Source organism: Dyadobacter bucti (assembly GCF_005869225.1).
Taxonomy (GTDB): Bacteria; Bacteroidota; Bacteroidia; order Cytophagales; family Spirosomataceae; genus Dyadobacter; species Dyadobacter bucti.
The window spans coordinates 1-700,680 of the sequence record NZ_SWFP01000005.1; the positions used below are offsets into that span (position 1 = coordinate 1).

General features: G+C 45.1%; 618 protein-coding genes, 6 tRNA genes, 2 rRNA genes, 4 pseudogenes and 2 riboswitches. Of the genes and pseudogenes, 280 read left to right on the forward strand and 350 right to left on the reverse strand.

Annotation, left to right across the window (positions count from 1 at the left end; translation table 11 throughout):
* Window positions 1-250 precede the first annotated feature (250 nt).
* Window positions 251-362 (forward strand): 5S ribosomal RNA (gene rrf / locus FBF61_RS16650).
* 134 nt (window positions 363-496) lie between these two features.
* The gene (locus FBF61_RS35760; RefSeq protein ID WP_445438734.1) at window positions 497-880 is read left to right on the forward strand and encodes an ISAon1 family transposase N-terminal region protein; all 384 of its coding nucleotides are present in this window, start codon (window positions 497-499) and stop codon (window positions 878-880) included.
* Between the two features lie 278 nt (window positions 881-1,158).
* Here the strand turns inward: FBF61_RS35760 and dxs are convergent, their stop codons facing one another.
* The 4 genes from dxs to mutL all read right to left on the reverse strand — a co-directional run bounded on the left by dxs (window position 1,159) and on the right by mutL (window position 6,846).
* Entirely contained in the window at window positions 1,159-3,102 is a 1,944-nt protein-coding gene (gene dxs / locus FBF61_RS16665; RefSeq protein WP_138479276.1) for a 1-deoxy-D-xylulose-5-phosphate synthase, read from the reverse strand.
* A gap of 90 nt (window positions 3,103-3,192) precedes the next feature.
* Window positions 3,193-4,110, reverse strand: coding sequence for a rhomboid family intramembrane serine protease (locus tag FBF61_RS16670; RefSeq protein ID WP_138479278.1), 918 nt, complete (start codon window positions 4,108-4,110; stop codon window positions 3,193-3,195).
* Between the two features lie 3 nt (window positions 4,111-4,113).
* Complete coding sequence (locus tag FBF61_RS16675; RefSeq protein WP_138479280.1) at window positions 4,114-4,899, reverse strand: rhomboid family intramembrane serine protease; 786 nt, start codon at window positions 4,897-4,899, stop codon at window positions 4,114-4,116.
* 60 nt (window positions 4,900-4,959) lie between these two features.
* Complete coding sequence (gene mutL, locus FBF61_RS16680) at window positions 4,960-6,846, reverse strand: DNA mismatch repair endonuclease MutL (protein WP_138479282.1); 1,887 nt, start codon at window positions 6,844-6,846, stop codon at window positions 4,960-4,962.
* 240 nt (window positions 6,847-7,086) lie between these two features.
* Between mutL and FBF61_RS34660 the strand changes: the two genes are divergently transcribed.
* Window positions 7,087-7,251 (forward strand): hypothetical protein, encoded by a 165-nt coding sequence (locus FBF61_RS34660; RefSeq protein ID WP_166444554.1) that lies wholly within the window; start codon window positions 7,087-7,089, stop codon window positions 7,249-7,251.
* A 67-nt stretch (window positions 7,252-7,318) separates the two neighbouring features.
* Here FBF61_RS34660 and nagB read toward each other — a convergent pair whose 3' ends face one another.
* Window positions 7,319-9,259 carry a glucosamine-6-phosphate deaminase gene (nagB, locus tag FBF61_RS16685; protein ID WP_138480445.1) on the reverse strand — a complete coding sequence of 647 codons (1,941 nt, stop codon included), beginning with the start codon at window positions 9,257-9,259 and terminating at the stop codon, window positions 7,319-7,321.
* A gap of 345 nt (window positions 9,260-9,604) precedes the next feature.
* On the opposite strand from nagB, the gene glyA reads away from it, so the two are divergent.
* The 5 genes from glyA to serS all read left to right on the forward strand — a co-directional run bounded on the left by glyA (window position 9,605) and on the right by serS (window position 15,260).
* Window positions 9,605-10,906: a serine hydroxymethyltransferase gene (glyA, locus tag FBF61_RS16690; protein WP_138479284.1), complete on the forward strand. Its 1,302-nt coding sequence runs from the start codon at window positions 9,605-9,607 to the stop codon at window positions 10,904-10,906.
* A 191-nt stretch (window positions 10,907-11,097) separates the two neighbouring features.
* Window positions 11,098-11,799, forward strand: a complete 702-nt coding sequence (locus FBF61_RS16695) for a tetratricopeptide repeat protein (protein WP_138479286.1) — start codon at window positions 11,098-11,100, stop codon at window positions 11,797-11,799.
* A gap of 122 nt (window positions 11,800-11,921) precedes the next feature.
* The gene (ribH, locus tag FBF61_RS16700; protein WP_138479288.1) at window positions 11,922-12,425 is read left to right on the forward strand and encodes a 6,7-dimethyl-8-ribityllumazine synthase; all 504 of its coding nucleotides are present in this window, start codon (window positions 11,922-11,924) and stop codon (window positions 12,423-12,425) included.
* 117 nt (window positions 12,426-12,542) lie between these two features.
* Window positions 12,543-13,901, forward strand: a complete 1,359-nt coding sequence (locus FBF61_RS16705) for an aspartate kinase (protein WP_138479290.1) — start codon at window positions 12,543-12,545, stop codon at window positions 13,899-13,901.
* A gap of 66 nt (window positions 13,902-13,967) precedes the next feature.
* Window positions 13,968-15,260, forward strand: a complete 1,293-nt coding sequence (gene serS, locus FBF61_RS16710; protein WP_138479292.1) for a serine--tRNA ligase — start codon at window positions 13,968-13,970, stop codon at window positions 15,258-15,260.
* A 36-nt stretch (window positions 15,261-15,296) separates the two neighbouring features.
* On the opposite strand, the gene FBF61_RS16715 is transcribed toward serS, so the two are convergent.
* From FBF61_RS16715 to FBF61_RS16725, 3 genes are all read right to left on the reverse strand, one after another.
* A complete protein-coding gene (locus tag FBF61_RS16715; protein ID WP_138479294.1) occupies window positions 15,297-16,640 on the reverse strand; it encodes a MutS-related protein in 1,344 nt (447 codons plus the stop codon).
* A gap of 68 nt (window positions 16,641-16,708) precedes the next feature.
* Window positions 16,709-17,953 (reverse strand): hypothetical protein, encoded by a 1,245-nt coding sequence (locus FBF61_RS16720; protein ID WP_138479296.1) that lies wholly within the window; start codon window positions 17,951-17,953, stop codon window positions 16,709-16,711.
* Window positions 17,950-19,221 (reverse strand): hypothetical protein, encoded by a 1,272-nt coding sequence (locus FBF61_RS16725; RefSeq protein WP_138479298.1) that lies wholly within the window; start codon window positions 19,219-19,221, stop codon window positions 17,950-17,952. Before FBF61_RS16725 ends, FBF61_RS16720 begins: the two co-directional genes overlap by 4 nt.
* Window positions 19,222-19,447: 226 nt before the next feature.
* Between FBF61_RS16725 and FBF61_RS16730 the strand changes: the two genes are divergently transcribed.
* Together FBF61_RS16730 and FBF61_RS16735 are read left to right on the forward strand one after the other, a co-directional pair.
* Complete coding sequence (locus FBF61_RS16730) at window positions 19,448-20,587, forward strand: acyl-CoA dehydrogenase (RefSeq protein ID WP_138480447.1); 1,140 nt, start codon at window positions 19,448-19,450, stop codon at window positions 20,585-20,587.
* A gap of 174 nt (window positions 20,588-20,761) precedes the next feature.
* The gene (locus FBF61_RS16735) at window positions 20,762-21,691 is read left to right on the forward strand and encodes a helix-turn-helix domain-containing protein (protein WP_138479300.1); all 930 of its coding nucleotides are present in this window, start codon (window positions 20,762-20,764) and stop codon (window positions 21,689-21,691) included.
* Window positions 21,692-21,762: 71 nt separating this feature from the next.
* Here the strand turns inward: FBF61_RS16735 and FBF61_RS16740 are convergent, their stop codons facing one another.
* Window positions 21,763-22,176, reverse strand: coding sequence for a nuclear transport factor 2 family protein (locus FBF61_RS16740; RefSeq protein ID WP_229215090.1), 414 nt, complete (start codon window positions 22,174-22,176; stop codon window positions 21,763-21,765).
* Between the two features lie 212 nt (window positions 22,177-22,388).
* On the opposite strand from FBF61_RS16740, the gene FBF61_RS16745 reads away from it, so the two are divergent.
* Window positions 22,389-22,781 (forward strand): hypothetical protein, encoded by a 393-nt coding sequence (locus tag FBF61_RS16745; RefSeq protein WP_229215091.1) that lies wholly within the window; start codon window positions 22,389-22,391, stop codon window positions 22,779-22,781.
* On the opposite strand, the gene nadD is transcribed toward FBF61_RS16745, so the two are convergent.
* The 7 genes from nadD to FBF61_RS16780 all read right to left on the reverse strand — a co-directional run bounded on the left by nadD (window position 22,782) and on the right by FBF61_RS16780 (window position 27,634).
* Window positions 22,782-23,354, reverse strand: coding sequence for a nicotinate (nicotinamide) nucleotide adenylyltransferase (gene nadD, locus FBF61_RS16750; RefSeq protein WP_138479304.1), 573 nt, complete (start codon window positions 23,352-23,354; stop codon window positions 22,782-22,784).
* Between the two features lie 27 nt (window positions 23,355-23,381).
* Window positions 23,382-23,951, reverse strand: a complete 570-nt coding sequence (gene gmk / locus FBF61_RS16755) for a guanylate kinase (RefSeq protein WP_138479306.1) — start codon at window positions 23,949-23,951, stop codon at window positions 23,382-23,384.
* 10 nt (window positions 23,952-23,961) lie between these two features.
* Complete coding sequence (locus tag FBF61_RS16760) at window positions 23,962-24,252, reverse strand: phosphohydrolase (RefSeq protein ID WP_166444555.1); 291 nt, start codon at window positions 24,250-24,252, stop codon at window positions 23,962-23,964.
* An 81-nt stretch (window positions 24,253-24,333) separates the two neighbouring features.
* Complete coding sequence (locus FBF61_RS16765) at window positions 24,334-24,933, reverse strand: sigma-70 family RNA polymerase sigma factor (protein WP_035360656.1); 600 nt, start codon at window positions 24,931-24,933, stop codon at window positions 24,334-24,336.
* Window positions 24,934-25,162: 229 nt separating this feature from the next.
* The gene (locus FBF61_RS16770; protein ID WP_229215092.1) at window positions 25,163-25,633 is read right to left on the reverse strand and encodes a hypothetical protein; all 471 of its coding nucleotides are present in this window, start codon (window positions 25,631-25,633) and stop codon (window positions 25,163-25,165) included.
* A gap of 32 nt (window positions 25,634-25,665) precedes the next feature.
* Complete coding sequence (gene mreC, locus FBF61_RS16775; protein WP_138479310.1) at window positions 25,666-26,502, reverse strand: rod shape-determining protein MreC; 837 nt, start codon at window positions 26,500-26,502, stop codon at window positions 25,666-25,668.
* A 106-nt stretch (window positions 26,503-26,608) separates the two neighbouring features.
* A complete protein-coding gene (locus FBF61_RS16780; protein WP_019946014.1) occupies window positions 26,609-27,634 on the reverse strand; it encodes a rod shape-determining protein in 1,026 nt (341 codons plus the stop codon).
* 175 nt (window positions 27,635-27,809) lie between these two features.
* Between FBF61_RS16780 and FBF61_RS16785 the strand changes: the two genes are divergently transcribed.
* The 3 genes from FBF61_RS16785 to FBF61_RS16795 are packed head-to-tail and all read left to right on the forward strand — an operon-like array spanning window position 27,810 to window position 30,943.
* Window positions 27,810-29,312, forward strand: a complete 1,503-nt coding sequence (locus FBF61_RS16785; protein ID WP_138479312.1) for a GH3 auxin-responsive promoter family protein — start codon at window positions 27,810-27,812, stop codon at window positions 29,310-29,312.
* Between the two features lie 20 nt (window positions 29,313-29,332).
* Window positions 29,333-30,493, forward strand: a complete 1,161-nt coding sequence (locus FBF61_RS16790; RefSeq protein WP_138479315.1) for a 1-deoxy-D-xylulose-5-phosphate reductoisomerase — start codon at window positions 29,333-29,335, stop codon at window positions 30,491-30,493.
* On the forward strand, window positions 30,494-30,943 hold the full coding sequence (locus FBF61_RS16795) for a hypothetical protein (RefSeq protein ID WP_138479317.1): 450 nt from the start codon (window positions 30,494-30,496) through the stop codon (window positions 30,941-30,943).
* A gap of 2 nt (window positions 30,944-30,945) precedes the next feature.
* Here FBF61_RS16795 and FBF61_RS16800 read toward each other — a convergent pair whose 3' ends face one another.
* From FBF61_RS16800 to FBF61_RS16820, 5 genes are all read right to left on the reverse strand, one after another.
* Window positions 30,946-31,710: a glycosyltransferase family 2 protein gene (locus tag FBF61_RS16800; protein WP_138479319.1), complete on the reverse strand. Its 765-nt coding sequence runs from the start codon at window positions 31,708-31,710 to the stop codon at window positions 30,946-30,948.
* Between the two features lie 37 nt (window positions 31,711-31,747).
* Window positions 31,748-32,578 (reverse strand): glycosyltransferase family 2 protein, encoded by an 831-nt coding sequence (locus FBF61_RS16805; RefSeq protein WP_138479321.1) that lies wholly within the window; start codon window positions 32,576-32,578, stop codon window positions 31,748-31,750.
* A gap of 63 nt (window positions 32,579-32,641) precedes the next feature.
* Window positions 32,642-33,460 (reverse strand): phytanoyl-CoA dioxygenase family protein, encoded by an 819-nt coding sequence (locus FBF61_RS16810; protein WP_138479323.1) that lies wholly within the window; start codon window positions 33,458-33,460, stop codon window positions 32,642-32,644.
* A 162-nt stretch (window positions 33,461-33,622) separates the two neighbouring features.
* Entirely contained in the window at window positions 33,623-34,558 is a 936-nt protein-coding gene (locus FBF61_RS16815; RefSeq protein ID WP_138479325.1) for a glycoside hydrolase family protein, read from the reverse strand.
* Between the two features lie 40 nt (window positions 34,559-34,598).
* The gene (locus tag FBF61_RS16820; RefSeq protein ID WP_138479328.1) at window positions 34,599-35,480 is read right to left on the reverse strand and encodes a class I SAM-dependent methyltransferase; all 882 of its coding nucleotides are present in this window, start codon (window positions 35,478-35,480) and stop codon (window positions 34,599-34,601) included.
* A 191-nt stretch (window positions 35,481-35,671) separates the two neighbouring features.
* Between FBF61_RS16820 and FBF61_RS16825 the strand changes: the two genes are divergently transcribed.
* Window positions 35,672-36,865, forward strand: coding sequence for a M20 metallopeptidase family protein (locus FBF61_RS16825; protein WP_138479331.1), 1,194 nt, complete (start codon window positions 35,672-35,674; stop codon window positions 36,863-36,865).
* Here FBF61_RS16825 and FBF61_RS16830 read toward each other — a convergent pair.
* Both FBF61_RS16830 and FBF61_RS16835 read right to left on the reverse strand, forming a co-directional pair.
* Window positions 36,855-37,592 carry a polyprenol monophosphomannose synthase gene (locus tag FBF61_RS16830; RefSeq protein ID WP_138479333.1) on the reverse strand — a complete coding sequence of 246 codons (738 nt, stop codon included), beginning with the start codon at window positions 37,590-37,592 and terminating at the stop codon, window positions 36,855-36,857. The two genes, FBF61_RS16825 and FBF61_RS16830, sit on opposite strands and share 11 nt — an antisense overlap.
* 50 nt (window positions 37,593-37,642) lie before the next feature.
* Entirely contained in the window at window positions 37,643-38,017 is a 375-nt protein-coding gene (locus FBF61_RS16835) for a DUF4296 domain-containing protein (RefSeq protein WP_229215138.1), read from the reverse strand.
* A 69-nt stretch (window positions 38,018-38,086) separates the two neighbouring features.
* Here FBF61_RS16835 and FBF61_RS16840 point away from each other — a divergent pair, with 69 nt between their 5' ends.
* The 4 genes from FBF61_RS16840 to rnhB are packed head-to-tail and all read left to right on the forward strand — an operon-like array spanning window position 38,087 to window position 41,607.
* Window positions 38,087-38,977 (forward strand): DUF58 domain-containing protein, encoded by an 891-nt coding sequence (locus FBF61_RS16840; protein ID WP_138479335.1) that lies wholly within the window; start codon window positions 38,087-38,089, stop codon window positions 38,975-38,977.
* A 1-nt stretch (window position 38,978) separates the two neighbouring features.
* Window positions 38,979-39,956 (forward strand): hypothetical protein, encoded by a 978-nt coding sequence (locus FBF61_RS16845; RefSeq protein ID WP_229215093.1) that lies wholly within the window; start codon window positions 38,979-38,981, stop codon window positions 39,954-39,956.
* 2 nt (window positions 39,957-39,958) lie between these two features.
* Entirely contained in the window at window positions 39,959-40,978 is a 1,020-nt protein-coding gene (locus tag FBF61_RS16850; protein WP_138479337.1) for a VWA domain-containing protein, read from the forward strand.
* On the forward strand, window positions 40,978-41,607 hold the full coding sequence (gene rnhB / locus FBF61_RS16855; protein ID WP_138479339.1) for a ribonuclease HII: 630 nt from the start codon (window positions 40,978-40,980) through the stop codon (window positions 41,605-41,607). The genes FBF61_RS16850 and rnhB overlap by 1 nt, the downstream gene beginning before the upstream one ends.
* Here the strand turns inward: rnhB and FBF61_RS16860 are convergent.
* The 7 genes from FBF61_RS16860 to FBF61_RS16890 form a co-directional block, all read right to left on the reverse strand.
* Window positions 41,586-42,104 (reverse strand): DUF2480 family protein, encoded by a 519-nt coding sequence (locus FBF61_RS16860; RefSeq protein WP_138479341.1) that lies wholly within the window; start codon window positions 42,102-42,104, stop codon window positions 41,586-41,588. The genes rnhB and FBF61_RS16860 overlap by 22 nt on opposite strands.
* Before the next feature lie 75 nt (window positions 42,105-42,179).
* Entirely contained in the window at window positions 42,180-42,872 is a 693-nt protein-coding gene (tsaB, locus tag FBF61_RS16865) for a tRNA (adenosine(37)-N6)-threonylcarbamoyltransferase complex dimerization subunit type 1 TsaB (protein ID WP_138479343.1), read from the reverse strand.
* A gap of 40 nt (window positions 42,873-42,912) precedes the next feature.
* Window positions 42,913-44,565 carry a S41 family peptidase gene (locus FBF61_RS16870; protein ID WP_138479345.1) on the reverse strand — a complete coding sequence of 551 codons (1,653 nt, stop codon included), beginning with the start codon at window positions 44,563-44,565 and terminating at the stop codon, window positions 42,913-42,915.
* Between the two features lie 6 nt (window positions 44,566-44,571).
* Window positions 44,572-44,988, reverse strand: coding sequence for a ribonuclease P protein component (locus FBF61_RS16875; protein ID WP_138479347.1), 417 nt, complete (start codon window positions 44,986-44,988; stop codon window positions 44,572-44,574).
* Window positions 44,989-45,112: 124 nt separating this feature from the next.
* Window positions 45,113-45,271: a 50S ribosomal protein L34 gene (gene rpmH, locus FBF61_RS16880; protein ID WP_015813300.1), complete on the reverse strand. Its 159-nt coding sequence runs from the start codon at window positions 45,269-45,271 to the stop codon at window positions 45,113-45,115.
* Between the two features lie 165 nt (window positions 45,272-45,436).
* On the reverse strand, window positions 45,437-46,861 hold the full coding sequence (locus FBF61_RS16885; protein ID WP_229215094.1) for a hypothetical protein: 1,425 nt from the start codon (window positions 46,859-46,861) through the stop codon (window positions 45,437-45,439).
* Between the two features lie 143 nt (window positions 46,862-47,004).
* A tRNA-Met gene (locus FBF61_RS16890) sits at window positions 47,005-47,077 on the reverse strand.
* 329 nt (window positions 47,078-47,406) lie between these two features.
* Here FBF61_RS16890 and era point away from each other — a divergent pair.
* The 3 genes from era (at window position 47,407) to FBF61_RS16905 (ending at window position 50,440) form a co-directional block, all read left to right on the forward strand.
* Window positions 47,407-48,330, forward strand: coding sequence for a GTPase Era (gene era, locus FBF61_RS16895; RefSeq protein ID WP_138479349.1), 924 nt, complete (start codon window positions 47,407-47,409; stop codon window positions 48,328-48,330).
* A gap of 77 nt (window positions 48,331-48,407) precedes the next feature.
* On the forward strand, window positions 48,408-49,718 hold the full coding sequence (gene der / locus FBF61_RS16900; RefSeq protein ID WP_138479351.1) for a ribosome biogenesis GTPase Der: 1,311 nt from the start codon (window positions 48,408-48,410) through the stop codon (window positions 49,716-49,718).
* Between the two features lie 326 nt (window positions 49,719-50,044).
* Entirely contained in the window at window positions 50,045-50,440 is a 396-nt protein-coding gene (locus FBF61_RS16905; RefSeq protein WP_138479353.1) for a hypothetical protein, read from the forward strand.
* A gap of 66 nt (window positions 50,441-50,506) precedes the next feature.
* Here FBF61_RS16905 and FBF61_RS16910 read toward each other — a convergent pair whose 3' ends face one another.
* The 6 genes from FBF61_RS16910 to FBF61_RS16935 all read right to left on the reverse strand — a co-directional run bounded on the left by FBF61_RS16910 (window position 50,507) and on the right by FBF61_RS16935 (window position 56,778).
* Window positions 50,507-51,343: a fumarylacetoacetate hydrolase family protein gene (locus FBF61_RS16910; RefSeq protein ID WP_138479356.1), complete on the reverse strand. Its 837-nt coding sequence runs from the start codon at window positions 51,341-51,343 to the stop codon at window positions 50,507-50,509.
* A gap of 102 nt (window positions 51,344-51,445) precedes the next feature.
* On the reverse strand, window positions 51,446-51,949 hold the full coding sequence (locus FBF61_RS16915) for an RES family NAD+ phosphorylase (RefSeq protein ID WP_229215095.1): 504 nt from the start codon (window positions 51,947-51,949) through the stop codon (window positions 51,446-51,448).
* Entirely contained in the window at window positions 51,933-52,358 is a 426-nt protein-coding gene (locus tag FBF61_RS16920) for an Xre family toxin-antitoxin system antitoxin (RefSeq protein WP_208352364.1), read from the reverse strand. Before FBF61_RS16920 ends, FBF61_RS16915 begins: the two co-directional genes overlap by 17 nt.
* A gap of 63 nt (window positions 52,359-52,421) precedes the next feature.
* A complete protein-coding gene (gene uvrA, locus FBF61_RS16925; protein ID WP_138479360.1) occupies window positions 52,422-55,286 on the reverse strand; it encodes an excinuclease ABC subunit UvrA in 2,865 nt (954 codons plus the stop codon).
* A 116-nt stretch (window positions 55,287-55,402) separates the two neighbouring features.
* Window positions 55,403-56,191: a cysteine hydrolase family protein gene (locus tag FBF61_RS16930; RefSeq protein ID WP_138479362.1), complete on the reverse strand. Its 789-nt coding sequence runs from the start codon at window positions 56,189-56,191 to the stop codon at window positions 55,403-55,405.
* Window positions 56,192-56,226: 35 nt separating this feature from the next.
* On the reverse strand, window positions 56,227-56,778 hold the full coding sequence (locus tag FBF61_RS16935; protein WP_138479364.1) for a hypothetical protein: 552 nt from the start codon (window positions 56,776-56,778) through the stop codon (window positions 56,227-56,229).
* 96 nt (window positions 56,779-56,874) lie between these two features.
* Here FBF61_RS16935 and FBF61_RS16940 point away from each other — a divergent pair, with 96 nt between their 5' ends.
* The 4 genes from FBF61_RS16940 to FBF61_RS16955 all read left to right on the forward strand — a co-directional run bounded on the left by FBF61_RS16940 (window position 56,875) and on the right by FBF61_RS16955 (window position 61,292).
* Window positions 56,875-58,173 (forward strand): hypothetical protein, encoded by a 1,299-nt coding sequence (locus tag FBF61_RS16940; protein ID WP_138479366.1) that lies wholly within the window; start codon window positions 56,875-56,877, stop codon window positions 58,171-58,173.
* Between the two features lie 75 nt (window positions 58,174-58,248).
* On the forward strand, window positions 58,249-59,226 hold the full coding sequence (locus FBF61_RS16945; protein ID WP_138479368.1) for a glycosyltransferase family 2 protein: 978 nt from the start codon (window positions 58,249-58,251) through the stop codon (window positions 59,224-59,226).
* Window positions 59,227-59,240: 14 nt separating this feature from the next.
* Window positions 59,241-59,993: a DUF5672 family protein gene (locus FBF61_RS16950; protein ID WP_138479370.1), complete on the forward strand. Its 753-nt coding sequence runs from the start codon at window positions 59,241-59,243 to the stop codon at window positions 59,991-59,993.
* Window positions 59,994-60,083: 90 nt separating this feature from the next.
* Window positions 60,084-61,292, forward strand: coding sequence for an OmpA family protein (locus FBF61_RS16955; protein WP_138479372.1), 1,209 nt, complete (start codon window positions 60,084-60,086; stop codon window positions 61,290-61,292).
* Window positions 61,293-61,492: 200 nt separating this feature from the next.
* Here the strand turns inward: FBF61_RS16955 and tpiA are convergent, their stop codons facing one another.
* The gene (gene tpiA / locus FBF61_RS16960; protein WP_138479374.1) at window positions 61,493-62,254 is read right to left on the reverse strand and encodes a triose-phosphate isomerase; all 762 of its coding nucleotides are present in this window, start codon (window positions 62,252-62,254) and stop codon (window positions 61,493-61,495) included.
* A gap of 294 nt (window positions 62,255-62,548) precedes the next feature.
* Between tpiA and FBF61_RS16965 the strand changes: the two genes are divergently transcribed.
* From FBF61_RS16965 to FBF61_RS16985, 5 genes are all read left to right on the forward strand, one after another.
* A complete protein-coding gene (locus FBF61_RS16965; protein WP_138479376.1) occupies window positions 62,549-63,817 on the forward strand; it encodes an aspartyl protease family protein in 1,269 nt (422 codons plus the stop codon).
* A gap of 32 nt (window positions 63,818-63,849) precedes the next feature.
* Window positions 63,850-64,506 carry a tRNA (5-methylaminomethyl-2-thiouridine)(34)-methyltransferase MnmC2 gene (gene mnmC2, locus FBF61_RS16970; RefSeq protein WP_138479378.1) on the forward strand — a complete coding sequence of 219 codons (657 nt, stop codon included), beginning with the start codon at window positions 63,850-63,852 and terminating at the stop codon, window positions 64,504-64,506.
* A 10-nt stretch (window positions 64,507-64,516) separates the two neighbouring features.
* Window positions 64,517-65,110, forward strand: a complete 594-nt coding sequence (gene lpcA, locus FBF61_RS16975) for a D-sedoheptulose 7-phosphate isomerase (RefSeq protein WP_138479380.1) — start codon at window positions 64,517-64,519, stop codon at window positions 65,108-65,110.
* A gap of 187 nt (window positions 65,111-65,297) precedes the next feature.
* Complete coding sequence (locus FBF61_RS16980) at window positions 65,298-65,738, forward strand: NUDIX domain-containing protein (RefSeq protein ID WP_138479383.1); 441 nt, start codon at window positions 65,298-65,300, stop codon at window positions 65,736-65,738.
* Window positions 65,739-65,828: 90 nt separating this feature from the next.
* Window positions 65,829-69,611, forward strand: a complete 3,783-nt coding sequence (locus FBF61_RS16985; RefSeq protein ID WP_138479385.1) for a DEAD/DEAH box helicase — start codon at window positions 65,829-65,831, stop codon at window positions 69,609-69,611.
* On the opposite strand, the gene FBF61_RS16990 is transcribed toward FBF61_RS16985, so the two are convergent.
* The 6 genes from FBF61_RS16990 to FBF61_RS17015 form a co-directional block, all read right to left on the reverse strand.
* On the reverse strand, window positions 69,608-69,940 hold the full coding sequence (locus tag FBF61_RS16990; RefSeq protein WP_138479398.1) for a hypothetical protein: 333 nt from the start codon (window positions 69,938-69,940) through the stop codon (window positions 69,608-69,610). The two genes, FBF61_RS16985 and FBF61_RS16990, sit on opposite strands and share 4 nt — an antisense overlap.
* Window positions 69,941-70,086: 146 nt before the next feature.
* Window positions 70,087-70,473 (reverse strand): RidA family protein, encoded by a 387-nt coding sequence (locus FBF61_RS16995; protein WP_138479400.1) that lies wholly within the window; start codon window positions 70,471-70,473, stop codon window positions 70,087-70,089.
* A 104-nt stretch (window positions 70,474-70,577) separates the two neighbouring features.
* Complete coding sequence (recQ, locus tag FBF61_RS17000; protein ID WP_138479403.1) at window positions 70,578-72,725, reverse strand: DNA helicase RecQ; 2,148 nt, start codon at window positions 72,723-72,725, stop codon at window positions 70,578-70,580.
* A 57-nt stretch (window positions 72,726-72,782) separates the two neighbouring features.
* Window positions 72,783-74,876 carry a ComEA family DNA-binding protein gene (locus FBF61_RS17005; RefSeq protein WP_138479405.1) on the reverse strand — a complete coding sequence of 698 codons (2,094 nt, stop codon included), beginning with the start codon at window positions 74,874-74,876 and terminating at the stop codon, window positions 72,783-72,785.
* Between the two features lie 22 nt (window positions 74,877-74,898).
* The gene (gene nadC, locus FBF61_RS17010) at window positions 74,899-75,762 is read right to left on the reverse strand and encodes a carboxylating nicotinate-nucleotide diphosphorylase (protein ID WP_138479407.1); all 864 of its coding nucleotides are present in this window, start codon (window positions 75,760-75,762) and stop codon (window positions 74,899-74,901) included.
* A 4-nt stretch (window positions 75,763-75,766) separates the two neighbouring features.
* Window positions 75,767-77,524 carry a capsule assembly Wzi family protein gene (locus tag FBF61_RS17015; RefSeq protein ID WP_138479409.1) on the reverse strand — a complete coding sequence of 586 codons (1,758 nt, stop codon included), beginning with the start codon at window positions 77,522-77,524 and terminating at the stop codon, window positions 75,767-75,769.
* Between the two features lie 126 nt (window positions 77,525-77,650).
* Here FBF61_RS17015 and upp point away from each other — a divergent pair, with 126 nt between their 5' ends.
* The gene (gene upp / locus FBF61_RS17020) at window positions 77,651-78,295 is read left to right on the forward strand and encodes a uracil phosphoribosyltransferase (RefSeq protein ID WP_138479411.1); all 645 of its coding nucleotides are present in this window, start codon (window positions 77,651-77,653) and stop codon (window positions 78,293-78,295) included.
* A 12-nt stretch (window positions 78,296-78,307) separates the two neighbouring features.
* On the opposite strand, the gene FBF61_RS17025 is transcribed toward upp, so the two are convergent.
* Window positions 78,308-81,388 carry a TonB-dependent receptor gene (locus FBF61_RS17025; RefSeq protein ID WP_229215096.1) on the reverse strand — a complete coding sequence of 1,027 codons (3,081 nt, stop codon included), beginning with the start codon at window positions 81,386-81,388 and terminating at the stop codon, window positions 78,308-78,310.
* 283 nt (window positions 81,389-81,671) lie between these two features.
* Between FBF61_RS17025 and FBF61_RS17030 the strand changes: the two genes are divergently transcribed.
* On the forward strand, window positions 81,672-82,739 hold the full coding sequence (locus tag FBF61_RS17030; RefSeq protein WP_138479414.1) for a mannose-1-phosphate guanylyltransferase: 1,068 nt from the start codon (window positions 81,672-81,674) through the stop codon (window positions 82,737-82,739).
* A 42-nt stretch (window positions 82,740-82,781) separates the two neighbouring features.
* On the forward strand, window positions 82,782-83,009 hold the full coding sequence (locus FBF61_RS17035; RefSeq protein ID WP_138479416.1) for a hypothetical protein: 228 nt from the start codon (window positions 82,782-82,784) through the stop codon (window positions 83,007-83,009).
* A gap of 10 nt (window positions 83,010-83,019) precedes the next feature.
* On the opposite strand, the gene recF is transcribed toward FBF61_RS17035, so the two are convergent.
* Complete coding sequence (gene recF, locus FBF61_RS17040) at window positions 83,020-84,126, reverse strand: DNA replication/repair protein RecF (RefSeq protein WP_138479418.1); 1,107 nt, start codon at window positions 84,124-84,126, stop codon at window positions 83,020-83,022.
* Window positions 84,127-84,255: 129 nt separating this feature from the next.
* On the opposite strand from recF, the gene pdhA reads away from it, so the two are divergent.
* The gene (gene pdhA, locus FBF61_RS17045; RefSeq protein ID WP_138479420.1) at window positions 84,256-85,287 is read left to right on the forward strand and encodes a pyruvate dehydrogenase (acetyl-transferring) E1 component subunit alpha; all 1,032 of its coding nucleotides are present in this window, start codon (window positions 84,256-84,258) and stop codon (window positions 85,285-85,287) included.
* Between the two features lie 132 nt (window positions 85,288-85,419).
* Complete coding sequence (gene tatC / locus FBF61_RS17050) at window positions 85,420-86,298, forward strand: twin-arginine translocase subunit TatC (RefSeq protein WP_138479422.1); 879 nt, start codon at window positions 85,420-85,422, stop codon at window positions 86,296-86,298.
* An 18-nt stretch (window positions 86,299-86,316) separates the two neighbouring features.
* Here tatC and FBF61_RS17055 read toward each other — a convergent pair whose 3' ends face one another.
* The 12 genes from FBF61_RS17055 to glpK all read right to left on the reverse strand — a co-directional run bounded on the left by FBF61_RS17055 (window position 86,317) and on the right by glpK (window position 100,643).
* A complete protein-coding gene (locus tag FBF61_RS17055) occupies window positions 86,317-87,411 on the reverse strand; it encodes a PLP-dependent aminotransferase family protein (RefSeq protein ID WP_138479424.1) in 1,095 nt (364 codons plus the stop codon).
* Window positions 87,412-87,419: 8 nt separating this feature from the next.
* The gene (locus FBF61_RS17060) at window positions 87,420-88,433 is read right to left on the reverse strand and encodes a dipeptide epimerase (RefSeq protein WP_138479426.1); all 1,014 of its coding nucleotides are present in this window, start codon (window positions 88,431-88,433) and stop codon (window positions 87,420-87,422) included.
* Between the two features lie 36 nt (window positions 88,434-88,469).
* Complete coding sequence (locus tag FBF61_RS17065; RefSeq protein ID WP_138479428.1) at window positions 88,470-89,345, reverse strand: NAD kinase; 876 nt, start codon at window positions 89,343-89,345, stop codon at window positions 88,470-88,472.
* Between the two features lie 90 nt (window positions 89,346-89,435).
* Window positions 89,436-90,107 carry a CBS domain-containing protein gene (locus tag FBF61_RS17070; protein WP_138479430.1) on the reverse strand — a complete coding sequence of 224 codons (672 nt, stop codon included), beginning with the start codon at window positions 90,105-90,107 and terminating at the stop codon, window positions 89,436-89,438.
* 90 nt (window positions 90,108-90,197) lie between these two features.
* Window positions 90,198-90,989 (reverse strand): alpha/beta fold hydrolase, encoded by a 792-nt coding sequence (locus tag FBF61_RS17075; RefSeq protein ID WP_138479432.1) that lies wholly within the window; start codon window positions 90,987-90,989, stop codon window positions 90,198-90,200.
* A gap of 442 nt (window positions 90,990-91,431) precedes the next feature.
* A complete protein-coding gene (locus FBF61_RS17080) occupies window positions 91,432-92,583 on the reverse strand; it encodes a polysaccharide biosynthesis protein (protein WP_138479434.1) in 1,152 nt (383 codons plus the stop codon).
* A gap of 121 nt (window positions 92,584-92,704) precedes the next feature.
* Complete coding sequence (locus FBF61_RS17085; protein ID WP_138479436.1) at window positions 92,705-94,102, reverse strand: NADH-quinone oxidoreductase subunit N; 1,398 nt, start codon at window positions 94,100-94,102, stop codon at window positions 92,705-92,707.
* Window positions 94,103-94,164: 62 nt separating this feature from the next.
* Window positions 94,165-95,613, reverse strand: a complete 1,449-nt coding sequence (locus FBF61_RS17090; RefSeq protein ID WP_138479438.1) for a complex I subunit 4 family protein — start codon at window positions 95,611-95,613, stop codon at window positions 94,165-94,167.
* Window positions 95,614-95,665: 52 nt separating this feature from the next.
* Complete coding sequence (gene nuoL, locus FBF61_RS17095) at window positions 95,666-97,582, reverse strand: NADH-quinone oxidoreductase subunit L (protein WP_138479440.1); 1,917 nt, start codon at window positions 97,580-97,582, stop codon at window positions 95,666-95,668.
* A 57-nt stretch (window positions 97,583-97,639) separates the two neighbouring features.
* A complete protein-coding gene (gene nuoK / locus FBF61_RS17100) occupies window positions 97,640-97,993 on the reverse strand; it encodes an NADH-quinone oxidoreductase subunit NuoK (protein ID WP_138479442.1) in 354 nt (117 codons plus the stop codon).
* 105 nt (window positions 97,994-98,098) lie between these two features.
* On the reverse strand, window positions 98,099-98,908 hold the full coding sequence (locus FBF61_RS17105; RefSeq protein ID WP_138479444.1) for a 3'-5' exonuclease: 810 nt from the start codon (window positions 98,906-98,908) through the stop codon (window positions 98,099-98,101).
* A 229-nt stretch (window positions 98,909-99,137) separates the two neighbouring features.
* A complete protein-coding gene (gene glpK, locus FBF61_RS17110; RefSeq protein ID WP_138479446.1) occupies window positions 99,138-100,643 on the reverse strand; it encodes a glycerol kinase GlpK in 1,506 nt (501 codons plus the stop codon).
* A 165-nt stretch (window positions 100,644-100,808) separates the two neighbouring features.
* Here glpK and pbpC point away from each other — a divergent pair, with 165 nt between their 5' ends.
* Complete coding sequence (gene pbpC, locus FBF61_RS17115) at window positions 100,809-103,109, forward strand: penicillin-binding protein 1C (protein ID WP_138479448.1); 2,301 nt, start codon at window positions 100,809-100,811, stop codon at window positions 103,107-103,109.
* Between the two features lie 259 nt (window positions 103,110-103,368).
* Here the strand turns inward: pbpC and FBF61_RS17120 are convergent, their stop codons facing one another.
* The 4 genes from FBF61_RS17120 to FBF61_RS17135 are packed head-to-tail and all read right to left on the reverse strand — an operon-like array spanning window position 103,369 to window position 106,821.
* Window positions 103,369-104,394 (reverse strand): M28 family peptidase, encoded by a 1,026-nt coding sequence (locus FBF61_RS17120; protein WP_138479450.1) that lies wholly within the window; start codon window positions 104,392-104,394, stop codon window positions 103,369-103,371.
* A complete protein-coding gene (locus FBF61_RS17125; protein ID WP_138479452.1) occupies window positions 104,378-104,893 on the reverse strand; it encodes a DUF192 domain-containing protein in 516 nt (171 codons plus the stop codon). The genes FBF61_RS17120 and FBF61_RS17125 overlap by 17 nt, the downstream gene beginning before the upstream one ends.
* A gap of 5 nt (window positions 104,894-104,898) precedes the next feature.
* Window positions 104,899-106,401 carry a cysteine--tRNA ligase gene (gene cysS, locus FBF61_RS17130; protein ID WP_138479454.1) on the reverse strand — a complete coding sequence of 501 codons (1,503 nt, stop codon included), beginning with the start codon at window positions 106,399-106,401 and terminating at the stop codon, window positions 104,899-104,901.
* A 33-nt stretch (window positions 106,402-106,434) separates the two neighbouring features.
* On the reverse strand, window positions 106,435-106,821 hold the full coding sequence (locus FBF61_RS17135; RefSeq protein ID WP_138479456.1) for a DUF5618 family protein: 387 nt from the start codon (window positions 106,819-106,821) through the stop codon (window positions 106,435-106,437).
* 185 nt (window positions 106,822-107,006) lie between these two features.
* Between FBF61_RS17135 and FBF61_RS17140 the strand changes: the two genes are divergently transcribed.
* Together FBF61_RS17140 and FBF61_RS17145 are read left to right on the forward strand one after the other, a co-directional pair.
* Entirely contained in the window at window positions 107,007-107,924 is a 918-nt protein-coding gene (locus FBF61_RS17140) for a PfkB family carbohydrate kinase (RefSeq protein WP_138479458.1), read from the forward strand.
* A 144-nt stretch (window positions 107,925-108,068) separates the two neighbouring features.
* Window positions 108,069-108,881 (forward strand): glycerophosphodiester phosphodiesterase family protein, encoded by an 813-nt coding sequence (locus tag FBF61_RS17145; RefSeq protein ID WP_138479460.1) that lies wholly within the window; start codon window positions 108,069-108,071, stop codon window positions 108,879-108,881.
* 38 nt (window positions 108,882-108,919) lie between these two features.
* Here the strand turns inward: FBF61_RS17145 and FBF61_RS17150 are convergent, their stop codons facing one another.
* From FBF61_RS17150 to kdsA, 4 genes are all read right to left on the reverse strand, one after another.
* The gene (locus FBF61_RS17150) at window positions 108,920-109,456 is read right to left on the reverse strand and encodes a DNA-3-methyladenine glycosylase I (RefSeq protein WP_138479462.1); all 537 of its coding nucleotides are present in this window, start codon (window positions 109,454-109,456) and stop codon (window positions 108,920-108,922) included.
* Window positions 109,457-109,500: 44 nt separating this feature from the next.
* On the reverse strand, window positions 109,501-109,962 hold the full coding sequence (locus FBF61_RS17155) for a GyrI-like domain-containing protein (RefSeq protein WP_138479464.1): 462 nt from the start codon (window positions 109,960-109,962) through the stop codon (window positions 109,501-109,503).
* Between the two features lie 81 nt (window positions 109,963-110,043).
* On the reverse strand, window positions 110,044-110,712 hold the full coding sequence (locus FBF61_RS17160; protein ID WP_138479466.1) for a phosphatase PAP2 family protein: 669 nt from the start codon (window positions 110,710-110,712) through the stop codon (window positions 110,044-110,046).
* Window positions 110,709-111,521, reverse strand: a complete 813-nt coding sequence (gene kdsA / locus FBF61_RS17165) for a 3-deoxy-8-phosphooctulonate synthase (protein WP_138479468.1) — start codon at window positions 111,519-111,521, stop codon at window positions 110,709-110,711. Before kdsA ends, FBF61_RS17160 begins: the two co-directional genes overlap by 4 nt.
* Before the next feature lie 231 nt (window positions 111,522-111,752).
* Here kdsA and FBF61_RS17170 point away from each other — a divergent pair, with 231 nt between their 5' ends.
* The 5 genes from FBF61_RS17170 (at window position 111,753) to FBF61_RS17190 (ending at window position 116,467) form a co-directional block, all read left to right on the forward strand.
* On the forward strand, window positions 111,753-111,989 hold the full coding sequence (locus FBF61_RS17170; protein ID WP_015813362.1) for an acyl carrier protein: 237 nt from the start codon (window positions 111,753-111,755) through the stop codon (window positions 111,987-111,989).
* Window positions 111,990-112,032: 43 nt separating this feature from the next.
* Window positions 112,033-113,286 (forward strand): beta-ketoacyl-ACP synthase II, encoded by a 1,254-nt coding sequence (fabF, locus tag FBF61_RS17175; RefSeq protein ID WP_138479470.1) that lies wholly within the window; start codon window positions 112,033-112,035, stop codon window positions 113,284-113,286.
* A 15-nt stretch (window positions 113,287-113,301) separates the two neighbouring features.
* The gene (gene rnc / locus FBF61_RS17180) at window positions 113,302-114,048 is read left to right on the forward strand and encodes a ribonuclease III (protein ID WP_138479472.1); all 747 of its coding nucleotides are present in this window, start codon (window positions 113,302-113,304) and stop codon (window positions 114,046-114,048) included.
* A gap of 241 nt (window positions 114,049-114,289) precedes the next feature.
* Window positions 114,290-114,721, forward strand: a complete 432-nt coding sequence (locus tag FBF61_RS17185; RefSeq protein ID WP_138479474.1) for an Hsp20/alpha crystallin family protein — start codon at window positions 114,290-114,292, stop codon at window positions 114,719-114,721.
* A gap of 216 nt (window positions 114,722-114,937) precedes the next feature.
* Entirely contained in the window at window positions 114,938-116,467 is a 1,530-nt protein-coding gene (locus FBF61_RS17190; protein ID WP_138479476.1) for a Do family serine endopeptidase, read from the forward strand.
* A gap of 94 nt (window positions 116,468-116,561) precedes the next feature.
* On the opposite strand, the gene FBF61_RS17195 is transcribed toward FBF61_RS17190, so the two are convergent.
* The gene (locus tag FBF61_RS17195; RefSeq protein ID WP_138479478.1) at window positions 116,562-118,139 is read right to left on the reverse strand and encodes a pseudouridine synthase; all 1,578 of its coding nucleotides are present in this window, start codon (window positions 118,137-118,139) and stop codon (window positions 116,562-116,564) included.
* 301 nt (window positions 118,140-118,440) lie between these two features.
* On the opposite strand from FBF61_RS17195, the gene FBF61_RS17200 reads away from it, so the two are divergent.
* From FBF61_RS17200 to FBF61_RS17215, 4 genes are all read left to right on the forward strand, one after another.
* Window positions 118,441-120,390: an acetoacetate--CoA ligase gene (locus FBF61_RS17200; protein WP_138479480.1), complete on the forward strand. Its 1,950-nt coding sequence runs from the start codon at window positions 118,441-118,443 to the stop codon at window positions 120,388-120,390.
* 171 nt (window positions 120,391-120,561) lie between these two features.
* Window positions 120,562-122,259 (forward strand): S41 family peptidase, encoded by a 1,698-nt coding sequence (locus FBF61_RS17205; RefSeq protein ID WP_138479482.1) that lies wholly within the window; start codon window positions 120,562-120,564, stop codon window positions 122,257-122,259.
* A 48-nt stretch (window positions 122,260-122,307) separates the two neighbouring features.
* Window positions 122,308-123,060, forward strand: coding sequence for an SDR family NAD(P)-dependent oxidoreductase (locus FBF61_RS17210; protein ID WP_138479484.1), 753 nt, complete (start codon window positions 122,308-122,310; stop codon window positions 123,058-123,060).
* 101 nt (window positions 123,061-123,161) lie between these two features.
* On the forward strand, window positions 123,162-124,391 hold the full coding sequence (locus FBF61_RS17215) for an MFS transporter (RefSeq protein WP_138479486.1): 1,230 nt from the start codon (window positions 123,162-123,164) through the stop codon (window positions 124,389-124,391).
* 41 nt (window positions 124,392-124,432) lie between these two features.
* Here FBF61_RS17215 and FBF61_RS35590 read toward each other — a convergent pair whose 3' ends face one another.
* From FBF61_RS35590 to FBF61_RS17230, 4 genes are read right to left on the reverse strand one after another with little or no spacing between them, the layout of a single operon-like run.
* Entirely contained in the window at window positions 124,433-124,654 is a 222-nt protein-coding gene (locus FBF61_RS35590; RefSeq protein ID WP_374756621.1) for a DUF6364 family protein, read from the reverse strand.
* A gap of 35 nt (window positions 124,655-124,689) precedes the next feature.
* Window positions 124,690-125,376 (reverse strand): peptidoglycan DD-metalloendopeptidase family protein, encoded by a 687-nt coding sequence (locus FBF61_RS17220; RefSeq protein WP_138479488.1) that lies wholly within the window; start codon window positions 125,374-125,376, stop codon window positions 124,690-124,692.
* Between the two features lie 3 nt (window positions 125,377-125,379).
* Window positions 125,380-127,974 carry a zinc-dependent metalloprotease gene (locus FBF61_RS17225; protein WP_138479490.1) on the reverse strand — a complete coding sequence of 865 codons (2,595 nt, stop codon included), beginning with the start codon at window positions 127,972-127,974 and terminating at the stop codon, window positions 125,380-125,382.
* A gap of 60 nt (window positions 127,975-128,034) precedes the next feature.
* On the reverse strand, window positions 128,035-128,970 hold the full coding sequence (locus FBF61_RS17230) for a Ppx/GppA phosphatase family protein (RefSeq protein WP_138479492.1): 936 nt from the start codon (window positions 128,968-128,970) through the stop codon (window positions 128,035-128,037).
* Window positions 128,971-129,124: 154 nt separating this feature from the next.
* Between FBF61_RS17230 and rpsU the strand changes: the two genes are divergently transcribed.
* The 6 genes from rpsU (at window position 129,125) to FBF61_RS17260 (ending at window position 135,043) form a co-directional block, all read left to right on the forward strand.
* The gene (rpsU, locus tag FBF61_RS17235; RefSeq protein WP_026629542.1) at window positions 129,125-129,319 is read left to right on the forward strand and encodes a 30S ribosomal protein S21; all 195 of its coding nucleotides are present in this window, start codon (window positions 129,125-129,127) and stop codon (window positions 129,317-129,319) included.
* A gap of 105 nt (window positions 129,320-129,424) precedes the next feature.
* Window positions 129,425-130,297, forward strand: coding sequence for a phage lytic cycle repressor MrpR family protein (locus FBF61_RS17240; protein ID WP_138479494.1), 873 nt, complete (start codon window positions 129,425-129,427; stop codon window positions 130,295-130,297).
* Between the two features lie 66 nt (window positions 130,298-130,363).
* Entirely contained in the window at window positions 130,364-132,949 is a 2,586-nt protein-coding gene (locus FBF61_RS17245) for a phosphoenolpyruvate carboxylase (protein ID WP_138479496.1), read from the forward strand.
* 211 nt (window positions 132,950-133,160) lie between these two features.
* The gene (locus FBF61_RS17250; protein ID WP_138479497.1) at window positions 133,161-133,595 is read left to right on the forward strand and encodes a MarR family winged helix-turn-helix transcriptional regulator; all 435 of its coding nucleotides are present in this window, start codon (window positions 133,161-133,163) and stop codon (window positions 133,593-133,595) included.
* Between the two features lie 250 nt (window positions 133,596-133,845).
* Complete coding sequence (locus FBF61_RS17255) at window positions 133,846-134,577, forward strand: SIMPL domain-containing protein (protein WP_138479499.1); 732 nt, start codon at window positions 133,846-133,848, stop codon at window positions 134,575-134,577.
* 139 nt (window positions 134,578-134,716) lie between these two features.
* Entirely contained in the window at window positions 134,717-135,043 is a 327-nt protein-coding gene (locus FBF61_RS17260) for a YtxH domain-containing protein (RefSeq protein WP_138479501.1), read from the forward strand.
* 56 nt (window positions 135,044-135,099) lie between these two features.
* On the opposite strand, the gene nudK is transcribed toward FBF61_RS17260, so the two are convergent.
* Window positions 135,100-135,687 carry a GDP-mannose pyrophosphatase NudK gene (gene nudK / locus FBF61_RS17265; protein ID WP_138479503.1) on the reverse strand — a complete coding sequence of 196 codons (588 nt, stop codon included), beginning with the start codon at window positions 135,685-135,687 and terminating at the stop codon, window positions 135,100-135,102.
* Between the two features lie 158 nt (window positions 135,688-135,845).
* Between nudK and FBF61_RS17270 the strand changes: the two genes are divergently transcribed.
* On the forward strand, window positions 135,846-136,349 hold the full coding sequence (locus FBF61_RS17270; protein WP_138479505.1) for a cupin domain-containing protein: 504 nt from the start codon (window positions 135,846-135,848) through the stop codon (window positions 136,347-136,349).
* Here FBF61_RS17270 and ggt read toward each other — a convergent pair.
* Window positions 136,346-138,112: a gamma-glutamyltransferase gene (ggt, locus tag FBF61_RS17275; protein WP_138479507.1), complete on the reverse strand. Its 1,767-nt coding sequence runs from the start codon at window positions 138,110-138,112 to the stop codon at window positions 136,346-136,348. The two genes, FBF61_RS17270 and ggt, sit on opposite strands and share 4 nt — an antisense overlap.
* Before the next feature lie 226 nt (window positions 138,113-138,338).
* Here ggt and FBF61_RS17280 point away from each other — a divergent pair, with 226 nt between their 5' ends.
* On the forward strand, window positions 138,339-139,580 hold the full coding sequence (locus FBF61_RS17280) for an ABC transporter permease (RefSeq protein WP_138479509.1): 1,242 nt from the start codon (window positions 138,339-138,341) through the stop codon (window positions 139,578-139,580).
* Between the two features lie 66 nt (window positions 139,581-139,646).
* Window positions 139,647-140,090 (forward strand): DUF8785 domain-containing protein, encoded by a 444-nt coding sequence (locus FBF61_RS17285; RefSeq protein WP_138479511.1) that lies wholly within the window; start codon window positions 139,647-139,649, stop codon window positions 140,088-140,090.
* 13 nt (window positions 140,091-140,103) lie between these two features.
* Here the strand turns inward: FBF61_RS17285 and FBF61_RS17290 are convergent, their stop codons facing one another.
* Together FBF61_RS17290 and FBF61_RS17295 are read right to left on the reverse strand one after the other, a co-directional pair.
* A complete protein-coding gene (locus FBF61_RS17290; RefSeq protein ID WP_138479513.1) occupies window positions 140,104-140,439 on the reverse strand; it encodes a translation initiation factor in 336 nt (111 codons plus the stop codon).
* Between the two features lie 45 nt (window positions 140,440-140,484).
* Window positions 140,485-141,363: a diacylglycerol/lipid kinase family protein gene (locus tag FBF61_RS17295; RefSeq protein ID WP_138479515.1), complete on the reverse strand. Its 879-nt coding sequence runs from the start codon at window positions 141,361-141,363 to the stop codon at window positions 140,485-140,487.
* A gap of 232 nt (window positions 141,364-141,595) precedes the next feature.
* Between FBF61_RS17295 and FBF61_RS17300 the strand changes: the two genes are divergently transcribed.
* Entirely contained in the window at window positions 141,596-142,030 is a 435-nt protein-coding gene (locus tag FBF61_RS17300; RefSeq protein WP_138479517.1) for a YybH family protein, read from the forward strand.
* Window positions 142,031-142,077: 47 nt separating this feature from the next.
* Here FBF61_RS17300 and FBF61_RS17305 read toward each other — a convergent pair whose 3' ends face one another.
* Together FBF61_RS17305 and meaB are read right to left on the reverse strand one after the other, a co-directional pair.
* Complete coding sequence (locus tag FBF61_RS17305) at window positions 142,078-142,560, reverse strand: lipocalin-like domain-containing protein (protein WP_138479519.1); 483 nt, start codon at window positions 142,558-142,560, stop codon at window positions 142,078-142,080.
* A gap of 137 nt (window positions 142,561-142,697) precedes the next feature.
* Window positions 142,698-143,687 (reverse strand): methylmalonyl Co-A mutase-associated GTPase MeaB, encoded by a 990-nt coding sequence (gene meaB, locus FBF61_RS17310; RefSeq protein ID WP_138479521.1) that lies wholly within the window; start codon window positions 143,685-143,687, stop codon window positions 142,698-142,700.
* A 136-nt stretch (window positions 143,688-143,823) separates the two neighbouring features.
* On the opposite strand from meaB, the gene FBF61_RS17315 reads away from it, so the two are divergent.
* Window positions 143,824-145,818: a M1 family metallopeptidase gene (locus FBF61_RS17315; protein WP_138479524.1), complete on the forward strand. Its 1,995-nt coding sequence runs from the start codon at window positions 143,824-143,826 to the stop codon at window positions 145,816-145,818.
* Window positions 145,819-145,899: 81 nt separating this feature from the next.
* Here the strand turns inward: FBF61_RS17315 and FBF61_RS17320 are convergent, their stop codons facing one another.
* From FBF61_RS17320 to yihA, 5 genes are all read right to left on the reverse strand, one after another.
* The gene (locus FBF61_RS17320; protein WP_138479526.1) at window positions 145,900-146,844 is read right to left on the reverse strand and encodes a 3-oxoacyl-ACP synthase III family protein; all 945 of its coding nucleotides are present in this window, start codon (window positions 146,842-146,844) and stop codon (window positions 145,900-145,902) included.
* A 127-nt stretch (window positions 146,845-146,971) separates the two neighbouring features.
* The gene (locus FBF61_RS17325) at window positions 146,972-148,108 is read right to left on the reverse strand and encodes a glycosyltransferase (protein ID WP_138479528.1); all 1,137 of its coding nucleotides are present in this window, start codon (window positions 148,106-148,108) and stop codon (window positions 146,972-146,974) included.
* Complete coding sequence (gene deoC / locus FBF61_RS17330; RefSeq protein WP_138479531.1) at window positions 148,105-148,764, reverse strand: deoxyribose-phosphate aldolase; 660 nt, start codon at window positions 148,762-148,764, stop codon at window positions 148,105-148,107. The genes FBF61_RS17325 and deoC overlap by 4 nt, the downstream gene beginning before the upstream one ends.
* Before the next feature lie 81 nt (window positions 148,765-148,845).
* The gene (locus FBF61_RS17335; protein WP_138479533.1) at window positions 148,846-149,358 is read right to left on the reverse strand and encodes a DUF5606 family protein; all 513 of its coding nucleotides are present in this window, start codon (window positions 149,356-149,358) and stop codon (window positions 148,846-148,848) included.
* Window positions 149,359-149,465: 107 nt separating this feature from the next.
* Window positions 149,466-150,074, reverse strand: a complete 609-nt coding sequence (yihA, locus tag FBF61_RS17340) for a ribosome biogenesis GTP-binding protein YihA/YsxC (RefSeq protein ID WP_138479535.1) — start codon at window positions 150,072-150,074, stop codon at window positions 149,466-149,468.
* Window positions 150,075-150,263: 189 nt separating this feature from the next.
* Here yihA and FBF61_RS17345 point away from each other — a divergent pair, with 189 nt between their 5' ends.
* Window positions 150,264-150,725, forward strand: coding sequence for a thioredoxin family protein (locus FBF61_RS17345; protein WP_138479537.1), 462 nt, complete (start codon window positions 150,264-150,266; stop codon window positions 150,723-150,725).
* Window positions 150,726-150,789: 64 nt separating this feature from the next.
* On the opposite strand, the gene gmd is transcribed toward FBF61_RS17345, so the two are convergent.
* Both gmd and FBF61_RS17355 read right to left on the reverse strand, forming a co-directional pair.
* Entirely contained in the window at window positions 150,790-151,902 is a 1,113-nt protein-coding gene (gene gmd, locus FBF61_RS17350; protein ID WP_138479539.1) for a GDP-mannose 4,6-dehydratase, read from the reverse strand.
* A gap of 19 nt (window positions 151,903-151,921) precedes the next feature.
* Window positions 151,922-152,545: an SPOR domain-containing protein gene (locus FBF61_RS17355; protein WP_138479541.1), complete on the reverse strand. Its 624-nt coding sequence runs from the start codon at window positions 152,543-152,545 to the stop codon at window positions 151,922-151,924.
* 55 nt (window positions 152,546-152,600) lie between these two features.
* On the opposite strand from FBF61_RS17355, the gene murB reads away from it, so the two are divergent.
* The 3 genes from murB to FBF61_RS17370 are packed head-to-tail and all read left to right on the forward strand — an operon-like array spanning window position 152,601 to window position 156,880.
* On the forward strand, window positions 152,601-153,617 hold the full coding sequence (gene murB, locus FBF61_RS17360) for a UDP-N-acetylmuramate dehydrogenase (protein WP_138479543.1): 1,017 nt from the start codon (window positions 152,601-152,603) through the stop codon (window positions 153,615-153,617).
* 15 nt (window positions 153,618-153,632) lie between these two features.
* Window positions 153,633-154,856, forward strand: a complete 1,224-nt coding sequence (locus tag FBF61_RS17365) for a hypothetical protein (RefSeq protein WP_138479545.1) — start codon at window positions 153,633-153,635, stop codon at window positions 154,854-154,856.
* Between the two features lie 41 nt (window positions 154,857-154,897).
* A complete protein-coding gene (locus tag FBF61_RS17370; RefSeq protein WP_166444556.1) occupies window positions 154,898-156,880 on the forward strand; it encodes a sialate O-acetylesterase in 1,983 nt (660 codons plus the stop codon).
* Window positions 156,881-156,928: 48 nt separating this feature from the next.
* Here the strand turns inward: FBF61_RS17370 and FBF61_RS17375 are convergent, their stop codons facing one another.
* The 3 genes from FBF61_RS17375 to FBF61_RS17385 form a co-directional block, all read right to left on the reverse strand.
* The gene (locus FBF61_RS17375) at window positions 156,929-157,639 is read right to left on the reverse strand and encodes a glycosyltransferase family 2 protein (RefSeq protein ID WP_138479549.1); all 711 of its coding nucleotides are present in this window, start codon (window positions 157,637-157,639) and stop codon (window positions 156,929-156,931) included.
* A gap of 60 nt (window positions 157,640-157,699) precedes the next feature.
* Window positions 157,700-158,608 carry an ROK family protein gene (locus tag FBF61_RS17380; protein WP_138479551.1) on the reverse strand — a complete coding sequence of 303 codons (909 nt, stop codon included), beginning with the start codon at window positions 158,606-158,608 and terminating at the stop codon, window positions 157,700-157,702.
* Window positions 158,609-158,681: 73 nt separating this feature from the next.
* Window positions 158,682-159,392 carry an SDR family oxidoreductase gene (locus tag FBF61_RS17385; RefSeq protein WP_138479554.1) on the reverse strand — a complete coding sequence of 237 codons (711 nt, stop codon included), beginning with the start codon at window positions 159,390-159,392 and terminating at the stop codon, window positions 158,682-158,684.
* A gap of 62 nt (window positions 159,393-159,454) precedes the next feature.
* Between FBF61_RS17385 and FBF61_RS17390 the strand changes: the two genes are divergently transcribed.
* Together FBF61_RS17390 and FBF61_RS17395 are read left to right on the forward strand one after the other, a co-directional pair.
* Window positions 159,455-160,183: an MlaE family ABC transporter permease gene (locus FBF61_RS17390; protein WP_138479556.1), complete on the forward strand. Its 729-nt coding sequence runs from the start codon at window positions 159,455-159,457 to the stop codon at window positions 160,181-160,183.
* A 50-nt stretch (window positions 160,184-160,233) separates the two neighbouring features.
* The gene (locus FBF61_RS17395; protein ID WP_138479558.1) at window positions 160,234-160,980 is read left to right on the forward strand and encodes an ABC transporter ATP-binding protein; all 747 of its coding nucleotides are present in this window, start codon (window positions 160,234-160,236) and stop codon (window positions 160,978-160,980) included.
* Between the two features lie 21 nt (window positions 160,981-161,001).
* Here FBF61_RS17395 and FBF61_RS17400 read toward each other — a convergent pair whose 3' ends face one another.
* The 6 genes from FBF61_RS17400 to FBF61_RS17425 form a co-directional block, all read right to left on the reverse strand.
* The gene (locus tag FBF61_RS17400; protein WP_138479560.1) at window positions 161,002-162,504 is read right to left on the reverse strand and encodes a lipopolysaccharide biosynthesis protein; all 1,503 of its coding nucleotides are present in this window, start codon (window positions 162,502-162,504) and stop codon (window positions 161,002-161,004) included.
* 173 nt (window positions 162,505-162,677) lie between these two features.
* On the reverse strand, window positions 162,678-163,283 hold the full coding sequence (locus tag FBF61_RS17405; RefSeq protein ID WP_138479562.1) for a TetR/AcrR family transcriptional regulator: 606 nt from the start codon (window positions 163,281-163,283) through the stop codon (window positions 162,678-162,680).
* 234 nt (window positions 163,284-163,517) lie between these two features.
* A tRNA-Gln gene (locus tag FBF61_RS17410) sits at window positions 163,518-163,588 on the reverse strand.
* 65 nt (window positions 163,589-163,653) lie between these two features.
* Window positions 163,654-164,532, reverse strand: a complete 879-nt coding sequence (gene fabD, locus FBF61_RS17415; protein WP_138479564.1) for an ACP S-malonyltransferase — start codon at window positions 164,530-164,532, stop codon at window positions 163,654-163,656.
* A 131-nt stretch (window positions 164,533-164,663) separates the two neighbouring features.
* On the reverse strand, window positions 164,664-167,495 hold the full coding sequence (locus FBF61_RS17420) for a T9SS type B sorting domain-containing protein (protein WP_138479566.1): 2,832 nt from the start codon (window positions 167,493-167,495) through the stop codon (window positions 164,664-164,666).
* A gap of 281 nt (window positions 167,496-167,776) precedes the next feature.
* Window positions 167,777-170,662 carry a T9SS type B sorting domain-containing protein gene (locus tag FBF61_RS17425; protein WP_138479568.1) on the reverse strand — a complete coding sequence of 962 codons (2,886 nt, stop codon included), beginning with the start codon at window positions 170,660-170,662 and terminating at the stop codon, window positions 167,777-167,779.
* A 286-nt stretch (window positions 170,663-170,948) separates the two neighbouring features.
* Between FBF61_RS17425 and FBF61_RS17430 the strand changes: the two genes are divergently transcribed.
* The 3 genes from FBF61_RS17430 (at window position 170,949) to FBF61_RS17440 (ending at window position 174,563) form a co-directional block, all read left to right on the forward strand.
* A complete protein-coding gene (locus FBF61_RS17430; protein ID WP_138479570.1) occupies window positions 170,949-171,620 on the forward strand; it encodes a succinate dehydrogenase cytochrome b subunit in 672 nt (223 codons plus the stop codon).
* Window positions 171,621-171,692: 72 nt separating this feature from the next.
* Window positions 171,693-173,681, forward strand: a complete 1,989-nt coding sequence (locus FBF61_RS17435; protein WP_138479572.1) for a fumarate reductase/succinate dehydrogenase flavoprotein subunit — start codon at window positions 171,693-171,695, stop codon at window positions 173,679-173,681.
* A gap of 129 nt (window positions 173,682-173,810) precedes the next feature.
* Window positions 173,811-174,563, forward strand: coding sequence for a succinate dehydrogenase/fumarate reductase iron-sulfur subunit (locus FBF61_RS17440; RefSeq protein ID WP_205748300.1), 753 nt, complete (start codon window positions 173,811-173,813; stop codon window positions 174,561-174,563).
* A gap of 113 nt (window positions 174,564-174,676) precedes the next feature.
* Here the strand turns inward: FBF61_RS17440 and FBF61_RS17445 are convergent, their stop codons facing one another.
* The 4 genes from FBF61_RS17445 to FBF61_RS17460 form a co-directional block, all read right to left on the reverse strand.
* Window positions 174,677-175,300 (reverse strand): OmpH/Skp family outer membrane protein, encoded by a 624-nt coding sequence (locus FBF61_RS17445; protein WP_138479576.1) that lies wholly within the window; start codon window positions 175,298-175,300, stop codon window positions 174,677-174,679.
* Between the two features lie 139 nt (window positions 175,301-175,439).
* A complete protein-coding gene (locus FBF61_RS17450; protein WP_138479578.1) occupies window positions 175,440-175,769 on the reverse strand; it encodes a hypothetical protein in 330 nt (109 codons plus the stop codon).
* Window positions 175,766-178,237, reverse strand: a complete 2,472-nt coding sequence (locus FBF61_RS17455) for a penicillin acylase family protein (RefSeq protein WP_138479580.1) — start codon at window positions 178,235-178,237, stop codon at window positions 175,766-175,768. Before FBF61_RS17455 ends, FBF61_RS17450 begins: the two co-directional genes overlap by 4 nt.
* A 39-nt stretch (window positions 178,238-178,276) precedes the next feature.
* Window positions 178,277-179,008, reverse strand: a complete 732-nt coding sequence (locus FBF61_RS17460; protein ID WP_138479583.1) for a copper homeostasis protein CutC — start codon at window positions 179,006-179,008, stop codon at window positions 178,277-178,279.
* A gap of 334 nt (window positions 179,009-179,342) precedes the next feature.
* On the opposite strand from FBF61_RS17460, the gene FBF61_RS17465 reads away from it, so the two are divergent.
* The gene (locus tag FBF61_RS17465; protein WP_013927448.1) at window positions 179,343-179,564 is read left to right on the forward strand and encodes a DUF2795 domain-containing protein; all 222 of its coding nucleotides are present in this window, start codon (window positions 179,343-179,345) and stop codon (window positions 179,562-179,564) included.
* A 186-nt stretch (window positions 179,565-179,750) separates the two neighbouring features.
* On the forward strand, window positions 179,751-180,404 hold the full coding sequence (locus tag FBF61_RS17470; protein ID WP_138479585.1) for an AlbA family DNA-binding domain-containing protein: 654 nt from the start codon (window positions 179,751-179,753) through the stop codon (window positions 180,402-180,404).
* Window positions 180,405-180,461: 57 nt separating this feature from the next.
* Here the strand turns inward: FBF61_RS17470 and FBF61_RS17475 are convergent, their stop codons facing one another.
* Window positions 180,462-180,812, reverse strand: a complete 351-nt coding sequence (locus FBF61_RS17475) for a DUF3127 domain-containing protein (RefSeq protein ID WP_138479587.1) — start codon at window positions 180,810-180,812, stop codon at window positions 180,462-180,464.
* A gap of 78 nt (window positions 180,813-180,890) precedes the next feature.
* Window positions 180,891-182,030, reverse strand: coding sequence for a cystathionine gamma-synthase (locus tag FBF61_RS17480; RefSeq protein WP_138479589.1), 1,140 nt, complete (start codon window positions 182,028-182,030; stop codon window positions 180,891-180,893).
* 190 nt (window positions 182,031-182,220) lie between these two features.
* Between FBF61_RS17480 and FBF61_RS17485 the strand changes: the two genes are divergently transcribed.
* The 5 genes from FBF61_RS17485 (at window position 182,221) to FBF61_RS17505 (ending at window position 186,980) form a co-directional block, all read left to right on the forward strand.
* Complete coding sequence (locus FBF61_RS17485; RefSeq protein WP_229215097.1) at window positions 182,221-182,904, forward strand: TVP38/TMEM64 family protein; 684 nt, start codon at window positions 182,221-182,223, stop codon at window positions 182,902-182,904.
* 126 nt (window positions 182,905-183,030) lie between these two features.
* Window positions 183,031-184,614 carry a sodium:solute symporter family protein gene (locus FBF61_RS17490; RefSeq protein ID WP_138479591.1) on the forward strand — a complete coding sequence of 528 codons (1,584 nt, stop codon included), beginning with the start codon at window positions 183,031-183,033 and terminating at the stop codon, window positions 184,612-184,614.
* A 45-nt stretch (window positions 184,615-184,659) separates the two neighbouring features.
* The gene (locus FBF61_RS17495) at window positions 184,660-185,631 is read left to right on the forward strand and encodes a dihydrodipicolinate synthase family protein (RefSeq protein WP_138479593.1); all 972 of its coding nucleotides are present in this window, start codon (window positions 184,660-184,662) and stop codon (window positions 185,629-185,631) included.
* Window positions 185,632-185,665: 34 nt separating this feature from the next.
* Window positions 185,666-186,001, forward strand: a complete 336-nt coding sequence (locus FBF61_RS17500) for an RNA polymerase sigma factor (protein ID WP_138479595.1) — start codon at window positions 185,666-185,668, stop codon at window positions 185,999-186,001.
* Window positions 186,002-186,104: 103 nt separating this feature from the next.
* The gene (locus tag FBF61_RS17505; protein ID WP_138479597.1) at window positions 186,105-186,980 is read left to right on the forward strand and encodes an AraC family transcriptional regulator; all 876 of its coding nucleotides are present in this window, start codon (window positions 186,105-186,107) and stop codon (window positions 186,978-186,980) included.
* A 3-nt stretch (window positions 186,981-186,983) separates the two neighbouring features.
* Here the strand turns inward: FBF61_RS17505 and FBF61_RS17510 are convergent, their stop codons facing one another.
* The 8 genes from FBF61_RS17510 to FBF61_RS17545 all read right to left on the reverse strand — a co-directional run bounded on the left by FBF61_RS17510 (window position 186,984) and on the right by FBF61_RS17545 (window position 191,921).
* The gene (locus tag FBF61_RS17510; RefSeq protein ID WP_138479599.1) at window positions 186,984-187,418 is read right to left on the reverse strand and encodes a DoxX family protein; all 435 of its coding nucleotides are present in this window, start codon (window positions 187,416-187,418) and stop codon (window positions 186,984-186,986) included.
* 103 nt (window positions 187,419-187,521) lie between these two features.
* Complete coding sequence (locus FBF61_RS17515) at window positions 187,522-188,814, reverse strand: MFS transporter (RefSeq protein ID WP_138479601.1); 1,293 nt, start codon at window positions 188,812-188,814, stop codon at window positions 187,522-187,524.
* Window positions 188,815-188,842: 28 nt separating this feature from the next.
* A complete protein-coding gene (locus FBF61_RS17520) occupies window positions 188,843-189,631 on the reverse strand; it encodes an alpha/beta fold hydrolase (RefSeq protein WP_138479603.1) in 789 nt (262 codons plus the stop codon).
* Window positions 189,624-189,863: a type II toxin-antitoxin system RelE family toxin gene (locus FBF61_RS17525; RefSeq protein ID WP_138479605.1), complete on the reverse strand. Its 240-nt coding sequence runs from the start codon at window positions 189,861-189,863 to the stop codon at window positions 189,624-189,626. The genes FBF61_RS17520 and FBF61_RS17525 overlap by 8 nt, the downstream gene beginning before the upstream one ends.
* Complete coding sequence (locus FBF61_RS17530; protein ID WP_205748296.1) at window positions 189,847-190,089, reverse strand: hypothetical protein; 243 nt, start codon at window positions 190,087-190,089, stop codon at window positions 189,847-189,849. Before FBF61_RS17530 ends, FBF61_RS17525 begins: the two co-directional genes overlap by 17 nt.
* Window positions 190,086-190,274 (reverse strand): type II toxin-antitoxin system VapB family antitoxin, encoded by a 189-nt coding sequence (gene vapB / locus FBF61_RS17535; RefSeq protein WP_229215098.1) that lies wholly within the window; start codon window positions 190,272-190,274, stop codon window positions 190,086-190,088. The genes FBF61_RS17530 and vapB overlap by 4 nt, the downstream gene beginning before the upstream one ends.
* Before the next feature lie 126 nt (window positions 190,275-190,400).
* A protein-coding gene (prfB, locus tag FBF61_RS17540; protein WP_138479609.1) for a peptide chain release factor 2 occupies window positions 190,401-191,475 on the reverse strand; the annotation gives its coding sequence in 2 pieces (ribosomal slippage) (window positions 190,401-191,414 and window positions 191,416-191,475; 1,074 coding nt in all).
* Between the two features lie 59 nt (window positions 191,476-191,534).
* Window positions 191,535-191,921, reverse strand: a complete 387-nt coding sequence (locus FBF61_RS17545) for a four helix bundle protein (protein ID WP_138479611.1) — start codon at window positions 191,919-191,921, stop codon at window positions 191,535-191,537.
* 210 nt (window positions 191,922-192,131) lie between these two features.
* Between FBF61_RS17545 and lpdA the strand changes: the two genes are divergently transcribed.
* Both lpdA and FBF61_RS35100 read left to right on the forward strand, forming a co-directional pair.
* Window positions 192,132-193,529: a dihydrolipoyl dehydrogenase gene (gene lpdA / locus FBF61_RS17550; RefSeq protein WP_138479613.1), complete on the forward strand. Its 1,398-nt coding sequence runs from the start codon at window positions 192,132-192,134 to the stop codon at window positions 193,527-193,529.
* A gap of 280 nt (window positions 193,530-193,809) precedes the next feature.
* Complete coding sequence (locus tag FBF61_RS35100) at window positions 193,810-194,037, forward strand: hypothetical protein (RefSeq protein WP_229215099.1); 228 nt, start codon at window positions 193,810-193,812, stop codon at window positions 194,035-194,037.
* Window positions 194,038-194,233: 196 nt separating this feature from the next.
* Here FBF61_RS35100 and FBF61_RS17560 read toward each other — a convergent pair whose 3' ends face one another.
* Window positions 194,234-195,232, reverse strand: coding sequence for a polysaccharide deacetylase family protein (locus FBF61_RS17560; RefSeq protein ID WP_138479615.1), 999 nt, complete (start codon window positions 195,230-195,232; stop codon window positions 194,234-194,236).
* 210 nt (window positions 195,233-195,442) lie between these two features.
* Between FBF61_RS17560 and FBF61_RS17565 the strand changes: the two genes are divergently transcribed.
* From FBF61_RS17565 to FBF61_RS17575, 3 genes are all read left to right on the forward strand, one after another.
* Window positions 195,443-196,423: a hypothetical protein gene (locus FBF61_RS17565; RefSeq protein ID WP_138479617.1), complete on the forward strand. Its 981-nt coding sequence runs from the start codon at window positions 195,443-195,445 to the stop codon at window positions 196,421-196,423.
* A gap of 11 nt (window positions 196,424-196,434) precedes the next feature.
* A complete protein-coding gene (locus FBF61_RS17570) occupies window positions 196,435-197,250 on the forward strand; it encodes a helix-turn-helix domain-containing protein (protein ID WP_138479620.1) in 816 nt (271 codons plus the stop codon).
* A gap of 75 nt (window positions 197,251-197,325) precedes the next feature.
* On the forward strand, window positions 197,326-197,706 hold the full coding sequence (locus FBF61_RS17575) for a VOC family protein (RefSeq protein WP_138479622.1): 381 nt from the start codon (window positions 197,326-197,328) through the stop codon (window positions 197,704-197,706).
* On the opposite strand, the gene FBF61_RS17580 is transcribed toward FBF61_RS17575, so the two are convergent.
* From FBF61_RS17580 to FBF61_RS17590, 3 genes are read right to left on the reverse strand one after another with little or no spacing between them, the layout of a single operon-like run.
* Window positions 197,703-198,680 (reverse strand): bifunctional heptose 7-phosphate kinase/heptose 1-phosphate adenyltransferase, encoded by a 978-nt coding sequence (locus FBF61_RS17580; RefSeq protein WP_138479624.1) that lies wholly within the window; start codon window positions 198,678-198,680, stop codon window positions 197,703-197,705. The two genes, FBF61_RS17575 and FBF61_RS17580, sit on opposite strands and share 4 nt — an antisense overlap.
* 49 nt (window positions 198,681-198,729) lie before the next feature.
* Window positions 198,730-199,158 (reverse strand): GNAT family N-acetyltransferase, encoded by a 429-nt coding sequence (locus tag FBF61_RS17585; RefSeq protein ID WP_138479626.1) that lies wholly within the window; start codon window positions 199,156-199,158, stop codon window positions 198,730-198,732.
* The gene (locus tag FBF61_RS17590; protein ID WP_138479628.1) at window positions 199,155-200,402 is read right to left on the reverse strand and encodes a bifunctional 3,4-dihydroxy-2-butanone-4-phosphate synthase/GTP cyclohydrolase II; all 1,248 of its coding nucleotides are present in this window, start codon (window positions 200,400-200,402) and stop codon (window positions 199,155-199,157) included. The genes FBF61_RS17585 and FBF61_RS17590 overlap by 4 nt, the downstream gene beginning before the upstream one ends.
* 187 nt (window positions 200,403-200,589) lie before the next feature.
* Between FBF61_RS17590 and FBF61_RS17595 the strand changes: the two genes are divergently transcribed.
* The 4 genes from FBF61_RS17595 to FBF61_RS17610 all read left to right on the forward strand — a co-directional run bounded on the left by FBF61_RS17595 (window position 200,590) and on the right by FBF61_RS17610 (window position 206,092).
* Entirely contained in the window at window positions 200,590-202,542 is a 1,953-nt protein-coding gene (locus tag FBF61_RS17595) for a T9SS type B sorting domain-containing protein (RefSeq protein ID WP_138479630.1), read from the forward strand.
* Between the two features lie 186 nt (window positions 202,543-202,728).
* Window positions 202,729-204,651, forward strand: coding sequence for a T9SS type B sorting domain-containing protein (locus tag FBF61_RS17600; protein ID WP_229215100.1), 1,923 nt, complete (start codon window positions 202,729-202,731; stop codon window positions 204,649-204,651).
* A 53-nt stretch (window positions 204,652-204,704) separates the two neighbouring features.
* The gene (locus FBF61_RS17605; RefSeq protein ID WP_138479632.1) at window positions 204,705-205,052 is read left to right on the forward strand and encodes a YbaB/EbfC family nucleoid-associated protein; all 348 of its coding nucleotides are present in this window, start codon (window positions 204,705-204,707) and stop codon (window positions 205,050-205,052) included.
* An 11-nt stretch (window positions 205,053-205,063) separates the two neighbouring features.
* Window positions 205,064-206,092: a glycosyltransferase family 2 protein gene (locus FBF61_RS17610; RefSeq protein WP_138479634.1), complete on the forward strand. Its 1,029-nt coding sequence runs from the start codon at window positions 205,064-205,066 to the stop codon at window positions 206,090-206,092.
* Here the strand turns inward: FBF61_RS17610 and FBF61_RS17615 are convergent.
* Window positions 206,073-206,294, reverse strand: a complete 222-nt coding sequence (locus FBF61_RS17615) for a PspC domain-containing protein (RefSeq protein WP_138479636.1) — start codon at window positions 206,292-206,294, stop codon at window positions 206,073-206,075. The genes FBF61_RS17610 and FBF61_RS17615 overlap by 20 nt on opposite strands.
* A 349-nt stretch (window positions 206,295-206,643) precedes the next feature.
* Between FBF61_RS17615 and FBF61_RS17620 the strand changes: the two genes are divergently transcribed.
* Window positions 206,644-206,838: a cold-shock protein gene (locus FBF61_RS17620; RefSeq protein ID WP_026629450.1), complete on the forward strand. Its 195-nt coding sequence runs from the start codon at window positions 206,644-206,646 to the stop codon at window positions 206,836-206,838.
* Between the two features lie 75 nt (window positions 206,839-206,913).
* On the opposite strand, the gene lysS is transcribed toward FBF61_RS17620, so the two are convergent.
* Complete coding sequence (gene lysS, locus FBF61_RS17625; protein WP_138479638.1) at window positions 206,914-208,629, reverse strand: lysine--tRNA ligase; 1,716 nt, start codon at window positions 208,627-208,629, stop codon at window positions 206,914-206,916.
* Window positions 208,630-208,852: 223 nt separating this feature from the next.
* On the opposite strand from lysS, the gene FBF61_RS17630 reads away from it, so the two are divergent.
* Window positions 208,853-211,318, forward strand: coding sequence for an AsmA family protein (locus FBF61_RS17630; protein WP_138479640.1), 2,466 nt, complete (start codon window positions 208,853-208,855; stop codon window positions 211,316-211,318).
* A gap of 3 nt (window positions 211,319-211,321) precedes the next feature.
* Here the strand turns inward: FBF61_RS17630 and FBF61_RS17635 are convergent, their stop codons facing one another.
* Both FBF61_RS17635 and FBF61_RS17640 read right to left on the reverse strand, forming a co-directional pair.
* Window positions 211,322-212,032, reverse strand: coding sequence for a response regulator transcription factor (locus FBF61_RS17635; protein ID WP_138479642.1), 711 nt, complete (start codon window positions 212,030-212,032; stop codon window positions 211,322-211,324).
* Window positions 212,033-212,119: 87 nt separating this feature from the next.
* Complete coding sequence (locus tag FBF61_RS17640; protein WP_138479644.1) at window positions 212,120-212,959, reverse strand: YjiK family protein; 840 nt, start codon at window positions 212,957-212,959, stop codon at window positions 212,120-212,122.
* Between FBF61_RS17640 and FBF61_RS17645 the strand changes: the two genes are divergently transcribed.
* A complete protein-coding gene (locus FBF61_RS17645; RefSeq protein ID WP_229215101.1) occupies window positions 212,958-214,184 on the forward strand; it encodes an AI-2E family transporter in 1,227 nt (408 codons plus the stop codon). The genes FBF61_RS17640 and FBF61_RS17645 overlap by 2 nt on opposite strands.
* On the opposite strand, the gene FBF61_RS17650 is transcribed toward FBF61_RS17645, so the two are convergent.
* From FBF61_RS17650 to FBF61_RS17665, 4 genes are read right to left on the reverse strand one after another with little or no spacing between them, the layout of a single operon-like run.
* Window positions 214,181-214,666 (reverse strand): gliding motility lipoprotein GldH, encoded by a 486-nt coding sequence (locus tag FBF61_RS17650; RefSeq protein ID WP_138479646.1) that lies wholly within the window; start codon window positions 214,664-214,666, stop codon window positions 214,181-214,183. The genes FBF61_RS17645 and FBF61_RS17650 overlap by 4 nt on opposite strands.
* A gap of 42 nt (window positions 214,667-214,708) precedes the next feature.
* On the reverse strand, window positions 214,709-215,209 hold the full coding sequence (locus tag FBF61_RS17655) for a hypothetical protein (RefSeq protein ID WP_138479648.1): 501 nt from the start codon (window positions 215,207-215,209) through the stop codon (window positions 214,709-214,711).
* Window positions 215,210-215,262: 53 nt separating this feature from the next.
* The gene (locus tag FBF61_RS17660) at window positions 215,263-216,060 is read right to left on the reverse strand and encodes a (Fe-S)-binding protein (protein ID WP_138479651.1); all 798 of its coding nucleotides are present in this window, start codon (window positions 216,058-216,060) and stop codon (window positions 215,263-215,265) included.
* A 5-nt stretch (window positions 216,061-216,065) separates the two neighbouring features.
* The gene (locus FBF61_RS17665; RefSeq protein WP_138479653.1) at window positions 216,066-217,409 is read right to left on the reverse strand and encodes a 4Fe-4S dicluster domain-containing protein; all 1,344 of its coding nucleotides are present in this window, start codon (window positions 217,407-217,409) and stop codon (window positions 216,066-216,068) included.
* Window positions 217,410-217,651: 242 nt separating this feature from the next.
* Here FBF61_RS17665 and FBF61_RS17670 point away from each other — a divergent pair.
* A tRNA-Phe gene (locus FBF61_RS17670) sits at window positions 217,652-217,724 on the forward strand.
* 231 nt (window positions 217,725-217,955) lie between these two features.
* Window positions 217,956-218,912 carry an AlbA family DNA-binding domain-containing protein gene (locus FBF61_RS17675; RefSeq protein ID WP_138479654.1) on the forward strand — a complete coding sequence of 319 codons (957 nt, stop codon included), beginning with the start codon at window positions 217,956-217,958 and terminating at the stop codon, window positions 218,910-218,912.
* A gap of 42 nt (window positions 218,913-218,954) precedes the next feature.
* Here the strand turns inward: FBF61_RS17675 and FBF61_RS35105 are convergent, their stop codons facing one another.
* The 26 genes from FBF61_RS35105 to FBF61_RS17800 all read right to left on the reverse strand — a co-directional run bounded on the left by FBF61_RS35105 (window position 218,955) and on the right by FBF61_RS17800 (window position 250,816).
* Entirely contained in the window at window positions 218,955-219,641 is a 687-nt protein-coding gene (locus tag FBF61_RS35105) for a Fic family protein (RefSeq protein WP_374756622.1), read from the reverse strand.
* A 29-nt stretch (window positions 219,642-219,670) separates the two neighbouring features.
* A complete protein-coding gene (locus FBF61_RS35110) occupies window positions 219,671-219,964 on the reverse strand; it encodes a Fic/DOC family N-terminal domain-containing protein (RefSeq protein ID WP_229215103.1) in 294 nt (97 codons plus the stop codon).
* A 243-nt stretch (window positions 219,965-220,207) separates the two neighbouring features.
* Window positions 220,208-220,774, reverse strand: coding sequence for a dihydrofolate reductase family protein (locus FBF61_RS17685; protein WP_229215104.1), 567 nt, complete (start codon window positions 220,772-220,774; stop codon window positions 220,208-220,210).
* Window positions 220,771-222,021, reverse strand: a complete 1,251-nt coding sequence (locus FBF61_RS17690) for a polysaccharide deacetylase family protein (RefSeq protein WP_138479655.1) — start codon at window positions 222,019-222,021, stop codon at window positions 220,771-220,773. The genes FBF61_RS17685 and FBF61_RS17690 overlap by 4 nt, the downstream gene beginning before the upstream one ends.
* 38 nt (window positions 222,022-222,059) lie before the next feature.
* On the reverse strand, window positions 222,060-223,391 hold the full coding sequence (locus tag FBF61_RS17695; RefSeq protein ID WP_229215105.1) for a neutral/alkaline non-lysosomal ceramidase N-terminal domain-containing protein: 1,332 nt from the start codon (window positions 223,389-223,391) through the stop codon (window positions 222,060-222,062).
* Window positions 223,392-223,439: 48 nt separating this feature from the next.
* A complete protein-coding gene (locus FBF61_RS17700) occupies window positions 223,440-226,469 on the reverse strand; it encodes a PVC-type heme-binding CxxCH protein (protein WP_229215106.1) in 3,030 nt (1,009 codons plus the stop codon).
* A gap of 28 nt (window positions 226,470-226,497) precedes the next feature.
* Window positions 226,498-227,424 carry an alpha/beta hydrolase family protein gene (locus FBF61_RS17705; RefSeq protein ID WP_138479657.1) on the reverse strand — a complete coding sequence of 309 codons (927 nt, stop codon included), beginning with the start codon at window positions 227,422-227,424 and terminating at the stop codon, window positions 226,498-226,500.
* 3 nt (window positions 227,425-227,427) lie between these two features.
* Window positions 227,428-227,970, reverse strand: coding sequence for a gluconate 2-dehydrogenase subunit 3 family protein (locus tag FBF61_RS17710; protein ID WP_138479659.1), 543 nt, complete (start codon window positions 227,968-227,970; stop codon window positions 227,428-227,430).
* Window positions 227,971-227,977: 7 nt separating this feature from the next.
* Entirely contained in the window at window positions 227,978-229,657 is a 1,680-nt protein-coding gene (locus FBF61_RS17715) for a GMC oxidoreductase (protein ID WP_138479661.1), read from the reverse strand.
* 43 nt (window positions 229,658-229,700) lie between these two features.
* The gene (locus tag FBF61_RS17720; RefSeq protein WP_138479663.1) at window positions 229,701-230,612 is read right to left on the reverse strand and encodes a polysaccharide deacetylase family protein; all 912 of its coding nucleotides are present in this window, start codon (window positions 230,610-230,612) and stop codon (window positions 229,701-229,703) included.
* A gap of 21 nt (window positions 230,613-230,633) precedes the next feature.
* Window positions 230,634-232,292 carry a RagB/SusD family nutrient uptake outer membrane protein gene (locus tag FBF61_RS17725; RefSeq protein WP_138479665.1) on the reverse strand — a complete coding sequence of 553 codons (1,659 nt, stop codon included), beginning with the start codon at window positions 232,290-232,292 and terminating at the stop codon, window positions 230,634-230,636.
* 12 nt (window positions 232,293-232,304) lie between these two features.
* Window positions 232,305-235,754: a SusC/RagA family TonB-linked outer membrane protein gene (locus FBF61_RS17730; protein ID WP_138479667.1), complete on the reverse strand. Its 3,450-nt coding sequence runs from the start codon at window positions 235,752-235,754 to the stop codon at window positions 232,305-232,307.
* A gap of 161 nt (window positions 235,755-235,915) precedes the next feature.
* On the reverse strand, window positions 235,916-236,920 hold the full coding sequence (locus FBF61_RS17735) for a FecR family protein (protein WP_138479669.1): 1,005 nt from the start codon (window positions 236,918-236,920) through the stop codon (window positions 235,916-235,918).
* Window positions 236,921-237,077: 157 nt separating this feature from the next.
* Window positions 237,078-238,892 (reverse strand): RagB/SusD family nutrient uptake outer membrane protein, encoded by a 1,815-nt coding sequence (locus FBF61_RS17740; protein WP_138479671.1) that lies wholly within the window; start codon window positions 238,890-238,892, stop codon window positions 237,078-237,080.
* Window positions 238,893-238,902: 10 nt separating this feature from the next.
* Window positions 238,903-242,469 carry a SusC/RagA family TonB-linked outer membrane protein gene (locus FBF61_RS17745; RefSeq protein WP_138479673.1) on the reverse strand — a complete coding sequence of 1,189 codons (3,567 nt, stop codon included), beginning with the start codon at window positions 242,467-242,469 and terminating at the stop codon, window positions 238,903-238,905.
* A 276-nt stretch (window positions 242,470-242,745) separates the two neighbouring features.
* On the reverse strand, window positions 242,746-243,342 hold the full coding sequence (locus tag FBF61_RS17750; RefSeq protein ID WP_138479675.1) for an RNA polymerase sigma factor: 597 nt from the start codon (window positions 243,340-243,342) through the stop codon (window positions 242,746-242,748).
* 257 nt (window positions 243,343-243,599) lie between these two features.
* Window positions 243,600-244,169 carry a hypothetical protein gene (locus FBF61_RS17755; RefSeq protein WP_138479677.1) on the reverse strand — a complete coding sequence of 190 codons (570 nt, stop codon included), beginning with the start codon at window positions 244,167-244,169 and terminating at the stop codon, window positions 243,600-243,602.
* 83 nt (window positions 244,170-244,252) lie between these two features.
* Window positions 244,253-244,771 carry a hypothetical protein gene (locus tag FBF61_RS17760; protein ID WP_138479679.1) on the reverse strand — a complete coding sequence of 173 codons (519 nt, stop codon included), beginning with the start codon at window positions 244,769-244,771 and terminating at the stop codon, window positions 244,253-244,255.
* Window positions 244,772-245,033: 262 nt separating this feature from the next.
* Window positions 245,034-245,609: a hypothetical protein gene (locus FBF61_RS17765; protein WP_138479681.1), complete on the reverse strand. Its 576-nt coding sequence runs from the start codon at window positions 245,607-245,609 to the stop codon at window positions 245,034-245,036.
* A 101-nt stretch (window positions 245,610-245,710) separates the two neighbouring features.
* A complete protein-coding gene (locus tag FBF61_RS17770; RefSeq protein ID WP_138479683.1) occupies window positions 245,711-246,274 on the reverse strand; it encodes a hypothetical protein in 564 nt (187 codons plus the stop codon).
* Window positions 246,275-246,419: 145 nt separating this feature from the next.
* On the reverse strand, window positions 246,420-246,995 hold the full coding sequence (locus tag FBF61_RS17775) for a hypothetical protein (RefSeq protein WP_138479685.1): 576 nt from the start codon (window positions 246,993-246,995) through the stop codon (window positions 246,420-246,422).
* Window positions 246,996-247,096: 101 nt separating this feature from the next.
* Window positions 247,097-247,666 carry a hypothetical protein gene (locus tag FBF61_RS17780; protein WP_138479688.1) on the reverse strand — a complete coding sequence of 190 codons (570 nt, stop codon included), beginning with the start codon at window positions 247,664-247,666 and terminating at the stop codon, window positions 247,097-247,099.
* Between the two features lie 34 nt (window positions 247,667-247,700).
* Window positions 247,701-248,228, reverse strand: a complete 528-nt coding sequence (locus FBF61_RS17785; RefSeq protein WP_138479690.1) for a DUF6973 domain-containing protein — start codon at window positions 248,226-248,228, stop codon at window positions 247,701-247,703.
* A 4-nt stretch (window positions 248,229-248,232) separates the two neighbouring features.
* A complete protein-coding gene (locus FBF61_RS17790) occupies window positions 248,233-249,294 on the reverse strand; it encodes a hypothetical protein (protein ID WP_138479692.1) in 1,062 nt (353 codons plus the stop codon).
* A gap of 136 nt (window positions 249,295-249,430) precedes the next feature.
* Window positions 249,431-250,009, reverse strand: coding sequence for a hypothetical protein (locus FBF61_RS17795; protein WP_138479694.1), 579 nt, complete (start codon window positions 250,007-250,009; stop codon window positions 249,431-249,433).
* 18 nt (window positions 250,010-250,027) lie between these two features.
* Window positions 250,028-250,816: an outer membrane beta-barrel protein gene (locus tag FBF61_RS17800; RefSeq protein ID WP_138479696.1), complete on the reverse strand. Its 789-nt coding sequence runs from the start codon at window positions 250,814-250,816 to the stop codon at window positions 250,028-250,030.
* A gap of 158 nt (window positions 250,817-250,974) precedes the next feature.
* Here FBF61_RS17800 and ubiE point away from each other — a divergent pair, with 158 nt between their 5' ends.
* The 11 genes from ubiE to nuoK (FBF61_RS17855) all read left to right on the forward strand — a co-directional run bounded on the left by ubiE (window position 250,975) and on the right by nuoK (FBF61_RS17855) (window position 261,538).
* Window positions 250,975-251,697, forward strand: coding sequence for a bifunctional demethylmenaquinone methyltransferase/2-methoxy-6-polyprenyl-1,4-benzoquinol methylase UbiE (ubiE, locus tag FBF61_RS17805; RefSeq protein ID WP_138479698.1), 723 nt, complete (start codon window positions 250,975-250,977; stop codon window positions 251,695-251,697).
* Window positions 251,646-252,380 (forward strand): type IX secretion/gliding motility protein PorT/SprT, encoded by a 735-nt coding sequence (gene porT, locus FBF61_RS17810; RefSeq protein ID WP_445438733.1) that lies wholly within the window; start codon window positions 251,646-251,648, stop codon window positions 252,378-252,380. The genes ubiE and porT overlap by 52 nt, the downstream gene beginning before the upstream one ends.
* Before the next feature lie 107 nt (window positions 252,381-252,487).
* Window positions 252,488-252,562 (forward strand) — tRNA-Val (locus FBF61_RS17815).
* A gap of 127 nt (window positions 252,563-252,689) precedes the next feature.
* Window positions 252,690-253,316, forward strand: coding sequence for a hypothetical protein (locus FBF61_RS17820; protein ID WP_138479700.1), 627 nt, complete (start codon window positions 252,690-252,692; stop codon window positions 253,314-253,316).
* Between the two features lie 40 nt (window positions 253,317-253,356).
* Entirely contained in the window at window positions 253,357-255,468 is a 2,112-nt protein-coding gene (locus FBF61_RS17825; RefSeq protein WP_138479702.1) for a bi-domain-containing oxidoreductase, read from the forward strand.
* A gap of 9 nt (window positions 255,469-255,477) precedes the next feature.
* The gene (locus tag FBF61_RS17830; RefSeq protein WP_138479704.1) at window positions 255,478-257,397 is read left to right on the forward strand and encodes a heparinase II/III family protein; all 1,920 of its coding nucleotides are present in this window, start codon (window positions 255,478-255,480) and stop codon (window positions 257,395-257,397) included.
* Complete coding sequence (locus FBF61_RS17835; RefSeq protein WP_138479706.1) at window positions 257,363-258,595, forward strand: glycosyltransferase family 4 protein; 1,233 nt, start codon at window positions 257,363-257,365, stop codon at window positions 258,593-258,595. The genes FBF61_RS17830 and FBF61_RS17835 overlap by 35 nt, the downstream gene beginning before the upstream one ends.
* Window positions 258,596-258,662: 67 nt before the next feature.
* Window positions 258,663-259,286: a thioredoxin family protein gene (locus FBF61_RS17840; protein WP_229215107.1), complete on the forward strand. Its 624-nt coding sequence runs from the start codon at window positions 258,663-258,665 to the stop codon at window positions 259,284-259,286.
* A 27-nt stretch (window positions 259,287-259,313) separates the two neighbouring features.
* Entirely contained in the window at window positions 259,314-260,657 is a 1,344-nt protein-coding gene (locus FBF61_RS17845) for a 4Fe-4S binding protein (RefSeq protein WP_229215108.1), read from the forward strand.
* 54 nt (window positions 260,658-260,711) lie between these two features.
* Complete coding sequence (locus tag FBF61_RS17850; RefSeq protein ID WP_229215109.1) at window positions 260,712-261,236, forward strand: NADH-quinone oxidoreductase subunit J family protein; 525 nt, start codon at window positions 260,712-260,714, stop codon at window positions 261,234-261,236.
* Window positions 261,233-261,538, forward strand: coding sequence for an NADH-quinone oxidoreductase subunit NuoK (gene nuoK / locus FBF61_RS17855; protein ID WP_138479708.1), 306 nt, complete (start codon window positions 261,233-261,235; stop codon window positions 261,536-261,538). Before FBF61_RS17850 ends, nuoK (FBF61_RS17855) begins: the two co-directional genes overlap by 4 nt.
* A gap of 64 nt (window positions 261,539-261,602) precedes the next feature.
* Here the strand turns inward: nuoK (FBF61_RS17855) and FBF61_RS17860 are convergent, their stop codons facing one another.
* Window positions 261,603-262,121 (reverse strand): DUF6265 family protein, encoded by a 519-nt coding sequence (locus FBF61_RS17860; protein WP_138479711.1) that lies wholly within the window; start codon window positions 262,119-262,121, stop codon window positions 261,603-261,605.
* Window positions 262,122-262,253: 132 nt separating this feature from the next.
* Entirely contained in the window at window positions 262,254-264,146 is a 1,893-nt protein-coding gene (locus FBF61_RS17865; protein ID WP_138479713.1) for an amidophosphoribosyltransferase, read from the reverse strand.
* A 315-nt stretch (window positions 264,147-264,461) separates the two neighbouring features.
* Here FBF61_RS17865 and recO point away from each other — a divergent pair, with 315 nt between their 5' ends.
* Together recO and FBF61_RS17875 are read left to right on the forward strand one after the other, a co-directional pair.
* Window positions 264,462-265,157: a DNA repair protein RecO gene (gene recO / locus FBF61_RS17870; RefSeq protein WP_138479715.1), complete on the forward strand. Its 696-nt coding sequence runs from the start codon at window positions 264,462-264,464 to the stop codon at window positions 265,155-265,157.
* 106 nt (window positions 265,158-265,263) lie between these two features.
* Window positions 265,264-265,965 (forward strand): hypothetical protein, encoded by a 702-nt coding sequence (locus FBF61_RS17875; RefSeq protein ID WP_138479717.1) that lies wholly within the window; start codon window positions 265,264-265,266, stop codon window positions 265,963-265,965.
* Between the two features lie 14 nt (window positions 265,966-265,979).
* Here FBF61_RS17875 and FBF61_RS17880 read toward each other — a convergent pair whose 3' ends face one another.
* The 3 genes from FBF61_RS17880 to recJ form a co-directional block, all read right to left on the reverse strand.
* On the reverse strand, window positions 265,980-266,417 hold the full coding sequence (locus FBF61_RS17880) for a DUF3299 domain-containing protein (protein ID WP_138479719.1): 438 nt from the start codon (window positions 266,415-266,417) through the stop codon (window positions 265,980-265,982).
* 443 nt (window positions 266,418-266,860) lie between these two features.
* On the reverse strand, window positions 266,861-267,592 hold the full coding sequence (lptB, locus tag FBF61_RS17885) for an LPS export ABC transporter ATP-binding protein (RefSeq protein WP_138479721.1): 732 nt from the start codon (window positions 267,590-267,592) through the stop codon (window positions 266,861-266,863).
* A gap of 32 nt (window positions 267,593-267,624) precedes the next feature.
* Entirely contained in the window at window positions 267,625-269,337 is a 1,713-nt protein-coding gene (recJ, locus tag FBF61_RS17890) for a single-stranded-DNA-specific exonuclease RecJ (protein WP_138479723.1), read from the reverse strand.
* A gap of 121 nt (window positions 269,338-269,458) precedes the next feature.
* Between recJ and ruvX the strand changes: the two genes are divergently transcribed.
* The 3 genes from ruvX (at window position 269,459) to FBF61_RS17905 (ending at window position 271,351) form a co-directional block, all read left to right on the forward strand.
* The gene (gene ruvX, locus FBF61_RS17895) at window positions 269,459-269,872 is read left to right on the forward strand and encodes a Holliday junction resolvase RuvX (RefSeq protein WP_138479725.1); all 414 of its coding nucleotides are present in this window, start codon (window positions 269,459-269,461) and stop codon (window positions 269,870-269,872) included.
* Window positions 269,873-269,938: 66 nt separating this feature from the next.
* The gene (gene def / locus FBF61_RS17900; RefSeq protein ID WP_138479727.1) at window positions 269,939-270,523 is read left to right on the forward strand and encodes a peptide deformylase; all 585 of its coding nucleotides are present in this window, start codon (window positions 269,939-269,941) and stop codon (window positions 270,521-270,523) included.
* A gap of 30 nt (window positions 270,524-270,553) precedes the next feature.
* A complete protein-coding gene (locus FBF61_RS17905; RefSeq protein WP_138479729.1) occupies window positions 270,554-271,351 on the forward strand; it encodes an amidohydrolase in 798 nt (265 codons plus the stop codon).
* A 24-nt stretch (window positions 271,352-271,375) separates the two neighbouring features.
* Here the strand turns inward: FBF61_RS17905 and gatC are convergent, their stop codons facing one another.
* Window positions 271,376-271,663 carry an Asp-tRNA(Asn)/Glu-tRNA(Gln) amidotransferase subunit GatC gene (gatC, locus tag FBF61_RS17910; RefSeq protein WP_138479731.1) on the reverse strand — a complete coding sequence of 96 codons (288 nt, stop codon included), beginning with the start codon at window positions 271,661-271,663 and terminating at the stop codon, window positions 271,376-271,378.
* Window positions 271,664-272,283: 620 nt separating this feature from the next.
* On the opposite strand from gatC, the gene FBF61_RS17915 reads away from it, so the two are divergent.
* The 6 genes from FBF61_RS17915 (at window position 272,284) to FBF61_RS17945 (ending at window position 278,287) form a co-directional block, all read left to right on the forward strand.
* Window positions 272,284-273,123 (forward strand): MotA/TolQ/ExbB proton channel family protein, encoded by an 840-nt coding sequence (locus FBF61_RS17915; protein ID WP_138479733.1) that lies wholly within the window; start codon window positions 272,284-272,286, stop codon window positions 273,121-273,123.
* Between the two features lie 69 nt (window positions 273,124-273,192).
* On the forward strand, window positions 273,193-273,807 hold the full coding sequence (locus FBF61_RS17920) for an ExbD/TolR family protein (protein WP_138479735.1): 615 nt from the start codon (window positions 273,193-273,195) through the stop codon (window positions 273,805-273,807).
* A gap of 39 nt (window positions 273,808-273,846) precedes the next feature.
* Entirely contained in the window at window positions 273,847-274,431 is a 585-nt protein-coding gene (locus tag FBF61_RS17925; protein WP_138479737.1) for an ExbD/TolR family protein, read from the forward strand.
* 27 nt (window positions 274,432-274,458) lie between these two features.
* Entirely contained in the window at window positions 274,459-275,283 is an 825-nt protein-coding gene (locus tag FBF61_RS17930) for an energy transducer TonB (RefSeq protein WP_138479740.1), read from the forward strand.
* A 222-nt stretch (window positions 275,284-275,505) separates the two neighbouring features.
* Window positions 275,506-276,456, forward strand: coding sequence for a substrate-binding domain-containing protein (locus FBF61_RS17940; RefSeq protein WP_138479744.1), 951 nt, complete (start codon window positions 275,506-275,508; stop codon window positions 276,454-276,456).
* 97 nt (window positions 276,457-276,553) lie between these two features.
* On the forward strand, window positions 276,554-278,287 hold the full coding sequence (locus tag FBF61_RS17945) for a tetratricopeptide repeat protein (protein ID WP_229215110.1): 1,734 nt from the start codon (window positions 276,554-276,556) through the stop codon (window positions 278,285-278,287).
* A gap of 79 nt (window positions 278,288-278,366) precedes the next feature.
* On the opposite strand, the gene FBF61_RS35115 is transcribed toward FBF61_RS17945, so the two are convergent.
* The gene (locus FBF61_RS35115; protein ID WP_138479748.1) at window positions 278,367-278,576 is read right to left on the reverse strand and encodes a hypothetical protein; all 210 of its coding nucleotides are present in this window, start codon (window positions 278,574-278,576) and stop codon (window positions 278,367-278,369) included.
* Between the two features lie 52 nt (window positions 278,577-278,628).
* Between FBF61_RS35115 and FBF61_RS17955 the strand changes: the two genes are divergently transcribed.
* Together FBF61_RS17955 and aroC are read left to right on the forward strand one after the other, a co-directional pair.
* Window positions 278,629-280,086: a BatD family protein gene (locus FBF61_RS17955; protein WP_138479750.1), complete on the forward strand. Its 1,458-nt coding sequence runs from the start codon at window positions 278,629-278,631 to the stop codon at window positions 280,084-280,086.
* Window positions 280,087-280,093: 7 nt separating this feature from the next.
* Window positions 280,094-281,173 (forward strand): chorismate synthase, encoded by a 1,080-nt coding sequence (aroC, locus tag FBF61_RS17960; RefSeq protein ID WP_138479752.1) that lies wholly within the window; start codon window positions 280,094-280,096, stop codon window positions 281,171-281,173.
* A gap of 278 nt (window positions 281,174-281,451) precedes the next feature.
* On the opposite strand, the gene FBF61_RS17970 is transcribed toward aroC, so the two are convergent.
* A complete protein-coding gene (locus FBF61_RS17970) occupies window positions 281,452-282,798 on the reverse strand; it encodes a Gfo/Idh/MocA family protein (RefSeq protein WP_138479756.1) in 1,347 nt (448 codons plus the stop codon).
* A 33-nt stretch (window positions 282,799-282,831) separates the two neighbouring features.
* A complete protein-coding gene (locus tag FBF61_RS17975; protein ID WP_138479758.1) occupies window positions 282,832-283,818 on the reverse strand; it encodes a formylglycine-generating enzyme family protein in 987 nt (328 codons plus the stop codon).
* A 139-nt stretch (window positions 283,819-283,957) separates the two neighbouring features.
* Here FBF61_RS17975 and FBF61_RS35765 point away from each other — a divergent pair.
* From FBF61_RS35765 to FBF61_RS17985, 4 genes and pseudogenes are all read left to right on the forward strand, one after another.
* Window positions 283,958-284,785 (forward strand): annotated as a pseudogene (locus tag FBF61_RS35765) (ABC-F family ATP-binding cassette domain-containing protein); the annotation flags it as partial.
* Between the two features lie 180 nt (window positions 284,786-284,965).
* Window positions 284,966-285,283, forward strand: a pseudogene (locus FBF61_RS35770) (ATP-binding cassette domain-containing protein); the annotation flags it as partial.
* A gap of 375 nt (window positions 285,284-285,658) precedes the next feature.
* Window positions 285,659-285,853 (forward strand): annotated as a pseudogene (locus FBF61_RS35775) (ABC transporter C-terminal domain-containing protein); the annotation flags it as partial.
* A 40-nt stretch (window positions 285,854-285,893) separates the two neighbouring features.
* Window positions 285,894-286,523, forward strand: coding sequence for a DedA family protein (locus FBF61_RS17985; protein WP_138479762.1), 630 nt, complete (start codon window positions 285,894-285,896; stop codon window positions 286,521-286,523).
* A gap of 2 nt (window positions 286,524-286,525) precedes the next feature.
* Here FBF61_RS17985 and FBF61_RS17990 read toward each other — a convergent pair whose 3' ends face one another.
* Window positions 286,526-286,855: a helix-turn-helix domain-containing protein gene (locus FBF61_RS17990; protein ID WP_138479764.1), complete on the reverse strand. Its 330-nt coding sequence runs from the start codon at window positions 286,853-286,855 to the stop codon at window positions 286,526-286,528.
* Between the two features lie 192 nt (window positions 286,856-287,047).
* Here FBF61_RS17990 and FBF61_RS17995 point away from each other — a divergent pair, with 192 nt between their 5' ends.
* Genes FBF61_RS17995 through FBF61_RS18005 form a run of 3 tightly spaced genes read left to right on the forward strand, consistent with a single transcriptional unit; the run spans window position 287,048 to window position 290,999 of the window.
* Window positions 287,048-288,298 (forward strand): SGNH/GDSL hydrolase family protein, encoded by a 1,251-nt coding sequence (locus tag FBF61_RS17995; RefSeq protein ID WP_138479766.1) that lies wholly within the window; start codon window positions 287,048-287,050, stop codon window positions 288,296-288,298.
* A gap of 3 nt (window positions 288,299-288,301) precedes the next feature.
* Entirely contained in the window at window positions 288,302-290,236 is a 1,935-nt protein-coding gene (locus tag FBF61_RS18000) for a sialate O-acetylesterase (RefSeq protein WP_138479768.1), read from the forward strand.
* A gap of 16 nt (window positions 290,237-290,252) precedes the next feature.
* Window positions 290,253-290,999: a hypothetical protein gene (locus FBF61_RS18005; protein WP_138479770.1), complete on the forward strand. Its 747-nt coding sequence runs from the start codon at window positions 290,253-290,255 to the stop codon at window positions 290,997-290,999.
* Window positions 291,000-291,527: 528 nt separating this feature from the next.
* Here the strand turns inward: FBF61_RS18005 and FBF61_RS18010 are convergent.
* Window positions 291,528-292,049 (reverse strand): gamma carbonic anhydrase family protein, encoded by a 522-nt coding sequence (locus FBF61_RS18010; protein ID WP_138479772.1) that lies wholly within the window; start codon window positions 292,047-292,049, stop codon window positions 291,528-291,530.
* Between the two features lie 125 nt (window positions 292,050-292,174).
* Here FBF61_RS18010 and FBF61_RS18015 point away from each other — a divergent pair, with 125 nt between their 5' ends.
* Entirely contained in the window at window positions 292,175-292,735 is a 561-nt protein-coding gene (locus FBF61_RS18015; RefSeq protein WP_138479774.1) for a YqgE/AlgH family protein, read from the forward strand.
* Window positions 292,736-292,751: 16 nt separating this feature from the next.
* Here FBF61_RS18015 and FBF61_RS18020 read toward each other — a convergent pair whose 3' ends face one another.
* On the reverse strand, window positions 292,752-292,973 hold the full coding sequence (locus tag FBF61_RS18020; protein ID WP_205748297.1) for a hypothetical protein: 222 nt from the start codon (window positions 292,971-292,973) through the stop codon (window positions 292,752-292,754).
* Window positions 292,974-293,131: 158 nt separating this feature from the next.
* On the opposite strand from FBF61_RS18020, the gene FBF61_RS18025 reads away from it, so the two are divergent.
* The 3 genes from FBF61_RS18025 (at window position 293,132) to gcvP (ending at window position 297,721) form a co-directional block, all read left to right on the forward strand.
* Window positions 293,132-294,388 (forward strand): metallophosphoesterase, encoded by a 1,257-nt coding sequence (locus tag FBF61_RS18025; RefSeq protein WP_138479776.1) that lies wholly within the window; start codon window positions 293,132-293,134, stop codon window positions 294,386-294,388.
* Between the two features lie 97 nt (window positions 294,389-294,485).
* A complete protein-coding gene (locus FBF61_RS18030) occupies window positions 294,486-294,692 on the forward strand; it encodes a hypothetical protein (protein ID WP_229215111.1) in 207 nt (68 codons plus the stop codon).
* A gap of 131 nt (window positions 294,693-294,823) precedes the next feature.
* Window positions 294,824-297,721, forward strand: a complete 2,898-nt coding sequence (gcvP, locus tag FBF61_RS18035; RefSeq protein WP_138479780.1) for an aminomethyl-transferring glycine dehydrogenase — start codon at window positions 294,824-294,826, stop codon at window positions 297,719-297,721.
* Window positions 297,722-297,798: 77 nt separating this feature from the next.
* Here the strand turns inward: gcvP and FBF61_RS18040 are convergent, their stop codons facing one another.
* The 15 genes from FBF61_RS18040 to FBF61_RS18110 form a co-directional block, all read right to left on the reverse strand.
* Complete coding sequence (locus FBF61_RS18040) at window positions 297,799-298,317, reverse strand: NADH-quinone oxidoreductase subunit J family protein (RefSeq protein WP_138479782.1); 519 nt, start codon at window positions 298,315-298,317, stop codon at window positions 297,799-297,801.
* 37 nt (window positions 298,318-298,354) lie between these two features.
* Window positions 298,355-298,948 (reverse strand): NuoI/complex I 23 kDa subunit family protein, encoded by a 594-nt coding sequence (locus tag FBF61_RS18045; RefSeq protein ID WP_138479784.1) that lies wholly within the window; start codon window positions 298,946-298,948, stop codon window positions 298,355-298,357.
* Between the two features lie 18 nt (window positions 298,949-298,966).
* Window positions 298,967-300,046, reverse strand: a complete 1,080-nt coding sequence (gene nuoH / locus FBF61_RS18050) for an NADH-quinone oxidoreductase subunit NuoH (RefSeq protein ID WP_138479786.1) — start codon at window positions 300,044-300,046, stop codon at window positions 298,967-298,969.
* 39 nt (window positions 300,047-300,085) lie between these two features.
* The gene (locus tag FBF61_RS18055; protein ID WP_138479788.1) at window positions 300,086-301,201 is read right to left on the reverse strand and encodes an NADH-quinone oxidoreductase subunit G; all 1,116 of its coding nucleotides are present in this window, start codon (window positions 301,199-301,201) and stop codon (window positions 300,086-300,088) included.
* Window positions 301,202-301,260: 59 nt separating this feature from the next.
* Window positions 301,261-302,601: an NADH-quinone oxidoreductase subunit NuoF gene (nuoF, locus tag FBF61_RS18060; protein WP_138479790.1), complete on the reverse strand. Its 1,341-nt coding sequence runs from the start codon at window positions 302,599-302,601 to the stop codon at window positions 301,261-301,263.
* 27 nt (window positions 302,602-302,628) lie between these two features.
* A complete protein-coding gene (locus FBF61_RS18065) occupies window positions 302,629-303,126 on the reverse strand; it encodes an NADH-quinone oxidoreductase subunit NuoE family protein (RefSeq protein ID WP_138479792.1) in 498 nt (165 codons plus the stop codon).
* A gap of 50 nt (window positions 303,127-303,176) precedes the next feature.
* Window positions 303,177-304,403 (reverse strand): NADH dehydrogenase (quinone) subunit D, encoded by a 1,227-nt coding sequence (nuoD, locus tag FBF61_RS18070; protein WP_138479794.1) that lies wholly within the window; start codon window positions 304,401-304,403, stop codon window positions 303,177-303,179.
* Between the two features lie 23 nt (window positions 304,404-304,426).
* Entirely contained in the window at window positions 304,427-304,927 is a 501-nt protein-coding gene (locus FBF61_RS18075; RefSeq protein ID WP_138479796.1) for an NADH-quinone oxidoreductase subunit C, read from the reverse strand.
* Window positions 304,928-304,933: 6 nt separating this feature from the next.
* Entirely contained in the window at window positions 304,934-305,476 is a 543-nt protein-coding gene (locus FBF61_RS18080) for an NADH-quinone oxidoreductase subunit B (protein ID WP_138479798.1), read from the reverse strand.
* Window positions 305,477-305,503: 27 nt separating this feature from the next.
* Window positions 305,504-305,878 (reverse strand): NADH-quinone oxidoreductase subunit A, encoded by a 375-nt coding sequence (locus FBF61_RS18085; protein WP_138479800.1) that lies wholly within the window; start codon window positions 305,876-305,878, stop codon window positions 305,504-305,506.
* Window positions 305,879-306,077: 199 nt separating this feature from the next.
* Window positions 306,078-308,228 carry a T9SS type A sorting domain-containing protein gene (locus tag FBF61_RS18090; protein WP_138479802.1) on the reverse strand — a complete coding sequence of 717 codons (2,151 nt, stop codon included), beginning with the start codon at window positions 308,226-308,228 and terminating at the stop codon, window positions 306,078-306,080.
* Window positions 308,229-308,391: 163 nt separating this feature from the next.
* On the reverse strand, window positions 308,392-311,559 hold the full coding sequence (locus tag FBF61_RS18095) for a sialate O-acetylesterase (RefSeq protein WP_138479804.1): 3,168 nt from the start codon (window positions 311,557-311,559) through the stop codon (window positions 308,392-308,394).
* A 74-nt stretch (window positions 311,560-311,633) separates the two neighbouring features.
* Complete coding sequence (gene obgE / locus FBF61_RS18100; RefSeq protein ID WP_138479806.1) at window positions 311,634-312,641, reverse strand: GTPase ObgE; 1,008 nt, start codon at window positions 312,639-312,641, stop codon at window positions 311,634-311,636.
* Window positions 312,642-312,668: 27 nt separating this feature from the next.
* Window positions 312,669-313,244, reverse strand: a complete 576-nt coding sequence (locus FBF61_RS18105) for an adenylate kinase (protein ID WP_138479808.1) — start codon at window positions 313,242-313,244, stop codon at window positions 312,669-312,671.
* Between the two features lie 155 nt (window positions 313,245-313,399).
* Window positions 313,400-314,206 (reverse strand): T9SS type A sorting domain-containing protein, encoded by an 807-nt coding sequence (locus FBF61_RS18110; RefSeq protein ID WP_138479810.1) that lies wholly within the window; start codon window positions 314,204-314,206, stop codon window positions 313,400-313,402.
* A 167-nt stretch (window positions 314,207-314,373) separates the two neighbouring features.
* On the opposite strand from FBF61_RS18110, the gene FBF61_RS18115 reads away from it, so the two are divergent.
* The 5 genes from FBF61_RS18115 to FBF61_RS18135 all read left to right on the forward strand — a co-directional run bounded on the left by FBF61_RS18115 (window position 314,374) and on the right by FBF61_RS18135 (window position 322,341).
* Window positions 314,374-316,185 (forward strand): sensor histidine kinase, encoded by a 1,812-nt coding sequence (locus FBF61_RS18115; RefSeq protein WP_138479812.1) that lies wholly within the window; start codon window positions 314,374-314,376, stop codon window positions 316,183-316,185.
* 84 nt (window positions 316,186-316,269) lie between these two features.
* Window positions 316,270-318,912, forward strand: a complete 2,643-nt coding sequence (locus tag FBF61_RS18120; RefSeq protein WP_138479814.1) for a valine--tRNA ligase — start codon at window positions 316,270-316,272, stop codon at window positions 318,910-318,912.
* 249 nt (window positions 318,913-319,161) lie between these two features.
* Window positions 319,162-320,157 (forward strand): class 1 fructose-bisphosphatase, encoded by a 996-nt coding sequence (gene fbp / locus FBF61_RS18125; RefSeq protein WP_138479816.1) that lies wholly within the window; start codon window positions 319,162-319,164, stop codon window positions 320,155-320,157.
* A gap of 37 nt (window positions 320,158-320,194) precedes the next feature.
* Complete coding sequence (locus FBF61_RS18130) at window positions 320,195-321,532, forward strand: DEAD/DEAH box helicase (RefSeq protein WP_138479818.1); 1,338 nt, start codon at window positions 320,195-320,197, stop codon at window positions 321,530-321,532.
* A 68-nt stretch (window positions 321,533-321,600) separates the two neighbouring features.
* Complete coding sequence (locus FBF61_RS18135) at window positions 321,601-322,341, forward strand: tetratricopeptide repeat protein (RefSeq protein WP_138479820.1); 741 nt, start codon at window positions 321,601-321,603, stop codon at window positions 322,339-322,341.
* A 260-nt stretch (window positions 322,342-322,601) separates the two neighbouring features.
* Here FBF61_RS18135 and FBF61_RS18140 read toward each other — a convergent pair whose 3' ends face one another.
* On the reverse strand, window positions 322,602-323,675 hold the full coding sequence (locus tag FBF61_RS18140) for a DUF5074 domain-containing protein (protein WP_229215112.1): 1,074 nt from the start codon (window positions 323,673-323,675) through the stop codon (window positions 322,602-322,604).
* Window positions 323,676-323,686: 11 nt separating this feature from the next.
* Window positions 323,687-325,564, reverse strand: a complete 1,878-nt coding sequence (locus FBF61_RS18145; protein WP_229215113.1) for a TonB-dependent receptor plug domain-containing protein — start codon at window positions 325,562-325,564, stop codon at window positions 323,687-323,689.
* A 119-nt stretch (window positions 325,565-325,683) separates the two neighbouring features.
* Window positions 325,684-325,883: riboswitch (cobalamin riboswitch) on the reverse strand.
* A 64-nt stretch (window positions 325,884-325,947) separates the two neighbouring features.
* On the opposite strand from FBF61_RS18145, the gene FBF61_RS18150 reads away from it, so the two are divergent.
* Window positions 325,948-326,877 (forward strand): DMT family transporter, encoded by a 930-nt coding sequence (locus FBF61_RS18150; protein ID WP_229215114.1) that lies wholly within the window; start codon window positions 325,948-325,950, stop codon window positions 326,875-326,877.
* 17 nt (window positions 326,878-326,894) lie between these two features.
* On the opposite strand, the gene FBF61_RS18155 is transcribed toward FBF61_RS18150, so the two are convergent.
* On the reverse strand, window positions 326,895-327,263 hold the full coding sequence (locus FBF61_RS18155) for a glyoxalase superfamily protein (RefSeq protein WP_138479824.1): 369 nt from the start codon (window positions 327,261-327,263) through the stop codon (window positions 326,895-326,897).
* Between the two features lie 75 nt (window positions 327,264-327,338).
* Here FBF61_RS18155 and FBF61_RS18160 point away from each other — a divergent pair, with 75 nt between their 5' ends.
* Complete coding sequence (locus tag FBF61_RS18160; RefSeq protein WP_138479826.1) at window positions 327,339-327,899, forward strand: thioredoxin family protein; 561 nt, start codon at window positions 327,339-327,341, stop codon at window positions 327,897-327,899.
* Window positions 327,900-327,901: 2 nt separating this feature from the next.
* Here the strand turns inward: FBF61_RS18160 and prfA are convergent, their stop codons facing one another.
* A complete protein-coding gene (gene prfA / locus FBF61_RS18165) occupies window positions 327,902-328,975 on the reverse strand; it encodes a peptide chain release factor 1 (protein ID WP_138479828.1) in 1,074 nt (357 codons plus the stop codon).
* A 139-nt stretch (window positions 328,976-329,114) separates the two neighbouring features.
* Here prfA and FBF61_RS18170 point away from each other — a divergent pair, with 139 nt between their 5' ends.
* Entirely contained in the window at window positions 329,115-329,696 is a 582-nt protein-coding gene (locus FBF61_RS18170) for a hypothetical protein (protein ID WP_166444557.1), read from the forward strand.
* A gap of 178 nt (window positions 329,697-329,874) precedes the next feature.
* Here the strand turns inward: FBF61_RS18170 and FBF61_RS18175 are convergent, their stop codons facing one another.
* The 5 genes from FBF61_RS18175 to FBF61_RS18195 form a co-directional block, all read right to left on the reverse strand.
* Entirely contained in the window at window positions 329,875-330,540 is a 666-nt protein-coding gene (locus tag FBF61_RS18175) for a bifunctional 4-hydroxy-2-oxoglutarate aldolase/2-dehydro-3-deoxy-phosphogluconate aldolase (protein ID WP_138479830.1), read from the reverse strand.
* Window positions 330,541-330,585: 45 nt separating this feature from the next.
* The gene (locus FBF61_RS18180; protein WP_138479833.1) at window positions 330,586-331,581 is read right to left on the reverse strand and encodes a sugar kinase; all 996 of its coding nucleotides are present in this window, start codon (window positions 331,579-331,581) and stop codon (window positions 330,586-330,588) included.
* A 153-nt stretch (window positions 331,582-331,734) separates the two neighbouring features.
* Window positions 331,735-333,162 carry a glucuronate isomerase gene (gene uxaC, locus FBF61_RS18185; RefSeq protein ID WP_138479835.1) on the reverse strand — a complete coding sequence of 476 codons (1,428 nt, stop codon included), beginning with the start codon at window positions 333,160-333,162 and terminating at the stop codon, window positions 331,735-331,737.
* 39 nt (window positions 333,163-333,201) lie between these two features.
* Window positions 333,202-334,392: a mannonate dehydratase gene (gene uxuA / locus FBF61_RS18190; protein ID WP_138479837.1), complete on the reverse strand. Its 1,191-nt coding sequence runs from the start codon at window positions 334,390-334,392 to the stop codon at window positions 333,202-333,204.
* 178 nt (window positions 334,393-334,570) lie between these two features.
* Window positions 334,571-335,182, reverse strand: a complete 612-nt coding sequence (locus tag FBF61_RS18195; protein WP_138479839.1) for an RNA polymerase sigma-70 factor — start codon at window positions 335,180-335,182, stop codon at window positions 334,571-334,573.
* Between the two features lie 280 nt (window positions 335,183-335,462).
* Here FBF61_RS18195 and FBF61_RS18200 point away from each other — a divergent pair, with 280 nt between their 5' ends.
* A complete protein-coding gene (locus tag FBF61_RS18200; protein WP_138479842.1) occupies window positions 335,463-336,494 on the forward strand; it encodes a LacI family DNA-binding transcriptional regulator in 1,032 nt (343 codons plus the stop codon).
* Here FBF61_RS18200 and FBF61_RS18205 read toward each other — a convergent pair.
* Complete coding sequence (locus tag FBF61_RS18205) at window positions 336,484-337,764, reverse strand: DUF349 domain-containing protein (protein ID WP_138479844.1); 1,281 nt, start codon at window positions 337,762-337,764, stop codon at window positions 336,484-336,486. The two genes, FBF61_RS18200 and FBF61_RS18205, sit on opposite strands and share 11 nt — an antisense overlap.
* Window positions 337,765-337,834: 70 nt before the next feature.
* On the opposite strand from FBF61_RS18205, the gene ettA reads away from it, so the two are divergent.
* The 6 genes from ettA (at window position 337,835) to FBF61_RS18235 (ending at window position 347,157) form a co-directional block, all read left to right on the forward strand.
* On the forward strand, window positions 337,835-339,502 hold the full coding sequence (ettA, locus tag FBF61_RS18210) for an energy-dependent translational throttle protein EttA (protein WP_138479846.1): 1,668 nt from the start codon (window positions 337,835-337,837) through the stop codon (window positions 339,500-339,502).
* Window positions 339,503-339,888: 386 nt separating this feature from the next.
* Complete coding sequence (locus FBF61_RS18215) at window positions 339,889-342,117, forward strand: T9SS type A sorting domain-containing protein (RefSeq protein ID WP_229215115.1); 2,229 nt, start codon at window positions 339,889-339,891, stop codon at window positions 342,115-342,117.
* A gap of 114 nt (window positions 342,118-342,231) precedes the next feature.
* The gene (locus FBF61_RS18220) at window positions 342,232-343,614 is read left to right on the forward strand and encodes a UDP-N-acetylmuramate--L-alanine ligase (RefSeq protein ID WP_138479850.1); all 1,383 of its coding nucleotides are present in this window, start codon (window positions 342,232-342,234) and stop codon (window positions 343,612-343,614) included.
* 42 nt (window positions 343,615-343,656) lie between these two features.
* A complete protein-coding gene (locus tag FBF61_RS18225; RefSeq protein WP_138479852.1) occupies window positions 343,657-344,268 on the forward strand; it encodes an LOG family protein in 612 nt (203 codons plus the stop codon).
* Window positions 344,269-344,314: 46 nt separating this feature from the next.
* A complete protein-coding gene (locus FBF61_RS18230; protein WP_138479855.1) occupies window positions 344,315-345,892 on the forward strand; it encodes an OmpA family protein in 1,578 nt (525 codons plus the stop codon).
* A gap of 41 nt (window positions 345,893-345,933) precedes the next feature.
* Window positions 345,934-347,157, forward strand: coding sequence for a TCR/Tet family MFS transporter (locus FBF61_RS18235; RefSeq protein WP_138479857.1), 1,224 nt, complete (start codon window positions 345,934-345,936; stop codon window positions 347,155-347,157).
* On the opposite strand, the gene FBF61_RS18240 is transcribed toward FBF61_RS18235, so the two are convergent.
* The 3 genes from FBF61_RS18240 to FBF61_RS18250 form a co-directional block, all read right to left on the reverse strand.
* Window positions 347,151-347,762, reverse strand: a complete 612-nt coding sequence (locus FBF61_RS18240) for a cytochrome c oxidase subunit 3 (RefSeq protein WP_138479859.1) — start codon at window positions 347,760-347,762, stop codon at window positions 347,151-347,153. The two genes, FBF61_RS18235 and FBF61_RS18240, sit on opposite strands and share 7 nt — an antisense overlap.
* A gap of 113 nt (window positions 347,763-347,875) precedes the next feature.
* Window positions 347,876-348,685, reverse strand: coding sequence for a 4-(cytidine 5'-diphospho)-2-C-methyl-D-erythritol kinase (gene ispE / locus FBF61_RS18245; RefSeq protein ID WP_138479861.1), 810 nt, complete (start codon window positions 348,683-348,685; stop codon window positions 347,876-347,878).
* Window positions 348,686-348,760: 75 nt separating this feature from the next.
* A complete protein-coding gene (locus tag FBF61_RS18250; protein ID WP_138479863.1) occupies window positions 348,761-350,221 on the reverse strand; it encodes a M28 family peptidase in 1,461 nt (486 codons plus the stop codon).
* Between the two features lie 318 nt (window positions 350,222-350,539).
* Here FBF61_RS18250 and FBF61_RS18255 point away from each other — a divergent pair, with 318 nt between their 5' ends.
* The gene (locus FBF61_RS18255; RefSeq protein ID WP_138479865.1) at window positions 350,540-352,024 is read left to right on the forward strand and encodes a xylulokinase; all 1,485 of its coding nucleotides are present in this window, start codon (window positions 350,540-350,542) and stop codon (window positions 352,022-352,024) included.
* Window positions 352,025-352,045: 21 nt separating this feature from the next.
* Here the strand turns inward: FBF61_RS18255 and FBF61_RS18260 are convergent, their stop codons facing one another.
* The gene (locus tag FBF61_RS18260) at window positions 352,046-352,303 is read right to left on the reverse strand and encodes a hypothetical protein (RefSeq protein WP_138479867.1); all 258 of its coding nucleotides are present in this window, start codon (window positions 352,301-352,303) and stop codon (window positions 352,046-352,048) included.
* A 488-nt stretch (window positions 352,304-352,791) separates the two neighbouring features.
* A complete protein-coding gene (locus FBF61_RS18265; RefSeq protein WP_138479869.1) occupies window positions 352,792-353,127 on the reverse strand; it encodes a single-stranded DNA-binding protein in 336 nt (111 codons plus the stop codon).
* A gap of 243 nt (window positions 353,128-353,370) precedes the next feature.
* Between FBF61_RS18265 and FBF61_RS18270 the strand changes: the two genes are divergently transcribed.
* Window positions 353,371-353,727 carry a DNA gyrase inhibitor YacG gene (locus FBF61_RS18270; protein ID WP_138479871.1) on the forward strand — a complete coding sequence of 119 codons (357 nt, stop codon included), beginning with the start codon at window positions 353,371-353,373 and terminating at the stop codon, window positions 353,725-353,727.
* Window positions 353,728-353,772: 45 nt separating this feature from the next.
* On the forward strand, window positions 353,773-354,648 hold the full coding sequence (locus tag FBF61_RS18275; protein ID WP_138479874.1) for an aldo/keto reductase: 876 nt from the start codon (window positions 353,773-353,775) through the stop codon (window positions 354,646-354,648).
* 22 nt (window positions 354,649-354,670) lie between these two features.
* Here FBF61_RS18275 and FBF61_RS18280 read toward each other — a convergent pair whose 3' ends face one another.
* Window positions 354,671-355,468, reverse strand: coding sequence for an SAM hydrolase/SAM-dependent halogenase family protein (locus FBF61_RS18280; RefSeq protein WP_229215116.1), 798 nt, complete (start codon window positions 355,466-355,468; stop codon window positions 354,671-354,673).
* 297 nt (window positions 355,469-355,765) lie between these two features.
* Between FBF61_RS18280 and FBF61_RS18285 the strand changes: the two genes are divergently transcribed.
* On the forward strand, window positions 355,766-356,485 hold the full coding sequence (locus FBF61_RS18285) for a DUF3784 domain-containing protein (protein WP_138479878.1): 720 nt from the start codon (window positions 355,766-355,768) through the stop codon (window positions 356,483-356,485).
* Window positions 356,486-356,508: 23 nt separating this feature from the next.
* Here FBF61_RS18285 and FBF61_RS18290 read toward each other — a convergent pair whose 3' ends face one another.
* From FBF61_RS18290 to FBF61_RS18315, 6 genes are all read right to left on the reverse strand, one after another.
* Entirely contained in the window at window positions 356,509-357,987 is a 1,479-nt protein-coding gene (locus tag FBF61_RS18290; RefSeq protein WP_138479880.1) for a tagaturonate reductase, read from the reverse strand.
* A 124-nt stretch (window positions 357,988-358,111) separates the two neighbouring features.
* A complete protein-coding gene (gene lon / locus FBF61_RS18295; protein WP_138479883.1) occupies window positions 358,112-360,628 on the reverse strand; it encodes an endopeptidase La in 2,517 nt (838 codons plus the stop codon).
* A gap of 134 nt (window positions 360,629-360,762) precedes the next feature.
* Window positions 360,763-361,311: a DUF6702 family protein gene (locus tag FBF61_RS18300; RefSeq protein WP_229215117.1), complete on the reverse strand. Its 549-nt coding sequence runs from the start codon at window positions 361,309-361,311 to the stop codon at window positions 360,763-360,765.
* Window position 361,312: 1 nt separating this feature from the next.
* The gene (gene rseP, locus FBF61_RS18305) at window positions 361,313-362,629 is read right to left on the reverse strand and encodes an RIP metalloprotease RseP (protein WP_138479885.1); all 1,317 of its coding nucleotides are present in this window, start codon (window positions 362,627-362,629) and stop codon (window positions 361,313-361,315) included.
* 77 nt (window positions 362,630-362,706) lie between these two features.
* Window positions 362,707-364,539 carry a MutS-related protein gene (locus tag FBF61_RS18310; RefSeq protein ID WP_138479886.1) on the reverse strand — a complete coding sequence of 611 codons (1,833 nt, stop codon included), beginning with the start codon at window positions 364,537-364,539 and terminating at the stop codon, window positions 362,707-362,709.
* The gene (locus FBF61_RS18315) at window positions 364,539-366,347 is read right to left on the reverse strand and encodes an ABC transporter ATP-binding protein (RefSeq protein WP_138479887.1); all 1,809 of its coding nucleotides are present in this window, start codon (window positions 366,345-366,347) and stop codon (window positions 364,539-364,541) included. The genes FBF61_RS18310 and FBF61_RS18315 overlap by 1 nt, the downstream gene beginning before the upstream one ends.
* A gap of 261 nt (window positions 366,348-366,608) precedes the next feature.
* Between FBF61_RS18315 and FBF61_RS18320 the strand changes: the two genes are divergently transcribed.
* Genes FBF61_RS18320 through FBF61_RS18340 form a run of 5 tightly spaced genes read left to right on the forward strand, consistent with a single transcriptional unit; the run spans window position 366,609 to window position 370,613 of the window.
* On the forward strand, window positions 366,609-367,178 hold the full coding sequence (locus FBF61_RS18320) for an RNA polymerase sigma factor (RefSeq protein WP_138479888.1): 570 nt from the start codon (window positions 366,609-366,611) through the stop codon (window positions 367,176-367,178).
* The gene (locus FBF61_RS18325; RefSeq protein WP_138479889.1) at window positions 367,159-368,583 is read left to right on the forward strand and encodes a putative outer membrane beta-barrel protein; all 1,425 of its coding nucleotides are present in this window, start codon (window positions 367,159-367,161) and stop codon (window positions 368,581-368,583) included. Before FBF61_RS18320 ends, FBF61_RS18325 begins: the two co-directional genes overlap by 20 nt.
* 56 nt (window positions 368,584-368,639) lie before the next feature.
* Window positions 368,640-369,131, forward strand: coding sequence for a QcrA and Rieske domain-containing protein (locus tag FBF61_RS18330; RefSeq protein WP_310590279.1), 492 nt, complete (start codon window positions 368,640-368,642; stop codon window positions 369,129-369,131).
* Between the two features lie 12 nt (window positions 369,132-369,143).
* Window positions 369,144-370,040, forward strand: coding sequence for a DUF5777 family beta-barrel protein (locus FBF61_RS18335; protein ID WP_138479891.1), 897 nt, complete (start codon window positions 369,144-369,146; stop codon window positions 370,038-370,040).
* Between the two features lie 12 nt (window positions 370,041-370,052).
* A complete protein-coding gene (locus FBF61_RS18340; RefSeq protein ID WP_229215118.1) occupies window positions 370,053-370,613 on the forward strand; it encodes a YceI family protein in 561 nt (186 codons plus the stop codon).
* A gap of 12 nt (window positions 370,614-370,625) precedes the next feature.
* On the opposite strand, the gene lacZ is transcribed toward FBF61_RS18340, so the two are convergent.
* A complete protein-coding gene (lacZ, locus tag FBF61_RS18345; RefSeq protein WP_138479892.1) occupies window positions 370,626-374,027 on the reverse strand; it encodes a beta-galactosidase, LacZ type in 3,402 nt (1,133 codons plus the stop codon).
* Window positions 374,028-374,173: 146 nt separating this feature from the next.
* Between lacZ and FBF61_RS18350 the strand changes: the two genes are divergently transcribed.
* Window positions 374,174-374,950 carry a type III pantothenate kinase gene (locus tag FBF61_RS18350; protein ID WP_138479895.1) on the forward strand — a complete coding sequence of 259 codons (777 nt, stop codon included), beginning with the start codon at window positions 374,174-374,176 and terminating at the stop codon, window positions 374,948-374,950.
* 5 nt (window positions 374,951-374,955) lie between these two features.
* On the opposite strand, the gene FBF61_RS18355 is transcribed toward FBF61_RS18350, so the two are convergent.
* A complete protein-coding gene (locus FBF61_RS18355; RefSeq protein WP_138479897.1) occupies window positions 374,956-375,363 on the reverse strand; it encodes a gamma-glutamylcyclotransferase family protein in 408 nt (135 codons plus the stop codon).
* Between the two features lie 151 nt (window positions 375,364-375,514).
* Here FBF61_RS18355 and FBF61_RS18360 point away from each other — a divergent pair, with 151 nt between their 5' ends.
* The 4 genes from FBF61_RS18360 to FBF61_RS18375 all read left to right on the forward strand — a co-directional run bounded on the left by FBF61_RS18360 (window position 375,515) and on the right by FBF61_RS18375 (window position 380,343).
* A complete protein-coding gene (locus FBF61_RS18360) occupies window positions 375,515-376,975 on the forward strand; it encodes a TonB-dependent receptor (RefSeq protein WP_138479899.1) in 1,461 nt (486 codons plus the stop codon).
* A 151-nt stretch (window positions 376,976-377,126) separates the two neighbouring features.
* A complete protein-coding gene (locus tag FBF61_RS18365; RefSeq protein WP_138479901.1) occupies window positions 377,127-378,449 on the forward strand; it encodes an Nramp family divalent metal transporter in 1,323 nt (440 codons plus the stop codon).
* A gap of 138 nt (window positions 378,450-378,587) precedes the next feature.
* Window positions 378,588-379,895 carry a Gfo/Idh/MocA family protein gene (locus FBF61_RS18370; RefSeq protein WP_138479903.1) on the forward strand — a complete coding sequence of 436 codons (1,308 nt, stop codon included), beginning with the start codon at window positions 378,588-378,590 and terminating at the stop codon, window positions 379,893-379,895.
* 76 nt (window positions 379,896-379,971) lie between these two features.
* Window positions 379,972-380,343, forward strand: coding sequence for a DUF5618 family protein (locus tag FBF61_RS18375; RefSeq protein ID WP_138479905.1), 372 nt, complete (start codon window positions 379,972-379,974; stop codon window positions 380,341-380,343).
* A gap of 88 nt (window positions 380,344-380,431) precedes the next feature.
* Here the strand turns inward: FBF61_RS18375 and accC are convergent, their stop codons facing one another.
* From accC to FBF61_RS18420, 9 genes are all read right to left on the reverse strand, one after another.
* The gene (accC, locus tag FBF61_RS18380) at window positions 380,432-381,775 is read right to left on the reverse strand and encodes an acetyl-CoA carboxylase biotin carboxylase subunit (RefSeq protein ID WP_138479907.1); all 1,344 of its coding nucleotides are present in this window, start codon (window positions 381,773-381,775) and stop codon (window positions 380,432-380,434) included.
* 36 nt (window positions 381,776-381,811) lie between these two features.
* Window positions 381,812-382,294: an acetyl-CoA carboxylase biotin carboxyl carrier protein gene (gene accB / locus FBF61_RS18385; protein ID WP_138479909.1), complete on the reverse strand. Its 483-nt coding sequence runs from the start codon at window positions 382,292-382,294 to the stop codon at window positions 381,812-381,814.
* An 88-nt stretch (window positions 382,295-382,382) separates the two neighbouring features.
* The gene (efp, locus tag FBF61_RS18390) at window positions 382,383-382,949 is read right to left on the reverse strand and encodes an elongation factor P (protein WP_138479911.1); all 567 of its coding nucleotides are present in this window, start codon (window positions 382,947-382,949) and stop codon (window positions 382,383-382,385) included.
* Between the two features lie 31 nt (window positions 382,950-382,980).
* Window positions 382,981-383,976: a beta-ketoacyl-ACP synthase III gene (locus tag FBF61_RS18395; RefSeq protein WP_138479914.1), complete on the reverse strand. Its 996-nt coding sequence runs from the start codon at window positions 383,974-383,976 to the stop codon at window positions 382,981-382,983.
* A gap of 92 nt (window positions 383,977-384,068) precedes the next feature.
* The gene (plsX, locus tag FBF61_RS18400; RefSeq protein WP_138479916.1) at window positions 384,069-385,007 is read right to left on the reverse strand and encodes a phosphate acyltransferase PlsX; all 939 of its coding nucleotides are present in this window, start codon (window positions 385,005-385,007) and stop codon (window positions 384,069-384,071) included.
* A gap of 132 nt (window positions 385,008-385,139) precedes the next feature.
* Complete coding sequence (rpmF, locus tag FBF61_RS18405; RefSeq protein ID WP_138479918.1) at window positions 385,140-385,334, reverse strand: 50S ribosomal protein L32; 195 nt, start codon at window positions 385,332-385,334, stop codon at window positions 385,140-385,142.
* Window positions 385,335-385,412: 78 nt separating this feature from the next.
* Window positions 385,413-385,964: a YceD family protein gene (locus FBF61_RS18410; RefSeq protein WP_229215119.1), complete on the reverse strand. Its 552-nt coding sequence runs from the start codon at window positions 385,962-385,964 to the stop codon at window positions 385,413-385,415.
* 74 nt (window positions 385,965-386,038) lie between these two features.
* Window positions 386,039-386,671, reverse strand: coding sequence for an acetyltransferase (locus FBF61_RS18415; RefSeq protein WP_138479922.1), 633 nt, complete (start codon window positions 386,669-386,671; stop codon window positions 386,039-386,041).
* Between the two features lie 129 nt (window positions 386,672-386,800).
* Window positions 386,801-387,460 (reverse strand): hypothetical protein, encoded by a 660-nt coding sequence (locus tag FBF61_RS18420; protein ID WP_138479924.1) that lies wholly within the window; start codon window positions 387,458-387,460, stop codon window positions 386,801-386,803.
* Between the two features lie 113 nt (window positions 387,461-387,573).
* On the opposite strand from FBF61_RS18420, the gene FBF61_RS18425 reads away from it, so the two are divergent.
* On the forward strand, window positions 387,574-389,058 hold the full coding sequence (locus FBF61_RS18425) for a M61 family metallopeptidase (RefSeq protein WP_138479926.1): 1,485 nt from the start codon (window positions 387,574-387,576) through the stop codon (window positions 389,056-389,058).
* A 69-nt stretch (window positions 389,059-389,127) separates the two neighbouring features.
* On the opposite strand, the gene FBF61_RS18430 is transcribed toward FBF61_RS18425, so the two are convergent.
* The gene (locus FBF61_RS18430) at window positions 389,128-390,039 is read right to left on the reverse strand and encodes a TIGR01777 family oxidoreductase (protein ID WP_138479928.1); all 912 of its coding nucleotides are present in this window, start codon (window positions 390,037-390,039) and stop codon (window positions 389,128-389,130) included.
* 94 nt (window positions 390,040-390,133) lie between these two features.
* The gene (locus FBF61_RS18435) at window positions 390,134-390,937 is read right to left on the reverse strand and encodes a lysophospholipid acyltransferase family protein (protein WP_138479930.1); all 804 of its coding nucleotides are present in this window, start codon (window positions 390,935-390,937) and stop codon (window positions 390,134-390,136) included.
* Between the two features lie 231 nt (window positions 390,938-391,168).
* On the opposite strand from FBF61_RS18435, the gene FBF61_RS18440 reads away from it, so the two are divergent.
* From FBF61_RS18440 to FBF61_RS18460, 6 genes are all read left to right on the forward strand, one after another.
* Window positions 391,169-392,638, forward strand: coding sequence for a M48 family metalloprotease (locus FBF61_RS18440; protein WP_138479932.1), 1,470 nt, complete (start codon window positions 391,169-391,171; stop codon window positions 392,636-392,638).
* A gap of 148 nt (window positions 392,639-392,786) precedes the next feature.
* Window positions 392,787-392,927: a hypothetical protein gene (locus tag FBF61_RS34665; RefSeq protein WP_166444558.1), complete on the forward strand. Its 141-nt coding sequence runs from the start codon at window positions 392,787-392,789 to the stop codon at window positions 392,925-392,927.
* A 46-nt stretch (window positions 392,928-392,973) separates the two neighbouring features.
* Entirely contained in the window at window positions 392,974-393,441 is a 468-nt protein-coding gene (locus FBF61_RS18445; protein ID WP_138479934.1) for a MarR family winged helix-turn-helix transcriptional regulator, read from the forward strand.
* A gap of 84 nt (window positions 393,442-393,525) precedes the next feature.
* On the forward strand, window positions 393,526-394,857 hold the full coding sequence (locus FBF61_RS18450; protein ID WP_138479937.1) for a TolC family protein: 1,332 nt from the start codon (window positions 393,526-393,528) through the stop codon (window positions 394,855-394,857).
* A 109-nt stretch (window positions 394,858-394,966) separates the two neighbouring features.
* Entirely contained in the window at window positions 394,967-396,019 is a 1,053-nt protein-coding gene (locus FBF61_RS18455; protein WP_138479939.1) for an efflux RND transporter periplasmic adaptor subunit, read from the forward strand.
* Between the two features lie 24 nt (window positions 396,020-396,043).
* On the forward strand, window positions 396,044-399,169 hold the full coding sequence (locus FBF61_RS18460; protein WP_138479941.1) for an efflux RND transporter permease subunit: 3,126 nt from the start codon (window positions 396,044-396,046) through the stop codon (window positions 399,167-399,169).
* Between the two features lie 163 nt (window positions 399,170-399,332).
* On the opposite strand, the gene FBF61_RS18465 is transcribed toward FBF61_RS18460, so the two are convergent.
* The gene (locus FBF61_RS18465; RefSeq protein WP_138479943.1) at window positions 399,333-399,575 is read right to left on the reverse strand and encodes a hypothetical protein; all 243 of its coding nucleotides are present in this window, start codon (window positions 399,573-399,575) and stop codon (window positions 399,333-399,335) included.
* A gap of 200 nt (window positions 399,576-399,775) precedes the next feature.
* Here FBF61_RS18465 and FBF61_RS18470 point away from each other — a divergent pair, with 200 nt between their 5' ends.
* The 3 genes from FBF61_RS18470 to FBF61_RS18480 all read left to right on the forward strand — a co-directional run bounded on the left by FBF61_RS18470 (window position 399,776) and on the right by FBF61_RS18480 (window position 402,761).
* On the forward strand, window positions 399,776-400,660 hold the full coding sequence (locus FBF61_RS18470) for a DUF488 domain-containing protein (protein WP_138479945.1): 885 nt from the start codon (window positions 399,776-399,778) through the stop codon (window positions 400,658-400,660).
* 1 nt (window position 400,661) lies between these two features.
* The gene (locus FBF61_RS18475; protein ID WP_138479947.1) at window positions 400,662-401,486 is read left to right on the forward strand and encodes a DUF8758 domain-containing protein; all 825 of its coding nucleotides are present in this window, start codon (window positions 400,662-400,664) and stop codon (window positions 401,484-401,486) included.
* 492 nt (window positions 401,487-401,978) lie between these two features.
* The gene (locus FBF61_RS18480; RefSeq protein WP_166444559.1) at window positions 401,979-402,761 is read left to right on the forward strand and encodes a hypothetical protein; all 783 of its coding nucleotides are present in this window, start codon (window positions 401,979-401,981) and stop codon (window positions 402,759-402,761) included.
* A gap of 128 nt (window positions 402,762-402,889) precedes the next feature.
* On the opposite strand, the gene FBF61_RS18485 is transcribed toward FBF61_RS18480, so the two are convergent.
* The gene (locus FBF61_RS18485) at window positions 402,890-404,164 is read right to left on the reverse strand and encodes a Glu/Leu/Phe/Val family dehydrogenase (protein WP_138479951.1); all 1,275 of its coding nucleotides are present in this window, start codon (window positions 404,162-404,164) and stop codon (window positions 402,890-402,892) included.
* A gap of 461 nt (window positions 404,165-404,625) precedes the next feature.
* On the opposite strand from FBF61_RS18485, the gene FBF61_RS18490 reads away from it, so the two are divergent.
* The 3 genes from FBF61_RS18490 (at window position 404,626) to FBF61_RS18500 (ending at window position 408,428) form a co-directional block, all read left to right on the forward strand.
* Entirely contained in the window at window positions 404,626-406,959 is a 2,334-nt protein-coding gene (locus FBF61_RS18490; protein ID WP_138479953.1) for a S8 family serine peptidase, read from the forward strand.
* A 12-nt stretch (window positions 406,960-406,971) separates the two neighbouring features.
* Window positions 406,972-407,691, forward strand: coding sequence for a hypothetical protein (locus FBF61_RS18495; RefSeq protein WP_138479955.1), 720 nt, complete (start codon window positions 406,972-406,974; stop codon window positions 407,689-407,691).
* Window positions 407,692-407,756: 65 nt separating this feature from the next.
* Window positions 407,757-408,428 carry a hypothetical protein gene (locus tag FBF61_RS18500; RefSeq protein ID WP_166444560.1) on the forward strand — a complete coding sequence of 224 codons (672 nt, stop codon included), beginning with the start codon at window positions 407,757-407,759 and terminating at the stop codon, window positions 408,426-408,428.
* An 83-nt stretch (window positions 408,429-408,511) separates the two neighbouring features.
* Here the strand turns inward: FBF61_RS18500 and typA are convergent, their stop codons facing one another.
* Entirely contained in the window at window positions 408,512-410,326 is a 1,815-nt protein-coding gene (typA, locus tag FBF61_RS18505) for a translational GTPase TypA (protein ID WP_138479959.1), read from the reverse strand.
* Window positions 410,327-410,737: 411 nt separating this feature from the next.
* Here typA and FBF61_RS18510 point away from each other — a divergent pair, with 411 nt between their 5' ends.
* Window positions 410,738-412,360, forward strand: a complete 1,623-nt coding sequence (locus FBF61_RS18510; RefSeq protein ID WP_138479961.1) for a M28 family peptidase — start codon at window positions 410,738-410,740, stop codon at window positions 412,358-412,360.
* A gap of 111 nt (window positions 412,361-412,471) precedes the next feature.
* Window positions 412,472-413,287 carry a TraB/GumN family protein gene (locus tag FBF61_RS18515; protein ID WP_138479963.1) on the forward strand — a complete coding sequence of 272 codons (816 nt, stop codon included), beginning with the start codon at window positions 412,472-412,474 and terminating at the stop codon, window positions 413,285-413,287.
* 2 nt (window positions 413,288-413,289) lie between these two features.
* Here the strand turns inward: FBF61_RS18515 and FBF61_RS18520 are convergent, their stop codons facing one another.
* Window positions 413,290-414,744 carry an NADH-quinone oxidoreductase subunit N gene (locus FBF61_RS18520; protein WP_138479965.1) on the reverse strand — a complete coding sequence of 485 codons (1,455 nt, stop codon included), beginning with the start codon at window positions 414,742-414,744 and terminating at the stop codon, window positions 413,290-413,292.
* A gap of 102 nt (window positions 414,745-414,846) precedes the next feature.
* Here FBF61_RS18520 and FBF61_RS18525 point away from each other — a divergent pair, with 102 nt between their 5' ends.
* Window positions 414,847-415,506: a hypothetical protein gene (locus FBF61_RS18525; RefSeq protein WP_138479967.1), complete on the forward strand. Its 660-nt coding sequence runs from the start codon at window positions 414,847-414,849 to the stop codon at window positions 415,504-415,506.
* A gap of 61 nt (window positions 415,507-415,567) precedes the next feature.
* Here the strand turns inward: FBF61_RS18525 and FBF61_RS18530 are convergent, their stop codons facing one another.
* From FBF61_RS18530 to FBF61_RS18570, 9 genes are all read right to left on the reverse strand, one after another.
* A complete protein-coding gene (locus tag FBF61_RS18530) occupies window positions 415,568-416,053 on the reverse strand; it encodes a hypothetical protein (RefSeq protein ID WP_138479969.1) in 486 nt (161 codons plus the stop codon).
* Window positions 416,054-416,106: 53 nt separating this feature from the next.
* Window positions 416,107-417,429, reverse strand: a complete 1,323-nt coding sequence (gene ffh / locus FBF61_RS18535; protein WP_138479971.1) for a signal recognition particle protein — start codon at window positions 417,427-417,429, stop codon at window positions 416,107-416,109.
* A 132-nt stretch (window positions 417,430-417,561) separates the two neighbouring features.
* The gene (locus tag FBF61_RS18540; protein WP_138479973.1) at window positions 417,562-417,882 is read right to left on the reverse strand and encodes a DUF6787 family protein; all 321 of its coding nucleotides are present in this window, start codon (window positions 417,880-417,882) and stop codon (window positions 417,562-417,564) included.
* 177 nt (window positions 417,883-418,059) lie between these two features.
* Complete coding sequence (locus tag FBF61_RS18545) at window positions 418,060-419,631, reverse strand: PepSY domain-containing protein (protein ID WP_138479975.1); 1,572 nt, start codon at window positions 419,629-419,631, stop codon at window positions 418,060-418,062.
* 2 nt (window positions 419,632-419,633) lie between these two features.
* Window positions 419,634-421,979, reverse strand: a complete 2,346-nt coding sequence (locus FBF61_RS18550) for a TonB-dependent receptor (protein WP_138479977.1) — start codon at window positions 421,977-421,979, stop codon at window positions 419,634-419,636.
* A 73-nt stretch (window positions 421,980-422,052) separates the two neighbouring features.
* On the reverse strand, window positions 422,053-422,391 hold the full coding sequence (locus FBF61_RS18555) for a hypothetical protein (protein ID WP_310590280.1): 339 nt from the start codon (window positions 422,389-422,391) through the stop codon (window positions 422,053-422,055).
* Between the two features lie 42 nt (window positions 422,392-422,433).
* Window positions 422,434-423,564 carry a cytochrome-c peroxidase gene (locus FBF61_RS18560; RefSeq protein WP_138479981.1) on the reverse strand — a complete coding sequence of 377 codons (1,131 nt, stop codon included), beginning with the start codon at window positions 423,562-423,564 and terminating at the stop codon, window positions 422,434-422,436.
* A gap of 16 nt (window positions 423,565-423,580) precedes the next feature.
* Window positions 423,581-424,408, reverse strand: a complete 828-nt coding sequence (locus tag FBF61_RS18565; RefSeq protein WP_166444561.1) for an MbnP family protein — start codon at window positions 424,406-424,408, stop codon at window positions 423,581-423,583.
* A 121-nt stretch (window positions 424,409-424,529) separates the two neighbouring features.
* Window positions 424,530-424,925, reverse strand: coding sequence for a hypothetical protein (locus FBF61_RS18570; protein ID WP_229215120.1), 396 nt, complete (start codon window positions 424,923-424,925; stop codon window positions 424,530-424,532).
* 144 nt (window positions 424,926-425,069) lie between these two features.
* Here FBF61_RS18570 and FBF61_RS18575 point away from each other — a divergent pair, with 144 nt between their 5' ends.
* The 3 genes from FBF61_RS18575 (at window position 425,070) to FBF61_RS18585 (ending at window position 426,894) form a co-directional block, all read left to right on the forward strand.
* Window positions 425,070-425,675: a Uma2 family endonuclease gene (locus FBF61_RS18575; RefSeq protein WP_229215121.1), complete on the forward strand. Its 606-nt coding sequence runs from the start codon at window positions 425,070-425,072 to the stop codon at window positions 425,673-425,675.
* A gap of 119 nt (window positions 425,676-425,794) precedes the next feature.
* Window positions 425,795-426,475 (forward strand): MotA/TolQ/ExbB proton channel family protein, encoded by a 681-nt coding sequence (locus tag FBF61_RS18580; RefSeq protein ID WP_138479985.1) that lies wholly within the window; start codon window positions 425,795-425,797, stop codon window positions 426,473-426,475.
* A 26-nt stretch (window positions 426,476-426,501) separates the two neighbouring features.
* Window positions 426,502-426,894 (forward strand): ExbD/TolR family protein, encoded by a 393-nt coding sequence (locus tag FBF61_RS18585; protein ID WP_138479987.1) that lies wholly within the window; start codon window positions 426,502-426,504, stop codon window positions 426,892-426,894.
* A gap of 82 nt (window positions 426,895-426,976) precedes the next feature.
* Here FBF61_RS18585 and FBF61_RS18590 read toward each other — a convergent pair whose 3' ends face one another.
* The 10 genes from FBF61_RS18590 to FBF61_RS18635 form a co-directional block, all read right to left on the reverse strand.
* Window positions 426,977-428,011 carry a Gfo/Idh/MocA family protein gene (locus FBF61_RS18590; protein ID WP_138479989.1) on the reverse strand — a complete coding sequence of 345 codons (1,035 nt, stop codon included), beginning with the start codon at window positions 428,009-428,011 and terminating at the stop codon, window positions 426,977-426,979.
* 141 nt (window positions 428,012-428,152) lie between these two features.
* On the reverse strand, window positions 428,153-429,448 hold the full coding sequence (locus tag FBF61_RS18595; RefSeq protein ID WP_166444562.1) for a M56 family metallopeptidase: 1,296 nt from the start codon (window positions 429,446-429,448) through the stop codon (window positions 428,153-428,155).
* 73 nt (window positions 429,449-429,521) lie between these two features.
* Complete coding sequence (locus tag FBF61_RS18600; protein ID WP_138479993.1) at window positions 429,522-431,000, reverse strand: M56 family metallopeptidase; 1,479 nt, start codon at window positions 430,998-431,000, stop codon at window positions 429,522-429,524.
* Between the two features lie 12 nt (window positions 431,001-431,012).
* A complete protein-coding gene (locus FBF61_RS18605) occupies window positions 431,013-431,387 on the reverse strand; it encodes a BlaI/MecI/CopY family transcriptional regulator (RefSeq protein ID WP_138479996.1) in 375 nt (124 codons plus the stop codon).
* A 160-nt stretch (window positions 431,388-431,547) separates the two neighbouring features.
* The gene (locus FBF61_RS18610; protein WP_138479998.1) at window positions 431,548-432,171 is read right to left on the reverse strand and encodes a Uma2 family endonuclease; all 624 of its coding nucleotides are present in this window, start codon (window positions 432,169-432,171) and stop codon (window positions 431,548-431,550) included.
* A gap of 165 nt (window positions 432,172-432,336) precedes the next feature.
* Window positions 432,337-433,776 carry a pyruvate kinase gene (gene pyk, locus FBF61_RS18615; protein WP_138480000.1) on the reverse strand — a complete coding sequence of 480 codons (1,440 nt, stop codon included), beginning with the start codon at window positions 433,774-433,776 and terminating at the stop codon, window positions 432,337-432,339.
* 27 nt (window positions 433,777-433,803) lie between these two features.
* Window positions 433,804-436,299 carry a replication restart helicase PriA gene (gene priA, locus FBF61_RS18620; protein ID WP_138480002.1) on the reverse strand — a complete coding sequence of 832 codons (2,496 nt, stop codon included), beginning with the start codon at window positions 436,297-436,299 and terminating at the stop codon, window positions 433,804-433,806.
* A 302-nt stretch (window positions 436,300-436,601) separates the two neighbouring features.
* On the reverse strand, window positions 436,602-436,832 hold the full coding sequence (locus FBF61_RS18625) for a hypothetical protein (RefSeq protein ID WP_138480004.1): 231 nt from the start codon (window positions 436,830-436,832) through the stop codon (window positions 436,602-436,604).
* Between the two features lie 42 nt (window positions 436,833-436,874).
* Window positions 436,875-437,477: an aminotransferase class IV family protein gene (locus FBF61_RS18630; RefSeq protein WP_138480006.1), complete on the reverse strand. Its 603-nt coding sequence runs from the start codon at window positions 437,475-437,477 to the stop codon at window positions 436,875-436,877.
* Window positions 437,455-438,459, reverse strand: a complete 1,005-nt coding sequence (locus FBF61_RS18635; protein WP_138480008.1) for an aminodeoxychorismate synthase component I — start codon at window positions 438,457-438,459, stop codon at window positions 437,455-437,457. Before FBF61_RS18635 ends, FBF61_RS18630 begins: the two co-directional genes overlap by 23 nt.
* A gap of 215 nt (window positions 438,460-438,674) precedes the next feature.
* On the opposite strand from FBF61_RS18635, the gene FBF61_RS18640 reads away from it, so the two are divergent.
* Window positions 438,675-439,682 (forward strand): YpdA family putative bacillithiol disulfide reductase, encoded by a 1,008-nt coding sequence (locus FBF61_RS18640; protein WP_138480010.1) that lies wholly within the window; start codon window positions 438,675-438,677, stop codon window positions 439,680-439,682.
* Window positions 439,683-439,687: 5 nt separating this feature from the next.
* Here FBF61_RS18640 and FBF61_RS18645 read toward each other — a convergent pair whose 3' ends face one another.
* Window positions 439,688-440,785 carry a WD40/YVTN/BNR-like repeat-containing protein gene (locus tag FBF61_RS18645; RefSeq protein ID WP_138480012.1) on the reverse strand — a complete coding sequence of 366 codons (1,098 nt, stop codon included), beginning with the start codon at window positions 440,783-440,785 and terminating at the stop codon, window positions 439,688-439,690.
* A gap of 111 nt (window positions 440,786-440,896) precedes the next feature.
* Here FBF61_RS18645 and FBF61_RS18650 point away from each other — a divergent pair, with 111 nt between their 5' ends.
* A complete protein-coding gene (locus tag FBF61_RS18650; RefSeq protein WP_138480014.1) occupies window positions 440,897-441,199 on the forward strand; it encodes a YtxH domain-containing protein in 303 nt (100 codons plus the stop codon).
* 71 nt (window positions 441,200-441,270) lie between these two features.
* Here the strand turns inward: FBF61_RS18650 and FBF61_RS18655 are convergent, their stop codons facing one another.
* From FBF61_RS18655 to tgt, 13 genes are all read right to left on the reverse strand, one after another.
* Entirely contained in the window at window positions 441,271-441,816 is a 546-nt protein-coding gene (locus tag FBF61_RS18655) for a DUF4136 domain-containing protein (RefSeq protein WP_138480016.1), read from the reverse strand.
* Window positions 441,817-441,878: 62 nt separating this feature from the next.
* Entirely contained in the window at window positions 441,879-443,900 is a 2,022-nt protein-coding gene (gene dnaG / locus FBF61_RS18660; protein ID WP_138480017.1) for a DNA primase, read from the reverse strand.
* Window positions 443,901-443,934: 34 nt separating this feature from the next.
* The gene (locus tag FBF61_RS18665) at window positions 443,935-444,669 is read right to left on the reverse strand and encodes a TerC family protein (RefSeq protein WP_138480020.1); all 735 of its coding nucleotides are present in this window, start codon (window positions 444,667-444,669) and stop codon (window positions 443,935-443,937) included.
* A gap of 304 nt (window positions 444,670-444,973) precedes the next feature.
* The gene (locus tag FBF61_RS18670; RefSeq protein WP_138480022.1) at window positions 444,974-445,939 is read right to left on the reverse strand and encodes a glycosyltransferase; all 966 of its coding nucleotides are present in this window, start codon (window positions 445,937-445,939) and stop codon (window positions 444,974-444,976) included.
* Window positions 445,936-447,330: an O-antigen ligase family protein gene (locus tag FBF61_RS18675; protein WP_138480024.1), complete on the reverse strand. Its 1,395-nt coding sequence runs from the start codon at window positions 447,328-447,330 to the stop codon at window positions 445,936-445,938. Before FBF61_RS18675 ends, FBF61_RS18670 begins: the two co-directional genes overlap by 4 nt.
* Window positions 447,318-448,607 (reverse strand): CDP-glycerol glycerophosphotransferase family protein, encoded by a 1,290-nt coding sequence (locus tag FBF61_RS18680; protein WP_166444563.1) that lies wholly within the window; start codon window positions 448,605-448,607, stop codon window positions 447,318-447,320. Before FBF61_RS18680 ends, FBF61_RS18675 begins: the two co-directional genes overlap by 13 nt.
* Before the next feature lie 73 nt (window positions 448,608-448,680).
* Window positions 448,681-449,394: an acylneuraminate cytidylyltransferase family protein gene (locus FBF61_RS18685; protein ID WP_138480028.1), complete on the reverse strand. Its 714-nt coding sequence runs from the start codon at window positions 449,392-449,394 to the stop codon at window positions 448,681-448,683.
* Window positions 449,387-450,541 carry a UDP-N-acetylglucosamine 2-epimerase gene (gene neuC / locus FBF61_RS18690; RefSeq protein WP_138480031.1) on the reverse strand — a complete coding sequence of 385 codons (1,155 nt, stop codon included), beginning with the start codon at window positions 450,539-450,541 and terminating at the stop codon, window positions 449,387-449,389. Before neuC ends, FBF61_RS18685 begins: the two co-directional genes overlap by 8 nt.
* Complete coding sequence (locus FBF61_RS18695) at window positions 450,541-451,560, reverse strand: N-acetylneuraminate synthase family protein (protein ID WP_138480501.1); 1,020 nt, start codon at window positions 451,558-451,560, stop codon at window positions 450,541-450,543. Before FBF61_RS18695 ends, neuC begins: the two co-directional genes overlap by 1 nt.
* Window positions 451,557-453,908: a GumC family protein gene (locus tag FBF61_RS18700; protein ID WP_138480033.1), complete on the reverse strand. Its 2,352-nt coding sequence runs from the start codon at window positions 453,906-453,908 to the stop codon at window positions 451,557-451,559. Before FBF61_RS18700 ends, FBF61_RS18695 begins: the two co-directional genes overlap by 4 nt.
* A 152-nt stretch (window positions 453,909-454,060) precedes the next feature.
* Window positions 454,061-455,164, reverse strand: coding sequence for a UDP-galactopyranose mutase (gene glf, locus FBF61_RS18705; protein ID WP_138480035.1), 1,104 nt, complete (start codon window positions 455,162-455,164; stop codon window positions 454,061-454,063).
* Window positions 455,165-455,289: 125 nt separating this feature from the next.
* A complete protein-coding gene (locus FBF61_RS18710) occupies window positions 455,290-456,744 on the reverse strand; it encodes an OmpA family protein (RefSeq protein ID WP_138480037.1) in 1,455 nt (484 codons plus the stop codon).
* 223 nt (window positions 456,745-456,967) lie between these two features.
* Window positions 456,968-458,101, reverse strand: a complete 1,134-nt coding sequence (gene tgt / locus FBF61_RS18715; protein ID WP_138480040.1) for a tRNA guanosine(34) transglycosylase Tgt — start codon at window positions 458,099-458,101, stop codon at window positions 456,968-456,970.
* 112 nt (window positions 458,102-458,213) lie between these two features.
* Between tgt and FBF61_RS18720 the strand changes: the two genes are divergently transcribed.
* The 11 genes and pseudogenes from FBF61_RS18720 to FBF61_RS35595 form a co-directional block, all read left to right on the forward strand.
* Entirely contained in the window at window positions 458,214-459,344 is a 1,131-nt protein-coding gene (locus FBF61_RS18720) for a glycosyltransferase (protein ID WP_138480042.1), read from the forward strand.
* A complete protein-coding gene (gene rsmG / locus FBF61_RS18725) occupies window positions 459,335-459,955 on the forward strand; it encodes a 16S rRNA (guanine(527)-N(7))-methyltransferase RsmG (RefSeq protein WP_229215122.1) in 621 nt (206 codons plus the stop codon). The genes FBF61_RS18720 and rsmG overlap by 10 nt, the downstream gene beginning before the upstream one ends.
* Window positions 459,956-459,984: 29 nt before the next feature.
* Complete coding sequence (locus FBF61_RS18730) at window positions 459,985-460,266, forward strand: hypothetical protein (RefSeq protein ID WP_138480046.1); 282 nt, start codon at window positions 459,985-459,987, stop codon at window positions 460,264-460,266.
* Window positions 460,267-460,352: 86 nt separating this feature from the next.
* Window positions 460,353-460,426, forward strand: a tRNA-Asn gene (locus FBF61_RS18735).
* 275 nt (window positions 460,427-460,701) lie between these two features.
* The gene (locus FBF61_RS18740; RefSeq protein ID WP_138480048.1) at window positions 460,702-461,427 is read left to right on the forward strand and encodes a hypothetical protein; all 726 of its coding nucleotides are present in this window, start codon (window positions 460,702-460,704) and stop codon (window positions 461,425-461,427) included.
* A gap of 57 nt (window positions 461,428-461,484) precedes the next feature.
* Window positions 461,485-464,733, forward strand: a complete 3,249-nt coding sequence (hsdR, locus tag FBF61_RS18745; protein WP_138480050.1) for a type I restriction-modification system endonuclease — start codon at window positions 461,485-461,487, stop codon at window positions 464,731-464,733.
* Window positions 464,734-464,771: 38 nt separating this feature from the next.
* Window positions 464,772-466,229, forward strand: a complete 1,458-nt coding sequence (locus FBF61_RS18750) for a class I SAM-dependent DNA methyltransferase (protein ID WP_138480052.1) — start codon at window positions 464,772-464,774, stop codon at window positions 466,227-466,229.
* On the forward strand, window positions 466,226-467,599 hold the full coding sequence (locus FBF61_RS18755; protein ID WP_138480054.1) for a restriction endonuclease subunit S: 1,374 nt from the start codon (window positions 466,226-466,228) through the stop codon (window positions 467,597-467,599). Before FBF61_RS18750 ends, FBF61_RS18755 begins: the two co-directional genes overlap by 4 nt.
* Window positions 467,571-469,133: an AAA family ATPase gene (locus FBF61_RS18760; RefSeq protein ID WP_166444564.1), complete on the forward strand. Its 1,563-nt coding sequence runs from the start codon at window positions 467,571-467,573 to the stop codon at window positions 469,131-469,133. Before FBF61_RS18755 ends, FBF61_RS18760 begins: the two co-directional genes overlap by 29 nt.
* The gene (locus tag FBF61_RS18765) at window positions 469,117-469,902 is read left to right on the forward strand and encodes an HNH endonuclease family protein (RefSeq protein ID WP_138480058.1); all 786 of its coding nucleotides are present in this window, start codon (window positions 469,117-469,119) and stop codon (window positions 469,900-469,902) included. Before FBF61_RS18760 ends, FBF61_RS18765 begins: the two co-directional genes overlap by 17 nt.
* 21 nt (window positions 469,903-469,923) lie before the next feature.
* Window positions 469,924-470,085, forward strand: a pseudogene (locus FBF61_RS35595) (WCX domain-containing protein); the annotation flags it as partial.
* 74 nt (window positions 470,086-470,159) lie between these two features.
* Here FBF61_RS35595 and FBF61_RS18775 read toward each other — a convergent pair.
* From FBF61_RS18775 to FBF61_RS18790, 4 genes are all read right to left on the reverse strand, one after another.
* Window positions 470,160-471,029, reverse strand: coding sequence for a HEPN domain-containing protein (locus FBF61_RS18775; RefSeq protein WP_138480060.1), 870 nt, complete (start codon window positions 471,027-471,029; stop codon window positions 470,160-470,162).
* A 64-nt stretch (window positions 471,030-471,093) separates the two neighbouring features.
* Complete coding sequence (locus FBF61_RS18780) at window positions 471,094-471,438, reverse strand: nuclear transport factor 2 family protein (RefSeq protein ID WP_138480063.1); 345 nt, start codon at window positions 471,436-471,438, stop codon at window positions 471,094-471,096.
* Between the two features lie 235 nt (window positions 471,439-471,673).
* On the reverse strand, window positions 471,674-472,621 hold the full coding sequence (cap12, locus tag FBF61_RS18785; RefSeq protein WP_138480065.1) for a CBASS system CD-NTase-associated NAD(+) hydrolase Cap12: 948 nt from the start codon (window positions 472,619-472,621) through the stop codon (window positions 471,674-471,676).
* A 2-nt stretch (window positions 472,622-472,623) separates the two neighbouring features.
* The gene (locus FBF61_RS18790) at window positions 472,624-473,649 is read right to left on the reverse strand and encodes a nucleotidyltransferase-like protein (RefSeq protein ID WP_138480067.1); all 1,026 of its coding nucleotides are present in this window, start codon (window positions 473,647-473,649) and stop codon (window positions 472,624-472,626) included.
* Window positions 473,650-473,752: 103 nt separating this feature from the next.
* Between FBF61_RS18790 and FBF61_RS18795 the strand changes: the two genes are divergently transcribed.
* The 3 genes from FBF61_RS18795 (at window position 473,753) to FBF61_RS18805 (ending at window position 477,055) form a co-directional block, all read left to right on the forward strand.
* Window positions 473,753-474,766 carry a helix-turn-helix transcriptional regulator gene (locus FBF61_RS18795; RefSeq protein ID WP_138480069.1) on the forward strand — a complete coding sequence of 338 codons (1,014 nt, stop codon included), beginning with the start codon at window positions 473,753-473,755 and terminating at the stop codon, window positions 474,764-474,766.
* 243 nt (window positions 474,767-475,009) lie between these two features.
* Entirely contained in the window at window positions 475,010-475,669 is a 660-nt protein-coding gene (locus FBF61_RS18800) for an 8-oxoguanine DNA glycosylase OGG fold protein (protein ID WP_138480071.1), read from the forward strand.
* A gap of 417 nt (window positions 475,670-476,086) precedes the next feature.
* On the forward strand, window positions 476,087-477,055 hold the full coding sequence (locus FBF61_RS18805) for an RES family NAD+ phosphorylase (RefSeq protein ID WP_138480073.1): 969 nt from the start codon (window positions 476,087-476,089) through the stop codon (window positions 477,053-477,055).
* Between the two features lie 235 nt (window positions 477,056-477,290).
* Here FBF61_RS18805 and FBF61_RS18810 read toward each other — a convergent pair whose 3' ends face one another.
* The 6 genes from FBF61_RS18810 to FBF61_RS18835 all read right to left on the reverse strand — a co-directional run bounded on the left by FBF61_RS18810 (window position 477,291) and on the right by FBF61_RS18835 (window position 482,067).
* Window positions 477,291-477,875, reverse strand: coding sequence for a hypothetical protein (locus tag FBF61_RS18810; protein ID WP_138480075.1), 585 nt, complete (start codon window positions 477,873-477,875; stop codon window positions 477,291-477,293).
* Entirely contained in the window at window positions 477,872-478,807 is a 936-nt protein-coding gene (locus tag FBF61_RS18815; RefSeq protein WP_138480077.1) for a relaxase/mobilization nuclease domain-containing protein, read from the reverse strand. The genes FBF61_RS18810 and FBF61_RS18815 overlap by 4 nt, the downstream gene beginning before the upstream one ends.
* Window positions 478,797-479,174 carry a MobC family plasmid mobilization relaxosome protein gene (locus tag FBF61_RS18820; RefSeq protein ID WP_166444566.1) on the reverse strand — a complete coding sequence of 126 codons (378 nt, stop codon included), beginning with the start codon at window positions 479,172-479,174 and terminating at the stop codon, window positions 478,797-478,799. The genes FBF61_RS18815 and FBF61_RS18820 overlap by 11 nt, the downstream gene beginning before the upstream one ends.
* A gap of 123 nt (window positions 479,175-479,297) precedes the next feature.
* Window positions 479,298-480,242, reverse strand: a complete 945-nt coding sequence (locus FBF61_RS18825; protein WP_138480082.1) for a toprim domain-containing protein — start codon at window positions 480,240-480,242, stop codon at window positions 479,298-479,300.
* A gap of 241 nt (window positions 480,243-480,483) precedes the next feature.
* On the reverse strand, window positions 480,484-481,713 hold the full coding sequence (locus FBF61_RS18830) for a primase-helicase family protein (protein ID WP_138480084.1): 1,230 nt from the start codon (window positions 481,711-481,713) through the stop codon (window positions 480,484-480,486).
* A 12-nt stretch (window positions 481,714-481,725) separates the two neighbouring features.
* On the reverse strand, window positions 481,726-482,067 hold the full coding sequence (locus FBF61_RS18835; protein WP_138480086.1) for a helix-turn-helix domain-containing protein: 342 nt from the start codon (window positions 482,065-482,067) through the stop codon (window positions 481,726-481,728).
* 245 nt (window positions 482,068-482,312) lie between these two features.
* Here FBF61_RS18835 and darT point away from each other — a divergent pair, with 245 nt between their 5' ends.
* Both darT and darG read left to right on the forward strand, forming a co-directional pair.
* Window positions 482,313-482,963 carry a type II toxin-antitoxin system toxin DNA ADP-ribosyl transferase DarT gene (gene darT / locus FBF61_RS18840; protein ID WP_205748298.1) on the forward strand — a complete coding sequence of 217 codons (651 nt, stop codon included), beginning with the start codon at window positions 482,313-482,315 and terminating at the stop codon, window positions 482,961-482,963.
* A gap of 8 nt (window positions 482,964-482,971) precedes the next feature.
* Window positions 482,972-484,000: a type II toxin-antitoxin system antitoxin DNA ADP-ribosyl glycohydrolase DarG gene (gene darG / locus FBF61_RS18845; protein WP_138480090.1), complete on the forward strand. Its 1,029-nt coding sequence runs from the start codon at window positions 482,972-482,974 to the stop codon at window positions 483,998-484,000.
* A gap of 144 nt (window positions 484,001-484,144) precedes the next feature.
* Here darG and FBF61_RS18850 read toward each other — a convergent pair whose 3' ends face one another.
* A complete protein-coding gene (locus tag FBF61_RS18850) occupies window positions 484,145-485,119 on the reverse strand; it encodes a hypothetical protein (RefSeq protein ID WP_138480092.1) in 975 nt (324 codons plus the stop codon).
* 49 nt (window positions 485,120-485,168) lie between these two features.
* A complete protein-coding gene (locus tag FBF61_RS18855) occupies window positions 485,169-486,581 on the reverse strand; it encodes a tyrosine-type recombinase/integrase (protein WP_138480094.1) in 1,413 nt (470 codons plus the stop codon).
* Between the two features lie 459 nt (window positions 486,582-487,040).
* Here FBF61_RS18855 and FBF61_RS35600 point away from each other — a divergent pair, with 459 nt between their 5' ends.
* From FBF61_RS35600 to FBF61_RS18880, 5 genes are all read left to right on the forward strand, one after another.
* A complete protein-coding gene (locus FBF61_RS35600) occupies window positions 487,041-487,220 on the forward strand; it encodes a twin-arginine translocation signal domain-containing protein (protein ID WP_138480096.1) in 180 nt (59 codons plus the stop codon).
* A gap of 91 nt (window positions 487,221-487,311) precedes the next feature.
* On the forward strand, window positions 487,312-487,473 hold the full coding sequence (locus tag FBF61_RS35605) for an FAD-dependent oxidoreductase (protein WP_138480099.1): 162 nt from the start codon (window positions 487,312-487,314) through the stop codon (window positions 487,471-487,473).
* Complete coding sequence (locus FBF61_RS18870) at window positions 487,440-487,727, forward strand: hypothetical protein (protein WP_166444553.1); 288 nt, start codon at window positions 487,440-487,442, stop codon at window positions 487,725-487,727. The genes FBF61_RS35605 and FBF61_RS18870 overlap by 34 nt, the downstream gene beginning before the upstream one ends.
* Window positions 487,728-487,825: 98 nt before the next feature.
* Window positions 487,826-488,455: a DUF885 family protein gene (locus FBF61_RS18875; protein WP_138480103.1), complete on the forward strand. Its 630-nt coding sequence runs from the start codon at window positions 487,826-487,828 to the stop codon at window positions 488,453-488,455.
* 13 nt (window positions 488,456-488,468) lie between these two features.
* Window positions 488,469-489,317: a DUF885 domain-containing protein gene (locus FBF61_RS18880; protein ID WP_374756626.1), complete on the forward strand. Its 849-nt coding sequence runs from the start codon at window positions 488,469-488,471 to the stop codon at window positions 489,315-489,317.
* A 131-nt stretch (window positions 489,318-489,448) separates the two neighbouring features.
* On the opposite strand, the gene FBF61_RS18890 is transcribed toward FBF61_RS18880, so the two are convergent.
* Entirely contained in the window at window positions 489,449-489,925 is a 477-nt protein-coding gene (locus FBF61_RS18890; protein WP_138480108.1) for a hypothetical protein, read from the reverse strand.
* A 328-nt stretch (window positions 489,926-490,253) separates the two neighbouring features.
* Between FBF61_RS18890 and FBF61_RS18895 the strand changes: the two genes are divergently transcribed.
* From FBF61_RS18895 to FBF61_RS18905, 3 genes are all read left to right on the forward strand, one after another.
* Window positions 490,254-491,216 carry a DUF4886 domain-containing protein gene (locus FBF61_RS18895; protein ID WP_138480110.1) on the forward strand — a complete coding sequence of 321 codons (963 nt, stop codon included), beginning with the start codon at window positions 490,254-490,256 and terminating at the stop codon, window positions 491,214-491,216.
* 159 nt (window positions 491,217-491,375) lie between these two features.
* Complete coding sequence (locus tag FBF61_RS18900; protein WP_138480112.1) at window positions 491,376-491,585, forward strand: amidohydrolase family protein; 210 nt, start codon at window positions 491,376-491,378, stop codon at window positions 491,583-491,585.
* A 63-nt stretch (window positions 491,586-491,648) separates the two neighbouring features.
* The gene (locus tag FBF61_RS18905) at window positions 491,649-492,068 is read left to right on the forward strand and encodes a DUF1801 domain-containing protein (RefSeq protein ID WP_138480125.1); all 420 of its coding nucleotides are present in this window, start codon (window positions 491,649-491,651) and stop codon (window positions 492,066-492,068) included.
* Between the two features lie 34 nt (window positions 492,069-492,102).
* On the opposite strand, the gene FBF61_RS18910 is transcribed toward FBF61_RS18905, so the two are convergent.
* From FBF61_RS18910 to FBF61_RS18925, 4 genes are all read right to left on the reverse strand, one after another.
* Window positions 492,103-492,516: a DUF6157 family protein gene (locus FBF61_RS18910; protein ID WP_138480127.1), complete on the reverse strand. Its 414-nt coding sequence runs from the start codon at window positions 492,514-492,516 to the stop codon at window positions 492,103-492,105.
* A gap of 32 nt (window positions 492,517-492,548) precedes the next feature.
* Window positions 492,549-492,971: an SRPBCC family protein gene (locus FBF61_RS18915; protein WP_138480129.1), complete on the reverse strand. Its 423-nt coding sequence runs from the start codon at window positions 492,969-492,971 to the stop codon at window positions 492,549-492,551.
* Window positions 492,972-492,994: 23 nt separating this feature from the next.
* Window positions 492,995-493,420 carry a VOC family protein gene (locus FBF61_RS18920; RefSeq protein WP_138480131.1) on the reverse strand — a complete coding sequence of 142 codons (426 nt, stop codon included), beginning with the start codon at window positions 493,418-493,420 and terminating at the stop codon, window positions 492,995-492,997.
* A gap of 112 nt (window positions 493,421-493,532) precedes the next feature.
* Window positions 493,533-495,644: a protein-disulfide reductase DsbD family protein gene (locus FBF61_RS18925; RefSeq protein ID WP_138480133.1), complete on the reverse strand. Its 2,112-nt coding sequence runs from the start codon at window positions 495,642-495,644 to the stop codon at window positions 493,533-493,535.
* Between the two features lie 150 nt (window positions 495,645-495,794).
* Here FBF61_RS18925 and argB point away from each other — a divergent pair, with 150 nt between their 5' ends.
* From argB to FBF61_RS18955, 6 genes are all read left to right on the forward strand, one after another.
* A complete protein-coding gene (gene argB, locus FBF61_RS18930; RefSeq protein ID WP_138480135.1) occupies window positions 495,795-496,583 on the forward strand; it encodes an acetylglutamate kinase in 789 nt (262 codons plus the stop codon).
* A 110-nt stretch (window positions 496,584-496,693) separates the two neighbouring features.
* Window positions 496,694-498,022, forward strand: a complete 1,329-nt coding sequence (locus FBF61_RS18935) for a c-type cytochrome (RefSeq protein WP_138480137.1) — start codon at window positions 496,694-496,696, stop codon at window positions 498,020-498,022.
* 29 nt (window positions 498,023-498,051) lie between these two features.
* Complete coding sequence (locus FBF61_RS18940) at window positions 498,052-501,390, forward strand: VCBS repeat-containing protein (RefSeq protein ID WP_138480139.1); 3,339 nt, start codon at window positions 498,052-498,054, stop codon at window positions 501,388-501,390.
* Between the two features lie 3 nt (window positions 501,391-501,393).
* Complete coding sequence (locus tag FBF61_RS18945; protein ID WP_229215123.1) at window positions 501,394-502,722, forward strand: vanadium-dependent haloperoxidase; 1,329 nt, start codon at window positions 501,394-501,396, stop codon at window positions 502,720-502,722.
* A 209-nt stretch (window positions 502,723-502,931) separates the two neighbouring features.
* Window positions 502,932-506,267: a SusC/RagA family TonB-linked outer membrane protein gene (locus FBF61_RS18950; protein ID WP_229215124.1), complete on the forward strand. Its 3,336-nt coding sequence runs from the start codon at window positions 502,932-502,934 to the stop codon at window positions 506,265-506,267.
* Between the two features lie 42 nt (window positions 506,268-506,309).
* The gene (locus FBF61_RS18955) at window positions 506,310-508,007 is read left to right on the forward strand and encodes a SusD/RagB family nutrient-binding outer membrane lipoprotein (RefSeq protein ID WP_138480141.1); all 1,698 of its coding nucleotides are present in this window, start codon (window positions 506,310-506,312) and stop codon (window positions 508,005-508,007) included.
* 136 nt (window positions 508,008-508,143) lie between these two features.
* Here the strand turns inward: FBF61_RS18955 and FBF61_RS18960 are convergent, their stop codons facing one another.
* From FBF61_RS18960 to FBF61_RS18970, 3 genes are all read right to left on the reverse strand, one after another.
* Window positions 508,144-508,656 carry a thioredoxin domain-containing protein gene (locus FBF61_RS18960; RefSeq protein ID WP_138480143.1) on the reverse strand — a complete coding sequence of 171 codons (513 nt, stop codon included), beginning with the start codon at window positions 508,654-508,656 and terminating at the stop codon, window positions 508,144-508,146.
* Between the two features lie 4 nt (window positions 508,657-508,660).
* A complete protein-coding gene (gene argH, locus FBF61_RS18965) occupies window positions 508,661-509,998 on the reverse strand; it encodes an argininosuccinate lyase (protein WP_138480145.1) in 1,338 nt (445 codons plus the stop codon).
* Between the two features lie 96 nt (window positions 509,999-510,094).
* Window positions 510,095-510,601, reverse strand: coding sequence for a C40 family peptidase (locus tag FBF61_RS18970; protein ID WP_138480147.1), 507 nt, complete (start codon window positions 510,599-510,601; stop codon window positions 510,095-510,097).
* A gap of 298 nt (window positions 510,602-510,899) precedes the next feature.
* Between FBF61_RS18970 and FBF61_RS18975 the strand changes: the two genes are divergently transcribed.
* On the forward strand, window positions 510,900-512,069 hold the full coding sequence (locus FBF61_RS18975) for an AIR synthase-related protein (protein WP_138480149.1): 1,170 nt from the start codon (window positions 510,900-510,902) through the stop codon (window positions 512,067-512,069).
* A 106-nt stretch (window positions 512,070-512,175) separates the two neighbouring features.
* On the opposite strand, the gene FBF61_RS18980 is transcribed toward FBF61_RS18975, so the two are convergent.
* The 8 genes from FBF61_RS18980 to FBF61_RS19015 all read right to left on the reverse strand — a co-directional run bounded on the left by FBF61_RS18980 (window position 512,176) and on the right by FBF61_RS19015 (window position 519,796).
* Complete coding sequence (locus tag FBF61_RS18980; RefSeq protein ID WP_138480152.1) at window positions 512,176-512,643, reverse strand: DUF1440 domain-containing protein; 468 nt, start codon at window positions 512,641-512,643, stop codon at window positions 512,176-512,178.
* 78 nt (window positions 512,644-512,721) lie between these two features.
* Window positions 512,722-513,783: an NAD(P)H-dependent flavin oxidoreductase gene (locus FBF61_RS18985; protein WP_138480154.1), complete on the reverse strand. Its 1,062-nt coding sequence runs from the start codon at window positions 513,781-513,783 to the stop codon at window positions 512,722-512,724.
* A gap of 46 nt (window positions 513,784-513,829) precedes the next feature.
* A complete protein-coding gene (locus FBF61_RS18990) occupies window positions 513,830-514,339 on the reverse strand; it encodes an SRPBCC family protein (RefSeq protein ID WP_138480156.1) in 510 nt (169 codons plus the stop codon).
* Window positions 514,326-514,667: an ArsR/SmtB family transcription factor gene (locus tag FBF61_RS18995; RefSeq protein ID WP_138480157.1), complete on the reverse strand. Its 342-nt coding sequence runs from the start codon at window positions 514,665-514,667 to the stop codon at window positions 514,326-514,328. Before FBF61_RS18995 ends, FBF61_RS18990 begins: the two co-directional genes overlap by 14 nt.
* 154 nt (window positions 514,668-514,821) lie before the next feature.
* Window positions 514,822-515,739: a bestrophin family protein gene (locus FBF61_RS19000; RefSeq protein WP_138480159.1), complete on the reverse strand. Its 918-nt coding sequence runs from the start codon at window positions 515,737-515,739 to the stop codon at window positions 514,822-514,824.
* 7 nt (window positions 515,740-515,746) lie between these two features.
* The gene (locus FBF61_RS19005) at window positions 515,747-516,316 is read right to left on the reverse strand and encodes a DUF1543 domain-containing protein (RefSeq protein WP_138480160.1); all 570 of its coding nucleotides are present in this window, start codon (window positions 516,314-516,316) and stop codon (window positions 515,747-515,749) included.
* Window positions 516,317-516,422: 106 nt separating this feature from the next.
* Window positions 516,423-518,882, reverse strand: coding sequence for a TonB-dependent receptor domain-containing protein (locus FBF61_RS19010; protein WP_138480162.1), 2,460 nt, complete (start codon window positions 518,880-518,882; stop codon window positions 516,423-516,425).
* 98 nt (window positions 518,883-518,980) lie between these two features.
* The gene (locus FBF61_RS19015) at window positions 518,981-519,796 is read right to left on the reverse strand and encodes an AraC family transcriptional regulator (RefSeq protein ID WP_138480164.1); all 816 of its coding nucleotides are present in this window, start codon (window positions 519,794-519,796) and stop codon (window positions 518,981-518,983) included.
* Window positions 519,797-519,877: 81 nt separating this feature from the next.
* On the opposite strand from FBF61_RS19015, the gene FBF61_RS19020 reads away from it, so the two are divergent.
* The 3 genes from FBF61_RS19020 to FBF61_RS19030 all read left to right on the forward strand — a co-directional run bounded on the left by FBF61_RS19020 (window position 519,878) and on the right by FBF61_RS19030 (window position 522,752).
* Entirely contained in the window at window positions 519,878-520,723 is an 846-nt protein-coding gene (locus FBF61_RS19020) for a chromate resistance protein ChrB domain-containing protein (RefSeq protein ID WP_138480166.1), read from the forward strand.
* 92 nt (window positions 520,724-520,815) lie between these two features.
* Window positions 520,816-522,003, forward strand: a complete 1,188-nt coding sequence (locus tag FBF61_RS19025; protein ID WP_138480168.1) for a chromate transporter — start codon at window positions 520,816-520,818, stop codon at window positions 522,001-522,003.
* A gap of 11 nt (window positions 522,004-522,014) precedes the next feature.
* Window positions 522,015-522,752 carry a DUF2490 domain-containing protein gene (locus tag FBF61_RS19030; protein WP_138480171.1) on the forward strand — a complete coding sequence of 246 codons (738 nt, stop codon included), beginning with the start codon at window positions 522,015-522,017 and terminating at the stop codon, window positions 522,750-522,752.
* A gap of 19 nt (window positions 522,753-522,771) precedes the next feature.
* Here FBF61_RS19030 and FBF61_RS19035 read toward each other — a convergent pair whose 3' ends face one another.
* The 11 genes from FBF61_RS19035 to FBF61_RS19085 form a co-directional block, all read right to left on the reverse strand.
* Window positions 522,772-524,412 carry an FAD-dependent oxidoreductase gene (locus tag FBF61_RS19035; RefSeq protein ID WP_138480173.1) on the reverse strand — a complete coding sequence of 547 codons (1,641 nt, stop codon included), beginning with the start codon at window positions 524,410-524,412 and terminating at the stop codon, window positions 522,772-522,774.
* A 3-nt stretch (window positions 524,413-524,415) separates the two neighbouring features.
* Window positions 524,416-525,993 carry an FAD-dependent oxidoreductase gene (locus tag FBF61_RS19040; protein ID WP_138480175.1) on the reverse strand — a complete coding sequence of 526 codons (1,578 nt, stop codon included), beginning with the start codon at window positions 525,991-525,993 and terminating at the stop codon, window positions 524,416-524,418.
* Window positions 525,994-526,045: 52 nt separating this feature from the next.
* Window positions 526,046-527,476 carry a RagB/SusD family nutrient uptake outer membrane protein gene (locus FBF61_RS19045; protein ID WP_138480177.1) on the reverse strand — a complete coding sequence of 477 codons (1,431 nt, stop codon included), beginning with the start codon at window positions 527,474-527,476 and terminating at the stop codon, window positions 526,046-526,048.
* An 18-nt stretch (window positions 527,477-527,494) separates the two neighbouring features.
* Window positions 527,495-530,893: a TonB-dependent receptor gene (locus FBF61_RS19050; protein ID WP_138480179.1), complete on the reverse strand. Its 3,399-nt coding sequence runs from the start codon at window positions 530,891-530,893 to the stop codon at window positions 527,495-527,497.
* Window positions 530,894-531,075: 182 nt separating this feature from the next.
* Entirely contained in the window at window positions 531,076-532,167 is a 1,092-nt protein-coding gene (locus FBF61_RS19055) for a FecR family protein (protein ID WP_138480181.1), read from the reverse strand.
* Between the two features lie 98 nt (window positions 532,168-532,265).
* Window positions 532,266-532,850, reverse strand: coding sequence for an RNA polymerase sigma factor (locus FBF61_RS19060; RefSeq protein ID WP_138480183.1), 585 nt, complete (start codon window positions 532,848-532,850; stop codon window positions 532,266-532,268).
* Between the two features lie 369 nt (window positions 532,851-533,219).
* Window positions 533,220-533,293, reverse strand: a tRNA-Pro gene (locus FBF61_RS19065).
* 96 nt (window positions 533,294-533,389) lie between these two features.
* Complete coding sequence (locus FBF61_RS19070; RefSeq protein ID WP_138480186.1) at window positions 533,390-536,821, reverse strand: efflux RND transporter permease subunit; 3,432 nt, start codon at window positions 536,819-536,821, stop codon at window positions 533,390-533,392.
* Window positions 536,822-536,975: 154 nt separating this feature from the next.
* Window positions 536,976-538,109, reverse strand: a complete 1,134-nt coding sequence (locus tag FBF61_RS19075) for an efflux RND transporter periplasmic adaptor subunit (protein ID WP_138480188.1) — start codon at window positions 538,107-538,109, stop codon at window positions 536,976-536,978.
* Between the two features lie 57 nt (window positions 538,110-538,166).
* A complete protein-coding gene (locus tag FBF61_RS19080; RefSeq protein WP_229215125.1) occupies window positions 538,167-539,534 on the reverse strand; it encodes a TolC family protein in 1,368 nt (455 codons plus the stop codon).
* On the reverse strand, window positions 539,524-540,084 hold the full coding sequence (locus FBF61_RS19085; protein WP_229215126.1) for a TetR/AcrR family transcriptional regulator: 561 nt from the start codon (window positions 540,082-540,084) through the stop codon (window positions 539,524-539,526). The genes FBF61_RS19080 and FBF61_RS19085 overlap by 11 nt, the downstream gene beginning before the upstream one ends.
* Window positions 540,085-540,715: 631 nt before the next feature.
* Between FBF61_RS19085 and FBF61_RS19090 the strand changes: the two genes are divergently transcribed.
* Entirely contained in the window at window positions 540,716-542,197 is a 1,482-nt protein-coding gene (locus FBF61_RS19090) for a type III PLP-dependent enzyme domain-containing protein (RefSeq protein ID WP_138480190.1), read from the forward strand.
* Between the two features lie 113 nt (window positions 542,198-542,310).
* Window positions 542,311-542,436, forward strand: coding sequence for a hypothetical protein (locus FBF61_RS35285; RefSeq protein WP_262712821.1), 126 nt, complete (start codon window positions 542,311-542,313; stop codon window positions 542,434-542,436).
* Here FBF61_RS35285 and FBF61_RS19095 read toward each other — a convergent pair.
* The 5 genes from FBF61_RS19095 to FBF61_RS19115 form a co-directional block, all read right to left on the reverse strand.
* On the reverse strand, window positions 542,433-542,957 hold the full coding sequence (locus FBF61_RS19095) for a D-glycero-alpha-D-manno-heptose-1,7-bisphosphate 7-phosphatase (protein ID WP_374756623.1): 525 nt from the start codon (window positions 542,955-542,957) through the stop codon (window positions 542,433-542,435). The genes FBF61_RS35285 and FBF61_RS19095 overlap by 4 nt on opposite strands.
* Window positions 542,958-543,001: 44 nt before the next feature.
* A complete protein-coding gene (hemE, locus tag FBF61_RS19100) occupies window positions 543,002-544,033 on the reverse strand; it encodes a uroporphyrinogen decarboxylase (RefSeq protein ID WP_138480194.1) in 1,032 nt (343 codons plus the stop codon).
* A 178-nt stretch (window positions 544,034-544,211) separates the two neighbouring features.
* Window positions 544,212-546,659, reverse strand: coding sequence for a TonB-dependent receptor (locus tag FBF61_RS19105; protein ID WP_138480196.1), 2,448 nt, complete (start codon window positions 546,657-546,659; stop codon window positions 544,212-544,214).
* A gap of 81 nt (window positions 546,660-546,740) precedes the next feature.
* Window positions 546,741-546,836: riboswitch (TPP riboswitch) on the reverse strand.
* A 47-nt stretch (window positions 546,837-546,883) separates the two neighbouring features.
* Window positions 546,884-547,186: a type II toxin-antitoxin system RelE/ParE family toxin gene (locus FBF61_RS35610; protein ID WP_138480198.1), complete on the reverse strand. Its 303-nt coding sequence runs from the start codon at window positions 547,184-547,186 to the stop codon at window positions 546,884-546,886.
* Window positions 547,186-547,419: an addiction module component CHP02574 family protein gene (locus FBF61_RS19115; RefSeq protein ID WP_138480200.1), complete on the reverse strand. Its 234-nt coding sequence runs from the start codon at window positions 547,417-547,419 to the stop codon at window positions 547,186-547,188. The genes FBF61_RS35610 and FBF61_RS19115 overlap by 1 nt, the downstream gene beginning before the upstream one ends.
* Before the next feature lie 148 nt (window positions 547,420-547,567).
* On the opposite strand from FBF61_RS19115, the gene rocD reads away from it, so the two are divergent.
* From rocD to FBF61_RS19190, 15 genes are all read left to right on the forward strand, one after another.
* Entirely contained in the window at window positions 547,568-548,830 is a 1,263-nt protein-coding gene (rocD, locus tag FBF61_RS19120) for an ornithine--oxo-acid transaminase (protein ID WP_138480202.1), read from the forward strand.
* Window positions 548,827-550,221: a S41 family peptidase gene (locus FBF61_RS19125; protein WP_138480204.1), complete on the forward strand. Its 1,395-nt coding sequence runs from the start codon at window positions 548,827-548,829 to the stop codon at window positions 550,219-550,221. The genes rocD and FBF61_RS19125 overlap by 4 nt, the downstream gene beginning before the upstream one ends.
* Before the next feature lie 79 nt (window positions 550,222-550,300).
* Window positions 550,301-550,555, forward strand: a complete 255-nt coding sequence (locus FBF61_RS19130; protein WP_138480206.1) for a GlsB/YeaQ/YmgE family stress response membrane protein — start codon at window positions 550,301-550,303, stop codon at window positions 550,553-550,555.
* Between the two features lie 113 nt (window positions 550,556-550,668).
* On the forward strand, window positions 550,669-552,183 hold the full coding sequence (locus FBF61_RS19135; RefSeq protein WP_138480208.1) for a GH3 auxin-responsive promoter family protein: 1,515 nt from the start codon (window positions 550,669-550,671) through the stop codon (window positions 552,181-552,183).
* A 244-nt stretch (window positions 552,184-552,427) separates the two neighbouring features.
* Window positions 552,428-555,526: an AAA family ATPase gene (locus tag FBF61_RS19140; RefSeq protein WP_138480210.1), complete on the forward strand. Its 3,099-nt coding sequence runs from the start codon at window positions 552,428-552,430 to the stop codon at window positions 555,524-555,526.
* A gap of 326 nt (window positions 555,527-555,852) precedes the next feature.
* The gene (locus FBF61_RS19145; protein WP_138480511.1) at window positions 555,853-557,052 is read left to right on the forward strand and encodes a hypothetical protein; all 1,200 of its coding nucleotides are present in this window, start codon (window positions 555,853-555,855) and stop codon (window positions 557,050-557,052) included.
* 152 nt (window positions 557,053-557,204) lie between these two features.
* Window positions 557,205-557,591 (forward strand): sugar 3,4-ketoisomerase, encoded by a 387-nt coding sequence (locus FBF61_RS19150; protein ID WP_138480212.1) that lies wholly within the window; start codon window positions 557,205-557,207, stop codon window positions 557,589-557,591.
* Complete coding sequence (locus tag FBF61_RS19155) at window positions 557,588-558,685, forward strand: DegT/DnrJ/EryC1/StrS family aminotransferase (protein ID WP_138480214.1); 1,098 nt, start codon at window positions 557,588-557,590, stop codon at window positions 558,683-558,685. Before FBF61_RS19150 ends, FBF61_RS19155 begins: the two co-directional genes overlap by 4 nt.
* Window positions 558,682-559,602, forward strand: coding sequence for a glycosyltransferase family 2 protein (locus FBF61_RS19160; protein WP_138480216.1), 921 nt, complete (start codon window positions 558,682-558,684; stop codon window positions 559,600-559,602). Before FBF61_RS19155 ends, FBF61_RS19160 begins: the two co-directional genes overlap by 4 nt.
* Window positions 559,599-560,366, forward strand: a complete 768-nt coding sequence (locus FBF61_RS19165; protein WP_138480218.1) for a class I SAM-dependent methyltransferase — start codon at window positions 559,599-559,601, stop codon at window positions 560,364-560,366. The genes FBF61_RS19160 and FBF61_RS19165 overlap by 4 nt, the downstream gene beginning before the upstream one ends.
* Window positions 560,367-560,465: 99 nt before the next feature.
* On the forward strand, window positions 560,466-561,260 hold the full coding sequence (locus tag FBF61_RS19170; RefSeq protein WP_138480221.1) for an SDR family NAD(P)-dependent oxidoreductase: 795 nt from the start codon (window positions 560,466-560,468) through the stop codon (window positions 561,258-561,260).
* A gap of 108 nt (window positions 561,261-561,368) precedes the next feature.
* Window positions 561,369-561,947 carry a TetR/AcrR family transcriptional regulator gene (locus FBF61_RS19175; protein ID WP_138480223.1) on the forward strand — a complete coding sequence of 193 codons (579 nt, stop codon included), beginning with the start codon at window positions 561,369-561,371 and terminating at the stop codon, window positions 561,945-561,947.
* Between the two features lie 51 nt (window positions 561,948-561,998).
* Complete coding sequence (locus FBF61_RS19180; protein ID WP_138480225.1) at window positions 561,999-563,000, forward strand: quinone oxidoreductase family protein; 1,002 nt, start codon at window positions 561,999-562,001, stop codon at window positions 562,998-563,000.
* Window positions 563,001-563,080: 80 nt separating this feature from the next.
* A complete protein-coding gene (locus FBF61_RS19185) occupies window positions 563,081-563,686 on the forward strand; it encodes an NAD(P)H-dependent oxidoreductase (protein WP_138480227.1) in 606 nt (201 codons plus the stop codon).
* A 51-nt stretch (window positions 563,687-563,737) separates the two neighbouring features.
* Window positions 563,738-565,609: a monovalent cation:proton antiporter-2 (CPA2) family protein gene (locus tag FBF61_RS19190; protein WP_138480229.1), complete on the forward strand. Its 1,872-nt coding sequence runs from the start codon at window positions 563,738-563,740 to the stop codon at window positions 565,607-565,609.
* A 5-nt stretch (window positions 565,610-565,614) separates the two neighbouring features.
* On the opposite strand, the gene FBF61_RS19195 is transcribed toward FBF61_RS19190, so the two are convergent.
* The 9 genes from FBF61_RS19195 to FBF61_RS19235 form a co-directional block, all read right to left on the reverse strand.
* The gene (locus FBF61_RS19195; protein WP_138480230.1) at window positions 565,615-566,997 is read right to left on the reverse strand and encodes a high affinity choline transporter 1; all 1,383 of its coding nucleotides are present in this window, start codon (window positions 566,995-566,997) and stop codon (window positions 565,615-565,617) included.
* 13 nt (window positions 566,998-567,010) lie between these two features.
* Window positions 567,011-567,982: a hypothetical protein gene (locus FBF61_RS19200; protein WP_138480232.1), complete on the reverse strand. Its 972-nt coding sequence runs from the start codon at window positions 567,980-567,982 to the stop codon at window positions 567,011-567,013.
* A gap of 36 nt (window positions 567,983-568,018) precedes the next feature.
* The gene (locus tag FBF61_RS19205) at window positions 568,019-569,428 is read right to left on the reverse strand and encodes an MBOAT family O-acyltransferase (RefSeq protein ID WP_138480234.1); all 1,410 of its coding nucleotides are present in this window, start codon (window positions 569,426-569,428) and stop codon (window positions 568,019-568,021) included.
* A 6-nt stretch (window positions 569,429-569,434) separates the two neighbouring features.
* Window positions 569,435-570,628, reverse strand: coding sequence for a cytochrome P450 (locus FBF61_RS19210; RefSeq protein WP_138480236.1), 1,194 nt, complete (start codon window positions 570,626-570,628; stop codon window positions 569,435-569,437).
* A gap of 50 nt (window positions 570,629-570,678) precedes the next feature.
* Complete coding sequence (locus FBF61_RS19215) at window positions 570,679-570,930, reverse strand: acyl carrier protein (protein ID WP_138480238.1); 252 nt, start codon at window positions 570,928-570,930, stop codon at window positions 570,679-570,681.
* Window positions 570,931-571,036: 106 nt separating this feature from the next.
* Window positions 571,037-572,680 (reverse strand): fatty acyl-AMP ligase, encoded by a 1,644-nt coding sequence (locus FBF61_RS19220; RefSeq protein WP_138480240.1) that lies wholly within the window; start codon window positions 572,678-572,680, stop codon window positions 571,037-571,039.
* A 340-nt stretch (window positions 572,681-573,020) separates the two neighbouring features.
* A complete protein-coding gene (locus FBF61_RS19225) occupies window positions 573,021-573,314 on the reverse strand; it encodes a hypothetical protein (RefSeq protein WP_138480242.1) in 294 nt (97 codons plus the stop codon).
* A 226-nt stretch (window positions 573,315-573,540) separates the two neighbouring features.
* Entirely contained in the window at window positions 573,541-573,840 is a 300-nt protein-coding gene (locus FBF61_RS19230) for a Dabb family protein (RefSeq protein ID WP_138480244.1), read from the reverse strand.
* A gap of 30 nt (window positions 573,841-573,870) precedes the next feature.
* Entirely contained in the window at window positions 573,871-574,956 is a 1,086-nt protein-coding gene (locus tag FBF61_RS19235) for a sensor histidine kinase (RefSeq protein WP_138480246.1), read from the reverse strand.
* Between the two features lie 620 nt (window positions 574,957-575,576).
* Here FBF61_RS19235 and FBF61_RS19240 point away from each other — a divergent pair.
* Entirely contained in the window at window positions 575,577-578,696 is a 3,120-nt protein-coding gene (locus FBF61_RS19240; protein WP_138480248.1) for a SusC/RagA family TonB-linked outer membrane protein, read from the forward strand.
* A gap of 20 nt (window positions 578,697-578,716) precedes the next feature.
* On the forward strand, window positions 578,717-580,294 hold the full coding sequence (locus tag FBF61_RS19245) for a SusD/RagB family nutrient-binding outer membrane lipoprotein (RefSeq protein WP_138480250.1): 1,578 nt from the start codon (window positions 578,717-578,719) through the stop codon (window positions 580,292-580,294).
* An 83-nt stretch (window positions 580,295-580,377) separates the two neighbouring features.
* Here the strand turns inward: FBF61_RS19245 and FBF61_RS19250 are convergent, their stop codons facing one another.
* The gene (locus tag FBF61_RS19250) at window positions 580,378-580,587 is read right to left on the reverse strand and encodes a biotin/lipoyl-containing protein (RefSeq protein WP_229215127.1); all 210 of its coding nucleotides are present in this window, start codon (window positions 580,585-580,587) and stop codon (window positions 580,378-580,380) included.
* A gap of 78 nt (window positions 580,588-580,665) precedes the next feature.
* Here FBF61_RS19250 and FBF61_RS19255 point away from each other — a divergent pair, with 78 nt between their 5' ends.
* The 18 genes from FBF61_RS19255 to FBF61_RS19340 all read left to right on the forward strand — a co-directional run bounded on the left by FBF61_RS19255 (window position 580,666) and on the right by FBF61_RS19340 (window position 603,823).
* Window positions 580,666-581,262 carry a hypothetical protein gene (locus tag FBF61_RS19255; RefSeq protein ID WP_138480253.1) on the forward strand — a complete coding sequence of 199 codons (597 nt, stop codon included), beginning with the start codon at window positions 580,666-580,668 and terminating at the stop codon, window positions 581,260-581,262.
* 56 nt (window positions 581,263-581,318) lie between these two features.
* Window positions 581,319-582,893, forward strand: coding sequence for an FG-GAP repeat domain-containing protein (locus FBF61_RS19260; protein WP_138480255.1), 1,575 nt, complete (start codon window positions 581,319-581,321; stop codon window positions 582,891-582,893).
* Window positions 582,894-583,090: 197 nt separating this feature from the next.
* The gene (locus tag FBF61_RS19265; protein ID WP_138480257.1) at window positions 583,091-583,417 is read left to right on the forward strand and encodes a hypothetical protein; all 327 of its coding nucleotides are present in this window, start codon (window positions 583,091-583,093) and stop codon (window positions 583,415-583,417) included.
* Between the two features lie 155 nt (window positions 583,418-583,572).
* Window positions 583,573-585,768 carry a phosphocholine-specific phospholipase C gene (locus FBF61_RS19270; protein WP_138480259.1) on the forward strand — a complete coding sequence of 732 codons (2,196 nt, stop codon included), beginning with the start codon at window positions 583,573-583,575 and terminating at the stop codon, window positions 585,766-585,768.
* Window positions 585,769-585,795: 27 nt separating this feature from the next.
* Entirely contained in the window at window positions 585,796-586,374 is a 579-nt protein-coding gene (locus FBF61_RS19275; RefSeq protein ID WP_138480261.1) for an O-methyltransferase, read from the forward strand.
* Window positions 586,375-586,436: 62 nt separating this feature from the next.
* Window positions 586,437-587,135, forward strand: a complete 699-nt coding sequence (locus FBF61_RS19280; protein ID WP_138480263.1) for a response regulator transcription factor — start codon at window positions 586,437-586,439, stop codon at window positions 587,133-587,135.
* Window positions 587,119-588,483, forward strand: a complete 1,365-nt coding sequence (locus FBF61_RS19285) for a sensor histidine kinase (RefSeq protein ID WP_138480265.1) — start codon at window positions 587,119-587,121, stop codon at window positions 588,481-588,483. The genes FBF61_RS19280 and FBF61_RS19285 overlap by 17 nt, the downstream gene beginning before the upstream one ends.
* Before the next feature lie 153 nt (window positions 588,484-588,636).
* Entirely contained in the window at window positions 588,637-589,098 is a 462-nt protein-coding gene (locus FBF61_RS19290; RefSeq protein ID WP_138480267.1) for a hypothetical protein, read from the forward strand.
* Between the two features lie 49 nt (window positions 589,099-589,147).
* Window positions 589,148-590,056, forward strand: coding sequence for a bestrophin family protein (locus tag FBF61_RS19295; protein WP_138480269.1), 909 nt, complete (start codon window positions 589,148-589,150; stop codon window positions 590,054-590,056).
* Between the two features lie 1,791 nt (window positions 590,057-591,847).
* Window positions 591,848-593,128 (forward strand): amidohydrolase/deacetylase family metallohydrolase, encoded by a 1,281-nt coding sequence (locus tag FBF61_RS19300; RefSeq protein ID WP_138480271.1) that lies wholly within the window; start codon window positions 591,848-591,850, stop codon window positions 593,126-593,128.
* Window positions 593,125-594,369: an amidohydrolase/deacetylase family metallohydrolase gene (locus FBF61_RS19305; RefSeq protein WP_138480273.1), complete on the forward strand. Its 1,245-nt coding sequence runs from the start codon at window positions 593,125-593,127 to the stop codon at window positions 594,367-594,369. The genes FBF61_RS19300 and FBF61_RS19305 overlap by 4 nt, the downstream gene beginning before the upstream one ends.
* A 14-nt stretch (window positions 594,370-594,383) precedes the next feature.
* Window positions 594,384-596,129, forward strand: a complete 1,746-nt coding sequence (locus FBF61_RS19310) for a PQQ-dependent sugar dehydrogenase (RefSeq protein WP_138480275.1) — start codon at window positions 594,384-594,386, stop codon at window positions 596,127-596,129.
* 109 nt (window positions 596,130-596,238) lie between these two features.
* On the forward strand, window positions 596,239-597,834 hold the full coding sequence (locus FBF61_RS19315; protein ID WP_166444567.1) for a tail fiber domain-containing protein: 1,596 nt from the start codon (window positions 596,239-596,241) through the stop codon (window positions 597,832-597,834).
* A gap of 149 nt (window positions 597,835-597,983) precedes the next feature.
* Entirely contained in the window at window positions 597,984-599,516 is a 1,533-nt protein-coding gene (locus FBF61_RS19320; protein WP_138480279.1) for a tail fiber domain-containing protein, read from the forward strand.
* 142 nt (window positions 599,517-599,658) lie between these two features.
* Window positions 599,659-601,335, forward strand: coding sequence for a tail fiber domain-containing protein (locus tag FBF61_RS19325; RefSeq protein ID WP_138480281.1), 1,677 nt, complete (start codon window positions 599,659-599,661; stop codon window positions 601,333-601,335).
* 36 nt (window positions 601,336-601,371) lie between these two features.
* A complete protein-coding gene (locus FBF61_RS19330) occupies window positions 601,372-602,883 on the forward strand; it encodes a DUF8740 domain-containing protein (protein WP_138480283.1) in 1,512 nt (503 codons plus the stop codon).
* Complete coding sequence (locus FBF61_RS19335; protein ID WP_374756624.1) at window positions 602,868-603,092, forward strand: tail fiber domain-containing protein; 225 nt, start codon at window positions 602,868-602,870, stop codon at window positions 603,090-603,092. Before FBF61_RS19330 ends, FBF61_RS19335 begins: the two co-directional genes overlap by 16 nt.
* Before the next feature lie 38 nt (window positions 603,093-603,130).
* The gene (locus tag FBF61_RS19340; protein WP_166444568.1) at window positions 603,131-603,823 is read left to right on the forward strand and encodes a T9SS type A sorting domain-containing protein; all 693 of its coding nucleotides are present in this window, start codon (window positions 603,131-603,133) and stop codon (window positions 603,821-603,823) included.
* A gap of 28 nt (window positions 603,824-603,851) precedes the next feature.
* Here FBF61_RS19340 and FBF61_RS19345 read toward each other — a convergent pair whose 3' ends face one another.
* From FBF61_RS19345 to FBF61_RS19385, 9 genes are all read right to left on the reverse strand, one after another.
* The gene (locus FBF61_RS19345) at window positions 603,852-604,757 is read right to left on the reverse strand and encodes a carbon-nitrogen hydrolase family protein (protein WP_138480289.1); all 906 of its coding nucleotides are present in this window, start codon (window positions 604,755-604,757) and stop codon (window positions 603,852-603,854) included.
* A 12-nt stretch (window positions 604,758-604,769) separates the two neighbouring features.
* Entirely contained in the window at window positions 604,770-605,369 is a 600-nt protein-coding gene (locus tag FBF61_RS19350) for a GNAT family N-acetyltransferase (RefSeq protein ID WP_138480291.1), read from the reverse strand.
* On the reverse strand, window positions 605,362-605,775 hold the full coding sequence (locus tag FBF61_RS19355) for a nuclear transport factor 2 family protein (RefSeq protein ID WP_138480293.1): 414 nt from the start codon (window positions 605,773-605,775) through the stop codon (window positions 605,362-605,364). Before FBF61_RS19355 ends, FBF61_RS19350 begins: the two co-directional genes overlap by 8 nt.
* A 43-nt stretch (window positions 605,776-605,818) precedes the next feature.
* A complete protein-coding gene (locus FBF61_RS19360) occupies window positions 605,819-606,226 on the reverse strand; it encodes a RagB/SusD family nutrient uptake outer membrane protein (protein ID WP_138480295.1) in 408 nt (135 codons plus the stop codon).
* An 86-nt stretch (window positions 606,227-606,312) separates the two neighbouring features.
* Complete coding sequence (locus FBF61_RS19365; RefSeq protein ID WP_138480297.1) at window positions 606,313-608,289, reverse strand: ArnT family glycosyltransferase; 1,977 nt, start codon at window positions 608,287-608,289, stop codon at window positions 606,313-606,315.
* 98 nt (window positions 608,290-608,387) lie between these two features.
* Entirely contained in the window at window positions 608,388-609,413 is a 1,026-nt protein-coding gene (locus FBF61_RS19370) for an ABC transporter ATP-binding protein (RefSeq protein ID WP_138480299.1), read from the reverse strand.
* On the reverse strand, window positions 609,410-610,495 hold the full coding sequence (locus FBF61_RS19375; protein ID WP_138480301.1) for a FecCD family ABC transporter permease: 1,086 nt from the start codon (window positions 610,493-610,495) through the stop codon (window positions 609,410-609,412). Before FBF61_RS19375 ends, FBF61_RS19370 begins: the two co-directional genes overlap by 4 nt.
* Window positions 610,496-610,500: 5 nt before the next feature.
* Window positions 610,501-611,703: an ABC transporter substrate-binding protein gene (locus tag FBF61_RS19380; protein WP_138480303.1), complete on the reverse strand. Its 1,203-nt coding sequence runs from the start codon at window positions 611,701-611,703 to the stop codon at window positions 610,501-610,503.
* Window positions 611,704-611,708: 5 nt separating this feature from the next.
* A complete protein-coding gene (locus tag FBF61_RS19385; RefSeq protein ID WP_138480305.1) occupies window positions 611,709-612,104 on the reverse strand; it encodes a DUF5618 family protein in 396 nt (131 codons plus the stop codon).
* A 119-nt stretch (window positions 612,105-612,223) separates the two neighbouring features.
* Here FBF61_RS19385 and FBF61_RS19390 point away from each other — a divergent pair, with 119 nt between their 5' ends.
* The 4 genes from FBF61_RS19390 to FBF61_RS19405 all read left to right on the forward strand — a co-directional run bounded on the left by FBF61_RS19390 (window position 612,224) and on the right by FBF61_RS19405 (window position 616,332).
* Window positions 612,224-613,279 (forward strand): ligase-associated DNA damage response exonuclease, encoded by a 1,056-nt coding sequence (locus FBF61_RS19390; protein WP_138480307.1) that lies wholly within the window; start codon window positions 612,224-612,226, stop codon window positions 613,277-613,279.
* A complete protein-coding gene (locus FBF61_RS19395; RefSeq protein ID WP_138480309.1) occupies window positions 613,276-614,874 on the forward strand; it encodes an ATP-dependent DNA ligase in 1,599 nt (532 codons plus the stop codon). Before FBF61_RS19390 ends, FBF61_RS19395 begins: the two co-directional genes overlap by 4 nt.
* A gap of 85 nt (window positions 614,875-614,959) precedes the next feature.
* A complete protein-coding gene (locus tag FBF61_RS19400; RefSeq protein ID WP_229215129.1) occupies window positions 614,960-616,102 on the forward strand; it encodes an ATP-binding protein in 1,143 nt (380 codons plus the stop codon).
* A 32-nt stretch (window positions 616,103-616,134) separates the two neighbouring features.
* Window positions 616,135-616,332: a DUF433 domain-containing protein gene (locus FBF61_RS19405; protein WP_138480313.1), complete on the forward strand. Its 198-nt coding sequence runs from the start codon at window positions 616,135-616,137 to the stop codon at window positions 616,330-616,332.
* 5 nt (window positions 616,333-616,337) lie between these two features.
* Here FBF61_RS19405 and FBF61_RS35615 read toward each other — a convergent pair whose 3' ends face one another.
* Both FBF61_RS35615 and FBF61_RS19415 read right to left on the reverse strand, forming a co-directional pair.
* On the reverse strand, window positions 616,338-616,673 hold the full coding sequence (locus FBF61_RS35615; RefSeq protein WP_138480513.1) for a type II toxin-antitoxin system VapC family toxin: 336 nt from the start codon (window positions 616,671-616,673) through the stop codon (window positions 616,338-616,340).
* A gap of 58 nt (window positions 616,674-616,731) precedes the next feature.
* Entirely contained in the window at window positions 616,732-616,947 is a 216-nt protein-coding gene (locus FBF61_RS19415) for a DUF2281 domain-containing protein (protein ID WP_138480315.1), read from the reverse strand.
* 159 nt (window positions 616,948-617,106) lie between these two features.
* On the opposite strand from FBF61_RS19415, the gene FBF61_RS19420 reads away from it, so the two are divergent.
* From FBF61_RS19420 to FBF61_RS19430, 3 genes are all read left to right on the forward strand, one after another.
* Window positions 617,107-619,569, forward strand: a complete 2,463-nt coding sequence (locus FBF61_RS19420) for a ligase-associated DNA damage response DEXH box helicase (RefSeq protein WP_138480317.1) — start codon at window positions 617,107-617,109, stop codon at window positions 619,567-619,569.
* On the forward strand, window positions 619,559-620,200 hold the full coding sequence (gene pdeM / locus FBF61_RS19425; protein ID WP_138480319.1) for a ligase-associated DNA damage response endonuclease PdeM: 642 nt from the start codon (window positions 619,559-619,561) through the stop codon (window positions 620,198-620,200). The genes FBF61_RS19420 and pdeM overlap by 11 nt, the downstream gene beginning before the upstream one ends.
* A 77-nt stretch (window positions 620,201-620,277) precedes the next feature.
* Window positions 620,278-621,438 carry an ATP-binding protein gene (locus FBF61_RS19430; RefSeq protein ID WP_138480321.1) on the forward strand — a complete coding sequence of 387 codons (1,161 nt, stop codon included), beginning with the start codon at window positions 620,278-620,280 and terminating at the stop codon, window positions 621,436-621,438.
* On the opposite strand, the gene FBF61_RS19435 is transcribed toward FBF61_RS19430, so the two are convergent.
* Window positions 621,422-622,291, reverse strand: coding sequence for an alpha/beta hydrolase (locus FBF61_RS19435; RefSeq protein WP_229215131.1), 870 nt, complete (start codon window positions 622,289-622,291; stop codon window positions 621,422-621,424). The two genes, FBF61_RS19430 and FBF61_RS19435, sit on opposite strands and share 17 nt — an antisense overlap.
* Before the next feature lie 134 nt (window positions 622,292-622,425).
* Here FBF61_RS19435 and FBF61_RS19440 point away from each other — a divergent pair, with 134 nt between their 5' ends.
* Together FBF61_RS19440 and FBF61_RS19445 are read left to right on the forward strand one after the other, a co-directional pair.
* Window positions 622,426-622,896 (forward strand): (2Fe-2S)-binding protein, encoded by a 471-nt coding sequence (locus FBF61_RS19440; RefSeq protein ID WP_138480323.1) that lies wholly within the window; start codon window positions 622,426-622,428, stop codon window positions 622,894-622,896.
* Window positions 622,893-625,124, forward strand: coding sequence for a xanthine dehydrogenase family protein molybdopterin-binding subunit (locus FBF61_RS19445; RefSeq protein ID WP_229215132.1), 2,232 nt, complete (start codon window positions 622,893-622,895; stop codon window positions 625,122-625,124). The genes FBF61_RS19440 and FBF61_RS19445 overlap by 4 nt, the downstream gene beginning before the upstream one ends.
* An 11-nt stretch (window positions 625,125-625,135) precedes the next feature.
* Here the strand turns inward: FBF61_RS19445 and FBF61_RS19450 are convergent, their stop codons facing one another.
* From FBF61_RS19450 to FBF61_RS19470, 5 genes are all read right to left on the reverse strand, one after another.
* The gene (locus tag FBF61_RS19450) at window positions 625,136-627,112 is read right to left on the reverse strand and encodes a response regulator (RefSeq protein WP_138480325.1); all 1,977 of its coding nucleotides are present in this window, start codon (window positions 627,110-627,112) and stop codon (window positions 625,136-625,138) included.
* 31 nt (window positions 627,113-627,143) lie between these two features.
* Complete coding sequence (locus tag FBF61_RS19455; protein WP_138480327.1) at window positions 627,144-627,575, reverse strand: response regulator; 432 nt, start codon at window positions 627,573-627,575, stop codon at window positions 627,144-627,146.
* Window positions 627,576-627,616: 41 nt separating this feature from the next.
* A complete protein-coding gene (locus tag FBF61_RS19460; RefSeq protein ID WP_138480329.1) occupies window positions 627,617-628,963 on the reverse strand; it encodes a sensor histidine kinase in 1,347 nt (448 codons plus the stop codon).
* A gap of 2 nt (window positions 628,964-628,965) precedes the next feature.
* A complete protein-coding gene (locus FBF61_RS19465; protein WP_138480331.1) occupies window positions 628,966-630,090 on the reverse strand; it encodes an FIST signal transduction protein in 1,125 nt (374 codons plus the stop codon).
* Between the two features lie 102 nt (window positions 630,091-630,192).
* The gene (locus tag FBF61_RS19470; protein ID WP_229215133.1) at window positions 630,193-631,560 is read right to left on the reverse strand and encodes a deoxyguanosinetriphosphate triphosphohydrolase; all 1,368 of its coding nucleotides are present in this window, start codon (window positions 631,558-631,560) and stop codon (window positions 630,193-630,195) included.
* 152 nt (window positions 631,561-631,712) lie between these two features.
* Here FBF61_RS19470 and FBF61_RS19475 point away from each other — a divergent pair, with 152 nt between their 5' ends.
* From FBF61_RS19475 to FBF61_RS19500, 6 genes are all read left to right on the forward strand, one after another.
* A complete protein-coding gene (locus FBF61_RS19475; RefSeq protein ID WP_229215134.1) occupies window positions 631,713-632,783 on the forward strand; it encodes a DUF3500 domain-containing protein in 1,071 nt (356 codons plus the stop codon).
* Between the two features lie 37 nt (window positions 632,784-632,820).
* Complete coding sequence (locus FBF61_RS19480) at window positions 632,821-633,057, forward strand: hypothetical protein (RefSeq protein WP_138480333.1); 237 nt, start codon at window positions 632,821-632,823, stop codon at window positions 633,055-633,057.
* A complete protein-coding gene (locus FBF61_RS19485; protein WP_138480335.1) occupies window positions 633,042-633,341 on the forward strand; it encodes a type II toxin-antitoxin system RelE/ParE family toxin in 300 nt (99 codons plus the stop codon). The genes FBF61_RS19480 and FBF61_RS19485 overlap by 16 nt, the downstream gene beginning before the upstream one ends.
* Window positions 633,342-633,358: 17 nt before the next feature.
* Window positions 633,359-633,961 carry a pseudouridine synthase gene (locus tag FBF61_RS19490; protein ID WP_138480337.1) on the forward strand — a complete coding sequence of 201 codons (603 nt, stop codon included), beginning with the start codon at window positions 633,359-633,361 and terminating at the stop codon, window positions 633,959-633,961.
* A gap of 138 nt (window positions 633,962-634,099) precedes the next feature.
* Window positions 634,100-634,468, forward strand: coding sequence for a YccF domain-containing protein (locus FBF61_RS19495; protein ID WP_138480339.1), 369 nt, complete (start codon window positions 634,100-634,102; stop codon window positions 634,466-634,468).
* 27 nt (window positions 634,469-634,495) lie between these two features.
* Window positions 634,496-635,485 (forward strand): NAD(P)H-quinone oxidoreductase, encoded by a 990-nt coding sequence (locus FBF61_RS19500; RefSeq protein ID WP_138480341.1) that lies wholly within the window; start codon window positions 634,496-634,498, stop codon window positions 635,483-635,485.
* An 18-nt stretch (window positions 635,486-635,503) separates the two neighbouring features.
* On the opposite strand, the gene FBF61_RS19505 is transcribed toward FBF61_RS19500, so the two are convergent.
* Both FBF61_RS19505 and FBF61_RS19510 read right to left on the reverse strand, forming a co-directional pair.
* Window positions 635,504-636,160: an alpha/beta fold hydrolase gene (locus FBF61_RS19505; protein ID WP_138480343.1), complete on the reverse strand. Its 657-nt coding sequence runs from the start codon at window positions 636,158-636,160 to the stop codon at window positions 635,504-635,506.
* 271 nt (window positions 636,161-636,431) lie between these two features.
* The gene (locus FBF61_RS19510; protein WP_138480345.1) at window positions 636,432-638,411 is read right to left on the reverse strand and encodes a TonB-dependent receptor plug domain-containing protein; all 1,980 of its coding nucleotides are present in this window, start codon (window positions 638,409-638,411) and stop codon (window positions 636,432-636,434) included.
* Between the two features lie 146 nt (window positions 638,412-638,557).
* On the opposite strand from FBF61_RS19510, the gene pdxR reads away from it, so the two are divergent.
* The 4 genes from pdxR to FBF61_RS19530 all read left to right on the forward strand — a co-directional run bounded on the left by pdxR (window position 638,558) and on the right by FBF61_RS19530 (window position 643,636).
* Entirely contained in the window at window positions 638,558-640,045 is a 1,488-nt protein-coding gene (gene pdxR / locus FBF61_RS19515) for a MocR-like pyridoxine biosynthesis transcription factor PdxR (protein ID WP_138480347.1), read from the forward strand.
* A gap of 90 nt (window positions 640,046-640,135) precedes the next feature.
* Window positions 640,136-641,482 (forward strand): D-arabinono-1,4-lactone oxidase, encoded by a 1,347-nt coding sequence (locus FBF61_RS19520; protein WP_138480349.1) that lies wholly within the window; start codon window positions 640,136-640,138, stop codon window positions 641,480-641,482.
* Window positions 641,483-641,656: 174 nt separating this feature from the next.
* Window positions 641,657-642,331, forward strand: a complete 675-nt coding sequence (locus FBF61_RS19525; protein WP_138480351.1) for a TetR family transcriptional regulator C-terminal domain-containing protein — start codon at window positions 641,657-641,659, stop codon at window positions 642,329-642,331.
* A gap of 3 nt (window positions 642,332-642,334) precedes the next feature.
* Complete coding sequence (locus tag FBF61_RS19530; protein WP_138480353.1) at window positions 642,335-643,636, forward strand: ABC1 kinase family protein; 1,302 nt, start codon at window positions 642,335-642,337, stop codon at window positions 643,634-643,636.
* Window positions 643,637-643,698: 62 nt separating this feature from the next.
* Here FBF61_RS19530 and FBF61_RS19535 read toward each other — a convergent pair whose 3' ends face one another.
* On the reverse strand, window positions 643,699-644,817 hold the full coding sequence (locus FBF61_RS19535; RefSeq protein ID WP_138480355.1) for an AI-2E family transporter: 1,119 nt from the start codon (window positions 644,815-644,817) through the stop codon (window positions 643,699-643,701).
* A 74-nt stretch (window positions 644,818-644,891) separates the two neighbouring features.
* Between FBF61_RS19535 and FBF61_RS19540 the strand changes: the two genes are divergently transcribed.
* Both FBF61_RS19540 and FBF61_RS19545 read left to right on the forward strand, forming a co-directional pair.
* Window positions 644,892-645,200 carry a type II toxin-antitoxin system HigB family toxin gene (locus tag FBF61_RS19540; RefSeq protein WP_138480357.1) on the forward strand — a complete coding sequence of 103 codons (309 nt, stop codon included), beginning with the start codon at window positions 644,892-644,894 and terminating at the stop codon, window positions 645,198-645,200.
* Window positions 645,197-645,394, forward strand: a complete 198-nt coding sequence (locus tag FBF61_RS19545; RefSeq protein WP_138480359.1) for a hypothetical protein — start codon at window positions 645,197-645,199, stop codon at window positions 645,392-645,394. The genes FBF61_RS19540 and FBF61_RS19545 overlap by 4 nt, the downstream gene beginning before the upstream one ends.
* A 62-nt stretch (window positions 645,395-645,456) precedes the next feature.
* Here the strand turns inward: FBF61_RS19545 and FBF61_RS19550 are convergent, their stop codons facing one another.
* From FBF61_RS19550 to FBF61_RS19600, 11 genes are all read right to left on the reverse strand, one after another.
* A complete protein-coding gene (locus FBF61_RS19550) occupies window positions 645,457-645,825 on the reverse strand; it encodes a VOC family protein (RefSeq protein WP_138480361.1) in 369 nt (122 codons plus the stop codon).
* 35 nt (window positions 645,826-645,860) lie between these two features.
* Window positions 645,861-646,310 carry a GNAT family N-acetyltransferase gene (locus tag FBF61_RS19555; RefSeq protein WP_138480363.1) on the reverse strand — a complete coding sequence of 150 codons (450 nt, stop codon included), beginning with the start codon at window positions 646,308-646,310 and terminating at the stop codon, window positions 645,861-645,863.
* A 16-nt stretch (window positions 646,311-646,326) separates the two neighbouring features.
* A complete protein-coding gene (locus FBF61_RS19560) occupies window positions 646,327-647,232 on the reverse strand; it encodes a DUF72 domain-containing protein (protein ID WP_138480365.1) in 906 nt (301 codons plus the stop codon).
* A gap of 29 nt (window positions 647,233-647,261) precedes the next feature.
* Window positions 647,262-647,669 (reverse strand): PIN domain-containing protein, encoded by a 408-nt coding sequence (locus FBF61_RS35620; protein WP_138480367.1) that lies wholly within the window; start codon window positions 647,667-647,669, stop codon window positions 647,262-647,264.
* Window positions 647,659-647,847, reverse strand: coding sequence for a hypothetical protein (locus FBF61_RS19570; RefSeq protein ID WP_138480369.1), 189 nt, complete (start codon window positions 647,845-647,847; stop codon window positions 647,659-647,661). Before FBF61_RS19570 ends, FBF61_RS35620 begins: the two co-directional genes overlap by 11 nt.
* A gap of 100 nt (window positions 647,848-647,947) precedes the next feature.
* Window positions 647,948-648,463, reverse strand: a complete 516-nt coding sequence (locus tag FBF61_RS19575; protein WP_138480371.1) for a cupin domain-containing protein — start codon at window positions 648,461-648,463, stop codon at window positions 647,948-647,950.
* A 105-nt stretch (window positions 648,464-648,568) separates the two neighbouring features.
* On the reverse strand, window positions 648,569-650,149 hold the full coding sequence (locus FBF61_RS19580) for a SusD/RagB family nutrient-binding outer membrane lipoprotein (RefSeq protein WP_138480373.1): 1,581 nt from the start codon (window positions 650,147-650,149) through the stop codon (window positions 648,569-648,571).
* Window positions 650,150-650,160: 11 nt separating this feature from the next.
* Window positions 650,161-653,361 carry a SusC/RagA family TonB-linked outer membrane protein gene (locus FBF61_RS19585; RefSeq protein ID WP_138480375.1) on the reverse strand — a complete coding sequence of 1,067 codons (3,201 nt, stop codon included), beginning with the start codon at window positions 653,359-653,361 and terminating at the stop codon, window positions 650,161-650,163.
* A gap of 320 nt (window positions 653,362-653,681) precedes the next feature.
* Window positions 653,682-654,866, reverse strand: coding sequence for an AGE family epimerase/isomerase (locus FBF61_RS19590; RefSeq protein WP_138480377.1), 1,185 nt, complete (start codon window positions 654,864-654,866; stop codon window positions 653,682-653,684).
* Window positions 654,866-656,062 carry a glycoside hydrolase family 130 protein gene (locus tag FBF61_RS19595; protein ID WP_138480379.1) on the reverse strand — a complete coding sequence of 399 codons (1,197 nt, stop codon included), beginning with the start codon at window positions 656,060-656,062 and terminating at the stop codon, window positions 654,866-654,868. Before FBF61_RS19595 ends, FBF61_RS19590 begins: the two co-directional genes overlap by 1 nt.
* A gap of 29 nt (window positions 656,063-656,091) precedes the next feature.
* The gene (locus tag FBF61_RS19600; RefSeq protein WP_138480381.1) at window positions 656,092-657,921 is read right to left on the reverse strand and encodes a sodium:solute symporter family protein; all 1,830 of its coding nucleotides are present in this window, start codon (window positions 657,919-657,921) and stop codon (window positions 656,092-656,094) included.
* A gap of 363 nt (window positions 657,922-658,284) precedes the next feature.
* Here FBF61_RS19600 and FBF61_RS19605 point away from each other — a divergent pair, with 363 nt between their 5' ends.
* Window positions 658,285-659,169: an AraC family transcriptional regulator gene (locus FBF61_RS19605; protein WP_138480383.1), complete on the forward strand. Its 885-nt coding sequence runs from the start codon at window positions 658,285-658,287 to the stop codon at window positions 659,167-659,169.
* Between the two features lie 86 nt (window positions 659,170-659,255).
* Here the strand turns inward: FBF61_RS19605 and FBF61_RS19610 are convergent, their stop codons facing one another.
* From FBF61_RS19610 to FBF61_RS19625, 5 genes are all read right to left on the reverse strand, one after another.
* On the reverse strand, window positions 659,256-660,323 hold the full coding sequence (locus FBF61_RS19610; protein ID WP_138480386.1) for a branched-chain amino acid aminotransferase: 1,068 nt from the start codon (window positions 660,321-660,323) through the stop codon (window positions 659,256-659,258).
* A 213-nt stretch (window positions 660,324-660,536) separates the two neighbouring features.
* On the reverse strand, window positions 660,537-661,097 hold the full coding sequence (locus FBF61_RS19615) for a cob(I)yrinic acid a,c-diamide adenosyltransferase (protein ID WP_138480388.1): 561 nt from the start codon (window positions 661,095-661,097) through the stop codon (window positions 660,537-660,539).
* A 29-nt stretch (window positions 661,098-661,126) separates the two neighbouring features.
* A complete protein-coding gene (locus FBF61_RS35625) occupies window positions 661,127-661,306 on the reverse strand; it encodes a PIN domain-containing protein (RefSeq protein WP_374756625.1) in 180 nt (59 codons plus the stop codon).
* 88 nt (window positions 661,307-661,394) lie between these two features.
* On the reverse strand, window positions 661,395-661,547 hold the full coding sequence (locus FBF61_RS19620; protein ID WP_138480390.1) for a PIN domain-containing protein: 153 nt from the start codon (window positions 661,545-661,547) through the stop codon (window positions 661,395-661,397).
* Entirely contained in the window at window positions 661,540-661,782 is a 243-nt protein-coding gene (locus FBF61_RS19625; RefSeq protein ID WP_138480392.1) for a DUF8507 family protein, read from the reverse strand. The genes FBF61_RS19620 and FBF61_RS19625 overlap by 8 nt, the downstream gene beginning before the upstream one ends.
* A 202-nt stretch (window positions 661,783-661,984) precedes the next feature.
* Here FBF61_RS19625 and FBF61_RS19630 point away from each other — a divergent pair, with 202 nt between their 5' ends.
* Genes FBF61_RS19630 through FBF61_RS19640 form a run of 3 tightly spaced genes read left to right on the forward strand, consistent with a single transcriptional unit; the run spans window position 661,985 to window position 664,417 of the window.
* Window positions 661,985-662,497 (forward strand): hypothetical protein, encoded by a 513-nt coding sequence (locus FBF61_RS19630; RefSeq protein ID WP_138480394.1) that lies wholly within the window; start codon window positions 661,985-661,987, stop codon window positions 662,495-662,497.
* An 18-nt stretch (window positions 662,498-662,515) separates the two neighbouring features.
* A complete protein-coding gene (locus FBF61_RS19635) occupies window positions 662,516-663,751 on the forward strand; it encodes an S-adenosylmethionine:tRNA ribosyltransferase-isomerase (RefSeq protein WP_138480396.1) in 1,236 nt (411 codons plus the stop codon).
* 48 nt (window positions 663,752-663,799) lie between these two features.
* Window positions 663,800-664,417, forward strand: coding sequence for a Uma2 family endonuclease (locus FBF61_RS19640; RefSeq protein WP_138480398.1), 618 nt, complete (start codon window positions 663,800-663,802; stop codon window positions 664,415-664,417).
* A gap of 4 nt (window positions 664,418-664,421) precedes the next feature.
* On the opposite strand, the gene FBF61_RS19645 is transcribed toward FBF61_RS19640, so the two are convergent.
* Window positions 664,422-666,197: a discoidin domain-containing protein gene (locus FBF61_RS19645; RefSeq protein WP_138480399.1), complete on the reverse strand. Its 1,776-nt coding sequence runs from the start codon at window positions 666,195-666,197 to the stop codon at window positions 664,422-664,424.
* Between the two features lie 149 nt (window positions 666,198-666,346).
* Between FBF61_RS19645 and tyrS the strand changes: the two genes are divergently transcribed.
* Window positions 666,347-667,642 carry a tyrosine--tRNA ligase gene (gene tyrS / locus FBF61_RS19650; RefSeq protein WP_138480523.1) on the forward strand — a complete coding sequence of 432 codons (1,296 nt, stop codon included), beginning with the start codon at window positions 666,347-666,349 and terminating at the stop codon, window positions 667,640-667,642.
* Window positions 667,643-667,844: 202 nt separating this feature from the next.
* Here tyrS and FBF61_RS19655 read toward each other — a convergent pair whose 3' ends face one another.
* On the reverse strand, window positions 667,845-668,657 hold the full coding sequence (locus FBF61_RS19655; protein WP_138480401.1) for a metallophosphoesterase family protein: 813 nt from the start codon (window positions 668,655-668,657) through the stop codon (window positions 667,845-667,847).
* Window positions 668,658-668,779: 122 nt separating this feature from the next.
* On the opposite strand from FBF61_RS19655, the gene FBF61_RS19660 reads away from it, so the two are divergent.
* On the forward strand, window positions 668,780-669,232 hold the full coding sequence (locus FBF61_RS19660; protein WP_138480403.1) for a regulatory protein RecX: 453 nt from the start codon (window positions 668,780-668,782) through the stop codon (window positions 669,230-669,232).
* Between the two features lie 77 nt (window positions 669,233-669,309).
* On the opposite strand, the gene FBF61_RS19665 is transcribed toward FBF61_RS19660, so the two are convergent.
* Window positions 669,310-670,305 carry a ribonucleoside-diphosphate reductase small subunit gene (locus FBF61_RS19665; RefSeq protein WP_138480405.1) on the reverse strand — a complete coding sequence of 332 codons (996 nt, stop codon included), beginning with the start codon at window positions 670,303-670,305 and terminating at the stop codon, window positions 669,310-669,312.
* A 241-nt stretch (window positions 670,306-670,546) separates the two neighbouring features.
* Between FBF61_RS19665 and FBF61_RS19670 the strand changes: the two genes are divergently transcribed.
* Window positions 670,547-671,431: a glycosyltransferase family protein gene (locus FBF61_RS19670; RefSeq protein ID WP_138480407.1), complete on the forward strand. Its 885-nt coding sequence runs from the start codon at window positions 670,547-670,549 to the stop codon at window positions 671,429-671,431.
* A 60-nt stretch (window positions 671,432-671,491) separates the two neighbouring features.
* The gene (locus FBF61_RS19675) at window positions 671,492-672,910 is read left to right on the forward strand and encodes a hypothetical protein (RefSeq protein WP_138480409.1); all 1,419 of its coding nucleotides are present in this window, start codon (window positions 671,492-671,494) and stop codon (window positions 672,908-672,910) included.
* Here FBF61_RS19675 and corA read toward each other — a convergent pair whose 3' ends face one another.
* A complete protein-coding gene (gene corA, locus FBF61_RS19680; RefSeq protein WP_138480411.1) occupies window positions 672,911-673,855 on the reverse strand; it encodes a magnesium/cobalt transporter CorA in 945 nt (314 codons plus the stop codon).
* 401 nt (window positions 673,856-674,256) lie between these two features.
* On the opposite strand from corA, the gene FBF61_RS19685 reads away from it, so the two are divergent.
* On the forward strand, window positions 674,257-675,444 hold the full coding sequence (locus FBF61_RS19685; RefSeq protein WP_138480413.1) for an MFS transporter: 1,188 nt from the start codon (window positions 674,257-674,259) through the stop codon (window positions 675,442-675,444).
* Complete coding sequence (locus FBF61_RS19690) at window positions 675,434-676,039, forward strand: IMPACT family protein (protein WP_138480415.1); 606 nt, start codon at window positions 675,434-675,436, stop codon at window positions 676,037-676,039. Before FBF61_RS19685 ends, FBF61_RS19690 begins: the two co-directional genes overlap by 11 nt.
* Before the next feature lie 12 nt (window positions 676,040-676,051).
* Here the strand turns inward: FBF61_RS19690 and FBF61_RS34670 are convergent, their stop codons facing one another.
* The 3 genes from FBF61_RS34670 to FBF61_RS19700 all read right to left on the reverse strand — a co-directional run bounded on the left by FBF61_RS34670 (window position 676,052) and on the right by FBF61_RS19700 (window position 681,379).
* Complete coding sequence (locus tag FBF61_RS34670) at window positions 676,052-676,219, reverse strand: hypothetical protein (RefSeq protein WP_166444569.1); 168 nt, start codon at window positions 676,217-676,219, stop codon at window positions 676,052-676,054.
* A 104-nt stretch (window positions 676,220-676,323) separates the two neighbouring features.
* A complete protein-coding gene (locus FBF61_RS19695) occupies window positions 676,324-678,087 on the reverse strand; it encodes a RagB/SusD family nutrient uptake outer membrane protein (RefSeq protein ID WP_138480417.1) in 1,764 nt (587 codons plus the stop codon).
* A gap of 34 nt (window positions 678,088-678,121) precedes the next feature.
* Complete coding sequence (locus FBF61_RS19700) at window positions 678,122-681,379, reverse strand: SusC/RagA family TonB-linked outer membrane protein (protein ID WP_138480419.1); 3,258 nt, start codon at window positions 681,377-681,379, stop codon at window positions 678,122-678,124.
* 329 nt (window positions 681,380-681,708) lie between these two features.
* On the opposite strand from FBF61_RS19700, the gene uvrA (FBF61_RS19705) reads away from it, so the two are divergent.
* Window positions 681,709-684,561, forward strand: coding sequence for an excinuclease ABC subunit UvrA (gene uvrA / locus FBF61_RS19705; RefSeq protein WP_138480421.1), 2,853 nt, complete (start codon window positions 681,709-681,711; stop codon window positions 684,559-684,561).
* 47 nt (window positions 684,562-684,608) lie between these two features.
* On the opposite strand, the gene FBF61_RS19710 is transcribed toward uvrA (FBF61_RS19705), so the two are convergent.
* From FBF61_RS19710 to FBF61_RS19720, 3 genes are all read right to left on the reverse strand, one after another.
* Window positions 684,609-685,982: a hypothetical protein gene (locus tag FBF61_RS19710; protein WP_138480423.1), complete on the reverse strand. Its 1,374-nt coding sequence runs from the start codon at window positions 685,980-685,982 to the stop codon at window positions 684,609-684,611.
* A gap of 69 nt (window positions 685,983-686,051) precedes the next feature.
* On the reverse strand, window positions 686,052-686,786 hold the full coding sequence (locus tag FBF61_RS19715; RefSeq protein WP_138480425.1) for a LytR/AlgR family response regulator transcription factor: 735 nt from the start codon (window positions 686,784-686,786) through the stop codon (window positions 686,052-686,054).
* Window positions 686,783-687,874, reverse strand: a complete 1,092-nt coding sequence (locus FBF61_RS19720; RefSeq protein WP_229215137.1) for a sensor histidine kinase — start codon at window positions 687,872-687,874, stop codon at window positions 686,783-686,785. The genes FBF61_RS19715 and FBF61_RS19720 overlap by 4 nt, the downstream gene beginning before the upstream one ends.
* 288 nt (window positions 687,875-688,162) lie before the next feature.
* On the opposite strand from FBF61_RS19720, the gene FBF61_RS19725 reads away from it, so the two are divergent.
* Window positions 688,163-691,027: a TonB-dependent receptor gene (locus tag FBF61_RS19725; protein WP_138480427.1), complete on the forward strand. Its 2,865-nt coding sequence runs from the start codon at window positions 688,163-688,165 to the stop codon at window positions 691,025-691,027.
* A gap of 76 nt (window positions 691,028-691,103) precedes the next feature.
* Here FBF61_RS19725 and hemC read toward each other — a convergent pair whose 3' ends face one another.
* The 7 genes from hemC to FBF61_RS19760 form a co-directional block, all read right to left on the reverse strand.
* On the reverse strand, window positions 691,104-692,036 hold the full coding sequence (hemC, locus tag FBF61_RS19730) for a hydroxymethylbilane synthase (RefSeq protein WP_138480429.1): 933 nt from the start codon (window positions 692,034-692,036) through the stop codon (window positions 691,104-691,106).
* Window positions 692,037-692,082: 46 nt separating this feature from the next.
* Window positions 692,083-692,985, reverse strand: coding sequence for a 30S ribosomal protein S6--L-glutamate ligase (gene rimK, locus FBF61_RS19735; protein ID WP_138480431.1), 903 nt, complete (start codon window positions 692,983-692,985; stop codon window positions 692,083-692,085).
* Window positions 692,986-693,028: 43 nt separating this feature from the next.
* A complete protein-coding gene (locus FBF61_RS19740) occupies window positions 693,029-693,493 on the reverse strand; it encodes an ATP-dependent zinc protease family protein (protein WP_138480433.1) in 465 nt (154 codons plus the stop codon).
* Window positions 693,490-694,608 carry a DNA polymerase III subunit gene (locus FBF61_RS19745; RefSeq protein ID WP_138480435.1) on the reverse strand — a complete coding sequence of 373 codons (1,119 nt, stop codon included), beginning with the start codon at window positions 694,606-694,608 and terminating at the stop codon, window positions 693,490-693,492. Before FBF61_RS19745 ends, FBF61_RS19740 begins: the two co-directional genes overlap by 4 nt.
* A gap of 43 nt (window positions 694,609-694,651) precedes the next feature.
* Window positions 694,652-695,845, reverse strand: coding sequence for a putative sugar nucleotidyl transferase (locus tag FBF61_RS19750; protein ID WP_138480437.1), 1,194 nt, complete (start codon window positions 695,843-695,845; stop codon window positions 694,652-694,654).
* Between the two features lie 121 nt (window positions 695,846-695,966).
* On the reverse strand, window positions 695,967-696,218 hold the full coding sequence (locus tag FBF61_RS19755; RefSeq protein ID WP_138480439.1) for a type B 50S ribosomal protein L31: 252 nt from the start codon (window positions 696,216-696,218) through the stop codon (window positions 695,967-695,969).
* Between the two features lie 134 nt (window positions 696,219-696,352).
* Window positions 696,353-697,261: a sugar phosphate isomerase/epimerase family protein gene (locus FBF61_RS19760; protein WP_138480441.1), complete on the reverse strand. Its 909-nt coding sequence runs from the start codon at window positions 697,259-697,261 to the stop codon at window positions 696,353-696,355.
* 449 nt (window positions 697,262-697,710) lie between these two features.
* On the opposite strand from FBF61_RS19760, the gene FBF61_RS19765 reads away from it, so the two are divergent.
* Both FBF61_RS19765 and FBF61_RS19770 read left to right on the forward strand, forming a co-directional pair.
* Window positions 697,711-700,155: a ribonucleoside-diphosphate reductase subunit alpha gene (locus tag FBF61_RS19765; RefSeq protein WP_138480443.1), complete on the forward strand. Its 2,445-nt coding sequence runs from the start codon at window positions 697,711-697,713 to the stop codon at window positions 700,153-700,155.
* A gap of 451 nt (window positions 700,156-700,606) precedes the next feature.
* A 16S ribosomal RNA gene (locus FBF61_RS19770) occupies window positions 700,607-700,680 on the forward strand; the annotation flags it as partial.

Genomic DNA, 700,680 nt, shown 5'->3' on the forward strand with positions numbered 1-700,680 from the left:
CATTCAGCCGAGCAGTACTAATTACCCAACAGCTTGCACATTAACATATCTTTATCTCTCTCTCTTTTACTTCCAATATGACATGAAAATCAATGCTGAATGTGCCAATGACCGAATGAAATATCCAGTCGTTCAATCATTCGGAATTCAAAATTGATAACTCAAAGAGCTTGTTGGTGGCTATTGGAACGGCCGGTGCGACGATTCGCTTCACCCCCTTCCCCATACCACACAAACCAACAAAGACCTTGTTGGTGGCTATTGGCCTGGTGTTCACCTCTTCCCATCCCGAACAGAGAAGTTAAGCCCGGGACCGCCGATGATACTTGGATCAAACCTGGTAAAGTAGGTAGCCGCCACAATACTAGTACAAAACCTAAACAGCATCCCCATAAAGGATGCTGTTTGCGTTTAAAGATGCTTTCATATCTCTGACCAGGCCCTAAGTAGGGATCAAACCAAAAACTTGTGGAGCGCATGGGATTTTTCTAGGTTTGTGTTCTTAATCAAACCTTTTGTATTAGAGAGTTTCTTGCCGCTTATCGAGTTAATCTTACCTGATTTTGTAATTGAGAATTACACGCTGACTCTCGTAGATAAGCCGGGAGATCGTTATCATGTTCATTTGGAAGAAAAGAATTATTCAGAAGATGATCCGAGAAAAGCCGACTTACTCTCCAAAGGCTATTTCCCACCATTACCCTGCAAGATTTCCCGATTCGAGCGCACAATGTTTTTCTTCATGTCAAACGTCGCAGATGGCTCGCTACTACGACGGGTAAGGTTGTTCCATAGAGACTGGAACGAGGTAGCTGAGGGGACGAGGATGACGAGTGAGTTTTCCGCTTTTTTTAAAGAAATTAGTGTATACGAGGGCTAATGATGTTTGGAGTATTGGCCGTTTTTATGGCGTCAATGGCAAGGATATGTTACGCCACTATCGTGATTTTCAGAGCGGATTCGAAAAGGTTATTGAAAGCTTCGACGTCCGAAAACTAGCTTTTGATTCAGTTCGAGAAATCAGGATACAACATCGGTGGCAAGCCATGAACCAAGAAAATCAGGCTATTGAAGTTTCCCGACAATCTAATTTGGTTTATTGATAGATCAGTGTAATCTCGCCTAATAACCTAATGCTAAGTAAAAGGCGACTGAGTATTAATGAGGAACTGAGTTAAAAGAATTCACGCTACTCATAAACTCGATAACGGCTGTCATGATCCCCTCTGTGTCTATTCCACACTCGTGGTATAATTCAAGGGGTTCTCCATGTTCGACTATAGTATCCGGAATACCAAGTCTCTTTATTCGGGAATTATAACCATTATCTATCATAAATTCAGCTATGGCGCTTCCAATACCTCCTTGCAGGCATCCGTCTTCAAGAGTGACAATACGTTCAAAATTCGCGAAAATTTTATGCAATAATGCTTTATCTAATGGCTTCGCGAAACGCATGTCATAAAGAGCGGCCGATATACCGTCGTTTTCAAGCTTTTCACAAGCAGCATTTGCATAGTTACCTAACGGGCCAAAGGATAAAATCGCCAAGTCTTTGCCATCACGAATTTTTTTACCTGTACCTATTTTTATTTCTTCAAATGGGGTTTCCCATTGTGACATTACACCGGCGCCTCTGGGGTAGCGAATTGTAAAAGCCTGTGTTCCCGACTGGAACGAATCCAATTGTGCACTATACATCATATTCCTCAATTCTTGCTCGTTCAAGGGAGAAGCTACGACCATATTAGGGATACAACGCATGTAAGCAATATCGTATACGCCATGATGCGTTGGTCCATCGGCACCTACGAGCCCTGCTCGATCCAGACAGAAAATAACAGGTAACTCCTGAATACATACATCGTGAATTACCTGATCATAGGCCCGCTGCATAAATGTTGAATATATATTACAGAAAACGACTTCGCCACGAGTAGCCATTCCAGCCGAGAAGGTGACAGCATGTTGCTCAGCAATACCAACATCAAAAGCTCTGTCAGGCATCGCGTCCATCATGATATTCAAAGAGGAGCCAGATGGCATTGCAGGGGTAACTCCCACAATTTTGGGATTTTGTTTGGCCAGTTCAACGATCGTGTGACCGAAAACATCCTGGAATTTTGGAGCTTGGGGAGTATCGTAAACTTTCTTTTTTATTTCACCTGTAATCTTATCAAAAACACCAGGAGCATGCCATTTGGTCTGATCCTTCTCCGCAGGACCATAACCTTTGCCCTTAAGGGTCAAACAATGAAGGAGCTTTGGTCCCGGGATACTTTTAAGATCTTTTAACACTTCTGTCAGATGACTGATATCATTTCCATCAATAGGCCCGAAATACCGGAGCCCCAATGATTCGAAAAGATTGCTTTGGCGAAGAATAGCGGTTTTCATGACAGCTTCTACTTTGGAAACAATCTCCTGAGCGCTCTTACCGAAATTGCTCATTTTTCCCAATAAATTCCAGACTTCGTCTCTGAATTTATTGTAGGTCTGAGAAGTCGTAATATCTGTAAGGTATTCTTTCAACGCTCCTACATTGGGGTCAATGGCCATGCAGTTATCGTTTAAAATGATAAGCAAGTTGGAATCCGTGGCCCCGGCATGGTTCATACCTTCAAAAGCCATTCCGGCCGTCATAGCACCATCACCAATGATAGCTATATGTTGTCGCTGATAATTTTGCTCCAGAGCTGATGCCACGGCCATTCCCAAAGCAGATGAAATGGATGTAGAAGAATGACCTACACCAAAGGCATCGTAAATACTCTCTTTACGTTTAGGAAAGCCAGAAAGTCCGCCGTAGGTCCTGTTTGAGTGGAAATTATCACGGCGGCCTGTAAGAATCTTGTGCCCATATGCCTGGTGTCCTACGTCCCAGACGAGCTGATCGTCCGGCGTATTAAAAACATAATGTAAAGCAACGCTCAACTCCACTACACCAAGACTAGCCCCAAAATGACCTCCGTATACCGAGACATTATCGATTATAAACTGACGTAATTCAGTGCAGACCTGGGTGAGTTGCGAACTGTCCAACTTACGTAAGTCCTCGGGCGAGTTTATTTTAGCGAGTAGTTTTCCTGGTGTTATAAGCATATTGGAGACTATTGAAAATCAGTTTTTTTAGCCGTAGCCAAGCACTCAAAAGATGAACAAAATTAAGCAAATAGGGCAATAAACTGACTTTTATTTTTGCTGGCTCGCCTTGAACAATTTTTGCTTTTCTTCCTTGGTAAGACTTTCATAGCCAGATTTGGATATTTTATCCAGAATGGTGTCAATCTCTATCTGGTCAGGCATTTCAACGGTTCCAGAAGGTGACGAAGAAGAATAGACACTTGTACTGCGATAGACCTGTTTTTCACGATAGGTAACTTGCATGGAAGGACGCTTCCGGAACATTCTTGACCAACCGTTCATTACGGCATAAATAGGCTTTCCCAAGTCCGTTCCGCTTTGCAACAACTTAATAAAAATATAGCCGATCAACGCACCAGCCAAATGTGCGAGATTTCCCCCTGCATTGGGTCCAACTGTTTGCGCGAGAGAAAGTATGATGTAGAATAAAGCGATGAATTTTATCCGTACAGGTCCCAGAAATATCAGATTGAAGGTGTAGTTCGGAAGTAAGGTGGAAGCACCCACAGCCACAGAAAATGCAGCCGCAGAAGCACCCAGCATTCTGGATCCTTCAATATGGGCCTGAAAATAGGGAAGGATATTATATAAAACGATATAGATCATTCCTCCGGCTATCCCTCCCAGAATGTACAGAGCTATTACACGTTTGGCTCCGAGGTATTCATCAACCAGCTTTCCGAACCAATAAAGGAAAAGCATGTTGAAAAGAATGTGAAATATGTCATCGTGTGTGAAAAAATAGGTGATCAGAGTCCATGGTTTGTAGATAAATTCACCGGTCGCGGCTGGGAGCTGCAAAGTATTGATTATAGCTGCATATACATTCGATGACTGAGAAAGCGTAAGAATGATCTTCATCAGCAGCAGAACGAGAAATACTGCTGTATTGATTAATATGATTTTTACCAGCGCATTCTCTGATTTGGCGAATTCCCGTTTTACGTCGTCAACAATATTGCTCATTTTTCAATAGAAATTTGTTTTTTGCGTATTCCAATAACGCAACAATATATATGCAAATAGCATTCCTCCTATGTGTGCAAAATGGGCAACATTATCGGACTGAGCATTTTGAATCCCAGAATACAACTCGTACAACCCATAAAACGTAACAAAATACTTAGCTTTTATGGGAAAGGGAACAAACAAAAGAAAGAGCTCTGTATTTGGAAACAGTAATCCAAACGCCATGAGTATCCCGAAAATTGCTCCGGAAGCTCCCACCATGGGCGTATTTATAAGGCTCTGATAATAACCATTTACAAAGTTAACACTATCTTGAATATAGCTGGAATTTGTCGGATTACCTTCAAATTTGTTCAGAAAATCAAGGCTGGATTCATAAATGCCTTTTGCATGCTGGCTCATGAATTCAGCGAGTCCGTCAGGCGTGGGAGATTGTGTAAATATCTCAACAGCTTCTCTTACACGCGTATTTTCAAAGTAGTCAATTCCGGAAAATAAAAGGCCGGCTCCTATTCCTGTAAAAAAGTAGAAAAATAGAAATCGTTTTGGTCCCCACATTCTTTCGAGTAAAGGTCCAAACATGAACAAACCAAACATATTGCTGAACAAATGTCCGAGACTCCCATGCAGAAACATATATGTCACAAATTGATACGGCATAAATGCCGGGGACAGGAATGACCTTAAAGCAAATCCGTTGGTTAGATTGACAAGGTAAGAGTCGGCAAAAAAGAAAAGTATGTTGAGTATTAGTAAATTTCTAACGGTGGGGGTTATGGCTAACATATTTTGTTTAAATCAAGGATTTGAGTTCAGTAATTGGTTGTAGTGTGTTTTTATGTTTGATTAAGCCTTAAATATACTGCTGAGTTTATCCATCGTCAGTAAAACAATGATCGCTTCTCCTCCCGGGGTTCTATTAGGGTCGGTCGACGCAAAAAGCTGATCTATGAGTGTATGGATTTCAACGAAAGAAAGTTTTACTGCATAACGCACCGAAAAACGACGGGCAAGCAATCTCGACAAGCTTTCCGGTTTGTTCAGCTTCAAGTCGGAATAACTCTGTTTCAGTTGTTCGATCAGCTCCTCAAAAAGATCTTGCTCACTTTCCTCAGGTAGATCAGCAGGTATGCCTCTGATAATTAACTCATTAGGTCCAAACTCTTCAAACTCAAAACCCAGGCTCCTGATCTCTTTTTTTGTTTCATGCACGAGCTGCATATCCGAATGGGTGAGCCGGATGGTTTTTGGGAATAAAAGCTGCTGGCAGGCCCCGTTCCGGTTGGTAAGCATTTTGCGGTATCGTTCGTACAGAATACGCTCATACGCTGCCTTTTGATCGATCAGCATAATACCATCTTTTACCTGCGACAAGATATACCTGTTGTGTAGCTGAAAAAGCACTGCATCACTCTCTGGCGCTGAGATAACCTCGGAAGCCATCCGGTTTACCTTGCTAGCCATTGTCAGAGCCTGTTCCTGGTAGGCAGGCCTGGAAACGGTAGTAGTGTTCATTTCAAAGGCTACCAGCTCCCTGCTCCGCTCATCGGAATTCTGTAAACCCTCAAACAGTTTGTTCCAATTGGTAAGATTGGAGCGCGACTGGGCATTATCGGTTTTCTTGGATTGTGCAGCCCAGTCCGGCATAACCGTACGTGGAATAAGATTATTATTTTGATCCGTCGGCGAAGGATTCAGAAAGTTGATGTTATCGTCAAAATCGATCGACTGCGACAGATTATAAACGCCGACAGCCTTTTTGACGGCAGCCATAATGATCGCGTATACAGATCTTTCATCATCAAACTTTATTTCCGTTTTCGTGGGATGAATATTGATATCTATATGTGACGGATCAATTTCAATAAACAGAACATAAAAAGGATGGCTTCCTTCCGGAATGGTGCCGTCAAAAGCACTGATCACCGCATGGTGCATGTAACTATGCTTAATGAATCGGTCGTTAACAAAAAAGAATTGTTCCCCTCTTGTTTTCCTGGCAAATTCAGGTTTTCCGATATATCCTTTCACACTGATGTAGGAAGTATCCTCCTGACAGAAAGCGAGCTGTTCGCGGTAACTTTTGCCGTAAATGTCTATGATCCTTCGTACCAGTTTCGCAGACTGAAGACTGAAGACTTCGGTGTCGTTGTGATGCAGTGAAAAAGCTACTTCTGGATGAGCAAGTGCTACTCTTTGAAATTCATCCAGTACATGCCGCATTTCCACCGAATTGGATTTAAGAAAATTTCGGCGCGCAGGAACGTTAAAGAAAAGGTTCTTTATTACAAAGCTTGTTCCTTTCAGACAGGCAACAGCCTCCTGTGTTTTGATCTCCGACCCGTCTATTCTGATCAACGTTCCCAGTTCATCGGTCTCCTGGCGAGTTCTCACTTCAACCTGGGCAACCGCTGCAATGGAGGCCAGAGCTTCCCCCCTGAACCCCATGGTACGTATCCGGAAAAGATCTTCCGACTGACGGATCTTTGAAGTGGCGTGCCTTTCAAAACTCATCCTGGCATCGGTTTCAGACATTCCTGACCCGTCATCTATTACTTGAATCAGTGTTCTTCCGGCTTCTTTCAGGATAACCTGAATGTTGGTTGCCTTGGCATCAATCGCATTTTCCAAAAGCTCCTTCACCACGGAAGCAGGGCGCTGGACTACTTCTCCTGCGGCAATCTGATTGGCTATGGAATCTGGTAAGAGGTGTATGATGTCGGAAGACGGCATGTCGGGAATTTAGATTTCTTTACTATAACAAATAAACAAAATTTTTTTAACAGCCAGGAGAATTTTGAACGGTAGTAAAGCCGGTTCGGATGCTTATCATTCATTTGAAGTAAGAATAATTACATAACTTATTGAAATTTTATTGATTGCGAGAAACGATTTCAGAATAATTCCTTGTTACCGATAAATAAATTTTATATCTTGGGATACTCAACTCTTTGGACTAAATCTCAACTTATCATGAAAGCTCCTACATTCAAAAGGTTTAATTTTACAATGGCGTTACAATGGCTGATCTTTTTACCTATGATTTTGCCTCTTTGTATTGTTTTTGGGGCTTTACAGGGTGTAGTAACAATGGTTGAAAAAATGGCGCAGCGAATGTGGATAGATATGGAATTGTAAATATTGAGTATAAAAATAAAGAGCCCGATGCAATTTGTATCGGGCTCTTTATTTTTATTGTTTTATCTTAAAACTTCCATCTCACAAAAGCCTCCATCGCCTCATATTCAGCCAATCCAAGCTGATCGTACAAGTGTGCAGTGGCACGGTTACGTTCTTCCGCGCGCTGCCAGAACTCTCTCGAATCCTCGCCCTGGAATACTACGCCATCTTTTTGAGACTGATGTTTGAAAATACCCTGACGTTTTTTCAAAACCTGATCAGGGCTCATCGGAACAGCCATTTCGATTTCATAGATATCCCATTCAGCCCAGGCGCCGCGGTATAGCCATACCCAGCAGTCCTTCATGAAATTCTTGTGCTTTGATCTCTCCAAAGCGGCTTCAATGGCATCCCAGCAAACCTTATGTGTTCCATGCGGATCCGCAAAGTCGCCGGCTGCGTATATCTGATGCGGTTTGATTTCCTCGATCAGATTCTCGATAATCCGGATATCCTCTTCTCCGATCGGCTTTTTCTGAACGGTTCCGGTTTCGTAAAATGGCATGTTTAGAAAGTGCGCCTGGCTGGTCGGAATACCCACAAAACGGCATGTTGCTTTCGCTTCACCCCTACGCAGCAGTCCTTTTACCTGCCGTATTTCCGGCGTATCTATCTCGCTGTCTTTGGTATGTTTCAGGAACTCTTTTGCATCGAGAAACAATTGGTTGGCAGCCGGGCTGTCAATTCCAAATCCTTTGTTGAAATCCACAACAAAGTCGATAAAGCGCAGAGCCTCGTCATCTGCTACCGCAATATTCCCGGAAGTCTGGTAAGCAACATGAACTTCATGTCCCTGATCCACCAGTCGCTGGAAGGTCCCGCCCATCGAAATGATATCGTCATCAGGATGTGGGCTGAAAATCAGCACACGCTTTTTAGCGGGCTGCGCTCTTTCAGGACGGTGCGTATCGTCTGCATTCGGCTTACCACCTGGCCAGCCGGTTATAGTATGTTGTAATTGATTAAATACATTGATATTGATCTCATAAGCCGCACCATATTGTGCCAGCAAGTCGCTCATACCATTGTCATTGTAATCCTTGTCTGTGAGTTTCAGAATGGGTTTTTGCAAAGTCTGAGACAAATAACTGATCGCCTTTTTGATCATTTTATTATCCCAAACCACAGAGTCAACCGCCCAGGGCGTTTTGGCGCGGGTAAGCTCCGATGCCGCACTTTCGTCTACAACAAAAGAAACATCCGGGTGAGCCTGCAGATACGATGCCGGGTTCCGCTCAGTAACGGGTCCCTCCACAGCTCCGCGTATTACAGCTGCTTTGCGCTCTCCCCAGGCCAGCAACACAATTCTTCTTGCATTGAGAATTGGCGCAACGCCAAGTGTTATCGCCTTGCGGGGTACGTTGTGAAGCCCGCCAAATTCGAGGGCTGCGGCTGCACGTGTCGAGTGATCGAGTGTGATGAGGCGCGTGCGGGAATTGATTAGTGAACCCGGTTCATTAAAACCGACGTGCCCGTTTCCTCCTATACCCAGCAACTGGAAATCCAGACCACCTACGGCGTTGATCTTGTTTTCGTAAGAAGTACAATAGTCACGGAGCAAAGCCGGAGGCACAGTGCCATCAGGTATATAATAATTCTCCTTTGGAATGTCGACGTGGTCAAACAGTTGTTCCTTCATAAAACGGTGATAGCTATGAATGGACTCGGGTTCCATCTGATAGTATTCATCCAGGTTAAATGAAATGACATTTTTAAAGCTGAGGCCTTCTTCTTTGTGCATACGAACAAGAATTGCATATACCGTTTTTGGCGAAGAACCTGTCGCTAGCCCTAAAACACATGACTTACCTTCTTTTTGTTTTTGCCGGATCAGATCAGCAATCTCTCTTGCTACGGCGTTGGATGCTTCTTTTGAATCGGCAAATATCTGTGTCGGGATTTTTTCATAGGTAATGGGTTGCCCGATTGTTCCGGCAGTGCTTTGTGCGTTGTCTGCGGCCTGCATTAAAATTGTTTGTGAATTCACCGTTGGTTGGCTCATGTTTTACTGGAAATTTGTTTTAAGAGTTTATAGAATAGAACATCGCAGATAAATGGACATCGTTTTATCTCGAAACTTAACGGAGCAGCAAAAATACAACTCAAGAACGAATATTATTAAAATAATTTAAAAATAACTGTTCTCTCAGTTAATACCAATATAGCCCAAATTAAGGCCATGAGAGGCTTAATTGCGACCACCTCCGCGCCATTATAGTATAAAGTAAGTGTAATTTTTTCATTCCAAAAGAATTGCTCGTATTTTTGCACCTTGATTTATAAACATCACATCATTTTCCCGATAAATCCCATGTCTACTCTCACAAGCGTTGAACGTGATACCACCATTTTTGATCTGATTAACAGAGAGAAATATCGCCAGGAGTCTGGTATTGAGCTGATCGCGTCTGAAAACTTCACATCCAGGCAGGTGATGGAAGCGTCAGGCAGTGTCTTGACCAACAAATATGCTGAGGGTTTACCAGGGAAGAGATACTACGGGGGGTGTGAAGTGGTGGATGAAATCGAACAGATCGCCATTGATCGTTTGAAAGAATTGTTTGGAGCGACTTGGGCTAATGTGCAGCCGCATTCAGGAGCACAGGCCAATACAGCTGTTTTCCTTGCCTGCCTTAATCCAGGCGATAAAATAATGGGTTTCAATCTGTCGCACGGAGGTCACCTTACGCATGGATCGCCTGTTAATATTTCAGGAAAGTACTTCCAGCCGGTATTTTACGGTGTCGAAGCGGAAACTGGCCTGATCGATTGGGATAAAGTGGAAGAAACGGCATTGAAAGAGCGTCCGAAACTTTTAATATGTGGGGCTTCCGCCTATAGCCGTGACTGGGATTACGAAAGATTAAGAGCAATCGCGGACCAGGTCGGTGCTTTGCTAATGGCTGATATTTCTCACCCGGCAGGTCTTATTGCAAAAGGGTTGTTGAAAGATCCTTTCGATCATTGCCATATTGTGACAACCACTACGCACAAAACATTACGCGGACCACGTGGCGGGGTTATCATGATGCGTAATGATTTTGAAAACCCATTTGGCATAAAAACACCCAAAGGCGCGCTTCGTACCATGTCGTCACTTCTTGACTCGGGGGTTTTTCCGGGAACACAGGGTGGGCCATTGGAGCATATCATCGCTGCAAAAGCCATTGCTTTTGGCGAAGCACTGGGAGAAGGCTATTACAATTACGCCACACAAGTCGCTAAAAATGCTCAGGCGATGGCGAAAGCATTTGTTGATAAAGGTTACAGGATCATTTCCGGAGGAACAGATAATCATTTGATGTTGATTGACTTACGTACAAAAAATGGTATCGATTCCGGTCTTACAGGTAAACTGGCTGAAAACACATTGATCAAGGCGGATATTACTATCAATAAGAACATGGTGCCTTTTGATGATAAATCACCGATGATCACTTCCGGAATGCGGGTAGGGACCGCGGCGATGACAACACGCGGAATGATAGAATCAGATATGGAACGTATTGTGGATTTGATCGATACCGTTCTTGTAAACCACGATCAAGAGGCTAAAATAGCGGCGATTAAAGGAGAAGTTAATAACTGGATGAAGCAATATCCATTGTATTAAATCAGTCCGGTTCAGTACGCATATAATTAATGGAAACAGGGTAATGGCAGACAATGTCATTACCCTGTTTTGTTTTTAAAATTCGTTCGGTTACTGCCACGGTTTCCCTGCCGCATAAAGAATTGTGCGCTAACTTGTTTTGACTTAATAAAGTTTTCATAACTTTGCACTCCAAAATCGAATTAATTGATATGAGTAAGAAAAACACGGGCGAATCGGGGCTTGAAATGATTGAAACTCCGGAAGCATTAGCGGGTCAAATCAGTAAAGCAGAGGTTTTTTTTATTAAAAATCGCAAAATAGTATTGGGTCTGGGTGGCGCTATCCTCGTTGCGATTGTTGCCTTTGGAGCATATCGTTTTTATATCGACGGTCAGGAAGGAACTGCCCAGAATGCACTTGCCAATGTCGTTTACGATTTTGAAGCGGATTCCCTGCAGAAAGCATTGAACGGTAGCGGAGGAAATGAAGGCCTATTGTCAATTGCCGATAGCTATAAAGGAACAGATGCAAGCAATCTTGCAAACTTTTATGCGGGTGTCGCTTTGCTGAAACAAGGCAAGTATGACGAAGCTATCAAACATCTTCAATCTTTCAGCTCATCCGATTTGTTGGTTCATGCACGTGCGCAATCTTTGATCGGTGATGCTTATCTGGAAAAAAATCAGGCTTCCGAAGCTATTTCTTACTATAAAAAGGCTTCAGACTACGAGAAAAACGAATATTTCACACCGGTTTATCTGATGAAGCTGGCTATCGCACAGGAAAAGGCAAACCAGTCTCCTGATGCAATTGCTACATATAAACGTGTTATTGACGAGTTTCCACTTTCCTCGGAAGTGGTAAACGCTAAGAAATATATGGGACTATTAGAGGGACAGGTCGGCAAATAATGGTTAACCATTTCTGTTTCTGAAAAAGGATAAAGCCGACAAAGGTTTTATCCTTTTTTTATTAGCCAATTCTTACAAGTTACCAGAATATAAGATCTTATATCCTTCAAAAAAGAAAACATATGTCCAGTGCAGATAAAAATTTAAGTGTATTTACAACCAACGGTTTGCCTGATATCAGTGCAAAAAAATTCGCGATAATTGTTGCTGAATGGAATAGTGAGGTTACGGAAAAGTTGTTTGAAGGGGCCTATCAGACTTTGACTCAGTACGGAGCTTCGTCGGAAAATATCGAAAGAGGAAATGTACCGGGTAGCTTCGAACTTACGCTGGGAGCCCAATGGTTCGCGGAACGTGCGGATATCGATGCAGTGATCGCATTGGGTGTGGTAATTCAGGGAGAAACCAAGCACAATGACTATATCAACCACGCTGTTGCACAAGGTATTACCAATGTGAGTTTGAAAACCGGCAAGCCTGTGATTTTTGGCGTCTTGACTCCCAATAATATGGAGCAGGCGCTGGACCGGGCGGGAGGCATTCACGGTAACAAAGGAGACGAAGCAGCCATGACAGCGATTAAGATGCTGGGTTTGCAGGAAATGGTGTTGAAGGGTCAGGTGTGATCAGGTCAGGAGTTGTCATGAAATTGTCATCTATGGTCGTTCGTAATTATGGAGGCTGAGAAAAATAGCGTTAGAAATCATTCACTCATTCAAAAATCATTCATTCAAAACTAATATATGCAAGTCTGGAAATTCGGGGGCACGTCGGTAGGAAAGCCTGAAAGGATGCATTCAATCCGGGATCTTCTCAATGGTGATCCTAGTCGTAAAATTGTTGTTTTATCTGCTTTGTCGGGTTCTACCAATGCGCTTATCGCTATTGGAGAAGCGGCGAAGTCATACAACGATACGCTGGCCAACACGCAAATTGAGGACCTTAAAACGCATTACGGGCTTTTTATTAAGGACCTTTATGCGACAGAGGAAGGTCTTGCAAAAGGGCAGGAAATCATTGATACGGAATTTGGTTTTATAAAATCATTGGTGGGTATAAAACCTTTTACCATCAAACAGGAAAAGGAACTCGTTGCGGAGGGAGAAATACTGAGTACCAAGATGTTTCAGGCATACCTGGAAGAAAAAGGCGAAAATTCTGTTTTATTGCCTGCATTGGATTTCATGCGGATCGATGCTGACGGTGAGCCGGAACTTGCAACGATCGAGGATAAGCTGGTAACTATTCTGAATCAATATACAGATAAACAAACCATTATTACACAAGGATTTATATGCAGAAATCCGCGTGAAGAAGTGGATAACCTCAAAAGAGGAGGCTCGGATTACACAGCCAGTTTGATAGGAGGTGCCATCAGAGCAGACGAAATTCAGATCTGGACGGATATCGACGGAATGCACAACAACGATCCGCGAATTGTGAAACGGACGTTTCCAATCAGGGAGCTTACTTTTGAAGAGGCTGCGGAACTTGCTTATTTCGGTGCGAAAATCCTTCACCCGAGCACTATCACCCCAGCCAAGTTACGGGGCGTACCTGTTCGCTTGAAAAACACCATGCAGCCAGAGGCGCCAGGGACATTGATCGCCAATCAGACTTCCGATCGGGACATTAAAGCGATCGCGGCGAAAGACAATATTACGGCGATTTATATCCATTCGACCCGTATGCTGAATGCCTACGGCTTCCTTCGTAGAGTATTTGAGATTTTCGAAAAATACAAAACTCCTGTCGATATGATCACCACTTCCGAAGTATCGGTGTCTGTGACAATCGATAACTCGGAGAACCTTGATAAAATCAGTGCTGAATTGCGTGAATTCGCTGATTTAGAAGAACATGACCGTGATCAGAACATCATATGTATTGTGGGAAATTTCAGTGCTGACAAGGAAGGAATAGCTTTAAAAGTACTGGATGCGCTGAAACACATCCCGATACGAATGATTTCGTATGGAGCGTCGGAGCATAACCTGTCACTGCTGATCCATTCAAAGTATAAAGCGGAAGCATTGAATGTGCTCAACGAGCGTCTTTTCTATTATGAAGATGCGATGAAGGACATTTTCACTGCCCCTTAATCAAAAAGTAATTATTCGCCCAAATATTAACCCGGCCAATAGCCAACGCTAAAAGCTTAAGCTACCATGTTACAGACCAATTTCATTCGCGACAACAGAGATCTCACTATTGCGGGATTAACAAAAAAGCATTTTAAAGATCCGGAAACGGCGGTAGACAAGATTACGGAACTAGATCGTAAACGCCGGGAAATTCAGCAGGAACTCGATGATGTTTTGTCGCAATCCAATGCTAAGGCTAAGGAAATTGGGGCTTTGATGAAAGCAGGGCAGAAATTGGAAGCCGAAGCTGCCAAGGCCGATACCGTTGTATTAAAGGAGCGGTCAAGGGCTTTGGACGAGCAGCATAAGGTTACAGAAGAAGCACTGCTGGAAGAGCTTGTCAAATTGCCTAATCTTCCGCACGCGAGCGTTCCCGAAGGCAGAACGGCGGAGGATAATGTTACTGTTCTGGATACCGGCGAAAAACCTGTTTTGCCGGAGGGTGCACTACCGCATTGGGAGCTGATCAGGAAACTGGGTAAAAATCAGGCACCTATTATCGATTTTGAACTTGGAAATAAAATATCCGGGGCCGGTTTTCCGGTATATAAAGGCAAAGCAGCGCGGCTTCAGCGGGCGATGATATCTTTCTTTCTTGATGAGGCTGGAAAGGCAGGCTACACCGAGGTTCAGCCACCGATCGTGGTGAATGCCGATTCGGGTTTTGCGACAGGCCAGTTGCCGGATAAAGAAGGACAGATGTACCACGATGCTGCGGATGATCTTTACCTGATCCCGACAGCAGAGGTACCTGTTACTAACCTCTATCGCGATGTAATCGTGCCGGAAACGGATCTGCCTGTAAAGAATGTGGCTTATACCCCTTGTTTTCGCAGAGAAGCTGGAAGCTGGGGTGCTCATGTCCGGGGATTAAATCGTTTGCACCAATTTGATAAAGTCGAAATTGTGCAGATCAACAAGCCCGAAGAATCTTACAATGCTTTGGACGAAATGGTCAATCACGTGAAAGGATTGCTCGAAAAGCTCGAATTGCCTTACCGTATTCTGCGCCTTTGCGGAGGCGATATGGGTTTTACATCCGCATTAACTTATGATTTTGAAGTGTGGTCTGCGGGACAGGAACGCTGGCTTGAATGCAGCTCTGTTTCTAATTTTGAGACTTATCAGGCCAACCGGCTTAAACTTCGGTATAAAACCGCAGATAAAAAGACACAGCTATTGCACACTTTGAACGGTTCGGCACTGGCTTTGCCGCGGATTGTTGCAGCGTTGCTGGAAAACAACCAGCAAGCAGATGGTACAGTGAAAATTCCTGCTGTTCTGGTTCCATACTGTGGTTTTGATACAATCGAGTAATGTTTTAAAATAGGCCTTCAAAGACTAACAGGTCCTTCATTCAGGTGAAGGACTTTTTTTGCATTTCAAAAGTTTTGCGACACCTGTTTTTTCCATAATCAAAGCCCCTACCTTTTCGATAGCTATTCCCGATTCAATTTGAAATGTATTTTCAAAATCATGTTCGAGAATTTTTGTTTTTAAACAACTGAACGTTACCCGGTCGGAATCCTTGTAAATATCTATGAGCTCATGAAGGTGAGTTGATACAAAAAAGAAAGAATCGGGATTACCTAAAAAGCCGGTCAGAACGGTTTCCGAACAATGCTTTGCATCTTCCTGATTTGTTCCCCGAAAAAGCTCATCGATGATTACGAAGCACTTCTCCCCATTAAACAGTGCTTCCGCGATTCCTTTTATCCGCATCATTTCGTTGTAAAAATGGCTGTAGCCGGCACTGAGATCGTCCGACAGGTGTATCGATGTGAAAATCCGGTCGTAAAAAGGAAGGCATAGCTTTGATGCGGGAACGGGCCATCCAAGATGTGCAAGATATACAGCAAGTCCGCTGGTTTTCAGAAAAGTTGTTTTGCCGCTTGTATTTGCACCCGTCAAAATACATACAGGCCTCTGATCACCTGACGAAAAGCTATTTGGAACTGCATTGGAAACAAGTGGATGCCAGAGGTTCCGTGTTTCAAAACCGTTCTTATGGCGATGGAATTCAGGAAAAGTCAGACAGCGAATTTTTGCGGTTGTTACAATTGATATGTAAGCGTCAAATTTGTGAAAAACATGTATGAGCCGTTCTAAATCATTCTTTCGTTTTACCCGGAAATAGTAATCCAGACGAAATACGGAGCGGATAGTGATGGAATTTTCTTTTGACTTCATAAAGGATTTTACTAATGAATCCGAAAGAAATTTTTTTACATAATCCACATCATTTGTTACTTCATCGGGTATTTTAATATTGTCCAGGTTTAGCATCATTTCCTCCATAGCTTTAAAAAATCGCAACGTTGCCATTAATCCGCTCTGAATTCGGTAAAATTCGGCCGGGTTTTTCCATGCATAGACCATAGTATCAAACCAATGCTGAAAAACATCTTGCGACATCGTAAGCGCAACATTCATGGATTGATAGTCCTCTGTCGCCGCTACATAGGATTTGTGGATTTTTGCTTCCCATAACCCGACATTCGAGTTGATGGTTTTCAGAAGATTCTGAAAAGAAAGAAGGTCCCGCAAATTTTCTTTTGGTTTGCTGATCAGCTGTTTCAGAAAATCTCTTCCGCCTGGTGTTTTAGTATGATCGAAGAAATTGAGAATACAAGGCATCCTGCTGCTGCCCGGAAGAATCTGCAGTTCATGAAGTGTATGATTGTCAATAGAATGCATAATGAAGATTTGACGATCTTCAAAAATAGACATCCACGGGAAAGCGAAGGCGTTAAATAAAGTTAAAACTAAGCGGCCTCCTTTTTCTTAGGATATGCAAGCCAGATAAAGTATCCCGTTAAGCCAACAATGCTGACTTGCATCACGTAATCGACCAGCAGTTGCGACGAAGCAGAGGCGTCGGAAGGTGTCATGTAGCAGGGCATTCCGAGCCGCCACCATAGGGACGGATGAACGACACAAAGCACATTGAAAATCAGAAGAAGAATAACTTGAGTGTAGCTTTTCCAATCAATGATATAAAAAACCAGCGGGATCAGGAAAAGGAAAATGTAATTGCTGTACGCACTTTGCTGCACGATCATCATGGTCGCATACAACACTACCCAAACCCTCGAGAGCATGATCCGGAAGTCGGAATTGCGGAGCCTTAATGCTGCCAGACAAGCCAGTCCTACGGAGGCGGCCAGGCCAATCCAGTTCCAGAATTTTTGCCCCACACCGATCTCATTATAAAACCAGGGGTTCAATATGGATGGGATGTTCGGTGCACGTAATGTTTGGGCTTCGTCGAGAGGCTGAGTGAACTCCCAGCCAACGAGTGGATATAATATCGCCAGCGACAGAATGCCAACGATTACCATCGGGATCAAAAACCGTATCTTTTGTTTTTCAAGGATAAAAAGCGGTACCAATATCAAAACAAAGATAGCTTTGGTCATTAACAGCCCGATCGCCAGGACTACTGCATACCATTCCACGCGTACTGTCCTCTCTCTTAACAAATAGGCTAATATGACAAACAGCCACATCCAGACATCTTCCTGGGCACCAATGATGCACAGTACAAGAGAGCCAGGTAATAAAAGGTATAGCAGCGATTTGAAAAGAAAGTCGCCTTTCGACTGAAAAGAACGGAAAAAATGCCAAGACGCCCACAATGCCACGCCGTCCATGGCCGCCATGGTGAGGACGATCATCTTGGGACTATACCAAAATTTCAGCCACAATCCGAGGAAATAGGCGTAGAGCGGTGAATATGGGGACCAAAAATCGCGGTACACGATCTGTCCCATCGATGCCTTGCTGCCTTCGTCCCAAAATCCGTTCACGTCGGAAGTCGGCTCGAAATCTGCAATGAGATAGATTATAATAAAAGGGATCAGTCTGAGCATAACCCAGCTTACGAGCAGAAAACCATTTGTGTCTTTTGTTTCCAGCCAGGGAGTGAGCCGTTTTTTACTGAAAAGCAGAACTCCTACCAAAACCAATGCAAAAAGGCTGATTCCTAACTTGGCGAAAACGATGCTCATGCCACTCCTATGTTTTCTGAAAACACAACCTTGCGGTATGTTTCACGTAAAACCCAGAAGAAACAAAGCACATTGAGTATCTGCAGGATATATTCAAAAAGATAAGCCGGATTGCCAAACATGCTCAAAGAAGTATAGGCAGGCTGTTTGATATAAACCCACACGAAAGGCTGAACAACTGTAAGCCAGTTTAAGGCCAGCAAAACCGCGACATGCAGGGTTTTTCGGATGTCAATTATTTCAAAGACCACAGCCATTAAATAAGCAATTACATAAGCCCCCATCGCACTCGCCTGGAATATCATCATGCAAACAAAACAGGCAATAAAAATGCCTGGAAGGATTTCGCTGATGTGCCGGTGACGCGCTTTAAAAGCCATGTATGCGGGAACAAATACGGTAAACAGCAATCCGAACCAATTGATCAGCGTAGATTTTTTCTCATTGATATGGATAATCATCTCCACAAATGGCCGCGATACAGAGAATAAGTTGGGCGTCATAAGCTGCTCAGTATGTCTGATCGGCATCAGGAACAAATCCCCGATCTGCCAGTATAGAAACCCAACCGCCGGAATACCAACGGCGGCCATCACCAGCAACATCTTCACCGGACGTTTCACCACTACCAGAAGTGCGGGCAGCAGAAAAATAAAAGTAACCTTTATGGTCAGTAAGGCCAATGCATACAAAAGGCCGATACCAATTTCGTAATTATCGGTTTTTCTGATCGTATAGCGCCAGATGAGCAAAGCTGCGCCCCAGAACCACACTTCCTCCTGGCCGTCTACCAGAATGTACATAAAACCGGCGGGAAGGAGATAATATATGATTGCCAGCTGCAGAGCCCTGCTGGTTTTTTGCTTGTACGTTTGATAGGTAAGCCATAAAATACCAGATTCCATCAGCACCATAAACAAAACGATTGCCCGCGCATTGTGCCATATCCAAACCGGCAGGCTTATAATGTATGCATAAATGGGGGCGTGGTACGACCAAAAATCACGGTATACGAAACCTCCGTTCTTGGCTGCTTCTGCTTTATAAAAAAAGAAAGGAATATCGCCTCTCGGCTCTTCGCTGACGATCAGGAAAATACCTGCCCAGGGAATGAGGCGCAGTATTAAGAAGCCCAGACCAAATATCAGTTTTTCGTTCTCTTTTTGCCATTTTGAGAAAAGGTCAGACCTGCTGATTACCCAAAAAATGCCGAACGTTAATCCAAGATTGATGATGAGCTTTATATAAAATACTGTAAGAATGGGCATGTGTAATCGATAGGTGAATGACGTTTATATACTGGGAAGGATAAACGAGCACTGGAATCAAGGCGCAAACTTAAGACAACTTTTCCTGAAAATGAGCAGCAAAACCCAAAGTTTTAATCTGTTAGGAATTAGTATGGTTGCATACAACTTACCGAACTTCTATTTTTGATAAACTTCATCTTTTAGATTAGTTAACAATATGCCTTACAATGCTGAACTCAACGGAATGGATTTTAATCTCAGTGAGGAACACCTTGCAGTGATGGCGGCCGCCAGAGATTTTGCTCAAAATGAACTTCTTCCAGGGGTAATAGAAAGGGATACCGCGCAGAGTTTTGATCCGGGGCTGATCCGTAAAATGGGAGATCTTGGTTTTCTGGGAATGATGATTGACCCCCAATATGGAGGCGGCGGAATGGACACACTTTCGTATGTGATAGCGATGGAAGAGATATCGAAAATAGATGCGTCTGCCGGCGTGTTGATGTCCGTCAATAATTCACTCGTATGCTGGGGGCTGCAGCACTATGGAAGTGATGCTCAGAAACAAAAATATCTGCCCAGCCTTGCGACCGGGCAAATGATCGGGGCATTTTGTTTGTCAGAACCGGAGGCAGGATCGGATGCTACTTCCCAGCATACTTTGGCGGAGGATAAAGGCGATCATTATTTGATCAACGGAACAAAAAACTGGATCACAAGCGGCAGTAGCTCTTCGGTATGCCTGGTGGTTGCGCAGACTTACCCGGACAAGAAGCATAAAGGCATTAATGTTTTTATCGTAGAAAAAGGCTGGGAAGGGTTCAGTGTAGGTAAAAAAGAAGACAAAATGGGCATAAGAGCCTCTGATACAAATACACTGATGTTCTCCGACGTGAAGGTTCCAAAGGAAAACAGGATCGGAGACGACGGTTCCGGGTTTAAATTTGCAATGACTACGCTGAACGGGGGCCGCATAGGAATCGCTGCACAGGCACTGGGTATTGCGACAGGCGCCTATGAGCTATCCTTGAAATATTCCAAGGAAAGAAAGACATTTGGCAAACCGATCAGCGAGCATCAGGCAATTCAGTTTAAGCTGGCAGAAATGGCTACTAAAATCGAAGCTGCCCGGCTTCTTGTCTACAAAGCGGCACGGTTAAAAGATGCCGGAAAAGATTATATACAGGCTGCCGCAATGGCAAAATTATATGCGTCCGATGTAGCTATGTGGGTTACAACAGAGGCCGTACAGATCCACGGGGGCTATGGTTATGTGAAAGAATATCATGTTGAACGCATGATGAGAGATGCTAAAATTACCCAGATTTACGAGGGTACCTCAGAAATACAAAAACTTGTTATTGCCCGGGAGCTCCTGAAATGATTCGTTTCAGGCTGTGAAGATGATTTTATTCCAAATGTTGGACTAAAATCATATTAAAATATCACTTTTTTTCATTTTTTTGTCAATCTATACTTGTATTAGTTTTGTACAATTTATTAGATTTGTACAAAAATTGAATAAACGGCAAAAAGAGCCCTTAAATATATATCAAGTATGGAAGACTATAATAAGATTATTGAGTCACTTGGGGTAAAATTCGTTAAGGCAAGGCATATCCGGATTTTACAACCGATTACAATCAAGAATTTCTATGACGTACAAAATTCACTGACCATTTTGTACGATGGAGAGGTTTCTTTCGGTTCGGAAGAATCGCAAAAGGTTGAGGAAGGCGATATGCTCTTTATCCCCGGTGGAAAACATGCGACAGTTACTTACGGAAATACGGTAACTGCCAAAACAGTATCCAACGAGGAGTTCATGACGAATCGCGATAACTACATTGAAGCTGGACATGATCCTGCCCTGATCGGGAAATTGCCTAATTCATTTGGTTTGATTTCTTTTGAAGCCAAAGTTTTTGATACGGTAAATTTCTTTACATCCCTGGATGTTCCGCCGTTCCTGATCAAGAGAGACGATCAGATTGCGATCACGATCAATCAGATCCTTACAGAGGATATGCTGGATACGCCTGGAAAAGGACGTATCATTAAAATAAAAACGGAAGAAGTCGTTATCGAAATCATCCGCTATATTCTTAAAAACAAATTGTTCGTTGAGCAGCTTGTTACCAACAGTACTTATTTCAAGGATCCCCGTCTGATCGATATTTTTGCTTATATCAAAGACAATCTGGGAGGAGATCTTTCCAACAAGGTTCTGGCAAACGTTGCGAATGTTTCAGAGGACTACGTCGGTCAGTATTTCAAAATGCTTACTGGAATCAATCCACAGGATTATATCGAATACCAAAGAATGGAAAAGGCAGTGGATCTGCTTCGTACTTCTAAAAAGAGCATCCGTGCCATCGGTTCTGATGTTGGCTACAAGGATACTGCCTACTTCTGCCGTCGTTTCAAAATGATGTTCGGGATCCCGGCCGGAAAAATGCGTCGCCGCGAGTCATTGATGAATGTATAGGATAATTAACCTGCTATAAAATGAAAAAGAGAAGCCGATAGCTTCTCTTTTTCATTTTATAGTTTTTCCGGCTACTGAATCGGTGTGAACTGAACGGCCGAAACCTTCCATCTTCCGCCGGATTTCACGCAGACTGTCATGTAGGACAACTCACCCTGAAAACCGTTATTTTCGATTCTGCCTTTTGCACTCCACTGACCGGTGACCACAGCCACGTCACCATATGTGCGTGTACGCGCCCCTGAAAGCATTCCGGACTCTATCACTATATGCCCTTCTGCCACCGCTTGATGTAACTGGCCTCCATCGACCGTCTGGCCCTGGAAGCTGACAACCGTAAAATCGTTAGCAAGTAAGTTGCTTAACACATTACTGTCTTCTTCCAGCAGGGCTTTAAAAAAAAGGTTGGAGCATTCGGTCCCGTCCATTGGCTGAACCGCATTGTCCTGGGCTTTCACTGCAAAGGCAGCGAAAAGTAAAATCATTGATAATAATGCAGATTTCATAAATTCTAGGCTATCAGATTTTTGAAGTATGAAAACGAAGGTATAATTATCAGCAATAACCGCAAAATTATTAAATCGTGACCTGTGAGACCTCATATTAAGATTTGACGAAGGCAAAAACATTTTTAACGCATACGATTATATGCTTAGATTCGTCTTTTCTTTTGACAGATATTACTACAAGTTTAATAATGAAAACTTCTTATTTCCGGATATGCCTTGCCGTGATGATTCTTGGCTTTGCTGCATGTTCCACTGCCCCTGATAAAATTGGAAACCTGGATCTGCAAAAATGGCGAGGCGACCGTGGAGGATGTAAAAATGAGCGTATGGGTATTCAAAATGAATTTAAAGCGGTAGAAGAACAGTTGAAGGGAAAGTTTATTGACGACATCGGCGAAATTTTGGGGCGACCTGACATACATCAACTCGGAGAGAGAAATCTTAAATATTATGTATATTTTTTTGAAAAAGGCCCGCAATGTGAGAATATCATGTCGAAGTCGGAAGCTGCGAAAGTAGTCCTGAAATTCAACGCGGTGGGGCTGTTATCGGAAATAACTTACCAGACGCGCCCGCTGTGATCAGATATAAAATTTTTTGATCCTGATCAGCTGCTCCACAGCTTCCGGTACCAGATAACGTATGGATCTTCCATCTTTTAAACAGCTTCTCAAAAAAGTGGCGGATATGTCGAGCAGCGGGGCATCGATAAACTTTACTGCCGGGTGATCTTTAAAAGAATGGTTTTTGGAATTCGGACGGGGATAAACATATAAGCCGGTATATTCCAGAATCTTGTCGTGGTTTTTCCAGTTGGTGAATTGCGACAGGTTGTCTTCACCCATGATCAGCTTAAATTCATGCTGTGGGAATTTCTCCTGAATCCGAACCAGTGTGTCAATGGTATAACTGGGCTTGGGCATGTGAAATTCCACGTCTGTGACCTTCAAAACAGAATTGTCGGCAATGGCCCGCTGAACCAGATCGTAACGGTCAAATTCGTGTAATAAGCTGCTGTTTTTTTTGAAAGGATTTTGTGGGCTGACAACAAACCAGACCTGTTCAAGATCGGTAGCTGTTGCCATGGTATTGGCGATAATCAGGTGGCCAATATGTATGGGATTAAAGGATCCGAAAAAGAGGCCGATTTTCATGGAGAGGCAATTGACGGCAGAGGATGGTCAGGACTCAATAAATTCCATTGCCAATTTCTCCGCTTTTTTTAATGTTTCTTCAAGGTTATCATTAACAAGAACGACATCAAATTTGTCCTCGAAACTAAGTTCATATCTCACTTTACCCAGACGTGTTTGCAGTGATTTTTCAGTTTCAGTGCCTCTTTCGCTCAGTCTTCTGATGATTTCAGCTTCTGATGAAACCTTGACGAAAACAGCCAGTGCATTCTCGCGGTAGATTTCTTTTAATTTTAAACCTCCTTTGACATCAACATCAAAGAGAACGGTTTTGCCTTCATTCCATAAACGTTCAATTTCGGTTTTGAAGGTACCGTAGTAGTTGCCGGCATAGACCTCCTCCCATTCTGCAAATTCATTATTTGCTATACGCTCCCTGAACTCCTTTTTCGGCAGGAAGTAATAGTCTTTTCCATCGATTTCATGTTCCCTCCGCTCCCGTGTGGACGCAGAAACCGAAAAGGCTAAAAGAGCCGGATATTTTTTTAAGAGATGCCTTACTATTGTTGTTTTTCCGGAACCGGAAGGGGCAGAAAATATTATAAGCTTACCTTTCACAAGAACAGAATTAACTGTTGATTTTTTTAATAATAGTATCTAAAATACTCTGCGGGCAGGGTTTCTTTTCAATTTTTAAAGTAAGGGAATCTTTGATGCATTTTTCAAGCCGGTACGATTCGATGCATGGAATACACTTATCCATGTTTTCACGGAAATGGTCTTTTTCAGCCTCTGTGGCTTCATCATCCAAAATAGCCTGGATGATTTTCATGCATTCAGCACGATGCTCGCAGTTGTGCTTCATAATTGGTTTTTGCGCTTCTTCTGGCATGGAAGGCGTCGTAAGAGATGCATTCATTATCAACAATGAAAAATAGAATATTGGAATATGTACAGTTGTATGCTATAACCACATAGGTTGCAAAAAAAGTTTCACAACCTATGAATCATATCCCATTGAACTTGCATAGCTCTTTAATTTTTCTTTCAATAAGTTACGTGCGCGGTGTAATCTGGACCGGACAGTACCGATAGGAATATCCAGAATTTTTGCCATTTCTTCGTAAGTGAACCCTTCAATATCACACAAAATAATGACCGTCCGGAAATCAACTGGCAAGGCATTTAATGCATTGGCTACCTCGTCACCGATCAGCTCTTGTACTGCGTCCGCCCTTAGATCAACTGTATACGTCGTATCGGAAGCCTCTTCGGAATTGTATGTTGTTTCAACTTCCTGATAATCTACCTTCGAAGGTTCTTTGCTTTTCTTGCGGTAGTCGTTGATGAAGCTGTTTTTAAGAATACGGAAAAGCCACGCTTTGGCATTCGTACCTTGCTCAAAAGAAGAAATAAAACGGAATGCCTTTAAATATGTATCCTGAACCAAGTCATTTGCATCGTCTTCATCCATTGTAAGACGAAAAGCGAAATTATACATGGAATCAATGTGTGGCATGAATTCACGGTTAAATACTTCATAACGAAGATCATCCGTGTATTCATTAGTCGTGAGCGTTTCTGACATGGCAACTAACATAGGAATGCTGAATTTACAAAGATTAACAACAGCTCCAAATCGTACAAATTAAAATTTGATGAATGGCCATTTGAAGCTACTTAACAGCCATTATTTCAAGATAAAGCTAAATAGTCGCGGAACCGGTAATTTTTTCCGGGCGATGCCCAAAATCGGAAGAGCTTTCTATTAATTTATATGTATCAACATCAAATTTCGAGCCACAAACTATTCGCGTCAAAATGTCATGTTAGCGCCTGGAAAAAAGTTCCAGCAGGATAATGAGAAGGGTAGTTAAAAGGGTACTTGCCCCGATCCGGATCAATGTGTAAAGAATCATCCCAAAATTATTCATTTCCATCAGGAACAACATGCTGTGGTGCAGTAGGATCAGCGGAACGATATAGGAGATAAATGCGCCGAGCCCCTGCGCGCGAATGCCAACCTCCGCCCGCTCTGCTCCGCGCGACTTCATCTGGTACTCGATTAAAAAGGGACGTAAATAGGCAATCAGCACGGTGGCAGAGGCATGCATTCCGAAAGTATTGGAAAAAACGTCTACCGTGAACCCAATTGCGAACCCGATTAGCAGCAGGTACATTCTGTCCATGTCCGCAGGTAGGAGAAGGATGGCAGCAATGTAAATGAAACAGAACGCATAGTTGAACAGCACCATGTTTCGCATGAAGAATATCTGCAGAAAAAGATACAGCAGAATCATTAAGAAGTATTGTATGGCTTCGCGTAAACTCATTAACGTTCTTCTACACGTGATTTAAGATTTTCCTGCTCCCCAAGTTGTTGATTTTGTACCACATAAACATATGACAGGTTTCTGAAATCAGTGGCGAGGCCCAGTACTATGTTGTAAAAAGTCTGATTTGGATGTACGGTCACACTTTCAACTTTTCCGACCATGATTCCCGGAGGGAACACAGAGTTCTGATCAGAAGTGACAGCGGAATCACCTTTGAAAACCTTTGTATACTTGGATACGTCTATCAGATCGATGAAATTGGGATCTTTGCCTGACCATTTGGCATACCCGATTTCCTTACTCCTGATCAATTTGGTAGATACCATAAACTGCGAATGCAGAATGGAGGTGATGACGGAATAATTTTCCGAGCAGAATCGGACTTTCCCCACGACACCTGTCGCCGAAATAACGCCCATGCCAGGTTTGACACCATCTGCCGTTCCCTTGTCGATGGTTAAAACGTTATTGGCTTTGTTGGTCTCGTTATCAACTACCTTGGCCACCTGGTAAGTAAAACGGGAAGCGAACAAGGAGTCGGGAACATAACCTGCGGGGGCATTTACTGGTTTGCTCTGGCTCAGAGACGTGACCAATGCGTGGAGCCTGGCATTTTCAGTCGCCAGATCAGCATTAATTTCGTCAAGCTTTGTGTAGGCCCTGGCAGAATTTGATAGTGACAGCGTTTTTGCAATATAATAGTTGGAGGTATTGAAATAGGTAGCTCCCCAATAAGAATTGCTACGCACGATCAGCCAGACACTGAGCACTTCCAGCAGGACAAATACCAAAAAGAAACGATTCCGGACAGCGAAATCAACGAGTTGGAGCATGGGCTTAAATGTTCACACGCAGTTCATCAACCGGCGCACGATGCGCAAAAATATAAAATTTTTTCGGGCGCCGCGCGCTAATTGATGAACTGTGAACGATCCAATACTACGAAATCAGTACGGGCTTGTATAATTCAAGATTTTTAAGGACTTCGCCGGTTCCTTTCACAACAGCCTTTAGAGGATCATCGGCGATGTGTACCGGCAATTTGGTTTTTTGAGCGATACGTCTGTCCAGACCATGGATCAGGGCCCCGCCGCCAGTAAGGTAAATACCGTTCTTAAAAATATCCGCCGAAAGTTCAGGAGGGGAGATTTCCAGTGCTTTCATGACGCCTTCTTCGATTTTTGAAATGGATTTATCCAGCGAATAGGCAATCTCACTGTATGTCACACGGATTTCTTTCGGGATACCTGTCATAAGATCCCGTCCGCGGATCTGGTAGTCGTCAAGGGGAATTTCCAGTTCAGGAGAAGCTGAGCCGATTGCCATTTTTATCAATTCGGCCGAACGCTCACCAATCAAAAGGTTATGTTCACGCCGCATATAGTCTACTATGTCTCTTGTAAAAACATCACCGGCAATACGGACAGATTGTTCGCAGACAATTCCGGATAGTGCAATGACAGCGATTTCAGTGGTACCCCCGCCAATATCGACGATCATGACACCATTTGGCTGGGTAATATCTATACCGATCCCAATTGCTGCGGCTATGGGTTCGTGTACCATATAAACCTCCTTTGCCCCGGCATGCTCACATGAATCTTTTACCGCACGCTTTTCAACCTCTGTAATACCCGACGGAATACAAACCACCATGCGGTGGGATGGTGTGAAAAAACGGCTTCCGGTATCGATCATTTTGATCATCCCGCGGATCATCATTTCCGCCGCTGTAAAGTCAGCAATTACACCATCTTTTAAAGGCCGGATTGTTTTGATATTTTCATTGGTTTTCTCGTGCATTTGCATAGCTGTGTGACCAATCGCAAGTACCTTACCAGTGGTTTTGTCCATGGCGATAATCGAAGGTTCATCAACAACTACTGTATCTTTATGGATGATGAGAGTATTGGCCGTGCCCAAATCTATCGCTATATCGCTAGTCAAAAAATCAAACAATCCCATATATTTTATTAAAATTTTCGCTCACTTTGATTTCAGGTTGGCAAAATTACAGATAATTACCCACAAACAAAGGCATTTAAAAAATTTAGCAAATGGGTTACATGAATGCCAAAAATAGCTCAGGAGGGTATGTTTGGAATGTAATTTATAAAACCTGTGTACATTTGTTTTTACTATGGGAATCAGATCACTTCTAAGTGAGCCGTTGGCTCTGTTCATTATAAAACAACAGCAGGATTGGATTGCGCGCAGCATTGAAGTGCAGCATAAATGGATGAAAAAGCTGGTGAAAAAAGCCGAAAACACCCAGTTCGGTAAAGACCACTTTTTCAGGGACATACATTCCTATGATGATTTTAAGGAGGCTGTTCCGGTCAGTGACTATGAAGACCTGAAAGAATATATTGCCCGGATAAAAACAGGGGAAAACGATATTCTCTGGCCTGGAAAACCGCTCTATTTTGCCAAAACGTCAGGTACGACATCCGGCACCAAATACATTCCTATTTCAACGGATTCTATTTCAAATCACATCGATTCGGCCCGGAACGCTATTCTCAGCTATGTTGCCGAGACTGGCAAGTCCGGATTTCTGGATAAAAAACTGATTTTTCTTTCCGGCAGCCCGGTACTGACAGAAACCGGCGGGGTACTGACAGGGCGGCTGTCAGGTATTTCCAATCATCATGTTCCTGCGTATCTGCGTGCGAACCAGATGCCGAGCTATGAGACCAATTGCATTGAAGACTGGGAAACAAAGCTGGATAAAATCATTGATGAGACGCTCGATCAGCCGATGTCCCTGATCTCGGGAATCCCTCCCTGGGTTCAGATGTATTTTGATAAAATCACGGAACGGACCGGGAAGAAGATCAAAGACGTTTTTCCTGATTTTTCTTTGTTTATATATGGCGGGGTAAACTTCGAACCTTACCGCGCCAAGCTTTTTGAATCTATCGGAAAGCGTATCGATTCCATTGAATTGTACCCTGCTTCCGAGGGCTTTTTTGCGTACCAGGATTCTCAGAAAGAAGAAGGGATGCTGCTGTTGCTGAATACCGGCATTTTTTATGAATTTATTCCAATAGAGCATTTTTTTGATGAAAATCCCAGGAGACTATCAATCGGAGAAGTAGAGGTTGGACGTAATTATGCTGTGATCGTTAACAACAACGCCGGATTGTGGGGTTACTCCCTCGGAGATACGATTAAGTTCGTTTCTACCAATCCATACAGAATCCTTGTAACGGGCAGGATCAAGCATTTTATTTCTGCTTTCGGAGAGCACGTAATCGGAGAGGAAATAGAAAATGCGCTGCGTTATGCTATGGAACGCCACCCGGAAGTAGAGGTGACGGAATTTACGGTTGCGCCAATGGTAAATTCGGATCAGGGCGGACTTCCTTATCATGAATGGCTGGTGGAATTTGGAAACCCACCCCGGGATAACGACCGGTTTATCCAGGATATCGACGACCGGCTCACAGAGCTCAATATCTATTATAAAGATTTGATCAAAGGAAACATCCTGCGTCGCCTGGAACTGGTTCCGTTAAGAAAAAATGCTTTTATCGACTACATGAGAGCCAATGGAAAACTGGGTGGCCAGAACAAAGTCCCCAGGCTGTCCAACGACCGCAAGATTGCCGATGAGCTAATCAAAATTAATAAGTCCTAGCTGGCTGATTTGAGAACAGTATGAAGAAAAGAATAGCAATTTTAGGATCAACAGGCTCCATCGGCACACAGGCGCTCGAAGTGATTGATGCGAATCCAGATATTTTTGGCGTGGCAGTGCTTACTGCCCGTGACAATGCGGATTTGTTAATTCAACAGGCTATTCAATTCCGACCGAAAGAAGTGGTTATCGGCAATGAAAAGCTTTTTGATAAAGTCGATGCTGCCCTGTCTTCCTATTCCATTCAAGTTTATTCAGGAGATTCAGCACTGGTTTCGGTTGTTGAAGCAGAGGACATTGACATGGTGCTTACTGCGATGGTAGGCTATGCGGGGCTACTGCCGACTATTCATGCAATTAAGGCGGGAAAGGACATTGCGCTGGCAAACAAGGAAACACTTGTTGTGGCAGGCGAATTGATCACCAGTCTTGCCAAACAACACGAGGTTAATATATATCCCGTTGATTCTGAGCACTCGGCGATCTTCCAGTGCCTGGCTGGTGAGGGGGATAACCCTATTGAAAAAATTATCCTTACCGCTTCCGGCGGGCCTTTCCGGGGAAAAGACAGGGCCTTTCTGGCGGACGTTACCAAGCAGCAGGCGCTGAAGCATCCCAACTGGAGCATGGGCGCTAAAATCACGATCGATTCCGCTACCTTGATGAATAAAGGTCTGGAGGTGATAGAGGCGAAATGGCTCTTTGATCTGCGGGCGGAGCAGATTGATGTGATCGTTCATCCCCAAAGTATCGTTCATTCGCTGGTACAGTTTGAGGACGGAAGCATTAAAGCACAAATGGGCCTGCCTGATATGAAGTTGCCGATCCAGTATGCCATGCATTATCCTTTCCGGCTTAAATCTTCTTTCCCAAGGTTTAATTTTATTGACTACCCTTCCCTTACTTTTGAGAAACCTGATCTGGATACATTTCAAAACCTTGCTATCGCCTACCAGGTTTTGGAAAAAGGCGGAAATGCCGCATGTATCGTGAATGCTGCCAATGAAATCGCCGTCGAAGCTTTTCTTCAGGATAAAATCGGCTTTCTTGGCATATCTGACGTCATTGTGGAAAGCCTTGCCAAAATCGAGTATATCGGAAACCCTACTTACTCCGACTATGTTCAAACAAATGAGGCGACAAGGCGTTTTGCTTCTGAAATGATCCAGGTAAAAGTTTAAATGAAAACCACTTTGCTAAAATACTTGTCCGTAGCGCTTGCCAGTACGCTTAAATTTTTCGGAGGACCGATAACCGGCGTGATCCTTAAACTTACCTGGCTTGAAACTGCTCTATGCTCGGCTGTGGGGATGATGTTCAGTGTGTTATTGCTTACTTATGTAGGAGGAGGGGTTCAGGCGCTGATTAAAAAATATCGAAAATCGCCGCCCAAAAAATTCAGTAAGACCAACCGGATCGCGGTTAACATCTGGAAGAAATTCGGGATCATAGGAATAGCTTTTCTCACACCACCTTTGTTTACCCCTCTGTTCGGACCTATTCTGGCGGTTGCATTTCGTGTTCCGCGGCCCTCGATTTTCTTATGGATGTCGGCGAGCGCGCTGATATGGGGGCTGGCGATTTCTTACATTGCCCACAAAATGACGTTTATCCAGGAATGGATCCGCTGATCTCACCGGCTGACTTCTTTCTTCGGGGCCAGGTCTTTTTTCATAAAATCACCTTGCGAGAAGTATTTTTCAATGAGGCAGTACATTAATATAAAAAAGTACCTGCTGCCCATCTCTTTGATTTTCAGCTTCGACTCCCCGTATTTGCGGTTGGTCCAGCTATTGGGAACGACCGCATAATTATAACCACGCACCATAGCTTTGAGAGGCAACTCAATAGTAAGATTGAAATGCGGGGCCAGAAACGGTTTGATGCCATCTATGGTTTCCCTTTTATACAGTTTGAAAGCATTCGTAGTATCATTGTATTTGATGCCCATCACAATACGTACTATGAAATTGGCAACTCTGTTGATGACTTTTTTCAAAGCAGGATAGTCGATTACCTTACCTCCTTTTTCCCACCGTGAGCCAAAAACGCAGTCATAGTCGCCATCCACCATTTTGAAATAATACTTCACCAGATCTTCCGGATCGTCGGACATATCGGCCATAAAAACGGCGACACAATCTCCTTTAAACCGCTCCAATCCGTATCTTACCGCGTAACCAAATCCATTTGGGCCGGGATTGGTATAATAAACCAATGTTGGAATTTGTAGCGAAAGTTCATCCAGTACCCTCAGTGTGCCGTCTTTTGAATTATCGTTTGTAACACAGATTTCGTGAGGGATATTGTATTTATTTAATGTAGCGTGTAGAGATGTGAGAGTATGGGTAATCGATTCCTCCTCGTTATAGGCTGGTATTACAACGCTTAGCTTCATATTATGAAAAATGTTAAACAGTACAAATTAAAGATTATTAATTCGATCTGCCAATTTTTTCCAATTGCGAGAGTTGATCATCGTATTTGGCCAATGTCTTTGAGATTGTCCCATGATATCTGTTTTCAAGCCATTTGTCCACGTTTTCAAACATCTGTTTTCTGTTCTCCAAAAACGATATATTAGTCACCGCGTGCACATTGCTCAATCCCGCGCTATGTTTTCTGTAAACGCCCATAGTTTCCGGCAGGTATCCGATTTTTCCGCGCGCAGCCAGCTGTATCATAATCGCCCAGTCGCCAGCGGCTGCATTTGCATGCCAGTCTGCGAAGTCATTTGTCAAAAAATAATTGCGGTAAAGCCAGCTCGCGGTTGCCATAAACCAGCTGTCTTCCAGCAGATCTTCAATGGTGGAAGTTAATTTTTGATCTGGGTTATTGAAAAAATGGCTGGCAGATCCATCCTCGTAAATAACCTCCATATTATGATGACAGATGGCAAAGTCAGGATTTGCGTCCAGAAAATCGACCTGTTTCTGAAGTTTGAAAGGATCCGTCCAATAGTCATCGCCCTCGCACATCGCAACGTATTCACCTTTGCAGGCTTTCAGAAGAGAAAGCACATTGTTGCGGCCCGCAAATTCCCTGGGTTCCTTTGGTCCGAGATTTTCTTCGTGCAGATATGCACGGATTCGTCCAGGGTTTGTTGCAACATATTCCCGGATAATCGCCTGCGTATTGTCAGTGGAAGCATCGTCGCCGATCACAATTTCGAATGGAAAATTGGTCTGCTGCATCAGTGCACCGTCGAGCATCTGAGCAATATATTTTTCATGATTATAAGCGGGTACACAGACGGATACTTTCATAATAAAAAATAACCTTGATCTCCTGTCAGAAACCAAGGTTGTTAAAAGGTCTATATCAAAAATTTAACTAAAAACTTCATTCAGCTGCGCAACCGTAGGGAAATCCGGCGTTACCAGTTCCGTTTCGGGTTTGTAAATATAGGCCATCGGGTAACCTCTTTCTATAAAGGTCGGTTCGTCCAGGTTGTTATACCTCAGCTGTACCGACCAGCGGATATTACGGGTAATGTTGTTGCCGGATTGGTGTATCAAAAAGGCAGAGAAAATAAGAATATCGCCCACCTGAAATTCTGTCTGGACAAAGTCCTCTTCCTTTAATGTAGTGGTAATTCCGCCCTGATAGCCCGACGTAGAAGACGCCTGCAATCCGGTTTTATGACTGCCCGGAATCACCTGCAAAGCACCTATGTCAGCTCCTGCATCGACCATCGGGAACCAGATCACCGCACTGTCCAGGGAGCCCTGACCTGTGCGCCAGTCCTGGTGCGCGTCCAGTTTCCAGTGCTTGCTGCCATCTTTGGATAAAAAGCGGCTGTTAAACTGCATAGCAGCACGAGCACCAATAATAGGATTCGATAAACCAACTTCTTTCAGCAGATTTTCGATTTTCGGATCAAGTCCCAGACGGTGCAATGAAAAAGCATGCTGCACGGTTTTTCCGGTATTGACAAAAGCATTAAAATCCTTCTCGAAAAATTCGAACATCGCGTTTTCAAATGCGTCGCGGTCATCGATATCGACAGATTTTCCCGTCACATGCCTGATTTGAACTGCGAAGATCTTCCGCGCTTCCGTATAAATATGATTGACTACTTCCTTATCGAGGAAATTTTTTAAAAGAATATAACCGTCCCTGTTAAATTGCTCTTGTAGCGTGCTCATTGTTGGATCACATTTGTGATGTTTAAATTAAAGAGGTTAAAATTTCAATTTCATGCCAGGTAATCGATAGTCTGCTGAGATTGAATTTGTAAACGATTGATTCTCAAATTTAAAGTTCTTTTGATATAAAAATAATGACTTTAAGCAGTCTGTATCGGAACATTAATCTTCCCAAACTGCATAGGCAAATCCGGCAGCACCGAACCCGTTACCGTTATAGAGCAAATATTTTTTCCCGTTGTGTTCGTAATAATTGGCATAATCGATCATCTCGTAGTCAAAATCTTCCGGATTTTCTGATTTTGCAATACCTACCAGATTATCTTTCCGCTCCCAGTTCGTACCGTCTACCGACTCTGCATAACCCAAACGGTAGCTTTGGTTGCGGTCGGTGCGGTAGTCTCTTGTATGACGGTAGGAATAATACATCTTGTAAATCCCATTTTCCTTGAAAACACTTGGCCGACCGACTGCATGTAAAAAATCGTCGAAATCGAGGGTAGGAATATCGCTGATCTCCCAATGAATTCCGTCTTTTGAAGTTGCCGATTGTCCGCGGTAATAAGGTTCGGGATAGTCGTGAATGTATTCGCATTTGTGGCCTGAAATGTACCACATGCGCCAGGTTCCGTCTTCCTCCCGGATAACCGAAGGCTGCGCAGCCCAGAGCGGGTTCTGGATGCTGCGGTCCATAATTGGGCCGACAAACATTTTTTTGAAGGACAATCCTCCATCGTGGCTAACCGCCAGTCCCATCGAAAGCCGGTAAGAATTCCAGGTACGGTTCCAGCCGGTGTAATAGAGCCAGATATCACCGTTGGGCATATCCACAAACCAGGAAGGCATAGCGCCCGTTTCGTCATATTCACCCGGCCCGCCGAGTTCCAGAACGGGCTTGTCGTGTATGTAAAGTATCTTTTTGGGATCGTCGTAATCCACGTCCAGAAACGTTGGCCTAGACTGGCCGCTGGCATCGCGTGAAGAAAAATAGATACGAAGAAAATCTTTATGCTTGTATGCAAACGGAACCTGCGCATGAGAAAGGCTGTGCGGCAAACTTCCGTCTGGCTTATATATAACTCCTTTTTTAACCCACATGGATCAACTGTTAAATCTTAAAAAACTGTGAAACAAATACCTAGTCTACTGCTTTTTCAGCCCGTAAACGCCAGGTATCCACGAAATCCTTGCCAGGTATCGGCAGGTCTATATCCACTTCGGGAGCTTTGGCAGTAACCCGGTATTCCATCACATAAAATGCATTGCCAAAAACATAATGCAGTTTGAAATTCTCGATATTGGCCGGCACGTCTTCGATAGGAACCTCCGCACGGAAAAGCGGGTTCGCCTTTAACAAAGTAGCATAAGTAGGTGTGTTCCGAAGCCATGGGGCCACACTTTCGTCCCCGACCACCACTTTTCCGCCCGGCTTAACAACCCGGGTCAGTTCATTAAAAGCCCTTTTGCGTTCGGAAAAGGTATTGATTCCGCCAAAATGGAAGACAGCATCAAAGGTATCATCAGGAAAAGGAAGGTAAGAGCCGTTTCCAAGGAAGTAATGAACATTCACATCTTCAATGGAAAGCTTTTCCTGCGCAAGCTTAAGCATATTGGGAGATAAATCAGAAAGAACTGCAGTTCCGCCGGGGCGCACTTTATCCAGAATCAAAGCAGAATCTTTGCCTGTGCCTGCCCCTACTTCAAGCGCCTTCATGCCAGCTTTCAACTCCATCAGGTCAATGAAAAAACGTCGGGTTGCAGCTTCATCAGAATGGTTCAGGGTTTCGAAGACCCAGGAAACACCTCTGTCGTAACGAAGGAATGCCTGGTCGTACAAATATTGTTCACGGGCATCTTCCGGAAGTAATTCTTTGGGATAAAGCATATTAACAATCCCGGTATCGCCGATGTTGTAAATAGTGCCGTCTTCGCTGACAAGTGACTTGCCATCTTCTGCTAATGTTAGTGCGGTTCCTGTAAGCGGGCAAACCAACGATTCTAAAAATTCCTTTTGATTCATTTGTGCTTTGCTGATTGATTTATCTGGTCAAAATTACCTTTTTTCCTGATAACAACATTCAATGCATAGTGCCTTCTTGGACGAAGCACGGGGATATTGTCTTTGTGATTTGGCTGTTTGGCGCCACTTATTTCTTTGTACCTTTGGAGAAATTGTATTCATTATCATCTGAAAAGAACGATTTCCACCACATGTCTCAGCTGCAAGAAAAGATAAAAGCACTCGCTAAGGATCAGTCGGAAGATATCATTGCTCACCGTCGTCATCTGCACATTAACCCTGAACTTTCATTTGAAGAGTTTAAAACCGCCAAATATGTAGCAGCTGAGCTTACGGCAATAGGGCTTCGGCCCGAAGAAGGCATTGCAGGAACAGGGGTAGTAGCATTGATAGAGGGAAAAAATCCGGGCAAAAGAGTGGTGGGATTGCGTGCTGATATGGATGCATTACCTATTTTTGAAGCCAACGAAGTTCCATATAAATCCAAATTCCCCGGTGTGATGCATGCCTGCGGACATGATGTGCATACCTCATCCCTATTGGGAACGGCACGTATCCTGCACCAGCTGAAAGACGAATTTGAGGGTACTGTGAAGTTGGTTTTTCAGCCTGCGGAGGAAAAGGCGCCCGGCGGAGCATCGTTAATGATCAAGGAAGGCGTACTGGAAAACCCAAGACCTGCGAGTATGGTTGGCCAGCACGTGGCACCTAATATTCCGGTCGGCAAAATCGGTTTCCGTGAAGGGATGTATATGGCCAGCACCGATGAACTTTATCTGACAGTGAAAGGAAGAGGCGGGCACGCTGCGGCTCCCCATCAATTGATAGACCCGGTACTGATCGCTTCGCATATCATTGTTTCTTTGCAGCAAATCATCAGCAGAAACCGCAATCCGGCCAATCCGGCGGTACTTTCTTTTGGCAGGTTTATCGCAGACGGCGTTACCAATGTAATTCCGAATGAAGTAACCATTCAGGGAACGTGGCGTTGTATGGATGAAGAATGGCGGGAAGATGGTTTAAAAAGAATGAAAAAAATGGCGGAAGGAATTGCAGAAGCAATGGGCGGAAGCTGTGTTTTTGAGATTGTTAAAGGTTATCCGTTCCTCAAAAATCACCCGGAACTCACCAGGCGGACAAGATCAGCCGCCACAGAATATATGGGGGCAGAAAATGTCATTGATCTCGACCTTTGGATGGCCGGGGAAGATTTTGCCTTTTACTCTCAGGTAGTAGATTCCTGTTTTTACAGACTGGGAACCCGGAACGAAGAAAGAGGGATTATCTCCGGTGTACATACCCCCACTTTCGACGTAGATGAGAGTTCACTGGAAATTTCCACCGGATTAATGAGCTGGCTCGCAATTGCCGAGCTCAATGCTTAGGGATATATCTCTTGAAAAAACTATTGACTTTCAGGCTGATCACACCAAAGATCGCTTCTTTGAAAATGCCACGTGACATTTTGGAAGCACCTTTTGTACGGTCGGTAAAGATGATCGGAACTTCAACAATATTAAAGCCGTATTTCCAGGAATCGAATTTCATTTCAATTTGAAAGGCATATCCGATAAAACGTACATTGTCCAGATTGATGGTCTTTAAAACTTTGCTGGTGTAGCAGATGAAACCTGCCGTCGGGTCCATGATTTTCATACCGGTGATCATCCGAACGTAGTAACCAGCGAAGTAGGACATCAATACCCTGTTAATGGGCCAGTTAACCACATTTACACCAGTAATGTACCGGGAGCCGATCGCCATATCATGGCCGCCTTCCGCACATGCGCTGCGCAGCCGGACGAGATCTTCCGGCGGGTGTGAAAAATCAGCGTCCATTTCAAAAATATATTCATAGCCCCGGCCAAGTGCCCACTTGAAACCATGGATATAGGCTGTACCAAGGCCAAGCTTGCCCTTTCTTTCGATAAGGTGCAGTGATCCTTCAAATTCAGGGAGTAATTTTTTTACCACTGCAGCGGTACCATCGGGAGATCCGTCATCAATGATCAATACGTCAAATGCGCTTTCCAGGCTAAATACTTTTCGTATTATGGCTTCAACATTTTCAATCTCGTTGTAGGTGGGGATGACTACAATACTGCTATTCACAATTAATAAAGGTTAAGGTTAAAAGTGTGATATAGAGTGGATTCAAAGGTTCAGAGCTTAATATTATTGCTTTTCTCTCTCAACTCAATTTTCTTGTTTACTTTTTCATAAATCTGGGTCATCTGCTGTGGATGAGTCATATAATAGGAATAACTCTCCCTGTAAGCGAGCGTGTCAACTTTATGCTTTTTCCAGATCTCGCTCTTGAGTTTGTTGAAAATCATGAGGGAAGAATCAAGTGATCTCAGCTGCAATTTGTTTACCCGTGCTTCTGCCAGATGAATGTCTGTCAGAATTGTAACCATCTGATCCTGTGAAAGCGTATTTTTCGGAGCTTTTTCCTCATTTGCACAGCCGGAAAACTGCACGGTAACAGTCAGAAAAAGGATTAATCCGCTTAGGAAATTCTTGGCCGGACGCATCATAACTCTCAAAATGCCTATCTTTGTTTAGATTCACTGCACAACAAAGGTGGTAATTTTTTCGCAAAACTTATGTTCGAACAATTTCTGGGAAAACTTAGAAAGTATGAAATCCGGATGCGAAAAGCGGTTACCAGTGAACGCCACGGAAACTTCCACTCTGTTTTCAAAGGATCAGGTCTTGAGTTTGATGATCTGCGGCTTTACCAGTACGGCGACGATGTGAGAGCTATCGACTGGAATACTTCCGCCAAGGGTCACGGGACTTTTATCAAGATTTTCAAAGAAGATAAAGAACAGACCGCTTTTTTCATGCTGGATGTGAGTGCATCCCAGCAGGTAGGAGAAGTGCAGCGGCTCAAAATCGATATTGCCAAGGAGATTTGCGGAGTGCTCACTCTATCTGCGATTCAGGAAGCTTCGCGGGTCGGGCTCCTTTGTTTTTCAGACCGCAACGAACGGTACATCCGGCCTTCTGATGGCATGAAACATGGATATAGCGTAATTTCCGAACTTTACAAACTGGTGCCGGAGTCTACTAAAACCAATATTGCGGATGCGATTTTAGTTACATTAAATGTCCTGAAACGGAGGAGCCTGATTTTTCTGATCTCTGATTTTATCGATAATAATTACCATCACAACCTCAAAGCGCTCGCAAGAAAGCACGATCTGATCGTAATACACCTGTACGATTCCAGGGAGGTAAATCTGCCCGGACTTGGCATTATCCCGCTTTTTGATGCGGAAAAGCAGACTACGGTTTGGGTTAACACTTCATCCCGGCGCTACAAAGAGGAAATGGCCAGCAGGTTCGGGAAAAGAAGTTCCGAACTGCAGAAACTCTGTCATCAAAATCGGGCGGACTATATTTCTATCAACACGCAGGAAGATTATGTACCTGCCCTCATCCATTTATTCAAAGTCAGGCGTTACACAAAAGGTGGGACACCGTCTTCATAAAATGGCAGCAATATCAGCATTTATACATGGTTTTTCCCGGTTAAGCCGGATTGCAAAATTTTGTTCGAATCTTCCGCGGCTTTTTGCTTTCGGAATGTTGGTCTTGGGTATTTGCATACCAGGTAAAGGGCTTGGCCAGGATATTAAACCAGTAGGGGTTTTCCTGACCGACAGCGTTGAGGTTGGGAAACCTCTTTACTTTTCATTGAGCTACCTGCATAAGCCCGGTAAAGAGATATTCTTCCCGGATTCATCCTTTGATTTTTCGCCCTTTGAGATAATTTCACAAAAAAACTTTGTTTCCCGTACTGACGAAAAAGGCAGTTTGGACAGCGCAGTTTATCATCTGGTATCCTTCGATGTATCTCCGGTCCAGTCGCTAAAAATGCCGGTTTATGTATTTGGGAAAAAGGATTGTACTGCGGTTTTTACAGCTCCGGATTCGGTTTTTTTGGTCAAAAGCAACATCCTGGGTGTTGGAAAGGAATCTATTTTACAGGCTGAAACCGGCTTGCTGCCACTTAGCACAGAATTCAATTTCTCTGTCATGATAGGGACCATCGCGCTGATCATTGGCGGCGTGGGAAGTATCTATTGGGTTTTTGGCCAGGATATATACAAGCAATGGCAGTTGATCAAATTGCAGCGCAGGCACCTCGAATATATCCGGTCATTCAATCGGCTCATGCGTAATGCCCGCGACCGGAATAATATCAAGGATGCGGAAAAAGCGATCATTGTCTGGAAAAATTACCTGGAAAGGCTGGAAAAGAAACCTTTTGCGACTTACACTACACGGGAAATCGTGGATAATATGCCGGACGAAGCGTTAGCCGAGGCATTGAAAAATATGGACGGGATCATTTATGGTCAGGTTAAATCGAATAAAATGGATGTTTCGCTGGAGGTGCTGAAAACCGGTGCTACCAAGATTTACAGAAGTAAAAGAAAGTATATTCTCGACAGCCCTATGAACTGAATATGGAAAAATGGTTTTCTTTAAAGTGGTTCGGATATGATGTGCTGAAGTCATATGAATGGGTGTATCCCTACTTTTTATATTTGTTGCCTTTTGTACCGTTGTTGTTTTGGATACGTAATGCACTGCACAGGAAGCACAAGCAAAGGCTGGTCATTACCTACAATCCGGTACGCGGTACTGCTGATTTACTCACATTGTTACGTTTCGTGCAGCCGATAGCTGTCGGCCTTGGTATTTGTCTGATTTTGGTTGCATTGGCCCGCCCTCAGATTATATCAGAACGCACAGATCGGTTTTCCGAAGGAATTGATATCATGCTGTTGCTCGATATTTCTGACTCGATGATGGAAAAAGATCTCAATCCAAACCGTCTTGAAGCGGCAAAAAAGGTGGCACGACAGTTTATCAAAGGCAGACTGCAGGATCGGATAGGCTTGATTATTTTTGCAGGAGAAGCAGTGTCTCTTTGCCCGCTTACTACGGATTATGAGCTTCTTTACGGCTTCCTAAATGAAATCAATCCAAGCATGATCCCGACGGCCGGCACCGCCATCGGCAGTGCGATCGCGGTAGCGGTAAACCGTATGCGGGAAACCGATGGCGAAAGCAAAGTAGCGATACTGATCAGTGACGGAGATAATACCTCTGGTAATTTAGGCCCTACAACATCTGCTCAGCTTGCCAATGCGTTTGGAGTTAAGGTTTATACGATTTCAGTCGGACGGCCCAAGGTCGTCTCAAAAACAGATACAATCAGTATTTCCAGTGCACTGGTGGACGAAGGTGAGCTTAAAAATATCGCCGGATTGGGGAATGGTAAGTATTTTCGTGCATCGGATAATAATGCACTTGAAAGTGTGTTCAAACAAATAGATCAACTTGAAAAGGTAAAATCCAGAGATGTATTGTCACGGGATGTGAGCGATTTTTACCGGATTTACCTTTATTGGGCGGTATTTTTCCTGCTTATTGCAATCGGAACGAAAAGTACATTTATGGCTAATATTTTAGAAGACTAATGCTTAAATCATATTATAACCTTAATGCTATTGAAGCCGGACTGGACGAAGTGGGAAGAGGATGTCTTGCGGGACCGGTTGTCGCAGCAGCGGTCATATTACCGCGGGACTACCGGCATTCGTTCCTGAATGATTCAAAACAGCTGAGCAAGCTGCAAAGGCAGGAGCTGGAGCGTGAAATCATCAGAGAATCCCTATCATGGGCGGTCGCCGAAGTAGATAATTCTGAAATTGATAAAATCAATATTCTCAAAGCCAGCTTTCTGGCCATGCACCGGGCTGTAGATAAGCTCAGGATGAAACCGGAGCATTTGTTAGTGGACGGAAACCGTTTCACACCTTATCCTATGATCCCGCATACCTGCATCATCAAGGGTGACGCGCACTATCTTTCCATTGCGGCGGCTTCTGTTCTCGCAAAAAATTACCGTGACGAGCTCATGAGCAGATTGTCAAGCCAGTTTCCTCACTATGGCTGGGAGCATAATGTCGGATATCCGACCATTCATCACCGCAAAGCAATTGGCCTGCACGGGCCATGCAGCTACCACCGGATGACTTTTAAGCTGTTAAAAGAAGATCTTCAGTCTGCGGAGGAGGCAGAAACTCAGGATTTGGGTTTCTTGTAAAGCGGCACGGTGCTGCACGGTTCTCCAAACATCAGACTCTGGACGATCGGTTTAAGCAGGCGGGTGATTTCAACGTAAGCTGAAACAGGTACCGGAACCTTGCTGCATCCTTTCACGACAACCCGCTTATCCCGAAATTCTTCCAGGTTAATTTTATGAATAGCGTCCGAAAACAGCTTGTCTTCCAGCATATTAAGTCCTCCGAAGACAATAGCATTAGCATAACGTTCCAGGTGAACGGCCAGCAGCATATAGGCCCATGTTGGTACAATGGCATCTTCTGAACAGATGATCGCCACATTCTTTCCTTGATACTGACTCCAGTCATGAGTTTTCAGAAACTCCCTAAAATCTTTTTCACGGAGGATCATGCCTTGCCATAAATTATCTTTTATATCGTAAATCAGCCGTTCTCCCGGGTGATAAAGCTCCTCAAGATCCAGGGAAACGATGCCGCTGGTTGCTACCCGATTTACGATTTCCTGTGTTGTTTCCATTAGTATGAAGTTATTTGCACCTGCATGACAACACTGAAAAAGGACAGTTTAGTTTTCGATCTGCATATAAAAACGTCAAGTGGTTAAATTTTGCTTGCGTGGAGGCGGTGACATAAAGTCTTTGAGATAGTAAGGCTCAAATGAAGATACGTTTTCAAATTGATTGTTCCTAAACGCATTGACAGCAAGTTCTCCCACGGTTTTGGCGCTCGGGCGAATTTCGGAATCGGGGAAAACTGCATTGGGGTGATCTGCCAGTAAAGGCTTGCATTTGGCTGCTCCGTCACCAAAAAATACGATTTTATTATCTTTTAGCAGATCTGTGAAAGAATCTTCTTTCATGATAATGGCCTGTGTAGGCCAGACAAATGCATTCCGATCATCAAAAACAGCAGCGTACACTTCCATTCTCCGGGCATCGATCATCGGACAAAGTAAATGTCCGTTGAAAAACGGATTGATTTGTAAGGACATTGCCTCAAGTGTATTAATGGCGATCAAAGGTTTGTCCAAGGCATAACAAAGCCCTTTCGCGGTAGAAACTCCAACACGTAAACCCGTATATGAACCCGGTCCTTTTGCAATGGCTATTGCGTCAATATCTGACAACGCATATCCTGCGTGTTCTATCGAGGTTTTGATAAGTGTAGTAAGCATGGCCGAGGACGATCGGTCCGTGTAGAGATCGTAGCCTGCAAGCATCCCGGAATCCGTGTGCACTGAAACTGAACAGCCCCGGGTTGAGGTATCAATACTTAAAATGAGCATAAATAAGAAAGTCCGTCGTTACTGTGACGGACTTGTAAATTTATTTCTTTTTTAAAATTTCGTTGTAGCGGGCGGGTTCTTTGAACAGGGCCAGTGCAGCCTTTACCTCAGGGTCCTCGTTAAATGAAGCTTCCCGCATCCCTTTTTCGAGGTAGTAATGCTTGATAATCTCTTCTTCCAGGATTTGCTTGATCTCCGGCTTGAAAATCTGAAGATCATTATCCTTGCTGTGCGTCAGTTTGGATTTTAGCGCTTTAATCTGATCCTCAATTACTTCCAGAGACTTTTCTTTCTTGGCAGATGCTTCAAGATTGTTTAAATCTCTTTCTACCTGTGTTGTATAATCGTATTCTTTGTCACCCAGCCATTTTACAAAAGCGGAATATTCCGAATCGCTTAAATGAAATTCTTTTGCGGGCTTTATCGTCGGATGTTCAAAATGATACTTTACGCTATAATCAAAAAATAACCTGTTTCGTCCCAGGGAAGTAGCCAGGGGTGAATAATTTTCCTTATCAGTCAGGATATCCGGAAGAATGCCGCCCCCATCAAAAACAGACCGGCCGTTATGTGTTTTGAATTCCGTCATCAATGAATCGGAAATTTTACCCACACTCCCGTCTTCATTGCGATGGCTGTAATCAATTGCCTGGATACATCTTCCGCTCGGAATGTAATATTTGGCAGTCGTGATCTTCATTTTTGTATTGAAAGAAAGGTCACGGGTTGTTTGTACAAGGCCTTTTCCATAAGTACGCTGCCCGATCAAAACTCCTCTGTCGTAGTCCTGGATAACACCTGAAACGATTTCTGCTGCCGATGCACTGCGGTTATTGGTCAAAACCACCACAGGTATTTCAGTGTCCATTGCAGGATTGTAAGCAGTGTAGGTTTTGTTCCACTCGCTTACTTTACCTTTCGTTGATACGATTTCTTCTCCTTTTGGAATAAAAATGTTAGAAATTTCAATAGCCATGTTCAACAAACCGCCAGGATTATCGCGCAGGTCAAGGATCACATATTTCATTCCTTTGCCTTTCAACTCCTGGAACGCATTTCGTACTTCCCGGGAAGCAGTTGCAGTAAAGTCTTTGAGGTCAATGTAACCCACATCCTCGCTGATCATACCATAATAAGGAACATTGGTAACCTTTACAATATCCCTGTTGAGGGTAATTTCCAGCGGCTTGGTAATGCCGTAACGCTTCACGGTCAGGGTAACACTGGTCTGAGTCTGGCCCTTAAGCAGTTTTCCGGTATCGAAATCTTCGCGTGTTGAAAGATCAATTCCGTTGATTTTTGTTATTTCATCTCCAAGCTGTAATCCTGCTTTTTGCGCCGGCGTATCCTCATAAACCATCATCACGGTATGCTTGCCTTCTGAGGAATTGATCATTGCGCCGATACCATTATACTTCCCGGTGGTCATGGTCATATAATCCTCAATGTCGTCCTCGGCATAGTACACGGTGTAAGGGTCCAGGGAACGGAGCATATTGTCAATGCTGGTCTTGATCAACTGGTTCGGATTGATCTCGTCTACATAATATGCATTTAATTCCTTAAACAGCGTGGCATAAATATCAAGGTTACGGGCTATTTCAAACAGGCGGTCGTCTTGTCGGAAAGAGACGAACAGCAGGCCGGCAATGACAGGGATGGACAGCCAGATGGAGCGAATATACTTTTTCATCAACGTTCAGGAATTGGATTGATTTTTCTGAATGGCAAGGGACAATTTTTCAAGTCTTTTGAGCGACTGGGCCATGGCCTTTTCAATAACGTCGTAAGTTGTTATTTCTTTCGCAAGATACAAAAAAGCAATGTAGGATGGTCTTGACTCCGGCGGAAGGGAAATCAGCGGTTCTTTGTTCAGCCTGTATGATTCCCGACAGCGGCGGCGGATCAGATTTCGATCGACTGCTTTTTTAAATTGCTTTTTGGAAACAGAAAAAAGGACCTGCGGAAGAGGCGGTGGGGACTGCATATCATGAATATACAGTATTCTAAAAGGAAAAAGGTAGAACGTCTGAACTTCCGCACTACCTCTCTGAAAAAGCCTTCCGATTAACCGGGGGCTGCACAAGCGCTCATTTTTGCCAAATGTTTGTTTCAAGTTCTTGTAGAAAAAAAAGTCTGATAAGTTTGAGAATATCGAACTTATCAGACTATGAAAGACTAGGCGTCCCCGACTAGGCGTCCCCGACTAGCGTCCTCTACTTCAAACTTTCGAACCCAGATTATTGCTTATGACGTTTTTCGTCAGAAACGGTTAATTTCCAACGACCTTTTTTACGGCGGCCGGCAACTACTTTGCGCCCGTTTGCCGTGGACATTCTTTCACGGAATCCGTGCTTATTTCTCCTCTTGCGATTCGATGGTTGAAAGGTACGTTTCATCTCAGTATCAAATTATTGCGCTAAAAAATCTCTTCTACCCTTAATTTTGGCTTGCAAAGGTAGACAAATTTTCAAATTAAGGCAAAGTTTCACGCATTTTTATTAAAACCTTAATTTCAAAACGGTTAGATGGCCGTTTGTGAGGCTTAATCGTTATTAAAAAGGCTATTTGTAAAAGAACTTTTTACCAAAATACCATTCAGCGCAACCATTATTTTTCTCCACAGATGCCCAGGCGGGATCCATATCCCCGGTTGGCATTAGTATGGTGTAAGGCAGGTTTTTTAGTTTTGGTACATAAATCTGATAATCCTTTGTATTCAGTACCATTTCAGTGCGACTGATCATTTCCTCGTGATAGCGTTTTGCGCGCCCTGTCAGAAGGTCGGACCATGCTGAACGATAATTAAAATTTCCGCTGTACAATAGCAGAAAATAGAGACCTACCACCCATTTATAAACTCCCACATGGGTTATGATTTTGATATCATGTTTTTCCATCGCCCAGAAAATCAGCACAAAGACATTAAATATCCAGCCAAGCAAGGTCCAGAAATTGATTATACACTGGCCGCGGAGATTGGGTGGTTCCGCAATAGACCAGTAGGAGGGAAAATAGCTCAGGTAAAGGCATCCCGCAAAAATCAAAATCGATATAGCCGGGTGAATAAACAAAAAACGGAATTCATTTTTTTGTCGTGAATGATACATCCTGGCCGCATACGGAATCAGGACCAGCGTCAGCAGGCATAGGGTCGGTGCCATTTTGGTAAAGTTATGGATCGACCATAAAAAGCTGTTTTTCAGGGAAAATAAAAGATCGTATTTCAAGGGAGTAGGATATAGACCGGATTCGGCCCGGGCGAAATTGCCGGGAGCAGTCACCGAAAGTATGCCGAATGTCAGGGCAACCAAGGCAAGTATCAGTTCTTTCCATTGAATTCTTTTGCGTGTGATGCTGCTGAAAAAGAAAAGCGAACCGGAAAGTATCACCAGCCAGACCAGCGTATACTCATTCATGCCGACGAGCAAAATCAGCGCGAAACACATTGCCGCAATATTGGTACGGGAAATTTTGGAATAGTTTCGGAACAAGTATCCGAAAAAATAGAGCGTCCCGATATCAGCAACAGTGTAGTAATAGCCTGTATACCAATAGAAGTAGCCGGAAATTACGGGCATTTCTGCGAGCATTGTAAAAAGGAGGAGAAATGCGAATAGGCCTGTCTGCCATCTGGTGAGTTTGTCCAGCGTAAACGCGCGAACAAAATAGATGAATGCATGTACGTATACAATAAGCAATACGATCGGGGCAATTTTGTAGCCTGTGTACGATTCGTAAATCAGCGGCTGGGTGGCTGATATGAGCGTTCCTGTGTAGCGGCCCGACCATGTTTTCCAATAGTGTTCCTGATAGCCCCAGTAACCTAGATCTTTAACGGCCAGCGTATGGCAATAATCATCAGTGGAAGGAAAGGTAAAAAAGGAGACGGCAATGAAAGGAAGAAGTAGCGTGGAGAAGGCTAATATCAGCAAAATCAGCCTGTTATCGGGATTTTTAAACCAGGTAGAGATCCGCATATTTTTCATTAATTAAAAGTGTGTGTTCAAAAGTAAAATAATAATTTGAACAACCTAGGGAATACGCGGGAGATGTATGTAAATGGTACCGCGGCGGATGCCTCTCAGAGGAGTAAAAAGAAAAAAGCCACTTAAAAAAGTGGCTTTCTGTGTAGCGGGAGCTGGACTCGAACCAGCGACCTTTGGGTTATGAGCCCAACGAGCTACCAACTGCTCCATCCCGCGGTGTTGGTGAATCGGAGTGCAAACATACGACTTTATGTTTAAAGAAAACAACTATTTTTGTTAAAAATTTCTTGAAAAGGAATCATTAAAATAGCTGCAACAACCATCGGATTGATAAAAAATCACTTATCTGATTTGATTATGAGCCGATTATATTGGGCGGAGCCGGACGTATTTCAATACGTCAATGAAATCTGTAATTGCAATTTGCTCCCCGGAAAACTGTAAGTTTGTATAATTTTAGAAGGACAGCTTCTGTGAAAGATATGGTGGGAGGCTAATATTTTGCCCGCCGTAAGAACAAATAATCTATTGTAGAAAATATCAGTATGAATGATAAACCAGAAACAAATAACCCGTTCCGGAGTTTCCGGGCAGGATTTGTTAGTATTATCGGCAGGCCCAATGTTGGCAAATCGACGCTGATGAATGTGCTCGTCGGCGAACGGATGTCCATCATTACTTCCAAAGCGCAAACCACCCGGCACAGGATTATGGGTATTTTGAATGGCAAGCACGAGGACATCCCTTTTCAGCTTGTTTATTCTGACACGCCCGGCGTAATCAAACCGTCTTATAAGCTGCACGACTCGATGATGACCTTTGTAAAAGGATCCCTGGAAGATGCAGATGTGGTTCTTTTTGTGGCAGAGGTGGGAGAGAAAGCTGCCGATCATGAGGTTTTGCCGTTACTCAAACGTGCTGACGCGCCTATTGTTCTGGTTTTAAATAAAATCGATTTATCCAATGACGATCAGGTAAAAAACAAAATAGAAGAATGGGAAAAGGAAATACAGCCTGCCGCTATTGTCCCGATTTCTGCCTTGCATAATGCGAACATTGCGACGCTGTTTGATGCCGTGATCACGCGTCTGCCTTTTCACCCGCCATATTTTGATGAAGATGAACTTACAGACAAGCCTGAACGTTTCTTTGCTTCGGAAATGATCCGCGAAAAAATCTTCCTCAATTACCGCCAGGAGATTCCATACAGCTCCGAGGTAGTCATCACAGAATTTAAGGAACGGGACGATATTATAGTAATCCGGGCGGAGATTTTGGTCGAACGTAAAAGCCAAAAAGGGATTATCATTGGGGAAAAAGGTGAAATGTTAAAGAAGATCGGCACCCAGGCCAGGATAGACCTTGAAGAATTTTTCGGCAAAAAAGTCTTTCTCGAACAACATGTAAAAGTAGAGCCCGACTGGAGAAGCAAAGAAAACAAGCTCCGCCAGTTCGGATATGAAGAGTAATGTTAAATTAAGTAAAACGAAGGGAAAACGGTAAATCAAATCAATCCGTTTGGATCACATTTAATAAGTAATAAAAAATGGCAAATATAATATCGATTGTTGGTCGTCCGAATGTGGGCAAATCCACATTATTCAACCGCCTTACGGAAAGCCGTAAAGCAATTATGGACAACCAGAGCGGTGTAACCCGCGACCGGCATTACGGTTATGGTGAGTGGACAGACCAGTATTTTACGGTAATTGATACAGGAGGATATGTGGTAGGCTCGGAAGATATTTTTGAAGGAGCTATCAGGGACCAGGTGGAGCTGGCGATTGAAGAATCGACGGTTGTTTTGTTTATGGTTGATACCATGACAGGCTTGACAGATCTTGATAAAGATTTTGCCAACGTGCTCAGGCGATTTAATAAGCCCGTTTACTTGGTTGCAAACAAGGCGGAAACGACAGAAAGATATCAGTCCGCAGCAGAGTTTTATGAACTGGGCCTTGGCGATGAGATTTTTGCAATATCTGCCCAAACCGGTTTTGGAACGGGAGAGTTGCTGGATAAGGTAATTACACATTTTGAAACTGCTGGAATAGAGGATCCCGAAGCAGGAATCCCGCGTATTGCAATTATGGGGCGGCCTAATGTTGGAAAATCATCTTTCCTGAATGTGTTAACCGGTACCGACAGAAGTATCGTTACGGACATAGCCGGCACTACCCGTGACGCCATTCATACGCATTACAATGCTTTTGGAATGGAGTTCATATTAACAGATACAGCCGGAATTCGCAGAAAATCAAGGGTTAAAGAAGATATAGAGTTTTATTCGACGCTTCGTTCGGTAAAAGCGATGGAAGAATCCGATGTCTGCATTATTCTTTTGGATGCCACATTGGGACTGGAAGGACAGGACCTTAACATTATCGGGCAGGCGGACAAAGCAAAAAAGGGTATTGTCATCATGGTCAACAAATGGGATTTGGTCGAAAAGGATTCCAAAACCGCTGATGCGTACAAAAAAGCACTGCTCGAAAGACTCGCGCCGATGAACTACATGCCCATCATTTTTGCTTCGGTTGTCGAAAAGCAAAGGATACATCAGGTGATGGAAAAAGCAATGGAGGTATATCAGAATAAAACCAAGAAGATTTCCACTTCCAAGCTGAACGATGTGATGCAGGCGGAAATAGAAAAGTACCCACCACCGGCTGACAGGGGTAAGTATATCAATATCAAGTATATGATACAACTTCCTACACCTTCACCAACTTTTGTGTTTTTCAGCAGCAACCCGAAACATGTGAAGGATCCCTATTTGCGCTACCTCGAAAACAGGATGCGGGAAAACTTTGATTTTTCCGGAGTACCGATCACAATTTTCTTTCGGGAGAAATAAACTATACAGATTTTCAGTACCAGAGCGCCGGGCAAGTTTTTGTCCCGGCCTTTTTTTGTTTTAACTTTAATTACCTACTGTTCAGCGGATAAAAAATGCAGTTCGTCTTTTTTATTCAAAATCCTGCAACCTTTTGATTTAACTTTACATCTGTTAGCCGGACACTATGGGTTCATCCACTAGTACCAAAAAAAATTTCATAAAAATTGTTAAAAACAAGGTACTATGTATTGCAAGATACCTAACAAAACATATATATTTGTAGCGTCAATTAGTTACAATGAATTCCAATAGGATTTTTTCTAAACGACTGAAAAACAAGAGCTATGAAAACCATAAAAATATTTACTCTTCTGGTACTTTTCAGCTTGCAAGCGGGCGCTACCGGGTACTCCCACAACATGTTCGTTGCGCACAAAAAGTTACAAGCGGGAAAAGAATGTGTTCGATCAAATGAAAAAATCGCAGCACAGAAGGCAAAGGCGTCCAGGAAACACGTCGTCAACGTGAAACAAGTCCCTGTGTCATTTACCAGCCAATTTACCAATAAAATGGCGGAGGAAATTACTTTGAATGAGCGGATATTGGAAGAAGGCCCCGGGGCATTTTTTCAGAGCGAAAAAGAAGACGATAAGCAGAGTGCGATTGTAACCAAACTGGTGAGCATGGTACGCTGCGTGATATATGCTTTTATCGGCTCACCCAAACTTGGCAATTCATAAGCAACGTATTATATGATGCTAAAAGCCGCAGCAATTCATTTTGCTGCGGCTTTTCTTTGTTAGCTATCAGCCTACAACATTGGTCAAAGTCCCGATTGGCTCGATGGTAATGTGTACGATGTCATCCTTTTGCAGCGTAAAGTCAGAAGGTGGGATGATTCCGGTTCCTGTCATGAGGTAGCAGCCATGAGGAAAGCTCATTTCACGAAATAGATAACGAAGCAGCTCGTCCGGTTTACGTTTCATTTGTGATAAGGTGATTTCTTCGTTAAAAACTTCTTCCCCCGCCCTGATTATTGATAAGTCGATGACGGTATCGTCTGGCAAAACCTCTGCCGGAACATACAAACAAGGTCCAAGTGCAGCGCTGCCGGTGTATGATTTAGCCTGTGGTAAATACAATGGATTTTCTCCCTCAATGCTTCGCGAGCTCATGTCGTTGCCAATGGTATACCCTACCAAAGTACCTGATTCTGTGGCAAAAAGTGTAAGTTCCGGCTCGGGAACATCCCAGGTGGAATCGCGGCGGATCCGCACTGTTCCATGGTTACCTACCACCCGCCAGGCGGTTGATTTGAAAAAAAGCTCAGGACGTTCTGCCTCATATACCCGATCATAAAAACTGCCGCCACCAGCCTTTTCCGACTCTTCCATCCGCGCAGTCCTGCTCCTGAAATAAGTAACTCCCGAAGCCCATACTTCCTGGGAACCAATCGGGGCAAGAATTTCCGGCATTGGTGTATCGTCTGTAAAAGTCAAAGGAATCAGATTCTCCATTTGAATTTCAAGCCACTCGTACAGATTATCCCTATTCACCACCAAATCCCAGTCGCCTTCATGCAAGCGATAGAAAAGGTCGTCGCTTTCAAGTAAAACGCTGTTTTCAGTTTTATATAATTTCATAATTGCGGAAGTTAGTTAAATTTTAATAAGGCTTTTCCCTATTTTCTTTACTCTAAAAACGGCTCTGATAAGTGGGGATTGAAAAGGAATTATAAGTTCTGATCATTTATTTTCCAAATGCCATAGCCGTCTGTCAACAGGGATTTTTTCCTGTGCCACCAATGCTATTTGTGAAAAAAGAGGATGTTCGGGATGAACGACGATGTTGTGGGAAAAAGGTACGATCACCGACGGAATGCCGACTGCCAGAACGTCGGGCTTTAAAAGCCAGTCTTTAAGCCAGTACTGCGTTCTTTCGTAATTTTTGTCCTGCCAATAACCGGGCAATTGTTCTCTGGAATAGTATCGGATATCGTCGGGGATGCTGATTGAGGAGAGCCAGTACACGGGCAAATCCTCATATCGGACTCCAGGTGCGTGCGCCAGTGTTTCAAGAAGTCCTAGCTCCGGTGTTGATGTTGTATAGAGGACGCCGATACCTTTCGGGTTCCAGCGCGCACCAAATAGTTTGCTTCCCTCGGAAGAAAGAGGTTGATGTAAAAATTTTTCTCTGATAATCCGGTAAACGAGTGGCATATGCTCGGAGCTGTCAGGCGGGAAGGCCATAATCCAGCCGGCCCAGGACATCTTCAACCAGCCCGAAGCCCGTGAGTGTGTCCATCAGCTGTAAAGGAGACTGATCATTTAGTTCGCTGACAGGCGTTCGGAGCCAGTTGCGAACAATAGCGTCTTTTCCTTCAAAGGTATCTAGTGCATGGATCAGTATATTTTTTAGTAGCAGCAGCCTTTCTGAAGCATCAGTTCCAAGCCGTTTTTCGGGTTGTATGCGATGAAGGTTTCGGGGTGTCATGCCCAGTACGTATGCAATTTCATTGTCGGTAAGGCCGACCAATTTTGCAACGTCATCTGCGGTTGAACGGAGTATGCCTTGCCTGGATGTTTGAATGAGGTTGAAGTCTGAGGCTGGTGTTGAGCCGTAAGGAACAAATTCATCTCTAAACATGAGCGGTTTCATTCTGGCTAACTTTAAGTGAAGTATGTCACAAAGGTATGTGACATACTTCGAATTTCCAATTTTTCAGATTTTTTCTTTCAAAAATGCGGCGGTGTAATTACCATTTATCTTGATCATTTCTTCCGGGGTTCCGGCGAATGTCAGATACCCGCCTCCTTCGCCTCCTTCGGGGCCCAGGTCAAGAATCCAGTCGGCGCTTTTGATGATTTCCATGTTATGCTCGATAATGATAACGGTATCGCCTTGTTCTACGAGCGCATTGATGGCTTTGAGCAGCTTCTTGATATCGTGAAAATGCAGTCCGGTGGTTGGTTCATCAAAAATGAAGAGTGTTTTTCCTTTGTTGGAAGAGCCTTTTCCCAGAAAAGAAGCCAATTTTACACGTTGCGCTTCTCCCCCCGATAAAGTATTTGACGACTGGCCTAATCCTACGTATCCCAATCCCACTTCCTGCAAGGGTATGAGTTTGTCGGCCAGTTTAGGTTCTGATGTTCTGAAAAATTCAATAGCCTCATCTACAGTCATATCAAGGATTTCGGCTATATCTTTTTCCTGATACCGTATTTCCTGGATCTCCTGTTTAAACCGCTTTCCGTTACATCCTTCGCAGGTCAGATATATATCGGCCATGAACTGCATTTCGATTTTCACCTGACCCTCACCCTGGCAAATTTCGCAACGCCCACCATCCACATTGAATGAAAAATGCGAAGGCTTGTATCCCCTGGCTTTGGAAAGCGGCAGGTCGGACATCATCTGGCGGATATAATCGTAGGCTTTGATATAGGTTACGGGATTGGAACGCGAAGACTTCCCGATAGGATTCTGATCAATCATTTCAACGGCTTCGATCCTGTCGAGGCTTCCTGATAGTTCATTCAGTTTGCCTACTTCCTCGCTGAATTCTCCTTTCTGGCGCATCAGGGCCGGATACAATATCTTGCGTATCAATGTGGACTTACCCGATCCGCTGACACCAGTCACGACGGTAAGCACATTTAATGGAATTTTTACATCGACATCTTTGAGGTTATTTTCCCGCGCTCCCTTGATTTCCAGAAAATGCAGGCTCTTTCTCCGGACAGCAGGCACCGGAATAGAATCATTCCCCAAAAGAAAATCAAGTGTATGAGATTTGACTTCATCCTCTTTGCCAGCGTGGTTTCCGGCGTTTTTAATATCAGAAATATCTTCCCAATTGCCCTGAAATACAACATGCCCGCCTCCCGTACCTGCTTCCGGTCCAATATCAATGATCTGGTCCGCAGCATGCATCACCTCTTCCTCATGTTCAACCACTATAACCGTATTGCCGAGATCGCGCAGCGATTCAAGGACACCTACCAATCTTTGCGTATCCCTGGGGTGAAGGCCGATACTTGGCTCGTCGAGGATGTACATGGAGCCGACCAAAGCACTTCCCAGCGAGGTAGCGAGTTTGATCCGTTGGAATTCCCCGCCGGAAAGAGTACTTGTAAGCCGGTTCAATGTCAGATATCCCAGGCCTACGCGGTTCATGTAATCCAGCCGGGTTTCGATTTCGGTGAGCACCCGCCGGGCTATTTGCCGGTCGTGTTCATTGATTTCAAGGTTTTTGAAAAATACGGATACATCCTGAATCGGCATCAGAACCAGATCTGTAATGGATACACCCCCTACTTTGACAAAAGAAGCATCTTTCCGTAAACGGGAACCGCGACAATCAGGGCAGGTGGTACGGCCCCGGAACCGCGACAGCATTACCCTATACTGAATTTTATGAGTCTGCGATTCAAGCTCAGCGACGAAATCGTTGATTCCCTGGAAATATTGGTTACCTGTCCAAAGTAATTCTTTCTGGGCTGGTGTAAGTTCTTTGTAAGGGCGGTGTATGGGAAAATCAAACTTGATCCCATTGCGGACAAGAGGCACAAGCCATTCGCTCATTTTTTCCGTACGCCATGGCGCGATCGCACCTTCGTACACGGATAGGTTTTTATCGGGAATCACCAGTTCCGGATCTATACCCAATATCTTACCGAAACCTTCACATCTTTTACACGCGCCAAAAGGATTATTAAAGCTGAAAAGGTTAACCGTAGGCTCTTCAAAAGTAATGCCGTCCAGCTCGAATTTATCGGAAAAAGACTTTTTTTCGCCGTTTAAAACACGGACAATGCAAAGGCCTTCTCCCTCGAAAAAAGCAGTTTGAACAGAATCGGAAAGACGGTATTGCGTGTCTTCGTCATCATGTTTCACGCCCGCCCGGTCAACTAATATATAAATCTGGTTGCCGGCTTGCGGGTAATTATCAGGATTCTCGAGAATATCCTCGATAGCTGTAACCTCTTCATTCAGGATAATGCGGTTATAACCTTTGGATAGGAGAATAGTCAGTTCCTCCGGTTGCGTCCTGCCTTCTCTGATCAATAGGGGAGCCAGGATCATTACTCTTGTGCCTTCTTCGTGGCTGAGGATATAATTGACAACATCCGTAACCGAATCCTTCCTGACAAGCTCACCCGAAACCGGCGAATAAGTGTGGCCGATACGTGCAAAAAGCAGTTTCAGGTAATCGTAAATCTCCGTTGAAGTCCCCACGGTCGATCGCGGGTTGCGGGTATTAACTTTTTGTTCAATGGCGATAGCAGGAGAAATACCTTTGATATATTCCACCTCCGGTTTTTCCATGCGGCCGAGAAATTGCCGGGCATAGCTGCTCAGACTTTCCACATACATGCGCTGCCCTTCCGCAAACAGCGTATCAAAAGCCAATGATGATTTTCCCGAACCCGAAAGCCCCGTAATCACAACCAGTTTGTTGCGTGGAATGGCAACATCAATATTTTTAAGATTATTAACACGGGCACCTTTGATCAGAATATATTTTCTTGGATCCAGATCATCGAATTGGGAAGCCTCAATCCGAGGTACAGGTAAATGCATCATAGGAGAAATCGAATAGATATTCGGGCAAATTTGTCAATGCACCGATCTTCATATTAACCAAAAGTCGGGCCATTTAGTTTAACCCCCTACAGAGGAATATAGTCTGGGCTATTCCGCTAAACGGACATCCCGGCTGCTTTTGAAAAAGTCATTCCCTGTGCTGCCGCGGCCTCAAAAATCGGATCGGCAAGGTGGCCCCAGTTCGTTACGTCCGACATACAGTCTGTAAGAACTGTTACCTTAGGGACCAGGGAAGGCGCATATTTCAGGATCTGGTTGATGCTTGTGGCCACACAGTGGGAACGCGCTTCACCAGCCATGAGTATTTTATCAAATTCTTCGAGCTCTTCCAGAAAAGCTTTGTTGAGTTCCGTAGCGGGATCTTCTGCAACCGGAATTTGCGCCCGAAACACCCCAAAATGTTCTGTTAAAGGATTGACACCTTTTGAAACCACCTTGTAATCCCGTCCTGTTTCGTGGGTCCAGGCCAGGAGCGCGTTCATAATTGTATCGTCCAGGGACGCGCCTTTTGACCCAATCAGACAATGTTCAGGCCATATAAAATGTTTGAATTCGCCCTCGGATTCCAACGTTTCCAAATATTTCAAAACATAGTCCTGCTGATAACGCGGAGTCCATTTCCCTGCTTTGACGGCAGCCGGGGTGATCAATGTGAAAGGGGCAACGGTATTGCCGTTGGCATCTTCCCAAAACAATGGGTGCGCAATATCGATAACCTTGTGCGTGTCAAGTGTAACAAAAATGCCGTCTATTTTTTTGCCTTCAAGAGCGATTAACCGGGCGATGCGTTCGACGTCTATTTCAGCGCCGGGAACAAACAATGCACCTTCCGGATTGCAAAAGTCAAACTGTGCATCAATGATCAGTAAGGCTGTTTTTCCCATTTTTATGGTTTCAAAATGAATCAAAATCCTGAATATTATTCTTCCAGTACCTGGGGCAATTCCATCTGTCGCGCGTACATTTTGGAACAAAGGCTGTACACCAGGGCCAACATGTTATTGGTGTCCTTGATATAATCCACCCGGTAATCCTCATCCAGTTTGTCGAGGCCGTTGAGGATAGTCTGTGCTTTTTTCGCAATGTATAATGCACAGGTATCCGCCCTGGAAGAATAGGTCTTAAGTATATCCCGGTAGCTTTCCAGAAAGGTATTGAGCAAAAACAGATTGAGTTCAAGCCCGCCGATTTTGTCTCTGGTCACCTTCACATGATAGGAAATGTCGCCGCTGAGGTTACGCATATCCATTAAGACCCAGCCCGGTGTATTCTGGTTAAATTTCGAAGTCCGTACGATCCGGCCCGAAATCTCGTCCCTTCGCTCGGGAATGGTTGCACTGTCTTCGATCAGCTCAAAATGCAGCTTGTCGGAAAGCGTTTTGTCCTTGGTAATTAGCCTAAGTAACAGTTTATCCTTTTCTTTGGAGGGCATTTGAACAATGGCTTTTTTCAGCTGGTCGGGTAATGCCATAGCAATGCAATAGTAATTTTATAGATAATCCGGTAATCGCCTTAACTTTATGTGCTTCGGAATACGCCATAAAGTTTTTTGACAAAAATATCAGATATGCGTAAATATCTCTCAACCAGTTTGAGTATTGCCCTTTTTTTAATTTTCTTATATACGCTTATTACAAATGTTCTCAATGTACCCTCATTTGATGATTACGACACTACACTAAACTTCATCAGACGCTTCTATTTCGACAATAGCCTGTTTTCAGAGAGATTGGAAACCCTTTTTGGCAGGCATAACGAACACCGGATATTTTTTTCAAAACTGACGGCGGCAACTTACTACGGGCTGTTCCACAAGATCAACTTCGCGCATCTGGTCCTTTTCCAGAACATTTTTCTGCTTGCTTTTTTTGGTTTGATGCTTGCTGTCATGAAAGGGCAAAAGCTCCTGTTTCCGGAAACCGTTCTAATTGCCTGTATTTTTCTGTTCAGTCTGTCCTTCTGGCAAGTGACGTATTATTTTTGGGGCGGTATTCAGCATTATGTGGTTTTCTTATTCTCGTTTTTAAGCCTGTATATGCTAAATAAGGCATTTCGGTCGACTGGAATACATTTTTGTCTTGCGGTACTGGCAGCGGCCGTTGCCGTTTTTTCATTTGGGAACGGTTTCATTACACTTTTATTGGGCGGGTTCTTGTTGGTTGTTCAAAAAAAATGGCCTTTATTGATGTTTTGGGCGGTTATTTCGGCTATGCTCCTTGGTGTGACATTCTTTGTAGAACCTTCGGTGGATGCTAGCGCCCACACAGCATTTAATCCCGAATGGATGGCCCGCCTGCTATTTACTTTTATGGGAAGCTTTCTGTTTGTGAATCCGCCGGAAGGTCAGTATATCAATATTATTTTTTGCATGGTGGTGGGTTTCGCGGTTTTGGGTATCTGGATCTGGCTGTTCTTCAAGGGATACGCCTTTCGCAATCCGCTTTTATACTGCCTGCTTTCCCTCCCGGTTTTGACGGGCATCATCATATCCATTTCCAGGTTTGAGACAAAAGCCGCTGGCGGGATAGCCCCGAGATATATGTTTTTCACGGCCACGATCCCAATTATTCTTGTATTGATTTTATTAGATTTAAACATTGTTAAAAAACACAACCTGAAATATGTGATCCCGGTTGGGCTGCTTGTTTGGGGGGCAGTTTTTTACAATAACAAAATCGCTTTACAACAAAACAATAATGAATTGATGACCACCATCAGGAGGTGGGAGAAAGACCGTAACACACCATTGATTTATTATAAAGACTCAGGTACTTACTCAGAAATACTTCAATGGGCAACCGACCATGAAGTTATAGACGTTCAATCCTCAGAAAAAAGTTATTTCAATGATACCAACCGAAAATAGTTGCCCGATTTGCGGAAAGAGGGATTTCCATGTTAATTTGTACCTTTTTAGAATGGAAAATTTCGCATACACATTATGATTTCAGTGGCGATGTGTACCTACAATGGGGAAGCTTATTTGTCTGAACAGCTGAGTAGTATCGCGGGTCAGACGGTTCCCATAGATGAGTTGGTTATATGCGATGACAGGTCCAAAGACAATACTGTAGAAATACTCAAGTCCTTTGCCGCAAACAGTAGTTTTCCGGTTTATATACATATAAATGAAGAGAATCTGGGTTCTACCAGAAACTTTGAAAAATGCTTGTCTTTGTGCAGTGGTGATATCATTTTCCTTTGTGATCAGGATGATAAATGGCGAGAGGACAAGGTAGAAAGGCAAGTGGCGTATTTGAATGCAAATCCGGACAAAGACGCTGTTTTCTCGGATGCATTGATGATCAACGATGACTCGGTTCCGACGGGGCAGACGATATGGGAGGAAATCGAATTTGACAGGACAGGCCAAAACAAGTGGAAAGAGGGGAAACCACATGAAATTCTTTTCAACGGGTTTGTAGTTACCGGAGCTACGCTTGCAATCCGTAAATCCTGTCTTGAGAGGCTGATGCCTTTTCCAACACACGTTCCCGACCTGATTCACGACGCCTGGATCGCTATGGTGCTGAGTCTCGAGAATAAGATCGATTTCATCGCCGATACCCTGATCTCGTACCGCATCCATTCCAGCCAGCAGGTCGGTTTCGGAAGCAAAGTCGAAAAAGTGCATCTGAAGGATCGTTTTTCACGGGATCGCAGCGAGAAGTTGGTGCCCCTGGAAGAAAAGGCAAACAAGCTGCATGAAATTTATTTATTACTGAGGGCAATCCCTTTTGTGCCACGCGAGAAATTGATAAAATTGTATTTATCGCAAAAACATTTTTACAGGCGCGCTTCCCTGCCCGAAAACCGGTACAAAAGGTTCACCCCGATCCTGAACCAGGTGATACGGGGATATTACAGGTTTAGCAGCAAAGATTGGTGGCTGCCGGCAATTGGGGATTTGTTAGAATAATTAAACCGTCAGGAGTGAAAGTTACAGATCCGTCCGTTGCGATTGTGATTCCCGTTTACAGGCCGGAGTTCACGGAAGCCGAAGAGGCTTCTCTGAAACAATGCATGAACGTGCTTTCTCGCTACCCTGTGAGGATAGTAAAACCGCGTAGCCTGGATTTGAAGTGGGTCGCAGCCGAATATCCGGCTATTGAATTTGTCTCTTTGGACGACGCGTGCTTTTCCGGAATAGAGGCCTACAACAGATTGCTGACATCTTCCGGTTTTTACAAAGTTTTTTCGGAATACGAATTTATCCTCATCTATCAGTTGGATGCTTTTGTTTTCCGGGATGAGCTTAGAGACTGGTGTAAAAAAGGATTCGATTACATCGGCTCACCATCTTTGCATCAGGAGGAATTTGATAGTCTGCCGGCAGGCTCGGGGCAAATTTTTGCGGATGCACTTTCCAGCCGGCGTTTTGTTTTAAACGGAGGCCTTTCGCTTCGCCGGGTTCCGGCTTTTGTACGGTATCTGAAAATTTACGATCTTTTTTATCCTGCCTGGAAAGGAAATGAAGATATGCTTTTTTCGCAGGAAGCCACCCGGCTGATTCCCATGAAACTGTTCATGAAATTACCTACCTGGCAGGAAGCACTGAGATTCTCATTTGAAAAAAGCCCTGCGGCGAGTTTTGCGCTCACAAATAGACAACTACCATTTGCCTGCCATGCCTGGGAACGTTACGATCCCGAATTTTGGTCTTCCTATATTGTTGTAAACCAATAGGTTTCAGAGTTTTAACAATTTTTAACAAACTATGCGGATCGTTTGGGCGTTCTTGCAATTATTTATTAAAAATTAAGATATCCCTTAGTCATGAATTTCAAGTTGCTTTTGGTATTCCTCTGTGTAATTGGATTTTCACTGAATACCAGTTTCGGACAAGTTACTGATAGCCCCAAAGTTGAAGAGCAATCTGCAAGCTATGTGAAGATCCAGCGAGTCGAACTTACGGATAAGTACACGGTTGTTTACCTGGAATTTACGGAAAGAAAAAGCCCTTCGCCCCAATTATACGGGTTTCCGCAAAAGCTTAATCCAGGGTCAAGCCAGATTTGGCTGGATCCTGAAACGAGATTGTATAAACCTGGCGAAACGGACAAAAAATTTAAATTTATAAGAGCAGAAAACATTCCTACCGACCCCACCCGCAAACGTGTCACGCCCGGCGAAACTGTGGAATTCGTAGCTTATTTCGAAAGATTAACGCCGGGAATCGAAGTTTTTGATTTTTATGAAGGCAGAAGTACACAGGGTCAGCAATCTTGGAACTTTTATGGTGTACATATCAAAAATCCTCCTAAAAATCAGCTCAACAAATCAGCCAAACTTGCCCCCAAAGCAGAGGAGCCGATTAAAAAGCCTCTTGAACCCGCTGTGGTTCCGGACACCAGAGAGCCGGAAAATACATCCCCGGAATTTGCAGTAATGAGAGGAACGGTTTATAATGCAAAAACAAAACAACCGATACCAGCCCAGATCGCCTATATAGAAAAAGGCGATTCACTTCAGATCAGATCGTCTTCCGGAAAATACCGTATCGGCCTCGACCCGAAGGAGACTTACGATTTTCGTATAGCCGCAAAAGGATACTACGGTTCGTCATTCAGTGTTTCACCTGCAGATTCGGCGAGCAGGTCGGGTTTCAATCATGACGTTTACCTGACGCCGCTGGCGATAGGCGAAACGATTACGATCCCTAACATTTATTTTGCTACCTCAGAATACACGCTTTTGGCCGAATCCTATCAGGAACTTAACAAGCTTGCCGACATGATGCGCGAAAATCGCGAAATGCAGATCAGAGTGGAGGGCCACACAGACAATGTCGGAGATTTTGATAAAAACCTTGAATTGTCACGGAAAAGGGCAGAAGCAGTTCAAAAATTCCTGATTGAAAAGGGAATTGATGCCGGCAGGATTGAAGCCAAAGGATATGGCGGAACGCGCCCAATCAACAAAGGGACGTCGGCCGAAGAAAAAAGTAAAAACAGAAGAGTGGAATTTGTGATTACGAAAATGTAGTCAGGTATTGTCATGAAAGGCATTTTTGGTCATGAAGTCATTTATAGTCATGAAAGTCATTTGTTGTCACTTTTGGTCAGAAAGTCATTTATTGTCAGGTATGGACTTACACCATTATAACAACAAATGACAATTCCTGACAACCCTTGACTATAAATGACAACCCATGACCATAAATGACCACTCCTGATCAAAAGTGCTTACCTAGCCTTGATGATATTAGTAAACTCCCTTGATTTCAGGGATGCTCCACCTACTAACCCGCCGTCGATATCCGGTGCGGAGAATAATTCAGCTGCGCTGGCAGCTGTTACACTTCCCCCGTAGAGGATGGAAATTTCGTCGGCAAGCTCTGCTCCGTATTTTGAGGCAATGTGCGCACGTAAAGCTGCATGCATTTCCTGAGCTTGTTCGGCGCTGGCGGTCAGACCGGTACCAATTGCCCAGATGGGCTCATAGGCAACAACCACGGAAAGTAATTGCTCCGGTGTAAGATGAAAAAGGCTTTCTGTGATCTGATTTTTCACAAAACCGATATAGTCTTCATTTTGTCTTTGCTGAAGCGATTCTCCGCAGCAAAAGATTGGAGAAACCCCATTTGCCAATGCAGTATTGACTTTTTCGGCCAGTAAAGAATTGGTTTCATTGAAATACTGTCGGCGCTCGCTATGTCCGATCAGCACATATTCCACACCGATAGATTGTAACATCTGGGCGGAAATTTCGCCTGTAAAAGCACCTGATACTTTATCCGAGCAGTTTTGAGCCGCCAGGGCGAAATTGGGGGAATTCTCAATATATTTTTTGATGGTAGTCAGGTAAATGGCTGGCGGGCAAAGGATGATCTTTACGTCGCTCTGTATCTCATCATTGGCCATATTTACAAGCTCCGACGTAAGCGCAACTGCTTCATCCAGAACCTTATTCATTTTCCAATTACCTGCAACTATTTTCTTGCGCATAAAAAATTTTTTATTGTGAAAAAAGGTCATTCTACGCAACAAAATTAGTATAATTTCATCATTTACATTGTTATCAATAAATGTTTGAAAAAATCACAGAAAGTTTGGACATATAAAGAATTTTTTGTGTTTAATCTAGACAAAAAAGAATTAATTTTACTGTAGTTACAGACGAAGCCGATTTGATACTTAGTTTACACAGAAGATAAAAATGGCAATCAAAACATTTATAATCAATGTGTTTGGAATGTTGACATAGTAGTTATCATCAGAATTTAAAGAAAGGAGGCCACGATGAAAACGTCTAAGTGGTTTATACTAGCGATCACACTTTTCACGAGTACCATATCGTCCGCCAAATCGGACGATGTTCCGCCGGTTTCAGAAGAAAAGTATGGTTATTTTCTGGATAAGAATTATAAATCCGCCCGGATACCCTTCGAGCTGCATTCAAACCTGATCCTTTTATATGCGAAAATCAATGACACGGATTCCCTTCGGTTTATCCTGGATACCGGTGTCAGCTCGATTATTATTACCGATCCCTACGTTTTAAAGCCGGACAGGCTGCAGCTGACCCGCAAAGTGAGCCTCACCGGTGCGGGCGAAGGGAAATCCATTTCTGCGCATGTGGCCATCGACAACCGGTTTTCAATGGGGCGCCTGAAAGCCAACCATCAGAATATTGTGGTTCTTGAAGAGGATTTTCTACGGCTGTCCGAGTATGTCGGGGTTCCGGTACATGGTATTTTCGGCTACGAAATATTCAATAATTTCGTTGTCACCATCGATTTTTCGAGAAAGGAACTGATATTGATGCGTCCTGACAAGTATACTTACAAAACCAAAAAAGGAGATAAGCATCCACTTATCATCGAAGATACTAAGCCTTTTACGGATGCGGTCACGCTCTATGCCGATGGCAGGGAACATCCGATCCGCGTACTGATCGACACGGGTGCAGGACATGCTTTACTTTTGAACAATACATCCAAAGAATCCTTCAGGCTTCCGGAAAAGGTGATCCGGGCGCAGTTGGGCCGTGGCTTGAATGGGGTAATCAATGGTAATCTGGGCCGTATAGACAGGCTTCGCCTGGGAAGGTTCGAAATGGACAACATAGTGGCCTCCTTTCCGGATAGCATTGCTTTTGGTTCGAAACTTCATCCGGGGTCGGACCGGCAGGGTAATATTGGCTGTGAGCTTTTGCGGAGGTTCAAAGTAACAATGAATTACCAGGAGCGCTACATGGTGCTTAAACCCATTAGGAGCCGCCTTCGCGAGAAATTTGAACATGATATGAGCGGTATGGAGATACGGGCGGAAGGCCGTGACCTGCATTCTTATTTTGTTAACCATATCCAGGAAGATTCGCCGGCTTCCAAGGCAGGTTTGGAGGAGGGAGATCAGCTCCTGTTTATAGACGATAATGCGGCATCGGACCTGAATGTCAGCGACATATACAAGCTCATGCAACGGGGCGACGGCAAAAATATAGACTTGCTGGTGAAACGTAAAGGGGAGATTTTCTTTACGCAGATTACACTCAAAAGAATGATTTAATTACTTTTAAGTCAAACTAAACTTTGGCTTAATTGGAACGCTTTATTTTAACAGAGGACGGTTCGCATTCTCTGTACAGCCCACAATATAACCAGCAATATCACTCCCTGCAAGGTGCTCTAACAGAATCGGAGCACATTTATATTCAACTGGGACTTTTCCCGATTTTGAGCCAGGCATCTTCTCCCGTTCATGTTTTTGAGATGGGTTTTGGTACCGGGCTCAATGCATTTTTAGCCTGGAAACTGGCGGATCGATTGCAAAAACCGGTCGATTACACCTCGGTTGAGGCCTTTCCCGTTCCCGTAGAAGAAGCGGTTTCACTGAATTATGAAACCCTGACCGGTCAAACTGGTTTTGCCCAACTGCATGAATGTGGTTGGTCCGCCGAGCATCAGCTTTCCGAAAATTTCACGTTTAGGAAAGAAAATGTATATCTTCAAAACTTCCGGTCTGACAAGTTATTTGACGTTGTTTTCTATGATGCTTTTGATCCAAGAGCCCAGCCGGAACTTTGGGTGGAAGAAATTTTCTCACAAATAGCGGCCCAAACCTGCACTGGCGGCGTATTAGTTACATATTCTTCAAAAGGAATTGTAAAGCGTGCACTAAGAGCGGCTGGTTTCAATGTGGAACGTCACAAAGGACCAGGCCGAAAAACGCATGTGCTCAAAGCCATTAAATATTAAACTTTTAAAAATGAGTTTTCAAAGTATTATCAGCCAGGAATTACAGGAAGCACAGCATGTTTTAGACGCTTTTTTGAATGATCCGGTTCAAACAGAAAAAATAGAAAAAGCAGCAACCCTGATGGCAGATGCTATCAAAGCCAACGGAAAGATTATTTCCTGCGGAAACGGGGGCTCTCATTGCGACGCTATGCATTTTGCGGAGGAGCTGACAGGGCGGTACAGAAACAACCGTCGCGCGTTACCCGCCATTGCGATTTCCGATGTCAGCCATTTGAGTTGCGTGGGCAATGATTATGGTTATGAATTTGTGTTCTCAAGATATATGGAGGCATTGGGCCAGCCCGGAGATGTGATGCTTGGGCTGAGTACCAGCGGAAATTCTGCCAATATCATCCGGGCTACCGAAGCTGCAAAGGCAAAAGGAATGAAAATTGTGATCCTTTCGGGCAAGGATGGAGGACAGCTGGCGGGTGTGGCGGATGTTGAAATCCGGGTGGCTCATTTTGGTTATGCCGACAGAATTCAGGAAATACATATCAAAGTGATCCATATTTTTATGTTATTGATAGAAAAAATGGTCATTGCTGAAGTAGAATCGTAGGCGGATGGAATCTTTAGTCATGTCATTTTTAGTCTTGCGTGGTCATGTATTGTTGTTTTAAAGTTTCAAATGCAGACCTGACACCAAGTGACTAAAAATGACCATAAGTGACAATACGTGACTTTTTGATTATCCAAGACTATTGTTATTCTTGCTTCGAAATAATTTCCCACTATAATTTTTTTTCATGAACGTACGTCCATCAGCTATTATTCGGAAAGGCAATTCTGTTTTGACCTTACGTTACAGATATGGGGACACGGATGTATATGCGCTGCCTGGTGGTAATCCGGATCCCGGTGAATGCCTGACTGATGCGCTTGTGCGGGAACTCATGGAAGAATTGGGAGTCCGTGCTCAATTGAAAGGAATGACATTCTGCGGGGAGGTAGTTTGGCAGGAAGTGCAGAAAGAGACTTTGCACATTGTTTTTGCGACTGACATATCGGACCAGATCCCGGATTTAAACCCAGAACAGACAACAGCCCTCGAAATCGTCTGGCTGCCCCTGGGCGAGATGGAATCAAAAATTATGTATCCCAATGTTGGCAAACAAATTGCCGCCTTCTGTTGTAACGAACTCATTCCGGGATACATTGGGGTGATAGACCAGCCCTATATCCGGTAATCCGGTTCCGATTTCTGTATATATACCGTCCTTGCTTCTATAAAACAGAAACAAACCGTATTTTTGCATTTTTAAAAGGCTGACGGGTAAATGGAAAACGAAAAGAAGGAGAAATTATCCAACTTCTTATTAAGACGGACGGAGAAGGAAGTATTGTCAAGAGGACGTTCTATTTACAGCAGTGGCGGTCTAAAGGTTTCGAAACTGGATTACCATGGTTCGGGTAATGCTGAATTTAAGGTCAAAAGTGACTATTCGATCCAGTATTATCAGATCTACATCCGTGATTTTCTTACGCCTCAAATAACAACGGAATGTTCATGTCCTGACAAAAACGGGCTTTGCAAACACCGCGTTGCAGCTATTTTGTATATTCTTGACAAAATGCCGACTATCAAGCAGGTGGTGCACGAAATGAGCAACACGGTGGTCGAGCTACCTGAGATCAAGGATTTCCAGTTGAGAAGCCTTGTGCTGGAAGATACCTGGAAAGCCAAGGATGAACCCCGCCAGGTTGATATAATCTCTGCCAAAGAAGGTGATGCAGAATGCGTAGTTCACGATGGCGGCCAGGATTTTACCGTCAAATTTAGCCGTGTAAAAGGTACCCGACAGATTCAGACTTCCTGTACTTGTGACAAAAAACTATGGGTTCCGCTGTGTGAGCACAAGCTTGCCGCATTGCTGAAACTCCGGGAAGAACTCGGCGAGAGAGCGTTCGAAGTGATGCGCGACCTTACGGTTGAAAAAAATAATTTACTGGCTGAGTACGGTTATACCCTCGACGACCAGATTAAGGACAAGTTTGATTTCAGGCTTGACGAGGACGGTGCCCTGCTGCTCATCAAGCTCGATCCTTCTCTTCAGAAAGTTGGCCCGTACCAGAACTGGGAAGCATTAAGGCAGAGAATTTTGCCGAATCAAAGTATACAGTTTGGCGTAGCAGATGCTGAAAATGCCCAGGACGAGGAGGACAGGATTTCCATATTTGTATTTTGGCCTAAAGGAAAAGACCATTTGCTGGATATGGGTTTCGGGGTGTTTTCGGTAAAATATAATTCGAAATCAGAAAAAATCACCAATATCCGGAACATAGCCGGAGGGTCGAGCCACTATTATTCGGCGGACGAAATTCCCGTTTTGACCGAAGCTGATGCCCGACTTGTAAGGCTGGCAAAACATTGGGAGGAAGGCCTTCAGAAATTTATCCGTAAACAGGGTTGGGCTTATAATGCATATTTACATTTTGATGATGTAAGCTCAGAGCAGCGTTATGAGGCAAGGAATTACGTTGGAAAGCAGCTTAACCGTGTTTTTAACGACCTTGATGGAGAGCGGTTGTACCTGGCCGACGGCGACTATGTAACAAGTCATAACCAGCTTACTCCCCTTGAACTTCATCGCGAACCTGTGAAGGTTTTCTTTGTTCTGACGGAGGATAAGGAATATGTTACACTCAATCCATATGTGGAGCTGATACCCGGAAGTCCGCTGGAATTGCAGAAAGTGGTATCACTGGATAGCTTCTGGCTGGGGCTTCATAATGAAAAAACACTTTTCCGCTGGGCTGGGATCAGTGAAGCCGAAATGGTCGCTTTTCTTGGTCAGACGGGTTATAAAATCAGGGTAAAAAGGGATTTTTCAGAGAGCTTTCTGACCGACTGGATCATGCCGGTTACCGAGCAGTTTGATGTAATTTTTCAAACCCGGCACGCTGTGGAATCCCGGAGCTTGTCTTATCTGAGGCCAAAGATTTATCTCAAAGAGGACGATGCCAATTTGCTTATTGTGCCTTCCTATGTGTATGGGGGCGAAAATGAGGAAAATGAGCTGGAATTTTTTCACGACCAGCGACGCACCAAAGCGGGTTTTGAGAACAATACGATCACAATGCTCGAACGTGATCAGGGAGCTGAGAATGCAGTATGGGAGTGGCTAAGGTCGCTTCGTCCGGAGTTCGCGCATCAATCCGGGCAGCCTTTCTTTTACATTCCTTTTGAGAGTGTCATGAACAGAGGCTGGTTCTTCAACTTTGTTGAGGCGGTTGAAAAAAATAATTACGAATTGCTGGGATTCCGCGACCTTAAAAAGATGCGGTTTAATCCGAATCGCGGAAAAGTTCAGGTTAAAACTTCCTCCGGTATCGACTGGTTTGATATGGAGGTCGAGATCAGTTTTGGAGACCAGCGTGTTTCTTTGGCAGAAGCCAAAAAGGCTTTGCTGAAAAAACAAAACTATGTAACGCTGAAAGACGGTTCGCTGGGGGTGCTTCCCGAGGAATGGATCCAAAAACTGGAACCACTGTTCAAGTTTGGAAGAGTTGACGGCGAGGGGATACATCTGTCTAAAATACATTTTTCCCTTATCGATGAGCTGGTTTCCGAAGTGGATAATGAAGCGGTTTTTCGTGAATTATGGGAGAAAAAGCAAAAGCTGCTGAACTTCAAAGAAATACCTAATGTGCCGCTTCCCCAAAATATCAACGGCACTTTGAGACAATATCAGGAAGAAGGCTATAAATGGATTCATTTTTTGGACGAATTCAGTTGGGGAGGATGCCTTGCGGACGATATGGGATTGGGAAAAACGCTGCAGATGCTGACCTTTATACAGCAACAAAAAAATCTGAATCCGCATTTTACAAATCTGGTCGTTGTTCCTACCACATTGATTTTCAACTGGCAGGCTGAGGCGGCAAAGTTTACGCCGGATCTGAATCTGTATGTGCACCGCGGAATGACCCGGAGGAAGGACATCGGATTTTTCAGGGAATATGATATTATCCTTACCACTTACGGGACTATGCGAAGCGATGTTGAGTTGCTGCGGCAGTTCGATTTTCATTATATTGTTCTGGACGAGGCTCAGGCAATTAAAAATCCAGACTCGCTGACTTCGAAGGCAACAAGGCTGCTACGCGCGGATAACCGCCTCACAATGACTGGTACACCTGTTGAAAACAATACTTTTGACCTGTATTCGCAATTTGAATTTTTGAATCCCGGCATGCTCGGAAACCCGGATTTTTTCCGTACCGAATATGCCACACCCATTGACAAATACCAGGACAAGGAAAAAGCGGAAGAATTGAGAAAACTCGTTTATCCCTTCATGCTGAAACGTACAAAGGAGGAAGTTGCGACGGATTTGCCCGACAAAACTGAAACCATCCTTTTCTGTGAAATGGGTACAAAGCAGCGTAAGGTTTACGATACTTTCCGGGAAAAATACCGCCTGGAAATTGCCGAAAAACTTGCTACCGAGGGTCTTAACAAAAGCAGCTTCCTGATCCTCGAAGCCTTGCTGAAACTTCGTCAGATATGTGATTCTCCATCTATATTGTCGGGCGATGAAGATTACGGAAACGAATCGGCTAAGCTTGAAGAGATTATACGTGAAATCGAAGAAAATGCTTCCAATCATAAAATACTGATTTTTAGCCAGTTCCTGGGAATGCTGGATCTTATCCGTCAGCATTTGGAGCGCGTCAAAATCCCCTATGAATACCTGGACGGCCAGACTGTCGACAGAGCTGGCCGCGTGAATCGCTTCCAGAGTGACCAGACATGCCGGGTATTTCTCATGAGCCTAAAAGCAGGAGGGGTAGGGCTTAACCTTACCGAAGCGGATTATGTATATCTGGTAGATCCCTGGTGGAACCCCGCAGTAGAGCGGCAAGCCATCGACAGGACGCACCGAATTGGTCAAACCCGGAAAGTATTCGCTTATAAAATGATTTGTAAAGATACGATCGAAGAAAAAATCGTATTGCTTCAGCAACGGAAGCAGGACTTAGTAGAAGATCTCGTGGGAGGGGAATCTGGCTTTATTAAAAAACTGAGTCAGGAAGATATAATGGGCCTTTTCAGTTAATTTTCGGTTCGCTCATTTGGTGCGTAATTTCCCAAATTTGTCCCTTTTGACGACACATTCGCCACATTTTCACTGGAGAGGGTAAAGGTATTGAATGTACTATCCAGAGAAGTGAGCTCAACCAGCCGTGCCTTGGTTCCGGTTGGAGCATTAGAATCTGTTCCCTGCAGCTTTTGGTTTGACAGACGGATCTCATTGATGTCTTCCAGCGGCATACTATATATCTTTTCTGCTTTTTCTACCCTTAATGCCTTGTAGCGTGCTTCTTTTTGTGCTATACAAAGCCCTAAAAAGACCGAGGCAATTAATAATGTTTGACGATTTTTCATAAAGAACATGTATAGTTTTTGGTATCCACGATCGGACAACTACACGACAAAGAACAATTTTCAGGCCAATTAGTTGGAACCTTCTAAAATTATTTACCGAAAATTGCCCGATAGTTACTAACGGGGTTGTTCTGGTAAATACTGCCCTACGGGTTAAGTATAGCAGTAAATTCAATTTCGACTAAATAATCAGGAGACACCAGCTTGCTGATCTCATAAATACCGGTCGTTGGCTTAATATCTTTGAAATAAGTCCCGTGGGCCCGGGCAATGTCATCAAAAAGCTGAATGTCGGTCGTGAATATCCGGGTACGGATCACGTCGTTCAGGCTGGCACCTGCTTCTTCCAGTACTTTTGCGATACGCTCGATGATGTTATTGGTTTGTGCAAATGCATCGTCGGCTTTCACTTTCTCGCCGTCAACTATGGCAACAGTACCGGCCACTTCAACGATATTTCCTATGCGTACCGCGCGGCAGTAGCCCATTTTGTCTTCCCAAGGAGAGCCGGAAAGTATATTTTGTCTTGACATAGCAATGATTACTTATTCTAAAAGTACAAATATAGGACTATGCGTACAATTCCAATCCAAGTACTTCATTAAATTAAAACTTAATGCTTCCATTCGGCGAATGGCTAGTTGTTTTCTTCCCAAAGTGCAAATGCAAGCCTGATTTGCCCATAGTCAAACTGTTCGTTGAGCAACTCAAATAAAGGCTTCAAAGGATCGTTTTTGCTAATCTGGATTTCCTGTGCGGCATTTATGATCGTCTTGTATGACTTGTCATCGATCAGTGATTTCAGATCGATTTCATGACCATCTTCCTTTAATTTTATCAAATGTGAAATGATGGTTACGGGGTTCAGATCTCTTTTTTCTGAAATAACTTTTACCGAGTAGCCATTCTTGTAAAGATCCAAAGTTTCAATATAAGTCAACCCTTTGACCACCCTGGTGCCGGGTTTCGTATTTTCTTTTGCAAAAGACAGGATCTCATTGATGAAGGCTTCGCCATATCTCCTGAATTTTTCAGCCCCTACTCCTGAAACGGCCTTCATTTGTGCTTCGGAAATTGGTTTTTTCTGAGCCATCTCGGAAAGGGTAGCATCACTGAAAACTACATATGGAGGAACTGCCAGCGCGTCGGCCATCTGTTTTCGCAACAGACGCAACTGCTCGAAAAGAGCATCCCGTATAATCTCCTGCTTTGGCTTTTCCTTGGGGATAAGTTCTTCTTCCTTGGCTTTGCGTTCGGCCAGGGGGATAAATTTGACAAGTTCTATTTTTCGCTCTCCTTTGAGCACCTGCCGGCTCACCGGATTCAATTTGAAAGCATGTGCCTCATCATAGGCAATATCCATCACACCGGAATTCAAAAGCTGGCTGATGTACTCTGCCCATTCCTCGCCACGGAGCTCGTTCCCTACGCCAAAAGTCGGCAGACGATCATACCCGTGCTGAAGGATATTCCGGTTCCGGCTGCCTCTCAGGATATCGATCAGCATACCCATCGCAACCTTTTGGTCTGTCCGGGCGATACCTGACAGTGCTTTCTGCGCAATGACCGTGGCGTCAAATCTTGTTCTCGGGTTCCTGCATACATCACAATTCCCGCAATCATGGTCAACAGCCTCATTGAAATAGCTAAGCAAAATGCGTCTGCGGCAAATATCTGCCTCGGCATATTGTTTCATGCGGTTCAGCTTGGCATGCAGCAACTCTTTTTGTTCTGCCGACTGGTCCGAATTGTTGATCATATCCTGACGGGTAATGATATCCATATAGCTGTAAAACAACGTTGTGTCTGCCGGTGAGCCGTCCCTTCCGGCGCGACCGATTTCCTGGTAAAAACTTTCCACATTGGAGGGCAGGTTATAATGGATTACCCAGCGCACATTCGATTTATCTATCCCCATACCAAATGCAATGGTAGCCACAATAACCTGAATGTCGTCCCTGAGAAAATGTTCCTGCACCTTTGAACGCTTTTCCGCCGGTAGTCCGGCATGGTAACACTCTGCCCGGAATCCGGCATTTTGCAGGCTTGCGGCGACGGTTTCCGTCCCTTTACGGCTCAGGCAGTAGATGATTCCGGCCTGACCCGTATGTTTGTTGAGAAAGCTTTTAATCTGTTCAATGCGTTTTCTTCCTGGAAGAACATTCAGGCTGAGATTCGGGCGGTCAAAGCTGGCAATGAATGTCTGGGCGTGTTCAATATTGAGTTGCTTCAGGATATCCCGGCGGGTTACCCGGTCGGCGGTAGCAGTGAGCGCGATCACAGGGACATCAGGAAAGCGTTGTTTCAGATTCGTGAGCTGGCGGTATTCAGGCCGGAAGTCGTGCCCCCAGGATGAAATACAATGTGACTCATCGATGGCAAAAAGCCGCACATTCCATTCTCGCAAAAATTCAAAAGTATTACCTGAAAAAAGCCGCTCGGGAGCGATGTAGAGCAATTTCAGTTCGCCGACTTTGGCCTGCCACATCACCCTGTCCTGTTCCGAAGAGGACAAAGTTGAATTGAGGTAAGCAGCGCTGACACCGTTGCCGCGCAGCGCCTCGACCTGATCTTTCATCAGGGCTATCAGAGGGGAAACCACTATTGTAAGGCCTTCGCGAATAATTGCCGGGATCTGGAAACAGACCGACTTTCCGCCTCCGGTGGGCATCAGAACGAGGCAGTCTTCGTTGGCAAGAACGGTATCAATGATCTCCGCCTGCTGCGGACGGAAAGAGTCGTATCCGAAATATTTCTTTAAAGCTTCTAGTTTGTTGTCTGACATTTCAGGTAAGGTATATTGTTCTTTTTTGAATCCGGATATTCATGCAAAAGTAAGTACTCAAAACTGATACATTACCTGCGCTTTTATTTCACTTCGTTTATTTCCCTGTATTTCATTTAACCCCGAGCTGATTTTTTCAAGATTTGAATACCGTGTCTGGGACCATCGCACCCATATTTTCATTTTTTTCGTGATTATATATCTACCCATCAGGTAATGTCTCGTTCCTGCATCATAATAGGCCGGAACTGAGAACGCATAGAGCATATCTTTTTCATAAACGTATTGTCGGCTGTCATAATCGTCAGTTTTAAAATACGCCACGCGAGCGCTCAGTTCTAATTTTTTTAGCTGCCAGGTAATATCCTGGGCAACTGTAAATCCTTTTGATTTAGAAATCTCCACATAAGCCAGATCTCCGTATTGAATTCTTGTGCGCGTTGAAATCTTTAACGGAACATCATATTCTGCGTTAATCGTAAAGGTTCTGCGAACAGATGTTACAAGTGGCAAAGGCGGGAGCTTACTGTCGGGATTGTTACGTTGCTTATGTTTTTCGTGAAACAAGGCATACATATTGAACCGTTTGTTGGGCTTCCATAATAAATGCACATAATAGTCACGTCCGCGGGACGGGGCATCTACCTGGTATTTCAGCCATGGGAATTTGAAACGGTCATAAAAAACGCTGAGTTGCCAGCGGCGGTTAGGAAAATACCTCAACCCAAAATAAGTACCGGACTCATTGATCGGCTTGGTAGCCTCTCCCAGAGAATTTCCATAAAAAGTGTGGAAGTGGCGGGCATAGCCCCTGGCCAGAAACGAGAAGTCGACCGACTTGCCCAGGCTGGCAATTGCGCCGCCAATTCCTCCCAAACCTCCACTCCGTGATCGTCCTCCTTCCCCGAAAAAATGCAGGTTTTGCCATCGGTAATCGCCGTGGATACCCGCAGTCAGATTCTGTTTTCCGGAAAATTCGTAGCGATTGTAAGGGACATCTTTTTTACGGATAGTAGCATTGTATTCGGTATACAAAATCGTAAAACCGATCTGGCCTTTTTGGGATGGCATTTTAAATAGGAGATGCAGACCCGCATTTTGCTCCAAAAGAATATTATGCTTTTCGCGCTCCGTAGGCGTGCGATGATAACCCGAAATCGGCAGGGAAGTGGTAAAAGTACCTTCCGGTGTATCCTCCTGAGTGGCATCTCTTTTAGTCCGGGAATAAAAGCCAGTGATATCAGTATTTTTATTCAGTACCAAAGTCGCAGCCGCACCGCGAAAGAAATTAGCTTCCAGTACAGATGTGTATGGTTTCAGTCCGAGTGTACTGCGGTAGGTTGTTTTGATTACTTCCGAACCTTTGCCCAATGAAAACCCGGCTGCCATGACCAAACCCTGACCAGCCTGCATCTGGTAATCTCCGATAATCAGATTTTTCAATCTGCCCCGGTTCATGATCTGGGCATGAAAAGAAGAAAAATCGGCGCCGTAAACCTGCTGTTTTCGTTTCCAGGTCCAAAGCGTTTCCCCCGCGTCTTTTTCCAGTGTAATCCCGAAACTGAACGACCCGGTACGTGCATTGCGGTATCTCAGGTAACCGTACCAGGGCGGACCTGCGTACCTCGTTCTGGACGTTGAGGTAGAATCAATTTCGGAAAAGCCTTTTTGTTTCTCAATTAATTTACCTGATCGTAACATCAGAAAATGCTGGGTTGGGTTCCGCAGGGATTCAGTAAATGAAAGCGGGCGCGGCTGCACTGTAACGAAGGGTAGCAGCCTGTAAATGGTGTTCAGATCGAAACCGGGGACGGCCTGTAATTCGTAAAGCGAAAGGAATGCACCAAGTTTTTGGCGGTATGCAAATAGTGATCTGAGCTGGGCGTCAGAAAGAATATAGGTAGCCGCCAGTTCATCCTGCGTGACCGTGTTCAGGTCGAGGGGATTGGCATAAAGTTGAAAAAGTGATTCGTATAAATCGGAATAATCGGAGTCTTCGGTCGGGACAGGAAACAAATTTTGGATAAATGCACTGATATCCATTTCCGGCCGGGGAGGCTCCTGACATTGCGCAAAACGCACAATTGAAAATGCCAGAATAAAGGCAGCAAGATTTTTGTGAGCGTATGTAATTTTTAAATGTTTAATCATACGCCCTATATTTTGATGAAGGTTAGAAGGCTTTTAAACTTAAATCCAGACTACGCGCCTGATGCGTCAGGGCACCGCTGGATATTCCGTCCACGCCGGTGAGCGCCACATCACGCAATGTTTTTTCAGTAATATTTCCCGAGGCTTCCGTTTCAAAACGCCCTGCAATCAGTTTTACCGCTTCACGCAGCTTATCCAGCGGGAAATTGTCCAGCATAATGATATCGACCTTTCCCACGCGCAATACCTCCTCCACTTCTTCCAGGTTCCGGGTTTCTATTTCTATTTTCAGGTCTTTTCCAGTGTCTTTCAGATACCTCCTTGCCCCGATAATTGCGGATTCAATGCCTCCTGCATAGTCCACATGATTGTCTTTGAGCATGATCATGTCGTACAGGCCCATCCTGTGATTGACAGCCCCGCCAATTGCCACCGCCATCTTTTCGAACAGGCGGAAATTCGGCGTTGTTTTGCGCGTATCCAGTAATTTAACCGGCAAGTCTTTGATCAGATCGGCCATCTGACGCGCGTAAGTGGCAATTCCACTCATACGTTGCATCGTATTGAGTACCAATCGTTCCGATTGCAGGATCAGCTGCGCATTTCCTTCTACCGTAAATACGATGTCTCCGCTTTTGACGTAGGTTCCGTCAAAAAGTAACACATTAATTTTTAAAGGGGGGTGATTACTGTATGCGGCGGCTTCTTCAAAAATGATTTTTGCCACTTCTACGCCAGCAAGAACGCCGTCCTGTTTCACGAGTAAGTGCGCACGGTTGGTTGCGCTTACGGGTACACTTGAGAGAGAAGACTGATCACCGTCGCCAATATCTTCCAATAATGCGAGACGGATCAGGTTACGCAATTCGTGAGGGTTAGTTTCCATAATATTAGAACGTTTGCTGACGGTACGCCATGTTATATCTGATGGCAATGGAAAAAACATTGGCATCGGCAGCGACCTTAGGATCAACGGAAGTAATTTTTCTGATTAAATAGCGACCATCCAGAAACAGATTGTGGGCCAGGGAATAACTAAGCCTCAGATCTGTAAAAAGCGTCGATGCTTTGATACCCTGCAGGGTTTTCTGGTTCAGGTCGCCTTCGCGGTTCAGGTTGCGTGCGTCGTAGTTTTCCGCAATATTTCCCCCGAAATTCATATAAGGTCCGGAAGTAGGATCTTTTCCCTGATGCGCCAGCATGACAGTGCCGTAAACCGACAGCCTGGGCGTGGCTTTGTAACGCAAAATTCCAATATACTCCCGAAAATTTGCGCCGAGCGGATGCGCAAGCGCTTGTCCGTAATGCATGTAGTTCCTGCCGCCGTCTTTGTGCGAATAGGTATACGGTCGTACCATATTGTATTCGGCCTGAAGATCAAGATTGGGAATCCCGAAAGCATCCACATATTTTCCGCCCAGCTGCAGACTGTACTTGTTCGTCCAGGATTTGCTTCCGTTGAACAGGTATTTGGTAAGGAATTCGTCCAGAACAAATTGACCGTAAACAGACGCCTTTTTACCGATCAGCCACCGGAAATCAAATCCCAGCAAAGCATTATCCTGGCTTCCGATATAGGATTCAACATAACGGTAAAAAATAATCGGGTTGAGATAATTAAGATCGTAGCCTCCGCCAACCGTGTCGCGGTTAAAAACCTCTGCCTCGAAAATACCGAAGTTGAACCTATCTGAAAGATTGATACTCAGATGGTGGATAGCTGCAAACTTTTTGCCCCTCAGATTTTCCCTCCATGCACTGCCCTCCGAATTGATCATGCTCGTCCAGAGATTGGTATAACGGAAACGCCCCAGCTGGGTGTCGAGTCTTAGAAAGAGATACGGACTGCTGTTGTCTGAGAGAATAAGAGACCGGTAGCCGCTTCCGAAAACATTGTAATCGTGACCAAACTTTACATTGATACTCTTAAGAGGCTTAAAAGTGATGTATCCCCGGGCAGATAAAAAATCGACTCCTGAGGTATCCTTACCGGTTAATTTTGCTAATCCTTCTCCCGGAAAGCTGTATTCCGGACTAAAATTTCTTACATATCTTGGAAAACGTCCCTGGTTGTCGGAAACGAATGTGTAAAATCCGAGCTTTTCGTTGATCATTCCCCTGATTTCGATCCCTCTTCCGGTAAGCCACAAGCGTGAATTGTAATTGTCATCCTTGCCAATAAAATTATTGGTAGTGAAATTAAAATGAAGGTCAAGGTCTTTATTATGAACGCTGTAAAGATCGGCGGGGTGGTCGAAGAATTTTCTTTTTTTGCCCGCGGGCGGCGATTTAAACCAGCCTAGCCTGGCCAGTTTATTATATTGAGCCGAGTCCGTCGACGTCATTCCTTGGGTCCATTCCCAGCTGTCCTCCCTCAGATAATCGATAATTTCCCAATCGCGGCGCGTAAGGTCTACTGTGCCTTCTTTTAATATGGAATCCGTAAGAGCTACAACTGCTTTTCTTTCGAACGGTTTTACATTTGAATGAAAACCGTCAGAAAACTTTCCTCTCTTGATTTCAAGCCTATCTATAAGGTGGTAATAATCGTCGTTAAATGGGATAAAAGAACTTTGAGCACAGGTATATGACAAGGATATGAGTACAATAAACGATATTCTCAAAAAATGGGTAAATCCTTGGTACATAGGCAAAAAAAATCTACTATTCACACAAGTTGAGCTTTTGCGGATAATTTTTCGAATAAGAGTTCCAAATTACGTCAATGAATTTGTATTATCTTGCATGGAGCAGTTTAAAATACTTTCAAACTTATGTTTTTACTTTCCCAAAAACCTTCTATTGCTGATCATTATCTGGCAGAATTGCGCGACGTAAATCAACAAGGCGACCGGATGAGGTTTCGCCGGAACATGGAGCGGATGGGAGAGTTGCTGGCTTACGAAATTTCCAAAAGCCTTACCTATAAGTCAGAAAAAGTAGAAACCCCGCTTGGGCAGGCTTCGTCCAGGTCAGTTCTTCAGCCTGTTGTCCTTGCTACCATTTTAAGGGCGGGATTACCTTTTCACCAGGGTTTTTTGAACATATTTGACAAAGCCGACAATGCTTTTGTCGGCGCCTACCGCGGGCATCATATCAATGCGGAAGAAGAATTCGAAGTAGAAATGGACTATATCACAAGTCCGGATCTTACGGGAAAAATACTTATCCTGGTTGATCCCATGCTGGCCACGGGCCGGTCTCTGGAAAAAGTTTACCATGCTTTGCTGCGTTTCGGGATTCCCTATCAAACCCACATTGCGTCGGTGATCGCAAGTCCGGAAGGCGTGGATTTTTTGCAGAAGAGAATGCCGCACTGCCGGCTGTGGCTGGGCGCGGTGGATCAGAAACTAAACGAGCAATATTACATTGTTCCAGGCCTGGGCGATGCCGGAGACCTGGCTTATGGAGAGAAATAACAATGTGGCTTCTCAGTTCAGCAGTTCGTCGAAGGTAATAGACACGTAATAGGTTGAACCGACATTAGGACTTCCAAAGGCCTGGAAATAGGATTTTCCCAGCAGGTTAGTCGCACCCAGCTTTACGATAGATTTGATCGCAGAAAATTTCATGCTGACCTGAGCATCCAGATTACTGATCGCGGGGACCTTAGTATTTGAAAAAATAGGCACGCCGGTAGATGTAGGAATGATGAAGCTTGATTCGGCCAGAAACCCTTGTTGGTAGCGGTATACCACATTGAAACCCAAAGAACTTGTACTACCGATTCGCCTGCCGAAGTTAAGATTGTAGCGGTATTTGGGTGTATTAAATTGCGAAAACTGCACCTCGGGGGAAGGTTTGAAATCACTCAATACATTGTTGGCCACATTCCCTCCGACATTGAAACCTTTTGGCAGGGCATAATTCAGACCAACCGCAAATCCCCTTGTGGTAATTACCTCCGACGTATTCACCGTTCTTGCATAACCATTGTAATTTCCAACACCAATACCTGATTCTATCGGAAGGCCTGGCGCTGCGGCAGCCGTAGGGACTACAATTACCGTTCCGCCCAGGAGATTGTGGTATTTGCTGACATAATAATACGCATCCACGAATAATCTTTTCGCTATAACTCCTTTGTAACCAATTTCATAAGAAGCAATTCTTTCCGGTTTCATTTTTGTGGCCTCATACTTCGGCAGTTTTCCCAACGCATAAGCCTGAGCAAGGTCGGGTACAAGGCCAGGGACCTGCGCTGCAAGAATCCCCGGCAGCTGTGCAGCGAGCACGCCCGGCAGATTTTGGTTTACGCCAGCAACGATAGCCGCCTGTATGGCCTCGGGTGTATTAGGGATCTGGCCGGCAGCTACTGCCTGGTTGACCCCTGCAGTAACTTGTTGTGTAACCACCTGTGTGATCTGAATCGTTGCCTGCTGTGTTACGGCGGCTTTTGCATAGTTGGTCGCGCTTTCAATGATAGACGGATCGCTCGCGATCACCTGCCCGATAGCGGCTTCGGATAAGTTTTGCCTTAATATGCCCCTCGACAAATTGTAACGAGCATCAAATTCCGGTAAACCGCCTACAAGCGTACCAGAAGGTGTGCTGAGGTCGATATACTGGTTTTGGGTAGTAGGAATGCGGAAACCGGTTTGATACGAGAGCCGGATATTTTGCTCTCCGAAGGATGTTACAGCAGAAACTCGTGGTGTAAACTGACCGTCAAAATTTTCATTCTTGTCGTATCGGATCGACCCTGTCAGTTTCAAATGGTTGGTAAAAAGGTTCTTCCCTGCCTGAACGAAAGCACCAAATTCATTGATCGGAATTTTCCCGTTTCTTCCTTCTTTGGTATCCGCAAATAATGTTCCGGCAGACCTTAGCTGATACTGGCGGAAATTGGCACCTGCCAGTAATTCCACAAACCGGATCTCATTTTTGAAGTTGTAAAAACCCTCAAAATGATAAAGCATGGTTTTATCATTAAAACCACTTCCTCCATCTACAATGGCCATATCCCGGTATTTATTGAGCAATTGGTTAAAGGCAGGTGAACCTGGGACAGGCATATCCTTGTCTGCTGTCTGGCGGGCGGCAAGGTGAGCCTGCGCTTCGGCGATCCCTGCACTTCGTGCGGCTGCAAATGCCCCTACATATTCCCCGAACCAGGTTGCGTTTGGTTTGGCCTCATTCAGCATGGACACAGCTGCCAGGCCCGCCAGATAAGTTTTGCCGGAACGTTCCTGCGTAGTGTAGGCCCGCAAAGTAAAATTGTCACCGCGCAGTTCAAGCTTGGCCTGGGTGAGGTTAAAATTACGAAGGGCGTACCGGCCAACGGCAGTGTAAACGGTTGTTCCGAAGCCATAATTGACCTGTGCGATCGCTTCTATTTTTTCATTGATACGATAATGCAGCGCTGCACTGGATTTAAATGATTTGGTATTATAGTCTACAAGATCTTTTTCGCGGTATCCCGTGCGGCTCACGAAAGTGTTTGGTACCAGCGAAACCGCATCGCCGGGAATGAGATTGTTTGCAGCTAGGCTTTTTGCGACGGCATTGATATTGGTCTGAATTTCATCTCCGTACACATTAGTGCCGTCGTAATCCAGGTTAGTCCCTATTCCGCGGTTAGGGTCCGGGCTGCCCCCCACGTTCAGGTTCGTATAGTTGGTAGCTTCCCAGTCTTTGGCTGTGATGTATGACAGGTTGGCTTTAAATGCAAATTTATTGTTAAAGGCTTTGGCATAGCGGACGAGGCCTTCTATAAACGGCGTGGTAGCTTTTGACCGGCCGGACTCGTGCATGATACCCGATTTTACACTTGCGCTAAGTCCCTGATATAAAAACGGGCTTTTGCTGTTCATCAGAATAAGCCCGTTTACAGCATTCGGGCCGTAAAGTGCCGATGCTGCTCCTGGCAGTATTTCAACACTTTCTACATCCAGCTCGGACATTCCGATAAGGTTGTCCAGCGGGAAATTCAGGCCCGGTGCCTGGTTGTCCATTCCGTCTATCAGCTGAACGGTACGCGGGTTACCGGTGGCACTGAAGCCGCGCATGTTGACGGATTTGAATAAAAAACCCTGAGTAGCCATGTCAATTCCTTTGAGATTGTACAGGGCATCATAGAAATTTGAAGCCGGCGAATCCCTGATTCCCCGGATATCCAGCTTCTCGATAGCTACGGGTGATTTAAGTACACTTTCTTCTACACGCGATGCAGATACAACCAGCTCTTTTCCCAAAACAGGCTGCTCGGCCAGCTCGACCTCCAACTGTGATAATCCCCCTGCTATCTCTTTTTCCTGTGTCTGAAAACCGACGGAAGAAACAATAATCGTGAACGGAGGGGTGGACATTGTGTTGAAGGCGAATTCGCCGTTTGAGCCCGTAATGGTACCGGTCACTTTTCCTTTAATCTGTATGCTGACACCGATCAAAGGTTCGCCTGAGGAAGCCTCCACAACTTTTCCGCGAATAGTAACCTGAGAAAAAGCCCAGGAGCTCATAAACATCAGAAATAAAGCAGAAAAGTATTTTTTTAAGGTAAAATTTTTAGTCATAGATCATGGCGGTTAGCTTATACAGCAAGTTAACTCAATAAATTTTTATGTTCTATTTTTTCTTCTAATCATTAAAAAATAATATCTGCATAACGGGTGTAAATTGGGTGTTTAGCAAGATTAAATCTTTCAGAGGCATATAGTGTGGCTTTTTAGGCGAATTCCGGCCAGCGTAAATCTTGATTTATTCGTAATTGGGAGAGGCCGAATTGACTATTACTGGTTCTTTATACTTAGCTTTGGGTAGATTTCAATGTTCAGGTATAAAAATTTACTTTTTACAATGCAGGATACATACATTATCATTATGGCTGGCGGAGTAGGTACTAGGTTCTGGCCTTTCAGCAGAACGGATTTCCCAAAGCAATTTCATGATGTGCTGGGCACCGGTAGGACCCTGTTGCAACAGACTGTAGACAGGTTTGAAGGTGTTTGTCCCATCGAAAACATATACATCGTTACGAGCCAGGAATACAAGGATCTTATCAAAGAGCAGATTCCTGAATTGACCGACGACCAGATTCTTCTGGAACCGAATCGTAGAAATACGGCCCCCTGCATTGCTTATGCGTGTTACAAGATTGCGTCACGAAATCCGGATGCCAATGTAGTAATAGCTCCTGCCGATCATATTATTTTGAAAGACGATGTTTTCCGGGATACGATCAAAGTAGCGCTAGGAGCTACCCGGAACGAAGATATTCTGGTGACTTTGGGTATCCAGCCTTCACGGCCTGATACAGGTTACGGATATATCCAGTACATCCCCGATAAGCTTACGGTAAAAAAGGTGAAATCATTCACCGAAAAACCGCACCTCGAACTCGCACTTCAGTTTCTGGATAGTGGTGATTTTGTCTGGAATGCGGGAATTTTTGTCTGGAATGTAAAGGCATTCAAAAAGGCCTTGAAAGATTTCCAACCGAATATTGCAGAGATTTTCGAAGGAGGAAATCCGCATTATTATCTGGAATCCGAAGACCCTTTTATACAAAAAGCTTATCAGCATTGCGGCAGCATTTCTATCGATAATGGTATTATGGAAAAGGCCGAAAACGTTCATGTCGTATTAAGTAATTTCGGCTGGTCAGATCTGGGAACCTGGAAATCGCTTTACGAGGTATCAGAAAAAGATGAAAATCAGAACGTTACGGACGGTAATCTGATCCTGCATAACACAACAAATTCAATCATTAAAACGCCAAGTGACAAGCTCGTCGTAATCAACGGCCTCGATGGCTTTATCGTTGCCGAATACGACGGTGTTTTGCTGATCTGCAAAAAAGAAGACGAACAGAAAGTAAAGGAATTTGTCGCCGAGGCAAAAGAGCTGAACGTGAAGTACGTTTAGTATAGGAAGGGTTTTCCATTAATATGATTTCAGATTGTCTGAATGGATTATTCTTTTGTTAAATTTGTTTGTAGAGATATTCAAAGTTTGCAAAAGAAAGAGCTGATTATGTCAACAATTGAGCTAAAATCAGAAGTAATCCGTCTGGTCAATGAAATGGATGAAGATTTAATGGAAGACCTTTTGTCCTTTCTTAAGACATTTATAGAACAGAATAGGCCGTCTACTTCATTAGAAAATACAGTAATTGACAATAATACCTTAAAGTAGAGTCAGCATTCTATTTTGAATCGGTGTCCCTGGATTTTTCAATTTCAATAAACCTGACATCAGCCTTCACATTTTCCAGGATTTTCTGCGAACGCTCCGGCCGCGCGTCGGTAATGAAAACCTGCCCAAGGAAACCTGTATCAACCAGTTCGATCAGCTTCTGGATCCTGCGATCGTCCAGTTTGTCGAAGATATCGTCGAGCAAAAGGATCGGGGTTTTCTCCTTTTCCTGTTTCAGTAACTCAAATTGTGCCAGTTTCAAGGCGATCAGGAAAGACTTTTGCTGCCCTTGTGACCCGAATTTTTTTAAAGTTACACCGTCAATTTCAAAAACATATTCATCCTTGTGTACACCCTTGCCGGTACGCTGCGCATGCAGATCGCGGCTGCGGTTTCGCCTGAACTCAGAAGGGAAATCGGGGCTGGCCACTTCACTTTCATAGATCACATCCACCTGCTCGTGGCCGCTGCTCAGAAAATCATAGTATTTGTTAAAAAGCGGGATAAACCGTTCCATAAAAGAACTCCTGTGTTCATATATTCTTTGGGAAAGAATAATCAGCGGTTCATTGTATGTCTCGAGGAGGTCTTCGTCCAGGTAATTCCTTTCGGCAAAAAGCTTGAGTAACCCGTTTCGCTGGGTAAGTATTTTGTTGTATTGTAAAAAATCATGAAGGTAATCCGGAGTAGCCTGCGCCAGTACTCCGTCGAAGAATCGTCGTCTTTCCTCACTTCCGTCCCGGATCAGGTCGGTATCATTGGGCGCAATCAGTACCAGCGGAAAAAGCCCGATGTGATCACTCAGGCGATCGTAATTTTTTTTATCGGACATGAAAACCTTCCTCTGGCCGCGCTGAAGGCTGCATGTAATCTGAATATTCCGGCCCGAATCCTTAAATATACCATCGAGCACAAAAAAATCATTAACGTGGCGGATCCCCAGGGCATCCTGGTTGTGAAAAGCGCTTTTGGTGAGAGTAAGGAAATAAATAGCGTCCAACAGGTTAGTTTTACCACTTCCGTTCTCCCCAACCAGACAATTTACATGTTCTCCAAAGGTGAAGGCTCTCTCTTCATAGCTTTTAAAGTATGTAACGTGGAGCTTTTCTAGCCACATGAACTTCTTTGTTATTTAGTTTATGCTTATTTTCGCAAATCAATTTGCGTGAGTACGGCAAAAAACAGACTCTGTTCAAACCACTAACTTTAAGACAAAGTTCTGTCTTTATAAACGAGAACCAAATACATGGCCACCGTTACTGAAAAAAAGAAAGCATCAGCCCCCAAAAAATTACAGCATCCGACAGACCGCTATATGTTCTGGTTCGAGAATATGCTTTTGCAACGACGTTTTGAAGAAAAGGCCGGCCAGCTCTATGGTCAGCAGAAAATCAGGGGTTTTTGCCACTTGTACATTGGCCAGGAAGCATGTTCGTCAGGAGCAGCTACTGCTTTGACGAAGGGGGACAAATACATTACCGCTTACCGTGACCATGGCATTCCATTGGCGCTTGGCACCAGTCCAAATGCGATTATGGCTGAGCTTTACGGCAAAAAAACGGGTACTACCAAGGGTAAAGGTGGTTCCATGCACATTTTCGATAAAGAGAATGGCTTTGTTGGAGGCCACGGTATCGTAGGTGCGCAAATCCCTCTTGGAGCAGGTATTGCCTTTGCCGAGAAATACAATAAAACAGGTAAAGTTTGTATCTGTTACTTCGGTGACGGCGCTATTCGTCAGGGAGCTTTTCATGAAGCCCTGAACATGGCTATGACCTGGAAGTTACCTGTGATTTTTGTTGTCGAAAATAACGGATATGCGATGGGAACGTCAGTAGCGCGCTCGTCCAACGTTACCGAGCTGTACACATTGGGTGAAGCCTATGATATTCCGTCCGAGCCTGTTGACGGAATGAGCGTGGAAGCGATTCATGAGTCGGTTTCCCGTGCAGCTGAGCGTGCCCGTAAAGGCGATGGTCCAACATTCCTGGAATTCCGGACTTACCGCTACCGTGGACACTCAATGTCCGATCCTCAGAAATACCGTTCGAAAGAAGAAGTTGAAGAGTACAAGCACAGAGATCCGATTGAGCAGATCCGTTCGGTGATCTTGTCACATAAGCTTGCAACCGAAGAACAACTGGAAGAGATTGATAAAAAAGTTAAAGAAATCGTAGCTGAATCAGTGCAGTTTGCCGAGGAATCGGAATTCCCTGATCCGAAAGAAGCATATACCGACGTGTATGTGGAAAACGATTATCCTTTTGTTATGGATTAATCTGATCAAAACCTTTTTAATGAAACCCGCCGGATTATTTCGACGGGTTTTTAAGTAAAATTCAGCTTTTCATTAATCAGTTTGATCCTGTTATTGATTTTTCACGTAGATAGAATTTTGTAATTTAATATTATGCCCTTAGACCAGGAATTTGAGAACGAAGAGGAAGAAGGAGAAGAAGGCAAAGAGATGTCGTTTATCGGGCATCTTGAAGAACTGAGATGGCACGTAATCCGTGCAGGAGGCTCTATTTTGGTATTTGCTATTCTTGCTTTTGTATATATCAAGGAGATTTATCAGTATGTCATTATTGCGCCCGCCAAGCCGACTTTCTGGACTTATAAAATGCTCTGTAAGCTGGCCGATGCAGTTGATTATGACGAATTGTGTATCAAAGCACTCAATTTCAAACTGCAGGCCATCGGAATGGGTGACCAGTTTACGATGAGCATGACGTCTTCGGTTATTGCCGGACTGGTTTTTGCTTTTCCTTACGCATTCTGGGAAATCTGGCGTTTCATCAGGCCCGGTTTAAAACCAGCTGAACGCAAGTCGGCAAGAGGAGCTGTTTTTTATGTGACGTTCCTGTTTTTCGCGGGTGTACTTTTTGGGTATTATGTTGTCACTCCCTTGGCTATCAACTTTTTAGCCAATTTTACGCTGGATCCTACAATCATCAATGAGTTTAGCATCGCTTCGTATATCTCGCTGGTGGCAACTCTTACGCTGGCCTGCGGAATTGCCTTTCAGCTTCCTATCGTCGTGTATGTACTTTCACGGGTAGGTGTCCTGACGCCGAGCTTTATGCGCGAGTACAGAAAGCATTCCATGATCGTGATTTTGATAGTCGCTGCCATTATCACACCGTCACCGGATATATACAGCCAGATTCTCGTTGCGATTCCGCTCTTCCTTCTTTTTGAGATCAGTATTCTGGTATCGGCAAAGGTTGAAAGAGAGAAATTGAGAGAAGAAGCAAGGCTTGCCAAAATGGGTGATACACCAGACTAATAAGAGTTTGGGTAAAAATCAGTTTTTAAAAAGCATCATGACCTCGGCCAACCGGTTGAGGTCATCTTTTTTATGTAAGCTACTGATCACCAAACGCGTTACCGGGGCATCGGTAGGTTTTGGATAGGAAAAGCAGGAGGCCATTATTCCGTTTTTCAGCAGGTGTTCAAACAATGCAGGCCCGGTATTGCAAAAAACTGGATAGTCAGGGAAGCTTATGAACAGATTGGCGCCTGTAATTTTCTCTGTAAAATGCCTGATGTTGTTTTGTAACGCCAGATGTGCTTTCGTGTAACGGTTGGTATCAAGGAGTTTTTTTAATGCATAAATATATGCTGGGGCCGGAGGGGATGCTCCCCCAAACCAGGGGGAGCTGCGCAAGGAGTCAATCCATTTAGCGTTCCCGTACACAGCACCCGCAGGGATTCCCAGGGCTTTGTTCAAGGACGAAACTACTATGATTTTTACCTGCAGAAGATCTTTCAGAGTTTCATGGATACCTTTCCCGCCTGGCCCTATGGCGCCCAGAGAATGAGATTCATCAATGACCAGATATACTTGTCCGGGATTATGGATTTCCTTCAACAATGAAAAATCAAACAGCTCAGGTACTGGCGAGCCGACAGCATCGGAGCAAATAATATGAGCGTTATTTTCGGGGCTCTGGTTAATTGCCCGGACAGTATCTGACGCCCAGTCTGCCCAACTTTTAGAGCTGGTTTTAAAATGATTTCCCCACAGCGCCGGGTGCACACGAGGGGCATAATGGTACTGGATAGGCGCATCACCGGCTGTGTTTAAAACCAGCTTCTCAATTTCTTTCATAACCAATTGGCCTGCCCACATGCCCGATGAAACAATCAAAGCGGATTCAGCACCTGTAAATTCCGAGAAACCGGCTTCTGTGTCTTCGTAAATGCTGAGACGCAGGCTGTTGTTTCTTGAACTTCCGAAGTGGGTTCCAAGCCGGTTCAAACCTTCATTGACATACGTGTGAAAATCCGGATCATGGCCCATTCCAAGGTAATCGGTACCGCTGAACCACAGATATTCTTTTCCATTCGTGGTCGCTACGTTTCTGCCCGGAAGACAGTGGGTATGAAATGTTTCCAATGATCTGGCTAGGAATGTAAAACGGCACCTGTTCCGTTTCTGTTAGCGTAAATAACTCCCCCGAAATCAAAAGTTACACCTGATGCCGGGTCATTGCTGATAAGCAGCGACCCGTCCATGTCAACATAGTCCAGCAACGGCAGAAGATGTGCGATAGCAGAGATACCCACGCTTGTTTCGGTCATGCAGCCAACCATCGTTTTCATACCCAGGTTTTTGGCCTCGGCGATCATTCTCTTCGCCGGAGTGAGACCGCCGCACTTTGTCAGTTTAATATTAACACCATGAAAAAGGCCGTGGCAATTTTTCACATCACTTTCTACGATACAACTTTCATCGGCGATCACAGGTAATTCGCTTTCAACAAATACTTTTTTCATGCCCTCGATATCGGAAGCCGCCAGCGGCTGTTCAATAAATTCAACACCTAGCTTTTTCAGTTCAGGGGCGAGTTGGATGGCTTGTTCGGCTGTCCAGGCGCAATTAGCATCCACACGGAATATGGCATCCGTTTCCTTGCGGAGCTCCTGCACGATCCTCAGATCTTTATTGGTGCCCAGTTTGATCTTGTAAATCGGCCAGGGTAGTTCTTTCATTTTGGATACCATTTTTTCAACAGTATCAATACCGATTGTGAAATTGGTCAGCGGATTGTTTTGAATTGACAATCCCCAGTTTTCATAAAGCCTTTCTCCTTTCTTCTTCGCGAAAAGATCGTGGGCTGCTTCATCCAATGCACATTGCGCAAATGAATTTGATGCCAGAAAAGGATGGGTTTTTTCCCATAAATCCTCGGCGGAGGTATAATTACCCTCTTCAACCAAAGTGCGGACGTTTTCCAGGGACACAATCATGTTTTCGATCGTGACGCCATAATAGGGATTGGAAGTAGCTTCGCCGAAGCCGCTGAATTCGTTGTCTTTTAATTCAACGATAAGCGTGGGCTGGATATCACGTGAATCGTGGGCAATGGTAAAAGTATGTCTGAGCTGAAGATCGAAAGTATGGAATATAAGTTGCATCACATGATTTTTAAATGAATCCAGGGAGCAGAGTTGTTAGTTTCTCATGTCAAGTCCCCAGGACAGTTTATTTCTAAGTGTATTTAAAAAACTGTCGTCAAGCATTTTAATGAGCCTTGCGGTGAAGTCTGCTTTTCGCACTGTCAATTGCGTATTTTCATCAACCACGCGTGAACGGGCGTCGAGCGAGATCAGGAAGTTGTTGCTCCTGCTTTTTACTTCGAGCTTAATGACCGCGGTATCCTCAACGACCAGAGGCCTTACATTGAGGTTATGCGGGCTGATGGGCGTGATGATAAAGTTCTGAGAGTGCGGCACCAGTACCGGCCCGCCACAGCTCAGAGAATAGCCTGTGGAACCCGTCGGAGTGGAGACGATCAGTCCGTCGGCCCAATAAGAGTTTAAAAACTCTTCGTTCAGATAGGTATGGACCGTGATCATCGAGGATGTATCGGTTTTGGTGATTGTGAAATCGTTCAAACCGAAGTTCAGCCCGTCGAACAGATCGATATTTGATTCAATTTCAACCAAAGTCCTTTCGTCGATCCGGAATTGATTGCTTTCCATGGCGCCAATCATATCGGAAATTCTCTCCGGCGGTACTGTGGCCAGGAAGCCAAGTCGCCCGACATTGATGCCGATGGCGGGTATCTGCCGCTTTCCTACATGTGAAATGGTTTCCAGCAATGTTCCGTCGCCACCCATGCTTACTATGAGGCGGGCATCAAAGAGTTCATCGGGTTTTTCGTAGGTCAGATAGGAGTGGTGTGTAATGCCATTTTGATCCAGAAAGGTCCGGAAAGGCTTCGAGAGCTGGATTTCAACTTTTCTGCGAAACAATTCATTGAACATGTTTTCAATAAATGGCCTGGCGGAGTCATTAAAGTTACGCCCGTGAATTGCTATTTTCATGGAAGAAAAAGTAAATCATCTTGTTTCTCCCGAAAGATACGCGACAAAAGCGCCGATTCAAAAGCCAATAGCGCTACTGAATAGAAGAAATCAGGTGGCCAGGTATCTCAAAAGCATGTCGAGCCGTTCCTGATCTACACTTTCGATCGGATCGTTGGCATGCGCCTCTATGATTTCATAACCAAAGCGTTCGAGGGTTGCAATAATGGGGGTGATATGTGTACGGTTCAGCTTTAATGTAAGCCGGGCTTCGTTGGTAGGATCGTAGGTTTCGCCAGATGAATAGTAGCTGCTCAGGATTTTTGTTCCGTTGGATTCGATCAACCGGCTGATTTCGGCAAGTGAATAGCTCCGTTCTGCAATTTTCAGAACAATCACAGCACCTTTTTCCTGCACGCCCAGTTCGTTTACAAAATTTTCAACAAGGTCGCTTACGAGAATACTTCCTGAGAAGCTTCCGTCGTCGCGCAGAACCGGGATGATTGTCAGACCAAATTGATTAACAAGCCGGAGCAACTCATAGGGATGCTGGTCTTCGGTTGCGAAGATGTCTTTATGCTGGATGATAATTTTGGCAATCGGATCAGAACTGTCCACGACATCATAGAGAATATCCTCCGAAACAATGCCCTGATACACGCCCGAATCTGCCACAACCAATTGCTTAGCCCCAAATTCATCCATCCAATCCAGTGCCGTACTTACCGAATCGGTAAGTTTAAGGACGGGGATCATCGGATTAATAAGGGTAGCGGCGAGCATAAATTAAACGTTGATTTTTTTCAATGTATAAAAAAACTGTATATCTGTCAACTTTTAAACCCTAAAGAAATTTTATCGTTCCACCGCGGATTAACTCCTGACGGTCGCCTCTGCCATCGGGACAGAACTGTATTTCTCTAAAAAGCTGTCCAGGATGGCATTGAATTCATCGGGACGTTCCATCATGGGTGCATGGCAGCATTTATCCACAAAATGTAATTCCGAGCCAGCGATCAGCCGGTTAAATTCGTAACCTACATGCGGAGGTGTAATCGTATCATTGAGCCCCCAAACCAGCAGTGTCGGAACGTTGATCTGGTGCAGGTCTTTGGCCAGGTTATGGCGCTGGGCCGATTTAGCAATACCTACGATGCTCATGCATTTCGGGATGCTCGACGTAGTTTCAAATACCTCATCGACCAGTTCTTTGGTTGCAACCGCGGGATCATAAAAAGTATAGGCAACACGCTCGCGGATATAATCATAACTTCCTCTTTTAGGGAAAGAACCGCCCATGGAATTTTCAAATAGTCCTGAACTACCCGTTAAAACGAGCCTGCAGACATTTTCCTGATTTTTCAATGTGTAAAGCAAACCAATGTGGCCGCCAAGGGAGTTACCTATAACGGTAACATTTGTAAGTTCTTTGAAGGCAACAAAGTCTTCCAGAAATGCAAGCAAAGCTTCAAGTCCGGCTTCGCGCGGAGGAAGTTCGTAGATAGGAAGCAGCGGAATGATTACCCGGTACCGATCGGAGAATTTATCGATAATGCCATCCCAGTTGCTTAACGCACCGAAAAGGCCATGCAAAAGCAGTAACGTTTCGCCTTTTCCTTCATCTATAAATTGAAACCGGCCTTCTGCATGTACTGGATATTTCATTCGGATTTTGTGGATTAGTATTGGTTATGAAGTTGAAAAACTGAAGAATAGTTTAAACAAATCATTTATGACATATTAGAGAAACTAGTGCATGATTTCTATACTCTACAAAACTAGTTATTTTTTTGATTGATTAAGGGGGTAAAATAACAAACTCAATTTTATTTTTCTTGATAATATTATATTATTATTATCAATATCACACTCATAACATAGAATCATGCAATTCGGTTTATTTATTGCCAATGAAGTGCATGTTGTATTGATCAAAATATCACTATAGAAACTTCAGGAGAATTACCTTCAAATTCATCATATGTTTCCGTTGCTGAAGAAATTCCCGAGCATGATAAATGTATCATAGCCCCCGATATAACTGTAATTTAACCAGAATTTGCGGTGAAACGGATTAGAAAAAAATTAAAAACAGCTATTGATACCGCTATTCCTTCAAGTGGTCGCTGTCCAGTTTAACAAACTGAGAGTTACGGCTAATGTATTCCGGGATTGCCAGTTTCAGAACCCCAACCATTTTCTCAGGCTCGCCCGACTCCATTGCTGCTGTTAATGATTTGATCATAAGCGGTATGTCCAATCCCGCAATAGGTCCCGGAGACATGCTGTGGATTTTGGGATGGCATCTAGTGACAGCATCCCGGCGTTCCGTAAACAATTCTTCGCAAATCTTTTCACCGGGGCGGAGACCAACGTATTCTATCATAACGTCCTTATACGGCCGGAGACCGGAAAGTATGATCATCTGTTTTGCGATATCCGCGATTCTGACAGGCTGGCCCATATCAAAAAAAAGTATTTCCATGTTTTTGCCCGTGGCACTTGCTTCGAGCACCAGCTGGCATGCCTCCCGGACGGTCATGATGTAACGTGTAACATTCGGGTGCGTAATCGTGATAGGCCCACCCTGACGGATCTGGTTTTCAAAAGTCCTGATGAACGAGCCATTGGAGCCCAGGACATTGCCAAATCGCGTAATGATAAACCGGGTTGATATTTGCTGATTTAGGTTTTGCAGATAAATCTCGGCCAGCCTTTTTGTAGCGCCCATTACACTGGAAGGGTTTACCGCTTTATCTGTGGAGATGAAAATAAATTTTTTTACATGAAAGGTTATGGCAAGATCTGCGAGTACCGTCGTTCCCAAAACGTTGGTTTTGATCGCTTCATAAGGATGTTTTTCCATGAAAGGCACATGCTTGTAGGCAGCGGCATGAAATAAGATCTGAACCTGGCTCCTGGAAAATATTTCGGTCATTCTCGAAATGTCATTGATACTGGCGACGTAGGAAAGGATTTCCAGCGTGTTGAATTTTCCGGTGAGTGTCAAATCCAGGTCGTTCAAAGCGGTTTCAGATTGATCGACGAGAATCAGCCTTTTGGGGGTGTATTCACAGATCTGTGTCGCGAGTTCGCTTCCGATGGAGCCTGCTGCTCCGGTGACGAGGACTATGCTATCCCGGATCTGACCGCTGATGTTGTGCTGATCAAGAACAATCGGTTCTCTTTCCAGTAATTCTTCAAGTTCGAAAGTCCTGATCGTCTTTTTGTGGAAGGGTTGTTTTCTTTTCGGCTCCATATTGAAAATGTAAACTCAGCAACGATGCTGTATTTACCTTATACGGAAACAGACATGAGAAGTCACAAAAAAAGAGCCGTAAATCGTACAGCTCTTTTTACAAATCAATACTAAACTCTTTTTATATCAACGCCTCAAAAATCCCAGGTGCCAGTCCAAAAAGGATGGTAAGAAAAGTCGCAAGCAATAATATGACCTGATAAAAAGGTGCTACGCGGATTTTGATCAGGTCTCCTTCTTTGAGATACGAGGAAATAATAACCCTGAAATAATAGTAAATGCCGACTGTTGACATCAAAACGGCTATCACGGTGAGCCAGATAATGCCTCTTTCCGCGGCGCTTGTAAAGACAAAAAACTTACCCCAGAAACCCGCTGTGAGCGGAATTCCCGCCAGAGATAACATAGATACTGTTAGAATGAAGGCCAGTAAAGGGTTGTTTTTTGCCAGACCGTTGAATGCTTCGTAGCGCTCGTTGGGCTGACCTTCCACGGTCTTTTCTTTTGAAACAAGCATCAACACACCGAACGCACAAATTGTGGACAGTGAGTAGGCAAGTGAATAAAATATAATAGCGTTGGCAGAAGGTTTCGAGAGCGAAGTAAGTGCGATGAGCAGATAACCGGCATGCGAGATCCCCGAATAAGCGAGCATCCTTTTGAAGCTGTTCTGGCTTGTGGCACCTATGTTTCCGACCAGCAGGGTTAGTACTGCAATGACAGCGATGACCAACCACCAGAAACTGTAAATTCCGGTAAATGAATGGCTCAACAAACGGAATAAAGCTGCGAAACCCGCGGTCTTTACAATTGTTGACATGAAGGTTGTAAATATGGTAGGTGCTCCTTCGTAGACATCCGGTGTCCAGAAATGGAAAGGCGCTGCGGACACTTTGAACAGCATACCTATCAGCAAAAGCAACAAACCTGCATAGAGCAGATAAGGCTGCGTACCGGCAGGAATATTTGATGCGTAGCCTTGAATCTGCGCCAGACCGAAAGATCCTGTTGCACCATAAAGCAAGGTAATTCCAAAGAGCATAAAACCGGTGGCAAATGCACCCATCAGAAAGTATTTTAATGCCGCCTCATTGGAACGGAGATTACGTTTGTTACTTCCGGTCAGGACGTACATGGCAACAGACAGGATTTCGACCCCGATGAAAAGCATAATAAGATGCTCAAACCCGATCATCATAATGGCACCTACCAGCGAAAACAACATTAATCCGTAATATTCGGCAGGCTCTGAGTCGGCGTTATCCTGAAAACCACCAGAAATAGCCACGATCATAAATGCAGACAAAAGCACGATCGCATTGAAAGACAATGTAAGGTTGTCAACCCTCAGCATATCATAAAAATACAGCAGCGGGCCCTGGTTCCAGTCAAGAAAGTTGCTGGCTAATGCAACGATCAGAAACAGCAGGGTAGAGGGTAAAAGGATATTCTTAGATTTTGAGAAACCCAGAAACAGGGTCACAACGCCAAGAACTGACAACAATATAATGGGATACATATTTATTGAGTATTATTTATCATTAAATATCCAGTGGCTTTTTATGGGCCAAAGTCATTTACTTAATTAGTTACCAGTTGCAAAAGTTGGTTAACGGCTGGTTCTGTTAACTTTAAAAAAGTATTCGGATAAATTCCTATCCAGAAAACCATGATCACCAGCGGCAGCAGTACAGCTCTTTCACTCGCTGTCAGATCCTGAAAACCTTCAACCCATTTGGACCTCGGCCCGAACATAGATTTTTGAAACAACCGGAGCATGTAAACAGAACCGAGAATGATGGTCAAACCGGCTATTGCACCAAGCCAGCCATCATATTGGAATACACTCGACAGCAACAAAAACTCCCCGACAAAACCATTGGTTAAGGGTAGTGCTACGCTTCCAAGCAGCAAAATCATGAAATATACGCTCAAATGCGGAGTAGTTTGTGTAATCCCGCCAAGCTGATCAAGGTACCTGGTCTTTGTTCTTGAGTAAATAATATCGACAATGAAAAACAAGCCAATCACATTAATTCCGTGGGCCAGCATCTGGATCAAAGCGCCCTGTAAGCCGTTTACCGACGTTGAGAAAACACCGGCGGCCATCAAACCTACGTGTGCAAAAGAAGAATACGCGATCAGGCGTTTCATATCACTTTGCTGGATCGCAATGATAGAACCGTAGATGATTCCGATCACCGAAAGGATCATAGCCATTAAACCCCAGGTTTCCATGCCCTGCGGAACTACCGGAAGTAAAAAGCGGATCAGACCGTATACCCCCATTTTCAACATAATACCGGACAATAACATCGTTGCCGGTGTCGGAGATTCGGTGTAGGTATCGGGTTGCCAGGTATGGAAAGGGAAAAGCGGCATTTTGATAGCAAAAGCAATAAAAAATGCCCAGAAAATAAATCCCTGCGCCTGCGCGCTCAGCTGTAAGTTGTATAACGCGGTGATTTCTGAAGTGTGCGTGCCGGGTGTCTGATAATAGAGATACACCAGTGCAACCATCATGAACAAGCTACCAAATATCGTGTAGATAAAGAATTTAAAGGTTACTTTCAAACGGTTTTCACCTCCCCAAACTGCTGCCAGGAAGTAAACCGGGATCAGGGCAGCTTCGAAGAAAAGGTAAAAAAGGAATGCGTCGGTTGCTGTAAAAACCCCGATCAGCGCCGCTTCCATAAAAAGGATAAGGGAATAGAAAGTCGGGCTGTTGTTGTAATCGTGCTTGAAAGCGGAAAGAATAATAAGCGGTGTCAGAAATGTCGTCAGTAAAACCAGTACCAGGCTAATGCCGTCAATGCCCCCAGCAAATGAAATCCCTCCGGACGCAAGCCAGGCGTATTTGAAGCCAAACTGGGTTCCGGCAGCGGGATCAAACTGAAGCCAGACTGTGACAGCCAAGCCGAGAGCGGCCAAACCGCCAATGAGAGCGACTTGTTTTGCGATGCCCGAACCCGATAGAAGGGTGATCACACCGGCAGCAATTGGTAATAGTATTAAAAGAAGAGTAAGCATATTTTCAAGTCAACGGTCAGCAATGAATGATGAACGGATTTATTGATAATGATCAAAGTAAAAGCTTCCAGAACAATATGACCACAATCCCCAGGACCATAGCGAAAACGTAGTCTCCTGTTGAGCCGGTTTGTGTTTTCCTGAGCAGCCCGGCCAGGAATGATATCACCCTGACAGTCGCATTCACAATCAGGTCAATGAAAAACTCTCCGAAGCTGTAAAGGATATTCGAAAGTGTCTTGATGGATTTTACAAAAACAGAATCATAGATTTCGTCTACAAAATATTTGTTGTAAACCAGTTTCTGCAATCCTGATTTTTCCTGAGAATCCGGAGCCGGAACCGCTGCTTTTTGCACATACATTACATAGGCAACAATCGCTGAAACCAGCGCAACAGCCACAGAAACACCCATTAAAAGATACTCTTCAGAATGCGAAAGCGCAGTTGGTTCAAATGCGGTAGGATTTACCTGACGAGCCGCATCATACAATGGGCTCATAAATTCGGCCAGATGGTGTGTACCATGCAATGCTTCGGGAACACCGATAAACCCGCCGAGCGCGGACAATACCGCAAGAATTATCAACGGAACCGTCATCGATGCAGGAGATTCATGCAAGTGATGCTCCTGCTCATGTGTGCCACGGAATGTTCCGAAGAAAGTAAGGAAGAGCAGCCGGAACATATAGAAAGAAGTCATCAACGAACCCAGCACACCAATTACCCAAAGCAGTTTATTACGCTCGAAAACATGCGCGAGGATTTCATCTTTTGAGAAAAATCCTGCGAAAGGAGGAATACCTGAGATCGCAATGGTAGCAATGAGGAATGTCAGGAAAGTGACCGGCAGTTTTTTCCTTAATCCACCCATCGAACGGATATCCTGCTCGTCGGACATGGCGTGGATAACGCTACCGGCGCCAAGGAATAATAACGCTTTAAAAAATGCGTGCGTGATTACGTGGAACATGGAAGCTGAGTAAGCCATCGCTCCAAGGCCCATAAACATATAACCCAGCTGGCTCACTGTGGAATAGGCGAGAACTTTTTTGATATCGTTTTGTAAAAGGCCGATAGACGCTGCAAAAAGAGCAGTAGCGGCTCCGATCACGCCGACAATCTCCAATGTAGAAGGTGCAAGTGAGTACAAGACATTGGATCTGATCACCATGTAAATGCCCGCAGTAACCATGGTGGCCGCGTGAATCAATGCCGAAACAGGGGTAGGGCCCGCCATCGCATCCGGTAGCCAGGTATACAATGGAATTTGTGCCGATTTTCCCATCGCTCCGATAAAAAGGAACAAAGTAATGGTTATTATGACAGGATCGCCTGTCTGAAAGCTGGTAGCCTGACTAAAAACTTCCGAATATTCAACAGAACCAAACGTGGCGATGATTGTAAAGATCCCTAATAAAAAGCCCAGGTCACCGACGCGGTTCATGATAAATGCTTTCCGGGCTGCATTGTTATAGTTAGTGTTTTTATTCCAGAAACCGATCAGCAGATATGAGCATAGTCCCACGCCTTCCCAGCCTATAAACATGATCACATAATTGGAACCTAGCACCAGGAGCAGCATGAAAAATAAAAACAGGTTCAGATAAGCAAAGAACTTTCCGAAACCTGAGTCATGGTGCATGTAGCCGATGGAATAAATGTGGATCAGCGAACCCACACCGGTAATGATCATCAGCATTAATAACGAAAGCTGGTCAACCTGGAAAGAAAAAGGAATATTCAGGTCACCGACGCTGATCCAGTCGAAAAGCGGGACGATAAATGGTTCGCTTCCGGAAGCCAGAAAAGCATTGAAAGTCATGACGGACAAGACGAAACTGGCTACAACAGCAAGTGTTCCGATAATGCCGACGGCTCCTTTGGGTATATTGGGAAATCCGATTCCGTTGATCAGAAAACCGAGCAGCGGTAAAAGAGGAATCAGGATGATTAATGATGCAGACATATTTAATATTTATTCTTAATCTCTAGTATACCTTCGATTGCAGGACTGGTTACGGGGTTACCATTTCAGTTTATTGAGGAAACCAACGTCCGTATTTCTTGTATTGCGATAAATCATAACGATAATAGCCAGTCCAACAGCTACTTCCGCAGCGGCCACAGCCATAATAAAAAATACAAAAACCTGCCCTGACGGATCTGACCTGTATGATGAAAATGCGATCAGCAGCAAGTTGGCAGCATTCAGCATCAATTCGACGGACATGAAAATGATGATCGCGTTGCGGCGGGTAAGTACGCCTATGATACCGATCACAAAAAGCAGAGTAGCAAGGATTAGATAACTTTGAAGGGGAATGTTCTGAATAACCGCTGGTATATTAACCTCTGGAACATTAGGGTTTGGAATCATAGCAGGTTTACCTTAATGGGATATTCTGTTAAACTAGTCAAAAATAGATTTCTGGCAAAAATAGACATTATTACTACTTACTCAAACCTGTTGAGAAGGATTATGTCAGCGTTGGGTCAAACCCCTTAATTTAATTTCCGTAAGCTTTCGTTTGGTATCCAACGGAAATTCTCCTTTCATCATCCAGTCAAAGAATGAAGGTTCATTTTTAAGAATGTCGGCGACCCTTTTGCCATTATGCTTGCCAAAGTTGAAAACCTCTTCTCCTTTGTCATTATATGCCATTCTGCCTGCAAAATCAATGATTTTCGAGGCCGTCAGTTCATGTAATGCCGCTACGTCGTTTTTAATAGGCTCTGTTTCGATTCCATGCGCATCCACTACCTTCATGCCCTCGTAACGGGCAATCTGACCCTGAAGAACTTCAAAAGTTGCAATGGTATCCGCTTCCGCACTATGGGCATTGGTAAGAGTTTTTCCACAATAGAACTTGTAGGCAGCAGAGAGGTTACGCGGTTCCATCATATGGTAAATGCGTTGCGTATCAACCATCCTGCGGTTCTTGATATCAAACTCTACACCAACACGAAGAAACTCTTCAACGAGCATGGGAATGTCAAAACGGTTGCTGTTAAAGCCGGCCAGGTCACAGCCTTCCAGAAAAGTAGCGAGGTTTCTTGCGATGCTTTTAAACGTAGGCGAGTCCTTCACATCGTCATCATAAATGCCATGTATCAGGCTGCTTTCCAGCGGAATAGGCATTTCCGGATTAATCCTTCGGGTACGTATTTCGGTCTCCCCATTAGGTAAAGCCTTTACGACAGAAATCTCAACAATACGGTCACGTACAATATTGACTCCGGTGGTTTCAAGATCAAAAAAAGCAAGAGGCTTTTTCAGACGGAGGGTATGCATAAGGCTACTCTAATTTGTTTTGCGCGCCGCGAAGTTAAGGCTAAACACATGATAGCGCAAGAATACGGGTAGTTTATACAGATTATAAAAAAGTTAAAATGGGTGAGGTGTGGTTGTGTGTTGTCAGGTTTATTGTCATGAGGTCAGGTGTTGTCAAGTATTGTTTGAATGGCTGATCATTTCTATCAATGACAACCTCATCACAATACCTGACTACTTCATGACCATATTACTCCTCCCCAAGCCACCCGTAAGACTTCGTAACCGCCTTTTGCCAGCCTTTGTACAGTTCGTTTCGTCTGCTTTCATCCATATCCGGATTCCAGGTATGGGCGATTGCCCAGTTTTTGCCGAGCTCTTCGGTATTTTGCCAATAGCCGACCGCAAGGCCCGCGGCGTAGGCTGCACCCAATGCGGTGGTTTCGGCTACTGCCGGCGATACCACCTGCGTATTCAGTATGTCTGACTGGAATTGCATCAGCAACTGATTGGAAACCATTCCTCCATCAACCCGGAGTGACGCGAGCTCAATGCCTGAGTCTTGCTCCATGGCGCGCACTACATCCAGGGTTTGGTAGGCAGTGGCTTCGAGTACAGCACGGGCAATATGACCTTTGTTCACATAACGGGTAAGTCCTGCGATGATACCCCTGGCATCGTTACGCCAGTAGGGGGCATATAACCCTGAAAACGCGGGTACAAAATAGGCTCCACCATTATCCTCCACCGTTTTGGCGAGTTCTTCAATATCACTGCTTTTCTGGATCAGGCCCAGGTTATCACGGACCCATTGCACCAGCGCACCGGTTACAGCGACGCTGCCTTCAAGCGCATATTGAACCGGCTGATTTCCAAATTGATATGCGATCGTTGTCAATAATCCGTTTTCCGAAGTTTTCAGTTCTGTCCCGGTATTCATGACTAAAAAGCAGCCGGTACCGTAGGTGTTTTTGGCCATTCCAGGTTCGAAGCAAGTCTGACCTACCAGGGCTGCATGCTGATCGCCAAGATCCCCCGCCACCGGAACACCCGGCAGAATTTCATTGGTCACACTTCCATACACCTCGCTGCTGCTTTTGATGGCGGGCAGCATATTTGCCGGAATATTATAAGCGGCGAGCATGTCATGATCCCACTGTAATGTATGCAGGTTCATAAGCTGCGTCCGGCTTGCATTGGTTACGTCCGTGACATGGATACCGCCGTGCACACCGCCGGTGAGATGCCAGATAAGGAACGTATCAATGTTGCCGAATATCGCTTCTCCCTTTTCAGCATCTTCGCGTATGCCGTCTACGTTATCCAGCAGCCATTTTAATTTTAGCCCGCTGAAATACGTTGAAACCGGCAAACCGGTTTTGTCCCTGAATTGATTAAGCCCACCTTCTTTTTCATATTTTGCTACCAGTTCCGTAGTTCTTGTGTCCTGCCAAACCAGCGCGTTATAGTAAGGTTTGCCGGTTCTTTTGTTCCAGACGACGGTAGTTTCCCGCTGATTTGTGATACCGATTGCAGCGATATCTGCCGCCGTAGCCGATACATTGATCCTGGCAATGGCGATCACTTCCAGTGTATTTTTCCATATCTCAACCGGATTATGCTCCACCCACCCAGGATGCGGATAAATCTGTTCATGCTCCTTTTGTCCTACCGAAACAATGTTTCCCTGATGATTGAAAAGTATACAACGGGTACTGGTTGTCCCCTGGTCAATGGCTGCGACGTATTTAGACATAATGGTATTTTGATTGGCTTTACTTGCAATAAAGTCAGTAATTAGGGAAAATTAACTGACCAGCACAAATGGGAAAGGAATTTTATTCTCCCGGGATTTAAGATTGGCAAATCTGCTTTCAATATATTTACGTTAGCTATATCAAGCCAGACACACAACCGGAAAATGAAGAAGGTTAAGATCAAAAGGACTATACTTTTTATTATATCGGCAATTCTGCTTTTCCTGATTTCTGACTTTATTTTTCCTTTTCAGCCGAATATCCGTTACGCTACGCAAATCACCGATTCCAAAGGGAATGTGATTCATGCATTTCTAAGCAGAGATGATAAATGGCGGCTCTATTCAGAAGTGTCCGAAATTACACCCTTACTTCGTAAAACGCTGATCTACAAAGAGGATCAGTATTTTTATTATCATCCCGGGGTGAACCCTCTTGCAATTATCCGCGCGGCGGGGTGGAACATATTTACAGGCAGAAGAACTTCCGGCGCTTCCACAATTACCATGCAGGTAGTCCGGCTGCTGGAACCCAGGCCAAGAACATATTTTAATAAATTGCTGGAAATGTACCGGGCATTGCAGCTGGAATTACATTATTCCAAAGGCGAAATACTGCAGATGTATCTTAACCTTGTTCCTTATGGGGGTAATATAGAAGGTATCAAGGCCGCATCGATTTTGTATTTTAATAAGCCTCCGCAGCTCCTTAGTCTTGCGGAGATCACTGCTTTGACTATCGTTCCCAATCGCCCGTCCAGCCTCCGGCCGGGGACAAGAAACGAAGCATTGATTACGGCCAGAAATGAGTGGTTGAAAAGATTTGAGGCTGAAAAATTGTTTTCAGCGAGTACGATCCGTGATGCTCTGGATGAACCGCTGCAAGTGAACAGACTGCAGGTTCCCAGGCAGGCGCCGCATCTGGCTTTGAGATTGAGCCAGGAGTTCAAAGATCAGCCCGTGATCCATACTTCATTGAAGATCCAGACTCAGATTCAGATCGAGGAGCAGGTCAAAAATTATGTGAACAGGCTGAAAAGTATGGACATTCACAATGCCGCGGTGCTGGTTGTGGACAATGAAACCATGCAAGTGGAAGCCTACATCGGATCGGCGGACTTTAATAATCCTTTCGACGGAGGACAAGTGGATGGTATCCGTGCAGTGCGCTCGCCGGGAAGCACATTGAAGCCGCTTTTATATGCCGCAGCATTTGATAAGGGTATCATTACGCCCAGGACGATTTTGAACGATGTCCCCTTTAATTTCGCAGGATACGAACCTGAGAATTTTGACCGGCATTTCAACGGGCCTGTCACTACCGAATTTGCGCTCGCCAACTCACTTAACATCCCGGCAGTAAAAATTCTGAAAGAAGTAGGTACATCAGCCCTCGTTGAAAAATTAAGAAAAGCGGGTTTCAAAACAATTGATAAACAGGCCAAAGATCTTGGTCTATCCATGATTCTCGGGGGTTGTGGGGTAACCCTCGAAGAAATGACCCGGTTGTTTGCCGCTTTTTCCGGTGAGGGAAAATTCAGGAATCTTCAGTTTTTGTCCGGAAATTCTGAAAGTGCAAAAGGAGAAGCAATTGTTTCGGGGGAATCCACATTTCTTGTAACCAATATTCTGACGCAGATCACGCGCCCGGACCTTCCCACGAATTTTGACAACACCTATCATTTACCCAAAATTGCCTGGAAAACGGGTACCTCCTATGGGAAACGCGACGCGTGGAGCATTGGGTATAACAGGAGATATACCATTGGTGTTTGGGTCGGGAATTTTTCCGGGACAGGTGTACCGGGCCTGAGTGGCGCAAATACTGCCACGCCCTTATTGTTTTCGATTTTCAATGCACTGGATTATAATTCTCCCAAAGGCTGGTTTAAAACGCCTGCAAATGTTTCTTTGAGAAAAGTCTGCGCTGCCAGCGGCGATATTCCTTCCGAATTCTGCGAACACCAGATTCTCGATCATTATATTGTCGGAGTATCCGCTTATAAAAAATGCCAGCATTTGCGTTGGGTTTTTACCGATCCTGCTGGCAAAATCTCCTATTGTACCTATTGTATACCCGAAAATGGTTTTGAGAAAAGAACGTACCCCAATATTGCTCCCGAACTGATTGCCTACAATGAGATCCAGAAGATCCCGTACCGAAAGATCCCGCCGCACAACCCGGCTTGCGAAAGGGTATTTCATGAAGGCGCGCCGTTGATTGTCAGCCCAAACGACGGAAGTGAATATTATATCCGCAAAGAAGAACCTCAGCAAATTCAGCTCGCCTGTCAGGCAGCCAATGACGTACAGGAAGTTTTTTGGTATGTCAATGATAAGCTGAGCAAAAGGTCAGCCCCTCATGAGGCAGTATTTGTAAGTCCCCCGCTGGGAAGAGTAAAAATTTCCTGCAGCGACGACAAAGGACGGAATTCCGATATCTGGATTACGGTCAAGAGGATGTAGGCCGTGTGGGCTGTAACTTTTAGATCAGAAGGGTCAGGTATTGTCATGGATGGTCAATTTTTAGTCATGTGCTGGTCAGGTGTTGTCATGAAGGTTATTTTTAGTCATGTGTGGTCATCTATTGTCACTTATTGTTTTTCAATTTCATGACTAAAATGACAAATCATACCACTCAACTACCTAATGACTATAAATGACCACAAATGACAACTTATGACTAACAACGTCATTATCAGCCCCTTGATGCTTCTGACTCCTTTCAAATCGCCTCCCCTTCCGCTTCCTGATAAAGCACCTGTATCAAAGTTTGACCGACTGCTTTCAGCGTTTTTGGATCAATGTTTTCTATGGTATCGTGGGTAGTATGCCACTGATCGAAGAATGTATGGGCAAGATTGTTCTGCTGGGTATGAATGATATCGATCATCGGAATGTGCGCCACTTTATTCACCGGAAGGTGATCATCCGTAATGGCCGAGCCTCTCTGATCGATAAAATAATTGCTGTAACCAAGCTGGCTTGCCGTGTTCCAAACCTGCCTCACCACTCCGTCAGCCAGCTGGACAGAATAACCTTCTTTCAGAAAAGTAGCGCCTTTGGCACCGACCATATCAAGTAAAACCCCGAAGTAAGCAGTATAGTCGGGAATGTGTTTGTTTTGGGCCCAATGCTGGGAGCCGAGGCAAAAACCGCTGTATTCGTCAGTAGCCTCTTCTGAATTGCCCCAGTCTTCGGCATCAAAAAAGATCACATCCACACCGATATCGGGCTTTGCAGACTGAAGTGAAAGCACACGCGCAATTTCCAGAATTACGCCTACGCCGCTCGCCCCGTCATTGGCGGCAGGAACCGGCTTTGTTTTTACGACTGAATCCGCATCTGAAACCGGGCGCGAATCCCAATGTGAAGTGAGAAGAATTCTTTTTGCCGCTTTCGGATTAAAACTGCCGATGATATTCCGGGCATTCAGTTTTTTTCCGTCATATGTAGTAGCAATAAATGATTGCTCTGTTACCTGCAAGCCGTATTTCTTCAATGTTGAAACAAGATAATCCCCACATATTTTATGGGGTACGGTATTAGGAACGCGAGGTCCGAAATCAACCTGTTTTTTGACAAAAAGATAAGCAGAATCAGCATTGAAATCCGGGCTTTTTACAAGCTTGGGCGCCTGCTCCGAAGATTGTTCCGAACTGTCATTGGTATTACATGCGCAGATTGAAAATATTATAAAAAGTATAATCGGTAATCTTCTCAAAAAAAGCTTTTTAGAAAGAAATAGCATCTCCAGTAATTATATTGTTGCGTTCACTAAACCCGGCATTCACCTCTACTACATACTGCGCATTTCCGAGCGAAGGAATACTTTCTTCGGAATAGGGCTTTGTATTTTTCGCGATGGAAACGATTTTTTTATTTTCATCCACGTAAATAATATCCAGCGGGATACTTGTGTTTTTCATCCAAAATCCTTGCGGGGCCGATTGTTCAAAGATAAAAAGCATGCCCACAGAGTCTGGGATATATGGCCGGTACATTAATCCCTTGCTTCTCTCAGCCTGGTTTTCGGCAATTTCGACGTCTATTTTCCGGAGTTTTTTCCCGTCCCGCCAAAAAGTCACCTCGCCTTCTTTTGTAAAATTAACCGATGCCGGAGCAGAATTGGAGGATTTGCTTTCAGATTTATTTCTCGTAGTCAGAAAGGGTACCAAAAAATAGGACAGACCGCCCAGCAGAAAAACGCCCAATAAAATATACGCCAGTACCGACTGCCTTTTTCTCATAAAATTTATTCTTCATAAGCCCAATCGATCCGCACTTTGGTATCCCGGATCACAAGCCCCTGATTTTTAAAATAAGAACGGATTTCGTCTACTTTTTCGTAGTTCTGGGATAGTTTAAATTCGCGGTAAAGTTTCAGCATTCCGTCGAGTACCGCGTGGCCTTCACTGAATTCTTCTTTAAGGCCCAAAACATCTTCAAAGAAAGAGACAAAGTTTTCTATCAATGATGTGTAAACCGCCTCACCCAGCGCAGCCGTTTTCAACTGCCCCATGTTGATCATATTGATGTATTTGAGTAAATTAAAAAGGTTTGCAAAGGCTACCGAAGTGTTGAGATCGTCGTTCATGGCGGCATAAAAACCGTCTATCGATTTTTCGATATCCGTTTTCTTAGCCTCGTCTGCGGCTATGCCTTCCTCGTGGACGTACGTAAGTAACTTTGCAATTCTCAATCCGTTCGCCAGTTTTTTATATCCCTTATGCGCGGCTTTTAATGCTTCATTGGAAAAATCGAGGGTGCTGCGGTACTGGCTTTGCAGCATAAAAAACCGGACTGTCATAGGGCTGTATGCCTGATCCAGTAATTCGTGGCTTCCCGAAAACAGCTCAGCAGGGAGGAATGAGTTGTTGAGCGATTTCGACATTTTTTGTCCGTTGACAGTCAGCATATTGGTATGCATCCAATATCTTACAGGCTCTTCGTCGGTCAGCGATTTTCCCTGTGCAATTTCGCATTCATGATGCGGGAATTTCAGGTCCATGCCACCGCCGTGGATGTCAAATTGTTTGCCAAGATATTTGGCGCTCATGCAGGTACATTCGAGATGCCAGCCGGGAAATCCCATGCTCCATGGCGAATCCCACTGCATGATATGCTCGGGGCTCGCTTTTTTCCAGAGCGCAAAGTCCAGCGGATTTCGTTTTTCTGCCTGCCCATCAAGCTCGCGGGTTTCGTTCAGAAGGTCTTCAATGATCCTGCCCGAAAGTTTTCCATATTCATTTCCGCCGGCCTGGTATTTATTGATATCAAAATATACTGAACCATTGGACTCGTAAGCTGCTCCTTTTTCGATCAATGTCTTTACAGCTTCGATTTGTTCGATCAAGTGGCCGGTTGCAGTAGGCTCAATGCTGGGTGTACGCAGGTTGAAAATTGCTGAAACATCATGGAAATCATTGGTATACCGCTGCACGATTTCCATAGGTTCAAGCTTTTGCAGCTTGGCCATTTTACCAATTTTGTCTTCGCCCTCCTCGCCATCGCCTACCAGGTGCCCAACATCGGTAATGTTGCGGACATACCGAACTTTATAACCGATATGAGTGAGATAGCGGTATAGGATATCAAAGGATAAAAAAGTCCGGATATTTCCTAGGTGGACATTATTATAAACCGTTGGCCCGCAAACATACATTCCGACATAAGGAGCAGCAATCGGTACAAAAAGATCCTTCTTACGGGTAAGCGTATTGAATATTTTAAGGGGCTGGTATGTCTGTTCGGTCATGTATGTTTGTACTTACTAAAAACTGATTCTGAATTAATGTTGCCTTTTTTCTAATCGGGTTTCAACCCAGCTAATGATTTTCTCTGCGTTTTGTAAACCAATTTTAGCTAATTCTGCACTTTTGCTTCCCTGGTAACCCATGTCAATGTGCAGGACTTGATAAGCCGTTGTAAAATTGGCCAGTAAACTTTTATCAACTCTGCTCAACTCAAGCTGATACCACTCTACACTTTTCGGGGTCTTTTTATTTTTTTCTCCCAATAGTTCATTCAGTGCAAGCAGGACGCCGGTATATGCAGTATGCCCCGCGATCTTGACGTATTTTTTGTCATGATAAATCCCATCCTGTTTTTTTGCATTGTTGCTCAAAAAATCCTTTGCATTGTCAATGTGCCTTCTTGCTTCGGTAATGGCTTCCATAAGTATGTGTAAATGTTTAGAGTGGTGATTTTACAAAAATAGCAAATAACCGATGATTTGATTTGTAACAGTTTGGCATAATGCCGTGCGGGCCTGATGCTATTCGACCGATTTGATTATCTTCGCTGCGTTTTTTTCATTAAGATCAAGACCAAACTAACTTAAAATCAATACAGTAATAATTTATGAGTTTACTAACCGTAGGATCTGTTGCATTTGATGCCCTCGAAACACCTTTTGGAAAAACAGATAAAATTATCGGCGGTGCTGCCACTTACATCACACTAGCTGCATCTTATTTTACCAAACAAAACAATCTCGTAGCCGTGGTAGGAGGTGACTTTCCACAAGAAATGATCTCTCTTCTGGAGGAACATGGCGTCAATACCGAAGGTCTTGAAATCGTAAAGGAGGGAAAAACTTTCTTTTGGTCTGGAAGGTACCATGAAGACATGAACACCCGGGATACGCTTGAAACTCAGCTGAATGTAATGGCTGATTTTAATCCTGTTATTCCTGTATCATATCAGGGAACGGAGTATCTGATGCTCGGTAATACGGTTCCTGCCACGCAAAAACTGGTCATCGAACGCATGGCGAAACGCCCCAAGCTGATCATGCTTGACACCATGAACCTGTGGATGAACATTGCGATGGATGATCTGAAAGAAGTACTGAAACTGGTGGATCTGCTGACGATCAACGACGAAGAAGCGCGCCAGCTCTCAGGCGAATATTCGTTGCGGAAAGCTGCGGCGAAAATTATGGAAATGGGACCAAAAACATTGATTATCAAAAAAGGCGAACACGGTGCGCTGCTGTTCCAGGGTGAACGCATATTTTTTGCTCCTGCATTGCCGCTTGAAGAAGTTTTTGATCCGACCGGCGCCGGTGATACTTTTGCAGGAGGATTGATAGGGTATCTCGCGAGCACCGACGATATTTCTTTTGACAATATGAAAAGGGCTATTATTTACGGATCTGCTATGGCTTCTTTTTGTGTTGAAAAATTCGGTACGGAACGTCTGGTGAATCTTTCTCAAGAGGAAATAAAAAGCCGGGTACAGGAATTTGTGAATTTGTCTAGTTTTGAGATACAATAACATTCGAATGGAATGATCACTGAAAAGTCTGTAAGAAAGGGAATTCACACACCCTGCTTGCAGGCTTTTTTGCGTTATTAACGGCGTTATAATTTGCCTGTTCAAGATTATTACATTGCTTTTACTCCTAATACAATAATTTATATGTTACTCAGGAATATCATAGGGTTGTTTTTATTGTCTGCAATATCTCTTCCAGGGCGCTCCCAACAGCATACAGGCGGTCTGCCGCAAAGCAAAAACAAGGTTATCGTGATCGCCCACAGGGGTAACCACGTAACTGCTCCGGAAAATACGCTTGCATCGTACAGAGAAGCCGCAGATTGCGGGGCCGATTATGTTGAAGTTGATTTAAGGACCACCAAGGATGGGCATCTGATCGTGTTGCACGATGCAACCGTAGACCGGACAACCAACGGAAAGGGAAGGGTAAATGAAATGACCTTAGCTGAAGTGAAAAAACTGCAGGTTTTTAACAGAAATAAAAAAACGCACCGTATTCCGGAATTCCGGGAAGTACTCGCGCTTTGCAAGGATAAGATCCATATTTACCTGGATTTTAAAGATGCCGATGTGGCGGAAACCTGGAAGCAGATCAAGGCTGCCGGAATGGAAAATCAGATCGTGGTTTATCTCAATAAGCCGACACAATACCACCACTGGAAAGATATTGCGCCCCAATTGCCCCTCATGACCAGCCTGGCCAAAGAAGTTGTCACGAAAGAGCAACTCGTTCAGTTTCTTGAGAAAACAAATGTAAAGGTTCTTGATAACGTGTCTGATCCTGAAATGGCGCGAGCTGCTCAAGCCCTCGGCGTATCGGTCTGGCTGGATGTACAAAGCCCGGAGGAGGGGCCTGTATCATGGAAAGATGCGTTAAATAACGAAGTACAGGGATTACAAACCGACAAGCCCCGGGAATTGATACAATATCTTCAGGCAAATAACTACAGGTAGGTTTATCCGTGAAAATCCGTGTATCCGTGGCAAAATAGTTATCTATTACTTGCCAACTTTAAAAACACCGGGCAATCATCATCGTGGGCGCCGGGCAGATAGCCAGTACTCATCAAAAATTCATTTACTATTTCGCCCCCGGTGAATTTAAAAGTTTTCTTGAAGAGCTTAACCCACTCCGCTTTGGTCAAAGGGTGATTTGCGTCAAGCCATTTTTTAAATGAACCAAATTCTTTTTTCAGTTCAAGGATTTTTTGGGCATTAATAATGGCCGCATTGATTTTCAGCCGGTTTCGGATAATCCCCGGATCCTGCAAAAGCCTTTCCCGGTCTCCGTCATCATATTGCGCTACTTTTTCAATTGAAAAATTGCTGTATGCTGCTCTGAAGCTTTCCTGTTTTCGGAGCATTAGCGTCCAGCTAAGTCCTGCCTGGTTAATCTCCAGAAGCAGCCTGCCAAAGAGCTCGTCATCATTGTCGATCGGGAAGCCGTATTGGTTATCGTGGTAATGTTTATGCAATAAATAATCAGAATTTTCCGACGGGTTATTGATAATGTAATTACAGTATGACATGATAAAAAGAGTACATATTAAAGACGTAGTTCGGTGAATCAGGATTACCTCCGGATACCGATCTGAACTTCGGTTATATTTCTTTCAGGATGCTGAAAATCCATATTCAAATAGATTTCCCTGTTTTGCCCGCTCATCATCAGGCTATCTGCACTCAATGCCAAGATCAGGTTTCCATACATATTACCAAGTTTATCCCAGCTATCATAGAGTTGTCCTGCAACACATTCGAAGGGTTCAAGATATTTGAACTGAAACGTAGATCCTGACAATTCGGTCTCATCCGGTGTGACCGGCAACGCGATAGTCAGTTTGAATTTTGTGTCCGGCTGACCGTCAGCTCCTTCGTAAATCCAGTAAACCGGTCCCGTAACCTCCAGTTCGTTTTTTACCGCATCCTGATATAAACCTCGCGCTACTATGCGAACATGTTCGGAAATTTCACGCAGAGATGTATGGGTTTCGAAGTACAAAACATGTATCGGCTGGATCCTCTTGACTTCCATAATTGCAATTTCTAAGTTGGTTTCAGGCAAATAAAAATATCCTGAATGACAACCCTATGTCAGCTGCGCGGATTTTATTTTCTAATGTTTCATTTTTCTGACAGTTTTCTGAAGCCAGGGGTAACTGATGTAAAGCACCTTGGTAGCGCCGATCCCCACGCCGGCACCCATCAAAACATCGGCCAGCCAATGTTTGTTATTAAATACTCTCAGTGTGCCTACTGCTGTAGCAGTTCCGTAACCGCCTATGCTGTACAAAACACTGCGCTGACCATATTCTTCGTGTAAAATGGTTGCATTTGTAAAAGCAGTGGTACTATGCCCGGAAGGGAAGGAATGGTAATCTTCGCCATTTGGACGGGGATACCGGATAACTCTTTTAAGGCTTTGCGTGACTCCCTGGGCTATTACATTGGACAGCAAGGCCAGAATAACCTGGTCACCAAGAGAATGTTTCCCCTTAACACCTGACGCGGCCAGTCCCAGGCTTATAACACCCGGGGCATAGGGTAAATAGTCGTCGATGTTCGAGTGAAAATGAGGGTATCTTGAAACGACATTTTCCTGCAGATGCCGGCTTATTTTTCCTTGTGTGAGTAATCCGGCAATTGCCAGTGAGGCAGGTGCTATCACATCAACTGGCCTAACTACCCACAGCGTCGTATCGGCCTGGGCAAAAGAGGATGAAGGTAGTAAACCGCTGAGAATAAGGAGGCAGAATAATTGCGTCCTGAGAAAATGCCGCGTCATAGAATTGCTTCACGTACACGCACCAGTCTTTCCAAAAGTCCTTCCAGCTGATCGAGCGGTAGCATATTGGCGCCATCTGATTTCGCCTCAGCGGGGTTAAAATGCGTTTCTATAAACAATCCGTCGGCCCCGACTGCAATCGCAGCCTTGGCAATTGTCTCAATTAGCTTGGGTTTACCGCCTGTTACTCCGGAGCTCTGGTTTGGCTGTTGCAGCGAATGTGTGCAATCCATCACAACAGGCACGCCGAAAGCGCTCATTTCCGGCAAGTTACGGTAATCCACAATTAAATCTCCGTAACCGAAGGTATTACCTCTGTCCGTCAGCAATACCTGGCATGCAGGATTTATTTCATTCACTTTTTCCACGGCAAACCGCATGGATGCACCGGACAGGAATTGCCCTTTTTTGACATTAACTGCCTTTCCTGTTTTTGCAGCTGCTGCCAGTAGCTCTGTTTGCCTGCATAGAAAAGCGGGTATCTGCAGGACATCCACATACTCCGCCGCGAAAGCTGCTTCATACGATTCGTGTATATCAGTCACGGTAGGTACGCCAAATGTGTCGCCGATTTCCTTCAGGATTTTCAGTGCTTTTTCATCCCCAATACCGGTGAATGAATCAATTTTAGTACGGTTGGCTTTCCGGTAAGAACCCTTGAAAATATATGGAATACGCAGACGATCAGTAATGTTCACGATATGGTCAGCAATCCGTAGCGCCATATCCCTTCCTTCAATCGCACAAGGCCCGGCCATCAGAAAGAACAATGGTGAATCTGTATTTTTTAAGTTCGGTATGGAAATCATTTTAATGCTATTCTTTATTTTCTGACAAAAGTTCTGCGAATGTACAGTTATCTCGAATGTTCTTTATACAATCAGGAGATTTCTTAAGGGGATGGCTTTAAGCATTTGATTTTCTGCTTTTTTTATTTTCTACCGGCCGGATATAATAAAAGATGCCGACTAAAAAAATTTTGAAAAAGTGAACTGAAATATCTTTCTTTGTTGCGATTTTAACCAAAAAGTGATTATAAAATGTCAGCAATTGCAGAAAGAGTTAAGCAAATTATCGTCGAAAAACTCGGCGTTGAAGAGTCGGAGGTAACGCCAGAAGCAAACTTCCAGAACGACTTGGGAGCGGACTCTCTAGATACCGTTGAATTGATTATGGAATTCGAAAAAGAATTCAATTTATCTATTCCTGATGACCAGGCAGAGAACATTGGTACTGTTGGCCAGGCCGTTGCATATCTGGAAGAAAACGTTAAATAATTCGTTTTAGTCCAGTATCATCTTCAATTTCTGTCTCTATTTTATGAGTTTTAAGAGAGTTGTAATTACAGGAATGGGTGCATTAACACCCATTGGAAATGATGTTTCTACCTTTTGGAAAAATTTGGTTGCAGGTGTGAGCGGAGCGGCACCTATCACGCATTTCGATGCTGAAAAGTTCCGTACACGTTTTGCCTGTGAAGTGAAGGGCCTGGATATCAATAATTACATTCCTCGTCAGGAAGCACGTAAAATGGATCCTTTTACCCAATACGCGGTCATTGCCTCTGATGAGGCAATGAAGGACGCCGGCTTTGACACAGATACGCTTGATCTTGACAAAGCCGGTGTGATTTGGGGTACCGGAATCGGGGGTTTAAAAACTTTTGAAGAAGAAGTGATGAACTTTTCCGAAAACGGCAAAACTCCGCGATTTAATCCTTTCTTTATTCCAAAAATGATTGTTGACAGTGCGTCGGGAGTGATTTCGATTCGCAATGGTTTCCGCGGGCCTAATTTTATTACGGTGTCTGCGTGTGCCTCTGCAACGAACGCTCTGATCGATGCATATAATTATATCCGACTGGGTATGATGAATGTATGTATTTCCGGAGGCTCGGAAGCAGCTGTCACCATTGCGGGAGTGGGAGGTTTTAATGCCCTCAAAGCGTTGTCGGAAAGGAATGATTCACCGGAAACTGCCTCCCGCCCCTATGATAAAGACCGTGATGGTTTTGTCCTTGGAGAAGGCGGAGCGGCCATTATCCTGGAAGAGCTTGACCATGCAAAGGCACGCGGTGCCAAAATTTATGCGGAAATGATCGGGGCCGGAATGTCTTCTGATGCCTATCATATCACCGCTCCTCATCCCGAGGGACTGGGTGCTTTCATGGTGATGAAAAATGCCGTGGAAAACGCAGGACTTCAGCGTGAAGACATTGACTACATCAACACCCACGGTACTTCTACCCCGATAGGTGACCCTCAGGAAATCAAGGCGATTGAAAAGTATTTTGGAGAGCATGCCTATAAAATGAGCATCAGCTCCACCAAGTCTATGACCGGCCATTTATTGGGTGGCGCGGGTGCAATAGAAGCAGCTGCCTGTATTTTGGCTATTAAAGATCAGGTGATCCCGCCTACGATCAATCATTTTACAGACGATCCGGAGATTAACCCCAGGTTGAACCTTACTTTCAATCAGGCTCAGAAACGCGAGGTCAATATTGCCCTAAGTAATACTTTCGGTTTTGGCGGTCACAATGCATCCGTCATTTTTAAAAAGTATGAAGGCTGATTAACTTATTACCTTTTGGCAAAGCGAATTCTTATACCGATACTCTCTCTTTTCAGAACCGGAAGCGCTGAGGATAAAAAATTTAAGGAATCGATTGCTCATGTAATTGGTGACCGGCCCTCCAATCTTGGCTTGTATCAACTTGCTTTTCGTCACACATCAGCCTCCCGTGAAACGGCTATTAAAGGCTTTCGTGAATCCAACGAACGCCTCGAATATCTCGGAGACGCCGTTCTGGGTATGGTTGTCGCTGAGTTTCTTTTTACAAAATACCCTTACAAAGATGAGGGCTTCCTTACCGAGATCCGTTCCAGGATCGTAAATCGCGAATCGCTCAACCAGATTTCCCGCAAATTGGGCCTCGACCATCTGATCGAATACGATGGGAACAGGCGCGGCATGTCGCCACGATCCTCTATGTACGGCGATGCCCTGGAAGCGTTTGTCGGCGCCATTTATCTTGATAAAGGTTTTCGCTTCACCCGCACTTTTATTATCAGCAAACTCATCACGCATTATGATCTGGATAGTATCATTCAGAACAATGCGAACTTCAAGAGCCTGATCATTGAATGGGCCCAGCGGGAAGGAAAGGAAATCCGCTTTGAAATCCTTGAAGAGCGTGGTACCCGCCACCACCGCGAATTCATCTCCCAGATTCTGGTAAATGACGAGCCTTTTGCTACAGGCAATGGATTTACCAAGAAAAAAGCTGAGCAGTCCGCTTCTGAACAGGCCTGTGCCTTGCTCGAACTTCGATAATATTTTCTCCCAATTTATATTCAGATAGTCTATCTTCTCTCGAAAACGGCAGATATGTATGTTTGGTCAGTCTGTGCGGCCAAGATCTGTCTTTTTGTCATTATTTTTGTGGGGGCGTTGGTGAATTCGGCCAATATGGCAGTTATTTTGCGTCTTTTGTTTCAAGGAATGGATGTTGTTATAAAGAGAGCATTACCGCAAGGGTAGGTCTAAAATCTAAAACAATAAAAACCTTATAACAATGAGCACTTTAGTAAAAACCCATTTCGCAAACCAATCTTATCTTAACGGCTTTTTCGGTAAAGACCTGTTCCACGAGTTCAATACACCTGCGTTTTCAGGAAGTGTTCCTGCTGTGAACGTCGTCGAAAGTACCGAGGGTTTCAGGATTGAACTGGCTGCACCTGGTTTGCAGAAATCTGATTTCAAATTAAACCTGGAAAAAAACCAGTTGACGATCTCCGCTCAGAAGGAGCAAAAGAATGAAGAAAACAACGAGAAATATACCCGCAAGGAATTCAAATATACTTCATTCCAACGCACCTTTACATTGCCGAACAGTGTTGACGGAGATAAAATAGAGGCAAATTATGCTGAGGGAATTTTGTACGTTGCTTTGCCTAAACGTGAAGAAGCAAAAGAAAAACCAGCCCGTGAAATTGAGATTGCGTAATAAAATTTCATAATTTTAAAAGGCGTTATTTTTTGAATAGCGCCTTTTTTGATGATTACACGAGGCAGCAAAAGTGTCGTTTGGCTGGCAGGGTATTTTAAGGACTTACCAAATAGAATATCTTTGTTAAAATATGTTAAATGAGCACGATGCTGGAATAGTTTGTTATTCACTTTGCGTTATTTAATTCAAAAATAAAAACCCCAACATATGTCTATGAAAACAAATTGGAAAGGTTTAGTGTTGGTTGGGTTGATTTCAAGCGCTTCAACTCTTGCCGGCTTTAAACTACTAGGTACTGATAGCGAGAAGGATGTAATTTTTAAAGAGGCTCCCACAGAATCCATTGCACGTTTTACTTCAACCGGTGCGCCGGTTGGTGCCCCAGGGGATTTTGTATACGCTGCTGAAGCTACAACACCTACCGTAGTCCATATCAAATCAACAATGACCCGTCGGGCTTCACGCGGACAACAAATCCCGGATATCTTTCGTGATTTTTTCGGCGACGAATTTGACGGGGGCTCACGTGGCCCTCAATCATCAGAGGCCTCTGGTTCAGGGGTAATTATTTCTTCTGACGGTTATATCGTAACTAACAACCACGTGGTCGAAGGTGCTCAGGAATTGGAAGTGACGCTGCATAACAAGGGTAAATACAGAGCTAAAGTAATCGGAACGGATCCTTCTACGGATATTGCGGTAATTAGGGTCGAGGCAAAAAACCTCCCAGCAGTTGTTTTGGGAAATTCCGATGCCGTAAAAGTTGGAGAATGGGTAGTAGCAGTAGGTAACCCTTTTAATCTTGAGTCGACCGTTACTGCGGGTATTGTGAGTGCAAAAGGCCGTGGATTGGGAATTATCGGACAATCCAGCCGTAGAAATGGGGTCACACCTACCTCGGCCGCTTCAGGGGATTCTCCTCTTGAGTCATTTATTCAGACTGATGCCGTAGTAAATCCTGGAAACAGTGGTGGTGCATTGGTCAACCTGAAGGGTGAGTTGATCGGTATTAATACAGCTATTGCAAGCCCGACGGGTAGTTTTGCCGGATACGCTTTTGCAGTTCCTGCGAGCATTGTTAAAAAAGTATCAAGCGATCTGATCAAATTCGGTAATGTGCAGCGTGGTTACCTAGGGATTTCCCTGGACAATCTTGATAGCAAAAAAGCGGAAGAATATGGCGTGAAAGTAAACGACGGAGTTTACGTTCGTGATTTTACCGAAAATAGTGCTGCACAGGCTGGTGGCGTGAATAAAGGGGATGTAATTGTAAAAGTGGATGGTATGGATATCCATTCAATTCCTGAATTGCAGCAGTCTATCGGTTTACACAAACCTGGCGATAAAGTTAATCTGACTGTAAACCGTGATGGTAAAGAGAAAGATCTGAACATTACGCTTCGCAACCGTACAGGAGGATCAGACATTATCAAACGTGACGAAAGTGCGGCGGTAATGTCGACATTAGGCGCCGAATTCGGAAACTTGAGTGATCAGGAAAAACAACGTCTGACCCGCTACAAAGTGGATGGTGGTGTAAAAGTTCTCTCTATTTCAGGAGGTAAACTTGCTCGCTCTGGTGTTGAAGAAGGTTTTATCATTACCAAGGTAAATGGAAAAGCCGTGAAGTCAGTAAAAGAATTCCAGAGTGCGATAGCTGGTAAGGAAGAGTCAATGGTGCAGTTTGAAGGCTTGTATCCTGATGCTCCATACGATGTTTACTCCTTTGGGTTCAGGTTGTAATAGGACCAGGATAATATGTAAAATGAAACGGGCCTGAATGTTTTGACATTCAGGCCCGTTTCATTTTACTCTATGTATACAGTTCTTCGCAGGCTTATAGCATATATTTCAGCTTTATAACCTCTTTTTCGCTTAGGAATCTCCATTTTCCGCGAGGAAGATCTTTTTTGTTTAACCCTGCAAATACAGTTCTGTCCAGTTTCTGAACCTCATAGCCAAGATGTTCAAACATCCGGCGAACGATCCGGTTTCTGCCACTGTGAATTTCCAGTCCTACAACCATCGCATCCGGAGTCACCAAACCAACTTCGTCAGGCCGGATAAAACCATCTTCTAATTCAAGGCCTGCCTGTAGCAATTCAAAATCTTCGTTGGTAATGGGCTTATCCAGTTCCGCCTGATAAATTTTCTTAATACCGCCGGAGGGGTGGGTCAGTTTTTCAGCGAGCTCTCCGTCATTGGTCATGAGCAGCAAGCCGGTGGTATTTCTGTCCAGACGTCCTACCGGATAAATTCGCTCCGAACAAGCACCCGTAATAAGATCCAGGACAGTCTTGCGTTCTTCCGGGTCGTCAGTAGTTGTAATGTAATCCTTTGGTTTATTGATCAGGATATACACCATTTTTTCAGGATTCAGCGCCTTCTTTCCGTATTTTACTACGTCAGTCGGTCTTACCTTATAACCCATTTCAGTAATCGTTTTTCCGTTCACAGAAATCTGGCCCGAAGAAATTAAATCGTCCGCCTCGCGCCGCGAGCAAATGCCCGCATTGGCTATGTAGCGGTTCAGACGGATTTCATTGCTTTCCTCCTTCGGCTTGGGAGCGGAACCTTTCTTTTCGTATCCAGCGAGATTATAACGTGGCGCACTTTCGAAACGCCCTACCCGGCGATCCACTCCACTACGATCTTCTGTACGGGCGGTATTTTCTTCTCCGGAAATACTATCCGGGTTCAGCTCATCTTTTTTTTTAAAGGCTGGTTTCCTGGTACGGTCGAAAGAACGTTCACCTGCAGGTTTGAAATCACGGGCCGGGCGTTCATAGCCGGAAGAACGTGGTCTTTCGTCAGCATCCGGTCTTGCAGGCCTGTCTTTCCGTTCGAACTCGCTTTTTGATACTGACGACCTTTCGTCTTTGCTCCGGCCTGTTTCGCCGTAACGTGGTCTTTCAGGTCTGTCGCCTGCAGATCTTTCCCGTGGATTGAAATTTTCCCGTGGCTTGAATGTCCGGGCTTCCTTGTTGAAAGGTCTATCGTCCCCACGCTTTTCGAAGCGGGGTCTTTCTGGATTATTTCTATTTGCAGGATTAAACTCACGAGGACTTCGTCCGTCTTTTGCTCCTTCTTCACGTTTGAAGGAACGTGGTCTTTCTGAACCGGATTTGTCGGCGCCTGGTCCTGAAAAGCGAGGTTTGTCGAAGCGAGGCCTTTCAGAAGGCGCTTTCTCATGATCATAATTCGGGCGGGCACTTTGTCCGGTATTTTCTGATCTGGAAGCTGGTCTCAGACTGGATTTTTTAATGCTGGGCTTACTAAAACGGCTCTCAACTTCCGGACGGGATTTTGTAAATGAGCGGCCTGCTCCATCGTTGCTTTTGCGGAAGGTTTTTTGCCCACCGGTCGAAGGGCGCGAAGCATCTGCTCCCTTCGGACTGTTTGTTCTTTTTCTCATTAGGAATGCAGTATCACTACTGGAATTTTTTCCTCTTAACAAATTTTGTGCGTAATTGGTTAGCGGTGATTGTGAGTGTTGCTCAACATCAAGTCGCTAAAACGCATTGACGAACGTATCTGATGATCAGAGTACTTAGGTGATTTTAATTTTCAGGGTACAAAGATACGCTATTTTTTCAGTAAATATTTTTGTTTGATTTTATGCCAAAATTCCTAAAAGAGCGTTTATTAGTACTATTTCGTTACTCCCGTTTTAGGGCCCTATTTCTCTGCTTCTTACCTTCAACATTGAATTGAATATGTCAACGGATGTACAGCCCCAGCCTCTTTGGAAGCCGGGAAAAAATTTAATGGAGCAATCCAATCTCAGGAAATTCATGAATTGGCTGTTCGTTAAAAAAGGACTTTATTTTCGTTCATATCATGACTTATGGGAATGGTCGGTGACGGATCTGGAGGATTTTTGGGAAAGTCTCTGGCATTATTTCAATATCAAGTCGCATGACCTGTACCTTCAGGTTTTGCAAAAACCGCAGCATGGAATGATCGGTACCAAGTGGTTTACACGTTCCAAGGTCAATTATGCCGAGCATATTTTAAGAAATAAAACGAAAGACCGTCCCGCAATAATTTTTCAATCCGAACAGACTGCTTTAACAGAAATATCCTGGGAAACACTGGAATCAGAAGTGGCCGCGGTGGTTGCCTGGCTCAGGCAGCGGGGGGTGAAACCGGGCGACAGGGTTGCGGCTATCATGCCTAATATTCCACAAACTATAGTTGCTTTTCTGGCGACGAACGCAGTTGGTGCGGTATGGTCGTCGTGCTCACCTGATTTTGGCAAGACAGCGATTATAGACCGTTTTTTACAAATCGAGCCCAAAGTGCTTTTTGTCGTAGACGGATATTCTTACAACGGCAAAACTTTTGACATTACATCCTTTGCGCATGATCTGTCTTATTCACTGCCCTCTGTAAAAGATGTTGTGATGATCAGCTATATCAATTCGCCGTCGCGACCGGAAAGGTTTACCTCTTGGGAAGATATTCTTCATCTGCTCAATTTCGGAATTGAATTTACGCCTGTTCCTTTTGATCATCCGATATGGGTGCTGTATTCTTCGGGCACCACTGCAAAACCGAAGGCAATTACGCATAGCGTAGGAGGCTGCCTGCTCGAACATTATAAGGCCTTGACTTTGCACCAGAACGTAAAGCCTGGTGACAGGTATTTTTGGTATTCAACAACCGGCTGGATGATGTGGAATTACGCGCTCGGCTCTATGCTTTGCGGCGCCACATTGGTAATCTACGACGGAGCCCCGGCTTATCCGTCTTCGCAGGTTCTTTGGTCATTGGCGGAAAATGCAAAAATTACCCATTTTGGAAGCGGAGCCGCCTATTTCATTTCTTCGATGAAATCTGGTGTAAGCATTACATCCGAACGCCTTAATAGCCTGGAAACCATTGGGTCAACCGGCTCGCCGCTAACACCGGAAGCTTATGAATGGATTTACAGGCATATCAAAAAAGATGTGTGGCTGATCTCGCTCAGCGGGGGAACCGACGTTTGTACAGCCTTTGTGGGAGGCTGTCCTATCTTGCCAGTGTATGCCGGGGAGATTCAGTGCAGGATGCTCGGATGTAAAGTGGAAGCATTTGACGAGGACGGCAGGCCCGTGGAAGATGAGTTGGGAGAAATGGTGATAACGCAGCCTATGCCCTCCATGCCCATTTATTTTTGGAATGATAAAGATGAGGTAAAATATGAGGAAAGTTATTTTAGCACATATCCAAACATCTGGCGCCATGGTGACTGGATTAAAACGACCTCCAGAAAATCGGTCGTCATATCCGGAAGATCGGATTCTACTCTGAACAGAGGTGGCGTCCGGATCGGGACCGCTGAAATTTACCGGGCTGTAGAAAGTATTCCTGACGTTAAAGACAGCCTGGCTGTTTATCTTGAGAAGGCGGACGGGGGCGGTACTATTTCGCTTTTTGTGGTGCTGGCAAAGGACAAAAAACTATCAGATGAGCTGAAAAATAACATCAAAGAAGTGCTCCGGTCGCAATATAGTCCGCGTCATGTACCCGATACGATTGAGCAGGTAAACGATATCCCTTACACGGTAAACGGCAAGAAAATGGAGACCCCAGTGAAAAGGATTTTGATGGGGCAGGATCCGGCCAAATACATCAATCTGGATACAATTCGTAACCCCGAGTCACTAAAAGCATTTATATAATGATCCAGCTAAAAAGTCCACTGGCATTTTGATGCACTGTTAATTCAGATTTTCACTAAAATCAACAGTCACAGGCATTTGCTTTAAGCAATCAAAATCGCTTATTTCACGTTAATAAATTATGTCTTCGATAAGCAGCAGCATTGTCACTCCTTTTTAAATCACAGCAGTATGCATCCAGAAAAACCCCAAACCCCGATTCAGAATTCACGTTCGGTAGTTCGTCTGCCGATCATTATCGGTATTACGCTGGCCGCCGGAGTGCTTTTAGGCAGCACGTTTTTCAGCGGTGGAAAAAAGCTTTCTGACGTGGCAAAAGGGTATGCAAAATACCGGGAAGTGCTGATGCTTGTCGATAATAACTATGTTGATTCTGTTAATACCGATGAGCTGGTGGATTATTCTATTTCCAAAATGCTTGAAAAACTGGATCCTCACACTGCCTATTTTAATTCCGAAGAAGCTACTGCGGCCCGTTCTCAGCTGGAATCCGGGTTCGATGGGATAGGGGTTGAATTTAATATTTATAACGATACTGTGTATGTGGTAACCCCGCTGAGCGGCGGGCCTTCCGAAACGGCCGGGATCCAGAGTGGTGACCGTATCATTTCGGTAAACAATGAAAATCTTTCCGGACCTGGCGTTACAAATGCCCAGGTTTATAAGCTGCTGAGAGGAAAAAGAGGGTCGAAAGTAGATCTTTCCATCGAAAGGACGGGGCTGAAAGATCCAATGAATTTTGCGATTGTCCGGGACAGAATTCCTACTTATTCTGTTGATGCAGCCTACATGGTTGATCACGAGATCGGATATATCAAAGTGAGCCGGTTTTCGGAAACCACTTTCGATGAGTTCAAATCTGCTTTGAAAACATTGAAAGCGGATGGTCTCAAAAACCTGATCCTCGATCTGCGTGGAAATCCGGGTGGGTATATGGAGCGTGCGACGAGCATGGCAGACGAGTTTATTTCAGGAGATAAATTGCTGGTTTATACCGAAGGGAAAGACAACAGATTTGACAGAAAAACCAGATCGCATGTTGAGGGGATGTTTGAGCAGGGGCCACTTATTGTGTTGGTGGATGAAGGCAGTGCATCGGCCTCTGAAATTTTGGCAGGGGCTTTGCAGGATCATGACCGCGCATTGGTCGTTGGAAGAAGATCTTATGGAAAGGGTCTTGTACAAATGCCGATCAAGCTCTCGGACGGTTCGGAACTCAGGCTGACTATTTCAAGATATTTTACGCCAAGCGGAAGAAGCATCCAGAAACCGTACGAACTGGGTAAAGGCGAGGATTACAGCCAGGATCTGTCTCACAGATATGAAAGCGGCGAATTGTTTAATGCCGATAGTATCAAATTTGATAAAAGCAAAGTCTACAAAACCGACGGAGGTCGCACGGTTTATGGTGGTGGGGGCATTACTCCTGATGTTTTTGTGCCGAAAGATACGCTCCTGAACAGCAAATATCTTTTCGAGCTTTATTCAAAAAATATAATCCGGGAATATGCGCTTAGGTTTGCCAACGAAAATCAGAAAAAACTGGAAAAACAGTCTTTTCAGGAATACTTGAAATCGTTTGAAGTTTCGGACGCAATGCTGGCTGAACTGGTTAAAGACGCTTCGAAAGCAGGGATCAAACCGAATGAAAAAGAACTTAATCTTTCAAGGCCTGTTATTATTGCCCAGACCAAGGCGATAGTCGGACGTTATGTTTGGGGCAGAAAACAGAAAAGCGGATTAAATAATGAAGTTTTTCAGGTCCTTAACCCGACAGACAATGTTTATCAGCAGGCGGTCCAGCTTTTCAGTCAGGCGGCACAGCTTGAAAAAGGAAAGTTCAGCAGCCTGAATCTACCCAAAAAATAAGTTGAACCACACTTGGCTCAATACTACCAGCGTAAAATAATCTCAGTAATGTCCCGAATTGCATTAATTACCGGAGCTACGTCCGGCATCGGAAAGGCCACGGCAGAAGTGTTCGCCGAAAACGGAATCGATCTTATCATCTGTGGCCGCCGTCAGGAACGACTAACCGAGATCGCAGATGCATTGTCTTCAAAAGTACGCGTCACTACCCTTGTCTTTGATGTTCGTGATAAAGGGGCCGTGCTGGCTATGATCGGATCGTTGCCCGACGACTGGAAAAATATTGATATACTGATCAATAATGCAGGAAACGCACACGGACTTGGCACTCTGGCTGAAAGCGATACCGATGACTGGGATTCGATGATCGATGGAAATGTGAAAGGGCTTCTTTATGTTTCAAAAGCCGTTATTCCCTTGTTATTGCAACGTGGTACCGGACATATCGTTAACATCAGCTCGATCGCCGGAAAGCAGACGTATGCGAATGGAGCCGTTTATTGCGCTTCTAAGGCTGCGGTGGAGGTTATCAGCGAAGGCATGAGACTCGAACTGACCCAGCATGGCATCAAAATTACCAACGTCGCGCCAGGTGCTGTAGAGACAGAATTTTCTCTGGTCAGATTTAAAGGAGATGAAAGTCGTGCCGAAAAAGTCTATCAGGGTTTTGATCCGTTACAGGCGTCGGATATCGCTGATGCTATTTTTTACGCAGTCAATGCACCGGCCCGTGTAACCATTGCCGACATTACGATTCTTGCCGGGGCGCAATCCGAAGCGACAGTTATTCACAGGAAGTAACCTTAAGATCCTCTATTTTTCTTTGACGGATTTAATAACTTTGTGCGTCTTGAAAAACCACGGCACCCTGCTGTGGGATTTCAGGACTATTGCGTACGTATATGAAAATAATCCAACAAAGAACTGCTGCGTCCGGAGTGGTTGCAGCTGAATCGGGGCAAACCGTTTTTCCAATATTGCTGGCATTGAGTTTTTCGCATCTGCTGAACGATACAATGCAATCGCTGATCCCTTCGATCTATCCCATGGTGAAGGATTCGTTTCAGCTTAGTTTTTCTCAGATAGGACTTATTACTTTCACGTTTCAGGTGAGCGCATCTATTTTGCAGCCACTGGTTGGACTGTACACCGATAAAAGGCCGCAACCCTATGCATTGGCAATAGGAATGTGCTTTACATTGTTGGGTCTGGTCTCGTTGTCCCTCGCCGACAGTTTTCACATCGTCTTACTTTCAGTAGGACTAATAGGTATTGGCTCGGCTGTTTTTCATCCGGAAGCATCGCGGGTGGCGCACATGGCTTCTGGCGGGCGGCATGGCATGGCTCAGTCGCTTTTTCAGGTGGGTGGTAATGCCGGAAGTTCATTGGGGCCGTTGCTCGCTGCGATGATCCTTCTTCCCTACGGACGTTTTCAGATCATCTGGTTTTCGCTCGTAGCATTGCTTGCCATATTTATTTTATCGGTGGTAGGTAATTGGTACAAAGCCAATATGGATCGCTCGACTAAGAAATCAGCCGATGTTACGCACCAGGCGGTCAAGCTTCCTACCCGGACGGTTGTTTTTTCAGTGGGAATTTTGTTGTTGCTGATTTTTTCCAAATACATTTATATGGCGAGCATTTCAAGCTACTTTACTTTTTATCTGATCCATAAATTCGGCGTTTCTATTCAGAATTCGCAGATATATCTTTTTGCGTTCCTTTTCTCGGTAGCAGCAGGAACGTTTATTGGCGGGCCTGTTGGTGACCGTATCGGACGGAAATATGTGATCTGGATTTCTATTTTGGGTGTGGCACCTTTCGCGCTCGCATTGCCTTATGTCAATCTTTTCTGGACGGGGGTGTTAAGCTGTGTGATCGGGTTGATTTTGTCCTCGGCCTTTTCTGCGATTCTGGTGTATGCACAAGAGCTGATTCCGGGCAAGGTCGGTATGATCGCCGGTTTGTTTTTTGGTTTTGCTTTTGGAATAGGAGGGATCGGTTCTGCTCTTCTTGGAAATCTGGCGGATAAAACCAGTATCGAGTATGTTTTCAATGTCTGTTCGTTCTTGCCTCTTATCGGGTTGATTACTGGTTTTTTGCCTAATCTTGAGAAGAAGAAAACCGCCTGATAGTAAGGAGGTTTATCCGACTGCTCTAGTAAAATGCTTTTTTAAATCTTGTTTGCCGTCGATATTGTGAGGCGCTTCCAACTGGTCAACGACTTCCAGGATATTTTTCTTTTTGAAGGCGATTTGACAATACTACGCATGTAGTCCTCAATTATTTGAGAGACAGTCGTTTGTTTTGATGCAGCATAGTCTTTCATTTGAGAAAGGACGCTGTTTTCAATAGTTATGTTTAGCCTCGTTTTCATAGAAATGAAGATGCGCATAAATTTAAAGAATGCGCATATTTGTTTTTTAATTATCAGAAGCGCTCATTTCCAGGAATTCTCAGAATCAGATTCGGATCAGGGCAAATCGAGAGGTAGTGGGCAGAATCTTGTATACTACTGACGCCTGGAAAATCTCCCGAGTAGTTCCCGATATCTTTGATAACCTGAAAATGTAGATGTGGCGGCCAGTCGCCATTTTCGGGATAAGAGCCGATGGACGCAAAGTTTTCCCCGCCTGCAATTATTTTTCCCGGATATAAATTATCGAGTGAGGCCAGGGAAAGATGGCCGTAGAGTGTGAAAAATTCTAATCCATGAAGGTTATGGCTCAGAATAATAGTCGGCCCGTAGTCTCCAAAATGATCGTTGAAAGCAAAACTGTGAATTTTCCCGGCCAATGGAGCATAAATGGGTTCCCCGGCGTCAGTCCAGATGTCAGTACCCAGATGAATACTTCTCGAATTTCCTTCACCACTCATAAAATGCCCGCGCTGCCGGTAAATGACCCTGTTCTCTGCATATCCTCCGATGCCAGTGTAAGTGTTTTCTAAGAGGAGTTCCTGAAAAACATAAGCTGAAAAAACAGAAGTGTCTGAGAGGTCAAGGCTCAGCAATGCTGGGGTTTTTTCTGAAAAATCCAGTCTTCTGTAAGGTCTGGAGCCCATGATAACCTTCTCAAATTTCGAATGCTCCTGTAAAATATGCGAAATAGATTGCATGTCTTATTTCGGGTCGAGTGCCTGCCTGATTCTGTGAAGTACGTCCTGCAAATGGTATTTGGTTATTTTGTCCCTCGTTTTCGGAAGAGCAGTCTGCAAGGTAGTTTTTAAGGATTCCAGATGAGCCCTGGCTACCGATGGCAAATCTGTTTTTGTAAGCTCTACAACGCGTGTCGAGTATCCGTAAGTGATCCCCACAGGCACCGAAAGTACGTTAGCCCTTCCTGGACGTAGCAGATCGATCTGCTTTTCGATGTAAACCTTTTGAAGGTTCCTGCGGTACAAATCGATGCTTTTGCCAGTTTTTGTTTCCGCCCAGATCCCGCTTTCCAGGTCTGTGAAAAGCTCATCAAGCGTATAATACTTGTTGGAAAGGCCAGTTTCCATCAGTCTCACCATTCTGTCGCCTGCGAAAAGGGTTGTCAGCGTATACTCCTGGAGTGCTTTCACAGCCTCAACGCCGGTTTCCGGTTTAATTTTATTCAGTATGGTCTGGTCGAGCAACCAGGAAGGTGTTTTGAACAATTGTGCATTCAAAAAATCAACCGCTTCTTTTTGGGTGGTTTTTGGCACCGTTGTAAAAGTAGGCCCCTCCATATCATAGGTAGTCGGTGTATCATAAATCCCGCCAATATTTTTGATCACGTGCCCCAGGTAACGTCGATACTGAGCCACGACATTGCTGTAAATTTCATCCAGTTCCTTATAGCTTTCGCCGTCCTCTTTACTCCATTCTATCAGATTGGGAAGAATCCTTTGCAGGTTTTTAATGCCATATTCAGAGGCTTTCATGGCATTATCACTCAGGTCTTCTGTTTGATACCTGGGGTCATACGGGCTGATTTCGGTTCCAAAATGCAAGCGCGGATTTTTATAGGATTCAACGGTCATGGTGTTCAGGAGGGCCTTTTCTGACGCGGTATCCTTTGCATCATCAAAATTGCTGTAACCCCACTGAATGGCCCATTTGTCATAATCTCCGATCCTCGGGAAAAGGTCCGTGATCCCATCTTCGGGCTGTGCCACATAATTGAACCGCGCATAATCCATTATTGAGGCCGTATGACCGTGTTCGCTGATCCAGTCTTTGTCGCGGAGTTTTTCGACAGGCGTCGCCGAGCTGGCGCCCATATTATGCCGAAGCCCCAGGGTATGGCCGATTTCATGAGAAGACACAAAACGGACCAGCTGGCCCATCAGTTCATCGTCGAATTTTTTCTTCCGGGCGTTGGGGTCCACGGCACCGGCCTGGATAATATACCAGTTCCGCAACAGCCGCATTACATTATGATACCAGCCAATGTGGCTTTCGAGAATTTCACCGCTCCGGGGATCATGTACGTTTGGCCCGTATGCATTTTGGATGTCAGCCGCGAAATAGCGGATTACCGAATAGCGGGCATCTTCCAGACTCATCGTTGTATCATTTTCCGGCCAGTACTCTCCGCGGATCGCATTTTTCCAGCCGGCTTTTTCAAAAGCAACCTGCCAGTCGTCTACACCGGCTTTCAGGTATTTCCGCCACTTTTCAGGCGTTGCGGGATCGATATAGTATACAATCGGTTTTTTGGGTTCGATCAGCTCGCCGTTCTTCTGGCGAACTACATCTTCTGCATTTTTGGGCTCGAGGCGCCAGCGAACGGCAAATACTTCATGGTCTGATCGGTGTGATTCTTCCCCGAAAATCGCATATTGGTTTGCGAAATAACCCACACGGCTGTCAAAAAACCTTTTGCGCATCGGGTGTTTCGGAAGCAGGATCAGTGAGGTATTCAGTTCCATGGTTACTACTCCGGCGTCCAGCCCGGAAGGTAAATATTGGCCTATGGATGGGATCGGCGAGGGTGTCAGCACTTGTGGGACAACCACAAAGGTTTTTACCGTGCGGATTTCAGTGTTGATAGGGTAGGTTCTGATTTTATCAATATAGGACGCCTCTTTTTTAAATGTCGAAAGCTTAAGTAGCTGCTTGCTGACCGAATTGAGCGAAAATACCTGATTATCAGCATTGAAAAAGTCCGTTACATCAATCAACGATGTATTTCCAGACGCCTCTTTCTTCTCAGCTTTTATGTCGAAAACGCCTATGATCGGATCAGAATTTGAGTTCTTTACGGCCTTAAAAATAGGCTTGGTACTGTCGGGACTGGCTACTACAATGGTCACCGATCGAAGCAGAATATTGTCATCATAGCCCTTTTCCCAGCGGATCATTTGTTTGTTAACTTCCTCGCCTCCGAAAATACCTCCCCCGGCTGCCGTTTTTGAATAGCGGGTCACAGCCATGATATCCTGATTGAGCAGCGAATCCGGTATTTCAAAATACCATTTGTTATCTACTTTGTGGACAGATATCATTCCCTTCTGGCTGATGGAAGTAGTGGTATCAATCAGGTCTTTGAAGGGTTTTGGAGCTTTCTTTTTCTCGTCTTTTAATTTTTCCTTAACGGCAGTAGCAACAGCATCGACCGCATTATTTATCTTGACATCTTCCTGTTTCTCTTTCTCCTTTTCCTTCCTTTTCTTTCTTTGAGCCTCAGCATTGCTAAAACAAAGGACCGCAAGCGCCGTCAGAAGAAGGTACCGTATAACTCTCATGGAATGTGAATAGAATAATTTAGACGATAAATAAGGCGGAATTTACTAAAACATGTAGTATTATTTTGTTAATAGTTCAGCTATTACACCTTCTTTCAGTGCATAGCTCGAAACCTGAATCTGCCTGATGCCATAGGTCTTAAGTACATAATCAACAAGGCAAACTGCCACTACGATCATATCGACTCTCAGTTCGATCATGCCGGGAATGTTCATTCGGGCTTCATGATTGCCGGAAAGGATCAGCTCATAAATTCGGTAGAATTCTTCAATGGAAAGCTGGAAATCGGTTTCCGTTTTTGGTGGCCAGGTGTTAGTTCGGTGATGATAATCTATGTCGATCAGGGTATCAAATGTGCCTGATGAGCCTACCAGTTTGTTTGGTGCGTATTGATGGACCGCATTGGCCAGCGGGATCAGGTTTTCTTCAAAATAATTATAAAGGCTTCTTCTGTCGCCCTGTGACAGTGGATCGTTTCGCATGAATTTTTCCATTAGCCTTTGCCCGCCCACTTCAAAGCTCTGTTTCCAGAAGATCTGTGACTGATTACCAATGATAAATTCAACGCTTCCCCCACCGATATCCATGATCAGCGAAGGATAATCACCGAGATCGGTACCATATCTGACGCCGTAATAGATGTATTCAGCCTCCTGATTGCCGTCAATAACGTTAATGGAAATACCTGTTTCCTGTTTAATTTGAGAACAGAAATCTTCTCTGTTAGAGGCATTCCGTACCGCACTGGTACCAAAAGCGTGCGTATGTGTTTCCTTCACGGCAAATTCGTCGAGCTTTTCGCGAAAATAATGAAGTATGGTCAGCGCTCTCTCGACTGCATCGGGGTGGATGATGCGCTGGTTTATGCCACCCAGACCTATTCTTGCGGGCCTGCTTTCGTGAAAAATTGTCTTAACAGCATCACCATTTTTTTCGACAATGAGAAGATGAAAAGTATTGGTCCCTAAATCAATAATACCCAGTCTGTCGCTCATATCGGGTCGCTAATCTGTTAAAGGCTATTTTTTCAATGCAATGATTGCAAAAATAACCTAATTTTAATGACTTATTTCTTGATTTTCTGACTACTATGTGTTTTCTTTGCAGTCCGATTTCAGAAACCAATTCAAAACATTATATTCTATAAGCATGCTTATTATAAACATCAAAGACAACGAATCGATTGACCGTGCTCTTAAGCGTTACAAGAAAAAATTCGAAAGAACAGGTACAATGCGTCAGCTTCGTGCGCGTACAGCTTTTGAAAAACCATCTGTAAGACGTCGTTTCGAAGTTTTGCGTGCAGTATACAAAGAGAAGACTTACGGTCATTTAGAAGACTAATATCCCCGGAGTTGTTTTCTGATGATTTGATAGGATAATTGTATCCAATTAAATACAAAAAAGAGCCGTCTTGCATGAGACGGCTCTTTTTTGTATGTTGGAGCTATGGTAGAGGTATTTCTGGAGTTTCTGAAGTTTGAAAAACGCTCGAGTGAGCACACGGTAAAGTCATACCAGACGGACCTTGATCAGTTTCAGAAATATTTACTCGCTCAATATGAATGTGGTGCCCCGGAAACCGCCAGTCCGTCAATGCTCCGGTCATGGGTAGTGAGTTTAATGGAAGAAGGCCTAAATCCTGTTTCAATAAACCGAAAAATTGCCTCTCTCCGCTCATATTATGGCTTTTTGAGGAGAAAAAAACTAATTGACAGCGACCCTTCAAAAATTCTCTCAGCATTAAAAACGCGTAAAAAACTTCCGGCATTCGTAGAAGAGAAATCAATGGAAATGCTCTTTGACACGGAACTGTTCAGTGATGATTTTGAGGGATGGAGAGACCGTGCTATTCTTGAGATCCTCTATGGAACGGGTATCCGTCTGACGGAACTTGTCAATCTTGAAATAAAGGATATTGACCTGTTTGGACGGACCATCAGGGTTTTTGGAAAAAGAGCTAAGGAGCGTATTGTTCCGGTTTCGCCAGGGCTTATAGAAATTGTAAAAAAATATCTTGAGGAGAGATCAGCTTCCGAAAACACACCCATTCTTCTCCTAACTGATTCTGGAAAGCCGGTTTATCCGGTTTTTGTGCAGCGAACTGTCAGAAGGTACTTGTCGGCAGTAACAACCCTTTCACAAAAGAGCCCGCACGTGCTCCGGCACACCTATGCCACACATTTGCTGAATCGCGGAGCGGATCTCAATGCGATTAAGGAGCTTCTCGGACATGCCAATCTCGCAGCTACTCAGATATATACACATAACTCAATCGAAAAGCTTAAAAAAACCCATCAACAAGCCCATCCAAAAGCCTGAAACCCATTTTTTCAGAGTATATTTGCTACTATTGCAAGTCCCAAAATATAATTTTGTCACTCCAGTATGAATAATAGTTTCCAGGACGCAGTTGTTACGAAGTACAATATTTTTAATAGCCTTTTCCTGAGTTTGCCCTACCGTGGCATTTTTCAGACAGGTTCGTTACTTCCGATACTTACCCAACAAAGTGAGACAGGGTTTCAGGAGGGAAAATCCCCGAAGGAAATCATCGAGCATTTTTTTTCAGAACTTCTGGAAACAGCCACACCGAAGGAAAGGGCCGATCTGCTTTTTGCTTTTATTCAATATATTGAGCGACAGGTTGTTCTTTTTGATTCCGTTGAAGATGCGGCATTTGACCAGACGCACGATCTTTCAGGGAAAGGTTCCGTGGCCTATCTTACAGACCGGCTGGACAAGGACGAACTTAAGAAAAAATTGTTGACCAAACTGGAAGATTTCAGTGTGCGGATTGTGCTAACGGCGCACCCCACACAGTTTTACTCCGGTAAGGTTCTTGGGATCATCAACGATCTTGAAGATGCTATCAAAGAAAATGATTTTACAGAAGTAAACCAGCTGCTTTTACAATTGGGTAAAACGGCATTTATCAACCATGAAAAGCCGACGCCGTTTGATGAAGCGGTAAGCCTTTGCTGGTTTCTGGAAAACGTATATTATGACGCGATTCCGTCCATTCTCGAAAAGCTGATCAATGGCCTGGGCATGAGTGTCCACGACTGGCCTTATCCGGATGTGTTTCGGCTTGGGTTCTGGCCGGGAGGTGACCGGGATGGAAATCCTTTCGTGAACCCGGATATTACCTTGCAGGTAGCAGCCAGGCTGCGGGAAACACTTTTGCGAGGATATTACAGAGACTTGCGGACACTGAAACGTCGGCTGACTTTTAAAGGTGTCGATGATGCGGTTTCCCTGGCTGAACGCAAGATGAACAGCACGATTTTCGGGCCGTTTGAAGACGGGTATGCCAATGCTCAGGAGCTGATCGACGAATTACTGAAAGCGCGCGAAGTTCTGGTGTCGAAACATCAGGGACTTTTCGTGGAACTGCTGGATAACTTTATCCTGAAACTGAATCTTTTCGGATTCTTTTTTGCCAGTCTGGATGTACGCCAGGACAGCCGCAAACATGCCAAGGCCTGGGAGGATATTCTAAAAAGACTCGAGAAGAAAATTCCTCTCCTGAAATACAGTGATTACGAAGGTTGGGAGGAAGCAAAAAAGATAGATCTCCTGCTCTCTTTGAATATTCCTCTTCGTGATGAGGATTATGAGGATGCACTCACAAAAGATATTCTTGGTTCGATCCGGGCCATCAAAACCATACAGGAAAAGAATGGTGAAAAGGGTGCGCACCGTTATGTGATCAGCAATAACACATCTGCACTGAATGTGATGCAGGTAGTGGCATTGGCGAAAAACCTGATTGCCGACGAAAATGGCAAGCTCGCATTGGATGTGGTGCCTCTTTTTGAAACTGTAGATGACCTTGCAAATGCGCCGGAAATCATGCGGTCATTGTACAATGATAATTATTACAGAAGTCATTTGGAAAACCGGCAAAACCATCAGACCATCATGGTTGGTTTTTCTGACGGTACCAAAGACGGAGGTTATCTACGTGCCAACTGGTCCATTTACCGTGCAAAGGAAGAGTTGACAAAAGTTTCCCGGGAGTTTGGGATCAAAGTCACTTTCTTCGACGGACGCGGTGGCCCGCCAGCACGTGGGGGAGGTAATAACCATAATTTCTACTCGTCTCTGGGTAAGGATATTGAGGATAAAGAAATCCAGCTGACGGTTCAAGGGCAAACGATCAGTTCCAACTATGGTACAGTAACCACTGCCATGTACAATCTGGAGCGCCTTTTCACTGCCGGGCTAGAAAACCATTTGTTCCGCGGTAATCGTGTGGAGGAGGAGTTGAGTGAAGAGGACAAGATTCTGATCGAGGAAATGGCGAAAGCTGCTTATCAATCCTACCTTGATCTTAAGAACCATCCGATGTTTGTAAAATATCTGGACAAGAAAACGCCGCTTCGATTTTATGGGCAGACAAACATCGGCAGCCGCCCTACCAAACGCGGGAATGATGATGAAGGCCTGAAATTTGAGGATCTCCGGGCAATTCCTTTTGTTGGATCCTGGGCACAGATGAAACAAAACGTTCCCGGTTTTTATGGGTTCGGTTCCGCGATAGAGCAACTTGTCAAGGATGGTAAAAAAGAGGATATCAAACAGTTATATAAAAAATCGCTTTTCTTCCGGACGCTGATCGAGAATTCCATGCAATCGCTGTCGAAAGCATTTTTCCCGGCTACAAAATATCTTCGAGACGAAGAGGGCTACACTGAGTTCTGGGATAAAATGTATAACGAATTTCTGCTGACGAGAGATTTGCTGCTTGAAGTTTCGGGCCAGAAAGAATTGCTGGACAGTAATAATGTAACGAAAGTATCTATCAAAACACGTGAAAGAATCGTGTTGCCGCTGATCACAATTCAGCAATATGCGTTGCAGATGCTGGCGCAGGATCCCAAAACTTTGCCCGTAGATGTTGAGATTTATAATCAACTCATTATGAGGGCGATGTTTGGAATTATTAATGCTGCAAGGAACTCGGCATAAGTTACTTAGGCATACATTGGACCGGCTGTTGAAATTTTTTCGACAGCCGTTTTTTATAAAAATGCCGCTGAAATAACCTATTTGCGCATCACTATATTTTTTGCAAAATAATTTGATTTTTTTTACCACAATTATTAGTAGACGAATAGTTGAGCAGGCTTATTATCGATGTTAAACTCTCAATATTCCTCAAACTTCAACTTTACTCCACATGACACATCATTCTGATCAGCGGGCCTATTTTTTTAAGATAGACACCACTATCAAAAAGATTCGCAATGCCTTACAAAAACAATTAACCGAAGCGGGCTTTGACCTGACAGTAGATCAATGGGTATTAATCGACCACATATTCCGCCGCCAGGGCATCAGCCAGAATGAACTTGCAGAACTGACTTTCAAAGATCCTCCGACCGTAACCCGCATTATTGATTTGCTGGAAAAAAAAGATCTGGTGGAAAGAGGCCCGGCTGCCGGGGACAGGAGAAAATTTAATCTTTTTCTCACAAAAAACGGAGAGAAAACATACAACCAGGCTTTCCCCATCGTAGCGGATATCCGCAGAAAAGGCTGGGGTAGTCTGAATGAATCGGACTATCAGCACTTTGTGAGGATTATGGATTCTATCTATCAGAATTTTACCTGAAAACGAGAGTTGTAAAGACTTTTTGAAAATACTTTTTTACTGAACGGGCCAGTCGCGGATGACGCTGATACTGGCCCGTTTTATATTAGCTGCCGCGAATTTGTGGGGGTTGTCAAAGGGATATTTTTCTTATTTACTTAAACCTTGGGCATATTTTTATATCTAATTTCTACGTTGGCAATAACGCTGACCGAAGTTTGGGAAGCAACAAAGCCAATTTTATTTATTACTTACTATCGTTCAATTAGCTATGAAAACCATTTTGTTGAGCGCGTTCCTTTGCAGCGCAGTTTTATTTCCTTCTTTTGCACAAACCACCTTATTGAAAGAAGCCTCTCCCAGAAAAATCGAAGTGGCTGGTTTTGCCGAAATGGAGGTAGTCCCCGACGAAATTTACTTCAGCATTTCGCTCAGGGAGTATTATGAGGATGAAAAAAATCAGAAAGGTAAAGTGATCATCAGTACGCTTGAAAAGCAGCTGATCAAGGCCGTGGCGGATGCAGGCTTATCCAAAGAAGCATTGTCGATTAGCGGCATGGGAGGTTATCAAAATTATGTGGATAAAAAGAAAAAGCCTGCTACATTTCTCGAAAGCAAACAGTACGAGCTTAAAATTGACCGTCCCGATAAGCTGGACGTGATTTTGTCAAAAATAGACAGCCGTGGTGTACAATATGCAAATGTTGCCCGGGTAGATCATTCCAAAAAAGAGGACTTTAAGAAACAGATCAAGATCGATGCGCTGACAGCTGCGAAAGACAAAGCGGAATATCTGCTGGCAGCGTTGGATCAGAAATTAGGCCAGGTACTGGAGATCCGTGAACTGGACGAAAATGTATTTTACCCACAGCCGATGTTGGCGAAAAGCAATATGAGAGCCTTCGCTCAGGCTGAATCGGCGGATATGGTGCAGGAAAGCGACGTACAGTACCAGAAGATCAAGATCAGTTACCGGATGCAGGCTGCATTCGAGATCAAATAGTACCTGCCAGAATTTATTTTGGTAAGTGTGACACGGCCGGGCACAATTTTTTGTAAACTGGCAGGGTGATTGTTAAGGCGTTTCTTTGTAACGATCCATAAGTTCTTTAAATTTAAAATAAACTAAGCAACTGGAAATCATGAGCATAAACGCAAAACACCTGGCCACATTTATCCTTGGAGCTGCCGCTGGGGTAGCGGCACACAAATATCTTCAGAGTGAGGAAGGAGAGAAGCTCCTGGAAGACCTTAAAACCAAGGCGAGCGACCTGAAAGCCGAGGCGGAAGGTGCCATTGATAAAGCACCGGAATATTTTGAAGAGCTGAAAACAAAAGGTTCCGAGGTGCTGAAAACCAATTTTCCTGATGCCGAAACATTCTTTAAGGATTTGTATGAAAAATTTGTAGGAAAAGGACCTTCGTCTGCTACTACGGAAACAACACCAGTTCCTGATCCGATATCCTGACCGGCGTAAATAATAAAGGTTGAAGATTAGGCGATGTGCGGAATCTTCAACCTTTATTATGCCTTAAATAGTCCATTGATCTGCGCATACTGGATCAGTAACATCGTTTTGGCGTCTTTTATCTCTCCCGTCCCAATCATTTCAACGGCTTTTGCAAAAGGAATTTCCAGCACTTCAATGTTTTCCTGCTCCGTTTCACAGCCGCCACCATCGTTAATCTTCATATCGGCGGAATATTCAGCAATAAAAAAATACAGGATTTCTGTGACGGATCCTGGGGACATATATGCCTCAAATATTTTTTTAACCGATCTGATTTTGAAGCCGGTTTCTTCTTCTGTCTCTCTTTTGATACAATCTTCGGCATTGTCTTTGTCCAGCAAACCCGCACAAGCCTCGATTAGCATACCCGTTTCATTTCCATTGGTGTAAGTCGGCAGCCGGAATTGCCTGGTGAGTATCGCGGTTTGCTGTTCGATGTTGTACAAAAGAATGGTTGCTCCATTTCCGCGGTCATACGCTTCCCTGCTTTGGCGTTCCCATTTACCGTCTGCGCGTTGGTAGTCAAAGGTATATTTCCTCAATGTATACCAGTTGTTTGAAAGGACTTCTTCAGAAACCACATTAACGTTTTCGTTCTTCATTTGATTGTTTATGATTGATTTTGATTAATAATGATCAAATATAGCGCCTAGTATGGGAAATTAAACTTTACTGCCTGAACATTGATTGAACGGACGAAATTTGATGACGAGCGAAGTCATATCAAATCGTATATTGTGCCAGTATCTTCAATCTGAATATGAAACCAGCGTCTTACTGGATCGAAAAATATAATCTTCAGCCGCATCCCGAAGGCGGCTACTACGCGGAAACTTACCGCTCCCGAGAAACGATTGCTGAACATGCCTTACCATCGAGATTTGCCGGTTCCAGGTCATACAGTACCGGGATCTATTTTCTTCTGGAGAAACATAATTTTTCCGCATTTCACAGGATTGCCTCTGACGAAATGTGGCATTTTTATGCCGGTGAGGCACTTGACATTTTTGTAATTGATCCGGAAACCGGAAAACTGGAGATCATCAGACTTGGGACGGATCCGGAAAAGGGAGAAGCATTTCAGGCTATTGTTCCGGCTGGAGCATGGTTTGCGTCCAGACCAGCCAACAACAGTTCCTATGCATTAGTTGGCTGCACGGTGGCTCCGGGTTTTGATTTTGAAGATTTTGAGATGGCTGACAGATTGGTATTGTCAGGCGATTTTCCTCAGCATCGTGATCTTATTGCGGCGCTAACCCACTAATATCCGATACTTGTGTCATCGCCACGGGGATCTGATCCGCCTTCCAACGATCCGTCGGGCAATACGAGGATACAATCCATGCGTCCGATCGTATTTCGCTGCTGTTCAAGAAAATAACCTTTGGACTGTAGTTTTTGGATAGCCCCCTCTGAGAAGGCATTGGCTTCAAAAGTAGTTTTGTCGGGTAACCATTGGTGATGAAATTTCAGTGCATTCACGGCCTGCTGCATGGTCATGCCATGTTCGAGCACATTTAAAATAGTCTGATAAACCGAGGTGATAATCGTTGAACCGCCTGGAGTACCCACAACCATCAGTAATTTGCCATCTTTTTCAATAATCGTCGGCGTCATTGAGGATAACATACGTTTTCCTGGTGCAATCGCATTGGCTTTGTTTCCTATGAGCCCGTACATATTGGGCGCACCTGCCTTTATGCTGAAATCATCCATTTCATTATTCATGAAAAAGCCACCTTTTTTGATCACAATCCTGCTCCCATAGCCGCCGTTCAACGTTGTGGTGACTGAAACTGCATTTCCATCCTTATCCACAACAGAAAAATGGGTTGTTTCAAGGCTTTCATAACCTGGGAAAATGCCTCCCGATATATCCTTACTGTCAGTTGCTTTGTCCCAGTTAAAGTCGCTCCAGCGCTTTTGCAAGTATTCCTTACTGACCAATGTTTCCGTAGGGATTTTTACAAAATCAGGGTCTCCCAAAAACTTTGCGCGGTCGGCATACACGCGGCGCTCCGCTTCGATCATTACTTGAATAGTGGAATCGCTGTGCCAGCCCCATTTTCGCAGCGGTTGCTGCTCGGTCAGGCGCATAAGCTGTACCAGCGCTATTCCGCCGCTGGAAGGAGGAGCCATTGTGATGAGTTTGTAATCCTTATAGTCCTGTACAACCGTTTCGCGCCACTGTGCCTGGTAGTCAGCTAAATCCTTTTTGCTGATAATACCTTCTTTATGACTGTTGATATCTTTCACCAGCCATTTTGCCACTTTTCCTCTGTAAAACCCATCGCGCCCTTTGTTCTGAATCCTGCGAAGCACTTTGCCCAGGTCTTTCTGTATCAGAGTGTCACCTGCCGCCCAATCTTTTCCGGAAGGATTCAAGAAATACTTCGTGCCCGGATTGAGCACGGTGAGGTCTTTTTTAACTGCATTCAATCCTCTGGCTTCGCGGTCGGTTTGTATGACGCCTTTTTCCGCCAGGTCAATCGCAGGCTGAAGAATTTTTTGCCATGATAATTTGCCATGTTTTGCATGGGCTTCCGCCATTCCTGCCACCGATCCTGGTACGCCCGAGGCCAGTCGGCCGAGTGTGCTTGCTCCCGGAATCACATTCCCGTTTTTGTCCAGGTACATATCTGCATGGCCTTTGGCCGGAGCTTTCTCACGAAAATCAATGCTGTAACTTTTGCCGGTATTGCTACGAAACACCAAAAATCCGCCGCCTCCAAGGTTTCCCGCCGACGGATGCACAACCGCGAGGGCAAACTGTACCGCCACCGCCGCGTCTATTGCATTTCCACCAGCTTTCAAAATTTCAACCCCTACTTTCGATGCCTCAGGATGTGCCGTGGCGACCATGCCATTTTTGGCAATAACACCCTTCCTATCATCATAAAATGGTTTTTGATTAGGGTCGTCGGAAAGGAACTGGTAAAATCCTGTCGACTCCTGTACAGGTTTTTGGGCCCGAACAGCGAGGGGTAATAAACTGATTATCAAAAACAGGGAGTAGCGTAAATTCATAATCCGGCACATTGGTGTTCATTGTAAGTTACAGAATGTCTTTTACAGGATGTATATCAAATCGTTTTTTTCAAACTTTTCCTGAAAATGTTTTTATAAATTGAAGATCAGAGACAATTTAAACTGTTTTTCTTGCCTTTTGTAACAAATAACTACCCTGCATCTGGCGTAACCGTTAACTTTTAAGTTCAATTGGTCAGGAAATAAAATTATCCGTCAAGCTGCTATGAAACTTTTACGGCAAATCTTCGAGAGCTTCCGCTTTGCCTGGCAAGCATTAAAATCCAACATAACACGCACTATTTTATCCTTGCTGGGTGTAACCGTGGGCATCTTTGCGATCGTTGCCGTTTTTACGATTGTGGACTCCCTGGAAAAAAGTATCAAGGAAAGTATGAGTTTTATTGGCGATAAGGTGATCTATGTTCAGAAGTGGCCATGGGGATTCGGCGGAGAATACCAATGGTGGAAATATTTTCAATGGCCTGAGCCCAATTATTCGGAATACAAATATCTGTATGATAATCTCGAAAGTGCCAGCGCGGTAGCTGTGATGGATTTTCGGGGTAGTACTACTTTAAAAAACGGTTCCAGCAGTATTGTGGCCCAGATCCAGGGCGTTTCCTATGAGTATAACAAGATATCCGATATTCCAATTGAAACGGGACGGTATTTCATCCCATTGGAAACCAATAATGCGCGCAATGTAGCCGTAATCGGGGCAGATATCGCCGAAGCCCTGTTCCCCGGGCAAGACCCGATCGGGAAGACATTTAAACTGGCCGGGAATAAATTTGCCGTAGTGGGTGTGCAGGTAAAAAAGGGGGAGAGCCTTATTGACTTCGGCGGCAGTCCTGATAAAAATTGCATCATACCTTTTGCGTCATTTTCAAAAATGTTTCAGTCCGGGCGAAGGAGTGCGGATATTGTCGTTAAAGGATTTCCGGAAGACGAAGGGATGAAGGAAGTAGAGGCAGAAATAACCGGATTGATGCGGACTAAACGCGGCATCAAACCCCGCGACGACAGTAATTTTTCTCTGAACCGGCCAGAGGCGGCGGCTGATGCTATTGCAGGTCTTTTTGCCGTGTTGACGCTGTCAGGATGGGTTATTGGCAGCTTTTCCATATTGGTGGGCGGTTTTGGTATTGCCAACATTATGTTCGTTTCGGTGAAAGAACGTACGAACCTGATCGGAATACAAAAGTCACTGGGCGCAAAAAATTATTCAATCCTGTTCCAGTTTCTTTTTGAGGCGGTTATGCTCAGCCTGGTGGGAGGCCTGGTCGGGATTTTCCTGGTTTATCTGCTGTCGTTTATGCAGCTGGGGTCACTGAAGATCATCCTCACACCTGGAAACATCATGCTTGGCCTGGGCGTTTCCAGTGTTATAGGTGTGTTATCGGGAATTATACCGGCTATGCTCGCCGCCCGGATGGATCCTGTGATTGCGATCCGCGCGAAATAATAACTAGGAAAAATCAATCTGTTTTCCGAAGTTAGCTTCATTCATAAACACTGAAAAAAAACTACTATGCGTAAATGGGTCATATTCGCAATATTTCTGGCCATTGTGTTCGGAATTTTATATTACCTCACCTTCGGATATTATAGTGAAGGAAAACGCGGAGGTTTTGTGACTAGGTTAAGCAACAAAGGATATTTGTTCAAAACATATGAAGGGGAGCTGAGAATGGGCGGCCTCTATGAAGGCGACGGTACCATGAATTCGTCGGAATGGGTTTTTTCGGTGAGCGGCAAAAATAAAGATGCCATCTCAAAACTGGAAGAGGCGATCAAAAGCGGTCACCGGGTTTCGCTTACTTACGAAGAAAAGTTCTTTACGCTGCCCTGGAATGGTGATACCAAATATTTTGTCACGGATGTGGAAGTCCTTGAAGGCGGACGGACCAATCTGCCGCCTCCAAAAACAGAGTTGCCTGCGCCAACGGAATTGGATACAAACAGCGTTCTTTAACGAAAGCGGGAGGTTAGCCTCCCGCTTTTTTTGCCTTATAGTTTTTACCGGTCAGCCAGTTGATTACCTTCTCACGATGATCTCCCTGGATCTGAACTTCGTGGTCTTTTACCGTTCCGCCAGTTCCGCAAAGCGCTTTCAGCTGTTTTCCCAGCGCTTCGAGATCGGTATTGGTACCTATAAAACCTTTCACCACCGTAATCACTTTCCCGCCACCTTTACGGTCCAGCCAGATCCTTAGGTCCTGCTGATTTGGAGATAACGTTTCAGGTTCGTCTTCGGAGGAATCGCTGTATTCAAAATCCGGATTGGTTGAGAAAACAACTCCTGTGCGGTTCTTTTTTGACATACGATTGATATTAAAATTTTTGACGGATATTAAAAATAATTATACCTACAAAATGATCTGCAGGCTTTGTGGTTTGATCTTGACCTCAATCCGGGTAGTATCCAGCTGAAAAGGCTCCCCGTCATAATGGATCATAGGAGGAGTATCCGTTTCCACCAGCGCTTCTTTCAAACTCTGGTAGGATATATACCGGGACGCTTTCAGCTGTTTAGTAAAAAGCTGATATCCCAGTGAAGTCCCATACCATTTCGGAAAAGGACGGATTGTGCAAATATCCAGCAAACCGTCCTGCAAGCTGGCCTGAGGCGCCACCCAGGCATTGTTGCCAAATTGTCCGGCATTGGCAAATGACAGCGAAAATGCCTGGGTTTCACTTCCATTGAGCCGGAAAGCCTGCGGCTTATAACTCCAGTATGCCTGAAATGACACATTGATATACGTAGCAAGTCCACGCTGGTTTTGCTGGCTGAACAAATGGCCCACATACGCGTCGAAGCCCATTCCTGCAGTACAGAAAAATGGGATGCCGTTTATTTCTGCACTGTCGATGGTTGTCACGGTGCCTGCAAAAAGCCTTTTTAAGGAAGCCTCCAAATTCAGGGGAATTCCAAGATGACGTGCCAGTCCGTTGCCTGAGCCAAGGGGCAGGATTCCCACGGGCGTCTCTGAATTTACGAGCGGGCGGGCTATTTCGTTGACTGTCCCATCGCCTCCGACCGCGACAATTGCTGTCCATTTTTCCCGGGAAAGGTTTTCTGTGACCAGCTCGGTAGCATGCGCTCTCTCCTGGGTGAAAAGGATAGTAGCCCGGCTCCCGTTTTGTTTGGCAAAGTAATCGATCCGCTGCTTAATGACTTCAGTCCTTTTTCCAATAGAAGTACCTGAATTAGGATTTAGAATAAACAGGTATGATGGCTGGCCCACGTCGATCAAGCGAAGAATAAAAACAGGATGAGAAGAAAAACAATGATAAAGAGATAGTATAGCCCATCTATGAACGGGTACTTCTGACGATCCAGTTTCTTGAAAAGATTATCGAACATGATTTATGCCGGTTTGCCTTTTGTTTATGACAACTTCGTTCTCAGACGCTTCTGAACGAATCTTTGCTGTATATTTAGTACAAAGATTCATTTTACAAAAATCCGCAAAAAATATGAGAAACTGGCTTTTGGCGCTGGTTCTATTGTCCGCAATGTCTGTAACGAATGCGCAGCAGGCGAAAGACCGGGATGCAATTTACGGTATCATGAACAGGCAGGCTTCGGACTGGAACAGGGGAGATATCGCCTCATTTATGAACGGTTACCTCGAATCGGACTCGCTGATGTTTGTGGGAAAAACCGGAGTGACTTACGGGTATAAGGCAACTTATGAAGGCTATCTGAAAAGATATCCTGATCGTGCGGCGATGGGGAAGCTTCAATTTACCTTTCTGAATCTCTCATTTCCTGAACCTGACGTGGCTTTCCTGGTTGGCAAGTTTCATTTGGAGAGGCCCGAAAAAGGGGATTTGGAAGGGTATTATACTTTGCTCTGGAGAAGGATCGGTGGCAAGTGGGTGATCGTTTGCGACCATACGAGCGGCTGATAAAAATCGGAACTGAGCAGGCAAACTGCTCAGTTCCGGGGTCATACTTATACTCTTTTGAAAACAAGCAGCGCATTCACCGCAGGTTTTGTAGCGTCTGTTTGGGTATTCACCACAACTACCAGATCATTGGTACTTTGAGTGATCTTGAATTCCTGGCTTGTGGTACCTTTCGATAACACCAGCTTGTCGCCATTTACTTTCCATTTGGCATCTGCTCCTACCGGAACAAAGGTGTCCATTGCCGATACGGCCGCGGGGCAGTCAGCAGTAGAAATAGAATTGTCGGAGTTGAAAGTAATTTTCAGGTCCAAGATGCAGGGAGCCACAGTGGTAACGAACTGTAAAGCTGGTATAGTGGTACCGGAAGCTTCAGGTGTAATGGCGGTCAGGTGCCATTTTCCAACAATAGGGTTGTTATCTACCGGCTCCGGATCCGGGTCTTTGTCATCTTTACATGCGACGAATGCAAGCGCAACAAGTATGAACGTCAGGAAGGTGATTTTGCTTAAAGAGTTAAAGATTTTCATACAGAATAGAGTAAGATAATGAACAGATCGGATACATGAATTTCAACGTTCAAACATACTTTAAAAATATTTTCCTCAGAAATATTTCGATCGGAACATAAGAATTTCAACACATTACAGCCTGGAAAATAAAGTCCCTATCCATTTTTCATAAAAATATCTATTAGCTGCCGGGCAGCCGAGAGGGGAGGTTCCAGATTATTGCCAACTGCTTCTTCAAGTGACGTCAATTTCCGCTTTACGACCGGACTATTGTAAAACTGTTCTTCCAGTGTCTGCCGGATATAATCATGCATCCAGTCAAGGTTCTGGAGCTGCCTGTTTTTTTCGAAAAATCCGTTTTTCCGGGTAATGTCGAAGAAGCGCATCATCTCATCCCATATCGCGGCGATTCCGGTGTTTTCCAAAGCTGAACATGGAACCGCTTTGCTGATAAACCCCGATTCTGTTTTGGGGAATAAATGCAATGCCTGCTGATACTCCGCCACGGCGCGCATGGCAGCATCTTTGTTGAGGCCGTCTGCCTTATTAATTGCGATCAGGTCAGCCATTTCCATAATTCCTTTTTTTATCCCTTGCAGTTCATCTCCGGCGCCGGCAAGCATCAGCAGCAGAAAGAAATCTGTCATGCCCTTCACCAGTGTTTCGGACTGGCCAACGCCCACCGTTTCAATCAAAATCACATCAAAACCACCTGCTTCACATAATAGCATTGTTTCGCGTGTACTTCTGGCCACCCCGCCAAGTGAAAGCCCGGTCGGAGAAGGACGGATAAAAGCCAGGGAGTTGCGGGACAGCTCTTCCATCCTTGTTTTATCGCCCAGGATGCTTCCTCCCGATTTTTTGCTTGAAGGATCAATCGCCAGTACCGCCACGCTTTTCCCCAGTGAGGTAACCTGTTTCCCGAAAGCTTCAATAAAAGTGCTCTTTCCCACGCCCGGTATTCCGGTAATGCCGATCCGCAAAGAATTACCAGTACGGGGAAGTATCTGACGAAGAATCTGAGCTGCAAGATCTTTATCTGCTGTTAACCGGCTTTCTATGATCGTGATCGCCCTGCTCAGGACGAGACGGTCACCAGCCAGAATGCCGCTGGTATATTCTTCAAGGGAAAGGCGATGGCGCATAAACTGTTTTCGGAATTATCCGGCCTGTAGCCCGCCGGATATTGGTTGGTAAAAATGAAACTTTTTCTCCTAAAAAAGGCGAAAAGATGTATATTGCTCGTTTACAGTATCATATTTTTAATATTTTATCATTCGAATGAAAATTTCAATAATTCGCCTCGGCATTTTAGCGATGGGTTGCCTGGGGGTGTTTGACGCTGTCGCGCAGGGATCCGACAAGGTGAAGTACGATTCTCATGTACTTTTTCATCCATTGTTTAATTTTCAGCCTGGCAATGAATACCGGTCGGGAAGTGGCGCCCCGGGGCCGAAATACTGGCAAAATCGTGCAGATTATAAGATCAACGTAGCCCTGGAGGAAGAGAAGGGAACTGTGAGCGGCGATGTAGAGATCATCTATAAAAACAACAGCCCGGAAAATCTGGAATTCATATGGTTACAGCTCGACCAGAATGCATTCAGTGACAGGTCGAGAGGTGGAAAAACAACCCCGGTTACAGGTGGACGTTTTGGGAATACCGGTTTTAACGGAGGTGACTCGATCAAAACGGTGACTGTTCAGCAAGGCAAGGACAAGTTTGTAGAGGCTAACTACAAAATTACAGACACACGCATGCAGATCCGCCTGACTACTCCTGTAAAAGGAAACGGGGATGTGATCAGGATCAAAATTGCTTACTCGTTCAAAATCCCTGAATATGGTTCCGACCGTATGGGAACGTTGGAAACCAAAAATGGTATTGTGTACGAAATGGCACAGTGGTATCCCCGCGTAGCTGTTTTTGATGATATAGAAGGATGGAATTTACTTCCTTATCTTGGAGCAGGTGAGTTTTACCTTGAATATGGTGACTTTGACTACAATGTTACCGTTCCCTGGGACCATATTGTTGTAGGTTCGGGAGAGCTGTTAAACCCTGCTGACGTACTTACCTCAGAACAAAGGAAAAGGCTTTCTGAGGCTGCCAAAAGTGACCAGACTGTAATGATCCGCAGTGCTGAGGAGGTTACTAACCCTTCAACCCGGCCGAAACAATCGGGAAATCTGACCTGGCGCTTCCGTTGCCTGCAAGCCAGGGACATAGCCTGGGCTACTTCCAAAGCTTTTGTCTGGGATGCCGCCCGCATGAATTTGCCTAATGGAAAGACAGCCCTGGCGCAGTCTGCTTATCCTGCGGAAGATGGTGGTCTGGACGGATGGGGACGTTCTACTGAATATGTGAAAGGTTGTATCGAATTTTATTCCGCTTATGTACATGAATATACTTACCCGGTGGCCACGAATGTAGGTGGAATAGTGGGTGGTATGGAGTATCCCGGCATCGTTTTTTGCAGCAGTAAAAGCCGCAAAGATGATCTTTGGGGAGTAACTGATCACGAGTTCGGCCATAACTGGTTCCCGATGATCGTGGGTAATAATGAAAGAAAATATGCGTGGATGGATGAAGGTTTCAACACTTTTATCAATTTCCTTTCTACGGATAATTTCAATAACGGTGAATACAAAACCACGCAAATGAATGATATGCACCGTCTGGCGCCGATTATTTTCCGTCCGAAAGCTGACCCGATTATGACCATTCCTGATGTTGTTCAGGCAGTGAACCTGGGCTGGGAGGCGTACTACAAACCTGCGCTTGGATTGAAAATGCTGCGTGAGCAAGTGCTTGGTAAAGAGCGTTTTGACTATGCATTTCATTTGTATGTACAGCGCTGGGCATTCAAACATCCTACTCCTTATGATTTTTTCCGTACCATGGAAGATGCGGCAGGAGAAGATCTTGGTTGGTTCTGGAAGGGCTGGTTCTTTGAAAACTACAAACTGGATCAGAGTGTGAAAGAAGTAAGTTATGTGGATCAGAATCCGCAAAAAGGATCTTTTATTACGATAGAAAACCTGGATCAGTGGGCAATGCCTGCCAAGATCGACATCGAAGAGGTGAGTGGCAAGAAAACACGTGTTGAGTTGCCGGTGGAAATCTGGCAGCGCGGTGGAAGCTGGACGTTCAAAGCAGCCACTCAGCAGGCTATCCGTTCGGTAACGATTGACCCGGAACGTGCGCTTCCGGATGTCAATCCTGAAAATAATGTCTGGAAACCAGCGATGTTTGCGGAACCAGAGGTAAATTAAGAAGTGTCTCTGATTAACGATAAAAAGCCTTCCAGCAACTTTTTTGCTGGAAGGCTTTTTATCTGGTAGGCCGCTTGTAAGCTAAACTGTAATAAGCATCGCTCCGTAAGAGTAACCTCCTCCAAAAACTGTAATGACCAGGTTTTCGCCTTTTTTAAATTTCTCTTTATTCTCGGATAGTGCAATCGCGCAGCCCGCACAGCCAGTATTTCCAAGATACTGGATGTTGGAAATCAGCTTTTCGGCAGGGATACCGAGGGTATTGATCACATTGAGGCTGATGCGGTGGTTGGCCTGGTGCGGTATCAGATAATCCAGATCGTTGATCGTAAGGCCGCATGCTTGCAACACCTGCTGGCTTACTTTGGGCATGTAAATACATGCATTCTGGAACACATCGCGGCCAAAAGGCATGATCACGCCCCGGTGATTGGGCCTTAACACAACAGCTTCGATAGCTTTTCCACTGGTTGCTGCGCCCCCCGTGATCAGTTTTTTGATCTGCATATCTGAATCGGTCTGCCTTTCCTTGGATATCAAAAGAGCAGATGCACCGTCGCCCCAAAGGTGGCCCGAAACCGTATCCATTTCATTGTAATATGCAGTGTTGTGATCAGAAACAACCACGAGTGCTTTGGAAGCTTTGCCCATTGCAAAGTATCCTTCTACTATCTCAATCGCATTTAAAAGCGACGAACAGGCGGAGGAAATGCTTACCACCGGAATGTCGGGAATCTGCAGTTGATGCTGTACCGCATGCGCAAGCGTGACAATGGTATCGTATGGGGTGTAAGTGGCCCCGACTATGAGATCTATTTCATTTTTGCTGTAAGGGATTGATTCAAGTAAGGACTCGACAGCACTGATTGCCATGGTAGATGTATTCTCATCTTGTGCAGCTTTACGTCTTTCCGAAATTCCTGTTCTTTCTACAATCCACTCGTTGGACAGATTGTTAATATTTGTAAAATATTCATTACCAATTACTTCGCTTGGTAAATAATGACTAATTGTATTAATATACATGGTTGAGAAGTTGACTCCGCAAGCTAGGATTCCATTTAATTCCGAAAGTTAAATATTTCATAGAAATCGTAGCATTTAATATTTGAACAATTCAACAATAAGTTTATAAAATTATACCACCAGCGCGTCAAAATTCCACTGGGGCTCTTGATTTCAGTATTTCTTTATAAAAGGATATCAGGCTTTTTTCCTCACTGATCCAATTATAGTTTATTTCCACGGATTTCCTCCCGTTATCTGCCATTTCAGAACGCAGACCGGGATTTTCGGTCAGTAAACGAAGGCTATGAAACAGCGCATCAGCATCATAAGGCGAAATGCAAAACCCGCATCCGGATTTGTCCACAATCTCTTTGTAAATCACGAAATCAGAAGTGATAACGGGCAATTTTAAGGCCATGTATTCAAAAAGTTTTGTCGTGTAGGAATCCGGGTAATCGGCGACAGGTTTTAGCAATGCAATCCCTGCAACACAGCCAGCGGCATAGGATAAAGCTTTTTTCTGATCAGTATAGCCGTAAAAAATCAAATTATTCTGTACATCATCAAATCCGGGCAGGCGGTGCAATTCTTTTTTCTCCACGCGAATTGGCCCGAATAAATGGACTCGAAAGTCAGGATATTGGGTTTTTAATTTTGCCAAAGCTGCAACCAGTACATCGAACGATCTTTCAATGGAAATAACCCCCGAATAGAAAAACCGTACCGAACCATTTTCATTGCAGTTGTTGCCGGCATGCGCATCGATGAACGGAATGGACGCGTAGTTACGGATGAGTGCAAAAGCGTGCTTTAGATTAATGTACTCTTGCAAATAGGCCTGTTCCGTGAAAATACAATAAAAACGCCTGCGGGCAGCATGGTCGAAAAAATGGAATAATTGCCTGTAAAGCGCGGCATTGTTATACCTCTTGATACTGAATTTTTTGTAAAGATTTTCCTGCACTTCATAAATTACCCTTGAACCAAGTAAACTGAATATGAATGCGAGAGGAAGCAGTTCAGGAACAAAAATATGGACAAGATCAGGCCGGACACGCAGAAATTTCCAGAATACCACAGGATGGCAAAACAATATCCTGAGCAACAAGGCCTGAAAATGAGGTAACCTGACCATGGTCACAGAATTCGCGGCCACATGCTTTTCTGCTTCGGGCAGCGCACAAAATACCTGGTAGTGCCTGGCCAGGGCCGGGGCAATTTTATAAACGATCCGCGGATCGGCAGAAGGATGTACCGTGCTCAAAAGTAACACACGTTTCATGCCCTGGTAACGATTGACACACCGGCGGAGGTACCAATGCGGTCTGCGCCGACTTCAGTAAATGCCAGTGCCTGCTCATAAGTACAGATGCCGCCGGAAGCTTTGATTTGCACATGTGCCGGGAGAATAGTCCTCATTTTTTTTACCGTTTCCAGCTCGGCACCACTAGGTCCGAAACCCGTTGAGGTTTTCACAAAGTCAGCATTTGACTCTGCACAGATCTCGCAGGCTGTGTAAAGCTCAAAACTATCCAGATACGCGGTTTCTATGATCACTTTGAGGATTGCATCTTCTGCATGGGCAAGGTCGGCGAGTTTTCGTAGTTCATCGCGCACACTCAGGTAAGCCATGGATTTGAACTGCGAGATGTTCATGACCACATCCAGCTCTGTTGCCCCGTCGCGCAGAGCACTTGCTGCCTCGAAAACTTTTGTTTCCGTAGTGCTATATCCCAGAGGAAAACCGATTACTGTTGCAATTTCAATGTTGACCGGGCAAAATTCCAGCATTTCTTTTGTGTAAGCCACATAGGTGGGTGCAATACAAACTGCTTTGAACTGATGGATCCAGGCCTCTTCGCAGACCTTGCGGATATCTGTTTCGCTGGCCGTGGGGCTCAGCAAAGTGTGGTCGATGCGGGAGGAAAGGTTGGTCATGAATGTTCCTGGTGTGATCCGTTAATATAAAAACCCCATCTGGGCGACGGGGCTTTTATGCAAACATTATATTTTTCTGATCTAGGCTTTGCTTTTGGGTTTTTTAACCGGCTCTTCCTGAACTGCCTCTGCGGATTCTTCTTCTGTACCTGCTTCTTCTGCCTGCGCAACGAAAAGCTCAGGGGTGTATTTGGACAGCAGATTATACCAGGTAATGATCTTTTTGATGTCAGATACATATACTTTAGACCTGTCAAATTCCGGAAGGATCTTGTTCAGGAACTCAATCAAATCCTTATCTGAGGAAGTTTTAACCTGCAATGCGACTTCTTCGCCGTGCGCTTCCCGGATTTTGAGAAAAACATCAGCCAAAGGAATAGACTCTTCTTCTCCTTCTGTAAAAATAGAAACGTCTTTCAGCACCGAAACCCGCGCTGTGGGCCCGATAAGTGTTTTTTCATGTTTTTCGTCAAGACTTTCAACGATCACACCTGCGCGGCTTGGCTTGAGAATACGGTACAAACCGCTTTTACCTGAAACATTTGCTATTTCTTTCAACAAATCCATTCCGGTTGACTCTACTTGTTCACTCATCCTTTCTGTACTATTAGTTATATCTTAATATTGATTGTGTTGAACGCGACTCCCAACTAAATTTTGCGCAAAATAACGGAAAGATTGACCGTTATACAACCCTGGGGCTACTTCGTTTTTTCAAACGACTGATTATAAGTTTCTATTGCTTGCAGAATGGGTTCGCGGCCTTCATTTTTTTCGGCCGAGGAAATGAACATCGGCGGGGTTTCGTCCCATATCAGATCCAGCTTCTTTTTGTAAGCGTCTACCTGAGCTGCCGCCTGGCTTGCTTTCAGTTTATCGGCTTTTGTAAAAATAATGTGAAAAGGAATCCCGGCTTCGCCCAGCCCTTCCATAAAATCCAGGTCCACATCCAGCGCGCTGTGCCGGATGTCGATCAGCACAAATGTACAGATCAGGTTTTCGCGGTTATGCAGGTAATCACCGATCATCTTTTCCCATTTTTCCCGCTCCACTTTACTCACTTTGGCATATCCGTATCCAGGTAAATCCACCAGATACCAAGAGTTATTGATCAGATAGTGATTAATAAGCTGCGTCTTGCCGGGCTGCTGTGACGTTTTGGCAAGCGATTTTTTTTCAGTGAGCATGTTGATAAGTGATGATTTACCCACATTCGACCGACCGATAAATGCATATTCCGGCAGATCAGGGGAAGGACATTTGAGATAGTCCGAATTACTCATGACATATTTTGCTTCCTGAACTTTCATAATTTTTGTATTAATGACGCTGCGAAGTTACTTTTTTCTTTGTTATCCTCTCAGTAACACCGTGTCGGAGAAACGGAAGTGAGACCGGGATTGTTAACAGATGTGTTAACACCGAATTGGATAAAATAAAAGAATGGGTTAGTTTCGTTAAGAATAACTCAAATCATAATCAAATCAGTACCAATGAAAATGTTAAAAAATATAGGTTTTGTTTTTGCTTTCCTCGCTTTGACATCATCGCTGACAAGTGCAAAGGATGGCAATAAAAATAACGGCAAATCGGCCGAACAAGGGATTCAGTTTACCGAGGCGCGCTGGGCGGCGATTTTGAAGAAAGCGAAGGAAGAAAAAAAGATTATCTTCTTTGATGCCTACACAACCTGGTGCGGTCCCTGCAAATTGTTGGAAAAAAATGTCTTCACCAGAGCGGATGTAGGCGAAGTTTTCAACAAGAACTTTATCAACGTGAGGTTCGATATGGAATCAGGAGAGGGACTTTCACTGGCCAAAAAATACCCGCTTGAGGGTTACCCAACTCTGCTTTTTATTGATTCGCGTGGCAAGATCGTCAAAAAGCTGGTAGGTTACCGGAATGCCGAAGATCTTATCGATATCGCAAAAAAGATCCCGAAAAGTGCTGTTCCGATGTAATTTTAGGATTTAATAAGAGAAAACCCCGAAGATCAATTCAACGGGGTTTTTCTTTGTAAGTCTTTTACTCAAAATAATTAGGGACCCGGTGACCGCTGTTTTCAAGCAGCCTGTCTTTTTTAAACAATTGTACATCGGAGGTAACCATATCCTGTACCAATGCTTTGAGGTCGTACTTAGGCTTCCATCCCAGTTTGGTCATGGATTTGGTTGGATCACCGATCAAGAGTTCCACTTCCGTTGGTCGGAAATACCTTGGATCGACTGCGACAACTTCTTTTCCGATCGCGATCTGAAAATCAGGGTTATTGCATTTTGATACTTTCGCGATCTCCGCGACGCCTTCACCGGAAAATTCAACCTCGATACCAACTTCGGCAAACGCCATTCTTACGAAATCACGGATGCGGGTTGTGATACCTGTTGCGATCACAAAATCTTCCGCTATTTCCTGTTGTAATATCAGCCACATTGCTTCCACAAAATCCTTGGCGTGGCCCCAGTCGCGTTGTGCATCCAGGTTTCCGAGATAGACTTTGTCCTGCAGTCCCAGTGCAATCCTGGCAACGGCACGGGTGATTTTGCGGGTTACGAACGTTTCACCTCTCAAAGGAGATTCATGGTTAAAAAGAATCCCGTTCACTGCGAACATATCATAAGCCTCGCGGTAGTTTACTGTAATCCAATATCCGTAAAGCTTGGCAACCGCATAAGGTGAGCGCGGATAAAAAGGCGTTTTTTCCGATTGAGGAACTTCCTGCACGAGTCCGTAGAGCTCGGACGTGGATGCCTGGTAAATCTTTGTTTTTTTGGTTAGTCCCAAAAGGCGAACGGCTTCCAGGATACGGAGCGTGCCTATGCCGTCTACATTGGCTGTATACTCAGGTTCTTCAAAACTTACCTGAACATGCGACATAGCACCCAGGTTATAGATTTCGTCCGGCTGAACTTCCTGGATGATCCTGATAATGTTGGTTGAATCGCTGAGGTCGCCATAATGCAGGTGAAACCGCACGTTTTTTTCGTGGGGATCTTCGTAGATATGATCAATCCGCTGTGTATTAAATAAAGAGCTCCGGCGCTTGATACCGTGAACTTCATATCCTTTGCTTAAAAGTAGTTCCGCCAAATAAGAACCATCCTGCCCGGTAATGCCGGTGATTAGGGCTATTTTCATTACGAATGCGTGTTATGGATTAATTATGTTCAGAAACCGGATTTACCATCAGGCTTCTTTTAATTTCTACTCTGTCGGGAAGTATCACAGCTGAGGAATATTGTTCGCGTATCATTTCGAGATATTGCTCGGCATCGCTCCGGTACATGAAATCTCCGATTTTAACCCGGTACGTAGGCTGTGAGTAGGAAACATAGGGGTTCAGATCAGGGAAAGCCTGGTAAATATAGGATTTAGCCGCATCGGCCTCCTGGCGGACATTTCCAACATAGATCTGGATACGGAAACCATTGATATAACGGATCGATTTATTCTGCCTAGCCATCGTATCCAAAACCGTTTCCAGCCTCTTGTTCACATACAAAGGTTTGTCGGGATCAGCTTTGGGAAGTGTTTTGGGACTGGTGGTGTTGGGATTAACGGGCTTTTTACCAACAGTCGGCTCAACATATTCGTAATGAGGACGTACCGAAGAAAGATCTTCGCGGTATTCAGAACCAGAGCTGACAACAGATTTTTTACTACATCCCGAAAGGTAAATGCTACCAAGAAGAAGAGCCCATAAAAATTTCTTTTTCAGCAACATATCCTTATTTGTTACATATGAGCCTACAAACTTAATCAAAAATGGATGAATCACCATACAAGGCTATTTTGAATGTAATACCTAACTTTGCCGGGGTTATCAAATATCTTCAATGCAGATCCGGCCGAATTTTTCACTGCGTCATTTCAATACTTTCGGGCTTGATTCCAGCGCCCGTTTTTTTGTGGAAGTGTCTTCCGCTACAGAATTAACCGAAATTCTGGCGGATCAGGTATGGAAACATACACCAAAATTTATTCTCGGTGGCGGAAGTAATGTTCTGTTTACCCGGGATATCGACGCCCTGGTGATCCATCCGGCTATCAAGGGAATTGAAAAAATAAAGGAAGATGATCTGCATGTATGGGTGAAAGCTGGCGCGGGCGAGATCTGGCATGACTTCGTCATGTATTGTGTAGATCGCAATTACGGAGGTGTCGAAAACCTTTCGCTGATTCCGGGAACGGTAGGGGCCGCACCCATGCAGAACATTGGTGCATACGGAGTTGAGATCAAGGATGTGATCCATAGTGTGGAGGCCGTTTCGATACAAACGGGCGATGTAACGATATTTTCAAAGGAAGAATGTCAGTTTGGCTACCGGGAAAGTGTTTTCAAGAGGGATTTGAAAGACCAATACATTATTACCGGCGCAACATTTGTCCTGAATAAAAAACCCGTTTTGAATGTAGGCTACGGGGATATTCAAAAGACTTTGCAGGAAATGAACGTCGGCGATGTTACCATTAAAACGGTTAGCGAAGCAGTAATGCATATCCGCCGCAGCAAACTTCCCGACCCGGCGGTAATCGGAAATGCAGGCAGTTTTTTCAAAAATCCGGAAATTGCACTTGACTTATATACTGACCTGCAAAGCAAATTTCCCGGAATCCCTGGTTACCCCGTCGGAAATGGAAAAATAAAGGTGCCTGCCGGCTGGCTGATTGAAAAAGCAGGCTGGAAGGGTTACCGCCAGGGGGCCATTGGCGTACATGAAAAACAGGCGTTGGTATTGGTTAATTATGGTGGGGGCAGCGGGAATGAGATCAAAACATTGTCAGAAACGATACAGGATTCTGTAGAGCAGAAATTCGGGATCCGCCTGAACGCAGAGGTAAATTTTTTATAAAATAGTATCGGATATATGTTTTCCAGGAAGTTATACACATCGCTGTTTCTGTTCGTACTGTATGTCATTGTCTTTTTCCTGAAAGAGAATTTTACCGTTGAACTCTACCAGGACGAATTCCATTATTTGCCCACAGCCGTGTTTTTCAGCCACGAGCCTATCCCTTCGATCGATTTATTAAAAAGTTACAATGAACTGAACACGCCAATTCCTTTCATACTAGGCGGTTGGGTAGTCAATATTTTTGGCGAAAATATCCAATATCTCAGGCTGCTGACCTTTGGCGTCAGTTTTTTACTGCTGATGCTTTTTGTATGGAACAGCCCCGACAGGTCCAAACGTTTCTGGCTCTGCCTGATTGGACTAATGGCTTTTCCAAACTATTATTTGTGCAGCGTTTATTACTATACCGATATTTTCGCCTGGGTATTTTTGCTCGGGGGCATCATTGCTTATATCAAAAGGATCCATTGGGCTGGGCTGCTGCTGTTTGTCGGGGCGATTAGTTGCAGGCAGTATATGCTCGCTTTTCCCGCGGCAATTGTGGGTCACGAGCTGTTAGGAATATTAAGAAATTCTTCCGGGATGAAGGATTTTGTGAGTAAGTTATTCTCGGATAAAACCTGGGTGTATTATGCAGTCGCTTTTCTGAGTATCGTTCCATGGTTTTTGCTCTGGAACGGCCCTGCACCGGCTGCCGTGATGGCGGAGCAGCATTATGATTCCGACAAGCTGATCCAGTATAATTTCGGGTATGTTATGTATGCCTCGGTTTGTCTGGCTGTTTATTACGTGATTCCCGAGGTGCTGATCACCCGAAAACTGGGTTATTTTATTGAATATCCCCGTAAATATCCTCGCCTTTTTGTTGTATTATTGCTACTAATAGCAACATTAATCATATTTTTTCCGGCCAAACAAGCTTATAACCCCTATTTTACCTGGCCCTACCTCGGATATGTCGATCAGCTCTTCATGACACTTCATATCACAGGTTTGGTGAAGCAGATTTGTTTCGGATTATTGATGCTGGTCACATTAATGCGGTTTATTTCCCCTCAGTTTAATCTGGGCAGCTGGATGTTCGTGTTCAACACTTTGTTGCTTGGGAAAGCCCAGCTGTCCTGGGACAAATATTCCCTGCCGGTCATTATGGCGCTATGGTTTCTGGCGATGTTTGATCAGTATTGGTCTTTGAATGAAAATGTGAAGAGCCTGGAAGGGGAGAAGGTTGTATAATAGATATCAGTTATTTATTGGATGAAATGAAATTTACCAAAATGAAGGTCATTACTCTGGCGCTTTCCATGCTCGTTTTTGTCGGAGAGGCTTATGCAGAACGTATTTATTCTGTTGTTTTCAGCCAGATTCCGAAAGATTTTCAGCTTTATGCAAGGGGTGACGATAACAAGGCTGAAGTGCCTGTCGAGGGGGTGATTGAAGTGACGGGCTGGAACCACATGTCGGTTGTTGTCTACCGCAATAAAGTGCGTGTCGGATATATCAAAGCGGTTCTGCAGTACACCGGAAATACGGCCAGCTTTTCGATGAAGCCTACAATCACGGCTGAAATGGCTGATTACGATTTTGAAATTTATGCCTGTAAAACCGATGATTCAACGCAGCTTGCCAAGCGAACAGAGATTGTTGCAGGCGACTTTTATGTGATCAGCGGGCAGTCTAATGCTGCGGCGGTGCACTTCGGGAGCTGGTCAAGCAAGTACGCACGTACGATCGCCAGAACGCCTGACAACGAACCCAATATTGGGGCTGGTGATACGCTCTGGATACAGTCGAGCTGGTCGTGGCCGTATGCCGGGGCGTGGGGCGTGGAGATGCAGCGGGACATACTTGAAAATCATGGGATACCTACCTGCGTAATAAACGGAGCCCTGCCGGGATCCTACATCAGCTACCACACCGAAAGAAATGCAGCCAATCCCGGCGCTCCTTCGTTGTACGGATATCTGTATTCAAGGATCAAAGTGTCAAAAGCGAGCAGGATAAGGGCATTTATATGGTACCAGGGTGAGCAGGAAGCTTTGGAGAACATCCGGACCTATCAGCAGGAATATGATAAGCTGTTCAATTACTGGCAGACGGATTATCCGATGGTCGACAAGTTCGTGGTAGTACAGATCCCGGTTCTTTTTAATCCCTTTTATTATGCCGGGACCTTACGGGAATTTCAGCGCAAAACGAAGTATACCTATCCCAAAACAGACCATTTTAATGTAATGGGGCTGCCGTATTTTGATGGTATACACTATGATATTAAAGGCTATCAACAGCTGGGCCACAGATTTTTCCGTTATTTCGAACCAGATATTTATGGTGCTGCGGACGATATCAATTTGCAATGTCCGGACATGAAAAAGGTATTTTATTCGTCGGATAAAAAAGATGAAATCACCATTCAATATGAGCAGGGACAGAATATGGTTTGGCCGGCCGATACGCTGATCGACGATGTGAACGGTAATAAATTTTTAAAAGGGCTGAAAGACGTTTATTTCTTCGATGGCGATGAAACAAAACCCGCCAATATTCAATCGGGGACTGCACAGGGTAACTTGGTTAAACTGAAACTGACAGCTGCGTCGACGGCCAAAAAACTGAATTATTTACCAGCTTACAAAGGTGAACAGATCCGGATATATTACGGACCTTTTCTTAAGAATACGAAAGGTTTGGGGGCGTTTTCATTTCAGGAAGCCGCGATCGCCGATCTGCTGGTTTTCTCTAAATTTGAAGCTACCGAATCACCTATGGCGACTGTGAATGTATCCTGGACTTCAACCGGTGCAGAGACTTTCATACTGCAAAGAAAAGTAGACGGAGCAGCTGATTTTGTCAATGTTGAAGGCTTCGACGGAAAAGCCTCCACTTTCGAAGACAAGAACGTTGTCCCCAATACAACTTATACCTATCGGATTCAGGCGTTCAGCGCGGCTTCGGAATCTGTTTTGATGACTACAGCCGTCAAAACATCACCGTTACTTGCTAATGAGCCTAATAACCAGGATATTTTGTGGAAAGTATATCCGAATCCTGTGACCGAGCAAATCCGGGTTGAATTCAAAAATGCCACTTCGGGTCAGTTGCAATTGCTTAGCCCGACCGGTCAAAGCCTGCAGTCGGCGCAATTGGTATCCAAAAAATATTACCAGATCAACGTCACGACTTTACCTTCCGGCATTTACATTTTGTCGCTGACGAAAAGTGACGGTGTTACCATTAGCAGAAAAGTCATTAAAAAGTAAAAGCCGGTTAACCGGCTTTTACTTTTTAATGACTCAGAACATCTGTATTCAACTTCCCAGTCCATATCTGACAATACAGTACAAAGCACGGAAGCCATCTTTCCAGTTTATTTTTTTACCCTCTTCGTAAGTCCTGCCGTAGTACGATACCCCTACTTCATAAATCCGGATCTTGGGGACTTTTGAAATTTTGGCCGTTACTTCCGGCTCAAACCCGAACCGTTTTTCAAGTAGGACGATATTTTTCAACAAATCAGCCCTGAATAGTTTGTAGCAGGTTTCCATATCCGTCAGATTGAGATTGGTAAACACGTTGCTCAAAGTTGTCAGGAATTTGTTACCGATCGTATGCCAGAAAAACAGTATTCTGTGAGGACGTCCACCCATAAACCGTGATCCGTATACTACATCAGCATATCCGTCGATCACGGGCTTCAGCAGGATATTGAATTCCTGAGGGTCGTATTCAAGGTCTGCATCCTGAACGATAATGTAATCTCCACTTGCTTTCCGGATTCCTGTATGCAAAGCTGCCCCTTTTCCCTGGTTGTATTCATGGCGAAAGTAGCTTACTTCCATGAGAGGATTTTCTTCGATAAACCGTTTTGCAACTCCTTCTGTATTATCTGCGGAACAGTCGTTAACAATGACTATTTCCTTTTGAAAGCCGCCAATTAGTTCAACGGATTTAAGCTTTTCCAGTACTTTCAAAATGGTTTTTTCTTCATTGTAAGCTGGAACGATAACAGATAATTTCATCAGGCTAATAATAGAGTACTACAATTTACAAAATAGCAAAAGGCATCAGGGGGCTGGATTTTAATCAAAACACAAAGAAGCCGCGCCCAGAAGACCTGCATCATTGGCTAGTGTGGCGCGTTTGATGCTGATTGTTTTAAGGTAATACGGTGTCAACCAATATTGAAAACGTTCATTGATGGCAGGCATGATAAATTCAAATGACGCAGAAATACCGCCGCCGATAAGAATTGTAGTGATATCCAGGATCCGGATCATAGAAACCAGGCCTTCGCCCAGCAGGTAACCCATTTCGTAAAATACCTGTTTTGCCAGCTCGTCACCGCCAGAAGCGGCCGCTACAAGTCCGGTGGTAGAGATGGTGCCGTCAGAAGGAAGCTGCGTTTGTCCGGTATAATTGGCACGCATGGCATTGGCAAGATCAAGAAGCTCTTTTTTGCCGATATTCCTTTCCAGCACTTTTCCGTTTTTGGAAGGAACGTGGCCGGGCTCCATGGCATTTCCGCCTCCACCTTTGAACACCTTCTTATCAATGATTGCCGCGCCGCCTATACCCGTACCGAGTGTTACAAAGATATAGTCTTCCGGAAGCTTGTCTTCGCCAAAATAGTACTCTCCCAGCGCCGCTGCGTTGGCGTCGTTTTCAAGATAAAAATCGTGGTTGGGAAATCTTTCTTTCAGATCAGGGACAATAGCAATACCATCAATTTCGGGGATCGCGGTAATTTCTATCAGGGTCGTCCTGTCGCGGGTAGTAAGTCCTGGAACTCCTATTCCGACCCTTTTAACCTCGGGATACTCAACAAGCTGTAACGCGATAGCATCACCCAGCCGGTCTATAAAATGCCCCGAACTACGCCAGCTGGCGGTATCGTGACTGTAAAAATTTGAAATTCTTCCATCCGTAGCGTCAACGATCCCCATTTTTACGTTAGTACCGCCCACGTCTATACCGAGGTATTGTTCCATGAAATGAAATATGGGTTTAATAAATAATTTTAAAAATGCGGCAATTTAGTAAAATTGCTCCATTGTTCACTAATCAATCCAAATCTCCCAGCTGCGGACGGATCAAAATTTCTTCCATGACCGCACGCGGTGAAAGTGAGTACGCGGCCCAGACCGACTCGGCTATGTCACTCACATCCATAAATCTCTCCTCCGGCAGATCACTTCCTTTCCAGCTGTCGGTATATGTCGCGCCGGGGAGCACGGCAGTTACTTTCACATTGTAAGGTTTCATCTCGGCCCTCAGGACTTTGGTCATACCATAAAGGGCAAATTTTGATATACAGTAAGATCCTCCATTGGGGTAAGCCATGATGCTGGCAGTGGAACACAGCGTAAAAATATGGCCTTTTTTCTGCTCCATCATCTCGTTGATAAAGCCGCGTGTGAGGTGGTAGGCGCTGTAAACATTGGTTTCCATGGTTTTTTCCAATGTTCCTTCGGTTTCATTGCTGATCTGTCCTGGAAAAAACACGCCGGTGTTGTTAATCAATACCTCTGTAAACCTGTTTTTGGATTTAACAAAATCGATAAAGCCATCCAGCTCTTTTCGTACCGACAGATCGGCTTGTAAATAATATAATTCGGAAGAAGGAAAGCTGCTCTTCATTTCTTCGTGCAAAGCATCCAGTTCACTACTATTTCTGGCACAGGTGATTATGTCAAAACCTCCGGCCAGAAACCGCTCAATCAGTGCTTTTCCGATACCTTTCGTCCCGCCGGTTACAACTGCTAATGGATTCATTTTTCTGATTACTTCTTTTTTTGCCTAATTTTCCCGAAAATATTGAATACAATCTAGATATCATGTCTGTAATCGGGAAATACTTTATTTTTTTAGGGACATTATTCGGGAAAGGTGAAAAGCTATCCGTTTACTGGAGGCGGTTGATGGAAGAGTGTGTGGGCATCGGGGTCAGCTCTATTTTTATCGTAGCCATTGTTTCGACTTTCATCGGTGCGGTATCCTGTATTCAGACGGCGTATAACCTTGTCAGCCCGATTATCCCGATCTCAACGGTCGCATTGATTGTCCGCGATATGGAAATCCTTGAACTTGCGCCAACAATAACCTGTATTGTATTGGCAGGAAAAGTGGGCTCCAATATCGCCAGTGAGCTGGGAACTATGCGCATTACGGAGCAAATCGACGCGCTGGAAGTGATGGGGATCAATTCATCGTCATATCTGGTATTGCCCAAGATCATTGCTGCGATGATCACGTTTCCGATGCTGGTCATTTTTTCGGCCTTTCTCGGTATTTTGGGAGGTTATCTGGCCGGGACACTTACAGGCGTAATTACGGAGCGGGATTTTCTTTACGGTATCAGAGACTCGTTTGTGCCGTACAATATATTCTTTATGTGTGTAAAGCCTTTTGTATTCGGTTTTCTGATTGCCTCAATATCTTCATTCAAGGGATTTTTTACTTCCGGCGGTGCGTTAGAAGTAGGTAAAGCAAGCACAGACGCCGTAACAAACAGCTGTATTTCGATACTCATTGCAGATTACCTGCTTGCTCAGCTGCTTCTGTAGTGTTTATAAATAGCAAAAGCCATCGGAATTAAAGTACAACCAGATTTAAAATGATTGAAGTAAATAACATCAGCAAAGCTTTTAATGGCAAAGAAGTTTTAAAAGGAATTACTTCATCATTCCAGAAAGGAGAAACCAATCTGATCATAGGCGGGAGCGGGACAGGTAAAAGTGTACTGCTTAAATGCATGATCGGGCTCGTCAAACCGGATCAGGGAAATGTATTGTACAACGGCAGGGATTTTTACAATTGTGATAAGGAAACCCAGCAGTCTATCCGCCGGGAAATGGGTGTGTTGTTCCAGGGAGGTGCTTTGTTTGATTCCAAAACGGTTGAGGAAAATGTCCGTTTTCCGCTGGATATGCTGACGGATCAGTCGATCCAGGAAAAACAGGAACGCGTAGCGTTTTGTCTGCAGCGTGTGGGCCTGGAAGCAGCGGCTAAAAGAATGCCCTCTGAAATAAGCGGGGGTATGAAAAAACGTGTCGGCATAGCCAGGGCCATTGTAATGAACCCCATGTATCTTTTTTGCGACGAGCCCAACTCCGGCCTCGATCCGCTCACCTCGGTCAAAATAGATGAGCTCATCAAGGAAATCACCGAGGAATATCAGATCACGACCATCATTATCACCCATGATATGAATTCTGTGATGGAGATCGGGCAGAATATTATGTTCCTGTATCAGGGCAGCAAGCTCTGGGAGGGAACGAATTCGAATATCATCAGCACAGATGTTCCCGAGTTAAAGGAATTCCTGTTCTCCAATAAGCTGCTCCGGGAAATGGAGCGCTAAGGTTTCCAAAGTTGATCGCTGTTATGTTCTTTTAAGAAACGGGATATTCTTTCGTTCAATTAAAAACGTACATCCGGCGAAAATGGCGAACATCAGCATGTGGACAGGTACGGCAACCCACAAATCCGGAATCTTCACCTGTGTGGAAACAAATATCAGCAACGAACCCGCGCCAACATATCCCAAAGCTGAAACCACATCATAAGGTACCGGATAATACTTTTGGCCAAAGTAATAGCAGGCCGCAACCATCACAAAACCCGACAGCGCAAAAGCAATCGCAAAACCCAGATATCCGATCAGGGGGACCAGAATAAAACTAGTCGCAATTGTGACAAAAGCTCCGGACAAAGTCAGCCAGGTACCAAATTCCGTTTTGTCTGTAAGCTTAAACCAGGTTGCCAGATTGTAATAAACCCCAAGAAAAAGATAGCCGGCGAGCAGCCAGGGAACAATCGGCAAGCCTTCATGATATATTTTTTGTTTCAGGAACAAAGCTGCGAGCAGGTCGAGGTTCAGGCAGATTCCTACCCACATCAGCACGCAGACGATGATAAACCATTTGGTGATTTTAGCAAATACCGGCGGCGCGTTCTTGTCTTCACCTTTTGAAAAAAAGAAAGGTTCTGCGGCATATTTAAAAGATTGAATCGCCAGGTTCATAAAAATGGACAGCTTGTAGCATTGTGTGTATATCCCAATTGCTGTCTTTTGCGTGCGGCCGGGATAGAAATTTTCAGGTAATAAAAACTGGATAAAGGCCCGGTCAAAAAGCATATTAAGGATACCTCCCATATTCATGACCATGATCGGGAAAGCATATACCCATACCGGTTTGAACAAATCCTTGCTGAAAACGAACCGGAAATCGGCGAATTCCTGGCGTAACATCCATAGGAAAGTCAGGTTGGCGATCAGGTTAGCAAGGATGATATAATCCGGCGCGCGGAACGGATCATAGATCACATCTACCAGGGGTTTAAGAAAAGACAGATATTTACCTGCATGAACATCCTTACAAACAACCAGGAAAAACAGGTTGAGAAATATCATGATCAGGATATTTGTTACCCTTACTATCACAAACTTTTTGCCTTTGCCTTCCAGCCGTAGCCGGGCGAAAGGAATAGAAACTATGCCGTCGATGGCCATGATCACCGCGAACATCCTTACGATGGAGGTACTTTCGGGATATTTGATAGCAGCAGCGGCACTGTCGGCAAAAATGAAAAGCAGCCCCGAAAAGAAGATACTTACGATAATCACCGCGCTCAGGATCAGATTATAGTATTGTTTGCGATCGGATTCCTGCCTTGCAAATCGGAAAAAGGCGGTTTCCATCCCGAATGTGTACAGCACGGTTGCAAGCCCGGCATAGGCGTACAGCTGGCCCTGCGCTGCGATTTGTTCAGGCTCGAAAAGTTTGGTGTGGAGCGCAACCAGCAGATAATTCAGAAAACGGCCCAACATGGTGCTGATCCCGTAGGTTGCCGTTTCGCTGGCCAGTTTTTTAAGTACACTCATAATGGATAGGGGCACTTTTCCGTAACCGGAGCCGTGACGACCGTAAAAGTCAAATTTGGGTAAAACATTTCATCGCTCAGGCAAATATAAGTCAACGGAAAGGTATCTACCCAATGAATAAAAAAGAGTCCTTCACGTAAACGGAAAGGACTCTTTTAAATGCTTTTCTGAATTTATCCCCGAACATCCGTGATAATCCTTTCAATCACATTTTCGATACGTTTCCAGCCCTCATCGGAATGGAGATCGACATCGATCATCTTTTCACGATAATCCGTTGAAATGGTCATGTAATAAATTCCTGCAGTAATAAAAGTGAGAAGTGCGCTTGTGTCACGATAATTTGGAAGGTCTCCTATTTTTTCAAGTATCCTTAGTGCTACCTGATTGCGGGCATCGGATAACATAGCTTTCCCGGTTCCGATTTCCCATCTGAGGAGGTCGCGTGTGGCTTTGCGTTCCCGCAAATCATTCAAAAAAGTGTGCATGAGAGAAGTGAGTGCCTTACTGCGTTCCTCCGGGGCCAGTTTAGGGATATTCTCAATGTAATCCGACCCTGTGGTGGACGTGTATTCACCTGACTTCACATACTGTTCCATCAGTCCGTCAACACTGTCAAAGTAACGGTAAATCAATACCTTGTTAACACCTGCAGTCCTTGCAATAAGATTCACACCAACCTTTTCAGTCCCGTACTGTTCGATAACTTCACCAACAGCTTTGAGGATTTTGGTTTTGGTGCGTTCGCGGTCGCGTTTTTTGATTTTGTCGATTTTCATATGGGTGCCATTTAGGTTAAAACATAGTAAATGTAATATTTCATCTGGAAATATTATACAGCGTATAGGCTATGATGTAACCATTTTTTTTATTTTCGGCACTTGGAAGATAAATAGATGTGTTTTCCCTCAATAATTGGTCGAAAAAGGGATATTCCGGCCAAAATTTGGATGAATCTCCTTGTAGATTGCACAAAAAAAGAGCTCACTTTCGATGAGCTCTTTAATTTACTGTTGGCCGACAAGGACTCGAACCCTGAATAAGACAACCAAAATGTCCTGTGTTACCATTACACCATCGGCCAAAACCGTAACAGTGGTGCAAAAGTAATGCGGTTAATTCAAGTTGTCAAGTTTTTATCGAAAAAAATTAAATGCTTTTTATCTCCACACCCGAAGAGATCTTTTTTACAAGCCCTTGGAGCACCTTGCCGGGGCCACACTCGATGAAGGTTTCGGCGCCGTCGGCTACCATTTGCTCTACCGACTGGGTCCATCTTACCGGAGCTGTAAGCTGAGAAATTAAATTCTCCTTAATAACCGAGACTTCGGTAGCGGGCCTGGCATTTACATTCTGATAAACCGCACAGATCGGTGCTTCAAACTGTGCTTCATAAATGGCAGTAGCCAACTCTTCCCGTGCCGGCTCCATTAGCGGGGAGTGGAATGCGCCACCCACCGGCAGGATCAGGGCCCTTTTTGCGCCAGCGGCTTTTAAGAGTTCACACGCCCTCTCAACACCTTCTATACTTCCGGAAATTACTACTTGTCCAGGGCAATTATAATTGGCAGGAACAACGATCTCATCGGTAATGCCGGCACATATTTCTTCTATGATATTGTCGGCAAGGCCAAGAATAGCGGCCATGGTCGACGGCCGGATCTCACACGCTTTTTGCATGGCATCTGCACGTTTGGCAACCAGACTGAGCCCGTCTTCAAAAGAAAGAGCACCAGCAGCTACCAGAGCGGAAAATTCACCCAAAGAATGACCCGCAACCATATTTGGATCGAAGTCAGAGGTGATCTTGGCTAAAATGACAGAATGCAGGAAAATAGCGGGCTGGGTAACATTGGTCTGCTTAAGCTCTTCGTCCGAGCCTTCGAACATGATTTTGGTGATTTCAAAACCCAGGATTTCGTTTGCTTTTTCAAACAGGGTTTTTGCTGAATCTGAAGACTGGTACAGGTCCAATCCCATTCCTTTGAACTGAGAGCCCTGACCAGGGAAAATGTATGCCTTTTTCATATTTTTCTTTTTTTAGATTATTCACAGTGAAAAAAAGCCCGGTCTTCAAAAACCGGGCTACAAAGGAAATACTTGATATCGAAAGAAAAAAGGTATTACAATCAGTCTATGTTTTTGAAAACGGCTGTTTTCTATCTAAGCAGCTGTACCCATCCTTTAATGATAGTCGGTTTAGGGTTTCTTTGAGAAGATTCGAAAACGACTTTGGCTTCATAGTAGTACTGTCCTGCCGATACGTCTTTGCCTGCATTTGTTTTCCCGTTCCAGTTGATGTTGACATCTTTTGTATCAAATACCTGTGCGCCCCACCTGTTGAAAACCCTGAACTCCATGGATACGACAAAGCTTGGGCATTCATACGGCTGGAATATATCGTTTTTGCTGTCGCCGTTCGGTGTAAAAACATTTGGCAAAACAAACATGGGGCAGTTTTCCTTGCATACGGTGTTGCTTGGTGCACTTTCTGCACCGAACCTGTTGACAGCCGTGACATAATAACAGCCAGCAAACGAAGTAAGCCCCTGGTGCGCGAAAGTGGTCGCCAGGGGTACGGGCGGGGTTGTGACGGTAGCGATCAATGCTGGCGTATCGCCTTCATAGCGTGCGAAGTACACTTTGTAAGCTGCCACATTAGGGTCGCAATCCTTTCCTTCGCTCTGCTGTGGGTATGTCCATGACAGGTTGTTGGTCAGGCCTAGCTGGTCACAGAACGCGTCAGGCTGCAATGTTGCACAATCGAGCAGGTCTATTTCGAGGACGGGCGGGCATGGTTTTGTGGTGTCCGAGGAGGAAACGCACAGTATTTGCGAGAAGTTGTAAAGTACCGATGGCCTGATCTGGCTGTTGTTGTAAGATCCTACGGTCTCTACTTTGTAACAATAGGTTGAATCGGGCTGTATAGTGATGTTCACCGTACCGTCGGCAGCATATTTGTCCGATCCGTCATCAGTAAAAGTAAATGTCTGTGTGCCCTGTACCGAAACATCGGCGATGCGGTTGAAAGTGCCGGGCCTTGTTTTGTCTTCCCTGTATACCCTGTGTATGCGGTTTGCATTGTCCCATGGTACAAGAGCTGACCAGCTGAGCCTGATGCTTGCAGGCTCCGCTGCCCCTTGTTCCAGGCGTACACTGCTTGCAGTTTCGGTTTCGTCCATTTTGACGAGCTGCCCTGCCTGTGTTACCCAGTATTCGAGCTTGTAATTGTATGCATTGACGAGTGTATTGAGCGCCCTGTCGACAAAGAAAGTATCCGGTGCGCCAGCTGTCAGGTTGGTATTGATGGTGGCGAGCTGAGTGAAACTGGTGCCGTTTTGTCCTACCGCCCTAAAAAGCCTGTACTGTGCAGGCAGTCCGGCTGCGGCTTCGGGCCTGATCCACCTGACGGAGATGACGCCGTTGGTCTCACTGGTAGAGTCGACAGTAACATTTGTAATGACGGGCATCATCAACGGCAGGTTGAGGCAGAACTCTTCCGATGCCAGGCTTTCCCCTCCTCCTATCAGGCTTCCGGGCTCATTGATGTTGGCGCCCGGCCTGGGGAACTCCACCACGATACGGTAACTGTAAGAGACTGCCGGTCGCAGCCCCTCTCCATTGTTATTGTCCAGGAAAGTGGTCTGGTTTGCATCGGTCCTTCCTATTTCCTGGTAGCCCGAACCTGCGGGTATGCCTGTAAGGCAAACATCTTCGGGGATATCAAAACACCCTTCCCTTCTGTAAATAACGATTTTCGCCCCGGCGACCTGGCATTTGTATGCATCCCAGGTGAGCCTGTAAGCAATGCCAGCGGGATCGGTTGCTGCTACCCCGCGCAGGTTTGTGGGTTTGGGCCCGTATACGCTGATGTTCAGTGTGGTCATGTCGACGAGTTTCCTGAACAGGGAGGGGTTGGGCACACCGCTTCCGGGAGAATCTTCGACCTTGAAGAGCACGTCATAGGGTTCCAGCCTGATGTGGTTACAGGATGTCTGCCAGACGAACTGGCCTGTGACGGCGGCTTGTGAGCCTTGCTGTGGCACGGTGAAGCTGGCAAGTGCCGGGGATATGAGGGTACTTTGGTATACCCCCCCTGTAGAGGTTAGTGTGAGCCTGTCCCCGTTTTTATCTGTCGCCCTGACCTGCTGGTTGATAAGTGTCCCTGCCTCCACGCAGATATCGGGCAGCGGGTCCATGAGCGGCCTGTCGTTCCGGGCATCCTCAACAATGATCTGCATGTCGCGGACGATCTGGCCTATTGGGATGCCGTCCCTCCATTCTTCGACGATGAAAGCGACGTTATAGAACCCCCTTGTGACAGGGGCGTCCCATATCAGGTCTCCCGTGATGTTGTCCATACTGAAAGTAGCAGGGGAGGCACCGGCCTCTGTTTGTCCTGGGGCACCGATCTGGTTGGGATGAACGTACTGAAGGTTGATCCCGGCACCGTTGACACCACTTCTTTGTGGTACAAACAGCCTGTAAGCGAGGCTGTCCCCGTCGGCATCGAAAGCACCGGGGTTATGGATATATCTTTGTCCGACGGCGGCCAGATCCACCGGGGCATTCAATAGCACGGGAGTCTGATTCAACCCGAGGCTGGCGTTGATTTCCAGTGTGGTACTTACATAAAAGTTAAGGTATTGCGTAGGCGGCGGGCCGATATTTAAAACATTGTTGTTCCGGTTATCCTCTTCAAACGATACACGGTACTCACCACCGGCGGGAAACGTGTACTCTATGATATATACATTTTGGGTGGTATTATTTCCGATATTCACGATCGGGAGGATCCTGGGAGCAATCAGTATCGTAGGATTGCCGGTGGACCTGGTATTCCCGATGGTAAACGTGGCGGTAGTTTGTTGTTCTGCCGCGCCCTGCCCGTTTACTATATCGAAGTAGGCGGTTAATTTTAGTTCAAACCGAAGTCCTGTTCCAGGCACCCTTTTGGCTGTAATTTCGCCTGCTCTGATGTGTGTGGCCATTACATCATAGCCTGTACAAAGCAAAGTCAGAAAAAAAGCAGATAGTAGAAATCGTGAAACCGAGCGCATATATTGATGAGTCGAACTAAATTAGATAGAGGAAAAACAGATTATTTATCTTCTGTCAGCTACTTTATCCAACGAAAATTTGAATAAAAATGTGTGCCTTACGAATGATTATAATATGTGATTTGTAAACTTACAAAACAACTTAATAAATCATATATGAAATGTCATAAAGTGATCTGACAACAAAATAGCAGCAGAAGGATGTCAATTTTCTATCTAAGCAGCTGTACCCATCCTTTAATGATAGTCGGTTTAGGGTTTCTTTGAGAAGATTCGAAAACGACTTTGGCTTCATAGTAGTACTGTCCTGCCGATACGTCTTTGCCTGCATTTGTTTTCCCGTTCCAGTTGATGTTGACATCTTTTGTATCAAATACCTGTGCGCCCCACCTGTTGAAAACCCTGAACTCCATGGATACGACAAAGCTTGGGCATTCATACGGCTGGAATATATCGTTTTTGCTGTCGCCGTTCGGTGTAAAAACATTTGGCAAAACAAACATGGGGCAGTTTTCCTTGCATACGGTGTTGCTTGGTGCACTTTCTGCACCGAACCTGTTGACAGCCGTGACATAATAACAGCCAGCAAACGAAGTAAGCCCCTGGTGCGCGAAAGTGGTCGCCAGGGGTACGGGCGGGGTTGTGACGGTAGCGATCAATGCTGGCGTATCGCCTTCATAGCGTGCGAAGTACACTTTGTAAGCTGCCACATTAGGGTCGCAATCCTTTCCTTCGCTCTGCTGTGGGTATGTCCATGACAGGTTGTTGGTCAGGCCTAGCTGGTCACAGAACGCGTCAGGCTGCAATGTTGCACAATCGAGCAGGTCTATTTCGAGGACGGGCGGGCATGGTTTTGTGGTGTCCGAGGAGGAAACGCACAGTATTTGCGAGAAGTTGTAAAGTACCGATGGCCTGATCTGGCTGTTGTTGTAAGATCCTACGGTCTCTACTTTGTAACAATAGGTTGAATCGGGCTGTATAGTGATGTTCACCGTACCGTCGGCAGCATATTTGTCCGATCCGTCATCAGTAAAAGTAAATGTCTGTGTGCCCTGTACCGAAACATCGGCGATGCGGTTGAAAGTGCCGGGCCTTGTTTTGTCTTCCCTGTATACCCTGTGTATGCGGTTTGCATTGTCCCATGGTACAAGAGCTGACCAGCTGAGCCTGATGCTTGCAGGCTCCGCTGCCCCTTGTTCCAGGCGTACACTGCTTGCAGTTTCGGTTTCGTCCATTTTGACGAGCTGCCCTGCCTGTGTTACCCAGTATTCGAGCTTGTAATTGTATGCATTGACGAGTGTATTGAGCGCCCTGTCGACAAAGAAAGTATCCGGTGCGCCAGCTGTCAGGTTGGTATTGATGGTGGCGAGCTGAGTGAAACTGGTGCCGTTTTGTCCTACCGCCCTAAAAAGCCTGTACTGTGCAGGCAGTCCGGCTGCGGCTTCGGGCCTGATCCACCTGACGGAGATGACGCCGTTGGTCTCACTGGTAGAGTCGACAGTAACATTTGTAATGACGGGCATCATCAACGGCAGGTTGAGGCAGAACTCTTCCGATGCCAGGCTTTCCCCTCCTCCTATCAGGCTTCCGGGCTCATTGATGTTGGCGCCCGGCCTGGGGAACTCCACCACGATACGGTAACTGTAAGAGACTGCCGGTCGCAGCCCCTCTCCATTGTTATTGTCCAGGAAAGTGGTCTGGTTTGCATCGGTCCTTCCTATTTCCTGGTAGCCCGAACCTGCGGGTATGCCTGTAAGGCAAACATCTTCGGGGATATCAAAACACCCTTCCCTTCTGTAAATAACGATTTTCGCCCCGGCGACCTGGCATTTGTATGCATCCCAGGTGAGCCTGTAAGCAATGCCAGCGGGATCGGTTGCTGCTACCCCGCGCAGGTTTGTGGGTTTGGGCCCGTATACGCTGATGTTCAGTGTGGTCATGTCGACGAGTTTCCTGAACAGGGAGGGGTTGGGCACACCGCTTCCGGGAGAATCTTCGACCTTGAAGAGCACGTCATAGGGTTCCAGCCTGATGTGGTTACAGGATGTCTGCCAGACGAACTGGCCTGTGACGGCGGCTTGTGAGCCTTGCTGTGGCACGGTGAAGCTGGCAAGTGCCGGGGATATGAGGGTACTTTGGTATACCCCCCCAGTAGAGGTTAGTGTGAGCCTGTCCCCGTTTTTATCTGTCGCCCTGACCTGCTGGTTGATAAGTGTCCCTGCCTCCACGCAGATATCGGGCAGCGGGTCCATGAGCGGCCTGTCGTTTCGGGCATCCTCAACAATGATCTGCATGTCGCGGACGATCTGGCCTATTGGGATGCCGTCCCTCCATTCTTCGACGATGAAGGCGACGTTATAGAACCCCCTTGTGACAGGGGCGTCCCATATCAGGTCTCCCGTGATGTTGTCCATACTGAAAGTAGCAGGGGAGGCACCGGCCTCTGTTTGTCCTGGGGCACCGATTTGGTTGGGATGAACGTACTCAAGGTTTCTTCCATCCCCGTTTGTTGTCGCTTCCTGTGGTATAAATAAACGATAAGCGAGGCTGTCCCCGTCGGCATCGAAAGCACCGGGGTTATGGATATATCTTTGCCCGACGGCGGCCAGATCAATAGGTGAATTTAATAGCACGGGAGTCTGATTTAACCCGAGGCTGGCGTTGATTTCCAGGGTGGTACTTACATAAAAGTTAAGATTATTGGTAGGCGGCGGGCCAATGTTCAATACATTGTTGTTGCGCTTGTCTTCTTCGAAGGATATTCTGAACAGACCGGCGGAGGGAAAAGTATGTCTTACTACATATTCGTTTTTGGTAGTACCATTGCCAACGTCAACCCTCGATACCCTGGGTACGCGAGAAAGCAAGTCGTTGCCGGCATAGATGTCCACAGTGTTCTGAGCGGCAGATGCCTGGCTTCCCGTGATCTCATCAAAATAGGCCGTTAATTTGATCTCAAAAAGCAGGCTGCCGTTGGAAGTGGCGATCCGTCTGGCGGTAATTTCTCCTGCCCTGATGTGGGTTGCTTCTGCCCGGTATACCGACATCAGAAGGGAAAAACAGGCTATAAGCAACAGAAATCGTAAAGAAGAACGCATATGATTAATTTCTGGGAATACCGGATGTAACTTTTGAACGAAATTCAACAGGAAAAATGTGTGTGGATTCCGATTTCACTATGAAAGTTTGGTCTTTTTTTACATTCATAAACAAGAGACTGAGTGGGATTGCCCTCTAAGATTGAGAATTCTTAATAATGATTATAAATAATCGGGCAGCATATAAAAATGAATGGCTTTTTTTGCCTCGCAGTGGTTTGTGATATACCTTTGAACGGTTCTAAATATACCTATTTTTTTTGCACTAAAACCATTCGTGTTTGCTATGTCGTGGTTTTCACAAACGTTAACGAGTTCCATTGGGAAAAAGCTTCTGATGGCTCTTACCGGACTTTTTTTGATAAGCTTTTTGGTCATTCATGCTACCATTAATGCTATGATTTTTTACAATGACGGAGGCGAAACTTTTAGTCACTGGGGGCATTTTATGGGTACGAACCCGATTATCCGTACCCTGGAAATCGGGCTGGTAGCCGGATTCTTAATTCACATTATCGATGGTCTCATCCTCTGGAAGACCAACCGTGATGCGAGGCCTATAAATTATGCAGTCAATAATCCCTCTGCCAACAGCACCTGGTATTCGAGGAGCATGGGTTTGCTGGGTACGCTATTACTTATATTTCTGGTGATCCATACTTCTCATTTCTGGATTCCAAACCGCTCCAACCAGTTCGCTACCGGTGAAGAACTGGATCTATACCAAATGATGCTTGATATTTTCCAGAACCCTGTCGTGGTTTTGATCTATGTCCTGGGTTGTATCTCTCTGTTCTGGCACTTGCTGCACGGTTTCAAAAGTGCGTTCCAGTCGCTTGGACTTAACCATGTGAAATACAATGGCCTCATTTCCGTTGTGGGTACGGCGTTTTCGATCGTGATCCCCATACTCTTCGCTTTGATGCCCATCTCTATCTATTTTGGCTGGGTCTACTAGTCCAAGGTAATATTGATTGCGAAAGCGCTGATTCGAATATTGTTTTCTGATTAAATTAACATTACAAAATATATGGCAACTTCATCTAATCTGGATGCCAAAATTCCACAAGGGCCGATTGAAACAAAATGGAGTAAATACAAGTCTTCGGTAGCTCTTGTAAACCCTGCCAATAAGCGTAATCTTGAAGTTATTGTTGTTGGAACAGGACTTGCAGGTGCGTCGGCTGCCGCTACACTTGCCGAAATGGGCTACAAGGTTAAAGCTTTCTGTTTCCAGGATTCCCCGCGTCGCGCGCACTCCATTGCCGCACAAGGTGGTATCAACGCTGCCAAGAATTACCAAAATGATGGTGACTCGGTTTACCGTCTTTTTTATGATACAATAAAAGGGGGCGACTATCGGGCGAGAGAAGGGAATGTACACCGTCTTGCCGAAGTTTCCGGAAATATTATAGATCAATGCGTTGCAGCGGGAGTTCCTTTTGCACGTGAATACGGTGGCCTGCTTTCCAACCGGTCTTTCGGGGGAACCCAAGTTCAGCGCACTTTCTACGCAGCGGGGCAAACCGGCCAGCAGTTGCTTCTGGGAGCATATTCCGGATTGCAACGTCAGGTGGGTATGGGTACCGTTAAAATGTACAACCGCCACGAAATGCTTGATGTGGTCAATATTGACGGCAAATGCCGCGGTATTATCGCAAGAAACCTCATAACCGGTGAAATAGAACGTCACGGAGCCCATGCTGTTTTGCTTTGTACGGGGGGATACGGAAACGTGTTTTATCTTTCTACCAACGCCATGGGCAGTAATGTGACCGCGGCGTGGAAAGCCCACAAACGTGGTGCTTATTTTGGAAACCCCTGCTTCACACAAATTCACCCGACCTGTATTCCAGTTTCGGGAGATCATCAGTCGAAGCTAACGTTGATGTCCGAATCGCTTCGTAATGACGGCCGGATCTGGGTGCCGAAGCAAAAGAATGATAACCGTCCGGGAAATGAAATTCCTGAGGAAGAAAGAGATTATTACCTGGAACGCCGTTACCCTGCATTTGGTAACCTTGTTCCACGTGATATCGCTTCGCGTGCCGCCAAGGAAAGATGCGATGCCGGTTATGGCGTTGGAGCATCCAAGCTGGCAGTTTTTCTTGATTTTGCCGCTGCGGTAGAACGTTATGGAAAAGGTGAAGCCAATAAAAATAACATCGAAAATCCTTCGAAAGAAGATATTACGGTTTGGGGTAAAGCGGTTGTGAAGGAAAAATATGGTAACCTTTTTGATATGTACAAGCAAATCACGGGAGAAGATCCTTACGAGGTGCCTATGCGTATTTATCCGGCGGTCCATTATACGATGGGCGGACTTTGGGTTGATTACAACTTGATGACAACGGTACCCGGCCTCTACGCTTTGGGAGAGGCAAACTTCTCTGACCACGGCGCAAACCGCCTTGGAGCATCAGCCCTGATGCAGGGACTGGCAGACGGATATTTTGTGATTCCTTACACAATTGGATCATACCTTGCCAAGGAAATCGGAACAGGTAAAATATCGACCGATCATCCGGAGTTTGTGAAGGTGGAAAAAGAAGTTACTGACCGTATCGAAACATTGATGTCTATTCAGGGAAAAACATCTCCTGAATTATTCCATCGCCGCCTGGGTCAGATCATGTGGGACAAATGCGGAATGGCGCGGAATGAGCAGGGCCTGAAAGAGGCAATCGTTGAGATACGTGCGCTTCGCAAAGAATTCTGGAAAGATGTGAAGGTGATGGGCGGGAAAAATGAATTTAACCCCGAACTGGACAAAGCGGGCCGCGTTGCTGACTTTATAGAGCTTGGAGAACTGATGTGTATTGACGCACTTACGCGTGAAGAGTCGTGCGGAGGCCATTTCCGTGAGGAGCACCAGACCGAAGAAGGAGAGGCACTACGTGATGATGAAAACTTTATGTTCGTATCTGCCTGGGAACACAAAGCCGAGGAAGAGTGGGAACTTCACAAAGAAGAACTGATTTACGAGAACATTAAGATTGCCCAAAGAAGTTATAAATAAAAGCCGACGGCTGTCGGCATTCGGCCATTGGCGGGGCCGCCCCGGCTGATTTGCAGCCGGCCATTCGCATAATTAATATTACTGGTTAATTGATAACCGTTAACTATTACAAAGATGAGTGCAGGTAACATGCATATTAAGCTTAAAGTCTGGAGACAAAGCAATACCAATACACAAGGCCGATTTGAAAATTATAGCCTGGACCATGTTTCTCCGGACATGTCTTTTCTAGAAATGTTCGACGTTCTGAACGAACAGCTTATCGAAACGGGAACAGAACCGGTTGCATTTGACCACGATTGCCGCGAAGGGATTTGCGGAATGTGTTCAATGTATATCAACGGCCAGCCGCATGGTCCTTTGAGAGGCGTTACAACCTGTCAGCTTCACATGCGTTCGTTTAAGGATGGTGATACCATTGTGGTTGAACCGTGGAGAGCCGAAGCCTTCCCGGTTATTAAGGACCTTGTGGTGGACCGCGACGCTTTTGACCGCGTCATTGCTGCCGGAGGGTTTGTTTCTGTTAATACCGGTAATGCCCAGGATGCAAACAGCCTTCCTATACCGAAGGTTGCCGCGGACGAAGCATTTGCTGCTGCTGCATGTATTGGCTGTGGCGCTTGTGTAGCTGCTTGCAAAAATGCTTCTGCTATGCTTTTCGTATCTGCAAAAATCTCCCAGCTGGCGTTGTTGCCGCAGGGGCAGGCGGAACGCAGCATACGCGCAGAGAAAATGGTAGCTCAAATGGACGCAGAGGGATTTGGCGCATGTACCAACACCGGGGCCTGCGCTGCAGAGTGTCCGAAGGAAATCAGTCTCGAAAATATTGCCCGCATGAACCGCGAATATATTGGTGCGAAGTTATCTTCGTCCGCGGTTTAACCTGTTTTCTTCAATAGAAGCAGAGTAATAAGCAGAGATCTTTTTAAACAGCTCATAACACAAAGAGGCGACCAATTTACTGGCCGCCTCTTTTGCGTATGTATTTCTAAAATCTATTTCTTTTTGGTGGAATCGGCAGCAGCTTCTTTATCTGAGCCTTTATACTCTTTGTTCAAACCATCTATAATCTTCTTTGTTACATCCAGGGAAGGATTGGCAAACAAAATACCACCACCCAACGAGTAGCCCAATACATATTCGTACCCATTTTCTTTGTTGTATTTATCAATATAGCTGCGGATGTTTTTGTACAGCTCTTCATTCTTTTTTGCTTCTTCCATACCCAGGGCCTGTGCCGACTGGTCTCTGTAAGCAACCAGGTCCTGCTGTTTTTTCATTAGCTGAGCCTCGGTAGACCTTGCCTGCTCGGGAGTCATGGTCTGTGCTTTTTGCTGGAAAAACGCAACTTCATTCTGCAATGAACGTCCTTTGGTATTAAGGTCATTTTCAAGCTGGAAGTTCTTGTTTTCAAGCTCTTTTTTGGTATCCTTAAAAAATTCGTAATTTTTCAACAGAGAATCTACCTGAACATAAACCGTGCGGCGGCCCGGTACCACACTACCGTCTGCTACTGTCTCGGAGCCGGTTGAAGGCTTCCCGGAAAAATGTAAAAAGAATAGCACCGCTACTGCGAGTGTAAGCACGACATTCCAAATAAGCGAAGTATTGTTGTTCACGTTTTTAAAGTTTTATTGTTTTTTGAACGAGCCGCAAAGATAATGATTTGTGTTTCAAGGCATGCAATTACCTTATTTTTTACTCCAGTTTAATAAAATCAGGCTATGAAAATTCTGTAAAGTGGTCATTCAATGTTTTTTAGGCCATTTTTCTCGCGAGATATCCCGATAAACCCGACATTCCGCCCACCAATCCTCCGACAATCGCAGTGACGATCAGCAGCAGGATACCTTTTTTCAATGAGAATATTTCAGCGATCCTGTCCGACATCGCGCCACCCGACACGAAGTGTAAATAGAAACCGTAAGCCAGCCAAAGTAATGCAATAGCGAGAAAGCCGATCCAGAAAGAATGCGGTGACGAGGTGGGGCGCCACAGGCTGATCACAAAAGGAACGATGGCAATTACCCACCAGGGAGCAAAAAATTGAAATAATGCCGAAACGAGAAGGATAAGCAGAAAATTCATTTTGTAAACATTTTCGGGTTTTGCAAAGTGATACGTGAAGTCAGGCGGGGATTCTCTTGATCGGGGGAAGAAAGGTAAAGCAGTTCATTCAATTCCCCGTTTTCCCATTTTTTTAGCAGATTAAGATAATACGGACTTCCGGGATTTCCCGATTGCCCGCCCGGATAAATGCCGTATGCTTTGGGGCTTGGCCCTAATTCCACCACCATGCGCCATGACGGCCCTTTTCTTTTCGAAATTGCATTGACGGCACTGCTTGCGCCGCCGGTTTTTATCGGAGGGGCATTAAACGGTTTCAGGCTTCTGCTCAGATGCCGGATCTCGGTTGCTTTTACTTTGTACCATTGCCACGAATCGCTCATAGGACCGTGATGCGCGGCAAGCGTATCCAGTGCCGCCTTGAAGCTGGCGGAAACAATATCGGGTAGTGTTTCTTTGGCTGGTGTATTTACGTTGTCAAACCATTTTTCATTCGGCTGTTTTAAAAGCAGGTACAAAGTCCGGTCACGCGAGGGATACTCCATGGCGACAGGTGTGGAATCAAACTCATCGTCCCAGATGGCCCGGCCTAGCATTGGGTACCATTCTTCAAAAATTGACGTCGCGACGGATTCCGGGGAATTTTGATAATTCCAGTTGGCCAATGTAATCTGAGCAGCTTTTTGGGTAGGCGTTAAGGCCGTTTTGTCAAGTATGGAAAGCAATTTTGGCAAAATTGTCTTTGCAAGCACACTGAAATTGTCATTCTGTAGTAATCTTAAACTGTCGGCATTTGCGCGTGACATTGCCGCCAGGCGTTCGTTGATCCGTAGAGCTCTTTCCGACGGAGAAAAGGACCAGTTGATATAATATGGGTAGGTTTGGTCGGTGGATGACTGGTTGGCGCTGCTCACAAAACCTCTGGGGGGATTTTTTACATATGGATTCTGATCGGCGGGGATCCAGCCTTGCCAGTCCTCAGCGGGATCAGTGCCGTCGAGAAGAAATTTTCCTTGCTCCCTGTATTTTAGAGGAAGCTTCCCGTTGACAGTGATTGCAATGTTCTTATTATTATCGGCGAACACGAAGTTCTGTGCAGGGCCTACGTAATGTGTCAGCGCTTTGCGGTAATCGTCGTAATTCCTGGATTTATTAAGTTCATAAAAGGTAAGAAAGCTGTTACCAGGTTCGTGGCCGATCCATTTAACAGCCAGCGTAGGATATTTTTCCGAGCTATAGTCCGTATCTGTGACCGGGCCGTGGTGCGTGTAAACTACTTCTTCCCGGATCGGTTCTTTTTCGCCTTTTACATAAATAACCTCCGTTCTTTTACGTGTCGGTTTCCATTGATTATCATGCCGGTAGAAATTACGGGTGTCATCTTTGAATTTTATTTTATACAAATCGAAAACATCGGCATCTACGTTGGTGACACCCCAGGCAACATTCTGGTTAAAACCAATAATGATCCCGGGTATACCCGGCAGCGAAACACCACAGACATTGACATCGGGTGCGTGCAGCTGGGCCTGGTACCAGATAGACGGAAGCGACAAGTCAAGATGCGGGTCGTTGGCAAGGATCGGGTATCCTGTAATGGACTTTTCGGAGCCGATCGCCCAGTTGTTACTGCCCAGTCCTTCAAATTTTGGTTCTCTTTCTCCAAGAGCGTTCTTCGGTTTTTTGAGGAAAGATAAGTGCTTGGCAGCTTGCATTTCCGGGATTTTAACCGGAACGGGCAGTTGTTTAAAATCCCATTTGGTCCCTTCCGGAATGATCGGGCTCTCCCGCAGCATGGGATAATCGGGAAAGAGCTGGTCTACAATTTCTTTACCGTATTTTTTCAGCACATTGGTCATATTCAGCTCATTGGACCGCCCGGCCAGGGTAAGCGTCATTTGTTCCAGCATGTACATGGTGTTGATAGGCTGCCATGCTTCGGGTTTATATCCCAGTAATTTGAATTCTACCGGATAATCTTTGACATCAAGCTGATTGATATATGCATTTACCCCGGCAGTATATCCCAGCAGAGCCTCCCGCGATCTGGGATCGCTCATTGCCATTTTAAGGTTTGCTTCTGCACCGTAACCCATTCCGAGGCGACGGCTTTGCTGGTCGAGTTCCAGGGTTGCGCGGCCCAGTATTTCAGAAAGTCGTCCCGCCGCCGCCCGGGTCTGCAGATCCATTTGCCACAAACGGTCTTTTGCCGTAATGTAACCCTGGGCATAAAAGAGGTCAAAATCGTTTTTAGCAAAAATGTGCGGTACGCCGGTATCGTCAAACCGGATCACGACTTCGTCTTTCAGGCTGTTTGCCTTCAAAACCTGGTTACCCATAGGATTCGAAGGGGCTTCTCCATTTTGCCAGAAGCCGGTGAAAGGGCTTAAAAAAGGCCCGAGTGCCGGAGCAGGCCCCAGCGGCCTGTTTAAGACATATACAAGTCCAATTGTTAGGGCAATTGAAAAAATAGCTCTGACGAATTTCATGAAGAAGGAGTTAGGATGCGCGCTGGTAAAAGAAGAATTTTAATCGGAAACTACTTGTACTATGGCTTCAATTAATCCAAGATCGCTGTAAAGAACCGAACGTTCATCGGGAATTCCGCCAGCCATGGAAATATCAGCAGGAAAGTATTTCTGGCGTGCAGGGCGAAAAGCTTTCGCAGTTAAATGAAGTGCGTGGACGCCGGCTTCTTTCAGTTGAGCGGCATTGTGATGGGATACGCCGCTACCCGCCATGATCTCTATGGATTTTCCGGCTTCCTTAGATAGTTTTTGCAGAAGATCGATACCTTCTAATGCCGAAGGCTTCAGGCCGGACGTGAGAATTCTCTCTGCCCCGGTTTCTATCACGGCCTTCAACGCTTTCATAGGATCAGGTGTGAGGTCAAAGGCCCTGTGAAAAGTAACTTTCATGGGATATGCGTAATCCACCAGCGCTTTTGTTCTGGCTACATCAACCTGGCCGTCGGGCAGGAGAATGCCGAGCACTACGCCGTTGGCGCCCAGTTTTTTCGCCAGATCGATGTCTTTTCTCATGATCTCCTCTTCGAAAACATCATATACGAAATCGCCGCCGCGGGGTCGGATCATCACAAACAACTGGATATCAATATGCTGCCTTACCACTTCGATCAATCCTGCACTGGGTGTGGTGCCTCCTTCGCCCAATCCGCCGCATAATTCAACTCTTCCGGCACCTCCCGCCTGTGCATTGATACAGGATTCCAGGGAATAGGCGCAAACTTCAATGGTCATATTGTAATTTTTATATTGATGGGGAAAATTACAAAAAGGTTTTAAGCGAAAGGCAGGAGGAGCGTATTATTCATTGGAAGAGTTTTGCTGTAGACACTCATTGTTCTATTTTCGCCATGTCTGGGAAAGGACTAAGAGCCGAAGTATTATGAGATAGAATTATTAACTGGAGAATGATATTAAATATCTCTTTTACAGAGGATTAAATAATGAAAAAAAATAAAATTTTCCAGCGAGCAATTATTTTTCTTTTTTTTCGCTTTAAGCTTTTAAAAGATGTCAAATTTTTTACTTTTGCAAAAAAAGTAAGTAACCATTAATAGGCGAAAATATTATGTACTGGACTCTCGAACTTGCATCATACCTTGAAGATGCTCCCTGGCCAGCTACCAAAGACGAGCTAATTGACTTTGCAATCAGAACAGGCGCTCCGTTAGAAGTAGTTGAAAACCTACAGGAGCTTGAAGATGATGGCCAGCCTTATGAAAGCATCGAAGAAATTTGGCCTGATTATCCAACCAAAGACGATTTCTTTTTTAATGAAGATGAATATTAGATGAAGAGACGGCGCTGAGAGGTGCCGTTTTTTTTATAATTATCTGCCAATTTTTGCAAAACTACTTCCTTAATATTTTTTTAATCCGGCAAAACCAATGTAAATTGATTTCGTTATCAATAAGAAAGACGGGGAAGTTACCTAAAGTGATTTTGTCATAATTCAGATATCTGTCCATTCCAACTAATGGAACTTCGATTATTGAGAGAGTTGGTGAAGAAAGGTGAGGGTGAACATTTGGAATTCAAACTGAAATCCAATCATCCTGAGAAAATTGTCCGTGAAGTTGTCGCTTTTGCCAACTCCGGTGGCGGGAAACTTTTCGTCGGAGTCGGGGACGATAAAACCATCAAGGGCCTCAAAGATGCAGAGGAAGATGAATATACTCTGACGAAGGCTATCGACAAATACATATTTCCGAAGATCAGTTTTAAAAAAGAAAGAATCCCCGTCAGCCCTGACCGGGATGTGCTCGTCCTGACCATTCCCAGAAGTATTGACAAGCCTCATTACGTAGTGGACGATACGGGCAACAGGCAGGCATATATACGGGTGCAGGACAAGTCGATTCAGGCGAGCCGCGAAATGAAGGAGATTATGCGTCGAGGCCGGGGAGAGCGGGACGTACGTTTTCAGTACGGAGACAAAGAGAAGAAATTGATGAAATTGCTGGATGAAAAGGAATCTGTTACCGTTGACCTTTTTGCAACCTTCGCCGGTATCCCCAGAAAAATAGCCTCAAATACGCTTGTGGTAATGGTGCTTGCCCGGATTTTGGAAGTACATCCACACGAAATGATCGACAAGTTTACGATGTCAATGGCATATCAGTCACATTGAAATTAATATCCTCATCCCGAGAATGTATTCAGGATGAGGCACGGTCGGTACAGCTTATTAAAATGGCAGATCGTCTGATTCGTCCTCGCTGAACGTAGTTACCGGAGGCAACGGGCTTCCTCCCTGGTTAGAAGCGCTTACGCCTCCTGCTTTATCCACTTTCCATGCTTTTACTTCGGTATACCAGCGCGAATTGTATTCACGGCTTTCCACGTCGATGGAAGCGGTTACGGAGTCGTTCACTTTAAGGTTAGCCTGGTCTATTTTGTCGCCCCACAGTGCAATACAAACCTTTTTAGGATATTGGGAAGGGATTTCAAGGATGAATTCCTGCTTACGCCACGATCCGTTCTTGCCTTGACCAGTTACCTCAGGAAGTAAAGCAATGACTGTTCCTGTTAATTCCATGTACAGTTAAAATTTAGTTTCTATAATGTGCTTTCAAAAGTAGGGCTTTTGAAATTTGATTGCAAAGAGCAACCAAAACTAACCAATTGCCTGTTCGAGATCGGCAATCAAATCTTCCGCGTCTTCAATGCCGACACTCAGCCGGATCAGGGTGTCTTTCAGCCCTACTTTGATTCTCTCTTCCTTAGGTATGCTCGCGTGCGTCATACTCGCCGGATGCGTGCAAAGTGATTCCACGCCACCCAGCGACTCACCGAGTGAAAAAACACGCAGACGTTCCATAGTTCTGACTGCTTCTTCATACACATCACCTTTTAGTTCGAATGACAGCATACCACCAAAACCACGCATTTGCCGGCGGGCAAGTGCGTGGCCCGGATTCGAGGGAAGTCCGGGGTAATAGACCTTGTTAACCTTCGGATGTTTTTCCAGCCAGCTTGCAACAATCATAGCATTTTCACAATGGCGCTGCATACGGATATGCAGCGTTTTTATTCCTCTTAATACCAGAAAACAGTCTTGCGGGCCAGGAACCGCCCCGCTTGCATTCTGAATAAAAGCCAGGTTAGCTGCCAGTGTATCATCATTGGTAATGAGCGCACCCATGACGGTATCCGAATGCCCACCCAAATATTTGGTGACGGAATGCATAACGATATCCGCACCCATGTCAAGAGGATTCTGCAGGTAGGGGGAGGCGAAAGTATTATCTACCACACTTGCGATTTTCTTTTCACGGCACAATGCGGTTATTTCTTCAATATCGATGATTTTCAACAGCGGGTTGGTAGGGGTTTCAATCCAAATCATTTTGGTCTTTTCGGAGATAACCTCTTTAATATGATTGATCTCGCTCATATCCACAAAGTGAAAAACCAGCCCCAACGGCTCGAAAATCCGTTTCATAATCCGGTAGGAGCCACCATATATGTCATTGGTAGCAATGATCTCGTCTCCGGGGCGGTAGAGTTTGAGTACTGCATCGGTTGCAGCCAGGCCTGATGCGTAACAAATCCCGTGCTTCCCGTTTTCCAGTGCAGCCAGTGCGTTTTGCAAAGCTGTCCGGGTAGGGTTATGGGTCCGCGAATATTCGTAGCCCTTGTGTTTGCCCGGACTTTCCTGCACGTAGGTGGAAGTCTGATAAATAGGCGTCATAATTGCGCCGGTAGTTGGGTCCGGCGATACGCCTGCATGTATGGCTTTGGTTCCGAATTTCATTTTTGAATGCGTTTTATGTGGCCACGGATGCACGGATTTTCACGAATACGATCTCCTTCGTGTCCATTCGTGCATCCGTGGCATCAATAATAAAAATGTACATCATAAAGGTGAGGCCGTAAAAACCTTTTGGCCAAACTAGTGGTTATTTTGATAGTTACTGCTGAATCATAAATTAAATATTTAACCTTTGGAAAATTCTGCACCAAAAAGGTTTTCGCTCCCCGTTATCGCCAGTGTTTTATTGACGGTCGTACCACTTGTTACCAGTTCCGTCTTAACTGCCTGGGCTGTTACCAACGAAAGCCTTTTTCGTAGCTGGTCCGTTGAAATATGGATTGTTGCCACTTTGATTTTAACACTGGCCGTATCACTGGCACTGACGCCTCCGACTTTTTTGGCCCTGGTTTACGGGTATTTTCTTGGATGGACAGCCTTACCGATGCTTTTCGCACTGAACCTCGGCGCGATCGCCATTATATATGGTCTCGCAAATTTTCTTCACGCATCCTCTGTACGGAGCTATCTTGTACAGGCCTATCCGCAAGTCGGTACACTACTCCGCCGGTTTCAGGAACATGAACTCAGGCTGATATTTTTTGCAAAACTTTCACCGGTTCTCCCGTTTGCTATTACCAATTTGTTTTTTGCTATGGCCGGTGCGAGGTTCAGGCAGGTGTTGGCTGGCGGCACGTTGGGCATGATCCCGCGTACCGTCCTCGCCGTGTGGGCCGGCAGAGAGGCGCAGGACATCCGGTATTTACTGGAACATCCTAATGAGGGTTTGGCAACCAAGATCATCCTGATCGTGCTGATTGTGGTCAGTACTATCGGAATCGGATATCTTTTTAAGGACAAGAAAGTAGCCGAATAATTATAGATTAAAGGATATAAAAAAGTGCTTTGATAATATCGTACAATAAAAGGGTATTAAACGATATAAAATCATACACTTTATCCAGTTTCTTTGTGGTAAAGTTATACTTATTAATAAAGTAAGATGAAATCTTTACCTTTTGTTGATCTGGCTATTGTAATTGCCTATCTGGTAGGGATGGTCGCGGTCGGGATTTATTTTTCACGCAAAAACACCACCGCAGATCAATTCACGAAAGCTTCCGGCAGCATACCCGGCTGGGCGATCGGAATTTCGATCTATGCAACTTTTCTCAGCAGCAATACTTTTCTCGGTGTGCCAGGCAAGGCTTATGGAAGCAACTGGAACTCTTTCGTTTTCAGTTTGTCGATGCCCCTGGCTGCTTGGGTCGCGACCCGTTTTTTTATACCGTTTTATCGTAATACCGGTGCGGTTTCAGCATATACGCATCTTGAGCATCGGTTTGGTCCCTGGGCGAGGACTTATGCGGTCGCTTGCTTCTTGCTTACGCAGCTGGCGCGGATGGGTTCCATTTTCTTTGGGATCGCACTGAGCCTTCAGGCTCTTACAGGTTACCCGATGTCCACAATTATGGTCGTAGTTGGGATATGTATCGTGTTGTATACTGTTATGGGCGGAATGGAGGCGGTGATTTGGACGGAGGTTGTGCAAGGGGTGATCAAAACAGTGGGCGCTTTGGCAATATTGTATCTGGTGGTATCAGGTATGGATGGCGGCGTTTCCCGAATCATTGAAATAGGGGAGGCAGACAATAAATTCAGTCTCGGAAGTTTTGCGCCTGACTTTACGACCGCATCATTTTGGGTAGTCCTGTTGTACGGATTCTTCATGAATCTCAACAATTTCGGAATGGACCAGAATTATGTGCAGCGCTATCATACCACCTCGTCCGTTAAGGAAGCTGCCAGCTCGGTTTGGCTTTGTGTATATTTGTATGTGCCGGTTTCACTGATATTTTTTATACTCGGTTCCTGCTTGTACGCCTATTACCAAAGTAATCCCGAATTGCTTAACATTATCCGGACGCAAGTTGCTGTGGAACGTTTGCCGGGCGGAACCCCGCAAGCTATTGCAGACCTTGCAGCCACACTTTCACCGGCCGATTACGGCGACAAGGTAATGCCGCATTTTATGGTGACCAAAGTGCCTGTCGGATTGCTGGGGCTGATTATTGCGGCGATTATGTCGGCAGCTATGAGCACGATCAGTTCAGGGATGAATGCTTCTGCGACCGTTTTTTCAGTAGATATTTATCAGAAATATGTTAAGCCGGACCTTTCGTCAAAAGAGTCACTGCGACTATTATATATTGCCACAACAGTCTTTGGGATTCTTGGAATGATCACCGGTATCGCGATGATAGGGGTTAAAAGTGTGCTGGATGTGTGGTGGATGCTGTCCGGTATTTTTGCCGGAGGTATGCTGGGACTATTTCTTCTGGGAATTATTTCAAAAAGCACAAAAAATGCCGAAGCACTTACCGCTACCTTAATTGGCATCGTAGTGATTATCTGGTTGACATTCTCAGTCCAGCTTACCGATGAATATGCTTATCTGAGAAACCCGCTGCATCAGAATATGACTATGGTAGTGGGGACACTGACGATCTTTCTTCTCGGTCTGCTCTTAACAAAGTTGAAAGGAAAAGAGAAAGTGAAGCGGGAGGTAGTGCTGGACAGCGAATAGCTAATAGATACACATAACAAAAACCTAAACTTAACTTCTATTGATATGACATCAGTTAAGCAATCCTCTATACTGTTGCCACAGGGATTTATTCCCGTAATGCTCACTCCTTTCCAGGATTCAGGTGAAATTGATTATGACGGATTAAAAGCGCTTACCGAATTATATCTGGAGGCAGGTTGTGCGGGTCTGTTTGCCAACTGTTTATCCAGTGAAATGTTTGAACTGACAGAAGATGAAAGGCTCAGCATCACAAAGACGGTAGTGGATCAGGTTGCTGGCAGGGTACCTGTGGTAGCAACGGGTACGTTCGGCGGACCTATTGCAGAACAGGCCGATTTTGTTAAACGTATATACGAAACCGGAGTCCAGGCTGTAATTGTCATTACGAGCCTTATCGCTGCGGAGGATGAATCTGACGAAGTTTTTTTAACACGTTCCAAAGAGCTTATCGCACTTACGGACGATATTCCCCTGGGATTCTACGAATGTCCGGTTCCGTACAAGAGGTTGATAATGAGTCCGGTTTTGGCTGAGCTGCTCGCCACAGGACGGGTTATTTATCATAAAGACACATCTCTGGACCTGGAAGAAGTTGTACGCAGAATAAAGGTAGGTGAAGGTTATAATTTCGGATTGTATGATGCCTATATGGTCAATGCAACAGCTTCTTTGCGCGCAGGTGCGGCAGGGTTGTCTTGCATACAGGGTAATATCTATCCTGAGCTAATTGTTTGGTTATGTAATCATTACAATGATTCCGAAAGGCGGGAAGATGTGGTGCGCCTGCAGAATTTCTTTGATGAATCCATGGAGCTGGTTCATACGGCTTATCCGATTATTGCAAAATACAGTCTGCAGAAAAGAGGGTTTCCGATATCGTTATTTACCAGAAGGGAAGTGGGCGTACTTACTACGGAATTACAGCAAAAGATGGATCAGCTACTGGAGGAAATAGACGATCTCCAGAATGATCTTGGTATCACAAGTATCTTTAAAAAAAGCCTGGCAAAATGAATCTCTGATCCATTTTGCCCCTAATTCAAAAGCTATGAATTTTCCAAATGAACACATTCTTGATCAGGTAACTCAAGGGGATGAAAGGGCTTTTACCGAACTCTGTTCTCATTTTCATTTTCCGGCATTCAAATTCTGTACAGTACTTCTGAAAGACGAAAAGGAAGCAGAAGGTATTATCAGAGATGTATTTGCCAAGATATGGGAGGAAAGGGTTCAGTTGAAAACAAAGGACAATTTTCAGTCCTATCTGTTTATGAACCTTCGAAATCAGATCTTTGGTCAAATGAAAAAATACACCGATCCGGCTTCAAGAAAACAATACCTGGATCGCATTCATTCCTTCAACGAAAAGCAGACGGAATACTAAGCTTTCAGAACTTTTTATGTTAAATCCGGATAGATATACGTTACTATTTCTTTTTAGGTAGAGCGTCGGCAGCAAACGGAAAACTGCCAGAATCCATTTAAAAATGAAACCGCATTTTCATAAAGTTCCTATACCGTCCCAGACGTCGTTCAGTATCCGGCACGATAAGGATTCGGGTTTTGGGACCGTTTGGCATTATCATCCTGAGCTTGAACTACATTATCTTATCAAAGGTAAGGGAGTCCGTTTCATAGGAGACAACATCAGTAACTTTTCCGACGGCGAACTGATCCTTCTGGGAGAAAACCTGCCGCATACCTGGCGGGTAGAAGCAGGGGCAAGCAATACTGCTGCCGAGGTGATCATTATCCATTTCTTGCCAAATTGCCTGGGTGGCGACCTGCTGCTGTTACCGGAAGCATATCAGATCCCTAAACTATACGACCGGGCAAAACGAGGGCTTTTGATCAGCGGCGAAGCGAAAGAGAAGATCATACCGTTAATGCACGCAGCCGTAAATGCGGAGAACCTGGAACGGTTAATCGCATTGTTATCGATTTTGAAAATACTTGCTGAAACTTCTGATATCGAAACGATCGCTTCGGCTTATGCTTTTTATAAATCCAATGATACTGAAACGTTGCGGTTGAACAAGGTATATTCCTATACTCTTGCCAATTACAGAAATGCGATAACACTGCAGGACGTCGCCTCCATCGCCCATCTGGGCATTACCTCATTTTGCAGGTATTTCAAATTAATGACAAAAAAAACTTACAACGATTTTCTGATCGAAATCCGCATTAGCCAGGCATGCCGCTTGCTGATCGAGGACAGAATTGCGACAGAAGTGATTTGTTTTGAGTGCGGTTTTAACAATGTATCTAACTTTTACCGTCATTTTAAAAAAGTGACTGGCATGACCCCTTTGGAGTACAAAAGAAAATACCTGTATAAAACCGCCCCAGAGTTGATTTAAGGCTTACTTGTCGTGGGTTCTCATCCACTCGTCCATCGAAAACCTGCCTGAGCCGATTATACTGAAAGTAACCACGAGGAAGAGAGTGATGACGGAAAGCCAGAGCTCCGAATTAAGATATGAGAATCCGAGACGGATATTGACAAAAAATACGGCAATCAGCAGGATTGGGATCTGAAGCACCGATGCTACCCTGGTAAGGCAACCCAGCGCGATCAGAAAGCCTCCGAATATATGCGCAAACGCCACATAATGTACTGCGGTTACCGTCCAGAGATGAATATCCAAACCCGTAATAAGATGTGACAACCGAGTCGTGTCACTGATGAAGCTGATACCTTTTATAAAAAGAAATACCCCTAATCCGATACGAACTGTGTCCATCCAGGCAGGATGATGTGTATCGCCCCAATGCTCTATTCGATCCATTATGTTCATAACTTCTGAATGTTTTGGTTTCCAGAAAGTTATCAATTTTACAGGATTATGTCAAGAGATAATTTATCTTTTCTAATATACAACTGATGTTATTTCAGGCGGGTTACTGGTCGATCAGAGATGTGTGTTTGGTATCCTTCATCCTGATGTAAATCACCAGAGATATAAAGATGCAGAACGTCACATACCAGTAATAATAGCTTTCATGACCAAGGTTTTTAGCCCATAAAGCAAAGTATTCGGCTGTGCCGCCAAAGATGGCAACAGTTAGGGAATACGGAAGACCAACCCCAAGCGCACGAACCTCCACGGGGAAAAGTTCTGCTTTTACCACTGCATTGATAGAAGTGTAGCCGCTCACGATGATCAGTGCTGCCATCAGCAAACCAAAGGCCTGCCACATGCCGGTAGTATGGCTGAGCGTGGTCAGCAAAGGGAATGTGAAGAGCGTTCCCAGCACACCGAAGCCGATCAGCAACGGCCTGCGGCCTACTTTGTCACTAATCGCGCCGAAGACGGGCTGTAGCAAAGCAAAAATAAGAAGAGAACAGAATGTCAGGATGGTCGATTGGTACTTGCTTAGCCCCACTGTGTTGACGAGGAATTTCTGCATGTAAGTGGTGTAGGTGTAAAAGGCCAACGTCCCGCCCAGCGTCAGGCCTACAACAGTCATGATGGCTTTGGGGTGCTTCATCAGCTCCTTTAACGAACCTTCTTTTTTTATTGCTTTATCCTTGCCCTTGAAAGCGTCCGTTTCGTTGAGGTGGGTCCGCAGATACAGGGCAACGAGCGATAAAATTGCACCCAAAACGAAAGGTATACGCCAGCCCCAGTCATGCATTTGCTGGTCGGTGAGAAATATATTCTGAAGGATCAGTTGCAATCCCAGCGCGATGAGCTGGCCGCCAATGAGTGTAACGTACTGAAAGCTCGAAAAAAAGCCACGTCTTTCCTTAATCGCGACTTCGCTCAGATAGGTTGCGGAGGTTCCGTATTCGCCTCCTACACTCAATCCCTGTAACAGCCGTGCAATCAAAAGTAAAATGGGAGCAGCAATTCCGATGCTCTTGTAGCCAGGCAGGCAAGCGATCAGCAATGATCCGAATGACATAAGCAGTACGGATAATGTCATAGCTTCTTTCCTGCCTTTTGTATCTGCCAGTTTTCCGAAAATATATCCGCCAATCGGCCGCATCAGAAATCCTACCGCAAATATCCCGGCCGTATTGATGAGCTGTACGGTAGGATTGGAGTCGGGGAAAAAGCTGTTGGCAAAATAGAGTGAAAATGCGGAATAGGCATACCAGTCATACCATTCGACCAAATTTCCGGCTGATCCGCCTATGATGGCTTTGAGTCGCCAGCTAATGTCATTTTCCGGTAAATTTTTTTGCATGGAGGATCGGGAGACTGGAGTAAATGAATTAAAAATGGTTGGCAATATATGCTCCGGTTTGTGCTACCAGTTTGGTATGACCACTTTTGAGTTCGTGGTATTGATGTTCAGGTAGTAACTGCGCCAATTTCCGGACATGTTTTGGTTTCAACAATTTATCAAATTTTCCGACAAACAGGTGTATCGTCACCTTATTTTGCTTAGTTAACCTGAAAATGCGGTGGATATCGAAACGTAATTTCCGGAATGAGACCCAGGAGTGGTACACCGAATGTCTTTTTTCAGGGGAATCAAGGACCTTTTGGGTGAAGATATTCAAGCTGCTGCTGATGAAACCCACTTTTTGAAGAAGGTTCGACGTTTTGAAAAGGACTTCCGGATATTGTAACAGCTTTTTGAAAATCATCCGCGTAGGCCAGAATCTCGAAGCCAGCGTATAAAGCGGATGCTCGGAAACACCATCAGGCGCGATCAGAAAAACTTGATCAACCTGTCCCGAAAACGCTTCCAGCGTCGCCAGCGCAAACCTGCCGCCTATGCTGAAACCAGCAATATCGAAACGGATAATTTGATGTCGATGGAGAAAATCGTGAATCGTTGCAGTCCAGAATTCTTTTGAAATTACATTTTCAGAAATAGCTCCCGACTGCCCGTGAAAGAAGAGATCAAATGCGTAAATCGTGTACTGCGCGCCAAGCAGCTCTTCGAAGCACTGAAAACAGCGAAGTCCATCCTGGCCTATGCCATGAAAAGCAAGGAGTGTTTTGGGGCCGTGGCCGAATTTAGAAAAATGAAGAAGATTATTAAGATTAGTCATAAGCCTCCCGACGATGCCGGACTCCCGAAACTTCCACGATTCTGACTACATCTTCAACAATATAAATAACACGGTAATTCTTTATTCCTACTAATTCCTTAAATCCGAGTGGCCTGGGGTTTTGAGCTAGTGACTTGATCGCAAGCAGTATTTTTCCGATTTCGTCCTTTTGAATTTTCTGAATTTCCCGTTGTGAAGATTTCAGAATGATCAAATCATAGAGTTCCTTCACCAATTATACCTTCTGCTTTTAATTGCTGGACAAATTCATCAAAAGGAATTGAGTCTTCTGTTCTTCGTTCTTCAATTAATAAAGCATCAAGCAAATCTTCCACAATTTGGCCATGTTCCTCCAAATTGATTATAAGATCTGTTTTTTTACCTTTATCGTCTGTAATGTATCTGATGCCGGTCATTGCTTTTTTTGTGAAATATAAAAAAACCTCACCGTTATTCAAAGTCTGAAGGAAGGCCCAGGAGTATCATCAAGGGGCGCATCAAAATCATCGGCCATAACGAAAGTACCCTTCATCATGCCAAATTTTAATGGTTTTTTAGGCGAATATTTTGCCAGATATTTGCCAGTCAAGAAATCAGCATAATCAGACACTTGTTCTTGAAGGTTTTCCGGAAGCGCTGACACCCTTCTAATAGTTCTATCTTACTCATAGTTGTGCTATTTAAAGTAAGTTAACAAGAAACAAAAAAACCTCCAAGTCGATTCAATAAATGTGAATGACTGGGAGGTCTTAATTTTAATCAGCTAACCTTACGATTCCATTAAATAAGCTTTGATAAAATCATTGATTTCGCCGTTCAGTACTGCATCAGTGTTTGATGTCTGGTGATCCGTGCGATGGTCTTTTACGCGGCGGTCGTCGAGCACGTAGCTGCGGATCTGAGAACCCCATTCGATCTTACGTTTAGATGCTTCCACTTCGGCGCGTGCGGAATTCCTTTTTTCCAGTTCTATCTGGTACAAGCGGGATTTCAGCAACCGGATGGCAACTTCTTTGTTCATCAGCTGGGAACGCTCTTGTTGACAAGCAATAATGATCCCCGAAGGTTTGTGGTGCAAACGAACTGCGGTTTCCACTTTGTTAACGTTCTGTCCACCGGCGCCGCCTGAACGGTACGTATCCCAGGTAATGTCAGCCAGGTTTACGTCGATCTCAATATTATCGTCGGCCAGTGGATACACGTATACCGAGGTAAAGGAAGTATGCCGACGGGCATTGGAATCAAAGGGCGAGATCCTGACGAGCCGGTGTACACCGTTTTCGGATTTGAGGTTACCGTAGGCATATTCGCCATCGATTTCGAGTGTAACGGATTTGACGCCCGCAACATCGCCGTCCTGCAAATCCACTTCACGTACTTTGTAACCGTTTTTCTCGGCCCACATGATATACATCCGCATGAGCATCGAAGCCCAGTCCTGGGATTCGGTCCCACCTGCACCGGCGTTGATCTCGATCACTGCCGGGAGTTCGTCCCCTTCTTCTCCCATCATTTTCCGGAACTCTACCTCATCCAGTTTATCGGAAAGCTTTTTGCCTTCTTCATCCACTTCTTCCTCGGTAGCTTCATCGGCATCGTAAAACTCCCAGATCGTGTCCAGGTCGTCGCGGAGCCTTGCGAGTTCTTCATATCCGTTGGTCCAGAATTTCAGGCCACGGATTTCTCGCATTGTTTTTTCTGCCCTTGCTGAGTCGCCCCAGAACTCGGGCTGAACAGTCTGCTGTTCAAGGTCTTCTAGCTGTTTTTTTCGGTTATCGTAGTCAAAGATACCTCCCCAAAGCCTCTACACGGGCTTTCAAGTCTTTCAATTGCTCTGCAGTCATAGCGATTTGAATGAAAAATTGTGAATAGTTGATTAATTGTCATTGATAGTCATTAATCGTCATTTGTTGATTTGTTGACTGCCCGATGACGTGTTTGTTTTGCCTATCGTTTTGATGTAATTGTTCAATTTTAAGGCTAGCGTGTCGCAAAGATTGATTAAATACTTGAATATTTCTGGATTTAAAAGGTTTCGGCTCTGCGCTTTTGTTAACCAGGTTTTGGTTTCATATAGCGAACCTCTCGAATAGAAACAAAAGTTCTGGTTTTCTTTAAAGTGATATCTGCCAAAACCTTCTGCGATGTTAGCGCCTATGGAATCCGCCGCACGGACTAGCTGTTTTCCGACAGTGTCCTTACTAAATACGCCCCATTTTTGCACGACATTCCAAATCCCGTCCGACAGCTCCATGCTTAGCTGATAAATTTGTAGGTCTTCCAATTTCATAGATTGTAGATTTTTCTATATTAGACGTCGAAACTTTCAGAAGTAACAGGCAGACATAAGGTCTTTTCAAGTATAAAAACGATAAATGACCACAAATGACAATGAATGACAACAAATGACTCACCCCCAAAATGCCCATTCACAATCATAATTTATTACCTTTGCAGGAAATTTTTGTCAACCCATTTCGTACAATAAAAATACCAGAAAATGGCTCAAACATATGATGTGATCGTAATTGGTAGCGGTCCCGGCGGTTATCCCGCAGCTATCCGTGCTTCCCAATTAGGACTTAAAGTAGCAATCGTTGAAAAAGAAAGTTTAGGTGGAATCTGTCTTAACTGGGGCTGTATTCCGACCAAAGCATTACTTAAAAGTGCCCAGGTTTTTGAATACATTAAACATGCAAAAGACTATGGTATCAATGTAGGAGAATCGTCTGCTGACTTTGGCGCTGTGATCAAACGCAGCCGCGGTGTAGCCGACACCATGAGCAAAGGGGTGTCTTTTCTGATGAAGAAAAACAAGATCGATGTGATCATGGGCACCGGTAAAGTGAAAGGACAAAAAACAGTTGAAGTCACTGACAACGACGGTAAAAAAGCAGATTATACAGCCAGTAAAGGTGTAATTATCGCTACCGGCGCACGTGCACGCGAGTTGCCGAACATCAAAATCGACGGTCAGAAAGTGATCGAATACCGTAAGGCCATGAGCCTTGAGACCCAGCCAAAAAGTTTATTGGTGATCGGTTCAGGTGCTATCGGGATGGAATTTGCCTACGTATATGCATCTATGGGTACCAAGGTAACCGTAGTGGAATTCCTTCCAAACCTGGTGCCAGTTGAAGATGAAGATATTTCCAAAGAAATAGCTAAACAATACAAGAAACTGGGTGTGGATACCTACGTTAATTCCACTGTTGAAAAAGTAGATACCAGCGGAAAAGGCTGCGTTGTTTCTGTAAAAACACCGGACGGACAAAAGTCATTTGAAGTGGATGTCGTTCTTTCAGCGGCAGGTATTATTTCCAACATCGAAAACATCGGTCTGGAAGAAACAGGTATCAAAACTGATAAAGGCAAAATCACTGTAAATGAGTGGTATGAAACCAGCGTACCAGGTTTCTACGCGATCGGCGACTGTACGCCTGGCCCTGCTTTGGCACACGTTGCGACTGCGGAGGCAATCATCTGCGTTGAGAAAATCGCAGGCCACAAAACTGAAGCTTTGGATTACAATAACATTCCCGGATGTACTTTCTGCCAGCCGGAAATCGCTTCGGTAGGATATACCGAGAAGAAAGCCAAAGAAGCCGGTTATGATATCAAAGTGGGCAAGTTCCCATTCAAGGCTTCCGGTAAAGCAGTGGGTGCCGGTGTTACCGACGGCTTTGTAAAAGTGATTTTCGACGCCAAATATGGCGAATTCCTGGGCGCGCACATGATCGGTGCCAACGTCACGGAAATGATCGCTGAGGTAGTTGTGGCGCGCAAACTGGAAACAACTTCTCACGAAATCCTACGTTCGATCCACCCTCACCCAACCATGTCGGAAGCATTGAAAGGTGCTACCGAGGCAGCTTACGGTGAAGCGATAGATTTGTAGTAATTTGCTGTCAGCCGTAAGCTGACAGCCTCGAAATAAAAACGCCCCAGGAACTTCGGTTTTCTGGGGCGTTGTGTTTTTGAGCCTTTTATGCGAATAACAAACGATGCTCTTTTGATTTAATCATTTAACTTTATGTATATAAATTTGAAGCAGCATGTCGGTTCCTGATTTACAGACAAAATCTCAACACTATAAAAATTTTGCGTCCCTTGGCCGGCTCAACCGGCTTGCGGGGAAATTGTATCGTTCAAATCCGGTTAACAAAAAGACTCTGGTTATGGATATTAGTAGCGATGATGTGCATCAGCTTTTGCGAAATCTGAACCGGTACAACGTCAAGTATCTTTTGGTGGGAGGTATGGCAGGTGTTGTTTATGGGCACATTCGTACTACACAGGATATGGATCTCTGGATTAAAAATGCACCGGACAACACCAAAGCACTTGTCGAGCAATATCGCAGAGTGAAGTTCCGGGCGCTGCCCTGCTCGAAGGAATGCCATTAATTTTCGGGTGGACTTCCGTTCGCTTTGGCTTATCCGGCTTCGAACTCGACTTAGGGCATTCGTTAAAACGCCCTTTCAGGTTATTAATCTTTCTGATTTGATTTTAGAAAAAAAGGCCACTGCCCGCATAAAAGATCTGGCTGACGTTGAGGAATTGCAGCGGATCTGGGAAAGTCAGTGACCTTTGATTCAATGTTCATTTTACCTCTTGCCGACGTTGCATTGCTTCCCGCCATGTAGTCAATATAATTCCTTCTTTTTCAATGTATTTGCGCAGTTCCGGGTCGATCATTGCCAGGAAATCCCCCTCGCGGGTGACCATGGAGTCTGAAATTTTCGGAAAAACCTCCGTATGAATTGTGCAGTGCATAATCACCATTGTCAGTCCCGGTTTCAGGCTTTTAATGGCATTGATATATTTTTCGGTTTTGTACTTCTGCAATGCTTTCTCTGAATTGTCGCCGTTTGCCGGGCCTTTCCAGCCATAACTGGTGTTTTCCAGATCATCCAGCACCGGGAGCCCGGCTGCCCAGAGTTGTTTCCCTACTTTTTGTGTCATTTCAAATCGCTCGGCAATCATTTTCTCTCCGGCCTGAATAGCTGTATTGTGCCCGCCGGGAAACATGACCGGAATTTTTTCTTCCATACCTACCTTTAAGTAACGTTCCAGAAATTCGGGCGTAGCAAAAAGGGTACCCATGTGTGAATCCAGGTGGGTCGGCTCGAAACCCATACTTCGGGCGCGTTCCAGCTGGGCACGGATTTCAGTTTCCACTTCGTCAGGGGAGGCGTTTTTGACAACATCCGCTACATTACTCCACATAGCACCTTCTGAATCAACCAACCCTTTTACTTTTGGTTTCCCGGCCAGTGGTCCCCAGCGATAATCTTTCCACTCCGACGTAAGCGTAAGGTGCAAGCCGGCATCGAGGTCTTTGTTTTCTTTCAGGTAATGAACAAAACCGGGCACCCATCCGCAGGGCATCATGACACTCAGCGAATTGGCAACACCTTCCTTGATGGCCCTGATCGCTCCCTGATTGGATTCGTATGACATGCCGACATCATCTACATGGATGATCAGGACTTTCTTGCCTTTGGGATAGCCCAGTTTTTCCGCATAGGTGGTTTCAGCATTTTGCGCAATGATAACATTAGGTAAAAGCATGATCAGAAAAATGAATAAGTGTTTCATAGTATGGTTCTTTCAAGTGAAAAGAAGAAGCTTTTGTTGTTACTATTAATAGGGTCGGGCCGGCGTTTCAGGCTATTGTAATAAAGATATCCTTTCACCAGAATATACTTGGTCGCTACGGAGAGGCTGAAGTCGCACGGTTTTGTCAAACACAATAGCAATATCCTTTTCACGTTATTTGCCAGAATACCCCACCCCTAAAATCCTGGCATGCGTAATTTACGGTACCCGACAATCTGCCTTTTTCTGTTATCAATTTCCGCTTCCCATGCGCAGCATTTTGCGCTGAGCAGGCTTTTTTATCCCAATGTAACGCTCAAAGCGGACTATACAGTCCCGTCCAGCCTTGATGGTACCCGGGATTTCGGATTGCGCAAAACCGGTTTTTTCGGCATTATTCCGGTGCAGAGCGAAGTACAGCTTGGATATAGCCTCCGCAAGAAATTTGACCTGCGGGCAGTGCACACGGTGATGCTCGCGCAATTCAATCAGGTTCAGCCCACCCTGGACGGAACCGATCTGCCAACCCATGGTTATAAAACATTGTCGCTCGGAGTTATACGTTTGCAGGCGAGTATAAAGGACCGGCTCTGGGTATATGGCGGGGGCTTGGGGATGACCGAAACCAACGAGACTTTTTTTAGCCCGCAGCCGTTTTTCTGGGGCGGGGCGGCTCGTATGCATATACTCGGGCTGCGGACGCAGATCATGTACGGATCGGTTCTCGCATACAATCAGAAACTTCGTTTTATCCCAGTATTCGGTATCAACAAAGGATTGGGCAGGCAGTGGCGCGCGTCGGCTATGTTGCCTTTTATGGCCAATGTAAATTATAAAGCGACCAAATGGTTTAATGTGGATATGCTTGCGGGGCTGAATGGTTACAGTGGCGGTTTCATGGTACAGACACCCGAGGAGAAAATGCTCAGACGTGAGAATTACCGCCAGATAAAAGTCGGTGTGGCGGCCAATGCACATCTTTTTACCGTGCTGAATGTTTCACTGGAAGCCGGAGTCACTACTTTTAGACAGCTCAGGACTTTCAACAGTGCCCGCGAAAACTTAACTTCGTATACACCGGCTACTACTCCCTATATCGGTGCGAGTGTCCGCTACATTACGAGCCGCTCCAAAATGTCATCCAGGTTTACAAGAAAAATGGGATTGGGAGAATCGGGGATCAACTGGTAAGAACCTTCAGTTTGAAAGATTTCAGCAACATAAGATCGCTTTACAATCCGGTTCAGCCACTGGTCAAGCGGCCCTGCGATGAAGTAGTGTACACTGAATTTCTTCCCGATCCAAAACTGACCAACCTCATCTTCTGCTACTGGCAGCTAAAAACAGATCAGCCTCTGACGGACACTTTTTATTATCGTGTGATTGCCGACGGCTGTATCGATATATTCTTTGAATTGCAGAATCCCGGGGAAAGTTTTGTGATGGGTTTTTCCAACGCATATACTGCGTTTCCGCTGGAGGAATCATTCAATTACGTGGGTATCCGGTTTTTGCCTTCCGCTTTCCCGCAAATATTCGGGATCAATGCTTCTGAGTTGACCAACCGGTTCGAAAGCCTGAAAACAGTTGTCACCCCGACTGCCGAATTTATCAGATTGAATTTTGATCCTGCCTTTTCCACCGATAAAATTGCCACTGTGCTCGACAAGCATTTTTTATCACTTATCACTGATTTGAAGATTGCGCCAGATGTGCGGCTTTATGGAGCGATGGAAATTATCCTGCAAAAACAAGGAATTCTGAGTTTGGAAAAAGACTTGGATGTGGGTATTAGCAGCAGACAGCTGAGGCGGCTATTTGAATTTTACATCGGGGACACAGCCAAGACTTTCAGTAAGGTAGTAAGATTTCAGAACTTGCTGCGGAATGAATCTCCAACCAGAGCACAGGGAGCAATCCAGCCTTTTTTTGATGCCGGATATTACGATCAGGCACATTTCATCAAGGAATTTAAAATAATGTTCGGTTCCACGCCGGGTCGTGCTTTTGACCTCTGAAAGTTGTCCGTTTTTTACAAGTTCGCTGATACCGGGCGCGGTAGTTTTGTAATATCAACTTTAAATAAGATCATTATGAAACTGAACGCAGGAATTATTACAAACAAACTGGCAGAAACCAAGGAGTTTTATACCAAATGGCTGGGTTTTGGAGTAAAATTTGAAAATGATTTTTATCTCCTGATGCATACGCCCGATGAACAGTCCGACATGGCTTTTTTACTGCCCGATCATCCATCCCAGCAGCCTTTGTTTCAAAAACCGTTTCAAGGCATCGGCGTGTTCTTTACTATTGAAACCGAGGATGTAGATAAAATTTATGACGATTTAAAAAAACGTGGCGTGAAAATCGTGATCGAGCTGAGAGATGAGCCCTGGGGCGACCGTCATTTTGCCATTCAGGATCCGAACGGCGTTGGAATTGATATCGTCCGCTACACCAGCCCGGAAGATTAAACCAGTTTTTGGGCCTCGGCTTTTAAAAGGTTTTTATCAATAGGTACCACGCCTACCATCTCACAAACCAGCCCGCCGCCCAGATTGGAAACGGCGGCGATGGTTCTGGGAGGAAGCCTCAATGCGACACAACAAGCCGCAATACTGATCACTGTATCGCCTGCGCCCGATACGTCAGCTATCTGGCGGATGTGCGCGGGCAACTGATGTATTTCGTTTTCAAAATCTATAAAAACACCTCTCTCGGAAAGTGTAATAAGTGCACCATGGATGTTGAGGGTTTCTTTCAATTGCTGAACCGTCGCCTGTAATTCCACAGGATTATCCACATTGAAATCCACTTTCAGCCCCTCCCTGAGCTCTTTCAGGTTTGGCTTGAACAATGTGGTGTTATGATATGCAAGAAAATTCCGCTTCTTGGGATCTACAACCGTAGGCACATCGTGAAGATTGGCAAATGCAGTTATTTCGGCTATGGACTCAGCGGTCAAAACGCCTTTGTCGTAATCTTCAAAAATAACTACGTTACAGGAAGGGATTAGTTCTTTGGCTTTGGCGACCAGTCTCTCAGTTTCGTGTCTGGAAATTGGCTTGTCAGTTTCGGTGTCGATCCTTACCACTTGCTGGGAACCCGCAATAATACGTTCCTTGATCGTTGTAACCCTGTTTTCGCTCCTGATCAATCCCTCGCAGTTCATGCCTTTTTCCTTGAGGCTGTTTTCGAGCAGGTCGCCCGGGTTGTCCGTACCGATCACGGAACAGATAATAGCTTCTGCGCCCAGCGACTGAACATTCAGCAATACATTACCTGCGCCGCCGAGGCGATATTCGCGGGTCTGAACCGTCACTACCGGAACAGGTGCTTCCGGCGAGATTCTCTCCACTTTCCCCCACACATAGGAATCAAGCATGACATCGCCTATGACCAATACACGCAGCGAGTTGAATGCTTCAAAAACCTGATCAATATTCATTTAGTGTTATGGTAAAAAAACTGACAATGAGACCTGAACGCCGGATGCGTCAGACTTTGGCAACAAAATGAAGGCTTGCTACCTGAAACCTTTTGTTGAGATACAGCCTGTGGGCATCTGTACGGGCTTCTGTCACACCCGAATCCAGATGCACCTGCGCGTAGTTTTCCTTTTTGGCATAATCCAGGATCCAGTCGACCAGTACTCCGGCATATCCTTTTCCCCGATGGCCGGGAACAGTGGAAAGGTCATCAATATAAATGTACCTGCCCCTGAAAAGATTGTATCCCGTTTCGAAAACGGCAACCGCCGCCGCTTCTCCCTGATCTTCTATAAAAATGATCTGACGGTTATCTTCCAGTGTTTTTTGAACTGCTTCAAAATAGAGATCGTCGGTCAGCGACGGCCTGAGTGCCTGGATAGCAGCACGGCATTTCAGAATATCATCCTCTGTTTCGACAATTTGAACAGCTGTCATCCTTTATTTACTGGAATGGTTAAGTTGCTCAGATTGTGACCCATTTTATCTCGTTTGGTCAAAAGGTATTTTTCATTGTATGGGTTGGACGGGATTTCAATATTCATCGAATCCACGATTTCCAATCCGTAACCGATCAATCCTGCACGTTTTTTTGGATTGTTGGTAATCAGGCGGAGTTTGGTAACATTCAGGTCGCGAAGGATCTGGGCGCCCACGCCATAATCACGGTCGTCCATAGGAAATCCCAGTTCCAGGTTGGCTTCAACAGTGTCCCTGCCCATTTCCTGTAGCTTGTAAGCCCGTAGCTTATTCAACAGCCCTATGCCCCGTCCTTCCTGGTTCATGTATACGATAACGCCTTTCCCAGCTTTGTCCACCATGTCCATGGCTGCATGCAGCTGAGGTCCGCAATCGCAGCGGCATGATCCGAAGATATCTCCTGTAACACAGGAGGAATGAACCCGGACAAGAACCGGTTCGTCTTTTTCCCAGGTACCTTTCACAAGTGCAAGGTGCAGGTCGCCGGTGTTGATCTGGCGATAAGCGATAAGATCGAAGTGACCCCATTTGGTTGGCATATCGACGCCGATTTCCCTTTTGATCAAAGATTCCTTGCGCAGCCTGTACTCGATAAGATCTTTAATGCTGACAAGTTTAAGGTTCAGGCGGTTGGCGATTTCCCGTAATTGCGGAAGGCGTGCCATGGAACCATCTTCATTTAAGATCTCTACCAATACCCCCGCAGAGGATAGTCCGGCGAGGCGCGGAAAGTCTATTGCAGCCTCCGTATGCCCGGTGCGGCGGAGTACGCCGCCTTTTTTTGCTTTCAGAGGAAAGATATGCCCTGGGCGGCCAAGATCTTCCGGCCGGGTTTCGGGATTTACCAGAGCTTGTATGGTTTTGGCGCGGTCACTGGCTGATATACCCGTAGTGCAGCCATTCCCCAGCAGGTCGACAGACACAGTAAAGGCGGTTTCATGCAAGGCTGTATTGTTGCCTACCATCATTTCCAGCTCCAGCTCCGCACAACGTTCTTCGGTGATTGGAACACATATCAAACCACGGCCTTCACGGGCCATAAAGTTCACTATTTCAGGCGTTACCAGCTCGGCAGCGCAAATAAAATCACCCTCATTTTCCCGGTCTTCATCATCGACCACGATGATCATCTGGCCTTTGCGAATGGCTTCTATGGCGTCTTCAATGGAGTCCAGCACGATTGGAATACTATTATTATTCATTAATCAGGTTGACGAAAAATAGTTTTGATTAAAAACTCGTTTTACTTAGCAAAGGTAAGGTGTTAATGTTGAAAAGTTCTATTTTTGAACCTCCATTGCATTTTAACAAAGGATTTTCCTTATACGTTTCAAATGGTTTGAGGTAATAAAAAGACGTATTATCAATGGAGAAAATTTTACTCAACTTATGAAGATCAGGTTACTGCTACTGTTTTTGTTAAGCGTCCTCCTGCCTTTTCAAAAAAAAGCTTTCGCCCAGTTTTGTGGTAATACGGGCGGGTTTACTGTCACACCTTCGGAGGGTTGTGCACCTTTAAGTGTCGAAATTAAGAATGAGGTGACAGGGGCTGAAAATATCAGCTATGTCTATGATTTTGACCGCAATCAGACTACTGCGCCATTGCCGGGTCAGGCCACACAGGATGTTACTTTTACATATAGCGATCCTGGTACATATACCATATTACAATTTGGCAGCGCCGGCGGGACAGGGTTCAGCCAGTGCAAGGATATTGTAGTAAATGAAACAAAAGCGCCCAAAGGTGAACTTGTAAACTGCGGCAACGGTCTTTCCAGGGTTACATTGATTGATGATAAAATTGCAGCCGGCTATGATTTTATAATAGTCGACTGGGGAGACGGCACATCGGCGAAGGTTTCTTTGAAAAATGGTGACCCGTTATCTGTGGAGCATCTTTATGCAAACGGCAATAACAACGGTAGAAATGTTACAATAAGCGGAGGATACACTGATGGCAGGTGCCAGACAAGTATAACGAAAACCCCGCTGACGCCGGTCAATGCGGCTCTGGCCCTGAAAGATATCAGGATCAGAAGCCTTGAAAACTTTCCTAATGGTGACATCAAAGTCATTTACGACGGAAAAGAAGGAACGCCCACCGAGATTTTGATAGACAAAGGCGATGGTCAGTTTGTACGTACTGGGAAGATAAGTCAGGTTGGTGGTGCCCAGTCGGCAACTTTCACTGATCTCACGCCCGGGCAGATTTACAGGGTGGCACTTTCCTCAAAAGATATTTGTGGAAATGCGATCACAAGTCCCGTAGTAAGTTCAATCACGATTAAGGAAGAACCCTCATCGCGGGATGAGATCATAGCTGTTTCCTGGGAAGACGGACAGAATTCAGATCTCGTATTACAGTATCAGCTTAAAAGAGACGGAGTGGTTATTTACAGTTCGGGATATGATCAGAAATCCTATCTGGATACCGATGTAAAATGTGGCAATACCTATAAATATGAGGTCGTTACGATCATTGCCAATGATGTCAGGTCTTATTCCGCCCCAGTGGAAATTAAGCCAAAGACCGCTTCGCCTGAAACGATCAGCCGTGCGAGCGTTACTGTAAAAGATGACAATACGATCGTTACGCAGGTCGAACTTGCTGGTGAAGGGCTGACCAGTTCCTATAATCTGATCGTGGAACGGGCGCCGCTGGGAAGTACCGATTTTCAACAAGTTTCTCCGGCAGGTAATCAGACGCTTGTGTTCGAGGATCCGGGTGTGAATACGGGTCAAAGTTCATATTGTTATCGGTTTCAGTATGAAAATGCCTGTAATCTGAAAGCGCCTGATTTCAGCCCGCCGGTCTGCTCCATATTGCTTGCCAGTAACACCCAGGATGTTTTTTGGAACGCGGACTCTCCCTTCACGACAGGAATAAGTTCGTACGATTTAATACAAATGGACGAAAACGGCAACCTGCAGGATGAGCTGCCCAAGCAACTCAACACCAGCCACAGACTGGATCTTGGAACACAAACAGCATTTTCTTTTCAGGTTAAGGCATTTTCTATGGATGGAAACCTGTCAAGCTTTTCCAATACAATTAATTTCAAACGCGATGCGATCATTTTGATCCCCGATGCTTTTACGCCAAATGGAGATGCTTTTAACGAAAGATTTGAAGTAAAAGCACATTTTGTATCGGACTTTCAAATGTCGGTTTACAATCGCTGGGGCGAGGTCGTGTTTCATTCGGAGGATATAAACAATGGGTGGGACGGAAACATCAACGACGGTAAAGCGCCCGGAGGCTATTATTTGTATAAAATTAAAATGAAGGATTCTTACGGGCAGACAGTGTCACGAAACGGGAGCTTTCTGCTTATCAGGTAACCGATCGATCGTTAGTTACTAAAATACTTTTATTACTATTCCGTTTTTAGTTAATATTGCCCCTGCCCCTGAAAATTATCATCAATTGGAATCGGTGTTACCCCGCTGATAATTTCCGTTATTCTTCTCTGCTCAACGTTATTTTAATCCTTCTGAAAAAGAGTTATTATTTAATGTTGCACACATATGAGATTACCATTATCACTATTTTTCTTAATGTCGGGTTTTTTTGTGGTTTTGAAGTCGTTCGGGCAAGGATTGTGTGACAGAGGAGGTGGAGGCTTTGAGCTTGACAAAACAGAAGGCTGCGCCCCACTCCTGGTCCGAATTACGAACACAATTCCGAATCCGATAGTAGTAGGTTATAATCAGGCCTACGACGGCAGATCAACTACCCCGCTGATCCAGGAAGTTAGCAGCTATAATTATGCCTTGCCTGGCACCTTCACCATATTACAGCAAGCGGCCATTTCAAGCGGCAGGGTTTATGCCTGCCAAAAAGTGACAGTGTATGAAAGCCGGGCGGTCATAGCCCAGTATTCATCTTGCGGGGGTGGAAAAGTTACGCTTACCCTTACAGAGGGAGCGGTTATCAGGGCTTATGATGAAGTAGATATCAATTGGGGCGATGGAAAAACAGAGAAGTGGAAAAGGGGCGATGCTTTGATCCTTGAACACAATTATGCCGACGCCACCAGCAGCCCGGTGGTGAGATTGACCGGAGGTTATACACAAGGGCAGGCCTGTGCCAGGGGAGCAACAGCTTCATTGCCAATTTCATTTCAGCAGGCACAGTTGAATAGCATTGAGATCAAATCGGTGGAAATGCGGGGGGATGGTTCCATCAGGCTGAATTATCAGGGACTTACAGCCGTGGCTACCGAAATAAAGTACAGCGCAAACGGAACAAACTATGTTACTGATGGTAAGAGATCTTCCGGTGGGTTACAGCCCTATGATATCAAAAACCTGAATAAGGATCAGGTTTATAAATTAAAATTGTCCTCTCAGGACCTATGTAACGGCCAGCGCGACAGCCGGGAATATAGTAGCATGACGCTCAGCGGAAAGTCGGAAGAAGGCAAGAATGTGCTGACCTGGAGCCAGTATAGTGATGCCGATGGCTTTACAGGGTACGATCTGCTGCGTGACGGTACAGTCATCAAAAGCTTCACGTCTATCAGCGATGTTACCTATACCGACGAGGACGTACAATGCGGAAGTTATTCGGAATATCAGGTTGTTGCGAAGATCAACGATGTAACTTCCACTTCGGCACCTGTCGGAGTTAAAACAGAAATTTCTAATGCAAGGCCCATTCAGGAAGCTGTGGTGGCGGTTGTAGACGACCATTCCGTGGTGATTCAGGCAAATGTGCCGGGTGCCGGTCCTAACAGTACTTACGATTTGTCCATAGAAAAGGCCGAAGCGGGAAGTGCGACTTTCAGAAAGATCATCACGCTCTACAATGAAAATGAGTATATGGATCCGGATGTAAAAACAAATGAGCTTTCCTATTGTTACCGGCTGAGTTATCAGAATTCGTGCGGGCAAAAGGCCCCGGCTTCGCAGCCTATCTGCACAATACTGTTGACAAAACTGCTGTCCACGCTCTCCTGGACGGCAGAATCGCCGCTTCTTAGTGGGGTTGCATCGTACGAGGTGAACCAGACAGGTTCGAGCGGCGGGCAGGAGCAGATTCCAGTCCAGATGAGCACCAGTTACACTGTAAAGTTGAATGCGCAGAGTGATCTTGAATATAGTTTTCAGATACGCGCCAATTCCGTAACCCCAGGTTTATGGAGTTTGTCCAATGTTATTAATTATAAAAGAAGCGCAGGAGTTTTTGTTCCCGATGCTTTTTCGCCCAATGGTGATGGGTATAATGATATCTTGGAAGCAAAATCGAACCAGCTTCAGTCCATTAATTTTTCAATTATGAACCGTTGGGGCGAGGTGGTATTTCATTCGGACGATATCTCTAATAGCTGGGACGGGACAATAAACGGAGAAAATGCGCCGGTCGGTTATTATATCTACAAGATGATTTTCGTAGATGATATCGATCAAACAGTTGAAAAAAATGGTACATTTATGCTTTTACGATAGGAACCATTTACAGCGTTTTGGTTTTATAAAGAGATAACTTAATTACTATACGTATGTTCGGAAATATGGCAGACATGATGGGGCTCATGGGTAAAATGAAAGACCTTCAGTCTCGCATGAAAGATGCCCAGGACCAGTTGGCTACCATTACATTAACTGCCGAATCCGGTGGTGGAATGGTAAAAGCGACCGTGAACGGACAAAAAGCGCTGATCGGTCTGGAAATTGACAAGGACCTTGTTAATCCTGATGATACCGAGATGCTTCAGGATCTTATAGTTGCGGCGGTCAACAAAGCTTTTGAAAATATTGAACCAAAAATTAAAGAACATTTACAAAAAGCAACCGACGGGGTACTGCCCAACATTCCAGGGCTGGATTTTGGGAGTCTGATGAAATAAATTGCAAATCAATGACTTCCACAGTTGCAATTGTAATCCTGAATTATAACGGTCGGCACTATCTAGAGAAATTTCTTCCCAATGTGATCCGGTATTCCGGAAATCATGAAATCTGGATTGCAGATAATGCTTCAACAGACCAGTCGGTTGAGTGGTTGCACAGCAATTATCCTTCAATAAAAATACTGAAGATTGCAGAAAATAAAGGGTATGCGGGAGGCTACAATGAAGCTCTGAGACAAGTATCTTCTGAGTATTATATTTTACTGAATTCCGACATAGAAGTTACTGAAAACTGGATCGAGCCGGTTATCAATTTTATGGCTTCGGATGTAAATATTGCGGCCTGCCAGCCCAAAATCCTCGCCTACGACCTCCCTACGCATTTTGAATATGCAGGTGCAGCTGGCGGATATATGGATTACCTCGGCTATCCGTTCTGTCGTGGCAGGATATTCGATACGCGGGAAGAAGACCTGGGGCAGTATGACGACGAAAAGGATGTTTTCTGGGCAACCGGCGCATGTTTATTTGTACGATCGGCTGCGTTTCATCAAGCATCAGGTTTCGACGAGTCGTTTTTTGCCCATATGGAGGAGATTGACTTATGCTGGCGGCTTTTGAATATGAAGTACCGGATCACTTATTGCGGTAAATCAGCAGTTTATCATGTAGGTGGAGGCACACTTCACAAATCGAATCCCCGCAAGACTTTCCTGAATTACAGGAACAATCTGGTCATGCTTTTCAAGAATTTGCCGAAAGGAAGAAGATGGAAAACAGTGTTTATCAGGCTGGTACTGGACGGGATTTCAAGTGTACGTTTCATGGCGACCGGCGCGTGGCCCGATGTGATTGCCATTTTGAGGGCCCATTTTGCATTTTATGGGCTCATACCCTCTCTGATCAAAAGTACGAAACGCACCAATTACAGGGCACCTTTGTATTACAGAAGTGTTGTATGGGAGTATTTCATACTGGGAAAACACCGTTTTCGTCAACTGACTGGTATCAACCCGCCTACAATTCCCAAATCGTAGGGCTGTTGTATCGTCTCCAGTGCTGCCTCAATTCCATCCAGAAAGCGAGAACAAGGTAAAGGATGATGGGCGACCCGAAGGTCATGAAAGTAGCATAGATAAAGTACAATCGGACGCTGCTGGCAGGGAAATTCAGCTTTTCGCCCAGTTTTGAACATACCCCAAAGATTTGGTCTTCAACGAAATACCGAAGTCTATTCATACCTTGATTTGCAATAATGGCCTCATAATTAGCGATTTTCGCCGGAATAAACAATCACACCAGTCAATTTTTATTCAAATCACGACTAAAGGGCAAAATACCGCTAACTCGTAAATTGTCAAATTCTTTAATCAAATAAATTGTTTTACAAACAATTTTTGTTTCTTTGTGATTAAAGATTTTGTAAGTTGTTCATTATAATCAGGATGTCTTGATCAAAATTACCAAAATTTCTTTTGCTAATATGTTGAGCCTCCCTCAATTATTTGGTAGAGCAATTTGACATAATTGAAACGGCTACAATTACTTTGTATTTTCACCTTATTTAAATTTTTTTATTTCAACCATTATGCCAACAGGTACTGTAAAATTTTTCAATGAAGCTAAGGGATACGGCTTCATCGTTGAAGACGACACAAACAGAGACATCTTTGTCCATGTGACAGGATTGGGAGGACTTACAATCCGAGAAAATGACCAAGTTGAATACGAAGTCGTTGAAGGAAAAAAAGGACTTAACGCTGTGCAGGTAAAAAAGATATAGCTATATTTTTTTTGCAAGAAATTGAAAAATGCCGCATGGAAATGCGGCATTTTTGGTGTCAGAAAGCCGGTAGAATTATCCAACCCAGGTTTTCACCTCGTCCAGAAGAGGCATTTTTTCTTCTATTTTAAGCTTTTTTCGCATCCCGCCAAGGTCATTGAATATTTTATTCGGATTAGCAGCTTTCAACTGCTCGATGGTAAGAATATTCATTTTTTGTAAAGCAGGAATCCAAACTGCCGGTACGCCAGCTTTCGTATAATCCGTTTCCTTTGCAATTTCAGCCTTTTTTTCCGGGCGCATCTGCGGGAAGAAAATTACTTCCTGAATACTTGTATTGTTGGTAAGCAGCATAGTAAGCCGGTCGATACCGATACCGATACCGGATGTAGGCGGCATCCCGTATTCAAGTGAGCGAAGAAAATCATCGTCCATTTCCATAGCCTCATCATCGCCGCGTTCCTTTAATTTTAGCTGATCCTCAAAACGTTCACGCTGCTCGATGGGATCATTTAATTCCGAATAGGCATTGGCAATTTCCTTCCCGTTCACAAAAAGCTCAAAACGCTCCACCATCCCTTTTTTGGTCCGGTGTTTTTTGGTGAGCGGTGACATTTCTACGGGATGATCTATAATGAAAGTGGGCTGAATAATATGCTCTTCCACTTTTTCGCCAAAAATCTCGTCGATCAGCTTTCCTTTGCCCATGCTTTCATTCACTTCCATTCCCCAGGCACGGCATTGCTCACGGATCGTGTTTTCATCCAATGCATCCACATTCAATCCGGTATATTGGTGAATCGCGTCGGTGATGCTCAGGCGCTGGTAAGGGCCGGCAAAGTTCAGCTCAACATCGCCCAGCCTGGCGGTAGTAGTTCCGTTGACGGCAAGCGCAACCTGTTCCAGCACCTGCTCAGTCATTTTCATCATCCACAAATAATCTTTGTAGGCAACGTAAAGTTCTACGGTAGTGAACTCGGGGTTGTGCGTACGGTCCATCCCTTCATTCCGGAACAGTTTCCCAAATTCGTAAACGCCTTCAAAACCACCTACAATCAGGCGTTTGAGGTGAAGTTCAGTAGCAATTCGCAGATACAATCCTAAGTCCAGCGCATTATGGTGGGTTTCAAAAGGTCTCGCCGCTGCACCGCCGTGAATAGACTGCAACACAGGCGTTTCCACTTCCAGCCAGCCCTTGGAGTCGAAGAACGAACGCATGGTAGTGATGATCCTGCCGCGTTTTATGAAGATATCCCGAACTTCCGGATTTACGATCAGATCCACATAACGCTGGCGATAACGTAGTTCAGGGTCCGTGAAACCATCATATATATTTCCTTCTTCATCCCTTTTTACAACAGGCAGCGGACGGAGCGATTTGTTAAGGATCTTGAATTCCTGAACATGAACGGATATTTCGCCCGTTTGCGTCGTAAACACGAAGCCCGAAACACCGATGATGTCACCGATATCCAGCAGCTTTTTGAATACGGTATTATAAAGTGTTTTATCTTCTCCGGGGCAAAGATCGTCGCGGCGAAAGTATAGCTGGATGCGGCCGGTGCTGTCCTGCAATTCTGCAAAAGCCGCGCTCCCCATAATACGGAAACCCATGAGCCTGCCGGCCATGGTAACCTGTTTATAATCTATTTTATTGTTTTCGTAGTTCTTGGTAATGTCTGCGGCGTAAGTATTTACCACAAATTCTTCGGCAGGATATGGTTCAATTCCCAACCGTACTAGCTCTTCACGCTTCTGACGGCGTAAAATTTCCTGTTCGCTAAGTAGCATTTTTTACAGTAATAATTTTTGAAAATAGGCAATTCTCTGTATCACAAAAGAGTGCGCAAAACTAGTATATTTTGCCGGGAATAGCCAAGGTGAAACCATTAAGATAAGTTCGTTGGTTCTTAGTGTGTATTTCTGGCACATTATTAATGTCTTCGTTATCTTGAGGCGGGAAATTATATTTTTCAAATTTTTCTCCTTCGGAAAGAGCTCAAAAACCTTCATCATGTTCGCAAAAATTTTAAAAATCTTCGGTGTACTGGCATTGTGCGCAATTTTTCTTTTTGGAGCAGTTGAGATATGGGTGTACCGGAATAAGGAAAAAATATTCCGCAGCGTACAGGAGGCTGTAAATGAAAACCTGAATGGGAACCTCGAAATCGGTGACTTCAAATTCCGGCCGTTTAACGGTGGATTCGGGCTTAATTTTACGCTATCGAACGTCAAACTAACGGATAGTCTCTACAACGTTCATCAGAAGCCTTTCCTGGAAGCCGGGCTGATTCACGTTGCGTTGGATCTGGAAGGGTTTTATAAAGGAAATTTCAGGATAAAAAATCTTGTACTGCAAAATGGAAACCTGACCCTGTTCGTCAATTGCGAGGGATATTCCAATCTTTCTATTTTCAAATCAGGTGAGAAAGATAAAAAGGATAAATCTTCTAAGACGGATGACAGTCTGATCGATAGACTGGGGAATATCAGGTTTGTTAATTTTGGCGTAAGCTATGCAGACTCGATTTCCGGAAAGTCGTACGGAGCACTTTTCCATGATGCGACGAATCTTGTCGTCCGGACCGATTCGGCAACGAATGCCAGTTTTACAGGCTCGGTGTTTTTTAACGGGTTGACTTTTAAGCCGGAAAAGGGCGGGTTTTTGATTAATCAGGAAACAGACCTGGCATTATCACTCTCCTATGACCCGGACAATAAAAAGCTGAAAATTTATCCTTCGGTTCTGGAAAGTGCAACACATGATAAAATTGGCATCGACGGGGAATTTGATTTTTCTGACACTGTCAAACTTTTCAAGCTGAATTTTCAGGCTAAAAAAATCGCTGTAAAAGATGCTTTGCCGCTCTTAAACGAAAAATTGCGGAGGAAGATAGATTCTATCGGAATTCAGACCCGTGTGGACACCGAAGTAAAGGTAGCAGGGCAACTATCCGGGCAGCAACCCAGAACGGACGTTCATTTCAAAACAGATACTTTTGAATATGCATTACCGGTAGGTGTATTGCGAAACATGTTGGCGGAAGGGACTTTTACGAACCAGGCCGACACCACTCAGATTCCCGGCATACGGAACTCGCGGTTTACGGCTCCTGACGTGAAAGGCGCTTTCGAATCGGTTCCTTTTAATCTGAAACTGACCGTCACTGATTTTTTTGATCCCAAAGCCAATATCACAGGCAAAGTCGTGGCAGACTCTACAAACCTTGCCCAGGCGCTCGACCCGACACGTTATAACTTCAAAACAGGAAAGGCGACCATCGATTTCGCCTTCAACGGCAGCCTTAAGAGATTTTATGACGCCAATAGAGATCGTTTTAACGGAAAGCTGTCGGGCAGGGTTTCGATTAAAAACATATCCATGGATTATTTGCCGCGGCAGGTACATTTGAAAAGGATTAACGGAGATTTTACCTTCAACGAGAAAGTGGTGGTATTCCCCAATCTCAAGTTCTTCGACGGGCAGAATGATCTGTATGTGAAGGGGACGATCCTGGATCTGATTCCTTACCTGTTCGGGTCGCCCAAGACCCTGCAGGCACATGTAGACATCCGTATCCCGTCCTGGCAGCTCAACTGGCTTGAAACTTTGCTGGCGGCTAGAACAAAGACGGTTTCCAACAAAAAGAAAAAAGTAAAGCTCTCGGAATTGTTGGACGATGCCATTGATAAAATGGAAATTGTTGCCAAACTGGATTCTAAAAAACTCCTGTACAGGCATTTTACGGCCAGAGATGTAAAAGGAGAATTTACGATCCGCAACAACGCGGTCAGCATTGAATACTTTACAATGAAAGCATTTGGGGGCGGAAATGTGAAAATAGCAGGTGAAATGGATAATTCCGAAAGCGGACGGCTTCCCCGGGTTTCCTTACGCGGAAAAATCTCTAATGCGGATGTACATTCTGTTTTCTATTCCTTCGACAATTTTAGCCAAAAAACACTTACGCATGAAAACCTGAAAGGTATTCTGAACACTGATTTCAACTTTGAATCGAGGTTGAATAACAATGTAAAACTGATCCCTGCTTCGATGAAAGGACTATTGAGCATAAATCTTACAAATGCGCAGATTATTAATTTTGAGCCTTTTATGAAGATGAAAAAGCTCATTTTTAAAAAGCGGAACTTCGAGCAAGTGCAGTTCGCCCCGATCAGAAACGATTTCAGGCTAAACGGACAGGAAATTGAAATTGCGCCTATGGAAATAGAATCCAATGTTGTGACGCTTTATATCGATGGTATTTACAGCTTCGGGACGAAAACAGATATCAATATCCAGATCCCGCTCAGTAACCTTAAGAAAAGAGATTCGACTTACGTCCTGGATCCAAATAATGCAGAAAAGAAAAATGGTTCCAATATTTTCCTTCGGGCTATTGACGAAAACGGCGAGGTGAATATAAAGCTGGCCTTCCGTAGAAAGAAAAAGGATAAGTCCCTGGACGTCGAAAAGTAACGGTTATTCTTTTTCGTTGCTGAACATGTAACCTACTCCTTTGAGTGTTTTAATGTAGCTGTCTCCCAGTTTTTCCCTCAGTTTGCGGATATGGACATCGACAGTTCTTTCAAGGACGTAAATGTCGGCGCCCCATATTTTTTGCAGCAATTCGTCCCGGTTAAAAACCTTGTTAGGTGTTTGTGCCAGAAAGAAAAGCAGTTCAAATTCTTTTTTAGGTAAAACAATTGCCTTTTCTCCGCCCTGTGTAACTGTGTAATTTTTGCGGTTGATAGAGAGATCAAGAATGTCGATCTGATCGCCGGAATCTGCTTTTTGCGCCTCTCTGCGAAAAAGTGCATTGATACGGCTCATCAAAGCACGTGGTTTGATAGGCTTGGTAATGTAATCGTCGGCACCCACATCAAAGGCAGCCACTTCGGAATATTCCTCCGAACGGGCCGTAAGAAAAAGAATGTATGTATTTCTGATATCCTGGTTCTGGCGCAGGATCCGGCCGGTTTCGATGCCGTCAAGCTGAGGCATCATGATATCAAGAAGGATCAGATCAGGGATAAAGCTTTTAGCGATTTCGATCGCCTTTCTGCCATTTGAGGCAGTGAGAACAGAATAACCTTCCTTGGTTAAATTATATTCGAGGAGTTCAACAATATCAGAATCATCATCAACTACTAATACCTTGGGGACTGACGATGCAGATTTAACGGTGCTCATTGTTTTTATAATTAAAACGCAGTTCGAAATTAGCAGATGTGTCGTTCAGATTACATGTTTAATGCTATTGTTAACATAAACATAATATCAGCGATAAGTAATCCGGTACATATCACCTTGTTCGTTGGTAACCAGCATATCAGTATTGTTCAAAAACAAAATCGCCTCGGCCTGCTTCTTCACAAACCGGAAACATCCTTTTGGTCTACTGAAATCAATCTTACCGGCGCTCACCTCAAATAGCAGGATCTTTCCGTAAGTCAGCAATACAAAAGTCTTTCCGTCGGGACTGATATCGGCAGCGGTTACCGGCGAACTGATGCGGATACTGTCCATGGGCGATAAGCTGTACTTTCCGGGCTGGACGGGAAGCGAGTATAATTTTACGGAACCGTTTTTGTCGTACTCTTTTGAAAAAAGATAAAGTTGATTTTTATGATAAAAAAAAGCTTCGCAATTGAATGCAGGGCTTTTGGAGGAAGAGGGGTTAATGCTTTGGTTTTGGTAAGAAAATGATATTTTTTCGGTTAGCGGGCTACCTGGCTTGTGTTTGTAAATTGCCAGGTCGTTTCTCTGGTTGCTGTTATTGCCGAAATCTCCGATGTAAATTGTGCCGTTTTCATCTTCCGCAAGGTCTTCCCAGTCCCTGTTTTTAGCATCCGGAATCCTTTCTGTCGACAGAAGCTTACCGTTGATATCAAATTCATATAATTCCGGTTTGCCCCCACTGTCGTTATGGGTCAGGAAAGAACCTGCCTTTTTACTTCTTGCCAGTCCCGAACTTTCGTTCACCACCGCGGGAAGCTTGCCTATTTTGCTAATTTTGTAGTGAGACCGTATTTTTTCAAAGTCATTGATCCTGTGATCAGGCTGACAGGTACAAAACGTGGTTTTGACGGCAAACCAAAGAAACATCAACTTATTCATGAACCCAACTTTACGTCCTCTTCCCAACAAAGATAGAGAAACGCCTATTTACCTGAAACTCGCCAGCATACTCGTAGCAGTTATCGCCACAGTTTACATACTTTTCGTTCTCAGGGAAACAATAATTCCGCTGGCATTCTCTGTTTTGCTGGCCATTCTTTTGCACCCTGTCTGTACCTGGCTCGAACGTCACCGGGTGCCGCGTATCGGGGCCATATTACTGAGCATACTTGCGTTGTTTGTGGTACTGGTCGTACTAATTTATGTTGTTTCAATACAGATAGGTTCGTTTGCAGAAGAGCTTCCCAGGATAACTGAAAAAGCGGAGACGATCCTTGACCAGACGCTTACCATGGGTGAGAGGTATCTCAACATCAGCCGCAGCCAGCAGGTCAGTGAGGCGAAAAAATATATGATTAACGCATTGAGCGAAGGAAGGGCGGTTTTATTGAACACACTTGTTACTACTACAGGCGCAATTTCGACCTTTATCCTGATCCCACTCTATATTTTCTTTCTCCTGCTATACCGTCATTTTTTCAGGAGATTTATTCACAAAGCATTCAAAAGCGTTCCGAATGATCAATTAAACCTTCTTTTAAAAAAGATATATGAGGTAATCAAAAGTTATCTTTCAGGCCTCTTTCTTGTGATACTGATCGTTGGCGTCCTGAATAGCATCGGATTATTGATTCTGGGTATACCGCATGCTATTTTCTTTGGATTTCTGGCTGGATTTCTGATCCTGATCCCCTATATCGGGATTCTGATCGGCTCGGTGCTCCCTGCATTGCTGAGCGTTGTGACCATGGATTCTCCCTGGTATGCGGTGGGCGTGATAGGGGTGATGAGTTTTGTGCAGTTTCTGGAAGGAAATTTTATTACCCCAAACATTGTAGGTTCAAAAGTGAGTGTAAACCCTTTGGCCGCGATTGTTGCCTTGTTTTTGGGAGGTCAGTTGTGGGGTTTGGCCGGCTTGATCCTCGCCTTGCCGGTTACTGCAATTCTGAAAGTCATTTTTGATGCCATACCGAGCCTTGAACCTTTTGGGTTTTTACTCGGAGAGCCTGTCCATGAAGTGGCAGAAGAGCAGGCAGAAATGCGGAAGGAGGAACAGGAAACCAGGGAATTTAAGAAAAAGCCCTACCGGAAATATCGTAACAAACCGCGTAAAAAGCCCGATGGGCCGGGAGGTCAGTTACCGGCGGTTAGTCCGGAGGGTTAATTGCCGGCGTTTTTTACTTTTTCCACACTGAGCCCCACACTGACCACAAACGGGAGCGGATTCTGGCGCATGGACTGAGAGATTGTAAAGGTATAAGTACCGGATTTTTCAAAACGGTAGTTCTTAAGGAATTGGATTTTATGATCAAAAAGGTCACCCAGGCCCTTACCATAGGGTTTCCCGGTCGTTTCGTCCGACAGGCGAAGCTCTTCCATTGCATTGGAAACCACGTTTTGATCGGGCCCGGTAAGGTTTCTTGAAAGATACAGGTTATAATAAGGGTACTGCAGCGTATTCCTCAGCAGATAATACACATTGTATAGCTGCACGGTATCCTTTATTTCGACCTTAAAAGCAGGTTTATCTTTTATATACCAAAGCCCGTCTTTGATGTCCTCGTGCGCTTTGTAAACCACATTGTCGTCACATGCTGATAATGTTATACAAAAGCAAAAAACAGCGACTGGCCAGAAGAACTTCATTATCTAAACGGATATTTGATTTACAAAACTAACTTTTAAAATCTATAAGCTGGTTTGCTGCGAGAAATATCGGTTCAGCCACGAATTTGAAGCCGGAATTTTCCACCTTGTCATCCACTGCGCCTTTGTAGTGACCTGGTGATCGAAAATGATCGTCGAAGGCTCAATAACTTCATCGGCAACAGCCTGCTTTATTTTAGGAACAGGAATCGTTTGTACTTCGTCGTTGGCATCCAGATAAGCCAGTGAGCGGTCAAAAAAATCGATGTTCATGCGTTGACCGATTTCCTGCAGCCAGTGGACAGACTTGTCGATGGAGCAGCCGCTTGGCAGCTCGTCACGCTCGTCAACAGCGATCACAACAAACCGGTGTTCAAAGATTTTCCCGGATGCTGTAAGCGGTTTTCCGTGCGCTTCCCAATGATCCAGGGAAGCCTTCAGGGTCTCTGTAATGATGCCCGCCTCTTCGTTCGTGAGTTTTCTGTTGGCCTGATATACCCAGACGCGGGACTCGAAATCGATATCACTAAATGGGATGTACATAGCTGAAAAGTGTAAATGCTTAAAGAAAAATATTAAAAAGCATAGCAATGAAATTATAACCCTTCGGCCCGGGCGATCAGTTCCGCCAGATCGTAAACTTTAACGGAATCCTCTTTTTCCTTGTTTTTAACGCCATCGGTCATCATTACCATACAGAACGGGCAAGCGACAGCAATCGTATCGGCACCTGTACCCAATGCTTCCTCGACCCTTTCGATGTTGACATCTTTCTTCCCCGCTTCCGGTTCCTTGAACATCTGCCCGCCTCCCGCTCCGCAACAAAGCCCTTTTGTCCGGCACCGTTTCATTTCGACCAGGTCTGCATCCAATGCTTCCAGAACCTTCCGCGGAGCTTCGTAAACATCATTGGCCCGGCCCAGATAACACGAATCATGAAATGTTATTCTCCTGCCTTTGAATGTCTCACCGCCTTCAACACGCACCCGGTCTTCATTGATAAGCCCCTGCAAAAATTCAGAATGGTGGACCACCTCATAATGTCCTCCCAGCTCAGGGTATTCATTTTTTAAAGTATTAAAACAATGCGGACAGGCCGTTACGATTTTCTTGACACCATACATATTCAGCACCTGTATATTGGACATGGCCAGCATCTGAAAAGTAAATTCGTTGCCCGCCCGCCGCGCCGGATCGCCGGTACAGCTTTCTTCTGTTCCTAAAACCGCAAATTTGATCCCAGCCTTGTTCAGTATTTTTACAAAAGCAACAGTTACCTTTTTATAGCGGTCGTCAAAAGAACCTGCACAGCCCACCCAGAACAACACCTCGGGAGATTCGTTTTTTGCAGCGAGTTCCGCCATTGTCGGCACCTTGTATATTTGATCGCTCATAGTTTTTATGGTTGTTCTTGTCTCAGCTCGTTAGCCCAATTAAACCTGTCGCCTGGCGAAAATTTCCAGGGCGCCTGGTTTGTATCCAGATTTTGAAACATCATATTCCATGATCCGGGTGCCTGCGCTTCGTCCATGATCTTGTACCGGCGAAGCTGAAGAATGATATCCAGTGGGTTGATGAGCACCGGGCATTCCTGCACACAGGCATTGCAAGAGGTGCACGCCAGAATTTCCTCGTTGAGGATATAATCACCCATCAGACTTTTTCCGTCATCGGCGAACTCACCACCATTGGCCAGCATATTTTTACCAACATCCTCAAGGCGGTCACGGGTATCCATCATTATTTTTCGCGGCGATAACTTTTTGCCCGTCATATTTGCAGGACAGGCTGCCGTGCACCGTCCACATTCCGTGCAGGAGTACGCATCCATGAGGTTTTTCCAGCTCAGGTCCTGCACATCTTTTGCCCCGAACCGTTCCGGAACAGCTGCTACCTCACCCGTTTGAGAAGTTTCCAGACCCAGCATCATTTTCACTTCATTGGTAATTTCGGGCATGTTGTGCATTTTGCCCTTCGGGATCAGCCTCGAAAAATAGGTATTGGGAAACGCCAGAACTATATGGAGATGTTTCGAATAAGTCAGATAAACGGCAAAAACGAAGATGCCCAGAATATGGAGCCACCAGGCAAACCGCTCGTATATAATCAGGGAGTTTTCATTCCACCCTTCAAACACGGGTTTTAGGAACTGACTGAAAAAAAAGTCCCCTGTTCTTGTATAGTGTTCACTTCCCAGATCCTGCAAAACACTGTCGGCAGCATTCATCGTCAGAATCGCAATCATCAGCACAATTTCAAAAACCAGGATCAGTTTACCGTCCAGTTGCGGCCAGCCACTCATTTCACGGTGGCGGGAAGGTTGCAGACGTTCCACTTTGAGTATGCTCCTCCGGATCAGAAATATCGTACATGCCAGCAACACACTGATAGCGAGAAATTCAAAAAAGCCGAGGAGGAATGGATAAAAAGAACCTAAAAATGGAGCAAACAACCGGTGCTTTCCCAGCAGACCATCCAGCGTGATTTCCAGTACTTCAATGTTGATCAGAATAAAACCAGCATAGACAGCAAAATGGAGAAAACCGATCAAAGGTCTGTCGAACATCTTTTTCTGGCCTAGCGCAACACGAAACATGACCGCCCATCTTTTCGCAGGCTGATCATTGCGATCCTCGGCACGTCCAAGTCTGATTATTGCGCTGATAATTCTAATCCTGCGTACAACGAGCCAGGCGACCGTACCCAGGGCGGCGATAAAAATAATTTGCTGGATCAATGCCATAGTAAGTACAAATTTGACCTTATTCACCCAAATGGTATGCTTGCATACTTAAACAAATATGAGAAAAACGTACCATGGAGCAATCGCTGGAAGAATAAAAAATATGTGGGTAAAAGATAATGTTAAGAAAATGAGGGGGATAACGATCTTCGGAGAATTAATTTAGAAATTTTTTACAGAATAATTTGTAAAGCAAAACCAGACTTCTATTTTTGCAGTCCCAAACGGGGCCAACTGAAAGCGGTGATGTAGCTCAGTCGGTAGAGCAAAGGACTGAAAATCCTTGTGTCGGCGGTTCGATTCCGTCCATCACCACAGAATATCAGGCAGTTATGACGAAAGTTGTAACTGCCTTTTTTATTACTACAATACTACTACAACATTATTGGTAACAAGCTGAATATCTGGTGAAAGTTATCCGTAATAAGGCAAGCGGATATGCGGTTTTGCTATAATGTGAAATCAATTTGTTGAAGGAAATGCGATATTGCTGTTCATTGCGTGTAAAAGTCACTTTGTCAATACCTTCTTTCATGCTAATTCCCAATGTCAGCAGAAAAAATTAAATATCTAATCGAACATGAGGCAGAAGGTTCTTTGCTCGATTTTAAGTTGGAGCCTTACTCCCTTGGGACGGAGAAAAAATCGGAATTTCTAAAAGACCTGTCGGCGATGGCGAATGTACTTTTAGACGAGGACAAATACATCATATTGGGGGTTGTAGAAAAGGACGGATTGGCTTGTGGCTTCCGATCAATTGGTAACCTGCCAGACGAGTCAAATTTTCAAAAGTATATCAATGATAATATCGAGCCAGACTTACAGTTTGAAATAAAGCGGGTGGAGTATTCGGGATATGATCTTGCCTTTATCAGAATTTTCGGGAACAAGGACAGACCTTATCTGTTCACAAAAGAGATTATTGACGGCCAAACGAGCAAAGTAAAGTTCAGGCCGGGAGACGGGTTTATTAGAAAAGGTTCGGCAACGACAAAAATTGTGAGGGCCCATCTAGACCGAATTTATGCGGCAAAATGGCAAAGAAAAGATCGGAAGGCAGACATCGAGGTTATTTGTAGCGTCAAACCAAGTAAAGAGCTTCCTCAGTTTGATCATATTGATGTAACGATAATCAACAAGTCAAATACTTCAATCAATTTTAGTGTTGATCTAAAGATCTTCAAGCAAGACGGTCTTTGGATTGCACCGAAATTTGAATTACAACGTGAACTTGCGAAAGATTTGAAGGAAGCAATGTACTACACTCCCGCTATTGCTATATCCAACCTACAAAGGGATAATCACTTTTTAGTGGCAACCGGGCTGAAAAATGGTATAACACTTCTTCAGAATGACTGTTTACAAGATGTGTTAGAAGAAAATGCTATGATTTTGATGACCAGCGAAAAGGTCGTTTTTAAATGTGAGCTTTTCGTTCGTAGTGACGATTTTACTCAGGGAATGTTAATCCAAAATATCGAGCTTTCGGCACAGAGACGATAATGACAGGCGAATCAATTGCAAATGTTGTGATTCATATCCTAATCAACTATGTGTTGTCCGAATGACTACTGCATCTTGCTCTTGCTTTTTAAGGCTTCCAACGTTTACCAGCAGAGAAATAAGGTCATCATTGAAATAGTAATTCTCTTTACCTAGTCTTTTCTTACGGAGAAGATTAATATCACAGAGTAAATCCAAATATCGGGCTGCCGTTTTGCGGGCAACGTTCAAATCAACCTTCACATATTCTATTTTGGTGTAGTGGTGTCGGAATAGGCTATTGATCAGATCTTGGCTGTAAACCTTGGGTAGCTCAGTTCTGATTTTTTGTTTGTGACTGGTCATCAATATCTTAATTCCTCTGATCATATCGGATGTTTGCAGAGCTGTTTGCTCGACAGCATGGAGAATGTACAGAATCCAAGACTCCCATTGCCCGGTCTGTCGCGTTTGCTGTAACAGATTATAATAAGCCGCTTTGTTTTGATTGATAAAACGACTTAGGTACAGGATTGGTAATTTGAGCAAGCCTTCTTTCACCAAGTATAGTATGTTTATAATCCTTCCCGTTCGACCGTTGCCATCGTAAAATGTGTGAATACTTTCAAATTGATGATGAATTATGGCCATCTTAATGACTGGGTCAATATCAGAAACGGAAGCATCATTTATAAAATGTTTTAAATTGCTCATTAGAGAAACGATGTTTGCATGGTCTCGGGGTGGCATGTATACAGTTTCACCTGTTTGCTCATTTTTCAGTACAGTCCCGGTACTTTTCTAAAACCGGCATCATTTTCTTCAAGTAGGGCTTGCAAAGCAATAATATTGTTGCTGGTCAGTAGACCGCTTTGCTTTACTTGGTAATATCCTTCCAGGAGTGCGTGAGAATAATTATATACTTCCTTGGCTGCAAGGCTGACAAATTGATGTGTTTGACTATCACTACTATATAGTTCATCGTGTGTAGTAACAATGTTTTCTATTGCCGAACTATCCTTGGCTTCTTGCAATGCAAGAGTGTTGATGATAATGCGTTCATTAGAATACATTCTGCAATACCATTTAATCCCGCCAAGGCGGCCCTGGCTGTGCTTAGTTTTTTAAGTAATGCCTTAGTTTCTATTTCTCCGGTTAGAGGTAGCGTTGGAAGGGTTAATCTGGAAGTACTCATACTTTCGTAGGTCATTTTTCCAAATTTAGGTCTATTTCCGAACTAACGTGAGTCATTTTTCCAATTTTTGACCCACGTTTATATCGACGTGGGTCAAAAATCTGACTTTCTACACACACTGCTAAAATTCCCCAACCCCATACCGCAACCCAACCATCCCATTCCTATAAGCAATCACATCCTTCAAATGCAGCCTCTGCTCCACCCCAACCTGGTCAAGGAATAAGGTTCCTTCGCCAAGAATAATGGGTAGGATCGATAGTCTTATTTCGTCGGCCAGTTGTAAGCGGAGGAATTCATTTGCCACCATAGCGCCGCCGGCGAGCCAGACGTGGTTGTAGTGTGGTTTTAGCCGCTCTTCGACCAGTTTGTTTAGATCTCCGGAATACAATTCAACGTTCGGTCTTTCGATGGGCAGGTTTCTGCTGGTTACCACGATGGTCGGCTTGTCGCCGTAGGCCCAGCCGTAAGACTTTGAAAGTTCCAGAGCATGTTCGTAAGTCCGGGAGCCCATGACGTAGCAGTCGATCGTTTTTAGAAATTCCTCCGGATTTTCTCCGTCGACACCCTTCGCATACGGGCTCGATGTCTCAAACCAGGAAACGCTGTTGTCCTTTTTGGCGATTATGCCGTCCAGACTGGCGACCATGTGGATGGTTGCGCGGAATGGGTCGTGTTTCCCGTTCATTTCTTTGCCACCAGCTTCACCTCCCTCAAATCCAGCAAAGCTCCGTTTTTAAACGGTGTTGCAGCCCGGAATACGATCTTATGTTTGCCGGGGGTGAGGTTTATTTCACCAATTTTCTTTTCCCTGAATGTTTCCCAGGAACCGCTTTTTCCGACATTGCCTGTGATTTTCTTGCTGCCGACCTCGAACAAGAATGGCTTTCCGGCTTCTTCATCGGAAACTGACCATTCGAGTAAGATTTCGTAGTTTCCTTTTTGCGGGACTTCCAGTTCCCAGGTCACTTTGTCTTCTCCGGTAAACCATCCGAAGGCTTTCCATTCGGGCATGTACTTGATCTTGGGGCCGGTTCCTACTCCGGCCTGGGCGTGGAGGGACACGTTTCCTTTATCATCCGGGCGGACGAGCGAACCATGTTCCGGGGCTGGTGTTTTGCCGCTTCTGGTGGTCAGAACGTACCTGGCGACAGTGCCTACCGGTTCGAGCCAGATTTCGTTTTTCGGGTCTTGTGCATATTGGATCAGCTTTCTGAGCATGGAGATGCGCGTGGTTTGTGGGCCATTTTCGCCCATTTCGTGGCCTGCCAGTATCAGCCACTGGCCGTTGGCTTTGGCCTGTTCGATCATCGGCAAAATCTCTTCAAAATCCCTTCCGTCCATTTCCATGCCTGTGAGCTGTGCCATATCACAGAATTCCGGGGAGTTGGGGCCTTCGTTGCGCCAGGTACGTCCTGTCGCGAAAATATCCGCCACCACGGGCACATAGCTTTTGGTATTAATTCCCCTGCCCACAAACGTATTTCCACAAGGGTAGGCAAAACCGTCGCATTTGACACCTAATAAATTGAAGATCTGTGTATTGGCTTCTGTCAGCTCTGCATGCATACTTTTCTGGGTATAATCTTCCAGCGCCTTGGCGCGCGACCAGGGGAAATTTCCGGTACAAGGATGATTTATCGAATGATTGGCAATTTCCTGGCCAGCCGCAACCGCCTTTTTCCAGTTTTCCAGCTGACCTTTTACTGCCGATGGCACCACATAAAACGTACCTTTTACATTGTATTCGTTCAGGGCGGGAATTCCGGTAGTGGCCTGGCTGGCTCTCGCATCATCGAATGAAAGACTGATAGCGATTTTCTTGCCTTCCGGCCAGGCAAACGTACTTTTTTGTGCCAGTCCGGTTTCAATGCGGATCAATAATATTCCTGTCAGAAGCAGGAAAACGAAGCTTTTGGAAAGTGTCGAGGTCATGTTGGAATGTGATTTAATACGGATTAATGCGTTTAATTTCAGTGTGGATTTTTCATTTGGCCCTGTAAATAATTGACCACGCTATCGGTAAGGTCCTTTGCTGCGGAAGGTGAGTAGGGGGAAACGCTCGGTTCGTATCCGCCGTATTTGAGCTCTTCTTCGGTGAGGAGGTAGCCGAGCCAGCCATTGGTATACCCAAAATAAAACGTATGCGGAAAAGGGGAACGGTCGCGGATTTCATTTGAAATTTCGCAGAACAATTCAAGCGGGGCGCCCCATATAGCCACTTCTTCATTGATCTTCAGAAAACGCACGGGGAGTTTGATGAAATTGACTCCGGCTTTGTTGGTGCGCGTAAAGGCGGCAAGTTCATCCGGCCAGCCAAGTCCGGCTTTTCTGGGCGTTTCTACGGTAATAGCGGAAGATTTTAGCTTTATGTCGGAAGTGGTAGCAGTAAGCGCTTTGTTTGCGTCGAGGATCTTATCGCCGAGGAGCACCTGAAACTGAGCAAGATGCCCGGCGCCGGGACTTGGATATACACTGTAAATCGGTGCGATATTCCCGGCTGCTCCATTGATATACAAAAGCGGCACACCCGTTTTTTTCTCCACATATTCCGAAACAATACCCGGCGCATCTCCGCTGATTTCCAGATTGGCGCCGCTCATGACGGTACCATGCATGGCGTAGTTGGCGATCAGTGCCATCGGGCTGCCGTCTGCTTTTTCGAGACGGAGCAAACCGATCCGCCGGTCGACAGGCCCATCGGGATTCATGCCCAGCGTGGTGTTCCCATCGGAAAAGCGCGCACGGCGATTGATATTCGCCTGGGCAAAACCCCAGCCAATTCCCAGTTTTGCGGGCGCAAGGTTTTTACGGGCTTCCGCAATGCCGTCGATCAGCTTTTGTTCTACCATAGCCGTATAGGTCTTGTCGTATTCATGTTTATATCTTTCACCGAGAAAAATAACGGGCAGTCCGGGAGGGCCAACTTCGGGCGCGGAATGTGTGTGGGTAAAAGTCCACCAAAGATTAATAGGGCTTACTTTCTGCTCTTTCAAAAGGCGGGCGGAAACTTTGTCGTATTCGGCAGGTGATACAAGACAGATATCGGAAGAAACGATAAAAAACTGCGTGGTACCGTCGTCCAGGGCAATGATACGGTGATAGATCTTATCATGCACACCGGTAGACTGCCTGGCCTGGTAACCCAGGAGCATCTGCGGATTATCGGGGGTGATGTCAACTTTCACGACTGCCGCCCGAAAAGCCCCGGCGTGGACATCCGCACCGAAGATCTGGCATAGCAGGAAAAGCGCCATCACGCTGTTTTGCATTGTTCCCGAAAAATATTTGCGTTTGTGATTCATTATGATTTTTGGATTTAGGAATATTCAGTTTTGTATAAAAAAGCCGCCTTACTTGCCTTGTTTCAGGAAAACCAGCAGATCGGCCATATCTTCGGGACTGATCTGATTTTCAAGCCCTGCCGGCATTACCGACATTCCGAGTGCTTTGAGCGACTTGATGTTCTGTCTGGCGATGACCGTTTCTTGTCCGCCATAATTCCGGATGGTCAATGCGGATGGTGTTTCTGTGGCGATCAGCCCCTGAATGGTTTCTCCCGATTTCATTTCCACCGACCAGATATCATAGCCGTCGGCGATAGATTGATTGGGATTGAGAATATCGCCCATAATAGACTCCGGACGCCGGTTCCGGATCGTGCCCAGGTCGGGGCCGTAAGGCGTGCCGGCTTTGCCGCCGATCTGGTGACAGGCCGAGCAATTGTTGGTAAATACCAGTTTTCCTTTGTCTGCGCTTCCTGCCATCGATAAGGCGGGGGCGTATTTTTTTATAATCTCTTGCCGGCCGTCGTCTTTTTTGGTGAGCAATGCGCGCGAACGGGCTTTCAGGTCTGCATTTCCCTGCGCCATTAGTCCTACGCTGCGTGGCCAGCCGATGCTGGAAGGGTCGATGATCTTTTTTTCAATCGCATCCAGCAGCAGTGTTACGCGTGCGTCGTTACCCATAAAAGTATTGATAGCAGCATTCCGGACGTCCGGGGTAAGGGACGGCCATTGTGCCACAGTAAACTCGCTGACCGTTATATCCGGAATGGAAGCCAATGTATTGAGCGCGGCAAGCTGCACTGCCGTGGGTTCTGTGGGGGAGATAAGTCGTTTCAGGAGGTCTGTATGTTTTTTCGGGTTATCCAATGCCAGGAAATTGATGGCGGCGATCCTGCTTTCCGGGGTGGATTTTTTATCCAATGCTGTCCGTGCCGACTTTTCTATGGCCGTATGACTGGAAGGTATCGCGGGCAGGCCGGTAATGCGCAACAATTGAATGCTGGCCTGGCGCACTGCCGTGGAACCATTGTTCAGCGCCGCACTTACCAAAAGGCTCTGGTCTGCTTTGAGCGCAGTCGCAGCTTCCTTGTTATTTTTTAATCCCTGAGAAAGCCCCCGCAATACGGCTGCCTGCCATCCGGAATGGTTGCCACTTTCAGGCTGCAAAGATTTTTTAACTGCCGATCTGATGTCTTCCGAAGTTCCTCCGGCGCCGGTCATATTGCTCAGCCGCTCCACCAATGAAGCGTAGGCAGGTTTGTTTTTTTCAAATCGGTCAAGAACAGCATTTAACAGATTGCTCTTGGCCGAAGGAGCAGCCGAAAGCGCTGCGATCTGCATCCACGGATCGTCCATATCCCGGAACAATAATTTCTCCCTGGCCTGGGCCGACTCCGGTGTGTCAATTGAACCCAGGGTACATAGCAACTGAAAACGGACTTTGGCATTCCCATCGTTCTGCAATGCATACAATGCGGTCCGTATTCCGGCGTCACCGGCAAAAGCTTCGGACAATTTTACAGCGTTTTCACGAACTCCGGCCGACTGGTCTTTTAATGCACTGATGATAACCGATGGCTTTAGCAGATCAAGTCCTTCCAATGTCCAGAGTGCGTGCAGCCTTCCGACAGGATTTTTTTCCGAAACGGCCATTTGCTCCAGTGCTGCGGCTTCACCGGAGGCACGGCGGTCGATCAGTAAACGCTGGGCGTTGCGGCGCCACCAGATGTTCGGATCAGAGAGTCTTTTCAGCAATTGTGCATTGCTTAGATCTGCCGATTTCAGTTCTTTTGAAAGCGAATAAGGTTTTGTCCCTTTCGGCGTGATCCGGTACAATCTGCCTTTGTCGATACCATTGTACAATGCGCCGGATTTCACAACATCCTCTGCCATCCATTCCGGGTGCTCGATGATCTGCCGGTAATAATCCACGACATACAGCGCACCGTCCGGACCAGTATACATATTGACCGGCCTGAACCAGGCATCCGTCGAGGCGAGAAATTCTTTGTTCTGATAAACACGGCTGCCGGTAAAAGTGGCGCCTTTATCGCGCAGCGCGTCAGCATGAACGATGTTACTGACCGGCTCGGCCACAAAGGCGATGCTATCGAATGCCGCCGGAAAAAGCCCTCCCTGGTACACGGTCGTCCCACAAGCAGAAGTAAATACGCCTACGTCGGTCAGCAATTGATTTTGAGGGTTTTGTGTGATCGGAAAAACTTCCGCGGCTGAGCCGTGATCTGAAATGGACTGGGTGGCGTTGGAAACCAGCAGGCTTGGGTTCCGGTTGAGATATGCGGCGGATATGACCTGATGGATCAGGTGATTAGCGTTGCTGACCAGCATATAGTGCCCCCAGGTATCAAAGGAATGGCCGAATTGTGTATTGGCCGAAAGTATTTCCAGGCCGGTTCTGTCCGGTCGCATCCTTACGCTGCGCCCGCGGGCATTGTCTGGCAGGCGCGGGCTGTCTTTTTTGCCCGGAAAATATACTTCGCCTCCTCTGTCGCCGAACTCGCTTTTGAAGGTCTGCGTAGACACAGCCGGTTCATGACCCAGATAGATCCAGTTGTCGAGCCCCAGGATCGGATTGTTGAGGTTATGCTGGGGGTTAGACAAAGCAAAACCGGTGATCAGCGTATCTTTTACATCCGCTTTGCCGTCTCCGTCGGTATCTTCCAAATACAATACATTTGGCGCGTCGGTCACGATAATGCCTTTTTTCCACCTCATCACACCTGTGGGAAGCATGAGCCCTTCGGCAAAAACCTTGCTGTCGTCCATTTTACCATCGCCGTCTGCGTCGCTGAGTAGCTTGATCTTCCCCGAGCCGCTTTTGTCGAGGGGATAGCCGTGCATTTCCACCACGTACATCCGGCCATACTCGTCAATTTCCATGGCAACAGGGTCGGCGATCAGCGGTTCGCTTGCAATCATTTCGATCTGGAAACCTTCGGCCAGCTGGAACGTAGCCAGTGCCTGGTCAGGCGGCACTTCACGGGAAGGATTGGTTTTCAGGTTACTGCTCATGGCTACCAGCAGGCAGCAGAGGAGTAATACGGTAAAAAGTTTAGGAGTAGTGAGGAAATTCATCAAGTATATCGGGACAAAAATGACTTCATTATTGATCAAATCTTTTGAAAAAAAGCAGCAGTTCCCGGTTCATCACAGGATTTCCGCAGCTTAATCCGTGGTCATCGCTATCGATTTCGCGCAGTTCACAATACCCGCCCGCGTTTTCAATATATTTTTGAAAACTGCGGGAAGCGTCGATTTTAACCACTTTATCTCTGTTTCCGTGCCAGATCTTGACCGGCACGGGGTATATTTTAACAGTATCCCGGCCATTGTAAAAAGTATTGATAAACAATGGATTCCAGCCGGTAACGCGCTTCGCGTCCCAGGTGTTTCCGGTCGGGTCGCTGAAATGGTGTGTTGCGGCAATAGCTTTTCGGGTCGTTTTCAGCCAGGGGTTTTGCCAGGCTTGTCCGTACAGATTCAATACGGGACTGTACATGGCATGGGCTATTACAATGTTGCTATGCCGGTAAACAAAATTGACAGAAGAGCATCCGCCCATGGAAAAACCGGATACAAATATTCCGGGATGCACATTGTAATTTTTCCGGATATGCTCGTAGGCTTTGTAAGCTGCCTGTACCGACCAGCTTCCGCCCATATTTTCAACCAAAGGCCCTCCGTTGACATCGAACACAGCATAACCATGAGCCAGCAAACTATCTTTCAGCGCATACCGGTTCAGAAACCAATCATTTTCCGAAACCCCGCCGCCAGCGCCGTGAGCCATGAATACCAGCCTGGTAGGCTCGCCGGTTTTACCATATTTCGGCGGCAATTTCAATACAGCCCAATCGTAGTAAATGCTATCGGAATCCTGCACGGTACCGGATGTTGAAATGTTGTCCGGAAACTTCAGATTGATCGGGACAGTAAAATAGATATCTCCCTGCTGGCAGTAACCTGCCGAAAACAGGGAAATGCCTATCAGTATAAAAAAACTGCGTAATGTATGTTTAACTAAATTCATTGATTACCAGGGACGTTCAGTAGTGCAACCATCGTATCGGCCCGGGGCAGGATTGTATTTCAAAAACTTGACGGCACCGACCTCCGAAGTATAAAAGCCCGCCAGCGTAAGTTCTTTCATCATCCGGAAATAATGAACAGGCTGGTCGCCCTTTCTTTTCGACATATAATCCTTTGCTTCCTGGTCCAGCTTTGTTAAAAAAGCGGTACGCTGGCCAGGTGTGGCCTGCATAAAACCTTTACCGGTTTCCTGCTTGCAGCGTTGTTCGAGCGTGACCATTCCGTCTGTAAAAACCTTACGGTCGGCGGGCGTGTAACAGTCTTTCACAATGACCGACATAAACGATCCGACATCTGCCTCCTTTGCGCCGGGACTGTCGGTTTTGGGCCAGATCGTCTCGCCGACTTCGTTCAGAAAAGCGATCTGATCTTTGTCAAACAAACCCTTATCCGCGAAAGTAAACCCGCTGCTCAGAAATGCGCTGGCCCCTACGAAAGTGCCGCCAAGCATATAGCTGACCTTTTCAAGTGCTTCTCTTCTGTTCATGGTATGGTTAGCGTAAATTTCCTTTTTTCATTTCTTTGGTTGCATAATCCACCGCACGGGCTGTTAAAGCCATATAAGTAACCGACGGGCCGGGCGTACATCCCGAAGAGCATACTGAAGAACCGTCGGTGATAAACAGGTTGTTGACTTCATGCATCTGGTTCCATTTATTGAGTACCGATGTTTTAGGATCTTTGCCCATTCTGGCCGTTCCTGTTTCATGGATGCAGGAGCCCGGAATTTTGCCACGGTCATACGTGGTAATGTTTTTGAGCCCGCCCATTTCCAGTATTTCCGCCGCACTGTTCATGGCGTCTTTGCCCAGGGCTTTTTCGTTTTCCTTGAACGCACAGTCTATCACCAGTACCGGCATACCGAATTTATCCTTTTTCTCCTTATGCAGCGTGACCTTATTGTCGTAGTAGGGCAGGTGCTCTCCCCAGGCCGTAATCGACATGCTCCAGTCGGTCGACTCCGTCAGGGCTTCCTTAAACTGGACGCCGACGCCATCCGCCCAGCCAACCCTGCCTTTGCCGGCCCCTCCCTGGTACGTAAAGCCTCTCACATAATCGGTCCGCTCGGTTTCTTTGCTGATGTTCCTGAAACGGGGGACAAATACACCGGTAGGCCGGTTGCCGAAAGTGTACCTGTCTTTAAACCCATCGTAAGTACCCGAGGCGCCCATTCCGTAAGGCATATCCATGAGGTTATGGCCCACCTGCCCGCTGCTGTTGCCCAGTCCGTTTGGAAAAGCATCCGAAACGGAATTCAGCAGAATGGCCGTGGTGTTCAGCGTAGAGGCATTCAGGAAGATGATTTTTGCGTAGTACTCATGTTCTTCCATGGTTTCTGAATCAATGATGCGCACCCCCTTTGCCCTCCGTTTTTCTTTATCATAAATGATTTCCCTGACCACTGAAAACGGCCGCAGCGTCATGTTACCGGTTTCTGCGGCTGCGGGGAGCGTTGCTGAATTGGTACTGAAATAACCGCCGTAGCTGCATCCGCTCTCGCATTTTGCACGAAACTGGCACGGCCCCCGCTTGCCGATCTGGCGCGTGTGATTGGCAGTACGTCCGTTGATGATCAGACGACTGCCGCCAAAGCCTTTTTTTACTCTTTCGGCCACCATTTTTTCGACACAGTTCATGTCCATCGGAGGCTGATAGATGCCGTCCGGCAAATGTGCAAGTCCTTCGCGCTGACCGCTGATACCTACAAAAGGTTCCACGTAGTCATACCAGGGGGCAATATCCTTGTAACGTATCGGCCAGTCTACCCCGTGACCGTCCTTTGCATTGGCTTCAAAGTCGATCTCGCTGCGGCGGTAACATTGCCGGCCCCACAAAAGGCTACGCCCGCCGACCTGGTACCCCCGCGCCCATTCAAATGGTTTCACCTGTTCGTAGGGCTGGTCCAGGTCATTGACAAAAAACTTCCTGGATACTTCATTGTAATTGTATACGCCACTTTGCACCGGACTGATCCGCCGGTCTTCCTGTGTTACGCGCCCCCGGTGTTCGAGTTCCCAGGGCGCTTTCATGTCTTCGTAATCAATAATGTGCTTCACATCCCTTCCTCTTTCCAGGACGAGCGTTTTTAATCCTTTTTCGCAAAGCTCCTTCGCTGCCCAGCCGCCGCTGATCCCGGTACCGACGACGATCGCGTCGTATGTGATGTCTTTCATGAATTGGCCATTTTTAAAGATTGAAAGAATTGGACGACGGCTTTTATGCCGGAAGGGTTTTGTAAAAATCCCGGAAAGTAGCCGTGTTGAAACCCTGCTTTTTGGCATAATCAAAAGTCAGGTCGAGGACTTTCATATCTTTATCCATTCTGCCGATCGACCAGGGATGCCATGCCAGCGTCAGGTGCTTTTTGTTTTGTTTTCTTGCCAGATCCAAAAAGCACTGATTGACCAGAAATTCCTCTTTGGGTGTTTTCACAAAGCCTTTTGGTATAGCAGCATCCGGCCAGATCGAGGGCCATTGCAGGACTTTGACCTTGCTCACGTCCGTATGTCCTTTCAAAATGTTTTCATGCCAGCCATGCTTGGGGATTTCCGTGATACCTGCGAAACCGTCTTTTGCATAAGTAAAAGATTCCAGAATGGGCGCCGGCAGTGAATAGTCGGGCCCCCAGCACATGCTGCTTGTGTATTTGTATCCTGCCTCCTGTACCAGTTCCAGGATGTTTTTCTGATTTTTAAAACCGTCGGTATAGGCATAGGGAGCAGCAAAACCGGTCAGTTCTTTGCCGAATATGTCTTCGAGCTTCTTTTTACTGTCGACAATTTCTATTCTCGGGTTGCCTACTTTATTAGCCAGCGGATGTGCCATTACAACCTGGTGATTGTAGGAATGGCTGCCCACTTCAAAGAGCGGATTATCCAGCAATTTGACCACCCGCTGCTTGTTGGTATCATTAATGATGCTGGCAACGACAAAGAATGTGGCCGGCATCTGATGCTTGATATGCACGTTAACGATCGTTTCCAGGTAGTCGAGGCAGTTTTTACTTTCTGTATCGTAGTTGGCTATAAAAGTCGTCCCTGGTTTGTTGTGTGCAAACGCGGATGACGGGAGCATGGAAATACCTGCCGCGCCAACAATTGAATTTTGGATAAAGGATCTTCTGTTCATGAGTATCTGATCTGATGTCTTTTAATTGTCTCCGTAACCCGGGTTGTTGACAAGTTTTTTATTGCGGTCCATTGCCGTTCTGGGGATTGGCAGGAGGTAATTTTTGGCGGGATCAAAACCTCGGTTCGTGCCTCCGGTTTCTACCACAGTATATTTTTTTACGCCGTTCACTTTCTCGATTTTCATGGTGTGAACGGTTTTAGGGATCAGTTTTTCGGCCAGTTTCAGGCGTATCAGGTCGGGCCAGCGTTTGTCTTCGAAGCAGAGTTCCACTCTTCTTTCTCTTTGGATTGCCACGCGCATTTGTTCCTGCGTCAGGCCGGCTTTCAGTGCAGGCAGTTCCACCCGCGCCCTTATGGCGTTGATAGCTTCATATACGGAAGCGTCCGGCCCTACGGCTTCATTCTGCGCCTCGGCATAGCTCAGCAGCACTTCTGCGTACCTGAAAATCACCCAGTTTGCGCTGCTCAGGTAGTTCCATCCATTGATATAATACTGATTTTCAATGGCTTTCCGGGGGTGATATACGGTAGCAGGGCGGTTGGTACTGCCGAAGTTCAGGTCGAGCTCGTTCAGGCTCCCTGAGCCTGTGTAGTATACCGCTTCTTGCCCCATAAAGAGGGACCCGTCATAAATGATATCCTGGTAAAAGCGCTTTTCCCGGTTTTCGTAAGGTTTTTGAGGGTTATATCCGGAGGCGGGGTCGGTGATGGGAAGACCGTTGGCCATGGTATATTCGTCCACCAGTTCCTGGGTTACATTTACACCCGACCATGAATTCTGTGTTCCTCCGACCACGCCTATGGGCTGCAGTCCGGAACGGCTGTTACCGATGGTGGTGCCGCCCAGGTAGCTTTTGTCAAATATGACTTCCGAATTTCTATTGTTACCTTCAAAAAACATGGTTTCACGGTCAGGGAAAAGCGTATAGGCTTTTAAATCCATAACCTGCTTATTGGTTGCTGCCGCCAAAGCCCACCTGGTTTTGTCATTGGCGGGATTTTTAAGCGGGCCGGCATTGAACAGTTCGCACCATGCCTTCAAGGTCAAAGCTGCACCTTTGCCAGCCCTGGATCCGCCTGGTTTAACGGGCAGGTCGTCGGCAATGGCTGCACATTCGTCCACGATAAATTTAAAAGTTTCCTCATCGGTATTCCGTGCCCTGAAAATCTCTTCGCCCTGGGTATTCCTGTCCAGTACGTCGGTAATGATCGGTACCCCGCCGTAGGTGGTCCAGAGCAGTGAATAGAAATAGGCCCGTAAGAACCTTGCTTCCGCGATCCTCAGCTTTTTCCAGGCAGGGTCCAGGCTTGAAGCTTCGGCTTTTGAAATAAAAACGTTGCATTTACGGACGTTGGTAAACTGCGCCCACTGCTGCAAATTGGAGGTCGTGCCCGGTGTTTCAATACCCAGTACGTACAAAGACCGGCTGCCCGCCCACAAATACTGGCTGATCGTGTTGTCGGTGTAGTTGTCTCCATGATCGAAAAAGTCGATAGGCCCTCGGATACTTCCGTAAATACCGTTCAGAAAAAGGTCTGCATTTCCCTTGTCCGACCAAAGTGTAGCATCTGCGACCCGGTCCTTTGGGATAACGTCCAGGTACTCCTGGCAGGAGAACAGGCCGGTCAACAACAGAAAACAGATGGATATATAGCTGAATTTTATATGAGTTCTCATGAGACGAAACGTTTAGAATGTCAGGTTAAAACCAAATGAAACCACTCTCTGCTGCGGGTAGTCCAGCGCCTGAGAATTGATAATTTCCGGATCGTAGTTGATGATCGGGGTAAATGTCAGAAGGTTCTGGCCCGACATGAATACCCTGGCGTTCTGCATCCCGATCTTCCTGCTTATTTTTTCAGGAATGGAATAAGAAAGGTTTACACTCTTAAGTCTCAGGTACCTTGAGTTAAACATGAGGTAAGAGGACAATTGATTGTTGTTGGACGTAGGCGACGGTGTGATCCTGGCATGGGAAGCATTCCGGTTTTCCGGGGTCCAGTAGTCCAGGTTGCTTGCATAAGCCCCGCGGCCGTTGTTAAACGGATGCCAGTAGCCGCTGGGTCCGTAGATATTGGATTTGGCAGCACCCTGGAAAAGCAGGTCCAGTGCGAAACGTTTGTAAGAAATATTTGAAAATACCCCGTAAATAATCTGGGGAATATCAGCTACGCCGATAGGCACGATATCGTTGTTATCGATCTTGCCGTCTCCGTTCACGTCCCTGTAGCGAACATCGCCCGGAAAAACTTTGCCCCAGGGCTGTACGGCAATGCCCGGCAGGAGCTCACCTTTGTCGTTGAAATCCTCCACCTGGAAATAACCGGTCGACTCATATCCGAACCTGGTGGCCAGCGGCCTGCCTGTCACCCTGCGGTTTGGATTATCGTAGGTCACGGATGATTCAAATACCTGCAGCAATTTGTTTTTGGCGAAGGTAAAATTCGTTCCCAGCGTGATGTTAAGGTCTTTGTTGACACTGTATGAAGAGCTGATATTAAAGTCGACACCTCTGTTCTCCATTTCCCCGGCATTCACCTGGCTTAGCCCCACACCATATTCTACAGGTACCACCACGGTCGGGCTGGTGAGCATGTTGCCGCGGCGTTCGTAAAAGTAATCAGCTTCCAGTTTCAGCAGGCCTTTCCACAGGATCGCTTCCAGGCCTATGTTCGTTTTTCGGGCTCTTTCCCAGGTAATATTTGGATTTGACTCGATTCCTTCCGCAGCGGCCTGAACAGCACCACCGTCGAGAACAGCCGCGGGGCCTGAAATATTATACAGGCTCAGGTATTGAAACGTCGAACCTGCCACAGCCCCTACTTCTCCGTAAGAAGCCCTGATCTTTAAATTGTCGATCCAGTTGATTTTCTTGAAAAACTCTTCTTCGGATAATCTCCAGCCCACTGAGAATGCCGGAAAAAAACCGAACCGCTGATCCGGCGCAAAGTAATAGCTGCCGTCGTACCTGCCGCTGGCTTCAAAAAGATATTTATTTGCATAATCGTAGGTGAGACGGTATACGATACCCATTTGCCTGGCCCTGTAGGAGAGCCCTGAGTTACTGATATCGGCAAGGGTAGAGCTGCCCATACTCAGCTCGTCCACAGAAAGGTTGTAGTTTCTTCTGGTAGCGCCGAAGTTCTGGGAATCGTTTGATTTTGCTTCAAAAACTGCCAGTGCACCAATGGTGTTTTTACCAAAAGACCCGACATAGTTCAGGCTGGCCTGATAGGTGAGCTGCCTGCCGTAAGTCATACTCTGGTTGAGCGATGGTTTGACCTGCTCGAAGATCCCGTCGATAAAAACGTAAGGTGTTTTGGTCGTGTCCACCGACCACAAGTGCGACGGTGTCCTGAATGCTTTGTTTCTTGTGAGGGTTGGGTCAAAAGCGACTGTTCCTTTGAACCTCAGCCCTTTGATAAAAGGAAGTTCCTGTTCCAGCGACAGCTGCGAATAGATCTGGGAGGTGTTGGTCCTGGAACTGCCGCTGCCGTGCACGTTATTCCATACATAAGTACCGCTTTCCCCGTTTGAAAAAAGGATCGGCGTAATGGGAGAAGCGTAATGTACCAGTTCGAAAAGCCTGTCTGTGCTGACCGTCGGGGCATTATTGACCTGCTCCCGGCCGTTGATATTAAAAGATACCTTCGTTGTTTTGGTGACGTCGGCATCGAGGTTCATAGAATAGTTAAACCTGTTCTGATAAGTAGGGGCCCAGATACCCGCCTGATGCTGATAACCCACGCTCGCATAGTACCGGATCCGTTCGGCACCTCCGCTCAACTCGATATTGTGACCGGTAAGCGGGGTGTTTTTATCAAAAAGCATGTCATAGATATTCTGGTTGGGATGCCCGTCGGGATCAGAGCCGTCCTGGAATTTCTGAAGATCGGCAGCGCTGTAAACAGGCCCGCCGCCCACACTCATACTCGCTTCGTTTTTGAGCCTGGCATATTCGAATGCATTAGGAAGTTTAGGCAGCACAGTGGGATTCTGAAATCCGATGTAGCCATTGTAGGATATGGTCGGCACGCCGGATTTTCCTCTCTTGGTGGTGACCAGGACGACGCCGTTAGCACCGGCCACTCCGTATGGGGCTACCGCCGCAGCGTCTTTCAGAATCGTAATGCTTTCAATGGTGTTGGGGTCCAGGTTTTGAAATTCACGGGGTATATTGTCGACCACAAGCAGCGGCTGCGTGTTGCCTGTTGTGGCCACGCCCCTGATAAATATATTGCTGGCGTCTCTGCCGGGCTCGCCGGTATTCTGCCTGACGATCAGCCCGGACATTCTGCCGCCGAGGCTGTTGCTCAGATTGGCAACGGGTACAGCGGCAATTTCTTCACCTTTCATGGTGGTCACTGCGGCTGTAACGGAGGTTTTCTTTTGGGTACCGTAACCTACCACTACGACCTCGCTCAATGCTTTTACATCCGCCTTCATTGTTATGGGGATGTCCGTTTGGTTTCCTACCGCTATTTCCTGGCTCTGATAACCCACAAAACTGAAGATCAGGACCGCCGATGCGTCGTCCACGGCGAGCTGGAATTTACCATCCGGGCCGGTGACACTGCCGCGTTGCGTTCCTTTTATCACTACACTCACGCCCGGAAGGGGTTCGTTGCTTTCGTCGGTTACCTTTCCGGTGACATTCAGCACAGCGGCTTCCTGTATTTCCGGAGTGAAACTGACTTTATCAAAATCCTCTCTGGCAATTTTTTTCTTCTTTTTATTCTTCACGTAGATGAGCACGGTCTTGTCATTTGTCTGGCGGTACGAAAGCTCCGTATCACTCAAGACAAGATCAAGTGTTTCTTTCACGCTCCGTGTCGCTTTGGGCAAACTGATACCGTTATACGTTTCCACTTCATCCAGCGGGATCACGAAGGAAATACCGACTTTTTTCTCAATTTTTTTCAGGACGTTTTTAAGACTTTCCTGCTGAACCTCCATGGTAATAGTTAGATCCGTAAGTCCCTGGCTGTTAACGGTATGAGCCATCAGCAGCTGCATGGTGCCGAACAGGAAAAGGACGTAAAAAAAACTTACCCGCATAGCGAATCGTAGTAATGAGCGCTTCCGGCCGGGACATGGCGTTCCGGCAGAACGTACTGGTTCCGTAAAAATTAAATTCATAACTTTGGTTGTTTTTTAATAGTTAGCTCAAACAGTTATTAAACACATCTGGCTATTCGGCTCCTACACCGGATAGCCTCTTTTTTTGGTAACTTCTATACTGCTGATCTTTCCCCATAGGCGTCTGTGGTTTAGTAATTTATAAAAAATTATAAGGTCTGTCATTCGCAACCGAAGCCTCCGATAATATTGACCTGATCGCCTTTGACGACATAGGAGGCCTGACGCGTGCCGCTGACCATTTCGAGCACGTGGTCGAGGTCTTCTCCGTTGAGGAACCATGCGCTGATGCGGCACTTTTTGATATCGTTATTTTCAAAATTAACTTTCACATTGTATCGCTCCTCAATCATTTTTGCCGATTCTTCCACAGTGATCTCATCGAATATCAGGCTCTCGTTCTTCCATTTCAGTTCCGAGAGTGCATTTACTTCTGCCAGTTTGAATTGGTTATTCGCCGTGTTGACCGTAATCTGCTCGTCCGGCTTGATCCTGCCATAGGTCTTATTTTTATCCCCGACTTCTACCAGGCCTCGCGTTACGGTTACTACAATTTTCTTTTGTCGCGCGTCAATGTTAAAGGCTGTCCCGAGAACCTTGGTGATGACGTTGCCGGTGTGGACGATAAAGGCATGCCCAGGGTCTTTTTTAATATCAAAAAATGCTTCGCCCGACAGACTTACCTCACGCAGACTGGTTCCATAACTTGCATGATAACTCAGAACACTTCCTTCATTCAAAAGGACTGTACTACCGTCGGGCAAATGGATAAAATCTTTATTTGAAAAAGTCAGGAGGCTGTCCGTGGCGGCGACTTGCACATTTTTGGCAATTTCTTTTTTCCATTTTCCGGAATTCCAGATCACAACACCTATACCTGTCAATACCGCTGCTGCGGCCCACATCCATCTTCTTTTCCAGCCTGTTTCGACCTTCACGAACGGCTCTCTGACCTCGTTCAGGATCCGGTCATAAAGTACATCTGCCTGATGCTCCCGGCCCGTTTCCGGGTCTTTAAAATCCGCCATCAGATAATCAGCAATATCGCTTTTGACAATATCCTCGAACTCATTGGTCCGGATCAGCGAACGGAGTTCTTCCAATTCTTCCCCGGTGGCCAGCTTGTCCAGGTAACGTTTCAAAAGATATGCAAAACGATCATTCATGGCTGTACACTTTTAGCGGTTTAATGGTTAAGATCAGAAATGGCATCATCATATTATCAAAAGACAACATTATCATCGCCACGTCCTATCTATACAGAGTCATTTTCTTGGTCTATAGGGACAGTCGCTTGTGAAATTTTTTTTATGACAACTATCATCAGTAGTTGGGATTCTGGACCAACACCGATGCCCCGTCGACTGTACTCAGGTCAATCTGCGTTTGAGGAATCGGAAATATTTCATTTTTCCCCTTCTTGAATGTGGCCCCTTTCATATACTGAAAATCATATCCGGGAATGGTCGTCTCGTGAATAATGTAAGCGTTGAGAACATCTGCCATGTACCCGGTTCCGTTGTCATATCTTTGGAGATCAAAGAAACGATGCCCTTCCATCGCCAGCTCGATCTTCCTTTCGAACCTGACTGCTTTTCTTGCGTAATCTTTCCCTCCGACGGCAAACTGGCCTTTATACAATCCGATTTTGTAGTTGGCGGCCGGGATATTGGTATAGCCTTTTGCCGGATCGTTATCGACATATTTTTTAACCCAGCCGTCCTTGTTGGCCGCCCGCGTCCTGATCATGTTGACCAATGTTTCGGCCTTTTCCAGGCTTCCGATTTCGACTTCCACTTCTGCCGCCCAAAGCAGCACGTCCGCAAAACGGATCATATTGTAATTGTTCGCGGTGGTCGTTGCCCAGCCGCCGTACGACTGGGAGGTTGTTGCCTTGTCGGCTTTGTAATAGCTGTTTTTAATGGAAATATAAGGTCCCGACGCCGACTGCATCTGTATCCAGATCGCTCCCGGCATATTTCCCCAGTCGAGGTACGGGATGCCGCGTCTGCCCACGGTATAGTCCAGGCGCGGGTCCAGGGAACCATCGTAAGGGGTAAACGGATCTGTGGAGGCAATCCCCTGATCATTTTTTATGTCCCCGTTGTTCCAGGTATCCAGCAGCGGAAGCCCGCTTTCGGGGTCGGTTTTATAAGAATTGACAAGGCTGAAAGACGGCTGGTAAAACACACAGCAGTTGGCAGGGCCGCCGTTGGGGAAATTCAACAAATCCCCCGCATTGCCGTTTAATCCGTTCGGCGCATTGTCGTTCACCGACATCTGTACTGCGAAAACAGATTCAGGGCCATTTTTTGTGGACGGATTGAAATTGTCGGAAAACCGCTGCATCAATGCATATTTCTGCCCGGCCGCAGTAGTACCGTTCGCTATAATATCAGTTAAAAGCTGCTGCGCGTCCTGATATTTATGCTGAAACATATACACTTTGGCAAGCATCGCTTTGGCAGCCCAGCTATTGGCCCGCCCCACTTCGGCTTTGGTAGGCGTGAGGGAAGCAATAGCCTGAAGGAGATCCTTCTCGATCATCGGCCAGATCGGGACGGTATTGGGGACGAGGTAATTGTTACTGGCAAAAGTGACATTTTCGTCGACGTAAGGTACATTTCTCCAAACTTTGGCCGCTTCAAAATGGTATACTGCGCGTAAAAAAACTGCTTCGGCTACGATCTGTTCCCGTTCTGCTTCCGATATATCCTCCGGTTTCACACGTTCCAGGATACGGAGCACGTCGTTCGCCCGCTGTACCCCCGCATACAATGCCCTCCATTTCGAATCAAATGAGCTGGTAATAGGCGTATGTGTATAGTTTTCAATCTGTTCCATATACGACTCGTCCCCGTATTCGGTGCCTTTGTGGGAATCATCGGAAGCGATACCGCCCAGCAAATAGTTGCTCACAGGGCTCTGCCAGGGGCTGCCCGTACCGCTGGCCCCCACGCCGTCGAGGAGGGAATAGGCGCCGATCAGCAGCCCATTCACACCGGCCCGGTTGGCCAGCACGCTTTCGTTAAGGCTTCCTACCGCATTTTTTTCGAGATGCGATTCATTGCAGGACATCAGGACTATCAGGAATGCCAGGGCGGATTTTCCGGTACAGTTTATAAATGAGTTTTTCATTGCCTTTTGTTTAAAATTTGATGTTTAAACCTGCGAGAAAATTTCTTTGATTATTAGGGTAATTCCCGTAATCAATCCCGAAGGAAGCGCTGGACTGACTGCCGCTAAGACTACCTCCAAGTTCCGGGTCGAGACCTGTGTATTTGGTAAGCGTCAGTAAATTGGCAGCCTGCAGGTACACGCGGACTTTTCCTATTCCATATTTCTGCAAAACATGGGCTTTCAATGTATAGCCGAGTACAATTGACTTCAGTTTAAAAAATGAGCCGTTCTCTTTGTAATAGGAATTAAATACGCCATTGGTACTGAACGAACTGGTAAATTCTGCAATCGGGACAGAGGTGTTCTTGTTTTCGGGCGTCCAGGCATCTTTCAATACATTGCTGCGTCCTTTGCCTTCCGAAGTCCCGAAAAACTCCGTGTAGTAGCGTACGAAATTGATCACATCGGCTCCCTGTGAGCCATAAAAAATGCTGGCGAAATCGAATTGTTTGTAGTTCAGAGTGAGGTTAATCCCGTATGTGAAGTCCGGGTTGGGGTTCCCGAAAAAAACACGGTCGTCCGGTGTGATGGCATTATCCCCGTTTACATCCTTGTACCTGAACCTGCCCGGGGCTGCGTCGGTCTGGGTAGGTGCGGCGGCCACTTCGTCCGTATCGCTGAAGAGTCCTTCCACCTGATAACCGAAAAAAGAGCCGACGGGGTGCCCCTCCTGGTTACGTACCATGTTCCCGATCCGGGACCCGGCCACGTCGAAATACCCGGGCTGGGGAATTTTAATGACCTCATTCCGATACGTCGTCATATTTAAGCCGATGCTGTAATTGAAATCGCTGTTCACCCGCGCCCGGTAAGTGGCTGCCAGGTCCCAGCCGCGGTTTTCAATGTTTCCAATGTTAACCGTGGGCGCTTGTGCGGCACCGGTAGTTGCAGGAAGCGGTAAAGGAAAAAGGAGACCGTTAATTGATTTCTTGTAACGTTCCAGGTTGAGGTACAGCTTGTTGTTAAACAATGTGGCATCCAATCCGAAGTTGGTAATAATGTCTTCCTCCCAGCCCGTGCCCGGGTTTCCGATGCTGTTTTGCATAAAACCCTGCCGGGTGGAATTCGATGACCCTGTGACATCATAGTATGAATTCCCGAAGTTGGAGCCGAAGAGGGTATATGCATTCGCCGCATTGATATTGGACTGAGAACCAAGTACGCCGTAGCTTCCTTTCAGTTTGAGATCGTTCAGGAACCGGATGTTTTTCATGAAATTTTCCTCTGATAATCTCCATCCGAGGGAAACAGAAGGGAAAATCCCGAAACGCTTGTCGGAGCCGAAAACCGAAGATCCGTCCCGGCGAATGGTTGCGCCCAATAAATATTTGTCTCTGAACGAAAACTCGGTATTAGCAAAAAGGGAGAATAAGGCATTGTTATAAGCCTTGCTGTAATTGGTAATGTTGGAAGTTCCGTTGTTAAGGATCAGGTAATCGAAATCAGTGGAAAAAAACTTCGTAGCCGCACCGCCCACGCCCCGGCCCGAGCCTTTGATGTATTCGGAGCCGAGTAGCACTTTCACGGTATGCCTGGCGAATGTTTTGCTGTAACTCAGGGTATTGGTCCAGGTCAGAAGCTGGTTGTACTCGGCATCTTCCCGCAGCGAATTGTCAACCATGTGTCCCTGCCTGTCATTGTAAGTATTGAAAACAAAATTGCTGGTATACCTGTTATCGATTGTCCCGCCGAGGCTCGTCCTGGCGGTGAGTCCGTTGATAATATCCAGCTCCGCGAACAGGTTACCGGTTAAATTCCAGGTATTGTCCCGATCATTAACCTTTCGCTTTTGAACTGCAACGGCATTCTCAACACTTCCCAGTTCCGTTCCCGTCCAGGTACCTCCGTAATTTCCCATGATGTCGTACACCGGAATAACCGGCATGGTCCTGTACGATAATGAGATAGGATTGCTTTCGGCCAGGTTGTTCGTTTTTGGGTTTTGTTTGTAATAGACATAAGCATTTTCACCGATCCTGAATTTTTTATTGATATCAAATTGGGTATTGACCCTGGCCGAATAACGTTTCAAATATGTTTCAATCAGCGTTCCCTGTTGGTTGATATACCCCAATGACAACAAATACTTAGCCTTGTCGGTCCCGCCGCTGGCCGTGAGGTTGTGGTTTTGCATGGGCGCATTCTTGAAGACTTCGTGAAACCAGTCCGTTCCCGTTTTATTGATCCGCTGAATCAGGTAATGGCTCTCGGGGCTGGCCGGGTCAAAACGGTACTTTGACGGATCTACCGCGGGATCGCCAGCCATGCCGACGCCTGCCAGACCGGGCCCAGCAAAAGTGAAATCGGGCAATCCGTTTGCAAATAATACAGTGCCGGGAACTACCTTTTTATATAAATCCGCATAGTCCGGGGAATTTAAAAGGTTGAAAACATTGCCTTTTGGAGGCTGCTGAATACCAAAATAAGTGTCATAAGTGAGTCTCGGCTGACCCGAAACGCCTTTTTTTGTTGTTACCACGACTACACCGTTTGATCCGCGAACCCCGTAAATAGAAGCCGCACCTGCATCTTTCAACACCTGCATGGATTCTATGTCATTCATATTGATATCGTCCAGGCTGCTTTGCACGCCATCGATGATAATCAGCGGCTGTGTATTGCCAAATGAACTGACACCGCGCACGAAGATATCGGTACGCCCGCCCGGCATCCCGGAGCTGACAACGTTCACACCCGCCGCCTGCGCCTGAAGAGCCTGGGCTGCCGATCCTGTGGGCACAGATTGCAATGCACGGGTATCGATAATCGCTACCGAGCCGGTGATGTCACCTTTTTTCTGGGACGAATAGCCGACCACGACTACTTCGTTCAGTGCTTTGATATCGGCTTTTAAAACGATGGGAAAATTGGTCTGGTTACCCACAATGACTTCCTGGCTCTGGTAGCCTACAAAGCTGAATATCAATATCGAAGACTCGTCATCGACCGGCAATTCGAATTTTCCTTCCAGCCCTGTGACGCTCCCTCTTTGTGTACCTTTCACCACCACGCTCACGCCGGGAAGCGGCTCGTTTTTTTCGTCCCTGACTGTCCCTGTTATGATTGACGCCACCGTTTCCTGATTTTCGTTCAAGACATTGGAGGGGATGTAAGAATTTTCAGAGACCTTTTTTTTCTTTTTACGGGTCACAAAGATCAATACGGTTTTGTCGTCGATCTGCCTGTATGAAAGTTCGGTATCGTGGAGTAAAAGATCCAGGACTTCTTTTACTGAACGGCTCGCTTTTGGTAAACTTATATCTCTATACGTTTCCACTTCGTCCAGCGGAATCACGAATAACAGCCCTGCTTTTTTCTCAATTTTCTTTAAAACATTTTTCAGGCTTTCTTGATGCGCCTCGATCGATATAGTCAGATCGCTTAGTTCCTGTTTGCTGACTGCGGCGGCAAACAGCGTCGAAGTTGAACCCAATAAAAAGATAAGCGAAATGAGCGTGAGCCGTAATGTGGGGTGATTTTTTGTGGTGCATGCCGGGGGGACAGGGCACAAATATCCTGTGAACTTGGGATTCATAAATGTTGCCGTTAAAATAGTTAGCTCTTTTTTTTGCAATGCTTCCTACCTGTCCGGCTCCTACACCGGAAAGATGGTTTTAGCGTATAAGTTTAGATTCCTTTCCCATAGGCACTGGTTTTGGTGAAACACCTCAGGATTGTCAATTACAGAATATTAGTTTGAACCGATATATATACAGAGTATTTTCAATTGGCTATAGGGACAGTTGGCAATGAAAATTTTTTCGAAAATTTTTATTTGTGTGAAAAAGACGGGTGGGTTACTGAGTCGCAATCAGCAACCGAGCGGGAACAATATGTAGAAGACCAGGTATGCGCTGACATGCGGGGCGAGATAATGCCGGATAAATCGCAGTGCGCGCACCATGTGATTTTTGACGGTACCCTGGGACAAATTCAGCTTGGCAGCGATAGCTTCGTGGCTCAGACCTTCTACCTTGGCCATCTGAAAAACCTGCTGTTGCTGCGGAGGCAGCAACCTGACGGCCTCGGCGAGCAGCTCTTCGTATTGTTTGGTCAATACTTTGTGATCGCTGTTATCAGTAACAATTTCCAGGTTTGAGACGTATTGCTGGTTGTTTTTCAGTTCGGCGGCCCATTTTCTGAGCTCTTTATAGGTGTGGTTCTGGGCCATTACCACCAGATAACTCTCAATGTTCCTGATTTGGGTAAACTCAGTCCTGCGGTACCAGAATGCAGAAAAAACTTCCTGAACGACATCCTGGGCAAGATCTTCGGACTGCAGATAACGGAGCGCAACTTTGTAAACGCTTTTCCAGTAACGGTTATATACCTTCCTGAAAGCAACTTCGTCTCCTTCTGAGAGCAGCCTGAGAACCTCTGTTTCATCGAAAGCATTACTATTTCCCATAAAAGGCAGCCAGATTATAGCCTACTTTAACTTGTTTACGTTGGTTTGTAATCAGTGTTAAATTTAGGAAGAAATAACATCTGGTTCATATTCCGGTAACTTCATTCCTGAATTTAACTCACAGATTTTAGGATTTATCCGGTTGCTAAGGGGAGGGAAAGAGGCTTTCGCCAGCGGGCTTATGTGCTGGCGAAAAGTGTTATATGACCGTGCTAGTCGAAATGTCAAATGTTACTTGTGAAATAGGCAAGGCATAATCAATCAAATTCGCCAATATATGTGGCTCCATTGTGAATAGCGTAAGCATGGTATTCTGAATCCTCCAGTCCATAACAAAAGGAAACGGCAGGAAGATATTTCGAATCCTTTGTGTAGGTTGACGCCCAATTATAGATGATTCTTAAGCACCCTTTGTCAAGAGTATAGTAGTGCATGCCATAATATTCTACGCATTCGTAATCCCCGGGATACCACTTTTGAAGTTCTTTCACAATTTCCTCGTCGCTTGCGAATTCCTTGTCATGCAGGAAAAAAGTGACGCCGTAAACGCGTGCCTCTTTGAGGTAATCCAGTTTGCCTCTTCGTTCGTGGTCTACGTCCGGCCAGTCAAAAAACCATAGCGCCGAAGTATTCTTAGTGATGAAATCCGTTTGAACCCACCTTGACTGACTGTAGATAGCCTTGGGAGGGCTTATAACGACATCGCTTGCACGAATGGGAAATCTAAATTTAACGCCTCTGAAAGAGACCTCTTCTTTCTGATCACACGTGCCAAGCTGGCGGCAAGACAAGAAGAGTAACAGTAATACAAATAAAAAGTATCGCATGGAATTTAAATAGTCAGATGAATAGAATTATTATCCCCCGTGGATTTACGGTGTGAAACCTCCAGGGGATGGATGAAAAAATGTTACAAGTCCGTACTAGTCGAAATTCCAAGTGTTGCCTGTGGAATGGCCGAAGTGGTATCAGTTAAATTCTCCCAAGGAAATACAGCTCCAATGTGCTGAGCGTAAGTTTTGTAATCTGAATCGCTTAGTCCGTAGCAGAAAGATATAGCCGGCCCCGGATTCGAATCCTTTGCGTAAGTTGATGCCCAATTGTAGATGATTTTTAAGCAGCCTTTATCAAGAATATAGTAGTGCCAATCATAGTATTCTACGCATTCGTAATTTCCCGGATACTCTTTTTTCAGTTCTTTCAAAACTTCCTCATCACTGGCAAATTCCTTGTCATGCAAGAAAAAAGTAACTCCGTAAACAGGTGCCCCCTTAAGGTAATAAAATGAGCCTCTTCGTTTGTAGTCTTTGTCTGGCCAGTCGAAAAACCATATTGCCGAAGTGTTTTTTGCAATAGAATCCGTGTGAATCCATCGCTTTTTACGATATATCGGGTTTTTAGAATTTATAGCCACATCGTAGGCCTTCATTGGGAATTGGAAATTGAATCCCCTAAAACTGACTTTTTCTACCTGTTCACAAGTGCTTTGTCTTTCGTAGGAGCACGAAAAAAGAGAAATTATTAATATGTAACACAGTGTTCGCATAGCATGTAATGATCAGATTATGGAATTGGCAAATCCCCTGGATTTGGTTGTGAAACCGTATCCAGGGGGATTTGAATCGAAAAAACGTTACAAAACTGTACTAATCGTAATACCAAATGTTGCCTGTGGAATGGCCGAAGTATAATCAATTAAATTCCCCAGGAAATGTATCTCCAATGTGATGAGCATAAGCACCGTATTCTGAATCGCTTAGCCCGTAACAGAAAGAGATGGCCGGGCTCCAATTCGAATACTTTGCGTAAGTTGATGCCCAGTTATAGATGATTTTTAGGCAACCTTTGTTAAGAATGTAGTAATGCATTCCATTCAATTCTACGCATTCGTAATTGCCAGGATACCACTTTTGAAGTTCTTTCACAATTTCCTCGTCGCTCGCCAATTCCTTGTCATGTAGAAAAAAGGTAACTCCGTAAACGGCTACCCCTTTTAGATAATCTAATGAGCCTCTTCGTTCGCGGTCGTTGTCTGGCCAGTCAAAAAACCATATCGCCGATGTGTTTGCTGCGATAGAGTCCGTGTGAATCCATCTGCTTTTGCGATATATCGGGTTTTTAGAATTTTTAATCACATCGTATGCGCGAATGGGGAATTCGAATTTAACGCCCCTGAAAGAGACCGCCTCTTTCTGATCACACGTGCCAAGCTGGCTGCAAGACGAGAATAGAAAAAACAATGATAATGCAATCAGTATGTGTCGCATAGGATTGAAATAAAAAAGGGAAGAGAATTGTCAAACGCCCCTGGATTTAGTTATGAAACCGCATCTAGGGGAAGTTTGAATTGAAAAATTACGGGACTGAGCTAGTCGTAAGTCCAAATGTTGCCTGTGGAATGGCCGAAGTAACGGGCTTCTTGCTCGCTAAGTCCATAGCAAAAGGAAATTACCGGTACAAACATTCTCTCATAAGGGAGATCCCGCCTGAAGATAATTGTCAGGCAATTACTGCGACAGATGTAATGCGAGCTTTCATATTCGAATACGTACTGATAATCGCCGGGAAATTCTCTTTTGAGCTCTTCGAGTATTTCTTTGTCGCTCCGATGCTGGTCACCAAACAGTGTAAAGGATACCGAATGTATTAATGCATCCTTCAGGTAATTTAGTGTATCGTTTGATTTGTAGGCATTTTCATGCCACACAGTGTACCATTTGGCGGAGGTGTTTTTCAATATCGAATCGGTTCGAACCCAGCCACTGTTGAAATCGGTTTTATCAGAAAATTTCAAAGCATCATCAGCTTGGATGGGAAACTGAAAATTCAATCCCCTGAAACTGACTTTTTCTACCTGTTCACAAGTGCCGTGTCTTTCGTCGGGTTCGCAGGATGTGAATAGTATAAATAATGCGTAAAATGATGTTCGCATAGCATGTAATGATCAGATAATGGAATTGGCAAATCCCCTGGATTTGGTTGTGAAACCGTATCCAGCGGGATTTGAATCGAAAAAATGTTAAAAGACTGCACTAATCGTAATACCAAATGTTGCCTGTGGAATGGCCGAAGTGTAATCAATTAAATTCCCCAGGAAATGTATCTCCAATGTGATGAGCATAAGCACTGTATTCTGAATCGCTTAGCCCGTAACAGAAAGAGATGGCCGGGCTCCAATTCGAATACTTTGCGTAAGTTGATGCCCAGTTATAGATGATTTTTAGGCAACCTTTGTTAAGAATGTAGTAATGCATTCCATTCAATTCTACGCATTCGTAATTGCCAGGATACCACTTTTGAAGTTCTTTCACAATTTCCTCGTCGCTCGCCAATTCCTTGTCATGTAGAAAAAAGGTAACTCCGTAAACGGCTACCCCTTTTAGATAATCTAATGAGCCTCTTCGTTCGCGGTCGTTGTCTGGCCAGTCAAAAAACCATATCGCCGATGTGTTTGCTGCGATAGAGTCCGTGTGAATCCATCTGCTTTTGCGATATATCGGGTTTTTAGAATTTTTAATCACATCGTATGCGCGAATGGGGAATTCGAATTTAACGCCCCTGAAAGAGACCGCCTCTTTCTGATCACACGTGCCAAGCTGGCTGCAAGACGAGAATAGAAAAAACAATGATAATGCAATCAGTATGTGTCGCATAGGATTGAAATAAAAAAGGGAAGAGAATTGTCAAACGCCCCTGGATTTAGTTATGAAACCGCATCCAGGGGAAGTTTGAATTGAAAAATTACGGGACTGAGCTAGTCGTAAGTCCAAATGTTGCCTGTGGAATGGCCGAAGTAACGGGCTTCTTGCTCGCTAAGTCCATAGCAAAAGGAAATTACAGGTACAAACATTCTCTCATAAGGGAGATCCCGCCTGAAGATAATTGTCAGGCAATTACTGCGACAGATGTAATGCGAGCTTTCATATTCGAATACGTATTGATAATCGCCGGGAAATTCTCTTTTGAGCTCTTCTAGTATTTCTTTGTCGCTCCGATGCTGGTCACCAAATAGTGTGAAGGATACTGAATGTATTAATGCATCCTTCAGGTAATTAAGTGTATCGTTTGATTTGTATGCATTTTCATGCCACACAGTGTACCATTTGGCGGAGGTGTTTTTCAATATCGAATCGGTTCGAACCCAGGCAAAACAAAAATCGGTTTTATCGGAGAATTTCAAAGCATCATCAGCTTTGATGGGGAATTGGAAGTTGAATCCCCTAAAACTGATTTTTTCAACCTGTTCACATGTGCCGTGTCTTTCGTAGGATTCGCAGGATGTGAATAGTAGTATAACTGCTAGTAAGATTATTAAACTTTTCATATTTGGCTGGATAAGTGCGCTGCAATGTGATATGTTAGGGACAAGTTGGATCTACAACGGTAGTGCTCACTTCATTGCCATCTTTGATAAACACCATACCATATTGTCCCTGGTTGGTAGCAGCTTTGACCCGGTCAATCCATTGAAACGGTGTTCCTATCCCTGAAAATTGCTCGTAAATTAGCTTTCCTGCCGCGTTATTTTTTTTATCCATTTCCGTATTCTTGCCTGAAGTGCCGACTTCATGAGCCGCGGCAAGCACTGATGCTATTTCCAACGTAAAAGGCTCTGCATTGAAAATGAGAAAAAGGGCATGTTTGAACGCGTTGGCTTTGCAATTTTCACAGGTGGAGCCGGATACATTAAACTTGGCCGCTGTGGAAAGTTGTGCAGCATAAGCATTTGCAGCATACACGAGACGTATAATAAATTTGTTGGCGTCTGTTCCGCCGGCAAGTGTATTTAGCTGCTCCTTTTCGGGTGGCGTTAAATTTTTCCCGCGTATCGTCTTTACCAAATTGTCCCAATCGACTTGAACAGCTGCACCGAATTTTGTGATCAAATTTTTAAATCCTCGTTATCATTTCCGGGCTTAGTGCGTTGAGAGCCGGAACCTGGGCAGCTGTAAAGCTTACGCCTTTTGTCGCAGCCAATGTGATTAGCGATGAAACATTGGAATTTGGGGTATAGTAAGGATCGTTTTCGTTTGGCACCGGGGGATCGTTGGTTTCACAGGGTGGGGCAACCATGGTACGGTCCTGGGGGCCGGTACAGGGCTCGTATCCGTTGCCGGGATTAGGTGCAGTTCCTCCGCCGCCACCTGTGCCTCCGCCAGTCCAACCGCCGCTAAATGTGGGGACCTCGATACTCGTGCAGGTTGTCACCTGATCATAGCTGTATTCCAGATAGTACCCCTGGCCAGGGGCACATCCGCATGCTCCGTGGCCCTGCTGATTATGACAGCAAAGATGTTCGATGATCTCTGTCAAGACCATTACCGATGCACATATCTGCTGGTTGACCCGGCCACCGCGCAGACTGTCTTTTCTAGGGTAGTGATCTGTCATAATCACCCGTCCCCGGAAACTGGTTTTCTTGTTTTTCCTGTAATCCTGAACCCAGCTTTTCGTAGGAAAGTAGGTGAGAATGTACGAATTGACGCCAGTCTCCGTAGAGTCGATTACCAGATTTTGGAACAAGGTAGTACTTCTTGAAAGAGGCTTGACCGCAAGTGTATAGGTCACATGCTTGTTCATCACAATCCGCCTGACACTGTCGCTGGTGCTCACTTTAAGCTCAAAGCGGGATTTGAAATCATCGCCACTGGTCCTTTGGCTGGTGCTGGCGGCCGCCCGGAGTGAAGTGAGTAATTCTTTATCATAACCCTTGATTTGCTTGAGAAACTGATCATAGGTGACCGCTTCCATCCTGGCACCTGTAGCCTTGCCCGATGAAGGTTTCCCGGGAGGATTGTCGTTGACAATGTCATCCCGGCAAGAATTGATTGAAAAGCTTAAGCAAAGAAAAAGGAGAAAGATGGAGATCGCCCCGGGGCGCCAGCGCTTTTTTGCAGCAGTGTTTTTGTTTTGGGAATTCGACTTCTGATTTGGCAGAATTTGCTTTTGCATGACCAGTTAGTTTTCAGATGAATATTGAACTCCTCCGTTAAGAGTTGTCATAAATATTCACGGCTTAAAACTATTTTGATCAGGCAATTAGCGCACGGCAGGCGCGCGTTACCAGACGGTCATTTGTACCGTATTTTTACCCGAAGATCCGGCGGTCTGTAATGGCAGTTCGATGTTCTTCGAGAAACTGGCAAAACGATCTGACCTGGGTTTCCTGAAATGAAAAATCTGTATTCTGGTCGTAGTCTTCACTGTACACTTCCTCGAAATCGGTAATGATGTACCGCAAAGTCCTGATTCCTTTCTGGCGGAGTGCGGGCAAATAGAAATTCTGGTGGCTGCTGGCGTAGCATCCCGGCTCGTATTTGCGCGTAGTTTTGATGTCCGCGGCCAGTATCTTGCCAATCACATCTACATATCCGTAAAGCAAAACATCGTTCAGCTGGTATTCGCAATATACCTGCGTTTTCATCATCGGCCTGGGCAGGAGCGAACGTACACGCGACAAAAGGGTTGGATCAAAAGCCTCTTCATTGACTCCCTTGATCACAGCTTCTTCAAAAGAACTTCCCCTGAGCTGGGCTTCTGTCTGGGGAACGGGAAGCCGGTTAACCCTGTCAATGAGCTCGGCTGCATTGATATAGCCTTTTTCATAGCGATCAAAGGCGTTGAGCAGGGTAGGATAAAGTTTATAATTTACTTTTTCAAAAAGCATTGTCGATCCTGTATGAGTTTATTTTTTTGCCCCGAAACGATACGTCAGCAAAATCGCCAGATAACTGAATTTGTCATTGGGCGTGTCACTGTATGAATCACTTTCTTCCGGGTTGATCAGCCGACGTCCCGACGTAGCGTCCATTTTATCCGTTCTCACAAAATAAAACCGGTATTCGATTCCCAGCTTCCAGTGTTCCAACAACCTGTAATCAAGAGAAGTGCCCACCGGAATCATTCCCTCCCGTGTTTTTTTAATGCCTGCCGGTCCTTTTGGCGGGCCCCATCTCAAAAAGAGCGGGTTACGTGCGCTTAATTTACTATTGGTAAACCTGAGCAACTCATTGCTGTCGATGTCAAAGGCATTTGCGCTGAAAAAAATAAGTCCCAGCCCGGCAAAGACATTGAGGTTGACATTACCAGGTTCGAGCCGGTTGAATTGTTCTGTTACATTCCATTTGGCGGTCAGTTCCAATGTATTGTATTCATTGATAAAATAGGAATTGAAAAAATCCGTCTTTTCACCGCCTGCCTTGCCAGACGAATATTCCAGATGCAGGGCCAGGTTTTTGTTAAAAGACCGCCCTACGCTCAGCCCGGCCATACTCCGCATATCCTGGTCGCCCAGCTCCCCGAAAAATTGCGTGAGCCCCGTGCGGAAACCAATGGAATAAGGCAGGTACTCTTTCCGGTTGTAATTTTTCTTCTGGCTGATGCCGTTGGGTGACGCGGGATTTCTGAAACGTGTTTGCGCTTTTGAAAAAACGGTATAAAGTAACATCACAATCAGCAGGCAATATTTTCGCATAATGAACCGTCGTTTGTTGAAGAATTTATTTGGATCAACCTTTAGACGTTCGTTTTGTGATTTGGTCAGCATAATCTGCCAATAACCTTTGCATGGCCGGCCAGATAACAATAAATATCTGTTAGTTTTGTTTATAGTTGTATTTACAAAAAGGAAAAATGAGCGTAGTACCCTACAAGGACAAGGAAGGCAGCAAGAAGGAGCAGGTGGCCGAAATGTTTGACAATATTTCTCCGAAGTATGATCTGCTGAATCATCTTCTGAGTGCGGGCATTGATATTTACTGGCGAAAAAGGGCCATTAAACTACTTAAAAAACAGCAGCCGAAAATTATTCTGGACATTGCCACCGGCACCGGGGATTTTGCGATCGAAGCGCTTTCGCTGAACCCTGAAAAGATCATCGGCGTGGATATTTCGGAAGGTATGCTGGCGATCGGCCGCGAGAAAATCGCGAAACTGAAAAAAGATCATATTATCAGTTTGCAAAGCGGGGACTCCGAAAGTTTGACTTTTACCAACAATTATTTTGATGCAATAATCGTTTCGTTTGGAGTACGTAATTTTCAGAATTTACTGGCTGGCCTGACTGAAATGAACCGCGTGTTGAAGCCGACCGGAACCTGTGTAGTTGTTGAATTTTCCAAGCCGCGCAGTTTTCCGTTTAAACAATTTTACAATTTTTATTTCAAGTATATATTGCCATTAATCGGAAAGACGGTTTCGAAGGACAGTTCCGCTTACACCTATCTTCCCGAGTCCGTCCAGGCTTTTCCGGACGGCGAAGCTTTTCTTGATATTTTTAAAAAAGCAGGTTTTATAAATACCAAATGCATACCACTTACCTTCGGTATTTGTTCAATTTACGTTGGGCAAAAGTAATTTCAGCCATTCTCGTACTGTCGATGACAGTTCAGGAAATCAAAGCGCAAGGCACGGGATACAGACGGCGCCATTTGGAATTTTACGACGATAAGCCCATTCATTATGGAATCTTGTTTGCCGTACCTTTCACCCGGTTCAATATCAAGCACAATACCAATTTCGTGACGCAAGATTCAGCCTATCTGGTGCAGTCGCCCACCAGGGCTGCCTTCCGGATGGGGTTCGTTGTGAACGCGTTCCTGAGCGAGCATTTTGATCTGCGTACAACGCCATCGGTTTCATTGTACGAACGTCAGGTGAAATTCAGTTATCCCAATAGTCCTGATAAAACCGAAAACCGCGAATCCACCTGGATAGAAATTCCTTTGTTGTTAAAATACAAGTCATTGAGGCGAGTTAATTCGCGAATGTACATGGTGGCCGGGATGACTTTCGGGATAGAAACCAATGTGAAAAGGAACAGAGGCGGCGGAGGCGGCAGGCTTGATACGAAGTCCAATGATTTTTCAATAGACTATGGAGTAGGGTATGAGCAGTTTTTCGAATTTTTCAAATTTGCACCTGAACTGCGGTTTTCGCACGGCTTGACAAATGTTTTTCAGCCCACTAAAAATTCATTGGGCGCTGGAATAGGCAGGCTTTCCACGCACACAGTGACGTTATATCTGAACTTTGAATGATGGCCGCTGATCTTCAATATGTTGTAAAATATTTTAAATTTTTTTTCAGAAATATTTGCAGAGATAAATTTAGTCCTACATATTTGCACTCCCAAACGACGGGAAAAGGGAGTTTAGCTCAGTTGGTTCAGAGCATCTGCCTTACAAGCAGAGGGTCGGGGGTTCGAATCCCTCAACTCCCACAGTACAAAAAGGCCTGTAAATCGATTGATTACAGGCCTTTTGCTTTGACTGAAAATGTCCAGATGCCAGTCTGGTCCTAGCTAAAAGCAACATGCCCTTCTTGAGAAGTTATATAACTCACAGATCATGAAAAAGAAGATTGCCATCACTGTATGGGAAAAAATTCAGCCGATTTTGTTTGAAAACCGCGACCTGTTCATTGTTGCCGAACCGCGTGACCAGGCTTTGCGGCTGGAAGATGTAGACAAGGGTTCTGATTTCTTTTTCGAGTTTGGCTTTCAGGACAACAACAATCATTTCGAGGTCAGACTTAAACCCGGGCATACAGACCATATCAGGATCGTTGAAGAAAAAATGGATCTTCAGGGTATTATATCCAGCCTGAACCTGTGGCTGGAGATTCTGAGAAAATATACCCGCACTGCCTCTCCTTATGACGATCTTTTCGAGCACAGGTTTCAGCAGGAATATTACGAGAAAATCAATTTGAATGAGCCTGACGCTGATTATGCGCCGTTTGATGACGAGATTCTTTTTAAACTTCTGGATTACCTGGATGCGGTACGGGGAAAATTGCAGACCTACAGAGAAATTGCCAGCGAAACCGACAAATACCAGATCCAGATCATTGAAAAAGACTGCGAGACTTTGCAAAAAAATATGCAGTTGCTGAGCAGGAGTGAAGTTTATGAAAAATTGTCGGCGATATGGTCGAAGAGTAAAAAAATAAGCCTGAAGCTTATTAAAGAATAAGACGGCCCCGGCCGAAAGTACATACACACTATAATTCTGAATGAAACAACTGATCCAAAACCTGCGGACAGGGGAAACTCTGTTGCGGGAAATTCCCTCTCCGAGTGCTCAAAAAGGCTGTGTGTTGATCAAAACACGTAAAAGCCTGGTCTCTATCGGCACCGAAAAAATGCTCGTCGGCTTCTCCAGAGCCGGGCTACTACAAAAAGCATTGCTGCATAGGAATAAAATAAAACCTGTTTTTGAAAAGATCAGAACAGACGGACTGACCTCTGTTATGGCCAGTATTTCCGCAAAACTAGATCAATGCATTCCGCTTGGCTATTGTAATGTTGGTGAAGTGTTGGAAGTGGGTGAAGGCGTGCATGATATCCGGGTGGGCGATCGCGTGGCGAGTAATGGATCTCACGCGGAAATCGTTTCTGTCCCGAGGAATCTTCTGGCGAAAATTCCGTCGACCGTCAGCGATGAGGAAGCCGTATTTACAGTAATCGGCGCGGTTGCTTTGCAGGGTATCCGGCTGCTTTCTCCTGTTTTGGGAGAAACGATAGTGGTGATCGGCTTGGGTTTGACAGGATTGCTTGCAGCGGAACTGTTGCGGCTCAATGGCTGCCGGGTTATCGGGCTGGAAACAGACGAAGACAAGCTCAGAATCGCAAGGGCTAGGGGTATGGTCACCGCTAATCCTGATCTGATGAATCCGGTCGATTTGGTTCTGGAACATACCGGGGGAATAGGTGCCGACGGTGTCATTATCACAGCCTCTTCCCGGTCTGACAAAGTCATTTCCCAAGCAGCCAGAATTTCACGAAAAAGGGGAAGAATCATTCTGACCGGCGTTGTGGGTATGGATCTGGACCGGGCAGATTTTTATGATAAAGAGCTGACTTTCCAGGTTTCATGTTCGTATGGGCCGGGGCGGTATGACGAAATTTACGAAGGTCAGGGACACGATTACCCGCTGCCTTTTGTCCGCTGGACTGAAAACAGGAATTTTCAGGCTATTCTGCAACTGCTGGAATCCGGGAAGCTGGATGTTAAGCCCCTGATCACGGACATTGTTCCGCTGGCAGATTTCGCGAGTATTTACCAAAATATTACTGGTTCAAAAGCAATCGGCATTGTTCTTGACTACCCCCATCAGACCGATATCACCACGACCGTACGTCTTACACAGCAGAATTTCAGCGCAAAAAAAGGAATTGCGGCCATTATTGGTGCTGGGAATTTTACAAAAACTACAATGCTGCCTTTGTTACCAAGAGCAAATGTGAAATACATAGCGAGTTCGGGCGGCATTTCAGCAGCGGAATTAGCCTCGAAATATAAAATTCCATATTGCACCACCGCCTATCACAAAATACTGGAAGATGAGACCGTCGACCTGGTGTTGATCACTACCCGGCACGACCAGCATGCAGCAATGGTCATTGATGCACTAAGGTCACGGAAACATGTTTTTGTCGAAAAACCACTCGCGATTTTTGAGGAGGAGCTGCATGCCATTATCGAAACATGGTATGAGTGTGAAAAAACCGGCATATCACTCACGGTTGGCTTCAACAGGCGTTTTGCGCCGCATGTCGTAAAAATGAGGGAATTGCTGGGGCAGACAGTCATGCATATTATGATCTCGGTAAATGCAGGCACTATTCCTGCCAATTCCTGGATCCATGACCGTGCGCTGGGTGGTGGGCGTATCATTGGCGAGGGCTGTCATTTTTTTGATCTGGTTGCTTATTTGGCAAACAGCCCGATTGCTGAAGTCTGTATGACCGCTACCGGAACCAATTGCTCCGAAACCACCGATAATGCCAGCGTCTTGCTTCGTTGTGAAAATGGGTCGACGGGCGTGGTTCATTACTTTTCTAATGGCAATAAAGGCTTTCCGAAAGAGCGTATCGAAGTTCATTCTCTGGGGCGGACGCTTGTTCTGGATAACTTCCGGATTTTGCGGGGTTATGGTTTTCGCAACTTTTCGGTCCGTCGGACATCCCAGGACAAAGGGCATAAGGAACTGTTGAGGTTATTGCTCGAAAGTGTCCGAAACGGAGGCCAGCCGCTGATTCCTTTCGAAGAAATTGTCAACGCTACGCGGGCGACTTTCGCGGCGCTGGAAAGCTTAAAGACGAATAGCTGGGTGAAAATTTAAACCGGAAGCATGGGTATTCGTTATTGGGCATTCAGGATCTGGTATGAATTTCAGCGAAAAACGGGGTTGTTGAGGCTTTGGTTTCCTACTAAAAGTCTATCGATGACTCATGTTACTTTGGAAATGTGGCGGGGGCAAAAGCGCAGTTTTCTTTTTGATTTTGACGGTTTGGAGGGGGCTAGAAATACTGATCTCATTGAATTGAAAAAACGTGCCGGCCGGATTCAAAATCATTATTTTCAGTATTTTCATCATCAGTGGTACCTCGTGACCGACTGGCATACCAATCCGCAAAACGGCTTTGTTTACAATCAGACTGAACATTGGTCGGCCATTCGGGATTTTTCGGAGGCTGCCGGCGACATTAAGTATGTCTGGGAAAAATCGAGGTTTACATTTCTGTACGACCTGATCAGATATGATTACCATTTTCGTGATGACCAATCGCAGGTTGTTTTTTCATTTATTCAGGACTGGATCTTAAAAAACCCGGTCAACCGCGGGCCGAACTGGAAATGCAGCCAGGAAATTACGTTGCGGGTGCTGAACTGGACTTTTGCATTACATTATTACAAAGTTTCCAGATCGCTCACGGAGGATATTTTTGACCAGATAATCCATAGCATACACGATCAGATGCGGCACGTGGCAGAAAATATCAGTTTCTCCCGGATTGCAGTCAGGAATAATCATGCTTTGACAGAGACATTGGGGCTCTATGTGATAGGTTTGCTGTACCCATTTTTACCGGGAAGTGAATGCTTAAAACGTAACGGTAAAAAATGGTTTGAGGAGGAAATTCAGTATCAGATTTACGAAGACGGGACTTTTTTGCAGTTCTCCATGAATTACCATCGCGTGGTCATGCAGCTTCTGACCTGGGCTATCAGGCTGGCGCGCGCGAATGGTGAAACCTGGAAGAATGTGGTTTACGAGAAAGCAAAAAAGTCATTGTACTTTCTGCGAACATGTCAGGACGATGTTACCGGTAGGTTGCCCAATTACGGAAATAATGACGGCGCATTATTTTTTCCCTTATCTGACAGCCATTTCCGTGATTTCCGGGCACAGCTCGCTGCTCTGGCAAAACTGCTGGATATTGATCTGGGCTATGGAAATGGAAAATGGGATGAGGAAACGGCTTGGATATCAGGTGATTTGAAGGTAAAAAGCGAGGAGCAAATTCAGCTCGCGAACGTTAACACATTTTCAGAAAGCGGCTATTATGTAGTGCGGGACCATGGTTCTGTCACTTTTCTCCGGTGTGGCGCGTACCGGCACAGGCCATTTCAGGCAGATAATTTGCATCTGGATATTTGGGCCAATGGAGAGAATCTGATGCGGGATGCCGGATCATTTCAATATAATACCCAGGAAAAATGGATCCGCTATTTCACCGGAACTGCTTCTCATAACACGGTCATGCTGAATGATTTTAGTCAAATGCAGAAAGGAAAACGCTTCATCTGGCATAACTGGATTCGGAAAGCCACGGGCAACGTCACCATGAGCGCAGCCGACTGGAATGAAGACGAATGTAGCGAAGATGAATGGTTTATTCTGGAAGGATCGTTCAAAGGTTTTTTAGCGGCCGGGAAAGACATTATACACAGGAGAAGAGTTTCCAAACGTGCCGGGCAGCTTCACTGGATCATTGAAGACTGGATAGAAAATGCTCCGCCGTTTTTAATGATGCACCAGAACTGGCATCCCTGTGAAAGGTTTTTCGACCAATATCAAATCCGGGCTGCGGATGAAAAAGGCAACATATTGGCCTTTTCAGTAAACGAAGGCTGGTATTCCGAAACCTACGGACATAAGATTACAGCCAAAAGACTTTCGTTTTCGACGTCCGGCAGATATATAGTAACCACCATTTCAATAAAACCACAAAATGCACATACTTCTGATACACCAGTTTTTTCTTGAAGACGGAGAAGGTGGGGGTTCAAGATGGAATGAAATGAGCAGGATATGGGTTCGGGAAGGCCATCAGGTGACTGTGCTGGCTGGCATGGGGCATTATATGGGATGCAAATCGGAGGAATACAAGGGGCAATATTTTTTCAGGAAAATCAACAGTGGACATGTAACTGTGATCCGCAGCTATGTCTCGTACGATTATAACAGAAGCATTTCAGGAAGATTGCGTGGTTATTTGTCTTTCACTTTTTCGAGTATCTGGGCGGGTATTTTTTATGCCAAAGACCGGTATGATGTAATTCTGGTTACTTCTCCGCCTTTATTCACAGCAATTTCGGCAATCGTACTTTCCTGGTTTAAACATCTGCCGATCGTGATGGAAATCAGGGATTTGTGGCCGGAGTCAGTCATTGATACCGGTATTTTGACCAATCGTTTTTTAATAAAATTTTCCTACCGGTTTGAAAAATACATATGCAAAAAAGCCAGGTTGATCAGTGTTCTGACGCCGGCATTCCGCGATGTGCTGATTAGGAAAGGTATAGCGGCGGAAAAAATAGCATTGATACCTAATGCAGCTGATTTTTATTTGTCTGAAAAAATCATGGCCGACTTTGATGTGAATGCTTTCCGATATGAACATAACTTGGCTGGAAAGTTTGTAATCCTATATGTTGGCGCGCATGGCGTGGCGAATCATCTGGTCCAGATGATTCAGGCTGCAGAGCTATTGAAGGACACAAATGCATTGTTTTTGCTGATCGGTGACGGCATGCAAAAGGAAATGCTTATACAGGAGGTAATGAAAAGAGATCTTGCAAACATTCGTTTTCTGGATACTGTGGATAAAAGTGAGGTATTCAAATACATACTGGCTTCCAATATGGGTGCTTCTGTATTGAAGAAAACAGAGACATTCAAAACTGTTTACAGCAATAAGACCTTTGATTATTTTTCCTGTAAAAAACCAATCTTGATGGCTATTGACGGAATTTCCAGAAAACTTGTCGAAGACGCTTGCGCGGGGATTTTTGTGGAACCTGAGAATCCGGAAGATTTTGCTGAAAAAATACGTTTTTACATGCAAAACCCTGACTTGCTGCCAATACAGGGAGAAAACGGATATCGCTATGCAAAAACGCATTTCGACAGGGAAGCTCTGTCAGAAAAATATATGGGATATCTGAAAAGTTACGCCAAGTAATTGTAAGTCAGTAACAGGAAACCAGGAACCGAAAAAGTGGGCTGACGGTTACTTTGTAAATGAATTTATGATGAAAAACGTAGCACATTTGTTTCCTTATTCAGTGACAGCTCAGGCATATTCTTATGCAGATTACATGCTTTTAATGGAAAAAGTGGTTTTGGAAAACAGAACCACCGGATTGAAGCAGTCCGATGAATTGAACTACTATACCAGGCTTAATTTGTCGAGAATGCAGCGTTTGAACAAAAAAATTACGATTGGCGAAGAGCTCAAACTTGCAATAGACGAATTTCAGACTCCTCAGACCTGGTACATCCTCACCGAAGCGTGGTGTGGAGATGCCGCTCAAAATATTCCAGTAATAGCTGCGCTGGCATTGTCGAACCCGATGATCACCGTGAAGCTTTTGCTACGCGACGAAAATCAGGAAATAATGGATGCTTATCTCACAAATGGAGGGCGGTCTATTCCTAAGCTGATAGCCGTCGATGAGGAATTTAATGAGCTCTTTACATGGGGGCCAAGGCCGGCACAGGCTCAGCAAATGCTGAAAGAATATAAGGCCAATCCTGTAAAATCTTACAAAGAATTCTCGGAAGATATCCAACGGTGGTATATTGCGGACAAAACGGCAAGCATTCAAAGGGAGTTGAAAGTGCTTCTGGATGCTGTCGCGATAGAAAAGTGAGTTTTAACGGGTTTACCAGCGTCAAAATTGTCGGTCTACTTTAAAAATATATCGGAAGGAATCAGTACTACCCTTACGGGTATGCGCCTGACGTTGCGCCATTTATTCAGCGCAAGAAGGCGTCGGACAAATAATGATATCCGGACGGGGAGTTTTTATGATCTGCAGGACGGCATGGTAACGGTTCAGTACCCGCTGGAAACTATCCCGATTCCCGATAACGGTCGATACAGGCTGCACAATGAGATGGACGATTGTATTGTCTGTGACAAATGTGTGAAGGTGTGCCCGGTCGATTGCATCGAAATAGAGCCGATCCGTGCGATTGAAGAGGTAGGTCGCGCATCCGACGGTTCGCCGATCAGGTTATATGCAGCCAAGTTTGATATTGACATGGCCAAATGCTGCTATTGCGGCTTGTGTACGACGGTCTGCCCGACGGAATGCCTCACAATGACCAAGACATTCGATTATAGTGAGCTGGATGTGAGGGATATGGTTTATAATTATGCGACGCTTTCTCCTGAAGAGGCGGATGAAAAGCGGAGGTTGCTGGACCAATTCCAAAAGGAAAAGGAAGCACTGAAACAAGCCAAAAAACCGGTTACTGCCTCCGAATCAACGGAAGTAGCACCCGTTGCCCGTCCAGCTTTCAAGCCTACTATTAAACCGAAGCCGCAGGAAACGGAACAGAAAGAAGATGTTTCCGCTGCTCCTGCCGCGCGGCCTGCTTTTCTGCCAAAGAAGCCTGCGCCAGTTGCCGCAAAAACGAATGATGATGAGGCTACTGCCAACGCAGAAGAAAAGCCGGCCACTCCGAAGCTGCCTTTCAAACCTTCAATGAAGCCGAAGGCCGATATTGCAGAAAATAAAATTGAAGCCCCGGGTCAGGAATCACCTGCTGCACCTGCACCTGCCAAACCGGCATTCCGCCCTTCGATGAAACCGAAGACGGAAGTTGTGGAAAATAAAGCTGAGACCCCCACTCCTGACACTCCGACCGAACCTGTTGCCGCGCCAAAACCGGCGTTCCGTCCGTCGATGAGACCGAAGACGGAAGTTGTGGAAAATAAAGTTGAGACCCCCACTCCTGACACTCCGACCGAACCCGTTGCTGCGGCTAAGCCAGCTTTTCGTCCTACGATGAAGCCTAAGGCAGAGGCTGCTGAGAATAAAATTGAAGCCCCTGCTTCTCAACCGCCAGTAAATCCAGTTGCCGCTCCGAAACCGGCTTTCCGTCCGCGGATGAAGCCCAAAACACAGGCTGCCACAGAAGAAGAGAAGCCAAGTCCGACGGCAGAGGAAACAGAAGAAGTAAAGCCAAAGCCAGCCTTTCGGCCGACAATGAAACCAAAACCGCCAAAAGAATAGCTAATAACCCATCATTCAGGGCTTGAAGGCATCACGGAGTATATCAATAAATCAATGATCGAAGCAACAGCATTTTACGGATTTTCCATACTGGCGATTGCCTCTGCACTTTTTATATTATTTTCTAAAAACCTGATTTACGCTGCTTTTGCATTGTTTTTTTCGTTTTTAGGCGTTGCGGCTTTATACGTTCTGGCAGGTGCCGATTTCCTTGCAGTAACCCAGATCATGGTCTATGTCGGTGGCGTGCTAGTGCTCTTGATCTTCGGGATTATGCTTACGCAGAAGGCCAACAGAAATGAAGACTCATCAGCACATAATCGTGTAGATGTACTTATTAAGCGTGGGGCGTGGGGGTTTGTCCTGGGAGGCGGACTTTTTGTTTTTCTCTTGAAGATTATTTTGTCGTCTGATTTTAAGATGGCGGGTGAAACAAATAATAGTAAGTCTACTATCAGGACAATCGGTGTTGAACTCATGACAAGTCATCTTTTGCCGTTTGAAATAGCGGCAGTATTACTCCTGGTAGCATTGATTGGGGCGGCATATCTCGCAATAAACCGAAATCCGGCACAATGATCCCACTACAACATTATCTTATCGTAGCAGCAGCTTTGTTCAGTATTGGCTTTGCAATTGCCGTTACGAAGCGCCATTTTATTGGTATGCTACTCGGCATCGAATTGATGCTGAATGCTGTTAATATTAATCTGATTGCATTTAGCCAGTACGATCCTGAAAAGTTAGGCGGACAGCTTTTTGCTCTTTTTGTGATCGTGGTAGCGGCTGCCGAAGTGACGGTTGCCCTGGCGATTATTTTGCGGGTTTACGGTCATTACAAAACGGTTGATCCGGATCAAGTGAGCGATCTTCAAAAGTAATATCAATAAAAAACCAGCTTCCCGATCCCGAAAAGCTGGTTTGCAGTTCTTGTATTGAATATAATCAGGGGATTTTGTTAAATACAAAAAGGTCAACAAAAACCCATTTGTTGTCTTCCATTTTTCCCCTCTGGATCACCAGCTGAGTAGGGCTGCGTCTTTCATAAATAATTCTTACGGAAACATCATCTTTTTCAAAAAGTGCCTGGTTCTTTTTTGCGTCGATAAAATTGTATGTATCCGATACTGCCTTTTCTTCCAAAGCAATAAGGCCGGGTTTGAAATGCTTCACACGGGCGACGGGGCCTTTTTCAGTTTGTTCAAATACAAATACTTCGTAAAGAGCGGGTTTATCGTCTTTGATCATTCGGAGGTAACCCATAATGTTATTTCCGGCAGGAGCACTCCAGGATCCTTCTATTGGCCCGCCATTGTAAGTCCCCAGCCAGTGCCCTTCAATGAAGCTTACGTCATTTAATGTTCCTATTTTCCCGGTTTGCGCCTGCAGGCAAGTTGCAACCAGGAAAAAAGCCAGTACTAGTGAAGAGGTCTTTGTCAATCGTATCTTGTTGATTTGAGCCATTTGAATTTAGGTTTATTTTGGCGGGCAAGATACGTGAAATGCAGGTTTTCAGGAAATGTTTAGGAATTTGTGATCAATAAAAAAGCAGCCGTCTGTTTAAGACGACTGCTCCGAAATGTTTTATAATCAGTGTCAGTATGCTCTTTCCAGCTTTCCTTCGTAAGAATTGGAGAAAGCTTTGTTCACTACTTTATTTCCGCCTTGTGTCGGATAATTTCCGGTAAAGTACCAGTCTCCGAGGTGCTGCGGGCAGGCCTTATGCAGGTTATCAACAGTCTGGAAAACGACAGAAAGCTCGGCATTCAAATCTTTCGGGCGAATGATCTCCGCAATTTTATCTGAGATTTCCTGATCTGTAAAAGGATCGTAAAGGGCCTTCACATAATTGGTATCATAAGGATTTTTTGTCGCGATAGAAGTCACACTTTTGGTATAAACATCTTCCAGCAGATATTCCAGATCCCGCTCTTCCAGCAATTTGAGTACGGCCCGGAAAGCAACAAAATCTTTCATTCTCGACATGTCGATTCCGTAACAGTCAGGGAAACGGATTTGCGGAGCGGAAGAAGCCACTACAATTTTCTTAGGGCTCAAACGGTCCAGCATTGTCAGAATGCTCTTTTCCAGCGTCGTTCCACGGACTATGGAATCATCTATGATTACAACCGTATCGACTTTTTTACGTACCACCTCGAAGGTAGTATCATATACACTGGACACCATATCATCGCGCAGCGCATCGGCGGTGATGAAAGTCCTGGATTTTACGTCTTTGGTAACCAATTTTTCAATCCTCGGGCGGAAAGAAAGTACCTTGTCGAGATCGGCCTCGAACAAAATTCCCTCCATGATAGCCTGTTTTCGCTTTTTTGCAAGGTGCTCTTCGAGACCCTCAATCATACCCAGAAATGCAGTTTCCGCTGTATTGGGGATGTAGGAGAAAATGGTGTTTTCAAGATCGTAATTGATCTCTTTTAGTATTTGCGGGATCAGCAATTTACCCAATTGCTTGCGTTCGTAGTAGATATCCGGATCGGTTCCTCTTGAGAAATAAATCCTTTCGAAGCTGCACGAACGTTTTTCCAGCCTTGGCAAAATCGGGAATTCATTGTATTCACCATTTTTGTCAATAATCAGTGCTGAACCTGGCGTTATTTCCTTGATCTGGCTATAGTCTACGTTGAACGCAGCCTTAATCGCCTGTTTTTCGGAAGCAACCACAACTACCTCATCGTCTGCATAATAAAAAGCAGGACGGATTCCGGCAGGGTCACGGATTACAAACGAAGCACCGTAACCTGTAAGTCCGCACATCGCATAACCTCCGTCAAAATCACGGCATGACCTGTATAAGAGGCGCTGCAAATCGATGTTCTCTTCAATAACATCCGAGAGTGTCGGATTTTCATAAATTCCTTTGAAGCGCTCAAACACTCTCTGGTTTTCTTCATCCAGGAAATGTCCAATTTTTTCCATTACCGTTACGGTATCGACCTTTTCTTTGGGATGCTGGCCTAATGAGACCAGTTTGCCGAAAAGTTCATCCACGTTGGTCATGTTGAAATTCCCCGCCATGACCAGATTCCGGCTTCTCCAGTTACTTTGGCGTAGCATCGGGTGGCAGTTCTCAACTTCGTTTGATCCATGCGTTCCATAGCGCAGGTGTCCCAGCCATACTTCTCCTGTAAATGCAAGGTTTTCCTGTAACCATTTGCCGTCGCTAACGCGGTCTTTATGGTTCTTTAAACCTTTTCTAAATTTCTTGTGAATTTTGGAGAAAATGTCCGTAAGTGGCTGAGGTTCTACGGATCTGTATCGGCTGATGTAACGTTTGCCGGGGGGAACTTCTATTTTAATGTTGGCTACTCCGGCTCCATCCTGGCCCCGGTTCACCTGTTTTTCCATCATTACCGAAAGCTTATGTACAGCGTAAAGTGGGGTCTCGTACTTGTCGATGTAGTGTTGATAAGGCTTTCTAAGACGGATAAGTGCTATGCCGCACTCATGCTTAATGGCGTCGCTCATATGAAGAGTTATGCGTTAGAAATATTTTTTTTTGCAGATGCAAATCGTATTCCCTGAATATAAGCCTAACGAATTTGTAATGATGTTTAGTTCGTTGAGGTAATACAAAGGTACAAATCCTTTGGCTTAAAAAACTTCTAATTTTGCTGATTTTTAAGGTTGGTAATTCACAGTTGCATAAGTAACCTGGGATATGTATCCGGACAGTTGTATGTGATTGACTTAATAAAATAAGCTCAGGATTTTTATAACTTCATATCATGGCAGATTGTAGCAGATGATGGTTATTTTTGACAATTAGCCAAAAAAACAAAAATGTTACATAAAACCCGTGGTGTCGCATTAAGTTACATTCGTTACCGCGAGTCTTCGATTATAGCGAAGATTTATACGGAAGTATTTGGCATACAAACATATATAGTCAACGGAGTAAGAAGCAGCAAATCGAAGACCAATAGAATAGCCCTTTTTCAGCCGCTGACTTTGCTTGATATGGTCGTGTACCATAAAAACAAGGATGACACGGTTCACCGGATCTCTGAAATCAAATGTTACGCGCCGTTTCAGACTTTGCCTTATGATGTGATGAAGTCGAGCCTGGCACTTTTTGTTACCGAGATCCTGGGTAAGACTTTACGTGAGGAAGAAAGTAATCAACCATTGTTTCAATTTATTGAGGATTCAGTGTTGTTTCTTGATGAGGCTGGCAAGTCGTTTGAAAATTTTCATATTCAGTTTCTGATGCAGCTTGCTGCCTATCTTGGATTTGGGATAGAAACCATTCAGGATCTGGAAAACGAATTGAAACAAAACCGCTATCCATTGGTCTCCGATCCCATTGAAATGAATGCTGCCGATCGCCTATTGATGTATGAGTATGGGGTTGAAGTTGCTCTGGACAGGAACCGCCGGATTCAGATCCTGGAAAAGTTACTCGTCTTTTACAAAATACACATAGATTCTCTTGGGGAAATCAAATCGCTGGAAGTACTTAGGGAAGTATTGAGATAGCAGTTTGAGAACTGGGGAATTATTCAAAAGGGCATAATTTATAAATGAATGAGTTTTTTATTTGGCATAATTTTGATGCCGCTAATTTTGACCAAACCAGAATGCTATGAAATATCTATCGGCTGTAATTTTTCTAATTGTACAGGCTACTGTTTTTGCACAAGTGCCCAAAGGTGCGTGGAAATCGCAGGAGCCAACGGGAAGCACCTCTACATTGATCGTTGCAGATAATTACCTTTCCATTGCGTCATATAGTGTTGGAAACAAATATTTCGAAAGGGCAGAAGGCGGGCCGTTCACGATGAGCGGGGATCAGATGACCTATACGCCGGAATTTAATTCTGCTGATACGGCCAAGATCGGGCTCCCGATTGTTTTCACAGTTACCGTTAAAGATGACATCCTGACGCTCAGATATGAAGAAGCAATGGTATGGATGCGGATTGATAAAGGGGATTCGCCAATGGCGGGAGCCTGGCATATAACAGAGCGCGCGTCCGGAGGGGAGGGCGATCTGGTCAAAATTCATCAGGAAGGGACAAGAAAAACACTTAAGCTCTTGTCCGGAACGAGGTTTCAATGGTTTGCGATAGATCCGGCGGTGAAAGGTTTTTATGCAACTGGCGGAGGCACTTATACAGCTCAGAACGGCAAATATTCTGAGAATATTCAGTTTTTTTCAAAAGATAACAACCGGGTGGGGTCGATATTGAAATTTGATCATAAACTGGAAAACGGCCGATGGGACCACAGTGGAAAAAGCAGCGATGGAAAGCCTATTCACGAAATCTGGGAGAAAATAAGATAAGCAGTATCACCGGATCATTCCACTACTTCGGCATTTTTCAGTATATAGTTGAGATGCTCGATATCGTTGTTGTTGAGCTGCAACATTCCGCGGACATTCTTTACCTCGTCCGTTTTGAATTTTCTTCTACGGTTTTTAAACTGCAATTCTATAATCGACTCGGGTCCGGCACCGCCGCAGAAGAAACATGCGGCCATCGGCTGGGAAGATAAGACATAGATATTTTCTGTTTCATCCACAGGTATCATATAGCCTTTGATCTGTACCTCTTTATTTTGAAGGTTCCTCACGGTTTGTCCAAATGTCGGGTACAGGAAATACATACTTACTTCCTTGTTTAATTTTTTGGTGAATCTTACGTCAGATAGTTTTTTCCAATCGATATGAGTAACTGCCGGACCAGCAGAGATGAACCCTGTCACCAGCAGGAAGAGGAGAACGGCTATTTTCATTCTGATTCAAGAACGATTTTATGCAACATCGTTGCAAATATGAGTCAAATTAGCAACTTATGCAATCAGCATACTACTTATTTTTTTGCTCTATTTAGATTTGTTCAAAATAATTGATAAAAAACTTTTGAATGATTCTAAATAGGTGCTACTTTTGCGGAGGCTATAAACAGAACGGATGAGTGCTTTTGGATTGAATGAACATGAAACAGTTTTGGACCAGAATGGTTTCTGGTTAAAATCGCTCAGTGATAACTCGGAGTGCATTTTTAAGAAATGCTGTGAAAAATATAAAAAGAAGGGTAAGCATTGTAAGAAATGCCCTAAAAAATAAAAGAGAGCAATTGCTGCTCTCTCAGGTCAATAATTACAGTTCATGGTGAATAATTGTAAGAGGGGGAGTGCCGCTGAGCGTTCCCTTTTCTATTCTGGAGCGCAAATATCTAAACTTTTCTTTTAAGCTCGAAATTCTGTCCGAGATAAACCCTTCTTACAACTTCGTCTTCTGCCAATTCTTCGGCGGTACCCTGTTTCAGAATTTTCCCTTCAAATAACAGATATGCCCTGTCGGTAATCGACAATGTTTCGTTTACATTATGGTCAGTGATCAGTATCCCGATATTTTTATGTTTTAGCTTGGCGACGATACTCTGGATATCCTCCACTGCAATCGGGTCTACGCCGGCGAAAGGCTCATCCAGTAGAATAAACTTAGGATCCACGGCCAGTGACCGCGCAATCTCGGTCCTGCGGCGCTCACCTCCCGACAAAACCATTCCTTTGCTTTTTCTGACGTGGGATAAGTGAAATTCTTCCAGCAGCTCTTCAACCTTTAGCTTTTGGTCGTACCTGGATAGGTCGGTCATTTCCAGTACCGCCAGTATGTTTTCTTCAACCGTTAAAGACCGGAAAACGGAGGCCTCCTGCGCAAGATAACCAAGTCCGAGCCTTGCACGCTTGTACATCGGAAGGCTGGTAATGTCCCGGTCGTCCAGATAAACTTTTCCGCTGTTGGGTTTTACCAAACCGACAGCCATATAAAAGGACGTGGTTTTTCCGGCTCCGTTCGGACCCAGCAAACCTACAATTTCGCCCTGCTCAACCTGATAGCTCACGTTGTTGTTGACAAGGCGGGCACCGTATTTTTTTACCAGGTTTTCTGTTCTAAGTATCATTTTTCAATTGAGTAATCAATCTCCGGATCAAATCAGTGAAGCTTTATATCCTTTAAAGAAAGCTGTAACGTTTTTTTGTCACGAAAGTTATTTTCTTCCAGTGTATAGCATATTGAAAACGGACGTCCGTTGACCAAATCCGGATAAAATTGCGCCATTCCGAAACCGACTGCCGTGTAAGTCGGCGATCCATTTTGCCTCACATCAAATTTGATATGCTTTTCCTTCATGATAACCGGCTTTCCTGCAATAGACAGGTTCCGGCTTTCAAATACAGGGGTCATGTTTCCCGGACCGAAAGGCCCCATCTGACGAAGTATATTGTAAAACTTCGGAGAAAGCGAGTCCAGGTCCAGCAACATGTCAATGTTGATCATCGGTATGAGCTGATCAGGCAATATCCTGCTGCTAACGATTTCGTTGAAGCGGATTTTAAATGCTTCGAGGTTGTCCAGGGGTAAAGTCAGTCCGGCTGCAAAAGTATGGCCTCCGTATTGCTCAAGAAGGTCTGCACATTCTTCAATAGCTTCATACACATCGAAGCCCGGCACAGACCGCGCAGAACCGGTGGCTTTGCCATGAGATAACGTCAGAATAATAGTCGGACGGTGGTATTTTTCGATGCAGCGGCTTGCCACAATCCCGATCACTCCTTTGTGCCAGTCTTCCTTATATAATAAGGTACTTTTTGCATTGGCAAACCAATCGTCGTTCTCGATCATGAAAAGAGCCTGCTCGGTAATGCTCGAATCGAAGTTCCTGCGCTCGCTGTTATGTTTGTTGATTTCCTGAGCAAATTCGGCAGCTTCTTCTTCTACCTCAGAAAGCAATAGTTTTACCGCCTCTTTTGCGTGTTTGATCCGGCCTGCTGCATTGATCCTTGGTCCCAGTCCAAAAACTACATTCGTAATATCCAGCGTGCCCGTGATTCCTGCGATTTCGATCAATGCCTTAATTCCCGATCTCGGGGAGGCATTTAATCTCTTCAAACCGTAGAAAGCCAGTATCCTGTTTTCACCGGTGATCGGAACGATATCCGAAGCTATGCTGACAACCAGTAAATCAAGGTAATCAAAGAGTGCTTCCTGGTCTATTTGCCGATCGATGCAAAACGCCTGCAATAGTTTGAACCCTACGCCACAGCCGGTAAGCTCCTTATAAGGATATTCACAATCGATGCGTTTCGGGTCAAGCACTGCTGCTGCCGGAGGAAGCTCGTCACCGGGCCGGTGGTGATCACATATTATAAAATCGATTCCCCTTTCAGCTGCGGCCATTACCTTGTCCACAGATTTGATGCCACAATCGAGTGTTACGATCAAGGTAAAACCGTTTTCCGCAGCCCAGTCAATACTTTGCCACGATACCCCGTACCCCTCGACATACCGGTCAGGTATATAGTAATCGAGCCGGTCATAGATTTTTCTTAAAAAACCATAGAACAACGTTACCGAAGTAGTTCCGTCGACATCATAATCACCGTAAATCAGAATTTTCTCGCCGTTAGCAATAGCCTTGTTGATTCTTTCGACAGCGGGCTTCATGTCCTTCATTAAAAAAGGATCATGCAATTGTGAGAATTCGGGACGGAAAAATTGGCGTGATTGTTCGAAATCGGAAATTCCACGCTGCACCAAAAGGGTTGCCAAGTATTCGGTAACTTTCAAACTTTCGGCAAGTTCCTGAGCAGCTTGTTGTTGATCGGAGGTAAATTCAGGGTGGTGTATCCAGCGCTTTTCAATCATGGGGCAAAGATAATCTTATATCTGTCATGCGTGTATCAAAATCTATTATCGCATTGTGCAATCGGGAAAAGCTACATGAAAGGTCTTATCTTTGCAAATTATTAACATAATTTATGAACAGATGTCACGTATTTTGGCTATCGACTATGGGGCAAAACGTTGCGGGATAGCTGTTACAGACCCATTGCAGATCATAGCCACTGCGTTGGAAACCGTCCGTACGCACGACTTGATGGAATTTTTAAAGAAATATTGCCTGAGTGAAGACGTACAGACCTTTGTAATAGGAATGCCAAAGCGGCTTGACAACACCGAAAGCGATAATGCCGCCCGTGTGGTATCATTTATTAAAACCCTGAAAAAAGGATTTCCGGGTATCCCTGTTCATGAGCACGATGAGCGTTTTACTTCTCAGATGGCATTGCAGTCGATGATCGCAGCAGGCTCCAAAAAAAGCGACAGAAGGGACAAAGGTAATATTGACAAAATAAGTGCTACGATTATCCTGCAATCATATATGGAGGGCATGCGATAACCTGGGGCGTAAGATGCAGAAACAAAATACTGTTTTAAAAACCAATTATAACAAGTTACAAGTAAAATGATTTATCCTATAGTAGCATACGGTGACCCCATACTCAGAAAGCCGACACGATTCATAGAAAAAGACGAGGTTGACCTTAAAAAGCTTTCGGAGGATATGTTCGCTACCATGCATTCTGCAAACGGGGTTGGACTGGCTGCTCCCCAAATTGGTCTGAATATTCGTGTTTTTGTGGTGGACGGAACACCTTTCAGCGAAAAAGACGATGATGAGGATGATGAGCCGGATTTGTCCCTGGTCGATTTTAAAAAGACATTTATTAATCCTGAGATACTTGAAGAAAATGGGGAGGAGTGGGCATTTGAAGAAGGGTGCCTGAGCATACCAGGAATTCGCGGCGATGTTTACAGGCCTGAAAGACTGAAGATCCGTTACCGCGATACCGACTGGAATGAATACGAAGAGGAATATTCGGGTATGGCTGCCAGAATTATTCAGCATGAGTATGATCATTTACTCGGGAAGCTGTTTGTAGATTATTTGCCGACCCTGAAAAAGCAGTTTATCAAAAAGAAACTGACCGATATTTCCAAAGGGAACGTCGATGCAGACTATAAAATGCGTTTCCCAGGCAGAAAGTAAGAAAAGCGCAGGTTAAAAATTTTGAATAGTATGTTTGAAGGACAATTTCACGAGGAGCTTTCTGTAGCTTTAATTCAAACAGACCTTTATTGGGAGGACGTAACTGCGAACCTGTCTGCACTGGAAGAAAAAATTGCCGCTCTTCCCGGGCCAGCCGATATCATTGTACTTCCTGAAATGTTTACATCAGGATTTACAATGAATACGCAGGTGGCTGAGCCGATGAATTTCACCACTACAAAATGGTTGAAGCAGATTGCAGCCAGTAGCAATGCTTTGATTGTTGGCAGCTTCGCCGTAAAAGAAAATGGGAAATTCTACAACAGGTTGCTCTGCGTAAAACCCGACGGTATTTATCAGCAAAATGACAAGCGCCACCTTTTCAGGATGGGGGAGGAGCATGCAACCTACACACCCGGGGAATCGAAGCTGATCATAGAATGGAAGGGATGGAAAATCTGTCCGCTGGTTTGCTATGATCTGCGATTTCCTGTGTGGAGCAGGAATTCGGCGTCTGAACCTTACGATATCCTTATATATGTAGCAAACTGGCCATCCCGCCGCGCACATGCCTGGAATACCCTTTTAAAAGCACGGGCTATTGAAAACCAAAGTTACGTGATAGGCGTAAACCGAATCGGTACGGACGGAAATGGAATCCGATACCAGGGAGATTCGGCTGCGGTTGATTATTTGGGGGAACCTATATGTATGCTGGCAGATCATGAGACTGAAAAGATCACTCACCTTTCCAAGCCGGACCTGGTATCCTACCGGCAATCCTTCCCAGCATTCCTCGACGCGGATGTATTTGAGATCAAATGTTGAGACATAGGGCAAAGTGTCCTATCCTTACTCAATGACCTTAGGTACCATTATATAGGTATCATTTTTCGCTGGCGCATTGGCAAGCGCTTCTTCGCGGGTCAGGCTGTTTACGCCCACATCTTCTCTCCAGTTATTCACTTCATCCATAATATGCGTCAGCGGCTCGACGCCTTCGGTGTTGATTTCATTCAATTGGTCCATCCATGTGAGTACAGAATCCATGCTCGCAAGCAATGCATCCTCTTCATCAGGTTTTATCTCCAGGCGGGCAAGGTTGGCAATTTTTTTAAGAGATTCCTGATCGATTTTCATGTGTTAAGAATTTATTAAGTTAATCTTCCTTACTAAATTGAAAACCAAAATTACCGGATTTTTGCAATTCTAATCCGGAATTTGGGCACAAAGTCAAATAAGTGCGATTGCGGGAGCGGTTTGTGGTGGTAAATTCTAGGCTGATGGAGACGGGATTCCGATGAAGTTGTTAGAAATCCTTATCTAAATCTTAAAATTCTTATCCGGCTTAATAGTAGGAGAAAAATAATATTTGCTTTTCTATGCTAAAATTGGAATATTTTGGAATACAATGCTGGGAATAAAAAACATGATGGTAGATTTTGTCAAAAAGAGTACAATTATGTATAAGTTCGCCACAGGCTGATATATGGCTAGTAATCAGTATTAAATTAAGAATTGTTTTTAAAATAGTAGGGAGTTGATTCTTAAAATTATGCAATTTGTATTTTTCTTTTAAAGAAATGGGACAAAAAAACTGCGGAAAAGCTTGCTTTTTTTTAAAAGGAAAACTCATACTTTTGTAGAAGTCGACAATCCAAGATTGCCACCAAAATTTTATTTTACCAAATCCAGTTTAAACCAAAAGTTTTATTTAATTCACAACCAAAATCTCAATTTAACCTTTAAAAGTAAGTCTGATGGAAAAGAAAGCTACAAGTCCGGCACCAGCTCCAAAGCCTGCTGCGGCAGCAACAAAAGGCAAAGGCGGTTTGAACCCGGCATTGGTAATCCCTCTACTATTTGCGATTGCATTAGCTGTTTACATTTTCGTTCTGGGAGCTCCGGAACACTTTAAAGACGGCGATCACGCAAAAGGCCCGATCGATGGTGATTACTACGGAATCGTTTACAAAGGAGGTCCTATCGTACCAATTTTGATGACTTGTTTCCTGATCGTGTTGACATTTACAATCGAGCGTCTGATCACTTTAAACAAAGCGTCAGGTTCAGGTAGCATCGATTCATTCGTTCGTAAGTTGAGAAATCTTCTCGACAAGAATCAAATCGAAGAAGCTATCAAAGAATGTGACAGACAAAAAGGATCTGTGGGAAATGTTGTGAAGGCAGGTCTTTTGAAATATAAGCAGTTAACAACTGAAACTGCACTTGACAAAGAGCAAAAATTGGCGGCTCTTCAGAAAGAAATCGAAGAAGCTACTACTTTGGAACTTCCAATGCTTCAGAAAAACCTTACAATTATCGCAACACTTGCGGGTGCATCTACACTTCTTGCACTTCTTGGAACGGTAATTGGTATGATCAAGGCGTTCGCGGCTTTGGGTACATCAGGTTCTCCTGACTCTGCTGCTCTTGCAACTGGTATCTCTGAGGCCCTTATCAATACGGCACTTGGTATCGGTACTTCTGCAATCGCAACAATTTCATACGCTTATCTTAACAGCCGTGTTGACGATCTTACTTACAGCATTGACGAAATTGGCATGAGCCTTCAGTCAAACTTTGCTGCACATTATTAATAGTTTCACGTTTCGTGAACTATTTAATATGCAAGTTTCGTTAATATACAAAAAACTTATATATTTGTTATGGGAAAGGTAAGACCTAAGAAGCACGCGCCGCATACGGATATGACAGCGATGACCGACGTAGCGTTCTTACTATTGACGTTCTTTATCATGACGGCTACTTTCAAGTCGAATGAAGCGGAGATTACAACTCCGTCTTCTATTTCGCAGATCAAAGTTCCGGATGATCACATTATGGTCATTAGTATTGACAAAGCGGGCAAGGTATTCTTTGGAGTGGATGCAAAACCTGTAAGGGCTGCCATGTTGGATAACATCGGACAAGCGAAAGGGATTACGTTCACTGACACCGAGAAGGCGAAATTTTCGTTGCAGACAAGCTTTGGATTCCCGTTGAACCAATTGAAACCTTGGTTGAACATGTCCAAAGAACAGATGCCGCAGGTTAAGCAGCCAGGTATTCCTGTTGATTCAACAGGTGCCAGTGAATTGGCTGACTGGGTTTATGCAGCACGTAAAGCTGATAACCAGTTGAGAATCGCTTTAAAGGGCGATAACCTTTCTAAGTTCCCGGTGTTCAAAGATGTTCTGGCTAATCTGCAGTCGCAAAACATTAACAAGTTCAACCTAATCACAGGTAGTGAACAAGCGCCTGCTGGCTACACAAACGAGTAGTTTTTTAACAAAAAGGATCATTTTTAATAAGAAGAAAAAATGGCAGCAATTGAAGAATCCGGTGGTGGTGGGCATGGCAAAGGCGACGGTAAGGTTCGGGCCAAGAAAATGTCCACCCGTGTGGACATGACTCCGATGGTGGACCTTGGATTTTTGCTCATTACTTTTTTCATGCTCGCGACTACTATGTCTAAGCCAACATCCATGACGTTGGCAGTGCCTGATAAAACGGATGACCAAGACCAGGAAAAAACCGAACCGTTGAAGGCATCGAAAGTGCTTACTCTGTTTATGGGAGCCAACGATGATGTGTATTATCTCGATGGAGTAGCTGCAGATGACGATAAGGCGGAGGCGTCTTTGAAAACAACACGTTACGGTTTCGATTTGAGAAGTGTAATTTTTGCTTCTGCGAAACGTATTAACGCAGCAAATCCAAAGGATGAAAAAGGTAATGACCCTTTTGTGGTGGTAATCAAGCCGACAGCAGTTTCTACATATAAAAATATGGTAGACGTACTGGATGAGATGGCTATTACAAAATCTAAAAGGTACGCGCTTGTGGAGACTCTGACTGATTCAGAAAAGAAGCTCCTTGGCGATAAAATAGTGCCTAAAAATTAATTTTAACAACAACTAATTCAAAGCGCCATGGCAGAAATAGGCCCGAATGCGACACTTGATGATATAGTGTTCGCTAATCGTAATAAGGCGTACGGAGCATTTTCACTTCGTCAGGGATATCGTGCTGATGTGACGAAGGCCACGTTGATCGGAGCTGCTCTTTTTGTTCTTGCAATGTTTACACCGTCAATTATTAATAAATTGACAGCTGGTCAGGAAGAAGAAGAAGTAATGGTCGAAGTGGATTTGATGAAAATACCACCGCCGCCAATTGACCCGGCAGAACCACCACCACCGCCACCACCACCAGTGGAACAACCAAAGGTGAATACAGTGAAGTTCTTGCCGCCTGAGGTTAAAAAGGATGAAGAGGTACCAGAAGAAGTACCACCTCCAACAGTGGAAGAAATCAAAGAAGCCGTTGTTGCTGATAAAACAGTAGAAGGAGATCCTAATGCAAATGAGATTATTGTCGCTCCTGAGGCAGTAGCCGCTCCAAGTAAAGGTACTGTTGTTGAAGCAGCTCCCGAGCCGGAGAAAGTCTTTACTGTTGTTGAGCAGCAACCTGAATTTCCAGGAGGAACGGCGGAAATGTATAAGTACCTGGGTAAGAATATCAAGTATCCGAGTGCAGCATCCCGTGCTAACGTTTCGGGAAGGGTTTTCATGTCCTTCGTTGTTAACACGGATGGAAGTATACAGGATGTGGCTGTTTTGAAAGGATTGGGTTTTGGTTGCGATGAAGAGGCCATCAGGGTTGTGAAAGCAATGCCAAAGTGGAAACCTGGAAAGCAGTCGGGACGTGCAGTTCGTGTAAAATACAACCTGCCCATTAATTTCCAATTGGAGTAAGCTCATGAGGGAAAAACCATTGCATGAGAAGATCGGTGATCTAACCTCTGTGTTAATGGCTCTGACATACATAGGAGGAGGGGTCTTTTTGATCCTCTCCTCCTTGTCTTTTAAATTATTCCCTGTTGGCAGTATGCCCAGGTACGCATTTGCTGGCACGCTTATTTTATACGGGGCCTATAGAGGTTACAGGGTTTGGAGAAGAAGAAATCAGGAGGAGTCATGAAATTTTCGTTGGTAAGCTTTTTGTTTTTTATATATTTATTGGGCTTTTTCGGCTGCACGAGCACTTCTGGTAATCTTGATAACCCGAGACAAGGCACTATTACTGTGGCTTCGGACGAATCTTTTAAACCGTTGGTAAATGCTTTGACCAATGCCTACGAGGGGATTTATCCTAATGCACATTTCAAGATAGACTATAAGCCGGAGCAAGAGGCTATCAGACAGTTGTTGCAGGACAGTGCCAGGATCATTTTTTCAACCCGGCAACTCAATGAAAAAGAACTTGAGATAATCAGGAAACAAAAAGGAACCCAGAAATTTCAACACATTGCTACCGACGGGCTGGCACTTGTGATAAGTAGAACCAATTCGGACAGTCTGATCACAATACCTGAGTTAAAGTTGATTCTTGAGGGAAAAGTTACAGATTGGTCACAGCTGACGGGAGGAAATCAAAAAGGTTTGATCACCCTCGTTTTTGATCAGGCCAATGCGAGCAACTTGAATTATGTTCTCAATAAGTTCCAGATCAAAGACATCCAGAAGTTACGTATTATCTCAGCCGGATCGAACGAAAATGTGATAAAGGACGTCAGAGATAACCCACTGCACCTGGGTTTTATAGGTGTTAGCTGGATTAGCGATGGGCATTCCCTGGCATCCGAAGAACTATCTAAGGGAATCCATGTACTGGGTGTTGCTCAAAAAGCAGATCCTGCTGCGTTGTCCGAGTATATTCAGCCCTTTCAAGGAGGGCTTGAATTTAAAAGATATCCTTTGTTTAGAGACTTATATATCATTAGTCGTGAAGGTTATTCCGGATTAGGCGGGGGATTAATGACCTACATCGCGCGGGATGTCGGTGGATTGATAATTCAAAAGATGGGATTGCTGCCAACGGTACCCTATCCCAGAGAATTGGAGATTACTACGGGGCAAAATTTTTAGTGGACTTAAACAATTTATTAGATTTGGAGCTTGTTATTGAAAAGCCAAATTTTTTATCATTACATTAACCGGGTAAAAAATGAACAGAAACATGAGAATGAAAGTAGTAGCACTTGTATTTGGTTTATTGGCGTTTGTAAACTTACACGCACAAACGACTCAGGATGGCTTAGCATTAATACACGGAGAGCGTTACACTGAGGCGGGGGATTTATTCAAAAAGCTCGCTGAAGGTAGTCCATCTGCTGACAACCAGTATTATCTTGGTTACTATTATATTAAGACTAACCAACTTGATGAAGCCCAGAAAGCATTCGAAAAAGGGTTGCAAATTGATGATAAATCATATTTGAATCAGGTCGGTGTAGGTACCGTTGCGTTGGCGAAGGGTGAGCGAGCTAAGGCTAAGGAGCTTTTTGACGAGGCCGAAAAGAAAAAGAAAAAGGATGCTGAGGTTTTGTTCAGAATCGGCGAAGCTTACACTTTGTTTGAAAAACAAAACGACCCTGCTGAGGCAATCAGGCTTTTGGACGAGGCGATTAAAAGAGACAAAAATCTTGCCGATGCTTATCTTGCAAAGGGAGATGCGCTCATGCTTCGTAACGAAGGTGGTGCAGCTGTAACTGCTTACGAATATGCATTAACTGCTAAACCAAACTATCCGGCAGCTCATAATGCAATAGGGCAAATTTACCTGAGGGGGAAAAATTATAATCTTGCGCTGGAAAACTATAAAAAAGCTATTGATGCTGACGCAAACTTCGCACCTGCGTACAAAGATTTGGCAGAGTTATATTTCTGGGCACAGAAATTCAAGCAGGCGGCGGAGAATTTTGACCTTTATATCCAAAAAAGCGGTACTACTGATCCAGAAATGAAGTTACGTGCGGCTCAGTTTGCTTTTACTGCAGACGACTATGCTAAATCTCTGCAACTACTTGAAGAGATCAAAGGCAAAATAAACAATCCCATTACGTTGCGTATGTACGGTTGGTCATATTTTAAAACCAATGAGGCAGACAAAGCGATCCAAAGCCTGACTGAGTTTATAAAAGTAGCTCCGGAGAAGATTATTGGTGATGACTACAAATATCTGGGACGTGCATATAATCAAAAAGTAACAGATGGAAAGGGCTATGATTCGACCGGTGTAAGCTACATTTTGAAGGGTGCTGATATGGATACCAGCAAAACAGAAGCTGCAGAAACCTACAAAGAAGTTGCAGCCCTGTATTACGCAGCGAAGGATTTTCCCAATGCTGCCAAAACTTATGAAAAAGGCATTCAATTGGATACTGCCAAGGCCAGCGCCAACGATTATTATTACACAGGTTTGGCTAATTTCCAATCGGCTCAAACTTATATAATTCCTACAGCTGCTGATTCCAATTTTGCTGACAGTGCTAAAATTGCGACTATAAAAAAGGGCTTGTATCTGAAAGCTGATTCTATTTTTGCAATTGTTACTCAAAAGCTTCCTGACTGGCCCTATGGATATTATTGGAGAGCGAGTACGCTGTACAATGCATACGACAGACAGGAAAATGTGGACAAAGGTATCTCAGCCCCGTATTATCTGAAATTGACAGAACTCGCGGAAAAAGATCCTGACCCGAGCAAATATAAATCCTATCTGAAATTGGCATATAGCTATTTGGCGTTCCATGCTCAGACAACTTTGAATGACCAGGCGAAGGCGAAAGAGTATTGGGAGAAGCTGTTAAAAGTTGATCCGGATAATGCATCTGCGAAAGAAGCATTGGGTCTAGCGGTAGCTCCTACTGAGCCCGCTGCCGGAAAAACAGCAACTACTGCCCCTAAGAAAAAATAGATTACACGCATAAGCTAAAATTAAAGCCGTCAGGGAATTTCCCGGACGGCTTTAATTTTATCACAATTATGAAACTTGATTATTGTTCTACGGAAGAAATACGTGCGAAACAGTTATTCAATACAGGAAGATGTACTGTGCTGTAATGATCATAACACCATTGCCTTAAACGTTTTACCTCGGCGGGCATCAACATACGAATTGCTTTTTTTAATTCCTTTTCAAATAATCTGCGGTCGAAGCTAACTTTTTGCAGAATAATTTTAATGTATTCAAGCATCGAGGCCATAGTATTATGTAGTTTTGTGGTTTAGGAACATGAATAAATGTATAGTGGGAATATGAGAAGAGCTCCTCGCTCAGGGCAATTCCAAATAAAGTTAACGAAATATTTGTTTAAAATATATGCGTTAACGAATATTATTTTGTGTTTTTTTGGTACGTGTCATGCTCAGGGAGTTGACGAAAACATTAGTATCGAATTCGGATCAAAAACACTTTCTCTGGACCAGCCTTTCGTTATATCTGTTGTTCTTAGTAACGCTGAATCCAGACCTTCCATTATCTTTCCCGAAATAAATGGACTAGAAAAGCGAAGTAAATCGGCTACAAGTACGATTAGCACTGTGGACGGTAAGAAAATTGTTCTCCAAACAATTAGCCAGGAGTATTTTGCTTCAAAGGCTGGCAACTATTTGATCCCGGAATTTGTGATCACTGTGTATGGTGTTCGTTTAAAATCAGAAGAAACCATGGTAGTCTTTTCACAAGGTAACCTAGACGGAGCTGATGCTGCTACCATTGAAAATGAAGGGCTGGAGGCGGATATAGAGGATATTAATGAAGGGATTTTTCTATCCGTTCAGACCGATAAAAAGAGTGTCTACATACGACAGGGGTTTGCATTAAGGATTTCTCTTTATATCTCAGAAGATGCGCCTGTAGAGATGGAATTCTACCAGTTCAACAGACAACTTCAATCAATCCTGAAAAAAGTCAGGCCGGTTAACTGCTGGGAAGAAAATGTCGGTTTGGAAGAAATCGTAAGGCGGAAAGTCAAAATCCGTGGTAACGCCTACACGGAATACAATATGTACCAGTCCAGATTGTTTCCTATCACTTCCGACAATATCGTTTTACCGTCCATATCTTTGGATATGTTGGTTGTGGATAACAGCAATGCAGTCAATGTTGAGAGGAAGGTTGTCAAGACTTTTAAGTCCAAAGCCTCGACGGTATTGGTCAAACAACTGCCGAACCATCCGCTTCGTGATCAGGTGGCCGTAGGTTTGTACAGTCTGAAAGAAAAGCTATCTAGCGAGCTGGTGTATCCCGGCGAAAGTGTACGCTATATGTTCAAGGTTGAGGGAACGGGAAACATCGCTGCTATTTCACCGCCAGTGATTCAAGCCAATTCGTCGTTCGATATCTATCCGCCAGAAGTGAGCCAGGTTATTAAAAGAAGTTATCAGAATGTGATCGGGGAGAAAACTTTTGATTACTTTGTTGTTCCAAGAAAGGATGGTGACTTTTCTCTTGCCAGGTATTTTCAGTGGATTTACTTCAACTCGGAGACTGAAAAATATGATACACTGAGATCATCCAGGAAACTGCAGGTGAAGGGAGAAGACTACAAACTGGCCAATTTTTCGCTCAGCGGATCATCAGGACTTTATGATAATCTGGAAAACCTGGACAGCAGCAAGGAGACTATTGATTTTAAACAAATTTTAAAAGACGCAACCAATGCAATAGTGATTGTATTGTTATTGGTGATGATCTGGGTATTCAGAAAGTAGGAATTTAATGGGAAGCACATTCGGAAAGATATTTAAAATCGCCACGTTCGGAGAGTCGCACGGCGTGGGTATAGGAGTGATCATAGAAGGCTGCCCGGGCGGCGTTGACTTTGATCCGAATTTCATACAGCATGAATTGACGAGAAGAAAACCCGGGCAGTCACGGATTACGACCCAAAGAAAAGAAGCAGACGAGTTCGAGGTCCTTTCTGGTGTATTTGAAGGCAAAACTACCGGGACGCCGATTGCTCTGATTATAAGAAATGAAGATCAGCGGAGCAAGGATTATTCCCACATAGCAGTTCAGTTCCGGCCTTCGCATGCTGATTATACCTATCAGGTGAAGTACGGTGTCCGTGATTACAGGGGAGGTGGAAGAAGCTCTGCCCGTGAAACTGCCGCCCGGGTTGCCGCTGGTGCGGTGGCCAAGCTTTTACTTGCTAAGCTTGGAGTAAATGTTCAGGCTTATGTTTCGCAGGTTGGCACTTTGAAAGTTGATAAACAATATACTGAGCTGGATTTGTCCATAACGGAGACTAACGCAGTACGCTGCCCGGATCCTGATATTGCTGAGCAGATGTTTGATTATATTGATGGCATCAGGAAACAAGGGGACTCTGTTGGCGGAGTTGTAAACTGCGTGATCACTGGTGCCCCTGCGGGATGGGGTGAGCCGGTTTTTGACAAGCTGCACGCGGATCTTGGAAAAGCGATGTTAAGTATAAATGCTGTGAAAGGATTCGAGTATGGAAGCGGCTTTGAAGGGGTTACGATGCTCGGTTCTCAACATAATGACGCTTTTTATATAGACGAAAAGGAAGAAGTGCATACAAGGACCAATCATTCAGGAGGTATACAAGGGGGCATTTCGAATGGTGAGGATATCTATTTTAAAGTGGCTTTTAAGCCTGTGGCAACGATCATGCAGGATCAGGAGAGTGTTGACCAGCATGGCGATGTTGCAATCGTTCAGGGGAAAGGAAGGCATGATCCGTGTGTAGTGCCGAGGGCGGTGCCCATAGTGGAAGCAATGGCTGCTCTCGTGCTTGCAGACTTTTACCTGCGTAATAAGTCGAGTAAGATTTAACTCAGAGCAAAATTTGGAACTATCGCTTTTTTCGTCGCTGGTTGAGGCAAAGCACAAGCCATATCGTTCCTAAAAACTCGATGGCAAGTCCAAATAAAATGACGGGGTGGCTCAACTGAACTTGTGAGGATTGTAAAAATGATCCTGCTGCCAGTACGATCATACCGGCCAGGAGGATTAATGCAGCGTTTGTAAAACTAAGTTTCACCTAAGTGTATCGTTCGTTAGCAAATCAAACAAAAAATGGCTCCCGAGAGCCATTTTTTGTTCTTATATACTTAAATAACCTGAGTTTTACCCGGAACTGCAACTGGATATAATCCGTCCGGACCTGGTAATATTTTCGGAGATGCGTCCCACGCAAGCTTGTCGGGGAAAAGATTAATGTCTGAATTGAATGCTTCGTCCCATTTGATCATCTTTCCGGAATATGTTGCCATGCGGCCCATAATCGCTGTCATAGTACTTTTTGCACCATTCTCAGCGTCGGCAAATTTATATTCCCCTTTTGCAACTGCCGCAAAAAGCTCATCATGCTCAACCTGATATGGGTTGCGATCCCCTTTGTCGTCGTGTTGGTAAATAACGCCGCCTTTATAATCTTTGAGAATTGTTTTCTTACCGTCAAAGCTGTCGATACGGCCTTTTGTTCCTACAAATGCCTCATCTACTTTATTCCAGGTACCTTCAAACTGGCGACACTGGCTGGAAATAACGGTTCCGTCAGCATATACCAGGTCAAGTGTGTGGTGGTCGAAGATCTCGCCGTATGCCTTTCCGGTGCGCACTTCGCGTCCGCCTGTACCCTGGATCTGAACGGGGTATCCTTTTTTTACCCAGTTTGCAACATCGATATTGTGTACGTGCTGTTCTGAGATATGATCACCGCAAAGCCAGTTGAAATAGTACCAGTTTCTCATTTGGTACTCCATTTCAGTTTGGTTCGGCTGGCGTTCTTTCATCCACGGGCTGCTTCCGACCCAATAAACCTGCCCGCCGACAATATCACCGATTGCACCATCGTGAATGCGTTTGATGGCAGCAAGATAATTTGCCTGATAGTGACGCTGAAGGCCAACTACAACATTCAGTTTCTTTTTCTTAGCCTCTTCTGCAATTTCGAGGACCTTACGGATACCAGGCGCATCGGTAGCAACCGGTTTTTCCATAAAAATATGCTTGTTGTTTTTCACAGCCTCCTCGAAGTGGGCTGGGCGGAAGCCAGGAGGTGTAGCAAGGATTACTACGTCTACATCCTTAAGTGCAATTGCTTTTTTGAAAGCATCAAAACCAACAAATTTCCGATCTTCAGGAACATCCACTTTGGTTTTTGTGTCGACATTTACCCCTGCGGCATTTTTATATTTCTTTGCGGTCAGGTTTTTGTATGATTCGTCCAGACGGTCCTTGAAGGCATCCGCCATTGCAACGATCTGAACATTCTGAGTCGTGCTCAAAGCCTGCGCTGCTGCTCCTGTTCCACGTCCTCCACATCCGATCAGAGCAACTTTGATCGTTTCACCTACAGCACTATTATAACCATATCCTGTAATCGGCTTCAGGATAGCACCGCCTGCCGCAAGCAGACCGGTTGCTTTCAAAAAGTTACGTCTGTTTTGTTCCATTATTTTAAAAAAATTAAGAGTTTGAATATGAGATCAATAATCTTCAATCAATTTAGGACTGTAATAGGCTTTGATTTCCTCAGCCGAAGGAGTTTTGAGAGGCCGCACCACACGAAAGCCCACAAAAGAGGCACTTGTCATCCACCATTCACTTTTAGGAAGCTGCGGATCCAGGATTTTCCACTCGGCTTTTGAAGCCACACGTGCTGCGCTACGCAAATCAGCAGGCTCATCATCCCACGATCCGCCACGAACCGAGGTTGGATAAAGTTCAGTTACAGGAGCATAAGCTTCACCGGCAGGTTGTTTGGCATAATAATCGGGGATATATTGGTCTAGTGTCCATTCCATCACATTACCGTGCATATCGTGCAATCCGAATGCATTTGGTTTTTTCAGACCTATTTTTTTGTAAGCGGCATCACTGTTTTTGCGGTACCATGCATACTCATCAATCTTCGCATCGTCATTTCCAAAGGAATAGGCAGTTTTTGATCCCGCACGGCATGCATATTCCCATTCAGCTTCTGTTGGCAACCGGTAAAAAATGCCTGTTTTTTCATAAAGCCATTTACAGAAATGAATCGCTGCATACTGGGTCATATTGATGGCTGGATATCCGGCCCGGCCCATACCGAAAGACATATCCACATATGGAGGACTTGGTCTTGTGCTGGCATCCGTTTTTTGAACACTTTTATCCGGGTCAGGGTAGCGGGCGGCCATTTCCTTCTCCATATTTTTGAAGGCATAAAGATCATAAATATCCCAGACCACTTCGTGTTTGCCCATCCAGAAAGGCTCGATTTTTACTTTATGCTGAGGGCCTTCGTCAGCTCTGCGTCCTTTTTCAGAGGCAGGGCTTCCCATCACAAATTCACCGCCAGGAACAGCCACCATATCATATACCTGTGTGCTGCCGCCTATCTTTTGCGTATAACTTTTAAAATTACTGTCCTGCGCAATAGCATTAAAACCAAAGAAAACTGTTGAGATTAGGTAAAGAAATTTTTTGGACATGATAAAATAACGTGTTCTATGAAAACATCTAACTAAATATAAAGAGCAATATTATGCTATTTACCTAACGAAAACGAATTTTTTCTTTCTTGTTTAATATCTCTCCTACCTTTGTAGCCAGTGAATTTCAAATTTTATTATGAATTACCTTTCAGCAGAAAATATAGCAAAGTCATTTGGCGATCAATGGCTTTTTAGAAGTATCAGTTTTGGAATTAGCAGGGGAGATAAAGTAGCCTTGATCGGGACGAACGGAACAGGGAAAACGACTTTTCTGAACATCTTGACCGGCAAACTTCCTGCGGACGAAGGAGAAGTTAGTATCAGAAAGGATATTCGTGTCGGATATCTGGACCAAAGTCCGGCGTTCGATGAAAATTTGCCGGTTATGGAAGTGATTTTTTCTTCCAATAATCCGATCGCCCAGGTTGTGAAAAGATATGAACATGCCATAGAAACCGATAACCACGATGAACTGTCGGCAGTTATGGAGGATATGGACAAATTCAATGCGTGGGATTTTGAATACAGGACGAAGGAAATCCTGGGCCGGCTTGGGATACATAATACGGAAAATAAATACGGTACGTTGTCGGGCGGGCAGCGCAAAAGGGTGGCCCTGGCAAAAGTGTTGCTGGAAGATCCTGACCTGCTCATTCTGGATGAGCCTACCAACCATCTTGACCTTGATACAGTTGAGTGGCTCGAAAACTATCTGAATACTTCCAATACGACAATCCTGGTGGTAACCCACGATCGTTACTTTCTGGATACCGTTTGTAACCAGGTACTCGAACTGGACCGGGGCTCGGCATATACTTATAAAGGTAATTACTCTTATTTTCTGGAGAAAAAAGCCGAACGCGAAGAGGTAGAGGCGGCCGGCATCGATAAGGCCAGAAATCTCATGCGTAAGGAGCTTGATTGGATCAGAAGGCAGCCTAAGGCAAGGGGAACAAAAGCCAAGTACCGGGTAGATGCCTTTGAAGAACTGAAAGAAAAAGCCAGCCAGAAGAAACCCGATATGCAGCTCGAACTGAATGTTCGTACGTCCAGGCTTGGCAGCAAGATTATTGAACTGGACAATGTAAGTAAGGGTTTTGATAACCGCGAATTGATCAAAAACTTTGAATATACCTTCCGTCGTGGCGACCGGATCGGGATTGTGGGGCAGAATGGTATGGGTAAGTCTACGCTGTTGAACATGATTACCGGCGAACTTCTTCCGGATAAGGGACAGATCGTAAAAGGCGAGACCGTACAATTTGGCTATTACAGACAATCTGATCTTGTATTCAATGAAAACCAGCGTGTAATCGACATTGTGAAGGATGTAGCGGAGGTGGTGCAGCTCGGTACCGGGGAAACTGTTACGGTGGGCCATTTGTTGCAGGCGTTTTTGTTTTCTCCTTCCAAGCAGTATGATTTTATTTCAAAACTCAGCGGAGGGGAAAAAAGAAGGTTACAGCTGCTTCTGATATTGATCAAACAGCCTAACTTCCTGATTCTCGATGAGCCAACCAACGATCTTGACATTGCCAGTTTGAATGTGCTGGAAGAGTTTCTGCTTAATTTTCCGGGCTGTCTGGTGATCGTATCCCATGACAGGTACTTCCTGGACAGACTGGTACAGCATATATTTGTTTTTGAAGGAGAAGGCCGGATTAGCGATTTTCCGGGTAATTACACCGAACTTCGCGACTATCAGGATGAGCAGGAAGCTGAAAAAAAGATTACCGGATCTACGGCCGGCAGTAAAATTCCCGTAGTGCAGGCCGCTGAGCCTGTCAAGGAAACCGTTGTTGCATCTCCGCTTGCTCCTAAAAGAAAGCTCAGTTACAAGGAACAAAAAGAAATGGAGCAGCTTGAATCGGAAATTGCTATGATGGAAAAACAAAAAACCGAGCTCGTGGAGAAACTTAATAACGGGGGCTCGCATAGCGACCTTTCGAAGTGGGCAAAGCAAATAGATGAGTTAACGGAGAGCCAGGCAGATAAAGAGATGCGGTGGCTCGAACTTTCGGAAAATGCTTAAATTGGGCAGAATACCTTTTTGTAAATGAGGAGTAAAATTCATGGATTCAATTGTCGATTTTTTTCAATATATTCTTAATTCGGAGGAGATAATCCGCACCGGTGGTTTATTGGTTATTACATTTATCGTCTTTGCGGAAAACGGACTCTTTTTTGCCTTTTTTTTGCCAGGCGACTACCTCGTTTTCTTAGCCGGGGTTTTCTGCGGAACGGGCATTTTAAAAGTTCCTATTATGGTTTTGCTGTTGTCTATGTTCGCTGCTGCTGTGCTCGGCTCTTTAGTAGGGTATATTTTCGGGAAATATTTCGGTGGTATTTTCGAAAACCGGCCGGATTCGTTTTTCTTCAAAAAGAAACATATCGAAACGACGCGGAAATATTTCGAGAAATATGGGAGCAGAACTCTGATTATCAGCAGGTTTTTGCCTGTGGTCCGGACTTTTGCACCTATTCTGGCAGGGTTGGTAAAAATGACACTGCCTGCTTTTCTTTTTAATAATATATTGGGCGGTGCAATTTGGATCGGAACTTTAACCGGCGGCGGCTACCTGTTTGGCGAACGCTTTCCGGGGATCGTCGATTACGTTCAATATATCATTTTATTCTTCCTGGCCATCACAACTTTTACGGTGATCAAAGGTTACATCAATGCCAGAAAAGAGATGGGCTGAGCCTATTTAATCTTTTTCTCCAACTGTTTGATAATCCGTTTTTTTCCGGGATTGATTTTCTGGAAACGGCTTTTGAGGTCGGGCGGAGTATTGATGAGATCAATCGCCTTACCATCAACCAGTGCTTTCATAACCTTGGTGATTTCCAGATTAAGCACCATCGACAGGCGATGTACGGTACCTACATCAAGCCTTCTTTTGTTGTTTTCAATCCTGTTAATAATGGATGTTGATAAACTCAGGCAGATTCCCAAAGCCTCCTGAGATAAGCCTGCTTTTTCCCGTATTTTCCTAAAATTACTCCCAAAGTCGATCATTGTGTGTTCGGGCAAAAGTGTGTGTATATCACGGACAAATTAAGATGGTTTTTAAAATTCCGTTGTAGAATAGTTTCAGCCCGCCAAAAGTTGTGCGGAAATCGCAAAGTCTTTTGCAGTTTCCGCAACAGGAAATTTTGTGGCGTGTATTTATTTTGACGGAGCCAAAATGGCACGGTTTTTCCCTCCATCAATAACTATTCGTCAATGAAACAAAGGACACATTATGCTCTCCTGCTGGCTTTTATAGCCATTATTTTAATTTCAAGTTCACTATATGCCCAACAAGTAGATTTGGGCTCGATTCAAAAACAACGGCCGATCAGATACGTTGCGATTGGCGGATCGCTTTCTGCGGGAGTAAGGGATGGAGGTTTGACAAGAGAGAGTCAAATATCCTCATTTCCCAATCTCTTAGCCAAGCAGATGGGCCTTTTAAATTTTAAGCAACCGCTTTTTGACTCTACTTTTAGAAATGGGATCGGATATCAAAAGGTCGAGAATCATAACGGGATTTTGAAATTTACCCATATTTCAGAAAATACCCTGTCGGAGAAAAACCTGTCAAGAATTGAAGGAGTTGTTGATAATCTGGCAATCCCGTTCCTGAAGATCTCCAATATCAGGGTTGACGAGAGTATGAGAGGTTCGTTCTTGCCAGCATTCGAACGCAATTCCTACGACCATATATATAGATACGTTGATCAGCAAAGAGAGGGAAAGGCCTCATATTATTGGCTCGTAAATAACAAAATAGATACAGCCGATTTTTTCACGCTTGAAATTGGGATGCATGATTTCGTTTCCTACTATAAGAACGGGGGATATGGTCAATCAATAAGCATGATGACCAATGATCGGGAAGGCTATTACCCAGAAGACGATCTCATTCAGCTTCTATTTTCAAAGGGCGCTAAGGGGGTTATTGCAAATGTGCCGGACGTACTCAGATTTCCATATTTTCAGCACTACAAACTTAGCGATATTAAGAAAATATCTGGCGATCAATTATTTGCCGAATTTAACGGGAAGTTGCAAGTGCGAAGATTAAATAAGAATGACCTTCTAATCCCTACCGAGAATACCAGCACTCTTTTTACAAATGTTAGTTCAATTGGTCGCTCTCCGGATGTGCCTCTTATGGATGAAGATGTGATCGGAGCTGAGGAAAAAGTTGATGTTGGCGTTTACAATTCGTGGATTACCACAATTGCAATTTTGAACAGAATGCCGGTTGTTGATTTGAATGGACTGTATTCAAAAATTCTAGATGAGGATTTTGTTACAGATGACGGCGTAAAAATTGATCCCAGTTATCCAAATGGCAATTTTTTCTCAGCAGATGGCATACATCCCACCAAGATTGGTCAGGCAGTCATTGCCAATGAGTTTATCAAGACAATCAATTCCTATTATGGCGTGCAAATTCCACTTATCAACATCAAAGAAATCAAATAATATATGAAACAGTTATTCTTGTTAACTCTGCTCGCTGCCACAACATTTCGTGCATTTGGACAGGCCGGCGGAATTTTTACTCCCCGGTCTAATGCTGTCTTTCAAAGAAACACAACTACCACAGGAGGTTCTACCATAGTGACGTTTTCAGGACAGATGTTTGTAAATAACAATTTGACTTATCAAATAGAGAAGTTAGACAAAAACGGCAATTTCACAGGATATTGGAAAACTGCACAAGCCTTCCCGGCTGGATCAATCTCGAACTTGGGGAACGGCGCAATATTTCATTTCACTTTGGATGTTCCCACAGGTTGGTATTTGTTTAGGGTAAATGCGCCGGAATCAGGAAATTGGGAGGCGAGATTTGGTGTTGGAGAGGTATTTATTATTGCGGGTCAGTCCAACGCTCAAGGAGCTGGGGATGTTCACTTAATTTCAACAACCGAAAACCTCGATTGCGTATCAGGTAACCGAAACGCACCGTTTGGGGATTTTGGAGATCTTTGGATACCAACATTTACGCGCATTGACCCGTGGAACCCTAAGATCGGTCCAAGGGGAGATAGGCCCTGGTTCTGGCAGGAATTGGGAAACAAAATCGCCGTCAGAGAGTTGCCTGCCCGAGTTGTCCCTGTTGCATTTTACAATATGGCTCATGGCGGAAGTAGCATTAATAATTGGTATGATTCAATGTTACGGGTTAAACAAATGTATAACAACAATTATGGAAACATAATGACCTATGGTGCAACTACTACGATTTTTAATCCGTGGGGATCTGTTTTCGATAGTCGGCTACCATACAGCGATTTACGAGATTTTCTCTCATACTACATAAACTATACTGGGGTACGTGCTGTACTTTGGCATCAAGGAGAAGCTGAAACCAAGACGTTGCTTAGCAAACATGGAAGCGCTAATTACACTTCTGGGCCCGTCCCAGGCCCTACAATGTCTCCGCCGAGCCCAGCTTACGCGATTGGTGATTACGAATCTAAATTAAAAGCTATAATTGCAGAATCCCGGGTGCTTCAACCAAACCTTGCGTGGGCAATTTCGAAAGTGTCTTTAATAGGTAATAACCGAGTAAACCCTAACCTAACGGTCGATCAAATTAGTAGTAATACAGCAAATGGTGGAACCCTAGTCACTCCTTTGGGAAATTATCAAAATGTTGGCAGCGTGGTACAAGAACAAATCGATGTTCAAGCTACAACATCAAATGTTGTATGGATGTCCCAAAATTCTGATACCTACACGAACCGCCAAACGGACAAGACGCATTTTAGTGAAGCGAATTTGGTAAACATGGCAGACGATGTTTATAACAATATGGGAACGATTATTTCGAAGACTCCAATCCTACCATCAGCACTTCCGAGGTTAAGTTTAGCTAAAAACGGCAGTTTTGACTATACAGCCAGCACAACGGGTATTTTCTCAATTTATCGTTGGAAAAATCAGTTTCCGCTATCGCCATTTGAGCAAGATGCACCGAACATGGGAAGCAGTTATAATCCCAGTCCTGTGGGGGGAGATCCTGGATTTTCAGGGTACGCGAAAACAGCAAGTGGCAGGATTGTACCAATTGTCCCCTGGGTTTATATTAATCTTGTACCTGGTGCGAGGATTGGGTCTGATAATACCGAAAATGAAGCTGTATTGGAAAATACAAGTTTATTTCCCAATCCCATTTCAAAGAAACAATACCTGAATGTCAGCTTTTCAACTACCGTTGAAAGTTTTATGAAAATCAGGCTTCTTGATCAGAATGGTTTTACTTTAAAGGAGATAAATAAAGATATTTCAAAAGGAAAACATAGCTATACATTTCCATTGGAAGACATCGAAATGGACGCTGGGGCGCAGATCATATACTATCATTTAGAGACGGTCCAGCACAACGAAGTTAAAAGGATATTATTAATGAAATAATTGAAATGCGATGTAATTGACAGCAGAAAAAGAGCTATTTATGAAAACAATTTTTTCCTTATTTGTCATCCCACTTGTGGTGGTATTCATAGGTTGTAAAGACTATGACAACAAAATACCTGCTGATGATAAATCGATTACGATATCTCCGGAATTTGAAAAATTTTTAATCAAGAGCAAGATTGATCCTGACACCAAACCGGATGGTCAAATTAGTTATCGCGACATTAAGGATGTGGATAGTCTAAATATTTTGTTAGAAGGTAATGGTAACAGTTTAGAAGGGCTGGAGCATTTTACTAATTTAAAGTATCTCAAATACACTGGCAACCAAATCCCAACTAATGATGCTAATCGGTATTACTATGCTTTCACCGCAGGTGTTATTAAAGACTTCGTGCCATCCCTCGACACACTGGATGTAAGCAAAAACATGAAACTGCAATTTGTTGAATGTTCAGGGCTCGGTGATGGGGGTGGATATTCTTCATCGATCGGCTACTTACGACTGGGAAAAAATGATCAATTAAAATCTATAATTGCAAGCAAATCCATGATGTCCTCAATTGACCTCTCCGGTGTGCCTAACCTGGAGAATCTGGACATTGTAGAATGTTACAACTTGTTAAAAGTAAATATTTGCAGCAATAACAGGTTGAAAACACTCAATTCCTGGCAGGTCAAAAAATTCTATATTTCATCCGTGTCTTCTAAGAAAGCAAATTGGAGTACCGGATCTGCAGCGTTTTCTGAATGTAAATGAATCATTGCTAATGGTAGTAAAGGTTTTCATAATAGTTAGGTCAAGATAGTTTTATCACCTTTCTCGTAATTTGTCATAAGAGATGTCTTAGGGAGGATTGGGGAATTGAAAGTAGCAATGAGAATGATTTAAAATCCGACTGTGTGGGTTTGTGTAGTCAGCAGGATTTTTTATCTACGGAGTTCATGTGATTTATCATTTCATCGGAAACAACTATGTTTTAAATCAGAATATCGAAATGTACTAATTTATATATCATTATTATTTATTTCAGCCGGTGTAATAATCAAATTTAAAGAATGTAGGTAATCACTGGATTTAATAATTTATATTAATATTTGTCGCATTGGTATTTAACATCTACAAACTATTTTGTTGAAATTTTCATTGCTTACATAGATTCTTTTTGCAAAAATTTTATCAGTCAATCAAGTGTGTAGAAAATGCCATAGAATTTTAAATCTATCAAATTGTGCTGTTTGAACAGAACCAAATGACTTTAATTGTTAAATGCCTTCCAAGCAGAAATTAATCCTCCGCTTCCTTAAACCAACCCGAATAAGTAACATAATTATTAGCTGTTCTGTCAATGGCGGCATTTAGTTCGGGAGAAACGTCTTTGAGATACTTTGCCGGATTGCCGGCATAAATGGTTCCGGGAGGGACTTTCGTTCCCTGGGTGACAATAGCGCCCGCAGCGACAATCGAACCTTCCCCGATCACCGCCCCATCCATCACAATGGACCCCATTCCAATCAGCACATGATTTTCGATGGTACAGCCATGTACAATAGCATTATGGGCAATTGATACATAATCCCCTATGGTGGTTGCAAAACGCTGGTAAGTACAATGAATGACGGCTCCATCCTGCACATTGGAATAATTCCCGATCCGGATGCTGTTCACATCACCCCTGACTACTGCATTAAACCAAACCGTACAGTTGCTTCCCATTACAACATCTCCAACAATGGTTGCATTTTCTGCAAACCAGCAATTTTCCCCGAAAACAGGAGTATATCCCCGAACAGATTTTATCAAAGCCATTTTTTTAATTCATTATAATTTAATCAGTTCGGATGAATATTTAAGACACGCTTTTATCCACCGCTGCAAATTTGTTGCGGAAAATTAAATATATTCGTTTTTGAATAAAATATATCTGCTAAATTATGCGGACAGCCGGTAATATTTCAAAAGGAAGTCTCTTAATAGCCAAGCCATTTCTTGGTGACCCCAATTTTGAAAGAGGGGTGATTCTTATGTGCGAACATAATGAACACGGGAGTTTTGGGTTTGTGCTGAACCAAACTACTGATTTGTTTTTGGGGGATGTTCTGGATGAAACTATTTATCAGGATGTGACCCTTCATTTGGGGGGGCCGGTCGAGAAAAATACATTACACTTCATTCATAGGCGACCGGATCTGGTTTCCGGCGGCTCGGAGATCATGGACAATGTATTTTGGGGCGGCGACTTTGCCAGCGTAAAAACGCTCCTCAATCTGAATACGTTGCAGCAGGAAGATGTACGGTTTTTTATTGGATATTCGGGATGGAGCGGTGGTCAGCTTGATGCCGAACTCAACCAGGATTCATGGATTATTACGAACACCACTTCCGATTTTCTTTTTAGTACTCCTCCAGGAAATTTCTGGCGGGAAATATTGCGCAACATGGGCGGCGAATATCGCTCCATCGCACATTACCCTATTGATCCGAGGCTAAACTGATCCGTTCACGCAGCATTTAATTAAGAGAATCAGAGCCTTTTATGGATTCATAATCTGATTTGATACGTCCCATTTCCTTTGCAAGAAATTGCTGAAGCTGCTCGTTAAAAGCTTTTTTCTCTTCTTCCGGCAAACTATTGTACAAATCCTTTAACTCCTGGTTGATTGCGGCTCTTTCCTCATCTGACGCCGCATTGATAGAGCGAATGTGAAATCTCTTAAAATCGTACTTTTCCATACAAGCTGGTAACTGGTCTGCAAAAGTACAAATTACCGCTCAGCTCCGGAAATCTGCCGTCGGCAGAAAGGAGTTCCCGTAGCAACATATTCTGTTTCGCAGACCGAACGAGAAAATCTTCGAAAATGTTGATCCGGATATGTTTAATTATCATTGAAATGAACCGTACTTTTTTCTTTATATTATTAACTTTTGTCCTCGTCGCTATAGACTGGTACGTTTGGCAGGGGCTTCGTTTGGCGATCCGAAATTTGTCGCCACTGACACAACGCTGGATCGGAGGTGCCTACTGGGGGTTTACCGCCATTACTTTGCTGGCTTATGTCGGTATGCAGTTTTTGCCACCTGATTATTTCAGCAGAAATACGCGGACATTCGTTATCGCGTTGATCGCAATTCCTTATTTATCCAAATTGCTGGCTGTCTTCGTCTTATTGATTGACGAAGTACGCAGGCTCTTGCAATGGATCACGAGTTTGTTTTTTCCTTCCGTCGCCCCGGTTTCTCCAGAGACGGGAGAACGGAGTATTCCCAGGTCGCAGTTTCTTGCCACCACGGCGGTAGTAGCCGGTGCCGGGTTGATGGGGACTTTTGCCTATGGCATCATTTCAGGTGCTCATGATTACCGTATCCGGCGTGTACGTGTGCCGTTAAAGAACTTGCCAAAAGCATTTGATGGTATCAAAATAGCGCAACTGTCGGACATACACTCCGGAAGCTTTTTTAATAAAACGGCTGTTAAGGGCGGCGTGGAGATGTTGATGAAGGAAAAACCGGATATTGCTTTTTTTACCGGTGATCTTGTGAATGACCGTGCTATGGAGGTGAAAGATTATATCAATATTTTTGACAAGGTCAAAGCTCCGCTGGGGGTACATTCGGTTTTGGGCAACCATGATTATGGGGATTATTTCAAATGGCAAAGCATTGAGGCAAAAAACAGCAACCTGGCCGATTTGAAGAGGGCGCACAAATTACTTGGCTGGAATCTCTTGCTTGATGAACACAGGGGAATTAAAGTGGATGGAGAAGAAATCGGGTTGATCGGGATCCAGAACTGGGGCGCAGGTAATTTTGCCAAGTATGGGAATCTGGAAAAGGCACATAAGGATACGGGAGACTACCCGGTAAAAATATTACTTTCTCATGATCCTAGCCACTGGGAGGCCCAGGTATTACCAAAATTCAAGGACATAGATCTGGCGCTTGCAGGCCATACTCACGGAATGCAGTTCGGGGTTGAGATCGGAAAGCTGAAATGGAGCCCTGTTCAATACAGATATAAGCAATGGGCCGGTTTGTATGAAGAAAACGATCAGTACCTTTATGTGAACAGGGGGTTTGGTTATCTGGGTTATCCCGGGAGGGTAGGAATTTTGCCGGAAATTACGATATTGGAACTGGTAAAGGCCTGATCCTGCTGTAATAGGGAAATCAAAATTGTTTTCTTATACTGGATCAGCCAATATTGCGTTGAATATTTAAGCGCATATATGATCGAAAATAATGATTATGAGAAAATTTGTTCCTCTGATTCTGGTGTTAACTCTGATGTTCAGTGTATCTGGTTTAGAAACTGCACAGGCAAGACCTGAGGCCGCTAAGGCTGAGCTTTTTGGTAAAAAGAAGAAGAAATATAAGGGTTACCAGAAACCGAAATCAAAAAAGATATTGGGAATATTCAAACGCAAAACAGACTGCGGGTGCCCAAATCATTAATAGGTACGCAGACTGCATTTTTGTACATATTCAAGAGTAAGCAATGCAATCAATCTCTAAAAGATCTGGTTGGATTTGCTTACTTTTGTATTTTAAAACCACTCATTAACGACTTTGTTAGTCCAATTTGAATGAAAATTAATCTTCGAAATCAGGATAAGTTCGAAAACCGTCACCACGGTAAAGATGCGCAGGAATTACGGGAAATGTTGGACACCATTGGAGCGGCTTCATTGGATGAGCTGATCGATGAGACGCTGCCTGCGGCGATACGTTTGGAAAAACCTCTGAACCTGCCGAGTCCAAAATCTGAGCAGGAGTTTTTACAGGGTATTAAAAAGATTGCTGGTAAGAATGCGATCCTTAAATCTTACATTGGCACCGGTTATTATGACACTGTTACACCCAATGTAATTCTCAGGAATATTCTCGAAAATCCGGCCTGGTATACCGCCTACACACCATATCAGGCAGAAATAGCACAGGGAAGGCTGGAAATGTTGCTTAATTTTCAGACTGTTGTAACGGACCTCACAGGCATGGAAATAGCAAACGCTTCTTTGCTTGACGAGGCGACCGCCGCAGCTGAGGCTATGACAATGCTGCACGGCTTGCGTCCGTCGTCGAAGAAAAAAGCAAATACTTTTTTTGTCTCAGAGCTTTGCCATCCCCAAACCATTGATCTGATTCTAACAAGGGCGAAGCCTATCGGTATTGACGTTGTGGTAGGCAACCATGCAGTTGTGGATTTGTCTGATGAGAATCTGTACGGGTTGTTTGTCCAATATCCAGCTACCAATGGCGAGGTGATCGACTACACCGATTTCATTGCCTCCGCTCACGAATTGAATCTTTTTGTTGCAGTGGCAGCTGATTTGCTGGCGTTGGCATTGTTGAAATCGCCGGGCGAAATGGGTGCGGATGTTGTTGTCGGATCTTCCCAGCGATTGGGCGTGCCGATGGGTTATGGGGGGCCTCACGCTGCGTATTTCGCTACCAAGGATGCTTTCAAACGCCATATTCCTGGTCGTATCATAGGAGTGTCTGTAGACGCGGAAGGTAACAGGGCTTTGAGAATGGCGTTGCAGACTCGTGAGCAACATATCCGCCGTGAAAAAGCGACTTCCAATATTTGTACCGCTCAGGTATTGCTCGCAGTTATCGCCGGAGCTTATTCGGTTTACCATGGGCCGGAAGGTTTGAAAAGCATCGCTTCCCGTATACACGGACTGACCCGCCTGTTTGTTGACACTGTCAGAAAGTTTAATTACGATGTATTGACAGACAATTATTTTGATACAGTTACAATCCAGACACCGTTAACAAGAAAGCTGAGAGAGACGGCTGTGAAATGGGGTATTAATTTGAGATATAATAAAGAAGAAGGTGTTACGGTATCATTTGACGAGGCGAAGACTTTTGATGACGTAATTGCACTGTTGAATGTATTTGCGGAGGTTTCAGGTTTCCAGGGAGAAATGGTTATCGAGGATGAACTTGAATTTACACTTCCAGAAAATCTTGCCAGAACAACTCCTTATCTGACGCATCCGGTATTCAATACGCATCATACTGAACATGAAATGCTTCGGTATCTTAAATCTTTGGAAAACAAGGATTTATCGCTGGTACATTCCATGATCTCACTGGGAAGCTGTACTATGAAGTTGAATGCCACAGCAGAAATGATCCCTTTAACCTGGCCGGAATTCGGATCGATACATCCTTTTGCACCAACCAATCAGGTGGGAGGGTACGCGCAGCTCGTTAGTGAACTGAATATTTGGTTGTGCGAAATTACTGGTTTTGCGGCCATGTCATTCCAACCAAACTCCGGCGCACAAGGTGAATATGCCGGTTTGATGGCTATCAGAGCTTATCATGAAAGCCGCGGGGAGCAACATAGAACCGTTGCTTTGATACCCTCGTCAGCGCACGGCACCAATCCTGCCTCCGCAGTGATGGCGGGAATGAAAGTGGTGGTTACAAAATGTGATGAGCGTGGAAATATAGACGTGGCAGATCTTAGGGCCAAAGCGGAGCAGTACAGCAACGAACTCGCCTGCTTGATGGTTACTTATCCGTCGACCCACGGGGTTTACGAGGAAAGTATCATTGAGATTTGTTCCATGATCCATTCGTTCGGCGGACAGGTTTATATGGATGGGGCTAATATGAACGCACAAGTGGGGTTGACAAGCCCGGCGTCGATCGGGGCGGATGTGTGCCATCTTAATTTACACAAAACCTTCTGTATACCCCACGGAGGCGGCGGTCCGGGCGTTGGGCCGATCGGCGTTGCGGAGCATTTGATGCCGTTTTTGCCTGGTCACGTTAATTTTAGTACGCAACCGGCACATTTGCCTGCTGGTGAAGCGGGCGCAGTTTCTGCGGCACCGTATGGAAGCGCCAGCATCCTTACGATCTCCTATGCATATATTGCAATGATGGGTGGTGAAGGGCTTACAAATGCTACGAAATTTGCGATACTGAATGCAAACTATGTTAAAGAACGTCTGAGTGGTCACTACGATGTACTTTATACGGGTGCTAACGGACGTTGCGCGCATGAAATGATTTTGGATTGTCGCTCCTTCAAAGCGGCTGGGGTGGAGGCAGAGGATTTGGCAAAACGTTTGATGGATTATGGTTTCCATGCACCGACCTTATCCTTCCCGGTTGCTGGTACGTTGATGATCGAACCTACGGAATCGGAATCGAAAGCAGAATTGGACAGGTTCTGTGATACGATGATCGCGATCAGAAATGAAATTCGGGAAGTGGAGGAAGGTACTGCCGATCGTGTAGATAATGTCTTGAAAAACGCGCCGCACACGTCGCGTATATTGCTTAGCGAAAACTGGAACCGTTCTTACAGCAGAGAGAAGGCTGCCTTCCCGCTGCCACATTTACGGTTCAACAAGTTCTGGCCAAGTGTAAGCCGCGTAGACAGTGCATACGGCGATAGAAATTTGATCTGTTCTTGTATACCCGTTGAGGCCTATACCGAAGTTGAGGTTAATCAATAGTAAAGTGTGAATCAAAAAGGGGGATTTTCTCAACCGAGAAAATCCCCCTTCTTACGGATATAATTCGGCGTTTAAGTCTAGAAATGTCTTTCTCCGATCTCCCGTTTTCCTAACATCACAGCGCCTACCATTGCTACGAGAAGCAAAATAGAAACAAGCTCGAATGGGAGCAGATAATCCCGGAAAAGCAAAGCCCCGAGGTTTTCAATCATTCCGATCTGAGAGTCAAACTGTTCGGGATTGTAAGTTGGGATAACGCTTTTGCGATAGGCCCCGAAAAGAATAACAAATACGGTGCCGCCCACTATCGTGGCCGCAATTTTCGTAAGGTTAGTTTTAGCTTCTTCATGATCCTGTTTCATGTTAAGGAACATGATCACGAACAAGAAGAGAACCATAATAGCGCCCGCATAAACGATAATATTCACTGCCGCCAGGAACTGCGCATTAAGCAGAATATAATGGCCGGATAATGTAAAAAACGTCAGGATCAGATAAAGAACGCTATGAATGGGGTTTCGTGAAAGTATCACCATCAACGCGCTCAGCACCGTCAGAAATGAAAGGAAATAAAAAAATGATATAGAAGAATTCATAGCAATATACAGCTGCTGATGGTTTAATTTAATCAGTTCAGGGAACTGGCCTCGGAACTACATTGGTAACTTCGCCATTGGCCCTTTTTGTGTCCAGTGCGCGGGCCTCTTCCTTTGTCCACGCTTCACGTGTGTAGCGGTCATTCATATCCTCTACCAAAAGATCTTTTCCCCAGATTACCTGGTCACGTTCTGAGAACACAGGAACAAACTCATCGTGGCGGAGGTAAACAGCCTGTTTAGGACAAGCTTCTTCGCACAGACCGCAGAAAATACATCTCAGCATATTCACTTCATATACCGCAGCATATTTCTCTTCACGGTACAAGGTTTCTTCACCTTTTTCGCGTTCTGCTGCAACCATGGAAATTGCTTCTGCCGGGCAGGCTACCGCACATAGTCCGCACGCAGTACATCTTTCGCGGCCTTGCTCATCTCTTTTTAAAATGTGCCGTCCCCTGAAAACAGGGCCTAGGTACCTTTTTACTTCGGGATATTCAATCGTAACTTTTTTGGCGAAAAAGTGCTTGATGGTGATCGCCAGACCTTGCGCAATAGCCGGCAGGTAGGCGCGCTCCATCAGCGTCATTTCTTTATTGCTTACTTGCTTAGAGCGATTTGTCAATTGCATGGCAATACGTATTTTAATTTAATTCAACCAGGCAGTAATAACCGGCTTTAAGAAAAGAACGGCCGCACCGGTAATGATAATATTAAAGATAGCCAGAGGGATCAGTTTTTTCCATCCCAGGTTCATCAGCTGATCGTAGCGGAAACGCGGGATAGTCCAGCGAACCCACATGTAGAAAAAGATAAAGAATAGGGCTTTTCCAAAAAATACTGCTGTTCCGATCAGCGTAGCAATGTTGTGTCCTAATTCGGGACCAAAAGAACCAGTGAGCTGCGTGTAAACCCAATCCATTCCGGGATAGTTATAGCCACCGAAGTAGAGCACTGAAATGATAGCCGAAGAAACGAACATATTGATATACTCGGCAAACAGATAAAAACCCAACTTCATGCTTCCATATTCGGTATGATAACCGCCTACAAGCTCGGTTTCGCACTCAGGAAGATCGAAAGGCACACGATTACATTCTGCGAAAGAACATGTAATGAAAATAATGAAGCCCAGCGGCTGATAAAAAATATTCCAGTTTCCGCCATGTTGCTGAGCCACGATCTCACCCAGTGAAAGTGAGCTGCTCATCATCAGGATGGCAATCAGCGACAAGCCCATTGCTACTTCGTAACTGATATTTTGCGAAGCTGCTCTGATAGCACCCAGCAATGAGAATTTGTTATTAGAGGCCCAGCCACCTACCATAATTCCGTACACGCCAAGGGCTACCACGCCAAAAACATACAGAATTCCAATATTGGACTCCACACCCTGAAGTACTACTTCGTGTCCGTCAAAACGGAATGTGCTTCCAAAAGGAATAACTGCGCTGGCCAGAAGAGCCGTAAGCATGGCCAAACTGGGACCCGCAATGAAAAGCCATTTATTGGCAAGAGCAGGGATAAAATCCTCTTTAAAAAACATTTTGCCCGCGTCAGCAAGCGGTTGAAGCAAGCCGCCCCATCCGGCCCGGTTTGGTCCCATCCGGTCCTGGATAAAACCAGCCACTTTACGCTCAGCCCACGTGGAATACATGGCTATGACGAGGGTGAGGACAAAAACAACGAATATTGTTGCAGTCTTAATTAGAAACTCGGTTAAATCCATTTTTCTTAATTCGCTTTAAAATAATTTGCAGACCAGATATCAGTTATTTTTACTCAACAAAGAACGATGATTTGCTTTATCGTTGTTTTCTATGCTCTGGTGCCGGATGGTATCTTCGTCAGTAACATACGGGCGGGAATCATCGATATTCTTGAACTGCGTTGCGGCCAGCTTCAATGCAAAATCAGGTTTTTTTACCAGATCAGCGCGATATTTATTGGCTGAAATAACAGAGCTTCTTTTGACTTTGGTAGGTCCTTCCAATGTCCAGTCGCTTGTTTTTTTCTTGTCGAAACGGCAGGTGTTGCAAATGAAATCGTTTACCTCACCCCATGTATTCTTGCGGGCTGTAACTCTGATTACCTCTTCTCCGCGATACCATAAAGTTACTTTTCCGCAGCATTTTTCGCAATCACGATGCGCGTCTTCAGGTTTTGTGAACCAGACCCTGTTTTTGAAACGATAGGTCTTGTCTGTAAGCGCACCTACCGGGCAAACGTCTATCACATTTCCCGAAAAATCATTGTCAATTGCTTTTTCAATGTAGGTACTGATTTCAGAAGCATCTCCGCGGTTCATTACACCGTGCACACGCTGGTCGGTAATCTGGTCGGCGGTGTAAACGCAACGATAACAAAGAATGCAGCGGGTCATGTGCAATTGCACGTGCGGGCCAATATCTATTTTGTCAAAAGTCCTTCTATCCTCCTCATACCTTGTTTTCACAGATCCGTGCTCAAAAGCAAAATCCTGCAGGTGGCATTCCCCAGCCTGATCGCAAATGGGGCAATCGAGGGGGTGGTTGATAAGCAGGAATTCCACAATACTTTTACGGGTATCCAATACTGCCTGGTTCGTGGTATTTTCCACAACCATTCCTTCCTGAACCTGTGTAATGCATGAAGGAACCAGCTTGGGCATCGGGCGCGGATCTTTTGCAGAACCTTGTGCTACCCGCACCAAACACGCGCGGCATTTACCTCCCGAAGTTGGAAGTGGTTTATAATAACACATTGCCGGCGGCACCAAGGCCGCCTGGCTTTCATCCGCTTCGGCAATCTTTCGTGCTGCCTGCATGATAGTTGTTCCCGGCTCTACCTCGACTTCTATACCGTCGAATGTAATTTTAACTAATTGAGATTTTATTTCTTCCATACCAAATAATATGCATTATTCTTCTGTAATCGTACTTTTAGGGACAGAGACAATCTCCGCTACACCAATTCCATCGCTCCCTGATATACTGCTCCCGGCAGAGACGCTTCTTTCGGATTGGTGATATGCCACACGAATTCCTCCCGGAAATGCCGTATTGCGCTGGCAACCGGCCAAGCGGCCGCATCGCCAAGAGGGCAAATTGTATTACCTTCGATTTTTTTGGAAATATCCACCAGCAGGTCAATATCATGCATGCTTCCATGACCGTGCTCAATGCGGTGCAGAACCTTTTCCATCCAGCCTGTTCCTTCACGGCAGGGGCTGCATTGGCCACAAGATTCATGATGATAAAAACGGGCAAAGTTCCAGGTATTTCTGACTATACAGGCTGTTTCATCAAACACGATAAATCCTCCTGATCCCAACATGGTACCCGTGGCAAATCCTCCGTCTGATAATGACTCGTACGACATCAGACGATCCTCGCCGTTTGCCGTTTTCATAATCAGATGTGCAGGAAGAATAGGGACGGAGGAACCGCCTGCTACCAAAGCTTTGAGGTGATGACCTTTTCTGACACCTCCGCAGTATTCGTCAGAATTAATGAATTCTTCAACACTTACGCCCAGTTCGATTTCATATACGCCCGGTTTTTCAATATGTCCTGATGCAGAAATCAATTTTGTTCCTGCGCTCCGGCCGATACCAATAGCAGCATAAGCTTCGCCTCCGTTGTTAATAACCCACGGCATATTTGCAATGGATTCCACGTTGTTTACAACAGTTGGACTTTGGTATAAACCTTTCACCGCAGGAAATGGCGGTTTATTTCTTGGGTTTCCTCTTTTTCCTTCCAGGGATTCGAGCAGGGCAGTTTCCTCGCCACATATATATGCGCCACCTCCCGACTGTACGATCAGTTCCAGGTCGTAGCCACTTCCCAATATATTTTTGCCGAGAAATCCTTTGGCTTTTGCTTCTTCAATTGCTTTTTCCAATATACGGATCACGTACATCAGTTCGCCGCGCACATATATAAAAGACTTGTTGGCACCGAGTGCAAAGCTTGAAATGATCATTCCCTCAATTAACAAGTGAGGAATTGATTTCATCAAATGATGGTCTTTGAAAGTCCCTGGTTCGGATTCATCAGCGTTGCATACCAGATAACGGGGTACGCCGTCGGGTTTTGCAAGAAATCCCCATTTCATCCCCATCGGAAATCCCGCGCCACCTCTTCCACGGATACCAGACTTTTTGGCTTCTTCCACAACCGCTTCCGGTGTCATGGTTTTGATCGCTTTTTCAACGGCGGTATATCCACCTTTCTGACGGTACACGTCGAAGGTTTCAATACCAGGAACGTTAATATGTTCCGTTAATATTTTTATAGCCATTTGAGGATAATATTTAGGCTTAAAAGCTTATTTGCTTAATTCATCAATAATTTCATCCACACGCTCACGGGTGAGGTTCATATAATATTTTTCACGGATCTGGAAAACCGGCCCCCAGCCACAGGCTGCCAGACATTCAACTTCTTTTACCGTAAAAAGGCCATCCTTCGTTGTCTCGCCCGGCTCAACACCCAGCTTTTGTTTCAGATAACCGTAAATGTCTTCCCCGCCCATCAGGCAGCAAGGTCCTGTGCGGCAATATTCGATTACATGTTTCCCGACCGGTTCAAGGTGGTACATGGTATAAAAAGTAGCAACTTCGTAAACCTCAACAGGTTCAAGACTCAATATGCTTGCTACATAATCCATCACCTCGCTGCTCAGCCAGCCCCATTGCTCTTGGGCAACGTGCAGAACCGGCAAAAGAGCCGATTTTTGACGGCCCTCGGGGTAGCGTGCTATGATTTCCTTTACTTTTTCCAGTCGTTCCGGTGTAAACGCAACGAGATTTGGCGTTTCAGTCATTTCGTAAATATGATCTTTAAAACAAATCTTCAAAAAGGATTCCGCGGCGACTAAGCATCCAGCTCTCCCGCAATGACATTGAGGCTACTCATTGTTAAAATAGCATCGGACAATGAACTGCCTTTGCACATTTCAGGATAAGCCTGGTAGTAAATAAAGCTTGGTCTTCTGAAATGGAGCCGGTAAGGTGTCCTTCCACCATCACTGATCATGTAGAAGCCCAATTCGCCATTCCCTCCTTCCACGGCATGGTATACTTCACCGGCAGGAGCATCTATTTCCCCCATTACAATTTTAAAATGGTAGATGAGAGCTTCCATACTTTTATAGACCTCATTTTTCGGAGGCAGATAATATTCGGGAGCATCAGCATAATAAGGGCCCTCCGGCAGATTGTTGATTGCTTGTTCAACAATTTTCAGACTCTGCCACATTTCCTCATTCCGAACCATGTAGCGGTCATAAGTATCACCGTTCTGCCCTACAGGTATATCAAATTCAAAATCCTGGTACGAAGAATATGGGTTCATGACACGAACGTCATAATCCAGACCAGCTGCTCGGAGATTAGGGCCTGTGAAACCGTATGAAAGTGCTCTTTCCAGTGAAATCGAGCCTACATTGATTGTCCGGTCCATGAAGATCCTGTTACGGTTCAGCAGCTTTTCAAGCTCACGTAAAACAGGAGGGAACGATTTGATAAACTCGTGTATCTTGCGGATCGCGGTACTGGAAAGATCCCTTTCCATTCCTCCCAACCGACCCATATTGGTAGTCAGACGGGCGCCGCAAACTTCTTCATAAATCTCATATACCTCCTCACGCTTCTGCATTACATACAAGAAACCCGTGAAAGCTCCTGTATCAACTCCAAGAATGCTATTGCAAATAATATGATCCGTGATCCTCGCCAGTTCCATCATAATCACGCGGATGTACTGCGCTCTTTTCGGAACCTCCACACCAAGGAATTTCTCCATGGTCATGTGCCATCCAAGATTGTTGATCGGAGACGAACAATAGTTCATCCGGTCAGTTAGCGTCGTAATCTGATAATAAGGCCTTCTTTCGGCTATTTTCTCAAATGCACGATGTATATATCCGATGGTCTGCTCTCCTGAAACGATCTTTTCACCATCCATTTTAAGGACGTTCTGAAAAATACCATGTGTTGCAGGGTGCGTAGGACCAAGATTGAGCGTGGTGAGTTCTTCAACCAGCTCAGGTAACTCGGAGTTGGCCGGGATGTTATGTGGTAATAATTCAATATCTGCCATGTCTTACTCAGTTCAATAGTGGGTCATCGGCCAAAGAGGGCATCAATTTTGTCTTCCCGGGTGGCATCCTCCATAGGATACTCCTTCCGCATCGGGAAGTAATCCATTTCCTCAATATTCAGGATGCGTTTCAGGTTGGGATGTCCGTCAAACAGGATTCCGAAAAAGTCATAAGTTTCACGTTCCATCCAGTTTGCACTTGCGAAAAGTCCGGTGGCTGTCGGAATGTGAATATCAGCTTCGGGAATGGATACTTTAATGCGGACACGAAAATTATGCACAAAACTATGCATGTGATAAACCACCATAAATTCCTGTCCTGTCTTGTCAGGATACTGGACTCCGGTTATATCAGTTAAAAAAATGATCTGGTAAGATTTGTGATCGCGCAAAAATTCCAGAACAGGGATGATTTCTTCACGGGTAGTGGAAAGCGTCAGCATTCCGTATGGTTCCTCAAAGTCAAATACCTGATCACCAAATTTTCCCAACAGCTCTTCGGCTACCTCCTGGTTACTTAGCATAGGGCCTTATTGAATATTATATGATGCTAAAAGATGCTGATATTCGTCAGTGTTCCTGCGGCGAAGTTTTTCGTTTTGTGCAAGATATTGGATATGCATCAAACCGTCGATGATCTGCTCTGGTCTTGGAGGGCATCCCGGAACATACACGTCAACAGGAATGATCCTGTCAATACCCTGGAGAACGCTGTAAGTGTCAAAAATACCGCCGCTTGAGGCGCAGGCACCTACTGCCATAACCCACCGCGGCTCGGCCATCTGAAGATAAACCTGCTTGACAACCGGAGCCATTTTTTTAGCTATTGTTCCCATTACCATCAGCAAGTCTGCCTGACGTGGAGAAAAGCTGGGCCTTTCAGAGCCGAAACGTGATATATCATAATGCGCGCCCATCGTTGCCATGAATTCGATCCCACAGCAGGAAGTGGCGAAAGGAAGTGGCCATAGTGAATAACTACGGGCCAGACCAATTGCTTCATCAAATGAAGTTGCAAAAAAACCAGAACCGCTATGTCCTTGCGGAGCATCTACAATTGTTACCTCTTTCATATTTGTCTGGATTACAATGTTTAAAGTCTATTCTTCCCAATTCAACACCCCTTTACGGATGACGTAATAAAATCCGGAAAGTAATAGTGCCATAAACAGTAACATCTCAATGAAGCCAAACATTCCTAAGCTTTTAAAATTAACCGCCCAGGGATACATAAATATAACCTCTACATCGAAGAGAACAAACAGGATTGCTACCAGAAAGTACTTCACAGAAATAGGTGTCCGGGCATCGCCCACCGACTCGATTCCGCATTCAAAAGGATCGTCCTTTAACTTGCTTTTGCGGCTCGGGCCAATCAGGTGCGTCACGATCATCGTTCCGCCAATGAACCCCGCAGCCAGTAAAAATTGAACTAAAATAGGCAGATAATCGGAAGGAAGATATGTGTTTTTCATTGAGATTTTTATTGGATTATTACCTTAACCGATAACGTAAAAATGTTGTTAACGGTGACTTTCTCACTAACTCTCAAAATTAGGCTTTGCAAATTTATCAATCAAATTCTTTACTTTTTCTTTTGGCTAATTAGTATCATACTAAATAAGCCCTGGCGAACCAGGGCTTATTTATGAGAATACAAAGAAATAATGGTTATTAGCGAACAACAACCTGCTTGGTCAGGCTCTGCCCCTCGCCGGTTACGCGCATGATGTATTTGCCGGTAGGTAGATTCGTAAGGTCTATTTCAACGCGACTGTCGAGCAGGTCAGATTTTGTCGTTTTTATTACCCGACCGAAAATGTCGTAAAGCGTTACCGTCGCGTTAATGATATTGTCTCTGGATTCAATATAAATGAAGTCGCCCTGGCTAGGGTTTGGATAGATCACTACCTCATTTTGTTCGTTGGTTTTGAATTCCCTTGAGGCAGTATCAGAATAACATGCCAGTTCCAGGTTAGGCTGACCGTCATTTTTCTGGATCGTATAAAGCACTTTTGCTTTCGTGGAATAGATTCCTGATTTCAGGATTTTCACGATTTCAGCAGTTGTGTCAGTTTCTGTTTCCGGGCGACGCCATATAAATTGCTCATTTAAGCCGGTCTCGGAGATGGTAGCAGTTGCACTGAACGGTCCTGACGACTCGATAACCGGCTTCGAGATTTTCGGCCTGATGATCAAAGTTGAAGCATTGGAATTGTCTGAAATGCAACCGAATATATTCTGGCTTTTCACAACGTAATTCCCGCTTTCCGATATTTTCGCTGTTGCTCCGGTTGCTATCACACTATTAGAACCCTGCTTGTACCAGCTATAAATATCATTTCCTTCCGCAACCGAAAATGCAAAGGAGGAGTCAGCACAGGCCTGCTGTTCACCTTGTTGTAAAATAGTTGGCTGTTTGGGTTTTGCACCATTATCGAGTACAACGACGGAGGTAAGAATCGAATTTCCTACCGCATCCTTCACAGTGGCCCGGTAAGTTCCCGCCGCGGATACCTTGATGGTATTACTCTTCTCACCGGTACTCCATAGATAAGAAGAAAATCCGGTGGGCAGAGAAATGGACACGGCATTGTTTTCGGTGACGCAGCTCGCTGTAATACTTGGAATAGGAGCCGGCGCAGCAGGTGGCACTTCGGAGAAGAACCGCGCGTCGAGGCTCTGCGCCCAGGCATTGGCCAGAATGGTCAGTGCTTCTGTTCCGATAAAATGAAGTCCGTCAGGTCGATTAGGCACCAATCCATCTGTTTCCGGTCCTGCATAAGTTGGGTTAAATGGAGTATCCAAAACTGCATTCTGACCAGCAATGACAGCCGGGTTGACCTTTGATGGGACGTCCTTACTGTTGGAAGCCCTGCTGGTTCTGGCTATTACCCAGTAGATCCTTTTGTTGGTGTCAGAACTAAGTTGATTGATGATTTGCTGAAGATTGCTTCTGTAGGCAGATGCCGATGTCCCAAAGAAACCGTCCGTTTCTCCCTGCATCCATAATACTGCCCGTACGCCGTACTGGTTCCCATAATTACGGGCTGCGATTCTCAAATTCGCGTAAGGCATTCCCGGGGCGTAGGGATATCCATAAAGGCTTGACGTGGGTTGCCCGATAGCACTTTTTGCCCAGTTTTCGATCGCAGTGCCTTCCCAGGCTGCATTGATGAATAAGATCGGTACGTTTAGTTTCGCCACCAAAAGATCGCCGAGAATTCCCCAGCACCAGGCTGTTTGTCCCCTGGGGGACATGGTTTTGAGATTGCCTGTGATTTTCGAGAAAGCAGGAGGAACAGGATCCGTAAGCAGGTCTTTGTATTCACCGAGCTCGTCGTTTTCATAATTCGAAACGTAGATGACGCGGTCATCAACAGCCGCGGGCCCGGGGTATTCTTTTAAACCTTGAGCATTGGACTGGCCTGCTATGATGAATACCTCTCCAACGCCCAATCTCGCCAGAATATCACGTCCAACTACTTTCCCATCTGCAACTGCACGTACTTCGAGGGTATACCAGCCACCGCTTAATGTGATGTTGCCGGCAAATACGCCGCCCTTCGGAGCGATCTGTAAGTCTTGCCAGGGCACTTCAACACCCTGACCTGTAACAGCGGGAACAGCTCTTACCTCAATTTTGTCCATCAAAACGGTAAATGTTCCTGTTACAGTAATTGTCCTTTGTCCAGTTATATCTTGCTGATAAACAGCCTGGAAGGTAGGAGAAGTGATTTTGATTTGAGAAAATACTGCTGATGTTGTGATCAATAACAACAGTAATGCCTTTGCCACTACCGGGAAAATAATTCTATTGTGCATTTGTGATTCTTAATACAAAGTAAAGTGTCTTATATTCTGGTTGGTTAAGATATTTTAATTTGTTAATGTATTATATTACAAAACGGTCACAAATGTAAATGATTATTTTTGCTAAAATATCACTATTCCGTCTTTTTGATCAGAAGCTTATTCTACACCGGCATTACCGTACTATAACCAGCTTTTGACTTGCATTGAGCGCTGATGAAACTATCCGTATCATGTATAGTCCGCCAGGAAGACTGCTCAGATCAAAGAACTGCTGGCTGTCAAATCTCTTAACCTTAAAGCTTTTGTGAACAACGCCCCGGCTGTCCACAACCTGGACTTCTGCATTCGAGATATCGTAGAGTGTTTCGACCGAGATCTTACCATTTACCAAAGGGTTCGGATAGGCGGTGAAGCCAGGATTCTCGGTGTCTCTGTAAAAAACAAAAGGAGCGGAATAACCCGAATAACAGGTAAGACTCGGACTATATACAATCGTATTGTTCACCGTGTAAGTGCCTGATTTTGTTGCTTTAAGTGTAGCGCTCTTTTCCGGCAACGCGGCATTGTTAAACTTCCACACATGATCGCCTGCATTAAGGTTATTTTCGGCCAGCAAGGTATACGTGCCTGTTTGCTTGATTACCGGAACGGTTGGCATTGGTTTGGCACTCACAGGAATTGCTTTCGAATAGGGGGAATAACAACCTTTTTCGTCTTTGATACGCGCTGAATAATTACCGGTAATTGTGGCATGTATCGTATCACCGAAACTGCCGTTATTCCAGTAAAAAGCGCCTCCTTCGTTAGCTTTCAGGATCACAAAATTTCCGTCACAAAAAGTCGTCACACCCAGTGCCTCAACTTTTGGAGAAGGAGGAAGAGAAAGTGTTTCTGTGGTGATCTCGTTACTCGGGTCAGAATAGCACTGAAATTGATTGATGGTCCGGACAAAATAGGTACCGGCTTTTGTGACGTTCAGTGTTTGCGTGGAAGCGCCATTGCTCCAGAGAAAGCCTGTCGCCGCGGTAGACTGCAGATTAACACTCAGGTCTGCGCAAAAAACAAGGGGGCCGTCTGCTGTGATGGTTGGTTGCTGGGGAAGCGGGTTGGCCACTACTTTCATGACCGCAGATGCAGGTGAAACACATCCATTTTGGTCCCGTGCCGAAATTGTAAAATCTCCTGACTTACGTATTTCAATTTCTTTATCCGTCGAACCGTTGCTCCATAGATAGGAAAAGGCATCGCTGCTCCTCAATCTTGTATAATCCCGATCGCAGAAGGTAACAGGCCTTAATGCAGTAATAGCTGGTGTTGCAGGTAGCGAATTTACTTTTACTGAAACCGGGTCCGACGACGATTCGCAACCGTTCGCATCGCGTTGTTTCAAAATATAGTTACCGCTGATTGTGGCAGAAATGGCTTTGGTAGTCGCAGCATTGCTCCAGATATTCCCGCTGTCGTAATTGGACGTTAATTTAACATTACCGCCGTCGCAAAAAGTAGTGGCGCCCCCGACATCGATCACCGGCTTTTGAGGCAGCGGATTTACTTTGACAGTGACAGGATCTGATTCAGGTGAAAAGCAGCCCACATTATCCAAAGCTCTGACGCGGTAGTCGCCAGAATTTTTTACTGCAATGCTTTGTGTATTTGCTCCGTTCGACCAGAGGTTGCTCAAATTTGAGTCCGACTTGAGATTTACCTCACCTCCATCGCAAAAAACAATTTCTCCGGTGACTGTAATTTTAGGTTTTGCCGGAAGCGGAGATGTAACTACACGCATCGCTACTTTGTCCGAAGTCGATTCGCAGCCATAAATATTTTTGGTTGTCACAAAGTACTCACCTGCCGCTGTGACCGGAATGCGATCACTTGTCGCCCCGTTGCTCCACCGGAGATTTTCAGAAGTGCTGGATACAAGTGTAGCCGTGTTGCCCAGGCAAACAGGGTTGCTTCCCTCTAACGATATGGTAGGTTGCGCAGGCAATATGGATTCATGTATCCTTATTTCAGGGGAATAAATGTAGTTACCCCGGTCGTCTCTTGCGGTTACTCTGTAAGTACCATTTCCGACCTGAATGTTGTTCGCAGACTGGCCGTTATTCCAGCTTACAGAAGTATATCCCGCATTATCCGCATTTAAGCTGACATTGCCGTTGCCAACACATACACTGGTGACTCTGACAGGCTTGACAGCTTTAAAGGGGTCGGAGTTTGCAAAAAAGGTATCATTCAGTGCATCGCTCCACGCATTTCCAAGATTCACCAGACCGTCGTTGATAAAGTGTACACCTTCGTCGTCCACCCTCGGTATCTGGATAAGGTCAGTATTAGGCCCCTTAAAAACATTAGGTACATTATCTATTGTCCTTTGCTGTCCGTCAAGAACCTGGCTGTCGCTTCCGTTGCGGTTATTGTATGAGGTGAGGGAAACAACCCAGGAAATGTTTTTGCCGGATTCGTTTCGGCTTGCTTCGATCACAGTTCGAAGGTCGTTCAGGTAACTGTCAGCGCTTGTATTGACATCATTATCCGCTTCACCCTGTATCCACAATATGCCGCGCATACCGGTTATGGGCGTATACTGCCTGATGACGGCGCGCAGATTTCCGTAGGGCATCCCATTCGGCTCGATAGGAACACCTGTATAAGCAGAATAGCCGGTCCCGTTAATACTTTCCCGCCATGCGCGCACTGATGTACCATACCAGGCCACGTTGTAAAATAGAACCGGGACCCTGAGCCGGTTGACAAGCAGGTCGCCAAGTCTCCCCCAGGACCAGGATGACTTTCCCCTTGGACCGATGTAAGAGTCGGCATTCACATGCGTAAACTGAGGATATGGGAGATCCATATTGACCGGCGGTGCGTCGGTACCATTATAAGTAGTGGAGTTAACACGGTCATCCTGTGCACCCTGTGCACCATCCCCGAAATAGCCCTGTCCGTTGGACTGTCCGGCAACCATAAAAACTTCTCCGATACCTACATGGCCAACCTGTTTGGTATCAATGATCTGATCACCCTTCCAGGCGCGTACTTCCAGGTTGTACCAACCTCCGACCGCGTCAATGCTGCCTGAAAAAAAGCCGCCTTGAGGATTGTCCTGTATTGTAATCCATGCCGTTGAATTTCCCTCATTCATGGCATTCAATTTGGCCTCGATACGATCCGCTACTTTGGTGTAGCTGCCGGCAATGTAAACGGTGGCAGAATTATTCTTATCCCGTTGAAATACAATTCTGTCGGAAGGATAATCAATGCTGATTTGTCCAAAAGATGCTAGTGTTATTAAGTTCAGCCCTACCCAGAAAAGATATGGTAGACGATTTTTCATGATGAAGGATGTTCATTAAGGTAACCCTTTGGACACACAAGATGCACCAAAAGGTTGCCCCTTTCAAGAAAAAATTATTTTACGGGAAACGTAGAATTAATGAGCAGCCATATCCTGTCTTTTAATTGTTCAATACCCTCTTGGGTTATTGCCGAAATAAAAACACTTGGAATATCTGAGGGAATTCTCTCTTTCAGTTCTTCACGTTCATCGTCGGTGAGAACATCCATTTTGGAAATAGCGAGTAGACGGTCTTTGTCTAAAAGGGTAGGATTGTAAACCCTGAGTTCTTGTAGAAGGGTTTGATATTCAGCATGAATGTCCTGGCTGTCTGCCGGGATCATAAAAAGTAAAATAGAATTCCGCTCTATATGTCGTAAAAAGCGCAGCCCAAGCCCTTTCCCTTGCGAGGCACCTTCGATGATACCGGGAATATCGGCCATTACAAAAGATTTGTAATCACGATAGGAAACGACACCAAGATTAGGAACCAGGGTTGTAAACGGGTAATCGGCGATTTCCGGTCGGGCAGCAGAAACGGCTGAGAGTAACGTAGATTTTCCGGCATTGGGGAAACCCACCAATCCCACATCGGCAAGTACTTTTAATTCAAGAATGACCCATTCTTCCAGGCCGGCTTCACCTGGCTGGGCATGTTGAGGAGTTTGATTGGTAGCGGATTTGAAATGGTCATTTCCCATTCCGCCACGGCCACCTTTTAAGAGGATAACTTCCTGGCCGTCTTCAGTAATTTCAAAAAGCTGCTCACCGGTTTCGGCGTTTTTTGCGATAGTGCCGAGCGGTACATCAAGAATAATATCTTTTCCTATCGCCCCGCTTCTTCTTCCTCCTTCGCCGCCCTTTCCGTCAAAGGCTTTGATGTGCTTGGTATATTTTAAGTGCAAAAGAGTCCAGAGCTGGGAATTGCCTTTGAGGATCACGTGTCCGCCCCGACCGCCATCTCCGCCGTCAGGTCCCCCTTTTTCAACATGCTTTTCACGCCTGAAATGCAATGCACCTGCGCCGCCGGAACCGGAGCGCACATTAATTTTAACGTAATCTATAAAGTTGGAAGAAGCCATGTGTATAGTGAAAATTGAAAAATTAGTCTAGCGGAACTTTGAGATAGCTTTGGTAATTTCTCCAAAGATAAAGTCTATTTCGCCAATACCGTCTATGGCAACAAATTTGTTCTGATTCTGGTAGTAATCTGCAACAGGTTTTGTCTTGTTATTATACTCCTGAATCCTTTTGCTGATCAGCTGTTCATTCTGGTCGTCCGGACGGCCGGAAGTTTTACCCCGGTTAAGCAGACGTGCCAGCAGCTCGTTATCGTCTACTACGAGTGCGATCATGACTGATATGCTTTCATTATAGGACGATAGCAGCTCATCCAGTGCCTCAGACTGCTTCACAGTTCTTGGGAACCCGTCAAAAATAAATCCGGCTGCATCCCTGTGTTCTTTCAATTTATTATCAATCATGCCAATCACCACTTCATCGGGAACAAGAATTCCCTGATCCATCAATGTCTTAGCTTTAAGGCCGAGCTCTGAACCAGCCTGGATTTCGGAACGCAGCAAATCACCGGTGGACAGGTGGATAAGTTTGTATTCGGAGATAATTTTTTCACTTTGAGTGCCTTTTCCGGCACCCGGAGGGCCAAACAGTATAAGATTCAGCATAGTTGCTATGAAAATTGATGTCGCAGTCGGATGGTGATTTTCGGCAAATTTACAATTCTTACTAAATGTCAGCCTAATAGTTTAGTTATTTTTTGTAGAAAAAATCCCCTTCATTGTTTCAATGAAGGGGATTTGCTTTAAGAACTTAGGCGATCTCAGGGAATCACAACTCTTTTTACGGTTCCGTCCTCATTTTGAACGACTGTCACAAAGACAGTTCCCCTGGTATTTTTTTTGAGGTCGATCTGGCCGACAAACTCGCCCTCAAAATCCTTGATTTCCCTTTTGCCTACTTCCTTTCCTTTTGTATCCGTAACAGTCACAGTCACATCGCCCTTTTCCGGAACGCTGAACCTCAGATTCAGTACACCGTTGTCGGGATTATTGGAATAAACATTCAGCGCACGGATACTGGCCGGTTTGGTAACTTCTTTTTCCCAAAAATCCCCCATCCGGTCTCCCCAGTTTTCCATGTCCTTCATGAAAACTTTGGCCCTGGGTTTTAGGTCTTTTTCCATGCTTTTCCATTGGGAACGGAATTTTTCAGAATTGAAATTAAAGTCATTGGATAAATCATCACTCCAGTGAAAAGCCAGAGGCTCGCGGTCATCACGGTGGTCGATAATCACTTTTTGGCGTTTTTTAGAAATAAGGATGTCTTCCTGCTTGTTGCCGTCCGCATCATCGATGGTCACCGACACCGACCGGTTTTTGGATTTTACGTCCAGAGAATCCAGCACTTTGTCCACAAACTTTCTTCTCTCCTCGTCGGACATTGCACCAACCTGGTAGTTTTTCTCGATATTCCGAACTTTACCATTATCATCTTCCCTCACCTTGATGCGCAGACTGGTCTTTTTGTCCTTTTGATCGGACTGGGCCTGAACTGTACACATTACTGCCGACGCGGTCAGCAATAAGAAAAACAATGTAATTTTTTGAAATGAAAAAGGTCTCATCATGTGCTTTGTTTTTGTGTATGAATGGTTTACAAACTTATTAACTGCTTATTTTAATGGCTGTTAAATAATGTTAAAAATATGATCGGAGGGAGTGGAACCACTAAATTTGTTGACGGTAAGAATGTCGGGGAAATGAAATGCGGCGTTGCATGGTGAATTGAAAATTTATGACGAAAAGGAAAATTCAAATCATAGTAGGCCTGATGTGCCTGGCACTGATCGGCCTGATCGGATTTCAATGGTACTGGATCAGAGAAGCGATCTCGATCAAAAATGATCAGTTTAATCAGAAAGTATCGGAATCTGTTCAGGAGGTAGTGCATAGGTTGGAAAAGCAGGAGATGATGTACCTGCTTCAGCGACGGATTGAAACGGAGCAGCAAAAAAGCAGGCTGGAACGGATCACTCAGCTCCGGAATATGCCCGTGAAAAGAACCGCCCAACATAAGCCCGAAAAAAAAGAAAACACTGTTGGAACGCAGCCGAAGGTGGAAATTGCGATTGGTCCCGACGGAGAAGAAATACACTACCGGATTATCACGGAAGCGGTTCCAACCGACGTCCTCAGCCCGAATTTCCGCGTGATGGTCGATCACCAGCAGCAGATCATGGAAGAATTTTTTCAGGCGCAGCAATTTGGTCTTGCGGGTATAGATGAATTCATGCGCAGAAGAATAGATGATGAAAAACGCCTTGGGCATGCTCTGCAGGAAATGGATGCAGCCGAGAGCAGGAGATCCTGGAAAACAAAAAATGGCCTGGATACATCGTCAAGGCAGCTTGCAGACCGGAAGGTAGTTGTTCCAAATGTTGGCAAAGGCACCCGCTCCAAATCCCAGGTTGTTATCAATTCGAAGGACACCGACCGGGCTGATCTGCTGAAAGAGGTCATGAAAGATTTCATTTATACTAAAAGACCCATACAGCAACGTGTGAACCGTTTTTTGCTGGATACTTTGCTAAAAAAGGAATTGGTTTCAAATGGTATTTCACTGGACTACGAGTTTGCGGTCGGTGGGCAGACAGATACCAACCTCATCTTCTCGACGGCCAGTCTCAAACGCAGGGAATGGGAAGAAAAGTCATATAAGGCGTCGCTTTTCCCGAATGAAACGCTTTCTGCTCAAAACGCGCTTTATGTGTATTTTCCTGATCAGCAAAAATATATCCTCAGTAATATGGGGGTTATGTTTGGAGGGTCGGGGATTCTTATCGTCGTGATTATGGCTTGTTTTTATATGGCCGTGACCACCATTGTCCGCCAGAAAAAATTGTCGGACATTAAGAACGATTTTATCAATAATATGACACATGAATTTAAAACGCCTATTTCGACGATCGCGCTTGCGGCTGAGATGGCGCAGGAAAATTCGGCAACAGTAACACAAAACGGCTCCCGCCTCGACCGTTATCTGGGCATTATCAGGGAAGAAAACCGGCGCCTTGGCACGCACGTTGAAAAAGTACTGCAAATGGCACTTCTGGACAAAGGCCATGTTAAGCTCAAAATAAGCGACGCGAATATCCATGATCTGATAGAAAAAGCCCTGAATGGGCAGAGTGTGCAGATCGAGCAAAAAGAGGGGGAGGTGGAACTGGAGTTTGATGCCAACAATGAAATAGTATCCGCAGACGAAGTCCATATTTCCAATATCCTGAATAACCTGATCGATAACGCCATCAAATATTCACCCGAAAAGCTCTATCTGGCCATCAGAACGAAAAATGAAAATGATGGTATATCAGTATCTATTTCGGATCATGGCATTGGCATGAATCGCGAGCAGCAGCAGCGGATCTTCGATACTTTTTACCGGGTACCGACCGGGAATGTGCATGATGTAAAAGGTTTTGGACTGGGACTGAGCTATGTGAAAAAGATGGTTGAAGCCCACGAAGGGACCGTTGAGGTAGAAAGCAAACCTGGGGAGGGAAGCACATTTACGGTTTGGCTGCCGACCCGCAAAGAGGAACAATAGTTTAGAAATTTCGTTGGCAACTCCTAACTTGCCATCTTTTTAAGATGGCATACTGCTGTTTACAGTAAATTTCTACCTACACGAATGATTTCCAAAACATACGCCCCCCAGGAGATAGAGGATAAATGGTATTCCTACTGGATCGAGAACAAGTATTTCCGTTCCACACCGAATCCCGACAAGGAACCTTACACGATTGTCATTCCTCCTCCAAATGTCACCGGAGTGTTGCACATGGGGCATATGCTCAATAATACCATACAGGACATCCTGATCCGGAAAGCACGTATGGAAGGCAAAGAAGCCTGCTGGGTGCCGGGAACAGACCATGCATCCATTGCTACCGAGGCAAAGGTGGTAGCAATGCTGAAAGAGCGTGGTATCAATAAACGTGATCTTACCCGAGACGAATTTCTGGAATATTGCTGGGAATGGACCCATAAATATGGTGGTATCATCCTGAAACAACTGCGTAAACTGGGCGCTTCCTGCGACTGGGACCGCACGCGTTTTACCATGGAGCCCGATCTGTACGATTCGGTTATCGATGTTTTTATTGACCTGTATCATAAAGGAGAGATATACCGTGGACACCGCATGGTGAACTGGGATCCGCAGGCGCTGACAACCGTTTCTGATGAGGAGGTGATTATGAAAGAGGTCAACCAGAAGCTGGTATATCTTCGGTATCCTCTTGCTGTGGAGAATGGAGGAGGGAGTATGGAGGAGGGGGTTGTGATTGCGACTACGCGCCCTGAGACGATCATGGCCGATGCAGCGATTTGTGTCAATCCGAACGATGAACGTTACCAGCACCTGATCGGCAAGCAGGTATTAATTCCCCTGATCAACCGTGCGATCCCGGTTATTGCGGATGATTATGTAGAAATGGAGTTCGGTACGGGCTGTCTGAAAGTAACGCCTGCGCATGATACCAATGATTATGAACTTGGAAAAAGACATAATCTGCCAATAATAGATTTGCTGAACGAAGATGGTACGCTCAATGAAAAAGCGCAGATACTGGTGGGTGAAGATCGTTTTATTGCAAGAAAAAAGATTGTCAAACTGCTGGAAGAATCGGGTAATCTGGTAAAAACAGAAGAATATAAATCCAACGTCGGACATTCCGAGCGGACGAATGTGGTGATCGAACCCAGGATTTCGGAGCAGTGGTTTTTAAAAATGGAAAAGATCAGCAAGCCGGCATTTGATAATGTCATGAACGATACCGTTCAGCTGATCCCGCCCAAGTTCAAAAATACATACCGTCACTGGATGGAAAATGTCCGTGACTGGAATATCAGCCGTCAGCTTTGGTGGGGACACCGGATTCCCGCTTATTACCTCAACGACGGGACGATCATTATTGCTAAGTCGAAGCGCGAAGCTTTGCGAAAAGCGCAACATGAGCACCAGCTTTTTGCTCTGACGGAAGAAGACCTTACACAGGACCCGGATGTACTGGACACCTGGTTTTCTTCCTGGCTCTGGCCGATATCTGTTTTTAACGGGATAAAGGAGCCTGACAATGAAGAAGTGAATTATTATTATCCTACAAATGACCTGGTTACGGCGCCAGAGATCCTGTTTTTCTGGGTAGCGAGGATGATTATTGCCGGCTACGAATATCGCGGCAATTACCCTTTTAAGAATGTATATCTGACAGGAATTGTGCGGGATAAGCTTGGACGGAAAATGTCCAAGTCGCTCGGTAATTCCCCTGACCCGATTGATCTCATCGACCAATATGGGGCGGATAGTATCAGAACGGGGATGCTTTTCAGTTCACAGGCAGGAAATGATCTGCCTTATGACGACAAACTGATTGAGCAGGGACGGAATTTCGGCAATAAGATATGGAATGCGTTCAGACTGGTAAAGGGCTGGAACGTAGATGGTTCAATCGGTTCGCCGGATGGATCCAAACTGGCGATCGACTGGTTTGAAAGCAAGCTGAACCAGACACTTTTAGAAGTTCAGGACCATTTTTCCAAATTCCGTATTTCGGATTCGCTGAATTCGGTTTACAAATTGATCTGGGATGATTTCTGTGCCCAGTATCTGGAAATGATCAAACCTAATTTTGAGCAGCCGATCGATCAGGCTACATATGATGCTACGCTCGATTTTTTCGATAGACTGATGCGCCTGCTGCATCCGTTCATGCCTTTTATCACAGAGGAAATCTGGCAGAATATCCTGGAACGGAAAGATAAGGAATCGATTTGCATCGCACCTTTTCCGCAGCCTGAAAGTGTTAATCAGGAAATACTCAGTGATTTCGATATTTTCTTCGAGCTGGTTTCTTCGATCAGAAATTTGCGCAATGCTAAAAATATCAGCCCGAAAACTGTATTGCCTCTGGCTATCAAAACCGATAACGCTGCGCGCTATCAGCAATTGGAGTCCTTAATACAGAAGCTGGCCAATGTAGAATCCGTTGCTTATGTTAATAAAGAAGGAGAGGGGACCTCGTTCCGCGTGAAGTCGGATGAATTTTTTATCAATCTGGCAGACGAGCTGGATGTGGAAGCCGAGCGTGAAAATCTTCAGAAGGAGTTGCAATACACCTTGGGATTTCTTGCATCCGTGAAGAGCAAACTTTCCAACGAGCGTTTTGTCCAGAATGCAAAAGGAGATGTAGTGGAAAAAGAGCGTCAGAAACAGGCTGATGCTGAGGCTAAAATCGAAACTTTGAAAGAAGCGCTCGTGAGGCTCGGATAGATTTTTGTTAATTGTAAAATTCAAAGCGCGGGCAGAGAAACCCGCGCTTTTTTATTTGTCCGATTTACAATTATTAAATCAGGAAAAGTACAACGCGACGATTTATTAACTACCTCAACCTTAGGATTAAATAATTATTTTATTGAGATATAATCATATTATTTATTAAAAAATTTTATTAGTTGAAACTGTTTGAATTATGAAAAATGAAGGTGTAAATTTCCTGTAAATATTCTTAACTCAGCGAATATGATTACAAAGACCGCACAAGAATTAGCTATCCCGGTAGGCGTCACACTCGACAGGTTTATCATGCACAGTCAAAGCGCGTTTCCTTACGCCACGGGAGAGTTGTCGCAGCTTTTGAGGGATATCGCCCTCGCCGGGAAAATTATCAACCGAGAGATAAACCGTGCCGGGCTGGTGGATATAGCCGGCGGCAACGGAACGGAAAACGTGCAGGGCGAAAATCAGCAGAAGCTCGACATTGTAGCGAACATCAGGTTTATCAGAGCGCTCAAAAACGGAGGGGAAGTTTGTGCGATACTTTCCGAAGAAGACGAAGACATTATACATACAGGTAACAACCATGGTAAATATGTGGTGGCGATGGATCCGCTCGACGGTTCTTCCAACATTGACGTTAATGTTTCGATTGGCACTGTTTTCTCAATTTACCGCAGGGTAAGCCCAATCAACGAACCTGCTACAAAGGAGGATTTTCTTCAGGGCGGGAGAAAGCAGATTGCGGCAGGTTATATCTTGTACGGTTCTTCAACGATGCTGGTGTATTCCACAGGTGACGGAGTGAATGGTTTTACCTATGATCATTCTCTCGGCGAGTTTATTTTATCCCATAAAAATATCTGTTGCCCTACTAACGGCAGTATTTACTCAATCAACGAAGGACATTACAACAGTTACCCCGAGTTTGTAAAGCACTACATCGGCACATGCAAAGAAAAAAGCCTCAGTGCAAGATATATCGGCTCCCTGGTCGGCGACTTTCACAGGAACCTTTTAAAAGGCGGCATATACTTATATCCGTCTACGAAAAAAGACCCGAAGGGCAAGCTTAGGCTACTCTATGAATGTTACCCTCTGGCATTTATAGCCGAAAAATCGGGCGGCAAGGCGTCAGATGGCTTCGGCCCAATCCTGGATATCGTTCCTTCCAGTTTTCACCAGCGTTCGCCTATCTACCTCGGTTCAGCGGCCATGGTAGAAAAGGCTATCGGCTCTTAATCTTCGCGACTGATTTTAGTTTTCGTACCTTTGCACGATGCAGACTACGCAAAACAAATTCGAGCAGTTCAAGCTTAACCGTCAATTACTCAATGCCGTTGAAGAAGCGGGATATACCGAACCTACCCCGATACAGGAGCAGGCAATTCCGCTTGCATTGGCAGGACAGGACATTTTAGGTATTGCCCAGACTGGCACAGGCAAAACTGCTGCCTATACATTACCGTTGCTCATGCGGATCAAATATGCGCAGGGGGAACATCCCCGGGCGCTGATCCTCGCTCCTACACGCGAGCTGGCCATGCAGATTTCAGAGGCGATCACTCAGTTGAGCAAATACACCGATATCCGGACAGTGGTGGTTTTTGGAGGAGTGGGGCCGAAAGCACAGACGGACGCGATCCGCAAGGGCGTGGATATTATCGTGGCTACGCCGGGGAGGTTTATGGATCTGTATTTCAAGGAGGAAATTGTTGTAAAGCACCTCAATGTAATGATCCTGGACGAGGCCGATAAAATGATGGATATGGGCTTTATGCCGCAAATCAGAAAGCTTCTCGAGATCATTCCCACTAAAAGACAGAACATGCTTTTTTCGGCGACATTCTCGGAGAAAGTTGAAAAGCTGTCTTATGAATTCCTGGAATTCCCGACGCGTATTGAAGTTACGCCGCAGGCGACTACGGCTGAGATGGTTTCCCAATCCATATATGAAGTCCCCAATTTCCGGACGAAAATCAACCTTTTGACACATCTTCTGCGTGACGAAGAAGCATTTAACCGTGTTCTTGTTTTTACGCGAAGCCGGGAAGTTGCCGGGCTTGTTCATCAGAATTTATTGGAAAGAGTTGTAAAAGAGCATGAGCTCAAAGTGATCCATGCCAATAAAGGACAGAATACCCGCACAAATTCCATGGAAGCATTTCGGGAAGGATCGGTGCGGGTGATGGTAGCGACGGATGTTGTTGCCAGGGGAATTGATATTACAGAAGTAAGCCACGTGATCAACTTTGATGTGCCTTTGATCTATGAAGATTACGTGCACAGGATCGGCCGGACAGGCCGTGCAAACCACGTGGGGGAGGCCATTACTTTTATGACTGTTGCAGACGAATACCACATCCGGAAAATAGAGAATATGATACGGATGGAGATTCCCCGCAGGGAGTTACCGGAGGAAGTGGAGGTTGTGGCAACCCCGCATAATGAGCGCCAGGACCTGTTAAGGGAAATAGATAACCAGAAAAGAAAAGAAGATCCTACGTTCCTCGGGGCGTTTCATGAGAAGAAAAAGGTGTTTCATAAGCCATCCCGCCCGGTTGGTAAGGGAGGCCAGAACAGACGTAATTCGTCGGGCAGAAGTAAAAGAAGATAATGCAATACATTTTGAAATATTCCGTTTAACTTGGACAATAGAAAACCTGTTTCTCTATTAAATATTTTATGAAAGAATCTGTTGTTATTTGGCTTGCAATCTTAATACCTGTATTTGGCTTGGCGCAAAACACGCATTTGGCGAGTGCCGGACCTAACACAGATACTAACGTTGCTCAGAAAAAGCCACTTGAACTAAAGGAAAGACGCATACTCCCGCTTTTCGGAGAAATCAGCAAGACCTCCGATCAGATCGATGAGGAAATCAAATTTCTGAGTGAGTGTGACAAGTCCTTTAGCAGCCGGACGGAAGCAAGCAGTTTTTTTGCAACCCGTGCCTGGGAATATCTTCAGGAAGGATCATTGGATACGGCCTGTTACCGTTTCAACCTGGCCCATTTATTAAACGACAAAAATGTAGAGGTTTACTGGGGATTGGGAGTGGTTTCCTATCAGAGAGAAAATTGGGTGGATGCCAAAAGAATGTTGAGCCGAGGCATCGGGATTCAGGGTAATAATGTCCCTTTGCTGGTCGATCTTTCTACGGTTGATCTGAAATTATATGCAATAACGAGCCGAAAGGAGGAGTTGGATGAGGCGGCGGAGCTTTTGAAACATGCAACTGCGCTGGATTCGACTTATGCGCTGGGGCAGTATAATCTGGCTTTGCTGCATTACAATCTTAATGAGCTTGACAAATCCTGGGAACATTTGCACAAAGGCAGGGTACTCGATTTTACGCAGATGAATCTCGATTTTGTCGAATTATTGAAAGCCAAGTTGCCCGATCCGCAAGGTTTTTTTAAATAATAGCATATCAGTTTTTTTGAAAAATTACATGGAGTCTCCCGGAAACGGGAGATTTTTTTGTTGCATATTTTTCTGGATTCGTACCGCACACCAATCCCGAAGGGATGTAATTATGATAGAAAAACCGGTCAAGAAAAAGAAGAAAACCCCAGCGGGTTGACATTATACAAGATGTCAACCCGCTGGGGTTTGGAATATCCAAATCCTTTCTAGCTAGAACAATTTCAGCCCTTTGGGCTTTTTCAGCTTTCCAAATCCATTTATTTAAAGAAGAAGCCGGTAGGGGCCACACCTACTTTGATTGAATCCACTACACTCCCATCTGTCCGGTACCGAACAGCGTAGCCCGCCTGGCCGTAGTTCGGCGTTACTCCCGCATAGATCAGGCTCTGCAACGGATCAACAGCCAATCCGGTGAAAGCCCGTTTGATAAGAGGCGTTGCCAAGTTGATCTGTGTAGCTCCGACATCGAATTTATAGGTTTCCCCAGCTTTCAAACCGGCACTATTATAATATGACAGCACAAAGAAAATATTCTTGCGATCGGAGCTGAAAACAAAATTTTCCGCCGATTTTGAACCATCAGATCCAATCGGAAGTACTGCCTCCACGGCATAAGTTTCAGCATTCATACGAACCGCCTGGTTACTCGCAGCTACCCACAATTTCCCGTTTGCATCCACCCCGATCGGTGAAGGTACACCATTTAAAGTGACAGTTTTTTCAATTTCGTCTGTTGCTGTGTTGATGATTGTGAGCGTATTTCCGCCACCGAAAGAATAGGTACCTACCAGCAATTTTCCATTGTGGTAGACCAGGTTTTCAGGTCCGGCGCCTATGTTTATTTTTTTGATCACTTTGTTTGTAGAAACATCGACGACCGCAATATAGCCTGTCTGGTAGCTGTAGTCAGCGTTGGTTCCCCAGCACGAAATGTATGCCTTGTTGCTCGAACCAACTATTTCACGCGGGTTTTCAATCTCCGGGGAAACAATGGTTGCTATTTTTTCAAATGTATTGCTGTTCACGATTTCCAGTCTGTCGGACCCCTTGTCATTGTCAACCAATATGAAACCTTCGTCTCCTATGACCGTGTAACCCTGTGCTCCCCCCTGGAAATCAGCGCCATTGACTGTCTTGAACAGATCATCGGCTGCGTTGGTCATTTCTCTTGAGAAGAAGGATATCGCACCGTTGTTCTGGCTGAAGTTTCCTTCATTGATCACAAACACACCCCGCACATAATCCCCTTTTGGAGCAGGATCGCTCTGGTTACACGCAAAGGCAAAAATGGACAAAGAAACGAGTACTAATCTGGTCAACTGTTTTTTCATTTTCATTTAATTTATAGTAAATACTTTGGGCCTTTTGAAGGGGCGTTGTAACTCACAATTACGTTCACCGCAAAGCTCCTTCCGGGCATGGCATAGTTTCTAACACTCAGATAAAAGGTATTTCCGATATTGTTTACCTGTCCCTGAATGCGCATTTTGGTTTTATCCCAGGTTACAGTGTTCTCGATCAATATGTTTGTCAATGTGTAACCGTTCAAGAACTGGGAGTTGTCAAAGGTACTGAACCGTTTGCTTCCCGATTGGACCTGGCTGCTCAGGCGTGTACTTTTATATTGGAGGAAAGCATTGAAATTCATGGTATGAATGGGTACAAAAACCAGTTGTTTCCCGATTACGTCCGCTGAATACGCATCATAAACCTTTTCCTGGCTGCTTCTATTGTATGCATAACCAAGATCTGCTCCCCAATTCCACAGTCCTTCATTTCCGTGCCAGCCAGCCTGAACTTCAATCCCTCTTGCCAATACTTCCTGCAGGTTTTCAACATGGTAATTCCTGGAAGGATTCCAGTAAGTCCAATCTTTAACACGGTTGTGATAGGCGGTGACGGAGGATGTGAAAACAGAAGTTGTACCGGAAGTATATCGTTGTTCAAATCCGATTTCTTTGTTCCATGCGCTTTCCGGCCTGATATCCGGGTTTCCGAGGTCTTTCCAGTAACGTTCGTTCAGGGTAGGTACACGATAACTTCTGGCATAAGATCCCCTGATTTTGAGCCGGTATCTCAAGTTTTGTATCAACTGATATTCAGTGCCCAGCGACGGTGTGAAAGGCGGATTATACTTGGTGATCAATGCCTGCCGGAGATTGGCCGAAACCAGCCAGCGCGCATTAGCCAGTAGTCGTGTCAGCATAAACAGATCGCCCCGGGTTTCGGTGATCAGTGATTTTTCGTACCCGCTTACATGCGTCCGGTAGTGGGTCATTTCGGCTCCTGCTTTGACCTGGACATTACCTTCAGAAAGTCCGAAATCAAAGGTAAAATCCTTTTCCGCCCGATTTGAGAATTTATCCGTAAAAGCGTGATCCAGATTGGCATAGTCGCCTTTTGCATAATCAATGACATCACGGACCCAGGATGTGCGGAACGCCAGGTTTTTTATCTGATAACGAACCATGCTCCGGTATGCCTCCGTGCGTGTGAGCTCCCTGTTTTGGCTATCATCAGGGACAACTGTCATTTTGTTTTTTGTCAGCCATATATGCGCCGAGATTTCCTGATTGTCCTTAGATGTAAAAAACAAATCCTGTACCAATCCCTGCTGAAATGTTTCGGATGGAAGAAAACTATAACCTTTTCTTGCCCGTCGCTGAAACTGATTGATCATCGATGAATAGTTTATCGTCGTTTTCCCTGAAAAGTCCCAGTTTTTGGTCAATCCGGTACCATATCTTGCGCCAGTCTGTCCGTAATTGTTCAGAAAACTATCCAGTTGCCCGGCTGCGAAAGCAAAAATTCCGTTAGGCTGTGAAACGCTGTTCAGCAAGATACTTCCCCCCACTGCGTCGGTACCCACAATGCTCGCTGCTGATCCATATTGTATCGAAAGCTGGTCAAATCCTGCGACAGGTATGGTTGAAAAATCGGTTTGCCCCAATGTCGGCGAATTGATATTCAATCCATTCCATAAAACCGCTGTATGGTTGGCGGAAGTACCCCGAAAGGAAGCAGTACTTAATTGTCCCGGGCCGTAGTTTTTAAATGCAATAGGCGTATGATAGGAGAGCAGCTCACCGATATTCTGGAAACGAAACTGGCTTAAAGTAGTGGAATCTATTTTTTGGATTTTGAGCCCGCTCATGAATTTTTCAGGAGCAAATCCTTTTACGATGACCGTTTCAAGCCGGACAGTATCATTTTGTGCCAATAGATTTTCCGATAGAAACAATCCGAGGGCAGCATAAAAAATGGCGAGATGTCTCCGGTCAATAACCACTCCGAGAGAATAAATGAACAGCCAGTACCCTGTTTTTCCTCCGAAAACAAAAGCAACAAAACATGTTGGCAGGTCTCCTGGCTCGTCCGATTGATCCGCGGCCTTCCCGCTCCGAGGAACAGTGGCAATGAGGATTGGATCAACTTTGACGGACTTACAGTTGCGGGGACAGCTTCCGGTTCGACGGAATTCCCTATTAAGCCTTGTCTGCTATAAAACAGCGTGCGGCGCCAGAACTTTTGCAAAGGTAGGAAATCGGATTGACTTTCGACTCTCTGGGATAAGGGTTATCTTTGGCTTTTAAATCTCGAAAGTTGGCGTCCTTATCTAACCGCATTTCTGCACAATCATCACAAAAGGGCATTTTACTGATGCTGGGTGCAGCCTTTTTTTTCTCACTTACTTCTGCAATCTCCAAGTGGCTGGGAAAGGATTTTCACATTGTACAGCTGGTATTTTTCAGGAATATTGTCGGGGTGGTTTTTATCATTTCCAGTATCTGGAGGCGGCCCTTGCGGCAGGATGGCGGCAAGCTTGGTTTGCTTATTTTTCGGGGGGTGGTGGGTACTTTATCCCTCTACCTGCTCTTTTATTCGATCCAGACGCTCGGCCTTGGGCGGGCATCTACCTATCAGTATACTTATCCCATTTTTCTGGCACTTTTTTCCTGGTTGTTGATTGGCGAAACATTGAATTCCAGTGAATGGACAGCCATTTTTGTTGGATTCACGGGCATTCTGTTTGTTTTTCGACCAGATCTTTCGCTCTCCTGGCGGGATAATTCACTGGGTTTGGGCAATGCCTTGCTGACTGCTGTTTCTTACCTGTCCATCCGGCAGTTGGGCGTGGTATACGATACCCGCGCGATCATTTTGTCGTTCATGCTGAGCGGGATTGTAATGCCGATCATATCAATGCTGGTAGGTACTTATCATCCTATGGAGGGCTTTGACTTCCTGATCGGGACTTTCAAGTGGCCGGAAAACATTTATCAGTGGGGCGCTTTTCTCGGGCTAGGGTTGACAGCGCTGGTGGGACAGCGAATGCTCACACAATCTTTTACTTACGATAAGGCAGGCCGCGTTGCGGCTGTGGGTTATTCCAACATCCTTTTTTCGGTGCTGATAGGATTTTTTATGGGTGAAGCCTTTCCGACCATTTCCATGTTTACCGGCATGTTGCTGATCGTCGCCGGGGGGATATTGATTTCTGCTTCAAAAAAGAAGCCTGTTGTAAATCCGTAGGCTGAGCAACCCACTGATCAGGATTCTATTCTCTCATTAAATGCAATCCGGTTCATAAACGGATCTACTACTGTCACTGAAATTGCATTCCAGGGCTCTTGAACCAGGCCGGGGCGGTGATACTTGTATTTCTTTTCATTCAGCTCTTTTTGTAGTTCACGTACTCCGGAACATTCAATGAAAATCTTGGCTCCGGGCGTAGCGTCGCCGTGATGTTCCGAAAGATGGAGAACTAATCCATCCTTTGATATCTGCATGTAAAGCGGCGCATTGTCTTCATACCGGTGTTGCCAGTCAATGGTGAAACCGAGCCAGCCGATGTAAAACTCCATTGTCTTGGCTTCGTCGAAAATGCGGAGGATAGGGATGACTTTTTCTATCTTCATAAAAAAGTATCATTTTGAAACGATGGACAATTATTTAGCAGGAATGTTTGTTTACCAAGAGAAATCAAAAATAGGATGAAAAAGCTTTTTATTAACTTCTTTCTCTCACTGGCAGTTTTGACGGTTCTGACAAGCTTTAATTCGGACACCGCGAGTAAGGCTGAGGAGGCGATTCAATGGCTGACAATTGAAGAAGCTTATGCTAAAATCCAGAAGGAGCCCAGGAAGGTTTTGATTGATGTTTACACCGACTGGTGCGGCTGGTGCAAGGTAATGGACCGGGAAACTTTCAGAAATAAGTCGGTGGCTACCTATGTCAACGAGAAGTTTTATGCTGTTAAACTGAATGCCGAACAAAAAGAAGCGATCAAACTCGGCGATCAGAAGTTTGAATTTTTGTCGGAGGGAGGCAGGGGCATTCACCAGTTAGCCCTGGCATTAACGAATAACCAGCCGAGTTTTCCCACAACGGTTTTTCTGGATGATAAATTTCAGATGATCCAGCCTTTGCCAGGTTATATGAAAGCAAAAGAATTTCACCAGGTGATCACGTTCTTTGGGGAAGACTATCACAAAAAAGAGGCCTTCGAAATTTACAAATCGAAGACCTATGATGCGCTTTATCCGAAAAAATAATATTAAACCGTCTCGCCTTCCTGCATTCTTTCAGCGTTTTCGGCAATCCTCAGTCTTTCAATAAATTCGGCAATATCTCCTTCCATTACAGCGGGAAGATTGTAAACCGTGTAACCGATACGGTGGTCGGTAATGCGGCTTTGCGGATAGTTGTATGTCCGGATTTTATCTGAACGATCACCACTTCCTACCATCGATTTACGTTGGGAGCTGATCGCGTCGTTATGTTCTTTCAGCTTGATTTCATATAACCTCGACCGCAAAACGCTCAATGCCCGGTCTTTGTTTTTCAATTGCGAACGTTCATCCTGACAGCTTACCACCAGTCCCGACGGAATATGCGTCAAACGAACAGCGGAGTAAGTAGTATTAACCGACTGCCCACCAGCACCTGAAGACTGGAAAGTATCAACACGGACATCATTCATATTGATCTGAACGTCAACCTCTTCCGCCTCGGGCAAGACCGCAACCGAAGCAGCAGAAGTATGGATGCGTCCCTGAGATTCGGTCTGGGGAACACGCTGCACGCGATGCACACCCGACTCAAACTTCATTTTTCCATATACATCTTCGCCTTCTACTTTACAGATAATCTCTTTATAGCCGCCATTGGTACCTTCCGTAAAATCCATAATGGAGGAGCGCCAGCCCATTTTTTCAAAAAAACGCTGGTACATTCTGAACAAATCGCCTGCAAAAATCGCAGCTTCATCTCCTCCCGTACCACCCCTTATTTCGAGGATGATGTTGCGGCTGTCGTTGGGATCTTTTGGTATCAGCAATTCCTTGATCGCCTGTTCCAGCTCTTCTAGTTTGGGAGTAAGTTCGTTAAGTTCTTCCTTCGCCATTTCCCTCAGTTCCTCATCTTTTTCGGTAGCGATGAGTTCTTTGGTCCCGGCAATATCTTTTTGCAGTTTCTGATAAATAGTATACTGGTCAACGATCTTGCCCAGGTCCTTATACTCTTTGCTAATTTTGGAGTAACGCGCCGAATCTGACACAATCTCGGGTTGTACGATTTGTTGCGAAACTTCTTCGAAACGTTCTTTTATGGCTTCTAATTTATCGATCATCTTATTGAATATCTTTGGCACTATTCATTCGGGGCACAAAGATACGCAATTTAGATAAATGAATGTTTTGACATGTTCGTCGTATCTTGTGAATTTCAACTCGTTGAATGGTGTTGAGAAGTTATAATATGTTTCAAAAATGAACAGAATCTTATTTTTTGTGATCATGCTTGCGAGTATCTGGAGTTGTGATCTGGGTAACAGGGTTGAAAATACGAAGGAGCTCGCCAAAGAAATGAAAGCGTCTCAGATCAAAAGAGTTACGAATACGCAGTTGATCTATTCAGCCGATGAATGGGGCAAGAAAATTACGCAAATCGCTGAAAAATCGCTGATCAAAGAACTCGAAAAGGATCCGGGAAAAGCAGCAGAGTTGTGCCGCAACATGGAAAGAATTCCTGTTGTGGCCGCATTGGAAAAGGAATATGGTGTGAAAGTCGAACTGCTGGGCGCGGCAGATATAAAAAATGATGACCTTGCCCCGAAAGAGAAGGAACTCCTGGAAGCGTATTTGTATAGCGCCAAAAGTAAAACTGTTGCCAGTGATAATTTACAGCAATTGAATGATACGCTTTTGGTGTACAATGCACCGGTACTTCTTGGCAGCACTATATGTACTGCCTGCATGTCGGGGCCGGATTCTACTTTTGCAGTGTGGAGGTTATTATTCAGCAAAAAAGAAATTATCAGAAAGCTTGATGCTAAACAGCTGAAAAATTGATTGCCCGCTACTGCCTTTGTCAGATATTGATGTTTTAATGCACTAATAGTCAAACATTTATTTGTGCTACCGAGGACAGTCGAAGTGCACGGGCTCAATCGCGAGCTGCTTCGACCGCCAAGCGGCCCCGTGCGCTCAGCAGGACAGTAACTTCAGCATTACACAATCGGAGCTTCCCTTACACTTTCTCCCGAAACTCCTTTACAAGCGCGATACTTTCAGCGACTTTTTGTTCGATCCAGGGATAGTTTGCTTCTGCTATTACATCCTTTGGAAACAGGTTGGACCCAAGGCCCACCGCGTACGCTCCGGCTCCAAACCATTCTCCGATACTTTCCTTGGTTGGCTGAACTCCTCCGGTAACCATGATTTTCACATCCGGCATAGGCCCGCGGATCGCTTTTATAAATGCAGATCCTACAACGTCGCCAGGGAATAATTTCACAACTTCAGCCCCTGCCTGCCGGGCATTGTAAATTTCTGTCAGGGTTGAAACACCCGGAATCCAGGGTATGTTGGCATTGATACATGCCTCGCCGACAGCCGGATTGAGGCAGGGTGTTACAACAAAATCAGCACCTGCATTAATAAACCTCTGAGCTGTTTCGTGATCATAAATTGTTCCGATCCCCATGGCCAGCCCAGGGAGACTTTCTTTGGTATAGGCAAGAAGCTCCGAGAAAACGTGAAATGCATTCTCGCCCCGGTTGGTGAATTCAAATGCACGTGCACCTCCACGGTAGCTCGCATTCACAATTTCCTTCGCGACTTCGATGTCGGCATGATAAAATAAGGGCAAAATACCCACCTCATTTAAAAGTACTAATATCGTATCCTTATCCATAGTTTTGGGCTGTTAGCTTTGAGCTGTCAGCATTTAGCTTTTTGATTATCTTTTGATTCTTCCTGATGTTTCACCTTGCCTGATTGCTTCCACTTCGGCGATGGTTGAGATCAGTGCGTCACCCTCGATAGTATGCTTTAAGGCCGAAGCCGCTACTCCGAATTCCAATGCTTTCTGCTGATCGTCGAAAGTAATCAGGCCATGAATTAATCCGGCGATAAAAGCATCACCGCCACCGACACGGTCAATGATCGGGTTAATTTCAATATCGTCTGTTTCCAGCAATTCCCGGCCGTTCCACAGATACGCCCTCAAAAGATTGTGAGACGCACTTAATGAAGTCCTTTTGGTATCAACAACCGTTTTTACCTGAGGGTAAGCCTTTTGTAAATTGACGCAGGATTCAACAAAATCGTTTCCTCCAATGCCAAATATCTCTTTTATATTTTCACTGTTTGCGATAACGACATCCGTTCCGGCCGTAAGCTCCGGCAGGATTTCGGAAGGCTTTTTACCGTATTTCCACAAATTGGCACGATAAAAAATATCGCCGGAAACGGTCAGGCCATATTTACGGGCGGTTTTGATCCCGTCAAGAAGTGCATCCGCTGCTCCCTGTGAAAGCGCAGGCGTAATACCCGCCCAATGAAACCATTTTGCATCTTTCAATATTGAGTCCCAGTCAATTTCTTTCGGGTTTATTTCGGCCAGAGAAGAATTGGCGCGATCATATACGATTTGGCTTCCTCTTAACGCTGCGCCGGTTTCCAGAAAATACACCGCCATGCGAGGCCCGCCATAAATAATATGCGAGACGTCAACTCCGTGGAAGTGAAGGTATTGTGCAGCAGCCCGTCCGATAGGGGAATCGGGAAAGCGGGTGACATGTGCCGTGTGGTGCCCCCAGTAAGCGAGAGCCGTGGAAACATTTGCTTCACCTCCCGCATAGGTAACATTCAACTGGCGGGCTTGTTCGAAACGTGAAAAACCAGGGGTGGAAAGCCGCATCAGGACTTCGCCGAAGGAAATAAATTGAGCCATATCTGAAGCAATCGGCCGAGTATTTACAAAAATCCTCTTGTAGGCCTTGAATTAAATTGAATAACTTTCAAAAGTAAGTATTAAACATTAAAATAGCCCTAAACATGAGTCCGGGCTATTTTTTTATTAAGGTTATCAAAGTCGGATCCTACCTTAGAACCCAAAATAATTTCTTGCATTGTTATAGGAAATATCCTCGACCAGTTTTCCCAGCCACGGAATATCATTTGGCAATTCTCCGTTCTCAACATCGTTTCCGATCAGGTTACATAGTATCCTGCGGAAATATTCATGTCTTGGGTAGGATAAAAAGCTCCGCGAATCGGTCAGCATGCCCACAAAACGGCTTAGAAGTCCCATGTTGGAAAGGGCGTTCATCTGGCGTTCCATACCGTCTTTCTGGTCCAGGAACCACCAGCCCGACCCGAATTGCATTTTGCCTGCAACTGTACCGTCATTGTAATTTCCCGTCATGGTTGCCAGCACCTCGTTGTCTGCGGGATTGAGGTTATACAGGATTGTTTTAGCCAGCTGGTTTGTCGAATCCAGTTTGTTGAAAAATGCAGATAATGCCTGCGCCTGACTGTAATCCCCGATAGAGTCCCAGCCCGTATCAGGCCCAAGTTCTCGTAACATTCTTTCATTGTTATTACGAAGTGCACCCAGGTGAAACTGCTGTGTCCATGATTTTTCATGATCCATTTTGGCAAGATCAAATAGTACCATGGATTTAAACGCGGTACGTTGTTCGAAGGAGGCAATTTCTCCTTTTAATGCTGCCGCGAAAGCTTGTTTTGCAGCCTCTTCATTAAAAGAAGCATAGATATGCTCGAGTCCGTGATCGGATAATTTGCCGCCCATTGCAGCAAAAAAATCATGGCGGTTTTTCAGTGCCGCTAGCAGACTTTCATAGGTGGTTATTTCTCCGGTACCAGCGGCTTCCGCCAGTTTGGCAAGATATTGATTGAATTCCGCTGGGGAATCGATCAGCAACATTGCTTTATCCGGCCGGAAAGTCGGTAATACTTTGATGTTAAAGCCACTTTCGCCGATCTCTTTATGGTATGAGAGCGTGTCTGTGGGGTCATCGGTTGTACAGATCACCTTCACGTTCATGCGGTTCAATAAGCTTTTTACGGAAAAATCCGGTTGCTTTAATTTCGCAGAACACTCATCATAAATTTCCCTGGCGGAATCTTTATTGAGCAGAATATCGATATCAAAATAACGCAGCAATTCCAGGTGCGTCCAGTGATAAAGCGGGTTCCGCATGGTATAGGGCACGGTTGCCGCCCATTGTTCAAACTTCTCCCAATCGCTGGCGTCGCCGGTACAAAACCTTTCATTGATGCCGTTCGCGCGCATCGCCCGCCATTTATAATGATCACCGTACAGCCATATTTGCGTAAGATTTTCAAACTGCTTGTCCCGTGCAATCTGATCCGGCGGCAAGTGGCAATGGTAATCGATGATCGGCATTTCCTTGGCGTAATCATGGTAAAGGATTCGCGCCGTTTCTGATCTCAGAAGGAAATCCTCAGAGATGAAGGTTTTTTGTACACTGGCTGCTATTGTTGTCATTGGATACGCTTTTCAGTTCTTCTTTTAGTGGGTCAGCCTTTATATCAGGGTTCTTTCGATACCATATTCCAGCCCGCGCAGTTCTGCAAGTCCGCGCAGACGGCCGATTGCAGTATAACCAGGATTTGTTCTTTTGGTAGCCGAAAGGTCGTCGAGCATACGATGCCCGTGATCGGGGCGGAACGGCATGCGTAGGTCTGTTCTTCCTTCTGTTTTACGTCTTTTTTGCTCATGCAGCAACGCTTTCATCACGTTGTACATGTCTACGTCTCCGTCGAGGTGGTCGGCCTCGTAAAAACTGCCGTCCGGCTCTCTTTTGGTAGCTCTTAAATGAATAAAATGGATCCTGTTACCAAGCCTGTTCACCATTCCGCTCAGGTCATTGTCCGGCCTTACGCCATATGATCCTGTACAAAAACAAATGCCATTTGCCTCGTTATCGTATGCTTCCAGCAGGAGTGTTGCATCGTTTTCAGTACTCACGACGCGTGGAAGGCCGAGAATAGGATATGGAGGATCGTCGGGATGAATGGCCAGCCGGACGCCCGCGCTTTCCGCTGCCGGGCCTATTGCCTGGATGAACTGGTACAAGTGTGTACGCAGTTCCAGGTCACCTATATGTTTGTAAGTATCCAGTACAGTTCTGAATTCTTCTATGGTAAAGCTTTCTTCGGAGCCAGGCAGCCCAGCGATAATGTTTCTAACCAGCCGGGTTGTTTCTTCCGGGGAAGCATTGTCAAGCCAGGATTTTGCTTTTTGTTTCTGCTCTTCTGTATAAATTTCACCTGCCTCAGGTCTTTGCAGAAGGTAAAGATCAAATGCGGCAAAATGAACAGCATCGAATCTCAGGCCGGTAGAGCCATCTTTCATCGGAGCGTCCAGGTCTGTTCTGGTCCAATCCAGAATGGGCATGAAATTGTAGCAGACGGTATCAATGCCGCATTTACCCAGGTTCGCAAGTGTCTGCTGATAATTAATGATATATTTTTCAAAATCACCGGTGCGCGTTTTGATTGCCTCATGCACCGGCACACTTTCTACAACCGACCACGTAAGTCCGGCTTTTTCAATCATTTCTTTGCGCGCCTGGATTTCTTCAACTTCCCAGACTTCACCATTTCTGATGTGGTGCAATGCTGTTACAATTCCGGTTGCTCCTGCCTGACTTATATCTTGTAAGGAAACGGGGTCATTGGGTCCGAACCAGCGCCATGTTTGTTCTAATGCCATATTGTTATTGGCCCTTGGCTTTCGGCTATCAGCTGTTGGCTTTGGGTGGATTTGGTTTGATACTGCTTTTTCTGGGTCTCGGCCCTCCTCTGGAGTCGCCTCCCGGGTGCCGTCTCCCCGGGGTGCCGTCTCCCTGGGTCGCCTCCCAGGGCTGAAGCCCTGGGTTGTGGCGGCGGCCTCAGGCTACGAGCCTGTGCTCGGGTACCCTTTCGCGGAGGACTTTGAGCGCGCGGCTCATCTGTGTTTCCACCGTTTTGACGGAGATCGCCAGACGTTCTGCAATGTCCCGGTAACGAAGCCCTTCCTCCCGGCTCAGGCGGAAGATCAGCTGACACTGGCGCGGCAGTGCCTGGATACATCCCTCTACATGCTCGTAAAATTCGTTGAACGATAACTCATCAGCTGGCGAAAAATGATCAGCATGCGTCATGTTCCATTGTACCGACTCGAGAGATTCTCGCTCATTTTGCCGGTGAATTCTTAGTTTCAGATAGTCCAGGGCCTGGTTGCGTACTGCTCGGTAAATGTAAGCCTGAAAAGAAGTATGTACCTCAATTTGTTCCCGGTTTTTCCAAAGTTTTACAAACACATCAGATACCACTTCCTCGGCAATCTCCCGGGTTACCACAACACGCATGGCATAATTACAAAGTGACCGGTAATGATGTGTAAATAACTCCCGGAAAGCATGGTAGTCACCGGTCGCCACAACTCTGCCAAACAAATTTTCCAATACATTTTTCTGTGTGTAAACAGACGTCAATGCATTGGTAAAAGATTTTGCTTCCATTACTTAATGGTTAGGTTAATTATAGAAAAATTCCTGGATATGTAGTGGTGTCAGGTACGGGCACTTCGTCATTGGTGAATGTAGTTTAACCATTGGCTCGTTGATATACAAAAAATAATCTTGAAAAAGATCAATAAATTTACGCAACCGTTCCCGGAACCGTTCCCGTTTTTTAGTATATTCCCGGAACTGTATCGCGTCCCGGGGAGCTGGCGCAACAAATTCCGTTTGACATATTTTCGGATAAATTGTTAACATTGTACTATTCTTATATACCCTCATGAAAAAAGTCTCGATCACAATTAAGGAAATCGCCAGACAGCTCAATATCTCCAAGTCGACGGTTTCCCGTGCGCTGAGGGACAGTTCCGAAATCAGTGAAGAGACCAAAAGAAAAGTGATGGAGCGGGCTGAACAGCTGAACTACGCGCCCAATCCGATTGCGATCAGTTTACTTAAAAACCGCACTCAAACCATCGGTGTTATCGTCCCGGATATTGCCAACCGGTTTTATTCATCTGCGATCGGTGGCGTGGAGGATATTGCGTACAGCCGTGGTTACCACACCATGATTTACCAAAGCCACGAGCTGCTGGAAAGGGAATTGTCGGCTTCCAGGCACATTGCCCTTCGTCGCGTCGATGGGTTGGTAGTTGCTATTTCAAGCCAATCGGAAAATATAGACCATTTCGTTTATCTGCAGGAACAGGGCATCCCGGTTGTGCTGTTCGACCGGGTGACAGATGCTTTGCGGACGCATAAAGTTCGTGTGGATGATTACAAAGGTGCTTTTGAAGCAACAGAGCACCTTATTAACAGAGGTTGTAAACGCATTGCGCATATTGCGGGTCCCGAGTCGGTTTCAATCACCAGATTCCGGCTGGAAGGTTACAAGGATGCGTTGAAAAAGCACAATATCATTTTTCAGGACGAGTGGGTTTTGCACACAGAGATCACCCAGCAGGGGGGGACGGAGCGTACATATCAGCTGATGGCCCTCCGCGAGAGGCCTGATGCTATTTTCGGGGCGAGCGACAGGATTACCATGGGTATCCACTGGGCTTTGCGGCAACTGGGATATACTATGCCGGATGATGTGGCGGTGATAGGATTTTGTGACCTGGCAATGTCGTCATTGCTGGACCCGCCGGTAAGTTCTGTAACGCAGCCATCTTTCGAGATGGGTCAGCAGGCCACTTCTCTGCTCCTGGACCTCATTGAAAGCAAAAATACCCCGGCCGAATATGAGACCAGGGTATTGCAATCGAATCTTGTGATTAATAAGTCTTCTCTCAAAACGGCTAACCCGTAATAGATTTTAATTTTCTCTCGAATTCCGACAATATACGTTCTTTCATCTGAACCTTCCGTTTCTGGATGTTGATGCGGCCTGCAGCCTGTTTGTCCAGCTCGGGGTCGCCGGTAGCTGTTCTGTCAAACTCGAGTATTGCAAACTCCAGGTCGCTTTTTTCGCGTTTTGCAAGCCATTCCAGTTCGCGGAATTTAGTCCGGAGCTGCTCTTCAGGGCTCTTAAGTTCAAATGCAGGATATTTCCGGCTGATGACGCGTGCAAGATAGCTGAGCTCAAAAATTTTGTCACAAACCATCCGGAAACGCTCAGCCAGCTCTTTATCCGCCATTTTGAAAGGTATCTTGATCTCTTTCCATTTGCTGAGTAGCACCTTAGCTTCCTGGGAAGCCTCCACAATATCGGGTCCGCGGAGCAGGGTTTCAGCCTGTTGCAATAGTTTTTGCTGTTCCAGGATACGCGGGTCTACACGTACTTTTGGCTCAATACCTTTTGCAAGGTTATATTTATCATAAAAAAGTTTAAGGAAATGTCTGTATGCCTTGTTGACCTTAAAAAATCTTTTCGGCGGTACTTCCCCGACAGCGTTCCAGGCATTACGAACTTCCTTGGCCTTTTGGTATGCCTCATCAAGGTCGCGGGCATAGCTTAGCGTTTTAGTGATCTTGATCAGGCGTTCATACTCCTCAATACGTGCCTGGTTAATTTTATTCTGTTCATCAAAATAATCGCGGCGGCGCTGAAAGAAATCATCCAGGATCTGCTGGAAAGTAATTTCCACTTCCTCCTGATATTCTTTTTCAACCGGCCCTGTCCTGATCCATTTTGCCTTTATTTCCTGTATCTGATCCGTTGCCGACGTATAGTCCTCAACCGCTGCTGCGGTCTTCACATCTTCTATCAGCGCACGCTTGATTTCAAGGTTCTTAAGTTGATTGACCTCGATCAGGCCTTTCAGGTATTCTTCTTTTTCTTCCAGTCTCTGTAGCAGAGGGACGAAGTCACCGAGTGCATCAAAACCTTTCAATTTACGTTGCAACTGAATAAGCTTGGTAAGATAGGAACCCTTATTAAGAGCTTCATCTATTTCCTGTTCCAGCTGTTCCACCTTGTTCAGGACAATGTTAAACCGATTTTTGAAGTAATCGATCGCTTCCTGTTCTGTTCTTTTAACTTCTCCAATTTGCCGGTCGGGGAATTCCAGATACCCCTTTAAAAATACTTTGCTGTCTTTAACATAGCCGTATTCATCATTCAATGTGGCATTTTCCATTCTTTCAATTTTTATCTGCTAAGTGTAGGGATAATATAACGATATTTGTTACGCACAAATTAACTAAAAAATGAGTAACGAAACCATTATTTTCTCAATGTCGGGGGTTAACAAAATCATTCCTCCAAACAGGCATATCATTAAAAACATCTATTTATCCTTTTTTTATGGTGCTAAAATCGGGGTTTTAGGTTTAAATGGATCTGGTAAATCCACTTTACTACGTGTAATTGCAGGCATTGACAAGGATATACAAGGTGATGTGGTATTTTCTCCCGGATATTCTGTGGGAATGCTCGAACAAGAGCCAAAACTTGACCCGAATAAAACGGTAAGAGAGGTTGTGGAGGAAGGCGTTCAGGAAATTGTGAACCTCCTCAAAGAATTCGATCAGATCAATGAGGCATTTGGGGAAGAGGATGCCGATTTTGATAAGTTGCTCGAACGTCAGGGAGAAGTGCAGGAAAGGCTGGATGCAACGGATGCGTGGAACCTGGATAACAAACTGGAGGTAGCTATGGATGCTTTGCGCTGCCCACCATCAGATGCATTGGTTTCTACACTTTCAGGTGGTGAAAAGCGTAGGGTAGCCTTGTGCCGGCTATTGCTCCGCCAACCCGATGTATTGCTATTGGATGAGCCTACCAACCACCTTGATGCTGAGTCTGTTCTTTGGCTGGAAGAGCATTTGAGACAATATAAAGGAACCGTTATAGCGGTTACCCACGATCGCTACTTCCTGGATAATGTCGCTGGCTGGATCCTTGAACTCGACCGTGGCGAAGGTATTCCATGGAAAGGAAATTATACTTCCTGGCTTGAACAAAAGCAGGAGCGTTTGAAAAAAGAAGAAAAAACAGAATCAAAACGTCAGAAAACGCTTCAGCGTGAATTGGAATGGGTGCGCATGGGTGCCAAGGGGCGCCAGGCTAAATCGAAGGCGAGACTTGGAGCCTATGAGCGGTTATTGGGTGAGGAAGGACGCGAGAAAGAGGAAAAACTGGAGATTTTTATCCCTGCCGGACCTCGCCTTGGTAACAAGGTGATTGAAGCACATAACGTCTCAATGGGTTTTGGGGACAGGCTTTTATATGAAAACCTCAACTTTGCTCTGCCGCCTAACGGGATTGTTGGTATCATCGGCCCGAACGGTGCGGGTAAAACGACGCTTTTCAAACTTATCACCGGACAATTAAAACCTCTCGAAGGGCATTTTGACGTAGGAGATACAGTTGAGCTGGCTTATGTAGACCAGGAGCATGATAACCTGGACCCTGCTAAAACAGTTTATCAAAGTATTGCGGATGGAAATGACTGGATCATGATTGCAGGCAAGCAATCCAATGCCCGGGCATACGTAAGCCGGTTCAATTTCGGTGGCGGAGACCAGGAAAAGAAAGTGGGAAACCTGTCGGGCGGGGAAAGGAACCGGGTGCACTTGGCGATGACTTTGAAGGAGGGCGGGAATTTGTTGCTGCTAGATGAACCTACCAATGACTTGGATATCAATACATTAAGAGCATTGGAGGAGGGCCTCGAAAACTTTGCGGGTTGTGCGGTAATCATTTCCCACGACCGGTGGTTCCTCGACCGTGTTGCTACGCATATTCTGGCATTTGAAGGTGATTCGCAGGTATATTGGTTTGAGGGTAATTTTTCGGAATACGAGGAAAACCGACGTAAAAGACTGGGTACAGATGTGACGCCGAAAAGGATCAAATACAAGAAACTGGCCTAACCGAAGTGTTTGATTTTTTGAAAAAGCGCCCGCAGGAAATGCGGGCGCTTTTCATTTGCAACGTCGAATTATTATTGGCTTAATTGCAATTTAATTTTATTCTTCTATCTTTCCGGCGAATTCCCTTCTGTTGAGCCCAACGTTCTATTGAATTTCATGGTCGATATACTATAAATGTCGGCGATCACCCTCTTTTACCAAATTTTTTTCCTGTCCGGGAATGCCTGGAAAATGCATCTCGGAGGAAAATTATGTTCAAATCGATATTATGCTACATATTAATAGGCATTTATTTCTATAATTTTGTAGTATGTTTATTAAAACATAGTTGCCCACTGAAAATTACTTTTATGTACTTCAAAAATTCTTTACACAACTATTGTCGTTTGATTGTAAATTTTAAGACTAGTTTATTATTTCTTTTAGCTCTTACATCCTCATTCCGACTCTTTGGGCAGAGAGAAATTATCCTCAATACCACTGGATACGGTTTTGATAAAAACGCAACCAACGGTATTAATCCCGATCAATGGACGTATATCCAGAAATTTGCTACGTTGAAATCCGACGGCAAGGATGCCAGCGTCACGGCTGTCCGTCTTCATATTCAGTGGGAGAACTATGAACCGACGCTGAACAATTATCAGGGATCGAAGATTGCCCTTGCCGTGAAGGCCATTCTGGACTTGAATCCAAATATGAAGGTGGCACTTCATTTTCCCTATATGAGGTCCGGCTATTGGAATGACAGTTATTTCGAAACAACTGATCTTTCACAGACTTCACAAGGAACTTTGATAAGAAATGCAGTTTCCCATGCATGCCCTTCCGTTTATTCAGATTATGCTGTCGGAAGGTTTCAGGCTTTTGTGGCGGATGTACTTTTGCATATCCAGCCTTATTATTCCAAAATCCTTTACGTTGCGATGGGTAATACACCTTCCGAAGAATTTTATGTTCCCGGACAGACAAGCAATGATATCTGGTATGCCGGTCTCTATGAAGCCAAGGCGGCAGCGTCCTGGCGCACTTCATTTCTGCCCCGGCGCTTCCCGAACCAATCCAATGTCACATGGGGGAGAAATACTTATACCATGAGCAGTGCGCCACAGCCTACCGATGGAAATTACAATTCCGAAATGGGGCGGGATTTACACCGTTTTGCTGGGTGGGGCTTATTGAACTTATATAAGGCCTTTTATGAAACTGTAAAAAGCAAAAGCCCTTCGATAAAGGTTTTACATTTTATATCGGATTTCGGCTCTGTCCAGGGTAACAACTGGCATTTGCACAATAGTACAATCCCGCTCGCACTCGAACTTTCCGATGGGATTTACAGCAGCGATGGCACTGATCAGTATGACCTTTGGAAAAAAATTATGGCGATCGATTGTATTAAAGGAACCAGTCCCGGTAAAATCGCAGCAGTTGAATTTGATCCTCAGGATCTTGGACAACCCAGAGGCCAGACAGGGGTAAACGGCAATACAGCAACAGAGTGGTTTCAGAGGGCTTTCAAGCACGGTGCTGATTATGTGCATATTGCGATGCACTTTTATGATAACGAAATGGCACAGATCGCAGGTGCAATCGCGTCTACAAAAGCGCAGTTCCTGAAACCGGATTATCAGCCTCCCGTCAGGTCTGAGCCGACGACCGTCAATATCTATCCTGCCGTATTTACCAGCTCGTTCCTGTTTCAGGAATGGCTCCAGAAAAGCGGGGCGAATTTTGCTGTTACAGATGCGAAGCCTGTTTCCATCAAAATGACAGATGCCGGTTACTGGAATAATATATGGGATACGGCCAATTATCTGCCATGTACTTTCTCGATAACAGCAAGTAATTCACAGCCCAAACCTGTTGTCGGTACACCGGTCACGCTGAGCATCAATTGTACCGGACCTGAATGCGACGGCGCAAGTTACCAATGGACTGGTATGGGTGTGACCAATGATCAGACGGGCAGCTCCATCACTATCAGTGCTCCCACAACGACGGGAGATTTTACTTATTCGGTTACTTCGTCGCGAAGCGGATGTTCTCCCAAAACAGCCTCGACGGCACTGTCTGTAACGCTCCCTTTGCCTGTAAAACTGATCGAATTTACTGCTGTGCGGGAAAATCAGACGACATTGTTAAGCTGGTCCACCTCGGAGGAGGTCAACAGCGAGCGCTTTGACATAGAGCACAGTACTACCGGTCGAAACTGGAGTAAAATCGGTACGGTGGCTGCCAATGGGGAAACTTCACAAATGATCAGATATTCGTTTACCGATATCAATCCTTCGCCGGGGCAGAATTTGTACCGGCTGAAAATGATCGATCTGGACCGAACTTTTGCATACAGCAAGATTGTAAACGTGAACTTTGATGACAAGCTGCGGTTAACAACGTATCCAAACCCGGTTACGCAGGTTATTAATATTTCTACTGATAACTGGGAACATGTGAAGGCAATACAAATCCTGAATAATTCGGGCAATGTAGTTTACAAATCGGATAATCCTGAACCTGAAATCAATGTCGGACATCTTTCTGCCGGCGCCTATATCATCGGGCTGACCCGCTCCAACGGTGATCAGGAAACTGCCAAATTCGTAAAGAAAGAATAATGATCCAGACAGCTGTTATCCAGTAATGCTGTTATTTGAAAAAGCCCGTCAGGTGCAATTTGCCCTAAGATCAATTCTTGCTAACTTTCGGCCGGAATCAGTTAAATAGTATCAATGAGTCAAATTTCATCTTTGCGCAAAATACATTTTATATCGATAGGCGGCAGTGTAATGCATAATCTGGCTATTGAGCTGCATCTGAAAGGCTTTGCAGTTACAGGGTCTGACGATGAAATTTATGAGCCGTCTGCAAGCCGCCTTGCAAAATATGACCTCCTTCCGGCCATTACCGGATGGTTTCCGGAAAAAATAACTTCCGACCTTGATGCAGTCATTCTTGGAATGCATGCAAGGCAGGACAACCCGGAACTTGCACGGGCGAGAGAGTTAGGGATTAAGGTTTATTCCTATCCGGAATATATTTTTGAACAGAGCGAAAATAAGCAGCGTGTCGTTATTGCCGGAAGTCATGGCAAAACGACCATTACCTCCATGATCCTGCACGTTTTGAAATATAACAAACGTGTCTTCAATTATCTGGTCGGTGCGCAGGTGGAGGGTTTCGATAATATGGTGAAACTTTCGGAAAGTGCCCCGTTGATCGTTATTGAAGGAGATGAATATTTCACATCCCCACTGGATCCTACACCGAAATTTATGCATTACCAGCCGCATATCGCATTGATTAGCGGTATCTCCTGGGATCATTTCAACGTTTTTCCGACCTGGGAATCTTATGTAAAGCAATTCGAACTGCTGGCCGATTCGCTGCCGAAAGCGGGTGCGATCATTTTTGACGAAACGGACGATATGCTCGATGTCATCGGACAGAAAGAGCGGGCCGATGTGGTGAACAAACCCTATAATGCGCATCCCAGTAAAATTATCCATGAGAAAACTGTCCTGATTACCGCAGAACATGGAGAGGTTCCGGTTCTTGTATTCGGTGCGCATAATATGAAGAACATCAGCGGCGCGTACGCGGTTTGTGAAAGGCTTGGGGTAACTGATGAGGAGTTTTATGCGGCTATCCAAACTTTTAAGGGAGCTTCGAAAAGGCTCGAATTACTCGGCAGTAACGCAACCGTGAATGTTTACCGCGATTTTGCACATGCTCCGTCAAAAGTAGAGGCCACAACGGCGGCATTGAAAGGCCAGTTTCCGGACCGTACACTGGTGGCTTGCGCGGAACTGCATACATTCAGCAGTCTTAACAAAGTCTTTTTGAAACAATACCGCAGAAAACTCAACGCGGCTGATGTTGCAGTGGTGTATTTTAACCCGCAAACTGTTGAACATAAGAGACTTGAACCCATTTCGGAACAGGATATACGTACAGCTTTCAAACGCGATGACTTAAAGGTTTTTACCGATTCAGCTGAATTGGTCACTTTTCTGAAAAGCCTGAAATGGCAGGAAGCTAATTTGCTGATGATGAGCTCAGGTACCTTCGGAAATATCGATCTGGGTGAATTGGTTGACGTGATTCTCGGTTAAAATTATTGTCAGCCGGAGACCAAATTTTAAATATTTTTCTCAATGCAATCAATCGTAGTTTATTGCGGCTCGAATTTCGGGAAAAACAAGATCTATGCTGAGGCAGCCTATGCGCTTGGTGCAGAGCTTGCACGCAGAGGTATAAGGCTCATTTACGGCGGAGGGAACATGGGGCTGATGGGCAGGGTTGCTGACGGCGCAATGGAGAATAATGGTTCGGCCACAGGGATTATTCCCAATTTCCTTGCCAAACTGGAAGTGGCGCACAAGACATTGACGGAGCTTCATTTTGTGGATACCATGCATGAGCGGAAGGCGAGAATGGTATCACTTTCGGACGGGGTTATTTCGCTTCCGGGCGGATACGGCACTATGGACGAGTTATTTGAAATTCTTACCTGGTCGCAGCTCCGGATTTTTGAAGGGCCGGTTGGTCTGCTTAATGTCAATGGATTTTATGATTTACTGCTGCTTCAACTGGATAAAATGGTTGAGGAGGGTTTTTTACATATCGATAAAAGGAAGCTTCTGGTCGTGAGCGACAACGTAGCGGAACTGCTGGATGAAATGGAAAAGTTCAGTCAAAAGGAAGGGGAAAATAAGCCGCTTGATAAGTCGTTATATGTGGATAACAGTAGCGAGGAAGCAATCTGAACTGTTTTTTAAACCTTCCAATTCAAACATACATTTCTGAAAAACGATGCGTCTTTCACTTATTTTATTGATCTGTTCCTTTGCTTTGCGAGCCAATGCCCAATTGGAAAATCTTGGAAAAACAATCAATACGGAGTACAACGAAATAAGCCCCATCATATCTCCCGACGGGAAAACCATCTATTTTTCCAGAGTAAGCCACCCGCAAAATACACATGGTGATAAAGGCAGTCAGGATATCTGGTTTTCAGAATTAAAAAATGAAAAATGGACGCAGGCGAGACGTATGCCACCGCCTATTAATAAGGAAGATTACAACAGTCTCTACAGTATCACGCCCGATGGTAACACCTTGCTGATCAAAGGAGCGTATAAAAACGGTGTTTACGAGACCCGGGGCTTTTCTACCAGTAAAAAAACCGCAAGAGGCTGGGGTGCTCCGAATAAAATTGATATACCGGGATACACGAAAATCAGTAAAGGCCAATTCGACTGCGGGTATCTTTCTACGGATGGGAAAGTACTTGTGATGTCTTTCAGTGAAAAAAAGAACAGTAAAGTCGATGATTTGTATGTCATTTTTAAACAAAAGAATGGCACGTGGTCAAAACCCCTGAACCTCGGGCCGGAAATCAATACACAGGAATTTACTGAAACCACACCATTTCTCGCCCCTGACGGCGTAACCCTTTACTTTTCAAGCGACCGTTCCGGCGGGCAGGGAAGCAATGATATCTATTACAGTAAACGGATTGATAAAACCTGGAAAAGATGGAGTAAGCCGGTTAATCTGGGTGCGGCGATCAATTCAGACGGTTATGATGCGTATTATACTATTTCTGCCCTGGGTGACTATGCGTACATGGTTTCATTTAAGGATACTGAGGGAAAGGGAGACATCGTTCGTTTTAATCTTCAGCCCAAACCGGTACCTGGAGACACTGCCGAGGCGCCCATTGCCAATATTCCCACCGCCGATCCTGTTGTGATGATCAGTGGAAAGGTAATTGATTCAAAAACGGGTAAGCCAGTAGAGGCAACAATTGTTTATGAAAATCTGGCAGACGGCGAAGAGGTAGGAACAGCCACCACCAATCCCGTTACAGGAGAGTATAAAATCGTTCTTCCCTACGGACATAAATATAGCTGGCGGGCCGTTGCGCCTGATTTTATAGCCGAAGGTGAAAATATAGACCTGACTGATTCTACCACTAACGGAACAGGTAAAGCATTCAAGGAGATTACCAATAAATCCCTGAAATTGATTCCCATCGAAGAAGGCCAGATTATACGTTTGAACAATATTTTCTTCGCGACGGGAAAATCTACGCTGAATAGCGAGTCGTTTCCGGAGTTGAACCGCATTGCTATTTCAATGACTGAGAACAAAACACTGGCTATCGAACTGGGCGGGCATACGGACAATACCGGTAGTGCGGAATTCAACGTAAAACTGTCTCAGGATCGCGCTGATTCCGTTCGTGAGTACCTGATCGGAAAAGGAATTGAGCCTGACCGTGTAGCGAGCAAAGGTTATGGAGAGACCAAGCCAGTTGCTAAAAATGATACACCGGAAGGCCAGCAGCAGAACCGCCGGGTAGAATTCAAGATTTTGAAGAAATAGCAAATTAGGCTTACCTTAGCTGCTCTCTCTTTCATTGCGCAATGACTGCAAAACGATCTCCTGCCCTTGGTTTTATCTTTGTCACTTTGTTAATTGATGTGATCGGACTTGGTATCATTATTCCGGTAATGCCAAAACTGATCAGTGAATTAACAGGTGACAGCATCAGTGCTGCTTCAAAAGACGGAGGCTGGCTGTTGTTTGCCTATGCTTCCATGCAATTTATTTGTGCCCCCGTCATCGGCGGACTGAGTGATCAGTTTGGCCGGCGTCCTGTTCTGCTGGCTTCTCTGTTCGGCTTTGGGATCGATTACATTTTTCTAGCGCTCGCTCCAACGTTGGGTTGGCTTTATGTCGGGCGGATTATCGCCGGTATCCTGGGCGCCAGTTTCACGACGGGCGCTGCTTACATTGCCGATATCAGTACACCGGAAAAACGGGCGCAAAATTTTGGACTACTGGGTGCTGCATTTGGCCTTGGCTTTATTATCGGGCCTGTGTTAGGAGGTTTATTGGGGCAATATGGCTCGAGAGTTCCCTTCATGGCAGCGGCGGCATTTTCCCTGTTGAATACATTGTATGGTTACTTTATTTTACCAGAATCTTTAAAGCCCGAAAACCGAAGAAAATTTGAGTGGTCGCGTGCTAACCCAATCGGCGCGCTTCAGAATGTGAAACGTTATCCGGTAATTTATGGGTTGATATTTTCCCTGGGCCTTATTTATATTGCGCTGCATGCAGTACAGAGCAACTGGTCATTTTATGTAATAGAAAAGTTTGGCTGGAATGAAGCGCAAATTGGCTATTCGCTGGGGGCGGTGGGAGTTTTGAGTGCTATTGTCCAGGGCTATCTGATCCGTCTGATCATTCCCAAATTGGGTCAGAAACGGGGAGTTTACATCGGGTTGCTTTTGTATGCGGTCGGGTTTGTACTTTATGCTTTCGCTACTGAAGGATGGATGATTTACGTGTTTATGATACCGTATATTTTGGGAAGTATCGCAGGCCCGTCGTTGCAAGGGATCATCTCAACCCAGGTTGCACCTAATGAGCAGGGGGAAATTCAGGGGGCACTTACCAGTCTTCAAAGCCTCACTTCAATTATTGGTCCGCCGCTGATGACCAATTTGTTCGCAGTATTTACCGAGCCATCGGCGAAGATCTATTTGCCTGGTGCGCCAATGTTAATGGCCGCTGTCTTGACATTAGTCAGTACCATTCTGGCAAGAAGGAGCCTGAAAAGAGATTTTTCGAAAGGTCAATAAAAAACAATAAGGAAGAGAAAGACGGCCAGCCACAGTACGCCGGTGAAGTGCCAGTATCTGGTGAAAAGTTTGATACGCAGCCGGTTCGGCGGGTTGACACTGTAAATAAATGAATCTATATAAGTTCTGTTTCTGACAGCTTTGCGGAAAAGATAAACCAAATAGACAACACCCGCAAAGATATGGACAAGATGAAGCCCTGTGAGGAGATATATAAATCCGGCAGAAGCACTGGAAGAATTAAAAATTCCACTATTGACCATTTCTATCCAACCGCTGGCCTGAAGTAAAATAAAAATTCCCCCTAAAACCAGTGTGGCACTTAAAAAAACACGATAGTGGAGAAAGCGCTCGTTGACGAACGCCAGATTAGCCTCGTGCAATGTGATGCTGCTGAACAGAATAACCAGTGTGCTTAGCCAAAACATGTCGGGAATAGCAACGAGATGACCTGTTTCCTTTTGCATCCGGACAAGAAATATAATGAAGATCGAAGCGAAAAGAAGGGAGCTTCCCGCAACACCAAGCCATAACATAAAACCCAGAGGTTCACGCCTTTTGGTAAACAGGTTTTCCTTTAATTTCGTTATGGGCTTCGCACTCATTTTCCTTTTTCCGTGTTCTGATTATCAGCTTATTAAAGCAATAAGCTTTTAAAGCAACAAGTGAATATAACGACAATTCTGCACCTTCTGACATTTGTTTAGGATAAATATATTTACCCTAACAACCCTTGCCACACTTTATAATTTTTAAAGTAAGTATTTAGATTTTTCTGCTTATCAAAGATGCCATAAACCGTCGATCCCGATCCACTCATTGACGCATATTCAGCTCCGTCAGCATATAATCGCTGCTTGATTTCCTTTAAAAGAGGATATTTCGGGAAGAGTGTTGCTTCAAAGTCATTTTTTATCCGCGTAGCCCAGTCAGCGACAGGTCCCTTTAAGTCGTCGCGTAAATTGGTCTTTGCAGCTGCCGGTTTAATGCCTGCATAGGCTTCGATGGTAGAAATATGTATTCCTGGATTTACCAGTACAATCCATTTCCCGGCGAGTTTTAAATCAATATCCTCAAAACGATCCCCTTTTTGAAAACAATACGCAGGTTTATTCAGGATGAAAAAAGCACAATCGCTACCCAATCTACGTGCGTAATCCAGTTGTTTTTCAAAAGAAATATTAAGTTTGAAAAAGTCATTCAAGGCTCTAATAGCAAATGCAGCATCGGAAGATCCGCCTCCAAGTCCAGCACCTATTGGAATTGCTTTTAATAAATGCATTTTTACGGGATGTAATTCATAGTCGCCAGCCAAGGTTTCGTATGCCTTTTTACAGAGATTGTCCGCATTATCACCCGGAATGGAAATTCCGTTGGTTTCAAACGAAAAAGCCTCTGATTTTGTAATTTCCAGTGCATCGGACCATCCTATGGGATAGAAGCAGGATTCTATATTATGAAAACCATCGGGGCGTTTTTCAACTATATTAAGGCCAATGTTGATCTTTGCGTTGGGAAATACAAGCATTTGCGAGCGAAATTTTGAGACAAATATCCGCAATAATTACCGAATGCATTCAGCTCAAATTTGAAATTCTGTCTTCTACTCCCAGCGCCACTCCTGACCGATGACTAACTCGTCTTTCAATCCCTGTGAAATCAAAAAATCCCTTGTTTTCGTATCCGAAAGCTTTTTCGCCGCTAGGTTTTCTGTATTAGCCAGTGCATATAAATACATGGCGGCAATTCGTACCGTATTTTCAAGTTGTTCTTTGTTTACAAGGCTAAAATCATCACAGTCGGCATGATAGCATTGTAATACTGCTGGATCAAGATGACCCGACAGACCTGCTATGGGGACACCTTCGAGCATAAATGGCTGGTGATCACTATGAAGACCAGCGCGGTTCGCCGCCTCGTTTTTATAGTTCTGATCCACATTATGAATCGCGCTTCCGACCGAACTGAAGAAATTATTCATCTCGTTCCATCCGAAAGCATTGATACCGGACGGATCATTGGTCATATCCAGATTCATCATGTAGCTGACCTTGTCAATGGCTCCGGTCCTTTTTAATTCGCTTACAAAAAATTTAGAGCCCAGCAATCCTTGTTCTTCGCCCATGAAGAGGACAAACTGGATGGTTCGCTCCGGTTTTACTTTCAATGCTTTGAAAGCACGCGCGATGTCCATTACCGCAAATGACCCGATACCGTTGTCAATAGCACCTGTAGACAGATCCCACGAATCAAGGTGACCACCGATGATTACTTTTTCATCAGATTTACCTTTTAAAGTGGCAACCACGTTTCTTGCTTTGATCGACTTTGATATGTTGTGCATCTCAATATGTGCCTCAAGTGGTCCTTCTTCGATCAGCCACTTCCGCAATTCGATCCCGCTATCATTAGATATGCATACCGCAGGTATAGAGATAATCGCTCCGGTAACTGACGCAGTTCCTGTAAGCAGTATTTTTCCGGGGGCACCGTTAACCATAATAATGCCACTGGCTCCATATTTGATGGCCAGGGCAGTTTTTTCAGACCGGTGCAGGTTTTTTTTACCCGTCACACCACTCAATCCGATATTGGCCAAAGCAATCTTGCCTTTAATCTTTTCTTTTACCGCTTCGAAATCTTCTTCCAATCCATTGCCTACGTCGACAATTTGTCCTTGAAGATTAGCATCTACGGGAGAATGTGCGAGAGAAACTACGGGTATATCGCGGAAATTATCGCTGCTACTCGGCGCTATGGCCAGCGTAACTGTGTCACGCATCCAGGCCTCTACCTCAAAAGGTTGGTAGGAAACATCAGAAAATCCATAACTTTTCAGGAGGTTAAAAGCATATTCTTCTGCTTTTTCTCCATTTGCGCTTCCTGTAAGACGATGTCCTATGGATTTCGTAGCGTCACCAAGTGTCTGGTAAACCTTACTATTTTTCCTCACTTCACTGTCTAAGCGGGAAAAAGACTTCTCCCATTTTTTGTCACTTGGACTGAACCCAGCGAATAACAAAACAAATCCACCGAACAAAATCACTTGTACATTTTTTTTCATAATAACCTGCAGAGGAAGCTCTTTTTCCTAGAATTGATGAACTGGATATTAACATCTAATATCCGGGGTTCTTTTATTGTAACAAATATTAGCGTACAAATAGATTCATATAACCCGAATATCTTTATCAAAATAGTGAATTTTTTTCTGCTTAACCCACGTTTTTTACTTTTTGGCCTAGCTTAGACTTTTCTTGGAGATTATAAGTGTAAATAATACACTTATAATTTATATTTTTAAAATTATTTGAACATTTTTGTATTTTCCGACGCTTATCTTTGACTAATTGCAGCTTTAAACAATAACAAATTTAACATTATGTATTTCCTCGGATTCGATTTGGGCAGTTCATCAGTCAAAGCCTGTTTAATTCATGCGGATACCGGCTCGGTTGCAGCCTCTGCATTTTACCCCGAACGGGAAATGACGATTGCTGCGCCAAAACCTGGGTTTGCAGAGCAACAGCCAGCTCTTTGGTGGGAAAATGCCTGTTTGGCGTCGAGAGCTGTAATGAGCAAAGCAGGTATATCTGCAGAAGATGTTGGCGCAATTGGAATTTCATATCAAATGCATGGCCTGGTTGTTGTTGATAAGGATTTGAATGTATTGCGACCATCCATCATCTGGTGCGATAGCCGGGCCGTCGAGGTTGGAAATAAGGCAATGGAGGCACTGGGCGAAGAATATGTTTTGCCGCATTTGCTGAATTCGCCTGGAAATTTTACTGCATCCAAATTAGGATGGGTAAAAGAGAATGAACCTGATGTTTACGCAAAAGTGGACAAATTTATGCTTCCGGGCGATTACCTGGCGGCGCGCATGACAGGGGAAGTTGTGACTACTCCTTCCGGTCTTTCCGAAGGCATTTTCTGGGATTTTGTCAATGAACGTCCGGCAGATTTTTTGTTCAGCCATTTTGGTTTTGACCCAGGCATAATGGCAACAGTGCTTCCGACATTTGCGGAACAGGGCAAAGTGTCTGCTTCTGCGGCCGTTGAGTTGGGTCTCCGGGCAGGGATACCGGTCACTTATCGAGCAGGTGATCAACCTAATAATGCTTTCTCATTGAATGTTCTGGAACCTGGCGAAGTTGCTGCAACTGCCGGTACTTCTGGTGTTGTATATGGTGTCAGTGACCAGATTAAATTTGATCCCAAGTCCCGGGTTAACACTTTTTTACATGTTAATCCTCTTTCTGCGGCTGCACGTTACGGTGTTTTGCTGTGTGTGAATGGTACGGGTAGTCTGAATGGTTGGTTACGAAATTCGTTGTTCCAGGGAAAAGTATCTTACCCGGAAATGAACGATTTTGCTGCGCAGGCCCCGGTAGGCTCCGACGGACTTATTTGTCTTCCTTTTGGCAACGGAGCTGAACGTATGTTGGAAAACCAGGATCCGGGAAACACTTTCAAGGGTCTTCAGTTCAGCAGGCATGGTTTAAGTCACTGGACAAGGGCCGCGCAGGAGGGGATCGTTTTTGCATTATACTACGGAATGGAAATCATGGAAACGGTTGGTGTTTCGTTAAAAAATATCCGGGCAGGCGAGGCAAATATGTTTCTGAGCCCTGTTTTTCGTGAAACATTTGCCAATGTGTCTGGTGCAACCGTTGAGCTTTACAATACAGATGGTGCGCAAGGTGCAGCACGCGCAGCAGGCTTTGGCTTAGGTTACTACAAAAACCGTGACGAGGCATTTGTAGGGCTTTCTGCATTAAGGACTGTTGAGCCGGATAATTCTCTCAAAGAAGCAACCAGGGAGGCTTACCAGAACTGGAAACAGGCCCTGGAAAAGACCTTATGATTTAAGTCTTTTGGTTTTCAGTTATTGATCCTGAAAAGTCTTCCTGGTCTGATAATGTTTGTCCTCAATCAATTTAAGATTGTTCAGACCAGGAACGACAATAACACAATCGAGGGGAATAACCTCCCGTCTAACCCAGTTCACTACCCGCGCTGCACTTTTGCTATATTTTTTTGAATAATCCGCAATTGTTATCCACTCAGAAAGCGGATATTCCTTCCCGACAATAATCAATTTGTTGTCTGAGAGCTCTTTTATCTTCTTCTGCAGACGGTCCATATCTGACGAAATTTCAGAGAACAGTTTTTGCCAAATTTCTTTCACTTCCTGCCTAGTATTGTCATCAAGGTTTCCAACCAAAAAGAGAAATCTGCCCGGATGATTTCCTTTTCTGGATCGGTAGCACCTGCCAGTTTATGGTAATAGTCTTTTGCAACTTCCAGATTTTCACTAATCACAGCGTTCGTATCGAATAATCTAGTTTTTCGAAAACCTATATCTTTTTAACGATGATTAGACTTTCTTTCAGCCCCTTAAGCTTTTCCAAAAGCTCTGTATACTGAGCAATTTTCATTTCTTTTGGTGTGTCAATTAAAATGTCTTCTGGCCGATGTATCTCCCGCTCGATTTCCTGAATCAGGATTCGCTTCCGATTTAATTTCATAAGCTGACCCTAGGATAATTCTAGCATTAGTTTTTGAATTAAACAAACATGTGTTTACTAACTAAACACATGTTTGTTTAAAAATAAATACCTGTTGAAAGCGCTACGCATGACTTCCATTCGTTCTGCTGACCTCCTCAATTTTGAATGCGACGATTTCTACGACCTTGACAGTCTGATCTTCTTTATTCTGGTATTGACGATAGTTGAGCTTGCCTTCGACAGAAACCATTTTCCCCTTTTCCAGCAACACTTCGCACCGTTGCGCCAGCTGTCCCCAGGCAACAATGGAGTGCCACGCGGTACTTTTTACTTCTTCATTTTTCTTGTTGGTGTAAGTTTCGTTTGTAGCCAGTGAAAAAGTGGCCATGATCCCTCCCTCAAATTCTTTCACGCTAATTTCTTTGCCTACGTTTCCAATCAATTTAACTGAGTTCATCTTTGTAACTGTTTAGTTGTGAATGAATATTTTTGTTTTGAATGGCGGCTGCTAACCGACATTGCAAAGGTGTACGAATCGAAAAGAATGACTCGGTTTTTAAATGATTATAGTCGGGTAGAAGCGTTTGCAAATGGATAAATGTTTTTTCGGGAGCTACTAATGAAATTTATTATATTGCGCCAGAAGTATATATACACACTGATTTGAGCCCGGAGACGGGTTCTGTAAACCAGCCTGAGAATGAAGGATTGCCTGGAATGCGGGAAACCACTGATGGGGCGAGTGGATAAAAAGTTCTGCTCGGATATGTGCCGGAACAGCTACAATAACCGGCTAAATTCAGATTCTTATAACGTTGTAAGAAACATGAATAATCAACTCCGGAAAAACCGGAGAATCCTGGAAGAATTATGTCCGGAAGACAAATCAAAAACCACGAAAAGTAATCTGATTTTAAAAGGATTTGACTTTAATCTGATCACCAGCATCCGGCCTACACTGAAAGGAAGCATTTATCATTTTGTATATGATTACGGTTACCTGCAGCTGGAAAACGATTTATACCTGATCGTGAAAGACAAGCGATTAGAAAAATAGACTAAAAATTAGGGTATTTTTGCCCCGAATTCAAACAACCACCTGATGAAAAAAGTAAGTCTTAGTGACTCTGGACCGAAAGTGTCGGAAGCTATTTATGGTTTCTGGAGATGGACAGATGAAGGCGCGCAAACAACCTCTCAAATTGAGAAAACAGTCAACCTATGTCTGGAGCTCGGCATAAATACGTTTGATCATGCCGACGTTTATGGTGATTTTAAGATTGAAGAGCATTTTGGCAAAATCATAAAAAATAAATCGTTTGAAAGGGAAGACATTGTATTGTTCAGTAAATGCGGCATCAGAAAGTCAGCGGATGGCTACCTTAAATACTTTGATACTTCAAGAGAACACATTATCAATAGTATTAATGGCTCGCTAAAAAGGTTGAGGACAGATTATCTGGATATTTTCCTGCTACATCAAAGTGACTTCCTCTCAGACCCCGAAGAAACGGCGGGCGCGCTCGCTGAAATTGTCACATCAGGGAAAGCAAAGCATATTGGTGTTGCCAATTTTACCGTTTTCCAGCATCAGCTGCTGGCCTCATATCTGCGTATCCCGATTGTGACTAACCACATTGAGCTTAACCTCATGAATACGAGCGCCATTGAGGATGGACGTATCGATTTTATCAAACAGAGTTTCAGCAAACCTCTTGCCTGGGCTCCGCTGGCCGGGGGGAAAATCCTGAATGGAACGGATGAAAAAATAGTAAGGCTGAGGGCAAAACTGGAAGAAGTCGGAAAGAAATATGACGCTAATATCGAGCAGACTGCCGTGGCGTGGTTGATGAAATTAGGTACGCTGCCCATTATCGGATCTCTTTCTGAGAGCAGGATCAGGAATGCTGCAAGTGCTTCAGATATTAAACTGAGTCGCGAGGACTGGTATGAGATTTATCAGGTAACCGGGAAATGAAAGTTTTTTGGCAGGAAATCAGTTATTTAGATAACACAATACTCCACTGATTGCCGCTGTAAACACTATATTTCTCCGAGAAATTGCCCATATTGATACCCAGGGAAAAGTGTAGGAGGCTGTTGAAATAACCCACGTTTTCACCCTCCTGCACTTCACCGAATGTGTTCACGTAGCGAACAGTTCCTTCATATATTTTTTCGTTGTTCCTGAGGATCCTGACTTTTAGATTGTCGCCAATATTGACATTCAATTGGTTGAAAATCTTTTTGTCAATATTAGTCCATACATTTCCATATTGGATATCCAGAATGGGGATAGCTCCTGTTACTTCATTTTTATCAAAAGATGCTTTCTGGTAAGGGATGGTTACCACCTGATTTGGCAATTTGGGGCCTACCTCCGCCAATGTTATTACTTTTGCTGCAAGGCGTGCGGCCGTAAACGCATATACATCGCGTCCGTGGAAGGTATACGATTCGCCAGAATTTTTACGACGGTTCTCAGCCTCATTAATTTCCCGTACTTCCTGAATACCCAATTGTTCCGCTATCAATGTAAGCGTTCCATTATCAGGTGTGACAAAATAATGCCCTGACTTGCTAAGCAAAACTACCGATTTGCGATCGGTTCCAACTCCCGGATCAACCACTGAAACAAAAACGGTACCAATCGGCCAGTATGGTGCAGTCTGAACCAAACGGTAAGATGCTTCCCAGATATCGTAAGCAGGAATTTCGTGGGTTACATCATATAGTTTTAATTGGGGCGAAACGCCCGAAGCCACACCTTTCATAGCTGATACCGCGCCATCCTTCAAACCGAAATCTGATTGAAATACAAGAATGTTATTTTGGCCTGAGCAATGGAATGAAACAAGAAGCAGAAGAGAAAATAATTGCCTTCTGAATAAAAGTGAGGCAATTAGATCAGTAGATAAATGAAGAAATATTCTCATAAAATTGACAGATTTTTGGCGACTGTTATTCCCAAAGTTAAAAAGGAGATGTTCCCGTTTGGTCATTGGCACCGAACTAATTTAATAGATTTATCCTTCGGTTGATTTTGTAAACTAATGGTCGCTTACTCTACTATATTCAATTTTTAAGCTAACCCTATGCTGATTGTTGCCATTATATTATCGCTGATTTTTGGATCGCTTGGCTTTGTTGTTACTATCAATAATGCGAAGTATCTGCTTTCGGGCTACAATACGATGTCAGAGGCGGACCGGGCAAAAATGGATATTGCCGGCTATCTGAGGTTTTTTAAGCGGTTTCATATTTTTCTCTCAGTCACGCTTTTAGCGGGCGTTTTGCTTCTTTACCTTTTTAACCACAACTGGGCCAGCAGCTACATGGTATTGTATCCTCTGCTCGCGTATGCTTATCTGCTTGCAAAAGGGAATACATTTTACAGGGGAACAAGTGGTCAGAAGTCGGGGACTTACATCGGTATCGCAATTTTGCTTGTTGTGATCATTGCAGTGGGTTCGGGTATGTTTACCAGCCTTAAGAACAGTGAAATTGTTGTCACGGAAAGCCAGCTTGAAATACGGGGCGCTTATGGTATCAAAATTCCGAAAGCTGATCTGACAAATGTGTCTGTTGTGAAACAATTGCCCGCTATCTCAATAAAAACCAACGGTTTCGCAGCGGGGGACTATGCTAAGGGAAGTTTCCGTACGACAGAGGGGAGAAAGGTGAAACTTTTTGTGAATAAAGAGGCGCCCCCGTTTTTATTACTGAATACCCGAGAAGATGAGATTTATTACAGCTCAGACGAGGTCTCTTCAAACGATCTTTATAAAAAAATAAAAAAATGGCAGAAAGAATAACCTTCCTGCCTTGACTTAATAGTTTATTTTACAATGAGTTGCTCGGTCATGTGCTCCTTTACGGTGTCTGCGAAGCCTGGTAACAAGGTCAGATCAGCATCCCAAAGCGAAACATCACTCAATACTTCCTGCGCCAGATCAAGAGGGGACGATGCATTCTTCCATTTTTCGTCAAAGTAGGCTGCCGAGTCGCAACGGATCGGATACATTTCTCCGTTCCGATCACCGAAAAAGCTGTTTTCCCGATGTAAAACCGGTTTCATAAATAACAGAAAGGCCGCAAAGCCTTTTGCAAAAAGCACCGGTACGGTATCTGAGTTTTTATAATGATTTAGCAAAGTTGGGATGTTGCGCATCTTCATCTTAGCGGTGTACTGAACTGTAATATCAATCAACTGGTGACGGATAAAAGGGTTTCGGAAGCGGTCCAGGACCTGGTTCCCAAATTCTTGTGCGCGTGATTCATCAACTGCATAGGGGATAGCATGAGCCAGTTCTTTCAACATGACATCTGCAATGAATGCCGCGGTCTCTGCATTTTCCATGCTTTCGCGGACAGTGTTAAGCCCTTGCAGAAAACACAGACCTGAGGCAAGCGTATGCGTACCGTTTAGCAAACGAAGCTTCAATTCACGGAAAAGATCTATGTTTGGCTCTATGATAACTCCGTTGTCGGCTTCTGCAAATGTTAAAACAGAACGTACATGCGAATCCCCTTCAATTGCCCATAGCCGGTACACCTCCGAAACGATCATCAGATCATCTTTGAAGCCCTGTCTTGCAGATATTTCAGCAATGGTGTCAGCGTCCGGTTTGCCCGGAACGATCCGGTCTACCAGCGAACTGCAGAAATGGTTATTTTCTTCAAGCCATTTTAGAAACGCATCTTCCGGAGCGTGACGACGGGCCTGTTCCAACACAATGGCGCGGAGTTTGGGGCCATTTCCAACAATAAGCTCGGTAGGTACGATAACCATTCCTGATTCCGGAGAACCACCGAATGTTTTGAAACGCTCGTATAAATAGGCGGTTAGCTTGCCTGGAAACGACGCAGGGGGAGATGCAAAGATATCGTCGTCTGTAAGCTGAATTCCCACCTCGGTTGTATTGGAAATAACAATTCTGATTTCAGGATCATGGGCGCATTTCAGGATTTCTGCCCAGTGTGTGTTTGCTGAAAGTGTGCGGCTGATGGCCGTGTTGATGACGGTCTCGTCGATTTGTCTGCCATTTTCAATACCTCGGATACTGTGAGAGAAGATATTTTTTTGTTCTGCAAAAGCGTCAGTTCCGCCGTTGCCGGTTGATTTCACTACAACAATCCTTCCATTGAACTGCCCTTGCTGGTTCGCTTTGTTCACAAAATAATCGGGTAGCCCGCGCAGCAGCACACCTGTCCCAAACTGAATGATTTTTTCCGGCAGGGCAAGAAGTGTGTTGTGATTTGGTAAAATTCCGGGTTGTTGGTCTAGTAGGTCGGGTGAAAGGCGCTGTGATGACATTTCGATAATAATTGTATGTTCAGGAATACTGACGGTATTTTAAAACAAAAACCCTTAACAAAAAAGACGCAATTAAGCGCCTCTGTTGTAAAGGGTTTTTAAAATGCCTTCTATATAAATTAAACTATGCGGTCAGTGTAGCATAGCCGCTCTCGGCTTTTTCTCTCTTTTCTTCCGGGAAAATAAATGTGGTGGCGTTCTTAACCTTTTCGGGAAGAAGGGCGATTTCCAACACTTCATCAATTTGATCTACATAATGGAAAGCAAGATCCTTGATGTAATTGGCCGGTACTTCCTCCACATCCTTACGGTTTTTGACACAAAGTATAATCTCTTTTACACCCGCGCGCCGCGCAGCAAGTATCTTTTCCTTTACACCGCCAACAGGCAATACTTTACCTCTTAAAGTGATTTCCCCGGTCATCGCGATAAACGGTTTCACACGTCTTTGGGTAAATATCGAAGCCATGGAAGTAACCATTGTGACACCGGCAGACGGGCCGTCTTTCGGAACAGCGCCGGCAGGAACATGGACATGCAGGTCATAATGATTGAATATCCTGTAATCAATTCCCATGCGGTCGGCGTTGGCTTTCAGATAAGACAATGCTGCCACCGCAGATTCTTTCATTACATCACCTAATTGGCCCGACAGGGTGAGGTTTCCTTTTCCCCGGCTGAGGCTGGTTTCAATAAAAAGAATTTCACCGCCCACCGAAGTCCATGCGAGTCCGGTAACCACGCCTGCAAAGTCATTGTCCTGATAAAGGTCCTTATCAAAAATCTCAGCACCCAGATATTTTTCAACCTGATCCGACTTGATGGTTTTCGGATAGTCAACCTCCATAGCCACAGACTTGGCTATTTTACGGATGACCGTGCCAATTTTTTGTTCAAGATTTCTCACACCCGACTCCCGAGTGTAACCTTCAATGATACGCACAAGTGCAGCATCATCAACTTTTATATCGGTTGATTTTAATCCGTGGTCTTTTCGCTGCTTGGGAACGAGGTAGCGTTTGGCAATCTGAAGTTTTTCTTCAATGGTATATCCCGTCATTTCGATGATCTCCATCCGGTCGCGCAATGCAGGGTGGATTGTGTCCAGTGCATTAGCTGTGGCTACAAACAAAACTTTGGAAAGATCATACTCTACTTCAAGGTAATTGTCTGTAAAAGAAGAGTTTTGTTCGGGGTCGAGCACTTCCAGAAGTGCCGAAGAAGGATCCCCGCGGTAGTCGGAGCTCACCTTATCAATTTCATCCAGAATAAAAACCGGATTTGCTGAACCGGCTTTTTTAATGTTCTGGATGATTTTTCCAGGCATTGCACCGATGTACGTTTTCCTGTGTCCACGGATTTCTGCTTCATCATGCACGCCACCCAGCGCCATTCTGATGTATTCCCGGTTTAAGGCCTTTGATATCGATTTTCCAAGAGATGTTTTACCAACTCCGGGAGGGCCGTACAGGCAAAGAATAGGTGCTTTGAGATTGCCTTTCAGTTTCAGAACTGCCAGATATTCAATAATCCTTTCCTTCACTTTTTCAAGGCCAAAGTGATCAGCATCAAGCACTTTCTGCGCTCTAACCAAATCAAAGTTGTCCTTGGTATACTGGCCCCAGGGCAGATCAACCAGCGTTTCCAGGTAATTCATGGTTACCGGATATTCCGGAGCCATAGGATTGATACGCTGCAGCTTGTTAATTTCCTTATCAAAATGATTGCGAACCGTATCAGACCATTTTTTCTGACTGGCTTTCAAACGGATATCGTCCAGGTCTCGTTCAGGGCTGTCCATTCCGAGCTCGTCATGTAAAACTTTGATCTGCTGACGAAGGAAATAATCGCGTTGCTGCTGGTCAATATCCGAGCTTGCCTTGGTCTGGATTTCCCGTTTCAGTTCAAGCATTTCAATTTCCCGCATCATGTACTGAAGCAAAAGCGTAGCCTGCTTATGGCCATTTCTTTCTTCCAGTAATTTTTGCTTGTCAGCCACTTCCACATTGATATTGGAAGACAGAAAATGGATCAGGAAAATCGGGCTTTCAATGTTGTCCAGCGCGATTCTTGCCTCCTGAGGAATCTCCGGATTCAGCCGCATGATCTTATGCGCGCCGTCCCGCAATGATTGCAGAAGGGCTTTTGATTCTTTTTTGTTCGGTCCCACAAATGAATCCTCAATAGCCCGCACTTCGGCAGTCAGATAAGGTTCTTCATTTACAATATTCTTAATTTCGAAACGCTGCCTTCCCTGAACGATAATAGTCACATTTCCATCAGGAAGCGTGATCATTTTCAGGATCTGTGCCACTGTTCCGATATTGTATAAATCCTCTGCGGTAGGATCTTCCTTATTAGGAATAGCCTGAGTGACCGCTCCCAGAATACGCTGATTAATGTCCGAATTACGATATATCTTCTTCACCAGCCTGATGGCCTTCTGTCTGACTACGGTTACGGGGATTACCATTCCTGGGAAAAGCACTGTTTGCCTGATCGGCAATATCGCAAGTTCATTAGGGAGTTCAAGAGGCTCATCGGAGCCGTCGGGGCCACCAAGAGGGACAATTTCAAGGCTATCCATATCCGAATCGGACATGAGAAGCCGACTATACAAGTCAGAAGGTTCGAATTTCATAGGCATTCTGTCAATATGACAGATAATCTTTTCCCAATATATAAATAATGACTCTCAAAAGAAAGGGAATATAATAACAAAATAGCCATGCCACAAGCGACCGTGTCAGGCATTTCACTTTAAAACATCATATTTTAGAGGAAATGTACAGCCTGGCCTTTTTTAAATAGGAAAGTCCGTTTTTCTGCTGCGTATTTGACGTTTGTCATATTGACCTGATCCTCAAAAACGTCCATCAGCGTGCTATTCTGTAATATACAACCACTCAAAGTACCTTGAAAAGGGATTTCAAGATAGACCCATGTAGCATCCTCTTCCTGTTCCTTACCGATGTATTTCCAGGCAACCGTTTTTTTCTGACTGTCTGTGAAGGCAAAGGATTTTTGGATGTATTGCTGCACAAACTTGTCGTTCTGATCGTCGTTTTTAATGGTAAACCGTTTGTTCCCATTGTTTTCGGACAATGCCCGTTCAAGGTCGTCAGTGAAAATTCGGAGACTTACTTCGAAGGATTTAAGTGCCGGATTGAATTGCATCTGCGTTACACTGACGTGGTATTCGTGCTTCGGTTTGAAGGAAAGGAAGGGCAGGGATAAAAGGAGGAAGGAGGAAAGGAGGATGGAAAAAGAATTTTTTCCCCCTCGTCCCTTTCCTCCTCTTCGTCCCTTTTCTCCCTTCCCCATTTTAAAAAACAGCCTTCCAGACATCATTGAAAATCGCAAAAGCCATCAATCCAAGTAAAAGGACCATTCCAACCTTCTGGGCATTTTCAAGAAATTTATCTGAAGGTTTACGCCCTGAAACGATTTCATAGGATAAAATCACCGCATGGCCGCCGTCCAGGGCAGGAATAGGCAATGCATTCATAAAAGCGAGCACCATGGAGAGCAGACCTGTCAATTGCCAGAATCGCGCCCAGTCCCAGATCCCGCCAAACATCCGGGCGATCCCGATCGGGCCGCTCAGTGCTTTGGAAGCAGAAACTTCGCCGCGGAAAATTTTACCAAAACCTTTGATATTGTTGTAAACTACGCCAAAAGCGTCCTGCGTACCGATAGCAATTGCCTGGCCCAAAGTGTAGTCGACGGTTGTGTAGTTCAAAAGGCTTTCAGACATGATACCGATGGTGCCTTCGTCGGTAATTGACATCGGAATTGTCTTTTGCTCATTGCCGCGCTGTACTACCAGTGTGGCACTTTTGCCTTTTAACTTTTGCAGTTCAGCTTGCATTTCATGGAAAAACCGGATCGGTGTACCGTTTATGGAAACGACTTTATCGCCCGTTTTCAAACCCGATTTCTCGGCCGGCAACCCCGGTACCAACTCCCCGATTCTGAATGGTTCAAGTGGCCGGATGAAGTTTCCCTTTTCTTCCGGATCGGAAAGTTTCTCTATGAAGTTATTCGGTATGTCAATCTCAATTTCCTTTCCGTCGCGGTTGACGGTATATGAGCTGTTACTGCCAAGAAAAACCTCCGAACTCACTACATCACTGAAATTGGCAAAAGGCTTTCCATTGACTTTTACAATTTTATCGCCCGTTTTAAGCCCAATCTCCTGGGCAAGTTCTCCTGCAACGATCCCGTATTTGTTCACTTCCGCGCTCGAAAGAAACCTGTCACCCTCATTATACGCGATCACTATGAATATAAAAATACCGACAACCACGTTGACAATAATCCCACCGAGCATTACTATCAGCCTCTGCCAGGCAGGTTTCGAACGGAATTCCCATGGCTGAGGTTCCTTGCTCATAGCATCCGTATCCATGGATTCATCAATCATTCCCGATATTTTGACGAATCCTCCCAAAGGAATCGCACCGATCCCGTATTCCGTCTCGCCTTTCTGAAAACTGAATATTTTTGGAGGGAAACCTATAAAGTACTTTTCCACCCGCATCCCAAACATTTTTGCGGCAGCCATATGCCCCCACTCATGCAATCCTACCAAAATTGACAAGCCCAGAATGAGCTGTCCTGCCATTATTAATACTTCCATTCAGGTTCCGGTAATCGTTACTTGTTATTATTAAAAATCAAAATTTATTATTAAAAACGTAAATCTAATCAGTAAAGTTACTCAAAACGTTTTATATCCTTAAAATCCACATGAATACCCATCATGCGCATGAGCTCGGATGCATTAAAGCTCCGGCATATCCCTTTGTGGAGCTGATAGTCGAAATGCAGTTTGCCCTCTTCCACATCCGAGCGGAAATGGTAATTGTGTACATAGTTTTCTGTAGCACCCCATTCGCCTAGTTCCAGATCGTGCGTGGATACAAGTCCGGAAGCATTTTTTTCGTGTAGTTGCCGGATCAATGCTTCGGCCCCGCGATGCCTGTCGGTTGAGTTGGTACCTTTCAGGATTTCGTCCAGCAGGTAAAAAACAGGGCTGTCGGTATTTTCATCGGCCAGTTCCAGCAGTTTTCTAAGTCTTTTCAGCTCTGCATAAAATGAAGAAGTACTTTCTTCCAGAGAGTCCTGTGTTCGCATGCTGCTGAAAACCCTGGCCGGGGAACAGGAAAAATCGACCGCGCTCACTACCGCGCCCATTTGAGCTAACACAATATTGAGCCCGAGCGTCCGCAGAAAAGTACTTTTCCCGGACATATTAGAGCCTGTAACCAGTACGGTATGGCCCGTTCCTTCCAGCACAAAACTATTGCTCACCCTTTTACTGCCGGGTATAAGCGGGTGGCCCAGAGAAACAGCTTCAATTAAAATCGGTTTTTGATCAACAACCTGAGGCATGATATAGTCCGGGTTTGCGAACGCGTGGCCTGCAATGCTGTTCATCGCTTCGGTATCAGCCAGCACGTCAAGCCAGTTCGATAGATTGGATTGATTCGTCTTTTTCCATCCTTCAAGCCCGGCAAGGCAATGGACGTCCCAAAGTGTCGGTATGCCTACAAAAAGAGAAAAGAAAGGATTATTTCGATAATCGAGGCGCTCAAAAAGGTTGCCCGCATGGTTCAATGCCTGGGAAGATCCCTTAATCAGCGCCTTTCTTTTGAGCCACCATTTAGACTGAAAGGGTGCAGTCTCGGCATTTTTTAACAAATCAGCATAGGCGACCAGCGTCTGCCCGAGCGAAGTAGTACGGTTGGTGATCGACTGTATCGTTGCGAAAAATTGTTTCAGGATAAAAAAATGAACTGCAAAACTAATTGCAATCACCCAGGGAGCGATCACTTTGGCCAAGGCAAGGCCAATAATGAGAATGGTCACCAGCGGCCACCAGCGCAAACGAAGCAGGGAGCTGAGCCGGTCGGGTAGGGTTTCGGACGACCAGGCACGGAATTCGCCTACTTGCTGTGCGGCATGTTTATGCAACATTGCCGTTGCCTCCCAGCTTTGGATCTGGTCCGGATTTTTACAAAATTCATATGAAGCTTCCTGACGCACAGTTATTTCCTGTATGGAAGCATGGTTTTTAAGCCAGTTTGCCAGCCTCCTGCTGCCTTCGGCGGTGCGGGTACGATTTAATAATTTGTAAAGAGAATATTCACCGAAAATGTCAAGATCGGTTGAGTAAGCATGGTCTTTTTCTTGGAACTGGATGCCTGTGTCGCTTCTTTTGAAACGAAAGAATAACCGCTCGATTTCATCTTCATTGACCAGCTGCAGGTTTTTTTGAAAATCCCTTTCCCGGCGGGCGGCTTGCTGGTAACGCATCAGAATAAGAAATGTTAAAAACACAGCTGCTGCTCCCAATGCCCAATAGAACGCATCGGTTTTGTGCCATGCCCAGCCCAGCGCCAGAACGCTTCCGAATGCAATCAGCCTGGCGATAGCCAGCAATTCAAATTTTTTCCTGGCCTTGATTTCTGCCTGCCGGGCTTTGTCCAGCTCGGCTTCAAAAAATATCTGAGAGGGTGTTTTGTTAAATTCCTTATCGTTTTCCATCAATTGCTTTCCACAGTTTCAAACTGCAACTTGATCAGATTTGCGTATAGACCATTATCCAATAATGTTAATTCCTGATGTGATCCCGACTCGGCGATCCGGCCTTCACGGATCACATAAATGGTATCTACTTTACGTATGGTGGCAAGCCTGTGTGCAATGACGATCGTGGTCCGGTTTTTCATCAGCTCATCCAATGCAATCTGGACTAACTTCTCAGACTCCGCGTCCAATGAACTGGTTGCTTCGTCAAGAATCAGAATTTTTGGGTTTTTCAAAATTGCCCTGGCAATCGCCACACGCTGACGTTGCCCGCCCGACAGCTTGATGCCCCGCTCGCCGACGACCGTCTCGAATTTTTCAGGAAAAGAGTCGATGAATTCCAGTGCATGGGCTCTTTGCGCAGCATCATATATTTCATCCCGGGAAGCAGACGGTTTTCCGTAAGCAATGTTCTCATAAATGGTGCCGCCAAAAAGCATGACTTCCTGGGGCACTATGGCAATATTTTTGCGCAGTTCAGTAATACCGTAATCAGAAAGCAGCTTTCCGTCAATTGTGACCTCCCCGGATTGATAATCGTAAAAACGCATCAGCAGCTGAATGATCGTCGATTTGCCCGCGCCGCTATATCCTACCAATGCTATTTTTTCTCCGGCATTGATGTCGAAAGAAATTCCTTTTAAAACCGGCAAATCTTTACGTGAAGGATAAGAAAAATGGACATCCTGATAAGAAATGTTTCCGTCGACAATTGCGGTAGGAGTAGTATCGGAATCCTTGATAATCACTTCCGAATCTTCCTGCAAAATTTCAAAAAGTCGCTCAGAAGCCCCGATTGTCTTATTAATCTGCGCATACAGATCACCCATTCCGCTGATCGAAGCGCCAATAAAAGTGGTGTAAAGGATAAAAGTAAAAAGGTCGGAAAGTCCGAATTCCCCGGCTTGTACCAGTCCGGCGCCGTACCATATCACACCTACAATTCCTCCGAATAATGCGAAAATGATAAAGGAAACAAATCCGCCCCGGAACGATGCTGCATAAAGAGAAAGGTCTACTACCCGGTCCAAAATGGTTTTATAGCGCTTCACTTCCAGATTTTCGTTCGTAAAAGCTTTGACGACATTCACAGACTGCAGGGTTTCTTCGGCAACCACATTGGCTGCTGCAAGTTCATCCTGCGCCTTTTTGGACAGCCTGCGCATGTGCCGTCCGAAAAACATGGAGGCTACTACGAGGATCGGAAATGTCGCGAGCATAAAGAGGGTTAGTTTCCAGGAAGTGTAAAAAAGTATTGAAACGCCGACGATCAGCGTTGCTACCTGCCTGAAAATCTCCGCAAGCGTAAATGATAACAATCCCTGAAGCTGGGAAACATCGGAAGTAATCCGGCTGGTCAATTCGCCCACGCGCCGCTGCTCCAGAAATGCGATGGGGAGCGTTATGATCTTGCTGAAAACATCGGTACGGATATTGTTCATTGCCAGTTCACTCACTTTCGTGAAAAGGTAGATCCGGTAATAGGAAAACAGCGCCTGGCAAATCAGGATAAAGAACAGGAAAACTGTGATCTGGTTAATGGTATATTCGGATTTCCCTTCGATCACCTCTATGATACTGCCCACAAGCTTGGGAAAGGCAAGCGACGTGCCTGTAGAAAGTGCGAGAAAAACAAGTCCCGCTATGAAGGTGCCTTTATAGGGCTTGAGGTAACTGAAAAGATCCAGTGTCGTTTTAAGTCCTCCCCAGTTTATTTTATTAACCGAAAAAGGAGAAGGTTGTTCATTTATATCATTCCTGGCCATTACAAATTCTTATACGAGCGGTTATTCCGAAGTGTGGTTTGATAATTATTGAGAATCAAAATGCTGATTTTCAATAATGTATATTTATAGTTGCAAAAATACATAATAATTGCCGAGACTCGTGATAAAAAGGATGTGTGGCAATTTTTGAGTGATATGCCTGTTGCGGAGACCGATTCACGTGCAGGATTTGAATATTATCAGACAAACACGCAACCATCAATTTGGTTTCGACGTATTTGTAAAAAAAAGCAAAATAGCATGCCCGAGTATACCTCCGCCGTTCTCCATGAACTACTCGACGGCTGTTTGAAGAGAAACCGCCGTAGTCAGGAGCTGCTGTACAAGCAGTTCTACGGATACGCTATGAGCATTTGTTTGCGCTATACACGCAGCAGGGAGGAGGCAAAAGAAATACTCAACGACGGATTTCTGAAGGTTTTTACGAAGCTCGAAAGTTTTGATTCAAGCCGTTCGTTTAAAACCTGGCTGAGCAGGATAATGATTAATACAGCCCTCGATCACTATAGACAGGAAGTTCGCAGGGATATTTTTGAGGATGTGGAAATGGCAGAGCAGGTATCGGTTGATGAAACAGTCATCAGTAAACTTTCGCATGAAGAGCTGGTGGGGCTTATACAGAAACTGACGCCTTCCTATCGCATCGTTTTTAGTCTTTCAGTCATTGACGGCTATACACACGAAGAAATTGCAGACCAGCTGAATATTTCGGTTGGAGCGTCGAAATCAAATTTGTCGCGTGCAAGAGAAAAGTTAAGAGACATGTTATCCAAAATAAACATTGACAATTATGATAGAGTTGCCAGATGACGAACTGGACAAGCTCTTCAGAAAGTCATCAGAAGAGCTTGATCCACAATTTGATCCGGAAGATTGGAATAAACTGAAAAAAAGGCTGGATAGCGAGGATGGAAGAATCCCGTTCGGATGGTTGCGCAAATGGTGGCCGATCGGGCTGCTGGCCTTGCTGGTACCGGTAGGAATATATTATGCCTGGAACAATCAGGAGAGCAGGAGTGAGAAGGTAGATCGGGTGGACGTTGTTGGTAGAAGTGGAGAAAGGGAGGAAGGAGGAGGAAAGGGGAGAACAATCGAAGAGGAGAAGGCAGTTGGAAAAGGTGATGAGAGCCTGGTTGACGGTGAAAAATCGGAAGGAAAATTGAAAGAGCAGGTAAATTCTTCTATTGAAAAGGATCAGGAGAAAAGAGAAAATATCATTACAAATGATTTGGCTTTGAATTCCTCCAGAGGGAAAAACTTAAGAAGAGCGGATAAAGAAAGCATTAAAATACTGCCCCGTGGCCGTTCTAATACAGGCGGAGTGTACTTAGAACCTAACCGTTCGAAGAGGGAAGGAGGCGACGGGGCTTTTTCTGAAAATCAACGTTTACCGGTGAATACTGAAAATCCCGGCTCAGATCATAAAAATGCGGACGAGGGACAATTTTTAAGCCCAAAATCATCTGCTGCAAGTAGTATCGATGAGCGGGAAAGGTTGTCAGTTTCTGCAAAACTACTTCAAAGAAAACCGGTGAGCTGGCATAATATAACTCCGCTGCCTGGTATTGTGGCGCAGGAGCCGGCACCAGTGCCGGTCGTCGAAAATGCCAGGCAAAAAATGCCAACTGCGAAATGGGCAGTCAGGTTTGGTTATTCGCCTGATCTGAGTTCGGTTGGATTAAAAAATTTCTCCAAGCCGGGATCGGCAATATCTTTTATGGCAGAGTACGCGGTCATCCCGAGACTTTTTGTGCAGTCGGGTATAGTGAGAAGTGTAAAGGATTACAACGCAAGGGCGGGGGAATATACCTGGCCATCGAAATGGCCTCAGACGGTTTTGCCTAGTAGTGTGGATGGTATTTGCAGGATTCTGGAAATACCATTGAATCTCCGTTATGACATTTCCCAGACCGACCGTTCGCGGTGGTTTGCGGGAGGAGGAATGTCGTCCTACTATATGCAAAATGAAAAATACAAATACAATTACGACAAATACGTACATGACCCCAAATACAAATGGGAAGGTAAAACAGGCTGGTACTGGTTGAGCCACATCAATGCATCCGCGGGTTATGAATACAGATTTTCGCAAAAACTCTCCCTTCTCGCCGAGCCCTATGTACGGGTACCTATCAAAAAGGTAGGATATGGCAAAGTGAATCTGTTTACCACAGGTGTTTGGATTTCAGTGCGTTATACGCCTGTGTTTAAATAAATCAATATCTGTTACCTATTAATTTTTACTGAACAATCAATTACTTCACCATGCAGATGAACAAGGAAGAATCAATGAAAAGGGGGGAATTTCTAAGAAGCCTGGGATTAAGTACCTCTACATTAATGGCATTTTATTGCCTGGGGACGACCATGACTTCATGTGGCTCAAAAGAAGATGATCCCGACCCGACACCTGGGGGAGGCTCCGGCGTGAGCGGAACTACAACCGGAGGCAATATCAACTTTACTGTTGATCTCACAAACGCTTCTTATTCCAGTTTGAAAACTGCCGGAGAATATAAGATCATCGGAGATGTACTGGTGGCTTTTACGACCGGAAGCGCTTATGTGGCGCTCACGAAAATTTGCACACATGAGGGAAATCCGGTGCAATACAGAAAAGACTTGAATGACGTATATTGCCCAAGTCATTTATCGGAATTTTCAATTGCCGGGGCCGTGAAGCAAGGTCCTGCCGCATTGCCCTTAACGGCCTACAAAACCTCTCTTTCCGCCGACGGAAATACATTAACCGTTACTGCTTAACCCGCTACTGCCATGCAATTACTCCGCCTAGTAATTATTTTGATGTGTTCAACAACTGTTCTCCATGCTCAGGATGATCTGCTCGGGGAATTATCGAAACAGGATAGCGCTACGACCGTTCCGGTTGCTGCCACTTTTAAGTCCACCCGTGTCGTCAACGGACATTCAGTGGAAACAATGAAAAAAAAGCATCTGGATTTCAGGATCTCTCACCGGTTTGGTACACTCAATTCAGGCGCATATCAATTTTTCGGACTGGACCAGGCCACGATGAGAATGGGGTTTGAATATGGACTGACAGACAAGTTCATGGTCGGGCTGGGACGCAGCACTTCCTACAAGGTTTATGACTTTTTCGGAAAATACAAGCTGATCCAGCAATCGTCGGGTGCCAGGAATATCCCTGTTTCGGTAACGCTGTTCGGGGGGACCGGCGTAGCAACAGTTAATAAGGAGCTCGAATTCCAGGATAAGCTGTATTATGTGGCGCAGGTGCTGGTGGCGCGGAAATTCGGGGAGCGACTATCGTTGCAGCTTTCCCCCACGTATTTGTACCGTAACCTTCCATTGGTTTCAGGTGACGAAAAACTCCTGCTGGCGGTCGGGATCGGAGGGCGATTCAAGCTGTCTAAACGCGTCTCGCTCAATGGAGAGTACTTTTATACAGCCCGTGAAAAAAATACGCTTAGTGCTCCATATCATGATTCTATGTCATTTGGCGTGGATATCGAGACTGGCGGGCACGTTTTCCAGCTTCATTTTACCAATTCCCTCGGCATGATCGAAAAGCAGTTTATAGGTGAAACCACGGGTACTTGGGGCGCGGGGGATATCCACTACGGGTTTAATATTTCCCGGACTTTCAGTTTTGACAAAAACAATAAAAGGAAGAAGTCAACTGACCAATAACATACTATGAAAATGTATTTTTTTCGCAGGGTTTTCGCGACTCTGCCAGTTATCGCCATGCTCTTCGGAAAAGTTTTAGCTCAGGGGGGGATGTACTCCACTGCCGCAGGCAACACCCGGTTTTCATCAGAAACTCCTCTCGAGAATATCAATGCCGAGAACAAAAAGTCACAGGCAATACTGAATACGGCGAATAACGAAATTGCGATCCGGATGAACATGCGGGATTTTGTATTTCCTAACAAGCTGATGCAGGAACATTTTAACGAAAATTATATTGAATCCGCCAAGTATCCGACCGCGACGTTTAGTGGTAGGGTTACCAATGCGCCGGACTATTCCAAGGATGGTCAGTATGATGTTTCGGCAGCAGGAAAGTTCACAGTGCACGGTGTTACCAAAGAGCGGACAATCGTCGGCAAGATGAAAATCGAAGGCGGAAAAATCACAATAAGTTCAGATTTCGAAGTTCCGCTGGCTGATCACAAAATAGAAGTTCCGCAGATTGTTTTTGTCAAAATAGCCCAGATAATCAGCGTTAAAACACAGTTTGTACTCATGCCTAAAAAGTAGGATTTGTGCAAACTATCGCCTGCGGCGTCTTGAATAGCTCCTTTTTCTATAATACTTTTTCCTGACTGGCGCTTTCTTCACGACTGGGGCTGGATCGGTTTCTCCTTCCTGCACTTCATCGTCTGCCGCCTCGGCTACCTCGCTGGAAACAGTACGGGGAGAGGCGGTTTTCTTATTGATAAACGGCAGCCCGGAGGACAGGATCTGATCAATATTGGAAGTATTATCAATCGCTTTCAGGCGGAACGAATACGAGTAGTTGCGTGCCGGAAGAAGATAGTTTTCATGCACCCGGGGCGACCAGCTATCGTCTCCCCCAAGGCCCATCTGAGCAAGGTCAATGTTAACTACCGTCGCCGAATTCCGGGTTAAAATGGATCCGCGCTGTTTTGCTGTAAGTAGTTCTTTATCAGTGTAATCTTGTACATTGAAATTAAAAACCGAGTCGCTGATAGCAAGAATACCAATGCCTTCCTGGTTCGTCACCGACGCCCATCTGACGTCGGTTTTATTGCCGTTTTCCTGGGGTGTGATATAAGGGAAATGCTGGTCAGCCACTGCTCCTGAATACCATCCGATTTTACCGCTTGATTGCCTGTCGGAGTAGGTTTCATGCGGGCCGTTCCCGTACCATTGGGTTTTATTAAAAGAAGCTGGCATTCGAAACTGATGTCCTATCTTGGCCAGCACAGGCCATTCGCGGAAAGGAATGCCGGTATGACGGACGTGAATATCGCCGGTTGAAAAAACTGTATAGACCGTCGTGGTTTTTACCTCCCCGGTGCTGCATTTCAGCAAATTGTTCATCGTAACCCGGTACCCGTGCGTGCTGATCCTGTGTGCCTGTATATCAGAAGAAACCAATTGAAGACTGTGCAGGCCAGCATTTCGCCAGCGGGAAGCGAAGCTTTTTTCTGCCCCGCCTTCATCATTGTCTGTCGGTACGCGCCAGAAATTGGTATGGGGGCCTTTTTCCAGCATTTCTTCCTTTTTTTTGATGAAGGAAACGATCCCACCATCTTTTTTATCAAAAGTTACTGAAAAGTCACTGCCGGTGAATAGAAAGCGCCCTGATGTCAGTTGTGTCATTCGCAGGGGTTTTTCTGTGTAAAGATTTAGGTTTGGAAGTTGCTGCTGCGGGCTTGCTACCGGAACCTGATGCCATGCAATTTCAAATCCTTTCGGCGCCCAGGAGGTGGCTTCTTTTAACCTTAGGCTTAGATATAAAAAATACTCCGAATTTGGTTTGCGGATGGAAGGCAGCTCGTAAGGGATTGTTACCTGCCCTTTCTGCCGCGGAAGGATATTCAAATTTCCGATCGTACCTCCCTTTCCTGTATTTTTTCCATTTTCCTGTAATGCCCAGACAAGGTCAAAACCTTTTAAAGAGAGGAAATCGTAACTGTTATAGATGGTAATGGATTTATTTACCGGCTTTAATGTGTCGGCCGTCTCGAATTTAACATACTGGTAAACCTTCTTTACCTCGCTCAACTCCGGCTGGGGAACACGGTCGGGATTAACCAGGCCGTCGCCAGCATTGCCGCCGTCAATCTTATTGAAATAATCCCAATAAGGCGTACCATCCGGGCGTTTGAGCCGTAATCCCTGGTCCACCCAATCCCAGATAAACCCGCCTTGCATCGTCGGATATTTTTCAATGACATCCCAGTATTCTTTCAGGTTACCCAGGCTGTTCCCCATTCCATGCGCATATTCGCATAGGATAAGTGGTCTTGTTTTGTCCTTTTTCACCAGCTCAATCATATCTTTTGTGGCTGGGTACATCACCGACATGATATCGAAACTGTTCAATGAAGAAGGCTGATAATCTTTTCTTCCCTCATAATGGATCGGTCGGGTAGGGTCGGCGAGGCGGATGAAATCAGCCATGGCTTTGAAATTTTCTCCCATACTCGATTCATTTCCCAATGACCATATAATCACCGACGGATGGTTTTTGTCTCTTTCAACCATCGCATTTCCTCTTGCCAGGAAGGCGGGTTTCCAAAGCGGATTGTCGGCCAGAATAATATTTCTGCTCCATAGTTCGTGGCTTTCAATATTAGCCTCGTCCATAACATAAAGACCATATTGATTGCATAAGTCATACCATTCAGGATCATTCGGGTAATGTGAAGTGCGGACGGCGTTGATGTTGTGCTGTTTCATCAATATGATATCCCTGACCATGGTTTCCCGGCTGATAACACGGCCGGTTTCGGGGTCGAATTCATGGCGGTTTACGCCTTTGATGGTGACCGCTTTTCCATTCACGAGCAACTGTCCACCTTTCACTTTTACATCGCGGAACCCGACTTTCTGGCTCACTGCTTCCAGGACTTTCCCGTCGGAATTCATAAGCTGAATCGTGAGCGTGTACAGATAGGGGCTCTCAGCGCTCCATTTGATGGGGTCTGTGACCGGCATATCCAGTCTTACTGCTGCTTCCTTACCGGGCGTAAGCGTACCGACCATCTGACTTGCCGGCGGCGCAGCCACAATTTTGTTCGCATCATAAAGTGTGAACAATACCTGATGCGCTTGGATGTTTTCCTGATTATAGTTTTTTACAAAAGCACTTAGTTTCAAAGTGGCGTTCTGGTAGCTGCCGTCAAGATTGGTACGCACTGAAAAATCAGTGAGCATTACTTTGGGCAAAATACGGAGGTTTACATTGCGGAAAATGCCGGATAGCCGCCAGAAATCCTGGTCTTCCAAATAGCTTCCGTCAGACCAGTTGATCACTTCCACAGCCAGATGGTTCACACCAGGTTTCACATCTTCGGTTATGTTAAATTCAAAAGGCGTCATACCATCTTCATGGTAACCAACGGCAACCCCGTTTACCCATACATAACAGGCTGATTGAACCCCTTCAAACCGAAGAAAAACGACTTTATCCTTTACATGATCTGAAACCGTGAAAGTAGTGCGGTACATACCGACCGCATTTGTATCTGCATCAATTCGGGGGGGATTGGCCTTAAAAGGATGTTTGATGTTGCTGAAAACCGGTTTATCGTATGATCGGCCTTCTTTTGCCGCCACAACCTGCCAGTTTGATGGAACCGGAATGTTATCCCAATTGGCATCAGAAAGTCCGGGATCAAAAAAATTAAGCTGGGCTTTGGAAGGATGCGACGCCCATTTGAATTTCCAGGTACCATTCAGCGAAGTGACCAATGCTTTTTCCTTGTCGGCAAGCAAAGCACTTTTTTCATCGGGATAGGGCGTGAATGTAGCGGAAGGTTTTTCGGTATTGATACTGATAACCTGCGGATCCTGCCATTCAGGCATATTCTGCGCGCGAAGAGCAACCTGATTTGAACCAAAAATGATACAAAAGGTCAGAGCCCGAAAAATAGCCAGTCGGCGTACATCATTAGTCAGGCGGTAAAAATCTTTGCTCATTTAAAGTTTCAGCAGGTTAGGGTAAGGCTATTCAATATTTTGTTAAAATTATATATTATCAAAAAGAAAAGGATGTGAAATGAATAAGCGGTAAACTTTTATTTGAATAATGTCTTAATTTGTCTTTGAATGTAAATACAGAATTTATGCTTTTAGCCGTCGATGTAGGCAATACGGATACTGTTTTTGGATTGTATGAATCAGGAGAATGGGAACATTTATGGCGGATGAGGTCTCTTCCGCAGGAAAGTGAAGCACATTATGAATCCCGGCTCAGGTTACATTTTCTGGAAGCAGGGCTTTGGTTCGGCGATGTGGAAACGGTTGTGATGAGCAGCGTGGTACCTGCTTTGTCGCCAATTATCCAACGGGTGCTCAGGTCACTCTTCGGAGAGGACATTGTTGTGGTAGGGCCTGATTCTTACCCGGAACTCGAAATAGCCATTGACCATCCGCATGAAATCGGCGCCGACCTGATCGCAAACGCTGCGGCGGTTATGAACCGTTACCATGAGAATTGCGTGATCGTCGATTTTGGTACTGCACTTACATTCACAACGGTTTCCCGCGAAGGCAAGATTCTCGGTGTCGCAATATTGCCGGGACTGCTCACTGCTGTGAAAGCACTTTTCGCCAATACCGCTCAACTTCCGGAAGTCCCGCTCGTGCTGCCTTCTACTGCGATCGGCCGGAATACTACCCAGTCTATCCAGGCAGGAATTCTTTTGGGATATGAAGGGTTGGCAAAATCGCTGCTGCAAAGGATCAGAACCGAGCTTGGCGGCGAATGTATAGCAGTAGCAACGGGGGGCTTAGCTTCTATTATTGAGACACTTCAGGATGAATTCGTAGAAATTGATATGCAGCTCACCCTCGACGGGCTGCGGATTATCGGAGAAAGTGTGAGGGCAAAAGAAGTTTGATAAGTTCATCCCGAATACTTTCTGAAATCTCCGTCTGGAATTAAATCCAAGCCTTCCAGCGACTGATTGTAGAGATATGCCCAGCAGGAAACGACCGACCCGTCCGTCAGCGTGACGGGCACGGTCCTGCGCAGGTAGAGACTGGCGTTTTCGTCTGCCAATACATCTTCATATTCGTCCAGTTCTTTCCATAAGTTGTTTTCCCCGAACAACTGATATACTTCTCCATACACCCTGGAAGCAGTTTTTTCATCATATACCGCTCCCGGATACCAGCTGATTTTATATAACCTCCCGTGGAAATATCCGTGACCTTTCAATTCAGAATGCGCACGTAAATGTTCCGCAAAGGGGTTGTCAAAGCTTTGCATCAGCGTACCATAAGTGAAGAGAAATTCCGACGTATTTTTCATAGAGCCCTATTGTACCGGCACCATTTTTCCTGGAATAGCATTTTAGAATTTTTCAATTGTAAAATATAATCGTACGGTTCTGGTTATATTTAAAAGTGGTATTTTTCTTATATTTACAAGTAAAGCTTTTCATTCCTACTAATATACAGTTATGTACGAAAAGAACCTTGGGACTAAACAAAAAGCGTTAAGGATCAATCTGGATCGCCGGATTTATGGCTCTTTTGCGGAAATAGGGGCGGGTCAGGAAACTGCGGCGTACTTTTTCAAGGCAGGCGGAGCGTCCGGAACCGTCGCCAAAACCATGTCAGCTTATGATATGACTTTCAGCGATGCGATATATGGAACGGAAGAGGGAGGACGGTATGTGGTGGAGTCCCGGCTGATGAAAATGCTGAACCGGGAATACAATCTGGTAGAAAAGCGGCTTTCGGAAAAGCGGGGAGATGACAGCCAGTTTTTTGCATTTGCCAATACAGTTGTTGCACTTAACTTTCAGAAAACCAATGAGTCGCATGGGTGGATCGGGTTGCAGTTTCAGCTAACCCCCATGGGGCCGACCAATTATGTCGTGATCCACGTACGTATGCGGGACGATGAAAATATCCTTCAGCAGCAGGCTTTGGGTATTATCGGGGTTAATCTCATGTACGGATGTTTTTTTTACTATAAATCGCCCGAAGTACTGCTTTTGTCGCTGATGGACGATCTGACATCCGACCGGATCGAGATCGACATGGTTCGTTTCAGCGGACCTGATTTTCATAAAGTGGACAACAGGCTCATGAGTCTCCGCCTTGTGAAAAACGGATTTACAGATGCGGCTTTGTTTGGGGCGGATGGAGGTGTTTTACAACCGTCGGAAGCCTTGTATAAAAAACACATTCTGATGATGCGTGGGCGGCTGCGCCCAATCACCAATGTCCATATCGACCTAATCAGCAATGGTCAGAAGCAATTCCTGGCCGAGCCGGACGTGGATGAATCGAAAGTAGTACTGATTTCTGAGCTGACACTTCACAACCTCAAAGGAGGCGACAGGGACATTGATGAAAAGGATTTCCTTGACCGTGTCGATATCCTTTGTTCACTCGGGCATATGGTGATGATATCCAATCACCATGAATATTATCGTCTGGTGGCGTATCTTTCCAGGCTTACCAAACTAAAAGCGGGACTGTTGCTGGGAAGCCCGAGCCTGCAGGATATTTTTGAGGAAAAACATTACGAGTTTCTTCAGGGAGGAATTCTGGAATCGTTTGCAACGCTGTTTAGCCGTAAGGTTAAATTGTACATTTATCCTACGTTACAGCCCGACGGGTCGGTGTATAGTTGTGAAAATTTTGTGGTTCCTGACCATTTGCGCCCATTGTTCCAGTATCTGATCATCAACGATAAAATCGAAGATATCCGGAATTACAATAAGGAACACATGCACATTACGACAGATAGCGTGCTGGAAAAAATAAAAAGGGGGGAACCCGGTTGGGAAACGCTTGTACCGGAAAACGTAGCAAAAATTATCAAAGAAAAATCGCTTTTTGGCCTTCCCAACGAGAAGAATTATGTAAATACGATCAAGCAGATCCACCAGGCGGTGGGCAATCTGTGATAGTTTTTTTGATGCCACGGATGCACGGATTTACACGAATTGGAGTTTGAACGCATTCGTGAAAATTGGTGCATCCGTGGCATTTTTGTGTACTAAAAGTGAATTTAATAGTAGTCCGGCCTGATTTCGAGCTTTTGTTCTATAAAAGTTCATGGCATCTGTTCTTTCCCCTCCCACCACATTTTTTGGACGACTCCGATATCTGGGCCCCGGATTTATTCTTTCGGCAGCGATTGTAGGCTCCGGTGAGCTCATAGCCACTACGGCTCTCGGTGCGACTGCCGGTTTTGTGATGTTCTGGATCATCTTGCTGAGTTGTCTGGTAAAAGTAGCATTACAGCTTGAATTTGGTAAAAATGCTATTTATACCGGCACCTTTATGATGCATAATTTCAATCGGCTGCCTGGGTTGCGTTTGGGAAAAACACACTGGAGCATCTGGTTGTGGTTATCGTTGCAAGGGCTGAAACTACTACAGGTAGGAGGGATCGTCGGCGGAGTGGCGATTGTGTTAAATATGGCCTGGCCGGGAATTTCTGTGAATGTCTGGGCCATAGCTTCCGTTATGATCACATCGTTTCTGGTGTATCGCGGACATTATGGGCCGGTTGAAAAAGGATCGCTGGTGATGATCATGCTTTTTACCGCAGTGATTTTGATTTCGCTGGCATTGCTTCAAGGCACTCAATATGCCATTCATTGGGAACAGGTAAAGTCCGGCCTTCAGTTTTCGCTTCCCGCCGGAATGGTCGCAATAGCTTTTGGGGCTTTCGGAATAACCGGCGTAGGCGGGGACGAGATCATGTATTACAATTATTGGTGCATTGAAAAAGGTTATGCTACCTATACAGGCCCCAATGACGGGACCGCGGAATGGGACGCACGGGCCAAGGGCTGGTTCAAAGTGATGTACCTGGATGCACTCCTTTCCATGGTGGTTTATACCATTGTTACAGCTGCATTTTATCTGCTGGGCGCAGCAGTTTTACATAGTTCGGGAAGTGTTCCTGAAGGTTATCAGATGATTGAGGTGCTTTCAAAAATATTCACCGAAACGCTCGGGCCCTGGGCTAAAAACCTGTTTCTCGTCGGTGCGTTTTTTGTTTTGTACTCCACTTTGTTTACAGCCACTGCAAGCTGGGCGAGGGTATGGGGAGACGCATTCGGAGAACTTGGCTGGATGGGATTTGATACAGCCGAACGTCAGCGTAAAACTATCGGCATACTTTCCTGGATATTGCCCGCAGTCTGGTGTATCCTGTTTTTGTTCTTGCAATCACCCGTGATGATGGTCATACTGGGCGGTATTGCCACTTCGGTATTGTTGCTGCTTGTCGTCTATGTTTCGCTGGTTTTCAGGTATCGTGAACTGCCCAAATCGCTTTCACCTTCGGTTGCTTATGATGTATTTTTCTGGATTAGCGTGATCTCGATCCTGATGGTGAGCGGCTATGGTGTCTGGCAGATTTTGTAACCTGTGTTACGATTTAATATTGAAGGGAGTAGTACTTTTTGGAAATAATGAGGTAAGGGAATATATAATTTACATTGTCTAACTGATTGCAAACCAAAGCAGTCGTTCACAAAGACCAATATCCTAAATCAATATTGTATGAAAAAAGAGAATGACGTTTCCAGGCGTGACTTTATCAAAAATTCCGCCGGCGCAGCTGTTGCCATTTCTATTCCTTCAATCATTACGGCATCTGCTTTTGGTGCAAACGACCGCGTGCGGGTAGCCGTTCTTGGTGTCAATGGCCGGGGAAAGGATCATATCAAAGGATTTTCTAATTTAAGCAATGTGGAGGTGGCCACTTTGTGCGATCCTGATAACAACATTGTGCAGCAAAGGGCAAAAGAATTTGAAGAGAAATACAGTAAGAAAGTAAAAACTGAAAATGACCTCCGGAAAGTTTTTGAGGATAAATCGATTGATGCGGTCAGCATTGCAACACCAAACCACTGGCATGCGCTGGCGGCAATCTGGGCCTGCCAGGCTGGTAAGGATGTATATGTAGAAAAACCGGGCTCACATAACCTGCATGAAGGCCGGAAATTGGTAGAGGCGGCTAATAAATATAAGCGGGTTGTTCAGCATGGTGTTCAGTTGCGGAGTTCCGAAGCGTTGAAAGAAGCGGTGAAACACCTGCGCGACGGACTGATCGGCAACGTATATATGGCGCGCGGGCTGGTGTATAAGTGGCGTCCGGATATTGGTGACAAAGGAACCGAAGCAATCCCGGAAGGATTGAATTACGATCTTTGGACAGGCCCTGCTGAAATGAAACGTTTTTCCAAAAACTATGTGCACTATGACTGGCACTGGCACTGGAATTACGGAAATGGTGATATTGGAAATCAGGGTATTCATGAAACCGACATGTGCATGTGGGGATTAGGGGTGGATACTTTCCCCGAGAAGATTACTTCATCTGGAGGCAAATTCCTTTGGAACGATGCAAAAGAAACCCCGGAAGTGTTGACTTCATCTTTTATCTATCCGAAAGAGAAAAAAATCATTGAGTTCGAAGTACGCCCGTGGATGACAAATGAAGAAGGCGGCGTAGGAATTGGTAATATATTTTACGGCTCGGAAGGGTACATGGTTGTAAAGGGCTACGACTACTATGAGACATTCCTCGGAAAGGAAAAGAAAGCTGGTCCAAGCCGGAAAGCCGGGGGAGACCATTATAAAAATTTCATTGATGCGGTCGTTGCAAAAGATCCGAAGCTGTTAAACGGTCCAGTTGAAACTGCACATTTGTCGTCAGGACTGGCGCATCTTGGAAATATCGCTTATCGTACCGGGAGAGCTTTAACATTTGATCCGGTCGCAGAGAAATTTGTTGGAGACGATGCAGCAAATGAATATTTGACAAGGAAGTACAGAGCGCCATATATGTTACCGGAAACTGTGTAGATTAGGATTGCCCGATTGAATAGCCCCAATGGTCCGGGGTTATTTTTTTAATTATATATTTGAGAAAAAAACACACATGGCATCATACCCTGAAATAGACCGGTATCTGGCCAACGCCAGAGAGATTTTAAGTACCAAGGCGGGTAAGGACGGAAACGAATATCTTGATATAAAATATGTACAGATGGCATCGGGAACGGCTTACAATGCTACTTTAATGATTGTAGATGAATATCTAAAAAAGAAAGAAGGGATTAAGTTTATCAAGCCAAAAAGTATCGACGATTATCGGATACGATTGCGAAAATATAATAAGACGCTTCTATCATACCTGAATGAAGCTTACGATACATTGCACTTGGCAGGGTATTATCATGGTACGCCCTCTGTGAGGACAATTAAGGGAGGACTTGGTGCAACTACGAAGATGCTGGCTATGATTGGATAAAAGTCACGGTATTTCTGCCGGATATTATATACAAAAACCTGCGAAAGCATAAGCTTCCGCAGGTTTTTTATTAAACAACAATATCAGATCAAAGCGTTGAAAAATCGAATGTTTCGAGGTATTTCGTTGTGAAATTACCTGATTTGAAACCGGGATCATCCATTAATTTGATGTGGAAAGGAATTGTGGTTTTGATACCTTCAATCACAAACTCCTGCAAAGCACGCTTCATTCTTGTAATCACTTCCTCCCGGGATTGTCCGCTGACGATCAGCTTCGCAATCATAGAGTCGTAATTTGGCGGGATCGAGTAGCCGCTGTAAACGTGGCTATCGATACGGATACCGTGTCCGCCCGGGAAATGCAGATTGGTGATTTTACCAGGAGCAGGTCTGAAACCGTTCGCTGGATCTTCAGCATTGATCCGGCATTCCATAGCAAAAAGCTTTGGCGTATAATTAATTCCGGAGATCGGCTCTCCTGCTGCTACTTTTATCTGTTCTTTGATCAGGTCAAAATCAGTAACTTCTTCTGTAATAGGATGTTCTACCTGGATACGGGTATTCATTTCCATAAAGAAGAATTCACCATGCTTGTCGACAAGAAACTCAATCGTTCCCGCTCCTTCATAACCTATCGCCTGCGCACCTTTGATAGCGGCTGCACCCATTCTTTCACGAAGTTCGGGTGTGATAATAGGAGAAGGAGTTTCCTCCACAAGTTTCTGGTGACGGCGCTGAATAGAACAATCACGTTCCGACAAATGGCAAACTTTTCCAAACTGATCTCCAATGATCTGGATTTCAATGTGACGTGGCTCTTCGACAAATTTTTCAAGGTACAAGCCGTCATTCCCAAAAGCTGCTGCTGATTCAGTACGGGCATCATTCCAGGCTTTTTCGAAATCGTCGGGTTTGTTGATAATCCGCATGCCTCGGCCTCCGCCGCCGGCTGTTGCTTTCACGATTACCGGATAACCGATATCTTCCGCCAGCTTTTTGCCGTGCTCAATGGAATCAAGCAGTCCTTCCGACCCTGGTACCACAGGTACTCCCGCCTTGATCATTGTGGCTTTGGCAGTCGCTTTGTCGCCCATACCGTTGATCTGAGCGGCGGTGGCGCCAATGAACTTGATACCGTAATCGGCACATATCTGAGAGAATTCCGCGTTTTCCGATAAGAAGCCATATCCCGGATGGATCGCATCTGCACCGGTAACTTCGGCTGCGGAAATAATATTCTGAATACTTAGGTATGACTGCCTGCTTGGGGGCGGGCCTATGCAAACTGCTTCGTCGGCAAAACGTACGTGAAGGCTGTCGCGGTCGGCAGTAGAGTAAACTGCGACCGTTTTGATGCCCATTTCACGGCAAGTTCTGATTACGCGTAAAGCAATTTCTCCTCTGTTGGCAATGAGTATCTTTTTAAACATGAAAATCAATTAAGTTTTACAGATCTTTCATCGCCCTTAAATGGGTTCAACCAGGAACAATGGTTGGTCAAATTCTACAGGAGTAGCATTTTCAACCAGGATTTTCACAATTTTCCCTGAAATCTCTGATTCGATTTCGTTGAAAAGTTTCATTGCCTCAATAACGCAAACTACTTTTCCTGGCTTGATTTCATCTCCGATGCTGGCAAAAGCCGGTGTTTCAGGGCTGGATGCACGGTAGAAAGTGCCGATCATTGGGGACTTGATGGTAACCAGATTTGAAGAAGCCGGTTCAGCGGAAGCTGGTTCAGCCGGTGCTGAATGTGTCACAGCTGTTGTAGGAACTGCTGGCGCAAAGGTTGGCGCAGGAACCGAAGTATGTGCCGAAGCGGAAGCCACTGCCGGAGCAGATCCGTAACGCTTCACCTTGATTTTCAAATCTGTTGTTTCAATGTTCACTTCATCAAGGCCGGACTGGGCGATGAAGTCAATCAATTTCTGAATTTCTTTGGTTTCCATTTAGTCAAATTTAAACTGTGAAGGTTGAAACCGTAAAGGCTTACTAATAAGCGGATTTAGCGGGGCATTTACCTTCCAGTAAATAAAATTATGATTTTACTCTTTCTACGTAATCGTATGTGCGGGTATCGACTTTGATTTTTTGTCCTTCTTCGATAAATAAAGGGACCATAATTCTTGCGCCTGTCTCTACTTCAATAGCTTTTTTGGGTGAGTTGGCCGTATCTCCTTTCAAGCCGGGCTCAGAATAAGTTACTACCAGTTCCACAAAAGGAGGCAATTCACACAAAAGAGCGGCGTCATTTTCAGTATTGATCAGGATTTCAACCTCCTGTCCTTCTTTCATCAGATCAGCATTGGTGACGAGTTTTTCGTCAATTAAAACCTGATCAAAAGTTTCCGAATTCATGAAGTTGTAACCAACGTCATCTTTGTACAGAAACTGGAATTTATGTCTTTCCACACGAACCGGCGTAATGCCGGCACCGGATGAAAACGTGTTGTCCAGAACTTTTCCGGATGTAAGGCTTTTCAGTTTCGTACGGACAAAAGCATTGCCTTTTCCTGGCTTAACATGCTGGAATTCAATCACCTGAAAAAGATCATGGTTGAAATTTATTACCAATCCGTTGCGCAAATCTGCAGTAGTTGCCATCTTGTTTCAATAAATTATTAGATACTAATTTTTATGCCCCGTAGGCCCATTTTAAATAAATGGCACCCCAGGTAAATCCTCCGCCAAAAGCAGCCAACACCAGATTATCCCCTTTTTTAAGTTGTGATTCGTAATCCCAAAGACAAAGCGGGATGGTAGCGGAAGTTGTATTGCCGTAGTTCTGAATGTTCATCATCACTTTGTCCATACCCACACCCATACGGTTCGCAGTGGCTTCTATGATTCTCCGGTTAGCCTGATGCGGCACGAGCCATGCAACATCATCACCTTTAAGCCCATTTTTTTCCATGATTTCCGCGGAAATATCAGCCATATTGGTGACAGCAAATTTGAATACCTGAGCACCATCCTGATACACATGATGCCAACCGTTGTCAACTGTTTCATGTGTGGGCGGATATCTGCTGCCTCCGCCTTTTTGGTTAAGATAAGGATAACCGGCGCCATCCGAGCGGATGATCGAATCTATAATTCCATTTCCTTCGGTATCCGGTTCCAGAAGCACAGCCCCGGCCCCGTCTCCGAAAAGAACACATGTTTTGCGGTCTGTGTAATCGACGATCGCGGACATTTTATCTGCGCCGACGATCACAATCTTTTTATATTTTCCGGTTTCAATAAACTGGGAACCCAGTGTGAGGGCATACACAAACCCGGAGCATGCGGCCTGGATATCAAAACTTCCAACGTTGCGAATGCCAACCATATCACAAATCAGGTTTGCAGTGCAAGGGAAAACAAAGTCAGGTGTGGTGGTAGCGCAAATCAGTAAATCAATCTCACCGGGAAGCGTATTGGTTTTAGCCAGTAAACCTTTTACAGCTTCGGCACCCATATGTGAACTTCCTAAACCTTCACCTTTGAGGATATGCCTTTCTTTGATACCTGTGCGACTGACGATCCATTCATCGTTTGTAGCAACCATCGTTTCCAGCTCGGCATTTGTCAAAATATAATCAGGCACATACCCTTGTATTCCTGTTATAGAGGCTTTTATATGGGTCATGGTTTAATTTAACTATTCAAAAAACCGAATAGATTTTGGTAAAATAGAAAGTATGAGTTTGTTCATAATGTGGTTGCCGGTATATTCCGTTACTAGCTCAAGGCTTGTGCGATATGTAAATATGCCTTAGACTTAACCTGCTTATAGGCCCAGCCAATCATATTTTGTATTGCTAGTGGTGAAGAAATACCATGTGCGATCATGACATTTCCGTTAACCCCGATTATGGGACTTCCTCCGATGGACTCGTAATTCGTCTGGTCAATAAAGTCGTCCTTGAATCCTCTTTTCTTAGAAATTTCGTAAAGCGATTCCCCTAATTTAAACATAATATTACCCGTAAAGCCGTCGGTTACAATAACGTCGGCCTTGTTGGTAAAGAGATCCTTCCCTTCGATATTCCCGATAAAATTGATTCGCTTGTTTTGTTTCAAAAGGGGATAGGTCGCCTGTGAAGTAAGTGATCCCTTTTGTTCTTCTTCTCCGATGTTCATCAGCGCAACCCTTGGGCGCTCGATCTGAAAAGTATATTGGGCAAAAATAGATCCGATTTCGCCGAACTGTGCGAGCACCTCCGGTTTACAATCTGCGTTGGCGCCTATATCCAGCATGACCGAATGGCCTCCGCCTACCTGCGGTACAAAACCGGCAATGGCAGGTCGCAAAATTCCTTCAATCGCTTTGATACTGAAAAGTGCCCCTACATGCATTGCACCAGTATTGCCCGCGCTGCAGAAAATATCGATCTCCTTTTCCTTAAGAAGTTTAAAACCGATTCCGATGCTGGAATTCGGCTTTTGAGAAAGTGCCTTTGTCGGATGTTCACCCATCTCAATAACATCTTCTGCGTGAACAACGTCAATATTAACGGGAGTGAAATTTTTCTGGTTGAATATGTCCCAAATCACACTTTCACGACCGATCAAAACGATTCTCGCCTCGGATGGTAGCTCAGAAGAGGCCTGAATAACCCCTTCGACAATTGCTTGCGGAGCTAAATCTCCTCCCATAGCATCTACCGCAATTTTCATTTACACGCTGTTATTTTAGACTAATAAGTTAGAAATCGAAGGTGTAAATTTAGTAGATGTGCCGTAGTAAAAAAGAATTTCGCAACAACTTTTATACGGCTGCTGCGAAATTGATATGCTCATCGACTGAAACTAAACCGTTTTAGAATAGTTTTCAACTACAACTTTACCTCTGTAAACCAGGTTGCCTTCGTGAACGTGCGCACGGTGGAACTGGTGAATTTCTCCTGTTGAAGAATCAGTAGCTAATTGCTTTCCGGTAAGGAAGTCATGCGCTCTGCGTGTATCGCGACGGGTAGTGGAATGTCTCCGCTTAGGATGTGCCATGATGCTTTATGTTCTGTATTGTTTATATTCTGATTGTAAAACTGTATATATGCCGGCTATTTTGCCGTGATTCAATGCTTAGTTATTTCCTTTTAACTTTTTGAGAGCTTCCCACCGTGGGTCAATCTTTTCTTCCCCTTCGCTTTCAGTTTCGGCGGTGTCTTCTGAAGAATAAACCAATATTCCTTCGGTTTCATCTTCATCATCCGTTTCCTCTTGCGTACGCAAATCGGGATGTATCTTTTTAAACGGCAGTGATAGTGCTATGAAATCAAAAAGGTAGCGCGCAACGTTGATCCTTGTCGTATTTCTGTTGATGATTTCAATCTCCTCAGTCAGCTCTTCATTATGGTCACCAAATTTCAGAATAATGCGCTCGTTAGAGTCGATTGGTTCTTCAAATGGTTCAAGGCTACGGTCACAAATCAATGTTACAATGCCCTGGGTGTGAAAATTGAGCTGGATCATGGTGGCCGATTTGTTCAATACAACGTGTGTTTTGAAGTGCCCGTGCTCGATCAAATCCTGGTCCAGTTCCTGAAAAAAAGCATCACCGGACTCCATGTCATAGTCATACTGCTTGTCTTCCAGACCGTAAATGTCTATGTTGTATTTACTTAGCTCTTTCACTTTTTCTGTCAAAAGGACTGCAAAGGTAATGTCTTACCATTAATAAAAAAAACTATAAAGGATTTTTATTGACATCAGACCTTCTTGGCCGGATTGCCAAAATACGTGGCTTTTGCGGCTACATTCTCCACGACTACCGAGCCCGCTCCGATTCGCGCATTTTTACCGATTTCAATGCCTGCTACAATGATAGCCCCGGAACCAATAAAAACGCCGTCACCGATTTTGACGCGGTCGTTGATAACAGCCCCTGCACCGATGGTAACATAGTCTCCGATTTGAGCTGAAGAATCGATCACGGATGCAGTTTGTATCAGGCAGTGATGCCCTATTTGGGATTTTGGGCCAATGGTGACCCTGGCGGCGACCAGGTTACCGTGACCTATGACTGCCATATCGGAGATCACAGCACTGTCGTGGATCGCGTTGACGGGCATGCTTTTGTAATCGTCTGTAAGTGTTTCCACCAATCTTTCGCGTACGGAGCGTTCTCCTATGGCAACAAACGCCTCACATTTCTCACCCAGAATATTAAGAAATGCGGTATCGTCAGTATCTCCGAGCACGCTTACTTCTCCGTACTGCTTGCCGTGAAGCTCTTTATGATCGTCAAGAAGACCATAGACCAGTACATTATTACGGCGAAAAATATCCAGTGCCTGAACACCCAGATCGCCTGCTCCAAAAATTAAAACGGGATTTTCCATACTCCAAAGTTATTGAATTGAGATGGTGATGAAACTTTAGTTTTTTACACCAATCATAATTATAAAAATCAAACCACCGGCGTCGAAAGAACCGATGGTTTGTTATATACAATTAATGGGATCTAAATGTTACAAGAAAGTAACCCTGAAAACAAACGGACTTCCATATGGTGATATGTTGTTTCCATAATCGTCCAGCTGGTTGTTGTAATTAAAATTAAACAAGGCTGTTAAATGAACCGCTTTTATAAAACGGCCTCCTATGGGCTGCGAATATGATGCTCCCAGCATGGGCGACGCGATCCATTTGCGCGCATCGTATTTTGTAAAAGTATCGACTTCCACATTCATCCCTTCCAGCTCGGCTATCGCATTGACCATCGGGAAAATCGAATACATCAGGAAAGCTCGTCCTCCGTAGTAAAATTCATTGAAACCGAAGTAGCGGGATTTATAATACATTCCCGTTACACCCACTCCACCGACCAGTTTCTCCGTCAGTTCGTAGCCGGCCATAGGTGATAAGTTGACATTCGTAACAGTTCCCAGGCTCAGCCCGAAACTGCCTCCCAGCCTTACCCGGTCAATAAATGGTCGCTGGCTAAACTCCACGTCCTGCTTTTTCTCAATGACCTGCTGCCGCTTTTCTACGGGCGGAATTTCCTTTTCTTCAGGTTGCTCCTTCCTCAGCGAATCCGGACGGTAATATTCGTCATTTTGCGCCATTACAGCCGGACGCGCAAAAAATGTGAGCGCTGCTATGCAAAAGAGGAGGATTTTACTTTTCATCTTAAAATCGTTTATTTTATAATATTGTAACTACTAACGCAGAAATCCGGGGTTTTGGTTTACCCCTGATTCGGTAGATCCGGGCTCCTCTAAACAAGTTTGAATATCTCATTATGCATTATAACATTTCCGTATCTGATCCGCAGGCCCGTTTGTTATTGCTCACTTATACAATTCCCGGTATTGACAGTGATTACATTGAAATACAGTTGCCTGCGTGGAGACCTGGTCGGTACGAAATTCAAAATTTTGCCAAAAATATTCAATTTATTGATGCATTATCATCTACCGGTGAGCATCTGCCACTGCATAAGGTAACAAAAGACAGGTGGCAGGTTGCAACAGCCGGGCAAAAAGAGGTGCAAATAAAGTATGCCTACTATGCTGCTATTCAGAATGCCGGCAGCAGCTATGTGGATGAAGAGCTGTGGTACCTGAATTTCATCAACTTCTGCATGTATACGGAAGGCCGTATTTCAGAACCTTATACGATTCATCTGGAACTGCCCGAGGGTTACAGGATTGCCTGCGGGCTTCCTGTTTTGGACAAAAATTTATTATCGGCCAGAGATTTTTACCAACTCGTTGACAGTCCGCTGCTTGCTTCCGCGAGTCTTCAGAAATGTGAATATTATGTAGCAAACGTTCAGTTTAATATCTGGATGCACGGTAATCTGCGACCCAACTGGAAACGCATCGAGCGGGATTTCAGAAAATTTTCTCGTGAGCAGATCGCAACGATGGGCGATTTCCCTGAAAGTGAATATCATTTTCTGAACCTCATTTTACCGACAGCATTTTATCACGGCGTGGAGCATCAGAATTCTACGATGATCGTACTCGGGCCGGACGATGAGGGGGAAGGTTTGTACAATGATCTGCTGGGTGTAAGTTCTCACGAGCTTTTCCATACCTGGAACGTCATAAAGATTCGTCCCAAGGAGCTTTTGCCTTATGATTTTACCAAAGAAAATTATTTCCAGACCTGCTTTGTGGCCGAAGGTTGCACGACTTACTATGGAGATCTTTTCTTGAAAAGAGCTGGCGTTTTTGCTGAGGCGGCCTATGTAAAGGAACTGCAGGTTTATATGAAAAGGCATTTCGAAGGCAGCGCCCATGCTACCCAGTCACTGACGGAGTCTTCATTCGACCTTTGGCTGGATGGTTATGAAAAAGGTATTCCGCACAGAAAAGTCTCGGTATATCACAAAGGGGCACTGGTGGCGATGATCCTGGATTTGTATCTCAGAAAAAAAACCGACCACGGAAAATCGCTCGACGATGTGATGCGGTTGCTTTGGGAGCGTTTCGGGAAACCTTTTATCGGATATACACTGCAGGATTATATCAATATAGTAGAAGAAGTAGCAGGTGAAAAACTCGAATGGTACTGGAAAGAATGCATCTATACCAGCGAGCCCCTCGAATTCAGGCTGAATGAAGCCCTTGCTTTTGTCGGCTTGCAAATGTCTGTTTTCAGTAATGGAAATATCCAGCTGAACGTGCTTGACGATTTGAAATCCAATACACAAAGGGATAAATGGCTGGCCCCAACGCATGTATTGTCTGAGGAGGAAAGGGAGGAAGAGGAAGAGTAGGGTGGCTTTCGGCTATCAGCTGTCGGCTTTTGTCATTTTCGACAGCCGACAGCTGATAGCCGAAGTCTATTAAGAAAGCACTTCCTGCAAAGCCGCCCCGATCTCCGGATACTCATATCTGAAACCCGTTTCAGTTGTGACCCGCTGATTGATCAGATAACTGCTTCCCAGCACCACACTCGACATTTCACCAAGCGCCAGCTTCAACGCAAATGCTGGCACATTGGGTAGCCACTGCGGCTTGCCCAGGACTTTACAGATCTTTTTTGTAAGCTCTTCATTGGTCACCGGTGATCCGGTAACAGCGTTATAGGCCCCTGTCCAGGCTTCATTTTCCATTGCTTCAATGTACATCCGGCAGATGTCATCGATATGTATCCAGGGCATCCATTGCTTACCCGAGCCAAGCGGTGCTCCGAATCCGAAGCGCGCCGGAAGCGCGATTTTAGGAATAGCGCCGCCCTGGTTGCTCAGTACTACACCAGTCCGGAGCTTCACAGTCCTTACACCAAGATCAGCAATAGAATCTGCGGCCTTTTCCCACTCCAAAGTAACTTTTGATAAAAAATCATTACCCGGTGGCGACGCTTCCGAATGGCGGATATCGCCGGTGTCTTCACCGTAATAGCTGCTTCCCGAGGCCGAAATCAATGCTTTCGGCCTGATATTGAGCTCCCGTAATTTTCTGGCTATTAAAATAATGCTGTCAGTACGACTCGAGATAATAGTTTTTTTGCGGTCCTCAGTCCAGCGTTTTTCGGCAACGCCCGCACCTGCGAGGTGGATCAGATAGCGGACATTTTCGAGGGATTTTTCATCCATATAGTGTTTGCTGATATCCCAATCAAACACTTGAACTGATTTGATATTTGTTTTTTTTCTGCTCAGATAAGCTACTTCATAACCTTTCTGTAACAACAATTCCGTAAGCCGCTTTCCTATTAAGCCGGTACCTCCGGTTATCAACACTTTTTGTCCCATAACTCAATAACGCCGCATGTTTATTTAAATTTTTCCAAATGGCCTTTCATCATATACGGTTAAAACAGGCCTTTGGTTGTCAGGCGGGCAGGTTTTAAACATTTGCGTCACCCGGATGATCCTGTTCAATGGCCTTTGTGACGCGTTCGACCATACTTTCAAGTGACTCATCCGGAAGAAAATGCATGGGCGGTTTGAAATGGACAGTGAGCTTTGTATTACGCTTTTTAAACCGCAGTCCTTTTTTGTCGAAAGCCCGGCGGAAACCATTGATGACCACTGGGATTACTATGGGTTTATGATCTTTGATCAGGTGTGCAGTTCCTTTTCTTACAGGCGCATAGGGCTTGGTAGTGCCTTGTGGAAAGCTTACCACCCAGCCATGACCCAATCCAAGTCCGATTTTATCCTGGGCCGAGTTATCAAGTTCACGTTTCACATTTTCTCCGTTGGCACGCCAGGATCTGTCAATAGTGATAGCGCCTCCGATGCTGAACAATTTTGGTAAAATGCCTTCTTTCATCGTTTCCGAAGCTGCCACATAATAGCACCTCGCGCGGGGCGAAAAAAGATAAAAGGGCGGAGAAATCGTATCCTTATAGCCCCATTTGGTCGCACAAAAAATATGATAAAATGCGATAACGTCGGCAAAGTAGGTCTGGTGATTGGATAGGAAGAGTACGCCATGGTCGGGGAGGTCCACGAGCTGTTCGCTGCCCATGATCTGGATTTTATTGACGGCGGTATAACGGTAATATGTAAACCAGCCGATAATGAAAATAAAAAAACGTTTAATTATCAGTAAGTTGCCAAAAGGGTCCTGTTCGAAAAGCCCCATGAAATCAAAGCGTACGAGCCAGGGTGGCAGCAGACTGTATATCGTTTTGTTAGAATTCATCGTGTAAATATGTGCACATAAGCCTGGCCTTGCCCGAGGTTATATTCCAATGGAAACATTTATACCAATTGACCGTAATTTATATAATATGCGGAGCTAAAAGTAAATATATTTGAAATTCCCATGATCGTCCTTCAACCGAAGAACACGAATTGGCATGATTCTTTCGTATTATACCCTACTTAATATAATTTTGACCAACTCCCTAATAATAGTCACAGTTTCAATTTTATGAAAATGAAAGTCCAGTTTCAAGTTCTGGTTGCCTTTTTCGCAGCAGGATTATTTACAGGTTGTTCCAAAAATCCGGTAACGGGCAAGAAGGAAATTATCTTCATGTCCCAGGAAAAGGAAATCGCACTGGGTGCCGAGTCACACCCTTCCATTGTTGCTACAATGGGGATTTATGATGATAAAAACATGCAATCTTTTATTACCGAAAAGGGAATGGCTATGGCCAAAATATCCCACAGGCCTGACCTCCCCTATAAATTTTTCATTGTAGACTCGCCTGTTGTCAATGCTTTTGCGGTGCCCGGCGGTTACGTATACTTTACCAGGGGTATCATGGCGCATTTCAATAATGAGGCTGAATTCGCAGGTGTTCTTGGGCATGAGATCGGGCATATAACAGCCAGGCATTCGGCCCGTCAGCAAACTTCCCAGATTTTCGGACAAGTAGGGCTTATGGCGGGTATGGTGCTTTCGGAAACCGTGCGTGGGTTGGCTGACCAGACTCAGCAGGCGCTAGGTCTTCTTCTGCTAAGCTATTCACGCGAGCATGAAACAGAATCGGATAAAATAGGCGTGGAATATTCCAGTAAAATTGGATATGACGCTCACCAGATGGCTGATTTCTTTGGTACTTTAAAAAAGATCAGTGAAAAAGGCGGCCAGAGCATTCCTACGTTCCAGTCAACGCACCCGGATCCAGGCGACAGGATGAATAAGGTAGAAAAACTTGCCACCCAATACCAGACCGAGCACCCTTCAAAATATAATGTGAACAGAGATTCGTACCTGCGCAAAATAGACGGGATTATTTACGGAGAAGATCCAAAGCAGGGTTTTGTGGAAAATGGTCAGTTTTATCATCCTACGCTGAAACTGCAATTTCCAGTACCCAGCGGCTGGCAATATGAGAATACACCGGCTCAGTTTCAAATGGCTGCCAAAGATGGAAAATCGATGGTTTTGTTCACGATGGCTGAAGGGAAATCTCTGGACGAAGCTGCTCAGGCTGTGATCAAAAATTACAGTCTGCAGGTTGCGGAAAACAATAAAACTACAATTAATGGAAACCCTGCTATTGTAATGGTTTCTACGCAAGTTGCACAAACGCAAAGTGGTCAGGCTGCCGCGGCGACAGCAAATTCAATACAGGTTGCAACCTGGCTGATCCAGTATGGAGGTAATATCTATGCAATTCATGGCGTAGCTACCGCTGCTAATTTTGCCGCAAATACCGGGCAGTTCAAATCCATTGCCCAGGGATTCAAGGCCGTAACAGATGGTTCCATATTAAACCGCCAGCCCGATAGGATCAGGATCAAATCAGTTCAGAAAGACGGGACGCTTAAAGATGCTTTAAAAGACAACGGACAAGCTGACGGCAAACTCGCCGACCTCGCTATCATCAACGGCATGGACCTTTCGGCTAAAGTCACCAAAGGCATGCTGATCAAGACGCTTGGGAAGTAACATATACGCTTCGATTCATACATCATCGCATTCACCCAACCCCTGGTTTCAACCCGGGGTTTTTTGCGTCCGCATCCCGGTGGTAGGAATCCCAGGATCGTGAATCTGTGCCGTGAATCCGGGTCATGAATCTGGATCGTGAATCCGAATGATGAATTCCGATCATGCACCTCGGATCGTGCGCGGCGTATCACCGATCCCCGGGTTGAAACCCGGGGCTGGCGGATCCATTCATCACGGAACTCCGGGTTTTAACCCGGAGCTGATGACCGTTCGCAAAACTTTTTAATGAAAAATTTGGTTGATATATCAACACAATTTACATTTGTACCATCATGAACGCAACACTAAATAGATTTATTAATCTCCGGGAAGATTTAAAGAACTCTCTCCAATTCAAACTGGGGATTGTGACAAAGCTGGTTTTTAAGAAAATGAATGCGCAATTGGTGCAGGAAGGTATTCCTGTGCTGGCCGAACAATTGCCTATACTAATGGTTGTATATTTCCAGGAACACGCTATGACCCAGCAGGAAATTGCAAACCTGCTGCAAAAGGACAAAGCAGGGATTCAACGTTCCGTGCAAACTTTATACAAAGATGGATTTCTGAAAATTGAAAGTGATGTTGTGGATAAAAGAAAGAACCTTGTAACACTTACCGCCAGCGGAAAATTCGTATGCGAAAGGATTCAGGCTTTGGTTATCGCCTTCGACAATCAGGTTATGGAACATTTTTCAGAAGAGGAGCGGAATACATTGAACGGTCTGCTGGACCGGGTAGCAGCAGTGATAGACAAATAAAAAAATTTATATAAATAGTTGATATGTCACCAGTAGAGGTGTCAACTAAATTGAGATTAGCCACAAAATTTTAAATCAGAACAAATGAAACGTAAATGGATTATCGCAATCCTTACAATAGCAGTAGCATCGGGAAGTTCCTGGGCGCAAACCCGCCTCACTTTGAAAGATTGCATTGCCTACGGGATTAAGAACAACGGGAACGTCAAGATTGCCCAGTATAAAGAGAGCATTGCCGAGCAGCAGGGCCGGGAAGCGTTATCGAGTTATCTGCCTCAGGTAGCAGGCAGCGGTGCACTCGATGATAACCTTAAACTGCAGTCGACCGTGTTGCCGGGGGCGCTTTTTGGTGGAGAAGACCGGAGGGTAGCGTTGGGTACCAAGTATTCGACCAACGTATCAGCCCAGGCTGATCAAGTGATTTTTGACCAGTCACTACTAGTAGGACTGAAAGCCAACAAGCCGAACATTGAAAATGCCGAGCTGAATTCCCGCAAAACCAAGGAGACGATCATTTATAATGTCGCCAATGCTTATTATCAGGTTTTTGTGACCTCTGCGCAAATCGATCTTTTGAAAGATAACCTCGATAAAACCCAGCAGATCCTAGGCACATTGCAGCTGCAACTCGACAACGGTGTGATCAAGAAAGTTGATTTCGACCGCACACAAGTAAGTTTGAACAATATTAAGTCACAATTGACATTAGCCGAAAGCAATCTCATTTTGTCGCAAAATCAATTGAAGTTTCAAATGGGCATGCCACTGGCAGAGCAGCTTGAACTGGCAGATAATCCGCTGGAGCAACCTTTCAAACTCGTTGAGCCAGACAAATTTGACGCTGCAAACCTGACCGATTTCAAAATCCAGAATATCAATATGCAGCTGCAGGGATTGGAAAAAGAGCGTATCAAGGCAGGTTACCTTCCCAAATTATCGGTTTACGGACGATATGGTCTGCAGTCGCTGGGACAGAACCTGGGTGATTCATGGGGTAACTGGTTCAGCTACGGTGCAATTGGCGTAAAACTGTCTATCCCCATTTTTGACAGCTTCAAAAGAGACGCTCAATACAAACAAGCTGATCTGAACCTCCTGACTCAAAATGAGCAATTGAAATTGAACGTCCAGAACTACGAATTGCAAAATCATAACGCAACTACGCAGCTTCAAAAAGCAAAATTGAACCTCGGCAACGATGAAAGCAACGTGACCCTTGCCAAAGAAGTTTATGACGTAACCACACTTCAATACAGAGAAGGCACAGTGCCACTTTCCGACCTGTTAAATGCAGAAACTTCATATAAAGAAGCCCAAAGCAATTACATCAATTCCATGCTAAGCTACTACCAGGCCAAACTAGGCATCGAACAGTCACAGGGAAGTCTGAACGACTTCTTCACAGCATTGCCGTAAAAGGTCATGAATTGTCATTAGGTCATTTATAGTCAGTTAGAAAATACATTCACTCCGGTTCCACCGCGGATTCAGTCATTCACTCATTCACTCATTCAAAATTAGTCTCATGAAAAGAAAAATCATTATAGCAAGCTCCATACTCGTCATCGGTCTCCTGATCGGGTTCAGGCTCGTAGCTAACAAGTCCAAAATGGACGCCAAGAAAGTAATGCCTGACAACAAGAATGTTACCATTCCTGTGACGGCGGTTGCGGTTAAGGAAGGCAGCACAGATCAGCAATTGATCCGTACAGGTAGTCTGATCCCTTTCAAACAAGCCGAAATTATGGCAACCTCTGCGGGTAAAGTAATGTCGGTTAAATATGAACTGGGTACATACGTTTCGCAAGGCACAACGCTTGTAAAAGTGGACAGCAAACTGAAAGAGCTTTCGCTGCAAGCAACTGAGTTGAATATCAATAAATTGAAAAAGGATACGGATCGTTACAACAAGCTTTTGGCCGGGAACGCTGCGACAGAAGTTCAGGTGAACGATACCAAATACAATTACGAAAATGCATTGAACCAGGCCGAGCAGATCAAACAACAGATCAGCGATGCATCCATTGCCGCACCGATCAGCGGCCGTGTGATCAAGAAAAACATTGAGCCGGGCGAGTTTGTCAACGTGGGTACTTCACTAGGTACTATTCTGGATGTGTCCCGTCTGAAAGTACAGGTGATGATCTCTGAAAATGATGTTTACAAATTGAAAGAAGGTCAGCACGTACAGGTCGGTTCCAGTATTTTCCCTGATAAAAAAATTGATGGAGTGATCTCCTACATTGCTCCTCAGGGCGACGAATCGCACAATTATCCGGTGGAGATTGTGATTAAAAACTCGGATCAATTGAGAGCCGGAACATTCGTTTCCGTAGAATTCAGCCAGAAAAGCAGCCAGCAGGCGTTGCTGATCCCGAGAAGTGCATTGGTGGAAAGTGTACGTAACCCTTATGTATATACAGTGGAAAATGGCGTGGCGAAACAGCGTAAGATTGAAGTTGGCCGCGAACTGGGCGACAATATTGAAGTTTTGGCAGGATTGAAATCGGGTGAAACTGTGATCACAACCGGTCAGATCAACCTCAGCGATGGCGCGGCAGTTAATGTTACAAAATAGTTTTCATCAGCAAATCAGAACGTTATGTCAATCACCGAAGTAGCAGTAAAAAGACCGCTCTTCATCATAGTAGTATTCACGGTGTTGATACTATTTGGTGTGATCAGCTATAAACAATTGTCTTATAACTTATTGCCAAAGTTTGAGGCCAATGTAGTGAGTGTAATGACGACTTACCGTGGCGCGGCCGCGGATGAAGTCGAAACCAATGTCACCAAACATATCGAAGATGCCGTTTCGGCTATCGAAGGTTTGGACCAGATCAATTCAACTTCGCAGGAAGGCGTTTCGTCTGTGATTATCCAGTTGAAACAAGGTATCAGCGTCGACCTGGCGCAACAGGAAGCGCAACGCAAAGTGGAGCAAGTGATTTCGTTATTGCCCGACGATGCCGACCGTCCTGTAATTAACAAGTTCTCAACTGACGAAATCCCGGTTTTGAGAATGGGCGTTACCGCCAATTTATCTCCATCGGCCTTGTACGATTTGATCGACGATAAACTGAAACCACAACTTTCCAACGTGACCGGTGTAGGCCAGGTGACGATTATCGGTGGTACTGAACGTCAGATCCAGGTGAATATCAGCCAGGATAAACTGAAAGCCTATCGCCTGTCGATCGCGCAGGTTTCTGCGGCGATCAACAATGCAAATACTTCATATCCGGCCGGTCAGGTGAAAACCCAGGAAGATCAGCTATCGATCCGTTTTGACGCGAAACTGACGACCGTTGAAAACCTGAGAAATGTGATCGTCGGCCGCAATAGTACTGGCGGACAGGTATTTCTGAAAGATATTGCCGAAGTATATGACGGCACTGCCGATGCTACTGCCGTGAACCATATCAATGGTCGCCCGTCTGTGGCTTTGCAGATACAGAAACAATCTGATGCCAATGCGGTGGATGTAAGTAAGTTAACGCGCGAACGTTTGACCACTCTGGAAAAACAATATGCCTCTGCCGGGCTGAAATTCAACATAGCATCCGACCAATCCATATATACATTAGCATCAGCCGACGCAGTGGTTTTTGACCTTGGTCTAGCCGTCTTGATCGTATCCATTGTGATGCTGATGTTCCTGCACAGTTTCCGCAGCTCCATGTTTATTCTCGTGGCACTGCCTTCATCCATGATCCCGACTTTCATTTTGATGAGCCTGTTAGGTTTTTCACTCAATTTGATGACACTGATGGCGCTGTCGCTGGTAGTGGGTATCCTGGTCGATGACTCCATCGTGGTGTTGGAAAACATCAACCGCCACATGGAAATGGGCAAAAGCAGATGGAAAGCTGCGCTCGACGGACGTGCGGAAATTGGATTTACTGCCCTCGCGATCACCTTGGTGGACGTCGTGGTATTCGTGCCGCTCGCAATGACTTCCGGTCTGATCGGTAACATTCTGAGAGAGTTCTCGCTGGTTGTGGTTTTCTCTACTTTAATGAGTTTGTTCGTATCATTTACCCTGACACCGCTTCTGGCTTCGCGTTTTGGTAAAATAGAAATATTGGATAAAAATACCCTTTGGGGCAAGCTGAACCTTGGTTTTGAAAGGTTTTTGGACCGGATCAAAGACGAATATGGCAGAATGTTAACCTGGGTACTGGGGCATAAAAGATATATTTTCATCCTTGCTTTCGCGTTGATCGTGGGCTCTATCGCACTCGTACCAGGAGGTTTTATCGGGGCCGCATTTATGCAGCAGAGTGACCGCGGCGAGCTGAATGTATCCATTGAGTTAGCTCCTACTGCTTCTATTTACCAGACCAACCAGATCGCGCAACGTGTTGAGAAACTATTGCTGACAAGAAAAGAAGTTACAAAAGTGTTCACCAATGTCGGTTACAGCAGCACTGGTTTGGGAACTACGTCCAATAGTAACATCGCCGATCTGACTGTTCAGCTGGTTGACAAAAAAGACCGTACGATGTCGTCGGAAGAATTTGGTACGCAAATTCAAAAAGAAATTCTCCGGATTCCTGGCGTGAAAGTGACCGTTGCCCCAACCTCAATTACCGGTAATGCCAACCAGGCGCCGATCCAGGTAGCTGTAAAGGGTACAGATATGGCTGTGATCCGTAAAACGGCGGCCCAGGTAAAAGATGTGGTAGCTTCGATTCCAGGTACAGCCAACGTAGATTACTCCGTCGATGATCCGAAACCGGAAGTAGGCGTGTCTCTGGACCGTGAGAAAATGTCGCAACTCGGCATCAACGCCGCCGAGGTTGGAGCTGCATTGCAAACGGCATTCCGCGGAGACGATCGTTCGAAATTCAAGGAAAATGGCAAGGAATACGATATTATGGTCACACTCGATCAGTTCAACCGTTCCAGTGCCGACGATATACGCCACCTGAGTTTTGTAAACAGCGCAGGCCAGGCATTTGAATTATCACAATTCGCGACGATCAAAGAAGGAATGGGAGAAAGCGTTTTGCAACGGATCGACCGTCTGTCTTCGATTACTATTAATTCACAGGTTGTAGGCCGCCCTTCCGGTTCTATTGGTGCTGACATTCAGGCGAAAATGGCAAGTGTGAAACTTCCCGAAGGTGTTTTTATAGAATACCGCGGTGACCTGAAGAACCAGGCCGACGCATTTGGAAGCCTTGGACTAGCGCTCGTACTCGGCATTGTGCTTATTTACCTGATCATGGTCGCGCTTTACGAAAGTACCATTTATCCGTTCGTCGTCTTGTTCTCGATCCCGGTTGCATTGGTCGGTGCATTGACCGCACTAGCATTAACAATGGAAAGCTTAACCATCTTTTCAATCGTTGGGATGATCATGCTCCTCGGTCTGGTGGCCAAAAACGCGATCCTGATCGTCGATTTTACAAACCAATTGAAAGAAGAAGGTCACGCATTGAAAGATGCATTGATCGAAGCCGGCAAAGAACGTCTCCGCCCGATCCTGATGACAACCATTGCTATGATCGCCGGTATGCTTCCCATAGCCCTCGCCTCAGGCGACGGAGCCGAAGTAAAAAACGGTATGGCTTGGGTAATCATCGGCGGTCTGACCAGCTCATTGCTCCTGACCATATTCCTGGTTCCGAGTGTTTATTACGTAGTAGATCGCATCAAAGAGCGATTTGCCAAACGTAAGAAGAGAAAAGAGCGTAAAGAAGAGTTGGTTTTGGAAGCATAGGCCTACAGTCCGCCTGAGCGCAGCCAAAGACGACAACCAATAAATATTTCGTCAATCTTCCTCATAAATGCCAAAATCCCCGAAAGGGGATTTTGTGTTTTTGGCTAATGGCCAGGTAATTGATTCCAATACCTGACCACCAATGACTATTCATGGCATTTCCCTAAGCCACCTTCATCGCCTCAATCCGCTGACAAAAACGCAGCAGATCCCGGAAAGTATAGAAGATATCGAGCTGGCGGGGATTGAAGCCTGTTTCCTGATCAAAACTTTGGAAACCGCTGTAAATCTCCCAGAGATGTTCGACCATCTCGGCGGGGGTGTTGAGTTCAAATAATTCTTGTACTTGCTGGCCATAGGCCACGCACATCGAATCCGGAGATTCGGTAGAGTGTGTTTTTTTCATTGTATGTTTTTTTGGGAAAAAAAGATTAAAAATGCCCTGTCTTAGGTGTCCCGCGCCCATACAAAGGCGCCCAGGAGCTTTCACTTGATCCACACCATAACAGGGCAATACTTGCTAGATTTTTCATTTTGTATACATTTAATTGGGAATGCGAATATTCGGAAAGTGGGGGAGAAAAGCAAATTCTCTAACTTTGCAGCATGTTCTACCGACGAAAAATCATACTAGCCTTATTACAGGCCTTTGACGGACATTTGCCCAAAATATCCCTTCAGAAGCTGCTCTTCCTTTTTACTGAAAGACAATCCAAGCGCGACTACGACTTTGTTCCTTACAAATACGGCTGCTTCTCCTTTTCGGCTAGTGCTGACTTGGTAGCAATGGTAGGGCACGACCAGTTATCGGAAGATTCAGTGAGCTACACCAAAATCGGTTCCGATAATTACATCAAACTGTTAAATGAAAAGGACAAGAAAATCCTGATTGATATTAAGAACTCATACGGTAATCTGACAGCAAATTCATTGATTAAACTGACGTATTTGAATTATCAATATTATTCAATCAATAGTATCAAGGCAAAGGAAATTTTAACGGAAGAGCAATACCAGAATGTTCTAAAAGCGAAGCCAGTTAATGATCGAACTATTTTATATACGATTGGATATGAGGGGATTTCTTTGGAAGAATATCTCAATCGATTGATTAAAAATGATGTAAAGGTTTTAGTCGATGTCCGGAGCAATCCACTAAGCATGAAATATGGATTTTCTAAAAAACAATTGAAAACATTTTGTGAAAACCTGGGTATCGATTATTTACATATTCCTGAAGTAGGGATTCAATCTGATCAGAGACAAGAACTTAAAACTCAAAAAGATTACGACAGTCTTTTTGAAATTTATAAAAAGGAAAATTTACGAAAAACGGTAAGTCAGCAGGAACAAATCCTTCGTTTATTGGCGGACAAAAAGAGAATTGCACTAACTTGTTTTGAATCAAACATTTGCCAGTGCCACAGAAAACATTTAGCAGAAGCAATCATAAAACTACCCGAATGGAAATTTGAACTAAAACATATATAGAATGGCACTAACAAAGGTTTTGATCGCGGTCAAAACTTATCCCACACTATCAAATAAATATGATGAACTGGTCTGCACAGCAGGCTTTCTTGAAGACGGGAGCTGGATAAGAATTTATCCGATACCATTTCGGAAGCTCGAATATGACAAGCAGTATAGCAAATACGACTGGATTGAAATAGATTTAGAAAGAAATACCTCAGATTTTCGCCTAGAAAGTTATAAACCAAAATCGATTGATTCACCTTTTAATATTGTAGGAAAAATAGATTCCGAGAAGGGTACCTGGCGACTTAGAAAAGAAGTTGTGCTCAGAAATGTTCATACTAACATGACGGAGCTGATTGCAGGAGCAAAGGATAATAAGCGATATACTTCACTAGCCGTATTCAAACCAAAAACAGTTTTGGATTTTAAGATCGAGAAAGTTGAAAGAGATTGGGATAAGAAGAAACTGGAAATTTTGAAAGCAAATGCGAGCCAATTAAACCTTTTCAAAAATTCGGATAATCCGTTCGAAGTCGTAAAGAAGCTACCATATAAGTTTTCTTATAAATTTACGAGTGACGATGATATTGAAAGAACAATGATGATCGAAGATTGGGAAATCGGGATGCTATATTGGAATTGTCTGCAACGTCACGAAGGAGATGAATTCAAAGCTTGTGAGGACGTTAAAAAGAAATATTTCGACGACTTTGCGAAAACAAAAGACCTTTATTTGTTTTTAGGTACGACAAGAGAGTTTCACATGGTCGCACCTAATCCTTTTGTTATTATAGGCACATTTCATCCTATGAAGACTGCTCAGTTGAGCTTATTTTAGTCCGAATCAGCCCCATCATTTCAATTAGCGGGATAACCTTTGCATCGATCTCAATCTGCATAGTCACCAGTCAGCATGTTGGGCTGCTCAGTAATTCTTCTCTGATTACCATAGAATCGAAAGTGTTATGATCAACACATATATCAAGAACGGATCACAACAAGATTACTAAGTTTCCGAGATCAAATTATCCATCGGTATATTTCCCAGTACGAACGCACTTTAACCCCAACTCATCCTCGCAATTTTAACATCCAGCGCTAATTTACAAGGATAAATACCGCCGCCCATCCACATCCTTCCCCCTCCCTCCCGAACTTCTTATATCTCCTGCCCAACAAAAACTACCGTTTCGAAATTTTCTTGTAGACCGGAAATGTACAACTTCGCCGAAAAATAAACCTGGCTCCCCACAGGCTCATTTAAGACGGTTTAATTCATTTGAACCACTTGTTTTGCTGCCAGTAACAGTAATAAATGTTCAACTAAAACATGAAAAAAATGAATTTAGTACAAAAACTACCTATTGGCCTGAGCCTAGCTTGTATGATGATGATGACCAGCTGCTCACAAGAAGACGTTCAGACTCCTGAGCCGGAGGCGGCTGCACCAAGAACAGAGGCATCGCTGAGAGGAATCGGAGGCGGAATATTGATCCTCCAGCCAGAGTTGGCAACCACCAATGCCGTGTGGGGAAATGATCGTTATGCTGACAAGTGGGAAAGGTATACGTATCCAGGATCCGGCAACCCTTTGATGTATCCGTCCGGAACCTCAAGTTTGAAATCGCTTTGGGGAGATGACTCCAAACCTTTCGTCAAGGCGCTGCCGGAAATTCCTGGTATTGCCGATATGCGCGGGATTCTTACTGTGACAACTAACTCAATTGTCGCCGACGTGATCCCCGGAGTATCGAATGCAACGTCGGTTGCTAAATCCACGATTAAGAATTTGAAGCCTGGACAAAAGTATCAGATCAAATATTATGTGGCTTGCGCCGTTCCTGCACAAAATGCACAAGGCAAGATCCCGGTTTTTGCTGAAAAGGCGAATGTAAGATTACAGTATAATGCTTCTGGAAAAACGCAGTTTAGTGGAAACTATGGTATCACTAGTCTGGCAGGTAAACATGCTGAGTGGGTCGCCCAGACAATTATTTTTACTGCAGAAGACACAGAAGTCGATTTTATATTTAGCTCGGCAGTGAAGAACCCAGGTAATTACTCTTACGTGCATATGTACGTTGATAAAAACTCTATGAAGAAAGTAAATTAGTCATAGTCCTAAGGCATATAAACGAGGCTGCCCCTGGTTTTGGAGCAGCCTCGTAAACGTTATCAATAAATGTGGGCTATTCAGTCACCATCTTTTAGAAACCAGCCTCTTGGCTTTCAGTTCTCATATTAAAACCCGCCCCTGTATTTGTATGTACTTGAAACCTTGTCAATTGCAACAATGTAAGCCGCAATTCTCAGGGAAACCTTGTATTTGAGTGATGTTTCGTATACGTGGTCGAACGAATCCTTCATAATCCGGTCGGTGCGACGGTTAATACGTTCCAGGGTCCATTTGTAGCCTATCCTGTTCTGTACCCATTCAAAATACGAAACCGTTACGCCCCCGGCATTGGCAAGAATGTCAGGTACCACCATAATCCCCTTTTCATTGATGATATCGTCTGCCTTGAAGGAAGTAGGTCCGTTTGCGCCTTCGACGATCATTTTGGCCTGGATACCAGCTACATTTTTACGGGTGATCACATCTTCTTTCGCAGCAGGTACAAGCACGTCAACGGGTAAAGTGAGGAGGTCGTCCCCCGGAATCTGTTCGGCTCCGGAAAATCCTTCGAGTGATCCTTTATTGGCATCGCGGTAAGCCACTGCCGCCGCGACATCAATCCCTTTATCATTATAATATGCACCCGAAATATCGCTGATCGCATGAATAGCAACACCCCTTTCGCGAAGCAGCAGGGCGGCATGGGAACCTACGTTTCCGAAGCCCTGTACAACCGCAGTTGCACGGTAAGGATTGATTCGTAGCTTTTCCATACCTGCAAGGGCCGACACCATTACGCCCCGGCCGGTGGCTTCCGTGCGGCCGAGTGAGCCTCCCAGTACCAGGGGCTTTCCGGTTACCACAGCAGGTATTGTCATTCCCTTTGATTTGGAATATTCATCCATCAGCCAGGCCATTTCTCTCGGGCCGGTTCCCATATCCGGTGCAGGAATATCCTGGTCGGGACCGAAAACATCCAGAAGTGCAGTGGTGTAGGCACGCATCAGACGCTCCATTTCTCCCGCCGACATTTCGCGGGGATTACAAGCTACGCCGCCTTTTGCGCCTCCGTAAGGTATGTCTACAACCGCGCATTTCCAGGTCATCCAGGCGGCCAGTGCCCGCACTTCGTCCAGGTTTACATCCGGGTCGAAACGGATACCGCCTTTGCTTGGGCCGAGGATTGTAGAGTGGATCACCCGGTAGCCTTCGAAGGTCCGGATTTCGCCCGAATCCATTGTCACTGGTAATCCCACAATGACTTGTTTGCGCGGTACTTTCAATATATGGTACATTTCTTCCGAGATTCCCAGCAGGTCTACGGCCTTGTCAAATCTTTGCATCATCGACTCCAGAGGATTCTCCTTATCCTTAATTGGAGCAGGTTCTATATAGGACATTATTGTTTTATTAAATTACTGATAATTAGTTTGTTAATTAAATTAATGTTTATTCTTACACAAACATACAGCATTTGTCCCGATAAAAATAAAAATCTAATTTATCTTGAAAAAGTATAAAAAAGGCGCGAAAGTAGATTGTTTCAAGCCTTTGTAAAAGTCTGAAATGAATACGAAGGATTACGCTTGAAATCCAAATTTATTGAAAGATTTCAGGGTAATTTTAGAATGAAAAAAGAGTGAGAAAAGGAGATTGTTTTTGGGGCTAGCATGACTCGAAACAGAAAAGATGCACAGCTGTGATGCTTCGCGCAGATCGCGACACCTTATTTACGTTTAATTCAATCCGGTATGCTGTATGATAATTCATACCTGCCGTTTAAAAAGTGGGTTGGCAATTCCTCTGATTTTTCGGCCTCTTTTGCTTCATGTCTAATTGTTGAACCTTAATCATCAGTAACATGAAGCAGCTTTTCATTTTGTGTTTTGTTTTCTTGCTGTCGGCTTGGTTGTGCCCTGAGGTCGCGCATGCGCAGGATATGTACCATCATGCCAAAAACGAGCGGTACCCCATTTGGTTTAGTAAAAATCGTGCTGTTTTACAATTTAAAGACAAGAAAGTAATTGAAAGTCAAGTGCTTTCAGGCTCGGTTCCCGTTGCCGACAAAGTTGATTTCATCAAAGGGATCGACGATGTTGCGATAATCACGTTTCCTGAGAGGATCTTAAAGGATGATATTGATGGTGCGTTTATAGAGCTACGTGCAGATCCAAATGTAAGTGCAGTTAACCGCATGATAGTAAATGAAGATGGCGAAGAGGTCGGCGGATTTTTGGATGATTTGATCGTTAAGATCGGAAGTGGCACGGAATTCAGCAGATTTCAGGCCGTTGTTTCGGAAATGGGGCTGAGGATAAGGGAAATTGATAAGTATGATCCCAAGGTCTATTTCCTTGAAGGCGAGCCGGTTGTTCTAAACCCAATTGCTGTTTGCAACGAATTGTATCTGAAAGGCCTGGTCGAATTTGCGCAACCCAATTGCCTGCGTTTTATCCAGCCGACAGGAAGTCCGTCTGATCCTCTATTCAACAGTCAATGGGGATTTCCTATCATGAAACTGCCAGAGGCTTGGGACATCACTGCGGGTTGTGCGAACATCAAAATCGCGATTATTGACAACGGTGTTCAACTGAACCATCCTGATCTGGTTAATAATTTGGTGCCGGGCTTTGATGCTACGGGCGGGGGCACAAGCGGCGGGGCAGTGGCGGGCGAAGAATCTCACGGGACTAATTGCGCTGGTATTGCGGCCGCTGTGGCTAATAATAACCTGGGAATTGCAGGAGTGGCGTATAAATGCAAAATTCTGCCGATTCGGGCTTATGCTACCTTGGGTTCCCAAATTGTAAAAATAGGGGCTGCCGCAAAAGATCAATTTATTGTAGCGGCGATTAACTATGCAGCTGCAAATGCAAATGTAATTAGCATGTCGTGGAAACTTGGTTTTGCATCTGATATTGGGATAGATCAGGCCATTGACAACGCACTAACCAATGCTGCAAACAATGGGCGTGTATTAATAGGAGCAGCTGGAAATGAAAATAGTACAAATACACTTTTTCTTCCTTGTCGGAATCTTAAAGTTTTGGCAGTTGGAGCCTCAGTGTATAACGATACCCGTTGGACTAATTCTAACAAGCCTACCAGTGGTAGTCGAATTGATGTGGTCGCTCCCGGGCCAAATGTAAGCACAATAATCGGTGGAGCATTTTCGGTCGACATGCTGGATAGTGGAGTCCGGACATCATGGTCAACGCCAGCGGTCGCTGGTATCGCCGCTTTGCTATTGTCCGTAAAACCTAATTTGACTCAACAGCAGGTAAGGCAATTGCTGGTCGAAACCTGTGATAAAGTAGGGGGATACAATTACGTGCTTGGCAACAATTCAAAATTCCCGAACCTGACCCATAATAATGAAATGGGGCATGGCAGGGTTAATGCGTTTAGCGCACTCACAAAAGCGATCGGAGGGCCGGTGAATGGCCCTGACAAGATTTGTACAACCGGCACTTTCTCGTTGGCAGGTGTACCGGCGGGTGCAGTGAGCTGGTCAAGCAGTAATGCTTCCATATTATCTGTGAATGCTGCGACGGGTGCTGCTACCAGGATTGGAAACGGTCTGGTAACCGTTAAAGCCACAATAAACTACGGATGTGGGTCAGGATTTATTACCAAAAAAGTCAATGTCGGAAGCCCGGCTGCTAATAGTCATACCTATGATCTGAGTAAAAATCCGGTGGGCAGTTTGAACATAGTATCTGCTTTTGACGATCATTACGTCGAATTGGGTTATGATGCTAACTCAGTTGCGTGGAATCCCGTATGGAGTAGCGGTATTCCGACAGGCACTGCGGGTTTATGGCGATTTGACTTCGCATTGCAGCCGGGGCAAAGTCTGACATTCAGCCCACTGGCTGCTACCAATAGCTGCGGCACCACTAGCCAGACTGTGGAGTTTTGGGCTCCGTGGCCTGTTATTGCCTATCCCAATCCTGCCGAAGATGAAATAAGTATGGAATTTTCGGGCAGCAAGTTGCCTGAACGGGTCGAACTTTTGAGCGAGAAGTCCAGTATACCGGTGCGTTCGATTTTAACAAAGAATGTCAAGTTGATGAAGAACAACATTCTTAAGATAAATGTGAAAGAGCTTCCGCGCGGAACGTATTATCTACATATTTTCGAGGATAGCGGACGAGGAGAAAAGGTGCAGAAAATTCGTATTCTATTAAAGTAACCAAGTCACACTATGAATAGCAAGATCATATTATTGACATTTAGTGCTTGCCTGGCGCTCGTCTCGCAAACTTTAACTTTTGCACAAAAACAAAAGAAATGGAATGTGGGCATTTCAGCGGGTTACGGTAGAGATTATTTCTTCAAAAAATTTCACGGGCCGAAAAATGAGATTCCACCAGGATCTATTACGCACTTTCATTCCGTTCATTCCTGGAAATCGGTTGTTTATGTGGAAAGATTTTTGCGGCCGAGATTGTCGATTAAAAGCCAGATGGATTGTGCCGTTTTAGAAATGCCCAATGATGTTATGTTTGATGATGCCTCAATGGCTTGGTATCAAAAAAATGAACGTAATTATTGGGGTTCTTTTTCATTTGGAGCGAGAAAATATTTCAAGTCAATCGCCCCATTCAAAGTTTTTGCTGATATGGGTATGCAAGGAGACTACTTCTTAGGCATTAGACAGTATCCCGATGGCAATGTTCAGAAATCTCATTGGGAGGCAGAATTGTACTACCATTTCGTTCCCAGTGCCTACGCCGACATGGGAGTCCGCTGGAAAAGGTTTACACTGACCGCCGACTATCAGACGAATGTAGCCCGAACATTTGCTATTGACAATCCAAAAATTTATAACAATCCAAAACATCTGAAACGAAGCATTACCAGACAAGGCATTTCCCTGAAAGCGACTTTTCTGCTTAGTAAGGCTGGTGAAAAATGGTACTGAACACAAAGGCAAAAACTATGAACACTAGACTTATACCATTTGTATTTTGGACTTTTCTGCTAGTCATGGAACCGATCTTAACTTTTGCCCAAAAACAAAAGAAGTGGAACGTTGGCATTTCGGCGGGTTATGGCAAGGACTTTTTCTATAAAAAGTATCATGTGCAAAAATCAATGATTCCGCCCGGTGCAATTACGCATTTTCATTCTTTTGGATCTCTAAAATCGGCAATTTCTGTTGAAAGATTTTTAAAACCACGATTATCGATCAGAGCACAGGCTGAATATTCTGTCGTGGAAATGCCTAATTATATCGTATTTGAAATATGGACATTGGATTATGACGAAAAAAATCAAAGAGATCACTGGAGTGCATTTTCAGTTGGGGTTAGGAAATATTTCAAATCGGAAAGCCCGTTTAAAATCTTTGCGGATCTGGGCGCACAGGGTGATTATTTTCTGGGTTACCGCAGATTCCCTGTGGGTCATGAACACAAATTTTATTGGGGAGCAGAGGATTACGCTCGCTTCGTACCAAGTGTGTACGCCGGATTAGGTGTTCGCTGGAAAAGGTTTACGCTTGCCGCCGATTATCAGGCCAATGTTGCCCGGACATTTTTAATGGATATGCCCAAGATTTACAACAATCCGGATTTTCCCAAGAGGAGCGTCACCAGACAAGGCATTTCCCTGAAAGCGACTTTTCTGCTTAGTAAGGCTGGTGAGAAATGGTATTAGGTTGAAATTCGGGCGGCCTACGAAAACAAAAAGAGGAAGCACCTTCGCGCTTCCTCTTTTTTAATATGCTGACTTTCGGATTATTATACCATTTCCATTTTGGCACCATATCTTTTGCGGTCATTTTCTTCCAGATAGATCTTCCGCATACGCATGCTTTGCGGAGTTACTTCCAGGTATTCATCCTTCTGGATGTATTCCATGGATTCTTCCAGAGAGAAATTAATTTTCGGGGCAATTCTCAAACCATCATCTGTACCGGAAGCACGCATGTTGGTTAGTTTCTTAGCTTCCTGCAAGTTTACGACGATATCATTAGGACGGTTGTGCTCGCCAATAACTTGTCCGCCGTAAATTTCATCACCTGGTTCCACGAAGAAACGGCCGCGATCCTGTAGTTTATCAATGGTATAACCTGTTGCAGGTCCCGTATTTTTCGAAATGATAGAACCGCTGATACGGCCAGGAATTGGTCCGCGGAATGTACCGAATTCTTTGAAACGGTGAGTCATTACTGCTTCTCCCTGAGTAGAAGTCAAAACATTTGAACGAAGTCCGATCAAACCTCTTGAAGGAATAAGGAATTCAAGGTGTTGCAGATCTCCTTTCGGTTCCATGATCAGCAATTCGCCCTTGCGCTGTGTAGCCAATTCAATCACTTTTCCGGCGGTCGATTCCGGTACATCCACAACCAGAGTTTCAATTGGTTCAAGGCGTTCTCCTTTTTCGTTTTCTTTAAACAAAACCTGAGGCTGGCCCAACTGCAATTCGTAACCTTCACGACGCATGGTTTCGATCAATACAGAAAGGTGAAGGATACCACGTCCGAACACAAGGAATTTATCTTCTGTGTCTGTTGCTTCGACGCGCAATGCAAGGTTCTTTTCAGTTTCCTTCATCAGACGGTCACGCAAGTGGCGCGACGTAACAAATTTGCCTTCTTTACCGAAGAATGGAGAGTTGTTGATGGTGAACAGCATGTTCATGGTTGGTTCATCAACAGCTATACGCGCAATTGGTTCAGGATTTTCAAGATCAGCAAGCGTATCACCGATTTCGAAATCTTCAATTCCGGTAACAGCACAAATATCTCCGGCAGTAACCTCAGATACTTTTACGCGTCCAAGACCTTCAAAAGTCTGAAGTTCTTTTACTTTCACCTTTTTGATCACACCATCAGCTTTGCAAAGTGACAATGTAGAACCTTCTTTGATAGTACCTCTTTTTACACGACCGATGGCGATACGGCCAACGAATGCATTGTAGTCAAGAGAAGTGATTTGCATCTGCAAGGTACCTTCGTCGATAACGGGCGCAGGGATCGATTCGATGATCGTATCCAGCAGGTAAGTAATATTATCAGTAGGGTGTTGCCAATCCGGGCCCATCCAGCCTTGTTTTGACGAACCGTAAACCGTAACGAAGTCAAGCTGATCTTCGGTAGCTCCGAGGTTAAACATCAAATCAAAAACGTTTTCCTGAACTTCTTCGGGACGGCAGTTTTCTTTATCTACTTTATTTACAACAACGATTGGTTTCAAACCCAGGTCAATGGCTTTGCCCAATACGAAACGCGTCTGAGGCATAGGGCCTTCAAATGCATCTACCAGCAATAAAACACCATCCGCCATTTTAAGTACGCGTTCCACTTCACCACCAAAGTCTGCGTGACCTGGTGTATCAATTACATTGATTTTGACATCTTTGTAACGCACCGATACGTTCTTAGAAACAATTGTGATTCCACGTTCGCGTTCAAGGTCGTTGTTGTCAAGAATCAGGTCGTCGAATTCCTGATTATCACGAAAAAGCTTCGAAGCGTGAATAATTTTGTCAACCAAAGTAGTTTTACCGTGGTCAACGTGTGCAATGATTGCGATGTTACGAATGGCTTGCATTGTTTTATAGATCAATTGTTTACCGCTAGCAGTCAGCAGATTTGTTTGTTGGCTGTTAACAGCTGTGCTTTTGTTTTGACTGAATTTTGGTCAAATAGGGTGCAAATGTACGGACTTTTTCGCTGAATAACAGTATTTTACAATTAATTTATTGTTAACAGTCGAAAAAAGCGGTTTGCGCTGAGAGAAGTGCAAAAAGTGATTTTAATTATTGGATGGTTACTATTTTATTTTACGTAAAAATTGCTGCCACGAATGCTCGAATTTTCACGAATCTTATTTAAAAAGTGTGTTTAAATGCTGTAAATCATTCGTGTGGATTAGTGAATCCGTGGCAAAATCCAACAACTTTAATATGTTAAAATCATTTCCTTTCTTTGTTTAAATTGTTATTCATATTTGATTTTCTACATGAACAAAAACATTCTGGCCGGAATACTCCTGTCAATCACAACATTAGCGTTCGCACAGGACCGCCTGCCGCAGGATCGCCTGCCTCAGGATGATGCAGCCAAATATGCCGAGAGTATTACGCCTGAGGACCTGAAAAAGCATTTGGTTATTATAGCTTCGGATAGTTTGGAGGGCCGTGATACCGGTTCGCCGGGGCAAAAAAAGGCGGCTGAATATGTTACAAAATTTTATAAAGAGTACGGTCTGACTCCGATTGCAGCTGCTGAGAATGGGACAAAGTCCTATCTCCAGAAGTATAGGCTGTACAAACGCAGCTGGGGTGACGTGTATCTCCGGGCGGGCAGCAGAAAGTACGAATTTAACAAAGATTTCTATCTCAACGGAATTCTCAGTGTAGAGTCTGAAGTGAGCACACCGCTGATCCTGGCCGGGTACGGGATCGAAGAGTCTGCATATAATGACTACGCAGGATTGGATGTAAAGGATAAGTCAGTCGTGATTTTTGATGGGGAGCCAAAATCTTCTTCGGGTAAGTACCTGGTGAATGGAGGCAACGAAAAAACGAAATGGAGCGGTTCTGTTTCCTGGCAGCCCAAAGTGAAACTGGCGCTCGAAAAAGGAGCCAGATATGTTTTTATAATTACAGAAAAAACGGGCGAGGATCTTGACAAAGAGATCCGTCAGCGTGCGGTTATGGCGAGGCGGTTTAGCTCTCCTACCTTAAAACCTGTACAGGAAAGCCCGAATAATGTTGCTGCTTTTGTAATATCCCCTGAAATGGCAGCCGAAATGCTGGGTACATCGGTGCAGAAGCTGTTAAAGGAAAAGGCTGCGATCGATAAATCAGGCAAATCTTTATCAAAAAATTTGACAGGGAGCGTTGCATTAAAAGTCGAGAGAGTCAATGAAACGATCGACACCGAAAATGTAGCGGCTTTTATGGAAGGAACTGACAAAAAGGACGAAGTTCTGGTTATCAGTGCGCATCTGGACCATATCGGGATCTCCCCGAATGGCGAGATCAATAACGGAGCCGATGACGACGGGTCGGGGACGGTATCGCTCCTGGAACTTGCCGAAGCTTTCAGTAAAGCTAAGGCTGATGGAAAAGGGCCGAGAAGAAGTATTTTGTTCCTGAATGTGACAGGTGAGGAAAAAGGATTATTCGGCTCCGAATATTATTCAGAAAATCCTTTGTTACCGTTGGAAAATACGATCGCTGACCTTAATATCGACATGATCGGCCGGGTAGACGAAGCCCATAAAGACGATCCGAAATATGTGTACCTGATCGGTGCCGACAAGTTATCTTCCAAGCTGCATGCGATCAGCGAGGATGCTAACAAAAAGTACATCAACTACAAGCTGGACTATACTTTTAATGACCCAAAAGATCCGAACAGATTTTACTATCGCTCTGATCATTACAATTTTGCAAAAATGGGTGTGCCGGTGATCTTCTATTTTACCGGCGTTCACGAGGATTATCACAAGCCGGGTGATGACGTAGAAAAGATTCTTTTTGATAAACAGTCTATGATTGTGAAGCTTGTTTTTCATACAGCCTGGGAGCTGGTGAACCAGGAAGAGCGGATTGTGGTGGATAGTAATAAGCAGTAGGGGAGAAAGGAAGAGGGAGGAAAGGGAAGATAGAATGAGGAATTGAGTTAGAAATCATTAATTGCCGTGAAAAAAATCTCTTTGATCTGTGTCTTTTGGATAACTGTGTTCATGTGTAAGGCACAGGCACCGGAAGAAAATTCTTTGTTATGGGAGATTACGGGGCCGGGACAATCCCGGCCTTCCTATTTGTTCGGGACAATCCATTTGATTTGTCCGGCCGATTTTTCTTTGAGTGATTCGTTGAAAGCGGTTGTAGCCCGGACGCAGCAAGTTGCCCTGGAAGTTGATATGGACGATCCGGCTATGATGGCTTCGATGATGAAAACCATGAATATGGCGGACGGAAACGGACTGAAAACACTGGCATCGGAAGGAGAATATGTAAAGCTAAACCGGTTTTTCAGGGATTCTGTTGGCGTTAGCCTGGCGATGTTCGAAAAAGTGAAGCCGTTTATTCTGATGGGGCCGTTATTTAATGCAGTACTTTCTTGTCAGCCCCAGTCCTATGAGATGGAACTCATAGGACTTGCCAACAAACAGAAAACGGAAGTGATAGGACTGGAAACCATGGACGAACAAATGGCACTTTTTGATTCGATTCCTTACAGAGATCAGATCAAAATGATCCTCACCATGATCGACAGTTTGCCGAAGGCGCGACAGGAATTCAGGGACCTTGTATCGATATATAAGTCTCAGAAAGTAAATGATTTATATCAGATGACAATGAAGAGTGACTATGGGATGGAGGGTAACGAGGAAATATTGTTATTTGACAGAAACAAAAAATGGATTCCGCGCATACAGAAGATCATGGCTGAAAAGCCAACCCTCTTCGCAGTAGGAGCCGCGCATCTTGGTGGTGAGCGAGGGGTTATTTCGTTATTGAGAAAGGACGGGTATCGGGTTAGGGCTGTAAAGTGAGATCAAAACGCCGAAATCCATTTCATCAGGGATTCGGGTTTGAAGAAGAGAAGCAATATGGCTGCGAGCAGAAATACACTTATTACTTTTCCGGAAACACTGTTGTCTGAAACATTGGCCTGATCCGAATTCTTAAAAAATAAGAGGTAGGGTATTCTCAGATAATACGCCAGAGATATCGCTGCATTTAAAATCCCGCCAATCAATAGCCACAACATCCAGGGGAATTCCTGTTGCCGGAAACTTTCCCACAAGGAAGAAAATATCAATAGTTTTGATGTAAAACCGACAGTAGGCGGTAACCCGGCCAAAGCGATCATCACGACCGTCAGTACCCCGGATACCAGAACCTGTTTTTTCCCCAATCCTTCATACCCTGACAGTTCCGAATTATCCCGCGGACGCAAAAGATCGATCATAAAAAAAGCAGCCAGATTAACGATCAGATAGGCCGCAGTATAAAATACAGCTGCTTCAAACCCAAAACGGCTGTAAGCAGCGACGCCAACAAGAAGATATCCCGCCTGGGCAATGGATGAATAGGCCAAAAGCCGCCTTGCATTGGTCTGCAATAATGCTGCCACGTTTCCAACCGTCATGCTGATCAGCGCCAAGCCACCGAGTACCGGAAAGTAGGGTGCCGGGAAAATTCCTGCAAGTCTCATTAAGACCAATATCACTGCCGCCTTGGGCGCTACGGAAAGAAATGAGACCAGAGGAGTGGGGGCAGCCTCATATATGTCCGGTGTCCAGACGTGAAAAGGGACAAGAGACAGTTTGAAAAGCAGGCCTCCGAGCGTAAGTACAATCGTTACCGTTACTACAAGTTCTGTGTTATTCAAAAGCCCGGCGGTCATGGCTTCGCTGGTGATGTCCATGGTGCCTGTGAGTCCGTAGATCAGGGAAATGCCGTATAGCATGACGGCTGAACTGGCAGTCCCGAAAAGCAAGTATTTAAGACCTCCTTCGGCTGCCTTTTTGTACGGTGACAACGCAACCAGCAGGTAGGAACTTATCGATATCAGCTCCAAAGAGAGATATATTGTCAGCAAATGGGTTGACATTGCGAGCAAGTTCAGTCCCAAAACCGCGGCGATCAGCAGGGCATTGAACTCGGGGGGGAAATCATATTTTAAGATCCTTAGATGGATAAGCGTGAAAATCCAGGAGAGTGTGATCAGGATTTTGAAAAAGACAGCCTGGCGATCAAGAAATAATAGTGGCTGAAAACGATATGAAGGTTCTGAGTTCCATTGGCCGACGATCAGCAAAAGGGTTATCAGGCCACCTGCAAGTGCAATGTTCTGAAGAAGTGAGGAGGTTTTATCTTTACTGATCCGTTTTAACAGGATCAATTCTGCGAAAAGGAAAAGACAGAAAAGGAAAGCGAGAAAAATTTCAGGAGTAATTCCTCCCAGGCTTTGCCGTATATGTATGAGTTGATCGTTAATATCCAATTGTGCGGGTACAATTTTTTTGGCAAAAGTACATAAAGATGATAGGGAATCTAAACAGTTTGGTTCCTGACTTCGAACTTATCAAATTAACTAAATTAAATCATGAAATATTTGCGGATAATTTTCGTCCTGCTGGGTTTTTGGTCCGCCGGAAATGCAATAGGGCAGGATTCGACAGGAATTGGCGGAACGCCTTATAAGGAAATGGCGGGCGGACAAAGCAATGCCTATCTCTTTCAAGAATGGTATTCAGGAACGGTCAGGACGAGCGACGATCAGGTGCATGACGGCGTGTACCTGCGATATGATTTTGCCAAAGACGAGGTAGAGTACAAAAGTGATACCAGCCTATACAGGGTTTCGTCAGGTGTTTCGGAATTTACAATTCCCACCGGTACCGATCTTTACATATTCAAAAGCGGCTATCCCGCTGTTTCCGGGCAAACTGAAAAGAGCTTTTACGGGGTTCTCTATGACGGGAATACAAAACTTTTGAAAAAATACACCAGCCCGATTCAGGTCGAAAAAGCAAGCGCTACGAGAGAGATCGACCAGGGAGCGAAACTTTATATACTGAAGAATGACAAACTCAATGCAGTTCAGCTCAATAACAAAAACAGTTTTCTCAAACTTTTAACTGAAGAAAAAAATAAGCTGAATTATGTGATCAAAGAGCAGCAGCTCGAATTTGACGGAGACGATGATCTCGTAAGATTATTGGAAGAGTATGATTCCTATAAAGCTGGCAGAGGCGGGAATTAGGGCTTCGACTGCGTTCCAGACATGTTCGACTTCGTTTAGTCTGACAAATGTGGTCAAATTTTCAATTGGAGCTATTTTCGTCTTTTTTCTTTTTGCCCAAAACATAAACCACCCCGAAATGGCTTTTTAAAACCCCGCTTGCAAAGTCATCTTTTACATAGGGGTTCAATTCCAGGGCCAATTGTATATTCCTGTTCTGAGGAAGCGGGGCAATTCGTACACCGACATTCACAGAATAACCGTCGATGGTGATGAGGTCTGCATTGGCGTCGGCGATACGGTACAGCGGGTTAAGCCTTAACCCGCCACCCAGGTACCATTGCACTACCTCACCTCTTTTCAAATTAAACATTGGCAAGATGTCAACGCTTAGGCTGCTAAACAATGAATTGGTCTGGAAACGGGTATCAAGCCAGACTGTTTTGCGAGGGTTGGTGCTGACAGACAACAGGCTGCTCCACGGATAATATCCTACTGATGCCTGCGCCAGCAGATCTTTCTGACTGGTCAGGGCAAACAGCGTAAGTAGCAAAATGAGTTTTTTCATGAAAGCTTCATGCGTTGGAAAAATGAAGTGAAAATTTCTGCTGCCGAAGTGAATTACCGGCGCATAGCCTTATTCAGCTTACCAGCGGCCTGCATCGTATTCATTTTCTTCATCATTTTACGCATTTCATCAAATTGCTTGATGAGGTTATTAACTTGCAGGATAGACGTTCCGCTACCAGTAGCAATCCTTTTCTTGCGGCTGCCATCAATAATATCCGGATTTTCTCTTTCCTTTTTGGTCATGGATTGAATGATCGCCTCGATAGGTTTGAAAGACTCATTGTCGATATCCATATCCTTCATGGCGCTGCCCATTCCTGGGATCATACCGATCAGGTCTTTAACATTACCCATCTTTTTAATTTGCTGCAACTGGCCCAGAAAGTCGTCAAAATCGAACTTGTTCTGACGCATTTTGGCGTTGATACGCTTGGCTTCGTCTTCGTCAAATGCCTGTTGTGCACGTTCTACAAGGGAAATAACGTCACCCATCCCCAGAATCCTGCTCGCCATACGGTCAGGGTAGAAGGAATCCAGCGCCTCCATTTTTTCGCCGGTACTGATGTACTTGATCGGCTTTTCGACTACCTGACGAATAGAAAGCGCAGCACCGCCACGGGCATCGCCGTCCAATTTGGTAAGAACAACACCATCAAAATTCAGGCGTTCATTGAAAGTTTTGGCAGTATTAACCGCATCCTGGCCGGTCATCGAATCGACAACAAACAGAATTTCGGAAGGCTTTACGGCGGATTTGATATCCTGAACCTCCTGCATCATGACCTCATCCACAGCCAGACGTCCGGCAGTATCGACGATCACGATTTTCTTCCCCGTTTTTCTGGCATGTGCCACCGCGTTCTGGGCGATTTCGACGGCATTTTTGTTTTCGGGCTCCGAATAAACTTCAACACCGACCTGCTCGCCGAGTACTTTCAGCTGATCGATCGCAGCCGGGCGGTACACGTCGCAGGCTGTCAGCAACACCTGTCTTCCCTGTTTTTTCAGAAGAGTAGCCAGTTTTCCGGAAAAAGTGGTTTTACCGGAACCTTGCAGACCTGCGATCAGGATCACCGCCGGGTCGCCTTTGATATTGATTCCCTCGGCCTGTCCGCCCATCAATTCCGTAAGCTCTTCCTGAACGATTTTTACGAACATCTGACCCGGCTCAACAGAGATCAGGATCTTTCTGTCTAATGCTTTTTCCCGGATACGGTCTGTTATTTCCTTGGCAACCTTGAAGTTAACATCGGCGTCGACCAATGCTTTGCGTACCTCCTTTGTAGTGGCGGCAACATTTATATCTGAAATCCTGTCCTTTCCTTTGAGTGTGCGAAAGGCGTTGTTTAGTTTGTCCTGTAAGTTTTCAAACATGGAATATTATGTATGATTCTGAACCTGAATTGAAATAATTCACAAAGGTATAAATAAAATAAGGAGTACAGGAAGATGTTTCCTGTACTCCTGCAATAATTCAATATGAAGCTTTATCAGCTGAATCAGTTGTTATTTGCCGAATTTCGCTGCAATCCAGCGAAACATTTTCTTTTCTTTTTCCCAGAAAAACGAAAACTGGCCAAGCAGAAACCCGTACATCAGCAAAAGGCTCTGGTAGGTAGGGAAGATAAATAGAATGTAAGTAATGGTCTTTAGCCACATCGGTGTGGTTTCGTCATAACCTAAAAGGAAGAAAAGCCCCTTTCTCAGCCAGACCACCGTTGACCCGGATAAACTGAAAACTGCTAAAACTAAAAGAACTTGTCTGGTTGTCTCTAATCCCCATTTTTCCTGCATTTTACCCAACCAGGGCTGTACATTCTTTTCCATAACCTGTGTTTACGTATTTCAATTTTTTACAAAGTAACAACCCAAATGGCAATTTTCCCTTATTTTAATGAATGTTTAATGTGACTTTTATCAGTTCAAAATAAAATGTCTGTCACTGCAAAATGCGAATAAACCGGTATTCTACCCAAACAAAATTTGCTTTCTGTCAGCGGTAAATTATTTGATTTTTAAAAACACCAAAAAACCGAGAATGCTCACAACCAGGACACTGAAAGCTGCGAAGGTCATAATTCCGTCACGCATATCCTTGCCCAGGAAATCGAGGTAGCTGTACTTATGCAGGAACGCAAAACTGAACCCTTCCCGTCTGTTGGCGTCTTCGACTTTCGTGGACAACCGGCTCGTGGCAGTTTCGATATAATAGGTCGTATGCTCCGGTGTATCATAGGCCAGCTTTACCACCGGAAGTCTTTTATTGACAAAACCATATTCTCCTGCAAAGCCGGTAACCATGGAGGTTTTCGGTGCCGGCGCGTCCGAAATCGGTGAGGAAATTTGAGCTTCCATGAGATCACAGCAGCTTTCAGCATTTCGCTCTTCCTGGGCTGCGAATTTTCGGGCGAGGTATTTTGCGTAGCGGAAATTGCCGTCTTCGAGGTTTGTACCGTCTTTGACATTAATGTAATCCACAATGGTTTCATTCGTTTCCCAATCCTTTTTGATCGCCTGCCAGAATAGCTTTTCGCCCCATTTGATTAATGAGATATTGGCAACGCCCGTCAGGTCGATCATCGAAGCCTGTGCAATTTCTTCTGTTTTGATAACCGGGTCGTAGACATATTTCAGACGTTCGTCCGGGTCAAGTTTCTGGATCGCGTGGTATGCGCCGGAGAACGCAAAAGTGAACGTTACGATGCTTGACCAAACACCGATAGACCTGTGGTATTTCCTTAAAATACTACCCGGATTTCCGGATTTTGAGGGTTTTAATTTTCCCCACATCAATCCGTAAATGACAAGCCCCGCGACTGCCGAGAAAATAATCAGACTTAAAAATGTCAGCATCAATGTAATTCTCAATGTATTGTTACCAATGAGATCGAGAAACCCCCAGTTGTGAAAAAGGCTGAAAATCCGTACAAATGCCCTGCGCGGCCCGTCGTTAAAAGTAGCGAACCTGCTTTGCGCGGTTTCCACGTAAATGTCCATTTGGCGGTCATCCGCGAAACTCACTTTCCAGACCGGCAGGTAACGGTTTACGAACTTGTATTCATCTGTAAATTCGGTAAGATAAGTAAATGAAGCCACCTTTGACTTGTTATCATTCAGCATAAACCTCGCCATGTTCCCGGCGTATTTTTGGTCACCGTCGGTCAGCTCTGCACCATTTTTTGTGTCAAAATAGCGTAATTGATCATTAGCGTCTTTGACCTGATAGTAGCTGCTCCCGTCGAATTTGACGAGCCGGAAATTCTTGAATTCCGTTACCTTGTTTTGTATTACAACTTGCCCCAGGGATAATTTAACGTCAGTCGGGGAAACGATTTCAGCTTTGTAAAATTCATTGGCGATTTTAGTTTTGAACCAATGCGACATGAACGGGTGCATTACGCCGGAAGCAGTCCAGAAAATGGTGGGAACTATGGCCAGCAAGCCCAATATCCTGTGCCAGCGATAAATATTTTTCCTGATAGCACGTCTGGCCTGTTCTTTGAAAGATCCCGCGCGCACGGTTTTTATTTCTTCCGTAGCTGGCTGAAACGAAAGTGACCTGATTTTGTTTTTCATACCTATTTTTTACCGCTGAATGTATACTGGATTCCCATGATAAAGGTGCGCGGGGCGGCCGCGTTAAACGTTGTGCGGTCTGTAGCATTGTTGCCCCGTGTGGCATTGGTGGCGTAAAGTACATCGGTGAGATTGAGGATATTGGAAAATACTTCAACGCCTTTCCATTGATAGCCAACCCTGAAATTCATAATGTCATAACCCTCGTAGCGAACGGTGTTGATCTGGTTTTGGTACCAGCCGGTAACATGCTGCCACTCCACCGACGAGCGGAAGTTTTTAAACCATTTGGGATAATAATTGAATTCCGAGTTCCATAGCCAGCGCGGGGAAGAGGGCATATCTTTGCCGTTTACGTTTTTCAGAGCATCTGATTCCCTGCTGCTCAGGATAAATTCTTCGTAACGGTGAATAGCAGTTGTCCCGCCGAAACGAAAGAAAAGCTCTTTGGAAGGCTTGTAAGTAAGTCCGAATTCCACGCCCCTGTGCAGGGTTTTTCCCGCCGACTGGTAATCTGTCGAGTTGTCCGGTAACCGCACATTGAGCAATTCATTGCGCCCGCTCATCTGATAAAAAGCCAGATCGACATATACTTTGTTATGCATGAAAGATGCCCACCCGCCGAGCTCGGCATTGTTAAATTCGGCCGGTTGCAGGTTGTAGTAAAACAGGTCGCCGTTCGGCAAGGCAGCTGGGCGCTTCCGAAAAATGGATGTGAGACCGGGAGGTGAAAATCCCCTTGAATAATTGGCATATATCCCTTTCCCTTTGCCCAGATCATAAGTCGCGCCGATTTTGGGGGTTACCCTGCTGTAAGACTTGCCGCCGAAAGTGCTGTCGAGGTAATTGGTGTAGCTGAATGACATCCGGTCGTAACGAATGCCCGCGGAGATTTTTAAACGGGGCAGTAATTCAAAATCATATTGGCTATAAACAGCCGTGTTTTTTATATCTGCCTGATAGTCAGAATTTCTGATGTCCGGCCGCTCCTTCACAATGGTGTATTTCTCGACGGATTTTTTGTCTGGCCTGAGCGTAGCTTCCAGATCCACCTGGTAAGACCAGTAGGACGAGGGAGAAAAGTCGAGCACTGTTCCGGCAATGAGTTTGGAATTGAGGAAACTGAACCGCTGGCTGTGTTGCGCAATCAGACCAATGCTTTTGAAATCGCTGGAATTGATCTCTCCCCTGGCAGTGGTTTGGCCTGTTATCCATCGGATACCGTAGCTGGGATTTTGGCCGTGCTCATTTTTTCTTGCAAAAACCGTTACGAACGACTGGGAACCGTTCTGCCAATCTTTTTCCAGGGTTAAGCGGCTCCGGAGCGATTTCGATTTACGATAAGTGAAATCTGTTGTACTCACATATTGTCGTGAATAGAACGCGATACTGTCTACGCTTCCGCTGGTTTGGGAATCGTAATTATTGTAAGCAAAAGTGTAAATGAGCCGTGTGGAAGGTGTGAAATGATATTCAAGCCGGGTATTAACCGCGTTTTTATCATAGTCAGATCCTTTCATCCAGCTGTCTTTCTGATTGGCTGTAAAACCGCCTACATACACACCAAATTTGCCGCTCATTCCTCCCGCACCGTACTGCAGTCTTTTGTAACCCCACTGATCAGCTTGGATGCCGACTTTCACAGTCGGGATAATGGTCGGCCGCTGGGTAATGAAATTCACGGCTCCACCCACAGCCTCAGGTCCGTAAATGGAAGAAACCGGGCCTTTCACAACTTCCACCGAACTGATTGCAAATTGGTTGAATTCCAGGATAGAATTATGGTTAAAAACACCCATGGGACGGATCGGTACACCGTCTTCCATATATAAAAAATAGGCGTTGGTCGTAAACGGCTGACGGATCGCCATGGAATGCTGTTCGTTTCCCAGATTGACCATCATCACTCCCGGCACTTTATTGACGATCTCATACATGGCAGTCGGCTTTGCCTCGTCGATCATTTTCGGTGTAAGCCGGGAAATAGCAATCGGGCTTTCGGTGCGAAGTGTCGCCTCCCGGTTGCCGGTCACCACGAGCGACTGCAGATTTTCTGTTGCGGATTCGAGTGCAATGTTGACAGTTTTGTCATCGCTGACAACAATTTCCTTCGTGGAAAAGCCGATGCTGGATATTCTGACAGCAAGTCCTTTTAGATTTCCTGGTAATGAAAAACTGCCGTCATTGTCTGTGGAGGTTCCTGTATTGGAAGAAATAATCTGCACGGTTGCGCCTATAACTGGCTCTTTGGTTTGTATATCATACACTTTACCCCGGAAGGTTTGCGCCTGTGCTTGTTGTATAAAAATGAATAGGAGAGCCGCCTGTAAATATATTTTCAGGTTCATTGAAATGGTTATTAAGATAAAATTTCAGTTAGCTATCGCTAGCCGGGAGTTTAGCGGCCAGCTTTCTATGAAATTATCCTTTGGGCGGGCGCAGAAGCTTAGCTGCGGGAGCAGAATAAAAATGAAGCAGATAAAAGAAATTTTGCCTGGGCGAGCGGATTATCGCCGGTGCGCAAAAAATATAGGAAGTAACCGAAGCGGCAAACAGCTGGATCACCGGTGTATTATGCACCCGCTCCGAAGTCTCTTTGTCAGTCTTGTCTTCCTGTTCTTTCAGTTTTTTGGCGAGGTAACACTTCCCATTACATTTCAGCTCGGGACGCTGCCGGTTTTCGCACAAAACCCTGGCAATGTAGTCTCTGTTTATTTTAAAATACGCGATCGTTCCCCACGGGCTGAGCGTGGGCAGCATGATTGAAAATAACAATATATATGCTATGAATGACCGCATTAATTACAGTGAAGTCCCTATGCCGGGATCGGAAAATCGTTTGTCGGTTATAAATTGTTCGTCGTTCAAGGTTCTCAAAAAGGCGATTATCGACTGCTTTTCAGTGGCAGAAAGCCTGACCCCAGGTTTCTTCCCGGCTGGTTTTAGCAGCGGATCAAGACTTGGGGAATTGTAAATGCTATCTGCCGGACTGCTGGCCTGATCGTTTGCATAATGATCAAGCACCTGTTGCAGCGAGGTATATCGTCCATCGTGCATATAGGGAGCGGTTAGCCCCACATTCCGTAAACTGGGCACTTTGAATTTCAGCCTGTCAGCTTCATTTAAGGTAATCTCATACCTGCCCTGGTCATTGATTTTATTGGGGATCAATCCGTTATTTCGAAAACCCATGTCCGTGAACAATTCGCCGCTGTGGCAACCGGAACATTTTTGTTTAAAAAGTGCCAGGCCTTCTTTTTGCTGCGTAGTGAGCGCAGAGGCGTCCCCTAGCGCATAATAATCGTAGCGTGAAGTTGCAGAAACCATCGTCAGCATAAACTGGGACAATGCTTTCATCATGCGTTCGCCATTAATTTCATCCGTTCCAAAAGCCGCTTTGAACATTTTTGGATAATCAACCTGCTTGGCTGCCCCTGCCACCGGAGTATTTCTTAGTTTTTGCAGCACGTTTCCTGTTTTTTCATCCATTTCTACCGGATTCTGAATCGGTACAGGCGGCACCAGGTCAAGGTCGTGCACACCTCCGTCCCAAAAAAATGAAGTATACCAGGCCATGTTCTGAACGGAAGGAGCATTACGGGTCCCGAGCTTGTCGTCGACACCATGGCTGAGATCGTGGCCGTGATGGGTGAATGCCGCTTGCTGCTGGTGACATGTCCCGCATCCGATATTATCTGTCCGGGAAAGGATTCCGTCATAAAACAAAAAACGACCCAGTTCCACACCTTCCGCAGTCAGTGGGTTTTTTGAAAGATCATAGACGGGATCGGGAAAATGAGAAGGTTTTGTCCAGGTCAATGGGGCAGGCTTAGGATCGACCGGGCCTGGATCGGGGCTGTCTGTTCCCTTTTCACAGGAAACGGATGCCAGTACCAGACATATCATTACACCAAATAGACAATTGTTTTTCATAAATCCAGGTCAGCCGTCAGTCTGCATTGATATCATCGAACCGAAACATATTGACGTAATTATCAGCGATATTTTTTGAAAAATCGTCGAACATGACACTGGTATGTTCCGAAATACTAAGCTGTGTAGGGCCGTCAAAAATTTTCAAAACATCTGCCAGTACATGAACTTCGGGGCTGAGCTCAGTTGTAACAACGGCTTTTTTGCTCTCGAAATCAATTTGTACAGTTCGGATGTTATTCAATGTCTTAACAGTCCGCCCGCCAAATCCGCCGATATGATAATAATATTTGCCGTTCGGGGACTCCACGGCAGCCGGAGAACTTCCCTCCATTTTCACAAAAATATAACCGGGGTTCCAGTCCCAGTACATCGCTTCTTCATTCGTAGGGCCGGAAAACCTGTCCAGAATTCCTTTTCTTTTTGATTCATCAGCAACACTGCGTGTACTATCGATCCCGACAATGAACCGCACGCCGGTATATTCGCCGACCGGCACATTGTTGATCGTCGCTTTTTGAGAAGCTTCATTGGATTCCCGGATCAGGAAGTAACTCGAATCCTGCGGGACAATGAAACTGCCTCCGTCGGCTCTTAACAGTTCGAAATTGGATATATAATAGTTGAATATCGAAACAGTGAAACTTTCTCCGACGGAATTCTGATAGGTTTGTGCGTTCAGTTTCAGGTCTTCGTTTCCAACCACATTATCAAAATCAAGGTGAAGGCTGCCGCTGACAGTGGGATCTGTGCCCGGTTCATTGTTGTCTTTGCAACCCATTATGAAGACACCGGACAAAACTGCCAGAGCAGGCAGCAATACATAAAATAACTTACGTTTCATGGTATGCATGAATTTAAGTAATACGGCACAGACACCCGTTTGAGCGTCGATGAAGCCAGAAAAAATAAAAAAGGGAACCCTTATAAAAGGGTAACGAAAAAGCGCGCGCCTGATTTTAAATTCAGGCCAGAGGCGGATGAAAAATATCATCTACTGCAACGCGGGCAGTAAAAGGAGAGGAGTAAGTGAAAACAGGATTGGTAAAAATCGTGTAAGAAGTTGTCTCGGGAACAAAAGAATAATAAATCTGCTGGTCCATCACGTGATCCAGTAATCTTGACATATAATTCTGTTCGGCTTGCCGTTTTTCCTGTTCATCCAGCGCAGCGATCCGTTTGGCCAGGTAGCATTTACCATTGCAATTCATGATCGGCCGGTCGCGGTTTTCGCAAAGGTTGGCAACAATGTAATCCCGCCTGATCTCGAAATCGAGGTATAACAAAGGAATGACCCATACTTTTACAAGCATGAGGCTCAGCAGGCTGAGTGAGATCCATTGTTTTACAGTATTTTTCAAAATCTAAACAGCAAATTTTTTCAGGAATACATCATTCCTGATCCCAAAGGTAACTAACAAGCGTTACATATTCCGAATGGTGCCGCAGCTCTTTTAAGATTGCATTGGTATTTTCTTATTTTTGTCAAAAACACAACATACACTATGTCAGCGATCGCACAAACCATGTATTCAGAGGATGATTATCTTTTATTGGAGGCAAAAGCCAGTTATAAAAGTGAATATTTTCGCGGGGAAATATTTATGATGGCCGGAGGCACGCCAAATCATAATAGGATAAAGGAGAATTTATCGGGTGAAATACATGCTATCCTAAAAAAGAGAAACTCCTGCCGCAGCTATTCAAGTGATCAGAGAATTTATATCCCGGAAAACAGTCTCTATACTTATCCGGATCTGGTGGTGGTTTGCAATCCTAACAAGTATTCGGAAAGAGATAAAAATGCGATCACGAACCCAACAGTGATTGTCGAAGTCATTTCCGAAAGTTCAGCGGCCTATGACCGGGGCGACAAGTTCAGGTTGTATCGCGACATCAAAACGCTTCAAGAATATGTGATCGTTAATTCGCTGAATGTAGGAGCGGAGGTGTATTGCCGCACTGATGACGGGCACTGGCTACTGGCTTCCGACGCTTATAAGCTTACCGACTCTATCTACATTCAATCTCTGGAGGCATCCTTGCTCCTCTCCGATCTCTATCTCGGCACGGAAAATGTGCTGGAAGGTTTGACCATGCCCGAAGAGTAATTTTTCTATATTTGCCCTTTAAACAATAAGGCGGCAGAGGCTCCGTTTAAGTTCAAAACCGTTTTTTTACCAAATTGACCTCTATTTCATTAGCTTAACCATTCACTTTTTATTTTAATATGATGCTTCTACAAGCACTTACTGACTCTACCCTGGCTGCGCCCGTGGCTAGTGAGGGGCTTTCTGTTATTGACCTTCTTGCAAAAGGGGGCTGGGTAATGCTCCCACTCGGATTGCTGTTTCTGGCGACACTTTTTTTAATTATTGAGCGCTTTTTAGGGATTGGTGCAAACGGTAAGATTGAGCCTCAGTTTGTTGATAATGTTAAAGATTTTATTCAGCAGGGAAACCTGAAATCGGCTGAATCGTTATGCCGCAACCAACGAAATGCTGCCGGCAGGATTCTGGAACGTGCGATAGGACGTATCGGCTATCCGATCAAAGATATTGAAACTACGATTGAAAATGCCAGCCAGATTGAAATCCAACGCATGGAAGGAAACCTGCCCTACCTCGGGGTGATCGCGGGTATTGCACCCATGTTGGGGTTTGTGGGTACGATCTCCGGTATCATTCGTATTTTTTATGATATTTCTATTTCCAATGACTTCAATATCAGCACGATCGCTGGTGGTATGTATGAAAAAATGATCACTTCCGGGTCGGGTCTGATCATCGGTTTGATCGCGTATGCAGGCTACCACTTGCTGAACATGAAAATCGACCGTTTTGCTTTGAGACTGCAAATGGCTGCATCAGATTTTATTGACGTGTTGCAGAAACCCGTGGCTTCCAAGTAGAACTATCAAAATTTTATTTTTCAAATATGAAAATACGTCGAAAGAGCCGGTTCGCGCCTGAGGTATTTACACACTCACTCAACGACATTATGTTTTTCCTGCTGCTGTTCTTTTTGATCATTTCAACCATGTCAAATCCGAACGTGATTAAACTGATGCTGCCAAAGGCATCGGCTACGCAGCAGATGTACAAGAAACAGATCACGTTGTCGGTGGACGAAAATAAAGGCTATTTTATAGATAAAGAGCCTATTCCGTTTGACCGGCTGGAAGCTGAATTGCAAAGGATTTTTGCCAATGTGGAGGAGCGGACTGTAGTGTTGCGCGTGGATAAAAATCTTGCTGTACAGGATCTGGTGGATGTTTTAGAGTTGGGCGCCAAGCAGGATATTAAAATGGTGATGGCGACGGCTAAGTAGGAGGAAGGGAAGAGGGGATGAAAGGGACGAAGGAAAAAGATTTTGGCGCCTTGCAGTGATTGCAGGGCGCTTTTTATTTTGTTTACGATTGATTGGATTCTGCGCTTTGATAGATTCGTTGCACGATTTCCTGCAAAATCGCACCTTGTTCCGCGGAACATATATTGGTTGTTTTTCCTTCACAGGCATCGATGAAGGCAGCAGTGTTTTTGAGCTGAATGTTTGTTTCTTCCAGCTTCGGAAAATTAATATCGGCCAGTTCGCCTTCAATATCTGAATAAAGCGTAAAAGGGTTCAGTAACGCCCCGGCTTTACTTCCGAACACTTCAAGGTTTACATTCTTTTCCAGGCCTGTGTTGAGTGCAAAGGACGTGGAAAGCATGATACTGGCGTTGTTTGGAAAAGAAAGATGTGCGAAACAGGCATCTTCTACCTCGAATTTCGCGGGATCCCAGCTGCCCATCAATCCTTTTCCCCCTGCCTTTCCAATAAAGTCATAGGTATTGGCCACTATGCTGTTCGGGAGCTGATAATCGAGTAACCCTAGAGCGAGATCCAGAATATGAACACCCAAATCCATTAAGGCCCCGCCTCCCTGAATGGATTTGTTCGTGAATTTCCCCCAGCCCGGAATCCCCCTGCGCCTGAGAAAATTGGCTTTGATGTGGTATACCTCTCCTAGCTGGCCGTTGTCCAGGCATTTTTTCAGCAAGGTATATTCAGAAGTATGTCTGAGTTGAAAATTGTAAGCGAGTACCTTGCCTTTTTCTTTTGCCAGGTCCGACATTTCTTTGGCCTCCTGTGCATTGATTGCAGGTGGCTTTTCGCACAATACGTGACAGTTATTTTCCAGAGCCTGCATGGTGTAAGGATAATGCAGATTATTGGCGGTGCAATTGATAATCAGGTTGGGATCGGCCTCGCTTGCATACATTTCCTGGCTATCATTAAATGCGTAAGGAATATTGAATTTGTCCGCGAGTGCTTTGGCTTTGTAAATATCACGGCTGCAAACAGCTACGATTTCCACGCGGTCCGCAAGATTCTGAAGTGCAGGGATATGATTTTTTTCGGCAATGTTACCGCCACCGATAATGGCCGCTCTGAAACGTGACATCAAGCTGTTTTTAAGTAATGATTTTAATTTCGACAAAAATATCAAAACATCTCCTAATGCCGTAATAAATGCAAAATGCCCGATCCGTGAAGAAGGGGCATTTTAAGCATTGACAGGTCAAGCTTTTTAGGAAATTTAAAGTCAGTTCCCTTTCATTAAAATTAGTATTACGCCATTTCTACCTTCGTCACCGTAGGCGGCGATGGCGGCTCCGCCTTTTAACACGCTAATGGATTTAATGTCGTTTTCATTAATATGACTGAATCCGGCGGTGCCTCGAAGTTTTTGTTCAACTCCATCAATAAAAATCAGAGGTTCGGCAGCGAATGTTCTCGGAGTGTCAATGTTGATTCGTTCGCCTGGTATAGGCATACCTTCGGTTGAAAAGTGGTTTGTTAAGTTTAATTCTCCTGCTCCTCTTATCCTGACACCTGGAATGGGCTGTGACAATGTTTCATCAGATGGAATTTTTGCAACCAAAGTCGGTTTTATATCTCGTGGTTTGTTAGCAGGAAGAGAATCAGTTTTTGGACTTGTCTTTGAAGAAACAACTCTGTCTTCAGTTTTAAAAAATTTGTTTACCGATTTTGCCTTAGCATTTGAGCTTGTTTTGTCAGGAACAGTTGCACGAGTATACTGCTGTGTTACCGAATCCATTACGCTCGTACGTGCAGCCGTGAGAACAACCACAACTCCAATGATCGGTAAAATCATGAAGTATTTGGTTAGTCTCCATTTGGAGTCGCGGTTTTTGTAAATCATTTTGATCCTGCTTTTTAACAAGGAAGAGTTAAAAAAATGATTGGTCAGTGTCGCTATTGGCGCTGAAAGACTATAAGAAACCAGAAATCTTGCGTAATAATCACGGTTCGGCACTTCTTCATCTGCCAGAAATTCATGTATTTCCTGTATTGATTTTTTATATAACCAAAGTGCAGGATTGAACCAGAAAGGAATTTTAAGCAGTTCAATCAACAGAATATCGAGGGTATGGAATTGCCTGATGTGGACTGACTCATGCACTAGGATTGGCTCAAAAAATTGTTCATAGTCCGTGCGGTTGACAACCAGCCATTTCAGAAAAGAAAAAGACCCGATTTCGTTATTGGGTAAAAGAACTAGTGTAAAATCCCCCATTTCAATGGCTTCTCCTCTCCTGATTAACATTACGAGGTCTTTGATCCCTTCGAATAACTTGAATAGTATAAGTAAGGAGCCGATTATCTGGACTGCAAATACGAACTGCATCCATTGATCCAAACCTTGCTTGACTTCGGAAGAAGCGTTGTAAGCCGGCAAAAAGGATACTTCCTGCGCAGCTGCTGGAACGATGGGGACTTGTTCGGGAAATGTAATAAATGGCAGCAGGAAAGCAAGTACCAGCGTGCCGGTCAAATATGCCCTGTTCCAGCGAAAGAACGTATGGTTGCGAAGCATGAGGCAATACAGGATGTAGAAAAGTACCCAGTAAAGATTCACTTTCCCGAAATAGACGACCAGATCCATTTGGTTATTTTTTCTTGGTTGTAATTTCGAGTACGCCGTCTGCACCCTTTTCTCCGTATTTATCGGTGGCGTATTTATCTTTGAAAACGTTAACCCTCTCGATATCGGAGCTTGCGATTATTTTTGACGCATCTTTCTTACCGATAATTTTCCCATCAATTACGACCAGTGGAATTTTTCCTTTTGTATCGAGTTTCAGGAAAGTGTCATTCGTGGAGGACTGCTCCTTCTCTTCATCATCCAATTGGAAATTTATCGGAAGATTGTATTTTACATTCACTGGTTGACCGCTTTGCTTTCCGGGTTTCCATTTAGGGAATTTGGAAAGTACCCGTATCGCTTCTGCATCGCAACCATATCCAATCCCTTTAAGTACGGTAATATCTTTGGTTTCGCCTGTTTCTGTAACTACAAATGAGAGAAAAACACGTCCCGCCACGTTTGCTTTCGCAGCACTTTCTGGATATTTGATATTCTCGGAAAGAAATCTGTACATTTCTTCAGTACCTCCCGGGAACTCCGGTTGTTCCTCCACCACGCTGAATATTTTTTTGCCGGCGAATGATCCACCTTCTCCGGCAGCAGCAAAATTGTTCTCTGCTTTTGACCCGGCTTCTTCCAGTTCTGTATTTTCGGTTTGCTCACAGCCGGCTATGAACAGAGCCGTGCCGGAGATCAGGGCGATGGCTAATATGTATGTGCTTAGTAACCATTTTGAAGTGCGATTTTTGTAGATCATCTGAATTCTGGTTTTGATTTGAGATGGTTTAAAAAAATGATTTGTGAGGGAGGCAATGGGGGCATTGAGCGCATAAGCTACCAGGAATCTGGCGTAGGTTTCCCGGTTTGGAGCCTGAGAATCCGCCAGGAACTCATGGACTTCCTGCATGGATTTTTTATAGAGCAGTAAAACAGGATTGAACCAGAACACTACCTTCAGAATTTCCAGCATTAGAATATCGATGCTGTGCAGTTGACTGGTATGTACCATTTCATGCCTGAGAATGGCATCAAAATGATTTTCATAATCATTCCTGTTAATCACGACCCATTTCAGAAATGAAAAAGAACCGACGAGATTGGAGTCGATCAGGATGATTGTGCAATCGTCCAGTTGTATTTTCTCTCCCCGGGACAGAAACATTTTGAGTTGCCGCGTGTGCCTGAAAAAACTGACCAGCATCACTGCTATCCCCAAAAAATAAGCCGCCAGCATAAAATTGGTCCAGGTGACGAAACTTTTTTCCTCGGTATAGGCTGCCGATACCGAAAATGATGCACTGTTTACTTCATAAATGGCGGGCAACGCAGGAGCCGCAGCAGGATAAATAACCAGCGGCAAGGCAAAGGCGATCAATAACGAACCCAGCAGATAAAAACGGTTCCAATGGAAAAAAGTATGGCGCCGCAACATGAGCCAATAGCAGCCGTAAAGCAGTATCCAATACAGGTTTACTTTGCCGAGATAAATCAGAGTTTCCATGGCTAATATTGGTTATTCTTCGTTTTTGTGAGCGTTGATCAACTTCATGATTTCGTCCAGGTCTTGGGTTTTAAGGTCATTGTCCTTGACAAAAAAAGACACCAGATTGGGCAGGGAATTGTCAAAATAATTGACCATCAGTTGCTGCATTTCATGGCGTTTGTACTCCTCCTCGCTGATCAGGGGGTAATATTCATGTGTTTTGCCGTAAGCAGTGTAGCCAACCACCTCTTTTTTTTCAAGGATCCGGATGATCGTAGAAACCGTATTGTAGGCTGGTTTGGGCTCCGGCATTTCGGCCAGTATGTCTTTTACGAAGGCCTTCTTTAGTTGCCAGAGTATCCTCATGATCTCTTCCTCGGCTCGTGTTAAAGTGCGTATTTCCATGACGGTATGTCTTTGTATTTATCGTTGTATATCAGGTAATTCAAAGGTATTACTATTTTGTTAGTTTTAAAACTATTTTATTAGTTATTTAGAAAAAATTAAGAGCGATGAAAATACTTCATCGCTCCAGGGTGAAATTCATGTTCAGGAAAATGTCTTTTCAGGCAAATTCAGAGCCTTTCTCTTTTAGGTACGTTCCAACATTGCAAACAATCCCGTCAAGTATTTCCACGTCTTTGTCCCAGTTTTGGGTCTGCCATTCCTCGTCCGCAGTGGCGATCATCACTTTTTTAGACGCTGTCGAAAACCAAATTACCTTTTCAACACCAAAATCCAGGAGTTTTTTGATCTTAAGAACCATATAACTATGCTCTTCATAACCTTCGAGAGCAACATTAATATCTATTTCAACCGCAATTTTGGGAGGCACATTGGCATAGTTCCTGTCGATTTTATCAATGGTCAGTTTTTTATTATCAAAAATCAAAAGATCTCCTGCCAGATTATTGCCTTTGTCCAGATGTAAGCCGGCTTCATTCGTTAATATAAAATATTTGTCTTCGTCTAGTTGTTTCCCTATCCAGATGGTCAGATAGGTAATCAGGAAAGCCTGCAGCGAACTGGAACCCATAATGTCCTCGATCTTTTTGGTTTTGGCCAATACTTCGCGGTAGCCTTTCAGGTAGTAAGGTTTACCGTCAATTATTTCATGGATCAGAACGCTGGGTATTTTTTTGCCTGAGATTTTTTCAGGAATTCGGGCAGGATATGGTGAAGCTATCATATGTTTGGTGATTTGCTTATAATCAAATATAAACAATTTTGATCAGGATCGCCGGGCTAGTTAATCATAGGTAGATTTGAATGTACCACCGGTCGCGGCTATAAAATGCAAAAAAGCAGCAGAAACCGTTTCTGCTGCTTTTAGAAATTGATGATAGATAAAAACTTATTCTACTACGCTAAGTTTCACTGTGTTTGTCTTACGTTGTCTGGAAACCGGTATGCTAAGGGTATTTATGAATACGTCCCCTTTCTGCAATTCGCCTCTTTCGATCAGGAACAATTTGATATCCTCGATCAGATCATCGGTAGATACGTCCTGGTCTTTATCATAGAAATAAACTTTCGTTCCCCAATACAATGCCAGTTGGTTCATCAACATTTTGTTGGATGTAAAAATGAACAAACTTGCTTTCGGGCGATGGTGAGAAAGGCGGAAAGATGTGTATCCCGAACGTGTAATCCCGATGATCGCGCTTGCGTGCGTATCACGAGCCAGACGACATGCACTCATTACTACATTGTCGTTCAGCTTGTTAACGCCGGGGGTTTCGTTTACAAAAGCATGGTGCCTGAAATAAATGCTATTCGTAGAAGATTCCACTTTTTCGATGGTGCGGGTCATGCTTTCAACAGCCAGCAACGGATATTTTCCTGATGCGGTTTCGGCGCTCAACATTACCGCATCCGCTCCGTCGAGAACTGAATTGGCAACGTCGTTCAGTTCGGCGCGCGTGGCACGCGGGCTCTCGATCATGCTCTCCAGCATTTGGGTGGCTACGATTACGGGCTTGCCTGCTTTATTACATTTGTCAACGATCATCTTCTGGATCATCGGAACTTCTTCTGCCGGAAGCTCAACCCCCAAATCACCACGGGCAACCATAATAGCATCCGTTGCCTCAATGATCTCATCAATATTAAGAATGGCCTCCGGTTTTTCAATTTTGGCAACAAGCTTCGCCAACTTTCCTTTGTTTGCAATGTATTCCTTTACTTTAATGATCTCTGCGGCCGTACGTACGAAAGAAAGAGCAACCCATTCCACATTATGTTCGAGTCCGAAGTCGAGATCTTCATAGTCTTTTGTAGTCACGGATGGCATCGAAACCCGGGTATTGGGGAGGTTCACGCCTTTTTTGGATTTAAGCAGTCCACCATAAATCACCTCCGTAATTACATCCGTTCCGTCGATACCGGTAACCAGAACTTCCAGTTTACCATCGTCCATCAGGATGCGGTCACCGATTTTTACATCATTGTACATGCCGTCGTATGGTGTACTTACTTTTTCGGCAGTACCCAGTATTTCGGTATTTGACAATATCAGTTTATTACCAGCTTCAATCAAAACACCGTCTTTTTCAGCCACCAGACCGATACGGATTTTTGGTCCCTGTAGATCCTGAAGGATCGCCAGGTTTAAACCGAATTCTTCGTTTATTTCACGAATTGTATTAAGTCTTGTCAGGTGGTCGGCGTGTGTGCCGTGTGAGAAGTTCAGGCGGAATACATTCACTCCGGCCTTAGCCAATGCATGTAGTGTTTCTTTAGTTTCGGAGGTAGGACCTACCGTAGCAACGATTCTGGTTTTTTTGGAAGACATAATTTAATATGCGGAATGAAAATGATTTTATACACAATCCACATCTATGACGATGTGGATGCTTTTTAGCGTCTTGTCGGTTAAAATATCAATTACCTTTTCTTGAATAAATGATTTTGCCGCTTTAAAATTAATCTTTTCTCTCTCAAGTTTAATCAGAATGTCGAACAAAAACTGATTTCTTACTCTTTCGACAAGGGGAGGTTGAGGCCCGAGCACCCTGCTTTTGCCCAGATTAGCCGTTAATTTTTCGGCCAGAATACCTGCTGCCCGTCGCGAGACGGCTTCGTCTAAATGCTTGACCGTTATCTTGATCAGTCGTGTAAATGGCGGATAATGGAATTGTTCACGTTCACTGATTTCGGCCTCATACATTCCGATGTAATCATTATTCACGATTTTTTCCAACAATGGCTGACCCGGGTTGGCGGTTTGGATCAAAACCCTGCCCGGCTTTTCAGGTCGCCTGCCAGCGCGTCCGCTTACCTGGGTAAGCATTTGAAACGCACGTTCGGATGCCCGAAATTCGGGAAAATGAATGATCCGGTCGGCATCAAAAATTCCTACCATACTTACATTGTCGAAATCCAGGCCTTTGCTGACCATTTGTGTGCCGACGAGGATGTCAATACCACCTTCTTCAAATTCCTGGATAATCTGCTGATATGCATTTTTGGCGCGAGTAGTATCGAGGTCCATTCGCTGAACGCGGGCTTCGGGGAACATCAGGAGTAATTCATCTTCGATCTTTTCCGTGCCGTAACCCATTGTTTTGACCTTCGTAGAGCCACAGTTGGGGCAAGTACGGGGGACTTCCTCCTTATGTCCGCAATAATGGCACCTGAGCTCGCCGGCCTTCATGTGGTAAGTAAGGCTGACGTCACAATTGGCGCACTCGGAAATCCAGCTGCATTCTTCGCATTGCAGGTAAGGAGAATATCCGCGGCGGTTTTGAAAAAGAATGGTCTGCTCCTTATTCTTAATATTGTATTCGAGATGCTGCCGGAGTACAGATGAAAACTCGTTTTTCATCTGTTTCTGCTTCTTCTCTTTTTTAGTATCAATTAATTCAAACGTTGGCATGGCTGCATTCCCGAACCGTTGTGTCATTTCCACCAGGCCATACCGGCCGGTTCGGGCGTGGTAGTAACTCTCCAATGAAGGTGTTGCAGAACCGAGCAACGCTTTTCCCTTATGCATATAGGCCATAATTACAGCCATATCGCGGGCGTTGTAGCGGGGGGCGGGTTCGTGCTGCTTGTAGCTGGTTTCGTGTTCCTCGTCCACGATGATCAGGCCCAGGTTGTCAAATGGAAGGAAAATCGCGGAGCGCACGCCGACGACAAACTGAAATTTCCCGTCGAGAATCCCCTTCCAGACTTCCACGCGTTCGTTATCGGAAAATTTGGAATGATAAATTCCCATCGTATCGCCAAACACTTTTCTTAACCTCACGACGATCTGGGTTGTGAGTGCAATCTCAGGCAGGAGGAATAGCACCTGCGAGCCGTTTTCCAGGACCTTTTTGATGATTTCAATATAGACTTCGGTTTTGCCGCTGCCGGTAATTCCATGGAGGAGTACCACTTCTTTCTCCGAAAACAGGTCATAGATCTGTCTGGATGCTGTTTGCTGGGACTCACTTAAAGAAATCTCGGCGGCTTTGTGCAGCGGGATATCATCAAAACGCGAGACGAAAATTTCAAACTGCTCAAAAACACCTTTTTTAATTAAAGTCTGCAAAGCAGCGTCAGAAATATTGTTGTCCTGCGAAAAAATGGATTTGTCCAGACCCTTTTGATTTAGGTCGGGATTGTTGTAAACCGGTATGTAGCTCAGGTATTTGAGCAGTATCTCCTGCTGTTTCGGCGTTTTGTCGAGCGAGGAAGTGAGCTGCACCAATGAATCGTTTGTCAGAAAAGAATTGTTGAGCTTTACTTTCTTGACAACTTTTGGTTTGTATTTTTCTTTAACCTCTTCATACAAAATCACCGCCCGCTTGCCGACAAGGGATTTGATGATCGATGTGATGTTGGATTTGCCCAGCAATCGCTCTACTTCTTCATAGGAGAGTGTCTGATGTTTTTTTATTTCATCCAAAATCACTCTTTCCAGGTCGGTCAGCAATTCTTCATATTCAAATTCAGGATTCAGCTGAATTCTCGACTGGCTGGTGATTTTGAGTCCGGCCGGCAGGGCCACGTTCATTACTTCGCCGATATTGCAGAGGTAATATTCCGCTACCCAGCTGAAAAGTTCAAGCTGTCGCGTGGTTATAATGGGTTGTTCATCAAGAAGTTCCAGGATGTATTTGGCCTGGTATTTAACCGGAGGATTGGAATGTAATTTTGCTACAACAGCAGTTATTACCCTCTTCTGGCCAAACTGGACGATCACCCGCGCCCCTACTTTGATGAGCTCGGTTATATCCCTCGAAACCCTGTATGTGAACAAAGAGGGAATCGGGACCGGCAATATCAAATCAGCGAATAAGGTTGTTTCTTCCTCAAAAAGGGAGGTCATTGGCAGGAGGATTATTTAAATTTTCTTTTTTCTGAGGTGCTGGCGTGTATCAAAAACCGCCAGTAGTTTCAATTCGGTTGGTACCAACCCTGTAAAGTAGAAGATTATGTTTGGTCATTGCTGCTCCCTTATCAAAGTGTGTTCAGAAATTTGCCGGAACATTTTTGGATGGTGTGAAATTAGATGAATTACCTTCTCGGTCCTTATTACAAAATCTTTTATGACCTGACTATTCCAATTTCTTTCCAGATAAGCAATGACGTCATGAAAATTATCCAAGGCTCTCGGAGACCAGACAATATTTATAGCCATTTCTTATACGTTTCCCTGGCGATATCGTTTGATACTACTTTACCGGCATCGACCTGCCGGATAGATTCTTCCAGGTCGGAAATTACTTTGTCCGGTAAATCTCCCCATTTATTGCTTTGATCATGGCTTTTAAAACTAGCATTGACGGCATCGATGATACTTTCATCGTCGGTGTCTAACAGCCTCTTAGCTAATTCGATCTTTTGTGTATGAATATCCATACTATCAAATTTACACTTTTGAATCTGAAAATGTAAATAAACTTAATCAATCAAGCCTACTTCCAACACCGGTGCATTCTCCCAGCTCACCATGGCATTGAACAATTTGACCTGCTCATATTTTTCAATATCAACTTCCCGGATGGTAGCTTCCTGGATCAACCCGGAAGTCAGCAGGTGTGCCCGCTGGGTGCCGGGCAGGAGGGGAGAATCGGGTGTAAACCATTTTTCTCCATCGAAAAACGCAACGTTGCAATAGATCGAGTCGGTTACCAGTCCGTTTTTGATGATCAGGATTTCATCGCAATCGTTTCTCTGCGCGAATAACGTATTAAGCTCTGTGCGGTCCTCAAATTTGAACGAATAATCAATGCTATCGTGGTAAACCCGCTGAATTTTACGGATAGTACGGAGTGTATAAGGTTCCCAGCGTATGTTATCAATTTCTGCTGCGTACGAAAGCCGACATTTATGGATTTCATTCCCGATAGAATCAGGAATGATGATCATTTCCGACAAGTTCCAGAAATCGGTGAATCCATACAATTCCCGGCGGGTTTTATTAAGACGGGCTTCGTGGAATTCAAGATTTTTTAATCTACGGTTTTCAACGCAAATCGTTTCAAAACATAAAGTGTGCTGCATGATTGAACGGAAGGTAAACTTTATCGATTAATTCCTGGTACTCATTTTGTGCCTGGCTCAGTGCTGTAATTCCTCCTCCGCTCTTGAAAACGAGGCTTCCGTTCTGGTTTTCAATAAAACGGATCATTACCGCGCTTTCGAAGGTTTCTCCGTCGAAATACCCCATAACACCCGTGTAATAACCTCTTTCATAGCCTTCTGCCTCCCTGATGATCTTTAAAGTGCTGGGCTTGGGTGCGCCGGTAATGGATCCTGCCGGCAATAATTTCAAAAGGATATCGCCGAACTGACCGTTAAAATCATCCGCGAGCATGCCTGCTATCTCCGAGCTGACCTGTAAAAGTGTCTTGTCATTGGTTTTAATCCGGTCGATATAACGGTATCTTTCCACCCAGACTTTTTCAGCGACCATACTCATATCATTCCGGATCAGGTCTACAATCGTAGCATGTTCGGCGGCTTCCTTGTAATCTGACCGGATCATATTTTCGGCATCCGGAATGGAGGCGTCAATAGTACCTTTCATGGGAAAGGATGAAATATGGTTACCGTGAATCCGGACAAATATTTCGGGTGAAAAACAGACAAATTCATTGTTATACAAAATCCTGTAAGGGGCTTCGCTGTTTTCAAAAATTTCCGACAGGCTCAGTTCGGTTTGTACCGGAGTAGGGGCGGAGAGATTCACAAGGAAGGAATTTCCTGCTTTTAAATTTTTGATTACGTGATCAAACCGCTTTTGATATTCCGGAAAAGGGATGGGGAATTTATGAAAACTGAAGTTTCCGGGTAATTGGTGTTCAGTTCCAAAGCCCAGATTGCGGAACCCGTTCAGATTAAACCGAAGGCAACGAGGGTCTACATCTTCGAGCCGCCAGGCCAATGGTTTTTGAGCCAGATAATCCACGAGAAATACGAACGGAATTTTCCGTTTTCCCCATTCATTGAGGTTTTTAGCAAATATCTCGACTGGCTGTGTCAAATGGCGAAATTATTGATCTGGGTAAAGATTTTCAACAGAAAGGCAATTTACAAAGTTCAGAAACCAATGTTGAAAATAACTGGTTAAGAAGAAGGGTTGATGGCTTTCCGCAATCGGCTGTGGGCTATCAAAAATGTCTTTGCCGGAAGCCGAGTAATCAAAGCCGATAGCCGATAGCTGCCGGCCGGTAGCCAAAAGTGAATAATCTTTCAAAAATGCATATATACGACGTAATTATCATCGGAGGCGGGCCTTGCGGGCTGGCTATGGGGATCGAAGTTGCAAAAAACGGTCTTGATTATTTGATTCTGGAAAAAGGTAATCTTACCGAATCGATCCGGAATTATCCCAGGCGTATGCGCTTTTTCTCAACTGCCGAGAACATTGAAATTGGTGGTATACCGTTCGCGATTTCGGAGGTAAAAGCCAACCGGAACGAGGCATTGCAATATTATAGAAAGGTGGCCGGCTATTATCACCTTAATTTCAAGCTTTTTGTGGACGTGGACCGGACCGAGAAGCAACCTGACGGTACATTTCTGGTTTATTCCAACGACGGCCAGATTTTTCAGTCAAAGAAAGTAGTACTGGCCACAGGTTATTTCGATGTGCCGCGTATGCTTAATGTGCCGGGAGAAAACCTTCCGCATGTTTCACATTACTACGATGAACCGTTCAAGTATTCTTATACAAATGTTGTTCTGGTAGGTGGTTCCAACTCTTCTGTGGAGGCTGCGCTGGAATTATACCGGCACGATGCCCATGTTACGATAGTTCATAAAGAAGCAGATTTTCGTACCAAAGTGAAGTACTGGCTGGTACCGGATGTGAAAAACCGTGTAAAGGAGGGAAAGATCCATACCCGGTTTAGCAGCATCACCAAAGCCATTGAACCCGGACGTATCCAGATTGAGAACATCGAAACCGGTGAAACGGAATGGTTACCGGCGGATTTTGTCTTTCTGCTTGTCGGCTATTTGCCTGATGAACATTTGCTGTTCCGCTGTGGCATTGCGCTGGATCCAGCCACAAAGGTGCCAACATTCGATCCTGATACTTTTGAAACCAATATTCCCGGACTGTATTTATGCGGGACCGTTATGGCCGGTGTTTTCACAGAAAAGATCTTTATTGAAAACGGACGTGATCATGCGGCAGCCATCGCAGATCATCTGATGGGCAGAGAAATAAGGAAAGTAAAAGAGCTTATCGAAAGAATATGACCTTGTTATTGGTCAATCAGCACCAGCTTTTTCTTTCTTTTTTTGGTTGAAACTTTATTAATTTTTCCAATCAGTCCTTTAGCTCCAACTGCATACCCGACATTTCCTGCAAAACTTACTGCATGAAACGGTTCCTTGCCAAGCACTTGCCAGGATTTTCCTCTGTCCAGAGAAACGCTGTTGCCAGATGGGCCTGTTGCAATTAATGCATAATTATCTGCCCGGATTTGAGTATCTCCGTTCCAGGTTGCATTTGTTTTATGGTAAATGTCCACACATTCTTTAAGTCCTGCCGGTTTTGTCATGCTCGTCAGTTGCCAGGTAATGCCGCCGTCGCCGGTTAACAGCACATTTTGTGTTGAATCGGTTGTTCTTTTGTAGTCTCCGCCCACTGCCATTCCATTTTTCTTTGACCAAAACCTCAATCCGAAAATACCACTGGTAGGCCCGGCTGGCAATGGCGTAGAAGATACTTGCCAGGTTTGTCCGTAATCTTCTGACCGGAAAACCCTCGCCATTTTGCCGCCACCTGTTCCTACAAATGCATCGCCTTTCCCCGTGGCAAGAACAGATGTGCCGCTGGCTGCAAAACAAGCTTCTCCGGCCTCGGTTAGGGGACGTTTATTGAGAGGAAGCTCCGACCAGGTTTTTCCACCATCTTGAGTGGTTATTACAAAAAGGTGTCTCTCGGTAGGATCACCTACGCAAATTCCCTTATTCTTGTCCCAAAAGTCAATTCCATCCAGAAAAACCCCGCTTTGTGTAGTTTGGTACACAACGCTCCAGGCTTCGCCTCCGTTTTCAGTACGATAGATCCTGGCTTTCCCTTCCTCCGCCAGGCCTGCACTCATCGCAATGGCAGTCTGTTTATCAAATGCATAAATATCACGGAAATCCAGCGAGTCGGCGCCGGTGATTTTAAAGGTACTCCAGCTATTTCCACCGTTGGTCGTTTTCAAAACAGTTCCTTTCGAGCCACCTATCCAACAGGTATTGGACGATACCGTGTGTACCGCCCGCATATTGATGGTAGTATGGATATCGAGTTTCTTCCACTGCGCCAGTACTGTCCCGGGCCCGAGCAATGCTACGCATAGCAGCATTTTTGCTGTGATATTTTTGGGAGGTAAACAGGCTTGTAATGTACAATTTGGCACGATATTTTAGTTATATTTCTGATCTAATGTTTTATTATCACAAAATAAGAAATTCGTATGAACAAGAACCAAAAATTTTTGATAGGCTCAATAGGTGCATTGTTGACAGGTATTGCCATAGGCCTATTGGTGGCTCCTAAGAACGGAAAAGACACACGCAAATTGATCAAGAACAAAGCGAATGATCTTGGAGGTTCTGCCAAAGACAAGTATGAACAGAGTCTTGAAGAATTATCTGTTTTGGCTGATAAACTGAAAGATGGTTTTTTGAAAAATGTAGGTACAGTGAAAGAAAAAGCTGGTTCCGTAGCAGATTCCGTAGGTGAAAGAGTTCGGAGCACAGTGAATAACAATGCTTAAATCTTCGTCTTCCAATGATATTAAAAAGGGACTTTTCCTTCACGGGAACGTCCCTTTTTGCTTGTGGAATATCAGGGAATGCTGGTTATAATGTCAGCAATTGCCTTGTTGATATCCTGATCAAAATTCTGACTTTTTTCAGGAATAATTCCTTCAACCCCTCCTTGCCAGACCATTTTATTATTGGCTGCGTCGACGAGATCGATCATCAAAGTTCCTTCGCGGTATTTACCCACCGGGACTTCTTCACTTTTCCAGGAATATCTTCTTTGTCCCATATATCTCGGCAATCCCTCCGTCCGGAAATCGGTTTGCCGGGTCTGGGTTTCTTCTTTCACTGACGTGGCAATATTGATTTTTAGTGCAGGATCACGGGCTTCGTCCAGCCCGCGTGTCTGAAGATTCTCGGAAATGGCCTTTTTTATGGTACTGATCCGTTTTTCGAAGTTTTCAGAAATGGTATCGCCTTGTGCCTCTATGTCAAAAAAGCCGAAAGTCGTATAATCTGATAACTTGAAACTGTCCTCCTTTTTCGGTTTCAGGATTTTATAGGACGTTCCGCAGCTAAATAAAAATAAGCTCAGTAGTGCCAGAATCGTGATCGGGTAAGATTTCATAGTCAGAAAATTTATGGATATCGCTGGATCAACTTGCAATAAAATGTCGGTTGGATGCAGGCTTATCCGATTACGCTGCCCAGTTCTTTCGCAGCCGCCATGCTGATGCTTTTATAAAACATAAACTCATTCATAACTGCAGTTTGCTCTTCTTCAGTTTTTGCATGAACAGCCTGTTGCAGGCATACCTTCATCTTTTCCTCTATAAAAGCCTTTTTAAGCCTCAAAATATTGATAAAGGCAGTTTTATCTAAAACGTCGGTTTCAAACGGAACATAGATCTCGTATTTTTCTGACCATAGTTCACTCAGTTCATACTTGCTGGCCAGCCAGCTGATGGTTATATTTCGTATTTCAGGTTCGTGATGGTGCTGGAAATACTCTGTCGATAACACCTGGTTACGGCTGAAATTTTCCCTGAATAAAGAGAGCAAGTGGCTGAAAACGGCATCCTTAAAATCAATTCCCTCGATTTCCCCTAGAACATACTGGCAGACGGTGATCGTCGGTTCCAGCTCACGCGTACCATACATGACCAGCAGCCTGATAAATGCTTCTTCCTGATAATATAGCTTGGTACGTTGCGGAAGCTCCTCCTGAACCTGATCTGTTGCAAAAAGATCCGGAGGCAAAGTGTCCCCGTCTTCGGAAAAGTTCCTGCCCGAAAGTGCTTCGAGATTATCCGGACCGTCGGGTACAGCATTGGACTGGCGGTTGCCGCGGTCCTGTGGCTTCTGGGTATGCAGTTTGCGCAGCAGCTTGTTACCTTCCGTGATCAGCATCTGCTCATCCACTTTCATCATTTCCGATGTCCGGTGAAAGAAAACCTGCCGCTTGATCGCATCCGGTATCTTGATAATGCTGTTGACAACTTCACCTATCACGGCCGCAAGCCTGAACGGGTCATTGCCTGCGTCCTGTAATAAAGTTTCGGTTTTAAAGGTTATAAAATCCTTCGCAGCTTTCCGTAAATAGTCTTTAAAAGCCTCGGCCCCAACTTTCCGGACATAGCTATCCGGGTCATCCCCATCCGGGAAGAGCACAATTTTGACATTCAGACCTTCTTCCAGTACCAGGTCCAGCCCGCGCAAAGCAGCCTTTATCCCGGCAATATCTCCGTCATAAAGAATGGTAACATTAGGCGTGAAGCGGCCGATCAGCCTTATTTGTTCAACCGTAAGCGATGTTCCGGAAGAAGCTACCACATTCTCTATGCCCGCCTGATGCAGAGAGATTACATCCGTGTAACCTTCTACCAAATAACAGAGCTCCTGCTGACGGATCGCATTTTTGGCCTGAAAAACCCCGTAGAGCACATCACTTTTGTGATAAACCTCGGTTTCAGGCGAATTAAGGTATTTGGGCTGATTGGCACCGCGTTGATTTTGAGATCCTGATTTGTCGGATTTGAGGATCCTTGCACCAAACGCAATGACTTTGCCGGCAACATTATGGATCGGAAAAATGACACGACCGCGGAAACGGTCGTAACCGGCAGTCTGGCTGCCTTCCTTATGGACCAGCAATCCTGCTTTTTCAAGCAAATCGGCGGAATAGCCTTTCTCAAGTGCTTCTTTGGAAAACGAATCCCAGGTATCGAGGCTGTAACCCAGTTCGAACTTCTTCTGGGTGTCGTTGGTAAAACCTCTTTCTTTAAAATAACTTAAACCGATTGACTGCCCTTCTTCACTGTGGTGCAGCTGCTGCTGGTAGAAATTTTTGGCAAAATTCAATACAATGTAAAGGCTCTCTCTTTCATTCTGACGAATAGCTTCTTCATCTGTAACCTCCTCTTCTTCAATCTCTATATTGTATTTGTTCGCCAGGTAACGTAATGCTTCACCATATCCGATCCCATCGATATCCATAACGAATTTGATCGAATCGCCCGCCGCTCCGCAGCCAAAACATTTGTAGATCTGCCTGACCGGGTTGACGTTGAAAGAAGGTGTTTTTTCGTTGTGAAAAGGGCAGCATGCAGAATAGTTGGCGCCTTTCTTTTTGAGTGATACAAAATCCCCCACCACCTCCACAATGTCTGCGGATTGCTTTATTCGGTCAACGGTTTCGGGATTAAGTCTCATTGATTTTCTTTCAAATACTGTTTTATATGCTCTTTCAGTGTACCGGCTTTGTTTTCTTGTCCAGCTTCATATTCAGAAGTTCAACCAGGAACGAAAATGCCATAGCGAAGTAAGCATAGCCTTTGGGTATTTCGTAGTGAAAAGCCTCTGCGACGAGCAGGGTACCAATCATTAACAAAAAAGACAATGCTAAAATTTTGATAGAAGGGTGATTATTTACAAAATCACCGATTTTGCCCGCAAATGCAATCATGATAAAGGTTGAAGCTACAACTGCGGCGATCATAATAGGAATTTCTTTTACGAGACCCACTGCGGTGAGTACCGAGTCAAAAGAGAAAATAATATTAAGCAAGGCAATCTGCACGAGTGCATTCCCAAATGTAAGGTGACCTTTTTCAGCTGATTTGCCAGCACCAGGAATTTCGTCAGGGTCTCCCTCCAGTTTATGGTGGATTTCCTTGGTGGTACTGTACAAAAGGAAAAGTCCGCCGCCCAGAAGTATGAGGTCCCGTCCGCTGAAACCATGTCCAAAAAGCGTAAGCAGGTCTTCTTTCAGACCAATCACCCATGAAATGGCGAACAATAGAGCAACTCTGAGGACAAGGGCGATCAGTAATCCGTTATTTTGTGCTTTTTTTCGCTGGTCGGCCGGAAGCTTTGCTGCGACAATGGTAATAAATATTACATTATCAATGCCGAGGACTACTTCCAAAAGGGTGAGCGTGAGAAAACTGATGAGTGCATCGACGGTAAATAATGCTTCCATAAATGAGCGTAAGCTATTTGTCTTTCACACGAATGTAATAGAGGTGTGCGAGTTTTGAAGTATATTTTACTATTTTTAATGCCTGAAGTTTCATTACCCTGAATTTTTTACAAATTTGTGCCTAACTTTGTACACAGGTTTAGAATTTAGCATTGGAAATGCTTTTTTCTGATTAGTTTAATTTGTTATTTTGCTGTAACGAATTCTAGCAACGATTTTATCCCCAAGTGATATATAGAAATTAAAAATATAGTGTGTGTATAGTGTGAAACAGGGCATGGAAATTTTTCTATGCCTTTGTTTTTTATATACGATTGTAAAGCTGCATTAACATTTCGAGCGTGTCGGGACCGGATCCCGAGCCGGCAGAACTGTTCAGGTTTTGCCTCCCTTCATGTAACTCTTCTTCCAGATTTACCTTTGAGAAATCAGTATATAACCTGCACATGGCTGGCCGCCTCACCACGTCAGAAGCAAGTACCACCACATTCTTCTCAATAGCCTCGTGGATTGAGAGCGATACGCCGTCGGTCGTGGTATTACGTATAAATGCATCGGACAGAGCCAGAACATTCCGGAAATCGTGGTTTTCGGAAATGAAAATGATGTTAGCGGTAATTCCAGGGCAATGTCTTTTGACGTAAGGCTGGTAATTTCCCGAGGGATCGGAAATGACCAGACCTGCTCCCGGTGTATTTGCTATTTTAAGAACAATATCGAGAATCCCGTAAATTTCCTTTCCTTCTTTATCAAAAGTAAGATTCCATGCATTGGTGCAGAAAAGCATCCTGCATGCTTTTCTGATGTGTAGAATTTTATCTGACAGCTCTTTGTGCAATGGTTTAATCCTCTTCGACCTTATGAAAGTGGATATCAGGACTGTATTTCGGTTCCACCACTTTGCTTTCACCAAACTTTCCTCATTCTGAACAATAGGTATATATGCAAGACAAGCCGAAAGGTTTACTGCAATGTTTTTTGAATAACCGTACCTGCCCCAGTTCCCATGATAGGTGAGCAGCAATTTTTTGAAAGTTATTTTACAAAAAATGGCGAAAAGGAGTTGGATATAGGGATTGGAAATATGCAGATGGATGGATCTGCATTGAAGAATCTTCAAGAAAATGTAAAAAGCAGACCGTTTTTTAATATCGCAAAACTCGAACTTGTTAAAATTTCGCTCCGAAAGCCATTCAATAAGCCTGGAAACATGAACCGTGACGCCGCCGATGGGCGGAGGGATTTTCCCCAAAATAAGGATCTTACTCATAGCTTGTCAGGCAGATGATCTGCCAACGCTCTTCCATAGAAATACAGGCAGATCAATAAAATGGGGGCAATGCAATTAATGGTAATACTTTTAGCCGGGATGATGACAAACACGCTGCCTACCGTGTGGTTGAAGATGATGTAAAAAGTGAAACTGAGAGGTAACAGGATGTATTTCCTGTCCTTTTTCGCCGTGTTCAGAAGGGTGCTGCCGAGCAGGATCAATGTTCCATAGAGGTAAATGAAGCCTGCGAGACCTTGTTCGGCGAGGAGGGTGAAGAAAAGGGAATGTGCTTCCCGATACCCAGGCCCCAGAATTTCAAAACTTCCGGTTCCATGCCCTGTGACAGGGTTTTTAAGGAACAATGCATAAGCGATATCATGAATTTCTGCTCTTCCACTGGTTTGCTGCATCCGTGAAAAACCATCAGTTGAGACCATGTCCCCAAAGCGTAGTTTCCAGAAATATGCCAGATCGTGATTATCCCAGAATTCTGAAATCGTTGTGGAGAATACAAATGCAAGGATAGCAGGGACCAATAGCCATTTGCCATGCATGTAGTCTCGGGCAACAATTATGCTGACGGTTAAATAAGGAATGATGATAAAAATTGCTCCGCGCGAGAATGAAATAATGACAATCCCGGAAAAGATTGCAAGATAGGCGAGGCGGATCAATTGTGGCACTTTGGACCGGCTGTTGTAAAGCAGAACAAATGGCCAGAGCAAAATGAAGTAGGCCATGGTCACATTGGTGTCAGTTATGTTTCTGGTTACGAGTAAATTATCCGAACCTTTGTAGGCGGTTCCAGCCACGGCTAGTCCAAAAGTCCCGACTCCGAGGATGAGAAATATCAGGCAGAGATATTTTTCGGTTTGGACTTGAAAATCTATAGCCTGCGCTGCTAGTCGCAGGTAACAAAAATAAAGTGGTAAGGTGATGATAATGAGGATAAAACTGCCCCAGATGATATGAGCCAGATTTGGCGAGATCATGATAAAAAGTGTGTTTGCCAAAATCCAGGAGAGTAGTAACGACTTTTCGCCAACAGATAAGACCGGATTTTTGCCTGATAAAAAATAAACAAGATATACGTCGGTAATCATAAAGGGAAACAGCCGCCAGAAGGAATTGGCACCTGCCGTAAATGCATATTTCTGAAAGAGCTGTAAAAATTGCGTGAGAACCGGAATACTGATGAGATGAAAAAGCTTGTCGCGTGAATTGGAAAACAACGCTAATCCGCAATAGAGAAAGAATGCGAGCACAACACGGGCTTGAAATGCATTCTCGCCTAAATCGAGTATTTCTGGAAAAATATATCCCAGTACACTAACCAAAATCAATGCAAGGGACGCCTTTCGTAAAATTTCAATTATTAATTCAGCCATTCCTTTATCAATAGCATGGTGGATTCCACCGATTCTGGTACCGTATGGTGAATGAAGGGCTGCAATTTTTTGGTCTGTTGTTGTGACGTAGGTTGATCCAGCAATCGTTCCAGCTCGCAAAATAATGCTTCACGGCTGCTGACTTTGCAATCAAGCTTTTGCTCTTCCAAAGGGATCTGATGGGAATAATCATAAAATCTTCTGACCGATTTCGGGTAAGGTTTTTGTAGGTTGCCATCATAAGCGATACTGATAACCGGTTTGTTGCAGGCCAAAGCATCCAACGTCATAGTTGAAGCTATATTGATACACACGTCGCAGTGCCGGAGCATTTGGGAGAGGGTATGGAGAAAATTCATCTCGGGAAACCATTCAGAAAAACTGGTGGGCGGTGAAAATTCAATATTTGAAGCGGGCCAGAAGCGTAAATTCTCTTCCTGTGCGAATGCTTTATAATTACCCGGATGATCGCCGGGATGACATTTTACGATGATGACAACATTCTTACATATCTTTGCAAATTCATTGAGATCGTCGACAACTGCAGACTGGTCAGGAAAATGTTTGCTGGCGCTCGTTGCGAAAAGGACAATTTTCTGGTTCTTTCCAATTTGAAATTCTCTTTTAAATTTTAACCCAGAATCTTCATCGGGCTGATCTTGAAAGTATATGTCAAAACGTGGAATTCCTGTAATGCAGACTTTTTGATCTGGTATTTCGAACATGGAATAAAAGTGCCGGTATTCGTCCGCCATAAACTGATTCCATACCAAAACATAATCATAGTTGGCATTTATAATTCCTTTTGAAGTTAAATTGTCCCAGCTGATAACCATTGCAATTGAGGGGATATTGAGAAAATTTACGATCCTGTTTTCCCGGATATCAAGGGGAGACGACGAAATTATTGCTTTGAACCGGTATTCCCTAAGCTTGTCAAGCTGATCTGAAAAAGCAGTGAGCCGGATAATGTATCTTCTTAAAAAAACTAGGATAACCCTTGTCAAACCCAAATAGAACAGAATTGATGTTATCTTGTTAATAAGCAATTGGTGAAATGAGTTGGAGGCTTCGTTTTTAATCCGTTGTGTTGCAATTTCAAAATGCTGAAGAAAGATTGCCTTTTCGATTTTACGCAGAATGCGGCTCCAACTTCCTTCTGACGGAATATCATGTTCGATTCTCTTCAAGCTGATATCAAAATGTTTGTTGATTTCGATAAGTCTTTCACCGGATATCAAAGTGGACATTAGGTAAACCTCATAGTTTTCTGCCATCGGTTTTATAAGCCCGCTGTGAATCACATTCATCGCACCGAAGCTGTTTGTGATCAGTAATAATACCCGAGTTTTATACTGGGGCTGCATTGGCTGCCCATTTTTCCGCCTTTTCCCAATCTGCATAAGAATCTATATTTATGTCCGGTTCATCCTCATTTATAAATCCGGCGATGTTTCCTCCGAGCAAAACTCCCCGTTTTATCAGATCCGTCTTTGTAATGTAAATTTTCCCGTCTCTATAATACGCACCAGGTAGATCCTGCCGACGTGGGGTAAGTACTGTTTGATCGATAGCAGGATCCAGGAACCGATTTTCGTTACAGATGAAAGCCCAATAGGGATTATATTTTTCAGGGATCTTCTTGATTGTGACCAGACTGTCAGCCTTTGATCGGATAATTTCCTGAATAGTCTTGTCGATCAAACCTTTGCCGCGAACTGGCGTAGTCGGTTGCAGGAGACAGACGTAGTCAAATATTTCCCCTATGTCTTCATAATATGCGACTGCATGCTGAGCAACAGCAATCGAAGGAGTTTGGTCGAGCGCAAGTTCTGCAGGCCGGATAAATGGAATTTTTACATGCTGGAATTGCCTGACATGGTCAAGGATTTCCTCGTTATCGCTGGAAACTATTATAGTATTAAGCAACAGCGATTCCAGTGCAGATTCGATTGTGTATTGGATCAGGGACCTTCCGGCGAGCATTTTGATGTTTTTACCTGGTATGCCTTTTGACCCGCCTCTTGCCGGGATCAAGCCGAGTATGCGCGGGAATTTATCCATCAGACCTTGATTTTTCAGAATTGAGCGGTACTCTGTCGAGCAGATCGGCGATCATTTTTCCTGCACCTCCGTTTCCATAAAGTATATTGGACGGATAATGTTTGTGAGCGATCTGTCTTTCAATCGCATCTTTGATAGCAGTTGCGTCGTAATCGACATCGATCACATTTATACCTCTTTCCCTGCCAGCCTGGCGTGTGCCAATATTGACTACCGGAATCCCTAAAAACGAACACTCTCTTATCCCGACGCTCGAGTTCCCAATCAGGCACAGACTGTTTTTTGCTAATTTTAAAAAATGTGCAGGCGCCATATTCTTGAAAAAATGAATCGGAAGGCCGGGATTATGCTCGCGGAATATTCTGATTCCCTTAACAGTTCCTCCTGTTCCGGGATCCATGTTTGGCCAAAACCAACAGGTTGGAATGTTCAGTTGTTTGATTGCTTCGAGGGTTTGGTCTATTTGAGTTTTTGATAAATGACTTTCGGTAGTTACAGGGTGTTGCATCACTACCAAGAAGGGGCTAAGTAGCTCAATATGTTCGCCCACGCCTCCGTAGAGCTGAAAGGCATCAAAGTCTAACGCAGATTTTTCCAACACTTCTGCTGCGAGATCGATAGATGGACAACCAACATTATATACAGATTTTGAGCTGTTAATGGCTTTCTCAACACGAACCTTTGCCTGTTCTGTTGATGCAAAATGGAGGTCCGCCAATTGTGTTACGGAGTACCTGACCTTGTTATCGATATTGCCCGTAACCTCACCGCCCTGCAAATGCGCGAGTGGAATATGTGCAAAAGAAGCAGCTATTGCTGCTGACATGGTTTCGAACCTGTCGGCGATCGTGAATACAATATCAGGGGTGATATTATCGAAGACGGTTGCGAGTTCAATAATACCCAAACCCGTTGTTTTTGCCGCAGCGGTGGCGGTTTCGGCATCGAGTGCATTCGAGATCCTTGCTGTAACTTTAAATCCGTCGTTTCTGATATTTTCCAGGACTGATCCGTAGTTGTCGAGCAACGCGCTTGCGGCCAATACGAGTTGTAATTCAAGCTTCGGGTGTTCATGGATGGCCGCCAAGGCAGACTTTACGCGGCTGTAACTTGCTCTTGCCGTGATAACAACACAAATTTTGCGCATTAGATAAGATCGTTTAGTGTTACAAAATCCCATTGCGCAAGATCCTTATTTAGCTTTCTATTAATAATGGATTCGTAATCCAGAGCAGGAATTCCTCTGTCGCCCGGTTTTTTGGATTCAAAATCTTGTATGCACAAAGAATGTCCTTTTTTTAGCTTTTTATTGACCGCCAGGGATTTGCCAAATAGTGTTTTGAGAAATTCAGATGATTGGTTGTCTGTTTTATTGACCGGGCTATTCAGCGCCGATTCGATTTGCCTGACTCCCTTGACCATGACTTCCGCCTGATCGACAGTCAGGGATGAGCGTGCGTCCGGGCCGAACATTCTTTGATCGTATACAATGTGAAATTCCAGTATTTCTGCTCCCAGAGCGGTAGCGGCCAAACAGGCATAAATGTCTCCGGAATGGTCTGAAAATCCTGTTTTTACAGCATAACGTTCTTTCAAAAGCGGTATGACGTTTAGTCCCCATTGCTCAGGCCGGGTGGGATAGGAGGTTGTGCATTGCAGGATGGAAAATTTGACTTCTTGTGTTTTTAGAAAACTCGAAATTCGGTCCAGTTCGTCGTAAGAGCTCATTCCGGACGAAAGGATGATTTCCTTTTTAGTTTCAGCGATTTTTCTGATCATTAAAAGATTATTGATTTCGCCCGAACCAATTTTGAACTTGTCTGTGCCTACCTTTTCCAGCAACTCAACTGACTTAACAGAAAACGGGCTGGCCAGAAAATCGAGGTTTTTATCATGACAATGATTTCGTAATCCTGCCCATTGCTCTCTTGTAAATTCCATTCTTTTCCAATAGGCAAACCTGCTCGCATCTTCGTATGAAAATGGTGCACGAAAGCCTTCATACATGCTGCTTTCGGCCTCTGCAATATGAACCTGAAACTTTGCGGCATTGACACCTATACCTGCCAGAGCATCGATATAGGAATGCGCCATTCCCAGACTTCCCTCATGCGCCTGGCCAATTTCGCCGATGATATAGATACCGTTTTGTTCCAAATTGATCATCGGGATTTCGTGTTTAGCTTTAACCATTTGCGAATCCTTTGCAAAATGTTTTCTTCCTCGTTGTAATAACCGTAATTATATCCTGGCAGTGGTTTCACGTCGTTAATGATCAGGTGAAGTCCCGGTAACAAATCACCGTCAGAAATTCCTCGTATCGTTTCCAGCTGATGTTTTTGCGTAAATTGTTGCCGGATTACATACAGTGAAACATCCGCATGATGGGCGATGAGGCGGGCATCGGTTACCAATCCGATGGGCGGAGTATCCAAAATGATAAAATCATATTGGGCTTTTAGTTGGGATATCATTTCTCCTGTTTTTTCCGTGCAAAGCAGTTCAGCGGGATCAGGTGGCAAAGGACCGGACGGTATCACGTCAAAATAGCCGTGTAAGCCTGATGGTTGGATAATTGTTGATAAACTACTGTTGAATGTCAGATGATCCGTAACGCCTTCTATATTTAGGTTCAGGTAGTTAGCTATTTTGGGTTTTCGCAGATCCAGCTCGATCAGCAATGTTTTTTTACCGGTTAAGGCAAGCGCATTGCACAGGTTCGCAGCGATAAATGACTTGCCTTCACCGCCTATGCTGGATGTCAGAAGAATCACATGTTTACTTTTTGTCGCACGCAAAAATTGGATATGGGTACGAAGAACCCTGAATTGTTCTGCAATATGGCTTTTGCTGTCCGACTGAAATACGCTTATGCTGGATCTGTTATGATGTCCGATTTCAGCAAGAATAGGTATTTTAAGCCGGGAAGTAACATCGGTCGAGATTTGTACCTGGGTATTTAGTGTCTCATGCAGATAGAGTATTGCAAGAGGAAAACCAAACCCGATCAGGCCAGCTAAAAGTAAGTATAGCTTTTTTTGTGGATTTACGGGGTCGGGATCAGCCTTTGGTTTATCAATAATTCTCGCATTGGCGAACGTCGATGATCGTGAAATGGACGCCTCTACCCGTTTTTTCAATAAAAAAGTATAAAGCTCCTGTTTGATCTGTTGCTGTCTGGAGTAATCTAAAAATGTCCTTGTTTTCGACGGGATTTTATCTGTTTGTTTTTGAAGACCTTCCACATGTAGATTTAGAGCAGCAATGCCAGTTTGCAGCTCTTGTTTTTGCGATTGAATGCTTTCCAGTAAATTTTCCCGGGCGCCTTTTAATTCGGCTTGTAGTGCCTGAAATGAGGGATGCGCAGCTGCCGTGGTCGCGTCCGTTTTTTTTAACAATGAGTGGAGATCGTTGTAATTTCGGACGATCGCTATAAAATTGGGATCTTGTACAAATAGTGAAGATGGAATAGCATGGCCGGGAAATTCGCCGATATATTTCTGCAGGCATTCAAGGATTTTAAGCTGGATAGTATATTGGCGCCTGTCTCTGGACAGTTGACTTGAAGTTTGAACGAGCAGTTTGCCATTTTCTTCAACATCGGTCATGTGGTTTGACCGTAGAAAATTCTCAATCCTCTTTTCTATTTCGGCCAGTTCAGCGGATACTTGCCGCAGGTTTTCATTTATAAAAATGATTGTGCTATCCGCAATCCGGTTTTTGTCGTCAATACTGGCTTTCAGATAGTTTTCGATCAGCTGTTGCATGATCGCCTCTGCTTTTACAGGAAGTTTTTCTGTCAGTGATATGTTTACAACACTTACAAGTTTGTTAGCGGCTTGAACCTTTAGTGATGCCGAGTATTCATCCACGACCTCATTTTTTTCGGATATAATAATTGAATACTTGTCTTCGGGCGCGGGTTTATACTTTGTCTTTTGTATGATTGCGTGGCCTTGGGGCAGTAAAATTGTGTCGCCAAATATTCCGTAAATCTCTGTATCAGCGGTGGCTAACCGGTATTTGTTCCCATTCTGAAATGTTAGTGAATAAGTGACCGGTTTGACCCAGTGGATCGAATCGGGGTTGATAAGCTGAACAAAAAATGGCGATTTTTCATATAGTTCGGCAGTCTTGACATGTCCCGAAGCGAAACAGCGGATGAAAAGCTGGAGATCATCGACAACACTTTCCATCAGCGTTCGGCTTTTAAGGACTTCAAGTTCATTGTCAACGCTACTTTGCACGGGGCCTAGTCCGAGGTTTTCGAGTGCAGTTACGTCTCCAAATTCAGAGCCCCTGGAATCATCCCTTATCAGAATGGACGCATTTACGACATATTGTGAAGTTGCGTATCGTAGATAAATGAATGTTGAAGAGATACACAAGATTGGTGAGATGACAAACCAATACCAGTTGCTGCGAATACCGCGCCGGATAGTGGGACTTAACAGACCTTTTTCCGGATGGATCGTTTTAGTTCGTGTAATGTTTTCCAGCAACTTTTCCTGCATGAGTCTGTGACGAAGTGATTTTCCGATTTAGACGCTGCTTTGTAACTTAGGTAACACGATTTTTACAATTATTTTTTATGAATGCTAAAAACAAAAAATCCTTGTCCCACGAAAGTTTCGGAACAAGGATTTGAAATCAGGTTTCGGTTAAATTATCCGAAATGTACTTTCACTTTCTTCAGCGCTGAACCAACGACCTGATGCATGTCGTAATAGCGATACTCCGCTAATCGTCCTCCGAAAATCACATCGTCTTCCTGGGCAGCCAGCGCTTTGTATTGATTAAAAATTTCTGTGTTTTTGTCATCATTCACGGGATAATATGGTTCAGCTCCTTTTTCCCATTCCTGCGGATATTCATGTGTAATGACGGTTTTTGGCTGAGTTCCAAACTCAAAATGTTTGTGTTCGATGATGCGTGTAAATGGTGTTTCGCCGTCCGTATAATTCACTACCGCATTACCCTGGTAATTATCCTGATCCAGTAATTGATTGTCAAAACGCAGGCTTCTGTATTCAAGCTGCCCGTATTTGAAATTGAAATATTCATCAATTTGCCCGGTATAAACAATCGTTTCAGCAAGTTCTGCAAGTGCCGCCCGTTCCTTGAAAAAATCCACGCCTGTCCTAACATCAATACCTTTCAAGAGACCCTCGGTCAATTTGTTATATCCGCCAATGGGAATACCCTGATATCGGTCATTGAAATAATTGTTATCAAACGTGAACCGTACTGGCAGGCGCTTGATGATAAAAGCCGGCAATTCGGTAGCTTTTCGCCCCCACTGCTTCTCGGTATAAGCTTTGATCAGCTTGTGGTATATGTCGGTACCCACCAGCGAAATCGCCTGCTCTTCAAGGTTTTTTGGATCTGTAATGCCGGCTTCTTCAACCTGCTCCCTGATCTTTGCTTTGGCTTCTTCCGGAGTACGTACCTTCCATAGCTGATAAAAGGTATTCATATTAAACGGAAGGTTGTAGAGCTCCCCGTTAAAGTTTGCAACAGGAGAATTGGTGTATCGGTTAAACTCAACAAACGAGTTTACATAATCCCAAATGTCCTTATCATTGGTATGGAAAATATGGGCACCGTATTTGTGGACATTGATGCCTTCTACGTTTTCACAAAAAATATTACCGCCAGTGTGTTCGCGTCGGTCTATAACCAGGCATTTTTTTCCTCTTTTATTTGCTTCATGTGCAAAAACAGATCCCCACAAACCGGCGCCAACTATCAAATAATTGTATTGTTTCATTAATTCTCTCTTCGTGCTATTAATAGGTAATCCTTCAAAATTTTAAACAAAATATCGTAATGGTATGGTGAAAAGAGAAAGGCTCCCGTCGGGGAGCCTTTCTCTTTTACGTTGACTTAAAACTACTACGGAAGAAGTTTAAGTTCTACGCGACGGTTTCTCTGAAGACCTGCACGTGTTGCGCTGTCAGCGATTGGTTTGAATGAACCGAAGTAGTCAACAATCACTTTGCTAGGATCAGTCAGACCAGCTTCGTTGATCAGGTAGTTTTTAACAGCATCTACACGGCGACGTGAGAGTGCGATGTTGTAACGATCTGTTGCACGACGGTCAGTATGTCCGGCAAGTTGCAGACGGCATCCGTTTTTGTTCATCAATGCTGCTACGTTTTTAAGCAGTTCCTGGAATTCAGGTTTGATAGTATTTTTATCAGTATCGAACATCACGTTTGCAAAGATCTCGCTGCAGGCAGCACCTGTCGCCAATGCATTTTTTACGTAAGAATCGAAGTCAAGCACACGACCGCTACCGTCAACAATGCTTCCGGCTGGTGAATTTGGTTCTTTATCGAAGAAGTCAGAAACACCATCACCATCAGTATCAAGCAACAATCTTGGGTCGATATCTTTTGGACGATTTGCTTTCGCAACAGAATCCATTTCTTCAAGTGTAAGAATTTTTGGTGCTTTAAGCAACACTTTTGGATCTGTGTAACGCAGGTGGTAATATCCGCCTTCATCTGGTTTGTAATCCCACTTGCCGTCAACCTTAGCAACTTTAAGTGCTTTCTTACCTAACTTATAAGTCAACTGGATAGATCCGAAACCATAGCTATCAAGTTCAGAATTTCCTTTGCGTGAAGTTTTCTGATCAGAAATAATGAAACTGTCTTTAATTCTGTCATAATCGCCACCATAGGTTGCATCCAGGTAATCGGAGTTGGTATGGTTCAGACGAAAGTCAAGACCGATATCGATTCTTTTAGATACTTCATAATTGATGTTCAAACCGGTTGGAACAATCCAGTCATTCATTTTGCCTGTTTCGCGAAGAGCAACACCTCCCGTAAGATCATAAGCCGTTGCGTCATAGAAAATTTGACCGATACCTGCATAGGCATCAATTTTCCAGCGCTTCATTTTATTCGGCCCCATTAGAAGGCCTTTGAGGTTAACCGTTCCCGCGAGAGAGACGTCGAAATAGTTTCCTTCAAAATAACGGTTGTAATTACGACGTTTCATACCGCGTAAATTTCCGATAGAACCGTCAAGACGGGCGCCAAATAGGTAGGAAAGCTGTTTGTTAATCGTGAGGCCGCCTTGAAAAGTCCCAGATTCTTTATGGCTGTCAGAGTTTGTTTTTGTAACTGGCCAAAAATCATACTCTCTCAAATCTCCAAAGAACATTGACGGTCCAAAGTGTGCGGAAATTGACCATGTGTTCAATTTGTAAGGACCATCATAACTAGCCTTAGGATTGTAATCCGGAGAATTCGGTTGCTCTAGCGGTTGTGCCAATGAAGGCAGCGCCATCATTGCCCCCAAGGCAAACGAACAAATCAACTGGGATACTTTTTTCATACTATTCAAGTTAGCGTTATTAAGATTAACTAGGATTAAGTTATAGTCAATTATGAGTAAAATTATATTATTTTAATTCATGGCCAATTTTGTATTAACCAAAGCCTAGTGGCGCAAAAATAGGTTAACAATATCATTTAATCAACCATAGTTGCTACAAATGAAAAACTTTCCTGTTAATTAATTCAAAATTTACCCGAAAGAAACTCCCTTTTGTGAACTTTCAAAGCCGTTGAATTAATTTTTTTTCGATATCTCTCCTCCAGGATACAAAAGTTCCGTCTATAATTTTTTCCCTTGCCGTGTTCACCAGCCACAAATAAAATGTCAGGTTATGAACGCTTGCAATCTGGGCACCGAGCATCTCTCCTGATTTTACAAGGTGCCGCAAATACGCTTTGGTATAAAATGTACTGACGTATCCTCCAAGATTAGCATCAATGGGTGACAGATCATCCTTCCATTTTTCGTTACGGATATTGATCACACCTTCTGTCGTAAAAATCATGCCATTACGGGCGTTGCGGGTAGGCATTACACAATCGAACATATCAATGCCAAGAGAAATGCATTCTAAAATGTTAGAAGGCGTTCCGACGCCCATCAAATATCTTGGTTTTTCTTTGGGAAGTATTTCGCATACTACTTCTGTTAGTTCGTACATGATCTCCGCGGGTTCTCCGACAGACAGTCCGCCGATTGCATTTCCTTCCCGGTTTTGGGCGGCAATGAATTCTGCAGATTGTTTTCTAAGGTCTTTGTATACACTCCCTTGAACAATAGGAAAAAGTGTCTGGCTATGGTTGTACAGCTGTGCTGTATGGTCGAAGCGATCGCAGCAGCGGGTGAGCCACCTATGGGTCATCTCCATTGACTGCCTGGCGTAAGAAAATTCACAGGGATAAGGTGTACATTCGTCAAACGCCATAACAATATCCGCGCCGATGATCCGCTGAATATCCATGACATTTTCGGGCGTGAATGTGTGTACACCACCGTCAATGTGTGACTTAAATACCACACCCGCTTCGTTGATTTTGCGCCCCGTGCCTGCCAGGGAGTAAACCTGGTAACCTCCACTGTCTGTAAGAATGGGCCTGTCCCAACCATTAAAGCCATGAAGTCCGCCGGCTTTCTGCAGGATATCGAGCCCCGGCCTCAGGTATAGATGGTAAGTATTGCCTAAAATGATCTGCGCTTTGATATCTTCTTTTAATTCCCGCTGGTGTACAGCTTTCACAGTTCCGGCCGTGCCCACCGGCATGAATATCGGGGTCTGGATCAACCCATGATCGGTTTCGATTAACCCTGCGCGTGCTTTGGAGCCTTTATCTTCAACTTGTAAGGTAAACTTCATTAAAAGGTTTTAAAATGCTGATGTGCAAAAATAGCGGGAAGGTCTCTAACATTCCTGACAATGACCGTATATTTGCAAACTGATATGGAAAAATTTTACTTCTCTCTCTATTGTGGCCGATTCTTTAATTTATGCGCTGGGGGCGTTTGTGTTTCTTCAGTTATTCTATTATCTGTTCTTTTTTACCAGGCTGGCATTTTACGGTAAAGGCGCAAACTACGCAAATACAAGACCCGGGGTTACAGTACTGGTTTGCGCCTGGAATGAAAAGGAGAATTTGATGGAATTGCTTCCGTTACTGGATGCGCAGGACTACCCCGAGTTTGAAGTGATTTTGCTGGACGACCGCTCAGACGACGGCAGTGAGGAATTTATCAGAGGCAACATCCAAAACTGGAAACATATCCGCTACATCCGTATCAATGATCAGTTTGATCACGTTACCCCAAAGAAGTATGCGCTGACCGTTGGAATGAAACAAGCCAGGTTTCCCATCGCCCTGATGACGGACGCTGACTGCCGGCCGTCAACCAATCACTGGATCACCGCCATGACTTCACGGGTGAGCGAAGAGAAGGACATTGTGCTGGGATTTTCGCCTTATGAAAGGCAGGGGGGATTGCTCAACTGGTTTATCCGCTGCGAAACATTTTATGCAGCTGTTCAGTACCTTTCTTTTACGCTCGCGGGTATTACCTACATGGGTGTCGGCCGAAATATTCTTTACAAGACGAAAGTTTTTTTCGCTAATAAAGGCTTTTACACGCACCGCCATATATTCGGAGGTGACGATGATATATTTCTGAATGAGGTCGCAAACGGTTCGAACACGACCATCTCTATTGAAGAAGACTCTTTTGTTTATTCCAAACCCAAAACAACCTGGGGCGATTGGTACAGGCAAAAACAGAGGCACCTCGCGGTTAGCCGGTTTTATAAAACGCGGAATAAGATTCTGTTGGGTTTACTTTCGGGGTCACACGTGGCGGCATGGGTAATAGGATTAATCATTCTGGTACTGGGGCTTCTCACTAAAGATATACTTTTGTTGCAAACATTGGGCATCGTTTTTGGCGTCAGATGGACCGTCCAATGGTTTCTTCTTTTACTTATTAATATGAAGCTGGACAATACTGTCGAATGGTTCGGCTTTTTGCTGATGGATTTTGCCCTTTTTATGTATTATCTCATCTTTGGGTTTCTGACATTCACAAAAAGAAAACCTCGGAGATCATGGAATTAATCAATAAATACTTCCCGGACATTACGGATGAGCAGAGGTTCAGGTTCGGCCAGCTGGAAGATCTGTATTATTATTGGAATGCGCGGGTGAACGTCATTTCGAGGCAGGATATTGAAACCTTGTATGAAAGGCATGTGCTGCATTCGCTCGGTATCGCAAAAGTGCTTCAGTTTAAACCGGGGACGAGTATTCTGGATGTGGGTACCGGCGGCGGATTTCCGGGTATTCCGTTGGCTATTTTGTTTCCGGAAGCGCAGTTTCACCTAGTGGATAGTATTGGTAAAAAAATACGCGTAGTTGAGGAAATTGTTCAGGGGCTGGGATTGAGTAATGTCAAAGCCGAGCAGGTAAGGGCCGAAAAGCTTGATGATTCATATGAATTTGTAGTGAGCCGTGCAGTGACGCGGATTACGCCGTTTGTGGGATGGGTCAAAAGAAACATCAGCAGGAATTCATTTCATACCCTCAGGAACGGAATTTTATATCTCAAGGGTGGTGATCTCACCGAGGAGCTCTCGGAGCTGAAAGAAAAATCACGTATCTACGAGCTTTCCGACTATTTTGAGGAAGAATTTTTTGAAACAAAGAAGGTGGTCTATGTACCTTTATAGTGAAACAAATAAATCAATTATAAAACAAGATGAAGCAACGATATAGCGCCAGCGGATTGATGAACCCTTTCTTTCCCGACGAAGTTTCCTTTGGCGAAAAGGGCGTGACTTTTAAAGTAAGAAAGCTTTTCAGAAGTACCGACAATTTTGTTTTTTACACAGATATATCTGGTGTGGAGATCGAGAGCGGCATATTTTTTTCAACCATCCGTGTTATTCCAAGGATGCGTCAGGAAATAATTATTAATAATTTTACAAAGGGAGATGCAAAGAAAGTCAAGGAGTTAATCCTTCAGCAGGTGCAGGGGTAAGAAATTTTTTGGTGCAGATGCTTGCGCTATATAACTTGAATTGCTAGATTTGCACCAGAATTCAGATAAACAATCGGATTTGAAATTCCTGAATAGCTCAGCCGGTTAGAGCATCTGACTGTTAATCAGAGGGTCGTTGGTTCGAGCCCAACTTCGGGAGCCTGAAAATGAAGCACTTAGCATTAATTTGCTAAGTGCTTTTTTCTTTAGTTGCAATAAAAGTTGCAATAGATAAGAATGAGGCAGTTTGCCCAAAAGATTGAAAAGGTTGACGCAGCATTTCTGTTTGAGTTGCAATAACTCACTTCCAGTTATCTTTTCAACGCTGGTCTCCCGCACCACCTTGGCTACATTTCCGTAATTCTCCCGCTCACGGCATCGTTCAAGTCGTCAATATGAACTACATTGTGTTTTACTTCCCTCTTAAAAAAAGTTATGAACTCAACCAGTTTGAACGAGCAGCTTCTTGATCTCTACCTTAAAGAGCTCCCTGAAATTTACAATACAATCAATACGCATGCGACGCCTTTACAGGTTGAGAGAATGCATGGACCGTTCATGATGCATGTCTATCCTGAATACACTGAGTCCAGAAAGAAACTAATGTTTGTGGGGATGGAAACTCATGGATGGGAGGATTTTAAACCAAATGAAGACCTTCTAGACACGCATCGGCGACTTACATCCAGATATGAATCTTTCATGACAAATCGTGAACAGCCAAATTCTCCGTTTTGGTGGTTCATAAGGGATTTAAACCAAAGCTATGGGCAGGGGGACCTTAACAAAACGATTCTTTGGACAAACCTGTCGAAAATTGATATCGAAAAAAATCGACCTACTGGGAAGTTGTATGATCACTCGATGAACGGATTTATCAACCTTCTCTCCAAAGAAATCAGTATTGTAAAACCAGATATCCTCATTATTATGACGACAAGTCCTAATTATGGTTATCACGTGAGAGAATACTTTGGCGTTCATACAGGAAATGCAGCCATAGAGACGATACTTCCAAGGTTATTATACAAGTGGTCTTCGGACAAGCTCCCATTTAACACTTTCCAAATTTGCCATCCCAACAGCCTTCGTTTCAAAAAGGGAGGTTTCACGGTAAATGCAAGCTCAATTATCAAAATGATCAATCAATTGGCTCAATAGCCAAATTCAGGTAAATGTTTTAGTGTTTGATCTTTATGATTCAACGAAACCTACTCCATGACGAATTCTTCAAACTTTACTTTCCTGGAATCTGAATTCCCCATTCTATATAACATTGGAATATCAGCAGAGTATAATTTACACCAAGATCCTGCGGCTTCGTTATGGAAAATTCGGGTGTTTGGCGAAAGAATCACGGAAATATTATTTAAAGAACACGCACTGCAATTTCCTGTCGACAATACTTTCGCAAATCGGTTGAGGCTGCTGGGTTTTGAAAATATTCTTCCACAAGCATTAAAGGATCTGTTTTACTATGTTAGAACGCGAGGGAATAAAGCATCACATGACCATGTAGGCACTTATCAGGAAGCTAAGGAAGCCTTACTTGCTGCTTTCCAAATTTCCAAGTGGTTTTACGAAACTTACTCCACAGAAAACGATGATGTTTTCAGGCTTTCGTTTGTTGAGCCTCAAAATCTGGATGCCCGCCACGCATTGCATCTTCTTGAAACTGACTATGGCGATCTGGAAGAGAAATATAATAAGCTACTTTCAGAGCGAAATACAAATGGTCTCTCCACAGAAAAACAACAGATCATTCAGCAACGGTCTGAGAAAGCTGCACGAAAAATCGAGTGGTCTGAGGCTGCAACGCGTCAACTCATCGATCAGCAACTCAGGAGAGCGGGGTGGGAAGTCGATACTGACCTATTGAATTACAAGAAAAACAAAACTTTACCACAAAGAGGTAAGGCAATGGCTATTGTAGAATGGCCTGCCGGAAGTCTTTGGGCGGATTATGCACTTTTCATTGGTACGGAGCTCTACGGTATAATCGAAGCAAAAAAATATGCTCAGGACATTTCCACTGACTTAGGCCAATCCAAGGCGTACGCAAAAGAAGTTCAACTTTTACCAGAGACTGCCTTCTTAGGAACGTGGGATGGCAACAAGGTTCCGTTCCTGTTTTCTACAAATGGCCGGGAATATCTGGAACAGATTAAAACCAAAAGCGGGGTTTGGTTTTTGGACGTACGAAACAAGAATAATCACGCAAAAGCTTTGCATGGCTGGTACTCACCAGACGGTTTAAAGAAACTGCGAATCCAGGATATCGAGGAGTCAAACAAAAAATTACAAGAAATACCGCTAGATTTCCTTTCTCAAAAAAGTGGATTAGGCCTACGTGAGTATCAATTGAAGGCGATTCAGGCGGTTGAACAAAAAATTATCAGCAATCCCATTGAGCGAAAAGCGCTGCTTGCAATGGCGACCGGTACCGGAAAAACCCGAACCATCATCGGATTGTGTTACCACCTGATTCAGACCAACCGCTTCAACAGAATTCTGTTCCTCGTTGACCGTACTTTGCTCGGTACGCAAGCCTTGGATGCGTTCAAAGACAATAAGGTTTACAGCCTGAATACCTTCACGGAAGTATATAAGATCAGCAGCTTGAAAGACGCCATTCCCGATACGGATACGCGACTGCATTTTGCCACCGTACAAAGTATGGTCAAACGATTGTACTATAATGATAGCGAATCCGACTTGCCGCCGGTCGATCAATACGATTGCATCATCATCGACGAAGCTCACAGGGGGTACTTGCTCGATAGGGAGATTGATGAAGATGATCTTCACTTTAAATCGCAGATGGATTATGTAAGCAAATACCGGATGGTGCTGGACTATTTCGATGCTTACGTAATTGGCTTGACTGCCACACCAGCTTTACATACTACCGAAATATTCGGAAAGCCAGTCTACACCTACTCTTACAGGGAGGCAGTCATTGATGGTTTTCTGATCGATCACGATCCGCCGACACTCATTAAAACAAAACTAAGTGAGGAAGGTATTGAGTGGAAAGCCGGCGAAAGACCAAAATCTTTGGATAAAGAAAATAACACAGTTATTGAGCTGGATGAACTCGAAGATGAATTGCAGATTGATGTATCCGGCTTCAACAAAAAGGTAATTACCGAAAGCTTCAACCGGACAGTGATACAGCAACTGGTGAAAGAACTTGATCCGGATGGTGATGAAAAAACACTAGTGTTTGCAGCGACCAATGCTCATGCAGATATGGTCGTGTCGCTGTTCAAAGAAGAGTTCTTAAACCTGGGCGCCCAGTTTCCTGATGATGCGATTATGAAAATCACCGGAAGCTTGTACGATCCGCAGACAGAAGTTACCAAGTTCAAAAATGAAAAATACCCAACAATTGTCGTAACCGTCGATCTGTTAACCACCGGTATAGATGTACCGGCGATCTGTAACATTGTCTTTTTACGCAGGGTAAAATCCCGCATACTTTTCGAACAAATGCTGGGACGGGCTACACGGCGTTGTGATGAAATCGGGAAAAAGGTTTTCAGAATCTTCGACGCAGTCAAAATTTATGATACCCTGGAAAAGTATTCGCAGATGAAACCTGTGGTGGTCAACCCCACTGAAACCTTTGTGAAGCTGGCCTATGAATTGGAACATATAGACAGCGATGCCCGCGCCTGGCGGCAGATCGAACAAATTATTGCTAAACTGCAACGCAAGAAGAAGCAAATGAGCGAATACAATTTGAATGAATTTACATATCGGCTAGGCGGAGTAAACATAGACGAGTTCGCCCAGAACCTACGGAAAAACCCGTTACCTGAAAGTCTTGAGAAAATTCAGCAACTAAGCAGCCTGTGGAATTTCCTGGATGAGAAAATTTCGTCGGACCGACCACTTTACTTTTCGGAGCACCAGGATGAATACCTTCGGACCGAAACTGGCTATGGAAACACAGAGAGGCCGGAAGATTACCTCGAAAGTTTTACTCGATTTATAAAGGAAAACCAGAACAAGATCAGCGCGTTACAAATTGTCTGTACCCGACCGGAGCAACTTGATCGACGTTCCTTAAAGGAATTGTTGATAGCTTTGGCCGACCAGGGCTTCGAGCTTCGTATGGTAAAAGCAGCTTGGAAACAGGCAAAAAATGAAGATTTGGGCGCTGATATCATTTCTTTCATTCGCACACTTGCCATCGGAAGTACTCTGGAAAGCCGCGAAAACCGGATCAAAAGGGCAGTGGACCGGGTGCGCCAGATGCAGAACTGGAACCGGATTCAGCAAAAGTGGATCGACCGTTTTGAAAAACAGCTGATCAAGGAATCTGTGCTGCAAGTGGAAGACTTGAATCAATCGCCCTTCATCGAAGATGGCGGATTCCAGCAACTGAATAAGATTTTTGACGAGCAGCTGGAACAGGTGATCAATACCATTAACCAAAATATGTATCAGATAACTGCGTAAAATCGTAGAAACCTGTCGAATAAATAACAATTAAAATAATGAGTGCAGACGAAATTGCGAATAAGCTTTGGGGGCTATGTAATGTATTGCGGGATGATGGTGTGACCTATCACCAATACCTTAATGAGCTGACCTACATCCTTTTCCTTCGATTATCCGAAACGAAAGGGTTTGAAGAAGACATTCCAGAAGAATACCGTTGGGGTCGTCTTACCGGGAATACCGACAATGTAACCTTGTTTGAAACCTACCGCGAGTTGCTTGCTACAATTAGCGCGAAATCGACCAATGCGGCGGTGCAGGAAATTTATACCAATGCCTCCACCACGCTGCGTAAGCCGGTGAACCTCAGAACGCTCATTACTACAATCAATGCCATTAACTGGTATGACGAGCACGAACAGGACAAAATCGCCACGATTTATGAAGAGCTCCTGGAAAAAAACGCCGGAGAGAAAAAGAGCGGGGCGGGTCAGTATTTTACACCGCGCCCGTTGATCAACGTGATGGTAGAATTGATGGCACCAAGACTTGGCGAACGCTGGAACGATCCGGCTGCGGGCACTTTCGGCTTCATGATTGCCGCTGACCAATACCTGAGAAACAAACACGACGATTACTTTGACCCGGCTGCCGATCGCGAATTTCAAAAATTCCAGGCTTTTAGTGGCTGCGAACTCGTACAGGACGCGCACCGCCTTGCATTAATGAATGCCAAACTACACGGACTCGAAAGCCGCATTGAACTGGGCGATACGTTATCTGAATTGGGTAAATCCTTCAAAGGTTTTGATGGTGTGCTTGCCAATCCACCTTTTGGAACCAAACAGGGAGGGGAACGCCCTTCAAGGGATGATCTTACCTATTTGTCAGGCAACAAGCAGCTCAACTTTTTGCAGCATATTTATCGATCCCTACATAAGAAAGGTGGGGCAAGGGCAGCGGTAGTACTTCCGGACAATGTACTGTTTGAAGACGGTGACGGGCGCAAGATCCGGAAAGATTTAATGGACAAATGCAACCTGCATACCATCCTCAGATTGCCCACCGGCATTTTCTATGCAGCAGGGGTGAAAACCAACGTGCTGTTCTTTGAACGCGGAACGGGTGAAACCGGAAATACGAAAAGAGTTTGGTTTTACGATATGCGCACCAACGCCCCGAGCTACGGGAAACGGACGCCATTTACCCGCAATGCTTTTGCCGATTTTGCCAATGCCTACACTGGTGGTATAGCGTTGGATAACGTAAAAGACGCTTATGACGGAGCCGTGATCGATGAAAAACGCGCCTCCGTAACCGACGAACGCTGGACCAGCCTCACGCGTGAGGAGGTAGCCGCTAAAAGTGACTCGCTTGACATAGGACTGATGGCTGATGCTAGCTTTGCCGATGGCGCACACACGGAAGAACCATTAGATCTGGCTCGTGAAGCAGCGGAAGATCTGAAAGCTATACAGGCCGAATTACAAAAAATGATTGAACTGCTGGCATGATGGAAAAGGAATTACCGGAGGGTTGGAGTATTGCCTCAGTTGAAAATCTAATCCCCAACGATGGCCTATTTAACGATGGGGATTGGATTGAATCTAAGGATCAAGATCAAAATGGAGAAGTTAGATTGATTCAACTAGCCGATATTGGCGACGGAGAATTTAAAGACAAATCAGCAAGATTTCTGACTCTAACTAAAGCGTATCAACTTAACTGTACTTTTTTGCAACCGGATGATCTGTTGATTGCACGAATGCCCGATCCATTGGGTAGAACCTGTATTTTTCCACTTAATGGTCTATATGTCACTGTTGTCGATATCGCGATAATAAGATGTGGCCAAAATGGCGTGTTCAATAAGTGGCTGATGTACATTTTAAACTCTTCTCAGATAAGGGGCAAGATTTCCGAACTCTCGTCGGGATCAACGCGACTTCGGATATCAAGAAAAAATCTAGCTTCAATTGGTTTACCCCTTCCACCCCTGGCCGAGCAAAAGCGGATTGTGGCTAAATTGGATATGGCTTTTGGGTATTTGGAAACACTGAAAGCCAGCCTGGCGCGTATTCCGGAGTTGCTTAAAACTTTCCGACAATCGGTATTGACGCAGGCGGTGACGGGGAAGTTGACGGAGGATTGGCGAAAAGAAAACAAGCTGTCAGATAAATGGAAAGAAGAACTAGCAAAAGACTGTTGTGTAAAGGTTCAAAGTGGAGGAACGCCAAAATCTGGGTTTACAAATGAAGGAATTCCATTTCTTAAAGTATACAACATAGTAAATCAAAAAATAGATTTTGATTATCGCTCTCAGTACATTAGTGAGGAGGCGCACAATAACTCGATGAAGAAATCGATTTTGATACCGGGTGATGTTGTCATGAATATTGTAGGCCCACCGTTAAATAAAATTGCTTTGGTGCCTAACACTTTTGCCGAATGGAATCACAATCAAGCAATTACCTTATTCAGGACTAAGCCTTACCTGCTTAATACATTTTTATATCACTTTTTTTGCGAAGGAACTTCTGTTAAGTCACTTTATAATGAAACAAAAGGTGTTGTTGGTCAGGTGAATATTTCCCTTTCCCAATGCAGAGAATTCAAAATACCAATTCCGTCAACAGATGAACAAAAGGAAATTGTAAACCGGATCGAAGCCCTTTTTGCTAAAGTTGACATCATTGAAGTCCAGTATCTCGCACTAAAAGAGAAAATTAAGAAATTGCCTCAGACAATGCTAGCCAAGGCGTTTCGCGGAGAGTTGGTAACGCAAGACTTTAATGATGAGCCTGCTGCTATGCTGTTAAAAAGGATAAAATCCACTACCCTAAAAAATAAGAGTCGTGAAAATCAAAAGTCTTTGGATTTCTGAATATAAAAACATAAAGAATTTGCATCTCGATTTCAAATCGAATCTAATTTCTCTACTAGTAGGTAAAAATGGACTGGGGAAATCTAATCTAATAGAAGCTCTAGCCATTATATTCCGAGATTTGGATTTGTTAAAGTCCAAAGAAGATTTCGAAAACTGGTCTTATGAGAATTTTGAATATGATTTATTATATGTATGCTATAATTCAGAAATTAGAGTTCTATGTAGAAAGGGTTCTTTTCAGGTTTGGAGAAAATTAAATGGGGCCGCCGAGCTTCCAAGTGAAGTAAGTTTTCGAAAATTCAATAATCTCAAACATGAGGTTTATCTCCCCAAATACATTATTGGTTATTATTCAGGTGAAAACAAAAGGATTCGTGACGTAATAAGACCATATGAGGAACAAGTTTGGAAAGACTTGAAGAATAACAAGGGCCTAGAAAATGACCTCAGAAGGTTATTTTTCTCAGAAAATTATCATTCTCAAATGATTCTTCTTACTCTACTTCTTTATAAGGATCAAAATGAAAACCCTATATTTCAGGAAAGAGTAGCCTATTTGATTGAAAATTTTACGAGTTTTAATAGTTTAGCCGAAGTCAGTCTGGAATTAAAAAGCCCTCTGTGGTACAATCCTGGCGAAAGGAAACATTCAAATAAAGGTATTAATTTGCTTGAAGAGAACTTATTGAGGGGCGTTGAGTTTCCCTTCTGGGATATCAAAGGGCGAGCAGATAAAATCATTTCATTTTTATATAATAATACTATCTCTGACCCAATCTATTATTTGGAGGAAGAGATATTTCAAGAGAAAATAGAACTTAATAATATTGATTTAAAAAAAGTATCAAGTGAAATTCCCTTTCAGTTTGATTCAGCAATGCATTTCTTTGGTGCTTTTGAGACATTAAAACAAATCGATGTAATCTTTAACGTAATCCTGAAAGTAAAATCGTTAAGGAGTGGATCTGTATTTGATTTTACTCAACTAAGTGAAGGTGAGGCGCAGTTGATAACCGTTTTAGGATTAATTCTTATTACTGGAAACGAAGAATGTTTATTTCTCTTAGACGAGCCTGATACCCATTTAAATCCTCAGTGGCAAAGAGAATATGTAGATCTTATTGATCGTTTTACGCTGGACAATATGAATAGTCATATCATTGTAGCCACCCATAGTCCGTTAATAGTTCAAGCCGCTGAAAAGGCAGACATATTCCTTTACAAACTTGACGATGACGGTCAAATTGTAGTCAAAAATGAGGACTTTACTGTCCAAAATTGGAGAATTGATCAAGTGTTAACGAGTGAATATTTCGATCTTCATAGCGCAAGACCAGCACATTTAGACTATTACATGTCTTTAAGAGAGAAAATTCTTACACAAGGAAATATATCGGCTGATATTGAAAAGGAGCTTAAAAACCTTGAAAACGAGTATGGAGTTTTACCTACTGGTGAAACTCGTGACGAAATTGAAGCAATGTTACTCATAAATAATATCGTCAAACGTTATAATGATAAAACTGCGTAAACCTTCCGCCAGTCCAATTGTTCCGAATGCCCTAGGCCATTGTAAATTGATAGAGGAAACTGCCGAAAATAATTCAAAATTTGATGCAAATAAGGATGATTATTTTTTAGGGACTGCCAAATTTACTTTTGACTCGAAGATTTACGGACATGACAACATTAAAACAATACTTCGAACTTGTCAAAATGGAAAATGTGCATTCTGTGAACAAAATGTTAGTGCAGTATCACATGGCGATATTGAACATTTTCGTCCGAAGGGAGGATTTAGACAAAACAAGCGGGAGCACTTAAAATATCCAGGTTACTATTGGTTGGCATACAATTGGGATAATATGCTATTTGCTTGTGCAATATGTAACCAGAGATACAAGGAAAATTTGTTCCCTTTATTGGATTCGACTAAAAGAGCCAGAAATCATCATGACGATCTAAAAAATGAAAAACCGTATTTTATCAATCCTGCGACTGAAAATCCAAAATTTCTAATTCAGTTTAGACAAGAATTTGCTGTTGGAATTGACAAGAAGAATAGAGGCGCAAGAACTATTGAGGCAATTGGATTAAACAGGTCTGGGTCTGGATATAGTGATTTACTCGAACTGAGATTTGATCATTTGGAGATTGTCAAGACGATTGATAAATTATCTAAAATGATGGCATCTCCCTCATGCCCGCAAAATGAGATTGACAAAGCTGCCGATCTAATGAAAAAATTTAAAAGTCATAAAAAACAATTTTCAGCGATGATTCAAGATAATTTCATGTAACATGGCTCACAAAAGGTCAAGTCCAGGACAGATCTGGGGTTGGTGATCTCCATAGAGGTGAGTCCTAATTATGAATTGGAAAGCGCTTTGTTGGCTTTTGGTGAGAAGGTAAAGGTATTGGAGCCCGAGAGTTTTAAGAAGTTAATCGCGAAAAGGTTGAAAGCGGCTGTAAGCATGTACTGATTTCTGTGTCACAAAGAGTAGAGAAGCCGGGCTCTTCAAGTAGTAGGCAAATCGAAGAAAGTTCATTCATTGGATCAGCTGTCGGTAAACTGCGCAATCCGCTCTCTGCAAATCCGTTCCGTCAAATCTTTCAGTAATGTAACCCGACTGCCAAGATATTCCAATTCCTCTTTTTCAATCTTGTAATTCCTGTTGTAACGCGCATCGATGTACGCTTTTTTGAGAAGGATAAATAGTCGCTCTTCTTCGGCTGTCGTTTTTGGAAAAACTGTCGCAAAGTTGGCATTCAGTTTTTCAACCTGATTTCCTAGAATTTCAATGTCGTGGATTCTTGGTTTGTAATCGGTGAAAACGAGAAGTATCGCAGCGTAGAATCTTTCGGTAGCCTGATGAAGTTCGAATGCAGCATTACTGTAATATGCGGTGTCATTCTCTCCCTTTTGAAAGTAGAAGTCAAACCCTTCCAAAAATCGGCAAGCACTCTCAAACCAATGTTCAAATTCTTCAGTCGATTTTTCCACCCGCTGCATCGCATTGAGATTTTTAGGCTCGGACAAAGTGAATTTCCCGGAATCATAAAGCAAAATTCCTTCCTTCAAAATATCTACAAAAAAATAGTAGTTCCGCTCGATCTTATCGTTCACAAAACCAATGCTGTGGTAGATGATGCTGGTTCTGGTGATGCCCTCATTGGCCATCAATTCCTTATCCAGCTCCCGCGATTTCTTGACTTGCTTGGCGGCATTCTTGTCTTTGGTGACGATCAGAATGTCGAAATCGCTCACATATTCGTATTTCTCCTGGAAATCTTCGACCCAATCGCCCCGCGCATAGCTGCCGAAGAGGATGATCATTTCGGCCGGGACTTTGTCGAGGATTAGTTGGGTGAGGGCTTTTAGCTGGTCTTGTTTGGCTTGTGGGAGGTGGGAGAGGGTGGATTTCATTCGTGTGTGGGGGTTTTTGAAATTTTGGCAAGATACAAATTTCAAAAACGATTCACGGGATACATTAATGCTCAATCGTCATTGTCCTCACCTTTCCATTTTCAAAAGTATAAATGTGAAATAATAGCGTGTCGCTTAAAACTTCCCCTTCCATATTTCTTATGATCTGACGGACTTTGATCGCAATCTGCCCGTCCGGCTTTGCATCAAATGAAACTGGCTCTACCAGAGGATCGATCTGCTCCCATTGCCGCAGCCAGTAGGCACGCACTTCCTCTTGCCCGGATACATAGCCGCCCTCCCAGCCATTGGGCCAGCTTACGTCTGTATGCATATGTGCCAGTACTGAATCGATCTGACGAGCATTGAAATCCTGGTAAAGCTGGCGAAGCAGTATTTGATAGTCCATAATATCATTCGGTAGAAGATCCCAAAACTACGGCCTGACTGATTTTTTCATTCCCGGTAAACGTTGAGATTTAATCGCAATTACCGACTACACATTCGGCGGTTCTCGCTACATTTTGAGCCCTTCGTTTGTGAATTATTGATCGGTAATAAGGCGCGAAATATCGACCTCAGTTTTGCCTGCATTTTGCTGCGGCGCCGCCAGCCCGTAAGCCGTGCCCGGCTGCGGCGTTGTATCATACCAATGTAATTTCATTCACGATCCGCACGACCTGCTTACAATATGCGTCATTTGCTATCATTAGTTGTAGAACTCGGCTGAAATTTCTCAATTCCCGGTCTTCGAGTAATTGCTGATCTTCTGTCTTACCAATATGTCCCTTGCGCATATACATTTCTATGGCACGATCTATACCATTAAGGGTCGTTGGCATGTCGTAGATTTTCAGTATATGGTCTCCTTCTTGATAAGAAACCGAAATCGGGTAACTTCTACCGGCCGCCTCTACCTGCACCTGACGGAGATTGTGTTTCGAAGAAAATAGTTTAGACCGCTTTTTGATATCGCTGTCAAGATCATCCGGGATAACAATATTAAATTGAAATTCCCTGAAAATTTTGCCTTCAACAACCAATTCGCCTTTTGTACAGAGGCTTTCACAAGTAAGCGCCACGAAATTATCGAAATAGCCAATCGCCAAAGCGGTGGAAGGAAGCAATCCCAGTTCGCCGATGCTTATCTTTTCTTTCATGACTTTGCTGATTTTCCGTAGCTCATTATTAAGCTTATCAGCGTGAACTAGATTTGCGGTTTTTTCGAATCTTGGGGTAGTTATTCCGTACAGATCCGAGGGCAGCTTCGTTCCTTCTTCTTGAATCACAAATGCACGACCTGGGCCCACTCTGCCCAAAAATAGACCATATTCGAAAACAACGTTATCTCGCGCAGTGTCAAATTCCGCTCCGCGGCTAGTCAAAAAGTCATCTTTTGTCGCAACCATGATTCCAAAATCAAAAAGGCTAGCACTTTTCAAGAGTGTCTCAAAGACACTTTCATTGTTTTTGAAAATATCATCCGTCCATAGGTAGCATTCGAATTCGTGACCCAAGTATGACTTAACATATTTGGCAACTTCCAGTCCCTCGGAGGACGAACCGATAAAAACACGTGGTTTTAATTCCATGACTAGTAAAGTAAGAGTGAGCGTTTGGTTAAAAAATTATTTAATTCTCCTCCACAGTCTTTGATCAGTTGATCAAGATCTTCTTTAAGGTTCCGAAGACCAGTGAGGCAGTCATCGCTGGTAAAAGGGTACTCGGTACCATTGGGGCTTTTTAGACTTTTTCGGTAGGCAGAGTCCGAAAGCATCTTGTCAATCTGTGCGGAGATGTTAATCGCTATTTTTAGCTCATCACGATTCTGATAGAAAAGATTACCATTTTCAATGGCATGAACCACACAGGTCAGTTCAAAACTAGACAGCTTAATACGGTCCTCTGAATCTGCCTTTAAGGTTTTTATCAACCTAATGCCTTTCCGACTACCGTCGTTCGTAGCGACGCCCTTATTTGTAACACTTCTTATGTGAGCGAAGGGATAGTCCAGTTCTTTCCGCCTTGCAGGAAAATCATATAGGTAGACGCCTCTGTAATACTCGTCGTTGGAATCAACATACGGTTTGGTATCGTACCAGAAACTAAAGACAATGTCCACCTTCCTTCGAAGATTCTTGTTGTATATGGAGATGCATTTTTTTCCGGTCTTATCCACTTCATCGTATCTGCGCTCCATAATCTCGGTAGCCTGCTTTCTTAGGTTGATGATGTCATCGTCGGGCTCACCGGCATACGGGCTTAGGATTGGATGTAAAGCGGGTGCTTGGTAATAATACCCATTTACAATGGTCAAAAGGTCAATGTCGCTGTGAAGCATAATATTTGTTTCCGTCATCACAGAACCTTGCGTTCGATAAACCCGTCCAAATTTGAGGTTTAGTGACTGTTCCAGATGATTTTCAACATTGGTTGCCGCTTTCAATGTGACGTCGTTGTACTTTCTGCCGATTGGCCTCATTGACTCAATCAGGTATTCTAAATTTTTTGGAAGAATTGACTTGCCATAAGATTCGGACAAATCTGCTTTCCAAATTTCCTCGTCGAAGCGACGGGCACTTAGGTTCAATAGTCTTCTGTCGTAATTTAAGTTTGCCATGATAGACGGGTTTTAGATTTACTGTGTGACAAATATTATTTAGACCTGTGCAGTGTATCTGCACAGAAACTTTTTTAATTTCAATCACTGAAAACCCTTCTCTATGGCTTCAAATAAAAATGCCCTGACCCGATTTCATGTTTTGGACAAGTGCTTCGCTAATCCGATGAAAAAATACTTTATCGGTGACCTGATAGAAGCTTGCGATCAAGTGCTGCTGGAAATAGACCCAAACAGCAATGGAATAAAGCGGCGGCAGGTATTGGAGGATATCAAGTATATGGAAAGTACTGAGGGGTGGAGTGCACCGATAGATCATTGTCGTGACGGTAAAAAGGTGTATTACCGGTATAGCGACCTGAATTTTTCAATTGATAACCAACCCTTGAACCAGGTAGAGCTGGAACAGATTAAATCTGCAATGCAAATACTGTCACGTTTCAAGGGTATGCCCCAGTTCGAATGGGTAAATGAACTGGCACCAAAAATGGAGCAGAGCTTTCTGCTCGAGAAAGGAAACCAGACTATTATCAGCTTTGAAAATAATCAGGATTTAAAAGGAATTGAGCATCTGGGCAAATTATTTCAATCTATTTTATACAAGCGGGTATTGTGCATCAGTTATCAGTCTTTTAAAAGTGACAGGGCCAAAGAATATGTTTTCCATCCATACTACTTAAAGCAATACAATAACCGTTGGTTTGTGCTAGGGTATTATGTTGAATTAGAAAAGCTTACGACCTTTGCTTTGGACAGGATCACTGACATATCAGATTCAGATATTCCGTATTTACAGAATGAAGAGTATGACTTTGATGAATATTTCGAGGATATTGTCGGCGTTACCCGTCAAGAAAATGCTGAACCGGAAATGATAAAGCTGGCATTTGATCTTAAGATAGCGCCATATGTGCTGTCTAAACCGCTGCATGGAACGCAAAAAAAGGTGTCGCTTAGTGATTCAGAACTAATTATTACAATAGAAGTAATTCCTAATTACGAACTGGAAACGTTGATTCTGTCCTATGGAGATCGGGTCAAAGTATTGGAGCCTCAATTTTTTCAGAGTTTGATTAGGACGAGACTAGAGAAGGCATTTGGCTTGTACTGCTGGTAGACAGTCAGACATTTCCAAGGAAACCTTCTCGGTGTTCGCTGTTCGCGATTTGCAAGCGCGAATGAAATTATGCCAAGAGTTAATTCATTCGGTTAAAATTTTATAATTTGGTCTGGATTACCACCGTCAAGTACTGGCAGATTTCACACATTGCTCCATCACTTCCTGGCTAGGAAACTATCAATAAAGCATTATTTACTTTAGGAGAGCTTTGCCTTTTACACAGCTAGTCGGCACGATTCTATGACAATTAGAAATTACTCAGATTTAATCCGGAGTCTTCCAGTTAGGCAACAAAGTTTCAGCACCAAACGAAGTACATGGGAAAAGGCTGAAAGGCAAATTCCTTGGCTGGCTCAGCTAAATGATAAAATCTTCAGTAACAATAAAGATGTCACGATTAGCCGACAGGATATCTTTGCGACCGGTGATATTCGAGAGCTTATCGTTAGAACAATATATTGGGGGTATCCGAGAGGCATGCGCGGAAACTATGCAATAATCATTTTTTACGCCATAGAGAATATTGAAGTGGAATTTACCTCGACTTTGCATGGCGACTTGGAACAGTCTATTGGTCCTTCGAATTTAACCGGCTTGATAGACTTTTTTAACCGGATTGAGGGATTAGGTATAGCTACGCTCACCAAACTACTTTATTTTAATAATGTTTCTTTTGAGGGGTACCCTTGCCTGATTCTAGATTCAAGGATTATCAATGTACTAAAGAGGGGGGAGTTTGATGAGCTGCGTTCGCTCAGATACATTCGCTATGCTAACAGTATTGTACTCTATAAGCAATACCTCCAGGTAATGTTAGATGTCAGCAAAACGTTAGACACGAGTTGTGACAGCTTAGAGCAGTTTTTATTTCTTTTTGGAGGTAACCTCAAAGTCGAATAGTTTTCTCATTTGGGTTCCATAATAATTAAAATATGCCTGATGGAATCGACACAGAGATTAGAAGTTAATAAACCGGTGCTCACTATTTCTTTAAAGCAACTCTAACAATCTGCATTACACCGGTTGCTCGAAACGCTTCTTCCACACAATCCCTCTAAGCTTAGATGTATATACATCCGGATAATATGTATGCGATAATTCTGGTTTCAAACCGTCTGAGGTTACGGGATATTTACAAAACAATGATTTTGAGTTGAGTACGGTGAAAAGAAGCAGTAGAAATAGAGCTCTCATGTGATGAGAGGTAAGTTGTTAGACTTACTTATTTTAGAGAATTTGGATTTACCATGGAGTAAAAAATCACCACAGGCTTGTCAAGTATTGATATATTAGTACCCGCTAAAACCCCTTATTATTATGCCATCGAGAATTCTACCCTACATTTCGCAGTTAGAAACTCCGAGTGCACTTACCAATCCAGTGGCAGATGTCGAGCGTATTCTGCGTGAGATGCTTGATGTCATTGGCAAACGAATGGTACTGGGCCAGTATCGACTTCATCCGGGAGACGTCAATCGAAAAATCCCTTTTCACGAAATAACGCGTGTCCGGCCACATCGAACGATTTCCGAAACTTTTATTACAAGAGAAAGCCTATCATTTAAGCCACAAGAGTTCAACACAACTTTCCAACGTGCTAGTACCCCAGATCAAACAATGTTTTATGGCGAGCTCAAGGATCATAGAACAGATAGCTTACCAAATCGATTGACATCAACCGTGGAGGGGGTTCCGTGGCTTCGAGAACCTGGAAGCTCGGGGAAGCAGAAGGTCACATACAGTAAGTGGATTGTTAGGGAAAACTTGATGCTTTTTCCCGTAATTTTTAATAGTGAGTATTCAGGAAACCCTCACGTTGCAGCGTTGTTAATGCAGACAATAAATTTCATAAATGATCTTAACCCTGAATTTGCCGATGATATCCGAGGATTCTATGAGTATATAGCGTTTGAGTTTGCAAAAATGCACGTTGGCAGTGATGACATCAACTATCTCGTCACTGCCCTCTTTACTAAGATAATGATTGAAAAAGGTGCTGGTCGCTTCGACGGGATCTTGTACCCAAGTTGTCGAGTGTACGGCGAAGGCACTAACGTCGCAATCTTACCTGAGTCAACTGCAAAGCTTGATCTTGTTGCTGCGGGTGAATGCATGATTTATAAACATGGCGAGCACACAATTATAGACAACCTGACGGTTTCCAATTCCGATGGCCAAACACCATTAGTTTTGTTTGACTACATACCTGTGTCTAATGAATTTAAGCGCGGAGAGCAAGCTGTATACGACGAGCTAGGTGTATCAAGTTTGGAATATCGTTTTTGAAAAAATGCAGATGCAGGATGATCAATGTTTGAATTTTGAGTTTTGTAAACTAGTTTAGTTTGCGGAATTCAAAAAAACTATGGTTTAGGAGGCGTATTGCCAAATACACATTGACGACTGGATTATAGGCAACATTTAAAAATATTTTTCTATTACATTTTTGCTCCGGCCTTTATGAGCCATCAATCAATCGTTTAGTGTAATTCTGATTATTATACTTTGGTTCACGATAATTTCATTCCTTTTTAAGCTTTTTAAGAAAATCATGCGCCTCTTTGGCTTCAGTTTGTCGCTGCTTTAGCATCCCTTCGGCCTCTTTTACCGTCAGTTCATGCGCCTCACGTTTCTGCGTTTCAAGCTCAGCTTGGTGAGGGTCTTTATAGTAAATACTATCAGCCTTTGCCGTAAAAACTGGACTGAGCTGCCTGGCAATGCGGTATTTAATATCGCTTTCTTGCAGTCGGCTGCTTTCGTTGTAGTTGCTGATGGCCACTGCGACACTTATGGCCGTTGAAAGCAACAGCAATGCTGCGGAGATAATAAAGCCCTTCGATTGAAGGTCGAAATGATGGTGGTGCTGGACTTCCGGAGTTTTTGGCACACTTGCAACCGCTTGCTTTATTTCCGAAAGGTAAGTCTCTAAATTTTGACTTGACGAATGCTGTTTCAAATCTTTTTTTATGTCAATCAGGGTATCCGCAAGCGTTTTGTTTTGCGATTCAGCCGCAGTTTGGATCAGATTTTCAATCGAGGCGTTTTTTCTGATCACAAGCGAAAGCACTTCTTCAATCGATTCGAGTTGTTCTTCTATCTTTTTCATAAGCTTTGTCCTAAGTATTTTTTACGTTTCTTCTTTTTTATTGGATTCATACTCTGCTGGTCATATTGCTGGACAGGGCGGAGCAAGTCATCAAGTATTTTGTCATCAATGGTTTGCTGGGAGAGAGTAGCGGGCCGGGATCTTTCTTGTGGGCGGGCGGGCTGATATTCTGGCTGCATTGGAAACTGCTGCACCATCGCCAGTTTCTGATTCTGCCGGATCAATGCATCCAGCTTCCCAAAGCTCAAACTCCGATCGATCTTCGATCCTTTGAATTGCAGACTGCCTTTGGTGAAGCTGACACCTTGAATCTCACTAGTGCCTGATTTGTATTTGAAGATGATTCCGATGCCTTGCCTTTCCAGCTTCGCGCTCAACTCATCCCAGCCTTGTGCGCCTGCACTTGCTGCTTTGATTCCATCATATAATTCATATCTGACTTTGTCTGCACCTTTAAGCTGCTGCCGGTTGACCTGTTCTTTTCCTTTTCCCAAATGATAGCCATATTTGAGCGTGATCTCTTTGCAGACCTTGTGGTTCCTGTCTTTCTGAAACCGGTCTGAGATAGTTTTGCCTTCGTTGTTGACCCGGTTGTAGATTAGATGCAAATGCGGATGGTTTTTATCCCGGTGCTCGACCAGGATAAACTGTGTACCGGAGATCTTCATCTTTTCCATGTACTCCAAAGCACGTTGCTTCATAATCTCAGGTGTTAGCAGGGCTGCATCTTCCTTGCTCCAACTCAGCGAAATATGCCCGACTGCCTTTGTCAGGTTAGGATTTAGTTTTCTTTGCATATTGAAATCATCGATCATAGAGTGGACTTGATCCGTTCTCACACCTTCGGATAGCAGCAGACTTGCTTCCTGTTTTTCCATGGTATACCGCAGGACACCGCCAAAGCTGCTTCCAATCTTTACCTTACCGATCATCGCGGCCGAGTTTTTTCAGGATTGCATCGATTTGCAAAAGCAGCTCTTTGCAGGGTTGCCGGATGAATGTCAGTCCTTCCTTATGGGCAAGGTGCGTCAGCTGATTCAGGTTGTTGGCCATGCCGGTCAGTGTCCTCAGATGCCTGAGATCATCAGGTTTTAACCTTGCCAAAACTTTTGCTTTCTTGGCAGCCAACCTGAACCAGGCGCTTGGTTTCATCCCAGCATCCTTGGCTTTTTCTTCGATCAAAAAGCGCTCGGTTTCTGTCAGCCTGACCATGAGTTGGCTCTGCCGTTTTACTTTTTTTGGTGGCCTGCCGCCTTTGGGATTATAGGGCTTTCGGTCTTTGGTTTCTGTCTTTTCCATCTCACATTCCATTATCTGTTTAAACCTTTTGCGACCAGCGGGAGAAAAAGGCAAGTTTTAGTCACGCGGTTAGCGGGACGGGTTTTTGCGAAGCGAAAACACAAACTTGCTCTCTGAAGACACTTACAGGCCCAGTCCCTGCGACTTCTTATATTCCTGCCGCTGTTTCACTTCTTTTTGACCTGATTTCTGGCTTACTAAATAATCATTTAGGTCTTTGTACTGCTTGTAGATCACGGAGGCATCAACCGTTTTGAGCCCTGCCGACTGGTATTTTTCCTGCGTTTTTCTACCAGCGTTGTCATGATCCAGATACAGGAAAACATTCTGGTAACCTTCCAAAATAGCCAAGCTTCTATCTGCCAGACTTACCGAGTTCAGGAGCAGAAAATCACTGCGGATTGAGTGCAGGCTTTTCTGCAAAGTGAGCAGTGAAAGAAAATCCATGAACCCTTCAACGACGCAAATGGACTTGCCTCCGTTCTCAATGTGCGTAATGTCCTTGGGTGAGGATGAACCTTTAAAATAAGGGTTTCTGAGCTCATAACCGCCCGACCTGTTTTCAGATCCTGCGGCGAAATACTGTCTATCATCCAGCTGGTAATACACTTCCTTACAATAGGGCCTTGCAATGTTGAGCGGAATGCCCCGACTTTCCAAATAGCTGGTTATTGCCGGATTGTTTCCCAAGGGCTTAATCTCGTTGATAGTAATAGCAGGAGCATTAATCCGTTTATCAGTAACGATCTGCCATATATGTTTAGCTGCCAAGGAAAGATCTTGGTTTTGCTGTTCAAAGAGAAAAAGGCTGTTCAACTTTTCCACAAGACTACTCGCGTCCTGAATTGGATAGAGCCTTTCGGCCAGGTCAAATAACTTGCCGCCCTGCATAAGAGCATAGTCATACCACCTGTTAATGGCTGTATTTACTTTAAAAGATGGGGAATGCTCAGGCTCACGGATAGGCGATACGTACCATTGACTTTCGCCTCTTTTATAGCTGGGCTGGATACCGATTTTACTCAGAAAATCAGTGATGGGTAGCTGGTTTAATTGCTTGATATTCATTGTTTTATTTTTTGATTAGCAAACCCCTGTTTTAAGCAAGCTGGTAGAAGCCGTTTTTATGATGAGATGATGAGAAATGGATGTAAATTATTGATAATGATATTAGTTATGGGCTCATCATGGCCTCATCAAGCATATTTACCATGATGAGTTTTCTCATCGTGCTCATCATACCTCATCATAAAATAAGATACTTTGATGAGCGTGTTATGCACTGATAATTAGCGAGTTGCGGTTCGTTTTACAGCCCCTCATCAAACTTTTGGATAATCCAGTCCATTGAAACGCTGTAATACCTGCCGGTTGAATGCACCGCGGCAAGGTCATTGCAGCTGTTATATAAATAGGTCTGATAGTTCAAACTGTTGGCAACCGGCTTCAAGCCCCAATCATTTTGCAGCACATTGGAAACCTGCTGACGGGTCAGCCTTGGCATATTCCGCTTCAAAAGTTCAAGCATGTCCTTATTTGTGAATTCCAGCTTGCTGATGCCCGTATTCTCAAAGATTTCGCGAAGGATAAAGAGCATTTCCGTTTCCAGCCGGTTGCGGTTATTTCGGATGACACTCATCAAAGCTTCCGTCCGAATTTGCCTTTCCGAAAACCACATTCTGGTTTGAGGTATGGGGACTGAGAGATTCCGGGAAAGCAGGTGATTCAAAAATGCTGGAAGCTCGCTAGCCATCAAATCCAGTAGATGGATATTTTCCGATGGCAGCACTGGAACCTTCCGTATCCAATAGCGGGTTTCAGCCGGGTCAATGACAATGAAGCTTTCTTCATTGTTGGAGCACAATACAAACTTGCCGAAGAACTCAGTTTCCTTCCGGTCTTTGCCTTTGGCTTCAATCTTTGAATTTCGGGCAGTGCTTAGGTTCTTGATCTTTTCTGAGTCTTCTCTCCGGTCGAGCAGCACTTCATCAACGGCAATGATTAAAGTGTTCATCCAGTCGGAATTGAACTGGGATCGGAAATCGCTGTTGCCGTTAAAGGTCATATTTTTTCCGAAGATCATTTTTAGAAAATTCAGGAAAGTGGTCTTGCCAGTTTTCCGCTCTTTGGAAACCAGGCACAGCACCGGGAGCTTCTGCGTGGGTCTTTGGTAAAGAAGGCTTAAATAATCCAGGCCGAGCTCAAACTGTTCTCCAAAGATGTGCCGTATAAACCCGAGCGTATTAGCCGGATCACCTGGCTGTGGCTGGGCTTCCAACCGGTGATAGAGGTTATAAAAGTTTCCGACAATTTCTTTGTAGTCCAGATGATCCGGCACGCAGCAAAAACCATCAAACTTTCTGATCTTCTTGATCTGACTTGGTTCAAGATCCTGTCTGAGCATCTCGGCCGACCACGGGATCCACATTTCCATAAATTCCTTGCTGACAGTCGGCTGCATACACTTTTTGTAATAGCCGGTCTGAACCCGTATGTAGCTGCCTGGCAGGTTCAACGGATAATTGTTGGCGGTCATCATCAGGTAGACAGCTTAGTGACGTTTTGCTTTGCGCCCAACCACCAGGGAAGGAAGTTGCTCCCTGATTTCGGACATTGTTTGTTTCTTGCCGGATCTGATCCACTCTTCCAGCTCGGACTTGTAGAAGTAAAGCCGCTTGCCCTTCTTGCTGACGGGGATCTCACGGTGACAGACTTTTCCATACAGGGTCTGCACGGACAGGTTTAGGAACTCGGCAGCCTGTGCAATTGTCATCAGTTCGATGGCAGGCGGAATGGGCTGGCGGGATTCCAAAAGAAGGTCTTGGATACTATCAAGCTTTTGGTGAAGTTCTGACACTGCGCGGGGTAGCTGGTCAAATGAGTATTGCTCCATAACAATTGCGTTGTTTTGTTTGATACCGCAATGTTAGGCGCTTGTTTAGGTGGGTTACAAGTAGGCAGAAGTGTCGCCCCACTTTTACCTACCGATATTTGTACTTACTTTTGCTTGAAGTTTCTGGAAGTAAGCTGGGAGCTTTCACACCCTTAAATCTCTTTCAGCCAGTAGTCCTGAATGGTTCTTGATATTAAATAGTAAGCAAAAAACCGTATGTTGTATCTAATAAAAACTGTATGACTTTGGCAGATATAAAAATCTATCGAATGCTTCACGTTGACAACATACCCCATATTCTTCAGTATGGAATAACGCACAAAAACTCGCCGCAAGCCAATCCAAATTTTGTCACAATAGGCGACCTAAGTCTGATCGATACTCGAAATAAAAAAATGGTGAGGGTCGACAATGGCGACCTCGATGCCTTGAACGTTCCTTCGATTACTCTTGGAGATTTTATCCCTTTTTATTTCGGAGTAAGAATGCCAATGCTGTATGTAATGCAACACGGCGGAAATTTTGTAAGGCAAGCCACACCTCCTGAAAACATTATATACTTGGCTTGTTCCGTGCAGCGCATTGTTAACTCCAAAATAAATTATTTTTTCTCGGATGGGCATGGTACTGACGGATATACAGCTTTTTATGACAGAAGTAAAATACAGGAACTTCCTTCTTTAATCGATTGGAGCGCAGTCAAGTCTTCTTATTGGGGTGGACAAGAGAATTTAATTGTAAAAAGAAAGAAACAAGCTGAATTCCTTGTTGCAAGCGACTTGCCGGCCGATTTCATTATTGGGTATGGTTGTTATAGTGAAGCAGTCAAGACTAAATTAAAGGGCCTCGGCATTGAGGATGTTATGATCAAAACAATACCTCAAGCATATTACTAAACTCAATTATGATAAAATACATAACTGGTAATATTTTGGATAGTACGGCGTATGCATTAATTAACACTGTGAATACGGTCGGTGTTATGGGGAAAGGCATTGCATTGCAATTCAAAAAAGCATATCCTAACAATTTTAAATCTTATGAAAATGCCAGCAAAAGTAGAAGTGTTGTAGTTGGAAAGATGTTTGTCACAAAAGACTACAACGCAGACTCTGGTGAAAAGTTAATTATTAACTTTCCAACAAAAATTGACTGGCGAAAGCCGTCAGAATACGAATATATTGAGGATGGTTTGGAAGATTTGATTAACGTGATCAAGGATAACCAGATTAAAAGCATAGCTATTCCACCACTTGGAGCAGGTAACGGGGGGCTTAAATGGGAAAAGGTTAAGAAGATTATTGAAAACAAACTCAAGGATCTAGACATAGAAATATTTGTCTATGAGCCAACAGATCAAATCAAAGAGCATCTGAAGAATGAGAGGGTAAAATTGACGGATGCTCGGGCATTATTACTCTTTGTACTTTACGACCTAGTTCGCCATGGTGAGTATGTTTCAGAATTTTCAGCTGAGAAAGTCTGCTACTTTCTGCAAAAATTCGGCGCAAAAAAATATTTAAAACTGGATTATGAAGCTAATTTCTATGGACCGTATTCTGGCAAAGTACGATTTGTTTTGAATGCATTGAATGGAAGCTATATAATGGGTTTTAGTGATATGAACAAAAAGCCATTTGAGCCATTAACCCTCGTTGGGGACGGCTATGAGACCGTCAAAAAGCATGTTTATGAAAATCCAGAACTTCTAGCTATTGCGACCAAAACAATAGAATTCTTGCGAGATTTCTATTCGGACTTTGGCCTCGAACTTCTATCCTCAATTGATTACATTGGCACGAATCAGGGGTCTTTTCAAACAGAGATTATAACGCAGAGGTTAGATGAGTGGAGCGACAGAAAGAGAAGCTTGTTTTCAAATAAGAGGTATATTGACATTTCAATAAGGCATCTCCAAACTGCGTTGTCCTGAAACTATATTCAACAAATTGCTGATCTTGACGGGTCTGTGTGTTATTTGATATCAAATTTTTCTACCACTCTTCCCTGAAACATTTTAAAGAAAACATCTCGCAGAATTTTTGTATTCAATTCGAAGCTTTGTTTCGACAATCTGTTAAGATGGACTGCTTTTCTTAGTTCGAGCTATAGGTACTATGAAGAACTCGGTTCCATTCTTTCTTCTTACCTCTAAGATCGGAGACTGACATTGTTTGGCGTCCGACGAAATGATACCATTCAGGTAGCCAGTCGTAAAAGGTTTGTACTGGGCATTTGACACATATTGAAAATGCGCAATGATCCAAGTTTCGAGTTCGGCTTTGTTACAGGAAACAATCAAATTCGCTTCAATGAGCTGCTTGAATGCATCAGCAAGCTGATTTCCATTGCTGTTAAAAAGCAATTTCTGCCTAGGAGAAATGTTGTTGGTCAGCAGCGTGAATAACGGTTGCTGCTCTTGCTCTCCAAAATACTCCTTGAAGATCTTGAAAAACTGATCGGCTATACCTTCGACAAATACAGGATAGCGGCGGATTCGTATTGGCGTCCGTTCACCATCACTGATCTTTTCTACCTCCGAATCTTGACCTTCCGTTTTTACAAGCGCAGTGATTTCCGCGATAAAGTCGGCCAGACTTTCTTCTCTTTCCCTAATTGAATCGCAAAGATCCTCGACAAACTCGGGGGTAACGATTGCGTCTGTTTTATTAGGTTCCAAAAGATCGGTGTAGAAGATCTCTGCAAATTCGACGATAAGCAGAAAGTTGTCCTGCAAGTTTTCTCCATTCGAAGGGTGATGACGAAAGTAATTTTCCCAAAACCTGTTGAATAGGGATAAAAGCTTCTTTGCCTGATCTAAATATGCTTTTCGTCTCCCAACATCTGCGCCAATAATGTCGATGACAGCCAAGTCTTTTAAGATCTGCAGATGCCTTGCAAACTGCAATGAGAAATGTGGGGTCTGATGGGTAATATCATATCCTGATTTGAAGATTGGGCCGAGTTCGGCAGGTTCGCGCTTGTCCCTGATTTCAGATAGTCGAAGGTCAAATTTTTGTAAGAATGTGAAATATTCCTTGAAGTGCTCCATGCTTTGAAATTTCAATACTGACTACCTAGACGATATTTAGGGCCAAAAACTATAATAACGCGCTCAGATATTTCTTTGTTTTTTCATCATCAAAACTACCTAAATAGCTTTCCGTTGTTGAAATCGAAGTGTGGCCGAGCGACTGGCTGATAAATGCCAGGGGCGCTTCTGATTGCAGAAGGATCGTTGCAAAAGAGTGCCTGGCGCTGTACGTATTAACGTCTCCTGTGATTTCATTAGCAGCCGCAATGTCCTTCATGTATTGATTTGTGATTTTCACCACCTGATTGATTACGGTCTTTTGTCTTTCTGGTGTCATATCGTGCTCCAAAAATGGGAAGACATGATCTTTAGGGTTTTTGCTCTTTACCCCCCAGCGTTCAATTATATCAAAAGTTTCTTTGAACAGGGTAACCTTGATCACGTTTTGGTTGCCCCTGGTTGAGCGAGCAGTCTTTTGGCGGATAAAGGTTAATCGGTCGCCTTCTATATCCTGCCAGCGAATGCGGCAAATGTCATTCATGTTCATCCCATTACATAAATAGGAAAAAACCCATAGATCACGGCTTCGCTGTTCAAATCCTGGATTGCATTTATGCATTATGATTTTTAGCACGTCATCCTTGCTGAGTGCTTTTTTGGTATTGCTGCCAGCTGGTATCATATACCTTCTCTTGCCGAAAGGGTATAACTCCCTATTCATAATGCCCGCGTCAATGGCGTCATTACAAACAGATCTAATGTGCCGGCAATATATACCAACGGTTGTCAGGGTAGCGGGGGATGAGCTTCCTTTCGGTCCCCTGCGTTTTCGACCGTGCTTGAGCATCCATTTCTCATAACTCGTCAAAAACGCTGGAGTCAGATATTCAAAGCGGAGTACAATCTCTTTTTTCTTCGCTTCCTTGATTGGTAAGGGCGGAAGGCTCAGCAATTCCTGACGTTGCTTTTCGGTGAGAGACTCGAGAAAACGCAGCAATGATGTGGACGTCGAGGTGTAGCTCAGTGCATTTCCAATCCGGCCTTCCTTGTTCATTTCATTTGCTTTCAAAGTGAGAGCCTGAATGACATTGTTTTTATCCCTTGTCTCCTTGCTAGGCTTCGATTCCTGACCAAACATACTTATCTCATATGCGAATCGCTCAAAGCTGAAGTCGTCATCAAGCTTGCCCACAATTGTCCGGGCTCTGCCTAGGAAACTTTCGACTTCTTTGCCAGTATACTCTTCCTCATAAGTACTTCCGAAAAGCTTGTTCCATAACTTCCTTCTGTAGTCGTTTTTCACTTGTCCGGGCATACCGGATTTGTGCTTTTTGAGAAAGTCCCAGTCCTGTTCTGAGATTTTCAAACCTGTGGTGAAAAGTCGCTGTTTTCCCTCATGAGAAACCAACCATTTTATCACACCTTCATCACCTTTTGAAGCTCTTTTGTCGAGGAATAAATTTACCGTTGTAGCGCTCATGATCGTTGGTCATTTCGTTCTAGTTGCAATAAACTTGCAATAGTAAATTAAAAAATAACGAAAGACATCACCAAATAAATCGTGAAATTAATTTTTTAAAATGCTGGTAATTAATTGATTATATAAGTATCGAAAAATGAGCAAAAACAAAAAAAGGAATATTTTATGTGACTGTTAATCAGAGGGTCGTTGGTTCGAGCCCAACTTCGGGAGCCCTGAATGTGAAGCACTTAGCATTAATTTGCTAGGTGCTTTTTGCTTTAGTTGCAATAGATACGGTGCTACCTACTTATTGGGGATCAAGTCCTAAATTTGTAGAGCGCATAGGATTCTCAAAATTCCCAAATCCCAGCATTACCTTCACAACTTGCCCATTTAATAACTTATTGATGCTGACCGGGTATAAATGGGCTGTTAATGACATTTGGCCATATACTTAAACAGTCGTCCTCATATTAGATGAATCGCAGAAACTTCCTGAAAAATTCAACTGCGGCAACCGCTGGCCTTACTTTGCCAATTGGTGTGGCTGCATCTCCGCAAAAAACGATCAAAAAAGTAATTGTAGTAGGTGCAGGTCTGGCGGGTCGAACGGCCCCTGGGAACTCCCTCAAGCCGCCCACGAAGTACCTGTACTAGGAAGCCAGAGATCGGTCCGGTGGCCGTGTGCTGACGCTTTGGGAAGGATTCACTCCAGGGTTGACGGCTGAGGCTGGCGGCATGACATTCAATGATAATTACTTCCGTGTTGCGAAACTCTGACTTCACACCTTCACTAACGCCTGCCAAAAAGGAGATCATTGCAAGAATGAATTACATGCCGGTTACTCGCATATTCCTGGAAGTAAAGAATAGTTTTTGGGAAAAAAGGGGGAAAATGGTCTTTCCCTGACAGACGTTCCAATCTGCGAGGTAGAAGAGCACCCTATGATCAAAACATGTAGCGAGAAAGAAAGAGGGATTCTTGAAGCGCATATACGCGGCGTTGATGCATTAGAAGTTGACGAAATGTCGGGTGCCAGAAGGTTGGTATTTGCTCAGCAACGACGGTTATATGCGATACCTTTACTGGGTCTGCAACTCATGGACAAGCATGAGCGGATATTGATTTTTCCGACTGTCAATTTCCGATTTTGCGTTGGATAATAAAAAAAACGGTGCATCGATTATATCTGAACAGCTGCTGACTTTTTTGACAAAAATCGAATTTTTGAGAGACCTTCCAAATCTATACCTACCTTGATATGAGGAAATTATTATTAGTGACTACGTCCCTGGCGCTATTTTGCTGCGAGCAAAAGTCCGACAAAAATCATGTTAATTTCACGGAAATGTCGGATAGTATCACCCTGAATTTCCTTGCATGGCGGCCCTACATGGGCGGTTTTCTCGGATTGCATGAATATGATGGCAAAGTGACGGATTACAGTAAAATATCTATTGACAGGGAGCTAGCCAGACTCAAACAGGATGACAATCGGCTTTCCGGTTTGGACAGAGCTTCATTGAGTGACGAAGAGTTTTATGATCTTAGGATTTTACAACACTCCATTCAGACAGAAATTTTTAACATTGAGGATTTGAATGCTTATGCTACGAATCCGATTAATTACGCTTTTGTTATTGATGCAAATGCCTATGTGAAAAGGGACTATGCGCCAATTGAGGAGCGGGTCAAATCCATTATTGCCATGGAAAAACGCGCTCCGGAAGTATTCAAAAATGCAAAGTTAAACTTGCTCGACAGTTTGGCTAAACCTTATGTTGAAACAGCCATTCTGATTGCGCGTGGATCAGCGGCATTTTTGGAAGGAGATCTGTTAACGGCTTTGAAAGAAGTAAAAAATGATTCCCTGATGGCAAAAGCCGATTGAAGTTTACAACGATCTGCAAAATGATCACCCCACGGCAGCGAACCTGATTTCTGACACCCGAAAAACACTTGAATCTATAAGACAGTATCTCGTAGACAAAAAGATCGTTAGCCTGCCAACGGAGGATAGGGTCCGGATTGAAGAAACGCCCCAATTCTTGCGCGGACTGACCACGGCCTCACTGGACGCGCCTGGTCCTTTTGAGACGAAAGGAACCGAAGCCTACTATTACATCACACCGGTTGACCCGAAATGGACATCGAAACAGCAGGAAGACTGGCTGCGACAGTTCAATTATTTTACGAACGACGTCGTCACCATTCATGAGGCGTATCCTGGTCATTATATGCAATTTCAGCATCTGAAAGCCTCGTCGGCCACGCGGATCGAAAAGGCTTTCTATAGCTATGCATTTGTGGAAGGTTGGGCGCATTATGCTGAAAAAATGATGCTCGACGAAGGGTTTGGTGACAATGGCGATCCTGTAAGAGTTGCCAAATACCGGCTTGCCCAGTCGGGAGAGGCATTGCTTCGTTTATGCCGTTTGTGCGTGTCCGTCAAAATGCATTGCCAGGGAATGAATGTCGACGAAGCAACGAGATTTTTTATGGATAACTGGTATCAGGGTGAAAAACCCTCGCAACGGGAAGCGCTCCGTGGCACATTCGATCCGGGTTATCTGTATTATAGCATAGGCAAATTGCAAATCCTCAAACTTCGGGAAGATTATCAGAAACAGGAAGGTGCCAATTTTTCATTACAAAAATTTCATGATCTTGTTTTGGGCAGCGGGATGTCTCAGGTTGGTTTGTTGCGAGAAAAATTGTTAAAAAATAAGTCGATTTGGAAGGATACACTATAATTACGCAAATTCGGTTATAGGTTTTGAATCCAGCTTCTGGCTGAGCGGAAAATAGGGGAGGTCAGACCACCCAATTCCGTGGCAGCCCTGATGGATAATCGAAGACAGGCATGGTAAGACATCGCTGATTATCACCCCGCAACTACCAGTAAGCAAATGGCATAAAGTGATTGCCACGGAATATGGGGTTCAATCACATACACATTGCCCCAGTATAATGATGTTGTAATTTGTTTGTCAATTAATGTCCAAGAGGACTTACACTGAGCTATCACTTCCCTTCTTATTCTGCCAACAGCAGCCAAGGCCAGCTCTCTGGATCCATTTTTGTTCACTGTCAGAATCGGAGACTTGCAAATTTTAACATCTGATGAAATGATCCCATTCAGGCAGCCAGTTGTGAACGGCTTGGCCTGAGCATTTGAAACAAATTGAAAATGTGCTGGAATACAACTTTCCAGCTCTGCCTTGTTACAGAAAACGTTCAATAAGCTGTTTGAATGCATCTTCAAGCTGATTGCCATTGCTGTTGAAAAGTAACTTCGTGCTTGAGATATGTTGTCAGTTAGTTGAGCGAATAGTTGTTGCTCTTTTTCTTCGAAATACAACTTAAGATTTGAAAAACTGCTCAGCCATACCTTCAATACATGCAGGGTAGCGGCGAATACCTATGGCGTTGGTTCACCGTCAGTTATCTTTTCAGCTCGGGACCTTGATCTTCCTTTTTTTCAAGCGCAGTGATTTCCGTGATAAACTCGGCCAGGCTTCCTGACTGAGGTCCTGCGCTGGCGGCTAATAAAATCGTAGTTCGAGCCTTGTTTTGCTTTGAATCTGATATCTTTGGAAACATGATACAGACTTTCTGGGCAATACATAAGCAAGCATTGCGCTGCGATAGCCCGGATCAGAGATTTTCTTCCTAAACCTAAAAAAATAATGAAATTGAAGTTCAACAAATTTAAACCTTCGGGAATTACTGTTGTTTTGCTGTCGCTTCTGTTCCTGACTTACACGTGCTTTCCGGTAATTGCAGGCGCCGAGATAACTGCAAAGGCAGATACCTTCAGGTTGTTTTTGATTGGGAACAGTTTTTCGCAAAATGCTACCCGTTACCTTCCGCAGCTGGCAGAGGAAGGCGGGCATCCTCTGAAGATCGGGCGTGCTGAGTTGGGTGGATGTTCCCTGCAAAGACATTGGGAAATAGCAGAAGCTGCTGAAAAAAATCCTGATGATCCCAAAGGCAAAGCCTATAATGGAAAATCACTGCGGCAGCTCCTGGCCGGCGGGAACTGGGATGTGGTGACGATCCAGCAAAATTCTATGAATTCGGGGGATGTCACTACTTATTCGCCTTATGCCAAAAAACTTTTCGATCTGGTGCGATCCATCCAGCCTAAGGCCAGGATTGTGATGCAGCAGACCTGGGCGTACCGTGTGGATGCTAAGAAATTCACGCAAACTGCTGACAATCAGTTTGCAGAAAATGCAAAGGAAATGTATGAGAAGTCGAGGGCTGCCTACCACGCAGTAGCCAACGAACTTGGGATATCGTTATTCCCGGTGGGTGATGCTTTCTGGAAAATCAATTCAGATCCTGAAACTGCCTACAAGCCTGATACTAACTTCGATTTTGAAAATCCAAAATATCCTATTCTGCCAGACCAGGCGAATTCTCTTCATGTGGGTTACAGATGGGATAAAAGTCAGAAACTGGCTTTTGACGCCAATCATGCCAATGAAGCAGGCTGCTTTCTGGGCGGCCTGGTATGGTATGCGGTGTTATTCAACGAGTCGCCCGCCAAGCTCAAATTTTGCCCTGAAAATGTGGATGCGGGATTTGATGCGCAGCTTAAAAAAGTAGCCCGTGAAGTAACGAAAGACAGTCAGAAGAAGAAATAATCTCCCGCAGCGGTAATCTCCTTCTAAATGATCATTTGGTGAAACATCATGCCGGTCATCAATGCTGTGCCTGACGCAAGATATCTGATCCTCAACGTCTCAAACAGCATTGAGCTGAATGCCGGGAAAGTGGCTTTGTTTAAATAAACCAATGTGGTAATGGATACTTCGGGACATAGCATCATAAATCCGGGCGAGCTCCCGAAACAATTCGGAACAGATAAATTTGCCTTTGGTACCCACGCGCCCATACTCGATTACTGGTCGAAATTGTGGCGGATAGAGGCGCTCAGGGATACCGAAGCTGATGCAAAGACCAGGGATATGCTGCGTTCGGGAAACATCAAAAGGCTTTTGAATATCAGCTGAGATTTTTTGACTAAATTCAAACCATCAGCCTATTCATCTCCTAACCTGTCACCAATCAGTATCATGGCGAAAAATAAAACCATCGAAACCGAAGCAAGCGTTGCAGCCTATGTGGACGCCATTCCCGACGAAAAGAGGCGGGAAGAATTCAGAACACTGGTTGATATTTTTGCTAAGTCAAGCGGTTTTGAACCCAGAATGTGGGGTCCGGCCATTGTGGGCTTTGGTACCTACCATTACAAATACGAAAGCGGTCACGAAGGTGATGCGCCCCGCGTCGGCCTGTCTTCCAGGGTCAATGCGATAACCCTGTATCTTGCTTATGATTTTAAGGAAAGAGAAGAGTTGCTCGCGAAATTCGGCAAACACAAGACCAGCAAAGCCTGTATTTACGTCAAAAAGCTGGCCGATATAGATACAGCCGTGCTGGAAAAAATGGTGAAAAATTCAATGGACCAGATGCAGCAGGATTATCCTTTGTAATAAGCTAAAATGCAATGGTAATAGCGACTTTTTATCACCTGGCCGATTTCATCGCTTTCAAGACCTTGAGGTTCTTATCATTTTTAAGTTTCTGATACTCTTCGGTTTCAGAGCCGTATATCGCGATTTTCCCTTCGGCGTTGCTGTGAACGCCCCAGCCGTAACGTTTGGTTAGGGGAGACGCGCGGAAGCAGGCCTGCCCTTTTGAGAAAAACGCCTTCCGGGCTTCTTCAAGCTCGTTTTCCGTGAGATCTTTGCGTTCGGCGAAAACATGGAACAGCACATCGTCAGACGTAAACTTGTACGGGTTTTTACGCACCATATCGAACTGAATGCTGGCCACGGTTTTAGTATCCCCTTTTATTGGCGGTACTTCACCTGCCGATGCAGGTGAATCGTCGGCGATCTCGATAAATGTATTTTCGTAATTGGTTGTGTGGATTTTCATTGTAATGCGATTTTCCTATTCGTGACTTTGCGCTATTCAACCAGTTTTTTCAGACCATCAATTACCGTGCCCCAGTTGGCTTCGGAATGCTCGGCTTTTTCGGCATCATAATTGGTTTGTTTGATCTTTAATATGGTTTTGCCGTCGGCTTCTTCAACCTCATATTTCACCAGGAGATGATTCTCAGGCAAATCCTCCATATTTGTCCAGTCGCTCAGGTACGAGTAGGCCAGTTGTTTATTAGGGACAAATTCCAGCACGGTTCCTTTATCCTGATAATATTTCCCTTCATATTCGCCCTTGAAATAAATAGGACTGCCTACCTGCCAGTCGGTTTCCAGGTCTGAACCGAAAAAGTATTGTTTTACGATGGCCGGATTGGTGAGAGCATCCCAAACTTTTTCAACGGGTGCATTGATGGTTGTCTTGTAGGTAGTTTCAAAGTCGGTTTTCATGGTGTTTTATTTGAAGTAATAAATCACGCGCTCATAATTTTTCCCATATCGAGCTTTTTCATCTGCATCACTTCCGCCATGATCCGCTGGGCGCGTCCGGGGTCGGACATTAATTCTCCCAGGCCGGAAGGGATGATCTGCCAGGAAAACCCGAATTTATCTTTCAGCCAGCCACACATGCTTTCCTCGCCGCCGTCGGATGTAAGTTTTTCCCAATAACAATCTATTTCTTCCTGACTGTCGCAGTTCACAACTAACGAAACAGCCTCGTTGAATTTGAAATGCGGCCCGCCGTTGAGCCCCATCAGCTTATATCCGTTCACTTCAAACATTACCACCATTGGCGTATCCGTGGTGATTTTTGAGTTTTTGAAAACAGAACAGTAAAATTCCGCGGCGGATTTTGCGTTGCCATCGAACCACAGACATGGGTAAATAGGACTGCTCATTTTTCTGAAAGTTAAGGTGTTGAATGAAAAATTACTGATGCAAGTTTAGACAACATTCAACAAACTCAGAGGGGGATAAAGCGACTTTTTCGGGGGTTACTTGCGACAGAAATCAGCCCTGTTTTTTCGATTTGAAAACCTCTTTACCGCTATCCAGGAATGCTGCGAAATTGGCCGGTTTCAGGTCGTAATTTTTTGGGGCAACCAGCAAATTTCCCTCGTGGTCGATCAGGCAATAATGCGGCTGGGCGTTATTATTGTATTTGACGATCTGAAGATCCGCGTTTTGCGCACCTATGGTTTTCTTGACCTTATTATCATATTTGGAAGTGTACCATTCAGATTCAGGGAGCTCAGTTTTGTCATCCACATAAAGCGCCACGATCACATAGTCATTCTGAAGACGTTTAAGGACCTCAGGATCCGGCCAGACGCGGGCTTCCATTTCACGGCAATTCACGCAACCATGACCTGTGAAGTCAATAAAAACGGGCTTGTTCACTTTTTTGGCATAGGCAATAGCCTCTTTATAATCAAAGAACCCATCCAGCTCGTGCGGCAAATGGAACAGGTCGGTATACTTTCGGGTTTCTCCGGATGTTGCGGATGAAGCTATTCCTGCCGTTCTTTTGCTCAGGTCAAAATCAATTGTGGATTGCGGAGGAAGGTAGCCTGCCAATGCTTTCAGAGGCGCGCCCCACATGCCGGGAAGCATATAAATGACAAAAGTGAAAGTGATGATCGAAAGCAGGATCCTTGGTACGCTCACACGTTCCACTTCGGAATCGTGCGGGGTGCGTATTTTGCCCAAAAGATAAAACCCAAGCATTCCGAAAATCACGATCCAGAAAGCCAGGTAAATTTCCCTGTCGAGCAGCCGCCAGTGGTAAACCTGGTCGGCGATACTGAAAAATTTGAGCGCGAGCGCCAGTTCCAGAAAACCGAGTACAACTTTTACGGTATTGAGCCAGCCGCCTGATTTTGGCAGTGATTTCAGCCATTGAGGAAAAAGCGCGAACAATGTAAACGGAATAGCAAATGCGGATGAAAACGCGGCCATACCAATAATAGGCTTCACCACTGCGCCCCCTGCCGAAGCGACCAGCAAACTGCCGACGATAGGCCCGGTGCATGAAAAAGATACCAGTACCAATGTAAATGCCATAAAGAAAATACCCAGATAACCGCCCTGGTCGGCTTTTGCATCCATTTTATTCACAAAGGAACTGGGCAGGACAATTTCAAAAAGCCCCAGAAAAGAAAGCCCGAACGCAAAGAAAATCCCAAAGAAAAGCAGGTTCGGAAACCAGTGTGTGCTCAGAAAATTAGCAAAGGCAGGGCCGTTGAGCCGGGATACCACCGTTCCGATCAATGTGTAGATCAGCACAATGGAAATGCCGTACAGCAATGCTTTTACCTTTCCGTTCGACTGGTTGGTAAAGTAGCTAACGGTCATGGGAATGATCGGGAAAACGCAGGGCGTAAGCAGGGCAACAAGGCCGGACAGAAATGCTGCAAGGGCAAATCCCCACAAAGAGCCAGTGGCCGCAGGATCTTCTGAATCTGTCAGTTGGATTGTCGGAGCGGCTTTTTCAGATGCATTGGAGGCAGTATCAGTTTCTGCGGCAGCAGTAATAGCGGATGAAACCGTGTCATTATTATTTTCTGCAACCGCAGGAGCAGCAGTTTCAGGAGCGGGAACATTGGCACCGACAGTCGGGCTGGTTTCCGGTGCAGCGGCAGCAACTACTTTTAATCCCTTGAATTCAAAATCGTCACTTCCCGGTATACACAGGCCGGATACATGACTGCATGTCTGGTATTCGGAGCTTCCTTTTATAACTGGATTGTCGGTAAGTATCTTTACAGATTGCTTAAAAACTCCCTTTCCTTCAAAATAGCGCACATTTCCACCCCATACTTCCTCGAATTTCGTTTTGGGGTTCTGCGGTTTCAGCTTTCCTACTACCTCAAAAGAGTTGTTTTTTTCAAAAGTGAAGCTGGTCAGCATAGGTCCGAGGTCCGGGTCGAAATCGGAAGAGTACATGTACCAGTCCTTATCGATCACCGCCGTAAAAACCAGGTCCACGGTTTCACCTTTTTTTACCTCATTTTTGGAAAAAGTATAGGTCCATTGCGCCTTGGGCTTTTGAATCTGGGCGGAAACAGTATCCTGAAAAAAGAATGTGAGGGCAAGAAGTAAAAGAAAAACAATGCGGTTCATGATAGCAAGGATATAATTTGCATGCTTCTGTAAAGAATTTGTGTTATGAAAGATAGAACGTAATTGTGATAAAAAAATTCATGACGGCCAGCCTTTTGCTTTTCTGTTAACTTTGTGGCCTCAAATCCAGAATTGTAAATCAAAATTTCGATGTCCGAAAAGCTGTACGTTATAAAAATCGGTGGTAATGTTATTGACAATCCCGAAGCCTGCGACAGGTTCCTGAGTCATTTTGCAAAGATAGAAGGTGCAAAGATCCTAGTTCACGGGGGGGGCAAAGTGGCTACGCAGATCGCCGCGAGGCTTCAGATTGAAACCCAGATGGTCGACGGGCGCAGGATTACCGACAAGCCCATGCTGGATGTGGTAACGATGGTTTATGGTGGATTGGTGAACAAAAATCTGGTAGCAATGCTTCAGGCTGCCGGCTGCAATGCGATCGGGCTGACGGGCGCGGACGGCGGGATTATCCGGTCTGTAAAGCGTCCGGTGAAAAGCATTGATTATGGTTTTGTGGGTGATATTGAGGAAGTAAATGCTGCGCAAATCAGCGCCCTATTAAGCAGCGAACTTGTGCCGGTCATTGCTCCCCTCACTTACAGCTCGGAAGGGTTATTGCTAAATACCAATGCAGATACCATGGCCTCTGCCACTGCCGTAGCGATGGCCGGAAGTTTTGAAGTTAACCTCATCTATTGTTTTGAAAAGAAAGGCGTTCTTTCAGATCCTGACGACGACCTTGCCGTCATCCCGTCGCTGACCCCGGCTTCCTATGAAGAATATAAATCGGCCGGCGTGATCAATAAGGGCATGATCCCGAAGCTGGATAATGCTTTTGCCGCACTTACCGCGGGTGTCAGCAGGGTAACGATTTGCCACGCGGATGACCTGGGCGAAGCTATCATATCTGCCGCGGGAACAACAATTTCTTTGGCATAACTACGATTTAGCCAATCATTATTTGCGAGTTTTTATAGAGGGGGATTTATTAAATTTTTTTAAAATTGATTTTCTCTTACTAAATTGCCTGTCCATAACCCACTCACTCAATGGCGTTTCGAAAAAACCTGCTTTTGGTATTGCTGTCCCTATGCAATTACGTTTCAGCACAGGTTCCGGAATTTTATAAGGAAGTCCAGCCGATCATTCACGCCAATTGCGTTCCCTGCCACCGCACGGGCGAGGCTGCGCCATTCCCGCTGATCACTTTTGAGGATGTGACCAAGCGTTCCAAGTTTATCAAACAGGTGGTCAGTTCGCGCTACATGCCGCCATGGAGAGCCGATAATCATTATAATACTTTTGAAAATGACCGGTCGCTGAGTGAGAAGGAGATCAAGACGATCGTAAGCTGGATCGACGGCGGAACACCCAAAGGAAAACCGAACACAAAAGCCGAGCAAGATCTTTTGGCGAGGGTCAATGCCGGAACTGCCTATAAGCGCAAACCAGACCTGCACCTGGGCATTAAAGAGGCATTTAAGTTGAAAGGTGATGCGGTCGAAAGGTTTGTGATGTTTAAAATTCCGTTCGAGCTGGGGCAGGAAGCGAATGTGGAGGGGATAGAATTTACCTCCAATAATAAAAAACTCATACACCACGCCAATTTCGCTATTCATCCGGTAGCGGACCAGTCGATTGACTTGTACAACTCGGTAGATTTCGTAGATCTCAGCGGACCTTCCGGGGATAAGTATTACGAATGGATCAAGTATAAAAAAGAAATGACCTACTATGGCGGCTGGATCCCCGGAACCACAGTGGAAACTTACCCGGAGGACATGGGTTGGGTTATGCCAAAAAGAGGTGTCATACTCCTGACTGTACATTTCGGGCCGTCTTCTCTGGACACCGAAAGTATCGACGGTGTTAATATATTTTTCAAACAAACGCCAATCAAAAGGAAGGTGAAGGTGATCAGTCTGGGTTCCGGAGGGATAGGTGAAAAGGATATCAGCCCGCCTTTTATGATTTTTGCGGATGAGGTAAAAAGCTTTCGTTTAAGGATCGGAAACAACCAGCCTGACATTTCCCTGCTTTACGCCTGGCCGCATATGCACCAGCTTGGGAAAGAGTTCAAGGCTTATGCTACTACTTCAGTCCAGGATACCATAAAGCTTGTCCATATTCCTTCCTGGGATTTCCGCTGGCAGGAAATTTACAAGTATAAAAAACCATTGTTGCTGCCCAAGGGGGCCATAGTGCATGTGGAAGGCACCTATGACAATACTACGGCCAATCCTATGAACCCGCACAATCCGCCTGAACTGGTGATGTCGACCGGGAATATGCGGAGCGACCAGGAAATGATGACGCTGATCTTGATGTATGTGGAGAGAGAACCGGGAGATGAAAACCTGGTTTTCAAGTGGAACTGAATTTTTAAGGGTATTTTAAATCGTGCTGAATGGTTAGACTTTACTTCATATTCATCTTACTGCTGTCGTTCCCCGTTTTTTCACAAACCACATTTACCAAACTTTTGCCCAAAGATACCAGGGTGAATTTTGTGAATAAAATAGAGGAAAACGATTCCTTGCACATATTCCGGTATGAGTACCTGTACAATGGGAACGGCATCGGCGTGGGCGACTTTAACAATGACGGCACGCCCGATCTGTTTATTTCCGGTAATACTGTCCCTAACAAATTGTACATCAACAAATCCGGGCAATCACAGATCCGGTTTGAAGATGTCAGCAAAAAAGCAAAGATCGAAGGAAATGGTACCTGGTCTACGGGCGTGAGCGTCGCGGATGTGAATGGTGACGGGCTGCCGGATATCTACGTTTGCCATTCCGGTTTTTACCGGAAGCTTTCGGACAAGAACAACGAGCTTTTTATCAATCAGGGTATCAAAAACGGTGTACCTGTTTTCAAAGAAATGGCAGTGGAGGCGGGGCTCAATGCCATAGGCTCCCAATCCACACAGGCCGCGTTTTTTGATTATGACAAAGATGGTGATCTGGATATGTTCCTGCTTAACCATTCCAATCACAGTGTCAATCCTTTTCTGAATACCCGGGAAATGCGCGCGACGCCCAATCCTTATTTCGGCAACCGTTTGTTCGAAAATGTAAGCGAAGGCGGGAAACTGAAATTCAAGGATGTTACCGAAAAAGCAGGTATCATCAACAATGCACTGAACTTCGGGCTGAGCGTCATTGTGGCCGATGTCAATCAGGACGGCTGGCCGGACCTTTATACTACGAGTGATTATACCGAAGTGGATTGTTATTATGTCAACAACCGGAACGGGACATTTACGGAATCGTTGAAAAAGTCGTTTACGCATGTTTCCAAGTTTTCCATGGGGGCAGACGTCAGCGATTTTAATAATGACGGAAAACCGGATGTGCTGACGCTCGATATGCTGCCTGAGGACAATCACCGGCAGAAATTGTTAAAGGGTCCAGATATTTACGATCAGTACCATTTGTTGCTGGACAGTGGTTACTACCATCAGAATATGCGGAATATGCTGCATCTGAACCGGGGAAGCGACGCCAGCGGTAATGTTAAATTCAGCGAGATCGGGCAGCTAGCCGGAGTATCGAATACGGACTGGAGCTGGGCCGGATTAATGGCCGACCTGGACAATGACGGCTGGAAAGACCTGTTCATCACGAATGGTTACCTGAGGGATTTTACCAACATGGATTTTCTCAAATACACGGTGGCCGATGAACAGATGAAGGAAGTAGGAAAAGGAAACCTGAATTTCAAGACTTACAATCTTGTTCAGAAAATGCCTTCCAATAAACTGAAAAACTATCTTTTCAGGAATGCGCATGCCACTTCCGGAAATTATGCATTTGAAGATGTTTCCAGAAGCTGGGGTTTCAGCGAAGAGGCGGTTTCCAACGCGGCTGCCTATGCGGACTTTGACGGCGACGGCGATCTCGATCTGGTGATCTCCCACATCAATGAGCCTGTTTCCATTTATCAGAACAATACCGTTCAGAAAGGACTTATTGTTAAACTGGCTGGTTCGGGGAAAAATTCGCAGGCTTTCGGAAGTAAGGTCTGGGTGTACAGCCAGGGACTCATGCAATATTCGGAGCTGTACCCGGTGCGCGGCTACCAGTCTACGGTAACCACGGACCTGCATTTTGGATTGGGGAATTCGGGTAAGACCGATTCCGTAAAAGTGCTCTGGCCTTCCGGCAAGGTTACTTTTCTTGGAAGTCCGAACCAATCTATTCTTAGTTTGAAAGAATCAGACGCGCAGGACAAAATAACAGAAACAAAAACGCAGGTTGCGGGAAAGTTCAGAAAAATTGATCCCGGAAGTATCGGCATTGATTTCGTCCACCATGAAAATGAATTTGTGGATTTCAAAGTGGAAGTGCTTTTGCCATATCAGTTGTCGAAGCTGGGACCTGCGCTGGCCAAAGGTGATGTAAATGGCGACGGCCTGGAAGATCTGTTTTTCGGAGGTGCCTCAAACCAGTTCGGCGTATTATATATTCAAAAGCCGGGGGGCAAATTTGAAGGTGCGGCTGCCCAGCCCTGGCGGCAAAATGTTGCCTGTGAGGAAGTATCCGCATTATTTTTGGACGTGGACAGGGATGGGGACCTGGATTTATATATTGTCAGCGGAGGAAATGAATTTGAAGAACAGGCATTGGAATACAGGGATCATTTGTATATCAACGAAGGAAACGGTACCATGCATGAGGAGGTTTTGGCATTACCCTCCATGAAAAATCCCAAGCAGATCGCAGTTCAGGCCGATATCGACAAAGACGGTGATCTCGACCTTTTTATTGGAGGAAGGGCAGTTCCCGGTTCTTTTCCTATTCCTGCACGAAGCTATATTTTAAGAAATGACACCAAAGGCACCAATATTAAATTCACAGACGTAACCGCCGAGTGGAGTAAGGACCTGCTAAATCCCGGCATGATCACAGGTGCCACTTTTGATGATTTGGACAAAGACGGAAACCCCGATCTCATCCTGGCCGGCGACTGGATGCCTGTTCGTGCTTTTAAAAATACAGGCAAAAGCATGGATGAGGTGAATGTCCCCGAATTGAAAAATACTGACGGTATGTGGGCGGCGCTTGTTCCGGTGGACATTGACCAGGACGGTGATATGGATTTTGTGCTGGGAAACGGAGGGCTTAATAACCAGTATAAAGCATCCGTGGAAAAGCCGGTCGTGATTTATTACGATGATTTTGACAAAAACGGCGTCATAGATCCGATTTGCACTTATTATATCGGAGATAAAAGCTACCCTATGTTTTCCCGGGACGAAATGCTAGACCAGGTCGTGTCGCTCAAAAGAAAGTACACCAGTTACGAATCCTATTCGGACGCCACAGTTGAAGATATTTTTGGAAAAGAGGCCATCGCGAAAAGCGACAAAGTTTACTGTCGCCTGCTGACAAGTGTAGTTCTCGAAAATAAAGGAGGGTTTCAGTTTCAAATACATCAGCTGCCGGAAGACGCCCAGATGTCCAGAGTAAGTGGTATTGTTTCGGAGGATTTGGATCACGATGGGAAACCTGATCTGGTGATGGCGGGTAACTTTTCTCCTTATCGCGTACAGCTGGGGCCTTGTGACGCCTCTTTCGGGGCGGTGCTTCTGCAAAAGGAGCCTTTTGTTTTTGAAGCGGTGCCTCCGGCCGAGTCCGGTTTTTGGGCGGGGGGCGATGTAAGAAATATGGCGAAGATTGATGAACGTATAGTTATATCCGTTAATAACGGAGAGCCTGTGTTTTTTCAAATTGTAAAATGAATCATGGCGGGAGATACTATTTTAAAAATGATCGGCAAGTTACTTTTGGTGTTTGTTATCGTGCTGGGGCCTTTGGTTTGCCTGGGGCAGGGACCATCTACCAAGCTGCTGCATAGAGCTGAAAAAAACCTGACGAGGACAATTGTTCACGACATATTTTCGCCTCCGGTAGCAAGCCGGATCTATCTGTATGCCAATGCTGCTGCTTACGAAACCATCATTTTGCAGGATAAGCAATACCAAAGCCTTCACGGACAGATCGCCGGTTTCCCTGATATTGGCGGTATTGCGAGGGCTGAGAAAGTAAACTATCCGCTTGCATCGGTTTATGCTTTTTTCAAAACCGGAAGCAAGCTGGTTTTCTCGGAGCATTTACTGAAGGATAGTATAGAAGTCATTCTTGGCGGATTTAAGGAAACAGATCCTGAAGTATATAGCAATTCTTTGAAACTTGGGGAGGCGGTCAGTGACAGCATCATGAAATGGTCGTCGAGTGACAATTATCTGCTGACCCGGAAAAAGCGGAGATATAACTACAGTAAACAAAAAGGAAAGTGGACCCCGACGCCTCCTGGATATATTGATGCCGTGGAACCTTACTGGAGCCAGATCCGGCCCGTGGCACTCGACTCTGCCGGGCAGTTCAAACCTGTGCCTCCCCCGGCATACAGTACAGACTCCACGAGCCTGTTTATGAAGGAAGTACTGGAAGTGTACCGCCGGACGCAAAAACTAACTCAGGAGGAAATTCTGATCGCCAGTTTTTGGGACTGCAACCCCTTTTTCCTGAACACCCAGGGACACCTTAATTTCGCTACTAAAAAATTGTCCCCCGGCGGACACTGGATTTCAATTGCCGGACAGGCTACGGAATCCGCCGGAAAAAGCTGGAAGGAAACGTCCGCAGCATATCTGCTAACATCGGTCGCGTTGTTCGATGGGTTTATCAGCTGCTGGGACGAAAAGTACCGCAGCCAGCTGATCCGTCCCGAAACGGTGATCAATGCCTATGTCAACGAAAAATGGAGACCCCTCCTGCAGACCCCACCATTTCCTGAATATACCAGCGGGCATAGTGTGATATCCACCGCCGCGGCGGTTGTCCTGACAAGCATTTTAGGGGAAAATTTCGCCTTTAATGATCATACTGAAACGGAATACGGACTTCCTGTCCGGCATTTTGACTCCTTTCTCAAAGCCAGTAACGAGGCTGGTATCAGCAGGTTATATGGCGGCATCCATTACCGGTCGGCCATAATGGAAGGGCAAAAACAGGGAGAAAACATTGGATTGCAGGTATTACGGAAAATTCAGCTAAGGCGCGTGAATTAATACAACACTCTAGCAAACAGGTATACCAATTATTAATATTTTTTAATAAATATTATCTTTTTGTTAATAAAAATATTTATTTTTGAATTCGAATAGTTATGATATCAATAGTAGGCTTGACAGCTACTTTGTTTGGCCGTTCCGGAGATTATCATAATAAAGTTGTGGATTACCTAAAAAACCAAATTTATCTAATTTATCAGTTTACCATGAGACAAAAGTTTACTGTATTAACCCGTCTGGTAACATTGCTCCTCCTTCTGACAGGAAGTACTTGGAGTGTGGCCCAGGACAGAAAAACCGTTAGTGGAACGGTTTTCGACAAGGATCAAAATCCTTTGCCCGGTGTGTCTTATCTAGTGAAAGGAAGCAGCGCAGGTGGTGCAACTGATGCCAATGGAAAATTCAGCATAGCTGTTCAATCGAACGCGGCTGTTCTTGTGTTTTCTTCAATAGGGTTTGTTACGAAAGAAGTGGAGGTTGGGAGTGCAAGCCAGATCACTGTGAATCTGGAAGAGGATAACAAGACACTTAATGAAGTGGTTATCACCGGTTTCGGTATGTCTACCGAGGCCAGAAAGCTTTCATATTCAGTTCAGTCCGTTCAGGGAAATGACATTACCCGGGCTGCGAATGCCAACATGGTAAACGCGCTTCAGGGTAAAGTGGCGGGGGTTATGATCAACCAGGGAACTGGTGGTCCGATGTCCTCTTCCCGTATCCGTATCCGCGGTAATGCGTCTTTGAGCCCTAACACCCAGCCGCTTTTTGTTGTGGATGGTGTTTTGATCCGTCCCGGAACCACAGGTGCCGATTCATGGGGTGCAGGCCAGGATTTTGGTAACATCATGAAAAACATCAACCCTGACAACATCGAGTCTATGACCGTTTTGAAAGGATCTGCTGCAAGTTCCCTTTACGGATCTGAGGCTTTGAATGGTGTGGTTGTGGTTCAAACCAAAAAAGGTCGCCAGGACAAAGGCCTAGGTGTGACTTACAATCACACGTCTACTTTTGAAAACGCGTACAAATTCCTTGATCTTCAGAATCAGTTTGGTGCCGGAAGGAGCTCGGAGTTTATTACAGGAGCTGATGGCGTTCCAGAAGTGGATCGTGCCAATTATCCATGGTCATACGGTCCTGAATTTAATGGACAGCAGGTACGTGACCTGGACGGAAGAATGGTTGAATGGAAAGCAAACGATCCGTTGAAATTTTTCCAGACAGGTAAATACATCAACCATAACGTGGTTGTGGAAGGTGGAAGCGAGCGCAGTTCTTTCCGTGCTTCTTTCTCTACTTTGAAAAATACTTCTATCATGCCTGCCGGTACAGAATTGAAGAGAAATAACTTTAATATCAGGGGAACCCAGAAAATTGGAAAGATCCTTAACCTAGATATCAGTGCGGACTATACCGATAATGATATGGTTAACCCGATCCGCCAGGGTGGTAACTACAACCCGGTTTTCCGTTTTGTATACAACCGTCCGCGTTCTATGGATATCGAGTACTGGTCTAAAAATTACATCGATCCAGTTGTAGGCGGCCGCAGGCAAGGAACAGCTGATCCTTACGGTATCACCGAATTTATGTTCCAGACTTTCGAGTTTAAGCAAACTCGTAACGAAAAAGTTTTCCGCGGAAACATTGACCTTACCGCTAATCTGACTGACTGGCTGACTTTGCTGGTACGCGGAAACGTTCAGACAGAATTGTACACTGGTAACAATAAGGACCGCGGAGCGGGCGTAGGTTTCACGGGCGGGGAATATGGAGAATATTCAGAGAACAAATCACAAAGCCGTTTCCAAAGTTTACTGAGCGCCAATAAGCAGCTTTCTTCTGATTTCAACCTGAGCTTCACGGTGGGTGGAGAAACCAACAGGTTGATCGGTGGACGTTACTACAGAGCAAATACAACCGGTGGTCTTCGTGTTCCTGATGTTTTCTCGCTTGCGAACACAACCAACCCATTGAACCTCAGCTATCCATTGACTGCTTCTAAACGCATCGACGCACTTTATGCTTACGGCGACCTGACTTATAAGGACGCGTTGACGCTTTCTGCAAGTTTCCGTAATGACTGGTCTTCTACATTGACCTATGCCGACGGAAGCGGAAATTATACTTATTCTTATCCTTCCGTTGGTCTTTCGTGGATTGCAACTGAATCCCTCAAAAATCTTCCAACCTGGTTGTCATTTGGAAAGCTGCGCGCCAGCTTGGGTTACACAGGTGGTGATACCGATGCATGGGCTACCAATCAGACAGGTATTTACCAGCCAAGCGGAACATACACGCAGGCTGACGGTTCTTTGATTAACTTGTCAGGCTTCCGTGACAACACGCTCCCAAACTATGGGCTGAGAAACCGTTTGGCACGTGAGGTTGAGTTTGGTGCGGACATTCGTTTCTTTAATAACCGCCTGGGAATTGATGCGACTGTTTATAACAAGATTACTAAAAATGAGATTCTAAGCCTTGCCACGACATCAGAATCAGGTGTAAGCAGCAGAGTTGTTAACGCTGGTAAAATCCAGAACAAAGGAGTGGAGATTTTGCTTACTGCAACTCCTATCAAAAAGGGTAAATTCGAGTGGAATACAAGCGTGAACTTCTCGCGTAACCGCAACAAAGTTCTTGAATTGGTACCAGGTACCGATACTTACACATTGAGTAACGGTTTCGGAGCTGATATGTCATCAGTTGCACGTGTTGGAAAAGATTACGGAACAATTATCACTTCTTATGCTTTTGCAACCTATCAGGGCGAGCCGGGTAATCCATCCAATGGTAAGCGCGTTATTGGTGCGAACAGCTCTGCGGAAGGTGGAATTGCTTTCCTAAGAAGCGGTGCTTATCAGGGACAGGGTTCAAAAGAACTGGGAACGATGATGGAGAAATTCCTGATGAGTAATGTGAACTCGCTGCGCTATGGAAATTTCACAGCAACTGTTCAGGCTGATGCGAAAATCGGTGGTTTGATGGCTTCTGCCACGCACCAGTACGGTTCATCGACAGGCGCATTCGCATTTACATTGCCAGGACGTAATACAGCACTGGGCGGGGTTTCTTACACAGACGCAGGCGGTGTGGCAAAAACTGACGGTATTATTCCGGATGGTGTTCTTGCTGACGGATATCAGGTCAATGTGAACGACCAACTGATCGACCTGGGCGGTATGCCATACGCGGAGGCTGTTGAAAAAGGATACTTGAAACCAATTCCGGCTTATGCTTACTATTACAACCTTACCCAGTGGGGATCAGGAATTCGGGAGTACTCTACTTTTGAAAACTCTTGGGTGTCACTTCGGGAAATCTCTATCGGATACAATGTTCCTGCTTCATTGCTGAATAAAGCTAAAATCCAGACACTGCGTGTAAGCCTGGTAGGACGTAACCTTGGTTACCTGTACAAAACTGCGAAAGACGGCGTAAACCCGGAAGGACTTTACAGCAACAGAGCAGGGGAATTCATGGAGTACGGCGGACTTCCGCTGACACGTAATGTAGGTGTTTCAGTAAATATCGGATTGTAATTCGGAATCACTTCCACCAATTCAAAAACAGAAATCATTATCATGAAATTTTTAAAGCATAAATTAATATTACTGGCGGCAGCAGGGTTCCTTTATTCCTGCGAGAAGCAAGCGTTCGTGGATGTTAACAAAAACCCGGATGCCCTTACATCAGTACCACCACAGAACCAGTTCCTGAATGCGACGATCAGTACGCACAGTACCGATTTCGAATTCTACTATGATATGTACCGCAGAATCATGCCATGGATGCAGTACAATACCGACCAGAATGGGAACCAGGGTGCTTTCACGCAAAACTGGGATAACTTCTCTCAGAGATATGGCCGGTTGTATAACGGTGTGGGTGACAGGCTGTATGATCTGGAACAGCTGGTGTCAAAATTAGAAGCTGATGATCAGCCACGTTATGCGCACATGGTTCAGATGGCGCATATCCTGAAAGCAAACTATACTTTCTACGTGTCGGACATTTATGGCAGCATCCCTTACTCTGAGGCTTTTCAGGGACGTTACGGCGGTACCTTGCTGCCCAAATACGATTCGCAGCAAGAGATTTTCGCCAGATTGGATACTGAGCTGAAAACAGCAATTGCTACTCTGAAAACTTCTCAGCCTATTGCCCAGTTTGATATCGGGGCTTATGACCAGTATTACAGAGGAAATGCTCAGAAATGGGTTAAAGCAGCCAACGCGCTGAGATTGAAGATTGCAATGCGGGTTCAGAAAGTAGATGCCGCAGCAGGAAATGCGATCATCAACGAAGTACTTGCTTCCCCTGCTGCCGACCTGATGAGCAGCAACGAAGATGGATGGGTTTTTGTATCAAACGCTGCTTTTACAGGAACGGGTGACGGTGGTAACTGGAATCCTGGTACACTCCGTGCTGCAAAACCGATGGTTGATTTCATGTGGGCAACGCAGGATCCTCGCATTGATGCTTTCTTTGCGCCAAACCAGTACTCACAGGCTACCATTGATGTCCTTATAAAGGATGGTGCTTTGCCAGCCGGAACCAAGGAGGGAAGACGCTACGTAGGTAGCTTCCCAAGCCCTGACGACGCAAGAATTCCCGCCAATATCCAGCGTTATTATACGCCAAAAATTATTCCTTCGACCAAAGCGACGGTGGATACATTGTCTTACCTGCAGCCACGCCTTTTCAGCGCAGGACGGAATGATGCGAGCGGGAACGCAGGAACAGGCTTTTCTTACCTTCCTGTGATCACTTATGCTGAATTTTGCTTCACCAGAGCTGAACTTGCTTTGAAAGGAATAGGTACAGGTACTGCGAAGGATTGGTACGAAGCGGGCGTGAGAAGTTCTATCGCATGGTATGACCAAATAGGTACAGGCAGCAAGCTTGGTGACTACACTGCTGTAACGCCTGCGGAAATCACCGCTTACCTTGCTCAGCCAGGCGTTGCTTACGATGCAGCAAAAGCAATGGATCAGATCGCCAGCCAGGCTTATCTGAACTTTATGAAACAACCTGCGGAAGGTTGGGACCTTTGGAAACGTACAGGATATCCTAATGCAACTTCTGTTGTTCCTCTCGTACCCGTGAGAAACTTGAACGTGACGCTGACTATTCCACGTCGTGCACCGCTGGGACTGATTAATGATACCGATCCTAACGTAGTGAATAAAAAAGCTGCGTACGATGCAATGGCCTCACTTCCTGGTTTTGGGACGAGTCCTCAGGATGCCACAGGCCGCGTATGGTGGGATAAACCTTGATCGTAAATCCTGACTTTATTAGTGAAGGGGTAGGCCGTCTGGTCTGCCCCTTTTTTTGGTTTTTGTGAATTCAGGATACGTGCGGTGTATTATGTTTTTCAGAATGGAATTACCGGGAGCTCATGGAATAGAAAACTCAAAGATTGATAAGACATCCATAAGCCTCAGTCCGGCTTTTTATGACGGGATTGCCGCTTAAAGTTTCATCAATCGCATTGCGCAGGTACTGTTCGGTAGCCACAGCGCGGCTTCTCCCCAATGCATAATACCAGTTATCGATCGCACCTTTGTAAACGACAATACCCGCTGAATTGACAAGGATGGCTTCGGGCATGACCTCGGCCTTGTAGCGTTTCACCTTTTGCAGATTAAGATCTTTATTGCCTGGTAAAGTCGTTTTGTATTTTTTCAAAAAGGATTTAATATCTGTTTCCGTAACAGTGGCAACCGGAAAAACGGCTTCAAAATCTATCCCTTTGGCAGAGTAGTCGGCATAAATACTTTTGATCTCTTTCATGTAAGCATTGGAAATCGGACATTCCGGATCCAGGAAAAAGATCACTTTCAGCCCACCGGGCTTTGCACCGGCGGTCAAGCCGGTCAGCATGCAGACAAATAGAATAGTCCGGTAAAATTTCAATACGGTCACGATCTTAATTTTTAAGCAGGTTTTCCAGCGCCGCTGTCACTTTTTCATATCCAAAAGCCGCTACCTCATTCTCCATCCGTTCGCGGATTTCGGCAGTTTGCAAATTCCCGATAGAGCCCTCGTGGGAATGTTTTAGTTCTCTCGGCGCAACATAGCTTCCGTCCCCGATCTCGGCTCCTACCTGGCGGTATGCATCCCGGAAAGGTACGCCGCTGATCACCAGCTCGTTTACCCGTTCCACACTGAAAAGCATGTCGTATTTCACATCATCCAGCAAATTCTGTTTCACTTTCATATTTTCCAGCATAAAAGCTGCAATATCAAGGCAGTCGAGGATTTCGTCGAATGCTGGCATCAGGATCTCTTTCAGCAGCTGCATATCCCGGTGGTAACCCGACGGGAGGTTGCTGAGAACCATCGTTACCTCCATCGGCAATGCTTTCATCCGGTTGGTTTTAGCACGAAGCAGCTCAGCTACATCCGGATTCTTTTTGTGTGGCATAATGCTGCTCCCGGTGGTAAGGTCATCCGGCAAAACAATGAACCCGAAGTTCTGGCTGTTGTACAGACAAACATCCATCGCCAGTCGGGAAACCGTGGCAGCCAGGGAAGAAATGGCGGTCAATGCAGCTTGTTCGGTACGTCCGCGGCTCATTTGGGCGTATACAACATTGTGGTGCATGCCTTCAAAACCCAGCAATTTCGTGGTCAAAGTCCGGTTAAGCGGAAACGAAGAGCCATAACCTGCGCCGGAACCCAGCGGATTGCGATTGGCAAGGCGATAGGCAGCATTGAGCTGGATAACGTCATCGATCAGGCCTTCCGCATAAGCCCCGAACCAGAGCCCAAAAGAAGACGGCATGGCGATCTGCAAATGTGTATAGCCTGGCAGCAGGTCATCTTTGTGTTGTTCCGAGCGGTCTATCAGTACATTGAACAGCTTTTCCGTAGCCTCTACCACTTCAAATAAGCGGGCACGGGTGTACAATTTCATGTCCACCAGCACCTGGTCATTCCGGGAGCGCCCGCTGTGGATCTTCTTGCCGGTATCGCCGAGTTTGCGGGTCAGCATCAGTTCAACCTGGGAATGCACATCTTCGACCCCATCTTCGATCACAAATTCGCCGGCAGTGATTTGTGCGTGGATCAGCGTCAGTTCTGCACGCAGGGATTCCAGGTCGTCGCTGGTCAGCAGGCCAATCGTTTCCAGCATCGTTGCGTGGGCGAGATTTCCCAGAACATCGAATTCTGCCAGGTTAAGATCCATTTCACGGTCCTTACCCACAGTGAATTTTTCGATTTTTTCAGAAGTAACTGTATTTTCTTTTTGCCAGAGTTTCAAAATGTACTGATATAAATGTTGTAAAAAGAGACCGGATAGCACCGGCAAATTTACAAGCTATCAGCGACAATAAGGCAAATTATGAGAAGTTGTGCGCTAATCCATCAGCCGGCGGATCGCGACAAAGCGTTTGTTGTAGTAAGCGGAATTCAACAGGTCGTACCGGATCCCGCCTTTAAACGCGGAATGGATAAACCTGACCGAGCCGGGAGCTACTTCGGTAATGATACCAACATGTCCGACATGCTTGCTTTTGGTACTGGCGCCTTTGAAAAAGATCAGATCGCCGGGTCTGGCGTCATCAAGTTCCACGGTTGCGCCTTGTCTGGCCTGGGCTGCGCTGGAATGTGGCAGGGAAATATCAAGTTTATTAAAACAATATCTCACAAATCCCGAGCAGTCAAAACCCTTTTTGGAAGTGCCGCCGGAACGGTACGGAATATGCAAATGCTTGGTCGCGAAGGAAATCAGCGACTCGGCCATGTTGAGCGTATCGGAAGCAACGTGCTGTTCTTGTGGGGCCTGGGCTTGGGCAGGAGCTGCTAATGCTGTCGCGGCAATGATGAAGAAAAAGAAAACGTTGAGTCGGGTATTAAGAAACATGAAGGATAAGTTTGGCAGCAAATACTAAAACTAAAATCCTGAAAACAGGAGAATCTATTGTCTTTTGTAATCTTACCTTTGAATTGTAAAGCTAAACAGTTTTTTGTATTTATCTAATTTTACCAAACACCTAATTTTCATAATTTTTTATAAAACGTTGATACAGAAAAAGGAATATCGCGTTCGTTAAAGGTAAGGTTTAATAACTGCGCAGAATCAAATATTAGCTTCCTTCACCGCGCCTTTTTCCCTACTTTTGTGGCCGTAAGAGGATAGTTACACTCATAAATACAATCAAATGAAAACTACCGACCGTTACTTGCAGCGCGGTGTGTCGGCATCCAAAGAAGATGTACATAAAGCAATAGAGAATATAGACAAGGGGCTGTTTCCCAAGGCTTTCTGTAAAATTGTGCCTGACACCCTGGCCGGTGATCCTGATTACTGCACCATTATGCATGCCGACGGGGCGGGTACCAAAACTTCCCTTGCGTATTTGTACTGGAAGGAGACTGGAGATATTTCAGTTTGGAAAGGAATTGCGCAGGATGCCATTGTGATGAATACCGATGACCTGTTGTGCGTAGGCGCGACCGGGCCGATGCTCTATTCTTCGACGATCGACAGAAATAAAAACCGGATACCGGGGGAAGTAATAGCGGAAGTGATCAACGGGGCTGAGGAAGTTCTGGATATGCTGCGCAGCTATGGCGTTGAAATTTACAGTACCGGCGGGGAAACAGCTGACGTAGGTGATTTGGTAAGAACTGTGACAGTTAACAGCACGGTAATTGCGCGGATGAAACGTTCGGAGGTGGTGGACAATGCCAATATCAAAGCGGGGGATGTGATCGTAGGACTGGCGTCTTACGGTCAGGCGAATTACGAGCAGACCTACAACGGCGGTATGGGCAGTAACGGACTTACTTCTGCCCGGCATGACGTGCTCGGGAAATACCTGGCGACATTGTATCCCGAAAGTTTCGACCCGGAAGTAAGCGACGACCTGATTTACAGCGGGACCAAAAAACTGACGGAGCTTGTGGAAGGAACTCCGTTAAATGTGGGCCAGCTGATACTGTCCCCAACCCGGACTTATGCACCGGTAGCGAAAGCGCTGCTGGACGAAATGCGTCCGGATATTCATGGCATGGTGCACTGCAGTGGCGGTGCTCAGACCAAAATTCTGCATTTTGTTGATAATCTTCACATTATCAAAGATAACCTGCTTCCTATACCTCCACTTTTCAAGCTTATCCAAGAAGAAAGCGGGACAAGCTGGGAAGAGATGTACAAAGTTTTCAACATGGGGCATCGCCTTGAAATTTATCTCTCGCCCGAACACGCGGAAAGAGTTATCGAGATCTCCGAATCATTTGGAATTCCCGCACAGATTATCGGAAGGGTAGAAGCCTCAGCAGAGAAGAAACTCACGATCGAAAGTGAATTTGGTTCGTTTTATTATTAAGAGTTAGCAATAACGCAATGTTTTTCAATCCCTCTGGAACCAACCGGAGGGTTTTTTTACGTAAAGAAATGATCCAATCCATCATTGATTTGACCACAGGGAGATATCAGCTCCGGGGTACAATGTAGGCCATAGGAATACCGACTGCTACAATTACGATCGCCATGCCGGTCAGGATCGCATCCGTGTCGCCCGGCTTAATACCCGGGAATACCGTCGGGAGGACGATCAGATTCATGACCAGCCAGATAAATATTCCATAGATAATGCCGCAGAACGTCCGGTGTCTTTTCAGGAAAGTGATGAGACGGACGAGGAGAAAGTAAAAAATCGCGAAGAGCAGCGTGATAAAAAAGTGTAACAAAAGTCCATAACCTGCCATCGCCAGTCCGCCTTCATAAGCTTCTTTTCCAACCATGCCGGCAGCGATCGACTGCAGAATTTTGAGTGGCGTGGTTTTGCCGAGAATCAAAGCATACACCACAACAGCACAAAAGATATCCATTGTTCCTGCTACAAAAGTAGCCAGCAAAATGTTTCGAACACCTTTTTTGATGGGTTTCAAACGATTCATGGATCAGCAGTTTTGTATCAACCAGATAAGAAAAATCGTCGGGTTTCTACTGGAATTTTTGTGCTGATATCTTTATTGTTAACCCAATCGCTCGGCTTCCGCAATCAATGCGCGGAAAATTTCGGCAGATGGTTTGAGCATGGCCATCGCGGCGGATTGCCCGGCCCAGAGTGTGGTCAGTTCTTTATTGTCTGATTTTTGTGCAGCACTGCGAATGGGTGCAGTAAGCGTGTTTAGGATCGGATAAGGAGGATACGTAATGTTGAGCTGTTGAACCTGATCGTGGAAAGCATTGCGGATACCACGGGCCCACCTGCCGGAAAAAGCACGGGTCAGAACGGTATCGGTGTCGAGACTGTTTTTTAACGCTTTTTTGTAAGAATTTACCGCCAGACTTTCGTCGCTCCCGACAAACGCAGTGCCCGCCTGAACACCCTGTGCACCCAGTATCAGCGCAGCCTTGATCGTCCTTCCATCCATAATACCTCCTGCGGCCAGCACCGGGCGCTTTATTTTGTCGGCAATCTGCGGGACCAGAGAAAATGTGCCGATCTGCGGAAGCGGCTCATCGTCCAGAAATGTGCCACGGTGCCCGCCGGCTTCAATGCCCTGGGCGGTAATGATATCAATGCCCTCGTTGTCCAGATGTACCGCTTCCCGCACGGAAGTGGCCGTTCCAATGATGATTACCCCATTGTCATGAAGGCTTCGAATGCTGTTTTCGTCAATAAGCCCGAAAGTAAAACTAACGACCGGGATCTTTTCATCAATTAATATTTCGATCTGTTCCTGATAGGAATAATGGTGTATCAGATTTACATCAACGCGTTGATAGCTAAGGCTATACTCCTGAGCTATGTCCGACAGTTTATTCTGCAGGGCTTCGGTTTGGGGAATATCTATTGCAGGAATATCATGTGCAAACAGGTTAACTGCAAATGGTTTGCTGGTGAGTTCCTTTGTTTTTTGGATCAGTTCCCTGGTTTTTCCGGCGGATAAAAGTCCCACCGGAAGTGATCCCAGGCCACCTTCATTGGACACTGCCGCTACCATTTCAGGCGTGGTAACACCCAGCATCGGCGCCTGTACCAGCGGGTATTTTATTTTTAATATCCGGGTTAATTCGTTGTTCCAGTTCATAGCAACCAAATTTAAAAACGAGTTTTTAAAATGTACGGAACTGGATTTAAAATTTCGCCTCACCGTGCGCTATCAATCCATTCAGGCGATTAAACATTTTGATCCAGCTCTGATAGGCACCCGTTTTTTTGGCTTCTGCTTCCGGTGCAGTTTGATGAAGGGTGAGCTTGGTCTGGTTGCCAAAAGGTTCAAAAGTGACAGTCGTAATTGTTTCTTTCGGCCAGTCTTCACTTTTTCCGGCATCAGCAGATTCGAGCAGTTCCCCGACCTGATTGGAAAGCGCCATCGTAAAAACCAGTTTCTTGCCAAAAACTACCTCGTTGTAAGTTCCTACGATCCAGCATTCACCATGAACGGGATCATGAATGCAGGAGTGGAAACTGCCGCCTTCTTTGACATCGATAAACTTATATTCAATCGTGCAGCCATCCGGTGCATACCAGTTGACAAGTAGTTCCGGGTCGGTCCAGGACTTGAAGACAAGATCCACTGGGGCGTTGAATAAATGCGTGATCAGTACTTCTTTTTCAGTTGGCTTTGATTTAACAGGTTCCATCTTCTTTATTTTTGTTTTGAATTTCAGTTAAATAAATATCCAAAGCCTCGAAACGGCTTTCCCAGTGTTTTCTGTACTGCTCCACCCAGCTGGCAACTTCGTGGAGTTGATCAAGTCTGGCTTCGCAAAACCTTTCGCGGCCTTTGTCTCTCATCACCACAAGCCCGCATTCGGTCAGGATCTGCATGTGCTTCGACACAGCCTGCCTGCTTATTTCGAATGCTTCGGCCACAGCGTTCATGGTAAGCGGTTCTTTGGATATCCTGTGGATAATCTGGCGGCGGGTAGGGTCCGCAATTGCCTGGAAAACATCTCTTCTTGTGATCATAATGCAACTAAATGATTGCAAATTTAATGCAATTATGTGGTTGCGCAATTTTTTTTAAGAAATAAATATCTTTTTGGTTTTAACCAGAAGTAATAATGTCAGAATGTTTAAATCGGTTGTCAGTTATCAGGCCGGAGTGGCCGGAAGTAAAGGGCTAATCGATCATGTAGCTATCGGGTTTAACCGTATCAGGTACCGGCTTTTCTATCATTTCCAACAGCGTGGCTTCAATCATTCCGCTGATCGCATTCAATGCCAGATCGTTAGGCTCTGTCCCGAAAGGTTCTTCGAGCTCATCTGCAATTGCTTCAAAAGCGACAAAGGTGTAGGCAATAAAAACGGTAATAAACGGGGTCAGCCATCCCAGACTGTCAACCAGGCCGAAAGGGAGCAGAAAACAATACAGATATACTGTACGGTGGAGCAATACCTGGTAGGTATAGGGGATAGGAGTGGACGCGATCCTTTCGCAGCCTCCCACGATATCGGACAGTTTGTTCAGGTTTTCATCCATCGCAACCTGACAAATCGGGTCTATCAACGCTTTTTCCCTGGCATCTTTGATCCACAGGCCCATAAGCTGCATCACGACAATCGGCTTGTAATGTTTGTCGATCACCTTTTCGGCAAGCGGTTGCGGCAGCCTGTTCCGGATGTCCTGTTCCGGATCTGTTTTCCTGAGTTGATGTTTGAGACAATAAGTAAAAACAATGAGCAGCTGAACAAATTCCTGGATCTCTTTGCTTTTGACTGTATAACCTGTGAGCGTCACGGCCTGGCGTGCAAGTGAGCGGGTATCGTTCAAAAGTGCGCCCCATAATTTCCGGCCTTCCCAGAACCTGTCATAACTTGCGTTGTTCCGAAATCCCAGGAACAAAGCCAGTGCAAGGCCAAAAATGGTGAACGGTGCCGGATTGAGCGGGATTTTATAATGATAGAGCGTACCGTTCAGATAAACGATGAGAATTGATACAAACAGCAGTATGACCAGACGCGGCACGAGTTGCGGCAGAACAGAGTCGTGCCATATAAAAAGCATTCTGAACCAGTGTTCCTTTTTTCTTTGAATCATTGCTCTTTTATTTGAGTGCGGAAAATTTCAGATAACCCAAATGGATTTCATCCGCTGCTTCTGAATCCGTTGGCGTTAGTGTTATCCTGTATTTAGCTTTTTGATTTGGAGTTAAAATATCGTCAATTTCGTACAGGTCGTCAACGTCAATACCATATTTATCATCAATATGGGAAGTTGCTTTTGCAAAATGATTGGTTTGGAAAAACAATGTCTTTTTAGCTTCTTTCATGGCAGCCGCCCTATCAGCTTTTACCGTGAGGAGCATATAATGCTGTTCTTCAAACTTGAATGGCTGATATCCTCCCAGGTTAATAAAAAAAAGCCTGCTATCTCCGGTTTTGGATTGCTTTTTCCAGGCGGCCCTCGGCTGAATACCGACGTGGTAACCTTCAACAAAGTTCACTTCCCGCCATGCGTCAATATGTAATTTGTCGGGCTCCGGCCAAAAGTCTTCCATTTCAGGTAGCAGTTCATTGAGGGAGGCGGCGATTCCAAAGAAAACATCATGCTGCTCCACATGCCTGCCGGGCGGTTTACAGCCCAACAAAATCATATAAAGTTTGAGTGATGGCATATCTGCTTGTGGCTGACCTGTTATTCAAAAAGTATGTTAGCAGTTGCTAATGTAATAAAGTTGTTAAATGTTTGTTCGATTAAAAAGGCATATCGGGGTTTATGGCTCAAAACTCTCTTTCCCCAAATTCGCTGCCCGGCAGCTTGGCCTTTGTGGAAAGTTGGTTGAGATTGAAGGATAAGTTTAAAAGGAAGATATCGGTTTCCTGAATGTAGTTGGTGGTTGTGTAAAAATCCCTGCCCCAGGTTGTAATGCGTTGCTGATTTGCGTTCAGGAGGCCGAGATCCATGTTCTGCCATTGAAGCGATGCAGCCAGTTTCCCTTTGAGAAAGGTCTTTCTGACCGATAGCGACGGGTTAACGAGTCGTGAATCCTCGCCCTGCGCAGTGACCCTCCTGGATAGATAGTTCAAGGCCCATTGAATTTGCAGGGTAGGCACTACGCGAAATGTTGTATGGGAATTGATCGAATAAACAATGCTGGAAGTATTCACATTGACGGTGTTGCTGAAAAGCGCCCCCTGGATATGATAATGGTAAACATTGGCACCTGCATACAATTGCCACCAATTCGTCAGATTGATATTGCCGCCCAGTTCGGCGCCCCACGATGTTGCCAGACCTGCATTTGTATAAATGCGGTTGATAATGCTGTCGTTGTAGACGCTGTTCACACGGTTTACCACGTTTTTGATCCGCTGGTTGTACAACGTTACAAAACCACTTCCTTCTTCGAACTCTTTCACAATGCCTATCTCGCCCTGGCCGACGAATTCCGGTAAAATATCCGGATCGCCTGATTCGAGGGTTTCCGAATGCTCGCGTTCGGGGAGTGGGTTGAGCTCATTGTTGGTTGAACGCTGCACGCGGCGTGTATAGCCTGCTTTAACGCGCCAGCCGTGTCCGGGGGAGTATTGTAATTGTGCAGAAGGGAAAAAATTGGAGAGTGTAAGGTTCCGCGTGTCGGCGGCACCTGTCGAGAATGTGCGCGTTGCGTATTCGTAACGCAGCCCGGCGGAGTATTCAAGTTTCGTCGCTTTTCCGTTGTATTGCCCGTATACCGAATGGATATGGTTTCCAAGGCGCGTCCGGCCCGAAAATTGTGGCACCAGATCAAATGAACCCGTTTGAAGATTGAGGTCCAGGTATTGAAAAGCACCCTTTTGCAATTGATTGCGGTACTGATAACCCGTTTCCAGTTTTCCTTTTCCAATCAACAACAGATAGTCTGCCTGCAAACGAAAGGCGTTTAGCGGGTTCTCACCAGGATTACGTGTGCTTTGCAATGCGCGCTGCCTGCCCGGTTCCGACAGATTGATGTTCGTCGTGAGCCCGTCCAGCTTCGCGAACTCCGCCAGCCCCGACAGCGTAAGCTGCGATTTATTGGCAAAACGGTGGGAGTAGTCGAGATTTCCGAGCGTCACATCATTGGTCTTCCGGGCGATATTGGAGTTGAAATAAGTAATGCTGCCCAGCGCCTCTCCGGATTCCTGATCGGTTTTGACATTGTTGTACATCAGATCTGCCCGTCTGGACTGGAAACGATACCCTTTATAGAAACCCGCCGAGATCACATTCGACGGGTCCGGGGTAAACGACGCCGAGGCCCGGACTGTATAATTGTACCGCTTGAAACTACGTTCGCCCTGAGAGGGCAGCGATGTAAAAACATTGCCGAGGGTCGTGTTGACATCGCCCACGCGCCTGCCTGCGATGTCATTCCGCAAGTAATTAGCGCTCAGGTTAACCTCCCACTTCCCCGATTTCAACCCCCAGGACGCATCGGCACCGAAGCGGACAGGTCGTTTGAGATTATGATAACGATGTACCGAAGGCAGCCCACCCTGAATGTTCACGACAATGCTGCGGCTGTCAGTAGCCGCTGCTTTTGTAATAATGTTGATGATCCCAGACTTGCCATCCGGGTCGTACCGGGCTGAAGGACTTGTGATCACTTCGATGTTTTCAATTGTATTGGCCGGGATCTGGTTCAGGACCACCGAGGGTTCGGTTTGCACCGGTTTCCCGTTCACCAGTACCAGAAAGCCGGTCGAGCCGCGCAGGGTAATGTCGCCTTCGCTGTTGAGGGTCACAGAGGGAGTGTTTTTTAGGATATCTATTGCTGTACCGCCTTGTCCGGCTATGAATTGGCTTGCTTTGTACACCTGCCGGTCGATCCTGTTTTCGGCGAGTTGTTGTCTGGTTGTAACATTGGCAGCTTCGAGCAACCGGCTGTCGGTTACCATGGCTAAGGTGGGAATGGTCACTGTTCCCGACTTGCCAGTCAAGTCGAGCGATCCGGTGCTTGCATTTTGATAACCCATGTATTGTGTGCCAATGTAGTAAAATGCTGCGGCTATATTTTCAAAGCGGTAATTGCCCTTCTCGTCCGAAAGGCTGCCGGCAACCAGCAGCGAATCGGCCGTACGGTACAGGGCGACAGAGGCGTAAGGAAGTGGTTGCCCAGACTCCTGATCCGTGATTTTACCGTTGATTGCAAGCGGAGATTGCGCGAAAGCCACTGCCCGCCAGAGTAACAGGTATACAAGAGAAAGGAAAAGCTTCATAGGGGTTTAAGACCGCAATTCAAAGAGGTGAAAGATGCGGTAAAATTAACCCTATAAATTTAGTAGACTTTGTACATTACTTCCTAAAACTGGTACATTTAGGAAATTCCTTTTCTGTAAACACCGGGCAGCACACCAGTCTGCCGCTTGAAAAACTTATTGAAATGCGACGGGTCGGAAAACCCCAGCTCATAAGCGACTTCGCCCAGGTTCTGTTCTGAATAGAGAAGTAATCTTTTGGATTCCGCGGTAAGCCTTTCGGTGATCACCGCGCCGGTCGTTTTATCCAGAAACCTGCGACAGACTGCATTCAGCGTCTTCGGTGTTACACCCAATGCTTCGGCGTACCAGTTTACCTCATGCGTGTTCATATAATGCTGGTCTAGCAGCGCAAAAAATGCATTCAGTGTCTGTGGAAACGGCTGTTGATTGTCAGACTTGATTTCCCGCTGAAGTAAATTGAAAAGCAGGAGCAGGTAGGTTTGGATGATCGCCTGAAAATTGGTCTGGCCACCGGCATATTCCGTTTCAATGCGAGCAAAGATATTGGCAATCTCGTCGCTGATGTGGGCGAGCTGGAACCCGCTCGGGAACGCGATTGGAAATGTGCGGAAAAGTAAATTATACAGCGGATGGCCGAGCAAAAAATCCTTCTGGATCATGGCCACAAAGCCCTTTGGAATTTCAGTAAGCTCCCAGCTGTGGATCTGGCCAGGCATGACAAGGTAAAGGCTGGACGGTTGTACCGGGTATCGGTGATGATCGATCAGGTGTAATCCTTCCCCCTGTGTCAGGTAAATTACTTCAAGATAATCCTTGTGGCCGTGCGGATGAGTCGTTTTGATAACCTCCTTCATTCGCTTGATCCGGAAAAGCTCCTTATCGTTGAGTTTATTTTTAATTGGAATCTGCATCGACCGCCTGTTAACTAAATTGAAGGGCAATTTATGTAAATCAATAATAATAACTTGCGAGAAAAAATTAATCGACGCCCTGTGAACTGGATTACCCGCGAACGACCGAAGATAGACCGGATCGCCTGCCCCTGGCTGATCAGGAGGTTTATTGATGCTGAGGCCACTTTTTATTTTGTCCCGTTCGATGAAGTCCTTTTAAAAGCTGAGGAACTGAATGCAACCCCGTTCGATATCCCCGGCGTTGAATTCACCCATTACGAAGACCGGTGCACCTTCGACTACCTCATTGAAAAATTTGGCATTGACGATCCCGCAGTGAAGGATATGGCACCCATCGTCCGGGGCGCGGATACCGACGCACATTTCGTAGCCCCGCAAAGTGCCGGGCTCTGGGCGATCTCAGCTGGCATGAGTTTTAATATCACTGACGATCATGAACTTCTGGAAAAAGGGATGCTGATTTACGATGCGCTTTACAGCTGGGCCAGACATCTTCAAAAGCAAAGGCACACGCAGAGCCCGACTGAGAAACTGCTGCTCGAGGTTTTCAATGCTTACATGCAGGAAAAGTCTGGACAAAGCAGCAAAGCACCCCGGTGGGCCCGGCAGTTAAAAGAGATTATCCAGGACCAGATCGACACCAATCTGAATTTAAGCCTGAAACAAGTTGCCGCCGGACTGGATATGAACCCTGCCTATGTTTCAAGGGAGTTTTCCAAATATTTTAGTGACCTTTCCTTTGGTGAGTATATCCGCAAACTGCGCATTGAAAAAGCCATCGAGCTGCTAGGCAACACTTCCAATAGTCTTGCCGAGATCGCTTATCTGACCGGCTTTTCAGATCAAAGTCATTTCAACCGGATCTTTAAGCAGCATACCGGGCAAAATCCATCGGTTTTTCGAAAATCTTTAGGCAAAAAGTAAACTCTGTACAAACCGGTCATTTACGTTCTATTTTTTGATTGAGGGGCTGTCTATTATTGCAGGGTATTCCGCAAGATAACGACAACCTGAAAATGGAACTTTCACAGCAATCCAAAACAGTTCAATACAGCCTGATCGCGCTGACAAAGTATTTTTTGAAACTGGGAACACTTGGTTTTGGTGGCCCGGTGGCATTGATCGGCTACATGCACCGCGATCTGGTGGAAGAGCGCAAGTGGATTACCGAGGAGGAATACCGGGAAGGGCTGGCATTAGCCCAGCTTGCTCCGGGCCCCCTCGCCGCTCAACTAGGCATTTACCTGGGCTATGTACATTACGGGGTATGGGGCGCTACACTGACGGGGCTGGGTTTTGTGCTTCCATCCTTTGTCATGGTCGTGTTGCTTGGTATGGCCTACAAGTTGTACGGTGGCTTGCCCTGGATGCAATCCGTTTTTTATGGTGTTGGCTCGGCGGTGATCGGTATTATCACGCTGAGCTGCTACAAGCTTACTATCAAATCGGTTAGTAAACTGGAAACCCGGGCCATCAAAAGCAGCTGGCTTCTTTGGCTGTTTTTCCTTTTAATGGCTGTAGTAACTGCTTTTACGAAGCGAGAGGAAGTTTGGCTTTTTATTATACTGGGACTGCTCTACATGGTTGTCAAGGCACCTCCCAGGTGGATCCGGAAAACCAATACCTCGTTGTCTGTTGTTCTTTTAGCCGGAACAGGCTTCTGGCAAATGGATACCGGCAAGCTCTGGGAGCTTGGCCTGTTCTTCACAGAAGCCGGCGCGTTTGTTTTCGGTAGCGGGCTTGCAATAATTCCGTTTTTACAGGCGGGTGTTGTGGGTGAAATGGGCTGGCTCAGCGAGCAGCAGTTTTTGGATTCGGTTGCGGTGGCCATGATCACACCAGGCCCGGTTGTCATTACTGTTGGTTTTATCGGCTTTATCGTCTCTGGCTTTGCCGGAGCGAGTGTCGCGGCGCTGGGTGTTTTCCTTCCTTGTTTTGTTTTTACAGTGCTTCCGGCGCCTTATTTTAAGAAGATATCTAAAAACGAAAGTATCAGGGCATTTGTCGACGGTATTACCGCAGCAGTTGTCGGTGCGTTGGTTGGATCTGTGTTTGTGATTGCATCCCGCTCGATTGTGGACGTTGCGTCAGCTGTCATTGCGATTCTCACCATTTTGGCATTGATCTTTATAAAGAAACTGCAGGAGCCTTACATCATCCTGTTTGCGGCCGTCATCGGCTATTGCCTTAAAACATATCTGTAACCCCTAATTTTATGAACAAATATCTGCTGGTACTCATTTTACTTTTTTCAATTCCGTCTTTCGCCCAAAAACAGGTCAATACACAAAGCGGTGTCTGGCTGGGCTATTTTAATCAAACAAGGTTCACAAACAAATGGGGGATCTGGCTTGATCTTCATGCCAGGCGGACAGACTTCCTGGACAGGTGGGCAACCCAGATCATCCGGCCAGGGCTTACCTATTTTGCCAATGACCACCTTCGCTTTACATTGGGTTATGCCTATGCCCGAAGCTACCCGGCAGCAGGCCTTTTCACGGTACGTCCCGAAAACAGGCTATGGCAGCAGGTGTTGTGGACCAGTCGGCAAAAACGGCTGCAAACACAGCAATGGATCCGTGTGGAAGAACGGTTCAACAGGAAAATCGCCAATGACGCGCTCCGCGACGGATATAATTTCAATTTCCGGTTCCGCTATCTTCTAAACCTGATGGTCCCTCTGAACCGGGATTTCATAGAAGCCAATACCCTTTTCTTTGCCTTCAATGACGAGATACATATCAATGCGGGAAAGCAGATCACCTACAATCTTTTCGATCAGAACCGCCTTTTCTTCGGGCTGGGATACCAGTTTACCAAAGGGCTTAACCTGCAGGTGGGTTATATGAACCAGTTTCAGCAGCTGCCATCAGGGAACCACTTCAACAGCAATCATGTGCTCCGCGTTTTTGCATTTCATAACCTGGATTTTCGACGGAAAGCAGACAAATAATTGATACAAGAATAAAGGATCATTCCGGTATACCCACCTGGTCTAAGTCTATCACTACTTTGCTTTTTGTCAGTTCTGGTGTCAGCAACTTGTACGGCACGTCCTGGACGGGCAAATCCTGATCAATACTCAGCGCTGCCGCAATGCCTGCGGCCTGTCCCAGTAACATGAAGGTCCATTCAATACGGATCGCGCCGTAGGCTATATGGCTGGAAGAAACGCAGGTTGGCGTGAGAAGATTCGTACATTCGGCTTTTTTGGGAACCATGGATCTGTATGATACCGGTAATGGTCGCCAGTAATTGCCACCGAACACAAAGCCTTCATTATACGCAGCGCCGTCGCGCACAATGCGCCGGACACTGTGAACATCCGTGGGCCAGTATGCGATGCAGACGGGATCTTTTACCGGGGCAGGGCTTTCACGCTGCACATGGTGCTGGGTGATCACATAGTCCGAAACCATGCGCCGTGCATCACGCACATAGAACATCCGGGGAAAATGGTTGTTGTCGGTAAATTCATCTTTGGCATAACCCCATTTCGCCCATTCCTGCTGCAGCTGAGGCGCCAGCGCACCGACCTCCGTATCGGTGGACAGGAAGTAAAAAAGTCCTTTCGTGAAGGTTTCGTGGTATTTGAGGATCTCTTTTCTTTTGGCATAATTTCCAAGAGGATAGGCTCTGTTCATACCATAAAGGTTGTGCGAGAGGTCGTGCCACGCGCCGAGGTCGGTTTTGCCATTGGGCAGTTGCGCGCTGGGCGTGTAAAGCTTTCCGCCGGCTTTGAGGTAGCGCAGGTAAATTTCATATTCTCCGCGCTGATAGCCGGCAGGTTTGTAAAACGGGAGACGGTTAATCTCATTTTTGGTCAAACAAACCCTGAAACAATACGCCTGCAGGTTTTTGTCGCCCGCGCCGGGCGCACCTAAGGGTTCGTTCTGAATGGTTGGTATTACTCCGCTGCCGGAATCTCCGGGAATGCGGTAGGGGTCAACTTTGACACTGAATTGTGCATGTGTCGTTTCGGCACGTATACCATTTAATGTTTCTCCGTATGCACTGTTGGGCTCCCTGCCGACAACCGTGCTGATGCCCGCCGCTGCCAGCAAATCTCCCTCTATGGAAGCGTCGATAAATACCGATGCTGAAAACGTACGGCCGTCAGTTGACTGTATTTGTGTGATTTTTTCATTGCTCTTTTTTACCGCACCGGCTGATTCTGCCAATGCTGTATTGCGGAAAACCGGGATCTTGTATTCGGACAGCCAATCTCCGATGATCTGCTCCGCAACCTTTGATTCCAGGCGCCAGAGGCCCGGGTCCTTCCGTTTTTCCGCCAGCATTTTTTCAAAAGCTTCCCTGCGTTTATACATATCGGCCACACGCCGGTAGAATTCCAGCGCAATACCGCTCACAGCCGGGCTGTTGCGAAACTCTTTGTGATTGTCAATATCTGCACCGCCCAGGCCTTCCACGACGTTGCCGCCAATGTGAGCAGTAGGTTCAAGCAGCGCGACCGTTTTCCCCAGCCGCGCTACCTGAATGGCCGAGGCATATCCTGCTGCCGTGCCGCCGTAAATGACCACGTCAAATTTTTGCTGTCCGTAGCCCGTGAAGGCAGATGCCAGCAGAACGAAAGTCCCGATCCATTTTTGCATACTTTATTTTTTACGAATATCCTTGTCGCCATCCCACACCTGGTGGTCGATGCTGATGATCACACCTTTTTCTTTCAGTCGTGCCTGCAAGGCAGCAACGTTGATTTCCTGAACGGTTTTTTGTTGTCTGGCCGCCATGGCCGCTGCAATACCTGCGCTGTTACCAAGCTGCATCCAGGTCGATTCTACCCTTGCGGAGCAGAAAGCCACGTGCGAAACCGACAGACAGACAGGCACGAGCAGATTGGTACATTCCGAAGCTTTGGGCGTGAGAGTCCTGTACGAAAATTCGTAGGGCGCTGTCGTAGCATGCCAGATGCGTCCTTCGTTGACGAAATGCGTCTTCGAAACGGCTACACGCTGCACATGATGACTGTCGATCCAGTGGGAGCCGAGACAAATTCCGTCAGGCTTCGAGCGTTCTTCGAGAATGTCTTTTTGAGTTTGGATCAATGTACCTTTCATCCTTCTTGCTTCGCGGACATACAGATAGTATGGGAAATTCCCATTGTCTTTGAACTCGTCGGCGGTCAGTCCATATTGGTTTACCTCGTCATGCAGTGTTTTTGGTACCGAAGGATCGTTTGCCAAAAAATAGAGGAAACCCAGTGTCCAGTTTTTGTGATCGTCATAAATTGCCTTTTGTTTGGGATAGTCCGCGTCGGGATATTCGACATTACCTCCAAAATGCCCCAGCGAGATCACCGACTTTTGTTTGTTGTTGGTTTCGAATTTCCCGGTTGGATAGTTCCATTTATATAAATCGATCAGGTCGCGGAACTTCGTGTCAGGCTTATTTTTTAAAAGACGTTTTAATAAAACAAATCGGTCGGGATTGTATTTATCGGGTTTGGGAAAAGGTATCCGATTGTCCAGCGTCGACATCACCAGGCGGAAATTGTAGTTCATCACACGTTTATCCGCCTGTCCCTCGGTCAATGTGCTGCGCTCGACAAAGCCTGGCAACAATTTTCCCGAATCATCATAAGGTGAAGCTTCGATCGGCTCGTCCATGAACCGCACTCCAGCGTACGACTCGCCATATTCCTGCTTGCTTTCCCTGCCATAAGTGTATGACACACCCGCGCGCGGCATCAGATCGCCTTCATAGGTGCAGTCGAGGAATACTTTTGCTGCAAGATCCTTCCCGTCCGTAAGCCTGATCGACTGGATCGCATTGCCTTTTTTATTTACTTTTTGAACGAAGGCACCGTACAATACCTTTACGCCTGCCTCCGATAGCAAGTCTTTGAAGGTTTTCTCGGCAACATGCGACTCGAAATAAAACTGTACTTTCTCCTTGCCATAAAACTTCGTCATTCTCTGATAAAACTCCAGTGGCAACCCTGAGATAGTTTCCTCGATCATGTGCTCCGATTCCGCAGTGCCTATGCCGCTGGTATTGAGGCCGCCCACATGCTGCGTCTGTTCAACCAGCAACACTTTGGCGCCTTCGCGCCCGGCAGCCACGGCTGCAATCACACCACCGGGTGTGCCACCGTAAACGACCACATCGTATTTCTCCTGGGCAAAGCCCGCTAATGATTTGAGTAAAAAAAACAGTATCAGCAGATGTTTCATAAGTCAGAATTTGGGCCGGCAGGAATCGGGATGGCCTGCCGGATGTGATGAATCAATAACCCGGATTTTGGTCCAGTGCTGGATTTACGTCGATTTCCTGGACGGGAATGGGGTAGAGCAAATGCCGCTCTTCAGTTGCAATACCAATTTTCTGCATGCTGGGCACATAACGTCCCGTGCGCAGCAAGTCCCACCGGCGGTGGCCTTCGAAGCAGAGTTCCCAGCTGCGTTCCTGATACACACTGTCACGGAATTGTACCTGGGTAAGATTTTTCAGATCGGGCAGTACGGTGGGTTGTGCACCGTTTCTGGCTCTGGCGCGTACCTGGTTAATGGCGGCATAAGCTTCTGTCGTCGGGGCTCCGGCTTCGTTCAGCGCTTCGGCGTACATCAGCAACACATCGGCATAGCGCATGACGATAAAATTGTTTCTTGCCCGGCCCGAGCCACAAGCTTGCGGGTCCCAGTACTTGTCTACATGCGGTCCTGTACGCGATTTCACTACGGTACCATTCGCGATGGTCTTTTCCTCGATCACCGTCACCGTTTTGCGATAATCGCCAGACGTGTAAGAATTGGCGTGAGCCGGCACGACCTGGTAGCTGCCGCCTGTGAGGTTGATCGGATAGCTGAAATAGATCGCGAAATTCTCTGCCATAGCGCTACCGTATTGCGGCAGCACGCAGCTGAATTGTACCGAAAAGATATGTTCCGGTCCATTCTCCTTTTCAGGGACAAATACGTCGCGGTAGTTCGGTACCAGGCTGTATGCGCCCGATTCGATGACTTCCTTAGCCTTGGCTGCGGCATTAGCCCAATCCTTACGGGTAAGGTATACCTTTGCCAGCATACTTTTCGCCGCGCCTACGGTCGTCCGGCCGATTTCAGTCGCCAGCGTATATTTTGCAGGAAGTACTTTTTCAGCGTCCAGCAGGTCTGCAATGATCTGCTGGTAAATCTGGTCGGCCGGGTCGCGGGGTATTTCCACATTTACTACATCATTGCTGATTGCCGTCACCAGGGGCACATCTCCAAAAGCGCGGACCAGGTTGAAATATGCCAGCGCACGCAGGAATTTGGCTTCACCTACGATCTGGTCGCGCAGCTTCGTGTCCATGGCAATGCCGGGCACATTGGCGATAACCCGGTTTGCCCGGTCGATGAGCCTGTAGCTGTTGGTATAGAAGGTGTCAAATAACCTGGTGCCACTGTTGTACAGGTTCTTATGGATTTCGTTACCGCCTCCATTGTCCTCGCGTACCTCGCATTCGTCGCTGTTCAGGTCGGCCAGGTCGATCATGGTCATGCCGTAGACACCTTTGAGATGTTCATAAACAGCATTCAATGCGGAAGTGGCATCAGCTGCGGATTTAAAGGAATTGGATTCTTCCAGAAAGCTCAGCGGCTTTTCTTTCAGATTGTCTTCGCACGATACCGACAGTATTAGCATCACGGTCAGTATCAGATAGTTTTTTATTTTCATCTTAAAACAATTTCGGGTTTAGAAAGACAAGGATGCACCAACCGTATAGGTACGCGCGGCCGGATAGGCGTAGCTGTCGAGACTGTACTGCGTGTTACTGCTGAAATTGGAATTGACCTCCGGATCAAAACCCCGGTATTTAGTCAAAGTCACCAGGTTCTGGCCGCTCACATAGGCACGTACCCTTTTGATCCAGCCCGGTTTGAAAGGGATCACATAGCCAAGTGATATATTTTTGAGGCGGACAAAAGAACCGTCTTCTATGTAAAATGAATCTGTGCCCGTGCTTCTCCACTGTCTGATCGAGGGCAAAGAATTGGAAGGTTTGTCAGCCCGCCAGGCGCCTTCTATCACCGTACGCAGCAGGTTATCGCTGGGATCCGATTGCTCCATGGATCTCCGTGTGTCGTTAAGGATTTTATTTCCCTGCACGCCCTGAATGAAAATGGAGAGATCGAATCCTTTAAACGTAAGGTTGTTGGTCATGCCGAAAATGAATTTGGGAAGACCATTGCCCAGGATCTGCCGGTCGGTGGCTTCGTTGAAAATCCCGTCGCCGTTGATATCCTTGTAACGGATGGCACCTGGCAGGTCGCCTGCGCGGGCGAGGTTGCCGGCTGCTGTAATCTCCTCCGCTGTCTGCCAGATCCCATCAAATACATTCCCATAAAATGATCCCACAGACTCTCCAACCTTGACGATGGAATTGTTGGAGAAGATCTGGTCCGCGTTGTTAAGGCGCAGCACCTTGTTTCGGTTGAGAGAAACGTTGGCACTGGTTTTCCATTTCAGGGTCCCATCCAGGTTTACGGTGTTGATCCCCAGCTCGAAGCCGCGGTTAACCAGACTGCCGATATTTCTGGTGACGGTCGTAAAGCCTGTGGTTGCCGGTAGTTCTACCAGCAAGAGCAGGTCGGTCGTGGTTTTAATATAATAGTCCGCTGTAAGCAGGATGCGGTTGCTGAGCAGGCCCAGGTCGAAACCTACGTCAAACTGGGCTGTTTTCTCCCAACGCAGGTCAGGGTTGGCAATGCGGAGCGCCTGATTGATCAACACTTCCTGATCGCCGAAAACCGTTCTTGAGGTTGCATACTGGGAAAGAGAGTTGTACAAACCGATGCCGTCATTTCCCGTAACCCCGTAGCTCACGCGGAATTTCAGATCGCTGACCGCCTCAACACTTTTCATAAAAGCCTCGTCCGACACGCGCCAGGCAAATGCGCCCGAGGGAAAGAAACCGTATTTATTATTGGTCCCAAAGCGGGAAGAACCGTCGATCCGGCCGGTAAGGGTGAAGAGGTAGCGGTCGGACAACCGGTAGTTGACCCGCCCCAGGTACGAATTGAGCCCCCACTCGTTCACTGCACTGCGTGGAGGCAGGGGTTTGCTGCCCATCTCCAGATTGTTTGCTCCGAGGGAATAGTTTGGGAAATCCTGCGCCTCGGCATAAGATCGCTCTTCCCGGTTGCTCTGGAAGGTTACCCCGGCGACCACATCAAATGCATGTGCTCCGCGGGACCCGGAGTAGGTCAGGACGTTTTCATTGAGCAGGTTAAGATTGTTGGCAGAACCGTTGCTGCCATAGCCGTTCTGCGTATTGCCGATCAATGTCTGGGGCGTATAAAAGATACTGCGACGCGTATTGAGCACGTCAGCACCCAGGCTGACGCGGGCTGTCAGCCCTTTCGCGAGGGTAATGTCCGTGAAAACGCTACCCAATATACGATCCGTCAAAAGGGTGTTTGTCGACGTGCGTGCCACAGCCACCGGATTGGCCACAGAACTGAACCCCGAACCCGGTCCGACGTTCAACAGCTGGTAGTTACCGTTGGCATCGAAGACGGGGCTCGCCGGGGAGGCGCGCAGTGCAAGCCCTACCAGACTGAGCGTGCCGGTCTCGTTGACACTGTTGTTGTTGCTCCGGCTGATCGTAAAATTTGTCCCGATCTTTACCCGGTTGCTGATTTTCGCATCCAGGTTGACGCGCGAGGTATATCTTTTAAAACCCGAAGTAATCACGATCCCATCCTGGTTAAAATAGTTGCCGCTGACCAGATAGCGGATCTTGTCGGTGCCGCCAGAAACAGAGAGCTGGTAGCTTTGCATGGGAGCGCTGCGAAAAATCTCTTTTTGCCAGTTGGTTCCCACGCCGTATTCCTCAGGCTTTCTTGGATATGCACCTTTCGGATCGCCGTAACGCTCGGCAAAGTTAAGGTTGCGCAGCTGTTCGTTTTTTGCTGCGGTATGTTCGGCGGCGGTGGCCATGTCCAGCATTTTTGTGATCTGCTGCACACCATAAAATGCTTCGAAATCGACGCTTGCCTGGCCTTCCTTGCCGCGTTTGGTGGTGACAAGTACCACGCCATTTGCTCCCCTGGATCCATAAATGGCTGTTGCAGAAGCATCTTTCAATATTTCTATGGACTCAATATCATTGGGATTGATCGCCGCCAACGGATTGGGGTAGTTGATAGAATTACCTGCGCCACTGGCCGGGTCGGGATTGGTCATCGGGAAACCGTCGATCACGTAGAGGGGATCATTGCTTGCCGAAATGGAGTTGCCGCCCCGTACGCGGATGGTAATACCGCCACCGGGTGCGTTTGACGAATTGGTAACCTGCACCCCCGGCACACGGCCTTGCAGCGCCTGGTTGAACGAGCTGACCGGCTGTTCTTTCAGTTCTGTTGAACCTATTGAAGCTACGGAACCTGTGAGATCGCGTTTCTTGACCACCCCATAACCGACTACGACAACTTCGCTCAGCAGCTTATCGTCCTGTTTCAATATCACATTGAGGTTAGTCTGGTTTCCGAGATTAATTTCCTGGGAAACATATCCGACGAAGGAAAAAACGAGCGTAACGCCGGTACTGGCTATTTCAAGACTGTACTTACCGCTTTCGTCGGTGGTGGCGCCGGTCTGCGTGCCCTTTACGAGGATATTTACGCCCGGCAGCCCAACGCCGGCCTGGTCGGACACAGTGCCAGTGATTTTATCTGCGGGTTTTTCTTCGGTCTTTTCTTTTACAGGCACATCGCCGCTGTTCTCGGGCATGTCGCGTTTCAGAATGATCTGTCTGCCTATGATTTCATATTGCAGGTCAAAGGGTTTCAGTAACTTTTCCAGCACCACCGAAAGTCTTTCATTAGAAAGCTGCAGGGATACTTTCCGGGAAGCCTGGATCAGGTTAGGGCTGTAAGAAAATTTGACGTCCGCGCTCTTTTCGATCGATTTAAGCACAGAGAAGATCTGCTGATTGACTGCCTTCACGGAAACCTTGCGGTTCAGCAGTTCCTGCGCATGCACGTCCGCGCCAAAGGAGATCTGTGCGAGGATAAGGGTCATACAGCATTGTAAAAAAGTCCATTGCATGGTTTTGACTACCCACAGAGGGATAGCGTCAATTATTTTCATAATTTTGATTGTTTTGGTTTAACCAACATTGAAGCAAAACACCCCACATCGGTCTCAAGCGATGTCATGGTAACATGAGCGGGGATTTTCAGGGCCGGTGATGCTGAAACATCACCGGCTTTTTCTTTTCATGATCAGGATATTTTTTAATTCATAAGGTATGGGTTTAGGATTAGGGGAAATTAATTACAGCCGTTTCCGGTGATGATGATCTGGCCGTCCTCGGATTTATATGTCGCCTCAACGCTCCTGCAGATCACATCCAGTTTTTCATAAAGTGACTCGGTAGTCAAATCTGCCGAGAGCTCGCAGCGGGCAAATAAGGCTGCGTCATAAATGATCGGGACACTGTATGCGGTTTTGAGTGTTTCAAAGACTTCGTTCACTGAAGTCCTGGTGAAAACAAATTCCTTTTGCGCAGCATTTGCCCTGACCAATACCGGCTCTTTTACCAGCGAACGCACGAGTTCGGCTTCTTTTCTTGATAAAACGGCCTGTTGGTTAGGGAGTAAAAGCAGATCCTGTACTTTGCCTTCTCCGCTCGCCGTTGACGGTTTGGCATTTTCGGCGATAGAGACAGCCACTTTCCCGGATGTAACATTCACTACAATGTCCTGATCCTGCTCATAGGCTTTGATGTTAAAACTGGTGCCCAATACCTTGGTTACCAGTTCGTTGGAATATACGAAAAACGGACGCTCAGGGTTTTTGGCTACTTCGAAAAATGCTTCTCCGCTCAGGTACACCTCTCTTTTATCCCCCTTGTTGAAGTGTTCGGGAAACGACAAGCGGCTCGCAGGTGCAAGGCGAACTTTACTCCCGTCGGCAAAAACGATGGACATAGGAATGCCGAGGGTATTGACCTTTTCCACCAGGCGTTGCCGTGAATCTGCGATATTGGAATTGTATGAATGTGTTTTCTGATTTGGTTTAGCAAAAAACCAGACACCGAGAAGCAAAATGATCGATGCCGCTGCCGACCAGTAGGGCCAGACAGGTAGCTTCCTCACCGGATGTCCGTTTTCCTGGTTCATCTGCATTTTGATGTTCCTAAGGATCTGCTTTTGCTGATCTTCGGACCCAAAACCTGCCGTTGCCTGGTCGCTGAGCGTCAATAGAAGGTGACGTGCCTGAGCAACTTCCGCGGATTTTTGAGGATACCCGTCGAGTATTTTTTGCCAAAATGCATTAGACTCGTCGGTAGGAGATTGTACCCAGTTGCGAAATGCATCATCTTCCAGAAAGTCCCTGACCGAGTAGTTTGCGTAATCCATATAAACCGGTATCGAAAATGGTGTTAGTTCCGTTTTTAGATACAGAGCGTGGTCAGGATGATTTTAACCTTGCAAAAGCAATATTTTTAAGGAAAAAATTAATAAATAATCAAAAAGCTTAAAATCAGGATAATAGCTACTCTTTTTAAAATAGTCAGTGCTTTTTGTACAAGATTTCGGGCAGTTTGCTCCTTAATGTTAAGCATTGCAGCCACCTGGGCGTATTCGAGATTGTGGTAGTATCGGAGCAAAAGTGCTTCGTTTTGGCGGGGAGGCAGCTGGTCGAGCCAGCGGCGGATTTGCTCGGATTGTTCAAAAGTTTCTTCGTGGCCCGCATAGACGGACTCTGGTGACAGGTCTACAGGAAGCAGGTTTTCATCAAGCTCTTCCCAGTCCTGACGGTGTGGCTCATTTTTCAGGTTTTTTACAATTTCCCTCCTTACAGATCTGAACAAGTAAAATCTTACCGATTCGGCCTGGCTGAGTGTGTGACGGTTGCGCCAGATATTGATAAAAAGGTCCTGAATGGCGTCGCAGACGATTTCATCCGCGGCTAATCGCTTCCCATAACTGAAAAGTACCTGGAAATACTGATTGTACAAAGACTCGAACGCAGACTCGTCACCTGCTCGCATCGCTGCCCAGAGTTCCTGATCGTCGATATGTTCATCGCTTTGTTTCAAGGATTTGTTTTTCCGCAAATAAAAACAAAAAACCTTGAAAAAGTCAAAACATTACGTCTCGCAGTAAGTCTGAGTGTTGATCCAATTGAGGGATGTGCAAAATGATGTTGAAAAACGTGGCTGAAATGAAAACGACCCGGGTATCAACTGCCGGATGATTTATCGACGTTGGGCGATAGCGTTTGCATTAGGTGCTGAGCCGATGAGAGATTCTTTGCCACAAGTGCGGGAGTGGATAGGACGAAAAGTAATCTGCTGTTTACTATATTTTCAATCTGCCGGTACGCTTTGAGAGGAGATCTACAAGCAGAAAATGTTCAACAAAAACAGGCTTTCAAGTTGTTACACTTAAAAGCCTGATAATCAATGTCGGGATGACAAGATTCGAACTTGCGACCCCTAGCACCCCATGCTAGTGCGCTACCGGGCTGCGCTACATCCCGAACTCTTTGGGGTTGCAAATCTAGGAATTTTTAGATTATTGTCTATTTCTGACGGGAAAATTTCAGTCAAAAACAGACAATAATTATCAGATTCAATTAGATTGTTTCATTCTGCCAATTAGGATTCACAACTTCCTGCTTACCTTTTCTGAACCATTTTTCCCTAACCCGCTCATTTACATAATACATACAAGGTACTATTACCAGCGTAAGAATAGTGGAGAATGTAAGCCCGTAAATGATAGTCCATGCCAGAATATTCCAGAACACCGCACTGGGACCTCCTATAATCAGATGAGGTGCCAGGTCACGGAATAGCCCAACAAAGTCAACGGTGATACCGAGGGCCAGCGGGACAAGCCCCAATACCGCGGCAGAAGCTGTGAGGAGTACTGGTGTCAGACGAATTGCACCACCTTCAATGATCGCTTCCCGCATCGGATACCCGCGTCCCCGGAGTTCTTCGATGAATTCAATGAGCAGAATCCCGTTTTTCACAACAATACCTGCCAGGGCGATGATACCGACACCGGACATGATAATGGAGAAATCTTTATTGAAAATGATAAACCCTAACAATACCCCGATCAGCGACAGAACAATGGTAAAGAAGATAATGAAAGGTTTCACCACCGAGTTGAATTGCGTTGCCAGGATCAGGTAGATCAGGAGTATCGCGGCGCCGAAAGCGGTTCCTAAAAACGCCATAGATTCGTTTTGTTCTTCCTGCTCACCGCCCATTTTGATGGTATAGCCGTTGGGAACTTCCATTTCTTTCACAAGGCCTTCAATTTGTGCCACAATCTCGTTGGCGTTGTAGCCGGGCATCACATCCGAGCCAAGGGTCACGATCCGACGTTGATCCTGGCGGTTGATCTGGCTGAATGTTGTGGAATAATGAATATTGGCTACGGAGGTAATCGGAACCTGACGTAATGCCCCTCCCATTACCATATCCCGGTATACTACATTCAGGCTCAGCAGTTTTTCGATCTGTTCGCGGTCATCTTTTTTGAGACGGACCATAATCGGATACTCATCTTTATCGTCCCTGAATTTGGAAACTTCCAGCCCAAACAATGCAGTACGTACAGCCAGCGCTACCTGCTGGGAGCTGATACCTTCGCGTTGCGCTTTTTCCCGGTCAATATCGATCACGATCTCTGGCTTGTTGGTTACAAGATCCGAGCGGAGCTGGTCAATTCCTTCGATTCCCGATTCCTGAACACGTTTTAGTACGTCCTTTTCCAGTTTTTGTAACACAGCAAAGTCATCGCCGGAGATTTCTATAGAGATCGGCTTTCCGGTAGGCGGGCCGACCGCTTCACGTTCTACCGAGATTTCGGCGCCTGGAATACCGGAAACGGCATCACGGATCTTACCCAAAATTACCTGCGTGGAACGCCCGCCCCTTTCGGTACCGTAAACAAAAGCTACGGTCACTTTTGACTTATGCGGAGTTGCCGAGCGGTCAGGATTGTAAGGGTCACCGGCATTTTTACCGACGTTGGCGATCACCGAATTGACCATGTCCATCGCCTTTTCTTTTTCGAGGACCTCAAATACCTTTTTCTCAATCACCTTGGTTACCGAATCCGTTACCCGGGCGTCGGTACCGATCGGAAGTTTGTTGTACACATATACATAATCCGGGTCACCGCTTGGGAAAAACAAGACTTTGGGCTGTACGACACCTGTCAGGAAAAATGTGAAGAACAACAGTACGACCATGGACACGATCGCGATGACCGGTCTCCATCCACGCAAAATCCAGTCGATAAGCTTGCGGTAATTGTTTTTTAACGCAGGTAACAAGCGGTCCTGGAAAGGCACCAGAATATGAGGCGTGAGTATATAATGATTAAAAATGTACAGGATCAGGATAAGGATAAAGAAATTCCCGATTCCGCGATCAATAAGATACCCGATCAAAGCAGCAACTCCAAGAATGATAAGTGGCCTGCGGATACCTTTGAAACTCGTGTCATGGGCCTCTTTTTCATCTTCATGCCTTCCCATAAATGAGACCGCAAAAACCGGGTTCATTACATAGGCCACAAAGAGGGACGCGCCAAGCGTAATAATCAGGGTCAGCGGCATGAATTTCATGAATTCCCCGACAATACCTGTCCAGAAAAGGAGCGGGAAAAATGGCGCGATGGTCGTTAGCGTTCCAGAAAGTACTGGAATAAATACCTCACCGGCAGCGGCCTTTACCGCTTGCTGTATTGTCCAGTCCTTATGGTTGTTGAAAAGCCTGTGCGTGTTTTCAATTACCACGATCGCATCATCTACAACAAGCCCGATGCCTAGGAGGAATGCAAACAACACAATCGTGTTCAATGTGAATTCGGTACCTACCATCGGCCCGATAATCGGCATCATCACAAATGCCACCAGGGCAGAAAGCGGAACGGATAACCCTACAAATATGGCATCCCTGACACCCATAAAGAACATCAGAACCATTACTACGAAGATAAAGCCTAGCACAACAGTATTGATCAGATCATGTAGGTCAGCCCTTGTCTGTACCGACTGATCTGCCGTGATCGTAATATCAAGGCCCTGCGGGAAACGGTTGGCCCGGTATTCAGCGAGCACTTCTTCAATTTTATCGGAAGCATCCACAAGGTTTTCGCCTGAACGTTTGATTACGTTCAGCGTGATTACCGATTTGTTGGCGAGCCTCGCAAAATCCTGTTGTTCTTCAAAATTGTCTGTTACCTCAGCAACATCTCCCAGACGGATGACCGCCCCGGTGCTTGTGCGAATCCGGATGTTCGCCATGTCTGCTACATCAGTATATTCGCCTTTTACACGCAGTGTCCTGCGTACCCCTTCCACATTTAATTCACCACCCGAAATATTGATGTTTTCTCCCTGCAGAGCTGACTGGATGTCAAAGAAAGACAAGCCGGTCGACTGCATTCTTGGTAGGTCCACGTTGATCTGGATTTCCCGGTTCAGTGCTCCCAGAATGTCTACCCGCGTAATTTCGGGAAGCGCTTCAATTCCGTCCTGCAAATCTTCCGCATACTCTTTCAGTTGTTTTAATGAATAGTTGCCCGCAATGTTGACGTTCATGATCGGGAATTCCGAAAAGTTTACGTCCTGGGCCGTGGGGCCTGTGTCCAGTTTTTGGGGTAGATCAGTTTTCGCCTTGTCGATCGCGTCACGGACCCGCTGCAATGCATCTTCGACCTGGACATTCGGCGTAAACTCAACCAGGATTACTGATACGTCCTGCAAAGCATTCGATTTGATCTTTTTTACACCATTCAGCGACTTAAGCTGCTTTTCGATAGGCTTGTTGATGGTGTTCTCAATATCGGCGGGTGCCGTACCGAAGTAAACGGTATTGATATAGATCTGCGGAATTTTGATGTCCGGGAACTGTTCCTTGGGCAGGTTATTGTAAACCATAAACCCTGCCAGTGTGATGATAAACGTGAAGATGTAGATCGTCGTACGGTTTTCAACACACCAGTTGGTGAAGCCAAGGGTTTTATATTCTTCAAATTTCATACGAAACTAATGTTGAATGAGTGAATGACTGAATGAGCGGTCGCCGCTGCGATGAATGAGTGAATGACCGAATGATTGAATGACTGAATAAAAAAATGCATACAATTCACGACCATAAATGACCTAACCGACTGATCATCACCCAATCGTTTGGCTAGTAGCTGATCGGCTGGCCGTCGGATACTTCCTGGTAGCCCAGTGTGATGAGCTGATCGCCGGCTTTAAGGCCTTCCAGTATTTCTATTTTCCCGTTGTAGCTCAAACCTGTTTTAACAGTCTTTGCTTTTGCCACTTTTTTATTTCCTTCCGCCTCAGCTACATAAACTACATTGCCGGTTTCCGTACTTTGAACAAAGTTCTGATCGATTACTAATGCATTTTTGCTGGTAGCATCATTGATCTCGATCTGCGCCATCATATTGGGCTTGATATCTTTTGCCGATGGAAGGTTCGCCTCAATCGTAAATGTCCGTGACAGCGGGTCCACTGTGGTGCTCACGAATGAAATGCGCACTTTGTATTCCCTTTTCAGGTCCGGAAATTTCACGATCACTTCGTCTCCTTTTTTCACGCTTGCAGCATAAGTATCCGAAACTTTCGCAGTAACCTTCAGATTGCTGAGATTGACCACGCGGACCACGCCAACTCCCGGAGAAGCCATTTCGCCCACTTTCACATTTACCTGATCCACTACACCCGACATCGGCGAAATGATCTTAGTCTGGGAAAGCTGGGTATTGAGTGTGACAAGCTTTCTTTCGATAGATTCCTTATTATTTTTCGCCTGAAGGTATTGCAGCTCGGTCCCGATTTTCTGGTCCCAAAGGTTTTTTTGTTTTTCATAAAGCGTATTGATCAGGCTGAGCTGGGTCTTCACTTCCTCTATCGATTCAGTCAGGATGCTGTCGTCGATTTTTCCGATCACTGTGCCGGAGTTTACATAATCGCCTTCTCTCACATACATAGCAGTAACTGCACCACCTGATTTCGGTGTGATCAGTACATTGTTTTTAGCATCAACAGTACCCTGAAGTTCTACATAACGTTTGAACGTTTCAGCGTTTAGCGTGGCGACTGTAACTGGCTTAACCTTCGCTTCGGCTGCCTTTTTAGGATCGAGCTTGGCGATTTCTATTTCCAGTGCTTTGATTTTATCGGCTGTGGCTGCTTGTTCGGTTTTCAGTTTGGCTAATTCCTCTTTTTTGCCTGCCAGACCTTCTTTTTTCTCTCCTGAGCAGGATGCGAGCAAGGTGGCTACGGTTGCAATGAATAAAATATGTCTTTTCATGATATAGGTAAGTAGCTGTTTCAAATTTTGTTTTGGTATTAATGTGTTTGTCATTTCTCAGTTTTCGGAGTAAAGTTCTCCTCTGGCTTTACTAAGGTCCACTTTGGCGATCATCAGATCATAAAGCGCAGTGAAGTAGTTTGTCTGAGCTTCTTTGAATGATGATTCAGCATTGATTACCTCAATGTTAGAGCCTACGCCTTCTTTGTATTTGATTTTCGAAACACGCACGATTTCTTCTGCCAGGTCCAGGTTGCGTTTTTGCGTTTCCAGTGTAGCAAAAGCATTTTTGATATTGATATTAGCCTGGTTCGTTTCGAGATCAATAGACTGTTTCAGCAGCAGCTGGCTGTTTTTAACTTTATCCAGCGCAATCTTCTTCTGGTCGATCTGGTAACGTTTTGTAAAACCATCAAAAATAGGGATGTTGACGTTCAGGGAAAGTACCGAGCTGTTGAACCATCTCGAACTGAAAAGGTCACCGAATTTGTCGCGTCCGTTGTTATGACCGTAGCCCAGCGATGCCGAAACAGTTGGCAGATAACCAGCTCTGATGTTCCGCAGATCAAGCCCGGCCAGTTTTTCCTGCGTGTTTAACAAAGAATACTCGATCCGGTTTTCGTAGCTAATGCCCGATTGTTGTATGCTGGTATTGAGAGAGTCGAGATTCACATTGTTGATGTTGTCGCTTAGTTTCAGGGATTCCTGAGGAGGCATTCCCATCTGGTATCTCAGCAGCGCATAACTCAGCTCGATCAGGTTCTGTACTTTCTGTCGTTCCGTTCTGAGGTTATTGATCTGTACTTCGATCCGGTTTACATCCAGAAGCTCCACAAACCCGCTCGCATTCATGGCTTTGGTTTCGATCATGAGCGAGTCGACCCTGCCGATATTCAGGTCGAGCAATTTGGCCCGTTCTTCCGCAACCTGTGCAGAGTAGTAGGCTTTTGTCACTGCTTCTGCTACCGTTACTTTCGACTGAACCGTATTTTTCTGGGCCAGTTCACGGTAGGTGGCTGCCGCTTTCAGTCCTATGAAATACGAACCGCTGAAAATAAGCTGGTTGAGTGTACTGGAAACACTTCCGGCGTATTTAATGCCGAAAGGGATTGCGATCGGCGGCTCGTCCGTTGGTACGGTAGGGTCCCCAAAAGCGTTGGCAGGCAGGAATACCCTCTGAATGATAAGGTTGTCCGTCAGGTTGAAATTGGCACTGACCTGTGGTAACCCCGCTGCCCTGATCTCGCCAATACGTGCTTCTGCTGAAACAGCGTCCAGCTGTGTATTTTTGATATTCAGGTTGTGTTTGATGGCATAGTCGACCGCCTCTGCAAGGGAATAAGATTCCTGAGCGCGGGAATGGACAAAACTGAGCAGAATAGCGAGCAAGGCCATGCTTCCGCGTATTAATTGATCATTTTTCATGGGTGTTGAATTCGATTTCTGATTTTTGGTTTATAGTGTTATAGTACTCAAATCCTTTTTCTGAAAGGATCCCTCTTAAGAAATGATGCAGAAACTGCATTTGTGTGTCCAGCATATTGAATTTGTTAGGCGGGAAAATGGTAGGATCAAACGCCATTACGATCTGTTCCATACGGAGCAATGAAAGTATCTCCACGTCAATGTCCCTGCGGTATAGTCCCAGCTCGATACCCTGATTGAGGTTGTCGTGCATGCTTTTGATGATATACTCATGCTTGTAGGTTTGGAACAGTTCCCAGGCGCCGGGGTAGTATTTTTTCAGATCATACAAGAATGTCGGGTTGATGTTGTTAAGTGTCTCCCGAAGCTGGCCTGTGGCGGAAATTACCTGATCAATCGGGTTGGATGCATTCTCATCCAGCTTTTTCATCACACATTTCTGTGTTTCAATCTCTTCTTTGATTACGATGGCAAGGATCGCCTCCTTGTCTGCATAATGCTGGTAAATGGTCCGCTTAGAAATTCCCAGATCTTTGGCAATATCATCCATCGTAACGCTTTTGATCCCATAGCGCCAGAAAAGATGTAGTGCTGATTTATAATTCGTTCTTTCACAAAACAAATTTGAAATTTTCTAATGATAAAAACTAAGAAAACTCTAAGGATTTCAAAAGTTTTCTGGTGCTGAACGTATACCGTGAGACTTTTTCTGATGTTCTAATATATGCTGTTTTTTAACAATCTGTTTCATAATTAGTTATGTTGATGAAGTTTCTCCAAATGATAATATAATTTCAGTTGGCAGATTAAGTTTTTGTTAATATTACGAATGTTGGTATTTCTGTCAATTGTAATATATCAAGAAATTATTTACTCGCGAAAGAGCCCGAACATGGCTCAATGCTTCGTCGTAAACCGGTTACAGCATTGACAAAGACGCCTAGATCTAGGCAGCGGGCACAAAACACGATAACTAAAAAGGATTAAAGGGAATAATAGCAGTATGAACCCACGAAAAAACGAGATAAATTAGTTTGGGACGGGAATGATTTAGAAGTATTTAATGTTTGGAATTGACACATATTCTGATGAATTTTCGAGTCTTTTTGTGACCTGTTAAGATCAGTTTTCAATTATTATTAACTCACAATTCACTAATTGCCATCGCTACAAACAAATCAATGAAAAGCTACATTGACCTGATTCAGCAAACGTTCGAGTTCCCGACTATGGAGTTTAACGTTGATAATAATGAGTTGCTGTTCAACAATGTACCACTGATGGATATCATCAAAGAACATGGTACGCCGTTAAAGATCAATTATCTGCCCAAGATCGGTGAGCATATCGAAAACGCGAATATGTTTTTCCGGAATGCTTTCAAAAGGCACAATTACAAAGGAAGTTACACCTATTGTTACTGTACCAAGTCCTCCCATTTCAGTTTTGTGCTGGAAGAGGCTTTGAAGCATAATATCCATCTTGAAACTTCTTCGTCTTTTGATATACCCATTATAAGGGAATTGTACCGCCGGGGAAAGGTGAACAAATCCACTTTCATCCTGGCAAACGGTTACAAGCTTCCGCGCTATACCCAATATCTGAGCGAGCTGATCAACGAGGGCTTCAATGTGATCCCCATTCTGGATAACCTGAAAGAAATTGAATCTTACGAACAGCAGGTAACAGCCGATACGGTCAATTTTGGGATGCGCATCGCAACCGACGAAGAGCCGAATTTTGCATTTTATACATCCAGGCTTGGTATCAGGTACAACGATGTACAGCAGCTTTATAAAGAGAAAATTGAGCCGAATCCGAGGTTCAAGCTGAAAATGCTGCATTTCTTTATCAATACCGGCATCAAGGACAGTGCGTATTACTGGAGTGAATTGACCCGGTTTATGTTCAAGTACTGCGAGATGCAGAAGATCTGTCCCGAACTGGATTCTATCGATATCGGCGGCGGTCTTCCGATCCAGACGTCACTGCAGGCTGGGTACGATTACCAGCAGATGATCGATGAGATCATCGAAAACATCCAGTGGATCTGTAACAAGAACAACGTTCCCGTGCCACATATCTTTACAGAATTCGGAAGTTATACGGTAGGGGAGAGTGGCGCGGTCATTTATGAGATCATTGATAAAAAACTCCAGAATGACAAAGAACTCTGGTATATGATCAATGGATCGTTTATCACCCAGCTTCCCGACTCCTGGGGCATGAACCAGAAATACATCATGCTGCCGATCAACAACTGGGATAGTCCTTATCAAAAAGTGAACCTCGGCGGCCTGACGTGCGATTCGCAGGATTTTTATAACAGCGAAATGCACAGCGCCGATTTGTATATGCCGATTTTTGAAGAAGATTCGGAAAAACAGTACATCGGATTCTTCCATACGGGTGCTTACCAGGAATCTCTGGGCGGTTATGGCGGGATTCAGCATTGCCTTATTCCGGCGCCGAAGCATGTTTTGGTGGATAAAGATGAAGACGGGAAGATCGTAACGCGTGTTTTTGCCGAAGAACAGAACAGTGATTCGATGCTTAAAATTCTGGGCTTTAAAGACGAATCGTTTACTGTTCCCGAAAAGAATGTAGGTACAGAAATGCGGCCGATCGAGGAAGAGGAGGAATTGGTCGAAACAAAAATCTGAGTTTGATATAAAGTTCTTTGGATGAGTTCGTTATTAGTCAGTCTGAAACACTCATTCAAAGAATTTATTTTTATATTTTTGCGATGACATTGAAATTATACACGACAAGACAAATGAAAAAGCTAATAATTCTTCTTGCGATTTGCGGAACCCTGGCAGTTTCTTCATGTACCAAACATGCCTGCCCTGCTTACGGATCCACACAAAAAACAGTTCAGCCAGCTGCCGAACGCGTTTAATTCTGATTCTCCAATATAATCCAAGCCGCGGCCAATAAGTTGATGGCAGCGAAATCTCCCGCAGAAATTTCTGTTTTCGGGATGATATGAATGGTTTTCAATCCTACTTTTTGTCCTGCTTCCATATCCCTGTCCCTGTCACCGATCATCCACGATTGATCCGGGTCAATTTTATATTTGGCAATTGCTTTTTCCAGCAGTAATGAACCCGGTTTTCTTGAAAGCGAGTTTCCTGAATATTGGGGATGATAAGGGGAAAAATAAATATCGTCCAGCGCGTTACCAGAAGCTTCCTGCATTTTTTGATGAATAGCATAAACTGCCTCGGGGTCGTATAAACCTTTTGCGATTCCTGCCTGGTTGGTGATGACAATCAGGAGGTAACCTGCATTTTTTAAAAGTTGCAGAGCTTCTGTTACTCCATCAGGGATGACAAGATCTTCAAGCCGGTATAGGTAGTCACTTCTGTCTTCGTTCAACACGCCGTCGCGGTCGAGGAAAACACATTTTCTTTTGGACAAGGGAATGAATTTTGAATAAAAAATAAACTGTAATTGTCAGGAAATCAATATCCTGTCGAAAACTCTTTTACAGACTCGATAAAACAACGCACTTTATCAGGGTTGGTATCAGGATATACACCGTGACCGAGATTGGCAATGTAACGCTGCGTGCCGAACTGGTCCAGCATTTTCTTTACCTCAGATCTGATCTGGTCAAAAGAAGAGTACAGCACACAAGGGTCAAGATTACCCTGCAATGTTTTATTGGGGATTAATTCCCTTGATTCAGCAATGTCCATATTCCAGTCGAGGCCTACTACTGAGCAGTTCAATAAGCTGATTTCTTTTCTTGCAAAAAAAGCGCCCTTTGCGAAAACAGTTACCGGTACTTCGGTAATTGCGTCACAGATCTGTTTGATATATGGCAAAGAAAACGCCCTGTACTGCTCGGGTGAAAGAATGCCTGCCCAGGAATCAAAAACCTGCACCAGATCGGCACCTGCGGCTATTTGAGCTTTGAGGTATGCGATCGTGCTGTCGGTGATTTTTTGCAGCAGCAAATGTGAAAATTCAGGATCGGCATACAAGTGCTTCTTGGCAACTGAAAAAGTCTTGGAGCCTTTTCCTTCCGTCATGTAACAGAAAATCGTGAAAGGTGCACCCGCAAAACCGATCAGCGGAATGCGGTTTTCCAGCCCCTGCTTTGTCAATTTTATTGCATCCAGAACGTATTTCAGATCTGTTTCCGGCTCCGCAATGTGTAGTTTCTGAAGATCGTCTACCGTATGAACTGTCGAGGGGAAAAAAGGTCCCCGCTGCTCGATCATTTCATAGGGCAGCCCCATGGCTTCGGGAATGACAAGGATGTCGGAAAATATGATTGCGGCATCTACTCCGAGTAAATCCACCGGCTGCAAAGTCACTTCCGCAGCCATTTCCGGCGTGGTAGCCAGTTTTATAAAACTTCCGGCTTTTTCACGGACGGCCCTGTATTCAGCCAAAATCCGCCCTGCCTGACGCATCATCCAAACAGGCGTGCGTTCCACTTTCTCACCACGCGCCGCCCGAAGCAAAAGATCATTTTTCAATTTCATCCGGCAAAGGTATGGAGAAAGTGGTTAAGGAGGGTGTTGTGAAAAAAACTATATCCACAACCTTGTTCTATACACCTCATTTCGTTGGGTTAGATTTTATAGATGTATATAAGTGTTGGCCAAATATACAAATGACTAACCCAATGTGTATCTATCAGAACTTTCGCAAATTCTCCCCTCAAAACTTAAAACTAACCCCAACCAGAAAGTTTCTCCCCGCTTGCGGGAAGTAGAAGTTTTCCTGGGTCAGAGCGCCGCCCGCGAGGTAGCCGTAGGTATAACCATTGGATTCATACTGCTCGCTCAGTACATTGTTTACCAGTAGGTTAAAGGATATTTCTCTTGTCCAGGCGGGTTTGATAGTCCAGGTGAGGCGGACGTCGTTGGTGAAATAGGCGTCAAGTTTCCGGGTTTCGCTGGAAGTATTATCGAGGTATTGTTTGCCGACATACTTGGTCAAAAGCGCCAGTTCAAGATTCGTTTTCGGGCTGTATGTAAGCTGGCTTCCCACGATCACATTCGGGGAAAATGAAATGTCTGATTTTCCGTGATCGACGGTCTGGTAGCCTCCGTTGTCGTAATCGACAATATATTCAGTGAAATTATTGATCTTGTTCTGGCTGAATGTGGCATTGGCATTCCATTTCAAAAATTTGCTGAAAGCAACCGCCCCTTCCAGCTCGACACCGGTACGGTAGCTTTTCGGAACATTAACCCTGATCGAATTGCCGACATCGTTGATCTGTCCGGTCAGTACGAGCTGGTTTTTGTACTTCATCAGATAATAATTTGCCGCGAAAGCCCAGATGCCTTTTTGAGTGCGGAAGCCTGCTTCCAGGTTTTGCAGAGACTCATTTTTAGGGAATAATCCGGCAGTTGAGGATGTGAAATCGTCCCGGTTGGGTTCCCGGTTTCCTACACTGTATGACGCATAAACCGAGCTTTGTTCAGCCAGACGGTAGGTCAGCCCCGCCTTCGGATTTACAAATGAATATGATTCGTCAAAAGCGAGCTGAGTCAGATCGTTATCGGTACCTGAAATTCTATGGCTCACCTGCCTGAACTGGATATCTGCGAATGCATTGAGTTTATCCGTAAACTGGTAATACAACTTTCCATACACATTGAAATCCTTTTTGGTACCGTCGCTGTAATAGTACCGGTGCTCGTTTTCAATGTTTCCGGCATTACGCGCCCAGATAATCTGTCCGTAGTGATCGCCATCATACTGGTTCCAGCCGCCGCCAATGCTGGCAGTGAGCTTTTTAAAGCTGTTGTAATCCAGAGAAAAGGTGCTCCCGTAAAAGTAATTGTCAAGCCACCTGCGGCGGATGAGGTCGGTTGAAGTGAGGGTATCGCTGCCGACCACGATATTAGGCAGATTATAGCTGCTGTAATCGTCCTGCGTGCGGTATTGTTCATAATATCCGAGGCCGCGGACCAGAAATGCGTTGAGATTAAAAATCCATTTATCGCCTAAGTTATGTGAGGAAACGATCTGATAATGGTCCTGCCGGTAGTTATCGACTTCGTTTTTATAAGTGTAGGAATTATAGGTACGGTCGTCGGAATTGAGCAGGTTTTGGGCATCTTTTTCGCCAATGCCGTTGCGGTCAATGTAAGCCAGAATCCCTTCCCGGTCCCCCCGCAGCTTGGCTTCCGGCACACCGTTCCACGACTGGTAGGTTCTTTCTCTTCCTGAAAAAACATTCACCCTTACAAAACTTTTCTTGCCAAAATAACCACCCGACAAATAATAAGAATGCAGCTCAGAAGACGCCCTGTCCACAAAACCATCCGATGAAACTCTCGATAATCTTGCATCGAAAGTGAATTTATCCTTAACCAGTCCGGAACCCAGTTTGATCGTATTTTTGAATGTGTTGAAAGAACCGTAAGAATTGTTCAGTTCCGCATAAGGTTCCTGGCGAAAAGCATTGGTATTGATGTTAACCGTTGCACCGAAAGATCCTGCTCCGTTAGTGGAAGTTCCAACGCCCCGCTGGATCTGGATACTGCTGACAGAAGAGGCAAAATCAGGCATGTTGACCCAAAAAACACCCTGGCTTTCGGCATCGTTATAGGGAATTCCGTTGACAGTCACATTGATACGCGTTGCATCGGAGCCGCGGATACGGATGCCGGTGTAACCCACGCCGCCGCCGGCATCACTGGTACTGACGAGGGATGGAGTAAAGTTGAGCAATACCGGCAGGTCCTGACCGAGATTTTGTTTATTAATGGCCTCCGCGCTGACATTGGTATAGGCCATACCCGTTTTATCGTTGACGCGGGTTGCATTGATAATTACTTCATCAGCCTGAAAAGTACTTTTGCTTAATTTGATTTCCAGTTCATCATTTCCGGAAACTTTAATGCTGGCTGATTGGTAACCAACATAGGATACGTCCAGGGCAGTAATATTCTCTGAAAGGTTTTTTAAAGTAAAACTTCCGTTTTTATCAGTAACGGCACCACGAATCTCCCCCGCTTTGACGGAAGCGCCGGGCAGCGGTTTGCCATCCTCGCTATCGGTCACATATCCGGTAATGGTTTTTTGGGCAAAAACAGATGAGATAAATAAAATGCTGAACAACAGTGTCAGACAGGTCGTAACTTTTCGCATTGCGATAACTGGTTGTTACGAACAGGCAAGGGGCCACCTATCCTTTTGGTATAAATAAAAAATTGATTCGGGACAGCTGTAAAACTGTGCTCGTTCTCTCCCTACGCCGGCATTACCCGGATCAGGTTTTATGGGTATGATCTCAGCCCGTTCGGTAGGGCACCCCTTTGAGATTATGCTACAAAGCTAGCGCACAATTGCGGATGATTCAATATAAAAGGGAATTATTGTTGCCGCTCAGTCCAGATGTCAGGATTCTGGCTGGTATGCAGAACTGCCGTAACAATGACTGACCGGTCATTTTCATTAACCACAAAATGAATGAGGAAAGGAAATATATCGACAACTGCTGTGCGGACTGTCGAATACCTGACGACGTAATGATGTGGGTTAAGGCAAATTCTACGAACTTTTTGCCTTATGAATTGGGTAAAACGTTTTCCTTGTCCAGGTTGTTTTTCGTTGTACCAGATAGCAGCGTTAAGAATATCTTTCTTAGCCGGCTTAAGAATTACGGCTCTGTACATCAAAGATCATTGTCAATATCGTCGAGCGCGCTATTGAAATCGAGAGCTTGTCCCGGGTCGTTTTTGTAGTTTTCCAGCCTCTCTACAACGAGATCTTTGTGCGCTTTTGGAATTTGATATGCTTCTTCCAGTTCAATTTCCTGGTATTTGCTTTTCAGGTCATTCCATTCTGATATAGGGATATAAACGCCCGTTGTGATACCCTGGCTGTCGGAAATATATTCTAGTTTCATGATTGTGTGGTTTTCGCTTGAACTGCTATTTACAAATATAACGAATTTTTAACTCAGTATTTGAAATGCCCATCAGGTTTAGAATAGTAACCTTTTCGCTATTTTTACAAGACTGAAACCTAATACTTTGCTCAATTTATCTACTAAAATGACCAGCTATACAGACACAATCGCAATGAGCGCTTCCCGGCGGGCGATGGAATTGGAATACAAATACGGCGCGCACAATTACAAACCAATGCCTGTAGTGCTGGAAAAAGGATCGGGCGTGCATGTATGGGATGTGGACGGGAAACAGTATCTCGATTTTCTGTCTGCATACAGTGCTGTCAGCCAGGGCCATTGTCATCCGGCTATTGTAGGTGCGATGATAGAGCAGGCTCAAAAACTTACGCTCACTTCCCGCGCATTTTACAACGACCGCCTGGGCGAATGTGAAAAATTCCTGTGCGAATATTTCGGATATGATAAGGTATTGATGATGAATTCCGGCGTAGAGGGAGGCGAAACAGCCCTTAAACTGACCCGGAAATGGGCTTATAAAGTCAAAGGGATTGCACCCAATAAGGCCAAAACTGTATATGCTTCCGGCAATTTCTGGGGACGCACGCTGGCCGCGATTTCCGCTTCGACGGACCCTTCAAGTACAGATGATTATGGGCCGTTTTTGCCGGGCTGCGAAATCATTCCCTATGACGATCTCGACGCACTGGAGAATATCCTGAAAAGCGATCCCGATATCGCCGGTTTTATGGTGGAGCCGATCCAGGGTGAAGCTGGTGTGGTGGTACCCAAAGAAGGGTATCTGAAAGGTGTGCGTGAATTATGCAGTCGGTACAACGTACTTTTTATAGCTGATGAAGTGCAGACGGGGATCGGGCGTACAGGCAAACGACTGGCCTGCGACTGGGAGGGAGTGAAGCCGGATATCCTGGTTTTGGGCAAAGCACTTTCTGGCGGTACCATGCCCGTTTCTGCTGCATTTGCCGATGACGGGATTATGCTTACCATAGCGCCGGGCGAACATGGATCGACATACGGAGGCAACCCGCTGGCTTGTGCAGTTACCATTGCTGCTTTACGGGTTGTTGACGATGAAAATCTGAGTGAAAATGCCGAAGTAATGGGGAGGCTTTTCCGGAGCAGAATGATCGATTTGCAACAACAATGTTCTCTCATTGAAATCGTTAGAGGGAAAGGACTTTTGAACGCAATCGTTATTAATGATACTGAGGAGAGTGAAACGGCGATGAACCTTTGTTACCGGATGATGGAGAAGGGCTTGCTCTGCAAACCCACCCATGGTAACAAAATACGTTTTGCACCGCCTTTGGTTATTAATGAGCAACAAATGAACCTGGCCTGTGATATTATCAGCGAAGTATTTCTGGAAATGAATGGAAAGCTATGAGAGCAAAACTATTGATTTATTTTATCGTTCTCGCCGGATTGCTATCGGCTTGTCGCGACAAAAACGTTGATCCTGCGTCACAAACGGAGACTAACAAGTGGATTTATGAACAAATGAAGTATTGGTACTATTGGAACGACCACATTACCACTTCTCCCGATTTGTCCAAGGATCCCAAAGACCTGTTCGAATCGCTCCTTTATAAATACGACGCAACGCTCCGTCCCGACGGCGATAGATTCTCGTGGATCGACGAAAGCGCCGAGAATTTGCAGGCGTCTCTGAGCGGTGAAACCAAGACAACCGGAATGGAATACAAGCTGACCTATTTTCCAGCGGGCAGCAAAAATATAATAGGTGTAGTTTTATATGCCAATCCGGATTCTCCGGCTGCAAAAGCAGGGTTTGTGAGAGGCGATATCTTTAACAAAGTCAATGACCAGCAACTGACTTCATCCAATTACAGCGCCCTCCTGAAACCCGAAGGGACTTTGACTTTCGGCCTCGCGAAGATCAAAGACGGCGTGCTGGAAGAAAGTGACGTCAAAAGAAGTGTGGCGCCGGTTGTGTTCCAGGCGGATCCTGTTTTCTTTGATACCGTTTACACTTATGGTGCCAACAAAATCGGATATGTGGTTTATCATCAGTTTATTCCGGGTCCCAACAGCGGACCGAACAATAAACTTTATGATCAGAAGCTCGATAATATTTTTGCCTCTTTCAAAACCAGCAATGTAACTTCTCTCATTGTTGACCTTCGGTATAATCCGGGGGGATATGTGAGCTCTGCGACGAACCTTGCCAGCCTTATTGTAAAAGGGTCGGCGAATGATATTTTTTATTATAAAGAATACAATCCGGGAGTTACCGAAGCAAGTAAAAAGAAATATGGTGAATCATTCTTTTACGACAAATTCGTTACAAAAAGCCAGAATATCGGGCCTAATCTAAAAAATCTGGTGCTGCTGGTTTCTTCACGGTCTGCCTCAGCCAGCGAACTGCTGATCAACGGGTTAAAACCATATATGGATGTGACGCTGGTCGGTGGAAAAACGGTTGGTAAAAATGTAGGCTCCATCACGTTAAGCAATACCGAGGGCGGGATCAAATGGGGATTGCAGCCTATTGTTTCCAAATCGCTTAATAAAGACCACAAATCCGATTACTCGACCGGCTTTATCCCGGACGTGGAGAGTTACGAGGGCAATGTCCTTTACAAATATGGCAGCCCGGCGGATCCGCTACTGGGTGAGGCACTTTTCAAAATAGTTGGTACCCGCGTAGCCCGTGAAGCATCTAATGCAAGGGTGGCCGCAGAAGCCGAAAGCCAGGAGATCATGTCGACCATTGAAGCCAAGGCCGGAGGAAGCAATATGTTTTTTGATAAATAGACCGACCTGCATTCGGCATGGTTTTTATACCAGTTTAGTCGTAACAGTAATATTTCTGTTTTAATCTAAACTAAACAATATGGGTATTTTAACATGGATCATCGTTGGCCTCGTGGCAGGAGCGATCGCAAAAGCAATACATCCTGGCAAGGATCCGGGCGGTTTTATAGTAACAATTCTGATTGGTATTGCAGGTGCGGTAATAGGAGGCTGGATATCGTCGTTGCTTGGCTATGGAACCGTTGATGGATTCGATCTGGGAAGTCTTGTAATAGCTATTTTGGGCGCTATTTTACTCCTTTTCATATATAGAAAGTTTAGCAGCAGGACGTAAAAACATTCTGTTTGGGAGATGGTGAGGGAAACAAGTCAAAACTGTTCTCTCACCATTTTTTATTGCTATTTTTACAAAATTGCAAATGAGTAATTCTAACTAATTGACAACACATGAAGCTGGTGAATGATATGACTGTCTGGTTTTTGAAGCGTCGCTTTGAAAGGATCGAACAGTTTATGAAATACCCGATTGAGACCCAGCAACGTATATTTTCCGAGCTTCTGGAAACAGCCCGCTATACCGAGTGGGGAAGTACCTATAACTACGGGCAGATCAGGTCGATAAAGGAATATCAGGAGCAGGTTCCTGTTTCAACTTACGAAGAATTATATCCATATATAGAGCGGGTGCTCAAAGGCGAGCCCAATGTGATGTGGCCGTCCCAAATCGAGTGGTTTTCCAAATCTTCGGGAACTACGAACGCCCGCAGCAAATTTTTGCCAGTGTCGCCGGAGGCCCTTGAAGAATGCCACTATGAGGGGGGCAAGGATATGATGACCCTGCTCATTAATAACCGCCCCGATACACGTGTTTTTGATGGGAAGGGGTTGTCCATAGGCGGGACCTTACATGCCAATCCTTTCGACGATTATACCCAGATCGGCGACGTGTCGGCCGTGATCATGCAAAATCTGCCGTCTTGGGCCGAATTCATGCGCACACCTCCGCTGGAGGTTGCCTTGATGGACCACTGGGAGAGCAAACTGGAAAAAATGGCTTCGATCTGTTCACAGGAAAATGTAACCAGCATATTGGGTGTACCCACCTGGACCATCGTGCTGCTGGATCAGATCCTGGAACTGACGGGTAAAAAGAATATGCTCGAAGTATGGCCGGATTTTGAAGTTTTTGTCCACGGTGCCGTTTCTTTTGAGCCTTACAGGGATCTTTTTATGACCAAATATTTCCCGTCTGACCAGGTTCTTTATCTGGAAACTTACAGTGCGTCAGAAGGGTTTTTTGCTATTCAGGACGATGTCAACAGAGTTGGAGAAATGTTGCTGATGCTGGACTACGGTATTTTTTATGAATTCGTCCCGGTTGAGGAAGTAGGAAAAAAACATCCGAAAGCGCTTCTGCTCGACGAAGTAGAGGTTGGAAAGAACTACGCGCTGGTGATATCTACCAATGCCGGTTTGTGGCGGTACCTGATTGGTGATACTGTGAAATTCACTTCAAAATATCCTTTCCGGGTCAAAGTAAGCGGGCGTACCAAGCATTTTATCAATGCTTTCGGTGAAGAGGTGATTGTAGAAAATGCCGATCATGCAATTAAAGTCGCCGCACAGAAAACAGACTCACTGGTCGCAAATTATACTGCCGGGCCTGTTTACATGGGCGACGGCGCCCGGGGGCGTCATGAATGGATCATTGAATTTACAAAAGAGCCGGAGAACCGGGAGGATTTTACCCGCGCACTGGACGAAGCCCTGCGGGAGGTAAACTCTGACTATGATGCCAAACGTTATAAAGATATGGCTCTTCTGGCTCCGCTGATCCATTTCGTTCCTGCAGGCACTTTCTACGCCTGGATGGGTAAACTACATAAGCTCGGCGGGCAAAATAAAGTGCCGAGGCTGAGCAACAACAGGGAATACCTGGACGATTTGCTGGGAAGTCTGTAAGGGCTTTGGGCTATCGGCCGTCAGCTGGGTTTTGCTTTTAATTCTAATTTACTGAAAATCATAAAAGCCGAAAGCTGATCGCTGATGGCCGATAGCAATAAGTTACCTTGTTTAATTTCACCTGCAATTCCCAAAAAAGCCGAAAGCCGAGCGCTGATGGCCGACAGCAATAATATATTTCATCTAATTTCACCTACAACCCCAAAACGCCGAAAGCTGAAAGCCGACGGCCGACAGCTTTCGAATGATCCCCAAATATCTCAAAATAAAAGGCTTATATTCTTACCAGACTGAGCAGGAAATCCATTTTGATGCATTAACAGATGCTGCGTTGTTCGGGATTTTCGGAGCGGTGGGCAGCGGAAAATCTTCGATCCTGGAAGCGATCACGTTTGCCTTGTACGGAGATACCGAACGGCTTAATAGGTCGGGGGATGACCGTACTTATAACATGATGAATCTCCGGTCGGACGAACTGCTGATCGATTTTGAATGTATTGCGGGAAAAACCGGGGAACGCTACAGGTTTACGGTTAAGGGGAAAAGGAACAGCAAAAATTTCAAGGAAGTAAAAACCTTTGAGCGGAGAGCCTATGTCTGGCAGGATGAAAACTGGGTGCCGCTGGCTGAAAGTGAGACTACGGAAAGTATCATCGGACTTAGTTATGACAATTTTCGTCGCACGATCATTATCCCGCAAGGCAGGTTTCAGGAATTTATTGAGCTGAAAGATGCGGAGCGGACGAGGATGATGAAGGAGCTTTTTCAGCTGGAAAAGTATGACCTGAGCCGGAATGTGGGATCCCTGTCCAAGCAAAATGATATCGCGCTTTCCAGTCTGGACGGGCAGCTTCTCGGGTTGGGAGAAATTAACCCCGAAATGGTCGCGGCGGAGGAGAAGAGAAGGGACGAGGTACGACAGGAGATAAAAAAAACCAGTGAGGAGCTTTTGATACAAACGGCTCTTGAAAGCAGTTTGCAAAAACTAAAATTAATTGCTGAAAAGGTTCAGTTACTACAAAATCAACTATCGGTACTGGAAGTCAAAGGTCCGGAAATGCAACACCGGGAGGAGGTGCTGAGAGTTTTTGAAATCTGCTCCGTGCATTTTAAATCAATCCTGGACCAGAAAAAAAATCTTGCATTAGGTATCATAAGAGACCAGCAGGTTTTTGATAGCAATCAGGTCCGGATTACAGATTTAGGAAGTCTGGTTATAAAACAAAAAGAAGTACTGGCTCAATTAAAACCTCAATATGAGAAGCGGGAGGAACTTCTGGACACGGCAGATGAACTTGAAAAAGTAATTCAGATCCTGGAAAACGCAAATTTATCAGTTAAAAAGAAAGGGGCGCTTGCCAGAGGAGAGGAGCAGTTGAATGAAAAGGAAATGGCGCTCGGCCTGGCAAGGAAACAGAAAGAGCAAAAAGAAGCGGAAAATGAATTGAGGAAAAGTCAGTTGGTTGATATTCAGGAGATAAGCCTTGTTAAAACCTGGTTCGCCAAATCTGATGATCTTGTAGAGCTCAGACAATCTATCAAAAAAGAAGCCGAAGACCTGCAAACGGAGATAGGGAGGTTGGTTAATGAATTAAAAGGTAAAATTGAAGAAGCGAATCAACAATTTACGCTGAAAATTGGTGACGACCTGACATTGGAATTGTTTCAGAATGCAGTGCAGGAATACCTGGCAGGCAATGAAAATGAGCAGAAAAACCTGGCCAGGCAATTGCTTCAAACCAATACCAGGCTGGCGCTGCATCAGTATGCCGGAAGTCTGGAAGACGGCGAACCCTGCCCGCTTTGCGGCTCGCTGCACCATCCTGATATTTTGCAAACGGATCATTCATTTTCCGATGAGGTCAGGCAAATTGAAAAGCGCACCGCGGTTCTGAATGATCTGGAAAAATCCGTTAGGAAGTTCCAGTCGCCGGTTGAAAGGCTGTTTAGTCAGATCGAAAATCTTGAAAAAAATAAAACTGTGATCAAGCAGCGCTGGGCTGAGGCAAAAGCGCGGATTGACTTACATGATCAAGATTTCATTTGGACAAAATTCAGTAAAAGCGACAGGGAGGGCTTTGACAAACATTTTACGGAAGTCAATAAAACCCAGGCAGAAATCAAGGAGAGTGAGGCTGCTATAAAGGCGATGTCGCTAAAAATAGAGGCGGATATTCTTGAAAAAACCGAAAAAATAGAAAAACCGCTGCAAATACTCCGGGATGAAATTAACAAGCTGGAAAGCATTACATCAACATTGACAGGACAGCTGCAAAAGGTAAAGCCTGAAGATTTTGAAGGAAAGGAAAAAGATGAAATCTCAGTTCAGATTATCGGTTTAAAGAATAGCTACAAGGAAATCATCGATTTGTACGAACGCACCGAGAAGCAGATTGACGCGCTAGAGAAGGAAAATGATATGCTGTCGGGAAGTCAGGCGACGCTTCGAACTGCGCTGGAAACAAGTAACGTTGATTTGGCAAATGTCCTGAATGCTATTGAAGCACAACTGAAAATATACGGATTTGAGTCTGAGGAGCAGGTTAACGAAATATTATCGAAGCCGATCCGGATTGAATCCGAAAGAAAGGAGATCAATGAATACAAGCTTTCGCTTGAAACTACGGCCAGAGAACTGCAAAATTTGCTGAAAGAAAATCCTGAGCAAGTATATCATGCCGAAAAGCATCAGGAAGTGATCCGCGCGAAGCAATCACTGGAAACAAACCTCCAGAATCACAGAAAGGAAGAAGGCGGATTGGACAGGCTTCTGAAAAAAATGGCAGAAGACCTGGAAAGAAAAGCTGCATTGTTAAAAGAGAAAGGCCGCCTCCAGCTTCGAAAAGAGCACCTGGATGACTTGGCGAAGCTTTTCCGGTCCAGTGGGTTTGTGGACTATGCGTCAAGTATTTACCTGCAAAACCTGATTCAGGCTGCCAATCACCGGTTTCATCAAATGACCCATCAGCAGCTTCATCTGGAATTGGGTGAAGGAAATAGTTTTTGGGTCCGTGACCTGCTCAACGGCGGGCATATGCGTTTGCTGAAAACGCTGTCGGGCGGGCAGAAATTTCAGGCAGCACTCTCGCTCGCGCTGGCTCTCGCAGACCATATCCATATACGGAATGAGTCGAAGCACAACTTCTTTTTTCTGGATGAAGGTTTTGGCTCGCTGGACAAAAATGCGCTGCAGACCGTTTTTGACACACTGAAATCTTTGCGCAAGGAAAACCGCATCGTCGGAATTATCAGTCACGTGGAAGATTTGCAGCAGGAAATCCAGACTTATCTGAAAATTACGGAGAGTGAAGAAGGCAGCCGTATTGTGGCGAGCTGGGAATAAAAAAATCACCTCATCTGAAGTCAGCAACGCTATGAAAACCCCGTGAGAGATAGTCAACAGAAAGGAAAGTAGAGCTCAAAGTGAATGTATAATGCGAAAAGGGAACGCAAACAGCATCGCTAGTGTGAGCAAGTATCAAGGAAGGTATCGATTCCGGAAGTAACAACGGACATGAATCTCTTCAAATCGTATAAATTTATCAAAAAATAATATTGTTTCCTCCTATTTATATAAAAAAATCAAATCATTTTCGCTTCTTCGATCCGCTATTTTGATTTTGCTATTAAAATGTATCTTTGAAATCCAATATACGTCTTATACGCACTATGCTTTTTGAAAATTTCTACCAGGCATTTTTGTTTTGGATTGAATCAAAGCTGTCGGGAAAACACTGGCTGTGGAAACTCACCCTGTTTTCGGTTTGTCTCTCTCTTTTTTTAGCCGTTCCTCCTTACTCACTTCTTGCGGCGCATTTGAAAGAAACCGGTGTAAAACTGGATGCCTGGATTTTCATTCACAACCAGGCAGAGGATCTTTTTCATCCCAAAGACATTACGTATGACGTAAGACGTGAAAATATGGTGATGCGGTGGACGCTACCTCTTCTTTCATTTCTGACCCATAACAATATACTCCTGATAATTTTGCTTCAGGGTGCGCTGGGAGTGCTGTTTCTTTATAAGATCGCGAGCTATACTTTCACGGTGTCGCAAGATAAGCTCATAACCAGCTTGCTGATCTTGTCTATTGCCAACATTTTTGTAACGGTCTGGATCTTTGCAGACGTACATGGTTATGGGGATGGATTTGCTTACTTTTTTTTGCTGACTGCCCTTTTAAGCCGAAAACCTGTGCTGATATTTCTATGCCTGCAGGCTGCTTTTTTTACCGATGAAAGGGCTGTCGTGGCCGGAGGCTATCTCTTGCTCTGGTGGATCGTTACAAAAGCTTATGCGAAAAACGATTTCAGCTTTTCGGCTTTGTTGAAAAATACTTTCACAGGCGAAAGTGCTGTTGTGTGGGTTGCCTGGGCTATTTATTTCGGGATACGTCACTATGTACTCGCTACCTATTTTCCCGGTCATAGCTATTCTACTATCGGCACTCCCGTACTCTTTGCAGATGCCCATCGAAATGGACTTGGGAGCAGTATCTGGGGCGCTTTTGAAGGGACCTGGCTACTTTTGATCGCAGGGGCACTCGGCTTGTATCTTACCGGACGCTATATTTTAATGGCTGCTCTCAGCTTCGGTTTTATCATACTTGTAGCCACAGGGATATATGTGCACGACATCGACAGAGCGCTTTCTTACGGGTTCCCTTTTTTGTTGATGGCATTATTTGTACTTTTAAAAATCGCATCACGTTCCTCAATACGCAAGGTCCTTTTTTTTACAATGGTCATCTGCGTTACGCATCCCCAGGTTTTTTATATGGGATATAATAAAATCTTATGGCTCGAACCGCTTCCTGTGAAGGCGGCAATGCTTCTGGACCGTTATATGGGCTGGAATCTTTTTAATTAGGATGAACGATAGATTAACTATGATTTTTTGTGAAAATTTTGGTATAAAGTGAATTTTAGCTAAATCGTATCTTCGTATCTCACCGTTCTTCCAACAGGCATTCAACGTTTATTTCTGAAATACGAATTATCCAACACATGTGAAATATCAATATGCCATTATTAATTGAGTTGAACACTTTTAATACAGGTTCCGGTAACCTGACAGTTTTTGAAAAGATCATTCCCGGTACAATAAAACGGGCATTTTACATTTACGGAGCTGGCAATACACAGCGGGGAGGTCACAGACATCACAAAACCTGGAATGCCCTTATTTGTCTTAGCGGACATTGCCGTGTTTATTCAAACGACGGAGAAAAAGAAGAACATTTCCTGCTCGATAACCCTGCCTTATGCCTCATTCTGGAGCCTAAGGACTGGCATATCATGGATTCCTTCTCGGATGATGCGATCCTGCTGGTGCTTTCCAACGAATATTACGACCAGGCGGACTACATTGATGAACCCTACCTGCTGAACGACTCCGTTTCCCAATGATCCCTTTCCTGGATTTGAATGAGGTGAATGCACCTTATCTGACCGCTATTGAAGAAGCTTCATTACGGGTACTTCGATCTGGCTGGTATATTCTGGGTAATGAATTAAAGCAGTTTGAAAAAGCTTTTGCAGCATATTGCGGGGCGGATCACTGTATTGGCGTGGCCAATGGGCTGGATGCCATTACCCTTATTTTGAAAGCATTTGACTTTCCAGAAGGGAGTGAGGTTATTGTTCCGGCTAATACGTATATCGCTTCCGTATTGCCCGTCAGCTTTCTCAATCTGGTTCCGGTTTTGGTAGAGCCGGATCCTGTTACTATGCTCCTGGATCCCGGCAGGATAGAGGAAAAAATTACGGAGAAAACCCGGGCCATCATCAGTGTCGATCTGTATGGCCGTAGCTGCGAAATGGATCCGATTACGAAGCTCGCTGAGAAGCATAACCTGAAAGTAATCACCGATGCAGCCCAGGCACATGGTGCGATGTATCAAAACAGGAAAGTTGGCAGTATTGCCGATGCGACTGCTTTCAGCTTTTATCCTACGAAAAACCTTGGGGCACTGGGTGATGCAGGTGCGGTTACAACTTGCGATGAACAGCTTGCTGAAAAAATAAGATGCCTGAGAAATTACGGGTCGGTAGTGAGATATCAGAATGATTACCAGGGGATTAATTCCAGGCTGGACGAGCTGCAGGCAGCGATCCTGCACGTCAAGTTGCCTTTTCTGGATCCGGAAAACAAAAGAAGGCGCCAAATAGCGGCCCGGTACCTGAGCGGGATCGAAGTACGTAATCTCACGTTACCACCGGCCGACAGGCCGATGGAAGATGTCTGGCACCTGTTTGTAGTCAGGCATCCCAAAAAGGCTGAACTGATCAGTTATCTGGATTCGAAAAACATACAAACGAATGTACATTACCCGCTGCCAATCCATAAACAACAGGCTTACCAGCATCTCCATGGACTGGACTTGCCTGTTACCGAGCAGATTCACCGGGAAGTAGTTAGTTTGCCTCTCAACCCTGTTCTGACCGACGAAGACGTTGATTATATCATACATACTTTGAATCAATTTGACGATCATTTATGAAATTATCCGTCATTATCCCGGTATATAACAGCGAAAAGACGATCGCCCCTCTGGTAGAAACTTTACTGCACGCCCTTTCCGCTATCTCTTTCGAAATCGTGATGGTGAATGATGGCAGCCGGGATTCCTCGGAAGTGATTTGCAAGGAAATAGCCAGTAACTACTCTAATGTAAAATTCATTTCTCTCCGTCGTAATTATGGTGAATTTAATGCTGTTATGTGCGGGTTAAATTGGGCATATGGAGACTACTCGGTAATGATAGATGATGATTTTCAAAATCCTCCTGCCGAAATTTTGAAATTGGTTGAGAAGGCGGAAAGTGAAAATTGTGACGTTGTGTATACGTACTATGCAAGAAAACAGCATTCCGTCGGGCGTAATCTGGGCAGTAAAATGGTGAACTGGCTGACAGGCTATTTGCTCAACAAACCGAAGGGTCTTTACTTATCCAGCTTCAAATTGATCAGAAAAGAGGTGGTCCGGGAAATTATTAAATACCAGGGGCCATATCCTTATATCGACGGGCTGATTTTCAGGATTACCCGTAGCATAGGAACAGTTTCCGTCACCCATTTGAAAAGAGAAGAGGGCGTGTCCAATTATACATGGACCAAGTTGATCTCTTTGTTTCTCAACATACTTTTTTGTTATTCTTCCCTGCCGATCCGGCTTTTCGTACCCATCGGCTTAGGGTTGTTCGGGCTGGGATTTTTGCTTTTGTGCTTCCTAACGTTACAATGGATTATCGGCCCCGACCCGAAAGGCTGGCAGGTGGTGACTGCAACGTTCATTTTTGTGGGCGGGATCCAATGCATCCTGCTGAGTGTGCTCGGAGAATACATCGGGAAAAGTTTTATGGCCCAAAGCGGCCAGCCGCAATATGTGATCAAGTACAACAGCGAAGAGGCGCTATGATAAACAACAGACTGGAATATCAGCGGATGTACGATGTGGAGCGGAAACTATGGTGGTATCAAATCCTGCATTCTAAAGTGCTGGGGCACATCAGGCGGCATTTCAAGACTGATCATTCTGAAATACGGATTCTGGATGCGGCCTGCGGGACAGGCGGCCTGTTATCTTTTTTGAGGGAAAAAGGATATAATCATCTCACCGGGTTCGATTATTCGGCTCACGCTATTGATTTTTCAAGAGAAAGAAATCTTGAAGTAAACTTTGGAGACCTCAAAAAAGTAGGAGAATTCAGACCTGGAAAGGTTTTTGATGTCATTTGCTGTAACGATGCACTCTACTTTCTGACGGATGAGGAAATTATTTCAGCACTTAAGTCCTTTAAGGAAAAGCTCAATCCGAACGGTATTCTGATTGTGAACATCCATGCATTTGAAGCATTTTCCGGTACACATGACCTGGCTGTCGGGAGTTCGAGGCGGTTTACGCTCACCGATTTCAGAATTTACAGTGCCGCTGCTGATTTTAAGATAACTTATCATACATACTGGCCTTTCGCGCTTTCTTTGCCAATTTTTGCTATCAGGCAATGGCAGAAATTCCGCATCCGCAACCATAATACTGATGCGCAGCAACCGGATTCTGATGTAAAATTTCCTGGTAAACCACTGAATTCTCTCCTTCTCGCAGTGACAAAAGCAGAAGCCGCGCTATTGCCCCGGGCTCCTTTTGGCAGTTCTCTGTTTATGGTTTTTGAAAAAACCTGAATTTCGGTTTTATCTGGTAAAAGTAAAAAAGAATGTAGGTTCAGACCGGACGATTTTTTGGCGGAGTGTGTTATCATCTTGCCGAATTATCAAAATTATATGGATTTACAACTTACCGGAAAGACTGCTTTTATTAGCGGTTCCACACAGGGGATCGGATTTGCGATTGCTCAGAATTTATTAAAAGAAGGCGCTGCGGTTGTCATCAACGGCAGGTCAGCATCGAAAGTAGCTGACGCCGTCAGTAAATTAAAGGATTTATACCCGGAGGCGAATGTATCTGGATTCGAAGCGGATTTTTCAAAGGTTGATGAAGTAAATGCCTTGCTGGAAAAGCTTCCCGAAATCGATATCCTTATCAATAATGCGGGTATTTTTGAACCGAAGCCTTTTGTAGAAATTACAGACGAAGAGTGGTTCAACTTTTTCGAGGTCAATGTCCTGAGCGGCGTCCGCTTGTCCAGACACTTCTTCCCTAAAATGATCGCCAAAAACTGGGGTCGCATCATCTTTATTTCCAGCGAATCAGCTGTGAACATCCCTGAGGAAATGATCCACTACGGAATGACAAAAACGGCCCAGCTTGCTGTGAGCAGGGGATTGTCGGAGCTTACCAGAGGTACAAATGTGACGGTCAATTCCGTTTTACCCGGCCCTACAAAATCAGAAGGTGTCGCTGAATTTGTCAAACAACTGGCTGCTGCTGCCAACGTGACGCCTGAGGAAGCAGAGAAGGATTTTTTCAAAACAGCAAGACCTACTTCATTGCTTGAACGTTTTGCTTCGGTGGAAGAAATTGCAAATCTGGTCACCTACGTTGCGAGTCCGCTTTCATCCGGAACGAATGGTTCTGCCCTGAAAGTAGACGGAGGAGTAGCCAAGTTCATTATTTAAAGAAGGCTTCCGGAAGTTGCATTTCATAAATACCTCAAAATGTGCATCCGGAGCTTTTGATATTAACCTATTCTGGAACAAACGTTCTGAAATATTTGTCTGATAGATATGGCAAGAAACAAAGCATTTGAACCCGAAGAAAAACTGAAAAAGGCGAAAGATCTTTTCTGGCAAAAAGGATACAGCGGCACCACAATGCAGGACCTCGTCGATACTATGGGTCTCAACCGCGGCAGCATTTATGATACTTACGGAGACAAGCACAGTCTTTTTCTCATGTGCCTCACAAGCTATGCAGATAGTACCTTGGCGGACTTTCAGCAAGCCGTGACGGAAACGAAATCGCCCCTGAAAGCGATAGAGAAAATCATAAAACGGGCTGTGGTCAGGACGGTTGCGGAAGGAAAAACATGCATGGGCGTGAAGTCGACTTTTGAGCTGGCTTCGGTGGACGCAGAGGTGCACACCATATTAAAGGACAATACCAACGGGATGGTTGCGGTGCTCAAAGAGTTGGTAAAGAAAGCGCAAAAAGCTGGGGAAATCAGTGCCAAGCGTGATCCGGGTGTAGTGGCAGCCTTTATTGTAGCCAATTTTACGGGATTCTGGCAGTTTTATCTGGTTTATCAGGATGCGGCGCTGATACAGCAGCAGGCGGATTTTTTAATCAGATCCATAAAGAAATAGTTTTGCGTTATTCTTGAATGTACGTTCAGGAATGTGTTAATGTTCAAGTATATGTTAAGCTCCTATAAAGAATCAGAAAATAGATCAGGCGTAATAAAAATCTACCAGCAGGGGGCACCATCTGTGCTTCAGTATACGAAAGAGGTGGTTCCGGAGCCTGGCCCGGGACAAGTGCAGGTAAGGCAGGCCGCTATCGGGCTGAATTTTATTGATACTTATTTCAGGGATGGAAAATTCCCGGTGAAATCATTCCCCTACACACCCGGCGTTGAAGGAGCCGGTACTGTCGAGGCAGTGGGCCCCTGGGTTACGGATTTTAAAGTCGGTGACCGGGTAGGATATCACTTCATTCCGGGTTCATACTCGGAAGTCCGCAATGTTTCCACGCATCAGTTGATAACCCTGCCAGAGGATATCACTTTCGAGCAGGCAGCAGCGATATTGGTAAAAGGCTTTACTGCCAGGATGCTGGTAAGGTCTATTCATCAAGTATCGGAAGGAGAAGTGGTGTTGGTGCATGCTGCTGCTGGCGGGGTAGGTTCTCTGGTTGCGAAGTGGGCAAAATCGCTGGGTGCAACAGTGATAGGTACGGTAGGTTCGCCAAAGAAGCGGGATAATGCGATCAGAAATGGTGCAGACCATGTCTTTCTGGCTAATTGCGAGGGTTTTGCCAATTCGGTCAATGAAATTACCAAAGGAAAAGGAGTGGACGTGGTTTACGACGGTGTAGGCCGGGACACTTTTTCTCAATCGGTTGATCTGCTGCATGATGGCGGTAAAATTGTTTTGTACGGATCCTCTTCGGGGCAGCCGGAGCATATTAACCACGCCAGTCTGAGAGCGAGGGATATCACTTTATATACACCTGCACTGAGCGCCTACATTACAGATTATGACAGTTTACAACTTTATGCTGCCGATACCTTTGCTGCGTTTCATTCAGGTGTTTTTGGTGATTTGAGCATTACAAAATATCCTTTGTCACAAGTCAGCCAGGCACATACGGACCTGGAATCGAGGCTTACAACCGGCCTGGTTATTCTTGTTCCCTAGCTTTTCTGCAAATTTTCAGACCACCTTCTGTTGTCGTTTTTGTTATATTTACATTGATCAGCCGAACATATTTATTGATTATGCCAAAAATACTTATTCAGTTTGCGCATCCGACATTAAGTAAATCCAGCGTGCAGAAAACAATGGAAAGTTATTGCAGAACGGTCAAGGGCGTTACTTTTAATGACTTATACGAAAATTATCCGGATCTCTATATAGATGTAAAAAAGGAGCAGCAGCTTCTTTTACAGCACGACATTATCGTATTGCAGCACCCTTTTTACTGGTACAGCAGTCCGCCTATTATGAAGCAGTGGCTTGATCTGGTTCTGGAATACAACTGGGCATACGGGCCGGAAGGGAACAGGCTGGCCGGTAAAAAGATTTTCAACGCTTTATCCTGTGGTGGCTCGAAAGAGGCGTATAAAGATACGGGTTACAACCGCTTTCCTGTGAATGTGTACTTGCTTCCCTTCAATCAGACTGCCCATTTATGCAAAATGGAGTACCTTCCGCCCTTTGTTATTCATGAAACATATTCCATGAAACAGCAAACGATCGATGATCATGGAAAGCAGTATGCCAGTATTCTCAAAGCGTTTGTGAACAATGAAATTCAGCAGGAACATTATCAGCATATTGAATATCTCAATGAACTGCATCTGCTATCAGCCCTGAATTCCTAATCGAAGGCCCCGGTCTGCGGGTGTGTTTTACTATTTCTCTTTACTTATATCATGCAACAAACATTCTTCTTTCAGGCCATGATTTATCTGGCATCAGCCGTCATTATGGTGCCTGTTGCCAAGCGGTTGGGATTGGGCTCGGTACTGGGTTATCTGGTGGCTGGAGTGCTGATCGGGCCTGCGGGGCTGGAATTTATAGGTCTGGAAGGCCAGGACATCATGCATTTTGCTGAATTCGGGGTGGTGATGATGCTATTTGTGATCGGCCTCGAGCTGGAACCTTCCCGGCTTTGGCGCATGCGCAAGGACATTGCCGGACTTGGAGGCCTGCAGGTTGGGATTACGAGCCTTGTCGTGATGGGGCTGGCACTGGCTTTTGGTATATACTGGAAAGAAGCGCTGGCGCTCGGGTTGATAGTGGCCATGTCCTCCACAGCGATTGTGATGCAGACCCTGGATGAAAAGGGATGGCTGAAAACGGCTGCGGGACAAAGCTCTTTTGCTGTGCTTTTATTTCAGGATCTGGCTATAATTCCTATGCTGGCGTTATTTCCGCTGCTGGCGAGTAATCAGCCGGAAGAAGTAGCACATGGGTCAGAAAGTGGCTCTCTCGTGAGCAATTTGCCAGCCTGGGAACAGGCGGTGATCGTGCTTGGATCGGTTGCCATCGTGGTGGTCACAGGGAAGTATCTTCTGCGACCGGTTTTCCGTATCATGGCAAAAACCGGAATGAGGGAAATGTTTACCGCTATTGCCCTGCTGCTGGTGGTAGGCATTGCGGTGCTGATGACCTCCGTAGGACTCAGCCCGGCCCTCGGAGCGTTTCTGGCCGGGGTGGTACTGGCCAATTCGGAATACCGCCATGAACTGGAAAGTTCAATAGATCCGTTTAAAGGATTGTTGCTGGGGTTGTTCTTTATTTCGGTTGGATCATCCATTGATTTTCAATTGATCATATCAAAACCTTTGTTGATCATGGGGCTGGTGTCTGGCTTCATGATCTGCAAGGCGGCTATATTGTTTGCACTCGGAAAGATCTTTAAAGTAAGGACAGCCCAGAATTTTATATTCAGTTTCGGTTTGAGCCAGGTGGGGGAATTTGCTTTTGTGCTGCTGAGCTTTTCACTTCAGGAAGGTGTACTGACAAAGGATATTACAGACATTATGATGGCCGTTGTGGCTATAAGTATGGCACTTACGCCACTGGTGATGGTACTGAATGACAAGCTGATCCTCAGCAGGGTATGCAAGGTAGAGGAGGGGCTTCAGGTACAAAGGCCGAGCGACGTGGAGGAACAGGACAACCCGGTGATCATCGCAGGCTATGGACATTTTGGGAATACCATCGGACGTTTTTTACGTGCAAACAATGTCACTGCCACCGTTTTGGATAATGATAGTGACAACGTTGATTTTCTCAGGAGGATGGGATTGAAAGTGTATTATGGCGACGCTACCCGTTACGAGCTGCTGGACATTGCCGGAGCCAACAAAGCACAGATGATAATTATCGCTATCAACGATGAAGAAAAGCGGCTGGAAATGATCGAAACCGTTAAAAAACATTTCCCCCATCTGCATATCCTCGTTCGCTCCACCAACCGGAACGATGCCTACGATCTCATGAATGCGGGTATGATGCACATTTACAGAGAGACATTCGATACCAGTCTCCGTTTGGGAATTGATGCGCTGAAATTGCTTGGGCACCGAGCGCACGAGGCTACGCGGTCCGCCAAGACATTTTTTATCCACGATGAACGTACATTGAAACACCTTTCCAAGATCAGGAATGATGAGGAACTGTATCTCAATACCGTCAGGCAGAGTATTGAAGAACTCGAGATGATCATGCAGGCCGACCGCGAAGCCATGAACCTCGGGGCGATCGCAGGCTGGGAGCGAAAAGCCGAAAATGCCTGATTACCTTACGCTGTACGGAGGCCGCTCGATTTGAAAAGGTAAGTACCGATAAACATGCCTGCGAGGCTGGTGAATAGCCCGTAGATCAGCGGAGGATATTCGGTCTCAATGTATGTGCACATCAGCCAGACGACCAACCCCGATACCATCGACAAAATACATCCGACCTGATTGGAGCCTTTCCAGTATAGTCCCGCCGCAAGTGGCACAAACAGGGAAACCAGGCTGAACGCAGAGGATTCCGCTACGAGCTCGAAGATACTTTCGCGGGTGACCGCCAGTAAAATACAAATTGCTGTAATCACCACAATCCCGATCCTGATGGTTAGAAGCAGCTTTTTATCTGTAAGCCCGGGATTGAAAAACTTGATCACATTCTCCCCAAAAACGGCTGCGGGAGCCATAATGGCACTGCTGGTAGTGCTGAGAATGGCCGAAACCAGCGCCCCGAAAAAAAGGATCTGAAGTGGTATGTTCATGTGCTGCAACACCATGTTAGGAATGATCATCTGACCGTCTTTGGCACTTTCCGGATAAAGATGATGGCCGCAAAGCGCAATAAAAAGCGGAAGCAGGGCAACGGTAAGGTACATGAACGATGAAAGCATAGTGGCCTTTACAGAGACATCGGCAGATTTCGCCGACATCACACGCTGAAATACATCCTGCTGCGGGATGGAGCCCAGGCCGATCGTAATCCAGGCAGCGAAATATTCGACATATCCTTTGAAAGTAAATTCGGGATAGAAACGGAAAAAACCTTTTGGTGCACCTTCGATCAGCGGCTGAAAACCGCCGACTTTCTGATAAAGAACGGATGCTACTATGAGAAGACCGGCAACGATCATGATGGTCTGCAGGAAATCTGTAATGGAAATCGACCACATACCGCCCCAAATAGTGTAGATGATCACGACCAGAGAGCTGGTCAAAATACATTCGGTAAGCGACCAGCCCAAAACTATTTTAAGTACAATTCCCATTGCAAGTAATTGTGCTGCAATCCAGCTAAAGTAAGAAGGGATGATCAGGATTGCAGACAATAATTCAGCATAGCGGCCGTATCTGATCCTGAAAAAATCACAAAAGGTGATGATGTTCATTTTGTAAAACCGGCGGGCGAAGAACAGGCCGACCAGTAAAAGACAAAGTGCCGCTCCGAAGGGATCTTCGATGACACCCAAGACACCGTGTTCCATGAATTCGGTCGGCGCACCCATGATCGTTTCGGACCCAAACCAGGTGGCGAAAGTTGCTGAGGCCGCAAGTACAAGTGGCAACCTTCTGCCAGCGAGTATGAAATCTGTGGTAGTAGAAACTTTGCGGGATGCCCAGAGCCCTATTGCGAGGTTTAATAATAAGTATCCAAGAATGGAGATAGCCAGCATCAAATGATATTGTTCATAGGTTGTCAGATCGTTTTAATGACTCTTCGTACAAAAAACGTGTATACATAGCCGAGCCTTTTTCATTAAAGTGGTGCGAATCAAACAAATTTTCGGGATTGAAAAAATCTGCGAACCGTGAATCGGCAGGAAAGCCTATCAGGTGCTTTTCAGGAATGTATGGCCCAACTTGCGAGAGAATCTGAAACTCACCTTTGGAAATATTATTGGGATAGAAAAAAATAACCTTCTTATCGCCTTTTTCAGCCAGTTTTATAAGGTTTTCGATATTGGACAGATAAAAAGAGTTTGGCGCGCAGGATTTTCCGACAGCGATCATTTTTCCAGCCGATTTTTTATTTTCTTCGATATAAGTGTTCAGCCTGGGAATCGCGAAAGGCACCGACTGATGACCATTCGGCCGCAGATCAGGCCTTCCTTCGATCGGGTCAGATGACGTACGTATTTTTCTTTTGATCACATCCATCTCGGGTGCTATCGAAAATAATTGGAACAGCGTGGTATTGAACCCCTGCAGAAAACCATTCAGCTTGTCGGTGGTGTTGATAGTGGAACAATCCGCCATCGTTTTGGTCCTGAATACAACGTCCTGAAATATATTGCCGGGGCGTAATAAAATGGTGTTGTAATCAAGAGCACTTAATTCTATAAATATGGTTTTAACTCCTGATTCATTAGTAATTAGCTGGTTAGCAATGCTCAGCGAATTTGAAAATGACAGGCTGAACAATCCCAGGTTGTAGCTGCGTGTTTTTTGATTGTTTAATGAGTCAAAAATTTCCGAGTCGATTCCGTAAAGTGTACGGCTCGTACCGATGAATACGGCATCAGGATTAAACTTCCGGCAAAGACCCTCACGTGTGGCTATGTCCCTTCTCGGGTCAGGATCGAACTGCGCAGTCAAAACGACTGCCAGCAGTTTGATCGCAACAAGCAGCAAAAGCCATTTGACGACAGTATTAAGCATTTTGTTCCCGGATTTTCATGTGTCCAAACATTATTATCAGAATTGAATATAATAAAAATTGGCTACTGCTGTTCTGCCAAATATCAGGACAAGCTGGGTGAGAATAAGAAAAGAAACCCTCCGTCTTCGCACCGTCCTTTTCATAAGATAGGACGCAATGTCTTCTTTTTCACCCATTTGGTAATTAAAATAGTCCATGATCAAAAATAGCGTCATAGTCAGAAAGAAGCCCGGTGTGACCATGGACATCGTTCCTGATGAAAAGCCGAACATACTGCCGTAAAGTTTTAGCCCGCTTTCCAATTCCGCCGCCCTGAACCAGCCCATGATCAATGTGCCAGTAAGTAGCCTGACGATTATCCTCCAGACATTGTGAGACGAAGAACCGATCTTAAAACCGAGGCCCGAATAAAATTTTTGCCAGAACAGCCGCGTCCTCATTTCGAAGTTGATGTAAGCCCACTGCAAAGAGCCCCAGATCACAAATGACCAGCTGGGTCCGTGCCATAAACCGGTGATAATGAAAGTCAGAAGCCGGTTTAACTCCAGTCTTCCGGGATTGGTAACCCCTTTGCTGATGTTAAAAAATACGTAATCGCGGAACCAGGAGGTGACTGTTATGTTCCAGAAGTTCCAGGATTCGGTGCGGGAGGGCGTGAAATAATAGCGGTTGGCGAAATTTTTGCTCAGCCTTATCCCAAGCAGTCTGGCTGTGCCAGTCGCTATGTCGCAGTAGCCGGCGAAATCGCAATACAGCTGGACAGAGAAAAGCAGGATTGCCAGCGTAACGGAGATTCCCGTATAGTTTCCCGGATTGTCGAAAACAGGGTTGGTGAGCTCGCCCAGTCTTGCCGCCAGCACTATTTTCTTGAACAACCCCCAGACTATGAAATAAACGCCGGCTTTAATATGATCCGGATCGTAACTGACCGGGTTCCTGAGCTGCGGAATGAGCTGCCGAGCCCGTTCCAGAGGGCCGGCGAGAATGGTTGGGAAGAATCCCAGATACAAGGCCAGGTAGCCCCAATGATGTTCGGGTTTGATGTATTTCCGGTGTACGTCGGTGAGGTAGCCGATGATCAGGAAAGTATAGTAGGAAATGCCGATTGGCGCGAGCCAGTTGAGGGTTACCGGAGAAACCGAATTATTGATGGGTACAAGGTATTTGAAGAACAGCAGCGGCAGTATGCAAATGACTACGGAGGTTGTCAGTATTAATTTCCGTTGCCGTTTCGACCGGGAATGATCACCCAGATATTTGCCGGCCCAATAACAAATTGTTACCAGTAGCGTCCATACCATTACATACCATCCGCTCCAGCTGATATTGAATAAAATGCTCAGTATCAGCAGAAGGATCCACTTTTTTGTCTTTGGCGTCCAGTAATAAGCCGGAACGATCACGAAAAGCAGAAAGAAGTATGAAAAGTCTGTGAATTTGATCATTATGCCTTACCTTAAAAGAACGGGCAAGCTTTTATAACCTCTGAAAAATACTTTTGAATCCCATTCACAAGCCTTTTGAGGGTGTAACCGGATATTCGGGAAGGCTGTCATAAACCTTGGCAGGAATTTTTGCATTTCAAAACGTGAAAGCCTGGCGCCAACGCAATGGTGTATACCGAAGCCGAATCCGATATGCGGATTGGGTTTCCGGGTAGGTATAAACGTATCGGGATCCTTGAAGATTTTTGGGTCGCGGTTGGCGGAAGCAATGCCCACAAGCACGGTTTTCCCCACTTTCAATTGCAACCCTTCGAAAACAATAGCTTTATTGACCTGCCGGGGTATCCAATTCACGGGGCTTACATAACGGATCAGTTCTTCTACCGCTATGGCACATTCGTTATGCGCATTCCAGTTTATGATCTTGTCCCTGTTTTCCATGAGCGTAACGATGCTTCTCGTAAGCAACAAGGTAGTGGTCTCGGTGGCTGCATTTACCAGAAACTCCCAGGTACCTACCAGATGGTGGATACGCGCACTGCCCATTACTTCTTTCATTTCGACCAGAAGGCTGCTTGTGAGTTCTTTTTCTTGTCGGCTGAGTGTCTGGGAAAGATAGCTGCTGAATTGCCTGGACATATTTGCGCATTCCAGCAGATCATTGATAGCCAGTGTTTTTTCGAATATCATCGTGATGACATAGGAGAATTTCTGAATAAAATCGTAGTCCGAGCTTTCCATGTCAATGATCTTGCTGATGATCAGAAAACTGAACTTTCTGGCGATGTCTACCAAATCTGCCTCTTCTTTGTCCCCATAATTTTCCATGATTTCTCCGATGGCTTCGAGGGTAATTTTCTCGTAATCGGCCTGGTAGAACTTTTTGTTTACGAAACGCCTGTGTTCCGCATGCTGTTCACCATTCATGAATAAAAGCCAGTATCGGAGGCTTTCGCCGAATTCCAGCAGGCCGGGGTCATGATCGGCAATAGCAGATACAATACGGAATCTCTCGGTAAAATCGAAGTTGCGGAAGTTCTCAGCGTCTGAGAAAATCTGCTTTACATTCTTATAATCCATAACGACCAGGTCCCCAAACATGTTGAAATGGACCGGGTTGGACTGTCTCACATCTCCGATCAGTTCGGAATAATTTTGGCTAACCTCATTTTGAGATGACCAAATAGTCATTGTGGACATAAGAATTCTTTATTGTGAACAGTTGAGTAAGCAAAAGAGGCAAAGGCAGTCTACTCTACTTCCTGATTTTCAAGTATCCACTGAGTGGTTGCGGCAATCGTACCCATTTCCCAGAAAATAGAGGGGCTGAGTTCCATTCCAAGCCATTCTTCCAGCTCGGAAGTGATACTAACCATCAGAAGAGAATCCATACGAAAATTTATAATATCTGTATCGAGGGCTATTTCCTTTGGATCCATTTCGGCATGAAGAGCAATGTGCTCAACTATCCATCCGGAGATTTCTGTAAATGATTTGTTCATTATTTTTATTGACGGTAGAAAGCAAGAAAACTAATTAGTATTGTGAAAATAAACATTTTAAAGTCTTAAAAAAACATTTTTTGCATTTAACGTATAAGGTCCAATGTTAGTTAAGTGCAAAAACCTCTTTTGTCTTGAGCCTCTGGATTTTGCCGCTGGACGTTTTCGGGAGTTTTCCGGTCTGTATTAGAATAATCTTATGCGGCACCAAGCCAAATGCCAGGCCTACACTTTGACCGATCCTGTTTTTGATCACCTCCATGTCAGTATCCGTCTGTACTATACGTCTCACTTCGCTCACGATCATCAGTGCCTCGCCCTGGCCGGTCTCGACTGAGAATGCGGCAGTGGCATGTGGCTGGATGTCTTCATGACATTCGCTGACAGCCTCTTCAATGTCCTGCGGATAATAATTGACGCCCCGGATGATTATAAGCTCTTTGGTACGGCCGGTAATGAAAAGCTTTCCCTGATCCATAAAGCCAAGATCTCCGGTTCTCAGAAACGGTCCTTTCCCACAACTTGTGTAGGCTTTGAAGGTCGATTCGGTAGCTTCGGCGTTTTGCCAGTAGCCTAACGCGACGCCTGCATTTTTAACCCATATTTCTCCGTTTTCTGCATCGCCGAGAATGTTTTTTTGCTCAGGATCAACAATAACCACCTCGGTAAACTCAACCGGCGGTCCGCAGGCAACAACTTCTTTGGAATTGGTCTCTGAAATCCTCTGATAAGTCCGTGGAGTTCCATGCAAATGCAGGCTTACTGCTAACGTAGCTTCTGCAAGTCCATAGGCAGGGACAAGACTATCGGGCCTGAATCCGGTAACGCGCATAGTTTCTGCAAATCTTTCCAGACTTGAGATCCGGATCGGCTCTGCCCCTACATACAGCACCTGCAGCGAGCTGAGATCCAGTTCAGCTAATTGTTCTTCCGTAATCCTGGCCACACAATGATCCAGCCCGAAGCCGGGACCACCGCAAAAACCTGCCTGATATTTGGAGATCGTCTGAAGAAGCAATATTGGTTTTGTGATAAATAAAAGCGGTGAGATCGCATATCCCGTGCCCCCTGTATAAACGGGTGACAGCAGACCGTCGACCAGCCCCATGTCGTGGTAGTGCGGAAGCCAGGTTACAGATGTACTTGAAGCGGTACGGCCGAAACAATTGTTGATTGCACTCAGGTTCGTAACCAGGTTGGTGTGACTTACCATTACCCCTTTCGGAAGACTTGTGGAGCCGGAAGTATATTGGAGATATGCTGGTTTGTTGTCGTCGAGAGGCCTTCTTACTGTTTCATCTGGGGGTAGTGCGGGGTCAAAATCATCCGTAAAAAACCAGTCAATGTCATAGTCCTGTAATATTTTCGAGGCGTCGGTTTGCCTCTGAAAGAGCATTTTGAAGGTTTTTCGATTCGTGACGATACTTGCTGCATTACAATCCCTGATGATGTTCAGAACTCGGTGAATACCGGACTCGGAGTAGCCGATGGGACAAGGGACTGCGATTAGCTCGGCGTGGAGAGAGGCCAGAAAAAAGCGGATGAAAGCAGCCTCGGTTGGTAGCAGAATAATAACCCTGGAATCTACCGGGTATTTAGCCCTTAACTGGTATGCGGCACTGCGTACTTCCTGGTATAATTTGCTGTAAATCAGCTGTTCAGTCAGTTCCCCTTCCTTCCCGATGTATCCGTAAGCGAGCTTTTCGGGATATAGATGTGCATGGGATTCTAGTATATCAAGTATATCCATGGTTGCAAAAATAAAAAAAAATGATTCAGTTAGGATATAACCCGCTGCCGGAGTTCATCTTAATTGTAGTCAATTTCATTCTATCATTCGATTTCTTTGAATTATCCCCTTTTTTATTTTTGCACCGGCATAGCAGCCTCGTTTCCGGGCGGGGTTAACCTGGTAAAATAGTTTGGTAATAGGGTGATCACGCAGGTCGCTATATGTAGGGGAAGATGAGGACAGGTGATGCGGTCGACTTGAATTGAAACTATGGCACTCGGTTTAACCCAAAATAAAAAGGTCAGAAGTGGAAGGGTTTTCTACTTCTGACCTTTTCTATTTAAGGCTTCCTATTAATCTATCTTCTCGGCCCGCGGGTTCGGCCGTTGTCGTGTCCGTAATGGTTTCCACGGTTGTACTGACGTCTGTAGCTGCGGTCGTTATACCGGCTTGACCTGTGCCTGTCCGCGCGGACTATTCTCCTCGGGGCTGGTTTCACTACGACCACCCTGGGCGGTGGCGGAGCATATCTGTAACCATATCCGTACCCGTAATCATAGCCCGGGTGGTAGGATCTGTAAGTGCAAGATGAAATCCCCACCGCAGCGATGATAGTTATTAATACAGGAAACACTAATCTATTTTTCGTCATGGCATTAGTTCGTTTTGTACTGCCTGTAAAACGAAATGGGGTAGGGAATAGTGCCTGAAAAGCCGTTACGGAGGAAGCTTTGGAAAGAGGTGAAGGAAGTTATCCACAGTGTGGATTAACTGTAAATGTTACTTAATCGCCTGTAAATGGACTTCATGCAATGTTGTTAACAAGTTATCCACATGACACATGTGGATAACTTGTTAACAATTATTAGCACTTGGTATCAGGCTTCCACATCATAAATTACGACGCGTTCCCAAAGATGGGCGCAGTCTGCCACGAACTTCGTATGAAGGGGGTGTACCTGGTATACGTCATGCGCAGCTTCGTCGGCGAAGATCAGGATTTCGGCAAAATCATACGTTGCATCGATCACCGGGCGACGGGTCGAAGCAGGTGTTCCTATGTAAACGGATTCGATGGATTCGATAGCTTCGAGGGACTTTATACCCGCAAGAAGCGCTTTCCGGGCTTCTTCATTGTCCTTTTCTTTCAGCCAGAAAAATACGTTATGTACAAACATAGATGGTTATTTATGAGTTATATAAATGGATTAAGAATTCAGTTGTGACAGGGTATTCTCGCTTTCGGGCACAGCGGATGCAAACACTTTTTCCAGCTTAAACGAGAACGTAGTCCCCTTTTCAGGTTTTGACATAACTGCAATTTTACTGTCATGTGCGTTCAGTATGTGCTTGACAATCGCCAGGCCCAGACCTGTGCCGCCAATTTCCTTGGACCGGCTTTTATCCACACGGTAAAACCGCTCGAATATGCGGTTGAGGTGTTCGTGCGGAATGCCGGGGCCGTTATCTCTAACCGCAATTTCGATGTATTTTTTACCTTCATTAAAATGGACGATTACCTTTCCGCCCTCGTTGCCATATTTCACTGCATTTTCAATCAAATTTAGCATGACCTGCTCCATCCGGTCGGGATCGGCTTTCACCCACACCTCAGTCAGATCATCCGGTTTCACTTTTAAAGTAATGTTTTTGTCCTGGGCAATGTTTTCGAGCCTCCCGAAAATATTCGTGACCATCAGCTGTATATCCATAGGGACGATGTTCATCTTGATATCCCCTGTCTCCATTTGCGAAAGAACCAGCAGGTCTTTGACAAGGATATCGAGGCTGTCCAGGTTTTTAGCGGCTTTGACCAGGAATCTTTCACGGACTTTTTCATCATCCATGGCACCGTCCAGCAAGGTGTGGATAAATCCCTGTGCGGCAAAGATCGGCGTTTTGAATTCATGCGAAACATCGGCCAGGAATTCCCTGCGGAAAAGTTCCAGCTTTTTGAGCTCGTCAATTTCTTTTTGTTTTTTGGTCACATACACAAAGATCTCATCATTGATTGTTCTGAGAGGGTTGGATTCCTGAATGAGCTTCTTACGGGGCGCCATATTGAAATCCTTCATTTTGAGCTTATGAATGGTCCGGTACATTTTATTCACTTCCCTGAAAACAAGAATATCGACTGTATACAGTACGAGGAAAAAGGACGAAATGGCGGAAGAAATGGCTGCAACAAAAAGCATCCCGGTGGAAACGCCCTCCACAAAAGCCAAAAAACTGGTAGTAATGAGCGAAATGAGAAAGGCAAGTATAAAAGCAATAAAGCGCGGACTCAGTGACATGGTTGCAATAAACAGCGAAGCCTGTTAAGTATGGTTTCTGTTTTAATTTATTGCCTTAAAGTTAACATTCTGTTTTCAAGAAACCCCTATTTATTATACGGCCTAAATTTTGTTAACCTTTTGGTAATATGAAACGGCGATTCAATGCTCTAAAAAAGCCGGCTTCCAGCGGTCAAAACAGCACCAATTGCTGTCGATAATTCTCATGCATACGCAGCGGAGACATCCTCGGTACATTTCGCCCCGAATTTCCGTGTTCTTTTGATGGTGGGTTACCAAGTAAATCTAAGTAAACGTCCAGATACTTGATGGTTTTCACATAAATTAAAAAAATTTAAAATATTAACTGGTAATACGTAAATATTACCTAATTAAACTGTTACTTTGGCAAAAAAATCAAAATTAAAAGGTTGTTCATTGCATTAATTACCCTATAAATTATCGTTTCGCTATAAAAAAATAAAATTGCCTATGACGTAACCCTCTACATTCATCCCTATCAATACTTAAAAATAAGCCTTAGAGTCAGCACTTAATAAGGTTTTGTGGCTTTGATCATCTCTACAGATGTATGGAGTCGCTTTGTACAATTTTACCTAACATTTAATAAGTCAAACATTATGAAAAGAAAACAAGAAGTAAAATGTCCGCAATGGATGAAACTTACTTTTTACCAAATCGTCGTTTTTACGGCTTCGATGAGCGCATCGTTGGGTGCACCCATGAAATCGGGAGGCTCGTTAAATACAACGGTTACAAATGTCATCGTCAAACCAATTACTGGCAAGGTAACTGACAGCAAGGGGGAAGCTATTCCGGGCACTACTGTATTGTTGAAAGGAAAAGAGGTGGGTACGAGCACGGATGCGGAGGGCAACTTTTCGATCGAGGTTCCTGGTAACGAAGCAGTTCTGATATTTTCTTCGATCGGTTTTAATACGAAAGAAGTGACGGTTGGATCACAAAGTGTGGTGAATGTGGTACTGGAAACGTCCGCTGCTGTACTTGAAGAAGTAGTGGTAACGGCCCTTGGTATCCAGAGAGACAAGAAAGCCTTAACCTATGCAACGCAGCAGATCAGCGGCCAGGAATTGAGGGCAGCTGCCAACACCAACTTTGTCGATGCCCTTAACGGTAAAGCCGCGGGTATAGACATCAAGGTTAGCAGTTCGGGTGCGGGCGGTTCTACCAGGGCTGTGCTCCGGGGGAACAAGTCGCTTCAGGGATCGAGTGAGGCACTGTACGTGATCGACGGTATTCCGATGGTGAATAACAAAGGCGGGCAGCCGGGTTCTTACGGTGGAACAGATGGCGGTGACGGTCTTTCTGCTATTAATCCTGGTGATATCGAAAGTATCAGTGTATTGAGAGGGGCGAATGCTTCTATTCTTTATGGTAGCCAGGGCGCCAATGGTGTCATCCTGATCACGACCAAAAAAGGCAAGGAGGGCAAATTGTCTGTGGACTTCAATTCCAATGCGGTTTTGGAGAAGGTATCCGGTCTTCCGGATTTCCAGTATCGTTACGGAACTGTGGGCGGGGATTACAGCTGGACTCCCGTAGGAACACCAGAGGTTAAATCCGACAATTATCAGAAAGATTATATCAAGGACTTCTTCCAGACCGGCGTAACAGCCACCAACACCGTGGCCATCACCGGCGGCAACGCGAAAACGAATGTTTACTTCTCGTACGGGAACGTTTCTTCGAAGGGTGTCATGCCAACGAATACCTATCACAAGAATAACTTTTCGTTCAGACAAAGCACCAGAATGTTGAAAGATAAGATCACGATCAGTTCCGGCGTGGTTATGTCTTACGAAGTTTCCAAAAACCGTCCGGGTGCTGGTTACTATAACAACCCCCTGACCGGCTTGTACCTGTTTGCGAGAGACCGTGATTTCCAAAGCTATAAAGACAACTACGCGGTGTTCAATAAGGACCGGAACATGAACAAGATGAACTGGTATTCTACTGAAGAGAAACAGAATAATCCTTACTGGGAAATCAACAGGAATCCAAAACTGCAATCATACAAAAGACTCATTGCTAATGTGAAACTGTCCTATGATATCCTGGATAATCTTAAGTTCGACGTAAGGGCCAACATCGACTATAACAATGTTTTGGATGATAAGCGCTACGCGGCGGGCGGCAATTCTGTAAGCGTCGGTCCGAACGGCACTTGGAATTACGCAAGATACACGGATCAGGCGATCTATACAGATGGTATCCTTTCCTACAACAAGAGCTTTGGGGAATTCAGTCTGAATGCACTTGCGGGTCTTAGCTACCAGAAAAACAGGTACTTCGACGGAATGACTGTCAACAATGGCACGAATTCATTGCAGTACCCCAACATATTCACCTTCTCGAATATGCCGTACAACGTAGTTTTCAATAACCATCCGGATTACAGCAATACAGTTAAGCAAGGCGCATTTGCCAACCTGTCGCTCGGGTTCAAGGACTTCCTGTTCCTGGATCTGGCAGGACGTAACGACTGGGCTTCTACGCTGGCGCTGACCGGTAATCAATCCTACTTCTACCCATCAGTCGGAGGGTCCGCCATAATCAGCCAGATGCTTAACTTGCCTCAGGCCATTTCATTGCTGAAAGTAAGGGCTTCGTTTTCCCAGACGGCCAACGAGGTACCTTATAACAGGGTTGCGCCTTTGGCTACTATCGGCGGTGCAGGCACTGCGCAGGGTGTTGGTGGAATTACCAGACCCACACAGGTACCATTTACCACCCTGAAACCTGAGAAAATTGTAGCCAACGAGTACGGCCTGGAAACGAAGTTCTTCCGCAACAAGTTAGGACTTGATTTTACCTATTACACGGGCGTCAGTACCAACCAGTTCCTGACCCTGCCGGCACCTTCGGGCTCGGGATATACAATTTACTACGTGAATGCGGGGCGGATCGAGAACAACGGATTTGAGCTGACCTTGAATGCAGAGCCTTTCCGCACGGATCGTTTCAGCTGGAATACAACGATCAATGCTTCTCAAAATAAAAATAAAATCGTAGAACTGATCGCATCTAATCCAAATTACAGGGTAGGTGGGGATAATGAAGGATTTGCCTCTATCATCCAGGCCGGCGGTTCATTCAACGACGTATATATTTACAAATTCGCGCGGAACGAGGCAGGGCAGATCATCCTGGATGCCAATGGTGTCCCTACCAAAGCTGGTAAACAAGAGTTGGTCGGTAATGTAAACCCCAAACTCCTGCTCGGCTGGTCCAACAACTTAACTTACCGTAACTTCTTCGCTAGCGTACTAGTGAATGGTAAATTCGGTGGTGTTGCATTCTCCAAAACAGAGGCGTTCCTGGATTCTTATGGTGTAAGCGAGAGGTCTGCGGAGGCGAGAGATGCGGGTTCAGTACCCATCAACGCCGTTACGCCGGAAGGCGCGGCCGTTACTTCCATCGCTCCGTATACCTACTATTCTGCCATCGGCGACAGAAACAAGATCATGGAACCTTATGTGTACTCAAGAACCAACGTAAGATTGGGGCAGTTTGTGATCGGCTATAATATTAAAACCAAAGGGAATGTATTGAAAGATGCTTCAATTTCTTTCGTAGGAAGGAACTTGTTCTTCTTCTACAAAAAAGCACCTTTCGATCCTGAGCAGGCTATGAGTACCAATAATGATTTGCAATCGACCGATGTGTTTGGATTGCCATCCACAAGATCCTATGGTTTGAACCTGAAGTTCTCTTTCTAAAAACTCAAAAAGTTATTGACATGAAAAAAATAGTTATAGCATTGATATCCGCGATTGCATTCGCAGCGTGTACGGAAGATTTTATGGAAGATAACCGAAATCCTTTTCAGATTTCGAACGAGCAGCTGCTCGAAGATAACAACCTCGTTGGCTCTCCGATAGCTGGTATGATCTTTAACCTCAACGGGCATCAGATCGAAGAAGATTTGTGCTCCGACAACTGGATGGGGTACATGGGTACGCCAACTGATTTTGTAGGGAACGTGAATAACACTACCTATTACATACGTTGGAATACATACTGGGATCGTGTGTACGGTAGCATTATGGCGCCTGCAAAGCAGGTAATCCAGTTCGCCCAAGAATACAACTTGCCGCTTTTTGCGACCTGGGCTAAGTTGATCCGTATTTACGGTATATCCAAATTATCAGGGGTACACGGGCCGGTTATCTATTCCCAATACGGAAGTACCGCAAATTCAATATTATATGACAAAGAGTCTGACCTTTATCCGCTTTTCTTCAAGCAGCTGGATTCTATCCAGACAGAATTCAATGCCAACAAGGAGTATGTCGGGTTTAAGAAATTTGATCCTTCAACATATGGTGGCAGTATCCCCCAGTGGCAGAAAGTTGTGAATTCCCTGCGCCTGAGATTGGCCATCCGTATATCAAAAGTGGATCCGGCAATGGCAAAAACGGAAGGTGAAAAGGCACTGGCCGATCCCGCTGGTTTGATTGCCACGAATGCCGACAATTTTACCAACTCATTGCAAGGAAGCAAGATACCGGTTGCCCAGATCAGCTACGAATGGGATGATACCCGCATGGGCGCCCCGATCGAATCGTTTATGGTTGGTTTGAAAGATGGCCGGATTTCAAAATATTTTGCTCCTGCTGCTAATCCCGGCACTTACGCCGATCATCCAACTGTACCTTACAAAGGGGTTCGGAATGGAGCATATATCAAAGCGAAAGCGGATCACGTGCCTTTCTCCAGAGTGGCCGAAGATTTCCAGACTGTTCAATTCAGAAGGAACTTCACCGCTGCGGAAGTAGCTTTTCTGAAAGCAGAAGCCGGATTGAGAGGCTGGGCTGGTGCAGGCGACCCTAAAACCAACTATGAGGAAGGTATCAAGCTGTCGTTCTCCGATTGGGGTGGAAGCGGCGTAGACGCCTATATTGCTGATGCTACCAGCAAACCTATCAGTTATGTGGACCCTGTTGACGCCCGTAATAATTTTACTGCCGCTTCCACCATTACCGTGGCTTGGAACAATGCAGATTCCAACGAGTTGAAACTGGAAAAAATCATTACGCAGAAATACCTTAATAACTTCACGAATACACAGGAAGCATGGGTGGATTTCCGGCGTACCGGTTACCCAAAAATACCACATGTCGCCAAAAATGACAGCAATGCTGACTGGGGTATTATTCCGGCAACTGAGTGGATCAAGAGAATGCCGTTTGTAAATGCTGAAAGAAACGGGAATACTGCTGCTGTTGCAGATGCAGTATCGAAAATGGGAGCAGGTGCTAAGGATGATATCGCAACCCGTTTGTGGTGGGATACCGGCAGAGCTTCAAATTTCTGATAGCCAAAGCTTACAGCTCTTTTTGAGAACCGGGATGGCAATCTGCCATCCCGGTTTTTTTTGGAAGATTTACAGGCGCAAAGTCAGCCAATCACAATCACGCAATCATCCTGCTCCACGAGCATTCCTTCTGACAAAACTATCGCTTTAATAATTCCTTCCTGTGCGGACGTGACGGTACTTTCCATTTTCATGGCCTCGATCACAAACTGGGGCGTGTTTTTACGGATCTGGTCTCCTGCTTTTACTAGAACATGGGTGAGGCGTCCCTGGAGCGCCGACTTCGCCTTCACGGGTCACTTTTGCGTTGGAGACTTTATCCGCTTTCAAGGATTTGTTGCGCATCTGCACCTGACGGCTTTGTCCGTCTGATGAACACTTTTGATGCTACGCCCGAAATATTCATGCACCGCATCAGCAATATTATGTACCGGCATTTTGGGATTCAGGAGTTGTTTTTTCTTCGGTTTGACGATGTGCTGAACCCTAATTCGTTCAAGCCCACCCAGGAAATGCACACTGCGAAGCTGCCTTTCATGCATGGGTCGGTGAACGAGCATTATTGCCGGCGCTGGGTATCACTGAGCATACTGGAAGACCTGGGCAGGCTGCAGGCTGCCTATCAATGGGATGGGGCCGCTTTGTGTCAGGCACAGATCGCAGATTTCGTCGATACCTCCAACCGTTACCTGTTGATAAGCCTTGCGAGGGACTCGCCGCCGGGACACGGGTACAACAGCAGCCTGACCCCGGGCTTTGCGCTGAACGATCGCCTGAAAACCCTGGTCGGTTTTCTGGACGACCCGGCACTTATGCGGAAAGAAGTGAATGAAACCTGCGAGCGATGCCGACTGCACGATTGTGCCGAACGTTCCTGGGCCCCGGTGATATGGCAGCGGATGCAGCGCAACAAGGCACTGAAACAATTCATCCCCAGTCTGAGAACGGCATATTCCGATAAGCGCTGATAGTCACTTTTTAGTCCGGATGAGTATTTTCTTCGTGTTTTCACTCCTTTTAGTATATGAAACTAGTAATCCCATTTTGTATTCTACTGCACCTGTTTATTTCATGTACGACCAAGAAGCGGAGTGATAAACTTGAATTTAAGGATGTGCCGGTTTCGGGGCTCTCGGGAAGGGAGCTGTCCGTAACGCATTGCAGCCGCTGCCATGCTTTTGTCAGCCCCGACTTATTGCCAAAAAGCAGCTGGAAAAAAGTACTTCCCGCTATGGCGCACCGGATGGGTATATACAGCGGCGGGTTCCGGCCCGACAGTCTGTTTGAAGCAAACGCAAGCGGGGCAATCGTTCGAAATGCCAATATTTACCCGGAAAGCCCGGTTCTGGCAAAAGAGGATTGGGGCAAAATAGAAAAGTATTTTTTGGATAATGCGCCGGATACCATCCCGCCGCCCATTCGCAAAAGTAAGATCCGGATGGGGTTGAAGCATTTCAAATACAGGGAACCGGCCTTTTCCAATCGCCCTGCATTGACCACCATGGTCAAAATCCTTCCGGATAACCGGGGTATTTTGTTCGGTGACGGAAAAGGTAAACGCAATGTTTTGACGCTGATGACCCCTGGCCTCGATGAGCATTCCAGCCTGCACCTGGAATCGACGCCGATCCATTTTTACGAAAAATCAAATGAGTTGTACCTGACAACCGTCGGGAACGGAGTTTTTCCCACGGACGCACGTGCCGGGGCGATGCAACGATTGGTGAAAAATGGATCCGGGCCGGGTTATATGCTCGGATTAATGGCGATTCCGAACTTGTTGCGGCCGGTTTTTATGGCGTATGGTGACCTGAACAAAGATGGACTCGACGATGTAGTTGCCTGCGAATATGGCAACGAAACCGGCCAGCTGACCTGGTACCAGAATAACGGAAGAGGCGGTTATGACAAAAGGGTCCTGCGTGAGAAGCCCGGCGCGATTACGGCCATTATTAAAGATGCCAATAACGACGGCCTGATGGACATTTACGTACTTATGGCGCAGGCAGATGAGGGCGTTTTTCTGTACGAAAATCAGGGCTCGGGGCAATTCAAGGAAAAACGGCTGCTATCCTTCCTGCCGCTCAACGGATCGCAGCACATTGAAGTGGTCGATTTTAACAAAGATGGTTTTGATGATATCGTATATGTCTGCGGGGACAATGCCGATAAAACACCGATATTAAAAGATTATCATGGCATATATATTTTCCTGAATGATGGCAAATCCAACTTCCGGCAATCCTACTTCTACCAGCTAAATGGCGCATACAAGGCGTTGGTCAGAGATTATGATCTGGACGGTGACCTGGACATAGCTGCTATTTCGTTTTTCCCCGACTACCTTCGTTACCCGGAAGAAAGCTTTATTTACATGAAAAATACGGGCAATTTACAGTTTGAAGACTATTCGTTCCCTGAGGCTCCGAACGGGCGTTGGGTGGTAATGGACGCCGGTGATATGGATGCGGACGGAGACGTTGATCTTGTCTTGGGTTCTTTCGTTTATTTTATACCGATGGGAGATACCACAGGACTAGGGAAAAAGTGGTTGTCTACCAGCCCGTCTATCATTGTTCTGGAAAACACGGTGCGGTAGCATTACCGCAAACCCGCTCATATCTTATCTTATTCAGCAGTAATATTTTGAACCGGATCGCAGAATCCTAAACCCCAGCTTTTGGCATTTTTGACCCGGACTTCCCGGCTATCACCCCATTAATAATAATAGGTTGTGAGACTACTTTTAAATTCGTTGAGAACTAATTCAACAACCTGTCAGATACTCACACAAAGATGCGCTTAGAAGAAAGAAAAAACCTTTATCGCGAAATGTTCCCGCTGTTTGGTCTAGGCAACCGCATGGCCGAACAATGCACCCTCAACGATTACGTCATCGACGACAAAACACCTAAATCATTCCTGATCACCGTTTTTAAAAGCTGGGATGCGACCGAAGAAGGTCATGAGTTCTGGAAAGGTGTCAGAAGTTTATATACAGGCAAAACCCCTACAAGGTCGCAACTGCTTGACTACCTGATGAAGAACAAACTGAATCGTGGTATCGGCCAATTTGAGCAGATCAGACTAGGAAATACAAGTCCTTTTTTACGCATCCGGTAAATTTCCTCCTCCTTATTTATATTCCCTTCTCTTCAGTGTTGATCCTAAGGGCCGGATTTTTCCGGTCCTTTTCTTTTAGCCGCTTAGGCCGTTTCTTGCTTTCCTGAGGTTATTTCATGAATTTTCGGCATACAGTCCGCTAAACCCTGACGATCATGTCTGAAATAGACCGCCGAAAGTTTATCAAGATTTCCGCTGCCGCTGCGGGGGCGCTGAATATGCTGCCGCCACTGATCAGAAAGGCGCTCGCCGTTGATGCCCACAATGTTTCCGGAACGATCAATGATGTGGAGCATATCGTGATCCTGATGCAGGAAAACCGCTCGTTTGACCATTATTTTGGTACGATGAAGGGCGTGAGAGGCTTTGGCGACCGTTTTCCGATCCCGCTGGAAAGCGGTCAGAGGGCATTTGTACAGTCTGATGGCAAAAGGGATTTTTCACCTTACCGTGCAAATAAAAAGACAATGAACGCGGCGCTTGTCAATGGTACCCCACATGATTTTCCGGACACTCAGGCTGCATGGAACCAGGGCAAATATGGTTTCTGGCCGATGTTCAAAACACCGTATGCCATGGCATATTACACCCGGGAAGAAATCCCCTTCCAATATGCGCTGGCGGAATCCTTTACGATCAGCGATGCACACCATTGTTCCATAGCAACAGGTACCGACCCGAACCGGATCGTTTTCTGGTCGGGTTCCAATTTTGACCCCGAAAAACGTGCCGCCGGAATTAATTGTACGGATGCGGATTCGGAGCCGGTAAACCTGCGATGCTGGATTGAAGGCAGCTTGCCGGAACCTGGATACACCTACCGGGGCTCTGCATTGCAGTGGGATACGATTCCCGATGTTTTACAAAAAGCAGGCATCAGCTGGCGAATTTACCAGGACCCGAACGACAATTGGGACGGCGCAATGCACGGCTGCCTGGCTTTTGAAAGTTTCCGTAATGCCAAGCCCGGGTCGCCTATCTATGAAAACGGTATGAAACACTGGTCGCTGGAAGATCTTACTGAGCATGTCAAAAACAATACATTGCCGCAGGTAAGCTGGATATTGCCGTCGCAAAGCAACTCCGAGCACCCGAGCGGACCTTCGAGTCCGAACCGTGGCGGCGATTTTACACATCAGGTACTGACGGCTATCACTGCCAACCCTGAGGTATGGAGCAAAACGGTTTTCTTTCTTACTTTCGACGAAAACGACGGGCTTTTTGATCACTTGCCAGCACCTGCTGTTCCTTCCTATAATACAGACGGTACGCTTGCCGGCAAGTCTACGCTTGACCTGGCGGGTATGTATTTCAACAATGACAAAGGAGATTCCGAATTTCCCAATCCTTTCCATGCGGCAAGTATGAGCAAGGGCGGCCCGGTAAGAACGCGGATTTATCAGGATAAAAGAGATACCATAACCGGTAACATAAGGCCGTGGGGCCTGGGCCCGCGGGTTCCTTTGTATATCGTTTCTCCGTGGAGCAAAGGTGGCTGGGTGGATTCTCACGTAGCGGACCATACTTCGGTCGGTCAGTTTATTGAAAAACGTTTCAATGTAAAAATCCCGGCGATAAGCCCGTGGCACCGGGCGGTGAGCAGCGACCTCACTTCGGCTTTTGACTTTGTGAATCCCAATGATCCTGTTTTTCCCCAGCTGCCCGATACGACCCATTATGCCGACATGGAAGCAAGTTCAAAGTTGCTGCCCAAGGCCACGGCTCCGGAAAAGCCTTCGCCGCTCTTCCAGGAAAAAGGGACACGCTTTTCCAGGGCGCTGCCTTACCGCTTGCATACCCGCTCGCAGCTGCAGAAAGCTGAGAACAAGATCATTCTGAAATTTGAGAATGCCGGTTCGGCAGGGGCAGTTTTTCAGGTATATGACCTCAAACATCTGGACCGCATTCCCAGACGCTACACCGTTGAAGCAGGAAAGTCGCTCGCCGACGACTGGGAACTGGGAGGCGATGAGGGGCAATATGCCCTGGAAGTATTTGGGCCCAATGGTTATTTCTGGGGTTTTTCAGGAAATATAAAAGAACCGGAGCCGGAAATTACCGTAGCCTACGACCACAAAAAAGGAGGTATCCGTATCGAAATGCATAATCCAAATACGCATCCCGTAGGGGTCAGTATTATTTCAAATGCTTACGAAAATGGTGGCCCCTGGCCATTTGAGCTGCCTGCGAAAGCGACGGTAAAAAAACAATGGCCGCTTGTGAAGAGTGGTAATTGGTATGATTTTTCGGTTCAAATGAAACAGGAAAACGGATATCTCCGCCGCGTGGCCGGCAGGGTGGAAACAGGCAGGCATAGCATCAGCGACCCGGCGATGGCTATGGACATCTAGGTTGTTTATTTTAATAAAACCAAAATCATGACTGACGAAATCAACCATTCCCTGCCCGAGGCTTATGTAGCGATTGATCTGGCTACCAAAGATTCAGGATTTACCATGGCTTCTGATATTCAGACCTGCTCGCTGCTGAAAACGCTGGCTGCGACCAAGCCCGGCGGCACCTTCCTGGAACTGGGAACAGGTACAGGGCTCTCTACCGCCTGGATCCTCGACGGTATGGACAAAGATTCGGTCCTGGTTTCTGTAGACAATGATGCCCGCTTTCTGGAAATAGCAAAGGACCACCTCGGAACTGATCCGCGTGTGACCTTTGAACATGCCGACGGCGGCGACTGGGTGGAAGAGAATCTCGAACACAGATACGATTACATTTTTGCCGATACGTGGCATGGCAAATACTTGCTGTTGGATGAGGTGTTGAACATGCTCAACAAAGGCGGGCTATACATCATCGACGACATGCTGCCTCAGCCCAACTGGCCCGAGGGGCACGACCTGAAAGCAATACGGCTCGTTCAAGAGCTTGAAGAAAGAAATGATCTGGTACTGACGAAGCAGGTCTGGGCAACGGGAATCATAATTGCCGTAAAAGTGTAAGATAATATAGCCAGTATTTTCCCCGTTTCAGTATTCCTGAACTTCTCCAATTTATTATACTAATGAAGTTGTTGCTTATCGAAGATGAACCAAGCGTAATATCCCTGATCCAGAGAAGCCTGTCGGTTTCGGGCTATGAAATAACTGTGGCGATGGATGGAAAATCGGGTTTGCAAATGGCTTCCCAGCATGCTTTTGACATCATAATTCTTGATCTGATGCTGCCGGTGATCAATGGGATGGAGGTTTGCCGCAAGATCCGCAGCTCAGGGTCGGCCACGCCGATTCTCATGCTGACTGCGCTGGGTACGACGGAGAACATCGTTTCGGGTCTCGATGCTGGTGCGGACGATTACATTACCAAGCCTTTCAAGCTTGCCGAGCTCGAGGCGCGCATCCGGACGCTTACCAGGCGGGGAAAAGAACCAGAAAAAACGAAAAACAATGCCTCCTCACAGATTGCGGACCTGGTGCTGGATACTATTACTAAAACAGTGCAGAGAGCAGGGCAGCCCATAGACCTTACCGCTACGGAGTTCAGGTTACTGGAATTCCTGATGTCTAACCAGAACAAGGTATTGAACAGAATGGAGATCCTGGAAAATGTCTGGGACATCAATTTCAATCTCGGTACGAATGTTGTGGATGTATATATCAATTATCTCAGAAAAAAAATCGATAAACAGAATAGCGTCAAGCTGATCCATACCGTTTTTGGAATGGGTTATGTGATGCGGCAGTCTTATGAAGATCCAAAATAGAATCTCACTGATTTTTACGATCCTGACGGCCGGTATCATCGCGTCCCTCAGTATTTTCATATACATTTTTGCCTCGGACAGCATTTCCAGCAGTTTTTTTCACCGGCTCGAAGTACGTTCAGACATTGTAGGGCACGCTGCGCTGCAGGATAATAAATCAAGAACATCTATTTATTACGATATCAAGGAAAAGCACCTGGGCGATCTCCCTTTTGAAGAGCATCATATCATATGGGAAAGCGAGGTGGAAAAAGCAAAAAAACTGAAAGAAAGGCTGCCGGTACCGCCTTCTTTTTATGATAACATCATCAGGAAGGAGCCCGCGCGTTTCTTCAAAAACGACACTTCCTATGTAGGTTTGAATATCCACCAGTCGGGTAAGAACATCATCATGATATCTTCTGCTGTAGATCTCTACGGACTGGAGGAAAAGGAAAATCTTAAAAATCTGCTCTTGATGGGCTTTTTTATCTCACTGGTATTTGTTTTTACATTGGGAAAACTTTTTTCGGCCCAGGTATTCAACCCGATCCGGCGTATTATCAGGAATGTAAGAGGCATCAGCGCGCATAGCTTGCACCAGCGGCTGGTTATTGAGGGCAGCAAGGATGAAATTGAAGACCTTTCCCATACTTTCAATGATATGCTCAACCGCCTGGAAATCACCTTTGATATCCAGAACAACTTTGTGAGTAACGCTTCCCATGAATTCAAGACCCCGCTCACGATCATCAGCGGTGAGGCACAGCTCGGGCTTTCACTGGATGAGATCCCCGAAATCGCAAGAGATTCTTTTCAGACAATTTTCAAAGAAGCCGAGAGGCTGGAACATCTGACAAACAGTATGCTCAGTCTTGCACAGACGGGTTTTGACGGCAAAAAAGATCAGTGGGAGAAACTCCGGGTGGATGAACTTGTCATCACAGTGAAGGAGGCGGTTAATAAAATTATGCCCTCTAACAAAGTCGAGATCAACTTTGATAACTTGCCGCACGATGAACAGATGCTCACGATCAACGGAAATGAAACGCTGATGGTGGCGGCACTTGCCAATATCGTGCTGAACAGCTGCAAATATTCCGACAACAAACCGGTGGACATCATTATTACTGCCGATGACTCCAATTCCATCATTGAAATAATAGACCGAGGGATTGGTATTCCGGACCGGGAGATCGCCCAGATCTACGTACCTTTCTTCAGGGCATCCAATACGGAGCAATACAAAGGCTACGGCATCGGCCTGCCACTGGCCCACAATATTATTAAAATGCACGAAGGTGCTATTGAAGTAAGCAGCAAGGTAGGGCAGGGCACCGCATTTAAAATCTTTTTACCCTATCGCTAGAGTTTTTCTAATGCCATTTTAATACTCTAATCCGGTTCTAATAATTCCCTTAACGTATTATAATCCCTCTTTTAAGTGGTGTTAATGTCGTCGTTGTAACATTGTATTGTCAAGTTTTTAAGATAAATCATTGTTAATCAAAACCGACGAGATATGAAAACAGTAATCATTCCGGCCAATTTCAGCAATGAGTCCCTGAACGTTGCCGAAACGTTTGTTAGAAATACAAAGGAGGAGACCCACATCATTTTCACGCATCTTTTTCACGTTCCCGACGATATCCAGGACCTGCTTTTTTCCAATTACAGAAAAAGAGAGTATGATCTGGTTCCGGAAGAATTCTGGCGGGAGTGCAAAATACTGAAGGATCTTTATTCAGACAGGCTGATGACGATCAAAATCGAATTCTTCTACGGCAACAAGCTTGCTGCTTTCAAAAACTTCCTCGAGTTCCATGAAGTGGATGTTATTGCATATTCCGAAAGCATGGGTGTGCCCAAACTGGGCAAGAGCAGTATGGATGCTGTGCCGGTAATCAAGAAAAGCGGCCTTCCGCTCGTGGACACAGATCTGATCGGTGAGTCGGCATTTACCGGGCTGCAAAGCACCAGATAAGTAAAGCGTAGCTTTTTATCAAATACACCAATCAGTAAGCTATATTTTTATGCTTCTAAAAAAGAACATTCCTGTAAAATATATCTTCGGGAAAATCAAATACGAAATATTGTTTGTGACGATCTATGGTCTGGCGATTGAAATCATATATCAGAATTTCCATATCACCAATATTTCCATTCCGATGACGGTGCCTACCGTGCTGGGGACCATTATTTCCCTGTTGCTGGCATTCCGGTCCAATCAGGCCTATGACAGGTGGTGGGAGGCGAGGATCATCTGGGGGGCCATTGTCAATGATTCCAGGACGCTGGCCCGTCAGGTATTGTTTCTGATCGAAGATCCCTATGATCCTGAAAATATCGATGGGTTCAAGCACCGTTTTATCCGCAGGCAAATTGCCTGGTGTTACGCCCTGGGCAACGGCCTGAGAAAAGAAGACCCGATGCCTTCTGTTCAGAAATTTGTTTCGGAAGAAGAAAGCGAATTTTTGAAAGACTTCGATAACAAGCATGTAGGGCTGATCCAGCTGCATGCGCGTGATCTTAACAATGCACTGAAGCAAGGCTGGGTGAATCCATACCAGCAGATCGAAATCGATGGTACGCTGACGAGGCTCTGTGATGCGATGGGAAAATGTGAGCGTATCAAAAACACCGTGTTTCCTGCGACATACAGCTTGTACATTCATCTTGCGCTGCACTTTTTTATCCTGTTACTTCCTTTCGGCCTGGTCGACCTGTTTGGTTTTCTGATGGTGCCCGTACTGATCGTGATCACCGCCAGTTTCTTCCTGATCGAAAAAATGGCGATCCATTTGCAGGACCCGTTCGAGAACAAGCCAACGGATACCCCGGTAATGTCTATTTCAAGAAATATTGAGAGAGATCTGAAGCAGATGATGAAGGACCAGCACCTTCCGACGGTGTACCAGCCAGGCAAATTTTACATACTCTAATTTAATAAAGCCGTGTTATCTGAAAGAGGCAGGACATGAAGGTCCTGTCTCTTTTTTTTCAATATCTTCCTTCGCTGGTAGAATAATCCCTAAGGGATGTAATGATCATAGCAAAGATATCATGTGCGGAATGCATGAACCCTGAAAGGGTGACATTGTGTACGACGATGCCACCCTTTCAGGGTTTTAGTTCGCCTAGTAAGGTTGTTTCGTTACAAAAATTCCAGCCCTTCGGGCTTTAACGGAAGCCTTTCCTCACATCGGAAACATTATAAAGAAATGGCTAATAATCCCGAAGGGATGAAATGATTATAGCAAAGGGATTACGTTCGGAATGCATGAACCCTGAAAGGGTGACATTGTGTACGACGATGCCACCCTTTCAGGGTTTTAGTTCGCCTAGTAAGGTTGTTTTGTTACAAAAATCCAGCCCTTAGGGCTTTAATGGAAGCCTCTCCTTAAGCATTTTTAAGGAAACCGAATTTTAGCAAATAACATCGTAAACCCCGTAAGGCGGGCTAGTAATTCCGAACGGATGCCATTATTCTAGCAAACGACATCGGAAACCCCATAAAGGAATGGCTACTAATCCCGAAGGGATGAAATGATTATAGCAGAGGGATTACGTTCGGAATGAATGAACCCTGAAAGGGTGACATTGTGTACGACGATGCCACCCTTTCAGGGTTTTAGTTCGCGTAGTAAGGTTGTTTCGTTACAAATATTCCAGCCCTTCGGGCTTTAATGGAAGCCTCTCCTTACATCGTAAACCCCACAAAGGAATGGCTAGTAATCCCGAAGGGATGTAATGATTATAGCAAAGATATCATGTGTGGCATGCATGAACCCTGAAAGGGTGACATTGGGTACGACAATGCCACCCTTTCAGGGTTTTAGTTCGCGTAGTAAGGTTGTTTTGTTACAAAAATTCCAGCCCTTCGGGCTTTAACGGAAGCCTTTTTAAGGAAACCGCATTTTAGCAAATAACATCGTAAACCCCGTAAGGCGGGCTAGTAATTCCGAACGGATGCCATTATTGTAGCAAACGACATCGGAAACCCCATAAAGGAATGGCTACTAATCCCGAAGGGATGTAATGATTATAGCAAAGATATCATGTTCGGAATGCATGAACCCTGAAAGGGTGACATTGTTCACGACAATGCCACCCTTTCAGGGTTTTAGTTCGCGTAGTAAGGTTGTTTTGTTACAAAAATTCCAGCCCTTCGGGCTTTAACGGAAGCCTTTCTTTAAGCATTTTTAAGGAAACTGTATTCTAGCAAACGACATCGGAAACCCCACAAAGGAATGGCTAATAATCCCGAAGGGATGTAATGATTATAGCAAAGATATCATGTGCGGAATGCATGAACCCTGAAAGGGTGACATTGTTTATGACGATGCCACCCTTTCAGGGTTTTAGTTCGCGTAGTAAGGTTGTTTTGTTACAAAAATTCCAGCCCTTCGGGCTTTAACGGAAGCCTTTCTTACATCGGAAACCCCATAAAGGAATGGCTAGTAATCCCGAAGGGATGAAATGATTATAGCAAAGATATCATGTGCGGAATGCATGAACCCTGAAAGGGTGATATTGTTTTTCCGCAACGTTTTTTAAGAATAATATAATTTCCTTTTTAAGGGTTGATATGCTAGTATTGTATATTATTCCGGAGTGTAAAGCTTTGTCTGAGAATTGGATCTTTATTTTTATAAAATACCATATAATCATTGGCTTTTGAATTTGAATCCAAAATCTGATATCGCAATGCTCCGGTCCTAAACTCTTCAAAAATGTACGCTCAACCTACTAAAAGGAATGCCGCGGGACTCGTAGGATCAGCCCTTGTTTTGCTTTTCCTGTTTCTCTCCTTTTCATCCCGCGCCCAGGAAATCGACCTGCTGCTCAAAGGAGGCCATGTGATTGATCCCAAAAACAACATTGATTCCAACATGGATGTAGCCATCAAGGACGGCAAAATCTTCCGCGTGGCGGCTGATATCCCGGCTGGTTCCGCCAAAAAAACAGTGAATGTAAAGGGATTATATGTAGTTCCCGGCCTTATCGACATGCATGCCCACGTTTTTTACGGCACTACGCCCGATGCCTACATTGCCAATGCATACACCAGCGTACAGCCCGACGGCTTCACTTTCAGAGCAGGTGTTACTACCGTGGTGGATGCCGGGTCGTCGGGCTGGCGGAACTTCCGGACATTCAAGTCGCAGACCATCGATCGCTCCCAGACGCGCGTACTGGCCCTGCTCAATATTGTAGGTACCGGCATGGCGAGCCGCTTCGAAGAGCAGGATTTTTCGGATATGAACCCAGTGATGACAGCCAATATGATCAAAAGAATGTTCCCGAAACACATTGTCGGGATCAAAGCGGCGCACTACTGGGGCGACTATTCGCAGGTGCAAAAAGCCGTGGAAGCCGGCAAGCTGGCCGATGTGCCGGTGATGGTGGATTTCGGGGAACACAAGCCTCCGCTGTCGATTGAAAAGCTCTTCAAAGAATACCTTCGTCCGGGCGATATTTTTACGCATACCTATGCCAACGGCCCCACCGAGCGGGAAACCGTAGTGGACGAAAACGGCAAGGTGAAACCGTTTGTGCTGGAAGTCCAGAAAAAAGGATTGATTTTCGACGTAGGACATGGCGGAGGGGCTTTTTCCTGGAAACAGGCCATTCCGGCTATGCAGCAGGGTTTTAAGCCCAATGTGATCAGTACCGATTTGCATACCGACAGCATGAACGGCGGAATGAAAGGGCTGGACAATGTGATATCCAAATTCCTGAACCTGGGCATGTCGCTGCCCGACGCCATTCTGCGCGCTACCTGGGCCCCGGCGCAGGTGATCAAACGTCCCGAGCTGGGAAGTCTGAGTGTAGGCTCCGAGGCAGATGTGGCGGTTTTTAATCTCAGAAAAGGTGATTTCGGATATCTGGATGTGAGAAAACTGGTATTGAAAGGAGACAAAAAACTGGAAGCAGAACTAACCATCCGCGCCGGTAAAATCGTTTGGGATCTCAATGGTTTAAGTGCTGAGGAAACGGTTAGTTTTAAATGAAAAATCTGAAAGCGCAACGTTCTCCGCAAAAACACACGCTGGCATTGGCGATCCTTTTGCTAGTCGCCAACATCACCTTTGCCCAGAAATATACACTCCTGATCAAAGGCGGGCATGTGGTGGATCCGGCGAATGGGATCGATGCGGTTATGGATGTGGCGGTTGCCGGTGGGACTATTGCCAGGGTTGCTGCAAATATCAGCGAGTCGGAGGCGGAAAAAGTGATCAATGCCAAAGGTTTGTACGTAACCCCCGGTTTTATCGATACCCATACCCACGTGTTTGTAGGAAGTCAGGCGGGGTTGTTTGCCAATGGTGTGAACAGTGTTTCGCCGGATGATTTTACTTTCCGAGCAGGAGTGACAACTGTTGTGGACGCTGGTACCTCAGGCTGGAAGAGTTTTCCGCTTTTTAAAAAACAGGTGATTGACCAGTCCAAAACCCGGATTTTCGCTTTCCTGAACATTGCCGGAGAAGGTATGACAGGAGGTACACGCGAGCAGAATGTGGATGATATGAATGCCGATTCCACTGCAAAAGTGATAACCGATAACCCGGATATTATTGTGGGTGTAAAAATCGGGCATTACAACGGAAAGGACTGGACGCCTTTTGACAGGGCGGTTTCGGCGGCTTCCAAATCCAGGAAACCCTTGTTTGTAGAGTGCCATTTGCCGGAATATTCCCTGGAAGATCAACTATCAAAAATGCGGCCCGGGGACATGATCACGCATTCATTTGAAAATATAAAAGAAAGAATGCCGATCATCGGGGAAGACGGAAAAGTGCGGCCTTTTGTTCTGGAAGCCAAAAAACGGGGCATATTGTTCGATCTGGGGCACGGGGGCGCCGGTTTCTGGTTTGATCAGGCTGTACCGGCTTCAAAGCAGGGTTTTTATCCCAATTCCTTTGGCACGGATTTACATCGTTTCAGCATGAACTCGGCCATGAAAGATATGTCCAATGTGATGTCCAAATTCATGGCGCTGGGCATGACGTTCCAGCAGGCCGTACAAACTGCAACCTGGAACCCGGCCAGGGCGATCGGGCATGAGGAACTTGGCAATCTGAAAGCTGGTAATGCTGCGGATATTGCCATTGTGCGTATCCGGGAAGGGGAATTTGGCTTTATGGATTCGGCCGGAAACGGGATCACTGGCAACAAAAAACTGGAAACAGAAATGACCGTCCGCGCCGGAAAAATTGTCTGGGACCTGAACGGGTTAGGGGCGAAAAAATAGAAATTCAAGTTGATATGAAATTGAATATTTATAAAAAAATACTGGCTTATGCCCTGCTGACAGTTTTTATCGCAGGTGCCCGCGTTCCGGAAGAAAAGCTCCCGGCCGGAGATCCCGATAACGGCGGGCTAACCACGCCGGTTGGGTTCGAAACGCTGGTAGTGGCCGACAGTACCGGCCTCGCACGTCATATTACGGTCAATAGCAACGGGGATATTTATGTAAAGCTGCGCTATTTTGGCAAAGGCCAGCAGGGCGGCACAGTGGCGTTGCGCGATACCAACGGCGACGGCAAGGCCGATATCATCAAAAACTTCGGCAACTATCCCGACCAGAGCAGCCTAGCAAACGGCATCACGATCCGTAATAATTACCTCTATTACAGCTCGTCCCTGGTGGTGTACCGGAGCAAGCTCATTCCCGGTCAGCTGCTGCCCGACGAGAAGGTGGAAGTGATCCTCAAAGACGATCACGAGCATGGTACCCACTGGCACATCACCAAACCAATGGCTTTTGATAACAAAGGCAACATGTACGTGCCGTTTGGTGCGCCTTCGGATGCCTGCCAGGATATGGTCAATTCGCCGGGCGGGAAGCCGGGTAGCGCCGGCGTAATGCCTTGCCCCGATCTTGAAAAGCATGGCGGGATATGGAAATTCAGTGCCGACAAGCCCAACCAGACCCAGGCCGACGGCAGCCTTTATGCCACCGGTTTGCGGAGTATTGTAGGTATGCGCTGGAACAATGCGGATGAAAGCCTGTATGCCGTAGTGCACGGCCGGGACAATCTCCACCGCCTCTTTCCCGAGTTGTTCAGCTCCTGGCAAAGCGCGGTACTGCCTTCCGAGGAATTTGTAAAAGTGCAGCAGGGTACCAATGTCGGCTGGCCGTATTATTATTACGACCAGATGAAAGGCAAAAAAATGCTGAACCCCGAATACGGCGGGGACGGCAAGAAGGAAGGGGAGGGAAGTAAGTATCAGAACCCGATCATGGGTTTTCCGGGTCACTGGGCGCCTAATGATGTCCTTTTTTACCAGGGAAATCAGTTCCCTGATCGGTATAAAAACGGTGCATTTATCGCTTTTCATGGCTCTACTAATCGCGCTCCCTATCCGCAGGCGGGCTATTTTGTGGCTTTTGTACCTTTCGTTAATGGAAAGCCTACCGGCAAATGGGAGGTTTTTGCGGATGGTTTTGCAGGCGTGGACCCGATCATCAATGTGAGCGACGCCAAAGCCCGGCCGATGGGGCTGGCCGAAGGGCCGGACGGTTCCATCTATATCACCGACTCACGGAAGGGGAAAATCTGGCGGATCATGTTCAAGGGTAATCGTAAAACTTTCGGGGGAAAAGAGCTTGCCGCCATGGAAGGCCACAAGCTGCTCGCCCATATCCGCACGCCCGACGAGGTAAAAGATAACCTCGACTCCGAAACCAAAGTGGCCGGACAGCGTATTTACAACACTTATTGCACGCCCTGCCACCAGCGCGACGGGCTGGGCGACGGAAGCCGTTTTCCGCCCCTGGTGAACTCCGAGTGGGTTACCGAGGACAAGCGGCGGCTCATACGTGTAGTGGCCAAAGGGTTGGAAGGCCCGATCCAGGTTTTGGGCAAACCCTATAACGATCTCATGCCCAAACACGACTTTATCCCACCCGAAGAAATGGCGCAGCTGCTCACTTTCGTCCGCCAGCATTTCGGCAACATGCCCGACCGTGTAACTGCGGAGGATGTGAAGCGGGTCCTGGCGCAGTGACCCTTTCCCTTCGATAGCTGGCACCTGCCGTTTATTCATTGCTTTTGCAATTCCGGTTTTCATTCAGGCATTTTGGAGATTCTTAATTCTAATCCAAAATGTGATGATTATGAAACAGCTTTTTTTATCGTTCATCTTTTTGTTCCTGGCTTCGGGGGTAGGTGCCCAGGTGCCGGGGAAATTCAGTTTTCAGGGTGTGGCCAAAAATGCCAGCGGCCAGCCGCTAAGCCCGGGAACCGCTATCAAAGTCTCTTTCCAAATTCATAAGGATGCACCTGATGGGTCCATAGTACATGGTGAGGAGCATTCTCTGACGGTTACCACTGGTGGAATCTTCAACGTTTTAATTGGAGGTGGTGGTTTCCAAGCCGGAACCCCATTAAACGAGATAAATTGGGCAACCGGTAGCTATTTTTTACAAGTGGAACTTGCGGTAGACAATGTAACATTCGTCGATATGGGCACAACCCAGTTGGTAAGTGTTCCTTATGCGAGCTATGCCGCAGATGCCGATCGTGCATTGGAAGCTAAAAAATGGAGCAATGATGATCCGGTGATTCAAAAAGGGACATTTGGGCAGGGAAGTAATTTTCCTTCCATAGGTGCCGGACCTCGGTTAATTTGGTATCCGGGCAAAGCCGCGTTCCGAGCGGGGGAGAATTACAATGATGCGTGGGAAAAAACTAATATTGGGAATTATTCATTTGCCGGAAATCGTGGCATAGCGAGCGGATTGTACAGCGTTGCTTTCGGCGGAGCCGAAGCTTCGGGGAATTATACTTTTTCTGCGGGAATCAATGCAAAAGCTCAGGGAGATTACTCTTCAGCTTTTGGAAGCTATTCATTGGCCGAGGGAGAGGCATCGACTGCCATCGGAGCCGGTACCCGTGCGAAAGCTTTTGGTGGAGTTGCACTAGGAGTTTACAATGATGTCTTCGATACTCCAATCGGTACCTACCAGGGGAATGCTGCTACCGACCGTATTTTTCAAATTGGAAATGGTACTCTGCAATCACATACCAATGCCTTAACAGTTTTACGCAATGGCAACGTGGGCATTGGAAACAATGTATTGGCCCCAACACACATCCTTGAAGTAGGCGGCCGTGCTCGAATACGTCATAGCGGCTCTACAGCAGGTATTTATTTTGACGATTCGGGTAATGATCCGGTTGGGTTCGTTGGCATGCAGAATGATAACGATCTGGGTTTTTATATAGGGGATAAATGGATTTTCAAAGCGAATACATTAGCGGCCTTTGTTGAAGGTAATCTGTTTGTGAGCGGATTTATGTTTGACTCATCTGACCGACGTCTCAAAACAGGCATTGTCCCTGTAGCCAATAGTCTCGATCATATTTCAAAATTAAAAGGTTACAACTATTACTGGAAAGACAAGACCAGAGACCAATCCCTCCAAGCCGGCCTAATCGCCCAGGAAGTAGAAGCGCTTTTTCCTGAGCTGGTGAAGACGGATGAGAAGGGTATGAAGTCGGTTAACTACGTTGGGCTTATACCGCATCTGATTGAGGCTATTAAGGATCAAAATAAACAAATAGTAACATTGAACGAACGCTTGAATGTGTTACAACAACTAGAAGAGCAGGTTACAAAGCTGACGACTTTGATACAAAACGAAGGAGTGGGAAAGGACAAAAACAATGTTACCACTTCAGCTAAAAATATAAGTGTTAGCAATCCTTAATCTCCCGGTCATGGGCAAGGATATAAGGGAGTGCTAGCCCGATGATGTTTCCTTTCAATAGCTGACAGACACCATTTATTCATTGCTTTTGCAATTGTTGTTTTCATTCGGGCACTTTGGGTTTTATTCAAATCCAAAATGTCGTAATTATGAAACAGCTTTTTTTACCGTTCGTCTTTTTGTTCCTCGTGTCGGGGGTATGTGCCCAGGTGCCATGGAAGTTCAGTTTTCAGGGTGTGGCTAAAAATGCCAATGGCCAGCCGCTCAGTGCGGGTACTGCCATCAAAGTTTCCTTTAACATCTACAAGGATTCACCCGGTGGGGGTATAGTGCGGTGGGAGGAGCATTCTCTGACAGTTAACTCCGGCGGAATCTTCAATGTTTTAATTGGCGACGGTGGAACACAAGTTGGAACTCCATTAGATCAGATAGATTGGGGTGCCGCAAACTATTTCTTACAGGTTGGACTTGCGTCGGACGGGGTAACATTTGCAGATATGGGCACTACACAACTGGTGACTGTTCCGTATGCTGGTTATGCAGCGGGCGCTGACCGTGCATTGGAAGCTAAAAAATGGAACGAGAATGGTCCGGTGATACAAAAAGGAACGTTAGGTGAGGGAGCCAATTTCCCGTCTATTGGGGCCGGACCGAGATTAATTTGGTATCCGGGCAAAGCGGCGTTCCGTGCAGGGGAAAATTATAACGGAGCGTGGGAACAAGCTAACATCGGAAATTATTCATTTGCGGGGAATCGTGGTTTAGCAAGCGGCTTGTACAGCTCCGCTTTTGGGGGAGCTGAGGCATCAGGGAATTATACTTTTTCCGGGGGAATCAACGCAAAAGCCTCGGGAGATTATTCCACTGCTTTTGGAAGCTATTCGATGGCGGAAGGGGAAGCATCAACTGTATTCGGTAGCGGTACTGTTGCAAAAGCATTTGGTGGAGTAGCTTTAGGGGTTTATAATAATGTTCAGGATGTTCCAGGGGGGACATATCAAAGCAGTGCTAATTCTGACCGGATTTTCCAGATAGGGAATGGAACGAGTTTGAATTCACGTTCAAATGCCGTAACTGTTTTACGCAATGGCAATGTGGGTATTGGGAATGATGCATTAGCTCCTTCTTATCCACTGGATGTCAGTGGGCGCGTTCGGATTCGCCACAACGGTGCCACAGCTGGTATTTATTTTGATAATTCACAAAGCGGTTCTGTTGGTTTTGTTGGTATGCAAGCTGATGATAAGATAGGTTTCTTTATTGGTAATAATTGGATTTTCACCGCAACTTCTTTGGGAGCTACTGTCAATGGTAATTTAAAGGTAACCGGAATCATCACGGAATCAGATCGACGCCTCAAAACGGACATTGTACCAGTAACCAACAGTCTTGATCACATTTATCAGCTAAAAGGCTACAACTACTATTGGAAAGACAAAACCAAAGACCAATCCCTCCAGACTGGCCTGATCGCCCAGGAAGTAGAGGCGCTTTTTCCTGAGCTGGTGAAGACGGATGAGAAGGGTATGAAGTCTGTCAACTACGTTGGGCTGATACCGCATCTGATTGAGGCTATTAAGGAGCTGAAAAAAGAAAACCAGGAGCGATTGGGCGAACTGGAGGCGAAGGTTAATTCTCTTCTCAAAACTGCCGCTCAGCCGGAAACCACACAGAGCAAATGACCCATAATTACCGGTCGTTTACTCAAAGTAACCGGTGGGAAAATAGATTTGTGGCGAAGTGTATTTTTCATGAATATGCGAACACCAGAGACGGGGGCATCTCTAAAATTGGCCCGGCTCTGTTAACTTAAACCAGATAGTTATGAAAATCATTTTATCCATTTGTTTGGCGTGTCTGCTTGTTGTACAAGCGAATGCGCAGGTACCGGAGAAATTCAGTTTTCAGGGCGTCGCTAAAAATGCGGCCGGGCAGCCGGTTCCCGCAGGAACGAATATCAAGGTGAGGTTCACGGTCCGCGTTGATAATTCGTATGGTCAGTCAGTGTATCAGGAAACACACTTTGAAACCCTGGCTGGGTCGAATGGGATATTCAATATCGCGATAGGCGAAGGCCAGGAAGCGGTCGGGAATTTCAGCACCATTGACTGGCCGTCGCATCCCTATTTTTTACAGGTTGAAATAGACATTGCAGGAGGCGACAATTATGTAGATGTGGGAACTTCGCAGATGTTAAGTACGCCTTACGCGCTGCATTCCAAAACTTCGGATGGCTGGACGCACAACATACCCATAGTGCAAAAAGGGATAGCCGATGCACAATCCAGTATCCCCACGGTTGGCTCCGGTCCCCGATTTGTGTGGTATCCCGGTAAATCGGCATTCAGAGCTGGTTCCAGCAATGGAACGACCTGGGAAGGTGCTGAAATAGGAGTGGGCTCGTTTGCCGCGGGCAGCGGCACTACTGCAAAAGGAAATTTCTCTGCTGCTTTTGGCGGATCATCAAAGGCGATGGGGGATCATTCTGTATCATTTGGGTCGGGTAATGAAGCAATTGGTAAAGGATCACTAGCGACCGGGACTGGCACTAAGGCTATTGGTGATTATTCGGTCGCAGTAGGGGACAAGACACAATCCATGGGGCTAAATTCGTTTGCTGCCGGATTATCAACAATTGCATTTGGTAATTCCTCCGTAGCATTTGGACAATCTACACATGCAGATGGAGAGGCCTCTTTCGCCTTGGGTGTAGGCGTAGTGGCTAAGGCATATAATGGTATAGCCTTTGGAACCTATAATAATATTCAGGACAATGCAGTTGGGACAAAAGCAGGGGCTACGCCTGTCGATCGCATATTTCAAATCGGTAATGGCACAAGCGAGGTGGCGTTGTCCAACGTTGTCACGGTATTGCGGAATGGAAATGTAGGAATAGGTAATAATTCAATTAATCCTACGCATATTCTGGACGTTGGCGGCCGTATGAAGGTGAGAGCCGGAGGCGGTACCCCAGGAATTTATATGGGTGATGCAGGTGATGCATTTGTCGGGCTAAACTCTCAGGGATTTTTAGGGTTTTATGTTGTAGGTAATTGGATTTTAACATGCGCGGGAAATGCTGTTATTGTTGCCGGAGATTTGGGCGTTTCAGGCAATGTAAATGAGGGCTCCGATCGCCGATGGAAAAAGGATATCACCAGCCTGAGCGGAAGCCTGGATAAGATCCTGGGTATTAAAGGTTACAACTACCACTGGATAGATGAGAAAAAAGGAAAAGACCTGCAAACCGGCGTCATCGCCCAGGAAATAGAACCGATCTTTCCCGAGCTGGTCTCCACGGATGAAAAAGGCTTCAAATCCGTGACTTACCGAGGTTTTATTCCGCATTTGATTGAGTCGGTCAAGGAACTGAAAAAGGAAAACGATCAGCTCAAAGCGGACTATGCGGAGTTGAAAGGTCAGACCGGGAAGAGGTTGGAAGCCCTGGAGGCGAGATTGGATCAGCTTTCATCCGGACGTACCGAGCCTAATTCCAAATAGCACCTAGAGTTAATATTCAAATAATCCCGTTTATTAATGAAAAGATTTTTTCACACACTGCTTTTCCTTTTTAGTATTTCGGTGGCCGACGCGCAGGCTCCTTACAAATTTACGTTTCAAGGTGTCGCCAGAGGTGAAACCGGACAAACATTGTCTGTGGGAACAGCCATTCAAGTGCGGTTTACTATTCATAAAGGACTGCCGGACGGTAGCGATGTGTACCGGGAAGTTCATCAGACAACTACTACGGGAAGCGGAATCTTCAATGTAACAATTGGTTCGGGTACCGTTGAGCAGGGCACTTTCAGCTCGATAGCGTGGGCTGGTGATGTATACTATCTGCACATTGAGCTGGCCATTGCCGGGGACGCTTATGTGGATCTTGGAACTACCCAGTTTATGAGCGTTCCCTACGCTTTGCACAGTGAAACGTCAAAGAATTGGCTGCAGAATTCGCCTGTTGTCCAATCGGGCCTGCTAACCGACAGTCCTTTACCTTACGTAGGAAGCGGTTCAAGGTTGATATGGCATCCCGGCAAAGCTGCTTTTCGCGCTGGTTACCTCGTCGACGATATCTGGGAAACTCACAATATCGGGAAGTTCTCCTTCGCAGGCGGGTCGGGGAAAGCAACAGGAGATTATAGCGTTGCCTTTGGAGAGTCGAGCGCGCAGGCGGGCTATGCTGCTGCCCTGGGTTACAAATCAGAAGCTCTGGGCAATAGCTCGCTGGCAGGCGGGAGTTCGACTAAGGCTACGGGCGATTTTGCAACAGCCCTGGGTTTTGAAACAAAGGCTCAAGGGAGCCACACATTTGCAGCGGGCAGTAAAACCGAAGCGATCAGTGCAGGGGCCGTTGCATTAGGTGAACAGACCAAAGCCCAGGGAATCAATTCATTTGCGACTGGCTTGCTTACAAATGCTTTTGGAAAAAATTCGGTTGCATTTGGAAATGGGTCCCAGGCATTTGGGGAAGCATCTTTTGCGTCGGGCGATGGGGTGATAGCGGAGGCATTTGGAGGTGTTACCCTGGGAACCTTTAATAATGTGCAGGATAACAATGTAGTCGGCACCAAAAACGGAGCTGCCGCACAGGATCGGATTTTCCAGATAGGTAATGGTTCACATGAGGAGGCATTGTCCAACGCGTTAACAGTTTTACGAAACGGAAGGGTCGGTATCGGCAATAGTTCTCTTTACCCCACGCACATCCTGGACGTCAGTGAAAGAATCCGGGTGCGTCACAGTGGAGCTACCGCCGGAATTTACTTTGATAACTCTCAGCACAATTCCACCGGTTTCGCGGGAATGATGAATGACAACAATATCGGGCTTCATATTAACAACAAATGGTGCTTTTATGTCAATACCAACCAGGCAACTGTGGAAGGTAACTTAAATGTGATCGGCGAGATATTTGATACTTCTGATCGTCGGAAAAAGAAAGACTTTAATCCCGTAAGCAACAGTTTATCCGGTTTGGGTAAATTAAAGGATATCGTTATCACTGGCATCACGAGTCTTCAAATGATCCTTTGCACACTGGTTTAATAGCCCAGGAAGTGGAAGAAATATTTCCTGAGCTGGTTCAAACCGACAGTGAAGGCATCAAATCAGTGAACTATATTGGTTTGATACCTCACATGATCGAATCGATAAAGGAATTGCAAAATCAATTCAGCCAGCTGAAAGGGAACCATAGCAGCCTTTCAGCAGAGAATGACCATTTAAAGGCAAAGCTTCAGAGACTTGAACGGTAAAGTAAATATGATATTTATGGCAAGTAAATTAAATGAATATGAAAAAGGTCTATTACATCGCTTATCTGTTGCCCTTTGCATTTTCAGCAACGGCACAAACGATATCCCCATCGGGTATTTACGGTGCATCAAACAGCGCCACAAACGGGGGAGTTACAGTCAATTGGGTATTGGGAACATTAACACCGGAAAGTATGTCAGTTTTACCAGTGGTTTTAGTCAGCTTTAAAGGTAAATTATCCAGTGCCGGCCATGCTGAGCTGGAATGGGAAACAGTGCAGGAAATAAATAATTCCGGTTTCGAGATCCAAAAATCCCTGGATGGAAAACACTTCGAGGCCATTGGCTGGGTTGACGGTACCTCAAGTACGAATCAGAGGAAGGTGTACAAGTATACAGATGAGGATTTTGCAACAATGAGCTATTATCGTCTCAAGCAGGTTGATACTGATGGTACGTATACAGTTAGCCGTATCATTACTGTTATCCCCAAAGAAGAGGACATTGAGTACGCCCTGGCTTACCCCAATCCGACCCGCGACGGTGTTGTGAAATTGCGCTTGCCCAAAAGAACGTCCGTAATCAGCTTGTGGGACGTTAATGGCCGGCTTATCAGGGAACAAAAAGGTCCAGGCATGGAGGAAGTGCTCAGGCTTGATAATGCGGGCGTATACCTGCTCCACGTTACCACCCCTACACAGCGCAAAACTATCACACTAATGATGGAATAAACCCCGACAGGAAAGAGATATGGTGGCATCAGATGATATTTGAAGTTACCATTAGCTCGTTTTCGGGATCTGTGAAGCCGGTTTTAATCCTCACATGGTCTTTAAAATTGAAAACCTGACCGTTGGCGCGAACCTGCTCAATTTTGTCAAAATCCAGTTCCTGCACCAGCCAACCGGCCTTTTGCGGTTCCATGGCCGAAATAATGCCTTCTTCGGGCAAGTCTTTGTCAGGCGTTGAATAAAAGGCGGCAAACCCATAATTAATATCCACAGCGGGTGACCATAAGGCTTTTCCGATGGTTTGGGATACTACGGTATAAGCCTGGTTTTCCAGGGCGCGAGCCCTGGCCCCAATGTGGACTCTCGCTGCGCCTCTGATGGTCTCGGTACAGCTCGGTGCAAGTATCAGAGAAGCGCCGCTGGCGGCCAGCAATTGGGAGCCGAGTGAAAATTCCACGTCGTAGCAGATCTGGATTCCGAATTTTCCCCATGAGGCTTCAAAGACGTTCAGAATTTCAGGCGCACTTTGTATACCCCATTCTTCATTTTCGAAACGCGTCATGAACAATTTATCCTGGTAACCCGCCAGCCCGTTGGGCGAAAAGACATGTGCCCGGTTCAGGTTTTTCCCGTTATCGATCACCGGAATGCTCGGCGCGACAATGATCACACCATACTTTTTCGCCAGGTCAGAGAAAACCGTACAGAAGTCGTTTCTAAGCGTGTCCAGCTCAATCACCTGCTGCCTGATGTCATTCCGGATGTCACTGCTGAAAATACTGACAAGCTCCATCGCGCCATACTCTGGAAAAAGCAGCAACTGCGCTTTTTTCGCGGCTGCGCCGGCCACCCAGCTTTCGGTATGTTGCTGCCAGCCGGCAAAATTCTGATGTTCCGTAATAGGATATTGGGCGGAGGCTAATGTTACTTTCATGCAGCTTGTGTACTAATCAATCGTTTTGATCCAGAAAACCATAGGCTTCGATGAGGATTCGGTTTCGCCGATGTCCGGCCAGTCCATCGCAGCTCTGAGGTCGGGAGCTTCGGTATAGCCTCTTTTTTGCCAGAATATGTCATTTGAACGGTAGCCAGCAGGCTTTTGAGGATGATTTTCTCCGCGGTCCACCGAGCAGAAACACATGAGCTTATAGTTACCAAAGCTCCGGGCATGTGCTTCGCGTTCATCAAAAAAGCGGTGGCCCAATCCCAGGCCACGGTAAGCAGGCAGTAAAATACTTTCCCCAAAATAAAAAATGAAATTCACGTCCAGACCAGCCTCTTCGAAAGGCCGGAGTACCTCGGGAGTTTCGTCCGTGAGGGGGATACAAGTGGTTGCCCCCACCATTTCGCTGCCATCATATACTGCAAATAGCATTGATTTTTCCGACTCTGCATAAATTTTCAGATATTCCATTTCATACGTTGCCGATCCTTCATAGAGATAGGGGTATGATTTAAAGACTGCTATCCTCAATTTCGCAAGATCCTCAAAAACAGAAGCTGTTTCCGGGCCGGTCCGGGTAATAAATGTCAGCTTATCAGTCATGTTTTGGCTTGGAAACCAGATCGATCCAGAGAGGAAGATTGTAGTAGGTGGTGACCCGGCTGATTTTTCCGTCGGTCACTTCCAGAAAAGCAGCCGCAGGAAGCACATAAGGTTGTCCGTAGGCTTCGGGAAGTCCTTCTTCTCCTTTTTTGTATTTGCCATTGACAACGAATTCCACCGAAATACGGGTACCGGAAGTTTCCGTGAAGAAAACCATGTCTGTCAGGGTCTCTTCATACGACTCATCCATTATCTGAAGAAATGCTGTAAATTTTTCGATTCCAATCCGTGGATCGCCCTGGTTGGGCTCGTGCCTCACGTCGGCATGCAGCAAGGCGAGCATACCCTTCCAATCTTTGTTGTTGAAGCTTGAGTAATATTGTTGAACGGTTTCTAAGTTATTCATTTTCAGAAATTTACTATTTATTTAATATAAAAAAACGAAAAAACTACCGGCGGAAAGGTTTCCTGATCAAGGAAACCTGGCCGTTCGCATCTTTTTCATACACAGCCAGGCAGCTGGCCTGGAAAGACGCATCGAAGTTTTCGTCACCCGGCTCCAGTTGCGAAGGAACCGGCTTTCCTTCCCGGAAGAAATAGGCTTTTGTGCTCCCGTACTTCGTATAAGGCATCAGATTTCCAAACTTTTCCATTTCATTCCACAAGGTATCCTGCACCGTTACCGCATAGATCCGCACCACAGGGCCGGTGTTATTTGCGTTACGGTACATGGCAACTTCCTTGAAATTCCCCCTCAGATCACCAACATTGGGCTGCGAAACAGAATCAAAAATGATATAACCGATCAGGGCGGCAAGGGCAAAAATTATAAAGAGCTTGATTGGTTTGGTGAGCATGACAAGTGATTGACGATAGTAAGGAAACTTTAACAGAAGGGTTTGAGTTCTTTGAACTGAAAAATTACTGAAACCAGCTGCTGATCTTAACGCGGCACATATAGCCAGCGCGAAGTCCCGCTCCATTTTTTTACATAAGTGATGCCATGGTACGAAAACTGTTCGCCCTCATCAACTTCGGCAATGATACAGTCGGGATCGAAAGCTGTTTTTTCCAGCACCTGGGATGGGTTTCGGACTGCAATATGCTTGAAATGGCGGTTGGGTTTTCTTAAAACATACTGATATCCATAGTCATAGCTGGCTTCATTAAAATCGAAGCCGATACTTTTTGCTTCGAGCGATTCGACATAATTTTTAAGCTGGCTCACTTCCGGCCATGCATCGCCCCAGATTATTTTTTCGGGGCTGTTGTACAAAATGCTTTCCTGTTTGAGGTTCAGCAGATTTTCAGTATTGATGTTTAAATGCAGCGTAGTGTTGACTGCAGGAAAGATTTTTTCAAAAAACCATTTGGTCGAAAGCAGGGGATGTGTGACGCTCAGCAGCGCGAATGGCAACGCGCTCAGCCAAAGCAGTACCACGAAAATTTTTGAAAAGAACTCAGAAAATAAAGAACCGTAAACCAGTCCGATCACCGGGGATATGAGCAGAAAAAAAGGGATATGGATCCTTGAGCCGTAGGTTTGATAACTTATAAAAAAGCAGAAGAGAAGAAAACTTGCGAAACATAATCCCGCATATCGGCGCGCGATAGGGGTGAGTTTGCTAAAAAACAGCAAAGGCAACGACAAAAGGATCAGCAGCATTCCTAAAAAATTATGCGCAAAGTCTTCATTGAAGTTTAGCTTATTCATTTTGAACGGCATACCTGTCCTGGGGTCATCCAGTGGGACGCCGATGGCCTGATGGAAAGATTCGAGACTTTTTTCCATGAAATCGTTGTACCGGTTTTGAGGCGAAATAAAGCCCAGATGCAAAAATGTATGCTTTGAAACCGATGATAAAAGGTTGGCGGGAACAGTAATGTCGTTCTGATTACCGCTGCTGATCGTTCCGATCGGTGTCTGAAAAACTTCATAAGTGCGGTGCCAGAAAGGTGCGTTGACCAGCAGCACGGCTACAACAACCCCACCGGAAAGCTTTCCCAGCTTTTTCCAGTGATCCGGCCGGGAAATCATGAAAATAAATAACAGGATACCGAAAGGCATGGTATAAAAAACAAAAGTGCCTTTGGTCATGATCCCGAGTGCGCAGGAGAGTGCAATCAAAAAAAGAATGAAGGAATTGCGCGTTTTGATATAATCGAAAACATGAAAAGCAGTAGCCAGGATAAAAAACGAAACTACCAGGTCGTTTTGGGTTGTCATGGATTCGAGCACTACGATGGGCAGCGTCAAAGCGAAGCAGAGCGCAATACGCAGCGCGCGGGTGGAGTTCGAAAAATAGCTTGTCAGCATTGAAACCAGGGAGAGTATCCCGGCAAGGCAAAACCATTGCAGCAACTGAAAGTAACGTTCGCTTCCTGCCAGAAGAAAGGTATTAAGATGTACATATTCAGAAAAGGGGCTGAACGAAATCGCTCTTTCGATATGTGAAGGGTAGTGTTCCACATTGCTGTTCGCGACCCAGTAGCCGAGCCTGCTCAGATGGTAACTAAGCGAATCGATATTGTTGGGTGTGGCTACAATGGCCACGGTGAAAGTGATGAGAAGCAGTGTGAAAAGTACGATCTGCGTTACTAACCCTAATTTTTGGAAAAATTCCTGGCCGGATACATACCAGTTTTTAGTAGCACGCCAGATGGTGATGTGTCCTTGTTGAAATATTCGGCGGCAAACAAAGAAAAGGGCGAGGTTAAGGGTGGCCCAGGTGATTGTTACTGCAAAGCGGGTAATGAGATTAAATGCGCTGAGAAATTCAGTGGAAATTGCGATAAAGAAGAACAGCCCCGTTGCAGATGTTAAAATTGAACGCCTGAATGACTGAGGCATATCTTTATAAAAAACCATGTAACAAATAGCGGTACCCAGCCATATTGCCAGTGGGATCAAAAAAATCATGATGCGAAATGATGTTCCGGTTTGCGGCTAATACTGAGCCCAAATCTAAACATTTCACCCAAAACAACGATAGTTTTTTGGACTTGTGCAGACGCCTTTCAGAGCTGGAGGTTTGCCCTAACGGTCGCAACCAACGTTTCAATGCAGGCATGGTTTGAAATCTCCCGGTCAAAGTCCAATTCCCACGCGGCTTTTCCATCCATAGTTTCTGATGCGATTCTGCAGGGTGCGTAGGGATTGTCGGTAATTCCGATCCCATCTCTTTGCAAGGCCCGTTTGGTCCAGAACACAAGTACCGGATCTCCGCTGATGTATACTGCTGACGTTACAATTTCCTGATGGATCGTGAAAGTGCCGGTCGTTTTATCAAAGAAAAAGCCTGATTTCGCAAAAGCAGACTCAAAAGAACCATTGAGAACAAGATCTTCCGGAATGCCGCTCACGAGTTCGCCGCTCTGTTTCATCAGCCATAAAATATCAGCTGCCTGCAAAGCGAGGTCGAGTTCATGTGTACTCAGTAAAATGGCTTTGTTGGTATGTCGGGCAAGCTGGTGGAGCAGCCGCATCATTTCCACGCGGTTGGGCAGGTCGAGGTGCGCGGTAGGTTCATCGAGTAAAATCAGGCTGGTATCCTGGGCCAGGGCCCTGGCCAGCATTACTTTTTGCTTTTCACCGTCGCTGAGCTGGTGTATGCGCCGGTCGAGGAGGCTTTCGATATCAACTGCCGCTGATGCCTGATTGATTTTTTCCTGATCCGAATCCGTCAATGTGCCCAGCCAGCCGGTATACGGTGTTCTTCCCAATGTTACCACTTCCCGGGCGGTGAGGTTACCGGCTTCTATTCTTTCCGTTAGTACGAGGCTTAGTTTTTGGGCCAGGTCGGATGGTTTCAACCGGGAAATCGGCTGCTGTTCCAAAAGGATTTCTCCATCCAGAACCGGCTGTAAACCACCTAAAGTCCGCATTAAGGTTGATTTTCCTGCCCCGTTTGCCCCGAGCAGGCATACCAGCTGACCGGAAAATAATTGCAGGTCCAGCTTTTCCGAAATGATTTTAACCGATTTTCCGGAGCGGTAACCAATCGACAGGTCGTGGGTTTCGAGAATTGGAGGATTGCCGCTCATGAGAAAGAAGAACGGAGGTTATTGCGGCTGATAATAATCCAGATCACTACCGGAGCGCCCAGTAACGAGGTAACCACATTGATCGGTATGGTGGTTTGGGTGCCGGGCATCTGCGCGATGATATCGCAGACCAGCATCAGCACCGTGCCCGTCAGGCAGGTAGCCGGGATCAGGATACGATGGTTGGATGTGCCCAGCAGTGAGCGGGTGATATGGGGTATTGCGATGCCTACAAAGCCAATCGGTCCGCAAAAAGCCGTAATACTGCCCGTGAGCAGGCTGGTACTCGCCATGATGATCAGCCGCGTTTTCCCGACTGTCAGCCCCATGCTTCTCGCATAATTTTCGCCCAGCAAAAGCGCGTTTAATGCTTTTGAAGATACAAATGCAAGCAGCAGGCCGAAAATAACAACGGCTGAAAGTGTGTACAGATGGTATTGTGTCACCCCGCCCAGCGAGCCGAAAGTCCACATGATGTATTCCTGCAGCTGCTCGGGCTGGCTGAAATATTGCCAGATACTGATTACAGAAAGTGTTATCGTCCCGATCATCACGCCCACGATCAGCAGAATTACGTTGTCCCTGATACGTCCCGCTATCGCCAAAATGAGCGATAACACAAGCGCGGAACCTAAAGAAGCCATCACTATGATGAGCCAGCTTCCCGAAATGCCCAATTGTCTGATCGCGTAAATGCTGGCGCTGCTTCCGCCCGTGAGCATCACCGCCGCGACACCCAGACCGGCCCCGGCCGTAATTCCGAGCTCCGAGGGCCCGGCCAGGGGATTACGGAACAATGTTTGCATCTGCAGCCCGCTGACGGAAAGTCCGCAACCTACCAGGATAGCGGTGAGGGCTTTAGGCAAACGTATTTTTTCAATGATAAACAGCCAGGCTGTGTTCTCCGAATCGCGGCGGAAAATGATACTGACTACTTCCGAAAAAGGGATTTTTACCGACCCCAGCATAATATCCAGGATAAAAAGCAAAACCACGAGAACGGAAAGAGTCGTTAGTATCAACTTGTGGTTGGTTTTGGACGGTTCCGGTTTCGGGGTTGTATATGGGTTTTTATCCTGCATGAAGTTTATTTCAATTGTTTATAGTATACCAGCTGATGCGCGGGCAGCAACTCCGGATGCAGAATTTTGATCAGGTCTGACAATGCAATATGTGGATTTACAGTACCCGATTCAAAAAAATCATTTGAGCCCTGTTCGTTTACACGGTTATTGTAGCTGTACATTTTCCCCGATTTGTACGATTGGAAATCGCCGTACCGGACGTCCTGGGCAAGAATATCGGCCCGTGTATCTTTACTGTTGAAGCCTACATTCAGCCAGACATCGGCGGTCAGCGCCACGGGATAAACGGTCTCGAAATTGAGCGGCAGGCTTCCGGTCGTTTTGGTGCTGTTCCAATGGTAATTTCCGCCTGCATCCCTGAAAAACTGCGCCATATAGCTGTCGCCATTGGGCAAAAACCATGCATCTTTTGTGTTGAGGCCGGAAATGATCGATGGTTTATTTTTTGATTTTTCTGTTAAAAGCGCGAGTCTCTGATATTCGTTTTCAAGCGCTGAGAATTTTGCGTTGACGAGTTTTTCCTTGTTCAGCAAAGCCGCCATCAGCTTCACCCACTCGGCCCGTCCCAGCGGCGTGGTTTCCACCCATTCCGAATTGATCACAACCGGGATTCCGGCCTGTTTCAGCGTGGCATAATGATCCATTTTCGCACCTGGGCTCCCTGTTGCCATAATCAGGCCGGGGTGCATGGTTACCAACTTTTCCTCGTTTAAACCCTGTTCCCGCCCTATTTCGGTGACTTTCCCAGCGGCTATCATTTTCCTTACTTCCGGGGAAAACACATATTGCATACCCGATAATCCTGTAAGAATATCTGTTGAACCCAGGAACTCCAGCAGGCCGACGTGCATCGAAGAAGTGACGGCTAGATTGCGGAGCGGGATTTCAATGGTCTGAGCATCAGCAAAACCTTGCGGGCGGGGAGTCCCCCTTTCCAGCAGCAGGTATTTCAAAGTATCAGCCGATTTTTCAAAAGGGCTGATAATATTGACGATTTTATAGTGATCAAAATAGGTAATGGTAAATCCTTTGGCGTGTTTTATCTCAACTTTTTCGGCGTAATAATTCTTACCGCGGGATTCTGATGCTTCCTTTTTTTGCTCTGACCGATCGGACTGACAGCTTTCAAAAGTAGCTGTTGTTAAAAACAGAAGTACTGCATAAGGCAGCCAAAAAACGCGCAATCTCAAAAGCTCTTTGATCATAAAAACTAAATATAAGCCAGCATCTGGCTCACGTTGTTCAAGCCGGTTTGAATTGTATTGACTGACTTGGTACCATGATAATAGCCGATGATATGCAGCTCATCATAGACATCAACCATGAGTCGCAGCAGTTTTTTATCATACTTGCGAATGCGATTGGTGTAGTCATCGATACTTTTCGGCTTAATAAATTTCTCTCCCTCCTTTTGTTTCAAAAATTCATCCAGAATCAGTAAAGCAGCGGAGTAGGCAGTGCCGGACGCCATTTTTACATATTTGACATCGGCGTATAATCCGTCTTTTTTACCGGCTTTTTCACTCAGGATTTTTCTTGCGTTATCCAGATAACGGGCGGCTTCTTCTGCCGGAGGGAGGGTACTGCTCAATTTTGTTTTAGTCATCACCAATAGGAATTGTTTTTAGATATTGATTTAGACGCCAGTTTTTCAAAAAAGTAATCCCAAAAATAGCATTAAATTATCGGAATACATTTTGGCACACTTTTGTTGATTCTGGCCTCATGGCAACATCATCCCTGCTTCAATTTACCGGAAAAAGCATTTACTGTGCCCAGGCGGAGGCGCATATCGATCCCTGGATTCCAGTAGACCGTGCGATCATTACGCATGCACACAGTGATCACGCACGCTGGGGAAGCAGGCATTATCTGGCGCACAAGGATAGCGAACCAATTTTGAGGCTGCGGCTAGGTCCTGATATTTCGCTGCAAACGGTTGAATATGGGGAGAAATTCGTGATCAACGGGGTGGTTTTTTCGCTGCATCCTGCCGGACATATCATTGGTTCGGCCCAGGTCCGGGTGGAATACAAAGGGGAAGTGTGGGTTGCGAGCGGAGATTACAAGCTCGAAGATGATCATTTTGCCAAACCTTTTGAACCGGTTAAATGCAATGTATTTATCACGGAATCGACTTTCGGGCTGCCGATCTATAAATGGCAGCCGCAGCAGGAAGTTTTTTCGGAAATAGACAACTGGTGGCGGCAGAACAAAAACGAGGATAAAGCCAGTGTGCTCATGGGTTATTCGTTGGGAAAAATGCAGCGGATCCTGAAAAATATCGAATTGCAGGACCATGTGCTGTATGCGCACGGGGCAATTTATACATTAAATGAACGGTTAAGGCAGGCAGGTTTCGATTTGCCGGAACTGACTTTGGTTACCAAAGAAACAGACCGGAAACTTTTTCGCGGCGCACTGGTACTGGCGCCGCCTTCGGTCGACAGCAGTACCTGGATCAAAAAATTTGCACCTTATTCTTTGGGTTACTGCTCGGGATGGATGGCTTTGCGCGGCGCGAAAAACCGGCGGGCCGTGGATCAGGGCTTTGTGCTGAGCGACCATGTCGACTGGCCCGATTTGAATACAGCTGTGAGAGAATCGGGAGCTGAAAAAGTATATGTTACACACGGTTATACCAGTATTTTTTCCAGATGGCTCAACGAAAACGGGATAGAAGCCGGCGAGGTACATACTATGTATGGAAATGAAGATGAAAACGAGGAGGAAGAAGCTGTGCAGGATAATACGGTTGTACCAAACGAGCCAGGGCAATGAAACAATTTGCTGAACTCTTCATGAACCTCGACCGTACCAACAAAACCAATGCAAAGGTGGAGTTGATGAAAAATTATTTCCTGACAGCTTCGGACGAGGACAAGCTTTGGGCATTAACATTGTTCACCGGAAGAAGGCCATCTTTTAAGGTAAACCGCACGCAGGTGAAAGAGTGGGCGGCAGAGGAAGCAGATATCCCGATGTGGCTTTTTCAGGAAAGTTATCATAGCGTGGGTGATCTGGGAGAGACCATTTCGCTGATCCTGCCGCGAAGCGCAGCAACAGATTCTGACAGATCGCTGACCGAATGGTTCGATTATCTGCATGCGCTCCCGGCTATGACCGAGGGAGAGAAACGCACTCATATTCTGAATGCATGGGCGCAACTGTCTAAACATGAGACTTTTGTTTTCAATAAATTGTTAATGGGCAGTTTCCGGATCGGTGTTTCGCAGACATTGGTGGTGCGTGCGCTGGCAGAAGCTACTGAAACCGATTCCAATGTGATCGCGCACCGGATCATGGGTCAATGGGATCCTTCGCAGACGACTTTTGAGCAATTGATCCTGGATAAAGGTGAAAATGACAATGCATCGCGGCCTTATCCTTTTTTTCTGGCATATCCTATCGAAGGCGACATATCGGGACTCGGTAATCCCGAAGACTGGTTTGCGGAGTGGAAATGGGACGGTATCCGTTCGCAGATCATTTACCGGAACAATGAATTATTCATCTGGACCAGGGGAGAAGAACTGTCTACGGACAAGTTTCCGGAATTGCATTTCCTGAGTTCGGTTTTGCCAAATGGTACGGTTCTGGATGGGGAAATTGTGAGTTATTTTGATAACAAGCCTATGCCCTTCAATGTTTTGCAAACGCGGATCGGCCGGAAAAATCTCTCCAAAAAAGTGCTGGAAGAAGCACCGGTTGCATTTATAGCCTATGATATACTGGAAGCAAATGGTATCGATATCCGGGATTGGCCGCAAAGCCAGAGGCGCGCACAGTTAGAAACAATCCACCAGAATGTGCCGGGACAATCTTATTTCAATTTGTCGCCGCTGATCGATTTCAAAGAGTGGAGTGAATTGCATGACCTGCATCCACTTTCCCGGCAAAATATTGCGGAGGGTTTTATGATCAAACGGAAAAGCAGTACTTACCAGGTCGGGCGGAAAAAGGGCGATTGGTGGAAATGGAAGATCAATCCGCTGAGCGTAGATGCCGTGCTGATTTACGCTCAAAAAGGCTCCGGGCGCCGGGCTGAGCTTTTTACGGATTATACCTTTGCTGTCTGGGGAGAGGATAAAAAGCTGATCCCTTTCGCAAAAGCATACTCTGGTCTGACCGACGCTGAAATCGGGCAGGTTGATTATTTTATCAAACGAAATATCCTCGAAAAATTTGGTCCTGTCAGAACGGTCAAACCCGAGCTGGTTTTTGAAATCGGTTTTGAGGGAATCAACGAATCATCACGGCACAAATCCGGAATAGCAGTCCGTTTTCCGAGAATTTTACGCTGGCGAAAGGATAAAAAAGCCGAGGAAGCGGATACGCTGGAGAGTTTGAAGGGGATTTTGGAGATGTATAAGTGATAACTTGGGGTAGAGAAAGTCTGCAAATTTAACATTTAATGTTAAATTTGCAGACATGATACAGCGAAGGCTCGAGAGTAAAATTATGGAGGCTTTGAAAAGAAGCCCCGCAGTAGCCCTCATGGGCCCACGTCAAGTTGGAAAAACGACCATCGCTTTGGATGTCGCCGAAAAAATATTGGCCGTCTACCTTGATTTGGAAAGCAAAGCGGACTTTGAAAAGGTTCTAGACATCAGAATTTTTCATCGGGGAAATCGAGAAAAGCTTATCATACTGGATGAAGTACAGAAACTACCTGAATTATTTGCCGAACTACGTGGAGTGATAGACCAGGAGCGACGAAGCGGAAACAAGTTTGGTCTGTTTCTTTTTCTGGGATCTGCATCCATGGATCTTTTACAGCAATCTGGCGAGTCGTTGGCTGGAAGAATCACATATTTGGAACTTCATCCTATCGATACTCTCGAATACACAGGTAATGATCCTGAGAAAATTAATACACTTTGGTTACGTGGAGGATTTCCAGAAAGTCTTCTTGCTGATTCGGATAGGAGTAGTTTGGAGTGGCGACTGAATTTCGTAAAAACATATCTCGAACGTGATATCCCACAGCTAGGCCCCAGAATACCCGCTGCTACACTGGAAAGATTTTGGACAATGCTTACTCATAATCAAGGAAGTATTTTCAATGCTTCCCACCTAGCTAGAAACCTGGACGTTTCAAGCATGACAATTGGAAGGTATTTAGATTTAATGACGGATTTACTGTTGGTAAGAAGATTAAAGCCCTGGACTTATAACACAGGTAAACGCTTAATACGAAGTCCGAAGGTATATGTGAGAGATAGTGGAATTGTACATGCCCTTCTTAATATTGAGAATTATAATAATTTGCTTGGACATCCTGTTGTTGGACAAAGCTGGGAAGGTTTTGTTATAGAAAATGTAATGAGTGTATTGAACTCCCGGGCACAAGCATACTATTATGGAAGTCCCGGAGGCGCTGAAATCGATCTTGTTCTTGAATTCGCGGATGGGGAGACTTGGGCAATTGAGATCAAAAGGAGTTCATCGCCTAAATTATCCAAAGGGTTTTATATTGCATGCGAAGATCTTAAGCCTGACAAAAAATTTGTAATCTATTCAGGGACAGATACTTTTCCGATGGCAGAGGACGTGACTGCAATACCTTTATATGGTCTGATGAATGAAATTGTCGGCCGTTGAAAAGTAAGCACATTTGTCAAAAACAAGTGAATATGGAAAATGATTTAACCAGAATAGTAACCGATGAGGCAATTTGCAACGGAAAGCCGGTGATCAGAGGTTATCGGATTACAGTCCAAACGATCTTGGGATATTTGACAGCAGGCGAAAGCGAAGAGGACATTATAGAAGCGTATCCTTTTTTGGAAGAAGCAGATATAAAAGCTTGTGTACAATATGCTAATCAATGAGATTTTCACCACACCACTTCAACCAGCTCATTGTAATAACCAAATTTTTCATCGGCTGAAATGATGATCAATTTTTCTGAGAATGCGGTTGCCAGAATAAGTCGGTCAAAGGGATCTCCATGATTAGGAAGAAGAGGTACTATTTCATAATTATCAAGATGTTCACTCCTTATTGGCAATATAGTTATGCCAATTCTTTCAATTTCGGAGATGTAATCTTTGATAGGCCTCTGTAATTCGAGTTTGCCGATTTTCTTTTTTATAGCAATCTCAAAAAAGGAAACAATGCTGACGTAGCAGGGGAAGCCTTGGTTGGAAACTATTTTTCGGCTGATGCAAATAGCCGGTTTTCTTCGTCAAGAGCCCAAAGAATTACGTGTGTATCTAGCAGATATGCCATTACATGTAATCTTTTAAATCATCGATCGGGTCGTTAAAGTCATCAGACATTTTAATAGTACCCTTCATTGTGCCCAGTGGGCGCTTATTTAACGACGTGGACGGATCAGTCTCTTCCATAAAAGTTACCAGAACTTTCGTTTTTTTCTTTAATGGTGGTGTTTCTTTAAAGAAAACCTGGCCACCCTCGTATATACCTTCAATCGTTGTCAACATATTCTTATTGTTTGAGGCTTTAACAAATATACCAAGTTTCAGAGATTAGTGTAGGGGATATTTGATTAACCATTTGATAAGATGGAACAGAATTTATGTATTAATCTTTATTATTAAGAATTAAAGCAGACAGTCAATCATTCATCCCCAAATAACCCTTTGACAAAATCCCGCGGACATATCGTTGCTGAGCAATGGTTTAAAGATAAAAACTGGAAATGGGCGGCTTTTCAAAAAGAGGCTGCTGCTGCTTATCTGGCAGGGAAGAGCGGGCTGGTGAATGCGCCGACAGGCAGCGGGAAAACGTATTCTCTGTGGGTGCCGATCCTGATCAGGCATATTAATTCAAAACCTAAAAAGCCGCTCAAAACTTCCAAGGGATTGCAGGTGCTCTGGATCACGCCGTTGCGGGCACTATCCAAAGACCTTTTCAGAAATATGGAAATGGCTGCGCTGGAAATGAACCTGACGTGGCGGGTGGGAATCCGGACCGGGGATACCGGCACAAAAGAACGTACCACCCAAAAAAAGCAAATGCCCGATGCACTCATCATCACACCGGAAAGCCTGCACATTCTTTTTGCCCAAAAAAACAGTTCTGAAATTTTTAAAAACCTCCATACCGTTGTCATCGACGAGTGGCATGAGCTGATGGGCAGCAAACGGGGAACGCAAACGGAACTGGCACTGGCCAGGCTGCGAAGCATTAATCCCGGACTTCAGACATGGGGTATATCCGCAACGATCGGAAATCTGGATGAGGCTCGGAAGGTGCTGCTGGGTATGAAGGCTGATGTGGCGGATTCCGTGGTGGTGAAGGCTAAAAACAATAAGAAAATCATCGTCGAAAGCATTATTCCGGAAAAGGTGGAGACGCTTCCGTGGTCGGGGTATATGGGCACGCGGCTGGTCGATAATGTGGTTAAAATTGTCAAGGAAGGCAAAACTACTTTGCTTTTTACCAATACCCGGTCGCAAACGGAGATCTGGTACCGGACGATCATCGACAGGTATCCGGAGTTCGCCGGGATTATGGCGCTGCACCATGCGTCGCTGGACCGGGAGTTAAGAGATTGGGTGGAAGAATCGCTGCATAATGAGAAATTGAAACTGGTGATTTGTACTGCCAGTCTGGATTTGGGCGTGGATTTCCGGCCGGTGGAGACCGTTATCCAGGTTGGAAGCCCTAAGAGTATCTCACGTTTTGTACAGCGTGCGGGCAGGAGCGGGCACCAACCGGGAGCTGCGAGTAAAATATATTTTTGCCCAACCAATTCACTGGAACTGATCGAGGCAGTTTCGCTGCGTGAAGGTGTTGAAAAGAATATCCTGGAAGACCGTCCGCCGGTTATTCAGGCATTTGATGTGCTGGCACAATGGATGATTACGCTGGCGGTAGGAGAGGGTTTTGGCGAGGCACAACTGTTTGAAGAAGTGCGGGATGCATACGGTTATCAGTTTATCAATCGGGAAGAGTGGGAGTGGCTTTTGGGCTACATCACGACCGGGAGTTCGTCGCTCACGGTTTATGATGAATATAAAAAAGTGGAAAGGATCGATGGCCGTTACAAAGTAACCAGCCGAAGAATCGCCCACAGGCACATGCTGAGTATGGGTACCATCGTTTCCGAGACTTCGCTTACCGTGAAATTACAGAATGGAAGATATCTGGGATCGGTGGAAGAATCATTTGCTACACGCATGAAAGAAGGCGACGTTTTTGTATTCGCGGGTATGACCGTGGAATTTATAAGGATCCACGAAATGACAGTGACGGTTAAAAAAGCCGAGGGGAAAAGAGGTTTTCTGGTTCGCTGGGCGGGCGGGCGAATGCCGCTTTCTTCGCAGCTTTCGGCATTTATCCGCGAGCGGCTTTCAGATGCACTCGAAAATCCGTTAAAAGAAAAGGAACTGGCCAAATTGCAGCCGCTGTTATCGTTGCAACAGGAACGCTCCATTATTCCACGTCAGAACGAATTGCTGATCGAACAGTGCGAAACGCGGGAGGGGCACCATATCTTTATTTTTCCGTTTGAGGGGCGTTTGGTGCATGAAGGAATGTCCATTATCCTGGCTTACCGGATCAGTAAGCTCCAGCCGATCACTTTTTCAGTGGCGATGAACGATTATGGTTTTGAATTGCTGAGCGACCAATATGTGGACTTGGAATCGGTTTTAAAAGAAACCGACTTATTTTCGATTAAACATCTCGTGGATGACATTTACCAGAGCGTGAATGCCACTGAAATGGCGAAACGGAAATTCAGGGAAATTTCAGCGATTGCCGGACTGATGTTTCAGGGGTATCCAGGTAAATACATGAAAACGAGACAGTTGCAAGCATCTAGCTCGCTTTTGTTTACTGTGATGAGCAAATATGAGGATAATAATTTGCTGGTAAAGCAGGCTTACCAGGAAGTGTTGACTTACCAATTGGAGGAAGTAAGGATGCGTATGGCGCTGGACCGGATCGCGACTCAAAAAATAATCATCAAAAAAACGAAAAAACCAACCCCGCTTTCGTTTCCGATTATGGTAGACAGGCTGAGGGAACAATTAACCTCCGAAAAGCTGGACGACAGGATCCAGAAAATGATCAAACAGTATAGTGATGCAGATTGAAATCAGGGGAAACCATTTTTTACTATTAACACAAAGGGCCATTTTCTGGCAGGAAACACAGACTTTACTCATCGGCGATCTGCACCTTGGCAAAATAACCCATTTCAGGAAGGAAGGCATTGCAATACCGAACAATGCAGCCGGAAACAATTTTGAAAGACTTGACGAAATTGTAAAAAATACCGGAGCTACGCGGATCATTTTTCTGGGGGATCTTTTCCATAACAAATACAATTCAGAGTGGGAAACTTTCCGGGAGTGGCGCGCGCAACATCATTATATCGAAATGATTATCGTAATTGGCAACCATGATATTTTGCCAGTCAGCTTGTTTCTGGAAAGTGATATGCAGGTATATCAGACCGATTACGAGGAGGGGGATTTTATTTTCACCCACCACCCGAAAGTGGAGCTGGACGGCAGTAAATTCGTTTTTGCAGGCCATGTGCACCCGGTTTTTACTACTTATGGAAGAGGGCGGCAAAGCCTGCGGCTCCCTTGTTTTGTAGTAGACAACCACCAGGCCATATTACCCAGTTTTGGCGTTTTTACAGGTGGTTTTCAAATGGATCTGGCAGAGGAGCGGAAGATTTATATCACTACGGAAACGAAGGTATTTTCGGTTTGCTAGCTTAAAGTTGCTCGGAAAAACCGGAAAAATATGGAATCTGATTCCATATTTTTCCGGTTTTTGATGTATGTTTGACTATGATCAAAAGAATAGCAGCAAACAAAATATCTCAACTGGCGTCCGTTTTCAAATCAGTTGCGGTAACGGGTCCTAGGCAATCTGGGAAAACTACGTTAGTCAAAATGCTTTTTCCGGATAAAACCTATTTGTCGCTGGAAAATCCTGATATCAGACGATTTGCAATCGAAGATCCAAGGGGTTTTTTGAAAAGATATGAAACCGGAGCCATTCTGGATGAAGTGCAGAGAACGCCGGAATTGTTCTCCTATCTTCAGGAAGTGCTGGATACTTCGTCTGAGCCGGGTCGGTTTATCATGACGGGCTCCAATAATTTTCTATTACAACAAAATATATCGCAAACTTTGGCTGGTCGGGTGGCGATTTTAAATCTGCTGCCTTTTAGTACAACAGAACTGTTTTCGGATTCACAAACTGCGCCTGATGAAAATGAGCTGATCGTCAAAGGACTCTATCCGCCTGTTTACGATATGAATATTCCAGCGGAAGACTGGTTTCCCAACTATCTCCGCACATATATAGACAGGGATGTACGCCAGATCAAAAATATTACAGATCTTATTGTCTTTGAACGTTTTATTCGGTTGCTGGCAGGCAGAACTGGCCAGGAACTGAACCTTACTTCGCTAGCGGTTGAAACGGGCGTAGATACAAAAACGGTACAGTCCTGGATCGGGATCCTGGAAAGCAGTTTTATCATTTACCTGCTCCGGCCGCATGATCGGAATTTTAATAAAACATTGGTAAAACGACCCAAAATCTATTTTTACGACACTGGTCTGGTATGCTCTCTGCTGGGGATACTGAGTGCGGATCAATTACAGCAGCATCCGTTAAGAGGGGGTTTATTCGAAAGCCTGGTGGTTACAGAATTACTGAAAAATCGCACCAACGTGGGTAAGCAGGTCAATTTATATTACTGGCGCGATAAAACCGGGCATGAAGTCGACGTGATTATTGATAATGGAACGTCGCTTTTGCCCGTGGAGATCAAAGCGGGAAAAACTATTAACACCGAATTTTTTAAAAGCCTGATTTATTGGAATAAACTTAGTGAATCGGAGAAAGGAATAATTGCTTATGCCGGAAGTCAGGAAGAAGACCGCTCGAATGGCATCAGCGTCCAAAACTGGTTCAAGATGATCAAATCGGAGATTTGATAAATTCAATAATCTCTCCATACCTCCTGTTCCAGGGATTGAAAAACTGGGTGATCATCGGAACGTGCTTTTTGTTTTTCTGAACTCGATACGTAGTTTCAGGAGCAAATTCTTTCAATGAGGCAATGAACTTTTCGTTGCTTTTCGAAATAGAAGGATACGTCTTGCCGCCCCGGTAAATCAGCATCGGAGGCATGGATTTGTGCAGATGATAAAGCGGGGTCGCCTTTTTCCAGATAGCAGGGTCGGATGTGAAAGTGTTCATGTAAGTGTGACCTTTTTCAAATTTTTCTTCTTGCAAATAACCATCCATATCCAGACCTGCGGCGTCAATCAGGATGGTTCCGGCTATCGGGTTTTCTATTCCAAGATTTTTGAAATACTGATCATCAGTGGAAATCAGAGCGGCCAAGTGCCCGCCAGCTGAATGTCCCGAAACAAATATCCGCTCCGGATTTCCGCCGTATTTGCTTATATTTTCTTTTACCCACTTCACGGCCTGTGCAGAGGCTTCGGCCATTGTTTCGTAATTGGCGGCAGGGCTCAGCGGATAATCGATGATGACAGTCACGATGTCTTTCTTCGCCCAATGTCTTCCGATCAGATTGTATTGCGATTTCCGGCCTGAGTTCCAGTTGCCGCCGTGAATGAAAATGAGTACGTTTTTATCCTGAGCATGTTTCTTCGGCGCGAAGATATTCAGCTTCTGTTCGGGGATTTTCTGGTCTGCAAGCTGATAAACAATGTCTTTCGATCTGGAAATCCGTTTGAAGGAACAACCTGAAAGTGTGAGCAAAAACGCGCAAAGCATGACTAGCAAAATGATAATTGTGATTCTTGCTTCTGATTTCATTACGAATATTTTGGTGTACCGGGTTTACCAAAAAACATACGTTTGAGGCCTGATGAAAGATTAAAAAGCAAGTAGTTATATATTCCGGCTGGCTTAATTTTAATGTCTTGAAAGTTGAAACAAACTGCGATGATATGGCCGAGCTAATTGATATTAAGGTAAATGGCAAAACCCTCCGCGTGGAAGCAGATTCTGATATGCCGCTGCTTTACCTGCTACGTAATAATCTGGGATTGAATGGGCCCAAATATGGTTGCGGTATCGAGCGTTGCGGGAGTTGTATGGTTCTGCTCAATGGGAAAGCGCAGCCTTCGTGCGTTATTCCGGGCTCCGCCGCGGCTGCTTACGAAGTGACGACGCTGGAAGGATTGATACAAAACGATTCGCTTGACCCGATACAGAATGCCTTTATTGAAGAACAGGCTGCCCAGTGTGGCTATTGTATGAACGGCATGATCATGTCTGCGAAATCATTACTGGAAGAGAACATCAACCCGACCAACCAGGAGATCAGGCAGGCATTGCAACGTGTTTTGTGCCGGTGCGGAACGCATACCCGTATTATTGCCGCCGTAAAAAAGGCTGCTGCTAAAATGAAAAAATGATGGAAAAACGCACGCAATTCAATTTGGACAGAAGAGATTTTCTACGCAGCTCCGGACATCTGATTGTTGGGTTTACGCTCCTGCCGGCACTCGCTTTCGGGGGAAGTGACGATTGTGCAGATGAATATAAAGTCAGTGCTGTCGGCGACCGCCGTGACGTGGATTCCTGGATACGGCTGGATTCAGACGGAAAGCTCACGGTATTGACAGGAAAAATGGAACTCGGGCAGGGTATCAAGACGGCATTGATGCAAATGGCCGCGGAGGAGCTGGATATGGATATGGAAAATATCCGGATCATTGTCGCCGATACCGGCCAGACGCAGGACGAACGCTACACAGCCGGTAGCGGATCGATTGAAGGAAGCGGGGCGGCGATCAGAAATGCAGCCGCAGAAGCCAGGAGGTATTTGCTGAAACTGGCTTCGGAAAAGCTAGGGGCACCCGTAGAAAGTCTTTCGGTTGCAAGCGGAATTGTGAAATCATCCGGCACTGGCAAAACAATCGCTTATAAGGAACTGATTCATGGAAAACGTTTTCAGGTACAGGTGTCAGGCTCGGCGCCTTTAAAAGATCCTTCAAAATACAGACTCATCGGAAAGCCGCAACCCCGGGACGATATTGCGATGATGGCTGCTGCCAGCACCTTTTATATTCAGGACTTGAAACTCCCGGATATGGTACATGCCAGGATTTTAAGGCCTCCGGTTTATAAAGCCAAACTACAATCACTTCCTGAACAGGAGATCAGCTCGCTCCCGGGTGTTTTGAAAGTCGTTACCAACGGAAGTTTTGTAGCCGTCATCGCTTCTCAGGAATTTGATAGTATCAAAGCGGTGAGGGAAATGAAGGGAAAAGCAAAGTGGCAGACGATACCGGTAGCTCCTCTGCAAAAGGATTTGTATATAGATATGATGAAAAACGCGTCTTCCGGAGAAATCGTAGAAGATAGTGCGGCACTTGAAAAAAAACTATCGGAGGCGTCGTTGACGCACGAAGCAGTGTACCAAAAACCATATCAGATGCATGGGTCGATCGGTCCGTCTTGTGCCATTGCGCTCTGGAAAGACAGTTTTCTTACGGTATGGACGCACAGCCAGGGGGTATATCCTTTGAGAAAAACAATTTCTGATTTGCTGCGGATTCCCGAAGATAAGATCAGGGCCATAGGTGTGCCGGGAGCGGGCTGCTACGGACATAACGGAGCGGACGACGTAGCTGCGGATGCGGCTCTGCTGGCTTTGGAAATGCCCGGGAAAACGGTTCGGGTACAATGGATGCGGGAAGATGAGCATAAATGGGAACCGTTCGGTTCTGCTATGGTTTTGCGGATTAAGGGAGGGATGGACACAGAAGGTGCCGTAACAGCCTGGAATACAGAAATATGGTCGGATACACACAGTACGAGGCCAGGAGGAAAAGCAGGGCATTTGATTGCAGGCCGGGATGTTGCCAAGCCGTTCCCATTTGAAACCGGCGGATTTTCGGGCGGGAGCTACCGCAATTCTGTGCCGCTATATGCTATCGACGCCAAAAAAGTAACCTTGTATAATTACAAAGGGCCGCTGAGAACTTCCGCGCTGAGGAGCCTGGGAGCTTATGCCAACATTTTCGCACTGGAATCCTTTATGGATGAATTGGCGGTAAAGGCGAAGAAAGACCCTGTTGAATTTCGGCTCGCGCATTTGAAAGATGATCGTGCAAAGGCTGTTATCAATATGCTCGTAGAGAAGGCTGGTTGGCGAAAAGGTGTAATGAAAGATACCGGGGAAGGTTTTGCTTTTGCCCAATACAAAAACTCGGCCGCCTATTTTGCTGTAAAAGCGGAAGTGAAAATAGACCCTGTTTCCAAAACTTACCGCCTCGTAAAACTGACCGGTGTGATCGATACAGGCCAGACCATTAATAGTGACGGCGTGAAAAACCAGACTTCCGGCGGTATGATCCAGTCGGCCAGCTGGACAATGCTGGAACAGGTGTCGTATGATCCGGACGGAGTAACCAGCGAATCTTGGGAAAATTATCCCATATTAAGATTTGAAGATGTGCCCGACACAGAGGTATTTGTGATAGACCGCCCGGAAGAGAAACCACTTGGAGCCGGAGAGGCGGCGCAGGGGCCTACGTCGGCGGCGATCGCAAATGCTATTTTTCATGCCACAGGAAGCCGTTTGAGGCAGATACCGCTTACCGCGGACAAAATTAACTGGGATAAAATAAAAAGTTAGCCAACTACCGGCTAATTCGTGACCGGGAGGTGCAGGCTTATTACGTTCATGAGCTCCTCCGCCTTGAATGGTTTGGTGACGAAACCGCTGAACCCGCATTCCATAATTTCCGGTGTTTTTTCCGCAAATGTATCTGCCGTAAATGCGATCACCGGTATGTGTGCATGCCTTGGAAAAGAACTCCGGATCTTTTTGGTTGCAGTGATCCCGTCCATCACCGGCATTTGAATATCCATCAGAATGAGGTCAAAATCACCTTTTTCCAATGAAAGCAGTACTTCTTTTCCATTGCTGCAGATCACGAAATCCGCTTCCCACTTGTTCAAGAGATGCTTCAACAATACCTGATTTGCGAGTATATCCTCCGCTGCAAGTATCCGGTAACCTTTTAATGATATAGTTTGCATTTTGTCATTTTTTTCTTCTTTGTAAGAAGTGTCACCTTTCCGAAAATTTAAAATTACGGTGAAAGTGGTCCCTACGCCCAGCCGGCTTTCGGCCGTGATCGAACCTTTCATGAGTTCGGTTATTTTCCGGGTAATGGTAAGCCCGAGGCCAGTGCCGCCGAAATATCTGGTTGCATTGTTTTTATGCGCCTGAGAGAAGCTATCAAAAATGATGCTAAGCTTATCTTCTGAAATGCCTATTCCGGAATCTGATACCTCAATTTTCAGGTCGATACTATCATAATATTCCTCGTGAAGGCTCACGGAAAGCTTTATGAAGCCGCGATCTGTAAATTTCAGCGCATTCCCGATCAGGTTAATGAGGATCTGGTTGAGGCGGTAAGCATCGCCCATCAGGATCTGCGGCACATTCCTGTCAAACTGAAAGATCAGTTCAATAGATTTATCCCTCGCCGTAACTTCAAAAGTCTTTAAAAGATAACCCAGCTTCTCCCGGAGGTCAAATTCGAAATTTTCAAGTTCAAATTTGCCTGCTTCTATCTTAGAGAAATCAAGGATGTCGTTCAGGATCACCATCAGGTTATCAGCAGAATATTTGATGGTATTCAGGTATTCCAGGTCGCGGCCCAAAAAATCGCTCGAAAGCAGCAAATCCGTAAATCCGATGATCGCGTTCATCGGCGTCCGGATCTCGTGGCTCATTGTAGAAAGGAAGTCCGATTTAATCCGGGTTGCTTCCTCTGCGCCTTTTTTTGCTTTAATGAGCTCTTTTTCAGCTAGTTTTCGACTGGTAATATCTATGGCAGTACCCAATACTTCCATTACCATACCTTCTTCATCACGCTTAAAAGGGACCTCGCGCGTGATGATCCATACCTCCGAGCCATTTTTGTGTTTCAGCCGGAATTCCTTTTCCACCACCTCCGCACCTCTGACCATGTGCCGCATGTAGTGGTAATGCTTGCGGAATGTAAGCTTATCCTGGTCATTGATAATTTTCGAAAAACTATTATTACCGTCCACGATCAGGTCATCTTCCGAATACCCCAGTATTTTCCAGATCTGTTTGTTATGAAAAATATTAGTCCATTTTTCAATGTCGATCACATAAATGATATTGGGAGATAAAAGGGCTATTTTATTAATAAATTCCTCTTTTTCAGCTAACTCCCTTCGCGCTTCTTCCCTTCCCTTTTCAGCCTGGAGCATCTGGCTCATAGTATGGAAAGTTTTGGTCAGTTTTTCGGTGTTAATTTCCGATTTGGGGAAATAATCCATCGCGCCGGCTTTCATCATTTCCACCGCAATGCGCTCATCCCCCTGGGCGGTCAGGACGATCACCGGTATATTCGGGCTGATTCTCTTGATTCTTTTAAGCAATTCCAGCCCGTTGGTTTTGGGAAGCTGGTAGTCCAGAAAAATGCAGCTGGGCGTCCAGGTCTCAAGGGCAATTAACGCATCTTCCGCATACTTACAGATCCTGATATCCTCAATTTCGACGAGTGATTTCTTAATAACACGCCTGAATTCCATTGCATCAATGTAATCATCTTCAACAAGCAGAATGGTTAACGGTATCATAGAAAAAGATTGATAATAAGCAGGAGGAGTGTTATTCGGGATATTCGCATAAGGTCCAGAAACTGTTCAGTGTGGAAACGGCCGCTATGAACCTGTCCATCGATAGCGGCTTCAGTATGTAGCCGGCTACGTTCAGGTTAAAAGCATCGATCTTGTCACCGTCTTCATTTGAAGTGGTCATCACAAACACGAATAATGAGCTGAGTTCCGGATCTTGCCGGATTTCTTTCAAAAACTCTATGCCACCCATCCTGGGCATATTCAGGTCAAGCAAAATAATTTTCGGATTTGGTTTGTCCGGCACATCCGAGCGTAAAATCTCCAGGGCTTCGATTCCATTGTGGGCTACAACGAGCTGATTGGAAATGTTATTTTTTTTGAATGCGCGTTTAACGTTCATGATATCTACCTCATCGTCTTCTACGAGAAGGATCGTGAGCGGCACCGGATTGGGATTGGACATTTTTGTAATTTATTTTTTTAAATGGAGTAACGAGAAATTTTTCAAAGGGTACTTCTGCGGGCTTTCGCATTTTCATTTTTTGGCCAGGAGAAAAAGAAGGTGGTACCTTCGGTCATTTTGGATTCGATCCTGATGATGCTGCCTTTTTCATCCATGATTTTCTTCACGATGGCCAGACCAACCCCTGTGCTTTCGAATTCATCCCGGGATTGTAACGTCTGGAAAATGACGAATATCTTTTCATGAAATTCGGGGCTGATGCCCGGGCCGTTGTCGCGTACAAAAAAGTCAATTTGTGAATCACTTTCCTGCCATCCCACAGTTATTTCGATCTCCGGTTTGTCATTGTATTTGATCCCGTTTGAAATCAGGTTCTGGAGGATCTGGCTGAGCGTAATTTTCTCGGCATACATTTCCAGTTCTGTATTTCCTTCGATAACAAATCGGACAGCCTGCGTGGAGCTGAACGTAAGACAAATATCGTCGACCAGTGTTTTGATCGTAAACCGCTCCTTCACAGTTTTTATTCTGCCTGCACGGGAATAGGACAAAATCCCGTTGATCAGGCTTTCCATTCGCCGTACCCTTCCGCGAAGCAGGGTAAACTGTTCCTGGTTTTCAGGTGCAAGCAGGTGGCTGATGTCCTCCTCGATCCATTCCGACAAATTATTGATTGCCCGGAGAGGTGCTTTCAGATCGTGACTCACTACGTATGCAAACTGGTCGAGCTCTGCATTGATCCTTTCCAGGTCTCGCATGTAAGATTTCAGCTTTTTCTCTGCATTGACCCTCTCGGTAATATCCGAGAAAGTGCCACTGTAACCGATATGCCGGCTATCCTCTGAAATATTCTGGCTCAGAGAAATCCCAAGCCATTTTTCGCTTCCGTCGACTGTGATGACCCTGATCGTATCATTGACCGTTTCCGGCGCGGACCTTACTATTTCAGTAATTATCTGCCTGGAATCCGCGGGCAGCGGGAAATCCATCCAGTTCCGCTGCAGGCTTTCAGAAACCTTATAACCGGTAATGATCTCCCACGCATTATTGAGATAAATGATCCTCCCCTCATTGTCAATGCCTACGAGCACATCCGAAATCCTGTCGACAACTTCCTGCAGTCTTTTGCTGGTCAACGCTGCTTCTTCGGTTTTTTCTTTGGCAATGCGGCTGAGCTCGCGGTTGGCCTTGAAGAGTTCCCCCGAGCTTTGTTCAAGGATCAGCTCAACTCTGCTGAGATCGTCCTGAAACTCTGAGTAAGCCTGATGTACAGATAAGAGGAATTCCTGCATATCGGGATGCGCGGCCAGTTCAGCGGGAAGCGATTTTCGGATCTGACGTTTTAGAAGGCGGTGATAATTGGTATCTGTTATTTCTGGCAGTGTCATTTTTATGATTCCCTGAAAGTAGTGATAGTCATGGTTTGGTTGTGAAGCTCGCACATCGCGTTGCGATTGAAAGGCGCCAGTTCGCCATAGGAATAAAAACCGGTAATCATCGGTCCGCCTAATACTTCAGAAACACATTCTACTTCCTCTTCGACCATTTGTTTCAATACCAGCTTTCTTCCCACGCAACTCACCAGGAGCGCAAATTCCGGAACATTTTCAAGATCCTTGTAGGCAGCGTGGGCTGCTTCCTCCGCTCCGGTTATCAGTCTGTCATTATTGGCTTTCATCAGTCTTACAAAAGAACCCTGAGGGATATCCCCGGCAAAAGTCAGACTTTTGTCTTCTTCGTTGATCCCCAGAATAGTTCTTACTACGGGTGCTCGTTCCTCGCTGTCGCGCATACTGAGCGGAAAAAGCAGCCCTGATGCCGGAAGGTCTTTGGCTTTGTCACCCAAAAACGATTTATAAAGATCCAGTGCAGGCTGGCCGTCAATTTCAAAAAGGATATTGTCAGTAGACTTTGTTACCAGCCGGTCGAGTCCGAAACTATCCCAGCCTGCCCGGGAGCCAAATCCGATGGATAAAGATTCTCCATAAAAGCCGATAGCTGCCACGCTTTCAGTGGCAATGGTCCCGTCAGGTTCGACAATCACGGTTCTGGAAAAATGCGATCCGTCACCGGCCAGTCCACCCGTCACCGTCACATCTGCATCCAGGCCGGCGATCATGCCTTTGACAAGGTCGGTGCCGTTTACGCGCAGACCGTCGGAAACAACAAATACATGCTTGAGGCCCGCTGCGGGAAACTGAGAAACCAGCCGCTTTCCTGCTTCGATACTGTCAAAGCCGATGTCGTCCAGAGTGACCCTTGAGCTTTCCAGGGTCGTTTTTTCAAAAAGTACTGCGGTAACAATGATGGTGTTGTCCTTCACCGATTCATTTACGATTTCCCCGGCCGTCGAGCAGCCTATAAAAACTGCATGCGGGTATTTCTGCGCCAGATCACTCGTGATACCGCTTTTTTCAAGAAGTTCTCTGTTACCGAAGACAAACAGGAGTTGGGGAGTAAAGGAAAATTGGCAGGCCGATTTGCTGTCGGAATAAACAAACTGCTCAATATGCATCTTATTAGTGTTAGTTTAGGTCTTACTAATTCGATGTACAATTTACATAAAAGTTTTCCCATCACGGAATTAATTTTACAGCGAGCTTCGCATACCGTTTTTTCAGGCAATGGAGGGGAAAGAAATCCCTTTTATTTTGCGGAAAAGCTCCACTGCATACAGGTCGGTCATGCCGGAAACAAAGTCCAGCACCGTCTGGATTTTCGAGTATTCATCGGTTTTTGATGTGATGAATTGTTTGGGAATCAGCTCTACCAGTTTTTTTGAATAATGTGATTGATTGTTCAGATAGGCGGGAATAAACTCTTCCAGAAGCCCGCCCATTACTTTGTATCCCGCCACTTCAATTTGTACTACCGACGAATAATTGTAAATTTTTTTGATGGATATCTGTTCAATTTCTTTCATAACCGACCGGTACGGTTCTTCGATCCTGTCGATCAAACTGTGATTGAACTCTCCGCTAAGTATCGCTTCCTGTTCATTGTAGAATAATTCCGAACATTGGCTGATCAATATACTGATCGACTTTGCACGCAAAAGGCTGATCTTGGCATCATCGTCCTCGATTTCTTCCAGCCGTCCGGGCATTTTCGGATCGTTGCATAATTTAAGTAAAAGGCGCTCTACCTCATGATAGGAGAGGATTTTCAGCCGGTGCGCATCTTCCAGGTCGATGATATTGTAACAAATATCGTCCGCAGCCTCCACCAGGTATACCAACGGATGCCTTTTATAGATCAGGGGAGAATCGCCGGCTTTGTTCATACCAAGGTCTTCAGCGATTTTTTGAAAACCCGATTGCTCGGACTGGAAGAAGCCGTATTTTTTGGTATAAATTTTTGATTTGTTATGCCCTGCGAGCGATTCACAGGGATATTTCGCAATAGCCGCGAGCGTAGAGTAGGTCAGCGCGAAACTGCCGTATCCTTTGCCTGCATAAGGATGCGTGAGAATACGGAATGCATTGGCGTTTCCCTCAAAATGTGTGAGATCCGCCCATTGTGCTTCGGTTACTTTGTCTTTAAAGTCCCGACCCGCATCATCTGTGAAGTAATGGGAAATCGCCGCTTCACCAGAATGACCGAAAGCCGGATTTCCCAGATCATGGGCGAGGCAGGCAGCTGCTACGATATTCCCTATTTCACTGATCAGGGGCAGACGGTCGTCAACACCGGGTTCATTGCTTTTCAGTTTGTTATAGAAAATTCTCCCAAGCGACCTTCCGACACTTGCTACTTCCAGGCTGTGCGTGAGCCTGTTATGAACAAAAACACTTCCGGGAAGAGGGAAAACCTGTGTTTTGTTTTGTAACCTGCGAAAAGGCGACGAAAAGATCAGCCTGTCATAGTCCCTTTGAAATTCAGAACGCGCTTCGGCGGGATCCGAGTTGTATTTTTCTTCGCTTCCCCACCGCTTTGCCGAAAGTAATTTTTCCCAAACCATCATATCATATTTTGCTGTGGGCAAAACTAATTGCTTTTGACGATAATTCCGGTCAGTAGCTTTGGACGGAATATTTTTCGATGCAAAAAGTGCCGGGCCTGCGAATGGTAGTTTGCAGTACAGCAGTTCTTTTCATTTTTACCAGATTTAATTTTATTATTTCAAACCACCTGAATATGAAAAGGGTACTATATATGTCCGGTATTTGGATGCTGATGTCTCTGCATTGTGCATTTGCAAAAGGATTCGAAGGTAAGCCGCTGCCGCGAAAAGATGAGAAACTGGTGAAGCAAATGACCGGCGCGGTGGAATCATTTCTCAAAACACTTAGCCCGGAACAAAAAAATGAGGCAGTAGTGCCTTACTCGGACCCAAGCCGGTTTGACTGGAACTTTACGCCGAGGGCAAGAAAGGGCCTGCCATTGAAAAACATGGACGCGGCCCAGCGCAAGGCGGCCATGGAGATTGTACGCGTGGTTTTGAGTCAGGAAGGATATAGCAAAACCGAGCAGATCATCGATCTGGAGAATGTACTCCGGGTAGTGGAGACCCGCCCTGCAAATGATACCTACCGGGACCCGGAGAATTATGCTTTTCAGGTTTTTGGAAATCCGGGTGCCGATCCCTGGGGATGGCGGGTGGAGGGGCACCATCTGTCGCTCCATTTTTCGTCTATCAAAGGAAATATCACTTTTACACCGAGTTTTTTTGGCAGTAATCCCGGGAAAGTGCTTGCAGAAGTGCCCCAGAAAGGGAAGAGAATCCTGAAAGAGGAGCAGGATACTGCTTTCGAATTACTTCAGTCGATGAGCAAAACGCAGCTGGAAAAAGTATGGCTGGCAGAAAAGGCGCCGAACGAGATTTTTACTTCCAATAGCCGGAAAGCTTCTCTGGACAAAATGGAGGGACTTGCCTTTGGCCACATGAATGTGGAACAAAAAGCGATATTCAAAAGACTGATCATGGCTTACCTGCAACGTTACCACGTTACATTAAAAAACCAGCAGTGGGCTGAGCTTGAAAAAAGCGGCCTAGATAAAATCCATTTCGCCTGGATGGGAGACCAGACTCCGGTGATCGGCCCAGGGCATGGACATTATTACCGTATCCATGGCCCTGCTTTTCTCATTGAATTTGACAATACTCAAAACGGAGGCAACCACATCCATTCCGTAGTACGAGACCTTACCAACGATTTCGGTGAGGATCTTTTGAAATTGCATTACGAGAAAGGGCACGGGAAATGAGAATTGCGTATTTTTGAGTAAATAAAAATATCAGGATATGTCGAACATTGAGTTGAAGGAACGCTTGATCGGAAAAATCCGGGAAACGGACAATGATGATATTCTCGAAGAAGTGTATCGTTTGCTGGGTTTAGAGCAAGAGATTGTGGAACCTTTTAAATTGAGTAATGATCAAAAAGCGGCTGTTTCGGAGGCCAGACAGCAGATCAAGGATGGTGAATTCCTGACTGATGAAGATGCTGACAATGATATTGACGAATGGCTAAACAAGTAATATGGTCACTGAGGTCTCAGAACGACAGAAAATATATTTTTGGCTATTGGAATAAACGAAACAAATCAAATACTTACAGCAAAAAGCTTAATTTACTCTTCAAAGAAGCTGTAAGGTTAATAGCAGCATTTCCAAAAATTGGCAAGATGACCGACGTGGAAAATGTCAGGATTAAGATTGTGCGCAATTATTTCATTATTTATGAAGAAACCGAAACGCATATCCACATCCTGGCTATCTGGAGTAGTCATCAGGATCCGGAACATCTGGGTTGGGAATTTTAATACTGTTTTGATTAAATATGACTCCCCACCGCTACTTTATCATTAATAAACCCACAAACATGGTTTCACAATTTGTGAGTCCGGACGATGTTGGTTTGCTCGGTGACCTTGATTTTGATTTTCCGGAAGGGATTCATGCCGTCGGACGTCTTGATAATCAATCCGAAGGCCTGCTGATCCTGACTACGAATAAAAAAGTTACCAATCTGCTCTTTCAGGGAGAGGTTCCCCACAAACGTACTTACTGGGTCAACGTCGGGCATTATGTCAGCATCGAAACTTTAAACCTTTTGCGGAATGGTATAGGGATCAAGGTTAAAGGAGGCGTGGAATATATCACGTCGCCTTGCGAAGTGGAGATCATTGAGAGGCCAAAAGTGTTGGCGAAACATCCGAGTGAGGCGCGCGAGGGCGTTCCCAATACCTGGCTGATGATCACGCTGACGGAAGGGAAATTTCACCAGGTCAGGAAAATGGTCCGAACTGCGGGGCATCGATGCAAACGGTTGATCAGGAAAAGCATAGAAGACCTGGAACTGGGCGACCTGACGCCAGGCGGCGTGAAAGAGATCGAAGAAAGAGAATTTTTTGGTTTGCTTAAAATCAGTAACTGGAACTGATCAGCAGGCTTTTCATCAGCTTTTTACCGGCGATCTCGGTATCAATACCGCTTATCAAAATTGACGTCGGCTATCAGCCGGGCGATTTAAATTGACCAGTGATTTTAAATGTTTCTGCACCTTAAATCCTGAAAAAACATGAACTTGATCGGCAATATTATCTGGCTTGTATTTGGCGGGTTTATCGTTTTCCTCGAATATATGATCTCCGGACTGGTACTTTGTGCGACCGTTATCGGGATACCGTTCGGGTTGCAATGTTTCAAAATCGGGATACTTACATTATTCCCTTTCGGGCGGGATGTAAGGGAAGTACCCGGCAACACCGGTTGCCTTTCCACCATCTTCAATATTATCTGGATTTTTATGGGCGGGATCTGGATCGCGCTCACACACCTGGTTTTTGGAATAATTCTTGCCATTACCATCATCGGATTGCCTTTTGCCAAACAACATTTCAAGCTGATGAGCCTGTCGTTTACGCCGTTTGGAAAGGAAGTGGTCTAGGTTTGTTTCAACAGAAAAATATCCCGAATGAAAGCAGTTGTTATTACAGAGGCGGGATCTCCGGCAGTATTGCAGATCCGTGACAGGCCAGTTCCTGTGCCCGCTGAAAATGAGGTTTTGATTAAAGTATTCGCTGCCGGTATAAACCGCCCCGACATTTTACAGCGAAAAGGCGCATATCCGCCTCCTCCGGGAGCCTCCCCGGATATTCCCGGACTGGAAGTTGCAGGTATCATTGAGGCATGCGGTGAAAAAGTTGAGAATCTGAAAAATGGTGACCGCGTTTGTGCGCTGCTGACCGGAGGCGGGTATGCGGAGTATGCGGTGGCGTACGCTGGTAATTGTTTGCCGGTTCCCGCGGGGTTCGATTTTGTACAAGCCGCTTCTTTGCCCGAAACCGTTTTCACGGTCTGGCATAATGTGTTCCAGAGAGGTAACCTGCAAGCCGGGGAGCATTTTCTGGTTCATGGAGGTACCAGCGGCATTGGAATCACCGCTATCCAGCTTGCGAAGGCCTTTGGTGCAAAAGTATTTGCCACGGCCGGGTCGGATGAAAAATGTGAAGCCTGCCTCTCACTGGGAGCGGATCTTTGTATCAATTACAAAAAAGATGATTTTGAAGAAGCTCTCAAAAGTACCGGGATAGATGTGATCCTGGATATGGTAGGCGGCGATTATATTCCCAAGAATATCAGGCTTCTGCGGAATGATGGCAGGCTTGTTTTTATCAATACCATGAAAGGAGGTAAAGTTAATTCCACCAACGATACTGTCGATTTTAGCCTGATCATGAAACGACGTTTGCAAATTACCGGCAGCACATTGCGGAATCGCGACCCTGAGTTCAAAGCTGCTTTGGCCACAGAAATAGAACAGAAAGTATGGCCGGTGCTGCAAGCCGGCCGTTTCAAACCTGTGATTTTTCGCCAGTTCGATCTCTCTGAAGCTGCACAAGCCCACGAATTAATGGAAAGCAGCACGCACATCGGGAAGATTGTGCTGACGAATAAATGGTAAAATACCTTTTGAAAGCTTTCAATGCATTTCGTCCCCAAGTTTCTTGTTAAGCAGACCGGACATCTGCTCGGCCTGCGCATACACCATCAGGTGCCCGGCACCTTCAATCCGCACATCCGGATTCACGAGATTAATGGGAATCAGTTTGTCGGCTGTACCATGAATATGAAACAGATTGGCCGCCTTTTCCTTGCGGTCCCAACGGCTCATTTGTACCAGAGCCCATTTTAGAAATTTGCTGTCGGTGTCATGCAGGATCTGTTTAAGCAAAGATTGTAATTCGGGAGTGTCGGCACCGAAAAATTTATAAGATAACGAATTGGCCGATTTTAAAATCGGGGCTGCCAGCGGACTTAGCAACAGGAATTTTATAAGGGCATGGTTTAATTTCGAAACCGGCAGTCCGGTGGGCGTACTTGAAATCAATATGATTTGTTCAGGATGAATAATATTCGAAAGTTCGGACGCGATAATACCCCCGAAAGACAGCCCCACGAGCTGGAACGGCTGAGTCGTATCTATTTTAGCGGCCAGGCGAGCGGCATAGTTTGATAAAGTTTCCTTTTTTGAAGGTTTGATCCAGTCGATATGGTGGACAGAAAAACGATCGTCCAGCCTGATTTTACTAAAAACCCTTTTGTCTGCTCCCAATCCACTGAGAAAGTAAATATTCATTTTAGATTCTGTTTTTCTCCTATCTGTAATCTGATATTGAGACGCAGATTGTGCCCGGAAGTTTCTTGAGTCTGTTAAAAAATTCTGGAAAGTGGTGCGATTATAAATTTCAATTTGAGTTGTCAGTCTCTGGCTACGGCAATTATTGCTCAAAAAAATAAGAGATAAAAATCCACATTTTATCCAAACCGTATTACAGTAAAGCATGTTCGTATATTTCGGACTGACTCCGAAATATACGAACCTTTGTAAAAGAAAGATCGGTGTAGTACTATCGCGCCAGATTGAATTTCACTCCTCCCATAAGCCAACGGCCCGGCATACGTGAACCAAGCAGATCACTGTAATCTTTATCAAAAGCATTGTCGGCCTGGACAAAAACGGCCAGCATCCGGTTCAGGAATGCATATTCCGCTTTGGCATTCAAAATAAAGTAACTTTTTGAGATGGATGCTTCAATCGCCGACGCCTGATTTGCTGCTCTTTTTTTGTACAATCCGTTCAAGCTCAGAGAGAAACCTGAAATCTGGTAGACGGCAGAAAAATTGGTCAGGAATTTGGCGTGGGATGAAACGTAAAACGAAGGAATATTGTCACCGCTTTTGCTGTCAAGCCACGTAAATCCTGCATTCAGCATCAGTTTCTGATTGTCGTCTATTGCTTTTGCGTACTGAACATCCAGTTCGATGCCGGTTGTAGTCACTTCGGTCAGGTTTCGAGCCAGCCCGAAAGTTCCGGTTGGTGAAAGATTGTCTTTACGGGGCATTTGGGCATAAGGCGTGCTGACATAGTCGATCAGATCGTTTTGGAGCCTTTGAAAAAATGTTGCGGAGATTTTCAGTTGGGTAACATCGTTTTGGGTCAGAAACCAGTCAGCGCCGGCCTCGTAGCTGAATGATTTTTCAGCCTTTAAATCCGGATTTCCCACATTTCCCCCGGTTACGAGCGATTTGTTATAGTTATTGAACCGCTCTGTAAAATCCGCGTCGCGGATCGTTTTGCCCGCGCTTCCGCGTAACTGCCAGCTGCCTTTTTTATAGGATAAATTTACCTGAGGTACGGCTTCAACACCGATGTACTCTCGCCAGTCGAGACGAACGGAGGGGCTTATTGTAAAATATTCTCCCAAACTTTGAGATAAGGAAACAAAAGGTGCCAGCTGGTTCAACGCATGGTTTCCGCGGTCATTGGATGAAATTTGCCTGTTCTGGTAATTGACCCCGGCAATGAGATGGGTCCTTTCGCCAAGTCCCTGTTGCAGCGTCAGCAAGCCCTGCCAAAGCTGAGATTTGCTGTTATTTGCAATGGAATGCGGATTGAACAAATACTGGTCCCTGACAAATTTGTAACCTCCGTCCAGCGAAACGGCTGTTTTGTTTTTCCGGTAACTGAGTTTGAGCTGGTTCCAGGAAGTTTTGACCTTTTCACTCGCGGTGTCAGATTTGAGGACAGTATAAAAGTTTTGTGCGGCAAAATCGCGGTGATCATAGGAACTCCTCACTGCGATGTCCCACTCCTTTGAAATGGCATAGCGCGCCGATAAGGATGCGGAATTGTTGTGGAAAAAGCCTTTGATGCCTCTTTGCTGCACGCCGTCGGCATTATTGCTCAGCAATCCTGCTGAAACGGCCAGTTTATTTCTTTGTATGAAAGCACCTGCATTGATATTCTTCAAGCCGTAATCCCCACCGGTAACCATTGCATTCAGATTGGTGCGGTTGTTCGGAGATGCCGTTTCCTGACCTTCTGCTGACTGCAATTTGGCAGCAAATGTTTTGGAAATCACATGAATAACCCCGCCAACGGCGTCGGAGCCGTACAAAGCAGACGATGCTCCTTTTAAGACTTCAATCCGCTCAATCTCAGCTGGCGCAATCGGAATGTAAGCATTAAAATGACCGGTATTGGGATCATTGAGGCGCATTCCGTCCAGAATGACCAATACTTGCTGGAATGTGCCGCCTCTCAAAACGATATCACTCTGCGAGCCCATCGGCCCCCGGGCCTGAATTTCAACACCCGGCACGTACCGCAGGAGGTCGTCGATGCTGTGGACGGGAAGGTTCTGGAAATATTCACCTTTGATAACCGCAATATTCCGGCCTGTCTGGGAAGCACGTTTTTCGATCAGAGAAGAGGTAACGGTAACCGGATCCAACGAAATTTCCTGTGCATGGGTTATCTGGGAAACAACGAGCAAGACAAGAAAGATAGCTGATTTAATCAAGGAGGCAGAGTAAAATGGGGTCATAGTTAAAGTCATTTATTGTCATTAAAGTCACGTTTTGTCATTGATTGTATGGGTGGGAAGACCGACAGCCGAACGCTGACAGCCGATAGCCTTCCATACAAAATTACTATCTTGCCGGACTGTTAACATGATCCGGTTTTAATATAATGAGTAGTCCGGTTGAAATTCCTTTTAAAAGCGTGGTACTGATTGACCGGTTTTCCGGTACGCCGGTTTACCTGCAGATCGCCCGTCAGATGATCAATGCTATTCAGCGGGGCGTGTTGGTTACAGGAGCAAAACTACCTGGCACCCGGGCAATGGCGGAGACACTCGAAGTGCACCGGAAAACCGTTGTGGCAGCTTATAATGAACTTGACGCGCAGGGCTGGATTGAATTGCTACCGAACAAAGGCACTTTTGTTACCCATAAATTTCCGGTTACGACCGCAAATCCGATTCCGTTCAATGCGGAAGATCTGGTCAGCTATCCGCAACGCGCAGGTTTTCAGTTCAGGCAAAGTATGTTGCTGGACCGGCCGGTATCTGTTTCGAGGGCAGAACTTGAATTTACGGACGGTCTGCCCGATGTGCGGCTAGCTCCGCTAAACAAGCTTTCCAAGGCCTATTCCAGTGTTTTGAACAGGAATAACAACCGGAAATATCTGGGTTATTCCCATGTAGAGGGGAATGAGTATTTCCGGATAAAACTCGCCAGCTACCTTAATAATACCCGTGGACTGCATATCGGTAAAGAGAATATCATCACAACCCGTGGTATTCAGATGGGGATTTACCTGGCTTCGATGCTGCTGATTGAAAAGGGCGACAAAGTCGTGGTCGGAAATCTAAGCTACTATGTCGCGAATATGATCTTTCAGCAGGCAGGGGCCAATATACTTTCAGTCCCGGTGGACGAGCAGGGGATTTCCGTGGAAGCAGTGCGGAAACTTTGTGCGTCTAACCAAATCAGAATGCTGTACATCACACCGCATCATCACTATCCTACTACGGTAACTCTGAGTGCGGAAAGGCGGATGGAGTTGCTGAAACTTTCCGTTGAATACGGTTTTGTGATCCTGGAAGACGATCATGATTATGACTTTCATTACCATAGTAGTCCGGTTTTGCCCCTTGCCAGTGCCGATGGGGCCGGAATGGTGGTATATGTGGGTTCGTTTTGCAAGGCGCTGGCTCCCGGGTTGCGCTCCGGCTACATTGTTGCGCCGGAGAATTTGATTGCCGAATTGGGAAAATTGCGCCGTATCATCGACCGGCAGGGAGATCTGATGATGGAACAGGCGCTGGGCGAGTTGCTGGAAGAGGGTGAAATTCAGCGGCATATCAAAAAAGCCCAGAAGGTTTATCACCAGCGGCGCGATCTGTTGAGTGATCTGTTGGTCAGTGATTTTAGCCAATACTTATCTTTCAAATCGCCTCCGGGCGGGCTGGCGATATGGACGGAATGGCGCAAGGATATCAATCTGATGCGGGTCAGTAAAGCTTGTCTGAAACAAAACCTGCATCTCCCGCAAACATTGCTTTTTCAGACCGGGCAGCTTAGTGCGATGCGATTGGGATTCGGGAACCTGAACGAGCAGGAATTGAAAGAATCGGTTGGGATATTGAAAAATGTGATCGAAGCTAATATTTGATTTGGGCAGTTGAGTGGCTTGAACTTACGGATTATTCAATTAATTTGGGATAAAATCATATATCGTCGTCACTCTTTCCTGCCCGTTCATATGAAGAAAAGAACTTTTATAAAATTATCTTCTGCATTAATGACAGCTCCTTTGTTTTCGCCCATCACCGGCTGGGCCGCCGGAGACAAACTTAAAAACTGGGCAGGTAACCTGGAATACAGCACTGAAAAACTGGATCAGGCAAAATCGGTTGCCGAAGTGTCGGCTTTGGTTAAAAAATATCCCAAACTTAAAGTGCTGGGGACAAGGCATTGTTTTAACAAAATTGCGGATACAAAAGACCAGTTTGTTTCTCTTGTTCAGATGAAAGAGGACATTTCGATTGATGCCAATAGTAAAACGGTCACTGTCAATTCAGGATTAAAATACGGACAGCTGAGCCCTTATTTGCATGAAAAAGGTTTTGCGCTGCATAATCTCGCCTCACTTCCACATATATCTGTTGCCGGTGCCTGCGCAACTGCTACACACGGTTCGGGGGACAAAAACGGTAACCTGGCCACGGCTGTTTCGGGGATTGAAATGGTGATTGCCAATGGTGAAACCGTGACATTGAGCCGGGCAAAGGATGGCGAGAAATTCAATGCGGCTGTGGTAAATCTTGGTGCGCTGGGCGTGATCACCAAAGTGACGCTGGATATTCAGCCTACGTTCATGATGGGCCAATATGTTTACCAAAATCTCAGTTTCGATCAAATGAAGGACAATTTTGAGAAAATCGAATCCAGCGGATATAGCGTGAGCCTTTTTACCAACTGGCAAAGCAAGGATATCGCTGAGGTTTGGATCAAGCAAAAAATCACAGACGGAAAACCTTTGAAAGCGGAGCCGGAATTTTTCGGGGCAAAGCTGGCCACCAAAAACCTGCACCCGATTCCGGAATTATCTGCTGAAAACTGTACGGATCAAATGGGCGTGTCAGGACCTTGGTATGAGCGTATGCCGCATTTCAAAATGGGTTTTACGCCGAGCAGCGGGGTCGAATTGCAGTCTGAATATTTTGTGCCGAGAAAAAATGCGGTGGACGCGATCCTGGCTATCGCACGCCTGGGAGACCAGGTCGGGCCTCATTTGCTGACTTCAGAAATACGGACCATCGCTGCTGACAATTTCTGGATGAGTCCTTGTTATAAACAGGATTCGGTGGCGATCCACTTTACCTGGAAACAGGATTGGCCGGCCGTGAGTAAGTTATTGCCGGTGATTGAAAAGGAGCTGGCACCCTACAATGTGCGGCCGCATTGGGGCAAATTGTTTACGGTTTCGCCGGCTGATCTAAAAAAGAGATACGCGAAAATGGCGGATTTCAGAAACGTAGCAGCTGAATATGACCCCAAAGGCAAGTTCAGGAATGAATTTCTGGATTTGAATATTTTTGGCAGCTGACGCGTTATGTAGTTTAGGCTTCGATATTCCCGATTAAAATAAACGGCCCCAAATGAATGTTTAGGGCCGTTATTTTTGTTGTTTCAATAGTGGGCTGGATTTTACTACGCGGCCCGCGATTCCGATCGAAGTCAGTTTTTGAGTTAATTATCACGTTTGTTAACCGATAGTACAATGGCAACAAAAATCAGAGAAATCGCTGCTCCGCCCAGGGAGATATCAGCCGATAAGATCACCGAATTGTTTATGCATTACTGTCTAGAGAATCACAAAAAACCGGAGTCGGTTTATTTGTTCTGCAAGCAGAATGGTTTTACGGAAAAGGAATTTTACAATTATTTTTCTTCCATCGACGCGATTGAAAAAAGCGTATTTGTGAGCTTTCATAAACTCGCGGTGGCTTTGATCAACCAGAGCGATGATGCGGCGATACTCGGTTTCCGGGACAAATTGCTCACTTATTATTATACTTATTTCGAGATTCTGACGGCCAACAGAAGCTACGTGGTTTTTGCTTTGAAAGAAGAGAAAAACAAGCTTCAGAGCCTGATCAAGCTCAAAGAATTCCGCACGCAGTTCAAAAGCTTTATTGCCGCTATCAGCGAAGGATATCTGAAAGTGAAAAGTGAGCGGATCAGAAAAGCACAGCAGGATGCGCTGGAAGAAGGCGCCTGGATACAATTTATGGTCACGCTGAAGTTCTGGCTTGATGATGAATCGATCGGTTTTGAAAAAACAGACCTTTTCATCGAAAAATCGATCCGTGCCACCTTTGATCTTATTGATACTACCCCGCTGGAGAGTGTGATCGATTTCGGTAAATTTTTAATTAAAGAAAAGTTGAAGTAAGGAATGGAAACAATAGACAGCATACCTACTTCGAAAATTCAGCGTGCGAGCAGGTTGATTACCACCGGGGTGAAAATAGGAGGGAACTACCTGAAATATTATGGTGAAAAAATAACGAATCCGGAGTCGGCGCGGGATAATCTGAACAGTAACAATGCCGAGGATATCTATGACGGTCTTAAGAATCTGAAAGGCAGTGCGCTGAAACTGGCCCAAATGCTGAGCATGGAGAAGAATTTCCTGCCTCAGGCCTATGTGGAGAAGTTTTCTTTGTCGCAATATTCAGTACCTCCTTTGTCGGCACCTCTTGTCAACAAAACTTTCCGGAAGTATTTTGGAAAAGCCCCGCTTGACCTTTTCGATACATTTAATCCCAATGCGATCAACGCTGCGAGTATCGGGCAGGTGCATAAGGCCACCAAAAATGGAAAAGAGCTGGCTGTTAAAATCCAGTATCCGGGCGTAGCGGAAAGCATTTCATCTGACCTTTCGTTGGTGAAGCCTATTGCTATGAAAATGTTCAATATTCAGGCGAAGGATTCGGACAAGTATTTCAAGGAAGTTGAAACCAAACTTACCGAGGAAACAAACTATATTCTCGAAATCGCTCAAAGTACCGAGGTGGCCTTGGCCTGTGCGCATATTCCGGGGCTGAGATTTCCAAAATATTATCCCGAATATTCCTGCGAACGGGTGATCACGATGGACTGGATGACAGGCATGCATTTGTCTGAATATACCAGGTCGATGACCGATCAGACTGTTTCAAATAAGATAGGCCAGGCGTTGTGGGATTTTTATATGTTCCAGGTGCACCAACTGAGAAAAGTACATGCGGATCCGCACCCGGGTAATTTTCTCGTAGACGAGGAGGAAAACCTGATCGCCATTGATTTTGGATGTATGAAGGAAATTCCGGAGGCTTTTTATGTTCCGTACTTTGAACTTGCCAACGCGGAAAATCTGAACAATCCCGTTATTTTCCGTGAGAAGTTATTTGAACTGGAGATCCTCACGAATAAAGATATGCCCGAGGAAACGGTTTATTTTTCCAATCTTTTCCGAGAAATACTTTCGCTTCTTACGCAGCCTTTTCAGTCGGAGACTTTTGATTTTTCTGACGAGCAGTTTTTTGGTAAACTGGCCGCGCTGGGTGAAAAGTATGCAAATGATAAGGAACTGAGAAAAATGAATGTGAACCGCGGTTCTAAGCACTTTATCTACATCAACCGCACATTTTTCGGGCTTTTCAGTTTGCTGCATGATCTGAAAGCAACGGTCGATACCAATCAGTTTGTGATATAAATGGAATTAAAAAAAGTGGCCCGAATATGCAGGAAGCGGATTTGGGCCGCTTTTTTTATGCGCTAAAACGACTCGTCGTCGTCTTTTGATTTTTCCTTTTCGATTGCCCTGGCAATGTTCTTTTCAGCTTGTTCGGGTGTCTGGTCACCCAGGAGCACTCCCCAGGGCTCCAGCCCGTCGACGCGATCAAAAACTACTTTCATTATGGCAATCAAAGGAATTGACAAAAACATTCCAGATAGCCCTGCCAAAGCACCTCCAACCAGAACGCCGACGATAGAAACCAATGCGTTAATTTTGACTTTTGAACCTACTATCATCGGGACCAGAAAATTGTTATCGATAAACTGGACCGCAACAAACACGCCGATCACACCAAGGATTGTATCCAGTTCCGGGTGACTGATGAAGGTAACCATCACTGCCAGGCCCGTTGCCACCAGTCCGCCGATGTAAGGTACGAGGTTCAGAATAGCGGCCATGACCCCCAGCAGTATCGCATACTGAACGTTAAGGATCAATAACCCGACCGAATTAAGAACCGCAACCACAGAAGTTTCAAGCAGCAACCCGACCATATAGCTCTGAATAATCGTTTTGATCTCCCCGAAAACCTCCAGGACTTTTGCTTTGTATTTTTCTGCAAACAGCACCACCATAAAATGCAGGAGCATCGTTCGATAGTAAAGTAGTAAAAAGGCATAAATAGGTATCAGGATCAATGTGCCGAGCGGCCCGGTTACTGCGCCCAGGGTGTCGGCGCCCTGGAAATTTTCGAGTGTTTTGGTCTGCGCATTTTTGAGATATTGTTCCTGCTGGCGATAGCTTAAACTATATTCTCTTCGAATCCACCGTCTTGCATCCCGGTAAAATTCATTGATATTTCTTTTCAGCTTCGGCCACTCGTCCGAAAAGTCGGAAAGCTGCATGGAAAGGAGTACTGCCACCGCAGACACAATTAGAACCGCTAAGAAAACCGCCAGTGTGATCGCTACCACTTTCGGGAGCCCGAGGCGGATCAGCCTGCTTTCCACCGGCCGTAACAAAACGGCAATCAGCCCTGCCAGTGCCAGCGGAACAATAATATCCTGCCCCAGGTAAATGGCCAGCATCATTAGCCCTATTGCCAGGAGGGAGAGGGAAAGTTTTTGGTAGAAGGGTTGGGAGGAGGTTGAATCCATTGAGACGTAGCGCCGTTGTTTTTATAAGTTGCTAAAATTATTTACATTTATTGAATACACATGCTATTAAATAAATGGTTGTTTTAAGTTTTAAAGTTCTGCGAGCATTCGGAGAAAAACATCCGAATGTTTCTGACGCACTAAGAAGTTGGTATAGCATAGCTGAAAAGGCAGATTGGGCAAATTTTCATGAGATGAAAAACACCTTTAATTCAGTTGACTCGGTAGGAAATGACCGATATGTTTTCAATGTTAAAGGCAATCATTGCAGGCTGGTGGTTCTTATCAACTTCGGTAATAGAACAATGTATATTTTGTTTGTAGGAACTCATAGTGAATACAGCAAAATAGATGCATCCACTATAAAATTCAAAAAGAAATGAAAACGGACTATGAGATTATTCAGGATGAGGCCCAATATGAAAGTTTAATGGAGGAAATATTGGATATTATGAATAAGGGAGAGGCGAATCTGTCGACTGCAGAATCAGAAAAGTTGTTAAAAATGGCACTTGCTGCTCAGGCCTACGAAAAAGAACACCACCACGATACTAATATGCAAAAAGCAGAAGCCTGATACCAAAGCGGTCCAGGCATTTCTGCCGAGTTTATTTTACAGCATATCTAGCCTGAATTCTTTCAGAGCTGAAACTCGGGATTATAAATAAGCCCAACTACGTTGCCCCAGGGATCTCTGACGGTGGCTACTACTATTTCACCTCCTACGTTTTGAGGGGCTTCGTGCTCGGTGGCACCATGTTCCAGCAGTCGCTTGTACTCGGTTTCGACATTTTCTACGCCCCAGTAAGTCTGCACGTTATCGGTTTTAGCGGACGAAGATTCTTCTGGCTGCAAGCCCAGCTCGTATCCTGCAATCGTGAAACCTACATGAAATGGTTCGTCGAAATAGGGCTGGGTTTCGAAAACTTCTGTATACCACTTTTTGGCTTTATCGAGATCGGTAACTTTATAGATCGTTGTTCGGAGTCCGAGAAATCTTTTTTCCATGGTTCTGCTTTGGTTGACCGGAATAGTCCTTGGGGTTATAGTTCTTTTTTCATGCATACGCTATGTTGCTGGGATTTGTAGTGCCCGAAATTTTCGGTGATGAGGTACCCAAGCCTTTGATACATAGCAATTGCCTCCGGTTGCTTTTTCCCAGTTTCGAGAACAGCGTATTTGTATTCCAGTTCGCCGCCCCAGCTTTCCAGCTCCCTGACGATCGATGAGCCAAGACCCAATCCCCGGAAATCCGGTGCGATAAACATGCGTTTTAATTCAAGGGTATTTCCACTGAATCTTTTAAAACAGCCGCAACCAACCGGTAAAGCCTCATGGTAAGCCACTATAACGGTATGGAGATCTGAAATGCGGTTATATTCTTCATAATCTGCCTGCTGCGTCTCGTAAATCCGGCAAAGTTCCTCGTCCAGCTGCTGTGTCAGCTTTTTGAAATCAGGATCTTCACTGTTCGTTCTTTTAATAATGGGCATGAAAATGAAACCGGGATTATTTACCGTCAAAAAGTGTTTTTTGCTTCTCCGAATTCGGATCATGCGGAATTTTTAAAGACATTCCCAGTTTGTCATTGAACATTTTAATGAGGTAGGCTGACAAAAGTGGAGATGCTTCCTCGTGGTTCTGGTGAACAAAGAAATAAATGTTCTCGATACCTTCTTTCGTCCATTGTTCCAGTCGTTCGAACCAGTCGTCAAGGCGGGTATAATCGGAGTCCACATTGGCACCATTGTAACGTACAAAAGCAGTAGGGGTGGTGAGCCGCATGTGCAGCAGATCGCGGCGACCAGCCGAATCGGTGATAATGTGCGAGATATTTTTCTTTTCAAGCACTGTATAAAGCTGCTCGCTATCCCAGGAACCATCATACCAGCCCGTGTGCCTTAGCTCCAGGGCAAGCGGAAATCCGGAAGGCCAGTCTTCGAGATAGGCTTTCAGGTTTTCCCAGTTTTTGGGTCCGAAATTATCGGGCATCTGCAGGAAAAGCATTCCCAGTTTTTCTTGAAGGTGCGCGATACCGTCCAGAAAAATATCCGTTTGTTCCTTTGCTTCTTTCAATCTCTTCCAGTGGCTGATTCCCTGATGGAGCTTTGGAAAAAACCTGAAACCTTCGGGCGTTTTATTGTACCAGCTCTCTATCGTTTCAACCGGGAAATTGTTGTAAAAAGTCGCGTTCAACTCAATACTGTTGAATTGCGTGGCATAATACGCCAGTTCATCTTTTGTCCCTTTCGGATAAAAGCTTTTCAGATCGGCCTTGTTCCATTTGGCACAACCAATGTAAATATTGGGGTGATCCTGTTTTTTTGCTTCACCGAGCAGAGCCTTGTTGGCCGCTGCATCCGCTGGTAATTTAAAATCAATTTCATCGGGATTATCAACTTTTCCGAATTTCATAATGTCGATTGTTGAAGTTTTTTCAGGGCTTATAGGAATGGGTTTCGAATCTCTAGCTGATTGATCAAAAGCCCGTGATGGAGATATTCGGAAAATAAAACCGAACAATCTGCTCCTATGGCTGAGGCTACTATGATAGAATCAAACCATTGGAGTTGATATCGTTCAGCTAAAACAACTGCTTTGTGAATTGTAGCCAGCTTTACCTGAACCAGTTCGTTGTTCGATTCAATCTCGTCAACTGCTGATCGGATATCTTGCCACGGCAGTTTCAGCTTTTTTCGAAGTACGTTGCAGGTTTCCTTTAATACTTGTGTCGAAATGATTGTGTTTGTATTTGCGGCGACCTGCAGGGTAATTGAATGTCTGATTGGTTCATCCTGCGCATAGCAATATAAAAGGATATTGGTATCCAGAAAGAACCTTTCATCGCTCATTTGCTTCTTCGCGGTTAAAGCGAAATCCCTCCAGATTGATGCGGATGGCTTCGTAGGTCTTGTCTTTTTTTGCGTTGCCTGTGACGTCGGTTTCCTTCATGTCAATTGCACCAATTTTTTCCAAGCCCTCCAGAACTGAAAGTGCGAAATCTTGTTTAATATCGACAATAAGAGTCATGACGATAATTTTTGGTTATAACCAAATTTAGGAAAAATATATGAATCAGGACTTGCCAGATTCTTCAGGAATCTGACAAATCTCCTAATCTCAAAATATACTACCGTCCAAAATCATCCTGTACCCTGACGATGTCGTCTTCATCGGATGGATTGGCGGGATCGGTGTGCTGCCAGATTTCGGCGACAAAACCCCATTCATTAACACCTACAAGCCGGTGACGCTCACCTTTTTTCAGATCAACTACCGTTCCGATCGGCAGCTGGCGCAATTCCGTTTCTTCGTCGGTATCACTGATCACAATGCCGGCGTTTCCGCCGATCACTTTCCATATCTCCGCGCGACGGTGGTGGTACTGCCACGACAGACGTTTGTTCGGTGCTACGACCAGTATTTTCGGGCTCAGTTTTTCATAACCTGCAAAGTCTTCGAGGGAAAGATGAGGGAAGAACGTGGATATGAATTTCGGTGCTTCGTTTTCTTCCAAAACAAAAAAACCTCCCCACGGACGGGAATGGTCTTTACTTACCACCGTGAACCCTTGTTCATCTATAAACTGTTGTACTTTTTCAAAAACGACTCCCTTGTCGGCATCTGCCGGAAATGATTGTATCATACTATTTGAATTTTAAGATCGTGTGAAACTCAAAATTAGGATAAAAAACAAAAAGATGCCCCAAAATATTCAGAGCACCTTTTGAATTATATCTACTAATTTATACTATTTGTCCCACCATACCTTGGTGGTGAATTCGTCCGGCAAAGTGGCTCCAGCCTGATAGTTCGGGTTACCTGCTACTTCGTTGGTCGGATATCTTAGTCTTACCGGAATTGTACCGTTTGTAACATTACCAGGATAGTTTGTCGGGGTCAGCACAGGGAAACCAGTTCTTCTCCAGTCCGACCATGCCTCCCACCAGTTGAAAAATTTGTTTACCCACATCTGCTCTCCGATCATTTGCAAAGCAGGCTTCGTAACGCCATAGGGATAGGTGGTCAGGTAGGCAGTTGCAGCTGCATCCGTAACGATCAGTGACGCGTCATAAGGCGTATACATCTGCATGGATGCTTTTACGCCCGCATCATAATGCGACTTGGCAGTACCAGCAATACCTGTACCGATTTTTCTTTCAATTGCTTCTGCGAGTAAGAGCTCGATTTCTCCGTAATTCATGATCATGTACGGGTCAGAATCCTGTAACATCCGGGGATTGATCCGCGAATATGTTTTTGGCACGTCCACAGTCTGGCCTTCCAGATTGTCGAGCATTGCCTGATCGTAGCCATTGGGCATCCCTTTTTGTTTCAGTGGATCTAAATTGATTGTAACGTCGCCTATTCCACCACTAATGATCATGAGACGGGGATCATCATCTGTTGCGATGGCTGGGTTAGTCCCTTTTAGCCAATTTACAAGTGTAGCGCTCAAGTATGGAGGCTGTCCTCCGTCTCCCGGGTCAAAAGCTCTGGATATACCATTCTGATTCACCCATTCGCTTGGTCCGTCCGCCATTGCAACCCATACATTGTCAGCGTTGCTGGCGAATACCCCGCCTGCGGCTGCTTTAGTTACATAAGTTGCAGCTTTGGCCGCGTCCACATTTGATATACGCATTGCAAGGCGCAGCATCAGCGAGAATCCCCATTTTTTCCATTTCGCAATGTCACCATTGTAAATAAAGTCGGCGTTTTTAAATCCTTCGTCCGGATTTGAGGCGTTCAATGCAGCTGTTGCTTCATCGAGTTCTTTGAGCAGGTCGGTATAAACGGCTTCCTGGCTTTCATATTTAGGGAAGAAAACACCTTCAATCCCCTGGTTGGCTTCTGAATACGGAATGTTACCGTAAAAGTCCGTCAATCTGGCGAAACTGAATGCCCTTATGATCCGAGCGGCCTGGCGCATATTCAGATATTTACCTTCGGCAAAGCCACCGGGGCCCGATTGTTTCAGAATCTCAGCAACGTTTTTTAATTGGTCGTTATAGGTAAATTCGAACGGTGCCGCATTGGTTTCAGCGTTAACGGTGTACTTGTCACCAGGAGCGATGCCCCCACCGGAATTTGCCAGTTGCTGGATCGCATAGGCACACATGCCAATGTTTGTCCGCCAGTCGATGTACCTGTTGTCACCAGTACTTCCGTTGGATGCGATACCCAATTCGGCGGAAGTGAAGATGAAGTTTAGGTCTACCTCGTTTAGTGCCTGCGGGTTAATGTTCAGATCATGTAACTGCTTTGTATCGCACCCCGTTACCAGTACTACCGCCAGCCCGTACTTTATATATTTTTTCAAATTTTTCATTTTGTGTCGAATTAGAATGTAGCTCTTAAATTGAAACCATAACTGCGTGTGGAAGGGAAACCGAAATAATCAAAACCCTGAGAGTTACCATTGGCGTAATTAGATTCAGGATCAATGTTTGGCGTATTCTTGAACAGAATTGCCAGGTTACGACCAACAAATGACAGTGTCAGGTTTTGCAGCGGCGTCTTGGTAAGCAATTTTTTCGGGAACGAGTATCCCAGCGTGAGCTGTCTCAATTTAATAAAGGATGCATCATAAAGATACATCTTAGTGGAAACGTTGTCTCCCTCGCCACCTATCGCGCCCCAGTAGTTATATGCCTGCAAAGGAGTTAAAGTTTTTGTAAAGGGCGTGTATACGTTGCCTTCCTGTGTTACACCAGTTATCGTAAGTGGTGCTTCTCCTTCGCGGCCCTGCAAAGAGGCTTTGCTTAGTCCCCACTGATCGAGCCTCATGTTGGTTCCGGAAAGAATATCGCCGCCAACTTTGAAGTCGACCAGGAACGAAAGATCAAACCCTTTGTAGTTAAATGCATTGGTTACCCCTCCCGTCATTTTTGCAATACCATTTCCGATGATTTCGTAACCTGGAGCACTGACCGGACGGCCATCGGCATCAAATACAGGCTGACCATCAGGAGATAATTTCTGAACACGTCCTGTAATCATACCGAAAGGCTGGCCGACGATATTTTTGATGAAGGCATTTCTGGTCCTGGGCTCATCCATTACCAGTTCAGTTGTGCCCTCGATGAGCGATTTTACCTTGCTGTTATTTTTGGCCAGGTTCACCGTAATATCCCATGTCACGTTGCTGCTTTTAAGCGGAGTAGCCGTTAACAGCAGCTCTAAACCTCGGTTCTGTAATTTACCCAGGTTTACGGATGTACTACCAAAACCAGAGGCTCTTGAGATGGTCGCGTTCAGAATGTCATCTGTTGTTTGCTGGTCGTAGTAAGTAAAGTCTACGCCGAGTTTGTTATTAAATACCCTGAAATCAATTCCGACTTCCGTTTCGGTAACCAAAAGCGGCTTAAGTGCCGGATTAGGAATATTTCCTCCATTACCCATTGCCTGTGAGAACGAGGCCATAGGGTGCTGCAGATGGGGGTTTCCATTCAGAGAATAGGTAAGGTTATTTTGATAAGGTTCGATTGTAACATTACCTACCTGCGCCCAGGATGCTCTTACTTTACCATAAGATAACCATGATGGAAGCCCTTTAAACGCATCCGAGAAAACAAAGCTACCGCCGATAGAAGGATACAGGACGCTGTTTGTTTCCGGGTTAAGTACTGAGAACCAGTCATTTCTCGCTGTTGCGGTAATGAATAGGAATCCGTCGTATGATAATTCAGCTGATCCTAAAAGAGAATTGATGCCACTTTCCTTGGGATCGTAATTAAAGGATCTGTCCTTGACATTATTCAATGCGGGGAAGAAAGCGACGTTAAACCCGTTGCCATAGACGTTTACATATTCAAATTTTCTTCTCATCCTGTTACCGCCGGCAAAAGCAGTAAAGCCGATTTTTCCAAACTCTTTGGTTGCACCGATGGTATACTCTGCATTAAGCTCCGAAACATTCCAGTTTCCCAGACTTCTCGCCCCCCCGCGTTGATAACCGGTACCTTCAGGCGTAAGACTTTCTGCACGTCTGGTATATTTGTCCAAACCTACACGTCCCTGAATGAACAACCAATCGGTAATCTGGTATTTTAACTGGCCCGAAGTTATGATACGGTTCTTCTGGTCGGATTTGATGAACTGATAAGCGGTCCAGTATGGATTTTGCCCCCAGTTATTGCTTGCCTGCTGAAATTCCTCTCCGACTTTTTTAGGCTGAGTACCACCCCAGATGCTAAGGCTCGCATCATCAGTACCCGGTGCAATCGCCCCAGGCTTGTTAGGATCTCCGTAGTAGGAAAGTACATTGTAATCGCCCGGAATTCTCCATACGCTCTGGATGGCATTTCCCGGAGAATCGGATACATTAGGCCGGTTTTTAGCTTTTTCCTCTGAGTACAAGATTTTAGCATCCATTGTCAATCTTTTTCCAAACTTGGATTGGGTTGACAGCGATAGATTGAGCCGGTCGAAGCCAGAATTTGGAATGATTGACGTGCTTTTCATATTCGTTACTGAGGCTCGGAAATTCTGTGTTTCGTTACCACCAGAGAAGGCCAGGCTGTTGGTAAATGCAGATCCGGTTTTCAGGTATCTTGAGAAGTTATCGCCTGCGTGCGAGTATGGGTGCATTTTTCCATCAAAACCGATAACCTGGCTGTTATCGAATTTAGGCCCCCAGGAATCGTCTCCCCATTCGTAAGCCTGGTTTTGATTGATAGGTTTCGAAGCTACACCATTTACATAAGAACCACTTCCATGAGATTTCTGCAGATCGGATAGGTCATTAAGTTTTTCAAAAACATAATTTGACCCAAATTCAACACCAATGCCTTTTCTCTTCGATCCACGTTTGGTGGTTACGTTGATGACACCGTTCGCTGCGCGCGAGCCGTAAAGAGCCGCAGCGTTGGCACCTTTCAAAACTGTAATTGACTCGATGTCGTCAGGATTGATACTGGAAAGACCGTCACCTTCGTCAGATCCACCCCACAGACCGGCCTGACCAAAGTTATTGTTATCCATCGGGATACCGTCAATTACATAGAGAGGTTGGTTATTGCCCTGTAAAGACTTGTTTCCGCGGATAATAACCCTGGAAGAACCAGCGGGGCCAGACGCGATTTTACTCACATTGACACCTGCCACCCGGCCCGCCAGCGCGTTTCCGAGGTTGGCCTCCCGGGCCTGCGTGAGGTTACTGCCATTTACTTCGGTGATGGAGTAGGCCAGGGCTCTTTTGTCCCTGTTAATACCAAGAGCAGTTACTACCACTTCATTTAACGCAGTGGCTTCCGCCGCCAGGGACAGGTTCAAAACAGAAGCATTGGCAACCACTTCCTGGGTGACATAACCTATGTAACTAAAAGTTAATGTTTTACCTTTTTCGACGGTAATACTGTAATCTCCTTTGTCATTCGTTGTGGTACCCCGGGTTGTTCCCTTGACTACCACGTTTACACCCGCGATATCTCCGCCGGACGCGTCGCTTACTTTCCCTGATACTGTCATTTCCTGTGCGTAGCTCGTCAGAGATAGCGTCGAAATCAGTACCAATACAATAAATAGTACATTTTTTTTCATAGGTGCCTTTTTGGTAGCGTAGGTTAAATCAATACATTAAAGAAGGAAATAATACTAAAAATTAACTCAAATATACCATGTTTAATAGGATATTAATATAGTTCTTTTTTATCTAAAAATAACACATTCTTAACAGTCTTGGGGAGAAACCGTATAAGTAATTCTAAAAATAATCGCGACACGACTGATGTTATGTAAACTACTGGTTATAAGAGATTTTTCAATAACACTTCCGAGTGCGTAACCCAGAGAAAACGTCGACGTGCGTTGATATACGTTGAAATTAATATGATTGTAAAATTAGATGAGTCAGCTGGATTTTAAAGGGTTTTAAGTAATTCCATACAAGCTCTTGCATTGTGATAAGGGCATTTCCAGAAACCGATTTTGTACTCTTCCATTTTGGAATAATCTTCCAGTACACCCCAGAACCATTCTCCTTTATCCTTGTCGAGCAGATGCTCCTGAGTAAAAGTCCACAGCCCCCAAACAGCATCGAGGTACTTTTTATTTTTACTGTTCAGGTAGGCGTGCGTGAAGCCCGCCATGCCTTCCGCTGAAACCCACCACTCCCGGTGTGTGTCCCGGTGATGCGTCCGGCTGTCATATTCGTGGTCAAAGCTTCCGTCTGGATTCAGTGATGAATAGGCAGTATCTGCCATATTCAACCCGATTGCTTTCCATTTTTTGATCAGATTTGTGTCTTTTAATACGCTGGCTGCTTCTGGTAAAAGCCAGGACGCTTCTATATCATGCCCGAAAGAAACTGTATTTGACTGACTTAACCATTTTTTATCGAAGAAAAGCTGTAACTGAAATGTCTCCTTATCAATGATATTCGTCTCAAAAATGGCTAAAAGTGTTACTATTTTAGCCTGTAACTTTTCTTCCGGCCAAACCTGATACAAATTCGCATAAGCTTCGATCAGGTGGAGATGCGTATTCATTGTTTTGGGGTCGTTCCGGTCTTTGTCGCTCAGCCGCAGGTCTTCCAGCAAATCCCATTCTTGACTAAATGCCTCCAGGTAACCACCGTCTTTCGTGTCAAAACTGTATTTTTCTATGATTTTAAAAAGTGAAACAGCATGATGCAGAACCTCCGGCTCGCGGGTAATTTTGTAAAACTCGCTTATTCCATACAATGCAAAAGCCTGCGCATAAATCTGCTTTCTTGTGCTCAAAGGCGTACCAAGCTTGTCTACCGACCAATAGACACCGCCATGGACCGGATCGAGAAAATGGTCGAGAATATACTGATAGGCTCTTTTTGCGATATATAAATATTGCGGTTTTTTGTCCATCAGATAAGCGGCAGAGAACGTCCACAATATACGTGCGTTCAAAACACTACCTTTTTCTGCCTCCGGGAATACACTGTTATTGTTGTCAATTTTGCCGTAAAAACCGCCGTGCTGCATGTCAATCGAGTGCTTTATCCAGAAGTTTAAAATGGAATCCAGCTCTTTGCGCATGTCCGCTTTCAAGCGGGATTTGTTCCTGGCCATCAGATTTCGAGTGACAAGCTTTGATTCAGGAATTGCTGATTTTTGTTAATCAGTCCCTTCAACGTAGTAACGGCCGAGGCGGAAGTGAAACCATCCGCAGGTGTGTTGATCACATAGTCCAGCAACCTGTCGAGCGTAGACGTTGCGACGTGCAGGCGGGTGTCTGAGGAGGCGTAATAAATGAAAACGGTGCCGTCTTCATTGAGTACCCAGCCATTTGAAAACACTACGTTGGACACATCCCCGATCCTTTCTTCCCCTTCCGGTGCGATAAAATAGCCGGCGGGTTTGTAGATCACCTTCGTCAGGTCATTGAGGTCGGTCAGGAAAAGGTAGAGAACGTAACGCAGTCCGGCAGCAGTGTTTCTCACACCGTGTGCCAGGTGCAGCCAGCCTTTTTTTGTTTTGATAGGACTTGGACCTTGGCCGTTTTTTACTTCGTAAACGGTGTGATAATGTTTTTGGTCAATGATAAATTCTTTTTCGATGACTGCATTTTCAATAGATTCGGTCAGGCCAAAGCCGATGCCGCCGCCGCTGCCCGGTTCAATAAATCCATCCTGCGGGCGTGTGTAGAAAGCATACTTGCCGTCTACAAATTCCGGGTGCAAAACAACGTTGCGCTGTTGGGGTGAAGGCGTTTTCAGGTCGGGGAGCCGCAACCATTTCTTCAGGTCCTTAGTCCGGGCAATCCCGCATTGGGCGATTGCGGCAGATTCGTCGCCGGGGCGTGCGTCGGGATCCTTCCTTTCGGTGCAGAATATGCCGTAAATCCACCCATCCTCGTGCGCGGTCAGCCGCATATCATAGATATTTCCGTCGGGTACATCGGTGGACGGCATTTCTACGGGATATTCCCAGAACCTGAAATTGTCGATTCCATTGGGGCTTTCCGCGATGGCGAAAAATGATTTCCGGTCATAACTTTCCACCCGGGCCACAACGAGATATTTTCCCCCGAGTTTGATGGCCCCGGCGTTGAATGCAGAGTTGATCCCGAAACGTTTCATCAGGTAAGGATTGGTGTCGGGATTCAGGTCATATTCCCAGAAAATAGGGGCATGACCGGCGGACAAAACCGGAAACTGGTAGCGCTCGTACACACCTGACCCGGATTCAATCACGGGGTTTGGGCGGGATAGCAATGCCTGATGTTCCGTTTTTATTTGTTCAAGACGCTTTTCAAAAATGGTCATGATATTTTAAAATTTGATAGTCAATATTTTCAAAACCGGGGCAATTTCTGATACCACGTTTTCCAGAGTATCAGCATACAAACAGCCAGTATTGAACCGGTGATCGCCGATTGCATTGGCATAAGTAAGATCAGAAAAACTGGAAGGGCTGTGATGGCGGTCTGGGCGGCAGTGCCGATTACGACATTGAACATGTCCCAGCCAAAATTTCTGTTTGGCTCAAATGAAGGGTCATCTCTTTTTACCGCATGCTCGATTGGTTTCCAAAAACCCCAGGGTCTTACTTTCCTGTAAAATTTCTTTAACACTTCTTCATCTGTGGGCGGAGTAAGCAGCGACCCGCAGATTGCACCTAAAGCTGAAATCAGCAGAATAACCGGAAAATAGAACAACGGCAGCGTGCCGCCAGAAACGTAGGGCGCGATCATGGCTGAGATTATCCCGGCAAACATTCCCCAGAAGAAGCCGCTGCCGTTGAAACGCCACCAATACCATTTCAAAACGTTGGACGCGATATAACCGCCGTAAAGTGCGGAGACGATCCACTGAAGTATACTGTTGACATCTTTCGCCAGAAAACCCAGCAGGATGCTTATTGCGGCCACGGCCAGTCCCAGAAGATAGTTCATCCTGCTTATCTGAGCATTACTGGCGGTGGGGTTAAATGATTTGAGATAAATATCATTGACGAGATATGCCTGGGCAGCATTAAAAGTCCCCGCAAAAGTCCCCATAAAAGCTCCCATAAGCCCCACGAGGATCAAGCCGAGTAAACCTGAGGGTATTTTTTCATTCAAAACAGCCGGGAGTATGCGTTCAAAGTCAGGGCCGCTCGGGGACGAAATGTTGATGGTATCATAAAACAACAAGCCAAGAATGGTGATGCCGATGATCAGCAGATAGCGGGTCGGAAGCAATACTATATTGACGATCATGCTCATCAAAGCAGCTTGTCTGGGTGATTTTGTTGACAGGATTTTCTGCATATCATAGTTGGGTGCCGGTCCCGCGAGACTGGCGAGAATTCCTTTGGCGGCCATCAGGGCGAAAAAGTATCCGAAAGGCGACAAACCGTCTTTTTTGATCTTATCATTCACTTCACTTATGTGCCCCGACCAATCGAGATTGAGTTCTTTTCCGAAAAAAAGGTCGGTCCAACCTGTGGGGACAGGTAGTGTGCCGGCTTCCTGTAATGCGCTCATGGCAATTACAGCAATGGACACGGATACGAAAACCATGATAATATAATGAATCAGATCAGCCCAGACGATGCTCTTCATTCCTCCGAGCAGGGAGTAAAATACTGTAAACAAGGTAAATATGGTTCCGTATGAATGTGCTACATACTCCGGTGCTATCGTAAACGGAACATAAGGCTGCACCAAAGGCCAGGGTACAAAAATCTCGATGAACTTGCCGAGTCCGATAAACCCGTAAGCCATAAAGCTCAGGCAGCTCAGCAGGGCGAAGGCAATGATGATCTTGTGGGAGAGCTGGGCATCGATTTTGCTTCCAAACCTTGTGAGCATCCATTCGGCTCCTGTAGAAACGTCGGATCTTCGTAGCCATATAGACAAATAAACCATCATGAATATCTGGTTGAATACGGGCCAGAGCCAGGGAAGCCATATACTTTTCAAACCGTATACGAACATGATTGCGACCATCCATATCGTTCCCGAAATATCGAACATACCTGAAGCATTGGAAATGCCCAGCATCCAGTAAGGCATTGATTTTCCACCCAAAAGGTAATCGTTCTTGCTGCGCTCCGCTTGTTTTTTGAGAATTATCCCAATCGCTGTCACCAGTATGAGGTAAGCTATTATCACCAAAAAATCAATCAGCTGTATTTTCATGTCGGGTTTGTATATGCAATTTGTGTTTGACAGATCACTAAGGTTAACCAACCAAAATAGTGAAACAATATATACTATTCATAACAAATTGATGCTTGAAAACAGGCTGCTGCGACTGCTGGGATTTTTTCTACAAACATATTTACAATTCCAATCCCAGATATAGTACTATTTTATCAATGAATAGAATAATAGAAACGATATGATGTTTTTTTATTTAAAATAATATAGATTTAATGGTGATTAATCAACATTAAAATTTGTCAGTATAATTATAGTTATAGAAATTATGCTTTATGGTAGCAATTGAGTTATGATACTATTACTTAATGTTTTTAACAATTTGTCAACTTATCCTAGCCTATGAGTCAGGTTTATCGTGAAATAACTCCTTTGACGCAGTACGACTGCTTTACAATTTTTGCCAGAAAGAAGACAACTTTTGATTTTCCCCTCCACAATCACGATGAATTTGAATTGAATATGATATTGGCGGGTAAAGGTGTCAAGAGGATTGTGGGGGACCACACGGAGATCATTGATGATGCAGAACTCGTGCTGGTTGGTAACAATCTGCCTCACGGCTGGCTTACCCATAATTATAAGTGGGAAGAAGGAATGCCGGAAGTGTATGAAATCACCGTGCAGTTTCACAGAGATTTGTTTGATGATAAATTTCTGCGCCGCAACCAGCTTTTTTTTATACGATCACTGCTGGAAAAATCTGCGAAAGGGATTTCTTTCTCCAGGGAAACCATCGAAAGGATCACGCCCAGGCTCAAAGCGCTGGTTCAGAAAAGCGGCTTTGATTCGATCCTGGAACTGATGTCTATTTTACACGACTTGTCTGTTTCCAGAAATATGCGGACGCTGTCCAACGGGACTTTTACAGATGAAAATATCAATTTTAACAGCCGGAGGATTGAAAAGGTATTTGCCCACATGCGGAATAATTACGACAAGGAAATAAACCTGGAAGACGTATCAAAGCTGGCTGGTATGTCGGAGGTATCGTTCAGCAGGTTTATCAAAAAACGGACAGGGAAAACTTTTATCGAAAGCCTTAATGAGATCAGACTGGGACATGCATCGCGGTCGCTGATCAATACGACCAATACTATTTCTGAAATTGCCTACAAATGCGGGTTTAATAACCTTTCGTATTTCAACAGGATCTTTAAGAATAAAAACGGTTGTACGCCTAAGGAATTCCGGGATAACTATTCGGGAACCAGGACTTTTATCTGAAATACGATACCTTATAAAAGCAAACGGGCCGCATTAAATTGCCGCCCGTTTGCTTTTATATTGATTTGGATCCAAAATCAGAACTGCTATACTTTAAGCGTCCAGCCGAAGACATCTTCTTCTTTTCCGGTACGCAGGTCGGTCAGGTAATTCTTTACTTTGTTTACGAATGAATCTTCTTTGATTTCAGGAAGCGGATAGTCCACACCTTCGTAGGCAATGGTTGCGAACGGGGATATAACCACGGCAGTACCTGCTCCGAATGCAGCTTCAACGCTTCCGTCTTTTAGTCCGTCTACAATTTCCTTTACGCTGATCCTGCGTTCTTCCACCGGAATTCCCCAATGTTGTGCAATTGCAACAATGCTTTTTCGCGTAATACCGTCCAGGGTTGTTTCAGAAACGTAAGGTGTCACCAGTTTGCCGTCGATGATGAACATGATGTTCATAGTCCCGGATTCTTCGATATAGGCATGTTCGCGTGCATCTGTCCAGATCAGCTGGTCATAACCTTCCTGCTGCGCGAGCTTGGCTGGGTACAATGAACCGGCGTAGTTTCCGGCGCATTTGGTACCGCCTACACCGCCTTCGGCAGCACGTATATAATGTGTTTCAAATTTCACACGCGGAGGTTTCGCATAATAGGTTCCGACAGGGCTTGTGAAAATAATAAACAAATAAGAATCAGAAGGTCTTACGCCGATATACGGATCGGTAGCGAACATATATGGGCGGATATAGAGTGAGCAGCCGTCCTGGGAAGGGACCCATCCTGCATCCAGACGAAGCAGTTCTGTAAGTCCGTTCATGAAGATTTCTTCGGGAATAGTCGGCATGCAAAGTCTTTCTGCCGATTTGTTGAGCCTTTTCCAGTTATCGATCGCACGGAAAAGAAGTACTTCACCATCTTCATTTTTGTAGGCTTTCATACCTTCAAAAATTGCTTGTCCGTAATGCAAAGCTGCGGTAGCGGGACTTAGCTCAAGATTTCCGTAGGGGACAATGCGTGAATCGTGCCACTGGCCGTCACGGTATTCTGCAATAAACATGTGGTCGGAGATATTCCTTCCAAAAACAAGGTTGTTGAAATCAACCTCCTGCAAACGTGAATTGCTCGTTTGCTGAATCTCAATTTGCACTGTATCGGCTGTCATAATGCCAGAATTTAATGATCGTTAAATATTAATAAAATCTAAAACGGGAGTTGTCATTTTGGGCTGGAAACTGCTTCGGAGGTCGTGAGCTGATAAACAATTTCTGGCTGTTAAATGACTAAAAACGACTTTTTTGACCCTGTTTTTGACTTTTTTAATAGTCGTGCAATTTAAAGAATTAAATTAATAAATAATTGATATTTAGTGTAACAATTATTCCCGGCCCGGAACCCGCGGCTTCCATGTAACTTCCTCTATTTCCAACTCGTAGGTCATGGCCCGGCAAAGCATAAAAAGGTAGTCAGAAAGCCGGTTCAGGTATCGTATCACAATCTCTTCCACCTCTTCATCCTGCTCCAATGCAATCACTGTCCGCTCAGCCCTGCGGCATACGGTACGGGCTATATGGCCGAATGACACGGACTGGTGCCCGCCAGGTAGTACGAACGCGCGAAGCGTCGGGATTTTTGCGGTGATCTGATCCATTTCCTTTTCTAGAAGCACAATATCACTATCCGTCAGATCGGGCAGGATTCTTCTGGTTTGGTCGGATTCCGAAGCGAGGTGTGAGCCAATGGTAAAAAGCCTGTCCTGAATTTCTTTCAGCAAGTCCCGGCGGTTTTCATTGACGGGCTGGTCGCGGAGCAGGCCGATATAGCTGTTGAGTTCATCCACGGTCCCGTAAGCGTCAATCCGGATGTGGGCCTTACTGAGGCGTGTACCCCCAATCAGGGAAGTAGTGCCTTTATCGCCGGTTTTGGTGTATATTTTCATTAGTGGAAGATGGCGATAGTATTAAACCTTCAATTTGTATAGAATAAGAACTTCTGGAATTCAACAGGATTTAAAACCGATAACCTGGGAAACTCAATTTTTTTGAAAATATCAAAATGCCTGTCGAAAGTGATAAGACAGTCGGCGTTAGAAGAAATTGCCAGATCCGAAAATTTATTATCATCGGGATCCTCCTCAATAAAACCCATCGAAAATGGGGCTCGGCAAAAATTACATTATCGGCGGTACAGAGTATTTCGAGAACCATATAGGCGGTTTTTTGCGAGTAAAACTCAGTCAGTTTTCCTCGTACTCGTCGAGGATTGCAGTGCTTACAACCCAGTCAAAACGCTCATTGGAAAAAGCCTCGTAGATGAAAAAATCGAAATTTGTCCTGTTGATAGTTCTGATCAGCACATTGGTGTCAACTACAGCCCTGATATTACTCATCAGAGTTTTTGGATTTTGTCCTTACATCTTCGGATTCCAGCATTTTGTAGTCTTTTTCAGAGATTTCCTTTTCTAGCGTTATCCTGTCTACTTCTTGAAATAATTTTTCACTCAGGTGTTTGACAAGCACCCTTTTTATCTCAAGTACTTCATCGTCAGGAATCTTTCGGTCAAACATTCTCAAAAGTCCAATTTGAATTTCGTTTAATCCGGCAAAATGTTTTGGCGTTCTCATAGGCTGATTTTATGAACAAATATATCAAAGTTTATACGAGCAAACCAGCAATGTTGGGTGCGGATCCATGGGCCAACCTTACGGAAAAAATGGTAAGACTTTTGCTTAATGATGCGATATCAATTAGGTTTTAGAAAGTCCCCAACCTAATTTTGCACCCAAATTTACTATGGCGAAAAAAACCTTCTTGGGTTACTAATTCATGAAAATTGCAACATTTGGTGTTAAAGTATGGCGTTGGTTGTCGGTTTTGCTGGTAATAGGGGCGCTGGTGTGGACTTATTCCGTTTTTCCGGAAATGGTTGCCGTTGACTTTTCCGACTCGGGCCTTGCAGAAAGATATCTGAGCAAAGAGCATGTATTTTATATTGTTATGGGACTGTTTTTACTTAACAATGTATTTATCACACGTCTTGCCAGGCAGATTCCCAATATGGACTCCAGGCATCTTCCCATTCTAAAAAGAGAAACCTGGGCGAAGCATCGCGAGGAGCTGGACGAGCATCTCACCAACTGGCTTTTCTGCCTTGTAGCTGTGATCAACACGATTATCGGGTTCAGCCTTTTTGCTTTGGCTACCATCAACAGTATGCAGTACAAAATGGATGTCTTCGATTTTTCCTGGCTGTATTATGCTGGTCTCGCATTGATGATCATGTTGTTCCTTCTTCCGGTACGTCTGTTATGGACGCCGGTGCCTGACGACAAAGAATAGAAAGAAACGAATTGCGGGATGAAAAACGACTGGCTAGAAAAAGCGGAATCCATTCAGTTAGAGGCATATTTTTACGATTTACCTGACGAGCGGATCGCACGATATCCATTGCAAAACCGTGATGAGTCGAAGCTGCTGATTTATAAAGACGAAAAAATCAGTCATCAGCATTTTACGGATCTGCCTGCCGCTTTACCTTCCGGAACACTCCTCGTTTTCAACGATACCAAGGTGATTCCCGCCCGGGCATATTTTCAAAAAGACACTGGCGCAACCATTGAAATCTTGCTTCTGCATCCTGAATCACCAAGCCGTGTGATCAGTGAAGCCATGATAGTAAAGCATTCCTGCGTCTGGGAATGTATGATCGGAAACAAAAAACGCTGGAAGCGAAATGATACGCTGACAACAGTTTTAGAGATGAATAGTCGGCAGGTCATTTTGAAAGTTGATTATGCCGACTATGAAAAAAATCATGTCAGATTATCCTGGGATAAGGATCTGGTGTTTCTGGAAATCGTGCAGGCCCTAGGCGAAATCCCGCTGCCCCCTTATCTGAACCGGGAGACCGAAGAGGCTGACAAACAAACCTATCAGACTGTGTATGCAAATCACGACGGGGCGGTAGCCGCGCCTACTGCTGGGCTGCACTTCACAGAGAGGATATTTCAGCAATTGGAAGGAAAAGGAATACAAAAATCCTTTCTTACGCTTCATGTCGGAGCCGGTACATTCCAGCCGATTAAAGTAAGTTCGGTGACGGAGCACCGCATGCATTCGGAACAGATCGTGTTTACCCGAAAAGTGATCGGCGAATTACTGGAAAATAGAAATATGATCGTGCCGGTCGGTACTACTTCCATGCGGTCGCTGGAAAGCCTGTACTGGTTCGGCGTCAAACTCTACCGTTCGGAAACTGCCGAATTTCATATCGAAAAATTATACCCTTACCCTTTCGATGAGCACGAACTGCCTTCTGCCAAGGAATCGCTTCAAGCTATTGCAGATTATATGGATAGTTCTAAGCTTGATTTTTTAGTTGGGGAAACAGAGATTTTTATTTTTCCAGGCTATCAGTTCCGGTTATGTAAAGGGTTGATAACCAATTACCATCAGCCAGGATCGACTCTTATTTTACTTGTCGCAGCACTTGTTGGGGAACGCTGGAAAGGCATTTATTCGGAAGCAATGGATAATGGTTATCGGTTTCTGAGCTATGGCGACTCTTCTCTATTGTGGGCCCAGCAGAGCTAGCAGGTTCGTTTTGCTATTTTTTGCGAATATTATTGTAACTTGTTGTCTATGAACTCAATTACGAATGATATGGGACACACACAAGTATCTGAAAAAAGATACACAGTAGAAGAATATCTTGAAATCGAAGAAAAAAGCGAAATCCGTCATGAATATTATGATGGAGAAATATTCGCTATGGCTGGGACGACCATGAACCATAATGACATTGTAGATAATGTCCGGACTCTTTTAAAAGATTTTTTTCGTCCTAAGGGGTGCCGAACTTTTGGTGAAAATATTAAACTGGAAGCTATAAAAAATTTCTACTATCCCTATCCAGACGTAATCGTAACCTGCGCTCCGGAAGATATAAACGGTACCTACATTGTTCGTCAGCCTAGTATTTTGGTGGAAGTGTTATCCAAGTCTTCGGCAACTTATGATCGTGATTTTAAACTTCGTCGTTACAAAAACATTCCGTCTCTACAATATTACATGCTGGTTTCACAGTACGAATATTATGTAGAACTCTACACCCGCACAGATCAGCAGGACATCTGGGCGTATCAATCCTTTGAGAATCCTGACGCCGTTATTCATTTTGATCTTCTGGATCTTACAATGCCATTGGCGTCAATTTACGAAAACATTGTGTTTGTAGCGGAAGAGGAAGAACTTAGATAGCTGACTATCTGACACCAACAACTTCACTCATTTTTGAAACCCCGTTTTCATTAAACGCTTCAATGGCGAAATAATAGGGCACACCTACGTTCAATGCCCTTAGTTCAAAGCCGTCCGGATCGTCGTGCCAGAATTGGTAAGTCTGGTATAATTTGTCCGGAGCGATTCCCCAGAGTATATTGTAGCCCGTTGCTCCCGGTACTTTTTGCCATTTCAGGTCTGCATTGCGCGTGTCTTTCTGACGGACAGCCGTGAATTTCCCTGGTGTTTCCGGTGCTTTTCCAAATCCATTCCCAAAAATCCTGAACTCGCTCACAGCAAGAAAAGTGGAGGCTACATAGATATGCTCATAACGCACATACCGGGCTCGTACAGGTTTGGGAAATTCAATGTAGGCGCAAGGCCGGTCACGTTTTGGTTGCTGCGAAAGATCGCTTGCCAAGTCCCATTTCTTGCCATCTTTTGACGTGAGTATCCTGAACTGCGTATATACTTTATCCGGATTGTTATCAAAAATGGTTGATTTGTAATCCGTGTAATTCACCTGAACAGCCTTTACCTCCTGTTCCTTTTCCAGATCAATGGTGAGCGTTTCGCCCGGTTTATTCTGTTTTGCTGCCCAGAAAGTCCTGGGATTCTCATCGGTAATTTTGGCCGCAGCCATGGTATCCAGTACAGACGAAGCAGTCACGGGTTTTTTATAAGAAAGCAGCATCCAGCCGGTAAACAATTCATCGCCTTTTCCCTTCCATGTTTTATCTGCCGTTTTATGAGGGAAATCCCCGAAGCGGGTATTGGCAAACATTTGTCCATCTTTATCAAATCCTGCCGGATACCTCACAATCCTCCTTTCCATAGCCCAGTTCAGGCCGATCCACGAAGTACCTGTATTGTAATAATTCCCATAATTATCCTGAAAAGTATTGCCATGTCCGGCTCCGGTTGCAAATCCTCCCGGCTTGTAAGAAACCGGATTATAAGGAGCATAAGTAAAAGGCCCGAGCGGATCGTCACCAACATAAGTTCCGTTGGCATATACGTTGTATTCTGTCCCGGGTGCTCCATATTGCAGATAGTACTTTCCCTTGTGTTTGGTCATCCAGGCACCTTCAGTAAAAGGTTTGAATGGGTCGGAATGGTTGGGGCCGAAACGTTCCCAGCCATGTTCGTACTGATTGAGCCAGAACATGGCCTGGTACTGTGACTTGAAAGCCAGTTTTTTGGAATGATCCAGTTCGGCACCGAAAATCGGATACACATTGGAAGAGCCCCAGTACATAAACCAACGGTCGGTATCCGGATCGTGGAAAAGGGCCGGGTCCCAGGGGCCGATATCTTTGGGCAGACGTGGCGTCCAGCGATTATAAAATTCCCAGATACCTGTCTCCGGAGCCACCGAATAGAGTATGGGCCGCTGTTCGAAAGTGGACTGAAACAAAAATAAGGTATCACTGACGGAGGCTGCTGCCGGCGCGCACATATCTTCAAATGGCCAGCGGTTGGCGGTCAGGTATTTCCAATTGACCATGTCTCTGGAATGCCAGTAGCCGCCGGAAATCGTTACAAACAAAAAATACTCGCCTTTGTGATTGATAATGACCGGATCAGCACCCGAACGATAGCTGATCTTTTCATTCAGTTGCTCAAAATTATACTTGTAATCAATATCCATCGGATTACAGTAAGTGGACTGAGCACTGCCTCTCTGCACCGGAAGGATCAGAAGCAAGATAAAAAGTAGTGTGTAGCGCCCGAACATTGTTTGGAGGATTAGGTGCATAAAAATCTTTTAATTATGCTAAAATAGACACTTTCCTGATAATATGTTCAGCTGAAATTTAAAACTGCCTTGTTTGGAAAGTATTTGAAACCTATAAAGTTTACCTTTGCGGTTCTGTTTTTGAAATAAGAAATAATATAAAAATGACGATTGATTTTATAGAGGAATTGCGGTGGCGCGGCATGCTGCACGACATGATGCCGGGAACGGATGAGCAACTGAGAAAAGAAATGACATCCGGATATATTGGTTTCGATCCCACGGCTTCTTCGCTGCATATCGGAAATCTGGCGACCATTATGCTTCTCGTACATTTTCAGAGGGCCGGGCACAAGCCTTTTGCTTTGGTAGGTGGTGCCACCGGCATGATCGGCGACCCTTCTTTCAAAGCTTCCGAACGGTCATTCCTGGATGAAGACACGCTGCGTTTCAATCAGGAAGGTATCCGTAAGCAACTCGAACAATTCCTGGATTTTGATTGCGGCGCAAATTCGGCCGAAATGGTCAATAATTATGATTGGTTTAAGGAAATGGGTTTTCTGCAGTTTCTTCGGGAAGCGGGCAAGTTCCTGAGCGTCAATTATATGATGTCAAAAGATTCGGTTAAAAAGCGCCTTGAAACGGGTATATCTTTTACCGAATTCTCCTACCAGCTTTTGCAGGGCTACGATTTTTATCATTTATATAAAAATAAAAACGTCCGTCTGCAGATGGGCGGCTCCGACCAGTGGGGCAATATTACGACCGGTACTGAGATCATCCGGCGCAAAGAAGGTGATGAAGAAGGTTATTTTAAAGCCTACGCACTGACAACGCCGCTGCTCACCAAGTCTGACGGTTCGAAATTCGGGAAAAGCGAAGGCGGAAATATCTGGTTGGATCCGGAAAAAACCTCGCCCTACGAATTTTATCAATTCTGGCTGAGCCAGAGCGATGAGGATTCACCGCGCTATCTAAGGGTTTTTTCTTTTAGGTCCCAAACAGAAATTGAGGAGTTGGAAAAGCAGCACGCTGAGGCGCCGCATTTGCGTATTATGCAAAAAGCACTTGCAGCAGAGCTTACGATCCGGATACATTCGGAAAAAGCCTACCAATTGGTGTTGAAAGCTTCCGAGGTTTTATTCGGGAAAGCTACGCTCGAAACTTTGCAGAGCATTGCGCTGGATGAATTTGATACGATTTTTGACGGTGTTCCGCAGACTGAAATTACACGCCAGGAATGGAACGAATGTTCTAACATTACCGATTTGATCTCGACCGTGACGCGATCGGAGGTTTACGCTTCCAAGGGCGAGGCACGCCGGGCCATTCAGCAAAATGCGGTGAGTGTGAATAAAATAAAAGTTACTTCAGCAGAGCAGGCATTAGGAGATTTCAGCCTTTTGCAGGATCGTTTTCTGCTGATTTCAAAAGGTAAGAAAAACCATTTGATCAAGGTGGTCTAGATAAAATAAGCAAAGAAAAGAAGCCAAAAGGGCTGAAATTATTGTAAAACGGAACCCCGACGGGGTGGCATAATGTCACCCCGTCGGGGTTTTCGGCTCTTGATACTATTTCCTTCTATAATAATTTCATCCCTTTGGGATTAGGATGGTCGCATAGTTAGATGGATTTTCAGAAATATAAAATTCTCCCTTTTTGAAAGTCTTAGCTTTTCCCTGAAAATGTATTCAAAATCGGCGAAGCGGCCGGGTTATATTGGTACGATTGCCAGGTTTCGTCTTCATAAATCTCCACCACGCGGTAACCTTTATAGGCCGTTCCCCAGTTTCCTCCGAAATGCCCGTCGAAAAAATAAGGCTTTTTGCCGTACATTTTGGTACTGTCCTGATCGTGGTCGTGGCCGTTGAAAATGGCTTTGAGGTTGGGCGTGTTTTCAAACAGGTCAATCACTTCCTTGCATTCGATGCCGTGCGTGGTCCACTTGGCAGGAGTAATGTGCAGAAATATAAAAATTCCCTTTTTGTCGCTGTACTTGGCGATTTCGGTTTTCAGCCAGTTTGCATCCGGACATATGTACTCCCCTTTTTCGTTCGAAGTATCGCCCACAACGAATGCATATTCTCCTTTTGAGAAACTGTGGTTAGTAGGATAGCCCCATGTACTTTGCCAGACATCAAGCCCGACTTTGTCGTGATTTCCGCGGCTTACATAATAGGGTACCCTAAGATTCCCCAGTGTGCTTTTGAAATCGTAAAGCAATGTTGGATCATCGTGAATAAGGTCCCCGTTGAAAAATATGAAATCAACGCCTTTCTGTAATTTTTCCCTGTTTACCCAACTGATCAAATCCGCGTGAAATGCTTTGAAATCGGTGTTCGGCTGTCCGTAATGGCCGTCGGAGGCGACGATAAACCGCATGGACATTCTGGCTGCCGGGGTATTGGTGTACTCAGAAAAATAGGAAATTCCCGGTATAGCCGGAATAAGTTTCAGAAATGAGCGTCTTTTAAAATTCATGATCAATCGGGGTTCGGCGGGTTAGGTTCGGGGTGTTACATTATTCCAAAAATAGTTATTCATCAGGGATATTTTCTTTATTCTTGCATCTTGTTAATAATATTTAATACTAAAAAACAATCATGGACAGGCTTATCCTGCAAAAGGCAGCTTCTTATTGTGCTTACCAGGAAAGGACGCAGGATGAGGTGAGGCAGCGGCTGAAAAAGTGGAATGTGTGGGGCGAAGAAGCCGATGAACTGATTGCGGAGTTGATTTCAATGAATTACCTGAGTGAAGAACGTTTTGCAAAAACCTACGCAGGCGGAAAGTTCAGGATCAAGAATTGGGGGAGAATGAAAATCAGGCAGGAGCTCCATCGCCGCGGTCTGAGCGAATACAGTATTGAAAAAGGAATGAACGAAATTGAAGATGCAGCTTATTTGTCCGGCCTGAAGGAAATCCTGACCAAGAAAAAAGCATTACTTTCCAAAACGGAGACGGATGCTTTCAAGCTAAAACAAAAACTGGCCCGGTTTGCCCTGGGGAAAGGTTACGAAAGCGAGTTGGTTTGGAAGGAGTTGGAGAATTTATGAATGTCTGCCTGAGCGGAGTTGAACTCCTTCGACCGCCGGGCGGCCCCGTTCGCTCGGGCAGACATTCTTTTCGCCTTTTAAAAATCAGAATCAAACGAAATTTTGTGGCCGGAATCTTTGTCTTTAACCCCGCTCATCACCCCGGCTTTCTGGTATTCACCGACACGTTTTTCGAAGAAATTGGTTTTTCCCGGAAGTGAGATCAGTTCCATAAAATCAAAAGGATTGGCCGAACCGAATTGTTTCGGACATCCGAGCCTTTCCAGCCAGAAGTCCGCAATGTATTCGATGTACTGGTTCATCAACTCGGCGTTCATTCCGATCAGGGAAACCGGTAAAGCATCCGTGACAAATTCCTGCTCGATTCTCACGGCATCCATCATAATCTCGATAACTCTCTCCTGTGGCAGCTGGTTAACGATGTGTCTGGTGTAGAGCAAACATGCAAACTCGCAATGCAAACCTTCGTCCCGTGAGATCAGCTCGTTAGAGAAGGACAATCCGGGCATCAGGCCACGTTTTTTCAGCCAGAAAATAGAGCAGAAAGAACCCGAGAAGAAGATACCTTCCACTGCTGCAAAAGCAATGATCCTCTCGGCAAAAACGGGGCTGTTGATCCATTTCAATGCCCATTCGGCTTTTTTCTGAACACACGGAATCGTGTCGATAGCCCGTAGCAAATGGTCTTTTTCAACAGGATCTTTGATATAAGTATCGATCAGCAAGGAATATGTTTCGGAATGGATATTCTCCATCGCGATCTGGAATCCGTAAAAACACTTGGCTTCTGCATATTGTACTTCGCTCAGAAAGTTGACAGCGAGGTTTTCGTTCACAATACCATCAGAAGCAGCAAAAAAGGCAAGCACGTGTGATATAAAATGCCTCTCACCGTCGTTCAGGTTCTCCCAGTCCTTCTGATCCTGGGACAAATCTATTTCCTCTGCCGTCCAGAATGAAGCTTCGTGCCGCTTGTACATTTCCCAGATATCAGAATGTTTGATCGGGAATAAAACAAAACGCAACGGATCTTCTATCAACAGGGGTTCCTGCCTGGTAAGTTCTTGTGACATAATTAGTTTAGCTTTTAACGGGGATCAGATTTATAAAAATTTTGACAAGCCCTGGTAGTGAGGGCGTTTTTGAAGTAAAACAAATCTACACGCTTTGCGCTGAAAATTCAAGGAGAAACATAGCAAATTGATATTCTTATTTAGAAAAATTCTTTTGTAGAATACTTTAACTTTGTTGGAGCCAATCCGTTGATCCGGACGCAAAAAAACACCCCCGCTCAAAAATTTAAACATTACAAAATTGAAGATTTCAGGCTTTACAATTATCAGAAATGCAATCCAGAACGACTACCCGATTGTCGAAGCCATTACCTCTATTCTTCCGGTTGTGGACGAAATGCTCGTCAGTGTTGGTCATAGCGACGATGATACATTAAGCCTGATCCGTGCCATTCCATCCGATAAAATCAGGATCGTCGAATCCGAATGGGACATGTCCCTGCGTGCCGGCGGGCGGGTTCTGGCCGTAGAAACAGACAACGCGCTGAAACAGATATCGCCCGATACGGACTGGGCTTTTTATATACAGGGTGATGAAGTCGTTCACGAAAAATACCACCAGGCCATTCTTGATTCCTGCGAGCGCTATGTCGATGATAGGCGGGTGGAGGCTTTGCTTTTTGATTATCTCCATTTTTACGGAACTTACGATTATGTAGGGGACAGCCGGAAATGGTACAGGCGGGAGATCAGGATTATCCGCAATGAAAACAAACTTGAAAACCCGCAGATCTCTGCTTTCCGTGATGCGCAGGGATTCAGGAAAGGGCGTACGAAGTTGAATGTCAAACATTCGGGTGCGGCAGTTTATCATTATGGCTGGGTGAAAAGCCCGGTGCAGATGAAAACAAAGATGAAGAACGTGAGCCGGTTCTGGAACGATGACAAGGAATGGGAGAAAATCCTTAAATCGGAGGATTTCTTCGACTACGGAGAATTTGATTCATTGAAATTATTTGAAGGCACACACCCTGCCGTGATGAAAGAAAGGATTGCCCGGCAAACCTGGAAAGTACAGCTGGATACGTCCAAAAAGAAGTTTCGTCTGAAAGATGCCCTATTATATTGGTTTGAAAAGAAGACCGGAAGGCGGTTGTTTGAATTCCGTAATTACCGGTTTGTCTGAAAAACCCAAATTACTCAATACCCTGAATCAACGTTCCTTTACTGAATACACTTTTACTCAATGTTCGACATTTCAAAAACGAAGCTATTCGTTGTTGCTTGCTGTTTTTTTGCCCTTGCCTCGCTTACGTATATTCACCGGTACCCTACCGGCGATGATGCCTGGTTTGCAGAACAGTCGTTCTGGCTTCAAAAAGAGGGTATAATTAGGTCGGAGTTTTTCAGAGGCCTGCTCGGCTGGGAAAATCAGATCCTGGTGAGCCATAAACTGTTCCTGCTGGTAGGTGCGGTATTTATCCAACTTTTTGGTTATCAGTTACCTGCCCTTCAGTTTGTTGGATTGGTGTTTTTTTATACGATTGTCGGCGAGCTCTTTATCTATATCAGAAAAAGGGAAGGGGAAATTTATTCATGGTACTTACCTGCTATGCTTATACTGGTATTCGCCAACAGGCTTTTGGTAAAAATGAGTTTCGAAAACCGGCCGGAAATGATGCTGACCGCTCTCGGGTTTGGTTCCTTTTTGCTGATCGACCATGATAGAAAAAGTACCTGGAAAGTCCTTCTTGCTGCTGTGCTGGCAGGACTTGCTTTTCTTACACATCTAAACGGTGTTATATATTTAATAGCAGGAATGGTCACGCTGATCTGTTCCCGCAATTACCGGAGTACCTTGGTTTTCATGATTGCGGGTGGTTTCACCTGTCTGGCATATTTCATTGACATCATACAGGCCGACAACGGATTGCTGGCCTGGTACCAACAATTCCGGGGAGATCCGGCGACGCAAAATGCATTCGGTCTGTCCTCAAAGCTCCTGCAGTTGGTAACCTATCCCAGGCTTTTTTTTCATTCGCCTGAACAAATTGCCGTTTCACTGCTGCTTGTGTTTTTACTGTGGAACCAGCGCGCTTACATTAAATTGCTTCCGGTACGTCTCCGGGTTTATTCGCTGACGTTACTGCTATCGTTTTGGCTGATCACCAAGGCCAACGGAGCGCTTTACCTTGTACTTTTTATTCCCTTTATGCTGGTTTTGGCGTACGAACTTTATCGTTTGGCACCTTTTCGGAGCTGGGCGTTGAAGCTTGTGATTGCTGCGTATTTTGTGATCGGGGTTGTGGGTATGTGCCAGATCATATATACCAATGCGACGATGGAGTATTTGCCTGTATCCTATGAAAAGCTCCGAAAAGACATTCCCGACCACAAAAGCGGGTTTGTGCCGCTGACATTTTTTTTCAACGAATACGAACAATATCCCCGCTTGCTGACACACGAGAATTACAAGCTTCAATCCAATAAAAAAGGGATGACGACTGTTAAAATGGCTAAATGGGCCTATAAAAATGGTGCTGGATTCATAGTAATGGACTACAAATTCAGGCCGGAACCATACTATCCCAAAGCTGGGACAAAAAAAATACCTTTTTACAACTTGTCGTTTTTCAACGGACGTTTTGCGATTTATCAGCGCTGATCAGATCCATCTTTTCTTTTTGAAAAACCACAGAACCACGAGCGAAGAAAACACCATCAGTAGCAGTGAACCCCAAAATCCCCAGGGTTCGCCGGTAGATGGGATATGGTCGTAATTCATGCCAAAAATACCGGCAATCAGGGTTGGAGGCATAAATATGATGGTTACAACCGTGAAAATCTTAATCACCTGGCTCTGTTCAAGGTTGATCAAACCCATAAAGGTATTTTGAAGATATTCGAGCCGCTCAAAGTTGAAAGTCGTATACTCCAGCAATGAACTGATGTCTTTGAGGATAATCCTGAGATGTTCCTTCCTGTCTTCCGGAAAATACTGGCTCCGCAGAATACCCGAAAGTACCCGCTGTTTATCGATACTTGTTTCGCGCAGCATCATTGTGATTTCCTGTAACCCACTGATCCGGATCAGCACTTCCTGACGTGCTTTTTGTTCGTGACTGAGGTCCTTACTGATAGCGGAAATGTCCCTCGAAATGGCTTCAAGCGAATCGGCATCGGCTTCGATCCTGGTTTCAAGCAATAGCAGCATAAAGTCAACGCCGGTCTGGAAAGTATCTGGGCTGACTTTCATTTTCTTTACGGCGTCTGCAAATGTTTTAGAATCACCGCGACGATATGTGAACAGGATATTTTTGTTGAGGATAAATGAAACCGGGTAAGTTTCGTAGCCATTCTGATCCACTTTCAGGAAGTTAGAGTTGGCGTTAATGGTGTCATTTTGTTCAAAAAACCTGGAACTGCTTTCAATTTCCACGATTTCCTGCGGAGTCTGAAAACTGATCTCACATTTGTTTTCCACCCATTCTTCCTCCTCGGCAGTGGGGGATTGCAGATCCACCCAAACAAGATTTTTGACCTTGCCCAGTTCACGGATATCATTCTCGCGCTTGATTAATCTGCCTTCTTTGTAAAATATGCGTACCATTTTTTAAAATTGAGAAAAAAGTAGCGAAGAAAAAAGGAGGGAAGGTGGAAGGGAGGAAAGGAGGAAGGGGACGAGGGAATTGGATGTTTTTTAGGATCTAGTGAAAATTTAAGAATTATTAGATAATTTAATAGATCGTTGTTTAGAGAAATAAAGTCGAGTAATGAAAAATGCTGACAAAAGGCTAATTGATATATCTAAAATCAAGGTGAGTGCCAAAGTTAAAAGCCACGCCAATGATCCGTTTGTACTTAAAAAATTAGAAGAGGCGCGGCGGGTTTTAAAGAGCCTTGAAAAAATCAGGTAGTGATAGCCCAGCATGACATCTTAATCCTCCCTCCTCCCTTTCCTCCCTCCTCCCTTTCCTCCAGCTTTTAAAGTAAAAGTTGTAATTTTGCCAAATGCAAAGTAGTGCTTCCTCGGGGATATTTACGACACAATTCTGGTTATTGGGGCTTAGCTCGTTTTTATTCTCTTCCAGTTTCAATATGCTCATACCGGAACTTCCCGGTTACCTTTCTAACATGGGCGGTGCTGAGTACAAAGGCGCCATTATAGGTTTGTTCACATTGACGGCAGGATTGTCGCGGCCGTTCAGCGGCAGGCTTACCGACCGGATCGGCAGGGTTCCCGTCATGGCTTTCGGTTCGATCGTCTGTTTTGTCTGCGGATTTTTATATCCTCTGTTTACGACTGTAATGCCATTCCTGCTGTTACGTCTCGTTCATGGATTTTCCACAGGATTTAAACCTACGGGAACTTCCGCCTACGTTGCTGACATTGTACCGGCCGACCGTAGGGGTGAGGCTATGGGAATTCATGGTATGTGTATGGGTGTCGGATCTGCGTTCGGGCCGGCCGTGGGCAGCATGATCAGTCTTACTTTTTCATTGAATGCGCTTTTCTACACATCATCCCTTTTTGCATTTCTTTCTATTGCGATCCTTTTGAATATGAAAGAAACACTGCAGAAGAAAGAACGCTTATCGTTGAACGCTTTTAAGATTACGCGGCGGGATATTTTTGAGCCGGATGTGTTCAGCCCTGCTCTGATCACTTTTCTGTGTTACTTTGGTTTTGGGGCGGTTTCAACGGTAACTCCCGATTTTAGTGGCTATCTGGGCCTGCAAAATCGCGGATATTATTTTATGGTCTTTACTCTATTCTCCATTCTGGTGCGCCTTTTTGCCGGTAAAATTTCCGATAAGCATGGCAGGATGCCAGTAACGCTTGTGGGGATTTCGGTGCTCATCATCGCTATGGTCGTTACCGGATTTGCAGATTCGATTACTTTATTTTTAACCGGTGCTGCATTTTTTGGGGTGGCAATGGGTATTCTTTCTCCGGTACTTTCCGCCTGGACGGTGGACCTTAGCCGGGATGACAACCGGGGCAGAGCTATCGCAACCATGTTTATTTCCCTCGAGGCGGGAATTGGGCTGGGCGCATTTTTATCGGCTGCAATTTTTGTAAACCGCCGGGAAAATCTTCAGCTGGTATTTTTTTGTATGGCCGGTTTTGCAATCGCTGCATTGATTTACACCGCCTGTATCTATCAATATAAAAAACGCCGGGCACGTGTTATTTGACGACAGCTTTCAAACCATAGCAGTTCCATCGGAAGGATTTTTCAAAGACAAAGGCAGCAAGTTTCTCGCCTATGCCTTTCCGGTTCAGAATGACCAGGAAGCAAAAACGCACCTGGAAGAGCTTCGTGAACTGCATCCCAAAGCGGTTCATCATTGTTATGCATACCGCCTTGGGACCGACCGGATGAGTTACCGGATGAGTGACGACGGCGAACCTTCGGGAACGGCCGGTCGGCCCATTCTCAATATCCTGTATTCGAAGGATGTTACCAATATCCTTGTTGTGGTTGTGCGTTATTTCGGAGGTACGCTGCTGGGCGTTCCCGGCCTGATCAATGCGTACAAAACCGCGACAGAAAGTGCGCTCGACGAGGCAGAGGTCATTACGCGGCACTTATCGCATTTCTACGAGTTGAGATTTTCGTACATCCAAATGAATGATGTCATGCGGATCGCAAAGGAAATGGAACTGCCGGTTTCGGAGCAACAGTTTGAAATGGAATGCCGCATGATCGTGGAAGTCCGGACTACGTTGACGGAGCGTTTTATGATGCGATGCGAAAAGGTTGAGGGGCTCAGCATTCAATTGTTGTAGGGGTAGCAAATCTTAGTTATCTTCATCTTTCAGCATTCTGATAAAATCCTCTTCATAAGCCTTCAACGCCGCCAGCAATTCTTTTAATTCCTTCTCCTCGGGAGATCCTTTTTTGGCCCCGAAAATTTCATCCGCCCGCTCCGAGGCCTTTTCATAGTCACTTTCATTTTTGATCACCATATCGCCGCGCATTTATTTGTGATACGGTAAAGATATTTATAAAGGCTGAAACGTAAAAAAAACCGGCCTTTCGACCGGTTCATTTAATTTAGCAAACAGAAATATTAGTATCCCGGATTCTGGATTAATGTCGGGTTACCGTCTTTCTGGCTGTTCAGAATCTCATCCTGTGGAATCGGGAAGTACTTGTTTTTCGCGGCAAATACTTTTCCGGCCATGTAGCCACGCTTTCCAAAAGTACGCCCCGATGGTTCTTTACCGGGAACAGCCTCTTCGGCAGCATATTTGTTCAGGACTTTTTCCGCTATGCCCCAGCGGACGAGGTCAAAGAAGCGGTGTCCCTCCATAGCAAATTCCAGCCTCTGCTCCATACGAACCGCGTTTCTTGCATAATCTGCACCCTTGGCAGCGAAAGTTCCGGCTTGGTAGGGCTCTACAACATAAGTAACCGTAGGATCCTGGACAGAACCAGTTTTTGCCCGCAAACGAACCTGGTTTACATAACCTTCCGCCAAAGCGAGATTATTCAACTCCACTTCGCATTCGGCAAGCCAGAGCAACACATGAGAAACTTTCAGTAATCTGTAGTTATTGTTAACATTCCGCTTGCTGGTGGAGTGGGTGGTGCTGTTTTCTTCGGCCAGGTAATACATCCATTTTTTACCTGTAAACGGCCCGGCGTATTCTTGGGAACGGATCCAAGTAGAGCCGGGCATAGGGCCCCAGTCGAGGAAGTTCACTCCGCGGCGGCCAACTGTCCAGTCGAGTCGCGGATCGACAGGAACACTTTTGTCGAGCGTGAATGCAGCTGATGCAACTATTCCCTGATCATTTGGTAAATCCACTTTGTTGTAAGTATCCAGCGTTCCGTCTGCCGCAGTTCCGATCATCGGCAGGCCGTTTTCTGTTTTAAATGCATTCACCAGGTTGTGTGACGGCTGGTAGAAACCGCAGCAACCTCTTCCCGGAGCATTGGCGGAATATGGCCAGTTCAAATTATCCCCGGCATTCCCGTTGTTACCATTTGTACCATCATTTACCGAAAACTGGACTTCAAAAATCGATTCGGTATTGTTGTTCCCCGTAGTCCTGTAATTATCGTGGTAGTTGGCAACCAGCTTTTTACCTGAGTTTTTCAACACGTCTTCCAGTATGGTTTTAGCATCAGCCCATTTCTTCTGGAACAAATAGGCTTTGGCCAGATATGTTTTGGCCGCCCACTTGGTAGCTCTGCCTTTTTGTCCCTGTGTGGCTGGGAGGTTTTCCGCGGCAAACTGAAAATCTGCTTCAATTTTTGGCCAGATATCCTCTGTATTAGGTATTTTGGTAGAATTGCGGTCGGCCGCGACGTAAATTTTCTCATCGATAAAAGGTACTTTGTCCCACATCTTTTTGGCTTCAAAATGGTAATGTGCCCTTAAAAAGCGTGCTTCTGCAACCACCTGCGTTATTTCTTCTTTGGTCATATCCTTCACAAGTGGGTTGTTGGCTATCTGGATCACCTCATTGCAGCGCGCAACTCCGTCGTAAGAATGCCACCATTTTCCAAGAAAATAAGTATTGTCCGACAGCCAGTTGTATTGCTCAATAAATGATTGCTCCGGCTGGTCACCTGCGTCGGTCCCTTTTACCGCGTCGTCGCTACTGATACCACCAAAAACATAATTTGAAATGGTAGACTGGCGCCCGGTATTGCCGGCACCTACACCGTCCAAAAGTGAGTATGCGCCTATCAACAGGGCATTTACACCGTTTTTGTTACTCAACTGTTCAAGCGAAGCACGGCCCTGCGGCTTCAGATCAAAAAAGCTGTCGGAGCAGGAGAAGCCGAGACCGACCAATATGAATACTAATATGATTTTTTTCATCGTATGATTCGTAAAAATTTGAATGTCTGTTAGATTAAAAACCGAAACGTAAGCCGACGAGATAGGACTTTGCAACCGGGTAAGAGCCTTCGTCAACGCCCATGTGGGTATCCTGGTTATTTTCTCCCGATCTTCTCAGGTTGATATCCGGATCAAGTCCTGTGTATTTTGTGAGCGTGAACAGGTTTTGTCCCTGAACATAGACCTGGGCAGATCCGATCTTTATCTTTTTCAGCAGGTTTGCAGGCAGGGTATAGGTTAGCTGGATATTTTTCATGCGCAAGTAAGAACCGTCTTCCAGGAAGTAGGACGACACCTGCTGGCTGGTAGCATCACCTGAATTGAGCCGTGGAAGCTTGGCGTTGTCACCTGATTGTTTCCAGGAGTTGTACAGCATGTCTTTTGACCTGTTACCCTGGAAAACATTGAAATCCGTCCAGTATCTTACATAGTTGAAAATCTGGTTGCCTTGCACGCCTTGTCCGAACATGGTCAGATCAAAAGCTTTGTATCCCACGCTGATGTTGATACCGTAAGTAAAAGCGGGGTGAGGATTGCCGATAATCGTTCTGTCGGCAGCAGTAATGATGCCGTCTCCATTTACGTCCCTGAATTTAAAGGTACCTTCCCTGGTATACGATCCGAACTTGGGTGCGCTGGCGGCCTCAGCTTCGTCTTTGATCACGCCATCGACAAAATAACCGTAGTAGCTCGCAATCGGCAGACCGGCTTTCGTGGCCGACATGGCTGGTAAACGTGTGGTAAAGCCAAAGATCGTAGCATTTGGGTCATTATTCAGTTTCAGTACCTCATTTTTATAATGCCCGAAATTGACGCCCACCTGGTAGTTGAAATCACCTCTCTTGTCGCGGTAAGTCAAACCAATATCTATCCCTCTGTTTCTCACTTCACCAATGTTGGTATAAGGGATCGTACCGCTACCGGCAGTTCTTGGAATCGCGATCTGCGTCAGCATATCGGAGGTGACACGATTGTAAGCGTCCAGCACCAGCTCCAGTTTGTTATTGAGTAAGGTCGCATCCAGGCCTATGTTTGTCGAAGTGTTGGTTTCCCACTTGCCGTTGGCATTACCAAACTGGACGAGATCGAAACCTGTAACGATAGAAGTTCCCGACCCGGCGATATCATAGGCATTGTTCTGTGGATCAGATGCATATAACGTGTACGCATTGTATACATTAGGGATGAGTTGGTTACCTGTTTTTCCCCAGCCTACCCTGAGTTTCAGGTCATCCACAAACTTGACCGATTTCATAAAGCTGAGCTCCGTCATCCGCATACCCACTGAAAAAGCCGGGAAAATACCGTAGCGATTAGCCTCGGAAAAACGGGAAGAACCATCGCGCCGTAAAGTGAAATCAGCCAGGAAAAGCTCCTTAAACGAGTAATTGACTTTTCCGAACTGCGAGAACAATGAACTCTCCGTTGCACCTGGCCCTGCGTTGCTCAGACCTGCTACGAAACCGGCATCGAGGTAGCGGTATTCCAGATCGTCAAATGCGAAGTTGCTTCGGCTCGCCCTGAACTCAGCCGCATACGTTTTGACCGCCTCGGTACCAACCAACAGATTGACCGTGTGCACTCCGAACGATTTGTTGTAGTTCAGGGTATTGAACCAGGTATAGGAGCGGTCCACATTGTTGATCACATTGAGACTGTTTGCATTCCTGGCTTCTGCCGCTTCAATGTCGCGATGAAAGTATTCGGATCTGTTGAACTGATTGTATTCCAATCCGAAACTGGTTCTTGCGTATAATCCCGGAAGGATGTCGACCTGAGCATAGGCATTTCCGAAAGCGTGCGTACCTTTTGTGATATTGTCTTTTTCACGGTAAAGGCGGGCGAGGGGATTGGGTGCATTTCCGAGGTTGCTTCCACGGCTTCCTGCAAAACCGTTATAGGGGGACAAGTTTGAACCTCCCAATGCCGCCGGTCCGTTGGTGATATCAAATACGGGGATAATCGGGTGAACCCGGATCGCGAACATGATCGGATTACTTTCGTCATTGTTGACAATGCCCTGTCTTTCGTCATAAGAGAAGGTAAAGTTTTCCCCTACGGTCACCTTGCCTTTGGTAAACTCTGTATTGGCGCGCAGTGAATACCTCTTGTAGTTGGTGTATCTCAAAATGCCATCCTGCTTAAAATAATTGGCAGAAAGGGCATACTTTGCAGTTTTTGATCCGCCCGAAGCTCCTACCTGAAAATTGGCAATAGATGCCGGATCGAAGATGACATCCTGCCAGTCTGTGCCCTCTTTATTGGATTTGGTAATGTTAAAGGCAGTTTTGCCTAGATTGGGATCGGCTATGTCATTCGTATAAGTGTAGTTTCCGGGCAGTGTGCCGTATACATTTGGATAAATATAATCCGCGATCGTCTGCTCGCCGTTGGGCCCGAACTTGTATTGAGCCGAAGGCGAGGTTTCCGATGGACTTTTCCCTGCACCAAGGTCGGACTGATAAAGGTATTGCCCCAATTCGTTGGTGTTCAGAAGATCCAGCATTTTGCCAGGTCTTTGTGTACCGGTATAAAAGTCAAAAGTGATTTTAGGCTCGCCTGGTTTGCCTTTTTTTGTGGTGATAATTACCACGCCATTGGCGGCACGGGCGCCGTATATAGAAGCCGCGGATGCATCTTTGAGTACCTGCATGGATTCGATATCATTGGGATTCAGCTGATTGAGTGTTCCCTGGGTGGGTACGCCGTCGATAACGTAGAGCGGACTATTGTTGTTAATTGATCCAAATCCCCGGATACGTACCATGGTTCCGCCACCCGGTGAGTTATCGTTTCCGACGGTCACCCCTGAGGCGCGCCCCTGCAACATCTGGGTAACACTGGCTGTGGGAACTGCCGTGAGCTCCTTGGTATTGATGACGGTAACAGCCCCGGTGATATCTTTTTTCCTCTGGGCGGCATAACCCGTCACGACCACTTCGGTGAGGTTTTTGACGTCATCTTCGAGTGAAATGTCGATGACGGTTTGATTACCCACCGTGATTTCTTTTTTCAACAAACCAATGGAAGAAAAAACAAGGATAGCATCGGTACCGGGGACATCGATCATGTAATTTCCGTCGGCGTCGGTCACAGTGCCTGTTGCCGTGTTTTTTAACTGTACGTTTACACCTGGTAAACCTGCTCCGTCGACCGAGGAAGTTACCTTACCTCTAACGGGATGTTGCTGGGCAAATGACGGCTGGGCAGTCCATGCCAGCGACACAATCAGCAAAAAACTGAAAAGTGAATTTCGTAAATTTTGTCTCATAAAAAATGATGGGAAAAATGTTAAAAAAATATTAATTAGTATAGGTATAATGCCAAATATATGAATTGGCGTCATATTTTATAATGTATACTATAAATATTTTTATAAGTAATATTGATAAAGTAATGGTTACAAATGATCATTTTCTTTAAAAAAACGGTAATGCAATCGTTTGCATAGTGTTCAAATGCTTCAAAATAATTGTTCGTAAACCACTATACGCCGGGATTTATACGAGGAAAAATATTTGCAACTCAAGGTGTATTTTTGTGGTTATTCATTAGCACGGATTTTTCCGGTATCAGGATTACACTAACATTGCTGCTATTTTGGAATACTTGAATGGTTTAGAAATTGAGGAACAGGACCTCATAGAAGTAGAAGGTGCCCGTGAGCATAACCTGAAAAATATAGATGTTGACATTCCGCGGAATAAGCTGGTGGTGGTGACCGGCATCAGTGGCAGCGGGAAATCTTCACTGGCTTTTGATACGATTTATGCGGAGGGGCAGCGCCGCTATATGGAGAGTTTTTCCTCCTATGCGCGTGGCTTTATCGGGGAAATGGAGCGACCGGATGTGGATAAGATCACGGGCCTTTCTCCTGTTATCAGTATTGAACAAAAAACAACTTCCCGCAATCCGCGGTCGACGGTCGGGACGGTTACGGAGATATATGATTTTCTGCGGCTGTTGTATGCGAGGGCCGGCAACGCCTATTCGTATGTGACCGGCCGGCGAATGGTGAAACAGTCCCAGGATCAGATCGTTAATCAGTTAATGACGCAGTTTCTCGGACAAAAGATCGTATTGCTGGCACCGGCGGTTAAAGGACGGAAAGGGCATTACCGGGAGCTTTTTGTGCAGATCGCACGATTGGGCTATACCAAAGTAAGGGTGGACGGTGAAGTACAGGATATCGCCCCGAAAATGCAGCTCGACCGCTACAAGGTGCATGATATCGAAATTGTGATCGACCGGGTAGTACCGAAGAAAGAGGAGGAAGACCCGCAGTCGCGGTACCGTCTTAGCCAGTCTGTGGCTACTGCGATCAAACAAGGAAAGGGCGCGCTGATGGTTTTGGACGCAAAAGGGGAGACCTATTACTTTTCCCAAAACCTGATGGATCCTGAGTCGGGAATCAGCTACGATGATCCTGCCCCGAACGCATTTTCTTTTAATTCGCCTTACGGCTGGTGCCCTACCTGCCAGGGACTTGGCGTGGTGGAGGAAATTACGGAAGAATCCATTATACCTGACAAATCGCTGAGCATCAGCAAGGGCGGTATAGCGCCCATGGGAGAGTACCGGGAAGCATGGATCTTCAAACAGCTGGAGGTACTCCTCAAAAAGTTTAAGATCACACTGACGACCCCACTGAACAAATTCCCTGAGGAAGCGATCAAACTCGTGTTGTATGGAAGTGAAGATGCTGTGCCGGTACCCTCCAAAAAGTACCCGGGAACGGAATGGGAAACGAAGTTCGACGGGATTGTCAATTTCCTGAAACGCCAGCAGGAGTCGGGAAATGATAAAATCCAGGACTGGCTGAAGGACTTTATGACGATACAAACCTGTCCGGAATGTGAAGGAAAGCGTTTGAGAAAGGAATCACTGCATTTCCGGGTAGACGGCAAGGATATTGCGGAATTGTCGAACAGCGATATCAGGGAGCTGGCCGACTGGCTGGTGAACCTGGAAGACCGCCTGGAAGAAAGACAAAGTGTGATTGGCCATGAGGTATTGAAGGAAATTCGCAAACGGGTTGGTTTTCTTCTTGATGTGGGCCTTGACTACCTCACGCTGAACCGGGCGCTCCGTACACTTTCGGGAGGGGAAGCGCAACGCATTCGACTGGCTACGCAAATCGGTACCCAGCTTACAGGAGTACTTTATATCATGGACGAACCGAGCATCGGGCTGCATCAACGGGATAATGTGCGGCTGATCAATTCGCTGAAAAGCTTGCGTGATCTTGGAAACACGGTACTGGTTGTGGAACACGATAAAGATATGATGCTAGCCTCCGACTATATCCTGGATATAGGCCCGGGCGCAGGTCGTCATGGCGGAAATGTGGTGGGAGCGGGAACGCCTGAAGTTTTTCTTCAAAACGGGTCATTGACAGCGGAATATCTGAGTGGGAGAACATCGATTGAGGTACCTAAAAAGCGCAGAAAAGGAACGGGGCAGGCTATCTCTTTGAAAGGATGTACGGGGCACAATCTTAAGAATGTAAATCTCTCGGTCCCGCTGGGAACTATGGTTTGCGTGACAGGCGTGAGCGGGAGCGGAAAATCCTCTCTGATTCATGAAACGCTGTTTCCACTACTTAATCACCACTTTTATAAATCACGGAGAGAGCCATTGTCCTACAAATCCATTGAAGGCCTGGATCATATCGACAAGGTAATAGAAGTGGACCAGTCGCCGATCGGACGTACGCCCAGATCAAACCCGGCTACCTATACCAATCTTTTTACGGATATCAGGACGCTTTTTGCCGAGCTGCCGGAAGCTAAGATCCGGGGTTACAAGCCGGGCAGATTTTCATTCAATGTAAAAGGCGGTCGTTGCGAGGACTGTGAAGGTGCGGGTATGAAGAAAATTGAGATGGACTTTCTACCTGATGTGCATGTGAATTGTGAAACCTGCAAAGGAAAACGGTTCAACCGCGAAACGTTGGAAGTGCGATTCAAAGGAAAATCGGTGGCGGACATTCTTGACATGACAGTTGAGACCGCACTGGAATTTTTTGAAAACCAGCCACGGATTTTGCGAAAAGTGCAAACATTGAATGATGTTGGCCTTGGCTATATTACTTTAGGACAACATGCTACCACACTTTCGGGCGGGGAAGCGCAGCGTGTGAAACTATCCGAAGAACTTTCCAAAAGGGATACAGGAAAAACGCTGTACATCTTGGATGAGCCCACAACAGGGCTTCATTTTCAGGATATTCGCCATTTGCTGAACGTACTCAACAAGCTGGTGGAAAAAGGCAATACGGTTTTGATCATCGAGCATAACCTGGACGTGATCAAAGTCGCGGATTACGTGATCGATGTAGGCCCGGAAGGCGGTGCGCAAGGCGGACGTATCATTGCCGAAGGGACACCGGAAAAAGTTTCCAAAGTGAAGGGCAGCTATACCGGCCACTTCCTGAAAGAGGAATTAAAATAACGATCCGAAGCATAGAAAATAGCGCGTCTGCTGATTGGGCAGGTGCGCTATTTTATTTCGATTTTGTTCCAATAGGGCAGCGATTCCGATTTGTCATCGTCAATCAGCCGCGCTTCGTAGAAACCCGGTTTTGCATTTACGGGAATGTCGTATTGACCATAGTAGAACATGATGGTTCCGTCGCCATGAGACGGGTCGCCTTTTACATTCGCATTGATCAGCAGGGTTTGCTGCTGATTCTTCAATTGCAGCACGGGGAGCTTACGGGTTGGGTCAAAGCTTTCGTACATTTTGCCCAGCACGGCTGGAAATGGGCTAATCAGTAATGAATGTCCACTGTTTACACTTATTTTTCTGGCTAGTTTGAAGGCGTATGTTTCGGTCGGATAGCTGCCTTGCATTAACCAGACCTGTCCGATTGATTTGCCTTTTTCTTTTGAAGCAATCACATTTCCCATGCTCGTTATAGGCTCTCCGTTTTCCAGATAGGTAATTGCATACGACCCGTCGGGAACGCTCTTGGGAATCGTGAAGGAAAGCGAAGACGGACTTTCGAACCGGGCATTGAGAATAACCGGTGAAGAAAGAAAATCACTCCCGATTTTGATGGTGTACTTGTAAGATGCCGTAAAACCATTGCCTTCCACGAGCAGGATTTTACCGGTAGGGACCGGGTCGAAGAACATGCCCGATTCGCTGATCCCATATATCAGCGCCCTTACTTTTGAAAACTTTAAATTACTGGCTGCAACAACTATTTTTGATCCAAAAGTTGCTTCTATCGAAAGATGATCAGCGTCCAGGAAATCTTTGACGTCCTGAAAATACAGCGTGGCCGCTCCGTAGTATCCTCTGATCTGCTTTTTGGTTTTATCGTCTTTGAGCGTGAAAAACAAGGTGTCCGTCGACCCCGGTGTTTCGGGAGCAGTGCCGACACCTGATATAAAATCGACTGCGACGGTACAATTCTTGTCCTGGTTGGAGTGCAAAACGTCCGTTACATTCAATGCGATTTTTAGTTTAGCCGCATGTTTTACATAGAGTTTAAAAGATCTTATTTTCCCCGATTGGGCCGCAACATCAAAAAGAAGTGGCGGGCTGTTTTTAAATATAAAATTGATCTGCCCGGTTGGGTCATGCGGCGCGGCCACGGTGGCTTCGGGATACAGCTTCAATCTGACATTGATTTCGTCTTTCAGGTAATTTTCAGGAAGGGTTACCAGGTAAGCATGCTGGACAGAATCGAAGATGATTTCGGCAGCACCAGGAATTTCGAGATCCTGAATGTAATCGACTGATGTGCGTTTGGTAATCTCAGTTTTTTCGGGTTGTGGCTCCGGTTCGGAAGAGGGTTTGTCTTTTTTTATACAACCCAAAAAAATAACCTGAAAAAGGAAAAGAGCGGGTACTATTTTCTTCATAGCTTTTGCAAAAGATAGGTGTGTGAATTTGACAATCAAGTCTGTAAAATAAGTACAATAACGGATTTTTTACATCCATTTACTCAAAAACAGATTGAAACCCTCTTTATACTGGTCGCTGACTGGAATCGTAATGGTGCCGATTTGAATGGTATTGCGGGTCACGGCGCTGATTTTGTCGAGATTGACAATGAAAGAGCGGTGTACGCGCATGAATTTGGAGGACGGAAGTTTTTCTTCCAGTGCTTTCAGGCTGGTGAGCGAAAGAATGGGCTTGGGCTCTGACTTTAAATGCACCTTTACGTAATCTTTAAGGCCCTCGGTATACAAAATGTCATTGTAGGCAATGCGGACGAGCTGATACTCGACCTTGAGGAAAAGGTATTCGTCTTTTGGTTCTTGTGTGCCGCCAGACGCGGCTTTTTGCAGGAGCTCTACATAGGTTTGGGCTTTGGAAGCCGCGCGAAGGAATTCTTCGTAATTAAAGGGTTTTAGGAGATAGTCGAGTGCGTCTACGCGAAAACCGTCGAGCGCGTACTGGTTAAAAGCAGTGGTGAAAATAATTCTCGGACCTGGTTTCCCTGCTTTTTCAATGACTCTTGCCAGTTCTATGCCTGTAAGGTCGGGCATCTGGATATCCAGAAAAATAATGTCGATATGTTCGGTATGTATCGCATTCAACGCTTCCACTGCGCTTGAATAGCGTCCTGTGAGCGTAAGAAAAGGAGTTTTTTCGATGAACGCGCACACCAGTCCAAGAGCAAGAGGTTCGTCATCTACGGCAATGCATTTTAATGGAGTCATGCAGTTTCCAGTTCCAGGTGTACCTCAAATTCTTTAATCTCCCGGTTTTCGTTCACTTCCAACTGGTATTTCCCGGGATAAAGCAGATCGAGCCTGCGCTGGGTATTGCTCAGTCCGATTCCGTTACTTTCATCGAGTGCCTGCCTTTTGTCCGTAAACAGCGTATTTCTTACTTCCACATGAATTTTGTTGCCGTCCTGGCGGATCTGAATGTCGATCCGGCTTGGCTGCACAGCGCTCACACCATGTTTGAAAGCATTTTCTATAAATGGTAAAAAGAGCATAGGTGCTATGGAAACATCATGAAGCGGACTGGGGGGGTCAAGGTGGACGGTAACCTTATCAGTGAGCCGCAGCTGCATCAACTGAATGTAATCCTGGGCGAAGGCAATTTCCTGGCTCAGTAAAACAGTACCATGCTGGGTTTCGTACAATACATACCGCATCATGCGCGAAAGCTTGTGCAGCGCCTCCCGGGCAGCTTCCACATCAATGACGGTTAATGCATATATGTTGTTAAGTGTATTGAAAAAGAAATGAGGATTAATCTGCGCTTTCAGGAACGACAGCTCGGAATTGATCTTTTCCTGTTCCAGGTTTTGCCGGTATTGCTTATCGCGCTGGGCATTCTGAACGGCGGCAACGCTGGTACTTAAACCAATAATAATGAGCGCGGTCAGCAGTGCAAAATAGTCCAGCTTTTCCTTGGACTTTTTGGCGCCATTCACCTCCCGCGCAGTTTTAAATGCCCTGTCCATTTGTTCACCGTGATTTACGAAGATTTTTACCTGCTCAATCGTAACCGCCAGCATAAGTACTGATGCCACATTGAAAAGGATAAAGCGTACGTACCGGTTTTTGGCCAGGTATCTTGGGAACCATATATAGTAATTGAGATAAAAAATGCCGATCAGAAGCGAAAACAGGACAGCCTGTTTGATCCAGAAAGAAACAGGAAAGGTAATCTGCCAGCTGAGCGGCTGCCACATCAGCAGCAATGCCAGGAAAACCCATCCTAAAAGATGCGGAAAGAACGGAGGGTATTTTCGGGAAGTGCGCGTATCCATCAGATATTGGTTAGTGAGCATACATTGAACGTAGCATATCGGTACAATTTTACATGGAATCTGTTAAAGTGCCTATTCTAATCGATCAATGTTCCTCAAATACCGACTGATCCACCACAGCACTCTATAAAGGAAAACCGGGAATCCGTGCAAAGCCAGCAGTTTCTTTTTTAATTTTCATCCTGCCACTGATCGTGTAAAAGGAGAATTTGATCGGTACATCTTGTGTTTCTATCTATTGCGTTTTATTACAATTGATAATAGTGGTTATTTTGAAATTCGAATAATACATCAAAGGCAACCCAAACCATGAACATCAATTTACGAATCTTATTATTAATGATCACAACGGGGCTGGCAACATCCTCATTCGCACAGTTTCCCGGCGGCGGCGGAGGCAGGTCTGGCGGTGGTGGTGATTTCAGGCGCGACGGCGGGGACAGGCAGCGGCAGACGGTGATTCCGGGTACGGCCGAAGACACCCGTAAGGGAAGCGGAAAAATAAAAGGGATATTAGTGGATTCCACCAGTAAAAGTCCGGTTGAATTTGCATCTCTTGCTTTGATAGATACGAAAACCAATGCTCCGATCGACGGCACGACGACTGACGACAAAGGGGCATTTACACTTACGAAAGTTGCTTCCGGCGATTTCAAGATCCTGATATCCTTTATCGGTTATAAAACGAAGACGATAGCCAATGTTAAAATAGACCGCCGTACTGACCTGGATCTGGGCACCATTGCCTTTGCCCCTGACGTAGTTCAGCTGAATGAAGTTGAGGTAGTTGGAATGGCTCAGATGATTGAGGAGAAGGTGGACCGGCTTGTTTATAATGCCGAAAAAGATATTACGAGTAAAGGTGGCGACGCTTCGGATGTAATGAGGAAAGTGCCTATGCTGACTGTAGACCTCGACGGGAACGTTTCGCTCAGAGGAAGCTCAAACGTGCGGGTATTGATCAATAACAAGCCTTCGACGATCATCGCGACCAGCGTTGCAGACGCATTGAAGCAAATTCCTGCCGATATGATCAAATCGGTGGAAGTGATCACGTCACCTTCCGCCAAATATGATGCAGAGGGCTCGGCAGGTATCATTAATATCATTACCAAAAAGAGCACTATCCAGGGAGGAACATTGAACCTGGACACGGGGATCGGTAACCGTGGCTCGAATTTGGGGTTGAGGGGAAATTACCGGGTTGGGAAAATGGGTTTCAGCCTCGGAGGGTTCGGGAGGTTCAATTACAACATGCCCGGCAGGACAGAAAACCTCCAGACAGGTAAAATTGAAAGGTTTTCGGTTCGCCAGATGAGTGACACGGACAACAAAATGGCGTTTGGATCCTATAATTTTGGATGGGACTATGAGATAGATTCCAAGACTTCTCTTTCAGCGGGCGTTCGCTATGGGATGCGAAATATGCGGAATACGCAAAATCTGTCCACTTTCAATACGCAGGCGGACGGTACTACGAAAACGAGTTTCCGGGATGTGTCGACCAAAGATCTTTCAGGAACCTGGGATGTTAATGTGGATTATATAAGAACACTCAGCAAGCCACAGCAGGAACTGAGCATTTCGACCCAGTACAGCCGGAATAACAGGACAAACGATTTTGACGCTGACGTATATTCGCTTAGTAACGAACAGCTTAGAGAATTGCTAGGTACACAAGGGAACAACAATAGCAGCCACAATCAGGAGAGTACTGTTCAGCTTGACTATCAGACACCTATCAAAGACAATCAGATGCTTGAAGTGGGAGGAAAAGGAATTTTTCGTCAGGTGGTCAGTAATTATGACTATTACAGCACGGTGGACACGCCCCAGGCTGCAAGTAACCTGAACTACGATCAGAACGTAGCTGCGGGATATCTGTCCTATACTTTTACAACGAAAAGTAAGTTTACGGTCAAAGCAGGTTCGCGGTACGAGTATACCAGCATTGACGCTCGTCAGGGAGAAGTAGGAGACCTTAACCTGCCAGCCTATGGTAACCTCGTACCGAGCATTAACATTTCACAGACTTTCGGCAAAGGCCAGACTATTAAATTGGGTTACAACCGTCGTTTGCAAAGACCCGGGATCCAGTTTTTGAACCCTAACGTAAACGCTGCCAATCCCCAGAACATCTCCGTGGGTAACCCCAACCTGAAACCTGAACTGACAGACCAAATCGAATTGGGGACGAGCTTTTTCAAGAATTCCCTGTACGTCAATGTTTCCACTTTTGCACGTTTCACAAACAGCTCTATTGAAAGTATCCGTACAACCAGCGACGAAGGCGTTATTACCACGACTTACGGAAACATCGGCAACAAAAAGAATTATGGTGTGAACTTGTTCGGAAACATGACATTCTTTAAAAGATGGCAGGTAGGTGGCGGTATGGATGCTTATTATGTGAGCTTGTCCAACAATAGCCCTAATCCTGCACTTAAAAACAACAACAGCGGGGTAGTGGTCAGTGGGAGGTTCAGAACAGGGCTTACCATTAAAAATGGCTGGGGATTACAAGCTGGTGGTTTTGTGAGAGGAAGAGATGTTCAGCTGCAGGGGACACAAGCAGGTTTCCGCATGTATGATTTTGGTATCAAGAAAGATTTTACGAACAAACGTGGAAGCATCGGTTTCGGAATGGAGAACTTCCTGGCTCCGTCATTCAAGATGAAGACCAGCCTCGAATCCGCTACGTTTACGCAGAACAATACCAACTTTTTATACAACAGAGGTTTCAGGATCAATTTCTCATATCGCCTGGGCAAAATGACCTTTGTTGAACAAAAAGCAAGGAGAAGAAAGTCTGTTAATAATGATGACCAGAAAAGTGATGGCGGTGGCGGAATGGATGCTGGAGGCGCAGGTGGTGCACAAGCAGCGCCGGCAATTACAGTGCCGGCAGTAAGACCCGCAGGCGCTACCGGCAGGCCACAAGGCATGCGACCAGCTGGTGACAGTACCGCGGCACCGGTTCGGCAGGGGGCTCCCTTCCAGCCTGGCACTAGACCTGATTCGACTGCAAGACCGGCATTTTCTACGGATTCTACCACTGCAAAACCTGATAGCACAGCCAGGCCGGTATTCCCGGAGACCCCGGTAAAATCGGATTCCACTGCTGTTCCTGCCAAACCAGCAACGCCTGCTGATTCATTACCAAAGAAGGATTAATATCTACTAGTTTATAAATGCAGAAAAGCCCGGACTTTGATTGGTCCGGGCTTTCATTTTTATATCAAAAAAAGGCTCAGGCAGTCCCGTTTTGTTTTCGTATTTCCAGTAAGATCCTGTCGGCTCCAGCTTCAAGGAGTTCATCGGCAAGTGCGGTTCCCAGTTCCTCAGGGTAATTAATTGACCCGCTCTGGGTTTTTCGGATCAGTTCAGCCCCATCAAGACTAATGATCCCGCCTGAGATATTGATCTGATCGTCATGGAGGGCGGCAAGTCCGAATACCGGAATGCTGCAGCCTCCCTGTAGCCTTTTCAGAAACGCCCGTTCGGTAAGCAGGCAGATTTCAGTCGGTCCGTGGTTGAGCAATTGTTTTAACAAAGCTTTTTTATCATCCGGTAAAGAAACGGCACATTCGATCGCGACGCTGCCTTGCCCTACGGCGGGGGTAAATTCATCCAGAAGCAAATGCTCCGCTATTTTATCATCATATTCCATCCGGTGAACGCCGGCATAAGCCAGCAGCAATGCATCACATTGGCCTTCTTCCAGCTTTCTGAGACGTGTCTGTAAATTACCACGCATATCCACGGTTTTAATTTGCGGATAAAAATGCTTTAACACTGCAATACGGCGGGTTGAGGAAGTTCCCACTACGAAAGTTTCGCCGCTTTTCAGGGATAAATCCGTATTGTGGCTTACGAGTACATCATTGGCTTTTTCACGTTCAGTAAAAGCGATGAGCTCAAAAGAATCGTCGAGCTGGGATTGAAGATCCTTAGCGCTGTGTACGGCTATATCAATACTGCCATCTTTCAGCTGGTCTTCCAGTTCCTGTGTGAAAACACCTTTACTGCCTATTTTAGACAAAGACCTGTCAAGGATCTGATCTCCCTTTGTTTCGATGATCACAATCTCGGTGTCCACTCCGCCTTTTTTTAAAAGGTCTTCCACATAATATGCCTGCCAAAGGGCCAGTTTACTTCCGCGGGTTCCTATTTTAATATGCATTTTGATTGCTCCTCACTATTTGTTTCTAACCTTTTACTCATTTATACTAAATACCGACAGTGTCACTTTCATCAGTAACGATTTTGTCCTCGATATACGAAACAATAAGCGATGCTATATCAATCCCGCTTATTTCTTCAATGCCTCTTAAGCCTGGGGAAGAATTCACTTCCATGACCAGGGGGCCCCGTTCCGACTGCAAAAGATCTACCCCGGCAATTTTAACCCCCAATGCTCTTGCGGCAGCGATGGCCGTATGTTCTTCTTCCGGGGATAATTCAATGATACAGCCTTCGCCCCCGCGATGGAGGTTGGATCGGAAGTCACCTTCTGCGCCCTGGCGTTTCATGGCTGCAATTACCTTATTGCCGATCACAAATGCCCGGATGTCAGCTCCTTTGGATTCAGCTATATATTCCTGAATCAGAAAGTTGGCCCTCAACCCATAAAATGCTTCGATCGTAGACTTGGCTGCTTTGATGGTTTCTGCGAGCACTACACCCACTCCCTGAGTACCTTCCAGTAATTTGATTATTACCGGCGGGCCACCTACCATGTGTATGAGCTCGTTTACCTGTGCTGGATTTTTGGCAAAAACCGTTTTCGGGATACCGACGCCGGATTTTGCCAGTACCTGCATGCTGCGCAGCTTATCGCGTGAGCGGAGTATCGCCTGGGATTTGACAGTTGTAAAAACCTTCATTAACTCCAGTTGCCGAACTACAGCACATCCAAAAGCGGTAACCGAAGTTCCTATTCTCGGGATTACCGCGTCGATGCCCGTGATTTGTTTTCCTTTATAAATGATGGTAGGCTTTCCGCCTTCAATCATCACGAAGCACTTCACGTGGTCGATAACAACTGCCTGATGACCTTTTTCTTTTATAGCCTCTACCAGACGCCTTGTTGAATACAGGTCGGGATTGGTAGATAAAACGGCGATTTTCATATAATTCCGGATAATTGAGAAGTGGAGGTAGAGGGCAGGTCAGTTAATTTTTGTTGTTGGCATGAGCTGTTACACCAGAACGTTTCAAGGCTGATAAATCTTTCTGTGAGACGTCAATAATAAAACGGTTCTTCAACAATTTGCGGCCTATCAAAATAGGGTACCGCATTTTCCGCCTGTTGGCCAGTGAGAATTCTGTCCGGATATTTCTTCCGAAAATTTTTATCCTTGTTTTGATCACGTAGCGTTTTTCCTCTCTACCTGATGAATTGCGTATGATCGTTTCTTTAAAATCGGTGACAGAAAATGATTGTTGCGGCGCTCCCTTCTTTGCATCGAGATGAAACCTGAGCACGGTCTGGTCGCCTTCTTTAACCAAACCTACCCGGGAACAGTGAATAGCGGAGGTATTGGCCCCGGAGTCGATCCTGACTGGAATATTGAACCAATCCAGGTCTGGCAGATCCACAATGTCGGTTGCGCCTATAATTTCGATCGGATATTTCATTTTCGCTGGAAAAACAGGGCAACTGTCAATGAGAGATCCAAAAAGACCATTTTAGCTCTAACGTTCCTTTCGATATGGTAATATGCAGTATTTACTTCCTCGATCATTTTTTCCAGAGAGTCAAAATTGACCGCTTTGGAGAAATTCTGAACGAAAGTAAGTTCTTCCTCGGGAACACGCAACAATTCACCGGCCCCGTGGCTCCATACCAGCATATCCCGGAACAGCCGCAGCGCATATTCCATCAAGCCTTTTTGTTTCTCCTTATTCATCACATCAAAGCCATCGGCCAACTTTACAAGATGTGAGACATCATATCTATAGCAAGAGCGCATCCATGCTGCAAACCAGCCAGAGCGGTCGTCTTCATTATCCTGAACGAGTTTGAGGGCTTCGGAAAGATTACCGTCACACAAATAGGCGATCTGATTCGCGGCAGTGTCGCTGACATTCCGTTCTTTTAAATAAGAACGTACTTCTGCGTCAGAAAACGCCGGAACTGCGATGCGTTGGGTACGGGAAATAATAGTGGTAAGCAGCTTGTCGGACTGATCGCTTACCAGCAGGAAAAGGGTTTTTTCTGGCGGCTCTTCCAATATTTTTAAGATGGCATTGGACGAGGAGGCATTCATGATATCCGGCTTCCAGATCAATAGGATCTTGTATTCTCCTTCGTAGGACTTAACGGATAGTTTTCTGAGAATTCCCCGGGCTTCTTCTACGGAGATATTTCCCTGCTTGTTTTCGGCGGTGATAAAATCCAGCCACTCAGGTAAAACGCGGTAGGGATTTTCCAGTAAAAATGAGCGCCAGAGTCCTAAAAATGCCTCACTGGTTTTGCCGTCTACTTTTTTTGAAGTTGCAATCGGGAAGATAAAATGAAAATCCGGGTGCACCAGTTTGCTCATTTTGCCGCAGGAAGCGCACGTGCCGCAGGCATCGTCCTCATGCTGGTTTTCACAATTGATATAGGTAGCAAAAGCCAGTGCCAAGGCAAGACCAGCACCACCAACAGAACAGTCGAACAGCTGAGCATGAGCAAGGTGGCTGTTTTGCACCGAACGTCTCAATGTAGATTTTATAGGTTCCAGTCCAGGAATATCTCTGAAAAGCACGACTGTTTTGGGTTATTTTGATTAAAACCACGCGGCAAATTAACTAAATCCCGCGTTGTTCCTTTGTTTGTTCAAATACTGATCTGAGAATATTTTCCTCGGTTTTACTAAATGCCATGTTTCTTCTGCTGACTGTATCGCTGGCCACGGACAAGGCTTTTTCGAGTCTGTACTCGGCCAATCCTTCGGCTTTCCCTCCCCATGTAAAAGAGGGGGTATGCTTAGCCTGAAAGCCTGCACCGAACACATTTACACTTACGCCGACAACGGTCCCGGTGTTGAACATTGTAGAAATTCCTGCTTTGGAATAATCGCCCATCATCAAACCGCAAAACGTGAGGCCTGTATCTGCCAGGGAGCCGGACGCATAGCTGTGCAACTTTACATTGGTGTGGTCATTTTTCAGGTTGGAGTTGTTGGTATTTGCGCCAAGGTTGCACCATTCTCCCAACACTGAATTTCCCAGATATCCGTCATGACCTTTGTTACTATATCCGAATACCACACAATTGCTGACTTCGCCACCCAGTTTACAAAATGGGCCTACACTGGTATTAGGGCGTATTTTGGTTCCCTGGGCCAAAACAGAACTTTCACCAATAGCAAAAGGTCCCTGGATCATGGACCCTTCCTGGATCAAAGCATTCCGGCCAATGTATATAGGTCCGTGTTCTGCATTTAATACGGACGCTTTGATCACCGCGCCTTTTTCGACAAATACATTTTCAGCATTATAGACATGTGTAAAAGGATCTGAAACAGGCTCAGATTCTTGTTGTTCCTTTATCCTTGCAAAATCGGCCGCGATCTGAGCCCCGTTAAGTAAAAAAATATCCCAGACATTCCTGATCATGGTGAATTTTTCGGCGTACGGGCGAACATCGAAGGACCCCGTTCCTATCTCTGCCGACCATGAAGTCGCAGAACGAACGGCAAGCATTTCGTTCTGATCAGAAACAAGGGCCGAATTAAGAGGTAATTTCAGGATTTCAGTAAGGAGTGTGGCATCCGGGCATAAAGCTCCGTTGATAAACAGGTTGTCGTCTGTAATCCTGGCAGGAAATTTGGAATTGAGATAAGGTGCCGTTTGAAAGGACGAGGACCTGGCGAAGCAGGCGTCCCACTTTTCGGAAATCGTATGTATGCCGCAGCGAATTGCAGCAACCGGGCGTGTGTAAGTAAACGGTAAAAGCTGTAAACGGATTACCGGATCATCGAACAGAATAATATCAGGCATATTTTATTCAAGTATGTGTGACCAAAGTTCGTCCATTTTTCGGTCAGGACAAAAAAAGAAGCAGTCTCCTGATAGCTTTTGCCAAGAGACTGCTTTTGCAAGAACGTAATCTGTTAAGAGATTAAGCGTCTTTTTGTCCGTAACGTTTTCTGAACTTGTCAACCCGACCAGCTGTATCCACAAGTACATTTTTGCCTGTATAAAATGGGTGCGACTGAGAAGAAACCTCAACTTTATACACAGGGTAAGTTTTGCCGTCTTCCCAGGTAATATTTTCGTTGGTCTCTATGGTTGAACGCGTAATGAATTTGAAATCGCTTGATAGATCCCAGAAAACAACGTCTCTATAGTTGGGATGAATATCTTTTTTCATTGGTATATGGTATTATGTTTTCGATACAATTCTCAAAAAGGATTGCAAAAGTAAAAATTCTAATTTTGTAAACCAAGGAAATCAAATGCTATCTTTATTTATATTAATACGATACGTGGAAAAATGCTGCGTATTTAAACCTCGCTTAATTGTTGCTTCAGCACCTCAACACCTTTTCGGGCTTCTTTTTCAAAATCTGTGTAGGTAAAGCATTCAATTGAAAGCCCTCCTTTGTATTGGATTTTTTTCAAAGCACCCAGATATGCCCGGAAATCGTCTCCTTTCACACCAGGAGGGGTCCTACTCTCCTTTTCGGCGATATGGCAATGCACGATATGCTTACCATACTTCACGATTTCAGTAGCAGGTTCGTCCTCTTTCAGCATGTGATAGATGTCGCAAAGCAATTTCACTTTTGGGCTTTTTACAGCATCGACAATTTCCACACCTTCCGCTAGGCTGTTTATGAAATTGGTTTCACCCCTGTTTAACGGTTCCACAGCAATGGTAACTCCATATTTTTCTGCCAGCGGCGCCATTTTTGTTGTGAGCTCGATATGCTGGGCTTTCGCTATATTTCTGTCAAAACCATCCGGGATAATCCGGGATGCCCCGCTTCCGAAAACAATGTATTGTGAGCCACATTCCTTTGCTCTTTTAAGAGCGAGCTCTGTGCGTTGCAGGATTGCTTCGTGATTGGCATCGGGTCCCAGCGTTTTTAAGCTACCCGGGAGTAGTATTACATAAGACCGTATTGGAAAATTTTCGAGTTTGAGCTGCTCGAGGTTTTTCTGGTATTGCGGATCTCCATCCGCAGGAATCAGAAATCCAGCCACGGATTCTTCGATATAGGCACACCCGGACTCACGGAGAAAATCTGCTTTTCCGTATGCTGCAAATACGCCGAGCGGTATTGAGTATTGTGGCTGAGCCACAGCCGAAAAGGCGTCGCTGACCGCAGAACCGGCTAGAATACCTGCGGTCGTTTTTGTAGAATTTATTATAAAATTTCTTCTGGATAAAAAATAAATAGTTTTAATCATGGATTAGAATGTTTTAATCTGTATTATCGTGATGTTATCTTATTTTGAAAGTGATTTTTCCCGGTGAAAATAAAAAGTTTACAAATTTATAATTTTTATAAAGAGTATAATTTTCGTAAAGCGCTGGTTTTCAACCTGAAATAAAGTTTTAACAATTGGATTATTGAATTAGGCTGAGAAAAAAGTTTACAAATTTTGTTGCCTGACTTTTTTTAAAAATATTTTCATGAACCAAATTAAGTATCTCGCTATCTTAATCGACTAGCAATAAGATTCTTAACAATTTGGTAATTTGTATTATCCCTATAAACTGGATTTTTCCCCTAAATACAAGGTTGTGTTTGTTATTAATTTAATGTTATTTCAAGAGATTTTTAAGCCCGGTTTCTACTGAAAACTTCCATAATATACATCACTAACTTCCTTAAAAACAATCAACTGTCATGTCTATGTATGTAATAAAACGTGATAGTCGCCGTGAATCTGTTAAATTCGATAAGGTGACTGCCCGTATAGAAAAATTGAGCTACGGTTTGGATATAAATTATATTCAGCCCGTAGAAGTGGCAAAAAAGGTCGTATCCGGCATTTATGACGGGGTTACTACTGCTGAGTTGGACAATCTTGCTGCCGAAACAGCGGCTTCGATGACCACCAAGCACCCTGATTATGCGATCCTGGCTGCCCGCGTCGCCATCTCAAATCTTCATAAAAATACATTGAAGTCGTTTTCGGCGACAATGAAACGCCTTTATACATATGTAGATTCTAAAACAGGTGAAAATGCTTCGCTGATTTCTAAGGATGTATATGAGGTGATTCGGCAGAATGCGTCACTTTTTGATTCCACCATTATATACGACCGTGATTATGCCTATGACTATTTCGGCTACAAAACACTTGAAAAATCATATCTCTTAAAGGTTGAAGGTAAAATAGTGGAACGTCCGCAGCACATGCTGATGCGTGTGGCCGTCGGGATTCACCAGGAAGATGTACAGGCCGCGATTGAAACATATCACCTGCTTTCTGAAAAATGGTTTACGCATGCAACTCCTACGTTGTTCAATGCCGGTACGCCAAAGCCGCAGATGTCGTCGTGCTTTTTACTGACGATGAAGGAAGACAGTATCAATGGTATATATGATACACTTAAGAATTGTGCTTTGATTTCACAGTCGGCGGGCGGTATTGGTTTGAGCATTCACGATGTGCGGGCTACCGGCTCTTATATTAAAGGAACAAATGGACAGTCCAATGGAATTGTTCCTATGTTGCGGGTATTTAATGACACTGCAAGATATGTAGATCAGGGAGGCGGCAAGCGTAAAGGTTCTTTTGCTATATATATGGAACCATGGCATGCCGATATTTTTGATTTCCTTGATCTGAAAAAGAACCACGGAAAAGAGGAACAACGTGCACGTGATTTGTTCTATGCATTGTGGATTCCCGATTTGTTCATGAAACGTGTGGAAGCCAATGATACATGGTCATTATTTTGTCCGCACGAGTGCCCGGGTCTTTCTGATACGCATAGCGCTGAGTTCGAAAAATTGTATGAGCAATATGAACTGGAAGGTAAGGCGAGGAAAACTATAAAAGCTCAGGATCTCTGGTTTGCCATTATGGAATCCCAGATTGAGACAGGTACTCCATATATGTTATATAAGGATCACGCGAACAGTAAGTCCAATCAGCAGAATTTAGGCACGATCAAATCTTCAAACCTGTGCACAGAGATTATTGAATATACTGCTCCTGATGAAGTGGCTGTATGTAACCTGGCTTCGATTGCACTTCCAAAGTTTGTAGAGCTTGGTTCTGATGGTTTTATGCGTTTTGATCACAAGAAGTTGTACGAAATTACAAAGGTGATTACGAGAAACCTGAATAAGATCATCGATCTGAATTACTATCCAGTCCCGGAAGCGGAAAAGAGCAATAAAAGGCACCGGCCGATTGGTATCGGAGTGCAAGGACTTGCGGATGCTTTTTGTATGATGCGCATGCCGTTTGATTCGGATGAGGCGCGTCAGTTGAATAAAGACATTTTCGAGACCATTTATTTTGGATCAATGGAAGCCTCTATGGAACTCGCCATGCAGCACGGTCCATATGAAACCTGGGCAGGCAGTCCAATATCGAAAGGTATATTCCAGTTTGATATGTGGGGAGTATCTCCTGAAAGCAACCGGTGGAATTGGGATAAGCTGAGGAAAGAGGTAATTCAAAATGGTGTGCGTAATTCTTTGTTGCTCGCTCCAATGCCAACGGCATCTACAAGCCAGATTTTGGGCAACAATGAATGCTTTGAACCATTTACATCTAATATATACGTAAGGAGGGTTCTTTCGGGGGAATTTGTAGTGGTGAATAAGTATTTGCTCAAAGACTTGGTTAGGCTTGGTTTGTGGAATGAGGAAATGAAAAATAACCTTGTACGGGCGAGCGGTTCCGTTCAGCCTATACCGAATATCCCGCAGAACATCAAAGACCTTTACAAGACAGCTTGGGAGATTAAGCAGCGGAGCCTGCTGGATATGTCTGCTGACAGGGGGGCATTCATATGTCAGTCGCAATCCTTGAACATATTCATGGAAGAAGCGAATTTTGGTAAACTGACGTCGATGCACTTTTATGCATGGAAAAAAGGATTGAAGACTGGGATGTACTATCTGCGTACCCGTGCAGCTTCTGACCCGGTACAGTTTACATTAAGCAAGCAGGCAGAGCCGCAGATCGAGCCAGCCATGGCGGTGGTAGACGAAAAAGAACTGAACTACGTACAATATGCCGAGGAGCATACTAAGCCTGTAGCACCGCGCGATAACAGATCTGATATGCAATGTTCATTGGACGACCCGGAAAGCTGTGAAGCTTGCGGTTCCTGAACTGAATGAATTGGATTGTAAAAGAGGCTTCTGGTTTTGCACCGGGAGCCTCTTCTCATTTATTGGAATAGAGCGAAAGCTAACAATATATTAGATAGAACTAAATAAAGAAAAAATAAGATAGTTTAAAACGGGAAGAATTTAATCGAAAACGACGAGCTGAGTATTTCAAAAATTTATAATTTTTTGAACGATAAATAAGTTTGGTTATCAAGCGGTTAGATTTTTTGTAAAAAAAGGTTGACAATTTTTTTGTGTTAGGGTTTGCATGTTAAAAATAAAGCCTGCACTTTTGCACTCCCAATCGGGAACAACGGTCTAGCATACGGCGAGACAACGAGTTCTGAAAGATTCAGAGCAACGTTCTTTGACATGATGAAGAGAGCAAAAAAGATAGTTCGTTAAAGAGAATTCGGCACTATTTTACGGAATAGATGCCACAACAAAATTTACAATGGAGAGTTTGATCCTGGCTCAGGATGAACGCTAGCGGCAGGCTTAATACATGCAAGGCGAAGGGGCAGC

What these genes read in the sequence shown, in the direction of transcription:
- FBF61_RS19570 (WP_138480369.1), bottom strand. Translation starts at nt 647,847, where the DNA reads ATGACTCTTATTGTCGATATTAAACAAGATTTCGCACTTTCAGTTCTG.
- FBF61_RS19085 (WP_229215126.1), bottom strand. Translation starts at nt 540,084, where the DNA reads ATGGATGATATTGCCAAAGATCTGGGAATTTCTAAGCGGACCATTTAC.
- nudK (WP_138479503.1), bottom strand. Translation starts at nt 135,687, where the DNA reads ATGAAGAACGAAAACGTTAATGTGGTTTCTGAAGAAGTCCTTTCAAAC.
- fabD (WP_138479564.1), bottom strand. Translation starts at nt 164,532, where the DNA reads ATGAAAAAGGCATACATTTTCCCTGGTCAGGGCTCTCAGTTCAAAGGA.
- FBF61_RS19000 (WP_138480159.1), bottom strand. Translation starts at nt 515,739, where the DNA reads ATGATTCAAAGAAAAAAGGAACACTGGTTCAGAATGCTTTTTATATGG.
- FBF61_RS17775 (WP_138479685.1), bottom strand. Translation starts at nt 246,995, where the DNA reads ATGCGACACATACTGATTGCATTATCATTGTTTTTTCTATTCTCGTCT.
- FBF61_RS19715 (WP_138480425.1), bottom strand. Translation starts at nt 686,786, where the DNA reads ATGACTCCATTAAAATGCATTGCCGTAGATGACGAACCTCTTGCTCTT.
- ffh (WP_138479971.1), bottom strand. Translation starts at nt 417,429, where the DNA reads ATGTTTGAAAACTTACAGGACAAACTAAACAACGCCTTTCGCACACTC.
- FBF61_RS18360 (WP_138479899.1), top strand. Translation starts at nt 375,515, where the DNA reads ATGTACGAAAAGAACCTTGGGACTAAACAAAAAGCGTTAAGGATCAAT.
- FBF61_RS19200 (WP_138480232.1), bottom strand. Translation starts at nt 567,982, where the DNA reads ATGCTTAATACTGTCGTCAAATGGCTTTTGCTGCTTGTTGCGATCAAA.
- FBF61_RS18040 (WP_138479782.1), bottom strand. Translation starts at nt 298,317, where the DNA reads ATGAATTCTTCTATATCATTTTTTTATTTCCTTTCATTTCTGACGGTG.
- FBF61_RS19360 (WP_138480295.1), bottom strand. Translation starts at nt 606,226, where the DNA reads ATGCTCACCAAACCAATCAAGCTCTTTATAATTTTTGCCCTTGCCGCC.
- FBF61_RS18905 (WP_138480125.1), top strand. Translation starts at nt 491,649, where the DNA reads ATGGCGAAAAATAAAACCATCGAAACCGAAGCAAGCGTTGCAGCCTAT.
- FBF61_RS19610 (WP_138480386.1), bottom strand. Translation starts at nt 660,323, where the DNA reads ATGACAGCCGATACAGTGCAAATTGAGATTCAGCAAACGAGCAATTCA.
- FBF61_RS17075 (WP_138479432.1), bottom strand. Translation starts at nt 90,989, where the DNA reads ATGAAATATCCAGTACATGCAGAAGGCCGGTTTCAATTTATAGATGAA.
- FBF61_RS17230 (WP_138479492.1), bottom strand. Translation starts at nt 128,970, where the DNA reads ATGAGCGACAGACTGGGTATTATTGATTTAGGGACCAATACTTTTCAT.
- fbp (WP_138479816.1), top strand. Translation starts at nt 319,162, where the DNA reads ATGATTACAAAGACCGCACAAGAATTAGCTATCCCGGTAGGCGTCACA.
- FBF61_RS35285 (WP_262712821.1), top strand. Translation starts at nt 542,311, where the DNA reads ATGAAAAAGCTAATAATTCTTCTTGCGATTTGCGGAACCCTGGCAGTT.
- FBF61_RS35600 (WP_138480096.1), top strand. Translation starts at nt 487,041, where the DNA reads ATGAATCGCAGAAACTTCCTGAAAAATTCAACTGCGGCAACCGCTGGC.
- argB (WP_138480135.1), top strand. Translation starts at nt 495,795, where the DNA reads ATGTCCGAAAAGCTGTACGTTATAAAAATCGGTGGTAATGTTATTGAC.
- FBF61_RS17725 (WP_138479665.1), bottom strand. Translation starts at nt 232,292, where the DNA reads ATGAGAACTCATATAAAATTCAGCTATATATCCATCTGTTTTCTGTTG.
- FBF61_RS16675 (WP_138479280.1), bottom strand. Translation starts at nt 4,899, where the DNA reads ATGTTAGCCATAACCCCCACCGTTAGAAATTTACTAATACTCAACATA.
- FBF61_RS18160 (WP_138479826.1), top strand. Translation starts at nt 327,339, where the DNA reads ATGAAAAAGCTTTTTATTAACTTCTTTCTCTCACTGGCAGTTTTGACG.
- FBF61_RS19270 (WP_138480259.1), top strand. Translation starts at nt 583,573, where the DNA reads ATGTCTGAAATAGACCGCCGAAAGTTTATCAAGATTTCCGCTGCCGCT.
- FBF61_RS19125 (WP_138480204.1), top strand. Translation starts at nt 548,827, where the DNA reads ATGAGAGCAAAACTATTGATTTATTTTATCGTTCTCGCCGGATTGCTA.
- prfA (WP_138479828.1), bottom strand. Translation starts at nt 328,975, where the DNA reads ATGATCGATAAATTAGAAGCCATAAAAGAACGTTTCGAAGAAGTTTCG.
- FBF61_RS17690 (WP_138479655.1), bottom strand. Translation starts at nt 222,021, where the DNA reads ATGACCTCGACACTTTCCAAAAGCTTCGTTTTCCTGCTTCTGACAGGA.
- FBF61_RS19555 (WP_138480363.1), bottom strand. Translation starts at nt 646,310, where the DNA reads ATGCCCATTATTAAAAGAACGAACAGTGAAGATCCTGATTTCAAAAAG.
- FBF61_RS17820 (WP_138479700.1), top strand. Translation starts at nt 252,690, where the DNA reads ATGAAAAAGAAGATTGCCATCACTGTATGGGAAAAAATTCAGCCGATT.
- FBF61_RS16725 (WP_138479298.1), bottom strand. Translation starts at nt 19,221, where the DNA reads ATGCCCATTCTTACAGTATTTTATATAAAGCTCATCATCAATCTTGGA.
- FBF61_RS18010 (WP_138479772.1), bottom strand. Translation starts at nt 292,049, where the DNA reads ATGGCTTTGATAAAATCTGTTCGGGGATATACTCCTGTTTTCGGGGAA.
- FBF61_RS17765 (WP_138479681.1), bottom strand. Translation starts at nt 245,609, where the DNA reads ATGCGACACATACTGATTGCATTATCATTGTTTTTTCTATTCTCGTCT.
- FBF61_RS17035 (WP_138479416.1), top strand. Translation starts at nt 82,782, where the DNA reads ATGGATTATTCTTTTGTTAAATTTGTTTGTAGAGATATTCAAAGTTTG.
- FBF61_RS19620 (WP_138480390.1), bottom strand. Translation starts at nt 661,547, where the DNA reads ATGAGTAATATCAGGGCTGTAGTTGACACCAATGTGCTGATCAGAACT.
- FBF61_RS18030 (WP_229215111.1), top strand. Translation starts at nt 294,486, where the DNA reads ATGAGAAAATTTGTTCCTCTGATTCTGGTGTTAACTCTGATGTTCAGT.
- FBF61_RS18375 (WP_138479905.1), top strand. Translation starts at nt 379,972, where the DNA reads ATGGCATCATACCCTGAAATAGACCGGTATCTGGCCAACGCCAGAGAG.
- FBF61_RS19505 (WP_138480343.1), bottom strand. Translation starts at nt 636,160, where the DNA reads ATGAATATTTACTTTCTCAGTGGATTGGGAGCAGACAAAAGGGTTTTT.
- FBF61_RS17245 (WP_138479496.1), top strand. Translation starts at nt 130,364, where the DNA reads ATGAATAATAGTTTCCAGGACGCAGTTGTTACGAAGTACAATATTTTT.
- FBF61_RS19205 (WP_138480234.1), bottom strand. Translation starts at nt 569,428, where the DNA reads ATGATCAAATTCACAGACTTTTCATACTTCTTTCTGCTTTTCGTGATC.
- FBF61_RS17300 (WP_138479517.1), top strand. Translation starts at nt 141,596, where the DNA reads ATGAGAAACTGGCTTTTGGCGCTGGTTCTATTGTCCGCAATGTCTGTA.
- FBF61_RS17985 (WP_138479762.1), top strand. Translation starts at nt 285,894, where the DNA reads ATGGATTCAATTGTCGATTTTTTTCAATATATTCTTAATTCGGAGGAG.
- FBF61_RS19080 (WP_229215125.1), bottom strand. Translation starts at nt 539,534, where the DNA reads ATGAAAAATGATCAATTAATACGCGGAAGCATGGCCTTGCTCGCTATT.
- FBF61_RS19500 (WP_138480341.1), top strand. Translation starts at nt 634,496, where the DNA reads ATGAAAGCAGTTGTTATTACAGAGGCGGGATCTCCGGCAGTATTGCAG.
- FBF61_RS18290 (WP_138479880.1), bottom strand. Translation starts at nt 357,987, where the DNA reads ATGTCATCACAGCGCCTTTCACCCGACCTACTAGACCAACAACCCGGA.
- FBF61_RS17030 (WP_138479414.1), top strand. Translation starts at nt 81,672, where the DNA reads ATGCAGGATACATACATTATCATTATGGCTGGCGGAGTAGGTACTAGG.
- FBF61_RS17205 (WP_138479482.1), top strand. Translation starts at nt 120,562, where the DNA reads ATGCATCCAGAAAAACCCCAAACCCCGATTCAGAATTCACGTTCGGTA.
- FBF61_RS17610 (WP_138479634.1), top strand. Translation starts at nt 205,064, where the DNA reads ATGACTTCCACAGTTGCAATTGTAATCCTGAATTATAACGGTCGGCAC.
- FBF61_RS17715 (WP_138479661.1), bottom strand. Translation starts at nt 229,657, where the DNA reads ATGAAAGACATCACATACGACGCGATCGTCGTCGGTACCGGGATCAGC.
- FBF61_RS17145 (WP_138479460.1), top strand. Translation starts at nt 108,069, where the DNA reads ATGTTACTCAGGAATATCATAGGGTTGTTTTTATTGTCTGCAATATCT.
- uxuA (WP_138479837.1), bottom strand. Translation starts at nt 334,392, where the DNA reads ATGGCATTAGAACAAACATGGCGCTGGTTCGGACCCAATGACCCCGTT.
- FBF61_RS18270 (WP_138479871.1), top strand. Translation starts at nt 353,371, where the DNA reads ATGAAGGATTGCCTGGAATGCGGGAAACCACTGATGGGGCGAGTGGAT.
- FBF61_RS18220 (WP_138479850.1), top strand. Translation starts at nt 342,232, where the DNA reads ATGAGTCAAATTTCATCTTTGCGCAAAATACATTTTATATCGATAGGC.
- FBF61_RS18205 (WP_138479844.1), bottom strand. Translation starts at nt 337,764, where the DNA reads ATGGAAAATGCCACATTGAATGATGAATACGGCTATGTTAAAGACAGC.
- FBF61_RS19255 (WP_138480253.1), top strand. Translation starts at nt 580,666, where the DNA reads ATGAACACTTTTGATGCTACGCCCGAAATATTCATGCACCGCATCAGC.
- FBF61_RS17005 (WP_138479405.1), bottom strand. Translation starts at nt 74,876, where the DNA reads ATGATTAAACATTTAAAAATTACATACGCTCACAAAAATCTTGCTGCC.
- FBF61_RS17190 (WP_138479476.1), top strand. Translation starts at nt 114,938, where the DNA reads ATGAAAACAAATTGGAAAGGTTTAGTGTTGGTTGGGTTGATTTCAAGC.
- FBF61_RS17905 (WP_138479729.1), top strand. Translation starts at nt 270,554, where the DNA reads ATGTTTGAAGGACAATTTCACGAGGAGCTTTCTGTAGCTTTAATTCAA.
- FBF61_RS19285 (WP_138480265.1), top strand. Translation starts at nt 587,119, where the DNA reads ATGAAGATCCAAAATAGAATCTCACTGATTTTTACGATCCTGACGGCC.
- FBF61_RS19005 (WP_138480160.1), bottom strand. Translation starts at nt 516,316, where the DNA reads ATGCCATCACTCAAACTTTATATGATTTTGTTGGGCTGTAAACCGCCC.
- FBF61_RS16790 (WP_138479315.1), top strand. Translation starts at nt 29,333, where the DNA reads ATGAAGAAAAGAATAGCAATTTTAGGATCAACAGGCTCCATCGGCACA.
- FBF61_RS19695 (WP_138480417.1), bottom strand. Translation starts at nt 678,087, where the DNA reads ATGAAAAAAATCATATTAGTATTCATATTGGTCGGTCTCGGCTTCTCC.
- FBF61_RS19550 (WP_138480361.1), bottom strand. Translation starts at nt 645,825, where the DNA reads ATGGAAAAAAGATTTCTCGGACTCCGAACAACGATCTATAAAGTTACC.
- FBF61_RS18985 (WP_138480154.1), bottom strand. Translation starts at nt 513,783, where the DNA reads ATGAACTGGAACAACGAATTAACCCGGATATTAAAAATAAAATACCCG.
- FBF61_RS18685 (WP_138480028.1), bottom strand. Translation starts at nt 449,394, where the DNA reads ATGGATAAATTCCCGCGCATACTCGGCTTGATCCCGGCAAGAGGCGGG.
- FBF61_RS16785 (WP_138479312.1), top strand. Translation starts at nt 27,810, where the DNA reads ATGGGAATCAGATCACTTCTAAGTGAGCCGTTGGCTCTGTTCATTATA.
- FBF61_RS19390 (WP_138480307.1), top strand. Translation starts at nt 612,224, where the DNA reads ATGGCAACATCATCCCTGCTTCAATTTACCGGAAAAAGCATTTACTGT.
- FBF61_RS17940 (WP_138479744.1), top strand. Translation starts at nt 275,506, where the DNA reads ATGAAATTTTCGTTGGTAAGCTTTTTGTTTTTTATATATTTATTGGGC.
- FBF61_RS16765 (WP_035360656.1), bottom strand. Translation starts at nt 24,933, where the DNA reads ATGTTAGTTGCCATGTCAGAAACGCTCACGACTAATGAATACACGGAT.
- FBF61_RS19345 (WP_138480289.1), bottom strand. Translation starts at nt 604,757, where the DNA reads ATGAAAGTAACATTAGCCTCCGCCCAATATCCTATTACGGAACATCAG.
- ettA (WP_138479846.1), top strand. Translation starts at nt 337,835, where the DNA reads ATGAGTAACGAAACCATTATTTTCTCAATGTCGGGGGTTAACAAAATC.
- cap12 (WP_138480065.1), bottom strand. Translation starts at nt 472,621, where the DNA reads ATGGAATTAAAACCACGTGTTTTTATCGGTTCGTCCTCCGAGGGACTG.
- FBF61_RS19535 (WP_138480355.1), bottom strand. Translation starts at nt 644,817, where the DNA reads ATGGATTCAACCTCCTCCCAACCCTTCTACCAAAAACTTTCCCTCTCC.
- FBF61_RS17290 (WP_138479513.1), bottom strand. Translation starts at nt 140,439, where the DNA reads ATGTCAAAAAAGAACCGCACAGGAGTTGTTTTCTCAACCAATCCGGAT.
- FBF61_RS19370 (WP_138480299.1), bottom strand. Translation starts at nt 609,413, where the DNA reads ATGAGCGGCAATCCTCCAATTCTCGAAACCCACGACCTGTCGATTGGT.
- FBF61_RS19465 (WP_138480331.1), bottom strand. Translation starts at nt 630,090, where the DNA reads ATGCATATTGAGCAGTTTGTTTATTCCGACAGCAAATCGGCCTGCCAA.
- FBF61_RS17400 (WP_138479560.1), bottom strand. Translation starts at nt 162,504, where the DNA reads ATGAGTGTACTTAAAAAACTGGCCAGCGAAACGGCAACCTACGGGATC.
- FBF61_RS17025 (WP_229215096.1), bottom strand. Translation starts at nt 81,388, where the DNA reads ATGACTAAAAATTTTACCTTAAAAAAATACTTTTCTGCTTTATTTCTG.
- FBF61_RS17780 (WP_138479688.1), bottom strand. Translation starts at nt 247,666, where the DNA reads ATGAAAAGTTTAATAATCTTACTAGCAGTTATACTACTATTCACATCC.
- FBF61_RS17750 (WP_138479675.1), bottom strand. Translation starts at nt 243,342, where the DNA reads ATGGGAAATAGTAATGCTTTCGATGAAACAGAGGTTCTCAGGCTGCTC.
- FBF61_RS19030 (WP_138480171.1), top strand. Translation starts at nt 522,015, where the DNA reads ATGAACAAATATCTGCTGGTACTCATTTTACTTTTTTCAATTCCGTCT.
- FBF61_RS18425 (WP_138479926.1), top strand. Translation starts at nt 387,574, where the DNA reads ATGCATTATAACATTTCCGTATCTGATCCGCAGGCCCGTTTGTTATTG.
- deoC (WP_138479531.1), bottom strand. Translation starts at nt 148,764, where the DNA reads ATGACCAACCTTTCCTCCCGCATCGACCACACTTTGCTGAGCCCCACG.
- FBF61_RS18330 (WP_310590279.1), top strand. Translation starts at nt 368,640, where the DNA reads ATGAACAAGGAAGAATCAATGAAAAGGGGGGAATTTCTAAGAAGCCTG.
- FBF61_RS18810 (WP_138480075.1), bottom strand. Translation starts at nt 477,875, where the DNA reads ATGAAAAAGATAGAAGAACAACTCGAATCGATTGAAGAAGTGCTTTCG.
- FBF61_RS18565 (WP_166444561.1), bottom strand. Translation starts at nt 424,408, where the DNA reads ATGAAACGTAAGTTATTTTATGTATTGCTGCCTGCTCTGGCAGTTTTG.
- FBF61_RS18555 (WP_310590280.1), bottom strand. Translation starts at nt 422,391, where the DNA reads ATGCTGCCCACGCTCAGCCCGTGGGGAACGATCGCGTATTTTAAAATA.
- FBF61_RS19350 (WP_138480291.1), bottom strand. Translation starts at nt 605,369, where the DNA reads ATGACTGATAAGCTGACATTTATTACCCGGACCGGCCCGGAAACAGCT.
- FBF61_RS17945 (WP_229215110.1), top strand. Translation starts at nt 276,554, where the DNA reads ATGAAAGTAGTAGCACTTGTATTTGGTTTATTGGCGTTTGTAAACTTA.
- FBF61_RS18650 (WP_138480014.1), top strand. Translation starts at nt 440,897, where the DNA reads ATGAACAAGAACCAAAAATTTTTGATAGGCTCAATAGGTGCATTGTTG.
- FBF61_RS19655 (WP_138480401.1), bottom strand. Translation starts at nt 668,657, where the DNA reads ATGAATTTTAAAAGACGCTCATTTCTGAAACTTATTCCGGCTATACCG.
- FBF61_RS18800 (WP_138480071.1), top strand. Translation starts at nt 475,010, where the DNA reads ATGACAATTAGAAATTACTCAGATTTAATCCGGAGTCTTCCAGTTAGG.
- FBF61_RS19595 (WP_138480379.1), bottom strand. Translation starts at nt 656,062, where the DNA reads ATGACCATTTTTGAAAAGCGTCTTGAACAAATAAAAACGGAACATCAG.
- FBF61_RS18915 (WP_138480129.1), bottom strand. Translation starts at nt 492,971, where the DNA reads ATGAAAACCGACTTTGAAACTACCTACAAGACAACCATCAATGCACCC.
- FBF61_RS17830 (WP_138479704.1), top strand. Translation starts at nt 255,478, where the DNA reads ATGGGTATTCGTTATTGGGCATTCAGGATCTGGTATGAATTTCAGCGA.
- FBF61_RS18775 (WP_138480060.1), bottom strand. Translation starts at nt 471,029, where the DNA reads ATGAAATCCACCCTCTCCCACCTCCCACAAGCCAAACAAGACCAGCTA.
- FBF61_RS19455 (WP_138480327.1), bottom strand. Translation starts at nt 627,575, where the DNA reads ATGTCCAATCCCAATCCGGTGCCGCTCACGATCCTTCTCGTAGAAGAC.
- FBF61_RS18990 (WP_138480156.1), bottom strand. Translation starts at nt 514,339, where the DNA reads ATGGAACCTGTTAAATCAAAGCCAACTGAAAAAGAAGTACTGATCACG.
- FBF61_RS16810 (WP_138479323.1), bottom strand. Translation starts at nt 33,460, where the DNA reads ATGAGCACGCTACAAGAGCAATTTAACAGGGACGGTTATATTCTTTTA.
- FBF61_RS19765 (WP_138480443.1), top strand. Translation starts at nt 697,711, where the DNA reads ATGTATGTAATAAAACGTGATAGTCGCCGTGAATCTGTTAAATTCGAT.
- hsdR (WP_138480050.1), top strand. Translation starts at nt 461,485, where the DNA reads ATGACGAATTCTTCAAACTTTACTTTCCTGGAATCTGAATTCCCCATT.
- FBF61_RS19710 (WP_138480423.1), bottom strand. Translation starts at nt 685,982, where the DNA reads ATGAAGAAAATAGTACCCGCTCTTTTCCTTTTTCAGGTTATTTTTTTG.
- def (WP_138479727.1), top strand. Translation starts at nt 269,939, where the DNA reads ATGATTTATCCTATAGTAGCATACGGTGACCCCATACTCAGAAAGCCG.
- FBF61_RS17795 (WP_138479694.1), bottom strand. Translation starts at nt 250,009, where the DNA reads ATGCTTTTTGAAAAAGTAAATTATAAACTTTATCCTACCCTGCTCAAC.
- FBF61_RS18480 (WP_166444559.1), top strand. Translation starts at nt 401,979, where the DNA reads ATGAAAAAAATGAATTTAGTACAAAAACTACCTATTGGCCTGAGCCTA.
- FBF61_RS17970 (WP_138479756.1), bottom strand. Translation starts at nt 282,798, where the DNA reads ATGGAACAAAACAGACGTAACTTTTTGAAAGCAACCGGTCTGCTTGCG.
- plsX (WP_138479916.1), bottom strand. Translation starts at nt 385,007, where the DNA reads ATGAAAATTGCGGTAGATGCTATGGGAGGAGATTTAGCTCCGCAAGCA.
- FBF61_RS19310 (WP_138480275.1), top strand. Translation starts at nt 594,384, where the DNA reads ATGAAATTGAATATTTATAAAAAAATACTGGCTTATGCCCTGCTGACA.
- FBF61_RS18415 (WP_138479922.1), bottom strand. Translation starts at nt 386,671, where the DNA reads ATGGAAAATCCCGTTTTAATTTTTGGAGCAGGCGATCTGGGTGTTCAG.
- FBF61_RS16930 (WP_138479362.1), bottom strand. Translation starts at nt 56,191, where the DNA reads ATGGGAAAAACAGCCTTACTGATCATTGATGCACAGTTTGACTTTTGC.
- FBF61_RS18105 (WP_138479808.1), bottom strand. Translation starts at nt 313,244, where the DNA reads ATGCTGAATCTTATACTGTTTGGCCCTCCGGGTGCCGGAAAAGGCACT.
- FBF61_RS19510 (WP_138480345.1), bottom strand. Translation starts at nt 638,411, where the DNA reads ATGACCCCATTTTACTCTGCCTCCTTGATTAAATCAGCTATCTTTCTT.
- FBF61_RS19135 (WP_138480208.1), top strand. Translation starts at nt 550,669, where the DNA reads ATGAAGCTGGTGAATGATATGACTGTCTGGTTTTTGAAGCGTCGCTTT.
- FBF61_RS17955 (WP_138479750.1), top strand. Translation starts at nt 278,629, where the DNA reads ATGAGAAGAGCTCCTCGCTCAGGGCAATTCCAAATAAAGTTAACGAAA.
- FBF61_RS17085 (WP_138479436.1), bottom strand. Translation starts at nt 94,102, where the DNA reads ATGTATCCCATTATATTGTTGTCAGTTCTTGGCGTTGTGACCCTGTTT.
- FBF61_RS18730 (WP_138480046.1), top strand. Translation starts at nt 459,985, where the DNA reads ATGAAGCAACGATATAGCGCCAGCGGATTGATGAACCCTTTCTTTCCC.
- FBF61_RS17425 (WP_138479568.1), bottom strand. Translation starts at nt 170,662, where the DNA reads ATGCGTTCTTCTTTACGATTTCTGTTGCTTATAGCCTGTTTTTCCCTT.
- FBF61_RS17200 (WP_138479480.1), top strand. Translation starts at nt 118,441, where the DNA reads ATGTCAACGGATGTACAGCCCCAGCCTCTTTGGAAGCCGGGAAAAAAT.
- FBF61_RS16745 (WP_229215091.1), top strand. Translation starts at nt 22,389, where the DNA reads ATGAAAACTTCTTATTTCCGGATATGCCTTGCCGTGATGATTCTTGGC.
- accB (WP_138479909.1), bottom strand. Translation starts at nt 382,294, where the DNA reads ATGGAAACCAAAGAAATTCAGAAATTGATTGACTTCATCGCCCAGTCC.
- meaB (WP_138479521.1), bottom strand. Translation starts at nt 143,687, where the DNA reads ATGCGCCATCGCCTTTCCCTTGAAGAATATACCAGCGGCATTCTGGCT.
- FBF61_RS18310 (WP_138479886.1), bottom strand. Translation starts at nt 364,539, where the DNA reads ATGGAAAACGATAAGGAATTTAACAAAACACCCTCTCAGATATTTTTT.
- FBF61_RS35110 (WP_229215103.1), bottom strand. Translation starts at nt 219,964, where the DNA reads ATGTATTCTAATGAACGCATTATCATCAACACTCTTGCATTGCAAGAA.
- FBF61_RS17255 (WP_138479499.1), top strand. Translation starts at nt 133,846, where the DNA reads ATGAAAACCATTTTGTTGAGCGCGTTCCTTTGCAGCGCAGTTTTATTT.
- FBF61_RS17120 (WP_138479450.1), bottom strand. Translation starts at nt 104,394, where the DNA reads ATGCTATTTCTTTCTAAAAAGCTTTTTTTGAGAAGATTACCGATTATA.
- FBF61_RS17645 (WP_229215101.1), top strand. Translation starts at nt 212,958, where the DNA reads ATGAACCCAACTTTACGTCCTCTTCCCAACAAAGATAGAGAAACGCCT.
- FBF61_RS17305 (WP_138479519.1), bottom strand. Translation starts at nt 142,560, where the DNA reads ATGAAAATCTTTAACTCTTTAAGCAAAATCACCTTCCTGACGTTCATA.
- FBF61_RS17590 (WP_138479628.1), bottom strand. Translation starts at nt 200,402, where the DNA reads ATGAATAATAATAGTATTCCAATCGTGCTGGACTCCATTGAAGACGCC.
- FBF61_RS17800 (WP_138479696.1), bottom strand. Translation starts at nt 250,816, where the DNA reads ATGCGAAAATATTGCCTGCTGATTGTGATGTTACTTTATACCGTTTTT.
- FBF61_RS18955 (WP_138480141.1), top strand. Translation starts at nt 506,310, where the DNA reads ATGAAATTTTTAAAGCATAAATTAATATTACTGGCGGCAGCAGGGTTC.
- FBF61_RS17840 (WP_229215107.1), top strand. Translation starts at nt 258,663, where the DNA reads ATGATGAAAAACGTAGCACATTTGTTTCCTTATTCAGTGACAGCTCAG.
- FBF61_RS17665 (WP_138479653.1), bottom strand. Translation starts at nt 217,409, where the DNA reads ATGGCATTGATCCAGCAAATTATTTTTATCGCCGCCCTGGGTACGGTC.
- FBF61_RS17150 (WP_138479462.1), bottom strand. Translation starts at nt 109,456, where the DNA reads ATGTCATACTGTAATTACATTATCAATAACCCGTCGGAAAATTCTGAT.
- kdsA (WP_138479468.1), bottom strand. Translation starts at nt 111,521, where the DNA reads ATGATTTCCATACCGAACTTAAAAAATACAGATTCACCATTGTTCTTT.
- FBF61_RS19600 (WP_138480381.1), bottom strand. Translation starts at nt 657,921, where the DNA reads ATGAAAATACAGCTGATTGATTTTTTGGTGATAATAGCTTACCTCATA.
- FBF61_RS18665 (WP_138480020.1), bottom strand. Translation starts at nt 444,669, where the DNA reads ATGGAAGCATTATTTACCGTCGATGCACTCATCAGTTTTCTCACGCTC.
- FBF61_RS17195 (WP_138479478.1), bottom strand. Translation starts at nt 118,139, where the DNA reads ATGAGAAAAAGAACAAACAGTCCGAAGGGAGCAGATGCTTCGCGCCCT.
- FBF61_RS19045 (WP_138480177.1), bottom strand. Translation starts at nt 527,476, where the DNA reads ATGAAAATAAAAAACTATCTGATACTGACCGTGATGCTAATACTGTCG.
- ubiE (WP_138479698.1), top strand. Translation starts at nt 250,975, where the DNA reads ATGAGCGTAGTACCCTACAAGGACAAGGAAGGCAGCAAGAAGGAGCAG.
- FBF61_RS19435 (WP_229215131.1), bottom strand. Translation starts at nt 622,291, where the DNA reads ATGAAATCAGAAGCAAGAATCACAATTATCATTTTGCTAGTCATGCTT.
- FBF61_RS17135 (WP_138479456.1), bottom strand. Translation starts at nt 106,821, where the DNA reads ATGGAAGCCATTACCGAAGCAAGAAGGCACATTGACAATGCAAAGGAT.
- FBF61_RS17595 (WP_138479630.1), top strand. Translation starts at nt 200,590, where the DNA reads ATGAAGATCAGGTTACTGCTACTGTTTTTGTTAAGCGTCCTCCTGCCT.
- fabF (WP_138479470.1), top strand. Translation starts at nt 112,033, where the DNA reads ATGAGTTTTAAGAGAGTTGTAATTACAGGAATGGGTGCATTAACACCC.
- FBF61_RS18910 (WP_138480127.1), bottom strand. Translation starts at nt 492,516, where the DNA reads ATGAAAATCCACACAACCAATTACGAAAATACATTTATCGAGATCGCC.
- tgt (WP_138480040.1), bottom strand. Translation starts at nt 458,101, where the DNA reads ATGAAGTTTACCTTACAAGTTGAAGATAAAGGCTCCAAAGCACGCGCA.
- FBF61_RS18900 (WP_138480112.1), top strand. Translation starts at nt 491,376, where the DNA reads ATGGATACTTCGGGACATAGCATCATAAATCCGGGCGAGCTCCCGAAA.
- FBF61_RS19415 (WP_138480315.1), bottom strand. Translation starts at nt 616,947, where the DNA reads ATGTTGACAACGATTGAAGGTATATACGAGGGTGGCCAGGTTTTCTTT.
- FBF61_RS18045 (WP_138479784.1), bottom strand. Translation starts at nt 298,948, where the DNA reads ATGCAATTGACAAATCGCTCTAAGCAAGTAAGCAATAAAGAAATGACG.
- FBF61_RS16905 (WP_138479353.1), top strand. Translation starts at nt 50,045, where the DNA reads ATGAAAACCATAAAAATATTTACTCTTCTGGTACTTTTCAGCTTGCAA.
- FBF61_RS19170 (WP_138480221.1), top strand. Translation starts at nt 560,466, where the DNA reads ATGGATTTACAACTTACCGGAAAGACTGCTTTTATTAGCGGTTCCACA.
- rseP (WP_138479885.1), bottom strand. Translation starts at nt 362,629, where the DNA reads ATGGAAGTATTAATAATGGCAGGACAGCTCATTCTGGGCTTGTCAATT.
- darG (WP_138480090.1), top strand. Translation starts at nt 482,972, where the DNA reads ATGATAAAATACATAACTGGTAATATTTTGGATAGTACGGCGTATGCA.
- tpiA (WP_138479374.1), bottom strand. Translation starts at nt 62,254, where the DNA reads ATGCGCAAGAAAATAGTTGCAGGTAATTGGAAAATGAATAAGGTTCTG.
- FBF61_RS17600 (WP_229215100.1), top strand. Translation starts at nt 202,729, where the DNA reads ATGAGATTACCATTATCACTATTTTTCTTAATGTCGGGTTTTTTTGTG.
- FBF61_RS17695 (WP_229215105.1), bottom strand. Translation starts at nt 223,391, where the DNA reads ATGAATCACAAACGCAAATATTTTTCGGGAACAATGCAAAACAGCGTG.
- FBF61_RS19495 (WP_138480339.1), top strand. Translation starts at nt 634,100, where the DNA reads ATGAACTTGATCGGCAATATTATCTGGCTTGTATTTGGCGGGTTTATC.
- FBF61_RS19605 (WP_138480383.1), top strand. Translation starts at nt 658,285, where the DNA reads ATGAGTCAGGTTTATCGTGAAATAACTCCTTTGACGCAGTACGACTGC.
- FBF61_RS18485 (WP_138479951.1), bottom strand. Translation starts at nt 404,164, where the DNA reads ATGTCCTATATAGAACCTGCTCCAATTAAGGATAAGGAGAATCCTCTG.
- FBF61_RS18600 (WP_138479993.1), bottom strand. Translation starts at nt 431,000, where the DNA reads ATGGAAACTCTGATTTATCTCGGCAAAGTAAACCTGTATTGGATACTG.
- FBF61_RS16805 (WP_138479321.1), bottom strand. Translation starts at nt 32,578, where the DNA reads ATGAAAGTATCCGTCTGTGTACCCGCTTATAATCATGAAAAATATATT.
- hemC (WP_138480429.1), bottom strand. Translation starts at nt 692,036, where the DNA reads ATGCATATTAAAATAGGAACCCGCGGAAGTAAACTGGCCCTTTGGCAG.
- FBF61_RS18980 (WP_138480152.1), bottom strand. Translation starts at nt 512,643, where the DNA reads ATGAATCGTTTGAAACCCATCAAAAAAGGTGTTCGAAACATTTTGCTG.
- FBF61_RS19185 (WP_138480227.1), top strand. Translation starts at nt 563,081, where the DNA reads ATGCCAAAAATACTTATTCAGTTTGCGCATCCGACATTAAGTAAATCC.
- FBF61_RS18355 (WP_138479897.1), bottom strand. Translation starts at nt 375,363, where the DNA reads ATGAAAAATACGTCGGAATTTCTCTTCACTTATGGTACGCTGATGCAA.
- FBF61_RS18420 (WP_138479924.1), bottom strand. Translation starts at nt 387,460, where the DNA reads ATGAAAAGTAAAATCCTCCTCTTTTGCATAGCAGCGCTCACATTTTTT.
- FBF61_RS16910 (WP_138479356.1), bottom strand. Translation starts at nt 51,343, where the DNA reads ATGAAATTATATAAAACTGAAAACAGCGTTTTACTTGAAAGCGACGAC.
- glpK (WP_138479446.1), bottom strand. Translation starts at nt 100,643, where the DNA reads ATGTCTAAATACGTCGCAGCCATTGACCAGGGGACAACCAGTACCCGT.
- FBF61_RS17370 (WP_166444556.1), top strand. Translation starts at nt 154,898, where the DNA reads ATGAAGGTCATTACTCTGGCGCTTTCCATGCTCGTTTTTGTCGGAGAG.
- FBF61_RS17685 (WP_229215104.1), bottom strand. Translation starts at nt 220,774, where the DNA reads ATGAACGGGAAACACGACCCATTCCGCGCAACCATCCACATGGTCGCC.
- FBF61_RS18470 (WP_138479945.1), top strand. Translation starts at nt 399,776, where the DNA reads ATGTTCTACCGACGAAAAATCATACTAGCCTTATTACAGGCCTTTGAC.
- FBF61_RS19105 (WP_138480196.1), bottom strand. Translation starts at nt 546,659, where the DNA reads ATGCGAAAAGTTACGACCTGTCTGACACTGTTGTTCAGCATTTTATTT.
- FBF61_RS17455 (WP_138479580.1), bottom strand. Translation starts at nt 178,237, where the DNA reads ATGAAATTCGTCAGAGCTATTTTTTCAATTGCCCTAACAATTGGACTT.
- FBF61_RS19405 (WP_138480313.1), top strand. Translation starts at nt 616,135, where the DNA reads ATGGAAAATGATTTAACCAGAATAGTAACCGATGAGGCAATTTGCAAC.
- FBF61_RS18340 (WP_229215118.1), top strand. Translation starts at nt 370,053, where the DNA reads ATGTATTTTTTTCGCAGGGTTTTCGCGACTCTGCCAGTTATCGCCATG.
- FBF61_RS17510 (WP_138479599.1), bottom strand. Translation starts at nt 187,418, where the DNA reads ATGAACATAATGGATCGAATAGAGCATTGGGGCGATACACATCATCCT.
- FBF61_RS16935 (WP_138479364.1), bottom strand. Translation starts at nt 56,778, where the DNA reads ATGGCATTACCCGACCAGCTGAAAAAAGCCATTGTTCAAATGCCCTCC.
- FBF61_RS17140 (WP_138479458.1), top strand. Translation starts at nt 107,007, where the DNA reads ATGAGTTTACTAACCGTAGGATCTGTTGCATTTGATGCCCTCGAAACA.
- era (WP_138479349.1), top strand. Translation starts at nt 47,407, where the DNA reads ATGAATGATAAACCAGAAACAAATAACCCGTTCCGGAGTTTCCGGGCA.
- FBF61_RS18140 (WP_229215112.1), bottom strand. Translation starts at nt 323,675, where the DNA reads ATGAAAAAACAGTTGACCAGATTAGTACTCGTTTCTTTGTCCATTTTT.
- nuoL (WP_138479440.1), bottom strand. Translation starts at nt 97,582, where the DNA reads ATGTCTGCATCATTAATCATCCTGATTCCTCTTTTACCGCTGCTCGGT.
- FBF61_RS17520 (WP_138479603.1), bottom strand. Translation starts at nt 189,631, where the DNA reads ATGACTAATCTTAATAATCTTCTTCATTTTTCTAAATTCGGCCACGGC.
- FBF61_RS19480 (WP_138480333.1), top strand. Translation starts at nt 632,821, where the DNA reads ATGTCGAACATTGAGTTGAAGGAACGCTTGATCGGAAAAATCCGGGAA.
- FBF61_RS17405 (WP_138479562.1), bottom strand. Translation starts at nt 163,283, where the DNA reads ATGAAAATCGACAAAATCAAAAAACGCGACCGCGAACGCACCAAAACC.
- FBF61_RS18055 (WP_138479788.1), bottom strand. Translation starts at nt 301,201, where the DNA reads ATGGAAGAAATAAAATCTCAATTAGTTAAAATTACATTCGACGGTATA.
- FBF61_RS17635 (WP_138479642.1), bottom strand. Translation starts at nt 212,032, where the DNA reads ATGAGCACCGTTAAATCTGCATCGTCAGTCCCCAAGGTATTAGTAGTT.
- pdeM (WP_138480319.1), top strand. Translation starts at nt 619,559, where the DNA reads ATGCAGATTGAAATCAGGGGAAACCATTTTTTACTATTAACACAAAGG.
- FBF61_RS19175 (WP_138480223.1), top strand. Translation starts at nt 561,369, where the DNA reads ATGGCAAGAAACAAAGCATTTGAACCCGAAGAAAAACTGAAAAAGGCG.
- FBF61_RS17790 (WP_138479692.1), bottom strand. Translation starts at nt 249,294, where the DNA reads ATGCAAAAGCAAATTCTGCCAAATCAGAAGTCGAATTCCCAAAACAAA.
- FBF61_RS18510 (WP_138479961.1), top strand. Translation starts at nt 410,738, where the DNA reads ATGAACAAAAACATTCTGGCCGGAATACTCCTGTCAATCACAACATTA.
- FBF61_RS34665 (WP_166444558.1), top strand. Translation starts at nt 392,787, where the DNA reads ATGATGAATTCCGATCATGCACCTCGGATCGTGCGCGGCGTATCACCG.
- FBF61_RS19375 (WP_138480301.1), bottom strand. Translation starts at nt 610,495, where the DNA reads ATGCAGGATAAAAACCCATATACAACCCCGAAACCGGAACCGTCCAAA.
- lpdA (WP_138479613.1), top strand. Translation starts at nt 192,132, where the DNA reads ATGGCTCAAACATATGATGTGATCGTAATTGGTAGCGGTCCCGGCGGT.
- pdhA (WP_138479420.1), top strand. Translation starts at nt 84,256, where the DNA reads ATGGCCACCGTTACTGAAAAAAAGAAAGCATCAGCCCCCAAAAAATTA.
- FBF61_RS18135 (WP_138479820.1), top strand. Translation starts at nt 321,601, where the DNA reads ATGAAAGAATCTGTTGTTATTTGGCTTGCAATCTTAATACCTGTATTT.
- FBF61_RS18490 (WP_138479953.1), top strand. Translation starts at nt 404,626, where the DNA reads ATGAAGCAGCTTTTCATTTTGTGTTTTGTTTTCTTGCTGTCGGCTTGG.
- FBF61_RS17460 (WP_138479583.1), bottom strand. Translation starts at nt 179,008, where the DNA reads ATGACCATTGAAGTTTGCGCCTATTCCCTGGAATCCTGTATCAATGCA.
- dxs (WP_138479276.1), bottom strand. Translation starts at nt 3,102, where the DNA reads ATGCTTATAACACCAGGAAAACTACTCGCTAAAATAAACTCGCCCGAG.
- FBF61_RS17490 (WP_138479591.1), top strand. Translation starts at nt 183,031, where the DNA reads ATGAAATCTTTACCTTTTGTTGATCTGGCTATTGTAATTGCCTATCTG.
- FBF61_RS16800 (WP_138479319.1), bottom strand. Translation starts at nt 31,710, where the DNA reads ATGAAGCTAAGCGTTGTAATACCAGCCTATAACGAGGAGGAATCGATT.
- FBF61_RS17260 (WP_138479501.1), top strand. Translation starts at nt 134,717, where the DNA reads ATGAGCATAAACGCAAAACACCTGGCCACATTTATCCTTGGAGCTGCC.
- FBF61_RS18265 (WP_138479869.1), bottom strand. Translation starts at nt 353,127, where the DNA reads ATGAACTCAGTTAAATTGATTGGAAACGTAGGCAAAGAAATTAGCGTG.
- FBF61_RS17865 (WP_138479713.1), bottom strand. Translation starts at nt 264,146, where the DNA reads ATGAGCGACGCCATTAAGCATGAGTGCGGCATAGCACTTATCCGTCTT.
- FBF61_RS17565 (WP_138479617.1), top strand. Translation starts at nt 195,443, where the DNA reads ATGCGTAATTTACGGTACCCGACAATCTGCCTTTTTCTGTTATCAATT.
- FBF61_RS19075 (WP_138480188.1), bottom strand. Translation starts at nt 538,109, where the DNA reads ATGAAAAGACATATTTTATTCATTGCAACCGTAGCCACCTTGCTCGCA.
- FBF61_RS18700 (WP_138480033.1), bottom strand. Translation starts at nt 453,908, where the DNA reads ATGCAGGAAAAGTTGCTGGAAAACATTACACGAACTAAAACGATCCAT.
- FBF61_RS19440 (WP_138480323.1), top strand. Translation starts at nt 622,426, where the DNA reads ATGGCCGAGCTAATTGATATTAAGGTAAATGGCAAAACCCTCCGCGTG.
- FBF61_RS17720 (WP_138479663.1), bottom strand. Translation starts at nt 230,612, where the DNA reads ATGAACAGAAGATCCTTTATCCAAAATTCAATTGTTGGCGCGGCAGGT.
- FBF61_RS18320 (WP_138479888.1), top strand. Translation starts at nt 366,609, where the DNA reads ATGCCCGAGTATACCTCCGCCGTTCTCCATGAACTACTCGACGGCTGT.
- FBF61_RS18530 (WP_138479969.1), bottom strand. Translation starts at nt 416,053, where the DNA reads ATGAAAAAACTCATTTTGCTACTTACGCTGTTTGCCCTGACCAGTCAG.
- FBF61_RS18115 (WP_138479812.1), top strand. Translation starts at nt 314,374, where the DNA reads ATGACGAAAAGGAAAATTCAAATCATAGTAGGCCTGATGTGCCTGGCA.
- FBF61_RS17605 (WP_138479632.1), top strand. Translation starts at nt 204,705, where the DNA reads ATGTTCGGAAATATGGCAGACATGATGGGGCTCATGGGTAAAATGAAA.
- pyk (WP_138480000.1), bottom strand. Translation starts at nt 433,776, where the DNA reads ATGTCTTCCAAAAAAACCAGAATCGTTGCTACGGTAGGTCCTACCTCC.
- FBF61_RS17065 (WP_138479428.1), bottom strand. Translation starts at nt 89,345, where the DNA reads ATGAAAATAGCAATTCACGGGCGTAACTTTAATGACTCCGCCAGGCCA.
- FBF61_RS19400 (WP_229215129.1), top strand. Translation starts at nt 614,960, where the DNA reads ATGGAGGCTTTGAAAAGAAGCCCCGCAGTAGCCCTCATGGGCCCACGT.
- gmd (WP_138479539.1), bottom strand. Translation starts at nt 151,902, where the DNA reads ATGAAAATAGCCCTAATCACCGGCATTACCGGGCAGGATGGTTCTTAT.
- FBF61_RS17920 (WP_138479735.1), top strand. Translation starts at nt 273,193, where the DNA reads ATGGGAAAGGTAAGACCTAAGAAGCACGCGCCGCATACGGATATGACA.
- rpmH (WP_015813300.1), bottom strand. Translation starts at nt 45,271, where the DNA reads ATGAAACGTACCTTTCAACCATCGAATCGCAAGAGGAGAAATAAGCAC.
- hemE (WP_138480194.1), bottom strand. Translation starts at nt 544,033, where the DNA reads ATGAAATTGAAAAATGATCTTTTGCTTCGGGCGGCGCGTGGTGAGAAA.
- FBF61_RS35105 (WP_374756622.1), bottom strand. Translation starts at nt 219,641, where the DNA reads ATGCCACCCCGAGACCATGCAAACATCGTTTCTCTAATGAGCAATTTA.
- FBF61_RS18675 (WP_138480024.1), bottom strand. Translation starts at nt 447,330, where the DNA reads ATGGCTGAATTAATAATTGAAATTTTACGAAAGGCGTCCCTTGCATTG.
- FBF61_RS18920 (WP_138480131.1), bottom strand. Translation starts at nt 493,420, where the DNA reads ATGAGCAGTCCTATTTACCCATGTCTGTGGTTCGATGGCAACGCAAAA.
- FBF61_RS19660 (WP_138480403.1), top strand. Translation starts at nt 668,780, where the DNA reads ATGGACAGGCTTATCCTGCAAAAGGCAGCTTCTTATTGTGCTTACCAG.
- FBF61_RS19445 (WP_229215132.1), top strand. Translation starts at nt 622,893, where the DNA reads ATGATGGAAAAACGCACGCAATTCAATTTGGACAGAAGAGATTTTCTA.
- FBF61_RS19460 (WP_138480329.1), bottom strand. Translation starts at nt 628,963, where the DNA reads ATGACACTGCCAGAAATAACAGATACCAATTATCACCGCCTTCTAAAA.
- ruvX (WP_138479725.1), top strand. Translation starts at nt 269,459, where the DNA reads ATGTCACGTATTTTGGCTATCGACTATGGGGCAAAACGTTGCGGGATA.
- FBF61_RS17745 (WP_138479673.1), bottom strand. Translation starts at nt 242,469, where the DNA reads ATGAATCCCAAGTTCACAGGATATTTGTGCCCTGTCCCCCCGGCATGC.
- FBF61_RS18080 (WP_138479798.1), bottom strand. Translation starts at nt 305,476, where the DNA reads ATGAAAGAGGTAACAATTGTAGATGCTCCGCAAGGACATAGCGGTTCT.
- FBF61_RS19145 (WP_138480511.1), top strand. Translation starts at nt 555,853, where the DNA reads ATGCTTTTTGAAAATTTCTACCAGGCATTTTTGTTTTGGATTGAATCA.
- FBF61_RS18595 (WP_166444562.1), bottom strand. Translation starts at nt 429,448, where the DNA reads ATGCTTCGCAACCATACGTTCTTTCGCTGGAACAGGGCATATTTGACC.
- FBF61_RS19625 (WP_138480392.1), bottom strand. Translation starts at nt 661,782, where the DNA reads ATGAGAACGCCAAAACATTTTGCCGGATTAAACGAAATTCAAATTGGA.
- recQ (WP_138479403.1), bottom strand. Translation starts at nt 72,725, where the DNA reads ATGTCAGACAACAAACTAGAAGCTTTAAAGAAATATTTCGGATACGAC.
- recJ (WP_138479723.1), bottom strand. Translation starts at nt 269,337, where the DNA reads ATGATTGAAAAGCGCTGGATACACCACCCTGAATTTACCTCCGATCAA.
- FBF61_RS17250 (WP_138479497.1), top strand. Translation starts at nt 133,161, where the DNA reads ATGACACATCATTCTGATCAGCGGGCCTATTTTTTTAAGATAGACACC.
- FBF61_RS18225 (WP_138479852.1), top strand. Translation starts at nt 343,657, where the DNA reads ATGCAATCAATCGTAGTTTATTGCGGCTCGAATTTCGGGAAAAACAAG.
- FBF61_RS17875 (WP_138479717.1), top strand. Translation starts at nt 265,264, where the DNA reads ATGAAATATCTATCGGCTGTAATTTTTCTAATTGTACAGGCTACTGTT.
- FBF61_RS16760 (WP_166444555.1), bottom strand. Translation starts at nt 24,252, where the DNA reads ATGAATGCATCTCTTACGACGCCTTCCATGCCAGAAGAAGCGCAAAAA.
- FBF61_RS18995 (WP_138480157.1), bottom strand. Translation starts at nt 514,667, where the DNA reads ATGATCACAAGAAGAGATGTTTTCCAGGCAATTGCGGACCCTACCCGC.
- FBF61_RS18325 (WP_138479889.1), top strand. Translation starts at nt 367,159, where the DNA reads ATGATAGAGTTGCCAGATGACGAACTGGACAAGCTCTTCAGAAAGTCA.
- nuoK (WP_138479708.1), top strand. Translation starts at nt 261,233, where the DNA reads ATGATCCCACTACAACATTATCTTATCGTAGCAGCAGCTTTGTTCAGT.
- FBF61_RS19665 (WP_138480405.1), bottom strand. Translation starts at nt 670,305, where the DNA reads ATGTCACAAGAACTTACCAGGCAGGAACCCCTGTTGATAGAAGATCCG.
- FBF61_RS17475 (WP_138479587.1), bottom strand. Translation starts at nt 180,812, where the DNA reads ATGGAATTAACAGGAACAGTCATTGCTTTACTTCCTGAGGTAACTGGT.
- FBF61_RS18180 (WP_138479833.1), bottom strand. Translation starts at nt 331,581, where the DNA reads ATGGCTCAATTTATTTCCTTCGGCGAAGTCCTGATGCGGCTTTCCACC.
- FBF61_RS18830 (WP_138480084.1), bottom strand. Translation starts at nt 481,713, where the DNA reads ATGATGACCGCCAACAATTATCCGTTGAACCTGCCAGGCAGCTACATA.
- FBF61_RS16815 (WP_138479325.1), bottom strand. Translation starts at nt 34,558, where the DNA reads ATGTGGGTTAAAAAAGGAGTTATATATAAGCCAGACGGAAGTTTGCCG.
- FBF61_RS18250 (WP_138479863.1), bottom strand. Translation starts at nt 350,221, where the DNA reads ATGAAAAAAAATGTACAAGTGATTTTGTTCGGTGGATTTGTTTTGTTA.
- FBF61_RS18000 (WP_138479768.1), top strand. Translation starts at nt 288,302, where the DNA reads ATGAAACAGTTATTCTTGTTAACTCTGCTCGCTGCCACAACATTTCGT.
- ggt (WP_138479507.1), bottom strand. Translation starts at nt 138,112, where the DNA reads ATGAATTTACGCTACTCCCTGTTTTTGATAATCAGTTTATTACCCCTC.
- FBF61_RS19035 (WP_138480173.1), bottom strand. Translation starts at nt 524,412, where the DNA reads ATGCAAAAATGGATCGGGACTTTCGTTCTGCTGGCATCTGCCTTCACG.
- FBF61_RS19265 (WP_138480257.1), top strand. Translation starts at nt 583,091, where the DNA reads ATGCGCTTAGAAGAAAGAAAAAACCTTTATCGCGAAATGTTCCCGCTG.
- recF (WP_138479418.1), bottom strand. Translation starts at nt 84,126, where the DNA reads ATGTGGCTAGAAAAGCTCCACGTTACATACTTTAAAAGCTATGAAGAG.
- FBF61_RS19070 (WP_138480186.1), bottom strand. Translation starts at nt 536,821, where the DNA reads ATGAAATTTGAAGAATATAAAACCCTTGGCTTCACCAACTGGTGTGTT.
- FBF61_RS19700 (WP_138480419.1), bottom strand. Translation starts at nt 681,379, where the DNA reads ATGAGACAAAATTTACGAAATTCACTTTTCAGTTTTTTGCTGATTGTG.
- FBF61_RS17825 (WP_138479702.1), top strand. Translation starts at nt 253,357, where the DNA reads ATGAAACAACTGATCCAAAACCTGCGGACAGGGGAAACTCTGTTGCGG.
- FBF61_RS19280 (WP_138480263.1), top strand. Translation starts at nt 586,437, where the DNA reads ATGAAGTTGTTGCTTATCGAAGATGAACCAAGCGTAATATCCCTGATC.
- FBF61_RS19575 (WP_138480371.1), bottom strand. Translation starts at nt 648,463, where the DNA reads ATGATACAATCATTTCCGGCAGATGCCGACAAGGGAGTCGTTTTTGAA.
- FBF61_RS19040 (WP_138480175.1), bottom strand. Translation starts at nt 525,993, where the DNA reads ATGAAACATCTGCTGATACTGTTTTTTTTACTCAAATCATTAGCGGGC.
- FBF61_RS18255 (WP_138479865.1), top strand. Translation starts at nt 350,540, where the DNA reads ATGTATTTCCTCGGATTCGATTTGGGCAGTTCATCAGTCAAAGCCTGT.
- obgE (WP_138479806.1), bottom strand. Translation starts at nt 312,641, where the DNA reads ATGGCTTCTTCCAACTTTATAGATTACGTTAAAATTAATGTGCGCTCC.
- FBF61_RS18065 (WP_138479792.1), bottom strand. Translation starts at nt 303,126, where the DNA reads ATGACTGAAACGCCAAATCTCGTTGCGTTTACACCGGAACGACTGGAA.
- FBF61_RS18820 (WP_166444566.1), bottom strand. Translation starts at nt 479,174, where the DNA reads ATGGAAAAGACAGAAACCAAAGACCGAAAGCCCTATAATCCCAAAGGC.
- priA (WP_138480002.1), bottom strand. Translation starts at nt 436,299, where the DNA reads ATGACCTCCCTTTTTGAGGAAGAAACAACCTTATTCGCTGATTTGATA.
- glyA (WP_138479284.1), top strand. Translation starts at nt 9,605, where the DNA reads ATGTCTACTCTCACAAGCGTTGAACGTGATACCACCATTTTTGATCTG.
- FBF61_RS34670 (WP_166444569.1), bottom strand. Translation starts at nt 676,219, where the DNA reads ATGGTGATCAAAAATGAAAGTGACTATGAAAAGGCCTCGGAGCGGGCG.
- FBF61_RS17655 (WP_138479648.1), bottom strand. Translation starts at nt 215,209, where the DNA reads ATGTACATCCCATTTAGTGATATCGATTTCGAGTCCCGCGTCTGGGTA.
- FBF61_RS19150 (WP_138480212.1), top strand. Translation starts at nt 557,205, where the DNA reads ATGCCATTATTAATTGAGTTGAACACTTTTAATACAGGTTCCGGTAAC.
- FBF61_RS17930 (WP_138479740.1), top strand. Translation starts at nt 274,459, where the DNA reads ATGGCAGAAATAGGCCCGAATGCGACACTTGATGATATAGTGTTCGCT.
- FBF61_RS18440 (WP_138479932.1), top strand. Translation starts at nt 391,169, where the DNA reads ATGAAAATGAAAGTCCAGTTTCAAGTTCTGGTTGCCTTTTTCGCAGCA.
- FBF61_RS19015 (WP_138480164.1), bottom strand. Translation starts at nt 519,796, where the DNA reads ATGCAGATTCCAATTAAAAATAAACTCAACGATAAGGAGCTTTTCCGG.
- FBF61_RS18460 (WP_138479941.1), top strand. Translation starts at nt 396,044, where the DNA reads ATGTCAATCACCGAAGTAGCAGTAAAAAGACCGCTCTTCATCATAGTA.
- FBF61_RS17850 (WP_229215109.1), top strand. Translation starts at nt 260,712, where the DNA reads ATGATCGAAGCAACAGCATTTTACGGATTTTCCATACTGGCGATTGCC.
- FBF61_RS18335 (WP_138479891.1), top strand. Translation starts at nt 369,144, where the DNA reads ATGCAATTACTCCGCCTAGTAATTATTTTGATGTGTTCAACAACTGTT.
- FBF61_RS18835 (WP_138480086.1), bottom strand. Translation starts at nt 482,067, where the DNA reads ATGGAGCAATACTCATTTGACCAGCTACCCCGCGCAGTGTCAGAACTT.
- FBF61_RS19055 (WP_138480181.1), bottom strand. Translation starts at nt 532,167, where the DNA reads ATGGATTACGCAAACTACTCGGTCAGGGACTTTCTGGAAGATGATGCA.
- FBF61_RS18240 (WP_138479859.1), bottom strand. Translation starts at nt 347,762, where the DNA reads ATGAGTGCGAAGCCCATAACGAAATTAAAGGAAAACCTGTTTACCAAA.
- FBF61_RS16670 (WP_138479278.1), bottom strand. Translation starts at nt 4,110, where the DNA reads ATGAGCAATATTGTTGACGACGTAAAACGGGAATTCGCCAAATCAGAG.
- FBF61_RS18275 (WP_138479874.1), top strand. Translation starts at nt 353,773, where the DNA reads ATGAAAAAAGTAAGTCTTAGTGACTCTGGACCGAAAGTGTCGGAAGCT.
- FBF61_RS17070 (WP_138479430.1), bottom strand. Translation starts at nt 90,107, where the DNA reads ATGCTCGCCGCTACCCTTATTAATCCGATGATCCCCGTCCTTAAACTT.
- murB (WP_138479543.1), top strand. Translation starts at nt 152,601, where the DNA reads ATGCAGATCCGGCCGAATTTTTCACTGCGTCATTTCAATACTTTCGGG.
- lysS (WP_138479638.1), bottom strand. Translation starts at nt 208,629, where the DNA reads ATGCTACTTAGCGAACAGGAAATTTTACGCCGTCAGAAGCGTGAAGAG.
- FBF61_RS18765 (WP_138480058.1), top strand. Translation starts at nt 469,117, where the DNA reads ATGATAAAACTGCGTAAACCTTCCGCCAGTCCAATTGTTCCGAATGCC.
- FBF61_RS19275 (WP_138480261.1), top strand. Translation starts at nt 585,796, where the DNA reads ATGACTGACGAAATCAACCATTCCCTGCCCGAGGCTTATGTAGCGATT.
- FBF61_RS18815 (WP_138480077.1), bottom strand. Translation starts at nt 478,807, where the DNA reads ATGATCGGTAAGGTAAAGATTGGAAGCAGCTTTGGCGGTGTCCTGCGG.
- FBF61_RS17640 (WP_138479644.1), bottom strand. Translation starts at nt 212,959, where the DNA reads ATGAATAAGTTGATGTTTCTTTGGTTTGCCGTCAAAACCACGTTTTGT.
- FBF61_RS16715 (WP_138479294.1), bottom strand. Translation starts at nt 16,640, where the DNA reads ATGCATTCTATTGACAATCATACACTTCATGAACTGCAGATTCTTCCG.
- FBF61_RS19330 (WP_138480283.1), top strand. Translation starts at nt 601,372, where the DNA reads ATGAAAAGATTTTTTCACACACTGCTTTTCCTTTTTAGTATTTCGGTG.
- upp (WP_138479411.1), top strand. Translation starts at nt 77,651, where the DNA reads ATGTTTTTACTTTCCCAAAAACCTTCTATTGCTGATCATTATCTGGCA.
- FBF61_RS18780 (WP_138480063.1), bottom strand. Translation starts at nt 471,438, where the DNA reads ATGGACTATCAAATACTGCTTCGCCAGCTTTACCAGGATTTCAATGCT.
- FBF61_RS17385 (WP_138479554.1), bottom strand. Translation starts at nt 159,392, where the DNA reads ATGAATCCATTAGCAGTTGTAACCGGCGGGACGAAAGGTATCGGAAAA.
- FBF61_RS16795 (WP_138479317.1), top strand. Translation starts at nt 30,494, where the DNA reads ATGAAAACCACTTTGCTAAAATACTTGTCCGTAGCGCTTGCCAGTACG.
- nadD (WP_138479304.1), bottom strand. Translation starts at nt 23,354, where the DNA reads ATGAAAATCGGCCTCTTTTTCGGATCCTTTAATCCCATACATATTGGC.
- FBF61_RS18430 (WP_138479928.1), bottom strand. Translation starts at nt 390,039, where the DNA reads ATGGGACAAAAAGTGTTGATAACCGGAGGTACCGGCTTAATAGGAAAG.
- FBF61_RS17975 (WP_138479758.1), bottom strand. Translation starts at nt 283,818, where the DNA reads ATGTCCAAAAAATTTCTTTACCTAATCTCAACAGTTTTCTTTGGTTTT.
- FBF61_RS18950 (WP_229215124.1), top strand. Translation starts at nt 502,932, where the DNA reads ATGAGACAAAAGTTTACTGTATTAACCCGTCTGGTAACATTGCTCCTC.
- aroC (WP_138479752.1), top strand. Translation starts at nt 280,094, where the DNA reads ATGGGAAGCACATTCGGAAAGATATTTAAAATCGCCACGTTCGGAGAG.
- FBF61_RS18710 (WP_138480037.1), bottom strand. Translation starts at nt 456,744, where the DNA reads ATGAAAAAAGTATCCCAGTTGATTTGTTCGTTTGCCTTGGGGGCAATG.
- FBF61_RS19545 (WP_138480359.1), top strand. Translation starts at nt 645,197, where the DNA reads ATGAAAACGGACTATGAGATTATTCAGGATGAGGCCCAATATGAAAGT.
- FBF61_RS17060 (WP_138479426.1), bottom strand. Translation starts at nt 88,433, where the DNA reads ATGCAACTTATATTCCATACTTTCGATCTTCAGCTCAGACATACTTTT.
- FBF61_RS18750 (WP_138480052.1), top strand. Translation starts at nt 464,772, where the DNA reads ATGAGTGCAGACGAAATTGCGAATAAGCTTTGGGGGCTATGTAATGTA.
- FBF61_RS17355 (WP_138479541.1), bottom strand. Translation starts at nt 152,545, where the DNA reads ATGGTGATTCATCCATTTTTGATTAAGTTTGTAGGCTCATATGTAACA.
- ribH (WP_138479288.1), top strand. Translation starts at nt 11,922, where the DNA reads ATGTCCAGTGCAGATAAAAATTTAAGTGTATTTACAACCAACGGTTTG.
- FBF61_RS18645 (WP_138480012.1), bottom strand. Translation starts at nt 440,785, where the DNA reads ATGCTGCTATGCGTAGCATTGCTCGGGCCCGGGACAGTACTGGCGCAG.
- FBF61_RS17015 (WP_138479409.1), bottom strand. Translation starts at nt 77,524, where the DNA reads ATGTACCAAGGATTTACCCATTTTTTGAGAATATCGTTTATTGTACTC.
- FBF61_RS17660 (WP_138479651.1), bottom strand. Translation starts at nt 216,060, where the DNA reads ATGAGCGATCAAATATACAAGGTGCCGACAATGGCGGAACTCGCTGCA.
- FBF61_RS17170 (WP_015813362.1), top strand. Translation starts at nt 111,753, where the DNA reads ATGTCAGCAATTGCAGAAAGAGTTAAGCAAATTATCGTCGAAAAACTC.
- FBF61_RS19215 (WP_138480238.1), bottom strand. Translation starts at nt 570,930, where the DNA reads ATGAACAAATCATTTACAGAAATCTCCGGATGGATAGTTGAGCACATT.
- FBF61_RS17925 (WP_138479737.1), top strand. Translation starts at nt 273,847, where the DNA reads ATGGCAGCAATTGAAGAATCCGGTGGTGGTGGGCATGGCAAAGGCGAC.
- FBF61_RS18090 (WP_138479802.1), bottom strand. Translation starts at nt 308,228, where the DNA reads ATGCACAATAGAATTATTTTCCCGGTAGTGGCAAAGGCATTACTGTTG.
- FBF61_RS16780 (WP_019946014.1), bottom strand. Translation starts at nt 27,634, where the DNA reads ATGGGATTGTTTGATTTTTTGACTAGCGATATAGCGATAGATTTGGGC.
- FBF61_RS19580 (WP_138480373.1), bottom strand. Translation starts at nt 650,149, where the DNA reads ATGAAAAATTTGAAAAAATATATAAAGTACGGGCTGGCGGTAGTACTG.
- FBF61_RS18925 (WP_138480133.1), bottom strand. Translation starts at nt 495,644, where the DNA reads ATGAACCGCATTGTTTTTCTTTTACTTCTTGCCCTCACATTCTTTTTT.
- FBF61_RS17515 (WP_138479601.1), bottom strand. Translation starts at nt 188,814, where the DNA reads ATGCAAAAAAATTTACCGGAAAATGACATTAGCTGGCGACTCAAAGCC.
- FBF61_RS16850 (WP_138479337.1), top strand. Translation starts at nt 39,959, where the DNA reads ATGGAAAAATGGTTTTCTTTAAAGTGGTTCGGATATGATGTGCTGAAG.
- tsaB (WP_138479343.1), bottom strand. Translation starts at nt 42,872, where the DNA reads ATGCTCATTTTAAGTATTGATACCTCAACCCGGGGCTGTTCAGTTTCA.
- nuoF (WP_138479790.1), bottom strand. Translation starts at nt 302,601, where the DNA reads ATGGCTATAAAAATATTAACGGAACATATTAACGTTCCTGGTATTGAA.
- FBF61_RS17160 (WP_138479466.1), bottom strand. Translation starts at nt 110,712, where the DNA reads ATGACGCGGCATTTTCTCAGGACGCAATTATTCTGCCTCCTTATTCTC.
- FBF61_RS16825 (WP_138479331.1), top strand. Translation starts at nt 35,672, where the DNA reads ATGTCTCAGCTGCAAGAAAAGATAAAAGCACTCGCTAAGGATCAGTCG.
- FBF61_RS17090 (WP_138479438.1), bottom strand. Translation starts at nt 95,613, where the DNA reads ATGCTTACTCTTCTTTTAATACTATTACCAATTGCTGCCGGTGTGATC.
- FBF61_RS17240 (WP_138479494.1), top strand. Translation starts at nt 129,425, where the DNA reads ATGGTAGAGGTATTTCTGGAGTTTCTGAAGTTTGAAAAACGCTCGAGT.
- nadC (WP_138479407.1), bottom strand. Translation starts at nt 75,762, where the DNA reads ATGGAAACTAACCCTCACGAATTGCGTAACCTGATCCGTCTCGCATTA.
- FBF61_RS18875 (WP_138480103.1), top strand. Translation starts at nt 487,826, where the DNA reads ATGAGGAAATTATTATTAGTGACTACGTCCCTGGCGCTATTTTGCTGC.
- FBF61_RS17675 (WP_138479654.1), top strand. Translation starts at nt 217,956, where the DNA reads ATGTCAGCAGAAAAAATTAAATATCTAATCGAACATGAGGCAGAAGGT.
- FBF61_RS18670 (WP_138480022.1), bottom strand. Translation starts at nt 445,939, where the DNA reads ATGAGTAAGATCCTTATTTTGGGGAAAATCCCTCCGCCCATCGGCGGC.
- FBF61_RS19025 (WP_138480168.1), top strand. Translation starts at nt 520,816, where the DNA reads ATGGAACTTTCACAGCAATCCAAAACAGTTCAATACAGCCTGATCGCG.
- FBF61_RS16955 (WP_138479372.1), top strand. Translation starts at nt 60,084, where the DNA reads ATGAATTTCAAGTTGCTTTTGGTATTCCTCTGTGTAATTGGATTTTCA.
- FBF61_RS19130 (WP_138480206.1), top strand. Translation starts at nt 550,301, where the DNA reads ATGGGTATTTTAACATGGATCATCGTTGGCCTCGTGGCAGGAGCGATC.
- FBF61_RS18075 (WP_138479796.1), bottom strand. Translation starts at nt 304,927, where the DNA reads ATGCTAAGTAACCAGGAGGTAGCCGAAGAGCTGTTGGGAAAATTTGGT.
- tatC (WP_138479422.1), top strand. Translation starts at nt 85,420, where the DNA reads ATGCCCTTAGACCAGGAATTTGAGAACGAAGAGGAAGAAGGAGAAGAA.
- FBF61_RS19520 (WP_138480349.1), top strand. Translation starts at nt 640,136, where the DNA reads ATGAAGAAAAGAACTTTTATAAAATTATCTTCTGCATTAATGACAGCT.
- rimK (WP_138480431.1), bottom strand. Translation starts at nt 692,985, where the DNA reads ATGAAAATCGCCGTTTTATCTACCAATCCCGACCTGTATTCAACAAGG.
- FBF61_RS19235 (WP_138480246.1), bottom strand. Translation starts at nt 574,956, where the DNA reads ATGTCACTGAGTCCGCGCTTTATTGCTTTTATACTTGCCTTTCTCATT.
- FBF61_RS17770 (WP_138479683.1), bottom strand. Translation starts at nt 246,274, where the DNA reads ATGCGAACATCATTTTACGCATTATTTATACTATTCACATCCTGCGAA.
- FBF61_RS18015 (WP_138479774.1), top strand. Translation starts at nt 292,175, where the DNA reads ATGCGGACAGCCGGTAATATTTCAAAAGGAAGTCTCTTAATAGCCAAG.
- FBF61_RS19385 (WP_138480305.1), bottom strand. Translation starts at nt 612,104, where the DNA reads ATGACTAAAACAAAATTGAGCAGTACCCTCCCTCCGGCAGAAGAAGCC.
- lptB (WP_138479721.1), bottom strand. Translation starts at nt 267,592, where the DNA reads ATGATACTTAGAACAGAAAACCTGGTAAAAAAATACGGTGCCCGCCTT.
- FBF61_RS19725 (WP_138480427.1), top strand. Translation starts at nt 688,163, where the DNA reads ATGAACATCAATTTACGAATCTTATTATTAATGATCACAACGGGGCTG.
- FBF61_RS18945 (WP_229215123.1), top strand. Translation starts at nt 501,394, where the DNA reads ATGGCGGGAGATACTATTTTAAAAATGATCGGCAAGTTACTTTTGGTG.
- FBF61_RS17730 (WP_138479667.1), bottom strand. Translation starts at nt 235,754, where the DNA reads ATGAATTTAATTTTTACGGAACCAGTACGTTCTGCCGGAACGCCATGT.
- FBF61_RS19635 (WP_138480396.1), top strand. Translation starts at nt 662,516, where the DNA reads ATGAAAAACGACTGGCTAGAAAAAGCGGAATCCATTCAGTTAGAGGCA.
- FBF61_RS19220 (WP_138480240.1), bottom strand. Translation starts at nt 572,680, where the DNA reads ATGGATATACTTGATATACTAGAATCCCATGCACATCTATATCCCGAA.
- FBF61_RS19750 (WP_138480437.1), bottom strand. Translation starts at nt 695,845, where the DNA reads ATGCCTGATATTATTCTGTTCGATGATCCGGTAATCCGTTTACAGCTT.
- rpmF (WP_138479918.1), bottom strand. Translation starts at nt 385,334, where the DNA reads ATGGCACATCCTAAGCGGAGACATTCCACTACCCGTCGCGATACACGC.
- FBF61_RS17835 (WP_138479706.1), top strand. Translation starts at nt 257,363, where the DNA reads ATGCACATACTTCTGATACACCAGTTTTTTCTTGAAGACGGAGAAGGT.
- FBF61_RS18230 (WP_138479855.1), top strand. Translation starts at nt 344,315, where the DNA reads ATGCGTCTTTCACTTATTTTATTGATCTGTTCCTTTGCTTTGCGAGCC.
- pbpC (WP_138479448.1), top strand. Translation starts at nt 100,809, where the DNA reads ATGAAGAAGGTTAAGATCAAAAGGACTATACTTTTTATTATATCGGCA.
- FBF61_RS35610 (WP_138480198.1), bottom strand. Translation starts at nt 547,186, where the DNA reads ATGTACAGAGCCGTAATTCTTAAGCCGGCTAAGAAAGATATTCTTAAC.
- FBF61_RS17280 (WP_138479509.1), top strand. Translation starts at nt 138,339, where the DNA reads ATGAAACTTTTACGGCAAATCTTCGAGAGCTTCCGCTTTGCCTGGCAA.
- FBF61_RS18585 (WP_138479987.1), top strand. Translation starts at nt 426,502, where the DNA reads ATGAAAATACGTCGAAAGAGCCGGTTCGCGCCTGAGGTATTTACACAC.
- FBF61_RS17575 (WP_138479622.1), top strand. Translation starts at nt 197,326, where the DNA reads ATGAAACTGAACGCAGGAATTATTACAAACAAACTGGCAGAAACCAAG.
- FBF61_RS18195 (WP_138479839.1), bottom strand. Translation starts at nt 335,182, where the DNA reads ATGGAAGCAAAATCTTTTACCAATGCATTGACGTCTGTTTACACACAG.
- neuC (WP_138480031.1), bottom strand. Translation starts at nt 450,541, where the DNA reads ATGCGCAAAATTTGTGTTGTTATCACGGCAAGAGCAAGTTACAGCCGC.
- FBF61_RS17185 (WP_138479474.1), top strand. Translation starts at nt 114,290, where the DNA reads ATGAGCACTTTAGTAAAAACCCATTTCGCAAACCAATCTTATCTTAAC.
- FBF61_RS17480 (WP_138479589.1), bottom strand. Translation starts at nt 182,030, where the DNA reads ATGAAATTCGGAACCAAAGCCATACATGCAGGCGTATCGCCGGACCCA.
- FBF61_RS19740 (WP_138480433.1), bottom strand. Translation starts at nt 693,493, where the DNA reads ATGAAATATCCGATCGAAATTATAGGCGCAACCGACATTGTGGATCTG.
- FBF61_RS18935 (WP_138480137.1), top strand. Translation starts at nt 496,694, where the DNA reads ATGGCGTTTCGAAAAAACCTGCTTTTGGTATTGCTGTCCCTATGCAAT.
- FBF61_RS19260 (WP_138480255.1), top strand. Translation starts at nt 581,319, where the DNA reads ATGAAACTAGTAATCCCATTTTGTATTCTACTGCACCTGTTTATTTCA.
- FBF61_RS18605 (WP_138479996.1), bottom strand. Translation starts at nt 431,387, where the DNA reads ATGGAAATACGCACTTTAACACGAGCCGAGGAAGAGATCATGAGGATA.
- FBF61_RS18450 (WP_138479937.1), top strand. Translation starts at nt 393,526, where the DNA reads ATGAAACGTAAATGGATTATCGCAATCCTTACAATAGCAGTAGCATCG.
- FBF61_RS17915 (WP_138479733.1), top strand. Translation starts at nt 272,284, where the DNA reads ATGGAAAAGAAAGCTACAAGTCCGGCACCAGCTCCAAAGCCTGCTGCG.
- FBF61_RS17860 (WP_138479711.1), bottom strand. Translation starts at nt 262,121, where the DNA reads ATGGCTCAAATCAACAAGATACGATTGACAAAGACCTCTTCACTAGTA.
- FBF61_RS35620 (WP_138480367.1), bottom strand. Translation starts at nt 647,669, where the DNA reads ATGAGCGATGAAAGGTTCTTTCTGGATACCAATATCCTTTTATATTGC.
- FBF61_RS18445 (WP_138479934.1), top strand. Translation starts at nt 392,974, where the DNA reads ATGAACGCAACACTAAATAGATTTATTAATCTCCGGGAAGATTTAAAG.
- FBF61_RS17700 (WP_229215106.1), bottom strand. Translation starts at nt 226,469, where the DNA reads ATGAATTTCCTCACTACTCCTAAACTTTTTACCGTATTACTCCTCTGC.
- FBF61_RS16995 (WP_138479400.1), bottom strand. Translation starts at nt 70,473, where the DNA reads ATGTCAAGACAAAATATACTTTCCGGCTCTCCTTGGGAAGACAAAATG.
- FBF61_RS17470 (WP_138479585.1), top strand. Translation starts at nt 179,751, where the DNA reads ATGGAACTTCGATTATTGAGAGAGTTGGTGAAGAAAGGTGAGGGTGAA.
- uvrA (WP_138479360.1), bottom strand. Translation starts at nt 55,286, where the DNA reads ATGATGCATTTACCTGTACCTCGGATTGAGGCTTCCCAATTCGATGAT.
- FBF61_RS19755 (WP_138480439.1), bottom strand. Translation starts at nt 696,218, where the DNA reads ATGAAAAAAGATATTCATCCCAACTATAGAGACGTTGTTTTCTGGGAT.
- FBF61_RS17760 (WP_138479679.1), bottom strand. Translation starts at nt 244,771, where the DNA reads ATGAAGGCCTACGATGTGGCTATAAATTCTAAAAACCCGATATATCGT.
- FBF61_RS17225 (WP_138479490.1), bottom strand. Translation starts at nt 127,974, where the DNA reads ATGAGAGTTATACGGTACCTTCTTCTGACGGCGCTTGCGGTCCTTTGT.
- FBF61_RS18455 (WP_138479939.1), top strand. Translation starts at nt 394,967, where the DNA reads ATGAAAAGAAAAATCATTATAGCAAGCTCCATACTCGTCATCGGTCTC.
- FBF61_RS19140 (WP_138480210.1), top strand. Translation starts at nt 552,428, where the DNA reads ATGATCCCCAAATATCTCAAAATAAAAGGCTTATATTCTTACCAGACT.
- FBF61_RS16720 (WP_138479296.1), bottom strand. Translation starts at nt 17,953, where the DNA reads ATGAGCATCGTTTTCGCCAAGTTAGGAATCAGCCTTTTTGCATTGGTT.
- FBF61_RS18525 (WP_138479967.1), top strand. Translation starts at nt 414,847, where the DNA reads ATGAAATATTTGCGGATAATTTTCGTCCTGCTGGGTTTTTGGTCCGCC.
- FBF61_RS17320 (WP_138479526.1), bottom strand. Translation starts at nt 146,844, where the DNA reads ATGTATATTAATACAATTAGTCATTATTTACCAAGCGAAGTAATTGGT.
- FBF61_RS18625 (WP_138480004.1), bottom strand. Translation starts at nt 436,832, where the DNA reads ATGGATATTCATACACAAAAGATCGAATTAGCTAAGAGGCTGTTAGAC.
- FBF61_RS18560 (WP_138479981.1), bottom strand. Translation starts at nt 423,564, where the DNA reads ATGAAAAACAATTGTCTATTTGGTGTAATGATATGTCTGGTACTGGCA.
- FBF61_RS17325 (WP_138479528.1), bottom strand. Translation starts at nt 148,108, where the DNA reads ATGAAACGTGTGTTACTTTTGAGCACGGTACATCCTTCTGCCGATCCG.
- lpcA (WP_138479380.1), top strand. Translation starts at nt 64,517, where the DNA reads ATGAGTTTTCAAAGTATTATCAGCCAGGAATTACAGGAAGCACAGCAT.
- FBF61_RS19720 (WP_229215137.1), bottom strand. Translation starts at nt 687,874, where the DNA reads ATGCTCACTAACCAATATCTGATGGATACGCGCACTTCCCGAAAATAC.
- FBF61_RS17630 (WP_138479640.1), top strand. Translation starts at nt 208,853, where the DNA reads ATGTTCGCAAAAATTTTAAAAATCTTCGGTGTACTGGCATTGTGCGCA.
- FBF61_RS19090 (WP_138480190.1), top strand. Translation starts at nt 540,716, where the DNA reads ATGAAAAGCTACATTGACCTGATTCAGCAAACGTTCGAGTTCCCGACT.
- FBF61_RS18395 (WP_138479914.1), bottom strand. Translation starts at nt 383,976, where the DNA reads ATGACCCATATAAAAGCCTCTATAACAGGAATACAAGGGTATGTGCCT.
- FBF61_RS16735 (WP_138479300.1), top strand. Translation starts at nt 20,762, where the DNA reads ATGGAAGACTATAATAAGATTATTGAGTCACTTGGGGTAAAATTCGTT.
- gcvP (WP_138479780.1), top strand. Translation starts at nt 294,824, where the DNA reads ATGAAAATTAATCTTCGAAATCAGGATAAGTTCGAAAACCGTCACCAC.
- FBF61_RS18550 (WP_138479977.1), bottom strand. Translation starts at nt 421,979, where the DNA reads ATGAACCTGAAAATATATTTACAGGCGGCTCTCCTATTCATTTTTATA.
- FBF61_RS19230 (WP_138480244.1), bottom strand. Translation starts at nt 573,840, where the DNA reads ATGTTTGTACATAACGTATTTTTCTGGCTGAAAGAAAAGGACAATGAA.
- lon (WP_138479883.1), bottom strand. Translation starts at nt 360,628, where the DNA reads ATGAAATTCGAACCTTCTGACTTGTATAGTCGGCTTCTCATGTCCGAT.
- FBF61_RS19295 (WP_138480269.1), top strand. Translation starts at nt 589,148, where the DNA reads ATGCTTCTAAAAAAGAACATTCCTGTAAAATATATCTTCGGGAAAATC.
- FBF61_RS17710 (WP_138479659.1), bottom strand. Translation starts at nt 227,970, where the DNA reads ATGAACAGAAGAGAAGCACTTGAAAAGGTCAGCTATATGCTTGGCGGC.
- FBF61_RS17580 (WP_138479624.1), bottom strand. Translation starts at nt 198,680, where the DNA reads ATGAATATTGATCAGGTTTTTGAAGCATTCAACTCGCTGCGTGTATTG.
- FBF61_RS17270 (WP_138479505.1), top strand. Translation starts at nt 135,846, where the DNA reads ATGAAACCAGCGTCTTACTGGATCGAAAAATATAATCTTCAGCCGCAT.
- FBF61_RS17380 (WP_138479551.1), bottom strand. Translation starts at nt 158,608, where the DNA reads ATGGAACAATACCTCGGTATAGACGTGGGCGGTACTAACGTAAAAATG.
- FBF61_RS19640 (WP_138480398.1), top strand. Translation starts at nt 663,800, where the DNA reads ATGAACTCAATTACGAATGATATGGGACACACACAAGTATCTGAAAAA.
- FBF61_RS17375 (WP_138479549.1), bottom strand. Translation starts at nt 157,639, where the DNA reads ATGAAATTATCTGTTATCGTTCCAGCTTACAATGAAGAAAAAACCATT.
- FBF61_RS17505 (WP_138479597.1), top strand. Translation starts at nt 186,105, where the DNA reads ATGAAACCGCATTTTCATAAAGTTCCTATACCGTCCCAGACGTCGTTC.
- FBF61_RS17500 (WP_138479595.1), top strand. Translation starts at nt 185,666, where the DNA reads ATGAATTTTCCAAATGAACACATTCTTGATCAGGTAACTCAAGGGGAT.
- FBF61_RS35115 (WP_138479748.1), bottom strand. Translation starts at nt 278,576, where the DNA reads ATGGCCTCGATGCTTGAATACATTAAAATTATTCTGCAAAAAGTTAGC.
- efp (WP_138479911.1), bottom strand. Translation starts at nt 382,949, where the DNA reads ATGGCAACTACTGCAGATTTGCGCAACGGATTGGTAATAAATTTCAAC.
- FBF61_RS18155 (WP_138479824.1), bottom strand. Translation starts at nt 327,263, where the DNA reads ATGAAGATAGAAAAAGTCATCCCTATCCTCCGCATTTTCGACGAAGCC.
- FBF61_RS19475 (WP_229215134.1), top strand. Translation starts at nt 631,713, where the DNA reads ATGAAAAGGGTACTATATATGTCCGGTATTTGGATGCTGATGTCTCTG.
- FBF61_RS19115 (WP_138480200.1), bottom strand. Translation starts at nt 547,419, where the DNA reads ATGAAACTAGAATATATTTCCGACAGCCAGGGTATCACAACGGGCGTT.
- FBF61_RS16965 (WP_138479376.1), top strand. Translation starts at nt 62,549, where the DNA reads ATGAAAACGTCTAAGTGGTTTATACTAGCGATCACACTTTTCACGAGT.
- FBF61_RS17345 (WP_138479537.1), top strand. Translation starts at nt 150,264, where the DNA reads ATGTTAAAAAATATAGGTTTTGTTTTTGCTTTCCTCGCTTTGACATCA.
- FBF61_RS17155 (WP_138479464.1), bottom strand. Translation starts at nt 109,962, where the DNA reads ATGGAAGTCAAGAGGATCCAGCCGATACATGTTTTGTACTTCGAAACC.
- FBF61_RS19300 (WP_138480271.1), top strand. Translation starts at nt 591,848, where the DNA reads ATGTACGCTCAACCTACTAAAAGGAATGCCGCGGGACTCGTAGGATCA.
- uxaC (WP_138479835.1), bottom strand. Translation starts at nt 333,162, where the DNA reads ATGACAACAATAGCAGCCAGTGTACAAAAAACCTTCATCTCTGAGGAT.
- FBF61_RS16845 (WP_229215093.1), top strand. Translation starts at nt 38,979, where the DNA reads ATGGCAGCAATATCAGCATTTATACATGGTTTTTCCCGGTTAAGCCGG.
- FBF61_RS17545 (WP_138479611.1), bottom strand. Translation starts at nt 191,921, where the DNA reads ATGAAATTGGAAGACCTACAAATTTATCAGCTAAGCATGGAGCTGTCG.
- FBF61_RS17755 (WP_138479677.1), bottom strand. Translation starts at nt 244,169, where the DNA reads ATGCGATACTTTTTATTTGTATTACTGTTACTCTTCTTGTCTTGCCGC.
- FBF61_RS16870 (WP_138479345.1), bottom strand. Translation starts at nt 44,565, where the DNA reads ATGAAAAAGTATATTCGCTCCATCTGGCTGTCCATCCCTGTCATTGCC.
- FBF61_RS17585 (WP_138479626.1), bottom strand. Translation starts at nt 199,158, where the DNA reads ATGACAGCTGTTCAAATTGTCGAAACAGAGGATGATATTCTGAAATGC.
- FBF61_RS16705 (WP_138479290.1), top strand. Translation starts at nt 12,543, where the DNA reads ATGCAAGTCTGGAAATTCGGGGGCACGTCGGTAGGAAAGCCTGAAAGG.
- nuoK (WP_138479442.1), bottom strand. Translation starts at nt 97,993, where the DNA reads ATGATTCCAAACCCTAATGTTCCAGAGGTTAATATACCAGCGGTTATT.
- FBF61_RS18020 (WP_205748297.1), bottom strand. Translation starts at nt 292,973, where the DNA reads ATGGAAAAGTACGATTTTAAGAGATTTCACATTCGCTCTATCAATGCG.
- recO (WP_138479715.1), top strand. Translation starts at nt 264,462, where the DNA reads ATGTTACATAAAACCCGTGGTGTCGCATTAAGTTACATTCGTTACCGC.
- rnhB (WP_138479339.1), top strand. Translation starts at nt 40,978, where the DNA reads ATGCTTAAATCATATTATAACCTTAATGCTATTGAAGCCGGACTGGAC.
- rsmG (WP_229215122.1), top strand. Translation starts at nt 459,335, where the DNA reads ATGGAATTAATCAATAAATACTTCCCGGACATTACGGATGAGCAGAGG.
- FBF61_RS17215 (WP_138479486.1), top strand. Translation starts at nt 123,162, where the DNA reads ATGAAAATAATCCAACAAAGAACTGCTGCGTCCGGAGTGGTTGCAGCT.
- FBF61_RS17125 (WP_138479452.1), bottom strand. Translation starts at nt 104,893, where the DNA reads ATGAGAAAAAGGCAGTCGGTACTGGCGTATATTTTATTGGGCGTTTTT.
- FBF61_RS18200 (WP_138479842.1), top strand. Translation starts at nt 335,463, where the DNA reads ATGAAAAAAGTCTCGATCACAATTAAGGAAATCGCCAGACAGCTCAAT.
- FBF61_RS18475 (WP_138479947.1), top strand. Translation starts at nt 400,662, where the DNA reads ATGGCACTAACAAAGGTTTTGATCGCGGTCAAAACTTATCCCACACTA.
- FBF61_RS16990 (WP_138479398.1), bottom strand. Translation starts at nt 69,940, where the DNA reads ATGAAAAATCGTCAAACATTATTAATTGCCTCGGTCTTTTTAGGGCTT.
- FBF61_RS16945 (WP_138479368.1), top strand. Translation starts at nt 58,249, where the DNA reads ATGATTTCAGTGGCGATGTGTACCTACAATGGGGAAGCTTATTTGTCT.
- FBF61_RS19450 (WP_138480325.1), bottom strand. Translation starts at nt 627,112, where the DNA reads ATGATACCGTTAACCATTCTGCTTGTTGAAGATGATTACATTGATGCA.
- FBF61_RS18300 (WP_229215117.1), bottom strand. Translation starts at nt 361,311, where the DNA reads ATGGGGAAGGGAGAAAAGGGACGAAGAGGAGGAAAGGGACGAGGGGGA.
- FBF61_RS17080 (WP_138479434.1), bottom strand. Translation starts at nt 92,583, where the DNA reads ATGGAGCCGAAAAGAAAACAACCCTTCCACAAAAAGACGATCAGGACT.
- FBF61_RS17220 (WP_138479488.1), bottom strand. Translation starts at nt 125,376, where the DNA reads ATGCAATCTATTTCGCATATTTTACAGGAGCATTCGAAATTTGAGAAG.
- FBF61_RS18970 (WP_138480147.1), bottom strand. Translation starts at nt 510,601, where the DNA reads ATGTTTCTTAATACCCGACTCAACGTTTTCTTTTTCTTCATCATTGCC.
- FBF61_RS18575 (WP_229215121.1), top strand. Translation starts at nt 425,070, where the DNA reads ATGTCAGCGATCGCACAAACCATGTATTCAGAGGATGATTATCTTTTA.
- FBF61_RS17880 (WP_138479719.1), bottom strand. Translation starts at nt 266,417, where the DNA reads ATGAAAATAGCCGTTCTCCTCTTCCTGCTGGTGACAGGGTTCATCTCT.
- FBF61_RS19290 (WP_138480267.1), top strand. Translation starts at nt 588,637, where the DNA reads ATGAAAACAGTAATCATTCCGGCCAATTTCAGCAATGAGTCCCTGAAC.
- FBF61_RS18545 (WP_138479975.1), bottom strand. Translation starts at nt 419,631, where the DNA reads ATGAAAAACAAAATCAGGTCACTTTCGTTTCAGCCAGCTACGGAAGAA.
- FBF61_RS17420 (WP_138479566.1), bottom strand. Translation starts at nt 167,495, where the DNA reads ATGGCCACACACATCAGAGCAGGCGAAATTACAGCCAAAAGGGTGCCT.
- FBF61_RS19560 (WP_138480365.1), bottom strand. Translation starts at nt 647,232, where the DNA reads ATGAAATTCGGAAAAGTTGATAATCCCGATGAAATTGATTTTAAATTA.
- FBF61_RS16885 (WP_229215094.1), bottom strand. Translation starts at nt 46,861, where the DNA reads ATGAAAAATATGCGGATCTCTACCTGGTTTAAAAATCCCGATAACAGG.
- FBF61_RS18175 (WP_138479830.1), bottom strand. Translation starts at nt 330,540, where the DNA reads ATGGATAAGGATACGATATTAGTACTTTTAAATGAGGTGGGTATTTTG.
- FBF61_RS19585 (WP_138480375.1), bottom strand. Translation starts at nt 653,361, where the DNA reads ATGAAAAAAAATGTACTATTTATTGTATTGGTACTGATTTCGACGCTA.
- FBF61_RS19195 (WP_138480230.1), bottom strand. Translation starts at nt 566,997, where the DNA reads ATGCTGGCTATCTCCATTCTTGGATACTTATTATTAAACCTCGCAATA.
- FBF61_RS18095 (WP_138479804.1), bottom strand. Translation starts at nt 311,559, where the DNA reads ATGAAAAATCGTCTACCATATCTTTTCTGGGTAGGGCTGAACTTAATA.
- FBF61_RS19155 (WP_138480214.1), top strand. Translation starts at nt 557,588, where the DNA reads ATGATCCCTTTCCTGGATTTGAATGAGGTGAATGCACCTTATCTGACC.
- ispE (WP_138479861.1), bottom strand. Translation starts at nt 348,685, where the DNA reads ATGCTTGTATTTCCCAACGCAAAGATCAACATTGGCCTTAATATAGTT.
- FBF61_RS19180 (WP_138480225.1), top strand. Translation starts at nt 561,999, where the DNA reads ATGTTAAGCTCCTATAAAGAATCAGAAAATAGATCAGGCGTAATAAAA.
- FBF61_RS16980 (WP_138479383.1), top strand. Translation starts at nt 65,298, where the DNA reads ATGAACGTACGTCCATCAGCTATTATTCGGAAAGGCAATTCTGTTTTG.
- FBF61_RS16920 (WP_208352364.1), bottom strand. Translation starts at nt 52,358, where the DNA reads ATGAAACCGCTCATGTTTAGAGATGAATTTGTTCCTTACGGCTCAACA.
- FBF61_RS17450 (WP_138479578.1), bottom strand. Translation starts at nt 175,769, where the DNA reads ATGAATTTTCTGCTTATCCTTCTCGTTTCGGCATTATTTCAATTTTTT.
- rocD (WP_138480202.1), top strand. Translation starts at nt 547,568, where the DNA reads ATGACCAGCTATACAGACACAATCGCAATGAGCGCTTCCCGGCGGGCG.
- FBF61_RS18855 (WP_138480094.1), bottom strand. Translation starts at nt 486,581, where the DNA reads ATGAGCGCTACAACGGTAAATTTATTCCTCGACAAAAGAGCTTCAAAA.
- FBF61_RS17465 (WP_013927448.1), top strand. Translation starts at nt 179,343, where the DNA reads ATGTACTGGACTCTCGAACTTGCATCATACCTTGAAGATGCTCCCTGG.
- FBF61_RS16985 (WP_138479385.1), top strand. Translation starts at nt 65,829, where the DNA reads ATGGAAAACGAAAAGAAGGAGAAATTATCCAACTTCTTATTAAGACGG.
- FBF61_RS18975 (WP_138480149.1), top strand. Translation starts at nt 510,900, where the DNA reads ATGAAAACTACCGACCGTTACTTGCAGCGCGGTGTGTCGGCATCCAAA.
- FBF61_RS19325 (WP_138480281.1), top strand. Translation starts at nt 599,659, where the DNA reads ATGAAAATCATTTTATCCATTTGTTTGGCGTGTCTGCTTGTTGTACAA.
- FBF61_RS17395 (WP_138479558.1), top strand. Translation starts at nt 160,234, where the DNA reads ATGATTGAAGTAAATAACATCAGCAAAGCTTTTAATGGCAAAGAAGTT.
- FBF61_RS16915 (WP_229215095.1), bottom strand. Translation starts at nt 51,949, where the DNA reads ATGGCCTTCCCGCCTGACAGCTCCGAGCATATGCCACTCGTTTACCGG.
- FBF61_RS19160 (WP_138480216.1), top strand. Translation starts at nt 558,682, where the DNA reads ATGAAATTATCCGTCATTATCCCGGTATATAACAGCGAAAAGACGATC.
- FBF61_RS18540 (WP_138479973.1), bottom strand. Translation starts at nt 417,882, where the DNA reads ATGGAAAAGAATGTACAGCCCTGGTTGGGTAAAATGCAGGAAAAATGG.
- FBF61_RS17705 (WP_138479657.1), bottom strand. Translation starts at nt 227,424, where the DNA reads ATGAATTTAGTTAAACATACATTACGCAGTTTTTTTATACTGATAGGC.
- FBF61_RS18795 (WP_138480069.1), top strand. Translation starts at nt 473,753, where the DNA reads ATGGCTTCAAATAAAAATGCCCTGACCCGATTTCATGTTTTGGACAAG.
- FBF61_RS19645 (WP_138480399.1), bottom strand. Translation starts at nt 666,197, where the DNA reads ATGCACCTAATCCTCCAAACAATGTTCGGGCGCTACACACTACTTTTT.
- FBF61_RS19675 (WP_138480409.1), top strand. Translation starts at nt 671,492, where the DNA reads ATGTTCGACATTTCAAAAACGAAGCTATTCGTTGTTGCTTGCTGTTTT.
- FBF61_RS35100 (WP_229215099.1), top strand. Translation starts at nt 193,810, where the DNA reads ATGGATATTAGTAGCGATGATGTGCATCAGCTTTTGCGAAATCTGAAC.
- FBF61_RS19165 (WP_138480218.1), top strand. Translation starts at nt 559,599, where the DNA reads ATGATAAACAACAGACTGGAATATCAGCGGATGTACGATGTGGAGCGG.
- FBF61_RS18850 (WP_138480092.1), bottom strand. Translation starts at nt 485,119, where the DNA reads ATGGAGCACTTCAAGGAATATTTCACATTCTTACAAAAATTTGACCTT.
- serS (WP_138479292.1), top strand. Translation starts at nt 13,968, where the DNA reads ATGTTACAGACCAATTTCATTCGCGACAACAGAGATCTCACTATTGCG.
- FBF61_RS17650 (WP_138479646.1), bottom strand. Translation starts at nt 214,666, where the DNA reads ATGAAGTTCTTCTGGCCAGTCGCTGTTTTTTGCTTTTGTATAACATTA.
- FBF61_RS19240 (WP_138480248.1), top strand. Translation starts at nt 575,577, where the DNA reads ATGAAAAGAAAACAAGAAGTAAAATGTCCGCAATGGATGAAACTTACT.
- FBF61_RS19190 (WP_138480229.1), top strand. Translation starts at nt 563,738, where the DNA reads ATGCAACAAACATTCTTCTTTCAGGCCATGATTTATCTGGCATCAGCC.
- FBF61_RS18110 (WP_138479810.1), bottom strand. Translation starts at nt 314,206, where the DNA reads ATGATGAGACCTTTTTCATTTCAAAAAATTACATTGTTTTTCTTATTG.
- FBF61_RS18315 (WP_138479887.1), bottom strand. Translation starts at nt 366,347, where the DNA reads ATGGCCAGGAATGATATAAATGAACAACCTTCTCCTTTTTCGGTTAAT.
- FBF61_RS19430 (WP_138480321.1), top strand. Translation starts at nt 620,278, where the DNA reads ATGATCAAAAGAATAGCAGCAAACAAAATATCTCAACTGGCGTCCGTT.
- FBF61_RS17430 (WP_138479570.1), top strand. Translation starts at nt 170,949, where the DNA reads ATGTCGTGGTTTTCACAAACGTTAACGAGTTCCATTGGGAAAAAGCTT.
- FBF61_RS18120 (WP_138479814.1), top strand. Translation starts at nt 316,270, where the DNA reads ATGATTTCCAAAACATACGCCCCCCAGGAGATAGAGGATAAATGGTAT.
- FBF61_RS19320 (WP_138480279.1), top strand. Translation starts at nt 597,984, where the DNA reads ATGAAACAGCTTTTTTTACCGTTCGTCTTTTTGTTCCTCGTGTCGGGG.
- FBF61_RS19225 (WP_138480242.1), bottom strand. Translation starts at nt 573,314, where the DNA reads ATGACGAAAAATAGATTAGTGTTTCCTGTATTAATAACTATCATCGCT.
- FBF61_RS16835 (WP_229215138.1), bottom strand. Translation starts at nt 38,017, where the DNA reads ATGATGCGTCCGGCCAAGAATTTCCTAAGCGGATTAATCCTTTTTCTG.
- FBF61_RS19615 (WP_138480388.1), bottom strand. Translation starts at nt 661,097, where the DNA reads ATGAAAATATACACCAAAACCGGCGATAAAGGCACTACTTCCCTGATT.
- FBF61_RS18350 (WP_138479895.1), top strand. Translation starts at nt 374,174, where the DNA reads ATGCTTTTAGCCGTCGATGTAGGCAATACGGATACTGTTTTTGGATTG.
- nuoH (WP_138479786.1), bottom strand. Translation starts at nt 300,046, where the DNA reads ATGGATTTAACCGAGTTTCTAATTAAGACTGCAACAATATTCGTTGTT.
- FBF61_RS17105 (WP_138479444.1), bottom strand. Translation starts at nt 98,908, where the DNA reads ATGCATACCCTCCGTCTGAAAAAGCCTCTTGCTTTTTTTGATCTTGAA.
- FBF61_RS19630 (WP_138480394.1), top strand. Translation starts at nt 661,985, where the DNA reads ATGAAAATTGCAACATTTGGTGTTAAAGTATGGCGTTGGTTGTCGGTT.
- mutL (WP_138479282.1), bottom strand. Translation starts at nt 6,846, where the DNA reads ATGCCGTCTTCCGACATCATACACCTCTTACCAGATTCCATAGCCAAT.
- corA (WP_138480411.1), bottom strand. Translation starts at nt 673,855, where the DNA reads ATGGTACGCATATTTTACAAAGAAGGCAGATTAATCAAGCGCGAGAAT.
- FBF61_RS19590 (WP_138480377.1), bottom strand. Translation starts at nt 654,866, where the DNA reads ATGGCCAGGAACAAATCCCGCTTGAAAGCGGACATGCGCAAAGAGCTG.
- FBF61_RS19530 (WP_138480353.1), top strand. Translation starts at nt 642,335, where the DNA reads ATGGAAACAATAGACAGCATACCTACTTCGAAAATTCAGCGTGCGAGC.
- FBF61_RS17365 (WP_138479545.1), top strand. Translation starts at nt 153,633, where the DNA reads ATGTTTTCCAGGAAGTTATACACATCGCTGTTTCTGTTCGTACTGTAT.
- FBF61_RS19380 (WP_138480303.1), bottom strand. Translation starts at nt 611,703, where the DNA reads ATGATCAAAGAGCTTTTGAGATTGCGCGTTTTTTGGCTGCCTTATGCA.
- FBF61_RS18025 (WP_138479776.1), top strand. Translation starts at nt 293,132, where the DNA reads ATGAACCGTACTTTTTTCTTTATATTATTAACTTTTGTCCTCGTCGCT.
- FBF61_RS18640 (WP_138480010.1), top strand. Translation starts at nt 438,675, where the DNA reads ATGCATATATACGACGTAATTATCATCGGAGGCGGGCCTTGCGGGCTG.
- FBF61_RS35605 (WP_138480099.1), top strand. Translation starts at nt 487,312, where the DNA reads ATGATAATTACTTCCGTGTTGCGAAACTCTGACTTCACACCTTCACTA.
- FBF61_RS17210 (WP_138479484.1), top strand. Translation starts at nt 122,308, where the DNA reads ATGTCCCGAATTGCATTAATTACCGGAGCTACGTCCGGCATCGGAAAG.
- FBF61_RS17620 (WP_026629450.1), top strand. Translation starts at nt 206,644, where the DNA reads ATGCCAACAGGTACTGTAAAATTTTTCAATGAAGCTAAGGGATACGGC.
- FBF61_RS19540 (WP_138480357.1), top strand. Translation starts at nt 644,892, where the DNA reads ATGGTTGTTTTAAGTTTTAAAGTTCTGCGAGCATTCGGAGAAAAACAT.
- lacZ (WP_138479892.1), bottom strand. Translation starts at nt 374,027, where the DNA reads ATGAGCAAAGATTTTTACCGCCTGACTAATGATGTACGCCGACTGGCT.
- FBF61_RS18495 (WP_138479955.1), top strand. Translation starts at nt 406,972, where the DNA reads ATGAATAGCAAGATCATATTATTGACATTTAGTGCTTGCCTGGCGCTC.
- FBF61_RS19010 (WP_138480162.1), bottom strand. Translation starts at nt 518,882, where the DNA reads ATGAAGCTTTTCCTTTCTCTTGTATACCTGTTACTCTGGCGGGCAGTG.
- FBF61_RS18680 (WP_166444563.1), bottom strand. Translation starts at nt 448,607, where the DNA reads ATGGCAGAAAACTATGAGGTTTACCTAATGTCCACTTTGATATCCGGT.
- dnaG (WP_138480017.1), bottom strand. Translation starts at nt 443,900, where the DNA reads ATGAGACTTAATCCCGAAACCGTTGACCGAATAAAGCAATCCGCAGAC.
- FBF61_RS18590 (WP_138479989.1), bottom strand. Translation starts at nt 428,011, where the DNA reads ATGTCACGTTTCAGAGCGGCCATTATCGGTGGCGGTAACATTGCCGAA.
- FBF61_RS17735 (WP_138479669.1), bottom strand. Translation starts at nt 236,920, where the DNA reads ATGAATGATCGTTTTGCATATCTTTTGAAACGTTACCTGGACAAGCTG.
- pdxR (WP_138480347.1), top strand. Translation starts at nt 638,558, where the DNA reads ATGAGTAGTCCGGTTGAAATTCCTTTTAAAAGCGTGGTACTGATTGAC.
- FBF61_RS16770 (WP_229215092.1), bottom strand. Translation starts at nt 25,633, where the DNA reads ATGATTCTGCTGTATCTTTTTCTGCAGATATTCTTCATGCGAAACATG.
- FBF61_RS18630 (WP_138480006.1), bottom strand. Translation starts at nt 437,477, where the DNA reads ATGCAGCACACTTTATGTTTTGAAACGATTTGCGTTGAAAACCGTAGA.
- FBF61_RS18170 (WP_166444557.1), top strand. Translation starts at nt 329,115, where the DNA reads ATGAACAGAATCTTATTTTTTGTGATCATGCTTGCGAGTATCTGGAGT.
- nuoD (WP_138479794.1), bottom strand. Translation starts at nt 304,403, where the DNA reads ATGGCAGATATTGAATTATTACCACATAACATCCCGGCCAACTCCGAG.
- FBF61_RS18695 (WP_138480501.1), bottom strand. Translation starts at nt 451,560, where the DNA reads ATGATCAATTTGGAACAAAACGGTATCTATATCATCGGCGAAATTGGC.
- FBF61_RS18790 (WP_138480067.1), bottom strand. Translation starts at nt 473,649, where the DNA reads ATGGCAAACTTAAATTACGACAGAAGACTATTGAACCTAAGTGCCCGT.
- rpsU (WP_026629542.1), top strand. Translation starts at nt 129,125, where the DNA reads ATGCTTATTATAAACATCAAAGACAACGAATCGATTGACCGTGCTCTT.
- FBF61_RS18655 (WP_138480016.1), bottom strand. Translation starts at nt 441,816, where the DNA reads ATGAAATCTTACCCGATCACGATTCTGGCACTACTGAGCTTATTTTTA.
- cysS (WP_138479454.1), bottom strand. Translation starts at nt 106,401, where the DNA reads ATGACCGAACAGACATACCAGCCCCTTAAAATATTCAATACGCTTACC.
- FBF61_RS19395 (WP_138480309.1), top strand. Translation starts at nt 613,276, where the DNA reads ATGAAACAATTTGCTGAACTCTTCATGAACCTCGACCGTACCAACAAA.
- FBF61_RS17560 (WP_138479615.1), bottom strand. Translation starts at nt 195,232, where the DNA reads ATGAAACACTTATTCATTTTTCTGATCATGCTTTTACCTAATGTTATC.
- FBF61_RS19760 (WP_138480441.1), bottom strand. Translation starts at nt 697,261, where the DNA reads ATGATTAAAACTATTTATTTTTTATCCAGAAGAAATTTTATAATAAAT.
- FBF61_RS19525 (WP_138480351.1), top strand. Translation starts at nt 641,657, where the DNA reads ATGGCAACAAAAATCAGAGAAATCGCTGCTCCGCCCAGGGAGATATCA.
- FBF61_RS16740 (WP_229215090.1), bottom strand. Translation starts at nt 22,176, where the DNA reads ATGATTTTACTTTTCGCTGCCTTTGCAGTGAAAGCCCAGGACAATGCG.
- FBF61_RS16695 (WP_138479286.1), top strand. Translation starts at nt 11,098, where the DNA reads ATGAGTAAGAAAAACACGGGCGAATCGGGGCTTGAAATGATTGAAACT.
- FBF61_RS18500 (WP_166444560.1), top strand. Translation starts at nt 407,757, where the DNA reads ATGGAACCGATCTTAACTTTTGCCCAAAAACAAAAGAAGTGGAACGTT.
- FBF61_RS18940 (WP_138480139.1), top strand. Translation starts at nt 498,052, where the DNA reads ATGGTTAGACTTTACTTCATATTCATCTTACTGCTGTCGTTCCCCGTT.
- accC (WP_138479907.1), bottom strand. Translation starts at nt 381,775, where the DNA reads ATGTTTAAAAAGATACTCATTGCCAACAGAGGAGAAATTGCTTTACGC.
- FBF61_RS19485 (WP_138480335.1), top strand. Translation starts at nt 633,042, where the DNA reads ATGGCTAAACAAGTAATATGGTCACTGAGGTCTCAGAACGACAGAAAA.
- FBF61_RS18825 (WP_138480082.1), bottom strand. Translation starts at nt 480,242, where the DNA reads ATGAATATCAAGCAATTAAACCAGCTACCCATCACTGATTTTCTGAGT.
- FBF61_RS19365 (WP_138480297.1), bottom strand. Translation starts at nt 608,289, where the DNA reads ATGATTTTTTTGATCCCACTGGCAATATGGCTGGGTACCGCTATTTGT.
- FBF61_RS19490 (WP_138480337.1), top strand. Translation starts at nt 633,359, where the DNA reads ATGACTCCCCACCGCTACTTTATCATTAATAAACCCACAAACATGGTT.
- FBF61_RS34660 (WP_166444554.1), top strand. Translation starts at nt 7,087, where the DNA reads ATGAAAGCTCCTACATTCAAAAGGTTTAATTTTACAATGGCGTTACAA.
- FBF61_RS18130 (WP_138479818.1), top strand. Translation starts at nt 320,195, where the DNA reads ATGCAGACTACGCAAAACAAATTCGAGCAGTTCAAGCTTAACCGTCAA.
- FBF61_RS17440 (WP_205748300.1), top strand. Translation starts at nt 173,811, where the DNA reads ATGCATATTAAGCTTAAAGTCTGGAGACAAAGCAATACCAATACACAA.
- mreC (WP_138479310.1), bottom strand. Translation starts at nt 26,502, where the DNA reads ATGCTCCAACTCGTTGATTTCGCTGTCCGGAATCGTTTCTTTTTGGTA.
- nagB (WP_138480445.1), bottom strand. Translation starts at nt 9,259, where the DNA reads ATGCAGGCCGCAGACAACGCACAAAGCACTGCCGGAACAATCGGGCAA.
- FBF61_RS18235 (WP_138479857.1), top strand. Translation starts at nt 345,934, where the DNA reads ATGACTGCAAAACGATCTCCTGCCCTTGGTTTTATCTTTGTCACTTTG.
- FBF61_RS17740 (WP_138479671.1), bottom strand. Translation starts at nt 238,892, where the DNA reads ATGAAAAACTCATTTATAAACTGTACCGGAAAATCCGCCCTGGCATTC.
- FBF61_RS16860 (WP_138479341.1), bottom strand. Translation starts at nt 42,104, where the DNA reads ATGGAAACAACACAGGAAATCGTAAATCGGGTAGCAACCAGCGGCATC.
- FBF61_RS18755 (WP_138480054.1), top strand. Translation starts at nt 466,226, where the DNA reads ATGATGGAAAAGGAATTACCGGAGGGTTGGAGTATTGCCTCAGTTGAA.
- FBF61_RS17995 (WP_138479766.1), top strand. Translation starts at nt 287,048, where the DNA reads ATGAAACAAAGGACACATTATGCTCTCCTGCTGGCTTTTATAGCCATT.
- FBF61_RS17335 (WP_138479533.1), bottom strand. Translation starts at nt 149,358, where the DNA reads ATGAGTGAACAAGTAGAGTCAACCGGAATGGATTTGTTGAAAGAAATA.
- FBF61_RS16940 (WP_138479366.1), top strand. Translation starts at nt 56,875, where the DNA reads ATGCGTAAATATCTCTCAACCAGTTTGAGTATTGCCCTTTTTTTAATT.
- FBF61_RS19050 (WP_138480179.1), bottom strand. Translation starts at nt 530,893, where the DNA reads ATGAAAATAATTGACGCTATCCCTCTGTGGGTAGTCAAAACCATGCAA.
- FBF61_RS17315 (WP_138479524.1), top strand. Translation starts at nt 143,824, where the DNA reads ATGAAAATTTCAATAATTCGCCTCGGCATTTTAGCGATGGGTTGCCTG.
- FBF61_RS19210 (WP_138480236.1), bottom strand. Translation starts at nt 570,628, where the DNA reads ATGTCCACAATGACTATTTGGTCATCTCAAAATGAGGTTAGCCAAAAT.
- FBF61_RS19685 (WP_138480413.1), top strand. Translation starts at nt 674,257, where the DNA reads ATGCAAAGTAGTGCTTCCTCGGGGATATTTACGACACAATTCTGGTTA.
- porT (WP_445438733.1), top strand. Translation starts at nt 251,646, where the DNA reads ATGCATACCACTTACCTTCGGTATTTGTTCAATTTACGTTGGGCAAAA.
- FBF61_RS19355 (WP_138480293.1), bottom strand. Translation starts at nt 605,775, where the DNA reads ATGAATAACTTAGAAACCGTTCAACAATATTACTCAAGCTTCAACAAC.
- FBF61_RS18610 (WP_138479998.1), bottom strand. Translation starts at nt 432,171, where the DNA reads ATGATAGCTTCACCATATCCTGCCCGAATTCCTGAAAAAATCTCAGGC.
- FBF61_RS17390 (WP_138479556.1), top strand. Translation starts at nt 159,455, where the DNA reads ATGTCTGTAATCGGGAAATACTTTATTTTTTTAGGGACATTATTCGGG.
- FBF61_RS17495 (WP_138479593.1), top strand. Translation starts at nt 184,660, where the DNA reads ATGACATCAGTTAAGCAATCCTCTATACTGTTGCCACAGGGATTTATT.
- FBF61_RS19340 (WP_166444568.1), top strand. Translation starts at nt 603,131, where the DNA reads ATGAAAAAGGTCTATTACATCGCTTATCTGTTGCCCTTTGCATTTTCA.
- FBF61_RS16840 (WP_138479335.1), top strand. Translation starts at nt 38,087, where the DNA reads ATGTTCGAACAATTTCTGGGAAAACTTAGAAAGTATGAAATCCGGATG.
- FBF61_RS18895 (WP_138480110.1), top strand. Translation starts at nt 490,254, where the DNA reads ATGAAATTGAAGTTCAACAAATTTAAACCTTCGGGAATTACTGTTGTT.
- FBF61_RS18805 (WP_138480073.1), top strand. Translation starts at nt 476,087, where the DNA reads ATGCCATCGAGAATTCTACCCTACATTTCGCAGTTAGAAACTCCGAGT.
- FBF61_RS19305 (WP_138480273.1), top strand. Translation starts at nt 593,125, where the DNA reads ATGAAAAATCTGAAAGCGCAACGTTCTCCGCAAAAACACACGCTGGCA.
- FBF61_RS18740 (WP_138480048.1), top strand. Translation starts at nt 460,702, where the DNA reads ATGAACTCAACCAGTTTGAACGAGCAGCTTCTTGATCTCTACCTTAAA.
- FBF61_RS17285 (WP_138479511.1), top strand. Translation starts at nt 139,647, where the DNA reads ATGCGTAAATGGGTCATATTCGCAATATTTCTGGCCATTGTGTTCGGA.
- FBF61_RS35590 (WP_374756621.1), bottom strand. Translation starts at nt 124,654, where the DNA reads ATGCGCATCTTCATTTCTATGAAAACGAGGCTAAACATAACTATTGAA.
- FBF61_RS17615 (WP_138479636.1), bottom strand. Translation starts at nt 206,294, where the DNA reads ATGAATAGACTTCGGTATTTCGTTGAAGACCAAATCTTTGGGGTATGT.
- gatC (WP_138479731.1), bottom strand. Translation starts at nt 271,663, where the DNA reads ATGAAAATCGATCAGGAATCTCTTAAAAAAATTGCCAACCTTGCCCGC.
- FBF61_RS35625 (WP_374756625.1), bottom strand. Translation starts at nt 661,306, where the DNA reads ATGGGTTTTATTGAGGAGGATCCCGATGATAATAAATTTTCGGATCTG.
- yihA (WP_138479535.1), bottom strand. Translation starts at nt 150,074, where the DNA reads ATGAAAGTTCAGGAAGCAAAATATGTCATGAGTAATTCGGACTATCTC.
- FBF61_RS16730 (WP_138480447.1), top strand. Translation starts at nt 19,448, where the DNA reads ATGGATTTTAATCTCAGTGAGGAACACCTTGCAGTGATGGCGGCCGCC.
- FBF61_RS19315 (WP_166444567.1), top strand. Translation starts at nt 596,239, where the DNA reads ATGAAACAGCTTTTTTTATCGTTCATCTTTTTGTTCCTGGCTTCGGGG.
- FBF61_RS19245 (WP_138480250.1), top strand. Translation starts at nt 578,717, where the DNA reads ATGAAAAAAATAGTTATAGCATTGATATCCGCGATTGCATTCGCAGCG.
- der (WP_138479351.1), top strand. Translation starts at nt 48,408, where the DNA reads ATGGCAAATATAATATCGATTGTTGGTCGTCCGAATGTGGGCAAATCC.
- typA (WP_138479959.1), bottom strand. Translation starts at nt 410,326, where the DNA reads ATGCAAGCCATTCGTAACATCGCAATCATTGCACACGTTGACCACGGT.
- FBF61_RS17435 (WP_138479572.1), top strand. Translation starts at nt 171,693, where the DNA reads ATGGCAACTTCATCTAATCTGGATGCCAAAATTCCACAAGGGCCGATT.
- FBF61_RS16820 (WP_138479328.1), bottom strand. Translation starts at nt 35,480, where the DNA reads ATGAATCAAAAGGAATTTTTAGAATCGTTGGTTTGCCCGCTTACAGGA.
- FBF61_RS18435 (WP_138479930.1), bottom strand. Translation starts at nt 390,937, where the DNA reads ATGAATTCTAACAAAACGATATACAGTCTGCTGCCACCCTGGCTCGTA.
- FBF61_RS18085 (WP_138479800.1), bottom strand. Translation starts at nt 305,878, where the DNA reads ATGAAAAACACATATCTTCCTTCCGATTATCTGCCTATTTTAGTTCAA.
- FBF61_RS18465 (WP_138479943.1), bottom strand. Translation starts at nt 399,575, where the DNA reads ATGAAAAAAACACACTCTACCGAATCTCCGGATTCGATGTGCGTGGCC.
- FBF61_RS18285 (WP_138479878.1), top strand. Translation starts at nt 355,766, where the DNA reads ATGCTGATTGTTGCCATTATATTATCGCTGATTTTTGGATCGCTTGGC.
- glf (WP_138480035.1), bottom strand. Translation starts at nt 455,164, where the DNA reads ATGAAACAATACAATTATTTGATAGTTGGCGCCGGTTTGTGGGGATCT.
- FBF61_RS18260 (WP_138479867.1), bottom strand. Translation starts at nt 352,303, where the DNA reads ATGGACCGTCTGCAGAAGAAGATAAAAGAGCTCTCAGACAACAAATTG.
- FBF61_RS18370 (WP_138479903.1), top strand. Translation starts at nt 378,588, where the DNA reads ATGAAAAAAGAGAATGACGTTTCCAGGCGTGACTTTATCAAAAATTCC.
- FBF61_RS18515 (WP_138479963.1), top strand. Translation starts at nt 412,472, where the DNA reads ATGTGTAAGGCACAGGCACCGGAAGAAAATTCTTTGTTATGGGAGATT.
- FBF61_RS18580 (WP_138479985.1), top strand. Translation starts at nt 425,795, where the DNA reads ATGATGCTTCTACAAGCACTTACTGACTCTACCCTGGCTGCGCCCGTG.
- FBF61_RS18365 (WP_138479901.1), top strand. Translation starts at nt 377,127, where the DNA reads ATGGCATCTGTTCTTTCCCCTCCCACCACATTTTTTGGACGACTCCGA.